At 70.7% G+C, this 911,025-nt stretch carries 819 protein-coding genes, 8 tRNA genes, 6 rRNA genes, 46 pseudogenes and 4 riboswitches (1 of these 883 only partly in view); of the genes and pseudogenes, 514 read left to right on the top strand and 365 right to left on the bottom strand.

The genetic code is table 11. The features are described 5' to 3' along the window. Positions 1–70 precede the first annotated feature (70 nt). Entirely contained in the window at positions 71–1,567 is a 1,497-nt protein-coding gene (locus F0344_RS28745) for an alkaline phosphatase PhoX (RefSeq protein WP_185301531.1), read from the top strand. A gap of 266 nt (positions 1,568–1,833) precedes the next feature. Next, on the top strand, positions 1,834–2,064 hold the full coding sequence (locus tag F0344_RS36190) for a hypothetical protein (protein WP_258050152.1): 231 nt from the start codon (positions 1,834–1,836) through the stop codon (positions 2,062–2,064). Between the two features lie 109 nt (positions 2,065–2,173). On the opposite strand, the gene F0344_RS28755 is transcribed toward F0344_RS36190, so the two are convergent. The 3 genes from F0344_RS28755 to F0344_RS28765 form a co-directional block, all read right to left on the bottom strand. Continuing rightward, positions 2,174–3,388, bottom strand: a complete 1,215-nt coding sequence (locus F0344_RS28755; protein ID WP_185301532.1) for a TerD family protein — start codon at positions 3,386–3,388, stop codon at positions 2,174–2,176. A 108-nt stretch (positions 3,389–3,496) separates the two neighbouring features. Then, positions 3,497–3,727: a hypothetical protein gene (locus tag F0344_RS28760; protein ID WP_185301533.1), complete on the bottom strand. Its 231-nt coding sequence runs from the start codon at positions 3,725–3,727 to the stop codon at positions 3,497–3,499. 168 nt (positions 3,728–3,895) lie between these two features. Continuing rightward, positions 3,896–4,705, bottom strand: a complete 810-nt coding sequence (locus F0344_RS28765) for an NAD-dependent epimerase/dehydratase family protein (protein ID WP_185301534.1) — start codon at positions 4,703–4,705, stop codon at positions 3,896–3,898. A 278-nt stretch (positions 4,706–4,983) separates the two neighbouring features. Between F0344_RS28765 and F0344_RS28770 the strand changes: the two genes are divergently transcribed. The 17 genes and pseudogenes from F0344_RS28770 to F0344_RS36920 all read left to right on the top strand — a co-directional run bounded on the left by F0344_RS28770 (position 4,984) and on the right by F0344_RS36920 (position 21,215). Beyond that, positions 4,984–5,988, top strand: coding sequence for a 5-dehydro-4-deoxyglucarate dehydratase (locus tag F0344_RS28770; RefSeq protein ID WP_185301535.1), 1,005 nt, complete (start codon positions 4,984–4,986; stop codon positions 5,986–5,988). Then, positions 5,985–7,169: pseudogene (locus F0344_RS28775) on the top strand (hypothetical protein). Before F0344_RS28770 ends, F0344_RS28775 begins: the two are co-directional and overlap by 4 nt. Before the next feature lie 111 nt (positions 7,170–7,280). Beyond that, positions 7,281–7,484 carry a hypothetical protein gene (locus tag F0344_RS28780; RefSeq protein ID WP_185301536.1) on the top strand — a complete coding sequence of 68 codons (204 nt, stop codon included), beginning with the start codon at positions 7,281–7,283 and terminating at the stop codon, positions 7,482–7,484. 259 nt (positions 7,485–7,743) lie between these two features. Further along, the gene (locus F0344_RS28785) at positions 7,744–8,400 is read left to right on the top strand and encodes a GntR family transcriptional regulator (protein WP_185301537.1); all 657 of its coding nucleotides are present in this window, start codon (positions 7,744–7,746) and stop codon (positions 8,398–8,400) included. A 32-nt stretch (positions 8,401–8,432) separates the two neighbouring features. Further along, on the top strand, positions 8,433–9,335 hold the full coding sequence (locus tag F0344_RS28790; RefSeq protein WP_185301538.1) for a dihydrodipicolinate synthase family protein: 903 nt from the start codon (positions 8,433–8,435) through the stop codon (positions 9,333–9,335). Next, entirely contained in the window at positions 9,332–11,059 is a 1,728-nt protein-coding gene (araD, locus tag F0344_RS28795) for an L-arabinonate dehydratase (RefSeq protein WP_185301539.1), read from the top strand. The genes F0344_RS28790 and araD overlap by 4 nt, the downstream gene beginning before the upstream one ends. A gap of 114 nt (positions 11,060–11,173) precedes the next feature. Beyond that, positions 11,174–12,103: a carbohydrate ABC transporter permease gene (locus F0344_RS28800; RefSeq protein WP_185301540.1), complete on the top strand. Its 930-nt coding sequence runs from the start codon at positions 11,174–11,176 to the stop codon at positions 12,101–12,103. Continuing rightward, complete coding sequence (locus F0344_RS28805) at positions 12,100–13,011, top strand: carbohydrate ABC transporter permease (protein ID WP_185301541.1); 912 nt, start codon at positions 12,100–12,102, stop codon at positions 13,009–13,011. Before F0344_RS28800 ends, F0344_RS28805 begins: the two co-directional genes overlap by 4 nt. 5 nt (positions 13,012–13,016) lie before the next feature. After that, positions 13,017–13,238, top strand: a complete 222-nt coding sequence (locus tag F0344_RS28810; protein ID WP_185301542.1) for a hypothetical protein — start codon at positions 13,017–13,019, stop codon at positions 13,236–13,238. Continuing rightward, positions 13,235–14,419, top strand: a complete 1,185-nt coding sequence (locus F0344_RS28815; protein WP_185301543.1) for a Gfo/Idh/MocA family protein — start codon at positions 13,235–13,237, stop codon at positions 14,417–14,419. Before F0344_RS28810 ends, F0344_RS28815 begins: the two co-directional genes overlap by 4 nt. Next, a complete protein-coding gene (locus F0344_RS28820; RefSeq protein WP_185301544.1) occupies positions 14,416–15,243 on the top strand; it encodes a DUF6807 domain-containing protein in 828 nt (275 codons plus the stop codon). Before F0344_RS28815 ends, F0344_RS28820 begins: the two co-directional genes overlap by 4 nt. Then, positions 15,240–16,796 carry a glycoside hydrolase family 43 protein gene (locus F0344_RS28825; RefSeq protein ID WP_185301545.1) on the top strand — a complete coding sequence of 519 codons (1,557 nt, stop codon included), beginning with the start codon at positions 15,240–15,242 and terminating at the stop codon, positions 16,794–16,796. Before F0344_RS28820 ends, F0344_RS28825 begins: the two co-directional genes overlap by 4 nt. A gap of 46 nt (positions 16,797–16,842) precedes the next feature. After that, positions 16,843–17,115 carry a hypothetical protein gene (locus F0344_RS28830; RefSeq protein WP_185301546.1) on the top strand — a complete coding sequence of 91 codons (273 nt, stop codon included), beginning with the start codon at positions 16,843–16,845 and terminating at the stop codon, positions 17,113–17,115. Between the two features lie 62 nt (positions 17,116–17,177). Beyond that, the gene (locus F0344_RS28835; RefSeq protein ID WP_185301547.1) at positions 17,178–18,512 is read left to right on the top strand and encodes an ABC transporter substrate-binding protein; all 1,335 of its coding nucleotides are present in this window, start codon (positions 17,178–17,180) and stop codon (positions 18,510–18,512) included. A 120-nt stretch (positions 18,513–18,632) separates the two neighbouring features. Next, on the top strand, positions 18,633–19,430 hold the full coding sequence (locus tag F0344_RS28840) for a rhamnogalacturonan acetylesterase (protein WP_185301548.1): 798 nt from the start codon (positions 18,633–18,635) through the stop codon (positions 19,428–19,430). 23 nt (positions 19,431–19,453) lie between these two features. Next, positions 19,454–20,758, top strand: a complete 1,305-nt coding sequence (locus F0344_RS28845) for a pectate lyase family protein (RefSeq protein WP_185301549.1) — start codon at positions 19,454–19,456, stop codon at positions 20,756–20,758. 85 nt (positions 20,759–20,843) lie between these two features. Beyond that, entirely contained in the window at positions 20,844–21,215 is a 372-nt protein-coding gene (locus F0344_RS36920) for a hypothetical protein (protein ID WP_374940124.1), read from the top strand. Here F0344_RS36920 and F0344_RS28855 read toward each other — a convergent pair. The 3 genes from F0344_RS28855 to F0344_RS28865 all read right to left on the bottom strand — a co-directional run bounded on the left by F0344_RS28855 (position 21,196) and on the right by F0344_RS28865 (position 23,243). Next, positions 21,196–21,906, bottom strand: coding sequence for a hypothetical protein (locus F0344_RS28855; protein ID WP_185301550.1), 711 nt, complete (start codon positions 21,904–21,906; stop codon positions 21,196–21,198). The two genes, F0344_RS36920 and F0344_RS28855, sit on opposite strands and share 20 nt — an antisense overlap. Continuing rightward, a complete protein-coding gene (locus F0344_RS28860) occupies positions 21,906–22,469 on the bottom strand; it encodes a SigE family RNA polymerase sigma factor (RefSeq protein ID WP_185301551.1) in 564 nt (187 codons plus the stop codon). The genes F0344_RS28855 and F0344_RS28860 overlap by 1 nt, the downstream gene beginning before the upstream one ends. 153 nt (positions 22,470–22,622) lie before the next feature. Beyond that, entirely contained in the window at positions 22,623–23,243 is a 621-nt protein-coding gene (locus F0344_RS28865; RefSeq protein ID WP_185301552.1) for a helix-turn-helix domain-containing protein, read from the bottom strand. A 416-nt stretch (positions 23,244–23,659) separates the two neighbouring features. On the opposite strand from F0344_RS28865, the gene F0344_RS28870 reads away from it, so the two are divergent. After that, positions 23,660–25,114, top strand: coding sequence for an NCS2 family permease (locus F0344_RS28870; protein ID WP_185301553.1), 1,455 nt, complete (start codon positions 23,660–23,662; stop codon positions 25,112–25,114). 104 nt (positions 25,115–25,218) lie between these two features. Here F0344_RS28870 and F0344_RS28875 read toward each other — a convergent pair whose 3' ends face one another. The 5 genes from F0344_RS28875 to F0344_RS28895 all read right to left on the bottom strand — a co-directional run bounded on the left by F0344_RS28875 (position 25,219) and on the right by F0344_RS28895 (position 29,601). Next, positions 25,219–25,878, bottom strand: coding sequence for a response regulator transcription factor (locus tag F0344_RS28875; protein WP_185301554.1), 660 nt, complete (start codon positions 25,876–25,878; stop codon positions 25,219–25,221). Then, positions 25,875–27,203, bottom strand: coding sequence for a sensor histidine kinase (locus F0344_RS28880; RefSeq protein WP_258050153.1), 1,329 nt, complete (start codon positions 27,201–27,203; stop codon positions 25,875–25,877). The genes F0344_RS28875 and F0344_RS28880 overlap by 4 nt, the downstream gene beginning before the upstream one ends. Further along, the gene (locus tag F0344_RS28885) at positions 27,200–28,258 is read right to left on the bottom strand and encodes a hypothetical protein (protein WP_258050154.1); all 1,059 of its coding nucleotides are present in this window, start codon (positions 28,256–28,258) and stop codon (positions 27,200–27,202) included. The genes F0344_RS28880 and F0344_RS28885 overlap by 4 nt, the downstream gene beginning before the upstream one ends. Before the next feature lie 98 nt (positions 28,259–28,356). Beyond that, entirely contained in the window at positions 28,357–28,830 is a 474-nt protein-coding gene (locus F0344_RS28890) for a GNAT family N-acetyltransferase (protein ID WP_185301555.1), read from the bottom strand. A 3-nt stretch (positions 28,831–28,833) separates the two neighbouring features. Then, positions 28,834–29,601, bottom strand: a complete 768-nt coding sequence (locus tag F0344_RS28895; RefSeq protein WP_185301556.1) for an IclR family transcriptional regulator — start codon at positions 29,599–29,601, stop codon at positions 28,834–28,836. 158 nt (positions 29,602–29,759) lie between these two features. Between F0344_RS28895 and F0344_RS28900 the strand changes: the two genes are divergently transcribed. The 5 genes from F0344_RS28900 to F0344_RS28920 all read left to right on the top strand — a co-directional run bounded on the left by F0344_RS28900 (position 29,760) and on the right by F0344_RS28920 (position 34,258). Continuing rightward, entirely contained in the window at positions 29,760–31,280 is a 1,521-nt protein-coding gene (locus tag F0344_RS28900) for an aldehyde dehydrogenase (NADP(+)) (RefSeq protein ID WP_185301557.1), read from the top strand. A 70-nt stretch (positions 31,281–31,350) separates the two neighbouring features. After that, positions 31,351–31,731, top strand: coding sequence for a hypothetical protein (locus F0344_RS28905; RefSeq protein WP_185301558.1), 381 nt, complete (start codon positions 31,351–31,353; stop codon positions 31,729–31,731). A gap of 79 nt (positions 31,732–31,810) precedes the next feature. Further along, positions 31,811–32,314: a GNAT family N-acetyltransferase gene (locus tag F0344_RS28910; protein ID WP_185301559.1), complete on the top strand. Its 504-nt coding sequence runs from the start codon at positions 31,811–31,813 to the stop codon at positions 32,312–32,314. A gap of 57 nt (positions 32,315–32,371) precedes the next feature. After that, entirely contained in the window at positions 32,372–33,100 is a 729-nt protein-coding gene (locus F0344_RS28915; protein WP_185301560.1) for a DsbA family oxidoreductase, read from the top strand. A 96-nt stretch (positions 33,101–33,196) separates the two neighbouring features. Continuing rightward, positions 33,197–34,258: an aminotransferase class V-fold PLP-dependent enzyme gene (locus F0344_RS28920; protein WP_185301561.1), complete on the top strand. Its 1,062-nt coding sequence runs from the start codon at positions 33,197–33,199 to the stop codon at positions 34,256–34,258. A gap of 39 nt (positions 34,259–34,297) precedes the next feature. Here F0344_RS28920 and F0344_RS28925 read toward each other — a convergent pair whose 3' ends face one another. The 6 genes from F0344_RS28925 to F0344_RS28950 all read right to left on the bottom strand — a co-directional run bounded on the left by F0344_RS28925 (position 34,298) and on the right by F0344_RS28950 (position 40,086). Further along, positions 34,298–35,308 carry a VOC family protein gene (locus F0344_RS28925; RefSeq protein ID WP_185301562.1) on the bottom strand — a complete coding sequence of 337 codons (1,011 nt, stop codon included), beginning with the start codon at positions 35,306–35,308 and terminating at the stop codon, positions 34,298–34,300. A 97-nt stretch (positions 35,309–35,405) separates the two neighbouring features. After that, on the bottom strand, positions 35,406–36,299 hold the full coding sequence (gene thpD / locus F0344_RS28930) for an ectoine hydroxylase (RefSeq protein WP_185301563.1): 894 nt from the start codon (positions 36,297–36,299) through the stop codon (positions 35,406–35,408). A 3-nt stretch (positions 36,300–36,302) separates the two neighbouring features. Then, complete coding sequence (locus F0344_RS28935; RefSeq protein ID WP_185301564.1) at positions 36,303–36,701, bottom strand: ectoine synthase; 399 nt, start codon at positions 36,699–36,701, stop codon at positions 36,303–36,305. A gap of 63 nt (positions 36,702–36,764) precedes the next feature. Then, entirely contained in the window at positions 36,765–38,033 is a 1,269-nt protein-coding gene (gene ectB, locus F0344_RS28940; RefSeq protein ID WP_185301565.1) for a diaminobutyrate--2-oxoglutarate transaminase, read from the bottom strand. 99 nt (positions 38,034–38,132) lie between these two features. Beyond that, positions 38,133–38,597: a diaminobutyrate acetyltransferase gene (gene ectA, locus F0344_RS28945; protein WP_185301566.1), complete on the bottom strand. Its 465-nt coding sequence runs from the start codon at positions 38,595–38,597 to the stop codon at positions 38,133–38,135. A gap of 382 nt (positions 38,598–38,979) precedes the next feature. Beyond that, on the bottom strand, positions 38,980–40,086 hold the full coding sequence (locus F0344_RS28950) for a pyridoxal-phosphate-dependent aminotransferase family protein (RefSeq protein WP_185301567.1): 1,107 nt from the start codon (positions 40,084–40,086) through the stop codon (positions 38,980–38,982). A gap of 104 nt (positions 40,087–40,190) precedes the next feature. Between F0344_RS28950 and F0344_RS28955 the strand changes: the two genes are divergently transcribed. Next, positions 40,191–41,291, top strand: a complete 1,101-nt coding sequence (locus tag F0344_RS28955; RefSeq protein ID WP_185301568.1) for an amidohydrolase family protein — start codon at positions 40,191–40,193, stop codon at positions 41,289–41,291. A 322-nt stretch (positions 41,292–41,613) separates the two neighbouring features. Next, positions 41,614–42,558 (top strand): SCO1860 family LAETG-anchored protein, encoded by a 945-nt coding sequence (locus F0344_RS28960; RefSeq protein ID WP_258050156.1) that lies wholly within the window; start codon positions 41,614–41,616, stop codon positions 42,556–42,558. Between the two features lie 94 nt (positions 42,559–42,652). On the opposite strand, the gene cobC is transcribed toward F0344_RS28960, so the two are convergent. Then, positions 42,653–44,188 (bottom strand): Rv2231c family pyridoxal phosphate-dependent protein CobC, encoded by a 1,536-nt coding sequence (gene cobC, locus F0344_RS28965; protein WP_185301570.1) that lies wholly within the window; start codon positions 44,186–44,188, stop codon positions 42,653–42,655. 110 nt (positions 44,189–44,298) lie between these two features. Here cobC and F0344_RS28970 point away from each other — a divergent pair, with 110 nt between their 5' ends. Next, positions 44,299–45,024, top strand: coding sequence for a ZIP family metal transporter (locus F0344_RS28970; RefSeq protein WP_185301571.1), 726 nt, complete (start codon positions 44,299–44,301; stop codon positions 45,022–45,024). Positions 45,025–45,117: 93 nt separating this feature from the next. Here the strand turns inward: F0344_RS28970 and F0344_RS28975 are convergent, their stop codons facing one another. The 7 genes from F0344_RS28975 to F0344_RS29005 all read right to left on the bottom strand — a co-directional run bounded on the left by F0344_RS28975 (position 45,118) and on the right by F0344_RS29005 (position 53,779). Then, positions 45,118–46,503, bottom strand: a complete 1,386-nt coding sequence (locus F0344_RS28975) for a cobyrinate a,c-diamide synthase (protein ID WP_185301572.1) — start codon at positions 46,501–46,503, stop codon at positions 45,118–45,120. Beyond that, on the bottom strand, positions 46,497–47,096 hold the full coding sequence (gene cobO / locus F0344_RS28980) for a cob(I)yrinic acid a,c-diamide adenosyltransferase (protein ID WP_185301573.1): 600 nt from the start codon (positions 47,094–47,096) through the stop codon (positions 46,497–46,499). The genes F0344_RS28975 and cobO overlap by 7 nt, the downstream gene beginning before the upstream one ends. Further along, entirely contained in the window at positions 47,096–49,123 is a 2,028-nt protein-coding gene (locus F0344_RS28985; RefSeq protein ID WP_185301574.1) for a putative cobaltochelatase, read from the bottom strand. Before F0344_RS28985 ends, cobO begins: the two co-directional genes overlap by 1 nt. Further along, a complete protein-coding gene (locus F0344_RS28990) occupies positions 49,120–50,946 on the bottom strand; it encodes a cobyric acid synthase (RefSeq protein ID WP_258050157.1) in 1,827 nt (608 codons plus the stop codon). The genes F0344_RS28985 and F0344_RS28990 overlap by 4 nt, the downstream gene beginning before the upstream one ends. Further along, complete coding sequence (locus F0344_RS28995; RefSeq protein WP_185301575.1) at positions 50,943–51,887, bottom strand: cobalamin biosynthesis protein; 945 nt, start codon at positions 51,885–51,887, stop codon at positions 50,943–50,945. Before F0344_RS28995 ends, F0344_RS28990 begins: the two co-directional genes overlap by 4 nt. A gap of 101 nt (positions 51,888–51,988) precedes the next feature. Continuing rightward, positions 51,989–52,180, bottom strand: a riboswitch (cobalamin riboswitch). Positions 52,181–52,273: 93 nt separating this feature from the next. Continuing rightward, complete coding sequence (locus F0344_RS29000; protein WP_185301576.1) at positions 52,274–52,504, bottom strand: hypothetical protein; 231 nt, start codon at positions 52,502–52,504, stop codon at positions 52,274–52,276. Between the two features lie 18 nt (positions 52,505–52,522). After that, a complete protein-coding gene (locus F0344_RS29005) occupies positions 52,523–53,779 on the bottom strand; it encodes an inorganic phosphate transporter (protein ID WP_185301577.1) in 1,257 nt (418 codons plus the stop codon). 266 nt (positions 53,780–54,045) lie between these two features. On the opposite strand from F0344_RS29005, the gene F0344_RS29010 reads away from it, so the two are divergent. From F0344_RS29010 to F0344_RS29020, 3 genes are all read left to right on the top strand, one after another. Next, on the top strand, positions 54,046–54,705 hold the full coding sequence (locus F0344_RS29010) for a class II aldolase/adducin family protein (RefSeq protein ID WP_185301578.1): 660 nt from the start codon (positions 54,046–54,048) through the stop codon (positions 54,703–54,705). A 79-nt stretch (positions 54,706–54,784) separates the two neighbouring features. Further along, positions 54,785–55,912, top strand: a complete 1,128-nt coding sequence (locus F0344_RS29015; RefSeq protein ID WP_185301579.1) for an alpha/beta hydrolase — start codon at positions 54,785–54,787, stop codon at positions 55,910–55,912. Between the two features lie 185 nt (positions 55,913–56,097). Continuing rightward, on the top strand, positions 56,098–57,405 hold the full coding sequence (locus F0344_RS29020; protein ID WP_185302947.1) for a hypothetical protein: 1,308 nt from the start codon (positions 56,098–56,100) through the stop codon (positions 57,403–57,405). 196 nt (positions 57,406–57,601) lie between these two features. Here the strand turns inward: F0344_RS29020 and F0344_RS29025 are convergent, their stop codons facing one another. Next, positions 57,602–58,693 carry an IS630 family transposase gene (locus F0344_RS29025; RefSeq protein ID WP_185297067.1) on the bottom strand — a complete coding sequence of 364 codons (1,092 nt, stop codon included), beginning with the start codon at positions 58,691–58,693 and terminating at the stop codon, positions 57,602–57,604. A 48-nt stretch (positions 58,694–58,741) separates the two neighbouring features. Here F0344_RS29025 and F0344_RS29030 point away from each other — a divergent pair, with 48 nt between their 5' ends. Beyond that, a complete protein-coding gene (locus tag F0344_RS29030) occupies positions 58,742–59,071 on the top strand; it encodes a hypothetical protein (protein ID WP_185297068.1) in 330 nt (109 codons plus the stop codon). A 69-nt stretch (positions 59,072–59,140) separates the two neighbouring features. Here F0344_RS29030 and F0344_RS29035 read toward each other — a convergent pair whose 3' ends face one another. Next, positions 59,141–59,554, bottom strand: coding sequence for a VOC family protein (locus tag F0344_RS29035; protein ID WP_185301580.1), 414 nt, complete (start codon positions 59,552–59,554; stop codon positions 59,141–59,143). Between the two features lie 275 nt (positions 59,555–59,829). On the opposite strand from F0344_RS29035, the gene F0344_RS29040 reads away from it, so the two are divergent. The 3 genes from F0344_RS29040 (at position 59,830) to F0344_RS29050 (ending at position 62,959) form a co-directional block, all read left to right on the top strand. Continuing rightward, positions 59,830–61,428, top strand: a complete 1,599-nt coding sequence (locus F0344_RS29040) for an ABC-F family ATP-binding cassette domain-containing protein (protein WP_185301581.1) — start codon at positions 59,830–59,832, stop codon at positions 61,426–61,428. A 361-nt stretch (positions 61,429–61,789) separates the two neighbouring features. Next, on the top strand, positions 61,790–62,011 hold the full coding sequence (locus F0344_RS29045; RefSeq protein ID WP_185301582.1) for a helix-turn-helix domain-containing protein: 222 nt from the start codon (positions 61,790–61,792) through the stop codon (positions 62,009–62,011). A 156-nt stretch (positions 62,012–62,167) separates the two neighbouring features. Beyond that, entirely contained in the window at positions 62,168–62,959 is a 792-nt protein-coding gene (locus F0344_RS29050; RefSeq protein ID WP_185301583.1) for an enoyl-CoA hydratase/isomerase family protein, read from the top strand. Between the two features lie 16 nt (positions 62,960–62,975). On the opposite strand, the gene F0344_RS29055 is transcribed toward F0344_RS29050, so the two are convergent. Further along, a complete protein-coding gene (locus tag F0344_RS29055; RefSeq protein WP_185301584.1) occupies positions 62,976–63,686 on the bottom strand; it encodes a hypothetical protein in 711 nt (236 codons plus the stop codon). Between the two features lie 94 nt (positions 63,687–63,780). Between F0344_RS29055 and F0344_RS29060 the strand changes: the two genes are divergently transcribed. The 5 genes from F0344_RS29060 to amaP are packed head-to-tail and all read left to right on the top strand — an operon-like array spanning position 63,781 to position 66,119. Then, positions 63,781–64,254: an Asp23/Gls24 family envelope stress response protein gene (locus tag F0344_RS29060; RefSeq protein WP_185301585.1), complete on the top strand. Its 474-nt coding sequence runs from the start codon at positions 63,781–63,783 to the stop codon at positions 64,252–64,254. Positions 64,255–64,286: 32 nt separating this feature from the next. Beyond that, a complete protein-coding gene (locus tag F0344_RS29065; protein ID WP_185301586.1) occupies positions 64,287–64,478 on the top strand; it encodes a hypothetical protein in 192 nt (63 codons plus the stop codon). Next, the gene (locus tag F0344_RS29070; RefSeq protein ID WP_185301587.1) at positions 64,475–64,828 is read left to right on the top strand and encodes an Asp23/Gls24 family envelope stress response protein; all 354 of its coding nucleotides are present in this window, start codon (positions 64,475–64,477) and stop codon (positions 64,826–64,828) included. The genes F0344_RS29065 and F0344_RS29070 overlap by 4 nt, the downstream gene beginning before the upstream one ends. Beyond that, entirely contained in the window at positions 64,825–65,535 is a 711-nt protein-coding gene (locus tag F0344_RS29075; RefSeq protein ID WP_185301588.1) for a DUF6286 domain-containing protein, read from the top strand. Before F0344_RS29070 ends, F0344_RS29075 begins: the two co-directional genes overlap by 4 nt. Before the next feature lie 5 nt (positions 65,536–65,540). Continuing rightward, complete coding sequence (gene amaP / locus F0344_RS29080; protein ID WP_374940125.1) at positions 65,541–66,119, top strand: alkaline shock response membrane anchor protein AmaP; 579 nt, start codon at positions 65,541–65,543, stop codon at positions 66,117–66,119. 49 nt (positions 66,120–66,168) lie between these two features. Here the strand turns inward: amaP and F0344_RS29085 are convergent, their stop codons facing one another. From F0344_RS29085 to F0344_RS29105, 5 genes are all read right to left on the bottom strand, one after another. Next, the gene (locus F0344_RS29085; RefSeq protein WP_185301590.1) at positions 66,169–66,924 is read right to left on the bottom strand and encodes an SDR family oxidoreductase; all 756 of its coding nucleotides are present in this window, start codon (positions 66,922–66,924) and stop codon (positions 66,169–66,171) included. A 4-nt stretch (positions 66,925–66,928) separates the two neighbouring features. Next, positions 66,929–68,722: a glycoside hydrolase family 15 protein gene (locus tag F0344_RS29090; protein ID WP_185301591.1), complete on the bottom strand. Its 1,794-nt coding sequence runs from the start codon at positions 68,720–68,722 to the stop codon at positions 66,929–66,931. A gap of 117 nt (positions 68,723–68,839) precedes the next feature. After that, positions 68,840–69,649: an SURF1 family cytochrome oxidase biogenesis protein gene (locus tag F0344_RS29095; protein ID WP_185301592.1), complete on the bottom strand. Its 810-nt coding sequence runs from the start codon at positions 69,647–69,649 to the stop codon at positions 68,840–68,842. 92 nt (positions 69,650–69,741) lie between these two features. Beyond that, positions 69,742–69,975, bottom strand: a complete 234-nt coding sequence (locus F0344_RS29100; RefSeq protein WP_185301593.1) for a hypothetical protein — start codon at positions 69,973–69,975, stop codon at positions 69,742–69,744. 63 nt (positions 69,976–70,038) lie between these two features. Then, positions 70,039–71,019 carry a DEDDh family exonuclease gene (locus tag F0344_RS29105; protein WP_185301594.1) on the bottom strand — a complete coding sequence of 327 codons (981 nt, stop codon included), beginning with the start codon at positions 71,017–71,019 and terminating at the stop codon, positions 70,039–70,041. 101 nt (positions 71,020–71,120) lie between these two features. Between F0344_RS29105 and F0344_RS29110 the strand changes: the two genes are divergently transcribed. From F0344_RS29110 to F0344_RS29125, 4 genes are all read left to right on the top strand, one after another. Further along, positions 71,121–71,831 (top strand): VIT1/CCC1 transporter family protein, encoded by a 711-nt coding sequence (locus F0344_RS29110; RefSeq protein ID WP_258050159.1) that lies wholly within the window; start codon positions 71,121–71,123, stop codon positions 71,829–71,831. Positions 71,832–71,970: 139 nt separating this feature from the next. Next, positions 71,971–72,870, top strand: coding sequence for a sterol desaturase family protein (locus tag F0344_RS29115; RefSeq protein ID WP_185301595.1), 900 nt, complete (start codon positions 71,971–71,973; stop codon positions 72,868–72,870). Next, positions 72,867–73,550: a lysoplasmalogenase gene (locus tag F0344_RS29120; protein WP_185301596.1), complete on the top strand. Its 684-nt coding sequence runs from the start codon at positions 72,867–72,869 to the stop codon at positions 73,548–73,550. The genes F0344_RS29115 and F0344_RS29120 overlap by 4 nt, the downstream gene beginning before the upstream one ends. A gap of 27 nt (positions 73,551–73,577) precedes the next feature. Continuing rightward, positions 73,578–74,621, top strand: coding sequence for a zinc-dependent alcohol dehydrogenase family protein (locus F0344_RS29125; RefSeq protein ID WP_185301597.1), 1,044 nt, complete (start codon positions 73,578–73,580; stop codon positions 74,619–74,621). Positions 74,622–74,700: 79 nt separating this feature from the next. On the opposite strand, the gene F0344_RS29130 is transcribed toward F0344_RS29125, so the two are convergent. Then, on the bottom strand, positions 74,701–76,239 hold the full coding sequence (locus F0344_RS29130; RefSeq protein ID WP_185301598.1) for a S8 family peptidase: 1,539 nt from the start codon (positions 76,237–76,239) through the stop codon (positions 74,701–74,703). Between the two features lie 302 nt (positions 76,240–76,541). Between F0344_RS29130 and F0344_RS29135 the strand changes: the two genes are divergently transcribed. The 3 genes from F0344_RS29135 to moaA all read left to right on the top strand — a co-directional run bounded on the left by F0344_RS29135 (position 76,542) and on the right by moaA (position 79,716). Further along, the gene (locus tag F0344_RS29135; RefSeq protein WP_185301599.1) at positions 76,542–76,901 is read left to right on the top strand and encodes a DUF485 domain-containing protein; all 360 of its coding nucleotides are present in this window, start codon (positions 76,542–76,544) and stop codon (positions 76,899–76,901) included. Beyond that, a complete protein-coding gene (locus F0344_RS29140; RefSeq protein ID WP_185301600.1) occupies positions 76,898–78,541 on the top strand; it encodes a solute symporter family protein in 1,644 nt (547 codons plus the stop codon). Before F0344_RS29135 ends, F0344_RS29140 begins: the two co-directional genes overlap by 4 nt. A gap of 185 nt (positions 78,542–78,726) precedes the next feature. After that, on the top strand, positions 78,727–79,716 hold the full coding sequence (moaA, locus tag F0344_RS29145; RefSeq protein ID WP_185301601.1) for a GTP 3',8-cyclase MoaA: 990 nt from the start codon (positions 78,727–78,729) through the stop codon (positions 79,714–79,716). A gap of 41 nt (positions 79,717–79,757) precedes the next feature. Here the strand turns inward: moaA and F0344_RS29150 are convergent, their stop codons facing one another. Together F0344_RS29150 and F0344_RS29155 are read right to left on the bottom strand one after the other, a co-directional pair. Next, positions 79,758–80,006: a hypothetical protein gene (locus F0344_RS29150; RefSeq protein WP_185301602.1), complete on the bottom strand. Its 249-nt coding sequence runs from the start codon at positions 80,004–80,006 to the stop codon at positions 79,758–79,760. Between the two features lie 223 nt (positions 80,007–80,229). Then, a complete protein-coding gene (locus F0344_RS29155; RefSeq protein WP_185301603.1) occupies positions 80,230–80,607 on the bottom strand; it encodes a DUF3099 domain-containing protein in 378 nt (125 codons plus the stop codon). Between the two features lie 205 nt (positions 80,608–80,812). Here F0344_RS29155 and F0344_RS29160 point away from each other — a divergent pair, with 205 nt between their 5' ends. Beyond that, complete coding sequence (locus F0344_RS29160; RefSeq protein WP_185301604.1) at positions 80,813–81,091, top strand: GlsB/YeaQ/YmgE family stress response membrane protein; 279 nt, start codon at positions 80,813–80,815, stop codon at positions 81,089–81,091. Between the two features lie 122 nt (positions 81,092–81,213). Here the strand turns inward: F0344_RS29160 and tyrS are convergent, their stop codons facing one another. From tyrS to F0344_RS29180, 4 genes are all read right to left on the bottom strand, one after another. Continuing rightward, the gene (tyrS, locus tag F0344_RS29165) at positions 81,214–82,482 is read right to left on the bottom strand and encodes a tyrosine--tRNA ligase (RefSeq protein WP_185301605.1); all 1,269 of its coding nucleotides are present in this window, start codon (positions 82,480–82,482) and stop codon (positions 81,214–81,216) included. A 72-nt stretch (positions 82,483–82,554) separates the two neighbouring features. After that, the gene (locus tag F0344_RS29170) at positions 82,555–83,949 is read right to left on the bottom strand and encodes a metallopeptidase TldD-related protein (RefSeq protein WP_185301606.1); all 1,395 of its coding nucleotides are present in this window, start codon (positions 83,947–83,949) and stop codon (positions 82,555–82,557) included. Beyond that, the gene (locus F0344_RS29175) at positions 83,946–85,469 is read right to left on the bottom strand and encodes a TldD/PmbA family protein (RefSeq protein ID WP_185301607.1); all 1,524 of its coding nucleotides are present in this window, start codon (positions 85,467–85,469) and stop codon (positions 83,946–83,948) included. The genes F0344_RS29170 and F0344_RS29175 overlap by 4 nt, the downstream gene beginning before the upstream one ends. A 147-nt stretch (positions 85,470–85,616) precedes the next feature. Further along, a complete protein-coding gene (locus F0344_RS29180; protein WP_258050160.1) occupies positions 85,617–86,042 on the bottom strand; it encodes a DUF5753 domain-containing protein in 426 nt (141 codons plus the stop codon). A 671-nt stretch (positions 86,043–86,713) separates the two neighbouring features. Between F0344_RS29180 and F0344_RS29185 the strand changes: the two genes are divergently transcribed. The 6 genes from F0344_RS29185 to F0344_RS29210 all read left to right on the top strand — a co-directional run bounded on the left by F0344_RS29185 (position 86,714) and on the right by F0344_RS29210 (position 90,992). Next, on the top strand, positions 86,714–87,607 hold the full coding sequence (locus F0344_RS29185; protein WP_185301608.1) for a helix-turn-helix transcriptional regulator: 894 nt from the start codon (positions 86,714–86,716) through the stop codon (positions 87,605–87,607). A 568-nt stretch (positions 87,608–88,175) separates the two neighbouring features. Beyond that, a complete protein-coding gene (locus tag F0344_RS29190) occupies positions 88,176–88,391 on the top strand; it encodes an AbrB/MazE/SpoVT family DNA-binding domain-containing protein (RefSeq protein ID WP_185301609.1) in 216 nt (71 codons plus the stop codon). Beyond that, positions 88,381–88,827, top strand: a complete 447-nt coding sequence (locus F0344_RS29195) for a type II toxin-antitoxin system VapC family toxin (RefSeq protein WP_185301610.1) — start codon at positions 88,381–88,383, stop codon at positions 88,825–88,827. The genes F0344_RS29190 and F0344_RS29195 overlap by 11 nt, the downstream gene beginning before the upstream one ends. A 138-nt stretch (positions 88,828–88,965) precedes the next feature. Beyond that, on the top strand, positions 88,966–89,685 hold the full coding sequence (fabG, locus tag F0344_RS29200; RefSeq protein WP_185301611.1) for a 3-oxoacyl-[acyl-carrier-protein] reductase: 720 nt from the start codon (positions 88,966–88,968) through the stop codon (positions 89,683–89,685). A gap of 5 nt (positions 89,686–89,690) precedes the next feature. Continuing rightward, positions 89,691–90,458: an enoyl-ACP reductase FabI gene (fabI, locus tag F0344_RS29205; protein WP_185301612.1), complete on the top strand. Its 768-nt coding sequence runs from the start codon at positions 89,691–89,693 to the stop codon at positions 90,456–90,458. Positions 90,459–90,623: 165 nt separating this feature from the next. Beyond that, positions 90,624–90,992 carry a hypothetical protein gene (locus tag F0344_RS29210; RefSeq protein WP_185301613.1) on the top strand — a complete coding sequence of 123 codons (369 nt, stop codon included), beginning with the start codon at positions 90,624–90,626 and terminating at the stop codon, positions 90,990–90,992. Between the two features lie 17 nt (positions 90,993–91,009). On the opposite strand, the gene F0344_RS29215 is transcribed toward F0344_RS29210, so the two are convergent. After that, positions 91,010–91,684, bottom strand: coding sequence for a FadR/GntR family transcriptional regulator (locus F0344_RS29215; RefSeq protein WP_185301614.1), 675 nt, complete (start codon positions 91,682–91,684; stop codon positions 91,010–91,012). 56 nt (positions 91,685–91,740) lie between these two features. Here F0344_RS29215 and F0344_RS29220 point away from each other — a divergent pair, with 56 nt between their 5' ends. From F0344_RS29220 to F0344_RS29230, 4 genes are all read left to right on the top strand, one after another. Further along, positions 91,741–93,009: a CynX/NimT family MFS transporter gene (locus F0344_RS29220; RefSeq protein WP_185301615.1), complete on the top strand. Its 1,269-nt coding sequence runs from the start codon at positions 91,741–91,743 to the stop codon at positions 93,007–93,009. 26 nt (positions 93,010–93,035) lie between these two features. Then, positions 93,036–93,146: an SGM_5486 family transporter-associated protein gene (locus F0344_RS36195; protein ID WP_258050310.1), complete on the top strand. Its 111-nt coding sequence runs from the start codon at positions 93,036–93,038 to the stop codon at positions 93,144–93,146. A gap of 141 nt (positions 93,147–93,287) precedes the next feature. Beyond that, positions 93,288–93,494: a hypothetical protein gene (locus F0344_RS29225; RefSeq protein WP_185301616.1), complete on the top strand. Its 207-nt coding sequence runs from the start codon at positions 93,288–93,290 to the stop codon at positions 93,492–93,494. 95 nt (positions 93,495–93,589) lie between these two features. Then, positions 93,590–94,108: a SixA phosphatase family protein gene (locus F0344_RS29230; protein WP_185301617.1), complete on the top strand. Its 519-nt coding sequence runs from the start codon at positions 93,590–93,592 to the stop codon at positions 94,106–94,108. 83 nt (positions 94,109–94,191) lie between these two features. Here F0344_RS29230 and serB read toward each other — a convergent pair whose 3' ends face one another. Together serB and F0344_RS29240 are read right to left on the bottom strand one after the other, a co-directional pair. Next, complete coding sequence (gene serB, locus F0344_RS29235; protein ID WP_185301618.1) at positions 94,192–95,448, bottom strand: phosphoserine phosphatase SerB; 1,257 nt, start codon at positions 95,446–95,448, stop codon at positions 94,192–94,194. Positions 95,449–95,632: 184 nt separating this feature from the next. Continuing rightward, positions 95,633–97,249 (bottom strand): streptophobe family protein, encoded by a 1,617-nt coding sequence (locus F0344_RS29240; protein WP_374940126.1) that lies wholly within the window; start codon positions 97,247–97,249, stop codon positions 95,633–95,635. A 244-nt stretch (positions 97,250–97,493) separates the two neighbouring features. Between F0344_RS29240 and F0344_RS29245 the strand changes: the two genes are divergently transcribed. Continuing rightward, the gene (locus F0344_RS29245) at positions 97,494–100,088 is read left to right on the top strand and encodes an ABC transporter ATP-binding protein/permease (RefSeq protein ID WP_185301619.1); all 2,595 of its coding nucleotides are present in this window, start codon (positions 97,494–97,496) and stop codon (positions 100,086–100,088) included. Between the two features lie 102 nt (positions 100,089–100,190). Here F0344_RS29245 and F0344_RS29250 read toward each other — a convergent pair whose 3' ends face one another. Together F0344_RS29250 and F0344_RS29255 are read right to left on the bottom strand one after the other, a co-directional pair. Then, positions 100,191–100,943, bottom strand: a complete 753-nt coding sequence (locus F0344_RS29250) for a transglycosylase SLT domain-containing protein (RefSeq protein ID WP_185301620.1) — start codon at positions 100,941–100,943, stop codon at positions 100,191–100,193. A 287-nt stretch (positions 100,944–101,230) separates the two neighbouring features. Continuing rightward, a pseudogene (locus F0344_RS29255) lies at positions 101,231–102,103 on the bottom strand (S-adenosylmethionine:tRNA ribosyltransferase-isomerase); the annotation flags it as partial. An 85-nt stretch (positions 102,104–102,188) separates the two neighbouring features. Between F0344_RS29255 and F0344_RS29260 the strand changes: the two are divergent. The 3 genes from F0344_RS29260 (at position 102,189) to F0344_RS29270 (ending at position 104,337) form a co-directional block, all read left to right on the top strand. After that, a complete protein-coding gene (locus F0344_RS29260; protein WP_185301621.1) occupies positions 102,189–103,334 on the top strand; it encodes a GAF domain-containing sensor histidine kinase in 1,146 nt (381 codons plus the stop codon). After that, complete coding sequence (locus F0344_RS29265) at positions 103,327–103,968, top strand: response regulator (RefSeq protein ID WP_185301622.1); 642 nt, start codon at positions 103,327–103,329, stop codon at positions 103,966–103,968. The genes F0344_RS29260 and F0344_RS29265 overlap by 8 nt, the downstream gene beginning before the upstream one ends. A gap of 120 nt (positions 103,969–104,088) precedes the next feature. Further along, a complete protein-coding gene (locus F0344_RS29270) occupies positions 104,089–104,337 on the top strand; it encodes a chaplin family protein (RefSeq protein WP_185301623.1) in 249 nt (82 codons plus the stop codon). Positions 104,338–104,521: 184 nt separating this feature from the next. Here the strand turns inward: F0344_RS29270 and F0344_RS29275 are convergent, their stop codons facing one another. Continuing rightward, the gene (locus tag F0344_RS29275) at positions 104,522–105,310 is read right to left on the bottom strand and encodes a hypothetical protein (protein ID WP_185301624.1); all 789 of its coding nucleotides are present in this window, start codon (positions 105,308–105,310) and stop codon (positions 104,522–104,524) included. A 145-nt stretch (positions 105,311–105,455) separates the two neighbouring features. Between F0344_RS29275 and F0344_RS29280 the strand changes: the two genes are divergently transcribed. From F0344_RS29280 to F0344_RS29295, 4 genes are all read left to right on the top strand, one after another. Further along, the gene (locus F0344_RS29280) at positions 105,456–106,253 is read left to right on the top strand and encodes an ABC transporter ATP-binding protein (protein WP_185301625.1); all 798 of its coding nucleotides are present in this window, start codon (positions 105,456–105,458) and stop codon (positions 106,251–106,253) included. Between the two features lie 67 nt (positions 106,254–106,320). Beyond that, positions 106,321–106,752: an NfeD family protein gene (locus F0344_RS29285; protein ID WP_185301626.1), complete on the top strand. Its 432-nt coding sequence runs from the start codon at positions 106,321–106,323 to the stop codon at positions 106,750–106,752. A gap of 128 nt (positions 106,753–106,880) precedes the next feature. Further along, the gene (locus F0344_RS29290) at positions 106,881–107,858 is read left to right on the top strand and encodes an SPFH domain-containing protein (RefSeq protein ID WP_185301627.1); all 978 of its coding nucleotides are present in this window, start codon (positions 106,881–106,883) and stop codon (positions 107,856–107,858) included. A gap of 78 nt (positions 107,859–107,936) precedes the next feature. Then, positions 107,937–108,710, top strand: a complete 774-nt coding sequence (locus tag F0344_RS29295) for a sulfite exporter TauE/SafE family protein (protein WP_185301628.1) — start codon at positions 107,937–107,939, stop codon at positions 108,708–108,710. Positions 108,711–108,772: 62 nt separating this feature from the next. On the opposite strand, the gene F0344_RS29300 is transcribed toward F0344_RS29295, so the two are convergent. The 3 genes from F0344_RS29300 to F0344_RS29310 form a co-directional block, all read right to left on the bottom strand. Then, positions 108,773–109,279 carry an HNH endonuclease gene (locus F0344_RS29300; RefSeq protein ID WP_185301629.1) on the bottom strand — a complete coding sequence of 169 codons (507 nt, stop codon included), beginning with the start codon at positions 109,277–109,279 and terminating at the stop codon, positions 108,773–108,775. A 143-nt stretch (positions 109,280–109,422) separates the two neighbouring features. Further along, on the bottom strand, positions 109,423–109,956 hold the full coding sequence (locus F0344_RS29305) for a YbhB/YbcL family Raf kinase inhibitor-like protein (RefSeq protein ID WP_185301630.1): 534 nt from the start codon (positions 109,954–109,956) through the stop codon (positions 109,423–109,425). A gap of 53 nt (positions 109,957–110,009) precedes the next feature. Beyond that, positions 110,010–110,792: a sporulation protein gene (locus tag F0344_RS29310; RefSeq protein ID WP_185301631.1), complete on the bottom strand. Its 783-nt coding sequence runs from the start codon at positions 110,790–110,792 to the stop codon at positions 110,010–110,012. 87 nt (positions 110,793–110,879) lie between these two features. Between F0344_RS29310 and F0344_RS29315 the strand changes: the two are divergent. From F0344_RS29315 to F0344_RS29340, 6 genes and pseudogenes are all read left to right on the top strand, one after another. After that, positions 110,880–111,131, top strand: a pseudogene (locus F0344_RS29315) (DNA-3-methyladenine glycosylase); the annotation flags it as partial. A 19-nt stretch (positions 111,132–111,150) separates the two neighbouring features. Continuing rightward, positions 111,151–111,762, top strand: coding sequence for a DNA-3-methyladenine glycosylase (locus tag F0344_RS29320; RefSeq protein WP_185301633.1), 612 nt, complete (start codon positions 111,151–111,153; stop codon positions 111,760–111,762). A 900-nt stretch (positions 111,763–112,662) separates the two neighbouring features. After that, a 16S ribosomal RNA gene (locus F0344_RS29325) occupies positions 112,663–114,188 on the top strand. A gap of 303 nt (positions 114,189–114,491) precedes the next feature. Continuing rightward, a 23S ribosomal RNA gene (locus F0344_RS29330) occupies positions 114,492–117,618 on the top strand. Positions 117,619–117,728: 110 nt separating this feature from the next. Further along, positions 117,729–117,845: ribosomal RNA gene (gene rrf, locus F0344_RS29335) — 5S ribosomal RNA — on the top strand. Together the 16S, 23S and 5S rRNA genes form the textbook arrangement of a ribosomal RNA operon. Positions 117,846–119,142: 1,297 nt before the next feature. Continuing rightward, positions 119,143–119,886, top strand: coding sequence for a tetratricopeptide repeat protein (locus F0344_RS29340; RefSeq protein ID WP_185302950.1), 744 nt, complete (start codon positions 119,143–119,145; stop codon positions 119,884–119,886). Positions 119,887–119,964: 78 nt separating this feature from the next. On the opposite strand, the gene F0344_RS29345 is transcribed toward F0344_RS29340, so the two are convergent. Then, on the bottom strand, positions 119,965–121,242 hold the full coding sequence (locus F0344_RS29345; protein WP_185301634.1) for a DUF1015 domain-containing protein: 1,278 nt from the start codon (positions 121,240–121,242) through the stop codon (positions 119,965–119,967). A 71-nt stretch (positions 121,243–121,313) separates the two neighbouring features. Here F0344_RS29345 and F0344_RS29350 point away from each other — a divergent pair, with 71 nt between their 5' ends. Continuing rightward, positions 121,314–122,342 carry an HAD hydrolase-like protein gene (locus tag F0344_RS29350; RefSeq protein WP_185301635.1) on the top strand — a complete coding sequence of 343 codons (1,029 nt, stop codon included), beginning with the start codon at positions 121,314–121,316 and terminating at the stop codon, positions 122,340–122,342. A 154-nt stretch (positions 122,343–122,496) separates the two neighbouring features. After that, a complete protein-coding gene (locus tag F0344_RS29355) occupies positions 122,497–123,300 on the top strand; it encodes an ABC transporter ATP-binding protein (protein WP_185301636.1) in 804 nt (267 codons plus the stop codon). Between the two features lie 9 nt (positions 123,301–123,309). Here the strand turns inward: F0344_RS29355 and F0344_RS29360 are convergent, their stop codons facing one another. Beyond that, positions 123,310–123,657, bottom strand: a complete 348-nt coding sequence (locus F0344_RS29360) for a sterol-binding protein (protein WP_185301637.1) — start codon at positions 123,655–123,657, stop codon at positions 123,310–123,312. 44 nt (positions 123,658–123,701) lie between these two features. Here F0344_RS29360 and F0344_RS29365 point away from each other — a divergent pair, with 44 nt between their 5' ends. The 5 genes from F0344_RS29365 to F0344_RS29385 all read left to right on the top strand — a co-directional run bounded on the left by F0344_RS29365 (position 123,702) and on the right by F0344_RS29385 (position 128,852). Continuing rightward, a complete protein-coding gene (locus tag F0344_RS29365) occupies positions 123,702–124,004 on the top strand; it encodes a hypothetical protein (protein WP_374940127.1) in 303 nt (100 codons plus the stop codon). A gap of 7 nt (positions 124,005–124,011) precedes the next feature. Then, entirely contained in the window at positions 124,012–124,827 is an 816-nt protein-coding gene (locus F0344_RS29370; protein ID WP_185301638.1) for a TlyA family RNA methyltransferase, read from the top strand. Next, on the top strand, positions 124,824–125,729 hold the full coding sequence (locus tag F0344_RS29375) for an NAD kinase (protein WP_185301639.1): 906 nt from the start codon (positions 124,824–124,826) through the stop codon (positions 125,727–125,729). Before F0344_RS29370 ends, F0344_RS29375 begins: the two co-directional genes overlap by 4 nt. Before the next feature lie 96 nt (positions 125,730–125,825). Next, complete coding sequence (gene recN, locus F0344_RS29380; RefSeq protein ID WP_185301640.1) at positions 125,826–127,571, top strand: DNA repair protein RecN; 1,746 nt, start codon at positions 125,826–125,828, stop codon at positions 127,569–127,571. 186 nt (positions 127,572–127,757) lie between these two features. Continuing rightward, positions 127,758–128,852 (top strand): glycosyltransferase family 4 protein, encoded by a 1,095-nt coding sequence (locus tag F0344_RS29385; protein WP_185301641.1) that lies wholly within the window; start codon positions 127,758–127,760, stop codon positions 128,850–128,852. Between the two features lie 16 nt (positions 128,853–128,868). On the opposite strand, the gene F0344_RS29390 is transcribed toward F0344_RS29385, so the two are convergent. Further along, positions 128,869–130,494, bottom strand: coding sequence for a PucR family transcriptional regulator (locus F0344_RS29390; protein WP_185302952.1), 1,626 nt, complete (start codon positions 130,492–130,494; stop codon positions 128,869–128,871). Positions 130,495–130,765: 271 nt separating this feature from the next. Further along, a complete protein-coding gene (locus tag F0344_RS29395) occupies positions 130,766–132,568 on the bottom strand; it encodes a glycoside hydrolase family 15 protein (RefSeq protein ID WP_185302953.1) in 1,803 nt (600 codons plus the stop codon). A gap of 427 nt (positions 132,569–132,995) precedes the next feature. Between F0344_RS29395 and F0344_RS29400 the strand changes: the two genes are divergently transcribed. The 13 genes from F0344_RS29400 to F0344_RS29460 all read left to right on the top strand — a co-directional run bounded on the left by F0344_RS29400 (position 132,996) and on the right by F0344_RS29460 (position 147,876). After that, entirely contained in the window at positions 132,996–134,645 is a 1,650-nt protein-coding gene (locus F0344_RS29400; RefSeq protein WP_185301642.1) for a CTP synthase, read from the top strand. 81 nt (positions 134,646–134,726) lie between these two features. Then, a complete protein-coding gene (locus tag F0344_RS29405; protein WP_185301643.1) occupies positions 134,727–135,353 on the top strand; it encodes an NUDIX domain-containing protein in 627 nt (208 codons plus the stop codon). Between the two features lie 183 nt (positions 135,354–135,536). Then, positions 135,537–137,660, top strand: a complete 2,124-nt coding sequence (locus tag F0344_RS29410; RefSeq protein ID WP_185301644.1) for a tetratricopeptide repeat protein — start codon at positions 135,537–135,539, stop codon at positions 137,658–137,660. Positions 137,661–137,803: 143 nt separating this feature from the next. Beyond that, entirely contained in the window at positions 137,804–138,919 is a 1,116-nt protein-coding gene (gene ald, locus F0344_RS29415; protein ID WP_185302954.1) for an alanine dehydrogenase, read from the top strand. 368 nt (positions 138,920–139,287) lie between these two features. Then, a complete protein-coding gene (locus F0344_RS29420; protein ID WP_185301645.1) occupies positions 139,288–140,406 on the top strand; it encodes a ParA family protein in 1,119 nt (372 codons plus the stop codon). Next, positions 140,403–140,990 carry a hypothetical protein gene (locus F0344_RS29425; protein ID WP_185302955.1) on the top strand — a complete coding sequence of 196 codons (588 nt, stop codon included), beginning with the start codon at positions 140,403–140,405 and terminating at the stop codon, positions 140,988–140,990. Before F0344_RS29420 ends, F0344_RS29425 begins: the two co-directional genes overlap by 4 nt. A gap of 108 nt (positions 140,991–141,098) precedes the next feature. Next, positions 141,099–142,109, top strand: a complete 1,011-nt coding sequence (locus tag F0344_RS29430; protein WP_185301646.1) for a segregation and condensation protein A — start codon at positions 141,099–141,101, stop codon at positions 142,107–142,109. Further along, positions 142,106–142,762: an SMC-Scp complex subunit ScpB gene (gene scpB / locus F0344_RS29435; protein WP_185301647.1), complete on the top strand. Its 657-nt coding sequence runs from the start codon at positions 142,106–142,108 to the stop codon at positions 142,760–142,762. Before F0344_RS29430 ends, scpB begins: the two co-directional genes overlap by 4 nt. Beyond that, on the top strand, positions 142,762–144,279 hold the full coding sequence (locus tag F0344_RS29440) for a pseudouridine synthase (protein WP_185301648.1): 1,518 nt from the start codon (positions 142,762–142,764) through the stop codon (positions 144,277–144,279). The genes scpB and F0344_RS29440 overlap by 1 nt, the downstream gene beginning before the upstream one ends. Before the next feature lie 120 nt (positions 144,280–144,399). Beyond that, on the top strand, positions 144,400–145,053 hold the full coding sequence (pnuC, locus tag F0344_RS29445; RefSeq protein WP_185301649.1) for a nicotinamide riboside transporter PnuC: 654 nt from the start codon (positions 144,400–144,402) through the stop codon (positions 145,051–145,053). Beyond that, a complete protein-coding gene (locus F0344_RS29450; RefSeq protein WP_185301650.1) occupies positions 145,050–146,129 on the top strand; it encodes an AAA family ATPase in 1,080 nt (359 codons plus the stop codon). The genes pnuC and F0344_RS29450 overlap by 4 nt, the downstream gene beginning before the upstream one ends. Continuing rightward, the gene (locus F0344_RS29455; protein WP_185301651.1) at positions 146,126–146,857 is read left to right on the top strand and encodes an NUDIX hydrolase; all 732 of its coding nucleotides are present in this window, start codon (positions 146,126–146,128) and stop codon (positions 146,855–146,857) included. Before F0344_RS29450 ends, F0344_RS29455 begins: the two co-directional genes overlap by 4 nt. Next, positions 146,854–147,876 carry an ADP-ribosylglycohydrolase family protein gene (locus F0344_RS29460; RefSeq protein WP_185301652.1) on the top strand — a complete coding sequence of 341 codons (1,023 nt, stop codon included), beginning with the start codon at positions 146,854–146,856 and terminating at the stop codon, positions 147,874–147,876. The genes F0344_RS29455 and F0344_RS29460 overlap by 4 nt, the downstream gene beginning before the upstream one ends. Before the next feature lie 99 nt (positions 147,877–147,975). On the opposite strand, the gene F0344_RS29465 is transcribed toward F0344_RS29460, so the two are convergent. Together F0344_RS29465 and F0344_RS29470 are read right to left on the bottom strand one after the other, a co-directional pair. Next, complete coding sequence (locus F0344_RS29465) at positions 147,976–148,668, bottom strand: nucleotidyltransferase domain-containing protein (protein WP_185301653.1); 693 nt, start codon at positions 148,666–148,668, stop codon at positions 147,976–147,978. A 42-nt stretch (positions 148,669–148,710) separates the two neighbouring features. Next, positions 148,711–149,160, bottom strand: a complete 450-nt coding sequence (locus F0344_RS29470; RefSeq protein WP_185301654.1) for a Rieske (2Fe-2S) protein — start codon at positions 149,158–149,160, stop codon at positions 148,711–148,713. Positions 149,161–149,370: 210 nt separating this feature from the next. On the opposite strand from F0344_RS29470, the gene aroH reads away from it, so the two are divergent. From aroH to der, 5 genes are all read left to right on the top strand, one after another. Then, on the top strand, positions 149,371–149,733 hold the full coding sequence (aroH, locus tag F0344_RS29475; RefSeq protein ID WP_185301655.1) for a chorismate mutase: 363 nt from the start codon (positions 149,371–149,373) through the stop codon (positions 149,731–149,733). After that, a complete protein-coding gene (locus tag F0344_RS29480; protein ID WP_185301656.1) occupies positions 149,730–150,815 on the top strand; it encodes a prephenate dehydrogenase in 1,086 nt (361 codons plus the stop codon). The genes aroH and F0344_RS29480 overlap by 4 nt, the downstream gene beginning before the upstream one ends. A 100-nt stretch (positions 150,816–150,915) precedes the next feature. Beyond that, entirely contained in the window at positions 150,916–151,632 is a 717-nt protein-coding gene (cmk, locus tag F0344_RS29485) for a (d)CMP kinase (RefSeq protein WP_185301657.1), read from the top strand. Beyond that, positions 151,629–152,300, top strand: coding sequence for a lysophospholipid acyltransferase family protein (locus F0344_RS29490; RefSeq protein WP_185301658.1), 672 nt, complete (start codon positions 151,629–151,631; stop codon positions 152,298–152,300). The genes cmk and F0344_RS29490 overlap by 4 nt, the downstream gene beginning before the upstream one ends. Positions 152,301–152,353: 53 nt before the next feature. After that, the gene (der, locus tag F0344_RS29495; protein ID WP_185301659.1) at positions 152,354–153,823 is read left to right on the top strand and encodes a ribosome biogenesis GTPase Der; all 1,470 of its coding nucleotides are present in this window, start codon (positions 152,354–152,356) and stop codon (positions 153,821–153,823) included. Positions 153,824–153,895: 72 nt separating this feature from the next. On the opposite strand, the gene F0344_RS29500 is transcribed toward der, so the two are convergent. Continuing rightward, the gene (locus F0344_RS29500; protein ID WP_185301660.1) at positions 153,896–154,192 is read right to left on the bottom strand and encodes a hypothetical protein; all 297 of its coding nucleotides are present in this window, start codon (positions 154,190–154,192) and stop codon (positions 153,896–153,898) included. Between the two features lie 137 nt (positions 154,193–154,329). Further along, complete coding sequence (locus tag F0344_RS29505) at positions 154,330–155,112, bottom strand: hypothetical protein (protein WP_185302956.1); 783 nt, start codon at positions 155,110–155,112, stop codon at positions 154,330–154,332. A 265-nt stretch (positions 155,113–155,377) separates the two neighbouring features. Here F0344_RS29505 and F0344_RS29510 point away from each other — a divergent pair, with 265 nt between their 5' ends. The 4 genes from F0344_RS29510 (at position 155,378) to F0344_RS29525 (ending at position 158,997) form a co-directional block, all read left to right on the top strand. Beyond that, on the top strand, positions 155,378–155,980 hold the full coding sequence (locus F0344_RS29510; RefSeq protein WP_185301661.1) for a LysM peptidoglycan-binding domain-containing protein: 603 nt from the start codon (positions 155,378–155,380) through the stop codon (positions 155,978–155,980). Positions 155,981–156,086: 106 nt separating this feature from the next. Continuing rightward, positions 156,087–157,370 (top strand): glycosyltransferase, encoded by a 1,284-nt coding sequence (locus F0344_RS29515; protein WP_185301662.1) that lies wholly within the window; start codon positions 156,087–156,089, stop codon positions 157,368–157,370. Between the two features lie 55 nt (positions 157,371–157,425). Continuing rightward, positions 157,426–158,385, top strand: coding sequence for a helix-turn-helix transcriptional regulator (locus F0344_RS29520; protein WP_185301663.1), 960 nt, complete (start codon positions 157,426–157,428; stop codon positions 158,383–158,385). Between the two features lie 396 nt (positions 158,386–158,781). Further along, positions 158,782–158,997 carry an I78 family peptidase inhibitor gene (locus F0344_RS29525; protein ID WP_185301664.1) on the top strand — a complete coding sequence of 72 codons (216 nt, stop codon included), beginning with the start codon at positions 158,782–158,784 and terminating at the stop codon, positions 158,995–158,997. Positions 158,998–159,125: 128 nt separating this feature from the next. Here F0344_RS29525 and F0344_RS29530 read toward each other — a convergent pair whose 3' ends face one another. After that, positions 159,126–160,136, bottom strand: a complete 1,011-nt coding sequence (locus tag F0344_RS29530) for a phosphatase PAP2 family protein (RefSeq protein WP_185301665.1) — start codon at positions 160,134–160,136, stop codon at positions 159,126–159,128. Between the two features lie 524 nt (positions 160,137–160,660). On the opposite strand from F0344_RS29530, the gene F0344_RS29535 reads away from it, so the two are divergent. Both F0344_RS29535 and F0344_RS29540 read left to right on the top strand, forming a co-directional pair. Beyond that, on the top strand, positions 160,661–162,343 hold the full coding sequence (locus F0344_RS29535; protein WP_185301666.1) for an MFS transporter: 1,683 nt from the start codon (positions 160,661–160,663) through the stop codon (positions 162,341–162,343). 74 nt (positions 162,344–162,417) lie between these two features. Then, on the top strand, positions 162,418–163,638 hold the full coding sequence (locus tag F0344_RS29540; protein WP_185301667.1) for an acyl-CoA dehydrogenase family protein: 1,221 nt from the start codon (positions 162,418–162,420) through the stop codon (positions 163,636–163,638). Positions 163,639–163,682: 44 nt separating this feature from the next. On the opposite strand, the gene F0344_RS29545 is transcribed toward F0344_RS29540, so the two are convergent. Beyond that, positions 163,683–164,123, bottom strand: coding sequence for a cell division protein SepF (locus tag F0344_RS29545; protein ID WP_185301668.1), 441 nt, complete (start codon positions 164,121–164,123; stop codon positions 163,683–163,685). A 309-nt stretch (positions 164,124–164,432) separates the two neighbouring features. Here F0344_RS29545 and F0344_RS29550 point away from each other — a divergent pair, with 309 nt between their 5' ends. Together F0344_RS29550 and F0344_RS29555 are read left to right on the top strand one after the other, a co-directional pair. After that, positions 164,433–165,713, top strand: coding sequence for a DUF5685 family protein (locus F0344_RS29550; protein ID WP_185301669.1), 1,281 nt, complete (start codon positions 164,433–164,435; stop codon positions 165,711–165,713). Positions 165,714–166,109: 396 nt separating this feature from the next. Next, complete coding sequence (locus F0344_RS29555) at positions 166,110–166,589, top strand: hypothetical protein (RefSeq protein WP_185301670.1); 480 nt, start codon at positions 166,110–166,112, stop codon at positions 166,587–166,589. Positions 166,590–166,596: 7 nt separating this feature from the next. On the opposite strand, the gene F0344_RS29560 is transcribed toward F0344_RS29555, so the two are convergent. After that, the gene (locus F0344_RS29560) at positions 166,597–167,520 is read right to left on the bottom strand and encodes a DUF4231 domain-containing protein (RefSeq protein WP_258050163.1); all 924 of its coding nucleotides are present in this window, start codon (positions 167,518–167,520) and stop codon (positions 166,597–166,599) included. A 392-nt stretch (positions 167,521–167,912) separates the two neighbouring features. On the opposite strand from F0344_RS29560, the gene F0344_RS29565 reads away from it, so the two are divergent. After that, a complete protein-coding gene (locus F0344_RS29565) occupies positions 167,913–168,998 on the top strand; it encodes a S1 family peptidase (protein WP_185301671.1) in 1,086 nt (361 codons plus the stop codon). 87 nt (positions 168,999–169,085) lie between these two features. Here F0344_RS29565 and F0344_RS29570 read toward each other — a convergent pair whose 3' ends face one another. Together F0344_RS29570 and F0344_RS29575 are read right to left on the bottom strand one after the other, a co-directional pair. After that, on the bottom strand, positions 169,086–169,292 hold the full coding sequence (locus F0344_RS29570) for a DUF397 domain-containing protein (RefSeq protein ID WP_185301672.1): 207 nt from the start codon (positions 169,290–169,292) through the stop codon (positions 169,086–169,088). Further along, entirely contained in the window at positions 169,289–170,140 is an 852-nt protein-coding gene (locus tag F0344_RS29575) for a helix-turn-helix domain-containing protein (protein WP_185301673.1), read from the bottom strand. The genes F0344_RS29570 and F0344_RS29575 overlap by 4 nt, the downstream gene beginning before the upstream one ends. Before the next feature lie 163 nt (positions 170,141–170,303). On the opposite strand from F0344_RS29575, the gene F0344_RS29580 reads away from it, so the two are divergent. The 3 genes from F0344_RS29580 (at position 170,304) to F0344_RS29590 (ending at position 172,621) form a co-directional block, all read left to right on the top strand. Further along, positions 170,304–170,696 carry a hypothetical protein gene (locus F0344_RS29580; protein ID WP_185301674.1) on the top strand — a complete coding sequence of 131 codons (393 nt, stop codon included), beginning with the start codon at positions 170,304–170,306 and terminating at the stop codon, positions 170,694–170,696. 228 nt (positions 170,697–170,924) lie between these two features. After that, positions 170,925–171,581: an ATP-binding protein gene (locus tag F0344_RS29585; protein ID WP_185301675.1), complete on the top strand. Its 657-nt coding sequence runs from the start codon at positions 170,925–170,927 to the stop codon at positions 171,579–171,581. Then, positions 171,578–172,621: a ParA family protein gene (locus F0344_RS29590; protein WP_185301676.1), complete on the top strand. Its 1,044-nt coding sequence runs from the start codon at positions 171,578–171,580 to the stop codon at positions 172,619–172,621. The genes F0344_RS29585 and F0344_RS29590 overlap by 4 nt, the downstream gene beginning before the upstream one ends. Positions 172,622–172,756: 135 nt before the next feature. Here the strand turns inward: F0344_RS29590 and F0344_RS29595 are convergent, their stop codons facing one another. The 5 genes from F0344_RS29595 to F0344_RS29615 all read right to left on the bottom strand — a co-directional run bounded on the left by F0344_RS29595 (position 172,757) and on the right by F0344_RS29615 (position 178,041). Then, positions 172,757–173,263 carry a phospholipase gene (locus tag F0344_RS29595; RefSeq protein ID WP_185301677.1) on the bottom strand — a complete coding sequence of 169 codons (507 nt, stop codon included), beginning with the start codon at positions 173,261–173,263 and terminating at the stop codon, positions 172,757–172,759. A gap of 186 nt (positions 173,264–173,449) precedes the next feature. Continuing rightward, positions 173,450–173,962, bottom strand: a complete 513-nt coding sequence (locus F0344_RS36205) for a hypothetical protein (RefSeq protein WP_185301678.1) — start codon at positions 173,960–173,962, stop codon at positions 173,450–173,452. A gap of 64 nt (positions 173,963–174,026) precedes the next feature. After that, positions 174,027–175,268, bottom strand: a complete 1,242-nt coding sequence (locus tag F0344_RS29605) for a vWA domain-containing protein (RefSeq protein ID WP_185301679.1) — start codon at positions 175,266–175,268, stop codon at positions 174,027–174,029. Then, positions 175,265–176,539 (bottom strand): AAA family ATPase, encoded by a 1,275-nt coding sequence (locus tag F0344_RS29610; protein ID WP_185301680.1) that lies wholly within the window; start codon positions 176,537–176,539, stop codon positions 175,265–175,267. The genes F0344_RS29605 and F0344_RS29610 overlap by 4 nt, the downstream gene beginning before the upstream one ends. A 95-nt stretch (positions 176,540–176,634) precedes the next feature. Further along, entirely contained in the window at positions 176,635–178,041 is a 1,407-nt protein-coding gene (locus tag F0344_RS29615) for a hypothetical protein (RefSeq protein ID WP_185301681.1), read from the bottom strand. Positions 178,042–178,171: 130 nt separating this feature from the next. Between F0344_RS29615 and F0344_RS29620 the strand changes: the two genes are divergently transcribed. Continuing rightward, positions 178,172–178,990 (top strand): potassium channel family protein, encoded by an 819-nt coding sequence (locus F0344_RS29620; RefSeq protein ID WP_185301682.1) that lies wholly within the window; start codon positions 178,172–178,174, stop codon positions 178,988–178,990. Between the two features lie 9 nt (positions 178,991–178,999). On the opposite strand, the gene F0344_RS29625 is transcribed toward F0344_RS29620, so the two are convergent. Both F0344_RS29625 and F0344_RS29630 read right to left on the bottom strand, forming a co-directional pair. Next, positions 179,000–179,188: a hypothetical protein gene (locus F0344_RS29625; RefSeq protein ID WP_185303044.1), complete on the bottom strand. Its 189-nt coding sequence runs from the start codon at positions 179,186–179,188 to the stop codon at positions 179,000–179,002. A 134-nt stretch (positions 179,189–179,322) separates the two neighbouring features. Further along, entirely contained in the window at positions 179,323–180,387 is a 1,065-nt protein-coding gene (locus F0344_RS29630) for a DUF3533 domain-containing protein (protein WP_185301683.1), read from the bottom strand. A gap of 168 nt (positions 180,388–180,555) precedes the next feature. Between F0344_RS29630 and F0344_RS29635 the strand changes: the two genes are divergently transcribed. The 3 genes from F0344_RS29635 to F0344_RS29645 all read left to right on the top strand — a co-directional run bounded on the left by F0344_RS29635 (position 180,556) and on the right by F0344_RS29645 (position 186,130). Then, positions 180,556–184,059, top strand: coding sequence for a DNA polymerase III subunit alpha (locus F0344_RS29635; protein WP_185301684.1), 3,504 nt, complete (start codon positions 180,556–180,558; stop codon positions 184,057–184,059). Between the two features lie 8 nt (positions 184,060–184,067). After that, positions 184,068–185,066: a DNA polymerase Y family protein gene (locus F0344_RS29640; RefSeq protein ID WP_185302958.1), complete on the top strand. Its 999-nt coding sequence runs from the start codon at positions 184,068–184,070 to the stop codon at positions 185,064–185,066. Between the two features lie 167 nt (positions 185,067–185,233). After that, complete coding sequence (locus F0344_RS29645; protein ID WP_185301685.1) at positions 185,234–186,130, top strand: esterase/lipase family protein; 897 nt, start codon at positions 185,234–185,236, stop codon at positions 186,128–186,130. A 22-nt stretch (positions 186,131–186,152) separates the two neighbouring features. On the opposite strand, the gene F0344_RS29650 is transcribed toward F0344_RS29645, so the two are convergent. Next, positions 186,153–186,326, bottom strand: coding sequence for an LAETG motif-containing sortase-dependent surface protein (locus tag F0344_RS29650; RefSeq protein ID WP_185301686.1), 174 nt, complete (start codon positions 186,324–186,326; stop codon positions 186,153–186,155). A gap of 265 nt (positions 186,327–186,591) precedes the next feature. On the opposite strand from F0344_RS29650, the pseudogene F0344_RS29655 reads away from it, so the two are divergent. After that, positions 186,592–187,680 (top strand): annotated as a pseudogene (locus F0344_RS29655) (methyltransferase domain-containing protein); the annotation flags it as partial. Positions 187,681–187,767: 87 nt separating this feature from the next. Here F0344_RS29655 and F0344_RS29660 read toward each other — a convergent pair. Both F0344_RS29660 and F0344_RS29665 read right to left on the bottom strand, forming a co-directional pair. Then, complete coding sequence (locus tag F0344_RS29660; protein WP_185301688.1) at positions 187,768–188,277, bottom strand: DUF402 domain-containing protein; 510 nt, start codon at positions 188,275–188,277, stop codon at positions 187,768–187,770. Next, a complete protein-coding gene (locus tag F0344_RS29665) occupies positions 188,258–189,178 on the bottom strand; it encodes a GNAT family N-acetyltransferase (protein ID WP_185301689.1) in 921 nt (306 codons plus the stop codon). The genes F0344_RS29660 and F0344_RS29665 overlap by 20 nt, the downstream gene beginning before the upstream one ends. Before the next feature lie 149 nt (positions 189,179–189,327). On the opposite strand from F0344_RS29665, the gene F0344_RS29670 reads away from it, so the two are divergent. Then, positions 189,328–189,702, top strand: a complete 375-nt coding sequence (locus tag F0344_RS29670; RefSeq protein ID WP_185301690.1) for a GntR family transcriptional regulator — start codon at positions 189,328–189,330, stop codon at positions 189,700–189,702. Between the two features lie 16 nt (positions 189,703–189,718). On the opposite strand, the gene F0344_RS29675 is transcribed toward F0344_RS29670, so the two are convergent. Beyond that, the gene (locus tag F0344_RS29675; RefSeq protein ID WP_185301691.1) at positions 189,719–190,813 is read right to left on the bottom strand and encodes a DUF5925 domain-containing protein; all 1,095 of its coding nucleotides are present in this window, start codon (positions 190,811–190,813) and stop codon (positions 189,719–189,721) included. 197 nt (positions 190,814–191,010) lie between these two features. Between F0344_RS29675 and F0344_RS29680 the strand changes: the two genes are divergently transcribed. Continuing rightward, on the top strand, positions 191,011–191,817 hold the full coding sequence (locus F0344_RS29680; RefSeq protein WP_185301692.1) for an SGNH/GDSL hydrolase family protein: 807 nt from the start codon (positions 191,011–191,013) through the stop codon (positions 191,815–191,817). 19 nt (positions 191,818–191,836) lie between these two features. On the opposite strand, the gene F0344_RS29685 is transcribed toward F0344_RS29680, so the two are convergent. Then, complete coding sequence (locus F0344_RS29685) at positions 191,837–193,555, bottom strand: serine/threonine-protein kinase (RefSeq protein ID WP_185301693.1); 1,719 nt, start codon at positions 193,553–193,555, stop codon at positions 191,837–191,839. A gap of 275 nt (positions 193,556–193,830) precedes the next feature. Between F0344_RS29685 and F0344_RS29690 the strand changes: the two genes are divergently transcribed. Further along, positions 193,831–194,094, top strand: coding sequence for a hypothetical protein (locus F0344_RS29690; protein ID WP_185301694.1), 264 nt, complete (start codon positions 193,831–193,833; stop codon positions 194,092–194,094). 46 nt (positions 194,095–194,140) lie between these two features. Here the strand turns inward: F0344_RS29690 and F0344_RS29695 are convergent, their stop codons facing one another. The 3 genes from F0344_RS29695 to F0344_RS29705 form a co-directional block, all read right to left on the bottom strand. Continuing rightward, a complete protein-coding gene (locus tag F0344_RS29695) occupies positions 194,141–195,337 on the bottom strand; it encodes a CaiB/BaiF CoA transferase family protein (RefSeq protein ID WP_185301695.1) in 1,197 nt (398 codons plus the stop codon). A gap of 71 nt (positions 195,338–195,408) precedes the next feature. Beyond that, positions 195,409–196,161: an ABC transporter permease gene (locus F0344_RS29700; protein WP_258050311.1), complete on the bottom strand. Its 753-nt coding sequence runs from the start codon at positions 196,159–196,161 to the stop codon at positions 195,409–195,411. A 71-nt stretch (positions 196,162–196,232) separates the two neighbouring features. Beyond that, positions 196,233–197,198: an ATP-binding cassette domain-containing protein gene (locus F0344_RS29705; protein WP_185301697.1), complete on the bottom strand. Its 966-nt coding sequence runs from the start codon at positions 197,196–197,198 to the stop codon at positions 196,233–196,235. Positions 197,199–197,261: 63 nt separating this feature from the next. On the opposite strand from F0344_RS29705, the gene F0344_RS29710 reads away from it, so the two are divergent. Then, positions 197,262–197,975 carry a TetR/AcrR family transcriptional regulator C-terminal domain-containing protein gene (locus F0344_RS29710; protein WP_185301698.1) on the top strand — a complete coding sequence of 238 codons (714 nt, stop codon included), beginning with the start codon at positions 197,262–197,264 and terminating at the stop codon, positions 197,973–197,975. 12 nt (positions 197,976–197,987) lie between these two features. Here the strand turns inward: F0344_RS29710 and F0344_RS29715 are convergent, their stop codons facing one another. From F0344_RS29715 to hmgA, 3 genes are all read right to left on the bottom strand, one after another. After that, positions 197,988–199,229, bottom strand: a complete 1,242-nt coding sequence (locus tag F0344_RS29715; RefSeq protein WP_258050165.1) for a type ISP restriction/modification enzyme — start codon at positions 199,227–199,229, stop codon at positions 197,988–197,990. Positions 199,230–199,295: 66 nt separating this feature from the next. Further along, complete coding sequence (locus F0344_RS29720) at positions 199,296–200,072, bottom strand: GntR family transcriptional regulator (RefSeq protein WP_258050166.1); 777 nt, start codon at positions 200,070–200,072, stop codon at positions 199,296–199,298. Between the two features lie 55 nt (positions 200,073–200,127). Further along, a complete protein-coding gene (hmgA, locus tag F0344_RS29725) occupies positions 200,128–201,465 on the bottom strand; it encodes a homogentisate 1,2-dioxygenase (protein ID WP_185301700.1) in 1,338 nt (445 codons plus the stop codon). A gap of 147 nt (positions 201,466–201,612) precedes the next feature. Here hmgA and F0344_RS29730 point away from each other — a divergent pair, with 147 nt between their 5' ends. From F0344_RS29730 to F0344_RS29770, 9 genes and pseudogenes are all read left to right on the top strand, one after another. Next, positions 201,613–203,703 (top strand): right-handed parallel beta-helix repeat-containing protein, encoded by a 2,091-nt coding sequence (locus F0344_RS29730; protein WP_185301701.1) that lies wholly within the window; start codon positions 201,613–201,615, stop codon positions 203,701–203,703. Then, on the top strand, positions 203,700–204,500 hold the full coding sequence (locus F0344_RS29735; RefSeq protein ID WP_374940128.1) for a hypothetical protein: 801 nt from the start codon (positions 203,700–203,702) through the stop codon (positions 204,498–204,500). Before F0344_RS29730 ends, F0344_RS29735 begins: the two co-directional genes overlap by 4 nt. Further along, positions 204,497–205,786, top strand: coding sequence for a hypothetical protein (locus F0344_RS29740; protein WP_185301702.1), 1,290 nt, complete (start codon positions 204,497–204,499; stop codon positions 205,784–205,786). The genes F0344_RS29735 and F0344_RS29740 overlap by 4 nt, the downstream gene beginning before the upstream one ends. A gap of 59 nt (positions 205,787–205,845) precedes the next feature. Beyond that, complete coding sequence (locus F0344_RS29745; protein ID WP_185301703.1) at positions 205,846–206,481, top strand: TetR/AcrR family transcriptional regulator; 636 nt, start codon at positions 205,846–205,848, stop codon at positions 206,479–206,481. A 110-nt stretch (positions 206,482–206,591) separates the two neighbouring features. Further along, a complete protein-coding gene (locus tag F0344_RS29750) occupies positions 206,592–208,772 on the top strand; it encodes a molybdopterin-dependent oxidoreductase (protein ID WP_185301704.1) in 2,181 nt (726 codons plus the stop codon). Positions 208,773–208,907: 135 nt separating this feature from the next. After that, positions 208,908–209,141: pseudogene (locus F0344_RS29755) on the top strand (citrate:proton symporter); the annotation flags it as partial. Between the two features lie 136 nt (positions 209,142–209,277). Continuing rightward, positions 209,278–210,636, top strand: a complete 1,359-nt coding sequence (locus F0344_RS29760) for an ABC transporter ATP-binding protein (RefSeq protein WP_185301705.1) — start codon at positions 209,278–209,280, stop codon at positions 210,634–210,636. A 257-nt stretch (positions 210,637–210,893) separates the two neighbouring features. Continuing rightward, a complete protein-coding gene (locus F0344_RS29765) occupies positions 210,894–212,288 on the top strand; it encodes an aldehyde dehydrogenase family protein (protein WP_185301706.1) in 1,395 nt (464 codons plus the stop codon). A 49-nt stretch (positions 212,289–212,337) separates the two neighbouring features. Continuing rightward, positions 212,338–213,417 (top strand): Zn-dependent alcohol dehydrogenase, encoded by a 1,080-nt coding sequence (locus F0344_RS29770; RefSeq protein WP_185301707.1) that lies wholly within the window; start codon positions 212,338–212,340, stop codon positions 213,415–213,417. Between the two features lie 16 nt (positions 213,418–213,433). On the opposite strand, the gene ppk2 is transcribed toward F0344_RS29770, so the two are convergent. The 4 genes from ppk2 to F0344_RS29790 are packed head-to-tail and all read right to left on the bottom strand — an operon-like array spanning position 213,434 to position 216,866. Next, on the bottom strand, positions 213,434–214,462 hold the full coding sequence (gene ppk2 / locus F0344_RS29775) for a polyphosphate kinase 2 (protein WP_185301708.1): 1,029 nt from the start codon (positions 214,460–214,462) through the stop codon (positions 213,434–213,436). Further along, positions 214,428–215,420, bottom strand: a complete 993-nt coding sequence (locus F0344_RS29780) for a DMT family transporter (protein ID WP_185301709.1) — start codon at positions 215,418–215,420, stop codon at positions 214,428–214,430. Before F0344_RS29780 ends, ppk2 begins: the two co-directional genes overlap by 35 nt. 33 nt (positions 215,421–215,453) lie before the next feature. Beyond that, positions 215,454–216,173 carry an ArsR/SmtB family transcription factor gene (locus tag F0344_RS29785; protein WP_185301710.1) on the bottom strand — a complete coding sequence of 240 codons (720 nt, stop codon included), beginning with the start codon at positions 216,171–216,173 and terminating at the stop codon, positions 215,454–215,456. Positions 216,174–216,188: 15 nt separating this feature from the next. Further along, the gene (locus tag F0344_RS29790) at positions 216,189–216,866 is read right to left on the bottom strand and encodes a TetR/AcrR family transcriptional regulator (RefSeq protein WP_185301711.1); all 678 of its coding nucleotides are present in this window, start codon (positions 216,864–216,866) and stop codon (positions 216,189–216,191) included. A gap of 62 nt (positions 216,867–216,928) precedes the next feature. Between F0344_RS29790 and F0344_RS29795 the strand changes: the two genes are divergently transcribed. The 3 genes from F0344_RS29795 to F0344_RS29805 all read left to right on the top strand — a co-directional run bounded on the left by F0344_RS29795 (position 216,929) and on the right by F0344_RS29805 (position 219,166). Continuing rightward, a complete protein-coding gene (locus tag F0344_RS29795; protein ID WP_185301712.1) occupies positions 216,929–218,080 on the top strand; it encodes an acyl-CoA dehydrogenase family protein in 1,152 nt (383 codons plus the stop codon). A 101-nt stretch (positions 218,081–218,181) separates the two neighbouring features. Next, the gene (locus tag F0344_RS29800) at positions 218,182–218,472 is read left to right on the top strand and encodes a YiaA/YiaB family inner membrane protein (protein ID WP_185301713.1); all 291 of its coding nucleotides are present in this window, start codon (positions 218,182–218,184) and stop codon (positions 218,470–218,472) included. A gap of 73 nt (positions 218,473–218,545) precedes the next feature. Further along, complete coding sequence (locus F0344_RS29805; RefSeq protein ID WP_185301714.1) at positions 218,546–219,166, top strand: TetR/AcrR family transcriptional regulator; 621 nt, start codon at positions 218,546–218,548, stop codon at positions 219,164–219,166. Here the strand turns inward: F0344_RS29805 and F0344_RS29810 are convergent. Further along, complete coding sequence (locus tag F0344_RS29810) at positions 219,157–219,618, bottom strand: MaoC family dehydratase (protein ID WP_185301715.1); 462 nt, start codon at positions 219,616–219,618, stop codon at positions 219,157–219,159. The genes F0344_RS29805 and F0344_RS29810 overlap by 10 nt on opposite strands. A 115-nt stretch (positions 219,619–219,733) precedes the next feature. Here F0344_RS29810 and soxR point away from each other — a divergent pair, with 115 nt between their 5' ends. Continuing rightward, positions 219,734–220,201 carry a redox-sensitive transcriptional activator SoxR gene (soxR, locus tag F0344_RS29815; protein ID WP_185301716.1) on the top strand — a complete coding sequence of 156 codons (468 nt, stop codon included), beginning with the start codon at positions 219,734–219,736 and terminating at the stop codon, positions 220,199–220,201. Between the two features lie 36 nt (positions 220,202–220,237). Here the strand turns inward: soxR and F0344_RS29820 are convergent, their stop codons facing one another. Together F0344_RS29820 and F0344_RS29825 are read right to left on the bottom strand one after the other, a co-directional pair. Next, a complete protein-coding gene (locus F0344_RS29820; protein ID WP_185301717.1) occupies positions 220,238–220,849 on the bottom strand; it encodes a hypothetical protein in 612 nt (203 codons plus the stop codon). A gap of 172 nt (positions 220,850–221,021) precedes the next feature. Next, complete coding sequence (locus F0344_RS29825) at positions 221,022–222,287, bottom strand: exo-beta-N-acetylmuramidase NamZ family protein (RefSeq protein ID WP_185301718.1); 1,266 nt, start codon at positions 222,285–222,287, stop codon at positions 221,022–221,024. Between the two features lie 174 nt (positions 222,288–222,461). Here F0344_RS29825 and F0344_RS29830 point away from each other — a divergent pair, with 174 nt between their 5' ends. The 4 genes from F0344_RS29830 to F0344_RS29845 all read left to right on the top strand — a co-directional run bounded on the left by F0344_RS29830 (position 222,462) and on the right by F0344_RS29845 (position 227,113). Further along, positions 222,462–223,226, top strand: a complete 765-nt coding sequence (locus tag F0344_RS29830) for an SDR family oxidoreductase (protein ID WP_185301719.1) — start codon at positions 222,462–222,464, stop codon at positions 223,224–223,226. Continuing rightward, the gene (locus F0344_RS29835) at positions 223,223–224,890 is read left to right on the top strand and encodes an AMP-binding protein (RefSeq protein WP_185301720.1); all 1,668 of its coding nucleotides are present in this window, start codon (positions 223,223–223,225) and stop codon (positions 224,888–224,890) included. The genes F0344_RS29830 and F0344_RS29835 overlap by 4 nt, the downstream gene beginning before the upstream one ends. 37 nt (positions 224,891–224,927) lie before the next feature. Further along, a complete protein-coding gene (locus tag F0344_RS29840) occupies positions 224,928–225,524 on the top strand; it encodes a TetR/AcrR family transcriptional regulator (protein WP_185301721.1) in 597 nt (198 codons plus the stop codon). Positions 225,525–225,775: 251 nt separating this feature from the next. Beyond that, entirely contained in the window at positions 225,776–227,113 is a 1,338-nt protein-coding gene (locus tag F0344_RS29845) for a M28 family metallopeptidase (RefSeq protein WP_185301722.1), read from the top strand. 49 nt (positions 227,114–227,162) lie between these two features. Here F0344_RS29845 and F0344_RS29850 read toward each other — a convergent pair whose 3' ends face one another. Together F0344_RS29850 and F0344_RS29855 are read right to left on the bottom strand one after the other, a co-directional pair. Further along, a complete protein-coding gene (locus F0344_RS29850; RefSeq protein ID WP_185301723.1) occupies positions 227,163–228,377 on the bottom strand; it encodes an acyl-CoA dehydrogenase family protein in 1,215 nt (404 codons plus the stop codon). An 8-nt stretch (positions 228,378–228,385) separates the two neighbouring features. Then, positions 228,386–229,408, bottom strand: a complete 1,023-nt coding sequence (locus F0344_RS29855; protein ID WP_185301724.1) for a phosphotransferase family protein — start codon at positions 229,406–229,408, stop codon at positions 228,386–228,388. Positions 229,409–229,572: 164 nt separating this feature from the next. Between F0344_RS29855 and F0344_RS29860 the strand changes: the two genes are divergently transcribed. Next, positions 229,573–230,862, top strand: coding sequence for a glucarate dehydratase family protein (locus F0344_RS29860; protein WP_185301725.1), 1,290 nt, complete (start codon positions 229,573–229,575; stop codon positions 230,860–230,862). A gap of 43 nt (positions 230,863–230,905) precedes the next feature. Next, positions 230,906–231,841, top strand: a complete 936-nt coding sequence (locus tag F0344_RS29865; RefSeq protein ID WP_185301726.1) for an NADP-dependent oxidoreductase — start codon at positions 230,906–230,908, stop codon at positions 231,839–231,841. A 104-nt stretch (positions 231,842–231,945) separates the two neighbouring features. On the opposite strand, the gene F0344_RS29870 is transcribed toward F0344_RS29865, so the two are convergent. The 3 genes from F0344_RS29870 to F0344_RS29880 are packed head-to-tail and all read right to left on the bottom strand — an operon-like array spanning position 231,946 to position 233,203. Further along, a complete protein-coding gene (locus tag F0344_RS29870) occupies positions 231,946–232,257 on the bottom strand; it encodes a DUF202 domain-containing protein (protein ID WP_185301727.1) in 312 nt (103 codons plus the stop codon). Continuing rightward, positions 232,257–232,649 carry a YidH family protein gene (locus F0344_RS29875; RefSeq protein WP_185301728.1) on the bottom strand — a complete coding sequence of 131 codons (393 nt, stop codon included), beginning with the start codon at positions 232,647–232,649 and terminating at the stop codon, positions 232,257–232,259. The genes F0344_RS29870 and F0344_RS29875 overlap by 1 nt, the downstream gene beginning before the upstream one ends. 44 nt (positions 232,650–232,693) lie before the next feature. Next, complete coding sequence (locus tag F0344_RS29880) at positions 232,694–233,203, bottom strand: NUDIX domain-containing protein (RefSeq protein WP_185302961.1); 510 nt, start codon at positions 233,201–233,203, stop codon at positions 232,694–232,696. A gap of 210 nt (positions 233,204–233,413) precedes the next feature. On the opposite strand from F0344_RS29880, the gene F0344_RS29885 reads away from it, so the two are divergent. Then, positions 233,414–235,108, top strand: a complete 1,695-nt coding sequence (locus F0344_RS29885; RefSeq protein ID WP_185301729.1) for an FAD-binding dehydrogenase — start codon at positions 233,414–233,416, stop codon at positions 235,106–235,108. Between the two features lie 114 nt (positions 235,109–235,222). Here F0344_RS29885 and F0344_RS29890 read toward each other — a convergent pair whose 3' ends face one another. Beyond that, complete coding sequence (locus F0344_RS29890; RefSeq protein WP_185301730.1) at positions 235,223–235,654, bottom strand: ASCH domain-containing protein; 432 nt, start codon at positions 235,652–235,654, stop codon at positions 235,223–235,225. 202 nt (positions 235,655–235,856) lie between these two features. On the opposite strand from F0344_RS29890, the gene F0344_RS29895 reads away from it, so the two are divergent. From F0344_RS29895 to F0344_RS36210, 3 genes and pseudogenes are all read left to right on the top strand, one after another. Then, positions 235,857–236,840 carry a hypothetical protein gene (locus tag F0344_RS29895; protein ID WP_185301731.1) on the top strand — a complete coding sequence of 328 codons (984 nt, stop codon included), beginning with the start codon at positions 235,857–235,859 and terminating at the stop codon, positions 236,838–236,840. Positions 236,841–236,875: 35 nt separating this feature from the next. Next, entirely contained in the window at positions 236,876–238,453 is a 1,578-nt protein-coding gene (locus tag F0344_RS29900) for an APC family permease (protein ID WP_185301732.1), read from the top strand. 8 nt (positions 238,454–238,461) lie between these two features. Then, a pseudogene (locus F0344_RS36210) lies at positions 238,462–238,749 on the top strand (cytochrome b/b6 domain-containing protein); the annotation flags it as partial. Here F0344_RS36210 and F0344_RS29905 read toward each other — a convergent pair. Then, positions 238,734–238,925 (bottom strand): annotated as a pseudogene (locus F0344_RS29905) (GntT/GntP/DsdX family permease); the annotation flags it as partial. The pseudogenes F0344_RS36210 and F0344_RS29905 sit on opposite strands and share 16 nt — an antisense overlap. A gap of 11 nt (positions 238,926–238,936) precedes the next feature. After that, positions 238,937–239,446, bottom strand: coding sequence for a gluconokinase (locus tag F0344_RS29910; protein WP_185301733.1), 510 nt, complete (start codon positions 239,444–239,446; stop codon positions 238,937–238,939). 131 nt (positions 239,447–239,577) lie between these two features. Between F0344_RS29910 and F0344_RS29915 the strand changes: the two genes are divergently transcribed. Then, on the top strand, positions 239,578–240,279 hold the full coding sequence (locus tag F0344_RS29915) for a FadR/GntR family transcriptional regulator (protein WP_185301734.1): 702 nt from the start codon (positions 239,578–239,580) through the stop codon (positions 240,277–240,279). A gap of 10 nt (positions 240,280–240,289) precedes the next feature. Here F0344_RS29915 and F0344_RS29920 read toward each other — a convergent pair whose 3' ends face one another. Beyond that, positions 240,290–241,024, bottom strand: coding sequence for a TetR/AcrR family transcriptional regulator (locus F0344_RS29920; RefSeq protein ID WP_185301735.1), 735 nt, complete (start codon positions 241,022–241,024; stop codon positions 240,290–240,292). A 100-nt stretch (positions 241,025–241,124) separates the two neighbouring features. On the opposite strand from F0344_RS29920, the gene F0344_RS29925 reads away from it, so the two are divergent. The 4 genes from F0344_RS29925 to F0344_RS29940 all read left to right on the top strand — a co-directional run bounded on the left by F0344_RS29925 (position 241,125) and on the right by F0344_RS29940 (position 246,170). After that, positions 241,125–242,648: an APC family permease gene (locus F0344_RS29925; protein ID WP_258050167.1), complete on the top strand. Its 1,524-nt coding sequence runs from the start codon at positions 241,125–241,127 to the stop codon at positions 242,646–242,648. Between the two features lie 46 nt (positions 242,649–242,694). Then, positions 242,695–244,338: an amidohydrolase gene (locus tag F0344_RS29930; RefSeq protein WP_185301737.1), complete on the top strand. Its 1,644-nt coding sequence runs from the start codon at positions 242,695–242,697 to the stop codon at positions 244,336–244,338. A gap of 117 nt (positions 244,339–244,455) precedes the next feature. Continuing rightward, positions 244,456–245,541: an S-(hydroxymethyl)mycothiol dehydrogenase gene (locus F0344_RS29935; protein ID WP_185301738.1), complete on the top strand. Its 1,086-nt coding sequence runs from the start codon at positions 244,456–244,458 to the stop codon at positions 245,539–245,541. Then, positions 245,541–246,170: an MBL fold metallo-hydrolase gene (locus tag F0344_RS29940; RefSeq protein WP_185301739.1), complete on the top strand. Its 630-nt coding sequence runs from the start codon at positions 245,541–245,543 to the stop codon at positions 246,168–246,170. The genes F0344_RS29935 and F0344_RS29940 overlap by 1 nt, the downstream gene beginning before the upstream one ends. 24 nt (positions 246,171–246,194) lie before the next feature. On the opposite strand, the gene F0344_RS29945 is transcribed toward F0344_RS29940, so the two are convergent. The 3 genes from F0344_RS29945 to F0344_RS29955 form a co-directional block, all read right to left on the bottom strand. Next, positions 246,195–247,157 carry an RluA family pseudouridine synthase gene (locus F0344_RS29945; protein ID WP_185301740.1) on the bottom strand — a complete coding sequence of 321 codons (963 nt, stop codon included), beginning with the start codon at positions 247,155–247,157 and terminating at the stop codon, positions 246,195–246,197. A gap of 128 nt (positions 247,158–247,285) precedes the next feature. Next, a complete protein-coding gene (locus F0344_RS36925) occupies positions 247,286–247,558 on the bottom strand; it encodes a hypothetical protein (RefSeq protein ID WP_374940129.1) in 273 nt (90 codons plus the stop codon). 186 nt (positions 247,559–247,744) lie between these two features. Continuing rightward, positions 247,745–248,722, bottom strand: coding sequence for a phosphotransferase family protein (locus tag F0344_RS29955; RefSeq protein WP_185301741.1), 978 nt, complete (start codon positions 248,720–248,722; stop codon positions 247,745–247,747). 139 nt (positions 248,723–248,861) lie between these two features. Here F0344_RS29955 and F0344_RS29960 point away from each other — a divergent pair, with 139 nt between their 5' ends. Then, positions 248,862–249,620 (top strand): hypothetical protein, encoded by a 759-nt coding sequence (locus tag F0344_RS29960; RefSeq protein ID WP_185301742.1) that lies wholly within the window; start codon positions 248,862–248,864, stop codon positions 249,618–249,620. Here the strand turns inward: F0344_RS29960 and F0344_RS29965 are convergent. Continuing rightward, positions 249,599–249,686, bottom strand: a tRNA-Leu gene (locus tag F0344_RS29965). The two genes, F0344_RS29960 and F0344_RS29965, sit on opposite strands and share 22 nt — an antisense overlap. 144 nt (positions 249,687–249,830) lie before the next feature. Between F0344_RS29965 and F0344_RS29970 the strand changes: the two genes are divergently transcribed. The 3 genes from F0344_RS29970 to F0344_RS36600 all read left to right on the top strand — a co-directional run bounded on the left by F0344_RS29970 (position 249,831) and on the right by F0344_RS36600 (position 252,543). Continuing rightward, positions 249,831–251,195: a M20/M25/M40 family metallo-hydrolase gene (locus tag F0344_RS29970; protein WP_374940130.1), complete on the top strand. Its 1,365-nt coding sequence runs from the start codon at positions 249,831–249,833 to the stop codon at positions 251,193–251,195. A gap of 186 nt (positions 251,196–251,381) precedes the next feature. Next, positions 251,382–251,615: a chaplin ChpH gene (chpH, locus tag F0344_RS29975; RefSeq protein ID WP_185301744.1), complete on the top strand. Its 234-nt coding sequence runs from the start codon at positions 251,382–251,384 to the stop codon at positions 251,613–251,615. A gap of 139 nt (positions 251,616–251,754) precedes the next feature. Next, entirely contained in the window at positions 251,755–252,543 is a 789-nt protein-coding gene (locus tag F0344_RS36600) for a chaplin (protein ID WP_185301745.1), read from the top strand. 69 nt (positions 252,544–252,612) lie between these two features. On the opposite strand, the gene F0344_RS29985 is transcribed toward F0344_RS36600, so the two are convergent. Further along, positions 252,613–252,801, bottom strand: coding sequence for a DUF5703 family protein (locus F0344_RS29985; protein ID WP_185301746.1), 189 nt, complete (start codon positions 252,799–252,801; stop codon positions 252,613–252,615). 47 nt (positions 252,802–252,848) lie between these two features. On the opposite strand from F0344_RS29985, the gene F0344_RS29990 reads away from it, so the two are divergent. Beyond that, entirely contained in the window at positions 252,849–253,508 is a 660-nt protein-coding gene (locus F0344_RS29990; RefSeq protein WP_185301747.1) for a hypothetical protein, read from the top strand. A 95-nt stretch (positions 253,509–253,603) separates the two neighbouring features. Here the strand turns inward: F0344_RS29990 and F0344_RS29995 are convergent, their stop codons facing one another. Then, positions 253,604–255,943, bottom strand: coding sequence for a helix-hairpin-helix domain-containing protein (locus tag F0344_RS29995; RefSeq protein WP_185301748.1), 2,340 nt, complete (start codon positions 255,941–255,943; stop codon positions 253,604–253,606). Further along, positions 255,940–256,923 (bottom strand): aldo/keto reductase, encoded by a 984-nt coding sequence (locus tag F0344_RS30000; protein WP_185301749.1) that lies wholly within the window; start codon positions 256,921–256,923, stop codon positions 255,940–255,942. Before F0344_RS30000 ends, F0344_RS29995 begins: the two co-directional genes overlap by 4 nt. Before the next feature lie 143 nt (positions 256,924–257,066). Between F0344_RS30000 and F0344_RS30005 the strand changes: the two genes are divergently transcribed. After that, positions 257,067–258,116 carry an LLM class F420-dependent oxidoreductase gene (locus F0344_RS30005; RefSeq protein WP_185301750.1) on the top strand — a complete coding sequence of 350 codons (1,050 nt, stop codon included), beginning with the start codon at positions 257,067–257,069 and terminating at the stop codon, positions 258,114–258,116. A 179-nt stretch (positions 258,117–258,295) separates the two neighbouring features. Continuing rightward, complete coding sequence (locus F0344_RS30010; RefSeq protein WP_185301751.1) at positions 258,296–259,081, top strand: ferritin-like domain-containing protein; 786 nt, start codon at positions 258,296–258,298, stop codon at positions 259,079–259,081. A 17-nt stretch (positions 259,082–259,098) separates the two neighbouring features. On the opposite strand, the gene corA is transcribed toward F0344_RS30010, so the two are convergent. Further along, positions 259,099–260,091 carry a magnesium/cobalt transporter CorA gene (gene corA, locus F0344_RS30015; RefSeq protein ID WP_185301752.1) on the bottom strand — a complete coding sequence of 331 codons (993 nt, stop codon included), beginning with the start codon at positions 260,089–260,091 and terminating at the stop codon, positions 259,099–259,101. A gap of 63 nt (positions 260,092–260,154) precedes the next feature. Here corA and F0344_RS30020 point away from each other — a divergent pair, with 63 nt between their 5' ends. The 4 genes from F0344_RS30020 (at position 260,155) to mshC (ending at position 263,857) form a co-directional block, all read left to right on the top strand. Next, the gene (locus F0344_RS30020; RefSeq protein ID WP_185301753.1) at positions 260,155–260,865 is read left to right on the top strand and encodes a histidine phosphatase family protein; all 711 of its coding nucleotides are present in this window, start codon (positions 260,155–260,157) and stop codon (positions 260,863–260,865) included. A 104-nt stretch (positions 260,866–260,969) separates the two neighbouring features. Beyond that, positions 260,970–261,560, top strand: coding sequence for a DUF3090 domain-containing protein (locus tag F0344_RS30025; RefSeq protein WP_185301754.1), 591 nt, complete (start codon positions 260,970–260,972; stop codon positions 261,558–261,560). Further along, on the top strand, positions 261,524–262,384 hold the full coding sequence (locus F0344_RS30030) for an SCO1664 family protein (RefSeq protein ID WP_185301755.1): 861 nt from the start codon (positions 261,524–261,526) through the stop codon (positions 262,382–262,384). Before F0344_RS30025 ends, F0344_RS30030 begins: the two co-directional genes overlap by 37 nt. A 243-nt stretch (positions 262,385–262,627) precedes the next feature. Continuing rightward, positions 262,628–263,857 carry a cysteine--1-D-myo-inosityl 2-amino-2-deoxy-alpha-D-glucopyranoside ligase gene (gene mshC, locus F0344_RS30035; RefSeq protein WP_185301756.1) on the top strand — a complete coding sequence of 410 codons (1,230 nt, stop codon included), beginning with the start codon at positions 262,628–262,630 and terminating at the stop codon, positions 263,855–263,857. A gap of 274 nt (positions 263,858–264,131) precedes the next feature. On the opposite strand, the gene F0344_RS30040 is transcribed toward mshC, so the two are convergent. Then, positions 264,132–265,220, bottom strand: a complete 1,089-nt coding sequence (locus F0344_RS30040) for a PAC2 family protein (protein ID WP_185301757.1) — start codon at positions 265,218–265,220, stop codon at positions 264,132–264,134. 256 nt (positions 265,221–265,476) lie between these two features. On the opposite strand from F0344_RS30040, the gene F0344_RS30045 reads away from it, so the two are divergent. Both F0344_RS30045 and F0344_RS30050 read left to right on the top strand, forming a co-directional pair. Then, positions 265,477–266,805, top strand: coding sequence for an enolase C-terminal domain-like protein (locus F0344_RS30045; RefSeq protein ID WP_185301758.1), 1,329 nt, complete (start codon positions 265,477–265,479; stop codon positions 266,803–266,805). Then, on the top strand, positions 266,802–267,581 hold the full coding sequence (locus tag F0344_RS30050) for an SDR family NAD(P)-dependent oxidoreductase (RefSeq protein ID WP_185301759.1): 780 nt from the start codon (positions 266,802–266,804) through the stop codon (positions 267,579–267,581). Before F0344_RS30045 ends, F0344_RS30050 begins: the two co-directional genes overlap by 4 nt. 218 nt (positions 267,582–267,799) lie before the next feature. Here the strand turns inward: F0344_RS30050 and F0344_RS30055 are convergent, their stop codons facing one another. The 5 genes from F0344_RS30055 to F0344_RS30075 form a co-directional block, all read right to left on the bottom strand. Next, positions 267,800–268,471, bottom strand: coding sequence for a FadR/GntR family transcriptional regulator (locus F0344_RS30055; RefSeq protein WP_185301760.1), 672 nt, complete (start codon positions 268,469–268,471; stop codon positions 267,800–267,802). 133 nt (positions 268,472–268,604) lie between these two features. Beyond that, positions 268,605–270,215: a glycerol-3-phosphate dehydrogenase/oxidase gene (locus F0344_RS30060; protein ID WP_185301761.1), complete on the bottom strand. Its 1,611-nt coding sequence runs from the start codon at positions 270,213–270,215 to the stop codon at positions 268,605–268,607. Between the two features lie 6 nt (positions 270,216–270,221). Further along, positions 270,222–271,772, bottom strand: coding sequence for a glycerol kinase GlpK (glpK, locus tag F0344_RS30065; protein WP_185301762.1), 1,551 nt, complete (start codon positions 271,770–271,772; stop codon positions 270,222–270,224). Positions 271,773–271,828: 56 nt separating this feature from the next. Continuing rightward, positions 271,829–272,620 (bottom strand): MIP/aquaporin family protein, encoded by a 792-nt coding sequence (locus F0344_RS30070; RefSeq protein WP_185301763.1) that lies wholly within the window; start codon positions 272,618–272,620, stop codon positions 271,829–271,831. Between the two features lie 334 nt (positions 272,621–272,954). Then, positions 272,955–273,719 carry an IclR family transcriptional regulator gene (locus tag F0344_RS30075; protein WP_185301764.1) on the bottom strand — a complete coding sequence of 255 codons (765 nt, stop codon included), beginning with the start codon at positions 273,717–273,719 and terminating at the stop codon, positions 272,955–272,957. A gap of 239 nt (positions 273,720–273,958) precedes the next feature. Here F0344_RS30075 and metH point away from each other — a divergent pair, with 239 nt between their 5' ends. From metH to F0344_RS30090, 3 genes are all read left to right on the top strand, one after another. Further along, on the top strand, positions 273,959–277,471 hold the full coding sequence (gene metH, locus F0344_RS30080) for a methionine synthase (RefSeq protein ID WP_185301765.1): 3,513 nt from the start codon (positions 273,959–273,961) through the stop codon (positions 277,469–277,471). 117 nt (positions 277,472–277,588) lie between these two features. Beyond that, positions 277,589–278,290 carry an HAD family hydrolase gene (locus F0344_RS30085; protein ID WP_185301766.1) on the top strand — a complete coding sequence of 234 codons (702 nt, stop codon included), beginning with the start codon at positions 277,589–277,591 and terminating at the stop codon, positions 278,288–278,290. 365 nt (positions 278,291–278,655) lie between these two features. Beyond that, entirely contained in the window at positions 278,656–280,257 is a 1,602-nt protein-coding gene (locus F0344_RS30090) for an ABC transporter substrate-binding protein (protein WP_185301767.1), read from the top strand. A gap of 129 nt (positions 280,258–280,386) precedes the next feature. Here F0344_RS30090 and F0344_RS30095 read toward each other — a convergent pair whose 3' ends face one another. Next, positions 280,387–281,058: a response regulator gene (locus F0344_RS30095; RefSeq protein ID WP_185301768.1), complete on the bottom strand. Its 672-nt coding sequence runs from the start codon at positions 281,056–281,058 to the stop codon at positions 280,387–280,389. A gap of 9 nt (positions 281,059–281,067) precedes the next feature. Beyond that, a complete protein-coding gene (locus F0344_RS30100; protein ID WP_308461012.1) occupies positions 281,068–281,913 on the bottom strand; it encodes a RecB family exonuclease in 846 nt (281 codons plus the stop codon). A 172-nt stretch (positions 281,914–282,085) separates the two neighbouring features. On the opposite strand from F0344_RS30100, the gene F0344_RS30105 reads away from it, so the two are divergent. The 3 genes from F0344_RS30105 (at position 282,086) to F0344_RS30115 (ending at position 285,086) form a co-directional block, all read left to right on the top strand. After that, a complete protein-coding gene (locus F0344_RS30105; protein WP_185301770.1) occupies positions 282,086–283,336 on the top strand; it encodes a site-2 protease family protein in 1,251 nt (416 codons plus the stop codon). 60 nt (positions 283,337–283,396) lie between these two features. Continuing rightward, positions 283,397–284,296, top strand: coding sequence for a tRNA (adenine-N1)-methyltransferase (locus F0344_RS30110; protein ID WP_185301771.1), 900 nt, complete (start codon positions 283,397–283,399; stop codon positions 284,294–284,296). A gap of 211 nt (positions 284,297–284,507) precedes the next feature. Next, positions 284,508–285,086: a hypothetical protein gene (locus F0344_RS30115; RefSeq protein WP_185301772.1), complete on the top strand. Its 579-nt coding sequence runs from the start codon at positions 284,508–284,510 to the stop codon at positions 285,084–285,086. Between the two features lie 15 nt (positions 285,087–285,101). Here the strand turns inward: F0344_RS30115 and F0344_RS30120 are convergent, their stop codons facing one another. After that, entirely contained in the window at positions 285,102–285,413 is a 312-nt protein-coding gene (locus F0344_RS30120) for a ferredoxin (protein WP_185301773.1), read from the bottom strand. 240 nt (positions 285,414–285,653) lie between these two features. On the opposite strand from F0344_RS30120, the gene arc reads away from it, so the two are divergent. The 6 genes and pseudogenes from arc (at position 285,654) to prcA (ending at position 291,407) form a co-directional block, all read left to right on the top strand. Then, entirely contained in the window at positions 285,654–287,420 is a 1,767-nt protein-coding gene (gene arc / locus F0344_RS30125; RefSeq protein ID WP_185301774.1) for a proteasome ATPase, read from the top strand. 237 nt (positions 287,421–287,657) lie between these two features. Beyond that, on the top strand, positions 287,658–289,169 hold the full coding sequence (gene dop / locus F0344_RS30130) for a depupylase/deamidase Dop (protein ID WP_185301775.1): 1,512 nt from the start codon (positions 287,658–287,660) through the stop codon (positions 289,167–289,169). 120 nt (positions 289,170–289,289) lie between these two features. Next, positions 289,290–289,508, top strand: a complete 219-nt coding sequence (locus F0344_RS30135) for a ubiquitin-like protein Pup (protein WP_185301776.1) — start codon at positions 289,290–289,292, stop codon at positions 289,506–289,508. A 46-nt stretch (positions 289,509–289,554) separates the two neighbouring features. Then, positions 289,555–289,732, top strand: a pseudogene (locus F0344_RS30140) (endonuclease domain-containing protein); the annotation flags it as partial. Continuing rightward, complete coding sequence (prcB, locus tag F0344_RS30145) at positions 289,684–290,529, top strand: proteasome subunit beta (RefSeq protein WP_185301777.1); 846 nt, start codon at positions 289,684–289,686, stop codon at positions 290,527–290,529. The pseudogene F0344_RS30140 and the gene prcB, both read left to right, overlap by 49 nt. 56 nt (positions 290,530–290,585) lie before the next feature. Then, a complete protein-coding gene (gene prcA, locus F0344_RS30150) occupies positions 290,586–291,407 on the top strand; it encodes a proteasome subunit alpha (protein WP_185301778.1) in 822 nt (273 codons plus the stop codon). A 77-nt stretch (positions 291,408–291,484) separates the two neighbouring features. On the opposite strand, the gene F0344_RS30155 is transcribed toward prcA, so the two are convergent. Then, positions 291,485–292,516: a LacI family DNA-binding transcriptional regulator gene (locus F0344_RS30155; protein ID WP_185301779.1), complete on the bottom strand. Its 1,032-nt coding sequence runs from the start codon at positions 292,514–292,516 to the stop codon at positions 291,485–291,487. A 143-nt stretch (positions 292,517–292,659) separates the two neighbouring features. Here F0344_RS30155 and F0344_RS30160 point away from each other — a divergent pair, with 143 nt between their 5' ends. From F0344_RS30160 to F0344_RS30215, 12 genes are all read left to right on the top strand, one after another. Then, positions 292,660–293,919, top strand: a complete 1,260-nt coding sequence (locus F0344_RS30160) for an MFS transporter (RefSeq protein ID WP_185301780.1) — start codon at positions 292,660–292,662, stop codon at positions 293,917–293,919. A 9-nt stretch (positions 293,920–293,928) separates the two neighbouring features. Next, complete coding sequence (gene pafA, locus F0344_RS30165) at positions 293,929–295,290, top strand: Pup--protein ligase (RefSeq protein ID WP_185301781.1); 1,362 nt, start codon at positions 293,929–293,931, stop codon at positions 295,288–295,290. A gap of 126 nt (positions 295,291–295,416) precedes the next feature. Then, entirely contained in the window at positions 295,417–296,352 is a 936-nt protein-coding gene (locus F0344_RS30170) for an FKBP-type peptidyl-prolyl cis-trans isomerase (protein WP_185301782.1), read from the top strand. 43 nt (positions 296,353–296,395) lie between these two features. Beyond that, complete coding sequence (locus tag F0344_RS30175; RefSeq protein ID WP_185301783.1) at positions 296,396–296,770, top strand: FKBP-type peptidyl-prolyl cis-trans isomerase; 375 nt, start codon at positions 296,396–296,398, stop codon at positions 296,768–296,770. Positions 296,771–296,885: 115 nt separating this feature from the next. Continuing rightward, positions 296,886–297,839: a helix-turn-helix transcriptional regulator gene (locus F0344_RS30180; protein ID WP_185301784.1), complete on the top strand. Its 954-nt coding sequence runs from the start codon at positions 296,886–296,888 to the stop codon at positions 297,837–297,839. A gap of 15 nt (positions 297,840–297,854) precedes the next feature. Further along, a complete protein-coding gene (locus F0344_RS30185; protein ID WP_185301785.1) occupies positions 297,855–298,811 on the top strand; it encodes a helix-turn-helix transcriptional regulator in 957 nt (318 codons plus the stop codon). 23 nt (positions 298,812–298,834) lie between these two features. Then, the gene (locus F0344_RS30190; protein ID WP_258050168.1) at positions 298,835–299,152 is read left to right on the top strand and encodes a hypothetical protein; all 318 of its coding nucleotides are present in this window, start codon (positions 298,835–298,837) and stop codon (positions 299,150–299,152) included. Between the two features lie 54 nt (positions 299,153–299,206). Continuing rightward, the gene (locus tag F0344_RS30195) at positions 299,207–299,404 is read left to right on the top strand and encodes a hypothetical protein (protein ID WP_185301786.1); all 198 of its coding nucleotides are present in this window, start codon (positions 299,207–299,209) and stop codon (positions 299,402–299,404) included. A gap of 216 nt (positions 299,405–299,620) precedes the next feature. Next, on the top strand, positions 299,621–299,914 hold the full coding sequence (gene tatA / locus F0344_RS30200) for a Sec-independent protein translocase subunit TatA (protein WP_185301787.1): 294 nt from the start codon (positions 299,621–299,623) through the stop codon (positions 299,912–299,914). Positions 299,915–299,963: 49 nt separating this feature from the next. After that, a complete protein-coding gene (gene tatC, locus F0344_RS30205) occupies positions 299,964–300,911 on the top strand; it encodes a twin-arginine translocase subunit TatC (RefSeq protein WP_185301788.1) in 948 nt (315 codons plus the stop codon). An 18-nt stretch (positions 300,912–300,929) separates the two neighbouring features. Then, positions 300,930–301,823: a diacylglycerol kinase gene (locus F0344_RS30210; protein WP_185301789.1), complete on the top strand. Its 894-nt coding sequence runs from the start codon at positions 300,930–300,932 to the stop codon at positions 301,821–301,823. A gap of 43 nt (positions 301,824–301,866) precedes the next feature. After that, positions 301,867–304,701, top strand: a complete 2,835-nt coding sequence (locus F0344_RS30215; protein ID WP_185301790.1) for a DEAD/DEAH box helicase — start codon at positions 301,867–301,869, stop codon at positions 304,699–304,701. A gap of 320 nt (positions 304,702–305,021) precedes the next feature. Here F0344_RS30215 and F0344_RS30220 read toward each other — a convergent pair whose 3' ends face one another. The 3 genes from F0344_RS30220 to F0344_RS30230 form a co-directional block, all read right to left on the bottom strand. Continuing rightward, positions 305,022–305,459, bottom strand: coding sequence for an SPW repeat protein (locus F0344_RS30220; RefSeq protein ID WP_185301791.1), 438 nt, complete (start codon positions 305,457–305,459; stop codon positions 305,022–305,024). A gap of 270 nt (positions 305,460–305,729) precedes the next feature. After that, positions 305,730–306,377, bottom strand: coding sequence for a fasciclin domain-containing protein (locus tag F0344_RS30225; RefSeq protein WP_185301792.1), 648 nt, complete (start codon positions 306,375–306,377; stop codon positions 305,730–305,732). Between the two features lie 69 nt (positions 306,378–306,446). Beyond that, positions 306,447–307,985 carry a molybdopterin-dependent oxidoreductase gene (locus tag F0344_RS30230; RefSeq protein WP_185302963.1) on the bottom strand — a complete coding sequence of 513 codons (1,539 nt, stop codon included), beginning with the start codon at positions 307,983–307,985 and terminating at the stop codon, positions 306,447–306,449. A 249-nt stretch (positions 307,986–308,234) separates the two neighbouring features. Here F0344_RS30230 and F0344_RS30235 point away from each other — a divergent pair. After that, a pseudogene (locus tag F0344_RS30235) lies at positions 308,235–308,957 on the top strand (DUF1295 domain-containing protein). Positions 308,958–309,068: 111 nt separating this feature from the next. Here F0344_RS30235 and F0344_RS30240 read toward each other — a convergent pair. Then, on the bottom strand, positions 309,069–309,824 hold the full coding sequence (locus F0344_RS30240; RefSeq protein WP_185301793.1) for an anti-sigma factor: 756 nt from the start codon (positions 309,822–309,824) through the stop codon (positions 309,069–309,071). Further along, positions 309,821–310,405, bottom strand: a complete 585-nt coding sequence (locus F0344_RS30245) for a sigma-70 family RNA polymerase sigma factor (RefSeq protein WP_185301794.1) — start codon at positions 310,403–310,405, stop codon at positions 309,821–309,823. Before F0344_RS30245 ends, F0344_RS30240 begins: the two co-directional genes overlap by 4 nt. A 147-nt stretch (positions 310,406–310,552) precedes the next feature. Between F0344_RS30245 and F0344_RS30250 the strand changes: the two are divergent. Next, a pseudogene (locus F0344_RS30250) lies at positions 310,553–310,705 on the top strand (MerR family transcriptional regulator); the annotation flags it as partial. 57 nt (positions 310,706–310,762) lie between these two features. Here the strand turns inward: F0344_RS30250 and F0344_RS30255 are convergent. Both F0344_RS30255 and F0344_RS30260 read right to left on the bottom strand, forming a co-directional pair. After that, positions 310,763–311,605, bottom strand: a complete 843-nt coding sequence (locus F0344_RS30255; RefSeq protein ID WP_185301795.1) for a siderophore-interacting protein — start codon at positions 311,603–311,605, stop codon at positions 310,763–310,765. 48 nt (positions 311,606–311,653) lie between these two features. Further along, entirely contained in the window at positions 311,654–312,562 is a 909-nt protein-coding gene (locus F0344_RS30260; protein WP_185302964.1) for a 5'-3' exonuclease, read from the bottom strand. A 374-nt stretch (positions 312,563–312,936) separates the two neighbouring features. Between F0344_RS30260 and F0344_RS30265 the strand changes: the two genes are divergently transcribed. The 3 genes from F0344_RS30265 to F0344_RS30275 all read left to right on the top strand — a co-directional run bounded on the left by F0344_RS30265 (position 312,937) and on the right by F0344_RS30275 (position 317,374). After that, complete coding sequence (locus F0344_RS30265; RefSeq protein WP_185301796.1) at positions 312,937–314,028, top strand: quaternary amine ABC transporter ATP-binding protein; 1,092 nt, start codon at positions 312,937–312,939, stop codon at positions 314,026–314,028. Further along, the gene (locus F0344_RS30270; RefSeq protein ID WP_185301797.1) at positions 314,021–316,651 is read left to right on the top strand and encodes an ABC transporter permease/substrate binding protein; all 2,631 of its coding nucleotides are present in this window, start codon (positions 314,021–314,023) and stop codon (positions 316,649–316,651) included. Before F0344_RS30265 ends, F0344_RS30270 begins: the two co-directional genes overlap by 8 nt. Before the next feature lie 177 nt (positions 316,652–316,828). Beyond that, positions 316,829–317,374: a helix-turn-helix domain-containing protein gene (locus F0344_RS30275; RefSeq protein WP_185301798.1), complete on the top strand. Its 546-nt coding sequence runs from the start codon at positions 316,829–316,831 to the stop codon at positions 317,372–317,374. 21 nt (positions 317,375–317,395) lie between these two features. Here F0344_RS30275 and F0344_RS30280 read toward each other — a convergent pair whose 3' ends face one another. Further along, positions 317,396–318,550 carry a TDT family transporter gene (locus F0344_RS30280; RefSeq protein WP_185301799.1) on the bottom strand — a complete coding sequence of 385 codons (1,155 nt, stop codon included), beginning with the start codon at positions 318,548–318,550 and terminating at the stop codon, positions 317,396–317,398. 70 nt (positions 318,551–318,620) lie between these two features. Between F0344_RS30280 and F0344_RS30285 the strand changes: the two genes are divergently transcribed. After that, a complete protein-coding gene (locus F0344_RS30285) occupies positions 318,621–319,568 on the top strand; it encodes a LysR family transcriptional regulator (protein WP_185301800.1) in 948 nt (315 codons plus the stop codon). Between the two features lie 6 nt (positions 319,569–319,574). Here the strand turns inward: F0344_RS30285 and F0344_RS30290 are convergent, their stop codons facing one another. Both F0344_RS30290 and F0344_RS30295 read right to left on the bottom strand, forming a co-directional pair. After that, complete coding sequence (locus F0344_RS30290; protein WP_185301801.1) at positions 319,575–320,366, bottom strand: gamma-glutamyl-gamma-aminobutyrate hydrolase family protein; 792 nt, start codon at positions 320,364–320,366, stop codon at positions 319,575–319,577. Positions 320,367–320,468: 102 nt separating this feature from the next. After that, complete coding sequence (locus F0344_RS30295) at positions 320,469–321,206, bottom strand: FadR/GntR family transcriptional regulator (protein WP_185301802.1); 738 nt, start codon at positions 321,204–321,206, stop codon at positions 320,469–320,471. A gap of 74 nt (positions 321,207–321,280) precedes the next feature. Between F0344_RS30295 and F0344_RS30300 the strand changes: the two genes are divergently transcribed. The 4 genes and pseudogenes from F0344_RS30300 to F0344_RS30315 all read left to right on the top strand — a co-directional run. Then, positions 321,281–322,642 carry a glutamine synthetase family protein gene (locus F0344_RS30300; protein WP_185301803.1) on the top strand — a complete coding sequence of 454 codons (1,362 nt, stop codon included), beginning with the start codon at positions 321,281–321,283 and terminating at the stop codon, positions 322,640–322,642. A 1-nt stretch (position 322,643) separates the two neighbouring features. Further along, entirely contained in the window at positions 322,644–323,999 is a 1,356-nt protein-coding gene (locus F0344_RS30305; RefSeq protein ID WP_185301804.1) for an aldehyde dehydrogenase family protein, read from the top strand. 5 nt (positions 324,000–324,004) lie between these two features. After that, on the top strand, positions 324,005–324,790 hold the full coding sequence (locus F0344_RS30310; protein WP_185301805.1) for a 3-oxoacyl-ACP reductase: 786 nt from the start codon (positions 324,005–324,007) through the stop codon (positions 324,788–324,790). A gap of 40 nt (positions 324,791–324,830) precedes the next feature. After that, positions 324,831–325,133 (top strand): annotated as a pseudogene (locus F0344_RS30315) (DUF2510 domain-containing protein); the annotation flags it as partial. 21 nt (positions 325,134–325,154) lie between these two features. Here F0344_RS30315 and F0344_RS30320 read toward each other — a convergent pair. Then, on the bottom strand, positions 325,155–326,357 hold the full coding sequence (locus F0344_RS30320) for an amino acid deaminase/aldolase (protein WP_185301806.1): 1,203 nt from the start codon (positions 326,355–326,357) through the stop codon (positions 325,155–325,157). 562 nt (positions 326,358–326,919) lie between these two features. On the opposite strand from F0344_RS30320, the gene F0344_RS30325 reads away from it, so the two are divergent. Then, positions 326,920–327,816: a hypothetical protein gene (locus tag F0344_RS30325; protein ID WP_185301807.1), complete on the top strand. Its 897-nt coding sequence runs from the start codon at positions 326,920–326,922 to the stop codon at positions 327,814–327,816. Continuing rightward, positions 327,813–329,015 (top strand): type VII secretion-associated serine protease mycosin, encoded by a 1,203-nt coding sequence (gene mycP, locus F0344_RS30330; protein WP_185301808.1) that lies wholly within the window; start codon positions 327,813–327,815, stop codon positions 329,013–329,015. The genes F0344_RS30325 and mycP overlap by 4 nt, the downstream gene beginning before the upstream one ends. Here the strand turns inward: mycP and F0344_RS30335 are convergent. Beyond that, positions 328,999–329,888 (bottom strand): annotated as a pseudogene (locus F0344_RS30335) (serine hydrolase). The gene mycP and the pseudogene F0344_RS30335 sit on opposite strands and share 17 nt — an antisense overlap. A gap of 44 nt (positions 329,889–329,932) precedes the next feature. Here F0344_RS30335 and F0344_RS30340 point away from each other — a divergent pair. After that, a complete protein-coding gene (locus F0344_RS30340) occupies positions 329,933–330,661 on the top strand; it encodes an SseB family protein (protein ID WP_185301809.1) in 729 nt (242 codons plus the stop codon). A gap of 259 nt (positions 330,662–330,920) precedes the next feature. Here the strand turns inward: F0344_RS30340 and F0344_RS30345 are convergent, their stop codons facing one another. Continuing rightward, positions 330,921–331,283, bottom strand: coding sequence for a DUF1844 domain-containing protein (locus tag F0344_RS30345; RefSeq protein ID WP_185301810.1), 363 nt, complete (start codon positions 331,281–331,283; stop codon positions 330,921–330,923). Positions 331,284–331,649: 366 nt separating this feature from the next. Between F0344_RS30345 and infC the strand changes: the two genes are divergently transcribed. The 9 genes from infC (at position 331,650) to F0344_RS30390 (ending at position 341,551) form a co-directional block, all read left to right on the top strand. Beyond that, a complete protein-coding gene (infC, locus tag F0344_RS30350; protein ID WP_185301811.1) occupies positions 331,650–332,357 on the top strand; it encodes a translation initiation factor IF-3 in 708 nt (235 codons plus the stop codon). A gap of 124 nt (positions 332,358–332,481) precedes the next feature. After that, complete coding sequence (gene rpmI, locus F0344_RS30355; RefSeq protein WP_185301812.1) at positions 332,482–332,676, top strand: 50S ribosomal protein L35; 195 nt, start codon at positions 332,482–332,484, stop codon at positions 332,674–332,676. A 106-nt stretch (positions 332,677–332,782) separates the two neighbouring features. Beyond that, positions 332,783–333,166, top strand: coding sequence for a 50S ribosomal protein L20 (gene rplT / locus F0344_RS30360; protein ID WP_185301813.1), 384 nt, complete (start codon positions 332,783–332,785; stop codon positions 333,164–333,166). A 116-nt stretch (positions 333,167–333,282) separates the two neighbouring features. Continuing rightward, positions 333,283–334,125 carry a TrmH family RNA methyltransferase gene (locus tag F0344_RS30365; protein WP_185301814.1) on the top strand — a complete coding sequence of 281 codons (843 nt, stop codon included), beginning with the start codon at positions 333,283–333,285 and terminating at the stop codon, positions 334,123–334,125. 122 nt (positions 334,126–334,247) lie between these two features. After that, positions 334,248–335,408 carry a sensor histidine kinase gene (locus F0344_RS30370; protein ID WP_185301815.1) on the top strand — a complete coding sequence of 387 codons (1,161 nt, stop codon included), beginning with the start codon at positions 334,248–334,250 and terminating at the stop codon, positions 335,406–335,408. A gap of 116 nt (positions 335,409–335,524) precedes the next feature. Next, positions 335,525–336,664 carry a phenylalanine--tRNA ligase subunit alpha gene (pheS, locus tag F0344_RS30375; RefSeq protein ID WP_185301816.1) on the top strand — a complete coding sequence of 380 codons (1,140 nt, stop codon included), beginning with the start codon at positions 335,525–335,527 and terminating at the stop codon, positions 336,662–336,664. Beyond that, positions 336,664–339,177 carry a phenylalanine--tRNA ligase subunit beta gene (gene pheT / locus F0344_RS30380; protein WP_185301817.1) on the top strand — a complete coding sequence of 838 codons (2,514 nt, stop codon included), beginning with the start codon at positions 336,664–336,666 and terminating at the stop codon, positions 339,175–339,177. The genes pheS and pheT overlap by 1 nt, the downstream gene beginning before the upstream one ends. A 415-nt stretch (positions 339,178–339,592) precedes the next feature. After that, positions 339,593–340,933 (top strand): transcriptional regulator, encoded by a 1,341-nt coding sequence (locus tag F0344_RS30385; protein ID WP_185301818.1) that lies wholly within the window; start codon positions 339,593–339,595, stop codon positions 340,931–340,933. Positions 340,934–341,020: 87 nt separating this feature from the next. Continuing rightward, a complete protein-coding gene (locus F0344_RS30390; protein ID WP_185301819.1) occupies positions 341,021–341,551 on the top strand; it encodes an NUDIX hydrolase in 531 nt (176 codons plus the stop codon). A gap of 78 nt (positions 341,552–341,629) precedes the next feature. Here F0344_RS30390 and F0344_RS36930 read toward each other — a convergent pair whose 3' ends face one another. From F0344_RS36930 to F0344_RS30425, 7 genes and pseudogenes are all read right to left on the bottom strand, one after another. Continuing rightward, on the bottom strand, positions 341,630–341,830 hold the full coding sequence (locus F0344_RS36930) for a 3-hydroxyacyl-CoA dehydrogenase family protein (RefSeq protein ID WP_374940173.1): 201 nt from the start codon (positions 341,828–341,830) through the stop codon (positions 341,630–341,632). Next, positions 341,803–341,998: pseudogene (locus F0344_RS30400) on the bottom strand (tyrosine-type recombinase/integrase); the annotation flags it as partial. The pseudogene F0344_RS30400 and the gene F0344_RS36930, both read right to left, overlap by 28 nt. 172 nt (positions 341,999–342,170) lie before the next feature. Next, a pseudogene (locus tag F0344_RS30405) lies at positions 342,171–342,931 on the bottom strand (metallophosphoesterase family protein). A gap of 122 nt (positions 342,932–343,053) precedes the next feature. Beyond that, positions 343,054–343,515 carry a hypothetical protein gene (locus F0344_RS30410; protein WP_185301820.1) on the bottom strand — a complete coding sequence of 154 codons (462 nt, stop codon included), beginning with the start codon at positions 343,513–343,515 and terminating at the stop codon, positions 343,054–343,056. Continuing rightward, positions 343,512–345,713, bottom strand: coding sequence for a site-specific integrase (locus F0344_RS30415; protein ID WP_185301821.1), 2,202 nt, complete (start codon positions 345,711–345,713; stop codon positions 343,512–343,514). The genes F0344_RS30410 and F0344_RS30415 overlap by 4 nt, the downstream gene beginning before the upstream one ends. Beyond that, positions 345,710–347,425, bottom strand: coding sequence for a hypothetical protein (locus tag F0344_RS30420; RefSeq protein ID WP_185301822.1), 1,716 nt, complete (start codon positions 347,423–347,425; stop codon positions 345,710–345,712). Before F0344_RS30420 ends, F0344_RS30415 begins: the two co-directional genes overlap by 4 nt. Further along, on the bottom strand, positions 347,425–348,897 hold the full coding sequence (locus F0344_RS30425; RefSeq protein ID WP_185301823.1) for a site-specific integrase: 1,473 nt from the start codon (positions 348,895–348,897) through the stop codon (positions 347,425–347,427). The genes F0344_RS30420 and F0344_RS30425 overlap by 1 nt, the downstream gene beginning before the upstream one ends. A gap of 552 nt (positions 348,898–349,449) precedes the next feature. Between F0344_RS30425 and F0344_RS30430 the strand changes: the two are divergent. From F0344_RS30430 to F0344_RS30445, 4 genes and pseudogenes are all read left to right on the top strand, one after another. Continuing rightward, positions 349,450–349,845: pseudogene (locus tag F0344_RS30430) on the top strand (SseB family protein). Then, positions 349,842–350,490, top strand: a pseudogene (locus F0344_RS30435) (hypothetical protein). Before F0344_RS30430 ends, F0344_RS30435 begins: the two co-directional pseudogenes overlap by 4 nt. Then, on the top strand, positions 350,490–355,217 hold the full coding sequence (locus tag F0344_RS30440) for a putative T7SS-secreted protein (protein WP_185301824.1): 4,728 nt from the start codon (positions 350,490–350,492) through the stop codon (positions 355,215–355,217). Before F0344_RS30435 ends, F0344_RS30440 begins: the two are co-directional and overlap by 1 nt. Positions 355,218–355,278: 61 nt before the next feature. Next, the gene (locus tag F0344_RS30445; RefSeq protein ID WP_185301825.1) at positions 355,279–355,812 is read left to right on the top strand and encodes an SMI1/KNR4 family protein; all 534 of its coding nucleotides are present in this window, start codon (positions 355,279–355,281) and stop codon (positions 355,810–355,812) included. Positions 355,813–356,053: 241 nt separating this feature from the next. Here the strand turns inward: F0344_RS30445 and F0344_RS30450 are convergent, their stop codons facing one another. The 4 genes and pseudogenes from F0344_RS30450 to F0344_RS30465 form a co-directional block, all read right to left on the bottom strand. Next, on the bottom strand, positions 356,054–356,365 hold the full coding sequence (locus F0344_RS30450) for a transposase family protein (protein WP_258050171.1): 312 nt from the start codon (positions 356,363–356,365) through the stop codon (positions 356,054–356,056). Positions 356,366–356,666: 301 nt separating this feature from the next. Then, complete coding sequence (locus F0344_RS30455) at positions 356,667–357,524, bottom strand: 3-hydroxybutyryl-CoA dehydrogenase (protein ID WP_185301826.1); 858 nt, start codon at positions 357,522–357,524, stop codon at positions 356,667–356,669. Between the two features lie 215 nt (positions 357,525–357,739). Then, positions 357,740–357,943, bottom strand: a complete 204-nt coding sequence (locus tag F0344_RS30460; RefSeq protein WP_185301827.1) for a DUF1918 domain-containing protein — start codon at positions 357,941–357,943, stop codon at positions 357,740–357,742. Between the two features lie 42 nt (positions 357,944–357,985). Continuing rightward, positions 357,986–359,006, bottom strand: a pseudogene (locus F0344_RS30465) (DMT family transporter). Here F0344_RS30465 and F0344_RS30470 point away from each other — a divergent pair. From F0344_RS30470 to F0344_RS30490, 5 genes are all read left to right on the top strand, one after another. Continuing rightward, positions 359,005–360,480: an aminotransferase-like domain-containing protein gene (locus F0344_RS30470; protein ID WP_185301828.1), complete on the top strand. Its 1,476-nt coding sequence runs from the start codon at positions 359,005–359,007 to the stop codon at positions 360,478–360,480. The pseudogene F0344_RS30465 and the gene F0344_RS30470 sit on opposite strands and share 2 nt — an antisense overlap. A 91-nt stretch (positions 360,481–360,571) precedes the next feature. Next, positions 360,572–361,147: a histidine phosphatase family protein gene (locus F0344_RS30475; RefSeq protein WP_185301829.1), complete on the top strand. Its 576-nt coding sequence runs from the start codon at positions 360,572–360,574 to the stop codon at positions 361,145–361,147. Positions 361,148–361,242: 95 nt separating this feature from the next. Next, entirely contained in the window at positions 361,243–362,391 is a 1,149-nt protein-coding gene (locus tag F0344_RS30480) for a serine hydrolase domain-containing protein (protein ID WP_185301830.1), read from the top strand. Positions 362,392–362,721: 330 nt separating this feature from the next. Then, positions 362,722–363,690 carry an alpha/beta hydrolase gene (locus F0344_RS30485; protein ID WP_185301831.1) on the top strand — a complete coding sequence of 323 codons (969 nt, stop codon included), beginning with the start codon at positions 362,722–362,724 and terminating at the stop codon, positions 363,688–363,690. Further along, positions 363,683–364,843 carry an acyltransferase family protein gene (locus F0344_RS30490; protein ID WP_185301832.1) on the top strand — a complete coding sequence of 387 codons (1,161 nt, stop codon included), beginning with the start codon at positions 363,683–363,685 and terminating at the stop codon, positions 364,841–364,843. The genes F0344_RS30485 and F0344_RS30490 overlap by 8 nt, the downstream gene beginning before the upstream one ends. Before the next feature lie 6 nt (positions 364,844–364,849). Here the strand turns inward: F0344_RS30490 and F0344_RS36605 are convergent, their stop codons facing one another. Beyond that, positions 364,850–365,167: a hypothetical protein gene (locus F0344_RS36605; RefSeq protein ID WP_308461018.1), complete on the bottom strand. Its 318-nt coding sequence runs from the start codon at positions 365,165–365,167 to the stop codon at positions 364,850–364,852. 557 nt (positions 365,168–365,724) lie between these two features. Between F0344_RS36605 and F0344_RS36610 the strand changes: the two genes are divergently transcribed. The 4 genes from F0344_RS36610 to F0344_RS30510 all read left to right on the top strand — a co-directional run bounded on the left by F0344_RS36610 (position 365,725) and on the right by F0344_RS30510 (position 368,687). Further along, positions 365,725–366,162 (top strand): sensor histidine kinase, encoded by a 438-nt coding sequence (locus F0344_RS36610; protein WP_308461019.1) that lies wholly within the window; start codon positions 365,725–365,727, stop codon positions 366,160–366,162. After that, positions 366,159–366,827 (top strand): response regulator, encoded by a 669-nt coding sequence (locus F0344_RS30500; RefSeq protein ID WP_185301833.1) that lies wholly within the window; start codon positions 366,159–366,161, stop codon positions 366,825–366,827. The genes F0344_RS36610 and F0344_RS30500 overlap by 4 nt, the downstream gene beginning before the upstream one ends. Before the next feature lie 181 nt (positions 366,828–367,008). Then, positions 367,009–367,689 (top strand): HEAT repeat domain-containing protein, encoded by a 681-nt coding sequence (locus F0344_RS30505; protein WP_185301834.1) that lies wholly within the window; start codon positions 367,009–367,011, stop codon positions 367,687–367,689. Continuing rightward, complete coding sequence (locus F0344_RS30510) at positions 367,683–368,687, top strand: MerR family transcriptional regulator (RefSeq protein ID WP_185301835.1); 1,005 nt, start codon at positions 367,683–367,685, stop codon at positions 368,685–368,687. The genes F0344_RS30505 and F0344_RS30510 overlap by 7 nt, the downstream gene beginning before the upstream one ends. Positions 368,688–368,833: 146 nt before the next feature. On the opposite strand, the gene gap is transcribed toward F0344_RS30510, so the two are convergent. After that, positions 368,834–369,832: a type I glyceraldehyde-3-phosphate dehydrogenase gene (gap, locus tag F0344_RS30515; protein WP_185301836.1), complete on the bottom strand. Its 999-nt coding sequence runs from the start codon at positions 369,830–369,832 to the stop codon at positions 368,834–368,836. 106 nt (positions 369,833–369,938) lie between these two features. Further along, a complete protein-coding gene (locus F0344_RS30520) occupies positions 369,939–370,895 on the bottom strand; it encodes a GlxA family transcriptional regulator (protein WP_185301837.1) in 957 nt (318 codons plus the stop codon). A 125-nt stretch (positions 370,896–371,020) separates the two neighbouring features. Between F0344_RS30520 and argC the strand changes: the two genes are divergently transcribed. Genes argC through F0344_RS30545 form a run of 5 tightly spaced genes read left to right on the top strand, consistent with a single transcriptional unit; the run spans position 371,021 to position 375,872 of the window. Next, the gene (gene argC, locus F0344_RS30525; RefSeq protein ID WP_185301838.1) at positions 371,021–372,049 is read left to right on the top strand and encodes an N-acetyl-gamma-glutamyl-phosphate reductase; all 1,029 of its coding nucleotides are present in this window, start codon (positions 371,021–371,023) and stop codon (positions 372,047–372,049) included. Further along, complete coding sequence (argJ, locus tag F0344_RS30530) at positions 372,046–373,200, top strand: bifunctional glutamate N-acetyltransferase/amino-acid acetyltransferase ArgJ (RefSeq protein ID WP_185301839.1); 1,155 nt, start codon at positions 372,046–372,048, stop codon at positions 373,198–373,200. Before argC ends, argJ begins: the two co-directional genes overlap by 4 nt. Then, positions 373,197–374,114 (top strand): acetylglutamate kinase, encoded by a 918-nt coding sequence (gene argB, locus F0344_RS30535; protein ID WP_185301840.1) that lies wholly within the window; start codon positions 373,197–373,199, stop codon positions 374,112–374,114. Before argJ ends, argB begins: the two co-directional genes overlap by 4 nt. Continuing rightward, a complete protein-coding gene (locus F0344_RS30540; protein WP_185301841.1) occupies positions 374,111–375,307 on the top strand; it encodes an acetylornithine transaminase in 1,197 nt (398 codons plus the stop codon). The genes argB and F0344_RS30540 overlap by 4 nt, the downstream gene beginning before the upstream one ends. 25 nt (positions 375,308–375,332) lie before the next feature. After that, the gene (locus tag F0344_RS30545; protein ID WP_185301842.1) at positions 375,333–375,872 is read left to right on the top strand and encodes an arginine repressor; all 540 of its coding nucleotides are present in this window, start codon (positions 375,333–375,335) and stop codon (positions 375,870–375,872) included. On the opposite strand, the gene F0344_RS30550 is transcribed toward F0344_RS30545, so the two are convergent. From F0344_RS30550 to F0344_RS30560, 3 genes are all read right to left on the bottom strand, one after another. Beyond that, positions 375,869–376,570, bottom strand: a complete 702-nt coding sequence (locus F0344_RS30550; RefSeq protein WP_185301843.1) for a L,D-transpeptidase family protein — start codon at positions 376,568–376,570, stop codon at positions 375,869–375,871. The two genes, F0344_RS30545 and F0344_RS30550, sit on opposite strands and share 4 nt — an antisense overlap. Positions 376,571–376,634: 64 nt before the next feature. Further along, positions 376,635–377,240, bottom strand: coding sequence for a pyridoxamine 5'-phosphate oxidase family protein (locus tag F0344_RS30555; protein WP_185301844.1), 606 nt, complete (start codon positions 377,238–377,240; stop codon positions 376,635–376,637). A 42-nt stretch (positions 377,241–377,282) separates the two neighbouring features. Beyond that, positions 377,283–378,536 (bottom strand): hypothetical protein, encoded by a 1,254-nt coding sequence (locus tag F0344_RS30560; RefSeq protein WP_185301845.1) that lies wholly within the window; start codon positions 378,534–378,536, stop codon positions 377,283–377,285. A gap of 167 nt (positions 378,537–378,703) precedes the next feature. On the opposite strand from F0344_RS30560, the gene F0344_RS30565 reads away from it, so the two are divergent. The 3 genes from F0344_RS30565 to F0344_RS30575 all read left to right on the top strand — a co-directional run bounded on the left by F0344_RS30565 (position 378,704) and on the right by F0344_RS30575 (position 382,507). After that, complete coding sequence (locus tag F0344_RS30565) at positions 378,704–379,900, top strand: argininosuccinate synthase (protein WP_185301846.1); 1,197 nt, start codon at positions 378,704–378,706, stop codon at positions 379,898–379,900. Between the two features lie 138 nt (positions 379,901–380,038). Then, positions 380,039–381,472 carry an argininosuccinate lyase gene (gene argH / locus F0344_RS30570; RefSeq protein ID WP_185301847.1) on the top strand — a complete coding sequence of 478 codons (1,434 nt, stop codon included), beginning with the start codon at positions 380,039–380,041 and terminating at the stop codon, positions 381,470–381,472. A gap of 63 nt (positions 381,473–381,535) precedes the next feature. Next, positions 381,536–382,507, top strand: coding sequence for an aldo/keto reductase (locus tag F0344_RS30575; RefSeq protein WP_185301848.1), 972 nt, complete (start codon positions 381,536–381,538; stop codon positions 382,505–382,507). A gap of 93 nt (positions 382,508–382,600) precedes the next feature. Here the strand turns inward: F0344_RS30575 and F0344_RS30580 are convergent, their stop codons facing one another. Then, the gene (locus F0344_RS30580; protein ID WP_185301849.1) at positions 382,601–383,107 is read right to left on the bottom strand and encodes a hypothetical protein; all 507 of its coding nucleotides are present in this window, start codon (positions 383,105–383,107) and stop codon (positions 382,601–382,603) included. An 86-nt stretch (positions 383,108–383,193) separates the two neighbouring features. Here F0344_RS30580 and F0344_RS30585 point away from each other — a divergent pair, with 86 nt between their 5' ends. Then, the gene (locus tag F0344_RS30585; RefSeq protein ID WP_185301850.1) at positions 383,194–383,745 is read left to right on the top strand and encodes a TetR/AcrR family transcriptional regulator; all 552 of its coding nucleotides are present in this window, start codon (positions 383,194–383,196) and stop codon (positions 383,743–383,745) included. Then, positions 383,742–385,286: an MFS transporter gene (locus tag F0344_RS30590; protein ID WP_185301851.1), complete on the top strand. Its 1,545-nt coding sequence runs from the start codon at positions 383,742–383,744 to the stop codon at positions 385,284–385,286. The genes F0344_RS30585 and F0344_RS30590 overlap by 4 nt, the downstream gene beginning before the upstream one ends. Positions 385,287–385,392: 106 nt before the next feature. Here the strand turns inward: F0344_RS30590 and F0344_RS30595 are convergent, their stop codons facing one another. Continuing rightward, the gene (locus tag F0344_RS30595) at positions 385,393–386,064 is read right to left on the bottom strand and encodes a lysophospholipid acyltransferase family protein (RefSeq protein ID WP_173311456.1); all 672 of its coding nucleotides are present in this window, start codon (positions 386,062–386,064) and stop codon (positions 385,393–385,395) included. A 233-nt stretch (positions 386,065–386,297) separates the two neighbouring features. Between F0344_RS30595 and F0344_RS30600 the strand changes: the two genes are divergently transcribed. The 3 genes from F0344_RS30600 (at position 386,298) to F0344_RS30610 (ending at position 388,661) form a co-directional block, all read left to right on the top strand. Then, the gene (locus F0344_RS30600) at positions 386,298–387,458 is read left to right on the top strand and encodes a glycerophosphodiester phosphodiesterase (protein ID WP_185301852.1); all 1,161 of its coding nucleotides are present in this window, start codon (positions 386,298–386,300) and stop codon (positions 387,456–387,458) included. A 116-nt stretch (positions 387,459–387,574) separates the two neighbouring features. Further along, positions 387,575–388,120, top strand: coding sequence for an RNA polymerase sigma factor (locus tag F0344_RS30605; RefSeq protein WP_185301853.1), 546 nt, complete (start codon positions 387,575–387,577; stop codon positions 388,118–388,120). Positions 388,121–388,157: 37 nt separating this feature from the next. Beyond that, a complete protein-coding gene (locus tag F0344_RS30610; protein WP_185301854.1) occupies positions 388,158–388,661 on the top strand; it encodes a GNAT family N-acetyltransferase in 504 nt (167 codons plus the stop codon). A 21-nt stretch (positions 388,662–388,682) separates the two neighbouring features. On the opposite strand, the gene F0344_RS30615 is transcribed toward F0344_RS30610, so the two are convergent. Further along, the gene (locus F0344_RS30615) at positions 388,683–389,114 is read right to left on the bottom strand and encodes a hypothetical protein (RefSeq protein WP_185301855.1); all 432 of its coding nucleotides are present in this window, start codon (positions 389,112–389,114) and stop codon (positions 388,683–388,685) included. 2 nt (positions 389,115–389,116) lie between these two features. Further along, the gene (locus tag F0344_RS30620) at positions 389,117–389,476 is read right to left on the bottom strand and encodes a hypothetical protein (RefSeq protein WP_185301856.1); all 360 of its coding nucleotides are present in this window, start codon (positions 389,474–389,476) and stop codon (positions 389,117–389,119) included. Between the two features lie 638 nt (positions 389,477–390,114). On the opposite strand from F0344_RS30620, the gene F0344_RS30625 reads away from it, so the two are divergent. From F0344_RS30625 to F0344_RS30660, 8 genes are all read left to right on the top strand, one after another. Then, complete coding sequence (locus tag F0344_RS30625; protein ID WP_185301857.1) at positions 390,115–391,197, top strand: methionine ABC transporter ATP-binding protein; 1,083 nt, start codon at positions 390,115–390,117, stop codon at positions 391,195–391,197. After that, positions 391,194–391,862 (top strand): methionine ABC transporter permease, encoded by a 669-nt coding sequence (locus tag F0344_RS30630; protein WP_185301858.1) that lies wholly within the window; start codon positions 391,194–391,196, stop codon positions 391,860–391,862. The genes F0344_RS30625 and F0344_RS30630 overlap by 4 nt, the downstream gene beginning before the upstream one ends. A 73-nt stretch (positions 391,863–391,935) precedes the next feature. Beyond that, positions 391,936–392,802, top strand: a complete 867-nt coding sequence (locus tag F0344_RS30635) for a MetQ/NlpA family ABC transporter substrate-binding protein (protein ID WP_185301859.1) — start codon at positions 391,936–391,938, stop codon at positions 392,800–392,802. Between the two features lie 101 nt (positions 392,803–392,903). Then, positions 392,904–393,590, top strand: a complete 687-nt coding sequence (locus F0344_RS30640) for a GNAT family N-acetyltransferase (RefSeq protein WP_185301860.1) — start codon at positions 392,904–392,906, stop codon at positions 393,588–393,590. 106 nt (positions 393,591–393,696) lie between these two features. Beyond that, positions 393,697–394,935 (top strand): precorrin-6y C5,15-methyltransferase (decarboxylating) subunit CbiE, encoded by a 1,239-nt coding sequence (gene cbiE / locus F0344_RS30645; RefSeq protein WP_185301861.1) that lies wholly within the window; start codon positions 393,697–393,699, stop codon positions 394,933–394,935. 332 nt (positions 394,936–395,267) lie between these two features. Further along, entirely contained in the window at positions 395,268–398,891 is a 3,624-nt protein-coding gene (gene cobT / locus F0344_RS30650; RefSeq protein WP_185301862.1) for a nicotinate-nucleotide--dimethylbenzimidazole phosphoribosyltransferase, read from the top strand. Positions 398,892–399,204: 313 nt separating this feature from the next. Beyond that, a complete protein-coding gene (gene cobA, locus F0344_RS30655; protein WP_185301863.1) occupies positions 399,205–400,458 on the top strand; it encodes a uroporphyrinogen-III C-methyltransferase in 1,254 nt (417 codons plus the stop codon). Between the two features lie 64 nt (positions 400,459–400,522). Continuing rightward, positions 400,523–401,341, top strand: a complete 819-nt coding sequence (locus tag F0344_RS30660; RefSeq protein ID WP_185301864.1) for a TrmH family RNA methyltransferase — start codon at positions 400,523–400,525, stop codon at positions 401,339–401,341. Between the two features lie 10 nt (positions 401,342–401,351). Here F0344_RS30660 and F0344_RS30665 read toward each other — a convergent pair whose 3' ends face one another. Then, entirely contained in the window at positions 401,352–402,653 is a 1,302-nt protein-coding gene (locus tag F0344_RS30665) for a serine/threonine-protein kinase (RefSeq protein ID WP_185301865.1), read from the bottom strand. 206 nt (positions 402,654–402,859) lie between these two features. Between F0344_RS30665 and F0344_RS30670 the strand changes: the two genes are divergently transcribed. The 4 genes from F0344_RS30670 to F0344_RS30685 all read left to right on the top strand — a co-directional run bounded on the left by F0344_RS30670 (position 402,860) and on the right by F0344_RS30685 (position 405,115). Beyond that, complete coding sequence (locus F0344_RS30670) at positions 402,860–403,117, top strand: hypothetical protein (RefSeq protein WP_185301866.1); 258 nt, start codon at positions 402,860–402,862, stop codon at positions 403,115–403,117. 187 nt (positions 403,118–403,304) lie between these two features. Further along, positions 403,305–403,511 (top strand): hypothetical protein, encoded by a 207-nt coding sequence (locus F0344_RS30675; RefSeq protein ID WP_185301867.1) that lies wholly within the window; start codon positions 403,305–403,307, stop codon positions 403,509–403,511. 201 nt (positions 403,512–403,712) lie between these two features. Then, positions 403,713–404,750 (top strand): phosphotransferase family protein, encoded by a 1,038-nt coding sequence (locus tag F0344_RS30680; RefSeq protein ID WP_185301868.1) that lies wholly within the window; start codon positions 403,713–403,715, stop codon positions 404,748–404,750. A 65-nt stretch (positions 404,751–404,815) separates the two neighbouring features. Next, positions 404,816–405,115 carry a TFIIB-type zinc ribbon-containing protein gene (locus F0344_RS30685; protein ID WP_185301869.1) on the top strand — a complete coding sequence of 100 codons (300 nt, stop codon included), beginning with the start codon at positions 404,816–404,818 and terminating at the stop codon, positions 405,113–405,115. A 103-nt stretch (positions 405,116–405,218) separates the two neighbouring features. Here the strand turns inward: F0344_RS30685 and F0344_RS30690 are convergent. From F0344_RS30690 to F0344_RS30710, 5 genes are all read right to left on the bottom strand, one after another. Continuing rightward, positions 405,219–405,293, bottom strand: a tRNA-Val gene (locus F0344_RS30690). Between the two features lie 23 nt (positions 405,294–405,316). Then, positions 405,317–405,388 (bottom strand) — tRNA-Val (locus F0344_RS30695). A gap of 18 nt (positions 405,389–405,406) precedes the next feature. Next, positions 405,407–405,478 (bottom strand) — tRNA-Val (locus F0344_RS30700). 1 nt (position 405,479) lies between these two features. Continuing rightward, a tRNA-Cys gene (locus F0344_RS30705) sits at positions 405,480–405,553 on the bottom strand. 37 nt (positions 405,554–405,590) lie between these two features. Beyond that, positions 405,591–405,663 (bottom strand) — tRNA-Gly (locus tag F0344_RS30710). A gap of 163 nt (positions 405,664–405,826) precedes the next feature. Here F0344_RS30710 and F0344_RS30715 point away from each other — a divergent pair. From F0344_RS30715 to F0344_RS30725, 3 genes are all read left to right on the top strand, one after another. Continuing rightward, positions 405,827–406,864 carry a chorismate-binding protein gene (locus tag F0344_RS30715; protein ID WP_185302968.1) on the top strand — a complete coding sequence of 346 codons (1,038 nt, stop codon included), beginning with the start codon at positions 405,827–405,829 and terminating at the stop codon, positions 406,862–406,864. Beyond that, positions 406,861–407,682: an aminotransferase class IV gene (locus tag F0344_RS30720; protein ID WP_185301870.1), complete on the top strand. Its 822-nt coding sequence runs from the start codon at positions 406,861–406,863 to the stop codon at positions 407,680–407,682. Before F0344_RS30715 ends, F0344_RS30720 begins: the two co-directional genes overlap by 4 nt. Before the next feature lie 69 nt (positions 407,683–407,751). Continuing rightward, entirely contained in the window at positions 407,752–408,588 is an 837-nt protein-coding gene (locus F0344_RS30725; RefSeq protein WP_185301871.1) for a GNAT family N-acetyltransferase, read from the top strand. A gap of 32 nt (positions 408,589–408,620) precedes the next feature. Here F0344_RS30725 and F0344_RS30730 read toward each other — a convergent pair whose 3' ends face one another. Continuing rightward, a complete protein-coding gene (locus tag F0344_RS30730) occupies positions 408,621–409,136 on the bottom strand; it encodes a DsbA family protein (protein ID WP_185301872.1) in 516 nt (171 codons plus the stop codon). A gap of 153 nt (positions 409,137–409,289) precedes the next feature. Here F0344_RS30730 and F0344_RS30735 point away from each other — a divergent pair, with 153 nt between their 5' ends. From F0344_RS30735 to F0344_RS30750, 5 genes and pseudogenes are all read left to right on the top strand, one after another. Next, a complete protein-coding gene (locus F0344_RS30735; RefSeq protein ID WP_185301873.1) occupies positions 409,290–409,739 on the top strand; it encodes a hypothetical protein in 450 nt (149 codons plus the stop codon). A 346-nt stretch (positions 409,740–410,085) separates the two neighbouring features. Further along, positions 410,086–410,436, top strand: a pseudogene (locus F0344_RS30740) (substrate-binding domain-containing protein); the annotation flags it as partial. Between the two features lie 23 nt (positions 410,437–410,459). Then, on the top strand, positions 410,460–410,573 hold the full coding sequence (locus F0344_RS36615) for an acetylxylan esterase (protein WP_308460995.1): 114 nt from the start codon (positions 410,460–410,462) through the stop codon (positions 410,571–410,573). A 50-nt stretch (positions 410,574–410,623) separates the two neighbouring features. After that, positions 410,624–410,932 (top strand): acetylxylan esterase, encoded by a 309-nt coding sequence (locus tag F0344_RS36620; protein WP_308460996.1) that lies wholly within the window; start codon positions 410,624–410,626, stop codon positions 410,930–410,932. Positions 410,933–411,089: 157 nt separating this feature from the next. Then, complete coding sequence (locus F0344_RS30750; RefSeq protein WP_185301874.1) at positions 411,090–411,245, top strand: hypothetical protein; 156 nt, start codon at positions 411,090–411,092, stop codon at positions 411,243–411,245. A gap of 99 nt (positions 411,246–411,344) precedes the next feature. On the opposite strand, the gene F0344_RS30755 is transcribed toward F0344_RS30750, so the two are convergent. Further along, entirely contained in the window at positions 411,345–411,917 is a 573-nt protein-coding gene (locus tag F0344_RS30755; RefSeq protein WP_185301875.1) for a CGNR zinc finger domain-containing protein, read from the bottom strand. A gap of 402 nt (positions 411,918–412,319) precedes the next feature. Beyond that, on the bottom strand, positions 412,320–412,733 hold the full coding sequence (locus F0344_RS30760; RefSeq protein WP_003959770.1) for an SsgA family sporulation/cell division regulator: 414 nt from the start codon (positions 412,731–412,733) through the stop codon (positions 412,320–412,322). Between the two features lie 190 nt (positions 412,734–412,923). On the opposite strand from F0344_RS30760, the gene F0344_RS30765 reads away from it, so the two are divergent. Together F0344_RS30765 and F0344_RS30770 are read left to right on the top strand one after the other, a co-directional pair. Next, positions 412,924–413,376 (top strand): TIGR02611 family protein, encoded by a 453-nt coding sequence (locus tag F0344_RS30765; RefSeq protein WP_185301876.1) that lies wholly within the window; start codon positions 412,924–412,926, stop codon positions 413,374–413,376. Positions 413,377–413,439: 63 nt separating this feature from the next. Next, positions 413,440–413,511 (top strand) — tRNA-Val (locus tag F0344_RS30770). Positions 413,512–413,926: 415 nt separating this feature from the next. On the opposite strand, the gene F0344_RS30775 is transcribed toward F0344_RS30770, so the two are convergent. Beyond that, the gene (locus F0344_RS30775) at positions 413,927–416,398 is read right to left on the bottom strand and encodes an SCO7613 C-terminal domain-containing membrane protein (RefSeq protein ID WP_185301877.1); all 2,472 of its coding nucleotides are present in this window, start codon (positions 416,396–416,398) and stop codon (positions 413,927–413,929) included. A gap of 115 nt (positions 416,399–416,513) precedes the next feature. Between F0344_RS30775 and F0344_RS30780 the strand changes: the two genes are divergently transcribed. Together F0344_RS30780 and F0344_RS30785 are read left to right on the top strand one after the other, a co-directional pair. Further along, complete coding sequence (locus F0344_RS30780) at positions 416,514–416,960, top strand: SRPBCC family protein (RefSeq protein ID WP_185301878.1); 447 nt, start codon at positions 416,514–416,516, stop codon at positions 416,958–416,960. Positions 416,961–416,999: 39 nt separating this feature from the next. Next, positions 417,000–417,071 (top strand) — tRNA-Val (locus tag F0344_RS30785). A gap of 77 nt (positions 417,072–417,148) precedes the next feature. Here the strand turns inward: F0344_RS30785 and F0344_RS30790 are convergent. Further along, positions 417,149–417,874, bottom strand: a complete 726-nt coding sequence (locus tag F0344_RS30790) for a 3'-5' exonuclease (protein ID WP_185301879.1) — start codon at positions 417,872–417,874, stop codon at positions 417,149–417,151. A gap of 195 nt (positions 417,875–418,069) precedes the next feature. On the opposite strand from F0344_RS30790, the gene F0344_RS30795 reads away from it, so the two are divergent. The 3 genes from F0344_RS30795 to thrS all read left to right on the top strand — a co-directional run bounded on the left by F0344_RS30795 (position 418,070) and on the right by thrS (position 422,004). Then, positions 418,070–418,666: a DUF4365 domain-containing protein gene (locus F0344_RS30795; RefSeq protein WP_185301880.1), complete on the top strand. Its 597-nt coding sequence runs from the start codon at positions 418,070–418,072 to the stop codon at positions 418,664–418,666. Further along, a complete protein-coding gene (locus tag F0344_RS30800; protein WP_185301881.1) occupies positions 418,666–419,934 on the top strand; it encodes a hypothetical protein in 1,269 nt (422 codons plus the stop codon). The genes F0344_RS30795 and F0344_RS30800 overlap by 1 nt, the downstream gene beginning before the upstream one ends. A 93-nt stretch (positions 419,935–420,027) precedes the next feature. Further along, the gene (gene thrS / locus F0344_RS30805) at positions 420,028–422,004 is read left to right on the top strand and encodes a threonine--tRNA ligase (RefSeq protein ID WP_185301882.1); all 1,977 of its coding nucleotides are present in this window, start codon (positions 420,028–420,030) and stop codon (positions 422,002–422,004) included. Positions 422,005–422,192: 188 nt separating this feature from the next. Here the strand turns inward: thrS and F0344_RS30810 are convergent, their stop codons facing one another. Next, complete coding sequence (locus F0344_RS30810) at positions 422,193–422,870, bottom strand: potassium channel family protein (protein ID WP_185301883.1); 678 nt, start codon at positions 422,868–422,870, stop codon at positions 422,193–422,195. Positions 422,871–422,936: 66 nt separating this feature from the next. Between F0344_RS30810 and F0344_RS30815 the strand changes: the two genes are divergently transcribed. Further along, the gene (locus tag F0344_RS30815; RefSeq protein WP_185301884.1) at positions 422,937–423,509 is read left to right on the top strand and encodes an HIT family protein; all 573 of its coding nucleotides are present in this window, start codon (positions 422,937–422,939) and stop codon (positions 423,507–423,509) included. 77 nt (positions 423,510–423,586) lie between these two features. Here F0344_RS30815 and F0344_RS30820 read toward each other — a convergent pair whose 3' ends face one another. Together F0344_RS30820 and F0344_RS30825 are read right to left on the bottom strand one after the other, a co-directional pair. Beyond that, entirely contained in the window at positions 423,587–425,257 is a 1,671-nt protein-coding gene (locus tag F0344_RS30820; RefSeq protein ID WP_185302969.1) for a hypothetical protein, read from the bottom strand. Between the two features lie 137 nt (positions 425,258–425,394). Further along, complete coding sequence (locus tag F0344_RS30825; RefSeq protein WP_185301885.1) at positions 425,395–427,614, bottom strand: elongation factor G-like protein EF-G2; 2,220 nt, start codon at positions 427,612–427,614, stop codon at positions 425,395–425,397. Between the two features lie 285 nt (positions 427,615–427,899). On the opposite strand from F0344_RS30825, the gene pgsA reads away from it, so the two are divergent. From pgsA to F0344_RS30900, 15 genes are all read left to right on the top strand, one after another. Further along, a complete protein-coding gene (gene pgsA / locus F0344_RS30830; RefSeq protein WP_185301886.1) occupies positions 427,900–428,571 on the top strand; it encodes a phosphatidylinositol phosphate synthase in 672 nt (223 codons plus the stop codon). Next, complete coding sequence (locus F0344_RS30835) at positions 428,568–429,491, top strand: phosphatidylinositol mannoside acyltransferase (protein ID WP_185301887.1); 924 nt, start codon at positions 428,568–428,570, stop codon at positions 429,489–429,491. The genes pgsA and F0344_RS30835 overlap by 4 nt, the downstream gene beginning before the upstream one ends. Then, entirely contained in the window at positions 429,488–430,648 is a 1,161-nt protein-coding gene (locus F0344_RS30840; protein ID WP_185301888.1) for a glycosyltransferase family 4 protein, read from the top strand. Before F0344_RS30835 ends, F0344_RS30840 begins: the two co-directional genes overlap by 4 nt. A 149-nt stretch (positions 430,649–430,797) precedes the next feature. Continuing rightward, positions 430,798–431,343: a hypothetical protein gene (locus tag F0344_RS30845; RefSeq protein WP_185301889.1), complete on the top strand. Its 546-nt coding sequence runs from the start codon at positions 430,798–430,800 to the stop codon at positions 431,341–431,343. Between the two features lie 155 nt (positions 431,344–431,498). Then, positions 431,499–432,419 carry a pyridoxal 5'-phosphate synthase lyase subunit PdxS gene (gene pdxS / locus F0344_RS30850; protein WP_185301890.1) on the top strand — a complete coding sequence of 307 codons (921 nt, stop codon included), beginning with the start codon at positions 431,499–431,501 and terminating at the stop codon, positions 432,417–432,419. 6 nt (positions 432,420–432,425) lie between these two features. Further along, a complete protein-coding gene (gene pdxT, locus F0344_RS30855) occupies positions 432,426–433,019 on the top strand; it encodes a pyridoxal 5'-phosphate synthase glutaminase subunit PdxT (RefSeq protein ID WP_185301891.1) in 594 nt (197 codons plus the stop codon). A gap of 61 nt (positions 433,020–433,080) precedes the next feature. Then, a complete protein-coding gene (locus tag F0344_RS30860; protein WP_185301892.1) occupies positions 433,081–433,833 on the top strand; it encodes a YebC/PmpR family DNA-binding transcriptional regulator in 753 nt (250 codons plus the stop codon). A 141-nt stretch (positions 433,834–433,974) separates the two neighbouring features. Beyond that, positions 433,975–434,508 (top strand): crossover junction endodeoxyribonuclease RuvC, encoded by a 534-nt coding sequence (gene ruvC / locus F0344_RS30865; protein ID WP_185301893.1) that lies wholly within the window; start codon positions 433,975–433,977, stop codon positions 434,506–434,508. Continuing rightward, entirely contained in the window at positions 434,505–435,131 is a 627-nt protein-coding gene (gene ruvA, locus F0344_RS30870; RefSeq protein ID WP_185301894.1) for a Holliday junction branch migration protein RuvA, read from the top strand. Before ruvC ends, ruvA begins: the two co-directional genes overlap by 4 nt. 69 nt (positions 435,132–435,200) lie before the next feature. Continuing rightward, entirely contained in the window at positions 435,201–436,295 is a 1,095-nt protein-coding gene (ruvB, locus tag F0344_RS30875; protein ID WP_185301895.1) for a Holliday junction branch migration DNA helicase RuvB, read from the top strand. A gap of 165 nt (positions 436,296–436,460) precedes the next feature. Next, positions 436,461–436,925: a preprotein translocase subunit YajC gene (gene yajC / locus F0344_RS30880; RefSeq protein WP_185301896.1), complete on the top strand. Its 465-nt coding sequence runs from the start codon at positions 436,461–436,463 to the stop codon at positions 436,923–436,925. A gap of 147 nt (positions 436,926–437,072) precedes the next feature. Next, a complete protein-coding gene (secD, locus tag F0344_RS30885; protein ID WP_185301897.1) occupies positions 437,073–438,830 on the top strand; it encodes a protein translocase subunit SecD in 1,758 nt (585 codons plus the stop codon). Between the two features lies 1 nt (position 438,831). Next, positions 438,832–439,932 (top strand): protein translocase subunit SecF, encoded by a 1,101-nt coding sequence (secF, locus tag F0344_RS30890; RefSeq protein ID WP_185301898.1) that lies wholly within the window; start codon positions 438,832–438,834, stop codon positions 439,930–439,932. Next, positions 439,929–440,480, top strand: a complete 552-nt coding sequence (locus tag F0344_RS30895; protein ID WP_185301899.1) for an adenine phosphoribosyltransferase — start codon at positions 439,929–439,931, stop codon at positions 440,478–440,480. The genes secF and F0344_RS30895 overlap by 4 nt, the downstream gene beginning before the upstream one ends. Before the next feature lie 169 nt (positions 440,481–440,649). Then, a complete protein-coding gene (locus F0344_RS30900; RefSeq protein WP_185301900.1) occupies positions 440,650–443,304 on the top strand; it encodes a RelA/SpoT family protein in 2,655 nt (884 codons plus the stop codon). Between the two features lie 119 nt (positions 443,305–443,423). Here the strand turns inward: F0344_RS30900 and F0344_RS30905 are convergent, their stop codons facing one another. Together F0344_RS30905 and F0344_RS30910 are read right to left on the bottom strand one after the other, a co-directional pair. Further along, positions 443,424–444,653, bottom strand: a complete 1,230-nt coding sequence (locus F0344_RS30905; RefSeq protein ID WP_185301901.1) for a DUF349 domain-containing protein — start codon at positions 444,651–444,653, stop codon at positions 443,424–443,426. 190 nt (positions 444,654–444,843) lie between these two features. Next, positions 444,844–445,635: a peptidylprolyl isomerase gene (locus F0344_RS30910; RefSeq protein WP_185301902.1), complete on the bottom strand. Its 792-nt coding sequence runs from the start codon at positions 445,633–445,635 to the stop codon at positions 444,844–444,846. Positions 445,636–445,783: 148 nt separating this feature from the next. Here F0344_RS30910 and F0344_RS30915 point away from each other — a divergent pair, with 148 nt between their 5' ends. Beyond that, complete coding sequence (locus F0344_RS30915; protein WP_185301903.1) at positions 445,784–446,470, top strand: MBL fold metallo-hydrolase; 687 nt, start codon at positions 445,784–445,786, stop codon at positions 446,468–446,470. Positions 446,471–446,485: 15 nt separating this feature from the next. Beyond that, on the top strand, positions 446,486–447,766 hold the full coding sequence (gene hisS / locus F0344_RS30920) for a histidine--tRNA ligase (protein ID WP_185301904.1): 1,281 nt from the start codon (positions 446,486–446,488) through the stop codon (positions 447,764–447,766). On the opposite strand, the gene F0344_RS30925 is transcribed toward hisS, so the two are convergent. Continuing rightward, entirely contained in the window at positions 447,675–448,397 is a 723-nt protein-coding gene (locus F0344_RS30925; RefSeq protein WP_308460997.1) for an ATP-binding cassette domain-containing protein, read from the bottom strand. The two genes, hisS and F0344_RS30925, sit on opposite strands and share 92 nt — an antisense overlap. On the opposite strand from F0344_RS30925, the gene F0344_RS30930 reads away from it, so the two are divergent. Together F0344_RS30930 and F0344_RS30935 are read left to right on the top strand one after the other, a co-directional pair. Then, positions 448,374–449,009: a vitamin K epoxide reductase family protein gene (locus F0344_RS30930; protein ID WP_185301905.1), complete on the top strand. Its 636-nt coding sequence runs from the start codon at positions 448,374–448,376 to the stop codon at positions 449,007–449,009. The genes F0344_RS30925 and F0344_RS30930 overlap by 24 nt on opposite strands. 44 nt (positions 449,010–449,053) lie before the next feature. Then, entirely contained in the window at positions 449,054–450,439 is a 1,386-nt protein-coding gene (locus F0344_RS30935) for a replication-associated recombination protein A (protein ID WP_185301906.1), read from the top strand. Between the two features lie 13 nt (positions 450,440–450,452). Here F0344_RS30935 and F0344_RS30940 read toward each other — a convergent pair whose 3' ends face one another. After that, positions 450,453–451,154, bottom strand: coding sequence for a DUF2470 domain-containing protein (locus tag F0344_RS30940; RefSeq protein WP_185301907.1), 702 nt, complete (start codon positions 451,152–451,154; stop codon positions 450,453–450,455). A gap of 193 nt (positions 451,155–451,347) precedes the next feature. Between F0344_RS30940 and rpsD the strand changes: the two genes are divergently transcribed. Beyond that, the gene (gene rpsD, locus F0344_RS30945) at positions 451,348–451,962 is read left to right on the top strand and encodes a 30S ribosomal protein S4 (RefSeq protein ID WP_185301908.1); all 615 of its coding nucleotides are present in this window, start codon (positions 451,348–451,350) and stop codon (positions 451,960–451,962) included. Positions 451,963–452,244: 282 nt separating this feature from the next. Here rpsD and F0344_RS30950 read toward each other — a convergent pair. Beyond that, positions 452,245–453,020, bottom strand: a pseudogene (locus F0344_RS30950) (ATP-binding protein); the annotation flags it as partial. A gap of 218 nt (positions 453,021–453,238) precedes the next feature. Between F0344_RS30950 and F0344_RS30955 the strand changes: the two are divergent. From F0344_RS30955 to nusB, 13 genes are all read left to right on the top strand, one after another. After that, positions 453,239–453,688, top strand: coding sequence for a DUF948 domain-containing protein (locus F0344_RS30955; RefSeq protein WP_185301909.1), 450 nt, complete (start codon positions 453,239–453,241; stop codon positions 453,686–453,688). A 7-nt stretch (positions 453,689–453,695) separates the two neighbouring features. Further along, entirely contained in the window at positions 453,696–454,034 is a 339-nt protein-coding gene (locus F0344_RS30960) for a DUF6167 family protein (RefSeq protein WP_185301910.1), read from the top strand. Next, the gene (gene alaS / locus F0344_RS30965) at positions 454,034–456,703 is read left to right on the top strand and encodes an alanine--tRNA ligase (RefSeq protein WP_185301911.1); all 2,670 of its coding nucleotides are present in this window, start codon (positions 454,034–454,036) and stop codon (positions 456,701–456,703) included. Before F0344_RS30960 ends, alaS begins: the two co-directional genes overlap by 1 nt. 8 nt (positions 456,704–456,711) lie before the next feature. Then, a complete protein-coding gene (gene ruvX, locus F0344_RS30970) occupies positions 456,712–457,185 on the top strand; it encodes a Holliday junction resolvase RuvX (protein ID WP_185302970.1) in 474 nt (157 codons plus the stop codon). Between the two features lie 96 nt (positions 457,186–457,281). Beyond that, the gene (gene mltG / locus F0344_RS30975) at positions 457,282–459,027 is read left to right on the top strand and encodes an endolytic transglycosylase MltG (RefSeq protein WP_185301912.1); all 1,746 of its coding nucleotides are present in this window, start codon (positions 457,282–457,284) and stop codon (positions 459,025–459,027) included. Beyond that, on the top strand, positions 459,024–459,851 hold the full coding sequence (locus F0344_RS30980) for a shikimate dehydrogenase (RefSeq protein WP_185301913.1): 828 nt from the start codon (positions 459,024–459,026) through the stop codon (positions 459,849–459,851). The genes mltG (F0344_RS30975) and F0344_RS30980 overlap by 4 nt, the downstream gene beginning before the upstream one ends. Before the next feature lie 147 nt (positions 459,852–459,998). Further along, positions 459,999–461,183: a chorismate synthase gene (gene aroC / locus F0344_RS30985; RefSeq protein ID WP_185301914.1), complete on the top strand. Its 1,185-nt coding sequence runs from the start codon at positions 459,999–460,001 to the stop codon at positions 461,181–461,183. Next, positions 461,180–462,829 (top strand): 3-dehydroquinate synthase, encoded by a 1,650-nt coding sequence (gene aroB, locus F0344_RS30990; protein WP_185301915.1) that lies wholly within the window; start codon positions 461,180–461,182, stop codon positions 462,827–462,829. The genes aroC and aroB overlap by 4 nt, the downstream gene beginning before the upstream one ends. After that, a complete protein-coding gene (gene aroQ, locus F0344_RS30995) occupies positions 462,826–463,266 on the top strand; it encodes a type II 3-dehydroquinate dehydratase (protein ID WP_185301916.1) in 441 nt (146 codons plus the stop codon). The genes aroB and aroQ overlap by 4 nt, the downstream gene beginning before the upstream one ends. Before the next feature lie 125 nt (positions 463,267–463,391). After that, positions 463,392–464,216, top strand: a complete 825-nt coding sequence (locus F0344_RS31000; RefSeq protein ID WP_185301917.1) for a Pro-rich N-terminal domain-containing protein — start codon at positions 463,392–463,394, stop codon at positions 464,214–464,216. A 70-nt stretch (positions 464,217–464,286) separates the two neighbouring features. Continuing rightward, positions 464,287–465,393: a M24 family metallopeptidase gene (locus tag F0344_RS31005; RefSeq protein ID WP_185301918.1), complete on the top strand. Its 1,107-nt coding sequence runs from the start codon at positions 464,287–464,289 to the stop codon at positions 465,391–465,393. 49 nt (positions 465,394–465,442) lie between these two features. Beyond that, positions 465,443–466,009 carry an elongation factor P gene (efp, locus tag F0344_RS31010; protein ID WP_185301919.1) on the top strand — a complete coding sequence of 189 codons (567 nt, stop codon included), beginning with the start codon at positions 465,443–465,445 and terminating at the stop codon, positions 466,007–466,009. A 2-nt stretch (positions 466,010–466,011) separates the two neighbouring features. Continuing rightward, on the top strand, positions 466,012–466,443 hold the full coding sequence (gene nusB, locus F0344_RS31015) for a transcription antitermination factor NusB (RefSeq protein ID WP_185301920.1): 432 nt from the start codon (positions 466,012–466,014) through the stop codon (positions 466,441–466,443). 266 nt (positions 466,444–466,709) lie between these two features. Here nusB and bldD read toward each other — a convergent pair whose 3' ends face one another. Further along, positions 466,710–467,210, bottom strand: a complete 501-nt coding sequence (gene bldD, locus F0344_RS31020) for a transcriptional regulator BldD (RefSeq protein ID WP_003970358.1) — start codon at positions 467,208–467,210, stop codon at positions 466,710–466,712. A gap of 221 nt (positions 467,211–467,431) precedes the next feature. On the opposite strand from bldD, the gene pyrR reads away from it, so the two are divergent. The 14 genes and pseudogenes from pyrR to F0344_RS31090 all read left to right on the top strand — a co-directional run bounded on the left by pyrR (position 467,432) and on the right by F0344_RS31090 (position 484,002). After that, entirely contained in the window at positions 467,432–468,016 is a 585-nt protein-coding gene (gene pyrR, locus F0344_RS31025; RefSeq protein WP_185301921.1) for a bifunctional pyr operon transcriptional regulator/uracil phosphoribosyltransferase PyrR, read from the top strand. A 95-nt stretch (positions 468,017–468,111) separates the two neighbouring features. Next, entirely contained in the window at positions 468,112–469,089 is a 978-nt protein-coding gene (locus F0344_RS31030; protein WP_185301922.1) for an aspartate carbamoyltransferase catalytic subunit, read from the top strand. Positions 469,090–469,091: 2 nt separating this feature from the next. Continuing rightward, positions 469,092–470,378, top strand: a complete 1,287-nt coding sequence (locus F0344_RS31035) for a dihydroorotase (RefSeq protein ID WP_185301923.1) — start codon at positions 469,092–469,094, stop codon at positions 470,376–470,378. Continuing rightward, a complete protein-coding gene (locus F0344_RS31040; RefSeq protein WP_185301924.1) occupies positions 470,375–470,953 on the top strand; it encodes a PH-like domain-containing protein in 579 nt (192 codons plus the stop codon). The genes F0344_RS31035 and F0344_RS31040 overlap by 4 nt, the downstream gene beginning before the upstream one ends. After that, positions 470,950–472,101, top strand: a complete 1,152-nt coding sequence (gene carA / locus F0344_RS31045; protein WP_185301925.1) for a glutamine-hydrolyzing carbamoyl-phosphate synthase small subunit — start codon at positions 470,950–470,952, stop codon at positions 472,099–472,101. The genes F0344_RS31040 and carA overlap by 4 nt, the downstream gene beginning before the upstream one ends. Further along, positions 472,094–475,402 (top strand): carbamoyl-phosphate synthase large subunit, encoded by a 3,309-nt coding sequence (gene carB / locus F0344_RS31050; RefSeq protein WP_185301926.1) that lies wholly within the window; start codon positions 472,094–472,096, stop codon positions 475,400–475,402. Before carA ends, carB begins: the two co-directional genes overlap by 8 nt. 57 nt (positions 475,403–475,459) lie before the next feature. Next, positions 475,460–476,569: a quinone-dependent dihydroorotate dehydrogenase gene (locus F0344_RS31055; RefSeq protein WP_185301927.1), complete on the top strand. Its 1,110-nt coding sequence runs from the start codon at positions 475,460–475,462 to the stop codon at positions 476,567–476,569. Beyond that, positions 476,566–477,405, top strand: coding sequence for an orotidine-5'-phosphate decarboxylase (pyrF, locus tag F0344_RS31060; protein WP_185301928.1), 840 nt, complete (start codon positions 476,566–476,568; stop codon positions 477,403–477,405). The genes F0344_RS31055 and pyrF overlap by 4 nt, the downstream gene beginning before the upstream one ends. 243 nt (positions 477,406–477,648) lie before the next feature. Then, on the top strand, positions 477,649–477,972 hold the full coding sequence (locus tag F0344_RS31065) for an integration host factor (RefSeq protein ID WP_185301929.1): 324 nt from the start codon (positions 477,649–477,651) through the stop codon (positions 477,970–477,972). A 38-nt stretch (positions 477,973–478,010) separates the two neighbouring features. After that, complete coding sequence (gene gmk, locus F0344_RS31070; RefSeq protein WP_185301930.1) at positions 478,011–478,628, top strand: guanylate kinase; 618 nt, start codon at positions 478,011–478,013, stop codon at positions 478,626–478,628. A 73-nt stretch (positions 478,629–478,701) separates the two neighbouring features. Continuing rightward, on the top strand, positions 478,702–478,974 hold the full coding sequence (rpoZ, locus tag F0344_RS31075; protein ID WP_023542989.1) for a DNA-directed RNA polymerase subunit omega: 273 nt from the start codon (positions 478,702–478,704) through the stop codon (positions 478,972–478,974). A 115-nt stretch (positions 478,975–479,089) separates the two neighbouring features. Beyond that, complete coding sequence (coaBC, locus tag F0344_RS31080) at positions 479,090–480,292, top strand: bifunctional phosphopantothenoylcysteine decarboxylase/phosphopantothenate--cysteine ligase CoaBC (RefSeq protein ID WP_185301931.1); 1,203 nt, start codon at positions 479,090–479,092, stop codon at positions 480,290–480,292. Between the two features lie 241 nt (positions 480,293–480,533). Continuing rightward, positions 480,534–481,745 carry a methionine adenosyltransferase gene (metK, locus tag F0344_RS31085; RefSeq protein ID WP_185301932.1) on the top strand — a complete coding sequence of 404 codons (1,212 nt, stop codon included), beginning with the start codon at positions 480,534–480,536 and terminating at the stop codon, positions 481,743–481,745. A 113-nt stretch (positions 481,746–481,858) separates the two neighbouring features. Further along, positions 481,859–484,002, top strand: a pseudogene (locus F0344_RS31090) (primosomal protein N'). Between the two features lie 142 nt (positions 484,003–484,144). Here the strand turns inward: F0344_RS31090 and F0344_RS31095 are convergent. Then, positions 484,145–484,717 carry a hypothetical protein gene (locus tag F0344_RS31095; RefSeq protein WP_185301933.1) on the bottom strand — a complete coding sequence of 191 codons (573 nt, stop codon included), beginning with the start codon at positions 484,715–484,717 and terminating at the stop codon, positions 484,145–484,147. Between the two features lie 249 nt (positions 484,718–484,966). On the opposite strand from F0344_RS31095, the gene fmt reads away from it, so the two are divergent. The 4 genes from fmt (at position 484,967) to F0344_RS31115 (ending at position 489,350) form a co-directional block, all read left to right on the top strand. Beyond that, positions 484,967–485,899: a methionyl-tRNA formyltransferase gene (gene fmt, locus F0344_RS31100; protein ID WP_185301934.1), complete on the top strand. Its 933-nt coding sequence runs from the start codon at positions 484,967–484,969 to the stop codon at positions 485,897–485,899. 55 nt (positions 485,900–485,954) lie between these two features. Then, positions 485,955–487,391 carry an RsmB/NOP family class I SAM-dependent RNA methyltransferase gene (locus tag F0344_RS31105; RefSeq protein WP_185301935.1) on the top strand — a complete coding sequence of 479 codons (1,437 nt, stop codon included), beginning with the start codon at positions 485,955–485,957 and terminating at the stop codon, positions 487,389–487,391. 146 nt (positions 487,392–487,537) lie between these two features. Continuing rightward, the gene (rpe, locus tag F0344_RS31110; protein WP_185301936.1) at positions 487,538–488,221 is read left to right on the top strand and encodes a ribulose-phosphate 3-epimerase; all 684 of its coding nucleotides are present in this window, start codon (positions 487,538–487,540) and stop codon (positions 488,219–488,221) included. Positions 488,222–488,354: 133 nt separating this feature from the next. Beyond that, the gene (locus tag F0344_RS31115; protein WP_258050313.1) at positions 488,355–489,350 is read left to right on the top strand and encodes a sugar-binding transcriptional regulator; all 996 of its coding nucleotides are present in this window, start codon (positions 488,355–488,357) and stop codon (positions 489,348–489,350) included. A gap of 61 nt (positions 489,351–489,411) precedes the next feature. Here the strand turns inward: F0344_RS31115 and F0344_RS31120 are convergent, their stop codons facing one another. Next, positions 489,412–490,470: a terpene synthase family protein gene (locus F0344_RS31120; protein ID WP_185301938.1), complete on the bottom strand. Its 1,059-nt coding sequence runs from the start codon at positions 490,468–490,470 to the stop codon at positions 489,412–489,414. 297 nt (positions 490,471–490,767) lie between these two features. Between F0344_RS31120 and F0344_RS31125 the strand changes: the two genes are divergently transcribed. From F0344_RS31125 to F0344_RS31145, 5 genes are all read left to right on the top strand, one after another. Next, positions 490,768–492,234 (top strand): GuaB1 family IMP dehydrogenase-related protein, encoded by a 1,467-nt coding sequence (locus F0344_RS31125; RefSeq protein ID WP_185301939.1) that lies wholly within the window; start codon positions 490,768–490,770, stop codon positions 492,232–492,234. Between the two features lie 180 nt (positions 492,235–492,414). Next, complete coding sequence (locus F0344_RS31130; protein WP_185301940.1) at positions 492,415–493,872, top strand: aldehyde dehydrogenase family protein; 1,458 nt, start codon at positions 492,415–492,417, stop codon at positions 493,870–493,872. 105 nt (positions 493,873–493,977) lie between these two features. After that, complete coding sequence (locus tag F0344_RS31135; RefSeq protein WP_185301941.1) at positions 493,978–494,436, top strand: Lrp/AsnC family transcriptional regulator; 459 nt, start codon at positions 493,978–493,980, stop codon at positions 494,434–494,436. A gap of 206 nt (positions 494,437–494,642) precedes the next feature. Beyond that, positions 494,643–495,440 (top strand): carbon-nitrogen hydrolase family protein, encoded by a 798-nt coding sequence (locus F0344_RS31140; protein WP_185301942.1) that lies wholly within the window; start codon positions 494,643–494,645, stop codon positions 495,438–495,440. A gap of 61 nt (positions 495,441–495,501) precedes the next feature. Beyond that, entirely contained in the window at positions 495,502–497,193 is a 1,692-nt protein-coding gene (locus F0344_RS31145; RefSeq protein ID WP_185301943.1) for a flavin monoamine oxidase family protein, read from the top strand. Positions 497,194–497,269: 76 nt separating this feature from the next. Here F0344_RS31145 and F0344_RS36230 read toward each other — a convergent pair whose 3' ends face one another. The 3 genes from F0344_RS36230 to F0344_RS31155 form a co-directional block, all read right to left on the bottom strand. Then, positions 497,270–497,404 (bottom strand): hypothetical protein, encoded by a 135-nt coding sequence (locus F0344_RS36230; RefSeq protein WP_258050174.1) that lies wholly within the window; start codon positions 497,402–497,404, stop codon positions 497,270–497,272. 113 nt (positions 497,405–497,517) lie between these two features. After that, entirely contained in the window at positions 497,518–498,912 is a 1,395-nt protein-coding gene (locus tag F0344_RS31150; protein ID WP_185301944.1) for a uracil-xanthine permease family protein, read from the bottom strand. A 150-nt stretch (positions 498,913–499,062) separates the two neighbouring features. Next, entirely contained in the window at positions 499,063–500,292 is a 1,230-nt protein-coding gene (locus F0344_RS31155; protein WP_185301945.1) for an MFS transporter, read from the bottom strand. A gap of 138 nt (positions 500,293–500,430) precedes the next feature. Here F0344_RS31155 and F0344_RS31160 point away from each other — a divergent pair, with 138 nt between their 5' ends. After that, on the top strand, positions 500,431–501,627 hold the full coding sequence (locus F0344_RS31160) for an ROK family transcriptional regulator (RefSeq protein WP_185301946.1): 1,197 nt from the start codon (positions 500,431–500,433) through the stop codon (positions 501,625–501,627). 82 nt (positions 501,628–501,709) lie between these two features. Here the strand turns inward: F0344_RS31160 and F0344_RS31165 are convergent. Continuing rightward, positions 501,710–502,519 (bottom strand): annotated as a pseudogene (locus F0344_RS31165) (chitinase C-terminal domain-containing protein); the annotation flags it as partial. 293 nt (positions 502,520–502,812) lie between these two features. After that, a riboswitch (FMN riboswitch) is annotated at positions 502,813–502,943 on the top strand. A 160-nt stretch (positions 502,944–503,103) separates the two neighbouring features. Between F0344_RS31165 and ribD the strand changes: the two are divergent. The 10 genes from ribD (at position 503,104) to F0344_RS31215 (ending at position 511,726) form a co-directional block, all read left to right on the top strand. Beyond that, positions 503,104–504,204, top strand: coding sequence for a bifunctional diaminohydroxyphosphoribosylaminopyrimidine deaminase/5-amino-6-(5-phosphoribosylamino)uracil reductase RibD (ribD, locus tag F0344_RS31170; RefSeq protein WP_185301947.1), 1,101 nt, complete (start codon positions 503,104–503,106; stop codon positions 504,202–504,204). Continuing rightward, the gene (locus F0344_RS31175; protein ID WP_185301948.1) at positions 504,205–504,825 is read left to right on the top strand and encodes a riboflavin synthase; all 621 of its coding nucleotides are present in this window, start codon (positions 504,205–504,207) and stop codon (positions 504,823–504,825) included. Then, entirely contained in the window at positions 504,822–505,466 is a 645-nt protein-coding gene (locus F0344_RS31180; RefSeq protein WP_185301949.1) for a nicotinamide mononucleotide transporter family protein, read from the top strand. Before F0344_RS31175 ends, F0344_RS31180 begins: the two co-directional genes overlap by 4 nt. Continuing rightward, on the top strand, positions 505,463–506,761 hold the full coding sequence (locus F0344_RS31185) for a bifunctional 3,4-dihydroxy-2-butanone-4-phosphate synthase/GTP cyclohydrolase II (RefSeq protein WP_185301950.1): 1,299 nt from the start codon (positions 505,463–505,465) through the stop codon (positions 506,759–506,761). The genes F0344_RS31180 and F0344_RS31185 overlap by 4 nt, the downstream gene beginning before the upstream one ends. Positions 506,762–506,790: 29 nt before the next feature. Then, positions 506,791–507,276, top strand: coding sequence for a 6,7-dimethyl-8-ribityllumazine synthase (ribH, locus tag F0344_RS31190; protein ID WP_185301951.1), 486 nt, complete (start codon positions 506,791–506,793; stop codon positions 507,274–507,276). Between the two features lie 35 nt (positions 507,277–507,311). Then, positions 507,312–507,593 (top strand): phosphoribosyl-ATP diphosphatase, encoded by a 282-nt coding sequence (locus F0344_RS31195; RefSeq protein WP_185301952.1) that lies wholly within the window; start codon positions 507,312–507,314, stop codon positions 507,591–507,593. A 91-nt stretch (positions 507,594–507,684) separates the two neighbouring features. Continuing rightward, on the top strand, positions 507,685–508,533 hold the full coding sequence (hisG, locus tag F0344_RS31200) for an ATP phosphoribosyltransferase (protein ID WP_185301953.1): 849 nt from the start codon (positions 507,685–507,687) through the stop codon (positions 508,531–508,533). Positions 508,534–508,573: 40 nt separating this feature from the next. Continuing rightward, positions 508,574–509,050, top strand: coding sequence for a PH domain-containing protein (locus F0344_RS31205; protein WP_185301954.1), 477 nt, complete (start codon positions 508,574–508,576; stop codon positions 509,048–509,050). A 199-nt stretch (positions 509,051–509,249) separates the two neighbouring features. Beyond that, complete coding sequence (locus tag F0344_RS31210) at positions 509,250–510,617, top strand: hemolysin family protein (RefSeq protein ID WP_185301955.1); 1,368 nt, start codon at positions 509,250–509,252, stop codon at positions 510,615–510,617. After that, a complete protein-coding gene (locus F0344_RS31215) occupies positions 510,614–511,726 on the top strand; it encodes a hemolysin family protein (protein ID WP_185301956.1) in 1,113 nt (370 codons plus the stop codon). Before F0344_RS31210 ends, F0344_RS31215 begins: the two co-directional genes overlap by 4 nt. Positions 511,727–511,899: 173 nt before the next feature. Here the strand turns inward: F0344_RS31215 and F0344_RS31220 are convergent, their stop codons facing one another. Together F0344_RS31220 and F0344_RS31225 are read right to left on the bottom strand one after the other, a co-directional pair. Next, complete coding sequence (locus F0344_RS31220; protein WP_258050175.1) at positions 511,900–513,807, bottom strand: AAA family ATPase; 1,908 nt, start codon at positions 513,805–513,807, stop codon at positions 511,900–511,902. Positions 513,808–514,164: 357 nt separating this feature from the next. Then, the gene (locus F0344_RS31225; RefSeq protein ID WP_185301957.1) at positions 514,165–514,806 is read right to left on the bottom strand and encodes a uridine kinase family protein; all 642 of its coding nucleotides are present in this window, start codon (positions 514,804–514,806) and stop codon (positions 514,165–514,167) included. 174 nt (positions 514,807–514,980) lie between these two features. Here F0344_RS31225 and F0344_RS31230 point away from each other — a divergent pair, with 174 nt between their 5' ends. Continuing rightward, positions 514,981–516,342 (top strand): peptidase C39 family protein, encoded by a 1,362-nt coding sequence (locus tag F0344_RS31230; protein ID WP_185301958.1) that lies wholly within the window; start codon positions 514,981–514,983, stop codon positions 516,340–516,342. 356 nt (positions 516,343–516,698) lie between these two features. Continuing rightward, on the top strand, positions 516,699–517,892 hold the full coding sequence (locus F0344_RS31235; protein ID WP_185301959.1) for an acyl-CoA dehydrogenase family protein: 1,194 nt from the start codon (positions 516,699–516,701) through the stop codon (positions 517,890–517,892). A 459-nt stretch (positions 517,893–518,351) separates the two neighbouring features. On the opposite strand, the gene F0344_RS31240 is transcribed toward F0344_RS31235, so the two are convergent. Next, on the bottom strand, positions 518,352–518,750 hold the full coding sequence (locus F0344_RS31240) for a hypothetical protein (RefSeq protein WP_185301960.1): 399 nt from the start codon (positions 518,748–518,750) through the stop codon (positions 518,352–518,354). A 200-nt stretch (positions 518,751–518,950) separates the two neighbouring features. Here F0344_RS31240 and F0344_RS31245 point away from each other — a divergent pair, with 200 nt between their 5' ends. The 4 genes from F0344_RS31245 (at position 518,951) to fxsA (ending at position 523,055) form a co-directional block, all read left to right on the top strand. Beyond that, positions 518,951–519,391 carry an Lrp/AsnC family transcriptional regulator gene (locus F0344_RS31245; RefSeq protein WP_185301961.1) on the top strand — a complete coding sequence of 147 codons (441 nt, stop codon included), beginning with the start codon at positions 518,951–518,953 and terminating at the stop codon, positions 519,389–519,391. 46 nt (positions 519,392–519,437) lie between these two features. After that, a complete protein-coding gene (locus tag F0344_RS31250; protein ID WP_185301962.1) occupies positions 519,438–521,078 on the top strand; it encodes an amidohydrolase in 1,641 nt (546 codons plus the stop codon). Positions 521,079–521,605: 527 nt separating this feature from the next. Then, complete coding sequence (locus tag F0344_RS31255) at positions 521,606–522,373, top strand: polyprenol monophosphomannose synthase (protein WP_185301963.1); 768 nt, start codon at positions 521,606–521,608, stop codon at positions 522,371–522,373. Positions 522,374–522,464: 91 nt separating this feature from the next. Then, entirely contained in the window at positions 522,465–523,055 is a 591-nt protein-coding gene (gene fxsA / locus F0344_RS31260) for an FxsA family membrane protein (RefSeq protein WP_185301964.1), read from the top strand. A 113-nt stretch (positions 523,056–523,168) separates the two neighbouring features. Here fxsA and F0344_RS31265 read toward each other — a convergent pair whose 3' ends face one another. The 4 genes from F0344_RS31265 to yczE form a co-directional block, all read right to left on the bottom strand. Beyond that, positions 523,169–523,543, bottom strand: a complete 375-nt coding sequence (locus F0344_RS31265) for an RNA polymerase-binding protein RbpA (protein ID WP_185301965.1) — start codon at positions 523,541–523,543, stop codon at positions 523,169–523,171. 274 nt (positions 523,544–523,817) lie between these two features. After that, a complete protein-coding gene (locus tag F0344_RS31270; protein ID WP_185301966.1) occupies positions 523,818–525,182 on the bottom strand; it encodes an MFS transporter in 1,365 nt (454 codons plus the stop codon). A 46-nt stretch (positions 525,183–525,228) separates the two neighbouring features. Then, a complete protein-coding gene (locus F0344_RS31275; protein ID WP_185301967.1) occupies positions 525,229–525,993 on the bottom strand; it encodes a glycerophosphodiester phosphodiesterase family protein in 765 nt (254 codons plus the stop codon). Next, the gene (gene yczE / locus F0344_RS31280) at positions 525,990–526,679 is read right to left on the bottom strand and encodes a membrane protein YczE (RefSeq protein WP_185301968.1); all 690 of its coding nucleotides are present in this window, start codon (positions 526,677–526,679) and stop codon (positions 525,990–525,992) included. Before yczE ends, F0344_RS31275 begins: the two co-directional genes overlap by 4 nt. Positions 526,680–526,781: 102 nt before the next feature. Here yczE and F0344_RS31285 point away from each other — a divergent pair, with 102 nt between their 5' ends. Beyond that, positions 526,782–528,281, top strand: coding sequence for an SCO1417 family MocR-like transcription factor (locus F0344_RS31285; RefSeq protein WP_185301969.1), 1,500 nt, complete (start codon positions 526,782–526,784; stop codon positions 528,279–528,281). A 75-nt stretch (positions 528,282–528,356) separates the two neighbouring features. On the opposite strand, the gene F0344_RS31290 is transcribed toward F0344_RS31285, so the two are convergent. Beyond that, the gene (locus F0344_RS31290) at positions 528,357–529,976 is read right to left on the bottom strand and encodes a hypothetical protein (protein ID WP_185301970.1); all 1,620 of its coding nucleotides are present in this window, start codon (positions 529,974–529,976) and stop codon (positions 528,357–528,359) included. Positions 529,977–530,013: 37 nt separating this feature from the next. Beyond that, the gene (locus F0344_RS31295) at positions 530,014–530,208 is read right to left on the bottom strand and encodes a hypothetical protein (RefSeq protein ID WP_185301971.1); all 195 of its coding nucleotides are present in this window, start codon (positions 530,206–530,208) and stop codon (positions 530,014–530,016) included. 314 nt (positions 530,209–530,522) lie between these two features. Here F0344_RS31295 and F0344_RS31300 point away from each other — a divergent pair, with 314 nt between their 5' ends. The 6 genes from F0344_RS31300 (at position 530,523) to F0344_RS31325 (ending at position 544,374) form a co-directional block, all read left to right on the top strand. Next, positions 530,523–530,915 (top strand): ankyrin repeat domain-containing protein, encoded by a 393-nt coding sequence (locus F0344_RS31300; RefSeq protein WP_185301972.1) that lies wholly within the window; start codon positions 530,523–530,525, stop codon positions 530,913–530,915. Between the two features lie 276 nt (positions 530,916–531,191). After that, positions 531,192–532,610 carry a HEAT repeat domain-containing protein gene (locus F0344_RS31305; RefSeq protein ID WP_185301973.1) on the top strand — a complete coding sequence of 473 codons (1,419 nt, stop codon included), beginning with the start codon at positions 531,192–531,194 and terminating at the stop codon, positions 532,608–532,610. A 591-nt stretch (positions 532,611–533,201) separates the two neighbouring features. Further along, positions 533,202–536,825, top strand: a complete 3,624-nt coding sequence (locus F0344_RS31310; RefSeq protein ID WP_185301974.1) for a hydantoinase B/oxoprolinase family protein — start codon at positions 533,202–533,204, stop codon at positions 536,823–536,825. Between the two features lie 84 nt (positions 536,826–536,909). Continuing rightward, positions 536,910–538,436, top strand: coding sequence for a hypothetical protein (locus tag F0344_RS31315; RefSeq protein WP_185301975.1), 1,527 nt, complete (start codon positions 536,910–536,912; stop codon positions 538,434–538,436). A 112-nt stretch (positions 538,437–538,548) separates the two neighbouring features. Continuing rightward, the gene (locus F0344_RS31320) at positions 538,549–539,454 is read left to right on the top strand and encodes a hypothetical protein (RefSeq protein WP_185301976.1); all 906 of its coding nucleotides are present in this window, start codon (positions 538,549–538,551) and stop codon (positions 539,452–539,454) included. A 78-nt stretch (positions 539,455–539,532) separates the two neighbouring features. Then, positions 539,533–544,374: a hypothetical protein gene (locus F0344_RS31325; RefSeq protein ID WP_258050176.1), complete on the top strand. Its 4,842-nt coding sequence runs from the start codon at positions 539,533–539,535 to the stop codon at positions 544,372–544,374. A 34-nt stretch (positions 544,375–544,408) separates the two neighbouring features. Here F0344_RS31325 and F0344_RS31330 read toward each other — a convergent pair whose 3' ends face one another. After that, positions 544,409–544,849 (bottom strand): hypothetical protein, encoded by a 441-nt coding sequence (locus tag F0344_RS31330; protein WP_185301977.1) that lies wholly within the window; start codon positions 544,847–544,849, stop codon positions 544,409–544,411. A gap of 473 nt (positions 544,850–545,322) precedes the next feature. Here F0344_RS31330 and F0344_RS31335 point away from each other — a divergent pair, with 473 nt between their 5' ends. The 4 genes from F0344_RS31335 to F0344_RS31350 are packed head-to-tail and all read left to right on the top strand — an operon-like array spanning position 545,323 to position 549,552. Continuing rightward, on the top strand, positions 545,323–548,079 hold the full coding sequence (locus F0344_RS31335) for a nitrate- and nitrite sensing domain-containing protein (protein ID WP_185301978.1): 2,757 nt from the start codon (positions 545,323–545,325) through the stop codon (positions 548,077–548,079). Beyond that, the gene (locus F0344_RS31340) at positions 548,076–548,519 is read left to right on the top strand and encodes a roadblock/LC7 domain-containing protein (RefSeq protein WP_185301979.1); all 444 of its coding nucleotides are present in this window, start codon (positions 548,076–548,078) and stop codon (positions 548,517–548,519) included. Before F0344_RS31335 ends, F0344_RS31340 begins: the two co-directional genes overlap by 4 nt. A 9-nt stretch (positions 548,520–548,528) precedes the next feature. Next, entirely contained in the window at positions 548,529–548,966 is a 438-nt protein-coding gene (locus F0344_RS31345) for a DUF742 domain-containing protein (protein ID WP_185301980.1), read from the top strand. Beyond that, the gene (locus tag F0344_RS31350) at positions 548,947–549,552 is read left to right on the top strand and encodes a GTP-binding protein (RefSeq protein WP_185301981.1); all 606 of its coding nucleotides are present in this window, start codon (positions 548,947–548,949) and stop codon (positions 549,550–549,552) included. The genes F0344_RS31345 and F0344_RS31350 overlap by 20 nt, the downstream gene beginning before the upstream one ends. 85 nt (positions 549,553–549,637) lie before the next feature. On the opposite strand, the gene F0344_RS31355 is transcribed toward F0344_RS31350, so the two are convergent. The 4 genes from F0344_RS31355 to F0344_RS31370 form a co-directional block, all read right to left on the bottom strand. Next, positions 549,638–550,828 (bottom strand): lipid-transfer protein, encoded by a 1,191-nt coding sequence (locus tag F0344_RS31355; RefSeq protein WP_185301982.1) that lies wholly within the window; start codon positions 550,826–550,828, stop codon positions 549,638–549,640. Next, on the bottom strand, positions 550,825–551,310 hold the full coding sequence (locus F0344_RS31360) for a Zn-ribbon domain-containing OB-fold protein (protein WP_185301983.1): 486 nt from the start codon (positions 551,308–551,310) through the stop codon (positions 550,825–550,827). Before F0344_RS31360 ends, F0344_RS31355 begins: the two co-directional genes overlap by 4 nt. A 48-nt stretch (positions 551,311–551,358) precedes the next feature. Beyond that, a complete protein-coding gene (locus F0344_RS31365) occupies positions 551,359–551,706 on the bottom strand; it encodes a DUF962 domain-containing protein (RefSeq protein ID WP_185301984.1) in 348 nt (115 codons plus the stop codon). 120 nt (positions 551,707–551,826) lie between these two features. After that, entirely contained in the window at positions 551,827–552,633 is an 807-nt protein-coding gene (locus F0344_RS31370) for a M15 family metallopeptidase (protein ID WP_185301985.1), read from the bottom strand. Between the two features lie 60 nt (positions 552,634–552,693). Between F0344_RS31370 and F0344_RS31375 the strand changes: the two genes are divergently transcribed. Beyond that, entirely contained in the window at positions 552,694–553,233 is a 540-nt protein-coding gene (locus tag F0344_RS31375) for an NUDIX domain-containing protein (RefSeq protein ID WP_258050177.1), read from the top strand. A gap of 13 nt (positions 553,234–553,246) precedes the next feature. On the opposite strand, the gene F0344_RS31380 is transcribed toward F0344_RS31375, so the two are convergent. After that, on the bottom strand, positions 553,247–555,580 hold the full coding sequence (locus F0344_RS31380) for a glycoside hydrolase family 31 protein (protein WP_185301987.1): 2,334 nt from the start codon (positions 555,578–555,580) through the stop codon (positions 553,247–553,249). A gap of 214 nt (positions 555,581–555,794) precedes the next feature. On the opposite strand from F0344_RS31380, the gene F0344_RS31385 reads away from it, so the two are divergent. Together F0344_RS31385 and F0344_RS31390 are read left to right on the top strand one after the other, a co-directional pair. Further along, positions 555,795–557,771, top strand: coding sequence for an acetoacetate--CoA ligase (locus F0344_RS31385; RefSeq protein ID WP_185301988.1), 1,977 nt, complete (start codon positions 555,795–555,797; stop codon positions 557,769–557,771). Positions 557,772–557,849: 78 nt separating this feature from the next. After that, a complete protein-coding gene (locus F0344_RS31390) occupies positions 557,850–558,749 on the top strand; it encodes a hypothetical protein (protein WP_185301989.1) in 900 nt (299 codons plus the stop codon). A 113-nt stretch (positions 558,750–558,862) separates the two neighbouring features. Here F0344_RS31390 and ptsP read toward each other — a convergent pair whose 3' ends face one another. Both ptsP and F0344_RS31400 read right to left on the bottom strand, forming a co-directional pair. Continuing rightward, entirely contained in the window at positions 558,863–560,533 is a 1,671-nt protein-coding gene (ptsP, locus tag F0344_RS31395) for a phosphoenolpyruvate--protein phosphotransferase (protein WP_185301990.1), read from the bottom strand. A 75-nt stretch (positions 560,534–560,608) separates the two neighbouring features. Continuing rightward, a complete protein-coding gene (locus F0344_RS31400; protein ID WP_185301991.1) occupies positions 560,609–561,058 on the bottom strand; it encodes a PTS sugar transporter subunit IIA in 450 nt (149 codons plus the stop codon). Positions 561,059–561,765: 707 nt separating this feature from the next. Between F0344_RS31400 and F0344_RS31405 the strand changes: the two genes are divergently transcribed. The 13 genes from F0344_RS31405 to F0344_RS31465 all read left to right on the top strand — a co-directional run bounded on the left by F0344_RS31405 (position 561,766) and on the right by F0344_RS31465 (position 577,054). Then, positions 561,766–563,291: ribosomal RNA gene (locus F0344_RS31405) — 16S ribosomal RNA — on the top strand. A 303-nt stretch (positions 563,292–563,594) separates the two neighbouring features. Then, positions 563,595–566,721 (top strand): 23S ribosomal RNA (locus F0344_RS31410). Between the two features lie 76 nt (positions 566,722–566,797). Continuing rightward, positions 566,798–566,914, top strand: a 5S ribosomal RNA gene (rrf, locus tag F0344_RS31415). A 151-nt stretch (positions 566,915–567,065) separates the two neighbouring features. Further along, entirely contained in the window at positions 567,066–567,665 is a 600-nt protein-coding gene (locus F0344_RS31420; RefSeq protein ID WP_185301992.1) for a CDP-alcohol phosphatidyltransferase family protein, read from the top strand. A gap of 133 nt (positions 567,666–567,798) precedes the next feature. After that, the gene (locus F0344_RS31425) at positions 567,799–570,294 is read left to right on the top strand and encodes a mannose-1-phosphate guanyltransferase (RefSeq protein ID WP_185301993.1); all 2,496 of its coding nucleotides are present in this window, start codon (positions 567,799–567,801) and stop codon (positions 570,292–570,294) included. Between the two features lie 97 nt (positions 570,295–570,391). Beyond that, positions 570,392–571,312, top strand: a complete 921-nt coding sequence (locus F0344_RS31430; RefSeq protein ID WP_185301994.1) for a DUF881 domain-containing protein — start codon at positions 570,392–570,394, stop codon at positions 571,310–571,312. Continuing rightward, the gene (locus F0344_RS31435; protein ID WP_003970459.1) at positions 571,309–571,641 is read left to right on the top strand and encodes a small basic family protein; all 333 of its coding nucleotides are present in this window, start codon (positions 571,309–571,311) and stop codon (positions 571,639–571,641) included. The genes F0344_RS31430 and F0344_RS31435 overlap by 4 nt, the downstream gene beginning before the upstream one ends. A gap of 5 nt (positions 571,642–571,646) precedes the next feature. After that, positions 571,647–572,441 (top strand): DUF881 domain-containing protein, encoded by a 795-nt coding sequence (locus F0344_RS31440; protein WP_185301995.1) that lies wholly within the window; start codon positions 571,647–571,649, stop codon positions 572,439–572,441. Positions 572,442–572,631: 190 nt separating this feature from the next. Then, complete coding sequence (locus F0344_RS31445; RefSeq protein ID WP_185301996.1) at positions 572,632–573,429, top strand: FHA domain-containing protein; 798 nt, start codon at positions 572,632–572,634, stop codon at positions 573,427–573,429. Positions 573,430–573,470: 41 nt separating this feature from the next. Further along, positions 573,471–574,214, top strand: coding sequence for a transcriptional regulator FtsR (ftsR, locus tag F0344_RS31450; RefSeq protein WP_185301997.1), 744 nt, complete (start codon positions 573,471–573,473; stop codon positions 574,212–574,214). 53 nt (positions 574,215–574,267) lie between these two features. Continuing rightward, complete coding sequence (locus F0344_RS31455; protein WP_185301998.1) at positions 574,268–574,741, top strand: bifunctional nuclease family protein; 474 nt, start codon at positions 574,268–574,270, stop codon at positions 574,739–574,741. A 168-nt stretch (positions 574,742–574,909) separates the two neighbouring features. Beyond that, a complete protein-coding gene (locus F0344_RS31460; protein WP_185301999.1) occupies positions 574,910–575,524 on the top strand; it encodes a MerR family transcriptional regulator in 615 nt (204 codons plus the stop codon). 75 nt (positions 575,525–575,599) lie between these two features. Beyond that, on the top strand, positions 575,600–577,054 hold the full coding sequence (locus F0344_RS31465; RefSeq protein WP_185302000.1) for a DNA polymerase IV: 1,455 nt from the start codon (positions 575,600–575,602) through the stop codon (positions 577,052–577,054). On the opposite strand, the gene F0344_RS31470 is transcribed toward F0344_RS31465, so the two are convergent. Beyond that, on the bottom strand, positions 576,979–577,347 hold the full coding sequence (locus tag F0344_RS31470) for a PRC-barrel domain-containing protein (protein WP_185302001.1): 369 nt from the start codon (positions 577,345–577,347) through the stop codon (positions 576,979–576,981). The genes F0344_RS31465 and F0344_RS31470 overlap by 76 nt on opposite strands. 133 nt (positions 577,348–577,480) lie before the next feature. Next, positions 577,481–577,578: riboswitch (glycine riboswitch) on the top strand. Positions 577,579–577,770: 192 nt separating this feature from the next. Here F0344_RS31470 and gcvP point away from each other — a divergent pair. Further along, positions 577,771–580,656 carry an aminomethyl-transferring glycine dehydrogenase gene (gene gcvP / locus F0344_RS31475; protein ID WP_185302002.1) on the top strand — a complete coding sequence of 962 codons (2,886 nt, stop codon included), beginning with the start codon at positions 577,771–577,773 and terminating at the stop codon, positions 580,654–580,656. A gap of 87 nt (positions 580,657–580,743) precedes the next feature. Here gcvP and F0344_RS31480 read toward each other — a convergent pair whose 3' ends face one another. Both F0344_RS31480 and F0344_RS31485 read right to left on the bottom strand, forming a co-directional pair. After that, positions 580,744–580,950: a DUF5999 family protein gene (locus tag F0344_RS31480; protein WP_185302003.1), complete on the bottom strand. Its 207-nt coding sequence runs from the start codon at positions 580,948–580,950 to the stop codon at positions 580,744–580,746. A 302-nt stretch (positions 580,951–581,252) separates the two neighbouring features. Then, entirely contained in the window at positions 581,253–581,840 is a 588-nt protein-coding gene (locus F0344_RS31485) for a hypothetical protein (protein ID WP_185302004.1), read from the bottom strand. Between the two features lie 486 nt (positions 581,841–582,326). On the opposite strand from F0344_RS31485, the gene F0344_RS31490 reads away from it, so the two are divergent. Beyond that, entirely contained in the window at positions 582,327–583,832 is a 1,506-nt protein-coding gene (locus tag F0344_RS31490) for a glutamate-cysteine ligase family protein (protein WP_185302005.1), read from the top strand. Between the two features lie 64 nt (positions 583,833–583,896). Here F0344_RS31490 and F0344_RS31495 read toward each other — a convergent pair whose 3' ends face one another. Beyond that, the gene (locus tag F0344_RS31495) at positions 583,897–585,684 is read right to left on the bottom strand and encodes a substrate-binding and VWA domain-containing protein (protein WP_185302006.1); all 1,788 of its coding nucleotides are present in this window, start codon (positions 585,682–585,684) and stop codon (positions 583,897–583,899) included. A gap of 184 nt (positions 585,685–585,868) precedes the next feature. On the opposite strand from F0344_RS31495, the gene F0344_RS31500 reads away from it, so the two are divergent. After that, complete coding sequence (locus tag F0344_RS31500; protein ID WP_185302007.1) at positions 585,869–586,648, top strand: CPBP family intramembrane glutamic endopeptidase; 780 nt, start codon at positions 585,869–585,871, stop codon at positions 586,646–586,648. 64 nt (positions 586,649–586,712) lie between these two features. Here F0344_RS31500 and F0344_RS31505 read toward each other — a convergent pair whose 3' ends face one another. Further along, positions 586,713–587,534: a PhzF family phenazine biosynthesis protein gene (locus F0344_RS31505; RefSeq protein WP_185302008.1), complete on the bottom strand. Its 822-nt coding sequence runs from the start codon at positions 587,532–587,534 to the stop codon at positions 586,713–586,715. Between the two features lie 93 nt (positions 587,535–587,627). Here F0344_RS31505 and F0344_RS37075 point away from each other — a divergent pair. Beyond that, positions 587,628–587,735 (top strand): annotated as a pseudogene (locus tag F0344_RS37075) (PadR family transcriptional regulator); the annotation flags it as partial. A gap of 82 nt (positions 587,736–587,817) precedes the next feature. Here the strand turns inward: F0344_RS37075 and F0344_RS31515 are convergent. Both F0344_RS31515 and F0344_RS31520 read right to left on the bottom strand, forming a co-directional pair. Beyond that, positions 587,818–588,249 carry a type II toxin-antitoxin system Rv0910 family toxin gene (locus F0344_RS31515; protein ID WP_185302009.1) on the bottom strand — a complete coding sequence of 144 codons (432 nt, stop codon included), beginning with the start codon at positions 588,247–588,249 and terminating at the stop codon, positions 587,818–587,820. A 79-nt stretch (positions 588,250–588,328) separates the two neighbouring features. Next, positions 588,329–588,523, bottom strand: a complete 195-nt coding sequence (locus tag F0344_RS31520; protein ID WP_185302010.1) for a hypothetical protein — start codon at positions 588,521–588,523, stop codon at positions 588,329–588,331. A gap of 245 nt (positions 588,524–588,768) precedes the next feature. On the opposite strand from F0344_RS31520, the gene F0344_RS31525 reads away from it, so the two are divergent. The 3 genes from F0344_RS31525 (at position 588,769) to F0344_RS31535 (ending at position 591,602) form a co-directional block, all read left to right on the top strand. Beyond that, a complete protein-coding gene (locus tag F0344_RS31525) occupies positions 588,769–589,311 on the top strand; it encodes a Clp protease N-terminal domain-containing protein (RefSeq protein WP_185302011.1) in 543 nt (180 codons plus the stop codon). Between the two features lie 49 nt (positions 589,312–589,360). Continuing rightward, positions 589,361–590,392, top strand: coding sequence for an EamA family transporter (locus F0344_RS31530; RefSeq protein WP_185302012.1), 1,032 nt, complete (start codon positions 589,361–589,363; stop codon positions 590,390–590,392). A gap of 172 nt (positions 590,393–590,564) precedes the next feature. Then, a complete protein-coding gene (locus F0344_RS31535) occupies positions 590,565–591,602 on the top strand; it encodes a DMT family transporter (protein WP_374940174.1) in 1,038 nt (345 codons plus the stop codon). Here F0344_RS31535 and F0344_RS31540 read toward each other — a convergent pair. Further along, complete coding sequence (locus tag F0344_RS31540) at positions 591,568–592,278, bottom strand: pyridoxamine 5'-phosphate oxidase family protein (protein ID WP_185302014.1); 711 nt, start codon at positions 592,276–592,278, stop codon at positions 591,568–591,570. The genes F0344_RS31535 and F0344_RS31540 overlap by 35 nt on opposite strands. 35 nt (positions 592,279–592,313) lie before the next feature. Between F0344_RS31540 and F0344_RS31545 the strand changes: the two genes are divergently transcribed. Next, a complete protein-coding gene (locus F0344_RS31545) occupies positions 592,314–593,645 on the top strand; it encodes an aminotransferase class I/II-fold pyridoxal phosphate-dependent enzyme (protein WP_219732158.1) in 1,332 nt (443 codons plus the stop codon). On the opposite strand, the gene F0344_RS31550 is transcribed toward F0344_RS31545, so the two are convergent. Next, on the bottom strand, positions 593,632–594,687 hold the full coding sequence (locus F0344_RS31550) for a DMT family transporter (protein WP_185302972.1): 1,056 nt from the start codon (positions 594,685–594,687) through the stop codon (positions 593,632–593,634). The two genes, F0344_RS31545 and F0344_RS31550, sit on opposite strands and share 14 nt — an antisense overlap. 74 nt (positions 594,688–594,761) lie before the next feature. Here F0344_RS31550 and F0344_RS31555 point away from each other — a divergent pair, with 74 nt between their 5' ends. Continuing rightward, positions 594,762–595,670 (top strand): LysR family transcriptional regulator, encoded by a 909-nt coding sequence (locus F0344_RS31555; protein WP_185302016.1) that lies wholly within the window; start codon positions 594,762–594,764, stop codon positions 595,668–595,670. Between the two features lie 33 nt (positions 595,671–595,703). On the opposite strand, the gene F0344_RS31560 is transcribed toward F0344_RS31555, so the two are convergent. Beyond that, positions 595,704–596,174, bottom strand: coding sequence for a pyridoxamine 5'-phosphate oxidase family protein (locus tag F0344_RS31560; protein WP_185302017.1), 471 nt, complete (start codon positions 596,172–596,174; stop codon positions 595,704–595,706). Between the two features lie 124 nt (positions 596,175–596,298). Between F0344_RS31560 and F0344_RS31565 the strand changes: the two genes are divergently transcribed. After that, on the top strand, positions 596,299–596,967 hold the full coding sequence (locus tag F0344_RS31565) for a cysteine hydrolase (RefSeq protein ID WP_185302018.1): 669 nt from the start codon (positions 596,299–596,301) through the stop codon (positions 596,965–596,967). Here F0344_RS31565 and F0344_RS31570 read toward each other — a convergent pair. Then, positions 596,954–597,388 (bottom strand): Rieske (2Fe-2S) protein, encoded by a 435-nt coding sequence (locus tag F0344_RS31570; RefSeq protein WP_185302019.1) that lies wholly within the window; start codon positions 597,386–597,388, stop codon positions 596,954–596,956. The two genes, F0344_RS31565 and F0344_RS31570, sit on opposite strands and share 14 nt — an antisense overlap. Positions 597,389–597,486: 98 nt before the next feature. Continuing rightward, the gene (locus F0344_RS31575) at positions 597,487–597,909 is read right to left on the bottom strand and encodes a MerR family transcriptional regulator (RefSeq protein WP_185302020.1); all 423 of its coding nucleotides are present in this window, start codon (positions 597,907–597,909) and stop codon (positions 597,487–597,489) included. A 375-nt stretch (positions 597,910–598,284) separates the two neighbouring features. On the opposite strand from F0344_RS31575, the gene F0344_RS31580 reads away from it, so the two are divergent. The 9 genes from F0344_RS31580 (at position 598,285) to F0344_RS31620 (ending at position 606,310) form a co-directional block, all read left to right on the top strand. After that, positions 598,285–599,772 carry a SulP family inorganic anion transporter gene (locus F0344_RS31580; RefSeq protein ID WP_185302973.1) on the top strand — a complete coding sequence of 496 codons (1,488 nt, stop codon included), beginning with the start codon at positions 598,285–598,287 and terminating at the stop codon, positions 599,770–599,772. Positions 599,773–599,855: 83 nt separating this feature from the next. Beyond that, complete coding sequence (locus F0344_RS31585; protein WP_185302021.1) at positions 599,856–600,116, top strand: hypothetical protein; 261 nt, start codon at positions 599,856–599,858, stop codon at positions 600,114–600,116. Between the two features lie 144 nt (positions 600,117–600,260). Beyond that, positions 600,261–601,118 carry a HipA family kinase gene (locus F0344_RS31590; RefSeq protein WP_185302022.1) on the top strand — a complete coding sequence of 286 codons (858 nt, stop codon included), beginning with the start codon at positions 600,261–600,263 and terminating at the stop codon, positions 601,116–601,118. Further along, positions 601,115–601,498: a DUF3037 domain-containing protein gene (locus tag F0344_RS31595; protein ID WP_185302023.1), complete on the top strand. Its 384-nt coding sequence runs from the start codon at positions 601,115–601,117 to the stop codon at positions 601,496–601,498. Before F0344_RS31590 ends, F0344_RS31595 begins: the two co-directional genes overlap by 4 nt. 216 nt (positions 601,499–601,714) lie before the next feature. After that, a complete protein-coding gene (gene fabG, locus F0344_RS31600; protein ID WP_185302024.1) occupies positions 601,715–602,476 on the top strand; it encodes a 3-oxoacyl-ACP reductase FabG in 762 nt (253 codons plus the stop codon). A 17-nt stretch (positions 602,477–602,493) separates the two neighbouring features. Then, positions 602,494–603,249, top strand: coding sequence for an SDR family oxidoreductase (locus tag F0344_RS31605; RefSeq protein WP_185302025.1), 756 nt, complete (start codon positions 602,494–602,496; stop codon positions 603,247–603,249). Between the two features lie 118 nt (positions 603,250–603,367). Then, positions 603,368–604,948 (top strand): ABC transporter substrate-binding protein, encoded by a 1,581-nt coding sequence (locus F0344_RS31610; protein ID WP_185302026.1) that lies wholly within the window; start codon positions 603,368–603,370, stop codon positions 604,946–604,948. A gap of 78 nt (positions 604,949–605,026) precedes the next feature. Next, positions 605,027–605,710: a uracil-DNA glycosylase gene (locus F0344_RS31615; protein WP_185302027.1), complete on the top strand. Its 684-nt coding sequence runs from the start codon at positions 605,027–605,029 to the stop codon at positions 605,708–605,710. 126 nt (positions 605,711–605,836) lie between these two features. Then, positions 605,837–606,310, top strand: a complete 474-nt coding sequence (locus F0344_RS31620; RefSeq protein ID WP_185302028.1) for a hypothetical protein — start codon at positions 605,837–605,839, stop codon at positions 606,308–606,310. Positions 606,311–606,373: 63 nt separating this feature from the next. On the opposite strand, the gene F0344_RS31625 is transcribed toward F0344_RS31620, so the two are convergent. Beyond that, positions 606,374–606,790: a hypothetical protein gene (locus F0344_RS31625; RefSeq protein ID WP_258050315.1), complete on the bottom strand. Its 417-nt coding sequence runs from the start codon at positions 606,788–606,790 to the stop codon at positions 606,374–606,376. A gap of 180 nt (positions 606,791–606,970) precedes the next feature. Further along, on the bottom strand, positions 606,971–607,486 hold the full coding sequence (locus F0344_RS31630; protein WP_185302030.1) for a DinB family protein: 516 nt from the start codon (positions 607,484–607,486) through the stop codon (positions 606,971–606,973). Positions 607,487–607,682: 196 nt separating this feature from the next. Here F0344_RS31630 and F0344_RS31635 point away from each other — a divergent pair, with 196 nt between their 5' ends. Then, entirely contained in the window at positions 607,683–607,841 is a 159-nt protein-coding gene (locus F0344_RS31635; RefSeq protein WP_258050181.1) for a hypothetical protein, read from the top strand. A gap of 36 nt (positions 607,842–607,877) precedes the next feature. After that, on the top strand, positions 607,878–608,783 hold the full coding sequence (locus F0344_RS31640) for a Gfo/Idh/MocA family protein (RefSeq protein WP_185302974.1): 906 nt from the start codon (positions 607,878–607,880) through the stop codon (positions 608,781–608,783). Here F0344_RS31640 and lnt (F0344_RS31645) read toward each other — a convergent pair. The 4 genes and pseudogenes from lnt (F0344_RS31645) to F0344_RS31660 all read right to left on the bottom strand — a co-directional run. Beyond that, the gene (gene lnt, locus F0344_RS31645) at positions 608,707–610,389 is read right to left on the bottom strand and encodes an apolipoprotein N-acyltransferase (protein ID WP_185302031.1); all 1,683 of its coding nucleotides are present in this window, start codon (positions 610,387–610,389) and stop codon (positions 608,707–608,709) included. The two genes, F0344_RS31640 and lnt (F0344_RS31645), sit on opposite strands and share 77 nt — an antisense overlap. 143 nt (positions 610,390–610,532) lie before the next feature. Beyond that, positions 610,533–611,009: a nuclear transport factor 2 family protein gene (locus tag F0344_RS31650; RefSeq protein ID WP_185302032.1), complete on the bottom strand. Its 477-nt coding sequence runs from the start codon at positions 611,007–611,009 to the stop codon at positions 610,533–610,535. A 119-nt stretch (positions 611,010–611,128) separates the two neighbouring features. Then, a complete protein-coding gene (locus F0344_RS31655; protein ID WP_185302033.1) occupies positions 611,129–611,995 on the bottom strand; it encodes a universal stress protein in 867 nt (288 codons plus the stop codon). Between the two features lie 114 nt (positions 611,996–612,109). Continuing rightward, a pseudogene (locus tag F0344_RS31660) lies at positions 612,110–612,669 on the bottom strand (ferric reductase-like transmembrane domain-containing protein); the annotation flags it as partial. A gap of 67 nt (positions 612,670–612,736) precedes the next feature. Here F0344_RS31660 and F0344_RS31665 point away from each other — a divergent pair. Continuing rightward, a complete protein-coding gene (locus F0344_RS31665) occupies positions 612,737–613,378 on the top strand; it encodes a hypothetical protein (protein ID WP_258050182.1) in 642 nt (213 codons plus the stop codon). Between the two features lie 166 nt (positions 613,379–613,544). Beyond that, the gene (locus tag F0344_RS31670) at positions 613,545–614,342 is read left to right on the top strand and encodes a sigma-70 family RNA polymerase sigma factor (RefSeq protein ID WP_258050183.1); all 798 of its coding nucleotides are present in this window, start codon (positions 613,545–613,547) and stop codon (positions 614,340–614,342) included. Here F0344_RS31670 and F0344_RS31675 read toward each other — a convergent pair. The 8 genes and pseudogenes from F0344_RS31675 to F0344_RS31710 all read right to left on the bottom strand — a co-directional run bounded on the left by F0344_RS31675 (position 614,248) and on the right by F0344_RS31710 (position 622,698). Next, positions 614,248–615,366 (bottom strand): pyridoxal-phosphate dependent enzyme, encoded by a 1,119-nt coding sequence (locus tag F0344_RS31675; protein ID WP_185302034.1) that lies wholly within the window; start codon positions 615,364–615,366, stop codon positions 614,248–614,250. The two genes, F0344_RS31670 and F0344_RS31675, sit on opposite strands and share 95 nt — an antisense overlap. Next, a pseudogene (locus F0344_RS31680) lies at positions 615,363–616,057 on the bottom strand (class I SAM-dependent methyltransferase). Before F0344_RS31680 ends, F0344_RS31675 begins: the two are co-directional and overlap by 4 nt. Before the next feature lie 145 nt (positions 616,058–616,202). Then, a complete protein-coding gene (locus F0344_RS31685; RefSeq protein WP_185302035.1) occupies positions 616,203–618,146 on the bottom strand; it encodes an ABC transporter permease in 1,944 nt (647 codons plus the stop codon). 72 nt (positions 618,147–618,218) lie between these two features. Next, positions 618,219–618,992 carry a molybdate ABC transporter substrate-binding protein gene (gene modA / locus F0344_RS31690; RefSeq protein WP_185302036.1) on the bottom strand — a complete coding sequence of 258 codons (774 nt, stop codon included), beginning with the start codon at positions 618,990–618,992 and terminating at the stop codon, positions 618,219–618,221. Between the two features lie 80 nt (positions 618,993–619,072). Next, entirely contained in the window at positions 619,073–619,468 is a 396-nt protein-coding gene (locus tag F0344_RS31695; protein WP_185302037.1) for a TOBE domain-containing protein, read from the bottom strand. Positions 619,469–619,595: 127 nt separating this feature from the next. After that, positions 619,596–620,864, bottom strand: coding sequence for an FAD-binding protein (locus F0344_RS31700; RefSeq protein WP_185302038.1), 1,269 nt, complete (start codon positions 620,862–620,864; stop codon positions 619,596–619,598). A gap of 47 nt (positions 620,865–620,911) precedes the next feature. After that, positions 620,912–621,787 (bottom strand): undecaprenyl-diphosphate phosphatase, encoded by an 876-nt coding sequence (locus F0344_RS31705; RefSeq protein ID WP_185302039.1) that lies wholly within the window; start codon positions 621,785–621,787, stop codon positions 620,912–620,914. 200 nt (positions 621,788–621,987) lie between these two features. After that, positions 621,988–622,698, bottom strand: coding sequence for a TVP38/TMEM64 family protein (locus tag F0344_RS31710; RefSeq protein ID WP_185302040.1), 711 nt, complete (start codon positions 622,696–622,698; stop codon positions 621,988–621,990). A gap of 80 nt (positions 622,699–622,778) precedes the next feature. Between F0344_RS31710 and F0344_RS31715 the strand changes: the two genes are divergently transcribed. Together F0344_RS31715 and F0344_RS31720 are read left to right on the top strand one after the other, a co-directional pair. Then, entirely contained in the window at positions 622,779–623,945 is a 1,167-nt protein-coding gene (locus tag F0344_RS31715; RefSeq protein WP_185302041.1) for a hypothetical protein, read from the top strand. A gap of 273 nt (positions 623,946–624,218) precedes the next feature. Continuing rightward, a complete protein-coding gene (locus tag F0344_RS31720; RefSeq protein WP_185302042.1) occupies positions 624,219–625,064 on the top strand; it encodes a spermidine synthase in 846 nt (281 codons plus the stop codon). Here the strand turns inward: F0344_RS31720 and F0344_RS31725 are convergent. Continuing rightward, entirely contained in the window at positions 625,026–626,357 is a 1,332-nt protein-coding gene (locus tag F0344_RS31725; RefSeq protein ID WP_258050185.1) for an MFS transporter, read from the bottom strand. The two genes, F0344_RS31720 and F0344_RS31725, sit on opposite strands and share 39 nt — an antisense overlap. A gap of 55 nt (positions 626,358–626,412) precedes the next feature. Further along, positions 626,413–627,459: a hypothetical protein gene (locus F0344_RS31730; RefSeq protein ID WP_185302044.1), complete on the bottom strand. Its 1,047-nt coding sequence runs from the start codon at positions 627,457–627,459 to the stop codon at positions 626,413–626,415. A 108-nt stretch (positions 627,460–627,567) separates the two neighbouring features. Here F0344_RS31730 and F0344_RS31735 point away from each other — a divergent pair, with 108 nt between their 5' ends. Beyond that, entirely contained in the window at positions 627,568–628,005 is a 438-nt protein-coding gene (locus tag F0344_RS31735) for a DUF4442 domain-containing protein (RefSeq protein ID WP_185302976.1), read from the top strand. A gap of 99 nt (positions 628,006–628,104) precedes the next feature. On the opposite strand, the gene F0344_RS31740 is transcribed toward F0344_RS31735, so the two are convergent. Next, positions 628,105–628,635, bottom strand: a complete 531-nt coding sequence (locus tag F0344_RS31740) for a gamma carbonic anhydrase family protein (protein WP_185302045.1) — start codon at positions 628,633–628,635, stop codon at positions 628,105–628,107. Between the two features lie 140 nt (positions 628,636–628,775). On the opposite strand from F0344_RS31740, the gene F0344_RS31745 reads away from it, so the two are divergent. The 5 genes from F0344_RS31745 to fxsT all read left to right on the top strand — a co-directional run bounded on the left by F0344_RS31745 (position 628,776) and on the right by fxsT (position 638,877). Beyond that, a complete protein-coding gene (locus tag F0344_RS31745) occupies positions 628,776–629,528 on the top strand; it encodes an acyltransferase (protein WP_185302046.1) in 753 nt (250 codons plus the stop codon). Between the two features lie 157 nt (positions 629,529–629,685). Beyond that, a complete protein-coding gene (locus F0344_RS31750; protein ID WP_185302047.1) occupies positions 629,686–630,258 on the top strand; it encodes a helix-turn-helix domain-containing protein in 573 nt (190 codons plus the stop codon). Positions 630,259–630,957: 699 nt separating this feature from the next. Beyond that, on the top strand, positions 630,958–633,420 hold the full coding sequence (locus tag F0344_RS31755) for an FxsB family cyclophane-forming radical SAM/SPASM peptide maturase (protein WP_185302048.1): 2,463 nt from the start codon (positions 630,958–630,960) through the stop codon (positions 633,418–633,420). A gap of 158 nt (positions 633,421–633,578) precedes the next feature. Then, positions 633,579–634,931, top strand: a complete 1,353-nt coding sequence (locus F0344_RS31760; protein WP_258050186.1) for a TIR-like protein FxsC — start codon at positions 633,579–633,581, stop codon at positions 634,929–634,931. Beyond that, positions 634,915–638,877, top strand: coding sequence for an FxSxx-COOH system tetratricopeptide repeat protein (gene fxsT, locus F0344_RS31765; protein ID WP_185302049.1), 3,963 nt, complete (start codon positions 634,915–634,917; stop codon positions 638,875–638,877). The genes F0344_RS31760 and fxsT overlap by 17 nt, the downstream gene beginning before the upstream one ends. Positions 638,878–638,922: 45 nt before the next feature. Here the strand turns inward: fxsT and F0344_RS31770 are convergent, their stop codons facing one another. The 3 genes from F0344_RS31770 to F0344_RS31780 all read right to left on the bottom strand — a co-directional run bounded on the left by F0344_RS31770 (position 638,923) and on the right by F0344_RS31780 (position 641,207). Further along, complete coding sequence (locus F0344_RS31770; protein ID WP_185302050.1) at positions 638,923–639,786, bottom strand: alpha/beta fold hydrolase; 864 nt, start codon at positions 639,784–639,786, stop codon at positions 638,923–638,925. Positions 639,787–639,913: 127 nt separating this feature from the next. Then, positions 639,914–640,756, bottom strand: coding sequence for an aminoglycoside N(3)-acetyltransferase (locus F0344_RS31775; protein WP_185302051.1), 843 nt, complete (start codon positions 640,754–640,756; stop codon positions 639,914–639,916). Between the two features lie 43 nt (positions 640,757–640,799). Continuing rightward, positions 640,800–641,207: a CoA-binding protein gene (locus F0344_RS31780; protein WP_185302052.1), complete on the bottom strand. Its 408-nt coding sequence runs from the start codon at positions 641,205–641,207 to the stop codon at positions 640,800–640,802. Between the two features lie 89 nt (positions 641,208–641,296). Here F0344_RS31780 and F0344_RS31785 point away from each other — a divergent pair, with 89 nt between their 5' ends. From F0344_RS31785 to F0344_RS31795, 3 genes are all read left to right on the top strand, one after another. Then, positions 641,297–641,923, top strand: coding sequence for a YigZ family protein (locus tag F0344_RS31785; RefSeq protein WP_185302053.1), 627 nt, complete (start codon positions 641,297–641,299; stop codon positions 641,921–641,923). 126 nt (positions 641,924–642,049) lie between these two features. After that, positions 642,050–643,216 (top strand): exonuclease SbcCD subunit D, encoded by a 1,167-nt coding sequence (locus F0344_RS31790; RefSeq protein WP_185302054.1) that lies wholly within the window; start codon positions 642,050–642,052, stop codon positions 643,214–643,216. Further along, positions 643,213–646,266, top strand: coding sequence for an AAA family ATPase (locus tag F0344_RS31795; RefSeq protein ID WP_185302055.1), 3,054 nt, complete (start codon positions 643,213–643,215; stop codon positions 646,264–646,266). Before F0344_RS31790 ends, F0344_RS31795 begins: the two co-directional genes overlap by 4 nt. Here the strand turns inward: F0344_RS31795 and F0344_RS31800 are convergent. The 3 genes and pseudogenes from F0344_RS31800 to F0344_RS31810 all read right to left on the bottom strand — a co-directional run. Further along, positions 646,256–646,555 (bottom strand): annotated as a pseudogene (locus tag F0344_RS31800) (Lrp/AsnC family transcriptional regulator); the annotation flags it as partial. The gene F0344_RS31795 and the pseudogene F0344_RS31800 sit on opposite strands and share 11 nt — an antisense overlap. Before the next feature lie 54 nt (positions 646,556–646,609). Beyond that, positions 646,610–648,295 carry a DUF885 domain-containing protein gene (locus F0344_RS31805; protein WP_185302056.1) on the bottom strand — a complete coding sequence of 562 codons (1,686 nt, stop codon included), beginning with the start codon at positions 648,293–648,295 and terminating at the stop codon, positions 646,610–646,612. Between the two features lie 48 nt (positions 648,296–648,343). After that, positions 648,344–648,865 (bottom strand): Lrp/AsnC family transcriptional regulator, encoded by a 522-nt coding sequence (locus tag F0344_RS31810; protein ID WP_185302057.1) that lies wholly within the window; start codon positions 648,863–648,865, stop codon positions 648,344–648,346. Between the two features lie 59 nt (positions 648,866–648,924). Here F0344_RS31810 and F0344_RS31815 point away from each other — a divergent pair, with 59 nt between their 5' ends. Further along, positions 648,925–650,145 carry a trans-sulfuration enzyme family protein gene (locus tag F0344_RS31815; RefSeq protein WP_185302058.1) on the top strand — a complete coding sequence of 407 codons (1,221 nt, stop codon included), beginning with the start codon at positions 648,925–648,927 and terminating at the stop codon, positions 650,143–650,145. On the opposite strand, the gene F0344_RS31820 is transcribed toward F0344_RS31815, so the two are convergent. From F0344_RS31820 to F0344_RS36235, 3 genes and pseudogenes are all read right to left on the bottom strand, one after another. After that, positions 650,072–651,463: a GNAT family N-acetyltransferase gene (locus F0344_RS31820; protein ID WP_185302978.1), complete on the bottom strand. Its 1,392-nt coding sequence runs from the start codon at positions 651,461–651,463 to the stop codon at positions 650,072–650,074. The genes F0344_RS31815 and F0344_RS31820 overlap by 74 nt on opposite strands. A 171-nt stretch (positions 651,464–651,634) precedes the next feature. Beyond that, positions 651,635–653,215, bottom strand: a complete 1,581-nt coding sequence (locus F0344_RS31825) for an alkaline phosphatase D family protein (RefSeq protein WP_185302059.1) — start codon at positions 653,213–653,215, stop codon at positions 651,635–651,637. Positions 653,216–653,367: 152 nt separating this feature from the next. Then, positions 653,368–653,472: pseudogene (locus tag F0344_RS36235) on the bottom strand (alpha/beta fold hydrolase); the annotation flags it as partial. Here F0344_RS36235 and F0344_RS31830 point away from each other — a divergent pair. Both F0344_RS31830 and F0344_RS31835 read left to right on the top strand, forming a co-directional pair. Then, positions 653,457–653,636, top strand: coding sequence for a hypothetical protein (locus F0344_RS31830; RefSeq protein ID WP_185302060.1), 180 nt, complete (start codon positions 653,457–653,459; stop codon positions 653,634–653,636). The pseudogene F0344_RS36235 and the gene F0344_RS31830 sit on opposite strands and share 16 nt — an antisense overlap. 330 nt (positions 653,637–653,966) lie before the next feature. After that, entirely contained in the window at positions 653,967–654,731 is a 765-nt protein-coding gene (locus F0344_RS31835; RefSeq protein WP_185302061.1) for a GntR family transcriptional regulator, read from the top strand. Positions 654,732–654,794: 63 nt separating this feature from the next. Here F0344_RS31835 and F0344_RS31840 read toward each other — a convergent pair whose 3' ends face one another. Together F0344_RS31840 and F0344_RS31845 are read right to left on the bottom strand one after the other, a co-directional pair. Continuing rightward, positions 654,795–655,952 carry an ROK family transcriptional regulator gene (locus tag F0344_RS31840; RefSeq protein ID WP_185302062.1) on the bottom strand — a complete coding sequence of 386 codons (1,158 nt, stop codon included), beginning with the start codon at positions 655,950–655,952 and terminating at the stop codon, positions 654,795–654,797. Positions 655,953–656,053: 101 nt separating this feature from the next. Further along, a pseudogene (locus tag F0344_RS31845) lies at positions 656,054–656,332 on the bottom strand (response regulator transcription factor); the annotation flags it as partial. On the opposite strand from F0344_RS31845, the pseudogene F0344_RS31850 reads away from it, so the two are divergent. Together F0344_RS31850 and F0344_RS31855 are read left to right on the top strand one after the other, a co-directional pair. Continuing rightward, positions 656,327–656,887: pseudogene (locus F0344_RS31850) on the top strand (ABC transporter permease); the annotation flags it as partial. The pseudogenes F0344_RS31845 and F0344_RS31850 sit on opposite strands and share 6 nt — an antisense overlap. Before the next feature lie 103 nt (positions 656,888–656,990). After that, positions 656,991–657,428 (top strand): hypothetical protein, encoded by a 438-nt coding sequence (locus F0344_RS31855; RefSeq protein ID WP_185302063.1) that lies wholly within the window; start codon positions 656,991–656,993, stop codon positions 657,426–657,428. Between the two features lie 376 nt (positions 657,429–657,804). Here F0344_RS31855 and F0344_RS31860 read toward each other — a convergent pair whose 3' ends face one another. Both F0344_RS31860 and purB read right to left on the bottom strand, forming a co-directional pair. Beyond that, a complete protein-coding gene (locus tag F0344_RS31860) occupies positions 657,805–658,620 on the bottom strand; it encodes a nucleotidyltransferase domain-containing protein (protein ID WP_185302064.1) in 816 nt (271 codons plus the stop codon). A gap of 270 nt (positions 658,621–658,890) precedes the next feature. Continuing rightward, positions 658,891–660,333, bottom strand: coding sequence for an adenylosuccinate lyase (gene purB, locus F0344_RS31865; protein ID WP_185302065.1), 1,443 nt, complete (start codon positions 660,331–660,333; stop codon positions 658,891–658,893). A 738-nt stretch (positions 660,334–661,071) separates the two neighbouring features. Between purB and F0344_RS31870 the strand changes: the two genes are divergently transcribed. Continuing rightward, complete coding sequence (locus F0344_RS31870) at positions 661,072–661,575, top strand: nucleoside deaminase (protein ID WP_185302980.1); 504 nt, start codon at positions 661,072–661,074, stop codon at positions 661,573–661,575. 288 nt (positions 661,576–661,863) lie between these two features. On the opposite strand, the gene xdhC is transcribed toward F0344_RS31870, so the two are convergent. The 6 genes from xdhC to F0344_RS31900 all read right to left on the bottom strand — a co-directional run bounded on the left by xdhC (position 661,864) and on the right by F0344_RS31900 (position 670,294). Then, positions 661,864–662,673: a xanthine dehydrogenase accessory protein XdhC gene (xdhC, locus tag F0344_RS31875; protein WP_185302981.1), complete on the bottom strand. Its 810-nt coding sequence runs from the start codon at positions 662,671–662,673 to the stop codon at positions 661,864–661,866. A 1-nt stretch (position 662,674) separates the two neighbouring features. Beyond that, a complete protein-coding gene (gene xdhB / locus F0344_RS31880) occupies positions 662,675–665,101 on the bottom strand; it encodes a xanthine dehydrogenase molybdopterin binding subunit (protein WP_185302066.1) in 2,427 nt (808 codons plus the stop codon). Further along, positions 665,098–666,561, bottom strand: coding sequence for a xanthine dehydrogenase small subunit (locus F0344_RS31885; protein ID WP_185302067.1), 1,464 nt, complete (start codon positions 666,559–666,561; stop codon positions 665,098–665,100). The genes xdhB and F0344_RS31885 overlap by 4 nt, the downstream gene beginning before the upstream one ends. 553 nt (positions 666,562–667,114) lie before the next feature. Beyond that, entirely contained in the window at positions 667,115–667,894 is a 780-nt protein-coding gene (locus F0344_RS31890) for an SGNH/GDSL hydrolase family protein (RefSeq protein WP_185302068.1), read from the bottom strand. Positions 667,895–667,940: 46 nt separating this feature from the next. Further along, positions 667,941–668,960, bottom strand: a complete 1,020-nt coding sequence (locus F0344_RS31895; protein ID WP_185302069.1) for a hemolysin family protein — start codon at positions 668,958–668,960, stop codon at positions 667,941–667,943. Beyond that, on the bottom strand, positions 668,957–670,294 hold the full coding sequence (locus tag F0344_RS31900) for a hemolysin family protein (RefSeq protein WP_185302070.1): 1,338 nt from the start codon (positions 670,292–670,294) through the stop codon (positions 668,957–668,959). Before F0344_RS31900 ends, F0344_RS31895 begins: the two co-directional genes overlap by 4 nt. A gap of 398 nt (positions 670,295–670,692) precedes the next feature. Between F0344_RS31900 and F0344_RS31905 the strand changes: the two genes are divergently transcribed. Then, positions 670,693–671,052, top strand: coding sequence for a hypothetical protein (locus F0344_RS31905; protein ID WP_185303045.1), 360 nt, complete (start codon positions 670,693–670,695; stop codon positions 671,050–671,052). Between the two features lie 401 nt (positions 671,053–671,453). On the opposite strand, the pseudogene F0344_RS31910 reads toward F0344_RS31905, so the two are convergent. After that, positions 671,454–671,647 (bottom strand): annotated as a pseudogene (locus F0344_RS31910) (GNAT family N-acetyltransferase); the annotation flags it as partial. A 103-nt stretch (positions 671,648–671,750) separates the two neighbouring features. On the opposite strand from F0344_RS31910, the gene F0344_RS31915 reads away from it, so the two are divergent. From F0344_RS31915 to F0344_RS31925, 3 genes are all read left to right on the top strand, one after another. Next, on the top strand, positions 671,751–671,978 hold the full coding sequence (locus F0344_RS31915) for an antitoxin (RefSeq protein WP_185302071.1): 228 nt from the start codon (positions 671,751–671,753) through the stop codon (positions 671,976–671,978). Continuing rightward, entirely contained in the window at positions 671,975–672,346 is a 372-nt protein-coding gene (locus F0344_RS31920; protein ID WP_185302072.1) for a fic family toxin-antitoxin system, toxin component, read from the top strand. The genes F0344_RS31915 and F0344_RS31920 overlap by 4 nt, the downstream gene beginning before the upstream one ends. Positions 672,347–672,540: 194 nt before the next feature. After that, positions 672,541–673,059 (top strand): hypothetical protein, encoded by a 519-nt coding sequence (locus tag F0344_RS31925; protein WP_185302073.1) that lies wholly within the window; start codon positions 672,541–672,543, stop codon positions 673,057–673,059. A gap of 5 nt (positions 673,060–673,064) precedes the next feature. Here F0344_RS31925 and F0344_RS31930 read toward each other — a convergent pair whose 3' ends face one another. From F0344_RS31930 to bioB, 4 genes are all read right to left on the bottom strand, one after another. Then, entirely contained in the window at positions 673,065–673,742 is a 678-nt protein-coding gene (locus tag F0344_RS31930; protein ID WP_185302982.1) for a class I SAM-dependent methyltransferase, read from the bottom strand. An 89-nt stretch (positions 673,743–673,831) separates the two neighbouring features. Next, a complete protein-coding gene (gene bioD, locus F0344_RS31935; RefSeq protein WP_185302074.1) occupies positions 673,832–674,518 on the bottom strand; it encodes a dethiobiotin synthase in 687 nt (228 codons plus the stop codon). Between the two features lies 1 nt (position 674,519). Then, complete coding sequence (locus F0344_RS31940) at positions 674,520–675,824, bottom strand: adenosylmethionine--8-amino-7-oxononanoate transaminase (RefSeq protein ID WP_185302075.1); 1,305 nt, start codon at positions 675,822–675,824, stop codon at positions 674,520–674,522. Next, positions 675,817–677,031 carry a biotin synthase BioB gene (bioB, locus tag F0344_RS31945; RefSeq protein WP_185302076.1) on the bottom strand — a complete coding sequence of 405 codons (1,215 nt, stop codon included), beginning with the start codon at positions 677,029–677,031 and terminating at the stop codon, positions 675,817–675,819. The genes F0344_RS31940 and bioB overlap by 8 nt, the downstream gene beginning before the upstream one ends. Positions 677,032–677,174: 143 nt before the next feature. Between bioB and F0344_RS31950 the strand changes: the two genes are divergently transcribed. The 3 genes from F0344_RS31950 to F0344_RS31960 all read left to right on the top strand — a co-directional run bounded on the left by F0344_RS31950 (position 677,175) and on the right by F0344_RS31960 (position 679,278). Continuing rightward, on the top strand, positions 677,175–678,335 hold the full coding sequence (locus F0344_RS31950; RefSeq protein ID WP_185302077.1) for an 8-amino-7-oxononanoate synthase: 1,161 nt from the start codon (positions 677,175–677,177) through the stop codon (positions 678,333–678,335). 205 nt (positions 678,336–678,540) lie between these two features. Next, positions 678,541–678,972, top strand: coding sequence for an ATP-binding protein (locus F0344_RS31955; protein WP_185302078.1), 432 nt, complete (start codon positions 678,541–678,543; stop codon positions 678,970–678,972). Between the two features lie 111 nt (positions 678,973–679,083). Then, positions 679,084–679,278, top strand: coding sequence for a hypothetical protein (locus tag F0344_RS31960; protein ID WP_374940131.1), 195 nt, complete (start codon positions 679,084–679,086; stop codon positions 679,276–679,278). Positions 679,279–679,295: 17 nt separating this feature from the next. Here the strand turns inward: F0344_RS31960 and F0344_RS31965 are convergent, their stop codons facing one another. The 3 genes from F0344_RS31965 to F0344_RS31975 form a co-directional block, all read right to left on the bottom strand. Further along, positions 679,296–679,766 carry a C40 family peptidase gene (locus tag F0344_RS31965; RefSeq protein ID WP_185302079.1) on the bottom strand — a complete coding sequence of 157 codons (471 nt, stop codon included), beginning with the start codon at positions 679,764–679,766 and terminating at the stop codon, positions 679,296–679,298. 3 nt (positions 679,767–679,769) lie between these two features. Then, positions 679,770–679,934: riboswitch (cyclic di-AMP (ydaO/yuaA leader) on the bottom strand. 344 nt (positions 679,935–680,278) lie between these two features. Next, positions 680,279–680,587, bottom strand: coding sequence for a hypothetical protein (locus F0344_RS31970; RefSeq protein ID WP_185302080.1), 309 nt, complete (start codon positions 680,585–680,587; stop codon positions 680,279–680,281). Between the two features lie 7 nt (positions 680,588–680,594). Next, complete coding sequence (locus F0344_RS31975) at positions 680,595–681,230, bottom strand: ATP-dependent Clp protease proteolytic subunit (RefSeq protein ID WP_185302081.1); 636 nt, start codon at positions 681,228–681,230, stop codon at positions 680,595–680,597. 57 nt (positions 681,231–681,287) lie between these two features. Between F0344_RS31975 and F0344_RS31980 the strand changes: the two genes are divergently transcribed. From F0344_RS31980 to F0344_RS32015, 9 genes and pseudogenes are all read left to right on the top strand, one after another. Further along, positions 681,288–681,572 (top strand): type II toxin-antitoxin system Phd/YefM family antitoxin, encoded by a 285-nt coding sequence (locus F0344_RS31980; protein WP_185302082.1) that lies wholly within the window; start codon positions 681,288–681,290, stop codon positions 681,570–681,572. Between the two features lie 52 nt (positions 681,573–681,624). Further along, the gene (locus F0344_RS31985) at positions 681,625–681,864 is read left to right on the top strand and encodes a hypothetical protein (RefSeq protein ID WP_185302083.1); all 240 of its coding nucleotides are present in this window, start codon (positions 681,625–681,627) and stop codon (positions 681,862–681,864) included. Next, a pseudogene (locus tag F0344_RS36240) lies at positions 681,837–681,980 on the top strand (TetR/AcrR family transcriptional regulator); the annotation flags it as partial. The gene F0344_RS31985 and the pseudogene F0344_RS36240, both read left to right, overlap by 28 nt. Before the next feature lie 137 nt (positions 681,981–682,117). After that, positions 682,118–682,420, top strand: coding sequence for an urease subunit gamma (locus F0344_RS31990; RefSeq protein WP_185302084.1), 303 nt, complete (start codon positions 682,118–682,120; stop codon positions 682,418–682,420). Positions 682,421–682,435: 15 nt separating this feature from the next. Beyond that, on the top strand, positions 682,436–682,747 hold the full coding sequence (locus F0344_RS31995) for an urease subunit beta (protein WP_185302085.1): 312 nt from the start codon (positions 682,436–682,438) through the stop codon (positions 682,745–682,747). Next, entirely contained in the window at positions 682,740–684,461 is a 1,722-nt protein-coding gene (locus F0344_RS32000) for an urease subunit alpha (RefSeq protein WP_185302086.1), read from the top strand. The genes F0344_RS31995 and F0344_RS32000 overlap by 8 nt, the downstream gene beginning before the upstream one ends. A 39-nt stretch (positions 684,462–684,500) precedes the next feature. After that, positions 684,501–685,163, top strand: a complete 663-nt coding sequence (locus tag F0344_RS32005) for an urease accessory protein UreF (protein WP_185302087.1) — start codon at positions 684,501–684,503, stop codon at positions 685,161–685,163. Positions 685,164–685,186: 23 nt separating this feature from the next. Further along, positions 685,187–685,864 carry an urease accessory protein UreG gene (ureG, locus tag F0344_RS32010; protein ID WP_185302088.1) on the top strand — a complete coding sequence of 226 codons (678 nt, stop codon included), beginning with the start codon at positions 685,187–685,189 and terminating at the stop codon, positions 685,862–685,864. Beyond that, positions 685,861–686,628, top strand: coding sequence for an urease accessory protein UreD (locus F0344_RS32015; RefSeq protein ID WP_185302089.1), 768 nt, complete (start codon positions 685,861–685,863; stop codon positions 686,626–686,628). Before ureG ends, F0344_RS32015 begins: the two co-directional genes overlap by 4 nt. A gap of 131 nt (positions 686,629–686,759) precedes the next feature. Here the strand turns inward: F0344_RS32015 and F0344_RS32020 are convergent, their stop codons facing one another. The 7 genes from F0344_RS32020 to F0344_RS32050 all read right to left on the bottom strand — a co-directional run bounded on the left by F0344_RS32020 (position 686,760) and on the right by F0344_RS32050 (position 693,279). Beyond that, positions 686,760–687,806, bottom strand: coding sequence for an NAD-dependent epimerase/dehydratase family protein (locus F0344_RS32020; RefSeq protein ID WP_185302090.1), 1,047 nt, complete (start codon positions 687,804–687,806; stop codon positions 686,760–686,762). Between the two features lie 137 nt (positions 687,807–687,943). Further along, positions 687,944–688,654: a lysophospholipid acyltransferase family protein gene (locus F0344_RS32025; protein WP_185302091.1), complete on the bottom strand. Its 711-nt coding sequence runs from the start codon at positions 688,652–688,654 to the stop codon at positions 687,944–687,946. Between the two features lie 169 nt (positions 688,655–688,823). Further along, positions 688,824–688,982 carry a hypothetical protein gene (locus F0344_RS32030; protein ID WP_185302092.1) on the bottom strand — a complete coding sequence of 53 codons (159 nt, stop codon included), beginning with the start codon at positions 688,980–688,982 and terminating at the stop codon, positions 688,824–688,826. Positions 688,983–689,048: 66 nt separating this feature from the next. Beyond that, entirely contained in the window at positions 689,049–689,999 is a 951-nt protein-coding gene (locus F0344_RS32035; protein ID WP_185302093.1) for a cytochrome c oxidase assembly protein, read from the bottom strand. A 111-nt stretch (positions 690,000–690,110) separates the two neighbouring features. Continuing rightward, entirely contained in the window at positions 690,111–691,136 is a 1,026-nt protein-coding gene (locus F0344_RS32040) for a 6-phosphofructokinase (RefSeq protein WP_185302094.1), read from the bottom strand. Between the two features lie 141 nt (positions 691,137–691,277). Further along, positions 691,278–692,006 (bottom strand): type 1 glutamine amidotransferase, encoded by a 729-nt coding sequence (locus F0344_RS32045; protein WP_185302095.1) that lies wholly within the window; start codon positions 692,004–692,006, stop codon positions 691,278–691,280. A 34-nt stretch (positions 692,007–692,040) separates the two neighbouring features. Further along, entirely contained in the window at positions 692,041–693,279 is a 1,239-nt protein-coding gene (locus F0344_RS32050; RefSeq protein ID WP_185302096.1) for a Mur ligase family protein, read from the bottom strand. A 114-nt stretch (positions 693,280–693,393) separates the two neighbouring features. Between F0344_RS32050 and def the strand changes: the two genes are divergently transcribed. Further along, on the top strand, positions 693,394–693,939 hold the full coding sequence (gene def, locus F0344_RS32055) for a peptide deformylase (RefSeq protein ID WP_185302097.1): 546 nt from the start codon (positions 693,394–693,396) through the stop codon (positions 693,937–693,939). A 15-nt stretch (positions 693,940–693,954) separates the two neighbouring features. On the opposite strand, the gene F0344_RS32060 is transcribed toward def, so the two are convergent. Next, on the bottom strand, positions 693,955–694,605 hold the full coding sequence (locus F0344_RS32060; RefSeq protein ID WP_185302098.1) for a TetR family transcriptional regulator: 651 nt from the start codon (positions 694,603–694,605) through the stop codon (positions 693,955–693,957). A 173-nt stretch (positions 694,606–694,778) separates the two neighbouring features. Here F0344_RS32060 and F0344_RS32065 point away from each other — a divergent pair, with 173 nt between their 5' ends. Beyond that, on the top strand, positions 694,779–696,008 hold the full coding sequence (locus F0344_RS32065; protein ID WP_185302099.1) for an acyl-CoA dehydrogenase family protein: 1,230 nt from the start codon (positions 694,779–694,781) through the stop codon (positions 696,006–696,008). Positions 696,009–696,107: 99 nt separating this feature from the next. Here the strand turns inward: F0344_RS32065 and F0344_RS32070 are convergent, their stop codons facing one another. The 3 genes from F0344_RS32070 to F0344_RS32080 are packed head-to-tail and all read right to left on the bottom strand — an operon-like array spanning position 696,108 to position 697,808. Continuing rightward, on the bottom strand, positions 696,108–696,596 hold the full coding sequence (locus F0344_RS32070) for a glutathione peroxidase (RefSeq protein ID WP_185302100.1): 489 nt from the start codon (positions 696,594–696,596) through the stop codon (positions 696,108–696,110). 33 nt (positions 696,597–696,629) lie between these two features. Then, positions 696,630–697,175, bottom strand: coding sequence for a GNAT family N-acetyltransferase (locus F0344_RS32075; RefSeq protein WP_185302101.1), 546 nt, complete (start codon positions 697,173–697,175; stop codon positions 696,630–696,632). Positions 697,176–697,226: 51 nt separating this feature from the next. Beyond that, complete coding sequence (locus F0344_RS32080; RefSeq protein WP_185302102.1) at positions 697,227–697,808, bottom strand: helix-turn-helix domain-containing protein; 582 nt, start codon at positions 697,806–697,808, stop codon at positions 697,227–697,229. A gap of 134 nt (positions 697,809–697,942) precedes the next feature. Between F0344_RS32080 and F0344_RS32085 the strand changes: the two genes are divergently transcribed. Next, the gene (locus F0344_RS32085) at positions 697,943–698,161 is read left to right on the top strand and encodes a DUF6011 domain-containing protein (RefSeq protein ID WP_185302983.1); all 219 of its coding nucleotides are present in this window, start codon (positions 697,943–697,945) and stop codon (positions 698,159–698,161) included. Positions 698,162–698,267: 106 nt separating this feature from the next. Here the strand turns inward: F0344_RS32085 and F0344_RS32090 are convergent, their stop codons facing one another. After that, positions 698,268–699,140, bottom strand: coding sequence for an acyl-CoA thioesterase (locus tag F0344_RS32090; RefSeq protein ID WP_185302103.1), 873 nt, complete (start codon positions 699,138–699,140; stop codon positions 698,268–698,270). Positions 699,141–699,295: 155 nt separating this feature from the next. Between F0344_RS32090 and F0344_RS32095 the strand changes: the two genes are divergently transcribed. Beyond that, positions 699,296–700,492 carry an RNA-guided endonuclease InsQ/TnpB family protein gene (locus tag F0344_RS32095; RefSeq protein ID WP_185302104.1) on the top strand — a complete coding sequence of 399 codons (1,197 nt, stop codon included), beginning with the start codon at positions 699,296–699,298 and terminating at the stop codon, positions 700,490–700,492. Positions 700,493–700,587: 95 nt separating this feature from the next. Here F0344_RS32095 and F0344_RS32100 read toward each other — a convergent pair whose 3' ends face one another. Further along, a complete protein-coding gene (locus F0344_RS32100; protein ID WP_185302105.1) occupies positions 700,588–703,101 on the bottom strand; it encodes a DEAD/DEAH box helicase in 2,514 nt (837 codons plus the stop codon). A gap of 137 nt (positions 703,102–703,238) precedes the next feature. Here F0344_RS32100 and F0344_RS32105 point away from each other — a divergent pair, with 137 nt between their 5' ends. Together F0344_RS32105 and F0344_RS32110 are read left to right on the top strand one after the other, a co-directional pair. Next, complete coding sequence (locus F0344_RS32105) at positions 703,239–704,030, top strand: metal-dependent hydrolase (RefSeq protein ID WP_185302106.1); 792 nt, start codon at positions 703,239–703,241, stop codon at positions 704,028–704,030. 78 nt (positions 704,031–704,108) lie between these two features. After that, positions 704,109–705,644, top strand: coding sequence for an ATP-dependent DNA ligase (locus F0344_RS32110; RefSeq protein WP_185302107.1), 1,536 nt, complete (start codon positions 704,109–704,111; stop codon positions 705,642–705,644). A gap of 30 nt (positions 705,645–705,674) precedes the next feature. Here F0344_RS32110 and F0344_RS32115 read toward each other — a convergent pair whose 3' ends face one another. The 6 genes from F0344_RS32115 to F0344_RS32140 all read right to left on the bottom strand — a co-directional run bounded on the left by F0344_RS32115 (position 705,675) and on the right by F0344_RS32140 (position 715,321). After that, complete coding sequence (locus tag F0344_RS32115; RefSeq protein ID WP_185302108.1) at positions 705,675–707,036, bottom strand: NAD(P)/FAD-dependent oxidoreductase; 1,362 nt, start codon at positions 707,034–707,036, stop codon at positions 705,675–705,677. Between the two features lie 226 nt (positions 707,037–707,262). After that, positions 707,263–709,089 carry an ABC transporter ATP-binding protein gene (locus F0344_RS32120; RefSeq protein WP_185302109.1) on the bottom strand — a complete coding sequence of 609 codons (1,827 nt, stop codon included), beginning with the start codon at positions 709,087–709,089 and terminating at the stop codon, positions 707,263–707,265. Next, positions 709,086–710,843, bottom strand: coding sequence for an ABC transporter transmembrane domain-containing protein (locus F0344_RS32125; RefSeq protein ID WP_185302110.1), 1,758 nt, complete (start codon positions 710,841–710,843; stop codon positions 709,086–709,088). The genes F0344_RS32120 and F0344_RS32125 overlap by 4 nt, the downstream gene beginning before the upstream one ends. A gap of 63 nt (positions 710,844–710,906) precedes the next feature. Continuing rightward, on the bottom strand, positions 710,907–712,688 hold the full coding sequence (locus tag F0344_RS32130; RefSeq protein WP_185302111.1) for an ABC transporter ATP-binding protein: 1,782 nt from the start codon (positions 712,686–712,688) through the stop codon (positions 710,907–710,909). After that, entirely contained in the window at positions 712,685–714,577 is a 1,893-nt protein-coding gene (locus tag F0344_RS32135) for an ABC transporter transmembrane domain-containing protein (RefSeq protein WP_185302112.1), read from the bottom strand. Before F0344_RS32135 ends, F0344_RS32130 begins: the two co-directional genes overlap by 4 nt. A 300-nt stretch (positions 714,578–714,877) precedes the next feature. Continuing rightward, entirely contained in the window at positions 714,878–715,321 is a 444-nt protein-coding gene (locus F0344_RS32140; RefSeq protein WP_185302113.1) for a MarR family winged helix-turn-helix transcriptional regulator, read from the bottom strand. 113 nt (positions 715,322–715,434) lie between these two features. On the opposite strand from F0344_RS32140, the gene F0344_RS32145 reads away from it, so the two are divergent. Together F0344_RS32145 and mltG (F0344_RS32150) are read left to right on the top strand one after the other, a co-directional pair. Then, positions 715,435–717,240 (top strand): ABC transporter ATP-binding protein, encoded by a 1,806-nt coding sequence (locus tag F0344_RS32145; RefSeq protein WP_185302114.1) that lies wholly within the window; start codon positions 715,435–715,437, stop codon positions 717,238–717,240. A gap of 488 nt (positions 717,241–717,728) precedes the next feature. Continuing rightward, complete coding sequence (mltG, locus tag F0344_RS32150) at positions 717,729–718,577, top strand: endolytic transglycosylase MltG (protein WP_185302115.1); 849 nt, start codon at positions 717,729–717,731, stop codon at positions 718,575–718,577. Here the strand turns inward: mltG (F0344_RS32150) and F0344_RS32155 are convergent. Then, positions 718,543–719,694, bottom strand: coding sequence for an NAD(P)-binding domain-containing protein (locus F0344_RS32155; protein WP_185302984.1), 1,152 nt, complete (start codon positions 719,692–719,694; stop codon positions 718,543–718,545). The genes mltG (F0344_RS32150) and F0344_RS32155 overlap by 35 nt on opposite strands. Before the next feature lie 480 nt (positions 719,695–720,174). On the opposite strand from F0344_RS32155, the gene F0344_RS32160 reads away from it, so the two are divergent. Beyond that, positions 720,175–720,597 (top strand): YjbQ family protein, encoded by a 423-nt coding sequence (locus F0344_RS32160; RefSeq protein ID WP_185302116.1) that lies wholly within the window; start codon positions 720,175–720,177, stop codon positions 720,595–720,597. Positions 720,598–721,014: 417 nt separating this feature from the next. On the opposite strand, the gene F0344_RS36250 is transcribed toward F0344_RS32160, so the two are convergent. Next, positions 721,015–724,359 carry a glycosyl hydrolase gene (locus F0344_RS36250; protein ID WP_374940132.1) on the bottom strand — a complete coding sequence of 1,115 codons (3,345 nt, stop codon included), beginning with the start codon at positions 724,357–724,359 and terminating at the stop codon, positions 721,015–721,017. Positions 724,360–724,744: 385 nt separating this feature from the next. Between F0344_RS36250 and F0344_RS32170 the strand changes: the two genes are divergently transcribed. Both F0344_RS32170 and F0344_RS32175 read left to right on the top strand, forming a co-directional pair. Beyond that, positions 724,745–725,758 carry a LacI family DNA-binding transcriptional regulator gene (locus F0344_RS32170; protein ID WP_185302986.1) on the top strand — a complete coding sequence of 338 codons (1,014 nt, stop codon included), beginning with the start codon at positions 724,745–724,747 and terminating at the stop codon, positions 725,756–725,758. Positions 725,759–726,187: 429 nt separating this feature from the next. Next, complete coding sequence (locus tag F0344_RS32175; RefSeq protein WP_185302987.1) at positions 726,188–726,574, top strand: L-rhamnose mutarotase; 387 nt, start codon at positions 726,188–726,190, stop codon at positions 726,572–726,574. Between the two features lie 129 nt (positions 726,575–726,703). Here F0344_RS32175 and F0344_RS32180 read toward each other — a convergent pair whose 3' ends face one another. Next, the gene (locus F0344_RS32180; protein ID WP_185302117.1) at positions 726,704–727,714 is read right to left on the bottom strand and encodes a hydroxyacid dehydrogenase; all 1,011 of its coding nucleotides are present in this window, start codon (positions 727,712–727,714) and stop codon (positions 726,704–726,706) included. A 495-nt stretch (positions 727,715–728,209) separates the two neighbouring features. Here F0344_RS32180 and F0344_RS32185 point away from each other — a divergent pair, with 495 nt between their 5' ends. The 10 genes from F0344_RS32185 (at position 728,210) to F0344_RS32230 (ending at position 737,845) form a co-directional block, all read left to right on the top strand. Then, positions 728,210–729,538 (top strand): sugar ABC transporter substrate-binding protein, encoded by a 1,329-nt coding sequence (locus tag F0344_RS32185; protein WP_185302118.1) that lies wholly within the window; start codon positions 728,210–728,212, stop codon positions 729,536–729,538. After that, complete coding sequence (locus F0344_RS32190) at positions 729,535–730,506, top strand: carbohydrate ABC transporter permease (protein ID WP_219732159.1); 972 nt, start codon at positions 729,535–729,537, stop codon at positions 730,504–730,506. The genes F0344_RS32185 and F0344_RS32190 overlap by 4 nt, the downstream gene beginning before the upstream one ends. Beyond that, complete coding sequence (locus tag F0344_RS32195) at positions 730,503–731,369, top strand: carbohydrate ABC transporter permease (RefSeq protein ID WP_185302119.1); 867 nt, start codon at positions 730,503–730,505, stop codon at positions 731,367–731,369. Before F0344_RS32190 ends, F0344_RS32195 begins: the two co-directional genes overlap by 4 nt. 57 nt (positions 731,370–731,426) lie before the next feature. Then, positions 731,427–732,809: an alpha-L-fucosidase gene (locus F0344_RS32200; RefSeq protein WP_258050188.1), complete on the top strand. Its 1,383-nt coding sequence runs from the start codon at positions 731,427–731,429 to the stop codon at positions 732,807–732,809. A gap of 48 nt (positions 732,810–732,857) precedes the next feature. Further along, entirely contained in the window at positions 732,858–734,300 is a 1,443-nt protein-coding gene (locus F0344_RS32205; protein ID WP_185302120.1) for a polysaccharide lyase 6 family protein, read from the top strand. Further along, positions 734,297–735,109: a sugar phosphate isomerase/epimerase family protein gene (locus tag F0344_RS32210; RefSeq protein WP_219732160.1), complete on the top strand. Its 813-nt coding sequence runs from the start codon at positions 734,297–734,299 to the stop codon at positions 735,107–735,109. Before F0344_RS32205 ends, F0344_RS32210 begins: the two co-directional genes overlap by 4 nt. A gap of 47 nt (positions 735,110–735,156) precedes the next feature. Beyond that, entirely contained in the window at positions 735,157–735,810 is a 654-nt protein-coding gene (locus F0344_RS32215; RefSeq protein WP_185302121.1) for an SGNH/GDSL hydrolase family protein, read from the top strand. Between the two features lie 91 nt (positions 735,811–735,901). After that, positions 735,902–736,603, top strand: coding sequence for a HemK2/MTQ2 family protein methyltransferase (locus F0344_RS32220; RefSeq protein ID WP_258050189.1), 702 nt, complete (start codon positions 735,902–735,904; stop codon positions 736,601–736,603). Next, positions 736,587–736,811: a CDGSH iron-sulfur domain-containing protein gene (locus F0344_RS32225; RefSeq protein ID WP_185302123.1), complete on the top strand. Its 225-nt coding sequence runs from the start codon at positions 736,587–736,589 to the stop codon at positions 736,809–736,811. Before F0344_RS32220 ends, F0344_RS32225 begins: the two co-directional genes overlap by 17 nt. Then, the gene (locus F0344_RS32230; protein WP_185302124.1) at positions 736,808–737,845 is read left to right on the top strand and encodes an iron-containing redox enzyme family protein; all 1,038 of its coding nucleotides are present in this window, start codon (positions 736,808–736,810) and stop codon (positions 737,843–737,845) included. Before F0344_RS32225 ends, F0344_RS32230 begins: the two co-directional genes overlap by 4 nt. 21 nt (positions 737,846–737,866) lie before the next feature. On the opposite strand, the gene F0344_RS32235 is transcribed toward F0344_RS32230, so the two are convergent. The 3 genes and pseudogenes from F0344_RS32235 to F0344_RS36255 all read right to left on the bottom strand — a co-directional run. Continuing rightward, positions 737,867–738,730, bottom strand: coding sequence for an SDR family oxidoreductase (locus tag F0344_RS32235; protein WP_185302125.1), 864 nt, complete (start codon positions 738,728–738,730; stop codon positions 737,867–737,869). A 142-nt stretch (positions 738,731–738,872) separates the two neighbouring features. After that, positions 738,873–739,072: pseudogene (locus tag F0344_RS32240) on the bottom strand (NADPH-dependent oxidoreductase); the annotation flags it as partial. 110 nt (positions 739,073–739,182) lie between these two features. After that, a pseudogene (locus F0344_RS36255) lies at positions 739,183–739,353 on the bottom strand (isochorismatase family protein); the annotation flags it as partial. 141 nt (positions 739,354–739,494) lie between these two features. Between F0344_RS36255 and F0344_RS32250 the strand changes: the two are divergent. Further along, on the top strand, positions 739,495–740,679 hold the full coding sequence (locus tag F0344_RS32250; RefSeq protein WP_185302126.1) for an alcohol dehydrogenase catalytic domain-containing protein: 1,185 nt from the start codon (positions 739,495–739,497) through the stop codon (positions 740,677–740,679). Between the two features lie 54 nt (positions 740,680–740,733). Here the strand turns inward: F0344_RS32250 and F0344_RS32255 are convergent, their stop codons facing one another. Beyond that, complete coding sequence (locus F0344_RS32255; RefSeq protein ID WP_185302127.1) at positions 740,734–742,302, bottom strand: FAD-dependent oxidoreductase; 1,569 nt, start codon at positions 742,300–742,302, stop codon at positions 740,734–740,736. A 209-nt stretch (positions 742,303–742,511) separates the two neighbouring features. Between F0344_RS32255 and F0344_RS36260 the strand changes: the two are divergent. After that, a pseudogene (locus F0344_RS36260) lies at positions 742,512–742,673 on the top strand (NAD-dependent epimerase); the annotation flags it as partial. On the opposite strand, the pseudogene F0344_RS36265 reads toward F0344_RS36260, so the two are convergent. From F0344_RS36265 to F0344_RS32285, 7 genes and pseudogenes are all read right to left on the bottom strand, one after another. Next, a pseudogene (locus F0344_RS36265) lies at positions 742,641–742,830 on the bottom strand (ornithine decarboxylase); the annotation flags it as partial. The pseudogenes F0344_RS36260 and F0344_RS36265 overlap by 33 nt on opposite strands. Positions 742,831–742,882: 52 nt before the next feature. Continuing rightward, positions 742,883–743,770 carry an SDR family oxidoreductase gene (locus tag F0344_RS32260; protein ID WP_185302128.1) on the bottom strand — a complete coding sequence of 296 codons (888 nt, stop codon included), beginning with the start codon at positions 743,768–743,770 and terminating at the stop codon, positions 742,883–742,885. Between the two features lie 363 nt (positions 743,771–744,133). Next, positions 744,134–745,765, bottom strand: a complete 1,632-nt coding sequence (locus F0344_RS32265) for a phytoene desaturase family protein (RefSeq protein ID WP_185302129.1) — start codon at positions 745,763–745,765, stop codon at positions 744,134–744,136. Between the two features lie 37 nt (positions 745,766–745,802). Continuing rightward, positions 745,803–746,276 carry an SRPBCC family protein gene (locus tag F0344_RS32270; RefSeq protein ID WP_185302130.1) on the bottom strand — a complete coding sequence of 158 codons (474 nt, stop codon included), beginning with the start codon at positions 746,274–746,276 and terminating at the stop codon, positions 745,803–745,805. A 45-nt stretch (positions 746,277–746,321) separates the two neighbouring features. Next, positions 746,322–747,116, bottom strand: coding sequence for a SigB/SigF/SigG family RNA polymerase sigma factor (locus F0344_RS32275; RefSeq protein WP_185302131.1), 795 nt, complete (start codon positions 747,114–747,116; stop codon positions 746,322–746,324). Positions 747,117–747,326: 210 nt separating this feature from the next. Further along, on the bottom strand, positions 747,327–747,689 hold the full coding sequence (locus tag F0344_RS32280; protein WP_185302132.1) for an ANTAR domain-containing protein: 363 nt from the start codon (positions 747,687–747,689) through the stop codon (positions 747,327–747,329). A 442-nt stretch (positions 747,690–748,131) separates the two neighbouring features. Then, positions 748,132–748,527 carry a DUF5997 family protein gene (locus tag F0344_RS32285; RefSeq protein ID WP_185302133.1) on the bottom strand — a complete coding sequence of 132 codons (396 nt, stop codon included), beginning with the start codon at positions 748,525–748,527 and terminating at the stop codon, positions 748,132–748,134. A 58-nt stretch (positions 748,528–748,585) separates the two neighbouring features. On the opposite strand from F0344_RS32285, the gene F0344_RS32290 reads away from it, so the two are divergent. The 3 genes from F0344_RS32290 (at position 748,586) to F0344_RS32300 (ending at position 750,996) form a co-directional block, all read left to right on the top strand. Beyond that, positions 748,586–749,374, top strand: a complete 789-nt coding sequence (locus F0344_RS32290) for a LysR substrate-binding domain-containing protein (RefSeq protein WP_185302134.1) — start codon at positions 748,586–748,588, stop codon at positions 749,372–749,374. 66 nt (positions 749,375–749,440) lie between these two features. Then, positions 749,441–750,520: an NAD(P)H-dependent amine dehydrogenase family protein gene (locus F0344_RS32295; protein ID WP_185302135.1), complete on the top strand. Its 1,080-nt coding sequence runs from the start codon at positions 749,441–749,443 to the stop codon at positions 750,518–750,520. Continuing rightward, positions 750,517–750,996, top strand: coding sequence for a carboxymuconolactone decarboxylase family protein (locus F0344_RS32300; protein WP_185302136.1), 480 nt, complete (start codon positions 750,517–750,519; stop codon positions 750,994–750,996). The genes F0344_RS32295 and F0344_RS32300 overlap by 4 nt, the downstream gene beginning before the upstream one ends. 51 nt (positions 750,997–751,047) lie before the next feature. Here the strand turns inward: F0344_RS32300 and F0344_RS32305 are convergent, their stop codons facing one another. From F0344_RS32305 to F0344_RS32325, 5 genes and pseudogenes are all read right to left on the bottom strand, one after another. Continuing rightward, complete coding sequence (locus F0344_RS32305; RefSeq protein ID WP_185302137.1) at positions 751,048–752,694, bottom strand: GMC oxidoreductase; 1,647 nt, start codon at positions 752,692–752,694, stop codon at positions 751,048–751,050. A gap of 151 nt (positions 752,695–752,845) precedes the next feature. Continuing rightward, positions 752,846–753,399 (bottom strand): annotated as a pseudogene (locus F0344_RS32310) (ABC transporter transmembrane domain-containing protein); the annotation flags it as partial. Positions 753,400–753,582: 183 nt separating this feature from the next. Then, positions 753,583–753,726 (bottom strand): hypothetical protein, encoded by a 144-nt coding sequence (locus tag F0344_RS32315; protein ID WP_185302138.1) that lies wholly within the window; start codon positions 753,724–753,726, stop codon positions 753,583–753,585. A gap of 267 nt (positions 753,727–753,993) precedes the next feature. Further along, a complete protein-coding gene (locus F0344_RS32320) occupies positions 753,994–754,956 on the bottom strand; it encodes an electron transfer flavoprotein subunit alpha/FixB family protein (protein WP_185302139.1) in 963 nt (320 codons plus the stop codon). Positions 754,957–755,014: 58 nt separating this feature from the next. Beyond that, positions 755,015–755,800, bottom strand: coding sequence for an electron transfer flavoprotein subunit beta/FixA family protein (locus F0344_RS32325; protein WP_185302140.1), 786 nt, complete (start codon positions 755,798–755,800; stop codon positions 755,015–755,017). Positions 755,801–755,980: 180 nt separating this feature from the next. Between F0344_RS32325 and F0344_RS32330 the strand changes: the two genes are divergently transcribed. Together F0344_RS32330 and F0344_RS32335 are read left to right on the top strand one after the other, a co-directional pair. Further along, on the top strand, positions 755,981–756,721 hold the full coding sequence (locus F0344_RS32330; protein ID WP_185302991.1) for a TetR family transcriptional regulator: 741 nt from the start codon (positions 755,981–755,983) through the stop codon (positions 756,719–756,721). Positions 756,722–756,827: 106 nt separating this feature from the next. After that, a complete protein-coding gene (locus tag F0344_RS32335) occupies positions 756,828–757,211 on the top strand; it encodes a zinc ribbon domain-containing protein (protein ID WP_185302141.1) in 384 nt (127 codons plus the stop codon). 78 nt (positions 757,212–757,289) lie between these two features. Here F0344_RS32335 and F0344_RS32340 read toward each other — a convergent pair whose 3' ends face one another. From F0344_RS32340 to F0344_RS32375, 8 genes are all read right to left on the bottom strand, one after another. Continuing rightward, positions 757,290–758,252, bottom strand: a complete 963-nt coding sequence (locus F0344_RS32340; RefSeq protein WP_185302142.1) for a DUF3048 domain-containing protein — start codon at positions 758,250–758,252, stop codon at positions 757,290–757,292. 258 nt (positions 758,253–758,510) lie between these two features. Continuing rightward, complete coding sequence (locus F0344_RS32345) at positions 758,511–758,699, bottom strand: DUF6381 family protein (RefSeq protein ID WP_185302143.1); 189 nt, start codon at positions 758,697–758,699, stop codon at positions 758,511–758,513. 96 nt (positions 758,700–758,795) lie between these two features. Then, positions 758,796–759,737 (bottom strand): VOC family protein, encoded by a 942-nt coding sequence (locus F0344_RS32350; RefSeq protein WP_258050190.1) that lies wholly within the window; start codon positions 759,735–759,737, stop codon positions 758,796–758,798. Positions 759,738–759,972: 235 nt separating this feature from the next. Beyond that, a complete protein-coding gene (locus F0344_RS32355) occupies positions 759,973–760,545 on the bottom strand; it encodes a DNA polymerase ligase N-terminal domain-containing protein (protein ID WP_185302145.1) in 573 nt (190 codons plus the stop codon). A 123-nt stretch (positions 760,546–760,668) separates the two neighbouring features. Further along, the gene (locus F0344_RS32360; protein WP_258050191.1) at positions 760,669–761,949 is read right to left on the bottom strand and encodes a serine/threonine-protein kinase; all 1,281 of its coding nucleotides are present in this window, start codon (positions 761,947–761,949) and stop codon (positions 760,669–760,671) included. A 191-nt stretch (positions 761,950–762,140) separates the two neighbouring features. Beyond that, positions 762,141–762,866 carry an HAD family hydrolase gene (locus F0344_RS32365; protein WP_185302147.1) on the bottom strand — a complete coding sequence of 242 codons (726 nt, stop codon included), beginning with the start codon at positions 762,864–762,866 and terminating at the stop codon, positions 762,141–762,143. A 25-nt stretch (positions 762,867–762,891) separates the two neighbouring features. Then, positions 762,892–763,374, bottom strand: a complete 483-nt coding sequence (locus F0344_RS32370; RefSeq protein WP_185302148.1) for an Lrp/AsnC family transcriptional regulator — start codon at positions 763,372–763,374, stop codon at positions 762,892–762,894. Between the two features lie 74 nt (positions 763,375–763,448). Then, complete coding sequence (locus F0344_RS32375; protein WP_185302149.1) at positions 763,449–764,816, bottom strand: HEAT repeat domain-containing protein; 1,368 nt, start codon at positions 764,814–764,816, stop codon at positions 763,449–763,451. Positions 764,817–764,825: 9 nt separating this feature from the next. Between F0344_RS32375 and F0344_RS32380 the strand changes: the two genes are divergently transcribed. The 3 genes from F0344_RS32380 (at position 764,826) to F0344_RS32390 (ending at position 767,894) form a co-directional block, all read left to right on the top strand. Then, positions 764,826–764,969, top strand: coding sequence for a hypothetical protein (locus tag F0344_RS32380; protein ID WP_185302150.1), 144 nt, complete (start codon positions 764,826–764,828; stop codon positions 764,967–764,969). Positions 764,970–765,208: 239 nt separating this feature from the next. Beyond that, a complete protein-coding gene (locus F0344_RS32385) occupies positions 765,209–766,696 on the top strand; it encodes an FUSC family protein (protein WP_185302151.1) in 1,488 nt (495 codons plus the stop codon). Positions 766,697–766,832: 136 nt separating this feature from the next. After that, positions 766,833–767,894 carry a lactonase family protein gene (locus F0344_RS32390; protein ID WP_185302152.1) on the top strand — a complete coding sequence of 354 codons (1,062 nt, stop codon included), beginning with the start codon at positions 766,833–766,835 and terminating at the stop codon, positions 767,892–767,894. Positions 767,895–768,017: 123 nt separating this feature from the next. Here F0344_RS32390 and F0344_RS32395 read toward each other — a convergent pair whose 3' ends face one another. From F0344_RS32395 to F0344_RS32410, 4 genes are all read right to left on the bottom strand, one after another. Next, on the bottom strand, positions 768,018–768,941 hold the full coding sequence (locus tag F0344_RS32395; RefSeq protein ID WP_185302153.1) for a sirohydrochlorin chelatase: 924 nt from the start codon (positions 768,939–768,941) through the stop codon (positions 768,018–768,020). A gap of 149 nt (positions 768,942–769,090) precedes the next feature. Further along, a complete protein-coding gene (locus tag F0344_RS32400; protein ID WP_185302154.1) occupies positions 769,091–770,185 on the bottom strand; it encodes an N-acetylglucosamine kinase in 1,095 nt (364 codons plus the stop codon). Further along, positions 770,182–770,859 (bottom strand): uracil-DNA glycosylase, encoded by a 678-nt coding sequence (locus F0344_RS32405; RefSeq protein ID WP_185302155.1) that lies wholly within the window; start codon positions 770,857–770,859, stop codon positions 770,182–770,184. Before F0344_RS32405 ends, F0344_RS32400 begins: the two co-directional genes overlap by 4 nt. A 111-nt stretch (positions 770,860–770,970) precedes the next feature. Continuing rightward, positions 770,971–772,056 carry a WD40/YVTN/BNR-like repeat-containing protein gene (locus F0344_RS32410; protein ID WP_185302156.1) on the bottom strand — a complete coding sequence of 362 codons (1,086 nt, stop codon included), beginning with the start codon at positions 772,054–772,056 and terminating at the stop codon, positions 770,971–770,973. A 194-nt stretch (positions 772,057–772,250) separates the two neighbouring features. Between F0344_RS32410 and F0344_RS32415 the strand changes: the two genes are divergently transcribed. The 4 genes from F0344_RS32415 to F0344_RS32430 all read left to right on the top strand — a co-directional run bounded on the left by F0344_RS32415 (position 772,251) and on the right by F0344_RS32430 (position 775,169). Further along, a complete protein-coding gene (locus F0344_RS32415; protein WP_185302157.1) occupies positions 772,251–772,643 on the top strand; it encodes a hypothetical protein in 393 nt (130 codons plus the stop codon). Positions 772,644–772,792: 149 nt separating this feature from the next. Continuing rightward, positions 772,793–773,902 carry an NADH:flavin oxidoreductase/NADH oxidase gene (locus F0344_RS32420; RefSeq protein WP_185302158.1) on the top strand — a complete coding sequence of 370 codons (1,110 nt, stop codon included), beginning with the start codon at positions 772,793–772,795 and terminating at the stop codon, positions 773,900–773,902. Positions 773,903–773,951: 49 nt separating this feature from the next. Further along, positions 773,952–774,689, top strand: coding sequence for a class I SAM-dependent methyltransferase (locus tag F0344_RS32425; protein WP_185302159.1), 738 nt, complete (start codon positions 773,952–773,954; stop codon positions 774,687–774,689). A 102-nt stretch (positions 774,690–774,791) separates the two neighbouring features. Continuing rightward, positions 774,792–775,169, top strand: a complete 378-nt coding sequence (locus F0344_RS32430; RefSeq protein ID WP_185302160.1) for an ArsR/SmtB family transcription factor — start codon at positions 774,792–774,794, stop codon at positions 775,167–775,169. A 27-nt stretch (positions 775,170–775,196) separates the two neighbouring features. On the opposite strand, the gene F0344_RS32435 is transcribed toward F0344_RS32430, so the two are convergent. Continuing rightward, complete coding sequence (locus tag F0344_RS32435) at positions 775,197–776,576, bottom strand: FAD-dependent oxidoreductase (RefSeq protein WP_185302161.1); 1,380 nt, start codon at positions 776,574–776,576, stop codon at positions 775,197–775,199. Between the two features lie 203 nt (positions 776,577–776,779). Next, positions 776,780–777,466 (bottom strand): DUF305 domain-containing protein, encoded by a 687-nt coding sequence (locus F0344_RS32440; RefSeq protein WP_258050318.1) that lies wholly within the window; start codon positions 777,464–777,466, stop codon positions 776,780–776,782. A 159-nt stretch (positions 777,467–777,625) separates the two neighbouring features. Here F0344_RS32440 and F0344_RS32445 point away from each other — a divergent pair, with 159 nt between their 5' ends. Next, positions 777,626–779,116 (top strand): LVIVD repeat-containing protein, encoded by a 1,491-nt coding sequence (locus tag F0344_RS32445; RefSeq protein ID WP_185302162.1) that lies wholly within the window; start codon positions 777,626–777,628, stop codon positions 779,114–779,116. A 156-nt stretch (positions 779,117–779,272) separates the two neighbouring features. Here the strand turns inward: F0344_RS32445 and F0344_RS32450 are convergent, their stop codons facing one another. The 6 genes from F0344_RS32450 to F0344_RS32475 all read right to left on the bottom strand — a co-directional run bounded on the left by F0344_RS32450 (position 779,273) and on the right by F0344_RS32475 (position 783,139). Then, entirely contained in the window at positions 779,273–779,770 is a 498-nt protein-coding gene (locus tag F0344_RS32450; protein WP_185302163.1) for a GNAT family N-acetyltransferase, read from the bottom strand. 49 nt (positions 779,771–779,819) lie between these two features. Next, positions 779,820–779,999, bottom strand: a complete 180-nt coding sequence (locus F0344_RS32455) for a hypothetical protein (RefSeq protein ID WP_185302164.1) — start codon at positions 779,997–779,999, stop codon at positions 779,820–779,822. 106 nt (positions 780,000–780,105) lie between these two features. Further along, positions 780,106–780,804, bottom strand: coding sequence for an HAD family hydrolase (locus F0344_RS32460; RefSeq protein ID WP_185302165.1), 699 nt, complete (start codon positions 780,802–780,804; stop codon positions 780,106–780,108). Continuing rightward, a complete protein-coding gene (locus tag F0344_RS32465) occupies positions 780,801–781,484 on the bottom strand; it encodes a phosphatase PAP2 family protein (protein WP_185302166.1) in 684 nt (227 codons plus the stop codon). The genes F0344_RS32460 and F0344_RS32465 overlap by 4 nt, the downstream gene beginning before the upstream one ends. A gap of 43 nt (positions 781,485–781,527) precedes the next feature. Then, a complete protein-coding gene (locus F0344_RS32470; RefSeq protein WP_185302167.1) occupies positions 781,528–782,463 on the bottom strand; it encodes a M56 family metallopeptidase in 936 nt (311 codons plus the stop codon). Between the two features lie 85 nt (positions 782,464–782,548). After that, positions 782,549–783,139 carry a DUF5134 domain-containing protein gene (locus tag F0344_RS32475; protein ID WP_185302168.1) on the bottom strand — a complete coding sequence of 197 codons (591 nt, stop codon included), beginning with the start codon at positions 783,137–783,139 and terminating at the stop codon, positions 782,549–782,551. Between the two features lie 190 nt (positions 783,140–783,329). On the opposite strand from F0344_RS32475, the gene F0344_RS32480 reads away from it, so the two are divergent. Continuing rightward, on the top strand, positions 783,330–783,887 hold the full coding sequence (locus tag F0344_RS32480) for a GNAT family N-acetyltransferase (RefSeq protein ID WP_185302169.1): 558 nt from the start codon (positions 783,330–783,332) through the stop codon (positions 783,885–783,887). Between the two features lie 31 nt (positions 783,888–783,918). Here the strand turns inward: F0344_RS32480 and F0344_RS32485 are convergent, their stop codons facing one another. Next, on the bottom strand, positions 783,919–784,569 hold the full coding sequence (locus F0344_RS32485; protein WP_185302170.1) for a glycerophosphodiester phosphodiesterase: 651 nt from the start codon (positions 784,567–784,569) through the stop codon (positions 783,919–783,921). Between the two features lie 348 nt (positions 784,570–784,917). On the opposite strand from F0344_RS32485, the gene F0344_RS32490 reads away from it, so the two are divergent. From F0344_RS32490 to F0344_RS32500, 3 genes are read left to right on the top strand one after another with little or no spacing between them, the layout of a single operon-like run. After that, positions 784,918–786,315: a DUF6421 family protein gene (locus F0344_RS32490; protein WP_185302171.1), complete on the top strand. Its 1,398-nt coding sequence runs from the start codon at positions 784,918–784,920 to the stop codon at positions 786,313–786,315. A gap of 26 nt (positions 786,316–786,341) precedes the next feature. Further along, positions 786,342–787,109: an SDR family NAD(P)-dependent oxidoreductase gene (locus F0344_RS32495; protein ID WP_185302172.1), complete on the top strand. Its 768-nt coding sequence runs from the start codon at positions 786,342–786,344 to the stop codon at positions 787,107–787,109. Further along, positions 787,088–788,167, top strand: coding sequence for a threonine aldolase family protein (locus F0344_RS32500; RefSeq protein WP_185302173.1), 1,080 nt, complete (start codon positions 787,088–787,090; stop codon positions 788,165–788,167). Before F0344_RS32495 ends, F0344_RS32500 begins: the two co-directional genes overlap by 22 nt. A gap of 142 nt (positions 788,168–788,309) precedes the next feature. On the opposite strand, the gene F0344_RS32505 is transcribed toward F0344_RS32500, so the two are convergent. Continuing rightward, on the bottom strand, positions 788,310–789,032 hold the full coding sequence (locus F0344_RS32505) for a lysophospholipid acyltransferase family protein (RefSeq protein WP_185302174.1): 723 nt from the start codon (positions 789,030–789,032) through the stop codon (positions 788,310–788,312). 217 nt (positions 789,033–789,249) lie between these two features. On the opposite strand from F0344_RS32505, the gene F0344_RS32510 reads away from it, so the two are divergent. From F0344_RS32510 to F0344_RS32530, 5 genes are all read left to right on the top strand, one after another. Further along, a complete protein-coding gene (locus F0344_RS32510; RefSeq protein WP_185302175.1) occupies positions 789,250–789,576 on the top strand; it encodes a TlpA family protein disulfide reductase in 327 nt (108 codons plus the stop codon). A gap of 193 nt (positions 789,577–789,769) precedes the next feature. Continuing rightward, positions 789,770–790,276 carry a flavin reductase family protein gene (locus F0344_RS32515; protein WP_185302176.1) on the top strand — a complete coding sequence of 169 codons (507 nt, stop codon included), beginning with the start codon at positions 789,770–789,772 and terminating at the stop codon, positions 790,274–790,276. Between the two features lie 201 nt (positions 790,277–790,477). Beyond that, entirely contained in the window at positions 790,478–791,263 is a 786-nt protein-coding gene (locus tag F0344_RS32520) for an electron transfer flavoprotein subunit beta/FixA family protein (RefSeq protein ID WP_185302140.1), read from the top strand. 58 nt (positions 791,264–791,321) lie between these two features. After that, positions 791,322–792,284, top strand: coding sequence for an electron transfer flavoprotein subunit alpha/FixB family protein (locus tag F0344_RS32525; RefSeq protein WP_185302139.1), 963 nt, complete (start codon positions 791,322–791,324; stop codon positions 792,282–792,284). A gap of 162 nt (positions 792,285–792,446) precedes the next feature. Beyond that, positions 792,447–793,745, top strand: a complete 1,299-nt coding sequence (locus tag F0344_RS32530) for a DUF6986 family protein (RefSeq protein ID WP_185302177.1) — start codon at positions 792,447–792,449, stop codon at positions 793,743–793,745. 68 nt (positions 793,746–793,813) lie between these two features. Here the strand turns inward: F0344_RS32530 and F0344_RS32535 are convergent, their stop codons facing one another. Continuing rightward, on the bottom strand, positions 793,814–794,842 hold the full coding sequence (locus tag F0344_RS32535) for a LacI family DNA-binding transcriptional regulator (RefSeq protein WP_185302178.1): 1,029 nt from the start codon (positions 794,840–794,842) through the stop codon (positions 793,814–793,816). 199 nt (positions 794,843–795,041) lie between these two features. On the opposite strand from F0344_RS32535, the gene F0344_RS32540 reads away from it, so the two are divergent. Continuing rightward, positions 795,042–796,034: an ROK family protein gene (locus F0344_RS32540; RefSeq protein ID WP_185302179.1), complete on the top strand. Its 993-nt coding sequence runs from the start codon at positions 795,042–795,044 to the stop codon at positions 796,032–796,034. Between the two features lie 81 nt (positions 796,035–796,115). Here F0344_RS32540 and F0344_RS32545 read toward each other — a convergent pair whose 3' ends face one another. Further along, positions 796,116–796,292 (bottom strand): hypothetical protein, encoded by a 177-nt coding sequence (locus F0344_RS32545; protein WP_185302180.1) that lies wholly within the window; start codon positions 796,290–796,292, stop codon positions 796,116–796,118. Positions 796,293–796,510: 218 nt separating this feature from the next. Between F0344_RS32545 and F0344_RS32550 the strand changes: the two genes are divergently transcribed. Further along, positions 796,511–797,548 (top strand): NUDIX domain-containing protein, encoded by a 1,038-nt coding sequence (locus tag F0344_RS32550; RefSeq protein ID WP_185302181.1) that lies wholly within the window; start codon positions 796,511–796,513, stop codon positions 797,546–797,548. Positions 797,549–797,613: 65 nt separating this feature from the next. Here the strand turns inward: F0344_RS32550 and F0344_RS32555 are convergent. Beyond that, positions 797,614–798,262, bottom strand: a pseudogene (locus tag F0344_RS32555) (MBL fold metallo-hydrolase); the annotation flags it as partial. 90 nt (positions 798,263–798,352) lie between these two features. Then, positions 798,353–799,717, bottom strand: coding sequence for a dipeptidase (locus F0344_RS32560; protein WP_185302182.1), 1,365 nt, complete (start codon positions 799,715–799,717; stop codon positions 798,353–798,355). Positions 799,718–799,911: 194 nt separating this feature from the next. Here F0344_RS32560 and F0344_RS32565 point away from each other — a divergent pair, with 194 nt between their 5' ends. Next, the gene (locus F0344_RS32565) at positions 799,912–801,138 is read left to right on the top strand and encodes a geranylgeranyl reductase family protein (protein ID WP_185302183.1); all 1,227 of its coding nucleotides are present in this window, start codon (positions 799,912–799,914) and stop codon (positions 801,136–801,138) included. A gap of 89 nt (positions 801,139–801,227) precedes the next feature. On the opposite strand, the gene F0344_RS32570 is transcribed toward F0344_RS32565, so the two are convergent. After that, positions 801,228–801,692, bottom strand: coding sequence for a nitroreductase family deazaflavin-dependent oxidoreductase (locus F0344_RS32570; protein WP_185302184.1), 465 nt, complete (start codon positions 801,690–801,692; stop codon positions 801,228–801,230). A 128-nt stretch (positions 801,693–801,820) separates the two neighbouring features. Here F0344_RS32570 and F0344_RS32575 point away from each other — a divergent pair, with 128 nt between their 5' ends. Next, positions 801,821–802,618 (top strand): TetR/AcrR family transcriptional regulator, encoded by a 798-nt coding sequence (locus tag F0344_RS32575; protein WP_185302185.1) that lies wholly within the window; start codon positions 801,821–801,823, stop codon positions 802,616–802,618. Positions 802,619–802,858: 240 nt separating this feature from the next. Here the strand turns inward: F0344_RS32575 and F0344_RS32580 are convergent, their stop codons facing one another. The 3 genes from F0344_RS32580 to F0344_RS32590 all read right to left on the bottom strand — a co-directional run bounded on the left by F0344_RS32580 (position 802,859) and on the right by F0344_RS32590 (position 805,292). Beyond that, positions 802,859–803,152 carry a DUF6332 family protein gene (locus tag F0344_RS32580; RefSeq protein ID WP_185302186.1) on the bottom strand — a complete coding sequence of 98 codons (294 nt, stop codon included), beginning with the start codon at positions 803,150–803,152 and terminating at the stop codon, positions 802,859–802,861. Positions 803,153–803,222: 70 nt separating this feature from the next. Then, a complete protein-coding gene (locus F0344_RS32585) occupies positions 803,223–803,978 on the bottom strand; it encodes a maleylpyruvate isomerase family mycothiol-dependent enzyme (protein ID WP_185302187.1) in 756 nt (251 codons plus the stop codon). 93 nt (positions 803,979–804,071) lie between these two features. Continuing rightward, the gene (locus tag F0344_RS32590) at positions 804,072–805,292 is read right to left on the bottom strand and encodes an MFS transporter (RefSeq protein WP_185302188.1); all 1,221 of its coding nucleotides are present in this window, start codon (positions 805,290–805,292) and stop codon (positions 804,072–804,074) included. A gap of 120 nt (positions 805,293–805,412) precedes the next feature. Between F0344_RS32590 and F0344_RS32595 the strand changes: the two genes are divergently transcribed. Both F0344_RS32595 and F0344_RS32600 read left to right on the top strand, forming a co-directional pair. Continuing rightward, positions 805,413–806,627, top strand: a complete 1,215-nt coding sequence (locus tag F0344_RS32595; RefSeq protein ID WP_185302189.1) for an ROK family protein — start codon at positions 805,413–805,415, stop codon at positions 806,625–806,627. Positions 806,628–806,781: 154 nt separating this feature from the next. Further along, positions 806,782–806,952: pseudogene (locus tag F0344_RS32600) on the top strand (ABC transporter ATP-binding protein); the annotation flags it as partial. A 131-nt stretch (positions 806,953–807,083) separates the two neighbouring features. Here F0344_RS32600 and F0344_RS32605 read toward each other — a convergent pair. Together F0344_RS32605 and F0344_RS32610 are read right to left on the bottom strand one after the other, a co-directional pair. After that, complete coding sequence (locus F0344_RS32605; protein WP_185302191.1) at positions 807,084–807,596, bottom strand: ATP-binding protein; 513 nt, start codon at positions 807,594–807,596, stop codon at positions 807,084–807,086. A 189-nt stretch (positions 807,597–807,785) separates the two neighbouring features. After that, positions 807,786–808,109 carry a hypothetical protein gene (locus tag F0344_RS32610; RefSeq protein ID WP_185302192.1) on the bottom strand — a complete coding sequence of 108 codons (324 nt, stop codon included), beginning with the start codon at positions 808,107–808,109 and terminating at the stop codon, positions 807,786–807,788. Between the two features lie 181 nt (positions 808,110–808,290). Between F0344_RS32610 and F0344_RS32615 the strand changes: the two genes are divergently transcribed. Continuing rightward, positions 808,291–809,424, top strand: coding sequence for a PLP-dependent cysteine synthase family protein (locus tag F0344_RS32615; RefSeq protein ID WP_185302193.1), 1,134 nt, complete (start codon positions 808,291–808,293; stop codon positions 809,422–809,424). A gap of 12 nt (positions 809,425–809,436) precedes the next feature. On the opposite strand, the gene F0344_RS32620 is transcribed toward F0344_RS32615, so the two are convergent. The 5 genes and pseudogenes from F0344_RS32620 to F0344_RS32635 form a co-directional block, all read right to left on the bottom strand. Continuing rightward, positions 809,437–809,916 (bottom strand): SRPBCC family protein, encoded by a 480-nt coding sequence (locus F0344_RS32620; RefSeq protein ID WP_185302194.1) that lies wholly within the window; start codon positions 809,914–809,916, stop codon positions 809,437–809,439. A gap of 163 nt (positions 809,917–810,079) precedes the next feature. Next, complete coding sequence (locus F0344_RS36270; RefSeq protein ID WP_258050333.1) at positions 810,080–810,217, bottom strand: hypothetical protein; 138 nt, start codon at positions 810,215–810,217, stop codon at positions 810,080–810,082. Between the two features lie 70 nt (positions 810,218–810,287). Beyond that, positions 810,288–810,816 (bottom strand): annotated as a pseudogene (locus tag F0344_RS36275) (hypothetical protein); the annotation flags it as partial. Between the two features lie 81 nt (positions 810,817–810,897). After that, positions 810,898–811,350, bottom strand: coding sequence for an SRPBCC family protein (locus tag F0344_RS32630; RefSeq protein ID WP_185302195.1), 453 nt, complete (start codon positions 811,348–811,350; stop codon positions 810,898–810,900). 63 nt (positions 811,351–811,413) lie between these two features. After that, positions 811,414–812,250, bottom strand: a complete 837-nt coding sequence (locus F0344_RS32635; RefSeq protein WP_185302196.1) for a DeoR/GlpR family DNA-binding transcription regulator — start codon at positions 812,248–812,250, stop codon at positions 811,414–811,416. Between the two features lie 311 nt (positions 812,251–812,561). Between F0344_RS32635 and F0344_RS32640 the strand changes: the two genes are divergently transcribed. Then, positions 812,562–814,913 (top strand): hypothetical protein, encoded by a 2,352-nt coding sequence (locus F0344_RS32640; RefSeq protein WP_258050319.1) that lies wholly within the window; start codon positions 812,562–812,564, stop codon positions 814,911–814,913. Here F0344_RS32640 and F0344_RS32645 read toward each other — a convergent pair. The 3 genes from F0344_RS32645 to F0344_RS32655 form a co-directional block, all read right to left on the bottom strand. After that, positions 814,883–817,321 carry a right-handed parallel beta-helix repeat-containing protein gene (locus F0344_RS32645; protein ID WP_185302198.1) on the bottom strand — a complete coding sequence of 813 codons (2,439 nt, stop codon included), beginning with the start codon at positions 817,319–817,321 and terminating at the stop codon, positions 814,883–814,885. The two genes, F0344_RS32640 and F0344_RS32645, sit on opposite strands and share 31 nt — an antisense overlap. A 179-nt stretch (positions 817,322–817,500) precedes the next feature. Then, on the bottom strand, positions 817,501–818,349 hold the full coding sequence (locus F0344_RS32650) for an MOSC domain-containing protein (RefSeq protein WP_185302199.1): 849 nt from the start codon (positions 818,347–818,349) through the stop codon (positions 817,501–817,503). 20 nt (positions 818,350–818,369) lie between these two features. After that, on the bottom strand, positions 818,370–818,822 hold the full coding sequence (locus F0344_RS32655) for a DUF6643 family protein (protein ID WP_185302200.1): 453 nt from the start codon (positions 818,820–818,822) through the stop codon (positions 818,370–818,372). A gap of 268 nt (positions 818,823–819,090) precedes the next feature. Here F0344_RS32655 and F0344_RS32660 point away from each other — a divergent pair, with 268 nt between their 5' ends. Further along, positions 819,091–820,359, top strand: coding sequence for a TerD family protein (locus F0344_RS32660; protein WP_185302201.1), 1,269 nt, complete (start codon positions 819,091–819,093; stop codon positions 820,357–820,359). 15 nt (positions 820,360–820,374) lie between these two features. Here F0344_RS32660 and F0344_RS32665 read toward each other — a convergent pair whose 3' ends face one another. Next, positions 820,375–821,556, bottom strand: coding sequence for a glycosyltransferase (locus tag F0344_RS32665; protein ID WP_185302202.1), 1,182 nt, complete (start codon positions 821,554–821,556; stop codon positions 820,375–820,377). Positions 821,557–821,614: 58 nt separating this feature from the next. Between F0344_RS32665 and F0344_RS32670 the strand changes: the two genes are divergently transcribed. The 4 genes from F0344_RS32670 to F0344_RS32685 all read left to right on the top strand — a co-directional run bounded on the left by F0344_RS32670 (position 821,615) and on the right by F0344_RS32685 (position 825,326). Continuing rightward, positions 821,615–822,400, top strand: a complete 786-nt coding sequence (locus F0344_RS32670; RefSeq protein WP_185302203.1) for a glutamate racemase — start codon at positions 821,615–821,617, stop codon at positions 822,398–822,400. Between the two features lie 70 nt (positions 822,401–822,470). Continuing rightward, a complete protein-coding gene (locus F0344_RS32675; protein WP_185302204.1) occupies positions 822,471–823,031 on the top strand; it encodes a hypothetical protein in 561 nt (186 codons plus the stop codon). 168 nt (positions 823,032–823,199) lie between these two features. After that, positions 823,200–824,828: an apolipoprotein N-acyltransferase gene (gene lnt, locus F0344_RS32680; RefSeq protein ID WP_185302205.1), complete on the top strand. Its 1,629-nt coding sequence runs from the start codon at positions 823,200–823,202 to the stop codon at positions 824,826–824,828. A gap of 9 nt (positions 824,829–824,837) precedes the next feature. After that, positions 824,838–825,326 carry an NUDIX hydrolase gene (locus F0344_RS32685; RefSeq protein ID WP_185302206.1) on the top strand — a complete coding sequence of 163 codons (489 nt, stop codon included), beginning with the start codon at positions 824,838–824,840 and terminating at the stop codon, positions 825,324–825,326. 81 nt (positions 825,327–825,407) lie between these two features. On the opposite strand, the gene F0344_RS32690 is transcribed toward F0344_RS32685, so the two are convergent. Beyond that, complete coding sequence (locus F0344_RS32690; RefSeq protein ID WP_185302207.1) at positions 825,408–826,796, bottom strand: MFS transporter; 1,389 nt, start codon at positions 826,794–826,796, stop codon at positions 825,408–825,410. Between the two features lie 694 nt (positions 826,797–827,490). Between F0344_RS32690 and F0344_RS32695 the strand changes: the two genes are divergently transcribed. Beyond that, on the top strand, positions 827,491–828,045 hold the full coding sequence (locus tag F0344_RS32695) for a M23 family metallopeptidase (RefSeq protein ID WP_308460998.1): 555 nt from the start codon (positions 827,491–827,493) through the stop codon (positions 828,043–828,045). 220 nt (positions 828,046–828,265) lie between these two features. On the opposite strand, the gene F0344_RS32700 is transcribed toward F0344_RS32695, so the two are convergent. Continuing rightward, entirely contained in the window at positions 828,266–829,126 is an 861-nt protein-coding gene (locus F0344_RS32700; protein WP_308460999.1) for a hypothetical protein, read from the bottom strand. 244 nt (positions 829,127–829,370) lie between these two features. Between F0344_RS32700 and F0344_RS32705 the strand changes: the two genes are divergently transcribed. The 4 genes from F0344_RS32705 to F0344_RS32720 all read left to right on the top strand — a co-directional run bounded on the left by F0344_RS32705 (position 829,371) and on the right by F0344_RS32720 (position 838,233). Continuing rightward, positions 829,371–832,532, top strand: coding sequence for a type 2 lanthipeptide synthetase LanM family protein (locus F0344_RS32705; protein ID WP_185302208.1), 3,162 nt, complete (start codon positions 829,371–829,373; stop codon positions 832,530–832,532). 127 nt (positions 832,533–832,659) lie between these two features. Continuing rightward, the gene (locus tag F0344_RS32710; protein ID WP_185302209.1) at positions 832,660–832,860 is read left to right on the top strand and encodes a hypothetical protein; all 201 of its coding nucleotides are present in this window, start codon (positions 832,660–832,662) and stop codon (positions 832,858–832,860) included. Positions 832,861–832,979: 119 nt separating this feature from the next. Beyond that, positions 832,980–836,039, top strand: a complete 3,060-nt coding sequence (locus F0344_RS32715) for a helix-turn-helix transcriptional regulator (protein ID WP_185302210.1) — start codon at positions 832,980–832,982, stop codon at positions 836,037–836,039. Between the two features lie 352 nt (positions 836,040–836,391). Continuing rightward, positions 836,392–838,233 carry an AfsR/SARP family transcriptional regulator gene (locus tag F0344_RS32720; protein WP_185302211.1) on the top strand — a complete coding sequence of 614 codons (1,842 nt, stop codon included), beginning with the start codon at positions 836,392–836,394 and terminating at the stop codon, positions 838,231–838,233. Positions 838,234–838,318: 85 nt separating this feature from the next. Here the strand turns inward: F0344_RS32720 and F0344_RS32725 are convergent, their stop codons facing one another. The 6 genes from F0344_RS32725 to F0344_RS32750 all read right to left on the bottom strand — a co-directional run bounded on the left by F0344_RS32725 (position 838,319) and on the right by F0344_RS32750 (position 846,351). Further along, positions 838,319–840,478, bottom strand: coding sequence for a prolyl oligopeptidase family serine peptidase (locus F0344_RS32725; RefSeq protein ID WP_185302212.1), 2,160 nt, complete (start codon positions 840,476–840,478; stop codon positions 838,319–838,321). 175 nt (positions 840,479–840,653) lie between these two features. Next, a complete protein-coding gene (locus F0344_RS32730; protein WP_185302213.1) occupies positions 840,654–842,057 on the bottom strand; it encodes an MFS transporter in 1,404 nt (467 codons plus the stop codon). Further along, positions 842,054–842,968, bottom strand: a complete 915-nt coding sequence (locus tag F0344_RS32735; protein ID WP_185302214.1) for a DUF6895 family protein — start codon at positions 842,966–842,968, stop codon at positions 842,054–842,056. Before F0344_RS32735 ends, F0344_RS32730 begins: the two co-directional genes overlap by 4 nt. A 2-nt stretch (positions 842,969–842,970) precedes the next feature. After that, positions 842,971–844,167 (bottom strand): radical SAM protein, encoded by a 1,197-nt coding sequence (locus F0344_RS32740; RefSeq protein ID WP_308461014.1) that lies wholly within the window; start codon positions 844,165–844,167, stop codon positions 842,971–842,973. Between the two features lie 50 nt (positions 844,168–844,217). After that, the gene (locus F0344_RS32745) at positions 844,218–845,180 is read right to left on the bottom strand and encodes a DUF6895 family protein (protein ID WP_185302216.1); all 963 of its coding nucleotides are present in this window, start codon (positions 845,178–845,180) and stop codon (positions 844,218–844,220) included. Next, entirely contained in the window at positions 845,152–846,351 is a 1,200-nt protein-coding gene (locus F0344_RS32750; protein WP_185302217.1) for a glycosyltransferase, read from the bottom strand. The genes F0344_RS32745 and F0344_RS32750 overlap by 29 nt, the downstream gene beginning before the upstream one ends. Positions 846,352–846,910: 559 nt before the next feature. Between F0344_RS32750 and F0344_RS32755 the strand changes: the two genes are divergently transcribed. The 6 genes from F0344_RS32755 (at position 846,911) to F0344_RS32775 (ending at position 853,892) form a co-directional block, all read left to right on the top strand. Continuing rightward, the gene (locus tag F0344_RS32755) at positions 846,911–848,014 is read left to right on the top strand and encodes a radical SAM protein (RefSeq protein WP_185302218.1); all 1,104 of its coding nucleotides are present in this window, start codon (positions 846,911–846,913) and stop codon (positions 848,012–848,014) included. Next, complete coding sequence (locus F0344_RS32760; RefSeq protein ID WP_185302219.1) at positions 848,011–848,673, top strand: iron-containing redox enzyme family protein; 663 nt, start codon at positions 848,011–848,013, stop codon at positions 848,671–848,673. The genes F0344_RS32755 and F0344_RS32760 overlap by 4 nt, the downstream gene beginning before the upstream one ends. Before the next feature lie 178 nt (positions 848,674–848,851). Next, positions 848,852–849,031 carry an aroma-sacti cluster domain-containing protein gene (locus F0344_RS36280; protein ID WP_258050320.1) on the top strand — a complete coding sequence of 60 codons (180 nt, stop codon included), beginning with the start codon at positions 848,852–848,854 and terminating at the stop codon, positions 849,029–849,031. A gap of 40 nt (positions 849,032–849,071) precedes the next feature. Continuing rightward, a complete protein-coding gene (locus tag F0344_RS32765) occupies positions 849,072–852,452 on the top strand; it encodes an adenylate/guanylate cyclase domain-containing protein (RefSeq protein ID WP_185302220.1) in 3,381 nt (1,126 codons plus the stop codon). Then, entirely contained in the window at positions 852,449–853,282 is an 834-nt protein-coding gene (locus F0344_RS32770; RefSeq protein ID WP_185302221.1) for a S8 family peptidase, read from the top strand. The genes F0344_RS32765 and F0344_RS32770 overlap by 4 nt, the downstream gene beginning before the upstream one ends. Positions 853,283–853,307: 25 nt before the next feature. Next, complete coding sequence (locus tag F0344_RS32775; RefSeq protein WP_185302222.1) at positions 853,308–853,892, top strand: GAF domain-containing protein; 585 nt, start codon at positions 853,308–853,310, stop codon at positions 853,890–853,892. 112 nt (positions 853,893–854,004) lie between these two features. On the opposite strand, the gene F0344_RS32780 is transcribed toward F0344_RS32775, so the two are convergent. From F0344_RS32780 to F0344_RS32790, 3 genes and pseudogenes are all read right to left on the bottom strand, one after another. Then, positions 854,005–855,372: a CoA transferase gene (locus tag F0344_RS32780; protein ID WP_185302223.1), complete on the bottom strand. Its 1,368-nt coding sequence runs from the start codon at positions 855,370–855,372 to the stop codon at positions 854,005–854,007. 114 nt (positions 855,373–855,486) lie between these two features. Further along, the gene (locus F0344_RS32785; RefSeq protein WP_185302224.1) at positions 855,487–856,419 is read right to left on the bottom strand and encodes a phosphatidylinositol-specific phospholipase C domain-containing protein; all 933 of its coding nucleotides are present in this window, start codon (positions 856,417–856,419) and stop codon (positions 855,487–855,489) included. A gap of 558 nt (positions 856,420–856,977) precedes the next feature. Next, positions 856,978–857,418 (bottom strand): annotated as a pseudogene (locus tag F0344_RS32790) (nucleoside monophosphate kinase); the annotation flags it as partial. Positions 857,419–857,422: 4 nt separating this feature from the next. On the opposite strand from F0344_RS32790, the pseudogene F0344_RS36285 reads away from it, so the two are divergent. Together F0344_RS36285 and F0344_RS32795 are read left to right on the top strand one after the other, a co-directional pair. Then, a pseudogene (locus tag F0344_RS36285) lies at positions 857,423–857,584 on the top strand (stage II sporulation protein E); the annotation flags it as partial. A gap of 213 nt (positions 857,585–857,797) precedes the next feature. Next, positions 857,798–858,454, top strand: coding sequence for a dihydrofolate reductase family protein (locus F0344_RS32795; protein ID WP_185302225.1), 657 nt, complete (start codon positions 857,798–857,800; stop codon positions 858,452–858,454). Between the two features lie 103 nt (positions 858,455–858,557). Here F0344_RS32795 and F0344_RS32800 read toward each other — a convergent pair whose 3' ends face one another. Then, a complete protein-coding gene (locus tag F0344_RS32800; protein ID WP_185302226.1) occupies positions 858,558–859,280 on the bottom strand; it encodes a MerR family transcriptional regulator in 723 nt (240 codons plus the stop codon). Positions 859,281–859,342: 62 nt separating this feature from the next. Between F0344_RS32800 and F0344_RS32805 the strand changes: the two genes are divergently transcribed. Further along, positions 859,343–859,816 carry a DUF6194 family protein gene (locus F0344_RS32805; RefSeq protein WP_185302227.1) on the top strand — a complete coding sequence of 158 codons (474 nt, stop codon included), beginning with the start codon at positions 859,343–859,345 and terminating at the stop codon, positions 859,814–859,816. Positions 859,817–859,973: 157 nt separating this feature from the next. Here the strand turns inward: F0344_RS32805 and F0344_RS32810 are convergent, their stop codons facing one another. Beyond that, a complete protein-coding gene (locus F0344_RS32810; RefSeq protein ID WP_185302228.1) occupies positions 859,974–860,510 on the bottom strand; it encodes a hypothetical protein in 537 nt (178 codons plus the stop codon). Positions 860,511–860,852: 342 nt separating this feature from the next. On the opposite strand from F0344_RS32810, the gene F0344_RS32815 reads away from it, so the two are divergent. The 3 genes from F0344_RS32815 to F0344_RS32825 all read left to right on the top strand — a co-directional run bounded on the left by F0344_RS32815 (position 860,853) and on the right by F0344_RS32825 (position 863,027). Then, positions 860,853–861,023, top strand: a complete 171-nt coding sequence (locus F0344_RS32815) for a hypothetical protein (protein ID WP_185302229.1) — start codon at positions 860,853–860,855, stop codon at positions 861,021–861,023. A 143-nt stretch (positions 861,024–861,166) separates the two neighbouring features. Beyond that, positions 861,167–861,484 carry a hypothetical protein gene (locus tag F0344_RS32820; RefSeq protein WP_185302230.1) on the top strand — a complete coding sequence of 106 codons (318 nt, stop codon included), beginning with the start codon at positions 861,167–861,169 and terminating at the stop codon, positions 861,482–861,484. Positions 861,485–861,656: 172 nt separating this feature from the next. Next, positions 861,657–863,027, top strand: coding sequence for a DEAD/DEAH box helicase (locus F0344_RS32825; protein ID WP_185302231.1), 1,371 nt, complete (start codon positions 861,657–861,659; stop codon positions 863,025–863,027). A gap of 111 nt (positions 863,028–863,138) precedes the next feature. Here the strand turns inward: F0344_RS32825 and F0344_RS32830 are convergent, their stop codons facing one another. The 7 genes from F0344_RS32830 to F0344_RS32860 form a co-directional block, all read right to left on the bottom strand. Next, positions 863,139–863,936, bottom strand: coding sequence for an enoyl-CoA hydratase/isomerase family protein (locus F0344_RS32830; RefSeq protein WP_185302232.1), 798 nt, complete (start codon positions 863,934–863,936; stop codon positions 863,139–863,141). Next, positions 863,933–865,180: a cytochrome P450 gene (locus F0344_RS32835; protein ID WP_185302233.1), complete on the bottom strand. Its 1,248-nt coding sequence runs from the start codon at positions 865,178–865,180 to the stop codon at positions 863,933–863,935. The genes F0344_RS32830 and F0344_RS32835 overlap by 4 nt, the downstream gene beginning before the upstream one ends. Positions 865,181–865,272: 92 nt before the next feature. Continuing rightward, complete coding sequence (locus F0344_RS32840; RefSeq protein ID WP_185302234.1) at positions 865,273–866,652, bottom strand: cytochrome P450; 1,380 nt, start codon at positions 866,650–866,652, stop codon at positions 865,273–865,275. Positions 866,653–866,664: 12 nt separating this feature from the next. Continuing rightward, positions 866,665–867,225 (bottom strand): GTP-binding protein, encoded by a 561-nt coding sequence (locus F0344_RS32845; protein ID WP_185302235.1) that lies wholly within the window; start codon positions 867,223–867,225, stop codon positions 866,665–866,667. Between the two features lie 3 nt (positions 867,226–867,228). Beyond that, the gene (locus tag F0344_RS32850; RefSeq protein ID WP_185302236.1) at positions 867,229–867,612 is read right to left on the bottom strand and encodes a DUF742 domain-containing protein; all 384 of its coding nucleotides are present in this window, start codon (positions 867,610–867,612) and stop codon (positions 867,229–867,231) included. Beyond that, positions 867,605–868,450, bottom strand: coding sequence for a roadblock/LC7 domain-containing protein (locus F0344_RS32855; RefSeq protein ID WP_258050194.1), 846 nt, complete (start codon positions 868,448–868,450; stop codon positions 867,605–867,607). The genes F0344_RS32850 and F0344_RS32855 overlap by 8 nt, the downstream gene beginning before the upstream one ends. Beyond that, positions 868,447–869,631, bottom strand: a complete 1,185-nt coding sequence (locus tag F0344_RS32860; protein ID WP_185302237.1) for an ATP-binding protein — start codon at positions 869,629–869,631, stop codon at positions 868,447–868,449. Before F0344_RS32860 ends, F0344_RS32855 begins: the two co-directional genes overlap by 4 nt. Before the next feature lie 694 nt (positions 869,632–870,325). Between F0344_RS32860 and F0344_RS32865 the strand changes: the two are divergent. The 4 genes and pseudogenes from F0344_RS32865 to F0344_RS32880 form a co-directional block, all read left to right on the top strand. Next, positions 870,326–870,523 (top strand): annotated as a pseudogene (locus tag F0344_RS32865) (helix-turn-helix domain-containing protein); the annotation flags it as partial. Positions 870,524–870,741: 218 nt separating this feature from the next. Then, positions 870,742–871,851, top strand: a complete 1,110-nt coding sequence (locus F0344_RS32870) for a FecCD family ABC transporter permease (protein WP_185302238.1) — start codon at positions 870,742–870,744, stop codon at positions 871,849–871,851. Then, positions 871,851–872,624: an ABC transporter ATP-binding protein gene (locus tag F0344_RS32875; protein ID WP_185302239.1), complete on the top strand. Its 774-nt coding sequence runs from the start codon at positions 871,851–871,853 to the stop codon at positions 872,622–872,624. Before F0344_RS32870 ends, F0344_RS32875 begins: the two co-directional genes overlap by 1 nt. Positions 872,625–872,651: 27 nt before the next feature. Beyond that, positions 872,652–873,674 carry an ABC transporter substrate-binding protein gene (locus F0344_RS32880; RefSeq protein WP_185302240.1) on the top strand — a complete coding sequence of 341 codons (1,023 nt, stop codon included), beginning with the start codon at positions 872,652–872,654 and terminating at the stop codon, positions 873,672–873,674. Positions 873,675–873,694: 20 nt separating this feature from the next. On the opposite strand, the gene F0344_RS32885 is transcribed toward F0344_RS32880, so the two are convergent. Together F0344_RS32885 and F0344_RS32890 are read right to left on the bottom strand one after the other, a co-directional pair. Continuing rightward, complete coding sequence (locus F0344_RS32885) at positions 873,695–874,288, bottom strand: DM13 domain-containing protein (protein ID WP_185302241.1); 594 nt, start codon at positions 874,286–874,288, stop codon at positions 873,695–873,697. 159 nt (positions 874,289–874,447) lie between these two features. Further along, a pseudogene (locus F0344_RS32890) lies at positions 874,448–874,879 on the bottom strand (fascin domain-containing protein); the annotation flags it as partial. A gap of 646 nt (positions 874,880–875,525) precedes the next feature. On the opposite strand from F0344_RS32890, the gene F0344_RS32895 reads away from it, so the two are divergent. Further along, the gene (locus F0344_RS32895) at positions 875,526–877,061 is read left to right on the top strand and encodes an alanine/glycine:cation symporter family protein (RefSeq protein ID WP_185302242.1); all 1,536 of its coding nucleotides are present in this window, start codon (positions 875,526–875,528) and stop codon (positions 877,059–877,061) included. A gap of 217 nt (positions 877,062–877,278) precedes the next feature. Further along, a complete protein-coding gene (gene nhaA, locus F0344_RS32900; RefSeq protein ID WP_185302243.1) occupies positions 877,279–878,598 on the top strand; it encodes a Na+/H+ antiporter NhaA in 1,320 nt (439 codons plus the stop codon). A 46-nt stretch (positions 878,599–878,644) separates the two neighbouring features. Here the strand turns inward: nhaA and F0344_RS36625 are convergent, their stop codons facing one another. Then, complete coding sequence (locus F0344_RS36625; RefSeq protein WP_185302244.1) at positions 878,645–878,950, bottom strand: hypothetical protein; 306 nt, start codon at positions 878,948–878,950, stop codon at positions 878,645–878,647. Between the two features lie 218 nt (positions 878,951–879,168). On the opposite strand from F0344_RS36625, the gene F0344_RS32910 reads away from it, so the two are divergent. The 3 genes from F0344_RS32910 (at position 879,169) to F0344_RS32920 (ending at position 881,177) form a co-directional block, all read left to right on the top strand. After that, complete coding sequence (locus F0344_RS32910; RefSeq protein ID WP_185302245.1) at positions 879,169–879,597, top strand: pyridoxamine 5'-phosphate oxidase family protein; 429 nt, start codon at positions 879,169–879,171, stop codon at positions 879,595–879,597. 4 nt (positions 879,598–879,601) lie between these two features. Then, positions 879,602–879,787 (top strand): hypothetical protein, encoded by a 186-nt coding sequence (locus F0344_RS32915; RefSeq protein ID WP_185302246.1) that lies wholly within the window; start codon positions 879,602–879,604, stop codon positions 879,785–879,787. Positions 879,788–879,905: 118 nt separating this feature from the next. After that, on the top strand, positions 879,906–881,177 hold the full coding sequence (locus tag F0344_RS32920; RefSeq protein WP_185302247.1) for a glycoside hydrolase family 16 protein: 1,272 nt from the start codon (positions 879,906–879,908) through the stop codon (positions 881,175–881,177). 12 nt (positions 881,178–881,189) lie between these two features. On the opposite strand, the gene F0344_RS32925 is transcribed toward F0344_RS32920, so the two are convergent. From F0344_RS32925 to F0344_RS32945, 5 genes are all read right to left on the bottom strand, one after another. After that, complete coding sequence (locus F0344_RS32925) at positions 881,190–882,647, bottom strand: glycosyltransferase family 39 protein (protein WP_185302248.1); 1,458 nt, start codon at positions 882,645–882,647, stop codon at positions 881,190–881,192. 144 nt (positions 882,648–882,791) lie between these two features. Next, positions 882,792–882,938 (bottom strand): hypothetical protein, encoded by a 147-nt coding sequence (locus F0344_RS32930; protein ID WP_185302249.1) that lies wholly within the window; start codon positions 882,936–882,938, stop codon positions 882,792–882,794. Positions 882,939–883,036: 98 nt separating this feature from the next. Further along, positions 883,037–884,353, bottom strand: a complete 1,317-nt coding sequence (locus tag F0344_RS32935; protein WP_185302250.1) for a phytase — start codon at positions 884,351–884,353, stop codon at positions 883,037–883,039. 137 nt (positions 884,354–884,490) lie between these two features. Continuing rightward, the gene (locus F0344_RS32940; RefSeq protein WP_185302251.1) at positions 884,491–885,009 is read right to left on the bottom strand and encodes a hypothetical protein; all 519 of its coding nucleotides are present in this window, start codon (positions 885,007–885,009) and stop codon (positions 884,491–884,493) included. A 751-nt stretch (positions 885,010–885,760) separates the two neighbouring features. Then, positions 885,761–887,170: a lipase family protein gene (locus tag F0344_RS32945; RefSeq protein WP_185302252.1), complete on the bottom strand. Its 1,410-nt coding sequence runs from the start codon at positions 887,168–887,170 to the stop codon at positions 885,761–885,763. A 203-nt stretch (positions 887,171–887,373) separates the two neighbouring features. Here F0344_RS32945 and F0344_RS32950 point away from each other — a divergent pair, with 203 nt between their 5' ends. Then, positions 887,374–887,922 (top strand): nitrobindin family protein, encoded by a 549-nt coding sequence (locus tag F0344_RS32950; protein WP_185302253.1) that lies wholly within the window; start codon positions 887,374–887,376, stop codon positions 887,920–887,922. Between the two features lie 113 nt (positions 887,923–888,035). Here F0344_RS32950 and F0344_RS32955 read toward each other — a convergent pair whose 3' ends face one another. Both F0344_RS32955 and F0344_RS32960 read right to left on the bottom strand, forming a co-directional pair. After that, the gene (locus F0344_RS32955; protein ID WP_185302254.1) at positions 888,036–889,256 is read right to left on the bottom strand and encodes an ROK family protein; all 1,221 of its coding nucleotides are present in this window, start codon (positions 889,254–889,256) and stop codon (positions 888,036–888,038) included. A gap of 69 nt (positions 889,257–889,325) precedes the next feature. Next, positions 889,326–889,558 (bottom strand): annotated as a pseudogene (locus tag F0344_RS32960) (carbohydrate ABC transporter permease); the annotation flags it as partial. A 154-nt stretch (positions 889,559–889,712) separates the two neighbouring features. On the opposite strand from F0344_RS32960, the gene F0344_RS32965 reads away from it, so the two are divergent. Then, complete coding sequence (locus F0344_RS32965; protein ID WP_185302255.1) at positions 889,713–890,909, top strand: RNA-guided endonuclease InsQ/TnpB family protein; 1,197 nt, start codon at positions 889,713–889,715, stop codon at positions 890,907–890,909. A 31-nt stretch (positions 890,910–890,940) separates the two neighbouring features. Here F0344_RS32965 and F0344_RS32970 read toward each other — a convergent pair. Continuing rightward, positions 890,941–891,048, bottom strand: a pseudogene (locus F0344_RS32970) (ABC transporter permease subunit); the annotation flags it as partial. 123 nt (positions 891,049–891,171) lie between these two features. Here F0344_RS32970 and F0344_RS32975 point away from each other — a divergent pair. After that, positions 891,172–892,188, top strand: a complete 1,017-nt coding sequence (locus F0344_RS32975; protein WP_258050195.1) for an ATP-binding cassette domain-containing protein — start codon at positions 891,172–891,174, stop codon at positions 892,186–892,188. A gap of 1,118 nt (positions 892,189–893,306) precedes the next feature. Continuing rightward, complete coding sequence (locus F0344_RS32980; RefSeq protein ID WP_185302996.1) at positions 893,307–894,683, top strand: MGH1-like glycoside hydrolase domain-containing protein; 1,377 nt, start codon at positions 893,307–893,309, stop codon at positions 894,681–894,683. Here F0344_RS32980 and F0344_RS32985 read toward each other — a convergent pair. The 3 genes from F0344_RS32985 to lpdA form a co-directional block, all read right to left on the bottom strand. Then, a complete protein-coding gene (locus F0344_RS32985; RefSeq protein ID WP_185302256.1) occupies positions 894,658–895,221 on the bottom strand; it encodes a hemerythrin domain-containing protein in 564 nt (187 codons plus the stop codon). The two genes, F0344_RS32980 and F0344_RS32985, sit on opposite strands and share 26 nt — an antisense overlap. A 306-nt stretch (positions 895,222–895,527) precedes the next feature. Beyond that, positions 895,528–896,568, bottom strand: coding sequence for a M36 family metallopeptidase (locus tag F0344_RS32990; protein WP_258050196.1), 1,041 nt, complete (start codon positions 896,566–896,568; stop codon positions 895,528–895,530). 118 nt (positions 896,569–896,686) lie between these two features. Next, complete coding sequence (gene lpdA / locus F0344_RS32995) at positions 896,687–898,090, bottom strand: dihydrolipoyl dehydrogenase (protein WP_185302258.1); 1,404 nt, start codon at positions 898,088–898,090, stop codon at positions 896,687–896,689. A 679-nt stretch (positions 898,091–898,769) separates the two neighbouring features. Between lpdA and F0344_RS33000 the strand changes: the two genes are divergently transcribed. Together F0344_RS33000 and F0344_RS33005 are read left to right on the top strand one after the other, a co-directional pair. Continuing rightward, a complete protein-coding gene (locus tag F0344_RS33000; RefSeq protein WP_185302259.1) occupies positions 898,770–899,465 on the top strand; it encodes a type 1 glutamine amidotransferase domain-containing protein in 696 nt (231 codons plus the stop codon). 193 nt (positions 899,466–899,658) lie between these two features. Further along, a pseudogene (locus tag F0344_RS33005) lies at positions 899,659–900,023 on the top strand (aldo/keto reductase); the annotation flags it as partial. A 68-nt stretch (positions 900,024–900,091) separates the two neighbouring features. Here the strand turns inward: F0344_RS33005 and F0344_RS33010 are convergent. Beyond that, positions 900,092–900,568: a MarR family winged helix-turn-helix transcriptional regulator gene (locus tag F0344_RS33010; RefSeq protein ID WP_185302260.1), complete on the bottom strand. Its 477-nt coding sequence runs from the start codon at positions 900,566–900,568 to the stop codon at positions 900,092–900,094. A gap of 113 nt (positions 900,569–900,681) precedes the next feature. On the opposite strand from F0344_RS33010, the gene F0344_RS33015 reads away from it, so the two are divergent. Further along, positions 900,682–901,092, top strand: coding sequence for an organic hydroperoxide resistance protein (locus tag F0344_RS33015; protein WP_185302261.1), 411 nt, complete (start codon positions 900,682–900,684; stop codon positions 901,090–901,092). Between the two features lie 3 nt (positions 901,093–901,095). Here F0344_RS33015 and F0344_RS33020 read toward each other — a convergent pair whose 3' ends face one another. After that, positions 901,096–902,112, bottom strand: coding sequence for a PHP domain-containing protein (locus F0344_RS33020; protein ID WP_185302262.1), 1,017 nt, complete (start codon positions 902,110–902,112; stop codon positions 901,096–901,098). Positions 902,113–902,212: 100 nt separating this feature from the next. After that, positions 902,213–904,129: an ABC transporter ATP-binding protein gene (locus F0344_RS33025; protein WP_185302263.1), complete on the bottom strand. Its 1,917-nt coding sequence runs from the start codon at positions 904,127–904,129 to the stop codon at positions 902,213–902,215. 256 nt (positions 904,130–904,385) lie between these two features. On the opposite strand from F0344_RS33025, the gene F0344_RS33030 reads away from it, so the two are divergent. From F0344_RS33030 to F0344_RS33040, 3 genes are all read left to right on the top strand, one after another. Then, positions 904,386–904,883 carry a peptidylprolyl isomerase gene (locus F0344_RS33030; protein WP_185302264.1) on the top strand — a complete coding sequence of 166 codons (498 nt, stop codon included), beginning with the start codon at positions 904,386–904,388 and terminating at the stop codon, positions 904,881–904,883. Between the two features lie 166 nt (positions 904,884–905,049). Continuing rightward, positions 905,050–905,697, top strand: a complete 648-nt coding sequence (locus tag F0344_RS33035) for a DUF6629 family protein (RefSeq protein WP_185302997.1) — start codon at positions 905,050–905,052, stop codon at positions 905,695–905,697. 42 nt (positions 905,698–905,739) lie between these two features. Further along, a complete protein-coding gene (locus tag F0344_RS33040; RefSeq protein WP_185302265.1) occupies positions 905,740–906,462 on the top strand; it encodes a ribonuclease H family protein in 723 nt (240 codons plus the stop codon). A 40-nt stretch (positions 906,463–906,502) separates the two neighbouring features. Here F0344_RS33040 and F0344_RS33045 read toward each other — a convergent pair whose 3' ends face one another. Further along, positions 906,503–906,940, bottom strand: coding sequence for an ATP-binding protein (locus F0344_RS33045; RefSeq protein WP_258050322.1), 438 nt, complete (start codon positions 906,938–906,940; stop codon positions 906,503–906,505). A gap of 110 nt (positions 906,941–907,050) precedes the next feature. Between F0344_RS33045 and F0344_RS33050 the strand changes: the two genes are divergently transcribed. From F0344_RS33050 to F0344_RS33065, 4 genes and pseudogenes are all read left to right on the top strand, one after another. Then, positions 907,051–907,887: a helix-turn-helix domain-containing protein gene (locus tag F0344_RS33050; protein WP_185302267.1), complete on the top strand. Its 837-nt coding sequence runs from the start codon at positions 907,051–907,053 to the stop codon at positions 907,885–907,887. A 61-nt stretch (positions 907,888–907,948) separates the two neighbouring features. Then, positions 907,949–908,239, top strand: a complete 291-nt coding sequence (locus F0344_RS36630) for a hypothetical protein (protein ID WP_308461000.1) — start codon at positions 907,949–907,951, stop codon at positions 908,237–908,239. A 34-nt stretch (positions 908,240–908,273) separates the two neighbouring features. Continuing rightward, positions 908,274–908,615, top strand: a complete 342-nt coding sequence (locus tag F0344_RS33060) for a YkvA family protein (RefSeq protein ID WP_185302268.1) — start codon at positions 908,274–908,276, stop codon at positions 908,613–908,615. 107 nt (positions 908,616–908,722) lie between these two features. Then, positions 908,723–908,977 (top strand): annotated as a pseudogene (locus F0344_RS33065) (rhamnogalacturonan lyase family protein); the annotation flags it as partial. Here the strand turns inward: F0344_RS33065 and F0344_RS33070 are convergent. Beyond that, the gene (locus tag F0344_RS33070) at positions 908,964–910,247 is read right to left on the bottom strand and encodes a DUF6777 domain-containing protein (RefSeq protein ID WP_185302269.1); all 1,284 of its coding nucleotides are present in this window, start codon (positions 910,245–910,247) and stop codon (positions 908,964–908,966) included. The pseudogene F0344_RS33065 and the gene F0344_RS33070 sit on opposite strands and share 14 nt — an antisense overlap. 145 nt (positions 910,248–910,392) lie before the next feature. Between F0344_RS33070 and F0344_RS33075 the strand changes: the two genes are divergently transcribed. Continuing rightward, positions 910,393–911,025, top strand: partial view of a streptophobe family protein gene (locus F0344_RS33075; protein ID WP_185302270.1) — the start only. The gene runs 645 nt beyond the window's last position; 633 of the gene's 1,278 nt are visible here — the first part of the coding sequence; its start codon is at positions 910,393–910,395; the stop codon falls past the right edge of the window.

Here is a 911,025-nt window from a genome sequence, read left to right on the forward strand (position 1 = left end):
CTCCGTTGGTGTGAGGGAGGGAGCCTGGGCGCGCCACCCACCCGGCCCGAAACCTCACATGGAGTCCGCGATGTCCTTCACTCGCAGGGAATTCACCCGGCAGTCCGCCCTCACCGGTGCGGGTATCGCCCTCACCGGTGCCGTGGGCGCGCTCGCCACCGCGCCCGGCGCCCTCGCAGCCCAGGACCCGGAGCACGGCCAGGGGCACGGCTCCGAAAACGGCCACGGTCACGGCCACGACCGGTCGCCGGGGTACGGAGAGCTGCTCCCCGACCCCGATGGCATCCTCGCGCTGCCCGCCGGATTCTCGTACCGGATCCTCACGCGCAGCGGTGTCACCAGGCTGGAGTCCGGCGAGTCCACTCCCTCCAACCATGACGGCACGGCGGCCTTCGAGGGCCCGCGCGGAGTGACGCTGCTGGTCAACAACCACGAGCTCAAGGGCCCCCGCTCCAAATGGGCCTACCCCGTCCCGCTCGTCGAGGGTCTGGTCTACGACCCGGCCGCGTCCGGCGGCTGCACGGTCGTCGAGACCCGTAAGGACGGCCGCACCGCCGAGTGGGTCGGCATCGCCGGCACCTCCACCAACTGCGCGGGCGGCTCCACGGCCTGGGGCACCTGGCTGACCTGCGAGGAGAACTCGGACAAGGCCGGTCAGAACGGAATGACCAAGGACCACGGCTACGTGTTCGAGGTCGACCCCTACGACCGGCGCGCCAACCGTGACCCGCGGCCCGTCAAGGCGTTCGGCCGGTACGACCACGAGGCCGTCGTCATCGATCCCCGGAGCGGCCACGCCTATCTGACCGAGGACGCCTCCGGCCCCAACGGGCTGTTCTACCGCTGGGTCCCGCCGCAGGGCTTCAAGCACGGCCGCGGCAAGCTCCGCACGCTCGCCGACGACGCCGGTGTCCTCCAGGCGGCCAAGTGCTTCGACCGCGGCGGCATGTTCGTCGACGACCTGTCCCGCGCCACGAAGATCGGCACGGTGTACGGCGTGGACTGGGCCGACGTCCCCGACCGTGACGCGAGGACGGTCCCCGTGCGTAAGCAGTTCGGCCAGCTGGACGTCACCCGGGGCCGCAAGCTCGAAGGCATGTGGTGGGGCGACGGCGGCGCGTACCTCGTCTCCTCGTACGCCCGTGACGAAAGCCCCGTGGCGCACGACGGCCAGGTCTGGTTCTACGACCCCAAGCGCCGCACCCTGACCCTCAAGGTGCTCCTCGGCGTGAACCCCGACCCGTCCGTGGACGGTGCCTTCGACAGCCCGGACAACATCACCGTCTCGCCCTACGGCGGCCTCGTCATCGCCGAGGACGGCGACGGCATCTCGCACCTCTTCGGTGCGACGGAGAACGGCCGTACGTACCCGATCGCGCGCAACGACCTCAACGTGGGCACGGCCGAGAAGCCCAAGTACAGCGAGTTCGCCGGAGTGACCTTCTCGCCCGACGGGAAGACGCTCTTCGCCAACATTCAGACGCCCGGAATCCTGCTCGCCATCACCGGCCCCTGGAAGCGCAAGCCGAACCGGCCCGGCCACGCGGGTACCGCCACGTCCGACTGACCCTCACCGAAGAGCGGGCCGCGCGCACAGAGCGTGGTGACACCGCGGGGGAGGCCGACGTGCGGGTCGGCCGCGCCCCGTCGGGAAGCGAGAACCGCCACACCTTCGGGGGGCGTTCCAGGGCGGGATTCCGGATGGCAGCCCTGGTGGCAGTGGGCAGAAGCCGTGCCGTGCACCGGAACGGCTGATTACGAATCCGGCACTACTGCGCCCCCAGGAGTGGTCGGGCATGGCGTCGGACGCTCTCAAGGCGCATACTCGACTTAATGAAACAGTCAGCCGGTTCCCGGCGATACCTGCCTTCCAGTCCCTTCAACCGCCCGGCCCAGGCGGCCCCACCGGTCGAATGTTTCGATGTGGGCGACAGGGTGTCGCACGACCAGTTCGGGCTCGGCAGAATCCTCGCTGTCGAGGGCGACAACGATGCGGTGCTCATCGACTTCTCTGGGCGACAGGGGAGGATTCTGAGCCCGTACTCCAAGCTGACGAAGCTCTGAGAAGGATCACGAGCTCACACAGCGTCCGCCTGGAGAATCTCCGGACCCGGGGCACCTGAGAGTCATCAGGTGCCCCGGAAGCCGTTCCCGGGCTCGGCCCGTCGCCGGGTTACAGGGACTTGGCGGCGGGCTTCACCATGCCCCGGACGGTCCGCGACTTCACGAACTCGCCCATGCCGGTCATCTCCCACTCGCCGGTGAACTGCTTGATCAGCTTGGCCATCAGCACACCGGTCTGCGGCTCCGCACCGGTCAGGTCGAAGCGGACCAGCTCCTCGCCGGTGGCCGCGTCGATCAGCCGGCAGTACGCCTTGGCGACCTCGGTGAACTTCTGACCGGTGAACGAGTTGACCGTGAAGACCAGGCCGGTCGCCTCCGCGGGGATGCGGCCCAGGTCCACGACGATCACCTCGTCGTCACCTGCGCCCTCACCCGTGAGGTTGTCGCCTGAGTGCTTGATCGCGCCGTTCAGGATGGAGAGCTTGCCGAAGTAGCAGCTGTCCAGGTGATTCCGGTTGGGGCCGTAGGCGATGACGGAGGCATCCAGGTCGATGTCCTTGCCGCGGAACGCCGGCTCCCAGCCGAGGCCCATCTTCACCTGGGAGAGCAGCGGCTTGCCGCCCTTGACCAGGGACACCGTCTGGTTCTTCTGGAGGCTGACACGGCCCTTGTCCAGGTTGATCTTGCCGGAGCCCGCGGGAGCCGGTGCGGCGGCCGGCGGGGCGGGCGGAGCCGCCGGGGCCGGAGGCGCGATGCGCGGGTCGACGGGGGCGGCCTGCGGAGCCGCCGGGGCCTGCGGAGCGGGAGCGGCGGCCGGGGCCGGCTCCTCCACCGAGACACCGAAGTCCGTGGCGATGCCCGCCAGCCCGTTCGCATAGCCCTGGCCGACGGCGCGGGCCTTCCAGGCGCCGTTGCGCAGATAGATCTCGATGACCACGAGCGCTGTCTCGGCGCCCAGCCGGGGCGGTGTGAACGTGGCGAGGGGAGTGCCGTCGTCCGCGTTGCGCACGGTGGCGGTGGGCTCGATGCCCTGGAAGGACTGGCCTGCGGCATCGGGGCTCGCGGTGACGACGACCTTCTCGATGCCGGGCGGGATCGCCGAGGTGTCCACCACGATCGCGTCGGGCGCCGAGCCGCCGCCGGACCGGTAGGTCACGCCGGAGCCCGAGGGCTGGTTGTAGAAGATGAAGTCGTCGTCGGAGCGCACCTTGCCATCGGCGGTGAGCAGCAGGCCCGAGACGTCGAGCCGCACAGGAGCGGCGACGTCCACCGCCACGCGGGCGGCGGAGAGAGGGATGTTCGAGCCGGGGGTCATTGCGGTCATGCACGGAGTAACGAACGACCCGGCTTTGCCGTTCCCTTACCTTTGCCCCGACTGCTCCGTACGTGTTACCGCGCCGGCGCGCGCGGTTACGGCCCCGGGGGTCGTCCGTCAGCGGCCGCCCCGCCGGTTGCGGGGGTGATCGCGGGCGACGTGCTCGTTGCCGTGCTTGTACGCCCCCGTCCAGCGGGCCATGACCAGTTGGGCGTCTCCCGAGGTCACATCGGCCACGAACTTCGCCGCCCGGCTCCCGCGCAGTGTGCCCGCGGGGCGGCCGTGATGGGTGAGGGTGACGCTCGCGTCGGCGTGCTGCTCGTACAGGAATCCGGAAGGTCTCGGCATGGCCCGCATGATGCCCGGGCGGGCGGAGGGCTGTCATCGGGATTTCCGCCCGCCGGGCGTCCGGCCGACGGGGCAGGCCGGGTGCGGCCAGGCCGGTGCGACCGGCCCGGTGCGGCCAGGCCGGTCTGGAGGATGGCCCGATGTGGAGGGAGGGCCCGCTGTGGCCGGTCAGTGGGGCCAGATCGGCGGGTCGGTGACGAAGTGGCCGCCGATGTGGGCGTGCTCAGGCTTGGCGGGGTCCAGTTCGCCCTGCTCGGCGATGAGCTTGTCCGCGTACGGCTCGGAATCGTCCTGCGGCTCGTACCCGAGGGACCGGGCCGAACTCAGGTCCCACCACAGGCGCGTGTTGTCCGATGAGCCGTAGACGACGGTGTGCCCGACGTTCTCCGCGCTGATCGCGGCGTGGAAGAGCCGGGCACCGTCGCCGGGGCTCATCCAGACCGACAGCATCCGTACCGACGTGGGCTCCTCGAAGCACGAGCCGATGCGCACGGACACGGTCTCCATGCCATGGCGGTCCCAGTAGAGCTGGGCGAGGTCCTCGCCGAAGGACTTGGAGAGGCCGTAGAAGGTGTCCGGGCGGCGGGTGACGTCGACCGGAACCAGGGTGTCGCCGGGGAGCGGGCGCGGGGTGTAGCCGATGGCGTGGTTGGACGAGGCGAACACCATCCGGCGCACGCCCTCCTCGCGCGCGGCCTCGTAGAGGTTGTAGGTCCCCTCGATGTTCGCGCGCAGAATCTTGTCGAAAGAGGCTTCCAGGGAGATGCCCGCGAGGTGGATGATCGCGTCGACGCCCCGAACGGCCTCGCGGAGCGCGTCCTTGTCGCCCAGATCGGCGACGATCGCGTCCGGTTCGCCGTCGATGGGGACGAGGTCGAGGAGCCGGAGCTCGTAGCCGTGCGCGGGCAGCAGCGCGCGCATCAGGGTGCCGAGGCCGCCGGCGGCGCCGGTGATCAGAACGGTACGGGGAGCGGGCATTCGGGGATCTCCTCGGTGCGGTCGCGGACGCGGCAGACGCGTGCAACACATCAAATCCATGGATGACATTCACATGGGTGGACAAGTTACGAACGCCTGGCTGATCGCGTCAAGTGCCGCGCCGGGTGAGCGGGTGCGGAGTGCGTGCGGAGTGAGTGCACCTCCCGGCCCGCGTTCCTGTCTTGACCTTCCCCCGGCACCTGCTTTAGCGTGGCGCTGTTCATGAATATGGACATCAATCATAGTTGTGCACGCTTGAATCCGCTCAGGGAGCGCCCGTGACCTCAGCCCCCCTTGCCGCCCGGCTCACTCGAGTCGCCGGGCCGCTCTTCTTCCCCGTGACCGCTTACGGGCCGGACGGCGCCATCGACCTGACGGCTTTCCGCGCCCATGTGCGGCACGGCGTCGACGCCGGTGCGGCCGCCGTCTTCGCGTGCTGCGGCACGGGCGAGTTCCATGCGCTGACTCCCGACGAGTTCGGGCTTCTCGTCGCTGCTGCCGTCGAGGAGACGGCCGGGCAGGTGCCCGTCGTCGCGGGCGCCGGATACGGCACCGCACTCGCGATCCAGTACGCGGAACGCGCCGAGGCGGCGGGCGCCGACGGGCTTCTCGCCCTGCCGCCGTACCTCGTCGTCGCGGGCCAGGAGGGGCTGCTGCGCCACTACACCGCCCTTGCCGCCGCCACCCGGCTGGAGACGGTCGTCTACCAGCGCGACAACGCCGTCTTCACTCCGGAGACGGTCGTCGCGCTCGCCCGGACGCCCGGGATCATCGGTCTCAAGGACGGCTACGGCGACCTGGACCTGATGCAGCGGATCGTCAGCGCCGTCCGCACCCAGGCGCCCGGCCAGGACTTCCTGTACTTCAACGGGCTGCCGACGGCCGAACTCACGGGACTCGCCTACCGGGGCATCGGCGTCGCGCTCTACTCCTCGGCCGTCTTCGCCTTCGCCCCCGATATCGCCCTCGCCTTCTACCGGGCGCTGGACTCGGGGGACGACGAGCTGGCCAACGCCCTGCTGGACCACTTCTACCGGCCGCTGGTCGAGCTGCGCGCCAAGGGGCACGGCTACGCGGTCTCGCTGGTGAAGGCGGCCGTCCGGCTCGGGGGACTGGACGTCGGCGAGGTGCGCACCCCGCTCATGGAGCCGCCCGCCGCCCACATCGAGGAGCTCGTCGCGATCATCGCGAGCGGACGCACCGTGCTGGAGGCGCGCGGACCCGGGATGCCGGAGGCAGCGGCGTCCGGGGCCGGGGCGCGGGAGGCGGTGGCACGCGGGTGAAGACCTCTGCCTTCCTCTACCCCTGGGACGTCGTGGGCGACCCGGATGCCGCGGCGCGCATCGCCGGCCTCGGGATCGAGCAGGTGACCCTCGCGTCCGCCTACCACTCGACCCGGGCGCTGACCCCGCGGCACCCGGACCGCCGGATCGTCACCGCCGAGTACGCCGCGGTGCTCTACCCGCCGGACGCGCGACGCTGGTCGGGGCGCGCGCTGCGGCCCCACGAGCAGTCCTAGGTGCCGGGCCCCGACCCGTACGCGGAGGCGGCTCGGGCGCTGACCGACGCCGGTCTCCAGGTGCACAGCTGGGTCGTGCTCGCGCACAACTCCCGGCTGGGCGCCGAACACCCGGACACCTCGGTGGTCAACGCCTACGGCGACCGCTATCCGTGGGCGCCCTGCATCGCCCAGCCGGCCGTCCACGCCTACCTGGTGGACCTGGCCGCCGAGGCGGCGGTCCGCGAGGGGTCGCTCGGTACCGAGCTGGAGTCCTGCGGCTGGTACGGCTTCGCCCATCTGCACGCCCACGACAAGACCGCGGGCGTCGGTCTGGGGGACGCGGCGCAGTATCTGATGTCGCTCTGCTTCTGCCCGGTCTGCCGGGCCGGATACGGCGAGCAGGGCCTGGACGCGGACGAGCTGAGCGTCTCGGTGCGGCGCGCCCTGGCGCCGGTCTGGGCCGGATCGGCCACCGCGGGGGCGGGCTGGTGCGCCGTCGGTGAGCTTCTCGGCGCCGAGCTCGCCGAGGCCACCCTCCGGTGGCGCGGCCAGGTCGCCCGTACGCTCCAGGAGGCAGCGGTCGCCGCCGTTCGGGAAGCCGCGGGGGCCGGGTTCCAGGTGCTCCTGCACGCCGACCCCGCCGCGTACCGCACGGGAGCCAACGCGGGCGTCGACGCGCGCCACATCCTCTCCGTCGCAGACGGTGTGGTGCTGCCCTGCGCCGGTGGCGACGCGGCGCGCGGAGCGGTCCTCGGGCCGTTCGCGGGCGGGTCCGGACAGGGCGTTCTCGCCGCCAACTTCGGCGTCGTCTCAGGGATGGGCGGCAGCCCCGGCACGCTCGACCGCGACGCCGCCCACGCCGCCTCGCTCGGCGCCACCGAACTGCGGCTGTACCACGCCGGGCTGGCCTCGGGCCCGGACCTCGAAGCCGTCGCCGACGCGCTCTCACGCGTCGGGCGATGACGGGAGCGGGCCGGTGGGGGAGTCCGTCAGCCTCCCCCGCCGGCCCGTGACCAGCAGGACCGCGGTTAACGGCCCCGCCGCCCCGGTCACGGGCAGCGGCACCCGTACGCCGTGAGCGGCCCCGCCCCGATCGCCGCGCCCGCGACCTGGGTCGCCGCGGCGTACGGGAGCGCTCTCGCCGCCACCGCCACCGCGAACGGGGCGATCCCGGCAGCCGCGAACGCCCGCTGCGGCATCCCGCCGCAGCAGCGGCCCCGCCAGTCGCCCGACCGCCACGGAACCGGCGTCCTGGGCCGCGTACGGCACCCCCGGTGAACGCGTGGGAGCGGGACGGCCGCTCGTCCGCCACCGCGTGGACCGCCGCCCCGTCGAGCCCGGTGAGCGGCACAGCTCTCATGGAGGGCTCGGCCGTTCAGCCCCATTGAGGACAAAACGGCAACAGCGAACGACGAGCCGTGAAACTTCTTCTGTCAGAACCGTTGACGAAACATTCGGCACAGCTCTAGCTTCATCGCGTCGTACTTCGTACGTCATATATGAGACGCGATACGCGAGATGTGAGAGCCCTTCACCCATGACTTTTGCGCCCACCCCGATTCCGTCCCGCACCCAGTACGTGCTGGAGGCGATCAAGCACGCGATCCTCACCGCGCAGCTGAGCCCAGGGCAGGCACTGGTGGAGACCGAACTCGCCGCGCAATTCGGGGTGTCCAAGACCCCGGTGCGGGAGGCGCTGAAGACACTGGCCGGTACCGGGCTCGTCGTCATGAGCCAGTACAAGGGCGCCACCGTACGGCTCGTCGACGCGACCATGGCCCGCGAGGTGTACGACGTACGGCTCCTCCTGGAGCCCGAGGCGCTGCGTCGCTCGATCACCCGCAAGGGCTCGCTCGACGAGGCCCAGGAGGCCCTGGAACGGGCCGACTCGGCGCAGGACAAGGCGGAACGCTCCCTGGCCAACCGGGACTTCCACCGGGCGCTCTACCTGCCCTGCGGAAACCCGCTGCTCGCCAGGATGCTCGACGAGGTCCGCGACCAGGCCGCTCTCGTGTCGACCGTGGCCTGGTCGGTCATCCCGACCTGGGAGCGGGAGGCGGCCGAGCACCGGGAGATCCTGCGGCTCGCGCTCGCCGCCGACGCGGCCGCTGCCGCCGGGGCTCTGCACGACCACATCGCGTCGTTCGTGCGCCGTGCCTTCCCCGACGACGTCGACGGGGGTGACGCGGCGTGAACCACCAGCACACAGACGAAAGGCGTGTCCGCATGGACCTCACTCCGCTGAAGGCGGCCCTCGCAGATGTCGTGGCCATCCCGGTGACCCCGTTCGCCGAGGACGGGACCATCGACACGGCGGCGCACCGCGCCCTGCTGCGACGGCTGCTCGACGGCGGCGTCCGCATCCTCACCCCGAACGGCAACACCGGGGAGTTCTATGCGCTCACGCCCGACGAGCGGCGGGCCGTGACCGAACTGACCGTCGAGGAGACCGGTGGCCGCGCCACCGTCCTGGTGGGCGTCGGACACGACGTACCGACCGCCGTCGCCGCCGCCCGGCACGCCAGGGACTCCGGCGCCGAGATGGTGATGGTGCACCAGCCGGTGCACCCCTACGTCTCCCAGGACGGCTGGATCGACTACCACCGCGCGATCGCCGAAGCCGTACCCGGACTCGGCGTCGTCCCTTACATCCGCAACCCGCTGCTCGGCGGCGAGGCGCTGGCCGAACTCGCCGACAGCTGCCCCAACGTCATCGGGGTGAAGTACGCCGTACCGGACGCGGCCCGCTTCGGCGCCTTCGCCCGGGACGCGGGCCTCGAACGCTTCGTCTGGGTCGCCGGCCTCGCCGAGCTGTACGCCCCCTCCTACTTCGCCACCGGCGCCACCGGCTTCACCTCCGGCCTCGTCAACGTCGCCCCCGGTGTCTCGCTGGCCATGCTGGAGGCCCTGCGGGCCGGGGACTACGCGGCGGCGATGAAGGTCTGGGAGCAGATCCGCCGCTTCGAGGAACTGCGCGCCGACCGGCAGTCCGCCGACAACGTCACCGTGGTCAAGGAGGCCCTGGCCTCGCTCGGCCTCTGCCGCCGCGATGTCCGCGCCCCCAGCAGAGTGCTGCCCGAGGAGCGCCGCGCCGAGGTCGCCGACCAGGTCGCCGGGTGGTCCGTATGAGCACCCGGCGCACCCCCGAGGAACTGCGCAGTCACCAGTGGTACGGCACGGACGGGCTCCGCTCGTTCAGTCACCGCGCCCGCACCCGTCAGCTCGGCTACCTCCCCGAAGAGCACCTGGGCAAGCCGGTCATCGCGATCCTCAACACCTGGTCGGACATCAATCCCTGCCACGTCCATCTGCGCGACCGCGCGCAGGCGGTCAAGCGGGGGGTCTGGCAGGCGGGTGGCTTCCCGCTCGAGTTCCCGGTCTCCACGCTCTCGGAGACCTTCCAGAAGCCGACGCCCATGTTCTACCGCAACATGCTGGCGATGGAGACCGAGGAGCTGCTGCGCTCCTATCCGGTGGACGGCGCCGTCCTGCTCGGGGGCTGCGACAAGTCCACGCCCGCGCTGCTGATGGGCGCCGCCTCCGTCGACCTGCCGACCGTGTTCGTACCCGCGGGCCCGATGCTGCCGGGCCACTGGCGCGACGAGATCCTCGGCTCCGGCACGGACATGTGGAAGTACTGGGACGACAAGCGGGCCGGGCTCATCGGTGACTGCGAGATGGCCGAGCTGGAGAACGGGCTCGCCCGTTCGCCCGGACACTGCATGACCATGGGGACGGCGTCGACCCTGACGGCCGCCGCCGAGGCGATGGGCGTCACGGTGCCGGGCGCCTCGTCCATCCCGGCCGTCGACTCGGGCCACGACCGGATGGCGGCGCAGTCGGGCATCCGGATCGTCGAACTGGTTTGGCAGCAGCTGACCTTGTCGAAGATCCTCACGGCGGAGGCGTACGAGGACGCGGTCGCCACCGTCCTCGCGCTCGGCGGGTCCACCAACGCGGTGATCCATCTGATCGCCATGGCGGGCCGCTCCGGAGTGGAGCTCAGCCTGGACGACTTCGACCGCATCGCCCGTACGGTGCCGGTGCTCGCCAACCTCCGCCCCGGCGGCCAGTACCTGATGGAGGACTTCCACTTCGCCGGCGGGCTGCCGGGCTTCCTGTCCCGCCTCACTGACGTACTGCACCTGGACCGTCCCACCGTCTCGCACACCTCGATGCGCGAGCAGCTCGACGGGGCGCTCGTGCACAACGCGGAGGTCATCCGGGAGCGGGACAACCCGCTCGCCGAGGAGGGCGGCGTGGCGGTCCTGCGCGGCAACCTCTGTCCGGACGGCGCGGTCATCAAGCACATCGCCGCCGAGCCGCACCTGCTGCGTCACACCGGTCCCGCGGTCGTCTTCGACGACTACAAGGAGATGCAGCGCACCATCAACGACCCGGCCCTGGCCATCACCGCCGACCACGTCCTCGTGCTCCGCAACGCGGGACCCAAGGGCGGTCCGGGAATGCCGGAGTACGGCATGCTGCCGATCCCCGACTACCTGCTGAAGCAGGGCGTCCGGGACATGGTGCGGATCTCCGACGCCCGGATGAGCGGCACCAGTTACGGGGCGTGCGTCCTGCACATCGCGCCCGAGTCGTACGTCGGCGGTCCGCTCGCCCTGGTCCGTACCGGCGACGCGATCACGCTGGACGTCGGGGCGCGTCTGCTCCACCTCGATGTGCCCGAGGAGGAGCTGACACACCGCCGCGCCGAGTGGACGCCGCCGCCCAACCGGTTCGGGCGCGGCTACGGGGCGCTCTACCAGGACCAGATCACCCAGGCCGACACCGGCTGCGACTTCGCCTTCCTGTCCCGGCAGGGAGACGTGCCCGACCCGTACGCCGGCTGAACAGGCCGAACAGAATTCTGCGCGCCGCCTCGTCCGGTATACCGAATGACATGCGGCAAGCGCTTGCGCACTCCATGCACCACACCCGCACACCGCGAAGAACGGAGACGTGTCATGGCCCAAGCCGCAGCCGTGGCCAAACCGCCCAAGGTGCCCAAGCGCCGATCGGCGAGCCCGCGCCGACTGCCCTACCTGCTGATCGCGCCCGCCGGGCTGCTGATGCTGGGCTTCATCGCCTATCCGGTGATCAGCGTCTTCTACTACAGCCTCCAGAACTACAACGTCACCAAGCCGTGGCGGAACGGCTTCGCCGGCTTCGACAACTTCACCCGCATCTTCACCGAGGACGACCACTTCTGGACGACACTCGGCTTCAGCGCCCAGTGGGTCGGCGTCCAGGTCTCGCTCCAGCTCGCGCTGGGCCTCGCCCTCGCACTGATCGTGAACCAGAGCTTCATCGGCCGCGGCATCTCCCGGGCGATGGTCTTCTCTCCCTGGGCCGTCTCCGGCGTCCTCACCAGCACCATCTGGATCCTGCTCTACAACTCCTCGACCGGCTTCAGCCGTTACCTCGCGGACGCCGGGATCGGTGACTACGGGACCTCGGTGCTCTCCGACACCGGCACCGTCTTCTGGGCCGCCACGGTCGCCGAACTCTGGCGCGGAGTCCCCTTCTTCGCCATCCTCATCCTCGCCGACCTGCAGTCCGTGTCGAAGGAGCTGTACGAGGCGGCCTCGGTCGACGGAGCCGGCCGCGTACGGCAGTTCGTCCACATCACCCTGCCGCACCTGCGCGACGCGATCATCCTCGCCACCCTGCTCCGCGGCGTCTGGGAGTTCAACAACGTCGACCTGCTGTACACCCTCACCGGCGGCGGACCGGCGGGCGAGACCACCACACTGCCGCTCTACGTCGCCAACACCGGTATCGAGGGCCACGACTTCGGCTACGCCTCCGCGCTCACCACCGTCGCCTTCGTGATCCTCCTCTTCTGCTCGATCGTCTATCTGCGCCTGAGCAAGTTCGGAGGCGACCACAAGTGACTGCCGCACTCGCCGAGAAGCACACGGGCACGGCCCCGGAACCCGTACGCACTCCCCCGAAGCCCCCCGCACACCGCCGCCGCGGCCGTGAGCGCGCCTTCGACGACGTACCGCGCTGGCAGATCTACGTGCCCCTGGGCATCTATCTGCTCTTCACCCTCATCCCGTTCTACTGGATGTTCCTCTTCGCGGTACGGCCCGCGGGCTCCACCTCGCTGGTGCCCTGGCCGATGACGGGCGAGCACTTCTCCAAGGTCTGGAACGAGCGCAGCTTCGCCGTCTTCTTCCAGAACAGCATGATCGTCGGTGTCGCCACCCTGTTCACCACGACCCTGGTGGCCCTGGCCGGCGGCTACGCGCTGGCGCGGTTCAACTTCAGGATCAAGAACGGGTTCATGCTGGCGCTGCTGTGCTCGCAGTTCATCCCGGGCGCGCTGATGCTCGTACCGCTCTTCGAGATCTTCAAGAACCTCCAGATGATCAACTCCCTCGGCAGCGTCATCATCGCCGAGACGGTCTTCCAGCTGCCGCTGTCGATCATCCTGATCAGCGGCTTCATCAAGAACGTGCCCATGACGCTGGAGGAAGCCGCCTGGGTGGACGGCTGCTCGCGCTTCCGTGCCTTCTGCGCGGTCGTCCTCCCGCTGCTCAGGCCCGGACTGATCGCCGTCGGTTCCTTCGCCTTCGTGCACAGCTGGAACCACTTCCTGTTCGCCCTGATGTTCCTCAGCGAACAGGACAAGCAGACGATCCCGGTCGGCCTGAACACCCTCATCGGCGCCGACAGCGTCGACCTGGGGGCGCTCGCCGCGGGCGGTGTCATCGCCGCCGTGCCCGTGGTGATCGTCTTCGCCTTCATCCAGAAGTGGCTGATCACCGGCTTCAGCGCCGGCGCAGTGAAGGGCTGACGCACATGACCGAACCAACCCCCGCGCCCCGGCCCCGCACCGGCCGCCGCGCCGCCGCCACGCTCGTCCTGCTCGCCGGGTGCCTGGCCCTCCAGCCCGGAGCACAGGCCGCCACCCCGGCCGCCGTACCCGCCGCCCCCGCGGCCGCCGTACCGGACCTGGGCCGGGAGGTCCTCGCGGCCGGCGACGGCTGGGCACGCGGCGCGGGCGCGGGGAGGGTCGGATGAGCACCACCGCCACCACGGCCACCCCCCTCCCGATCGTCCTCGCCGGGGCACGCGGCCACGGGCGCTGGCACCTCGCCAACATCCGCCGCCTCCAGGGCCAGGGGGTCGTCCGCCTCGCCGGGATCTGCGAACTGGCACCGCTGGATTCGGGCGAACTCGACGCCTTCGCCGGTGAACTCCCGCAGCAGTGCGCTGACTTCGGGGCGCTCCTGGACTCCACCGGAGCCCGCGCGGCCGTCATCTGCACCCCGATCCAGACCCACACCGAACTGGCTCTCACCGCTGCCGCGCGTGGTGTCCACCTCCTCCTGGAGAAGCCACCCGCCGCCACCTACGCCGACTACGTCCGGATGACCGAGGGGGTACGGGAAGCGGGCATCGCCTGCCAGATCGGCTTCCAGTCCTTCGGCTCGCACGCCGTCCCCGCCATCCGGGAACTCGTACGCAGCGGTGCGATCGGCACCGTCCAGGGCTTCGGCGCCGCCGGGGCCTGGGTCCGTGACGAGGCCTACTACCGCCGGGCGCCCTGGGCCGGACGCCGCAGGATCGGCGACACCGACGTGGTCGACGGGGTCCTCACCAACCCCCTGGCCCACGCCGTCGCCACCGCGCTCGAACTCGCGGACAGCGGGAGGGCCGACGACGTCCTGGCCATCGAGACCCAGCTGTTCCGGGCCAACGACATCGAGGCCGACGACACCTCCTGCCTCCGCATCACCACCCCGGGCGGACCGCCGGTCACCGTCGCCGTCACCCTCTGCGCCGAACAGGCCGCCGAACCGTATGTGATCGTCCACGGCGACCGGGGCCGGATCACCTTCTGGTACAAGCAGGACCGCGTCCTCGTCCAGCGCGCCGGCCGGGGGCCCGAGGAAGTCGTCCACGGGCGGACCGACCTCCTGGAGAACCTGGCCGGCCATCTGGCACACGGCACGGCCCTCCTCGTACCCCCGCACCGCACCGGCGCGTTCATGCGCGTCGTCGAGGCCGTGCGCACCGCCCCCGAACCCGCCGCGCTGCCCGGCGACGCCTGGTTCACCGCACCGGCCACGGCCACCACCGGCGTACGGCGCGTCGTGCGCGGTGTCGACGCCCTGGTCGCCGCGGGCGCCGACACCCTCAGCCTCTTCTCCGAACTCGGCGCCCCCTGGGCGCACCCCAGCGAGGTGAGTACACCGTGACCACCGCACTCCTCAGCTGCGCGGGCCGCACCGTCGGCCGCTACAGCTACCTCCCCTCCGCCCGGGACGGCCGCCCCTTCCTCCACCCCGTCACCACCCTGGCGGGCACCCCCGTCACCGAGGAGCGGCCGGGCGACCACATCCACCACCTCGGCGCCTCCATCGCCGTCCCCGACGTGGCCGGGTACAACTTCTGGGGCGGACGCACCTTCGTCCGCGACCAGGGCCCCACCGAACTCGACAACCACGGGGTGCAGCGTCACCTCGGGTGGAAGCTCCGCGACCAGGACGGTTTCGTGGAGGAGCTCAGCTGGGAGGCCGACGGCACCGAGCTGCTGCGCGAGCACCGCACGGTCGCCGTCACCGGGCTCTCCGACACCGCGTGGGCGCTCGACCTCTCCTTCTCCCTCACCAACCGGGGGACCACCGGGCTCTCCATCGGCAGCCCCGCCACCAACGGCCGCCCCGGCGCCGGATACGGCGGATTCTTCTGGCGCGCACCCAAGGGGCCCACGGCGCCCGTCGTGTTCGGCGCCGAGGCGGACGGTGAAGAGGCCGTGCACGGCAGGGCCGCCGACTGGGTGGCGCTCGCCGGGAACGGCTGGACCCTCGTCTTCGCCGGGGCCACCGAGGAGACCCGGAACGATCCCTGGTTCGTCCGGAGCACCGAGTACCCCGGGGTGGGCTCCTCCCTCGCCGCGGACCGCCGCCTCGTCGTCGCCGCCGGAGCCACCGTCGTGCGCCGCGTCGTCACCGTCGTCGCCGACGGCACACTCGACCGGGACACCGCGGACGCCCACGTCCGCAAGGTCGTGACGGCATGAGCGGCCCCACGACACTGCGCTCCGCCGACCTCGGAGACGGCACCTACCGCAACCCGGTGCTGGACGCAGACTGGTCCGACCCGGACGTCGTGCGCCACGGCGACGACTACTACATGACGGCGTCCAGCTTCGGCCGGGTCCCCGGGCTGCCGCTGCTGCACTCCCGCGACCTGGTCAACTGGACCCTCGTCGGGCACGCCCTGGAGCGCCTCGAACCCGCCGTCGACTTCGCCGTGCCGCGCCACGACTGCGGGGTGTGGGCGCCGTCCCTGCGCCACCACGACGGACGGTTCTGGATCTTCTGGGGCGACCCCGACCACGGCATCCAGCAGATCAACGCCGAGGACATCCGCGGCCCGTGGAGCGCTCCGCACCTGATCAAGGCCGGCAAGGGGCTGATCGACGCCTGCCCGCTGTGGGACGAGGAGACCGGCGAGGCGTACCTCGTGCACGCCTGGGCCAAGTCACGCTCCGGGATCAAGAACCGGCTCACCGGTCACCGGATGAGCCCTGACGGGCGCGAGCTGCTCGACACGGGCGAGACCCTGGTCGACGCCGACCGGATACCCGGCTGGTTCACCCTCGAAGGCCCCAAGCTCTACCGTCACGACGGCTACTTCTGGATCTTCGCCCCGGCGGGCGGGGTGGAGACCGGCTGGCAGGGTGCCTTCCGGTCCCGGGAGTTCTCCGGCCCGTACGAGGAACGTGTCGTCCTCGCCCAGGGCAGCACACGGGTCAACGGACCGCACCAGGGCGCCTGGGTGCGCACGGCGCGGGGCGAGGACTGGTTCCTGCACTTCCAGGCCAAGGGGGCGTACGGGCGAGTCGTCCACCTCCAGCCGATGCGCTGGACCACCGACGGTGAGGCGGGTCCCTGGCCCGTCATCGGGAACGCGGGGGAGCCCGTCTGCGCGCACACCAAGCCGCTCGTCCCCGAACAGCCCCGCGAAGTGCCCGCCTTCGACGACGACTTCCCCGGCGGGCGCTTCGGCCGGCAGTGGCAGTGGACAGCGGGGCCCCGGCCCGGCTGGACGGTCGAGCACGCCGGTGACGGTCTGCGTCTCAGCTGCGTACGGACCGCGTACGCGCACGATCTGCGGGCCCTGCCCAACGTGCTCGTCCAGCGGCTGCCCGCCGAGTCGTTCACCGTGGAGACGGAACTCGTCCTGAACAGCGACGAGCCGGGCGCCAAGGCCGGACTCGCCGTGCTGGGCGACGCGTTCAGCTGGATCGGCCTCGAAGCGGGGGACGACGGGGCGCCGCGCCTCGTGCACCGGTACGCGGAGACGGTCGCCGAACACGAACGCGACGCGGAGTACCCGCGCCCCGCGCCCCACGGCCGGGTCCGCCTCCGTGTCGAGGTCACCGCCGGCGCACGCTGCCGCTTCTACGCCGATACGGGCGACGGCGACGGCTTTTGCCCCTCGGGCCAGGTCTTCGCGGCGACGCCCTGGCGCTGGGTCGGCGCACTGCTCGGCCTGTTCGCCACCGCTCCGGCCGGGACGGGACCCGCCGGCACGGCCGACTTCACCGCCTTCCGCACCGCGTACTGACACCCCGCCCCCACTTTCGCAAACCGCCTGTATGGGAGCCGCGACGATGCACCTCCGTACCAAGCGAACAAACCTCGGAACGCTCACCACGGCCCTCGCCCTGGGCGCCGCCCTCCTCGTACCGAGCGCGCCGGGTCAGGCGGCCGTCGACGCGGTGCCCGCGGGCAGCGGCGGGCGGATCACGGTACGGCTCGCCCCCGGCACCTATGTCACCGCGGACCACCCCCGGACGCCGGCGCGGGACGCCGCACACCACGACGTGGCCGACCACCTGGCGGGCGAGGACGGCCGGACCCCCCACCGCAGCACGCAGCACTGAATCCCTTCCCGAATTCCCCCGCTCAACAGCACAGCGACCGAACCCAGAGAGAAGAGCCGACCATGAACATCTCGAAGACGTACCGGGGGCGTACCGCGGCAGCGGTCTCCCTCACGGCAGTGCTCGCGCTGACGGCCACGGCCTGTGGTGACGACGGCAGCAGCTCGGGCAAAGAGGGCAGCGGCAAGGGCGAGATCACCTTCTGGGACAACAACGGCGGACCGCGCACGGCCATCTGGACCGAGATCATCAAGGACTTCGAGAAGAAGAACCCGGACATCGAGGTCAAGTACGTGCCGATCCCGATCGCGGACGTCCAGTCCAAGTACGACACCGCGATAGCGGGCGGCGGACTGCCTGACGTCGGCGGCGTCGGCACCGCCTACCTCTCCAACATCGTCTCGCAGGAGGCGCTGGAGCCCGTCCAGGACCGGATCAAGGGATCGGCCCTGGACGGCAAGCTCGTCGAGTCCATGGTCGCGAGCGTCAAGGTCGCCGGCGGCCGTGGCGAGGACATGTACACCGTGCCGACCTCCGCGAACAACGGCACTCTCTGGTACCGCACCGACCTGTTCAAGGCCGCCGGCCTGGAGGCCCCCACCACCTGGGCGAAGTTCTACGAGGCAGCGGACAAGCTGACCGACTCCAAGAACAACAAGTTCGGCTACACCATCCGTGGTGGCGCGGGCTCCATCGCCCAGGCCATCGACGCCTCGTACGGCCAGTCCGGCATCACGGAGTTCTGGGACGGCGACAAGACGACGCTCAACGACCCGAAGAACGTCGCCGCGCTCGAGAAGTACGTCGGCCTCTTCAAGAGGACGACGCCGTCCGCCGACGTCAACAACGACTTCACCAAGATGGTCGCCCAGTGGGACACCGGCAGCATCGGGATGCTCAGCCACAACCTGGGCTCCTACCAGGACCACCTGAAGGCGCTGGGTCCCGACAAGTTCGCCGGAATCCCCAACCCGCTGAGCGACGGCGGCCGGCGGGTCCAGGTCTCCAACCCCGTCGACGGGCTCGGTATGTTCCGGGTGAGCAAGAACAAGACGGCGGCCTGGAAGTTCATCGAGTTCGCGGCCTCGCACGAGTCCAACAGCAAGTGGAACGAGGCGGCCGGTGCCATCCCCGCCAACACCGAGGCGGCGAAGGACCCGTGGATCGCCGCTTCCGAGCCGACCGCGCTCGGTGCGAAGTCCCTGACGGACGGCTCCACCACGATCGTGCAGCTGCCGTACTACCTGCCCGACTGGAACAACATCAGCAAGGCCGACAACGAGCCGGAGTTCCAGAAGCTGCTCCTCGGCAAGGTCACGGCCAAGCAGTTCCTCGACAAGATCGCCGATGAGCTGAACGCCGCGCAGAAGGAGTGGAAGGAGCTGGGCAACGGCTGATCCGGCCGGCTCCGCCTCCCCCGACCGGGACCGGCGGCGGTACGGGTCGCGCCCCGCCGCCGGTCCCGCTCCACGCAGGACCAGGACCATCACACCTCCCCCCGAGAGAGGCAGTCCCCCGTGTCCCTCACCCGCAGAAGGACGGCAGCCGCGCTCCTCGCGCTGCCCCTCGCCTTCGCCGCCACTCCCGCCTTCGCCGAGAACGGCGGCGGCCGGCCGAGGCCCCGGACCCTGCACATCGCGGGCGACTCCACGGCCGCCCAGAAGTACGCCGACGCCGCGCCCGAGACCGGCTGGGGCATGGCCCTGCCCTTCTTCCTCGGCCATGGCGTCGGCATCGCCAACCACGCGGTCAACGGCCGCAGTTCGAAGAGCTTCATCGACGAGGGACGGCTCGACGTGCTCCTGCGCGGCGTGCGCGAGGGTGACCTCGTCCTCATCCAGTTCGGGCACAACGACTCCAAGAGCGCCGACCCGACCCGCTACACGGAGCCCTGGTCGACGTACCAGGAGCACCTGCGGCAGTACATCGACGGTGCGCGGGCCCGCGGCGGGCTGCCCGTTTTCGCCACCTCCGTGGAGCGCCGGAAGTTCGACGCGAGTGGCACGGCCCTGCCCACGCACGGCGAGTACCCGGCGGCGATGCGGGCGCTGGCCGAGGAGGAGGACGTGGCGCTGGTAGACATCCAGGCCCTGTCGATCGCCCTGTGGCAGAAGCTCGGTGCCGAGGAGACCAAGACGTACTTCAACTGGACCGCGACCGAACAGGACAACACCCACTTCAACCCGCCGGGCGCGATCGCCGTGGCCCGCCTCGTCGCGACCGGGCTGCTGGAACGCCGCGCGCTCGCCCCGCGCGAGGTGCGCCGCCTCGCCGACGAGATCCCCGAGTCCTGGATCACCTGGCCCCGAGCCTGAACCGCACGAAGGAGAGCCGCACGATGAGAACCTCAACATGTCATGGGCGCGTCATTGCCATGCTGGCCGGCTGCACCGTCCTCGTCCTCGCCGCCACCGGAACCGCCCAGGCCGCCGCGCACCACCGGCCCGACCCCACCCGTCAGACCCTCGCCGCGCAGGACGGCTGGGCCTCCGAGGGCACCGGCACCACCGGCGGCTCGGCCGCCGACGCCGACCACGTCTTCACCGTGACCACCTGGGCAGAGTTCAAGGCCGCGCTCACCGCCGCCGCGGGTGCGCCTTCGATCATCAGGATCAAGGGCGTCATCGACGCCACATCCGAGGGCTGCGCCTCCTTCGAGGCACCCGGCTACGACTTCGACCGGTACCTCGCCGACTACGATCCGGCGGTCTGGGGCATGGACAAGGAGCCCGCCGGGGAGCAGGAGGACCTGCGGGCCGCGTCGGCGGCGAACCAGAAGCTGGGCATCATGGCGTTCGTCCCCGCTGACACGACCATCGTGGGCGTGGGCGAGAACGCCGGTATCAGGGGCGGCAGTCTCCAGATCAAGGGCGTGCGCAACGTCATCCTGCGCAACCTCACCATCGAGGCCCCGCTGGACTGCTTCCCCGCCTGGGACCCGACCGACGGTGCCACCGGTGCCTGGAACTCCGAGTACGACGCGGTCGTCGTGTACGGCTCCCAGCACGTCTGGGTCGACCACAACACCCTGACCGACGGCCGCTACCCGGACTCCACCCTCCCCTCGTACTTCGGCGAGATCTACCAGCAGCACGACGGTCTCCTGGACATCGTCCGCGGCGCCGACCTGGTCACCGCCTCGTGGAACGTCCTGCGCGACCACGACAAGACCCTCATGATCGGCAACAGCGACAGCGCGGGCGCCGACGACCGGGGCAAGCTGCGCGTCACCCTCCACCACAACCACTTCGACGGCGTCGTCGAGCGTGCCCCGCGCGTCCGCTTCGGCAAGGTCGACGCGTACAACAACCACTTCACCGTCACCCCGGGCCAGAAGTACGGCTACTCCTTCGGCATCGGCATCGAGTCCCAGCTCGTGGCGGAGAAGAACTCCTTCTCCCTGCCGCCGTCGGTGCGGACGGGCGCGGTCCTCAAGAAGTGGAAGGAGGCACCCCTGACGGCCACCGGCAACTACGTCAACGGCGCCCCCACCGACCTGATCGCCGTCCACAACGCGCAGTACCCGGCCGAGCAGCTGGCGTCCGGCGCGGGCTGGACCCCCGAGCTCCGCACCAAGGTCAACGACCCGCGCGCACTCCCCGGCCTCGTCACCAGGAAGGCCGGCGCGGGCAAGGTCTGCTGACCGCCCCCTCCGATCGCCGGGGCGGGTCCTGCCGCTCCGCCCGCCCCGCCCCTCCCTTACCCGCACCAACGGAGGTACCTCCCGCATGACCTCGTACGCCGCTCTCGGCCGCCGCTCCCTCCTCACGGGCGCCCTCGCCACCGCAGGCCTGGCCCTCGCCCCCCGGGCGTACGCCACGGGGCCCGCCCCCTTCGGCCGGTACGGATCACCGTCCAGGCGTCTCACCGCGCGGACGCTGTACGTCGACCCGCTCGGCCGCGGCGACCACACCACCGTCCAGGCCGCCGTCGACGCCTCCGGCACCTCGGTGACCGGGACGGTCTTGCCCGCATCCTGGTCCCCGGGAACCGCCCCCAGCTCACCGCGGCCGAGGCCGGGTCACACACGCGCGCCGCCTACCTGGGCGACTGGCAGCCGCACCACTGAACTCGCGGGGATCAGCGGGCGGCGGGGGTGAAGGCCCCGCCCACCGCCGCCCGCTGACCGGCGGAGCGGGCGCGGGCCGTGTAGGCGTCGCCCTCCGCGTCCCGGGCGCCCTCGGCGTGGTTGTACTGGCCCGCGAACGTGTGCGTACCGACAGGGACCGTCCGCCCCGGCTTCAGCGTCCAGCGGTAGACCAGGAAGCCGCTCGTCTCCCGGGCCGAGACGGTGAAGTCCTCCACCGGGAGGGAACGCCAGGACCCGGTGGAGTTCACCCCGCCCGTCTGCGCGATCCACAGCTCGACGGTGAGCTCCGACAGCACCTCTGCGGTCCTCACGGTGACTTCGCTCTGCGCCCAGTAACGGTTGCTGTTCGGATTCACCGCACCGTCCGACCGCAACGGCCCGTCCTGGGCGGGCAGCGAGGGCCGGGGGGCGGGAGCCGTCGACGACGGGGACGCCGGCCCCGAGACCCGCCCCGCGCCCCTGTTGTCGTCGACCGCCGAGGTGACCGCGAGCGTTCCCGCGGCCAGCACCCCGCACACCGCCGCCGTCGCGCCCGAGACCCGCAGCCACGGCATCGGAGCACCGAAGGGCCGCGAGGCCCGCCCGGTGCGCGCGGGGCGCCCTTCGGCGATCCCGCGCTCCACCCGGGCCAGCATCCGTTCCCTGTCCGGACGGTGGGCCAGCGCCGCGTCCCGAAGCCTCTGCCGCAGCTCGTCGTCCATCAGTGCCTTCCTTCGCCGCGCCGCGCCGCGGCGGCCACCTGTGCCTGTGCGGCATCCCCGAGCAGGCGTTGCAGCTCCGCGACACCGCGCGAAGTCTGGCTCTTCACCGTGCCGACCGATATCCCCAGCACCAGCGAGGTGTCCCGCTCGGACAGATCGAAGGCGTGGCGCAGCACCACACACGCCCGTTTACGGAACGGAAGCCGGCGCAGTGCTTCCTGTACGTCGACGACCGCCGACACGTCGGGGCCCTCGATCCCGTATCCGTCGCCGTCCCCGCGCGGTGCCCAGAACAGCGCGACCCTGCGACGCTCCCGCACCGCGCTGCGGATCCGGGTACGCGCCAGGTTCGCGACGACACCCCGCGCGTACGCCACCGGATGCTCGGCGGCCCGCACCCGGTCCCACCGGTGCCAGAGCGCCATCAGCGCGTCCGCCGCCAGATCGTCGGCGGCATCGGCCTCACCGGTCAGCATGTGGGCCAGCCGCGCCAGTCCGGCGTAGTGGGCCTCGAAGAACGCGTGGAACTCGGCGGCGGCGGCATCGTCGACGGCTCTGCCCACGGGTACCTCCCTCTGCGGTCCAAGTCCCTCCCGGCGCGAAGACCCGGCCGGCGTACCGCCAGGACACCCACGGGGAGCAGGCGGGGCGAGAGCGTACCAGCGCCCACCGCAAGCGCTTCGACGAGGGTGCCCGCAGGCGCCGCCGCTCACCGGCTACCCGGCGGGCGGGAACTTCGACCAGAAGTGGTCCAGGATCTCTTCCAGGTAACGCAGACCCGCTTCACCCGAGGCGGACGAACCGCCTCCTCTGCTCAGGGTCGCGGTCATCAGCGCCTGGTACTCCTGATGCATCTCGCGCAGCGGGCCCGACAGCTCCCGGCGGTCTGCGGACAGCAGCCGGGCGATGGGGCGGGCATGGGCCTGCCAGCGGGTGCCGACGGCATCGTGCAGCATGTGCGTCAGTTCCCCGTCCAGCCCGGTCACGGTGACGAAGTCCCGAGGGTTCAGTGCCAGGGCTTGCGCGAGTGCCGCGGACTGGCGGCTGGTGCCGGTCCACACCCCGGTCGACTCCATGTGCTGGTACGCGTGGACGTCCAGTCCCGCGACACGGGCCATGTCCTCGACGGCGAACCCACGCGCGAGGCGATGCTCCCGCAGGGTTCGAGGAGCCCCGATGAGCTCACTCGGGGCGCACCACAACGCCCCGCTCAGTGCCGCGAGTTCGGGGGCGGAGGGGAGGAGGGTGCCGCGCTCCCAGGCGCTGATGTGTTCCGCGGTGACATGGGTCATTCCGTAGGAAGCGCGTATGCCGTGGGCCACATGTCCGGGAGTCATTCCCAGGCGTTCCCGCAGTACGCGGGCGGCGCGGGAGTTGAAGGGAGGTGCTGGTTCCGCTGAGGGGGGATGAGGCACCGGCACAGGCTAGGCGGTGAACGTCCTGTGTGCGATCGCACGTGTCGTCAGTTTCCGGATTTCATGGGAATGTGCCCGCTCGATTCTGTAGGAACTGACAGGACGAGGGCCCCGAACGCCGCACCGCGCAGTGGCCCGATGTCCTGAACTGACAGCAGGCGTAGGGAAAGCACGAATCCACCGCGCGTATGATCCGCTCACGCCTGTCGCGAGTGTGTTCGTTTCCGACGCCCGCCCTGCGGCAATCGGCGTACTCCGCACGGGCTCCACCCCTCCCTGTCGTACGACAGCGCGGGAGTGCGCGCCCTCGCGATTCATCCGTTGACACAGGAGAAACCATGCAGAGCAGCGCGACCGGCAAGGCGGATTCGCCCAGACCGCCCGCCGTGGGAACCGGATCGGCGGTGGACCGCTACTTCCGCATAACGGAGCGCGGTTCGTCGTACGCGACGGAGATACGCGGCGGCTTCGCCACGTTCTTCACGATGGCGTACATCCTCGTCCTCAACCCGATCATCCTGGGCAGCGCCAAGGACAAGTTCGGCGACCAGCTCGACGCGGTCCAGCTCGTCACGGCCACGGCCCTGGTCGCCGCGGTGATGACCGTGATCATGGGTGTGGGCGGCAATCTGCCGCTGGCCCTGGCGGCCGGGCTCGGACTCAACGCCGTCGTCGCCTTCCAGATCGCGCCCCTCATGAGCTGGGACGACGCGATGGGCCTCATCGTGTTCGAGGGTCTGCTGATCTGCGTACTCGTCCTCACAGGACTACGGGAAGCGGTGATGCACGCCATCCCGCAACCGCTCAAGCAGGCGATCAGCGTCGGAATCGGCCTCTTCATCGCCTTCATCGGCTTCGTCGACGCCGGCTTCGTCACCCGCATCCCGGACGTCGCCCAGACCACCGTGCCGGTCCAGCTCGGCACCGGCACGCTGAGCGGCTGGCCCATGCTGGTCTTCTGCGCCGGGCTGCTCCTCACGATCGTGCTGCTCGCGCGCAAGGTCAAGGGCGCGATCCTGATCAGCATCGTCCTGATGACCGTGGTCGCCGTGGCGGTCAACGAGCTCGCGGATGTCGCGTCCTGGGGTCTGACCGTCCCCGAGCTGCCTGACGAGATCGTCGCCTCCCCGGACTTCGGGCTCCTCGGCAACTTCGATCTGTTCGGCGCCTTCGGGCAGGTCAGCGTGTTGACCGTGGTGCTCCTGGTCTTCACCCTGATCCTGTCGGACTTCTTCGACACGATGGGCACCGTCGTCGGCGTCACGGCCGAGGCCGGACTGCTCGACGAGCGTGGCCAGGTCCCGGGCCTGGGCCGGGTGCTGCTCATCGACGGCGCGGCCGCCGTCGCGGGCGGTGCGGCCTCCGCCTCCTCCGCCACGACCTACATCGAGTCGGCGGCGGGCGTGGGCGAGGGTGCGCGCACCGGATTCGCCAACCTGGTCACGGGCGGTCTGTTCGGGCTGGCCCTCTTCCTCACCCCGGTGCTGACCACGGTCCCCATGCAGGCCGCCGCGCCGGCTCTGGTCGCGGTCGGATTCCTGATGATGACCCAGGTCAAGCACATCGACTGGGACCGTTTCGACGTGGCCATCCCCGCCTTCCTGACGATCGCCGTGATGCCGTTCACGTACTCCATCACCAACGGCATCGGCGCCGGCTTCGTCGCGTACGTCGTCATCAAGGCGTGCCTCGGCAAGGCCCGCGAAGTGCACTGGCTGCTGTGGGGCACCTCGGTGCTGTTCGCCGCGTACTTCGCCATCGACCCGATCGAGCAGCTGCTCGGAGTGAAGTAGCCGAACCGGCACCGGCACCGGCACCGCCGCCGGGCGGTGCCGGTGCCGCACCTCTGCCCCTTCTCACCCATTTCTCACGCGCCCGCGCCAGGCGGAACGGAAGGTCAGCCGGGGGTGATGAAACCGGATTCGTAGGCCGCGATCACCGCCTGTGTACGGTCCCGGGCGCCCGTCTTGGCGAGCACCGCCGCCACATGGGACTTCGACGTGGCCGTTCCCACCCGCAGCCGCCCCGCGATCTCCGCGTTGGTCAGCCCTGCCGCCATCAGCCGCAGCACCTCCGCCTCCCGCTCGGTGAGCCGCGCCACCCAGGGAGCCGCCGCGGCGGCCCTCTGCCTGCCGTACCGGTCCGCCAGCCCACGGACCGCGGCCGGGAACAGCAGCGATTCACTGCGGGCCACCAGTCGCACCGCCTGGACCAGTTCCTCGGCCGCGGCCCGTTTCAGCAGGAAGCCCGCGGCTCCGGCGCGCAGCGCGTCGTACACGTAGGAGTCGTTCTCGAAGGTGGTGACGACGACGATCCGCGGGGGCGGGTCGAGCGTGCCGAGGATCTGTTCGGTGGCCCGGATGCCGTCGATCTCCGGCATCCGGACGTCCATGAGGACCACATCGGGGCGCAGCTGCCGCACCACCGACACCGCCTCCGCGCCGGTGGCCGCCTCGCCGACGACCTCGAGACCGGCCTCGGCGTCCAGGATGACCCGCAACGCCGTACGGACCATGCGCTCGTCGTCCGCGACCACGATCCGGATGGCGGCGCTCATCGCTCGCCCTTTCCGGAGGTCCGCTTTCCGGTGGTCGCCCGCCCCGGGGTCCCGGGGCTCGTCAGCGGCAGCCGCGCGCTCAGCCGCCACACGCCGTCCTCGTGGGGTCCCGCTCCGGTACGGCCGCCGAGCAGGACGGCCCGTTCGGCCATACCGCGCAGTCCGCGTCCGCCGCCCGGCCTCACCACCGAGGGCCGCTCGGGCAGTGCGTTCTCCATCAGGATCTCCAGCTCCTCGTCCTGCACCAAGAGGCGCAGCTCCACCGGCGTACCGGCGAGACCGTGCCGCAGGGCGTTGCTCAGCCCCTCCTGCACGATCCGGAACGCCTCCCTCGACACGGTCTCCCCGACCGCCCCCACATCACCCTGCGTTTCGTACGAGACCGGGACACCGCAGCGCGCCAGCAGTCCGCCCAGCGCGTCGAGGCAGGGACCCGCCGGACCCGACTGCCCCTCCGGGCCGTCCTGTTCCCCCGGGCGGTCCTCGTCCTGGCGCAACAGGCCGAGCACGGAGTCGAGTTCACCGACCGTACGCCGTGTTGTCTCCTCGATCGCGGCCAGCGCCTCGCGTACGAATGCGACATCGCTCGCCGCATCGCTGTCCAGGACTCTGCGCGCCGCACCCGCCTGGAGGGTGACCGCGCTGAGGGCGTGGCCGACGGAGTCGTGCAGTTCGCGCGCGAGCCGGTTGCGTACGGCCAGACGGGCGGCCCGGCGCTCGGCGGCGGCCAGCCGGTCCTCGGGGGTCGGCCCCAGCAGAGCCGGTGCCCGGCCGGCCAGGAGCGCCCCGGCCGCCGCGACACAGCCAGCCATCGCGACCAGCATCGCGACCCCCGCGACCGGGGCCAGGACCAGGAACCACGGCCCGTCCAGCGACTCGGGCAGCCGCAGCGCCCGGAATCTCCAGTCCGCCGCGAAGAGAGGGGAGAGCGCCACGGCCACCGCGTACGGCGTCAGCGCCAGGGTCAGCCCGCTGACGACGCCGCCGAGCGCCAGGTGCAGCGTGAACCAGCCCGCGGTCCGGACCTTGGCCTGCCGGGTCCTGGCCGGCCCGTCGGCGAGCAGGCCGGCGCGGACGTCGCACAGGGCGCGGGCGGCGGCCACCGACAGCGGCCGGACGAGTGGGAAGACCCCGGTGACCGCGGCCATCGGCAGGGCGATCAGATACGCGGTCAGCTGGGTGGCGGGGGAGGAGAAGACATGGGTTTCCCCGCTGAACGAGCCGACGATCACCGAGCCGACGAGGAAGTACGGCATGAGCAGCGCGCCACCGATGATCAGGTGCAGCCAGCGCAGCCGGGCCCGTCGCCCGAACAGAACGGTCACGGCCGCGGGCCGGACGGCTCTGCCGCTTCCCTCACCGCCGCCGCTCGCTCGGCGAAGAAGTACGCACCCTGCGTGACCACCACCGCTCCCACCAGCATCTGCACAGCGTAGAGCAGGACCATGCCGGTGGTGGGCTCGTCGGAGATCTCCTGCGCCCCGGTCAGCGAGGCGATGCTCATCCAGCCGCCCCAGCAGGCCATGGCCCCCGAGCCACCCCAGGCCAGCGCGAGCGGCACCCAGAGCGGGAGCTTTCCGGTGCGGCGGAAGGCGAGCAGCAGGAGGCCGGCGACGGTCGCGGCGGCGAACAGCACGTCGACCGCCTGGAGGGCGTAGAAGCCGCTGGTCCGTTCCTCGATCCGGGACGGGTTGAGGGCGGCGGTGCCGCCGGCCGCCCACAGCAGGTGCATCGTGGCGGGCACCAGGGCGATCACGGCTGCCACCACGGCGCCGATGCGCAGGGCCGGGGTGGTGGGGCTGTCCGGGAGGTCACGCAGGGCGCCCTGCCACAGAGACCCCCAGCGGTCCTTGGCATAGAGCACGAACAGGGCGCCGAGCGCGAGACCCTGGACGATGAAGCCGGTGTAGACGACGCCGAAGACCCAGTCGTCCAGGAAGGGCCGACGGCCGGCGTTCGCGGTCGCCGGCGTCCCGCCGCCGAGGAGCCCGACCAGGAGCTGGACCGGGAAGCCGGCCATGATCGGCAGGAGCAGTCCGGTCGCGGTCCACATCGGCAGGGCCATGAGCCAGGCGGGGACGCGCAGCCCCCGGGCCTGGGTGAGGAGCAGGGCGATGACGACGACCGATCCGTCCATGAGGATGGTCGCCGCGTTAGCGACGATCATGGTGGTGCGGTGGTCGAGGAGCGAGCTGCCGTCCGGGATGCCCAGCCGACTGCCCGCGATCCAGGCGGCCTTGAGCGCGAGGTAGGGCAGACAGGAAGCGATCGCGATGTTCCGGAGCACGGCACGGGCCCGGCCCTGGCCGGTGAGGGGCGGGGAGGGCGGTGAGGGCGGTGAGGAGGCCGGGAGGGGGTGTTCGAGTGGTGTCTTCGTCATGACACCCACGCTTCCGGGTCTGGCCCCGCCGCACGTCCTGCGCCGCGACGATCCGTCTCCGCCGCGCGGCGGAGACGGCCCTCGTCCCGGGAGGTGCCTCAGGCGTCCAGGGTCAGCAGCAGTTCGTCGGTCTCCTCGCCGCGTGCCTCGGCGAAGCCGCGGTCCCGGCCCGTCACGACGAATCCGCATTTCCGCAGCACCCGGACCGAGCCGAGGTTGTCGGCGGCGGCCCGTGCGTGCAGCGGACGCTCCGGAACGAGGCCGAGCAGCGCGCGCAGGGCGGCGGTCGCCAGCCCGCGCCCCCAGTGGGCCCGGTCGATCCAGTACGTGACCTGCCGGTCGTCCGGAGGCCCGTACACCCCGGTGTTGCCCACCACGGCCCCGTCGGCGAGCACGGTCCTCATGAGTATGTGGTCGGCCGCGCGGATACGGGCCCAGTGGGCGTCGAAAGCGGCCCGGTCGGTGGGGTCCTTGCTGGTGAAGGCCGCGACCCGGGCCGCTTCGGGGTCACTCATGTAAGCGAAGAAGAGCGGCAGGTCCCCGTCCCGCACCTCGCGCAGCGTCACGTCCACGGGTCAGAGCCTGCGGGTCGCGAGGGTGAGGCGGTCGCGGGCGTCGAAGAGGGCGTCCTTGACCATCTGTTCGTGTCCCGGCGTGAGGCGGGCGACCGGCACCGAGCAGCTGATCGCATCGCGCGCCGGGGTCCGGTACGGGATGGCGATGCCGAAGCAGCGCAGTCCGAGGGTGTTCTCCTCGCGGTCGACCGCGTAGCCCTGCTCGCGGATGACGCCGAGTTCCTCGATGAGTCTCTCGCGGTCGGTGATGGTGTGCTCGGTCAGCGCGGGCAGCGTCTCCGGGAGCAGCTTGCGGACCTGCTCGTCGCTGTGGGTGGCCAGCAGCGCCTTGCCGAGGGAGGTGGAGTGGGCGGGCAGCCTGCGGCCGACGCGGGTGAAGGGGCGCAGATAGTGCTGGGACTGGCGCGTGGCGAGGTAGACGACGTTGGTTCCGTCGAGCCGGGCGAGGTGGATGGTCTCGGTGGTGTCGTCGGAGAGCCGGTCCAAGGTGGGCCGGGCGGCGGCCACGACCTCGTCCCCGTCGATGTAGGAGGTGCCGACGAGCAGGGCCCGCACGCCGATCCCGTACCGCGTGCCCGTGGCGTCGGTCTCCACCCAGCCCAGCTCCACCAGTGTCCGCAGCAGCATGTAGAGGCTGGACTTCGGGTAGCCCACCGCCTCCTGCACGGAGGCCAGCGCATGCATACCGGGCCGTCCCGCGAAGTATTCGAGCAACTCGACCGTCCGCACCGCGGACTTGACCTGCGCCCCACCAGACTCAACCGACATGCCCTACGCCCCTTCCAACCTTCACGGCAGAACCCTGCGACTTCTTGCCAACACTGATCGCCCGGAAATAGAGTCCCCAATAAGTTCACGATCAGGAACGCTGTTCAGAATACCGAACAACTCCTGGTTGTGCGGTAGAGGAGCTGGAAGGAATCACGGTGGCAGCAGCACCAGTCTGGAGCGTCGACCCCCGAACCGGGAACCCGCGCGAGCAGGTTGCGGTGGAGGCTACAGCGGGGGAGGTCGACCGGGCCGTCCGGGCCGCCCACGCCGTACGCGGATCGCTCGCCGACCGCACGGTGCGCGCCGCGTTCCTGCGTACGGCGGCCGACCTGCTCGCGGAGGCGGGGGAGCACGTCATCGAGGCGGCCGACGCCGAGACCGCCCTCGGTCCGGTCCGGCTCACGGGCGAGCTCGCCCGCACGGCGGCGCAGCTGAGGGCGTTCGCGGAGGTCGTCGACGAGGGCGCGTACCTCGACATCCACATCGACCACGAGGACGGGAAGCAGACCCCGCCCTGGCCGGACCTGCGCCGCTACAAGATCCCGCTCGGCGTCGTCGCCGTCTACGCGGCCAGCAACTTCCCGCTCGCCTTCTCCGTCCCCGGCGGAGACACGGCCAGCGCGCTCGCCGCGGGCTGCCCCGTCGTCATCAAGGCGCACCCCGGCCACCCGGCCACCTCCGAACTCTGCGCCTCCGTCCTGCGCCGGGCCGCCGTGCGCAACGGCCTGCCCGAGGACGTGGTGAACCTGGTGCACGGCTTCCAGGCGGGCGTCGAGCTGGTCAGGCACCCGCTCGTCGCGGCGGCCGGCTTCACGGGCTCGATCCGCGGCGGCCGCGCCCTGTTCGACGCGGCGGCGGCCCGGCCCACCCCGATCCCGTTCCACGGCGAGCTCGGCTCCCTGAACCCCGTGGTCGTCACCGAAGCCGCCGCCGCCGAGCGCGGCGAGCAGATCGGCGCCGGGCTCGCGGGCTCGATGACCATGGGCGCGGGGCAGTTCTGCACGAAGCCCGGCTTCGTCCTCGTACCGGCGGGCGGGACGGGCGATGAGCTGCTGAAGTCCCTGACCGACGTGGTCAGCGACAGCCAGTCCGCGGTCATGCTCGACCAGCGGATGCGCGACGCGTTCGTCGCGGGCGTACGGGAACGGTCCGAACTCCCGGACGTGACGGCCCCCGTCACCCCCGGCGCGGGCAGCGAACACACCGTCGCGCCGGGCTTCCTGACCGTACCGGCGCAGCGGCTCACCGAGGACGGACCGCACGACGCCCTCCTGGAGGAGTGCTTCGGCCCGGTCACCGTCGTGGCCCGTTACGAGACCGAGGACGAGATCACCGCGGTCCTCTCCCGGCTCCCGGGCAACCTCACCGCCACGCTCCAGACGGCCACCGAGGAGACCGACGAAAGCGCCGCACGGCTCCTCGCCGCGCTCACCCCGCTGGCCGGCCGCGTCCTGGTCAACGGCTGGCCGACCGGCGTAGCCGTCGCCCCGGCCCAGCACCACGGCGGCCCGTACCCGGCGACCACGTCCACCTCCACCTCGGTCGGCGCCACGGCGATCGAGCGGTGGCTGCGCCCGGTCACGTACCAGACGACCCCGGACGCCCTGCTGCCGCCGGAACTCCAGGAGTCCAACCCGCAGGGCCTGCCCCGCAGGGTGGACGGGCACCGCGAATAGGGCCCGTACTCAACCGAGCTGAGTAGCAGTCCCCACCCTCCGGCCCCGGCCGGAGGGTGTAATGGGTTCCATGAGTCGAACGCCCACCGAACAGCGTCCAAGGGCCGTGTCGGGCCACACCCCGCGCCCCTGCCCCGCCGAACCGAAGGACCGCAAACTGCGCAGGGCGGCCCGCATCGGCCTGGCGCTGATCGTCCCCGTGGCGCTCCTCTGCGGCATCGCCGCCCTCGCCTCCTCGGACGGCTCCCGCTGCCTCACCTACGGCGAGCACTGCGCCGACGTCTCGGGCACCGCGATCCTCGCTGCGCTGCTGACGACGGCGGCGTCCGGCGTCGCGGCATCCGTCTGCCCCTGCGCACGGCTGCCCTTCGCCCAGGCACGTGCCTGGGCTCTCTTCCTCCAGTACGGAACACTGCTCACCGGCGCGGGCATGATGCTCAGCTACACCTGACGGGACACCGGTGGCGCACCCCCGTGGCGCCGCCACCTCACTCGGCAACCGCCGGCCGGGCCCGCGCGTCCCCTCCACCATGATCCGAATCGCCACACCGGACGACCTCGATGCCGTCGTCCGGCTGCACACCGAGGCCCGTGCCACCTACTACCGGGGCCATCTTCCGACCGAGGAGTACGCGGGAGCGGCCGGGGTCGCCCGCAGCCGTGACGGCTGGGCGAGCGCCATCGGCAGGTCCGGCGCCACCGTGCTCTGCGCCGAGCGCGCGGGGGTCCTGGCGGGCATCGCGGCCTACGCCGAGCGCGACGGTTCCACGTACCTGTCCCAGCTCCACGTCTCGCCCTCCCAGTGGCGTACGGGAGTGGGCACCGCCCTCCATGCCGCGTGCACCGATGCCTGGCGCCGGGCCGGGGTGCGGACCGCCCGGCTGGAGGTGTTCGTGCACAACACCCGTGCCCAGGCGTTCTACGCCCGCCACGGCTGGACCCCCGACCCGGACGGGCCCCGCGCGGGCAGCCACCTGGCGTTCTGCTTCGACGTGGGGAATCACCAGGAGCCGTTGAATGTTGAACGGGGATAGCGGAGGGTACCTCCGTGGTGCGTCCGTGGTGCCGAGATCCTGGAGAGAAGAAGAGTCATGCGCGTCGAGATCTGGAGCGACATCGCCTGCCCGTGGTGCTACGTCGGGAAGGCCCGCTTCGAAAAGGGCCTGGCCGAGTTCGCGCACCGGGACGGGGTCGAGGTGGTACACCGTTCCTTCGAGCTCGACCCGGGGCGCGCCAAGGGGGACACCGCGCAGGTGATCGACGTGCTGGCCCAGAAGTACGGGCGTACGCGTGAGGAGGCCCGGGCCATGGAGGCCAATGTCGCGGGCAACGCGCATGCCGAGGGGCTGGCCTACCGGACCGAGGGGCGTGACCACGGCAGCACCTTCGACATCCACCGGCTGCTCCACCTGGCCAAGGCGCGCGGCCGTCAGGACGAGCTGCTGGACCTCGCCTACCGGGCGAACTTCGCCGAGGAGCGCTCGGTCTTCGACGACGGCGTCCTCGTGGAGCTCGGCGTCGAGGCGGGGCTCGACCGGGACGAGGTCCTCGCGGTGCTCGCCGATCCCGGTGCGTACGCGGACGACGTCCGGGCCGATGAGCGCGAGGCGTCCGAGCTGGGTGCCAACGGGGTGCCGTTCTTCGTGCTCGACCGGCGGTACGGAATCTCCGGCGGCCAGCCGTCCGAGGTGTTCCTCAAGGCGCTCGAGCAGGCGTGGAAGGACCGTGCCGTCACCGCGCTCACCACGATCGGCGACGACGCGGCGGCCTGCGACGCGGACGGTTCCTGCGAGGTTCCGCAGCCCGAAGCCTCCGTCTGAGCGTCCCGCCGGCGGCGGTATGCATAAGCGTCCCTTGGGTGTACCCCTTAACTCCTGGCAATTGACTATGAGTTGAGGGGCGCCCAGGGTGGACCTATGCAGACGATCACGCTCAGCCAAGCGGCAGTCGCCGAGTTCGCTCCGGAGACCACCTACCTCAACACGTCCAGCTGCGGGCTGCTGCCCCGCCGCGCGGCGGAGGCCGTCAAGGCTCTCGTCGACGAGAACGCCGCGGGCACGCGCGGCGGGGCCGGCAGCTTCGACGCCGTGGACGCGGCCCGGGCCGCGTTCGCCCGGCTCGCCGGGGTCCGCCCCGACCGCGTCGCCACCGGCGGTTCGGTCGCCGTCCATGTCGGACTGGTCGCGGCCTCGCTGAAGCCGGGGACCGAGGTCCTCGCGCCCGAAGGCGAGTTCAGCTCCGTGGTGAGCCCGTTCGCGCTCCGCGGCGATCTCCGGATGCGCTACGTCCCGCTGGACGGACTGGCCGACGCCGTGGGGCCCGAGACCGGCCTCGTCGCCTTCTCCGCCGTCCAGTCCGCCGACGGCCGCGTCGCCGACCTCGGTGCCATCCGGTCGGCGGCCGCCGCGCACGGCGCCCGGACGCTGCTCGACGCCTCCCAGTCGGCGGGCTGGTTCCCGCTGGACGCCGGGGCCTACGACTACACCGTCACCGGCGGCTTCAAGTTCCTCCTCTGCCCCCGCGGCGCCTCGTTCCTCACCATGACCGAGGAGTCGCAGGCCGCCCTCCCGCCGCTCCACGCGGGCTGGGTCTCCGCCGAGGACCGGTGGAACAGCACGTACGGCCCGGTCGAGCGGCTCGCCTCCACCGCCCGCGCCTTCGACGAGCCGCCCGCGTTCCTCGCGTACCACGGGGCCGAGCACTCCCTGGGACTGCTGGCGGAGATCGGCGCCGACGCCCTGTACGCCCATGCCACCGGGCTCGCGGACCGCTTCCGCGGCGGCCTCGCGGAACTCGGCCACGCGCCCGTTCCTGGCACGTCGGCGATCGTCGCCGTGCCCGGACTCGGCGTGCGCACAGCGGAGTTGGCGAATGCCGGGATCATGGTCTCGGACCGGGCCGGGAATCTGCGGGCGTCCTTCCACCTCTACAACTCCGAGGCGGACGTGGACCGGGTGCTGGATGTCCTGGGCGGCTGAGGCCGCGAGGAGACCCCAGGAGCACGCGGCCGGAAGCACTCAGCCGAGCGGCGCACCGTGCCACTTCCACGAGGTGACACGGTCGCGGCCCGGCAGCTCGGCGCGGCCGGTGGACCAGAGCAGGACGGTCCACCGGTCCTCGTCGGCCGGGGCGTCGGGGAAGAGCCGGGCCAGCACCCGGTCGCAGAGGTCCCGGGGCGGGGTCCAGGTGAGCGACAGGCCCTCGGCGATGTCGTGGGTGTGCACCAGCGTCTCCACGATGCCCATCGCCGCGAAGCCCTCCGCGTCGGAGACGCCGTACCCGTGGTACGAGCGCACCTCCGGAGCCGTCGTACGCACCATCGCCGACAGCAGCGCGCCGCTCGCCTCCAGCGTCTGGAGCAGCCCGGCGGTTCCCGCCACCGGGTCCGCGAAGACCGCGTTCCAGGGCCCGCCCTCGCGCTCCGGTGCCCAGCGGAAGGGAACCTCGCCCTCCATCGGCGGCTTGCGCGGACCGAGCTGGACGGCGTACGCGAAGAGGTCGTCGCTCAGATGCTCCACGGTCTCCCAGCAGTCCCAGTCCAACGACCCTGCCGGGATACGCCAGTTGTCCGCCGGGGACTTCGCGAGGGTGTCGACAGCGAGCCGCACCGCCAGCGTGACGTCGTCCGCGGTGACCGGCAGCCTGGTACCGCTGAGCCGGGCCCGTTCGGCGGCGCCGCACTCCACACAGAACTCGTTGCCCTCCGGGTCGGCCAGTGTCGCCCAGCCGCGCCCGTTAGGCTTGCGGTGATCGCCGGCCATCGTGGCGCCGAGCGCCAGCAGCCGCTCCACCTCCTCGTCCCGCGTGCGGTCGTCGGGCTGGATGTCGAGGTGGAGACGGTTCTTGGTGCTCTTCGGCTCGGGCACGGAGATGAACAGCAGGGCGGCGCCCGGGGCTTCGACGAGCGCCTCGGGGTCACCGGGCTCGTCCTCGTCGGACACCTTGCTGCCCAGCACCCCGGCCCAGAACGTCGCCAGCTCGTAGGCGTCGGCGCAGTCGATGGTGATGTGGCGTACATGTGAAGTCATGGGCTCCACTGTCGCGTTACGGGGTGTGCCCGGTCCAGTCGATTCGGACGGCAGGCCGGGCGGAGGCGCAGGCCCCCGCCCGGACGATGACCACGTCTCACTTCACCGGAGTGAAGTCCCGCGCCCCGATGAACTCCGGGCGGCGGACCGGAGCCGCGAAGGGCTCCTGTGCCGTGTTCTCCACGCTGTTGAAGACGATGAACACGTTGCTGCGCGGGTACGGGGTGATGTTGTCCCCCGAGCCGTGCATGCAGTTGCAGTCGAACCAGGTCGCCGAACCGGCCGCACCCGTGAAGAGCTTGATGCCGTGCCGGTCGGCCATCTTGGTCAGCGCCTCTTCGGACGGGGTGCCGGCGTCCTGCATCTGGAGGGACTTCTTGTAGTTGTCCCGCGGTGTCGCGCCCGCGCAGCCGAGGAACGACTTGTGCGAACCGGGCATGATCATCAGCCCGCCGTTGGTGTCGTAGTTCTCGGTCAGCGCGATCGAGACGGACACGGTCCGCATGTTCGGCAGGCCGTCCTCGGCGTGCCAGGTCTCGAAGTCGGAGTGCCAGTAGAAGCCCGAAGCCCCGAAGCCCGGCTTGACGTTGATCCGTGACTGGTGGACGTACACGTCCGAGCCGAGGATCTGGCGGGCCCGGCCCACCACGCGCTCGTCGCTGACCAGCCGGGCGAAGACCTCGCTGATCCGGTGGACCTCGAAGACGGAACGCACCTGCTGCGACTTCGGCTCGACGATGGACCGCTCGTCGGCCCGCACCACCGGATCGCTGATCAGCCGGTTCAGCTCCGCGTGGTAGACGGCGACCTCGTCCGGCGTGATCAGCTGATCGACGGTGAGGAATCCGTCCCTTTCGAACCCCTGGAGGTCCTTCGCGGCGACCGGCCCGGCTGCGCCGGGCGCGGACCAGATGACCGGGTCCTGGCGGGGAGTGGTCATCTCGGCGGCGCCGCGCGATGGGTACAGGTCTGCGCGTACTTCAGTGGTCATGGTTCAGGCCTCCTCGGTCAGCAGCGGATAGACACCGTTCTCGTCGTGGTCCTCCCGTCCGGTGACGGGAGGGTTGAAGACACAGACGCAGCGGAAGTCGGTCTTGGGCCGCAGCGTGTGGTGCTCGTGTCCGTCCAGCAGGTACATCGTGCCGGGGGAGATCCAGTGCGTCTCGCCGGTCTCGTCGTTGGTGAGTTCGGCCTCGCCCTCGGTGCACAGCACGGCCTCGACGTGGTTCGCGTACCACATCGACGTTTCCGTGCCGGCGTACAGCACGGTCTCGTGGAGCGAGAAGCCCACCTTCTCCTTGGCGAGCACGATGCGCTTGCTCTCCCAGGTGCCGGAGGCGGCCTTCACATGCCGGTCGGTGTTCTCGATGTCACTGAACGATCGGACGATCACGGTGGGTTGATGCCTTTCTCTCTGCGGTGGTGCTTCTTCGGGCCAGGCCCGGGTCTCCCCGGGTCAGGCGGTCTCACGGACGCAGCGGGCCAGCGTGCGCAGGCCCTCGTCCAGCTCCTCGGTGGTGATGGTCAGCGGCGGCAGCAGCTTCACGACCTCGCTCTGCGGACCCGAGGTCTCCAGCAGCAGCCCCAGCTCGAAGGCGCGGGCGCAGACCGCCGTGGCGCGCGTGTTGTCGGAGAACTCCAGGCCCCAGACCAGCCCGCGGCCACGGAACTGTCCGCCGGCCGACGGGTTCTCGTCGCAGATCGCCAGCAGCGCCTGCTCGACCTGTTCGCCGCGCGCCAGGGTCTGCTTCTCCATCTGGCCGTCCGCCCAGTAGGCGTCGAGCGTGGCGGTGGCGGTGACGAAGGCCGGGTTGTTGCCGCGGAAGGTGCCGTTGTGCTCGCCCGGCTCCCAGATGTCCAGCTCCGGCTTGAACAGGCAGAGCGACATGGGCATCCCGTAGCCGCTGATCGACTTGGACAGCGTCACGATGTCCGGGGTGATCCCGGCCTCCTCGAACGAGAAGAAGCCGCCGGTCCGGCCGCAGCCCATCTGGATGTCGTCCACGATCAGCAGCATGTCCTGGCGGTGGCACAGTTCCTGGAGCGCGCGCAGCCACTCGGCACGGGCGACGTTGATGCCGCCCTCGCCCTGGACGGTCTCCACGATCACCGCGGCCGGCTTGTTGAGCCCGGAGCCCTGGTCCTCCAGCAGCCGCTCGAACCAGAGGAAGTCCGGCACGGTGCCGTCGAAGTAGTTGTCGAACGGCATCGGTGTGCCGTGCACCAGCGGGATGCCGGCGCCGGCCCGCTTGAAGGCGTTGCCGGTGACGGCCAGCGAGCCGAGCGACATGCCGTGGAAGGCGTTGGTGAACGAGACGACGGACTCGCGGCCCTTGACCTTACGGGCCAGTTTCAGTGCCGCCTCGACGGCGTTGGTGCCGGTCGGGCCGGGGAACATCACCTTGTACGGCAGGTCGCGCGGGCGCAGGATCACGTTCTGGAAGGTCTCCAGGAAGGCGCGCTTGGCGGTGGTGGCCATGTCCAGGCCGTGGGTGATTCCGTCGCGCTCGATGTAGTCGATCAGCGCGCGTTTCAGCACCGGGTTGTTGTGGCCGTAGTTGAGTGAACCGGCACCGGCGAAGAAGTCGAGGTACGAGTGGCCGTCCTCGTCCGTCAGCCGGGCGCCCTGCGCACGGTCGAAGACCGTCGGCCAGCCGCGGCAGTAGCTCCGTACTTCCGATTCCAGGGTCTCGAAGACGCTAAGGGCGGGCGGGGTGATGGTCACAGCGGATCTCCTGCGTGAGAGGGGGTGGTGTGACGGGCTGCGCTCGGCGGGGCACAGGTGGTGCGCTCGGCATGGAGCCCGGGGCGCTCGGGGTAGCGCTCAGGTGTGGAACGGTCCGATGCGGTGAAGCACTTCCGGCAGGTGTGTTCCCTCGGGGAACAGCCCGCCGTCGAAGAGCACCTCGCGCTCCAGGCCCACGTCGTGACGGTGCGCGTACGAGGTGAACAGGCGGCCGGACGCGGTGTTGTCCGGGGTGATGGTCGTCTCGACCGAGACGAGTCCCTGGTCGGTGGCGACCCGCGCGGTGAGCGCGTCCAGCAGGGAGGCGGCCAGCCCCTTCCCGCGGTGTGCCTGGTCGACGGCCACCTGCCAGATGACGAGCGTCTGTGGGCGGTCCGGGCGGATGTATCCCGTCACGAAGGCGATGGCGTCGCCGTTCTCGTCCCGGGCGACCACCGAGGTCGCCGCGAAGTCACGGCACCACAGCAGGTAGCTGTACGAGGAGTTGAGGTCCAGGACCTCGGAGTCGCGGGCGATGCGCCAGATCGCGGCTCCGTCCTCCACTCGGGGGGTGTCGATTCTGAGGAATTCGCTTCGGGCACTTGCAAAATCTGCTGGTGCGGTGGTCATGCGAATTGAATTTACCCAGCAAAAATCCAAATTGCATCGAGGTAAGGGGTTGGGTGAGAGGCGCGTATGTGTTATCGCGCGGGTGCGTGCCTTCGTGCGAAACGGTGTCGATTTCTCACAATTTCGCCTGGATTTATCCGACATAACGCCCACTATGTGGAGTCGGTCACAGGGTTGTAACTCTCGCGGGACGTGTCCGAATCGCGAAGATCTCCCTTGTCGAAGCTCTCGCGTTTAGGGTTAGGGAAAGCGGGCAGAAGAATGCGGGGAGCTGCTCTCGATAAGGCAGCTCCCCGCATGGGTGAATTCTTCTGGATTATTCGCTCGGCCAGGTTTCCGATACGGCCTTCCGGGCAGCCTCGATATCGACCTGCCTGCCGTGGTCGGCCAGTGCCGACCCCAGAGCGGCGAGCGAGGACAGCACCACGCCCCGCGTCGCGTCCACACCGTAGTGATTGACCCGGATCATCTCCTTTGACAGCGGCCCGCCCCCCGCGATCAGCGGCAGCGACGGGTCGGCCGCGAGCGCCCCCGCGACCAGCGAGGCGGCGTCGACGCCTGCCGGCGAGCGCAGGGTCGTGGCGACCGGCGCCGCGTCGCGTGCGTCCTCGACGTACGGCCGCAGACCCCCGCCGAGCGCCAGGGCGCCCGCGCGGGTCGCCGCCGCCGCCGAGGCGTGGCGGGCCATCACCGTGTCCAGGCCCTCGTTCTCGATCCGCTCCACGCAGGCTTCCAGCGCCAGCATCTCCAGCTGCGCGGGCGCGTGGAGCAGCGCGGTGCGGCCGCCGTCGATCCAGCGCTCCTTCCAGTCCAGGAGCGAGAGGTAGGACCGGCGCGGCGCCTGCGGGTTGGCTGCGATGCGCTCCCAGGCACGTTCGCTCACCGACACCGCGGACACCCCGGCGGGCCCGCCCATGGCCTTCTGCGCGCCGATCACGCACAGGTCGACGCCCCAGGCGTCCGGCAGCAGCGGCTCGGCGCCCACCGAGGCGACGGCGTCCAGCATGAACAGCGCCCCGTGCGCCCGGACCACCTCGCCGATCTCCGCGACCGGGTTGGTGTTGCCGGTGGCCGCCTCGGCGTGGACCAGCGAGACGAAGTCGATCCCGGGATGCCCGGCCAGCGCCCGCGCGACCTGGTCCGCCGTCACCGCCGTGTGGAAGGGCACCGCCAGATCGACGACCTCGGCCCCGCAGTCCCGCAGCCAGTTGCCGAAGGTCTGCCCGTAGGGGCCCGTGACGATGTTCAGCGCGGTCGAACCGGGCCGGGCGCCGCTCCGGATGCAGCCTTCGAGGGGCAGCAGCGCCTCGCCCTGCATGATCACGACGTCCGCCCGCGTGGCGAGGAGGCCGGCCACCCGCCGCTCGACGGCCGCGAAGTGCGCGGCGGTGAGCGGGGCGAGGTCGAGGAAGGGGTGGGTCACGGTGCTGCTCTCTTCGGATCGGTCAGGGGTTCGGCGCACGGTCGGCCGACCGCGTACGAACAGTGCTTGGCCGAGCCTACCGAGGGCCTCGTACAGTGCCGCCTATGAGCGATCACGAAGAGCCGCAGGTCCTGCGGGTGAAGGGGCGGGTGCTCGTCGGCCCGGACGAGGTCCGGGACGAACTGTGGGCCGTCGGCGGGCGGATCTCGTACGAGCGGCCGCCCGGCGCGGACGACGCGGTGACCGTCACCGGCTGGGTGCTGCCAGGCCTGGTGGACGCGCACTGCCACGTCGGACTCGACCGCCACGGCCCCGTCGACGAGGCGACCAGCGAGAAGCAGGCGCTCGCCGACCGGGAGGCCGGCACGCTGCTCATCAGGGACGCCGGGTCACCCTCCGACACGCGCTGGATCGACGGCCGCGAAGACCTGCCGAAGATCATCAGGGCCGGCCGCCACATCGCCAGGACCCGTAGGTACATCCGCAACTACGCCCATGAGATCGAGCCCGGCGACCTCGTCGCGTACGTCGCGCGGGAGGCCCGGCGCGGCGACGGCTGGGTGAAGCTGGTGGGCGACTGGATCGACCGGGACGCCGGGGACCTGACGGCGTGCTGGCCGCGCGGCGAGGTCGAGGCGGCCATCGCCGAGGCGCACCGGCTGGGGGCCCGGGTCACGGCCCACTGCTTCGCCGAGGCGGCGCTGCGCGACCTCGTGGAGGCCGGGATCGACTGCATCGAGCATGCGACGGGGCTGACCGAGGACACCATCCCGCTCTTCGCCGAACGCGGAGTGGCGATCGTCCCGACCCTGGTCAACATCGCCACGTTCCCGGACCTGGCGGCGGGCGGCGAGGCGAAGTTCCCCCGGTGGTCGGCCCATATGCGCCGGCTGTACGAGCGCCGCTACGACACGGTGCGCGCCGCCTACGACGCGGGCATCCCGGTCTTCGTCGGCACGGACGCGGGAGGGTCGCTGGCCCACGGCCTGGTCGCCGAGGAGGTCGCCGAACTGGTGAAGGCGGGCATCCCCGCCCTCGACGCGCTCTCGGCGACGGCCTGGGGCGCCCGGCAGTGGCTCGGCCGGCCTGTCCTGGAGGAGGGCGCCCCGGCCGACCTCGTGGTGTACGACGAGGATCCGCGTGCGGATGTACGGGTGCTGGCGGCGCCCCGCAGGATCGTGCTGAACGGGCGCGTGACCGGCTGAAACGATGATCGGGCCGGGTGTGGCGCCGTGTTGACAGTCTGTGACCTGGGCGGCCCCGGGGCGTTGGAACACTTCTGTGCGCACCCCGCCCGTCAACTGACCCACCTCCGGCGCTCCGTGAAACGGGTGACTCCAGGGAACGCGCGTGCCGAGGGAATCGAATACACACACGGAAACCCCCCTTTGGGGTGAACTCACGTCAGGTGTCCGCACGTTCACCCTCTGTGCGCAAGGATTCACGGAGTCGAGGCCATCGGCGCCCGCGATGTCCCCCATTGGGCGGCGCCGGTGGCTCCATGTCTCTTGTGGGGGTTCCACCATCTTGAACAGCAACACCTTCCGCCTCGCCGCCCTGGCGGTCGCCGCCGCCCCTGTCGTGCTGCTCGTCGCCGTTCCCGCGCAGGCCGCACCCGCGACCACGGTCACCGGCGACGGAAAGGCGAGTGCGGTCGTCCTCCGCACCGCGCTCGATGTCTCACTCGTCAACAAGACGGTCAACGTTCCGCTGAGGGCCACGCTCAACGAGGTGCGGGCTCCCGCGAGCGCCGAGGAGACCGCGCTCAGCGTCCGGCTCGACGGTGTGGACGGGGGAAACCCCTTCAGCCTCCTGAAGGCCGATGTGGCCACGGCGAAGGCGACTGTCGACGAACACAGGGCCGAGGGTCGCTCCAACCTCGCGAAGGCCACCGTCCATGTGCCCGGACTGCCGCTTCTCTCGCTCATCGAGGTCGAGAAGGTCACCTCCAGCGCCGTCTGCGAGGTCGGCCGCAAGCCGGTGGCGGAGTCCAACGTGCTCGGGCACGTCTCGGTGCTCGGCAAGAAGGTCACGCTCACGGCGGGCGGGACCACCGACGTGCAGGTTCCCGGGGTCGGTGAAGTGACCCTCGACCTGTCGAGGACGACGACCACCTCACGTACCGCGGCGGCCGTCGCGCTGCAGCTCAAGGTGTCGGTGAATCCGCTCGAGCTCAACGTCGCCGAGGTGTACGGAGAGGTGACGCTGGCCGAGGCGACCTGCGAGACGCCGAAGGCTCCCGAGAAGCCGAGTGACACCACCGGCGGCACCACCGGTGGTTCGACGGGCGGTTCGTCCGGCGGTGAAGTGAAGCCGCAGACCGGATCCGACCCCGCTCCCGCCGCGGAGAAGCCGAACCTCGCCGAGACCGGCGGCAGTTCCACGACCCCGTACATCGCGGGCGGTGCGGCGCTGCTGCTGGCCGTCGGCGCCGCGGCCACCGTCGTGGCACGCAGGCGCACCCAGGGCTGACAGCGGGCTGCCGGACGGGCCGGAAGAAGGAGGAACCGGCCCGTCCGGCGGTACCCGGCGACTCCGGGGCGGCCACGAGTGCTCCAGGCAGTGCCTACGGTCTCCGGGGCAGTGCCTGGAGCGCCTGGTCGAACGCCTGGAGGAAACGGTTGGTCGTCGCGCGGTCCCGCACGGCCAGCCTCAGCCACTCCGGCCCGAGCCCCGGAAAGGTGTCACCGCGCCGTGCCGCGAACCCCAGGCACCGCAGCCGCTCCCGGATCTCGACCGCCCGCTCCACCCGGAGCAGGATGAACGGCCCCCGGGCAGGCTCGACCACCCGTATCTCGGCGAACTCCGCCAGACCGGCCAGCAGATGGGCGCGGTCCACCGTGACGCGGTCGGCCGCCGCCGCCGCCTCGGCCAGCGCCCGCGGCTCCATGCACGCCTCGGCCGCCGCCAGCGCGGGGGAGGACACCGGCCACAGGGGCTGGGCCTCCTGAAGGAGGGCGATCGTCGCCGGTTCGGCCAGAACGTAGCCGATCCGGAGCCCGGCGAGCCCCCAGGTCTTGGTGAGACTGCGCAGGACGACGAGCCCGGGAACGTCCGTCCGCCCGCAGAGCGCCTCCCGCTCGCCCGGCACCGCGTCCATGAACGCCTCGTCGACCACCAGCGTCCGGCCGGGACGGGCCAGCTTCTCCAGGACGCCCGCCGGATGGAGCACCGACGTCGGATTGGTCGGATTGCCGATCACCACCAGATCGGCGTCGTCGGGCACCGCCGCAGGGTCCAGCACGAAGCCGTCCTCGGGGCGCAGCAGGACCCGCCCCACCTCGTGCCCGGCCGCCCGCAGGGCCGCCTCCGGCTCGGTGAACTGAGGGTGCACGACGACCGGCCGCCGGGCGGGCAGCGCACGGGCGATCAGGACGAACGCCTCGGCCGCGCCCGCCGTCAGCAACACCCGTTCCACCGGCAGCCCGTGCCGCGCGGCGACCGCCGCCCGTGCGGGCCGCCCGTCCGGATAGGCCGCCAGCGAGCCCAGGGACTGGGCGATCCGCTCCCGCAGCCAGCCGGGGGGTGTGCCGGTGCGTACGTTCACGGCGAGGTCGGTCAGATCGTGGCCGCGTACTTCCGCGTCACCGTGATGGCGCAGATCGGGCACGGTGGCATCGAGGTCCTGCGTGGGGGGCTTCATGGCAGCCATGGTGAACGGCCGGGAGCCGTACGTCACCGGGGCAGCGGACATCGATTCGGCGACGAAACGCCGGACCACCGCGCAGGTCACCGCGGAGGAACCCCCACCCACGGGCGCCGACTTCCGTTTCGCGACGAGCAGTTCGCCCCCGCCGGTCAGCGCGGCGGCCTCGGCGACCGACGCCGTGCCCGTCGCGTCCCGTACCGCACCGGAAGGATGCGGCACCCGCACCCGGGCCAGCTCCTGCGCCCGATGGGCGCGCACCGGTACCCCGAGACCGGCCGCCGCGCCCACGATGCCCGGTTCGTCCGCCTTCGAGTCGACGGTGGCCAGTTCCGCGAGCTCGGCCGGGTCGAGCCCGGCCGCGCGAAGGGTCCGGAGGACCAACTCCAGGACCTCGTCGGCCGGAGCCCCTTTGCGGGCGCCGACGCCCACGACGAGGGAGGCGGGGCGGTTCACGGTACGGAGACCTCTCGTACGAGGGAACCCTGAGCACGGGTCACGGGAACCGTGTCGGGTGAGGGCGCCCTGAGATGCGCGCGGGGGTGCGGATCGGCTAGCAAGGGGCCATGGCGGTGTTCGTCGCGCTCGGCGCGTTCCTGATGACTCTGGCCGGCGGCTGGGTCGCTCAACGCGTCACCGACCGCCGCCACCTGGTGCTCGGCCTCGCGGGCGGGCTGATGCTCGGCGTGGTCGGACTCGACCTCCTGCCCGAGGCGATCGGGGCCGCGGGCGGCGAGGTCTTCGGTGTACCGGCAGCCCTTCTGCTCTTCGTGGGCGGCTTCCTGGTGGCTCATCTGGTCGAGCGGCTGCTCGCCGGACGCCAGGCGGCACACGGCGCGGGCGGCGACGAACGGGTGCCGCAGGTCGGCCTGACCGCGGCGGCCGCGATGGTGGGCCACAGCCTCATGGACGGCATCGCGCTCGGCGCCGCGTTCCAGGTCGGCGGCGGCATGGGAGCGGCCGTCGCGCTCGCCGTCATCACCCATGACTTCGCCGACGGATTCAACACGTACACGCTCACCAGGCTCTACGGGAACGCCCGCCGCAAGGCGCTGCTCATGCTCTTCGCGGACGCGCTGGCTCCGATCGTGGGCGCGGCGACGACACTGCTGTTCACCCTTCCGGAGGAACTGCTCGGCTGCTATCTCGGCTTCTTCGGCGGCGCCCTGCTCTACCTCGCCGCCGCCGAGATCCTGCCCGAGGCGCACCACACCCACCCGGCCCGCTCGACCCTGCTGTGCACGGTCGCCGGGGTGGGCTTCATCTGGCTGGTCGTGGGCGTCGCCGAGTGAGTGCGGCGCCACCGGACGGACTGCGGCACCCGCACTCATCCGTTCATCTCCCGCACTTCTCCCCGCAACTGATCCCGCAACTGATCCCGCAACTCATCCCCGGCACTTCTCCACGAAGCGCCAGGCCACACCCGGCGACGCCGCCCAGTGGGTGTGCAGATAGCTCGCGTGCACGCCCCCCTGCACGAACCCCTCCAGCCGCCGCTCCGGCTGATGCATGCCCCAGGCCGGTGTGGGCCCGGCACCGGGCTCCAGCACCGTCCGGTGGAACTCGTGGCCGCGCATCCGGCTACCCGCCACCGCCAGCACACTGTCGGACACCGCCACCGCCTGCCGGTAGCCGAGTGTCAGCCGCTCCGACATCCGGGCCTCCGCGTCCAGCACCCCGCACATCGGGCGGCCGTCGAGCTCGCGCGCCAGATACAGGAGACCGGCGCACTCGGCGGCCACGGGGCCGCCGCTCCGGGCCAGTTCCGTCACCGCGAGCCGCAGCGGCTCGTTCGCCGACAGTTCCGGCGCGTACATCTCGGGGAAACCGCCGCCTATGACGAGCCCCGACGTGCCCGGGGGGAGCTTCTCGTCGCGCAGCGGGTCGAAGACGACGACGTCGGCGCCCGCCGCCGTGAGCAGCTCGGCGTGTTCGGCGTACGCGAACGTGAACGCCGCTCCGCCCGCCACGGCCACCACGGGCCGCGCACCAGCCACGGCCACCACGGGCCGCGCACCCGTCACCGGTTCCTGATCGTCGGCCGGCTGCGGCTCCCAGACCTCGTCCGGCAGCGGCGGCGCCGTCCTGGCCAGCGCCATCAGGGCGTCCAGATCGCAGCCGGCCCGGACCCGGTCGGCCATCGCCCGTACCGCGTCGAGCGCGTCCGTGGTCCGCTCGGCCACCGGGACGAGACCGAGGTGGCGCGACGGTGTCGCCATCTGCGCGGCCCGCCGCAGCACGCCGAGCACCGGGAGGCCCGACTCGTCGAGCGCCTCGCGCAGCAACGCCTCGTGCCGGTCGGACGCCACCTTGTTCAGGATCACCCCGCCGATACGCACCCGCGGGTCCCAGGACGCGAAACCGTGCACCAGCGCCGCCACCGAACGCGACTGCGAGGAGGCGTCGACCACGAGCACCACGGGCGCCCGGAGCAGCTTGGACACCTGGGCGGTCGATGCCAGCTCGCCCTGCCCCGAAGCGCCGTCGTACAGCCCCATGACGCCCTCGATCACCGCGAGGTCGCAGCCGCTCGCCCCATGGGCGAACAGCGGGGCGATCAGCTCGGGACCGCACATGTACGCGTCGAGATTGCGCCCCGGGCGTCCGGTCGCCAGCGCGTGGTACCCGGGGTCGATGTAGTCCGGTCCCACCTTGTGCGGGGACACGGCGAGCCCGCGGCCCGCGAAGGCCGCCATCAGCCCCGTGGCCACGGTGGTCTTGCCGCTGCCCGACGCCGGGGCGGCGATGACCAGGCGGGGAACGCTCACCACTCGATGCCCCTCTGGCCCTTCTGACCGGCGTCCATCGGGTGCTTGACCTTCGACATGTCGGTCACCAGATCGGCGGCCTCGATCAGTTCGTCCGGAGCGTTGCGCCCCGTGATCACCACATGCTGCGTCCCGGGACGGTCACGCATCACCTGGACGACCTCGTCGGTGTCGATCCAGCCCCAGCGCATCGGGTAGGCGAACTCGTCGAGGACGTACAGCTTGTACGTCTCGGCGGCCAGATCGCGCTTGACCTGCTCCCAGCCCTCGCGGGCCTTCTCCTCGTTGTCGAGCTGGTTGTCCCGCTGGACCCAGGACCAGCCCTCACCCATCTTGTGCCAGTCGACGGTGCCGCCCTCGCCGCTCGCACCGAGCACCTTGAGGGCGTTCTCCTCGCCGACCTTCCACTTCGCGGACTTCACGAACTGGAACACCCCGATCGGCCAGCCCTGGTTCCAGGCGCGCAGCGCGAGACCGAAGGCCGCCGTCGACTTCCCCTTGCCGACGCCCGTGTGGACGAACAGCAGCGGCCGGTTGCGCCGCTGACGGGTGGTGAGACCGTCGTCCGGCACCGATGTCGGCTGTCCCTGTGGCATTAAGCGGCCCTCCCGGCTGCGGATACGTCTTTCACGAGCCCGACGATGGTGTCGGCCCGCAGTTCGTCGAGCGTGACGGCGCTGCCGCCCAGATCCCTGGCGAGCTGTGCGGCGAGCCCGAGCCGCACGATCCCCGACTCGCAGTCCACGACGACGGACGCGGTCCCCTCGGCGGCGTGCAGCCGCCCCGCCCGCGCCGCGAGCGCCAGCGGGTCGGGGCCCCCCGTCGCCCGCCCGTCCGTCACCACGAGCAGCAACGGCCGCCGCGAGGGGTCACGCAGCCGCTCCACCCGCAGCACGTCATGGGCCTTCAGCAGCCCGGCGGCCAGCGGGGTTCGCCCGCCGGTCGGCAGCGACTCCAGCCGCGCGGCCGCCGCGTCCACGGACGATGTCGGCGGCAGCACCACCTCGGCGTCCTTGCCCCGGAAGGTGATCAGTCCGACCTTGTCGCGCCGCTGGTAGGCGTCCAGCAGCAGCGACATCACGGCGCCCTTCACGGCGCTCATCCGCTGCCGGGCCGCCATCGACCCGGATGCGTCCACGACGAACAGCACGAGGTTTCCCTCGCGTCCCTCCCGCGTCGCCTGCCGCAGATCGTCGCGCCGGACCACGAGCCCCCGCCCTGTCCGGCCCCTGGCCCGCTGATGCGGAGCTGCCGCCTGCACGGTCGCCGCCAGGTGCAGCTTCGTCAGCGCCCCTTGCGGCCGTCGCGACCCGGTCGTACGGCCGTGCTCGGTACGCGCCCGGGAGCGCCGTCCCGCCGCTCCCTCGCCGAGTCCCGGCACGCTCAGCATCTTCGTACGGAACGGCTCGGCAGCCCGTACCGGCTGCTGCTCCCCGCCACCGGACGGCCGCCCCTGCCCGGGCGCGTCGCCACCGCTCTCCGGCTGCTGATCCGGCGTGTCGGCTCCGGCGGGACCCTCGGGCCCATCGCTCTGCGGGGGCACCCCTCCGCCTCCGCCGCCGTCCGGGCCGTCCGGGCCGCTGTCGTCCCCATCCCCATCCCCATCCGGTGCGGCGTCCCGGAGGGTGTCGTCCAGCTTGTCCTCGTCGAGCCCCGGCGCGTCGAACGGATTGCGCCGGCGCCGGTGGGGCAGCGCGAGCAGCGCCGCCTGGCGCACGTCCTCGGCGAGCACCTCCCCGCGCCCGGCCCAGGCGGCCAGAGCGGTGGCGGTGCGCGCCATGACGATGTCGGCACGCATCCCGTCCACCTCGAAGGCGGCACAGGTCGCCGCGATCTGCCGCAACACACCGTCGCCGAGGACGACATGGGGCAGCAGGGCACGCGCGGCGGCGATCCGCCCGCGCAACTCCCCTTCCTCGTCCGCCCATCGGGCGGCGAAGCCGGCAGGGTCGTCGTCGTAGGCCAGCCTGCGCCGTACGACCTCGACCCGCAGATCGGTGTCGCGGGAGGCCGCGACCTCCACGGTGAGTCCGAACCGGTCCAGCAACTGCGGCCGCAGTTCGCCCTCTTCGGGGTTCATCGTCCCGACGAGCAGGAAACGCGCCGCGTGCCGTACGGACACGCCCTCGCGCTCGACGTACGAGGCGCCCATGGCGGCCGCGTCGAGCAGCAGGTCCACGAGGTGGTCGTGGAGCAGGTTGACCTCGTCGACGTACAGGATGCCGCGGTGCGCGTCGGCGAGGAGCCCCGGCTCGAACGCCTTCACGCCCTCGGAGAGCGCCCGCTCGATGTCAAGCGCCCCGACGAGCCGGTCCTCCGAGGCGCCGACGGGCAGTTCGACGGTCCGGGCCGCCCGCGACACACCCGCCGCGGTCCCGGTCTCATGGGGCCCATCGGGACACGCCGGGTCCGGTGCGACGGGGTCACACGAGAACCGGCACCCCAGCACGACGGCGACCTCGGGCATGAGCGCCGCGAGCGCGCGCACAGCGGTGGACTTGGCAGTCCCCTTCTCCCCGCGCACGAGGACGCCGCCGACGGCAGGACTGACGGCGTTGAGCAGGAGCCCGAGCCGCAGATCGTCCTGTCCGACGATGGCGGTGAAGGGATAGGGCGTACTCACAGGGCCTCCTCAGTCGCATGCACATCTGTTTCCATGACCGAGCGCCCGGCTTCATCAGCCCCGCGCCCGGCTTCATCAGCCCCGCGCCCGGTTTCATCAGCCCCGCGCTTGGCTTCAACAGGCCCGCGCCCGCCCCCATCAGGCCCGCGTCCGGCTCCATCCAGCCGCCCCCCGGCCCCACCGAGCCTGTCCGGCGATTGAGGACCGGGGTCCGGGGCAGAGCCCCGGTTACGGGAAGGGGCGGGTAGGGGAAGGCCCGCCGCAGGCGCACTCCCCGGCCCCGCACTCGCACGCCCCGCACCAACCTCCGCAACCCCCACCGGCGCCCCCGGCGGCACGAACGGCAGCCCCCTCGGCGCCCCGCCCTCGATCAACCGCCACAAGGCATCCGTATCCGCGTGCTCCTCCACGAGATCCCCCAGCCGGTCCAGCTGCTCCTCCCGCAGCGCCTCGAAGCTCGTGTCCGGCGCGGCCACGAACCGCCGCCCCGCTGCCCGGGCGACCTCAGCCAGGAACCGCCGCCGGAACCCGTCGCTCTCCAGCGAGCCGTGCCAGTGCGTCCCCCACACCGAGCCGACCCGGCAGCCGTCCAGGAACGGCTCACCGCCCCGCACATCGGCGACCCCGTGATGGATCTCGTACCCCTCGACCGGTTCACCGAGTGCCGTTCCGACCGGCCGCGCCAGCGTCTTCTCCCGGTCGAACCGGATCCGGACCGGCAGCAGCCCCAGCCCGTCGACCCGCCCGGCCCGCGACTCCACCTCGTCCTCGATGTGCTCACCGAGCACCTGGAACCCGCCGCAGATGCCGAGTACCGGCCGCCCCTCGGCGGCCCGCCGCACCAGCGCGTCCGCCAGTCCGCGCTCGCGGAGCCAGGCCAGGGCCTTCACCGTGCCGCGCGTGCCCGGCACGATCACCAGGTCCGCGTCGGCCAGTTCCTCGGCCCGGTCCACGAACCGCACCACGACCCCCGGCTCGGCGGCGAGCGCGTCCACATCGGTGAAGTTCGACATCAGCGGTACGGCGCACACCGCCACCCGCAGGACCTCCTCTCCGTGCGGGGCGCTGACCGCGGACTCCCGTACGGCGCCGCGCAACGACACGCGCAGGCCGTCCTCCTCGTCGATGCCCAGCCCGTGGGTGAACGGCAGCACTCCGTACGTCCGCCGGCCCGTGAGCTCGTACAGCATGTCGAGCCCCGGCTCCAGCAACGAGACGTCGCCCCGGAACTTGTTCACGAGATACCCGGCGACCAGCGCCTGGTCCTCGGCGCTCAGCAGGGCCGTCGTACCGAAGAACGAGGCGAAGACGCCCCCGCGGTCGATGTCCCCGACCACCAGCACGGGGAAGCGCGCGGCCCGTGCGATGCCCATGTTCACGATGTCCGTACGCCGCAGGTTGATCTCGGCCGGACTGCCCGCCCCCTCGCAGATCACGGCGTCATACGTGCCCCGAAGCTGCTCCAGACAGTCCACGACGGTCCCCAGCAGAGACTCCTGCCGCCCTCCGTGGTAGCCGCGCGCACTCATCTCGCCGACGGGCTTGCCCATCAGGACGACCTGGCTGGACCGGTCGCTGCCGGGCTTGAGCAGCACCGGGTTCATCAGCGCGGTCGGCTCCACCCGGGCGGCCTGCGCCTGCATGGCCTGGGCGCGGCCGATCTCCGCACCCTCGCGGGTGACGAACGAGTTGAGCGACATGTTCTGCGCCTTGAACGGCGCGACCTTCACCCCCTGCCGCACCAGCCACCGGCAGATTCCCGCCGTGACGACGCTCTTGCCCGCGTCCGACGTGGTTCCCGCGACCAGCAGTCCGCCGCTCATGTCCGTCTCCGTCCCGCGATCAGCCGGCCGGCCACACAGACGCCGAGGGCCAGCGCACTCACCCGGCGCGACAGCCGCACCGCACGTTCGATGTCCGCGGTCTCCACCGCGCGCCCGGCCGCCCCGTTGAGTACCGGCCGGTGCTCGACCCGGCCGCCGTACGCGAGGGTTCCGCCGAGCCGTACGCCGAGCGCGCCCGCGAACGACGCCTCGACCGGCCCAGCGTTGGGGCTCGGGTGCTTGCCCGCGTCGGCGCGCCAGGCCCGCACCGCGTCCCGCGGGCGGCCTCCGGCGGCGACCGCGAGTACGGCGGTGAGCCGGGCCCCGGGCCAGCCCGCGAGGTCGTCGAGGCGGGCCGAGGCCCAGCCGTACCGGCGGTAGCGGGGCGACGTGTGCCCGACCATGGCGTCGAGGGTGTTGACGGCCCGGAAGCCGACGAAGCCCGGTACTCCGCCCAGGGCGCCCCAGACGAGGGCGCCGACGACGGCGTCCGAGGTGTTCTCGGCGACGGATTCGACGACGGCCCGCGCGATCTGAGGCCCGTCGAGCGCCTGCGGATCGCGTCCGCACAGATGCGGCAGCCGTTCGCGGGCGGTGCCGAGGTCCCCGGCGGCGAGTGCGCCGCCGATGGCACGTGCCTCGCGGCCCAGAGAGGTGCCGCCGATGACGGACCAGGTGGCGGCGGCGGTCAGCGCGACGGCCACGGCGGGCCGGTCGCGGACGGTACGGGCGGCGAGCGCGGCGGCGCCCGCGGCGCCTCCGGCGCAGACCAGCGTGTGGAGCGCGCCCCACCCGCGGTGGTCGTGCCACAGTCGGCTCTCGACCTCTGCGGCGGCCGTCCCGAACGCGGCGACGGGGTGCCCCCGACGGGGATCACCCAGGAGCAGATCGCCGATCAGGCCGGCCGTGGCGCCGTACGCGAAGATGCGGTCGGCACGCATGGCTCAGCCCGCCGATGCACGGGACGTTCTGGAAGGTGACACAGGATCGGGCGCACGGCGGCCGGGCATGACGTATGTCCTCACTCAGGGTCCGCGCCCTGGTTCGACGTGACCGGCGACGAGAGTCTCCTGGCTTCCGGATCCGCAGTTCCCCCCGGCCTTCCAGTCCGCGGACGGACCGTGACTTCCGGTGTGGGGGGAGTGCTCCCCGGTGACAGTGGCGGGACCGCGCCGGATTCGCACCGGCTTCCTCTTCTGTCGCCGTAAACGGCACGGGCAGTCCACCACGCTGTGCGAACGCCCGTCAACTCGCCGTTGACCTGCGGAGCTGCACGCAGATCAACGGCGAGGGGACACCTGCGGCCGCGTGCGTCGCGGCCGTTCCGTCAGACGACGATCAGGTAGATCCCGTAGCTGACTGCCGCGGCGCAGAGGCCGAAGCAGAGGTACGCGCCGGTGCGGGCCAGGGCGAGCGAGCCGCCCGAGCTGCCGGCCGAGGCCGTCGCCGCCTGCTTGGACAGGCCGACGATGCCGAGGGTGAAGAGACCGACGAGCGCCACGGTGACCACGAGGCTGACGCCGAAGACGGAGGCAAGAGCTGCCCAGTCGATTTTCATGGTGGTAGTTCCTGCCCTTTAGACCGTGGCCGGGCGGGCCGGGTCGGCGGTGGTTCCGGCCGGGGCCGGGATGGTGGACTTGATCTCCATGGCCGCGGTGCCGGTAGGAGGAGTCGTCACGGCCGCCATGGCCGTCGTGACGACTCCCGCGGGCTCGGGCTCCGGGGTGTCCGTGACGTTGGTGTGGTCGACCGGCTGGCGGCGCGACACCAGCCAGATGGCACCGGAGCCCGCGACGAGCACGACGGCGACGACGGCGACGCCCCAGCCGCCCTGCTTCGTCAGGAGCTCGGCGCCCGCGCCGATCAGACCGGCGGCCGGCAGGGTCAGGCCCCAGGCGATGAACATCCGGGTGGCGGTGGACCAGCGGACCACGCCGCCCTTGCGTCCGAGACCCGCGCCCATGACGGCGCCGGAGCAGGACTGGGTGGTGGAGAGGGAGAAGCCGAGGTGCGAGGAGGCCAGGATGACCGTGGCCGCACTGGTCTGGGCGGCGAAGCCCTGCGGCGGCTTGAGCTCGGTGAGGCCGCTGCCCATGGTGCGGATGATGCGCCAGCCGCCGAGGTAGGTACCCAGGGCGATGGCGACACCCGCGGAGACGATGACCCAGACCGGCGGGTTGGAGCCGGGGGCCAGGACACCGCCGGTGACCAGGGCCAGCGTGATGATGCCCATGGTCTTCTGCGCGTCGTTCGTGCCGTGGGCGAGGGAGACGAGCCCGGCCGAGGCGATCTGGCCGGCCCGGTAGCCCTTGGCGGTCGACTTCAGCTGCGCCTCGTCGGTGACCTTCCGGTTGATCCGGTACGTCAGCCGCGTGGCCAGCAGAGCTGCGAGACCGGCGACGAGCGGGGCGGCGACGGCGGGGAGCAGGACCTTGGTGACGACGGTGCCGCCGTCGATCGAGGACCATCCGGCCGACATGACCGCGGCGCCGATGAGACCGCCGAAGAGGGCGTGCGAGGAGCTGGAGGGCAGACCCACCAGCCAGGTCAGCAGATTCCACAGGATGGCGCCGACGAGGGCCGCGAAGATGACCTCGGTTCTGAGGCCGTCCTCGTTGATGATCCCGCCGGAGATCGTTTTCGCGACCTCCACCGACAGGAACGCGCCGATCAGGTTGAGGACGGCGGACATGGCCACCGCTGTCTTGGGCTTCAGAGCGCCGGTCGAGATGGTGGTGGCCATCGCGTTGGCGGTGTCATGGAAACCGTTCGTGAAATCGAACACGAGAGCTGTCACGATCACAATCGCAAGCAGCAGTGTGATGTGTTCCATTTACCCAGGCAATCGCTCGACGTCAGTGGCTCGTGGACCCTAGGCAACCTGGATGAACGGAAGGTGAACTGAGAAGGGCGCTGTGGTGACCCCAACCGGAGTGCCGGTGCTCCGGTTCCGCGGGGGGAGGGCGGCGCAGCCCGTCCGGCGCCTGGAGGAAGTCGTTCCGTATCGGGCGTCAGGGGGGCATTTCGGCCACTCTTCAGCCCCGAGGAGATCCTGGTCACCCGAGCCGCGCTCCCGCCGCCCTCTCATAGGATTTCCGCATGAGCGATCAGCAGCGGGAAGCGGTCCGGCGGACCTGGGACGGCGTGGTCGCGACGGCCCGCAGGACGGCGGCCGACGGCCTCGTCGTCGGGACCTCCGGCAATGTGTCGGCCAGGGCCGGGGACATCGTCCTGGTCACCCCCAGCGGCGTGCCCTACGACCGGCTCCGCCCCGAGGACGCGGTCGGCGTGGACCTCGAAGGCCGTCAGGTGCTCGGGGACCTCGCCCCCACCAGCGAACTCCCGCTGCACCTCGCCGTCTACGCGGACACCGGCGCGGCCGCCGTCGTCCACACCCACGCCGTGCACGCCACCGCGGTCTCCACCCTCGTCCCCGAGGTCCCGCTCGTGCACTACGCCGCCGCGATGCTCGGCGGCCCCGTCCGCACCGCCGCCTACGCGCGCTACGGCACCCGCGAACTGGCCGAGAACATGCTCACCGCCCTGCGGGACCGCACGGGCTGCCTGCTCCAGAACCACGGGACCGTCACCTACGGGAACTCCCTCGACGAGGCGTACGACCGCACCGCCCAGCTCGAATGGCTGTGCAGGCTCTGGCTCACCGCCAGTTCCGTACCCGGCCTCCGGCCCTCCCTGCTCTCCGGGGCCCAGCTGCGCGAGGTCCAGGACGCCCTGGAGACCTACGGCCAGCCGGGCTGACCCCCAGGGGGCCGTACCGGTGGGAATCGGACGGCCCCGCCCACTGGCCCCCCGCGACGGGCGCCCCGACACTGGCAGCATGCGCCCGGCTACAGCGACGGCAGCGGCCGTCACCACGATTCTCGGCGTCGGCGCGGCAGCGGTCGCCGCCGGCCGGTATGCCAGTGACGCCGCCCTCAAGGTGCCGTCCGGACGTCCCTTCCCCGGCGACCGCAGGCTCACCGTGCACAGCACGGCGGCCGGACAGGTCACCCTGACCCGCTCCTTCGCCGCACTCCGCCCCGGTACGTACGGACTGGTGGGCCACGGCGTCCACGCCGTGGTCGGACCGGTGATCGAGCAGGCGGGGCACGGCGCCGACACCGTCGTACGCCGTCTGGAGCGCGTCGTCCACGGAACCCTGGAACCGGGCGCCAAGGTCCGCATGACCCCGGAGCTGTACAGCGGGGACCCGGGCAGCGCACTCGGGCTCGACTTCAAGGAGGTCGAGATCCCCGGCGAACTCGGCGTCCTGCCCGCCTGGTTCGTGCCGGCTCCCCGTGACGTCTGGGTGATCACGGTGCACGGGCTCGGAACCAGCCGGGCCCACCCCATGAACCTGATGGGGTTCCTGAACGCCCAGCAACTGCCCGTGCTGGACCTCGCCTACCGCGGCGACACCGGAGCGCCCCGCCCGACGGACGGACTCGGCCACCTCGGCGAGTCCGAATGGCGCGACCTGGACGCCGCGATCCGATACGCGATGCGGTACGGGGCCGAGAGCGTCATCGTCCACGGCTGGTCCACCGGCGCCTCGATGGCCCTGCACGCCGCCGTGAACTCCCCGCTCCGCGACCGCATCAGCGGCCTCGTCCTCGACTCACCGGTCCTCGACTGGCGCGCCACCCTGCGCGCCCTGGCCGCCGCCCGTGGTGTCCCCGCCGCGCTGGCGCCCCTCGCGGTCCGCGCCGCCCAGGGCCGGGCCGGCCTGCACGGTGCCCGGCTGCTGGACACGTCCCTCCCCGCCGCCCTGCACGCCCCGACGCTGATCTTCCACGGCCCCGACGACACCCTCGCCCCGTGGGCGGCATCGGAGGCACTCGCCCGACTCCGCCCCGGCCTGGTCGCCCTGCACTCCGTTCCGCAGGCTCCGCATGCGGCGATGTGGAATGCCGGCCCGGCACGGTACGAAGAGGCGCTCCGGCGCTTCCTCACCCCTCTGATGTGAGGTGTTGTGACCGATAGGCCCGCTTGGTGAGCGGTCTCCGGAGGTCCGCGTAAAGCGTGGGGCCGGCTTCCGTTTGGGCTTTCGGGCCGTCAGAGGCAAGACTGCTCCCCGTGACGTCCCGTACTCCGCGCGACTCCAGGCTGCGACTTGTCCGCCCGCGACCCCTTGCCACCGCCCGCAAGGCCGTGACCACCCGGCGCACCCGGCCGGCCCCCCGCCCTCCCGAGGGCACCCCGCCCCCGGCGGAACTGGCCCGTCAGGCCAGGACCGTGCTCGCCGACGCCGTACGGATCGCCCACTGGGCGTCCGACGACGCGAGCCCCGGTACGGCTCCGCTGACCGCCCACGCCCTCGAACGGGCCGCGACGGCACTGGATCTGTCCCCCGCCCAGGTGCGGGCCGGATGGGACCGCGCCAGGCTCGCCGGACTCGTCGAACTGCACGGCGACACCGTGCGCCCCGGCTGGCGGCTGCGTGCCTGGAAACGCGACGACTCCGCCGTGCTCCGGGGCTGGGTGGCGCTCTTCGACGCCTGGTCGCTCGTCCACGCCGCGCCCCGCGACATCCCGGCCACCACCGTCGCCGAAGCGGTCGAGGCGGTGCCGCAGGTGCTCTCCCTCCTCCAGCTCTCCGCCGGCCCGGTCACCGTGCCCGCCCTCCTCGACCTCCTCGGCCAGCGCGTCGCGGAACTCCACGAGGAACGGTGCGAGGTGGCCTACGGCCCACACCTCCCCGCCGCGCCCGCCGACGGTCTCCCCAACGAGGGGCCGGCCGACCTGAACGCACTGCTTCTCGACTGGGCGCTGGAAGGACTGGCCGCCGTCGGAGCCCTCACGCTCGGTTCCGGGCACGCCACCCTCACCCCGCTCGGCAACTGGGCCGTCTGGGTCAAGCTGGAACAGATCTGTGTCGCCGCCCAGAGCCCGGCCGGAAACATCGAACAGTCCGCGGCCGACATGCTGCTCGGCTGCGCCCGGCTCACCCCCGGTCCCGCCCGGACCGAATACCGCGCATGGCTCGCGGCACGCCCGGTCGGCAGCGCGGTCGCGGAACTGCTCGCCGTGGCCCGCGGCGAGGACGCGCTCCTGCGCGGCCTCGCCTTCGAAGCGCTCCGCGTCGTCGGCGCCCCCGCCGAACCCGTGGTGCGCTCCGTCGTCACCGACGCGTCACTGCGGCCCTACGCGCTGCTCTGGCTCGCCGAATACGAGGGCGCCGACCCCGACGACGCCCAGGAGGTCCTCAGCCGGGAGGAAGCCACCTGGCTCTGGGTCGACACGGCGGCGGCCGTCGCCGACCACGGCGAGACCGGACTGCTGGTCCGCCACCTCGACTCCGCGGTCCAGGGCACCGTCCCGGCCCTGCTCGACGAGGTCCGCGCCGTGGGCCACCCGCGCACGGTCCAGGTCCTGGTCGCCCTGGCCGCCGCGCACCCGGACCCCGCCCTGGCCAAGGCCGTACGCAAGGCAGCCTTCCAGGTCCACACCGGCGGCTAGGTCCTGTCTGGAGTTCCCCCGCGGCGTCGCGGCGTCCGGCACCGCCGCCTCCGGCGTTGTCGTCAGTCGCGAGGGCTCCGCCATCGCTCCCTCCTCCGCCTTGGATTCGACGGCACCGGACGCCGCTCCTTCTCCCGCGCTGGAACTCCAGACAGGACCCTAGTGCTGCTCCGCGTTAGTTCGTGGAGGGGTGTTGTCAGGCTGCTTCCTTGAGTGGGGTGCCGTCGTAGGTCCAGCGGAAGGGCTTCGCGGTTTTGTTTCGGTTGATGATGTAGCTGTCCAGTTTGTCGATGAGGTCATCGCGGCCGGCGAAGTCGCCGTGCCGCAGGACGCTGCGGGTCAGGGCGGAGAAGACCAGCTCGACCTGGTTGAGCCACGAGGCGTGGGGCGGGGTGAAGTGCGCTGTCCAGCGTGGATGGGCCTTGAACCATGCCTTGGTGTGCTTGGCGGTGTGCGAAGAACCGTTGTCCAGCACCACGTGGATGTCCGTGCTGTCGGGGATGAGCGCGTTGATCCGGTCGAGGAATTCGGTGAAGGTCGCCGCGTTGTTGCGGGCGATCACCTCGGTGAGGACCTCGCCGGTGCGCACGTCGAGTGCGGCAACCAGGGAGGCGGTGCCGTGGCGGACGTACTCGAACTCCTGGCGGGCTGCCTGGCCTGGGGTGGTGGGGCGGCCGGGATGTTTGCGGGAGCGGGCGGCGATCGCGGTCTTCTCGTCGATCGACAGCAGCACCGCGTCCTGGGGCGGGTTGCGGTAGAGGTCGCAGATGTGCTCGGCGCGTTGCCAGAAGTCGGGGGTGTCGCGGCGGGTGAGCCAGCTGCGGACCTTGTGCGGCTTGAGGTCCAGGTCCGCCAGTATCCGCCCGATGTGGGAGGGCGAGACGGCTGCGAAGACGGTGCTGGCGACCCGCTCGGCGATTGCCCGATGGGTCCAGGTGGCCGCCGGGTGCGGTGGTTCGCTGGTCGCGGCGGCCACGATCGCCACACGTACCCGGTCGTCGTACACCTTGGGCCGGCCCGGGCGCCCGGTGTCCTTCAGGCCGTCCGGCCCGCGCTCGGCGAAGCGGCCGCGCCACTTGCGCACCGTGTTGATGGCGACGTTTAGCTCGCGTGCTATCTCCGCGTTGGTCTGGCCGCCGGCGGCCGCGAGCACGATCCTGGCCCGCAGAACGTCGCGGACCTGGGCTTTCGCTGATGCCGTCAACTGCTCCAGGGCCTTGTGCGTGGTCTCGTCCAAGGTGACGGCCACCGCCGCGACCGCTCCGCCCGGATGCCTGCGTACGTTCATGATCGATGATCATGGCGGCTAGCCTGCGGACCGGGCAGGATGGGGTCCGTGCCGAAGAACCCACCCGACTCGATGCAGCACCACCTGCGCGTTCGTCTGAACGCCCGAGCCAAGGACCGCTGGCCGCAACTGGCCCGCGTCGAGGTCCGCTTCCGCACCGGATTCGCTTACGTGAGCGGCGAGTTGGAGGACGGCGAGCAGATCCCCCTGTGTCGCCTGCGCTTCACCGGAGTCCTGCACACCTGGGGCTTCGCCCTCTACCTGGCCAGCCGCAACACCTACCAGGACAACATCCTGCCCACCGGCCTGCCCTTCGGCAGCCCCGAGGACTGCCTGGACTGCGCCTGCTACCTCTACCTCGGCGACCAGCCAGCCTGATCAACACCCCTCCACGAACTAACGCGGAGTAACACTAGTGAGCGTGCACCGTGACGAACGCTCCCGGGGTCAGTCCGAGGACCCCGGGGCGTACGTACCGAAGCTCCACACATTGCCCTCCGCGTCCCGCGCCATGTAGTCCCGCGAGCCGTAGTCCTGGTCCGTGGGCGGCATCAGGATCTCCACCCCGTGCTCCACCGCCCGCGCGTGATGCTCGTCGACCTCGTCCACGACGACGTACACACCCGCCGGCCCCGCGCCCTCCATCGCCTTGGCGAAGACGCCCTCTCCCCCCTTGGAGCCGAGCATCACCCTGCCGTTGCCGCAGGACAGTTCGGCATGGAGCACCTGGCCGTTCTCCCCCTCGTACACCGCTTCCTCGGTGAAGCCGAGGGCCTGGGTCAGGGTCCTGATCGCGGCCTTGGCGTCCGCGTACAGAATCGTCGGATAGATCGTCGGTACGCCCGTCGCTGCCCCTGCCATGACGTTCACCCTTCTCCTGCGTGCCCCTGCTCGGATGTGATCCGTGTCTCAGTGTTCCACCGGGCGCTGACAATGCCCTGCGCACAGCCGTCCGACACGGCCGAGGGCACCCGGCCGGAGTGTCACGGCGGTTCGTCCCGCACAGCACGCGGTAACGGAGTTGCACACCGCCAGTAGAATGGGCTCCATGGCAATTCTCCTTGTGCATTAGACGGCGTCGAGTCGTGAACCCGTAGTCCTCCCTCCGCCGTCCATACCGCCCTGGAGTTTTTCCCGTGATCACCGCTTCCGGCATCGAGCTGCGCGCCGGCGCCCGCATCCTCATCGAGTCCGCCTCCTTCCGTATCGCCAAGGGCGACCGCATCGGCCTCGTCGGCCGCAACGGAGCGGGCAAGACCACCCTCACCAAGTGCCTCGCGGGTGAGGGCACCCCCGCCGGCGGCACCATCACCCGCTCCGGCGAAGTCGGCTACCTCCCGCAGGACCCGCGCACCGGCGACCTCGAGGTCCTCGCCCGCGACCGCATCCTCTCGGCCCGCGGCCTCGACGCCATCCTGCGCAAGATGCGGGAGAACGAGGAGCGCATGGCCAGCGGCCAGGGCGCCACCCGTGAGAAGGCGATGAAGAAGTACGAGCGCCTGGAGACGGAGTTCCTCACCAAGGGCGGGTACGCCGCCGAGGCCGAGGCCGCCACCATCGCCGCCGCGCTCAGCCTGCCCGACCGGGTGCTCGGCCAGCCCCTGCACACCCTCTCCGGTGGTCAGCGCCGCCGCGTCGAGCTGGCCCGCATCCTCTTCTCGGACGCCGACACCCTGCTCCTCGACGAGCCCACCAACCACCTCGACGCGGACTCGGTCGTCTGGCTGCGCGACTACCTCAAGACGTACCGCGGCGGCTTCGTCGTGATCTCCCACGACGTCGACCTCGTCGAGACCGTCGTCAACAAGGTCTTCTACCTCGACGCCAACCGCGCCCAGATCGACGTCTACAACATGGGCTGGAAGCTGTACCAGCAGCAGCGCGAGGCCGACGAGAAGCGCCGCAAGCGCGAGCGTCAGAACGCCGAGAAGAAGGCCGCGACCCTCAACGCGCAGGCCGACAAGATGCGCGCCAAGGCCACCAAGACCGTCGCCGCCCAGAACATGGCCAAGCGCGCCGACCGGCTGCTCTCGGGTCTGGAGGCCGTACGGGTCTCCGACAAGGTCGCCAAACTGCGCTTCCCCGACCCCTCGCCGTGCGGCAGGACCCCGCTGATGGCGGAGGGCCTGTCCAAGTCGTACGGCTCGCTCGAGATCTTCACGGATGTGGATCTCGCCATCGACAAGGGCTCCAGGGTCGTCATCCTGGGCCTCAACGGTGCGGGCAAGACCACCCTGCTCCGTCTCCTCGGCGGCGCGGAGAAGGCGGACACCGGCGAGATCATCGAGGGCCACGGCCTCAAGCTCGGCTACTACGCCCAGGAGCACGAGACCCTCGACCCGGACCGCACCGTCCTGGAGAACATGCGCTCCGCGGCGCCCGACCTCGACCTCGTCGCGGTCCGCAAGACCCTCGGTTCGTTCCTGTTCTCCGGTGACGACGTCGACAAGCCCGCCGGAGTGCTCTCGGGCGGTGAGAAGACCCGTCTCGCCCTGGCGACCCTGGTCGTCTCCTCCGCCAACGTCCTGCTCCTCGACGAGCCCACGAACAACCTCGACCCGGCCAGCCGCGAAGAGATCCTGGGCGCCCTGCGTACGTACAAGGGCGCCGTCGTCCTCGTCACGCACGACGAGGGTGCGGTCGAGGCGCTCCAGCCGGAGCGCATCATCCTGCTGCCCGACGGTGTCGAGGACCTGTGGGGCGCGGACTACCGCGACCTGGTGGCCCTGGCCTGACCTCTTCCGCGAGGGGCCGGCGCATGCTGATCCACGCACTGATCCACTCCGTATGGATCATTCGGCCTACGTGTGATCCATCATCTGAGTGAGCGGCTCTCGTACCTCGGCGTGGCGCCCGGCAGATACCTGTCGGGTGCACCCATATGCGGCCGCCCACCCCGCACAGCCCTGACCTGGTGGTTCTTCCAGCTCCTGTGCGCGCTCGTCCACGACAGGCCACGGAATATGAGATTCCGTTTGTGTCGACGTGCGCCCGGACCGCGAAACCGCTCGCACAGACCTTGCCGAATGGGTGGCCAGGAAGCGCGTGAGGGGTGATCATGAGAGTTCAGAGCGCACTTCCTATGAGGAGGCACGGGTGGCCGAGACTCTGAAGAAGGGCAGCCGGGTTACCGGCGCCGCGCGTGACAAGCTCGCGGCAGACCTGAAGAAGAAGTACGACTCCGGTGCGAGCATCAGGGCGCTGGCCGAGGACACCGGCCGCTCCTACGGGTTCGTTCACCGGATGCTCAGTGAGTCCGGAGTGACGCTGCGGGGACGCGGCGGAGCGACGCGAGGCAAGAAGGCTCCTGCGGCCTGACCGCCGACCAGGGTCGGGGCGGTTCGGTTCACGGACCTGCCCCGGGACCCACCGGAACTCGTGGTGACCACCCGGTCGGCCGCAGGGTCGTCCGGGTGGTTACTGTTCAGTCACTTACCAGTGAAGTGCTGACAGCACCCGATCCGGAGGCGTCCCATGACCTCGCTCGACTCTGTGCTCGACAAGGACGGCGTACGGCTCACCGTCGATGACGCGGTTGCCACAGTGACTCTCACCAATCCGGCCAAGCGCAACGCTCAGTCTCCCGCTCTGTGGCGGGCGTTGACGGAGGCCGGACGGGCATTGCCCGGCAGTGTGCGGGTCGTCGTGCTCCGCGGCGAGGGACAGTCCTTCTCCGCGGGACTCGACCGGCAGGCGTTCACCCCGGAAGGGTTCGACGGTGAGCCATCCTTCCTCGACATGGCGCGTGGCTCGGAGACCGAGCTCGACGCGACCATCGCCGAGTACCAGGAGGCGTTCACCTGGTGGCGCCGCAACGACATCGTGTCGATCGCGGCCGTCCAGGGCCACGCGATCGGTGCCGGCTTCCAGCTCGCCCTCGCCTGCGATCTGCGGATCGCCGCCGACGACGTGCAGTTCGCCATGCGCGAGACCAGTCTCGGTCTCGTCCCCGACCTCACGGGCACGCACCCCCTGGTGAACCTCGTGGGGTACGCCCGCGCGCTCGAAATCTGTGCCACCGGCCGCTTCGTGCACGCGGAGGAGGCCGAGCGCACCGGCCTCGCCAACCTCGTCGTCCCCGCCGACCAGCTGGACGCGGCCGCCCACGACCTGGCCGCCGCACTCCTCGCGGCTCCTCGTGACGCGGTCGTCGAGACCAAGGCCCTGCTGAGCGGCGCCGTATCCCGGACGTACGAGGAGCAGCGCACCGCCGAGCGGGCCGCCCAGGGCCGCAGGCTGCGCGACCTGGCGGGCGTCACCGACTGAGCGGGCGCCCCTCGCGTCAGCCCGGAGCGACCACGGCGGTGATGAGCACCCCGACCGGCGGACGGCCTTCCACTGCCGCCGTCACCGCCGTGCGTACCGCCTGAGCGACATCGAGCGCCCGGTGGTCCCAGGCGGTCGCCACCTCGACCCGGACGTGATCCTCATCGGTGTGCACGGCGCTGCCCAGGACCTGGGTCAGCGCCACCACACCGGGCACCGACGACGCCGCGGCCCCCGCGGCCTCATCGACCCCCGCGGCACGCACCTCGGCGGGCGCGGCGGCGACCGGCTCGGGCGCCGTGTCCAGCAGCTCCGTCACCCGGAGGTCGGCCTCGGTGACCACCATGCCGAGCCGCTGCCGTGCCGCGTCCAGCAGCACCGAGCGCAGGGCCTCCGCCATGGCCGGCAGCGGCTGGTCCATCGTGGCCGAGAACTCCGCCTCGATCCGCAGCGGCCCGGCCGGATACGCACTGGGGGGAGCGGGCACCACGCCGTCGTCCCCTGTCGGAGCAGGGTCCGCGCCGGGGTCCACCGGACCGATCCTGAGCTTTCCCAGGACCGCGCCCGATCCCGCGGCGGCCTCCCGCAGTACGGCGTCCGCCGCCCGCTCCGCGATCCACGTTCCGTCCCCCGGACCGCCCAGAGGGAGCAACCGGCCCAGGCCGAGTCGCTGCCGTACCGCAGCCGTCCATTTGTCGGCCCGCTGGGGGCTGTGCGCCGTTGTCATGGGGTCAGCCTGCCGCATCCACGGCGCGGAATGGGGCAAGCGCACTTAATGTGGGCAGCGAAGTCCAACCCTGTCCCCGAAGGGAAGAGCGGCGATGACCGAGAGCCAGCAGCGCACCCCTGACAAGGAATCCGGTGGAGACGGCAGGACGCTGACCAGGCGTGGCGGGGGAGCCCCCGCGACCCGGGGCCGCACCACCATCGCCGACGGCGTCGTCGAGAAGATCGCCGGAATGGCCGCACGCGATGTCGCCGGAGTCCACGCGATGGGCAGTGGCCTGTCCCGGACCTTCGGCGCGGTCCGCGACCGCGTCCCCGGCGGCGGCAAGTCCGTCACCCGCGGAGTCAAGGCCGAAGTCGGCGAATCGCAGACCGCACTCGACCTGGAGATCGTCGTCGACTACGGCGTGTCGATCGGCGACGTCGCCCGCGATGTACGGGAGAACGTCGTCGCGGCGGTCGAGCGCATGACCGGTCTCGAAGTCGTCGAGGTCAACATCGCGGTCAGCGACGTCAAGCTGCCCGATGAGGAGGACGACGAGTCCGAGCCCGAGCCACGTCTCCAGTAGCCCTGCGCCGAAAGGCAGTTGAGGAGCGCACGATGAGCATGGCTGTGGCCGGCCTGTTGGCCGGCATGGCACTGGGATTCGCCGGATACTTCGGCGGATTCGGAGCCTTTCTGCTGGTGGCCGCCCTGGGCGCGGTCGGCTTCGTCGCCGGCCGCTTCCTGGACGGCGACCTGGAACCCGGCGACTTCTTCCGGAGTCGCGAGCGCGGCGACCGGCGACGGTGACGGCGGTGACCGACCGGGTCGCCGCCGCCGAGCGCGGGGAGACCCGGATCGCCGACCGGGTCGTCGCCAAGATCGCCGCCCAGGCGGCCAAGGAGGCGATCAGCGAGCTGCCCGATGAGGGCGCCGCCCCGCGCGCCACGGTCACCGTCCACCGGGACGCGGCCCGCGTACGGGTCAGTCTGGAGCTCGGGTACCCGTCCGACATCGGCCGCCAGTGCGGTGCCGTGCGTCGGCGGGTCACCGAACGGGTAGGAACGCTGGCGGGAATGGAGGTGCCCGAGGTGGCCGTTCAGGTCGAGCGGCTCCACACCACAGGACCGGGCGCCGCGGCGCAGGGGAGGATCCGATGAGCGAACCCCGGCACGGCGACGACACCGGGAGAACCGGAAGCACCGAGAGCGGCACGCAGCGGCTGCCCACCGTCGCCCCCCTGGCCGAGGGAGACGTCAAGGAACTCGACCAGTCGAGTTCGGCCGCCGAACACGATCCCGTCCCCACCCTGGAACACGGCGGCCGGGCGGGCAGGTTCTGGTCCGCCCGTCGTGTCCCCGCGGCGCTCCTCGCGCTGGTGGTCGTCGGTGGTACGGGACTCCTGCTGTACGACATCGCGGCCGTACGCGCCGGCCACCCCGCGATGAGCTGGCGGCGCTCGCTGGCGGACGAACTGGCCCGAAGGCCCCTGGACGACGTCTGGGTGCTGACCGGAGCCGCCGTCGCGGCGGCGCTCGGCGTGTGGCTGATCCTCCTCGCCGTCACCCCCGGACTCCGCGACCTGCTGCCGATGCGGCGCGAGCACGCCGACGTGAGGGCGGCGCTCGACCGGACCGCCGCCGCCATGGTGCTGCGCGACCGTGCCGTGGCGGTGTCCGGTGTGCAGTCCGTTCGGGTGCGGATGGGCCGGAGCAAGGTGGCGGTGCGCGCCGTGTCGCACTTCCGCGAACTCGATGACGTACGGGCCGACCTGGACTCCGTACTCGGAACGGGCATCAAGGAGCTGGGCCTGGCCAAGCCGCCGGGCCTCTCCGTGCATGTCCGCCGGCCGGCGAAGAAGGGGTGAACGGCGTGCGCAGGAACGTCAACCGGGTACTGCTCGGCCTGGCCGGGCTGGTGCTCACCGTCATCGGCGGCGCCGTCCTCGCCGCCGGGCTGGGTGCGAACGTGCCCTCCTGGTGGCCCTGGGACGGCACGGACGACGTGCTGCTCAGCGAGGCCGACCGGGACCGCTGGCGCGACAGCGGCTGGTGGTGGCCGACAGTGATCGCGGTCCTCGCGGTCGTGCTGGTCCTCGCCCTGTGGTGGCTGCTGGCCCAGCTGCGCAGTGCCCGCCTCTCCGAGGTGCTGGTGGACAGCGGGGACGGCGAGGGGGCTCTGCTCAGGGGCCGGGCCCTGGAGGGCGTGCTCTCCGACGAGGCCGGCACCCTGGACGGCGTCTCGCGGGCCCAGGCCGTGCTGACGGGCCGGCGCAACGCACCGCGGGCCAGGGTCCGGCTGCTGATGGAGCCGCACGCTGCCCCGGACCAGGCGCTGCGCGGCCTCGCCGACCAGGCGCTGGCCCACGCCAGGGACTCGGCGGGGCTGGACGAGCTGCCTGCCGAAGTCCGTCTGAAGGCCGTCAAGCACCGTGCCGAACGCGTGAGCTGACGTCGCACGGCCAGGCCCGCCCCGGTGCGCGGCGGTTTCTCGCAGCGGTTCAGAAACCGTGCCGGGAGCCGCCGTCGACGGGCACCATGATGCCGGTCAGATAGGACGCGGCGGGGGAGAGCAGGAAGGCCGCGGTCTTCCCGAACTCCTCCGGCGTGCCGTAGCGGCGCAGCGGGATCCGGGCCTCGTTGGCCGTGCGGGACGCCTCCGCGTCGCCGGACAGCGCGTCGAGTTCCCGCACCCGGTCGGTGTCGATCCGGGCCGGCAGGACTCCCACGACGCGGATACCGCGCGGACCCAGCTCGTCGGCCAGCGACTTGGCGAAGCCCGCGAGGCCGGGGCGCAGCCCGTTGGAGATGGTCAGTCCGGCGATCGGCTCGTGGACCGAGCCGGAGAGCACGAAGCCGATGACCCCGCCCTCGCCGAGCACCGCCGCCGTCGTGCGCGCCAGACGTACGGCCCCGAGGAAGACGGATTCGAAGGCCGTCCGCCACTGCTCGTCGCTGTTGTCGGCGACGAAGCCCGGTGCGGGACCGCCGACGCTGATGAGAATGCCGTCCAGTCGGCCGAACCGTTCCTTCGCGGTGTCCACGAGGAGCTGTGCGGCTGCCGGGTCGGCGTTGTCGGCGGCGAGCCCCAGGGCGTCCGGCCCCAGGTCGGCGGCTGCCGCCATGACGCTCTTCTCGTCCCGGCCGGTGATGACCACCTTCGCGCCGTCCGCGGCCAGGGCACGCGCGGTGGCGTTGCCCAGCCCGCGGGTCGCGCCGGTGACGATGTACACACGGTCCTTCAGCCCAAGATCCATGGCCCTATCCTGCCGGGTCCTGTGCGGCGAGTGCGACCGCGGTGTTCACCAGTCCGATATGACTGAACGCCTGCGGGAAGTTGCCGAGCTGACGCCCGGCCACCGTGTCGTACTCCTCGGCGAGCAGCCCCACGTCGTTGCGCAGGGTGAGCAGCAGCTCGAAGAGCTGCCGGGCCTCGGCCGCCCGGCCGGTCTGCAGCAGTGCGTCCGCCAGCCAGAACGAGCAGACGACGAAGGCCCCCTCGCGGCCCGGCAGGCCGTCGACGGACCGGCCGTCGGTGCTGTAGCGGCGCACCAGACCGTCCCTGCCCAGCTCCTCCCGTACCGCGTCGACCGTGCCGACGACCCGGGGATCGTCCGGCGGGAGGAACCCGGTGCGCACGATCAGCAGCGTCGCGGCGTCCAGCTCCCTGGAGCCGTACGACTGCGTGAACGTGTTCCGTACGGGGTCGTACCCCTTCTCGCAGACCTCGGCGTGCACGGCGTCCCGCATCGCGCGCCACCGGTCGGCGTTCCCCGGAAGGCCGGGGCTCTCCTCCAGGGTGCGCACCGTACGGTCGGCGGCGACCCACGCCATCAGCTTGGAATGCACGAAGTGACGGCGCGCACCGCGGATCTCCCACAGCCCCTCGTCCGGTTCGCGCCAGGTGGATTCCAGGAAGCCGAGCAGGCTGAGCTGGAGCTTCCAGGCGTGTGTCTTGCTTTCGAGACCGGCGTCGCGGGCCAGTCCGAGCGAGTCGATGACCTCTCCGTACACATCGAGCTGCCGCTGCCGTACCGCCTCGTTGCCTGTGCGGACCGGCCGGGAACCCTCGTAGCCGCGCAGCCAGGGCAGCTCCGTCTCCGGGAGTCTGCGCTCACCGGCCAGCCCGTACATGATCTGGAGATCCGCCGGGTCTCCGGCGACGGCCCGCAGCAGCCAGTCCCGCCAGGCGGCCGCCTCGTCCAGATATCCGCCCGCGAGCAGGGCGCCGAGAGTGAGTGTGGAGTCCCGCAGCCAGCAGTAGCGGTAGTCCCAGTTCCGTACGCCTCCGATGTCCTCCGGCAGGGAGGTGGTGGGGGCCGCCACGATGCCGCCCGTGGGGCCGTAGGTGAGTGCCTTCAGGGTGATGAGGGAGCGCAGGACGGCCTGGCGGTACTCGCCCTGATAGGTGCACCGGCCTGCCCACTCCGCCCAGTCGGACAGGGTGTGACCGAGCGCCTCGTACGGATCGATGAGCTTGGGACGCGGCGCGTGCGATGCGTGCCAGGTGAGGACGAACGCCACCTGTTCGCCCTCGGCCACCGTGAACGAGGAGCAGGTGGAGAACTGCTGACCCCAGGTCTTGACCGGCGGATCACTGCGCAGCCATACGGAGTCGGGGCCGGCCACGGCCACCCGGTGGCCGTGCGAGCGGCGCATCCAGGGCACGACGGAACCGAAGTCGAAGCGCAGCCGCAGGACGGAACTCATGTCCACGCTGCCGCTGATGCCCTCGACGATCCTCATGAGGTCCGGGGCCTTGTCGCGCTGGGGCATGAAGTCGGTCACCTTGACGGTGCCGGTCCGGGTCTCCCAGAACGTCTCCAGTACGAGGGAGTCACCCGCGTATCCGCGCCGCGTGCAGGTGTCCGAGCTGTCCGTTCCCTTGGGGGCGATGCGCCAGTGGCCGTTGTCCTCGTCGCCGAGCAGCGCGGCGAAGCAGGCGCCGGAGTCGAAGCGGGGCAGACAGAGCCAGTCGACGGAACCGTTCCTGCCGACCAGGGCGGCGGTCTGGAGATCACCGATCAGGGCGTAGTCCTCGATGCGTGGGGTCACGCTCTGGCGTGTTCCCGGACCTGCGCCCTGTTAAGCGGACAGGGGCGGGCGGTTGTGCTTCCCAGGCCGTTCGCCCCGGCGGGACTCGGGAGCGACCAGTGCGTCCGGTGCGACGGGTCAGACCGTGGCGCCGGCGGTCGCGGGCCTGCCCGGCTCCTCGGCGCTCTCGCCCCGCGCCGCGGCCTCCTGGAGATCGCGCTTCTCCCGGCGTACGAGAACGACCCAGCCGACCGGCACACCGGCGGCGAACAGCCACCACTGCACGGCGTACGCCATGTGCGCGCCGATGGAGCTGTCATCGGGTGAGGCGATCTGTTCGGGGGAGCCCCCGTAGGGCTCGGGCCCGGTCTGTTCGAGGTAGCCGCCGAGAACCGGCCGGGACAGCAGCGCGGACTGCTGGTCGCTGTTGATCAGCATGACCTGGCGGTCCGGCAGGCCCGACAGGTCCTTGATGCCACTGCTGCCGGTGGTCTCGTCGGCCTTGAGCCGTCCGGTGACGGTCACCTCGCCCCTGGGCGGGGCCGGGACCTTCGGGAACGCCCGCTGGTCGCCGTCGGTCGGCACCCAGCCCCGGTTCACCAGGACGGTGCCCCCGTCCGTGAGGTCGAGCGGGGTCAGGACGTGGGCCCCGAGCCGGTCGTCATCGGAGGTCCGCCGCCGTACGACCACTTCGTGCGCGGTGTCGAACGTCCCCGTGGCGGTGACCGCGCGCCAGTAGTCGGCTCGCGGGACGGTGTGCCCGGGGGAGGTCAGTTCGGCGACCGGGACCGGCTTCGCTTTGAGGTTGTGGGAGATCAGCGCGTTCTGGGCGACCCGGTGCTGATGCCGGTGCAGCTGCCAGAAGCCCAGCTCGACCATCGTCGGAATCAGGACGAGCGCGAGCAGGGCGAGGATCACCCACTGCCGGGTCAACAGGAAGCGGTACACCCCATGACGGTACAACCGGGTCATGGGGTGCTGAACGCAGGGGGTCGGCGTAGCGGCCGGCGTCGGTGGCCGCCCGGGGCACAGCCCGCCCGTCACACTTTGTCGACGATGCCCGCCCTTCCCTCGGCCCGGGCGCAGTGGGCCCCGCAGTACCACTGGCCCTCGACCTCGACACCCTGCCCGATGACCTGGACCCGGCAGTGCTCACAGATGGGCGCCATGCGGTGGATGGCGCAGGAGAAGCAGTCGAAGACGTGCACCGCGCCCTGCGCGTGCACCTCGAAGGACATGCCGTAGTCGTTTCCGCAAACCTCGCAACGTGCCATGCGCCACAGGGTGTGACGCGGGGCGGCGGCGGGCGAGCGGATGGCGGGCGAGTCGCGCCCGGTTCACTCCGATGACGGCGCGGGCGCCACGTCCCTCAGCAGATGGGTGAAGGCGCTCTCCTCCAGGATCGGCGTCCCGAACGACTTCGCCTTCACCGTCTTCGACGTCGCGGCGTCCGGGTCGTTGGTGACGAGCAGGCTGGTCAGCCGCGAGACGCCGCTCGCCACGTGCAGCCCGGCCTCCACGGCGCGGTCCTCCAGCAGCTCACGGTCGATCGAGGTGTCCCCGGAGAAGGCCACCCGCATGCCCTGCATGAGGGGCTTCTCCTTCTCGTACCGCCCCGGATTCGGATACGGGCACGCCGGGAGCTTGCGCGAGGCACGCCAGCTGTTCTGACCGTGCGAAGCCTGATATCCGATCCGGGGGGTGACCGGGGAGTCGGACCACTCGGTCAGTGGCCGGCACTCCAGCAGAGGCAGCCGCACCCCGCCGAGCGCCGCGGCGTGCAGACTCGGCCGGAACGCCTCGGCCAGCACCCGGGCGTCGTCGAGCGCGTGGTGCGCGCGCTGCTGCACCACGCCGAAGTGCGCGGCCAGCGACTCCAGCTTGTGGTTGGGCAGCGGCAGCCGCAGCTCCTTGGAGAGGGCGATGGTGCACAGGCGCTGTTCCACAGGAGCGACGGCGGAGGCCCGTGCGTACTCACGGGCGATCATCGACCAGTCGAATGCCGCGTTGTGCGCGACGAGCACCCGGTCCGCGAGCCGCTCGGACAACTGCGCGGCCACCTCCGGGAAGAGCGGGGCGCCTTCCAGTACGTCGCTGGTCAGCCCGTGGATCCAGACGGGACCCGGGTCCCGCTCGGGGTTGACCAGTGTGTACCAGTGATCCTCCACATTGCCCTGGGCGTCGAGCCGGTAGACGGCAGCCGACACTATCCGGTCGTCGCGGGCGAGTCCGGTGGTCTCCACGTCGACGACCGCGTACCCCTGGGGGTAGGCGGTCGGCCACGGCGCTGCGGTCTGACGGTCGTCGAGCATGGTCACAGAGAATACGGGCCGCGACTGACAGTCCCCTATTCGGCCGTCTCCGTGAACGCGGCGGCGCCGGGCGACACGGGCTCCGACAGCGGTGAGACCATCTCCGGGTGACGGACGCACAGATTCATGAGGAAGCCCACGGGGGACTCGGCGCACGGCTGAACTGGCTCCGCGCCGCGGTCCTCGGCGCCAACGACGGTGTGGTGTCCACCGCCGGCCTGGTGGTCGGCGTCGCCGGAGCGACCAGCGACCGTGGCGCCCTGTTCACGGCGGGGCTGGCCGGGCTGCTCGCCGGGTCCATGTCGATGGCGGCCGGTGAGTACGTATCGGTCTCCACCCAGCGCGACTCGGAGAAGGCCGCCCTGGCGACCGAGCGCCGCGAGCTCTCGGAGACCCCCGAGGCCGAACTCGCCGAACTCACCGGCCTCCTGGAGGACAAGGGCCTGAGCACGGCGGTGGCCAAGGAGGCCGCGCTCCAGCTCACCGAACGCGACGCCCTGCGCGCTCACGCCCAGGTCGAGCTGGGCATCGACCCGGACGGTCTGACGAATCCGTGGCACGCCGCGGGCGCGAGCTTCCTGGCCTTCACGCTGGGGGCGCTCCTGCCCCTGCTCGCCATCCTGCTGCCGCCGGTCCCACTGAGGCTGCCGGTCACCGTGGTGTCGGTCATGGCCACCCTGGCGCTGACGGGGTGGTGGAGCGCCCGCCTCGGAGCGGCGGCACCCTGGCCCGCCGTCCTGCGCAACGTGGGCGGGGGAGCGGTGGCGATGGCGGTCACGTACGCGGCGGGGGCGGCGCTCGGGGCCGCGGGCGTGTGAGAGGCCGTCCGGTCCCGTCGCCGCCGCTCCCGCGCCACCGTTCTTGGCGGAAGTCACCAACGGCTGCTGACACGCGGTCTCGCATACTTGTGGGTAACAACGTCTAGCGGCAGTCGGCCGACGCCTCTACGGTGCTCGCATGGAGCCGAACCTGCCCGATGTCGTGCTGTGGTCAATACCAGCCTTCGTCCTGCTCACCGTGGTCGAAATGGTCAGTTACCGGTTCCGTCCGGACGAGGAAGCCGCCGGATACGACACCAAGGACGCCGCCACCAGCGTCACCATGGGACTCGGCAGCCTGGTGTTCGACCTGCTGTGGAAGATCCCCATCGTCGCGGCATACACCGCCGTCTACGAACTGACTCCGCTGCGCGTCCCCGTCCTGTGGTGGACGGTCCTGCTGATGCTGCTCGCCCAGGACTTCTTCTACTACTGGTCCCACCGCGGCCACCACGTCATCCGGATCCTCTGGGCCAGCCACGTGGTCCACCACTCCAGCCGTAAGTTCAACCTCACCACCGCGCTCCGTCAGCCCTGGACCTCGCTGACCGTCTGGCCGTTCTACGTCCCCCTCATCGCCCTCGGCGTCCACCCGGCCGCGCTCGCCTTCTGCTCCGCCGTCAACCTCGTCTACCAGTTCTGGGTGCACACCGAGCGCGTCGACAAGCTGCCCAGGCCCTTCGAGTACGTACTCAACACGCCCTCCCACCACCGCGTGCACCATGCCTCCCAAGGCGGCTACCTGGACCGCAACTTCGGCGGCATCCTGATCGTCTGGGACCGGCTCTTCCGGTCGTTCGTCGCCGAGACCGAACGGCCCGTTTTCGGCCTGACGAAGAACATCGCGACGAACAACCCGCTGCGCGTGGCCACCCACGAGTACGCGGCCATCGCCCGCGACGTCCGGGCGGCGCGCACCTGGCGCGAGCGCGCCGGACGGGTCTTCCGGGGACCGGGCTGGCAGCCCGCGACGACTGTCGCCGTTGCCGCCACCGTCACCGCCGCAGCCCCGGCCGCAGCCCCGGAAGGCACCCGATGAGCGCTCCCGTCCCGAGCCGGGACCGGCTCGCACGCCCCCTGTTCCTCGCGTTCCTCGTCGCGACGGCCATCGACCTCGCCGGGGTACTGGCCGACATCCCTCTCGCGCACCTCGTCGCCAAGCCGCTGCTGATGCCGCTGCTCGCCGCGTACGCGGTGGCCCGCCGAGGTCCCCGGCTGCTCGTCGCCGCGCTGCTCTTCGGGTGGGGCGGCGACACGCTGCTGCTGGCCGACCAGGACATCGCCTTCCTCCTCGGCATGGGCTCCTTCGCCCTCGGCCACGTCTGTTACCTGAGGCTGTTCGGCCGCGCCCGGGGCTCCGTGTCCGCAGCCGTCGGATACGCCGTCGTGCTCACCGGCTTCCTCGTGCTGATCTGGTCCGACCTCCCCGCCGACCTGCGGATTCCACTGACCGGCTACAGCCTGCTGCTCACCGCCATGGCCTGGCGGGCGGGCGTCCTCGGGCGGTACGCGGCAGTCGGCGGGGCGCTCTTCCTGCTCTCCGACGCACTGATCGCCACCGGCATCGCCGACTGGCCCCAACTGCCCGCCCCCGACTTCTGGGTCATGCTCACCTACATCGCGGCCCAGTACCTCCTGACCACCGGCGTACTCGCACACCGTGCGGGTTCCGCGGCGGACGGCACCGGGGCGTACCGTGAACGCCGTATCGCCATCTGAGACCGAGACCAGCGAGGACACCGACCCATGCGCGCCACCGTCATCCACGCTCCCCACGACATCCGCGTGCAGGAGGTGCCCGACCCCACGATCCAGCAGCCCACCGACGTGGTCCTGCGGGTCCTGCGGGCCTGCATCTGCGGCAGCGACCTGTGGGCCTACCGGGGCGAGTCCCCCCGGCAGCCGGGCCAGCGCATCGGACACGAGTTCCTCGGCATCGTCGAAGAGGCGGGCCACGAGGTCAGCGGCTTCGCGGCGGGTGACCTCGTGGTCGCCCCGTTCGTCTGGTCCGACGGCACCTGCACGTACTGCGCGGACGGCCTCACCACCTCCTGCGCGCAGGGCGGTTTCTGGGGCTCGGCCGGCTCCGACGGCGGCCAGGGCGAGGCGGTCAGGGTGCCGTTCGCCGACGGAACCCTCGTCAAGCTCCCCGCCGCCGCGGCGGCCGACGAGCGGCTGCTCACCTCGCTCCTGGCCCTCTCCGACGTGCTGGGCACCGGCCACCACGCCGCCCTCGGCGCGGGCGTGAAGCCGGGCAGCACGGTCGCCGTCGTCGGCGACGGAGCGGTCGGCCTGTGCGGGGTCATGGCGGCCAAGCGCCTCGGCGCCGAGCGGATCATCGCCCTCGGCCGCCACAGCGCCCGTACGGACATCGCCCGTGCCTTCGGTGCCACGGACGTCGTCGCCGAGCGCGGCGAAGCGGCCCTCGCCGCCGTACGGGAACTGACCCGGGGCGAAGGCGCCCACTGCGTGATCGAGGCCGTCGGCACCGAGCAGTCGATGCGTACGGCGACCGGCATCGTCCGCGACGGCGGCGCCATCGGTTACGTCGGTATCCCGCACGGCAGCGGCACCGGACTCGACCTCGACGTCATGTTCGACCGGAACATCACCCTGCGCGGCGGCGTCGCCCCGGTGCGCACGTACATCCCGGAACTGCTCCCCGACATACTGGACGGCACGATCGACCCGTCGCCCGTCTTCGACCTGACGGTCGGTCTCGACGGGGTGCCCGGCGGCTACAAGGCGATGGACGAGCGTACGGCCCTGAAGGTCCTCATCAAGCCGTAAGGACCGCCGAGCCGATCGGGGGCAGCAGGAAGGGCCGGGGACCGCCGTCCCCGGCCCTTCCTCATGGTGTCCGGCCGGGTCAGCGGCGGACAGCGTCCAGCGCGTCCACGAGACCGGCTCCGTAGAAGCCGTTGTAGTTCGTGGAACCCTCGCAGACGGCGTCGATCGTGCCGTCGTTGTTGATGTCGTACGGCGCGCCGCACGCGGTGGCGTCGGCCTGGTGCGTCAGCATCGACTTCACCTGGAACGCCGAGGCGTACGGGTGCTTCGACTTGATCAGGGCCACGACACCCGCGACGTGCGGGGAGGCCATGGACGTACCGGCTTTGTAGCCGAACCCGCCGCCCGGCAGGGTGGACAGGATGCGCCCGTTGACAGCCGGAGCCGTCGGCGGCTGGTACACCGTCGAGTCGCCACCGGGGGCGGCCACGTCGATGATGCCGAGACCATAGTTCGAGTACGAGGACTTCAGGCCCTTGGCACCCGTGGCGGCGACGGTCACGACACCCGGCAGCTGGGTCGGTATGTCGAGGCACTCAGCCGGGTTGATCGTGCGGGTCACCGGCGTGGTGTCGTTCGGGCTGGTCGTGTCGACTATCTCGTCGGCGGCCAGATCGTGCTTGGAGTTGCCGGCCGCAGCGACATTGACGGTGCCCTTGCGCTCCGCGTAACGGGAGGCACGGCCGACCGCCTCGACCAGGGCGCTCTGGTCCGGGTCGTTCTTGCAGTTGAACAGCCAGGGGTCGGTGTAGTAACTGTTGTTCGTCACCTCGATGCCCTGCTCGGCCGCCCACATGAAGCCGCACACGACGGCCTCGCTGTAGAAGAAGCCGCTCGGGGTCGACACCTTGATACCGGAAACCTTGACGCCGGGCGCGACACCGGTCACGCCGATGCCGTTCTTCGCCGCCGCGATGGTTCCGGCGACGTGCGTGCCGTGGTCGCTCTCGTCGGCCATCGGCCGCCAGGAACCCTCGGTGGTGTCCGGCGCACCGGTCACACAGTTCGCCGAGGCCGCACGGTCGAAGTTCGGCGCGAGGTCGGGGTGCGTGTCGTCGACACCCGTGTCGATGACGGCGACGGTGACCCTCTTGCTGCCCTGCGAGATCGCGTGGGCCTTGTCCGCCTTGATGGCGGGCAGGTCCCACTGCAGGGGCTCGAGCGGGTCCTGACCCGCCGTCGCGTCGGCCGCGGCGGCCGCCGCCTCGTCCGCGGTGAGCGGCTGCGCGGCAGCGCCCACGTCGTTCGTCGCCTGGGGCACGATCGGGTTGGTGCGCGTGGCACCGGCCGACGAGACGCCCCTGACCTGGCGGATCGTCTTCGCGAAGTCCGGGTTCTGCGAGTGGACGACGATGACGCCGATCTGGTCGTACGCGATGACGATCGTGCCGCCCGCGTCGGCTATGGCCTTCTTGACCTGCTTGACCGCGCCTGAGCCGCCCTTGGTGTTGACGACGTAGGACAGCTTCGGCCCGTCGGCCGTGACCGCGGCGGTGGACAGCCCGTCCGTCGGCGCGGCCGAGGCCACCGCCGTCGGAAGGAAGCCCAGCGAAGCGGTGAGAGCAAGTCCGACAGGAAGCGCGAGTGCGCGGGTCCGTCGGGATGCCAGATGAGCCATGGGTTCTCCACATCATCCTTGCCAGTCGACCGGACACTGGTGTGCTCGGTCGGGTACATGACGAGTGAAGTTATCCCTGATCAGCCCGGCGTATCAATGACTAAGCGCAAGTGAGTTCGAGGCGTGTCCCTACGGATATACGGCCGAAGGGGTGAGCCGGAGACGGCGAGAGCCGTGGTGAACCGCTTCGCGCCGCTCTCCGTGCCGTTGTCAGGGAGTCGTACCACCGCTCCCGATACAGAGGTCCCCCCTTGAAGAACACCCTTCCCACCACCATCGCACCCGCGTCGCGAGGAGATTCCGTGGCTACCGATGCACCCCCGCCCCCGGCCGGTACAGAGCCGGTCCAACCCACCACCGAAGCCTTCATCGAGGTGCAGGAGAGCGCGGAGTTCGGCGAGCTGCGCCGCTCCCACCGCGCCTTCGCCTTCCCCCTGACCGTCGCCTTCGTGCTCTGGTACCTGCTGTACGTGCTGATGTCCAGCTACGCCGGCGGCTTCATGGGCACCAAGGTCGTGGGCAACATCAACGTGGCCCTCGTCTTCGGGCTCCTCCAGTTCGTCACCACGTTCCTCATCGCCTGGCTCTACTCGCGCCACGCCTCCACCCAGCTCGACCCGAAGGCCGCAGCGATCAAGTCCCGTATGGAGGCCGACGCATGAGCGCCGCCGCTCTCGCCCACCCCAGCGTCCAGCTCGCCGCCGCCGAAGGCGCGAGCGAACACCGGACGCTGATCATCACCCTGTTCGGTGTGTTCGTCGTGGCGACGCTCTTCATCACCGTCTGGGCCGGCCGCCAGACCAAGAGCGCCTCCGACTTCTACGCGGGCGGACGCCAGTTCACCGCCTTCCAGAACGGCCTCGCGGTCTCCGGCGACTACATGTCCGCCGCCTCGTTCCTCGGCATCGCGGGCGCCATCGCCCTCTTCGGATACGACGGCTTCCTCTACTCCATCGGCTTCCTGGTCGCCTGGCTCGTCGCCCTGCTGCTGGTCGCCGAACCCCTGCGCAACTCCGGCCGCTACACGATGGGCGACGTCCTCGCCTACCGCATGCGCCAGCGCCCCGTCCGGACCGCGGCAGGCACCTCGACGATCGTCGTCTCGATCTTCTACCTGCTGGCCCAGATGGCCGGCGCGGGCGTCCTGGTCTCCCTGCTGCTCGGCATCACCAGCGACGGCGGCAAGATCGCGATCGTCGCCCTGGTCGGCCTGCTCATGATCGTGTACGTCACCATCGGCGGCATGAAGGGCACCACCTGGGTGCAGATGGTCAAGGCCGTCCTCCTCATCGCGGGCACCCTGCTCATCACCTTCCTGATCCTGCTGAAGTTCAACTTCAACGTCTCCGACCTGCTCGGTACGGCGGCGAGCAACAGCGGCAAGGGCACGGCCTTCCTGGAGCCCGGCCTGAAGTACGGCGCCACCGGCACCTCGAAGCTGGACTTCATCTCGCTCGGCATCGCCCTGGTGCTCGGCACCGCGGGTCTGCCGCACATCCTGATCCGCTTCTACACCGTGCCCACGGCCAAGGCCGCCCGTAAGTCCGTGAACTGGGCCATCGGCATCATCGGCGCCTTCTACCTGATGACGATCGTGCTCGGCTTCGGTGCCGCCGCCCTGCTCAAGCCGGACGACATCATCGCGTCGAACAAGGCGGGCAACACGGCGGCCCCGCTGGCCGCCCTGGAGATCGGCGGCGGCGCGGGCTCCACCGGCGGCGCCATCCTGCTCGCGGTGATCTCCGCGGTCGCCTTCGCCACGATCCTGGCCGTCGTCGCCGGACTGACCCTGGCGTCCTCGTCGTCCTTCGCGCACGACATCTACGCCAACGTCATCCGCAGGGGCAAGGCCACGGAGAAGGAGGAGGTCCGCGCGGCACGCTGGGCGACCGTCGCCATCGGTGTCGTCTCCATCGCGCTCGGCGCGCTCGCCCGCGACATGAACGTCGCCGGCCTGGTGGCCCTCGCCTTCGCGGTCGCGGCCTCGGCCAACCTGCCGACGATCCTCTACAGCCTGTTCTGGAAGCGCTTCACCACCCAGGGCGCCCTGTGGTCGATCTACGGCGGTCTCGCCTCGTCCGTCCTGCTGGTGCTGTTCTCCCCGGTGGTCTCCTCCAAGCCGTCGTCGATGTTCCCCGGCGTCGACTTCGCCTGGTTCCCGCTGGAGAACCCGGGCCTGATCTCCATCCCGCTGGGCTTCCTGCTCGGCTGGGTCGGCTCCCTCATCTCGAAGGAGGAGCCGGACAAGGGCAAGTACGCCGAGCTGGAGGTCAAGTCCCTCACCGGCACCGGAGCGCACTGAGAGCCAGAGTTCACGGAGCCGTTCCGCTCCTGTCCCACTCCGTTGGCCCGGCCGCGTCGTAGAGTCCTACGGCGCGGCCGCGTCGCGCCTCGTGACAAACGGGCCCCTGTCGGTGTCACAGGTGTCGCGTAGTCTCGGAACTGTCAGACCGCAAACGCGGACACCACCGGGGGAGGGGGCCCACAGTGCTCATCGACACCTATGGCCGGGTCGCTACCGACCTGCGCGTATCGCTGACGGACAAGTGCAATCTGCGATGCACCTACTGCATGCCCGAAGAGGGGCTGCAGTGGCTCTCCAAGACCGAGCTGCTGAGCGACGACGAGATCGTCAGGCTCATCCGGATCGCCGTCACCGAGCTGGGGATCACCGAGGTCCGCTTCACCGGCGGCGAGCCGCTGCTCCGCCCCGGTCTCGTCTCCATCGTCGAACAGTGCGCCGCGCTGGAGCCCCGCCCCAGAATGTCGCTCACGACCAACGGCATCGGGCTCAAGCGCACCGCCACCGCCCTCAAGGCGGCCGGCCTGGACCGGGTCAACGTCTCCCTGGACACCCTGCGCCCCGACGTCTTCAAGACCCTCACCCGCCGTGACCGCCACCAGGACGTGCTCGACGGACTCAAGGCGGCCCACGAGGCCGGTCTCACCCCCGTCAAGGTCAACACCGTCCTGATGCCCGGACTCAACGAGGACGAGGCACCGGATCTGCTGGCCTGGGCCGTGGCCCACGACTACGAGCTCCGCTTCATCGAGCAGATGCCCCTCGACGCCCAGCACGGCTGGAAGCGGGACGGGATGATCACGGCGGGCGACATCCTCGCCTCGCTGCGCACCCGTTTCACGCTCACCGACGAGGGCCAGGACGAGCGCGGCTCCGCACCCGCCGAGCGGTGGACCGTGGACGGCGGAACGCACCGCGTGGGCGTCATCGCCTCCGTCACCCGGCCGTTCTGCGGAGCCTGTGACCGTACCCGGCTCACCGCCGACGGCCAGATCCGCACCTGCCTCTTCGCCCGCGAGGAGACCGATCTGCGCGGCGCACTGCGCTCGGAGGCGCCCGACGAGGAGATCGCCAGGATCTGGAAGCTCGCGATGTGGGGCAAGAAGGCCGGATCCGGACTGGACGACCCGTCCTTCCTCCAGCCCGACCGCCCGATGTCGGCGATCGGCGGCTGATCTCGGCGACCGGCAGCCGACCGCAGCGGTCGCGGCCGATCTCAGCGGTCGGCGGCCGGGGACTCCCACTCCGCCAGAGTCACGACATCCTTCAGGAATCCGCGCACACCGAGGAACGAGGAAAGGTGTTCCCGGTGTGCGTCGCAGGCCAGCCAGGTCTTGCGGCGCTCGGGGGTGTGCAGCTTGGGATTGTTCCAGGCCAGGACCCACACGGCGGCGTCGCGACAGCCCTTGGCGGAACAGATCGGCGAAGGGGTGGCGCTCTCGGCGTGGGTCTCGAAAAGGTTCACGGACTCAACCCTAGGCCAGCCGTTCCGGGCGCCGGGCGACGCATCGTCCCCGCCGGAGAAAAGGCGACGCCGAGCAGCCACGGGGGGAGCTGCCCGGCGTCGGTCCTTCGCTCCGACGGGGGATGCGGAGCGCGTACGAAGTATGCCACGGGGACCAGGGTGCGGTGCACCCGAACCTCATGATTGACCCGAGCAGCTCCTGAGCCTGCGGGACGCCGCCGGCTCAGCCGTGCGCGTGTGGAAACGGGGCCTCCGCGGAGGGTCCCGGTTCCCTGTCCGTCACCGTCTCAGCCGCCTCCGGAGCTGCGTCCAGAGCGGTCCTCGTCGGCGAGGGCACGAACGTCGAGGGCAGTGAAGTCGCGTTCTCCCGGCCCCCGTTGGCGATGACGACCGCCACATAGGGGAGCAGGACACCCAGAGCCAGCGCCACGACGGCCACATGCCTCTCGACGTTCCACAGCACCGCCGACAGCACCACGGCGAGGGTTCGCACGGACATCGAGATCACGTAGCGCCGCTGCCTGCCCCGCACGTCCTCGGCGAGGCCCTGCCGCGCACCCGTGATACGGAAGACCTCCGCGTCGCTCCTCTTCCGCGTCATGCTCCACCACCAGATCGCTGTGCCGGACACTCCCGGACCGGGTCACTTCCACGGTACGCCGGGGACGCGCCGTGTCGAGAGCGGGGCCGGTCCGTCCGGGGTGGCGGCTGGGGCGCACCACGTACGGACCACTCCGGCATGCGCCGTACCCAGGGTGGCCGAAGACTGGCGGACGTGCGCACACCGCGCCGCACGAGGAGGCGAAATGAGCTGGTTGTGGGCAATTATCGTGGGTCTGGTGCTCGGTGTGATCGCCAGGGCGATCCTGCCGGGCAAGCAGAACATTCCTCTCTGGCTGACGGTCGTGTTCGGCATCATCGGCAGCATCCTGGGTAACGCCGTCGCGTCGTGGATCGGCGTCGAGGACACCGACGGCATCGATTGGATTCGTCACGTGCTGCAGTTGATCGGTGCGGTGGTGGTGGTCGGTGTGGGAGACATGCTGTGGGCCTCGATCCGGGGCAGGGGCAAGCGGAGAACCTGACGGCAGGGCCGAAGGTGCCGCTTCGCGAGCGCGGTTCCCGAGCGCAGCACCGCGGCCGGACACGAGGTATGTGTCCGGCCGCGGTGTCATGCGCGTCCGAGGTGCGGACGGTCCGTCCGGTGTCAGCCGGCCGTGACCTCGATCGCCGCCAGGTTCTTCTTGCCCCGGCGCAGGACCAGCCAGCGCTCGTGCAGCAGCTCCTCGCGGGCCGGAGCGCTCTCACCGTCCGTGACCTTCACGTTGTTCACGTAGGCGCCGCCCTCCTTCACCGTCCGGCGGGCACCCGACTTGCTCGGCGCCAGACCGGCCTCGACCAGCAGGTCGACCAGCGGGCCGAGCTCCGTGACCCGCGCGTGGGGCACCTCCGAGAGCGCCGCGCTCAGCGTCGCCTCGTCCAGCTCGGCCAGGTCACCCTGGCCGAAGAGGGCCTTCGACGCGGCGATGACGGCGGCGCACTGCGCGCCGCCGTGCACCAGCGTGGTCAGTTCCTCGGCCAGCGCGCGCTGCGCCGAACGCGCCTGCGGACGTTCCTCGGTCAGCTTCTCCAGCTCTTCGAGCTCCTCGGGGCTCTTGAAGCTGAGGATGCGCATGTACCGCGAGATGTCCCGGTCGTCCGCGTTCAGCCAGAACTGGTAGAACGCGTACGGAGTCGTCATCGTGGCGTCCAGCCAGACGGCGCCGCTCTCGGACTTGCCGAACTTCGTGCCGTCCGCCTTCACCATCAGCGGTGTCGCCAGCGCGTGCACCGCGGCACCCGGCTCCAGGCGGTGGATCAGGTCGAGGCCCGCCGTGAGGTTGCCCCACTGGTCGCTGCCACCCTGCTGCAAGGTGCAGCCGTACCGCCGGTACAGCTCCAGGAAGTCCATGCTCTGGAGCAGCTGGTAACTGAACTCGGTGTAGCTGATGCCCTCGTCGGACTCCAGCCGCCGGGCGATCGAGTCCTTGGTGAGCATCTTGTTGACCCGGAAGTGCTTGCCGATGTCCCGCAGGAACTCGATCGCGGACATGCCCGCGGTCCAGTCCAGGTTGTTCACCATGACGGCCGCGTTGTCGCCCTCGAAGGAGAGGAACGGCTCGATCTGGGCCCGCAGCCGTGACACCCAGGCCGCGACGGTCTCCGGGTCGTTCAGCGTGCGCTCGGCCGTCGGGCGGGGGTCACCGATCTGACCCGTGGCCCCGCCCACCAGGGCGAGCGGCCGGAGCCCGGCCTGCTGGAGCCGGCGCATGGTGAGGACCTGCACCAGATGTCCGACGTGCAGACTGGCCGCGGTGGGGTCGTAGCCGCAATAGAACGTGACCGGACCGTCCGCGAGAGCCTTGCGCAGGGCGTCCTCATCAGTGGACTGGGCGAACAGTCCGCGCCACTTCAGCTCGTCGACGATGTCCGTCACGGTTCCGTGTCTCCTCTACTCGTGTATCGAATACTCGTGCGTTGAAATGCAAGCGCGGCCAGTCTAGGTGGGTCATACGCCGAGGCTGACCGAGCTCATGTTGAAATCCGGAATCCGCAGCGCCGGCATGGCGGCCCGGGTGAACCAGTCGCCCCACTCCCGCGGCAGCGTCTTCTCCGTACGGCCCGCTTCCGTGGCCCGCGACAGCAGATCGACGGGCGACTCGTTGAACCGGAAGTTGTTCACCTCGCCGACGACCTCCCCGTCCTCGACGAGATACACCCCGTCGCGGGTCAGCCCGGTCAGCAGCAGCGTCGCCGGATCGACCTCCCGGATGTACCACATGCAGGTCAGCAGCAGGGCGGGCCCGGTCGTCGCGGCGACCATCTCCTCCAGGGACTTCTCCCCACCGCCGTCGAGCACCAGATTGTCGATGGCCGGGGCGACGGGCAGCCCCGTCAGGCCCGCCGAGTGCCGCGTCGTGGTCAGGCGCTCCAGCCTGCCGTCCTTCAACCAGTCCGTCGGCGCGAGCGGCAGACCGTTGTCGAAGACGGAACCGCTGTCCCCGGAGGCGTGGGCGATCACGAACGGCGCGGACTCCAGACCCGGGGCACGGGGGTCGCTGCGCAGCGTCAGCGGGAGCCCGGAAAGCGTCTCGCCGAGCCGCGTGCCCCCGCCCGGCTTGGAGAACACCGTCCGGCCCTCGGCCGCGTCCCGGCCGGCCGACGACCACAGCTGGTAGATCAGCAGGTCGGCGACGGCCGTGGGCGGCAGCAGCGTCTCGTACCGTCCGGCGGGCAGTTCGATACGGCGCTCCGCCCAGCGGAGCCGCTGCGCGAGCTCGGCGTCCAGCGCCGCCGGGTCGACGTCCTTGAAGTCCCGGGTGGAGCGGCCGGCCCACGCCGAACGCGCACGGTCGGGGGACTTGGCGTTCAGCTCCAGCGTGCCGTTCGGCTGGTCGTGACGCAGCCGCAGCCCCGTCGACGTACCGACGTACGTCGAGGTCATCTCGTGGTTGGCGAAGCCGTACAGCTCACGGCCCCCCGCCCGCGCGCGGGCGAAGGCGTCACCGAGCGACGGGGCGAAGTCGGCGAACACGTCGGCTCCCGTCTCGGCCGGCGCGTCCGTGAAGTCCGGGGAGGCGGGCACCCCGGAGACCAGCGGCTGCGCGTCCTCGGCAGGTCCGGCCCCGCGTGCGGCGGCCTCGGCGGCGCGGACGAGCGGTTCCAGGTCGTCGGCGGTGACGGCCGAGCGGGACACGACGCCGGACGCCGTGCCCTCGGAGCCGTCGACCGTGGCGATGACGGTGAGCGTCCGCCCCCGGGTCACCCCGTTCGTGGTGAGCGCGTTGCCCGCCCAGCGCAGATTCGCGGAGGAGTTCTCGTCGGCGATGACCACGCACCCGTCGGCCGTGGACAGCCCGAGAGCCCGCTCGACGATCTCGTACGGCTTGCTGACCCTGCTCATCGTCCGGCCTCCTGCGTGGTGTTGAGGATGTTCACGCCGCGGAAAAGGGCGGACGGGCAGCCGTGCGACACGGCGGCGACCTGGCCCGGCTGGGCCTTGCCGCAGTTGAACGCGCCGCCCAGGACGTACGTCTGCGGGCCGCCGACCTTCTCCATCGAGCCCCAGAAGTCGGTCGTCGTCGCCTGGTAGGCGACATCGCGGAGCTGACCGGCGAGCTTGCCGTTCTCGATCCGGAAGAAGCGCTGCCCGGTGAACTGGAAGTTGTAGCGCTGCATGTCGATCGACCACGAGCGGTCGCCGACCACATAGATCCCGCGCTCCACACCGCCGATCAGATCCTCGGTGGACAGCCCGCCGGGATCCGGCGCCAGCGACACGTTCGCCATGCGCTGCACGGGCACATGGCCGGGGGAGTCCGCGTACGCGCACCCGTTGGAGCGGCCGAGGCCCGTGAGCTTCGCGATCCGGCGGTCCAGCTGGTAGCCGACGAGCGTCCCGTCCTTCACGAGGTCCCACGACTGCGCCTCGACGCCCTCGTCGTCGTACCCGATGGTCGCGAGCCCGTGCTCGGCGGTGCGGTCACCCGTCACGTTCATGACGGGGGAGCCGTACGTGAGCTTCCCCAGCTGGTCGAAGGTGGCGAACGACGTTCCCGCGTACGCCGCCTCGTACCCCAGCGCCCGGTCGAGCTCGGTGGCGTGGCCGATCGACTCGTGGATGGTCAGCCAGAGATTGGACGGGTCGACGACCAGGTCGTACGACCCCGCCTCGACGCTCGGCGCCCGCATCTTCTCGGCGAGCAGCCCCGGAATCCGCTCCAGCTCGGCGTCCCAGTCCCAGCCGGTGCCCGTCAGGTACTCCCAGCCCCGCCCGACCGGCGGCGCGATGGTCCGCATCGAGTCGAACTCGCCGGTCGTCCCGTCCACGGCCACCGCCGTGAGCTGAGGATGCACCCGCACCCGCTGCTGGGTGGTGACGGTGCCCGCGGTGTCCGCGTAGAACTTGTTCTCGTGGACGGTCATCAGTGAGGCGTCCACATGCGCGACGCCCTCGGCGCCCAGGAGCCGGCCGCTCCACTCGGCGAGCAGCGCCGTCTTCTCCTCGTCCGGTACGGAGAACGGGTCGGTCTCGTACGCCGAGACCCAGGTCCGCTCCCCGTGCGAGGGCTCGTCGGCCAGCTCCACCCGCTCGTCCGAACCGGCCGACGCGATCACCTTCGCCGACAGCTTGGCCATGGCCACGGCCTGTGAGGCCACCTTCGCCGCGGCGTCCATCGTCAGATCCACCCCGGACGCGAACCCCCACGCCCCGCCGTGCACGACACGGACCGCGTACCCGAGGTCGGTGCTGTCCGACGAACCGGACGGCCGGGCGTCACGGAGCCGCCAGCCGGCGCTCCGCACCCGCTCGAACCGGAAATCCGCGTGCACCGCACCGAGCGCGCGGGCGCGTGCGAGCGCCGCGTCGGCGAGGGCACGCAGCGGCAGCGCCAGGAATGACTGATCTACCTCGTGGGCCACGAAGGGCCCCCCTTCTCTCTGAAGTACTTCGGAGAGAACCATGCAACGGACTGTCTCCGGTCGGCTACACGTTTCCCACCCCACAGGTGGTCCGGACGGAGGAGGCCACACCACAGCCAGTGGCGCCCCACCTCCAAGCCCGGTCCTTCAGGGCCGGGTCAAGTTGACTGCGTGTTGGGGGCGGATGAGTACCGCCTGCCGGGCCTGCCGTACCTCGGCAAGGGCCGCAACCTCTCCGGGTGTGCGGGTGGGTGCGTCGGCGGCGATGGTTTCCCGCGTATACGAGGCGGTCTGCAGGAGCCCGGGAACCAGTAGCGGTGCGAACTCATGGACGTTGGCGGCGTCGGACTCAAGAGAGATGTAGTCCGCATAGGCCGGGGCGACGACCCCGCTGTAGGTCTGCCACCAGCCCTGCTTGCGCGCGTCCTTGGCCAGTCCTTCGAGGGCGGATACGACTTCGCGGTCAACCAGCCGTACGACTGGAGCAGGGCAGCCACCTCGGCGGGACGGATGTGTCCGTTGGCCGTCTCGATGCGGGACAGCTTGGCCGCCGGGGTGTGGGTCAAGCCCCATCACCCGGATCAGCGCGACTTCCCGCACCGGGCGGGGGTCCAACTCGATGACCCCACTGCCGAATCCGGTCGTGGGCTGCCTCTCATGGACTTTCTCGCGCCGGGCTGGGACGTCACTCTGACGCCCGTCGGCAAACAGATCTGCTGCCTGCTCCCACATGGCCGTAACTGATCGAATCCAGGTTCAATCGTCGTATCGACGTGCGATTTGGCGGGTTGTCAGTCTCTCGATGTAGTCTCTCCGTCACGCCGAGTTGACGTTCAACTGTGTTGCCGGCGCCGAGCGTTGGGGAGACGGTGCATGGTCGGGCGAGAGTTGTCACCGGCGGATCACCAGGACAAAGAGATCCGCATAGTCCTCAAGCGGCTGATAGCTGAAGGCTGGACTCTGCATAAGGAGGGGCACTGGGGCCGCCTGTACTGCCCCTGCCCCGAAGGAGGCTGCCTCACCATCCCGGTCCCGGGCACGGCGAAGAACCCGGGAGGCATGGCGCGCAAGCTCGCATGGCGGGCGAAGCGCTGCCCGCTCCCCAAAGGTGACCCGCGCCGCACCCCTGGTGGGGATGTTGTCGTTTGACAACACATGGGTCCTGGGTAAGTCTGCCTCGCAGGGGTGGCGAACCCTGGCGCGCAGGCATGTGACAGCACAGCCAAAGGGGGGACGAGGGCGAGATGGAGTACGAGTTTCTGTTCGTCGTGGACGGCATCAGCGTGGACGACGACCTGGCGGTCGGCGTCATTTTCGACGAGTTCGACGGACTGCTCACTCAGCACAGGGACAAGCACCTGCTGGACCTGTCCGAGTCGGGGGACAGCGCCATCGACGCCGCGCACCGCCTGGTCGTACGACTGAGAAGCGCTCTGCCCCGGCTACGGCTGCTGCGGCTGGACCCGGATCTGGTGGGCGTGTCGGATATTGCCGAGCGGACGGGCCGCAGCCGTCAGAACGTACTCCAATGGGTGAACGGGGAGCGGCGAGCGGACGCGGGTGCCTTCCCGGACCCGGAGGGCACGGTCGGGCGCTCACTCGTCTGGCGCTGGGCCGAGATCAACGCCTGGCTGGCCGGCATCGGTGAGCGTGTCGGTGACGCGGGAGCGACCCGCGAGGACGCGCTGCACATCGACTTCATGCTGCCCCGCTGGCAACAGGTGCTTGACGACGGCTTGCCGATCGTGCGGTTCGTGCACGCGCGGGAGGACGAGCGGTCAGGCGACCGGGCAGGCGTGGAGCGCCTGCTGGACGGCACCTTCTCCGCCCCCGGGCTGCTGGAAATGATCTCTGCCTTTCCCCGGGCGGAAAGGCAGAGCCTGACCGTGGTCTGTGCGGTACTGCCCGACCGGCTCAGCGATGTGGTGTCGAAGGTCCGCAAGGACGAGACCTGCGTGCTGCTCGCCTTTCAGGGCCCGAAGAACGAGCTGTGGCTCACACCGATCGCCGCACGTGAGATTCCAGGATCACGGCCCGTATCGGAACTGGGGCTCGGCGACGACGCGACCGTCGGTGACCTGCTGCTGGTCACCGTGAACGGCGCCGTGGAGCCGACCACACCCGTCGCCCTCGACTGAACACTCCGCGGCTCCACGAAAGGAAGTTGAGCCCACCGCATTCGCGATCAGTGCCCGTGCCGTCCGTCTGGCAGCGACCGTCCTCGCCGAGCATCTCCCGGACGGCCTTCCCTTCCGCGAAGCGAAGCGGTTGATCCACCTGGCCGATCCTGCCCTGGCGGGCGACTGGGTTGCCGCTCGTGGCCCAGGGCGAAGAGCGATGTGGACACCAATCTCGGCTACACCGCGACCTCGCTGAGCAAGGCCGGGTGGCTGACCCGTGCCAACCGCATCTGGCGGCTGACCGGGCTTGGCCAAGGAAGCGCTCGGGCACTACCCGGACGAGATGACTTTCCTCTGGGAGGCGCACGCGCGCTACGACTACTGGCCGGCCGGCGGACCGGCTTCGATGCCGCCGCCAAGATCCTGTCCACGCTGCCCGACGAACGGTGGGTGAGTCTGGAGGACCTGGCCGGGATCATCGATGAGGTGTGTCCTGGTGGCGCGAGTGCGCACGTGTCGCACGGGCAAGTGATCGAGGCGTTGGTGGCCAACGGGCTGACCGCGCCCGCGCAATTGGTGCGGGTCGGTGACTGGGCCCGCACCTGTCGGGCGTATCGAAGCCCGCGATTGTGGCGACCGGGTCGATGTCATAGAGGTGGACGGAGCTCTCCAGATCGTGCGCGTGGGCGAGGCGGAGACGCCCGGAGAACGGCTGGTCCGGCGGATGCGGGACAGCAGGGTCAGTCAGGACGTGGAAGGCATGTCCACCGACGAGATCATGGAGATGCTGCGTGGCGAGTGAGCCTGCCCGGCGGCTCGTCCGCGACAGCGCACCCCCGGCCGTGCTCGTCGATTCGCGCGTCATCCTCGACGTCGTCACCGGTGATCCCCGATGGTGCGAGTGGTCCGCCGGCAAGATCGCTGAGGCCAGGGATGACGGAGCCCTGGTCATCAACCCGGTCATCTACTCGGAGATCTCCGTCGGCTACGACTCGGTCGAGTTGCTGGACGGCATGCTCGGCTCGGACTACGAACGCCATCCGTTGCCCTGGACTGCTGGCTTCCTGGCCGGCAAGGCGTTCAAGCGGTATCGCGCGAACGGCGGGCAGAAGCGTTCTCCGCTGCCCGATTTCTACATCGGGGCGCACGCGGCGGTCGCCGGATATCGTCTGCTCACCCGTGACGCGGCGCGGTACCGCACGTATTTTCCCCGCCTCGAAGTGATCGCGCCGGACTGACCGGGACGTTCAGCCGGGCGGCGACTGTAGGAACCCGACAGAGGCCGCCCGTCGGCGCTGTCAGAGGGCGATTCTCTGTAGGCGGCCCGGTACCGATAGGTTTTCGATGTACCAGACCGCCAAGGAAAGGGTGATCCGTTGAGCCGCTCGGTTCTCGTCACCGGAGGAAACCGGGGCATCGGCCTCGCCATCGCCCGCGCTTTCGCCGACAACGGCGACAAGGTCGCGATCACCTACCGCTCCGGCGAGCCGCCGAAGGAACTCACCGAGGCGGGCTGCCTGGCCGTCCGTTGCGACATCACGGATACCGAGCAGGTGGAGCAGGCCTACAAGGAGATCGAGGAGAAGCACGGTCCCGTCGAGGTACTGGTCGCCAACGCCGGTATCACCAAGGACCAGTTGCTCATGCGGATGTCCGAGGAGGACTTCACGTCCGTACTCGACACCAACCTCACCGGCACCTTCCGGGTCGTCAAGCGCGCCAACCGCGCCATGCTGCGCGCCAAGAAGGGCCGTGTCGTCCTGATCTCCTCCGTCGTGGGCCTCCTCGGCTCGGCGGGACAGGCGAACTACGCCGCTTCCAAGGCGGGCCTCGTCGGCTTCGCCCGGTCGCTGGCCCGTGAGCTCGGCTCGCGGAACATCACTTTCAACGTCGTCGCGCCCGGGTTTGTCGACACCGACATGACCCAGGCGCTCACCGAGGAGCAGCGCAAGGGCATCGTCGCCCAGGTGCCGCTCGGCCGCTACGCGCAGCCCGGGGAGATCGCCGCAGCGGTGCGCTTCCTCGCCTCCGACGACGCCTCGTACATCACTGGAGCCGTCATCCCCGTTGACGGCGGATTGGGCATGGGTCACTGATCACCATGAGCGGAATTCTCGACGGCAAGCGCATTCTCATCACGGGTGTGCTGATGGAGTCCTCCATCGCCTTCCACACCGCGAAGGTGGCCCAGGAGCAGGGCGCCGAGGTCATCCTCACCGCCTGGCCGCGGCCCACGCTGACCGAACGCATCGCCAGGAAGCTGCCGAAGCCGGCGAAGGTCATCGAGCTGGACGTGACCAACGACGAGCACCTGGACCGCCTGGCCGGTCTGGTCCGCGACGAGCTCGGCTCGCTCGACGGTGTCGTGCACTCCATCGGCTTCGCGCCGCAGGACGCGCTCGGCGGCAACTTCCTCAACACCCCCTTCGAGTCGGTCGCCACGGCCATGCACGTCTCGGCGTTCTCCCTGAAGTCGCTCGCCATGGCCTGCAAGCCGCTGATGAGCGACGGCGGCTCGATCGTCGGTCTCACCTTCGACGCGCAGTACGCCTGGCCGCAGTACGACTGGATGGGCCCGGCCAAGGCCGCGCTGGAGGCCACCTCCCGCTACCTCGCCCGTGACCTGGGCAAGGACGGCCTGCGCTGCAACCTGATTTCCGCCGGACCGCTCGGTTCCATGGCCGCCAAGTCGATCCCGGGCTTCTCGGAGCTCGCGGACGTCTGGAACCACCGCTCTCCGCTGGCGTGGGACATGAACGACCCGGAGCCGGCCGGCCGCGGTGTCGTCGCGCTCCTCTCGGACTTCTTCCCGAAGACCACGGGCGAGATCATCCACGTCGACGGCGGCGTGCACATGATGGGCGCCTGACCTCCCGTCTCTCATGAGGGCCGCGTACCGGTACCGGTACGCGGCCCTCATGCGTCCCGGTACGCGCGTTCGCCCGGCCCCGCGCTCCGAGTCGAAAAGATGGCCCGTCCACCGCAGACTGTGGAGGAACCGGACTTCTGGTCAGGCCGCGGGGAGGAGACTGCTGTGCGCCCCACACTTCGCCGAACCTCGGCCCTGCTGGCCGTCTCGGCCGCCCTCGCCGCTCTCGTCACCCCCGTCGGCGTGTACGCGGCGAACCGGGCCGCCTCCGGAGCAGCGGCCCCCCTCGCCCCCACCCCGGAGCCCTCGGGCTCGGAATGCCGTACGTCGGTCGAGGGCTCCCGCGTCATCGCGTACTGCCACAACCCGTACCCCTCCATCGACCTCGTGCGGCTCCACACCGAGTGCGACCGCTGGTGGGACGTCGACGCGGACGGCAAGGCGGTAGCGGTGGAGCCGGGCCGGACCGTACGGCTCGACGACCGCTGCTGGAAAGAGGTCGCCTCGGCCTGGGTCAGCCACCAGCCGGGCTAGAGGGTGCCGGGCACGGCTCAGACCCGGTCCACCAAGCAGCTCAGGGCGTGGCTCGCGGCCTCCGCCGCCGCGGTCTCGGCGTCACCCGCACGGATCGCCTCGACCAGCCGCGCGTGGTCCATGTGCTTCTCCGGCCGCAGCTCGGGGCCGACGTCGTCGCGGAGATAGTCGCGCAGCAGATCACCCAGGTCCGCGTAGAGCTCCGTCAGCACGTCGTTGTGCGAGGCGGCGACCACGGCCAGATGCAGGGTCGCGTCCGCCGCGACGAACGCCTCCGCGTCCCCCGTGGCCCATGCCTCCTCGCGCCGGGTCATCAGCGCGTCGAGCTGGCGCATGTCGCGCTCCGTACGCCGGACGGCGGCCAGCCGGGCCGCCGAGGACTCCAGCGTCGAGCGCAGCTCGGCGACATGGCGCGGATCGGCGGAGGCGAAGCGCCGGTGCATGACCCCGGCCAGCTCACTGGTCGCGACGACATACGTGCCGGAACCCTGCCGGATGTCCAGGAGACCGTTGTGCGCGAGTGCGCGCACCGCCTCGCGGACGGTGTTGCGGGCCACCCCGAGCTGTTCGACCAGCTCGGGTTCGGTGGGGATCCGTGACCCCACGGGCCACTCGCCCGAGGTGATCTGATTCCTCAGCTGGGCAATCACCTGGTCGGCGAGTGCCGAACGCCGCGGAGACGTCAGCGCCATGGTGCTCCTTGTTCGGGATTGGACAACCAATCATCCCATGATTCTATGATGGGCAGATGCCCGACGACGAGACACGGACCCTGCACTCGAAGCCGACCCCCCTCGGCCCGCTGTCCGACGCGGCGGCCCCAGGACCCTCCCCCTGGCTGCTGCGCCTGGTCATGGCCGGGCTCGTGCTTGCCGCGCTCAACCTCCGCCCCGCCATCACCAGCCTCGGCGCCCTCCTCGAAGAGGTGCGGGACGGGCTCGGCATGAGCGGCAGTGTCGCCGGTGTGCTCACCTCCGTACCGCCCCTCTGTTTCGCGCTCTTCGGCGTCATGGCGCCGCGGCTCGCGCGCCGCTTCGGCGCGGGCGCGGTCGTCTGCGCGGGCATGGTGGCCATCGCCGCGGGTCTGGCGATCCGCCCCTTCGTCGGCGGCACGGCCGGCTTCCTCGCGGCCAGCGCGCTCGCCCTCATGGGCATCGCCGTCAGCAACATCCTGATGCCGGTGATCGTCAAGCGCTGGTTCCCCGACCGCGTCGGCACCATGACCGGTCTCTACTCCATGGCCCTGGCCACGGGCACCGCGCTCGCGGCAGCCCTCACCGTGCCCATGACGAACGCGCTCGGCGGCAGCTGGAAGACCGGGCTGGCGCTCTGGGCCGTGCTCGCCGCCGTCGCGGTCGTGCCGTGGATCGCTCTCGTACGGGACCGGGGTACCGCACCGGGACAGCCCACCGCCCGTCAGCAGAAGGACGCCCCGGTCCTCCGGATCACCCGCAGCAGGACCGGCTGGGCCCTCGCCTCGTTCTTCGGCCTCCAGGCCACTGCCGCGTACATCACCATGGGATGGATGCCGCAGATCTTCCGCGACGCCGGGGTCCCGGCCTTCACCGCGGGCCTCCTGCTCGCGGTGACCATGGCGATGGGAGTGCCCCTCGCCTTCGTCATTCCCCGCGTCGCCTCCCGAATGCGCAACCAGGGCCCGATCGCCGTCTTCCTCAGCGCCTGCGGTCTCATCGGCTACGCGGGCCTCTACCTCGCGCCCGCCGCCGGAGCCTGGGCCTGGGCGCTGCTGCTCGGCGTCGCCAACTGCGCCTTCCCGCTCGCCCTCACCATGATCGGGATGCGCTCGCGCACCGGCGCGGGAGTCGTCAGGCTGTCGGCCTTCGCCCAGTCCACCGGGTACCTGATCTCGATCCCCGGCCCCCTGCTCGTCGGCGTGCTCTACCAGCACAGCGGCGGCTGGGGGCTGCCGATCGCTCTGATGGCCGCCCTCTTGGTGCCGCAGATGATCGCGGGCGTACTCGCCGGACGGGACCGGACCATCGAGGACGAATGCTGAGATGCGAGACTGGAGCCATGTCTCCTGTGCTCGAGCCGAACCCACAGAACGGCCAGAAGAAGCTGCTCCTCGTCTTCGGGGCGATGCTGCTCATCACGGTGGTCATCGGAGTGATCGCCTCCATCGCCTCCCCCTGACGTTCCGGGGATGGGGGTAGGGCCAGCCCCCCATCCCCTAGGGGGACAGGGTCAGGGTCAAGTGGGTGGATCACCGGATGGGATCGGCGGCGCCGGGTCCGTAGGTTCGGGAGTACCGAACCGAACACCCACGGAGGCGACATGCCGGTCCGTACACACACCCGGTCCACCACCCCGGCCTCGGACCGCGTCGAGGTCCGGCTGCCGTGGTGGGCCGTCGTGCTGCCCGCGCTCGCCTTCGCCGCCCTCCTGCTGCTGATCGTCGGCCCCGGTGAGGCCCGCGCCGCCACCGGCGATCCCGCGCTCGGCCGACTGCTCGCGCACATCATGGACCTGCTCTCCCCCTGACACCCGACCGGTGGGCCGTTCGAGTGATTCACCGGACCGGGGGAGCACGTCAACACCCTGCGCCAGGCGGCACATTTCGTGCGAAGCTGAGGTGTATGAGCGTCGATACACCTCGCAGGATCGTCCTTCTCAGGCATGCAAAAGCGGAGTGGTCGGAGGAATCCGACCACGAGCGGCCGCTGGCGGAACGCGGTCGCAAAGACGCGCCCGTCGCGGGCCGCAAGCTCGTCGATTCCGGCATCGACTTCGATCTGGCCCTGTGCTCGACCGCCGTCAGGACGCGCGAGACCTGGAAGCTCGCGGTCCACGAGTTCCCGCACCGGCCCAGGACCGTGTACGAGGAGAGGCTGTACGAGGCCTCACTCGGCGAACTGATCGCCGTGTTCAACGAGACTCCCGACGAGGTGCGCAACCTCCTGGTCATCGGCCACAACCCCGGCATGCATGCCGCTGTGGACGCCCTCTCGGGCTCGGCGACCGGGGACGCGCCGGCGAGGGTGGCCCGGGACGGGTTCCCGACCGCCGCCTTCGGCGTCATCGAGTTCACCGGCACCTGGAAGTCGCTGGAACACGGTGTGGGCAAGCTGGTCGAATACTGGACGCCGAACGGCTGAGCCCGGGACAGGACTACGAGGGAAGGGCCCCGGTGCGGTATCCGACGGTATCCGCACCGGGGTCCTTCCCTGTCGTCCCGCGCTCAGTCGATCAGGCCGTCGGCGGCCTCGACCTCTTCGCGTGTGATGCCGAGCAGATACAGCACCGTGTCCAGGAAGGGAACGTTCACCGCCGTGTGCGCGGCCTCGCGCACGACCGGCTTGGCGTTGAACGCCACACCGAGCCCTGCCGTGTTCAGCATGTCCAGGTCGTTGGCGCCGTCACCGATGGCCACGGTCTGGGCGAGCGGCACTCCCGCCTGCTCGGCGAAACTCCGCAGCAGCCGCGCCTTCCCCGCCCGGTCCACCACATCGCCGACCACACGGCCCGTGAGCTTCCCGTCGACGATCTCCAGCGTGTTGGCGGAGGCGAAATCGAGGCCGAGACGTTCCTTCAGGTCGTCCGTGACCTGGGTGAAGCCCCCGGAGACGACGCCGACCTGATAGCCGAGGCGCTTCAGCGTACGGATCAGGGTGCGGGCACCGGGTGTCAGCCGCACCTCGGACCGCACCTTGTCCACCACCGACACGTCGAGCCCCGCGAGCAGCGCGACCCGCGCGTGCAGCGACTGTTCGAAGTCGAGCTCGCCCCGCATCGCCTGTTCGGTCACGGCGGCGACCTCGTCCTCGCAGCCCGCGTGGGCCGCGAAGAGCTCGATCACCTCGTCCTGGATGAGCGTGGAGTCCACGTCCATGACGACCAGACGCTGCGCCCGCCGGCTCAGCCCCGCCGATACGACGGCGACGTCGACGCCGATCTGCGCGGCCTCCGTCGCCAGCGCGGTCCGCAGCTCTTCGGTGCCCGTGCCGGACACGGCGATCTCGACGGCGGTGACCGGGTACTTCGCCAGCCGGAAGATCCGGTCGATGTTGCCGCCCGTCGATGTGATCGTGGCCGCTATGGCGGCGGTCGACTCCGCGGTGAGCGGGTGCCCCAGCACGGTCACATGGGAACGGCCGGAGCCACGGGGACGGTTGTCCCCCATGCCGGAGATGATCTCGGCCTGCAACTTCAGCGAATCCGCCCAGCTGTGCACGGTCGCCCGCAGGTCGCCCTCGGTGGTACCGCCGGCCGTCGGGGCGGTGACCAGGGCGCACAGGACGATACGGCCCCGGGTGACGACCTGCTCGATGTCCACGACATCGACGGAGTACGCGGCGAGTGTGTCGAAGAGCCCGGCGGTGATACCGGGACGGTCCTTCCCGAAGATCTTCACGAGAAGGGTGGGTTCGTCGATGCCCTGACGGGACTCAGGGAACTCAGGAGACGGAGGGGACTGAGGTGGCTGAGATGCGCTCATGGTGTTCCCACCGTATCGGTCCCACTCCGAGCCCCGACCCCCTGTCCCGCCACCCGGACAGCTCTCCCGGGACGCCTCCAGGGCAGGCGCGACCAAACGGAGCCCGCGCGCGTGGGCGATTCCCGCTCAAGCGGGTACGGCAAGCGCAGCCACATCAAGCCGTCCCGCGATCGAGGACGCACGCTCACCCGTGTCCGGGTCGCTCATCAGGAGCAGGAGGCCGCGGCGGCGCCCCCGGCCCAGGCCCGGGCCCGGGCGGCGGCGGCACGGGCCGACCCACACGCCCCACCACCGTCGGCGCCCCATGCATCGCCTCCGGCATCCGCAGATACGGATTCGTACCGTCGTCGGACGCCCGGTACGGCAGTGAAGGACGGTAAGGACCGGCGACCTCCGCATCCGGATACCCGCCCCCCGTCACCGGCACCGCCCCCACCGCCCACGCGAGCCCCGCCCCCACCGCTCCCGCACCGGCCCCCCAGGCAGCTCCCAGCCCCGCCGCCGCGACCGTCCGCCCCCGCAGTTCGATCCCGGCCCCGAAGGCGTCGAAGCCCAGTACCGACAGCGAGGCGTCCGCGGACACCTCCGTCAGCCACACCAGCAGCGGCAGCGCGATCGCCGTCACGCCCCCGAGCCGCAGCGCACACCGTCCCGCGTACCCGACGGCGGACACTCCTGCCGCACGAGGCGTCCGGGCTGCCGCCAGCACCCCCGCGTACAGCAGCGTCATCCCCGAGGCCAGCACCAACAGCCATATTCTGCCGTCCAGTTCGGCTAGCCTCCCGACCGTCACCGGCTGCGCCGCGGAGCCTCGTAACAACTCGTCCAGCGGGGCCGGAAGCAACCCGGGCAGCTCACCCGTGGCCTCGCCGTCCCACGGTACGAACAGCCCGAGCGGCACTCCGAGCCATACCCCGTTCGGCGCGCCCAGCAGTGCGGCTCCCGCGATCCGCTGCGGGTGGGCATCGCCGGCCGCCGCGTACGCCGCGGCCGCGCACCCGGCCAGTACCGCCACGAGCAGCACCGCCACCAGCGCCGAAACGGCGGGCCGCGCCATCCGGTGGAGCCGCCCGGCAGTGCCCGGCAGCAGCACTCGGGAGGTGAGCAGGGCGATCACGAGCACCCCGAGCACCCAGCAGGCCCCGCCCGCCAGCGAGGCCCCGGTGTCGACGGCGAATCCCACCTGCGCCTCGGTCCGCGCCAGACCGGCGAGCCGGTCCGGCAGCGACCCACCCAGATCACCCAGTCCGCCCAGGAGACCGCCACCACCACCGTCGGCGGCACCTTCACCCACCCCCGGCAGTCGGCCGCCATCGATCGTCACGACATCGTGACCTGCCCAGGCAAGTCCCCCCACCATCGCCACGAACAGGGCCACCACCGCCCCCGTACGCGCACAGAGCTCACCCCAGGAAGGGCCCGTGCCCGCATGCCGCAGCGAGCGAAGGAAGAAGAAGGAGAGGACGAGCGCGCCGACCAGCCCGACCCCCAGCGGGGTGACGTCGACAGCCGTACGGGCCTCGGCCCCGTCGAGCCCGAAGGCCGACACGTCACCGGAGGGGGAAACCGCTCCTCCGACCCCCAGAACCACCACTGCCGCGGCCATCGGGCCCAGTTCACCGACGGAATCGGCGCCGAGGAGATGCAGCCCCAGGGCCGCCGTCCCCGCCATCGCGGCCAGCGCCCAACTCACGGAAGCGACCGAGGCCAACACGACATCCAGCCACGGGATACCCCGCCCCGCAGCTCCCCGCGCCGCGCCCGCCCCCGAGCCCGCGCCCGCCCTCATGTCCGCAGTCATGCGGGACCCCCCAATCCGCACCGAGATGACCCGAGTTGATCCATTCGCTCATGATCCGTACGTACTCGTGCGTGGATACCACTGTCCGAGCCCGTTTCGCCCGAGTCAACGGTGCGGCGGTACAGGTCTTGCCGCGGTCTTCACTCCGCCCGGCTTTCCGATCGGTGACTGCTCCTGGAATAGTTCCCCACGATGTTCAGCATCCCTGGACTCCCTGTGATGGGGGTCTCTCGGGGGACAACTAGTGGGGCGCGGAGTGCCGGAACTCGTACTGGAATTGAATGGCAGGACCTGGACGCTCGATCCGTCCAGGTCGTACACCCTCGGGCGTGATCCGCAGGGCGATCTCGTGGTCGACGACGCCAGGGTGTCGTGGCGGCATGCCACGATCAGCTGGGGGGGCAGCGGTTGGTTCATCGAGGACCACGGCAGCACCAACGGCACCTACGTGCAGGGCCAACGGATCCACCAGATGGAGATCGGGCCCGGCTCGGCGGTGCACCTGGGCAATGCCACCGACGGACCACGGCTGAGCCTCAGCGGGGCCGCCGCCGACCGATACAGCGGCCAGGCCGCGGGCGGCGGGCAGGCTCCGGTTCACCCGCAGGCCCCCGTCCACCCGCAGGCCCCGGTCCACCTGCAGCAGGGCGGACCTTCCGGGCCGGGACCGGCCCAGCCGCAGGCCTGGCAGCAGCCCCAGCAGGCCCAGCCCCAGCAGCAGCCTCAGCACGGGTACGCCCCACCGCAGGTTCCGCACCAGCAGGGCATCCAGAAGGCGCCCGGCGCGGGCGGCCCCGGCGGTGTCCCGGGAGCACAGCCGGTCTACGGAGACCGCAGCCCCACGACGTTCCACCAGCTGGACCTCGGCCGGGTGATGCGCATCGGCCGTGCGCTGGAGAACGAACTCGTCGTCTCCGACCTCCAGGTCTCCCGTCATCACGCCGAGTTCCACGCGACGCCCAACGGCCGCTTCGAGATCCGCGACCTCGGCTCGCACAACGGCACGTACGTCAACGGTCAGCCGCTCAGCAAGTCCGGCTCCGCGCTCATCGGCCCGAACGACATCGTCGGCGTCGGTCACTCGACCTTCCGGCTGGTCGGCGACCGACTCGAGGAGTTCGTCGACACCGGTGAGGTCTCCTTCGCCGCCCGTCACCTCACGGTCACCGTCGACGGCGGCAAGCAGATCCTCCAAGACGTGTCCTTCGGCGTCCCGGAGAAGTCGCTGATCGGTGTCATCGGCCCGTCCGGCTCCGGAAAGTCCACCCTGCTCAAGGCGCTCACCGGCTACCGGCCCGCCAACCAGGGCGACGTCCTCTACGACAACCGGAACCTGTACAAGCAGTTCGCCGAGCTGCGCCAGCGCATCGGTCTGGTCCCGCAGGACGACATCCTGCACAAGGAACTCACCGTCACCCGCGCCCTGAAGTACGCGGCCAAGCTCCGCTTCCCCGCGGACACCACCGAGGCCGAGCGCCAGGCCCGCATCCTCGAAGTCCTCGCCGAGCTCAAGCTCGACATCCACAAGGACAAGAAGGTCACCTCGCTCTCCGGCGGCCAGCGCAAGCGCGTCTCCGTGGCCCTGGAACTGCTCACCAAGCCCTCGCTGATCTTCCTGGACGAGCCGACCTCCGGCCTCGACCCGGGCATGGACCGCGATGTCATGCAGCTGCTGCGAGGCCTCGCCGACGACGGCCGTACCGTCCTCGTCGTCACACACTCCGTGGCCGAGCTGGCCATCTGCGACAAGCTCCTGGTGATGGCGCCGGGCGGTTCGGTCGCCTACTTCGGTCCCCCGGAGGAAGCGCTCAACTTCTTCGGCTACACCACCTGGGCCGACGTCTTCTCCGCGTTCGAGAACTACCGCGACTACGACTGGGCGGGACGCTGGCGCGGCTCGCAGCACTACCAGATGTACGCCGCCGACATCGACGCGGTCGCCGCACAGTCCGTACACATGCCGCCCCCGCAGCAGATGCGCCCGCCGAAGCCGCAGGGCTGGGGGACGCAGCTGTGGACCCTGATCCGCCGCTACACCTCGGTGATCGCCTCCGACAAGGGCTTCATGGGCCTGATGGTGATCCTTCCCGCGGTGCTCGGCATCGTGAGCGTGGTCATCCCCGCCGACTTCGGCCTGGCACCGCCCACGCCGCCGTCCCGGTTCAACGGCGACGCGGGAACGATCATGCTGATCCTCGCGGTCGGCATGTGCTTCTCCGGCGCGGCCAACTCCGTACGAGAACTGATCAAGGAACGGGTCATCTACGAGCGGGAACGGGCCACCGGCCTCTCCCGCTCCGCCTACCTGATGTCCAAGGTGATCGTCCTCGGCGTGATCACGGCCATCCAGGGCGTCATCATCTGCGGCATCGGCTTCGCCACCCGTGACCTGCCCGCCGAGGGCCTGATCATGCCGCCGGCCGTCGAACTCTGCGTCACGATCATCGCGCTCGGCTTCACCTCGATGATGTTCGGCCTGGTCATCTCCTCCCTGGTGAAGACCTCCGAGAAGACGATGCCGCTGCTCGTCATGTTCGCGATCGTCCAGGTCGTCTTCACCGGCATCCTCTTCCAGGTGTACGGCTCGCCCGGCCTGGAGCAGTTCGCCTGGCTCATGCCCTCACGCTGGGCCATCGCCGCGGCCGGCTCGACGCTCGACCTGGCCCACCTCATGCCGCCGTGGGACCAGAAGAACCCCACCAACCTGGACCCGCTCTGGGAGAGCACGGCCGGCCAGTGGGGCTTCAACATCTCGGTGCTGCTGTTCATCGGCATCGTCTGCGGCGTCGCGGTCGCGCGACTGCTGCGCCGCCACGAGCCGGAGGTCATGCGCAAGTAGCGCACAATGCGCCGGGCGCACGGCACACGCACGGGCGCCGGAGGGCGGCACCCCACACGGGGTGCCGCCCTCCGGCGCATGTCCGGGTCGATCAGGCGCGGGTCAGTACGCGCTGTTGACGTTGTCGATCGAGCCGTACTTGTCCGCGGCGTAGTTGGCCGCGGCCGTGATGTTGGCGACCGGGTCGTACTGGTCCTTGGGCGTGCCGGCGACGTGGTAGAAGTCGAACGTCGGCTTGATGACCTGCAGCAGGCCCTTGGACGGAACACCGTTGATCGCGTTGATGTCCCAGTTGTTGATGGCGCGCGGGTTACCGCTCGACTCACGAATGATGTTCTTGTGCAGCCCGTTGTACGTGCCGGGGATGCCCTTCTCCTTCATGATGGCGAGGGCTTCCTTGATCCAGCCGTCCAGGTTGTCGGCGTAGACGGGCTTTCGGGCGACGCTGCGGCTGGCGGCCTCGGCGGAGCGCTTCTTGGCGTCGGCCTTGGCCTTCGCGTCGGCCTCGGCCTTGGCGTCGGCGGCTTCGGCCTTCGCCTTCGCCTGCGCGGCGGTCTTCGCCTTGGCGGCGGCGGCCTTGGCCCGGGCGGCGTCGGCGGCCTTCACCAGGCTCTCGGCGGTGGAGTGCTGCTCGATAATGCTGGCCTGCACCGTCTTGGCCTGCGGGGCGCCTGCCGCGGAGGCAATGGCGACCGGGGCGGCCGACAGGGCCTGGGTGCTGGTTTCGGCGCCGGCCTCGGCGGGAACCAGGGAGAATGCGAGGGCAGCCGCACCAAGTGCGGAGACTCCGGCGACGGAGAGCTTCTGGGTCTTGTTCAGGCGACGGCTACGACCGGGGTTGCTGGACTCGAACATACAGACATACCTCTTCGAATAGCAGGTGTCCTCACGGAGGACGAGACGGAAGCGCCGCTCTGCGCATCTCCGTCGGGGACAGCCGCAATTCTTAGCGCTGGCAAAACGCCCTGGCAAAGGTGTGACGTACGAAGCCGGGTAGTGGATCAGGTGCCCGCTCTGCCCGTCTTGCCCGTACTCGTGCCTGCATGAATGCCCCTTTTGTATCCACTAGTGGACTTCGTAAGTGACCTGAGTCCTATGCGCGGGCTCACATGGGGCACGCTGCGAGTTCACGAAATGTTGCTTCAGCAATGCGGAGCGTGAGGCTCCGTTCCGGGGTTCTCCGACTCCTCCGGCAGCAGGAGACGGACATCCCCGAACTCGGGCCAGAGATACGACCGCCGCAGAGCCTCCGCGTGTCCCCGTCGCAGCGCCTCCCGGCCCGCGATCGCCTCCAGCATCAGCAGATGCGAGGCCTCCGGCTCGTGCAGCCCGGTCAGCAGGCCGTCCACCGCCGCACACCCCGCTGAGGCGTCACCACGAGCCCGGTCCAGCCCTCGGCCGCCCGCAGCACCCCGTCCGTTCCCGCCGACGACTCAAGGTCCCGCACCGCCGTCGTCCCGACCGCGACGACCCGCCCGCCACCGGCCCGCGCCGCGTTCACCGGCCGAGCCGATCGAAGCGGGTACCGAGAACCACTCCGGATACGGAGGCTCGTGCGCCTCCGCCGAAGCCACCCCCGTATGCGGCGACAGCGGAGCGAACTGCACTCCACTCCGGACCAGCGAGGCCACCACCGTCTCCGTGAAGGGCCGCGCGGCACTCGGCATCTCCGCCGAACCCCTCCCGTCCCCAGAGGGCACCGCGAAGACCGTCCGGTACGCGGACAGCGGCTGATCCCGCTCCGTGTACCCGTACCGGATCGGCCGCCCGTACCGCCCCAGCAGCTCCGGTACCTCGAACGGCACCCGCGCCCACCACGGCCGGGCCGCCCCGGCCGGCCCCAGCGGCTCCTCCAGTACGAACCCGTGCCCGCCCGGCAGCCGGACCCGCGTCCCCCGCGGCTTGCCGCGCCGGGGGGACCGTCGCCCCCCCGTACGGTCCGGCCGCCGCAGCTCCACGGACCACCGACCGTCCTCACCCCGGGTCGAGAAATGCACCACGACCCGCTCACCGCCCGCCGCAGGTCCTAGTCCCCGCGCCCCGGACCCCGGCCGACCACAGCCCGATACGGCTGTCGTACCCCGCCGGTACCGTGAGCCCATGAGCCATCGCCCACCGTCGGGCCTCGCCGCGGTGAGTGCCGCGCTGCTCGCCATGAGCCGGCATCTCGAAATGCGTGACGTCCTCAAGACGATCGTCGCCTCGGCCCGTGAACTGATCGACGCCGAATACGCCGCCCTGGGTGTCCCCGACGACCACGGAGGCTTCGCCCAGTTCGTCGTCGACGGGGTGAGCGACGAGCAGTGGAAGGCCATCGGCCCCCTGCCCAGGCAGCACGGCATCCTCGCCGCGATGCTCCACCAGGCGAAGCCCGAGCGGCTCGCGGACGTCCGCAAGGACCCCCGCTTCGAGGGCTGGCCCGACGCGCACCCCGACATGTCCGACTTCATCGGCCTGCCCATCCAGGACGGCGACGAGATCATCGGCGCCCTCTTCCTCGCCAACAAGCGCTGCCCCAAACCGGCCGGCAGCTGCGGCTTCACCGCCGAGGACGAGGAGCTCCTCGCGATCCTCGCCCAGCACGCGGCGATCGCCCTCACCAACGCCCGGCTCTACGAACGCAGCCGGGAGCTCACCATCGCGCAAGAGCGTGCACGGCTCGCCCACGAGCTCCACGACGCCGTCAGCCAGAAACTCTTCTCGCTCCGGCTCACCGCCCAGGCCGCCGCCGCCCTCGTCGACCGGGACCCCGCCCGCGCCAAGGACGAGCTCCAGCAGGTCGCCGTCCTCGCCGCGGAAGCCGTGGACGAACTGCGCGCGGCCGTCGTCGAACTGCGCCCCGCCGCGCTCGACGAAGACGGCCTGGTCGCCACGCTGCGGACACAGATCCAGGTCCTGGACCGCGCGCACGCCGCCCGGGTCACCTTCGACAACGCGGGGGTACGGGCCCTGCCCGCCACCCAGGAGGAAGCACTCCTCCGGGTGTCCCAGGAGGCCCTGCACAACGCCCTGCGCCACTCCGGCGCGGCCCACGTCACCGTCTCCCTGGTCCGCCACGACAGCGCCGCCGTCCTGAGGATCACCGATGACGGCAGCGGCTTCGACACCGCGGCCGTCCGCAAGGCGGGCCGTCACCTCGGTCTCGTGTCGATGCGCCACCGCGCCGGCAGCGTCGGCGGAATGCTCACCGTCGAATCGGCGCCCGGAAAGGGCACCACGATCAAGATGGAGGTGCCCTGTGGCTGACAGGACCATCAAGGTGCTGCTCGTGGACGATCACCAGGTGGTGCGCCGAGGACTGCGTACGTTCCTGGAGATCCAGGACGACATAGAGGTCGTAGGGGAGGCCGCGGACGGTGCCGAGGGGGTCGCCCGCACCGAGGAGCTGCGCCCCGACGTCGTCCTCATGGACATCAAGATGCCCGGCACGGACGGCATCGACGCCCTGCGCAAGCTGCGCGAGCTCGGCAATCCGGCCAAGGTCCTGATCGTCACCAGCTTCACCGAACAGCGCACGGTGGTCCCGGCACTGCGCGCCGGAGCCTCCGGTTACGTGTACAAGGACGTCGACCCGGACGCCCTGGCCGGCGCCATCCGTTCCGTCCACGCAGGCCATGTGCTGCTCCAGCCGGAGGTCGCCGGGGCGCTCCTGACCCAGGACGTGGGCAGCGGTACGGGCCGGGGGAGCACCCTCACCGAACGGGAACGCGAGGTGCTCGGGCTGATCGCGGACGGCCGCTCCAACCGGGAGATCGCCCGGGCACTGGTCCTCTCGGAGAAGACGGTAAAGACCCATGTATCGAACATCCTGATGAAGCTGGACCTCTCCGACCGGACCCAGGCGGCTCTCTGGGCAGTCAGGAACGGAGCGGCCGGCTAGAAGGCCAAGATTCATACTGTCGGGTGTATGTCACCCACATGGCGCATCTTGTGGGGCTCCCGGGCGTTCTCCATGGCGTGCTGCGGCGGTCGGCCGCAGCGTTCCCAGGAGGAGCCAGAAGTGAAGAACCTCAAGAAGGCCGCTGCCGTCACCATGATCGCCGGTGGGATCATCGCCGCCGGTGCGGGCGCCGCCTCCGCCACCGGCCACGGTGCGGGCGCCCACGGCACGGCCGTCAACTCCCCGGGTGTCGGCTCGGGCAACGTCGTCCAGGTCCCGGTGAACGTCCCGGTGAACGTCGTGGGCAACACGGTCAACGTGATCGGCCTGCTCAACCCGGCGTTCGGCAACGTCGGTGTGAACCACTGACCGACCCCGTCGGCATGACCGCCGGGCGGGCCCCGTCCCCTCGCCCGCCCGGCACCACCCCAAGCACCCACTCCCACTCAAGCCCGTCCGGACCACTCCAGCCCGCCCGCGGCGCCCAGGCCCCCACATCAAGCCCGTCCGGCGATTGAGGACAAGGGCGCCCCCGGGCACCTACCCCGCCCCGCTACCGTCGCCCCCTCTCCCTCTCCTCCACATACGCGTTGTACGCCGCCACCTGTGCCCGCCGGGCCACCCGCTCCACCGGCCTCAGCGCCTCGCCCCGCGCCGAGATCTCCGCGGCGGTCACCGCACCGCCCGGCCCGTTCTCGTACGCCACCGAGACCAGCAGCCCGACCCGCTGCGCCAGCTCCAGCACCCGCACCGCCCTCGGCGGATACCCCGGCGCCAGCACCTCGCGCCCCCGCTCCGCCCGCGCCCGGTACGCGTCCACCGCGGCCTCGGCCACCGGCCCGGACCCGGCCACATCCAGCCGCGCCAGCACCGCCGTAGCGTCCCGCAACGCCTCCGCCAGCTCCCGCTCCGCCTCGCCCAGCGACGGCACGTCCGCGGGCGGCGCCTCGCGTACCGGCAGACAGCGCCACACCACCTCGACGTGCAGATCCCCCGCGGGCCCCGCCTCACGGACCTCCGGCACGAGCCCGTACGGCACTCCCGAAGCCACCACGGCCTCCTCCGCCTCCAGCGCCCGCGCGTTGAACTCCGGCGGCCCGCTGAGCCCCAGCGGATGCCCCGCCACCGGCAGCGCGACCCGGAAACCGGTCGCCCCCAGCGCCCGCAGCCGCCCGAGCGCCAGCGTCAGCCCGACCTGCCCCGTCTCACCGGGCACCCCCTCCACGCGGTGCACCGCGTCCTCCCCGACAATCGCGAGCGCCGCGTCGTCCGGTGATACGAGTCCTGCCACAAGCGCGTTTCCCCAGGCGGCGAAGAGCCCTGAGCGTGGTTCCGAAAGCATGGCGACAGCCTAGGGAATGCGCGCCCGGCCCGTCATCACACCGGCCCAGCGGCTGAAGTACTCCCCGGGTGGCGTAGGTTTTCCCTGGGAGCTGTGCTTTCAGGCACGCGACGATCTCGAGACTGTATGGGGAGACAACGCGCTCATGAGCGATGTACTGGAGCTGGTGGACGTATCCGTGGTCCGCGACGGACGCGCTCTGGTGGACGACGTCTCCTGGTCGGTCAAGGAAGGTGAGCGCTGGGTCATCCTCGGACCGAACGGCGCCGGCAAGACCACTCTCCTCAACATCGCGTCCAGCTACCTCTTCCCCAGCACCGGCACCGCCAAGATTCTCGGCGAGCAGCTCGGCGGCGTGGGCACCGACGTGTTCGACCTCCGTCCCCGCATCGGCATCGCGGGCATGGCCATGGCCGACAAGCTGCCCAAGCGCCAGACCGTGCTGCAGACGGTGCTCACCGCCGCGTACGGCATGACCGCCACCTGGCACGAGAACTACGACGCCGTCGACGAGGACCGCGCCCGCGCCTTCCTCGACCGGCTCGGTATGACCGAGTTCCTCGAGCGCAAGTTCGGCACGCTGTCCGAGGGCGAGCGTAAGCGCACACTGATCGCCCGCGCGATGATGACCGACCCCGAGCTCCTCCTCCTCGACGAGCCCGCCGCCGGTCTCGACCTGGGAGGCCGCGAAGACCTGGTCCGCCGCCTCGGCCGGCTCGCCCGCGACCCGTTCGCACCCTCCATGATCATGGTCACCCACCACGTCGAGGAGATCGCTCCCGGGTTCACGCACGTCCTGATGATCCGGCAGGGCAAGGTCCTCGCAGCGGGACCCATGGAGACGGAACTCAGCTCCCGCAACCTCTCCCTCTGCTTCGGCCTGCCCCTCGTCGTCGAGCACACCGGCGACCGCTACACGGCCCACGGACTGCCGCTCTCCTGACCCTCCGCCGAACAGCGGCCCGCCCGCGCCCTGTTGGTGGGGGCACCTGCGGTCCTACGATGACCACGTGGAAATCGACGCGTGGGTGTGGTGGCTGATCGGAGCGGTGGGACTGGGCATCCCGCTCGTCCTCACCGCGATGCCCGAATTCGGAATGTTCGCCGTCGGAGGGGTCGCCGCGGCGATCGTCGCCGCCCTCGGCGGCGGCATCGTGGCCCAGGTGCTGGTCTTCGTCGCGGTCTCGGTGGCACTGATCGCCGTGGTGCGCCCGATCGCCGCCCGGCACCGAGGCGCCCGCTCTTCGCACGCGACGGGCATCGACGCCCTGAAAGGCCGTCAGGCCGTCGTACTGGAACGGGTCGACGGCAGCGGCAGCGGCCGTATCAAACTGGCCGGCGAGATCTGGTCCGCCCGCTCGCTCGACGGCGAGCAGAGCTTCGAACCCGGCCAACAGGTCGATGTCGTCGACATCGACGGCGCGACAGCCGTCGTCATGTAGGCGAACTGTGCGCAGAGCGGCCGGAGTTCTGACAAACTCGATGTCGATCATCATGAGAATTCGACAGGCATGAGATCTCGACCAAGATCACCGCGATCCGTCGGCAACCGAAGGGCACGAGGCACACGATGCAACCGATCATCATCGTCCTGATCATCCTGGTGGTGCTCGTCTTCATCGCCCTGATCAAGACGATCCAGGTCATCCCGCAGGCCAGTGCGGCCATCGTCGAGCGCTTCGGCCGCTACACGCGCACCCTCAACGCCGGGCTGAACATCGTCGTCCCGTTCATCGACTCCATCCGCAACCGGATCGACCTCCGTGAACAGGTTGTGCCCTTCCCGCCCCAGCCGGTGATCACCCAGGACAACCTGGTCGTCAACATCGACACCGTCATCTACTACCAGGTGACCGACGCCCGCGCCGCCACGTACGAGGTCGCGAGCTATATCCAGGCGATCGAACAGCTCACCGTCACCACCCTCCGCAACATCATCGGTGGCATGGACCTGGAGCGGACCCTCACCTCCCGCGAGGAGATCAACGCGGCCCTGCGAGGCGTCCTCGACGAGGCGACCGGCAAGTGGGGCATCCGCGTCAACCGCGTCGAACTCAAGGCCATCGAGCCGCCCACCTCCATCCAGGACTCGATGGAGAAGCAGATGCGCGCCGACCGCGACAAGCGTGCCGCGATCCTCAACGCCGAGGGCATCAGGCAGTCCGCGATCCTCACGGCCGAAGGCGAGAAGCAGTCCGCGATCCTGCGCGCCGAGGGTGAGGCCAAGGCATCCGCCCTGCGCGCCGAGGGCGAGTCCCAGGCCATCCGTACGGTGTTCGAGGCCATCCACGCCGGAGACGCGGACCAGAAGCTCCTCTCGTACCAGTACCTCCAGATGCTCCCGAAGATCGCCGAGGGCGACGCGAACAAGCTCTGGATCGTGCCCAGCGAGATCGGCGACGCGCTGAAGGGCCTCAGCGGAGCCTTCGGCAACCTCGGCGCCGGCGGCGCACCCGGCTTCAACACCGGCAACAGCGGCAACGCGGGCGACACCGGAAGCGCCGGGAACAGCGGCAAGGAGCGCCGCGAGGAACCCCCCGTCGGCTGACGGAGACCTACCTTCGGGCATGATCAGTGCGGCCCCTCGACCTTCATGGCGGGGAGGCACCACTGACCATCGAAGGAGATGGCCTTGTCCATCTGGGAAATCCTCGCGATCTTCGCGGCGGGTGTCGGCGCGGGCACGATCAACACGATCGTCGGCTCGGGCACGCTGATCACCTTCCCCGTCCTGCTCGCCACCGGGCTGCCACCCGTGACGGCCACCGTCTCCAACGCCCTCGGTCTGATCCCCGGCTCCATCAGCGGCGCGATCGGCTACCGAAAGGAACTGGCGGGACAGCGGCGCCGCGTACTGAAACTCGGCGTCGGCGCCGCCATCGGCGGCCTCACCGGCGCCACGCTCCTCCTGTCGCTGCCCTCGACGGCGTTCGAAACGATCGTTCCGGTCCTCGTCGCACTCGCCCTCGTACTGGTCATCCTGCAACCCCGCATCAGCAAAGCGGTCCAGCGGCGCCGGGAGCGCAACGGCACCCGCCCCCGCCCCGACGGAGGACCCGCCCTCTACGCCGGGCTGACCCTCGCCAGCGTCTACGGGGGCTACTTCACCGCCGCCCAGGGGATCATCTACCTCTCCCTGATGGGCATGCTGCTCGACGACACCATGCAGCGTCTGAACGCGGTCAAGAACGTGCTCGCAGCGATCGTCAACAGCATCGCCGCGCTCTTCTTCCTCTTCGTCGCCGACTTCGACTGGACAGCCGTCGTCCTCATCGCCGTAGGATCCGCCATCGGCGGCCAGATCGGCGCCAAGGTCGGCCGGCGCCTCAGCCCCGCCTTCCTGCGCGCCTTCGTCGTCGTAGTCGGCACAGCCGCCATCGTCCAACTGCTGCTCCGCTGACACACGGAAGCCCGCCTCCTCAGGGAGACGGGCTTCCAGTAGGTCAAAGGGCCCACCGGGGGCTACGCCGCGGACCGCTCCAGCCACTCCGGCAGGGCGGGCCGGCTACCGGCGCCCATCGCCAGCAGCATCGCCTCGGCGGGAGACGGAACGAAGGGCTGCCGCAGCAGCGGCATCCCCGCCTGCTCCGGCGTCCGGGCCGCCTTGCTGTGATTGTCCTCGGCACACGACGCCACCGTGTTCAGCCAGGTGTCCTGACCCCCCTGCGCACGCGGCACCACGTGGTCGACGGTGCTCGCCCTGCGCCCGCAGTACGCGCACCGGTGCTGGTCCCGTATGAGCACACCCCGTCTGGACCACGGCGCCTGTCTTCGGAACGGCACCCGGACGTACCGGCAGAGCCTGATCACCCGGGGCACCGGAATCTCGACGTCGGCACCGCGCATACGGAGGTCGGGATGCGACTGCTCCACCACAGCCTTGTCCGTCAGGATCAGCACCACCGCACGGTTGAGAGTCACCGTCGACAGCGGCTCGAAGCTCGCGTTCAGAACCAGCGTGTCCCGCATCCCGCCCACCTTCCGTGTGCCGCCCGCCCCCTGGCAGGCCCGGATCAACTCTGGCTGGGCGGGCCGTGATGGACAACGGAATTAAAAAATGCCCTGCCCTGATCTCTCCAAGACCAGGGCAGGGCAAACAGCAAAGGAACTTCTCAGTTCGCCGGAGCCTCGTACTCACCGGCGAGCTGGGCGCGGCCCAACGTGTGGAAGCGCAGATTGAAACCCACGACGGCCGGCGAAACGTCACTGTCGACACCGAGCTTCTCACTGTCCACCGCGTACACGGTGAACACATAGCGGTGCGTCTCCCCGGCCGGCGGCGCAGCCCCGCCGAAGTCCTTCGACCCGTAGTCGTTACGGACGTGCACGGCACCGGCGGGCAGCCCGTCGAACTTCCCGCTGCCCGCACCGGCAGGCAGTTCCGTGACCGATGCCGGGATGTCGAAGAGCACCCAGTGCCAGAATCCGCTGCCCGTGGGCGCATCCGGATCGAAACACGTGACGGCGAAACTCCGGGTCTCCGCGGGGAAGCCCTCCCACCGCAACCGCGGTGAGGTGTTCCCTGCCGCGAGCACCTGCGCGTCCCCGAGCACACCCCCCGGCTCCAGGTCCTCGCTCACCACGGTGAACGAGGGAACCTCGGGATGGAAATCGTGCGGCAGCGGAGCCCTCTTCGACCGGGTCACGTCAGCACCTCTCCTGAATCGGCTCTTCTGCGGTCAGCGGTATCCCACCGACCCTAGAGCCAGTTGCGCTGTCCACCGACCTGGGCGAGCCACTGGTTGAGGTACGCCACCCAGTCGGTGCCCTGGAAGTCGTTGTGACCGACCTTGAACGACCGGTAGGAGTCGCTGCCCTCGCTGAAGAGCCCCGGCTTCTTGTCCATCTCCAGCACGACGTCCATCTCACGGTCGTCCGCGACGAACGTCAGCTCGACCTGGTTCAGCCCGCGGTACTGCTGCGGCGGTACGAACTCGATCTCCTGGTAGAACGGCAGCCGCTGACGCGTGCCACGGATGTGACCACGCTCCATGTCGGCGCTGCGGAAGCCGAAACCGAGCTGTCCGAAGGCATCCAGGATCGCCTGCTGAGCAGGCAGGGGGTGCACATTGATCGGGTCCAGGTCACCGGAGTCCACCGCGCGGGCGATCTCCAGCTCGGTCGTCACACCGATGTTCATGCCGCGCAGGTGCTGCCCGCCGAACATCGTGATCGGCGTCTCCCACGGGATTTCGAGCCCGAACGGTACGACGTGGACGGCACCGGCCTTCACCTCGAAGGCTCCGCCCAGACGCAGCTTGGTGAACTCGATGTCCTGCTTGGTCTCCTGGTCCTGCCCTTCGACCTCGACCCGCGCCTGAAGGCCGACGGAAAGCGCCTCCACCTGCTGGTCCACAGACCCGCCCTGGATACGGACCTCGCCCTGCACGACCCCGCCGGGGACGACGTTCAGCTCGGTCAGCTCGGTCTCCACCGAAGCGCCACCGGCACCCATGCTCGCGAGAAGCCTCTTGAAGCCCATGTTTTCTCCTTGTTGGTCCTGACCCCTACATACGCGCCACGACCGTAGCCGGTTCCCGGACGCCCGGTTCAAGTACCCTCGGACGCCATGACCGACGGGATGGAACGCACGCCCCTGACACGCGGCTCTTTCGACCGGTCCGTACGGGAAGTGGCTCCCGGCCTCCTGGGCCGCACGCTCGTCCGTACGACGGAGGACGGGCCCGTCGAGGTCCGGCTCACCGAGGTGGAGGTGTACGCGGGAGACATCGGCCCCGGCTCTCACGCCTTCCGGGGCCTCACCCGGTGCAACCACGCCATGTCCGGCCCGCCCGGCCATGCGTACGGCTACTTCACGTACTCATGTCGAGGAAGTCAGCGTGAACGCTGACTTCCTCGCCCACCCTGCCGAAGAGGTCGCCCCCAAGCTGCTCGGGAGCGTCCTCACCTGCAAGGCCCCCGAGGGGGCCGTGAGCATCGCCATCACGGAGACCGAGGCGTACTCCGGTACGGCTGACCCAGCCTCCCACGCCTACCGGGGCCGTACCGCCCGCAACGCCACCATGTTCGGTCCCGCAGGACACCTCTACGTCTACCGCTCCCACGGTCTCCACTGGTGCGCCAACGTCGTCACCGGGACGGACGGCATCGCCTCGGGTGTCCTCATCCGAGCAGGCAGGGTCGTCGAGGGGGAAGACCTGGCACGCGAGCGGCGAGGGGAGCGGGTCGAGAGTCCTCGTCTCGCCCGAGGCCCGGGGAACCTCGGCCAGGCGCTCGGCATCACGGCAGAACACAACGGCGCAGACCTCCTGGCAGGTACCTCGGTCATGTTGTCCCAGGGTGAGCCGGTACCTGCCGCGCTCATCCGGGTTGGTCCTCGGGTGGGGGTGAGCAGGGCCCACGACTGGCAGCACCGGTTCTACCTCGCCGCTGACCCGACGGTCTCGGCGTACCGACTGAGCCCGAGAGCCCAACCGTCCGCCGGAGCCTGAACCGCTGTGCGCCTTGCTCACGCTCGCCGGTGAGTCGGCGCCTGTCTGTTTGGCTCCAGCGCCAAGAAACCGGCCCGTCCGGCCACGGCCCCGGGGATCGACCGCACGCTACGGCGAAGACATCGTCGTAGGCCCGTCGTCGCCTCTGTATGGACCGCGCGGCACCCGGCCATGGCGCTTCTGGATCGACGGCGAACCGACCGTGAGCCGGCACCGCGCCCACGCGCCTCGCCGCCGCGCGACTTGACTCGTCCGGGGCAGCCCCCTAATGTAGTCCGAGCCGCTTGAACGAAAGCTGTTGTCGGAACGGTTCATCGAACCGGGTCCGGGCTTCTCGAGGCGGTCAACCACTACCTACGAGTCACCCTGGCGGGTGCGAATTCGGCGTGCCCTAATTCGTCCTGTCGGCTCGATTATGAGCCACCAGGGAAATCGGCTAACGTAGTGGACACGCCGAAAGGCAAAGGCCCTCCAACAGGCCGCCGGAAGCAAATTCGAACCGGAAACGGGACGAAATGATTCTGGTAAGGTTGGAACCGCCGGAAAGGGAAACGCGAAAGCGAGGAACTGGAAAGCGAATCCCGCTTCGACCGGGAATCGGACGCGAAAGAGTCTGATAGAGTCGGAAACGCAAGAACGAAGGGAAGCGCCCGGAGGGCCCCGGTGAAACGGGACCGAAGGAAGCGTCCGTTCCTTGAGAACTCAACAGCGTGCCAAAAGTCAACGCCAGATATGTTGATACCCCGGCCTGCTTCGGCAGGTTGGTGGTTCCTTTGAAAAGTCCTATTACGGGCCCTCGTGGTCCGGGTAGGCAACACTAGCGAGGACGCTGTGAACGACCGGTCATATTCCGACTCGGTCGTTCCGCTCTCGTGGTGTCGTCCCGATTACGGGAAAACATTCACGGAGAGTTTGATCCTGGCTCAGGACGAACGCTGGCGGCGTGCTTAACACATGCAAGTCGAACGATGAAGCCCTTCGGGGTGGATTAGTGGCGAACGGGTGAGTAACACGTGGGCAATCTGCCCTTCACTCTGGGACAAGCCCTGGAAACGGGGTCTAATACCGGATAACACTCTGTCCTGCATGGGACGGGGTTAAAAGCTCCGGCGGTGAAGGATGAGCCCGCGGCCTATCAGCTTGTTGGTGGGGTAATGGCCTACCAAGGCGACGACGGGTAGCCGGCCTGAGAGGGCGACCGGCCACACTGGGACTGAGACACGGCCCAGACTCCTACGGGAGGCAGCAGTGGGGAATATTGCACAATGGGCGAAAGCCTGATGCAGCGACGCCGCGTGAGGGATGACGGCCTTCGGGTTGTAAACCTCTTTCAGCAGGGAAGAAGCGCAAGTGACGGTACCTGCAGAAGAAGCACCGGCTAACTACGTGCCAGCAGCCGCGGTAATACGTAGGGTGCGAGCGTTGTCCGGAATTATTGGGCGTAAAGAGCTCGTAGGCGGCTTGTCACGTCGGATGTGAAAGCTCGGGGCTTAACCCCGAGTCTGCATTCGATACGGGCTAGCTAGAGTGTGGTAGGGGAGATCGGAATTCCTGGTGTAGCGGTGAAATGCGCAGATATCAGGAGGAACACCGGTGGCGAAGGCGGATCTCTGGGCCATTACTGACGCTGAGGAGCGAAAGCGTGGGGAGCGAACAGGATTAGATACCCTGGTAGTCCACGCCGTAAACGTTGGGAACTAGGTGTTGGCGACATTCCACGTCGTCGGTGCCGCAGCTAACGCATTAAGTTCCCCGCCTGGGGAGTACGGCCGCAAGGCTAAAACTCAAAGGAATTGACGGGGGCCCGCACAAGCAGCGGAGCATGTGGCTTAATTCGACGCAACGCGAAGAACCTTACCAAGGCTTGACATATACCGGAAAGCATCAGAGATGGTGCCCCCCTTGTGGTCGGTATACAGGTGGTGCATGGCTGTCGTCAGCTCGTGTCGTGAGATGTTGGGTTAAGTCCCGCAACGAGCGCAACCCTTGTTCTGTGTTGCCAGCATGCCCTTCGGGGTGATGGGGACTCACAGGAGACTGCCGGGGTCAACTCGGAGGAAGGTGGGGACGACGTCAAGTCATCATGCCCCTTATGTCTTGGGCTGCACACGTGCTACAATGGCCGGTACAATGAGCTGCGATGCCGCGAGGCGGAGCGAATCTCAAAAAGCCGGTCTCAGTTCGGATTGGGGTCTGCAACTCGACCCCATGAAGTCGGAGTTGCTAGTAATCGCAGATCAGCATTGCTGCGGTGAATACGTTCCCGGGCCTTGTACACACCGCCCGTCACGTCACGAAAGTCGGTAACACCCGAAGCCGGTGGCCCAACCCCTTGTGGGAGGGAGCTGTCGAAGGTGGGACTGGCGATTGGGACGAAGTCGTAACAAGGTAGCCGTACCGGAAGGTGCGGCTGGATCACCTCCTTTCTAAGGAGCATCTAGGTTTCCTTCGGGGAATCCAGAGACCATTTCGTCGGCAAATGTTCGACGGTGGTTGCTCAAGGGTGGAACGTTGACTATTCGGCACGACAGGTTGGTTTTCTCAAGTACTGCTTCGGCGTGGAAAGAGGGAACGGGTCGGTCGGGTCGGGCACGCTGTTGGGTATCTGAAGGTACGGGCATTTTTTTGTCTGGATCTTCGGTGCCGGCCCCAGTGAACTCGCCTGTAAGGGTGGGGTGATGGGTGGCTGGTCGTTGTTTGAGAACTGCACAGTGGACGCGAGCATCTGTGGCCAAGTTTTTAAGGGCGCACGGTGGATGCCTTGGCACCAGGAACCGATGAAGGACGTGGGAGGCCACGATAGTCCCCGGGGAGCTGTCAACCAAGCTTTGATCCGGGGGTTTCCGAATGGGGAAACCCGGCAGCCGTCATGGGCTGTCACCCACTGCTGAACACATAGGCAGTGTGGAGGGAACGCGGGGAAGTGAAACATCTCAGTACCCGCAGGAAGAGAAAACAACCGTGATTCCGGGAGTAGTGGCGAGCGAAACTGGATGAGGCCAAACCGTATGCGTGTGATACCCGGCAGGGGTTGCGCATGCGGGGTTGTGGGATCTCTTTTTCATGGTCTGCCGACTGTGAGACGAGTCAGAAACCGTTGATGTAGGCGAAGGACATGCGAAAGGTCCGGCGTAGAGGGTAAGACCCCCGTAGCTGAAACATCAACGGCTCGTTTAAGAGACACCCAAGTAGCACGGGGCCCGAGAAATCCCGTGTGAATCTGGCGGGACCACCCGCTAAGCCTAAATATTCCCTGGTGACCGATAGCGGATAGTACCGTGAGGGAATGGTGAAAAGTACCGCGGGAGCGGAGTGAAATAGTACCTGAAACCGTGTGCCTACAAGCCGTGGGAGCGTCGCTGTATGTGCTTGCACATGCAGTCGTGACTGCGTGCCTTTTGAAGAATGAGCCTGCGAGTTAGCGGTGTGTAGCGAGGTTAACCCGTGTGGGGAAGCCGTAGCGAAAGCGAGTCCGAATAGGGCGATTGAGTTGCACGCTCTAGACCCGAAGCGGAGTGATCTAGCCATGGGCAGGTTGAAGCGGAGGTAAGACTTCGTGGAGGACCGAACCCACCAGGGTTGAAAACCTGGGGGATGACCTGTGGTTAGGGGTGAAAGGCCAATCAAACTCCGTGATAGCTGGTTCTCCCCGAAATGCATTTAGGTGCAGCGTCGTGTGTTTCTTGCCGGAGGTAGAGCACTGGATAGGCGATGGGCCCTACCGGGTTACTGACCTTAGCCAAACTCCGAATGCCGGTAAGTGAGAGCACGGCAGTGAGACTGTGGGGGATAAGCTCCATGGTCGAGAGGGAAACAGCCCAGAGCATCGACTAAGGCCCCTAAGCGTACGCTAAGTGGGAAAGGATGTGGAGTCGCAGAGACAACCAGGAGGTTGGCTTAGAAGCAGCCACCCTTGAAAGAGTGCGTAATAGCTCACTGGTCAAGTGATTCCGCGCCGACAATGTAGCGGGGCTCAAGCGTACCGCCGAAGTCGTGTCATTCACACATATAGGGCCAACGCCCGTGTGGATGGGTAGGGGAGCGTCGTGTGCCGGGTGAAGCAGCCGCGGAAGCGAGTTGTGGACGGTTCACGAGTGAGAATGCAGGCATGAGTAGCGATACACACGTGAGAAACGTGTGCGCCGATTGACTAAGGGTTCCTGGGTCAAGCTGATCTGCCCAGGGTAAGTCGGGACCTAAGGCGAGGCCGACAGGCGTAGTCGATGGACAACCGGTTGATATTCCGGTACCCGCTTTGAAACGCCCAGTACTGAATCAGGCGATGCTAAGTCCGTGAAGCCGGCCCGATCTCTTCGGAGTTGAGGGAAGTGGTGGAGCCGATGAACCAGACTTGTAGTAGGTAAGCGATGGGGTGACGCAGGAAGGTAGTCCAACCCGGGCGATGGTTGTTCCCGGGGTAAGGGTGTAGGCCGTGTGATAGGTAAATCCGTCACACATCAAGGCTGAGACCTGATGCCGAGCCGATTGTGGTGAAGTGGATGATCCTATGCTGCCGAGAAAAGCCTCTAGCGAGTTTCATGGCGGCCCGTACCCTAAACCGACTCAGGTGGTCAGGTAGAGAATACCGAGGCGTTCGGGTGAACTATGGTTAAGGAACTCGGCAAAATGCCCCCGTAACTTCGGGAGAAGGGGGGCCATCACTGGTGATCCGATTTACTCGGTGAGCTGGGGGTGGCCGCAGAGACCAGCGAGAAGCGACTGTTTACTAAAAACACAGGTCCGTGCGAAGCCGTAAGGCGATGTATACGGACTGACGCCTGCCCGGTGCTGGAACGTTAAGGGGACCGGTTAGTGCACTTTCGGGTGTGCGAAGCTGAGAACTTAAGCGCCAGTAAACGGCGGTGGTAACTATAACCATCCTAAGGTAGCGAAATTCCTTGTCGGGTAAGTTCCGACCTGCACGAATGGCGTAACGACTTCTCGACTGTCTCAACCATAGGCCCGGTGAAATTGCACTACGAGTAAAGATGCTCGTTTCGCGCAGCAGGACGGAAAGACCCCGGGACCTTTACTATAGTTTGATATTGGTGTTCGGTTCGGCTTGTGTAGGATAGGTGGGAGACTTTGAAGCGGCCACGCCAGTGGTTGTGGAGTCGTCGTTGAAATACCACTCTGGTCGTGCTGGATGTCTAACCTGGGTCCGTGATCCGGATCAGGGACAGTGTCTGATGGGTAGTTTAACTGGGGCGGTTGCCTCCTAAAGAGTAACGGAGGCGCCCAAAGGTTCCCTCAGCCTGGTTGGCAATCAGGTGTTGAGTGTAAGTGCACAAGGGAGCTTGACTGTGAGACCGACGGGTCGAGCAGGGACGAAAGTCGGGACTAGTGATCCGGCAGTGGCTTGTGGAAGCGCTGTCGCTCAACGGATAAAAGGTACCCCGGGGATAACAGGCTGATCTTCCCCAAGAGTCCATATCGACGGGATGGTTTGGCACCTCGATGTCGGCTCGTCGCATCCTGGGGCTGGAGTCGGTCCCAAGGGTTGGGCTGTTCGCCCATTAAAGCGGTACGCGAGCTGGGTTTAGAACGTCGTGAGACAGTTCGGTCCCTATCCGCTGTGCGCGTAGGAATATTGAGAAGGGCTGTCCCTAGTACGAGAGGACCGGGACGGACGAACCTCTGGTGTGCCAGTTGTCCTGCCAAGGGCATGGCTGGTTGGCTACGTTCGGAAAGGATAACCGCTGAAAGCATCTAAGCGGGAAGCCTGCTTCGAGATGAGTATTCCCACCCCCTTTGAGGGGTTAAGGCTCCCAGTAGACGACTGGGTTGATAGGCCAGATGTGGAAGCCCGGTAACGGGTGGAGCTGACTGGTACTAATAGGCCGAGGGCTTGTCCTCAGTTGCTCGCGTCCACTGTGTTGTTCCCGGGTTGCGAACAGTTATCGCACCGGTTGAACAGTTTCACTCTTTAATTGAAAAGTGTGCTTGTTCGCTAAGCCCGATAGGGTTTCGGTGGTCATTGCGTTAGGGAAACGCCCGGTTACATTCCGAACCCGGAAGCTAAGCCTTTCAGCGCCGATGGTACTGCAGGGGGGACCCTGTGGGAGAGTAGGACGCCGCCGAACAATCTTTCAAGGACCCTTGGTCCCAGCGTTCATGCTGGGGCCGAGGGTCCTTTTTTTGTTTTTCTCGAAGCGCGTCGGCCGGTTGGCTGAGCGAGAATGTCTGTGGTACCCGATGACAGGAGTCACACCCATGTCCACCAACTCTCCCGACGATCGTCCGGAGCGCGAGCCGCGTCGCCGGGACGACGGTGACAAGGGCGGCTTCCGTAGTGGTCGTGACGACCGGTCCAGCGCACCGCGCCGTGACAACGACCGTGGCGGACCCCGACGTGACGACAGCCGGCCCACAGGCGGCGGCACCGGTGGCAGCTCCGGTGGTGGTTTCCGTCGTGACGATCGTGCCCCGCGCCGTGACGACAGTCGGCCGACCGGTGGCAGCTCCGGTGGTGGCTTCCGCCGCGATGACAACCGTGGTGGCGGCAGCACGGGCGGTGGTTTCCGTCGTGATGACCGTGCCCCGCGCCGTGACGACAGTCGGCCGACCGGTGGCAGCTCCGGTGGTGGCTTCCGCCGCGATGACAACCGTGGTGGCGGCAGCACGGGCGGTGGTTTCCGTCGTGATGACCGTGCCCCGCGCCGTGACGACAGTCGGCCGACCGGTGGCAGCTCCGGTGGTGGCTTCCGCCGCGATGACAACCGTGGTGGCGGCAGCACGGGCGGTGGTTTCCGTCGTGATGACCGTGCCCCGCGCCGTGATGACGACCGTGGTGGGCGTCCGAGTGGTGGGTTCGAGCGTCGTGACGACCGTCCGCGTGGCCCCCGTCGCGATGACGACCGCCCCAGCAGCGGTGGTGGCTTCCGCCGCGACGACAGTCGGCCGACCGGTGGCAGCTCCGGTGGTGGCTTCCGCCGCGATGACAACCGTGGAGGTGGCAGCTCCGGTGGTGGTTTCCGCCGTGACGATCGTGCCCCCCGTCGTGATGACGACCGTGGCAGCCGTCCCAGCTTTGAGCGTCGTGACGATCGTGCCCCGCGCCGTGATGACGACCGTGGTGGGCGTCCGAGTGGTGGGTTCGAGCGTCGTGACGACCGTCCGCGTGGCCCCCGTCGCGATGACGACCGCCCCAGCAGCGGTGGTGGCTTCCGCCGCGACGACAACCGCGGTGGCGACCGTGACCGTGCCCCGCGCCGTGAGGACGACCGTGGTGGATACCGCGGTGGTCAGCGCGACGACCGCGGTGGGCGGTCCGGCGGCTTCGAGCGTCGTGACGACCGGGACCGTGAGCCGATCAAGCGGCTCCCCATTCCCGACGACGTCACCGGGCACGAGATCGACAAGGACGTTCGCCAGGAGCTGCTGAGCCTGCCGAAGACGCTCGCCGAGGACGTCGCCCGCAACCTCGTCATGGTGGCCAACCTGATCGACGAGGACCCCGAGCAGGCGTACGCGTACTCACGTATCGCGCTGCGGCTGGCCTCACGTGTGGCCGCTGTGCGTGAGGCCGCCGGTTTCGCCGCGTACGCCACGCAGAAGTACGCCGAGGCGCTGGCAGAGTTCCGCGCGTCGCGTCGGATGACCGGTTCCGTGGAGCTGTGGCCCGTCATGGCCGACTGCGAGCGCGGCCTCGGCCGGCCGGAGCGCGCGATGGCCATGGCCGGTGAGCCCGAGGTGCAGAAGCTCGACAAGGCCGGCCAGGTCGAGATGCGTCTCGTGGCCGCCGGAGCCCGTAGGGACATGGGGCAGATCGATGCCGCCATCGTCACGCTGCAGGGTCCCGAGCTCGCGTCGAGCGCCGTGCACTCCTGGACGCCGCGACTGCGTTACGCGTACGCGGACGCACTGCTCGAGGCCGGTCGTGAGGACGAGGCACGCGAGTGGTTCGGCAAGGCGCTGGAGGCCGACAAGGACGGTTCGACCGACGCGTCGGACCGGCTGGCCGAGCTGGACGGCGTCGAGTTCGTGGACGCGCTCGGTGAGGGCGACCACGAGACCGTCGAGGTTGTCGAGGCCGTGGACGCCGACGAGCCCGAGGCTGCGGACGACGAGGACGACGACCTCGATGAGGACGACGAGGACGACGACGAGGCCCCGAAGGTGTAACCGTTGGTGAAGTGAAGAGGGCGGCATCCCGGAAGGGGTGCCGCCCTCTTCTGTGTGTGGCGTCCGTCTGTGGCGCGGTCAGTCCAGGCCGAGGCTGCGCAGCACGATGCCCGTGGCGGGTTTGGGGCCGAACGAGGTCGACTTGCGGGGCATCGTGACGCCCTGCCTGGCCAGGTCACGTACCACCTCTTCCCGTACGGGATGGAGCAGTACGGCCGTGGCGCCATGGCGTTCGGCCTGCTCGACGGCGGCGGCGGTGTCATGGATGTACGCGATGTGTTCCGGGGTGTCGGGGATGTCCCAGACGTGGTCGAGCAGCGTGCAGTGCAGAACCGTCGCGTCCAGCGTCCGCCAGGCATCAGGGCGGTCGGCCGGCACCGTACGGGCCAGGAGCGCCTCGTCCGGGCGGTCGACCAGATGGAAGCGGCCGTCGCCCGCGAGCAGGAACGCGTTGCCTTCTGCCCTGGCCTCGGCGAGGGCGTCGAGCGCGCGGGGGAGCGGACCCCCGACGTCCCGCACGCGGAACAGGCCGTCCACGGCGGCGAGCGCCTCGGCCACCGGGAGCCTGTGCAGCAGACGGTGGATGGCGCGGACCTGGAGCGGATAGCGGGCCGTGTCGACGAGGAGGACCAGGCCGAAGTCCCAGGGCCCGGGCCGGGTCTGCTCCTGCTGGAGCCTGAGATACGTCGCCCAGCGGTGGTGACCGTCGGCGATCAGTGCCTGGTGGCGGGCGAGATCTGACTCGATCTCGTCCCTCTCCGCCGGGTCTGTGACGGCCCAGAGGCGGTGGCTGAACCCGTCCTCGGTCGTCGTGGCCAGGAGGGGCGGGCGCGCCACCACCCGCTCGATCACAGCCGTCGTGCCGGTACGCCGTCCGTCGCTCCGGTAGGTGAGCAGCAGCGGTTCCAGATGGGCCGCCGTCGTGCGCATCAGGTCGGCCCGGTCCTCGACGACATGGGCCATGACGTCCTCGTGCGGGAGCACGATGCCGTCGGCGGCGGGCGAGAGAGCCAGGGCGCCGATCAGGCCACGCTGGAGGATCTCGCTGTTGCGCTGCTCGTAGACGTACAGCGCGGGGGCCGGGTCCGGCGCGAGCACGCCCTCCGCGAGCCAGGCGTCGAGCGTCTCGGCCGCCTGCTGATGGCGGGCCGCGGCCGTGTCGGCCTGCGGCAGGATCAGCCGCACGATGTTGTGCGGGTCCGCGGACTCCAGGTGCTGGAGACCGTCGGGCCTGACGACGACGTCGTACGGCGGTGAGGTCACCGCGGCAAGGCTGCCGACCCGCTCGGGGACGTACCGAAGTCCACGGAACGGGATCAGTCGCAGCCCCTGTTCGGCGGGACCTGATGTGTTCATTTCTGCATCGTATGTGCGCTCCGCACTTGCGCGATGATCGGGGGACAGGCATGAATGAGGAGCGTAGGCATATGAGCCAGCAGTACAGGTCCCGGCCGCTCGGAAGCAGCGCGGCGCTGAGCGAGGCGTACGACACGGCCCTGCTCGATCTCGACGGGGTGGTGTACGCGGGCGGCCACGCCATCGTCCATGCCGTCGAGTCGCTGAGCACCGCGCGGGACGGCGGGATGCGTCTCGCCTATGTGACGAACAACGCGCTGCGGACGCCGGACGCGGTGGCGGAGCATCTGACCGAACTCGGTGTGCCCGCCGAGCCCGCCGATGTGATCACCTCCGCGCAGGCGGTGGCCAGGCTGATGGCGGATCAGCTGCCGTCCGGCGCGCGGGTGCTGGTGATCGGCGGGGAAGGGCTGCGGGTCGCGCTGCGCGAGCGGGGTCTGGTGCCGGTGGATTCGGCGGACGACGAGCCGGCGGCGGTGGCCCAGGGGTACGGGGGGCCGGACATGCCCTGGGGGCGGCTGGCCGAGGCGAGTTACGCGGTCGCCCGTGGGCTGCCCTGGTTCGCGTCCAACACCGACCTGACGATTCCGAGCGCCCGTGGCATCGCGCCCGGCAACGGCGCCGCGGTGGAGGTCGTACGGATCGCCACGGGCGCCGAGCCGCAGGTCGCCGGGAAGCCGTTGCCGCCGATGCACCGGGAGACCGTGCTGCGCACCGGGGCGGAGCGGCCGCTGGTCGTCGGGGACCGGCTGGACACGGACATCGAGGGAGCGTTCAACGGGGGCGTCGACTCGCTGCTCGTGCTCACCGGGGTGACGGACGCCGCCCAGCTGCTGGCCGCCGAGCCGCGCTACCGGCCGACGTATGTGGACCGGGACCTGCGGGGGATGCTCACCGGGCAGCCCGAGGTGGCGGTGGACGGCGACACAGTGCGCTGCGGTGGCTGGAGGGCCCGCGTGCGGGAGGACGAGCTGGTGCTGGAGGGCGAGGGCGACGAGCTCGACGGGCTGCGGGCGCTCTGCGGGGCGGCCTGGGCGTACGCCGGTGAAGGCTCGTGCGGTCTGGACGCGGGGAAGGTGCTTGCCAGGCTGGGGCTGTAGGACCCGTGAGGCCGGGGCCGGGGCCATGTGACCGGGGGAGATCGATCGACAGGAGGGTAGGCTAACCTAACTTTCTGTTGGCCGATGTGGCTCCCGACCGGCCGCGGGGCCGGCCGCCCCGCACATGACGCCCACCGACTCCGGGAGTACGACCATGCAGCGCCTCACCGCAGACTCGGTGACCCTCGGCTACGACCAGCGGGTCATCGCCGAGGACCTCTCGGTCGAGATACCCGACAACTCCTTCACGGTCATCGTCGGTCCCAACGCCTGTGGGAAGTCGACCCTGCTGCGTGCGCTGTCCCGGATGCTGAAGCCGAACCGTGGACAGGTCCTCCTGGACGGGCAGTCCATCCACGCGATGCCGGCCAAGAAGGTCGCGAAGCTGCTCGGGCTGCTGCCCCAGACCTCGATCGCACCGGACGGCATCACCGTCTCCGACCTCGTCGGGCGTGGCCGCTACCCGCACCAGGGTCTGCTGCGCCAGTGGTCCCCCGAGGACGAGCGGGTCGTCGTGGAGTCCATGGAGTCCACGGGCGTCGGCGAGCTGGCCGGTCGCTATGTCGACGAATTGTCCGGCGGGCAGCGCCAGCGTGTCTGGATCGCGATGGCGCTCGCTCAGCAGACCCCGCTGCTGCTGCTCGACGAGCCGACGACGTACCTCGACATCCAGCACCAGATCGACGTGCTCGACCTGTGCGCGGAGCTGCACGAGACCCGGGGGCGCACGCTCGTGGCCGTCCTGCACGACCTGAACCATGCCGCGCGGTACGCCACCCACCTCGTCGCGATGCGCGACGGCCGGATCGTCGCCGAGGGGCCGCCCACCGAGATCGTCACGGCGGAACTCGTCGAGGAGGTGTTCGGGATGCGCTGCCAGGTCATCGACGACCCCGAGACGGGCACGCCCCTCGTGGTCCCCGCCGCGCGGAAGGCCCGGGCGGGGCTCAAGGCCTGAGCCGGCGACCTAGAGCAGCGATCTGAGCTTCAGGAGGTCACGGAAACCGGCCTCCATACGGACCCGGCCCGAACCCCACGCCTTCGCGAAGTGCAGCTCGCCGTCCACCAGAGCCACCAGATCATCGCCGGACATGGCCAGGCGGATCTCGGCCTTCTCCCGGGGCGGCCCCTCGGCCGTGTCGTGCACCACGATCCGGCCGCCTCGCAGCCGCCCGGTGAAGGTGACATCGAGATCCCTGATGTGACAGCTCAGTGACCGGTCGAGGGCTGCGGCGGAGCGCACGTCCCCTTCGGCCCCGGTGAGGTTGTCGGAAAGTCTGCCGAGTGCGCTGCGGCACTCCTCCATGGTCGCCATATCGCCGTCGACGCTACCTCAGCCCTTCGGGGTAGCGTTTCGGCATGAGCGACGACTGGATGCCGGGGCCGGAGACGGCGCCCGGGAACACGCCCGAGGAACCGGAACCAGCTGCCCCGCCCTCCTTCGAGCCCGTGGCGCCCACGCCCCTCGGCGTCGTCCGCACCCCCACGGGCAGTGCTGAGGTGGACGCGCGGCTGGAGCGTCTGGCCGATGCGGACCACCTCGCGGCGGACGGGCACACCGAGGTGTACGAGGATGTACACCGTGGGCTGCGCGACGCGCTGACCGCACTGGACGCCCGGCCCGCACCCGCGCCGATGGCCCCGCACGACAACAGGAGCTGAACCGAACGTGGCAGGAGTGGCACGTCGCCGACTCGACGCCGAGCTGGTACGCCGTAATCTCGCCCGCTCTCGCGAGCACGCGACCCAGCTGATCGCGGCGGGGCGGGTGACCGTCGGCGGCAGCACGGCGACCAAGCCCGCCACGCAGGTCGAGACCAGCGCCGCGGTCGTCGTCACGAAGGACGACAGCGATCCGGAGTACGTCTCGCGCGGCGGGCACAAACTGGCCGGCGCGCTCGCCGCCTTCGTCCCTCTCGGGCTGACCGTGGAGGGGCGGCGGGCGCTGGACGCGGGGGCCTCGACCGGTGGCTTCACGGACGTACTGCTGCGGGCGGGAGCCGACCACGTCGTCGCCGTCGACGTCGGCTACGGGCAGCTCGCCTGGTCCTTGCAGTCCGATGAACGCGTCATCGTCAAGGACCGCACCAACGTACGCGAACTGACGTTGGAACAGATCGACGGGAAGCCGGTCGACCTGGTCGTCGGCGACCTGTCCTTCATCCCGCTGGGACTCGTGCTGCCCGCTCTCGCGCGCTGCGCCGCCCCCGACGCGGACCTGGTCCTCATGGTCAAGCCGCAGTTCGAGGTGGGCAAGGAACGGCTCGGCAGCGGCGGTGTGGTCCGCAGCCCCGAACTGCGGGCCGAAGCGGTACGGGAGGTGGCGCGGCGGGCCGGTCTGCTGGGCCTGGGGGTGCGCGGAGTGACGGCGAGTCCGCTGCCCGGCCCCTCGGGGAACGTCGAGTACTTTCTGTGGCTGCGGGCCGGAGCACCTGACCTGGATCCCGCGGATGTCGACCGTGCAGTGGCGGAGGGGCCTCGTTGACGACGAATACGGCACGAACAGTATTTCTTCTGGCGCACACCGGGAGGCCGGCCGCCATCCGCAGCGCCGAACTCGTCGTGCAGGGACTGCTGCGCAGCGGCCTCGGCGTGCGGGTGCTGGCCCATGAGGCGGCCGATCTTCCGCTGCCGCCCGCCGTGGAGATCGTCAGCGAGACCGGACCGGCGGCGGTCGACGGCTGTGAACTGCTCGTCGTCCTCGGCGGGGACGGCACACTGCTGCGCGGCGCCGAGATCTCCCGGGCCTCCGGGGTACCGATGCTCGGCGTCAACCTCGGCCGCGTCGGCTTCCTCGCCGAAGCCGAGCGCGACGACCTGGACCAGGTGGTGGAACGGGTCGTCACCCGCGCCTACCAGGTCGAGGAGCGGATGACGCTCGATGTCGTCGTGCACAGCAACGGTGACATCGTGCACACCGACTGGGCACTCAACGAGGCGGCCGTCCAGAAGGTGTCGGCGGACCGGATGCTGGAAGTCGTCCTGGAGATCGACGGCCGGCCCGTCACCGGGTTCGGCTGTGACGGGATCGTCTGTGCGACCCCGACCGGTTCGACGGCGTACGCGTTCTCGGCGGGCGGTCCCGTGGTCTGGCCCGAGGTCGAGGCCCTGCTCATGGTGCCGATCAGCGCCCACGCGCTGTTCGCCAAGCCCCTCGTGACCTCCCCGACCTCGGTGCTCGCCGTCGAGGTCCAGCCGCACACCCCGCACGGGGTGCTGTGGTGCGACGGGCGCAGGACCGTGGAGCTGCCCGCGGGCGCGCGGGTGGAGGTCCGGCGCGGTGCGGTGCCCGTACGGCTGGCCCGGCTGCACCAGGCGTCGTTCACCGACCGCCTCGTCGCCAAGTTCGCGCTGCCCGTTTCGGGGTGGCGGGGAGCGCCCCACTGATCGCCCGGATGCCCCGCGTCGGCACCGTCCGGGGCACCGGAGAGTGAACCGGGGACCGGGCCCCGTCGCACACCGGGCTCCGGACCTCGTAAGGTCGTGTCCGTGTTGGAGGAGATGCGGATACGGTCGCTCGGAGTCATCGACGACGCGGTGGTGGAGCTGTCACCCGGTTTCACCGCGGTGACGGGTGAGACCGGCGCGGGCAAGACCATGGTCGTCACCAGTCTGGGACTGCTGCTCGGCGGGCGCGCCGACCCCGCCCTGGTGCGGATCGGTGCCAAGGCCGCGGTCGTCGAGGGGCGGATCACTGTCGCTCCGGGTGACGCGGCCGCGCTGCGCGCCGAGGAGGCCGGGGCGGAGCTCGACGACGGCGCGCTGCTCATCAGCCGTACCGTTTCGGCCGAGGGGCGTTCCAGGGCCCATCTCGGCGGCAGATCCGTGCCCGTCGGAGTGCTGGCCGAGCTCGCCGACGAACTCGTCGCCGTACACGGCCAGACCGATCAGCAGGGGCTCCTCAAGCCCGCCCGCCAGCGACAGGCCCTCGACCGGTACGCGGGCGCCGGCGTCGACGGGCCCCACGCCACGTACATGGCCGCCTACCGGCGGCTGCGCACGGTCGCCACGGAACTCGACGAGCTGACCACGCGGGCCCGGGAACGGGCGCAGGAAGCCGATCTGCTGCGCTTCGGCCTCAACGAGGTCGCGGCGGTCGAACCGCTGCCGGGCGAGGACGTCGAACTCGCCGCCGAGGCGGAACGGCTCGGTCACGCCGACGCCCTCGCCTCCGCGGCGGCGCTCGCCCACGGAGCTCTCGCGGGCGACCCGGAGGACCAGGAAGGTGTCGACGCCACGACCGTGGTGGCGGCGGCCGGCCGGTCACTGGAGGCCGTCAGGGCCCACGATCCGGCGCTGGCCGGACTCGCGGACCGGATCGGGGAGATCTCCATCCTGCTGGCCGACGTGGCCGGTGAGCTGGCCGGGTACGCCGACCAGCTGGAGTCCGATCCGCTGCGGCTCGCCGCGGTCGAGGAGCGGCGCGCGGCACTCACCATGCTCACCCGCAAGTACGGCGAGGACGTCGCCGCGGTCCTGGCCTGGGCCGGGGACGGCGCCGCCCGGCTCACCGAGCTGGAGGGCGACGACGACCGGATCGGCGAGCTGACCGCGGAGCGCGACGCGCTGCGCGGCGAACTCTCCGTACTCGGGCAGGCGTTGACCGACGCCCGTACGGAGGCGGCGGAGCGTTTCGCCGAGGCCGTTACCGAGGAGCTGGCGTCGCTCGCGATGCCGCACGCCCGGGTCTCGTTCGCGATCAGGCAGACTCAGGCGCCGGACGAGGCGTCCGGTATCGACATCGGCGGGCGGAGCGTCCTCTACGGTCCCTCCGGCGCCGACGAGGTCGAACTCCTGCTGGCGCCGCACCCGGGCGCCCCGCCCCGGCCGATCGCCAAGGGCGCGTCGGGTGGTGAGCTGTCGCGCGTGATGCTGGCCGTCGAGGTGGTGTTCGCGGGGTCCGCGCCCGTCCCGACGTACCTCTTCGACGAGGTCGACGCGGGTGTGGGAGGCAAGGCGGCCGTCGAGGTCGGCCGGCGCCTGGCGAAGCTCGCCCGGTCGGCGCAGGTCGTGGTGGTGACCCACCTGCCCCAGGTGGCCGCCTTCGCGGACCGGCAGCTGCTGGTCGAGAAGACGGTCGACGGGTCGGTGACGAGGAGCGGTGTCACGGTCCTGGAGGGTGAGGACCGGGTGCGGGAGCTCTCGCGGATGCTCGCGGGCCAGGAGGACTCGGAAACCGCCCGCGCCCACGCCGAGGAGCTGCTCGCCTCGGCAAGGGCGGACAGGTAGGGCGGGCGCACCCTTGCCGCCCCGGCAAGGGTGCGCCATTCGTCTCACCCGTTCGGGTGAGGCCGTGTGCCCGGTTGTCACCGGGCACACGGCGACAAGGCACCGACGGTCCCGGAACGTGCGTACGGACTGGCATCCTTGGCGCTGTACGTACCGCCGACTCGGGAGCCCCGGGAGCCATCCAACGTGTCACAGCTGCATACGGTCCAAGTCCTCGGCGGGGGCAGTGCGGGCAGCAGTGCGCACGTCAGCTCGCTCTCCGCGGGACTCGTGGCCAGGGGCGTGCGGGTCACGGTCTGCGCACCGGCCGAGCTGGGCGGCGCCTACGACTTCCCCGCCACCGGAGCACGTCTCACGCCGGTGCCCCGGCGCAGTGACCCTTCCGCCGTCGCCGCCCTGCGCGCCGCCTGCGCGGACGCCGACGTCGTCCACGCCCATGGACTGCACGCGGCGGTACGGGCCGGGCTCGCGCTCAGCGGGCGGCGCACGCCGCTGGTCCTGACCTGGCACACCCGGTCCCATGCCGAGGGTGCCCGGCGCAGACTGCTGCGGCTCCTGGAGCGAAGGGCCGTCCGTGCGGCGGCCGTTGTCCTCGGCACCTCATCGGATCTGGTCGACCGTGCCCGCAGGCGCGGCGCGCGCGACGCCCGGCTCGCGCAGGTCGCGATGCCGCCCGCCCGGTTCGCGGCCGGTGTGCACGACGGCAAGGCGAGGGCCGAACTCGGCGCGGTGGAGCGGCCGTTGCTGATGTCCGTGGGCAGCCTCGTGCCCGCCCACGGATACGGCACACTGCTGGACGCCGCACGCAGGTGGCGGGAACTGGACCCCATGCCCCTGCTGGTCATCGCGGGGGAGGGGCCGGGCCGGGCGGGCCTGCAGCGCAGGATCAGGGACGAGCAGCTGCCCGTCAGCCTCATCGGCTGCCGGGAGGACATCGGTGAACTCCTCGCCGCCGCCGACGTGGCGATCGTCTCCAGCCGTTGGGAAGCCCGGTCGCTGCTGGCGCAGGAGGCGTTGCGGCTCGGTGTTCCGCTGGTCGCCACCGCGGTCGGGGGAACACCCGAACTCGTGGGTGACGCCGCCGAACTGGTCCCGTACGGCAACGCCGAAGCGCTCGCCCGGGCCGTGAGCGGGCTGCTCGGCGACCCGGAGCGACGGGAGCGACTCGCGGCCGCCGGGCCCGTGCAGGCCGCCGGCTGGCCCACCGAGGACGACACGATCGCGCAAGTGCTCGCCGTGTACGACGAGTTGGCTCAGCCGCGCCTGGTCGGCCCGCACTGAACGGCGGGACGGTTCCTTACGCGGCGTGACGGCGCGCGCGCAGGGCCAGGCTGAGGGCCAGCACCGTCTGCGGATCGTCCAGGTCGGTGCCGAGCAGTTCCCCGATGCGGGCCAGCCTGTTGTAGAGCGTCTGCCGGTTCAGATGCAGTTCGCGGGCGGTCTCCGCCTTGCGGCCCGCATGAGCGAGATACGCCTCCAGCGTCGGCAGGAGCGCGGGCCGCGAGGTGCGGTCGTGGTTCTGCAGCGGGCCGATCGCCCGGTCGACGAAGGCCGCCAGATCCGGATGGTCCCGCAGGCGCCACAGCAGCAGATCGATGTCCAGGCGCCGGGCGTCGTACCACGGACGGTCGCTGAGCCCCTGCGCCGCGGCCGCCGTCTCCGCCGCGTGCCGCAGCCCCGCTCCGGCCGCCGCCCAGCCGCCCGCCACACCCACCACCACGACCGGCGGGTGCGAGCCCGCGCGCTCCAGGCCGGCGCGTTCCACACCCGCCCGCAGGGCCGCGGCGACCCGGTCGGCCACCGCCGTGCGTTCGGTCTCCGAGCGCAGCCCCAACAGAAGCGGAACCCTGCCCTCCACCGGCCGGACGCCGAGCAGCACGGGCACGCCCACCGACGACAGCTCCTCCAGGACCGCACGGGCGAGCAGCGCCCAGTTGCCCGAGGGCGAGAGCTCGGGCGCCAGGCGCATCACCACGGGCAGCAGCGGCGCCTCGCCCGGCCTGAAGCCGAGGACCTTCGCCTGGGCGGGCGCGTCCTCCGCGGTGATCCGGCCCTCGGCGAGGTCGGTGAGGAAGTCTCCGCGGCCGCGTGCCGCCAGTTCCTCCTCCTGGCGCGCCTGCATCAGGACGACGGCGATGAGGCCGGCGGCCCGCTCGGCCGCCATCCGGTGCACCGGCACCAGCGGCCCGTCCACGGCCAGCAGCACCAGCCTGGCCCGCACCGAACCGGCCCCCGCTCCACCGCCCGGCACATCCACCAGCAGCGCGCCCGTGGGCGGCGTCTCACGGGCCGTGCGACCGCCGCGCATCCCGTCCCAGACCTGGAGCGGGTCCGCGCTTCCCGAGCGGGTCGCGGTGCCCGCCGCGTACAGCAGCTGGCCGTCGGCGGTCTCCAGGAAGACGGGGTTGGCGGTGAAGTCCGCCAGGATGCCGAGCACCTGAGGGACCCCGCCGCCGCCCAGCAGCGCGTGGGTGCAGCGCCTGTGGACCTCCTCGGCCTGCTGGAGCAGGGCGTAGTGCCCGTTGACGATCTCGGTGTGGACCTCCTCGGTCACCGCCACGAACGGCACCTCGCGGTGCAGCTGCACGAGCGGCAGCCCGGCCGCCCGCGCGGCGTCCACGATCGAGGCGGGCAGCCGGCTGAAGCGCGGCCCGAGCTCCACGACCAGAGCGGCTATCCCCCGGTCGGCGAGACGGCGGACGAAGGCCCGCTGCTCGGCGGGCCGCGTACCGAGCCCGAGACCGGTGGTGAGCAGCAGCTCGCCGCCCTTGAGGAGCGAGGCGATGTTCGGCACCTCACCGGCGTGCACCCAGCGCACCGTACGGTTCAGCCGGTCCGCGCCGGCCACCACCTCGGGGAGCCCGCCGCGCAGCCCGGGGAGTTCCAGAGCGCGCTGGACGGTAATTCCGCCTTGGGTCTCCACTGACTGCGGCCTCACGCTTCCACTCGGGTCCGACGGGCTGTCGTCCTGACCAGGAAGCTACCGGGCGAAGGGGGCCGTGAACATCGACGGGGAGCCGCCGCCGGAAGCGGGGCGCACACCGGCTGGACAACTCGTCGCGCGCGCGGCCGGTTTGCCCGTCGTTCTGTCAGTGTGCCGTGCGTCACACCTGGGCGGAGCGCCACGAGCCGAACGGCCCGCCGGAGAGATCCGGCGGGCCGTCGCGGTGGATCAGGCCTGGCGGCCCGCGCACTCAGCCGACGTACGCCCCGCTCGCCGTCAGCCGCAGGGCCGTGTCGATCAGCGGCACGTGACTGAACGCCTGCGGGAAGTTGCCCACCTGGCGCTGGAGACGCGAGTCCCACTCCTCGGCTAGCAGCCCCAGGTCGTTGCGGAGCGAGAGCAGCTTCTCGAAGAGCCTGCGTGCCTCGTCGACCCGCCCGATCATGGCCAGGTCGTCCGCCAGCCAGAACGAACACGCCAGGAACGCGCCCTCGTCGCCCTCCAGGCCGTCCACACCCGCGTTCGCGCCCGCCGTCGGGTAGCGCAGGACGAAACCGTCCTCCGTGGACAGTTCGCGCTGGATCGCCTCGATCGTGCCGATGACCCGCTTGTCGTCCGGAGGCAGGAAACCCATCTGCGGGATGAGCAGAAGGGACGCGTCCAGTTCCTTCGAGCCGTAGGACTGCGTGAAGGTGTTGCGCTCGGGGTCGTAGCCCCGCTCGCAGACGGCGCGGTGGATCTCGTCGCGCAGGTCACGCCAGCGCTCCAGCGGCCCGTCGGTGTCCCCGGACTCGATCAGCTTGATCGTGCGGTCGACCGCGACCCAGGCCATCACCTTGGAGTGCACGAAGTGGCGGCGCGGGCCGCGCACCTCCCAGATGCCCTCGTCGGGCTCGTCCCAGTGCTTCTCCAGGTACTCGATCAGCTTGAGCTGGAGCCCCACCGCGTAGTCGTTGCGGGTCAGGCCCGTCATGTGCGCCAGGTGCAGCGCCTCGGTGACCTCGCCGTACACGTCGAGCTGGAGCTGACCCGCCGCGCCGTTGCCGACGCGGACCGGGCCGGAGTTCTCGTAACCGGGCAGCCAGTCCAGCTCCGCCTCGCCCAGCTCCCGCTCGCCCGCGATCCCGTACATGATCTGCAGGTTCTCCGGGTCGCCCGCGACGGCCCGCAGCAGCCATTCGCGCCAGGCCCGGGCCTCCTCGCGGTAGCCGGTGCGCAGCAGCGAGGACAGGGTGATCGCCGCGTCACGCAGCCAGGTGTAGCGGTAGTCCCAGTTCCGTACGCCCCCGATCTCCTCCGGCAGGGAGGTCGTCGGGGCCGCCACGATGCCGCCGGTCGGCGCGTACGTCAGAGCCTTGAGCGTGATCAGGGAGCGGACCACGGCCTCCCGGTAGGGCCCGTGGTACGTGCACTGGTCGACCCATTCGCGCCAGAAGAGCTCCGTCGCCTCCAGCGACCCCTCCGGGTCGGGGAGAGCGGGGGGCTCGCGGTGCGAGGGCTGCCAGCTGATCGTGAGCGCGACCCGGTCACCCGGTCCCACGGTGAAGTCGGAGTACGTCGTCAGGTTCTTGCCGTAGGTCTCGGCCGGGGTGTCCAGCCAGACGGAGTCGGGACCGGCGACGGCGACCGTACGTCCGTCGACCTTGTGCACCCAGGGTGTGACCCGGCCGTAGCTGAACCGCATGCGCAGTTCCGAGCGCATCGGCACCCGGCCGCTCACCCCCTCCACGATCCGGATCAGCTGCGGCGCGCCGTCACGTGGTGGCATGAAATCGGTCACGCGGACGGTGCCGCGCGGCGTGTCCCACTCCGATTCCAGGATGAGGGAGTCCCCTCGGTAGCGGCGACGGTCCGCGTGGGGCGGTGTCGTCTCCGCGCCGGTCGTCGGAGCCAGACGCCAGAAGCCGTGCTCCTCCGTGCCCAGCAGTCCTGCGAAGACGGCGTGTGAATCGAAGCGGGGAAGGCACAGCCAGTCGGCTGTGCCGTCCCGGCAGACCAGGGCAGCGGTCTGCATGTCTCCGATGAGTGCGTAATCCTCGATGCGCCCGGCCACGTGCGTCTCCAGTCGAACGGCCATGTCGCCCCGGGGGGCGCTTACTGCGGGTGGGCCTTGTGTAGAAGAACCGATGAGATCTTCGCACCGGCTGAGCGGGCGCGTGGTGCCGCCGACCGGTCAACTCGGCAGCGAGTGTCCGAGCAGGATACGACGCGAAAGGATGATCCGCGCGACGGTCTTGACAACGCTCCTGAGCTGAATGGGTGGGACGTGAAGCGAGTGCGGTCATCCTGTGGTGCCGCTGTGACGGAGTGTGGCCGGAAGCAGCCTCTCGCTGTCGCTGTTACCCTGGTAGCCCGTGGACCGGTGGTCGTTCCCGACAGTGGACGAGGCCCCCGAACCGCAGCGACGGCACCTCCGGAACCCCCGGTACGGCACGCCGGTACGCACCTCACGATCGCGACCACGGGAGCCCCCTTTGGCTATGCAGCCCACATCCACGACGACCAAGCACATCTTCGTCACCGGGGGTGTCGCCTCCTCCCTCGGCAAGGGTCTGACTGCCTCCAGCCTGGGTGCACTGCTCAAGGCACGGGGCCTGCGGGTCACCATGCAGAAGCTCGACCCCTATCTCAATGTCGACCCGGGCACGATGAACCCCTTCCAGCACGGCGAGGTGTTCGTCACCAACGACGGCGCCGAGACCGACCTGGACATCGGCCACTACGAGCGCTTCCTCGACGTCGACCTCGACGGCTCGGCCAACGTCACGACCGGCCAGGTCTACTCGCAGGTCATCGCCAAGGAGCGGCGGGGTGAGTACCTCGGCGACACCGTCCAGGTCATCCCGCACATCACCAACGAGATCAAGCACCGCATCCGCCGCATGGCGACCGACGACGTCGACGTCGTCATCACCGAGGTCGGCGGCACGGTCGGTGACATCGAGTCGCTGCCGTTCCTGGAGACCGTCCGCCAGGTCCGCCACGAGGTCGGCCGGGACAACGTCTTCGTCGTCCACATCTCGCTGCTGCCCTACATCGGGCCGTCCGGCGAGCTGAAGACGAAGCCCACCCAGCACTCCGTCGCGGCCCTGCGCAACATCGGTATCCAGCCGGACGCCATCGTGCTGCGCGCCGACCGCGAGGTCCCGACCGCCATCAAGCGCAAGATCTCGCTGATGTGCGACGTCGACGAGACCGCCGTGGTGGCCTGCCCCGACGCCCGTTCCATCTACGACATCCCCAAGGTGCTCCACACCGAGGGCCTGGACGCCTATGTCGTGCGCAAGCTCGACCTGCCGTTCCGCGATGTCGACTGGACGACGTGGGACGACCTGCTGGACCGTGTCCACAACCCCGACCACGAGATCACCGTCGCACTGGTCGGCAAGTACATCGACCTGCCCGACGCGTACCTCTCCGTCACCGAGGCCATCCGGGCCGGCGGTTTCGCCAACAGGGCCCGCGTCCAGGTCAAGTGGGTCGCGTCCGACGACTGCAAGACCCCGGCCGGTGCCGCGAAGCAGCTCGCCGACGTCGACGCGATCTGCGTCCCCGGCGGCTTCGGTGACCGCGGTGTCAACGGCAAGATCGGCGCCATCCAGTACGCCCGTGAGAACAAGGTGCCGTTGCTCGGCCTCTGCCTCGGTCTCCAGTGCATCGTGATCGAGGCGGCGCGCAACCTCGCCGAGATCCCCGACGCCAACTCCACCGAGTTCGACGCCGCCACCTCCCACCCCGTCATCTCGACGATGGAGGAGCAGCTCGCTTACGTCGAGGGCGCGGGTGACCTGGGCGGCACCATGCGCCTGGGCCTGTACCCGGCGAAGCTCGCCGAGGGTTCCGTCGTCCGTGAGGCGTACGCCGACCAGCCCTACGTGGAGGAGCGTCACCGCCACCGCTACGAGGTCAACAACTCCTACCGCGCCGAGCTGGAGAAGAAGGCCGGTCTGGTCTTCTCCGGAACCTCCCCGGACAACAAGCTCGTCGAGTTCGTCGAGTACCCGCGCGAGGTCCACCCCTACCTGGTCGCCACTCAGGCGCACCCGGAGCTCACCTCCCGCCCGACCCGCCCGCACCCGCTCTTCGCGGGCCTGGTGAAGGCGGCCGTGGAGCGCAAGACGGCCAAGTAGTCAGCAGGGGATACGGTTGGCCGGGGTACGCGTCCGCACGGACGCGTACCCCGGTTTCTGTTTGTTCGTGGAAGGACGTAGATGGGTTTCCAGGACACGCCGGAGGAGTGGCAGGTCACCGCGACCGCAACGCCCTTCACCGGCAAGAAGACCAGCATGCGGACCGACGACGTCGTCATGCCCGACGGCACTGTCGCCCGGCGCGACTACCAGGTCCACCCCGGCTCCGTCGCGGTCCTCGCGCTCGACGAGGACGGCAGCGTCCTCGTCCTGCGGCAGTACCGGCACCCCGTGCGCCACAAGCTCTGGGAGATCCCGGCAGGGCTGCTCGACGTCCCCGGTGAGAACCCCTTGCACGCCGCCCAGCGCGAGCTGTACGAGGAGGCGCACGTCAAGGCCGAGGACTGGCGGGTGCTGACGGACGTCTACACCACCCCGGGCGGCTGCGACGAAGCCGTGCGCGTCTTCCTGGCCCGGGGCCTCTCCGAGGTGGTGGGCGAACGCTTCGAGGTCGCCGAGGAGGAGGCCGACATGGAGCTGGCACGGGTGCCGCTCCAGGACCTCGTACGGGGTGTACTCGCCGGGGACCTGCACAACAGCTGTCTGGTCGTGGGCGTCCTCTCGCTCACCGCGGTGCTCGGTGGCGAAGGTGCGGATTCCCTGCGTCCGGCCGAAGCTCCGTGGCCGGCCAGGCCGTTCGAGGCCTGACGGCCCGTCCGGCGCCTCCTGCCGTGAAGCCGCCCTCGGTCGGACAGTCGTAAGAAACGCTGATCCGATCGGGGGACTTGTCCGCCGCGCTCCACCGTGATCGTCCACAGCCCTGAACTACGCTCGGGAAGCCCCGACCGGAGTTCCGGCGGGCACCGCGTGCAGCGAAGTGGAGCGTGGCTCGTGACCGATCAGGCGGTGGACACCAGCGGCCCGGCAGGAGCAGCGGGGACCGAGGAGCCGTCCGGTACCGTCCCACCCCAAATCTTCGGGTTCTTCGGGCGGGAACGCGAGTTGAAGGAGCTCCGGGCCGATATCGAGCGGGCCGGGCTGGACACGCTGGCGGGGCGGGGGAGTGTCCGGGCGAGGGTGCTGCTGATCGCCGGCCGGCCTGGTGCGGGCCGCAGCGCGCTGGCCGCCGAACTCGCCCGACGGCTCGCCGGTTCCCCTTCCGCTTCGGGTTCCGGTACCGGTTCCGGTTCCGGTCCGGCCCCTTCGGGTGACTATCCCGATGGTGTGCTGCGGGTCGGGCTCACCGATCCGGACGGACACCGGGTCCCCACCGAACGTACCGCCCGGGACATCCTGGACCTGCTCGGTATGACCGGCCCGCCCGGCGCCGACGAGGACGAGCTCTCCGAGATGGTCCGTGAGGCCCTCGCCGTACGCCGGGTGCTGCTTCTGCTCGACGACGCCGTGGACGCGGAACAGGTCGACCCGCTCCTGCCCGACAACCCGGACTGCCTGGTCGTGGCCACCGCGACGGGGCCGCTCACCGGAATCCCGGGCGTGCGGCCCTGCACCATCGGCGGCCTGGACGCGGGCTCCGCCGTGCAGTTGCTCGGCCGGATGATCGGCCAGGTCCGCATCACCGTCGATCCGCGCACCGCCGAGACGCTCGCCGAGGAGTGCGGCGGGCAGCCGGCCGCGCTCGTCCTGGTCGGCGGCTGGCTCGCCGCCCATCCCTACGCGTCCGTGGCCGATGTCACCAAGCAGGTGCGCGAACTGCCGGACGACGTGGAGCGGTCCACCGGCGCCCGGCCGCTGGCCCGTGCGTTCCGGCTGGTCTACGAGTCCCTGCCGCAGGCAGCCGCCCGGATACTGCGCCTGCTCGCCCTCGCGCCCGCCGGGCTCGCCGACGCCCACACCGCTTCGGCACTCGCCGGCTGTTCCGTATCGGCGGCCCAGTCGACGCTGGACGACTTCGTCGGTCTCGGCCTGCTGCGTACGAACGGTGCCGCTCTGCCCCAGTACGAGGTGCCCGGCTGTCTGGCGCCGATGCTGCGCGCGCTCCTGGAGGAACGGGACAGGCCGGCCGAGATCCAGCTGGCCAGGGCCCGGATGCTGGAGCGGACCGTGCGGCAGCTCCAGTCCTGCCGGGCGGTCACCGATCCGGAGGACTCCCCGTCCCAGCGGAAGCTGGCCGGACTGCCGAGGTCCCTGCGGTTCTCCCACACGGAGTCGGCCGCCGCCTGGCTGCGGATGCGCCAGCCCGCCCTGCTCGCCTCGGCCAGGATCGCGGTCGAGGACGGTGAGCTGGACACCCTGGCCAGGAGGCTGGTGGCCGCGCTCGTACGGGCACTGGCCGTGCACCGCGGAACCGAGGAGGCGGCGCCGGAGCTGTACGGGCTGCACCGGCTGGTCCTCGATGTCGCCGAACGCCGCGATCTGCCGCGCGAGAAGGCCGCGGCTCTGCTCAACCTCGCCGACCTGGACGCCCGGACCGGCCGCACGCAGGACGCGATCACCCGCTACCGGGCCGCGCTGGACGCCGGACGCGAGGCGAAGGACCTGTACGCGACCGGCCGTGCGATGGAATCCGTAGGCGGGGCGTACGCCGAGCTCGGGGACTACCACCGGGCCTCCGACTGGTACGGCAGGGCGCTCGCGCAGCGGCTCAGCCAGGGTGAGCGGGCCGACGAGGCGCGGCTGTACGGACGCCTCGGCGCCGTCCACACGTATGCCGGGCGGTACGGCGAGGCCCTGCGGAACTGGCGGGCCGCAGCGGCCGGGCACCGCAGGCTCGGGGACGTGCCCGCCCAGGCGCGGGCGCTCAGTGAGGCCGCACGGGTGCAGGAGTACGCGGGCCGCCCGCAGGAGTCGCTCCACACCTGCCGGGAAGCGGTGGAGCTGGCGCGGCAGGCGCAGGACGTACGGCTCCAGGCGGCGCTCCAGCTCAGACTGGCCGACACGCTGGACCGGCTGGGAGACCCCGCGGCCGCGGGGCTGCACCGGGGTGCGGCCGACAGATTGCTGGGTGAGGAGGGTTCTGCCTACGAAATCCGTAGCGCTTCGGCAGAAAGTTAATGCTTTGTAAGGCTAGACAGCGCGAAGTCCTTCATTAGACTGGCTCCCGCCGCGTGTCACTGCGGTGTCTCCATTTATGCTGGGTGTATCCGGGTATCCACCGCTATGCCCGGACCCCCTCCGAGCCAAGGACCGTGATCGACGTGAAGGTCGGCATCCCCCGCGAAGTCAAGAACAACGAGTTCCGGGTGGCGATCACCCCCGCCGGAGTGCATGAGCTCGCCCGCCATGGCCACCAGGTCCTGGTCGAGCGGAACGCCGGCGCCGGTTCGTCCATCACGGACGAGGAGTACGTCGCCGCCGGAGCGCAGATCCTGGCCACGGCCGACGAGGTCTGGGCCGCCGCCGACCTGCTGCTCAAGGTGAAGGAGCCGGTCGCCGAGGAGTACCACCGCCTCCGCAAGGGCCAGACGCTCTTCACCTACCTGCACCTCGCCGCCTCCCGCGCGTGCACGGACGCGCTGCTCGCGTCGGGTACCACGGCCATCGCGTACGAGACGGTGGAGACAGCCAACCGCGCGCTGCCGCTGCTCGCCCCCATGTCCGAGGTCGCGGGCCGGCTGGCCCCGCAGGTCGGCGCGTACCACCTGATGCGCTCGGTCGGCGGCCGCGGTGTGCTGCCCGGCGGCGTCCCCGGCACCGCCGCGGGCGAGGCCGTCGTCATCGGCGGTGGCGTCTCCGGCTGGAACGCCACGCAGATCGCCGTCGGCCTGGGCTTCCACGTCACGCTGCTCGACCGCGACATCAACAAGCTCCGCGAGGCCGACAAGATCTTCGGCACCAGGGTGCAGACGGTCGTCTCCAACGCCTTCGAACTGGAGAAGGCGGTCGTCGAGGCGGACCTCGTCATCGGCGCCGTTCTGATCCCCGGAGCGAAGGCCCCGAAGCTGGTCACCAACGAGCTCGTCGCCAAGATGAAGCCCGGAAGTGTACTTGTCGACATTGCAATCGATCAGGGTGGCTGCTTCGAGGACTCGCACCCGACGACGCACGCCGAGCCGATCTTCAGGGTCCACAACTCGGTCTTCTATTGCGTGGCCAACATGCCGGGCGCGGTGCCGAACACCTCCACGTACGCGCTCACCAACGCCACGCTCCCGTACATCGTGGAGCTCGCGAACCGGGGCTGGGTCGAGGCCCTGCGCCGTGACGCCGCGCTCGCCAAGGGGCTCAACACCCATGATGGGCAGGTCGTTTACCGCGAGGTGGCGGAGGCGCACGGCCTCGACCACGTCGAGCTGAGCTCGCTTCTGGGCTGACGGGTCAACGCTCCCGTCAACCTCACGCGTCCGGCCGGACCTTGCCGAGCAAGGTCCGGCCGGACGCATGTCCGGGTGCTGCGAGGCGCCCGTACAACTCGCCTCGAACGTAACCCTTTACCCGTTTCGTGCCCTCGTGAAATGTGCGGCTTGTTCTCCGTGCGCCCTTGACAGAGGGGTGTTCGATTGCCGACACATCGGGCCGGGTCCGGCGGATTGTGTTGCTGCGGACCGGTGACACGCCATAGAGTCGCCAATCGTCGGCATGGTGTCACGCTGACCTATCGATAAGTTTCCTGGTCACATCCAAGGAGGTAAGACGACTTGTGAATGAGTCGACATTTACTCCTGGGGGTGGTCAACCAGGGATGCCCGCACGGGGTCTGAGCCCGATCGGGCTCGAAGCTGTCGGCTCCGTCGCTGTCCGCACCTTCGCCACTCACCAGCACATGACGACAGCCCCCCAGATGATGGACGGCCTACACGTGAACGCCACGGCCGGCAACGAGAGTGGTCGCAAGTCCGACCACTTCGCCGACTTCGCCGAGGTGCCCGAGGGGCACTTCTACGACCCCGATGCCGAGTACGAGCCCGATCCGGAGTACGCGGCCACGCTCGCACCCGACGCCGCACGCCAGCGCCGCGAGCGGATCGGCCCGACGGGCCGGCCGCTGCCGTACTTCCCGATCCCGGGTCCGCTGACCGATCACGGCCCCGCGAAGATCATCGCGATGTGCAACCAGAAGGGCGGCGTCGGCAAGACCACGTCGACCATCAACCTGGGTGCCGCGCTCGCGGAGTACGGACGACGCGTCCTGCTCGTCGACTTCGACCCGCAGGGTGCCCTGTCGGTCGGCCTCGGGGTCAACCCGATGGAGCTCGACCTCACCGTCTACAACCTGCTCATGGAGCGGGGCATGTCGGCCGACGAGGTCCTGCTGAAGACCGCAGTGCCCAACATGGACCTGCTCCCGAGCAACATCGACCTCTCGGCCGCCGAAGTGCAGCTGGTGAGCGAGGTGGCCCGCGAGTCCACCCTGCAGCGGGCTCTCAAGCCGCTGATGGCCGACTACGACTACATCGTGATCGACTGTCAGCCCTCCCTCGGCCTGCTCACCGTGAACGCCCTGACGGCGGCTCACAAGGTGATAGTGCCGCTCGAATGCGAGTTCTTCGCGCTGCGCGGCGTGGCCCTGCTCACCGAGACCATCGAGAAGGTCCAGGAGCGGCTCAACCCGGAACTGGAGCTCGACGGCATCCTCGCCACCATGTACGACTCCCGCACGGTGCACAGCCGCGAGGTCCTCGCGCGCGTCGTCGAGGCCTTCGACGAGCACGTGTACCACACCGTCATCGGGCGCACGGTGCGCTTCCCGGAGACCACGGTCGCCGGTGAGCCCATCACCACGTACGCCTCCAACTCGGTCGGTGCGGCCGCCTACCGTCAGCTCGCCAGGGAGGTGCTCGCCCGGTGTCACGCCGAGTGAGTCTTCCGGGGGCCGACGAACTGTTCCGTACGACCGGGGGGATGGGCCTTCAGGGCTCCTCACCCGCCGAGCGGCGGCGCAAGGCCAACGGTGAGGCACGCGTGCCGTCGCCGGCCGGGGAGAGCGGTTCCCGGCCGGACGCGGGACAGAGCGCGGGACCGGCGGGACCGGGCAGCGGTCAGACCGCTTCCTCCCGCGAGGAGCACACGGCGGCCGAGGCCGACGGGAGCGAGCCTCGCAGCCGCGGCGGCGAGGCCGACCGTGCCGCCCCTGCCGGGACGCCGGGGCCCAGGCCGTCCTCCCAGGAGCCGGTACCCGCCGTGCAGCAGCAGCGCAGGCGTGGCGGCGGACGTGGGGCGAACCGCAGGCCCAGCGGCCGGGAGCGCCACGACGAGAAGATCACGGTCTATGTGTCGGCCGAGGAACTGATGGACCTCGAGCACGCCCGGCTGGTCCTGCGCGGCGAGCACGGGCTCGCGGTCGACCGCGGACGTATCGTCCGTGAGGCCGTCGCGGTGGTCCTCGCGGACCTGGAGTCCCGGGGCGACGCGAGCATCCTCGTACGGCGCCTGCGCGGCCGCTGAGCGCGACGGCGCCGGTAGCCTGCCCGGGAGGCAGGGCCGCCGACCGGTGGCCCGGCCCTCGGGTACGGGCCACCGCCCGCCGCCTCCCCGCCGCACCCCTGGACCGCGATGCCGACGCCCGACGACGCCGCCCGCCCGCCCCGCCGGACCCTCGGCCGCGGGCCGGGCGCCGCGCCCACGCCGGCCCCGCCGCCTCCCGGGTCACCGGAGGCGGCCGAGGTCTCACCGGCCCCCGCACCGGACGTCCCCGACGTGCCGCCCGAAGAGGTCCCCGGGGAGACCGGTCCGTCCGGGGAGCCGGGCGCCAAGCGGTTCACGGTCCGGCTGGTGAACTTCGAGGGTCCTTTCGATCTTCTGCTCCAGCTGATCTCCAAGCACAAGCTGGATGTGACCGAGGTCGCCCTGTCCAGGGTCACCGACGAGTTCATGGCGTACATCCGGGCCATGGGCGCGGACTGGGACCTCGACCAGACCACCGAGTTCCTGGTCGTCGCCGCGACCCTGCTGGACCTCAAGGCCGCCCGGCTGCTTCCCACCGCCGAGGTGGAGGACGAGGCGGACCTGGCTCTTCTGGAAGCGCGGGACCTGCTCTTCGCCCGGCTGCTGCAGTACCGCGCGTACAAACAGATCGCGGAGATCTTCCGGACCAGGCTGGAGGCCGAGGCCCGCCGGTACCCCCGTACCGTCGGCCTGGAACCGCACCATGCCGAGCTGCTGCCCGAGGTGGTCATCAGCATCGGCCCCGAGGGGTTCGCCCGGCTGGCCGTGAAGGCCATGCAGCCCAGGGCCGAGCCGCAGGTGTACATCGACCACATCCACGCACCGCTGGTCAGCGTGCGGGAACAGGCCGAGATCGTGGTCGTACGCCTGCGTGAGGCGGGCGAGCTGAACTTCCGCGCCCTCACCGAGGACGCCCCCGACACCCTCACGGTCGTGGCGCGCTTCCTGGCCCTGCTGGAGCTCTACCGGGAGAAGGCCGTCACCCTCGACCAGGAGGAGGCGCTGGGTGAGCTCGTCGTGCGCTGGTCCGGCGGCGAGGACGCGAGTCCGGCCGTGACGGACGAGTTCGACCAGGAGATCCACCGGACGCACGAGGAAGCGGAGGACGTACGGGCATGAGTGAGCAGAGCCACGAGGAGGGGCAGGCGACCGGCGTCGCCCGCCTCGACCTCAAGCCCGCCCTGGAGGCGGTCCTCATGGTCGTCGACGAGCCCGCGACCGAGGAACACCTCGCCAAGGTGCTCCAGCGCCCCCGCAGGGCCGTCGCGGACGCCCTGCGGGAACTTGCCGACGAGTACACCGTGCAGCGCCGTGGATTCGATCTGCGGCTCGTCGCGGGCGGATGGCGCTTCTATACCCGCGCCGAGTACGCGGAGGCCGTCGAGGGCTTCGTCCTGGACGGCCAGCACGCACGCCTCACCCAGGCGGCTCTGGAAACGCTGGCGGTGGTCGCGTACCGCCAGCCGGTGAGCCGTTCCAGGGTCTCCGCGGTGCGCGGAGTGAACTGCGACGGCGTGATGCGGACCCTCCTCCAGAGGGGCTTGGTGGAGGAGGCGGGCGCGGAACCCGAAACAGGTGCGATCCTGTACAGGACGACGAACTACTTTCTGGAGCGTATGGGCCTGCGAGGCCTGGACGAGCTCCCGGAGCTCGCGCCCTTCCTCCCCGAGGCGGACGCGATCGAGGCTGAGACGCTAGAGGGTGTGCCGTCGTTCGATCCGGACGCACCGGACACCCCGGATACTCACGCAGACGACAAGACGGAATTTTGATGCGAAGCAGTGGCAGGAACAGCGGCAGCGGCAGCGGCAACGGCAAGAGCGGCGGCAACCGGGACAACCGGGGTGCCGGCGCCGGCCGCGGCTCCCAGCCGAGGACGGGTGGCGGTCGGGATGACCGTGGTCCCCAGTCCAGGACGGGTGGCGGGCGCGATGACCGCTCCCAGCCGAGGGCCGGTGGCGGTCGGGATGACCGTGGCTTCCAGGCGAGGACGGGTGGCGGTCGGGATGACCGCGGTCCCCAGTCCAGGACGGGTGGCGGGCGCGATGACCGCTCCCAGCCGAGGGCCGGTGGCGGCCGTGACGACCGTGGCTTCCAGCCCAGGACGGGTGGCGGTCGGGATGACCGCGGCTTCCAGGCGAGGACGGGTGGCGGTCGGGATGACCGCGGTCCCCAGTCCAGGACGGGTGGCGGGCGCGATGACCGCTCCCAGCCGAGGGCCGGTGGCGGCCGTGACGACCGTGGCTTCCAGCCCAGGACGGGTGGCGGGCGCGACGAGAAGCAGGAAGAGCAGCGTCTGCGCAATCCCCGTCCGGAGCAGCGCCGCTATGACGTGGGCTCCGACAAGCCGGGCGGCGACGGCGGCCTCCGCAAGGGGCGCGGCGAGGCCGCACGCGGCGGAGCCAAGGGTGGCCCGAAGGTCGCACAGCACGTGAGCAAGGGCGGACGCCGTGTGGGCGCCCCGTCCCGCCCGCGTGAGCTCGACGCCAAGATCGAGCAGCGCAACCGGGACAGGTACGCGGGCAAGCCCGAGATCAAGACCCCCAGGACGAACCCGGGCGCCGAGCAGGAGGGCGAGCGTCTGCAGAAGATCCTCGCCCGTGCCGGCATGGGTTCGCGCCGGGCGTGCGAGGAGCTCATCGAGCAGGCCCGGGTCGAGGTCAACGGCGAGGTCGTCCTCGAGCAGGGCAAGCGCGTCGACCCGACGAGGGACGAGATCAAGGTCGACGGTCTGACCGTCGCGACCCAGTCGCACCTCTTCTTCGCGCTGAACAAGCCGGCCGGTGTCGTCTCCACCATGGGTGACCCCGACGGCCGTCAGAACCTCGGTGACTACGTGAACAACCGCGAGACGCGGCTGTTCCACGTCGGCCGTCTCGACACCGAGACCGAGGGCATCATCCTGCTCACCAACCACGGTGAGCTGGCCCACCGTCTGACGCACCCCAAGTACGGCGTGAAGAAGACCTACCTGGCAGCCATCCAGGGACCCCTCCCGCGCGACCTGGGCAAGCAGCTCAAGGACGGCATCCAGCTGGAGGACGGCTACGCCCGCGCCGACCACTTCCGGGTCGTCGAGAACGTCGGCAAGAACTACCTGGTCGAGGTGACCCTCCACGAGGGCCGCAAGCACATCGTCCGCCGGATGCTGGACGAGGCCGGCTACCCGGTCGAGCGGCTCGTGCGCACGTCCTTCGGGCCGATCCCGCTCGGTGACCAGAAGTCCGGCTGGCTGCGCCGGCTCACCAACACCGAGGTGGGCATGCTGATGGCCGAGGTCGGTCTGTAACCGCACTCCTCAAGGGGCCCGCGTCCGGCTCCTGTTCGCTCTCGAACAGGAAGTCGGCCGCGGGCCTTTTGCTGTCGCCCTCCACCCTTTATAGTCAGACTGACTATTAAGGAGGCGGGCGTGAGTCTCGCGGACATTCTCGATCCCCTGCAGCAACCCCTGATGACGGTCCTCGGTACGCCGGTCAGCTGGACCGAGGTCCTGGGCTTCGGCAGTGGAGCGCTCTGCGTCTGGCTCGTGGCCCGCCAGCACCTCGCCAACTGGCCGATCGGCATCGCCAACAACCTCTTCTTCATCCTGCTGTTCACCCAGGCCGGCCTCTACGCCGACGCGGGCCTCCAGATCGTCTTCATCGCCCTCGCCGCGTACGGCTGGTGGACCTGGACCCACGGGGGTGGGCCAGGCACGTCCGTCCTGCCGGTGCGCGGCACCACCCGCACCGAATGGGCCTGGCTGCTCACGGCGGGGGCGGTGGGGACACTCGCCCTGACCCTTCTGCTCTCCCGCGCCACCGACTCGACGGTTCCGTTCTGGGACGCGCTGACCACATCGCTCTCGCTCATGGCGACGTACGGACAGTGCCGCAAGCGTGTCGAGTCCTGGTGGCTGTGGATCGCCGCCGACATCGTCTACATCCCGCTGTACGCGTACAAGGAGCTCTACCTCACCTCACTCCTGTACGCGGGCTTCCTGACGCTCTGCCTGATCGGCCTGCGCAACTGGAGCCGCGAACTGACGCCCGCGAAAGACCAGTTGACCGGAGTCCCGGCATGAAGCGATACGGACACGGCCTCGTACTCGGCAAGTTCTATCCGCCGCACGCGGGTCACCACCACCTCGTCCGCACCGCCATGGACCACTGCGAACGGCTGACGGTCCTGGTCTGCGCCGCCTCGGTGGAGTCCGTCCCCCTCGCCGACAGGGTCGCCTGGATGCGGGAGGTCCACCCGGAGGCGACCGTGGTGGGGGCCGTCGACGACATCCGCATGGACCTCCATGACCCGGCGGTCTGGGACGCCCACATGGCGGTCTTCACCGAAGCCGTCCCGGAGCGCGTCGACGCCGTCTTCACCTCCGAGTCGTACGGGGACGAACTGGCCCGCCGTTTCGGCGCCGCGTCCGTCTGCGTCGACCCGGACCGCACCGTCTTCCCCGTCTCCGGTACGGCGGTGCGCAAGGACCCGGCCGGCTGCTGGGACTTCCTCGAACCGCCCGTACGGGCCGCGCTCGCCCGCCGGATCGTCGTCCTCGGCGCCGAATCCACCGGCACCACGACCATGGCCAGGGCCCTCGCCGGCCACTTCCGCGAGCGCGGCGGTGTCTGGGGCAGGACCGGCTGTGTGGACGAGTACGGACGGGAGTTCAGCGAACAGAAACTGGCCGCTCTCCGCCGCGCCGAACCGGGTGCGCAATGGGAGGACGTGGTGTTCACCACCGACGACTTCCCGCGCATCGCCGCCGCCCAGAACGCACGCGAGGACGCGGCCGCCGCCATCGGTTCCCCGGTCCTCTTCTGCGACACGGACTCGTTCGCCACCACCGTCTGGCACGAGCGGTACGTCGGCGGGCGCAACCCGCGCGTCGAACGGACCGCCGACCGGGTCGTCCACCACCTCTGGCTGCTCACCGACCACGAAGGGGTTCCCTTCGAGGACGACGGGCTGCGCGACGGCGAGGAGCTGCGGCCCTGGATGACGGACCGGTTCCGGGCCGAACTCACACGCACGGGACGCGAGTTCATCGAGCTGACGGGCCCCCACCCCGAACGCCTCGGAACGGCCGTCGCCGCCGTGGACGCCCTGCTCGCCCGTGGCTGGGACTTCGCCGCACCACTCCCGGAGCGACGATGAGCACCGCCCCCGAGGGGTACGACCCCCACGCGTTCGTCCCGTTCGCCGTCACCGTCGACCTCGCCGTCTTCACGGTCCGCGAGGCACGGCTCCACGTCCTGCTCGTGGAACGGGGCGGGGAACCGTACAAGGGCCGATGGGCGCTGCCCGGCGGCTTCATCCTGCCCAGCGAGTCCGCGGAGGAGGCCGCCCGCCGCGAACTCGCCGAGGAGACCGGCCTCACCCAGGACGCCGTCGGCGGCTTCCACCTGGAACAGCTCCGCACCTACACCGAACCGGACCGCGACCCCAGGATGCGGGTCGTCTCCGTCGCGTACGCAGCGCTCCTGCCCGACCTGCCCGAGCCGCGCGGCGGCGGGGACGCGGTCCGCGCCCAGTGGTGGGACGCGCGTGACCTCGGCGGCCTCGCCTTCGACCACGAGCGCATCCTCGACGACGCGTACGACCGGATCGGCGCCAAGCTCGAGTACACCTGCCTGGCCACCGCCTTCTGTCCCGCCGAGTTCACCCTCGGAGAGCTCCAGCAGGTCTACGAAACCGTCTGGGGGGTCGAGCTCGACCGCCCCAACTTCCGGCGCAAGGTCCTGGCCACACCCGGCTTCGTCGAAGCCGTCGAAGGATCGCCGCGCCGCACCGGCGGACGGGGGAAACCGGCCGCTCTGTACCGGGCGGGTGCCGCTTCCGCCCTGCATCCTCCACTTCTGCGCCCGGAAGGAAGAACCGAATGACTGCGACGAGGACCATGACGAAACAGGCTGCCACGGGGGCCCTGACCGGGCTGGCGCTCGGGGACGCGCTGGGCTTTCCGACCGAGTTCAACGATGTGCCGTCCATCCTCGCCAAGTGCGGGCCGTGGCGGCAGATGCCCCTGGCGACACCGGCGTTGGTCAGCGACGACACCCAGATGACGCTGGCCCTCGGGCGGGGCATCCGCACCGCGATGGACAGCGGCCTGCTGACGCCGCTGCGGCTGGTCGGGCCGGTGCGCGAGGAGTTCGTCTCCTGGTACCACCACCCGGACAACAACCGGGCCCCCGGCAACACCTGCCTCCAGGCGTGCCGTCTGCTGGACAGCGACCGACCGTGGCAGGAGGCCAGCCAGACCCGCTCCAAGGGCTGCGGGGCGAACATGCGGGTCGCGCCGGCCGGCCTGGTGCCGGGGCTCAGCGAGGAACAGCGCGCCGGAGCGGCACAGCTCCAGGCCGCGCTCACGCACGGCCACCCCACCGCGCTGGCCGCCTCCGACCTGATGGCCCGCGCGGTGTTCCTGCTGGCCCAGGGGGCGGAACCGCTCGGCCTCGTCGGGCAGTTGCGCAGCTACGCCTACGAGAACAGCGGCCGATACCTCACGCGCTGGCTCGGTGACCTGTGGAGGTACGCGGGCGACGCGTCGCCGGAGGCGTACATCCGGCGCGGCTGGGACGAGTGCCTTGCCGCGCTGTCGACGGTCCAGGACGCCTTGCGTTCCCCGTCGCCGGAGACCGACCCGTGCGAGGTGACCGGGGACGGGTGGATCGCGGAGGAGGCCCTGGCCACGGCCCTGCACTGCTTCCTGCTCTTCCCCGAGGAACCGCTGAGCGCCCTGCGCCGGGCGGCCTGCACCCGGGGCGACTCCGACTCGCTGGCCTGCCTGACGGGGGCGCTGTCGGGGGCGCATCTGGGGGCGGGGGTGTGGCCGAAGGAGTGGTCGGAGCGGATCGAGTACCGTAGCGACCTGTTGTCGTTGGGGGCGCTCTGGGATGCGTGATCCTGTGGCGGAGGTCCGCCCTCGAGCACCGGACGCGCTGGGTTGCGGTGCCGCGGTCCGGTGGTTGCCCCGTTGGGGGCCCACCCGACCACTCACGGGTCAGCCGGACGCCGACGCCCGGCGGGTGCGGATCAGGAACGCCTCCACGCGGGCCCGGTCCGGGGCCCGCGGCAGGGGAGTCGTCGAGGCAGCCGCCTCGTTCTCCTCGGCCAGGCGGGACATCCGGCGTTCCACCTCGGTCCAGGGGACCTCGCCCCGTCTGACCGCGAGCAGTTCCTCGCGGGCGTCACCGACCTCGATCATCAGCCGCCCCGTACGCAGCAGATCCCGGCTGCTCGTCAGCAGGCGCAGCAGATGCATGGCGTGCTTCCAGCGCGGCGCCCCGTACTGCCGCACGTCCGCGTCCAGCTTGCGGCGCTGCCCCAGCGCGTAGCCCGCGAAGCTCTGGTGGGCGAGCCGCGACAGGAACGCCCCGCGCAGGCCGAGGAGCTCCCGGCCCGTGGCGTCGACCCGCTCGACGAGCGGTGAGTGCAGGCACTCCAGCACATTGGGGTTGGCCCGCAGCGCGAGCTCGCAGAAGCGCTCCAGCTCCCAGGAGAACTGTTCCTCCGAGGGGCCCTCGATATGGGTCGGCGGCTTGTCGAAGCGCCAGAACAGCGGGGTGGGTGCCACAAAGACACCCCGCCGGTCCGTATCGCTGCCGGCCGTGTCGAGCCCGAAGGCGCGGGAGCCCATCACACACGAATAGACCGTGTGATCGCGGACGAGAACCTCGGCTTCGGGAGTGATCATGCCGAGAGGTTACGTGTGACGGGGGTGCCCGGCGCCAGTGGTTTACGCGAGCCGGATGCTCCCCCCGGTGACGGTGATCCGCTCGGCGGGCAGCGGACGCGTCGCGGGTCCGGACTCGACGGCGCCGTCCGTGACGGCGAACCTGCTGCCGTGGCACGCGCAGTCGATCGTGGTGTCGCCGACCTTCGAGACCGTGCACCCGGCATGGGTGCAGATCGCGGAGAAGGCCTTGAACTCGCCGGCCTTCGGCTGCGTCACCACCACCTTCCGTTCCTTGAAGACCGTGCCGCCACCGACCGGGATGTCGGACGTCCTGGCGAGCTCCTCGCCGCCGGGGGCCCGTGTCCCGGACGCGGGGGCGCTGGGCGTCGGGGTGCCGGGCTGGGGCGTACTGTCCCCGCCGCCGCCGCCGTCCCCGGACCCGCAGCCCGTCGCCAGTGCGGCGGCCCCCGCCGCTCCCGCGGTCAGGACTGTCCTTCGCCGTGCGTTCATCGCTCTCCTCGTGTCGGGACTTCCCGTGGCGACGATCGTGGAGCCACGGACCGGAATGGCGAAGCAACCCGACGGGTGTGTTCTCCGCGCGATTCCGGGCACCTCGTCGTCTCACGGACAGAGCGGCGCGACCACGGGCCCCGCCGCCCCTCTAGGCTGAATCGCGGAGGCGCGCGCCGAGCGCGCCGGTGCAGAAGCGAGGGGTACGACGTGGCGGTACGAGCGGTCCGCGGAGCCGTCCAGCTGGAGCGGGACGAGGCCGGGCACATGGACGAGCGGGTCGGTGCCCTGCTCACCGCCATCCTGGAGCGCAACAGCCTCGTCGCCGACGACCTGATCAGCGTCTGGTTCACCGCCACCCCCGATCTGCACAGTGACTTCCCGGCCGCCGCCGCCCGCGGCCTCGGCATCGTCGACGTACCGTTGATCTGCGCGCAGGAACTCGACATCGAGGGGGCCATGCCCCGCGTGGTCCGCATCCTCGCCCATGTCGAGACCGGCCTGTCCAAAGCCGGAATCAGCCACGTCTACCTCGGCGCCACCGGCGCCCTTCGCAAGGACATCGCCCAGTGAGAACAGCCGTCGTCATCGGTACCGGTCTCGTCGGCACGTCTGCCGCGCTCGCCCTCGCCGGGCGCGGTGTCCACGTGCACCTCGTCGACCGGGACCCGGCATCGGCCCGCACCGCGGCCTCGCTCGGCGCGGGTACGGACGAGGCGCCCGAGGGCCGCGTGGACCTGGCGATCGTCGCCGTGCCGCCCGCCCACACGGCTTCCGTGCTGGCCACCGCCATGCGTGCGGGCGTGGCGCGCGGCTACCTCGACGTGGCGAGCGTCAAGGGCGGCCCGCGCCGGGAGCTGGAGGCGCTCGAGCTCGACCTCGCGCCGTACATGGGGACGCATCCCATGGCCGGCAAGGAGCGCTCGGGCCCGCTCGCGGCCACCGGGGACCTGTTCGAGGGCCGCCCCTGGGTCCTCACGCCCACCCGGGACACCCACACGGAGGTCCTCAACCTGGCTCTGGAACTGGTCGCGCTCTGCCGCGCCGTACCGGTCGTCATGGACGCGGACTCCCACGACCGCGCCGTCGCCCTGGTGTCCCACACCCCGCAGCTGATCTCGTCGATGGTCGCCGCCCGTCTGGAGGAGGCCGACGAGACGGCCGTACGCCTCTGCGGGCAGGGCATCAGGGACGTCACCCGGATCGCGGCCTCCGACCCCCGGATGTGGGTGGAGATCCTCTCCGCCAATCCGGGCCCGGTCGCCGACGTGCTGGCCGGGGTCGCCGAGGACCTGGACGAGACGGTCCGGGCGCTGCGCGGCCTCCAGTCCGGTGACGAGGACAAGCGCCGGGCGGGCACCGAAGGCATCGAGGACGTCCTGCGCCGCGGCAACGCGGGCCGGGTCCGGGTGCCGGGCAAGCACGGGGCGGCCCCGGCCGCGTACGAGGTCGTGACCGTGCTCATCACCGACCGGCCGGGCGAGCTCGCCCGGATCTTCGCCGACGCCGGGCTGGCCGGGGTCAACATCGAGGACGTCCGCATCGAGCACGCCACCGGCCAGCAGGCGGGCCTGGTGCAGCTCATGGTGGCGCCGAACGCGGCGCCGGCGCTCGCCGCGACACTGAAGGACAGGGGCTGGTCGATCCGGCAGTGAGCGGCCGGGACCCACGGGGTACATGGGCCCGCCCGGCACTCGGTAACCTTGGGGGAGGCCGTATCGAGGCCCGACTCCGCCCACCCCGTGTACCAGGAAGGTGTCCACCACCGTGGAAACCGCAGCAGCCGCAGCCCCGACCGCCCCGGCCGCGGTGATCGTCGCCATCGACGGGCCCTCCGGCACCGGCAAGTCGAGCACCTCCAAGGCCGTCGCCGCCCAGCTCGGGCTCAGCTACCTGGACACCGGCGCCCAGTACCGGGCGATCACCTGGTGGATGCTGAACAACGGCATCGACGTACAGGACGTGGCGGAGGTCGCGACGGCCGCCGCCAAGCCGGTCATCGTCTCGGGCACCGACCCGGCCGCTCCCACGATCACCGTCGACGGCGAGGACGCCGCGGGCCCGATCCGTACGCAGGAGGTCACCTCCAAGGTCAGCGCCGTCAGCGCGGTCCCCGAGGTGCGCAGCCGGATCACCGGGCTGCAGCGGACCATCGCGGCGGAGGCGGAGCGGGGCATCGTGGTCGAGGGCCGCGACATCGGCACCACCGTCCTGCCGGACGCCGACCTCAAGGTCTTCCTGACCGCCTCCCCGGAGGCACGTGCCGCCCGCCGCAGCGGCGAGGTGAAGGGCTCGGACCTCGCCGCCACCAAGGAGGCGCTGATCAAGCGCGACGCGGCCGACTCCGGCCGTAAGACCTCGCCGCTGGCCAAGGCGGACGACGCGTGCGAGGTGGACACCACCGAGCTGACCCTTCAGCAGGTCATCGAGTGCGTCGTCACCCTCGTCGAGGAGAAGCGGGCCGCGAAGTGACCGACGCCACGGGGGCGCCCACGCCGCGCGGAGCGGCCGTCGGGCGAGGGATCGGCATCGGGCTGATGTACGGGCTGTTCAAGCCCCGCGTACTCGGCGCGTGGCGGGTTCCCGCCGCCGGACCCGTCATACTCGCGGTGAACCATGCGCACAACATCGACGGACCGATGCTGATGGGCACCGCGCCCCGGCCCGTCCACTTCCTGATCAAGAAGGAGGCGTTCGTCGGCCCGCTCGACCCGTTCCTGCGCGGAATCGGTCAGCTGAGAGTGGACCGTACGGCCGTCGACCGCACCGCCATCACCCATGCGCTCGGCGTACTGGGGAACGGCGGGGTGCTGGGGATCTTCCCCGAGGGCTCCAGGGGCGAGGGCGACTTCGCTTCCCTGCGTGCCGGGCTCGCGTACTTCGCGGTACGCGGCGGGGCGCCGATCGTCCCGGTGGCCGTTCTGGGAAGCACGGAGAGCCGGGGACGGTTGATATCGGCGTTGCCTCCGCTGCGCAGCCGGGTCGATGTCGTCTTCGGCGACGCCTTCCAGGCCGGCGACGGAAGCGGGCGCCGGACGCGTGCGGCGCTGGACGAGGCGACCGTACGCATCCAGGGCCGGCTGACCGCCCACCTGGAAAACGCCAGGCGCCTCACCGGGCGCCGGGTGACACTTGAGTAGTGGGCCGCGCTGACAGTGGCCCATCGATGATGATGCAAAGAGGAACGGACTTCATGAACGACCAGATTCACTCCGACGGCTCGGACCACGAGCACGGAGCACTTGGCGATGCCGAGTACGCGGAGTTCATGGAGCTCGCCGCGCAGGAGGGGTTCGCTCCCGAGGACGTCGAGGGCGCTCTCGGTGAGGCCGGTCACGGACCGCTTCCCGTCCTCGCCGTCGTCGGCCGCCCGAACGTCGGCAAGTCGACCCTGGTGAACCGCATCCTCGGCCGTCGCGAGGCCGTCGTGCAGGACAAGCCGGGTGTCACCCGTGACCGCGTCAGCTACGAGGCCGAATGGGCCGGCCGCCGCTTCAAGCTCGTCGACACCGGTGGCTGGGAGCAGGACGTGCTGGGGCTCGACGCCTCGGTGGCCGCCCAGGCCGAGTACGCGATCTCGACGGCCGACGCCGTCGTCTTCGTCGTCGACGCGACCGTCGGCGCCACCGACACCGACGAGGCGGTCGTGAGGCTGCTGCGCAAGGCCAAGAAGCCCGTCGTCCTGTGCGCCAACAAGGTCGACGGACAGAGCGGCGAGGCCGACGCCACCGCGCTCTGGTCGCTCGGTCTCGGTCAGCCGCACCCGGTCTCCTCGCTGCACGGCCGCGGCACGGGCGACATGCTCGACGCCGTGCTGGAAGCGCTCCCCGAGGCCCCCGAGCAGACTTTCGGCACGGCCATCGGCGGCCCGCGCCGCATCGCGCTGATCGGCCGTCCGAACGTCGGGAAGTCCTCGCTCCTGAACAAGGTCGCCAACGAGGACCGAGTCGTCGTCAACGCCATGGCGGGCACCACGCGTGACCCGGTCGACGAGCTGATCGAGCTCGGCGGCATCACCTGGAAGTTCATCGACACGGCCGGCATCCGCCGCAAGGTCCACCTCCAGGAGGGCGCCGACTACTACGCCTCGCTGCGTACCGCGGCCGCCGTGGAGAAGGCCGAGGTCGCCGTCATCCTGATCGACGCGAGCGAGTCCATCAGCGTCCAGGACCAGCGCATCGTCACCATGGCAGTGGAGGCGGGCCGCGCGATCGTGCTGGCCTTCAACAAGTGGGACACCCTCGACGAGGAGCGCCGCTACTACCTGGAGCGGGACATCGAGACGGAGCTCGCGCAGGTCGCCTGGGCGCCCCGTGTCAATGTCTCGGCCGTCACCGGCCGGCACATGGACCGTCTGGTCCCGGCGATCGAGACCGCCATCGCCGGCTGGGAGACCCGCATTCCCACCGGCCGGCTGAACGCCTTCCTCGGTGAGATCGTCGCCTCGCACCCGCACCCGATCCGGGGCGGCAAGCAGCCCCGCATCCTGTTCGGCACGCAGGCGGGCATCAAGCCGCCGCGGTTCGTGCTCTTCGCCTCCGGCTTCCTGGAGCACGGCTACCGCCGCTTCGTCGAGCGCCGCCTGCGCGAGGAGTTCGGCTTCGAGGGCACCCCGATCCACATCTCGGTCCGGGTCCGCGAGAAGCGCGGCCGCAACAAGTAACACGTCGGCGTCGGCACGACGAAGCCCCGGACCACTCGCCCTGTGCGAGCGGTCCGGGGCTTCGCCGTGCCGTCAGTGCTCCCGTGACCCGGGCGGCAGTGCGGCGGGCTGGGCGCGTCCCGCGTGCCGGCCGACGCGCTGCCAGGAACCGGGATTCCCGGTGTGCGTGGTCTGCCCGCCGCCGGCCTGCTGGCCGCTCAGCGGGGGCCGGGTGCTGAACAGTCCGGCGCCGAAACCCGGGTACGAGAGATTCTCCTCGCCGCTCCGGTCGCCCGGCAGGGCGCGGAACGATCGCCGGTATTCGGAGTACAGCGCATCGTAGATGGGAGTCGGCGACTTCCCGCCCGATGGGTCCTGCGACGGACGCATGGCAGGAATCTGACTCTGGTGCTGGCGGGAGGGGTCGTATGAGTGCACGTAGGTGCCAACGACTTCGTCGCCGGTCGGATGCGGGCCCGGGTGAGAAATCCCTGTTCGGCGGGGGTGTGAGGGACGTACCGGCACGGTCAGGTACCGGCCAGCGGCATCGTGGCGGCCACCAGGAGGCCGTTGACGGCGGCCTTCTCCAGGGCGTCGCGGAGGAGGTCCTCGCGCGGCTGCTGGCCGATCGAACCGGCCGGGGCCGCGAAGACCAGGACGGACCGTGCCTTGTTGGCCGCGGTCCGCCAGCCCTCGGTGACCTGGAGCGGCTGGTGGGCCTGCCACCAGGCCACGGGGGTGCCGCCCCCGGAACCCGGTTGCAGCACGGCGTGCAGCTGCCCCATGGCCAGCAGCACCGACCAGCCGGGGAGGACGGCCGGCAGCCTGCTCACGTCGGGAGTGGGCTGGAAGCCCTGCTCCAGCAGCAGCTGGAGAAATTCGTCGCCCCCGCTGCCGTCGGTGCCGGGCCGGGCGATGGGGCCGGTCGGTTCGACCACCAGGGCCGGCCGGAGATCGTCCTCGATCAGGACGAGACCGCTGGTGATGCCGAGGACAGCCTGTTCGGGCATGAGACCCTCCGGGTTTTCCGGCTCGCTGCCGGTGATGGATCGCACCGCCCCCTGGAGCTGGTCCTCCGCTACCTGGACGACCTGCGAGGGGATGCAGGTCGCGTGGGCGAACGCGAGCACGGCGGTCTCCTCGCCGACGAACAGCACCGTGCTGGTGCGTTCCTGCTCGGAGTCGCCGGGGGTCCGGCAGGAAGTGCAGTCGTAATTGCCTGGGGCGCTTTCGCCGACGAGCAGCCGGTCGGCTTCGGCATCGCCGATCTCGGCGCGTACGTCCTCGCTGACGTCGAGCATGCGCGGCACGGGTGGCTCCTCGAACTCGGTGCGTGAGCCGGGCTGTTCCCGGCTCATGAAAGAACAACGGAAGACCTACGGCCGGGGTCACGCGCGAAGGTGTACCGAAGTGCGGGAGTCCGCTTGTGGCGGGATCGGCCTATCCGGAAATCGGGTAGTGACCCATGCCCTGACGGCCCGCGGTGCCGGGTGCACAGGGGCCGACCGGGTGCGGCTCACGGGTGTGCCGCGTGGGCCGGGTTCCGGAACGGACTCATCCGCTTAGCGTGACCCGATGCCGCACCCGTGCTTCAGGCCCGCAGCCCCGCCCCCGTCCGTCCCGGTGGCGGGGGTCCTCCTCTCTCTCGCGCTGCTGTTCGCGCCATCGGCCGCGCTGGCCGCACCGCCGCCCCCGGTGCCGACCCCCGGCGCACCCGCGAGTGGCCCGCCCGGTGCGTTCCGGCCCGGTGGTTACGCCTGTGACGCGAGCAAGGGGCCCTGGGACTGCGTGGCCGCCTGCGAGAGCGGTGGTGACTGGCAGGCCGATACGGGCAACGGTTACTACGGCGGGCTCCAGTTCCGGCAGTCGACCTGGGAGGAGCACGGCGGCCGGGACCACGCTCCGCGCGCCGACCTGGCGACCCGTGAGGAACGGATCCAGGTCGCCGAGAAGGTGCTGGGAACCCAGGGCTGGGGTGCCTGGCCGCACTGCGGAGCCCCGTACCGCAGCCTGGGTCAGGTGCATACCGTCAGGCGCGGCGAGACGCTCAGCTCCATCGCCGCCGACTACGGGGTGGAGGGGGGCTGGCGGGCGTTGTACCGCGCCAACTCCCGGAAGATCGGCCCCGATCCGGACCGGCTGATTCCGGGAACAGTGCTGGTCATCGGCGTGCAGTGACCGTTCCGTGGCCTGCAGTGAGAACTTCTGTGCGAGTGCTGTGTGCTGACCGGGTGACAAGTAAAGTCCCCAACAGACCAGCCGAACAGGGGGATACGGCGACGCAATGCACATCTCATTTCTGCTCCACAACGCGTACGGCATCGGGGGAACGATCCGTACGACGTTCAATCTGGCCGGCCAGCTGGCCGAGCACCACGACATCGAGATCGTCTCGGTCTTCCGGCACCGTGACGCGCCCACGCTGGGGGCTCCCCCGGGGGTCCGGCTGAGGCATCTCGTCGACCTGCGCAAGAAGAGTCCGTCCTACGACGGCGACGCACCCGAACACGCCGGACCCGCCACGGTGTTCCCGCGCGGTGACAGCAGGCACAAGCAGTACAGCAAGCTCACCGACGCCCGGATCGCGGACCATCTGCAGTCGCTGGACGCCGACGTCGTCGTCGGTACCCGGCCCGGCCTCAACGTCCACATCAGCCGGCAGGCGAGGCGCGGACCAGTGCGTGTCGCGCAGGAACACCTGACGCTCGGCAGCCACCCGTACCGGCTGCGCCGCGAGATCGGCCACCGCTACGGACTGCTCGACGCCGTCACCACCGTGACGAAGGCCGACGCCGAGGACTACCGGACCCGGCTGCGACTGCCCGGAGTCCGGATCGAGGCCATCGCCAACAGCGTCCCGGCGCCCGCCGGCCCGCCCGCGGACGGCGACGAGAAGTGGGTCGTCGCAGCAGGCCGGCTGCACCGGGTCAAACGGTACGACCTGCTGATCGCCGCCTTCGCGGACGTGGCGGCCGTACGGCCGGACTGGCGGCTCCGGATCTACGGAAACGGTGACGCGACGGGCAACGAGCAGCAGGCACTGCGCCGGCTCATCGGCGAACTGGGGCTCCAGGAGCAGGTGTTCCTGATGGGCGCGGTGCACCCGATGGAGGCCGAGTGGCCCAAGGGCTCCATCGCCGCGGTGTCTTCGGAACGCGAGTCCTTCGGAATGACCATCGTCGAGGCGATGCGCAGCGGACTGCCGGTCGTGGCCACCGACTGTCCCTACGGCCCGGCGGAGATCATCGACGACGGCACCGACGGCCGGCTGGTGCCGGTGGGGGACAAGGCCGCGCTCACCGCCGCCCTGCTCGCCCTGATGGAGGACGACGGGCTGCGCCACCGCATGGGCCGCGCCGCCCTGGCCTCCTCGGCCCGGTTCGACCCGGCCAGCATCGCGGAGCGCTACGTGGGGCTGTTCACGGAACTGGTCGCACTAGGCGCGCGTGGCCGCTCGCAGAGCGCGCTGCGCACCGCGCTGCACCGCTCCCGCGGCACCGTGCTCGACGGGGCGTACGCGCTGCGTTACATGGCGGCCGATGTGATCCGCAGGGGAAGGGCCGCCTGAGGTCCGCCGACGGTTGCGGACACTGCCTGTCCGCAACCGCTGGCAGACTCTCCCCATGTTGGAGACCTCGGCACGACTGCTGCGCCTGCTCTCACTGCTGCAGGCCCACCGGGACTGGTCAGGAGCCGATCTGGCGGACCGCCTCGGCGTGACACCCCGTACCGTCCGCCGCGACGTCGACAAGCTGCGCGTACTCGGCTATCCGGTCCACGCGCATCCGGGCACGGGAGGCGGTTACCAGCTCGGCGCGGGGGCCGAGCTGCCCCCGCTGCTCCTGGACGACGAGGAGGCGGTGGCGGTCGCCGTGGGGCTGCGTACGGCGGCCGGCCACGGTGTCGAGGGCATCGGCGAGACCTCCGTCCGGGCACTCGCCAAGCTCGAACAGGTGCTGCCGAGCCGGCTGCGGCGCCGGGTGAGCGCGCTCGGCGCCTTCACCGTGCCCATGCTGCGCGGCCCGGAGACGTCCACGGTCGACCCCGGCGTACTCACCGAGCTGGCCGGAGCCTGCCGGGACAGTGAGCGGCTGCGGTTCGACTACCGCGACCACGGCGGTTCGGCGACGCGCAGGACCGTCGAACCGCACCGGCTGGTGTGCACGGAGCGCCGCTGGTATCTGGTCGGCTGGGATGTGGACCGTGCCGACTGGCGCACGTTCCGCGCGGACCGCATCACGCTGACCCCGCCCCACGGCCCCCGGTTCGAGCCCCGCCCCGCTCCCGCGGAGGACCTGGCGGCGTACGTCTCCAGGGGAGTCTCCTCCTCGGTCTACGCGGTGCGGGCGGTCGTCCGGCTGAGGGTTCCGATCGAACGGGCGGCCGAGCGGGTCTCGCCCTCCTGGGGGGTACTGGAGGCGGTCGACGAGCACAGCTCCCTGTTACGTACGGGGGCGGCGAGCCTGGATGTGCTCGTGATTCACGTGATGCTCATCGGCCTCGACTTCGAGGTGGTCGAGCCCCCGGAACTCACGGAGGCGATCAGGACGGCCAGGGACCGTCTCACCCGGGCACTGGGCTGAACGGCCGCGTCCGGGACTGTCCGGAGCAGTGGATTCCGGTCGGCGGGAGAGCAACGGACGGCCGGATCGCCGAGAAATATAAATCCAACATAAGGAAGCATGAATTTCAGGTGGACCTGGCGTTTCCGTGGCGCCTCGCCTGCGGGGAAATAGCAGGTCACCCGGAGTTCGGGGGCACATGCAATTCTCTGCCGTACGGGCGGTGATGTTCATTCCCGGGTGTCCCCGCATAACCTGTCAGTGATTTCGAACTGGTCGTTCGAGTGAAGCTGTTCGATGTAAACGGGCGTGGGGATTCTGTGACACAAGCGTGACCGGTACGGCATGTGGGGATGCGGTGCGGAGCCCTCGTATCCCGCCTTCCGTCACGGTCCCCGGCCGCCTACTGTGGTGGGTATGGCACCTACACCGACTCCTCCCGCACAGCCGGAAGACAGCCCTCAGTCGTACGTCGGCCTCGATGCCGCCGCCGCCGAGCTGCAGGCCAGGGGCCGCGGCTGGAAGACCGTCAGGGCGCTGCCTCCGGGCTCGATCATCACCATGGAGTTCATGCGGGGGCGGATCAACTTCGAGGTCGACGGGGCAGCCGTCACCCGCTGCTGGGTCGGCTGAGCGGCCGGCCGCCCGAGGTCCACATCCGAGCGGGCGAAGGCCCCGACCGCTTGAACCCAAGCAAGCTGGTCGGGGCCTTCGCTGTGCTGGGGAGAGGCTGTGCGTACCGGCCCCGCGCCGGGGCTGGTTCAGCTCCCGCCCAGGGGCCTGGCCGGGGTGGTGTTGGCCGTGCCTGCCCGGGGGGCACGGTCCGCGTGCGGCGGGCGGCGTGAGCCGGCCGGGGTGACCGGGGTCCGCTCGGAGCGCACCGTGTGGGCCCGCGGCCGGGTGCTGACCGCCGCGTGACCGGCCGCGCCGAGGGGCGGTCCCGTCTCCTCGGTGTCCCCGGCGCCCTCGATGACGAGCGACTGCGCAAGCAGCACGGGCTGCGGCCCGCCGACGGCGACGGGTAGGACCGGGGCCGGGCGCCTGCGTGCGCGCCACTGCTCGCGCACCGCGAAGATCCACGCCTCGGCACGGGTGATCACCGGTTCGAACCACGGCAGGCCCAGCATGATCAGCAGGCCCGCCGCCCAGCCCAGCAGTACATCGCTGAGCCAGTGGGTGCCGATGTAGACGGTGGTGAGTCCGACGCCCAGCGAGACCGTCGCCGACAGGGCCGACAGGTAGCGCCTGGCCCGTGGAGTAGTGGCCAGGTAGGCGAGGATTCCCCAGGTCACGACGGCGTTGGCGGTGTGACCCGAAGGAAATATATCTCCGCCCGCGAACATCTCGGCGGAGCCGATCTGTGTCGCGTAGTGCGGCCCGAGCCGTCCGAGGCCGATCTTGACGGCGCCGACCGTCACGTTGAGCAGCAGCAGGGAGGTGCCGAGGGTGAGCAGCGGACGCAGGGTGTGCTGGCGCCAGGACCGCCAGCCCAGCCAGCAGGCCACCATGACGGCGGTCGGGCCCCGCTGCCCCAGTACGACGTAGTAGTCGAGGAAGGCGTGGAGTTCGGGCCACTGCTGGTAGGGCCGGAACAGCATGACCTTCCAGTCGAGGGCCACCAGCCAGGACGAGACCAGCACGGCGAAGACGATGGCGAGATAGAACGCCAAAGTCCCGCCGAAGAGAGCGATGCGGTGGCGACTCATCCGCGGGATCTCTATCTTCGGCGGTTCCGGCTCCCGGTCCAGACGGGCAAAGATGTCGGTACGCACCCAATCGACGTTACAGCGAGTGAGTGTGAGAGCAGGCCGTTCCGGCTGCTTTGTGATGACGATGTGATGTGGACTTTGTCTCAGCAGGGCCTCAATTCCGAACGCCACGGAGAATCGCGGTGACCTTTCGTCCAATTGGTTCTGCGACCGTGTCGTAAGCGTGTCCGGGTGCCGGTGAAATAGTGGCCCACTGATCTTGTATGAAATTCTTCGGCCCATTCGCGGCGTGTGTCCAGGAGGTGGCGGAAGGGTGTCCCCGAGGTGCTGTCCACGTGTCCGCAGCCCGCTGCCCGTCCCGGTCCCGGGTTCCTCCGCGGTCCCCGGGGAGGGACCCGGTGCGGCGGGTCGGCGTGGCGTACGCCACACTCCGTGACGCACCGGGGTATGAGGTGGACCACGTCTGACCACGCCGAACTCGCGTACGCTGACGGATCACCCGCCCATCGATGCCGGGCCTGAGGGATGCCGTACGCGGAGTCCCCGTCGGTCTGCCGAGCGTGAGGGACACTCTGGGAGGTACGTACATGTCTGGGACGACCACGGCCGGAATCCGGCTGCGTGAAACAGGCACCGGCGTCAATCGCTGGGTCGTGCTGGTCGTCCTCTGCCTCAGTCTCCTCGTCGTCGCCCTTGACGCGACGGTCCTCCATGTCGCGGTTCCCGCGGTCACCGAGGATCTGCGGCCCAGTGCCGTGGGTCTGCTCTGGATCGTGGACGCCTACCCGCTGGCGTGTGCCTCGCTGCTGATTCTCTTCGGCACGCTCGGTGACCGGATCGGCAGGCGCAAGGTCCTGCTGTTCGGTTACGCGCTGTTCGGTGTCGCCTCGGCGGTCGCCGCGATGGCGGACACCGCCGCCGTCCTCGTAGCGGCCCGCGCCCTGCTAGGCGTCGGCGGCGCGATGATCATGCCGGCGACGCTCTCGATCCTTCGCCAGGTCTTCCCGGACCGCCGGGAGCGGGCCCTCGCCATCGGCGTGTGGACGGCGGTCGCGGCGGTCGGTGCCGCAGCCGGGCCGGTGATCGGCGGTTTCCTGGTCGAGCACTTCTGGTGGGGCTCCGTCTTCCTGATCAACATCCCGCTGATGGCCGTCATGCTGCCGCTCGGCCGCCGGCTGCTGCCGGAATCCCGCGGCGCCGGCGACGGCCCGTGGGACGTGGTCGGCGCGCTGCTGGCCGCCGCCGGTGTGCTCGGTGTCGTCCTCGGGGTGAAGCGGCTGGGCGGCGGGGACCTCCTGGGCGTCGCGACGATCGCTCCGCTGGTGCTCGGTGCCGCGCTGCTCGTCCTCTTCGTGCGCAGGCAGAAGCGCCGTGCGCATCCCCTGATCGATACGACGATGTTCTCCCGCCCCGCGTTCAGTACGGCGGTGGGCTGCATCGTCCTCGCGATGCTCGCCCTGGTCGGCCTGGAGCTGATCGCCGTCCAGTACCTCCAGCTGGTCCTCGGTCTGAGCCCGCTGGAGACCGGCCTTCGGCTGCTTCCGCTGACCTTCGCCGCGATGGCGGCGGGCGCCACCGGCTCGTACACCCTGCGTCGCGTCGGCCCCCGCGGCATGGTCTGCGGCGGCTTCGTGCTGACGGCGGCCGCGGTGCTGCTGCTGACCATGATGGGGCAGCACGACCGGCCCTTCCTGATGACCGCCGGTTTCGTGATGCTCGGCTTCGGGCTGCAGTCCACGCTCTTCGGCGCGTACGAGTCGATGCTGAGCGAGGTGCCCGCCGAGCGGGCGGGCGGCGCGGCGGCGATCGGCGAGACGTCCTACCAGCTGGGTGCCGGAATGGGCATCGCGCTGCTGGGCAGCGTCATGAACGCCGCCTACGCACCGGGCCTCGCGGGGCTGCACGGCCGGGGCGTGCCCGCCGAAGCCGGTGCGGCGGCCTCGAACTCGCTCGGCGAGGCGTACCAGGTGGCGGGGCAGCTCGGCGGCCCGATGGGCGCCCTGCTTCGGACCACCGCCCGGTACGCCTTCATGACCGGTCTCCACCTCACGCTCCTGGTCAGTGCGGCTCTCCTGCTGCTCGGTGCGCTGGCCGCGCTGCGGCTGCCGAAGGTCATGGACTGCACGCCCCTGCAGTCCTGCCGGTCCCGTGAACAGCCCGTCGCCGCACCCCGCCCCATGCGCGCCGAGGAGCGTCCCGAGCCGAAGCTGTCGCTGCCTTCGCGGCGTGAACCCGCCGAGGCGACCGGCTCTGGACGAGCGGCACACTGAGCCGTAATGTCGGCACGGACGTCATAACTACCACTGCTAGTTTTCGTTCCGTGCGAGCCGCCGGAGGCACCCTCATGTCCACCACGCCGCCCTCGAAGCCGTCGAAGCTTCCGCCGTTCGACCCCACCGACCCGATCGGCGTCGACGATCTGCTGGGCCCCGAGGACCTCGCGATCCGCGACACCGTCCGGGCCTGGGCCGCCGACCGCGTACTGCCGCACATCGCGCAGTGGTACGAGAGCGGCGAGCTGCCCGGTATCCGCGAGCTCGCCAGGGAGCTGGGCTCGCTCGGCGCCCTCGGCATGTCCTTGGAGGGATACGGCTGCGCGGGCGCCACCGCCGTCCAGTACGGGCTGGCGTGTCTGGAACTGGAGGCGGCCGACTCCGGAATCCGCTCCCTCGTCTCCGTGCAGGGCTCGCTCGCCATGTACGCGATCCACCGCTTCGGCTCCGAGGAACAGAAGCGGCAGTGGCTGCCCGGCATGGCGGCGGGCGAGATCATCGGCTGCTTCGGGCTCACCGAGCCGGACCACGGCTCCGACCCGGCGGGGATGCGTACGTACGCCAGGCGCGACGGCGACGACTGGGTGCTCGACGGCCGCAAGATGTGGATCACCAACGGGTCGGTCGCCGGGGTCGCCGTCGTCTGGGCGCAGACCGACGAGGGCACGGCCGGCGCCGGAATCCGCGGCTTCGTCGTGCCGACCGCCACCCCGGGCTTCTCCGCACCCGAGATCAAGCACAAGTGGTCGCTGCGTGCCTCCGTCACCAGCGAGCTGGTCCTCGACGGCGTACGGCTGCCTGCGGACGCGGTCCTGCCCGGGGCCACCGGTCTGCGGGGCCCGCTGAGCTGTCTCAGTCATGCCCGGTACGGGATCGTCTGGGGTGCGATGGGCGCGGCGCGCGCCAGCTTCGAGGCCGCGGTCGACTACGCGAAGACCCGGGAGCAGTTCGGCAAGCCGATCGGCGGCTTCCAGCTCACCCAGGCCAAGCTCGCGGACATGGCCGTCGAACTGCACAAGGGCATCCTGCTCGCCCACCATCTGGGCCGGCGGATGGACGCGGGCACCCTCCGCCCCGAACAGGTCAGTTTCGGAAAGCTCAACAACGTGCGGGAGGCCATCGAGATCTGCCGCACCTCACGCACGATCCTCGGCGCCAACGGGATCTCGCTCGAATACCCGGTGATGCGCCACGCGACGAATCTCGAGTCGGTCCTCACCTACGAGGGGACCGTGGAGATGCACCAGCTGGTGCTGGGCAAGGCGCTCACCGGTCTGGATGCCTTCCGGTAGAGCGGTCGGGGCGCCGGCGAGGACCAGTCCGGCGAGCGCCCTGCTCAGCTCTGGTTGAAGAAGCCGTCGGCCGGGCGGCCGGCGGCTTCGCCGTTGAGTACCTTCGTGTCGGCAGGGGTCAGCAGGAAGACCCGGGTCGCCACGCGCTCGATCGAGCCGCGCAGTCCGAAGGTCAGACCCGCGGCGAAGTCCACGACGCGCTTGGCGTCGGCAGGGTCCATGGCCGTGAGATTGACGATCACCGGGACCCCGTCCCGGTAGAGCTCACCGATGCCCCGTGCGTCCCGGAAGCTGTCAGGGGTCACGGTCGCGATCCGGCGGCCCTTCTCCTCGGCCGTCTCGGAGGCCACCTGCACGCGCGGGTCGGTCACCCACGCCTGGCCCGTACCGGTCTCAGCACCTTCGGAGTACTCGTCGTCGTAGTACCGCTCGTCGTTGTCCTCTACGAGGCCCAGCCACGCACTCGCCTTGCGCACCGATCCCATGGACGCCTCCTCTCACCGCGGTTCCTTGGCGTTCCGCATCTCTCTCGTATCCCTATGGTCGTCCATGATGCGGATACCGCGCCAAGTGGATAGTCGGCGCGCAGGGGATTCGTGACGGTACTGGTGCAGAAGATCTGGCGATTCGTCAAGGTTTCTCCTGCGTAAGGCAGCTGGCAGAAGGAAAATATGATGCTCCGGTCCGTACGGGTGACCTGGGGGGCGTACGGGTGAACGGCTCACTCGATACGATGCACGCCGCGCAGGTGCACGAGCCCGGCGCGCTCTCTGAACGACCACCCGGGGGCCGTCGTGTTCGGAATCGTCAGGCCCTGCGCGCACCGTCTGTCGGAGCGGCTCAAGACGGAGTGGATGGCGCATCTCTGCGGACTGTGTCTCGCGCTGCGCGCGGACCACGGACAGTTCGCCCGGGTCGTCACGAACTACGACGGCCTGATCGTCTCTGTCCTGACGGAGGCTCAGACGGAGCCGGACGCCGGGCAGCGCCGCACCGCGGGCCCCTGCCCGCTCCGCTCCATGCGCACCGCACCGGTCGCCCGCGGCGAGGGCGCGCGGCTCGCCGCCGCCGTCTCTCTCGTCCTCGCCTCGGCGAAGGTGCGAGATCACGTGGCCGACCGGGACGGCCTGTTGGCGCGCCGGCCGGTCGCCGCCGCGGCGCGCAGGGTCGCCGCGGGCTGGGACCTGGCCGGGGCGCGTACGGGAGCCGAGCTCGGCTTCGACACGGCGGTACTGGTCGACGCGGTGGACCGGCAGACCGGGATCGAGTCTCTCGCCGGCCTCGGGACCCCGCTGCTGACGGTCACCGAGCCCACCGAGACGGCGACCGCCGCGGCCTTCGCTCACACCGCCGTACTCGCGGGCAAGCCCCGGAACGCGGCGCCGCTCGCCGAGGCCGGGCGGCTCTTCGGGCGGCTCGCGCATCTGCTGGACGCCGTGGAGGACAGGGAAGCTGACGCGGCGTCGGGAGCCTGGAACCCGCTCACGGCGACCGGTACCTCGCTCGCCGAGGCGCGGCGCCTGTGCGACGACGCGCTGCACGGCGTACGGCTGGCGATGGGCGACGCGGAGTTCACCGACAGCAGGCTGGCGCACGTGCTGCTCGTACACGAACTGCGCCGCTCCGTGGACCGGGCGTTCGGCTCGACGGCCTGCTCGCACCAGCGGGCAGGGTCCTCCGGGGACGCCTTCCCCGGAGCCGTGCTGCTGGACGGTGACCGGCGGACGGACCGTCAGCAGCCGGACGGCCGACCGGCCGGAGCGTTCGGGCCGCCTCCCGGTTCCCCGTACGCCCCGACGCCCGGCGGTCCGTACGGGCCGCCCTCCCCGCCGCCGCCCCGGCCGCCGCGTGACCGGCGCGGACTGATCGCGGGTTGCCTGGTGTGGACCGGCCTCGCCTGCACCGGCCAGATGTGCTGCGGGACGTACCAGGGGCCGTGGAGCCGCGAGGAGCGCGGAGGGCTCTGCAGCCAGTGCGACTGCGGCTCCTGCTGCGACGCGTGCAACTGCTGCAGCAGTTGTGGCGGCGACGGCGAGGGCGGCTGCTGCGACTGCAACTGCGATTGCAACTGCTGATCCGGCCGTGACCGCCGGCCCCGCGACCGGTGGCCACAAGTCGGCAAAGTGACCTGTGCCGCTCAGCGACGGTCAGTCACTCGATCCATCCATTGATCCACTCGTCGACAAAGACACCCGCCAGGGCCCCCGGGTCGCCCCCTGTCGTCGCACCCCGGTCCGGCCGGGCCGGGGCGGAAGGGCTGAACCCATGAGCACGGACGAACAGCAGGACCGGCAGGACTGGCAGGACTGGCAGCGCTGGCACGGGAGACGCGTCGTCACGGTCGCGGCACCGTTACGGCCCGCTCTCCCTGCCCGGCTCGGGGCAGGGGCTCTTGTGCGTCACGCGGCTTTTGGGAGGATGGCAGGGGTGTCGACCGCAGTCAGCCACCCACCCCAGGGGGTTCCAGGTCCGTGAAACGCATCGGAGTGACCGGCCACCGCGCCATTCCGCAGGAGGCGTACGAACAGGTGCGGGAGGGGCTGCGGGCGGTGCTCGGCGGAGCCGACGGTTCCGTGGAAGCCCTCTCCAGCCTGGCAGCCGGGGCGGACCAGCTCTTCGCGGACCTCGCGCTCGCCCGCGGCGCCGAACTCACCGCGGTGATCCCCAGCGGGGACTACGAGGCGTGCTTCGCCGACGACGCCGAACTCGCCGGGTACCGGACGCTCAGGAAACGCGCGACCCGCGAGGTGGTGCTGGACTTCCCGCACTCCACGGACGAGGCGTACTACGCGGCGGGTGTCTATATCGCCGAGCACTGCGACCGGCTGCTCGCGGTGTGGGACGGGCGGCCGGCACGGGGCCTCGGCGGTACGGGTGACATCGTGACGTACGCCCGGGGCCTCGGTCTGCCGGTCACCGTCATCTGGCGCGAGGGCGTCCTGCGCGGCTGACCGCCCCTCACATCTTGTGCCGCGCGAGCCAGTCCGTGTGCTGGGGGGAGACGATCCGCTCGGTCTCGAAGACGGCGACCGGCCACTGCCGCTCGGTGAGTGTGGTCTCCATCGCGATCTGCATCGACTCCAGATCCTTTTCCACGAGGGAGTGGGCGGAGATCAGCGGATGGTGCCTGCGCATCTCGTTCCAGGCCAGACAGGCCGCCGCCGCCGCGGAGAGTACCGCGGGCAGAGGGAAGGAGCGGGCGGGTCCGAAGGTCTGGAGCAGGGCGAAGAGCAGGGCGAGCGCGGTGAGTGCGGAGATGGTGACCGACCAGACCGTGGTGCCGCGCCGGGAGGTCTCCTGGCGCCGTCGGTACCAGCCGCGCTGTTCGATCAGACGGTCGCGTACGTACGTCTCCTTCCGGACGGTGAACGCCTTGACCCGTAACTCACGCATCGAATCCGTGATGAGACCACCGGAATCGGCGAGTTCGTCCCTGGGGTCGGTCCAGCCGACCTTCTTCAGTTCCTGCAGTCCTTCTTCGAGGCGGTTGGCGAACACCGCTTCCGGGTGCTGGGTGGCGGATTCGAAAGGCGAACCGTGTACGGCATAACGCCAGCACATCGATTTGATGAACTCGGCCGCCGAACGATTCAGCTGCCAGTGCGACTTCGCTTTGCGTCGCGCCGCGAAGAACGTCGTCACGAGAACGCCGAGATAGGCGACCACGGCTATGAGGCCGCTGAGTCGCAGGGCGCCGGTGTCCCAGTGCCAGGGCAGTGCGGCCGGTACGGAACCAACGACCAGCAGGAACAGCTGGCCGCGGGTGGTGTTCACGGCCTCCCGCTGGCGCGCGACGGCGATGCTGTCCGTGTGATGAAAGAGCGCTGGAAGATCCGCGTTCCTGAAGACCATGCTCTGCAGCGGTCCTGGAATCGCCGTCATGCTCACCCCCGCTATGCGGTGTCAGTGGTCACTCTGCGAATGGAATGGCTGATTCCGTGCTGTCCGGAGCAGTGGGCCGTACCGCGGGGCGTGAAACACGTGGACGCCCTCGACTGCTTGCCGGGGACAAGAGACTAAAGTCGCGCGCCGGGCACGGCAATGGCGCGAGTCCCGCCCGGACCGCTCCCCGACGGTATCCGGGCAAGGCCGGGGCCCCGTGACGTGTGCCTCCGACCCGGGAAGTGAACGTCGCGAGACCGAAACGTCGTCGTCGTGTGTGCGTCCTGAGTTCGACCTTGTGCACGTTTCACCGTATGGGAATAGTGAGCGCCCCATCCTCCGCGCTCGGGGCACCCCACTTGTCCCCGCGCGGCCCCACAGGAGGTCGAAAGTTGAAGCATCGACGCATATCCAGGAAGCGCGCGCTGACCGCCGGATCGGCCGTCGTCGCCCTGGCCGCGGCCGGAGTCACCCTCCAGACGGCGAACGCCAGTGAGGACACGGCCCAGCCGACCGTACGCACCCTGACGGCCGGCGCGGCGGGCGAGCTCGCCAGCACGCTGGACAAGACCCTGGCCGGCGGCACGGCGGGCGCGTACTACGACGCCGACACGAAGAGCCTGGTCGTGAACGTCCTGGACCGGGCCGCCGCGGAGCAGGTGCGCACGGCGGGTGGCAAGGCCAGAGTCGTACAGCACTCGACGGCGGAACTGCTCTCGGCCCGGCAGACCCTCACCGACCGGGCCACCATCCCCGGCACCTCCTGGGCGGTCGACCCGGTGAGCAACAAGGTGGTCGTCACCGCCGACCGTACGGTGAAGGGCGCGGCCCTGGACAAGCTCACGGCCGTGGTCGAAAAGCTCGGCGAAAAGACCGAACTCAAGCGCTCGGCGGGGGAGTTCAAGCCACTGATCGCGGGCGGCGACGCGATCTGGGGCGGCGGCGGGCGCTGCTCGCTCGGCTTCAACGTGGTCAAGGGCGGAGAGCCGTACTTCCTCACCGCGGGACACTGCACCGAGTCGATCACCAGCTGGTCGGACGCCCAGGGCGGCGCCGAGATCGGTGCGAACGAGGGCTCCAGCTTCCCGGAGAACGACTACGGTCTGGTCAAGTACACCTCCGACGTGGAGCACCCCAGCGAGGTGGACCTGTACAACGGCTCCACACAGCCGATCACCAAGGCGGGCGACGCGACGGTCGGCATGGCGGTGACCCGGAGCGGTTCCACCACCCAGGTGCACGACGGTGAGGTCACCGCGCTGGACGCCACGGTCAACTACGGCAACGGCGACATCGTCAACGGGCTCATCCAGACGACGGTCTGCGCCGAACCGGGTGACAGCGGTGGCTCGCTCTTCTCGGAAGACACCGCGATCGGTCTGACCTCGGGCGGCAGCGGCGACTGCTCCTCGGGCGGCGAGACGTTCTTCCAGCCGGTTCCTGAGGCGCTGGCGGCGTACGGCGCCGAGATCGGCTGACCGGGGGCGGGCGCCCTCTTCCGAGGTCCCGCATGACGACGGTCCCGCTCGCATCACTTCAGGTGATGCGAGCGGGACCGTTGGCTTTCATCCCCGGGCGAGTGACACGAACGCCGCCCACTCGCCACGGCCGACCCGCAACACCGGCCCGTCGTCCGCGACCTTCGAGTCCCTCACATAAACCGCGCCGTTGCCGGTGGCCACCTCCACACAGTCGCCGCCGTCCGAGCCGCTGTGGCTGCTCTTGAACCAGTGCAGCTCGTCCACGTTCTCGGATACCTGCGTCACGCTCATGTCTCTCCCACCAGCCGTTCAATGAGCCGCGCAGACTCCTGGGCGTTCAGGGCCCGCGATCGCAGCTTGCCATATCGCAACCCGAAGGAGCTGACCTCCGCCGGATCACTCACGGTGCACCCGACGCCCTGCGACTCGAAGTATCCGAAGTGTTGGTGCTCCTTCGTCTGCACGGTGACGAAGGGACCGTTCTTCCCCGGGTGGAAGCCCTGCGCCGCAGGCATCACCTGTACTTCCACATTCCGCAACCTGCCCACCTCCAACAGGCGTGCCCACTGGCCATGCATCACCTCGGGCCCGCCCACTGGGTCGCGCAACGCCTCCTCCCCGATGATGAACGACAGCTCCGCCAGCGGATCCCGCGTCAGCAACTTCTGGCGCGCCAGCCGCGCCTCCGTGTGCTGGTCGACGATCTCCTCGCTGAGCGGCGGGCAGTGGCCGGCGAACACCGCCCGGGTGTACGCCTCCGTCTGCAACAAGCCCGGCACCAGCAGCGGGTCGTACGAGAAGCGGCTCAGGACCTCCGCCTCGATGAGCGCGAAGTTGCGGAAGAACCGGGGGAGTTTCGCCCGGTCCACCTCGCTCTGGAGGACATTCAGCACGCCGCGCGCGTCCAGCACCCGTTCCGCGGCCACCGTGAACGCCTCCTTCGCGGCCCGCCGGCCCTGTTCGACGGAGGCCACCTGCTCCAGCGAGTAGCCGATCGCCTCCCCCAGTGCCTGCTGGCTCAGCCCGGCCCGCTTGCGCAGGTGCTGGAGGAGAGCGCCGTACGCCACCCACGCCCCCGGCAGTTCGTTGTCCTCCTTGGCCTTCACCTTCGCCGCGCGGCCGTTCCCCGTATCCCGCATTGCACGCCCTTCCGGTCACCTCACTGCGACTGGCCAAGGTTCCAACTGGGAGGTTCGTTCCCGGGATACGGCGCCGGACCCGTACAGCGCCAGTACAAGCCCCGTACAACCAAGATGCACCCGGCCTACAGCTAGGCTCCGCGGCAAGGTGCAGACGCGCGACTTGGGGAACGATCCTGCCGGCGCCGGCGCCGGCGCCGACGCCGGCTCCGGCTCCGGCTCCGGCTCCGGCTCCGGCTCCGGCTCCGGCTCCGGCTCCGGCTCCGGCTCCGGCTCCGGCTCCGGCTCCGGCTCCGGCTCCGGCTCCGGCTCCGGCTCCGGCTCCAGCTCCAGCTCCGGCTCCGGCTCCAGCTCGGTACGGTCGACGGGGGTAGGCGGAGGGCCGGTGCCCTTCTTCCGCGACAGCCTCAAGGCTGCGGGTCTTGCTGTTCCGCAGTCCGACGAAGCCTTGTTGCAGGTGTGGCTCCGGGAGCAGAAACGCGATTACGCCGCAACGAGGAATCCGCCGAAAGAACTACTGCCACACCTTGCCCCGAAGGCGGACGCCCTGCGCTGACGTCCAACCGGACGAAGGAATGGCACTGGTCGGCTCCTTTGTCAACGGGTCCTGCGCCGGTCGGCAGGGCCATCCGGCCGGTGAAACCGGCACAATGCCTGGTGTGAACGGACGCGAAGTGGATCTGGCCGAAACTCTCGGTACCTGTGAGACCCCGACCCTTGAGTTCAAACGAACCGCCAAGCGAGAGGGCAAGCGAGGGGACGCCATCGGGCTTATCTGCCATCCATGGTGGGGCCCGAGGTCATCGAGGAGAACGGACGTCCGGTAGAGCTGCAGCTTTCCTCGCTGCACCTGGCGACGCCCGACGGGCAGCCGACAGTTCTTGGACTGCTTACGGTCGGGCTCGATCCGACCGACCGGATTCCTGGGGCGTACGTGCAGTTCGTCCGATATCAGGGACTGGATCTCGACGCGCCGGTCGCCGACGATCAGGAGCTGCGCCAGAACCTTGTAGGCGTCGCCGCCAGACTCGAGCCGCTCCTGCGGAGCAATCTGCGCACCCGCCTGGTCGAGGAAGGCTTCCGCGAGACTCCGCAGCCCGACTATCCGTTGGAGGCACTTCGGGAGCTTTCGATGAACGCCTTGATGCACCGGAACTACGAGACCTCGTACGCTCCGGTACGGATCGCCTGGTTCGACGACCGGATCGAGTTGACCAATCCCGGGGGGCCCTATGGGCAGGTGCGGGATGACAACTTCGACCGCGTGACCGACTACCGCAACCCGTCCCTCGCGGCCGCGATGAAGGGGCTCGGTTATGTGAACCGGTTCGGGCGGGGAATCGGGCGGGTGCAGGCATCGCTCGCACGCAATGGGAATCCGCCCGCCGACTACCAGGTCGACGATTCGTCGTGGGCCGTCACCCTCTGGAGGGCTTCATGACACGGACGTCGATCGCGCTCTTCAACAACAAGGGAGGCGTGGGAAAGACGACCCTTACCTACCATCTGGCCCATATGTTCCGCAGAATGGGCCTCACTGTGCTGGCTGTCGATCTCGATCCTCAGGCGAACCTGACTTCCATGTGCCTGGACGAGACCGAGATCGAAGAGCTCTGGGACAACCAGTCCGAACTCATCGCTCAGGGTGCTGCGTGGTCCGCGCTGCCGGGTACGGGGCGGGTGCGTAGTGGGCAGACGATCGCGGACGCGGTACGGCCGATTCTGGAAGGGACGGGGGACATCGCGTCCATCGAGCCGGCCGAACTGCAGCCCGGACTGTGGCTGCTGGCGGGCAGCCTGGATCTCAGCCGCTTCGAGGACAAGCTGTCCAACGAGTGGTTCAAGACGTTCGCCGGAGACATTGCGGCCATCCGTACCACCACGGCCTTTCATCGTGTGGTGGAGCGGGCGGCCGCAGGCGTCGACGCGGACATTGTTCTGATCGACGTTGGGCCCAACCTCGGGGCGATCAACCGGTCCGCGCTCATTGCGGCGGACACGGTGCTCATGCCTCTCGCAGCCGATCTCTTCTCGCTCAAGGGTCTGAGCAACCTCGGCCCCACTCTGCGCGACTGGCGCAGGAACTGGCAGCAGCTCGTGCTGCCTCAGGTGCCGCCTGGATTCTCCGCCCCGCGCGCCGACATGCGGCCGCTCGGGTACGTGATCATGCAGCCGGAGATGCGGTTGGACCGGCCGGTGAAGGCGTACGTGAGGTGGTTGCAGCGCATTCCGTGGGTGTATGCGGCGGCTGTCCTGGACGAGAGCGATCCTGGGCGTGGCGGCGATCAGCACCGCATCGCCACCCTTCGCAACTACCGCAGCCTCATGCCGCTCGCGCATGATGCCCGGAAGCCGATGTTCGACCTCAAGGCCGCCGATGGGGCGCTCGGGAGCACACAGAAATATGTGCAGACCTGCTACCGGGAGTTCCGGGGGCTGGCCGAAGGTGTGCTGGCTCGTACGGAGGAACTGGCCCAGTAGCAGGGGTGGCAGGGTGGGGGCAGGCCGCATCGAGGTCACGGACTCCTGTCCCGAGCCCTTCGCGGCTCCCGAGGCCACAAAGGCACCGGGAGCCGGGCCCGCGCGGCGCGGGCGGGTGTGTCTCTTGTTGGGCAGCTACACCGATGAGGCGGCGGACGTCAGTCTCGCGGGGGTCGCCTTCGCCGGGGCCACGCCGAAGATGTCGACGGCGTGGTAGTACGTCCACGCCGTGCTGTTGCACGAGGTGAGCGTGGCCCCGGTGTAGGCGGCGCACACGCGCTTGAGGTCCGAGTAGAACGCGGAGTCGACGCGCGACTTGTTGACGGAGAAGGTGCCGGCCGCCTTGTAGTTGCGGTAGCCGAAGTCGTGGCGGGCGCATGCCTTCTGGAAGGGGAAGCCGAACGGGTTGTCGGGCGAGCTGCTGCAGTAGTCCGTCGACCAGTCGAAGCCGTACGCGGACCAGGCGCCCTGGTTGTTGCGGGCGCTGTTCCAGGCGCTGTAACTGGAGAGGCTCGTCTGGGTCCAGGAGCTGAGGACCTGGGGCTTGTCCGCGGGGGCCGCCGAGGCGGACGCGGCAGGGAACAGGGCGAGGGGGAGCGACAGGACGACTGCGGCGAGCGGGGTGGCGTAACGGCGACGCATGAGCAACCTCCGGCAGATGGCGGTGAGTTGGGATGGCCGTGTGCCTCGTGGGTCTCACGGGGCCACCTCAGAATGACGCCATGTACCTGTCATGCCTAGCCGTCGCGTCGACTGGACGCCAAGAATTGGGCCACAGGTCGGGCGACGGCCACGGGGGAGCCGCCGCCCGCCACGGCAGCGGGTGGATCAGGAGGCCGACGACTCCAGGTGGTACGTCGTGTCGACCCAGAACCCGTTCGTGGCCCTGGCCTTGATCTCCAGGACGTACGCCCCCGGTGTCAGCGGGGCGAAGCCGCCCCAGATGCCCCACGCGTAACGCTGGGTCAGCCCCGTCCTGAACGGCGCCGTGAACTCCCGCAGCGGCAGCGGGACGCTGTTGAGCGACGCGGTGGCCTCCGCGACCTCCATGGACTGCGGGACCCTCGCGTACGACCTGGTGTGCTGCATGTTGAGCACCGGGAAGAAGAACGGCCGGTCCGAGGGGACCGCGCAGCGCCGCACCACCCGCCCGCCATAGGTACCGGCGAGGAACCAGAGACGGTCCGGCTGCTTCCAGTCCGCGTGCTCGCCCGTCGTGTCGCTGACCGGACTGCGGTCGTCAGGAGCGGACAGGGCCCACTTCCACCACTCACCCGCGAGCTTCCCGCCCTCTTGGTCGCTCGGCCTCCACGTGCTGTGGACCGACTCCGCACCGCTCATGACGCCCTCCCGCGTGCCGCCCCGACGTGGGGCTCTTTTCGAACAAGCGGACAGTACCGGGTGATCACCCGATCGTGACCGTGCGCGCCCATTCGGGCGGTGAGTCCGGTACGTAGTCGGGGTCGTCCTCGTCCCACGAGGCGCGTCTGTGATGACGGGGGAACAGGCCCACCACCGTCCGGCACGGCGGTTGCTCACGCGGCCAGCGCGTCTGCCCGTCGGTCAGGACCACGATGACGTCCGGCCGGGGACTGGTCCGCAGCGCCCTGGCGAAGCCCGTGCGCAGATCCGTACCCCCGCCGCCCACCAGCGGGATGCCCTCGCCCAGGCACAGCGGGTGCACGATCCGGGCCGCCGCGTCGCACGGCAGGACGCTGATCAGGTCGCGGCGGCCGCCCACGGCACTGGAGATCGCGGCCACCTCCAGGAGCGCGCTGCCCAGCTCGGCGTCGCTGACCGAGCCGGAGGTGTCGATGACCACCGAGACGCGGGGCGGTCTGCGCCGCAGACTCGGGAGGACGACGCCGGGCAGCCCGGCCGAGCGCCGCGACGGGCGCCCGTAGCTGTAGTCCTCACCCGTACCGGAGCCGGAGGCGGCCGAGCGTACGGCCGCGCCCAGCAGCTCCCGCCACGGCTGCGGCGGATGAAACGCCTCCTCCGCCCACCGCTTCCAGCCCCGGGAGGAGTTTCCCGGGCGGCCGGTGATGCCCTGCGCCACCCGGAACCGGACCGCGTCCTGTTCCTGCGCGCTGAGGCCGTGCGCGCCGTCCGGTCCCAGATCCCATTCCCGCTCCAGTCCGTCGGCGCCACTGCCGCAGTCCAGCCAGGCGAACCGCTGCGTATACGGTCCGAGCCGGAACTGCCGGACGTAGTCCTCCATGAGCTCACCCTCGTCGAGCCCCAGCGCGCGTGGCTCGACCGCGCCTTCGGGCCGGACCAGCCCGTCACCGAACACGTCGTCGTTGATCTCGCAGTCGGCGGCGATGTTCATCCGCAGCCGGTCCCCGGGGCCGGTCAGCCCGAGGACCCGGGTGGCCCGGTCACCGCGCCCGTGGTGGTCACGCAGCAGGTGCGACACCTCGTGCACCCACACACCGGCCAGTTCCTCCACCGGTGTCGCGTCCACGAACGCGGGCGAGACGTAGCACCGCCAGTACTGGTCGACCCCCATCGTCGGAACCCGCCGCGACTCCACGGTGTGCAGGGCGAACAGCGCCGTCGCCAGGTAGGGGCGGGCCCGGGCGGCGTGCAGCCGGGCGGCGAAGAGCTTGTCGAGGTCCAGTGCCCCCGGTGCGCCGGTGGTCATCGGCCGGCCTGCGCGGCGACCGCGATCCGGGCCGTGGCACGGTCGGCGGACCGGTCCGCCCGCCGGGACAGGGACACCACCCCGGCGAGCTGTTCGATCGAAGCCGGCACGTCCCAGTCCTCCTGGCGCAGCGCGGCCAGTGTGGTCGCGGGAACGACCACGAGGTCCGGGGCTCCGGTCTCCAGCGCCCGCACCAGGAGTGCCCAGGCGGCGTCCCAGCGGGGCTTGTCCGGGCGGTTGCGTACGGCCGCCACCACCCCGTCGAGTGTGGCCTGCCGCAGATCTCCCCGTTCGGGCAGCTCTGCCGTCGCCGGGTCGGCGAGCAGGGTCTCGGGGTCCGGGAGATCCATCCGGTCCAGGCTCGCCAGCAGTTCGAGGCCGGGACCGTCGCCCACGGTGCCCCTGATCAGCAGGGAGAGTACGTCGCGGGAGGAACCGGCCGCGGTCGCGAAGGCGATCAGGTTCAGCGTCATGTCCCAGCTCCGGGGGGAGGGCCAGGCGCCGCCGCGCCGGGCTTCGTTGCCGGGCAGTTGGTGGACGAGCTTGGGGCGGACGGCGAGGAGCCCGCACACCGCTCGGCGGGCGAAGTCCACGGCCTGCGTCAGCTTCCCGGGATCGAGCCGCGGCATCGTCGCCCGCGGCCAGGTCCCGCCGAGGCCGCGTACCACGACCTCGTGGTCATGGGTCCACTGGAGATGGACGAACCGGTTGGCCAGCGGCGGGCTCAGCTCCCAGCCGCCGGCCGCCGAGGAGCGCGGATTGGCGGCGGCCACGATCCTTACCCCGGGAGGCAGTTGGAGGGCGCCGATCCGCCGCTCCAGTACGAGGCGGAGCAGCGCGGCCTGAACGGCCGGGGGAGCGGTGGACAGTTCGTCGAGGAACAGCAGCCCCCGCCCGGCCCGCACCAGCCGTACCGCCCAGTCCGGCGGGGCCATCGGGACACCCTGTTCCGCGGGGTCGTCACCGACGATGGGCAGCCCCGAGAAGTCGGACGGCTCGTGCACGCTGGCGATGACCGTGGTCAGCGGAAGGTCCAGGGACGCGGCGAGCTGGGTCAGCGCCGCGGTCTTGCCGATACCCGGCTCACCCCACAGGAGGACGGGCAGGTCGGCGGCCACCGCCAGGGTCAGCGCCTCCAGCTGGTCGTCGGGGCGGAGCTCGGTGGTGGTGTCGCGCAGCAGGGCCGTCAGCTCGCCCGCGATGTCGAGCTGGGAGGTCAGGGCGGGCTCGGCGGGGGTTTCGGGCATGGCGAACGGAGTGCATGTGGTCATGAGTGATCACCTTTGGGGTCGCAGGAAGGCCGGAAAGGCAGGAAAGGCAGGAAGGCAGGAAGGAAGAGGGGAAGTCGGGTCGCCGGGTCGCCGGGTCAGGCCGGGACGGCCCGGCGGCGCGATTCGGTCCGGCGCGGTCGTGGGAGACGGTCGGGGACATGCCTGCGGTCCGGGCCGTAGCGTCCGGGTCCGGAACCGATCAGGCCGGCCCTGAACAGCCCGTAGGTGATCCGCCGTTGCGCGGCGGCCTCCAGTTCGTCCCACAGAGCGCCGGTGCGCAGCACCGCTCCGGGGCCGAGCAGACCCTCGACGACGGCCAGGGCTCCGGCGATGTCACCGTGGTACAGCCGGTCCCGTACACCGGCGAGACAGTCCGGACGGCGGTGCGCCCCGTCGATGGCCCGGAGGCAGGGAAGTGGCTTACCGGTCAGCGCGACCAGCAGCTCTTCCCGGCGGATCTCGACCGGATCGTGGTCCAGCGGGGACAGGACCCCGTCGACCAGACCGATCCGGTGCTGATGTCCCCGGCAGTCCACGAGGTGCGGCTGCCCCGCCCGGTCCGGAGCCGGGGGCGGCCCCGACGGCTCATGGCCCGGTACGAGTGCGGAGGCGACCAGCGGGTGCAGCCGGCCGGCGTCGATCGCACCGCCGCGCAGTAGTTCCAGGTCGGGCAGGACCCAGGTCGCCGCATCGGGGAGGACCGGCAGCGTCGGGACGTCGCCGTCCGTGGCCGACGAGACCCGCACATGGGGCGCCCCGGAACCGTCCGGGTCCCTGACCAGGTCGAGGAAGAGCCGGCGGCGTCCGCCGAACCGCACGGCGACGGTACCGGTGGACCGGCCCTCGGCACGGAGCAGTAGATCGGCCTCGGCGGCCCACCGGCCGACGGCGCAGCCGCGCCCCGGCGGCGCCGGCCCCACGAGACCGAAGCGGTCTCCGGGCGGACGGTCGGCCCCGGACCGGAACCTCAGCTCATCGGTCCTTCGCGCGTCCCACAGATGACGGTGCAGATCGAGACGGAACCGTCGGTTCGGATGGGGGTGCGGATGGCGGCGGGTGACCGCCTCGGAGCGTGAACCGTCCCACAGCGCGAGGCTGATCCGCTGACCGGCATCCGCCCAGGCGGGCGGGGTCCGGACCACGAGGTGCACCGGACGCGCACCGTCGTCGGGCGCGTCGCTGTCGTACCGGGCCAGTGCGAGCGTCAGCCCCGGCCGCAGCATGCCGTGCGGGGCGACGCGTGGAAGATGCCAGCGCAGCAGGTCGGGAACCAACTGCCTCAGGTCTGCCCGGAGTCGAGCGGTGAGTTCCTGACCGTGGGTGCGTGCCACGGTCCGTAGGCTGAGATCGACGTCGACGCCTGCGGCGGCGCACGCTCCTGCCCAGTCCCCGGCGGAACGACGGGCGGTCGCAGTCTCGATCATGGAGGGCGGCACGGCGAACTCTCGCACGCGCGGCCAGAAGGAAGGGAGGGAATCCTCCGTCGCGTTCCCAGTGAGCATCAGCACTCACCTTGCGCGGACGGGGCCCCCAATCTGCTTGCAGAATGAGTGGTCATCGTGGGGGAGCATAGCGTCCGGCCCCTCGGTCTGCCAGGTCTTTCCGGCCGTTCCCGCTCCTTACGATGACTCCATGAGAAGCACGGAATCGACGGAGAAGGAATCCGGGGCCGCGACGGGAGCCGAGCAGCGCTGGGAGCGGCGCACCCAGTGGCCGCTCCTGGCACTGGCCCTCCTGTTCGCCGTCGCGTATGCCGTCCCCGTCATGGCACCCGACGCCGACAGGGCGACGCTGCGGCTGTGCCGGGGCGTGGAGTGGGTGGTGTGGGGCGCGTTCGCCGTCGACTACGCCGTGCGGCTCGTGCTCGCGCCCGTCCGGTGGACCTTCGTACGCCGTCATCCGCTGGCGCTGATCGCCGTACTGCTGCCCATGGTGCAGCCGTTGCGGCTGCTCCGGCTGGTGTCCACCCTGCTGCTGGCCGGACAGCGGGCCCGGATGGCGTCGCAGGTGCAGTTGACCACCTATGTCGCGGGATCGTGCGTGGGGCTGCTGATGTTCGGCTCGCTCGCGGTGCTGGAGGTCGAGAGGGACTCGCCGGAAGGCACCATCAAGTCCCTCGGCGACGCGGTGTGGTGGTCCTTCACCACGATGACGACCGTCGGTTACGGCGACTACGCCCCGACCACCGGTCTGGGCCGGATGCTCGCGGTCGGACTGATGCTGTCGGGTATCGCGCTGCTGGGTGTGGTCACGGCGAACATCGCCGCCTGGTTCATCTCGCACTTCGAGAGCGACAGCGCCGCGGACCGGCTGCAGATGGAGGCCATCGTCGCGCTCACGGCGGAGGTACGGGCGCTGCGCGCCGAGGTCACGGAGCTGTCCGCCGCACGGGACCGGGTGCCGCCGCCGGGCGGCCCGGCTGACCCGGCCCGCTCGGCCGCCTCCGCCTGACCCGCTTGCTCAGGGCCGCCACCGAGGAGCGCTGTCGTCCGGGGTGTGCGGGCTCGCGAAGTGGAACGGGACCGACAGGCGGGCGGCCAGGGCCTTGCCGGCGCGGTCCGTCGCGACCGCCGACGGGTGACGCGAACCGCGGTCCTCGTCACCGAGGTAGGGCGGTGCCCGGAACACCGAGGGACTGGACGCGGACATCCGGACGGGGCTGGGGCTTCCCGTTCCGCCGGGCGGGGCAGGGGAGAACGCGGGGGTCCGAACCGGCTGGAGTTCCCTCGGGGCTCCAGTCGGCTGTTCTGTGCCCGACCGAGGTGGTCCGGCGGTGCATTCCCTCAGGCGGCGGTCGAGCCGCCGGGCACTGTGCCGGTGGCCGTTCCCGTGGTGGCTGTTCCGTCGGTGGTACCGGCCGGCTCGTGCCGCATCGACAGGAGCAGGCTGAGGGCAGTGCCCGCGACCGCCCAGGCGGAGAGCACCAGCAGTGGGCCGGTGAGCGCGTTGCCCTTGAAGTAGGCGATCGAGCGGGCCGCCCAGGTGCCCGCTCCCGGTGGCAGCGCGGGGCCGATGGCCCGCCAGAAGTCGGGCAGCATCGGGAGCGGGAAGGCGCCGCCCGCGCTCGGGTTGCCCGCGATCACGATGATCAGGACGGCCAGGCCGATACCGATGACGCCGGTGAGGGCCTCCAGGGCCAGTGTGGTCATGCCGACCGCGAAGACGATCAGCGCTCCCAGGCCCCACAGCCCCCATACGCTGCCGGGCAGCGCGCCGAGGACCGGTCCGATGATGACCGCGCCGCCGATTCCGCCCGCGATCGAGTACAGCGCCATGGTGGCGGTCCTGATCAGCATGCGCTCCCGGTTGGCGGGCTTGGTGCCCGCGCTGATCGCCAGGATCGAGGCGCAGAGGTAGCCGCCGACGCACCAGCCCACCACGAGGTAGAAGGACGAGAGCCCGTCGAAGTCGTCCGGGGACGCCGGGGCCACGTCGAGGGTCCTGACCGTGCGGCGCTGGGTCGCTTCGACCTTCTCGATGATGCCGGTCAGGGAGCCGGCCAGGACGGTGCCGCCGCCGGAGGCGACGAGCACGGTGTCGGTGGTGCCGGTGGGGCTGACGATCAGGGCGCCGTCGATGTCGCGGTTCATGATCTGTTCGCGGGCCTCGGCCGCGTCACCGAGCGGGCGTGGGTCCAGTGGGCTGCCGGGGAGCGCGTCGAGCCGGGTGACGAGCTGCTCCGAGACCTGCGCGGGCGCGACCACGGCGAAGGGGACATCCGTCGGCCGGGGCTTGTGCAGCGCCCCGACATAGGACGCGATGAACAGCAGTTGCAGCGCGAGCACGCCCATGACGAGCAGTGCGGCTCGTGGAGTGACGGCGTTCTTCACCTCGTCGACGAAAGTCATGCCCCCACGGTCCGGGTGGCCTGGTGTTTACGCAGGCGGGCAGGGCCGAATGGCCGAGGTGGAGGTGGGGGTGGTGGCCCTCGTTCCGGTTATCGTACGCCTGTTCGAAAATGGTCTATGGTGGAGAGCGAGGGGGGTGACGAGTACGGATCGGTTCAGGAGGCGCGGATGCCAGGGTTCACGCATCTGCACACCGTGTCCGGGTTCTCCCTGCGGTACGGGGCCTCGCACCCGGAGCGGCTGGCCGAGTGCGCCGCCGAGCGGGGGATGGACGCCCTCGCGCTGACCGACCGCGACACCCTCGCGGGTGCGGTCCGCTTCGCCAAGGCGTGCGGGGGAGCCGGGGTGCGTCCGCTGTTCGGGGTCGACCTCGCGGTGGCGCGGCGTACGGCGCAGGACGGGCGTGCGGGTCGGCTGACCCCCGCGCGCGGCGGTGCCTTTGTCGATGAATCCGCCCCCCGTGTCACTTTTCTCGCCCGGGACGGCGGCCAGGGCTGGGCCGAGCTGTGCCGGCTCGTCACCGCCGCCCACGCCGCACCGGCCGGCCCGCCGGCTCCGCCCGTCGGCGCGGGGCGGCCGGGGCGGCCGGGACAGCCTCTGGTCGGCTGGTCCGAGCTGCCCGCCGAAGGGCTCACCGTGCTGCTCGGCCCCGCCTCCGAGGTGGGCGGGGCGCTCGCCGCGGGGCGCCCCGACCTGGCCGCCGCGCTGCTCGCGCCCTGGCGGGAGATCTACGGCGACAGCCTGCGCCTCGAAGCCGTCCACCACGGCCGGGAGGGCACCGGCCCCGGGTCTCTGCGGCTCGCCGCCCGTACCGTCGGCTTCGCCTCCGACCAAGGAGTCCGGGCCGTGCTGACCAACGCCGTCCGGTACGCCGACGCCGGGCAGAACCGGATCGCCGACGTGCTCGACGCCGCCCGCAGGCTCGTCCCGGTCGACCCGCGCCGCGCTCCCCTCGACAGCGGGGAGCGCTGGCTCAAGGACGCCCGCGCGATGGCGGAGACCGCCGGACGGATCGCCACCGCCGCCGGTCTCGGGCCGGCCGCGGGCGCCGGGCTGCTCGCCGAGACCCGGCGCACCGCCGACGCCTGCCGCGTGGACCCGGCCGGTGACCTCGGGATCGGTGCGGTCCACTTCCCCGAACCGCGTCTCGTCGGCGCCGGGCGGCGTACCGCTCAGCGGGTGCTGGCCTCCCGGGCCGCCGCGGGCATGGTGCTGCGCGGTCTCGACCGCAGGCGGGACCACTGGGAGCGGATGCACCAGGAGCTGGACATCATCGCCCACCACGGCTTCGCCTCGTACTTCCTGACGGTCGCCCAAGTCGTGGACGACATAAGGGAGATGGGGGTACGGGTGGCCGCGCGTGGCTCCGGTGCGGGTTCCCTGGTCAACCACCTCCTCGGCATCGCGCACGCCGACCCCGTCGAGCACGGGCTGCTCATGGAGCGCTTCCTGTCCACCCGGCGCTTCGTGCTGCCCGACATCGACATCGACGTGGAGTCGGCCCGCCGCCTCGACGTCTACCGGGCGATCATCGGGCGCTTCGGCACCGAGCGGGTCGCGACCGTCGCCATGCCCGAGACCTACCGGGTGCGCCACGCCATCCGGGACGTCGGGGCCGCGCTCTCCATGGACCCGGCCGAGACCGACCGGCTGGCCAAGGCGTTCCCGCACATCCGGGCCCGTGACGCCCGCGCCGCCATGGAGGAACTGCCCGAGCTGCGGCAGGTCGCGGCGGACAAGGAGAAGTACGGGCGGCTGTGGGAGCTGGTGGAGGGCCTCGACGCCCTGCCGCGCGGCATCGCCATGCACCCGTGCGGGGTGCTCCTCTCGGACGCCACGCTGCTGCGCCGCACCCCGGTCGTACCCACCAGCGGCGAGAGCTTCCCGATGGCGCAGTTCGACAAGGAGGACGTGGAGGATCTCGGGCTGCTCAAACTCGATGTGCTGGGTGTACGGATGCAGTCGGCGATGGCGCACGCGGTCACCGAACTGAAGCGGGCCTCGGGGCAGGAGCTCGACCTGGACACCGTACCGCCGGACGATCCTGAGACGTACCGGCTGATCAGGGCCGCCGAGACACTGGGCTGCTTCCAGATCGAGTCGCCCGGCCAGCGCGATCTGGTCGGCAGGCTCCAGCCCGCCACCTTCCACGATCTCGTGGTCGACATCTCGCTGTTCCGGCCGGGGCCGGTCGCCGCCGACATGGTGCGGCCGTTCATCGAGGCCAGGCACGGCCGCGCGCCCGTCCGCCATCCGCACCCCGACCTGGAAGGACCGTTGCGCGAGACATACGGAGTGGTCGTCTTCCACGAGCAGATCATCGAGATGGTCGACATCATGACCGGATGCGGCCGGGGCGAGGCCGACCGGGTGCGGCGCGGGCTCTCCGATCCCGAGTCGCAGGAGCGCATCAAGGTGTGGTTCGCCCAGCGGGCGGCGGAGAGGAAGTACGGCCTCGAGGTGATAGCCCGGACCTGGGAGATCATCGAGGCGTTCGGTTCGTACGGTTTCTGCAAGGCGCACGCGGTCGCCTTCGCCGTGCCCACCTACCAGTCGGCCTGGCTCAAGGCCCATCACCCGGCGGCCTTCTACGCCGGGCTGCTCACGCACGACCCGGGGATGTATCCGAAGAGGCTGCTGCTCGCGGACGCGCGGCGGCGCGGGGTGCCCGTGCTGCCGCTGGATGTGAACCGGTCGGCCGCCACTCATAGAATCGAACTGACGTCTGATAAGGAGAGTGGCGCCGAGGTCTGGGGGCTGCGGCTGGCGCTCTCGGACGTCCACGGCATCAGCGAGGCCGAGGTCGCCAGGATCGAGGCCGGGCAGCCCTACGAATCGCTGCTGGACTTCTGGCAGCGGGCCAGGCCCGGCAGGCCCGCCGCCGAACGGCTGGCCAAGGTCGGCGCGCTGGACGCCTTCGGCGCCAACCGCCGTGATCTGCTGCTGCACCTCTCCGAGCTCCACCGTGCCCAGCGGAGCTCGGGGCCGGGTGCCCGGGGTGCGCAGCTCCCGCTGGGGGACGGCCGGCGCACCGGCTCCATCGGCCTGCCCGATCTCAACGAGGCGGAACGCCTCAGTGCCGAACTCGGCGTGCTCAACATGGATGTGTCCCGTCATCTGATGGGGGACCACCACACGTTCCTGGAGGAGCTGGGCGCGGTCTCCGCGAAGCGGCTGAGGGAGGCGCGGCACGGGGAGACCGTGCTGGTCGCGGGCGCCAAGGCCGCCACCCAGACCCCGCCGGTCCGCTCCGGACGCCGGGTCATCTTCACCACCCTGGACGACGGTACGGGCCTGGTCGACCTGGCCTTCTTCGACGACAGCCATGCCGCCTGCGCGCACACCGTCTTCCACTCCTGGCTGCTGCTGGTGCGCGGGGTGGTGCAGCGGCGCGGACCGCGGAGCATGAGTGTGGTGGGCGCGGCGGCCTGGAACCTCGCGGAGCTGGCCGAGCTGCGGCGCACCGGCGGACTCGACGCGGTCGCGGCCCGGCTCGCGGAGGAGCCGACAGGGGACGCCGCTCCGCAGGAGGCCGCTCCCGCCGGCGGGAGCCGCCGCATCCAGATGTCCACCGGTTACGAGATGAACCCCTGGGCCGACCTCCAGCCGGCCGGTGAAGGGGCGCCCACAGGAAGGAAGTTGTGGCACCAGAGCTCAGGGAGCGCGGGATGAACGACACGATGGGCGAACAGCCGCCGGTCCTGTGCCTGCGTTTCCGCCGGATCGGCGGGGAGCTTCCGGACAGCGCGGAGTACGAGGGGCTGATCGCCCTCCTCGGTGCGTTCACCCCGGTCGTCGAGGCCGCACCGCCTGATGCGGCACTCGCCGATGTGAGCGGTGCGCTGCGCTACTTCGGGCAGGACGTGACAGGTCTGGCCTCGGTGATCCGGGTCCGCGCGCTCGCCCTGCACGGCGTGGACTGCGCGATCGGGGCGGCCGCCAATCCGATGCTGGCCAGGATGGCCGCGCGGCAGGCGGCGCCCGGTACGACCTTCGTGGTGCCCGTGGACGGGGCGGCCGCATTTCTCGGGGCCAGACCCGCCGCCGCACTGGACGGGGTCGGGGCGGCCACGGCGCGCACCCTGTGCGGATACGGGCTGGACTCCGTCGGCCGGATCGCCGCCGCGCCGCTCGCCACCCTGCAGCGGATCACCGGCGTGCGGACGGGGCGCGACCTGTGGGAGCGGGCGAACGGCATCGACCGTACGCGGGTCGTACCGAACGCCGCCGCCCGGTCGATCGCCGCCGAACGGTCCTTCCCCCGCGACGAGCTGGACCCGGAACAGCACCGCCGCGCGCTCCTCTCGCTCACCGAGGAGCTGGGCACCCGGCTGCGTACCGAGGGGCAGGTGTGCCGCGCCCTCGCGGTCACCGTGCGCTACGCGGCCCGCAGCGGATACGCGACGCTGACCCGCAGCCGTACGCTCCGCGAACCCACCGCCCACTCGGTGGAGCTCGCCGGACTCGCGTACCGCATCCAGGACTCGCTGGGGCTCCAGCGCGCCCGGGTGCGGGGGATCGCGCTGCGGGCGGAGGGGCTGTACGAGGCGGAGAGGGCGGCCCATCAGCTCACCTTCGACCCGGTGGACGAGCGGGCGCGGCGCATCGAGGAGGTGGCGGACCGGCTGCGCGCCAGGTTCGGCCCGGACGTGGTGAAGCCTGGGCGTCTCGCCGCCTGAATCCGGCCGGCACCGAAGCGCGTTGCCGTGGAGCCAGTTTTTACCGACGCGTAACTTCCCCCGCTACCCTACTCGTGCGTAAGTTGACATGAGCACATAATTCTTGTGGTCCGGACCACAGGGCGCTCAGACATCGCAACTCCATTGAGCCGCAAGGAGAACACACGATGCTGCCCTGGAAACGTCCCGGACGCACCCGCCGTGCGCGCCGGACGCTGACCGCGCTGCTCCTGGTCGTCGCAGCCTTCGCCGCCCCCACGGCGACCGCGACCGCCGCCACCCCCACAGCCGAGGCCACCACCAACTCCCGTGGCTGGAACGACTACGCCTGCAAGCCCTCCGCAGCCCATCCCCGCCCCGTCGTCCTGGTCCACGGCACGTTCGGGAACTCGGTCGACAACTGGCTCGTCCTCGCCCCCTACCTCGTCAACCGGGGATACTGCGTCTTCTCCCTCGACTACGGGCAGCTCCCCGGCGTCCCGTTCTTCCACGGGCTCGGCCCGATCGACAAGTCGGCCGGACAGCTCGACGTGTTCGTCGACAAGGTGCTCGCCGCCACCGGAGCGCCGAAGGCCGACCTGGTGGGCCACTCGCAGGGCGGCATGATGCCGAACTACTACCTGAAGTTCCTCGGCGGTGCCGCGAAGGTGAACGCCCTCGTGGGCCTCGCGCCCGACAACCACGGCACCACCCTCCTCGGGCTGACCAAACTGCTGCCGTACTTCCCGGGCGCCGAGGACCTGATCGCCGCCGCCACTCCCGGCCTCGCCGACCAGATCGCCGGGTCCGCGTTCATGACCAAGCTCAACGCGGGCGGCGACACCGTGCCCGGGGTCCGGTACACCGTCATCGCGACCCGCTACGACGAGGTGGTGACCCCGTACCGCACGCAGTACCTGGACGGACCGAACGTACGCAACGTCCTGCTCCAGGATCTGTGCGCGGTCGACCTGTCCGAGCACGTGGCGATCGGGACCATCGACCGGATCGCGTTCCACGAGGTGGAGAACGCCCTCGATCCGGCGCACGCCACCCCGACGAACTGCTTCTCGGTGATCGGCTGAGTCCGGCGCTCAGCCGTGCTGATCAGCGGCTGTGACGAGCCCCCGAAGCCGCTGACGCCGCCCGGCGGCGTACCGAGGTGAACAGCGCCGCCGCGCCGACCGCGAGTGCCGCCACGCCGCAGACCGCGAGGTACGCGCTGTTGCTCGTGCCTCCGGTCTCGGCCAGCTCCTCGCCGGCTCCGGAGCCTTTGGCCACCGGTTGCGTTGGCCGGCTCGGAGACCTCGGCCCCGGGCATCGCGGTACCGGGCGTCGCAGCTCAGAAGTGATTAGGAACAGCGCGGTAACGCCGCTCCCGACGCCCCGTTCCGCCGTACCGCGGCGTCACCGCACCGGGACGCGGACAGCCAGTCCTGCTCGTCATCGGTCTCGTCGGGCCCGGCATGCGGCGGTACGGACCGCAGTGGCCGCTGCCGTGCGGGGCCGACCGGCGTTGTCAGTGGCGGCTGGCACCATCGGACGTATGACGACGATCGACTGGGACGCCGCCGCCGACTCCTTCGACGAAGACCCGGACCACGGGCTGCTCGACCCCGTGGTCCGCGCCGCCTGGGCACGCAGAATGGAGAGCTGGCTGCCCGTCACGGACTCCGCCGTCCTGGACCTCGGATGCGGCACCGGGAGCCTCGCGCTGCTCGCCGCCGAGCGGGGCCACCGGGTCACGGCCGTGGACGCCTCCCCGGCCATGGCGGACCGGGCCCGGGCCAAGCTCGCCGGGACCGGCGCGGAGGTGCTGGTGGGGGATGCGAACCGGCCGCCGGTCGGTGAGCGGAGATTCGACGTCGTCCTCGCCCGGCACGTGGTGTGGCTGCTCCCCGATCCGGGAGCCGCCCTGCGCCACTGGTGCGGTCTGCTGAAGCCCGGCGGCCGGCTGGTGCTGGTCGAAGGCGTCTGGAGCGGGGCGGGCATCCCGGCCGAGCGCCTGACCCGGCTGCTCGCCCCGCTCGCGGAGCGCGTGCACCACGAGCGGCTCTCCCAGGACCAGGCCCTCTGGGGCGGACGGGTGGACGACGAGCGGTACGCGGTACTCGCCCACACCCGGCCGCCGCACCGGCACACCGAGGTCGTCGACGTGCACCTCGTCATGCGCCGGGGCCCCGACGTCCTGCTCGCCCGCCGCGCCGGTACGGGGTACGCGGACGGCCTCCTGCACGCGCCGTCCGGTCACGTGGAGGCCGGCGAGGACGTCCGCGAGGCGATGATCCGCGAGACCGCGGAGGAGACCGGTGTCGCCCTGGACCCCGAGGAGCTGCGGGTGGCCCTGGTCATGCAGCACCGCGGCCCCGGCGGCGCCCCACGCGTCGGCTGGTTCTTCGAGGCCGAGTACGACCCGGCCCGGCCCCCGCGCAACACCGAACCCGACAAGTGCTCGGAACTGACCTGGGCCCCGCTGGACGCCCTCCCGGACGACATGGTCGCGTACTGCCGCGCGGGGCTGGACGCCTACCGGGCGGGTGAGCGCTTCCTGATCCACTGGCACGAGGACGACGACCCGGTGGCGTACGCCCCGGACGGGCCCCGGCGGGCGGTGCCGCTGCGGCAGAGCGGGGAGCCGGCGGACGCCTCATAGGGTTTTTCGTTTGGATCAGGCCGGATCACGCCGGCCCCCGCGAGCCCGGCATGATCCAAACGAAAGACCCTAGGCCAGCAGGCCTGCCAGAGCCCCGGTGCGGGCGAGGTGTTCCAGTTCGTCCAGGGCCAGGGTCGCGGACCTGGCCGCCTCCGGGTCCCGTTCCGCGAGCCCGCTCGCCTCGAACTCGTCCTCGTCCAGACGCAGGACCGAGGAGCGGTCCGCAGAGACCCACAGGTCGAGATCCAGGTCGTCGACCAGCAGTTCCCCGTCGCGGAGAACGGCCGGGCGGGTCACGTCGCAGTACCAGCCCTTCAGCACCCCGTCACCGGTGCGGACCTCCTTCACCGCGAACCAGCGGTCGCGCCAGTAGTGCTCGGTGAAGACGTCGCCCGGCTCGAACCGTACGAAGCCGAAGTCGCGGACACCGGGCGCCGCCCAGGGCGCCCGGACCGTCACACGGTTGCCGTCGTCGCTGACCAGACCGGCCGGGTAGCGGATCTTGGTCCGGCCCGCTTTGGCGAGGACGACGGTCAGAGCGGGGGCCGTGGTGGCCGGCTCAGGCGAACGTGCGGACATGGCGTACCTCCGTGGCGCAGATCTCGTAGCCGAACCAGGAGTTGACGGCCAGCATCGGGCCGTTGTCCGCGTCGTTGCCGGTGTACGCGTCCGTGTAGCCCGCGGCCCTGGCCCGGTGCAGGGAGTCGTTCTTCACGAGCTTCGCCAGGCCCCGGCCGCGGTAGGCACGCCGGGTGCCCGTCATGCCCGTGGAGTAGCGGGTCAGGCCGTCCGTGGTGGCGGCGCTGAACGCGGCCACCACGCCGTCCACCATCGCGACCGAGGTGAGCTCCCGGTCCAGGCCCGGATGGCGCCAGGTGTGGTTCAGCCAGTCCTCGTAGTCCGTGAGCTCGGAGGGGGTGTCGCTCGGCTCGTCCGCCGTCGTTTCGGCGTCGGCCTCGAACAGCGGCCGGGGGTCGTCCCCGAAGTCGGCGGCCGTACGCAACTCGACACCCACCGGTACCTCCTGGCGTTCCGGCAGGGTGCCGTTCACCAGGTCGAGGTGGAGGAGGTGCGCGGGCCGGCTCGCCACGTAACCGCGCCTGCGGGCGAACTCGAGGTTGGCCGGCTCGTCGAGCACCCAGGTGTAGACGGCGACCGCGCCGGCCTCGGCGAGGTACCCCTCGGCGGTGCTCAGCAGCAACGAGCCCGCCCCGCGTCCGAGCCGGTCGGGCCGGACGTAGGGATTGCAGAAGCCCTGACCGGGCTCCGGTGTGTCGTAGGAGAAGCCGACCTGCGCCGTGCCGATGACCTCCCCGTCCTCCTCGGCGACCAGCTGGCGGTACTTCTTGTCGGGGTGTGCGTGAGCCAGGTCGAACGCGACCTGTTCCTCGTTGGTCACCATGTACGCAAGCGCGGCACGGCGCACCGACACCCACGCTTCCAGGTCGGCGGGCCGGATGTCCCGGACGATGACAGTCATGCGGCGGAGGCTACGCGGAGCGCCGCGCCGGTCGCCTCCGATTTTCCGGCCCGTGAGTGGCGGCCGGTGAGCGCCTGCGAGCCACGACCCGCGAGCGACGACCCGCGAGCGGCGGCCCCCGGGGAGGCGCCGTGGGGGACAATCGTGCGGTGACTCTGAAGATCGCTCTTGACCCGGATGCCGCCACCGCCCCGTACGAGCAACTGCGCACGCAGATCTCCGAACAGGCCCGCTCCGGCGCCCTGCCCGTCGGGTACAGACTGCCGACCGTACGCGGCTTCGCCGAAGAACTGGGCCTCGCCGCCAACACCGTCGCCAAGGCGTACCGCGCGCTGGAGGCCGACGGGGTGATCGAGACCCGTGGCCGCAACGGCACGTTCGTGGCCACCGCGGGGGACGCGGCGGACCGCAAGGCGGCGGCCGCCGCGCAGGAGTACGCGGAACAGGCGCAACGGCTGGGGCTGTCGCGGGCGGAGGCACTGTCACTCGCGGAGGACGCGGTGCGGGCGGCCTACGGGCGGTGACCGGGGGCCGGCCGGGTCAGAGGTAGAGTCCCGCGTCCGAGCCCACGTCCTGCTTCGGCACGGACGCCGGGCCGTTGCCGCGCCGCAGGGCGTACAGCTCGGCGAGTGTCGCGCCCTCCCGCCCCAGGCCCTCCTCCGTGCCCAGCCAGCCGGCCGACTCCTCCCGGGTCAGTGAACCCACCTCGATCCGGGCCAGGCAGCGGCCGGGCCTGACGACCGCCGGATGGAGCCGCTCCAGGTCCTCGTTGGTCGTCACCCCGACCAGGACGTTGCGGCCCTGGCCCAGCAGCCCGTCCGTCAGGTTCAGCAGCCGGGACAGAGCCTGGCCCGCCGTGTGCTTGGCCTCGCCGCGGATCAGTTCGTCGCAGTCCTCCAGCAGCAGCAGCCGCCACCGCTCCTTCGACGTCCCGTCGTCCTCACCGATCGCGATGTCCATCAGATAGCCGACGTCGTTGAAGAGCCGCTCCGGATCGAGGACGCAGTCGACCTGGCACCAGTCCCGCCAGGACCGGGCGAGCGTACGCAGCGCGGAGGTCTTGCCCGTGCCGGGCGGGCCGTGCAGCAGGAGGAGACGGCCCGCGATGTCGTCCGGTGTCAGCTTCATCAGCCGGTCCATCGCACCGGCCACCGGAGCCGTGTAGTTACGGCGGACCTCCTCCCACGTCCTGGCGGCGATCTGCCGCGTGGTGCGGACCGGACCCCGGCGCGGGGAGACGTACCAGAAGCCCATGGTCACGTTCTCGGGCTGTGGTTCGGGTTCGTCCTGGGCGCCGTCCGTCGACTGGCCCAGTACCTTTTCAGCCAGTTCGGGGCTGGTCGCCGTGACCGTGACATCGGCGCCCCGGTTCCACCGGGAGATCAGCAGGGTCCATCCCTCGCCCTCGGCGAGCGTGGCGCTGCGGTCGTTGTCGCGGGCCGCCCTCAACACCGTGGCGGCCGGGGGCAGCAGGGTCGCCGCCTTCCTGACGCGGTCGAGCGAGGAACTGTGGGCGTACGGCTGCTCTCCCGTCGCGAAGCGGCCGAGGAAGAGTGCGTCGACGACGTCGGCCGGTGAATCGCTGTCGTCGACATTCAGCCGGATCGGCAGTGCGGACTCGGGGTTGGCAGGCATGGCGTCCATGATCCGGCACCCGCCCCCGCGGTGCACCCAGGTTTCATCAGCCGGTGCCGCTTGTACCGCGTCGGTGTGACGCGCACTCAGGGGAGCGTGTCGGCACACTGGTCCAATGTTTTTGGCATGAACACTTCCAAAGATGGCGGAGGAGCTGCTACTACGGAGTAGGCAGAGACCCTGCTCTAGGAGGTTCCATGAAAATGTCCAGACTTGTGGCGTTCTCGTCCTCTCTTCTGTTAGGAGCCGCCCTCGCCCTGGCCGGTGTGGGTACCGCTCACGCCGCGGAATCCGCGGCCGTCGACTACGTCGCACTCGGCGACTCCTACTCGTCCGGAGTCGGCGCAGGCAGCTATATCGCCGCCAGTGGCGACTGCAAGCGCAGCACCCGCGCCTACCCCTCGCTCTGGGCCGCTGCCAACGCGCCCGCCTCATTCGCCTTCACCGCCTGCTCGGGTGCCCGCACGAACGATGTGACGGCCGGTCAGCTCGGGCCGGTGAACTCCTCGACCGACCTGGTCTCGATCTCCGTCGGCGGCAATGACGCGGGCTTCGCCGACGTCATGACCACCTGCGTCCTCCAGTCCGAGTCCACCTGCCTCGGCCGGATCGCCACCGCCCGCGCCTATGTCGACTCGACCCTGCCCGGCAGGCTCGACTCCGTGTACTCCGCGATCAGCGCCAAGGCCCCGTCGGCCCGTGTCGTCGTCCTCGGCTATCCCCGCTTCTACAAGCTCGGCGGCAGCTGCCTCGCCGGTCTCAGCGAGAACGAGCGCGCCGCCATCAACGGGGCCGCCGACTACCTCAACGCGGCCACCGCGAAGCGTGCCGCCGACCACGGCTTCACCTTCGGTGACGTCACCCCCACCTTCACCGGCCATGAGATCTGCTCCGGCAGCGCCTGGCTGCACAGTGTGAAGTGGCTGAACATCGGCGAGTCCTACCACCCCACCGCCGCCGGACAGTCGGGCGGCTACCTGCCCGTCCTCGACTCGGCCGCCTGACCGCACCCGCCCCGCTCGATCACTCCCCGGCCGGCACCTCGGCCGTCGGGTGGGAGGCCCCGTCCGTAGGGGTCTCCCGCTCGCAGGTCACCGAGATCTCCACACCGTTCGACGTCGCGGCGACGGGCGAGCGGACCTCCAGCACGATCGTCCCCCGGTACGTGCGGTCGGGCGAACCCTCCTGCGGATACGTCAGTTCCGTGTGCGACACCTGCTTCTGCTTCCGGTCGCCCGCGGCGAAGTCAACGGACCTCCAGACCGGATCGGAGGCCGTGCCCCCTTCGATCACCCAGCGGTACTCGACCCTCGCCGGGGTGCGCCCCACGGTGACGGTCGCGGTGACCGCCGGTGCGAGGGTCCGCGGCGGCGGGCAGCTTCCCTCGTAACCGCCGCGCACCACGGCCAGATGCACCCGCACCGACTGGGGCCGCTGCGTGGTGCCGCCGTGCCCGCTGCCCCCGGCCGGGCCCCCGCCGCCCTGGCGCGTCGTCGCTGCCGGCTTCCCCGGATTGCTCGCGGCCGTCGGCTGCGGAGTGCGCGTGGCCGCGGCCGGCGCGCTGCCCGTCGCACCCGGTGTCGCGCGCGTGCCGCTGATACCCGGACCCTTCTCCTCGTTGTCCGCCGTGAGCGCCCGGACGGCCCCGCCCACCGCCAGCAGCGCCGCCACCCCCAGCACCGCTGCCACCGCACCGGCCCGAAGCGGGCCGCCCCCGACGCGGGTGGGGGTGACACGGGTGTCCGTGGCCGGGCGGCCCGCGGCGGACCTGTCCGGCGGCAGCGGCCCGGGAGCAGGCGTCGTGCGCCTGCCCCGAGCCGGCTGCGGCGTCCTCGCCGTCACCGTCGGGCTCGACGGGCCGGCCGCCACGGTGCCGGTTTCGGTTCCGCCGGCCGCCACGGTGCCGGTCCCGGTTCCGCCGGCCGCCACGACCCGGAGCAGTCGCTCGGTCTCCCGGGCGGCCGGCCGCTCGGCCGGGTCCTTGCGCAGGAGCCCCTCGATGACCGGCCCGAGCGGGCCCGCCCTGCGCGGAGGCGGCGGTTCCTCGTCGACCACGGCCCGCAGCGTGCTCAGCGGAGTGTCCTGGCGGAACGGGGAGTTTCCCTCGGTCGCGGCGTACAGAAGCACTCCGAGCGACCAGAGGTCCGACGCGGGCCCCGGCGTGCGCCCCAGCGCGCGTTCCGGAGCGAGGAATTCGGGGGAGCCGATCAGCTCGCCCGTCATGGTGAGGGCGGACGAACCCTCCACCACGGCGATGCCGAAGTCGGTCAGGACCACCCGGCCGTCGTTGCCGAGGAGGACGTTGCCCGGCTTCACGTCGCGGTGCAGCACTCCCGCGTCGTGGGCGCTGCGCAGGGCCGCCAGGACCTCGGCGCCGATACGCGCCGCGCGACGGGGCGTCAGGGGGCCCTCGGCGTCCAGTACATCCGAGAGCGAGAGCCCCCGGATCAGCTCCATCACGATCCACGGCCGCGCGTCCTCGGTGGCCACGTCGTAGACGGTGACGACGTTGCGGTGCGAGATCCGGGCCGCCGCCCATGCCTCCCGTTCGAGGCGGGCGTAGAGCCGCTGTACGTCGGGCGCGGGGAGTCCGTCGGGCGCCCGGACCTCCTTCACGGCGACCTCGCGGCCCAGTACCTCGTCGCGCGCCCGCCATACGACACCCATCCCGCCCTGTCCCAGGGGCCCCAGCAGACGGTAGCGCCCCGCGATCGATCGGTCGTTGCCCGGCACTTCGCTCACGGTGATCCCCCATCAGCAGTGGCGGCGGCGGCACGGCGAAACCCTTCCAAGTTAGCTCAACCCGGCCTGCTGGACGCCCTCTTGTACAGGGATGGTCCCTGTCGGCCTTGACCACCCGTATGTCCAACTCACTCTGGAATCGGCGTTATTCGGCAACTGGTCGTCAACCTCCGTATACGTGTGCGCAATCCTTCGACCGGGATACACGAGTGCCGCCGAGGAGCGATAGGGTTAACCTGCCCGGGCCGGGTGCCCTCGTACGGGTGGGGAGTGACATGGAACAGATAACGGTGCGCAGCAGGGCGCGTGTGCCTGCCATCACGTGTGGGAGCAGTGCGACAAGTTCGCGCCTCGACCGCCATCTCGCAGTGCTCGGCGGTCCTGCCGTCCCGCAGCGAGAGGCGGCCGAAGCGACGCTGCTGATGCGTGAACTGACCTCGCGCGACGCCGCGCACACCCGCCGGAGCAGGAGCGCGCGTGTCTCGCTCTTCGCCCCGCTGCGGCGACTGCGGCGCTCGCTCTTCGGCAGCCGCCACTGACCCGACGGCACGTCAGCACCGATCCGGCCCCACCGTTCGGGGCGGTTCAGACGATCACACCGTCCCGGCGCAGCGCTGCTGTCTGCTCGCCCGTCATCCCCAAGGCACGCAGGTTTGCGTCGGTATGTTCTCCCAGCGCCGGTACGGCGCCCATCCGCGGCTCCGCCCCGCCCGGCAGCGTGATGGGCGGCAGCAGCGCCCGCAACGCCCCGACCGGTGACTCCACTTCCCGCCACCGGTTCCGGGCGGCCAGCTGCGGATGGGCCACGACATCGGCCACGGTATTCAGCCGGGCGCAGGCGATGCCCGCCGCGTCCAGTGCGGCGAGTGCTTCTTCCACGGTCAGGGCCCCCAGCGCGCGTGCCACCGCTGCGTCGGTCCGTTCCCGGTTCGCGGTCCTGGCCGCGTTCGTGGCGAAGGCCGGATCGTCCGCCAGACCGGGCTGCCCCAGCACCTGGTCCGCCAGTCGTCGCCACTCCCGGTCGTTCTGGACGGAGAGCAGCACCCGTTCCCCGTCCGACGTGGCGTAGGCGTCGTAGGGTGCGATGACGGAGTGCGCGAGGCCGGTGCGCTCCGGGGACTCGCCTCCGTGCATCCCGTGGTGGAGGGGGTGGCCCATCCACTCGGTCAGCGCGTCCAGCATGGAGACCTCCACGGGCCCGCCGCGTCCCGTGGTGGCGCGTCGCAGCAGGGCGGCCAGTACGCCCGAGAAGGCGTACATAGCCGCCGCGATGTCCGCCGCCGGAATCCCGGCCTTCACCGGCTGCCCCGGAGTGCCGGTGACCGACACCAGCCCCGCCTCGCACTGGACGAGCATGTCGTAGGCGCGCTTGTGGGCGTACGGCCCCTCGGCCCCGTATCCGGAGATGTCGACGGCCACCAGGCGGGGGTGTGCCGCGCAGAGCGTGGCGGCGTCCAGGCCCAGCCGGGCGGCGGCGCCCTGGGCGAGGTTCTGTACGAACACATCGGCGCCTGCGACGAGTTGGCGCACCACCGCGAGGCCGCGCGGGTCCTTGAGGTCGATGGCCACGGATTCCTTGCCGCGGTTGCACCAGACGAAGTGGGAGGCGAGCCCCCGGGCCGCCGTGTCGTAGCCGCGGGCGAAGTCACCGCCGTCCGGGCGCTCGATCTTGACGACCCTGGCGCCGAGGTCGGCCAGCTGCCGGGTGGCGAAGGGCGCCGCTACGGCCTGCTCGACGGCGACGACGGTCACACCGTCGAGGGGGAGGGGCTGAGTGCTCATCCGCCGTGCTTACCGTGTGACCCGCGGCTTTGTCATCCCCGGCCGGCGCGGGTCACGGTACGCACCGCGGTTCAGGTGCCGCCCCGTGTGTACCGGCGCACGGTGAGCGGTACGAACACGAGGAGCATGACCGCGCACCAGGCCAGGGTGCCCGCGACCGGGTGGGCCACCGGCCAGGCGGCGTCGGCGGCCGGGGCCGCGTTGCCGAAGAGGTCGCGGGTGGCCGTGGCCATGGCGCTGATCGGATTCCACTCCGTGACGGTGCGCAGCCAGCCCGGCTGGTCGTCCGTGGGGACGTACGCGCTGGAGAGCAGCGGCAGGACGAAGGTGGCGCTGCCCAGCTGGCCGGCGGCCTCCTCCTTGCGGACGAGCAGGCCCAGGAAGTAGCCCACCCAGGACGTGGCGAACCGGAACAGGAGCAGCAGACCGAACGCGCCGAGCGCCCCGGCCCAGCCGCCCTCGACACGCCAGCCCGCCGCGAGCCCGGCCAGCATCAGGGGAACGAATCCCACCGCCGTGGTCAGCAGGTCGGCGGTGTTGGCCCCGAGGGGCACGGCGGCCCTGCTCATGGGCAGCGTACGGAGGCGGTCCATCACCCCGCGGTCGCAGTCCTGCGCCGCCGCGAACATCCCGATCATGAGCCCGTTGGCGGCCGTCGCGGCGACGAGGCCCGGCACCAGGAAGGCGCGGTACTCCTGGCCCGGCACGGCCAGGGCGCTGCCGAAGACGTAGCCGAAGAACAGCAGCATGGTGATCGGCATGGTCTGGGTCAGGATCAGTATCCCGGGCGAGGCCCTGAGCCGTTGCAGATGGCGGCCGGTCATGGCCGGCGCGTCGGCGATCAGGGTGCCGGTGGCGGGTGCCGGGCTGTGCTCGGCGACCAGGGCGGTGGTGCTCATGCCGCCTGCTCCTTCAGTTCGTCGCCACCGCGTGCGGTGAGGCGGAGGAAGACCTCGTCGAGGGTCGGGGGCCGCAGACTCGCGTCGATCACCGGCACGCCCGCGGCGTCCAGTTCGCGGACGATGCGCGGCAGGGTGAGGGTGGGGTCGGTCGTCACGGCGCCGACCGTGCGGCGCTCGTGGTCGAGTACCGGTTCGGTGCCGGTCAGGTGGTCCAGCACACCGGCGGCGGGGGTGAGCGCCGAGGCGTGCGCCACGACGACTTCCGCGTAACTCCCGATGCGCGCCTTGAGTTCGGCGGGGGTCCCCCGGTGGGCGGCCCTGCCGTGATCGATGAGGACGATGTCGTCGGCCAGCCGGTCGGCCTCCTCCAGATACTGGGTGGTGAGCAGGACGGTGGTGCCCCGGTCCGCCAGTTCGCGCACCGCCGACCAGATCTGGTTGCGGCTCTGCGGGTCGAGTCCGGTGGTCGGTTCGTCGAGGAAGAGGACCTGAGGGCGGGTGAGGAGGCTGGCGGCCAGGTCGAGGCGCCGGCGCATACCGCCGGAGTAGGTGCTCGCCGGGCGGTCGGCGGCCCCGGTCAGCTCGAAGCGTTCGAGGAGTACGTCGGCGCGGGTGCGGCCTGCCTCGCCCCGGAAGCGGAGCAGCCGGGCGAACAGGCGCAGGTTCTGCCGGCCGGTGAGGTCGCCGTCGACGGAGGCGTACTGCCCGGTGACACCGATCACCCCGCGCACGGCGTGGGCCTCGCGCACCACGTCGTGGCCCGCGATCCTGGCGCTCCCGCCGTCCGGTGCGGTCAGGGTCGTGAGCAGGCGGACGGCGGTGGTCTTGCCCGCACCGTTGGGGCCCAGTACCCCGCAGACGGTGCCCTCGGCCACGGCGAGGTCGAGCCCGCGCAGCGCGTGGACGTCCCCGTAGCGCTTCTCCAGACCCTCACTAAGTACAGCGTACGTAGTAGTCATGCGCCCACGCTACCGCACTACGTACGCTGTACGTAACTAGCATGGGGGGTGAGGTGGTGATCGATGGTGGGGCGACCCGCTGTACCCGAAGTGATCTGGACCCGTCCCGAACGTGCCGGCCGTGGCCCCAGGCCGGCTTTCAGCCGGGCCGACATCGCGGCCGCCGCCGTGCGCATCGCCGACGCTGAAGGCATCGACGCGGTGTCGATGCGGAAGGTGGCCGCGGAGATCGGCTGCGGCACGATGTCGCTGTACAACTACGTGCCGCGCAAGGAGGACCTGCTGGAGCTGATGGTCGACGCGATCAGCGCGGAGTACGACCTGTCGGCCCCGCCGTCGGAGGACTGGCGGGCCGCCGTCGTCGCGCTCGCGCACCAGACACGTGCGCTGATGCACCGGCACCCCTGGGTGCCGGGCGTGATCTCGGGCGTCTACGGCTTCAGCCCGAACGTGCTGGCCTTCCTGGAGCACGAGTTGAGCCTGCTGGACGCGCTCGACGTGCCCTTCGGCGAGAAGATGGAGCTGATCGCCCTCGTCCAGGGCGTGGTCACCACGTTCGTGGCCAACGAGATCGCCACGGCGGAACACAGCAGGTCCCTGCCGTGGACCGAGGAGCAGGAGAAGGCCGCCCGCACCAGCTATCTGATCAGCCAGATCTCCACCGGGAGGTATCCGCGGATGGCGGCCGGATTCGCCGAGGCACCTGGACCGGCCGACCCGGACGTCTTCTTCGAACGGGCGCTGGGCAGGGTGCTGTCCTCCTTCGGCCGCCCCTAGTGGCAGGCCGGGTCACAGCAGCGCGAACTGCCCCTCCGGGCCCTCCTCCCGGTGGTCGAGCACGGAGGCCGGGCGGCGGGAGGCCGCGGGAACCGGCAGTATCCCGGCCGCCCGCAGCTCGCTCCGGGAGAGCTTCGGGGCGTCGGCGAGCCGGTCGCCCAGCGCCTCCTGCCGGGGGCGGAGGCCGTCGAGGAGCGCCAGCACGGTGATCAGTTCGAGCAGCTCCGAGGTCCACTCCTGCGGCCAGCCGCGCGGTCGCAGCGCCTCCAGGCCGTCGCCCTCGGCCGCCGCCGTACGCCGCTCGAACCAGAGCTCCAGCATCCGCACCCCGTCCACCCGGAACTCCCAGGCCCCGGCGGGCACGGGGGAGACGCGTCCGTCGCCCAGACTCAGCACCTCCGTCTCCGGGTCGTAACGCAGCACGGCCGGCCGCGGCGGAACGGCGGCGCGCACATAGGGGCGGCGGCCACCCGGCAGCCGGGGCCGCTCCCTGCCGTGCGCGCCGCGCAGATGGAGGCGCAGGAGCTCCCGGCCCAGCTCGACCCCGGCCGACCAGAGCGCGCCCTCGGCGGGCAGGGGCACCCGGCATCCGGCGGACGAGGGCCGGGCGGCGGCGAGCGACCAGGCGAGGACGGCTTCCGCGGTGACCTCGTGCCCGGCGGTCTCCGCGTACCGCGCGCGCAGCAGTCCGAGCAGGCCGGGCGCGAGATTGGGTTCGAGGCCGCCCGGCCGCCGGTGGAGCGGACGGATCCGGCCCGGGCGGCCCGCGGGGGAGTGCCCGTCGGGCAGCAGTGCCGTGACGGACAGGGCGGGCCCGGCGGCCCGCGGTACGTGGCCGTGCTCGACGGCGAAGAGCTGGTGCGCGTCCGCCACCCGCCACAGCTCGGGACGGGCCGTGTCGATCAGCCGGTGGTCAGGGATCAGCCACTGCTCGTCGAACGGGCCGTGCAGGACCCGGACCGGCTCCGGGTACGGACCCGGCTCCCGGGCGAACCTGCCCGTCGCGGTGGCCTGCCCCGGCAGCGCGGTGACCGCCGTACGCGGCGTACGCAGCCGGCTCGGCCGGAACAGCCGGTCCTGCTCGGCGCCCTCGGCCCGCACGAGCAGATCCCAACGGGCCCTGAGCGTCGCCGCGTCCGGGGCCGTCACCCAGGACCGGCCCGTCCGCAGCGGCCGTACCGACCACGGCATCAGCTCGTCGAGCAGCGGTACGTCCTCGTCCCCGCCGGCTCCGGTCGCCGCCCGCGCTGCCACCGTGTCGTCCTCCCCGTCACCAGGTCCGCCGCCCCCGGCATCGTAACGGCGTACCCGTGCGGGGAGTCAGTGCGCTTCGACCGTGACCGAGAACGAGAAGCGGTCGCCCCGGTAGCGGATGCGGGCCACATCGACCACCTGGCCGCTCTCGTCGTACGTCACCCCCGTGTAGTGGAGGATCGGGCTGAGCAGGGGCACCTGGAGCAGGTCGGCGGTGACCGGGTCGGCCAGGCGCGCTTCGACGGTGTCGGTGATCCGGGAGATCCGTACCCCCAAGGTGTCGCGGAGCACCTTGGTCATCGGCCAGCGTTCGAGATCGGCCACGTCGAGCCGCTCCGCGAGCTCCGGGCGAAGGGCGTTCTCCGCCCAGTTCGTCGGCTCGCCCGTCTCCCCGTCACAGCGCAGCCGCCGGTAGTTCACCACCTCGGCGCAGCCAGGGAAGAACTCGGCGAGGTCACCGGCCACGGCCGCCGGGCCGTGGCCGAGAACGGTTGTCCGCTCGCCCGACTGCTGGGCGACGATCGCGTCGATCGACCCCAGCAGCCGGACGGGTGAGACGCGCCGGGCCCGCGGTTCGATGAACGTGCCGCGCCGCCGGTGCCTGCTGATCAGGCCCTCCGTCTCCAGTTCCTTGAGCGCCTGACGCATGGTGAGGACACTGACGCCGTAGTGCCCGGCGAGCTGTTCCTCGGTGGGCAGCCGCAGGGAGGCGTCCCGCGGGCGGCCCAGTATCGACGCCCGCAGGGACTGCGAGACCTGGTACCACAGGGGAAGCTTCCGGTTCAGGACCAGCGAGTCCGGGGCAAAGGCGGGCGTGTGATTCACCTCGTTCGCCTGGTTCATCCGGTTCACCTGGAGTCTCTGTGTCGCGGTGTGTGGCCGGTCCGGTAGGGCTCGCCTACGGCCGGAAGTTGCGGCTCAGACCCTGCCACACGTCGTCGTAACCGTGCTGGAGATGGCCGGCGCCCGCCGCCTGGCCGGTCGCCGTGAGCGGCCAGCGGGTTTCGAACATGAAGGCGAGACCGTCGTCGATCTTCTGCGGCTTCAGCTCCGCCGCGCTCGCCCGGTCGAAGGTCTCCCGGTCGGGACCGTGCGCCGACATCATGTTGTGCAGTGAGCCGCCGCCCGCCACGAATCCGCCCTTCCCCGCAGACTTGGCGTCGTACGCGCCCTCGATCAGGCCCATGTACTCGCTCATCACGTTGCGGTGGAAGTACGGCGGGCGGAAGGTGTCCTCGCCGACCAGCCAGCGCGGTGCGAAGACGACGAAGTCCACGCCCGCGAGGCCGGGGGTGTCCGAGGGCGAGGTCAGCACCGTGAAGATCGACGGGTCCGGGTGGTCGTAGCTGATGGAGCCGATGACGTTGAACCGGTGCAGATCGTAGACGTACGGCACGTGGTTGCCGTGCCAGGCGACGACATCGAGTGGTGAGTGGTCGTACGTCGCCGACCAGAGGTTGCCGCAGAACTTGTTGACCACCTCGACCGGGCGCCCCGCGTCCCCGTCGTCCTCGTACGCCGCGACCGGGGCCCGGAAGTCCCTTGCGTTGGCGAGGCCGTTGGCGCCGATCGGGCCGAGGTCGGGCAGCACGAACGGCTGCCCGTAGTTCTCGCAGACGTAGCCCCGGGCGGTGGCGTCGAGCAGCTCGACGCGGAAGCGGACGCCGCGCGGGATCAGTGCCACCTCGCCGGGCTCGGCGCGCAGCAGACCGAACTCGGTGCGGATCAGGAGGCCGCCGCGCTCCGGAACGATCAGCAGTTCGCCGTCGGAGTCGCTGAACACGCGGTCCGTCATGGAGGTGTCGGCGTGGTAGAGGTGCACGGCCATGCCGGTGCGCTGGGTGGCGTCGCCGTTGCCTCCGAGGGTCCACAGGCCGGCCAGGAAGTCGGTGCCGGGCGCGGGGTCGGGGAGCGGGTCCCAGCGCAGCCGGTTGGGGTCGGGGACGGTCTCGGTGAAGGGAGCGGAGCGCACGGCCCCGTTGTCGGTGCGGACGAACGGCGGATGGGCGGCCGAGGGGCGGATGCGGTAGAGCCAGGAGCGGCGGTTGTGGGCGCGCGGTTCGGTGAAGGCCGATCCGCTCAGCTGCTCCGCGTACAGCCCGAGCGGCGCGCGCTGCGGGGAGTTGCGGCCGAGCGGCAGCGCTCCCGGGATCGCCTCGGAACTGTGCTCGTTGCCGAAACCGGTGGAGTACGCAAGTCCCTCCGCCGTCTTCCTCGCCTGCTCGATGCCGCTCATGGTGCGCTCCCGGTGCGATCGGAATCCCTCGGACCCCTTGGACGAGGAATCCTATGGTCAACCGTAGGAATCGGAACAGGGGGAGTCAACGGCATTCGTCGCGCATAAGGGGTTCCAAAAGCTGAACATTGCTCTACTCTCCGGCACATGTCGTGGACACGAAAACTTCTGGTGGTTCTGGCGGCCCTGGCCGCAACGCTTCTGTCGGCCCCCGCCTCCCAGGCGCACGAGGAACGTCCCGTCACCCTGCCCGACGGGACCGGCAGTGTTCCCGTCCACCGCACCGGCGAACCCGATCTGCTGGTCTGCAAGAGCGACCGGGCGGACTTCGGCCGGCGGATATCCGGTTTCCCCGAGCCGCTGAAGGCCCGGAACGCGGAACTGTTCGACCGCTGCCTGAAGTCCGGCTACCGGCATCTCCAGCAGGCCGTCGACGCGGCCGTCCGGCCCGGGATGAACATCGCGGTCCTGCCCGGGCTGTACGAGGAGGAGCCCTCCCTGGCCGATCCGCCCGGTGCGTGCACCCGGCTGAAGGCTCCCGCCTCCCAGCTCGGCTACCAGATCCTCAGCTACGCCCAGCAGAAGCAGTGCCCGCACAACCAGAACCTGGTAGCGATCCTCGGCAAGAAGAACCTCCAGATCGAGGGCACGGGCGCCGCGCGCACGGACGTCGTCATCGACGCCAAGTACCAGAAGCTCAACGCGGTCCGCGCGGACAGGTCCGACGGGATCTACTTCAAGAACTTCACAGCCCAGCGGACCACGTTCAACTCCCTGTACGTGCTGGCCCAGGACGGATTCGTCATCGACGACGTACTCACCCGCTGGAACGACGAGTACGGCTTCCTGACCTTCGCCAGCGACCACGGGCTGTACAAGAACTGCGAGTCGTACGGGAACGGCGACTCCGGTATCTATCCCGGCAGCGCCTCCGACATCAACACCGCGCGCGGCTACGACGTGCCGCGCTACGCCATCGAGATCACCGGCTGCCGCAGCCACCACAACATGGTCGGCTACTCGGGCACGGCAGGCGACTCCGTCTACGTCCATGACAACGAGTTCGACCACAACATGGGCGGCGCCTCGATGGACAGCGCCTTCCCCGGCCATCCCGGTCTGCCGCAGAACCACGCCCGCTTCGAACGCAATCTGATCCACGACAACAACGCCGACTACTACCCGTACGTGGCCGACGGTACGTGCGCCAAGCCGCCCGTCGAGCGCGGCTACGAGGAAGGTGTGGTCTGTCCGCAGATCTCCATGCCACCGGGCACCGGGATCATCACGGCGGGCGGCAACTGGAATCTCTACGAGGACAACTGGGTCTACGGCCACGACCGCGCCGCCTTCTTCCTGAGCGCCGCCCCCGCCTTCATCCGGGGCGAGGAGGCACTCTCCAAGCAGACCGACACCTCGCACCGCAACCGGTACGCCGGAAACCACCTGGGCGTCGACCGGAACGGCGAGGCCCGGCCCAACCGCACCGATGTGTGGTGGGACGGCCAGGGCGAGGGCAACTGCTGGCAGCCCGGGACCGGCGCCGCGACCCCGCGCACCCTGCCCGAGTGCGGGACGGAGCGCGGCGCGGTGTCCGGCGGCACGGACCGGCTGGTCGGCGAACCGGTGAAGCTCGCCCAGTTGCTGGTGTGTGCCGACTACGACGTGCGGGCGCGGCGGCTGCCGGCCGGCTGCGACTGGTACGGGGCCCGGGGTATCGAGCGCGTCGAGACGCAGGCCGCCCTGGGGGTCGCGGTGGTGCTCGCACTGGTCGGCGGGGCGCTGTGGTGGCGCCGGCTGCGGCACAGCCGTATGGGCACCGCGGCGACGGCGCTGGGTGCGGCCGGTCTCGCCCTGGACGTGGCCGGATCGACGACCGGCCTCACCTCCTCGTACCTGCCCGCCGCCGCGCTGCTGCTGATGGGCGTGTGGTGGACCGGGACGGGCCTGGCCCTGCGGTACCAGCGGCCGGGCCTGGGGTGGACCACGGTGGTGCTGGGCGCCCTGACCCTGCTCGACGCCTTCGACAAGGCCGTCCTGATGATTCCCTGGATCCCTCTGAGCCCCGCGTGGCTCCGTACCCTGCTCGGCGTGGTGTGGGTGCTCTGGGCCGTGGCGGCGGCGGCCCGCGGGGGCCGTGCGGAACGGGTGGAAGACACGGACGGTGACGGAGCCGGCGGAACGGGCGGGGACCGCGTACACCTGGGCGCGGGTGCCGCTGAAGGGGAGCGCTCGTGAGGCGCGTGCGCGGGCGTGGCGCCGCCCTCCTCCTCGCCGCCGGACTCGTGCTGGGGGCCGGCGGCTGCGGCGGGCGGCCCACCACCCATCACAAGCCCGGCACCAGCCACGAGCAGGCCGACGGGACGGTGGGCCGACTGCTCGCCGCGCACGACGGAACCGGGCACCGGCTGCGTCAGGTGGACGCGGCCGGTGCCCCCGGGGTGACGCTGTCCGCCCGGTCCGACTCCGAGGAGGGCTGGAACATCCACCTGACCGTCCGCGCCTTCCGGTTCACCCCGGACAGCGTGGGCGGCGCGGCCCTCCCCGGGCGCGGGCACGCCCGGCTGTTCCTCGACGGCCGCCCCCTGACCCGGATGTACGGGGCGTGGCACCACCTCCCCGCCACCCTCGTCCGCGCGGCGGGCGGCAGCGGCTCCCTCACCGCCCGGCTGTACGCCGACGACCACACCGCCTGGGCCGTCGGCGGGAAGCCGATCCAGACCACGGTGCCCCTGACTGCCGGCACCTCCGCCCCCGCACCTGCCGAGGCCGCCGACCGGACACTCGACATCGAGGTCCGCCGGGGCGCCGTCCGTCCCGCGCCAGGCCGCACCGAGGTGGAGAAGGGCGACCGCGTCGCGCTCCGGGTCCGCAGCGACCGGGCCGACACCCTCCACGTCCACGGCTACGACAAAGAGGTCCGGCTGCCCCCGGGCAGAACCACCACCCTCACCTTCACCGCCGACCGCACCGGCCTCTTCGAGGCCGAGACGCACGAGTCCGGTCTCCTCCTGACCCAACTCGTCGTCCGGTGACGGGCGGCGTCCTCGCCCACGGCGTCGGCTCCCGGCACGATCTGCCGCTGTCGCCCTTCTACGCCTTCGCCGGCGCCTTCACCGCACTCTTCGTCTCCTTCCTCGCGCTCGGCCTGCTCTGGTCCGTCTCCCGCTTCCGCGGCGAGGAGGCCGGACGCCCGCTGCCCGTCCTCCTCCAGCGCCTCGCCGACGCGCGTACGACCCGGAACGCCGCGCGTGGACTCGGCCTGGCCGCCGCCCTGTTCGTGCTGGGCCACCTCCTGCTCGGTCCGGACGGCCCGGAGCGCAATCCGGCCCCCGGCACGCTCTACGTACTCCTGTGGGTCGGGCTCGTGCCCGCGTCCCTCCTCCTCGGCCCTGTCTGGCGCCTGCTCAATCCCCTGCGCACCCTGCACCTCCTCCTCTGCCGGGCACGCGGCCGCGATCCCGGGGCGGGCCGCCCCCTGCCCGGGTATGTCGGCCTGTGGCCGGCCGCGGCCGGGCTGCTCGCCTTCACCTGGCTCGAACTCGTCGCCCCCGAGCCCGCGTCGAGCGGCGCCCTCCTCCTCTTCCTCGCCCTCTACGCCCTGGCCCAGCTGGCGGGCGCGCTCCGCCACGGCTCGCGTTGGTTCGACCACGCGGACGCCTTCGAGGTCTACTCCGGCCTGCTCGCCCGTCTCTCCCCGCTCGGCCGCCGCCCGGCGGACCGCCGCCTCGTCCTGCGCTCCCCGTTCAACGGTCTCGACGCCACACCCCAGGCTCCCGGCCTCCTCGCCACCGTCTGCGTCCTGCTCGGCTCCACCGCCTACGACGGCTTCTCCGACGCCCCCTCCTGGATCTCCGCCGCCCAGACCTCCCCCCTCGGCCGCACCACCACGGGGACCCTCGGACTGCTCGGAGCCGTATTCCTCGTCGCCGCCCTGTACGCCCTGTGTGCCGGAGCCACCCGGCTGATCTGCGGGCCGCTGCAGCATCCCCTGACCGCCTTCGCCCACTCGCTCGTCCCCATCGCCCTGGGCTATCTCGTCGCCCACTACTTCACGCTCTTCGTGACCGAAGGGCCACGTACGGTCATGGTGGCATTCGGTGCCGACAACCCGGCCGCGCCCGAACCGCCCCTGGGGCCCGGCGGGATCGCTGTACTCCAGGTCTCCGCCGTCGTCCTGGGGCACGTGCTCGGGGTCGTCGCCGCGCACGACCGGTCCGTCCGGCTGTTCCCCTCCGGCCGTGCCGTCGCGGGGCAGCTTCCCTTGCTCATCCTGATGATCGCTTACACCATCGGAGGGCTGACGCTGCTCATCACCTGACGAGCCGTGAGGCGGCCGCTCGCCCGCCGGCCGCCCAGGAGAGGAGGCGCCAGGGCATCATGGGGCCCGTGCACCCTGCGAACATCAACCTCCGCCGCGCCCCTGTGCAGCAGCGCAGCGCCGACCGCCTCGCCCGGATACTCGACGCCTGTGCCGGTCTCCTCGACGAGACGGGGTACGAGCAGCTCTCCACCCGGGACGTCGCCGTCCGCGCCGGGGTGCCCATCGGCTCCGTCTACCGGTTCTTCTCGAACAAGCGGGCCCTGGTCGACGCCCTGGCCCACCGCAACCTGGACCGCTACGCCGAGCGCATCACGGGCCGCCTCGCCACCATCCCGGCCGACGACTGGCGCGCCGCCATCGACGCCGTGCTCGACGAGTACCTGGCCATGAAGCGCTCGGCCCCCGGCTTCGCCCTCGTCGACTTCGGGGCCCCGGCGCCGGCCCAGGACCCGTCCGGCGACGCCAACGTCCGGGTCGCCGAGCGGCTCGCCGGCCTGCTCGCCGCACACCTGGGCCGCCTCCCGGACGGCGATCTGCTCCGCATGATCCTCGTCTGTGTCGAGGCCGCCGACGCCCTGTTCCAGCTGGCCTTCCGCATCGACCCGGCAGGCGACCCGGCCGTCGTCGAGGAGACGCGTCACCTGCTCCGTTCGTACCTGGCACGGGTCCTCGACCGGCGCCCGGCCGAGTAGAGGGAAGCGCACCCCCGCAGGATCGGTACCGCCGACACCTCCCCACCATCCGTACCGGTCGGTATGCTCACTCCTGTCCGCGTGCCGCCGTCGCCCACCGGGGAGGACCCATGTCCACCAACTCCCGTACCGCTCCGCGTATCTGCCCCCTCTGCGAGGCCACCTGCGGACTCATCCTCACCATCGAGGGCACGTCCGTCACCGGCGCCAGGGGTGACCGGGACGATGTCTTCAGTCAGGGGTTCATCTGCCCCAAGGGAGCCGCCTTCGGCGGGCTCGACGCCGACCCCGACCGGCTGCGCACCCCTTTGATCCGTACGGACGGGGTTCTGCGGGAGGCGAGCTGGGAAGAGGCGTTCGACGCGATCGCCGCCCGTGTTCCGGCGCTGATCGAGGAGCACGGACCGCAGAGCGTCGGCGTCGTCCTCGGCAACCCCAACGTGCACACGATGGCCGGCGCGCTCTACCCGCCCGTCCTGCTGAAGACACTCCGCACGCGCAACGTCTTCACCGCGAGCACGCTCGACCAGATGCCCAAGCACGTCGCCTCGGGGCTGCTCTTCGGAGATGCCCACGCCATCGCGGTGCCCGACCTCGACCGCACGGACCATCTCCTGCTCATCGGCGCCAACCCGCTCGAATCCAACGGCAGTCTCTGCACCGCTCCCGACTTCCCGGGCAAGCTCAAGGCGCTGCGGCGGCGCGGGGGCACCCTCACCGTCATAGACCCCCGCCGCACCAGGACCGCCCGGCTCGCCGACCGCCACGTGGCGATCCGGCCGGGTGCCGACGCCCTTCTCCTCGCCGCTCTCGCCCATGTCCTCATCGAGGAGAAGCTCGCCGACCCCGGCCCGCTCGCCGGCCATCTCGACGGACTGGACGAACTCACCCAGGCCCTTCAGGAGTTCACGCCGGAATCGGTCACCGCAGCCTGCGACATCGACGCCGCCACCATCCGTACGCTCGCCCGCGAACTGGCCGCCGCCCCCACCGCCGCCGTGTACGGGCGCATCGGCAGCTGCACGGTCGAGCACGGCACGCTCGCCAGCTGGCTCGTCGACGTCCTCAACATCCTCACCGGCAACCTCGACCGCCCCGGTGGTGCCCTCTTCCCCCTCTCCGCGACCGCACGCGCGCCCCGCCCCGCCGCACCCGGCAAGGGCTTCTCCCTCGGCCGCTGGGCGAGCCGGGTCTCCGGGCACCCGGAGGCCAAGGGCGAACTCCCCATGGCCGCGCTCTCCGAGGAGATCGAGACGCCGGGGGAGGGCCGCATCCGCGCCCTGCTCGTAATCGCCGCCAACCCCGTGCTCTCCGCCCCCGACGGCGACCGTCTTGACCGGGCGCTCGCCGGGGGCCTGGACTTCATGGTCAGCGTCGACCCGTATCTCAACGAGACCTCGCGCCATGCCGACGTCGTGCTGCCTCCGCCCCCGCCCTCGCAGAGCGCCCACTTCGACTTCGCGTTCAACTCCTTCGCCGTGCGCAACCAGGTGCGCTACTCACGCCCGGCCGTTCCCCTGGACGCGGACCGGATGGACGAGAGCGAGATCCTCGCCCGGCTCGTGCTCGCCGTCGGCGGGATGCACGGTGCTCCGCCGCACACGGTCGACGACCTGGTCATCGATACCGCCCTCACCGCGGCCGGGGCGCCGAAGGAGCTGGCGGGCGAGCTGTCCGGCACGAGCGGACCGGAGCGGCGGCTCGATCTGATGCTGCGTCTCGGCCCGTACGACCTCACTCTCGACCGGCTCCTCGCCCATCCGCACGGCATCGACCTGGGCCCGCTGGAGCCGCGCGTCCCGCAGCTCCTGAAGACCCGCAGCGGGCGTGTCGAACTGTTCCCCGCTCCGATCGCCGCCGACCTGCCCCGGCTCCGGCGGGCGCTGGACCAGGAGCGGGCCGGGCTCGTCCTCGTCGGCCGCCGTCATCTGCGTTCCAACAACAGCTGGCTGCACAACGTCGCCGCGCTGAGCGGTGGCTCCAACGTCTGCACGCTCCAGATCCACCCGAAGGACGCGGCCCGCATCGGGCTCGTGGACGGCGCCACCGCCCGTATCAAGGCCGCCGGAGGCGAGATCGAGGCGCCGGCGGAGGTCACCGACGCGGTCCGGGAGGGTGTCGTGAGCCTGCCGCACGGCTGGGGACACGGCCGGCCCGGCACCCGGATGTCCGTCGCCTCGGCCACCCCCGGCGTCAACGTGAACCAACTGCTCGACGGCACGCTCCTCGACCCGCTGTCCGGCACCGCCGTGCTCAACGCCGTACCGGTGTCGGTGACTGCCCTTGCCTAGCACCAAGTCGTTGACCTGGGGTTTTGCTCGTATTGCTCACACGCCGACATCTTGTTGACGCCGTAACGGGAGCCCTGACGTCATCCGCACCGCCGACTCCGGTGGGAGTTCAAAGGTGAACGTGAGGTACCCCTGATGCTGACAATCCTCGGCTTCGCCATGATCGCGACCTTCCTGGTCCTGATCATGACGAAGAAGATGTCGCCGATCGCGGCGCTGGTCCTGATCCCCGCACTGTTCTGCGTCGCCGTCGGGCAAGGAGCGCAGCTCGGCGACTACGTCATCGAAGGGGTCGGCGATCTCGCGCCGACCGCGGCGATGCTCATGTTCGCCATCGTCTACTTCGGCATGATGATCGACGTCGGCCTGCACTTCCGCCCCACCGGAACCCCATTTCCCCAACCTTCGCGCGAGTCATTCCCACCACCCCGCCCAGTGGGCTAACTTCAGGCCACGCAGCCGCTCTCTGGCGCGCGTTCCCTTCACCCTGCCGGGCGGAAAACCCATGACTCGCGCCATCGCACTGCACCAGGTCAGCAAGGCTTACGGACGGGCTCCGCGCGCCGTCGACAACCTCTCGCTCTCCATCGCGCCCGGGGAGTTCGTGGTGCTGCTGGGCCCCTCCGGCTGCGGGAAATCGACCGTGCTCCGCATGATCGCCGGGCTGGAGGAGGTCACGGAGGGGGAGCTGCTCCTCGACGGTGAACCGGCGAACCACATGCCTCCGAGCGAACGCGGCATGGCCATGGTCTTCCAGAACTTCGCGCTCTACCCGAGCATGACCAATCGAGCCAATATCGGCTTTCCGCTGAAGCTGGAGAATCCCCGCCAGGACCACAGCGAACGTGTGGAGTCCACGGCCCGGATGCTGGGCATCGAAAGTGTGCTGGACCGCTACCCGGCCCAGCTCTCCGGCGGTGAGCGCCAGCGCGTGGCGATGGGACGGGCCATCTCGCGAAGGCCGTCCGCCTTCCTGATGGACGAGCCGCTCTCCAATCTGGACGCGAAGCTGCGCAACCACCTGAGGGCGGAAATCGCGCAACTGACAGCCGAGTTGGGTGTGACGACGGTGTACGTGACGCACGACCAGGCGGAGGCGATGTCGCTCGGGCACCGGGTGGCCGTGATGCGCGGAGGAGTCCTCCAGCAGGTCAGCGCACCGCGCGAGGTCTACGCGCTGCCGGAGAACGTGTTCGTCGCCGCGTTCATCGGCACCCCGCGCATCAACCTGCTGCGGGCGGTGGTTCACGCGCCGCTGGACGGGCGCATGTCGATCGACCTGGGCCGGCAGCGGCTGCCGCTGCCCGAACCGCTCAGTGCGGAGCACCAGTTGCTCCGCATCCAGCAGGGCCGCGACCTCATCGTGGGGCTGCGCTCCGAGGCGGTGCGGATCGCGCCGCCCAGTCACGCCCGTCCCGGGGAGGTCGCCCTGAGCGGCGTCGTCGAGCACGTGGAGTACCAGGGGCACGAGGCGCTCGTCCACCTCAACACGGGCTCGCAGCCGGCCGTGGTGCCCGAGCTGGAATCGGCCCGGCCACAGCAGGCCGCGCGGAGACGGCGGCGGGCCGGCGGAGGCGGTACGGGCGTGGGGGTGCTGGAACGGCTCCGGGAGCGGGCCACGGGGCATGTCGGCGGCCCCGTCGTCTCCCTCGACGAACCGGTTTCCGGGCGGCAGGATCCGCACAGCCCCGACCGGCCGGGGCTCATGGCCGGTGACCTCGTGGTGCGTACCGGGCCCGACATGCGGTTGCGGCGGGGCGGGCAGGTGCCGCTGCTCGTCGACCTGGAGCACCTGTACGTCTTCGATCAGCAGGGCCGGCGGATCTGTCCGCTGCCGCGGGATGTGCCGGGGCTGGATGTGTGAGGGCCGGTGCGTGGGAGCCGGTGCGCAGGGTCCCGGCCGGGGCGCTGTCCTCGGCCGCGGACGGGTTCGACGCGGGCCGGGAGGGCGTGATCCGGGGAGCCCGCGGCCGGCGGACGGCCGCCGCGCGCGGACGCCGGGAGTGACGGGCGTCTCCGGCAGGTCCCTGGCGCCGAAAAACTAACGGCGCTAGTTTGGGGTCGGACGGCGGCCGTACGGACGACTTCGGCGGTGCGCGGCGCGAACCCGGGAGGAAACCCATGAAGGCCCATGACGGCATGTACATCGGCGGCCAGTGGCGTCCGGCCGAGGGCCGGGACACGATCACGGTCGTGAACCCGGCGGACGAGCAGGTCATCGGCCATGTCCCGGCGGGCACGGCGGCGGACGTCGACGCGGCGGTACGCGCCGCCCGTGCGGCGTTCCCCTCCTGGGCCGCCACCCCGCCCGCCGAGCGCGCCGCACGGATCGGAGCCCTGCGCGACGTGCTGGCCGCCCGGAAGGACGAGATCGCCGCGACCGTCACCGCGGAGCTCGGCGCACCGCTCGCCCTCTCCCAGGCCGTCCACGCGGGGGTGCCGGTCATGGTCGCCGGCTCGTACGCGGAGCTGGCCGCCTCGTACTCCTTCGAGGAGAGGCTGGGCAACTCCACCGTCCTGCTGGAGCCCGTCGGGGTCGTCGGTGCGATCACCCCCTGGAACTACCCGCTCCACCAGATCGTCGCCAAGGTGGCCCCCGCGCTCGCCGCGGGCTGCACGGTCGTGCTCAAGCCCGCGGAGGACACCCCGCTCACCGCCCAGCTCTTCGCCGAGGCCACCGAGGAGGCCGGGCTGCCCGCAGGGGTCTTCAACCTGGTCACCGGCCTCGGCCCGGTCGCCGGACAGGCGCTCGCCGAGCACGAGGGCGTCGACCTGCTCTCGTTCACCGGGTCCACGGCCGTCGGCCGGCGGATCGGTGCGGCGGCGGGCGCCGCGGTCAAGCGCGTCGCACTTGAGCTCGGTGGCAAGTCCGCCAACGTGATCCTGCCCGGCGCCGACCTCGCCAAGGCGGTCAACGTGGGCGTCGCCAACGTGATGTCCAATTCCGGCCAGACGTGCAGCGCCTGGACCCGGATGCTCGTCGACGGCGAGCGGTACGAGGAGGCCGTCGCCCTCGCGGCGGCGGCGGTCGCCAAGTACGTCCCCGGTGAGCGGGTCGGCCCCCTCGTCAACGCCAAGCAGCAGGCCCGGGTGCTGGGTTACATCGAGAAGGGCATCGAGGAGGGCGCCAGGCTCGTCGCCGGCGGCCCCGAGGCGCCGCGCGCGACGGGCTACTACGTCAGCCCCACCGTGTTCGCCGATGTCACCACCGGGATGACCATTGCCCAGGAGGAGATCTTCGGCCCGGTCCTCTCGATCCTCAGGTACGAGGACGTCGACGACGCCCTCCGTATCGCCAACGACACCGTGTACGGGCTGGCAGGAGCCGTCTGGGCCGCCGACGACGCCGAGGCCGTGGCCTTCGCCCGCCGGATGGACACCGGGCAGGTCGACATCAACGGCGGCCGGTTCAACCCGCTGGCCCCGTTCGGCGGCTACAAGCAGTCCGGCGTCGGCCGCGAACTGGGCCCGCACGGCCTCGCCGAGTACCTCCAGACCAAGTCCCTGCAGTTCTGAGCGACTCTTCCACCCCCTTTGCACCCTCCGATCACCGAGGAGCCCGTTCGTGGTCCGCGCCGCTGTACTGCCCGCCGTCGGAGCTCCGCTGGAGATCACCGACATCGAACTCCCGGAGCCCGGCCCCGGCCAGGTGCGGGTACGCCTCGCCGCCGCGGGGGTCTGCCACTCCGACCTGTCCCTCACCAACGGCACGATGCGGCTCCCGGTCCCCGCCGTCCTCGGCCATGAGGGCGCCGGAACGGTCGTCGCCGTCGGCGAGGACGTCACGCATGTCGCACCCGGCGACGGCGTCGTCCTCAACTGGGCTCCCTCCTGCGGAAACTGCCACCCCTGCGGGCTCGGCGAGGTCTGGCTCTGCGCGAACGCGCTGAAGGGCGCGGCGAACATCCACGCCCGCACCGCCGACGGCACCGAACTCCACCCGGGCCTCAACGTGGCGGCCTTCGCCCAGGAGACGGTCGTCGCGGCGAACTGTGTGCTGCCCTCCCCGGCCGGTATCCCGCTCACCGACGCCGCCCTGCTGGGCTGCGCGGTCCTCACCGGCTACGGGGCCGTCCACCACTCCGCCCGGGTCCGGGCGGGCGAGAGCGTCGTCGTGTACGGGATCGGCGGCGTCGGTCTCGCCGTGCTCCAGGCCGCCCGGATCGCCGGTGCGTCGAAGATCATCGCCGTCGACGTCTCGCCGGAGAAGGAGGACCTGGCCCGCCGGGCCGGAGCGACGGACTACGTCGTCGCGCACGAGCGGACGGCGAAGGACGTCCGCGGCCTGACCGGCGGGCAGGGCGCGGACGTGGCGGTGGAGTGCGTCGGCCGCCCGGCCACCATCCGTGCCGCCTGGGACTCCACGCGCCGCGGCGGCCGCACCACGGTCGTCGGCATCGGCGGCAAGGACCAGGAGGTGACCTTCAACGCCCTGGAGATCTTCCACTGGGGCCGGTCGCTGACCGGCTGCGTGTACGGGAACAGCGACCCGGAGCGTGATCTGCCCGTCCTGGCCGAGCACATCCGGGCGGGCCGTTTCGACCTCTCGATGATGGTCACCGAACGGATCGCCCTGGAAGGCATCCCGGCGGCCTTCGACAACATGATCGCGGGCAAGGGTGGCCGGGCCCTCGTCGTCTTCTAGCCGCGCCGCACGGGGCTCAGTTCCCTTCCCGTACCGCGGCCAGTCCGGGAGTGAGCAGCCGGGCGTCCATCTCGCCCTGCTCGAAGAGCCGGGACGCCGGACCCACGATCAGTGGGTCCGGCGTCCCGATCGCCGACTCGTCCTTGCCGGGGTAGTCGAAGCGGTCCAGCACGTGCCGCATCGCCTCGAGCCTGGCCCGCTTCTTGTCGTTGCTCTTCACCACGGTCCACGGGGAGTCCGCCGTGTCCGTGTGGAAGAGCATCAGCTCCTTCGCCTCCGTATAGGCGTCCCACTTGTCCAGCGACGAGAGGTCGACCGGACTCAGCTTCCACCGGCGTACCGGATCGATCTGCCGGATCATGAACCGGTTGCGCTGCTCGTTGCGGGAGACCGAGAACCAGAACTTCACCACGTGGATGCCGTCACGGGCGAGCATGCGCTCGAAGTCCGGCGCCTGGTGCATGAATTCCAGGTACTCGCGGGTGGTGCAGAACTCCATCACCCGCTCCACGCCCGCCCGGTTGTACCAGGAGCGGTCGAACAGCACGATCTCCCCGGCGCTCGGCAGATGCGCCACATAGCGCTGGAAGTACCACTGGGTCCGCTCGCGTTCCGTGGGCTTCTCCAGCGCCACCACCCGCGCACCACGGGGATTGAGGTGCTCGGTGAACCGTTTGATCGTGCCGCCCTTGCCCGCCGCGTCACGCCCCTCGAAGAGGATCACGAGCCGTTCGTCGCGTTCCTTCACCCAGTGCTGGAGCTTGAGCAGCTCGATCTGCAAGGTCCGCTTGGTCCTCTCGTACTCCCGCCGGGCCAGTTTCCGGCCGTACGGGTAGTCCTCGCGCCAGGCATCCCGGGCGTGCCCCTCGGGCGTCACCAGGACCGGATCGTCATCCCCGCTGTCGACGACGTCGAACTTGTCGAGGAACGGCCCGCCGTAGCGTGCGGCCCGGGCCTCGGCACTCCGGTCGGCGTCGTCCTCCGGGGGCCCGGCCTGTCGGTTCGTGCTGTTACGGCCGGTCGGCTTGCTCTCGTTCCGTGTCATGACGAGGTCCTTCCACCGGCAGGGCAGCCGGATGCGTCGGCTCCAGGCCAGTCTGCGTACGCCTCCGGGAGACCGCGACCCCGGCCAGGCAGAGCAGGCCGCCGCCTATGGTGAGCGGGGCGGGCACCTCGTCGAGAAGCAGCCACGCCATGAGCACCACCAGCGCGGGCACCGCGTACGTCGTCGCGCCCATCCGCCCCGCGGTGGTGCGGGCCAGCGCGTACGCCCAGGTGGTGAAGGCCAGCGCGGTCGGGAAGACGCCGAGATACACCATGTTCAGGGTGGCCGACAGGGGAGCGGCGGCGGCCTCGGAGACCAGCACTCCGGTGAACGGCAGACAGGCGACCGTACCGATCAGACAGCCGAAGGTGGTCACCTGCAGGGCGGATCCGTGCCGCAGCGCCGGCTTCTGGATCACGACTCCGCCCGCGTACGCCACGGCGGCCAGCAGACAGAGCAGCACTCCGAGCACCGATGAACCGCCGTCCCCGGACATGGAGAGCCCGACCACCGCGGCGCCCGTGAACGACACACCCATCCCCACGACCAGCCGGCGGGGCAGCCCCTCTCCGAGCAGCCCGGCGCCGAGCAGGGCGATCAGGATCGGCCCGATGTTGACCACCATCGCGGCGGTCCCGGCGTCGACCTCCTGCTCACCCCAGTTGAGCACCACCATGTACAGCCCGAACCAGAGCAGCCCCGACCCGATGATCCCGGGCCACGCGGCCCGGGACGGCAGCCCCTCACGGCGTACGAGCCAGATCGCGCCCAGGACCAGCGTGCCCGCGAGCAGCCGCCCGAGTGCCAGCGCGCCGGGCGAGTACGCCTCGCCGGCGCTGCGGATGGAGACGAAGGCGGACGCCCAGAGCAGCACCGTGGTGCAGGCCGCCGCGGGGGCGCGCCAGTCACGAGCGGGCAGGGCCTGACCGGTGGCCGGCGTGGTCGGTGTCGTAGTCATGGGCTCGACGGTAGGGCCCGGACGCTTCGGCGCCTACCGAATAGTCGCCGCCTCGATCCCGAGCAGTTCGGCCAGGGCCCGTTCCCCGTCAGGCGTCGCCTTCACCGCGCGTCCCGAGCCGATCCGTACGCACCAGCCGGTGTCGAGCGCGTGGCGGCACAGGGCGGCGCCCGCGACACCTGCCAGATGCGGCTTGCGCTCCGTCCAGTCCAGGCAGGCCCGCACGAGTGGCCTGCGTGTCCCCGGATCCAGGCCGATGCCCAGGGAGCCGAACCAGCCGAGCCCTTCGCCGGTGAGGGCGAACCCGGTGTCCTGCCGCAGCAGCCCCCGTGCCGTCATCGCCTCGGTGATCGTGATGCCCAGCCGCCCCGCGAGGTGGTCGTAGCAGGTGCGGCCCCGGGCCAGCGCACTGCCGGTACTCGCGGCTCGCAGGGTGCGCGGCCGGTCCAGGGCGTCGGGTACGACCCGGGCGGCGAGTTCCTCGACGAGGTGTGCTGCGCGTTCGTCGGTCAGCCGCACATAGCGGTGACGGCCCTGCCGCTCCTCGGCCAGCAGCCCGCCCGCGATCAGCTTCCCCAGGTGCTCGCTCGTGGTGGACGGTGCCACTCCGGCGTGCCGGGCCAGCTCACCGGCGGTCCAGGCGCGTCCGTCGAGCAGGGCGAGGCAGAAGGAGGCGCGGGTCTCGTCGGCGAGCAGCGCGGCGAGCGCCGCCAGCCGGGGCGCGGCCGGATCGGGAGGTGTCGTACGTGCCATACGGACCAGGATGCGTCAGCCGCGGTTCGGTGTGCGCCGAACCGTGCCGCTCCCGGTCACCATCCGCTCGTACTGGAGGGCGAGACCGTCCAGCAGTGCCCGCAGACCGGTCTCGAAGGCGCCCTCGTCGACCTGCTGGCGGTGCTCGGCGAGCAGATGGGCCTGGCCCAGGTGGGGATAGTCGGCCGGGTCGTACGCGGTCTCGTCGTCGACGAAGCCGCGGGCGAAGGAACCGAGCGCCGAGCCCGTCACGAAGTACCGCGTCAGAGCGCCGATGTAGGTGGCCTGCGCGGGCGGCCAGCCCGCGCGGACCATGCCGCCGAAGGCCGCGTCGGCGACCCGCAGACCGGCCGGGCGGCGGCCGGGGCCCTGGGCGAGCACCGGGACGATGTGCGGGTGCGCGGCCAGGGCCGCGCGGTAGGAGACCGCCCAGTCGTGCAGCGCGGCTGCCCAGTCACGGGGGTCCGACTCGTCGAACATCGACAGATCGACCTGCGCGGAGACGCTGTCGGCCACCGCGTCGAGGATCTCGTCCTTGTTTCGGAAGTGGTTGTAGAGCGAGGGCCCGCTGACCCCGAGCTCGGCGGCGAGGCGCCGGGTCGATACGGCTCCGAGCCCCTCGGAGTCCACGAGGGCGCTCGCGGCTTCGATGATGCGTTCTCTGCTGAGGAGGGGCTTGCGCGGTCGGGCCATGCGGCACATAGTAGGGCTGCCAGCAAAAACTAGCAGTGCTAATTAAAGTGGAGTGGCACAGGATGAACCTGGAGCTGAGCGAGGAGCAGGAAGCGGTCAGGCGGCTTGCCGTGGATTTCGTGGCGCGTGAGATCACCCCGCACGTAGTCGCGTGGGACCGGGCCGAGAATGTCGACAGGTCGATCGTCGGGAAGCTGGGCGCTCTCGGCTTCCTCGGGCTGACGGTCCCGGAGGAGTACGGCGGCTCGGGCGGCGACCACCTGACGTACTGCCTCGTCACCGAGGAGCTGGGGCGCGGTGACTCCTCGGTGCGCGGCATCGTCTCCGTCTCGCTGGGCCTGGTCGCCAAGACCATCGCCGCGTGGGGGGACGAGGAGCAGAAGCGGTCCTGGCTGCCGCGCCTCACCTCGGGCGAGGCCATCGGCTGCTTCGGGCTCACGGAGCCGGGCACGGGCTCCGACGCCGGGAACCTGACGACCAGGGCGGTGGCCGACGGCGACACCTACGTCATCAACGGCACCAAGATGTTCATCACCAACGGCACCTGGGCCGATGTGGTGCTCCTCTTCGCCCGCACCAACGGCACCCCCGGCCACAAGGGCGTCTCCGCCTTCCTCGTCCCCACCGGCACCCCCGGGCTGACCCGCCGCACCATTCACGGCAAGCTCGGCCTGCGCGGCCAGGCCACCGCCGAAATCGTCCTCGAGGACGTCCGGGTGCCCGCCTCGGCGCTCATGGGCCCCGAGGGCAAGGGCTTCTCGATCGCGATGAGCGCGCTGGCCAAGGGGCGGATGTCGGTCGCCGCGGGCTGTGTGGGCATCGCCCAGGCCGCCCTGGACGCGGCCGTGCGTTATGCGGGTGAGCGTGAGCAGTTCGGCAGGCCCATCGCGGGCTACCAGCTGGTCCAGGAGCTGATCAGCGACATCTCCGTGGACGTCGACGCGGCCCGGATGCTGACCTGGCGGGTCGCCGACCTCGTCGACCGGGGCCAGGACTTCGCCACCGCCGCGTCCACGGCGAAGCTGTTCGCCTCCGAGGCGGCCGTTCGGGCGGCCAACAACGCCCTCCAGGTCTTCGGCGGCTACGGCTACATCGACGAGTACCCGGTCGGCAAGCTGGTCAGGGACGCCCGGGTGATGACCCTCTACGAGGGCACCAGCCAGATCCAGAAGCTCATCATCGGCCGCGCTCTGACGGGGGTCTCCGCCTTCTGACCGTCCTGCTTCCCGGGGTGCGTCACTCGAACGGTCGTCTGAGTACCGGACTGAGTATCCGGACCGATGTGGTGCCCGTCACGGCCCCCGAAACTGGGGCCATGAGTGAGACAGCATCGGTCAAGCAGCAGGGCACCGCGGCCTTCTACGGTCAGGCCGTCGCCTCTTTCGGGGTGGCGATGGGCTCGGTGGCCCTCGGAATCTTCTTCCTCGACGCGGACGGCTGGGTGCGGGGCTTCCTCGCCATCGGCGTCCTCTACCTCGTCACCTCGTGCTTCACCCTGGCCAAGGTCATCAGGGACCGCCAGGAGGCGGGTCAGCTGGTCAGCCGGGTCGACCAGGCCAGACTGGAGAAGATCCTCGCCGAGCACGACCCGTTCCAGAAGCTCTGACCCGCCCGACCCTAAGCGCTTGCTCAGGATCGGGGTATGGTGTTCGTCCTGCCGATGGAAGGGGCGAGTGACGATGAGCACGGCGGAGGAGACCGGCGACGACACGCCGTGGGGCGAGGTCACGCCCGAGGCGGCACGGCGGCTTCTCGTCGCCGCCGTCGAAGCCTTTGCCGAGCGCGGGTACCACGCGACGACCACCCGCGACATCGCCGGCCGGGCGGGAATGAGCCCGGCCGCCCTCTACATCCACTACAAGACCAAGGAAGAGCTGCTCCACCGGATCAGCAGGATCGGTCACGACCGGGCCCTGGCCCTCCTGGAGGCCGAGGCCGGCAGTGACGGTTCCGCGGCGGAGCGGCTCGCCGGCGCCGTACGGTCCTTCGTCCGGTGGCACGCCGAGCGGCACACCACGGCGCGTGTCGTGCAGTACGAACTCGACGCGCTCGCCGACGAGCACCGCACCGAGATCATCGAGCTGCGCAGGCAGAGCGACGCCGTGGTGCGCCGGATCATCAGCGAAGGCGTCGCGGCGGGGGAGTTCGACGTCCCCGACGTGCCCGGCACCACACTCGCCGTGCTGTCCCTCTGCATCGACGTGGCGCGCTGGTTCAACGCCCAGGGCAGCCGGACGCCGGACGAGGTCGGCGCGCTCTACGCCGACCTCGTCCTGCGGATGGTCGCGGCTCAGAAGTAGTAGCGGGACACCGACTCCGCGACACAGGCGGGCTTGTCGCCGCCCTCCCGCTCGATGGTGACCACCGCGGTGACCTGCACGCCGCCGCCCGCCTCCTCGACGTTCCTGAGCACGGCGGTGGCGCGCAGCCGTGAACCCACCGGGACGGTCGAGGGGAAGCGCACCTTGTTGGTGCCGTAGTTGATGCCCATCTTCATGCCCTCGACGCGCATGATCTGCGGGACGAGCGCGGGCAGGAGCGAGAGCGTCAGATAGCCGTGCGCGATCGTCGTGCCGAAGGGGCCGGCTGCCGCGCGCTCGGGGTCCACGTGAATCCACTGGTGGTCGCCGGTGGCCTCGGCGAACTGGTCGATCCGCTTCTGGTCGATCTCCAGCCACTCGCTGTGGCCCAGCTCCTCACCCACTCCGTCGCGCAGCTCCTGTGCGGACGTGAAGATCTTCGGCTCTGCCATGTTCCTGGTCCCTGCCTTCCGGCTCACGTGCCCTGGACGGGCGATGTCTAAGCGCTTGCTCAGCATCCTTGGGTGAGTGCTGTCCTGTCAACGGAGGACCAGTAGGGTTCGAGAGGTGCCACAGATCCCGCAGACACTCCACGAACTCACGGTCGGCCAGCTCTCCGCGCGTAGCGGCGCCGCGGTCTCGGCCCTGCACTTCTATGAGGCCAAGGGTTTGATCAGCAGCCGGCGCACCAGCGGAAACCAGCGCCGCTACACCAGGGACGCGCTGCGCCGGGTCGCGTTCGTACGCGCGGCCCAGCGCGTCGGGATTCCCCTGGCCACCATCCGGGACGCGCTGGCCGAACTGCCCGAGGAGCGCACCCCCAACCGTGACGACTGGGCACGGCTCTCGGAGGCGTGGCGCACCGAACTGGACGAGCGCATCAAGCGGCTGGGCCAGTTGCGCGACCACCTCACCGACTGCATCGGCTGTGGCTGCCTCTCGCTTGAAGCCTGTGTGCTCTCCAACCCGAACGACATCTCCGGCGAGCGGATGACGGGCTCGCGCCTGATGCCCGAGCGCGGCAAGCCGGCCTAGCGGGCCGCGTCGGATCGCGGCCGGGCGCGGCGCCCCTCAGGCCACCGACGCCAGGTCGCGCAGGCGTACGCGCCGGGCCCTCGCCAGGGCCCCCGGTGTCAGTACGTGCTGCGGAACCACGATTCCGCAGCCGCCGCACACCGGACCCGACCACGGCTCCTGCTTCAGCTCCTGCCGCCAGGCGATGCCGTGCTCCGCGCAGACCGGGCAGGCGGTCCCCGGCTCCGAGCCCAGGGCCGAGATCAGCCGCCCCAGGACCTCGGCGAGCGGCGCCGAGGGATGCACGCCCGGGTCCTCGCAGCGTGCGATCCCGTTGCCGCCCCAGGTCCGCCGGTGCCAGTCGTCGAAGGAGGCCGGGCGGCGCAGCCCGTCGCGCTTCTCCCGCCGCCGCCGCTCGGCGAATCCCGACTCGTACGCGAGCCAGACGGCCCGCGCCTCCTCCAACTCGCTCAGCGCGCCCACCAGGCGTGCCGGGTCGGGGTCCCTGTCCTCGGGCCCGATGCCGTGCCGGGCGCACAGATGGTCCCAGGTCGCCCGGTGGCCGTAGGGGGCGAACCGTTCGAGGCACTTGCGGAGCGAATACCTCCGCAATGCCGGATCCCCCCGCGGATCGCGGACCTGTCTCGCAAGACTCCGGAAACCGGCCATTCACTGCCACCTCCGTCACTCGTACTTCGGCGTCACGTAATGGGACGTACAGCTGCCCCGATCGGCTCCATTCAAAAGTGAGCTGTCCAGAGCCTGAGACGTCCAAGGTGAAACGGTACGAACGCGGAGGCCGCGCGGGCCCGGGGGAGCGGGCCCGCGCGGCGGTCTCGGATCAGCGGTACTGGAGGTACCGCTTCCGGATCACCCGGAACTTCGCCAGGTCCGCTTCCCAGGCTCCGACGACCTCATCGGTGCCGGCGCCCGCGTCGATCATCGTGCGGACCCGGGTGTTGCCGGTCAGCTTGTCGATCCAGTTGTCCGCACGCCACGCGAAGCCGCTCCAGGACTGCTTCGCCGTCACCAGCAGGGCGATGCCGGTACGGACCGGGTCGAAGACCGTGCGGTCCTGGACGTGCACCTGCACACCACCGACCGTCTTCCCCTGGAACTTGGAGAACGTCGGCGCGAAGTACGCCTCGCGGAACGCCACGCCCGGCAGGTCCAGCGCGTTGGCGGCGGCCGCCCAGCGGCGGTCGACGCCCTCGGCGCCGAGCAGCTCGAACGGGCGGGTCGTGCCCCGCCCCTCGGAGAGGTTCGTGCCCTCGAAGAGACACGTCCCCGAGTAGACGAGAGCCGTTTCGGGTGTCGGCATGTTGGGGCTCGGGGGCACCCACGGCAGCCCGGTCTCGTCGAAGAAGTCCGAACGCCGCCACCCCGACATCGTGACGATCTCCAGCTCCACCGGCCGGTCGGCCAGGAACTCCGCGTTGAAGAGCAGCGCCAGCTCCGTGACGGTCATGCCGTGCGCCTGGGAGATCTCCCGGCGGCCCACGAACGTCGCGAACGCCGGTTCCATGACGGGGCCGAGCGCCGCCCTGCCGGTCATCGGGTTCGGCCGGTCGAGGACGACGAACCGCTTGCCCGCGAGCGCCGCCGCCCGCATGCAGTCGTACAGCGTCCAGATGTAGGTGTAGAACCGGGCGCCCGCGTCCTGGATGTCGAAGACGACGGTGTCCACGCCCGAGGCGGTGAAGATGTCCGCGAGCGCCTGGCCGCTCTTCAGGTACGTGTCGTAGACCGGCAGCCCGGTCGCCGGGTCGTCGTAGTAGCCCTCGGAGCCGCCCGCCTGAGCGGTGCCGCGGAACCCGTGCTCGGGACCGAAGACCGCCGTCAGGTTCACCCGGTCGTCGGGGTGCATCACATCGACGACATGGCGTGCGTCGGAGGTGATCCCGGTCGGATTGGTGACGAGTCCGACCTTCCGGCCCTTCAGCAGCCGGTAGCCGTCGGCGGCCAGCCGGTCGAAACCGGTGCGGACACCTCCGCGCCCGGAACCCTGTCCCGTGAGGGCGGCCGCGTTCCCCGTCCCGGCCGCCGTGACCGCGAGGGCTCCCACGGCACCGCCTGCCGTCAGCAAACCACGTCTGGACAGGTTCATTCGTCAACCTCCATGATCGCGCCGACTGTCGTGCTCACGCACGCTAGCGCGGGCGTCGGCCGCACGGAACGACCCGGACCCGCGTAGATTTCCCGCGCTGGTGCGCAGCTCTTCCCGGATCACATACCGACTGGTTAGTCTGCCGGTGAAGTCGGCTGAGAGAGGCGGGATCCGATGAGTACGGTGCAGGGCGCTGGTGTAGTGGTCACGGGAGCCGGAGGCGGCATCGGGGCCGCGCTGGCCCGCAGGTTCGCCGCGGAGGGTGCGCGGGTCGTCGTCAACGACCTCGACATCGGCCGGATCAAGGACCTCGCCGAGGAGATCGGCGGCACCGCGGTCGCCGGCGACGCCTCGCGGATCGTGGACGACGCCCGTGACGCGCTCGACGGCACGGTGGACGTCTACTGCGCCAACGCGGGGCTCGCCTCACCCGGTGACGTCTTCGCGGACGAGGAGGTCTGGGCCGCGGCCTGGGACGTCAACGTGATGGCCCACGTACGCGCGGCGAAGGTGCTGCTCCCGGGCTGGCTGGAGCGCGGCAACGGCCGCTTCGTGTCCACCGCGTCCGCCGCCGGGCTGCTCACGATGATCGGCGCGGCGCCGTACAGCGTCACCAAGCACGGCGCGGTCGCCTTCGCCGAGTGGCTCTCCCTGACCTACCGGCACCGCGGTGTCAAGGTCCACGCGATCTGTCCCCAGGGCGTCCGTACGGACATGCTGACCGCGGCGGGCTCGGCCGGCGAGCTCGTCCTCGCCCCCAGCGCGATCGAGCCGGAGGCGGTCGCCGACGCCCTCTTCGACGCCATCGAGCAGGACCGCTTCCTCGTCCTGCCGCATCCCGAGGTCGCGGCGTACTACCGGGCCCGCGCCAAGGACCCGGACCACTGGCTCGGCAATATGAACCACCTCCAGCGGAAGTGGGAGGGGAACAGCTCATGACCGGGTCGATCTATGCGGCCAGGCCGTGGCTCGCCCTGCTCACCGAGGCCCAGCGCGCCCCCGTGACCCCGGCCGAGACCCTCGTGCACGCCTTCCGCACGGCCGTGTCCCGCGCACCCGGGCGCCCGGCCCTCGCCTACTTCGACGGGCGACTGGACTACCGGGAGACGGACGCGCTCTCGGACTCCGTCGCCGGGCACCTCACGGCCAGGGGACTGGTACGCGGCGACCGCGTCGCGATCATGCTCCAGAACAGCCCGCAGTTCGTCATCGCGCTGCTCGGTGCCTGGAAGGCCGGCGCCACCGTCGTCCCCCTCAACCCGATGTACAAGTCCGGCGAGGTCTCCCACGTCCTGAAGGACGCGGAGGTGACCGCGCTGATCTGCTCGGACCGGGCCTGGGACGCCTATCTGCACGCCACCGCGGAGGCGGCCCCGAGCGTACGGATCGCCGTCACCGCCTGCGAGCTGGACCTCCAGACGAAGAACGACCCCCGCGTCCTGGGCTTCGAACGCCTGCCCGCGCCCGGCGAGGACGACTGGGCCGACGACCTGGTCGCCGTCGCCCGCCAGGGCCTCGCCGCGCCCGAAGACCGGGAGCTCACCGCCGACGACGTGGCGCTGATCAGTTACACCTCGGGAACCAGCGGCACGCCCAAGGGCGCCATGAACTCCCACGGCAACATCATGGTCAACGCCGAGCGGCAGCGCACCGGTCACCCCGTCGCGGAGGGCTCCGCCTACTTCGCGCTCGCCCCGCTCTTCCACATCACTGGCATGGTGTGCCAGCTCGCCGCCTGCGTCGTCAACGCGGGCACCCTGGTGCTCGCCTACCGCTTCGAGACGAGCGTCGTCCTCGAAGCGTTCACCGAGCACCGCCCCGCCTACACCGTCGGCCCGTCGACCGCCTTCATGGCGCTCGCCGCGCACCCCGGAGTCACCCCGGAGCACTTCGCCTCCTTCCAGGTGATCTCCTCGGGCGGCGCCCCGCTGCCGCCGGCGCTGGTGGAGAAGTTCCGGGCGGGCTTCGGCCCGTACATCCGCAACGGCTACGGCCTCACCGAGTGCACGGCGCCCTGCGCCGCCGTACCGCCGGAGCGGGAAGCCCCCGTCGACCCGGTGTCCGGCACGCTCTCCGTCGGTGTCCCGGGGCCGGACACGGTCGTCCGGATTCTCGACGAGAACGGTCAGGAGGTGCCGTTCGGGGAGCAGGGCGAGATCGCCGTACGAGGACCCCAGGTGGTCCGGGGGTACTGGAACCTGCCCGAGGCAACGGCCGCGGCCTTCCCCGACGGGGAACTGCGCACCGGCGACATCGGCTTCATGGACGCGGCGGGCTGGCTCTACGTCGTCGACCGCAAGAAGGACATGATCAACGCCTCGGGGTTCAAGGTGTGGCCCCGCGAGGTCGAGGACGTGCTCTACACCCATCCGGCGGTCCGTGAGGCGGCGGTCGTGGGCGTCCCCGACCCGTACCGCGGCGAGACGGTCCGGGCCTACGTCAGCCTGCGGCCGGGCGCCACGGCCGAGCCCGGCGAACTGGGCGCGTACTGCGAGGAACGGCTCGCCGCGTACAAGTATCCGCGCGAGGTGGAGATCCTGACGGAGCTGCCCAAGACGGCTAGTGGGAAGATCCTCAGGCGGGAACTGCGTTCCCCCCGCTAGACCGGTTCACGCATCGTACGAAAGGCAGGTGGCGGCAATGGCCAAGGCGACGACGGACGGGAACGGCACTCCCGTCCCTCAGAGGCTGCTGGCCGCCGCCACCCGGCTCTTCGCCGAGCGTGGCTACGACCGCACCTCGGTCCAGGAGATCGTCGAGGCGGCGGGCGTCACCAAGGGCGCGCTCTACCACTACTTCGGTTCCAAGGAAGACCTCCTGCACGAGGTGTACGCCCGGGTGCTGCGGCTCCAGCAGGAGCGGCTCGACGCCTACGCGAACGCCGACGCCCCGATCGAGCGGCGACTGCGCGACGCGGCGGCGGACGTGGTCGTGACGACCATCGAGAACCTCGACGACGCCTCGATCTTCTTCCGGTCGATGCACCACCTGAGCCCCGAGAAGAACAAGCAGGTGCGCGTGGAGCGGCGCCGCTACCACGAGCGTTTCCGGGCTCTGATCGAAGAGGGCCAGAAGGCCGGGGTGTTCTCCACGGCGACTCCGGCGGACCTCGTGGTCGACTACCACTTCGGCTCGGTCCACCACCTGTCCACCTGGTACCGCCCCGACGGCCCGCTGAGCCAGCAGGAGGTCGCCGGTCATCTGGCGGACCTGCTGCTGCGCGCCCTGCGCCCGTAGGCGGCCGTCCCGGGGCTTCGGGCTCCGGCACCTCCAGGACATCTCCAGTGCGCTTCCCGGTCCCGGGGAGCGCACTGTCCGTTTATAGAACGGCCATGTCCGGTTCCCGCTCTTGACGATGTACGGTCATTCAGTTGACCATCGGTCACGCACGACGCACGAGTAGCTCCAGAAACCCGGTCGGGCACGGTGCGGCCGGGGGTACCCCCCGCACGTTCCGTCAGTCCCCGAACGGAATCCGGAGCACCTAAATGATCCCCAACCGCTTTGCGCTGCGCAGATCCAGGGCAGCCACCGCCCTCGCCTTCGTCGCCCTGCTCGCCACGGCCGTCCCGGCGGCGCAGGCGGCGGACAACGCGAGCGGGGCCACCGCCCCGCAGGCCGCCGCCGCTCCCGACATCCCGCTCGCCAACGTCAAGGCGCATCTGACCCAGCTGCAGTCGATAGCCACGGCCAACGGCGGCAACAGGGCGCACGGCAGGGCCGGTTACAAGGCGTCCATCGACTATGTGAAGGCCAAGCTCGACGCGGCCGGATACACCACGTCCCTCCAGCAGTTCACCTCCGGCGGCGCCACCGGCTACAACCTGATCGCCGACTGGCCCGGCGGAGACCCCGGCAAGGTCCTGATGGCCGGCTCGCACCTCGACTCCGTGTCCTCGGGTGCAGGCATCAACGACAACGGCTCGGGCTCCGCCGCCGTACTCGAAACCGCCCTCGCCGTCTCGCGCGCCCAGCTGGCACCGGACAAGCACCTGCGGTTCGCCTGGTGGGGCGCCGAGGAGCTGGGGCTCATCGGGTCGAAGCACTACGTCAACAACCTGCCGACGACCGAGCGTGCCAAGCTCAGCGGCTATCTCAACTTCGACATGATCGGCTCGCCGAACGCCGGCTACTTCGTCTACGACGACGACCCGGTCATCGAGAAGACCTTCAAGGACTACTTCGCGGCCCTGTCCGTACCCACCGAGATAGAGACGGAGGGCGACGGCCGCTCCGACCATGCCCCGTTCAAGGCCGCGGGCATACCGGTCGGCGGTCTGTTCACCGGCGCGAGCAACACGAAGTCGAGTGCTCAGGCCCAGAAGTGGGGCGGCACGGCGGGCCAGGCGTTCGACCGCTGCTACCACTCCTCGTGCGACACCACGGCCAACATCAACGACACCGCCCTGGACCGCAACAGCGACGCCGCCGCGCACGCGGTCTGGACCCTCTCCGCGGGTACGGTCACCCCGCCCGCCGGTGACGTCTACTCGACGACCACCGATGTGAGCGTGCCCGACAACGGGGCCGCGGTGACGTCCTCGATCCCGGTGTCCGGCCGTACCGGCAACGCCCCGGCGACCCTCCAGGTCGGCGTGGACATCAAGCACACCTACCGGGGCGACCTGGTCGTCGACCTGCTCGCCCCCGACGGCACCGCCTACCGGCTGAAGAACTCCAGCGGCAGCGACTCGGCCGACAACGTGATCACGAGCTACACGGTCAACGCGTCGGCGGAGGCCGCGAACGGCACCTGGAGGCTCCGGGTGCAGGACGTGGCCGCGCAGGACACCGGCTACATCGACAGCTGGAAGCTCACCTTCTGAGCCGTCGTCCGGGGCGGCGCGCACCACGCGCCGCCCCGGACCGCCGTGTCTACAGGTACTTCTTGATCTCGCGGTGCGCCAGCGACCGCTGGTGGACCTCGTCCGGACCGTCGGCGAGCCGCAACGTCCTCGCGGAGGACCACAGTTCGGCGAGCGGGTAGTCCTGGCTGACCCCGCCCGCACCGTGCAGCTGCACCGCCTGGTCGAGGATGCCGACCACCGCGCGCGGGGTGGCGATCTTGATGGACTGGATCTCGGTGTGGGCCCCCCGGTTGCCCACGGTGTCCATCAGCCAGGCCGTCTTCAGGACGAGCAGCCGCAGCTGCTCCACCGTCACCCGGGCGTCCGCGATCCAGTTCTGTACGACGCCCTGCTGGGCCAGCGGCTTGCCGAAGGCCGTACGGGACACGGCCCGGCGGCACATCAGCTCGATGGCGCGCTCCGCCATCCCGATGAGCCGCATGCAGTGGTGGATTCGGCCGGGGCCCAGCCGCGCCTGGGCGATGGCGAAGCCACCGCCCTCCTCGCCGATCAGGTTCGACGCGGGGACCCGCACGTCGTTGAACACGATCTCGGCGTGACCGCCGTGGGAGTGGTCCTCGTAGCCGTACACCTGCATCGCGCGGCGCACTTCGAGTCCCGGGGTGTCGCGCGGGACGAGGATCTGCGACTGCTGGCGGCGGATGTCCGCGCCGTCGGGGTCCGTCTTGCCCATCACGATGAAGACCCTGCAGTCCGGGTTCATCGCCCCGGAGATGAACCACTTGCGCCCGTTGATGACGTAGTCGTCTCCGTCCCGGGTGATCCGGGTCTCGATGTTCGTCGCGTCCGACGAGGCCACCTCCGGCTCCGTCATCGCGAACGCGGACCGGATCTCCCCGGCGAGCAGCGGCTCGAGCCACTGCTTCTTCTGCTCGTCGGTGCCGAACTGGAAGAGCACCTCCATGTTCCCGGTGTCCGGCGCCGCGCAGTTCAGCGCGGTCGGCGCCAACTGCGGGCTGCGGCCCAGGATCTCGGCCAGCGGGGCGTACTGGAGGTTGGTCAGCCCGGCACCGTACCCGGCGTCCGGGAGGAAGAGGTTCCACAGGCCCTGCCTGCGCGCCTCGGCCTTCAGGTCCTCGACGATCCGCGGGGTGTCCCACGGGGACGCGAGTTCCGCGCGCTGCTCCTCGGCGGTCTTCTCGGCCGGGTACACGTGCTCGTCCATGAAGGTGAGCAGCGTGGTGCGCAGCTCCTCGGTACGGGCGTCGAATGCGAAGTCCATGGGGTAACTCAGCCTTCCTGGAGGGTGGTGAGGCCGTGCTGGATGAAGACGGGGACGAGTTCACCGATGCGGTCGAAGCCGGCGCCGACGGTCTGGCCCAGGGTGTAGCGGTAGTGGATGCCCTCCAGGATCACGGCGAGCTTGAACCAGGCGAAGGCCGTGTACCAGGAGATGGCGGAGGTGTCGCGTCCGGAGCGGGTGGCGTAGCGCTCGATCAGTTCCGCGGGCGTGGGATGACCGGCCGCGCCGCTCGTGGTGGACACGGGGGACCTGGGCAGGTCGAGGTCGGAGCTGTACATCACCAGCAGGCCGAGGTCGGTCAGCGGGTCGCCGAGGGTCGACATCTCCCAGTCGAGGACGGCCTTGATCCCGTCGTCTGCACCGATCAGGACGTTGTCCAGGCGGTAGTCGCCGTGCACGACGGTCGGCGCGGGGGAGTCGGGCAGCGCGCGGCCCAGCGCGGCGTGCAGCTCGTCGATCCCCGCCAGTTCGCGGTTGCGTGAGGCGTCCAGTTGCTTGCCCCAGCGGCGCAGCTGGCGGTCCAGGAAGCCGTCCGGGCGGCCGAAGTCGCCGAGCCCCACGGACTCGGGGTCCACGGCGTGCAGGTCCACCAGGGTGTCGACGAGGCCCAGGACCGCGGCCCGGGTGCGGGCGGCGCCGAGCGGAGCGAGCTGCTCGGCGGTACGGAAGGGGGTCCCCTCGACGTACTCCATGACGTAGAACGTCGATCCGATGACCGACACGTCCTCGCAGAGCAGCACCGGCTCGGGTACCGGCACGGCGGTGGGGTACAGGGCGCTGATCACCCGGTGTTCGCGCTTCATGTCGTGCGCGGTGGCCAGGACGTGGCCGAGCGGGGGCCTGCGGACGACCCACCGGCGGGTCCCGTCGCTGACGACGTACGTCAGGTTCGAGCGCCCGCCCTCGATCAGCCGGGCTTCGAGCGGTCCGCTCACCAGCCCCGGCCGCTCGCGGTCGAGATAGCCGCGCAGCAGCCCGGGGTCGAGACCTGGCGGGTGGACTGAGCTCATGGTGCGCACCTCCGGGGCGACAGTACGGTCGGTGCCCATGATGCCGACCAGTCGGTATGTCGTCCAGTGAACTCCCGTAATCGGTTGGCCCGAACTCGCCCCGGCCCGACGGAATCCGTGACTGAACCCTGGCGCTCGGCCGCATGCATGAATAGAGTTCATGTATGGATACAGTCCTGCTGATCGACGAAGTCCGCCTCACTCCGATCCTCATAGCCGATCCGCCGCTCCTCAACACGCAGGGCGTCCACCAGCCGTACACCCCGCGTCTCGTCGTGGAAGTCGTCACGCGCGGCGGGGTCACGGGCATCGGAGAGACGTACGGCGACGGCAAGTACCTCGAACTCGCCCGGCCGCTGGCCGAGGCCCTGCCCGGCCGCCCGGTCAGTGATGTGAACGGCCTCTTCGCCCTCGCCGACGAGGTGTGCGGGGGTTCACGCGCCGCCGACGAGCGGGTCGACGCCGGAGGGCTGCGCGGCGCCCAGACCGTGGACAAACTGCGGCTCTCCGTCGTCTCCGGCTTCGAGGTCGCCTGCCTCGACGCGCTCGGCAAGACGCTCGGGCTGCCCGTGCACGCCCTGCTCGGCGGCAAGCTCCGGGACTCCGTCGAGTACAGCGCCTACCTCTTCTACCGCTGGGCCGCGCACCCCGGGGCCGACGAGCGGGACGACTGGGGCGCGGCGCTCGATCCGGCCGGCGTCGTCGGCCAGGCACGGCGCTTCGCCCGGGACCACGGCTTCTCCTCCTTCAAACTCAAGGGCGGTGTCTTCGAACCCGACCGGGAGATCGCCGCGATCCGCGCGCTCGCGGAGGCGTTCCCCGGGCAGCCGCTGCGTCTGGACCCCAACGGAGCCTGGTCGGTCGAGACCTCGCTGTACGTGGCGGACCAGCTGAAGGGCGTACTCGAGTATCTGGAGGACCCGGCGAGCGGTACGGACGCCATGGCCGCCGTCTCCGCGGGCACGGACGTGCCGCTGGCCACGAACATGTGCGTCACGACGCTCGCCGAACTTCCCGACGCCTTCGCCCGCGACGCGGTACAGGTCGTCCTCTGCGACCACCACTACTGGGGCGGACTGCACCGCACCCGGGAGCTCGCCGCGATCTGCCGCACGTACGGTGTCGGCCTGTCCATGCACTCCAACACCCATCTGGGCATCAGCCTCGCCGCGATGACCCACGTCGCGGCCACCGTGCCCAACCTCGACCACGCCTGCGACAGCCACTACCCGTGGCAGACCGAGGACGTCATCACCGCCCGCCATGTCTTCGAGGGCGGCAGGCTGACGGTCTCCGACGCCCCGGGCCTCGGCGTCGAACTGGACCGCGAGCGGCTCGCCGCCCTGCACCGGCGCTGGCTCGACGACGACGGCAGGATGCGGGAGCGCGACGACGCGGCGGCGATGCGCGAGGCCGAACCGGAGTGGACGGCGCCGCCGGTCCCACGCTGGTGAGGTCCGAGTTGCGACAACCCTGACCTGCGTCGATGGTCATGAGATGAAGGCGATCAGCTACAGCAGGTACGGCTCGGCCGACGTCATGGAGTACGGCGACCGGCCCGACCCGAAGGTCGGCCCCGACTCGGTGCTGGTGAAGGTGCGGGCCGCGTCCGTCAACCCGGTCGACTGGAAGGCCCGCGAGGGCTACCTCCAGTCCGGCCTGGAAGCCGTGTTCCCGGTGATCCCCGGCTGGGACGTCTCCGGAGTGGTCGTCCAACCGGGTTTGGCCGTCGACGAGTTCGCGGTGGGCGACGAGGTCATCGGCTACGTACGGGAGGACTTCCTCTCCCGGGGGACGTTCGCCGAGTACGTCGCCGCCCCCGTGCGCACCCTGGCCCGCAAGCCGCTGAGCCTCAGCTTCGAGGAGGCCGCCGGTCTGCCGCTCACCGGCCTCACCGCGTACCAGGTGCTCCACCGCACGCTGAGGATCCGCGAGGGCGAGACGGTGCTCGTCCACGCGGCGGCGGGCGGCGTCGGCTCGATGGCCGTGCAGCTCGCCCGGCACGCGGGCTGCCGGGTCATCGGTACGGCCGGCCCGCACAACCACGACCACGTGCGCCAGCTGGGCGCGGAACCCGTCGAGTACGGCGAAGGGCTCACCGACCGGCTCCGGGCCCTGGCCCCCGAGGGCATCGACGCGGCCTTCGACACCGTCGGCGGCGACGCGCTGAAGGCCTCCGCGGACACGCTCACGCCCGACGGCCGCCTCGCCTCCGTCGCGGACTCCGAGGTGTTCTCCTACGGAGGAAAGTACGCCTTCGTCCGGCCCGACACCGCCGACCTCACCCACCTGGCGGAGCTGGCCGAACAGGGCATCGTGCGGGTCCATGTGGACCGGGTGTTCCCCCTCGAACTGGCCGCGGACGCCTACCGGCTCAACGAGGAGGGCCGCACCCGCGGAAAGATCATCGTCGCCGTGGAATGGGAGAGCTGAGCGCCCGGACGAAGGCGGGACCGGCCGCTGCGGAGAGGTGAGCCGGGACGGGCGCGCCGACGGAGAGGCGGGGACGGGCCGCTGCGCGGAGGGGACGGTTCGCCTCAGAACAGCATGGCGGCCGCGAACACGGCCAGTGCGACCGCGCACGCGGCCGACGTCAGCGCGCTGCGCGGTGACATCGGCCGCGGTCTGGCCGCCGCCATGGACAACACCCGAAGGTGCGCCACCCGCAGAAACCCCAGCCACGCCAGCACACTCAGCGCCACCGCGACGAGCGCAGCCGGACCCGTCCCCTCGCTCAGCGCCTGCCGGCCCGCCAGCGTGGCGACCACAGTGCAGGACAGGGTGGTGCGGCGCCAGGCCAGTCTGGTCCGTTCCGGCTGGAGGCCGGGGTCCCGCTCGTCCGCAGGCATCAGGAGTCCCAGCCGAAGAGAAGCACCACCACCATCGCCAGGGCGGCGGCGGCGATCGCCAGACTCAGCAGGGTCGGGAAGCGGGAAACCGGCAGATCCTCGCCCCGGCGCATGGCCCGCTCGCACCTGACCCAGTGGTTGACCGCCCGCAGCGCACAGAGGACACCGGAGACGAGCAGTGCGAGCGCCAGACACGTCCGTACGCCCCAGGGCAGATCGGGCAGGAACTGGGCGACGGCGAAACCGCCGCCGATCAGCGCCAGCGCCGTACGGAGCCAGGCGAGGAAGGTGCGCTCGTTCGCGAGGGAGAAGCGGTAGTCGGGAGTGTCGCCCTCTTCGCGGAGCCGCTGCGGCGCGAACCACAACCGCAGACCCCGCACGATTTCGTTCACACCCGGCACCCTATCCACCGCGCCGCCGCCGCTCCGGGCACGGCTCAGCGCGCCCGGAAGTCCCTCAGCCGACGGTACGTCTCCAGCCCGTCCGGGACCCACGTCCAGTCGCCGAGCCGCTGCTCCAGCTCCGCGTCGGTCAGGAAGGTGTGCCAGTCGACCTCCTCGGTCTGCGGACGCACCGGCAACTCGCACCGCACCTGGTAGACGTACGACCACCAGGTGTGGTGACCGCCCTCGTACAGGAACGTGAACAGCGGTTCGGGGCGGGGGAGCCCGGTGACTCCCAGCTCCTCCTCGGCCTCGCGCAGGGCCGCCTCGTCGTAGGACTCGCCCGCGCCCACGACCCCGCCGACGAACATGTCGTAGTGCGAGGGGAAGACCAGCTTGGTGGCGGTCCTGCGGTGCACGAACAGCCGGCCCTGGGCGTCCCGCGCCTCGATGAAGACACAGCGGTGACGCAGACCCCGCGCGGTCGCTTCGCCGCGCGGCGCCTGCCCGACGACCTCGTCGTTCTCGTCGACGATGTCCAGGATCTCCTCAGCCGGGTCCATGCCTGGGTTCGCGCCGGGGGCTACGCCTGGGTTCATGCCCCCATTCAACAGGAGGCCGCTCCTGCTGCCCCCGGCGTACATGAGGGTCGGACCGGTGTTCCAGCCGCCCTCGTACTCCACCGCAGGCCGCAGGCCCCGGACGGTTGACGTGGCAGCGGCCCGAACCCAAGATCTGACGCACGAGTAACTTGGTGACAAGGACGGAATGCCATGGCGTACGACGCTGATGTGATCGTGATCGGGGCAGGGCTCGCGGGGCTGGTGGCGACCGCCGAGCTCGTCGACGCGGGACGTTCGGTGATCCTGCTCGACCAGGAACCCGAGCAGTCCATCGGCGGTCAGGCCCACTGGTCCTTCGGTGGCCTGTTCCTCGTCGACTCGCCCGAGCAGCGCCGGATGCGGATCAAGGACAGCCACGAGCTGGCACTCCAGGACTGGTACGGCACCGCGGGCTTCGACCGCGCGGAGGACCACTGGCCACGGAAGTGGGCGGAGGCGTACGTGGACTTCGCGGCCGGGGAGAAGCGGTCCTGGCTGCATGCCCAGGGGATGCGGTTCTTCCCCGTCGTCGGCTGGGCGGAACGCGGCGGCTACGACGCCACGGGCCACGGCAACTCCGTGCCCCGCTTCCACATCACCTGGGGTACGGGCCCGGGGGTCGTCGCCCCCTTCGAGCGGCGGGTGCGCGAGGGCGTCGCCAAGGGCCTCGTCCGCTTCGCCTTCCGCCACCGGGTCACCGGCCTCGGCCGCTCGGCGGGGACGGTCGACACGGTCACCGGCGAGATCCTCGCACCGAGCGGCACCGGACGCGGCACCGCGAGCAGCCGCGAGGCGACCGGGATCTTCGAGCTGAAGGCCCAGGCGGTGATCGTCACTTCCGGCGGTATCGGCGGCAACCACGACCTCGTACGCTCCCAGTGGCCCGAACGGCTCGGCACCCCGCCGGAGAAGATGCTCTCCGGTGTCCCCGCCCACGTCGACGGGCTGATGCTCGGCATCGCGGAGGCAGCGGGCGCGCACCACATCAACCGCGACCGCATGTGGCACTACACCGAGGGCATCGAGAACTGGAACCCGATCTGGGCCAAGCACGGCATCCGTATCCTGCCCGGCCCCTCGTCCCTCTGGCTGGACGCCCGCGGCAAGCGGCTCCCGGTGCCGCTCTTCCCCGGCTTCGACACGCTCGGCACCCTCGACCACATCATGAAGTCCGGCCACGGATACACGTGGTTCGTCCTCGACCAGCGGATCATCGGCAAGGAGTTCGCGCTCTCCGGCTCCGAGCAGAATCCGGACCTCACCGGCAAGTCGATCCGCGACGTGATCGGCCGGGCCCGCGCCGACGTGCCGGCGCCCGTCAAGGCGTTCATGGACAAGGGTGTGGACTTCGTCGTCGAGAACGACCTCGGCGCCCTCGTGCGCGGAATGAACGCGCTGACCGGCGACGGCCTCATCGACGAGGAGGAACTGCGCCGCGAGATCACCGCACGCGACCGGGAGATCGCCAACCCCTTCACCAAGGACCTCCAGGTCACGGCGATCCACGGGGCCCGCGCCTATCTGGGCGACAAGCTGATCCGTACGGCGAAGCCGCACCGCATCCTCGACCCGAAGGCGGGCCCGCTGATCGCGGTGCGCCTCAACATCCTCACCCGCAAGTCGCTGGGGGGCCTGGAGACGGACCTGTCCTCACGCGTCCTCGCGGCGGACGGCAGCCCTTCCCCGGACTCTCGGCTTCGCCCGAGCGGGGGAGACCCCATCCCCGGGGTGTACGCGGCGGGCGAGGCGGCCGGCTTCGGCGGTGGCGGAGTGCACGGCTACCGCTCGCTGGAGGGCACGTTCCTGGGCGGCTGCATCTTCTCGGGCCGGGTGGCGGGGCGCGCGGCGGCGGAGGCGGTGGGCTGAGCCGGCGCGCGGTCTGCGGCCGCGTTCTGTCCTCGACCGCCGGACGGGCTGGGCTTCCCGGCCCGTCCGGCCCCGTCCTCGGCCTCCGGCGCGACCTTCCCGTTCCCGCTTCCCTCACCGCGGATCCAGCACCTCCACCACCCGGAACCGCTCGGCCACGATCATCGTGTCGTCGTCGACCGTGAACTCCGGATCGCCCAGGGCCTCCCGCATCTCCTCGCTGTGCCAGAACCGTTCGTGCGAGGCCCGCCACTCGGCGACCGTCGTGTACCCCTCGCCCTCGTCGGCGGCGTGCTGCGGGCCCACGTCACCGAGCCGCACCACCCGGACGTCCGTCACCTCGACGACGGCGACCTCCCGCCCGTCCGAGCCGATCAGCGCGGACCGCTCACCGACCGGGGGCAACTCCTCCTTCTCCACCTCGTACTCGGCCAGCAGACCGGAGGTGGACACCTTGGCACCGGCGAGTACGGCGGCCACCAACTGGTCGCGCAGCGGCCCCGGGAAGCCGAAGAGGAGGGGTTTGAGAGGTTCGCGATTCTCCATGGCGTCAGTGTGGCACGCGTCACTCGGAGCACCCACAGCACCCGCGGTGAGCTGCGCGAATCTCTCCCGAACGGGACGCATCCGGCCAACTGTGGGGGAAGTGAGCAGAGTTGGAGCAGGCCGCCCCTTGACTCGGAGCATTGCCTACCGCTTGGCTGTGCGCGATCATTTGCTCGCACATCGCGTCGAAAGAAGTCTGCGGATGTCCCCGCCTCCGCCGCCCCTGGGCCGCCGCCGCAAGGGCGGGCGCCCGGACCACCCGTTCGATCCGGCTCTCGACGACAGCGAACTCATCGGGGTGCGCGGCCGGTTCGAGCAGGGCAGGTGGGCCGGTGTGCGCACGCTCCTGGCCGCGACCGGCACCGACTGGGACCGCAGAGGCCACCGCGTCGTCGCCCTCGCCGCCGCACCCTCCGCCCACGGCTGGGCCGAGGACTGGCTCCTCGCCGAACCCGACAGCACCGACGCCGCCACCCTCCTCGCCTGCGCGGAGGTCGCCCGCGCCCTGCATCCCAAGGCGTCCGCCGGAGCTCCCGGCCGGGCCCGGGAGGCCTGCCTCGCCGCCGCCAGGCTCGACCCCGCCGACCCGACGCCCTGGCTGGCCCTCCTCATGCTCGACGGCGCACGCGGCTCGCAGGGGGAGTGCGGCGCGCGGGAGGAGGCCGCCCGGCACTTCGAGGAGATCCGGGCCCGCCATCCCGAGCACCACCAGGCACACCACCTGATGACCGCCCAGCTCGCCGAGAGCCACCCCGAAAGCGGCCAGGACCCCCTGCACGAGGTTTACGACTTCGCCGCCTGGGCCTCCGAACAGGCCCCCGCCGACTCGCCCCTCGCCGTGCTTCCCGTCGTCGCACACGCCGAGCGCTACCGCGTCCTCGTCGCCGCGGGAAGCGAGTCCGCCGACCCGGTCGCCTCCGGTCACTGGTCGGGGCGGCGGGCCAGACAGGTCATGAAGGCCGCCTTCGACTGGTGGCTGGAGTGGGAGCGCGAGGACCACCCCCGCCACCGTGCCGACCTCAACTTCCTGGCCCACGCCAAGGTGTGCGAAGGGCGGCAGGCCGAGGCCGCGGCCCTCTTCCACCGCATCGGCCCGCACCTCACCGCGGCCCCCTGGTCCTACTCGGGCCGCGATCCGTACCCCGAATTCCTCGCCGCGCGCCGCTTCGCGCTCGGTGCCCCCTGACCCGTACCGCAGCCAACGAAGGGACCAACCCCGCCATGTCGACGGGCAGTTCAGATACCAGACGGGCCGGTGCCGGGAAGGTTACCGGCGACACCGGCGGGATCAGCACCTACAAGGGCGAGGAGCGCGCACTGCGGGCCGACCGGCTCGGTACCCCCGGGCTGCTGCTCTCGGTCCTCGCCGCGAGCGCCCCGCTGATGGTCGTCGCCGGTGTGATGCCCACGGTCTTCGGCGTGATGGGCGTGGTGGGCCAGCCCCTGCTCTACGTCATCCTCGGCATCGTCCTCATGCTGTTCAGCGTCGGCTACGCGGAGATGAGCCGGCATGTGCACAACGCCGGTGCCTTCTACGCGTACATCGCGCGCGGGCTCGGCCCCACGGCCGGAGCCGGCGCCTCGCTCGTCGCCCTGGTCGCCTACAGCGCCATGCAGGTCGGCATCTACGGCATCCTCGGCTTCGAGGTCTCCGGGCTCTTCGCCACCTACCTCGACATCGAGATCGCCTGGTGGCTGCCCGCCGTCGTCGCCGTCGTGGTCGTCGGCGCCCTCGGCTGGCTCAAGATCGACCTCAACGCCAAGGTGCTCGGCGTGCTGCTGGTCATCGAATGCGCCCTCGTCGTGATCTTCGACATCGCCGCCGTCAGCAAGCCGGGCCCCGAGGGTCTGTCCATGGCCGCGTTCAACCCCGACACCCTCGCCGGGGCAGGGCTCGGCACCGCCCTCTGCTTCTGCATCGCGGCGTTCGTCGGCTTCGAACAGGCCCCGGTCTACGCCGAGGAGACCAGCCGCCCGCAGATCGTCGTGTCGCGCGTGATGTTCCTGGCCGTCGGCTACGCGGCCCTGTTCCTCGCCGTCAGCTCCTGGGCGGTGACCGTCGCCACCGGCCCCGCCTCCGTGGTGGACACCTCGCTCAAGCAGGGCCCGGGCATGCTGTTCGGCCTCACCGAGGAGCGGCTCGGCGGCACGTTCACCGACGTGCTCCACGTCCTCTTCGTCACCGGCATGTTCGCCGCGCTCCTCAGCTTCCACAACGTCGTCGCCCGCTACGCGTTCGCGATGGGCCGCGAGGGCCTGCTGCCCGCAGCCTTCGGCCGTACGAACAAGACGAGCGGCGCCCCCGCCACCGGCTCGCTCCTCCAGTCCGGGCTCTCCCTCGTCATCGTGCTGGCCTTCGCGTTCACGGACGACCACCCGGTCGGCGACCCCACCGTGCCGGTGCTGCGGCTGTTCACCTGGATGGGCAACGTCGGAGCGCTGGGCGTCATCCTGCTGATGGCCGCCGCCGCCTTCGCGGTCATCGCCTTCTTCGTACGGCGCGGTGCGGGCCGGGCACAGGCCCCCCGCCTCGTGGCCTCGGGACTCGCCGGCCTCGCTCTCCTGGCCATCGCCTTCCTCACCGTCCGGGACTTCGACGTCCTGGTCGGCTCCGGCCCCGGCTCGTCCCTCACCTGGCTGCTGCCCGGCATCATCGGCGCCGCCCTCGTCGGCGGCCTGGTGTACGGCGCCGTGCTGCGCTCCACCAAGCCGGAGGTGCACGCCAGGATCGGGCTCGGCAACGAGGCGTTCCAGTTGGAGAAGGCCGCGGAGGCGGAGGCAGACGCCGCCGCACGCTGAGCGACGTTCGCTTCGCACCGTACGACCGGGGAGTGGCTGGGTGCCGCCGTGCGCCGCGACCACCGGGAGGAGTCCCGGCCCGCCGGGAAGTCCAACGCGGGCCAGAAGCTCTACGCCTCCTGGATCGCCGGAGCCCTGCTCGTGATGCCCGGGTCCGGGCCGCTGATGTGGTTCACCGGTCGCGCGCCGCTGGTGTGGCGCGCGAGCGCGACGTTCGTGCACGACTGGCCGGCGCTCGTGATCGGCCTCGTGCCGGCCAGTCGTGCATGGCGATGACGCTCGCCGACCCGGAGGCGCCGAGCGCCAGCGAGCCGATGGTCAGGGCCAGGAAGGCGTGCACCTTGAACCTGGTGATGAGCAGGACGATGACGGCGATGCCCGCCAGGACCGCGATGCCCAACTGAGCGTTGCCTGCCGAAGTGATGGGTTCGACGGCGTCCGCTGCCGGCATCTCGACGCCGAGACCGGTCACGGTGATGATCCTTAGCTTTCGAGCCGGCGCAGCGCGGCGACGGCTCGTGCGGAGATTTCTTCGGGAGTGCCGGACACGTCGACCGCGACGCCCGCCTCGTCCTCCTGCAGCGGCTGCAGGGTGGCGAACTGGGAGTCGAGGAGTGCGGTCGGCATGAAGTGGCCCTTGCGCTCCGCCATCCGGCGCTCGATGAGCTTCCGGTCACCGGTCAGGTGGAGGAAGACGACACCGGGGGCCCCGGCCCGCAGGCGGTCGCGGTAGGAGCGCTTGAGCGCGGAGCTGCTGACCACGCCGCCGAGCCCGGAGCGGCCGTGCGCCCACTGCGCGATCGCGTCGAGCCAGGGCCGACGGTCCGAGTCCTCCAGCGGGGTACCGGCCGACATCTTGGCGATGTTCGCGGCGGGATGGAAGTCGTCGCCCTCGGCGTACGGGACGCTCAGTTCGTCGGCGAGCAGAGGTCCGATCGTGGTCTTTCCGGTCCCTGCTACGCCCATCACCACAACGACGTGGGGGGTGCTCATTGGTGCCTCGCTGTCTTCTTCGACATCGGTCCGTCGCGCCACTGAAACCTATTACGTACGACTTATTCAAGAGGGTGTGACATAAACGTCGTACTTTTCATGCCCGAAGTGTGCGCCGTAGTCTTGTGGCCATGACCACACAGGGCCAGGGGCTGCATACTCACGTGCTGGACGCCCTGGGCCTGGAGATCGCCGCAGGCGACTTCCCACCCGGCAGCGTGCTGCGTACGGACGAGCTGGCGCAGCGCTTCGAGGTCTCCCGCACGGTCGTACGCGAAGTGGTCCGCGTCCTGGAGTCCATGCACCTCGTCGAGTCACGGCGCAGGGTCGGCGTGACCGTACGGCCCACCGAGGCGTGGAACGTCTACGACCCCCAGGTCATCCGGTGGCGGCTGGCGGGCTCCGACCGTCCGCGACAGTTGCGCTCCCTCACGGTGCTGCGCTCGGCGATCGAACCGGTCGCCGCGGGTCTGGCCGCCACACACGCCACCCCTGAACAGTGCGCCGCGCTCACGGAGTGCGCCCTCGGCATGGTCGCCACCTCGCGGGGCCAGCAGCTGGAGGGCTACCTGCGGCACGACATCGCCTTCCACCGGATCGTGCTCAACGCCTCCGGCAACGAGATGTTCGCGCGGCTCGGCGACGTGGTGGCAGAGGTCCTGGCGGGCCGCACCCACCACCAGGTCATGTTCGAGGACCCGGACCCGGCCGCCGTCACCCTGCATGTGCGCCTGGCCGAGGCGGTCCGCGAGGGCGACGCGGAGGCCGCGGAACGCCTGACGAAGGAGATCGCGGTGGGCGCCCTCCACGAACTGGACGTCCTCGCGCCCTGACCTCCTGTCCTCAGCAGCCGGGCAGGCCCGACCTTTCACGTACGTGCGCCAACCGCCCCGCGGCTGCCGCCAGCACCATCTCCAGCGCCGCCGGATACCCGCTGCGACTCATCTCCGCGACCAGCACCCCCGCCGTAGCGGCGATATGCGGATACGTGCCGGCCGACGCCCCCGCGTACGTCTCGCGCCACGTCCGCTCCTCCAGCTCCTGGGCCCGCACCGGAAGCGCCAGCGTGGACGCGTCCAGCGCGGCGAACGACAGCGTCTGGTCGACGAACACGTGGTAGATCCGCACCGCCTCCGCACCCGGGAATCCGGCCCCCCGCAGCACCCCGAGAATCGCGTCCACCGACCGCATCTCGTGCGTCCGCCCGGTCACCCGGGCGCAGGCCAGCATCGCCGCCTGCGGATGCGCCACGTAGTCCGCGTGCATCCTCAGCCCCAGCGACCGCAGATCGCCACGCCAGTCCCCGGTAGGACGCCAGCTGTTCAGCGTCCGGCCGATCAACTCGTCGGCCACCGCCAGCAGTAGCTCGTCCGTGTCCCTGAAATAGCGGTAGAGGGCGCTCGGATCGCACCCCAGAGCGGTGCCGAGCCGACGTACGGTCAGTGCCGCCGCCCCGTGCTCGCCGATCAGCCGCAGCGTCGTCTCCACGATCAGCCGCTCGGACAGCACCGTGCCCTGCTTGGTGGGACGCCTGCGCCGCCGCGCACCCTCAGGCACCACCCGCTCGCTCGCGCTCATGGGCGCACCTTATGACAACGGCGTTGACGTGGAAACCCTCCGCAGAGTTCGATGTGCCGCCATCAGGGCCCGAACGGCGGCCCCCGGCGAAGGAGTGACCGTGACCGTCCCACGCACCCCGAACGGCAGCGATCCACCGGCTCCACCGGCCCCACCGGTCCCGCCCGCCCTGCGCAAGAGCCTCGGTGTCGTCGACGGCGTGGCCATCGCCGCGTCCTCCACGGCCGCCACCACCAGCATCGGCATCGGCCTCGGTGTCACCGCGGGCATCGTCGGCCTGCACCTGCCGATCATCATGCTGCTCGGGTTCCTGCCGATCCTCGGCATCGCGTGCGCCTACTCCCGGCTCAACCGGGTCGAGCCGAACATGGGAAGCGGCTACGTCTGGGTCGGCCGCTCCCTCAGCCCCTGGCTCGGCTTCCTCGTCGGCTGGATCGCCATCGCCGCCACGGTCGTCTTCCTCTCGTACACCACGACCGTCACCGGCTCCGCCACTCTCCAGCTCGTGGGTGAGGCGGGCCTGCACGAGCTCGCCGGCCTCCGCCTCGACCCCGACTCCACCGCTCAGGCGACCGCCCTCGGTATCCTCGTCCTGGTGGCGGTCACGTTCACCGCCGTCGTCGGTACGCGTTCGGCCGCCAACCTCCAGAAGTACCTGCTGGTCTTCGAGTACGTCGTACTCCTCGGCTTCTGCGGATACGGAATCCTCTTCGGCCCGCACCCCTTCAGCCTGGACTGGCTCAACCCGTTCACCATCCCCTCCGGGCACCAGCTCGCCCAGGGGCTCCTGCTCTCCGTCTTCTGCTACTGGGGCTTCGACTCCACGTTCAGCGTCAACGAGGAGGTCCGCGACCCCCAGGACGCCTCCCGAGCCGGATTCATCACCCTCTTCACCATGCTCGGCCTCTTCCTGCTCGGCTCCTTCGCCTTCCAGCGCGTCCTCTCGCTCGACGAGCTGACCGCCAACGGCGCCCAGGGCCTCACCTACTTCGGTGACCGGCTCGCCGACCAGCCGCTCGCCGCTCTCCCGCTGATCGCCCTCACCTTCTCGGCCGTCGCCTCCCTCCAGTCCGGGGTGATCCCCACCGTCCGCGGCATGTTCGCGATGGGCCGCGACCGTACGCTCGGCCCACTCTGGACCAAGGTCAGCCCCCGATACGGAACACCGGCGGCCGGCACCGTCGCGATCGGCTGCGTCGCCGCCTCGGTCGCCGTCCTCTCGCTGGTCATCCCGAAGGTCGGCGACGTCATCCTCGCCTCCGTCAACGCGATCGGCGTCGTCGTCTCCCTCTACTACGCGCTGACCGCCCTGGCCGCCGCCACCCGCTTCCGCGGTGCCCTGCGCGAGAGCTGGTCCGAGGCCCTGCGGGCCGTGGTCGTCCCCGTCCTCAGCGCACTCTTCCTGCTCGGTCTGGGCGGATACCTCTGCTGGAGTTTCTACACATCCGTGGACCACTTCGAGATCAGCCCGGACAACGGCTGGTTCATGCTCCTGTGCCCCGCGGTCATGGTGCTGACCGGCCTCGTCGCCGCGGCCTGGGCCAAGTGGGTGAGAAAGTCCCCGTACTTCGTCACAGGGCGCTCCATCGCACCGGCCGAACCAGGGATCACCGAAGCGGCCTGACGGTTCAGCTCACACCACCCCCGCACGGAACGGAACACACCCACCCATGCGCCACGCACCCGCCGACCTCGTCCTCACCGGCGGCCCCGTCCTCACCATGGACGCCGCCCGCACCCGCGCCACCACCCTCGCCGTCACCAGCGACCGCGTCACCGCCGTCGGCCATGACGAGGTCCGCGAGCTGATCGGACCGAAGACCGAGGTCGTCGACCTCGCCGGACGACTGCTCGTCCCCGGCTTCCAGGACGCCCACATCCACCCGGTCGGCGCCGGCCTCGAACTCGCCCAGTGCGACCTCACGGAAAGCCGTGAGGCCACGGACACCCTCGCCGCCGTGCGCGCCTACGCCGTCGCCCACCCCGACCACGAGTGGATCACCGGCGGCGGCTGGTCCATGGAGGCGTTCGACGGCGGCGCCCCCACCCGCGGCCTGCTCGACGCCGTCGTACCCGACCGGCCCGTCTATCTGGTCAACCGCGACCACCACGGCGCCTGGGTCAACACCCGGGCCCTGGAGCTCGCCGGCCTCACCCGGGACACCCCCGAACCCGCCGACGGCCGCATCGAGCGCGACGAGCGGGGCGAGCCCACCGGCCTCCTCCAGGAGGGCGCCATGGACCTGGTCGCCCGCCTCACCCCCAGGTCCACGCCTGCCGACCGCCTCGCAGCCCTGCTGCGCGCCCAGCGGATACTCCACTCCTACGGCGTCACCGCCTGGCAGGACGCCATTGTCGGATCCTTCGGCGCCATGGACGATCCCGCCGACGCCTACCTCACCGCCGCCCGCGACGGATCACTCACCGCCCGGGTCGTCGGCGCCCTCTGGTGGGACCGTGAGCGGGGTGCCGAGCAGATACCCGAACTGGTCGCGAGGCGGGCCGAGCTGAGCACCGGCCGCTTCCGCGCCGGGTCCGTGAAGATCATGCAGGACGGTGTCGCCGAGACCGGCACAGCCGCACTCCTCGCCCCGTACCTCGACGCCTGCGGCTGCGCCACCACCAACAGCGGCACCAGCTTCGTCGACCCCGTGGAGTTGTGCCGGTACGTCACCGAGCTGGACGCCCTCGGCTTCCAGGCCCACTTCCACGCCCTCGGTGACCGGGCCGTACGCGAGGCACTGGACGCGGTCCAGGCCGCCCGCACCGCCAACGGACGCACCGACACCCGGCCACACCTCGCCCACCTCCAGGTCGTCCATCCCGACGACATCCCCCGGTTCCGTGAGCTGGGAGCCACGGCCAACATCCAGCCACTGTGGGCCGCCCACGAACCGCAGATGGACGAGCTGACGATCCCCTTCCTCGGTGCCGAGCGGGCCGCCCTGCAGTATCCGTTCGGCGCCCTCCTGCGATCCGGCGCCACCGTCGCGGCGGGCAGCGACTGGCCGGTCAGCAGCCCCGACCCGCTGCACGGCATCCACACCGCCGTCAACCGGATCACTCCCGACTCCGACGGCCCGGCCTTCCTCCCCGGGCAGCGCATCTCGCTGACCGCCGCCATCGCCGCGTACACGGCGGGCTCGGCCCATGTGAACCACCTCGACGACACCGGCTCCCTGCGCGCCGGAGCCCTCGCCGACCTGGTGATCCTGGACCGCGACCCGTACGCGGGCCCGGCGGAGGAGATCGGTTCCACCCGCGTCCTGCGCACCTATGTCGGCGGCCGGAAGGTCCACGACTCCGAGGACTGAACGGATCTCGGGCCCCCTCAGAACGGCACACACCGCGGGGGCCCGAGATCCGTTCCCCTGGGCGTACGGTTGTCCGTGATCGATCTTCACACCAGTCGGAAACAGGGAGACCACGGTATGGCGCAGCAGGTGCAAGGGGTCATCGCACCGGGGAAGAACGAGCCGGTACGGGTCGAGACCATCGTGATCCCGGACCCCGGCCCCGGCGAGGCCGTGGTGAAGGTCCAGGCGTGCGGCGTCTGCCACACCGACCTGCACTACAAGCAGGGCGGCATCAACGACGACTTCCCGTTCCTGCTCGGCCACGAGGCAGCCGGCATCGTCGAGTCCGTCGGCGAGGGCGTCACGGACGTCGAGCCCGGCGACTTCGTCGTCCTCAACTGGCGTGCCGTGTGCGGTCAGTGCCGCGCCTGTCTGCGCGGGCGGCCCTGGTACTGCTTCGACACCCACAACGCCACGCAGAGGATGACGCTGCTCGACGGCACCGAACTGTCGCCCGCCCTGGGGATCGGCGCGTTCGCCGAGAAGACGCTCGTCGCCGCCGGTCAGTGCACCAAGGTCGACCCGGAGGTCTCCCCGGCCGTCGCGGGACTCCTCGGCTGCGGTGTCATGGCGGGCATCGGCGCGGCCATCAACACCGGCCAGGTCGGCCGCGGCGACTCCGTCGCCGTGATCGGCTGCGGCGGCGTGGGTGACGCGGCGATCGCCGGTGCGCGGCTCGCGGGCGCGGCGAAGATCATCGCGGTGGACATCGACGACCGGAAGCTGGAGACGGCGAAGAAGATGGGTGCCACGCACACCGTCAACTCCCGGTCCGCCGATCCGGTCGAGGCGATCCGCGCCCTGACCGCAGGCAACGGCGCCGACGTCGTCATCGAGGCCGTCGGCCGCCCGGAGACGTACAAGCAGGCGTTCTACGCCCGCGACCTCGCGGGCACGGTCGTCCTCGTCGGCGTCCCCACCCCCGAGATGCAGCTCGAACTCCCGCTGCTCGACGTGTTCGGCCGCGGCGGTTCGCTCAAGTCGTCCTGGTACGGGGACTGCCTGCCCTCGCGGGACTTCCCGATGCTCATCGACCTGCACCAGCAGGGCCGGCTCGACCTCGGCGCGTTCGTCACCGAGACCATCGGACTCGGCGACATCGAGCAGGCGTTCGCCCGGATGCACGAGGGCGACGTCCTGCGCTCGGTGGTGGTCTTCTGATGGCCGCGCGCATCGACCACCTGGTGACCTCCGGCACCTTCGCCCTCGACGGCGGGGAGTGGGACGTCGACAACAACGTCTGGATCGTCGGCGACGACACCGAGGCAGTCGTCATCGACGCGGCCCACGACGCGGCGGCCATCGAGGCGGCCCTCGGCGGCCGTACGCTGCGGGCGATCATCTGCACCCACGCCCACAACGACCACATCGACGCGGCCCCGGCCCTCGCCGCCACCACCGGCGCGCCGGTCCTGCTGCACCCCGACGACCTGCCGCTGTGGAAGCAGACCCACCCCGACCGGGCACCCGACGGCGAACTCGCCGACGGCCAGGAACTGGAGATCGCGGGCATCCGCCTCCAGGTCCTGCACACCCCCGGCCACGCGCCGGGCGCGGTCTGCCTGTACGCCCCCGAGCTGGACACCGTCTTCACCGGAGACACCCTGTTCCAGGGCGGCCCCGGAGCCACCGGCCGGTCCTTCTCCCACTTCCCGACGATCGTCGCCTCCATCCGGGACCGGCTGCTCGCCCTCCCGGCAGAGACCTCCGTCCGTACCGGACACGGCGACAGCACCACCATCGGCGCGGAGGCCCCGCACCTCCAGGAGTGGATCACCCGAGGCCACTGAGGCCCCGGCCCTGTCGGCCCGTACTCACCGGTCCGGCCACGCGGAGAGCCGCAGCCCGCTCTCGAAGCGGCGCGGCTCATGCGTGACCGGATCGGTGAACTCCAATGTGTGGGCCAGTAGTTGGAGAGGCCGCGTGTAGTCGTCGGACCCGCTCCCCTTCTCCTCCACCACCTCCGGATAGACCGGGTCATGGAGGAGCGGCAGCCCCAGGGCGTTCATATGGACCCGCAGCTGATGGGTCCGCCCGGTGGCCGGCAGCAGCCGGTAGCGCCCGAGGCCCCCGCGCTGCTCCAGCAGCTCGATACGGCTCTCGCTGTTCGGCTCGCCTGGCTCCTCGCGGGCGGCGATCACTCCCCGCTCCTTCACGATCCGGCTGCGCACGGTGCGTGGGAAGGTGAGTCGCGGATCGTACGGTGCCACCGCCTCGTACTCCTTGCGTACGAGGCGGTCCCGGAACAGCGTCTGGTACGCGCCCCGCTCCTCGGGCCGCACGACGAACAGGACGAGGCCCGCGGTCAGCCGGTCCAGCCGGTGGGCGGGCTGCAGGAGCTCCGCCCCCAGCTCCCGGCGCAGCCTGGCGACCGCCGTCTCGGTGATGTGCCGGCCGCGCGGAGTGGTGGCGAGGAAGTGCGGCTTGTCGGCGACGACGAGGTGCGCGTCCCGGTACACCACACCCAGCGGGAACGGCACCGGCTCCTCCGGAGCGAAGTCCCGGTGGAACCAGAGGTAACGGCCGGCGGTGTACGGCTCGTCCGGCCCCACGGCGACGCCGTCGGCGCCGACGAACCGCCCCCCGGCGAACATCGCGTCCACTCGGTCCGTGCCGATGGCGGCCCCGAACCGCGCCAGCAGATGATCCCGGACCGTCCACTGTCCGGTCCCGGCGCCGGCCCCCGCCCCGGGAACGTCCGGCAGCCGGATCCGTACCGGATCGATGCCGTCCCGCTGCGCCAGCGGGGCCGGCGGCGGCTTCGCGCGCCCCCTCACCGGCCGGCGCCCGGACGCTCGCGGTTCGGACTCCGGCCGGTGGTGGCGGTCACTGTGCTGTCCTTCTCGTGGGTGGGGGCCTCGATGGGTGCCCCCTACGGGCTCATCATCTCAATGAGCCACGGCCCTCAGCGCACATCCACCGAGTACGCGCTGGTGTCCAGGCGGCCCGCGCCCTTGAAGACCTCGGTGCCCGCCGCGATGCCCGACAGGTACTTGTCCGCGGACAGCAGGTTGCGACGGACCAGGACCTGGAGGGAGGACGGTTTCCTCGTCTGCCGGTGGACCCTCAGGGCGGGACGGACCGTGCCCGTCGGCGCGCACGTCTTCGCGGGGCAGTACGACCATGCCCAGGGGCAGCGGAACGCGACCGGCGACGTGTACACGGTCCGTGCGGGCACGTCCGGCCCGCCGGGGGAGCGGGACGACCGGCGGGGAGACTTCGCACCGGTCCCGGACTGAGCCCCCGGAGTACGCCGTCAGGATTATTTCCCCACGGGCCCGGACGCGCACACGTCCCACCTGGCAGCGCTCCGGCCCACCGCGTAGAACTCCTGCTCGCACGCGTTCATCCCACCTACGACGGTTCAGGCATAGCGGTCGAAAAGGGATTCAATGTATCCCTCCAGCCTTTGAGTCAGGACACCGGCGGTCAGATCGACGCGGCCCAGTTCGCGCCAGGGAACAGCGACCTTCTCCGCGTCCGGCGCGAAACCCAGCGCGTCCAGCAGTCGCCAGAAGAGATGGGCGGTGCCGTCTTCGGTCACGGTTCCTCCCGCAGCGACGTAGCGATCGGCGAAGCGCATGCCCGCGGGAACCCCGTGCAGCAGGGCGAGGGCCGTCGAGCAGTGAGCCACGTCCAGGTCGGCCGGTCCCCAAGAGGTCTCCACCCAGTCGACGACCCCACTGATCTGAAGATCATTATCGGTACCTGTGAAGAGGACGTTGCCGGGATGGAAGTCCCGGTGCAGAAAGCAGCCCTGATAGGCCGGGGGCTCGCGGCGGATGACGTCGACCGCGCGCTGCCAGAGCTCAGGCCGCTCTGTCGCTGCGGGCGGAGTCACTCGCTCGGGAGAGGCCCAGGCCTGATAGGCGCGAGGCCGTTGCTGCGCGGTCACCGGCAATCGATGGATGCGCACCAGCTGCCGCGCCAGCAGTTCGGCGCGGTCAGCGGCACCCTGATCGCCCAGGTGTACGGTCCCCGGCAGCAGGGACATCAGCAAGGAAGGGTGATCGCAGTACCGCGCCGTAGCATCCACCGCCGCGAGCGTGGCCGCGGGCACGTCCGTGTCACCGAGCAGGCGCAGGATGGTCGCCTCACGGGTCAGCAGGCCCTCCGCGTGCCGGACGAAAAAAGGCTTCACGAAGGACCGCAGGACGAGCGAGCGCCGACCACCCGGACCGCGGAGATCCAGGCGGCGCATCTCCGACGTCCAGCCGCCGCGCAGCGGCACAACCTCTTCGATGCGCTCCGCCTCGGGCAGCCCCTCCTCCACCCAGGAGCGCGTGGCACCCCAGCCCTGACTGTCAGGATCCACGCCGACGCCCTCGGTCCCCTCGCCCATGGGGGGCAGGTTATCCGTCTCCCGGCGAACGCATCCGGTGAACCGAATGCGCCAACAGTGTCGCGGCGTACGGCGGCGGCCGTGTCCGCAGGGAGCGGCCGGCCTCCTGTTCCAGCCGACGCCCGGCCAAAGAGTCCCCATGCGTCGAGCCGCAACCATTCTGCTGGCCGCCTGCACCACGGCCGCCGCCCTGACCGCTTTGACCGCGGCCCCCGCACGGGCCGGAGATGACCCGACGGGGCTCGGTCACTGCACGGGCAGCGCGCCGCTCGTCTGCCACTTGGACGTCGCCCCCGGCACCTACCGTGTCTCGGTCCTGCTCGGCGGCGACGCGGAGGCCGGTTCGACGGGCGTCACCGCCGAGACGCGCAGAACCGTGCTCGCCGAGACCCCGAGCGCCCCCGGCGGGACCGTACGCCGCAGCTTCACCGTGGACGTGCGCGACCCGGAGGGTGAGCCGACCGGAGCCACCGGCAGCCCCGGCCTCGATCTCACCTTCGGCGGCACGGCCCCGCAGCTCGACGCGCTCCGCGTCACCCCGGTCCGTACGCCCAGGATCCTCCTGGCGGGCGACTCCGCCGTCTGCGACCAGCCCGGCGCCTTCTACTCCGGCTGGGGGCAGCAGCTTCCCCGGCACCTGACCGGCCGGCTGACCGTCGCCAACCACGCCGATTCGGGCGAGGGTTCGCAGTCCTTCCTCGACAACCCGGACTCGAGAAGCGCGCCAACACCCACACCTCCACGCGCGGGGCCACCGAGTACGCCCCCCTGGTCCTGGCTGAACTCCGCACCCAGGGGCTCGTCGCAGGGTGAGCTGTCCGCTGATGAACGACAAATGGCCGGTGAGCTGGGAAGCTCACCGGCCATTCGTCCTGCTGGTGTCCGAGGGGGGACTTGAACCCCCACGCCCGATAAAGGGCACTAGCACCTCAAGCTAGCGCGTCTGCCATTCCGCCACCCGGACAAGGTGTCTGTCTCACGGGCCCGGCCCGTTCCGACGTGGAAAACCATAGCAAACATTCGGGGGTGCTCGATCACGCCAGGGGCGGTGCGACGGGCGGACGGCGCAGGGCGGGCGCCCTTGGGTGCACGGCGGCGGCGCGGGAGGATGAGGGGGAGCACCACAGCGACAGTGGAAGGAAGCAGCGTGAGCGAGACCAACACGGCGCGGACCGTCTCCGGCGAGGACGAGGTCGTGGACCTCTGCCGTGACCTGATCCGGATCGACACCAGCAACTACGGGGACCACTCGGGACCGGGGGAGCGGCTCGCCGCCGAGTACGTCGCGGAGAAGCTCGCCGAGGTCGGGCTCGAACCGCAGATCTTCGAATCCCACAAGGGCCGCGCCTCCACCGTGGCCCGGATCGAGGGTGAGGACCGGTCCAGGCCCGCGCTGCTCATCCACGGGCACACCGACGTGGTCCCGGCCAACGCCGCCGACTGGACGCACGACCCCTTCTCGGGAGAGATCGCGGACGGCTGCGTGTGGGGCCGCGGCGCGGTCGACATGAAGGACATGGACGCGATGACCCTCGCGGTCGTCCGCGACCGGATGCGCAGCGGCCGCAAGCCCCCGCGCGACATCGTGCTGGCCTTCCTCGCGGACGAGGAGGCGGGCGGCACGTACGGAGCCCGGTTCCTCGTCGACAAGCACCCCGGACTGTTCGAAGGCGTCACCGAGGCCATCAGCGAGGTCGGCGGGTTCTCCTTCACCGTCAACGAGAAGCTGCGGCTCTACCTCGTGGAGACGGCCCAGAAGGGCATGCACTGGATGAAGCTGACCGTGGACGGCACCGCCGGTCACGGTTCGATGATCCACAAGGACAACGCCATCACGGAGCTGAGCGAGGCCGTCGGGCGTCTCGGCCGCCACAAGTTCCCCGTGCGGGTGACCAAGACCCTGCGGCACTTCCTGGACGAGCTCTCGGACGCCCTGGGCACCGAGCTCGACCCCGAGAACATGGACGAGACGCTTGCCAAGCTGGGCGGCATCTCCAAGCTCATCGGAGCCTCGCTCCAGAACACCGCCAACCCGACCCAGCTCGGTGCGGGCTACAAGGTCAACGTCATTCCGGGGCAGGCGACCGCGCACGTCGACGGGCGGTACCTCCCGGGGTACGAGGAGGAGTTCCTCGCCGACCTCGACCGGATTCTCGGCCCCCGCGTGAAGCGCGAGGACGTGCACGCGGACAAGGCCCTGGAGACCACCTTCGACGGCGCGCTCGTCGACGCGATGCAGACTGCACTGGTGGCCGAGGACCCGATCGCGCGCGCCGTGCCGTACATGCTGTCGGCCGGCACCGACGCGAAGTCCTTCGACGATCTGGGCATCCGCGGCTTCGGGTTCGCTCCGCTGAAGCTGCCGCCCGAGCTGGACTTCGCGGGCATGTTCCACGGCGTGGACGAGCGCGTTCCGGTCGACGGGCTGAAGTTCGGCGTGCGTGTGCTCGACCGCTTCATCGGCCACTCGTGACGAGACGACTCCTGAAGCGACGACTCCGAAGAGGCAACTCCTGAAGACACGGACGGATATTCGTCCGGGTGTGCGTACATAGCCAGAAAGAGTGAAAGCGGGCCTGTGCTCGTAGCCCCGCCCCCCTCTCCTCGTTACAAGTGATGCGGTCCGCGGCTGGGACCGCATTGCCAACTAGGAGGAATAATGATCAAGAAGGTTGCCGCCATCGCGGCCGCTACCGGTGGTCTCGTGCTCGCTGGTGCGGGTATGGCCACTGCTGACTCGGGCGCCCAGGGTGCTGCCATCGGCAGCCCCGGCGTGCTCTCGGGCAACGTCGTCCAGGTCCCGATCCACGTCCCGGTGAACGTGTGTGGGAACACCGTCTCCGTGATCGGGCTGCTGAACCCCGCCTTCGGCAACACCTGCGTCAACGCCTGACGTTGATCGTCAACCCGTAAGGGTTTGAGTTCGGTCGGCCCCGGAGTGCGCGCCATGCACTCCGGGGCCGCTGGGCATTCGGCCCTCGCACGGTCGCGTCCGGGGGTATTTCGGAAGGCAGAAGGCAGGAATCGAACCTATGCGACAGGTCACACGTAAGGGCCTGATCACCATGGCAGCGGCGGGCGGAGTGCTCGTGCTGAGTGGCGGTTACGCGCACGCCGACGCGGGAGCGGCCGGCTCCGCGTCGAATTCCCCGGGGGTGCTGTCAGGGAATTCCGTCCAGATCCCGATCGACGTACCGGTCAATGTGTGCGGCAACTCCGTGAGCGTCGGCGGACTGCTCAACCCCGCGGCCGGGAACGACTGCGGAAACGGATCGGCGGACACCGGGCAGGACGCCGGACCGTACGAGAACGCGCCGGGGGGCGACAACTCAGGCGGCCGCCCCGCGGAAGACCCCGGCACGGGTGGGTACGACGAGGCGGAGCCGGGCACCCCGGGGACCGGTCGCCACCGTGCCCCCGCGGCCACGGCCGTGGGTCAGGCCACGGGCTCGCCGGGTGTCGGCTCCGGCAACCACGTCGCGGTCCCGGTCGACATTCCCGTGAACGTCTGCGGCAACAGCGTCACCATCGGGGGACTGCTCAACCCGGTCTTCGGCAACGACTGCGGCAACGACGCGGAGGTGATCCCGCCGACCGAGCACCCGGAGACGCCCACCACTCCGGGCAAGCCGGCCGACCCGGTGCACCCGCCCGTGAACGGGCCCTCCGAGCCGAACGCTCCGGAGCCCCAGCTCTTCCCCGAGGAGCAGCTCGCACAGACCGGGGCGGGCGGGCTCGACCTGCTGATCCCGGCGGGCGCGGGCCTGCTGCTCGCGGGCGCGGGCACCGTGCTCTACCGCCGCTCCCGCAGCGCCGCGTAACCGCGCGGCGGCGTCCGCGCGGGAGGGGTGAAGGGAGCGGGCCGTGCGATGCCGCACGGCCCGCTCCCTTCACCAGGTGGCCCGGAGCTGGCGGATGATCCGTCGCCGCAACCGCACCCTGCGGCTGCCGTCGAGGCGCAGCGTGAGTCGGTCCAACTCCCAGTGTCCGTACTCGGCATGGTCGGTGAGCAGGCGAGTCGCTTCCTTGCGGGACACCCCGCGAGGCACGTACACGTCGACAAATTCGTATTCCGGCATCGCATCTATTGTGCGGGCAGAGCCCGTGTACGGATAGCGTCTGCACTATGTCTGATGCTGCGCAGCCCACCGCTGCCGAGGTACGTGCCGCCGCCGAAGCGGTCAAAGCCGCGCTCGACCGTCACCTCGACGCGGTCGAACGCCGTAGCGGGGACGACGATCCCCTCGTCTACGAAGCCTTCAACGAACTGGCCGCCGCGGCCGAGGTCTACGACGAGCTGCTCTACGACCGTCACGACGAGGTCACTCCTTTCGAGATTCCCGGTGCTGACGACTCGCTGCCTCCGTACGCGGGTCCGGAGGAACCTCATGCGCTGAGCGTGCTGATCCGGCGGGACTACGCCGTGGTGGAGCCGCCGCGGCTGCTCGCGCAGGCGCAGCGGCTCGCGGACCTCGATCCCGACGAGCGCGGCAGGGAAGCCGCCGCGGTGGTCGGTACGAGTGTGCATGCCGCGCTCGGGGTGATCTTCGGGGAGTACGAGGCGGACGAGATCGCCTCGCGGCACAAGGAGTTCGGTCTGGAGGAGGGCGACTCCACGCTCTGGGTCGCCGCCGCCGACGAGCTGCCCGAGCCGGGGGAGTGGCTGGGCGCCCCCTTCGACCAGGCCGATCCGCAGCTGGTGGTCTGCCGGTTCGACGTCAGTTCGGTCTTCGACGAGGAAGAGCAGGACGAGGATCTTGAGCAGCTGACGGCCGACAGTTCCTGACCTCTCCCGGCACGGTGTGAGTGATGACTGTGGCCCCGGTGCGACGCACCGGGGCCACAGGGCTGTCCGGGCCCGGGCCCGGGCGCTGCGCGGGGCTAGGACGCGGCGTCCGGGGTCGGCAGTGCCTCCAGGAGGGGCCGCAGCCGGGTCGTGCGCTCCTGGGCGGGGACCTCGGCCACCGCACGGGGGAGAGCCTGGTCCACACCGTGGACGACGGACAGGTGGCGCTCGGCGCGGCTGAAGGCGGTGTACACCCACGGCCTGCTCAGCGCCTGTGCGGCGTCGCCGGGCAGTACGACGACCACGGCGGGCCAGCGCATCCCGGCCGCCTGATGCGCGCTGAGCGCCCAGCTGTGCCGCACGGACGCTTCGACCCGGTCCTGGGGTACGACGACCGCGGTGCCCGCACAGTCCAGGTGGAGGCCCTCGGCGTCGGCCGAGACGACCGAACCGGGCACGGCACGGCCGGGTGCGGGAACATGCACGACGCGGTCGCCCGGATCGAAACCGCCGAACCGCCCGGGGCCGGGGTTGAGCCGCTGCTTCAGCGCCGTGTTCAGCGCTCCGGTGCCCGCCGAGCCACCGTGGCCCACGGTGATCACCTGGGTGTCGGCCGAGGGCACGCCGATGGCCCGGGGCACGGAGTCGGCCACCAGCTGCACGGTCCGGTGGACCGCCTCGCCCGCGTCGCGCACGGGAACGATCACGACCTCCTTGCCGGGTGCCTCGACCTGGGTCAGTTCACCGATGCCGATACCGGAGACCAGCTCGCCGATCGGGCCGGGGTCGGGGGTGCGGGACACGACCTGCGGGCACGCCCGGGACGCCAGCACGTCCGCGAACACCCGCCCGGCTCCGGCGGAACCCAGCACCCCGGGATCGCCGCTCAGCACCAGCCGGGTGCCGTCGGCGAGGGACTCCACCAGGATCGCGGCGGTCTCCACGTCCAGCTGCGGGGCATCGAGCACCACCAGCAGATCGAGCGCCAGCGCACCCTCCGCGTCCCGGCCGGGGCCCTCCGTGCCGGAGAGCAGCCCGGAGAGGGTGACCGCGGTCTGCGGATCACCCACCGCCGTGGCGAGCCGCTGCCGGCCGCCGACGCTGTGGGTGGCCCCGACGGCGCGGATTCCCAGGCCGTTCGCCGCCGCGATCAGCGCCGCGGGTTCGGCCCGCGCGGCCTCGCCGCCCGAGTGGACGACCAGGCCGCCGGTGGCGACCGTACGGATGAGCTCGGCAGCCGAGGGGGAGGGGGCGGCGGACGCGGCCCGCGACCAGTCGGCCCCCTTCTCACAGGCGTTCAGCAAACGTGCCAGGCCGTCGGCGAGGCTCTCCTCGGCGAGGGCGTACCGGTCGAGTCCGAGGAGCACCTTCACCGGCTCCTCGGCGACGGCGTCCTCCGTGGCCGGTGCCCCCTCCTGGCCGTCCTGGCCGTCCTCTTCCTCCTGCCGGTCCGGGTCGGCGGACGCGGTGGGGTCCAGGCCGTCCTGGAAGACGAGGACGACGCCCTCGGCGACGGCGTGCTCCACGGCCGCGTCCGGGTCGGCCACCGCCCGTTCGACGAGCGCAGCGCGTACCGCCGAGGCGTCCAGCGCGGTATGGCCCTGGAGCGCCGCACGCTCCAGCAGCCAGCCGACGAGCGCGGCGGTACGCCGCTCGTCGTCGGGTCCGCACCCGGCTCCGAGCAGGGCACGGGCGAATCCGTCGGCCTGCTCGGGGCGGATCCCCGGCACGGCCAGCAGCCGCCAGGGGTCGGCGCGCAGGACGTCCGCGGCCTGTTCGCCGAGCGCCTCGGCCGCCGGGCGTGCCAGCGCCTCGGGCGCGCTCCCCTCGGTGAGCACCGCCAGCGCCGCGGCCGTGGCCTCGGGCGACGTTCCTTGAGTGGTGCGGGACGCTTCGGGCGTCCGCGGCCGTGCGGGCGCGGATGTGGCCGGGTGTACGGCGCGGCGGGGCTCGGGGGGAGAAGCGGGGGAGTCGTAGAACGCCGTGCCGGCCTTCTCACCGCTCTCGACGGCCCGTACGGCGGCCAGGAGGTCCGCCGCGGTGCCGCTCAGTTTCGTGCCGGCCGGGATGGGGCCTTCCTTCTCGGCCTTGCGCTGCTCGATGCGCTCGTGCAGCTCGCGCTGGGCGGCGAGCTCGGCCTCGGCCTCGGAGAGCGCGGGTGTCGCGGCCTCACCAGCTCCCTCCGCAGCGGTCTCACCGGCGTCACCGGCGTCACCGGTCTCACTGGTCTCACCGGTCTCTGCCGTGGGCGCGTCGTCCGCGCCGGACTGATCGCCCGGCTCCTCGCTCGGAATCTCGGTGGGGACATCGGTGGCGACATCGGTCGGGACATCGGTCGGGACATCAGCGGCCGAGTGGCCGACGGCGGCGATGCCGTCGTCCTCGGTGTCTTCGGCCGAGGGGCCTGGGGTTTCCCCCCGGGGAAGCGCAGTCACAGCGTGCTCCAGTCCTGGTCGGGATAGCGGTGCACGGGCGCCGACACGTCGTCGAGCGCCTGGCAGATCTCGTCAGGAAGACTAAGCGCCTCCACTGACAAAGCCTCCGTGAGCTGCTGCGCGTTGCGCGCGCCGATGATCGGGGCCACCACTCCAGGACGGTCCCGCACCCACGCGAGCGCCACATGAAGGGCGGTGGTGGAGAGGCCCTCGGCGGCCGTGGCCACCGCGTCCACGATGCGGCTCGCCGCGTCGTCGAGATACGGCTCGACGAACGGGGCCAGATGCTCCGAGGCGGCCCGGGAGCCCGAAGGCGTGCCCGTCCGGTACTTCCCCGTCAGCACGCCACGTCCCAGGGGGGAGGACGGGAGCAGCCCGATCCCCAGGTCGAGCGCGGCCGGCAGCACCTCCCGTTCGACGCCCCGCTGCAGCAGCGAGTACTCCATCTGCGTACTCGCCAGCCGGGTGCGCACACCGGGCGCCGAGAGCTGCCAGGTGGCAGCCTTGGCGAGCTGCCAGCCGCAGAAGTTCGACACCCCCGCGTACCGGACGCGGCCCGAGGACACCGCCAGGTCCACCGCCTGGAGCGTCTCTTCGAGCGGGGTCACCGGATCGAAGGCGTGGATCTGCCACAGGTCGACGTAGTCCGTACCGAGCCGTTCGAGCGAGGCGTCGAGCGCGGCGAGCAGATGACCGCGCGATCCGTCGAAACGGCGGTACGGATCGGGGACGCTTCCCGCCTTCGTGGCGATGACCAGATCCCGCCGGGGCACGAGGCTGTCGACGAAGCGTCCGAGCAGGTATTCGGCCTCCCCGCCGCCGTACACATCGGCCGTGTCGACCAGTGTTCCCCCCTCGTCCCAGAAGGCCTTGAGCTGGTCGGCGGCGTCGTGCTCGTCGGTGTCCCGGCCCCAGGTGAGGGTGCCGAGCCCGATCCGTGACACGCGAAGGCCGGTGCGGCCGAGATGCCTCTGCTCCATGGGCGCTGAGATTACTGGCCATCACCCCATGCAGTGGAGGCCTGTGTACAAACGCGACGACGGCCCGGGGCCCTGCCGCATCGGGTCCCCGCGCGCTAGAGTCCGGAGCACAGGGACGTTACTGATCAGTATGGGAGCGGTTCATGCGGCTCGGCATCAATCTCGGTTACTGGGGAGCGGGCATGGACGGTGACAACCTCGCCGTCGCGCAGGAGGCCGACCGGCTCGGTTACGACGTCTGCTGGGCGGCCGAGGCGTACGGCTCCGACGCCCCCACCGTGCTCGCCTGGGTCGCCGCCCGGACCGAGAACATCGACATCGGCTCCGCGATCATGCAGATCCCTGCCAGGCAGCCCGCGATGACCGCGATGACCGCGGCCACCCTCGACTCGCTCTCGGGAGGCCGGTTCCGGCTCGGCCTCGGAGTCTCGGGCCCGCAGGTCTCGGAGGGCTGGTACGGCGTCAAGTTCGACAAGCCGCTGGCCCGCACCCGTGAGTACGTCGAGATCGTCCGCAGGGCCATGTCCCGCGAGCGACTCTCGTACGAGGGGGAGCACTGGACGCTCCCGCTGCCCGACGGTCCGGGCAAGCCCATCAAGCTCACCGTTCACCCGGAGCGCGAGCACATCCCGCTCTACATCGCCGCCATCGGCCCGAAGAACCTGGAGCAGACCGGCGAGATCGCGGACGGCGCGCTGCTGATCTTCCCGTCCGCCGACCACCTCGAGGACACCGCCGTCAGGTACCTGCGGGCCGGTCGCGAGAAGGCAGGGAAGACCATGGAGGGCTTCGACGTCTGCCCGACGCTGCCGCTCGCCGTCGGTGACGACGTCAACGGCCTCGCCGACATGTTCCGGCCGTACACCGCGCTGTACGTCGGCGGCATGGGCAGCCGTAAGCAGAACTTCTACAACCAGCTCGCCCAGCGCATGGGGTACGAGAAGGAGGCCGCCGAGATCCAGGACAAGTACCTGGCCGGCGACAAGAGCGGCGCGGCCGCCGCCGTACCGCACCAGCTCATCGACCAGACCACACTGCTCGGTCCGGTGGAGCGGATCGCCGAGCGGATGCAGGCGTACGCGGCCGCGGGTGTCACCACGCTGACCCTCGCCCCGGCGGGCTTCACACTCGACGAGCGGATCGCGGCCCTGCGCGCCGGTACGGACGCCCTGGAGCGTTCCGGCCTCGCGTAGCTCCCCTGACGGCCCAGGGCAGCACTACGGCCGTGGTGGGGGCTCGGGGGTCTTCCCCGCCACGGCCGTACCGGGAACAACGCGCCGCGCGCCGTTCGGTCACGCGCCGCTCGTGTTGCCTACTCACCCGTACCGCATTTGACTTTGCCTCTGCGGACATCGATACGGAGGTGGCAGTGATGCTTTCGGCACAGAGCCTGTTCCAGGAGATCCTCGACGACGACGCGTCGTTCCGGCTCTTCTGCTCCATCGCTGCCAGCGGTGAGACCCAGGGCGGCTGGGAGAACGGCCGGATCGCGGCGCTCGTGCCCCCGAGCCGGCGCGGACTCGCCCCCAAGATCGTCCGGCACGGTGCCGACGAGGAGAAGCACGGCCGGATCTTCGGCGCGCTTCTGAAGAAGCGCGGACTGAGCCCCGTGGAGGTGCCGTCCGACACCGACTACACGATGCTGCTGGAGCGGCAGGGCATCGGGCTCGCGCACGAGCGGCTCAAGCGCGACGAGCCGCTCTCGGAGCGGGACATCATCACCTACCTGGCACACAGCCGGGTGACCGAGCAGCGCGCGTCCGAGCAGATGCGCCTGCTGCTCAGGTACTTCGCCGGCCACCCCGAGATCGGCCGCGCGGTGAAGATGATCTCGAACGACGAGGACAACCACCTCGCGTACTGCCACGAGGAACTGCTCCGGCTCGCCCGCGCCGGACACGGCCGCACGATCCAGCACACCCTCCGGGAGTGCGCCCACGCCGAGATCCGGGTCTACCGGGACGTGAGCCTCGCCGTGATGGCGCACATGGGCGTGCTCCTGCACTGGTCCCGGGCCAGGTCGGCGCTGCTGGCCGCGGGCATCCACGCCGTGTACGCGTACGAGCGGCTGATCGGCTGGCGCCGCATGGTGACCCTGGAACCGCCCGCCCGACGGGACGCGTTGGGCGGCGCCGCGACCCAGGCCGAGTTCGCCTGAGCCGTACGGGACGGTGGTCAGAGCCAGCCGCGGCGCTTGAACAGGCGGTGCAGGCCGAACACCGCACAGCCCATCAGCGCGATCACCGCAGGATAGGTCCACGCCCAGTGCAGCTCCGGCATGTGAGCGAAGTTCATGCCGTAGACGCCCGCCACCATGGTCGGAACAGCGGCCATGGCGGCCCACGCCGAAATCTTCCGCATGTCGTCGTTCTGCCTGACCCCCATCTGCGCCAGATGGGCGGCGAGTATGTCCGAAAGTAGCCGGTCCAGCCCCTCCACCAGCTCGTTTACGCGCGTCAGGTGATCGCTCACGTCCCGGAAGAACGGCTGCGCGTGCTCGTGGACGAACGGCACCCCGGCGCTCGCGAGACGCGTCATCGGAGAGGTCAACGGCCCGGTAGCCCGGCGGAATTCGAGTACCTGGCGCTTGAACGTGTAGATGCGGGCCGCGGAGTTGGTGGAGTCGCCCGTGCCGCTCGGCGCGAACACCTGGGCCTCCAGCTCCTCCAGGTCGACCTGCAACTCGGCGCCGACGTCGATGTAGTGGTCCACGATCGCGTCGCTGACCGCGTACAGCACGGCCGTGGGACCGTGCTTGAGTACGTCGGGTTCGGCCTCCAGCCGGTGACGTACGGCCGCCAGCGGCGCACTTTCGCCGTGTCTGACCGTGACGACGAACGAGTCACCGATGAAGACCATCAGCTCGTCCGCGCTTACCGTGTCGCTCTCCGGCTCGTACACGACCGGCTTGATGACGACGAACAGCGAGTCGTCGTAGACCTCCAGCTTGGGCCGCTGGTGGGCGCGCAGCGCGTCCTCCACCGCCAGCGGATGCAGACCGAACTGGGTACTGACGAGGTCGAACTCCTTCTCCGTCGGCTCGTGCAGCCCGACCCAGAGGAACGCGTCCCCTGCGTCGGCCGCCCGCGCCTCGTCCAGGGCGTCGGAGAGATCGGCGGGGCCTTCGGTACGGCGCCCGTCCCGGTAGATGGCACTGTCGACAATCACGCGCGCATTCTTCCCTGCCGCCGACGGCCCCGCACCTTTGCCCCGCCCTTTAGGCTGGCTCGTATGCCCACGCTGATCCTCGTACGTCACGGCCGGTCCACCGCCAACACCGCAGGAGTCCTCGCCGGCCGCACCCCCGGCGTCTCCCTGGACGAACGCGGCGCCGAGCAGGCGGCCGCGCTGCCCGGGCGGCTCGCCGCCCTCTCGCTCGTCGCCGCGGTCAGCAGCCCCCTGGAGCGCTGCCGCGAAACGCTCCAGCCGCTGCTCGACGCCCGCCCAGGCCTGCCGTTCCACACCGAGGACCGGATCAGCGAGTGCGACTACGGGGACTGGTCGGGGCGCAAACTGGCGGAACTGGCCGACGAGCCGCTGATGGCCGTCGTCCAGCAGCACCCCTCGGCCGCCGCGTTCCCCGGTGGCGAGTCCATGCGGGCGATGCAGGCAAGGGCGGTCGACGCAGTACGCGACTGGAACGCCCGCGTCGAAGCCGAGCACGGCGACGACGCGACCTATGTGATGTGCTCCCACGGGGACATCATCAAGTCTCTCGTCGCCGACGCGCTCGGCATGCACCTGGACCTCTTCCAGCGGGTCCACGCCGATCCGTGTTCGGTCACCGCGATCCGCTACACCCGGCTGCGGCCCTTCCTTCTCCGGCTGGGCGACACCGGGGACTTCGCCTCCCTCGCCCCGCGCGAGCAGGCCGTCGGCGCCGACGCCGCGGGCGGCAACGCGACGGATGCGGCGGTCGGGGGCGGCGCTGGGGCGCCGTGATCGCTCCGCGCAGTAGGGTGGACGCGCCGTAGGGGCCGTTCCGGGGGCACCCCTCCGGACTCCGGCCGCCCCCATTCGCCGTCAATTCTCAAGGGAGACAGGACGTGTCCCGTCAGGTGTTCCTCTATGACCCCCCGGACCGTTTCGTGGCCGGTACGGTCGGGCTGCCTGGCCGCCGTACGTTTTTCCTGCAGGCATCGTCCAGGGGCCGCGTCACCAGCGTCGCCCTGGAGAAGACTCAGGTCGCCGCGCTCGCCGAACGGATCGACGAACTGCTCGACGAGGTCGTGAGACGGACCGGCGGCAATTCGCCCGTGCCGGCCGTGGCCGCCATGGATGTCACCGACACCGCACCGCTCGACGCACCCGTCGAGGAGGAGTTCAGGGTCGGCACGATGGCTCTCGCCTGGGACGGCGAGGAACAGCGGATGATCGTCGAGGCGCAGGCGCTCGTCGAGCTGGACGCCGGCTCCGAGGACGACCTCGTGGAGGCCGAGGAGAGGCTCCTGCAGGACGAGGAGAACGGCCCGCCGATGCTCCGCGTGCGGTTGAGCGGCGCGCAGGCCCGTGCGTTCGCCAAGCGCGCCCTGGACGTGGTGAACGCCGGCCGCCCGCCGTGCCCGCTGTGCAGCCTGCCGCTCGATCCGGAAGGACACGTATGCCCGCGCCAGAACGGATACCGTCGCGGAGCATGATCGGGAGCCCGGCGGGAACGGACCTCCTGACCCTGCTCGCCGAGGGGGAGCTCACCGTCCTCGGCCAGGTCCGCGGCGCCTCCAACGCGGTGCTCTACTGCACGGTCGCGCACGAGGGCGAGGAACGTACCTGCGTGTACAAGCCCGTCGCCGGGGAGCAGCCGCTGTGGGACTTCCCCGACGGGACCCTCGCCCAGCGCGAAGTGGCGGCGTACGAGATCTCCGAGGCGACCGGATGGGGCCTCGTGCCGCCGACGGTGCTGCGGGACGGGCCGTACGGGGAAGGCATGTGCCAGCTCTGGATCGAAGCGGCTCCGGACGGTTCAACCGGCGTGGACGAGCCGTCACTGCTCGCTCTCGTCGAGGACGAGGAGCCGGGTGAGGGCTGGAAGGCCGTGGGCTTCGCGGAGGTCGGGGAGGGGAAGACCGCGCTGCTCGTCCACGCGGACGACCTCCGGCTGCGACGCCTCGCGGTGCTCGACGCGGTGATCAACAACGGCGACCGCAAGGGCGGCCATCTGCTGCCCGCTCCGGGCGGCCGGCTCTACGGCATCGATCACGGGGTCACCTTCAACGCCGAGGACAAACTGCGCACGCTGCTGTGGGGCTGGGCGGGCGAAGCGCTGACCGACGAGGCCGTCGAGGTGCTGGGGCGGCTGGCTGCCGGACTGGTCCCGGGAGCTGGGCTCGCCACCCGGTTGGGCGAGCTGATCACCGCCGCTGAGCTGGACGCGCTGCGGGGGCGTGTGGGGGCCTTGCTGGCGTCGGGGCGGCATCCGCAGCCGAGCGGGGAGTGGCCGGCCATTCCGTGGCCGCCCGTCTGACGGGCGGGGCGGACGGGGCGGGGCGGGCGGGGCGGTGCCTCCTCGTACGCGTGCCCGGTCACCGGGCACGACGTCCGGGGACCGGCCGCGCCGCCCTGACGCCATGGTCCTGTCGCAGGAGCCTGCGGAGCCCGTCCGAGCCCCGCCCCCGATGACCGGGCGGAGCCCGTCGTCAAGACCGCCTCTTCGGCCATGTTCCGATCCGGTTCGTATCCGGAAGCATCGTCCGGTTACGCTCATGACATGCATGCCTGGCCCGCTTCTGAGGTCCCCGCCCTGCCTGGCAAGGGCCGCGACCTTCGGATCCACGACACCGCGACCGGCGGACGGATCACCCTTGACCCCGGTCCCGTCGCCCGCATCTATGTCTGCGGCATCACGCCGTACGACGCGACCCACATGGGTCATGCGGCGACCTACAACGCGTTCGACCTCGTTCAGCGCGTGTGGCTCGACACCAAGCGGCAGGTTCACTACGTCCAGAACGTGACCGACGTGGATGATCCGCTGCTGGAGCGGGCCGTACGCGACGGGGAGGACTGGACCGAGCTCGCCGAGCGCGAGACGGCCCTCTTCCGCGAGGACATGACCGCCCTGCGAATGCTCCCGCCGCAGCACTACATCGGCGCGGTGGAGTCGATACCCGGCATCGTCCCGCTCGTCGAACGGCTCCGCGACGCGGGCGCCGCCTACGAGCTCGACGGTGACGTGTACTTCTCCGTCGAGGCCGACCCGCACTTCGGTGAGGTCTCGAACCTGGACGCCGAGGCGATGCGGCTGCTCTCCGCCGAGCGCGGCGGCGACCCCGAGCGCCCCGGCAAGAAGAACCCCCTCGACCCGATGCTGTGGATGGCCGCCCGTGAGGGCGAGCCCAACTGGGACGGAGGCACCCTCGGACGCGGCCGGCCCGGCTGGCACATCGAGTGCGTCGCCATCGCCCTGGACCACCTCGGCATGGGCTTCGACGTCCAGGGAGGCGGCTCCGACCTCGTCTTCCCGCACCACGAGATGGGCGCATCGCACGCCCAGGTGCTGACCGGCGAGCACCCGTTCGCCCGGGCGTACGTCCACGCCGGGATGGTCGCCCTGAACGGCGAGAAGATGTCGAAGTCCAAGGGCAACCTGGTCTTCGTGTCCGCGCTGCGCCGCGACGGCGTTGACCCGGTGGCGATCCGCCTCGCCCTCCTCTCGCACCACTACCGGTCCGACTGGGAGTGGACCGACCAGGTGCTGGCCGATGCGGTCGAGCGGCTCGCGCGGTGGCGCGCCGCCGTCTCCCGTCCCGACGGACGGTCCGCCGACGCCCTGGTCGAAGAGGTCCGCGAGGCCCTCGCCGACGACCTGGACACCCCGGCCGCACTCGCCGCCGTGGACCGCTGGGCCGCGCTGCAGAGCGCCGAAGGCGGCACGGACGAGGGAGCGCCCGGCCTCGTCTCGCGTACGGTCGACGCGCTGCTCGGAGTGGCCCTGTAGGAGCCGGGCGGTGTGACCGCCGCGCGGCCCCGACCCATGGAACCGGCCTCGGACTTCTCTGCGGAGTTCGGGACCGGTTCCTTTCGTGCCTCGGCGAATGCTCGAAGCAGCGCCAAAACCGCTCCATTCAGTCATCGACGGCCTTCAGGGTGCGGCAGCGGGCACGGTGCAACCGCGTCTGATCCCGGGCCCGGACGGAACGAGGGGCGCCGGGCGGGATGTGTACCCGCCCGGCGCCCCTCACGTCCGGCTGCTGCTGCCGGGACCCGGCCCGTCAGTTCTCCGGGGTGTTCCCGTCGTGCCCGTCATCAGCGTCGTTCCCGGTGTCCCCGTCTCCGGGCGAATCCGGGCCGGTGTCCGGGCGCTCCGGCGAACCCCCGGACGCCTTCCCTGGCCCGAGGGGACCGCTCCCGGCCTCCGGACGCGCCGGCTTGGGTGGTCTGGTGCGGCCGCTCGACGGGTCCCGCAGATAGGGGACGTCGCCACTCTCCGTCGCGTGACCGCCGGGTCCCTGGCCAGGACCGCCGTCCCTGCGCCGCAGATAGCGCTCGAACTCCCGGGCGATGGCCTCGCCGGTCGCCTCGGGCAGCTCCGCGGTGTCGCGGGCCTCCTCCAGCGTCTGGACGTACTCGGCGACCTCGCTGTCCTCGGCGGCCAGTTGGTCGACGCCGAGCTGCCAGGCACGGGCGTCCTCGGGCAGTTCGCCCAGCGGAATCCGCAGTCCGAGCAGATCCTCCAGACGGTTCAGCAGAGCCAGCGTGGCCTTCGGGTTGGGCGGCTGCGACACGTAGTGCGGTACCGCCGCCCACAGGCTCACCGCGGGCACACCCGCGTGGGTGCACGCCTCCTGGAGGATGCCGACGATGCCCGTCGGGCCCTCGTACCGGGTCTCCTCCAGATCCATCGTCCTGGCCAGATCCGGATCGGACGTCACGCCACTGACCGGCACCGGCCGGGTGTGCGGGGTGTCGCCGAGCAGTGCCCCGAGGATGACGACCATCTCGACACCCAGCTCATGGGCGAATCCCAGGATCTCGTTGCAGAACGAACGCCAGCGCATCGACGGTTCGATGCCACGGACGAGAACCAGGTCGCGGGGCTTGTCCCCGCCGACGCGGACCACGGAGAGCCGGGTGGTGGGCCAGGTGATCTTTCGCACCCCGCCGTCCAGCCACACCGTGGGGCGGTTGACCTGGAAGTCGTAGTAGTCCTCGGCGTCGAGCGCCGCGAACACCTCGCCCTTCCATTCCCGGTCCAGATGTCCGACAGCTGTGGAGGCGGCGTCACCGGCGTCGTTCCAGCCCTCGAACGCGGCCACCATGACCGGGTCGACCAGCTCGGGTACCCCCTCGAGCTCGATCACCCAGACCTCCTTCCGAAGTTCCCTTGTGTACGCACCAACCTTACGGCTTCCGGGCTGCCCCACCGCAGTCCTCCGGCACGAGCGGGTGAACTCCGCACGTGTACGCGCCCCGAGGGTCATAACGATGCATCAGCCTCGCGATTCCTCCGAGCTGTGATCGCCGAATTCCGTTCGAACCCTGGACTTTCGTTCGAGGTGGGCGCTATACATCGGATGACACGCAAGAGGTCCGATGTTATTCCCCTGGGGGGCGCACATGAGTCAGACCGTCACGGATCTCGAGGTCCACGACATCCGGTTTCCCACCTCGGAACAGCTGGACGGTTCGGACGCCATGAACCCCGATCCCGACTACTCCGCCGCCTACGTCGTCCTGCGGACCGGCCACGCCGGTTCCGGCGCCGAAGGCCACGGTTTCTGCTTCACCATCGGGCGTGGCAACGAGGTCATGGCCGCCGCCATCGAGGCGCTGCGCCCGTACGTGGTGGGGCGCCCGGCGCCGCGTACCGCCGCAGACCTCGGGGAGCTGTACCGGGAGCTCACCCACGACTCCCAACTGCGCTGGCTCGGACCCGAGAAGGGGGTTATGCACATGGCGGTCGGCGCGGTCGTCAACGCCGCCTGGGACCTGGCGGCGGCCGGTGCGGGCAAGCCCGTCTGGCAGTTCCTCGCCGGGATGACGCCCGAGGAGCTCGTCTCCCTGGTCGACTTCCGTTATCTGAGTGACGCCCTCACGCCCGAGGACGCACTCGCGATCCTGAGGGCCGCGGAACCGGGACGCGCCGAGCGCACGGAACTCCTTCTCGCCCAGGGCTACCCCGCGTACACGACCTCGCCCGGCTGGCTGGGGTACGAGGACGACAAGCTGGTGCGGCTGTCCAAGGAGGCCGTGGCCGACGGCTTCGGCCAGATCAAGCTGAAGGTCGGCGCGGACCTCGGCGACGACGTACGCCGCATGTCGCTCGCCCGCGAGGCGGTCGGCCCCGACATCCGGATCGCGGTCGACGCCAACCAGCGCTGGGACGTGGCCGACGCGGTGGAGTGGATGAACGCGCTCGCGCCGTTCGACCCGCACTGGATCGAGGAACCCACCAGCCCCGACGACGTACTCGGCCACGCCGCCGTGCGCGCCGGACAGCCCGTCAAGGTCGCCACCGGAGAACACGTCGCCAACCGGGTCGTGTTCAAGCAGCTGCTCCAGGCCGGCGCCGTCGACTTCGTACAGATCGACGCCGCCCGGGTCGCCGGCGTCAACGAGAATCTGGCGATCCTGCTGCTGGCCGCGAAGTACGGCGTCCCGGTCTGCCCGCACGCAGGAGGCGTCGGCCTCTGCGAACTCGTGCAGCACCTCTCGATGTTCGACTACGTGGCGGTCTCCGGGACCTGGGAGGACCGGGTCATCGAGTACGTCGACCACCTCCACGAGCACTTCGCCACCCCGACCGTGATCGAGAACGGCAGATACATGGCGCCGCTCGCGCCCGGGTTCTCCGCCCGGATGCTCCCCGAGTCGATGGCCGAGCACCGCTACCCCGAGGGCCCCGTCTGGCAGGCCCGCCGCACGACCGAGGAGAACGCCCGATGACCCGTGCACCCGAATTCGATGGGATGGCCGCCCTGGTGACGGGCGGAGCGTCAGGGATCGGGGCCGCCGTGGCCACCCTGCTCCTGGAACGTGGCGCGAAGGTCGCCGTACTCGACCGGGAGACCGCGGGAGCGCCCGAGGGCGCGCTCGCGCTCAAGGCCGATGTGACCGACGACGCGGCCGTACGGGAGGCGGTCGACCGGGCCGCCGCCGAACTGGGCGGCCTGCACACCCTCGTCTCCAACGCGGGCATCGGCTCCATCGGCACCGTGGAGGACAACACGGACGAGGAGTGGACGAGGGTCCTGGACATCAACGTCCTCGGGATGGTCCGCACCGCCCGGCACGCCCTCCCGCATCTGCGCCGGGCCGCCGCGGCCCGCCCCGGAGCCGTCTCGATCACCCACACGTGCTCGATCGCGGCCACGGCCGGCCTCCCGCAGCGCGCGCTCTACAGCGCGAGCAAGGGGGCCGTGCTCTCGCTGACCCTCGCCATGGCCGCCGACCACGTCCGTGAGGGCATCCGGGTCAACTGCGTCAACCCCGGTACGGCGGACACCCCGTGGATCGGCAGACTCCTCGACCGGGCCGACGACCCGGCCGCGGAACGCGCCGCGCTCGACGCCCGCCAGCCCCTGGGACGGCTGGTGTCCGCGGACGAGGTCGCGGCGGCGGTCGTCTACCTCGCGGGCCCCGGCGCGGCCTCCGTCACCGGTACCTCACTCGCCGTCGACGGCGGCATGCAGGGCCTGCGACCGCGCCCCCCGACCGCCTGAACCCTGGCCATCCCCCGCTGAGCCGCAGCACCCATCAAGCGGGCCGCCAGAGCGACGAGCCGGTATTCCACAAAGAAACGGGACTCATGAGGGTGCGTACGACGAGTGCGGCGGCCTGCGCCGTACTCGACTTCTGGAACTCCTACCAGCAGTACGTCGAGAAGGGCGTGCGGGCCGGGGGAGCGGTACCGCCCCCGGCCCGCCCGGATGCCGGATGTTCACAGGGTCGAGCGCAGCCACTGCTCCACGCTCGCCACATGCACGGTCGCCCAGGCCCGCGCGGCCTCCGCGTCCCTGTCCCGCAGTGCCGAGAGGATCGCCCGGTGCTCGTGAAGGGTGCGGCTGACGGCGTCCTCCTGGGTCAGACCGCGCCAGACCCGGGCCCTCGTCGTCGGCCCGGAAAGCCCGTCGAGCAGCGAGCAGAGCACCGAGTTGCCGGACGACTGCACGATCCCGCGGTGGAACTCCAGGTCGGCGGCGACCAGTTGCTCCACCGAGGGCTTCTCGCCCAGCGCGTCGAGCTGCGAACCGAGCAGCTCCAGCTGTGCGTCGCTGATCCGGCTCGCGGCCATCGCCGTGGCGGCCGGTTCGAGGATCCGGCGCACCGCGAGGAACTCCAGAACGGTGTCGTCGCGGTGGAAGTCCACGACGAAACTCATCGCTTCCAGGAGCAGCTGGGGATCCAGGCTCGTGACGTAGGTGCCGTCACCCTGCCGTACGTCGAGGATGCGGATCAGCGACAGGGCGCGCACCGCCTCTCGCAGGGAGTTGCGGGACAGCCCGAGTTCCGCGGCGAGTTCGCTCTCCTTGGGGAGCCGGTCACCGGGCCTCAGAGCACCCGAGACGATCATTTCCTTGATCTTCTCGATCGCCTCGTCGGTGACAGCCATGACGGTCCTCCTGGATTGCGGACTGGGATCAGACATCCGATGTCTTCGTCCATTATGAGGGTCCGCGCGGCCGATGGAGCAATGCGGACGGGGGCGGCTTCCTTCCGGAAGCCGCCCCCGCACACGCCTTGTCTCAGCCCCGGTCGGCGAGCAGCCCCTCGACCTGGGTCCTGATGCCGTCGGTGGCCAGTCCGCGGATCGTCAGCGTCGTACGGCGACGCAGCACGTCGTCCGCCGTCTCGGCCCACTCGTGGTCCCGGGCGTAGACGACCTGCGCCCAGATCTCCGGGGCGTCCGGGTGGATGCGCTGGGCCAGCGCCGGGTTCTCGTTGGCGAGCCGGGCGATGTCGAAGGACAACGAGCCGTAGTGGGTGGCGAGGTGCCTGGCCGTGTCCGCCGCCATCCGCGGACCGGGCGTACCGCCGTCGACCAGGAGCCGGTGCGCGACCGCCTGCGGGTTGGCGATGCCGGGCAGCGGGAGCTTCCTGGGCAGCCGGGCCATCGGCTCCATGTCGTCCGCGAGCGGGTGACCCGGGAGCGCGGCCAGCTTGTTCATCACCGTGCGGCCGATGTGCCGGAACGTCGTCCACTTGCCGCCCGCGACCGAGAGCATCCCGCCCCGGCCCTCCGTCACGACGGTCTCGCGCTTGGCCTTCGACGTGCTGCCGGGACCGCCCGGCAGCACCCGCAGCCCCGCGAAGGAGTACGTGATCAGATCACGCGACAGCTGCTGGTCGCGGACGGAGAACGCCGCCTCGTCCAGGATCTGCGCCGTGTCCTTCTCGGTCACCGCGACATCCGCCGGATCGCCCTCGTACTCCTCGTCCGTGGTGCCGAGCAGCAGCATGTCCTCCCACGGCAGAGCGAAGGTGATCCGGTACTTGTCGATCGGGGTGGCGAGCGCGGCCTTCCAGGGGCGGGTGCGCTTGAGCACCAGGTGCGCACCCTTGGACAGCCGGATCGAGGGGGCCGCGCCCGGGTCCTCCATCTTGCGGAGGTGGTCCACCCACGGTCCGGTCGCGTTCAGCACGAGGCGGGCGTTCACGCCGAACTCCGTACCGTCGGCGCTGTCGCGCAGGTCGGCGCCCGTCACCCGGCCCCGGGTGAACCGCAGTCCGGTCACGGCGGCGTGGTTGAGGACGGTCGCGCCCGCTTCGGTCGCCGCGCGCACGGTCATCAGCGCCATCCGGGCGTCGTTCATCTGGTCGTCGCCGTAGACCGCGACGGCCTTGAGGTTGTCCGTACGCAGCTCCGGCACATCGCGCTGTGCCCTCGCCGGGCTGATCACATGGCCGACGCCGTCACCGAACCCGGACAGCGCGGAGTAGGCGAAGACGCCCGCACCGAGCTTGGCGGCACCGTGCGGGCCGCCCTTGTAGACCGGCAGGTAGAAGGTGAGTGGATTGGCCAGGTGCGGCGCGACCTGACGGGAGACGGCGCGCCGCTCGAAGTGGTTCTCCGCCACCAGCTTCACCGCGCCGGTCTGCAGGTAGCGCAGACCGCCGTGGAGCAGCTTGGAGGAGGCGGAGGAGGTGGCGCCGGCGAAGTCGCCGGCGTCCACCAGCGCCACCCGCAGTCCGGACTGCGCGGCGTGCCAGGCGGTGGAGATGCCCAGGATGCCGCCGCCGATCACCAGGAGGTCGTACGTCGCCTTGGACAGCTGCTCCCGGGTCTCGGCGCGGCTCGGAAGGGAGCCGGAGGCCGGATGCGTCCCGAGGGCGGGGACGCTCTGCAGGGTGGTCATATCGCTTTACTCCTCGACAGTGTCTTCGTCGAGCCAGCCCATCGAACGTTCGACGGCCTTGAGCCAGCTCTTGTACTCGCGGTCACGGGTGGCCGCGTCCATACGGGGTGTCCACTCGGCTGCCCGGCGCCAGTTGGCGCGCAGGGAGTCGGTGTCCGGCCAGAAGCCGACGGCGAGACCGGCGGCGTAAGCGGCGCCGAGGCAGGTGGTCTCGGCGACCATGGGGCGCACGACAGGCGCGTCCAGGAAGTCGGAGAGGGTCTGCATCAGCAGGTTGTTGGAGGTCATACCGCCGTCGACCTTGAGCGCGGTCAGCTCGACGCCGGAGTCCTTGGTCATGGCGTCGCTGATCTCGCGGGTCTGCCAGGCGGTGGCCTCGAGCACGGCGCGGGCGATGTGCGCCTTGGTGACGTAGCGGGTGAGACCTGCGATGACGCCTCGGGCGTCGGGGCGCCAGTACGGGGCGAAGAGTCCGGAGAAGGCGGGCACGAAATAGGCGCCGCCGTTGTCCTCGACCGAGGAGGCCAGGGTCTCGATCTCGGCGGCGGACTTGATCAGGCCCATCTGGTCGCGCATCCACTGGACCAGCGATCCGGTGACGGCGATGGAACCTTCGAGTGCGTAGACGGGCTTCTGGTCGCCGATGCGGTACCCGACGGTCGTCAGCAGTCCGTTGTACGAGTTCACGGGCGTGTGGCCCGTGTTCATCAGCATGAAGGTGCCGGTGCCGTACGTGGACTTCGCCTCGCCCTGTGCGAAACAGGTCTGGCCGAAGAGCGCGGCCTGCTGGTCACCGAGCGCGGACGCCACCGGGATGCCGTCCAGGACGCCGCCCTTGGCATGTCCGTACACCTCGGCCGAGGAGCGGATCTCCGGCAGCACGGCGGCCGGGATTCCGATCGACTGGAGGATCTTCTCGTCCCACTGCATCGTGTGCAGGTTCATGAGGAGGGTGCGCGAGGCGTTGGTGACGTCCGTGACGTGGACGCCACCCTCGGTGCCGCCGGTCAGGTTCCAGATGACCCAGGAGTCCATGGTCCCGAAGAGGATCTCGCCCCGCTCGGCGCGCTCGCGCAGGCCCTCGACGTTGTCGAGGAGCCAGCGGACCTTGGGCCCGGCGAAGTACGAGGCGAGGGGCAGGCCGGTCTCCCGGCGGAAACGGTCCTGCCCGACGTTGCGGCCCAGCTCCTTGCAGAGCGCGTCGGTGCGGGTGTCCTGCCAGACGAGGGCGTTGTGGACGGGCTCACCGGTGTTCTTGTCCCAGAGCAGCGTCGTCTCGCGCTGGTTGGTGATGCCGATCGCCTTGACGTCGGCCGAGGTGATGCCCGCCTTCGAGATGGCGCCGGCGACGACCTCCTGGACGTTCGTCCAGATCTCGGAAGCGTCGTGCTCGACCCAGCCCGGCTTCGGGAAGATCTGCTCGTGCTCCTTCTGGTCGACGGAGACGATGCGGCCGTCCTTGTCGAAGACGATGCAGCGGCTGGAGGTGGTGCCCTGGTCGATGGCCGCGATGAACGGCCCGGTGCCGTGGCTCCCGGTGGTGTGTGCTTCGGTCACGGTGTGCTCCCCGGAGGTCTGTGAGTGCTGAGGGATACGGCTCTGAGCTCTGCGGCTCACGCGAAGGCGACGTTGTAGAGCCCGCCGGCGACGGCGCCGCCGATGAGCGGTCCGACAATCGGTACCCAGGCGTAGCCCCAGTCGGAACCACCCTTGTTCGGCAGCGGCAGCAGCGCGTGCACGATACGCGGACCGAGGTCGCGAACCGGGTTGATCGCGTAGCCGGTCGGGCCGCCGAGCGAGAGACCGATTCCGACAACGACAAGAGCGGTGATCAGGGCACCGAGAGTGCCGAGGCCGTTGCCCTCGTTGTTGAGGCCCTGGGTCAGGATCGCGAGCACCAGGACCACCGTGGCGATGACCTCGGTGACGACGTTCTGCACGGCGTTCCGGATCTCCGGGCCCGTGGAGAAGATGCCGAGTACGGGGCCGGCCTTCGGGGCGGCCTTCTGGTCGACCATGCCCTCTTCGCTGGGCTGGTCGCGCAGGATCTCGGGGTCGGTGAGGTGGGCGTGGAACTGCCCGTAGTACACCGCCCAGACCAGCACCGCGCCGATCATCGCGCCCAGCAGCTGGGAGGCGAGATACAGCGGGACGTCGGCCCACTCGGTGCCGCCTTGTATGGCGAGGCCGAGCGTGACCGCCGGGTTGAGGTGCGCGCCGGAGACACCGCCGGCCAGGTAAGCAGCGGTCAGAACGGCGAAACCCCACCCGAAGGTGATGGCAAGCCAGCCGGCGTTCCGTGCCTTGGAACTCTTCAGCGTGACGGCGGCGCAGACTCCGCCGCCGAGGAGGATGAGAACGGCGGTACCGATGGTCTCGCCGATGAAGATGTCGGAGCTGGACACCCGTGACTCCTTTGTCCTTCGTCCAGGGGAAAGGCGAACACCGGGTCCCTCCGGTGGTTCGCGCCCGAGGTTGGTATCCACGCTGTGCGGGTACTCACCTGTGTGGGCCGACCGGTCCTTGGCACTGGCATACCCTAACGCGTATTGCCGTTAGGTGTTCGACAATGCCGACCGGTGAACGGCAATGTTTCTCCCTGGTGAATGCGACGTCAAGGGTTGTGGCGCATGCGACCGGGTGCGGAGCCCGATCGTTATCGACGGGTCGCGCGGCCGGCGGGAGGCCCGGAGGTGCCCGGCCGGCGGTGGGCTCAGGAGCGCCCGGTCGGCGGTGGGCTCAGAAGCGCCCGGCGCCCAGGTCCCGCGAGACGGCGCGTGCGCAGTCCCGCACGGCCGCGATCAGCTCGGCGCGCAGCTCGCCGCCCGGGCTGACCCGCTCCACCGCGCCGGTGACGGCCACGGCGCCGACAGGCATCCGCCGCCGGTCGTGAATGGGCGCCGCGATGGCGGCCACCCCTTCCCAGGTCTCCTCCACGTCGGCGGCCCAGCCGCGCGCCCGGATCAGGTCGAGCAACGACTCGAAGTCGTCCGCGCCGGTCACCGTTCGGGGGGTGAACGCCTGCCGCTCGGCCTCGAGGGCCTCGCTGTGCGCCACCGGGTCGTAGGCGGAGAGCACCTTGCCCAGGGCCGTGGAGTGCAGCGGCTGCATGGCACCCACCTCCAGCACCTGGCGGCTGTCGTCGGGCCGGAAGACGTGGTGGACGATGAGGATGCCGTGCTGGTGCAGGACGCCCAGGTGGACGCTCTCGCCGCTCGAGCGCGCCAGGTCGTCGGTCCACACCAGGGCCCGGGCCCGCAGCTCGTGGACGTCCAGATAGCTGTTGCCCAGGCGCAGCAGCTCCGCGCCGAGCTGGTAGCGGCCGGACGCCGCGTCCTGCTCGACGAAGCCCTCGTGCTGGAGCGTGCGCAGGATGCCGTGAGCGGTTCCCTTGGCCAGCCCCAGGGAAGAAGAGATGTCGGACAGTCCGAGCCGGCGCTCGCCGCCCGCCAGCAGCCGCAGCATCGCTGCCGCCCGCTCCAGCGACTGGATGTTCTTGGCCATCGCGCCGTACTCCTCCATCGTGGTTCGACAATGCTGAACACTATCGGTCGATGTCGACCCATGTCCGGTAGCTCGTCAAGCCTGCGCCCCCACGCAGGCCGAGCTGCCCCCGCACAGCATGCCGTCCGCCCCGTGGGACGCCGTGACGGGCCGTGGTGCCTCCCGGCTACGCTGGCCGGGCGCGCCCTCCGCAGGAAGGCCGCAAAGCCGACAGCCGTCGCATCCCAGGGAGAACATCCATGGCCTCGTCGCCGACCCCTTCCGCTGACAGCCGGAACCGAGCCGAAGCCCTCCGCGAGGCGCTCGCCACACGTGTGGTGGTGGCAGACGGTGCCATGGGCACGATGCTCCAGGCACAAGACCCCACCCTTGCGGACTTCGAGAACCTCGAAGGCTGCAACGAGATCCTCAACGTCACCCGTCCGGACATCGTCCGCTCCGTGCACGAGGAGTATTTCGCGGTCGGCGTGGACTGCGTGGAGACGAACACCTTCGGTGCGAACCACTCCGCGGCGAACGAGTACGAGATCGCCGACCGGATCGTCGAGCTGTCCGAGTCGGGCGCCCGGATCGCACGCGAGGTCGCGGACGAGTTCACCGCCAAGGACGGCCGTCAGCGCTGGGTCCTCGGCTCCGTGGGCCCCGGCACCAAGCTGCCCACGCTCGGCCACATCGCGTACGACGTGCTCCGTGACGGCTACCAGCAGAACGCCGAGGGCCTGCTCGCCGGCGGGGCGGACGCCCTGATCGTGGAGACCACGCAGGACCTGCTGCAGACGAAGTCGAGCCTGATCGGCGCGCGGCGGGCGATGGAAGCCCTGGGCGTGGACGTCCCCCTGATCTGCTCGCTCGCCTTCGAGACGACCGGCGTCATGCTGCTCGGCTCCGAGATCGGCGCCGCGCTCACCGCCCTGGAACCGCTGGGCATCGACCTGATCGGCCTCAACTGCTCGACGGGCCCGGCCGAGATGAGCGAGCACCTGCGCTACCTGGCCCGCCACTCACGTACGCCGCTGATGTGTATGCCCAACGCGGGCCTGCCCGTGCTCACCAAGGACGGCGCGCACTTCCCGCTGACCCCGCCCGAGATGGCCGACGCCCAGGAGAACTTCGTACGGGACTACGGCCTCTCGCTGGTCGGCGGCTGCTGCGGCTCGACACCCGAGCACCTGCGCCAGGTCGTCGAACGCGTCCGCGACATGACCCCGGGCGTGCGCGACCCGCGCCCCGAGCCGGGTGCCTCCTCGCTCTACCAGACCGTGTCCTTCCGCCAGGACACCTCGTACATGGCGATCGGTGAGCGCACCAACGCCAACGGCTCGAAGAAGTTCCGCGAGGCCATGCTGGAAGCGCGCTGGGACGACTGCGTCGAGATGGCCCGCGACCAGATCCGCGAGGGCGCGCACATGCTCGACCTCTGCGTCGACTACGTGGGCCGGGACGGCGTCGCCGACATGGAGCGGCTGGCCGGTCTCTTCGCCACCGCCTCCACGCTCCCCATCGTGCTCGACTCCACCGAGGTGCCCGTCCTGCGCGCGGGTCTGGAGAAGCTCGGCGGCCGGGCCGTACTGAACTCCGTCAACTACGAGGACGGCGACGGCCCCGAGTCCCGCTTCGCCAAGGTCACCGCGCTGGCGAAGGAGCACGGCGCCGCGCTGATCGCGCTGACCATCGACGAGGAGGGCCAGGCCAGGACGGCCGAGCACAAGGTCGCCATCGCCGAGCGCCTCATCGACGACCTCACCGGCAACTGGGGCATCCTCGAGCCGGACATCCTCATCGACACCCTGACCTTCACCATCTGTACCGGTCAGGAGGAGTCCCGCAAGGACGGCATCGCCACGATCGAGGCCATCCGCGAACTCAAGCGCCGCCGACCCGGCGTACAGACCACCCTCGGCCTCTCCAACATCTCCTTCGGCCTCAACCCCGCCGCCCGCGTCGTCCTGAACTCCGTCTTCCTCGACGAGTGCGTCAAGGCCGGCCTCGACTCCGCGATCGTGCACGCCTCCAAGATCCTCCCCATCGCGCGCCTGGAGGAGGAGCAGGTCAAGGTCGCCCTGGACCTGATCTACGACCGCCGTGCCGAGGGTTACGACCCCCTGCAGAAGCTCATGGAGCTCTTCGAGGGCGTCAACATGAAGTCGATGAAGGAGGGCCGCGCCGAGGAACTCCTCGCGCTCCCGCTCGACGAGCGACTCCAGCGCCGCATCATCGACGGCGAGAAGAACGGCCTCCAGGCCGACCTCGACGAGGCCCTGCGCACCCGCCCCGCCCTGGACATCGTCAACGAAACGCTCCTGGAGGGCATGAAGGTCGTCGGTGAGCTCTTCGGCTCCGGCCAGATGCAGCTGCCCTTCGTGCTCCAGTCCGCCGAGGTCATGAAGAACGCGGTCGCCCACCTGGAGCCGCACATGGAGAAGTCCGACGCGGAGGGCAAGGGCACGATCGTGCTGGCCACCGTGCGCGGTGACGTCCACGACATCGGCAAGAACCTCGTCGACATCATCCTCACCAACAACGGCTACAACGTCGTGAACCTCGGCATCAAGCAGCCCGTCTCCGCGATCCTGGAGGCCGCCGAGGAGCACCGGGCCGACGTCATCGGCATGTCCGGCCTCCTGGTGAAGTCGACCGTGATCATGAAGGAGAACCTGGAGGAGCTCAACCAGCGCAAGATGGCCGCGGACTTCCCGGTCATCCTGGGCGGGGCCGCGCTCACCAGGGCCTACGTCGAGCAGGACCTCCACGAGATCTACGAGGGCGAGGTCCGCTACGCCCGCGACGCGTTCGAGGGGCTCCGGCTCATGGACGCCCTCATCGGCATCAAGCGCGGCGTCCCCGGCGCGGTGCTTCCGGAGCTGAAGCAGCGCCGCGTCGCCAGGAAGGACACCGCGGTCCTGGAGGTCGAGGAGCCCGAGACGGGTGTCCGCTCCGACGTGACCACCGACAATCCGGTCCCGGAGCCGCCCTTCTGGGGCACCCGGGTCGTCAAGGGAATCCCGCTCAAGGAGTACGCCTCCTGGCTTGACGAGGGCGCGCTCTTCAAGGGCCAGTGGGGTCTCAAGCAGTCCCGCGCCGGCGACGGACCCACGTACGAGGAGCTGGTCGAGACCGAGGGCCACCCGCACCTGCGCGGCTGGCTCGACAAGCTCCACACCGAGAACATGCTGGAGGCCGCCGTCGTCTACGGCTACTTCCCCTGCGTGTCCAAGGGCGACGACCTGATCCTGCTCCACGAGGACGGCTCGGAGCGCACCCGCTTCACCTTCCCGCGCCAGCGCCGCGGCCGCCGTCTGTGCCTCGCGGACTTCTTCCGGCCCGAGGAGTCCGGTGAGCGCGACGTGGTCGGCCTCCAGGTCGTCACCGTCGGCTCGAAGATCGGCGAGGTCACGGCCGAGCTCTTCGCGGCCAACTCCTACCGCGACTACCTGGAGCTGCACGGTCTGTCCGTGCAGCTGGCAGAGGCGCTCGCCGAGTACTGGCACGCCCGGGTCCGCAGCGAGCTGGGCTTCGGCGGGGAGGACCCGGCCGGGGTCGAGGACATGTTCGCGCTGAAGTACCGGGGAGCGCGTTTCTCGCTGGGCTACGGCGCCTGCCCCGACCTGGACGACCGGGCGAAGATCGCCGCACTGCTGGAGCCCGAGCGCATCGGGGTGAAGCTCTCCGAGGAGTTCCAGCTGCACCCGGAGCAGTCGACCGACGCGATCGTCATCCATCACCCGGAGGCGAAGTACTTCAACGCGCGGTAACCCGCCGTTCGACGCATCGCGGCCGGTCACGTCGTAGACTGGTCGGTCCAGTGAGGCCGGTCGCTGTTCCCTTCGGGGAATGGCGGTCGGCCTTCTCGTCCCTACGGAGGAGTACGGATGACCAGTACGGTCCCCGCGTCCCTGACTCGCACGGCCGAAGGTTCCACGCTGCAGGCCGTCCTTCTCGACATGGACGGCACTCTGGTCGACACCGAAGGTTTCTGGTGGGATACGGAGCTGGAGGTCTTCGCGAGCCTGGGTCACCGGCTCGACGAGGCCTGGCGCGATGTCGTCGTGGGCGGTCCGATGACCCGCAGCGCGGGGTATCTCATCGACGTGACCGGCGCGGACATCAGGCTCGACGAGCTCACGGTGCTGCTCAACGACTGCTTCGAGAAGCGCATCGACCGCGGTGTGCCGCTGATGCCCGGAGCGGCACGGCTGCTCGCCGAACTCGCGGCGCACGACATGCCGACCGCCCTGGTCTCCGCCTCGCACCGCCGCATCATCGACCGCGTCCTGGACTCGGTCGGACACCACCACTTCGGCCTCACGGTCGCGGGGGACGAGGTCACCCGTACCAAGCCCCATCCGGAGCCCTACCTCTCCGCGGCATCCGGATTCGGGGCGGATCCCCTGCGCTGCGCCGTCATCGAGGACACCGCGACGGGAGTGGCCGCGGCCGAGGCCGCGGGCTGCCGTGTGGTGGCCGTACCGTCCGTCGCCCCGATCGCACCGGCCGCCGGAAGAGTGGTCGTGGGATCGCTCGAAGATGTCGATCTCGCATTTCTCCGGGGCCTGGTCACCGGAATCCTCTGAGGCACGCACCGAGAGTGTTCTTGTGAATGTACGGAAAAGCTCTCGGTCTCAGAACGTGTGCTCGCTCTCCCCCCGACGCAGGGGTAAATCAGGTTCATGTCAATAGGTCGAAAACGGGTCGTGTGCGGACTTTGCCCGGCCATGGGTGATTCTCTCGCGGCTGAAATCTTACGATGTGACCCGATTCGACCCACTGACCGGCGCTCTGCGTCACGCCGTGTGCGAAAGACAACCAGGCGGACAATTCCTCGTGCCGCCCCTTCTGGAGGGCGGTGGACAGCGCGAGCAGTCCCGTCTGTCAGGCGTCGCCGACCATCCCTACTAATCTCGTTTTCTCACATACCGGAATGAGGGAGAACGCTCAGATGAACCGCAAGACGCTGGTGCTGCCGGCCGTGGTCGGCCTGCTCGCGCCCGTACTCGCCGCCTGCGGGGTGACGGGAGGCGGCGACGAGGGCGAGGACACCATCGTCGTCGGCACCACGGACCAGTTCATCGCCACGAAGGACAACCCGGCGCCGCTCGACCCGGCCATCGGCTACGAAGCGGGCGTGTGGAACGTTCTGCGACAGACGGTGCAGACCCTCATGCACGTCCCGCGCGGCGGCGGTGAGCCCGTGCCCGACGCCGCGAAGAGCTGCGTCTTCACGGACACGGAGAACGAGAGCTACCGCTGCACCCTGCGCAAGGGGCTCACCTTCGCCGACGGCACGGCGCTCACGCCCGAGGACGTGCGGTACTCCGTCCAGCGCGTCCTCGACATCAATTCCGACAGCGGCCCCGCCGGTCTGCTCGACAACATCGACAAGATCGAGACCAAGGGCGACGACGAGGTCATCTTCCACCTCCGCAGCTCGGACGCGACCTTCCCGTACAAGCTCGCCACGCCCGCCGCGGGCATCGTCGCGCAGGACAAGTACCCGTCGAAGAGCGCCCGCAAGGGCTTCCAGGTCGACGGCTCGGGCCCGTACACGATGAAGCCCGAGGTCAAGAACGGCCAGGTGACCAAGGTCCTCTTCACCAGGAACCCGAAGTACATGGGCGACCTGGAGGTGCTCAACGACAAGGTCGAGCTGGACCTGTTCCCGGACGCCGCCGCGATGGGCGAGGCGCTCGACGCCAAGAAGGTCGACCTGATGACCCGCACCATGTCGCCCGGGCAGGCCGGCCGGATGCTCGTGAAGCCGAAGGACGGGGTGAAGCTCACCGAGATGCCCGGCCTCGCCATCCGCTACCTCGGTTTCAACACGGACGCCCCCTCGGTGAAGAGCAAGGCCGTCCGCCAGGCCATGGCCCGCGTCATCGACCGCGGCGCCATCGCGAGCAAGGTGTACGGCACCACCGCCGAGCCGCTGTACTCGCTGATCCCGTCCACCATCACCGGCCACACCAACTCGTTCTTCAACAAGTACGGCGAGCCCGACACGGCCAAGGCGGCGGCCACGCTGCGCGCCGCCCGTATCGACACGCCGGTGAAGTTCACACTGCACTACACGACGGACCATTACGGACCCGCGACCGCCACCGAGTTCGAGATGCTGAAGCAGCAGCTGAACGACTCGCAGCTGTTCGACGTGACCGTCGAAGGCACCCCCTGGGCGGAGTACCGCCCGGCGCAGAAGCGCGGCGACTACGACGTCTACGGCATGGGCTGGTTCCCGGACTTCCCGGATCCGGACAACTACACGGCGCCGTTCCTGGACAAGAACGACTTCCTCAACTCGCCCTACCGCTCCGCCGTGGCGGAGAAGACCCTCATCCCGCAGTCCCGCCGCGAGACGGACCGCAGCGCCGCGTCCAAGACCTTCGAGCGGCTCCAGGACATCGTCGCCGACGACGTCCCCGTACTCCCGGTCTGGCAGGGCAAGCAGTACATCGCCTCCCGTGAAGGCCTCACCGGGGTGGAGTGGGCCGTCAACGCCTCCGCCGACCTCCACCTGTGGGAGCTCGGGCGCGGCACCGCGTAAACAGCGCACGACAACACCGCGTGGCGACACCGCGTGGCGACACCGCGTGGCGACACCCCGTCACAACAGAAAGGCCGGTCCGGGTGACACACCCCGGACCGGCCGGCAGGGTGGCACGCCACCCACTGCTCACTGGGCGCCGGGGCGCACCAGTCCGCTCTCGTACGCGTACACGGCGGCCTGCACGCGGTCGCGCAGACGGAGCTTCGTCAGTACGTGGCCCACATGGGTCTTGACGGTCGTCTCGCTGACGAACAGGTCTGCGGCGACCTCCGCGTTGGACAGTCCGCGCGCCACCAGTTTCAGCACCTCGACCTCACGGTCCGTCAGCGTGTGCAGGGCGTCCGGGACCGGGTCCTCGCCGGACGGCAGATGGTCCGCGTACTTGTCGAGCAGCCGGCGCGTGATGCTGGGCGCCAGCATCGCCTCCCCCGCCGCGACCACCCTGATCGCCTGCACCAGTTCGTTGGCCGGAGCGTCCTTGAGGAGGAAGCCACTGGCTCCGGCGCGCAGCGCCTCCACCACGTACTCGTCGAGATCGAAGGTGGTCAGCACCAGCACCTTCGCCGGGCCGTCGCGGCCCGGTCCGGTGATCTGCCGGGTCGCCTCGACCCCGTCCATCCGGGGCATCCGGATGTCCATCAGTACGACATCGGGCTGCAGCGCCCGCACCTGATCGATGGCCTGCAGACCGTCGCCGGCCTCGCCGACCACCGCGAGATCCCCCTCCGCCTCCAGGATCATCCGGAAGCCGGTGCGCAGCAGCGGTTGGTCATCGACCAGAAGGACGCGGATCGCCACGAAATCTCCTTAAGGGCCTTCGAGGGCCACCGGTTGGCCGGCCTCGGCCCGGACCTGTCCCATTCTGCCCTGGACGTCCTGCGCCGATTCCGCCGGGCGCACGGACAGGGGGTAGACCGGGGGAGTACCGCCGAATTCCGGACAGACGGCACGGTGGTCGCACCAGCCGCACAGCTTCGTCGGCCGCGGCCGCCATTCGCCGCTTTCAGTCGCCTCCCGGATCGCCTCCCAGAGCGCCAGCAGCTTGCGCTCCACCCGCTCCAGGTCCGCCTCGACCGGGTCGTACGTCAGCACGTCACCACTGCCGAGGTAGACCAGCTGGAGACGCCGGGGCACCACGCCCTTCAGCCGCCAGATCACCAGGGCGTAGAACTTCATCTGGAACAGCGCACCCTCCGCGTACTCCGGACGCGGTGCCTTGCCCGTCTTGTAGTCCACGATCCGGACCTCGCCCGTCGGCGCCACATCGATCCGGTCGATCACCCCACGCAGCCGCAGCCCGGACTCCAGCTCCGTCTCGACGAACAGCTCACGCTCTGCCGGCTCCAGCCGTGTCGGGTCCTCCAGCGAGAACCAGCGCTCCACCAGCTGCTCCGCCTCGCCGAGCCACCGCGAAAGCCGCTCACCCTCCGCGTCACCCGAGAACAGCTCCGTCAGCTCCGGCTTCGACTCCAGCAGCCGGTCCCACTGGCCGGGGATCAACGCCCGTGCCTTCGGAGCCGTACGCTCCACGGCCGGGTTGTCGAACAGACGCTCAAGCACGGCGTGGACCAGCGTGCCCCGGGTAGCAGCCTCACTGGGCTTCTCGGGAAGCCTGTCGATGACCCGGAAGCGGTACAGCAGGGGACACTGCATGAAGTCGCTCGCCCGCGACGGAGACAAAGACGTGGGCGGCTGAGGCGGCCGGGGTGCGGAGGTCATGTCGAAGACCCTACGGCCCGCCACTGACACCGGGCGGAATACCATCGACGGCAGACCCTCGCACACTGCATGATCGTGGCAAGACGCCACCGACCGAAGGGACCCCGTGGACGACAGCGGTGACAGCGGGCGGCCGCAGCAAGGCGCAGGGGGCACGGACCCGGGCGCCGCGCCCGACAAGGGCACGCCGAAGCGACCGGCCGAACCGGGCGGCGGCATCCTGATGGGCCGCCCCTTCGGTGTGCCGGTCTACGTCGCCCCCAGCTGGTTCATCGTCGCGGCGCTCATCACGTGGGTCTTCGGCGGCCAGCTGGAGCGGGTCCTGCCCGGACTCGGGAACATCCGCTACCTGGTCTCGCTCTTCTTCGCGATCGCCTTCTACGCCTCGGTGCTCGTCCACGAGCTCGCCCACACGGTCGCGGCGCTGCGCTACAAGCTCCCGGTCCGGCGCATCCAGCTCCAGTTCTTCGGCGGCGTCTCCGAGATCGAGAAGGAGTCCGAGACCCCGGGCCGCGAATTCGTCCTCGCCTTCGTCGGCCCCCTGCTCTCGCTCGTCCTCGCCGGTGTCTTCTACGCGGGGATGCAGTTCGTCGATCCCCCCACCGTCCCCGGCGTGCTCCTCGCCGGGCTGATGATCTCCAACCTCCTCGTCGCCGCCTTCAACCTCCTCCCGGGCCTCCCGCTCGACGGCGGACGGATGCTGCGCGCCGTCGTCTGGAAGATCACCGGAAAGCCGATGAGCGGGACCGTCGTCGCCGCCTGGGTCGGCCGTGGTCTCGCCGTCGCCGTCCTCATCGGGCTCCCGCTGCTCACCCACACCGGAGCGCTCGGCAACGCAACCGACGAGATCACCGGCGTGGAGACCGTCACCGACGCCCTGCTCGCCGCGATCCTCGCCGGGATCATCTGGACGGGCGCCGGAAACAGCCTGCGCATGGCCCGCCTCCGCGAGCACCTCCCGGACCTGCGTGCCCGCACCCTCACCAGGCGCGCCGTCCCCGTGGAGTCCGTCACCCCCCTCTCCGAGGCGCTGCGCCGGGCCAACGAGGCAGGGGCCCGGGCCCTGGTCGTCGTCGACGGACAGGGCAACCCCAAGGGTCTGGTCCGGGAGGCCGCCATCGTCGGTGTTCCCGAGCACCGCCGCCCCTGGGTCGCCGTGAGCGGTCTCGCCCAGGACCTCACCGACGGCATGAGGATCCCCGCCGAACTGGCCGGCGAAGCCCTCCTCGACCGTCTCAAGGCCACGCCGGCCACCGAATACCTCGTCGTCGAGGAGACGGGGGAGATCTACGGAGTCCTCTCCACCATCGACGTCGAACGCGCTTTCGTCGCCGCGATGGCCCGCCCGAGCGCCTGAGACGCCGTCGAGCCGCTGCCGGGCGGTCGGAGCCCCCGGAAACACCGGTACGCTGGCCACATGTCTGAACCGACCGGTGCCGCCCGACGTCGCGGGCCCTTCAAGGTCGGGGACCAGGTACAGCTCACCGATCCCAAGGGACGCCACTACACCTTCACGCTCGAAGCCGGAAAGAATTTCCACACCCACAAGGGTTCTTTCCCGCACGACGAGCTGATCGGTGCTCCCGAGGGCAGTGTTGTCCGCACCACGGGGAACGTCGCCTACCTTGCGCTGCGCCCCCTGCTCCCCGACTACGTCCTGTCCATGCCCCGCGGTGCCGCCGTGGTCTACCCGAAGGACGCGGGGCAGATCCTGGCCTTCGGCGACATCTTCCCCGGCGCCCGCGTCGTGGAGGCCGGCGTCGGATCCGGTGCACTGAGCACCTTCCTCCTGCGCGCCATCGGCGAGCAGGGAATGCTGCACTCCTACGAGCGCCGCGAAGACTTCGCCGAGATCGCCCAGCAGAACGTCGAGCGCTACTTCGGCTCCCCGCACCCCGCCTGGCAGCTCACCATCGGCGACCTCCAGGACAACCTCTCGGACACCGACGTGGACCGTGTCGTCCTGGACATGCTCGCGCCCTGGGAGTGCCTGGAAGCCGTCTCCAAGGCACTCGTGCCCGGCGGCATCCTCTGCGCGTACGTCGCCACCACCACCCAGCTCTCGCGGACCGTCGAGTCCATCCGCGAGATCGGCTGCTTCGCCGAACCGCAGCCCTGGGAATCGATGATCCGCAACTGGCACGTCGAGGGCCTGGCCGTCCGTCCCGACCACCGGATGATCGGCCACACCGGCTTCCTCGTCACCGCGCGCCGCCTGGCGGACGGCGTCGAGGCCCCGCTGCGCCGTCGCCGCCCTTCCAAGGGCGCCTACGGAGACGACTACGACGGCCCGGGCAGCACCTCTTCCCGAGCCTGACGCCGTAACAACGCTCGGGCGCCGCTGCCGAGTTCCCCGACCTGTCCGGGGAACTCGGCAGCGGCGCCTTTTCGTTGCCCCGGTGAGCGGGTGCCGACCCCACCGTTCCGCGGTCGTGCGAGGTGTGGCACGATGCTGGCCACCCCCCGCCCGCCGACGCGCAGCCGGCACCGCCTTTCCAGGCCCCCAGGAACCACAGGAGACATACCGCGTGCAGACCTCCGCGCTCCCGGACCTCGCGCACACCGCCACGAAGCCGGTGCACTGGCTCGCCACGGCCACGGCGATGGCAGCCGTCGTCGCCTGTGCGGGCCTGCTCCAGCCCGGCACGGCCACCGCCACGGCATCCGGTCACGGAGTGGCCTCCCGGTCCGGCGGTGTGCCCGCGGCCGCCCCCGACGCGGCAGCCGCGGTCTACCCCCTCGACTGCGGCGGCGCGAAGAACGTGGTGGCCGACGAAGCCCCCGGAGACCTCGACGGCGACGGCCGCCCCGAGACCGTCGCCGTGGTCCACTGCGACGCCGGCATGGGCACACCGCCCAGCGGTGTCTACGTCCTGACACAGGGAAGCGGGGCCGCTCCCAGGGTCGTCGCGACCCTGGTGGACCCCGCTTCACGGACGACGGTCACCGACTTCTCCGTGCACGACGGAATCGTCTCGGCGACACTGCTCGGCTACTCCACCATGGACGTGCCGCGCTGCTGCCCGGACGAGACCGAGAAGGCCAGCTGGCAGTGGAAGGGCAACGCCTTCGTCAGGTCCGACCAGGACCTGGCGCGCGACGCCTGAGCCGCCGGACAGCCCTCAGGCCGCGTCCGGACCGAAAACTTCGACGCTGTCCGAAACGCGTCGTACATGGATGCAGTCGCCCGGGCACTCCTTGGCCGAGTCCACCACGTCCTGGAGGAGCGGCAGCGGCACCGGCGTCGTGGCGCCCTTGTCCTGGAGGAGCTCGTCCTCCCCGCTCTTCACGTACGCCAGGCCATCGATGTCCAGCTCGAACACCTCGGGTGCGTACTGCACGCAGATACCGTCGCCCGTGCAGAGGTCCTGGTCGATCCAGACCTCCAGATCCTGTGTTCCGCTGTCGCCCGGAGCGTCCTGCCGCACGGTCATATGTCCTGCCGTTCCCTGCGTATCCGAACCAAATGAAGCCAGCCCTGACGGGTGTTGAACGCTTCGACGATACAACCGGCGGCTTTCCGGTGCTCAAAGTGGGTATTCCCTTGGCGTGAGGGAGAGCGCAAGGGTGAAGATCGGACACGCCCCGGAGTCTTTGTGATCTAGGGGTTTCAATCATCACCCACCCAGGTAGGGTCAGGAAGCGTCCAGCTCCCCTTGGAGGAGGTGAGGACCGTGGCAGCCCACGACGACGACATCAACCGCGGCATCCGGCCCGGGCGGGGGTCAGAAGACCCAGCCGGCCAGGTTGTCTATCTCGAGCAGGAAATCGCCGTCCTGCGACGTAAGCTCGCCGACTCTCCGCGTCATACGAGGATTCTCGAAGAGCGGATCGTCGAGTTGCAGACCAACCTGGCCGGCGTGTCCGCCCAGAACGAGCGGCTCGCCAATACGCTCCGCGAGGCCCGAGACCAGATCGTGGCCCTCAAAGAGGAGGTCGACCGGCTCGCACAGCCGCCGGCCGGCTTCGGTGTCTTCCTGCAGTCCATCGAGGACGGCACCTGCGATATTTTCACCGGGGGCCGCAAGCTCCGGGTGAACGTCAGCCCAAGCGTCGACCTCGAAGACCTCAGGCGAGGTCAGGAAGTCATGCTCAACGAAGCGCTCAACGTGGTCGAGGCCATGGCGTTCGAGCGGGCCGGGGACATCGTCACCCTCAAGGAGATCCTCGAGGACGGCGAGCGTGCTCTGGTGATCGGGCACACCGACGAGGAACGGGTGGTGCGGCTCGCGGAGCCGCTGATGGACATGACCATCCGTCCCGGCGACTCCCTGTTGCTGGAACCCAGATCCGGCTACGTCTACGAAGTGGTCCCGAAGAGCGAGGTCGAGGAACTGGTCCTCGAAGAGGTCCCGGACATCGACTACGACAAGATCGGCGGTCTGGGCGACCAGATCGAACTGATCCGCGACGCGGTCGAGCTTCCGTACCTCCACCCCGACCTCTTCAAGGAGCACGAGCTGCGGCCGCCGAAGGGCATCCTGCTCTACGGTCCACCCGGCTGCGGCAAGACTCTGATCGCCAAGGCCGTGGCCAACTCACTGGCCAAGAAGGTCGCCGAGGTCACCGGACAGCCCGCGGGGAAGAGCTACTTCCTCAATATCAAGGGCCCCGAGCTCCTCAACAAGTACGTCGGCGAGACCGAGCGGCACATTCGCCTGGTCTTTCAGCGTGCCCGGGAGAAGGCGAGCGAGGGCACCCCCGTCATCGTCTTCTTCGACGAGATGGAATCCCTCTTCCGCACCCGTGGTTCCGGTGTCAGCTCGGACGTGGAGAACACCATCGTTCCCCAGCTGCTCGCCGAGATCGACGGTGTGGAGGGACTGGAGAACGTCATCGTCATCGGCGCCTCCAACCGCGAGGACATGATCGACCCCGCCATCCTGCGGCCCGGCCGACTCGATGTGAAGATCAAGATCGAGCGTCCGGACGCGGAGGCCGCGAAGGACATCTTCGCGAAGTACCTGACGCCTTCGCTGCCGATCCACTCGGAGGATCTGGCCGAGCACGCCGGCTCCAGGCCCGGCGCCACTCACGCCATGATCCAGTCCGTCGTGGAGAGGATGTACACCGAGTCCGAGGAGAACCGCTTCCTGGAGGTCACCTACGCCAACGGTGACAAGGAAGTCCTGTACTTCAAGGACTTCAACTCGGGCGCGATGATTCAGAACATCGTCGACCGGGCAAAGAAGATGGCCATCAAGGCATTCCTCGAACACGGCCAAAAGGGCCTTCGCGTCTCCCATCTCCTCCAGGCATGTGTGGACGAGTTCAAGGAGAACGAGGACCTTCCCAACACGACGAACCCGGACGACTGGGCCAGGATTTCCGGAAAGAAGGGTGAGCGGATCGTCTTCATCCGCACACTCGTCACCGGAAAGCAGGGTGCGGACACCGGACGCTCCATCGACACAGTGGCAAATACCGGGCAGTACCTCTAGAACGCAGACCGGCTGCGGATGCCCGGCCGGGCATCCGCAGCCGGTTGTTTTCCCCGGCCGCTTCGGCCATATCCGAGCAATGACGTAATTGATCTCCCCACCGGCGCAATGGCGCTCTAGGCTCTGCCGTACCGCCGAGTCGCGCAGTGCGGGGACGGGCACCGCACGCCCACCGGACAAGCAGCGGTACTTGAGCGCCGCCCCCGGAGGGGACCGGCGCCGGGCAAGGAGGGCCGCATGACCGTACGGCGAGTAATGGGCATCGAGACCGAGTACGGGATCTCCGTTCCCGGTCACCCCAACGCCAATGCCATGCTCACCTCGTCCCAGATCGTCAACGCCTACGCGGCGGCGATGCACCGGGCGCGCCGCGCCCGCTGGGATTTCGAGGAGGAGAATCCGCTGCGCGACGCGCGAGGCTTCGACCTCGCCCGTGAGACCGCCGACTCGAGTCAGCTCACCGACGAGGACATCGGCCTGGCCAATGTCATCCTCACCAACGGTGCCAGGCTCTACGTCGACCACGCGCACCCCGAATACAGCTCACCCGAGATCACCAACCCGCTCGACGCGGTGCTCTGGGACAAGGCCGGCGAACGGGTCATGGCCGAGGCCGCCGAGCGGGCCGCCGCGATCCCGGGCGCCCAGCCGATCCACCTCTACAAGAACAACACCGACAACAAGGGCGCCTCGTACGGCACGCACGAGAACTACCTGATGAAGCGGGAGACCCCGTTCTCGGACATCGTGCGCCATCTCACGCCCTTCTTCGTCTCCCGGCAGGTCGTCACCGGCGCGGGCCGGGTCGGCATCGGTCAGGACGGCCATGAGCACGGCTTCCAGATCAGCCAGCGCGCCGACTACTTCGAGGTCGAGGTGGGCCTGGAGACCACGCTCAAGCGCCCCATCATCAACACCCGCGACGAACCCCACTCCGATGCCGAGAAGTACCGCAGGCTGCACGTGATCATCGGTGACGCCAATCTGTCCGAGATCTCGACGTACCTCAAGCTCGGCACCACGGCACTGATCCTTTCGATGATCGAGGACGGCTTCATCAACGTCGACCTCGCCGTCGACCAGCCGGTGCGCACCCTGCACCAGGTCTCGCATGACCCGACACTGAAGCAGCTGATCACGCTCCGCAGCGGCCGGACACTCACCGCTGTGCAGCTCCAGATGGAGTACTTCGAGCTGGGCCGCAAGTACGTCGAGGAGAGGTACGGCGCCGACGCCGACGCGCAGACGAAGGACGTCCTGACCCGCTGGGAGGACACGCTCAACCGGCTGGAGAACGATCCGATGAGCCTCTCGGGGGAGCTGGACTGGATCGCGAAGAAGGAACTCATGGAGGGCTACCGGCGACGCGACAGCCTCGACTGGGACGCCCCGCGCCTGCACCTGGTGGACCTCCAGTACGCCGACGTGAGACCCGACAAGGGCCTCTACAACCGCCTGGCGGCCCGCGGGAAGATGACGCGGCTCCTGGACGAGAGCGACGTCGAGCGGGCCCGGACGAAGCCGCCTGAGGACACCAGGGCATATTTCCGTGGCCGGTGCCTGGAGCAGTACGCGGACGACGTCGCCGCGGCCTCCTGGGATTCGGTCATCTTCGATCTGCCCGGCCAGGATTCCCTGCAGCGGGTGCCCACCATGGAACCGCTGCGCGGGACACGCGAACACGTCGAGGGGCTCCTGGACCGCTGCCGTACGGCGCAAGAGCTGGTCCGGGTGCTCTCGGGCGGCTGAAAGGGCTGCCGGCTGGGAATCATTCCGATGACCTCCGGACGTTGAGACAAGTACCGGGCCAATGTCGGACCTCATGGGTAGGGTCTGATCAATTGCTTCGAACCGAGCGGGGTGAGCTATATGGCGACCAAGGACACCGGCGGCGGACAGCAGAAGGCGACGCGTTCCAACGAGGAGGCCGAGGAGCAGGCGCGGGACGCGCAGGCTTCCGAGGACCTCGCGGAGCGACAGGAGAAGCTGAGCGACGACGTCGACTCGGTCCTGGACGAGATCGACGACGTCCTGGAAGAGAACGCCGAGGACTTCGTTCGCTCGTTCGTTCAGAAGGGTGGACAGTAGTTCACTCATGTGAACGGGGTGGAAAGTGCGTCCCGGACTGCAACTCCATGTGGATCACCACCACAGGACGGGTAGGGTCCGGGACGTACTGCTTCAACTGCAATTCGGCCATCGGCAAGTTGGGGGATGATCCTGACTCCTTGCGCAGGGCCATCGCATACCTGGAGGGAAACGCGTGGAAGCCAACACTCGTAGCACCGGGCGTCTACCAGCTGCCTTCCTGACGCCGGGTTCGTCCTCGTTCATGGACTTCCTGTCCGACCACTCACCCGACATGCTGCCCGGCAAGCGGAGTCTGCCGCCCCTCCAGGGGGCCATCCAGGCACCGCACGGGACGACCATCGTCGCGGCGTCCTTCCCCGGTGGCGTGGTTCTCGCCGGTGACCGACGGGCGACCATGGGGAACATGATCGCGCAGCGCGACATCGAGAAGGTCTTCCCGGCCGACGAGTACTCGGCGGTGGGTATCGCCGGTACGGCGGGTCTGGCCGTGGAGATGGTCAAGCTGTTCCAGCTGGAGCTGGAGCACTTCGAGAAGGTCGAGGGCGCCACGCTCTCCCTGGAGGGCAAGGCCAACCGGCTCTCCACGATGATCCGCAGCAATCTGGCGATGGCCATGCAGGGCCTCGCCGTCGTCCCGCTCTTCGCGGGCTACGACGTCGACCGTGAAAAGGGCCGAATCTTCTCGTACGACGTCACGGGCGGCCGTTCCGAGGAAGTCGGTTTCGCGGCCACCGGCTCCGGTTCCATCTTCGCCCGTGGATCGATGAAGAAGCTCTACCGCGACAACCTGACGGAGCAGCAGACGCTGACCCTGGTGGTGCAGGCGCTGTACGACGCGGCGGACGACGACTCGGCGACCGGCGGACCGGACGTGGCACGCCGGATCTATCCGATCGTCACCGTCATCACCGACGAGGGCTTCCGGAGGCTCACGGACGTGGAATCCGCCGAGATCGCCGCCGCCGTGCTGGAGCGCCGGATGGAAGAGCCCGACGGGCCGCGCGCCGCGCTGCTCTGACCGGCCTTCCGCCTTCTTCGATGCACTCGTCACTGACAGAAAGGGACGGATAGCCGGTGTCGACGCCGTTCTATGTCTCACCTCAGCAGGCCATGGCCGACCGGGCGGAATACGCCCGGAAGGGCATCGCCCGTGGTCGCAGCCTGGTTGTGCTGCAGTACGCCGACGGCATTGTGTTCGTCGGCGAGAACCCGTCCCGTGCGCTGCACAAGTTCAGCGAGATCTACGACCGGATCGGCTTCGCGGCCGCCGGCAAGTACAACGAGTACGAGAACCTCCGTATCGGCGGTGTGCGATACGCCGATCTCCGTGGATACACCTACGACCGTGATGATGTGACGGCTCGTGGTCTGGCCAACGTCTACGCGCAGACGCTCGGCACCATTTTCTCCAGTGCGGCCGAGAAGCCGTACGAGGTGGAACTGGTGGTCGCCGAGGTCGGCGCACTGCCCGAGGGCGATCAGATCTACCGGCTGCCGCACGACGGTTCGATCGTGGACGAGCACGGCTCGGTCGCGGTCGGCGGGAACGCCGAGCAGATCAGCAGCTTCCTGGACCAGCGTCACCGCGACGGCATGACGCTCGCCGAGGCGCTCAAGCTGGCCGTCCAAGCGCTGTCACGGGAGCCCAACGGCGGCGAGCGGGAGATTCCCGCCGAACGGCTGGAGGTCGCGGTCCTGGACCGCACGAGGCCGCAGCAGCGCAAGTTCAAGCGGATCGTCGGGCGCCAGCTGGCGCGCCTCCTCGACGCGGACGGCGGCGGGGCCCCGACGGACGCACCCTCCGACGACGAAACCGACGATTCCGGCGATTCGGCGACCGGGAGGAGCGAGGCCAAGGGCTCCGGTGGCACCACGGAGCCCCCTGCCGAGGACTGACACTCCGCTCGACGCTCCGTTGCCGTGCCCCGTACCGCCGCTGACGGCGGGCCGGGGCACGGTCATGCCGGAGCCGGTCAGGGGAGGGCCGGGGCGGTCGCGGTCGAGCCGCGTACCACCAGGTGTACGGGCAGCCTGCCGGGCTTCGCCGGGCGGCCGTCCAGAACGGCCAGCAGGGCCTCCATGCCTCGCTCGCCCACCTGCTCGGCGGGGAGCCGCACCGTGGTGAGCTCCGGCTCCACGGCCGTCGCCAGCGCGAGGTCGTCGAAGCCGGTCACCGAGATGTCCTCCGGTACCCGCAGTCCGCGTCTGCGGACCGCCTTGCAGGCTCCTGCGGCCAGGATGTCGTCGTCGCAGACGATGGCCGTCGGAAGAGGCCCCGGGGCCGCCAGCGCCCGTTCCACGGCTTCTCGCCCGGCCGTGACATCGAGCGCGGCGGGGACGGTGCGTACGACCGCACTCGGCACCCCGCGCACGGTGTCACGCAGCGCCCCGGCGCGGACCGCGAACGTCCAGGAATCCACGGCGGAGGCGAGGTGGACGAACCGGCGGTGGCCCAGGTCCAGCAGATGTTCCGTCACCTGCCGCATGCCGTCGGCGATATCGAGGTTCACCTGCGCCGCCGCGCCCGGATCGGCAGGGTCGCTGTCCAGCATCACGAGAGGCAGTCCGGCGCCGCGCAGCGCCCCCAGGGCCTCGGTTGCCATGGACGAGGCGATCACACCGTCCAGCGACGCACGGGCCGAGGCGAAGGGGTCCCTGGCCGGGCCCGTGCCGTCCGGCGACGGGTACAGCACGACCCCGAAGTCATGTGCTGCGGCGACGCCGGCCGCGCCCGTGTAGACCCGGGCGAAGAATTCGTTGGTGAGCGCGGGGACGACGAGGAGCGCCGTCCGGGTGCTGCCGAGACGGAGGCTGCGGGCGGCGAGATTCGGCCGATATCCGAGCGAGGCGGCGCTGTCCCGTACGCGTACCGCTGTGGTTTCCGACACCCTTCCCCGCCACTTGTCGCCGAGCACGAGGGACACGGTGGCCTGGGAGACTCCGGCCGCCCGTGCCACGTCCCGGCTGGTGGGCCGTGCCGGGGCGGGCTGCTGCGCGCTGGTCACTTCGGGCCTCCGTGCTCAGTGGTGCCTTGATGTCCGGACACCGTGAGGTGGACCCCGGACTGCGCACATGGTACGTATGAGTCTCGAAGTTATACGTAACACCTCGGCCGGGTCGCACGCCCGTCCGAGCGAGAGGGGCAGGCATGGCCGCGGGATATCTGGACGTCCTCCGGGCGCGGCACGCGACGCGGCTGCTGACGGGAACGCTCGTGGGACGTCTGCCGAGCGGCACCGCCCACATCGCGATCGTCCTGTTCACCCGCGCGGAGGGCGGCAGCTACACGCTGGCAGGCGCCCTGGCCGCCGCCTACGGGCTCGCCACGGCCGTGGGGCAGCCCCTGCTCGGCCGTGCGGTGGACCTCCACGGCCAGCCGCGCGTCCAGCTCCCCGCCGCCGTGCTCTCGGCACTGGGCATGGCGCTCTTCGCCCTCGTGGGCCTCGACCCGCTGCCGCTGGCCTGTCTGGCCGTCGTCATCGCCGGAGTCTGCACGCCCCCGCTGGAGGGCGGCCTGCGTGCTCTGTGGCCCACCGTCCTGGGGCCGCAGGACCGGGTGCACCGGGCGTACGCGATGGACGCCGTCGCCCAGGAGATCATGTTCACCCTGGGCCCGCTGCTCGTGACTGTCCTCGTCGCACTCTGGTCGCCCGCCGTGGCGCTCGTCGTCATCAACGCCATAGGGGTCCTCGGGGCCCTGTCCGTCGTCCTGTCCGAGCCCTCCCGCACCTGGCGCTCCGCACCCCGCGAGGCGCACTGGCTCGGAGCTCTGCGCTCACCCGGACTGCTCGCCCTGCTCGGATCGTTCTTCTTCGTCGGCACGGCCCTCGGCTCGATCACGGTGGCGGGTGTCGCCTACGCCGACGACCACGGCGACGCGTCCGTGTACGGCTGGCTGATGGCGGCCCTCGGGCTCGGCGCGCTGATCGGCGGAGTGGTCTACGGGGCCCGGCAGTGGGCCGGTGCGCCCGAGCGGCGGCTGCGCGTCATCGTCGCCCTGCTGGCGCTGGGCTATCTGCCGTTGACGCTCACCCCGGGTGTGGCCGCCATGACCGGGCTCGCCGCACTCGCCGGCGTGTTCCTCGCGCCCGCGATCGCCTGCTCCTTCATCGTCGTCGACCGGCACGCACCGCGCGGCACGGTCACGGAGGCGTTCTCCTGGCTCGTGACCACGTTCGGTGTAGGCGCCGCGGCCGGAACGGCCCTGGCGGGCCCGGCCGTCGAGCTCGGCGGGACGGCGTGGAGTTTCGGCGTCGCGGGGGCGGGTGGAGTGGCCGCGCTGGTGGTCCTCCTGGCCACCGGAGGGGTCCTCGCAGTTCCCGCGCGTACGCCCACTGTTGTGACGGGATCGGAAAATGATCGAAACGGGGCCGTCGAACCCGGTTTCAGCTCAGGCCATAAGGCGTAATGTTCAGTCATGGACCGCCGCATTTTCGGGCTGGAGAACGAGTACGGCGTCACGTGCACGTTCAGGGGACAGCGCCGACTGTCACCTGACGAAGTGGCGCGCTACCTCTTCCGCCGTGTTGTGTCATGGGGCCGCAGCAGCAATGTCTTCCTGCGGAACGGCGCCCGCCTCTACCTCGACGTGGGATCGCATCCGGAATATGCAACCCCCGAATGCGACAACGTGACCGAGCTGGTCACGCACGACAAGGCCGGCGAGCGCATTCTCGAAGGACTGCTCGTCGATGCCGAACGCCGCCTGCACGAGGAGGGAATCGCGGGCGACGTCTATCTCTTCAAGAACAACACCGACTCGGCGGGAAACTCCTACGGGTGCCACGAGAACTACCTCGTGGCCCGGCACGGAGAATTCTCCCGGCTCGCGGACATCCTCATTCCCTTCCTCGTCACCAGACAGCTGATCTGTGGTGCCGGCAAGGTGCTGCAGACTCCGCGCGGAGCGGTCTACTGCGTCAGCCAGCGTGCCGAGCACATCTGGGAGGGCGTCAGTTCCGCGACGACGCGCTCGCGACCGATCATCAACACCAGGGACGAACCGCACGCCGACGCGGAGCGGTACCGCCGCCTCCACGTCATCGTGGGCGACTCCAACATGTCCGAGACGACCATGCTGCTCAAGGTCGGCGCGACCGACCTGGTGCTCCGCATGATCGAGGCGGGCACCGTGATGCGCGACCTGACCCTGGAGAACCCGATCCGGGCCATCCGCGAGGTCAGCCACGACATCACCGGACAGCGCAAGGTGCGCCTGGCCAGCGGCCGTGAGGCCTCGGCCATCGAGGTGCAGCGCGAGTACTACGAGAAGGCCGTCGACTTCGTGGAGCGCCGCGGCATCCGCACCGGCACGGTCGACCAGGTGCTCGAACTGTGGGGCCGCACCCTGGACGCGATCGAGGCGGAGGACCTCGACCGGATCGGCACCGAGATCGACTGGGTCATGAAGTACAAGCTCATCGAGCGGTACCGGGCCAAGCACAACATGACCATGTCGAATCCGAGGGTCGCCCAGATAGACCTCGCCTACCACGACATCCACCGCCGCCGAGGGCTCTACTACCTGCTGGAGCGCAAGGGACAGGTCGCCCGCATCTGCAACGACCTGAAGATCTTCGAGGGCAAGTCGGTGCCCCCGCAGACCACCAGGGCGAGGCTGCGCGGGGACTTCATCCGCAGGGCCCAGGAGCAGCGACGGGACTTCACCGTCGACTGGGTCCACCTCAAGCTCAACGACCAGGCGCAGCGCACCGTGTTGTGCAAGGACCCCTTCCGGTCCGTGGACGACCGGGTGGAGAAACTGATCGCCGGTATGTGACCGGGCGCACGATGTCCCGGCACCTCAGGTGACGACAGGGCCCCGTACGTTCCTCGTACGGGGCCCTGTCCACGCCCTAGAGTGTCGTGGACCCAACCAACGTGCCGTCTGAGATCTGAGGAACCAGTGCGCCGACTTGCCGGCCTTCTCGTCGTCCCCCTCCTGCTGCTGTCGACAGCGGCCTGCGGCGACGAAAAGGGCTCCGACTCCGCCTCGTCCAAGAACGGAGTGCCCGCGATCACCGCAGGCGCGAAGTTCGGCGAGAAGCCCACTCTCGCGAAGGGCGAGGGCGATCCGCCCAAGGAGCTGCAGACCGAGGTCATCAGTGGGGGTGACGGCGCGAAGCTGAAGAACGGCGACGCGATCCAGGTCAACTACCTCGGGCAGTCGTGGGACTCCGCCAAGCCCTTCGACAACAGCTTCGACAAGGGTCAGCCCTTCGATCTGACGCTCGGTGCCGGCATGGTCATCCAGGGCTGGGACAAGGGCCTGGTGGGCCAGAAGGTCGGCAGTCGCGTCGAGCTCGTCATTCCGCCGGAGCTCGGTTACGGCGCTCAGGGCCAGGGCGACATCAAGCCCAACGCCACGCTCGTCTTCGTCGTCGACATCGTGAAGGCGACGCAGATCCCGGCCTCGGCCAAGGGCTCCGAAGTCGCGCAGGACAACATCGACCTGCCGAAGGTGGGCACCAAGACCGACGGCAAGGCGCCGACCGTCACGATCCCCAAGAGCGACCCGCCCAAGAAGCTGGTCTCCAGTTACGTCCTGGAGTCCGACGGTGAGGTCATCAAGGAGAGCGACAGCGTCGTCGTGAACTACGTGGGTCTGCTGTGGAAGGGCTCCAAGCCGTTCGACAGCACCTACCAGACGGGCAAGACCGCGACCTTCCCGCTGGCCCAGATCACCCTCAAGGGCCTCAAGGACGGTCTGGTCGACAAGAAGGTCGGCAGCCGGGTGCTGCTGGTCATCCCGCCGGACCAGGGGTTCGGCGACAAGGCGCAGCAGACCGTCCCCGCCAACTCCACGCTGGTGTTCGCAGTCGACATCCTGGCAAAGATGTAAGACTGTCCCGGTTGCCCAGTTCATCATTTAGAGGAGCAATTCAGTGAGCATCGAGAAGCCCGAGATCGAATTCCCGGGTGGCGAGCCGCCGGTCGACCTGCAGATCAAGGACATCTGGGAGGGCGAGGGCGAGGTCGCCAAGGCAGGCCAGACCGTCTCCGTCCACTACGTGGGCGTGGCCTACTCCACCGGCGAGGAGTTCGACGCTTCGTGGAACCGCGGGACTCCGCTCAAGTTCCAGCTCGGTGCCGGTCAGGTCATCGCGGGCTGGGACCAGGGTGTGCAGGGCATGAAGGTCGGCGGCCGTCGCGAGCTGATCATCCCCGCGAACCTCGCGTACGGTGACCGCGGCGCCGGCGGCGGTGCCATCGCCCCGGGCGAGACGCTGATCTTCGTCTGCGACCTGATGGGCGTCTGATCCACAGTCGCGCGTGAACGAGGGCCCGTGCCGTGAGGCACGGGCCCTCGCTTTTGTCCGGACACCCCTGGGCGGTACGGTCGAGGGTCAAAGAGCATGGAGAGAAAGGGCGTCGATGGCGATTGCCAAGGCGGAGCGATTGATGAACCTGGCGCTGTGCCTGCTGGGCACCCGGCGCCCGCTCAGCAAGCGCGAGCTGCGCGAGTCCATCGAGGCGTACCTCGAAGCGGGGACCGACGACTCCTTCAACAGGATGTTCGAGCGCGACAAGGACGACCTGCGCGAACTCGGACTGGTCATCGAGACCGTGGAGAACCTTGACGCCGAGACCGGCTATCTCGCCCGCCGTGACAGCAACCGGCTGCCTCCGATCACGCTTGACGCCGAGGAGGCCGCCGCCCTGGGACTGGCGGCCAAGGTCTGGCAGCAGGCCCGCCTCGCCGGAGCGGCCAGCGGTGCCCTGCAGAAGCTGCGGGCCGCGGGCATGCCCGAGGCGGAGGACGCCTACGAGGTGCACAGCGCCCTCGAACCCCGCATCCCGGTTCATGAGGCGGCGTTCGAGCCGCTGATGCTCGCCTGCCGGGACCGCCGCCCGGTCACCTTCGACTACCGCAAGGGCAACGCCGCCCGCCATGAGCAGCGCCAGGTCGAGCCCTGGACCCTGGAGTGCTGGCGCGGCCACTGGTATCTGGCCGGCTGGGACCGCGACCGCGGCGCCGAGCGGGTGTTCCGGCTCTCCCGGATCACCGGCCGGGTCCGCTCGCGCGCCGGGGCCTTCACCGCCCAGGTGCCGGATGTCGTGACCGTGCGCGAGACCGTGGAGAGCTGGGCCGGCGAGACCGCCACCAGGTCCGCGTGGATCAGGCTGCGCGCCGGGTCCGGATACCCGCTGCGGTCCCGGGCGATATCGGTCCGGGAACTCGGGAACGGCTGGGACGAGTTGGAGATTCCGTACGGACACGGGCTGGACGCCTGGCTCGTCGAATTCGGCCCGGACGTGGTCGTGACGGAACCCGCCGATCTGCGGGCCGATGTGATGGACCGGCTGCGCGCCGTGGCCAAGGACTGAGGGGACCCGTAGCTCATGGCCACGAACGCGATCGACCAGACCCGCCGGATGCTCTCCCTGGTGACCTATCTGCGTGAGCGCCCCGGCGCCCACGTCCAGGACGTCGCCCGGGCGTTCGGGATCACCGAGGACGAGCTGATCTCCGACCTGGACGTGCTCCCCATGTGCGGGACGAGCTTCCGGGGCGGGGACCTCCTCGACATCGACACCGACGGCGACCGGATCTGGTGGCACAACCCGGACGACGTCGCGGCGCCCCTGCGCCTCGCCTCGGACGAGGCGACCGCCCTGCTCGTCGCGGCGCGCGCGGTGGCCACGCTGCCCGGGCTGCGCGAGAGCGACCGGCTCGCACTGGTCCGCGCTACCGCCAAACTGGAGACCGCCGCCGGTGAGGTGGGGGCCGCCAGCTCGCGGCTCTCGGTCACCTTCGAGGCCGAGGGTGGCGTATTCGCCGATGTGGACCGGGCGATCTCCGAGCGGCGGCGGCTCTGGCTGCGCTACTACTCCCCGGCACGCGACGAGCTCACCGAGCGCGAGGTGGACCCGATCCGGCTGTTCGCCGTGGGCCACACCTATATGGAGGGGTGGTGCAGGCTCTCCGAGGCCCGGCGTACGTTCCGGCTGGACCGGGTCGCCGAGATCCGTCTTCTGGACGCCCCGTCCGCCCCGCCGGAGCTGGAGCTGCGGGACCTCTCCGAAGGACTGGTGCAGCCCGCGGCCGAGGACCCGGAGGTCGTGATCGAGGTGGGGCCCGGTGGCCGGTGGGTCGCCGAGTACTACCCGCACGACAGCGCCGACGAGCTTCCCGACGGCGGCCTGCGGATCACTCTGCGCACCCCCGACCCGGCTTCCCTGCGCAGGCTCGCGCTGCGGCTCGGCGGGGAAGGCCGGATCGTCTCCCCGCCGGAGCTCGCGCGGAGTGCGCGGGAGGCGGCCCGGGACGCGCTCGCCGCGTACGACGACGTCGCCTGAGCGGCGGGCGGAGGGCGCAGGAGATGGACCAGACATCCGTAATATCCGATGCGCAGGCAGGGGCGGCCGTATCGTCGGCCACCCTGCCCGTCGTCACACCTGTCCCGGTACCTGTCCCCGCCGCCGTCCGGTTCAAGGCAGCCTGTCCCGACTGCCGCGGACGCTTCGAACTCCCGGCGGGGGCGCTGCGCCTCGTGATCGGCGCCAGCAGCCGCACCACCTTCTACTCCTTCACCTGCCCCGAGTGCGGCGCCGCAGTCCGTAAGCCCGCCGGGGAGCGCATCATCGAACTCCTCACTGGTGGAGGGGTGCGGACGCTGCGCCTTCACACCGCTCCGTAAGCCCGCGCTTCAGTACCCGCCCTGTAGAACACGACGACATCGAGGCACCGCCGCATGTTCTGGCCCATGCTCGCCATCGCCCTGGGGTTCCTGGGGATCGCCGTACTCGGCGTACTCGCCGTCAAGGTCTTCGTCGAGGCCCAGCGGCTGGGCCGCCAGGTTTCCGCCACCACCCAGCGGATCAATCGGGCGGCAGAGGATCTGGAACGTGCCGCGACCGGTCTCGCCGCCACGGGTGAGGCCTTGCGTTAGAAGGGCAGCGCCCTCCTGTTTCGCAAGCTCGGGGGGTACGCTCTTGAGGTCGGCCCAGGCAGGGAGGTGCGGGCCGCAACCGGGCGTACGCACGGGCATTGCCTCACGTTTACTCCTGCGGGATACGATCGCTGCCAGCGCACAGATCGGACCTATGTCCGATCGAACGGGTAGAGAGCCCACCCTCCAGTCGCCTCAGTGAGAAGGAAGTCGCACATGATCGGCAATCTGAAGCCCCTCGAGATCGTTCTGATCATCGCTGTCATCCTGCTCCTCTTCGGTGCCAAGAAGCTCCCTGACATGGCGCGTTCGCTCGGCAAGTCGGCCCGCATCCTCAAGAGCGAGGCCAAGGCGATGAAGAAGGACGACGCGGAGCCCGCCGCGCCCACGACGGAGACCGTGACGGACCAGGCCCCGCAGGCGACCGCCGCCCGTACCATCCAGGCCGCGCCCGGAGATGTCACCAGCTCCCGCCCGGTCAGCGAGCCCAAGCCCACCACCCAGAGCTGACAGCTGACGGGCTTAACCGACAGCTGCCGTACGAGACGAGGGAAGTGGGTTGCTCAAGTCTGCCCGCAAGCAGGAGAAGGACGAAGAGGGGCGTATGCCCCTCCTCGATCACCTGCGTGAGCTGCGTAACCGGCTGCTGAAGGCCGTACTGGCGATTGTCGTGGTGACGGTCGTGGCTGCCTTCTTCCAGAGGGACATCTACGACTTCCTGTTGAGCCCGCTCATCAGCTCGGTGGGCTGTGAGGGCGCGGTCGTCGTCTCCAAGAACGGGAGCCCCTGCGCCCTGCTCAAGACCGACACCCTCATGGGACCCTTCACCAACGCGTTGAAGGTCGCCCTGATGTCAGGTGTGCTGCTGGCCGCCCCGGTCTGGCTCTACCAGCTGTGGGCGTTCGTGGCCCCGGGTCTGCACAAGGGCGAGAAGCGGTATGCCTACGGCTTTGCGGTCCTCGGAGCGCCGCTTTTCCTCGCCGGTGGATACCTGGCGTACTCGATCCTGCCGCAGACGGCGGAGATCATGCTGGGGTTCACTCCCAGCGACGTCCAGAACCAGATCGGGCTCGACAGCTACCTGGACCTCCTCACCCGCATGGTGATCGTCTTCGGTCTGGCCTTCGAACTGCCGCTGCTCCTCATCGCGCTGAACATGACGGGCATCGTCTCAGGCAAGCGGATGCTCGGCTGGTGGCGAGGCATGATCATCGGCCTCACCGGCTTCGCGGCGATCGCCACCCCGGGCGGTGAACCGCTGTCCATGCTGCTCCTCGCGGGACCGCTGGCCGTCCTCTACTTCATCGCGACAGGGTTCTCCCTCCTCAACGACAAGCGCAGGCGCCGGGCCAACCCCGACGCCGAACTCGACGACGACGAGGCATCGCGGCTGGACCTCACCCCGGAAGCCGTGTCCGCCTCGCGTACCCCGCTGCCGGAGCAGGCCACCGGCGAGTCGGACGGTGCACGATCGCACCGGGTCAACGGTTACGACGACATCACCTGACCTTGTAAGGTCCGGCGGGTGACCAGCCAGATCACCCTTTTCGTCAATCCCACCGCCGGACGCGGCCGGGGCGCGCACGCCGCGCAGCCGGCCGCTTCCGCGTTCCGGGACGCCGGGTTCTCTGTGCGTACGGTCCTCGGTGGTGACGCCGACGACGCTCTGCGCCGGGCCCGCGAGGCCGTGGGCGCCGGGACCGGTGCGCTGATAGCCGTGGGCGGGGACGGCATGGCCTCTCTCGCCCTTCAGGCCCTGGCCGGCACCACGACCCCGCTCGGTGTCGTCGCCGTCGGTACGGGCAACGACTTCGCCCGGGCGCTCGGGCTGCCGGTACGCGACCCGGCCGCCGCCGCGCGGCTGGCCGCCCGGGCCCTCAAGGAGGGGCATGTCCGGGACATCGACCTCGGACGGGTCGGTGAACGGTGGTTCGGCTCCGTGCTCGCCTCCGGCTTCGACTCACGGGTGAACGACCGGGGCAACCGGATGCGCTGGGGAGGCCGTTTCAAGTACGACCTGGCGATCCTCGCGGAGCTGGCCACGTTCGAGCCGGTTCCGTACCGCGTCCGGCTCGACGGGGGACCTGTGCGGGAGGTCGAGGCGACGCTGATCGCCGTCGGCAACGGCTCCACGTACGGCGGTGGCATGCGGATCTGCGCGGACGCGGTCATGGACGACGGCCTCTTCGACGTGACCGTGGTCGGGGACTGCAGCCGGACGACGCTGCTCAAGGTGTTTCCCAGGGTGTACAAGGGAACGCACCTCGGCCACCCCGCGGTCACCGTGCACCGCGTCTCCTCGATCGAGCTGGCGGCGGCGGGTGTCACCGCCTACGCGGACGGTGAACCGCTGGGCGCGCTGCCCCTCACGGCCACGCTCGTGCCGGGCGCGGTGAGGGTTCTGCTTCCGGAGAATTAAAGATCGCCTGGCTGTCAGAGGTGGCGGGTAGGCTCATATCAAGATGACAGAGGACCTCTCACCAGCTGAGCGATACCAGGCTTCTCGCGTTCGTGCGGCCGAGCAGGCCACGGCCCTCGGGCCCTTCCGCGAGATGTACGAATTCGGCCTCGACCCTTATCAGGTCGAGGCATGCGAAGCCCTGGAGGCGGGCAAGGGCGTGCTGGTGGCGGCGCCCACCGGTTCGGGCAAGACGATCGTCGGCGAGTTCGCCGTGCACCTCGCGCTCCAGCAGGGCCGCAAGTGTTTCTACACGACCCCGATCAAGGCGCTGTCCAACCAGAAGTTCGCCGATCTGTCCCGGCGCTACGGTGCGGACAAGGTCGGCCTGCTGACCGGTGACAACAGCGTGAACTCCGAGGCACCGGTGGTCGTCATGACCACCGAGGTCCTGCGGAACATGCTGTATTCGGGCTCGCAGTCCCTGACCGGCCTCGGCTATGTCGTGATGGACGAGGTGCACTACCTCTCCGACCGCTTCCGGGGTGCGGTGTGGGAGGAAGTGATCATTCATCTGCCGGAGTCCGTGACCCTGGTGTCCCTTTCGGCGACCGTGTCCAACGCCGAGGAGTTCGGCGACTGGCTGGGCACCGTCCGCGGAGACACCGAAGTGGTCGTCTCCGAGCACCGTCCCGTGCCGCTGTGGCAGCACGTGCTGGCAGGGCGCCGGATGTACGACCTCTTCGAGGAGGAGACCGACCACGGAGGCCGGGGAACGGGGCGCCGTGAGGTCAACCCGGACCTCGTCCGGCTCGCCCGCATGGAGAACCAGTCGGGGTACGACCCCCGGGACCGGCGCCGCGGCAAGATGGTGCGCGAGGCCGACCGGGAGCGGGAGCGCCGTCAGCGCAGCCGGATCTGGACCCCGTCGAGACCCGAGGTCATCGACCGGCTGGACCACGAGGGGCTGCTGCCCGCCATCACCTTCGTCTTCAGCAGGGCAGGCTGCCAGGCCGCCGTTCAGCAGTGCCTGCAGGCAGGGCTCAGGCTGATCGACGAGGACAAGCGCCGGCTGGTGCGGGAGATCGTCGAGGAGCGGACCGCCTCCATCCCGGGTGAGGACCTTCACGTCCTCGGCTACTACGAATGGCTCGAAGGGCTGGAACGGGGTATCGCCGCGCACCACGCGGGCATGCTGCCGACCTTCAAGGAGGTCGTCGAGGAGCTGTTCGTCCGCGGGCTCGTCAAGGCGGTCTTCGCGACGGAGACGCTTGCGCTGGGGATCAACATGCCGGCGCGCTCGGTCGTCCTGGAGAAGCTGGTCAAGTGGAACGGCGAGCAGCACGCCGACATCACCCCCGGCGAGTACACGCAGCTCACCGGCCGGGCCGGGCGGCGCGGGATCGACGTCGAGGGCCACGCGGTGGTGCTGTGGCAGCGCGGCATGGACCCGAGTGGACTGGCCGGGCTCGCGGGTACGCGGACGTATCCGCTCCGCTCCAGCTTCAGGCCCTCGTACAACATGGCCGTGAACCTCGTGCACCAGTTCGGGCGGCACCGCTCGCGTGAGCTGCTGGAGACCTCGTTCGCACAGTTCCAGGCGGACCGTTCGGTCGTCGGCATCTCGAAGCAGGTCCAGCGGAACGAGGAGGGCCTGGAGGGTTACCGCGAGGGCATGACGTGCCACCTCGGTGACTTCGAGGAGTACGCGCGGATGCGACGCGACCTCAAGGACCGCGAGACGGAGCTGGCCAAGCAGGGGGCGGCTCAGCGGAGGGTCGCGGCGGCGGCGTCCCTGGAGAAGCTGAAGCCGGGCGACATCATTCATGTGCCGACCGGCAAGTTCGCCGGACTGGCGCTCGTCCTCGACCCGGGGCTGCCTGCCGGGCGGGCCAACGGGCACCGGGGGGCGGAGTACGCCGAAGGGCCACGGCCGACGGTGCTGACCGCGGAGCGTCAGGTCAAGCGGCTGGCGTCGATCGACTTCCCGGTGCCGGTGGAGGCGCTGGACCGGATGCGGGTGCCGAAGTCGTTCAACGCGCGGTCGCCGCAGTCGCGGCGCGATCTGGCGTCGGCGCTGCGGTCGAAGGCCGGGCACCTGGTGCCCGACCGGCACCGCAGGGAGCGCGCGGCCGCGGCCGACGACCGAGAGATCGCCCGGCTGCGGACGGCCCTGCGGGCGCACCCCTGCCACGGCTGCGACGAGCGTGAGGACCATGCGCGGTGGGCGGAGCGGTATCACCGGCTGCAGCGTGACACGAAGCAGCTGGAGAGCCGGATCGCCGGGCGCACGAACACGATCTCCCGGACCTTCGACCGGATCGTGGCGCTTCTCACCGAGCTGGACTATCTGCGCGACAACGAGGTCACCCCGAACGGGCGGCGGCTGGCGCGCCTCTACGGCGAGCTCGATCTGCTCGCCAGTGAGTGCCTGCGGGAAGGTGTCTGGGAGGGGCTCAACCCGGCCGAACTCGCGGCATGCGTCTCCGCGTTGGTGTACGAGGCGCGGCAGGCCGACGACGCGGTGGCGCCGAAGCTGCCGAGCGGGCCCGCGAAGTCGGCGATGGCCGAGATGGTGCGGATCTGGGGCCGTCTGGACGCCCTGGAGGAAGAGTTCAAGATCAACCAGGCGGAGGGCGTCGGGCAGCGTGAACCCGACCTCGGGTTCGCCTGGGCGGTCTACATGTGGGCCTCCGGGCGGACACTCGACGAGGTGTTGCGTGAGGCCGAGATGCCTGCGGGGGACTTCGTGCGGTGGTGCAAGCAGGTGATCGATGTGCTGGGACAGATCGCGGCCGCGGCGCCTCGGGAGGGGGCGGGCGGCTCTGTGGCGAAGAGTGCGCACAAGGCGGTCGACGCGGTGTTGCGGGGTGTGGTGGCGTACAGCTCTGTGGGGTGAGGCGAGGCAGGGTGGGTGTGTCGGCCCGGGGTGCGGGTGGGCGCCCGTGGCGGGCTGTTCCTTCCCCTTCCCGCCCCTTACCGGAACCGGGGCTCCGCCCCGGACCCCGGTCCATGGACGCCGGGCGGGCTGAGGGAGGCGCAGCCTGTGCCCCCGAGTCGGCCGGTGGCCGCTCTCGCCGAGGCGACGGCCGAAGCGGTGCTGCCCGTCATTCGGGCCGACGGAGGACGTGGGGCGGCGCTGAGTCCGGGGGCTGACCGGACTGAGGCCCCGGCAGGGAGTGCTTGCCCAGCCGGGGCCTCGGTCGCCTGCCGGCGTGCTCAGGTCTTCTTGCTCTTCATCACCATTCCCGCGCAGGCCATGCCCAGCAGGACGGTCAGTCCGCCGACGATGACGTTGTTGAAGATGACCCCGGCGTCCGGGCTGGTGCCCACGATCCACGTCGACACGATGAGCCAGGCACCGATGGCGCAGATGGCCCAGCTCAGTCCGTACATCCGCTCCGGCATCACGGTGAATCCGAGTGCCAGCACCGCGATCGCGATACCGAGGACGAGGTTGTGCGCCACCAGGGCGGGCTGGCTCGCCGTGAAGTGGAGCACCCACGGCGAGACCGCGCAGTACAGCCCGACCAGAAGTACCGGTGCGTCCACGAGGGCTACGTCGCGTCCACCGATGATGCGGTCGTGCCGCGCTTGCATTTCAGGCACATCGGGGTGAGCGCCTATGTCACTCCTAGTGCGCGAGACGTTGCTCATGAGATTCGTCTCCTTCGAGCTACAGGCCCGACCGCCGGATGAGTGCACGCGGTGGGCACCTACCATGCCCATTCTGCACTTATCTGCCGCTTATGTGTAGATTTCCGATCGAATTGGCGATGGAAATCTGTGAGCGGAACGGCCTGTGCGGTGGCGGTCGTGTGACCCTGTCGCCGGTTTCCCGTCGGGCGGCAGATTGCGGGGCGAGCTGTCGCCGGGGCATCACACGACCGTCACCGCGCGGCGCCGAAGTGCTCGCGCCGCTCCCCGCTACTTCGGGGGCATCAGGACGGAGTCGACGATGTAGACCGTGGCGTTGGCCGTCGGCACATTGCCGCAGACCACCTTCGAGGAGTCGTTGACGGTGTACTCCACACCCGAACCCGTCGTCGTCAGCTTGCTCTTCTCCAGGGTGTCGAAGGAGCCGTTCTCCAACTGCTTCGGCGCCAGCTTCTCACCGACCACGTGATAGGTGAGGACCTTGGTGAGCGCGGCCTTGTCGGCCAGGAGCGCGTCCAGGTCGGCCTTCGGGACCTTGGCGAAGGCGTCGTTCGTCGGCGCGAACACCGTGATGTTCTGCGCGTTGTTGAGGGTGTCGACCAGACCCGCCTGCTTGACGGCCGTGACCAGCGTGGAGAGGTCAGGGTTGTTGGACGCGGCCGTCGCGACCGGGTCCTGCGCCATGCCGTCGAAGGAGCCCGCGCCGTCCGCCGGAACGGAAGCGCAGCCAGGACCGAACGGCTTGTCCGTGTCGGCCGTCGCCTCTTCGGCCGGCGCCGCGGGCTCGGAGGAGGCGGCCGAGGGGGTGGATCCGGCAGCGGAGTCCTTGGTGTCGCTGGAACACGCCGAGAGGGCGAGCGGCAGGACGGCTGCGGCGGACACGGCGATGGCGGCGCGACGGAAGCGAAGGGTGTTCATGGTGTTCTCCTGGTTCGAATGTTGTTCGTCTGTGACTGATATATGGCTTGTGAGTAGGGGTGATGTGATTCAGGGCACGTTGACCACCACCGAATGCCAGCCCGTCGCCCCGTTCGGGACGGTGCCGACGCGCTTGTCGGTCTGGGTGGCGCCCGTAAGGTCCGTCGCGCGGACTTCGAGGCTGTGACTGCCGGTGGTGGCGGGCCACTCCCACACCCACTGGCGCCAGGTGTCCCTGCTGTCCTCGGCTGCCAGCCGAGCGGTCTGCCACGGGCCTCCGTCCACCCGGACCTCGACCCGGGCGATTCCCCGCTGCTGTGCCCAGGCGACCCCGGCGACCTGCACCGTGCCCGCCTTGGGGGAGGCGAAGGGGCGGGGGGTGTCGATGCGCGACTGGGTCTTGATGGGCGCCTGCCGCGACCAGCTGCGCTTGACCCAGTAGGCGTCGTACGCGTCGAAGGTCGTCAGCTCGATGTCCTTGATCCATTTGCAGGCGGACACGTAGCCGTACAGGCCGGGGACGAGCATCCGGACGGGGAAACCGTGGTCGAAGGGGAGCGGCTCACCGTTCATCCCGAGCGCGAGCATCGCGTCGCGCCCGTCCATGACGTCCTCGACAGGAGTGCCGATCGTCATGCCGTCGACGGACCGGGCCACGAGCTGGTCGGCGCTCCCGCCCTTCGAGGGCGGCTTCACCCCGGCCTCGCGCAGCAGGTCGGCCAGCGGTACGCCGATCCAGCGGGCGTTGCCGACGTAGGGGCCGCCCACCTCGTTGGACACGCAGGTCAGCGTGATGTCCCGCTCGATCAGCTTCCGTTCGAGCAGATCCTGGAAGCCGAGCGTGACAGGCCGCCGCACGCCCGTCCCGTGGATACGCAGCCGCCAGCGGCCGGCGTCGACACGCGGCACCACCAGCGCGGTGTCCACGCGGTAGAAGTCCTTGTTCGGGGTGACGAAGGAGCTGAGCCCCCGGATGCCCAGATCGGCGCCGCTGGGCGGTGCGGGCGCCGCCGAATCCGGGACCGGCAGTGTGATCCCGCCGCGTGAAGCGGACGCCCCCGCCTGCTGGGACGCCGTCACCCGCCGCCCTGCGTAACCGGCGCCGGCCGAGGCGACCGCCGCGGCGGTCGCCGCGATCACGAATCCGCGCCGGTCGAAGGTGCCCTGGTCCGCCCGGACCTCCGTCTCCCCAGCCGCGGGAGAGGGAAGGGTCCTCGGGGCAAGCCGTCCGATCAGGAGATACAGCACTCCTGCGGCCACCAGGGCACCCACCACCGAAGGCAGCGCGTCGCCCGGCCGGCCCTCGGGCCGCCCGGTCGCCGCCACTGCCCCGACCACACCGAAGACCAGGACGGCCGCCGCACCGAGCCGCCGGTGCCGCAGCGCCAGCACCCCCACCGCCATGGCGAAGAACGCCAGGAGGACGAGGATGCCGAGCTGAAGCACCAGCTTGTCGGCGGTGCCGAAGTTCCGTACGGCGAAGTCCTTGACGGCCGGGGGAGTGCGGTCGATGACCGCTCCGCCCACCGCCGTGACCGGACCCGCCTCGGGTCGCACGGCAGCCGCGACCAGCTCGGCGACACACAGGGCGCAGAACCCGGCGATCAGACCGCTGAGCGCGGCGAACAGGGCGCGCGCCCAGCGGGATGCCCGGGACCCGGAGGCCCTGTGCGGCTGCGAATCGTTCTGATCTGCTTTCACACCGGTGATTCGGTCCCGGTCGGGCCGCGGATTGGTCCCTCACTCGATCGAATGAATCTTTGCCGTCGGCCAATCCTTCGCGGCACCTGCCACGAATGACCCCGAAGGGCACGTGACCCGTGCCCACGCACGCCTGCAGGACCGGAGGGAGCCGGAATCGCGCTCGCCCTGCGCAGGGGTGTGCACCGCATCGTCGATGTCGCCTGGGGGATCGGGTTCGCTGCTGTCGCGCTCGTCTCGTACGCCCTGTCCTCGGGGTAAGGGGACGACGGCCGCCGTCTCCTGGTGACCGGGCTGACCGTGGTCTGGGGCCTGCGGCTCGCCGTCCACATCGCCCGGCGCGGCCGTGGACACGGCGAGGACCCGCGCTACGCGGCGATGCTCGCCAAGGGGCGCGGAAAGCCGGCGCTGTACGCCCTCCGCAAGGTGTATCTCCTCCAGGGGGCGCTGGTCCTGCTGGTCTCGCTGCCCGTACAGGCGGCGCAGTACCTGACGGGGCCGTTGACGTGGTGGGCCTGGGCGGGGGCGGGGCTGTGGGCTGTCGGCCTGGCTTTCGATGCCGTCGGGGACCGGCAGCTGGCACGGTTCAGGGCCGACCCGGCCAACCGCGGGCGGATCATGGACCGGGGGTTGTGGTCATGGACCAGGCACCCGAACTACTTCGGTGACTTCCGTGTGTGGTGGGGGCTGTTCCTGTTCGTCTGCGAAGAGCCGGCGGTGTCGGCGGCGACGATCGTGGCGCCCCTGGTGATGAGCTGGCTGCTGATCAGGGGCAGCGGCAAGGCGCTTCTGGAGCGGCACATGGCCGGGCGGCCGGGCTTCGCCGCGTACCGGGCGCGAACCAGCGGGTTCTTCCCCCGGCCCCCGCGCCGGGACTGAGCGGTGACCGGCCGACACCCGCCCGGCCGGAACCCTCCCCCCTCAGCGCGTGAAAGGACCCGGTGGCGCCGTCCGCCACCGGGTCCTTCCCGTTCAGCCTCGCCAGGTGGCTCAGGTCGGCAGGCCCATCAGGGCCAGTGGTGCGGAGGTCGGCTGCTCGGAGCCGCCGGAGGGCTCGACGGTGACGCCCATCCCGGACGCATCGCCGACCGGTCCGTCCATCAGTACGGCGCCGTCCGACGCCGACGGGTCCATCAGTCCGGCGGACCGCATGGTGCCGCCCTCGTCGAACCACAGCTGGTACACCTTGCCGGCCGGTGGCCGCTCCATCCCCGAGGCCAGGAACACCGCGCGGTCGGCGCTCCGCGAGACGACGACGGTTGCCCGGGCACCCCCCTTGAGGGTCCCGGAGTTGGTCTTCGCGTCCGAGGCCGCGAGCACCTGGGCGAGCTGATCGCTCCGCTGCTCGGCACGGTTCGCCTCCTGCCGGGCGTCCTGGGCCAGCTCGTTCTGCCAGACCGCGACCCCGCCGAACGCCGCCGCGGCTGCGAGGCAGGCGGCCAGCAGATAACTGGTCGTCCGGCGCCGGGCCCGGTCCCCGGCCCTGGTGGCCCGGTTGAGCCGGCTGTGGGACGGCGGCTCCTGGCGTACGGTCGCCACCTCGCGCAGCACGCGGTCGCGCAGTCCTGCCGACGGTGTGCGGGACACCGCGAGCCCGAGCCGTGCGGCGGTCGCGGTGAACTCCCGTACCTCCTGGGAGCACGCCTCGCAGGCGCCCAGGTGCCGTTCGAACTCGGTGCGCTCGTCGTCGGGCAGCGCGTGCAGGGCGTAGGCCCCGGTCAGTGTGTGGAGTTCAGCGGTGCTCATGCGTTCACCCCCAGGCAGTCGCGCAGCCGGATCAGCCCGTCGCGCAGCCGTGTCTTGATGGTCCCGAGAGGCACGGACAACAGCTCCGATACCTCGCGGTAGGTGTGACCCTGGTAATACGCCAAGGTCACGGACTGGCGTTGCAGTTCGGAGAGCGACCGCAGACAGCGTCGGACCTGCTCACGTTCGAGTCGCGTCTCGACCTGCTCCGACACCTCGTCGAAGTCGGGCCTACGGTCCAGCAGCGCGGCCTTGTGCTCGCGGGCCGCCGCGGCCTCCGCCGAACGCACCCGGTCGACGGCCCTGCGGTGGGCCAGCGTCAGCACCCAGTTCATGGCGCTCCCGCGGTCCGGCTGGAAGCGGGGCGCCGTGCGCCACACCTCCACCAGCACCTCCTGCGCCACTTCCTCCGACTGGGCCGGGTCCCGCAGGACACTGCGCACCAGACCGAGCACGGGTCCGCAGACCGCGTCGTACACCGTGGCGAAGGCGTGCTGGTCCCCCCTGGCGGCCCTCACCAGGAGTTCCTGGAGATCGGGCCCCGCGGAGGGGGCTCCGCTGATGTGGACGGCTTCTTTCACGCGGGCTTTCCTCCAGGTCGGCGCATCGGTTCCCTGGTGTGATTCGGAGCCGTCACCCGTACGGATTGGTCAGTCGGCGGAAATTCTTCCACGCTGCCGGGAATCCGTGAGGCCGTGTGGTTCCGACGCCGTCCCGCCGGGAAGCGGAGCGTGGTGGTCGGCACGGTGCTGGGCGAGGCGATGTTCAGCGCGCTGCGACGGCTCGCGCACGTGGACGTGTCGGCGCGGGTGTACGGGGGAGACGGGAGCGGGGAGGCGGAGGCTGGCGCCGGTGACGGCCGGGCCGCCGGGAACGCCTGAACCCCGGTCACCGTCCTGGCCGGTCACCGGGGTTCCTGTGCGTGGGGCGCACTCGTGTTACGCGGCGCTCTCCTGCTCGCGCTCCACCTGCTCGTTCCACTCGCGCTTGACGGCGCGCCAGGCGTCGTCGCTCTGGCCCGCGCGCCAGTAACCGGAGATCGACAGCTGCGAGAGCGGGATCTGCCGTTCCAGGCGGAGATGGCGGCGGATCTCCTTCACGAACCCAGCCTCGCCGTGCACGAACGCCTGCACCTCTCCCGCGGGGAAGTCCAGGGCCTTCACCGCCGCGGTCAGTGCATCCCCGACCGGACGGCCGTCGCGGTGCAGCCAGGTGATGGCGACACCGTCGGGCGTGACGACCTTCTGCTCTTCCGAGGCGTCCGGTACCTCGACGAACGCGAGGACCACCGCGCCCGCCGGCATCTGCTCCAGCGTCGCCGCGATCGCGGGCAGGGCGCTCTCGTCGCCGACCAGAAGGTGCCAGTCCGCCGACGCGTCGGGCCCGTAGCCCCCGCCGGGGCCCAGGAACGTCACCTGGTCGCCCGGGGCCGCGTGCATCGCCCACGGACCCGCGAGGCCCTCATCGCCGTGCACCACGAAGTCGACCGTCATCTCCCGGGCGACCGGGTCCCAGGCGCGCACGGTGTATGTGCGCGTGGTCGGCCACAGCTCGCGCGGGAACTGCTCGCGGATGGCGGCCATGTCGAAGGGGTGGCTGTAGTCCGCGCCCTCAGGCGCGAAGCACAGCTTGATGTAGTGATCGGTGAAACCGGAGAGCGCGAAGCCGGCGAGACCGTCACCGCCGAGCACCACCCGCACCATGTGCGGGGTGAGCCGCTCGGTGCGCACTACCCGGGCTCCCTGAGCCTTGGGTGCCTGGCGTGCCGGTCGTTCTGCCACGAGCGTCTCCCTGCGTCCGAAATGCTTAGGGTTACCTAAGTTAGCATCTCAGCTCCGGAGTGTGGAGAGGAGCCGCACAAGGGCGCCGCCCAGCCCCCACTGTTCCGCCAGGGCTTCGAGAGCCGCCGGGTCGTGCGGCTCGCGGGGCAGCGCCGGATCGAAAGCGGGCAGGGGTACGTCGGCGGCGACCCGGACGACCTTCGGCGCGACCGCCACGTAGTCCCGCGCCTCGTCGAGGCGCTTGCGCTGCGCGGGGGTCAGACGGGCGGCGGGGTCGTCGACCGCGGCCATGATCCCGGCCAGGTCCCCGAAGGCGTCGAGGAGCTTCGCGGCCGTCTTCTCGCCGATGCCGGGGACGCCCGGAAGGCCGTCGCTCGGGTCCCCTCTCAGCAGGGCCAGATCGACGTAGCCGGAGCCGTCGACGCCGTACTTCTCGCGCAGCCACGCCTCGTCGGTGACCTGGAGCGAGCCGACGCCCTTCAGGGGGTAGAGCACCCGCACCTCGCGGGCGTCGTCGACGAGTTGATAGAGGTCCCGGTCGCCCGTGACGATGTCCACGGGGCCCGTCGCCAGACCGGTGAGTGTGCCGATCACGTCGTCCGCCTCGTACGGAGAGACGCCCACCCGGGCGATCCCGAGGGCGTCGAGGACGTCCTCGATGATCGGGACCTGGGGGGCGAGGGTGTCGGGGGTGTCCTCCTCGTCGGCCATGCCCGCGGGTGTCTCCACCGCCACCCGGTGCGCCTTGTAGGTGGGGATCAGCTCGACGCGCCAGTGGGGGCGCCAGTCGGCGTCCATGCAGGCGACGAGATCGTCCGGCCGGTGGTCCTGCACCAGTCGTCCGATGAAGTCGAGCAGTCCCCGCACGGCGTTGACCGGCGTGCCGTCCGGTGCGCGCACCGAATCCGGTACGCCGAAATAGGCGCGGTAGTAGAGGGAAGCGGTGTCGAGGAGCATCAGGCGTCGCGTCACACCCCGATGATGCCGCACACCACTGACAGGGATGCCGCACGCCACTGACGTGGAAGCCGCACGCCACTGCTGTGGAAGCCGCGCGCCGCTGACAGGGATGCCGCACCGGCGGCGTGCGCGGTGAACCCGTGCCGTGCGCGGTCTCCGGCCGGTGCTGTGAGGTTCCCGTGTGAACCGGGGTCAAAAGTGAACTGGGTCACTCTCGTGTTTGGGTTGCGTAAGTGGGGGCAGGCGCGCCACCGGAGCGGACCACGTCGCATTTTCAACCAGTGCGCGTGCAGTGCGGACCGAATCCGCACCGCTCCACGGTCTGCCGGCGGGGGTGGCAGACCGTTTTCGGTTCGACGCGTGAGGTGTATGTGTCAAGGCTGCAAGCTGAGCACCTGTACAAGGTATTCGGCAGACGACCCGATCAAGCCGTGCGGAAACTCGAAAGCGGCACCGACCGCGAGGAGCTGCGCGCCGACGGAACGACCGCAGCGGTGATCGACGCGTCGTTCACCGTGGAACCGGGCCAGATCTTTGTCGTGATGGGTCTGTCCGGGTCCGGCAAGTCCACGTTGCTGCGGATGCTCAACGGACTGCTCGACCCCACAGCCGGACGTGTGCTCTTCGACGGTCAGGACCTGACCGCCCTGAGCCCCCGAGAGCTGCGCAAGGTCCGCTCCTCCAAGATCAGCATGGTTTTCCAGCACTTCGCGCTCTTCCCGCACAGGAGCGTCCTGGACAACGCCGCGTACGGCCTCGCAGTGCAGGGTGTGCCGCGCGCCGAGCGTGAGAAGCGCGCCGCCGAGGCGCTGGAGATGACCGGCCTCGCCGGCTGGGAGAAGTCCTGGCCCGACGAGCTGTCCGGCGGAATGCAGCAGCGCGTCGGCCTGGCCCGCGCGCTCGCCACTGACGCGGACCTGCTCCTGATGGACGAGTCCTTCAGCGCGCTGGACCCGCTGATCCGCCGCGAGATGCAGAGCCAGCTCCTCGAACTGCAGAAGCGGCTCAAGAAGACCATCGTCTTCATCACCCACGACCTCAACGAGGCCATGCGCCTAGGTGACCGGATCGCCGTGATGCGTGACGGGAAGATCGTCCAGCAGGGCACCGCCGAGGACATCCTCGTCCGCCCGGCCAACGACTACGTCGCCTCCTTCATCCAGGACGTCGACCGCTCGCGCGTGCTCACCGCGGGTTCGATCATGGAGCAGCCCGAGAAGGGCCGCTCCGACGAGGAACTGCTGGCCGAGGCGCCCGCGACGGTGTCGGCGGAGACACCGATCGCCGAACTCTTCACCCCCTGCTCCACCAGTGGCGTCGCTGTCGCAGTCACCGACGCGCAGGGCGACGTCATCGGCGTCGTACCCCGCAACCGGCTCCTCGCCGCCCTCGGCGAGGAACCACGAATCGAGACGGTGCTCCCCGCCCCGCGCGACGTCAAGAAGGTGACCGCCGGTGCCTAGGTTCACCTTTGGCAAATGGGTCGAGAACGCGGTCGAGTGGCTGCAGTCGAACCTCACCTGGATCTTCGACGCCGTCAAGGCCGTGCTCGGTGGCATGTACGACGGCGTCAACGCCGTGCTCAGCGGCGGTGAACCGCTGCTCATGGCGGGGATCTTCGCCGTACTCGCCTTCTGGCTGCGCGGTGTGGTCCCGGCGGTAGCCACCTTCGTGGGCTTCGCCCTGATCGACTCCCTCGCACTCTGGGGCGAGGCGATGGCGACCCTGTCGCTGGTCTTCGTGGCAGCGGTCATCACCATCGTGATCGCCGTTCCCATGGGTATCTGGGCCGCGCGCGACAACAAGGTCAGCGCCACGCTGCGACCGGTGCTCGACGTCATGCAGACGATGCCGGCCTTCGTCTACCTGATCCCCGGCGTCATGTTCTTCGGCGTCGGCGTCACCCCCGGTGTCATCGCCACCATCGTGTTCGCGATGCCGCCCGGCGTACGCATGACCGAACTCGGCATCCGTCAGGTGGACAGCGAACTGGTCGAGGCCGCCGAGGCGTTCGGCACCTCCCCCAAGGACACCCTGACCCGGGTGCAGCTGCCGCTCGCGCTGCCGACGATCATGGCCGGCATCAACCAGGTCATCATGCTGTCGCTGTCGATGGTCGTCATCGGCGGTATGGCCGGAGCCGGCGGTCTCGGCGAGAAGGTGTACGCCGCGATCACCCAGCTCCAGGTCGGCCTGGCCGCCGAGAGCGGTATCGCCGTCGTCATCCTCGCGATGTACCTGGACCGGATGACCGGGGCGCTCAACGAGCGGGTCTCCCCGCTCGGCCGCCGGGCAGCAGCCAAGGCCGCGGCCGCCGCGCGCCGCCTCAAGTTCACGCACTACAAGCCGGGCACCGCGGTCGCGATGGTCGGCGTGGTCGTCCTGGCGCTGATCGCGGGCGGCCTGAACATCGCGGGCGGCGACAAGGACAAGAGCACGCAGGCCGACGGTACGGACGTCGGTCAGGGCCAGAAGATCAACCTGGGGTACATCCCCTGGGACGAGGGCATCGCCTCCACCTTCCTCTGGAAGGAACTCCTGGAGCAGCGCGGCTACACCACGGACATCAAGCAGCTCGACGCCGGTCCGCTCTACTCGGGTGTCGCCCGCGGTGACATCGACTTCCAGACGGACTCCTGGCTGCCGACCACGCACAAGGACTACTGGGACAAGTACAGCGACAAGCTGGACGATCTCGGTTCCTGGTACGGGCCGACCTCGCTGGAGCTGACGGTTCCCTCGTACGTGAAGGGCATCGACTCGCTCGATGACCTCAAGGGCCAGGGCAAGAAGTTCAACGGCAAGATCATCGGTATCGAGTCCAGCGCCGGGATGATGGGCACGCTGAACGAGAAGGTCCTCAAGGAGTACGGGCTGGAGGGGGAGTACGAGGTCGTCTCCTCCAGTACCTCCTCGATGCTGGCCGAGCTGAACGCCTCCATCAAGAAGAAGGAGCCCGTCGTGGTGACCCTGTGGTCGCCGCACTGGGCCTACGGCAAGCACGACCTGAAGAAGCTCAAGGACCCCAAGGGTGCCTGGGGCAAGGGCGAGGAAGTCCACACCGTCGCGCACAAGGGCTTCGCCGAGAAGGCTCCCGTCGTCGCCGACTGGCTGAAGGAGTTCAAGCTCACCGAGGAGCAGCTCACCAGCCTGGAGAACGAGATCCAGGCGGCCGGCCAGACCAAGGAGCAGGACGGCGTCCGGGCCTGGCTGAAGAAGAACCCGGGGCTCGTCGACAAGCTCGCCCCGCTGCCGGCCGGTGCCGGTGGCCCGGCGCAGGGCAAGGACGCGGGCAAGACCGTGAACATGGGCTACTTCCCCTGGGACGAGGCCATCGCCAGCACGTACCTCTGGCAGAACGTGCTGGAGGACCGGGGGTACAGGACGACCGTCAAGCAGCTCGACCCGGGTCCGCTGTACACCGGTCTTGCGCAGGGGCAGATGGACGTCCAGTTCGACTCCTGGCTGCCGACCACGCACAAGGACTACTGGGACCGCTACAAGGACGACCTCACCGATCTCGGTTCCTGGTACGGGCCGACCTCGCTGGAGCTGACGGTTCCCTCGTACGTGAAGGGCATCGACTCGCTCGATGACCTCAAGGGCCAGGGCAAGAAGTTCAACGGCAAGATCATCGGTATCGAGTCCAGCGCCGGGATGATGGGCACGCTGAACGAGAAGGTCCTCAAGGAGTACGGGCTGGAGGGGGAGTACGAGGTCGTCTCCTCCAGTACCTCCTCGATGCTGGCCGAGCTCGACCGGTCGATCAAGAAGAAGGAGCCCGTCGTGGTGACCCTGTGGTCGCCGCACTGGGCCTACGGCAAGCACGACCTGAAGAAGCTCAAGGACCCCAAGGGTGCCTGGGGCAAGGGCGAGCAGATCCACACCGTCGCCAAGAAGGACTTCCCCGAGGACTTCCCGGAGCTGACCGGCTGGCTGAAGGACTTCGAGCTCACCGAGGCGCAGCTGGCCTCGCTCGAGGTGGAGATCCAGAAGGGCGGTGCGGGCAAGGAGAAGGAGTCCGCCCGCCGCTGGATGGACGCCAACCCGGACGTGATCGACAAGATGGCGCCCGTCGGCAGCTGATTCACCCCGCAGTACACCGAAAGGGACGGCCCCGGTATCGCACCGGGGCCGTCCCTTTCGGTGTACTGCCGGTCACTCCCCGGTAGGTTTCCCATCATCGGCTTCGGAGCCATACCCCGAACGACATGCGTAGGGTGCTCGCAGCCGCGAGGATGGCAAGGCGGGAGGGAGCCGGACATGGACGACAAGGACACACCGCGGGTAGGTGCCGCGGTCCGACGACGGCGCAGGAGCCTCGGGCTCACGCTGTCCGTGGTCGCCGTGCGCAGTGGGCTGTCCGTGCCCTTTCTCAGTCAGATCGAGAACGAACGGGCCCGCCCGAGCGCCAAGTCCCTGGACCGCGTCGCGGAAGCGCTGGAGACCACGACCGTCCGGCTGCGGGCGGCCGCCGACTCGGCGCGCGCCGTCGACGTCGTACGGGCGGGGGAGGGCGAGGGGGTACGCAGAGTGGTGCGCGGGCGCCATCAGCTCAGCGCCCTGGAGTTCACCGGCGAGACGGACCTCGGGCGCGAGTTCCAGCACCGCAACGACGAGGTGATGTACGTCGTGGAAGGCGCCGCCGAGGTGGAGGCCGAGGGGCAGGCGTACCGGCTGGACCGCGGCGACACGCTGTTCCTCTCCGGCGGCGTACGGCACCGCTGGCGCGCGACCGTCCCCGGCACCCGGCTGCTGGTAGTCGCGGTGGCGGAACACATCGACGCCACCTTCGACTCGCGCCGCTGAAGGGGGCGGCCCGCCGCTTCCTCAGACGGCGGGGACCGTCACCGGCAGGGACGCCCGCGGGGCCACCAGCAGCGTTCCGCCCGCCAGCCCGCGCAGCGTCTTCGCCGCGGCCACCGCCCAGGCCGCCACGAGGAACACGTACAGAGCGACGGCCAGCCAGCCGAAGGCCGCCAGCCCGGTGTGCCCGGCCAGTCCGGCGGCGCCGGTGACACACGTGCCGACCGGGAAGGTGAAGCCCCACCAGGTCATCGTGAACGTCATCCCGCGCCGCGCCGCCCGTACGGCCATGGCGCCCGCCAGCGCCAGCCACAGCAGCGCGAACCCCGTCACGGGTACCCCGTACAGCACGGCGAACGCGGCGAAGGCGGAAGCGTACGGGGCGCCGACCGCCCCCGGCGCCGCGTCTGCCAGCTGATTCACGGCGGTCGTCGACTGCCCCAGCGGACCGAGCACCAGGAAGAGCGTGGGCGTCAGGGCCAGGGGCAGCGGCCCGTGGTGCACCAGCCGGCCGAAGACCAGCGGCAGCACCACCAGCGTCGACAGCAGCGACAGCCCGAACATCGCGTAGCAGGCCAGCAGCAGCGCCTCACGCCACTGCCCGGCAGGCAGCTCGGGCACCAGCAGCGGACCGAGCGCGGCGGAGACCATGGGCGCCACCAGCGGCAGCAGCCAGACCGGCGACGCCGTGCCGGGGGCCGGGCGGTGGCGTACGACCAGCAGATACGGGATCACGACCGCCGCCGCGAGACCGGTGACCGTGCCGAGGGCGAACAGCACCGCGTCCACGGCGACCGCGGCCCCGTGCCCGATCACATCCCTGCCCACCACCATCGTGGCCCCGCCGACCGCGAGCAGCGCCATGGAGAGGCAGCCGTAGAAGGGGGCGACCGCCGGGTCCATGAGGTGGGCGCGCGCCTGGTCGCGGTGCAGCAGCCAGTGGCCCGCGCGGGCCACGAGGACGACGGCCAGCAGGGCCGCCGAGAGCGCCCACACGACGGTGCAGGCCGCCCGCAGCCAGCCGGGATCCCCGGGCAGGGCCACGCCCGCGCTCGCCACGATCGCGGTGCCCATGACCGGCGCGTACCAGTTGGGCCCGACGTACCGCAGGGCCGGCACCCGCAGGGCGGCCGGGCGGTACGTACGGGTGGGCGACTGGGTCCGCAGATAGATGGCCATGACACGATTCTGTGGACGTACCAGGTCCCCCACCAGTGAGTTCGACCCTATGAGGTCATAAGCTGACTTTATGCCTGCCTCTCGGTCCAGTGATCAGCACGAGCCCCGGCCCGCACTCCTGTCCCACCGGGTTCCCGACCTGGGCGCACTGGAGCTCCTCATCGCCGTCGCCCGGCACGGCAGCCTCGGCCGGGCGGCACGCGATGTCGGGATCACCCAGCCCGCCGCTTCCAGCCGCGTCCGCTCGATGGAGCGCCAGCTCGGTGTCGCCCTGCTGGACCGCTCGCCCCGCGGGTCCCGGCTGACCGACGCCGGGGCGCTCGTCACGGACTGGGCCCGCCGCATCGTCGAAGCGGCGGAGGCCTTCGACGCGGGCGCGCAGGCGCTGCGCGACCGGCGTGACTCCCGGCTGCGGGTCGCGGCCAGCATGACCATCGCCGAGTACCTGCTGCCGGGCTGGCTGATCGCGCTGCGCGCCGAACGGCCCGGTACGGCCGTGTCGCTGCTCGCCGGGAACTCCGCAGCGGTCGCTCAGCGCCTGCTCGGCGGCGAGGCCGATCTGGGGTTCGTGGAGGGCCTCTCGATACCGGAAGGCCTCGACGGCACGGTCATCGCGCACGACCGGCTCGTCGTCGTGGTCGCCCCCAGCCACGCCTGGGCCCGCCGCCGCACACCCCTGGCTCCCGCGGAACTGGCCGCGACCCCGCTGATCCTGCGCGAGTACGGCTCCGGCACCCGCCAGGTCCTGGACGCCGCACTCGCCGTACACGGCGGCCTTGCCCGGCCGCTCCTGGAACTCTCCTCGACCACGGCGGTGAAGGGCGCGGCGGAAAGCGGTGCCGGCCCCTGCGTCCTGAGCGAACTCGCGCTCGGCGAGGAACTGTCGGCCCGCCGCCTCGTCAAGATCCCCATCGCGGGCGTACGGCTGCGACGCCAGCTCCGCGCGGTCTGGCCCACCGGCCACCGCCCGACGGGCCCGGCCCGCGACCTGCTCTCGCTGACGGGCCGGGAGCCGTAGGCCGTCTCAGCCGCGGAGGGCACCGCCCGCGTCGGCGGCGGTGTCCTCCGACGCGGGAGCCGACGCGGGAGCCGACGCGGGAGCCGGTGCCGGTGCCGGTGCCGTACGGGCCGAGGACGCGGCCACCAGCGCGTGCATGATCCGCCGGTCCGTGCCCATCTCCGGATGCCACTGCACCCCGAGGACCCACGCGTCGCCCGGAAGTTCGACCGCCTCGACCGTGCCATCGTCCGCGTACGCGGACACGACGAGACCCGGAGCCGGCCGGTCCACCGCCTGGTGGTGGTACGTGGGCACCGCCGACTCCTGCGGCACGACCGACGCGTAACGGGTCCCAGGCACGGGCCTCACCCTGTGCTCGCCGAGCACGCCCGCCGTCCCGGGCGGTCCGGTGTGTCCGTCGATGTGCTGGGTCAGTGTGCCGCCCAGCACCACGTTCAGCAGCTGCATCCCGCGGCAGATCCCGAGCACCGGGATACCTGACTCCAGCGCCGCCAGCAGCAGGGCGCTCTCCCAGGCGTCGCGTTCCGCGGCGCCCGGACCGGTCCGGGCGTCGCGCTCCGCGCCGTACAGCCCTGGTTCGACATCCGCGCCGCCCGCGATGACCAGGCCGTCCAGCCGGGCCACGGCGGCCGCGGCCCTCGCGGGCGCATCCGGCGGGAGCAGGGCGGCCAGGGCGCCGCAGCTCTGGACCAGCCGCGGATAGCCGACGGGGAGCAGCACGGCGGGCAGCTCCCAGACGCCCCAGCGGGCGACGGGCTCCAGATAGGTCGTGACGCCGATGAGAGGTTCGGACATGACGCGGTCCCTCCGGCCGGCCGACTGCCAGGCAGGCCCAGCTCAATGGTTTTCAACCATACCTTTACGTGGAGAGGCCTCGCGCGCAAGGAGCCGGCGCCGTCAGGCCAGAAATCCCCGGAGCAGTGCCGCGGTGCCCGCGCAGTGCTCACGCATCAGTGCCCGCGCAGCCTCCTCGTCCCGGTCGAGCACGGCTTCGACGAGCGCCGCGTGCTGATGCTGCGCGTGTTCCAGGTTGCGGACGAGCAGGGGTATGCAGTCCAGCAGGTCGTTCACGGTGGCCCGGACGGCGGCGTACTGCGCGGCGAGCGAGGGGGAGCCTGAGAGTCCGGCGAGCGTCAGGTGCAGGAGGGTGTCGTGTCGGCGGTAGTCGGGCAGAGGTGCTTCGTGTGTCGCCGCGAGAGCCCCGCGCAGCCGCTCCGATTCCTCGTCGTCGAGTCCGCGCGAGGCGCACAGTCCAGCCGCCCCGGACTCCAGCACCTCGCGGAAGCGCAGTACGTCCTCGATGTCGACCGCCCGCACCCGGCGGCGCAGCTCGTCCTCGCCCGCCGCGCCGGTGCGGGGCAGTACGAACGTACCTCCGTACCTCCCGCGCCGGCTCTCCAGCAGACCCTGGTCCTGAAGGACCTTCAGCACCTCGCGCAGGGTCACGCGGCTGATCCCCATCAGTTCGGCCAGCTCGCGCTCCGCGGGAAGCCGCTCGCCGCCCGGCACCAGACCGAGCCTGACCACCTGGAGGATCTGCTCCAGTGCCTCCTCGAAGCCGTTGCCCGCGCGGACCGGTCGCAGCGCGGATGTCAGCCGGTCGATGGATCCGATTCCGCCGGTCTGCTCGGCCACGGCCCGATCCCCTTCCCATTAATGGTTCATTCCCATACCTTAAACCTTCCGGCTGACCCAAGGAGGAGCATCCCGTGGCAGACCGAACACCCCCGCTGGGGACCGGGGAACTGCGCGCCCTCGTCACGAGCGGAGAGATCGACACCGTCGTCCTCGCCTTCCCCGACATGCAGGGCAGGCTGCAGGGCAAACGGTTCGCCGCCACGTTCTTCCTGGAAGAGGTCATCGAGCACGGCACCGAGGGCTGCAACTACCTGCTCGCCGTCGACACCGACATGAACACCGTCGACGGATACGCCATGTCCTCCTGGGACAACGGGTACGGCGACTTCGCCCTGCGCCCCGACCTCACCACACTGCGCAGAACCCCCTGGAACGAGGGCACGGCCATGGTCATGGCCGACCTCGCCTGGGAGGACGGCTCGCCCGTCGTGGCGGCACCCCGTCAGATCCTCCGCCGCCAGTTGGAACGCCTCGCCGCACACGGGCTCACCGCCCACGTCGGCACCGAACTCGAGTTCATCGTCTTCAAGGACACCTACGAGCAGGCGTGGGACCGCAACTACCGCGACCTGACGCCGGTCAACCAGTACAACGTCGACTACTCCGTCCTCGGAACCGGCCGCATCGAGCCCCTCCTGCGCCGTATCCGCAACGACATGACGGCCGCGGGCCTGGTCGTCGAGTCCGCCAAGGGTGAGTGCAACCCCGGGCAGCACGAGATCGTCTTCCGTTACGACGAGGCCCTGGTCACCTGCGACCAGCACGCCGTCTACAAGACCGGCTCCAAGGAGATCGCCGCCCAGGAGGGCGTCGCGCTCACTTTCATGGCCAAGTTCAACGAGCGCGAGGGCAACTCCTGCCACATCCACCTCTCCCTCCAGGACGCCGACGGCCGGAGCGTCATGGCGGGCGAGGACGGGGCCATGTCCCCGCGCATGCGCCGCTTCCTGGCCGGGCAGCTCGACGCCCTGCGCGCGTTCTCCCTCCTCTACGCGCCCAACATCAACTCCTACAAGCGCTTCCAGCCGGGTTCCTTCGCCCCGACCGCCGTCGCCTGGGGCCACGACAACCGCACCTGCTCCCTGCGCGTCGTCGGGCACGGCCGTTCGATGCGGTTCGAGAACAGGCTGCCCGGCGGCGACGTCAACCCCTACCTCGCCGTGGCCGCGATGGTCGCCGCCGGGCTGCACGGCATCGAGCGGAAACTCGAACTCCCCGACGCCTGCGACGGCAACGCCTACACGGGCGACTACGAGCACGTCCCCACCACACTCCGCGAAGCCGCCGGGCTCTGGGGGGACAGCGAAGCGGCCCGTACCGCCTTCGGCGACGAGGTCGTCGAGCACTACCGCAACATGGCCCGCGTCGAACTGGAGGCCTTCGACGCCGCCGTCACCGACTGGGAACTCCGCAGGTCGTTCGAAAGGCTCTAGCGTGCACCAGATCCTCAACCCGGCGACCGAAGAGGTCATCGCCACCGTCCCCGCGACCAGCCGGATCCAGGTCGACGAGGCGGTCGTACGGGCCACTCGGGCCCAGCGCGGATGGGCGGCCGCGGCCCCCGCCGACCGCGCACGGCTGCTGCGGCGGTTCGCCGCCGTCGTGGACGCGCACATCGAGGAACTGGCCGGTCTCGAGGTCCGCGAGGCCGGACACACCCTCGGCAACGCCCGCTGGGAGGCGGGTAACGTCCGCGACCTGCTCGACTACGCGGCCGGGGGAGTGGAGCGCCTCACCGGCCGCCAGATCCCGGTCGCGGGCGGCCTCGACATCACCTTCCTCGAACCCCTCGGCGTCATCGGGGTGATCGCCCCCTGGAACTTCCCGATGCCGATCGCCGCGTGGGGTACCGCCCCCGCTCTCGCCGCGGGCAACGCCGTCCTCCTCAAGCCCGCCGAGACCACCCCGCTCACCGCCCTGCGACTGGCCGGACTCGCCCTGGAGGCCGGCCTTCCCGAGCACCTGTTCCAGGTGCTCCCCGGCGCGGGAGACATCACGGGAGCCGCCCTGGTCGAGCACCCCGGCATCGCCAAGATCGTGTTCACCGGTTCCACCCGCGTCGGCAGACAGATCATGGCGAGCTGCGCCGGCCAGGTGAAGCGGGTCACCCTGGAACTGGGCGGCAAGAGCCCCAACATCGTCTTCGCCGACGCGGACGTCGAAGCGGCTGCCGCGACCGCCCCCATGTCCTTCCTCGACAACGCGGGCCAGGACTGCTGCGCCCGCACCCGCATCCTCGTCCAGCGCGAGGTGTACGACCGCTTCCTCGCCCTGCTCGCCCCCGCCGTCCAGTCGGTCGTGGTCGGCGACCCGGCGGACGGGAGGACCCAGATGGGCCCGCTGATCTCCAGGGCGCAGCTGGACCGCGTACGGTCCCACGTCCCAGACGACGCACCGGCCGTCCGGGGCAGCGCGCCCACGGGTCCCGGGTTCTGGTTCCCGCCGACCGTCCTCACGGACGCCGCCCCCGACTCGCCCGCCGCGACGGAGGAGATCTTCGGCCCGGTAGCCGTGGTCCTGCCCTTCGACGACGAGGACCACGCGGTCCGTCTCGCCAACGCCACCGAGTACGGACTGTCCGGTTCGATCTGGACCCGGGACGTCGGCCGCGCGCTGCGCGTCTCGCAGGCGGTACGGGCGGGCAACCTCTCCGTCAACTCGCACTCCAGCGTGCGCTACTCGACCCCCTTCGGCGGCTACGGGAAGTCCGGTCTGGGCCGCGAACTCGGCCCCGACGCCCTGGCGGCATTCACCGAGACCAAGAACGTCTTCATCAACACGGAGGCCTGAACGCCATGACCGACACCACCCCTCAGTGCCGCCGTCTGGTTGGCCGCACCGCCGTCATCACCGGTGCCGGTAGTGGCATCGGACGCGCCACGGCCCGCAGACTGGCCTCCGAGGGCGCGCACGTAGTCTGCGGCGACATCGACGAAGCGGCGGGCAGGGCAGCGGCCGAGGAGGCCGGCGGCCTGTTCGTACGCGTCGACGTCACCGACCCCGAACAGGTGGAGGCGCTCTTCGCGGCCGCGTACGACACCTACGGCTCGGTGGACGTCGCCTTCAACAACGCCGGCATCTCCCCGCCCGATGACGACTCCATTCTCACCACGGGCCTGGAGGCCTGGAAGCGCGTCCAGGACGTCAACCTCACCTCCGTCTACCTCTGCTGCAAGGCCGCCCTCCCCTACATGCGCAGCCAGGGCCGGGGCTCGATCATCAACACCGCTTCCTTCGTGGCCAGGATGGGTGCGGCGACCAGCCAGATCTCGTACACCGCCTCCAAGGGCGGCGTCCTGGCCATGTCGCGCGAGCTCGGCGTGCAGTTCGCCCGCGAAGGCATCCGGGTCAACGCGCTGTGCCCGGGTCCGGTGAACACCCCGCTGCTCCAGGAGCTGTTCGCCGCGGACCCGGACCGGGCAGCGCGCCGGCTCGTCCACATCCCCGTCGGCCGGTTCGCCGAGGCGACCGAGATCGCGGCGGCCGTCGCCTTCCTGGCGAGCGACGACTCCTCGTTCGTCAACGCCACCGACTTCCTCGTCGACGGCGGGATCTCCGGCGCCTACGTGACCCCGGTCTAGGCCCTGGCCCGGGGGGCCTGCCGGCCCCGGAGCCCAACCTCGCCGCGTCAACGGCGGCATCACCTCCCGCGAGGAGCTCGCCTCCACCACCCGTCACGGTGGCCGGGCGCACCGGCCTTCTGGTGCGCCGGCGGGTCACCACGGGCGGGGCCCCTGCGGCTACGTGCAGTCCCTCGTCTTCCCCTCGGCCGTGGGGAGCGAGACGCCGGTCATCGTGCGCTTCGCATTCGACGCGGGCCAGGACGATCTGCCGGTCTCCCTCATGGACACCATCACCAACGGCATCCGTCCGGTCGGCGACAGTGCGACGGGCGGGGGAGTGGGCAGCTCGATCGCTCCCTGAGCCCTTGGGGCGCGGGCCCGGTCAGAGGAAGGTCAGGCCCTCACCGCGGTACGTCGGCACGGTCGCGGTGATCCGGTCGCCCTCGATCAGCTGGAGCTCGTCGAAGCGCTCGCACAGCTCACCGGCCTTCGCGTGCCGGAACCACACCTTGTCACCGATCAGCAGATCGTCGGCGGGGGAACCGAGCAGCGGGGTCTGCACCTCGCCCGGACCCTCCTGCGGGTCGTAGCGCAGACCTTCCGGCAGATACGGAACGGGCAGCCGGTCGGGGCCCGCGGCCCCGGACGCCGGATAGCCTCCACCGAGCACCGTCACCACGCCCACACCGGGCCGCCGGACCACCGGCTGCGCGAACAGGGCCGCCGGACGGCCGGTGAACGACGTGTAGTTGTCGAACAGCCGCGGTACGTAGAGACCCGACCCGGCCGCGATCTCCGTCACCGCGGACTCGGCGGCCGTGTGCTGGACGCTGCCGGTGCCGCCGCCGTTCACGAACTCCAGGTCCGGCGTGACCGCGCGCACCGCCCGCACCACCTCGGCCCGCCGCGCCGCCAGCTCCTTGCGGGCCGCGGTCTGCATCAGCCGCACCGCCCGTGACCGCAGCGGACGCCCGGCGACCAGATCACCGACACCGGCGACATGGCCCTCGTACGCCATCAGCCCCACCAGCCGGAACCCCGGCCTGCGGGCCACCGAGCGGGCCAGCTCCGCCAGTTGGGCGGCCGAGCGCAGGGGCGAACGCAGCGCCCCGATCCTGACCCGGCCGCCGAGCAGCCGCAGTGAGGTGTCGAGCTCCAGACAGACCCGGATCTCCTCCCGCCCGCCTGCCCGAGCGGCGTCGATCAGCTCCAGCTGGGACGGGTCGTCGACCATGACGGTCACCGCCCCGGCGAGCTTGGGATCTCCTGCCAGCTCGGCGAACGCGGCCCGGTCGGCCGACGGATAGGCCAGCAGTACGTCCTCGAAACCGGCCCGCGCCAGCCACAGGGACTCCGCCAGGGTGAAGGACATGATCCCGGCGAACCCGGGACGCGCGAGCACCCGCTCCAGCAGGGCCCGGCAGCGCACCGACTTGCTCGCCACCCGGACCGGTTTGCCCGCGGCCCGGCTCACCAGGTCGTCCGCGTTGGCGTCGAACGCCTCCAGATCGACCACGGCGATGGGGGCGTCGAGATGGGCGGTGGCCCGGTTGTAGCGGGTCCGGTCAGCGGCGCGGGCAGTCATGGCCGCAGCTTGCCAGACACCCGTACCGCTGGGTAGGGGATGATCGGGGCAGATCCCCCGAGCCATGGCGTCCGTTTCCCAACAGGCCGCCGCCAACCCGTAGAGTGACCGTCACGCGCTGACCAACGGGCCCGCCCGTGCGGGTGGTCCGCGGGCGGTACGAGGACGCGAACCAGGGGGCCGGATGAGTACCGAGGCGCAACGCGCTCCCGTGCCACCCCGCCCCACCACTCCGCCCCCTCCGGCAGCGGCCCGCCACGAGGCGCCGGAGCCCCCCGGACCCCGGAACCCGCCCGCGCGGCAGGAACCGCCCACCCCGGCACCGCGGCAGCCCCCCGCGACCGCACCGCCGCCGCCCACCGTGCCGAACCGGCCTCCTGACCGGCCCTCCCCTGATCGGCCCACGCCTGCCGAGACGACCGCGCGGCTGCGGCCGGTGCCTACGGCCGGACCGGCTCCCGGACGGGCTCCCGGACCGGGAACAGGCCCCGGAGCCGGGCCGCGTCCCGGCACGTCCGCCGGCCCGCCGCCCCCCGTCACCCGGCGCAGGCCCGTAGGCGCCGTGGACCTCTCGGCAGCGCCGGGTACGGCCCCGGCGCCCGGCCCGTATCCGTACCCGTACGCGAACTCCTACGCACCGCCCCGGTACTCCTTCCCCGAGACACCCGTCGAGACGACCACGCGGCTGCGTCCCGTCCGCACGCGCCACCCCGCGCGGACCCTGGGCGCCGCCGTCTGTGTCGTGCTCGGACTCGGCCTGATCGGCGGCGCGGTCACCGGGACCTGGCTGACCGGGAACTCCTCCGCCGACCCCGGAGCCCGTACCGCGTACAGCGAGGGCCGCACCGCCTGGCACAGCGTGCCCGTCGGCACCCTCTTCCCCGCCACCCTCAAGGGCGACGGCGCGGGCCCCGGGGCCACGGACCGGGTCTGGACCCGTCTCGCAGTCGCCCCGGACAGCAACTGCGCCAAGGGCCTCGACCCGCTGCTCGTCAAGACCCTGCGCCCCGTCGGCTGCGCACGCATGGTGCGGGCCACCTACACCGACGCGACCCACAGCAGCGTCGTCACCGTCGGGATGGTCTTCACGGAGGCGGACTCCAAGGGGATGCGCGCCCTGCGCGCCCGGTTCACCGGTCGGCGCCTCGACGCGCGGGCCGACCTGCTGCCCCGTACCTACGCCCCCGTGGGCACCGTCGCCGCCGGGTTCGGCGACCGGCAGCGTGCCAGCTGGACCGTGAACGTGCTGAGCGAGGTACCCGTCGTCGTCTTCGCCGTCTCCGGCTTCGCCGACGGACGCCCCGTCACCGCACCTCAGCCCGCCGCCGAGGCCATGGCCGCGGGTGCGACGACGGCCGTCGCCCAGGCCGGGCTCGGCCACGAGGCGAAGGGTGTCGCGGACCGCGTGGAGCGCGGACTGCGCAAGACCGTCACCGCGCTCACGGAGCAGCCCGAATGAGCCGCCGACGCCCGCCCGGACGCCGCCGCCGGGCCCTCGCGGCGGTCTGCGCCGCGACCGCGTTCACCCTGGTTCCCGCCGCGCCCGCCCACGCCGACGGCATCCGCGACCAGCAGTGGGGGCTCGCGGCGCTCCATACCGACCGGGCCTGGCAGACGACCAGGGGCGAGGGCATCAAGGTCGCCGTCCTGGACACGGGGGTCGACGCCACCCACCCCGACCTCGCGGGCCAGGTACTGCCCGGCAAGGACCTGATCGGCTTCGGAGCCGAGCGCGGCGACCGGGCCTGGGCCCTGCACGGCACCGCGATGGCCGGGATCATCGCGGGCCGGGGGAACGGACCCGGCCGCAGCGACGGCGTCCTCGGCATCGCGCCCGGAGCCAAGATCCTGCCCGGCCGGGTGATCCTTGAGTCCAACGACAAGTCCCGTGCCAAGGCCCGCCGATCGCGCGGCACGGCCCTCGCGGAAGGCATCCGCTGGGCCACCGACCAGGGGGCGGACGTCATCAACCTCTCCCTCGGCGACGACAGCGAATCCGCTCACCCCGACCCCAGTGAGGACGCGGCCGTCCAGTACGCCCTGGCCAAGGGCGTCTCCGTCGTCGCGTCGGCCGGCAACAGCGGCGAGAAGGGCGACCGCATCTCGTACCCGGCCGCGTACCCCGGGGTGATCGCGGTCGCGGCCGTCGACAAGTACGGCACGCACGCGGCCTTCTCCACCCGCCGCTGGTACGCCACCGTCAGCGCCCCGGGCGTAGACGTCGTCGTCGCCAACCCCGACCGCCACTACTACATCGAGTGGGGCACCTCCGCGGCCTCCGCGTTCGTCTCCGGAGCCGTCGCCCTGGTCCGCGCCGCCCACCCGGACCTGAACCCCGCCCAGATCAAGAAGCTCCTCGCGGACACCGCCCGCAACTCCCCGCCGGAGGGCCGTGACGACGCCCGGGGCTACGGGCTCGTGGACCCGGCCGCCGCGATCGAGGCAGGCTCCCGTACCCGTACGGCCGGGAGCCCCGGTTCCGCCGCGACCGGATACGCCAAGCAGTTCTTCGGCCCGGGCCCCGCGCCCCGTGAGAAGGACGACGCCCCGGTGGACTGGGCGGCCCCGACCGCCGGTGGACTCGGCGCCGTGCTGCTGGCCCTGGCCGTCGTCCTGTGGCGGTCCAGGGAGGGCCGGGGCCCTACGACGCGTCGCTGACCCCGGCGGCGCCGACGACCGCCCCGACCGCCGCCCGGGCCACCGACTCGACGAGTGCGATGCCCCCCTCCTTCGTGGCGTGCCCGGCGGAGAGCACGGCGACCAGACAGCTGCGGCCGCCGGAGACGACCCGGCCGATGCTGTTGATGTCCCACAGCCCCGTGGTGGTCCGCGGCATCCAGCCGTTCTTCAGCGACCAGGCCGTGCCGGCCGCCGACACCCCCCACTGCTGGTCCGCGTCCACCCGACCCATCAGCTCCCGCACGTACTCCCGTGAATCCGCCGACATCACGGAGTCCGCGACCCGGCCGAAGACCGCCCGGAGAAGGCGCACCTGGTCCCGGGCCGTCGTCTGCGTCAGCCCCCACGCCCCGGCGGCGGTCGTCGAGGTCAGTCCGAGCCGGGCGTTGGCCGCGTCGAGCCCTTCCGCACCGCCGATCACCCGCCACAGCCGGGTCGCCGACGCGTTGTCGCTGCGCCGGATCATCGCCTCCGCGTATCCGTGCTCGGCGCCGCTCAGCGCACGCCCCTCGTCCTGCGCCTTGAGCAGCAGGGCGGCCAGGACATCGACCTTGACGATGCTGGCGGTGTCGTACCCGGCATCGCCCCCGTACGCCGCGACCGCACCGCTGTCACTGTCCAGCACGGCCACCGACACGGCCGCATCGCCGATCACCGGCGCCACCGCCCCGGCCAGCTCCGCGTCGAGATCCACCTCGGCCTCCTCGCTCGTCGCCGCCCCGGCCGGCGGGCTCGCAGCGGACGATACGGACGCGAGAGCGCCGGGCACACGATCCGCCGGCCGACCCACCAGGAAGGCGCCCCGGCGGCCGAACCGGCGAGCAGCACCAGGACCGGCGGCGCCCTGTGCATGACCTGTCGCCGGGACGGGAAGGCCGACCGACTACGCTCGTCCCGTGGCGCTCAAGAACATTCCGGACCCCGGTTTCTCCGACGACGACGGCACGGCCGCTCCCGAGCTGACCGCGGCTCTCGCCGCCTGGTCGCGGGACCGCAAGGCTGTCGGCCCGGTCCTCGAGGCGCTGCTCGGCGCCCGGCTGCTCGTCCCTGTCGTCGCCGTGCTCGGCGAGGTGGAGGAGGACGAGAACGGGCTGCGCCGGGAGAAGACGAGCGACATGGCGGTCCCCACGCTCCAGGCCGGTGACCGTCGCGCCCTGCCCGCCTTCACCTCGACTGCGTCGCTGGCCCTCTGGGACCCGCAAGCCCGCCCCGTCGCCGTCCCCCTGCACCAGGCGCTCCAGGCCGCCGCGCACGAGAACGCGGACACGGTGGTGCTCGACCTCGCGGGCCCGGTCGCCTTCGAGCTGACCGGCTCCGCGCTGCGTGCCCTCGCCGAGAACCGTGCCAGCGCCGATCCGCTCGACGACCCGGCCGTCGTGGCAGCGGTGCGGGCTGTCGTCGCCGCCGAACCCGCGGTGGTCCGCGCCCGCCTCGGCCCCGGTCCCGCCGACGGCATCGTCGCGGTGGTCCTCGCCCCGGACGCCGTTCCCGCGGAGGCCGCGCAGCGGCTGGCCCGTGCGCTGGCGGCCAGCGAGGCGCTGCGGGCCGGACTGGTGCGCGGGCTCGACCTGGCCCTGTTGCCGGCCGACGCGGACGCCCCCGGCGAACCCCTGTTCACCCGCTGATCGTCCCGGCAGCGCACGACGCGAGCCCGCGGCCTGTCACAGGCCGCGGGCTCGCGTCATAGGGAGGATCGGGCGGGAGGCGGGACGGCCACGCGGACTAGGGTCTTTCGTTTGGATCATGCCGGGCTCGCGGGGGCCGGTGCGCGCATCTGCGGCGTTGTCGTGCATCACCAACGCTCCGCGTCGCCTCGATCCTCCGCCTTGCAGCTGCACGCACCGGCCCCCGCTCCCTGATCCGGCCTGATCGAAACGAAAGACCCTAGCCGTAGACCGGTCCGGTGTACTTCTCGCCGGGGCCCTGGCCAGGCTCGTCCGGGACGAGGGACGCCTCGCGGAACGCCAGCTGGAGCGACTTCAGGCCGTCGCGCAGCGGGGACGCGTGGAAGGTGCTGATCTCGGTCGTGCTCGCGTCCAGCAGACCCGCCAGGGCGTGCACCAGCTTGCGGGCCTCGTCCAGGTCCTTGTGGTCGTCGCCGTCCTCGGTGAGGCCGAGCTTCACCGCGGCCGCGCTCATCAGGTTCACGGCGACTGTCACGATCACCTCGACCGCGGGGACCTCCGCGATATCGCGGGCCATGTCGTCGAAGCCGGGGGATTCACTGCGGGGGGTCGCGTCACTCATGTCCCACACGATAAGGCCATGCTCAGACGTCACCGACTGCGGGAGACGCTCCGCGCCCGGCCCCGGCCCGCGGCGTCCCATGGGTTCGCGGCACCCCGCCGGAGCTGCTAATCTTGGGTAACGACCGGCCGGACACGTATGTGCTCGGCCCACAAGTGGAGGCTCCGATCTCCCACCTGGCTGTCCTCAGGGACGGCGGGTCACCGGTCAGGCGGCGCCCATCGTTCCGTACGGACGATGGAGCTGCCCGATACGCCCCGCGGTTGACCGCGGCGGTGTTCCGGTATTTCCAGGAGCCCCGCCTGTGTCCCGTCCGGGGCGATTTTTACGTTCCCGACACGGTTGGTCTTTCGAAACACACGTTACGTGGCTGTCCGCCAGGCGGCCGCGTGGTGCTACTTAGGAGGATCCATCAGCGCCGAGCCCCGCATCAACGACCGGATTCGCGTTCCCGAGGTGCGACTTGTCGGTCCCAGCGGCGAGCAGGTTGGGATTGTTCCGCTTGCCAAGGCCCTGGAGCTCGCACAGGAGTATGACCTCGACCTGGTCGAGGTGGCGGCGACAGCCCGCCCTCCCGTGTGCAAGCTCATGGACTACGGGAAGTTCAAGTACGAGTCGGCCATGAAGGCCCGTGAGGCGCGCAAGAACCAGGCGCACACGGTCATCAAGGAAATGAAGCTCCGGCCGAAGATCGACCCGCACGACTATGACACCAAGAAGGGTCACGTCGTTCGGTTCCTCAAGCAGGGTGACAAGGTCAAGATCACGATCATGTTCCGTGGTCGTGAGCAGTCCCGCCCCGAGCTGGGCTTCCGACTGCTCCAGCGTCTCGCTTCGGACGTGGAGGACCTGGGCTTCATCGAGTCCAACCCGAAGCAGGACGGCCGGAACATGATCATGGTTCTGGGCCCGCACAAGAAGAAGACCGAAGCCATGGCCGAGGCCCGTGAGGCCCAGGCCGCCCGCAAGGCGGAGCGTCAGGGTTACGCCCATGACGCCGAGCCCGAGGGCGACGCAGCCGAGGCTCCGGCCGAAGCGGTCGAGGCCCAGGCCGAGACACCTTCCGAGGCGTGATCTCTGGGGGCCGCCATCCAGGCGCCCCCAGGTCCCCGCGGAACAACCCACCAAAGATCTGACGCCCTTGCAGTCCGGTGCCCAGCACCGTGAGGGGCGCCACTGACGAGGAGAGAACGGCGCGATGCCGAAGAACAAGACGCACAGCGGTGCCAGCAAGCGCTTCAAGATCACCGGCTCCGGCAAGGTGCTCCGCGAGAAGGCCGGCAAGCGCCACCTGCTCGAGCACAAGTCGTCCAAGAAGACCCGCTCGCTGTCCGGCACGGTCGTCGTGGCTCCGGCCGACGTCAAGAAGATCAAGAAGCTTCTCGGCAAGTGAGTCGCCGTCCCCGCTGATCCGGGGACGCGATCTCGATCCGACCGGGACCAATTCGTTTCCGGGCCGTGTGAGTTCTCACCGCGGCCCCGCTACAAGGAGTTAACACGTGGCACGCGTCAAGCGGGCAGTCAACGCCCACAAGAAGCGCCGGGCAATTCTCGAGGCGGCCAAGGGTTACCGCGGTCAGCGTTCGCGCCTGTATCGCAAGGCCAAGGAGCAGGTCACCCACTCCCTGGTCTACAACTTCAACGACCGCAAGAAGCGCAAGGGCGACTTCCGTCGGCTGTGGATCCAGCGCATCAACGCCGCTGCCCGCGAGAACGGCATGACGTACAACCGCCTCATCCAGGGTCTGAACGCCGCCAACATCGAGGTGGACCGCAAGATCCTGGCCGAGCTCGCGGTCAACGACCCCAACGCGTTCGCCGCGCTCGTCGAGGTGGCCCAGAAGGCCCTCCCGAGCGACGTCAACGCCCCGAAGGCCGCCTGACCCAGGCAGTCCTTCCAGGTTTCAGAGCCGGACCCGCAGGCGCCAGCCGTCTGCGGGTCCGGTGCGTTGCACCCCCGACCTCGTTCCTCCGTACGCAGAGAGGCTCGCCGCCGACCATGGGCATCCCCGAACTGATCTCCTCGCGGTCGCCGCGCGTCGCCGCCGCCCGACGGCTGGCCAGGCGCAACTTCCGCGGCAAGGAGCGCAGGTTCATCGCCGAGGGGCCGCAGGCCGTGCGCGAGGCCGCGGAGCACCGGGGCGGAGATGGTGAGCCGACACTGATCGAGCTCTTCGCCACCGTCGAGGCCGCCGAGCGGTACGCCGACATCATCGACGCCGCGCACGCCGCGGGCGCCCGGGTCCAGCTCGCCGACGGCGACGTACTCGCCGACGTGTCCCAGACCGTCACCCCGCAGGGCCTGATCGGCGTCTGCCGCTTCCTCGACTCGCCGTTCCAGGACATCCTCGCCGCGAAGCCGAAGCTCGTCGCCGTACTCGCCAACGTCCGGGACCCCGGGAACGCCGGTACGGTGCTGCGCTGCGCCGACGCGGCCGGAGCCGACGCCGTGGTCCTGACCGACGCGTCCGTGGACCTCTACAACCCGAAGTCGGTGCGCGCCTCGGTCGGTTCGCTGTTCCATCTGCCGGTCGCCGTGGGCGTACCCGTCGAGCAGGCGGTGCGCGGGCTGCGCGACGCGGGCGTGCGGATCCTCGCCGCGGACGGCGCGGGGGACGACGACCTCGACGACGAGCTGGACGCCGGCACCATGGGCGGGCCGACCGCCTGGGTCTTCGGGAACGAGGCCTGGGGGCTGCCCGAGGAGACCCGGGCCCTGGCCGACGCGGTGATCCGGGTACCGATCCACGGCAAGGCCGAGAGCCTCAACCTCGCGACGGCGGCGGCCGTATGCCTGTACGCCTCCGCCCGCGCCCAGCGCCCGCGCCGTACGGGCGGCTAGGACCTGTCGCCCGGGGATCGTCGCCCATTCGATCCCGCAGGGTGTCGCTCGCTCACCGACGCCTAGTAGGGTGACGAACTCGGGGGCCCACTGCACCGGTTCGAGAGGTGGGGTACGGGAATATGGCAGTCGGCATGAGCAGGCCGCGAGAGACACACACGGCCTTAGTGCGCGCCGCAGCCGCCGAACCCGTACCACCGGGCGGGACCGGCACCGTTGTCGGAGCCGGCGACCTGGACCCGGACGATCTGCCCGACGGTCTCGTCGTCGCCGACGAGACCGGCAGGGTCATCTGCTTCAACTCCGCCGCGGCCCGGATCACGGCCACCCCGCGCGCCGCCGCGCTCGGCCGCCCACTGGAGCACGCGCTGCCCCTCGAGGACCTCAAGGGCCGGCGCTGGTGGACCCTGACCGACCCGTACGGAGGGCTGGCCACCCGCGTCGGCCAGCCCGAACGCAATCTGCTCCTGCCCGGTGGGCGCGAGGTCCTGGTCTGCGCGCGGTACGTACGCGAGAGCCCGACCGGGCCGGTGCGCCGGCTGGTGGTCTCCCTGCGGGGCACCGAGGCCCGCCGCCGTACGGAACTCAGCCACGCCGAACTGATCGCCACCGTCGCCCACGAGCTGCGCTCGCCGCTGACGTCGGTCAAGGGCTTCACCGCGACCCTGCTCGCCAAATGGGAACGGTTCACCGACGACCAGAAGCGGCTGATGCTGGAGACCGTCGACGCCGACGCCAACCGCGTCACCCGGCTCATCGCCGAGCTGCTCGACATCTCCCGTATCGACTCCGGCCGTCTGGAACTGCGCCGCCAGCCCGTGGACATCTCCGCCGCTGTCGAGCGCCACGTCCAGGCCCACATCGCGACCGGTCAGGCACCCGACCGCTTCCTCGTCCGCACCCGCCAGCCGCTGCCCACCCTGTGGGCCGACCCGGACAAGGTCGACCAGGTCCTCGGCAACCTCCTGGAAAACGCGGTGCGCCACGGCGAGGGAACCGTCACCATTGAGATCGCCCCCGCACCCGCGCCGGCCGTGAGCGACGAGACAGGAACGGCAGTCACCGTGAGCGACGAAGGCCCTGGCATCCCCGAGGAGTCGATGGGCCGCGTCTTCACCCGTTTCTGGCGGGGGAGCAAGCGCGGCGGCACGGGCCTGGGCCTCTACATCGTCAAGGGCATCGTCGAGGCGCACGGCGGCACGATCACCGTCGACCGGGGGCCCGGCGGCGGGGCCGAATTCCGATTTATCCTGCCTGTGAGCACCCCGGCCTATCTGGCCTGAGCTGCCCACGGGCTTCTTCGCCTCCCTGCGGCCCTTAGACTCGACCTTTGGCACCTTTGCGTCCTCCAGTCGTCGAGCGGGGCCGCGCCACCAGCCAATCGGAAGCACGGGAAGAGATGTCGGCACCGAACAAGTCGTACGACCCAGTCGAGGTCGAGGCACTGAAACCGGAAGAGATCGAGCGCATGCGGGACGAGGCCTTCGCCGCCTTCGCCGCCGCGGGCGACCTCGACGCGCTCGCCCAGGCGAAGACCGCGCACACCGGTGGTACCTCGCCCCTGTCGCTCGCCAACCGGGAGATCGGCGCTCTGCCGCCGCAGGCCAAGGCCGAGGCGGGCAAGCGCGTGGGCCAGGCCCGCGGCGCCGTCTCCAAGGCCTTCGCCGCCCGCCAGGCAGAGCTGGAGGCGGAGCGTGACGCCCGGGTCCTGGTCGAGGAGGCAGTCGATGTCACGCTGCCCTACGACCGCACCACGGCGGGCGCCCGGCACCCGCTGACCACGATCATGGAGCGCGTCGCCGACGTCTTCGTGGCGATGGGCTACGAGATCGCCGAGGGCCCCGAGGTCGAGGCGGAGTGGTTCAACTTCGACGCCCTGAACTTCGTGCCCGACCACCCGGCCCGGCAGATGCAGGACACGTTCTTCGTCCAGGGCACCACGCCCGAAGGCAAGGCGACGACGGGCGACGAGTCCGGCATCGTGCTGCGTACGCACACCTCGCCGGTCCAGGCACGCTCGCTGCTCAGCAGGAAGCCTCCCGTCTACGTGGTCTGCCCCGGCCGGGTCTACCGCACCGACGAGCTCGACGCGACACACACCCCGGTCTTCCACCAGATCGAGCTGCTGGCCGTCGACGAGGGTCTCACCATGGCCGACCTCAAGGGCACCCTCGACCACATGGTCCAGGCGCTCTTCGGTCCGGACATGAAGACCCGGCTCCGGCCGAACTTCTTCCCGTTCACCGAGCCGTCCGCCGAGATGGACATGGTCTGCTACGTCTGCCGCGGCGAGTCCGTCGGCAACCCGGACCGCCCCTGCCGCACCTGCGGCAGCGAGGGCTGGATCGAGCTGGGCGGCTGCGGCATGGTCAACCCCAAGGTGCTCATCGCCTGCGGTGTCGACCCCGAGAAGTACAGCGGATTCGCCTTCGGGTTCGGCATCGAACGGATGCTGATGTTCCGCCACAACGTCGAAGACATGCGAGACATGGTCGAGGGTGACGTCCGGTTCACCCGGCCGTTCGGGATGGAGATCTGATGCGCGTCCCGCTTTCCTGGCTGCGGGAGTACGTCGACCTGCCGGCGACGGAGACCGGCCGTGAGGTGCAGGCCAAGCTCGTCGCCGTGGGACTGGAGGTCGAGACCGTCGAGCAGATCGGCGCCGGCCTCAAGGGCCCGCTGGTCGTCGGACAGGTCCTGACCATCGAGGAGCTGGAGGGCTTCAAGAAGCCCATCCGCTTCTGCACGGTCGACGTCGGCACGGCCAACGGCACCGGCGAACCGCAGGAGATCGTCTGCGGAGCCCGTAACTTCTCCGTCGGCGACAAGGTCGTCGTGGTCCTCCCCGGCGCCGTGCTGCCCGGTGACTTCGCCATCGCCGCACGTCAGACGTACGGCAAGACCTCCCACGGCATGATCTGCTCCACCGACGAGCTCGGCATGGGCGACGACGGCACCCACGGCATCATCGTGCTGCCGCCGGAGCACGAGGCCGGTACCGACGCGATCGAGCTCCTGGAGCTCGTCGACGAGGTCCTCGACATCGCCGTCACCCCGGACCGGGGCTACTGCCTCTCCATGCGCGGCGTCGCCCGTGAGGCGGCCATCGCGTACGGGCTGCCGCTGCGCGACCCGGCCCTCCTCGACGTACCCGCGCCGAACGCCTTCGGCTACCCGGTGAAGGTGTCCGACCCCTTCCGCTGCGACCGCTTCACCGCACGCACCGTGGTCGGCCTGGAGCCCGAGGCGCGTTCCCCGATCTGGCTGCAGCGCCGTCTGCAGAAGGCCGGGATGCGCCCGATCTCGCTCGCCGTCGACGTCACCAACTACGTGATGCTCGAACTCGGCCAGCCGCTGCACGCCTACGACCGGACCCTCGTCGACGGGCCGATCGGGGTGCGCCGCGCCCAGCAGGGCGAGAAGCTCACCACGCTCGACGGCTCCGTGCGCGTCCTGGACGCCGAGGACCTCGTCATCACCGACAACCGCGGGCCGATCGGCCTCGCGGGTGTCATGGGCGGCGCCGACACCGAGATCGCGGACACCGCCGCCGGTGAGCACACCACCACCTCGGTCGTCATCGAGGCGGCGCACTTCGACGCGATCTCGGTCGCCCGCACCGCGCGCCGTCACAAGCTGTCCTCCGAGGCGTCCAAGCGCTTCGAGCGCGGTGTCGACCCGGCCGCGGCCGCCGCCGCCGCACAGCGCACGGTGGACCTGCTGGTCCTCCTCGCGGGCGGCACCGCCGAGTCGGGCGTCACCGAGATCAGTGCCCCGTCCGCCCCCCGCACCATCGCCATGCCGGCCGACCACCCCGACCGGGTGGCCGGCGTCGCGTACGGCAGGGAGACCGTCGTACGCCGCCTCCAGCAGGTCGGCTGCGACGTCTACGGGCAGGACGAGCTGATCGTCACGGTGCCGTCCTGGCGCCCCGACCTCGCCGAGCCGAACGACCTGGCCGAAGAGGTCATCCGCCTGGAGGGCTACGAGAACCTTCCGTCGACCCTGCCCACGCCGCCGTCCGGCCGCGGGCTCACCGACAGGCAGCGGCTGCACCGCCGCATCGGCCGGGCGCTCGCCGGAGCGGGCTACGTCGAGGTGCTCAGCTACCCGTTCATCGGCAGCGCCGTCCTGGACCAGCTCGGCCTGGACAAGGACGACGCCCGCCGCCGTACGGTCACGCTCGTCAACCCGCTCTCCGACGAGGAACCGGCGCTGCGCACCACGCTGCTGCCCGGCCTCCTCGGCGCACTGCGGCGCAACGACGGCCGGGGCAGCCACGACCTCGCGCTCTTCGAGACCGGCCTCGTCTTCAGGCCGACCGGCAGCGAGACGCAGGCCGTCCGGCTTCCGGTCGACCGCCGCCCCACCGATGAGGAGATCGCCGGACTCGACGCCGCTCTGCCGCGTCAGCCGCGCCGGGCCGCCGTCGTCCTCGCGGGCTCCCGCGAGCAGGCCGGCTGGTGGGGCAAGGGCCGCCCGGCCGACTGGGCGGACGCCGTCGAGGCGGCCCGCACGATCGCCCGCGAGGCGGGTGTCGAGCTCATCGTCCGCGGTGACCAGCACGCCCCGTGGCACCCCGGCCGCTGCGCCGCGCTGTACGTCACGGTGAACGGTGAGGAAACGCTCTTCGGGCACGCCGGTGAGCTTCACCCCCGGGTCGTCAAGGAACTCCACCTGCCGGAGCGCACCTGCGCCATGGAGGTCGAGCTCGACGTCCTGGAGCAGGCCGTGGACGGTGTCCTGCGGGCGCCGCGGGTCTCGGCCTTCCCGGTCGCCACCCAGGACGTCGCGCTGATCGTGGACCAGGACGTGACCGCCGCGGACGTGGAGCGTGCGCTGCGCGAGGGCGCGGGCGAACTCCTCGAATCGCTGCGGCTGTTCGACGTCTTCACCGGCGAGCAGATCGGTGAGGGCAGGAAGTCCCTGGCGTACGCGCTCCGGTTCCGTGCCCCGGACCGCACGCTGACCGTCGAGGAGGCTTCGGCCGCCCGTGGCACGGCGGTCGCCCTGGCCGCCGAACGGACCGGTGCGGTGCTGCGCGGCGCGTAGCACCCGACGGGGTCGAGAAGTGCGGAGGGGCGTGTCCGGCCATCGGATACGCCCCTCCGCCATGCTCGCCGTAAGGCGGGGGACCGCACGCGGGCCCGGCCCGGTCCGGGGGGAACCCGGTTGGGGGGCCGACCCGCAGCCACCCTCCGATCCGTGGGCAGTGGGTCGTGCGATCCGGCGCCGTCCGCCCTGCCACGGAGTGTCGGGCAGGTCGGCAGAGCGGACGGCGCGGCTGCGGGTCGTCAACCGTACGAGGGGGAGCCGACGACCCTGCCGCCTCTTGCGAGGCGACCAAGTCAACCGATTCCTCCCAGGGGACGACAGAGCGCGTAGCCGGGCGGTTCGGGCATTGCGTTCACACCCCGTGTGAATCGTGCTGCACTAGGCTCGGTGCGACGCGCAACTGGGGGGGGCAATGGAGCCCAACATCCTGCTCGAATCCCTGATCGACGAGGCCGGAGTGTCCCGGGCCGGCCTCGCCTGTCATGTCAATCGGGCCGGCCGGGCCCGCGGTCTGGACCTGCGGTACGAACACACGGCGGTGGCCCGCTGGATCAAGGGACAGCGCCCGCGCGGGCAGGTGCCCGATCTGATCTGCGACGTACTCGGGGCGCGCCTGCGCCGGCCCCTCACCCTCGACGACATCGGGATGGGACCCCCCGGCGGGAACACGGTGGTGCACGGTTCTCCCCTCACCGGATTCGTCGAGCGGGCGTCCGCGCTGTGGCGTTTCGACGAACAGCGGCGCGCGCAGGTCGTCGGAGCGCCCGCGGTCACCGGGACGACCGCGGTGATGCCGGTGTGGGAGTGGGAGAACCCTCCCGAGGACGCCGACGTCTCGCGGCCCGGCCCGGCCCGCGTCGGTCCGGCGGACATCGTGATGCTCCGCGCGGCCCGCGACCACTACGAGCAGATGTACCGCAAGGCCGGTGGTATGGCGACCCGTTCGCGCGTCGTCGGCTTCCTCAACGCCGAGACGGCGCCACTGCTGCGCGGCGGCTACAGCGACCTGATGGGCCGTCAGCTGCACCGGGCGGCCGGCGGACTGGTCGCGGTCGCCGGGATCTGCGCGTACGACTCCGACGCCCACGGCCTCGCCCAGCGCTACTTCCACCAGGCGCTGCGCCTGGCGAAGGCCAGTGGTGACCGGGGGCTGGGCGGCTACGTGATCGCGCTGCTGGTCAACCAGTCCCTGTTCCTTGCCGAATACCGCCGGTCCGTCGCCTTCGCCGAAGCCGCGCTGCGGGCGGCGTGCACCCGCATCACCCCGGCGCTCGCGGCCGATCTGTACGCGATGCAGGCCAAGGCGTACGCCCACCTCGGGGACGGTGCCAACGCCCGTACGTGCATCCGTCGCGCGGAGTCGGAGGCCGGCCGCATCCACCCGTGCCGGGAGCCGGACGAGACGGGGTACGTCCAGCCGGGCCTGGTCGAGGTGCAGGTGGCCGAGGCGCTGCTGGCCCTCGGGGACCTGAGGGGCGCCCGTGAGCACGCGGCCACAGCGGCACGCGCCCCGGCCCATGATCGGGGTCAGGTGCACCGGCTGGCGATGCTCACCCGTACCGAGCTGGCTCAGGGGGAGGCGGACCGGGCGGCGCGCACCGCCTCGGACATGGCCGAACGGGCCAGGGGCATGGAGTCCCGGCGGCTGCGCGACCGGCTCCGTTCGGTCCGTGAACAGCTGGCGGCGAGCGGCTGCGCGGAGGCGGAGGAGGCGGTCGGGCTCATCGACGGAGCGCTGCGCGTGCCTCTGTGAGCCGCGGCCGGCGGCCCACCGTCCGTTCCCCTGGAGCCCGGTCCCTGCTCCGATATTGCCATCGACCTGTCGGAAGGTGGCAGAACTGTGCAGTGGACGAACTTAAATGAGCACACGGTGTACGAGAACCATTGGTTCCGGGTCAATCTGGCGGATGTCGTTCTCCCTGACGGGCGGCACCTCGATCACTTCGTCATCCGGCTGCGTCCGGTCGCGGCGGCGACCGTCGTCAACGAGGCCAACGAGGTGCTGCTGCTGTGGCGGCACCGTTTCATCACCGGCAGCTGGGGCTGGGAGCTCGCGGCGGGTGTGGTCGAGGACGGCGAGGACATCGCCTCCGCCGCCGCCCGGGAGATGGAGGAGGAGACCGGCTGGCGCCCGGGCGAGCTGGAGCCGCTGATGACCGTGGAGCCCGCCAGCGGGCTCATCGATGCCCGGCACCATCTCTACTGGTCCCGGGAGGCCACGTACACCGGCCATCCCCAGGACGACTTCGAGTCCTCGCGCCGCGCATGGGTGCCGCTCAAGCTCGTACCCGACCTGATCGCCCGCGGTGAGATCCCCGCGGCCGGCATGGCGGCCGGACTGCTGATGCTCCATCACCTGCGGCTCGGCTGACGGCGGCCGGGCGCGGCCGGGACGCGCGAAGGGCCGGCCCGGGGACTTCCGGCCGGCCCTTCGCGTACGTGCGGCGAGTCAGGAGTACGGGTAGAACCCCGAACCCGTCTTCCGGCCGAGCCTGCCCGCGTCCACCATCCGCTGGAGCAGCGGGGGAGCGGCGTACAGCGGCTTCTTCGGCGTACAACTGAGCTGCGCTGCGTGTAGTCGTGTGACCTGCAGTTTCGTTGGTTGTGCGGCGGTTTTGCCAGCGCCAGGGACTTCTCGGGGACTTTCGATCCTGCATCACACGAGCCATGTATCCATCGCGGCCAACCCGCGCTTGCCTGCACCCGGCATGAAGTGAGCGTAGTAGTCGAGCGTGACCTTCGGGGAGGAGTGCCCCAGCCAGGCGGCCACGCTCACGATGGACTCGCCGGCCTCCAGCTGCACGCTCGCGAAGGTGTGGCTTGTGTCCGCAGAGGCCGTGTGCAGATGACGTCGTGTGGCGATTGAGCAGGTCGGGTGTCGAGAACGCTTTCGCGACGCAGTTCGTCAGCCGTGTTGCATTCTACGTCCGTGATTGCGATGCAGATCACACTCTTTGGTGGGTGGTTCAAGAGGATGGTGGCGCGCGATGTCACGGCGCATCACTGCGCCCGTCCCGCGGCGCGAAGGCTTCGAGAGCGTCTGCGTCGGTTGCCCGAGCACGAAGGAAGTAGTCGGCCCACTCGGCGATCTCGGGGTAAGAGGAGTCCTGCGTGACCTGGGTGATGGCAGCCTCCACGTCGAAGCTGGTCGATCGTAGTTCGACGCGGGGCCCAGAAGCGCCCAGTGGGCTCCCGCCCGCCCATAGGGCATGCCGATGCTGCCGGGGTTGATCACGAGTCGGCCGTGGACGAGGCGGACGAACGGCATGTGTGTATGTCCACAGACCACTGTGCGGACATCGGAGTCGAGCTCGCTGAAGACCTCTCGCCAGCGGTCAAGGCGTGAGTCCACCAGGACGACCTCTTCATCGTCACGGGGGGTGGCATGGCAAAACAGCACCTTCCCCAAGCCGCGCACTGGCAGGGAGAGCGATCGGGGCAGCTGGCCGAGTAGGTCGATGTGGTCTTCGCGTAGCTGTTCGGCGGCCCAAGGAGCAATCGGATCGGGGATCGAGTCGCGTTGGCCGCAGCGGTATTCGAGGAGTTCACGGTCGGCGTTGCCGCTGATCCAGACGATGCGGTCGCCGAGACTGACCAGCAGGTCGAGGACCTGGCTGGGCTGCGGGCCAGCGGTGATGTCGCCGGTCAGCACGATGCGATCGGCGGCGCTTACTTCTGGTTCGGCGAGCACGGCCTCCAGGGCGGGCAGGACTCCGTGGATGTCGGACAGGACGGCTACTCGGTTCAGCATGGTCACCACTGTGGGATGAGGTTCGCTTGGAGGCGGGATTGTTCGCCGGGCGCGTAGTTCAAGGGGGTGACTGCTTCAGTACGTGCGGTCTCGGGGCGCGTACTTCTTCCGGCTCCTCCCCTTCAACTGCAGCTGCCGTTCACTGTGGTTCGTGATGCGGGGAGGCGGCTGACTCGGCTTGCTCCGGCGGCGACCTCGCGGAGCCAGTGGATCTCCTCGTGCTGGGCGGCGAGACGGGCCAGGGCCTGACCGCGGAAGTCGGTGAGTTCTTCGACCGTCTGCTCTGACTGGGCCAGCCGTTCCCGGAGCTTGGTGATCTCTGCCTTGAGCCGGGTGATCTGGGCCTCGCGAGGGTCGGGGATCTCGCCGACGTCTTGAAGCGTCTGGAGGCGTCGTTCGAACTCGGTGCGGAGGTGAGCGTATGGGCGGGTGCCGTAGAACGCGGTGCGGTCGACGGCCGCCTCGTTGGCGAGGGTCTTGATGTCGCACTTTCCGCCGGGCGGCATCTCGCCTCGGAGGAGCCGATCCATAGCGGCCCGGATACGGTTCTCGTTCTCAGTCTTCTGGGCTGCGGAGATTCTCATGCGGACTCCTCACTCATGCTGGTGCTGGCGGCGTCGATCTCGGCGACGACGCGGAGGGCTCGGTCGAAGTCGGCCTGGAGCCGGGTGCGTTCGGGCTTGCGGGTGGTGCCGAGCTGGCCGATGAAGATCTTCGTCTTGTCGGCATGCTCGGCCCAGGCGGGCCGGTGGCAGGGGTGGTGGGTGGCCTGCGGGCAGCGGGCGGAGTCACACATCCCGATCAGCGGACGGTCGGCTGTCGGGGTGCCGGCCAGTTTGAGGCAGAGGGCCCGGGACGGATCGGTGAACCAGCAGTAGTTCGCCGGGCCGAGGTGAAGCACCTTGGCGCGTTTGGTCAGCAGGTTGAGCACGTCGCGGTCACTGCGCTGTGTCTTGGGTGCCGTTGCTTCTGTCGGGTCGAGCTTTTCGTCGATGCTGGCGAAGAACTCGGTGAGGCTCCGGGCGCCGGGGCCGGCAGGGAGGATGCCCTGCTGGTAGTTGCGGAACTCTTCCATGACCAGGTTGAGATTCCGGTCGCTCTCGTGCTTGTTGACCTCGGCCAGGAGCTCGGCCTGAGCCCCACCAGGGCGGGAGGCATACCCTTCTGTAGTGGCCACTGCAATATGTTTTAGGTGCAGCTTGGAGGCCAGCACGCCGCCCGGACGGTAGGCCATTTCCAGGGCCAGCGTGCGACGCAGCCGCCTCAGATTGACCTGTCCATCGGGGATGGGAGCGAGTCCGAGGCGGTGCCCTGCCGGGGAGTTGATCCAGTTGCGGAACCACTTGTAGCGGACGGAGAAGGCGAACGGTCCGAAGAGCAGAGCGCCTTCTTGCCGGTCGTCATGCAGGTCTTCGACGAGTTCGACGGCGCGATAGACGGGCTCGATGACGACCCATTCGTCGTCGGTGCCGCCCAGCGGCTGCCCTTTGACGACCTTGCTGGCGAGCCGGTAGCGCGTGAGCCCGGGGACGGGCTCTTCGAGGGGAAGGCGGCAGCCGATACGAAGCTCCATCAACTCGCTCGCGCGCATGCCGGACGCCGCGGCCAGCACGATCATCGCGGCGGTGCGGACGATGCCGACCAGAGCGACGGCCTGGAGCCGGTGCAACGGCACCGTCCAGGGCAATACAGACGAGGCGTCCGCCATGGTGATCTCGGCGCCGTCCCGGGCGAAGACCTCCTTCACCCCGACCGACGCAATCGCGTCCTCCAACGGTCCGCGTAGGTAATGCATCCACCGGACCTCGAACTGGGTGATCCCGGCCTGCCGGGCCAGCACTCCCGTGGCCACCGCCAGGACGGGGTCATCGGCGGACCAACCGTTGGCGAGCCGGTCGGCGACGTGGTGGTCGGCGAGCATCGGCAAGGGTGTGCACGTATCCGTGTACTCGTTCAGCAGCTCGGTGAACTCGGGCACCGGGGCCACGTGGACCGCACGGAGCCCCGGTGCTTTGCGGGTGGATAGCTTGTCGGTTTCCCGGATCTGCCGGGCGAGTTCAACAGCGTGCGGCCCCAGGGACGACATAAGAAACAGAGCGGCGGCGAGCATTGGCTGCATGACGACGTCGTCGACGGGCTGGGTCTTGTTCTCGGTCCGGCCGCAGGGCATTTCGGCGATGGCGGAGGCGGTGGCCCCGCCCCAGGGCCGCAGATCGGCCGGGACGCGGTCAGCGGTGAACAACTCGCGGTAGTTGACCAGGTCGACAACGACCTGCGCGGCCCTGCGTCGGGTTCCCGGGCTGTGCTCGCCGACGACTTTGCCGTGCTCGTCGAGGACGTAGCGCCGGTGGGCCATGTAGGCGTCGCAGATGCGGGTGTCGATCTGTGCGAGGCTCGACAGCCCGTTCATGGAGAGCCATCGGCAGAAGCGGGTGAGCTCGTCCAGGCGGCCCGCGCAACTGCGCAGGTGCAGGGCCGTGCGATGAGCCCGGGGCAGCGGAGCGACCGCCGGGTGCCGCGGGGCGAGCATGGCCAGGACCAGTTCCTTCCCGACCAACCGCCACCGCTCATCGGCGATCTCGGTGAAGTCGAAACGGCGGGTGCAGAGAGCGAGCTGGACGGGCAGGCCGACGACGTCGGTGAAGTCCCAGACGTCGTCCTCGAACACCGGACGGCCAGTCCCCTGGGGGAGTGCGAGTCCAGCTTCGCGGCAGACGTCGACGCCGGCGAAGACTGCGGACCGGCCGTCGAAGGCGACAGCAGTGGCAGGAGCGGTGGTCACGCGGTGATCTCCTCAGGCCGCAGGGGCAGTTCGTCGTCCTGGTCCTCGACGTGATGGGCCGCCGCGGCAATGACGGCAGGGTCGAAGCGGTCCAGGACCTGCTGGATGCGGGTGGCATAGGGGCCGAAGACGGCCATGAAGTGGGCGGCGGGCATCTGCTGCCACTGCCGGGAGAAGAACGCCTTGAGCCGCAGCAGGTTGCCCGCGTGCCGGGGAGCGAACACGGCCAGCGGGCAGAGCAGACAGACCCACGGCCGGGCCGGACAGGGCTTCCCCTTCGGGCCGTGCAACCCGGACAACTGGTCCCCGCAGGCGGCGGTGAACACATCACGCTGACCGCCCACCAGCTCGGCGATCACGGCATCGTCCAGGTTCAAGTCCGCGACCAGTTGCGGGTAGCCGTCCGCCAGCGCGGCGGCCTCCTCGTCGGTGATCACGGTCGGCGGGTGGGCCCGGCGGAGCAGGTCGTGCTGAGCATCCTCGATGACCCTCTCGACAGCGTGCTGCTGAGCCGGGGTAGTGGCAGTGAGGTAGTGATCGCCCTCGACGGACGGAGTGTGATTCGGATCGATCGTGGCCCGCCCACTGCCCGACCAGGTGCTTTTGTCCCGCATGGCTTCGTGGGTGGTACGGATCCGCGAACGGTGGATCTTGAGGGGCAGTCCGTCATTGCCGACGACCGCATGGCGAACGGCCCACCGCTGGACGGCAACCCGGTCAATCCTGCAGACGCGCCGATCGCCACCAGCCCGGCTCACTCCCACCCAGAGTTTGCGGCGTTCCTCCGGGGTCACGAAGGTCCGCAGCAGTGCGGAGTGCGCGAGCCATTGTTCCAGCAGGCGGACCGCCCGGCGGGGCAGGGTCAGGCTCTCCGCCGCGGTGCGGCGTTTGATGTAGGAGAGCAGGACCGTCGAGTCGCCAGCCCAGTCGATGTCCTCGAGAACCAAGTCGGCAATGCCGTCGGGGACGATGCCGGAGTAGATGCCGAACAGCAGCCGATAGGCGATCAGCACATCCAGGTGTGGAAAGACCGCCCGGGTCGCGTCGTGGAAGCCGCCGCGGTTATGGACCACCGCCGCCGAGATACCCAGGCACTGGCCGAATTCACCGATACTGACGGGCCCGACCCGGGCCAGCAGCCAGCGCAGATTGCCCGGCTGCCAGCCGCCTTCAAGAGGATGCCGGCCGTCGGCGGCATCGGCGAGGGCCCCGCGGTGGGCGGCGTACGAATCGTCGGCCAAGGTCCGGCAGACCTCGGTCAGCCGCCGCCATTCCTCCTCCGGATAGGGCGGCAACACCTGGCGGAAGGGCTGGATGTTGAAGTGCCGCCCGGCAGCGAGCTCCAGCACTCCCTCCCCGAGGGTGCCGCCGCTTTGGGCATAGCCCTCCAGCACGCTGCGGGTCATGGCCTCCAGCCTGGGAGGGCCGGGCATCCAGAACTCGGCCAGCTGTCCCCGTCGCAGGTGAGCGGCGCCACCGGTGAACCCCTGAGCCGCGAGGGTGCAGACCATGCTCCGCAGGGACTGGACGTAGAAATTGACGGTGCCCTCCGAGTCCGCGGTGCCGTGCGGATGGATCAGGTCCACGAGACCGATAGCCAGGTCCCGGGCCAGGTGCGGGTTGGGCAGTTCGTCCAGGAGGTAGTCGGCGCGGCTGCCGTCGCTGAACACGCAGGTGAGACCGAGGGGTTCGTCGATGAGCATGGTCGGCATCAGAGATCACCATCCTCGGTCTCGTCATCGAACTCGGCCTCGGCTTCCCGCTCGGCGGCCGCGTCCTCGGTCAGCCCGGCTGCGGCTCCGGCCCCCTCGTATGCCTCCCGGTAGATGCGCGTCGTATCCAGGCGGCGAAGGTACTTTTCCGTAGTCAGAACAGTGGAATGACCCAGAAGATCACGAAGCACCAGCAGCGGGTCGCCCTTGCTCAGGTAGAAGACCAGGGCGGCGTCGGCCTCAGTGTCCCGCACGAGCTTCGCGGCCTGCCGGTAGTGCCCGGTCACCAGGTACTCCAAGGTCCTCATCGAAAAAGTGTGGCGGCATCGGTGGGGCCACACATGCGGGAACCGGGGCTCGAAACGGGCCCGTATCCGGTCGGACGTGCGCTCGAAGACCGTGCCCCAGGCCGTGAACGGACCGCCGCCGTTCTTCACCGCCAGCAGGCACGAACCGCCCTCCGGGGCGACCAGGCGACGCCGCTCAGCCGGAGTCAGCGACTCCCAAGGTCGCCGGACCCCGTTGATCAGCCCGCCCCGGGCGTCCGGCTCGGTCACCATCAGCGGTTCACCCCATCGCCGTGGCGGCCGCCAGAGCGAGCCGTCCGTCGTGGCGGCCCGGTCCAGGTCGAGATAGTCGTGAAGCCCGGCCAGCGCCTCGTAAGAGGTCCACGTGGTGCGGAACTTCTTGCCCTTGGTGATCCCGGCCGGCACCGGGAACGGGATGGGAACCGCGGTCGGCTCCGGAGGCAGGGCGGGGATCTCCCAGGGCAGCAGGAAGGTGAACTCCTGCAGCCGCATCCCGGTGGCCAGCGCGTGATCCCCGACTGCCGCGTTGCGGGTCAACTCCCGCCCGTGGAAACCAGTGTCCTGCGAGCCGTCCGGAGCGAGCCCGCGCAGGCCCTTGCGGAACAGTTCGGTGAAGTCCGGCTCCAGGTATTTGATCGTCACGTGCGGCTTCGGGGTGCGGCGGACCGCCAGATTCACCTTCACCTCGCGACCGGTCCCGGCGAACAGGGCCCGCGCGGCCCGGTAGGTGAACGGCTCGGCCGTCGCGTACTCCTCGTGCATCGCCCACCGGTAGAACAGCGACAGGATGCTCATGTGCTGGCCCCATGTCGTCGCCGCGAACCGAGCCTTCAACGGCCCCGCCGCCCGATGCTCGGCGTACCGGCTCAATGCGGCCTTCAGCCGTACCCGCGAGTCGAACAGTCCCACACCGTGCTCGGCCAGGAACTCCATCCACTCCTTGACCACCCGTGCGTAGTTCTCCCACGAGCTCGGCGCCGGCGCCCCGCTGGCCGGGAGCTCCCGCAGCCACCGGTTCACCACCGCTGTCGGGCGCGGCGCGGCTGGGCCGTCCTCGAAGCACAGGTCGTCGTCGAGGAGCACGGGCATCCCCTCGGGGATCAACGGCCGATGCTCGACGTCCCAGGACTGCCAGCCTCGAGACGAGAAGAAGTTCAGGATCATGAGCGCTGACAGTAGAAACACCACACGGCTGAGCGCAAAGCCCAAACACCCTGGTCAACAGCTCAGCTGGAGTCAATCGCTACACGGAAACTAAGCAGAGACAATGTGGCGCAGGACGTGAAACATGTCCGGCCGTGAGCGCTCGTAGATGGGGTAGAGGCGGACGCGCGAACCGTAACTCTCCGCCTTCTCGCCGACCTGGCGCAGTACCCCTGCGGCTACGAGTGCGGGCTTCCAACTGCGCTCGTTCCAGGTTCCGGGGTTGATCCGAAGGCCGTGAGAGGTGGCCGATCTTCTCGGAGCGGAAGGGCAATCGGGACACGAAGACCCCTGGCGCACTACAGGGGCGCCCATGTCCGACCGGCCCACCAACGAGGGGGTTTGCCCCGCAACTGAGCCCGTACGCGTGGAGCGGACGCTGGTCCGGACTGTGACCGGCTGGCCATTTCTGTTCGTTGCTCCCGGGAAGCGCACCGTGACAATATTCGACGAGTGTTCGACAACGGGGATGACGCCGATGACGTAGCCGGGCCGCCCGCCCGGCGTTCAAAGATCTCTGACTTGGCCGACTGGCCTGCGCCCGACGTCGGCGGCTCGGCATGAGTTTGCTGTGTTGCTGGGTGAGTTCCGGCGTACGGCGGTGCTGGTGCCGCTGGATGCGAATGGTGATCTGTGGTCGGCGGAGCAGAACGGCGTGCGCTGGATTGTTGCGTTCTCGGACGAGGAGGCGCTCGCCAGGTTTGCGTTCGCTCGTGGGGACGCCGGGCGTGAGTGGACGTACCGGACGGTGCTGGGTGCCAGGTTGCTGGATGTGATGGTGCCGTTGCTGCCGGGTTCTGCGGGGGTGGCGTTGGATGCGGGCAGTGAGGACGGCGGGATGTTGTTCCCGCCGGTGGCGGGGATCGTGCCGGACGCGGTCGGGCGGTGGATGTCGGGGGGACGCGGTGAGCGGGGAGAGTCCTGATCTTGATGTGCCGCCGGAGGCGCTGGCCGCGATCGCGAAGGGGATCAACCTCGCGCATGCCGAGTTGAAGGACCTCGGCATGATCGGCGAGGCGTCTACGGGCCGGGGGTTCTCGGATCTCGCTTTGTCGGGGCTGGAGTTGGGGCATGGCGGGCTGGCGGCGGAGTTTCGGACGTTCTGTGACCGCTGGGAGTGGGGTGTGCGGGCCCTGACGCAGAAGGGGAACGGTTTTCGCGCTCGGGGTCGGGTTGTCGGCGGGTTCTTTCGCGGAGCAGGAGCAGTACGTCAAGGACTCGTTCAAGGTCGGTGTGAACTCCGTGAACGGTAATCCGCACCTGTCCGAGGACGAGGTCAAGGCGATGAGCTGGGACACGGTCAGCCGTCAGTCCGCGTACGACAGTCCGGACTACAGCGCGGAGTCGATGATCGAGGCCCACGGCGAGGTGAAGCAGAACTGGCAGGACACCGCCTACGACGTGGAGGACTCCGCGCTCGATTCCATGGAGCGCAGTGGGCTGATCGACCCGGGGGTGCGGGCGGCGGCGGATGAACGTCTCAAGGAACAACTCGATCCGTCGCAGGAGACGATCGATCAGGCTGAGCAGCCGCGGTGGGGGGAGAGTCGCTGATGGTGGACTGGGGGAAGCTCGGCGGGGACCTGTACGACGGGGCCGGTGATCTGGTCGACAAGGGCAAGGAGCTCGTAGGTACGGGGATCGACAAGGGCACCGATTTCGTCGGCTCGGGTCTGGAGAGGGTCGGTGCCGACTCGTGGGCGGACTCGGTCGAGGACTGGGGTGATGAGACCGCGTCCTCGCTGGGTGCGGAGGTCGGGGAGCAGCAGCTCGGGCAGAGTGAGGATGCGAACGAGCTGATTCATGGCAGGCCGGAGAAGATCGCCGCGGCGGTGAAGGACCTGCGGGACTTCCAGAAGGCGTTCGATCTCGTGGGCGGTGGGATGAAACGCCTCGATTCCGGTCACTGGAAGGGTGTGGCCGCCGATACGTTCCGGGAGAAGTTCCAGACGCTGCCCACCGACTGGGTGCGGGCGGCGGCTGCGTTCGAGGACGCGGCCTCGGCGTTGGAGACGTACGCCGGGACGGTCACCAGCGCGCAGGGCAAGGCGCGTGAGGCGATCGCTCTCTACAAGGAGGGCAAGCAGGACTACGAGACGGCCGCTGCCGCGTTCCGGAAGAAGGCGGCGGCGTACGACGCGGTCCGCAACACCGATCACCCGCTGCCGCATCCGGGGGAGTTCTCCGATCCGGGCACGGTCAAGCGGCAGCACGCACAAGAGATCCTGGAGGGTGCCCGGCGGGCGCGCAACGAGGCTGCCGAAGCCGCCAGGGGTGCGGTTACCGCCGCCATGGCCCATGCTCCGAAGGAGCCCACCGGCCTGGACCGGGCCAAGCAGGAGCTCGTCGACTACGGGGTTGGCCAGGGCATCGAACTGGCCCACTTCGGTGGCGGTGTCATCAAGGGCACAGCGGGACTGGTGAACTTCGTCCGCTCGGTCAACCCGACGGACCCCTACAACCTGACGCACCCGGCCGAGTACTACAAGGGCGTCAACATGACGCTCTCCGGCCTCGTCTCCACCGCCGCCAACCCCGACCGGGCACTCAAGAACGCCTGGGACGCCGCCAAGGGCGACCCCTCCGAATTCCTCGGGCGACTGATCCCCGAACTGGTCGGCACCAAGGGCGGCGGCCTCCTCAGGGGCGGCCTGCGGGCCGGGATGAAGGACCTGGCCGACACCCCTACGGGCAAGAACCGGGACGGACACGAGAAGAACCCCGACTCCAACGCCAAGAAGTGCAGCGAGGTCAAATGCGCCGGGGACCCCGTCGACGTCGCCACCGGGCGCATGCTGCTCCCGCAGACGGACATCGTGCTGCCGGGATCACTGCCCCTGGTCTTCGAGCGCGTCTTTGATTCCTCCTACCGAGCCGGACGCTGGTTCGGATCCGGCTGGTCGAGCACGGTCGACCAACGGTTGGAGATCGACGCGGAGGGCGTGGTGTTCAGCTGCGAGGAAGGCAGCCTCCTCGCCTACCCGCATCCCGCACCCGGCGCACCCGTCATGCCCACGCACGGCCGGCGCTGGCCTCTGGACCGGGTGAGCGACGGCTACACCGTCACCGACCCGGAAACCGGCCAGGTCCGGCACTTCGTCGACCACCCCAACGGGGAGCTGGCGCTCCTGGCCCAGATCGACGACCGCAACGGCCGCTGGATCACCTTCGAGTACGACGAGACGGGCGCTCCCACGTCGATCGTGCACCACGGCGGCTACCACCTGAAACTCACCACGAACGAAGGCCGCGTGACGACCCTTCGCCTCGCGGGAGCAGCCGCGGACGGATCCGACCAGGAGATCCTGCGATACGGCTACACCGACGGCCACCTGACCGAGGTGACCAACTCCTGCGGCCGCCCCCTGCGCTTCGACTGCGACGAGCACGGCCGCATCACCTCCTGGACCGACACCAACGGCCGCCGCTACGACTACACCTACGACGACCAGGACCGCTGCACCTACCAGACCGGCACCAACGGCCACGTCGAATCCCGGTTCACCTGGGACAACACCGACCCGGCAACCGGCCTGCGCACGACGACCCTGACCGACGGCCTCGGACACACAAAGCGCTTCATGGTCAACGACCGATCCCAAGTGATCGCCGAGATCGACGCGCTGGGCGCCGTGTCCCGCTTCGAGTACGACCGCCACAACCGGCTGCTGTCCCGAACGAATCCGCTGGGCCACACCAGCCGCTTCACTCACGACGAGCACGGCCACATGACGGTGTGGGAGCGCCCGGACGGACGACAAGCACGGGCGGAGTACGACGACCTCGGTCTGCCGACCCGTCTTGTCCGAACCGACGGAAACGTCATCCGCCAGACGTTCGACGGCCGCGGTAACCGCCTGTCGGTGACCGACGCCTCCGGCGCCAAGACGCAGTTCGCGTACGACGTGGATGGCCGGCTCACCACGGTGACCGACCCGCTCGGTGCTAGCACCCGCCTCGTCCTGGACCGCCGTGGCCTGCCCATCGAGGTCACAGACCCACTGGGTGCCACGACTCGTTACGCGCACGATGCCTTCGGTCGGACGATCTGCATCACCGACCCCCTCGGCGCACAGACACATCTGCAATGGACGGTGGAGGGTCTGCCGTCGCGGCGCACCGCACCCGACGGCACGGTGGAGTCCTGGACCTACGACGGCGAGGGAAATCGTCTCAGCCACACCGACGCGATGGGCGCAACGACCCTCTTCGCCTACACCGATTTCGACCTGCTGATAGCCCGCACAGGTCCCGACGGAGTCCGCCACGAGTTCTCCCACGACACGAACCTGAACCTGACGCGTGTCACCAACGCGCAGGGCCTGACCTGGGACTACGCCTACGATCCGGCGGGCCGGCTGGTCACGGAGAGCGACTTCGACGGCCGGACGCTGACCTACGCTTACGACGCGGCGGGCCGTCTGGTCTCCCGCGTGAACGGCCTGGGCCAGCGCATAGGGTTCACCCACGATGCCCTCGGGCAGGTCATCCGCCAGGAAGTCGAAGGCACCGCGGCCACGACCTTCGAGTACGACGTCTTCGACGAGCTCGCAGTGGCCACAGGACCAGGCGCCCGGCTAGAACGCCTGCGAGACCGCTACGGCCGCCTGACCTCCGAGACCGTCAACGGCCGGACCCTGACATACACGCACGACGCGATCGGCCGCAGGGTCGGCAGGACGACCCCGGGCGGAGCGGTCAGCCAGTGGTCGTACGACGCGGCCGGCCGCAAGACTAAGCTCACCGCGTCCGGGCGCGACATCGACTTCACATTCGATGCCCTGGGGCGCGAGGTGGAACGCTCGGTGTCGGACTTCGTGACGCTGACCTCGTCGTTCGACGACATGAACCGCTTGACGGCCCAGGGCATCGCCTCCCGGAACAGGACTCTCCAGCACCGCGCCTACTCCTACGGCACCGGCGGCGGCCTCCTGGGCATCAGCGACGCACTATCCGGCACCCGCGGCTTCGACGTCGACTCGGCCGGCCGCGTCACGGCCGTCCACGCGGACGGCTGGAGCGAGCACTACGCCTACGACGACGCGGGAAACCAGACCCAGGCATCATGGCCGACCGCGCATCCGTCGCACTCCGCGACGGGCGCACGCACCTATGACGGGACCCGCATCACCAGCGCGGGCGCTGTCCGCTACGAACACGACGCCCAGGGCCGCATCGTCCTGCGCCAAAAAACCCGCCTGTCCCGGAAACCCGACACCTGGCGCTACGAGTGGGACGCCGAGGACCATCTCACCTCGGTGACCACACCCGACGGCACCTGCTGGCGATACGCGTACGACCCCCTGGGCCGGCGAATATCCAAACAGTCCCCCTCCGAGACGGTCCACTTCACCTGGGACGGCACAACCCTCTGCGAGCAGACGACCGCGAACATCGTCCTGACCTGGGACCACGCGGGCCCACGCCCCCTGTCCCAGACAGAACGCCGCACAGACACCGACGACCAACGCTTCTTCGCCATCGTCACCGACCTGATCGGCACCCCCACCGAACTCGTCGACGAATACGGGAACCTCGCCTGGCGCACCCGCACCACCCTCTGGGGCACCACCACGTGGAACCGCGACGCCATCGCGTACACCCCGTTGCGGTTCCCAGGCCAGTACTTCGACCCCGAATCAGGGCTCCACTACAACTACTTCCGCTACTACGACCCGGAATCGGCCCGCTACCTCAGCCAGGACCCCCTCGGCCTCGCACCGGCCCCCAACCCGACGGCGTACGTCCACAACCCCCTGCTGTGGGCCGACCCGCTCGGGCTCCTGGCCTGCAGGAAGAACGAACCGGACGACCCCACATGGGACGGCAGGGTCGTCTACGGCGAACTCGACTCACTCGGCCGGCCAACCGGAATGCACGCCACCCTCGGTGACGACATGATGGGGAAAAACCCCACAGACCCGCACGGAGATCCCCCCGGCTGGGAAAAAGACAAGGGATACAACCGGGCCCATCTCCTCGGCGCACAGCTCGGCGGATCGAACTACAATCCGGCAAACTTCGTCACCATGCACGCCTACGCCAACTCACCCGTCATGCGGCATATGGAAAACCAGATTCGGGCCGCAGTCGAATCCGGAGAAACAATCCAGTACAGCGTCACTCCCAAATATAATGGGGTCGATAAAATTCCCGTAGGGGTGGACATCGAAGCCTACGGATCGAACGGCTTCACATTCACTCAACACAGAAGCACCGGAAGCATCGACTCGGGCAATACTGCATTCATACCCAACCAGAAGAGGGGCGGAGGCCCGTGAGGGAAGAAGAACAGAACCGCCCGGCCGTCCCAACTCGTCGCCCCCAGAACAGGATCCCGTCGTGAACAGTGCCCTTACCCGCCTCCTCGAAATCGCCCCAGCACCGAGCGAGCCACGCCAGAAAGACTGGGAGGAGGCTGAGCGTCGCCTCGGAGCTGAGCTCCCCGCCGACTACAAGGAGCTCATCCGGATCTATGGGGGCGGCAACTGGGACGACTACATGTACATCCTCGAGCCCGGCTGCCCCAATGAAAACTATGACCTCATCGAATGGGCGAAGAATCAGGCCGAAGACCTCGAAGACCTGTGGGAATTCGAAAAGAAGCCTGCGGAGCTTGAGGTCGAGGGCTCCCGAGTCATCCCGTGGGCGACCACAGACAACGGAGAGTGCCTCTACTGGCTTGTCCGGCCGGGCCTCGAACCCGATCAGTGGACCGTCTTGGTAAACGAAGCGCGCGGCGGCCGATGGGAGCACTACGAGGTTTCGTGCACACAATTTCTCGCATCCTCGCTTGACGGCCAGCTGCAGTCGAGCATCCTCTCGTCACTGTTCCCCCGCACCACACACGAATTCCGGCAACTCGGCGGGGTGTGACGCTTCGCCAGCTGTAGACCCTGGAGACCGTGATGACAGCCACACGGCCTTCAGGCGGACCACTCGGCGGTGCGTCGAAGAGAAGGGCGCAATGTCATCGGTCAGCGAACACGCGGTACCGGTAGGCAGCGCCGCAGATGCTCGTGGGGCTGCCCGCCCAATGCTTCTTCGGCACCAAGGAACAGTCCCTGGCCGAAGCCCCGGCCCGCTGCACGCGTGCCACGGGCCGCAGCCAGCCGCCTCATCCCACCCTGCGCGGGCTTGGTCGTGCTGCAGAACAGAAGCCGCCCGTCCACGCCGTGAAGACCATGGCCTTCACGGCGTTCTGCTTGTTCTTGCCGGAGATGAACTTGTCCCGGTCCTTGCTGCCGACGGCCGGGCGGCGGACCCGGATCTCGGTGCCGTCGATGATGCCGGTCTTTCCGATCGCGCCGAGATGGTCCACGAAATCGGCCCGAGTCCGCAGCCGTACGTCGGGACTGATGGTGCACCCTCGCTCGGCGAGCAGGGGCCGCACCTCGCCGACAGCCCGGGTGACAGTCGAGCGGTCCACACCGAATTAGCAGGCCAGCAGGTCTCGGGCCGGAGTTGCCAGGGACTTTTCAGGGACTTTCAGCTCTGTCGGAGGGACATCCGAGGGACTTTCCGCGGTACAAGCACGGAAGGCTGCGACAGCGCTGAAAGCCTCAAGACCTCGGGCATGGCCACCCACGCGACTGCTCCGCAGCGCTCCGACACGGCACCGGGTCGGCAGCAGGAGACGAGGCGCTGCGGGCCGCACGTGGGTCTGACCTCGGGCAGCGCGCCCCCGACAGGCCCAGCGGCGTCGGTGCCGGGCCTGTCGGTAGGGGCAGTCAGTACGGGTAGAACCCCGAACCCGTCTTGCGGCCGAGACGGCCCGCGTCCACCATGCGCTGGAGCAGCGGGGGAGCGGCGTACAGCGGCTCCTTGTACTCGGCGTACATGGAGTCGGCGACCGAGGCCACCGTGTCCAGGCCGATCAGGTCCGCGAGCTTCAGCGGGCCCATGGGGTGGGCGCAGCCCATCTCCATGCCGTTGTCGATGTCCTCGCGGCTGGCGATGCCCGACTCGAACATCCGGATCGCGGAGAGCAGGTACGGGATCAGCAGGGCGTTCACGACGAAGCCGGAACGGTCCTGCGCGCGGATCGGGTGCTTGCCCAGGACGTCCTGGACCAGCGCCTCGGCGCGCTGCACGGTCTCGTCGGAGGTGGTCAGCGCGGGGATCAGCTCGACGAGCCTCTGCACCGGCGCCGGGTTGAAGAAGTGGATGCCGATGACCTGGTCCGGGCGCGAGGTCGCGACGGCCAGCCTCACCAGCGGGATGGACGAGGTGTTGGAGGCGAGGATCGCGTCCTGCCGGGTCACCACCTGGTCGAGCACCTGGAAGATCTCGGTCTTGACCTGCTCGTTCTCCACGACGGCCTCGATGACGAGATCGCGGTCGGCGAACTCCCCGAGGTCGGTGGTGAAGCTGAGGCGGCCGAGCGTCTCGTCCCGCTCCTCCTCGGTGATCTTGCCGCGTTCGGCGGCCTTCGAGAGGGAGTTGTGCAGCCGGGTGCGGCCGATCTCCAGCGCCTCGCCCGTGGTCTCGGCCACCATGACCTGAAGGCCGCTGCGGGCGCACACCTCCGCGATCCCTGCGCCCATCTGGCCACAGCCCACCACTCCGACGCGTGCAATGTCGGCCATAGAGCCCGTCACCTCGTGCCTTTCGCTGATCCCTGTGTCGCAGGTTCCCGTCCGGTTCCGGTGCCCGCCTCGACCCCACGACGTTACTCCGTGATCCGGGCCCGGTGACCTGGGGGTCGTACCCCCGGCGGTCGGACGTGATCCCCGTCACGCGGGGGTGCGCGGCACATGGGCCGGGGACCCCACTCGGAGGTCCCCGGCGTCCGGTCCCGGACCTACCGTTGATCGTCCTGCGGGGATGTGTGCCGCACGACACAGTCGGGGCCGGGTGACTTGATCGATTCGTGTCCGTCCTCGTAGCGCACACGGTACGGCGGTGCGCCCTCGGCGCCGAGCACTTCGATGATCTCTGCGACTCTGTCGTGCTGTCCCACGGTCCTGCCGTGCATCAGCAGCCGGTCGCCGGTCTGTGCCTCCATCGGGAGTGACCTCCTCACGGGTGGCGGTGCCTGTCGACAAGTCTATGACCGGCGAGCGGCTTTGACCCCTGCGCGCTGGGTGACCGCGATGCAGACGAGTACGGCCACCGAGGCCACCGGGGCCGCCGCCGGAATCGTCTCCCCGAGTAGCAGGGCCGACCAGGCCAGGGTCAGCAGCGGCTGCGCCAGCTGGAGCTGGCTGGCCCGCGCCACCCCGATCTCGGCCATGCCCCGGTACCAGACGTAGAGGCCCACGAAGGTCGAGCCGACGGCCACCCAGACCAGCCCGATGACGCCGTGTGCCGTCAGCCGCACCGGTTCGAAGGGCAGCGCGATCGCGGCGCCCGCCACCGCGAGCGGCAGGGCGAGGATCAGGGCCCAGCCGATCACCTGCCAGCCCGGCATGACGCGGGCCAGCCTGCCGCCCCTCGGTGTATCCGGCGGCGCACACGAGCAGGGCGCCGAACAGGTAGAGGTCGCCGGCGGAGAGCGCCCCGCCGCTCTGCCGCACGGTGAACGCGATCACCACGGCGGCGCCCGCCACCGCCGCGGCCCAGAACGCGCGGGGCGGGCGCGCACCCGTGCGGAGCGAGGAGAACGCGGCGGTGGTCAGGGGCAGCAGGCCCACCACCACGGCCGCGTGCGAGGTCGTCGTGGTCCGGAGTGCCAGCGTGGTCAGCAGGGGGAAGCCCACCACCACCCCGCCCGCGACGACGGCGAGGCCGGCCAGGTGCCGGCGCTCGGGCACCGGCACCCGGCCCGCCAGCAGCACGCCGCCCGCGAGGGCGGCGGCGAGCAGGCTGCGCAGGGCGACCAGCGACCAGGGGCCGAAACTCTCCAGACCCCAGGCGGTGGAGGGGAAGGTCAGGGAGAACGCGACCACGCCGAACACCGCGAGCAGGGTGCCGCTGCCGCCGGCGGGGGCCTGTGCGGCCGCTCCTGCCCCGGGTCCCGCTCCTGCCCCGGTTGCGGTCCCTGCCTCGGTCACGGGCCCGGCTGGACCGCCGGCCGGGGAGGTGACTGCTATCGCGGTGTGGTGAGTAGCGCTATTCTCTGCTGTCATGCATGAGCGTAGCAGCGTGGTCGAACTGGCAGAATCCCTGCGCGGTGAACTCGACCGCTACTCACCAGGTGGAAAGCTGCCGTCGAGCCGTGTCCTGGTGGAACGCTTCCGGGTGAGCCCCGTGACCGTCTCCCGGGCCATCGCGCAGCTCGCCGCCGAGGGCTTGATCGTCACCCGCCCCGGTGCCGGAGCCTTCAGGGCGCAGCCCCGTACCGCCGTACGCCCTCCCGGGGACACCTCCTGGCAGGAGGTGTCCCTCAGTGCCGGCGGCGGCCCCGAGGTGGTGCCGCGGACCGTCGACGCCTCCGGGGTGCTGGTCACGCTCGCGGCCCCCTCGCCCGGTGTCATCGAGTTCAACGGGGGCTACCTCCACACCTCCCTCCAGCCCGAGCGCGCCATGGCCGCCGCGCTGGCCCGCGCCGGGCGCCGGCCCGGCGCCTGGGGCCGCCCGCCCACGGACGGGCTTCCCGAGCTGCGGGCCTGGTTCGCCCGGGAGATCAGCCCGGCCGTGAGCGCCGCCGACGTACTGATCACCGCGGGCGGCCAGAGCGCCCTGTCCACCGCCCTGCGCGCACTCGCCCCGCCCGGCGCCCCCGTCCTCGTCGAGTCGCCCACCTACCCGGGGATGCTCGCGGCGGCCCGCGCCACCGGTCTGCGTCCCGTGCCCGTCCCGGGTGACGCCGACGGTGTACGGCCCGATCTGCTCGCCGCCGCGTTCCGGGCGACGGGCGCCCGGGTGTTCGTCTGCCAGCCGCTGTTCCAGAATCCGACCGGTGCCGTCCTGGCACCCGACCGCCGCGGGGAAGTCGTCAGGATCGCCCGCGAGGCGGGTGCCTTCGTCGTCGAGGACGACTTCGCCCGCCGTCTCGTCCACGCGGACGCCGGGCCGCTGCCCGTGCCGCTCATGGCTCAGGACGAGGACGGCGTCGTCGTCCACGTCTGTTCCCTCACCAAGGTCACCTCGCCGAGCCTCCGCGTCGGCGCGCTGGCGGCCCGCGGCCCGGTACTGGAGCGGCTGCGCGCCATTCAGGTCGTCGACAGTTTCTTCGTTCCCCGGCCGCTCCAGGAGGCCGCGCTCGAACTGGTCGGTTCGCCGGCCTGGAGCCGTCATCTGCGCACCGTCGCGACCGTGCTGAAGGGCCGCCGCAACGCGATGACGGCCGCGCTCCGCCAGGAGCTCCCCGCATTCGCCCTCCCGCACATCCCGTCGGGCGGCGGCAGCCTCTGGCTGGGCCTCCCCGCGGCCTGGACCGCCGCCGAGGAGTCCGCGGTGGTCTCCGCGGCGCTGCGCGCGGGCGTCGCCGTCGCGCCAGGCCGCCCCTACTTCTGCGCGGAGGCACCGGCCGGCCGCATCCGGCTGAGCTTCGCCGCCGTCTCGGGCGCCGCCGAGATCGCCGAGGGCGTACGACGGCTGCGCACCGCCTGCGACGAGCTCCGCGACGGCCCGGAGCGGGGTGCGCGCCCGCCCGCGTGACCCCCGTGCCGGCGGGCTTCCGTGCTACGGCACACGGACTGCCCGATCCGTCCCCTTGACCGGTGTGGCGTTCGGCTCCACGATCGCGGCCATGAGTGTTCGAGTCTCCCTGGTCGCTGCGGCGCGCAGCTCCGCCCTGCTCGCCGAGCGCTTCGAGGACGACCGGCCGCTCGACCACGCCGGCTGGCACGAGATCCAGCTCACCGCGCACACGCTCCTGCCGCTCGGTGCCGCCGAGCTGCGCTACTGCTCCCCGACCCCGCGCAGCCGCGCCACAGGCGAGGCGCTCGGCTTCGCGCCGATGGCCCAGCCCGCGCTGCGCGACTGCGACATGGGTCGCTGGCGGGGCTGGACCCTCGCCGAGGTCGCCGCCCGCGAACCGGCCGCCGTGGACGCCTGGCTCGCCGACCCGCGCTCCGCCCCGCACGGCGGCGAGCCCCTCCTGGCCTTCATCTCGCGGATAGGGGGCTGGCTCGACACCCGGCCCGCCTGCGACGGATTCATCGTCGCGGTCGCCGAGCCCGCGGTGGTGCGGGCCGCCCTCGTCTATGCCCTCAAGGCCCCGCCCGCCACGTACTGGAACGTCGATGTCCGCCCGCTGTCCAGAGTCACCCTCACCGGTGCCCCGGGCCGCTGGAGCCTGAGCCTGGAAGCGGCGTCGGGCTGAGCGGACACACGCACACCCCTTCCGGCCGGTCCGACCAGTCGGTATGTTGCGGCTCACCGAAGCCATCAGGCTGTGCGCGAACCGAGGAGCCCGACGTGCCGCAGATCCACGGCCACTGCCACGACAGATTCGCGGCGGTGCGTGCCGCCTTCGAGGCGAACTTCACGGAGCGGGAGGAACTGGGCGCGGCGGTCACCGTCCTGGTCGACGGCGTCGCGGTGGCCGACCTGTGGGCCGGCTGGGCCGACCGGGCCCGTACCCGCCCGTGGGAGCGGGACACCCTGGTCAACGTCTGGTCCACTACCAAGGGCCCGACCGCGCTCTGTGCCCATATCCTCGCCGACCGGGGACTGCTCGACCTGGATGCCCCCGTCGCCGCGTACTGGCCCGAATTCGCCGCGGCGGGCAAGGAATCCGTCCGGGTCCGGGACCTCCTCTCGCACCGCGCGGGCCTGGCGGGGATCCGGGAGCCGCACACCCTGGCCGAGCTCTACGACTGGGAACTGACCACCGCCCGGCTGGCCGCGACCGAGCCCTGGTGGGAGCCGGGAACCCGCTCCGGCTATCACGCACTCACCTACGGCTTCCTCGTCGGCGAGGTCGTCCGCCGGATCACCGGACTGCTGCCGGGCGCCTTCCTGCACCAGGAGGTCACCGGGCCGCTCGGCATCGACTTCACCGTCGGCCTCCCGGAGAAGGAGGAGGGGCGGGTCGCCGAGCTGGTCACCTCGAGGCCCACGGCCACCGCGGCCGCGTTCTTCGCGCAGATGGAGCCGGTCGCCCTCGCCTCACTGGCCAACCCGCCCACCGGCGCGGTCGCCGCGAACACGCCCGAGTGGCGGGCCGCCGAGATCCCCGCGGCCAACGGCCACGGAACGGCCCGCGCGGTGGCCGCGCTGTACGGGATACTCGCCGGGCGCGGCACCCTCGACGGCCGGCGAGTCCTGTCCGAGGAAGCCGCCGAGCGGGTCCGCGAAGGGCAGGGGAGCTGCCGGGACCTGGTGCTGGGCGCCGCCTTCGCGCACGACACCGAGTTCGCCCTCGGCCTCTGGCTCAGCGGCCCGAACCGCTCCTACGGCCCCAACCCCCGAGCCTTCGGCCACGACGGCGCGGGCGGCTCCTGCGGGCTGGCCGACCCGGAGGCCGGGGTCGCGCTGGGCTACGTCATGAACCGGATGGGCTCGGACATCGCCGACGACCCGCGCAAGATGGCGCTGGTCGAGGCGGTGTACGAGGCGCTGTGACGGCCGGGCCGCCGGGGCCCGGGTTGCCAGGGGTCCGGGTTGCCAGGGGTCCGGGTTGCCAGGGGTCCGGGCTGCCAGGGGTCCGGGCTGCCAGGGGTCCGGGCTGCCGGGGGCCCGGGCTGCCGGGGGCCCGGGCTGCCAGGGCCCGGGTTGCCAGGGCTCATGCCTCCGGACGCCGGGAGGCGGAGCAACCGGCGGCCGCCCCCTACCCGTAATACCTGCGAGCTACCCGGCAGGTGCACCCTCCAGCGGGACGCCGACCACAAGGGCTGATCCATACCTTCCGTACCGGAAGCACACACCGCATCCGGTACGGAAGGACCACCCTCCATGGCGACCCGCCCGCGCACCAGCCGGCTGCGCCGCGCCCTCCTCGCCGCCCTCGTCGCCGCTTCGGTGGCGGTGCCGGTGTCGGGCGCGGCGGGGCCCGCGGCCGTCCCCGCGCCCGCCCCGGCCGAGCTCGGGCCACTCGGGCCCGCCACCGATGCCGCCCTCGACGAGCGGTACGCCGCGGGCCGCGCGGACATCCTGGCGGCCGAGCGGACGGCCGCGGTCCACGGCGACCGGCGACGCGCGGCCGTTCTGCGCGCCATGGCGGACCCCGGCCGCCGGTTCCTCTCCTTCGACGGCCGCGACGGCGGCCGAACCGCCGAGGTCTTCGGCGACCTGGCACACGCGGAACACATCGCCGTACTCGTGCCGGGCTCGGACACCAGCCTCGACTCGTACGGACGCTTCGGTGCCGGCGCCGAAGCGCTGCGGCGCGAACTCGGAGACGGCGCGGCCGTCATCGCCTGGCTCGGCTACAAGACCCCGGGGACGGTCAGCCGTCACATCGTGACGGACCGCAGCGCGGCGGCAGCAGCTCCCGGACTCGCCCACTTCGTGAGGGAGCTGACGTCGTCCAGGCCCGGTTCCCGGATGACGCTGCTCTGCCACTCCTACGGGGCGGTCGTCTGCGGGCTTGCCGCCGCGGACCTCCCCGTCGCGGACATCGTGCTGTACGGAAGCCCGGGCACCGGCGCACGGGACGTGGAGAGCCTGCGCACGCGGGCCACCGTCTGGGCGGGCCGCGGCGCCGACGACTGGATCGCCGACGTCCCGCACCGACGGCTCGACCTCGGGTTCGTCACCGTCGGGTTCGGGACCGACCCGGTGTCACCCTCCTTCGGAGCCCGCGTGTTCGACGCGGGCCCGGGCGGCCACAGCGACTACCTCCGCCCCGGCTCCGTACCCCTGCGGAACCTGGCACGGATCGTGCGCGGACACGCCCTGAGCACGGAGCCCGGCCATGCGTGACCTCGTTCGGACCATCGAAGCCGCCACCCCGCCCGGCCGTGACCGCGCCGTCGACGCCCTGCGCGCCCTCGCCATCCTCGGCGTGGTCATGGGCCACTGGCTGGTGACCGCCCTGATCGCGGACAGCGGTACGGTGCGCGCCGCGAGCCCCCTCCAGTACATGCCCCGACTGGCGCCCGTCTCCTGGGCGTTCCAGACCCTCGCCGTGTTCTTCCTGGTCGGCGGACGGATGGGCGCGCAGGGTTACGCGTCCGCCCGCGCCCGGGGCGTTCCCTACCGGCAATGGCTCGGCGCGCGGCTGGCCCGGCTGTTCCGGCCGGTCGCCGCCCTGCTCGCCGTCTGGGCGGTGGCGGCGGGCGTGATGGCGGCCGCGGGCGTCGGCCACGCCACCCTCCACACGCTCGGCAAGCTGGTCCTCTCACCGCTCTGGTTCCTGCTGGTCTTCGCCGCCCTCACCGCCGCCACCCCTCTCGTGGCGAAGGTCCATCCGCTGTGGCCCCTCGTCGTCGTCCTCCATGTCGACCTGCTGAGATTCGGGGCGGAGGCGCCCGCCGCGGTCGGCTGGATCAATGTGGCGGCCGGGTGGCTGGTCCCGTACTGCCTGGGCGCCGCCTGGGCCCGGGGCGGCCTGCGGGGCCGGACGGCCGGCTGGGTCCTGCTCGGCGGGGGAGCCGCCACCACGCTGCTCCTCGTCCTGTTCGCCGGATACCCGGCGTCCATGGTCGGTGTCCCGGGAGCCGCCGTGTCCAACCTCGACCCGCCCACCCTCGCCGTGGTGACCTTCGGGCTCGCCCAGTGCGGTGCGGCCCTGCTGCTGCTCGGCCCGCTGCGACGGCTGCTGGTACGGCCCGCTCTGTGGGCGGCGGTGGCCCTGGCCAACCTCTCCGCGATGACCCTCTTCCTCTGGCACCAGACCGCCATGATGGCGGTCACCGCGACCGGCTTGTGGGCGGCCGGACCCCTCCCCGGACTGCACACGGTGCCGGACGGTGCGGCCTGGGTGCTTGCCCGGCCGGCCTGGCTGCCGGTGTTCGCGCTCGCCCTGCTGGTGTGCCGGTCGGCGTTCCGCACGTACGAACAGGGGCGGCCCGGCCGCTCACGGGTGGTCCGCGAGGCCCGCCCCGACCGGACCGTGGAGGCGCACAGTGCCTAGGGTGGATCATGTGAAGCTGACGGGGGCGGGGGCGGGGGCGGGGGCGGGGGCGGGAAGCGGGAAGCGGCTGACGGCCGCGGTGCGGAAGCTGCCGCGCACCGTGTACGGGGGCATGTGGACCGGGCCCACGGATCCGCTGCCGCGCATGGGCGAGCCGGGCTGGCCGGTCTGGCGGCCGGTGTCCTGGATGGTGCTGGTGGTGCTCGCCGCGACCATCGCCGTGACGAACGTGAACGGCGGCACCGGTCGAGCGGTCACCTGGTACGCCCTGCTGCTCGCCGGGCTCCAGTCCGCGGCGCTCGTCGCCGCGATGTCCCGGCCCATGCCGGCCTGGTGGGCCTCGATCGTGCTGATGGCCGTCGGTTCCGTCGTCTGGGAGCCCCTGGTCCACCGGGACAGGCTCTACCCGTGGAGCATCCCCGCCATCGTGCTGCACTGCGCCCTGCTGTTCCTCATGGCTTCGCGGGTGCGGCCCTGGACCGCGGTACGGGCACTGGTGATCACCGTCCTGGCCGGGGTGGCCTGCCTCCCCTTCACCACCCAGGCGCACAACTACAACGTCGACCGGGCCGTTCCGTTCTTCGTCGTGGCCACGGTGCTCGGCGCCTCGCTGCGCGGACTCCGGCTGGCCCGGGGGCAGTTGGTGGTCCAGGCCGAGCTGACGGCGGAGGAGCGCAACCGGCGCACCCTGCTGGAGGAACGCAACCGGATCGCCCGCGAACTGCACGACGTGGTCGCCCACCACATGACCGTGATCTCCATCCAGGCGCAGGTCGCCCCGCACCTGGTCGAGGACCCTTCCGACGCCCTGCGCGAGAACCTCGCCTCCATCCGGGAGAAACGCCGTCGACGCCCTCACCGAACTGCGCAGGGTGCTGGGCGTGCTGCGCACGGAGGACACCCTCGCCGAAGGGGCGCACGCGCCGCAGCCCACGCTCGACCGGCTGGACGAACTGGTCGGCACGGTACGGGGAGCGGGGATCACCGTCGTCAGCGAGTCGACGGGAAGGCGCCGGCCCCTCTCGCCGGGCGTCGAACTGTCGGCGTTCCGCATCGTCCAGGAGGCGCTGAGCAACGTGATGCGCCACGCGCCCGGAGCGCGCGTACGGGTGGAGACCGGCTACCACTCGGCGGCGGTCACGGTCCGCGTCACCAACACCGCGCCCGACCGCGTGCCCGCCCCCTCACGGGGAGCCGGCCACGGACTGCTCGGCATGCGGGAACGTACCGTCATGCTGGGCGGAGACTTCGCCAACGGCCCCACCGCGGAGGGCGGTTACGAAGTGGTGGCCACCCTTCCCCTGGAGGACCCCGTATGACCATCCGCGTACTGATCGCCGACGACCAGATGATGGTCCGCCAGGGCTTCACCGTGCTGCTCGACGCCGAACCGGGCATCGTGGTCGTCGGCCAGGCCGTGGACGGCCTCGACGCGGTCGTCAAGGTGGCGGAACTCGCCCCCGACGTCGTCCTGATGGACATCCGCATGCCCGGACTCGGCGGCATCGAGGCGACCCGCCGCGTCACCGCGTCGCCCGACACCACCGTCAAGGTGCTCGTCCTGACGACCTTAGACCTCGACGAGTACGTGTACGAGGCGCTCCGCGCGGGCGCGTCCGGCTTTCTGCTCAAGGACGCCTCGGCAGCCGAACTGGCCCACGCGGTAAGGGTGGTGGCGGCCGGGGAGGCGCTCCTCGCGCCGAACATCACCAAGCGGCTGATCGCCGAGTACGCCCGGCTGGCCGAGGCGCCCCGCGCGCCCCTCAAGGACCGGCTGGGGGACCTGACGCAGCGCGAGACGGAGGTGCTGTCCCTGATCGCGCACGGACTGTCGAACGCGGAGATAGCGGCCCGTCTGGTGGTCGCCGAACAGACGGTGAAGACCCACGTGAGCCGCATCCTCGTCAAACTGTCCCTGCGCGACCGCACTCAGGCCGCCGTCCACGCGTACGAGACGGGACTGGTGCGTCCGGCCGGTTACTGAGCCGGTCCCCACTCCCCGGCGGGTGCGCCTCCCGCGCGGAGCCCGCGCATGAGTACGGCGTACACGGACGCTGCCAAGGCGGGGCGTTGACCTGCGATGCCCCGACGTGCGGGGACGAACGGCCCCACTTGACCTTGACACGGTGACAAGGTCTTCACTGCTTCCCGAGGAGGTGGTCTCGATGACGGTCACGGGACAGGACACGGATGCGGTACGGGCGCTCCACGCGCTGGAGGACGCTCGTGCGTCCGTGCGGCTGCGGGCTGCTCTGGAGGTCGGCACGACGCCGGACCCGCGCTTCGTCGGCAAGCTGGTCGAGCGATGTGGGATCGAACCCGAGTTCTTCGTCCGCGACATGCTGACCTGGGCGCTCACCCGCCATCCGGTGTCCATGACGCTGCCCGAGCTGCTCCGCGAGGTCCGCTCGGAGCGGCCGCAGGCCCGGAGTCAGGCGCTGCACACGCTGTCCAAGATCGGGGACCGGCAGGCGTGGCCGGCGATCACACCGGCGCTGTTGTCGGACGCCGACGACGAGGTGGCGCGGAGTGCCTGGCGCACCGCGGTCGTGCTCGTACCGCGGGACGGGGAGTTGGCGCTGGCCGAGGTGCTCACGACGCAGCTCGGACGCGGTGGGCGGGAGACGCGGCTCAGCCTCAGCCGTGCACTGGTCGCACTGGGCGAAGCGATCGTGCCGGCTCTGCTCACCGCGGCGACGGCCGCTGACCCGCACGTGCGCACCCACGCGCTCGCCACGCAACGGCTGCTGCGCGACCCGGACGCCGGATTCGAGTCGGCGATCGAGGAGGCGAAGCGCGTCGTGGCCCTCGACGGGGCCGGCCGAGGCGACGATAAGGCGTGCTGATCGGTGAGGTGGCGAGGCGGTCCGGGGTCAGTGCCCGCATGCTCCGGCATTACGAGTCGCTCGGCCTGGTGCGTCCTTCGGGCCGTACGGGCTCCGGGTACCGGGAGTACTCCGGGGAGGACATCCGGCGGATCTTCCATATCGAGAGTCTGCGTTCGCTGGGACTGTCGCTGCGCGAGATCGGGCGCGCGCTCGACGATCCCGGCTTCACCCCGTCGGCGCTCGTCGGCGACCTCATCCACCGGACGCGCGAACGCCTCGCGGCCGAGACCGACCTGCTCACCCGGCTGCGCCGGATCGAAGCCGCGGACCCGGCCGGCTGGGAGGACGTCCTCCAGGCCGTCGCGCTTCTCCAGGCCCTGGGGTCGAAGAGCGCCGACGCGCGCCAGCGCGCCGCCCTTTCCTCGGCCGACGGGATTCCGGTGCCGGTGGAGGCACTGGTGGAGGCGGCACTCAGCGAGACGGAGCCGAACGTCGCCGGGGCCCTTCGCTGGGCGCTGGCGCGATCAGGCGAAGACGGCGCCGCGCTGCTGGCGAAGGGCCTGGGCTCACCGGTGGCAGCGGTGCGGGAACGTGCCGTCCGGTCCCTGGCCGAGATGCCCGGTGATGAGGCTGCCGCGCGTTTGCGGCAGGCGCTCGCGCACACCGATGCGGTGGTGCGCGCTCATGCGGCTCTGGCGCTCGGGACGCGCGGTGCGGCCGATGCGGTCCCCACGCTCATCGACATGATCGCGGAAGGAAGGAACGACACCGATGCGGCCGATGCGCTGAGCACGCTGGCGAGCGGCGCCGCGGATGCGGACCGGATCGCGACCGGGCTCGTCGACCGCCTCGCCCACGCCACCACGACGGCGCCTGCCCGCGGACGGCTGACCCAGGCACTGGCGGGCATCCCGGGGGCGAAGGCGTCAGGCGCCCTCATGGAACTCGCGCATGACGCGGACCGCGCCGTCGCGCTGACCGCCGCGTACCTTCTTCGACTACGCCCCGCACGGTGACGGACCCGCCTGGGGGTGCCGCCTCCCACTGAGCGCTGATCCGTCGCGCGTCCGGCTGAGCGCTGTGGTCGGCCTCGGCCGACCACAGGTCCGGCAGGAGGTACTGGGCGGGCGGCCTCCGCAGGAGGGCCGCCCCCGGTTTCCGGTCAGCCGGTGGCGAGGAGTTCGAGGGTGTCGATCACGCGGTTCGAGAAGCCCCACTCGTTGTCGTACCAGGCGACCACCTTGACGTGGCGGCCGTCGACGCGGGTCAGAGCCGAGTCGAAGATCGACGAGGCCGGATTGCCCGTGATGTCGGACGACACGAGGGGGTCGTCCGAGTACTCGAGTACGCCCGCGAGCGGCCCCTGCGCCGCGGCACGGTACGCCGCCAGCACGTCCTCGCGCGTCACGTCGCGAGCGACGGTCGTGTTGAGTTCGACGAGCGATCCCACCGGAACCGGTACGCGGATCGAGTCGCCCGACAGCTTGCCGTCGAGGTTCGGCAGCACGAGGCCGATCGCCTTGGCCGCCCCTGTCGTGGTCGGCACGATGTTGACAGCGGCCGCGCGGGCACGGCGGGCGTCACGGTGCGGACCGTCCTGGAGGTTCTGCTCCTGGGTGTAGGCGTGCACCGTCGTCATGAAGCCGTGCTCGATCCCGGCGAGATCGTCGAGCACCTTGGCCAGCGGGGCGAGCGCGTTGGTCGTGCACGAGGCGTTGGAGACGATCGTGTGCGCCGAGGGGTCGTAGGCGTCGGTGTTGACGCCGAACGCGAGGGTGACATCGGCGCCGTCCGCCGGCGCGCTGATGAGTACCCTCTTCGCGCCCGCCTCGATGTGGGCGCGGGCGGCCGTGGCCGACGTGAAGCGGCCGGTCGCCTCGAGCACGATGTCCACGCCGAGACCGGCCCACGGCAGCTGCGCCGGTTCGCGCTCGGCGAGCACGGTGATGCGACGGCCGTCGACGACGAGGGTGTCTCCCTCGACCGTCACCGGGCGGCCGAGCCGGCCCGCCGTCGTGTCATAGGCGAGCAGCCGCGCGAGGGTGGCGGGCTCCGTGAGGTCGTTGACGGCGACGACCTCCAGGTCACTGTCGCGTTCGAGCAGTGCGCGCAGCACATTGCGTCCGATGCGGCCGAATCCGTTGATGGCGATGCGAGTCATGAGTGGTGTCCCTTCGGGTTCGTCACCAGGTTCTCGCGCGGCATCCACCGGTGACAGCGGCGTGATCGCCACGGTCCGAAAGGATCACGCCAGGGGTGGTCGCGGGCTACTGCCCCTGGGCGAAGGTGCGCCGGTACTCGCTCGGTGTGGTGTCGAGGATGCGCTGGAAGTGCAGCCGCAGATTCGCACCGGTGCCGAGGCCGACGTCGGCGGCGATCTGCTCGACGCCCCGCTGTGATCGCTCGAGCAGCTCACGGGCCACGTCGATGCGGGCTCGCATGACCCACTGCATCGGCGTGTACCCCGTGTCTTCGACGAAGCGCCGCGAGAACGTGCGAGGCGACACCGCCGCGTGCCGGGCGAGCACTTCGAGGGTGAGGGGCTCACCGAGCCGGTGCAGCGCCCACTCCCGGGTGGCGGCGAACCGCTCGCCGAGCGGCTCGGGCACACTGCGCGGCACGTACTGCGCCTGACCCCCGCTGCGGTAGGGGGCCGCCACCAGGCGCCGCGCCGCGTGGTTCGACGCGGACACCCCCAGATCGCCGCGCAGGATGTGCAGGCACAGGTCGATGCCCGAGGCGGCGCCGGCCGACGTCAGCACGCTGCCCTCGTCGACGAACAGGACGTTCGCGTCGACCCGAACGAGTGGACGCTTCTCCGCGAGTGCCCGCGTGTAGTGCCAGTGCGTCGTGGCGCGCTTTCCGTCGAGCAGACCCGTGGCGGCGAGCGCGAAGGCGCCCGTGGAGATGGCGGCGAGCCGCGCGCCCCGGTGGTGGGCGGCGATCAGCGCGTCGACGACGGCCTGCGGCGGATCGTCACGGTCCGGGTGCCGGTAGCCGGGAACGAAGACGATGTCAGCCCACGCGAGTGCCTCGATGCCGTGGGCGACGTGGTACGTGAGGCCGTCGCCGCCGGCCACGGGACCGGGTGCCGCGCCGCACACCCGCACCTCGTACGGCATGCTCGCGCGGGTCGTGAACACCTGCGCGGGGATACCGACATCGAGAGGCTTCGCACCTTCGAGCACGAGGACGGCGACGTGATGCAGGGGTGAGGCTGGCACGGGAAGAGGGTACGCGGGGGCCTCTCGCCCCTGTTCCCGCAGGCCGCGTGCTCCGCCGGGCAACCAGCTCTTTGCATAAAAGTGCAGCCCTGCGTATAGTCATGCCATCGACGAGGAGGATTTCGATGGTGGTACGCGCAGCGGTGGCAGGAGCGAGCGGATACGCGGGCGGGGAGTTGCTCCGTCTCCTGCTGGCCCACCCGCAGGTCGAGATCGGGGCCCTCACCGCCCATTCCAACGCGGGACAGCAGCTCGGGTCCCTCCAGCCGCATCTGCGGCCGCTCGCCGGCCGGGTGCTCGAGCCGACCACCGCCGAGGTGCTCGCCGGGCACGACGTCGTCTTCCTCGCCCTCCCGCACGGCCAGTCCGCGGCCGTCGCCGAGCAACTGGGTGATGAGGTGCTCGTGGTCGACATGGGCGCCGACTTCCGGCTGAAGGACGGAGCCGACTGGGAGAAGTTCTACGGTTCGGCGCACGCCGGCACCTGGCCCTACGGGCTGCCCGAGCTGCCCGGCGGCCGGGCCGCGCTGGAAGGGGCCAAGCGCATCGCGGTGCCCGGCTGCTACCCGACCGCCGTCTCCCTCGCGCTCTTCCCCGCCTACGCCGCAGGCCTCGCCGAGCCCGAGGCCGTCGTCGTCGCCGCTTCCGGGAGCTCGGGGGCGGGCAAGGCGCTCAAGCCGCACCTCCTCGGTTCCGAGGTGATGGGCAACATGTCCCCGTACGGCGTCGGCGGAGTGCACCGGCACACGCCCGAGATGATCCAGAACCTCAGCGCCGCCGCAGGTGAGCCGGTGACCGTCTCCTTCACGCCGACCCTCGCCCCCATGCCCCGCGGCATCCTCGCCACGTGCAGCGCGAAGGCGAAGCCGGGCGTGACCGCCCAGACGCTGCGTACGGCGTACGAGAAGGTGTTCGCGGACGAGCCGTTCGTCGATCTGCTCCCCGAGGGCCGGTGGCCCTCCACGGCGGCCGTCCACGGTTCCAACGCCGTACAGATCCAGGTCGCCCACGACGAGGCCGCGGGCCGGATCATCGTGATCAGCGCCATCGACAACCTCACCAAGGGAACCGCCGGCGGCGCCCTGCAGAGCATGAACATCGCCCTCGGGATCCCCGAGGACACAGGTCTTTCCACGATCGGAGTCGCACCGTGAGCGTCACGGCAGCACAGGGATTCACGGCGGCGGGCATCGCCGCCGGAATCAAGGAGAGCGGTCAACCGGACCTGGCCCTCGTGGTCAACAACGGACCGCGTCGAGCCGCCGCGGGCGTCTTCACCTCCAACCGTGTGAAGGCCGCTCCCGTCCTCTGGTCGGAGCAGGTACTCAAGGGTGGCGAGGTCACCGCCGTCGTCCTCAACTCCGGTGGTGCCAACGCCTGTACGGGTCCCCAGGGTTTCCAGGACACCCACGCCACCGCCGAGAAGGCCGCCGAGGTCCTCGAAGGACACAGCGCGGGCGAGATCGCGGTCGCCTCGACCGGACTCATCGGCCTGCCGCTCCCCATGGACAAGCTGCTGCCCGGCATCGAGCAGGCCGCGGCGGCACTCGGCGAGCACGGCGGCGAGAAGGCCGCCATCGCCATCAAGACCACCGACACGGTGCACAAGACGAGCGTGGCCACCCACGGCGGCTGGACCGTCGGAGGCATGGCCAAGGGCGCGGGCATGCTCGCCCCCGGCCTGGCCACCATGCTGGTCGTCCTCACCACCGACGCCGACGTGGAGGCCCCCGCGCTCGACGCCGCACTGCGCGAAGCGACCCGGACCACCTTCGACCGGGTCGACTCCGACGGCTGCATGTCGACCAACGACACGGTGCTGCTGCTCGCCTCGGGGGCGAGCGGGATCACGCCCGCGCAGGACGAGTTCGCCGAGGCGGTACGTGCCGTGTGCGCGGACCTCGCCCGGCAGCTGATCGGTGACGCCGAGGGTGCCTCCAAGGACATCCGCATCGAGGTGATCAACGCCGCCACCGAGGACGACGCCGTCGAGGTCGGCCGGAGCATCGCCCGTAACAACCTCCTCAAGTGCGCCATCCACGGCGAGGACCCCAACTGGGGCCGTGTCCTCTCCGCGATCGGCACCACGAAGGCCGCCTTCGAACCGGACCGGCTGAACGTGGCCATCAACGACGTCTGGGTGTGCAGGAACGGCGGCGTGGGCGCGGACCGCGAACTCGTCGACATGCGGTACCGCGAGGTCCGCATCACCGCCGACCTCGCCGAAGGCGGCCAGTCGGCCGTCATCTGGGCCAACGACCTGACCGCGGAGTACGTCCACGAGAACAGCGCGTACAGCTCATGAGCACGCCCGCGCGGAAGCACACCGCGCTGCCGAAGGCACAGATCCTGATCGAGGCACTGCCCTGGCTGACCCGGCACAACGGCAAGACCGTCGTCATCAAGTTCGGCGGCAACGCCATGATCGACGAGGAGCTGAAGGCCGCCTTCGCCCAGGACGTCGTCTTCCTGCGCCACGCCGGTCTCAAGCCCGTCGTCGTGCACGGCGGCGGCCCGCAGATCAGCGCCCAGCTCGACAAGCAGGGCCTGGTCAGCGAGTTCAAGGCCGGACTCCGGGTCACCACACCCGAGGCGATGGACGTCGTACGGATGGTGCTCGCCGGACAGGTCCAGCGCGAGCTGGTCGGCCTCCTCAACCAGCACGGCCCGCTCGCCGTCGGCATGACCGGCGAGGACGCCCACACGATCACCGCCGTCCAGCACCGGCCCGTCATCGACGGCGAACTCGTCGACATCGGCCGGGTCGGCGAGATCACCGCGATCGACACCGGCGCCATACAGGCACTCCTGGACGACGGCCGCATTCCGGTCGTCTCCTCCATCGCGCGCTCCGCCGACGACAACCACGTCTACAACGTCAACGCGGACACCGCGGCGGCGGCACTCGCCGCCGCGCTGAACGCCGAGACGCTGATGGTCCTCACCGACGTGGAGGGCCTCTACGAGGACTGGCCGCACAGCGACGACGTGATCAGCCGGCTCACCGCCACCGAGCTGGAGAAGCTGCTGCCCAGCCTGTCGAGCGGCATGGTCCCCAAGATGCAGGGCTGCCTGCACGCCGTACGCAACGGCGTCGAGACCGCCCGCGTCATCGACGGCCGGGTCCAGCACTCGATCCTGCTGGAGATCTTCACCGACGAGGGCGTCGGCACGATGGTCGTGGCCGACGCACCGACCCGTACCAAGGGGGAGTCATGAGCAACGAGGAACTCTCGAAGCGCTGGCAGGGCGCGCTGATGGACAACTACGGCACCCCGCAGCTCCCCCTGGTCCGCGGCGCGGGCGCCCACGTCTGGGATGCCGAAGGCACCGAGTACCTCGACTTCGTCGGCGGTATCGCGGTGAACGCGCTGGGCCACGCCCACCCCGCCGTCGTCGAGGCCGTCTCCGCCCAGATCGCGTCACTCGGCCACGTCTCGAACCTCTTCATCGCCGAACCGCCCATCGCCCTCGCCGAGCGGCTGCTCCAGCTCTTCGGCCGGACGGGCAAGGTGTACTTCTCCAACTCCGGCGCCGAGGCCAACGAGGCCGCGTTCAAGATCGGCCGGCTCACCGGGCGCACGCACATGGTCGCCACCGACGGCGGCTTCCACGGCCGGACCATGGGCGCGCTCGCCCTCACCGGCCAGCCCGGGAAGCGGGAGCCGTTCGTCCCGCTGCCCGGGGACGTCACGCATGTGCCCTACGGCGACGTCGAAGCGCTGCGGACCGCGGTGACGACCGACACGGCCCTGCTGATCGTCGAGCCGGTCCAGGGCGAGAACGGCGTCGTCGTCCCGCCCAAGGGCTATCTGGAGGCGGCCCGGGAGATCACCCGGGCCACCGGCACCCTGCTCGTGCTCGACGAGGTGCAGACCGGCATCGGCCGCTGCGGTTACTGGTTCGAGCACCAGGCCCACCAGGGCGTCGAGCCCGACGTCGTCACCCTCGCCAAGGGCCTCGGCGGCGGACTGCCGATCGGCGCCACCGTCGCGTTCGGTGCGGCGGCCGGCCTGCTGGAGCCCGGCCACCACGGCACGACGTTCGGCGGCAACCCGGTCGCCTGCGCGGCCGGACTCGCCGTTCTGGACACGCTCGCGGCCGACGGCGCCCTGGACGACGTGAAGCGTCTCGGCGAGAAGATCAGGAACGGCGTGGAGGGCCTGGGCCACCCCCTGGTCTCCCACGTCCGCGGCTGCGGCCTGCTGCTGGGTATCGTGCTCACCGGACCCCTCGCACCGAAGGTGCAGCAGGCGGCCCAGAGAGCCGGACTCCTGGTCAACGCGCCCGCCCCCGATGTCGTACGGCTCATGCCGCCGCTGATCATCGGCGACGCGGAGGTGGACGCCTTCCTGCGGGTCCTGCCGGGTGCTCTCGACGCGGCATACGGGGACGGACGATCCGGAGCATGACGATCCGGAGAATGAGGCGACGACGATGACCGAGGCGCAGGAATCCGAGCACGGCGGGCCGTCCGTGCCGCAGACCCGCACGGCCCGCCACCGCCGGATCGTGGACATCCTGAACCGGCAGCCGGTCCGCTCGCAGAGCCAGCTGGCCAAGCTCCTCGCCGACGACGGGCTGAGCGTCACTCAGGCGACGCTCTCCCGCGACCTGGACGAGCTGGGCGCGGTGAAGATCCGTAACACCGGGGGCGAACTGATCTACGCGGTGCCGAGCGAGGGCGGATTCCGTACCCCGCAGGCGCCGCTTGGCGGCTCGGCCAAGGAGGAGCGGATGCGGCGGCTCTCCGCCGAACTGCTCATCTCCGCGGAGGCGTCGGCCAACCTGGTGGTGCTGCGCACGCCTCCGGGCGCGGCCCAGTTCCTCGCCTCGGCCATCGACCAGGCCGAACTGCACGACATCCTGGGCACCATCGCGGGCGACGACACACTCATGCTGATCAGCCGCGACCCGGCGGGCGGCCAGGCACTCGCCGACCACCTCCTTCGCCTCGCCCAGAACGACCGGCCCTAGTAGCGGGTGATGGCGGTCGGCCCGGAGCGGGTCCCGATCGCCAGGTGAGGACGGCGGTCCGGGTCCGCCCAGGCCAGGATCCGGCTCATCGCGTCCGCCGGTACGGACACACAACCGGCGGTAGCCCCGCGGCCGTTGACATGGAGAAAGATTCCGGCGCCCCGGCCCCGCACCGGCCGGTCGTAGTTGAAGCCGATGACGAGCGCGTGCGCGTACCGCGTGCCGTACGTGACCAGGTGTTCGGCCTCGGCGGCCCGGCAGTCCGGGGGCCGGGGCTCCACCCACCGGTTGTAGGAGCGGGCATCGTTGTCCTGGCACCACCAGGAACGTTCGTTGACCCGGCGGTAGGGGTAGCGGGCCCCGGCCGGAGCCCGCTCGATCCCGAAGGCGTACGGCAGGTCGTACAGACCGGTGGGCGTGGTGTTCGTGCCCTGGGTGCGCGTACTGCCCTCGGTCAGGCCCTTCGCGCCGAAACGGGCCGGCGCCGACCCGGCCTCGGTCCAGGTGCCCCGCCGCCGCTCCCACCAGGTCACCGTGCCGGTCGTGGAGTCCTCGGACGGGGCCTCGGCGGTGATCAGCTGGGAGCCGCCGCCGGTGTCGGCCAGCCGCTCAGGAAGGGGCGGCGCGCCGGGATCACCGGCCGCGAGGGAGCCCAGCAGGGCCAGCAGGACCGAACCGTCGACCAGAAGTCTGCGCATGATCCGGACCGTACGGGCCCGTCGGCGGGACCCCCACCGCGCCTGCTCCGTACGGCCCAGCGCGTCACCCGGCGGGCGGCGCCGGCTCAGGCAGGGGCGGCAGTGGCAGCGGCAGCCCCGGCAGCCCGTCGATGCTCGTGGCGATGTCCGGCTTCTTCTCGAAGTACGCGCTGAGGCTGGCGTCGTCGTCGCGCCGGAAACGGTCGGCGTGCAGCGAGCGGTCCTCGTCGTACGACATGTACGGCACCGCGAACCCGCACGAGTCCCGGATCAGCTCCGCCGTCACCACGATGATCGCCCGCAGCCCGTGCGCCGAGGGGTCCACGGCCGGGAAGTGGCTCAACAGCCCGCCGAAGCGGGGATCGTCCCGGAACACCGGCTCTCCGCGCCCGTGCACCCGCACGATGTTCGGCGGCCCCTGGAACGCGCACCACATCAGCGTGACGCGGCCGTTCTCGCGGAGGTGGGCGATGGTCTCCGAGGTGCTCCCGGCGAAGTCCAGGTACGCCACGGTCCGTTCGTCGAGGACGGCGAACGATCCGCTCACGCCCTTGGGCGAGAGGTTGACCGTGCCCTCGGCGCCGAGCGGAGCCGTCGCGGTGAAGAAGAGGTGCTGAGCCTCGATGAAGGACCTGAGCCGTCCGTCGATGCGTTCGTATGTTTTTCCCATGCGAGAAGTATCGCGGTCGACTTCCGCGCGGGCGGGCGCATTTCATCCTGCGGGACGTCCCCCGCGCCGGACACGTTCCCGCAGCAGCCGCTGCGCCGCCACCTGCGCCGCGCGCGGCAGTTCCGGAGCCAGGCGCGTGCGCAGCCAGTGCTCGTCGAACCGGTCGGCGTCCGGGAGCAGTGCGAGCGTCGCGGCCCGGATCACGGCGGGCACGGGGTCGTCGAGGAGCGGACGCATCCTCTCGTACGACACCGCGTCGAGTGCGCGCAGGCCGGCGACCGACTGGACGCGTACGGCCGGGAGCGGATGCCCGGTCAGCACCCACAGGGTGTCGGCGTCCTCCCGCGCACCGCATTCGCCGAGTCCGGCGGCAGCGCCCGGACGCGCGGACGGATCGGAACACAGGGCCCGGTAGAGGGGGAGCGGATCGACGCCGGCCTGACGCAGGACATAGCGGGCGCAGGCCCTTACGACGGCGGAGCGGTCGGCGAGGTAGGACTCCGCTTCCCGGTGCCGCCCGGCCGCGCGCAGTGCGGTGACGCCCGCCGACCGCACACGGGGCGCGCGGGCCGTCAGCAGCCGGTCGAGAACGCCGGGCTCGGCCCCGTCCCGCAGACCCGCGAGGGCCGCCTCCGCGCAGAGGTCCTGGAGGGTGACATCTCCCTCGGTGGTGGCGATGGCGGCCAGCCTCATGGGCGACAGCAGCCGCCGGCCGACCGCGATCCGGTGGGCCAGCCGGCGCGTCGCGCGGTCCGGGTGAGCCAGCAGCGCCTCGACGTCGCCCGCCGGGCCCTCGCGCAGACCGCTCTCCAGCAGCGCGTGCGCGAAGCCGCCCTGCGCACGTCGGCTCAGCCGGAGGATCAGCTCGGCCAGCCGCACGAGCTCCGGGCCTGGCACCTCGGCGAGCAGGGTCCGGGCGCGCTCGCGCACCGGGCCCGCCCAGTCGGCGCACCGCAGCACCAGAAGCGGGCGCAGCCCGGGAGCGTCACCCGCCACCTCCAGTGCCGCTTCGCGGGCCCGTCCGTCGGGGTGGCACAGGAGCAGCGCGAGCGGGGGAGGTGAAAGGGGGACGCTCCTGGGATACGGGTCCTGCCCGGAGAGGAACGGCTCGTCGCGGCGTACCGGCGGCCTCGCCCGCAATTGCGTCCGGGACGCCCAGGGCAGCGTCCGCGCAGCCACGTCGAGTGCCACCCAGGCCTCGGCCGACGCGGGGTCCAGTGCCTTGTGCAGCGGCACGCCCCACGCCAGCCGTGTCGCTGCCCCGCCGTCGTAGTCGTACTCGTACTCGTAGTACACCGCGCGCCCCCCTCGTCAGGCGTCGATCGTAGAGGCCTCCGCGCCCGGGAGTCCCCGTCATTTCCGCACGCCGCGCTCCTTCCCCTGACCTGAACTGCAGCTTTGACAAACCATACGGAGGATTGCATAGTTATACCCATCAGTGATTGCATCGTAAGGAGAAACCCGTGACCGAGCGCGTCGTACTCGCCTACTCGGGCGGCCTGGACACCTCCGTCGCCATCGGCTGGATCGCCGAGGAGACGGGCGCCGAGGTCATCGCCGTCGCCGTGGACGTCGGCCAGGGCGGCGAGGACCTGGACGTCATCCGCAAGCGCGCGCTCGCCTGCGGCGCCGTCGAAGCCGAGGTCGCGGACGCCAAGGACGAGTTCGCCGACGAGTACTGCCTCCCGGCGATCAAGGCCAACGCCCTCTACATGGACCGCTACCCGCTGGTCTCGGCGCTCTCCCGGCCTACGATCGTCAAGCACCTCGTCGCCGCCGCCCGGAAGCACGGCGCCGGCATCGTCGCCCACGGCTGCACCGGCAAGGGCAACGACCAGGTCCGCTTCGAGGCCGGCATCTCCGCGCTCGGTCCCGACCTGAAGTGCATCGCCCCGGTGCGTGACTACGCGATGACCCGCGACAAGGCGATCGCCTTCTGCGAGGAGAAGAACCTCCCGATCGCGACCACCAAGAAGTCCCCGTACTCCATCGACCAGAACGTCTTCGGGCGCGCCGTCGAGACGGGGTTCCTGGAGGACATCTGGAACGGGCCGATCGAGGACATCTACGAGTACACGCAGAACCCGGCCACCCCGCGCGAGGCCGACGAGGTCGTCATCTCCTTCAAGGAGGGCGTCCCGGTGGCCATCGACGGCAGGCCCGTCACCGTGCTCCAGGCGATCCAGCAGCTCAACGAGCGCGCCGGAGCCCAGGGCGTCGGCCGGATCGACATGGTCGAGGACCGGCTCGTGGGCATCAAGTCCCGCGAGGTGTACGAGGCCCCCGGCGCGATCGCGCTGATCACCGCGCACCAGGAGCTGGAGAACGTCACCGTCGAGCGCGAGCTGGCCCGTTACAAGCGGCAGGTCGAGCAGCGCTGGGGCGAGATGGTCTACGACGGCCTGTGGTTCTCCCCCCTCAAGCGCGCCCTGGACGGCTTCATCAACGAGGCCAACCAGCACGTCACCGGAGACATCCGGATGACCCTGCACGGCGGTCGCGCGGTCGTCAGCGGCCGGCGGTCCGAGGAGTCGCTCTACGACTTCAACCTCGCCACCTACGACTCGGGCGACACGTTCGACCAGTCCAAGGCGCAGGGCTTCATCGAGATCTTCGGACTCTCCTCGAAGATCGCAGCCCGGCGCGATCTCCAGGCGTAGCCTGACGCCCGTCCGGCCCGATTCCCAGCCCTCCGGCGTCTCAGGAGCGGGGGTCCGGAGGCGGAACCCCCAGTTACGGGAAGGGGCGGGGCGGGGAACGCATCCCCGCCCCGCCCCTCCGCACAGCAAGGAGCAACCGTGAGCAGCAACACCAGCGACGTACGCCTCTGGGGCGCCCGCTTCGCCGACGGCCCGGCAGAGGCGCTGGCCAAGCTGTCCGCCTCCGTCCACTTCGACTGGCGGCTCGCGCCGTACGACATCGCCGGCTCCCGTGCTCACGCACGCGTCCTGAACAAGGCGGGCCTGCTCAGCGCCGACGAGCTGACGCGGATGCAGAGCGGCCTCGACCAGCTCGAAGCCGACGTGGCCGACGGCTCGTTCACCGGCACGATCGCCGACGAGGACGTCCACACCGCGCTGGAGCGCGGACTCCTGGAGCGCCTGGGCCCGGACCTCGGCGGCAAGCTGCGCGCCGGCCGCTCCCGCAACGACCAGGTCGCCACGCTCTTCCGCATGTACCTGCGCGACCACGCCCGGATCATCGGCGGCCTCGTCGCCGGGCTCCAGGACGCCCTGGTCGGTCTCGCGGAGGCCCACCCGCACGTGGCCATGCCCGGCCGCACGCACCTCCAGCACGCCCAGCCCGTCCTCTTCGCCCATCACGTCCTCGCCCATGTGCAGTCCCTGTCCCGGGACGCCGAGCGGCTGCGGCAGTGGGACGAGCGGACCGCCGTCTCGCCTTACGGTTCCGGTGCGCTGGCCGGCTCGTCCCTGGGCCTCGACCCGGAGGCGGTCGCGGCCGACCTCGGTTTCGAACGCGGCTCCGTCGCCAACTCGATCGACGGCACGGCCTCCCGCGACTTCGTGGCCGAGTTCGCCTTCATCACCGCGATGATCGGGATCAACCTCTCCCGGATCGCGGAGGAGATCATCATCTGGAACACGAAGGAGTTCTCCTTCGTCACCCTCCACGACGCCTTCTCCACCGGCTCCTCGATCATGCCGCAGAAGAAGAACCCGGACATCGCCGAGCTGGCGCGCGGCAAGTCCGGACGTCTCATCGGCAACCTGACGGGCCTGATGGCCACGCTGAAGGCCCTCCCGCTCGCGTACAACCGCGACCTCCAGGAGGACAAGGAGCCGGTCTTCGACTCCTGCGACCAGCTCGAAGTCCTGCTCCCCGCCTTCACCGGCATGATGGCGACGCTCACCGTCAACCGTGAGCGCATGGAGGAGCTGGCTCCGGCCGGCTTCTCGCTCGCCACCGACATCGCCGAGTGGCTGGTCAAGCAGGGCGTGCCGTTCCGTGTCGCGCACGAGGTCGCGGGGGAGTGCGTCAAGGAGTGCGAGCGTCACGGCATCGAGCTGGACCAGCTCACGGACGAGCAGTTCGCGAAGATCTCCGAGCACCTCACCCCGGAGGTCCGGACCGTGCTCGACGTGAAGGGCGCCCTCGCATCCCGTGACGGCCGCGGTGGTACGGCCCCGTCCGCCGTCGCGGTCCAGCTCGCCGAGGTGAAGGCCGACCTCGCGGGACAGCACGCCTGGGCGACCGGCCGTCAGCAGGTGTAGGAACGGCGTCGCGGGCTACGTTGGACGGGACGACGTACCGACCCGACCCACGAGGAGTCCGCGATGCCCTTCGCCAGGCTGGCCACCGCCACGACCCCGACCGCCCACATCGGTTTGGGCCTGGCCGCCGTAGCCAGACCGGGCTACATCAACCTCCACCGTGACCGGGACCTCCCCGGGGAGCGCAGTGTCGAGGCACTGCGGGCCCGCACCCACGAACTCCTCGACGCCGCCTACGCCCAGGGCGTCCGCTATTTCGACGCCGCCCGCTCGTACGGCCGCTCCGAGGAGTTCCTCGCCGACTGGCTGACGGCCCGCCCCGGGATCACCGACGTCGTCATCGGCAGCAAGTGGGGCTACACCTACACCGCCGGCTGGCGCGTGGACGCCGAGGAGCACGAGACCAAGGACCACGGCCTCGCCACGTACGAGCGCCAGCGCGCCGAGACCCGAGCACTTCTGGGGGACCGGCTCGACCTCTATCAGATCCACTCGGTGACCGCCGACAGCCCGGCCCTCACCGACAAGGAACTGCACGCGCGCCTCGCCGAGCACGCCGCGGAGGGCGTCACCGTCGGACTCTCCACCAGCGGGCCCGGCCAGGCCGACGCCATCCGCGCCGCGCTCGCCGTCACCGTCGACGGCGCACCTCTCTTCCGCACCGTCCAGGCCACCTACAACGCGCTGGAGACCTCCGCGGGGGCCGCGCTCGCCGAGGCCCACGACGCAGGGCTCACGGTGATCGTCAAGGAGGGCATGGCCAACGGCCGGCTCGCGGGCACCGACGCCCCCGCCGTCGTCCGGGAGATCGCCGCGGAGGAGGGTCTCGACAGCGACGCCGTCGCCCTCGCGCTGATCCTGCACCAGCCGTGGGCCGGTGTGGTCCTCTCCGGCGCGGCGACGGTCGCCCAGCTCGCCGGGAACCTCCACGCAGCCGTCCTCGACCTCGACGAGGAGCGGCGGGCCCGGCTCGAGGCACTGGTCGAGGAGCCCGAGGCCTACTGGCGCCACCGCGCCTCGCTGCCCTGGAGCTGAGCGCGCGGTCGGCGAGCCCGTCAGTCCTGCCCGCCAGGTCCGTCGGACGAGCCCCACGGCGGAGGCCGTGACCCGCCGCGATGGGCCGCGGGCTCAGTCCCCGGCCCACGCGGCGAGCGCGTCGAAGTCGGCCTCTTCCAGACCGGTCCAGGGGTCGATCCGCCGCAGCATCCACCGGCTCGGGTGGTGGGCCGCCACCCACGTCCGGTCCCGCTCGGTGATCTCGTCGTCGATCCAGGCGAACGGCCGCCCGGCCGCGTAGTCCACGACATGACGCGTCTTCCAGTACACGCCGTCGGGTGCGCTGCCCAGGAGAGTGGGCCATTCGATGTACGGCAGCGGGGGCAGCCCGAGCGGCGGGGCGATCCACTCGTTGGCCTCGGCCATCCACGTCGAGGCCCAGGCCAGCTCGTACCGTTCGGCGAGGGCCAGCAGCGCGCCGCCGTGCCCGGGACTGAGCAGGACCGGCAGCGCGGGGCCCTCGGTCCACCCGGACGGCCGCATGAGGTGCATGTGATACCCGTCCGGCGTACCGGGCCGGGACAGCGCCAGATACGGGTTGAGCGGACCGTCGATGTCGATCAGCAACAGCGGCTTCATCGGCCCATGGTGCCCGCAGCCGTCGGCTGCGGCGATCGGCCGACCACGTTGAGACGTTGTTGTCTCATGTGGGGTATAGTTGTCTCATGACTCTGGACCGTGAGCAGGTGCTGCGCAGCGCTGCCGCACTGCTGACCCGCAAATCCACCGCCACCATGGACGAGGTCGCCAAGGCCGCCGGCATCGGCCGCGCCACGCTGCACCGGCACTTCGCCGGGCGGGACGCCCTGGTCAAAGCGCTGGAGAACCTGGGCATCCAGGAGTTCGAGGCGGCCCTGGACGCCGCCGCGCTGGACGAGGGCGCCTCCGAGGACGGCCTGCGCCGCTTCATGGCCGCCGTCGAACCCAGCGCCGGGCTGCTCTCCTTCCTCGTCACCGAGAACCAGCTCTTCGAGGGCGACGAGATGAACGAGGGCTGGAACCGGCTCGACGCCCGGGTCGCCGCCTTCTTCCGGCGCGGCCAGGAGCGCGGCGAGTTCCGCATCGACCTCACGCCCGCCTGGCTGACCGAGGCCCTCTACGGGCTCATCGGCACCGGCGCCTGGGCCGTACAGGTCGGCAGGGTCGCTCCCAAGGACTTCCAATACATGATCATCGAGTTGTTGATCGGCGGAGCACGCCGGAGCGTGGAGCAATGACCAGCATCGCCCAGACACCGCACGCCACGGACATCGTCCGTCGGCCGGGGCGCTGGATCGCCCTGGCGGTCCTCGTCCTCGCCGTGCTGCTGGTGGCCGTCGACGCCACCGTCCTCGGACTGGCGACCCCGTTCCTCAGCGAGGACCTCGCACCGACCGGCACCCAGCTGCTCTGGATCGGCGACGTCTACTCCTTCGTCATCGCCGGACTGCTCGTCTCCATGGGCAGCCTCGGCGACCGCATCGGCCGCAAGAAGCTCCTTCTGACGGGCGCCGTCGCCTTCGGCGCGGTCTCGGTGCTCAACGCGTACGCCACCAGCCCCGAGATGATGATCGTGGCCCGGGCGCTGCTCGGTGTCGCGGGCGCCACCCTGATGCCGTCCACGCTCGCCCTGATCCGCAACCTCTTCCACGACCCGCGCGAGCGCAGCCTCGCCATCGGCGTCTGGGGTGCGATGGCCTCCGCGGGCGCGGCCGTCGGCCCCGTCATGGGCGGCTTCCTGCTCGAACACTTCTGGTGGGGCTCGGTCTTCCTGATCAACCTGCCGGTGATGGCCGTGCTCGTCGTCGTCGGCATCAAGCTGATCCCCGAATCCAAGAACCCGGCACCGGGCCCCTGGGACCTCGTCAGCGTCGGGCTCTCGCTCATCGGCATGATCGGCATCGTGTACGCCATCAAGGAGCTGGCCGCCCACGGCGGGAGCTGGGAGGTGGCGGCCTCGGCCGTCATCGGGGCGGGGGCGCTCGCCTGGTTCGTCCGCAGGCAGCTGAAGCTCCCGGCACCGCTGCTGGACATGCGGCTCTTCCACCACCGGGGCTTCTCGGGCGCGGTACTGGCCGACCTGCTGACCATTCTCGGCCTGGCCGGGCTGGTCTTCTTCCTCTCCCAGTTCCTGCAACTCGTCCAGGGCCGGGGCCCGCTGGAGGCCGGGCTCGCCGAACTGCCCGCCGCCATCGGCGCGGTGGTCGCGGGGCTCATGGCCGGTGTGGTGGCCCGCCGCTATTCCGTACGGTCCGTGGTGACCGGCGGACTCGCCGCCGTCGGGCTGGCACTCGCATCGGTGACCCTGCTGAGCAAGGACACCGGCTACCCGATGCTCGGCGCGATGCTGCTGGTCGTGGGAGTCGGCGCCGGATTCGCCTTCACCGTCACCGCCGACGTCATCCTCTCCAGCGTTCCCAAGGAGCAGGCGGGCTCCGCGTCCGCGGTCTCCGAGACGGCGTACGAACTCGGCGCCGCCCTCGGTATCGCCCTGCTCGGCTCCATCGTCACAGGGGTCTACCAGGGCTTCGAAACCCCGGCGGGCGTCGAGCCGGGGACGGCCGCCGCCGCCCACGAATCGCTGGGCGGCGCCGTCGAAGCGGCCTCCGGCCTTCCCGCCGCACAGGCGGGGCCCCTGGTGGCGGCTGCGCAGGAGGCGTTCGTCGAGGGGCTGCGGCTCGCCGCGGGCATCGGCGCCGCCGTCCTGCTGGCGACGGCCGCGGCCGCCTGGTTCCTGCTGCGGGGCCAGAAGCTGGAGGACGGCATCGAGCACCCGTAGGGCGCCGGCGGCCAGGACGCGGCGCCGCGCGCACGTGGAAGGGCCCGTACCCCCGGAGGCTGGGGGTACGGGCCCTTCCCGTACGTACGAGGCGGAGCGGGTCAGTTCACGCGGCCTTGGCCTTCGTGGCGTACATGTCGACGTACTCCTGGCCGGACAGTCGCATCACCTCGGCCATCACCGAGTCCGTCACCGCACGCAGCACATAGCGGTCGCGGTCCATGCCCTCGTAGCGCGAGAACTCCATCGGCTCGCCGAAGCGCACGGTGACCTTGCCCGGCCGGGGCAGCCCGGCGCCGCCCGGCTGCAGCTTGTCGGTGCCGATCATCGCGAACGGGACGACGGGAGCACCCGTCATCAGCGTCAGTCGCGCGATGCCCGTACGGCCCCGGTAGAGACGGCCGTCGGGGGAGCGGGTGCCCTCCGGGTAGATCGCGAAGGCGTGGCCCTCGTCCAGCACCCGGCGGCCCGTCATCAGCGCCGCGACACCGCCGCGACCGCCGTCCCGGTCCACCGGGATCATGCCGCAGCCGGTGAAGAACCAGGCCATCAGCTTGCCCTTGAGGCCCTTGCCCGTGACGTACTCGTCCTTGCCGATGTAGAACACCGGCCGGCCGCAGCAGATCGGCATGATCATCGAGTCGATGAACGTGAGGTGGTTGCCCGCGAGGATCACCGGACCGGTCCCGGGGATGTTCTTGGCGCCTTCCACCTGTGGCCGGAACATCAGGCGCAGGATCGGTCCGAGCACTGCCTTGATGACCGTGAGACGGGACAACGGTTCCTCCGGTGTCGTGGCCGGGCGGCCGGGGCGGGGGCGAATGAAGGTCCGTGCAGGTGAGGACGATACTCGCGGGTACTCGCTGATCGCACATCGGGTTCATGAAACGGATACGCAGTGTTGACGTGTGTTTCCGCCACGTTCGTCCAGAGGCTGCCCCTCGGATGGCGTAGCTGCCTACGATCGGGGCTCGCTCGACCAGGTGCCGGACATCACAGCAAGGAGCATTCATGACAGAGCGTGCGCACACGAGCCCCGGCAGGCGGACTCTTCTGGGGGCCGCGGTGCTCGGCACGGCAGCCCTCGGCCTGACCGGGACGGCCGCCGCCACCGAGCGGGGCGGCAACGGGCAGGGCACGGGCCGCGGCGGCTACCGCGAGCTGCCCGTACCCACCGTCATCGGCCACCGCGGGGCCAGCGGCTACCGGCCCGAGCACACCCTCGGCGCCTACCAGCTGGCTCTGGACATGGGCGCGCACATCATCGAGCAGGACCTCGTGCCGACGAAGGACGGCCACCTCGTCTGCCGCCACGAGAACGACATCACGGGCACCACGGACGTCGCCGAGCACCCCGAGTTCGCGAGCCGCAAGGCGACCAAGAGGATCGACGGCACCTCCCTCACCGGCTGGTTCACCGAGGACTTCACCCTCGCCGAGCTGAAGACGCTGCGCGCCAAGGAGCGCATCCCCGGCACCCGCCAGGAGAACACCCTCTACGACGGCCGCTGGTCCGTCCCCACGTTCGAGGAGGTCCTGCGCTGGGCCGAGCAGGAAGGACGCAGGCGCGGCGCGCCGGTCTGGCTGTACGTCGAGACCAAGCACCCCACGTACTTCCGGTCCCTCGGTCTCGGCCTGGAGGAGCCCCTCGCCAGGCTGCTGCGGCGCCACGGCAGGCACCGCGCGAACTCCCCGCTCATCCTCCAGTCCTTCGAGCCGAGCTCGATGCAGCGGTTGGCGAAGCTCGTCGCCACCCCCCGCGTCGTCCTGCTCTCGGGCGCCACGACGCGCCCCTGGGACTTCGTGGAAGCGGGCGACCCCCGTACCGTCGCCGACCTCGTCCAGCCCACCGGCCTCAGGTGGATGGCCTCCTTCGCGCAGGGCATCGGCCCCACGCTGGACCTGATCATCCCCAAGGACGGAGCGGGACGGCTCACCACGCCGACCACCCTCGTACGGGACGCGCACCGGCAGGACCTGATCCTGCACCCGTACACGATGCGCAACGAGAACAGCTTCCTGCCCGCCGAGTTCCGCCGGGGCACCGACCCCAGCGCGTACGGAGACGCGTTCGGCGCGCTCCAGGCCTACTTCGAGGCGGGCATCGACGGCGTCTTCTCCGACAACCCGGACACCGCGCTGCTCGCCGCGGCCGACTTCGCCCGGGACTGATCCGCGCAGCGGACCCGGCGCCCGGGCCGGCGTCAGCACCCGGCCGGGCGGCCCCCGGTCGGGTGGCACCGCGCACCCCGGGCAACCGGCCGCCGCTCCGGCACGTCGGGTGGGGCATGACACGTGTCGATCATGCCCCGCCCCCGGCCGGTCCGGCCGTCGTACGCGCGCTGCTCCCGCTGATCCGGGCCGAGGCGAGGGCAGAGGCCCAGGCCGCGTCGGCCGACCCCGCCGACCTCGAACAGGCCGTCTGGCTCCGGCTCTTCGAACGAAACGACGCACAGGGCCCACCCGCCGACGCGGCCCGATGGGTACGCGACGCCGTACGCGCGGAGGCACGCCGGACCCGGCGAACGGCCCGTCACGAGCACCCGTACGGCAGCGCGGAGCCCGCCGGATCCTACGGCTGCCCGGAGCGCGCGGCCGTCGGCGCCGACACCCGGCGGGTGTTGCGCACGGCGGTGGAACGTCTTCCCCACCCGTGCGCGCGGCTGCTGGACGCGATGCTGTCCCCCGCCGATCCGACCTACCGGGAAATCGCAGGAAGGTTGGGTATGTCACAGGGGAGTTTGGGTCCGATGCGTTCCCGATGCCTTGGATGTCTGCGCAGAATGCTCGCGGCGGAGGTTGTAGCTCCTGAACTGCGGGGAAAGGAGCGGTAGACAACCGGCGGATCAGGTGAGCGGGAGGCATGCGCACATGGGCATGAGCGTGACCATCTCGGCGGCGGACACACAGGACGCCGAGCAGATATTCAAACTCCGATACCTCTGTTTCCAGAGCGAGGCGGAGCTCTACGGCAACTACCGGATCGACCCGCTCGTGCAGACTCTCGACTCGGTCCGCGCGGAACTCGGCGCGGACCTGGTGTTCGTGGCCAGGCTCGGCGACGAAGTGGTCGGTTCCGTACACGGTTTCACCGACCCGGACGGCACGGGACGGATCGGCAAGCTCTGCGTCCACCCCCGGCTCCAGGGACACGGCCTCGGCGCCCGTCTGCTGCGCGCCGCGGAATCCGGTCTCACGGACGGCCGCGCGGCCACCCGATTCCGGATCCACACGGGTCACCGGAGCGAGGGCAACCTGCGGCTGTACCGCAGGGAGGGGTACGCGCGCGTGGGCGACGCCACCGGACAGGACGGCGTCCGGATGATCCTGCTGGAGAAGGACGCCGCCGCACCGGCCTACGTGGTGAGCGCCTGACAGGGCGCCGTACGCGGGTGGTTACGCGCTCTTCGCGCGTCGCAGCCAGATCATCCCGGTGACCGGCAGGATCACCGGGATGAGCAGGTAGCCCGTACCGAAGTCCGACCAGACGGTGGCGTCAGGGAAGGCCGAGGGCTCCACCATCGTCCACGTACCGACGACGAGCACGCCCACGAGCTCGGCGGCGCAGCACACCAGCGCCGCCCTGCGTGCCTTTTCCCCGCCGCGTACCAGCGAGTACGTGATGAAGCCGTACACGACGGCGGCGGCGGCCGACAGCACGTAGGCCAGCGGTGCCCTGTCGAAGTCCAGGATCATCTGGACGACCGACCGGGAGGCGGCGGCCACGGTGAACACCCCGTAGAACCAGACCAGTACCCGCCCCGGCCCGGTACCGAGCTCGAACGGCTGCTTGCGGGGAGCCTCGGTGGTGCGCTCGGTGTCGGTCACGGTCAGCTTCCCCAGATGTCGTAGAGCCGTACTTCGAGGACGGCCAGCACGACCGCCCCCGCCGCCACCGTCACCGAGCCCCAGCGGGTCCGCTCGGTCAGCGACAGGAATCCGGCCGCGGGCACGGCGGCGAAGGCGCCGATCAGATAGGCGATGAAGACGGTCATCCCCTGCTCCGGCCGCTCACCCCGGGCCAGCTGAACGATCCCGACGACCAGCTGCGCCAGCGCCAGTGCGCAGACGACGGCCATCCCGATGAAGTGCCAGTCCTTCGTCGGCTGGTCCCGCAGAGCGGCGAATCCGCACCAGGCGGCGAGGGCGAGCGCGGACACGGCGACCGCGACCGTCAGGGCGTCAAGCATGAAGTGAGGGTATTACGTACGGAACGACCCGTGCGTGGAGGCCCCCCGTGCGGGCCCGGGGCGTGGACCTCCCGTGCGGGGGACCGGAGGGGCCGGAGTCCGCGGCTGCGACGGCGGCTGCGCCGAAGGTCGTGGCCTTGGCCACAGCGGCCGCCGCCACCGGACCGCGGCGGCCCCGGCCCTCCCCACCGACGCACCCGTATCGACGCAGGTCATAGCCGTGTCCGCCCGATCCCGCACCGCCAGAAGAGGCGCGCGGGCGTACCGTCCAGGCTTGTCCGCTATCCGGACAGTCGGCTCGGCGGAGGCATGACGTCTGTTTTACTTGGGCCCATGACCACGACGAGCTGCCGCATCCCTGCGACCGAGGCGATCACCACGCCCGGTGCTCGTTGTATGTGTCGAATGCGCGCCTTCTGAGGGCCCCCGCCTGAGTCTCACGCCCCGAAGCGAGACCGAGCCCCTGCCGTCCGCACCCAGCGGAACGTGCTGCCCGGGTCTGCGCAGCCTCCCGGCCGTCCCGCCGCGATCAGCCGCGCCGAGACCTGACCGGTCAACCAACTGCGAACAGTCGTATCGGACGAATGCCCCGTGCCCGGCGGACACCGCGCCGCGCACTCGACAGTGACGGAAACCCTGTGATCACCACTACGGGCCTCACGAAGGTCTACCAGTCGCGCGGCCGAGAGGTCACCGCCCTCGACGGCGTCGACCTGCACGTCCGCGAGGGTGAGGTGTACGGCGTCATCGGACAGAGCGGCGCCGGAAAGTCCTCCCTGATCCGCTGCGTCAACCTGCTGGAACGACCCACCTCCGGGACCGTGACCGTCGACGGCCAGGACCTCACCGCACTCGCGGGCCGGGGCCCCCGCGCCGGCAAGGAGCTCCGGGCGGCACGCAGCCGCATCGGTATGGTCTTCCAGCACTTCAACCTGCTGGCCTCCCGCACCGTCCAGGACAACGTGGAGCTCCCCCTGGAGATCCTCGGCGTCTCCGGCCGTGAGCGCGCCCGCAAGGCCCTGGAACTGCTCGACCTGGTCGGCCTCTCCGACAAGGCGAAGGCGTACCCGGGCCAGCTCTCCGGCGGCCAGAAGCAGCGCGTCGGCATCGCCCGCGCCCTCGCCGGCGACCCCAAGGTGCTGCTCTCCGACGAGGCGACCTCCGCACTCGACCCCGAGACCACCCGCTCGGTCCTCCAGCTGCTGCGCGACCTCAATCAGCAGCTCGGCCTCACCGTCCTGCTCATCACGCACGAGATGGACGTCGTCAAGACGGTCTGCGACTCGGCCGCGCTGATGCGCAAGGGCCAGGTCGTCGAGTCCGGCACCGTCCGCGAGCTCCTGGCCACCCCCGGCTCCGAACTGGCCCACGAGCTGTTCCCCGTCGGAGGCGCGGCAACCGGCCCCGACAGCACGGTCGTCGACGTCACGTTCCACGGCGAGGCCACCGGCCGGCCGGTGATCTCCCAGCTCTCCCGTACGTACAACGTCGACATCTCGATTCTCGGGGCCGCCATGGACACCGTCGGCGGCAACCAGATCGGCCGCATGCGCATCGAGCTCCCCGGCCGCTTCGAGGAGAACGTCGTCCCCATCGGCTTCCTGCGCGAGCAGGGCCTCCAGGCCGAGGTCGTGGACCCGGAAGCCCCCGGCGTACCCGCCCGGATCGTCCCCGCCCCGCTCGCCAAGCCCGCCCCGCTCGCCAAGGAGGCCGTCAAGTGACCTGGTCCGAAATGCAGCCGCTGCTGACCCAGGGCACCGTCGACACCCTCTACATGGTGCTGTGGTCCGCGCTCGTCACCGTCCTGGCCGGCCTGCCGCTCGGTGTTCTGCTCGTCCTCACCGACAAGGGCGGACTGCTCGCGAACACCCCGGTCAACAAGGTCATCGGCGTGATCGTGAACATCGGCCGCTCGCTGCCCTTCATCATCCTGCTGATCGCGCTGATCCCCTTCACCACCTGGGTCGTCGGCACGTTCATCGGTCCCACGGCCATGATCGTTCCGCTCGCCGTCGGCGCCATCCCCTTCTTCGCCCGGCTCGTCGAGACGGCGGTCCGGGAGGTCGACCACGGCCTCGTCGAAGCCGTCCAGTCCATGGGCGGGTCCATCCCGACGATCGTCCGCAAGGTCCTCCTCCCGCAGGCCCTGCCCTCGCTCGTCTCAGGCGTCACCACCACCGTCATCGTCCTCATCGGCTACTCCGCGATGGCCGGCGCCGTCGGCGGCGAAGGACTCGGCTCCAAGGCCGTCACCTACGGATTCCAGCGCTTCGACAACCAGTTCATGCTCGTCACCGTCGTGCTCCTGGTCGTCATCGTCACCGTGGTCCAGCTGATCGGCGACGGAGCCGTACGCCTCTTGGCCCGCCGGGGGCGCACCACCTGAGACCTTCCCTCCCCACCAAGCCCGAACTCCTTGTCCGGGCGCTCCACCATCACCACCGAAAGAGGCACTCTTCGTGCGTAAGAACATCAAGATCACCGCTGCTGCCGCCGCCACCGCCGCCCTTGCCCTCGGGCTCAGCGCCTGCGGTACGACCTCCGACCCGGCAGCCAAGAGCGAGACCGGCGCCCAGGCCGACACCTCCAAGGCACTCGTCGTCGCGGCGTCCCCGACGCCGCACGGCGACATCCTGAACTACGTCAAGAAGAACCTGGCCGACAGGGCGGGCCTCAAGCTGGAGGTCAAGGAGTTCACGGACTACGTCCTGCCGAACACCGCGACCGAGACCGGCCAGGTCGACGCCAACTTCTTCCAGCACAAGCCGTACCTGGACGACTTCAACAAGCAGAACGACACCCACATCGTCCCGGTCGTCAACGTGCACCTGGAACCCCTCGGCCTCTACTCCGAGAGCGTCAAGGACATCAAGGACATCAGGTCCGGCCAGACCATCGCCGTCCCCAATGACACCACGAACGAGGGCCGCGCCCTTCAGCTCCTCGCCGAGAACGGCCTGATCACCCTCGAGCCCGGTGTCGGTACCAGCGCCGAGCTCAGCGACATCACGGACAAGAAGGGCCTGGAGTTCAAGGAGCTGGAGGCCGCGACCGTGCCCCGCGCCCTGAGCGATGTGGACGCCGCCGTCATCAACGGCAACTACGCCATCGAGGCGGACCTCGAGCCCGGCAAGGACTCCTTGGCCCTGGAGAAGGCCGAGGACAACCCCTACGCCAACTTCCTCGCCGTCAAGGAGGGCAACGAGAAGGACGCCCGCGTCCAGAAGCTCGCGAAGCTCCTGAACTCCGACGAGGTCAAGAAGTTCATCGAGGACACCTACCAGGGCTCCATCGTCCCGGCCTTCGGAAACCCCGCCAAGTCCTGACACCCTGACGGCACTTGCCCACCGGGCCCCGCACACCCCCACCGGGTGTGCGGGGCTCCGCCGTACCGACCCGGCCATGCGTGACGCCCGGCGGATGCTGCATGCTGTGCCTTTACACGGTCTTCGGCATGGAGCTGCGCATGACTACCACCTTTCCGTCCATCTCCATCAGCACGGACAGATTGGTGCTGCGCCCCTTCGACATGGCCGACGTCCCCGCGTACATCGAGATGATGAACGACGAACTCGTCACCGCCTGGACCGAAAGCCCCCACCCCTACACCCAGGTGGACGCCGAACGGTGGGTCCGCAGGATCGCTCCTGCCGAGCGCACCCAGGGCAGCGGCATCGTCTTCGCCGTCACCGAGTTCCTCACCCAGCGCCTCGTCGGATCGGTCCGGCTCCTCAACACCGACTGGCGCACCCTGGCCACCGAGGTCCGCTACATCACCGCACCCTGGGCGCGCGGCGAGGGATACGCCACCGAATCCGTCCTGGCCCTCGCCGAATGGCTCTTCCGCGACCAGCACTTCGAACGCATCGAGCTGCGCACCCCCGCCGACAACACCGCCTCCCAGCAGGTCGCCCAGAAGCTGGGCTGCATCAGCGAAGGCGTCCTGCGCAACGCGCGGATAGCCCGTACGCGGACCGAGAACGGCACCGACGGCGGCTGGACCGACATCAGGACCGACCTGATCGTCTGGGGCCTCCTCCCCGAAGACCTCGAAGGGGTCGCCGAGCAGCTCGCCGACGCGGGCGGCTACGGCAGCTACAACGACTGGAACTGACAACGAGCGGCCGCCGGACCCGGCCAGGTACGGACCAGGTACTCTCACCGTGCCCGCCACCCGCGGGCAGTGCCCGCCTGCGACACCCTTCAGGAGACTGACGACGATGGCCGACCGGGTCACGGTGATCGGCTGGGACGGCTCACCCCTGAGCAGGGCCGCCAACGCCGCCCTCTCGGCCGCCACGCTCGTCGCCGGAGCCGCGCACCACCTCGCACTCCCCGAAGTCCCCGAACGAGCCGAACGCATCCGCCTCGGCAGCGTGGACCTCGCCGGCCGCCGGATCGCCGCACACCGCGGCAGCGCCGTGGTCCTCGCCGACGGCGACCCCGGTTTCTTCGGCGTCGTACGCACTCTGCGCGCACCCGAGCACGGCCTGGAAGTCGAAGTCGTCCCCGCCGTCTCCCCCGTCGCCGCCGCCTTCGCCCGTGCCGGAATGCCGTGGGACGACGCCCAGATCGTCGTCGCCCACCCCCGTACGCTGCGCCGCGCCGTCAACGTCTGCCGCGCCCACCACAAGGTCGCCGTCCTCACCTCGCCCGGTGCGGGACCCGCCGAACTCGCCCTCCTCCTCGACGGGGTGCACCGCACCTTCGTGATCTGCGAGGAGCTCGGCACCGACCGCGAACAGGTCACCGTCCTCACCTCGGACAGGGTGGCCGACCACTCCTGGCGCGACCCGAACGTCGTCATCGTCATAGGCGGCGGCCCCGAGACCACCGCCACCGGTGCCTGGATCGCCGGCCGCGATCCCGCCTACCCCCGGGGCGTACGCGGCTGGGCGCTGCCCGCCGACGCGTACCGCGACGGTGGGGCGGACACCGTGGGAGAGACCGGCGAGGGCGAGTTCCCGGGTCTGCGGGCCGCCCAGTTGGCCCGCCTCGGCCCCCGGACCGGCGACCTCGTCTGGGACATCGGCTCCGGCAGCGGCGCCCTGGCGGTCGAAGCGGCCCGCTTCGGTGCGGCCGTCCTCGCGGTGGACAGCGACCCGGAGGCGTGTGCGCGCACCACAGCCGCGGCCCGTACGTTCGGCGTCCCGGTCCAGGTCGTCCAGGGCCGGGCGCCGCACGTCCTGGAACGCCTGCCCGAGCCCGATGTCGTACGGATCGGCGGCGGCGGCGTCCCCGTCGTCACCGCCGTGGCGGACCGCCGCCCCGAACGTATCGTCACGCACGCCTCCACCCGGGACGAGGCGGAAGCACTCGGCGGCGCACTCGCGGCGAACGGATACCGGGTCGACTGCGCCCTCCTCCAGACCGTCGAACTCGACACGTCCGCATGGTCGGAGCGCGAACGCTCTGTCGTCTTCCTCCTCTCCGGCGTGCGTTCGGACCTCGCCCCCTGACCCGGTCGGAGACGGCGGGAGGTAGGCTGGCCGATTGTTGTACCGTGCCCGGCCGTTCGTCGCTTCGTTCGTCAATGTCCGGAAAAGGGAACCGTTTTGGTCCCCGCTGTGGTACGGCACAACCGGGGGACGCGCAACGTGGCGCAGTCCACAGCGAGCCGTGGCAGAAGTGGCTGCCGCGGCGGCGAACGGCCGCGAGAATGTGTATCTCCGCGGGCGATTCGTGCCGCGCGGCGAGCCCGCTCGTTCTTGTTGACGAGCACCGGCGTGCCGTGGTTCGGGCGCCCCGGGCGAAGGGCCGAAGGAGCACTGACGATGGGCGAGGGGTACGCATGACTGACACCGGCCAGATCCCGGGCGAGGGACTGCCGGAGAACGCAGGCATGGTGGAGCAGCCGGGCGTCCCCGCCCCGGACGCCTACACCTTCCTCGAACCCTCCGAGCACGTACCCGAGGACGACGACCTTCTCCTGATGCCCACTTCCCAGGGCGCCTGGAGCGACCCGCACGCGGCTCCGGCCGAGCAGACGGCGTACGCACCGGCACCCGAGCAGGCCGTGTACCAGCCGCAGTCCTACCCGCAGGCCCCGGCGCGGACGGCCACGCAGGCCCCGCCGCAGGAGTACGCGTACGGTCATCAGGTCCAGGCCGCCCGGCCGGCGGAGCAGGTCGCGGGGACGCACGAGTCCGGCGGCCGTGACTCCGGTTCCGTGGACCTCAACGGAGTGCGCTTCCCCGCTGCCGCACCGGCTCCGGCGCAGGTCCAGGCACCCGAGCCGGTCCCCGTGGGCGCCCAGGCCGCTGCCGCTCCGCCCCGCCGGCCGCTGCACCGGGGTCCCGCCTCCACCGAGGCGCCGTCCTTCGGCAGTACGCCGAGTGGCGGCACCCCGAGCGGTGGAGTGGTCCGCTCACTTGCCGACCGGGGCCCCACGGTGGCACCGCAGCCCCAGGCGCAGACCCCGGCACCGGCCCGGCACGCGGGACTGCCGACGACGGGCCCCGAGTACTTCGATCAGGCGGCGTTCGACCTGCCGACGGGCGACGCCCCGCAGACGGGCCCGCAGGTGAACGAGATCCCGCCGCAGGCCCAGGGCCCGTGGGCCGCCCAGCCCCCGCAGCCGGCCGTTCCTCAGGCAGCGCAGCCGGAGCAGGTGTCCCAGCAGGCCGCTCCGGTGGCTCCAGAGGCCCCGGTGGCTGCAGTGGTACCGGAGGCTGCAGTGGCACCGGCTGTCCCTGCCGCCCCTCCTGCGCCCGTGGCCCCTGTCGGCGCAGCAGTAACGGTCGTCCCGGAGCCGGTCGCAGAGCCCGCCCCCGAGCCCGCCGCGGTGCCGGCCGCCGAGACCCCGGCGGAGGTGCCTGCCGAGGCTGCGGTGGAGGCTGCGGTGGAGGCGCCCGCTGAAGCGGAGGCAGTGGCCGAGGCGGCCGAGGCAGTGGCCCCTCCCGCTACTCCCGCTCCCGCCCCTGCTCCCGCCCCCGTGGCCGAGGGCGACACCATGGGCCGGTTCGTGGCGGTGGAGGGCTCCGTGCCCACGACACCGCACCTGGCCCCGACGCCGGTACCCGAGCAGCCCGTGGCCGCTGAGGCGGCAGCCGTGGCCGAGCAGCCGACAACGCCGGAGGCCGTGGCCCCCGCCCCCGCCCAGGAGCCGGAACCCGTAGCAGCGGTCGAGCCCCAGCCGGAGCCTGTGCCCGCACCCGAGCCGGTCGCAGCACCCGTGGCCGAGACGGTGCCGACGCCCGAGCCGGCCGAGCCCGAGCCCGAAGCAGTGGTGGACATCGAGCCCGAGCCGCTTCCTGAGCCGGAACCGGTCGCGGCGGCCGAGCCGCCCCAGGTGCCCGACGCCGAACCGGAGGCCGCCACCGGTCCCGAGACCATCGAGACGCCGGAAACGCCGGAGACGCCGGAACCGGCGCACGCTGTCACGGCGCCGGCAGCGCTCCCGGTCGAAGCCTCCGCCGAGGAACCCGCACCGGTGGCCGAAGCGGCCGAAGCAGCCGACGTACCGGAGTCAGCAGCAGCGCCTGTGGCACCCGTGGCACCCGAGGCAGCAGAGGCCGCCGAAGCCCCTCACGCGCCAGAAGCCCCTCACACGTCAGAAGCCCCCGAAGCGACGGAAGCACCCGAAGCGCTCCCGGCACCCGAAGCCGCAGAGACCACAGAAGCGGCAGAAGCGGCAGAAGCCCTCCACCCGGCCGAGGAGCGCGCCGCACCCGTCGCCGTCTCCCCGCCCGCCCCCGCCTACGACGACGCCGAGCGTGAAGCGGTGCTCCGTGTGATGCGCGAGCGCCGCGACATCCGTAACGGATTCCGCAGCGATCCGATCCCGCACGAGGTGCTGCTCCGCGTCCTGGAGGCCGCTCACACCGCGCCCAGCGTGGGTCACTCGCAGCCATGGGACTTCGTCGTCATCCGCTCGGCGGAGACCCGGCGTTCCATGCACGAACTGGCGCAGCAGCAGCGCGACGCGTACGCGAAGTCGCTTCCCAAGGGCCGCGCCAAGCAGTTCAAGGAAATGAAGATCGAGGCCATCCTCGACACGCCCGTGAACATCGTCGTCACCGCCGATCCCACCCGTGGCGGTCGCCACACCCTCGGCCGGCACACCCAGCCGCAGATGGCCCCCTACTCCTCGGCGCTCGCCGTGGAGAACCTCTGGCTCGCCGCCAGGGCCGAAGGACTCGGCGTCGGCTGGGTCAGCTTCTTCGACGAGCGCGAGATGGTCCGCGCCCTCGGTCTGCCCGAGCACCTCGAAATCGTCGCGTACCTGTGTGTCGGTTACGTCGACGAGTTCCCCGAGGAGCCCGAGCTGATGCAGGCGGGCTGGTCCAAGCGCCGCCCGCTGTCGTGGGTCGTGCATGAGGAGACGTACGGCCGCCGCGCCCTGCCCGGCGAGGAGCCGCACGACCTGCTCCAGGAGACCATCTCCAACATCCGCCCGCTGGACGCCAAGGCGCTCGGCGAGGCATGGGAACGCCAGAAGCGGATGACCAAGCCGGCGGGCGCCCTCGGCATGCTGGAGATCATCTCCGCGCAGCTCTCCGGGCTTTCCCGCATGTGCCCCCCGCCGATCCCGGAGCCCGCGGCTGTCGCGATCTTCGCAGGGGACCACGGGGTGCACGCCCAGGGCGTCACGGCCTGGCCGCAGGAAGTGACCGCCCAGATGGTCGCGAACTTCCTCGGCGGCGGAGCCGTGTGCAACGCCTTCGCGGCCCAGGTCGGCGCCGAGGTCTGTGTGGTGGACGTCGGTGTCGCCTCGGAACTGCCCGCGACTCCCGGACTCCTTCCCCGCAAGGTCCGTGCGGGAACGGCCGACTTCACGACCGGTCCCGCGCTGAGCCGCGAGGAGGTGCTGGCCGCGATCGAGGTGGGTATCGAGACGGCTCGCGACCTCGTCGCGGCCGGCAACAAGGGCCTGCTGACCGGCGAGATGGGTATCGCCAACACGACGGCTTCCGCGGCGCTGATCTGCGTGTACACGGGAATCGACCCGGCCGAGGTGACCGGTCGTGGCACCGGGATCAACGACGAGATGCACGCCCGCAAGGTCGATGTGGTCCGCCGGGCCCTCGATCTGCACCAGCCCGACCCGTCCGACCCCATCGGCGTGCTCGCGGCGGTCGGCGGTCTGGAGCATGCGGCGATGGCCGGGTTCCTGCTCGGCGGTGCCTCGCTGCGCACCCCCGTCATCCTGGACGGCGTGAGCGCCGGAGCAGCGGCTCTGGTCGCCAGGGCCATCGCCCCCGAGGCCCTCGCGGCCTGCATCGCCGGTCACCGCAGCGCGGAGCCGGGCCACGTCGCCGCGCTGAACAAGCTGGGTCTGCGCCCCCTGGTGGACCTGGACCTCCGCCTCGGCGAAGGCACGGGAGCGCTCCTCGCACTCCCCATCGTGCAGAGCGCCGCCCGCGCGATGCACGAGGTGGCGACGTTCGACTCGGCAGGCGTCACGGAGAAGTAGTCCAGGGCCGGGGACCGGGGCTTCGCCACGGTCCCCGGCCCCCGCCGCCGACGTGCCCCGGCGAACACCCGCAGCATGTTGTCGGCCCACGCCCCCGGCCCTCGGAACCACGCCCCCGGGAAGGGTCCGGCAGGGGGACAGACCGCCGCAGTCGCCCTGTCCCCGCCCGCACACACGGGCTCCGCACACCGCACCCCGTATCGTGGTCCCACGCCCCACCCCGCCACAGTCCCCGCACGTCACAGCCGCTCCACCGCCGCAGCGGCCCGCAGCACACCGCATCTGCACCCCTGCACGAGGAGCCCGCACAGCCATGGCCGAGCACGCCGAGCATCCCGCCTACCCCGTCGGACTGCGCCTGCGCGGGCGCCGCGTAGTCGTCGTCGGCGGTGGCCAGGTCGCGCAGCGCCGCCTTCCCGCGCTCATCGCGGCCGGCGCCGACATCACCCTGGTGTCCCCCTCCGCGACCCCCTCCGTCGAGGCGATGGCCGACGCCGGCGAGATCCGCTGGGAGCGCCGCCGCTACCAGGACGGCGATCTCACCGACACCTGGTACGCCCTCATCGCCTCCACCGACGCCGCCGCGAACGACGCCGCGTCCGCCGAGGCCGAGCGCACCCGCACCTGGTGCGTCCGCAGCGACGACGCCGAAGCCGCCACCGCCTGGACCCCGGCGACCGGCCGCAGCGAGGGCGTCACCGTCGCTGTGCTCACCACCACCTCCCAGGGCCGCGACCCCCGCCACTCCGCCGCGATACGTGACGCCATCGTCGAGGGCCTGCGCGACGGCACACTCACCGCCCCGCACCACCGCACGCGCACCCCGGGCGTCTCGCTCGTCGGCGGCGGCCCCGGCGACCCCGACCTGATCACGGTCCGGGGCCGCCGCCTCCTCGCCGAGGCCGACGTCGTCATCGCCGACCGCCTCGGCCCGCGTGACCTGCTCGACGAACTCCCGCCGCACGTCGAGGTGATCGACGCCGCCAAGATCCCGTACGGCCGCTTCATGGCCCAGGAGGCGATCAACCAGGCACTGATCGAGCACGCCAAGGCGGGCAAGGCCGTCGTCCGCCTCAAGGGCGGCGACCCGTTCGTCTTCGGCCGCGGCATGGAAGAGGCCCAGGCGCTGGCCGCCGAGGGCATCCCCTGCACCGTCGTACCCGGCATCTCCAGCTCCATCTCGGTCCCGGGCGCCGCCGGTATCCCCGTCACCCACCGCGGCGTCGCCCACGAGTTCACCGTGGTCAGTGGCCACGTGGCCCCCGAAGACCCGCGTTCCCTGGTCGACTGGGCGGCACTCGCGCAACTGCGCGGCACCCTCGTCCTCCTGATGGCCGTCGACAAGATCGGAGCCATCGCCACCGCGCTCATCGCCCACGGCAAGTCCCCCGACACCCCGGTCGCGCTGGTCCAGGAAGGCACCACGGCCGCCCAGCGCCGGGTCGACGCCACCCTCGCCACCGTCGGCGAACGGGCTGTCGCCGAGGACGTACGGCCGCCGGCCGTGATCGTCATCGGCGACGTCGTGAACGTCGGCCCCGACCCCGTCGCGGCTCCCACCCCGTAACCGGCGGGAATGGATCTTCATCCGAGCCGTTGGCACCTCACCCCGGACAAGGCAGTATCACCCTGTGGCTGATCTCATCACGATCGACGACCCCGACGACCCACGCCTGCACGACTACATCGGTCTGACCGACGTCGAACTCCGGCGTCGGCGCGAGCCCGCCGAAGGCCTCTTCATCGCCGAGGGCGAGAAGGTCATCAGGCGGGCCAGGCACGCCGGGTACGAGATGCGGTCCATGCTCCTCTCCGCCAAGTGGGTCGACGTGATGCGCGACGTCATCGACGAGGTCCCCGCTCCGGTGTACGCGGTCACCCCCGAGCTCGCCGAGCGGGTGACCGGCTACCACGTGCACCGCGGCGCCCTCGCCTCCATGCAGCGCAAGCCGCTGCCCACCGCCGACGAACTCCTGCACACCGCGCGCCGCGTCGTCGTCATGGAATCCGTCAACGACCACACCAACATCGGTGCGATCTTCCGGAGCGCCGCCGCCCTCGGCATGGACGCGGTCCTGCTCTCCCCGGACTGCGCGGACCCGCTCTACCGGCGCTCCGTCAAGGTGTCGATGGGCGCCGTGTTCTCCGTACCGTACGCCCGCCTCGACAGCTGGCCCAAGGCCCTGGACGGCGTACGCGAGGCGGGCTTCGAACTCCTCGCGCTCACCCCGGACGAAAAGGCGTCGAGCATCGACGACGCCGCGCCCCACCGGCTGGAACGGGTGGCACTGATGCTCGGCGCGGAGGGCGACGGTCTGTCCACCCAGGCGCTGATGGCCGCCGACGCATGGGTACGGATTCCCATGGCGCACGGCGTCGACTCGCTCAACGTGGGCGCGGCGGCGGCCGTCGCCTTCTACGCCGTGGCGACCGGACGCCCCGCGAGCTGACGGAACACGCCTACGGCTGGGCCCGCTGCGCCTGTGACCGGGTCTGCTCCGGCGTCCGGCCGTCGTCGCCCAGTCCGCGCGCTGGTCCCTGACATCCCTGGGCAGCCGCGATCCCCAGCGCCACCAGCAGCGTCACCACGACGAAGACGACCAGCCGCTGGCGAAGCAGCCGTGGATTGGCGGGCCGCCGCCCCGTGGAGGTGGTCCGGGCGCCGGACCGGGTGCCCGGACGCCTCTGCGCACCGTTCGTCCCCTGCGGCCGCTTCCCCGAGCGGGTCGTGCTGCGCGCCGGCTGCGGACGTGAGCCTCCGGTGCGGGGCGCTGCCGGCCGGGAGGGAGCGGACCGCTGCCCCTGCGGCCGGGCAGCCGATTCGGCGCCGTCGCCCGCCCGCCGCGTCTGCTGCTCGGCGTACGGGCCGTCCATCCGGCCGGTGGGCCGGTCGGGGTCCGAAGCGGACCGCTGTGCGGGAGGCCGGCTGTCGTGCAGCCCCTGCGCCTCGCGCGCCGCGATCTCCTTGAGCCGCATGGACAGCTGCAGCGTGCTCGGCCGCTCCTCGGGATCCTTCGCCAGGCAGGCACGGACCAGCGGGGCGAGCGCGTCGTGCACGTCGTACAGCTGCGGCTCCTCGTGCACCACGCGGTACAGCATCACTTCGGAACTGCCGTGCCCGAACGGCGAGTCGGCCATCGCCGCGTAAGCCAGTGTGGCTCCCAGCGAGAAGACGTCGGTGGCGGGCGTCACGGCGGCGCCCCGCACCTGCTCGGGTGCCAGGAAGCCGGGGGAGCCCACCGCCGTACCGACGTGCGTGAGCGTGCTCGCCCCGGTCGCCCAGGCGATACCGAAGTCGATGATCCGGGGTCCCTTGGGGGAGAGGAGGATGTTCGACGGCTTCAGGTCACGGTGCACGACCCCGGCCTCGTGGACCGCCACCAGCCCCTCGGAGAGCGCCGCCCCGATCGAGGCCACCTCCGCGGCCGACAGCGGACCCTCCTCGGCGACCTTGTCGTGGAGCGAGGGGCCCGGCACGTACTGCGTCGCGAACCACGGCCGGTCCGCCTCCAGGTCGGCGGCCACCAGGCGCGCCGTACAGCCGCCGCGAATCCTCCGGGCGGCGGACACCTCGCGCGCGAAACGCGAACGGAACTCCTGGTCCTCGGCCAGATCCGGACGGATCACCTTGAGCGCCACCCGCTGGCCGCGCCGGTCCGAACCCAGATAGACGACACCCATGCCGCCCGCGCCGAGCCGCCGGTGCAGCCTGAACGAGCCGACGAGACGCGGGTCCTCGCGCCGGAGCCGCATCATCGCCATGTCTGCCCATCCCCGCTGCCTGGTCCGCCTGACGAGGCACAGCTTACGTACCCGCCGCCCGGCACGCTCAGAGGCCGCGCCCTCGCCGGAGAATCGATTGTCAGTGCCGGGTGGGAAACTTGAGGAGTGGTCAGGGAGCGGCGGATCCAGGCGCCCCGGCCCCATGCGAGATGTCAATGGACCGTCGCAGAAGGGGGATTGGATCAATGAAGGGCGATCGTGTCGAGATAGTCGTGGACGCCGGAGACACGACCAGGACGTACGAGGTGGTGGCCTCCAGGGCAGGCCGCCGGGTGGAGACGGCCGTCCGCCGGGGGGTGGTCGAAGTGAGTGAAGTCACCCGTAATGGATCAGTGGTCCGCACCGCCCGCTTCATGGCGACCCGAGTCCTGGCCCTGGTCGAACAACCGGTTCCCAGGGAGGAAGCGTCCGAGCGTCCCCTCCGGGATGTCCCCAAGGTGTAGCGCCGCATCTCCACCCAGGGGAGTACGCCGACCACCGGCGGCTCATCCTCCGGGAGGCCCGGCATTCGGTACGCGGGCATGACGACCCGTGCCCTTGGGCTCCCTAATGTTGAGATCAAGCGGCGGGCGAGCACTCGTCCCCCGAGGTCACACGCCCGCCGCTCCACATCAGGTCAGGAGAGGAACCATGTCGGACACGGCCATGCGGACCATGATCCGTACGCAGGGACGCAGGGCACACGCCTCGTTCGGCGCCCGTCCGTCCGGCACGCGTCACCCACTGGTGGCGACGGCCATGGTTCTTCCCCTGGCGGCCCTGCTCGTAGTCGTCTTCGGCGGCTGGGAAGCGGTGGTCACTCAAGCGTCGTCCGTGGGCGTGATGCTGGGGCGCTGAGCGGCGCCCCGGGTCCGGAAGAGCGGTCCGGACCGGGACATCCGGCCAACAACCCCGTGGGGACGGGGGTGCGGCGGACGGCAGCGTTTGTCCGGCCAGCTGGGGAGCTGGCCGGACATCGCGCTGTCCGGGCCCGTACGACACGTACGCTCGGGGCCGGAGCGGTGACAGGACCGGGCCCGCCACCCACCGAGGGAGTCCATGACCACCACCACGGTCGTACGCGCACTGGGCGACCTCGCGCACGACGGCGCCCATCCGAGGACCACGTCCTGCGACTGCGCACCCGCCCAGGTGCTGGCGGACCGCGCGGACGGCACGGTCGTCCGCCGCGGGAGGATCGTGGCCAAGGCCCACGCCCCGGACTCCGACGGCCCGGCTCTGACAGCCCGCCTGGCGCTCGCCGCGATGCCCGCCCTGGCCGGCATCCTCCTCCCGCCGCTTCCCGCGCCCGTCGCCGGCGGACCCCCGGCGACGCACACTCCCGTACCCGGTCACCGGCACGGGTCACGGGACCACCGGCCGGCAGCCCAGGGGAGCACCCTCCTCGAAGGCCGCCGCGTCACGCTCTGGCCGCACGGCTCGCCCGTCGACCCGTCGGACCCCGACGCCGCCCCCTGGGAGGAGGCGGCCGTCCTCCTCGCCCGGCTCCACGCCACGGAGCCGCCGCTGTCCCTCCCGCCGATGAGGGGCCCCGTCAAGGCCGCCCTGGCCGTCGCCCGGATGTGTGCGGCCCGGCCCGACGACCCGGCCACCCATCCCGTACTGGCCGCCTGGCACCGACTGCCGGCCTGGGCGCGTGACGAGGCGCCGGCGCCCGGCCACCGCGCGGGGTTCCTCTGCCACGGAGACCTGCACCTGGGCCAGTTGGTCCGCCACCCCGCGCCGCACGGCCCCTGGCTGCTGATCGACGTCGACGACGCGGGTCTCGGCGACGCGGCCTGGGACCTCGCGCGGCCCGCGGCCTGGTACGCGGCCGGGCTGCTCCCGCCGGACATCTGGCTGCGCTTCCTCGACGCGTACCGCCGCGCGGGCGGTCCGGCCGTGCGCGCCGAGGGAGACCCGTGGCCCGAGCTGGACGTACCAGCACGGGCGCTGACCGTGCAGACCGCGGCACTGGCCTTCGCCAAGTCCGCTGCGGAGGGGCGCGGTCCGGATGAGGTGGAGCAGTTGATGATCGACGCCTGTGCCCGAATTGCGTCCCTCCCGCCCGAGTTGGCCGCCGAGGGCTCGTCGTAGGGTGAACCGACCGCAGCCGGGCATGGATTCCGGCGACGGCCAACCGACGGCGAGGAGCCGACCAGATGATGCAGTGCCCCAAGTGCCACGCGCAGATGCACACGTACACCCGCAACGGTGTCCAGATCGAGCAGTGCAGCGGCTGTCGCGGGATATTCCTCGACTACGGCGAGCTGGAGTCCCTGACCCGCCTGGAGTCGCAGTGGTCGCAGCAGGCCCCGCCCGCTCCCGCGCCGCCGGCCGCCCCGCAGGCGTACCCCGCGGCCGGCGCTCCCGGCCCCGCGTGGGGTGCCCCGCAGCACCAGGGCGGCCACTACGGCCACCACCGTCAGAAGGGCTTCGGCCGGATGCTCTTCTCCTCCTGAGCCGGGCCCGGACGGCCCGGACGTTCCGCGTCCGGGCCTGCGGGCACGAACCGCGGGGGGAACGCTGAAAGCCCCGGTCGTCGAGACGACCGGGGCTTTCGGATGGTGCGCGATACTGGGATTGAACCAGTGACCTCTTCCGTGTCAGGGAAGCGCTCTCCCGCTGAGCTAATCGCGCAGGGTGACCCTGCGTGTACTGCGTGCGCGATACTGGGATTGAACCAGTGACCTCTTCCGTGTCAGGGAAGCGCTCTCCCGCTGAGCTAATCGCGCGGGATCCTTGCGGACCAGTGGACGATACTGGGATTGAACCAGTGACCCCTTCCGTGTCAGGGAAGTGCTCTCCCGCTGAGCTAATCGTCCTTGGAGGTGGAGACGGGATTTGAACCCGTGTAGACGGCTTTGCAGGCCGTTGCCTCGCCTCTCGGCCACTCCACCAGGAGTGAGGGTCCGGGAAGATCCCTCACTTTCTGCGAGCGGACGACCAGGTTCGAACTGGCGACCTCAACCTTGGCAAGGTTGCGCTCTACCAACTGAGCTACGTCCGCTTGTCATTCCCGGTTCGCTTGCGCGTCCCGGCGACGTGTTGAACTCTAGCGGATTCCCGGGCCAGTACAAAAACGCGTTTGCGCAGCTTGCCGAGGTGCACTCGGCCCGGCGCAGGTCACGGCGTGCCGACCTAGACTCACAGACGTGTACGACCTCGCTCCCATGGCCCGCTTCGGCGGCCTCGTCGCCTCCGGTCTGCGGGATGTGACCAGTGATCCCGCGGCCCTCGACTCCTCCGGCTTCTGGGCCGTCAGCGCCGACTTCGAAGGCGGTCTCCTCTGCGCCCGCTTCTCCGACGTACGGACCGAGCCGGTGCCCGCACCCCTGCCCGGGGCCTGGCGCGGACCCGCCGTGGGGGACTGGTCCTCGTCGCTGGACAAGGCCGCCTACATGGCCGGTGTCCGGCGCGTCCGTGAACACATCGCGGCAGGTGAGGTGTACCAGGCCAATCTGTGCCGGGTGATGTCCGCGCCCCTGCCGGACGCGGTGGGCAGCGACGTGGACGCGCTCACCGCGCTGCTCGCGCGCGGTAACCCCGCTCCGTACGCGGGAACGATTCGGCTGCCCGCCCAGGGTGTCGAGATCGCCACCGCGTCCCCGGAACTCTTCCTGGAGCGGGACGGCCGGACCGTCCAGTCAGGGCCGATCAAGGGCACCGGACGCACCGAGTCCGATCTCCTCGAGAAGGACTACGCGGAGAACGTGATGATCGTCGACCTGGTCCGCAACGACCTCGGACGGGTCTGCGCGACCGGAAGCGTCACCGTGCCCGATCTCTGCGTGGTGGAGAAGCACCCCGGCCTCGTCCACCTCGTCTCCACCGTGCGGGGACGGCTCGCGGACGGCGCGGGGTGGCCCGAACTGCTCGGGGCGACGTTTCCGCCCGGCTCCGTCACCGGGGCGCCGAAGTCCAGCGCGCTGCGGATCATCGAAGCGCTGGAGACCTCGCCACGCGGACCGTACTGCGGAGGGATCGGCTGGGTGGACGCCGACCGTTCCACCGCGGCCCTCGCCGTCGGGATACGGACGTTCTGGATCGACCGCACCGGCGCCGCACCGGTCCTTCGCTTCGGTGCCGGAGCGGGCATCACCTGGGGCTCCGATCCGGAGCGCGAATGGGACGAGACCGAACTGAAGGCGTCCAGACTGCTCGCTGTAGCGTCGGGCACCTACCAAGAGACCGGAAGGACCGCACCATGATGATCTGGGTCAACGGCGAGCTGCGCGACGCCGACGACGCACGGGTGTCCGTGCTCGACCACGGGCTCACCGTCGGGGACGGCGTCTTCGAGACCGTCAAGACCGTCGGAGGCCGGCCCTTCGCCCTGACCCGGCACCTGGACCGGCTGACCCGGTCGGCCAGAGGCCTCGGCCTCCCGGACCCGGATCACGAGGAGATCCGCCGGGCCGCCCGCGCGGTGATCGATGCCACGCCCCTGCCGCTCGGCCGGCTGCGCATCACGTTCACCGGCGGGATCTCGCCACTCGGTTCGGACCGTGGCGACAGCGCACCCGGTCTCGTCGTCGCGCTGGGCGAGGTGGGCCGCCGCCCCGACTCCACGGCCGTGATCACCGTGCCCTGGACGCGCAACGAACACAGCGCGGTCGCCGGGCTCAAGACCACCTCGTACGCCGAGAACGTCGTCGCGCTCGCCCGCGCCCGCGACCGCGGGGCCTCCGAGGCGCTCTTCACCAACACGGCGGGCCAGCTCTGCGAAGGCACCGGCTCCAACGTCTTCGTCGTCATCGACGGGCAGATCCACACCCCGCCGCTCGCCTCGGGCTGCCTCGCCGGGATCACCCGAGCCCTGGCGGTGGAATGGACCGGGGCGCAGGAGACCGAGCTGACGCCCGAGGTGCTCGGCCGCGCCGAGGAGATCTTCCTGACCTCCACCACCCGCGACATCCAGGCCGTCCACCGGGTCGACGACCGGGAGCTCCCCGGCGCCCCCGGTCCGGTGACCGCCAAGGCCATGCGCGTCTTCGACGAACGCGCGGGCGACGACCTCGACCCGTAGAGCGCTGCCCGACCCGCAAAGCCGCAAAATCGGGTGACGGACCGCCGTGCAGCGGATAGAACACCTGTGATGACCACCACCCTGCGGCCGACCGGGCCGAGCAAACAGAGCGCCGACGGCGCACGGGAACGCACCTACGACGTCTGCGACAACGGGCGTCCCGTCGGTGCCGTGGAGATCTCCACCGACCCGGCGTTCGGAGCGACGGCAGGCGTGCTCCGCTCGCTGCGGATCGACGCTACCCACCGGAGGCGGGGCCGCGGCGTCATCGCCGCGCTCGCCGCCGAGGAGGTCCTGCGGGGGTGGGGCTGTGCCCAGGTCCGCCTGGAGGTCCCCGCGGACAACGATGCCGCCCGGCGGCTGGCGGCATCGCTCGGCTACACCGAGCGCAGCCGGAACATGATCAAGTCACTTCCGCAGGATCCTCCCGCCCTCCCCGGCGGACTCGTCGCGCGTCCGATGTCCGAGGAGGAGTTCGGGCACTGGGAGACCACCGCGGTCACCGCCTACGCCCAGGACTGGATCGACCGCGGCGTCCCGGCGGACCAGGCCCTGCGGAAGTCGGAGGCCGACCAGGCCAGGCTGCTGCCGCACGGACTGTCATCGGAAGGCGTGCGGCTGCACGTCCTGGTCCACGACGGGGCGGTGGTCGGCCACATCTGGGTGGCACGGTTCGAGAAGGGGCCCGGCTCCTTGATCGGCTGGGTCTACGACGTGGAGGTGCGGGAGGAGTACCGGGGGCGCGGTTACGGCCGGGCGCTGATGCTGGAGGCCGAGGGCATGGCGCTGGCCGCCGGTGTGGACCGGCTCGGACTCCACGTCTTCGCGGCCAACACACCGGCGCTCCGGCTGTACGAGTCCCTCGGCTACGCGACGACCAACCACAACCTGGCCAAGCCGCTGTAGCGGGCCCGCCGGGCGCTGCCGCGGTCCGGCCGTCAGTCCCGCGCGGCCAGCAGCCGGTCCGCGACCTCCTCGATCCGCTCGCGGAGCCCCTCCTGGCTCTTGCCGCCGTCCAGTCGCTCGTCGCCGATCACATACGTCGGAGTCCCGGTCACACCGATGGCCTTGCCCTCGGCCTGGTCGGCGTCGACGATCAGGAGATGCCGGCCGTCGATGAGAGCGGTGTCGAACTCCTCCGCGTCCAGGCCGAGTTCGCGTGCCACGTCGAGCAGGACGGACTCACCCGCGCGGGACAGGCCGGAGGTACGGGAGAGCAGGGCTTCGACGTACGGCCAGTTGCTGCCCTGCGCGTACGCCTCCTCGGCGGCCTGGGCCGCGGCGTAGGCGTGCTTGTTCTTCTCCAGGGGGAAGTGCCGCAGCCGCACCTCGATGCGGTCGCCGTACCGGGCGCGCAGGGCGTGCACATCGGTGAGGGCGCGGAAGCAGTCGGGACACTGGAGGTCGCACCAGATGTCGAGGACGACCGGGGCCGTGGGTGTGGATTCGCTCATGAAATCAGTCTTTCAGGCCGTGAGGGAGCTTCCCAATCGGCACCTGGGGAGGAGCGCGGCCCTGAAATGTCCCTGATGTGGCCGCAGGCCGTGGCCCCGGCGCGAGCGGCGGTGCAGGATGGAAGGGACGTTCCCCCTTGCTTGGAGGCCCCGATGCTTGCCGAGACCATCTTTTCCGCGGCGTCGGCGGCGGGCCTGGGCATCGCCGCGGTCACCGCGTACCGCAAGCGGTTCCTCGCGGCCACCCGGATCGCCGCCTACTCGCTCGTGCCGGTCGGCCTGGTGATGACCGGGGTCGTCGAGTGGGTGTCCGGCATCGCCTTCAAGCCGAGCGTCTGGCTCGGCTTCGGAGTGCTCGGGCTGGCCTGGCTGCTCTTCATGACCACACGTGCCGTGGAACGCCGGCGCGGAACCAGCCGGGGCGAGCGCAAGGCGGCCCGTGCGGCACAGGGTGAGGCGATCGCCCCCGCCGCGTCGGCGCCCCCGTCGACGTCGGGCATTCCGGCGGGGCGGCCCCGTGCGAAGCCGAAGAAGGAGCAGGCCGCCGCATCCGGCGACGACTTCAGCGACATCGAGGCCATCCTGAAGAAACACGGGCTCTGAGACCGAGTGCCGGGCCGCTGCGGGAGCGCCGGGGTCGGTGCCGCAGGGACGAGCTGGGCATGAATCGATTCATGGCCTTGACGCCTCGAGGTCAGGAGGTGGCGGTCCCGGTCGGATCGAAACAATTCAGTCGGTGGCCGCGCGTCGGTCGGCAACCCGCCCGCGCGTCGAAGCGCGTCGAAGCGCGTCGACGCGCGACGTGCGTACCGGTGCGGTCGGGGTCACCGGATATCGGCGAGGATGACGGACTACCCGGTATCACCGTCCGTACGATGGGGGAGTCCCCGCGCCCGTGCGCGGCGGCAGTGCGCGGGGGCCGTGAAACGTTGCGTCAGCGGGGCAGGGCCTTGACGTCGCCGCGGGCCGCGACGCCGGAGCCAGGCTGCTCGGACTCGTCCCCCGGCCGACCGCTGTCTTCTGCGCGAACGACCTCCTCGCCCTTGGCGTCCTGCAGGCGCTGTACGCGGCCGGGGTGCGCGTCCCGCAGGACGTGGCGATCGTCGGCTACGACGACATCGAGTTCGCCGCCGCGGCGGCCGTACCGCTCACCTCGGTGCGTCAGCCCGCTGTCGTGATGGGACGGATGGCGGCGGAACTCCTCCTGGAGGAGGCCGACGACGCCGGCACCCACGAGCACCGCGGCGTGGTGCTCCAGCCGGAACTCGTCGTACGCGCTTCCAGCGCCTCCCCGCGCTGACCCCTTCGTACTGCTACCGGCGGGTGTTCACCGACGCCGTGCGAGCCGTCGAGGCCGCCCGTACGTATTTCGACCCGGCGCGCATCGTCGTGTACGGCGGCAGTCAGGGCGCGGGCCGCCGTGGCGCTGATTCCTGACGTGTCCGTGGCGTTCAGACGTTCCCTTCCTCAGCGACTTCAGGCGGGCCGTGGAGATCACCGACCAGGACCCCTACCGGGAGATCGTCCGCTTCCTCTCCACACAGCACGGCGCTGCCGAGCAGGTCTTCCGCACGCTCTCGTACTTCGCCGGTATGAACTTCGCCGCCCGTGCCCACACCCGTGCCCTCTACTCGGTGGCGCTGATGGACGCGGTCTGCCCGCCGTCCACGGTGTTCGCCGCGTACGACCACTGGGCACGGCCGAAGGAGATCCAGGTCAATCCCTGGAACAACCACGAGGGTGGCTCCGCGACCCAAGTGGGCGTCCAGCTCCGCGCGTTGCGCGAACTCAGCTGAGCCGCCGGGGGCGGGAGCAAGAGCCCGAAGCTCCGAAAGTGTGACGCCGGATCGGACGCCGGATCGATTCCTCCCGGCCACGGAAAGGGTGAACTCCCGTCCGGAAAACGAGTGTTGGCCGCCAGCGCGGGCTCAACTGCGTCATGATCAACCCGAGATGGTGGACACATCCCCGGGCGAAGCCCCCGCACTCCCTGCCGAAGAGCCCCGTGGCTGCCTCTTCGCGCTTTCCCAGCCACCCCTGATGATCTTCCTCACGGTGATCGGCGGTCTGCTGCTGATGGCCGCACTGCATGATCTCTTCCTGCTGTGAGGCGCGGAGCGGCAACCCGGCCCGCCCCGCCACCCGGACCGGTCCCGCCGGGGCGGGCACTCGGCGGACGGCACTCCGGCGATCCGGCCCAGGGGAACGTCAGCGAGACGCTTCCTTGCGCCGGGCCCGGTACGCCGCGACATGGAGCCGGTTACCGCAGGTGCGGCTGGAGCAGTAGCGACGGGAGCGGTTGCGGGACAGATCGACGAAGGCGCGCCGGCAGTCCGGTGCCTCGCAGCGCCGCAGTCGCTCCTGCTCGCCCGCCACGACGATGAAGGCCAGCGCCATGCCGCAGTCGGCCCCGAGGTGATCGGCGATCGAGGCGTCCGGGGCGAAGTAGTGGACATGCCAGTCGTAGCCGTCGTGATTGCTGAGCTGCGGGGTGGTCCCCGCGGCGGCCACGAGCCTGTTGACGAGACCGGCCGCGGTGCCCGAGTCGGGCGCCGCGAAGATCTCCGCGAACAGGCCGCGCACGTCCTGCACGGCCCGCAGGTCCTTCTCTGCGAGCTCGCCGACGCCGCTGATGCGGTGCCGCTCCGCGAAGTCGTACAGCGCCCCGACGTCGGCGAGTCCGTCGGTCTGCTCGCTCTCGGGCAGCTCGGACTCCGGCGCGGTGTTCACCAGATCGACCACCGTGTCGAGGGCGATCCGGGTGTCGTGTGGGATCAGCACGCTTCGCTCCCTGGAATCCGGCGGGCGGGCGCCCGCCGATGGCGGCTGACTCTACTGGCTCACGAAGGACCCATCGGGCCGGGAGTGGGCCCAGGGGCCTCGGGATCCTTGTTGGACCGGCCTGCTGGCCCTTGGGGGCCCTGTGGCACTGCGGCGGGGTGCATCCAGGGCGGCTCCAGGGGCGGGAGCGGGCGCGGGGCCCCGGGCGCGGACCGTGGCGGCGTACCCTGCCGCCGGTGTCTGTGTCGGCGCCCTCCGACGGACCGCAGCGGCCTGAAACGTGCACCGGCGCCGTTGCCGCGGTGGATTCCGCGGCGACGGCGCCGGCATATGCCCTATGGGGTTGTCCGCGTGACGCCGTCGCCCCGAGTTCGGACGGCGTCGCGCAGCCTTCGTCCTGGCTCAGCTCTCGGCCAGGATGTGTGAGAGCTCCGTATCGAGGTCGAAGTGACGATGCTCGGTGCCTGGTGGAACCGCGGCGTCGGTCCTTTTGAGGAACGACTCCAGGGCCCTTGCCGGGGCCTCGAGCAGGGCTTCGCCCTCTGGGGAGCTCAGCGCGATACAGACGACGCCCTGGCCGTGACTACGTGATGGCCAGACGCGGACGTCTCCGGTGCCGGTGGGCCTGTGCAGCCCTTCGGCAAGGAGGTCGCGGGCGAATACCCATTCGACCGTTTCCTCCGCTCCGGTGTGGAAGGTGGCGTGCACGGCATAGGGATCGGCCGTGTCATACCGCAGGCCCGCAGGTACAGGCAGTGAGGACTCGCTCGACACAACGAGGCGCAGGTGCAGCTCGCAGCTGACCGTGGTGTTCATAAGCGCCAGGGCCTTTCGCTCAGTGTGCGCTCGGGGATTCGCACGTCGGCGAAATCGAGATGCCACCTACGGTGGCGTTGTAAACCCCTCTGACCCATTTGTGGCTCTTCGGGTCCCTCGTACGGTGGTGTGTAACTTTGAGTTATGCGGCCATTCCGGTGACGAAGTCCGTTCAGGTAGGTTGGTGTCCATGAATGCGGAGAGTGACGAGCGGACCGGGGCGACGGCGCAGGCCCCCGAGTTCGCCGCGGGGGGTGCAGTGAAGCCCGAGCGGGAGCTGGGATCGCGGGCACCGGCCTTCATCCAGGCGCGGAAGCCGTTGCACATGAGCTGGCAGGTAGGTGTCTTCGTCGTCGGCCTCGCCGTGGTGGTGGCGGGCGTGGCCATGCTGGTGCTGCCCGGGCCGGGGTGGCTCGTGATCTTCGGTGGCATGGCGATCTGGGCGACCGAGTTCGTCTGGGCGCAGCTGGTGCTCCGGTGGACCCGGCGCAAGGTCACGGAGGCCGCGCAGAAGGCGCTCGATCCGAAGGTGCGGCGGCGCAACGTCATCCTCACCACGATCGGACTCGTGATCGTCGCGGTGCTCGTCGCGGTCTACGTCTGGCAGTTCGGAATCGCGATGCCGTGGAAGATCGCCGAGTGACCTGAGGTCCCCCGGGATGGTCCCGGAGCGCCGCTGACATGGGGTAATGTTTGCGGTGCGCCCGGGCGATTAGCTCAGTGGGAGAGCGCTTCGTTCACACCGAAGAGGTCACTGGTTCGAACCCAGTATCGCCCACCCGGACAGAGGGCCCGTGAGACCAAGTCTCACGGGCCCTCTGGCGTTCCCGGCTCCGGACACCCGTGCGGCGCCCCGCTGTCCGGTGGCCCCGTTCACGTCTTCCCGTGGTGCCCTCCGGCCGTGTGCCGGCCCGCCCACCTGCGTTGTCGCGTCACGCTGACCTCCGTGTTCCGTCGAAGCGCGCCAAGCGATTCCGTCCCAACCGTTGACGTTGTGCCATCGGGTCCTCTGCTGATCACTACGCACCCGGCGGGCGCCGACATCGCCGAGGCCGCCTTACTGCGCATCGCCACCGATGGCGCTGGTGATCCGGGCGGGCCGGCAGAGCGGCAGCATGATGTGCCAGTAGATCCGGGGGTGCTCGGCGACCGCATGCCGTCCTGAACCTCCGGGGCCCCTGGGACCGGACGCGTCACCGCATCCGGCCCAGGGCGTCCCTGAGCCGCCGTGCGTCCCGCAGCCGGTGCTCGTAGGTGGCGCCCACCACCAGGAGCAGCACCCCGGCCAGCGCCGGCGGCAGCCAGCGGGGCAGCGCCCCGGCCACCTGCACCACATAGGGCGCCAGCTCGTGCAGCGTCACCAGCGCCAGCACGCCGCCGCCCAGCAGAAGCAGCGCCTGGAGCCGGAACCGCGCGCCCAGCAACGTGATCACCAGCGCCGCCACCCCCAGCAGCAACGGCCGCAGCCACTCCGTGTCGACCCACGCCGCGAAGAGACTGGGCACCAGCGTCGCCGCGAGCCCAGGACCGAACGCCGTCCACGAGGAAGCCGCCGGATCACGGCGCAGCCGCAGCACGCCCACCACCAGCGCGGGCACCGTCACCGGCAGCGTGTACGCCTCCGGGACCGTCACCCCGGACGCCACCAGTCGCACCCACATGGCCGCCATGAACAGGACGGCCGACAGATACCCGGCGACCTGCCTGCGCTCGGGACGCACCGCGGTGGCCGCCGCCAGCACCCCGCACAACGCCAGCACCAGAGCCAGGAACGGCGGGCTCGGCACCGCCATCGCCAGCGCGAGCAGCGCGCCGAACGCACCCGAGAGCTCGACCGCCGGACTCACGGGGCCCCGCAGCCGGAAGCCCAGGAGCACGGTCACCGCGGTGACCACCAGCAGGACCGGCGCGCCCTCGTGCACGGCCAGACCCAGCGACGTGCCGACCGCGGACGCCACCATGATCGCGCACAGCACCGCGACACAGGCGAACACCGCCCGTACCGCAGTCACCCGCGCCCGCACCGCGGCACCCGCGAACAGGCCCAGCAGCACGCCGAACACCGTGTACGTGGCCGCCTCCGATGCCAGGGACAGCACCCCGACCGCCGCCGCGCCGGCCGGCGCACACACCAGCGCGGTCGCCGCCACTGCGGACAGCGAGGTGAGCGGCGCCCCGGACAGACCATGGACCGCCACCAGCAGCAGCCCGGCCACCAGCACCACCTGCGCGGCCACCGCCAGGACGTACCCGGCATCCAGCGCGGCCGGCAGCACCAGCAGCGCACCCCAGCCGAGACAGAGGGCACCGGCCGCTGCTCCACCACGCCACCCCGCACCGGCCGCGACCGGCGCCCCCGGCACACCCACGGGCCTGGACCGGTGCGCCGCGAACAGCACACCCGCCACCACCGCGAGCACCACCGGGGAAGCCGCCATGCCCGACCACGGCACCGACATGCCCATCGCCTCCCGGATTCGGTCCGGAGCACCCGACCAGACGTCCGTCAGCAGCGACAGCGGGCCCAGCAGCACCGCGGCCGCCGGAGGCAACGCGACGAGAACCGAACCCGCCACCACCACTGCGGCCCCTGCCAGCACGCCCTGCCCGGCGGGGCGGGAGACCTGGGTCCTCAGTACGGCCATGAGCACCACCGCACACACCAGATACGCCACGACCGCCCAGTGTTCCGGCACCGCCGTCCGCAGCACACCGCCTACCGCCGCCATCGCGGCCAGCCCCGCCAGGCAGCCCGCGACCAGTGCGAACTCCCGCCGGGCCCGCCATGCCCCGAACAACGCCACCGCGGCACCCACGAGCAACAGGACCCCGGGCCGGACCGCCGACAGTGCCCCATCGGCCGACACCGACATCACCAGGCCCACCAGCAGCGCGAGCACCCCGGTCACCACCGCGCACAGGCCCGCCGTGACCCGTACCCCGAGCCCCTTGCCCCACAACACGACCGCGGTGTCCGCCGCGGCGGTCACCAGCAGCGCCCACCCGAAGCCGAGCGCCGATGCCTCGGCCGCCCACGCCCCCAGGAGCAGCGGAAACTGCCCGGCCACCGCCGCCGCGGGCAACGGCAGCCGCAGCTTGCCGAGCGCCGTCCCGTACGCTGCCCACCCCGTGGCCAGAACCGCCGCGGCGACGGCCGCGAACGCGAGTCCGTCCGTGCCGGGCGCCGCCACCGCGTGCAGCGCGTACGCGTCGAGCACCGTCAGTACGAGAGCCGGCGCGGCCAGCGACTCGGCCGTCGAGGACAGCCCCCGCTTCAGCAGGACCGCGGGGGCGGCCAGCGCGCCGACCGTCACAGCGGCGAGGACCGCGGAGCGGCCGCCGATCCCCATGGCACCCCAGCTGACCAGGGTGAACGCGATCGCGGCGATGATCAGCAGCAGACCGCCGAGCGACAGCAGCACGTTCTGCGCACTGCGCGGCGCAGCCGCCCGGCCCGGACCCCCGGGGCGCAGCGGGGCCGGGTAGTGCCAGGCCGGCGGCGACGGGGGGTGCCGGGGGAAGGGCGGGAGCGGCGCGGCCTGCTGCTGCAGCACGGTCAGCAGCCAGGTACGCCGGTTCAGCAGCTGGACCCGTCGGGCGTCCAGCTGCACCAGTTCGCGGTCGAGGAGCGCCAATTCCTCGGCGGGTGGCGGCACATGTTCCATGTACGTGAGTGTGGCCCCCACCACGCGCTCGTACATGCGCTCGGATACTCAGATTCAGCGAAGTCCCCCCGGCGTTCCGCGACCGAGTACGCGCCGCAACGCGCAGACTGGACCCATGGACTGGAGCCACTACCGTTTCACCAGTGTCTGGGACATCCCAGCCCCGCCCGACAGCGTCTACACCGCACTCGAACGCGCCGAGGACTACCCGCAGTGGTGGCCTCAGGTCCGTGCGGTCGCCGTCATCGACGAGATGAGCGGAACCGCGCGTTTGCGCTCCTTCCTGCCGTACGAGCTGGTCGTCACCGCCCGCCGGAACCACCGCGACCCGCGCTCCCGGGTCATCGAAGTGACGATGACCGGCGATCTGGAGGGCTGGGCCCGCTGGACGGTCGCTGCGCGCGCCGATGGCAGCCGAGCCACCTACCAGCAGGAAGTCGTCGTCCGCCGCGCTCTGATGCGGCGCCTCGCCGTGCCCGGACGGCTCGTCTTCCGCGCGAACCACGCGCTGATGATGCGCTCCGGACGCCGCGGGCTCGCGGCCCGGTTGCGAGGAGTTTGAACCCGACCCGCAGAGCCCTGTATGGTTCAACCCGTTCCCGGGCGATTAGCTCAGCGGGAGAGCGCTTCGTTCACACCGAAGAGGTCACTGGTTCGAAACCAGTATCGCCCACCGGGAAGAGCCGGTCCGTCGGCATCATCGACGGACCGGCTTTCGCGTTCCCGTACGCCGGGACCGCAACCGCGGCCTCAGGCCGCGGCACGCAGCTCCGGGCGCAGCGGCCACGCCGGGTCCACCACTTCCGGTGTCCCGCTCTTCGCGAACCACGCCTGCAGACCACGCGCCTGGGCCGCGTGCCACACGGCCTGGAGCGTGTGCAGCTCGGCCGGCGTCAGCCGCTCCAGCCGCCCGGCGAAACGCCTGCCCACCGCCCGTACCAACTCGAGCGACGCGGCCGCGTCGGCCGCTGCGTCGTGCGCCCCGTCCAGTGCCACCCCGTACACCTCGCACAGATCCGTCAGCGTACGACGGCCCTTGCGGTACCGGTCCAGATGTTTGTCGAGCACACGCGGATCCAGCACGCACAGCGGAGAGTTCTGGAGATAGCGGCCCAGTGACGACGCCCGGTGGCGTTTCAGCTCCCGGTCCAGCAGCGTCAGATCGAAGGGGGCGTTCATCACGACCAGCGGGCGCCCCGTCGCGCCCTGCTCAGCCAGCGCCCGGGCTATCTCCTCCACCACAGGCGCGGGCCACCGGCCGTTGCGCTGGAGGTGATCGTCGGTCAGACCATGGATCTCGGTGGCGCCCGCCGGCACCGGAATCCCCGGATTGACCAGCCAGCGGGTCACCCGTGCGCGCCCGTCGGCGGTGTCCTGGACGACGAGAGCGGCCGAAACGATCCGGTCCTCCTCGACATCCACGCCTGTCGTCTCGGTGTCAAAAGCGGCCATCGGCCCTTCGAACCAGTGCATCATCCCCGAACTCCTCGCACCCGCACGGCAGCTGGAGTGATTCCTCTGCCCGGAACGGTGATACCCGGGGTGTTTGCCGGATACGCCGTTTGCGGCCCCTCTCCTGCGGTGACAACACAGTTGACGGGAACGGAAGTTGACCTGCCCGTCGGCAGCGGCCGGCAACCGGTCGGCACAGTCCGGAAGGCACACGGAGCCATGGCGCTCGCGCAGCCGAACCCAGCAGGGCCCTCCCGCGCCGAAGACCACGGAGGAGTCCTCCCCGCGCAGCGGATCACACCACTGCGCGGCACCCTCGCCACCACCGCCTGCATGGAGACCCTCCAGGTGGGTTACCTGCACGCGGTGGCGGCAGCGGCGGGATGCTCCCTGTCGCAGCCGTTTCCCGACAACGGCATCGACTGGCACGTCAGCCACGGTGCCCCGGACCACGCCGTCGACGACGAGGTGACCGTCAAGGTGCAGCTCAAGTGCACCTACCAGATCTCCTCGCACCCGCCAGGACCGGCATTCTCCTTCACGCTCGACAACGCCCATCTCGTGAAGCTCGCCCGGACCCCCGTGTCGGTGCACAAGATCCTGGTCGTGATGCTCGTGCCCCGCAGTCAGGAGGACTGGCTGCGCGCAGAACACGAACAGCTCGGCCTCCGGCACTGCTGCTACTGGACCAACCTGGCGGGCCACGCGGTGACGGGCCGGCACAGGACCACCGTGCGCATCCCGACCTCGCGGATCTTCGACGACCGAGCACTCTGCGAGATCATGGCCCGGGTCGGGGCGGGAGGGAGACCCTGATGCACCGGTCTACGGACGAACCGTTCCACCGATCGGGGGCCGCGGGCCCACGACCACATCCCGGACAGCGCCCGGAAGGACACCCGGACGCGCCGCGGGGCACCGGGGACATCCCCGACCCCGTCCTCGTCGACCCCGCCGTCCTCGGTGTGCTCCTGGACCGCCACGGCTGGCAGCGGCGCGGCGGAGCCGCGGGACGCTACAGCCGCTGGACCCCGCCCGGACCGTCCGGTGGTGCCATGAGCCTGCTGGTTCCCGAGACGGCTGCCTTCCCGGACAGTGAGGACCTCGTCGGCGAGGCACTCACCGCGCTCGCCCGGAGCACGGTGCCCTCCGCCAGGGACGTCCTCGTCTCCCTCGCGGTGCCCAGTGACGAGATCCGCTGGTGGCGTGACGTCCCCGAACCGCCCGCCGGGGCCGCGGGAGCGGCCGGCTGGACCGAGGACGAACACCTGCGCTCGGCGGCCCGGCAGATCCTGCTGGCCGGCGCCCTGGCCGTCCGCGCCCCGGCCGGCTACCACGGCAACCGCCACCGCCGAAGGGCCCAGGCCGCACTGGACGGCATCCTGGTCGGGCCCGCTCCGGGCGGGCGCAGGCTCACCGTCTTCTTGCCGGTCGCCTCGGGCCGGGCCGTCGCCGTGCAGCTCTACCAGGCCCTGCACGCCACTCGCGAGGCCGTCGACTACCAGCGGGCCACCGGCGGCATGGACGCCTTCGACGCCGCTGTAGCCGCCGGCGTCAGCCGGGAACTGACCGGGGCGGTCATCGCCCTGGTCAGGGGCTCCGAGGGGGCCAGGGTCGCCCTGGAGTGGGCGCCCGCCGCCGGAACGCCCGAGGGCTGCCCGGCCAGGCCCGAACCCGTCGAGTTCTCACCGGGCGACCTGCCCGCCCTGCGCCGGGCGGGTGCCCGCTACCTCCAGGACGAGCCCGCCGTTCCGGTGCGGATCACCGGCGCCGTCGTCCGGATGCGCAGGTCCGGGCCGGGCGGCGCCGGAATCGTGCGGCTGAGTGTGCTGGCGGGCGCGGAGGTCGCCCACGTGCGGATGCAGCTCGACGAGGAGGCCTACCGCATCGCGGGCCACGCCCATCTGGTCGGGCTGCCGATCCGGGTGGAGGGGCGGCTGGAGAGCCGGGGCGGCTTCCGGCGGCTGAGCGCTGCCTCGCAGGTGGCTCCCGTCCAGGTCGACGAGACGGAGCGTGACCGGCTGATGAAGTCGCTCCAGGAGAACCTGGACTTCTTCGAGGAGGCGTGTACGGGGGAGGAGTAGCGGTATCCCTTTCGCTAAGGGGGCCCCCGGCTCGGTACGATTCCTCCTGCGCGCGCGATACGAGGCGCGCACCCCCTCAGTCAGGAGAGACCGGTGTCAGACGTCCGTGTGATCATCCAACGCGATTCCGAGCGGGAAGAGCGCGTGGTGACGACGGGGACTACGGCGGCCGAGCTCTTCCCCGGTCAGCGCACCGTCGTTGCCGCGCGTGTCGAGGGCGAGCTGAAGGACCTCGCGTACGAGCTCAAGGACGGCGAGACCGTCGAGCCCGTCGAGATCTCCTCCGAGGACGGCCTCAACATCCTGCGGCACTCCACCGCGCACGTCATGGCACAGGCCGTGCAGGAGCTGCACCCCGACGCCAAGCTGGGCATCGGCCCGCCGGTCAAGGACGGCTTCTACTACGACTTCGACGTCGAGAAGCCGTTCACGCCCGAGGACCTCAAGGCCATCGAGAAGAAGATGCAGGAGATCCAGAAGCGGGGTCAGCGTTTCTCCCGCCGGGTCGTCAGCGACGAGGCCGCCCGCGAGGAGCTCGCCGGCGAGCCGTACAAGCTGGAGCTCATCGGTATCAAGGGCTCGGCGTCCTCCGACGACGGAGCGGACGTCGAGGTGGGCGGCGGCGAGCTGACCATCTACGACAACCTGGACCCGAAGACCGGCGAGCTGTGCTGGAAGGACCTCTGCCGGGGCCCGCACCTGCCCACCACCCGGTTCATCCCGGCGTTCAAGCTGATGCGCAACGCCGCGGCGTACTGGCGGGGCAGCGAGAAGAACCCGATGCTCCAGCGCATCTACGGCACCGCGTGGCCGACCAAGGACGAGCTCAGGGCCCACCTGGAGTTCCTGGAGGAGGCCGCCAAGCGCGACCACCGCAAGCTCGGCAGCGAGCTGGACCTGTTCTCCTTCCCCGACGAGATCGGCCCCGGTCTCGCGGTCTTCCACCCCAAGGGCGGCGTCATCCGCCGGGCCATGGAGGACTACTCGCGGCGCCGCCACGAGGAGGAGGGCTACGAGTTCGTCTACAGCCCGCACGCCACCAAGGGCAAGCTCTTCGAGAAGTCCGGCCACCTGGACTGGTACGCCGACGGCATGTACCCGCCCATGCAGCTCGACGACGGGGTGGACTACTACCTCAAGCCGATGAACTGCCCGATGCACAACCTGATCTTCGACGCGCGTGGCCGTTCGTACCGCGAACTGCCCCTGCGTCTCTTCGAGTTCGGCACGGTGTACCGGTACGAGAAGTCGGGTGTCGTTCACGGTCTGACCCGTTCGCGCGGCTTCACGCAGGACGACGCGCACATCTACTGCACCAAGGAGCAGATGGCCAAGGAGCTCGACAGGACGCTCACCTTCGTCCTGAACCTGCTCCGTGACTACGGTCTGACCGACTTCTACCTGGAGCTCTCCACCAAGGACCCGGAGAAGTTCGTCGGCTCGGACGAGGTCTGGGAAGAGGCCACCGAGACGCTGCGGCAGGTCGCCGAGAAGCAGAACCTGCCGCTCGTTCCCGACCCGGGCGGCGCCGCGTTCTACGGCCCGAAGATCTCCGTACAGTGCAAGGACGCGATCGGCCGCACCTGGCAGATGTCGACCGTGCAGCTCGACTTCAACCTGCCGGAGCGCTTCGACCTGGAGTACACCGGCCCCGACGGCACCAAGCAGCGGCCGGTCATGATCCACCGTGCGCTGTTCGGCTCCATCGAGCGCTTCTTCGCGGTGCTCCTGGAGCACTACGCGGGTGCGTTCCCCGTGTGGCTGGCTCCCGTCCAGGCGATCGGTATCCCGATCGGCGACGCGCACATCCCGTACCTCCAGGAGTTCGCGGCCAAGGCACGGAAGCAGGGGCTGCGCGTCGACGTCGACGCTTCCTCCGACCGGATGCAGAAGAAGATCCGCAACCACCAGAAGGCCAAGGTCCCCTTCATGATCATCGCGGGCGACGAGGACATGGCCAACGGTGCCGTCTCCTTCCGCTACCGCGACGGTTCGCAGGAGAACGGCATTCCGGTCGAGGACGCCCTCGCCAAGATCGCGAAGGCCGTCGAAGACCGCGTGCAGGTCTGACCGCACACCGGTAGAGGCCCCCGCAGCTAGGTCCTGTCTGGAGTTCCCCCGCGGCGTCGCGGCGTCCGGCACCGCCGCCTCCGGCGTTGTCGTCAGTCGCGAGGGCTCCGCCATCGCTCCCTCCTCCGCCTTGGATTCGACGGCACCGGACGCCGCTCCTTCTCCCGCGCTGGAACCCCAGACAGGACCTAACCGCGCTCCGGGGGCCTCTTGTCGTCCTCCCGGCTGAACACCTGCAGCAGCCAGGAGGAGAACGACCCCGTCACCGCCCCCAGCAGCGCGAGACCACAGACCATCAGCAGGACCGCGACCGCCCGTCCGCCCGGGGTGACCGGGGAGACGTCCCCGTACCCCACCGTCGTGAGCGTCGCGCACACCCACCAGGCCGCGTCGCCGAAGGTACGGATCGTGGCGCCCGCCGCACCGTGCTCCTGTTGGTAGACGGCCAGGGCGCCGGCGAATCCGATCAGCAGCGACGAGAGGCCGGCGTACGCCATCACCCGGGCGTACAGGTCCAGCCTCGGTTGGTCCCGCCGGTACCGGACCGCGTTGTAGATCCGGACCACCCGGAGGGGGCGCAGGAGCGGGAGCACGAGCACCACCGTGTCCAGCCAGTGGGCGTGGACGAACCGGAGGCCCAGGCCGCTCAGCCGGAGCCGTGCCGCGTAGTCGACGAGGAAGAGCAGCCAGGTGACGCAGACCAGCGCGAGGGCGACACCGCGCCAGGGCTCGGTGCCGGGGGACGCGAGCACGCGGACCGCGTATCCGGCGAGGAAGAGCAGCGCGGCCATGAAGAGAGGAAATTCGGTGCGTTTCTCCCAGGACGCCAGTCTGCCGGGTGGGGAGTCGGTGGCACGGTCGTTCATGGCCACAGCATCGCGGGCCGCTGTCGGGCGGGGCCCCGGCGACACGCTTCACGGGGCCGACGCAATATGCTGACCGGCATGACGAGTGAGCCGGAGCAGCAGATCGGAGTGGGAACGCCCGACGCGTTCCAGCGCCTGTGGACGCCCCACCGGATGGCCTACATCCAGGGCGAGAACAAGCCCAGTGGTCCGGGGGCCGACGACGGGTGTCCGTTCTGCGTGATCCCCGCCAAGTCGGACGAGGACGGGCTGGTCGTGGCGCGCGGTGAGCGTGTCTACGCCGTGCTGAACCTCTATCCCTACACCGGTGGCCACCTCATGGTCGTCCCGTACCGGCATGTCGCCGACTACACGGACCTCGATGCCGCGGAGACCGCTGAGCTGGCCGACTTCACCAAGCGGGCCATGGTCGCGCTGCGGGTGGCCTCGGGGGCGCACGGCTTCAACATCGGTATGAACCAGGGTTCGGTGGCCGGCGCGGGCATCGCCGCCCACCTCCATCAGCATCTGGTGCCGCGCTGGGGCGGGGACACCAACTTCATGCCGGTCGTCGGTCATACGAAGGTGCTGCCGCAGCTGCTCGGGGACACCCGGGCGATGCTCGCGGGCGCCTGGCCGGCCGCGCTGCCCGCTGTCTGATCCGGTCGGATCGCCGTACGGAAGGGGCGCTCCCGGCGTGTGCCGGGGGCGCCCCTTCCGCGGGTCCGGGGCCGTCCCTACGCGTCGTACACGTCGGCCTTCTTCGGGGCGGGGTCCTGCACCAGGCCGCTGAGGACCATGGAGCGGTTGTCGAAACGCTCGGTGTCGACGCCGTTCTCCTCCAGGACCCGGATCGCCGCGGAGTGCACGGCGCGCAGCACGGGCGCGGCCGCGCGCAGGGCGTCGTCCGCCATGAACCGGTGGTTCCACGGCTGCGCGGCCCAGGCGTGGCGGAGGCCGAAGGGCTCGGGGAGGACTATCTTGCCGCCCAGGTAGTCGAGGACCGGCGGGTACCAGGTCAGAGGGGCGCGCAGAGCGAGCCTGACGACTTCGCTCGCCTTGACGAGCGGCAGGGTGACCTTGCGGGTCTCCCAGAACCTGACGGCCTTCTTGACGGTCTTCGTCTCGGCCTCCGGCTTGGTGAGGAAGAGACCGTGCACCGGGCCGAGCGCATGGCCGGTGACTTCGATGCGCAGGGTCTCGTGCAGCACGGTCACGGTGATCATCATGGTGATGACCAGCTGGCCGTCCCAGAGGGTGAACTGGACGCCCAGGTAATGCCGGTCGCCGCTGCCGAACTGCTGGTGGTTGCAGATGCGCTGTATCTCGTGCGGCTTGACCTGGAAGGTGGCGACGTCCTCGCCGTCCGGACGGGAGACCGAGTCGGCGTTCTCCCCGACGGGGGAGACGATCCAGTGCTTCACGGACGGGGTGGGGAAGCCGCCGGTGTTGAGCGGGCCGCGCTCCAGCATCTTCAGCTGGTCGTGGATGACGCGTATCAGGTCCCAGCTGCGGAACTGGTGGATCTCCTTGGCCGGGTCCTTGGAGACGAGGTTCTCGGCGAGCTGCCAGCTGCCCCAGCGGGTGCCCATGCCGAGGACGCCCTTGGGGCCCGCGTAGAAGACGGAGTTGGACTGCTGTTCCGCGGAGAGCTTCTCCAGTCCCTGGCGGAGTGCTTCACGAGCGGTCTCGTTCGGGTTCTTGGGTACGGAGTCGGGGATCCTGGCGATGACTCCGGCGCCGGAGAGCAGTCCCTCCCACCGGCTCCGCATGTCCTTGGCGGAGGTCTCCGCGATCCGCTTGGCCAGGACCCAGCCGATGACGGGGGCGATGATCATCCCTCGCAGGTAGAGCGCCGGCAGTCCGGTGACCGGAAGCTTTATCAGGAGGACCAGGGCGCCGATACCGACTACGGCGAGGAGGATTCCGCCCAGGGCCCGGAAGGCGGTGTCCTTCGACTTGTTCAGCGCGTCGCGCAGCCGGAACGCGAGCATCCAGAGCAGCAGACCGGGAAGGAACAGGAAGCCGCAGAACACGGTGACCAGGGTCAGTCTGGTGTCGCGCGCCTTACGGAGGCCGGTCGCGGAAAGGCAGTGCTCGACGACGGTCTGCGGGTCGGTGCCGAAGGACTGGATGAGCGCCTTGCGGTCGCCGCCCAGCATGCGCTCCTGGACGGCGCGGGAGAACGCCTCGCCGAGATTCGGCTTGAAGTAGGCGGACTTGAAGAGCTTGGAGTCGCCTTCCTTCACTTGCGACTTGTGCCACTCGTTGTTGGCCTTGAGGATCTCCTCCACCGGGCTGTCGCGGTACGCGGCGGAGGCGAGGGCGTTGGTCGCCACCGCCTGCCCGGCCGAACCCTGGAGCGGGATCTGCGCTCCGGGAGAGAAATCGAATCCGTCGTTGGCCACTGCCGCCCCCACTCGCCGCACGGTCTGCCCTTGGCGCTTTTCCCAACTACCGTACGCGGCACACCTTCTGAGCTGGACCCACAGCCTATCGTTTCGACCCACCGGCATCCCGCGGCGTGCGGACCGCGCGGTGCCGGTCAGCCGGGTACCCCTTCACCTTCGGCCCGTACGCGTTCGGCGAGCTGGGGCGGCATCGCTTCGTGCCGGGCGTAGGCGCGGTCGAAGCGGCCGGTGCCGTGTGCGAGGGACCGCAGGTCGACGGCGTACCGGCCGATCTCCAGCTCGGGCACCTCGGCCCGTACGACGGTCCGCCCGCCGGGTGCCTGCTCCGTTCCCACGACTCTGCCGCGCCGTCCCGACAGGTCGCTCATGACGGCTCCCACGTAGTCGTCGGGGATCAGGACGCCGACCTCGTACACCGGTTCGAGCAGCTGGATACGGGTGTCCGCCGCCGCCTCGCGCAGGGCCTGCGCCGCCGCCGTCTGGAAGGCCGCGTCGGAGGAGTCCACCGAGTGCGCCTTTCCGTCGAGCAGGGTGATGCGCACGTCGACGAGGGGGTGGCCCGAGGCGACTCCCCGGGCGGCCTGGGCGCGTACGCCTTTCTCGACGGACGGGATGAACTGGCGTGGCACGGCTCCGCCGACGACCTTGTCGACGAACTCGATGCCCGCCCCGGGCGGCAGCGGCTCCACCTCGATCTCGCAGATGGCGTACTGGCCGTGACCACCGGACTGTTTGACGTGCCGGCCCCGTCCGGTGCACCGGGTGGCGAACGTCTCGCGCAGGGGCACGCGGTGGGGGACCACGTCGACCTGGACGCCGTAGTGGCTGCGCAGCCGTTCCAGGGCGACGTCCAGGTGCGCTTCGCCCATGCACCACAGGACGACCTGGTGGGTGTCCTGGTTCTGTTCGAGGCGCATGGTCGGATCCTCCGCCACCAGCCGCGACAGGCCCTGCGAGAGCTTGTCCTCGTCCGCCTTGCCGTGGGCGCGGACGGCGACCGGCAGCAGTGGGTCGGGCATCTTCCACGGTTCCATCAGCAGGGGAGCTTCCTTGGCGGACAGGGTGTCCCCGGTCTCGGCGGCGCCGAGCCTGGCGACGCAGACGATGTCTCCCGCGATGCACCGGGTGACGGGCCTCTGCTGCTTCCCGAAGGGCGAGGTGAGCGCACCCACCCGGACCTCGGCCTCGTGGGAGGGGCGCTCCTCGTGTCCCGGACCGGTGAGGCCGTGGCCGCGGACGTGGACGCTGTCGTCGGGGTGCAGGGTGCCGGAGAAGACGCGTACGAGGGACATCCGGCCGACGTACGGATCGGTTGCCGTCTTGACGACCTCCGCGAGGAGGGGGCCCTGCGGGTCGCAGACGGGGGCGGGGCGCGACGCGCCCCGCGGGGTGGTGACGGCGGGGAGTGTGCGCTCAGGCGGGGCGGGGAAGCCGCCGGTGACGAGGTTCAGGAGCTCGACGGTTCCGACGCCCTGGCGGGCGCCGTCGGCGGCGGGTGCCGCGGTGAGGACGGGGTGGAAGACACCGCGTGCGACGGCACGCTCCAGGTCGTCGACAAGCGTCTTGATGTCGATGTCACCGCCGCCCAGGTAGTGGTCCATCAAGGTCTCGTCCTCGCTCTCGGCGATGATTCCCTCGATGAGGCGGTTGCGGGCCTCACCGAGCGATTCCCGTTCGCCGTCGGCCGGTGGCAGCTCCTGCCGCACGCCGGAGGAGTAGTCGCAGATCCGCTGCGCGAGCAGTCCGGTGAGCCCGGTGAGGGGCGCGTGCCCGTCCGGGGCCTGGGGGCCGTGTACGGGCAGATACAGCGGGACCACGGCGTCGGGGTCGTCGCCGCCGAAGAGCCCCGCACAGACCCGCGTCATGCCGTCGAAGGAGGTACGGGCGGTGTCGAGGTGGGTGACGACGATGGCCCGGGGCATCCCGACGGCCGCGCACTCGTCCCACACGGCCCGGGTCGTGCCCTCGACGGCGTCCGCCTCCTGGGCGGCGGAGACGACGAAGAGGGCCGCGTCCGCCGCGCGCAGACCGGCCCTGAGTTCCCCGACGAAGTCCGCGTAGCCGGGGGTGTCCAGCAGATTTATCCTGTAGCCGTTCCAATCGACGGGGACCAAGGAGAGCTGTACGGAACGTTGCCTCCGGTGCTCGATCTCGTCGTAGTCGGAGATGGTCCCGCCGTCCTCGACCCGGCCGGCCCGGTTGACGGCTCCCGCCGTCTGCGCCAGTGCTTCGACCAGGGTGGTCTTGCCGGCTCCGCTGTGGCCGACCAGCACCACATTGCGCAGGGACGTGGGCCGGTCGGCCGTCGCCGCCCTGCCCGCGGCCCCGGGGTGGGTGTGTGTCCTGTCGCCCATGGTGTGTGCCTCCCGGTGGTGTACGCGGCGCGGGGAGCGCCGCGCGGTGAGGGGAGAGAGCTGTGCACGGGCACGGGGAAGCTGTCACGCCGGCCTCTTCGGCACCCGCGGTAATTCCGAGCTTTCCACTCACTTCGGACGGCGTCCATACGTCGGGCGCGAGCGTCCGCGGCGGCGACACACTCCCGGAGCGGGTGCCCGGCCGGTGGAGCACACGGGTGGTGACTACGATGGGCCAGCCGGTGGCCGCAGTGGCCGCACGGCCCGCCGAACCTCGGGAAGGCCATGCTGAACAAGTACGCGCGTGCATTTTTTACGCGTGTCCTCACACCGTTCGCCGCTCTGCTGCTCCGCCTAGGGGTCAGCCCCGACGCGGTCACGCTCGTCGGTACGGCCGGAGTGATGGCAGGAGCGCTGGTCTTCTTCCCGATGGGGGAGTTCTTCTGGGGCACGATCGTCATCACGATCTTCGTCTTCTCGGACCTCGTCGACGGCAACATGGCCCGGCAGGCGGGGATCTCCAGCCGGTGGGGCGCGTTCCTCGACTCGACGCTCGACCGCGTCGCTGACGGGGCGGTCTTCGGCGGGTTCGCGCTCTGGTACGCGGGCGGCGGCGACGACAACGTGCTGTGCGCCGTGGCGATCTTCTGCCTGGCGAGCGGCCAGGTGGTCTCGTACACGAAGGCACGTGGAGAGTCGATCGGCCTGCCGGTCGCCGTCAACGGTCTGGTGGAGCGCGCCGAGCGCCTGGTGATCTCGCTGGTCGCGGCCGGGCTCGCCGGTCTGCACGCCTTCGGCGTCCCCGGGATCGACATCCTGCTGCCGATCGCGCTGTGGATCGTCGCCGTGGGCAGCCTGGTGACGCTGATCCAGCGTGTGGTGACCGTGCGCCGGGAGTCCGCGGAGGCCGACGCGGCCGCCGCGGCGACGGAGCAGGGGAGCGGGGCCGGTCAGTGAGCGGTACCGACGACGGTCTGCGGGAACGGTTGGCGGACGGGCTGTACGGGCTCGGCTGGGGCGCGGTCAAGAAGCTACCCGAGCCCGCGGCGACGGCGCTCTTCCGTACCCTCGCCGACCAGGTGTGGAAGCGGCGCGGCAAGAGCGTGCTGCGGCTGGAGTCCAATCTCGCGCGGGTCGTGCCCGACGCGGACGCGGCCCGTCTCGCCGAGCTGTCCAAGGCAGGCATGCGCTCGTACATGCGCTACTGGATGGAGTCCTTCCGGCTGCCGACCTGGACCCCGCAGCGGATCAAGGACAGCATCGAGGTGCGGGACACCCACCATCTGACGGAGGCCCTCGACGCCGGGCGGGGCGTCGTCGTCGCCCTTCCGCATCTGGGGAACTGGGACCTGGCGGGCGCGTGGGTCACCACCGACCTCAAGGTCGGTTTCACCACCGTCGCCGAACGCCTCAAGCCCGAATCGCTCTACGACCGCTTCGTCGCCTACCGCGAGGGCCTCGGTATGGAGGTCCTGCCGCACAGCGGCGGCGCGGCCTTCGGCACCCTGGCGCGGCGGCTGCGGGCCGGCGGCCTCGTCTGTCTGGTCGCCGACCGCGATCTGTCGGAGTCCGGCGTGGAGGTGACGTTCTTCGGCGACACCGCGCGCATGCCCGCGGGGCCGGCGCTCCTGGCGCAGCAGACCGGGGCGGCCCTGCTCCCCGTCACGCTCTGGTACGACGGCACCCCGGTCATGAAGGCGCGCATCCACCCGGCGGTCGAGCAGCCCACGACGGGCGACCGCACCGAGAGGACGACGGTGATGACGCAGGCGCTGGCCGATGCCTTCGCCGTCGGAATCGCCGGGCATCCGGAGGACTGGCACATGCTCCAGCGCCTGTGGGTCTCCGATCTGGACCCCCGAGGGGAACAGCCGTGAAGATCGGCATTGTCTGCCCGTACTCCTGGGACGTACCGGGTGGCGTGCAGTTCCACATCCGTGACCTCGCGGAGCATCTGATCCGCCTCGGCCACCAGGTCTCCGTACTGGCGCCCGCGGACGACGAGACTCCGCTGCCGCCGTACGTGGTCTCGGCGGGCCGGGCCGTCCCCGTCCCGTACAACGGGTCCGTCGCCCGGCTGAACTTCGGGTTCCTGACAGCCGCGCGGGTACGCAGGTGGCTGAACGACGGCACGTTCGACGTGATCCACATCCACGAGCCCACCTCGCCCTCGGTGGGCCTGCTCGCGTGCTGGGCGGCGCAGGGGCCCATCGTCGCCACGTTCCACACCTCCAATCCGCGCTCCCGGGCGATGATCGCGGCTTATCCGATCCTTCAGCCCGCGCTGGAGAAGATCCGTGCGCGGATCGCCGTGAGCGAGTACGCGCGCCGGACCCTGGTCGAGCACCTGGGCGGCGACGCGGTCGTCATTCCCAACGGGGTCGACGTGGACTTCTTCGCCCGCGCGGAGCCCAAGGCCGAATGGCAGGGCGGAACGATCGGGTTCGTCGGGCGCATCGACGAGCCGAGGAAGGGCCTGCCGGTCCTGATGAGGGCCCTGCCCGCCATTCTCGCGGCGTGCCCGGGGACCAGGCTGCTGGTCGCGGGGCGCGGTGACGAGGAGGAGGCGGTCGCCGCCCTCCCCGAGGAGCTGCGTGACCGCGTGGAATTCCTCGGCATGGTGAGCGACGAGGACAAGGCCCGGCTGCTGCGCAGCGTTGACGTGTACATCGCGCCGAACACCGGGGGCGAGAGTTTCGGCATCATCCTCGTGGAGGCGCTGTCGGCGTCGGCGCCCGTGCTCGCGAGCGATCTGGACGCGTTCGCCCAGGTCCTCGACCAGGGCTCGGCCGGTGAACTCTTCGCCAACGAGGACGCGGACGCGCTGGCCACGGCCGCGATCCGGCTGCTGGGCGACCCGGAACGGCGCGCCGGTCTCCGGGAGCGGGGCAGCGCCCACGTCCGCCGCTTCGACTGGGCGACGGTCGGCGCCGACATTCTCGCGGTGTACGAGACGGTGGCGGACGGGGCGGCGTCGGTGGCCCCGGACGAGCGCACGGGGCTGCGGGCCCGGTTCGGGCTGGCCCGGGACTGACGCTTCCGGCGGATTCCCCGTCGCGGTCCCCAACACCCGTCGTCTCGAGGCGGGTTGACCGGACACGGCTGCCGGAAGTGACGTCGGCGGGCCCGCCGGGGAGCGGTCGGCGGCCCGGCCCGGCCCGTACGACGGTAGCCTTGCCGCCCGTGACCGAAACCCTCATCTGGATCGCCGTCGCGCTGGTCGCGATCGGCCTGTACCTCAGCTGGACCGCCGGAAGGCTGGACCGGCTGCACGCCCGGATCGACGCGGCCCGGGCCGCGCTCGACGCCCAACTGCTGCGCCGCGCCTCGGTCACCCAGGAACTGGCCACGTCCGGTGTCCTCGACCCGGCCGCCTCCATCGTCCTGTACGAGGCCGCGCACGCCGCCCGGCAGGCCGAGGAGGAGCAGCGGGAGGTCACCGAGAGCGAGCTGAGCACCGCGCTGCGCGCCGTCTTCGGTGAGACGGCCCAGGTCGACGCCGTGAAGGAGATCCCGGGCGGCGTCGAGGCGGCGGCCGAACTGGCCGCCGCCGTGCGGCGGGTGCCGATGGCGCGGCGCTTCCACAACGACGCGGTGCGCGCGGCCCGTGCGCTGCGCAGACACCGTACGGTGCGCCTGTTCCGGCTGGCCGGGCACGCGCCCTTCCCGCTCGCGTTCGAGATGGACGACGAGCCACCGGTGGCGCTCGCGGACCGCCCCGGGACCTGAGTGCGGGTGCTGTGGCGCCCCGGAGAGGCTGTTCCGGCATCCGAGACGGGGCCAAAACGATCCACGGGGTACTTATTGGCCCTTGCTGTGGACTGGTCGCGGGGCGTTTGCTCAACCTGCACCAGTCAGCGTCTTTCTCCCAGTGAGGTCGTTCCGTGTCCACGCTTCCCAGCACCCAGCAGCCCACCGACTCCCCTGCCATCGGCACCAGCCGCGTCAAGCGCGGTATGGCCGAGCAGCTCAAGGGCGGCGTGATCATGGACGTCGTCAACGCCGAGCAGGCGAAGATCGCCGAGGACGCGGGCGCCGTGGCCGTCATGGCCCTGGAGCGCGTGCCCGCCGACATCCGTAAGGACGGCGGCGTGGCCCGGATGTCCGACCCGAACATGATCGAAGAGATCATCGAGGCCGTCTCCATCCCCGTCATGGCCAAGTCGCGCATCGGCCACTTCGTCGAGGCCCAGGTCCTGCAGTCCCTCGGCGTCGACTACATCGACGAGTCCGAGGTCCTGACCCCGGCCGACGAGGTCAACCACAGCGACAAGTTCGCCTTCACGACCCCGTTCGTCTGTGGGGCCACGAACCTGGGTGAGGCCCTGCGCCGTATCGCCGAGGGTGCGGCGATGATCCGCTCGAAGGGCGAGGCCGGCACCGGAAACGTCGTCGAGGCCGTCCGTCACCTGCGGCAGATCAAGAACGAGATCGCCCGGCTGCGCGGCTACGACAACAACGAGCTGTACGCCGCCGCCAAGGAGCTCCGCGCTCCGTACGAGCTGGTCAAGGAGGTCGCCGAGCTCGGTAAGCTGCCCGTCGTCCTCTTCTCCGCAGGCGGCGTCGCCACCCCCGCCGATGCCGCGCTGATGCGCCAGCTCGGCGCCGAGGGCGTCTTCGTCGGCTCCGGCATCTTCAAGTCCGGCGACCCGGCCAAGCGCGCCGCCGCGATCGTGAAGGCCACCACCTTCTACGACGACCCGAAGATCATCGCGGACGCCTCCCGCAACCTGGGCGAGGCCATGGTCGGCATCAACTGCGACACGCTGCCCGAGGCCGAGCGCTACGCCAACCGCGGCTGGTAGTCACTGATGAGCGACACCCCTGTGATCGGAGTCCTGGCTCTCCAGGGCGACGTACGGGAACACCTGATCGCCCTGGCCTCGGCCGACGCCCTGGCCAGGCCGGTCCGGCGTCCCGAGGAGCTCGCCGAGGTCGACGGTCTCGTCATCCCCGGCGGCGAATCCACCACCATGTCCAAGCTCGCCGTCCTCTTCGGCATGCTGGACCCGCTGCGCGAGCGCGTACGCGCGGGGATGCCCGTCTACGGCACCTGCGCGGGCATGATCCTGCTCGCCGACAAGATCCTCGACCCGCGTTCGGGACAGGAGACCGTCGGCGGGATCGACATGATCGTGCGCCGTAACGCCTTCGGACGTCAGAACGAATCGTTCGAGGCTGCCGTGTGCGTCGACGGCATCGAGGACGGGCCGGTCGAGGGCGTGTTCATCCGGGCACCCTGGGTCGAATCCGTAGGTGCGCAGGTCCAGGTCATCGCCGAACACGGTGGTCACATCGTGGCGGTTAGGCAGGGAAACGCCCTTGCCACGTCATTCCACCCGGAACTGACCGGGGACCACCGGGTTCACGCACTCTTCGTCGACATGGTGCGCGCGGTCCGCTGACTCGACCCCGGTAGGATCTCTCGGGTTCGGATCGATTTGGGTGACGCGAAGGAGAAGGCAGATGTCCGGCCACTCTAAATGGGCTACGACGAAGCACAAGAAGGCCGTGATTGACGCCAAGCGCGGCAAGCTCTTCGCGAAGCTGATCAAGAACATCGAGGTCGCGGCCCGCTCCGGCGGTGTCGACCTCGAAGGCAACCCGACGCTCGTCGACGCCATCCAGAAGGCGAAGAAGAGCTCCGTCCCGAACAAGAACATCGACTCCGCGGTCAAGCGCGGTGGCGGTCTCGAGGACGGCGGCGCCGACTACGAGACGATCATGTACGAGGGCTACGGCCCGAACGGTGTCGCGGTGCTCATCGAGTGCCTCACCGACAACCGCAACCGTGCCGCGTCCGACGTACGGGTCGCGATGACCCGCAACGGCGGTTCGATGGCCGACCCGGGTTCGGTCTCGTACCTCTTCAACCGCAAGGGCGTCGTGATCGTCCCCAAGGGTGAACTCTCCGAGGACGACGTCCTCGGAGCCGTGCTCGACGCGGGTGCCGAGGAGGTCAACGACCTCGGTGAGACGTTCGAGGTCGTCAGCGAGGCCACCGACATGGTCGCGGTCCGCACCGCGCTCCAGGACGCCGGCATCGACTACGACTCCGCCGAGGCCAACTTCCTGCCCACCATGCAGGTCGACCTCGACGAAGAGGGCGCACGCAAGATCTTCAAGCTCATCGACGCGCTCGAGGACAGTGACGACGTGCAGAACGTCTTCGCCAACTTCGATGTCTCCGACGAGGTCATGGAGAAGGTCGACGCCTGACATCCGGGCAGTCGCCGCACAGGCGGGCCGACGGGCCGACGGGGGACACACCCCGTCGGCCCGTCGCATTGTCAGTGCGAGCCGATAGCCTGCGGGAACAGTTGACCGATCGGTGAAGTCGGCGGAGGGAGGGGGCGCTTCATGCGTGTACTCGGCGTGGACCCGGGGCTGACCCGGTGCGGGGTCGGAGTCGTCGAAGGCGTGGCGGGGCGACCCCTGACGATGATCGGCGTGGGTGTCGTCCGCACCCCGCCGGACGCGGAGCTCGGCCACCGCCTGGTCGTCATCGAGCGCGGCATCGAGGAGTGGCTCGACACCCACCGGCCCGAATTCGTCGCCGTGGAGCGGGTGTTCAGCCAGCACAACGTACGTACGGTGATGGGTACGGCCCAGGCCAGCGCGGTCGCCATGCTCTGCGCCTCGCGGCGCGGCATCCCCGTGGCCCTGCACACTCCCAGTGAGGTCAAGGCCGCCGTCACCGGCTCAGGACGCGCGGACAAGGACCAGGTCGGCGCCATGGTGACCAGGCTCCTGCGCCTCGACGCGCCACCGAAGCCGGCCGACGCCGCGGACGCCCTCGCGCTCGCCATCTGCCACATCTGGCGGGCCCCAGCGCAGAACAGACTCCAGCAGGCCGTCGCCGCCCATCGAACCCTGAAAGGCCGTACCGCATGATCGCCTTCGTATCGGGCCCGGTTGCCGCCCTCGCCCCGACCACGGCCGTGATCGAGGTCGGCGGCATCGGGATGGCCGTCCAGTGCGCCCCTCAGGTCCTGGCCGGCCTGCGGATCGGCAAGGAGGCCAAGCTGGCGACCTCCCTCGTCGTGAGGGAGGACTCGCTCACGCTCTACGGATTCGCCGACGACGACGAGCGCCAGGTCTTCGAACTGCTCCAGACCGCCAGCGGTGTCGGCCCCCGGCTCGCCCAGGCCATGCTCGCCACCCACAGCCCCGACGCCCTGCGCATCGCCGTCGCCACCGGTGACGAAAAGGCCCTCACCGCCGTCTCCGGCATCGGCAAGAAGGGCGCCCAGAAGCTGCTGCTGGAGCTGAAGGACAGACTCGGGGAGCCGGTCGGCGCCCACATCGGGCAGCAGGGCATCGGCACTCCGGTCACCTCGGGCTGGCGCGACCAGCTCCAGGCGGCACTGATCGGGCTCGGGTACGCGCCCCGCGAGGCCGACGAGGCGGTCACCGCCGTGGCCCCGCAGGCCGAGGCCGCGATCGCGGGGGGCTCCCAGCCCCCCGTACCCCAGCTGCTGCGCGCCGCCCTCCAGACGCTCAACCGCGCACGCTGATCCCACGCACCACACCGGTCCGGGCACCGCACGGCCCGGTACCGATACACCCGAGGCGGGACTGACCGAATGAACTGGGACGAGACCGGACCCGACACCGACGAGCGTGCGCACCTCGTCGACGAGCGGCTGGACGACCGGCTGGTCGATGCCGGGGCCGACGGCGAGGACACCGCGGTCGAAGCGGCGCTGCGCCCCAAGGACCTCGACGAGTTCGTCGGCCAGGAGAAGGTCCGCGAACAGCTCGACCTGGTCCTCAAGGCGGCCCTTGCCCGCGGGGCCACCGCCGACCACGTCCTGCTCTCCGGCGCCCCGGGTCTGGGCAAGACCACGCTGTCCATGATCATCGCGGCCGAGATGAACGCGCCGATCCGGATCACCTCCGGCCCCGCCATCCAGCACGCGGGCGACCTCGCGGCGATCCTGTCCTCACTCCAGGAGGGCGAAGTCCTCTTCCTCGACGAGATCCACCGCATGTCGCGGCCCGCCGAAGAGATGCTCTACATGGCCATGGAGGACTTCCGGGTCGACGTGATCGTCGGCAAGGGGCCCGGCGCCACCGCGATCCCCCTGGAACTGCCGCCCTTCACGCTGGTCGGCGCCACCACCCGGGCCGGCCTGCTGCCGCCCCCGCTGCGCGACCGTTTCGGCTTCACCGGGCACATGGAGTTCTACAGCCCCTCCGAACTGGAGCGCGTCATACACCGCTCCGCCCGCCTCCTCGACGTCGAGATCGACGTGGTCGGAGCCGCGGAGATCGCCGGACGGTCCCGGGGCACGCCCCGGATCGCCAACCGGCTGCTGCGGCGGGTCCGGGACTACGCCCAGGTCAAGGCCGACGGCCGGATCGACCAGGAGATCGCCCGCGCCGCCCTCAAGGTGTACGAGGTCGACGCCCGCGGCCTGGACCGCCTGGACCGCGCGGTGCTCGGTGCCCTGCTGAAACTCTTCGGGGGCGGCCCCGTGGGCCTGTCCACCCTCGCCGTCGCGGTGGGGGAGGAGCGCGAGACCGTCGAAGAGGTCGCCGAGCCCTTTCTCGTACGCGAGGGACTGCTGGCCAGGACACCGCGCGGCCGGGTCGCCACCCCCGCGGCCTGGGCACATCTGGGCCTCGTCGCGCCACAGCACGGCGGAAAGGGACAACAGGGCCTGTTCGGGGCGTGATGCGTCACGGGTTGGCCCCCGGAGGAACCACGGTGCCATGCTGGGCGTTGTTCCAATGATGCGGACTCGCTTAGACTCCGCCGATGCCGCCCTTACAGGGCGACGTACCCACCCCCGTAGACCAGGCCGCATTCCAACGCGGTCGTGCGAAGGAATTTCCGTCCCGTGAATATCGTGACTCTCCTCCCCTTCATCGTGCTCATCGGGGCCATGTTCCTGATGACCCGGTCCGCCAAGAAGAAGCAGGCGGCGGCTGCGCAGATGCGTAATGACATGCAGCCCGGCACCGGCGTCCGGACGATCGGGGGCATGTACGCCACCGTCAAGGAGCTTCACGACGACACGGTTCTCCTTGAGGTCGCGCCCGGCGTCCACGCCGTCTACGCCAAGAACTCGATCGGTGCCGTCCTCGACGACGCGGAGTACAACCGCATCGTCCACGGCGACGACGAGGACCTGAAGGTCGAGGGCTCGATCGTGCCCGACGACGCTTCCTCGCTCACCACGGACTCCGACGCCGACGCCTCGGACGACGCGAAGATCGACCTGGGCAAGAAGGCCGAGGCCGACGACGCCGAGGTCAAGGACGTCGACCCGAAGGACGCCAAGGGCGAGGGCGACACGAAGTAGTTCACGGTCCGGGGACGCCGCGCACCTACAGGTACGCGGCGTCCGACGGAGCGTGCGGTCTTCTGCGGGGGGCAGGTCCCCACATCACTTCGTGGCCGCTCGGGCGCGTACCCGGCGCGGGGCGGTTGGACAGGGAGAAACGAGAAGGTGGCAGCACCGAAGAAGGGCCGAGGGCCGGCGGGCGGTCAGAGCAGGCCGGGGCGTGCCCTGGTTCTGATCCTGATCGCCATGGTCGCGCTCACCGGCGGGATGTTCCTGTCCGGTCACACCACTCCCCGGCTGGGCATCGACCTGGCCGGCGGGACATCGATCACGCTCGAGGCCAAGAACCAGCCCGGCAAGCCGAACGCGATCAACAAGACCAACATGGACACCGCGGTCGGCATCATCGAGCGCCGTGTCAATGGTCTGGGTGTCTCCGAGGCAGAGGTCCAGACCCAGGGCGAGCGCAACATCATCGTCAACATCCCGAAGGGGACGAACTCCAAGCAGGCGCAGGAGCAGGTCGGTACGACCGCCCAGCTCTACTTCCGTCCCGTCCTCACGGTCACCGCCGGAACGCCGACGCCCACGGGTTCCGAGAGCCCTTCGGCGACCGGTTCGAGCACGCCCAAGGCCACGCCCAGCGCGAAGGCAGGCGACGAGACCGCTTCCGGCTCGAAGGCCACTCCTTCGTCGAGTGCCACCTCCCAGGGCCGTGCGGTCACCGACGGTCTGAAGAAGGACAAGACGCCCAGCCCCGGCGCGAGCACCACGGACGCCCCGGCGTCCACGGAGCCGCCCGCCGCCGAGACGCCCGACCCGGCCACCGCCGCGCTGCAGAAGAAGTTCACCGAACTCGACTGCACCGACGCCGAGGCCCGTGTCGCGGCTGGCGAGGCAGTCAAGCCCGAGGACCCCACGGTCGCGTGCAGCGCCGAGGGTGACGCCAAGTACATCCTCGGCCCGGCCGAGGTCTCCGGTACGGACGTCGACGACGCCAAGGCCCAGTTCGACCAGCAGCGCGGCATCTGGCTCGTCTCCATGGAGTTCACCGACAAGGGCTCCAAGAAGTTCCAGACGATCACCCAGAAGCTGTCGTCGCAGCAGTCGCCGCAGAACCAGTTCGCGATCTCCCTCGACGGTGAGGTCGTCTCGGCGCCCCAGGTGAACGAGACCCTCAGCGGCAGCGCCGAGATCTCCGGCAGCTTCACCCAGCAGTCCGCCGAGGACCTGGCCAACGTGCTGTCGTACGGTGCCCTTCCGCTCTCCTTCGAGCAGCAGAGCGTCACCACCGTGACCGCGGCCCTCGGCGACGAGCAGCTGAAGGCCGGTCTCATCGCCGGTGCCATCGGTCTCGCGCTGGTCGTCATCTATCTGGTCGCCTACTACCGCGGTCTGGCGCTCATCGCGCTCCTCAGCCTCGCGGTGTCCGGCATCCTGACCTACACGATCATGTCCCTGCTCGGCCCGGCGATCGGCTTCGCGCTGAACCTCCCCGCGGTCTGTGGAGCGATCGTGGCGATCGGCATCACGGCGGACTCGTTCATCGTGTACTTCGAACGTGTCCGTGACGAGATCCGTGAGGGCCGCACCCTGCGTCCGGCCATCGAGCGCGCCTGGCCCCGTGCCCGGCGCACGATCCTGGTCTCCGACTTCGTGTCGTTCCTGGCCGCCGCGGTGCTCTTCCTGGTGACGGTCGGCAAGGTTCAGGGCTTCGCGTTCACGCTCGGCCTGACCACCCTGCTCGACGTCGTGGTGGTGTTCCTCTTCACCAAGCCCGTCATGACGCTGATGGGCCGCACGAAGTTCTTCTCGAGCGGTAACTCGTGGTCCGGCCTGGACCCGAAGCGGCTCGGTGCCAAGCCGCCCATCCGCCGCTCGCGCCGGATCAACGTCCCCACCGACCACCCGAAGGAGGCGTGACATGTCGCGACTCGGCAATCTCGGCGCCCGGCTCTACCGTGGCGAGGTCGGTTACGACTTCATCGGCAATCGCAAGATCTGGTACGGCGTCTCGATACTGATCACCATCACGGCCATCGTCGGACTGGCGGTCAGCGGCCTCAACATGGGCATCGAGTTCAAGGGCGGCGCGGTCTTCACGACCGACGAGAAGCCCAAGGTCTCGGTCTCCCAGGCCCACGAGAGCGCCGTCGAGGCCTCCGGCCACGAGGCGATCGTGCAGGAGCTCGGCAACGGCAACATGCGGATCCAGATCACCGAGGTCGGGACCGAAAAGGCCAACCAGATCAAGACCCAGCTCTCCGAGGACCTCGGAGTGCCCGAGGCGAAGATCAACGCCGACCTGGTCGGCCCCAGCTGGGGCGAGCAGATCGCCAACAAGGCGTGGACCGGCCTCGGGGTCTTCATGATCCTGGTGGTGGTCTACCTCGCCATCGCCTTCGAGTGGCGCATGGCCATCGCGGCCCTGATCGCACTGATCCACGACATCACGATCACGGTCGGTGTCTACGCCCTGGTCGGCTTCGAGGTCACCCCGGGCACGGTGATCGGTCTGCTGACGATCCTCGGCTACTCCCTCTACGACACGGTCGTCGTCTTCGACAGCCTCAAGGAGGGCCAGAAGGGGATCACCAAACAGACCCGCTGGACCTACAGCGAGGTCGCGAACCGGTCGATCAACAGCACCCTGGTGCGCTCGATCAACACCACCGTCGTCGCGCTGCTGCCCGTCGCCGGCCTGCTGTTCATCGGTGGCGGTGTCCTGGGCGCCGGCATGCTGAACGACATCTCCCTGTCGCTCTTCGTCGGCCTCGCCGCCGGTGCGTATTCCTCGATCTTCATCGCCACTCCGCTGGTCGCCGACTTCAAGGAACGCGAGCCGCAGATGAAGGCGCTGAAGAAGCGGATCCTCGCGAAGCGCGCGGCAGCCGCCGCCAAGGGCGAGTCCGCCGATTACGACGGTGACGAACGGCCGGACGACTACGTCGACGAGGCCGAGACCGCTGGTGCCGTGGCGAGCCAGCGCAGGGGCCACGGCCGGACTCCGGAGAACCGTCGATGACCAGCACCACGCAATCCACCCGCGAGCTGCTGCTCGGCCGTATCCGCGATGTCGCCGACTATCCGAAGCCGGGCGTGACGTTCAAGGACATCACGCCGCTGCTCGCGGACCCGGTGGCCTTCACGCTGCTGACCGACACCCTCGCGGAGCTGTGTGTACGGCACGGCGCCACCAAGATCGTCGGTCTGGAGGCGCGCGGTTTCATCCTCGCGGCACCGGTCGCGGTCCGGGCGGGCCTCGGCTTCGTACCGGTCCGCAAGGCCGGGAAGCTGCCGGGAGCCACGCTCAGCCAGGCGTACGAGCTGGAGTACGGGACCGCGGAGATCGAGATCCACGCGGAGGACCTCTCGTCCGACGACCGGATCATGGTCATCGACGACGTCCTCGCCACCGGCGGCACCGCCGAAGCCTCGCTGGAACTCATCCGGCGGGCCGGCGCCCAGGTCTCGGGCGTCGCGGTCCTCATGGAGCTCGGTTTCCTCCAGGGCCGCGCACGACTGGAACCGGCGCTGCGAGGCGCCCCGCTGGAGTCTCTGATCACCGTCTGACCGACGGCAGGACGGGCCGGCTACGACAGCCGCACACAGGACGGGCACCCGGGAACATCCGGGTGCCCGTCCCGCGTTGTGAGGGGTCCCACGGTCCCCGGGCGTCGACCAGCCACCGGGTCGATACCATGGGTTTTCCGGGTACCCCGGTTCCGCACGAGGAGCGCTCTTGCCAGACGAGGCCCAGCCAGTCGCCGCCCCGCAGCCCGACAAGCCCGCGGCGGACCAAGCCACGCCCGCAAAGGCGCAGCCGGCGGGCACGCCGAAGCCTGCCGCGCGAGAGCCTGCGGACAGCGGAGAGGCCCCGGCCCCCGCGAACGGCGAACCGGGACCCGGACCTACCGGCTCCGCCCGGTCGCCGAAGCCCGCGGCCGACGCACCGGCCGGGCCCCGGAAGGCCGCCGAACCCCCGAAGGCCGTCGAACCCCCGAAGGCCGCCGAGCCGACGAAGGCCGCCGAGCCGACGAAGGCCGTCGAGCCGACGAAGGCCGCCAAGCCCGTCGTCCCGGCCGGTGCCGTGCCCCGCTCCGGTGGCTCCTCCAACCGCGTCCGGGCCCGCCTGGCCCGCCTCGGCGTCCAGCGCTCCAGCCCGTACAACCCGGTGCTGGAACCGCTCCTGCGGACCGTCCGCTCCAACGACCCCAAGATCGAGACGGCGACGCTGCGCCAGATCGAAAGCGCCTACCAGGTCGCCGAACGCTGGCACCGCGGTCAGAAGCGCAAGAGCGGCGACCCGTACATCACGCACCCGCTGGCCGTCACGACGATCCTCGCCGAGCTCGGCATGGACCCCGCCACGCTGATGGCCGGGCTGCTGCACGACACGGTCGAGGACACCGAGTACGGCCTCGACACCCTGCGCAAGGACTTCGGCGACCAGGTCGCGCTGCTGGTCGACGGCGTCACCAAGCTCGACAAGGTCAAGTTCGGCGAGGCCGCGCAGGCCGAGACCGTACGCAAGATGGTCGTCGCCATGGCGAAGGACCCCCGGGTCCTTGTCATCAAGCTCGCCGACCGTCTGCACAACATGCGCACCATGCGCTATCTCAAGCGGGAGAAGCAGGAGAAGAAGGCCCGCGAGACCCTTGAGATCTACGCGCCCCTGGCCCACCGCCTGGGCATGAACACCATCAAGTGGGAGCTGGAGGACCTCGCCTTCGCGATCCTCTACCCCAAGATGTACGACGAGATCGTCCGCCTCGTTGCCGAGCGGGCCCCCAAGCGCGACGAATACCTCGCCATAGTGACCGACGAGGTCCAGTCCGACCTGCGCGCCGCCCGCATCAAGGCCACCGTCACGGGACGGCCGAAGCACTACTACAGCGTCTACCAGAAGATGATCGTGCGAGGCCGGGACTTCGCCGAGATCTACGACCTGGTGGGCATTCGTGTACTCGTCGACACGGTCCGCGACTGTTACGCGGCCCTCGGCACCGTGCACGCGCGATGGAATCCGGTCCCCGGCCGGTTCAAGGACTACATCGCGATGCCGAAGTTCAACATGTACCAGTCACTGCACACCACGGTGATCGGCCCCAGCGGCAAGCCCGTCGAGCTCCAGATCCGTACGTTCGACATGCACCGCCGCGCCGAGTACGGCATCGCCGCGCACTGGAAGTACAAGCAGGAGCCCTCAGCGGGAGCCTCCAAGGTGCGCACGGACGTACCGAAGAACACCGGCCGCGGCCAGGACGTCAACGACATGGCGTGGCTGCGCCAGCTCCTGGACTGGCAGAAGGAGACCGAGGACCCCAGCGAGTTCCTGGAGTCCCTGCGCTTCGACCTCTCGCGCAACGAGGTCTTCGTCTTCACGCCCAAGGGCGACGTCATAGCGCTGCCCGCCGGCGCCACCCCCGTCGACTTCGCGTACGCGGTCCACACGGAGGTCGGCCACCGGACGATAGGAGCACGGGTCAACGGGCGCCTCGTACCGCTCGAATCGACGCTGGACAACGGCGATCTCGTCGAGGTCTTCACCTCCAAGGCGGCCGGCGCGGGACCCTCGCGGGACTGGCTCGGCTTCGTCAAGTCGCCCCGCGCCCGTAACAAGATCCGTGCCTGGTTCTCCAAGGAGCGCCGCGACGAGGCGATCGAGCAGGGCAAGGACTCCATCGCGCGCGCCATGCGCAAGCAGAACCTGCCGATCCAGCGGATCCTGACCGGCGACTCGCTGGTCACGCTCGCCCACGAGATGCGCTACCCGGACATCTCCTCGCTGTACGCGGCGATCGGCGAGGGCCATGTCGCCGCCGCGGGCGTCGTACAGAAGCTCGTCCAGGCACTCGGCGGCGAGGACGCGGCCAACGAGGACCTCGTCGAGACCGCCCCGCCTTCGCGCGGACGTACCAAGCGCCGCGCCAACGCCGATCCCGGTGTGGTCGTCAAGGGCGTCGAAGACGTCTGGGTCAAGCTGGCCCGCTGCTGCACACCCGTACCGGGCGACCCGATCATCGGCTTCGTCACACGCGGCAGCGGCGTCTCGGTGCACCGCGCCGACTGCGTCAACGTCGACTCGCTCTCCCAGCAGCCGGAGCGCATCCTCGAGGTCGAGTGGGCGCCCACCCAGTCCTCCGTCTTCCTGGTCGCCATCCAGGTCGAGGCCCTGGACCGCTCCCGCCTGCTCTCCGACGTCACCCGCGTCCTGTCCGACCAGCACGTCAACATCCTGTCGGCGGCCGTCCAGACGTCAAGGGACCGGGTGGCCACCTCGCGCTTCACCTTCGAGATGGGCGACCCCAAGCACCTCGGACACGTGCTGAAGGCCGTGCGGGGCGTGGAAGGCGTCTACGACGTGTACCGGGTGACCTCGGCCCGAAGGCCGTAACCCGGGAGCCACCCAACGGAACGAGAGAGGGGCAAGAGGGGCCCCTGCACACGAAGTGCAGGGGCCCCTCTCTCGTACACATGCGGAGGAGTGCGTACGCGTACACACGGTGGCCGGAATCAGCCGCTGAACTCCTCCAGGCCCTTCAGCGCCTGGTCCAGCAGCGCCTGACGGCCCTCGAGCTCCTTGGCGAGCTTGTCGGCCCTGGCGTTGTTGCCCGAGGCGCGCGCCGTGTCGATCTGCTTCCGCAGCTTGTCCACGGCCGCCTGGAGCTGACCGGTCAGACCCTCGGCACGGGCCCGCGCCTCCGGGTTCGAGCGGCGCCACTCGTTCTCCTCGGCCTCCTGCAGCGCACGCTCCACCGCCTGCATCCGCCCCTCGACCTTCGGGCGGGCGTCACGGGGTACGTGGCCGATGGCCTCCCAGCGCTCGTTGAGGGCACGGAAGGCGGCCCTGGCCGTCTTCAGGTCCTTGACCGGCACCAGCTTCTCGGCCTCGACGGCGAGCTCCTCCTTGACCTTGAGGTTCTCGCCCTGCTCCGCGTCACGCTCGGCGAACACTCCGCCGCGGGCCGCGAAGAAGACGTCCTGCGCACCGCGGAAGCGGTTCCACAGCTCGTCCTCGGACTCCCGCTGTGCGCGGCCCGCCGCCTTCCACTCGGTCATCAGGTCGCGGTACCGGGCGGCCGTCGTACCCCAGTCCGTGGACCCGGAGAGCGCCTCGGCCTCGGCGACCAGCTTCTCCTTGGCCTTACGGGCGTCCTCACGCTGGGCGTCCAGTGCCGCGAAGTGCGCCTTGCGACGCTTGGAGAACGCCGACCGGGCATGCGAGAAGCGGTGCCACAGTTCGTCGTCCGACTTGCGGTCGAGGCGCGGAAGCGCCTTCCACGTGTCGACCAGCGCACGCAGCTGTTCGCCGGCCGAACGCCACTGCTCGCTCTCCGCCAGCTCCTCGGCCTCGACGACGAGCGCCTCCTTGGCGTGGCGCGCCTCGTCGGTCTGCTTCGCCTTCTGGATCCTGCGCTCCTCGCGCCGCGAGTCGACCGTCGCGACGAGCGCGTCCAGCCGGGTGCGCAGGGCGGCGAGGTCGCCGACGGCGTGGTGCTCGTCAATCTGCGTGCGCAGATGACCGATCGCGGCCATCGCGTCCTTGGACGAGAGATCGGTGGTCTTCACCCGCCGTTCGAGGAGGCCGATTTCGACCACCAAGCCCTCGTACTTGCGCTCGAAGTAGGCCAGAGCCTCCTCGGGAGTCCCGGCCTGCCACGATCCGACGACCTGCTCGCCGTCGGCTGTACGCACGTACACGGTGCCTGTCTCGTCGACACGGCCCCACGGGTCGCTGCTCACAGCGCCTCCTCCACCTGATGCCTGCGAGGGGGTTCGCCCCCCGGGCATCGTCCACAGTTTCCTGGGGCGGGCATCGCCCGCCCTGCACAACGTCAATCTAGGCGACCGGCCACCCGGCTGTCCGCACTCAGCGCGGCCGAAATTCTCCGGTCCGCGCCGTGTGCCGTGGTGGGCCGGCCGCCCGGCCGGGTCACGCCTTGTCGACGGCGGCCTTCTCGATGGTGACGGTCTTCTTGGGTGCACCGTCGGCCACGCCACCGGTGACGCCCGCCTCGGCGACCTTCTTGACGGCCTTCAGGCCGGCCTCGTCCATCGTGCCGAACGGGGTGTACGTGGGCGGGAGTCTGGTGTCCTTGTACACCAGGAAGAACTGGCTGCCGCCGGTACCCGGCTGGCCGGTGTTGGCCATCGCCACCGTGCCCGCGGGGAAGGTGACGGTGCCGTCCTTGCCCGCCTTGCCCAGGGCGGTCAGGTTCTCGTCCGGGATGTTGTAGCCGGGACCACCGGTGCCGTCACCCTTGGGATCGCCGCACTGGAGAACGAAAATGCCCTCCGTGGTCAGCCGGTGACACTTCGTGGCGTCGAAGTATCCCTTGTCCGCGAGGGCCTTGAAGGAATTCGTCGTGTGCGGGGTCTTCGCCGCGTCCATGGTGAACGCTATGTCGCCCTGGCTGGTCTTGAGCGACATCGAGTACGTCGACTTCTTGTCGATCTTCATCGCGGGCTCAGGAGCGGCACTCTCGCTCTCGGATGGCGAAGCGGAGGGGCTCGCGCTCGCCGCCGAGTCGGTCTTGTCCTTGCCCTTGTCGTCGTCGCCGATGGAGACGTAGGCACCTGCGCCGATGACCGCCACCACGGCCAGCGCCGACGCGATGACCGCGGTCAGACGCCTGGTCCTCCGGCGGGCTTCCTCCCGGCGCTGCTGCTGCCGCTCGAACTTCTCGCGGGCGAGCTGCCGCCGCCGCTGATCGCTGCTGACCACCGGGTGATCTCCTTGTACGTCGTGTGATCCGGCCTGGGTTGCCCCGTACCGTATATGGGTTAGCTGTGGGATGAGGAGCGCCGGTAGGCTCTGATCTGCCGGATCTGTCTCCACACCCTCTCCCGTCGGACGAACATTAAGGACGATCGTGCTCATTGCCGGGTTCCCCGCCGGGGCCTGGGGGACCAACTGCTATCTGGTCGCCCCCGCCGCAGGCGAGGAGTGCGTGATCATCGATCCAGGGCACCAGGCCACCCAGGGCGTCGAGGAGACGTTGAGGAAGCACCGGCTCAAGCCCGTCGCCGTCGTGCTCACCCATGGCCACATCGACCATGTCGCCTCGGTCGTTCCCGTGTGCGGCGCCCATGACGTCCCTGCCTGGATCCACCCGGAGGACCGGTACATGATGAGCGACCCGGAGAAGGCACTCGGCCGCTCCTTCGGTATGCCTCTCATGGGCGAGCTCACCGTGGGCGAACCGGACGACGTCAAGGAACTGACCGACGGTGCCGTGCTGAACCTGGCCGGTCTGGAGTTCGGTGTCTCGCATGCGCCCGGCCATACCAAGGGGTCGGTGACGTTCAGGATGCCCGAGGCCGCGGATGTTCCGCAGGTTCTCTTCTCGGGCGACCTGCTCTTCGCCGGCTCCGTCGGACGCACCGACCTGCCCGGCGGCAGCCACGCCGAGCTGCTCGAGTCGCTGGCCCGTGTGTGCCTGCCGCTCGACGACTCGACCGTGGTGCTCTCGGGCCACGGCCCCCAGACGACCATCGGCCGCGAGCGCGCCTCCAACCCGTACCTGCACGGTATGGACGCGCCCCGCCGAGGAATGTGACGAGAGAGAAACCCTGTGAGCACCTTCCAGGCCCCCAAGGGCACGTACGATCTGACCCCGCCGCGCTCCGCGAAGTTCCTGGCGGTGCGCGAGGCCATCTCCGCGCCCCTGCGCAACTCCGGCTACGGCTACATCGAGACACCCGGTTTCGAGGACGTGAACCTCTTCGCCCGCGGCGTCGGTGAGTCCACCGACATCGTGTCCAAGGAGATGTACGCCTTCGAGACCAAGGGCGGCGACAAGCTCGCGCTGCGCCCCGAGGGCACCGCGTCCGTGCTGCGCGCCGCGCTGGAGGCCAACCTCCACAAGGCGGGCAACCTCCCCGTGAAGCTGTGGTACTCCGGCTCGTACTACCGCTACGAGCGGCCGCAGGCCGGCCGCTACCGCCACTTCTCCCAGGTCGGCGCCGAGGCCATCGGCACCGAGGACCCGGCGCTCGACGCCGAGCTGATCATCCTGGCCGACCAGGCGTACCGCTCGCTGGGCCTCACGCGGTTCCGCATCCTGCTGAACTCGCTGGGCGACAAGGAGTGCCGCCCCGTCTACCGCGAGGCGCTCCAGGGCTTCCTCCGCGACCTGGACCTGGACCTGGACGAGGAGACCCGTCGGCGCATCGAGATCAACCCGCTCCGGGTCCTCGACGACAAGCGGACCGACGTGCGGAAGCAGCTCGTCGGCGCCCCGATGCTGCGCGACTACCTCTGCGACGCCTGCAAGGCCTACCACGAGGAGGTCCGTGTGCTCCTCACGGCGGCCGGTGTGGTGTACGAGGACGACGAGAAGCTCGTCCGCGGCCTCGACTACTACACGCGCACGACGTTCGAGTTCGTCCACGACGGCCTGGGCTCCCAGTCCGCGGTGGGAGGCGGCGGCCGCTACGACGGGCTGTCCGAGATGATCGGCGGCCCCGCGCTGCCGTCCGTCGGCTGGGCACTGGGTGTGGACCGCACGGTTCTCGCCCTGGAGGCCGAGGGCGTCGAGCTCCCCATTCCCGCCGCCACCAGCGTGTACGCGGTCCCGCTCGGCGAGGAGGCCCGTCGGGTGCTCTTCGGCCTGGTCACGCAGTTGCGGCGCGAGGGCGTGGCGACGGACTTCGCCTTCGGCGGCCGTGGTCTGAAGGGCGCGATGAAGAGCGCGAACCGCTCGGGCGCACGCTTCACCCTCGTCGCGGGCGAACGCGACCTGGCCGAGGGCAACGTCCAGCTCAAGGACATGGAGTCGGGCGAGCAGGAAGCGGTCGCCCTGGCGGACGTGTCCGAGGTGATCCGCGGAAGGCTGAGCGCGCCGGGCGCATGACGCCCGGGGGAGGGGCCGGGCTCGCACCGGGCCCGCCCCCGGTGAACAGCCGACGCCCGGTGTCCAGTTGCCGGACAGCTCCTCGAACCGGGCGTCGGCCTTCTGTTCCGGACCGGCCGGGCCGATGACCTCCCCCGGCGTCGCGGGGCCGGGGGCAGTAGCGGGCGAAGTGGGTCATCGTCTCGCGGACCGTCAACTCGGCGGGCGCCGATTCATCCTGCCGGACGACACCGGTCCGGGAGCGGTTGCGGTGGCCGGCGACGGCCGGGTCGGTGCCGAGGGCCCGCACCGTGCCCTCGGCCCTGCTCCGGTGGCCCTTCGGAGTCCCGGTCGTGGCGCTCGTCCCCGACCCGCTGGGCCCGAGGACGCCGAACACCTCACCAGGCATGATCCGCAGGTCCACGCCGTCCACCGCGGTTACGGGCCCCTGGCATTCGCGGGTCCGCGGACTTCCGCTGCCGGCTCCGCCCCGCAGGGAGCGTCCCGCGCAGCCGTGCTTTCCGTGTCCGCCCGGGCGGACACACGTATGTTCGTCGAACGGTTGACAGCACACGCGGTGCGGCACAATGACGGTGCCCAGCTGGCTACTCAGTGACGGAACGGCGATATGACGACTACAGCGGTAGATCATCCCTCCTCGGGCCAGGCAGAGGACGGTGGGAGGAGGACCATCGGGGGCAGTCGCGCGCTGGCACTGCTTCTGGTGATCACGGGTGCGGCCGGACTCCTGGCCGCCTGGGTCATCACCATCGACAAGTTCAAGCTGCTCGAAGACCCCAGCTTCACCCCGGGATGCAGCCTCAATCCGGTTGTCGCGTGCGGCAACATCATGAAGAGCGAGCAGGCGTCCGCCTTCGGGTTCCCGAACCCGATGCTCGGGCTCGTCACCTACGCGATGGTGATCTGCATCGGCATGGGACTGCTCGCCGGCGCCCGGTTCCGCCCCTGGTTCTGGCTCGGCCTGAACGCGGGCACGCTGTTCGGCGTCGGCTTCTGCACCTGGCTCCAGTACCAGTCGCTCTACAACATCAACTCGCTCTGCCTCTGGTGCTGCCTCGCCTGGGTCGCCACGATCGTCATGTTCTGCTACGTCACCACGCACAACATCAAGCACGGCGTCCTGCCCGCTCCCCGCTGGCTGCGGAACAACCTGCTGGAGTTCCACTGGGTGCCGCCCGTGCTCTGGATCGGCGTCATCGGCATGCTGATCCTGACCCGCTGGTGGGACTTCTGGACCAGCTGACGGGTCCGGCGGCGCTGTCAGCGGGGTGACATAGGCTTCACGACGTGGAGCCCGATCTCTTTACCGCAGCCGCCGAAGACCGTCACGAGAAGGACCCGTCCGCCAGCCCGCTCGCTGTTCGAATGCGTCCCCGTACGGTCGACGAGGTCGTCGGTCAGCAGCACCTGCTCAAACCGGGCTCACCCCTGCGCCGTCTCGTGGGGGAAGGCGGCGGCGGACCCGCCGGACCGTCCTCGGTGATCCTCTGGGGGCCGCCGGGCACCGGCAAGACGACCTTGGCCTACGTGGTCAGCAAGGCGACGAACAAGCGCTTCGTGGAGCTCTCGGCGATCACCGCGGGAGTCAAGGAAGTCCGCGCCGTCATCGAGAGCGCACGCCGGGCCACCGGGGGCTACGGCAAGGAGACCGTCCTCTTCCTCGACGAGATCCACCGCTTCTCCAAGGCCCAGCAGGACTCGCTCCTACCGGCGGTGGAGAACCGCTGGGTGACGCTGATCGCGGCGACCACCGAGAACCCGTACTTCTCGATCATCTCCCCCCTGCTCTCGCGCTCCCTGCTGCTCACCCTGGAACCGCTGACCGACGACGATCTGCTGGCGCTGCTCACGCGCGCCCTGACCGACGAGCGCGGGCTCGGCGGTGCGGTGACGCTGGCCGAGGACGCGCAGACGCATCTGCTGCGCATCGCGGGAGGTGACGCCCGCCGGGCACTGACGGCGCTGGAGGCGGCGGCCGGGGCCGCACTGGCGACAGACGAGCAGGAGATCACCCTCCAGACCGTCGAGGACACCGTCGACCGGGCCGCCGTGAAGTACGACAGGGACGGCGACCAGCACTACGACGTGGCGAGCGCCCTCATCAAGTCCATCCGCGGCTCGGACGTGGACGCGGCGCTGCATTACCTGGCCCGGATGATCGAGGCGGGGGAGGACCCGCGCTTCATCGCCCGGCGGCTGATGATCTCGGCCAGCGAGGACATCGGGCTGGCCGACCCGACGGCACTGCCCACGGCGGTCGCGGCAGCCCAGGCCGTGGCCATGATCGGCTTCCCCGAGGCGGCGCTCACCCTCAGCCACGCCACCATCGCGCTGGCGCTGGCCCCCAAGTCCAATGCGGCGACGCTGGCGATCTCGGCCGCCCAGGAGGACGTAAGGAAAGGGCTCGCGGGCCCTGTTCCGGCCCATCTGCGCGACGGCCACTACAAGGGCGCGGCCAAGCTCGGTCACGCCCAGGGCTATGTCTACCCCCATGACGTCCCCGGTGGCATCGCCGCCCAGCAGTACGCGCCGGACGCCGTGCGCGACAGGCGTTACTACACACCGACGCGATACGGCGCGGAGGCGCGGTACGCGGATGTGGTGGACCGGGTGAGGGAGCGGCTGGGCCGGGCCGGCTCCGACGGCGCGGCCGGGAGTTCCGGTCCGGCCTGACCGGCGGGTCCGGTCAGCAGGACGCCGCTTCGAAGAGGGTGTGCATGGCCCGGCGCAGTCCGCCGACGTCCTGCACGGGCTCGGGAAATTCGAAGCGCGCGTCGAAGCACGAGTTGTGTGCCTCGACGAAGCGCACCCGCAGACCGAAGCGGTCGAGGGCCACCGGGACGGCGGACGGCCGAGGGGCCGCGCGGTCACAGGCGGTGCGCGCGCCGAGCAGAGCGCGGAGCATCCCCATCCGGTCGCTGTGCGCCGCGTGCAGGTGCTGGAGCAGTTCCGCCTCGTGCGCGACGAGCGGGTCAGCGGCGGCGTCGCGGAACGCTTCGGGTTCGACGTCCTGCGCTCCCCACAGATCGTCGACGTACGCCTCCGCCGTTTCGAGCCGCAGCAACATCCGGCCGGGCTGTGCCGGACCCGGCACGGCGGTGAGCCGGCCGGAGATCCAGGCGCGGCCGCGGATGCGGTGCGGGACGGAGACCGGCGCGACATCGGTGAGCTCCAGCACGGCACCGAGTCCGTCGCCCTGGGCGCGCGTCGCGGCCCGTACGGCAGGGGAGCCGACGGGGAATTCGAGGAACAGGTCCCCCTCGGGACCTACGCTGCGGGAGCTGGGCACCAGGTGGTCGGGGCAGGGCACATCGAGCCCCGGTACGACCAGTGCCGCAGAGCAGGTACTCTGTACGAGAGTTCGTGTGCGCTCGGCTGCTGACGGCATCCGAGTGTTTTCAAGCCCGCTGGGACGCGGCTGACCACGATCAGATCGGCCTTCCGTCGTAGCGGCGCCCTCGTGCGCGCCGCCGCTGTCTGTGTTGTCCGTGACGTCTGTGGTGTTCCCAGGGCGAGACATGCGATCTCCTTGGGTTAGGTAATCCTTACCTAACTTAACCTATAACGGAGGTCTGGAGAACGTGCCTAACCAGTCGCGTCCCAAGGTCAAGAAGTCGCGTGCCCTCGGCATCGCTCTGACGCCGAAGGCTGTCAAGTACTTCGAAGCTCGTCCGTACCCGCCGGGCGAGCACGGCCGTGGCCGCAAGCAGAACTCGGACTACAAGGTCCGTCTGCTCGAGAAGCAGCGCCTCCGCGCGCAGTACGACATCAGCGAGCGCCAGATGGCGCGCGCCTACGACCGCGCCAAGAAGGCCGGAGGCAAGACGGGCGAGGCGCTGGTCGTCGAGCTCGAGCGTCGCCTCGACGCCCTGGTCCTGCGTTCGGGCATCGCCCGCACCATCTACCAGGCCCGCCAGATGGTCGTTCACGGCCACATCGAGGTCAACGGTGGCAAGGTCGACAAGCCGTCGTTCCGCGTCCGTCCCGACGACGTCGTGATGGTCCGCGAGCGCAGCCGCTCCAAGGTCCCCTTCCAGGTGGCCCGCGAGGGTGGTTACGACACCGACGGTGAGACCCCGCGCTACCTCCAGGTGAACCTGAAGGCCCTGGCCTTCCGCCTGGACCGGGACCCGAACCGCAAGGAAATCCCGGTTATCTGCGACGAGCAGCTCGTCGTCGAGTACTACGCCCGCTGATCCAGGCGTAGCTCACTCAACCGAGCTCGGGCCCGCCCCTCCCTGTTGTCCGGGAGGCGGCGGGCCTTCGCGTTTCCCCCGGCCCCGGGAAGACGCCGGTCCCCGAAGGGCCGGCCGGGGGCCGCGGCCCGCCGGACAGCGCCCTCGATACGGCCGTGTCCAGGCTCAGCCGCTCACCCGCACGCCGCCGCGCTTCGTACCTCTCCTCGCCCAGCTCCCCACGGGCACGCTCCTCGCACTGGGCCTGCGGCAGCCCGTAGTAGGACGAACCGAACAGCGGCAGGCCGACCGAAGGCCAGATCCGCGCGGCGGCCCCTGCAGCACGGCGGCCTCGTCCGCATCCCCGTCGATGAGTATCTGTTCCACGGAGAGGGCTCGCAGTCGTCCTGCCGCCAGTTCGAGCGCCAGCGGAATCCCGTCGAGGCGGCGGCAGAGTTCACGTACGGCGCTCCTGTCGCGGTCGGTCAGCCGGAAGTCGGGCCGTACCGCGCGGGCCCGTTCGGCGAACAGTTCCACCGCGTCCCGCTCGGTCATCGGCGTGAGGAGAAAGGTCACCTCGCCGTCTCCACCCGCAGGGGCCGCCGCACGGCGGTCAGGACACGGAGTCCGGGTGCGCGGCGCAGCAGGTCCCTGACGAGTGCCGCCTCGGTCATCTGCTCGAAGCCGTCTATCACGAGCAGGAGTTGACGTGCGGCAAGGCGTTCAACGAGCGTGGCGCGTGGCGGTCTGCTCGTGTGGTCGGTCAGCCCGAGGGCGTCGGCCAGCGAGTGTTCGAGCAGCGCCGGATCATGGACGGCCGACAGCTCGGCGATCCAGACGCCATGGCAGTACCGTCTCTCCAGTAGCCCGGCGACCCGGGTGACACAGCGGGTCTTGCCGGCCCCGCCCACCCCTGCGACCGTCACCGGCCTGGACTCCTCCAGCAGCCGCCGCAGTTCGGCCGGCTCGTCGTCGCGGCCCACGAACCTGTTCAGTTCCGCGGGCAGATCGCCTCGGACGGCGGGGGAGCGGGGGCCCGGATCGCCGGGTGCGGAGTAGGGGCGCTGAGGGCGTCGCACAGAACACGCAGAGTACGGGCTCGAAAGCTCTCCGTGCAGTTTCTCTCCGGCAGCCCCGGCCCCGCCCACCGGTAATGCGGTACAGGGCCTGACGCCCGGCGCGATAGGCTCGTGGGACGACGATTCCCTGTGATGACAGGGGTCGGCGGCCGAGCAGAGACAAGCCCCGGACGGGGCGGGCGACGAGCAGAGAGCGGTGCACTGTGTCCGGTGGAGAGGTGGCCGGGATCCTGGTGGCCGTCTTCTGGGCGATCCTGGTTTCGTTCCTCGCCGTGGTGCTGGTGAGGCTGGCCCAGACGCTCAGGGCGACCACGAAACTCGTGGCGGACGTGACCGAGCAGGCCGTCCCGCTGCTCGCCGACGCGTCCGCGACGGTCCGTTCCGCGCAGACCCAGCTCGACAAGGTCGACGCGATCGCGGCGGACGTCCAGGAGGTCACCTCCAACGCGTCCGCGCTCTCCACGACCGTCGCATCGACCTTCGGCGGGCCGCTCGTCAAGGTCGCCGCTTTCGGCTACGGGGTACGGCAGGCGATCGGCCGCAGGTCCGCCCCGGAACCGGAGCCCGCCGGCCGGCCCTCCCGTCGGTCGGTGGTCGTCGGCCGTACAGTGCCATCCGCCCGAGGTAAGAAGCGGAACGGCCGAAGTTCCCGCGGACAGAAGGACTGACGCAGCGATGTTCCGCCGTACGTTCTGGTTCACCGCAGGCGCCGCAGCCGGCGTCTGGGCCACCACCAAGGTCAACCGAAAAATCAAGCAGCTGACCCCCGAGAGCCTCGCGGCGCAGGCCGCCGACAAGGCGATCGAGACGGGTCACAAGCTCAAGGACTTCGCCCTCGACGTGCGCGAAGGCATGATCCGGCGCGAGGCCGAACTGGGCGGGGCGCTGGGCCTGGAGGCACCGGTCGACCCCGAACTCCCCGTACGGCAGCACTACGCCGTCGAAGCGGCGGACTCCGCCACCCCACACCGCACGCTCCCCTACACGTCGTACAACCGGAATGAGGACCACTGATGGAGTCGGCCGAAATTCGCCGCCGCTGGCTGAGCTTCTTCGAGGAGCGCGGTCACACCGTCGTCCCTTCGGCGTCGCTCATCGCGGACGACCCGACTCTGCTCCTGGTCCCGGCGGGCATGGTCCCCTTCAAGCCGTACTTCCTCGGCGAGGTCAAGCCGCCCGCCCCGCGCGTCACCAGCGTGCAGAAGTGCGTCCGTACGCCGGACATCGAAGAGGTCGGCAAGACCACCCGGCACGGCACGTTCTTCCAGATGTGCGGCAACTTCTCCTTCGGTGACTACTTCAAGGAAGGGGCCATCCAGTACGCCTGGGAGGCCCTGACCAACTCCGTCGCAGACGGCGGCTTCGGACTCGACCCCGAGCGCCTGTGGATCACGGTCTACCTCGACGACGACGAGGCCGAGCAGATCTGGCGCGACAAGATCGGGGTCCCCGCCGAGCGCATCCAGCGCCTGGGCAAGAAGGACAACTTCTGGTCCATGGGCGTCCCAGGTCCCTGCGGCCCCTGTTCCGAGATCAACTACGACCGCGGCCCCGAGTTCGGTGTCGAGGGCGGTCCCGCCGTCAACGACGAGCGCTACGTGGAGATCTGGAACCTGGTCTTCATGCAGTACGAGCGGGGCGCCGGTGACGGCAAGGAGGACTTCCCGATCCTCGGCGACCTGCCGTCGAAGAACATCGACACGGGTCTCGGCCTCGAACGCCTCGCCATGATCCTGCAGGGCGTGCAGAACATGTACGAGACCGACACCCTGCGTGTCGTCATGGACAAGGCCACCGAGCTCACCGGCGTGCGGTACGGCGCCGAGCCGGGCACGGACGTCCAGCTCCGCGTCGTCGCCGACCACATCCGTACGTCCGTGATGCTCATCGGCGACGGTGTCACCCCCGGCAACGAGGGCCGCGGCTACGTGCTGCGCCGCATCATGCGCCGCGCCATCCGCAACATGCGGCTGATGGGCGCCACCGGCTCGGTCGCCGGTGAGCTGACCGACGTCGTGATCAACACGATGGGGCAGCAGTACCCGGAGCTCATCACCGACCGCAAGCGCATCGAGACGGTCGCCCTCGCCGAGGAGGCCGCCTTCCTCAAGGCCCTCAAGGGCGGCACCAACATCCTCGAAACGGCCGTCACGGAGACCAAGGCCGCCGGCGGACAGGTCCTGGCCGGTGACAAGGCGTTCCTGCTCCACGACACCTGGGGCTTCCCGATCGACCTCACCCTGGAGATGGCCGCCGAACAGGGCCTCTCCGTGGACGAGGACGGCTTCCGCCGCCTCATGCAGGAGCAGCGGGACAAGGCCAAGGCCGACGCCAAGGCCAAGAAGACCGGTCACGCCGACCTGTCGGCCTACCGCGAGGTCGCCGACTCCTCGGGCACCACCGAGTTCACCGGCTACACCAGCACCGAGGGCGAGTCGAGGATCGTCGGCCTGCTCGTCGACGGTGTGCCCTCGCCCGCAGCCTCCGAGGGCGACGAGGTCGAGATCGTCCTCGACCGCACCCCGTTCTACGCCGAGGGCGGCGGCCAGCTCGCCGACCAGGGCCGGATCCGGCTCGACACCGGCGCCGTCGTCCAGGTCCGCGACGTACAGCAGCCGGTCCCGGGCGTCTCCGTCCACAAGGGCTCGGTCCAGGTGGGAGAGGTCACGGTCGGCGCCGCCGCCTACGCCTCCATCGACAACACCCGCCGCCGCGCCATCGCCCGCGCCCACAGCGCCACGCACCTCACGCACCAGGCACTGCGCGACGCCCTCGGCCCGACCGCTGCCCAGGCCGGTTCGGAGAACTCGCCCGGCCGCTTCCGTTTCGACTTCGGCTCGCCCGCCGCCGTACCCGGCACGGTCCTCGTCGACGTCGAGCAGAAGATCAACGAGGTCCTGGCCCGCGAACTCGACGTCCAGGCCGAGGTCATGTCGATCGACGACGCCAAGAAGCAGGGCGCCATCGCCGAGTTCGGCGAGAAGTACGGCGAGCGGGTCCGCGTCGTCACCATCGGCGACTTCTCCAAGGAGCTGTGCGGCGGTACGCACGTCCACAACACGGCCCAGCTGGGTCTGGTGAAGCTGCTCGGCGAGTCGTCGATCGGTTCCGGTGTGCGCCGCATCGAGGCTCTCGTCGGTGTCGACGCGTACAACTTCCTCGCCAAGGAGCACACGGTCGTCGCCCAGCTCCAGGAGCTGGTGAAGGGCCGCTCCGAGGAGCTTCCGGAGAAGATCGCCTCCATGCTCGGCAAGCTGAAGGAAGCCGAGAAGGAGATCGAGAAGTTCCGCGGGGAGAAGGTCCTCCAGGCCGCCGCCGGACTCGTCGAGTCGGCCAAGGACGTCCGGGGCGTCGCCCTGGTCACCGGACAGGTGCCCGACGGCACGTCCGCCGACGACCTGCGCAGGCTCGTGCTGGACGTCCGCGGACGCATCCAGGGCGGCCGCCCGGCCGTCGTGGCCCTGTTCACCACGGCCAACGGCCGCCCGCTGACGGTCATCGCCACCAACGAGGCCGCCCGTGAGCGCGGTCTCAAGGCCGGCGACCTGGTCCGTACGGCCGCCAAGACCCTTGGTGGCGGTGGCGGTGGCAAGCCGGACGTCGCCCAGGGCGGTGGCACGAACCCGGGCGCCATCGGCGACGCCGTATCCGCTGTGGAACGCCTCGTCACCGAGACGGCGTGACGCCGGACATGTCGCAGATGCGCCGCGGTCGCCGACTGGCGATCGATGTCGGGGACGCCCGGATCGGGGTCGCCTCGTGCGACCCCGACGGGATCCTCGCCACGCCGGTGGAGACCGTGCCGGGACGCGATGTCCCGGCCGCCCACCGGCGGCTGGGGCAGATCGTCGAGGAGTACGAGCCGATCGAGGTCATCATCGGTCTGCCGCGATCCCTCAGCGGGGGCGAGGGCCCCGCAGCCGCCAAGGTGCGGCTGTTCGCCCAGGTGTTCGCCCGCACGGTCGCACCCATTCCGGTGCGACTGCTGGACGAGAGGATGACCACAGTGACGGCCACTCAGGGACTGCGCGCCTCGGGCGTGAAGTCCAAGAAGGGCCGGTCTGTGATTGATCAGGCTGCCGCTGTGGTGATCCTTCAGAACGCTCTGGAGTCCGAACGGGCGTCGGGCAGGGCTCCGGGCGAGGGCGTCGAAGTGGTTGTCTGATCGCGATACGGTAACGTTCCGCGCGATGCGGCGGTGTTCGAACAAACACTGCACAGCAAAGAGGCGGAACGTCGTCTCGCGGCACGTAGGGGATCGATGACTGAGTATGGCCGGGGTCCCGGCTCCGAAGCGTGGCATCCCGAGGACCCGTTGTACGGGGAGCAGGGATGGGACGGCCAGCACGCTGCCCACGGCCAGAACCAGTACGGCGGCCAGGACCAGTACGGCGTTCAGCAGCAGCCCTACCCGCAGGACCCGTACTCCCAGCAGCAGGACCCGTACGCCCAGCAGCAGTACGCGCAGGAGCAGCAGCAGTACGGCACTCCGCAGGACCCGTACGCGCACCAGCACCAGCAGCACCAGCCGCCGCCGCAGCAGCACCAGCCGCCGCAGCAGCCCCAGTACAACGGCGGCTGGGACACCGGTCACCAGGCCGCCATGCCGTACGGCGGTCAGCCCCATGACCCGTACGGGCAGCAGCCGGCCGGCTACGGCGAACAGCAGGACCACTACGGCACGCCCGAGGCGTACCCGCCGCCGCAGCCTCCCGGGCGCCGCGAGGCCGTGCCCGAGCAGCAGTCACCGGACTGGAATCCGGACGTACCCCAGGAAGAGACCCACCCCTTCTTCACGGGCGCGGACGAGCCGGCCGGTGGCCGCGACGCACGGGACGACGAGTACGACGACGAACACGAGGACGACTCGCGCGCGTCACGCCGTGGCGGGCGCGGCGGAAACGAACGCCGGGGCAAGGGCAAGAAGAAGAGCCGCAGCGGCTGCGCCTGCCTGGTTGTCTCGGTGGCCCTCGTCGGGGGTCTCGGGGGAGTGACCTATCTGGGTTACTCGTATTACAAGGGACAGTTCGGCGAGGCGCCCGACTACGCGGGTGACGGCTCCGGCGAGGTCGAGGTGGAGATCCCGAAAGGCGCGCTCGGCGGTGAGATCGCGAACATCCTCAAGAAGAACGGCGTGGTCAAATCCGTCGACGCTTTTGTTTCGGCACAGAATGCCAATCCCCGGGGCAAGTCCATTCAGGCCGGTGTCTATCTCCTCAAGGAGGAGATGTCGGCGGACAGCGCCGTGACGATGATGCTGGACCCGAAGAGTCAGAATCCCCTCGTGATTCCCGAGGGAACCAAGAACTTCGAGGTCTACGCCATGATCGACGAGCGGCTCGGGCTCAAGAAGGGCAGCACCGACAAGGTCGCCGATACGCATGCGGAGAGCTTGGGGCTGCCGGACTGGGCCGAGGACAATCCCGAGGTCAAGGACCCGCTGGAAGGGTTCCTCTACCCGGCCGCGTACCCGGTTTCCAAGGGGTCCAAGCCCGAGGACACGCTGAAACGCATGGTCTCCCGGGCCAACGAGGAGTACGAGAAGGCCGAGGTCGAGGAGAAGGCCACCAAGCTGGGTCTCAAGAATCCTTGGCAGCTCATCACGGTCGCGAGCCTCGTACAGGTCGAGGGCAAGTACAAGCACGACTTCGACAAGGTCGCGCGGGTCGTGTACAACCGCCTCAAGCCCGGCAATACCGAAACGGTCGGCAGGCTCGAATTCGACTCCACGGTCAACTACATCAAGGGTCAGAGCACGCTGGACCTCGGCCCGGTGGACGAACTCCGGAAGATCGACGACCCCTACAACACGTACAGGATCCAGGGGCTTCCGGCCGGCCCGATCAGTAACCCCGGCACGGACGCGCTGCACTCGGCGATGAACCCGGCGTCCGGTCCCTGGTACTACTTCGTCTCCGTCACCGAGGACAAGACCGTCTTCGCCGTGACGAACGAGGAGCACGAGCGCAACCGGCAGAAGTACGAGGACGAGAAGGCCAGACAGTGAGCTCCATCCGTCGGGCCGCCGTTCTCGGCTCTCCCATCGCCCACTCGCTGTCCCCGGTGCTGCACCGCGCCGCCTACGCGGAACTCGGCCTCGCCCACTGGTCGTACGACCGCTTCGAGGTGGACGAGGAAGCACTTCCCGGATTCATCGGGGGACTGGACCGCTCCTGGGCCGGACTCTCACTGACCATGCCGCTCAAGCGCGCGATCATCCCCCTGCTGGACGAGATCAGCGGGACCGCGGCCTCGGTCGAGGCGGTCAACACCGTGGTCTTCACCGAGGACGGCCGGCGCGTCGGCGACAACACCGACATCCCCGGGATGATCGCGGCACTGCGCGAACGCGGCGTGGAGAAGGTGGACTCGGCCGCTGTCCTCGGCGCGGGAGCCACCGCTTCCTCCGCTCTCGCCGCCCTCGCCGTAATCTGCGCAGGACCGGTCACGGCCTACGTGCGCAGCCCGGAACGGGCCGACGAGATGCGCGCCTGGGGCGAGCGCCTCGCCGTGGACGTACGGATCGCCGACTGGGCGGACAGCGCCCGGGCACTGAGCGCCCCGCTGGTCCTCGCCACCACGCCGGCCGGGGCCACGGACGCACTGGCCGCGGCCGTACCCGAGGCTCCGGGCACGCTGTTCGACGTGTTGTACGAGCCCTGGCCGACCGCGCTCGCGGCAGCCTGGTCCGCCCACAAGGGTGCAGTCGTCGGAGGTCTCGACCTCCTCGTGCATCAGGCGGTCCTCCAGGTGGAACAGATGACGGGCCGCGCTCCGGCCCCCCTCGCCGCCATGCGGCACGCGGGAGAACAGGCACTCGCGGCACGCTGAAGCCCCCCGGCCGACCGGCCGGGCCGTCCGTCTGCTGGACCGGCGGCCGGTTCGCGGCCCCGGCCGTGGGAGGATCGGAGGCGGCGGGCCAGGGCCGCGCACCCGGTCGCGCCGTTGGATTTTCAGGCGCGAGCATGAGGAGCACCGTTGAGCAGGTTGCGCTGGCTGACCGCGGGGGAGTCGCACGGCCCCGCACTCGTGGCGACGCTGGAGGGTCTTCCCGCCGGTGTCCCGATCACCACGGAGATGGTGGCGGACGCGCTCGCCCGGCGGCGGCTCGGCTACGGCCGCGGCGCGCGGATGAAGTTCGAGAAGGACGAGGTCACCTTCCTGGGCGGTGTCCGGCACGGCCTCACCATGGGGTCGCCCGTCGCCGTCATGGTCGGCAACACCGAGTGGCCCAAGTGGGAACAGGTCATGTCGGCCGACCCCGTTGACCCCGAAGAGCTGGCCAAGCTGGCCCGTAACGCCCCGCTGACCCGCCCCCGCCCCGGTCACGCCGACCTCGCGGGGATGCAGAAGTACGGCTTCGACGAGGCCCGGCCCATCCTGGAGCGCGCCAGCGCCCGCGAGACCGCGGCCCGTGTCGCGCTCGGTGCGGTCGCCCGGTCGTACCTCAAGGAGACCGCGGGCATCGAGATCGTCAGCCACGTCGTCGAGCTGGCCGCCGCGAAGGCGCCGTACGGCGTCTACCCCACGCCCGCCGATGTCGGGAAGCTCGACGCGGACCCCGTGCGCTGCCTGGACGCCGACGCGTCGAAGGCGATGGTCGCCGAGATCGACCAGGCCCACAAGGACGGCGACACGCTCGGCGGCGTCGTCGAGGTGCTCGCGTACGGAGTGCCGGTCGGCCTTGGTTCGCACGTGCACTGGGACCGTCGTCTCGACGCCCGCCTCGCCGCCGCGCTGATGGGTATTCAGGCGATCAAGGGCGTCGAGGTCGGCGACGGCTTCGACCTGGCCCGCGTGCCCGGCTCCAAGGCGCACGACGAAATCCTGGTCACCGAGGACGGCATCAAGCGCGCGTCCGGGCGGGCCGGCGGCACCGAGGGTGGTCTGACCACCGGCGAACTGCTTCGGGTCCGCGCCGCGATGAAGCCCATCGCCACCGTGCCCCGCGCCCTCGCCACCATCGACGTCGTCACGGGTGAGCCCGCCAAGGCGCACCACCAGCGCTCCGATGTCTGTGCCGTTCCGGCCGCCGGCATCGTCGCCGAGGCGATGGTCGCCCTGGTCCTGGCCGACGCGGTCGCGGAGAAGTTCGGCGGCGACAGCGTTCCCGAGACCCACCGCAACGTGCAGTCGTACCTCGACCACCTGCGGATCCGATGAGCCGCCCCCTGGTCGTCCTCGTCGGCCCCATGGGCGTCGGAAAGTCCACGGTCGGTGAACTGCTCGCCGAGCGGCTCGGTACCACCTACCGGGACACCGACGCGGACATCGTGGCCACCGCGGGCAAGCCGATTCCGGAGATCTTCTACGACGAGGGCGAGGACCACTTCCGTGCACTGGAGCGGCAGGCCGTACGCGCCGCCGTCGCCGAGCACACGGGTGTCCTCTCCCTCGGCGGCGGCGCCGTCCTCGACGCGACGACCCGCGAGCTGCTCGCGGACCACACCGTCGTCTACCTCTCGATGGACGTCGACGAGGCGGTCAAGCGGGTCGGGCTCAACACCGCCCGGCCCCTGCTCGCCGTCAACCCGCGCCGGCAGTGGCGCGAGCTGATGGAGGCCCGCCGTCACCTGTACGCAGAGGTGGCCCGAACGACCGTCGCCACCGACGACCGCACCCCCGACGAGGCCGCGCAGGCGGTCCTCGACGCACTGGAACTGCCGGAGCGCACGGGCGACGGCCCCGTACCGCACGGCCGGGAGAACACACGCATGACGGAGCAGGCACCCACTCGCATCCAGATCGCGGGCACCGCGGGCACCGAGCCGTACGAGGTACTGGTCGGCCGTCAGCTGCTCGGTGAACTGCCCACCCTCATCGGCAACCGAGCCAAGCGGGTCGCGGTGCTGCACCCCGAGGCACTCGCCGAGACCGGCGAGGCGGTCCGTGAGGACCTCGCCTCCCAGGGGTACGAGGCCATCGCCATCCAGCTGCCGAACGCCGAGGAGGCCAAGACCGTCGAGGTCGTGGCGTACTGCTGGAAGGCGCTCGGCCAGACCGGCTTCACCCGCACCGATGTCATCGTCGGCATCGGTGGCGGTGCCACCACCGACGTGGCGGGGTTCGTCGCCGCCAGCTGGCTGCGCGGCGTCCGCTGGATCGCCGTGCCCACCACCGTCCTCGGCATGGTCGACGCCGCCGTCGGCGGCAAGACCGGCATCAACACGGCCGAGGGCAAGAACCTCGTGGGCGCGTTCCACCCGCCCGCCGGGGTCCTGTGCGACCTCGCCGCCCTCGACTCGCTGCCGGTCAACGACTACGTGTCGGGCATGGCCGAGATCATCAAGGCCGGTTTCATCGCCGACCCGGCCATCCTCGACCTGGTCGAGGCCGACCCCGAAGGCGCCCGTACGCCCGCCGGACAGCACACCGCCGAGCTGATCGAGCGGTCGATCCGGGTCAAGGCGGAGGTCGTGTCCAGCGACCTCAAGGAGTCCGGCCTGCGGGAGATCCTCAACTACGGGCACACCCTCGCGCACGCCATCGAGAAGAACGAGCGCTACAAGTGGCGCCACGGCGCCGCCGTCTCGGTCGGCATGGTCTTCGCCGCCGAGCTGGGCCGGCTCGCGGGCCGGCTCGACGACGCCACCGCCGACCGGCACCGCGCCATCCTTGAGTCCGTGGGGCTGCCGCTCACCTACCGCGGCGACCAGTGGCCCAAGCTGCTGGAGAACATGAAGGTCGACAAGAAGTCCCGCGGCGACCTCCTGCGCTTCATTGTCCTCGACGGCCTGGGCAAGCCCACGGTCCTCGAAGGCCCCGACCCGGCCGTCCTGCTCGCCGCCTACGGGGAGGTCTCCGCGTGAACCGCAGGGTCCTCGTGCTCAACGGACCGAACCTCGGGCGCCTCGGCTCCCGCGAACCCGACGTGTACGGCGCGACCTCCTACGCCGGGCTCATCGAAACCTGCCAGACGCTCGGCAAGGAGCTCGGCTTCGACGTCGACGTACGCGAGACCAACGACGAGGGCCAGATGATCCGCTGGCTCCACGACGCGGCGGACGGTTCAATTCCGGTCGTTCTCAACCCGGGTGCGTTCACGCACTACTCGTACGGGATGCGCGACGCGGCCGCCCAGCGCACCGCCCCGCTGATCGAGGTGCACATCTCGAATCCGTACGCACGGGAGGAATTCCGGCACACGTCGGTGGTCGCGCCCGTGGCCACCGGTACCGTGGCCGGATTCGGCATCGGCTCGTACCGGCTCGCCCTGCGGGCCCTGGCCGACGAACTCGGCGTCTGATCCGTCGGCACATCGGCCGACGGGCACTCCAGGCCGTCCCCGTCCGTTCATCTCGCGGCGGCCGGGGACGGTACGGTTGCCGTTCCACCAGCGCCAGTTGCCTGTACGAGACGGAGTGGCACCGGATGCAGCACGCAGTGGGGGCCCCGCTGCCGCCGCCCCAAGGACCCGGAAACGGACCTGCCGGCCGGCCGCACCAGGCCCAGCACCCCGGCCCTCCGGGCCACCCCGGCCCGCCGCCGATACCACCCCCGCCCCCCGGGCCGGGCTGGACCGGCCCCGCGCCCCGGCACGCCCCCGTACCGCCCTCACGCGAGACCACCGGGCACGTGCAGCTGCCGCCGGGCGGCCCCGTACCGCTGCCCGCGCCCCCGGCCGAGCCCGGCACGGGTGCGGCGACCCTCGCCGTGCTCCTGATCGGCCCCGCGGGCGCCGGCAAGACCACTGTGGCCCGGCTCTGGGCCGCCCGCCGCCGCGTCCCCACCGCGCACGTCTCCCTGGACGACGTCCGCGAGTGGGTCTGCGCCGGCTTCGCCGACCCGCAGACCGGGTGGAACGACCACTCCGAGGCCCAGTACCGCCTGGCCCGGCGCACCTGCGGCTTCGCCGCCCGTAACTTCCTCGCCAACGGCATCTCCTGCATTCTCGATGACGCGGTGTTCCCCGACCGCCCCGTCGTCGGCCTCGGCGGATGGAAGCGCCACGTCGGCCCCGGGCTCCTGCCCGTCGTCCTCCTGCCCGGCCTGGAGGTCGTCCTGGAGCGCAACGCGGCCCGCAGCGGCAACCGCCGGCTGTCGGACGAGGAAGTGGCCCGCATCCATGGCCGGATGGCCGGCTGGTACGGCTCCGGGCTGCCCATCATCGACAATTCCAACTACGACGTGGAAACGACCGCCCGGGTCCTCGACGACGTCCTCGCACGTTCCATAGCCAGCCCTCCGGCCTGGTGACTCCCCGGCGGTCCCCCCGGTCGGATGCGCTGGCCGGGCGGCCCCGGGAACCCGCTCGTAGGCTCGGAACATGTCAGAGGTGTACGCCGTCCGCCGTGGCCTGCTCCGCGACCGGTGCGCCGCCGCGGGGTCCGCGGCCGCCCTGGTCTCCCGCCCCGCCAACGTCCGCTATCTCGCGGGCGGAGCCCCCCTCGGGGCCGTCCTGCTGCTCGGACCCGCCGAGGACGTCCTGCTCTGCCCCCGCGCCCCCACCGGTGATCCCGCCGAGGGGCGCCCCGACGAAGCCCTGCGCCTGACCGTTCTTCCGGCCCCCGACGGCGACCCCGCGGTCGCGGCCGCCGATCTGGCCACCTCCCTGGACGCGGCATCGCTCGCGGTCGAGGAACACGACCTGACCGTCGCCCGGCACCGCGCCATGGGCTCGGTCGCCCCCCGGCTGCGGCTGGCCGACCTCGGCTCCTCCGTGGAACAGCTGAGGATCGTCAAGGACGAGGAGGAGATCGCCTGTCTGCGGATCGCCGCGGAGATCACCGACCAGGCCCTCGGTGAGCTCCTCGAATCGATCCTCGTGGGCCGCACCGAGCGTCACCTCGCCCTGGAACTGGAACGCCGCCTCGTGGACCACGGCGCCGACGGCCCCGCCTTCCCGACCTCCGTCGCCACCGGCCCCCACTCGGGCCACAGCCGTCACAGGCCCACCGACCGACGGGTGGAGGAAGGCGATTTCCTCTCGGTCTGCCTCGGTGCGAACTATCGCGGCTACCGGTGCGAGATCGGCCGCACGTTCGTGATCGGGACGACTCCCGCGGACTGGCAGATCGAGCTCTACGACCTTGTTTTCGCCGCTCAGAGGGCTGGACGGGAGGCACTTCTCCCCGGCGCCGCCTACCGCGACGTGGACCACGCGGCCCGTCATCTGCTGGTCTCCGCGGGCTACGGAGAGGGCCTCGCACCGTGGACCGGGCACGGGGTCGGGCTCGAAATCGACGAGGACCCGCAGCTGGCACCGACAGCCATGGGTAAACTGGACGCTTGTGTGCCGGTCACCGTCGAACCGGGGGTCCACCTCCCGGGCCGGGGCGGTGTCCGGATCGATGACACGCTCGTCGTGCGCCCAGAGGCGGACGGCGGACCCGAGCTACTCACCATTACGACCAAGGAGCTGCTCGCGCTCTAGCGCGCATCCTCGGTCGTCCACCAGCTTCAGTCCAGGAGATTCCGCAACCGTGGCTTCCACGAACGACCTCAAGAACGGCCTGGTGCTCAAGCTCGACGGGGGCCAGCTCTGGTCCGTCGTCGAGTTTCAGCACGTCAAGCCCGGCAAGGGCCCGGCCTTCGTGCGCACCAAGCTCAAGAACGTGCTCTCCGGCAAGGTCGTCGACAAGACGTTCAACGCCGGCGTGAAGGTCGAGACGGCCACCATTGACCGCCGCGACATGCAGTTCTCGTACATGGACGGCGAGTACTTCGTCTTCATGGACATGAGCACGTACGACCAGCTGATGGTCGACCGCAAGGCTGTCGGCAACGCCGCCAACTTCCTGATCGAGGGCTTCACCGCCTCCGTCGCCCAGCACGAGGGCGAGGTGCTCTACGTCGAGCTGCCGGCCGCCGTCGAGCTGACCATCCAGCACACCGACCCGGGTGTGCAGGGTGACCGCTCCACCGGTGGCAGCAAGCCCGCCACCCTGGAGACCGGTTACGAGATCGGTGTTCCGCTCTTCATCACCACCGGCGAGAAGATCAAGGTCGACACCCGTACGGGTGACTACCTCGGCCGGGTGAACAGCTAACCGTGGCTGCCCGGAACAAGGCCCGCAAGCGCGCCTTCCAGATCCTCTTCGAGGCAGACCAGCGCGGTGAGTCCGTGCAGACGGTCCTCGCGGACTGGGTGCGGCTCTCGCGGACCGACGACCGACAGCCGCCGGTCGGCGAATTCACGATGGAGCTCGTCGAGGGGTACGCGCAGTACGCGGACCGCATCGACGACCTCATCGTCACCTATGCCGTGGACTGGGAGATCGACCGCATGCCGGTCGTCGACCGGAGCATTCTGCGGCTCGGTGCGTATGAGCTGATCTGGATGGACGGGACGCCGGACGCCGTCGCGATCGACGAGGCCGTCCAGCTCGCCAAGGAGTTCTCCACCGATGACTCCCCGTCGTTCGTGAACGGGCTGCTGGCCCGCTTCAAGGACCTCAAGCCGAACCTTCGCCGGGAGCAGTAGCTTCCGACGGCGTTCGCCACGAAGGGCCCACGGTCGCTGACCGTGGGCCCTTCGGCTTTCTCCTCAAGCGCCTGACGGGCTGGGCTGTGGCGGCCCGGTCCTCGTGGTTGCCCTGTGGCGGGTGGACCGGAGGGGCCCCACCCGGCCCACCACCGGTCAGGTGGCCCCGGGCGCGTATGCCGGCCGTGGACCCGGGTACACAAACGCCGGGTGGGCGGGAGCCGTGGCCCCCGCCCACCCGGCGGTACGTTTCTGCTGTCGAGCGGTCAGCCCTCGTCGTGGGACACCGCGCGGCGCGCGTCCGCGTCGAGGACGCCCCAGCTGATCAGCTGCTCCGTGAGCACGGACGGCGACTGGTCGTAGATCACGGCCAGCGTGCGCAGGTCGTCCTGGCGGATCGAGAGCACCTTGCCGTTGTAGTCACCGCGCTGGCTCTGGATCGTCGCGGCATAACGCTGCAGAGGTCCGGCCTTCTCCGGCGGGACGTGGGCGAGGCGCTCCAGGTCCAGGACGAGCTTCGGCGGCGGCTCGGCGGCCCCGCCCGGCGTCGTACCGGGCAGCAGCTCCTGCACCGGGACGCCGTAGAAGTCGGCCAGCTCGGCGAGACGCTGAACGGTCACGGCGCGGTCGCCACGCTCGTACGAACCGACCACGACGGCCTTCCAGCGGCCCTGGGACTTCTCCTCCACGCCATGGAGGGAGAGGCCCTGCTGGGTGCGGATGGCGCGGAGCTTGGCCCCGAGCTGTTTTGCGTATTCGCTGGACATAAGGCTCCCCGGACGCTGGAACAGTTTGCGGCTCAGCCGCGTGGCTGGTAACTCACTGTGAGGTTACGCAGCGTTACTTGGATGCGTCAAGCTGAGTGGTCCGGACCGGTGCCTCCCGGGGGTAGGGTCAAGGGCTCGCACACGCCCTGGTAACGTGGGTGACGCAATTTCGACGTCCTTTAACATCCGTCCAGTGAGGCGGAGAAGGAGGTCCGTTTCTTATGGACACACAGCACGACGACATCGGCAATGCGGCGCGCCCCGTTCTCGAGGCTCCCGACATCGCCCGGGTTCTGACCCGGATCGCCCACGAGATCGTCGAACGCGCCAAGGGCGCCGACGACGTGGTGCTCCTGGGCATCCCGACGCGAGGTGTCTTCCTCGCCCGTCGGCTCGCCGACAAGCTCGAAGAGATCACCGGCCGGAAGATGCCGGTCGGATCGCTCGACATCACGATGTACCGCGACGACCTGAGGATGCGCCCCGCGCGTGCTCTGGCCCGCACCGAGATCCCCGGCGAGGGCATCGAGGGCCGGCTGGTCGTCCTGGTCGACGACGTGCTCTTCTCCGGCCGCACGATCCGCGCCGCACTCGACGCGCTCGGCGACATCGGACGCCCCCGCGCGGTGCAGCTCGCGGTCCTCGTCGACCGCGGTCACCGGGAACTCCCCATCCGTGCCGATTACGTCGGCAAGAACCTCCCCACGTCGCTGCGGGAGACGGTCAAGGTCCAGCTCGCCGAGGAGGACGGCCGCGACGCCGTGCTGCTCGGTGTCCAGCAGACGGCCCCGGCGGTCGAGCAGTAGCTGCCAAGGCCCGTACGCCGCCGGTCAGGCCGTGCAGCGGCTTCCGCACGCCCGCGTGCCTGAACCCTCCCTTCAGCAACCCGGAGAACCCCCAGATGAAGCGTCACCTCATCTCGGCCGCCGACCTCACCCGCGACGACGCCGTCCAGATCCTCGACACCGCCGAGGAAATGGCCCGGGTCGCGGACCGGCCGATCAAGAAGCTCCCCACCCTGCGTGGACGCACGGTCGTCAACCTCTTCTTCGAGGACTCGACGCGTACCCGCATCTCCTTCGAGGCCGCCGCCAAGCGGCTCTCCGCCGATGTCATCAACTTCTCCGCGAAGGGTTCGTCCGTCTCCAAGGGCGAGTCGCTCAAGGACACGGCGCTGACCCTGGAGGCGATGGGCGCCGATGCCGTCGTGATCCGGCACGGTGCGTCGGGCGCCCCGTACCGGCTGGCCACGTCCGGCTGGATCGACGGCGCCGTCGTCAACGCGGGTGACGGCACCCACGAGCACCCCACCCAGGCCCTGCTCGACGCCTTCACGATGCGCCGCAGGCTCGTGGGAGCCGACGCCGGACTCGGCAAGGACCTCGAAGGCCGCCGCATCACGATCGTCGGCGACATCCTGCACAGCCGGGTGGCACGCTCCAACGTCCACCTGCTCACCACGCTCGGCGCGCACGTCACGCTGGTCGCCCCGCCGACCCTCGTGCCGGTCGGCGTCGAGGCGTGGCCGTGCGAGGTCAGCTACAGCCTCGACAAGGTGCTGCCGGAGTCCGACGCGGTGATGATGCTTCGTGTGCAGCGTGAACGGATGAACGCCGCCTACTTCCCGACCGAGCGCGAGTACTCCCGCCGCTACGGCCTGGACGGCTCGCGCATGGCCAAGATGCCCGGGCACGCCATCGTCATGCACCCCGGGCCGATGGTCCGCGGCATGGAGATCACCGCCGACGTGGCCGACTCCGACCGCTGCACGGTCGTCGAGCAGGTCGCCAACGGCGTCTCGATCCGGATGGCCGTGCTCTACCTGCTGCTCGGCGGCAACGAATCCGCCACCCCTGCCCGTACCGAGGAGAACAAGTAACCATGAGCAAGATCCTTATCCGCGGCGCGAAGATCCTCGGTGGCGAGCCGCAGGACGTCCTGATCGACGGCGAGACCATCGAGCGGGTCGGTACGGACATCGAGGCCGGCGACGCCACCGTCGTCGAGGCGGCGGGCCAGATCCTGCTGCCCGGCCTGGTCGACCTGCACACCCATCTGCGTGAGCCCGGCCGTGAGGACTCCGAGACCGTCCTGACCGGCACGAAGGCCGCAGCGCGGGGCGGCTTCACGGCCGTGCACGCCATGGCCAACACCTTCCCGGTCGCCGACACCGCGGGCGTCGTCGAGCAGGTCTGGCGGCTCGGCAAGGAGTCCGGCTACTGCGACGTGCAGCCCATCGGCGCCGTCACCGTCGGCCTGGAGGGCAAGCAGCTCGCCGAGCTCGGCGCCATGCACGACTCCGCCGCCGGAGTGAAGGTCTTCTCCGACGACGGCAAGTGTGTCGACGACGCGGTCATCATGCGGCGCGCGCTGGAGTACGTGAAGGCGTTCGACGGAGTCGTCGCCCAGCACGCCCAGGAGCCGCGTCTCACCGAGGGCGCCCAGATGAACGAGGGCGTCGTCTCCGCGGAGCTGGGTCTCGGCGGCTGGCCCGCCGTCGCCGAGGAGTCGATCATCGCGCGCGATGTCCTCCTCGCCGCCCACGTCGACTCCCGGGTGCACATCTGCCACCTGTCGACCGCCGGTTCCGTCGAGATCGTCCGCTGGGCCAAGTCCAAGGGCTGGAACGTCACGGCCGAGGTCACCCCGCACCACCTGCTCCTCACCGATGAGCTCGTACGGTCCTACAACCCCGTCTACAAGGTGAACCCGCCGCTGCGCACCGAGGCCGACGTGATGGCCCTGCGCGAGGCGCTGGCCGACGGCACCATCGACTGCGTCGCCACGGACCACGCCCCGCACCCGCACGAGGACAAGGACTGCGAGTGGGCCGCGGCCGCCATGGGCATGGTGGGCCTGGAGACCGCGCTCTCCGTCGTCCAGCAGACGATGGTCGACACCGGCCTCATCGACTGGGCGGGTGTCGCCGAGCGCATGTCCTTCCGCCCCGCGGCGATCGGCCGGCTCGACGGCCACGGCCGCCCCGTCTCGGCAGGCGAGCCCGCCAACCTGACCCTCGTCGATCCGGCATACCGTGGACTCGTGGACCCCGCGGGCTTCGCGTCCCGCAGCCGCAACACTCCGTACGAGGGTCGCGAGCTGCCGGGCCGAGTGACCCACACCTTCCTGCGGGGCCGTGCCACGGTCGTCGACGGGAAGCTCGCGTGACAACACTGACCCCCCTGTACCTGCTGGCCGCCGAACGGAAGTCGGCCGAGGTGACCGACTGGTCCGCCCGGATCAGCTGGGTTCTCGGATTCGCCGTCTTCATCGCCCTCGTCTACTGGCTCATGCGCCAGGGATGGAAGTGGCGAGGACAGCTCCAGTCCGATCTGCCCGAGCTGCCCACCACCCCGGAGGGCTTCGCGGACGGCGGGACGCTGCTCACGCTCTCCGGCCGGTACCACGCCTCGACGACCGCCGGGCAGTGGCTCGACCGGATCGTCGCCCACGGCCTCGGTACCCGCAGCCGCGTCGAGCTCACTCTCGGCGAGCAGGGGCTCGACGTCGTACGCCCCGGAGCGGCGGACTTCTTCGTACCGGCCGACGCACTGCGCGAGGCCAGGCTCGACAAGGCGCTCGCAGGCAAGGTCCTCCCCGAGGGCGGCCTGCTCGTCATCACCTGGGCACACGGCGACAAGCTGATCGACTCCGGCTTCCGCTCCGACCACGCGGCCGAGCACCGGGCCTGGGTCGACGCCATCAACCACCTGAACAGCACTACGGAAGGCACCGCACGATGACGATCTCCAATCCGGGGCATGCCTCGAAGGGGAAAACGGTGTCTCCCGCCGTACTCGTCCTGGAGGACGGCCGCGTGTTCCGCGGCCGCGCCTACGGGGCCGTGGGGGAGACCTTCGGTGAGGCCGTCTTCAACACCGGTATGAGTGGCTACCAGGAGACGCTGACCGACCCCTCCTACCACCGGCAGGTCGTCGTGATGACGTCCCCGCACGTCGGCAACACCGGTGTGAACGACGAGGACGCCGAGTCGAGGCAGATCTGGGTCGCCGGTTACGTCGTCCGCGACCCCGCCCGGGTGCCCTCCAACTGGCGCTCCCGGCGCTCGCTCGACGAGGAGCTCACGAGCCAGGGCGTCGTCGGCATCAGCGGCATCGACACCCGGGCGCTCACCCGCCACCTGCGCGAGCGCGGCGCGATGCGCGTCGGCATCTTCTCCGGCGACGCGGTCGCCGACGAGGGCATGCTGCTCACCAAGGTGCGCCAGGCCCCCGAGATGACGGGCGCGAGCCTGTCGGACGAGGTGACCACCACGGAGGCGTACGTCGTCCCCGCGATCGGCGAGAAGAAGTTCACCGTCGCCGCCCTGGACCTGGGCATCAAGGGCATGACGCCGCACCGGATGGCCGAGCGCGGGATCGAGGTGCACGTGCTGCCCTCGACGGCGACCGTCGAGGACGTCTACGCCATGAACCCCGACGGGTTCTTCCTGTCCAACGGGCCCGGCGACCCCTCCACCGTCGACCTCACCGTCGTCCGGGCCGTTCTGGCGCGGAAGACCCCGCTCTTCGGCATCTGCTTCGGCAACCAGATCCTGGGCCGCGCCCTCGGCTTCGGCACGTACAAGCTGAAGTACGGCCACCGCGGCATCAACCAGCCCGTGCAGGACCGCACGACCGGCAAGGTCGAGGTCACCGCGCACAACCACGGGTTCGCCGTCGACGCCCCGCTCGACAAGGTCTCCGAGACGCCGTTCGGCCGCGCCGAGGTCTCCCACGTCTGCCTGAACGACCAGGTCGTCGAGGGCCTTCAGCTCCTCGACCAGCCGGCGTTCAGCGTTCAGTACCACCCCGAAGCGGCCGCCGGCCCGCACGACGCCGCGTACCTCTTCGACCGTTTCGTCTCCCTGATGGAGGGCCAGCGTGCCTAAGCGCTCCGATATCCAGTCCGTCCTGGTCATCGGCTCCGGCCCGATCGTCATCGGGCAGGCCGCCGAGTTCGACTACTCCGGCACCCAGGCCTGCCGCGTCCTCAAGGCCGAGGGCCTGCGCGTCATCCTGGTGAACTCCAACCCGGCGACGATCATGACCGACCCGGAGATCGCCGACGCCACGTACGTCGAGCCGATCACCCCCGAGTTCGTCGAGAAGATCATCGCGAAGGAGCGTCCTGACGCGCTGCTCCCGACGCTGGGCGGCCAGACCGCGCTCAACACCGCGATCTCCATGCACGAGAACGGCGTCCTGGAGAAGTACGGCGTCGAGCTCATCGGCGCCAACGTCGAGGCCATCAACAAGGGCGAGGACCGCGAGCTCTTCAAGGGCGTCGTCGAGGCCGTCAAGGCGAAGATCGGTTACGGCGAGTCCGCCCGCTCGGTCATCTGCCACTCGATGGACGACATCATCAAGGGGGTCGGCACCCTCGGCGGCTACCCCGTCGTCGTCCGCCCCTCCTTCACCATGGGCGGCGCCGGTTCCGGTTTCGCGCACGACGAGGAGGAGCTGCGCCGGATCGCCGGACAGGGCCTCACGCTCTCCCCGACCACCGAGGTGCTCCTGGAGGAGTCCATCCTCGGCTGGAAGGAGTACGAGCTGGAGCTGATGCGCGACAAGAACGACAACGTCGTGGTCGTCTGCTCCATCGAGAACTTCGACCCGATGGGTGTCCACACCGGTGACTCGATCACCGTCGCCCCGTCGATGACCCTCACCGACCGCGAGTACCAGCGGCTCCGTGACATCGGCATCGCGATCATCCGCGAGGTCGGCGTCGACACCGGCGGCTGCAACATCCAGTTCGCCATCGACCCGGCCGACGGCCGCGTCATCGTGATCGAGATGAACCCCCGGGTCTCGCGCTCCTCGGCGCTCGCCTCGAAGGCCACCGGCTTCCCGATCGCCAAGATCGCCGCGAAGCTGGCCGTCGGCTACACGCTCGACGAGATCCCCAACGACATCACCGAGAAGACGCCGGCCTCGTTCGAGCCGACTCTCGACTACGTCGTCGTGAAGGCTCCGCGCTTCGCCTTCGAGAAGTTCCCCTCCGCCGACTCCACCCTCACCACCACCATGAAGTCGGTGGGCGAGGCCATGGCGATCGGCCGGAACTTCACCGAGGCGCTGCAGAAGGCACTGCGCTCCCTGGAGAAGAAGGGCTCGCAGTTCACCTTCGTCGGCGCGCCGGGCGACAAGGCCGAGCTGCTGGCCGAGGCCGTCCGCCCGACCGACGGCCGGATCAACACGGTCATGCAGGCGATCCGGGCCGGCGCCACCCAGGAAGAGGTCTTCGACGCCACGAGGATCGACCCCTGGTTCGTCGACCAGCTCTTCCTGATCAACGAGATCGCGGACGAACTGGCCGCCGCCGAGCGCCTCGACACCGACCTGCTCGCCGAGGCCAAGCGGCACGGTTTCTCCGATCAGCAGATCGGCGAGATCCGCGGGCTGCGCGAGGACGTCGTACGTGAGGTCCGGCACGCGCTCGGTATCCGCCCGGTCTACAAGACGGTCGACACCTGCGCCGCCGAGTTCGCCGCGAACACGCCGTACTTCTACTCCTCGTACGACGAGGAGAGCGAGGTCGCGTCCCGCACCAAGCCCGCGGTGATCATCCTGGGCTCGGGTCCCAACCGCATCGGCCAGGGCATCGAGTTCGACTACTCGTGCGTCCACGCCTCCTTCGCCCTGAGCGACGCGGGCTACGAGACCGTGATGGTCAACTGCAACCCGGAGACCGTCTCCACCGACTACGACACCTCCGACCGTCTGTACTTCGAGCCGCTGACGCTGGAGGACGTGCTGGAGATCGTGCACGCGGAGTCCCTGGCGGGCCCGATCGCCGGTGTCATCGTCCAGCTCGGCGGTCAGACCCCGCTGGGTCTGGCCCAGGCGCTCAAGGACAACGGCGTACCCATCGTCGGTACGCCCCCGGAGGCGATCCACGCCGCCGAGGACCGCGGCGCCTTCGGCCGCGTCCTGGCCGAGGCCGGTCTGCCCGCCCCGAAGCACGGCACCGCCACCACCTTCTCCGAGGCCAAGGCCATCGCCGACGAGATCGGCTACCCCGTCCTCGTGCGCCCGTCGTACGTGCTCGGCGGACGCGGCATGGAGATCGTCTACGACGAGACCCGCCTCTCCTCGTACATCGCCGAGTCCACCGAGATCAGCCCCACCCGGCCGGTCCTGGTCGACCGCTTCCTCGACGACGCCATCGAGATCGACGTCGACGCGCTCTACGACGGCACCGAGCTCTACCTCGGCGGCGTCATGGAGCACATCGAGGAGGCCGGTATCCACTCCGGCGACTCCGCCTGCGCACTGCCTCCCATCACGCTCGGCGGCTATGACATCAAGCGGCTGCGAGCCTCCACCGAGGGCATCGCCAGGGGCGTCGGCGTACGCGGACTGATCAACATCCAGTTCGCGCTCTCCGGCGACATCCTGTACGTCCTGGAAGCCAACCCCCGCGCCTCCCGCACCGTCCCCTTCACCTCGAAGGCGACCGCGGTCCCGCTCGCCAAGGCCGCGGCCCGCATCTCGCTCGGCGCGACCATCGCCGAACTCCGCGCCGAGGGCCTGCTCCCGAAGACCGGCGACGGTGGCACCCTGCCGCTCGACGCGCCGATCTCCGTCAAGGAGGCCGTCATGCCGTGGTCGCGCTTCCGCGACATCCACGGTCGCGGCGTGGACACGGTCCTCGGCCCGGAGATGCGCTCGACGGGCGAAGTCATGGGCATCGACTCGGTCTTCGGCACGGCGTACGCCAAGTCGCAGGCGGGCGCCTACGGTCCGCTGCCCACGAAGGGGCGCGCGTTCATCTCCGTCGCCAACCGTGACAAGCGCTCGATGATCTTCCCGGCCCGTGAACTGGTCGCCCACGGCTTCGAGTTGCTCGCCACGTCCGGAACGGCCGAGGTGCTCAAGCGCAACGGCATCAACGCCAGGGTCGTGCGCAAGCAGTCCGAGGGCGAGGGCCCGAACGGCGAGCGGACCATCGTCCAGCTCATCCACGACGGCGAGGTCGACCTCATCGTCAACACGCCGTACGGGACCGGCGGCCGGCTCGACGGCTACGAGATCCGTACCGCGGCGGTGGCCCGTTCCGTGCCCTGCCTGACGACGGTCCAGGCGCTCGCCGCCGCCGTCCAGGGCATCGACGCGCTCAACCACGGTGACGTCGGCGTACGTTCCCTCCAGGAACACGCGGAGCATCTGACCGCGGCCCGCGACTAGGAAGCCCAGCAGGGGGACACCGGAAACGGTGTCCCCCTCTTCGTGAGGACACCACTGATGTACAAACTCTTCTTCCAGCTGGTCTTCAAGCGCATGGACCCGGAGCAGGCGCACCACCTCGCCTTCCGCTGGATCCGCCTGGCCGCCCGCGTCCCCGCGCTGCGCACCTTCGTCGCCGCCGTACTCGCGCCCCGGTACGAGGAACTGCGCACCGAGGCACTCGGTCTGCGGATGCACGGCCCGTTCGGGCTCGCGGCGGGCTTCGACAAGAACGCCATCGCGATCGACGGCATGTCGATGCTCGGCTTCGACCACATCGAGATCGGTACGGTCACCGGCGAACCGCAGCCCGGCAACCCCGGGAAGCGCCTCTTCCGTCTCGTCCAGGACCGTGCGCTGATCAACCGCATGGGATTCAACAACGAGGGCTCAGCGGCCGTGGCCGAGCGCCTGGCCACCCGTAACCCCGTCTTCCGTACGACCGTCGGCGTCAACATCGGCAAGACCAAGGCCGTACCGGAGGACGAGGCCACCGGCGACTACGTGAAGTCGACCGAACGCCTGGCCGCCCACGCCGACTACCTCGTCGTGAACGTCTCCTCGCCCAATACGCCCGGCCTGCGCAACCTCCAGGCGACCGAGGCACTCCGCCCGCTGCTCTCCGCGGTGCGCGAGGCGGCCGACCGGACCGTCACGGGCCGCCGGGTCCCGCTCCTCGTCAAGATCGCCCCCGACCTCGCGGACGAGGACGTCGACGCGGTCGCCGATCTCGCGGTGGAGCTCGGGCTCGACGGCATCATCGCCACGAACACCACCATCGCCCGGGACAGCCTCGGCCTGAAGTCCGCGCCGTCCCTGGTCAAGGAGACCGGCGGGCTCTCCGGCGCGCCCCTCAAGGAGCGCTCCCTGGAGGTCCTGAGCCGCCTGTACGCCCGCGTGGGCGACCGGCTCACGCTGGTCGGCGTCGGGGGCGTGGAGAACGCCGAGGACGCCTGGCAGCGCATCCTCGCCGGCGCCACGCTCGTCCAGGGCTACAGCGCCTTCATCTACGAGGGCCCGTTCTACGCCCGCGCGATCCACAAGGGTTTGGCCGCACGCCTGGCCGCCTCCCCGTACGCCACCCTCGCCGAAGCCGTCGGCGCCGAGACCCGGAAGGCCGGGAAGTGACCCCTGAACCCTTCGGCGCACGTCTGCGCCGCGCCATGGACACCCGCGGGCCCCTCTGCGTGGGCATCGACCCGCACGCCTCGCTGCTCGCCTCCTGGGGCCTGAACGACGACATCGCGGGCCTGGAGCGCTTCACGCGTACGGTCGTCGAGGCGCTGGCCGACCGGGTCGCCGTACTCAAGCCGCAGTCAGCCTTCTTCGAGCGCTTCGGTTCGCGGGGCGTCGCCGTCCTGGAGAAGGCCGTCGCCGAGGCGCGCGCGGCCGGGGCCCTGGTGCTGATGGACGCCAAGCGCGGCGACATCGGCTCCACGATGGGCGCCTACGCGGCGACGTACCTGGACAAGGACTCGCCGCTGTTCTCCGACGCGGTCACCGTCTCGCCCTACCTGGGCTTCGGCTCGCTGCGCCCGGCGCTCGACGCGGCGGCGGTCTCCGGCGCCGGTGTCTTCGTGCTCGCGCTCACCTCGAACCCCGAGGGCGCGGAGGTTCAGCGCGCGACCGCCGCGGACGGCCGGTCTCTGGCCCAGGTGATGCTCGACCACATGGCCGCGGAGAACGAGGGCGCCACGCCGCTCGGCTCGGTCGGCGCGGTCGTCGGTGCCACGCTCGGCGACGCCGGGGTGAATCTGGCGATCAACGGGCCGCTGCTCGCGCCCGGCATCGGAGCCCAGGGTGCGACCCCCGCGGACCTGCCGGGAGTGTTCGGCGCCGCCGTGGGCAATGTGGTGCCCAGCGTCAGCCGGGGAGTGCTGCGCCACGGTCCTGATGTTTCCGGGCTGCGCGAAGCCGCCGGACGGTTCGCGGACGAGGTCCGTGCGGCCGTCCCGGAAAGCTGACCATGCCACGTAACAGCGTGTTGACGAATTCCTGACCAAAATCAGGGTCAATATGCCGGAAAAGTCCCGGTAGGCTGAGGCTGACCAGGACTTTTCCGTCGTTCTCGCTGACTCGGACGCCCTTGGCCGCTAGTCTCCGTCGTGAGTCAACGAGCACAGGTTGTCCGTTGCTCACGAGGTGTGGGGCGACTAGGTTCCTCACCGGTCCGTATCCGACAGATCGACATCCGAGGTGACGTAGGCGTGGCTCTTCCGCCCCTTACCCCTGAACAGCGCGCAGCCGCGCTCGAAAAGGCCGCCGCGGCTCGCCGGGAGCGGGCCGAGGTCAAGAATCGACTCAAGCACTCCGGCGCTTCGCTCCATGACGTCATCAAGACGGGCCAGGAGAACGACGTCATCGGCAAGATGAAGGTCTCCGCTCTCCTGGAGTCCCTGCCCGGCGTGGGCAAGGTCCGCGCCAAGCAGATCATGGAGCGGCTCGGCATCTCCGAGAGCCGCCGGGTGCGGGGTCTCGGCTCCAACCAGATCGCATCTCTGGAGCGTGAGTTCGGCGGCAGTGCCGCCTGAGGTTCTCAGGCACTCCTGAGAACCTGGATAATCGCTCCATGGCTGCAACATCCCGGGGGACGTCCCCCGTACCCCCGGACGTACGTCCGCGGCTGACCGTGCTCTCCGGCCCTTCGGGTGTCGGCAAGAGCACGGTCGTCGCGCATATGCGCAAGGTCCACCCCGAGGTCTGGCTGTCCGTATCGGCCACGACCCGCAAGCCCCGACCCGGCGAACGCAACGGTGTCCACTACTTCTTCGTGGAGAACGAGGAGTTCGACAAGCTCGTCGCCAACGGCGAGCTGCTCGAGTGGGCGGAGTTCGCCGGCAACCGCTACGGCACGCCGCGCCGCGCCGTCCTCGACCGCCTGGAAGCGGGTGAGCCGGTGCTGCTGGAGATCGATCTCCAGGGCGCCCGGCTGGTCCGCGAGTCCATGCCCGACGCACAGCTGGTCTTCCTGGCTCCGCCGAGCTGGGACGAACTGGTGCGCCGGCTCACCGGCCGCGGGACCGAGGCCCCCGACGTGATCGAGCGCAGGCTCGCCGCCGCCAGGATCGAGCTGGCCGCGGAGTCCGAGTTCGATACGACACTTGTCAACACCTCGGTCGAGGATGTAGCGCGTGAGCTGCTAACCTTGATGCTGCAGGCTTCCGGCCTCCGTGGCAGCAGCGACTGACACGGAGAACGAACACCACGGAACCGCGCGATCAAAGATCTCTTTGGTCTCCACCCCCTTCGGAAGGCAGAGAGTGTCCTCTTCCATTTCCACGCCCGAGGGCATCATCAACCCGCCGATTGATGAGCTCCTCGAGGCCACCGACTCGAAGTACAGCCTTGTGATCTACGCCGCCAAGCGGGCGCGTCAGATCAACGCGTACTACTCGCAGCTCGGTGAAGGTCTCCTCGAGTACGTCGGTCCGCTTGTCGACACCCACGTGCACGAGAAGCCGCTCTCGATCGCGCTCCGCGAGATCAACGCGGGACTGCTGACCTCCGAGGCCATCGACGGCCCCGCGCAGTAAGCAGGACAGAGCACCTTCACCACAGGCCCGGCGGTCCCACCGCCGGGCCTGTGGTGTCTTATGGGACGGTGCGTACGCAGCCGGGTGCGCCGGATCACAAGTGCGGGGAGAGGCAGTGGACAAGCCGAAGGTCGTCCTGGGGGTCAGCGGAGGCATCGCCGCCTACAAGGCGTGCGAGCTGCTGCGCCGGCTGACAGAGTCCGGTCACGACGTCCAGGTCGTGCCGACCGAGGCGTCGCTGCACTTCGTGGGGGCCGCCACCTGGTCGGCACTCTCCGGCCACTCCGTGTCGACCGAGGTCTGGAACGACGTCCACCAGGTGCCGCACGTCCGCACAGGGCAGGCCGCCGACCTCGTCGTCGTGGCGCCCGCGACCGCCGACATGCTCGCCAAGGCCGCCCACGGTCTCGCCGACGACCTCCTCACCAACACGCTGCTCACCGCCCGCTGTCCGGTGGTCTTCGCGCCCGCCATGCACACCGAGATGTGGGAGCACCCGGCCACCCAGGAGAACGTCGCCACGCTGCGCGGGCGCGGGGCCGTCGTCATCGAACCGGCTGTCGGCCGGCTCACCGGAGTCGACACCGGCAAGGGCCGGCTGCCCGACCCGGGCGAGATCTTCGAGGTGTGCCGCCGGATCCTCGCCAGGGGAACCGCCGCCACCGACCTCGCGGGCCGCCATGTGGTCATCAGCGCGGGCGGTACGCGCGAACCGCTCGACCCCGTCCGCTACCTCGGCAACCGCTCCTCCGGGAAGCAGGGCTACGCCCTGGCCCGCACAGCGGTCGCCCGGGGCGCGCGGGTCACCCTCGTCGAGGCGAACACGGGTCTGCCGGATCCGGCGGGAGCCGAGGTGCTGCGGGTGGGGACCGCCGTTCAACTGCGCGAGGCCATGCTGAAGGCCGCCGCCGACGCCGACGTGGTGGTGATGGCGGCGGCCGTCGCCGACTTCCGTCCCGCGGTCTACGCGACGGGCAAGATCAAGAAGAAGGACGGGCACGAGCCCGAGCCGGTGGCCCTGGTCCGTAACCCCGACGTCCTCGCCGAAATCTCCGCCGACCGGACCAGGCCGGGTCAGCTCGTCGTCGGCTTCGCGGCCGAGACGGACGACGTGCTGGCCAACGGTCGTGAGAAGCTCCGTCGCAAGGGCTGTGACCTGCTGGTCGTCAACGAGGTGGGGGAGCGCAAGACCTTCGGCTCCGAGGAGAACGAAGCCGTCGTGCTGGCCGCCGACGGCGGCGAGACCTCGGTGCCTCACGGCCCCAAGGAAGCCCTGGCCGACACGGTCTGGGACTTGGTGGCGGCCCGCTTCGGTTAGATTCCGGGTTCCCTCTTCCGGGTTGCCGAAAGTATCAGAAAGCGGATGTTTATCCCGCTCGGCGGGAGGGATTGTCACACTGGCGTCATCAGTGCCGCATGTCACAGAACTCCCAAGGGGCGAGACGCGCGGCCCAATCGCCGGAAGCGACCGATAAACTGGCCGACGGAATGTGCCGGGCGCAGCTCCCGGACGTTCCATCAATGATCAGCCAGCAGCCGCTGCAACCTCAGGGAGCGATGTGTCCCGCCGTCTCTTCACCTCGGAGTCCGTCACCGAGGGTCACCCCGACAAGATCGCTGACCAGATCAGCGACACCATCCTCGATGCGCTCCTGCGCGACGACCCTTCCTCGCGCGTCGCCGTCGAGACCTTGATCACGACGGGTCTGGTGCATGTCGCGGGTGAGGTCACGACCAAGGCCTACGCCGACATCCCGACGCTCGTGCGCAACAAGGTCCTGGAGATCGGATACGACTCCTCCAAGAAGGGCTTCGACGGCGCCTCCTGCGGCGTCTCGGTATCCATCGGCTCGCAGTCCCCGGACATCGCGCAGGGTGTCGACACGGCGTACGAGCAGCGGGTCGGGGGTGACGAGGGCGACGAGCTCGACAAGCAGGGCGCCGGCGACCAGGGCCTGATGTTCGGCTACGCGTGCGACGAGACGCCCGAGCTGATGCCCCTCCCGATCCACATCGCGCACCGGCTCTCGCGCCGGCTGTCCGAGGTCCGCAAGAACGGGACCATCCCGTACCTGCGCCCCGACGGCAAGACGCAGGTCACCATCGAGTACGACGGTGACAAGGCCGTCCGCCTCGACACGGTCGTCGTCTCCTCGCAGCACGCGTCGGACATCGACCTGGACTCGCTGCTCACGCCGGACATCCGTGAGTTCGTCGTCGAGCACGTCCTGGCGCAGCTCATCGATGACGGCATCAAGCTGGAGACCGAGGGCTACCGCCTCCTGGTGAACCCGACCGGCCGCTTCGAGATCGGTGGCCCGATGGGTGATGCCGGACTCACCGGCCGCAAGATCATCATCGACACCTACGGTGGCATGGCCCGCCACGGCGGTGGCGCCTTCTCGGGCAAGGACCCGTCGAAGGTCGACCGCTCCGCGGCGTACGCGATGCGCTGGGTCGCGAAGAACGTCGTCGCGGCCGGGCTCGCCGCCCGCTGCGAGGTCCAGGTCGCCTACGCGATCGGCAAGGCCGAGCCCGTCGGTCTGTTCGTCGAGACCTTCGGCACGGCCACGATCGACACGGAGAAGATCGAGCACGCGATCGGTGAGGTCTTCGACCTGCGCCCCGCCGCGATCATCCGCGACCTCGACCTGCTGCGCCCGATCTACGCCCAGACCGCGGCGTACGGCCACTTCGGCCGTGAGCTCCCCGACTTCACCTGGGAGCGCACCGACCGCGTGGAAGCACTGCGCAACGCCGCGGGCCTGTAACGAACGCCCGCAGCCGAACGGCTCGCGCCGGGGCCCGGACACCGATCGTGGTGTCCGGGCCCCGGCGTCGTGACGTCCGGCGCCTGTCAGTGCCGTCTGGTAGGAATTTGGCTGTGAGCAGCGACAACGAGCGGTCCGCCGAGCCGGACGCGGGGGCGCCGGAGCAGCTTGCGCTGATCCGGGAGACGGTGCGCAAGGCGCAGGTGCCGCGGGCCAAGCCGCGTACCTGGCGCGGGGCCGCGCTGGCCAAGGAACTGCCCGTCGCCCGGGTCCTGGTCAACAAGGGCGTGCTCCATCTCGACCAGTACTTCGACTACGCCGTTCCCGAGGAGCTCGACGCCGAGGCCCAGCCCGGTGTCCGGGTTCGGGTGCGGTTCGGCGCCGGCGGGCGCAACGTCCGCGGTGGCCGGCGCGAGGGAGGCGGCCTGATCGACGGATTCCTCGTCGAGCGGCGCGCCGAATCCGACTATCAGGGGGCGCTCGCCGCCCTCGCCTACATCGTCTCGCCCGAACCGGTGCTGGGTCCGGAGCTGCTCGCGCTCTCACGGGCGGTCGCCGACCGGTACGCGGGCAGCCTCGCCGACGTCCTCCAGCTCGCCGTGCCGCCCAGGAACGGCAGAGCCGAGTCCAAGCCGTCCCCGGACCCCATGCCGCCTCCCGCCCCGCCGGAGGCGGGGAGCTGGGAGCGGTACGGCCAGGGGCCCGCGTTTCTCCGGGCACTGGCCGATGGCGGAGCGCCGCGCGCCGTATGGACGGCTCTGCCGGGCCCGCACTGGCCCGAGGAGATCGCCAGGGCCGTGGCCGCCACGCTCGCCTCGGGACGGGGCGCGCTCGTCGTCGTACCGGATGGCCGGGCCGCGGCGCGGGTGGACACCGCGCTCACCGGGCTGCTGGGGGACGGTCGGCACACGCTCCTGACAGCGGACTCGGGTCCGGAGAAGCGCTACCGGCAGTGGCTCGCGGTGCGCCGGGGGTCCGTGCGGGCGGTCGTCGGGACGCGCGCCGCGATGTTCGCGCCCGTCGCCGACCTCGGCCTCGTCGTGATCTGGGACGACGGCGACTCCAGCCACAGCGATGACAACGCCCCGTTCCCGCACGTCCGGGAGGTGCTGGAGCTGAGGGCCGCGCATGGCAGATGTGGCTTTCTGCTCGGCGGCACCAGCTGCACCGTGGAGGCCGCCCAGCTCGTCGAGACGGGCTGGGCGCTGCCCCTGAGCGCGGACCGGGAGCAGCTGAGGAGGGCGGCGCCCCTCGTGCGTACCATCGGCGACGGCGAGCTGGCACGGGACGGCGCAGCCCGGAGCGCCCGGCTGCCCAGCCTCGCCTGGCAGACGGTCCGGGACGGGCTGCGCACGGGTCCGGTGCTGGTGCAGGTGCCCCGCCGGGGGTACGCGCCCCGGCTGGCCTGTGAGCGCTGCCGGACACCCGCGCGGTGCCGGCACTGCGCGGGGCCGCTGGAGGCCCCGGACCAGCAGGACCTGAACTGTGCCTGGTGCGGGCGCGCCGAGACGTCCTGGCACTGCGAGAGCTGCGGGTCCTTCCGGCTCCGTGCCCAGATCGTCGGTGCCCGCAGGACGGCGGAGGAGCTGGGCAGGGCCTTCCCCGCCGTGCCGGTCCGCACATCCGGGCGCGACCACATCCTGGATTCGGTACCGAACGCGCCCGCACTGGTCGTGAGCACCCCGGGCGCCGAACCCGTCGCCGAGGGCGGCTACGCCGCCGCGCTGCTCCTGGACGCCTGGGCCATGCTCGGCAGACCGGACCTCAGAGCCGGTGAGGAGGCGCTGCGCCGGTGGACCTCCGCCGCCTCTCTCGTACGGGGGCAGGGCGAGGGCGGCACCGTGGTGATCGTCGCCGAGCCGACGCTGCGGGCCGTGCAGGCACTGGTGCGCTGGGACCCCGCCGGGTACGCGCGGCGCGAACTGGCGGAGCGGGCCGAGCTCGGCTTCCCGCCGGTGTCCCGGATGGCGTCCGTCACCGGTCCCGCCGAGGCGCTCGCGGCGTTCCTCGCTGCCGCGGAACTGCCGCCCGAGGCACAGATCCTGGGCCCGGTCCCGGTGTCGGCCGCCGAGCCAGGACGGCCGCGCAGGCCATGGGACGCTCCGCCGGGCGAGCCCTGGGAGCGGGTTCTGGTCCGGGTCGAGCCGGGGCGGGGAGCGGCGCTCGCCGCGGCACTGAAGACGGCACAGGCGGCGAGGATGGCCAAGGGGGCGGCGACCCCGTCCGGATCAGGATCGATCCGCCGGACATCGGCTGAGATGCCGAGATGCCGAGATGCCGAGCGGCCGACATGGCAAGAGGCTGAGAGGTCGAGAGGCCACGGGCGCGCCGGGACAGGGGACTGCCCCGCCGTGCGCGCGGCACGGAGGGGCAGGGGGAGTGGAGGCGGTGGAGGGCCGTCAGCCGTTGCGCGGACCGGGGAACGCACCGGGGCGCAGTTCCTCCCGCAGCGAGGGAGCGGCCGCCGAGGGCTGGGGCGGCATCGATCGGGCCGTGGGCACGGAGGGAAGCGTGGGGCCGGAAGGCGCGACGGGAGTCCCCGGCGTGGTGGGGACGGTGGACACGGGCCGCTGCACGCCGTTCTCGGCGGCGACGGCCCCCTCGGCCGACGCGGTGCCGGCCGTGTTGCGCCGGGCGCCGTAACGGCGGTGCACCGCCTGCTTCGTGACCCCGAGGGCCGAGCCCACCGCGTCCCAGGAGAACCCGAGCGAGCGGTCGAAGTCGACCGCCGCCGTGACCAGGGTCTCGACGCTGTCCCGGAGTTCCTGGGCCAGGCGGACGGTGGGGGCCGGGGCCCTGCCGTAGACGACGAAGCCCGCTGACGGGCCGGAGCGGCGCGGACGGTAGACGTTGCCCAGCTGGGCGGTGAGGGTGCGCAGCGCGTCCACCTGCCGCCGGACCCGCTCGATGTCCCGCACCAGAAGATGCAGACTGGCCCGCGCTTGGGCGTCGTGGGTTGCGTGTTCGGCCATGAAGAAGCCTCTCGAACCGGCGATGAAAGGGATCGGGGCCGCGCCGAGGCGGCCCGCTTCGGTCAATCTCCTTTGACAACGCGCCACCGGGTGATGTGGTCACGCTGTCGGGGCGTATGCGCATATGTGAGGGGCGCGCGGCCACGCGTACGCCCCCCGGCACAGGCGCGGAGCCGGGGGGAACCAGAGGCCCTAGACTGGTGTGCTGCTCATCACCGTACGTTTCGGCCCGAGAGGCAGTCAGCCCCCATGAAGCTCGTCTTCGCAGGCACCCCAGAGGTAGCCGTACCCGCCCTGGACGCACTGCTCGCCTCCGGCCGTCACGAAGTGGCCGCCGTCATCACCCGGCCCGACGCACCGGCCGGGCGGGGGCGCCGGCTGGTCGCCAGCCCCGTCGCCGAGCGCGCCGAGGAGGCCGGGATCGAGGTCCTCAAGCCCCTCAAGCCGCGGGACGAGGACTTCCTCGCACGGCTGCGCGAGATCGCGCCCGACTGCTGTCCCGTCGTCGCCTACGGGGCGCTGCTGCCCAAGGCCGCGCTCGCCGTGCCCGCCCGGGGCTGGGTCAACCTCCACTTCTCGCTGCTGCCAGCCTGGCGCGGCGCCGCCCCCGTGCAGCACGCGGTCATGGCGGGCGACGAGGTGACCGGAGCCTCGACGTTCCTCATCGAGGAGGGGCTGGACTCGGGACCGGTGTACGGCGTCCTCACCGAGGAGGTGCGGCCCGCAGACACCGCGGGCGATCTCCTGACCCGGCTCGCCTTCGCCGGTGCGGGGCTGCTCGCCGCGACCATGGACGGCATCGAGGACGGTGTGCTGCACGCGGTGCCGCAGCCGGACGAGGGCATCACCCTCGCCCCCAAGATCACCGTCGAGGACGCGCAGGTGCAGTGGTCCGCCCCCGCGCTGCGGGTCGACCGGGTGATCCGGGGCTGCACCCCCGCTCCCGGCGCCTGGACGCTCTTCCGCGGGGAACGGCTCAAGCTGATCCAGGCCGCACCGGTCCTGGACCGGACCGACCTGGCCCCGGGCGAACTGTCCGTCGCCAAGAACAACGTCTACGTCGGCACCGGCTCGCACGCCGTGGAGCTGCTCTGGGTCCAGCCGCAGGGGAAGAAGCCGATGAAGGGCGCCGACTGGGCGCGCGGGGTGCGGATCGTCCCGGGCGAACTGGTGGGCGTGTAGCCGCGACGTACCCTGTGAGGGATCGTCCTCTCACCACCAGCGGAGCACCTTTCTCGTGACAGACCAGCAGCGTCGCCGTCCTGCCAAGCCGCATCGCCGTCCTCAGAAGGACCCCGTACGGTTCCTCGCCTTCGAGGCGCTGCGGGCCGTCGACGAACGCGACGCGTACGCCAACCTCGTTCTGCCTCCCCTGCTGAAGAAGGCACGGGCGAAGGGTGACTTCGACGGCAGGGACGCGGCGCTCGCGACCGAGCTGGTCTACGGGACGCTGCGCAGGCAGGGGACGTACGACGCGATCGTCGCCGCCTGCATCGACCGGCCGCTGCGCGAGGTCGACCCGCCCGTGCTGGACGTCCTGAACATGGGGGTGCACCAGCTGCTGGGCACCCGGATTCCGAACCACGCCGCCGTCTCGGCCAGTGTGGAGCTGGCCCGGGTGGTGCTGGGGGAGGGGCGTGCCAAGTTCGTCAACGCCGTCCTGCGCAAGGTGACGGCGCACGACCTGGACACCTGGGTGGAGCAGGTCGCCCCTTCGTACGAGAAGGACGCCGAGGACCATCTCTCCATCGTCCACTCGCATCCGCGCTGGATCGTCTCCGCCCTCTGGGACGCCCTCGGCGGCGGCCGTGCGGGCATCGAGGACCTCCTCGAAGCGGACAACGAGCGGCCCGAGGTGACCCTGGTCGCCCGGCCGGGACGCTCCACCACCGATGAACTCCTGGCCGCGCTCGGCGAGGACAACGGCCTTCCGGGCCGCTGGTCGCCCTATGCGGTACGGATGGCGGAGGGCGGCGAGCCCGGCGCTCTGACGGCCGTCCAGGACGGCAGCGCGGGAGTGCAGGACGAGGGCAGCCAGCTCGTCGCCGCCGCCCTGGCCAACGCCCCGGTCGAGGGCAGGGACACCCGCTGGCTCGACGGCTGCGCCGGACCCGGTGGCAAGGCGGCCCTGATGGCGGGTCTCGCCGCCGGCCGGGGCGCCGCGCTGCTCGCCGCGGAGAAGCAGCCGCACCGCGCGCGGCTGGTCGAGCGTTCGCTGGCCGGGAACCCGGGCCCGTACCAGGTGATCACCGCCGACGGCACCCGCCCGCCGTGGCAGCCGGGCTCCTTCGACCGGGTCCTGATGGACGTACCGTGCTCCGGACTGGGTGCGCTGCGCCGTCGGCCGGAAGCCCGCTGGCGACGCAAGGCCCAGGACCTCGAGAGCTTCGCCCCGCTGCAACGCGGCCTGCTGCGCGAGGCGTTGAAGGCCGTGCGGATCGGCGGGGTCGTCGGGTACGCGACGTGTTCACCGCACCTCGCGGAGACCAGGGTGGTCGTCGAGGACGTACTCAAGGGCCGGGGCGGGCAGCAGTCCTTCGAGGCCGAGTGGGTGGACGCGCGTCCCCTGATGCCGGGAGTGCCCGCACTGGGCGAGGGACCGGACGTTCAGCTCTGGCCCCACCTGCACGGCACGGACGCGATGTACCTCGCGCTGCTGCGGCGCACCGGCTGATCCAGAAGCCGGTCCGCCTGCACAGCGCGCGGACCGGCAGGCAAATGACCGGCGAAAAGCCGGGATTACGTGAACTGTGATGATCCCGTGAGGCTTTGGGGCGCACCGAGGCGTGGAAGTGGCGCGGAACGTGGCAGGCTGGGGGCATGGCCCAGATCAACCCCAGCATCCTGTCCGCCGACTTCGCACGTCTCGCCGAGGAGGCGAAGGCCGTCGAAGGCGCGGACTGGCTCCATGTCGATGTCATGGACAACCACTTTGTGCCCAATCTGACGCTCGGCGTACCGATCGTGGAGGCGCTGAGCAAGGCCACGGACACCCCGCTGGACTGCCATCTGATGATCGAGGACGCGGACCGCTGGGCGCCGCAGTACGTCGAAGCGGGTGCCGGTTCCGTCACCTTCCACGTGGAGGCGGCGGCGGCGCCGGTGCGGCTGGCCCGGGAGATCAGGGCGAAGGGGGCCCGTGCCTCGATGGCACTCAAGCCCGCGACGCCCATCGAGCCGTACGAGGATCTCCTCCCCGAACTCGACATGCTGCTGATCATGACGGTGGAGCCGGGCTTCGGCGGCCAGTCGTTCCTGGACATCATGCTGCCGAAGATCCGCCGCACCCGCGAGCTGATCTCCAAGCACGGTCTGGAACTGTGGCTCCAGGTGGACGGCGGAGTCTCCGCCACCACCATCGAGCGGTGTGCCGAAGCCGGTGCCGACGTGTTCGTCGCCGGCTCGGCGGTGTACGGGGCCGGGGATCCGGCCGCGGCGGTGCGGGGACTGAGGGCCCAGGCGGACGCGGCCACGGCCAGGGCATCCTGGGCATGCGACCACTGAACCAAAGGCAGATGAACGCGGCCCGACGTGGCTGATCAAGGATCGCCGGATCTGACAGGATGAACGGCGTATCGAGCGTGTGAACAGCAGTGAGGAGATCGCGGTGTCTGGCATCTCGGCGGGTCGGTCAGCCATGCGGATGGGACCCGCGGAGCTGGTGCAGGCGGCGGCCATGGCCCGCCGGTTCTACCTCGAGGGAAAGTCGAAGATCCAGATCGCCGAGGAGTTCGGCGTCAGCCGCTTCAAGGTGGCACGGGTCCTGGAGACAGCCCTCGAGCGTGATCTCGTACGCATCGAGATCCGGGTGCCGGCCGAACTGGACGCGGAGCGCTCCGACGCGCTCAGGGCCCGCTACGGGCTCCGCCACGCGGTCGTGGTCGAATCCCCGGCCGAGGAGCAGGAGGACGCCCCCGACCCGGAGAATCTGGGCGAGGTCGCGGCCGACCTTCTCGGCGAACTGGTGAACGAGGGCGATGTCCTCGGCCTGGCCTGGGGCCGGTCCACCATTCACATGGCGGCGGCCCTCGACCGGCTGCCTCCGTGCACGGTCGTGCAGCTCACCGGGGTGTACGACGCGGGGACGGCCGAGCGCGGCTCGGTCGAGGCCGTCCGCCGTGCGGCACAGGTGTCCGGCGGCGAAGCGCACCCGATCTACGCGCCGATGCTGCTGCCCGACCCGGCGACCGCGGCCGCGCTGCGGCACCAGACGGGTATCGCCCGCGCCTTCGAGTACTTCGACAAGGTGACGGTCGCGGCGGTCTCCATCGGTTCCTGGGAGCCGGGCATCTCCACCGTGCACGACATGCTCTCGGACGAGGAGCGGGCGCACTACGCCTCGCTCGGGGTCGCGGCCGAGATGTCCGCGCACCTCTTCGACTCCGCGGGGCGCAGGGTCGGGCGCGACCTCGGCGAGCGCTGCATCACGGTGGAGGCGGACCGGCTGCGCCGGATTCCCGAGGTGGTGGCGATCGCGGGAGGCCAGCGCAAGGCGGCGGCGATCGGCGCGGTCCTGCGCTCCGGCCTGGTGACCAGCCTGGTGACGGACACGGCTGCCGCGGACTTCCTGCTGACCGAGTCGGCGCCAGGTTCCCGGCCGGCGCTCGAACGCGCGGACCCGGACAGCGTCTGAACAGCTGCGCAGTGGACGGACGGAAGGCCGGGCGCACCTTGCGCCCGGCCTTCGCCGCCGCTCAGCCCTTCCGGGCGTCGCTCACACGCTCCGGGGCGCGGCCGACGGAGAAGCCGAGGACCGTCGCCTCCAGATACTCCTCCGGCTCCTCGTACTGACTGACGTCCGCCGGGTTGTAGCGGGGGGTGAGCCGGGACCAGTCCAGATTTCCGCGCATCCAGCTGCGCATGCCGTCCAGATACGGGACCAGGACGTCGGCCAGCTGCGGATACATCTCCAGCAGTTCGTCCTCGGCCGTGAGGAACCGCTCGGTCTCGGTGGCTATCAGGGCGCAGACATGGTCGATGGCCTGCTGCTCCCCGTAGCCCCGGTGGTGGCGGACCAGATGCACGAGGTTGTGGATCTCGCCGAGGACCTGCTCCTTCTCGAAGGAGTAGACGTCGTTGGCCCAGCACACCACGTTGCAGGAGGCTTCCAGCGCGGTGATGAAGCGCGGGTCGTTGTGGATCGACTCCGGTGCCTCGATGCCGGCCACGATCTCTATCAGGTCCATACAGACGTGGATCGCGCCGGTGTGACGCCGCTTGGCGATGTACGTCTCCTCCGAGGGCACCACACCGTCGGCGCGGTTCCCGGCCTCCCAGCTGGTGGCCGTCGTCAGGTACGTGCTGAGGTGCCAGGCGAAGCGTCTGCGCCAGTGCGCGGCCATGCCGGGAATCGTCCGCGCCCACAGATCCTCCAGGGCGACGACGGCGGCCGGGAGCTCGGCTTCCGGCACGGGGGCGGTGTCCAGGCCGTCGATGACGGCGAGCATCCGGGCGACCACACCGCGTACCCGTTCGGGATCGCGGCCGAGCTGGCCGTCGTCGAGCTGGTCGTCGACGAGGAACAGCCAGACGAACCAGTCGGCCACGAGATCGAGGTGCTCGCCGTCCGCCGTCGGGTAGACCATGCCGACGAAGGAGCCGAAATCGGCTTGTTCGAACCTGGTCCTCGCGGAGGGCCTGTGTACCAGGCCGGTCCGGCGTGTCCAGATGTCCAGGTGCTCTCGGGTCTGCCCGACGTGCGGACTGGTCCGCTGGGGGAACGGGCAGTAGATGTCCGGCAGTTCGCTCTCCACGGGCGGATCCGAATCCTCTCCGGTCAAACGCGTGACAGGTGTTCCGGCTGTTGGCCGTCGGCGCTGCGGTCACCTCTGAGACCTGCGGCTTTGAAGCTACCTGACCCCCTGTCACCGGGTCCAGGGATGCTGATCACGAATGGTTCGAATCCCGTTCGGGTAAGGTCCCTGGGTAAGGCAGGTTCCACTTGCCCGGCCCTCCCGACCTCCTCCTTGGAGGAACAGATGAAAGCGGGGGTCTTTTGCTGTGTCTTCGTGGAAACGACCTGCACCGTTTCGTATGAAAATATGAGTGTTATGCGCTTTCTTGAGCCGGGCACCGGTCGCTACACAGAGTCCCCCTCGGTCCCGTACGACCTCACCTACGACGATGTCTTCATGGTCCCCGGACGCTCCGCGGTCGGGTCCCGGCAGAGTGTGGATCTCTCCTCGCCCGACGGCACAGGCACCACCATCCCGCTCGTCGTCGCCAACATGACGGCGATCGCGGGGCGCCGCATGGCCGAAACCGTCGCCCGCCGCGGTGGTCTCGTCGTCATCCCCCAGGACATTCCGATGGAGGTCGTGACCGAGGTCATCAGCTGGGTCAAGACCCGTCACCACGTCCTGGACACCCCGATCGTGCTGGCCCCGGGACAGACCGTCGGGGACGCGCTGTCCCTGCTGCACAAGCGTGCCCATGGTGCGGGTGTCGTCATCGACGACGAGTACCGCCCCGTCGGGATCGTCACCGAGCACGACCTGACCGGCGTCGACCGCTTCACCCAGCTCACCGAGGTCATGTCGAAGGACCTGGTCCTGCTGGACGCGGACATCGACCCGCGCGAGGCCTTCAACAAGCTGGACGGCGCCAACCGCAAGCTCGCCCCCGCCGTGGGCGCGGACGGCAGGCTCGTCGGCATCCTCACCCGTAAGGCGGCACTGCGCGCGACGCTCTACACTCCCGCCACCGACGCGGCGGGCAAACTGCGCATCGCGGCGGCCGTCGGCATCAACGGCGACGTGGCGAGCAAGGCCAAGCAGCTGCTCGACGCCGGCGCCGACACACTCGTCGTGGACACCGCGCACGGCCACCAGGAATCCATGATCGCCGCGGTGCGGGCCGTCCGGGCACTGGACCCCCGGGTGCCGATCGTCGCGGGCAACATCGTGGCCGCCGAAGGTGTGCGCGACCTGATCGAGGCCGGCGCGGACATCATCAAGGTCGGTGTCGGACCCGGCGCCATGTGCACCACCCGGATGATGACCGGTGTGGGCAGGCCCCAGTTCTCCGCCGTCCTTGAGTGCGCCGCCGAGGCCAAGAAGCACGGCAAGCACGTCTGGGCCGACGGCGGGGTCCGCCACCCGCGCGATGTCGCGATGGCACTCGCCGCGGGTGCGTCCAACGTGATGATCGGCTCCTGGTTCGCCGGTACGTACGAGTCGCCGGGCGACCTCCAGCAGTCCGCCGACGGGCGCTACTACAAGGAGTCCTTCGGCATGGCCTCGGCGCGCGCGGTGAAGAACCGTACGTCGGAGGAGTCCGCCTACGACCGCGCACGCAAGGCGCTGTTCGAGGAGGGCATCTCCACCTCACGGATGTTCCTGGACCCGACCCGGCCCGGCGTGGAGGACCTGATCGACTCGATCATCGCCGGTGTCCGCTCCTCCTGCACCTACGCGGGTGCCGCCTCCCTGGAGGAGTTCGCGGAGAAGGCGGTCGTCGGTGTGCAGAGCGCCGCCGGGTACGCCGAGGGCAAGCCGCTGCACGCCAGCTGGAGTTGATCCCGCCACGTCCGCAACAGCTGAGCCCCTTCCGGTGACTGACGCCGGGAGGGGCTTTCGCGTAGGCGGACCGGTCGCCGGGACGCTTCGGCGCAGCCCGTGAGGCGCCCCAAGTCGGTTGAAAATTAAGTAATATGAATCGCAATCAGCTGCCCGCCTCTCTCTGCGGTAAGGGATCTCATGTCCTTCTTCACTGACCTGGCCCATCAGTACATCGACGGCGAGTGGAGGCCGGGGAAGGGGTCGTGGGACATCATCGACTTCAACCCGTACAACGGGGAGAAGCTCGCGTCGATCCCGGTCGCCACGGCGGACGAGGTGGACCAGGCCTACCGTGCGGCCGAGCGGGCCCAGCCGGCGTGGGCGGACACCAACCCGTACACCAGGCGCGGCGTGCTGGAGAAGGCGCTGAGGATCGTCGAGGAGCGCGAGCCCGAGATCAGTGAGGCGATCGTCGCCGAGCTGGGCGGTACACGGCTCAAGGCGGGCTTCGAGATCCACCTGGCCAAGGAGTTCCTGCGCGAGGCGATACAGCTCGCGCTCCGCCCCGCCGGGCAGATACTCCCCTCACCCACCGAGGGCAAGGAGAACCGGGTCTACCGGGTGCCCGTCGGCGTCGTGGGCGTCATCAGCCCCTTCAACTTCCCCTTCCTGCTGTCCCTCAAGTCGGTCGCACCCGCGCTGGCCCTCGGCAACGCCGTGGTCCTCAAGCCGCACCAGAACACCCCTGTCTGCGGTGGCACCCTGCTGGCCAAGGTGTTCGAGGACGCGGGGCTGCCCGCCGGTCTGCTGAACGTCGTGGTCACCGACATCGCCGAGATCGGTGACACGCTGCTGGAGCACCCGGTCCCGCAGGTCATCTCCTTCACCGGCTCGGACAAGGTAGGCCGCCACGTCGCGACCGTCTGCGCGGCGAACCTGAAGCGCGCCGTGCTCGAACTGGGCGGCAACAGCGCACTCATCGTGCTCGACGACGCCGATGTGGACTACGCCGTCGACGCGGCCGTCTTCAGCCGGTACATCCACGCGGGCCAGGTCTGCATGGCGGCCAACCGGATCCTGGTCGACCGGGCGGTGGAGAAGGAGTTCACCGAGAAGTTCGTCGCCAAGGTGGCCTCGCTGCGGGTCGGCGACCCGGCCGACCCGGCGACCCAGATCGGCCCGCTGATCAACTCCTCCCAGGCCGACGCGGTGTCCAAGCTGGTCGACCAGACCGTCGAGGCCGGTGCCACGGCGCTGCTGCACGGCCGGGCCGACGGCAACGTGGTGAGCCCGTCCGTGCTCACCGGGCTGGCCGCCGACTCGCCCGTCCTGCACCAGGAGATCTTCGGCCCCGTCGCGCTGCTCGTGCCGTTCGACGGCGAGGACGAGGCGGTACGGATCGCCAACGACACCCCGTACGGGCTGAGCGGCGCCGTGCACACCGGCAACATCGAGCGCGGTGTACGGGTCGGGCAGCGCATCCACACCGGCATGATCCACATCAACGACGGCACGGTCCACGACGAGCCCATCGTCCCGTTCGGCGGCGAGAAGGCGTCGGGCCTCGGCCGGCTGAACGGCGAGTCGATGATCGAGGCGTTCACCACGCAGAAGTGGATCTCGGTGCAGCACGGGCGCTCCCGGTTCCCGTTCTGACCGGTCGGCGCCGGTGAGCGCGCCACGGGCGCGCATGGTCTACTTCGGGGGCGGCGGCAGTGCCGTCGCCCCCGAACCGGACCGCAGAGAAGTGAACCGCCCGAAGTGCGCCTGAACGACCTCGACGAACGCATCGTCCACGCCCTCGCCGAAGACGCCCGGCGCTCCTACGCCGATATCGGCGCGCTGGTCGGGCTGTCCGCCCCCGCGGTGAAACGCCGGGTCGACCGGCTGCGGGCCGAGGGGGCGATCACCGGATTCACCGTGCGCGTGGACCCCGCGGCGCTGGGCTGGGAGACCGAGGGATTCATCGAGATCTACTGCAGCCGCAATACGTCGCCGGAGGCGATCAAGCGCGGACTCGCGGTGTATCCGGAGGTGGCGTCGGCCTCGACGGTCACGGGCGATGCCGACGCGATCGTGCAGGTCTTCGCCGCCGACATGCGGCACTTCGAGCAGGTGCTGGAGCGGATCGCCGGCGAGCCGTACGTGGAGCGGACGAAGTCCGTGCTCGTGCTGTCGCCGTTGCTGCGACGGTACTCGGCGGGGTCGCCGCCGGCCTGAGTCACGCGCGGTCGGCGGCGTGTGGCGTGAGACCCAGATCACCCTTCTGACCTGGGAAGTCGTCCCGCGCAATGAATCGCCGTCGCCGGGTCGGCGGGCGCAATGGATCGCCGGTGGGGCGCAAGGGTCGCGCCTTGTCCGGGGGGAGCGGCGGGCCGTACCGTCGATATGTCTCCCCACCCCGCTCGCACCTCCCGAGGTCAGCCATGCCGTCGTTGCGCACCGCCCTGCTCCAGAGTTCCGGCCGACCCGGTGCCGTGGACGAGAACCTGAAGGTTCTCGACGAGGCCGCCGGACGTGCCGCCGAGGCCGGGGCGCAGCTGCTCGTCTGTCCCGAGATGTTCCTGACCGGCTACGCCATCGGTGACGCCGTCCCTCGGCTGGCGGAAGCCTCCGACGGGCCCGGTGCGCAGGCCGTCGCCGACCTCGCGGTACGGCACGGGCTCGCGGTGCTCTACGGCTACCCGGAGCGCGAGGGCGAGCAGATCTTCAACGCGGCGCAGCTCATCGGGCCGGACGGGGCCGCACTCGCGAACTACCGCAAGACCCATCTCTTCGGCTGCTTCGAGCAGGAGTGGTTCACCCCCGGCGAGCAGTCCGTGGTGCAGGCCGAGCTCGGTGGCGTACGCATCGGTCTGCTGATCTGCTATGACGTCGAGTTCCCGGAGAACGTCCGGGCGCACGCCCTCGCGGGCACCGGTCTGCTGCTGGTGCCGACCGCGCAGATGCACCCCTTCCAGTTCGTCGCCGAGTCCGTCGTCCCCGTCCGGGCCTTCGAGAGCCAGATGTACGTGGCGTACGTCAACAGGACCGGCCGGGAAGGCGAGTTCGAGTTCATCGGCCTGAGCTGTCTGGCCGGGCCCGACGGTGTGGTGCGAGTCCGCGCCGGCCGTGGCGAGGAGCTCGTCATCGGCGAGGTGGACCCTGAGGTGCTGACAGCCTCGCGCGCCGCCAACCCGTATCTGGCCGACCGCCGCCCCGGCTTCTACGGCTCTCTCGCCTGAGCCGTCGCGCCACCCCCTGCCACACCCCGTTCCGCTGTTTCGCGCAAGGAGTCCCCACCCCATGACGTCCACGGTGCCCAACGCCGTCCAGCACACCGACGCGCAGCCGCCGATCACCATGTTCGGGCCGGACTTCCCCTACGCGTACGACGACTTCCTCGCACACCCGGCGGGCATCGGGCAGATCCCGGCCACCGAGCACGGTGCCGAGGTCGCCGTCATCGGCGGTGGGCTCTCCGGGATCATCGCCGCCTACGAGCTGATGAAGATGGGCCTCAAGCCCGTCGTCTACGAGGCGGACCAGATAGGCGGCCGGCTCCGTACGGTCGGCTTCGAGGGCTGCGACCCCGAACTGACCGCCGAGATGGGCGCGATGCGCTTCCCGCCGTCCTCCACGGCGCTCCAGCACTACATCGACCTGGTGGGCCTGGAGACGAAGCCGTTCCCCAACCCGCTGTCCCCGGCCACCCCGTCGACCGTCGTCGACCTCAAGGGCGAGTCGCACTACGCCGAGACCATCGCCGACCTGCCCCAGGTGTACCGCGATGTCATGGACGCCTGGAACGCCTGCCTGGAGAAGGGCGCGGACTTCTCCGACATGAACCGCGCGATGCGCGAGCGCGACATCCCGCGCATCCGCGAGATCTGGGCGAAGCTCGTCGAGAAGCTCGACAACCAGACCTTCTACGGGTTTCTCTGCGACTCCGAGGCGTTCAAGTCCTTCCGGCACCGCGAGATCTTCGGCCAGGTCGGCTTCGGCACCGGCGGCTGGGACACCGACTTCCCCAACTCCATCCTGGAGATCCTGCGCGTCGTCTACAGCGAGGCCGACGACCACCACCGCGGGATCGTGGGGGGCAGCCAGCAGTTGCCGCTGCGCCTCTGGGACCGCGAGCCGGAGAAGATCGTCCACTGGCCCCTCGGCACGTCACTCGCCTCCCTGCACAACGGCGAGCCGCGCCCGGCCGTGACCCGGCTGAACCGCACCGCGGGCAACAAGGTCACGGTCGCCGACGCGAGCGGGGACATCCGCACCTACCGTGCGGCGGTCTTCACGGCGCAGTCCTGGCTGCTGCTCTCCAAGATCGCCTGTGACGACGCGCTCTTCCCGATCGACCACTGGACGGCGATGGAGCGCACCCACTACATGGAGTCGTCCAAGCTGTTCGTGCCGGTGGACCGGCCGTTCTGGCTGGACAAGGACGAGCTGACCGGCCGCGACTCCATGTCGATGACGCTCACCGACCGGATGACCCGGGGCACGTACCTCCTGGACGAGGGCCCCGACAAGCCGGCCGTCATCTGTCTCTCGTACACCTGGTGCGACGACAGCCTGAAGTGGCTGCCGCTCTCCCCGAACGAGCGCATGGACGTCATGCTCAAGTCGCTCGGCGAGATCTATCCGAACGTCGACATCCGCAAGCACATCATCGGCAACCCGGTCACCGTGTCCTGGGAGAACGAGCCTTACTTCATGGGCGCGTTCAAGGCCAACCTGCCGGGCCACTACCGTTACCAGCGGCGGCTGTTCACCCACTTCATGCAGGACCGGCTGCCCGCCGACAAGCGGGGCGTCTTCCTCGCGGGCGACGACATCTCCTGGACGGCCGGATGGGCCGAGGGCGCCGTGCAGACCGCGCTCAACGCCGTGTGGGGTGTCATGACCCAGTTCGGCGGCGCCACGGACGCGACGAACCCCGGCCCCGGTGACGTCTTCGACGAGATCAGCCCGGTGGAGCTTCCGGAGGACTGAGGAGACAGCCGGCCCGCGCCACCCTCGCACGCCCCGTCGCGACGGGGCGCGGGCCGTCGCTGCCAGCGGCAGGGTGTCAACAGACAGCGCCCCACCAGTCGCGCGGCGGCCGGCCCGGTCGGAAGGCACGCATCGGCCCGGTCACCGCGGGGACGTCCACGATCGCGGTGCCGGGTCCCGCGAGGTCTGCGTACCGCCCGGACTGCGCCATGCGGGCAGCGTCCCAGCCGGGGGGCCGCCGCGGCGCCGACGGGCCGGGGGTTCATCGGAACGGGCGAAGATCCGCCCGTACGCCTCAGCCCCCGGCCCGTTTCCGCGCCCGCCTCAGCCCTTCGCGGCGGGCTTCTCCTCGTCGTAGGTGGAGGTGCCCGAGTCCAGCAGGGGTTCCTGGGTCTTCAGGTGGTCCGGCGCGAAGGCCCGCAGCACGTGATAGCCGGTGATCACGACGATGGTGCCGAGCGCGATGCCGCTCAGTTCGAAGCTGTCGGTGATCTTCAGACTGACGCCGCCGACGCCGATGATGATGCCGGCCGCGGCCGGCACGAGGTTGAGCGGGTTGCGGAGATCGACCTTGGCGTTCGTCCAGATCTGGGCGCCGAGGAGGCCGATCATGCCGTACAGGATGACGGTGATCCCGCCGAGGACACCGCCGGGGATGGCGGCGACGACCGCGCCGAACTTGGGGCAGAGACCGAAGAGCAGGGCGAAACAGGCGGCGGCCCAGTAGGCGGCGGTGGAGTAGACCCGTGTCGCGGCCATCACGCCGATGTTCTCGGAGTACGTGGTGTTCGGCGGCCCGCCCACAGCGGTGGAGAGCATGGAGGCGGCGCCGTCGGCCGCGATGGCCGTGCCCAGCTTGTCGTCGAGCGAGTCACCGGTCATCTCGCCGACGGCCTTCACATGGCCGGCGTTCTCCGCGACCAGGGCGATCACGACGGGCAGGGCCACCAGGATCGCGGACCATTCGAAGCTGGGGGCGTGGAAGGACGGCAGCCCGATCCAGTCGGCGTGCGAGACGGCGGAGAGGTCCAGCCGCCAGTGGTCGACGGCCTCGGCGCCGCCCGCCGGGGAGTGGATCTTCCCGAAGACGGCGTCGAGCGCCCAGGACAGCAGGTAACCGAAGACCAGGCCGAGGAAGATCGCGATCCGGGAGAAGAATCCACGCAGGCAGACCACGGCCAGACCGGTGAACAGCATCACCAGGAGCGCCGTCCACTGGTCCTGCGGCCAGTACGTCGACGCCGTCACGGGCGCCAGGTTGAAACCGATCAGCATGACGACCGCGCCGGTGACCACCGGCGGCATCGCGGCGTGGATGATCCGGGCGCCGAACCGCTGGACCGCGAGGCCCACCAGGAACAGCACCGCACCGACCACGAGGACCGCGCCCGTGATGGTCGCACTGCTGCCGCCGCTCGCCCGGATCGTCGCGGCGACACCGACGAAGGAGAGCGAGCAGCCGAGATAGCTGGGCACTCTGCCCTTCGTCGCCAGCAGGAAGATCACCGTCGCGACACCGGACATCATGATCGCGAGGTTCGGGTCCAGGCCCATCAGCACCGGCGCGACGAACGAGGCGCCGAACATGGCCACCACGTGCTGGGCGCCCAGGCCGAACGTACGGGGCCAGGAGAGCCGCTCGTCGGGGCGCACCACGGCCCCCGGCGCGGGGGTCTTCCCGTCGCCGTGCAAGGTCCAGCGCACGCCGAGGCCGCCCATGGTTGCTCCCTGTGTGTCCGTGCGGAGTTTTCACCGCGTACGTCCCGTGCGGAGTGTTCTCCCGCGGAAAAGATCAGCGCCATGCTATGCCGCAGGTGGCCGTACCCGCGCAGCGCCCTGTTCCGGCGCAGGCCCCCACCCTGCGTGCTCTCAGGTCCCCGTCCCGGCCTTCGCCGGTGAAGGGTCCGGGGCGCCGCCGCCCGTGGACACGCGGTCGGCCCCGCGGAGCACGCCCGCGCCCAGCACCAGGCCGAAGGCCAGTACCGTCACCAGGCCGAACGAGACGATCAGCGAGGTCGCCTCGGCCAGCGAGCCGATCATGGAGGGAGCGATGAGCCCGGAGGTGTACGTGATGGTGGCGACACCGGCGATCGCCTGGCTCGGGTTGGGCCCGCTGCGCCCCGCGGCGGCGAACGCCAGCGGGACGACGACGGCGACGCCGAGGCCGAGCAGTCCGAAGCCGCCCAGGGCCAGGGCGGCGTTCGGTGCCACCACCACGAGGAGCCCGCCCGCCGTCGCGAGTACGCCGCCGACCCGGACCGTCCTGACCGCTCCGAAGCGGTCCACGACCTTGTCACCGGCGATCCTGGCCACGGCCATCGTCAGCGCGAACGCCGTCGTGGACGCGGCGGCCAGCCCGGCGGAACTGCCCATGATCTCCTTGAGGTAGACCGCCGACCAGTCGAGGCTCGCCCCCTCCGCGAACACCGCGCAGAAGCCCACCGCGCCGATGATCAGCGCCGACTTCGGCGGCAGGGTGAAGCGCGGCGGCGGCTCCTCGTCCGCCTCGCTCCGGAGATCAAGGACCCCCTGACAGGCGATCAGCCCGAGTGCCGTGAGCGCGAGGGCGGCGATGGTGTGGTGCAGCCTGGCGTCGGTGCCGAGGTGGGCGGCGACCGTGCCCGCGGCCGAACCGATCAGGGCGCCGACGCTCCACATCCCATGCAGCCCCGACATGATCGACTTGTCCAGCCGGTTCTCCACCTCCACCCCGAGCGCGTTCATCGCCACGTCCGACATCCCTGCCGTCGCGCCGTACACGAAGAGCGCCGCGCAGAGCGTCACGAGGTTCGGGGCCAGGGCCGGCAGGACCAGCGCCAGCGTCCACAGCAGCAGCAGGCCGCGCAGCGCGGTCCTGGCCCCCAAGCGGTGACTGATCCGGCCCGCCAGGGGCATCGACAGCGAGGCGCCGATGGCCGGGAAGGCGAGGGCGAGGCCGAGCTGACCCGCGCTCACCGAGGCGTGGTCCTGGATCCACGGCACCCGGGTGGCGAAGCTCCCGGTCACCGCCCCGTGCACCGTGAAGACCGCGGCGACCGCGATCCTGGCCCGCTTCACCTGCTCCTTGCCGAAGACCGTGTTGCAGGAATCCATCGTCATACCGCCGTGCCCTCCCCAGGGAATTGTGGCCCGCCGGGGTCCCGGCAGCCGTCTCCACAACGCGGCCAGTAAACTATCAGGAACCCTGCCTGATAAATGGACGGCGACCCGTGCGGCAGGATCTGGAAGGATCGCTGCATGCCCGCCTCACCGAGCACCGCCCGGGCCATCAACGACCGGCTCGCCCTGGAACTGCTCCAGCGGGACGGTCCGTTGACGGCCACGCAGTTGAAGACGCTCACCGGACTCTCCCGCCCCACGGTCGCCGACCTCGTCGAGCGCCTCCAGGGTGCCGGGCTCATCCGGGTGGTCGGCGAGAGCGGTGCCGAGCGGCGCGGACCCAACGCCCGGTTGTACGGGATCGTCGCCGACCGCGCCCATCTCGCGGCCCTCGACGTGCGTACGGACAGCGTCGCGGTCGTCGTCGCCGACCTCCTCGGGGTGACGCTCGCGGAGGACACCCTGCCCATCGACGGCACAACCGGCACCGGACCGGCCATCGAGCAGGCCGTCGCCCTGCTGGAGCGCACGGCGCGGCGGGCGGGCCCCGCCCCGCTGCACAGCGTCGGGATCGGCGCCCCCGGCCTGATCGATCCGGCCACCGGGGAACTCCGCGACACGACCGGCCTGCCGGCCTGGCACCGCGGGCTCGTCGCCGCACTCCAGCAGCGGCTGCCCGCCACCGTGCTCGTGGAGAACGAGACCAACCTCGCGGCCGTCGCCGAGCAGCGCGGCGGCGCGGCCCGCGACCGCGACACCTTCGTCCTGCTCTGGCTCGGCCACGGCATCGGGGCCGCCGTCATGCTGGACGGCAGGCTGCGCCGGGGAGCCTCCGGCGGGGCGGGCGAGATCGGCTTCCTGCCCGTTCCGTGGACGACGGGCGTGCCCTCGGCCGTCAGCTGCGACGGGGGGTTCCATTCGCTGGCCGGGTCGGCCGCCGTCTGCGAGCTCGCCGCCCGGTACGGCGTGCCCGCCGGGGCCCCGGCGGGCACGCAGGGCGGCGAGCAGGATCCGGTGGCGGTCCACGCGGTCCACGCGGCCCTCGCGGGGGTCGCGAACGGCGACGTCTTCCTGGACGCGCTCGCCGACCGCGTCGCGCTCGGCGCCGCGGCCGTCGTGTCGGTGCTCGACCCGGGATGTGTGGTCCTGGCGGGCGAGGTGGGCCATGCGGGTGGCGACGCACTCGCCTCACGGGTCGAGGAACGGCTGGCCCGGCTGTCGCCACTGCCCACGGAGGTCAGGGCGGGGGCGCTCGGCGGCGCGGCGGTGCTGCGAGGGGCGCTGGTGGCGGCTCGGGACGCGGCGCAGGACGCGTTGTTCGCTCCGGGCGGCTGACGCGCCTCCCCGGGGTACCCGCACGTGGCCGTGCGGTGACCGGGTCGTCCCGGTCACCGCACGGTCGTCGGGCGGTCGGGGCTCAGCAGGCCCCGAGGTCCTGCCAGACACCCCATTCACCGGTGGTGCCGGGCGTCTCGCCCTTCGTCCACCGCTTGGCCTTCCACTGGCGGGAGGCGTGACCGAGGGTCGTGCCGGAGCCGTACTCAGCGGTCGCGTTCCACGCCGGCGCCGAGCAACTGCCGGCCGGGGGCGGTGTGGTGGGCGGCGTGGTCGCAGGCGTGGTGGACGGGTCGGGAGAAGGGCTGGTTCCCGTGCCCGGCTCCACCACGGTCGTGCCGCGTGCCAGGTCACCGGCGAGGGGGTACGACGTTCCCCCGAAGGTCACCGTCCAGTTCGACGGCGTCGACGTCGGCAGGTAGTAGACGAAGTCGAGCTGCACCGAGGCCCCGGGGGCCAGCGTCTGCCAGGCCGGGAGCTTCAGCGAGACGCGGTTGTAGTCACCCTTGAGTCCGCCGATGTCGTTCGGGGCGGTGTGGTCACTGCGGAAGATCGTCGTACCGAAGCCCGACTGGTCCTTGGCGTTGGCGGGCGCCGACGTGGCGTAGTCGAAGCGGAACTCCGTACCGCCTGGCAGCGTGGTCCTGGTGTTGTTGGTGTTCTTGAGCTTCGGGCCGATGGGGTAGTTCGAGTCCCCGAGCGGGAACTGCTCGAAGGCCACATCGATGTTCAGCGCCTGGGTGGGCAGGTCGATCGTGGACCTCTTCGCGCCGTACGGAGTGGCCGACCTGAACTTCTCGTACATCGCCGACGTGAGCGTCGAGCCCGGCTCGTACTGCCCCTTGGCGGCGTCGAAGCGGTAGTCGCCCGCGAGTTCCCAGATCATCGTGCCGGTGGCTCTCGCTCGAGTGGGGGACAGCATTTGTCGTTCCTCCTGGGGAGGTCGGCAGAACACAACTGGCAAGGGGGATGGGTCGTGCGGGGACCGGAGCGTGCGCACGCCCGGACCCGACCTCGGAGGTGACGCAGAGATTAAGAGGACTAGACCAATGAGTCGATAGGTCTGGACCATCTGACCCCGACCGTCCCGTCGCGTACCCCGCCGCGGGTTCCTGTGAGCCAGCCCACAGGTACGCGCCCGTATGGCCGACGGGCGGCCGTGGCAGACTGGTTGTGTACCAGCAGCAGCGCACTCCGGGGTCGGTGTAATTCCGAACCGGCGGTTACAGTCCGCGACCCGTCCGCATCCAGCGGCCGGTTGACCAGGTGAAATTCCTGGACCGACGGTGAAAGTCCGGATGGGAGGCAGTGCGCGGCGGGCCGTCACAGGTACGCCGCCGTCGGCGGATGCGTTCCGGGGATCTCCCGGGACACCTGCATCCGTGTCTTCGGCTCAGGCGTTCCCTGTTGCGTTCCGCTTCATCTGTCGTCATCGACAGGCCCCGGAGTCCGTGCCCGAAGAGGCAGGAGGACCCGGTGGACACCGCAGCCGATATCACCGCCATGCGGCGAGCGATCACGCTCGCAGCCCGCGGTCTCGGCTCCACCAGCCCCAACCCGGTCGTCGGATGCGTCATTCTCGACGCCGCCGGTGCGCCGGCAGGCGAAGGCTTCCACCGGCGGGCGGGCGGCCCCCACGCAGAGGTCCACGCCCTGCGCGAGGCCGGCGGACGTGCCCGTGGCGGCACCGCCTACGTGACCCTCGAACCCTGCAACCACACCGGCCGGACCGGCCCCTGCGCCCAGGCGCTCACCGAAGCCGGGGTCAGCCGAGTCGTCTACGCGGTCGGAGACCCGAACCCGCAGGCCACCGGGGGCGCCGACACCCTCCGCGCGGCCGGGATCGAGACCACGCAGGGGCTCCTCGCCGACGAGGCCGAGGCGGGCAACGCGGCCTGGCTCACCTCCGTACGCCTCGGCCGCCCGTATGTCCTGTGGAAGTACGCGGCCACCCTCGACGGCCGGATCGCCGCCGCCGACGCCACCAGCCGCTGGATCACCTCCCCCGAAGCCCGCGCGGACGTCCACCGGCTGCGTGCCGAGGCCGACGCCGTGATCGTCGGCTCCGGTACCGCACGTACCGACGACCCGCAGCTGGGCGTACGCGGGATCGAGGGCGCCCGCCAGCCGCTCAGGGTGGTCGTCGACACCGCCGCCACCGCCGTACGGCCCGGCGCCCGCGTCCTCGACGGCACGGCTCCCACCCTGATCGCGGTCGCCGAGGACGCCGGCACGGCCCACCTCCCCTCGGAGACCGTGCTCCGGCTGCCCCGCGCCGCCAACGGGCCCGGTCTCGACATCGGCGCCCTGCTCGACGCCCTGTACGCACGCGGCATCCGCTCCGTACTCCTCGAAGGCGGGCCGGTCCTGGCCGGTGCCTTCGTCGCCGCGGGATCGGTCGACAAGGTCGTCGGCTATCTCGCTCCGGTCCTCCTCGGCGCGGGCCCCGCGGCCCTCGCCGACGCCGGAATCTCCACCATCTCCCGGGCGTTGCGGCTCGAAGTGACCGAGACCGAACGCATCGGCCCCGATCTGCGCATCACCGCCGTCCCCGTCCCTGCTCGGAAGGGAAACTGAGTGTTCACCGGAATTGTCGAAGAACTGGGTGAGGTCACCGCAGTCGAGAAGCTCGACGACGCCTCCCGCTTCCGACTGCGTGGCCCCGTCGTCACCGAAGGCGCCAAACACGGCGACTCGATCGCCGTCAACGGCGTCTGCCTCACCGTCGTGGACCTCGGCGAGCACGAGTTCACGGCCGACGTGATGGCGGAGACCCTGAACCGCTCCAGCCTCGGCGCCCTGGCTGCCGGCTCCCGGGTGAACCTGGAGCGGCCCATGGCACTCGGCGGCAGGCTCGGCGGACACATCGTCCAGGGACACGTCGACGGCACCGGCCGCGTCATCGACCGCGAGGTCTCCGAGAACTGGGAGATCGTCAGGATCTCCCTGCCCGCGCACCTGACCCGGTACGTGGTCGAGAAGGGCTCGATCACGGTGGACGGCGTGAGCCTGACGGTCGTGGAGGCCGGACCCGACTACTTCACGATCAGCCTCATCCCCACCACCCTCGCCCTGACCACGCTCGGCCACAAGCAGGCCGGCGACCCGGTCAACCTCGAAGTGGACGTCATCGCCAAGTACGTCGAGCGCCTGCTCGGCGACCGCGCGGTCCAGGAGCCCGAGGAGCCGGTGAAGTGAGCGCCCTGACCTGGCTGAACTCGGAGGCCTTCACCGCCTTCGGCCAGCACATCATCTGGTCCGACCTGATCGGCAACACGATCGGTCTGATCGCCCTCACCCTGGGCTGGCTCCGCTCCGTCTGGACCTGGCCCGCCCAGCTCCTCTCCGGTCTCGTGCTCGTCGCCGCCAACGTCTCCGTGCAGCAGGCGGGCAGCGTCGGGAAGCAGGTGATCGTCGTCGCCGTCGCCGTCTGGGGCTGGCAGCAGTGGACCCGTGGCAGGCAGCAGGCGCAGGACGGCTCGATCGCCGTCCGCTTCGCCACCTGGCGCGAACGCGGCTACCTCGTCGGCGGGGCCGCGCTCGGCACCCTGGCCGTCGGCGGCCTCTTCACCGCATTCCCCTCGCTCTCCTGGAGCCCGTGGGCCGACGCGTACATATTCGCCGGCACCCTCGTCGCGATGCTCGCCCAGGCCCGCGGGATGGTCGAGTTCTGGTTCGCCTGGCTGCTCGTCGACCTGGTCGGCGTACCGCTGAACTTCCACAGCGGTCTCGCCTTCTCCGGTCTCATCTACGTCGTCTACGGGGCCCTCGTCCTGTGGGGCATGCGCGACTGGTGGCTGCGTACGCGGACACCCGCTCTGGAAGGAGCCACGGCATGACTGCCCAGCCCACCTGGCTGCACCCGGAACACGGCGGCCACATCGTCGACCTCTCGCTCGACCCCGTCGAGCAGGCCATCCGCGACATCGCCGCCGGACGCCCCGTCGTGGTCGTCGACGACGAGGACCGCGAGAACGAGGGCGACCTCGTCATCGCCGCCGAGAAGGCCACCCCCGAGATCATCGCCTTCATGATGAGCGAGTGCCGCGGTCTGATCTGCGCACCCATGGAGACCGACGAGCTGGAGCGGCTCGAACTCCCGCAGATGGTCGACCACAACACCGAGTCCATGAAGACGGCCTTCACCGTCTCGGTGGACGCCTCCGCCGCACACGGCGTGACCACCGGCATCTCCGCCGCGGACCGGGCCACCACGCTTCGGATGCTGGCGGCCGGCGAAGCGGGCCCCGCCGACTTCGTCCGCCCCGGCCACATCTTCCCGCTCCGCGCGCGCTCCGGCGGTGTGCTCGTCCGCGACGGCCACACCGAGGCCGCCGTCGACCTGGCGCGCCTCGCCGGGCTGCGGCCCGCGGGCGCCATCGTGGAGATCGCGGGCGAGGACGGCGTCATGCTGCGCCTGCCCGAGCTGGTCCCCTTCGCACGCAAGCACGGCCTCACGATCATCTCCATCGAGGACCTGATCGCCTACCGCCGCAGCTCCGAGCCGACCGTCCGCCGCGAGGCCGAGGTCCGGCTGCCGACCACGTTCGGCGAGTTCACCGCGTACGGCTACCGCTCGATCATCGACGGCGTCGAGCACGTGGCCCTCGTCCACGGCGACATCGGCGACGGCGACGACGTCCTGGTCCGGGTCCACTCCGAGTGCCTGACCGGCGACATCTTCCAGTCCCAGCGCTGCGACTGCGGCCCTCAGCTGCACGCCTCCATGGAGCGCATCACCCAGGAGGGCCGCGGCGTCGTCGTCTATCTGCGCGGCCACGAGGGCCGGGGCATCGGCCTGCTCTCCAAGCTGCGCGCGTACGAACTCCAGGAGAAGGGCGTCGACACCCTCGACGCCAACCTGGAACTCGGTCTGCCGGCCGACGCCCGGGACTACGCCGCGGGCGCCCGGATGCTCCTCGACCTCGGCGTCCGCAGCGTCCGGCTGATGACCAACAACCCCGAGAAGACAGCGGCGCTCCTGCGCCACGGTCTGGCGGTGACCGGCCGCGAGCCCATGCCCGTCCAGGCCGGCGAACACAATCTGCGGTACCTGCGCACCAAGCGCGACCGGATGGGGCACGACCTGCCCTGGCTCGACGCGGTCCCCGCGTCGACCTGCGGCAACCAGTAACGATCACGGAACGAGCAGGAGAGAAAGACATGAGCGGCAAGGGCGCACCCGAACTGTCCGTACGCAACTGCGGCGACCTGCGGGTCGCGGTGATCGCGGCCCAGTGGCACGAGAAGGTCATGGACGGCCTCGTCGACGGCGCGCTGCGCGCCCTGCACGACCTCGGCATCGACGAGCCGACGCTGCTCCGCGTCCCCGGCAGCTTCGAGCTCCCGGTCGTCGCGAAGGTCCTCGCCGGACGCGGTTACGACGCGATCGTCGCCCTCGGAGTGATCATCCGCGGCGGCACACCCCATTTCGAGTACGTGTCCCAGGGCGTCACCATGGGCCTCACCCAGGTCACCGTGGACACCGGCGTCCCCGTCGGTTTCGGCGTCCTCACCTGTGACACCGAGGAGCAGGCGCTGGACCGGGCCGGCCTCGAAGGGTCCAACGAGGACAAGGGCCACGAAGCGGTCACCGCGGCCGTCGCGACCGCCGCGACGCTGCGCACCGTCAGCGAACCCTGGCGCTGAGTGCCGGTCGGGGACCCCGTATTCTAAGGACCATCATGGTGAACAAACCCCCCAAGAGCTTCGAAGAGCTCTTCGCCGAGCTGCAGCTCAAGGCGGCCAACGGCGACCCCTCCACCTCCCGCACCGCCGAACTGGTGGAGAAGGGGGTGCATGCCATCGGCAAGAAGGTCGTCGAGGAGGCCGCCGAAGTCTGGATGGCCGCCGAGTACGAGGGCAAAGAGGCCGCGGCCGAGGAGATCTCGCAGCTGCTGTACCACGTCCAGGTGATGATGGTCGCCCGCGGAATCTCCCTGGACGACGTCTACGCCCACCTCTGAGCCGACGCGCCTGCCCGACCTGTACGACGGCATCCGTACGACCGCAGAACACGCTTCGCACCACCACTTCGCACAAAGGAAACCTGACCTCATGCTGCGCATCGCCATCCCCAACAAGGGTGCACTTTCCGGGCCTGCGATGGCGATGCTCCATGAGGCCGGCTACCAGCAGCGCAAGGAGTCGAAGGAACTCGTCCTTGTCGACCCGGAGAACGAGGTCGAGTTCTTCTACCTGCGACCGCGCGACATCGCGATCTACGTCAGCTCCGGCCGCCTCGACATCGGCATCACCGGCCGGGACCTGCTCCTGGACTCCGGCGCCGACGCCGAGGAGATCCTCCAACTCGGCTTCGCCCGCTCCACGTTCCGCTACGCCACGAAGCCCGGCACGGCCCAGGGCCCAGAGGACTTCGACGGCATGACGATCGCCACGTCCTACGAGGGCATCGTCGCCAAGCACCTCGCCGAGCTCGGTGTGAACGCGTCCGTCGTCCACCTCGACGGTGCGGTCGAGACCGCCGTCGAGCTGGGCGTCGCCCAGGTCATCGCGGACGTCGTGGAGACGGGCACCAGCCTGCGCAACGCCGGACTCGAAGTCATCGGCGAGCCGATCATGAAGTCGGAAGCCGTCGTCATCCGCCGCACCGGTGCCCCCGACGACGACCCCAAGGTGCAGCAGTTCCTCCGCCGTCTCCAGGGCGTCCTGGTCGCCCGCAGCTACGTGATGATGGACTACGACTGCCGCGTCGAGCACCTGGAGCGCGCCGTGGCCCTCACCCCGGGCCTGGAGTCGCCGACCATCTCCCCGCTGCACCACGAGGGCTGGGTCGCCGTCCGTTCCATGGTCGCGGCCAAGGAGGCCCAGCGGATCATGGACGACCTGTACGAGCTGGGTGCCCGCGCCATCCTCACCACGGCCATCCACGCCTGCCGCCTCTGACGGCCGGGGAACCACCGAACACCAAAAGACAGAGAACCTGATGACCGCCTCCGCGTCCGGGCCGCAAACGCCCACCCTTCCGGTCACCTTCCGGCCCACCCGCACCCGGGTGGTCCTGCTGAGTGTCGGCCTGGCGATGTTCGTCGTCATCACCGTCGTCGCCCTGGCGCTGGAGAAGCTGAGCCCGGCGGAGCGGACCAGCTTCGTCTTCGTGGCCCTGCTCTTCTTCGGCGTCCTCGCCCTGCTCAGCAGGCCCAAGGTCGTCGCCGACGAGACCGGGGTCACGGTCGTCAATCTCACCCGTACCCGCAGGCTGGCCTGGGCGGAGATCCTCCGCGTCAACCTGCGGGCCGGTGACCCCTGGGTCTTCCTCGACCTCAGCGACGGCACCAGCCTGCCCGCCCTCGGTATCCAGCCCGGAATCGCCAAGGAACAGGCCATCCGCGACGCCCGTACGCTCCGCGCACTCGCCGAGTCCCGTGGCACCGGAGCGGACGCCGGTACGGAGAACGGCTGAGCCCCCTGCCCCGCCCGGCCCCTTCTTGACTACTCTTGAGGGCGGCGGCGCCCTGTGCGCCCCGCCCCGCACGAGAGGTCCACGAGGCCGGCGGGGCATTCCTGCGACCCAAGGAGTGACTCCCTCCAGCAATGGACGGATCGTCCGGTAGTACCTGCGCCGCCCCAGCAGAGCCCACGCTCTCCCCGGAGGCGGCGGTATGACCACCCCCCTGCTGCTGCTCGCTGCGGCATTCCTCCTCATCCTCGCCAACGGATTCTTCGTGGCAGCCGAATTCGGGCTCGTCACTGTGGACCGGCCCGACGCCGAACGCGCCGCCGCCGAAGGCGACCGGCGGGCCCGTACCGTCGTCGCCGCCCTGCGCGAACTCTCCTTCCAGCTCTCCGGCACCCAGCTGGGTATCACCATCACCTCGCTGGTCGTCGGCATGCTCGCCGAACCCGCGCTCGCCCAGCTGCTCGCCGGACCGCTCACCGCCACCGGACTGCCCGCAGGGGCCGTCCCCGGGGTGGGTGTCGTGATCGGCATGCTGCTGGCAGCCGCCGTGCAGATGGTGATCGGCGAACTCGTCCCGAAGAACTGGGCCATCTCACGGCCGCTCCAGGTCGCCCGGTTCGTCGCCGGCCCCCAGCACCGCTTCGCCACGGTCTTCCGCCCGGTGATCACCGCGCTGAACACCGTCGCCAACCGGCTGGTCCGGCTGCTGGGCGTCGAACCCACCGACGAACTGGCCTCCGCCCGCACGCCGGGCGAACTGGTCTCGCTGGCCCAGCACTCCGCCGAAGCCGGCGCCCTGGAACAGGACACCGCCGACCTCTTCGTACGCATCCTCTCGCTCGCCGGACTCACGGCGCAGCACGTCATGACCCCACGCGTGAAGGTCAGCGCGCTCCAGTCCTCGGCGACCGCCGCGGACGTCCTCAACCTCACCCGCGCCACCGGCCTCTCCCGCTTCCCGGTCTACCGGGAACGGATCGACGAGGTCGTCGGCATGGTCCACCTCAAGGACGCCCTCGCGGTCCCCGCCGGGGACCGCCTGCGCACCCCCGCCGGCCGGATCGCCGTGCCGCCGCTCATGGTCCCCGAGACACTTCCCGTGGAGCAGCTGCTGCACCGGCTGCGCAACGAGCAGCCGATCGCCGTGGTGGTCGACGAGTACGGCGGGACCGCCGGTGTCGTCACCCTCGAAGACATCATCGAGGAACTCGTCGGCGAGGTCAGGGACGAGCACGACGCCATCGGCGCCGACCGGCCCGAGTTCGTACCCGCCGTGGCCGAGGACGGACGCCCCGCCTGGGACGTCGACGGCAGCTGCCGGGTCCTCATCCTGCGCCGGATCGGCCTGGACGTGCCCGACGGGCCGTACGAGACCGTGGCCGGCCTGATCGCCGGCCTGCTGGGGCGCATCCCTGCCCCCGGTGACCGGGCCGAGCTCCCCGGATGGCGGATCTCCGTCCGCCAGGTCGGCCACTACCGGGCCGAACAGGTCCGCTTCGTGCGTCTCACCGGGGCACCGGAACCGGCCCCCGAAGCGTTCGCCCCGAGCCGGCTGGAGGCCGTGCGATGAGTCTCGTCCTGTTGATGTTCGCCGGGCTGCTCGTGCTCGCGAACGGTTTCTTCGTCGGCGCCGAGTTCGCACTCGTCTCCGTACGCCGCAGCCAGGTCGCACCGCTCGCGGCGAGCGGATCGAGCCGGGCCAAGCAGGTCCTGTACGGACTGGAGAACCTGCCGCAGATGATGGCGGCCGCCCAGTTCGGCATCACCCTCTGCTCCCTCACCCTCGGAGCCGTCGCCGAACCCACCGTCGCCCATCTCCTGGAGCCGGTCTTCCACGCCACGCACGTCCCCGAAGGGCTCATCCACCCCCTCGGATACGCCCTGGCCCTGGCCCTCGTCGTCTTCCTCCATCTCGTCATCGGCGAGATGGTCCCGAAGAACCTGGCGATGGCGGCCCCCGAGAAGACGGCGCTGTGGCTCAGCCCCGGCCTCGTCGGGTTCGCGCGCCTGTGCCGTCCGGTCACGGCCGCCCTGGGCGTCTGCGCCCGGCTCGTCCTGCGGCTCTTCAAGGTCGAGCCCAAGGACGAGGTCGAGGCCGTCTTCACAAGCGAGCAGCTCAACCGGCTCGTCGAGGACTCCGGCCAGGCCGGCCTGCTGGAACCGGACGCGCAGGAGCGGCTGGAGGACGCGCTGGAGATGGGCAGCCGGCCCGTCACCGACGTACTGCTCGACAGGGCGTCGCTGGTGACGGTCGACCCCTCGGTGACCCCGCGCCGCCTGGAGGAACTGACCGTCCGCACCGGCTACTCGCGCTTCCCGGTCCGCGCGGAGGGCGGCGGCCCGTTCATGGGCTACCTCCATGTCAAGGACGTGCTGGACCTGGAGGACGACGAGCGGGCCGTCCCGCAGCAGATCTGGCGCCCGATGGCGACGGTGCGCGCGGAACTCCCGCTCGACGACGCCCTGACGGTGATGCGCCGGGCCGCGACCCACCTGGCCCAGGTCGCCGACGCGTCGGGCCGGGTACTGGGCCTGGTCGCCATGGAGGACGTCCTGGAGATGCTGGTCGGCGAGGTACGGGACCCGGCCCACCGCATCTCGGTGCCACGCCGCACGGTGGACGTCCCGAAGGGCCCGCGGGAGCAGAAGGAGCCCAAGGCCATGGCCGGCCGCCGCTGAGCCCGGCGGCACAGAACAGTCCCCAGCGCGGGACCCTCCTCGCCGGGCGGGCACGTCGAGCCCGTCCGGCGCTTCGAGGACGGTCTCAGCCGGTCCGGCGCTTGCGGACAACCCGTTCCGGCGGACGTCCCGGCCGGAAACCCGTCCCGCCCGACGCCCCGGCACGCGGCCGCTCACGCCGTTCCCGGCTCCTGCGGCCCCCGGTTCACAGGCCCCCGGCCGGACAGCACCTCGCCGTACGCCTGCATCAGATCCGGCAGCCGCAACGTGGCCAGATCGTCCCGGGTCGGCACCGCCGCGTACCCGGACAGCCGCAGGTCACGGTACGCGCAGGACTTCTCGTACAGCGTCCGCAGGAACCGCCCGTTGCCCAGCTCGTCGATCCATCCCTGGTCCACGACATGGGCGCTGATGCTCCGCAGCTCCTCCAGCGACTCCTCGTCCCACGCGTCCCCGTTCTCCGAGGCCAGCACCCCGCCGATCGCGGTGAGCTCCAGCGGACGGTAGCTGGGGAAGTCCACCCGGCTGGTGAAGCGCGAGGAGAGTCCTGGATTGGTGGAGAGCAGCCGGTCCATGCCCTCCGGGTAACCCGCGAGGATCACCACGAGATGGTCCCGGTTGTCCTCGGCCCGCTTGAGGAGGACCTGCAGGGCCTCGTCCCCGTACGCGTCACCCTTGCTGTATCCGGAGTTGGCGAGGCTGTACGCCTCGTCGACGAACAGCACTCCGCCGAGCGCCGAATCGATCAGCTCGTTGGCCTTGACCGCGGTCTGCCCGAGGAACTCGCCGACGAGGTCCGCCCGTTGAGCCTCCACCAGATGGTCGCCTCCGAGCAGACCCAGCGCGTAGAAGACCCGGCCCAGAATGCGCGCGACGGTCGTCTTGCCGGTGCCGGACGGGCCGGAGAAGACGAAGTGCCGCTTCGGCGGCTGGACGGGCAGCCCCTGCTCGGCGCGCAGACGCGCCATGTTCAGCTGGGCGGACAGGGCCTTGACCTGGCGTTTCACCGGTTCCAGGCCGACCATCCGTTCCAGCTCGGCCAGCGCCTCGGCGAGCAGCGCGGTGTCACTGGGACCCGCCGGGAAGACCGCGGGCCCCGACCGGGTTCCCACCGGCGACTTCGCCCGCACCCCGTCCACCGGCGGCGGCGCGACGATCGCGCCCAGGCTCTGAGGGTCGCCCCCGAGCCACGGTTCCCGGCCGTCCACCACATCCGTACTCAGTAACGCGTCGCCGTCGATCTGCGTCTCCGCGCCCAGGCCGTCCGAACCGAAGCCCGTCAGCGCCACCGACGCCAGATCGGCCGAGTCGTCGTACCCGTCGCCTTCGGAGATCGCCGCGAGCCGGGCGGACGTGTCCATGAACGCCGGATCGACCCGGTGCACCGCACGGTAGAGGGGCAGGGCCGCGGCACTGCGGCCCGTGCCCTCATGGGCCCGTGCCAGCCAGTAGCGCAGCTCCTTGCGCTGCGGCTGCTCGCTGCGGCAGCGCATCAGGGCGGCGGAGAGCAGCGGTTCGGCCTGCCCGTACATTTCCAGCCGCACCCGGGCCATACCTCCGAACAGTCCCGCCTCGATGCCGAGCAGAGGGTCCTCGACGAGCTGCTCGGTGTTGCGTACGAGCTGCTCCCAGTCCTTGACCAGATACGAGCGGCAGGCGTGCAGGAACCGCACCTGCGGGTCCGCGTCGACCGGCGGCAGCCCCGCGAGGGCCCGGTCCAGCTCGGGCACATGCCGGCCGTCCAGCCAGTGGGAGGCCTGCGCGAGCAGCAGATCACGCGGGCTCTCCAGCACGGGCTGCACCCACCAGCCCAGCCAGTACCAGGAGTTCAGGGCGCGCCGATGCCGCGCGCGCTGTTCACCGAAGCGATCGCGATGGCGGTACATGCGCAGCAGCGCCGTGGTCGTGTCGATCCGCAGGGCGTGGAGGCCGAGCCAGCCGTCCGCCATGCCGGGATCGAAACGTACCGCGGTTCTGAACTCCTCCTCGGCCTGCGGATACGCGCCCATGGTGTAGGCGTCGACGCCGCGCAGCCAGGCGAGGTCGGCGGGGGCGTGTGAGCCCTGCGTGCCGATGTCCATCAGGTCCCCCACAAACCGTGCCCCCAGGATGTCCCGCCCGCACAGCATGCCCACCTGGGCACGTCGAATCACTGTGCCGGGGACGGGAATTGACCGCACCGCTGTGCATCGTACCCGCGAAGACAGCAGGCGGCTAAGGGCGTCGCGACGGCCGACCGTGACCGTGTGTGAGCGAAGAGGTCTGTACCGGGCAACCGCGAGAAGGGCCGGGGGGCAGAACGAAGCCCCCGATCACGGGGGAACAACCGGGGGCTTCGCGTCTACGGGGCTCCGAAAAGCCGCACATTGAGAACGTAAGACCTGTACGGCCCCTCGGTCAAGCCGAGTTGAGGGACTTCCCGGCCGATTGCCCACTGCTCAGGGGGGCGGCGCCAAGCCTTCACTCTCGGTGACGAAAAGGTTCGCCCCTGTGGTGGGGCGTGGTCCCTTCAGCCACTCGTATCCCACGGGCAACTGCCGTATCAGGGCATCGGCGTAGGGCCGTGAGGGGTCCTCGGCGAAATGCCGTTCCTCGGCGGCTGTCCAGCCGTCCCAGAACTCGCCGAGCGCGGGGCCGTCGCGGCGCCGGCCGCGTTCCCAGGACGGGCCGCTCGCCAGCTCCATCCAGAGCAGCGCCGCAAGCACCGGGCGCACCTCCCGCCGCCCCGACCCGACACCCTCCATCAGCACCACGGGAGCGGGCTCCAGCGTCCGCGCGGGCCCGAAGCGCCGCCGCGTCCAGTCGTACGGCGTGCAGCGCGCAGGCTCGGCGCGCGAGAAGGGGACGAGCACCTGCTCGCGCAGCCGTTCCGTCCACGCGAAGAGCTCGTCGTGGGTCGCCAGGTCGTCGAGGTGCAGTACGGGCGCGTCTCCGAGCGCATCGGAGAGCCGGGCCGCGAACGTGCTCTTGCCCGAACCGGCGTGACCGTCGACCGCCACCAGCCGCACCGGGCCGCAGGACGGGGGCAGGGACCGCAGACGGCGGGCGAGCCCGGCGAGGCCGGGGGTGAGGTCGTTCATCAGCCCAGCCTACGAGCCCGGTCGGAGCAACCCCAGGTCACGCCAGTGGATCAGACCAATATTGGTGCGGCGGCGCGAGTCGAATCGCTGGCCGAACGGTGCCGCGACCCGCGATAGTTGCCCCACTGACCGGCACCCGCAGCCCCATTCCGCTCACGACCGGGGGTCTCGCCCATGACCAGACCGACTTCGCGCAGAACCGTGCTGACCGCCGCGCTCGCGGCAGCCGCGACCGGCGGCGCGGTGGCCGCCGCCGGGCCCGCGACGGCCGCGGCATCCCTCGCGGCCGCCCCCACCGGGACGGCTTCGCCGGTGGACAACCGCTTCTGGAACACGTACACCGACTGGCGCTGCGGCTCCGGAGCGGGCACCCGGGTCGTCGCGGGCCGCAGGCCCGGGCTGGAGATCTCCGCCCCCGCCGGGCGCGGCGACTACACCGACCCGCACACCGGCAGGACCAGTTCCTGGGAGTACGCCACGTGGACCTCGCCGGTCCACCGCTCCACCGTCCCCGCCACCGAAGTGATCGCCTCCTGGAACGCCCACACCCCGGCGGGCACATGGATCCAGGTCGAGCTGCGCGGCAGCTACTCCGACGGCACCGAAACCCCCTGGTACGTGATGGGCCGCTGGGCGGCCGGTGACGGGGACATCCGGCGCACCTCGGTCGACGACCAGGGCGACGGCAAGAGTTCGGTGTGGACCGACACCTTCTCCGTGGACGACGCGGCGAGCGGGCTCCGGCTCCTCTCGTACCGGCTGCGCCTCACCCTCCACCGCACCCCCGGGACCACTCGCACGCCCACGGTCCGGCGGGTCGGCGCGATGGCCTCCGACATCCCGGACCGTTTCACCGTCCCCGCCACCACGCCCGGCCTCGCCCGTGAGCTGCTGGTTCCGCGGTACTCGCAGAACGTCCACGTGGGGGAGTACCCCGAGTACGACAACGGGGGCGAGGCCTGGTGCAGTCCCACCTCCTCCCAGATGATCATCGAGTACTGGGGGCGCAGGCCCACCGCCGAGGACCTGGCCTGGGTGAGGCCGGGGATCGCCGACCCGCAGATTTGCCACGCGGCCCGGTACACGTTCGACTACCAGTACGAGGGCTGCGGCAACTGGCCCTTCAACGCCGCCTACGCCGCCACGTACAAGGACATGGGCGCCGTGGTCACCCGGCTCGGCTCCCTGACGGACCTGGAGAAGCTGATCGGTGCCGGCATCCCGGTGATCACGTCGCAGTCCTTCATCAAGGAGGAGCTGACCGGGGCGGGCTACGGCACCTCGGGCCACCTGATGACGGTGATCGGCTTCACCGCCGACGGAGACGTGATCGCGAACGACCCCGCCTCGCCCTCCAACGAGGCCGTACGCCGTGTCTACCGACGCCGCGAGTGGGAGAACATCTGGCTCCGTACGAAGCGCTACGACGCCACCGGCCGGGTCAGAGGAGGCACGGGAGGGGTCTGCTACGTCTACTTCCCCGCCACTGCGACGGCGGCGCAGAGCCGGGTCCTGAAGGGGCTCGGAATCCTCTGACGGCCCACAGGGGCGGGGCCGTCCGGACCCCCGCCCCACCGGAATCCAGGTCCCCGCCGCATCGGCCCGCCCAGCCGGTCCGCCGACCGTCCGGACCCCCGGACGGGCAGGAGCGGCCGGGCCGGAGGGCCGGGCCGTCTTCAGCGCCGCCCGCCCGCCACCCACCCCGTGACGGCTGCGCTCCTATCGGGCATACTCAAGCCGCCACAGCCGCTGGCCAGCGCCTCTTGTGATCCGAGAGGGCAGGATCGGTTGAGGAGCCATATGCCCGGGCCATGCCCGGGATCACCCGGCGGCGCCGCTCCTACCCCGTGCGTGCGACCGCCGCTACGCCTGACAGGGAGGAGAGCGCCGTCATGCCCGACCGTGCCCCGCAGCTGGTGGAACGAAGCCTGCCCACCGAGGAGTCCCGGCAGCTCGTCGCGCTCGTCCGCGACATCGTGTCCAGGGAGATCGCGCCCCGCGCGGCCGAGGAGGAGGAAGCGGGCCTGTTCCCGCGTGAGATCTTCACCCTGCTCTCCGAGTCCGGACTGCTCGGACTGCCCTACGACTCGGACCACGGCGGCGGCGACCAGCCGTACGAGGTCTATCTCCAGGTCCTGGAGGAGCTGGCGGCCGCCCGTCTCACCGTCGGTCTCGGCGTCAGCGTCCACTCGCTCGCCTGCCACGCACTCGCCGGATTCGGCACCAAGGAGCAGCAGGCCACGCACCTCCCGGCGATGCTCTCCGGCGGCCTGCTGGGCGCCTACTGCCTCTCCGAGCCGTCGTCGGGTTCCGACGCCGCCTCGCTGCGAACGAAGGCCGTACGCGACGGAGAGGGCGCCTCCGGCTCCGGCGGGGACTGGATCCTCACGGGCACGAAGGCGTGGATCACCCACGGCGGTGTCGCCGACTTCTACACGGTGCTGGCACGCACGGGCGTCGACGGTCCGCGCGGCATCACGGCCTTCCTCGTCCCGGGTGACGCCGAAGGGCTCAGCGCTGCCCTCCCCGAGAAGAAGATGGGGATGAAGGGCTCGCCCACCACCCAGCTGAACTTCGACGGAGTCAGGGTTTCCGACTCCCGTCGCATCGGCGAGGAGGGGCAGGGCTTCGCCATCGCCCTGTCCGCGCTCGACTCCGGGCGCCTCGGCATCGCCGCCTGCGCCATCGGTGTGGCCCAGGCCGCTCTCACGGAAGCGGTCGAATACGCCACCGGGCGACGCCAGTTCGGCCGTCCCATCGCCGACTTCCAGGGCCTGCGGTTCATGCTCGCGGACATGGCCACGCAGATCGAGGCCGGCCGGTCGCTCTACCTGGCGGCGGCCCGGCTGCGCGACGCCGGCCGGCCGTTCTCGCGGGAGGCGGCGATGGCGAAGCTGTTCTGCACGGACGCTGCCATGCGGGTGACCACGGACGCCGTCCAGGTGCTCGGCGGATACGGCTACACGCTCGACTTCCCCGTCGAACGCCTGATGCGCGAGGCCAAGGTGCTCCAGATCGTCGAGGGCACCAATCAGATCCAGCGCATGGTCATCGCCCGCCACCTCGCGGGTCCCGAGACGCGCTGACGCGACCGGAGCCGTCCGACCACACGGGTGTCGTCATGATGCGGTTCCACTCCGTGTCCTGACGGCCCGGCAAGGTCCGCCCCGTGCCTTCCCAATGGCGCAGCATGGCCCGGTAGATGGGTGGGTCGGCCGTGTGCGGCAGGCCCGACCGGCTACCGGTCGCCCGGGTCGTGGGCTGAGGCTCGAAGGGCCGTGGCGGCTGCTGTCCGGGCCACTGGGCCTGCGGGCCGCCGCTCGGAACCGATTCCTCGGAGGCCGGAGCGACGAGGCGGCGTCGGCCTGGGCCGGCCGTGGAGTGCAGCATGGTCATGCAGGGCCAACGGCTGAGGCCGGGGCGGGGTCACTGCCGGACCCGCTCGCGCGCCAGTTCGCCAGGTGGGCGCCGTCCCTGCCCGGCCGGTGGGCGCTGTCGGCACCACGCGGGCCCGCCCGTACGTGGTGCGCTGCGACAGAGGTACGTCAGGCGGCGTGACGCCGCATCCGGGCAATCCGCAGCGGGCGCGAACCCTCCCCGCCTGCGTGCGAGAACGGCTGCATCCGCCAGTCGAGGCCCTGAGGAAGCGTCAGCAGCAGGGCCGTCTCCTGCTCCTGGGCGTCGAGGGACTCGTCGGCGGGGCGGGCCTCGGCCGCGGCCCGGCCCGTACCCGCGCAGACCGTGAGACCGAACGGGTTCCACGGACTCGGGCACAGCGCGTGCTCCGGCAGGACGTCCTCGTCCGCCAGCAGCGCGATCGGCTGCGCGCAGTCCGGGCAGATCACCCGGTACATCTCGAATGTGTCGTACGCGTCGAGTGCGGCGTCCTCGTCCGGATCAACAGGTTCCGGTTCGGTAGGTCCGGTGAGCTTCAGGCTCTGCATGGAAATTCCCCCTCGGGTGGGCCGGCAAGGCGCCGTGGCCTCGGCCACAGCAAGCACTTCCCGTCGCGCGAGGCCCGTAACCGCGAGGCCGTGCGCTACCCATCCGTAAGCCTGTGGCATTCGTCACATGCCCCTCGCAGGTGCCCTTCCGGGCCCCTCACGACTGTGCCGGAAGGGACCTGGGGCATAGGTTGATCCGCATGGAGGAGCTGGACCGTCAGATTGTGGAGTTGCTCGTCAAGGACGGCCGGATGAGCTACACCGACCTGGGCAAGGCCACGGGCCTGTCCACCTCGGCCGTTCATCAGCGTGTCCGCCGGCTGGAGCAGCGCGGGGTGATCCGGGGCTATGCCGCGGTCGTCGACCCCGAGGCCGTCGGCCTGCCCCTCACCGCGTTCATCTCGGTGAAGCCGTTCGACCCCAGCGCCCCCGACGACATCTCGGAGCGGCTCGCCGAGGTGCGCGAGCTGGAGGCCTGCCACAGCGTGGCGGGCGACGAGAACTACATCCTCAAGGTGCGCGTGGGGACCCCCCTCGAACTGGAGCACCTGCTCACCCGCATCCGCACCCTCGCGGGTGTGTCGACGCGTACCACGGTCGTCCTCTCCACCCCGTACGAGGCGCGGCCGCCCCACATCTGAGGGGGCCGCGGGCCGGGGCGTTCCGGGGAGGCGGGAGACTGTTCCCATGACCGAGAGCACCGCCCCCCAGAGCGACCACCGCACCGTGCTGCTGCGCGGTGGAGACGTCCACAGTCCAGCCGACCCGTTCGCCACCGCGATGGTCGTAGAACGCGGGCACGTCGCCTGGGTGGGCTCGGAAGGGGCGGCCGACGCCTTCGCCGGCGGCGTCGACGAGGTGATCGACCTCGAGGGGGCCCTCGTCACCCCGGCCTTCACCGACGCCCACGTCCACACGACCTCCACCGGCCTCGCCCTCACCGGACTCGACCTCTCCGGCGCCCGCAGCCTCCCCGGCGCCCTCGGTCTCGTTCGCGCGTACGTGAGCGGCCGCCCGGGGGACCGGGTCCTGCTCGGCCACGGCTGGGATGCCACGCGCTGGCCCGAGCAGCGCCCGCCCACGCGTGCCGAGCTCGACGCCGCGGCCGGTGGCAGGCCCGTCTATCTGCCGCGTATCGACGTCCACTCCGCGGTCGTCACGACCGCCCTCCTGGACCTCGTCCCAGGTGTCACCGGGCTCGCCGGTTACCACCCTGACGCCCCCCTCACCGGCCCCGCCCACCACGCCGTGCGCTCCGCCGCCCACGGCGCCCTGTCGCCGCGTCAGCGGGCCGAGGCACAGCGCGCCGCCCTGCGGCACGCCGCCTCGCTCGGCATCGGAACGGTCCACGAGTGCGCGGGACCCGACATCTCCGACGAGGACGACTTCACGAGCCTGCTCGCACTCGCCGCCGAACAGCCGGGCCCCAGGGTGCACGGCTACTGGGCCGAGCGCATCAGCGACGAGAAGGGCGCGCGCCGCATCCGTGAGCTCGGGGCGATCGGGGCGGCCGGTGACCTCTTCGTCGACGGCTCCCTCGGCTCCCACACCGCATGCCTTCATGAGCCGTACGCGGACGCCCCGCACACCGGCACCGCCCATCTGGACACCGCGGAGATCGCCGCCCATGTCACCGCCTGCACCGAGGCAGGACTCCAGGCAGGCTTCCACGCCATCGGCGACGCGGCCGTCTCCGCCGTCGTGGCGGGCGTCCGGGCCGCGTCCGAGAGGCTCGGACTCGGCCGCGTCCGCGCCGCCAGGCACCGGGTCGAGCACGCCGAGATGCTCACCCCCGAGACCATCGCCGCCTTCGCCGAGCTGGGCCTCACCGCCTCCGTCCAGCCCGCCTTCGACGCGGCCTGGGGCGGCGACGAGGGCATGTACGCCCAGCGCCTCGGTGCCGAGCGGGCCAGGACCCTGAACCCGTACGCGGCTCTCCTGCGCACCGGTGTGCCGCTGGCCTTCGGCTCGGACAGCCCGGTGACCCCCCTCGACCCGTGGGGCACCGTGCGGGCCGCCGCGTTCCATCGGACGCCCGAGCACCGCATCTCCGTACGGGCGGGATTCACCGCCCACACCCGTGGCGGCTGGCGGGCCGTCGGCCGCGACGACGGCGGCGTTCTCGTGCCCGGCGCCCCGGCCGACTACGCGGTCTGGCGTACGGCCGAACTGGTCGTCCAGGCCCCCGACGACCGGGTCGCCCGCTGGTCGACCGACCCCCGGTCCGGTACCCCTGGCCTGCCGGATCTCACTCCGGGCACCGAACTCCCGGTCTGTCTGCGCACCGTGGTGTTCGGACAAAGTGTCTACGTACGGCCGAACGAGTGACGTGCGGACATTTCGTACCGCCGGCCGAGGGTGCGGCCACTCTGCCGCGACCTGCGGATCTTCGTCACTGACCAGGCAGTTTAGGTAAAAACCGCAGGTCAAAGGGCTATTGACAGAACGCGCCCACCGGCCGGTAGGTTCGGCCGAGTCCACCACAGGACGTCCGACCGGTTAAACGTCCACGCAGTCGTCGAACGCCGCTGGGTCATGAGGTGGTGTGCCGCACCGGCGCACCACCACTGACAGCCAGGTTCAGCGCCCGCGCCTCGGGGGCGAGGGAAGGTTTCAGCCGGACGGAGGGTGCGACCCGGGTGGGGCCCGGACGTTCAGTAGACAACGGCTTTCGGGCGACCCGCAGCCAGCAGGTCCCAGGCCGGCCCGAAGGACGCCGGGCCCCGATCCGCAGTTCTGTCCGTAGTTCCGTGCATCTGTCCGCCCGAAGGGGCGACGCCCCGCGACCGCGTCGGAGCCCGGCGCCGGGACGCTGGATATGGTGGACACCTGCGTACGGACTTTAAGGGGCAGTTGTGAACGACGGCGGTCAGCGGCAGTACGGCCCGCTCGGCAGAGTCCTGGTCATCATCCCGACCTACAACGAGGCCGAGAACATCGAGCCGATCGTTGGCCGGGTGCGTGCCGCCGTTCCCGATGCCGACATCCTGGTCGCCGACGACAACAGCCCCGACGGCACCGGCAAGGTCGCCGACGAGCTGGCGGCGGGCGACGGCAACGTCCACGTCCTGCACCGCAAGGGCAAGGAGGGGCTCGGTGCCGCGTACCTGGCGGGCTTCCGCTGGGGGACCGAGCACGGCTACGGCGTCCTGGTCGAGATGGACGCCGACGGCTCGCACCAGCCCGAGGAACTGCCCCGGCTGCTCACCGCGCTGAAGGGCGCCGACCTGGTTCTCGGTTCGCGCTGGGTGCCGGGCGGGCGGGTCGTGAACTGGCCCAAGCACCGCGAGGTCATCTCCCGCGGCGGCAGCCTCTACTCGCGGATGCTGCTGGGCCTGTCCGTGCGGGACGTCACCGGCGGCTACCGCGCCTTCCGCACGGAGACCCTGGCCGGCCTCGGTCTCGACGAGGTCGCCTCGCAGGGCTACTGCTTCCAGGTCGATCTGGCCCGGCGCTCCGTCGAGGCGGGCTATCACGTCGTCGAGGTCCCCATCACCTTCATGGAGCGCGAGATCGGCGACTCGAAGATGAGTCGCGACATCCTCGTCGAGGCGCTGTGGCGGGTCACCGGCTGGGGTCTCACGAGCCGGGCCAACAAGGTCCTGGGCCGCAAGGCCCCTTGACCGCCCCCGACCGCCGCCCGGGACATCACCCGTCGGGCGTCATGATCACCCCCTTACGGCGTTTACACGTCCGTACGGGCACACTGGGGGCATGACGACGGCCACACCGCCCCCCGAACGTCCCAAGCGCTCACGCGCCCGCAGGCTGCTGCCCCTGGCCCTCGCCGCCTGGGTGGTGCTGGAGATCTGGCTGCTGACGGTGGTCGCGGAAGCGGCGAGCGGCTTCGTCGTGCTGCTGCTCCTGGTGGCCGGGGCCGTGCTCGGGGCCGTGGTGATGAAGAGCGCGGGCCGACGGGCCTTCCGCAACCTCACCGAGACGCTCCAGCAGATGCCCGGACAGCCCGGCGCCCAGGCCGTGCCGCCCGGCCCGGCCCCGGGCCGCAAGGGCAACGGCTTCCTGATGCTGGGCGGTCTGCTCCTGATGATCCCGGGGCTGATCTCCGACGTGGCGGGCCTGCTCCTGCTGGTGCCGCCGGTCCGGTCCGCTCTCGGGCGGTACACGGAGCGGTCTCTCGAGCGCCGGATGCGGGCCGCTTCTCCCGGCAGTCTCTCGGACGCCTTCCAGCAGGCCCGGATGCACCGCCCCGACGGCAAGGTCGTGCAGGGCGAGGTCGTTCGCGAGGACGGCACCGAGGCCCCTCCTCGCGCCGGCGAGGGACCCAGGCCGCCCCTGACTCCCTGAGGTCCTCCGGCGCTCCTCGAGGTTCCTCCGACCGCGAACAGAAAAGCCGCGGGCCCGGACACACGTTCTGTGTCCGGGCCCGCGGCTTTTGTATCTGTGCGGCTGTACGCGGGTCAGGCAGACTTCCTGCTGTCCCGCGGGTGCACGGCAATGTTCATGGCTCCGGAGCGCAGAACCGCCAGCCTCTCGGCCAGCACCTCCTCAAGCTCCTCGCGGGTGCGCCGCTCCATGAGCATGTCCCAGTGCGTGCGCGCAGGCTTGCCCTTCTTCTCTTCGGGGCCATCCCCGTCAACCAGGAGTGCCATGACGCCGCACGCCTTGCACTCCCACTCCGGCGGAATGTCCGCCTCTACCGAGAACGGCATCTCAAATCGATGTCCGTTCTGGCATGCGTACTCCACCGCCTGGCGCGGGGCCAGATCGATGCCGCGGTCCGTCTCGTAGCTGGTAACCACGAGTCGCGTGCCGCGGAGAGCTCGCTCACTCATGAATCGTGCCTCCCGGGCTTGTCGCCCACAGGACAGATGTCGCTGTCGTCGTCATCCGGTCAACGTCCGGTCGGCGGTAAAGATTCCCGTTGCCGGTCTGCGTCGCCCGTCGTGCCGCTGCTTGTACTGGGTTTCCAGGGTTTTACGTACCCACCAATGCCCGGTTTGTCACATCCGGCAGAAGTTGTCACCCAACGGTTTGGCTTCTTCCGCTCGCAGTAACGGTCCTCCGGGCAGGCCAAAGGCGTACACTACCGGCCTTTCACTTCAACGTCTAAATCCGGGCCGGAACGGGGTTGCCCGCCGCCGCCACCGCGGCCCGCACCGGCACCCGCGCCAGCAGCACCGTACCGAGCGCGAAGAAGATCACCAACGAGAGCAGCGCCTCCCGGTAACTGCTGGTCAGCTGGTACGCGAGGCCGAACACGAGGGGCCCCAGCCAGCTCAGCCCGCGGTCGCTCATCTCGTACGCGGAGAAGTACTCGGCCTCTTTGCCGCGCGGCACCAGGTGGGAGAAGAGCGAGCGCGACAGGGCCTGGCTGCCGCCGAGAACCAGGCCGATGGCGGCCGCCAGGGAGTAGAAGAAGGCCGGTTCACCCGCCGGAAGCACATACGCGGCCAGAAGAATCAGCGTCCAGACGACCAGGGACGCCAGGATCGTGCGCTTCGCGCCGTACACCCGGGCCAGCCGCCCCATCCCCAGCGCGCCCGCCACCGCCAGCACCTGCACCAGCAGTACGACCGTGATCAGCGTCGTCTGGTCCAGGCCCAGCTCCTCGGAGCCGTACAGCGACGCCTGTGAGATCACCGTCTGGATCCCGTCGTTGTAGACGAGGTAGGCCAGCAGGAACGACAGCGTCAGCGGATGACGGCGCATATCGCGAAGGGTCGCCAGCAACTGCTTCCAGCCCGAGCCGACCGCGCCCGGCCCGCCGGGGCGCACCTTCCGGTCGCGCAGCCGCCGCAGGGGCACGAGGGTGAAGGCGCCCCACCAGACGCCCGCGGAGGCGAGGCAGACCCGTACCGCCTCGGACTCGGAGAGACCGAACGAGTCGTGCCCCGTGTAGAGGACGAGATTGAGCACCAGGACGAGCGCGCCCGAGGTGTATCCGAAGGCCCAGCCCCGGGAGGAGACCGCGTCCCGTTCGTCGGGCTCCGCGATCTGCGGGAGGTAGGCGTTGTACAGCACCATCGACACGGAGATCGAGGCGTTGGCCACTATCAGGAGGAACGCGCCGAGCAGATAGCGGTCGCCGTCCAGGAAGAACATGCCGGTCGTGGCCAGCGCACCCGTGTACGCGGCGACGGCCAGCAGGGGCTTCTTGCGCCCCGTGCGGTCCGCCGCGGCCCCCGCCACCGGCATGAGCAGGACGGCCACGACCACGGACATCGAAACGGTGTACGCGAACAGCGATCCGGCGCGCACGGGTATGCCCAGCGGGTGAACGAACCCCTCGGCGTCGGCGGCGGCCTTGGCGACCGACGTCAGATACGGGCCGAGGAACACCGTGAGGACGCTCGTCGAATAGACGGAGCAGGCGAAGTCGTAGAAGTACCAGCCGCGTTGCTCACGGCGGCGCTCATCGGCCCCGGTGGGCCGCTCCGCCGGATCGGCCGTTCCTGCGGTACCGGTGCTCACACCGCGCCCCCTCGCTGATCCCCGTGCGGACACGGACGGACCGGCGTCAGGCCCAGGCCCCCCGCTCGCTCAGCACCGTGCGCAGCGTCTCGATGTGATCGGTCATGATGCCATCCACTCCGAGGTCCAGGAGCGCCGCCATCCGTTCCGCGTCGTTGACCGTCCACACGTGCACCTGGAGCCCCCTTGCGTGCGCGGCCCGGAGGAAACCCCGGTCCACCACCCGGATGCCGTTCTGGCTCTCCGGGACCTGCGCGCACACGGCGCCGGCCCGGAGTGCCGCCGGAATCCCGTACGAACGCAGCCGCAGTCCCAGGACGCCGCGCACGCCGTACGAGGTCGCCAGGCGCGGGCCCGCCAGCCGGTGGGCCCGGGCCACCCGGGACTCCGAGAACGAGCCGACGCACACCCGGTCCCAGGCGCCGGTTCTGCGGATCAGTCCGACGAGCGGCGTGAGGGCCGGCTCCGCCTTGATGTCGACGTTCCACCGCGCGTCCGGGAACTCCTCCAGCAGTTCTTCGAAGAGCGGCAGGGGCTCGCGTCCCGCTACGCGCGCCCGGCTCACCTCGCTCCACGGCAGCGCGGAGATGCGTCCCACGGCATCCGTCACCCGGTCGAGCGTGGTGTCGTGGAAGGCCACCAGCCGGCCGTCGGACGTCGTGTGCACATCGGTCTCGAAGTAGCGGTATCCGGCGCCCGCGGCCCGCCGGAAGGCCGCCGCGGTGTTCTCCATGCCGTCCGCCGCTCCGCCGCGGTGGGCGAACGGAATCGTCGAGGGATGGTCCAGGTAGGGATGGCGTCCATGAGTCATCGCGGCAGTATCGCCTGCCCGGGTGACAGCCCGGCGGCCCCGGCGGGGACCGCGGCGGGCTCCGGGGTGACGACGGTGGGCCCCGGGACGGCGAACACACGCAGGAAGAACTGGGCGAGCGGGCCGATCGCCAGGGCGTACAGGACCGTGCCGGCGCCCAGCGAGCCGCCGAGCAGGAATCCGGTCACCACGACGGCCACCTCGATCGACGTACGGACCAGCCGGATGGAGCGCCCGGTGGCCCGGTTGAGGCCGGTCATCAGCCCGTCGCGCGGGCCGGGTCCGAACCGCGCCGAGATGTACAGCCCCGTCGCCGCACCGTTGAGCAGGATTCCGACGGCCGCCGCCGGGATCTGCGCGCCGAGCCCGTGGATCGCCGGTACGACGGCGAGTGTGCCGTCCATGGCGAGACCGACGACGAAGACGTTGGAGACGGTGCCGAGACCGGGGCGCTGCCTGAGCGGTATCCACAGCAGCAGCACGATCGCGCCGACGATGATCGAGACGACGCCGATCGAGATGCCGGTCAGCTCGGTGAGGCCCTGGTGCAGGACACCCCAGGGTTCCAGGCCCAGCTCGGCGCGGACCAGCAGGGCCGAACTGGCCCCGTACAGAGCCAGGCCCCCGTACAGCTGGATCAGCCGCCGGGTGAGATGAGTCCGGCTCCCGCCGGTGGAATCGGACAAGTGGTGCCCCCTGGTGTGGTGAGAGTGGACTGCCGCGTGTCACTCTGTGGCGGGGGATTGGCTGCCAACTATGGCCAATCCGTGGAAGGTGGACTGATTTCCATGGCGCAGTGGACTTCAACGGTCGGTGCGGCTCAGCTCGCACGGCAGCTGCATGCACAGCAGGACAGGCCGGCCGGTCCCGGCAGCCGTAAGCCGCCTGCCTACCGTGCGCTCGCCGACGGGGTACGGCTGCTCGTCCTCGAAGGCCGGGTCCCGGTCGCCGCGCGGCTGCCCGCCGAACGGGAACTGGCGCTCGCGCTCTCCGTCAGCCGTACGACCGTCGCCGCCGCCTACGAGGCGCTGCGGGCCGAAGGCTTCCTGGAGTCACGCCGGGGCGCGGGCAGCTGGACCGCCGTCCCCGCGGGCAACCCGCTGCCCGCGCGCGGCCTCGAACCCCTGCCCCCGGAGTCTCTCGGCTCGATGATCGACCTGGGCTGCGCCTCGCTGCCCGCCCCCGAACCCTGGCTGACCCGGGCGGTGCAGGGCGCGCTGGAAGAACTGCCGCCCTACGCGCACACGCACGGCGACTACCCGGCAGGGCTGCCCGCCCTGCGTCAGATGATCGCCGCCCGCTACACCGAACGCGGCATCGCGACGATGCCCGAACAGATCATGGTCACCACCGGTGCGATGGGTGCCATCGACGCGATCTGCCACCTCTTCGCCGGTCGGGGCGAGCGGATCGCGGTCGAGTCGCCCTCGTACGCCAACATCCTCCAGCTGATGCGGGAGGCGGGTGCCCGGCTGGTGCCGGTGGCGATGGAGGAAGGGCTCGGCGGCTGGGACATGAACCGCTGGCGCCAGGTTCTGCGCGACGCCGCGCCCCGCCTCGCCTACGTGGTCGCCGACTTCCACAATCCGACCGGGGCGCTCGCCGACGAGCAGCAGCGGCGCGATCTCGTGGACGCCGCCCGCTCCGCGGGTACGGTCCTCGTCGTCGACGAGACCATGAACGAGCTCTACCTCGACGCTGACGTCGAGATGCCCCGCCGGGTCTGCGCCTTCGACCCGGCGGGCAGTACCGTTCTGACCGTCGGCTCGGCGAGCAAGGCTTTCTGGGCCGGGATGCGGATCGGCTGGGTGCGCGCGGCCCCGGACGTGATTCGCAGTCTGGTGGCGGCCCGCGCCTACGCGGACATGGGTACGCCGGTGCTTGAGCAGCTCGCCATCAACTGGCTTATGCGGACGGGCGGCTGGGAGGAGGCCGTGGAGATCAGGCGCGGGCAGGCCCGGGAGAACAGGGACGACCTGGTACGGGCCCTGCGCAGGGAACTGCCGGACTGGGAGTTCGAGGTCCCGCGCGGCGGGCTCACCCTCTGGGTCCGCACGGGAGGACTCTCCGGCTCGCGGCTGGCCGTGGCGGGGGAGCGGGTGGGCGTGCGCGTGCCGTCCGGGCCGCGCTTCGGGGTCGACGGGGCCTTCGAGGGCTATGTCCGGCTGCCGTTCACCGTGGGCGGTCCGGTGGCGGACGAGGCGGCCCTGCGGCTCGCCGCGGCTGCGGAGCTCGTCGGCTCGGGCGCGAGCGCGGGGGCCGAGGCGCCCAGGACGTTCGTGGCCTGAGGAACGGTGAACGGCCGGTGGGCGGGTACGGACAGACAGTCCGTACCCGCCCACCGGCCGTTCGTCCTGACCGCGTCACCGTTCGGCGATCGCCGGAGCTCCGACCAGCGGGTCCCGGGACACCGGCTCCACGACGGGTGCCTCGACGGCCACGGGGACGGGCGCGGTCACGGGCGCCTCGCCGGCCGCCGGCGGCCGTTCGGGCAGCAGGTCGAGCACGGCCTGCCGATGGGCTTCGCTGGTGGCGTCGTCGTACGGGTCGGGCGTGGCGGGCACCTGGAGCCGCAGGACCGGTCCCGTACCCAGACGCGCATAGCCCCGGCCCGGCGGGACGTCCGGGGTCGGCGTCGTGTGCGGCTCCACGCCGAGTACGGCCTCGATCTGTTCACGTGACGCCGGACCGAGCACCGCCCTCGCCCGGGTGTGGGTCCGTACGGTCTCGGTCAGCGATTCGGCGCTGTCGAACTGGTCCGCCATGACGACGGTGACCCCGGCCGCTCTCCCGTGCCGGAGGGGGACCTGGAGAAGTTCCTGCGGGTCGGGCCTGCCGTCGGCCGCGGCCAGATGACCGAGGACGCTCGGCCGGTCCAGCAGGATCCACAACGGCCGCTTGGTGTCCTCGGGGACAGGGTGCCCGGCCTGGCGGGCCCGGTTCGCGGCGATCAGCCGTCGCTCCGTCTCGTGGGCCGCCCATTCCAGGGTCGCGAGGGCCCCGGCGAGCCCGCACTCCACGGCGAGCACTCCGGTGCGCCCGGTCAGGAAGCCGTACTCGCCGGTGCCGCTGCCTTCGACGACGATGATGTCGCCGTTCTGGAGCGCCTGGAGCGCGATGGAGCGCATCAGGGTGGTGGTGCCGCTGCCGGGCTGTCCGACGACGAGAAGATGGGGTTCGGTGGAACGGGCCCCGGTGCGCCAGACGACCGGGGGTGCGTCGCGGGTGGTGTCGCCGTCCAGCACGGGCACGGTGCGCTGTACGGAGTCGGCGTCGGTGAAGCCGAGCACGGTCTCGCCGGGCGCGGTCACGAAGCGCTGCGCGGCGATCGAGACGGGCAGGGCGTCGAGCACCGTCATGACGAGGTGGTTGCTCTCCTCGTCCCAGGTGAAGTGGTACTCGCGGCCGCGGCCGGACTTGGCCTGGAGCAGCTGTTCGATCCGGGAGCGGGAGGCCGGTTCGCTGTCGGTGAAGTACGCGGGGTAGTTCACCTGGAGGCTGGTGAGGCGCCCGTCGGCGTCGAAGGTGTGACCGTCGAAGCCCTTCTCCCAGTCGCCGCCGTGGGAGAACAGCGGACTGGGATCGTCGGCCGTCGAGAAGTAGGGCACGAGCGCCTCGTACAGGGCCTGGAGCCGTCCGGCCTCCGTCTCGTCGGGGCCGGTCCGCACGGGCGTGCGGTCCCGCCCCTTCCATGCGGCAGCGCTCATCACCGTGATCACGGCCAGCAGAGGCCCGTACGGGATGAGCGCCACCACGAGCACGCAGGCCGCAGCGAGGAAGAGCGTGGGACCACGCCGGTCCTTAGGCGTTGCGGCCCACTTCCGCCGTCCTGCTGCGGCCAGCAGCCGCAGACCACGAAGGATCGTGATCAGCGGATGGAGGACGTCGGTGGCACTGTCGGCGGCCGTGCGCGCGATCTCTCGGCTTCGAGTGATCGATGCGCTGCCGCTGCTCAGAATGCGGGGGAGTGGTCGCCGGGCCACGTCGGTCTCCTGAAGGGGTGGGAACGGTTGCCGAGCGTCAGAACTTGATCCCGCCGAGCAGGCCGGCGAGGCTCGCCCCGCCCGCCGTGATGCTCGGTGCGATGGCGGTGCCGGCCAGATAGAAGCCGAACAGGGCGCAGATCATGGCGTGCGATGCCTTGAGGCCGTCCTTCTTGAAGAACAGAAAGACGATGATGCCGAGCAGTACGACGCCCGAGATGGAAAGGATCATGAGTCGTTCTCCTGGTTGAGGGGACAGTCACCATGAGTCCTTCCAGGATTACGGGAAGTATCTATACGATAAAAGGTGCAATTGGGTGAAAAGCTGACATTTTCACTTGACTGGTGGACAAGGGATGGCTGCCCGCGCGGAACAAGTCGACGTTCCGCGACCGGAACGGGCCGTTCAGGGTGATCTCTTGCCTTGAGGGGGCCGGGTCATGTCGGCGCGGGAGCAGTACCCTGTCGATTCACTCGTACGGCCCCGCGCCGTACTCCCCAGCAGGTCAACGGCAGCGACAACGGTTATGGAAGGCGGTCCGTCCGATGAGCGAAACCCCCGGTCCCGAGGTGGTCGAGCTGGCGGCCGAGGTCTTCGGCCTGGCCCGCCGCGGTGAGGCCGACGCGCTCGCCGCGTACGTCGACGCGGGCGTCCCCGCCAACCTCACCAACGACCGCGGCGACTCCCTGCTGATGCTCGCGGCCTACCACGGGCACGCCGAGGCGGTCACGGCCCTCGCCGGCCGGGGTGCCGACCCCGACCGGGCCAACGACCGGGGGCAGACCCCGCTCGCCGGTGCCGTCTTCAAGGGCGAGAAAGCCGTGATCGAGGCACTGCTCGCCGCAGGGGCTGATCCGGCTTCGGGCACGCCGTCCGCGCTCGACACGGCGCGCATGTTCGGCAAGGCCGACCTGCTGGAACTCTTCGGGGCCCGCTGACATGAGTGCGCAGGTGCCTGCCGGGGCGCTCGCCGGTGCCCGCTCCGACCGTTGCGCCGTAAATGTGGTCGCGGTGGCGAAATGGCTGGGTCATCATGACGGCGCGGGTCCGCTCAGGACCACCGACGAGAGGCAGAGGAAGATGGTCTACACCAGGCAGAAGACGGCGGACGGCCGATCATGTTGCTGCGTGGCCTAGGGCCGGCCCCGGTGCCTGCCGGCACCTGGATCTGCACAGTCCCGGTTGCGTCGACAGCTTGATGTGAGGCTTTTTCCATGTTTGATCCGTTCATAGCGCCGAGTGGCACGCTGCTCGGCCTGCTGCAGAGGGGCCGCGGCGACGGCACGCTCCACGCACTCGCCGCTCCGCGCCCCGAGGCCCTGGCGGCTCTCAACCACTGTGTCCTGAGTGATCCCCGCCACGACTGGCAGGTCGAGAACCGCTCCCTCTACTACGCACGCCTGTACCTCGACCTCGACGGCGGTATCGAAGAGATCGAACGGCATCTCTGCGACCCCGAGGACCACCTCGACACCGACGACTCCCGCACCGGCCTCGCCCTCGCGGTCCTGGGGCACCTCGCCTCGTACGGACGCGAGGACGCACTCGCCCTGCTCCGGCGGTACGCGGCCACCGGCTCCAACTGGGCCTGGGCGCTCGACGAGCTCGCCCTGCGCGACGACGACACCGGACTGCGCTCCCTCGCCCTCCCCGTGCTCGGCCGCTTCCCCGCCACCCCCGAGGGAACCGCCGAACTCGCCGCGGCCGTCCGCGACGCCTTCGAACCGCGCCCCTGGCGGCTGTGGGCCGACGACCCCCGTGACGAGGTCGGGGCCCGGGTCAGGGCTGCCTCGGAACAGGGCTCGTTCGACCGCTGGCAGCGCCAGATGCGACCCGGCGGCCCGCGCCCCGGCTGGAGCGTGCAGGCGGTGTTCGACTGGGCCCAGCAGGGCCTGGAGCGGGGCAGTGTCCTCCACGTACCGGCAGCACGCTGCCTCTCCGCCGTCGCCGGTCCCGACGACCGGCCCCTGATCATCGAGGCCGCCCGCAGCGGCCCCGAAGCCGCCCGCTGCGCCTCGCTCCACCACCTCGTCGAGGCCGGGGACCCCGCCGTTCTCGACCTGATCGAGGCGGCCGCGGCCGACCCCTCGCACACCGTCTCCGAAGCCGCCGTCGGCGCCTTCGAGCGGATGTGCGGAGAAGCGGCCGTGGACCGAGCCCGCCGCTGGGCCCACCGGACCGACGCGCTCGGAGCTTCGGCCGCCGGCGTGCTCGCCTGTCGGGGCGGATCGCAGGACGCCCCACTCGTCCTCGGCGCCCTGCGGGAGGCTGTACGCGGCGAGGGACCCGACACCCCGCGCCTCTGGACGCTCGTCGACGGCGCCGGCCGGCTGGGTATCGCCTGCGCCGCGCCCGTGCTGCGCCACGTCTACCGCGAGACGTCCTCCTCCCATCTGCGCGGACGGGCCGCCCGCGCCCTCGCCGCCACCGACCCCTCCTTCCCCACCGGCTTCGCCGTCGAATGCCTGTGGGACTGCGAGGAGACGACCCGCGAGGTCGCCGCCCTGCACGCCGAGACCGGTGACATCAGAGTCGCCGAACGGCTGCGCCGCCTGGCCGCGGACCCGGCCGAGGAGGCCGAGGTGCAGACCGCCGTACGTAGCAGGATCGGACCCGACGCGCCCGCCGTCTGACGGACGCGCGCACGAGGACGGCGGGCGAGCCGGGCGGGGGGTGCGGCGCACACGCGCCGAGGGGATCCATCGGGGCCGCAGCGCCCGGCAGACCGCACGGCACATCGCCGCCCGCTCACCCTTCGCTCGTCATGGCCCAGGCCGCGCCGGGAGCGACGGCCTCCCCCGGCGGCGCGGCAGGGCCGGGCGCCCGCGTCGCCGTGCCCCGCCGTCCGCGGGCAGCCCTGCCGCTGCCGGGCTGCCCACAGGCTCGGGCGGCCCTCCCCTCCCCGGACGCGGCCCCCACCGTCCAGCGCGCCGGACTCGCCCACCCGGCAGGACCGTTCGTGCCCCGAGCGCGGGGCGTGGCCGTCCCCGGCCGGGCTCCCGGCTGTGGCGGAGCTCCCGGCCGTGGCGGACCCCGCCCGGGTCGAGGGCCGCAGGCTCTGGGTGTGGAACCGTGCCGTCCCGCTGAGCGGGGACCGCTTCGCGTCCCGGCGGCACTCGAGCCGCCCGCCGCCCGCTGCCGCCCACCGCCTCCCGGCCCCGCCCGCCCGGAAAACCTGCCGCTCCGCCCGCCCCCTCGGCCGTACCCCGGGCCAGAATGGGGGGATGACCGGACGCTGGGAGTTCTGGATCGACCGGGGCGGCACCTTCACCGATGTGGTGGGCCGGGACCCCGAAGGCCGCCTTGTCAGCCACAAGCTTCTCTCGCACGACCCCGGCCACTACCGGGACGCCGCCGTCGCCGGGATCAGACGGCTGCTCGGACTCGCGCCGGACGAACCCGTACCGGCCGACCGGGTCGCCGTCGTGAAGATGGGCACCACCGTCGCGACCAACGCACTCCTGGAACGGACCGGCGAGCCGACCGTACTCGTCATCACGGAAGGCTTCCGGGACGCGCTGAGGATCGCGTACCAGAACCGGCCCCGCCTCTTCGACCGGCACATCCTGCTCCCGGAGGCCGTGTACGAGCGGGTGATCGAGGTGCCGGAACGGATCGACGCACGCGGCACGACCGTGAAGCCGCTGGACCTGCCGGCGGTGACCGAGCGGCTGAGGGCAGCGAAGGACGACGGAATCACCAGCGCGGCCGTCGTGCTCATGCACGGCTACCGGTACCCCGGTCACGAAGCAGCCGTCGCCGCCGCGGCCCGCGGGCTGGGCTTCACCCAGATCAGCTGCTCCCACGAGGTCAGCCCACTGATCAAGCTCGTGCCACGGGGCGACACGACCGTCGTCGACGCCTACCTCTCCCCGATCCTGCGCCGGTACGTCGACGAGGTCGCCGGTGAACTCCGGGGCATCCGTCTGATGTTCATGCAGTCCAACGGCGGACTGCGGGAAGCCGCCCACTTCCGCGGCAAGGACGCCGTGCTCTCCGGCCCGGCAGGCGGTGTCGTCGGCATGGCCCGCACCTCCGAACAGGCCGGGCACGAGCGCGTCATCGGCTTCGACATGGGCGGCACGTCCACCGACGTGGCGCACTACGCGGGTGCGTTCGAGCGCGAACTCGGCACCCAGGTGGCCGGAGTACGGATGCGCGCGCCCATGATGAGCGTGCACACCGTGGCAGCGGGCGGCGGCTCCGTCCTGCACTTCGACGGGCGGCGCTACCGGGTGGGGCCTGACTCCGCGGGCGCCGACCCCGGGCCCGCCTGCTACCGCCGCGGCGGCCCCCTCACCGTCACGGACGCCAACGTGATGCTGGGCAGGGTCCAGCCCGCGCACTTCCCCGCGGTCTTCGGCCCCCGGGGCGACGAGCCCCTGGACACCGTGACCGTGCGCGAACGCTTCGATGCACTGGCCCGGGAGGTGTCCCGGGCCACCGGGAGCCGGCGGACGGCGGCTCAGGTCGCGGCAGGCTTCCTGGAGATCGCCGTGCTCAACATGGCCAACGCCGTCAAGAAGATCTCCGTGCAGCGGGGGCACGACATCACGCGTTACGCGCTGGCCGCGTTCGGAGGGGCGGGCGGCCAGCACGCGTGCGCGGTCGCCGACGTCCTGGGAGTCGACACCGTCCTCGTGCCCCCGTTCGCCGGGGTCCTCTCCGCGTACGGCATCGGTCTCGCCGACGTCACCGCGATGCGCGAGCAGTCCGTGGAAGCGGAACTCGACGAGCGGGTCCACGCCCGCCTGGAGACCCTCTGCGCGGAGCTGGCCGGCCGCACCGCTGCCGACCTCCACGCCGACGGCGTACCGGAGCCAGCCGTCACCACCGAGGCCCGTGTGCTCCTGCGCTACGCCGGGACGGACGCGAGTCTCCCCGTCGGCCTCGGCACGGTGTCCGCGATGACGGAAGAGTTCCTCGCCACGCACCGGGCACGCTACGGCTTCACGATGGACAGACCGCTGGTCGCCGAAGCGGTCTCGGTGGAGGCGACCGGGGCTTCCGGGACCCGGCCCGCCGCGCACCCGGCGGTACCTGGCCACGGGGCCGAACCGCACGACACCGTGCGGATGTTCAGCGAGGGCCGATGGCAGGACGCCCGCCTCCACCGGCGTACGGAACTGGGTGCGACGGACACCGTCACCGGACCCGCGATCATCGCGGAGAGCCACGCCACCACCGTCGTCGACCCCGGCTGGCAGGCGACGCCCGGCCCCACGGGGCACCTGGTGCTGACCCGGGTCCGTCCGCGCCCCGGCCGGACGGCCGTGGGGACCGGTGCGGACCCGGTCATGCTGGAGGTGTTCAACAGCCTCTTCATGTCGATCGCCGAGCAGATGGGCGTCCGCCTGGAGAACACCGCCCACTCCGTCAACATCAAGGAGCGGCTGGACTTCTCCTGTGCCCTGTTCGACGCCGACGGCAACCTCATCGCCAACGCCCCGCACATCCCGGTGCACCTCGGCTCGATGGGGGAGTCCATCAAGGAAGTGCTGCGGCGCAACCGCGGCACCATGCGCCCCGGTGATGTGTACGCGATCAACGATCCGTACCACGGAGGCACCCACCTGCCAGACGTGACGGTGGTGACCCCCGTGTTCGACGAACCTGCCGGGAAACACGGGAGCAGGCCGCGCTTCCTCGTGGCCTCACGCGGCCACCACGCAGAGATCGGCGGCATCACCCCCGGTTCCATGCCCCCCTTCAGCCGCACGGTCCACGAGGAAGGTGTCCTCTTCGACAACTGGCTGCTCGTGCGGGACGGGAGACTGCGTGAGGCCGAGACGAGGGAATTGCTGACGGCCGCCGCGTACCCCTCGCGCGACCCCGACACCAACCTGGCCGACCTCCGCGCCCAGATCGCCGCCAACGAAAAGGGGATCGCCGAACTCCGCCGTATGTCCGAACAGTTCGGACCGGCCGTCGTCGAGGCGTACATGCGGCACGTGCAGGACAACGCGGAGGAGTCCGTCCGCCGCATCGTCGCCGGTCTGCACGACGGCTCCTGCCGCTACGAGACCGACAACGGCGCGGTGATCGAAGTGAGGCTGACCGTGGACCGGGCCGCCCGCAGCGCCGTACTGGACTTCACCGGCACCTCACCGCAGCAGCCCGGGAACTTCAACGCACCGAAGTCGGTGGTCATGGCCGCCGTCCTCTACGTCTTCCGGACACTCGTCGCCGAGGACATCCCCCTCAACAGCGGCTGCCTCCAGCCCCTGGACGTCCGGGTGCCCGAAGGATCGATGCTCGCCCCCGCCTACCCGGCGGCTACCGTCGCGGGCAACGTGGAGACCTCCCAGGCGGTCACCGGCGCCCTCTACGCGGCGCTCGGCGTCCAGGCCGAGGGCTCCGGGACCATGAACAACGTCACCTTCGGCAACGAAGGCGTCCAGTACTACGAGACGGTCGCCAGTGGTTCCGGAGCGGGCGACGGCTTCCACGGCACCGACGCCGTACAGACCCATATGACCAACTCCCGGCTCACCGACCCCGAAGTGCTGGAGTGGCGCTACCCGGTGCTCCTGGAAAGCTTCGAGGTGCGGGCGGACAGTGCGGGGGCGGGCCGATGGCACGGGGGGCAGGGGGTGGAACGCCGCATCCGTTTCCTCGAACCGGTGACCGTGGCACTGCTGTCGGGCCACCGCCGCGTGCCCCCGTACGGGATGGCGGGCGGTGAGCCGGGCGCGCTGGGCAGCCAGCACGTCGAGCACGCCGACGGCAGGACGGTCACGTCCCTGGAGGGCTGCGACACCGCTGACCTGGGGGCCGGTGACGTACTGGTGCTGCGCACCCCGGGCGGCGGCGGATACGGGCCTCCCGAGGGGCCGGCGGACCGTTGACCGGGCCGCTCCGCGCAGGGCGGCCGGTCGGTCGCTTCTGCGCCGTTTCGACCGTTGTCGGTGCGAGGACCTAATCTGTGCAGCGTGACTTCGCCTGCCTGCACGGACAACGCTGCGCCCCAGCTCAGGGGGGGACCGCGGCCCGCCCAGGGCCCCGCCGCCGATGAGGGGCTCTCGCGACGGCTGCGCGCGCTCGCCTGCACGGCGCCCCTGCACGACCTCGACGTGCGCAAGACGAATCTCGCCGGTGAGTACACGGTCTACTCGATGGCCGAGGTCGCGCTCGCCGCCATCGACCTGGTCACGCTCAACATGGACTTCGACACGGGCGCCGACCACGACCAGATAGTGGCCAGACTCCTGCCCCGGGTCGGCGCCCAGGCACCCGGCCGCCCGGTCGCCGAGCACGAGCGGGTCGCCCGCTGGGTGCTGGAGAACCTGATCAACGTCGGCAGCGTCGACCGGGGCTTCCGCGCGGTCTACGGCACGTTCGGACCCGACGGGGTGTACGTCCGCAGGGACTACGACTTCAAGCTCATCGAAGAAGTCCCCGGATACGGCGGCAGCGTGTACCTCCGCGCCACCGACGAGGCGGTCAACGTCCTGGTCGGCGCCCTCGACACGGACGTCACCAGCGCCCAGATCGCCGCGGAGGTGAAGCTGGAGGTGCTGATCAGCCGAGGACGCCTCGCCGACGCGCAGCTCGCCGCCGAGCAGGCCCGCTACCGCACCGTGCAGTACGCCGAAACGCTCCGCAGGACCCTGGAGGCGACCCGGCGCAACGTCCGCGCCGTCGACTGGCTCAACACCGTCCCGGACATGATCGCCGAAGCGCTGGACCACGTCGCCGACCGCTACCGCCACGAGAACGCGATCCTCACCAACATCCGCAAGTCGCGCGACGAGGCCGAGGACCCCGAGCACAAGCGGCGTGCCGCCGAGCTCGTCGACATCGTCAAGGACTGCATCCGCCGCCACACCCAGCTCCAGTCCAGACTGCTGGAGGCCGGACCGCTGTTCCGCGCCGAGCAGGACCGGCAGGCCTTCGCCGCCCCCACGGCACGGACGGGCCTCGACCTGTACGGACAGCTGGTCACCCCGCTGCTGCCGCTCCCCCTCGAACAGGCGGTCCGCGCCACGGACGCCTTCTTCGCGCACGGCACAGGCCTGCGTACGCCCACATCCGTACGGGTCGGTGACCTGGTCGACATGCTGCTCACGCCGCCCGCGGAACGCGAACACCTCGGCGCCGAGATGCCCGAACCGGACCTGATCGCCACCCCCGACGACAGCCGGTTCAGCGAGGACCAGCTCGCGCACGCCATGACGCTGCTCGATCTCGAGCACGACGCGCCGCGCCGGCTCTCCGGACTGCTGGCCGAAGCACGGCTCCGTGATCCCGAGCTGCCCTATCTGGTCGCCCTGCTCGCGGTCCACGCGGCGAGCCCTCCGGTCGGCACCGCCTACCGCCAGGGCGAACGGCGTCTGCTGTTCGCCGTGGACGACGGTACGCAGCTGGACGACCCGGAGTTCGGCGGCGCCGACCTGATAGTGGGCACCGCGCTGCTGGACACGGCCGCGGCGACGGCGGACCGCAGGGAGGCGTCATGACACCTCGTGCCTCCGCTCATGGATCCATGGATTCCCGCGCCATGACCCGCACAGGCAGTCACCCCTCCGTACCCCGGACCGTCCGCAGTTTCCGCACCGAGGAGCACCAACCGTGAGCGAGTACCACGCCGCGCACACCGACGCCTGGAGCGGGACGGCGGACCCGGCCCCGGCGGCCGAGCCGAGCGCCCCGGCACCCGTCACCCCGGCCGACGCCGCCGACGCCGCGCGCCTCGTCTCCTTCGGGCTCCAGCCCAAGCTGCTGCCCGCCCGCGACGCCGAGTACGCCGAACTGCTCCGCCGCTACCGGGAGGAGCCGGCCTTCGCCCGGCTCGCCGACGCCGTGGCCACCGGACTGGGGCTGATCGTCATGGAGGTGTCCACCCGCGCCGGGATGGCCGTCACCGCGGGCGAGGACTCGGTCTTCGCGGTACGCATGGGCGACTACGCCCGCCGCGCCTCGTCCGACTCCGCGGACCGCTTCCTGCACGGCCTCGCTCACCTCGCCGTCGCCGCCATGGCCTTCCCGCGGCCCGAGGACCTCGCCGACAACGGATACATCGGCCGCATCACCGTCAACGGCGTCGACGCCTTCGTACGCCAGGCGTGCCACCGCCTCGAGGAGCGGGCCGAGGAGCACGGCGACATCACCGACCCGGCCACCGACGCCCCCGGCCTCGAAGCCGGGTGGCGGATCTACGCCCGGCGCAGTGCCACCGGTGCGACGAAGGACGCCCGGCGGCTGGCCGGCTCCACCACCGGCATCATCGGCAAGGCCGTGGCCTTCCTCACCGATTCCGGCTTCCTCCAGCGCACCGGCGACGACGCGGGCGGGGCCTACCGCACCACCGCCCGCTACCAGCTTCAGGTCCGCGATATGGCAGGCAGCGCCGCCATGGCCGAACTGCTGGAGCTGGGAGTGGTCCCGGTCTCGGACGGCACCGCCACCCTGCTGCCCCCGCCGGACGCCGACCGCCCCGAGCTTGCCGCCGACCAGGGCCTGCCCTTCCACGCCTGACCCGCCGCGGCGCCCGCCTCCACCGGCCCCGCGCCCGACGTATCCCTCCCGCTGCCTGAACGACGAGAGTCCGCCGCCATGTACGAGTTGTCCCGGGTCCGCCTCTACTCCATCGGGCCTGCCGGTGCGCGCTACGCAGACACCGTGCTTGACCTGCGCGGAGTCGGTGAGCCCGTCCCCAACCCCGCGCCGGCCCAGGCGGAGTTCTTCGAGGACGAGCCGGCCGGCCCGCCGCGCCGCCCCGCGCCCGCGGGTGTGCTCTTCCTGGAGAACGGCGGCGGCAAGTCCGTCCTGCTGAAGCTGATCTTCTCCGTGATGCTGCCCGGTCACCGCAACACCCTGGGCGGCGCCAGCTCCGGTGTTCTGCGCAAGTTCCTGCTCGCCGACGACTGCGGCCATGTGGCGCTGGAATGGCAGCACACCCTGACCGGCGAGTGCGTCGTCGTCGGGAAGGTCAGCGAGTGGCGCGGACGCCAGGTCTCCAGCGATCCCCGTAAGTTCGCCGAGGCGTGGTACTCCTTCCGGCCCGGGCCCGGCCTCAGCCTCGACTCGCTGCCCGTCGCCGAGTCCACCGTCGTCGGCCGCCCCGCCGAAGGCGTCTCCGGTGCGCGGGGCAGGCGCCGCACCATGAAGGGCTTCCGGGACGCTCTCACGGACGCGGGGAAGTTCTACCAGCACCTCGATGTGCACTGGGAAGAGATCCACGACCGGTGGAACGAGCACCTCGGCGACCTCGGACTCGACCCCGAACTCTTCCGCTACCAGCGCGAGATGAACGCCGACGAGGGAGAGGCCGCCGGTCTCTTCGCCGTCAAGAAGGACTCCGACTTCACCGACCTGCTCCTGCGGGCGGTCACCGACACCCGTGACACCGACGGTCTCGCCGACCTGGTGAGCGGCTTCGGCAACAAGCTGGGCCGCCGCGCCGAACTCACCGCCGAGCGCGACTTCACCGCGGGCTCCGTCGATCTGCTCGGCCGGATCGTCGAGGCGGCCGACACCCGCGCCCGCAGCAGGGACGTCCACGCGGGCGCCGAACGCCGCACGCGCACCCTCGCCCGCAGACTCTCCGCGCGCGCCACCGAGGAACGTGCCCGCACCAGCGAGTTCGCCCAGCAGGTCACGGCCGCCGCCCACACCGTCACCGAGGCCGAGCGGGCCCGCGGCAGCCGCGCCCTGATCGCCGCCGAACTCGCCTTCCGGCACGCCTCGCTGGCCCTGACCGCCGCCGAGAAGGCCGCCGCCGCCCTGCGCCGCGAACTGGCCGAGGCCCGGACGCTGCACTCCGCCTGGCAGGCCGCGGAAGCGGTGCTGCGCCACCGCGCCGCGGCCGACCGCGCCGCACGGGTCGCCGTCGCCATCCGCGAGGCCGAGCGCGACGCCGCTCCCGCTCTCGCCGCACGGGCCACGGCCGCCGCCGACCTCGTACGCGCCCTGCACACCGCCGCCCAGGCGGGGGAGCGCGAGGCCAACGAGCAGGAGGAGCGCTCCGACCTCCTCCAGGAGACGGGCGAGCGGGCGCACCGAGAAGCCACCACGGCCGCCACCGAGGCCCAGCGGGCCCGCAGCGAGGCCGGTCATCTGCGCCAGCGTCTGGCCGAGGTCGAGCAGGAGACCGCCGAAGCGGTGCGGGCCGGCTGGCTCGACAACACAGCGCCCGACGCCGACCCGGCCCGCGCGGCCCTCGCCGCGAGCGAGTCGGAGCAGGCGGCCGTCGCCGCGTGGGACACCGCCAGGGAAGCGGCCGGGGCGGCAGCGGACCGGGCGAGGGAAGCGGCCGGGACCGAGAGCCGGGCCGAACTCGCCGCGGCCCGGGCCTCGGACGGGGCGGACGCCGCTGAGCAGGCGTACGAGGCGGAGCTCAGGGCAGCCGAGTCGATCGCCGCCGACCAACGCATCGCCGACCTCCTCGGCCTCCCGTCGGCGCAGCCCACCGGCGTACCCAGGCCCCGCCAGGGGACGGGCGGCGACCCGGAAGGGCCGAACGCGCCGCAGGGCGGCGGCTTCCAGGACGGCCGGCCGGCCCCCGGTGACGACACCCGCCACGCCTCCTCCGGCTCCGGCGGCCAGGCCGCCGTCGCCACGTCCCTCGCCACGTCCTTCGCCGCCGAACAGGCCCTGAGCGCCGAGCAGTTCGAGGCCGGCGCCGACCAGCTGCGCGAACTGCTCGACCAGGGCGTCACCGCCGCCGAGCGCAGGCTCTTCGAGCTCCGCACGGCCGCCGCCGACGACGCGCGGATCCTCGGCGCGCTCGGCGACGGAGGACTGCTGCCGCCGGGGCCCGACGTCCTGGCCACCGTCGAATACCTCGGTGAGCACGGCATCCCCGCCCTCCCCGGCTGGCGCTATCTCGCCCAGGCCGTCGACCCCGCCGACCACGCGTCGGTCCTCGCGGCCCGTCCCGAGCTGGTCGACGGCGTCGTGATCACCGACCCCGAATCCCACGCCCGCGCCCGCGAGGTGCTGGGGAGTGCCGCCCTCCTGCCCCGTTCCGCGGTCGCCGTCGGCACGGCCGCCGCGCTCCTCGCCCCCGTACCCGCCCCGGGAGCGGACCACGGCACGGACGCGGTCTTCCTCGTCCCGCCGAACCCGGCGATGCACGACGAGCACGCGGCCGACGAGGAGCGGCAGGCGCTCCGGCTCAGGGCCGCCGCCCGTGACGAGGACATCCGGACCCTGGCGGCCCGGCTCACCGCCGACCGCTCCCTCGCCGCCCGCATCGGCTCCTGGCGCGCCGACTGCCCGCCCGGCAGGCTCACCGAACTGGCCGAGTCGGCGCGTACGGCCCGAGGGGCCGCCGAAACCGCGCAGGCCGCGCTCGCGGAGGCCCGCGCGTCCCGCGCCGAGGCCGACGAGGCAGCCGCCGAGACCGCCCGCGTCCGTGAGGAACGCCAGGAGGCCGCCCAGCGCGCCCGCCGGGCGGCCGACGCCCTCGCCGGCCTCGCGCACCGCCTGCGCGAGCGCGCCCGCTGGCAGTCCCGGCTGCGCGAACTCGTCGAGGAGACAGCCGAATCCGAGGCCCGGGCCACCACCTGCCTGGACCTCGCACGCGCCGCCGACGAGGACCGCCGCGCCGCCCAGCGCGCCGGTGACGACGCCCGCCGTACCGCCCGCGCCCTGCGGGCCGAGCGCGCCGAGATCGCCGGTGCGCCGGAGCAGCTTCCGGAACCGCGGGGCGAGGCAGCCCGGGCCTCACTGCCCGCCCTCCGCGAGGCGTACCGCGCGGCCTCCCAGCTGTACGAGAAGGTCGGCGTCGGCGCCGACCTGCGCGCCGAACAGGCCCGCGCCGAGAGTGACGAGAGCGCCGCGCTCGCCGAGCTCGACCGCCTCACCAACAAGGTCCGCACCCGCGCCGCCCAGCTCCTCGAAGGAACCGACGGCGCCGACGGACCGTCCAGGCAGGCCGCGGCAGCCCGCGCCGAGTCCCTGGTCCAGCTCCTGGAGACCCGCGCGTCCACGGCCAGCGAACAGCTCGGCCGGCTCCGCGGCGAGGCCGAACGGCTCGCCCCCGCCGACGAGGAACCCCACCACACCGAACTGCGGGACGAACTGGTCCCCGCCGACGCCGGACAGGCACAGAGCCTGCTCCGCACGGCCACCGCCGAACTCGCGTCCGCCACCGGCGCCCTGGACACCGCCAGGGCCGCCCACAGCGAACTGCTCCACGCGCACCGCACCGCGGAGGACTCGGCGCGCGGCTTCGAGGAGACCGGGGCCCTCCTGCGCGACCTGCTCCGGGACCACGGCACCGACGAGGAGACCGACGGCCCGGAGCCCTACCCGGGCACCCTGGAAGAGGCCCGGCAGTCCGCCGCCGAGGCCCGCCGCTCCCTGCGGGGCTGCGCAGCCGATCTGTCGGCCGCCGAGACCGCTGTACGGGAAGCGAGCGATGTGCTCGTACGCCACGCCAACTCCACCCGGTACGAGCAGGTCCGCACCCCCGCCCGCCAGCAGATCCGGGAGCTCCCGGCCTCGGCCCTGCCGGAGCACGCCGCGAAGTGGGCCGCCGCCTTCGCGCCCCGCCTCCGCGTCCTCACCGACGAGATGGCCCAGCTGGAGCGCAACCGGGACTCCATCGTCGACCGTCTCCGGGGGCTCGTGGAGTCCTCCCTCGCCACCCTCCGCTCGGCGCAGCGGCTCTCGCAGCTCCCCGAGGGACTGGGGGAGTGGTCCGGTCAGGAATTCCTTCGGATCCGCTTCGAGGAACCCGACCAGGCCACGCTCACCGAGCGGCTCGGCGTGGTCATCGACGAGGCCACGCACGCCGCCCTCAAGAAGAACTCCGACCTGCGCCGGGACGGCATGTCCCTGCTGCTGCGCGGCGTCCAGGCAGCCCTCGAACCCAAGGGCATCGCCGTGGAGATCCTCAAGCCGGACGCGGTGCTCCGCGCCGAACGGGTCCCGGTCGGCCAGATGGGAGACGTCTTCTCCGGAGGCCAGCTGCTCACCGCCGCGATCGCCCTGTACTGCACGATGGCGGCGCTGCGCAGCAACGACCGCGGCCGGGACCGCCACCGGCACGCCGGCACGCTGTTCCTCGACAATCCCATCGGCCGGGCCAACGCCACGTATCTTCTGGAACTCCAGCGGGCGGTCTCGGACGCGCTGGGAGTCCAGCTGCTGTATACGACCGGCCTGTTCGACACCACGGCACTCGCCGAGTTCCCCCTGGTCATCCGTCTGCGCAACGACGCGGACCTGCGGGCCGGGCTGAAGTACATCAGCGTGGAGGAGCACCTGCGGCCCGGACTGCCGCAGCAGGATCCGGACGCCGAGACGGTCCATGGCGAGATCACCGCGACCCGCATGTTCAAACGCACCCCGCAGGCCGCCGAGGAAGCCGCCCAGGCGCAGGCGGCCCGGAAGGAAGAGGCCCGCCAGGACGAGGCCCGGCACGAAGCCACGAAGGACAGGTCCTGAGGACGGTCCGTACGCCGAGGCACAGGCGTCCGGGTCACGCCCGGGACAGGCCGCCCGTGTCCCGGCGGCGTATCCGCGTGGCCTGCCGTGCCGCGCCCTTGGCCGTCCGCCGGGCCCGGCGCCGCTCACGGCGTATCCGCCTGGCCGTGCTGCTCGGCACGGACACCACACCGTTGCGCTGGTTCCACACCTGCCGTGTGACCCACACGTCCAGGACCGACCATGTCGCGACGACCGTGCTGCCCACACCGGTGAGCATCATCGGGAACGCCAGCCAGGAGCCCGCCAGTGCGCTCAGGAAAGCCACCATGGCCTGTATGAGCGTCAGCGCCGTGATCAGAACGGCCCGCACCGCCGCCGTCCGCACGGGATCCGGCATTCTCCGCCGCTCCGCGGGCTCCTCGACCCAGAGCTGCCGCTCAATCCGCGCCGACTGCTCCGCCGTCTGCTCGCTCCGACGCTCTTCCGTGTCCACGAACCCTCAACTCCCCACCACTGTCGGACTTCAGGGTGGCTGCCCGGATTACGGCTGTTCTACGCGGGCGGTGCCTTCCGCCCTGTCATACGCACCCATGGAGTCACCTGCCCCGTACAGAGGGACGAATGCCGGGCCGCGAAGATTCCCGCGCAGGCGGTTCATCAAGCCTCGAAGCCCGCAGAGCGAAGAAATCCAGCCAACTGCTTGTGTCGCGTCGGTGCCGGTCCGCCCTACGCCAGCTGTCGCTTTCGGGAAATTCGTCTCCGGGAATACCGGGACAACTCATGAGCAAGCCAGAGCGGTGCGGCTGAAACTCGTCCGGACAAGCCTTCGAGTTGTCCGGGTGTCAGTAGTAGGCTCGCGCCGTTTGTTGACGGATGCCGACGGAACGCCGACCGGTCAGCGACACGGACCCGGCGAACCACTGACGTGAACGACCCCCGCACCGCGGGGTCGAGCTGGGGGAGGCCATGCGCTTTCGCGGGAAGTCCATCCGCAGGAAGATCGTGGCGTTGCTCATGGTGCCGCTCGTCTCCCTCACAGGCCTCTGGGTCTTCGCCACCTACATCACGGGCCGTGAGGCGGGCGAACTCATGGGCGCCGGTTCCGTCATGGAGAAGGTCGGCCACCCCCTCGAGGACACCGTCCGTGCTGTCCAGAACGAACGACGCCAGACGCTGATCTTCCTCGCCGACCCCCGGGCCTCCGACGCTCTGCCCCTCCTGCACCGCGAACGGGCTGCCACCGACCGTGTCGTGGCGGACGTCCGGGAGAGCGCGCAGGAGAAGGGGATCCGCGACGCCCTGCGGCCGGACGCCGAGGAAGGGCTGGATTCGATCCTCAGCGCCGTCGACGGGCTGGACGCCCTGCGGCAGTCGGTCGAGCGGCGCACCATCGACCGCGACCGGGCTTTGGACTTCTACAACCGGCTCATCGACCCCTGCTACCGCTTCCTGAACGGTCTCCACACGATGGAGAACGTATCGATGGACAAGCAGGTCAGAGCGTTGACCGGGATCTCGCGGGCGCGCGAAATGCTCTCCCGCGAGGACGCGTTGATCGCCTCCGGGCTCATCGCGGGCCGGCTCGACGCCGGAGAACTGCGCGCGGCCTCCGACCTGGTCGCGAGCCGCGAGCTGCTGTACGAGGTGAACCTCGAACTCCTGCCCTCGTCCGAACGCCGTCGTGTGGAGCACTACTGGGGCAGCCCCGACACCGAACCCCTGCGCAGCGCGGAGAAGACGCTCATCGGCGCCGGCCCCGTCGCGCGGCCGGGCAGCGTCGACGCGGAGCGGTGGCAGGAAGTGGCCGAACCGGTCCTGGACCGGCTCGCCAACGACACCACCGAGATGACCAACCGCTTCCAGGACCGCGCCGAACCCGCCGGCTACCGCGTCCTGATCCAGGCGGGAGTCGCCGGTGTGCTGGGCTTCCTCGCCCTGCTCGTCTCGGTCTTCGTCTCCGTACGCATCGGCCGCGAGCTCATCCGTGACCTCTCCCGGCTCCGCAAGGACGCCCACGAGGTCTCCGGCGTACGCCTGCCGAGCGTGATGCGCCGACTCGCCGCGGGCGAACAGGTGGACGTCGAGACCGAGGCCCCGCACCTCCAGTACGAGCGGGACGAGATCGGCCAGGTCGGCCAGGCGCTCAACACCCTTCAGCGGGCCGCCGTCGAGGCCGCGGTCAAGCAGGCGGACATGCGCCGCGGGGTCTCCGAGGTCTTCGTGAACCTCGCCCGCCGCAACCAGGTCCTCCTGCACCGTCAGCTGACTCTCCTGGACGCCATGGAGCGCCGCACCGAGAACAGCGACGAACTCGCCGACCTGTTCCGCCTCGACCACCTCACCACCCGTATGCGGCGGCACGCCGAGGGCCTCGTGATCCTCTCCGGAGCAGCCCCCTCCCGCCAGTGGCGCAAGCCGATCCAGCTGATGGACGTCGTACGGGCCGCCGTCGCGGAGGTGGAGGACTACGAACGGATCGAGGTCCGGCGGCTGCCCCGCATCGGCGTGGGCGGCCCCGCGGTGGCCGACCTCACCCACCTGATCGCCGAACTCCTGGAGAACGCCACCGTGTTCTCGCCCCCGCACACCGCGGTCCACGTGCACGGCGAGCGCGTCGCCAACGGCTTCACGCTGGAGATCCACGACCGGGGCCTCGGCATGGCCCCCGAGATCCTGCTTGACGCCAACCTCCGGCTCGCCGAGACGCCCGACTTCGAGCTCTCCGACACCGACCGGCTCGGCCTCTTCGTGGTCAGCCGGCTCGCCCAGCGCCAGAACGTACGTGTCTCCCTCCAGCGGTCTCCGTACGGCGGGACCACCGCGGTCGTGTTCATCCCGGCCCCCATGCTCACCGACGCACCGGAGACCCACGGGACCGGATTCCGCCTCGACCGCAGAGCCGAGCGCGCGATCGCCGGCGGGCGGCCGCACAAGGACGGTGCGGCCCTGGACGGTGTGCCCGCAGGCGGTACGAAGGAGGGCGGCCGCACCTCCGTCCTCTCCCCCGTACCGACCGGGCTCTCCGGCCCCTCTGTTCTCGACGGCCCCGTGGAGCTCGAAGGCCCGCTCGACGCCCTGGGCTTCCCGCAGGAAGCCACCGGGGCCGTCGGCCCCGACGTCGATCCGGCACTGTTGCCGGTGCTCGACGGTGTCTGCGACCTGGAGGACACCGAGAGCGAACGCGGCGGCATCTTCCGCGCACGCGACCTGCGCCGCGACGCCGACCGCGAGCAGCACCAGCAGGCCGCCGACCAGGCCGGCGAGCACGAGGCCGATGTCCGCCCCATGCGCCCGGCGGGCCCCGTTCCGCTGCCGCGCCGCAAGACGCCGACTTTGGTCACCGGCCGGGGCCGCCGGGTGGACGACGAGGGCCGCACCCACCCCGACGCCTTCCCGTCCCGTCCCGCGACGACGGACCGGCGGGGCCCGGCCACCGCGACGGAACCGGCGGCCGAACCGGCACAGGAGACCGTGGGCGGTCTGCCGCGCCGGGTCCGCCAGGCCAGCCTCGCCCACCAGCTCCGGGAGGAATCCGCCCAGCGGACCCCCGGCCACGTCCCCGCGGACGCCGCAGACGATCTCGAACGCGACGCGGAAGAAGTACGCAATCGCATGGCCTCGCTCCAACGGGGCTGGCAGCGTGGCCGGCGCGAGAACGCCGAAGACGTGCCCGGCCGCGGCGAGACAGCACCAGGAACCACTCCGGGAGGGGACGGTCCATGACCGCACCGAACGCCTCAGCATCCAGCGGGAGCCGTCCAGGCTCCGGCGAACTCGACTGGCTCCTCGACGAACTCGTCGATCGCGTCGGCAGCATCCACAAGGCGCTGGTGCTCTCCAGCGACGGTCTCGCCACCGGCACGTCCAAGGACCTGACCCGTGAGGACAGCGAGCACCTGGCAGCGGTCGCGTCCGGCTTCCACAGCCTCGCCAAGGGGGTCGGCCGCCACTTCGACGCCGGCCGGGTACGCCAGACGGTCGTCGAGCTCGACGAGGCGTTCCTCTTCGTCACCGCGGCCGGTGACGGCAGCTGCCTCGCCGTTCTGGCCGACTCCGACTCCGACGTCGGCCAGGTGGCGTACGAGATGACGCTGATGGTCAAGCGTGTGGGGGCTCACCTGGCCAACGCCCCCCGGACGACCGGTCTGCACGCCGGAGGGTGAGTGGATGGCATGAGCGCTGACTCCTCCCGGGGCGCCGTCTCCGGAGCTCCGGCCGCGTCCACCGTCTCCCAGTCCTCGCGTTGGTACGACGCGGACGCGGGACCGGTGGTCCGCCCGTACGCGATGACCCGAGGGCGTACCAGCAGCGCCTCCCGCCACCGCCTCGACCTGATCGCGATCGTCGTCCCCGAACCGGCGGCCGACGATCCGGGCCGGGACCAGACGCTCTCCCCGGAACATGTGGAGATCGTCGAACTCTGCAGTGACATGCCCCAGTCGATCGCGGAACTCGCGGCCGGGCTGGACCTCCCCGTCGGGGTGGTCCGGGTCCTGGTCGGTGATCTCGTCGAGGACGAGCTGGTGCACGTAACCCGTCCCGTTCCGCCGGCCGAGCTGCCGGACGTGAACATTCTTCGCGAGGTGATCAATGGCCTTCGGGCGCTCTAGCCGCAAGAGGCGGCCCGTTGAGCCCGTTACCCTGAAAATCCTGGTGGCGGGCGGCTTCGGAGTGGGCAAGACGACCCTGGTGGGAGCGGTCAGCGAGATCAGACCGCTGCGTACGGAAGAGAGGCTGAGCGAGGCGGGCCGTCCGGTGGACGACCTGGCGGGCGTCGAGGCGAAGACCACCACCACGGTGGCGATGGACTTCGGCCGCATCACACTCCGCGAGGACCTGGTGCTGTATCTGTTCGGCACTCCAGGACAGGACCGCTTCTGGTTCCTGTGGGACGAGCTGTCCCAGGGCGCCCTGGGCGCCGTCGTCCTCGCGGACACCCGACGGCTGGAGGACTGCTTCGCGGCGGTCGACTACTTCGAGCGCCGGGCGATCCCGTTCGCCGTAGCCGTCAACTGTTTCGAGGGCGCCGACCGGTTCCCCGTCGAAACGGTGCAGGCGGCGCTGGACCTCGACCCCGAGGTCCCGGTGCTGCTGTGCGACGCGCGCGACCGCCCGTCCGTACGGGACGTGCTGGTCGCGGTGGTGGAGCACGCGATGGCCCGCGCCGACAGGATCCGGGAGCCCGCGACCACGTAGGGCATGACGCCGTACGCGGCCCGTACCCGCCGACCGGGGTACGGGCCGCGTGTCGCAGGGCCGTGTCCGCGAGGACCGCCGGGTCTCAGCGCACCGCGATGACGGCCGAGCCGTGACCGAACAGCCCCTGGTTCGCAGTGATCCCGGCGCGGGCGCCCGGCACCTGCCGTTCGCCCGCGGTCCCGCGCAACTGCCATGTCAGCTCGCAGACCTGGGCGATCGCCTGGGCCGGAACCGCCTCCCCGAAGGACGCCAGCCCACCGCTCGGGTTGACCGGGACGCGCCCGCCGAGCGCGGTCACCCCCTCGCGTACGAGCTTCGCGCCCTCACCGGGTGCGCACAGCCCGATGTCCTCGTACCACTCCAGTTCCAGCGCGGTGGAGAGGTCGTACACCTCGGCGAGCGAAAGGTCCTGCGGGCCGAGACCGGCCTCCTCGTACGCGGCCCGGGCGATCGAGGCGCGGAAAGTCTCCGGAGCGGGTTCCACCGCCACCGCGGAGTCCGTCGCGATGTCCGGCAGATCCAGCACCTCCCTCGGGAAGGCCGGGGTGACGGTGGAGACCGCACGGATACGGACCGGGTCGGCGGCCCCGTGGCGCCCGGCGAAGTCCATGCTGGACAGGACGAGCGCCGCCGCGCCGTCGGACGTGGCACAGATGTCGAGGAGCCGCAGCGGATCGGCGACCACGGCGGACGCGGCGACCTGCTCGGCCGTCACCGGCGCGCGGTACCGGGCGAGGGGATTCAGCGCGCCCGCCGCCGCGTTCTTGACCTTGACCAGCGCGAAGTCCTCGGCCGTGTCCCCGTACAGAGCCATGCGGCGCCGGGCGTAGAGCCCGAAGTACACGGGGTTCGTCGCCCCCAGGACACGGAACCGCAGCCAGTCGGGATCGTCGGGCCGTTCGCCGCCCGCCGGAGCGAAGAATCCCTTGGGAGCCGCGTCCGCGCCCACGACGAGCACCACGTCGGCAAGGCCCGCCAGGATCTGGGCACGGGCGGCGTTGACCGCCTGGGCCCCCGAGGCGCAGGCCGCGTACACACTGGTCACCCGCGCGCCCTGCCAGCCGAGCGCCTGCGCGAACGTCGACCCGGCCACGTACCCCGGATAGCCGCCGCGCACGGTCTCCGCGCCGACCACCGAGCCGATGTCGCGCCAGTCGAGGCCCGCGTCGGCGAGCGCGGCCTTCGCCGCGACCCTGCCGTACTCGACGAAGCTCCGCCCCCACTTGCCCCACTGATGCATCCCGGCCCCGAGGACCGCCACATCGCCGGTCATGCCGTGCCTCCCTCGGGTGCCGCTGGCCGGGGAGCCGGTACGGGCCGCCAGTTCCACGTGGTCCGCGGCCCCCCGCTTCCGGGCGCACCGAGCAGCACACCGGGCACCGCCTCGACCCTCGTCCCGACCTCCAGATCCGCCACCCCCACCCCCGGCGCCGCCTGCCCCAGCACGACCATGCGCTCGGCGGCCAGCTCGACGGCGATCAGGGTGCAGGGCTCCCAGGGCACGTCCGGATCCGAGACGTACGGGGGAGGGGGCCGGTACCGGCCGTCGGTGAACGACCAGACCGTGCCCCGCTTGGAGAGCGGCACCTCGGCCAACTCCCCCCCGGAGCAACCCGGGTTACGGCAGAAACGGTCCTCGCGGGGGAAGAAGACCGTGCGGCAGCCGGAACATCGGGTCCCCAGTAGCCGGAAGTCCTCATCGGTGCTGTCCTCGGTGAACCAACCGGCCACCACGGGTGTGCGCGTGCGCGACAAAGCCCCTCCCGGCACTGGAACTGACGGAACGTCAGAAGTGTGCCACGGTCAGCGGTTTCCGGCGAGCCACTTGGCGGCGGTCTCGGCCAGCTCCCCGTCCCGGCCCGCGAGCATCATCCGGATCATCTGCACGTCACCGCGCAGCGACCACGCGGGATGCCCGAACGAGGCCGGGTTGTTCTTCTCGACGAAGAAGTGCGCCGGCCAGGCGGCCCCGTACCCGAGGAGCGGCAAGGCCGCCAGGTACCGCCGTCGCCCGCGCGCCAGCCCGTAGGCGGCGACCGTGAGGCCGGTCAGGGTCCCGGTCAGATGCACCCAGCGGGTCGCGGCCCGGGAGTGCATCGCCACGTAGTAGGGCCAGAATTCCTCGTACGAATCGAACGTCTGCTGTGACATACGGGCACGTTAACGGCTGGAACGGCAACCGGATACGGCCCGCCCGCGTCCGAAGAGGAGAACGGGCGGCCGGAGCCCACGGGGGTGGTCCCGGCCGCCTGTTCACCGGGGCTCGAGGCCTCAGTGCCCCGCAACGGACCGCTTCGCCACCGGGAAGTCGAAGAACGTGCTGGGGAAGGGCTCCGGCTTGAAGGTGAAGTGCCACCACTCCTCGGCCAGGTTCACGAAGCCCCGGCCGGCGAGGGTCTGCTTGAGCAGCTGGCGGTTGGCGCGCTGGATGCCCTGGATCCGCGGGTCCTCCGTGTGCGACAGCGTGTCGAAACAGTCGTAACTCGTCCCCATGTCGACCGAGCTGTCGGGGAAGCGCTCGGACTGCGGCGCGTAGCAGGGCGTCAGTGCCTCACCCGGCACGTACGGCCTGGTGGGCGCCGCCGGCAGCTTCACCAGCGTCAGGTCCACCGTGCTGCCGCGGCTGTGACCGGACTTCTCGGCGATGTAACCGTCCTCGAACAGCCGCGTCTTGTCGACCCGGGGGTAGAACTCGCCCTTCATCGTCTGGTCGTCGAGATCCTTCGCCCAGCGCACGAAGTGGTCCACGGCCCGCTGCGGCCGGTAGCAGTCGTACACCTTGAGCGAGTAGCCCTGGCGCAACAGCCGTGTCTGCGCCTCGTGCAGCGCGCGGGCGGCGGGCCGCGTCAGGATGCAGACCGGCTGCCGGTAGCCGTCGACGGGCGCCCCCAGGAAGTTGTGGGCGGTGGTGTACCGCATCTCCTGGATGATCGTCGGATCGACGGAGCGCAGCGAGACGAACTCGCCGGGGGCCTTCGGTTCGGGTGAGGCCCCGGCCACCGGGGCGGCGACGGTCACGGCGAGCAGGGTGGCGGCCAATGCCGCCATGGTGCGGAAAGCGGTGCGGATTCCTGTCATGGGCACATCGTCTATCAGCTCCGGGCTCCCCGCGAAAGAGTGATCGGATACAGTCCGCCCGTGTCCGCACCCACGAACCCGCACACGACGCCCGCCCGGGACTCGCACTGCGACAGCTGCGGTACGCAGTACCCCGCGGCGAACTCCGCCTCCTGGCCCCGGACCTGCGCGAGCTGCGGGGCCACCGCCTACCGCAACCCGCTGCCGGTCGCCGTGGCCCTGCTCCCCGTCACCGACGCGCGCGGCGGCGGACTGGTCGTCATCACCCGCGCCGTCCCACCCCAGCAGGGCGGAACCGCGCTCCCCGGCGGCTTCATCGACCACGCGGAGGACTGGCGCCACGCGGTCGTACGCGAGCTCCGCGAGGAAACCGGCATCGAGGCCCAGGAGCAGGACGTCCGCCTGGCCGACGCGATGAGCAGCCGCGACGGCCACCTCCTGCTCTTCGGCCTGCTGCCCCCGCGCCCGGCCGCGGACCTGCCGGCCTCCGTACCCACCGCCGAGACCGCCGGCTACGAAGTGCTGCGCGCCGCCCGGGAACTGGCCTTCCCCCTGCACACCCGAGCCGCCCACGCCTGGTTCGCCGGCCGGTACGGCTGACCGTCCGGTGCCGCTAGAGCCCCCTCACCCGCAACGGAGGCAGAGCCGCCCCCGCTTCACCGCCGTCCCGCTCGACCAGCACCCGCCCGTCCGCCATCCGCGACGTGAACCGCTCGACCGCCGACCGCGCCCATCCGTCGCCGGCGTCCCGCACCAACAGACCCCCGCCCGTACGGCCCACCGGCGGAGCCCACACCTCCAGTTCGATACCGCCCTCCGCACCCCGCACCGGAATCACCGCCCCGGCCCGCGCCAGCACCGGAATCCGTGACAACGGGGCATCGACCAGCACCTTCCCGGGCCCCTCGTACGCCTCCCCGGTCGCCGTGTCGTACCAGCGCCCGCGCGGCAGCCGCACCGCCCGCCGCTCCGTCCCGCGCTCCAGCGCCGGCGCCACGAGCAGCGCGTCACCCAGCAGGAACGCGTCCTCGCAGTCCCTCAGCGCCCGGTCACCGGACGCCCCCCACCACAACGGCCGTACATACGGGGCACCCGTCAACCGGGCCACCTGAGCCAGCGTCACGAAATACGGCAGCAGCCTCTCCCGCCCGTCGAACGCGGCCTTCGCGTACGCGAGGACCTCCGGCCCGGACTCCCACGGCTCCCGCACGCCCGAGCCCCGGTCCGAGTCCCCGTCCGCGCCGACCCGGAACAGCGGCAGATGGGCAGCCAGCTGAAGCCGGCGTACGTACAGCTCGTCCGACTCCTCCGCGCCGGCCCCGCCGACCCCCGCGTACGGCACCCCGCACAGCCCGAGACCCAGCACCAGAGCGAGCGAGGCCCGCAGCCCCGGCCACCCGGCCGGCCCCGCACAGGCCCGCACACCCCCGTACCGCTGAACCCCCGCCCACCCCGAACGCGCGACCACGAACGGCCGCTCGTCCGGCCGCGACCGGCCCACCCCCTCGTGCCCGGCACGCGCCATGGCCAGCCCGTACACGTTGTGCGCCTCGCGGCGATCACCGCCGCGTCCCTCCAGGGCGTACCGCGCCGAAAGCGGAAGCGCCGGACCGTGCCCGCCCGCCCGTGAACCCGGCTCGTGCCACACACCGGAGAAGCCCTGCTCCAGCGGCTCCCCGTACAGCCCACCCCACCACTCACGCACCAGCGGATCGGTGAAGTCCGGACAGACCGACCCGGCCGGCCGGCCGGCACCCCGCACCACACGGCCCCCGGCATCCCGGACGTACGCACCGGCCGGCCCGACCCGCTGCCCACCGGTGAACACGGCGTCCCCCGGCTCCGCCGACACGGCGGGCCCGACGGACGCCACCAGCCGGACACCGTCCTCCCGCAGCTCCTTCGCCAGCCGGGGCAGACCGGGAAACCGCTCGCGACCCGAACCGAACGCCTGCTGAGCCCCGCCCCGGCCGGGATCCAGGTGAACAACGGACAGCGGCAGCCCCCGCTCCCGGTACCCGGCGACCAGCCGCCGCACCTCATCCTCCCCGCCCGCCCCCGGCCCGCCGTGCTGCGCGCCCAGCGCCCAGGACGGCGGCAGGGCAGGGGCACCGGTCAACGCCGTCCAGCCCAGCAGCACCCGCGCCGGGGTCCCCGCGACGACCCAGCAGCGGAGCGGACCCCCGTCCATCCGCACCTCACACGTTCCCGGCCTGTCATGCCCGGAGCCCGCGCCCTCCCCGCCCTCGCACAAGGACACCCGCCCCGACCACGCGTTGTCGTGGAAGAACAGATGCGTCCCCGCATCCGACACGACCAGATGCACGGGCATCGTGAGATTCCGCGGCGCGTCACCGGGCCCCGGGTTCCACAACCGGTACGTCCCCTCCCGCAGCCGCGCACCGGACGGCCACCCGCCCAGCCCGAAGAACCGCGCGTCGGCCGGCACCTCGGACCGCTGGACCCACCGCGCCGCACCTCCCGCCACCGGCTCCCACCAGCGCGGCGGCAGCTCCCGCCGGAGCACGAGCCCACCGGGCGTACGCAGCTCGACCGCCCCGTGCCGAGACACCGCCACCGTCAGCCGCTCCGAGACCACCTGCCAGCCGCCGTCCTTGTCCGGTTCCAGCGACGCCCGCGGGTCCGGCTCCGGCTCGTCACCCGGCAGGGCGTACGACGGCAATGCCTCCGCCCCGTCCCAGGCCCAGAACACCGCACCGCCCGCCGCGACACGTATCCGCAGCTCCGAACGGGTGAACCGCACGACACCCCCGCCGGGACCCGGTTCCGCCCCCGTCAGCAAGCCCGGTACTCGCGCCCGCTCCGCACCGCGCGGCGGCAGCGCCCGCGCATCCGCACGCCGGTGCCGCCAGGCCGTGCGCACCGTGCGCAGACCTTGTACCGAACCGACCATTCTCACCGAGCGCACCAGGTCACGACCGTCCATACGGCCCACCCTGCCAGCCGCCCTGGGTGAAACAGGCTCCGTTCAACTTCCGTTCACCGTGGCCGAACCACATAACGGGACGGGCAACCATGGCTGGGCGACCCTGGTGCGAAAGACGATCACATGGCATCGTCCGTAGAGCCGCTCGCGCACACCCCAGCACGTGCGCGCGACACGCCCACCCCGCGTACCCGTACAGCCAGGGAGCCGACCCATGACCGCACCTGCCGAAGAAGCCCCCCTGTGGCAGCCCGGCGCCGACCGCATCGCCGCCGCGGCCGTCACCCGCTTCCAGAACTGGGCGGCCGGACGGTACGGAGCACCTGCCGAGGGCGGCTACGCCGCACTGCACCGCTGGTCGGTCGATGAACTCGACACGTTCTGGAAGGCCGTCGCCGACTGGTTCGACGTACGGTTCTCCTCCCCGTACGACACCGTGATCGGTGAGCGCTCCATGCCCGGCGCCCAGTGGTTCCCCGGCGCCACGCTCAACTACGCCGAGCACGCCCTGCGCACCGCCGAGGACCCCCTCCGCGCCGACGCCTCCGCCCTGCTCCACGTGGACGAGACCCACACCCAGGTACCGATCAGCTGGTCGGACCTGCGCCGCCAGGTCGGGTCCCTCGCCGCAGAACTCCGCGCCCTCGGCGTCACCCCCGGCGACCGGGTCAGCGGGTATCTGCCCAACATCCCGCAAGCGGTCGTCGCGTTCCTCGCCAGCGCGGCCGTCGGCGCCGTATGGACCTCCTGCGCCCCCGACTTCGGTGCCCGCAGCGTCCTCGACCGCTTCCAGCAGGTCGAACCCGTCGTCCTGTTCACGGTCGACGGCTACCGCTACGGCGGCAAGGAACACGACCGCACCGACACCGTCGCGGAACTGCGCCGTGAACTCCCCACCCTGCGCGCCGTCGTCCACATTCCGCTGCTCGGCACGGACGCACCCGACGGCACCCTCGCATGGTCCGCCCTCACCTCCGCGGACACCGAGCCCGTATTCGAGCAGGTCCCCTTCGACCACCCGCTCTGGGTGCTGTACTCCTCCGGCACCACCGGACTCCCCAAGGCGATCGTCCAGTCCCAGGGCGGCATCCTCCTCGAGCACTTCAAGCAGATCGGCCTGCACTGCGACCTCGGCCCCGAAGACCGCCTCTTCTGGTACACCTCCACGGGCTGGATGATGTGGAACTTCCTCGTCTCCGGCCTGCTCACCGGAACCACGGTCGTGCTGTACGACGGCAGCCCCGGCTACCCGGACGTCAGCGCCCAGTGGCGCGTGGCCGAACAGACCGGAGCGACACTCTTCGGCACCTCGGCCGCGTACGTCATGGCCTGCGCCAAGGCCGGCATCCACCCAGGACGCGACTACGACCTCTCCCGCGTCCAGTGCGTGGCGACCACCGGCTCCCCACTGCCGCCCGACGGCTTCCGCTGGCTCCACGACGAGGTGGCCGAAGACCTCTGGATCGCCTCGGTCAGCGGCGGCACGGACGTCTGCAGCTGCTTCGCGGGCGCGGTCCCCACCCTCCCCGTACACATCGGCGAACTCCAGGCACCCTGCCTCGGCACCGACCTCCAGGCCTGGGACCCCGCGGGCAAGCCCCTCCTCGGCGAGGTCGGCGAACTCGTCGTCACCAACCCACTGCCCTCCATGCCCATCCGCTTCTGGAACGACCCCGACGGCAGCCGCTACCACGACAGCTACTTCGACATGTACCCCGGAGTCTGGCGCCACGGTGACTGGATCACGATGACCGACCGCGGATCAGTCGTCATCCACGGCCGCTCGGACTCCACGCTCAACCGGCAGGGCGTACGCATGGGCTCCGCCGACATCTACGAGGCCGTCGAACGTCTACCCGAGATCCGCGAATCCCTCGTGATCGGCCTGGAGGAGCCCGACGGCGGCTACTGGATGCCGCTCTTCATCCACCTCGCCGAAGGCGCCACCCTCGACGACGAGCTCCGCGACACCATCCGGCGAACCATCCGCGAGAACCTCTCCCCCCGCCACGTACCCGACGAGGTCATCGAGGTGCCCGCCATCCCGCACACCCTCACCGGCAAGCGCATCGAGGTTCCGGTCAAGCGCCTGCTCCAGGGCACACCCCTGGCCAAGGCCGTCAACCCGGGCTCGGTGGACGACATCGAGCTCCTCCACTTCTACGTGGACCTGGCCCGCACCCGCCGCTGACCGCCCGCACGCCGGAGCCGCTGTCAGTCCCCCTGGTTACGCTGAGTGAGCAATCATCGACAGCGCACAGGGGGACACATGGCGCACACCCGGCAGTTCAGGCAGATCACATCCATGCGGCGCACGCTGCGCCGCGAAGCACCCAGCACGATCGGCCTCCTTGTCGATACGCAGGACTTCGCGGCGATGCGGCAGTACCGCAGCTTCACCTTCGACAACCACACCGTCTATCTCCAGCAGGTCGAAGGTCTGCTGAAGACCCTCGCGGCCCAGGGCATGCACACCACCGTCGCCCTCTTCGATCCCGAGGACTACGCGGAGTTCTGCGCCGAATCGCACCTCGACCCCGACAGCGGCACCAGCCGCACCCGCTTCACCGCCGAGATCGCCGCGGGCGGCGCCACCGTCGCCTACGCGGGCCAGCCCATCGACACCCTCGTACCGCTCCTCATCAACCGGGCCGTCCGCCGGGCCACGTGGGAGTACGCCACGATGCTCCTCGCCGGCCTCGGTGAGTGCGTCGACTGCGGACAGGACATCGGACGAGCCGCCTTCGACCGGGCCTCCCACCTCCTGGCCCGCCTCCTGGAAACAGCGGGCCCCGGCACCCACCACATGGTGTGCAGCACCCCCACGGAGAACGAACAGCTCCTGGCCGTCCTCCACACCGAGCGCGGTCCCACGGGCCCGGCCCGGCTCGACTCCTCGGAAGGAGCCGAGTTCGCGACCGTTCTCGCGGTGGGCATCGCACTGGAAACCCGCGGGGGAGTGGTGCTCCGCACCAGCGGCCCTGACACGCCCGACCGGGTCCACGGCTGGCGGCTGATCCGCGGCGGCCTCGTCCCCCTCACCGAAGGAGAGGTCTTCAGCGCCTACTGCACCGATGCCGATACGGGCGAACCGGTCGCCCCGGAATCAGGCGTCGAATACCGCGCCGGATTCGACATCGGCGCCGACGAACCGGAATCCCACCACTGACTGCACCACTGAAAGGCACTTCTGGCCACACTCCAGGCCGCACGTTCACGCAAGGGGAAGGGGCTCCCCGTCACCAACGGCGGGAAGCCCCTTCCTTCAACCACTGGGCCGGACTACTCGCCCGACAGCACCGCCTGCGCGGCGTTCCGCGCCTCTTCGGCGGAGTCGGCCGCACGCGCGGCAGCGGCCGCACGCTCGCACTGGGCCAGCGTGTGCTTCGCCAGCGTGGCGCGCACGTACGGAATGGACGCGGCACCCATCGACAGGGAGGTGACACCCAGACCGGTCAGCACACAGGCGAGAAGCGGATCCGAGGCCGCCTCACCACAGACACCGCAGCTCTTGCCCTCGGCCTTGGCGGCATCGGCCGACAGCGCGACGAGGTCGAGCAGCGCGGGCTGCCACGGGTCCTGGAGCCGGGAGACGGCCCCCACCTGGCGGTCGGCGGCAAAGGTGTACTGCGCCAGGTCATTGGTGCCCAGCGACAGGAACTCCACCTCCTGGAGGATCGAGCGCGCACGCAACGCGGCGGACGGAATCTCCACCATCGCCCCGAACTTCGCCTGCAGTCCGGCCTCGCGGCAGGCATCCGCGAACGCCTTGGCGTCGGCGCGGTCGGCCACCATCGGCGCCATGACCTCGAGATAGACCGGCAGCCCCTCGACCGCCTTCGCCAGCGCCGTCAGCTGCGTCCGCAGCACATCAGGGTGCTCCAGCAGACTGCGCAGTCCCCGCACGCCGAGCGCCGGGTTCGGCTCGTCCACCGGCGTCAGGAAGTCGAGCGGCTTGTCGGCGCCCGCGTCCAGCACCCGCACGACCACACGGCCCTCGGGGAACGCCTCCAGCACCGTCCGGTAGGCAGCGACCTGCTTCTCCTCGGACGGCGCCTGCTTGCTGTCGTCGAGGAACAGGAACTCCGTACGGAACAACCCCACACCCTCGGCGCCCGCCTCCACGGCCGCCTGCACATCGGCGGGACCGCCGATGTTGGCGAGCAGCGGCATCTTGTGGCCGTCCGACGTCGCACCAGGACCGGTCGAAGCCGACAGCGAGGCCTTGCGGGCCGCGGCGGCGCTCTCCAGCTCCGCGCGCTTCTCGGGGCTCGGATCGACGAATATCTCGCCGGTCGAACCGTCCACCGCGACAACCGTTCCCTCGGCCAGCTCACCGGCGCCCGGCAGCGCGACGACCGCGGGTACACCGAGCGCCCGCGCGAGAATCGCGCTGTGGCTGGTGGGCCCGCCCTCCTCGGTCACGAAGCCGAGAACCAGCGTCGGATCGAGCAGAGCCGTGTCGGCCGGAGCCAGGTCCCGTGCGATGAGCACGTACGGCTCGTCGCTGTCGGGCACACCGGGCATCGGCACACCGAGCAGCCGGGCCACGATCCGGTTCCGTACGTCGTCGAGGTCCGCGACCCGCCCCGCCAGATACTCACCGGCGTTGGCCAGAAGGGCACGGTAGGCGGCGAACGCGTCGTAGATACCGCGCTCGGCGGTGCTGCCGACAGCGATACGCCGGTCCACATCGGCGATGAGCTCGGGGTCCTGCGCCATCATGGCCTGGGCCTCGAGCACGTGCTGAGCCTCGCCCCCGGCCAGATTGCCGCGCGCAATCAGATCGGCGGCCACAGCGTCCACAGCCTGGCGAGCACGCCCCTGTTCACGCTCGGCCTCCTCCGCGGGAATCTGCTTGGCCGGCGGTTCGAGGACCGCCGTACCCATGTGCCGGACCTCGCCGATCGCCACACCGTGGCTCACACCGACGCCTCGCAGCGTTGTCTCCATTTCACCCGTCTCCGGTTGTGCGGTGACCGTGTCACCGCGGCGGTTGTCCAACTGGCTGTTACGTCTGGGAAGGCTCTACTGCCAGCCGAACAGTGGGTCGCCGATCTTCACGTCGCCGTCCTCACGGACGTCGGAGAGGGAGTCGGCCGTGGCTTCGAGCGCGACGACCGGGCAGATCGCAGACTTGCCGGCCGCCTCCACGGCAGCCGGGTCCCACCGCACGATGCCCTGGCCGCGGACGACGGTGTCACCCTTGTTGACGAGGAGCTCGAAGCCCTCGCCGTTGAGCTGGACGGTGTCGATACCGAGGTGGACCAGCACTCCGTGTCCTTCGCTGTCGACGACGACGAAGGCGTGCGGGTGGAGGGAGACCACGATGCCGTCGACCGGGGATACGGCCTCGGACGGCTCGCGCACGGGATCGATGGCGGTTCCGGGGCCGACCATGGCGCCGGAGAAGACCGGGTCGGGCACCGCGGTGAGCCCGATGGCACGTCCGGGCAGAGGGGACGTCACGTTGGTCATGGGGAGCCTCCCAGGGGGTGGAGCTTCATGGGTCGCCGCCGTGGCTGATGGGGGACGGCGTACTGCTCAGCAGCGTAAGTCATATGAAGTCCCGGTTCCGCCCTAGACCTACCGGTTGGCGGACCTAGGGGTGCACCAGAAACGATTTGCCTCGACTCCCGGCGGCCTGTACTGTCGTACTCCTGCCTGACCCCAACGCGACATTGAGTCGGGGGTCGGCGGCGACTATCAAGCCCAGATCCTAACCCTCACCTCTGCTCCCGCATGCCTGCGGGACCGGTCAAAGGGAACAGGAAAAGGCTGATAGAGTCGGACTCGCCGGAAAGGGAAACCGCGAAAGCGAATTCTCTGAAAAGCGAAGTAGCAATTCTCCTGCTCAGCAGGAATCCCGCTTCGACCGGGAATCGGACGCGAAAGAGTCTGATAGAGTCGGAAACGCAAGAACGAAGGGAAGCGCCCGGAGGGCCCCGGTGAAACGGGACCGAAGGAAGCGTCCGTTCCTTGAGAACTCAACAGCGTGCCAAAAGTCAACGCCAAATATGTTGATACCCCGGCCTGCTTCGGCAGGTTGGTGGTTCCTTTGAAAAGTCCTATTACGGGCCCTCGTGGTCCGGGTAGGCAACACTAGCGAGGACGCTGTGAACGACCGGTCATATTCCGACTCGGTCGTTCCGCTCTCGTGGTGTCGTCCCGATTACGGGAATACATTCACGGAGAGTTTGATCCTGGCTCAGGACGAACGCTGGCGGCGTGCTTAACACATGCAAGTCGAACGATGAAGCCCTTCGGGGTGGATTAGTGGCGAACGGGTGAGTAACACGTGGGCAATCTGCCCTTCACTCTGGGACAAGCCCTGGAAACGGGGTCTAATACCGGATAACACTCTGTCCTGCATGGGACGGGGTTAAAAGCTCCGGCGGTGAAGGATGAGCCCGCGGCCTATCAGCTTGTTGGTGGGGTAATGGCCTACCAAGGCGACGACGGGTAGCCGGCCTGAGAGGGCGACCGGCCACACTGGGACTGAGACACGGCCCAGACTCCTACGGGAGGCAGCAGTGGGGAATATTGCACAATGGGCGAAAGCCTGATGCAGCGACGCCGCGTGAGGGATGACGGCCTTCGGGTTGTAAACCTCTTTCAGCAGGGAAGAAGCGCAAGTGACGGTACCTGCAGAAGAAGCACCGGCTAACTACGTGCCAGCAGCCGCGGTAATACGTAGGGTGCGAGCGTTGTCCGGAATTATTGGGCGTAAAGAGCTCGTAGGCGGCTTGTCACGTCGGATGTGAAAGCTCGGGGCTTAACCCCGAGTCTGCATTCGATACGGGCTAGCTAGAGTGTGGTAGGGGAGATCGGAATTCCTGGTGTAGCGGTGAAATGCGCAGATATCAGGAGGAACACCGGTGGCGAAGGCGGATCTCTGGGCCATTACTGACGCTGAGGAGCGAAAGCGTGGGGAGCGAACAGGATTAGATACCCTGGTAGTCCACGCCGTAAACGTTGGGAACTAGGTGTTGGCGACATTCCACGTCGTCGGTGCCGCAGCTAACGCATTAAGTTCCCCGCCTGGGGAGTACGGCCGCAAGGCTAAAACTCAAAGGAATTGACGGGGGCCCGCACAAGCAGCGGAGCATGTGGCTTAATTCGACGCAACGCGAAGAACCTTACCAAGGCTTGACATATACCGGAAAGCATCAGAGATGGTGCCCCCCTTGTGGTCGGTATACAGGTGGTGCATGGCTGTCGTCAGCTCGTGTCGTGAGATGTTGGGTTAAGTCCCGCAACGAGCGCAACCCTTGTTCTGTGTTGCCAGCATGCCCTTCGGGGTGATGGGGACTCACAGGAGACTGCCGGGGTCAACTCGGAGGAAGGTGGGGACGACGTCAAGTCATCATGCCCCTTATGTCTTGGGCTGCACACGTGCTACAATGGCCGGTACAATGAGCTGCGATGCCGCGAGGCGGAGCGAATCTCAAAAAGCCGGTCTCAGTTCGGATTGGGGTCTGCAACTCGACCCCATGAAGTCGGAGTTGCTAGTAATCGCAGATCAGCATTGCTGCGGTGAATACGTTCCCGGGCCTTGTACACACCGCCCGTCACGTCACGAAAGTCGGTAACACCCGAAGCCGGTGGCCCAACCCCTTGTGGGAGGGAGCTGTCGAAGGTGGGACTGGCGATTGGGACGAAGTCGTAACAAGGTAGCCGTACCGGAAGGTGCGGCTGGATCACCTCCTTTCTAAGGAGCATCTAGGTTTCCTTCGGGGAATCCAGAGACCATTTCGTCGGCAAATGTTCGACGGTGGTTGCTCAAGGGTGGAACGTTGACTATTCGGCACGACAGGTTGGTTTTCTCAAGTACTGCTTCGGCGTGGAAAGAGGGAATGGGTCGGTCGGGTCGGGCACGCTGTTGGGTATCTGAAGGTACGGGCATTTTTTTGTCTGGATCTTCGGTGCCGGCCCCAGTGAACTCGCCTGTAAGGGTGGGGTGATGGGTGGCTGGTCGTTGTTTGAGAACTGCACAGTGGACGCGAGCATCTGTGGCCAAGTTTTTAAGGGCGCACGGTGGATGCCTTGGCACCAGGAACCGATGAAGGACGTGGGAGGCCACGATAGTCCCCGGGGAGCTGTCAACCAAGCTTTGATCCGGGGGTTTCCGAATGGGGAAACCCGGCAGCCGTCATGGGCTGTCACCCACTGCTGAACACATAGGCAGTGTGGAGGGAACGCGGGGAAGTGAAACATCTCAGTACCCGCAGGAAGAGAAAACAACCGTGATTCCGGGAGTAGTGGCGAGCGAAACTGGATGAGGCCAAACCGTATGCGTGTGATACCCGGCAGGGGTTGCGCATACGGGGTTGTGGGATCTCTTTTTCATAGTCTGCCGACTGTGAGACGAGTCAGAAACCGTTGATGTAGGCGAAGGACATGCGAAAGGTCCGGCGTAGAGGGTAAGACCCCCGTAGCTGAAACATCAACGGCTCGTTTAAGAGACACCCAAGTAGCACGGGGCCCGAGAAATCCCGTGTGAATCTGGCGGGACCACCCGCTAAGCCTAAATATTCCCTGGTGACCGATAGCGGATAGTACCGTGAGGGAATGGTGAAAAGTACCGCGGGAGCGGAGTGAAATAGTACCTGAAACCGTGTGCCTACAAGCCGTGGGAGCGTCGCTGTATGTGCTTGCACATGCAGTCGTGACTGCGTGCCTTTTGAAGAATGAGCCTGCGAGTTAGCGGTGTGTAGCGAGGTTAACCCGTGTGGGGAAGCCGTAGCGAAAGCGAGTCCGAATAGGGCGATTGAGTTGCACGCTCTAGACCCGAAGCGGAGTGATCTAGCCATGGGCAGGTTGAAGCGGAGGTAAGACTTCGTGGAGGACCGAACCCACCAGGGTTGAAAACCTGGGGGATGACCTGTGGTTAGGGGTGAAAGGCCAATCAAACTCCGTGATAGCTGGTTCTCCCCGAAATGCATTTAGGTGCAGCGTCGTGTGTTTCTTGCCGGAGGTAGAGCACTGGATAGGCGATGGGCCCTACCGGGTTACTGACCTTAGCCAAACTCCGAATGCCGGTAAGTGAGAGCACGGCAGTGAGACTGTGGGGGATAAGCTCCATGGTCGAGAGGGAAACAGCCCAGAGCATCGACTAAGGCCCCTAAGCGTACGCTAAGTGGGAAAGGATGTGGAGTCGCAGAGACAACCAGGAGGTTGGCTTAGAAGCAGCCACCCTTGAAAGAGTGCGTAATAGCTCACTGGTCAAGTGATTCCGCGCCGACAATGTAGCGGGGCTCAAGCGTACCGCCGAAGTCGTGTCATTCACACATATAGGGCCAACGCCCGTGTGGATGGGTAGGGGAGCGTCGTGTGCCGGGTGAAGCAGCCGCGGAAGCGAGTTGTGGACGGTTCACGAGTGAGAATGCAGGCATGAGTAGCGATACACACGTGAGAAACGTGTGCGCCGATTGACTAAGGGTTCCTGGGTCAAGCTGATCTGCCCAGGGTAAGTCGGGACCTAAGGCGAGGCCGACAGGCGTAGTCGATGGACAACCGGTTGATATTCCGGTACCCGCTTTGAAACGCCCAGTACTGAATCAGGCGATGCTAAGTCCGTGAAGCCGGCCCGATCTCTTCGGAGTTGAGGGAAGTGGTGGAGCCGATGAACCAGACTTGTAGTAGGTAAGCGATGGGGTGACGCAGGAAGGTAGTCCAACCCGGGCGATGGTTGTTCCCGGGGTAAGGGTGTAGGCCGTGTGATAGGTAAATCCGTCACACATCAAGGCTGAGACCTGATGCCGAGCCGATTGTGGTGAAGTGGATGATCCTATGCTGCCGAGAAAAGCCTCTAGCGAGTTTCATGGCGGCCCGTACCCTAAACCGACTCAGGTGGTCAGGTAGAGAATACCGAGGCGTTCGGGTGAACTATGGTTAAGGAACTCGGCAAAATGCCCCCGTAACTTCGGGAGAAGGGGGGCCATCACTGGTGATCCGATTTACTCGGTGAGCTGGGGGTGGCCGCAGAGACCAGCGAGAAGCGACTGTTTACTAAAAACACAGGTCCGTGCGAAGCCGTAAGGCGATGTATACGGACTGACGCCTGCCCGGTGCTGGAACGTTAAGGGGACCGGTTAGTGCACTTTCGGGTGTGCGAAGCTGAGAACTTAAGCGCCAGTAAACGGCGGTGGTAACTATAACCATCCTAAGGTAGCGAAATTCCTTGTCGGGTAAGTTCCGACCTGCACGAATGGCGTAACGACTTCTCGACTGTCTCAACCATAGGCCCGGTGAAATTGCACTACGAGTAAAGATGCTCGTTTCGCGCAGCAGGACGGAAAGACCCCGGGACCTTTACTATAGTTTGATATTGGTGTTCGGTTCGGCTTGTGTAGGATAGGTGGGAGACTTTGAAGCGGCCACGCCAGTGGTTGTGGAGTCGTCGTTGAAATACCACTCTGGTCGTGCTGGATGTCTAACCTGGGTCCGTGATCCGGATCAGGGACAGTGTCTGATGGGTAGTTTAACTGGGGCGGTTGCCTCCTAAAGAGTAACGGAGGCGCCCAAAGGTTCCCTCAGCCTGGTTGGCAATCAGGTGTTGAGTGTAAGTGCACAAGGGAGCTTGACTGTGAGACCGACGGGTCGAGCAGGGACGAAAGTCGGGACTAGTGATCCGGCAGTGGCTTGTGGAAGCGCTGTCGCTCAACGGATAAAAGGTACCCCGGGGATAACAGGCTGATCTTCCCCAAGAGTCCATATCGACGGGATGGTTTGGCACCTCGATGTCGGCTCGTCGCATCCTGGGGCTGGAGTCGGTCCCAAGGGTTGGGCTGTTCGCCCATTAAAGCGGTACGCGAGCTGGGTTTAGAACGTCGTGAGACAGTTCGGTCCCTATCCGCTGTGCGCGTAGGAATATTGAGAAGGGCTGTCCCTAGTACGAGAGGACCGGGACGGACGAACCTCTGGTGTGCCAGTTGTCCTGCCAAGGGCATGGCTGGTTGGCTACGTTCGGAAAGGATAACCGCTGAAAGCATCTAAGCGGGAAGCCTGCTTCGAGATGAGTATTCCCACCCCCTTTGAGGGGTTAAGGCTCCCAGTAGACGACTGGGTTGATAGGCCAGATGTGGAAGCCCGGTAACGGGTGGAGCTGACTGGTACTAATAGGCCGAGGGCTTGTCCTCAGTTGCTCGCGTCCACTGTGTTAGTTCTGAAATAACGAACAGCTGTGTTCATGCCAGCGTTCAAATTTCATAGTGTTTCGGTGGTCATTGCGTCAGGGAAACGCCCGGTTACATTCCGAACCCGGAAGCTAAGCCTTTCAGCGCCGATGGTACTGCAGGGGGGACCCTGTGGGAGAGTAGGACGCCGCCGAACAATTATTCCGGGAAAGCCCCGTGCCCTTGTGGCACGGGGCTTTTCTGCGTTCAGGCCCTGCCTGCCGTACCCACCCCTGTGCATCGCGACGCGGTGGCCGAGGGTAAGGTCAGGGGGCATCATTGGCACATTCCTCACAGGAGGCCCCCGGGTGGAGGTCCAGGAGACTCGGGTTCAGACGGACCGGGTCCTCACCATCCCCAATATCCTCAGCATGGCTCGCCTTGCCGGGGTCCCGCTCTTCCTGTGGCTGATCCTGCGCCCCGAGTTCGGCGGGCCCGAGAGCGATGGCTGGGCCCTGCTGGTCCTGATGCTCAGCGGTATCAGTGACTACCTCGACGGAAAGCTCGCCCGCCGGTGGAACCAGATCAGCAGCCTCGGCCGGCTCCTGGACCCGGCAGCCGACCGTCTCTACATTCTTTCGACCATCGTCGGCCTGACCTGGCGGGAGATCCTTCCGCTCTGGCTCACCGCCGCGCTGCTCGCGCGCGAGCTCATGCTGCTCGTGATGGTCGCCATCCTCCGTCGGCACGGCTATCCGCCCCCGCAGGTCAACTTCCTCGGGAAAGCTGCAACGTTCAACCTCATGTACGCCTTCCCCTTGTTGCTGCTCAGTGACGGAAGTGGTTGGCTGGCTACGTTGGCCGCCATTTTCGGATGGGCGTTCGCCGGATGGGGTACAACGCTCTACTGGTGGGCAGGGATTCTCTACGTGGTCCAGGTCCGCCGGCTAGTCAAGGCGGACAAGTAGCCGACTGACCTCGTTGATGCGGTGCCGCGCAGCGTTGCCGGTCCGCACGTGCTGTCTGGATGATGCCTGTCTGGATGATGCCCGAGGGTAAAGTCGGCTAGACCGTCGTCTCTTCAAGGAGGACGTTTCCGACATGAAGGCCGTCGTGATGGCTGGTGGTGAAGGCACTCGCCTTCGCCCCATGACCTCAAGCATGCCCAAGCCGCTACTGCCCGTGGCCAATCGGCCCATCATGGAGCACGTACTGCGGCTACTCAAACGGCATGGGCTCAATGAGACCGTCGTAACCGTCCAGTTCCTCGCCTCTCTCGTCAAGAACTACTTCGGAGACGGCGAAGAGCTCGGGATGGAACTCACCTACGCCAATGAGGAGAAGCCGCTCGGCACAGCGGGGAGTGTGAAAAACGCCGAGGAAGCTCTCAAGGACGACACATTCCTCGTCATCTCTGGAGATGCGCTCACCGACTTCGACCTCACCGACCTCATCGCCTTCCACAAGGCCAAGGGCGGACTCGTCACCGTCTGTCTGACGCGGGTTCCGAATCCTCTGGAATTCGGAATCACCATCGTGGACGAAGAGGGACAGGTCGAACGATTCCTGGAGAAGCCGACCTGGGGCCAGGTCTTCTCGGACACCGTCAACACGGGCATCTACGTGATGGAGCCCGAGGTGTTCGACTACGTCCAGGCGGACACCTCCGTCGACTGGTCCGGGGACGTCTTTCCACAGCTCATGAAGGAAGGCAAGCCGATCTACGGCTATATCGCCGAGGGCTACTGGGAAGACGTGGGCACGCACGAGAGCTATGTGAAGGCCCAGGCCGACGTCCTGGAGCGCAAGGTCGACGTCGAGCTCGACGGTTTCGAGATCTCCCCGGGCGTATGGGTGGCCGAAGGCGCCGAAGTGCACCCCGACGCGGTGCTGCGCGGCCCCCTGTACATCGGTGACTACGCCAAGATCGAGGCGGACGTCGAAATCCGTGAGCACACCGTGGTGGGATCCAACGTCGTCGTCAAGTCCGGCGCGTTCCTGCACCGGGCAGTCGTGCACGACAACGTCTACATCGGCCAGCACAGCAACCTCCGCGGCTGCGTGATCGGAAAGAACACCGACATCATGCGGGCCGCCCGCATCGAGGACGGTGCGGTCATCGGTGACGAATGCCTGGTCGGTGAGGAATCGATCATTCAGGGGAATGTGCGGGTCTACCCGTTCAAGACGATCGAGGCCGGCGCCTTCGTCAACACCTCGGTCATCTGGGAGTCGCGCGGACAGGCGCACCTGTTCGGCGCCCGCGGCGTCTCCGGCATCCTGAACGTCGAGATCACCCCCGAGCTCGCGGTACGGCTGGCCGGCGCCTATGCCACGACCCTCAAGAAGGGGGCGACGGTCACCACCGCACGTGACCACTCCCGTGGCGCGCGAGCTCTGAAGAGAGCCGTCATCTCCGCCCTGCAGACGAGCGCGATCGACGTCAGGGACCTGGAGAACGTCCCCCTGCCGGTGGCCCGTCAGCAGACCGCGCGGGGCAGCGCGGGCGGCATCATGATCCGTACGTCCCCCGGGGTGCCCGACTCGGTCGACATCATGTTCTTCGACGAACGGGGAGCGGACCTCTCCCAGGCGCTGCAGCGCAAGCTGGACCGGGTCTACGCCCGCCAGGAGTACCGCAGGGCCTTCCCGGGCGAGATCGGCGATCTGCACTTCCCGTCGAGCGTCTTCGACTCGTACACGGGTTCCCTGCTCCGTAACGTCGACACGACCGGCATCGCCGACGCGAACCTCAAGGTCGTCGTCGACGCTTCCAACGGCAGCGCCGGGCTCGTACTGCCCAGTCTGCTGGGACGTCTCGGTGTCGACGCGCTGACCATCAACCCCGGGCTCGACGAGTCCAGGCCCACCGAGACCGCCGAGTCGAGGCGGGCGGGACTGGTGCGCCTCGGCGAGATCGTGTCCTCCGCGCGGGCCGCCTTCGGCGTGCGGTTCGACCCCGTGGGTGAACGCCTCTCCCTCGTGGATGAACTGGGCCGGATCATCGAGGACGACCGGGCGCTGCTGGTGATGCTCGACCTCGTGGCCGCGGAGCGGCGCAGTGGACGCGTGGCGCTGCCCGTGACGACCACACGCGTCGCCGAGCAGGTGGCCGCCTACCACGGCACGCAGGTCGAGTGGACGACCACGTCGCCGGACGACCTGACCCGGGTGGGGCGCGAAGAGAGCACCATCTTCGGTGGAGACGGGCGCGGCGGGTTCATCGTTCCCGAATTCAGCAGTGTCTTCGACGGCTCGGCGGCGTTCGTCCGGCTGCTCGCCCTGGTGGCGAGGACCCAGCTCACGCTCAGCCAGATCGATGCCCGCATTCCCCGCGCCCACGTGCTGCGCCGCGACCTGGCGACGCCCTGGGCGGTCAAGGGGCTCGTCATGCGCCGCGTCGTGGAAGCCGCCGGGGATCGCGAGGTGGACACCACGGACGGGGTGCGTGTCGTCGAGGCGGACGGCCGCTGGGTGATGGTGCTGCCCGACCCGGCCGAAGCGGTCACCCATCTGTGGGCGGAGGGCCCCGACGACGCGTCGTCGCAGGCGCTGCTCGACGAGTGGTCGGCCATTGTGGACAGCGCCGGAGACTGACCTGGACACGGTGCGCCGGGAGCTGCCACGGCATCGCTCCCGGCGCACCGGTGGGGCCATTCGGCGGTAGCCTCGGCGACGTGCGACGATGTGCGGCATGCCGCAGCAGCCCCCCGATCGGAGCACCGCCTCTCCGCCTGCCCGCCCCGACGCGTCGATGTCGCTGCTGACCAATGTGATGGACCACAGCCTCGATGAGGGATACGCCGAGGCGTCCGCACGCCGGAAGGCCGACGGGAGCGAGGGCCTGCCCCGCACGCTCACGTCGAAGCTCGGTCTCGCAGCAGGCCTGGTGGTGGCCGCTCTCGTGGTGACTCTCGGTGCCGCGGAGGCCCGGATCTCGGCCCCTGTGGTGGCCAAGGAACGCGAAGAGCTCATCGATCGCATCGACGCGGAGACCAGTGCGGCCGATGCCCTCGAATCCGACGTCGACGAGCTGCGTATCGAAGTGAGCGAGCGGCAGCGCAAGGCACTCGAACAGCACGGCGGCGCCCAGGGCGAACTCGTCGCGCTGCTCTCCGGAGCGACCCCGGTCGAAGGACCCGGCGTGAAGCTCGTCGTCGACGACGCGAGGGAGACCGACCAGGGCGGTGGCGGGCCGCGTGAGTCCACGGGTTTCGCCGACACCGGACGGGTACGGGACCGGGACATGCAACGGGTCGTCAACGGCCTCTGGCAGTCCGGCGCCGAGGCCGTCGCCATCAACGGGCAGCGGCTGACCGCTCTTTCGGCGATCCGCGCGGCGGGCGACGCCATACTGGTCGACAACAGACCGCTCGTACCGCCGTACACCGTGCTCGCGGTGGGGGACGGCAAGCGGCTGAGCACGGCGTTCCAGGACAGTGCTGACGGTCAGTATCTCCATGCGCTCCAGGAGAGTTTCGACATCCGTACCAGCATTTCGGATCAGGAGAAGGTGCGCCTGCCCGCTGCGCCGAGCCTGATCGTGCGCACAGCAGAACCGATGGCCGCAGACACCGGCAGTGGTGCGGCAGATACAGGGAAAGGCACATCGTGATCGCCGTACTGGGCCTCGTCGTGGGAGTCGTGGTCGGACTGTTGGTCCGGCCCGAGGTGCCGGCGGTGGTCGAGCCCTACCTGCCGATCGCCGTCGTCGCCGCGCTCGACGCCGTCTTCGGTGGCCTGCGGGCCATGCTGGACGGCATCTTCGTGGACAAGGTCTTCGTGGTCTCGTTCCTCTCGAACGTGGTGGTGGCCGCCCTGATCGTGTTCCTCGGCGACAAACTAGGTGTCGGGGCCCAGCTCTCCACCGGTGTGGTGGTCGTGCTCGGCATCCGCATCTTCTCCAACGCCGCCGCGATCCGTCGGCACGTCTTCCGGGCTTGAGGCCGATGAGTAACGAAGCAACTCCCAACGGCGAGGAGCGCACCGGCGAGCAGCCGGCCGGCGCATCCGCACCCACTGTGCTCTCCGGGCGCCAGCGGCTGATGGCGGGGCTCTGGCCGCCACGGGTGAGCCGCGCCCAGCTCATCGTCGCTCTGCTGCTGTTCGTCCTCGGGCTGGGGCTGGCCATCCAGGTCAGGTCCAACAGTGACAACAGCGCGCTGCGCGGAGCCCGTCAGGAGGACCTGGTCCGTATCCTCGACGAGGTCGACGACAGGACGCAGCGGCTCCAGGACGAGAAACAGCGGCTCGACGATCAGCGCACGGAGCTGGAGAACAGTTCCGACCAGGCCGAAGAGGCAAGGAAACAGACACGCGAGAAGGAACGGCAGCTCGGCATCCTCGCCGGCACCGTGGCGGCGCACGGACCCGGCATCACGCTGACGATCAGCGACCCGAGCGGTGCGGTCGAGGCGGACATGCTGCTGGACGCCATCCAGGAGCTGCGGGCGGCCGGTGCCGAGGCGATCGAGGTCGACGGTGTCCGTGTCGTCGCCAGTACGTACTTCTCCGGTTCCGCGGGAGCGATCGAGGTCGACGGCCGCAAGGTCGCGCCCCCGTACGAGTTCAAGGTCATCGGCAAGCCGCAGGATCTGGAGCCGGCGCTCAACATCCCCGGCGGGGTCGTGCAGACGCTGGAGAAGGAGCAGGCCACCGCGCAGGTGGCCCGCGCCGACGACATCGTCGTGGACGCCTTGCGACCAGCCGATCGGCCTGACTACGCTCGGTCGTCGTCCCAGTGAAGCCGTGGCGCATGGGCGCCGGGGGACACGGGCATGAGGTTCCGGGGGGTCGGCGCATCGTATTCGTGGCGCGTGGTGGAAACTGTCGAGTGGATACGGACGTTGTGAAGATGTCCGGGTCGGCAGGTGTGTTCATTCAGGGTTCGTCCTGCCCCACGGGCGGGTCTATGTCGGTCAAGGGGAAACGCCCGTGAAGTTGTTTGCGAAGTTGTTCGGAAAGAGCGCACGCGAGGACAGCAACAGCGCTGCCCGCCACCGCGCTCCGCGGTCCGGTCAGGGCGAGGAGCAGGGCGTTGACCGCCCGCTCTTCCGTGACGAAGTGCCCGGAACACCCGGTGACGTTCCGGGTGCGCACGGCGCCTCGCCCGCTGACCCTGCCGGTGCCGGGCGCATAGGTTTCGGTGAACCATCGGCCTCACGTACGGGTGGCGGGTTCGCGCACGCCCCGGAGGGGTCCTCCATGCCGGTGTGCGCGAGGTGCGGGCACCGCAACGCCGAGGCCAGCCGGTTCTGCTCCAACTGCGGCGCGCCGCTCAGGGGCGGAGTGCCGGAGCGTGCTTCGGAGACGACGTCGACCATCTCGATCTCCGGTCTCGAGGCGTACGAGGCGGAGGCGACCGGTCAGACCATGCTTCCCTCGCTGTCGCCGGAGGCCCAGGCCGCCGTCGACGCACTGCCGGCCGGTTCCGCACTGCTCGTGGTGCGCCGGGGTCCGAACTCGGGCAGTCGTTTCCTGCTGGACAGCGACCTGACCACGGCGGGACGCCACCCGCAGAGTGACATCTTCCTCGACGACGTGACCGTGTCGCGGCGTCATGTGGAGTTCAACAGGAACCCCGACGGTAGTTTCACGGTGGGGGATGTCGGCAGCCTCAACGGTACGTACGTCAATCGCGAACGCATCGATTCCGTTCCGCTGAACAACGGCGACGAGGTCCAGATCGGCAAGTACCGGCTGGTCTTCTACGCGAGCCAGCGGGGCGTGTGACCCTCCCCCGGACTCCGTCCGGGGGACCCCCAGGAAGGTTCATGGTGCGAACATCGACGGGCGGTGCCGGTCACGGCACCGCCACCGCGGACGAGCCCGCGATGAGCATCGGCACGGTGCTCCTTCGGCTGCGCGACGAGTTTCCGGAAGTCACCATCTCCAAGATCCGGTTTCTCGAGGCCGAAGGGCTGATCGAGCCGCAGCGGACTCCTTCCGGGTACCGGAAGTTCAGCCCCGCCGATGTGGAGCGGCTGGCTCAGGTCCTGCGGATGCAGCGGGACCACTACCTTCCGCTCAAGGTCATCCGAGGTCATCTGGATGCCCTGGCCCGGGGCGAGAGGGTCGCGCTGCCGGCTGCCGGGGGGCAGGGGGACTCCGGCGAGGTTTCCTGGGGCGCCGACCAGGGGCGGGTGACAGCGGCCAGGATCGGGCGTGCGGAGCTCCTCGCCGCCGCCGAGGTCGGTGAGGACCAGCTCGACGCGTGGGAGTCCTACGGGCTGGTCTCGTCCACTCCCGAGGGCGCCTACGACGCCGAGATGGTCACCGTGGCAAAACTTGTGGCGGATCTGGGGCGATTCGGTCTGGAGCCTCGGCACCTTCGGGCCATGCGCGCGGCCGCGGACCGGGAGGCAGGGCTCGTCGAGCAGGTGGTCGCACCCCTGCGCCGGCACAGGAACCCGCAGGCCAGGGCCCATGCCGAGGCCACCGCGAAGGAGCTGGCGGAGCTCTCCGTACGGCTCCATTCGGCGCTCGTGCAGGCGGCTCTCGGTATCCGGCTCCACTGACGTCGGCGGCGCCCGACTACCCAAACATGGCGAGCACGTCCTAGGGTTGCTGTGTGAACGAGCTCGACGTTGTGGGTGTCCGGGTAGAAATGCCCTCCAATCAACCGATCGTGCTCCTGCGTGAAGTGGGAGGCGACCGGTTCCTCCCCATTTGGATCGGTCCCGGCGAGGCGACAGCGATCGCCTTCGCCCAGCAGGGCATGGCTCCTGCCAGGCCACTGACCCATGATCTCTTCAAGGATGTGCTCGAGGCCCTCGGCCAGGAGCTCACCGAGGTCCGCATCACGGACCTCCGGGAAGGGGTCTTCTACGCGGAGCTGGTCTTCGCGAGTGGGGTCGAGGTGAGCGCGCGGCCGTCCGACGCCATAGCGCTCGCCCTGCGTACCGGCACGCCGATCTACGGCAGTGACGGGGTGCTGGACGACGCGGGGATCGCCATCCCCGACGAGCAGGAGGACGAGGTGGAGAAGTTCCGCGAGTTCCTCGACCAGATCTCGCCGGAGGATTTCGATACCAACAGTCAGTGACCGTCCCTCAGGGGTGCCGTCAGCGCATCCGACAAGCCGTTCCCCGTCTTGAGTCGCGGGAAACCACCCTCTGGGTGATTATCACTCGGCGTGCCGAGTGTGGCGATCGTTGACGCACCCCGAGTGACTGCCTACCTTCGAGATGGCAGGTCAAGGACGGAGGTCGGCGTGAGAAGCAGCGGCGACGGTACGGTGGCGGGCGGGCCGTATCCGCAGCATGGCAGTGCAGCCGACCACACCATTCGGCAGCCGGTTCAGCCGGTGGTGGAGGCGGACGGCGTAACAGCGGTGGGCGATATCGGCTACCGCGGCCCGACCGCGTGTGCGGCGGCGGGCATCACCTATCGACAGCTCGACTACTGGGCGCGCACGGGGCTGGTCGAGCCGAGCGTGCGTCCGGCGTACGGCTCGGGGACGCAGCGCCTCTACAGTTTCCGCGATGTGGTCCTCCTCAAGATCGTGAAGCGGTTCCTGGACACGGGGGTCGCTCTGCAGAACATCCGCAGCACGGTCCAGCACCTGAGGGCCCGCGGATTCCAGGACCTCGAACGCATGACGCTGATGAGCGACGGCGCGACGGTCTACGAGTGCGCATCGCCCGACGAGGTCGTGAAGCTCCTCCAGGGGGGCCAGGGCGTCTTCGGTATCGCCGTGGGCGTCGTCTGGCGGGACGTGGACGTGGCGCTGTCCCAGCTGCACGGAGAGCGGGTCGACACCGGCGAGACACTGATCGGCAACAACCCCGCGGACGAACTGGCCAGACGGCGCAACCGCGCCGGGTGAGCGAGGGGAACTGCCCGGGCCCTCGGGGGCGCCGGGCAGACCGATTGTCAGTGGCGTAGGGCAGCATCGACTGATGTGAGAGCCGCGCCCACCATCCTGCATCTGGACATGGATGCCTTCTACGCCTCCGCGGAGCAGGCGGCGAAGCCCAGCCTGCGCGGCAAGCCCGTGGTGGTCGGCGGGCTCGGGCCTCGCGGGGTCGTGGCCACCGCCTCGTACGAGGCGCGGCGCTTCGGGATCCACTCGGCGATGCCGATGGCCCAGGCGCGCAGGCTCGCACCCAACGCCGCCTACCTCGTGCCGCGCTTCACCCTGTACCGGACGGTGAGCGACCAGGTGATGGGGCTCCTGGGGCAGCTGTCGCCCCTCGTGGAGCCGCTCAGCCTGGACGAGGCGTTCGTCGACCTGGAGGCAGGCGGGGTCGCCGACGACGCGGCCTCGGCCCGCGAGATCGGCGAGCGGCTGCGTACGGCGATCAGAGCCGTCACCGGACTCACCGGTTCCGTCGGCCTCGCGGGGTCCAAGATGATCGCCAAGATCGCCTCGGAGGAGGCCAAGCCGGACGGCCTGGTCCTGATCGAGCCCGGGACGGAACGCGAGCTTCTGGCGCCCATGTCCGTGCGCATCCTGCCCGGTGTGGGGCCGGCGACCGGGGACCACCTGCGGCGGGCCGGGATGACCACCGTCCGCGACCTCGCCGATGCCGGTGAGGCCGAGCTCGTACGGCTGCTGGGCAAGGCGCACGGCTCCTCGCTGCACCTGATGGCTCTCGGGTACGACGACCGGCCCGTGGTGGCGGAGCGCGACGCCAAGTCCGTGTCGGTCGAGGACACCTTCGATGTGGACCTGCACGACCGCGTGCGCGTCAGGAGCGAGGTGGAACGGCTGGCGGACCGCTGTGTGCGGCGGCTGCGCGCCGCGGAACGGTCGGGGAGGACCGTCGTGCTGAAGGTCCGGCGCTACGATTTCTCGACGCTCACCCGCTCCGAGACGCTGCGCGGCCCCACGGACGATCCCACCGTCATCAGGGAGGCCGCCGCGCGGCTGCTGGAGGCCGTTGACACCACCGGGGGCGTGCGGCTGCTCGGTGTGGGCGTCACAGGGCTGGCGGACTACACCCAGGAAGACCTGTTCGCCCAGGCCGCCGACGCGCTCAGCGCCGCCATGGACGCCGAGGTGACCGAAGAGGCAGGTGCGGAGCAGGGGCCCGCGGAAGGGGCCGAGGAGGCCGCAGAGGAGACGCCTGAGCAGCTCGCCGAACGGCGCTGGCCCTCGGGACACGACGTACGGCACGAGACACACGGCCACGGATGGGTCCAGGGCAGCGGCGTGGGCCGGGTGACGGTGCGCTTCGAGGAGCCGGGCGACCCCCCGGGCCGGGTGCGCACCTTCCGCATCGACGACCCGGAGCTTCAGCCCGCCGAGCCGCTGCCGCTCGTGAAGGACCCCGCCGACTACTCCTCCTGGCCCGCCAACCGGCCGAAGTCGCGGTCCGGGGACGGCTCCTCGGGGGGCGAGTCCAGACCGTAGTGGCGGTAGAGCTGCAGCTCCTGCTCCGGTGAGAGATGCCGGCCGACGCCGAAGTCCGGCGCGTCCTTGATCAACGCGCGGTCGAAGGGGACGCGCAGGGAGTCCTCGACGAACTCGCTCGGCTCCAGCGGCACGAAGGCGTCCCGGCTGAAGAGCCCGGTACGGACGGCCGCCCACTCGGGAACCCCGGTCGCGTCGTCGAGATAGACCTCATCCACCGTTCCGATCTTGGCGCCCTTGCGGTCGAATGCCTTGCGGCCGATCAGGCTGCGCGGATCGATGTCGGTCTGCACGGTGCCTCCCGCTGGTCGCGACAACTGAGGGTGGTCCCCCCATTACTCCACAAGCACTACGAAAGTGCAGCTCGAGGGCATCGGCCACTCGAGACAGCCGACGTGTGCCCGCTGGTACGCTGGCAGTGGCTGCTGACCCCGTGCGGGAGAGTCCTCCGGTGAAGAATCCGGAGGCGCCGAAGGAGCAAATCCTCCCCGGAATCTCTCAGGCCCCCGTACCGCACGGCTGAGGTCACTCTGGAAAGCAGGACGGGACCCGTTCGGGCACATGCCGGCGCGGGACTCTTCCTCACCGACGGTGAAAGCCGGTCCGCCCCTGGCGGCCGGTGAAGCTCTCAGGTCGAGATGACAGAGGGGGAGGCCGTTCGGGCAGCCACGCCGTGGTGCCCCTCGCAGGTCGTAACAGACCAGGAGGCCTCCATCATGACCCCCCGTCGCACTCCGCTTTCCCAGCTGGAGCAGGGCATTCCCTTCGAGCAGCGCCACATCGGGCCGGATGGTGAGGCCCAGGCGAAGATGCTCGCCCAGGTCGGCTACGGCTCCCTCGACGAGCTCACCGCCGCCGCGGTGCCCGACGTGATCAGGAGTACCGAGGCGCTGCGGCTCCCCGCCGCCCGCACCGAGGCCGAGGTACTGGCCGAACTGCGCTCCCTCGCCGACCGCAACCAGGTGCTCGCCCCGATGATCGGGCTCGGCTACTACGGCACCTTCACCCCGCCGGTGATCCTCCGGAACGTCATGGAGAACCCGGCCTGGTACACGGCGTACACCCCGTACCAGCCGGAGATCTCCCAGGGCCGTCTCGAGGCGCTCCTCAACTTCCAGACCATGGTCGCCGAGCTGACCGGGCTGCCGACCTCGGGCGCGTCCCTGCTCGACGAGGGCACCGCCGCCGCCGAGGCCCTGGCGCTGGCGCGGCGCGTCGGCAAGGTCAAGAGCGGTGTCTTCCTCGTCGACGCGGACACCCTGCCGCAGACGATCGCGGTCATGGAGACCCGCGCGGAGCCGACCGGTGTCGAGGTCGTCGTGGCCGACCTCGCCGCGGGCATCCCGGCGGACGTGGCCGAGCGGGGCGTCTTCGGCGTGCTGCTCCAGTACCCGGGCGCCTCCGGGGCCGTCCGCGACCTCAAGCCCGTCATCGAGCAGGCGCACGAGCTCGGTGCGATCGTCACCGTCGCCGCCGACCTGCTGGCGCTGACCCTGCTCACCTCGCCCGGCGAGCTCGGGGCGGACATCGCGGTCGGCACCACGCAGCGCTTCGGTGTGCCGATGGGCTTCGGCGGACCGCACGCCGGTTTCATGGCCGTACGCGAGAAGTTCGCCCGCTCCCTGCCCGGCCGTCTGGTCGGGGTCTCCGTGGACGCGGACGGCAACAAGGCGTACCGCCTGGCCCTCCAGACCCGCGAGCAGCACATCCGCCGCGAGAAGGCCACCAGCAACATCTGTACCGCTCAGGTGCTCCTCGCGGTGATGGCCGGCATGTACGCCGTCTACCACGGCCCCGACGGGCTGCGGACGATCGCGCTGCGCACACACCGTTACGCCACGATCCTCGCCGAGGGCCTGCGCGCCGCCGGTGCCGATGTGGTGCACGGCTCCTACTTCGACACGATCACCGTGCGGGTCCCCGGCAAGGCCGCGGAGATCGTCGCGGACGCCCGTGAGCGCGGAGTGAACCTGCGGCTCGTCGACGGCGACCTCGTCTCGCTCGCCTGCGACGAGACCACGACCCGTACGCAGATCGCCGCTGTCTGGGCCGCCTTCGGCGCCGACGGCGACATCGAGGCGCTGGACGCGGCCGCCGCCGACACGCTGCCCGAGGGCCTGCTGCGGACCGACTCGATCCTGACGCACCCCGTGTTCCACCAGCACCGTTCCGAGACGGCGATGCTGCGCTACCTGCGCAAGCTGGCCGACCGCGACTACGCGCTGGACCGCGGCATGATCCCGCTCGGCTCCTGCACCATGAAGCTGAACGCGACCACGGAGATGGAGTCGATCACCTGGCCCGAGTTCGGCGCGCTGCACCCGTTCGCGCCGGCCGAGCAGGCCCAGGGCTTCCTGACCCTGATCCGCGAGCTGGAGGAGCGCCTCGCCGAGGTCACGGGCTACGACGCCGTCTCCATCCAGCCGAACGCCGGCTCGCAGGGCGAGTTCGCCGGTCTGCTGGCCGTCCGCGCCTACCACCGCGCCAACGGCGACGAGCAGCGCACGGTCTGCCTGATCCCCTCGTCGGCGCACGGCACCAATGCCGCGAGCGCCGTGATGGCGGGCATGAAGGTCGTCGTGGTGAAGACCGCCGACGACGGCGAGGTCGATGTCGAGGACCTGCGCGCGAAGATCGAGAAGCACCGCGACGAGCTCGCCGTGCTCATGATCACCTACCCCTCCACCCACGGCGTCTTCGAGGAGCACGTCGCGGACATCTGCGGCGAGGTCCACGACGCGGGCGGTCAGGTGTACGTCGACGGCGCCAACCTCAACGCGCTGGTCGGTCTGGCCAAGCCCGGCAAGTTCGGCGGCGACGTCTCGCACCTGAACCTGCACAAGACGTTCTGCATCCCGCACGGCGGCGGCGGTCCGGGCGTCGGCCCGGTCGGTGTGCGCGCCCACCTCGCGCCGTACCTGCCGAACCACCCGCTCCAGCCAGCCGCGGGTCCGGAGACCGGGGTCGGCCCGATCTCGGCCGCTCCCTGGGGCTCCGCGGGCATCCTCCCCATCTCCTGGGCGTATGTGCGCCTGATGGGCGGAGAAGGCCTCAAGCGGGCCACGCAGGTGGCTGTGCTCGCCGCCAACTACATCGCCAAGCGCCTGGAGCCGCACTACCCGATCCTGTACAACGGCCCGGCCGGTCTGGTCGCGCACGAGTGCATCGTCGATCTTCGGCCGATCTCCAAGGCGACCGGCGTCAGCATCGACGACGTGGCCAAGCGCCTGATCGACTACGGCTTCCACTCGCCGACCATGTCGTTCCCGGTGGCCGGCACGCTCATGATCGAGCCGACCGAGAGCGAGAACCTCGCGGAGCTCGACCGCTTCTGCGACACGATGATCGCCATTCGCGGCGAGATCGAGAAGGTCGCGTCCGGTGAGTGGAGCGCGGACGACAGCCCGCTGGGCAACGCCCCGCACACCGCTGCGGCGCTCGGTGGCGAGTGGGAGCACGCCTACAGCCGTGAGGAGGCCGTCTTCCCGGCCGGTGTCTCCGCAGCCGACAAGTACTGGCCGCCGGTGCGCCGGATCGACGGTGCCTTCGGCGACCGCAACCTCGTCTGCTCCTGCCCGCCGCTGGACGAGTACGACCACTGAGACATGTGAGCGGTAGGACGTGACGCGGACACGCGTCGGGGCCGGTGCGGAGACTTCTCCGGCCGGCCCCAGTTCGTACGGCCGCTGTCAGGCGGCTTTCATGATCCGGCCGGTCTCCAGCGGCCGGTGCGGTGCGATGATCTGCCCGTCCGGCAGCAGCTCGCCGGTGTCCTCGAAGAGGAGGACGCCGTTGCACAGGAGGCTCCAGCCCTGCTCCGGGTGGTGTGCCGTGAGGCGCGCGGCCTCCCGGTCGGCGGAGTCGGCGGACGGGCAGGGTGGCTGGTGCTGGCACATGGCTGGGTTCTTTCGCTGCGTTGAGTTGAGTGTCGTGCGGCTTGACGGTGTGTTCATGGCCGCCCCCGTATCAGTCGGTCCGGTCCCAGTGTTGCCCCACGGGCGTCAATCCGCAGGGATTTCGCGGCAGCTCTTGTACTCCTCTCATGACGCATCACCCGGCCGGGCGGTTCGCCGTAACTCCACTGTCTCTTCGGGTGGTTCGGGGTGGCCCGTACGGACTAGGCCGGACGGGCAGGAGTGCGCCCCCGCCGCGGCGCCCCGGGAGCCGGGGCGGTACGACGGGGGCGTGGTGGAGCGGGTCAGGCCGGGGAGCCGAGCAGGGGGCCGGGAGGAATGCGCAGTGTCATCACGGGCAACAGGTCGGCGACCGCGTGCGGGCGGTGGGCGGCGATGCCCGGGGGCGCGGGCGCCAGGGGGACGAGTACGTCGGTCGGGGCGAGTGTGCCGCCCGCGGGGTCGGCTTCGGTGTCGCCGTGCAGCCACAGCGTGAGCATGTAGAGACCGGGGATGGACAGAAGGCGCGGCTGGTAGGCCGCCGGCGCCGCTTCGGCCTGGCGTACGGCCAGCTCGGTCGAGGCGATGTAAGGGCCCTCGAAGAAGTGCGAGAAGGCCCAGCCGTCGGCGGTCAGCATGGTTTCCGCGGCGGCGACGGCCTGGTCCCCGCTGCGGATCATGAAACGCCAGCCGGTGAGGCGGGTGCGGGGTGCGGGCTCGTTCGGGGTAATCCGGTTCAGTACGTGGACGGGCAGCGGCAGTTCGGGGCTCAGCGGTCCCTGGACGGACCGGAGAGCGGGCGTGCGGGCCTCACGGACTGCGGTAGGAGAACCGAGTGCTGTGAGAACGCTGCGCAATGCGGGCGCGGGAGCCTGGGGTACATGCAGCGGCATGGTGGGTCGCCTCTCACTTCGGAGACACGGTGATGCGTGGGCGGGTTGCAGACAACGCTGTCGGCGTGCCGGGGCCAGAGGACGGCCGGAAAACGGGGCCTGTGCGTCAACTCTCTGCCTCGTTCGCGGAGTTTATACGACACGCGTTCACGCGGTGTTTCCGCTAGCTGTTTCCCATAGGGTCCGCAAGGCGGTATCAGGACTGCGGAATGCGGACTTTATGGCGATTCGGCCTGGCCCCGACTTCCTCCGCCTGGGGTTTACCCGATACGGCGGTAGGCTGAAACTCGTCGGCACTTTCACCGCGCGTCCGGCTGCGGAATGTGCACCTGTCGCATGCCTGCGGAATGTGCCCCCGGCTTCCGTCACCAGACTATCGGGTACCTGGGGGCGATGGGGGCGTTATCGATCACTTCCTCTGGGCATTATCGACCCTGATACGAACGGCCTGAGCCGCGGGCCGGTCAACCGAGGAGGGACGCTGCGATGGGCGAGAAGATCGTGGCGGGCGCGTTCGACCTGTCGGATCGGCGGGCGTACCGCGAAAAGCTCAACCAATGCCTGGAGGGGCTGGGGAGGCTGCTGGCCGACCGGAGGTTCGAGCGTCCCCGGAATCTCATGGGCCTGGAGATAGAGCTGAATCTCGCAGGCGCGGACGGTATGCCGCGGATGATGAATGGTGAGGTGCTCCAGCGCATCGCGAGCAAGGATTTCCAGACCGAACTGGGGATGTTCAATCTCGAAGTAAACATCGTCCCGCACCGGCTGAGCGGACGCGTATTCGACCAGCTCGCCGAGGAGCTGAGAACTGGTCTCGCCTATGCCCACCGCAAGGCCGTCGAGGTCGACGCCGGGATCATGATGATCGGAATCCTGCCGACCCTTGGACCGGACGACGTGGTCTCGGCGAACCTTTCGCAGGTGGACCGCTACACGCTGCTCAACGACCAAATGGCGGCTGCGCGCGGCGAGGATTTCGCCCTCGATATCGAGGGAGTCGAGCGACTCGAGTTCACCTCCCCGTCCATCGCTCCCGAGTCGGCCTGCACTTCGGTCCAGCTGCATCTCCAGGTGACACCGGAGCGTTTCGCAGACGTCTGGAACGCCGCGCAGGCCATCGCCTCCGTCCAGGTCGCGCTCGGGGCCAACGCACCCTTCCTCTTCGGCAAGGAACTGTGGCGGGAGTCCCGCCCACCCCTGTTCCAGCAGTCCACCGACGTCCGCCCGCCGGAGTTCCACAATCAGGGGGTGCGGCCGAGGACGTGGTTCGGAGAACGCTGGATCAGCTCCGCGTACGAGCTCTTCGAGGAGAACCTGCGCTACTTCCCGCCGCTGCTGCCCATCCGCGACGACGAGGAGCCGCTCCGCGTGCTCGACGAGGGCGGAGTGCCGCAGCTGGCGGAGCTCGTCCTGCACAACGGGACCGTCTACCGCTGGAACCGGCCGGTGTACGGCCTGGCGGGCGGTGTTCCCCATCTGCGCGTCGAGAACCGGGTCCTGCCGGCAGGACCCACCGTGACCGACGTCATCGCCAATGCCGCCTTCTACTACGGTCTCGTGCGCGCGCTCGCGGAGGAACCGCGCCCGGTATGGAACAGGCTGCCGTTCGCCGCGGCAGCCGAGAACTTCGACACCGCCTGCCGCCACGGCATCGACGCGGAACTGCTCTGGCCGCGGCCCGGCCGCTCGGGCGGGGTCACCAAGGTGCCCGCGGTCACGCTCGTACGCGACGAACTGCTGCCGCTGGCCGCTGCCGGGCTCGACGCCTGGAACATCGAACCCGCGGACCGCGACCTCTACCTCGGCGTCATCGAGGAGCGCTGCAAACGGCGGGCGAACGGCGCCTCCTGGCAGGTCGACACCTATCACCGGGCCCTGGACGCCGGACTCGGACGGGACGCGGCACTGGCCGCGACCACCCGCCGTTACGGCGAGCTGATGCAGGCGGGTGAGCCCGTGCACACCTGGCCGGTGGGCTTCCCGGCACCCTGAGCCACGGAAACGTCCGAGCCCGTGGCGGGCCGAGCCCGGGGAGCCGAGCATGGCCCGCCAAGGGCTACTCGGCCGCCGCTTGGCCGCCCTGTCCTGCCGTCATGATCGCCTGGAGGATCACGGCCTGGATCTCGGCCGGGTCGCTCACCTGATAGCCGCCGCCCCCGGTCACCTCGGCCATGGCGGCGACCTCCTCGCGATCGGCGTCGGGACCGACGGCGATCGCGATGATCGGAACGGGACGCTCCGGGTCCGCGAGCTCTTCGAGGCGGGCGATCAGCCCACTGCGGGAGATGCTGCGCGGGTCCTGGTTCGAGCCGTCCGTCAGGATCACCAGGGCGTTGAACTTGCCCTTCACATACGTCGCAAGCGACTCCTCGTACGCGGCCAGCGTCGTGTCGTACAGGCCCGTCGCGCCGTTCGGTACGGGCTGGAGCGCGGCGAAAGCCGCGGCGAGCTCCTCCCGGTGGGAGCCACCGTTCTTCGCCGGGTCACCCAGCCGTCGCGTCGGCATCAGTTCGCGGTAGTCCTTGGCGCCGTCGAGCGTGGTCGCGAACTCCCAGAGGCCGATCTCGTCATTGGGTGTGAACTGGGTGAGCGCCTGGATCAGGGACGCCTTCGTGACGTCCATCCGTGACTGCCCCCGGCCGGGCACGAGGGTGGCCATCGAACCGGACGCGTCGACGACCGTGGTGAGCCGCGCACTCTGGACCGTGATCGTCCACATGCCGAGCGTCTCCTGGAGCGCCGCCGGTGACGGAGGCGCGGCGGCCGAGGCGTCGTACGGCTGGGGCTTCCTGCCGCCGGCCGATGCGATGACCGACGTACCGGCGGTGCCGTCGGCGGTACGGAACCCCCGCTGCGCCAGGACGCGCCGGGAGTCCTCGTTCCTGAGCAGGGTCATGAACCTCAGGGCCGCCCGGCTCTCGGTGGTGGTCAGTTCCGGTTCGTTGATCAGGGCGTACGGATAGTTGAGCAGCGGAGTGCCGTCCTTCGGGTAGAAGAGGTCGAGCTTCCCGCTGCCGGCCGAGTCCGCGTTGTGCGCGAAGGCGGCCTGCTCCGAGAGCAGAACGGCGTGGTTGCGTCTGGGATTGCCCGCCTCGGCTCCCGAGCTGTCCAGTGCCAGCGTTTCCAGTACGTGGGCGTCACCGTCCGACATCCGCTGGGCCAGCACCTTGGCGGCCTCGGCGACGCGCGTGTCACTGTCGCCGCCCTGCCTGTCGGACGACGCTCCGATGCTCGCCAGCGCCAACAGGCCGGTTGCGCTGCGCGAAGGGTCCGCCGCGCCGAGGCGTACCTCGTCCGACCGCATGACAGTGGCGACCAACTCGGCCCAGGAATACGTCTTCCCGGGCCAGCCGAGCGTCCTGGACGCGGACGGCACCGTGGCGAGGGCGACGGGGGAGGAGGCCACGGAGTCTCCGGGGGCGACGGGTACGCCGTCACCGTTCCCCTTGGCACGGTCCAGCCAGAGGTCCGAGTCCGGCAGCCAGACCTCGTAGTCAGGGTCCTTGTCCCCTCTGGCCAGGGAGTCCGCGACCTTGTAGGAGTCGCGGGCCACCACCTCGACGTACAGGCAGTGGCCATCCGACTTCACCTCGTTCTCGCGTGCCTGGTCGGCGACGGCACGTGCGGCGGGGGCGATGTCGGGGGAAGCGGCCATCGTCAGCCGTACCGCCGAGTCGTCGCAGGGCTCGGAGAAGGTCAGCAGGCCGCTCTGTGCGGCGGCCGCCGTTCCCGCCGCCACGGCGAGCACGAGCATCGTGGCGATGGCGACGGTGCGGCGGCGCCGGGGAGGGGCGTCCCCGGAGTCCTGCGCCGCGTATGCGTCGGGCAAGCTGTGACGTCCCATGTCGGTGGTGCCCCTCCTTGAGGATGAACAAGGAAAAGGGGGACCACACCATCACCAATGGTGGTCGTCCCCCGTCAGGTCCAGCATGATCTTCGTACCTGCATTCGAGACCCTAGCGGGGCGGCGAGCGGGATGGGACGTGAATGCACAACTACAGGCAGATGTACAGGTGGAGGCGGGGCGTGTGGCTGATTTGTACCCCCAGGAGGGCGTGCCGCGACGGATCTTGCGGTCCGAGACGGTGCTTGTCCTGGCGCTCTCGCTCGGTGCCAGCGGAGTGTCCGCCCTCATCAGTTTTGTCGGATCGCTGACGAAACCGGGGGGACTGAAGGATCAGGCGGCCACGCTGAACGGTTCGTACGCACCGGGGCGGCCATGGCTGGATCTCGCCTGGCAACTGTTCGGCATCACCACAGCACTGGTGCCCGTCGCCCTCGTGGCGCACCTGCTGATCAGGGAGGGGGCGAATCTGCGGACGATCGGCTTCGACCGGACCAGGCCCGGGTTCGACCTCGGCCGCGGCACCCTGATCGCCGCGGGCATCGGCAGTGCCGGGCTCGCGTTCTATCTGGTGGCACGGGCCACCGGATTCAATCTGACGGTGGTGCCGGAGTCACTGCCGGACGTGTGGTGGAAGATTCCCGTGCTGATTCTCTCCGCGCTCCAGAACTCCGTACTGGAGGAGGTGATCGTCGTCGGCTATCTGCTGCGCAGGCTGGGGCAGTTGGGCTGGACGCCGATGGCGGCCCTGGTGGCGAGTTCCGTGCTGCGCGGCTCCTACCACCTGTATCAGGGCATCGGCGGCTTCATCGGGAACATGGTGATGGGTGTCGTCTTCGCACTGCTGTACCAGCGCTGGGGACGGGTGGGGCCGCTGGTCGTCGCCCACGCGCTGCTCGATATCGGCGCGTTCGTGGGGTACGCGCTGCTCGCCGGGAAAGTGGGCTGGCTGCCCACGCCGTGAGCGGCCGGCCGGCGAAGGGCGTGCGGGGTCCTCGTGCGGGGTCCTCGTACGCCCCTTCCGGATGTCAGGGCGCGGTGAGCAGTTCGCCGTCGATGACGGTGACGGCGGCGCCGGTCAGCAGGGTGCGGTCGCCGCGCAGGGAGGTGCGGACGAGGCCGCTCCGGGCCGAGCACTGCAGACCGGTGAGTTCGTCCCGGCCCAGCCTTGCCGACCAGAACGGGGCGAGGGCGGTGTGCGCGCTGCCGGTCACCGGGTCCTCGTCGATGCCGACCCGGGGGAAGAAGCCGCGCGAGACGAAGTCGTAGTCACCCGCGGGCTCTTCGGCGGCCGCGGTCACGATGACCCCGCGCCGTGAGCAGGCGGCGAGTCCGGGGAGGTCCGGCGCCAGCGCGCGTACGGCCGCCTCGTCCGCGAGCTCGACCAGCAGATCGCCGATGTGCGCCCCGGTGTCGAGGACGGTGACGGGCTCGGCGCCCAGAACCTCCGCCAACCGGGCGGGGGCGGTGGCGGGCGTCAGCGGGGCCGTCGGGAAGTCGAGGGTCAGGGTGCCGTCCCGGTGAGCCGTGGCCGTGAGGATTCCGCAGCGAGCCGCGAAGCGCACCTCTCCGCTCGCCATGCCGGTGGTGTGCAGGACGTGCGCCGTGGCGAGGGTGGCGTGCCCGCACATGTCCACCTCGGTGAGCGGGGTGAACCAGCGCAGCGCCCAGTCGGCCGTTCCGCCCGGCGGCAGCGGGTGGGCGAAAGCCGTCTCGGCGAGGTTGACCTCGGCGGCGACCTGCTGGAGCCAGGTGTCGTCCGGGAATCCGGCGGAGTCCAGGAGCAGGACCCCGGCGGGGTTCCCTGCGAAGGGACGGTCGGTGAACGCGTCGACGATACGAATCCTCATGCGGCGACCGTAGGCCCGGCGGAAAGCCCCCCGCCAAGGCCAATCCCCGTCAACTGGACCGGAGGGCGGTCATGCCGGGCGGTGCCGATGAGGTACGGCCAGGTCTGGAAGACCGGTTCCGCCGAGCAGCGGGCGAAGGCGCTCACCGTCGTCAACGATGCCCGGAAGGAGCTGTATCTGATTCTCGCCGACGAAGACTGACCCCGTCGTGTGCGAGCGGACGGTGAGGGGCCCCGGCCGCCGCCGGGCTCTTCCGGTGTGCGGGGCGATCGCGTGGCGGTTCTCACGCGGTGACGAGGCCGCCCAGCTTGCGCAGCGATTCGTGCAGGGCGGAGGTGGCCGAGTCCTTCAGCTTGCCCGCCATCAGGGAGACCGCGGCGCCGGTGAACTCCCCGTCGATCCGCACGGTGGTGGCGTCCCCGTCGGGGGTCAGCGCGTACCGCATGGTCAGGTTGACGCCCATCGGGCCCTTGCCGGTGGTGGTCAGCAGCCGTCCCGCCTCCAGCTCGGAGACCGTCCAGGTCACCTCGGCCGGAAAGCCCATCAGCTTCATGTTCTCCTCGTAGGTGGCTTCGAGCTCCAGGGACTCCGGCCCGCCCTTGGGGAAGCCGGTGTGGGTGGAGTTCCACTCGCCGTACGCCGAGAAGTCCGTCAGCTGCGCCCAGACCTTTTCGGCCGGTGCTCCGATGCGTGCCTCCGCGCTGACTTCGGCCATGCGACCACCCCTTGCTCGTCGGGTTACGGTGTCGCGGAACGTAGTGGCAGTGTCGGAAACATTCAATACTGATGACCCGTCAGATCTGTTGGGTCTGGCGGCTCGGCCAGATCACGGCGGAGTCGAACCAGTCCGAAGTGCGCGGATGCGGGCCCTCGTCATGGCAGTGGAAGGCCGCCCAGAAGAGATCGGCGGTCAGTGCGTCGTCCGGGGCGTAGGCGCGGTAGGCGTACTGCTGTCCGTCGACCGCCAGCAGGGCGACCATCCAGAACATGTCCTCCGCCCCCTCCGGCGTCGTCTTCGTGCTGTGGCCTGAGGGACGTACGCGGCGTGGCTGCCGGTTGCTCCCGGAGCGCGAAGCAAGGCGGCGCGCGCCGTTTCTCCCGATCGGCACCGTGCGGCCGTCGGATCTCATCCGGAAGGATGAGGAACTGTGCTGGTGTGCCCAACTTGGGTGGGATGACTGAATGGGCCGCTCCGGGGATGTGTTCAGGTCAGGGGACTGATGGGGTGAGAGGTGTGCAAAACCGGACGCCGCGGATCCCCGAACAGCCCGCACCGACCCGTGCCGAGCTCGACGCCACCCTCACTGTGGAACTGACCTCGGTCCTGACCGGTGCCCGCAGACGGGCCCTGCGTGACGGAGACCGTCAGATCGACACCGCCCACCTGCTGCACTCGCTCATCGAGTCGGACCCCGAGGTCCGGACGGCCTTCGCGGGCGGTCCGCAGCTCGCGAAGGTGCTCGGCTATCTCGTGCAGCGCAGCATCGGCTACGGGCTCCGCTGGCAGGGGGCGGTCGAGGATTCGGGCACGGTCCCGCTGGTGCGCGAGCCCGGGGCGGACGGCTGGTCGCCCTCGGCCGTGGCTGCCATGGAGGGGGCGAGGCAACGTGCCGAGCGGCGTGGAGAAATGCGTGCCGGCGGTCTGGATCTGCTTGCCGCACTCGCCGCGGACCCGGAATGCCGGGCGGTGGAAGTGCTCGATCGGGCCGGTGTGGAGGCCGCGTGGCTCGCGGGCCGTACGGCTGACCGCACAACGGAGACGTCCGGGCCGGCCTGACAGTCGTGACAGGGGTGACGGTGCTGATCGCACCTGTCATGATGTGCCGATGTACGCGTCTCAGGGGAGAAGCGCCGGCCTGGGACCAGCCCTGGCCTCGGCGTTCGCATTCGGTGGTTCGGGAGTGGCGGCCAAGCCGCTGATCGAGGCGGGGCTCGACCCCCTGCACGTGGTGTGGCTCCGGGTGGCGGGTGCCGCGCTCGTCATGCTGCCGGTGGCCTGGCGCCACCGGAATCTGGTCCGTGAGAGGCCCGCGCTGCTGGCCGGCTTCGGACTGTTCGCCGTCGCGGGGGTTCAGGCGTGCTACTTCGCCGCCATCTCCCGTATCCCGGTCGGGGTCGCTCTGCTCGTCGAGTATCTGGCACCGGCGCTCGTGCTCGGCTGGGTCCGGTTCGTGCAACGCCGACCGGTCACCCGGGCCGCGGCTGTCGGTGTGGTCCTCGCGGTCGGCGGACTCGCCTGCGTCGTCGAGATCTGGGCGGGACTGAGCTTCGACGCCATCGGGCTGCTGCTCGCCCTGGGCGCCGCCTGCTGCCAGGTCGGCTACTTCGTCCTCTCCGACCAGGGCGGCCAGGACAGTGTGGGCAGCCCCGGGAAGCACACCGAACCACCGCACCCGGTCGGCGTGATCGCGTACGGACTGCTCATCGGAGCCGCGGTCCTCACCGTGTTCGCCCGGCCCTGGGGCATGGACTGGTCGATCCTCGGCGGCAGCGCGGACATGAACGGGAACGGGGTCCCCGCCTGGCTGCTGCTCGGCTGGATCGTGCTGGTCGCGACCGTCCTCGCCTACGTCACCGGCGTCATCTCGGTGCGGCTGCTCTCCCCGCAGGTGGCGGGCGTGGTCGCCTGCCTGGAGGCGGTCATCGCGACCGTCCTCGCCTGGGTGCTGCTCGGCGAGTACCTGTCGGCGCCCCAGCTCATCGGCGGCGGCGTGGTGCTGATCGGCGCGTTCATCGCGCAGTCCTCCGCGCCGAAGCCGCCGTCCGGACCGGTGGCCTCCGGCACCGGTGGCGTCGGCGCCGAGCCGGCTGCCGGGGAGCCCGAGGGGGAGTTGTCCGCCCGCCCGGCCTCGCCGTAGTGTGACGGCCGTGCGTCTCACTGTGCTTCCGCCGCCCGCCGTCTAGCGCGGGCGGCACCTCCAGACGAAAACCGGGCTCGGGCAGTCCCCGAGCGGTCCGTCGCTGCCCGCGTGCGGAGCCGAGCGACCCCCATGCCCTTTTTCTGTTGTGGAGAAGCACGTGTCCCTACCCATGTCCGGCCTGCCCGTCGGCCGGAGCATCCTCTATCTGATCATCGCCGGAGTCGCCTGGGGGACCGCGGGGGCCGCGGCCTCCCTGATCTTCCGGGCCAGTGATCTCGGCCCGCTCGCCCTGTCGTTCTGGCGCTGCGTCGGCGGTCTCGTCCTGCTGGCCGGAGCGCTCGCGCTGAGGCCGGGGCGGCGGGCGTCGGCACCCGCCGAGTCCCGTCGCCGCCGGCTGCTGCGGATCCTGGGCACCGGCATCGGGCTCACGATGTTCCAGAGTGCGTACTTCGCGGCCGTGGAGATGACCGGTCTCGCCGTCGGGACCGTGGTCACGCTCGGCGCCGGGCCCGTCCTCATCGCCGTGGGCGCGTGGCTGACCATGGGGGAACGGCTCGGCCGCGGCGGAGTGGCGGCCGGGGCGGGTGCGCTCACCGGTCTCCTCGTCCTGGTGCTCGGCGGCGAACGGGCCGAGGTCGAGCCGCTGGGGATCGCCCTCGCCCTGCTCTCCGCCTCGGGCTACGCGGCCATCACGCTGCTCACCCGGTGGCTGGGGCGCGACGGCCGGGGCGGCGACGCACTCGCGACCAGCGCCTGGGCCTTCGGGATCGGCGCCGTGGGGCTGCTGCCCCTGGCGGCCGCGGAGGGGCTCGTGCCGCACACCGCCGACACCGCCCATGTGGTGTGGCTGCTGGTGTACGTGGCCGCCGTGCCGACGGCGCTCGCCTATGCGCTGTACTTCGCGGGAGCGGCGACCGTGCGGTCCGCGACCGTCTCCGTGATCATGCTTCTGGAACCGGTGAGCGCGGCTGTGATCGCTGTGACCCTGCTGCATGAACAGCTCACGGCCGCCACCGTCGTGGGCACGCTGCTGCTGCTCGTCGCGGTGGCGGGCCTGGCCGTCGCCGAAGCGCGTGGAGCGGCTGTCGCGCGCCGGGACGCCGTGCTCGTCCGACGTGTCTCCGGCCGGGGGGCCGGCTCCCGGGTGGCGGCACCGGCGGGGCGGCGCACGGTCAGAGAGAGGCCAGATACTCCGGCACGGCGATAGCCGGGTCGAGGTCGTCGGCGGGTACCGGGGCCGCGTGTCCGCGGGTGAGCGGGACGACGCCGGCCCAGTGCGGGAGCGAGACGTCCTCGGGGTCGTCGTTCGGACCGCCGGTGCGGACCTTGGCGGAGACCTCGTCGAGGTCCAGGCGGATCACCGCGGTGGCGGCGAGTTCCTTCGCGTCCGCGGGCCGTGAGTCCTGGGAGCGGCCGGGAACGACCTGGTCGACGATGGCGTCGAGCGCGACCCGGCGCTCTTCCGGGTCGGTGACGGTACGGGCGGTGCCGTGGACGACCACCGAGCGGTAGTTCATCGAGTGGTGGAAGGCGGAGCGGGCCAGTACCAGAGCGTCGACATGGGTGACCGTGAGACAGACCGCGAGGCCGGGGTCCGTCCGGTCCGCGGCGAGCAGGGGCCGTGAGCCCGTCGAGCCGTGCACATAGAGCCGTTCGCCCACCCGCCCGAACAGAGTCGGCAGGACGACCGGTGCTCCGTCCCGTACGAAGCCGAGGTGGCAGAGGTAGGCCGCGTCCAGCACCGAATGGACCAGCTCGCGATCGTAGGTGACGCGTTCACGGCCCCTGCTCGGGACCGTCCTGTCCGTCTGCGGGTACGGGACGGTGGTGCTCGGGCCCGTGCTGTCGGGCGTGAGGGTGTCCGGCGCGGCGGTGTCCGACATTGCGTACTCCATTGCACTAGTGCATAATGATGTTTGTGCTAGGAGACTATCCGATCAGTGGGCGGCGTGCGTCCGACATCGCCGCGAGTGTGGAGCGGGCGGTCGGGTCGGGCGACCTCGCGCCCGGCCAGGTGCTGCCTCCCATGCGGGAGTTGGCGGCCCGTCTGGAGGTCAATCCCAATACCGTCGCGGCCGCCTACCGAACGCTGCGCGAGCGCGGGGTGATCGAGACCGCGGGGCGCCGGGGGAGCCGCGTCCGGCCACGTCCGGCGAGTACCGCACGCGGCTCGCTCCGCGTCGAAGTGCCGCCAGGCGTGAGGGACTTGGGGGAGGGGAATCCCGATCCGGATCTGCTGCCCGATCTCGGCGATGCGCTCGCCTCGGCCGCGCGCGCGAACGCGGCCCGGCCGGGCATGTACGGGGACGCGCCCGTGCTCCCTGAGCTGGCGGCGATGGCCCGGGCGGCGATGGACGCCGACGGGGTGTCCCCGGGTGCCGTGATCGCGACGTCGGGATCGCTGGACGCGATCGAGCGGGTCCTGTCGGCGCATCTCAAGCCGGGGGACGCCGTCGCCGTCGAGGATCCCGGCTGGGGCAGCGTCCTCGATCTCGTGCCGGCGCTGGGCCTGCACGCCGTGCCCGTCGGAGTGGATGACGAAGGGCCGCGGACCGCCGATGTCGAACAGGCGTTGCGGGGCGGGGCGCGGGCGCTGGTCATCACCGACCGGGCGCAGAATCCCACGGGCGCCGCGGTGAGCGCGGCCCGGGCCCGCGAACTGCGCGCGGTGCTCGCCGAGCACCCCGGCGTCCTCCTGATCGAGGACGACCACGGGCACGCGATCGTCGACCTTCCGCTGCATCCGCTCACGGGGATCACCGACCGCTGGGCGTTCGTGCGGTCCGTCGCCAAGGCGTACGGGCCCGATCTGCGGCTCGCCGTACTGACCGGGGACGCGGTCACGGTCGACCGGGTGGCGGGGCGGCAGCAGCTGGGGCCCTGCTGGGTCAGCAGGCTGCTGCAACAGGCCGTGGTGCACCTGTGGGCGTCGGGCACGGTCGACTCGGCCGGGGTCGCCCGGTCCTACGGCGAGCGGCGGGACGCGCTCGTCCGGGCGCTGGCCGACCGCGGCGTCCCGGCGCACGGCCGGAGCGGGATGAACGTATGGGTACCCGTCAGTGACGAGACGGGCGCAGTGACCCGGCTGCTGCGTGCCGGCTGGGCGGTCGCGCCCGGTGCGCGCTTCCGCGTGTCCGCCCCCCAGGGAGTCCGGCTCACCGTGTCGGGGCTGACCGCCGCCGACATCGGTCCGCTGGCCGACGCGGTCGCGGCGGCGGCCGGGCCGGCCCGGCCGATCAGTTTCGGCTGAACCGCCGCCCCCCGGCGCCGCGCCGCTCCTCCCGCTTCCGTCGCGGCCTCCGGGGCCGCGACGCGGAGGGCGGGCGGGCGTGGCTCTGGGTGAGGGCGGCCCCGGCGAGGACGATCAGCGCGCCGACCGGGGTGTTCCAGTTCAGCTGCTCGCCGAGCAGGGCCACTCCGGCGGCGGTGGCGATGACCGGGATGAAGTACGTGACCATCTGTGCGGTCGTCGGCCCGATCTCCTGCACCAACTCGTACTGGAGCAGCATGGCAAAGCCCGTTCCGATCGCTCCCAGGGCCAGCACCGAGAGCGTCGGAAGCAGCGGGAATCCGTCGGGTGCCGAAGTGAAGAAGGGTGTCACCAGGGCGAGTTGGGTGGTCCCGACGAGGAGCTGGCTGCCGGTCAGGGACAGGGCGGACGCATCGCTGCCCGTCAGGGTCCGGCGTACGTAGATCCAGCCGATCGGGTAGCAGAGGGAGGCGAGCAGCGCCATGGCCGTACCGGCGAAGTCCAGTCCGGAGAAGCCCTGCCAGGCGCCGAGCACGGTCAGCACCCCGAGGAAGCCGAGTCCAAGTCCGGCGACGCGGCGGCGGGTCGGCCGGTCCTCGGAGAGCGCGACGAGGGAGAGCGCCATGCCCCACAGCGGCGAGGTGGCGTTGCAGATGCCCGCCAGCGTCGACGGGATGGTCAGCTCCGCGTATGCGAACAGCGAGAACGGAAGCGCGTTGAGGAGCAGGGCGGCGACGAACAGATGGCCCCAGGTCTTCGCCGAGCGCGGCAGCCGCTCACGTCGCAGCAGCATGGCGACGGCAAGCACCGCCGCCCCCGAGAACAGTCGGCCGAACGAGACCTGGAGCGGGGCGTACCCGTCGGTGCCCACCTTGATGAGCAGGAAGCTGAAGCCCCAGATGAGCGCGAGTGCCGCGAAGCGGATACGCCAGTCCACCGACCGGCGGCCGGGGGTCCCGGCCGTGGGGTGGGCCGACGGGGGCGGGGGGATGACGGGCGACGGGGTCGCGGGAACTGCTCGCGGGGCGGAGGGGGCGCTCATGAGCTCAAGGATGACCAGCAGGACCGCGTAGGACAAGTGAGACTTTCTGGGGGCGTTCGCGTAGCATTTCTTACATGTTGAATCTGGAGAGGCTGCGGACGCTGGACGCCCTCGCGCGGCACGGCTCGGTGAGCGGGGCCGCGGACGGGCTGCACGTCACGACCTCGGCGGTCTCGCAGCAGATGGCCAAGCTGGAACGGGAGGTGGGGCAGCAGCTGCTCGCCAAGAACGGCCGAGGGGTCCGCCTCACCGACGCGGGGCGCCTGCTCGCCGATCACGCGGCCCGGATTCTCTCCCAGGTTGCCCTGGCGCAGTCCGATATCGAGGCACAGCGCGGTCGCGTGGTGGGCGAGGTCCAGGTGTCGGCCTTCCCGACCGCTGCCCGCGGGCTCTTTCCCGCCGCACTCACCTCGCTGCGTGCGGATCACCCCGAACTGAAGGTCCGGACCACGGAGATGGAGGCCGAGGACGGCATCCGGGCGGTGCTCCGCGGCGACAGCGACCTCGCGGTGGTGCTCGACTGGAGCAACAAGCGTCTGCCGGTGCCCGGCGGGCTCGCCAAGGCCGGACTCCTCGACGACGCACCGGATATCGCGATGCCGGCCGGTCATCCGCTCGCGGACCGTACCGAGGTCGATCTGGAGGACTTCGCCCAGGACGAATGGGTGTCCTGGCCCGAGGGCGAATTCTGTTACGAGTGGCTGATGTTCACGCTGCGCTCCAAGGGGATCGAGCCTCGCATCGCACATCTGGCAGGTGAGCACCACACCCAACTCGCCCTGATCGCGGCCGGATTCGGGGTGTGCGTGGCCCCCAGGCTGGGGCGTGGTCCGGTACCGGACGGGGTGCGGCTGGTCCCCGTACGGCAGAGGATGCGCCGCCACATCCACGCGGTGTGGCGCACCGACGCCGACCGGCGGCCTTCGATCAGGGCGGCGGTCGAGGCGCTGCGCGCGGCGGGCCGGACGCTCGACGCGCCCTGACCGCACCCCTCCGGGAACACCTGCGGGCGGGCGCTACGAAGGGCCCGCCAGCTTGCGGAAGTCCCAGGAGGTGACGGCATCCGGTGTGAGGCGGAGCCAGGCGTGCCGCCCGTCGTGCGGCATGTCCTCCATGCCGAAGTACTTCGAAGCGAACAGCCGCTCCGGTAGTGCGAGTTCGGCGCACGGCTCGCCGGTGCGGGGGGCTTCGCCGACCGTGACGGCCGTGCCGGAGAGCTCCACGCCGCGCAGGTCGCCGTACTCCACGCCGTCGTCGACGACGACGGCGATCCTGGGGTCCTGGCGCAGCTGGGACCACCGCAGACTCCGGGTGATGGAGTACAGCCAGAGCGAGGTCCCGTCCCACACGAACCACAGGGCCCCGATGTGCGGGCGGCCGTCCACGGAGACGGTGGCCACCCGGCACGTGCGCTGTTCCACGAGGTAGGCGTCCCGCTCGCCGGTGGTCATCATGATCCGGCGTCCTCGCCGCTGAGTGGCGGTCATGGAGCGTTCCCTCCTGCTGGGCCAGCGAACTGACTGACTGCCAGGAAAGCATGGAGCCTCTTCCCTCGTCACGCAATGGCCGCTAGCGTCGCGCGCCCGGCCGACCCGTACGAAAGGGGACACCGTGCCCTCGAAGCCGCCGAAGGATCAACTCGCCGCGCAGCTCGATCCGGCGACCACCGTTCTACTGACCGTGGAATGCCAGCAAGGGGTCGTGGGTCACGACAGCGCGCTGCCGGAACTCGCCGAGGAGGCCCGGTCCTCCGGAGTGCTCACCCGTATCGCCCGCCTCGTCACAGGGGCGCATGAGTCCGGGGTCCAGGTCGTGCACGCCGTTGCCGAACGCCGCCCGGACGGGCGCGGCGCCAGTCACAACGCCCGCCTCTTCCGGGCCGCGGCCCGGCTGCCCGTCCAGCAGTACACCGGCAGCACGGCGGTACGCGTCGCCCCGCCCATCGAGGTGACGGACGAGGACCTCGTCGTACGGCGGTTGCACGGTCTCTCCCCGCTGGCCGGGACCGATGCGGACGCGCTGCTGCGCAACCTCGGCTGCCGGACCCTGGTCGTCACCGGCGTCTCGGCCAATGTGGCGATCCCGAACGCCGTCTTCGACGCGGTGAACCTCGGCTACACGGCGGTGGTGCCGGCCGATGCCGTCGCGGGGGTGCCCGCCGAGTACACCCCCGCGATGATCCGCAACACGCTCGCTCTCGTCGCGACGATCACCACCACCGACGAGGCACTGGCCTGCTGGCGGCGGGCGGGGCGGCAGGCAGGGGTCACGCCAGACTGATCGATCCGCCCTCGACCGTGATGGCCTTGGCGGGCAGCGGCTGGGTCGCGGGTCCGCCGGTCACCGCGCCGGTCTCCGCGTCGAACGTACTGCCGTGGCAGGGGCAGTTGATGACGCCGGCCGAGATGCCCTTCACCACGCAGCCCTGGTGCGTGCACTTCGACGAGAACGCCTTGAACTCACCGGCCTTCGGCTGCGTCACCACGATCCCCTGGTCGGCGAAGACCACTCCGCCGCCCTCGGGGACATCCGCGGTGCTGCCGAGGATCTGGCCGCCGGCGTTCGCCGCGTCCGCCTCCCCGCCTTCCCCGGCCCGCTGGGTTCCGCACGCGGTGAGTGCGGCGGCCGCCCCAGCGGCACCGACCGCGGTGATGACGGTGCGGCGCCCCAGGTGGACCTGACGCTCCTGCGATGCGCTCATGCCGGCTTTCCCTTCATCGGATACATGATTTCGATCATGCATACGGAAGCGGATGCCACGGTGTTCACGGTCCGGTGACTTTTCGTCCAGGTGGCGGATCAGGGTGTTCGGGCGACGGTGGCCGGAGCTCCCTGGTCCAGACGGGTCCGGAGCGTGGCGGCGAAGTCCTCGGCGCGGGCCAGCTGGACGCGGAGCTTGTCGACCTGCTCGGTGGCCGCCTGCTCGAACGCGCGAACCCGGTCCATCAGTGCCTCGTGCTCGTCCGCCTCGAGGGGCTCCTCGCCGTCGAGGCGGTCGGTGGCGGTCAGGAGGTCGCGCATCTGGTCGAGGGTGAATCCGAGCGGCTTCATGCGCCGGATGACCATCAGCCGGGCGACGTCCGACTCGGTGTAGAGGCGGAAACCGCCCTGGGAGCGGGCGGACGGGGCGACGAGGCCCGACTCCTCGTAGTGCCGGATGGTGCGCAGGGACAACTCGGTCCGCGCGGCGACTTCGCCGATCTGCATGTGCTTGTCGTCCACGCGTGTGGTCCCGGCCCTTCTCGTCCTGGCGGGCCGAGCCCTTACGGCCCCGCCGATCTCTACTCTAACGTTAGGGTAGAGTCATGCGCGGTGAGGGCGCCTGCGGCTGCCCCGCCCAGTGTCGTGCCGTGGCCGATGGCGCCCCCGGCGACCACTCGATTCTCGCACCGGATGACACCGGTCACTGTTCCGTACCGCCGTGACTTCCCTGACTCCCCTGCGTCCCTTGACTCCTTGACTCCTTGACTCCTTGACTTCAGGCTCGCTCCGCTGGCCTACCGCGGGGTGCCGGCCAGGCTCCTCCGTGTCCCTCCGTACGCCCCACCGGGGTGCGCCCGAACGCGACAGGTTTCCGTTTCCGTGTCTTCTTCCGTTGTGTCCCCCGCCGCACGGCTGCGCGGCCTGCGCCCCGACTGGCTCGCCGATCCGAAGGTGTGGCGTACCGAGGTGCTGGCCGGCCTCGTGGTCGCGCTCGCGCTCATCCCGGAGGCGATCTCCTTCTCGATCATCGCCGGGGTCGATCCCGCGATCGGTCTGTTCGCCTCGTTCACGATGGCCGTGGTCATCTCGATCGTCGGGGGACGAAGGGCGATGATTTCGGCGGCGACCGGCGCCGTGGCGCTGGTCATCGCGCCCCTGAACAACGAGCACGGGCTCGGCTACCTGATCGCCGCGGTGATCCTGGCCGGTGTCTTCCAGATCGTGCTCGGCGCGCTCGGGGTGGCGAAGCTGATGCGGTTCATCCCGCGTTCGGTGATGGTCGGCTTCGTCAACTCACTCGCCATCCTGATCTTCATGGCGCAGGTACCCGAGATGCACCACGTGCCGTGGCCGGTCTATCCGCTCCTGGCGGGCGGTCTGGCGCTGATGGTGTTCTTCCCGAAGGTCACCACCGTGATCCCCGCTCCGCTGGTCTCGATCGTCATCCTCACCGTCATCACCGTGGCGGCGGGGATCGCGGTCCCGACCGTGGGCGACAGGGGCGAGCTGCCCTCCTCGCTCCCGGTTCCCGGCCTGCCGGACGTGCCGTTCACCATGGACACGCTGACGACGATCGCGCCGTACGCCTTCGCGATGGCGCTGGTCGGCCTGATGGAGTCCTTGATGACGGCCAAGCTGGTCGACGACATCACCGACACGCACTCCAACAAGACCCGCGAGTCGATCGGCCAGGGCATCGCCAACATCGTCACCGGCTTCTTCGGTGGCATGGGCGGCTGCGCCATGATCGGCCAGACCATGATCAACGTGAAGGTCTCCGGCGCCCGCACGCGTCTGTCGACCTTCCTGGCCGGTGTGTTCCTGATGGTGCTCTGCATCGTGTTCGGGCCGGTCGTCTCCGACATCCCCATGGCCGCACTGGTCGCCGTGATGGTGATGGTCTCGTTCGCGACGTTCGACTGGCACTCCATCGCGCCCAGGACGCTCCGCCGCATGCCGCCCGGTGAGATCACCGTCATGGTCGTCACCGTGGGCTGTGTGGTGGCCACCCACAACCTGGCCATCGGCGTCGTCGTCGGCTCGGTCACCGCCATGGTGGTGTTCGCCAGGCGTGTCGCACGCCTCGCCGACGTCACCTCGGTGACGGACCCAGAGGGGGGCACGGTGGTCTACGCCGTGACGGGCGAACTGTTCTTCGCCTCGTCCAACGACCTCGTCGGCCGGTTCGACTACACCACCGACGCGGACCACGTCGTCATCGACCTGAGCGCCGCCCACATCTGGGACGCCTCGTCCGTCGCCGCGCTCGACGCGATCCAGACCAAGTACGCTCAGCGCGGCAAGACCGTCGAGATCACCGGCCTGAACGACCTCAGCGCCGATCTCCACGCCAGGCTCAGCGGCGAACTGGCCAGCCACTGATCCCGCCACTGATCCGGCCACTGATCCGGCTCTCTGCCGGAGCTCGGAAGGGGACGGGAGGCGGTTTTCTCCGACTGCTTCAGATGGAGCTTGAGCTGATGGTTGCGCTCCGTGTGCTCGACCACGACTCCGGTGACCGAATCACCGACCGCGGGCCAGATCACCGTAGAACCATCGGCGCCGCCGTGATGCATTCCCGCCACGTCCGCGAAGGCCTCGGTCAGCTGCACACCCTCCACCGCAATGAAGACTCCGAAGGGCGCGACTTCCTTGACGGTGCCGTTGACCGTGGCACCGTGCGGGAACTTCTGCTTGGCGGCAGCCCATTCGTCACCTGTCACTGATGCCACGTCCTCTGGTACTTGCTCAGCTGACGAACATTCCGGTAGGGATGGGCACTTCTGCTTCATCGCCGCCGTCCCCGTAACCGGGCGTACTTGTCCACGTCACGCGCGAGGACCTGGCGGCGGGCCCGATAGCCTGGGGAAATGCTCACAGAAGTCACCGCGACCCGCTACGTCACGCCCCTGCGCGAGGGCGGCTCGCTCCCCGGCATCGTCGAGGCCGACGATCTCGGTACGTATGTCATGAAGTTCACCGGCGCGGGGCAGGGCCGGAAAACCCTTGTGGCGGAGGTGATCTGCGGGGAGCTCGGCCGGCGGCTGGGGCTGCGTGTCCCGGAGCTCGTGACCATTCAGCTCGACCCCGTCATCGGACTCGCGGAGCCGGACCAGGAGGTACAGGAGCTGCTCAAGGCGAGCGGGGGTCTGAACCTCGGTATGGACTACCTTCCCGGCTCGCTCGGCTTCGATCCGCTCGCCTACGAGGTCGAACCGGCCGAGGCCGGCAAGGTCGTCTGGTTCGACGCGCTGATCAACAACGTCGACCGGTCGTGGCGGAACCCCAACATGCTCATCTGGCACGGGGATCTCTGGCTGATCGACCACGGTGCCACGATGATCTGGCACCACAACTGGCCCGGCGCACAGACCTCTGCCGCCAAGCCGTACAACGCGTCTGACCACGTCCTCGCCCCCTTCGGACCGGACATCGCGGCCGCGGCCGCCGAGCTGGCTCCGCGCGTCACCGAGGAACTGCTCTTCGAGGTCGTTGCCGACGTACCCGACGAGTGGCTGGTCGACGAGCCCGGATTCCGTACGACGGACGAGCTGCGCAGGGCGTACGTGGCACCGTTGCTGGCGCGTGCCGGCAGCGTTCACGAGCGGATCACGCTGGACGCACCGACCAGGACGAAGCCCTCGCAGGCCCCGGGATGGCTCGTCGAGCGCCTGGCCCCGCAGCAGGCGAGCGGCGACGAGCAGAGCAGTAAGGGTGGCGTCCGATGACCCGGCGCGATGTCTTCGAGTACGCGGTACTGCGGGTCGTCCCCAGGGTGGAGCGCGGTGAGTGCTTCAACGCGGGGGTGCTCGTGTACTGCAGGGCCAGGTCCTTCGTGGCGGCCCGTACACACCTCGACGAGCACAAGCTCGCGGCGCTGGACCCGCAGGCCGACGTCGTCGGCGTGCGGGCCGCCCTGCGGGCCGTGGAGGGGGTCTGTGACGGCGGCGACGCGGCGGGCCAGGCATCGGGCGACGATCCGGGCCGGCGCTTCCGCTGGCTCATCGCGCCGCGTTCCACCGTCGTGCAGCCCGGCGCCGTGCACAGCGGCCTCACCACCGATCCGGCAGCCGAGGCCGAACGGCTGCTCGACCTGCTCGTGCGCTGATCCGGTACCCGGCGGCGTCGCGCCGGAGGCTTCGGCCGCGGCGCCGGCGGGTGTGACATGCACCCCTGCCCCCGTGGGCCGTTGACACCGGGTGCCAGGGCTTCTAGCGTCTCGTCTGCTGAAGGTACTAAGCGGTTGCTCAGTCATCGGGAACTTCTCTGTCAGAGAATGTCCCACGTCCGCTGAGCCGCGATCCAAGGGCGAGGAGAACCAAGCATGTCCACCACCGAGCAGCGCGTCGCCATCGTGACGGGAGCCGCGCGGGGCATTGGCGCCGCCACCGCAGTGCGTCTGGCGGCCGAGGGCCGCGCCGTCGCCGTACTCGACCTCGACGAGGCGGCCTGCAAGGAAACGGTCGAGAAGATCACCGCCGGCGGGGGCACCGCCCTCGCGGTCGGCTGCGATGTGTCGGACAGCGCGCAGGTGGAGGCGGCCGTCACGCGGGTCGCCGCCGAGCTGGGCGCTCCGACGATCCTCGTCAACAACGCGGGTGTCCTCCGGGACAACCTGCTCTTCAAGATGAGCGAGTCCGACTGGGACCTCGTGATGAACGTGCACCTCAAGGGCGCGTTCCTGATGGCCAAGGCCGTCCAGAAGCACATGGTGGACGCCAAGTTCGGCCGGATCGTGTCGCTGTCCTCGTCCTCCGCGCTCGGTAACCGCGGTCAGGCCAACTACTCCGCCGTGAAGGCCGGTCTCCAGGGCTTCACCAAGACCCTCGCCAAGGAGCTCGGCAAGTTCGGCATCACCGCCAACGCCGTCGCCCCCGGCTTCATCGTCACCGAGATGACCGCCCAGACGGCGGCCCGGGTCGGTATGGGCTTCGAGGAGTTCCAGGCCGCCGCGGCCACCCAGATCCCCGTGCAGCGCGTGGGCCACCCCGAGGACATCGCCAACGCCATCGCCTTCTTCACGGGCGACGACGCCGGCTTCGTCTCCGGCCAGGTCATGTACGTCGCCGGCGGACCGCTCAACTAAACCGAAGGGCAAGGGACATGACTGTGCAGGACAGTGGCAGGGTCGCCCTCATCACGGGTGCGAGCCGCGGCATCGGTTACGGGATCGCCCAGGCGCTCGTCGCCCGCGGCGACCGGGTCTGCATCACGGGACGCGGAGAGGACGCGCTCAAGGAGGCAGTCGAGAAGCTCGGCGCCGACCGGGTGATCGGCATCCCCGGCAAGGCGCACGACGAGGCCCACCAGGCCGCGGCCGTCGCCCGCACCATGGAGGCCTTCGGCCGGGTCGACTTCCTGATCAACAACGCCGGTACGAACCCGGTGTTCGGACCGATGGCCGAACTGGATCTCAATGTCGCCCGCAAGGTCTACGAGACGAACGTGATCTCGGCGCTCGGCTTCGCCCAGCAGACCTGGAAGGCGTGGCAGAAGGACAACGGCGGCGCGATCGTGAACATCGCCTCGGTCGCCGGTGTCTCCGCCTCGCCCTTCATCGGCGCGTACGGCATGAGCAAGGCCGCCATGGTGAACCTGACCCTTCAGCTGGCGCACGAGTTCGCGCCGGTCGTCCGGGTCAACGCGATCGCCCCGGCCGTGGTGAAGACCAGGTTCGCCGAGGCGCTGTACGAGGGCCGTGAGGCGGAGGCGGCCGCCGCCTACCCGCTCGGCCGGCTCGGCGTACCGGAGGACATCGGCGGTGCGGCGGCGTTCCTCACCTCCGGGCAGTCCGACTGGATCACCGGGCAGACCCTCGTCGTGGACGGCGGGATCTTCCTCAACGCGGGCGTCGGCTGAGACGGCCTGAGTGGATTTGGCCCTGATTTGACCTAAGTGCCCCGTCGGGCCAGCGGATTGACCCGATGGGGCGCTGCGGTATGGTCTGCCGACCCATGGCTGATCGAGGAGCGTGCACGTGTTCTACCGGGCCAGTCTGCAGGCTGCTGCAGCCCTTGCTTCCCTGACAGTGCTGGCCGGATGCGGTCTGCTGTCCGACAGTAGTTCCGAGACGGATCAGCAGATAACGGTCGGTACGACGAGCTCACCCTCGACGCTCGACCCCGCCGCGGCCTGGGACGGCTCCTGGGAGCTGATGCGCAATGTCTTCCAGACCCTGGTGAGCTTCCCCACGGGCACGACGAGTCCCGAGCCCGACGCTGCCGATTCCTGCACGTTCACCGACGAGACGAGCATGGCCTACCGGTGCACGCTCCGTAAGAACCTGAAGTTCTCCAACGGAGAGAAGATCGATGCGGAGGCTGTGAAGCACTCCATCGACCGCATCAGGACCATCAAGGTCAAGGGTGGCCCCCTCGGCATGCTCGGCTCGCTGGACCGGGTGGAGACGAAGGGGGACGACGAGGTGATCTTCCACCTCAACAAGTCGGACGCCACGTTCCCGTTCATCCTGGCCACCCCGGCGATGTCGCTGGTGCCGCCCAGCGAGTACCCCGCCGACAAGCTCCGCAGCGACGGGAAGGTCACCGGCTCAGGCCCGTACCTCCTGGAGTCGTACAAGGCCAAGAAGCTGGCCGAGCTGAAGAAGAACCCCGGCTACAAGGGCTTCGCCGACCGCAAGAACGACGGCGTGTCGATCCGGTACTTCGACGACTCGGCCTCGATGGTGGCCGCGCTGAAGGCGAAGGAGATCGACGCCACCTACCGCGGTCTGACCGCCGAGGAAGTGGTCAGCCTCGAGGACAACAAGTCCGACAACAACGGTCTGCAGATCGTCGAGACGGTCGGCGCGGACATCCGGTTCCTGGTCTTCAACCCACGGGACCCCGCGGCGGGCAAGCCCGCGGTACGCCAGGCCATCGCCCAGCTGGTGAACCGTGACGCCCTGGTCGCGAAGGTCTACCAGGGCACGGCCGAGCCTCTGTACTCGATGGTGCCCAAGGGGATCGCAGGTCATGCCACCAGCTTCTTCGACACCTTCGGCGACCCCAGCGAGGTCAAGGCCAGGTCCATCCTCACCAAGGCCGGCATCACCGAGCCGGTCAAGATGACCTTCTGGTTCACGACCGACCGGTACGGCTCCTCGACCGCTCCCGAGTTCGCCGAGCTGAAGCGTCAGCTGGAGGAGTCCGGGCTGTTCGAGATCACGCTGAAGAGCGCGCCGTGGACGGTCTTCCAGGAAGGCTTCACCAAGGGGCAGTACCCCGTCTTCGGGCGTGGCTGGTTCCCGGACTTCCCGGACCCGGACAACTTCATCGCCCCCTTCGTGGGCAAGGAGAGCGTCACCGGTACCCCGTACCTGAACACCGAGATCACCGACGAGCTGCTGCCGTCCTCCCGCCAGGAGAGCGACCGGGGCGCGGTAAGCAAGCAGTTCGAGCAGGCCCAGCAGATCCTCGTCGAGGACGTCCGCCTGCTGCCCCTGTGGCAGGGAAAGCTGTACGTCGCGGCGGGCGAGGACATCGGCGGCGGTGAGCGGGCGCTGGACCCGCAGACGGTCATGCAGATGTGGGAGCTGTACCGGAAGACCAGCTGGTAGACGGCTCGCGGGCCCGTTGTCAGTGGCCCCCGGTAGGTTCTGTGGTCACGCACTGATTGCTTACCGGAGGTTGTGGACGTGACCGACACCGACCTGCTGCCCGAGTCCTGGCGCGGCGTCCTCGGCGAAGAGCTGCAGAAGCCGTATTTCAAGGAGCTCGCGGACTTCGTCGAGGAAGAGCGGGCCAAGGGGCCGGTGTATCCGCCGCGCGAACAGGTCTTCGCCGCGCTGGACGCCACTCCGTACGAGCGGGTGAAGGTCCTCGTCCTTGGCCAGGACCCCTATCACGGGGCCGGCCAGGGACACGGGCTGTGCTTCTCCGTGCAGCCAGGGGTCAAGACGCCCCCCTCGCTGCGCAACATCTACAAGGAGATGCAGGCGGAGCTCGGCCTGCCCATCCCGGACAACGGATATCTGATGCCGTGGGCCGAGCAGGGCGTCCTCCTGCTCAACGCCGTACTGACGGTCCGGGGCGGCGAGGCGAACTCGCACAAGGGCAAGGGCTGGGAGAAGGTCACCGACGCGGTGATCAAGGCGGTGGCCGCGCGTCCCGACCCCGCGGTCTTCGTGCTCTGGGGCAATTACGCGCAGAAGAAGCTCCCGCTGATCGACGAGGAGCGTCACACCGTGGTGAAGGGCGCCCACCCCTCCCCGCTCTCCGCGAAGCGCTGGTTCGGCTCGCGCCCGTTCACCGGAATCAACGAGGCGGTCGCCGCCCAGGGGCACGAGCCCATCGACTGGCGTATCCCCGACCTCGGCTGACCGGCCCGGCTCACCGCGCACGGACCCTGCCGACGGGGCCGGGTCCGTGCCTGAGCGGGATTCGTCACCGCGGCGGCTAGCGTCAGGACGACCGGAACGGACCGGACGGGCGCGAAGGAGACCTCGGTGACAGAGCAGCAGGAGGCGTCACGGGACGCTCTCATGACCAGGATCGGCCAGGCGGTCATGCTGCTTCACGGCGGGGACCGGGAAGAGGCCCGCAACCGCTTCGGTGCCATCTGGTCGGAGCTCGGCGAGGACGGCGACGCCCTGCACCGCTGCACCCTCGCGCACTACATGGCCGATACCCAGGACGATCCCGGGGACGAGCTGGCCTGGGACCTGCGAGCGCTGACCGCGGCGGACGGGCTGACCGACGAGCGCGTGGCACAGCACCGCGACGCGCTCGCCGTACGCGCCTTCTATCCCTCGCTGCACCTCAACCTCGCGGCGGACTATCTGAAACTCCACCGCCCCGAGGCGGCCCGTCTCCATCTGGACCGGGCGCGGAACGCCGCCGACGTTCTCACGCACGACGGGTACGGGGGCGGGGTGCGTGCCGCCATCGGGCGGCTGGAGCAGCGGATGCGCGACCGGTGAAACCCGGCCCGTGGCCCGCCGGAGCCGACGGGCCAGGGGAGCAGGTGCGTGGACCGCAGAGGGTCAGGGGTCGTAGGTCTCCTCGCAGATCCTCGCCTCGGTGCTGCCCGCCGACCAGCCTCCGTAGCCCCGCCCGAGGGCGCAGACATCCGTTCCGGTGAGGGCTGAGCCGGGAACCGCGGGCACGGCAGCGGAGGGCACACGAGGAGACCGGTGCGGTGCCCGCCGGGGAGGTGCCGGAGCCGGCCCCTGCTGCTGGGGTACGCGGTACTCGGGACGGCCTCCATCGGACGGCCGCTCGGACGGGGCGGCGGCGGACGGCGTGGGATCCGGCAGGGATTCCAGGGACTCCCGGACGGGCGGCTGCACGATCTGCGGGGCCACGTCCTGGACGGGCCCGCTGGTCCCGGGCCGGGGCGGGGCAGCCGCCTGAGGCTCCACCGCCACGCAGCCCGAGACGGCGGTGACAGCCACCCCCATCAGGAGACTCGCTGTGATTCTGGTTCGATGCACCCGCCAACTCTGCTGGTGCGCACGGCTCGTGGGGGAGCGGTGGGCCGGGATTGGCCCTCACGGGTGACCCGGTCAGCGCGACGACACCGCCAGGACGCCATGGAAACCGTAGGGTGCGGCGCCCGGCCACGTCCCGGCCGGGTGGTGTCAGACGCCGGTGGCGCCGTCGACGCGCTCCCGGACGAGGTCCGCGTGACCGTTGTGCCGCGCGTACTCCTCGATCATGTGTGTGTATATCCAGCGGAGGTTGAACTGCTTGCCGTGCCGCTTGCTCCGGCCGGCCGACAGGTCGTCGAGCCCGTGCTTCGCCGCGTTCGTCCTGGCCTGCTCGACCTCGGCGAGCCAGGTCGTGTACGCCTCCTCCCAGGTGTCCGTCTCGCTGAGATGGAACTCGCCGTCGGGGTCCTCGTCCGTTCCGTAGATCGGGGGCAGGTCCTCACCGGTCAGGACCTCGCGGAACCAGCCGCGCTCGACCTCCGCCATGTGCCGCACCAGGCCCATGAGCGTGAACTCCGACGGAGGCACGGACGCCTCCCGCAGCTGGGCGTCGGTGAGGCCCGCACACTTGGAGGTGAGTGTCTGCCGGTGGAACTCCAGCCAGCCTTCGAGCATGGGGCGTTCCGCGGCGTCGATGGCGGGTTCCATGCGGTCAGATGTTGTCATGCCGGTCATAATCGCCGATGGATCATGATTCTGGCCAGGCCTTATCGGCTCCGGGGGCCGGCATTCCGTACAGGAGTTCGCTGAAGCCCGTACGCAGCGCGGCCTCCGTCGGTACGGATCCGCTGTACGAGCCCACGGCGCAGGACTGCCCCGCACCAGTGCCGTGGTCCGCAAATCGGCGCAGGTCGCCCGGCTGATGGCATGGTCCAGCGCCCCCGCCGTCGCCCTCCGCGACGGCCTCATGGCCACCGTCACGCGCCTCGGCCCCGGACTCGTCCTGCGCACGCTCGACGGCATCGCCGACTGGCAGCCACCGCAGCGCACGTATGCTGCGGAACCGGAGACGCGCAGGTGACAGTGACGCGCAATGTCAGTAGTGAGGGAGATCCCTGTGAAGGTCGGCTGTATCGGGCTCGGCGACATCGCGCAGAAGGCGTACCTGCCGGTGCTGAGCACCCTGCCCGGGGTCGAACTGCATCTGCAGACCCGGACCCCGGCGACCTTGGCCACCGTCGCGGCGACCCACCGGATTCCGGCGGCGCAGTGCCACACGGACCTCGAATCGCTGCTGGCCCAGGGGCTGGACGCCGCCTTCGTGCACGCCCCGACAGCGGCACACCCGGAGATCACCCGACGCCTCGTCGAAGCGGGCGTGCCCACGTACGTCGACAAGCCGCTGGCCTACGAGTACGCCGACTCCGTGGCGCTGGTGACGCTCGCCGAGGAGCGCGGCGTATCGCTCGCCGTGGGATTCAACCGCAGGCTCGCCCCCGCGTACGCGCAGTGTGCCGATCACCCGCGTGAGCTGATCCTCATGCAGAAGAACCGGGTGGGACTCCCCGAGGACCCGCGCACGCTGGTGCTCGACGACTTCATCCACGTCGTCGACACCCTGCGTTTCCTGGTGCCCGGGCCGGTCGGGAGCACCGTCGTACGGGCGAGGATCGTCGACGGGCTGATGCACCACGTCGTGCTCCAGCTGTCCGGTGACGGCTTCACCGCGATCGGCATGATGAACCGTCTCAACGGATCGACCGAGGAGATCCTGGAAGTGTCGGGACAGGACTCCAAGCGCCAGGTGCTCAACCTCGCCGAGATCATCGACCACAAGGGCCAGCCGAGCGTGCGGCGGCGCGGCGACTGGGTGCCGGTCGCGCGGCAGCGCGGCATCGAGCAGAGCGTGCTGTCGTTCCTGGACGCGGTACGGGCCGGAAAGGTGCTCAGCGCACGGGACGCCCTCGCGACCCATGAGCTGTGCGAGCGAGTGGTGCGGGACGCCTTGGAGCAGGCCGGCTGAGAAGCCGCGTCCCCTCGACGGCGCCGAGGGCCGCCAGCAGCGCCAGGGCCGCGTACACCGCCCAGTCGCCGAGCCGTACGTAGAGCGTGGTGCCCGTCGCGAGTGGTACGTCGAAGACCACTGCCGCGCTCGTGTCCGTACCCAGTGGGGAGCCCACCCGCTCGCCCTGCGGGCCGTACACCGCGCTCGTGCCGGTGAGCGTGGCGTGCACCATGGGGCGCCCGCTCTCGGCGGCGCGCAGGGCGCCGAGCGAGGCGTGCTGACCGGGCGCCCAGGTGTCCTGGAACGTCGAGGTCGAGGACTGGGCGATCAGCACCTGGGCGCCGTCCCGGACCAACTGCCGGCTCATGTCGGGGAACGCGGACTCGAAGCACACCAGTGGTCCGAGCCGCGGTCGGTCGGCGCCGGGCAGGTCCATCACCACCGGCTGTGTCCCCCGCAGCCGGTCCTCGCCCGCCGCCCTGCCGACCGAGGTGGCCCACCCCAGCACCGAACGGAACGGGACGTACTCGCCGAACGGGACCAGCCGCATCTTGTCGTAGCGGTCCCCGGTCGGTCCCCCCGGGCCCACCAGGACCGCGGACTTGAAGATTCCGGCCCGCGCCGCACCATCCGTCCGCCGGGCGTCCGTGTTGACCAGCACCTCGGCCCCCACCTCGCGCGACAGCTCCGCGAGCAGGCCGGCGGTCGCCGGACTGCGCGTCAGGTCCACGCCCACGCTGCTCTCCCCCCACACCACCAGGCCGACACCCTGGCCCGCGAGCCCGCGTGTCAGCTCGGCACCGCGCGCCAGGCGCCGCTGCACACTGTCCGCGCCCTCCACCACACCCGGCTGCACGACGGCGATCCGGATCTGGCCGGTGCGCTCCGGCTGCGGTGCCCAGACCCAGGACGCGCCCGCAACCAGCGCGCAGACCACCAGTGAGGCGACGGCCGTCGCGCGGGCCCGCGCGGAGACGAGCAGCAGGACGACGGCGGTGTTGACCGCGAGGACGAGCAGGCTCACCAGCCACACGCCCCCCACCGACGCCACCCGCAGCGCGGGCGCGAAGTCCCACTGGCTGGCTCCCAGCAGCCCCCAGGGGCCGCCCAGACCTTCCCAGGACCGGACCAGCTCGATCATCAGCCAGCCGGACGGCACCGCGGCGACGGCCGCCGCGCAGCGCGCGGCCGACGGCGAGCCGCCGAGCAGCCGGGCCACGAGCAGACCCCAGGGTGCCCACAGCAGGCCGAGCAGCGCGGCCAGCACGACGATGAACACATGCAGGCTCGGCATCAGCCAGTGATGGACGGCGATCACGAACCCGGTTCCGCCGAGCCAGCCGTCGAGCGCGGCCCGGCGGGCGGTGGGCGCCGAGCGGATCAGCAGGAGCCAGGGCACCAGCGCGAGGTAGGCGAACCATCCCAGCGACGGTTCGGGAAACGCGAGGGCGGGCAGGGCGCCGGCGAGCAGGACCGCGGCGCCGCGCCACCAGGGCGAGCACAGCAGCGCGGCGCCCCGCTCGCGGCGGCCGGCGGGTGCCCGGTCCGCGGCATCCGCACCGGTGGCGGGCGGGTCGTCCGGAATCCGGCCTCCTGCCGGGGCCCGCCCGATCCGCATGCCCATCCCGCTCCCTCCTCGTCCTGCCCGGTGCGCGATGTCCGTCGCCGCAGGGTCAGGCTGTGGTCCCAGTGTGGAGGAGAGCGTGCGGGCGGGACAGCGGGCGTGCGCGGGCGGGCGCGTCGTCCGGGCGGGCCCGGGCCGCCGGATCAGCCCGGCATGCGCCGCCACTTCTCGTGGACGACGACACCGTGGATGAGCCAGCCCGGCTCCGTGCGGAGCAGTTCGAAGGTGTAACGGCCGCCCGATACGAAGTTCGGTGCCGTCTCCCCGTTCGCGGCGGTGTCCTGCCCGCCCGCGTCGAGACGCATCGGGTTGAGGTAGTCGGCACGCACCTGTGCCCGGTCGCCGGGGTAGCCGCCCAGATCCTGTAGGTCGAGCCGCCGGTTGACGATGAGGTGCTGACGGACGGGGAAGAGCCGCATGGTTTCCTCGAGCCAGTGCGAGACGTCGGTGGCGGTGCCCTCCATGCCACCCGCGCTCCGGTAGTCGGCGCGGCCGTCGGGCACGAACAGGGCGCGGTAGTCCTCCCACGCGCCGTCGTCCACCGCCACCGCGTAGCCGGTGATCACCGCATCGATCGAGAGCTGGTCCATCACCGTCGCCAGAGCCACGCGCTGTGTCATCGGCCAAGTCTCTGCCACCGGACCCGTCAGGCCAAGGGGCCTGCAACGATCCGTCAGGCCAGGGGGCCCTGCAACGTTCCGTCGGACCGGGCCGCATCCGCCGGTGGCCGACCGTCTGATCAGCAGGGGACGACGGCGACCGGGCCGAGTGCGTGCGTTGCCGTCGTCTGGGCGACGGGGGAGAGGCCCAGGCCGAGATCCTCGCCGCCCTTGCGCCGGCCCACCACGGTCAGCGCCGCGGTGCCCGATGCCGTGACCAGGGTGCGCGCGGCCGAACCGCTGACCGGTTCGCGTACGACCTCCACCTGCGGGTACTTCTCCTGCCACCCCGCGGTCACCTCCGCGAGACTCCGCTCCGCCGCATCCGCCGCCGCTTCCCGGTCGAAGACGGGACCGCCGGAGAGCATGGAGGTGAACATCGTCCACCCGTGCACGAGCCGCAGCCGGGCACCGGGCCGGGTCACCGCGGTCGCGAAGGCGAACTCCAGCACCGCCGCGCTGCTTTCGTCGGCGGCCACCCCCACGACGATGTCCGGGAACGCCTCCGCCACTTCCTCCTCGGCCTCCTCCTCGCGGCCCTCTCCGTGCACGATGACGACCGGGCACGCCGCCATCGAAGCGACCGCCAGACTGTTGGATCCGATCATGAGGGAGCGGAAGCCGCCCAGACCGCGCGAGCCCATCACGACCATCGACGCGTCCTGGCTGAGGGAGACCAGGGCCGCCGCCGGGAAGTCCAGCGGGGCGAGGGTCGACGGGTGCAGTTCCGGAGCGAGCCGAGCCGTCCGACGTACGGACCCGGTGAGCAGTTCCTCCGCCTCCCGCAGCTGGGACTCCTGGCTCATCCGCCGGGTCGGCGGCCTGACATGCACGATCATCAGGGGCAACCGCCTCCGGAGCGCCTCCTGGGCGGCCCAGTCGAGGGCCTGCCGACTGTGTGCGGAACCGTCGACTGCGGCGATCACGGGAAGGTCGGTGGCGGTCATGATTCCCTCCAGGGTCCGGTGGGGGCGGGGCACGGTCCGTACGCTACGGCCGTGCGTCAAAGGCCGCGAAGGCACACGCCCGCCCGGGCACACGCCCGTCCGGTACAGGGAACCCTAGTCGTGGTTGTGCGGGTGGAGGAGGTGTCCTCGGGGGGAGCGGCCCGGCCGCCGTCATGTCCGCTGAGCACCACGACGAGTACGGCCACCGAGATGCCCGCGACCGCCAGGCGGCCGGTCAGCCGCAGGGTCCAGCCGGCCGGTGAGCCGGTGCCGGGGCGGGGCAGGCGCTCCGATCGGCGGGCGGGCCTCAGCAGCCGCAGGAGCAGCAGGGCCGCGATCGGGAGCTGGAGGAGCCACACGCCGGTCCTGAACCAGCCGTCGTACCAGACGTTCGTTCCGTAGAGCAGGGTGTGCCAGACGCTCAGGACGTAGACGACGATCACGCACCGGTGGAGGATCCGCCGGGTCCGGTGGCCGATGCGGTGTCGGACGTAGAAGAGCAGCCCGAGCGGTATCGCCAGGTAGAGCGCGGCCTGGCCGACGGGAAGGGCGATCCGGCCGGTACCGGAGTCGTAGCCGCCCGGAACGAAAGCCTCCACGAAGGCGGTCGCGAGCGCCGAGTGCCGGCGAGCGGTGTCGTGCCGGAACAGCTCGGCGGCGAAGAGCAGGGCACTCCGCTTCGTACGCGCCGTGATGTTCGCGGTCGTGTGCGTCGCCGTGTCCGGGCTCGGGCACGCGCACATGTCCGGCGGGTCGCTTCCGCTTCCCGTCCTGGGGGCGGCCCTCCTGCTGACGGCAGGCGCAGGGTGGGGGCTGGCGGGCAGAGAGCGGACCGCTGCCGTCGTCGTGGCGGCGAGCGCCCTGGGCCAGGTGTCACTCCATGTCTGCTTCGTCTCGCTTCCGTCGGCTTCGAGCGGGCCGCGGTCGACGGCCGGTCACCTGACGGCCGGTCACCTGGCGACCGGTCACACGCCGGCCGGTCACCACCCGGGCGCGACGGGCCGTGCGGCCCACGCCTCCCCCGAGTCGGTGGCCGACGGTTCCTCCGGCGCGACGGCGTTCGTGGCGGCCTTCGACGGTTCCGCGCTCACCCTGGGAATGGTGTCGGCTCACCTGGTCGCCGGCCTGGTCTGCGGCCTGTGGATGTGGCGCGGCGAGGCGGCGTTCGTCCAACTGGGCCGCTCCCTGGCCCTGTTCGTCTGTGCACCCCTGCGTACGGCCTGGCGGCTGTGGGCCGCCGGACAGCCCCCGGGGCCGGTCACTCCCGGGCGGGCGCGGCGCAGGCCGGGACGGCGTCCACAGGATCTGTTGCTGCTGCACGGTCTGTCCCTGCGCGGCCCGCCTCTACGCCGGCTCTCCGTCCGGCCTTCACCCGCCCACTGACCTGCCGGGCGGCTTCCGGGACGTGCGCGCGGTTCGCGTGCGCGCGCCCGTGACCGTCATACCGGTTCCGGCCTTCCCCTGACGCACGGTCAGGTGCGGGCGAGCCGGTCACGAGGAGCCGTGTGGGCGCGCCGCGGCTCCGCGAAGACGCGAAGGACGTGTTGTGATGACCCCTGCCCCGACGCCTTTTCCCGCCTCGGTGCGTTCCCCCGTCCGGAGGGTTCCCGCCCAGCAGCGGGACGTACAGATCACCGGCTGGGCGCTGGCCGCCGGCTGCGGAGACCGTGAGGCGGCCGAGCACTTCGTCCGGGCGACGTACGACGACGTACGCCGTTTCGTCACCTACCTCGGTGCCGAAGGGACGGGCGCCGATGACCTGGCTCAGGAGACGTATCTGCGGGCCATGACCGGGCTGGCCGGTTTCGCGGGACGGTCCTGTGCCCGCACCTGGCTGCTGGCCATCGCCCGGCGCGTCGTCATCGACGGCTACCGCGCGGCCGCCGTCCGGCCGCGGATCGCGGACACCGCCGACTGGCAGACCGCGGCGGAGCGTGCCCAGTCCCGTCATACGCCGGGCTTCGACGAGGCCGTGGCGCTGTTCGACGCCCTGCGGGCCATGGACTCCGCACGGAGCCAGGCCTTCGTGCTCACCCAGTTGCTGGGGATGTCCTACGAGGAGACGGCGAACACGGCGGGCTGCCCGATCGGCACGGTGCGTTCCCGTGTGGCGCGCGCGAGGAGGGACCTCGCGGCGGTCTGGCCGTACACCGACCGGTCCCCGGTGAGGAGACACAGCCGGTGCCCGGTCTCCGCGGCCGCCGAGACCATGCGGCCGAGGCCGAACGAGAGCGATTCGAGTGCGGCGAGCGTCATGACGTCAGCTCCACGGCGGATGCGGACGCGGCGGCGCCCTCGTCGGAACAGCGGGCCCCCGGCGGGGCGGCCCGCTTCGCCCACTCCATGACCGACCACGGAGGACGCAGTTCGGCGAGCGACCCGATGGGCAGCGGCCGGAGCGCCGCCATGTCCCGCGCCTCGGCGTGCCGGGAGAAGACCCGCTCCGCGTAACGGTGGCCGGTGTCCGCGCCGAGCACCAGGTGGAGGTGTCCGGGGTGCCTCGCGGCCTCCCACGACGCGACCAGATGCGCCCCACCGGCGGACAGCCCGGCGAACACCGCGTGCTGCCGCAGCAGGCCGACGGCTCCCGCCATCGCGTGCCGGAAGTCCAGCCAGTGCACGGTGTCGTACAGCTCGTGGCGGACGTTCCGGAAGGGGATGGAGCTGCCGATGCCCGCGATGATCGCCTCCGGGTCGTTGAACTGCTCGCTGCCGAACGTGACGCTGCCGAACGGCTGGACGCCCACCAGGCGCACCGTGCGCCCGGCCGCCCGCAGCGCCTGGGCGAGACCGCCGGTGGACGCCCCCGTGCCCACGGCGCCCACGACCGTCACCGGTCCCTCGGGCAGTGCCCCGGACAGGAGCTCGGCGCACTCCCGGTACCCCTCGTAGTGCACGGCGTCGTGGTACTGCCGCATCCAGTGGAAGTCCGGACGGCCGGCAAGGAGCCTGCGTACATGACGCACCCGGCGCTCCTGGTCGAGCAGCAGACTCTGCGAAGGGGGCATCTGGTCGACCGTGGCGCCCAGGATCTCCAACTGGGCACGCATCACGGAGTCGACCGTCGTGGACGCCACGATGTGGCACCGCAGGCCGTAGCGGTGACAGGCCATGGCCAGCGCGAGCGCGTAGATGCCGCTCGAACCGTCGATCAGGGTCTGTCCCGGCACGATCCGTCCCCGCCCCAGCAGCGAGCGGACGGCGCCGAGCGCGGCGTACACCTTCATCGTCTCGAAACGGGCGAGTACGACGTTGCCGTCCAGCCGGATCAGGTCGGGCGCCTTGACGGCGTCGGTGATGTGCTCATGGACGGCCTGGGCGATGGAACGCGCGTCAGTGGTGGGAGGACTCGCCTCCGCCCGGGGGTTCACCCACGCCGCCCACGGACGATCAGCCGCTCGGACCGGTGGCCGTAGTCCGATCCGTCGAAACCGCCGAAGCAGGCGACCTCCCTGAATCCGGCGGTCTCGAACAGCGCGTGCAGTTCGGCGGCACTGTAGAGCCAGGATGTCAGCGACGCCTTACGCGCCGAACTGCCGCGCACCAGCGTCCAGTCGGTCCGCAGCCGTCGCCAGCTGTCCATGACGGTGTCCCGCTGGACGACGTACGAGCCGTCCGGCAGGTCCACGGCCTGCGGGCGCCCGATCCAGCCCGCCAGGACCTCCTTGCCCATGACGTCCACCAGAAGCTGCCCACCCGGGGCGAGGCTCTCCCGGGCGTTGCGCAGCACCCGGAGATTGTCGTCGGGATCGTCGAAGTACCCGAAGGACGTGTACATGTTGAGTACGGCGTCGAACGCGCCCGGAGCCGTGTACGTCAGCATGTCGGCCCGCTCCAGCCGCACGTCGGCGCCGGCCTGGGCGCAGGCGCTCCGCGCCCGGTCCAGCATCGACGGGGAGAGGTCGACGCCCGTGACGACGTGACCGCGGCGGGCCAGAGGCACCAGGAAGAGTCCCGGGCCGCAGCACAGATCGAGCACGCGGCTGCCGTCGCGGTGCGCGCGGCGGAGAACATCGTGGGTGCGAAGTCGGACCAAAGGGAGTCGTCCTCGTACCAGTTCATGCCTGTCGGCCTCCTCCTGGGCCACGTGGGCCCCTGATACCGCCCGTATCACTGTGCTTCGCACCAGTAGTCGGTGGACTCCGGCGTCTGGTTCCCGGGCACGGGGGCGGAGGAGGGGCGAGCGACCGGGGGAACGGAGCGGAGGTCAGTGCGCGACGAGACGGACCTCGGTGGCCTTGACGCCGGCGTACACGGCGCTGCCCTCGTGGAGCCCCAGGCCGGCGGCCGTCACCGGGGTGATCTCCGCGACGAGTCCGGGCACCCCCTCGCAGTCGACGAGAATCCGCAGGCGGCCGCCGAGCGCGGTGATCTCACGGACGGTGCCCGGATAGACGTTGCGCGGGCTGCCCTCCGGACGGGTCCGGTGCAGGGACACCGCTTCGGGGGCGATGACGGCGAGGGCGTCCGTGCCGGGCGCCAGGGGTTCGGCGGCCACGAGATGCGCGCCGCCGCTCAGGGTGAGGCCGTCGGGGGTGGCGGTGCCCGTCCAGGCGTTGCTGCCCAGCATCCGGGCGACCCACGGCGAGCGCGGATGCCGGGTGACCTCGGCCGGCGGGGCGTCCTGGACCGGCAGGCCGTCCTCCAGCACGAGGACCCGGTCGGCCAGCGCGACCGCCTCGACCGGGTCGTGGGTGACGATCAGGCAGACCCCGGCGAATCCGTCGAGGTGGGCGCGCAGGGTGTGGCGGACCTGGGCGCGGGTGGTCTGGTCGAGCGCGGCGAGCGGTTCGTCGAGGAGCAGCAGACGGGGGCTGGCGGCCAGGCCCCGGGCCAGGGCCACCCGACCCGCCTGGCCGCCGGAGAGGTGGCCGGGGCGGCGGTGGGCGAGGTGACCCACCCCGAGGCGGTCGAGCCACCGCTGCGCCTCGCGCCGCGCCTCGGCGCGGGGCACGCCGTGGGCGCGCAGCCCGTACGCCGTGTTGGTGAGGGCGCTGAGGTGCGGGAAGAGCGCACCGTCCTGAGGCACCCAGGCGACGCCCCTGCGGTGCGCGGGCAGTCCGGTGACGTCGGTCCCGCCGAGGCGGAGTTCCGCGTGGGCCCTCGGGGTGAGGCCGAGCAGGGCGCGCAGGAGGGTGGTCTTGCCTGCCCCGTTCGGACCGACGACGGCGATGGTCGTGCCGGGTGGGGCGTCCAGCGTCAGCCGGGTGAAGCCGGTGACCACCGCGTGGAGCGGCCACCGCTGTCCGGGGAGCGCCTTTTCGGCGGGTACGGGTGCCTGCGGTTCCGCCACAGGCGGTGCGGAGGTGCCATCGGCCGGATTCCGGGTCTCGCGGACGCGGCCCCCCGCACCGCCGGTCCAGCGGCCCCGCAGAGCGACGAGGACGGCCATGGCGATGGCCAGCAGGAGCAGGGACACGGAGGTCGCGGCCTCGGGGGAGTCCTGGAGCAGCAGATAGACCTGGAGGGGCAGCGTCTGCGTGGTGCCGGGCAGATTTCCCGCGAAGGTGATCGTCGCGCCGAACTCGCCCAGCGCCCGCGCCCATGTGAGTGCCGCGCCCGCGGCGAGCCCGGGGGCGACCATCGGCAGGGTGACGGTCCAGAAGACCCGCAGGGGGGAGGCCCCGAGGGAGCCGGCGGTCTCCTCGTACCGGGGTCGCAGCCCGGCGAGTGCGCCTTCGAGGCTGATGACGAGGAACGGCATCGCGACGAACGTGGCGGCGAACACCGCACCGGAGGTGTGGAACGGCAGCGTGACGCCGAAGGTGTCCTCCAGCCACGGACCGAGCAGCCCGCGCCGCCCGAAGGCCAGCAGCAGGGCCACGCCCCCGACCGTGGGCGGCAGCACCATCGGCAACAGCACGAGCGAGCGGACCAGTGCCTTGCCGGGGAACTCCACACGCGCCAGCAGCCACGCCAGCGGCACACCGAGGACCAGGGACAGACCAAGCGCCCAGAACGACACCACCAGCGACAGCCGGAGTGCCTCGGTGACGCCCGGGCTCGACAGGTGACTGCCCAGGTCGCCCCAGGACGTACGCGCCAGGATTCCGATCAGGGGCATGAGCAGGAACGCGATCGCGAGCAGAGCGGGCACGGCCAGCGTCAGGGGAGTGCGGGCGCCGGCGGTGCGACGGCGAAGGCGGCTCATCGGCGGCTCCTGAACGAGGACGGGTCCAAGGGGACGTCCAGGGGACGGCCACGGACTGTCGTACGGCTACGGCTACGGCTTCTGGAATCCCGCGTCCTGAAGGATCTTCTGCGCCTCGGCTCCGCCGAGCCACCTCACGAACGCCGCAGCGGCCTTCGCGTTCTGAGAGTGCCGCAGGGTCGCCGCGGGGTAGGAGGCGACGACGTTCTGCGCGTCCGGGATGTCGACCGCGTCGACCCGGTCCGCTTCCGAGGCCGCGTCGGTCCGGTAGACGAGGCCGGCGTCCGCCTCGCCGAGCGCGACCTTGCTGAGGACCGCGCGGACGTCCGTCTCCTGCGAGACCGGCCTCACGGCCGGCTTCCGGGCGTCGAGGATCTGTTTGCTGTAGCGGCCCACGGGGACCTCCGGTGCGGCGAGGACCACCTTGAGCCCGCCTGCGGTCAGGTCGTCCAGGCCCTTGATGTTCTCCGGGTTGCCTTCGCCCGTGGCGATGACCAGCCGGTTCTTCGCGATCACGGTGGGGGTGCCGGTCTCGGACACCAGCCCGTCCATGGTCTTCGTGTCCGCGGTGACCAGTGCGTCCGCCGGAGCACCCTGTTCGACCTGGGCGGCGAGTTCCTGCGAGCCGGCGAAGGAGAACGTCACCTCCGTGCCCGGGTGCTCCTTCTCGTACGCCATGCCCGCCGTCGCGAACACATCGGTGAGGGAGGCCGCGGCAAGGACGGTCAGTTGCGTCTCCGGCGCGCCGGAGACGTCGCCCCCGCTCCCGCAGGCGGCGAGCGGTACGAGCAGGGCGGCGGTCAGCGCGGTCGCGGCGATACGGCGTCCGCTGAGCGTGGATGGCATGGGTGGTGACTCCTCGGAGCCGCGCCGGCCGCTGCCGGACGGCTGTCGGCGCTGGGTCAGGTGGCCGGGTGCGCGGCCGGTCAGGTGCGGTCGATGTGCACGCTGGTCGACTTCACACGGGCGGTGGCCCGCATCCCGACCGTCAGCCCGAGCTCCTCGACCGCCTCGCGGGTCAGGAGCGAGACGATGCGGTGCGGTCCGGCCTGGATGTCCACCTGGGCCGCGACGTCGCCGAGCCTGACCGCGGTGACGATGCCTGGGAAGGCGTTACGCGCCGAGGTGAAGGACGGGTCATCCTCCTCGTCCCCGGGCCGGCCGACCTCGATGGCGAGGGCCGCGAGGTCACGGCCCTCGATGAGCCGGCGCCCGGTCTCGTCCCGGTGTGTGGCCACCCGTCCGGCGTCGGCCCAGCGCCGTGCGGTGTCGGGGCTGACGCCGAGCAGCCGCGCTGCCTGACCGATGGTGTAGGACTGCATGTGCGTCAAGATATTCGAATTTATCTTGCATATGCAATGCACGGTGCCCATTTCTGGAGCACTTGCCGAAGTTGCTGGAGGAAGATCCAAGTCCACGGGGCCGGCCGGTGTCCCGGGCGCGGGGCCGTCAGGCGCCGTACAGCACGTCCCGCAGGAAGGCGTTGGTGAACGTCGCCGACGGGTCGAGCTCGCGGGCCAGCGCCTCGAAGTCCGCCATCCGCGGATACCGCTCACGGAGCCGGTCCGGGCGCACGGTGAACACCTTCCCCCAGTGCGGGCGCGGGGCGAACGGGGCGAGGCGCTCCTCAAGAAGGGCCAGCACGGGCAGTACGTCCGCCGTCTCTGGCGCCCAGGTGAAATGCAGCCCGACCGTGTCACGGCCGTGGGCGGGGCTCAGCCACTGGTCGTCCCCGGCCATCGTGCGCACCTCGCAGACCTGGAGCACGGGCGCGATCGCCTCCCGCAGCCCGTTCAGCACGGTCAGGGCCGCGACCGCGTCCGTGCGGGCCACCAGATACTCGGACTGCAGCTCCGCACCACTGCTCGGAGTGAACTCCGCGCGGAAGTGCGGCAGTCGCTCATGGGCGGGGCCGGCCACACCCAGTTGCGGGGTGCAGTTGAGCGCGGGCATGCCCGGCACGGGATGGAGCTGCTCCACGGCGGGTGCCGCCCACGGGAAACCGGGCCGCGGCTCGTCCGCACGGCACTTGAGCCACACCTGTCCGAAGGACGGGTCACGCCACCGCGTGAACAGGCTCACGCTGTACCCGGCCGACGTGATCGCGTCGAAGTGCGCCAGGGCGTCGGAGAGGGCGAGGTCCGTGTGCACGTACTGACGCAGGTCGAAGCCGGGCACCAGGTCGAGCGTCAGCGAGGTCACCGCGCCCAGCCCGCCCAGAGCGACCACGGCGCCGCCGAAGCGCTCACCGTCCTTGTCGCGGCTCAGCGTCAGCGGCTCACCGTCGGCGGTGACCAGTTCCACCTCCCGGACCGCCGTCGCCAGCGCCCCGTTCGCATCGCCCGAACCATGCGTCCCGGTGGCAACGGAACCGGCGACGGAAATGTGCGGCAGCGAGGCCATGTTGTGCAGCGCCAGCCCCCGCTCGTGCACCTGCCGCGCCAGCTCGGCGTACCGCACGCCGCCCGCCACGCGCACGGTGCGGGCCGCCGTGTCGACGTCGACGGCCGGCGGCAGCGAGGCCAGCGAAACGAGCACGTCGTCGCTGTCGGCGATCGCGTTGAACGAGTGCCCGCTGCCCAGCACGCGCACCCGCCGCGCGTCGGCGACGACGCGCCGCAGCTCGTCGAGCGTGGCCGGGCGCAGTACCTCGCGGGCGGTGAAGCCGATGTTCCCCGCCCAGTTGGTCACGGTCGTCCGCAGGTCGTCCGTCGTCATCACGTCTCTCCCCAGCCCTGGTTCCGCACAACGGTTGACGGGGCCGGCTATCCGGCCGACTCACCCGCGTGCGGGCTGAGCACACCGGCGCCGATCAGCACGAACAGCAGGATGCCGAGCAGCACGCGGTAGATGACGAACGGCATGAAGCTCTTGGTGGAAATGAATTTCATGAACCATGAGATCACGGCGTAACCGACCCCGAACGCGATGAGCGTCGCGAAGATCGTGGGTCCCCAGGACACATGACCGCCGTTGCCGGCCTCCCTCAGCTCGAAGACGCCCGAGGCCAGTACCGCGGGAATCGCGAGGAGGAACGAATAGCGGGCCGCCGCCTCACGGGTGTAGCCCATCAGCAGACCGCCGCTGATCGTCGCCCCGGAACGTGACACACCGGGAATCAGCGCCATCGCCTGGCAGAAACCGAAGATCAGGCCGTCCCTGACGCCCAGCTCCTTGAGCGACTTGCGCTCCCTGACCGCGCGGTGCCTGCCCCCGGCCTCGTCACGGGCGGCGAGGCGGTCCGCGATCCCGAGGACGATGCCCATGCCGATCAGGGTGGTCGCGATCAGCCGGAGATCACGGAACGGGCCCTCGATCTGGTCCTTGAACGTCACACCCAGCACACCGATGGGGATCGAGCCCACGATGACCAGCCAGCCCATCTTGGCGTCGTGGTCACTGCGCATCGAGGCGTTCGTCAGCGAACGGAACCAGGCCGAGACGATCCGGACGATGTCCTTGCGGAAGTAGATGAGGACCGCCGTCTCCGTGCCGATCTGGGTGATGGCGGTGAACGCCGCACCCGGGTCGTGCCAGCCCGCGAAAGCGGCGGTGAGCCGCAGGTGGGCGCTGGAGGAGATCGGCAGGAACTCGGTCAGTCCCTGAACGAGGCCCAGGACGAATGATTCGAACCAGCTCATGGGGCTAAGGCCATCCCGGAGGTGATCATGCATCGGCCGACGGACACGAAGGCCGTCGGCAGCGTGCGGATTGCGGTCATGGAGGGACGGGACGCCTGCGCCCCGGAGATCCTTTGTCGGTCGCGGGCAGCGTATCGCCTGCCGGTGAACGCGCTTCCTCCTGCCCCCTGCCGCCCACCCGGCGGCCAGGGGTCAGCTGATCACCCGGTGCCGATCCGGTGGCGTTTGCGCCAGGCGACGACGGCCGCGCCCGCACCCGACAGCACGATGAACCCCATCGCCGCCAGAAAAGCCGGGGACGTGGGGGAGGACGCCTCACTGCCCGCGACGACGTACGCGGCCGTGTTCGGGATGGAGCCGAGCCCGGTCGCCAGGAGGAACGGCGGGTACCCCATGCGCGAGGTCGCCGCGCAGTAGTTGGCGGCGGCGAACGGCACCCCGGGGAAGAGCCGCAGCGCCAGCACGGACCGGAAGCCGTGCCGGCTGAGCAGTCCGTCCGCGGCCTTCATCCACCGGCCGCGCAGCAGCGTACGCAGGGCGTCCTGCCCCAGCACCCGGCCCAGCGCGAAGGAGATCCCCGCCCCGAGCACGGTGCCCGCCAGGGCGGCGGCGAGACCCGCCTGCGCCCCGAAGAGCGCGCCCGCGGCCAGATTGAGAAGGGGACGCGGTACGAACGCCACGGTGCACAGGCCGTACGCCAGGCCGAACGTCATGGCCGCGGTGCCGCCCGTCAGCGCGGGCGGCCAGCCGGAGGCGAGCATCCGCTGCGGCTCGAACAGCAGCATGGTGGTCGCGGCGGCCAGCAGCATCGCCACGAGCAGCGACAACCGGGACCACGGGGAGAAGAGCGCCCTCGTACAGCGCGCTGCGAGACCGCCGGCGGGCCGGGCGGCGGGGACGGGGTCGAGCATCTGGGGAGAGTAGCCGAAAGGCATGTGTGATCGTCGTGAGACGTTGGTGACCTCGGTACCCCTCAGGCGTTGAGTACAATATGCCGAACTCAATCAACTCTGCCCCGGCCGCCGCCGTTTCGGTCGCCACCAAGGCGCGGCCGACCCGTCTGTTGACGCACCAGCAGGGGGAAGCCGCCCGGAAACTGCTGGCCTACGTCGCCTCACTGCCGCTGGACGGGCCCGACGCGCAGCTGCTCGCCATGGTCGTAGTCATTCGCGCCGCCCGTAGCGGAGTCGGCAATCTCACCGGCACCGACCTGCGCTCCCTGCGCCTGACCGACGCGGACCGTGCCGTCGCCGCGCTGACCGCCCTGGGATGGAAGCCGGCGAGTGACCTGCTGCTTGCGGATCCTCAGACGCCCGTGGCCATCGTCGTGCCGGCCTTTTCGGGTGAGGCGGGCCCCACACCGCTGCCCTTCGGCAAGGTGATGCGGTCCCGGGTGTCCGGCTGGAGCATGCGGACCATGGCCGCCAAGCCGCTCAGGAAGACGGACGCCGCCACACGGCTGGCCGCCCTGTTCCTGGCCGCGAACGGTTCGGCCGACGACTTCACCGGCCTGCCCGCCGAACTGCCCGGACCCTGCGTGGCCGCCCTGCCCGAGCTGCTCCGCAAGGGGTTCCTGGCGGAGCTGGAGAGCGACCGGTACCGGCTGCACGAAGCCGTGAGCCACCTCTGCGGGAAGCGCCCCGAGGCGTGTGCGGCCGCTGACGGCGACCCGGGTACGGAGAGCAGGGCGGCGCGGGCGAAGAAGCCGGTCACCCCTGAGATGTGGGAAGCGTGGAAGGACCAACGGAGTCCGGCGCTGCGACGGCACGCCGAAGCCGTTGAACACTGTTCCCTCTGCGCGCCGGCTCTCGCGCGGGTCGCGGAGGCGTTCGTACGCGAGCCCCTCGCCGTCCCCGTCCAGCGGAAGGTGCTGCTCGCGTACGAGGAATGGGAGGCCACCCAGCCCGACCGGGGGCCCCGCGCGGCCGAGTTCGCCGCCGCGTTCCGCGCGGAACACGGACACGGCCCCTCGGCCAAGCAGCTGTGCCTGGGACTGGGCTGGAAGAAGCGGGGCCGCGGGATGTGGCACCTCATCGTGCAGCGGCTCGTCGCCGACGGATGGCTGACCAACACCGCGCCGGTTCCCTGGACCCTGCGTCCGGGCAAGGCCGCTTCGGTTCCGGGACCGGCCGGGTCACCACGACCCCACGACCGGTGAGCTGACTCCTGGGCCGTCTCCCGGCTCGCTCCTGCCCGAAAACGATTCGACGCGACTCGGCCGCACCGCCCTGACCAGGGCATGTTCCGGTACGCCTTGCTCGCAGCGCAGTCCGCAGTCGCGGGCGCGCCGAAGGCTGCCGTACCCGCCGCGACGGAGCTCGTCGCCACGGGAACGGTCACCGGGCTGCTCTGACATGGCGGACCCGCCGCCGTGCCCCCACAGGGGCGGCGGCGGGTGGGTCGTGCTCCGTCCGGCCCGCACAATGGGGGAGTGAACGAGCCGATACCCGTCATCCGCGACGTCGACCACGGCACCGCCCGGCTTCTGCCCGACGTGGACCGCGACCGGGCCTGGCTGCTCACGGTCGACGGCGCCCCCCAGTCGTACGTGGACCTGGACGATCCGACGTACCTGGAGTTCGAGTACGTACGACGCCTCGCCCACGTCCTGGACTGCGCGGCCGCGCCCGGCGCCGCCCTCGACCTGATCCACCTCGGCGGCGGGGCCCTCACCCTGCCCCGCTACGCCGCGATCACCCGGCCCGGTTCGCGGCAGGACGTGGTGGAGGCGGACCGGGGGCTGCTGGCACTGGTCGCCGAGCACCTCCCGCTGCCGGCCGGGGCGGGGATCGGCGTGCACGGCACGGACGCCCGCGCCTGGCTCGAACAGGCACCACCGCAGTCGGCCGACGTCCTGATCGCCGATGTCTTCGGCGGCTCCCGGGTGCCCGCCCACCTCACGTCCGTGGAGTACGCGCGAGCCGCGGGACGGGCCCTGCGCGAGCACGGGATCTACGCGGCCAATCTGGCCGACGGCGCGGCCTTCGGGTTTCTCCGTTCCCAGCTGGCCACCTTCGCCGCGGTCTTCGAGGAACTCGTCCTGATCGCCGAACCCGCTGTGCTGCGCGGCCGGCGTTTCGGCAACGTGGTGCTCGTCGCCTCTCACAGTCCCGTCGACACCGGACCGCTGACCCGTCTCTGCGCGGGCGACGCGTTCCCGGCCCGGGTCGAGTACGGGGCGGGGCTGGCCCGGCTCATCGGCGGCGCGAAGCCGGTGCGGGACAGCGAGGCGGTCGCCTCACCCGAGCCCCCCACCGGTGCCTTCGGCATCGGCTGAGGCAGCCGCGGGCGGCCTCGCGGCCGGGAGCTTCGCGGTGTCGCCCGCGAGGGACCTGCCGCTCGTACGCCGCGTCAGATTGCGTACGTCCGGTACGAGCAGGACGAGTCCCGTCACCAGCACGACCAGCGCCGCACACCCCCACAGTGCCTGGCTGCGGCCGACGAGTCCTTCCACCGGACCGGCCACCGCGGTGGACAGGGGCACCATGGCGACGGAGCCGAACCAGTCGTAGGCCGACACCCGCGACAGCTTCTCCTCCGGGATCTCCTGGTGCATCGCCGTCATCCAGGAGACGCCGAACACCTCGATGGCGACGCCGCTGACGAACATCACCGCGGCCAGTCCGGACACCGGCAGCGGCACCGCGAGCGCCGCCGATGGCAGGGCCAGCGGGAACACGCAGAGGGTTCCGGCCAGCAGCAGCCGCCGGGGTTTCCACCGCATCATCAGCAACGCCCCGGCCACGGTCCCCACGCCGAAGGCGGCGAGTGCGAGCCCCCAGGGTGCCGCGCCGCCGAGCACGTCCCGCGCGACCAGCGGCCCGTACACCGACTCGGCGGCGGCGACGACCGCCACGACCACCGAGAACTGCGCCACGATCGCCCACAGCCACGGACGGCCGCTGAACTCCTCCCAGCCCTCGCGCAGATCGGACAGCAGCCCGCCGCCCGCGGCGCGTGCGGGAATGTGACTCACATCGAGAAAGGCCCGCAGCCCCCCTGCGAGGGCGAAGGCGGCGGCATCGACGGCGAGCACCCAGCCCGGGTCCATCGCCGCGATCATCGCCCCGCCCAGCGCCGCGCCGCCGATGGCCGCACCGTGCATCGACATCCGGAAGAGCGCGAAGGCCCGGCCGGCGTGCTCGGCGTCGACACTGGACATCAGCATGCCCTCGGCCGCCGGGCTGAAGAACGCCTGCCCCGTACCGCAGAGCGCGGTCAGCAGCATCATCTGCCACAGCTGGGGATCGCCGGTCAGGACCAGCCAGGCGAAGAGCGCCTGCGACACACAGTTCAGGGTGTTCGCGGCCACCATCACCCGGTGGCGGGGCAGCCGGTCGGCCACCGCACCGCCGATGAGCAGGAAGAGGACCAGCGGCGCGGTCCGCGCGGCGGCGACCAGCCCGACGTCGCCGCCGTCACCTCCCGACTCCAGAACCGCGAACGCCGCCGCGATCAGCGCGCCGTGGGTACCCAGGCTCGTGATGATCGCGGCGGCCGTCAGCAGACCGTAGTTGCGGCCGGCACCGACAGGGCGGGCGGCAGGGGCGGGGGGTTCGGAGACGGTCACCAGGGGACTATCGCCACTGGGGCCCCTCTCCGACAAATCGGTTGACGGGAGACGGTCAGGAGGCGGAGTCCGCCAGCCGCACCGTGCTCAGGATCTGCTGGATGGTGGTGTCCGGGAGTTCGTCGTCCACGCCCGCGTTGGCGTACAGGACCCAGGTCGAGTACTCCTTCTTGGCGTTCATGAAGGAGAAGGCGATCGACTTGCCGTCGGTGTCGCACTTCTCCTTCTTCTTGACGTTCGCCGCGGTCGCCGTCACCACGCTGCCGGAGAGACCCGACTTGGTGGTGTACGGCTTAGGCTGGCCGACCTTGACCGTGCCCTTGGGCTCCTCCTGGGCGTAGGGGGCCCACACCCAGTTGCCCGCCTCGTTCCTGGCGGCCTCGCCGGTGCTCTTGGCGCCCTGGGCGCCCTTGGTTCCGACACCGGCGAGGCTGGTGTCCTCCTTGGTGCCGTCCTTGTCGGCGTCGTCGATGCACCACTTGCTCTTGTAGAAGGCGGGTGCGGAGAAGCCGACGGCGGGCGGCCCCTCCGGGTTCTTGACGTCCTCGAAACCGGAGATCATTCCCGGGCTCGCGACCTCCCAGTCACCGGGAACGTCGAACTGCGTACCCCACTTGGGGTTGGTGACGACCTTCCACCCCGGGATCAGCGGCTTGGCGTCCGCGCCGCCCCGCGGATTCTCGGCCGGAGCCGACGTTGCCTCCGACGGCTTGGCCGACGCGGACGGCTTCTTGCCGTCGGCGACGGTCGTGCCGCCCTTCTCGTCGTCCTTGCCGAGCACGATCACACCGGTGACGACCGCTGTCACGACGACCGCGGCGGCGGCGACGATCGCGATGACCGTCGTCTTCTTCTTGTCGTCACCCTGCGGACCGCCGGGCTGACCCGGAACGGCGTACTGCGGCACGGTCGGCTGCTGGTACGGATTGGGCTGCGGGTACCCCGGCTGACCCGGCTGCTGGTACCCGGGCTGCTGCCCGGGCTGCTGGTATCCCGGCTGCTGATAGGGATTCGGCTGCTGGTACCCCGGCTGCTGGTACGGGTTCTGATTCTGGTCCTGCGGGTTCTGCTCGCCCCCGGGCGGCTGCTCTCCTGGCCACATGGCCAGTAACCATAGAGGGGACGCGCCACCGCTGCTACGGCCGCCCCCGTGCGGGATGGCCAAATGCCCCTACTGGTGAGTAACCTTCGGCGGATGAGCGATGAACAGATGACAGTCGGCGACATGCTCGTCGCGACGGTTCCGATGGCCAGGACCCTCAACCTGGAGTTCCTGGAGACGACCCCGGACCGCGCGGTCGTCCGGCTGCCCGACCAGGCCGATTACCACAACCACCTCGGCGGACCGCACGCCGGAGCGATGTTCACGCTCGCCGAGTCCGCGAGCGGTGCCATCGTCATCGCCGCCTTCGGGGACCAGTTGTCGCGTGCCGTGCCACTCGCGGTGTCGGCGGAGATCGGCTACCGGAAACTGGCGATGGGCGAGGTCACCGCGACCGCGACCCTCGGTCGGCCCGTGGCTGATGTCGTCGCCGAACTCGACCAGGGCAGGCGGCCCGAATTCCCGGTCGCCATCGAGATCCGGCGTGCCGACGGCGCGGTGACGGGCGAGATGACCGTCGTCTGGACCCTGCGTCCCCACAGCTGATTTCCGGCGGCTGGTCTCCGGCCGGCCGGGCAGGGCCGCCGCGCATCCCGTACCCGGGCGCGGCGGCCCTTCGTGCTGGGGCGGGTGGGCCGATCGGCCTCAGCCCTCGTGTTCCTGGCGGTGGGCCTTGGCCAGCTCGACGTAACCGACCGCGTTGAACCTGATGCCCTCGCGCTCCTCCGCGGTCAGTTCCCGCTTGACCCTGGCGGGGACTCCCGCGACGAGCGAGTTCGGTGGTACCCGCATGCCCTGCGGGACGAGTGCTTGTGCGGCGACCAGCGACCCCGCACCGATGTGCGCGCCGTTGAGTACGGTGGCGCCCATGCCTACCAGGACGTCGTCCTCGATGGTGCAGCCGTGCAGGACCGCGTTGTGGCCGACCGAGACCCGGGCGCCGACGGTGAGCGGGAAGCCCAGGTCGGTGTGCACACTGCAGTTGTCCTGGATGTTGCTGTCCGGGCCCAGACTGACGGGGCCGCAGTCGGCCCGGAGCACCGCGTGGTACCAGACGCTGGAACCCGCGCTCATCGTGACCTCACCGATCACGACAGCGGTCGGTGCCACGAACGCGTCCGCGTCGATGACCGGCTCCTTGCCGCCCATACCCATGATCAACGCCTGCTCAGCCAAGGCCTGCTCCTCCGTGCTCCGGTGTGGTGCGCTCGCTCCGGAGGAACGGTAGGCGACGCCCGCCCGGCAGCGGGTGGTGGGGTGAACATCACAGGCCAGGGCGCCGACCGGCCCCCGCCCCGGCCATTACGGTGTGTCGCGTGCCGACGAACAGAAACACGTTCTCCTCGCTCGCCGCCCGGCGGCGCAGCATCCTGTCCCGGGCCGTCCACCGCGCCTGGGCCTGGGTGCGGGAGACGGGCGCGGTCACCGCGCAGCACCCCGGGCGGCTGCGGTTCCGCCGGATAGGTCCGGGGACCAGGCTGGCCTTTCCGCAGGGCACGGTGTTCGGGGAGCCGTGGATCGAGCTCGGCGACCACTGCGTCATCGGCGAGCAGGTCACGCTCACGGCAGGTCTGATGCCCGATCTCGAGCTCGGCCCGGACGCCGTCCTTACCCTGGGCAACGGGGTCGTGCTGGGCCGGGGCAGCCATGTCATCGCCGACACCACGGTGACGATCGGCGCGGACACCTACTGCGGTCCGTATGTCTACATCACCTCGACCAACCACAGCTACGACGATCCGCACGAGCCGATCGGCCGCCAGTGGCCGCGCATGGAGCCCGTCGTGATCGGCCCCGGCTGCTGGATCGGCACCGGCGCGGTGATCCTCCCCGGCGCCCGGCTCGGCCGCAACGTGGTGGTCGCCGCCGGAGCGGTCGTCCGCGGAGAGGTGCCGGACCACGCGGTGGTGGCCGGTGCGCCGGCCCGTGTCGTACGGAGCTGGGACCCCGAGAAGGGCTGGCAGCCACCGCTCCGTACGCCCGCACCGGTCCCGGTCCCGGACGACGTCACACCCGAGCAGCTCTCGTACCTCGCCGCGCTCCCGCCGGAGACCCCCGAGGTCTCCTGACCCGATGCCCCGAAGTCGGCCAGGCCCACAGCAGGCTGGTGGCCGGGGCGAACAGGGCTGTCGTGGTATGCCTCGCAGTACAGTGCGGTGAACGTTTCGGTGCACTACACCGTAGTGCAGTATTGTGAACTCTGTCATCCAGAATATTGGACGGAATGTGTCTGACCTCGATCAGCTCACGCAGTCGCTGGCCCGCAATCTCAGGCGGTGGCGGGGCGAGCGCGGTTTCACCCTCGACGCCCTGGCCGCGCGGGCCGGGGTCAGTCGCGGCATGATCATCCAGATCGAGCAGGCGCGGACCAACCCCAGCGTCGGCACCACCGTCAAGCTCGCCGACGCGCTCGGCGTCAGCATCACCACGCTGCTCGACTGCGAGCAGGGCCCGCAGGTTCGGATCGTCCCCGCCGGCCAGGCCGTACGCATGTGGACGACGGAGGCGGGCAGTTCGACCACCCTGCTGGTCGGCACGGAGGCCGCCGGCCCCCTGGAGCTCTGGTTCTGGTGCCTGATGCCCGGAGAGGGCAGCGCATCCGATCCGCACCCCGAGGGAACCGTCGAGCTCCTCCATGTCACGTCGGGCGAACTCACCCTGGTCGTCGACGGCGAGCCCCACGCGGTGCCGGCCGGCACCTCCGCGACGTTCGAGGCCCACCTGGCGCACGCCTATCGCAACGAGGGTGCGGAACCGGCCGAGTTCACCATGGCGGTCTCGGTCCCGCCCGCCCGTTGATACGGTGAACTGCCCACCGGGTGAAGGCTGTTGGCGTGTCGGGCAGCGGGGGCCCGCTCAAGGGCTGTCGAGCGCCACGGCGTGGAACCGCGCGACCGGTCCGCTCTCGTCGAGGGTCTCCGTGTCCGAATCATTGCTGTCCGGAATCAATCTTCGGTGAATTGCGGGTTTCGGCCCGGACGGCGTAGGAAGCTGTGCACCATGGCCCGCCCGCTGTTCTCGAACTCACGCGCGCGAACGCTACGCGCGTGCGACATCGTGATCCGTATCGCTCACTCGAAGGGGTGCTTTCGCTCCTCGATGAGTACGCGCGTGCCCGGACCGCTGTTTGGAGCGCAGGGGGTTCCTCACCCATTTGGCTTGTGCCTGATTTGCGTTCCTTTTTCCGTTGTGCAGAAATAAGGGCCCGTGATATGTGGACGGCGGAATTCCGCCATTGTTCACAGGAGCGGGCCCTCGTTGTGCGATCTGAGAGGCTCTCCATGGACATTCCGCTCGTCTCCGCAGCCGGCAGGCCGGGGCTCGTTCCCCGCCGACAGGCTGCTCCTCGGGTACCACTGGCGAAGAGTGCCGCGGTTCAGGGCGGCGGCGCGGTGCCCGCTCCCCTCAGCCGTCTCCTGTCGAACGGCACAGGGCCGAGCCCGCTGGTCGTCGCGGCCTTCCAGTCGTCCGTCTGAGCGGCCGGGCACCGACACCGCCATGGACCGGCCGCCGCTCTCGCTGAGTCAGTTCGTGCTGAAGATGCACAGCCGCTGTGACCTCGCTTGCGACCACTGCTACGTGTACGAGCACGCTGATACGAGTTGGCGTGGCCGGCCCAAGGTGGTGTCCCACAAGATCCTGGCCAGGGCCGCCGAGCGGATCGCGGAACACGCCCGGGCCCACCGGCTCCCCGAGGTCCATGTGGTCCTGCACGGCGGCGAACCGCTGCTCGCCGGCCCCGCGAGACTGCGGACGGCGGCGGAGCAGCTCTCCCGCGCACTCGACGGCGTGAGCGCCCTGGACCTGCGTATCCACACCAACGGCGTGCTGCTCAGCGAACGTTTCTGCGAGCTCTTCACCGAGCTGGGCATCAAGGTCGGGGTCTCGCTGGACGGCGACAAGTCCTCCAACGACCGGCACCGCCGGTACGCGGACGGGCGCAGCAGTCACGCCCAGGTCCTCAAGGCCGTGGAACTGCTCAGCAGGCCCCGCTACCGGCATCTGTTCGCCGGCCTGCTCTGCACGATCGACGTCGAGAACGACCCCGTCGCCGTGTACGAAGCGCTCGTCGCCCTCGGTCCGCCGCGCATGGACTTCCTGCTGCCGCACGCCACCTGGGACGTACCGCCGCCCCGGCCGGGAGGGTCGCCGACTCCGTACGCGGACTGGCTGGACGTCGTCCACCGGCGCTGGGACGCGGACGGCCGGCCCGTACCGGTACGCATGTTCGACTCCGTCGCGCGCACGCTGCGCGGCGAGAGCAGCCTCACCGAATCGCTCGGACTGGCGCCCGTGGACCTCGTGGTGATCGAGACCGACGGCACGTACGAACAGGCGGACAGTCTCAAGACCGCCTACGAGGACGCTCCCGCCACCGGCATGGACGTCTTCACGCACTCGCTCGACGAGGTGCTCGGCCACCCGGGGCTGCTCGCCCGGCAGCAGGGGATCGAGGAGCTCGCCGCGCAGTGCGGGGCCTGTCCGGTGGTCACGTCCTGCGGCGGCGGTCTGTACGCCCACCGGTACCGGACCGGCAGCGGCGGCAGCGGTTTCGACAACCCCTCGGTGTTCTGCCCCGACCTGATGGAGCTCGTCGTGAACATCCGCGACCGTGAAGCCGCCGTCCCCGTGGCACCCGCGGCCGTCTCGGGCGGCGACGACCTGGACGAGCTCGCGACCGGCTTCGGGGGCGCCGGGGCCGTGGGGCGGCTGGCGGAGATCCAGCTCGACCTCGACCGTCAGCTGCTCGCCGCCGTGCGTGAACGCGGCTCCCGGGGCGACCGGCTCGCGGCCGCTGCCTGGGAGCTGATCGTCGAACTCGACACCTCGCTCCCCGAAGCGGTGGACGCGGTGATCGCGCATCCGTATCTGCGCCCCTGGGCCCTGCGCGCCCTGGACGGCAGGGCCCCCGGCACGGCGGGGCGGGGACTCGCGGAGGTCGCCGCCGCGTGCGCGCTGCGTGCCCGGCGCGGCGACCGCGTCACGGTACCGGTGCGCGGAGGGCTGCTGCGGCTGCCGGGCCTGGGCACGGTGTCGCTCCCGGCCCGGACGGAACTGGCCGAGGTCGAGGCGGGCCCGGACGGGTTCTCGGTGAGGGCCGCGCAGCGGTGCGTGGAGATCGGCTGGGACAGCGGCGCCGACGGGCTCGTCCGGAACTGGCGGCCGGTCCGCCTGGTGGAACTGCCCGGCTGGACCGTGGCGCTGGAGGACACCGACCCGATGCGCGACAGCCATCAGTGGCCCGTGTCGGACCGCCTCTCCCACGGGGAGGCCAAGCTGTGGTCCGAGGACCTCGCCGAGGCGTGGTCGCTGATCAGGCGTGAACTGCCCGCTTGTGCGCCGGGAGTGGCGGAGGGGCTGCGGGTCGTCACCCCCCTGCACGCACCGGAGGGCAGCGACGTCAGTGCCGCCTCCCGGGAGGCGTTCGGGGCGATCGGTGCGGCGCGGCCCGTGACGCCCGACCTGCTGGCCCTGCTGATCGTGCACGAGTTCCAGCACGTCAAGCTGGGGGCGGTCCTGGACAGCCACGACCTGTACGACCCGGACGGCGGGGACCGGCTGTTCTACGCGCCCTGGCGGGACGATCCGCGGCCGCTGGACGGCCTGCTCCAGGGCACGTACGCGCACATCGCCGTCACGGACTTCTGGCGGGTGCGCAGGCTCACCACGCAGGGACCCGCCGCGCGGGCGGCGGAGGCGCGGTTCGCCCGGTGGCGCGAGCAGACGGCCGCGGCGGTGGACGAACTCGCCGGCTCCGGCGTGCTCACCCCGCTGGGAGAACGTTTCGTCGCGGGCATGGGCGAGACGATCGCGGGCTGGTCGGCGGAGAAGGTCTCCCGGACCGCTCTCGCCGAGGCCGCACGCACCGCGGCGGCCCACCGCGCGGCATGGGGTGCGGCCGCGGTGCGGGAGCGAGCGCGGGTGCGAGCGCGGGTGCGGCACACCGTCACCGGTAAATGATCGTATACAGCTCCAGATTTGGCAGCTTTGACATCAATTGATTGATCCAAAAAGGCATTTGATCAATTGGATCAATCAATAGATGTGTTCGCGTGGTTCCGTCGAGGAATCGAGGTTTCCTACACTGAGGGCCCAGCGAACAGGGACCGGGGGCTACGTTGGCCAGTGGAGCGGTGGGGGCCGGGGGAGACGAACCAAAGCCTTACTTCTTTCTCAGCTACGCGCATACGCCGAAGAACCATCCGAAGGACAAGGACCCGAACGTCTGGGTGGAGAGGTTCTACCGGGATCTGTGCGCGCACGTACTGCAACTGACCTCGCTTCCGGCGGGAGTGCCCGCCGGATTCATGGACCAGCAGATGCAGCCGGGGGAAGGCTGGCCGGAGCGGCTGTCCGAGGCGCTGGCGTACTGCAGGGTCTTCGTACCGCTCTACTCACCACGCTATTTCCTGAGCGAACAGTGCGGTCGTGAGTGGTACGCCTTCTCCAGCCGGGCCGTGCACCACCAGGCCGCCCAGTACAACAACAACAGCTCCCCGATCACCGGGATCGTTCCCGCGCTCTGGGTGCCCGTACCGCCCAAACAGCTTCCGCAGCCCGCGGAGCGGCTGCAGTTCAACCACGCGACCTTCGGGGACGACTACGCGGACGAGGGCTTCTACGGACTGATCAAGCTCCGTTACCTCAGGGACCAGTACGAGCGGGCGGTGTATCTCCTGGCCAAGCGCATCGTCAAGGTCGCCGAGCAGACGCAGATGGCCGAAGGCCACCCGCATCAGGACTACCTGGCCGTACCGAGCGCGTTCGGGCCGCCGGGTCCCGCCCGCGAGATGGACATAGCCGTGCTCGCCTGTTCGCGGGCCGACCGGCCGCAGGACCGGGGCCCCGACTGCTACGGGCCGGACGCCCGGGACTGGAATCCGTACCATCCCAAGTCCTCGCGGCCGCTCGCCGACCACGCGGTCGATCTCGTGCGCAACCTCGACTACCTGGTCCGGGTGGGCGACTTCGAGGCCGAGGCCGAACGGCTGCTGGCCGCCGGGGAGCCGAGCGCTCCGGGACTGCTGCTGCTCGACCAGTGGGCACTCGAAGCCCCGCACCGGAGGGATCTGCTGCGGCGGCTCTGCGCACAGGACCGGCCCTGGATCAGCATCATGGTCCCCTGGAACCGCGAGGACCCGGAGTCCGCGCTGCGGTCGGATTCCCTGCACTCGGCCGCCGGTATCCTCGCCGCCGAGACGGCCGGGGGCCACCGCTCGCCGGGCGCGGGAGTTCCCACGCTCGAAGCGTTCAGCGAAGAACTGCCGCGTGCCGTGCGAGCCGCCGACCGGCACTACACGGCGCAGGCGAAGACCTACCCCCCGGAAGGGCGGGGCGGGCGGATACCACGGGTGCTGCCCGGAGGCGTCGGATACGGCGCCGACGTGCACGTCACCCCTTCTGACGGACCGCACCAGGGCAAAGGCCACGCCGACGACGCGGAGGGACCCTCGGATGACCGAGAACCGTGATGGCACCATCGTCACCTTCTACTCGTACAAGGGCGGCACGGGGCGCACCATGGCTCTCGCCAACACCGCCTGGATCCTCGCCGCCAACGGATACCGGGTGCTCGCCGTCGACTGGGACCTGGAGGCGCCGGGGCTGCACCGCTTCTTCCACCCCTTCCTCGACTTCTCCGACCTGGAGGCCACTCCTGGCGTGATCAACCTGATCACCGAATACCAGGAGGAGGTACGACGGCCCGCCGAGCGGGAAGCCGAATGGCACCGTGACTACGCCCGCGTCCGCCCGCACGCGACCTCGCTGAACTGGTCCTTCCCCTTCGGCGGGAGCCTCGACTTCGTCTCCGCCGGGCGGCGAAACCGGGACTACTCGGCGACCGTGGGGCGGATGGACTGGGAGGACTTCTACGAGCGGTACGACGGCGGCCAGTTCTTCGATGCGATGCGTACCGACATGCAACGTCACTACGACTACACCCTCATCGACAGCCGGACCGGGATCAGCGACATCGGGGACATCTGCACCGTTCAGATGCCCCAAGTGCTCGTCGTCTGCTTCACGTTGAGCGATCAGAGCATCGACGGCGCGGCTGCCGTGGCCCGCGACATCGAAGAGCGCTTCCACGACAAGAACATCCGGATACTGCCGGTGCCGATGCGGATCGACGACGGCGAGAAGGAGAAGGCCGACGCGGGCCGGGCCCTGGCAAGGGAGAGCTTCAGCGGCTTCCCAAGCGGGCTGAGCAGTGAGGAACTGGCGGGCTACTGGGGCTCGGTGGAGATTCCCTACCGGCCCTTCTACGCGTACGAGGAGATCCTCGCGACCTTCGGTGACGCGCCCAACGTGTCCAGCTCCATGCTCACCGCCTGCGAGCGTCTCACCGCGGTCCTCACCGACGGAGCGGTCAGCGCCCTGCCCCCGATGGACGAGGCCGAACGGCTCGGCTACGTCGCGGCGTACACCCGGCGGCGTCCCGTGCCGCCGTCCAACGTGGTGCTCGCCTACGTGGCCGAGGACCAGATGTGGGCCGACTGGCTGCAGGCCGTGCTCGTCCGGGCCGGCTTCCACGTCGCCGCGGTCGACGTGCGGACGAACCAGGTGGCGGGTGCCGAAGCGGCGTTCAGTCCCGGAGTCACCTACCGCGTCGTCTCCGTCGTCTCGCAGGCGTACCAGAACTCCGCTCCCGCCAGGACCCTGTGGGACTCCGTGTCCGGACTCGATCCCGCAGGCAGCCGCCGCCAGGCCATACCCGTCCGGGTCGGCGACGTACGTCTGAACCTGCCCGCGAGCAGCCGGGCGGTCGTCGACCTCGTACGGCTGGACGAGAACGAGGCCGCGGCGGCCCTGCTCGGTGCCCTGGACCGGGACGAACCACTCGTCTCGCCGCCCGTCCCGGTGGGCGGGCCCCGCTTCCCCGGGACGACGCCGCAGGTGTGGAACGTACGACCCCGGCACGCCTGGTTCACCGGGCGCGCATCCGTGCTGGAGCGGGTACGCGACCAGCTGCGCGGCGACACCCCTTCGGGACAGCACCTGCCCCAGGTCCTGTACGGGCTCGGCGGGGTGGGGAAGACCCAGGTGGCCAGGGAGTACGCGCACCGCTTCCGCGCCGACTACGACCTGGTCTGGTGGGTCGAGTCCGAACAGCCCGACCGGGTGGTCTCCTCACTCGCCGAACTCGCCGCCGAGATGGGGCTGCGTACCGGCGACGGGGTCACCGACGCCGCCATGGCGGCCCTGGAGGCGTTGCGCAGCGGATCGCCGTACTCCCGCTGGCTGCTCGTCTTCGACAACGTCGAGGACCTCGACCACGCCCTGGACGTCTTCGCCGACGAGACCGCGCCCATCTCGGGCTCCCTGTACGGCCACATCCTCGCCACGTGCCGCAACAAGCCGGTGTCGGCGCAGATCCAGTCGACGGAGGTCGAGGTCTTCACCCGCGCCGAGAGCGTGGAGCACCTGTGCCGCCGCGTTCGCAAGCTGCCCGCACGGGACGCGGACCGGGTGGCGGAGGCCGTCGGTGACCTGCCGCTGGCGGTCGAGGTCGCGGCCGCCTGGCTCGCCGAGACGGCCACCCCGGTGGACGACTACGTGCAGCAGCTCAGGGACCAGAGCACCAAGGTCCTGTCCCTGGGCACCCCGGACGACTACGCCCAGCAGATCGGCGCCACCTGGAACATCTCCATCGCCAGGCTGCGCGAGGAGTCCAAGGCCGCTGTACGCCTCCTGGAACTGTGCTCGTTCTTCTCCGCCGAACCCATCTCGATGAGCCTCATCGGCAGCGACTCGATGCTCCGCTCGCTGCTCCCCTACGACCCCGATCTGCGCGAGCGGTACATGCTCGGCAAGGTCACCCAGGCGCTGAACCGCTTCGCACTGGCCAAGGTGGACCCCGCCGACAGCAGCATCCAGGTGCACCGCCTCGTCCAGGCGGCCGTCCGCTCCGGGATGACCAGGGAGGAGCGGGCCCAGGCGATGCACGAGGTGCACGTCACACTGGCGGCGGCCCGGCCGCAGGACACCGGGGAGCTGGACAGCCCCGTGAACGACCCCCGCACCTGGTCGAGTTTCGAGCTGATCTGGCCGCACCTCGGCGCGTCCGGCATCGCCGACTGCCACGAGGAGTCGGGCCGGCAGCTCATGCTCGACCGGATCCGCTACCTCCTCAAGCGCGGGGAGCTGGAGAACGCCCGCCTGCTGGGAACCCAGCTGAACCGCACCTGGACCCGGGATCTCGGCGAGGACGACAAGCAGACGCTCAACCTCCGCTTCGAGCTCGCCAACGCCCTCCGGGCCCAGGGCAGATACCACGCGGCTCTCGCCCTGGACGAGGACACCAGGGAACGGCAGATCCGGGTGTTCCACCCCGACCACCCGAACGTCCTGATCACCACCGGGAGCCTCGCCGCCGACCTGCGCGCCCTCGGCCGCTTCGACGAGGCGCTGGAACGTGACGTGCGGATCTACCGGGGCATGCGCGAGACCTTCGGCGAGGACCACCCGCGCACCCTGACCGCCGCCAACAACCTCGCGATCGACTACCGGCTGACCGGCGACAGCGAACGCGCCCGCCGACTGGACGAACAGACCGTCGAGCGCCGCAGCGCCCTGCTGACCACGGACCACCCCTACACGCTCACCACCAAGGGCCACCTCGCGCGCGACCTGCGGGAGACCGGGGAGTACGAGGCATCGGTCCAGGTCCTGCGTGAGGTGATCGCCGCCTTCGAGCGCAGCGTGCTCAACGCCGACGTGCCCGAGGCGCTGCGCACCGCCAAGAGCCTCGCCGTCTCGCTGCGCAAGGCCGGACATCCGCACGAGGCGAAGCGGCTCACGGAGGAGACGTACGGCCGCTACCGGGGACGGTACGGGGCGAAGGTGCCCGATGCCCTGGCCTGCGGGCTCAACCTGGCGGCCGACTTCTCGGCCGTCGGGGACAAGCAGGCCGCCCTGGACCTCGCCCTGCAGGCACTGGAGGGGTACCGGGAGAGCCTGGGTGAGGAGCATCCCTTCACGCTGGCCTGCCGCAACAACGTCGGGATCTATCTGCGGGGGCTCGGCGAGGCCAGGCGGGCGGCGGAGGTGGGTGAACTGGTCAGGGCGGCGCTGGAGGACCAGCTCGGGCCCTCCCACCCCTTCACGCTCTGCGCGGCGATCAACCTCGCCAACGCCTACGGGGATCTGCACCGGCCCGAGGCGGCGGAGCAGTGGGAGCGCATCGCGCTGGAGGGCCTGACGGCGAGGTACGGGCCCGACCACCCCGATGTGCTCGTCTGCCGTTCCAACCTCGCGATCACCCTGCGCGCGGCCGGGCGCGAGGTGGAGGCGCAGCGGATGCGGGCAGAGGTTCTCGAACCGGCCGCCGTACGGCTGGGAGCCGATCACCCGATCACCGAGGCGGCCCGCTCCTGGCGGCGGCTCAGCCGTGACCTGGAGCCGCAGCCCGTGTGAGCCGGGACGCGCGAGCGGTACGGGGCCCGGGGCCAGGTGGACAGGTCACCTCGACGTCCAGCCGAGTACCCGGGTCAGTACCCGCAGCGCGCCGAAGTGTGCGGCGCCCCGCTCCACGACCAGCTCGGCCCCGGGGATGCGCTCGGCGAGCCACCGGGTGTGCGACACCGGCGCGAAGACGTCGTCCTCGCCGTGCCACAGCAGGACGGGCGAGGAGATGTCCTCGGGGCTGAAACCCCAGTCGGTGCTGAACGACATCACGTCGTCGACCCAGCCGTCGGCCGAACTCCGCAACCCCTCGGCGAAGTTGCGGGTGAGCATCGCCCGGATGCCGGCGTCGGCGACAATGCCGCGGTCCGAAGCGGGCAGCGTGCTGCGCATGTCGGCCACCATGCCAGCCGGGTCCGCCCGGATCGTGGCCGACCGGAACTCCAGCGCGGCGGTCAACTGGCGTGGTCCGGCAGCCGCGTTGACGTACTCCCGGACATTCGACTCGGTCATGCCGTCGAACCAGTCCAGGCCCTGGGCATCGCGCGGCGCGAGCCCGACGAGCGCCGCCGTCCTGGCCGTGCGGTCGGGCAGCAGCGCCGCGCAGGCGAGCGCGTGGGGCGCCCCGCCCGACCGGCCGACGACGCCGAACCGCTCGATGCCCAGGGTGTCCGCGATCGTGGCGACGTCCTCGGCGACATGGGCCACGGGCCGCCCGGGTAACCGGTCCGAATCGCCGTATCCCGGACGGTCGTAGGCGATGAGATGCACGCCCAGCCGGTACAGCACGGAGCCCCGTGGTGCGGGCCCGAGCCGGCTTCCGGGGGTGCCGTGCAGAAGGAAGACGGGCCTTCCGTGCGGTTTGCCGTAGTGCTCGACGGCCAGCTGCCGGCCGTCCTGGGTGCGAATCAGCTGCTTCATCCGGCGCCTTCCCATCGGTACGACACGCCGCAAGTATGAGCGCAGCCAGGGCAGTTGGTACATAGGTGCTCCAGCCAACGGTCGTAGCCGACCCACGCGTGGGCGGCCCCGGCCGACGAGCCCGGCCCTACGTACGGACCGCCTTTGCCGGGTCCGCCGGGCGCTCGCCCCGGTGCTCCGCGAACCATCCGGCCGCGAAGTCGACGGCGGCGACCAGGCGCACGAGCCTGCTGTGCGCCGCGCCGACCAGGCCCGTGCGCACGGCCCCCGTACTGTCCGACTCCTCGAAGTCCCGGCCCAGCGCGGCGAAGTCGCTGTCGTCCAGGTCGACGTCCTCGTACTCCCACCAGCCGCGCCGTCCTCCCGTGGTCACCACGCAGCGGTACCGGCGGCGGGGCGGACGGGCCACCCGGTACTCGGCCAGGTGGAAGGCGGTGCACGTGTCGAACCCCGTCCCCAGCAGAAGGATGTGGGCGTCGCCCCCGTACAGAGCGGCCAGCGGGGAGTCCTCGCCGTAGTGGCAGTCGGCGCGATGGCGCGCCATCAGCGCGCAGGCGGCGGGCCCCAGCGCGGCGAACGAGGTCTGCGGGTGACCGCTGCGTTCGGCGCCGGGCGCCAGCCGCACCGCCTCGGCGAGGCGGCCCACGGACGGCGCGGGCGTGGCCGCCCGGTCGAACGGCGGCATCGCGGCACGTACGGCCTCGCGCGCCTCCTCGCCCAGGCCGTGCACACTGCGGCGGAAGGCGGGGGAGGTGTCGGAGTTCTCCGGAGTGAACGCCGGGACCACCAGGGTGCCGTCGGGCCCCAGCGCCCGGAGCAGGGCGGCCACCATGGTGCGGACGCCCCCGTCCACCGCCCCGACGGAACGCATCGAGGCGTGTACCAGGAGCGTCCCGCCGAGCGGCACGCCGAGTTCCCGCAACTGCGCCGCCGCACGCTCACCGCTGAGGACACCGCTCACGGCGGCCATTCTCCCCGTCGGTCGCCGTGCGCGACAGCGTGCCCCGGCGGCGTCAGCCGAGCCGCGGGATCTCGATGGCGGGGCAGTGGTCCATGACCATGTCGAGCCCGGCCGCGCGGGTACGCTCGTAAGCGGCCTCGTCGATGACACCGAGCTGGAACCAGACGGCCTTGGCACCGATGGCGACGGCCTCGTCGGCGACGCCGCCCGCCAGCTCGCTGTTCACGAACACGTCGACCACGTCGACGTCGAAGGGAACGGCCTCCAGGGACGGATACCCCTGCTCCCCGTGGACGGTCTCGGCCTTGGGATGTACGGGCACGATCCGTTTGCCGTAGCGCTGGAGCACGTCCGCGACCCCGTAGGCAGCCCGCCCCGTGTTCGACGACAGGCCCACGACGGCCCAGACGTCGCCGGACTCGGTGAGGATCTTGCGGATGGTGTCCTGATCGCCGTACATGGCATGCCCTCCTGCGGACGCGGATTACTGCCTGCCTGCGCAACCTACGGCAGGCACCGGGGATTCCCCGGCCGGTCTAAGGTGGCCGGATGCAGGAGCAGTACCGCACAGTCGCCCGTGCGGGCGAGCACGAGACCGAGATCAACCGTTCGCGCTTCATCTGCGCGCTCGCCCCCGCCGCCACCGAGCAGGAGGCGCAGGATTTCGTCGCACGCGTACGCAAGGAGCATCCGACCGCCAGCCACAACTGCTTCGCGTACGTGATCGGTGCCGACGCCTCCGTACAGAAGGCATCCGACGACGGGGAGCCCGGAGGCACCGCGGGCGTTCCCATGCTGCACATGCTCATGCGGCGTGAGGTGCGATACGTGGCCGCCGTCGTCACCCGCTACTACGGCGGTGTGAAGCTCGGGGCCGGCGGTCTGATCCGGGCCTACGGGGGGTCGGTGGGCGAGGCACTCGACACGCTCGGCACGATCACGCGTCAGCGTTTCCGGCTGGCGGCCATCACGGTGGACCACCAGCACGCGGGCAGACTGGAGAACGACCTGCGCGCCACCGGCCGCGCCGTGCGCGAGGTCACATACGCGGAGGCGGTGACCATCGCGATCGGGCTGCCGGACGCCGATGTCGAAGGATTCACGGCCTGGCTGGCCGATGCGACGGCCGGCACGGCCACGCTCGAACTGGGCGGGGAAGCGTACGGGGACGTCTGAATCCGCTGTTGATGCGGGTTGCGGGGGCAACCGGCGTTAGCGTGGTCGGTGCCGCTCGTGGGATCACGGGCCGGCCCCGGGGTGGAGGAAAAGAAACATGCAGGTCGTAGCCGTCGGAGTGCTGTCGTGAGGATTCTGCACACGTCCGACTGGCATCTGGGGCGCTCATTCCACCGGGTCCCGATGCTCGACGCGCAGCGGACCTTCCTCGATCACCTGGTCGCCACGGTCCGCGAGCGCGGGGCGGACGCCGTCCTGGTGTCCGGAGACATCTACGACCGGGCCGTGCCGCCCCTGTCCGCCGTCGAGCTGTTCGACGACGCGCTGCACCGGCTCGCCGCCGAGAACGTGCCGACCATCATGATCTCCGGGAACCATGACTCGGCCCGCAGGCTGGGCGTCGGCGCGGGTCTGATCGGTCGGGCCGGCATCCACCTGCGTACCGACCCGGAGGGCTGCGGCACCCCTGTCGTCCTGCGCGACGCACGCGGCGAAGTGGCTTTCTACGGGCTGCCCTATCTGGAACCCGCCCTGGTCAAGGACGCCCTCGGTGCTGCGAAGGCGGGCCACGAAGCCGTCCTCGGGGCCGCGATGGACCGCGTCCGCGCCGACCTCGCGACCCGGCCCGCCGGGACCCGGTCGGTGGTCCTCGCCCATGCCTTCGTCGCGGGCGGCGAGCCCAGCGACAGCGAACGGGACATCACTGTCGGCGGAGTCGCCGCCGTGCCCGCCGCAGTGTTCGACGGCGTCGACTACGTGGCCCTGGGACATCTGCACGGCAGCCAGCGCGTCACCGAGCGCGTGCGCTACTCCGGATCCCCGCTCGCCTACTCCTTCTCCGAGGCGGATCACCGCAAGACCATGTGGCTGGCCGACCTCGACGCCGAAGGCTCCGTCACCGCCGAACGGGTCGACTGTCCCGTGCCCCGCCCCCTCGCCCGGCTCCGCGGCCCCCTCACCACCCTGCTCGACGACCCCCGTCACGAACGGCACCGGGAGTCCTGGGTCGAGGCCACCCTGACCGACCCGGCGCGCCCGGACGACCCGATGGCCCGCCTCGTGGAGCGCTTCCCGCACACCCTCAGCCTGGTCTTCGACCCGGAACGGGCCCCCGAGGATCCCTCCGCCTCGTACGCACAGCGTCTCGAGGGACGCGACGACCACCAGATCGCGGAGGACTTCGTGGCCCATGTGCGCGGCGGCAGCGGACCGGACGAACAGGAGCGCACGGTGCTGCGCTCCGCCTTCGACGACGTACGAGTGGACGACGGCGTGCACGAGGTGTCCCGTTGAGGCTCCACCGGCTCACGATCACGGCCTTCGGCCCCTTCGGCGCCACCCAGGAGGTCGACTTCGACGCACTCTCCTCGGCCGGCATCTTCCTCCTGCACGGCCCCACGGGCGCGGGGAAGACCTCGGTGCTGGACGCCGTCTGCTACGGCCTGTACGGAGCGGTACCCGGGGCCCGGCAGAACCCCGGGACCTCGCTGCGCAGCGACCACGCCCCGGAAGGACTGACCACCGAGGTCTGCCTGGAGCTGACCGTCGGCGGACGCCGCCTGGAGGTGACCAGGCGCCCCGCTCAGCCGCGCCGCAAGAAGAAGGGCACCGGCTTCACGACGGAGAAGGCGCAGAGCTGGCTGCGCGAGTACGACTCCGAGCACGGCTGGCGCGCCCTCAGCCGTTCGCACCAGGAGATCGGGGAGGAGCTGTCCGCGCTCATCGGGATGAGCAGGGACCAGTTCTGCCAGGTGGTCCTGCTGCCCCAGGGCGACTTCGCGCGCTTCCTGCGCGCCGACGCGGAAGCCCGCGGCAGACTGCTCGGGCGGCTCTTCGACACCCGTCGCTTCGCGGCGGTCGAGGAGCGGCTCGCGGAGCTGCGCCGCGGCGCGGAGGCGCAGGTCAGGGCCGGGGACGAACAGATCATCGGTCTCGCCCAGCGGATCGCGCAGGCGGCCGGACCCGCCGGACGGGAGTGGCCGCTGCCGGAGGACCGGCCAGGTGAGCCGGGCCTCGCCGAAGGCGTCCTGGAGTGGGCCGCCGTGGCCCGCGCCGGGGCACGCGAACGGCTCACCGTCGCCGAGCGGTCCCTCTCGGCCGCCGAGAGCCGGCAGGCCGCTGCCCGCCAGGCACTCGACGCGGAACGCGAACTCGCCAGGCTCCAGCAGCGGTACGAGGAGACCCGGCGCCGTGCCGCCGCTCTCGAAGCGGGCCGCCCCGAACGGGACCGGTGCGCCGCGCGGCTGGAACGTGCGCGCAAAGCCGCACTCGTCGCTCCCGCGCTGGAGCTGCGCGGGGAAGCCGAGCGCGCGTACCGCGAGGCGAGCGAGGGCCGGGAGCGCTCACGCGGCCGGCTGCCCGCGGACCTGGCCGACGCGGGAGCGGAGCAACTCGCCGCCATGGAAAGCCGGTTCCGCCAGGAACTGGGCGGACTGGAAGCCGCACGCAGGGCGGAACGCCGCAGTGCGGAGATCGACGCCGAACGGGCCGCGCTCGAACGGCAGTCGCGCGCCGACGACGAACTGATCCAGGACACCGGGCACTGGCTCGCGGGATGGGACGCCGTCCGCCACGGGCTCCAGGAGCACATCGAGGAGGCACAGGAAGCGGCGACCCTCGCGGAGCAGCTGGCCGGCCGTCTGGCCCCGGCACGCAGGAGGCTGGAAGCGGCCCGCCGCCGTGACGCTCTCGCGCTGGAGGCGGCGGCCGCCGCCCGGCGGATGTCCGACGCCCGCGAAAGCGCGCTCGCGGCGCACGAACACTGGCTGGCCCTGCGGGAACGGCGCCTGCGCGACATCGCGGCGGAGCTCGCCGCGGGGCTCCTCGACGGCGCGGCCTGCACGGTCTGCGGCTCCGTGGAGCATCCGGACCCCGCACAGCCCGGAGACGGGCATGTCGACCGGGCCACCGAAGAGGCGGCGCAAACCGCGCACCGCCGTGCCGAAGCGGCACGTACGGCGGCGGAGCGCGAACACGGCACCGTGCGCGAGCGCTTCGCCGCGGCGAGCGCCGAGGCGGCCGAAGGGCCGGAAGACGACGAGGGACGCGGCGGCCCCGCCGGCACCGGACCCTCGGTCACCGAACTCGAGGTCTTCGTCGCCGAGCTGACCAGGGAGCACGCCTTTGCCCACCGGCGGGCCGCCGGTACGCACGCGGCGCGGGAAGCGCTCGCCGCCGCCGAGCGGGAGCACGCGGGCCGGCTCGACCAGTACGGGCGGGCCGAGCGCCGTGCCGCCGCCCGCACCTCCCAGCGCGAAGCGCTCGACCGGGAACAGTCGGTGCTGCTGGCCGAGTTGGCGACCGCGCGCGGGGAATCAGCCACCGTCGCCGCACATGTCCTCCGGCTGGAGCGCAGGGTGGAGCTGCTCGGCGAGGCGGCGGAAGCGGTACGGGCGGAGCAGAGCGCGGCCCAGCGGCGCAAGGAGGCCGACGCCCGGCTCGCGGACGCCGCGTTCAAGGCCGGGTTCGATACTCCCGACGCCGCGGCGGCGACGCTGCTCACCGATGCGGCGCACCGCGACATCCAGCACCGGATCGACGCCTGGCAGTCCGAGGCCGCCGCCGTCGCCGACCGCCTCGCGGAGCAGGACGCCCAGGCCGCCGCCGAACGCCGGCAGGCGGAACCCGGCGCCGCGCAGACCGCGTTCGGCTTCGCCGAGCGGCTGCTCCGGGACGCCGGATCGGCGCTCGCCGCCGCCCGTGAACGCTGCTCCGAACTGGACCGGCTGTCGCGCCGGGCCGCCGAGGAGGTACGCGCGATGGGGCCGCTGCGCCGGGAGCACGACCGTGTGGCCCGGCTCGCGGGGCTGACCGCGGGCACCTCCGCGGACAACGAACGCAAGATGCGTCTGGAGGCGTACGTGCTCGCGGCACGCCTCGAACAGGTCGCCGCGGCCGCCACCGCCCGGCTCCGCAAGATGTCGTCGGGCCGCTACACCCTGGTCCACTCGGACGCCCGCTCCGGCGGCCGCCGGGCCGGGCTCGGCCTGCATGTCGTCGACTCCTGGACCGGCCGGGAGCGGGATACGGCGACACTGTCCGGCGGCGAGACCTTCTTCGCCTCGCTCGCGCTGGCGCTCGGTCTCGCCGACGTCGTCACCGACGAGGCCGGCGGCGTACGGCTGGACACGCTCTTCATCGACGAGGGCTTCGGCAGCCTGGACGAGCAGACCCTCGACGAGGTGCTCGACGTCCTGGACTCCCTGCGGGAACGCGACCGCAGCGTCGGCATCGTCAGTCATGTGGCCGATCTGCGCCGCCGCATCCCCGCGCAGCTCGAAGTGGTGAAGGAACGGCACGGTTCGGAGGTACGCCACCGCATGGCGGACGGGCTCAGCGGCTGACCGGCCGCCGGGGGAGCGGGGAGGAGTACACGATGCTGGTGGTCACGGCGCCGAGGGCGCCGATCCGGCCGGTGACCTCTTCCAGATGCCTCATGGACCGGGCGGTGACCTTCAGGACGAAGCAGTCGTCGCCCGTCACGTGATGGGCCTCGATGATCTCCGGTGTCGTGTCCGTCAGGTCGTGGAACGGCTTGTAGTTGCCGTTCGGGTAGCGCAGCCGCACGAGGGCGAGGATGGGCATTCCGAGCCGCTCGGGATCGACCACCGCCGCGTATCCGCTGATCACCCCCAGCCGGCCCCGGAGCGAGAGGCCCGGCCGCGCGCGGACGGCCGGGCCGCGGGATCAGAGCCTGGACAGCTCGTCCACCAGATCGTCCAGTCCGAGAGACCCCTGAGAGAGGGCCGCCATGTGCCACGCCTTCGCGTCGAAGGCCTCGCCGTGTGCCGCGCGGGCGTTCTCCCGGCCCAGCAGCCAGGCACGCTCGCCCAGCTTGTAGCCGATGGCCTGCCCCGGCATCGACAGATAGCGGGTCAGCTCGCTCTCGACGAAGTCGGCCGGCCGGCCACTGTGGCTGCCGAAGAACTCCTGGGCCAGGTCCGGTGTCCACCGCTCGCCGGGGTGGAACGGCGAGTCCGCCGGAATCTCCAGCTCCAGGTGCATACCGATGTCGATGACGACCCGGCAGGCGCGCATCATCTGCGCGTCGAGGTAGCCGAGCCGGCGCTCCGCGTCGGGCAGGAAGCCCAGCTCGTCCATCAGCCGTTCCGCGTACAGCGCCCAGCCCTCGGAGTTGGCGCTGACCTGGCCCACCGAAGCCTGGTAGCGGGAGAGGTTCTCCGCCACGTGCTTCCACTGCGCGATCTGCAGGTGGTGGCCGGGAACACCCTCGTGGTACCAGGTCGAGACCAGGTCGTACACGGGGAAGCGGGTCTCGCCCATCGTGGGCAGCCAGGTACGCCCGGGCCGCGAGAAGTCCTCGGACGGGCCGGTGTAGTACGGGGCGGCGGCGCCGCCCGGCGGGGCGATGTGGGACTCCACCTTCCGCACCCGCTCGGCCAGGTCGAAGTGGGTGCCGTCGAGCGCCGCGATGGCCTCGTCCATCAGTTCCTGGAGCCAGGCCCGTACCTCGTCGACCCCCTCGATGTGCTTGCCGTGCACATCGAGATGTGCCAGCGCCTCCCAGGGGCCGGCGCCCGGGAGGATCCTCGCCGCCTCGGTCTTCATCTCGGCCAGCAGGCGGTGGTATTCGGACCAACCGTACGCGTACGCCTCGTCGAGATCGAGGTCGGTGCCGTTGTAGAAGCGCGCCCAGCGCGCGTACCGCTCGCGGCCCACGGTGTCCGGAGCGCCCTCGATCGCCGGGGCGTACACCTCGTTCATCCAGTCGCGCATCGCCGCCAGCGCGGCAGCGGCCGACGCGGCAGCGGCGTCCAGCTCCGCGCGCAGGGTGGCGGGCCCCGGGGCGACGAAGTCCTGGAAGAAGCCCGAGCCGTCGGCGCCGGCCCAATCCGTCAGCTGCTCGATGAACGTGGAGGTCGCGCGCGGCCCCCCGTACAGCTTGCGCTCCAGGCCGAGTTGGAGCGAGGCGCGGTATCCCTCCAACGCGGCCGGGACGGCCCGCAGCCGGTCCACGACCGCGGCCCAGTCCTCATCGGAGTCGGTCGGTGTGACCGTGAACACCCCGCGGAGGCTGTGCGCGGGCGAGCGGAGATTGGAGACCACCCGCAGTCCCTCGTCCGTGTCACGGATGCCGAGTTCGGCCGTGAGCCTCTCCCGCAGCAGCCGCCCGCACCGACGCTCGTTGTCACTGTCGGCGCCCGGCAGTTTCTCGGACTCGTCGAGCTTCGCCAGGGTCTCGCGGGCGAGGCCGGCGAGGGCCTCCTGACCGGCGGGCGAGAAGTCGGGCAGCCGGCGTGAGCTTTCGGCGACGCCGAGATACGTGCCGGTGATCGGGTCGAGTTCGATGAATGCGTCGACGTAGGCGTCGGCGACCTGGCGGGGCAGCGCGCTCTGAGAAGTGTCTGGCATGCGGACATCCTCGTACGGCGAGGGCCTCCGCGTCACCACCGCCCGAGGTCAGCCGACGGGCGGTCCGGGCGGCGATCCGGGCCGTGGCCCCGGAGGCGATCCCGGAGGCAACAGGGGTCCGCACTCCCATTGCTGGAAGATCAGCCGGGTCTCCACCCGGGCCACTTCGCGACGCGAGGTGAACTCGTCCAGCACGAGGCGCTGGAGGTCCGCCGTGTCGGCGACGGCCACCTGGACCAGATAGTCGTCGGGGCCGGTGAGATGAAACAGGGCCCGGGACTCCGGCAGAGCCCTGATCCGGTCCACGAACGGCCCGATCAGTTCGCGGCGGTGGGGCCGGACCTGCACCAGAAGCAGTGCCTGCAGCCCCCGGCCCAGCCGCGCGGGGTCGAGGCGCAGCTGATGTCCGAGGATGACGCCGGAGCGGCGCAACCGGGTCACCCGGTCCATGCAGGTGGACGGAGCCACCCCGACCTCGGCGGCCAGCTCCCGGTAAGTGGTCCGTGCATCGTTCTGCAGAAGCCGCAGGATATGCAGATCCACCGGATCAAGAACGACAGAATCAGCCATGCATCGAACGTAGCACGGGCTTTTCCCGCCAAAGCCCGTCCCCTGTTCAGAGTGGTGACATGGACACTGAAGCCTCGACAACGCCCCGGACCTCACCCCCGTCCCGGGCGCTGGCCACCGAAGCCGTGCACGCCGGACGCGACGATCTCGCCTCACTCGGACTGCATGCCCCGCCGCTCGACCTGTCCACCACCTACCCCTCGTACGACTCGCGGGGCGAGGCCGAGCGGATCGACGCCTTCGCCACCACCGGTGCGAGGCCGGACGGGCCGCCCGTCTACGCGCGCCTCGACAACCCGACCACCGGCCGCTTCGAAACGGCCCTGGCGCGTCTCGAAGGAACGGAGAGCGCCGTCGCGTTCGCCAGCGGGATGGCGGCCCTCACCGCGGTCCTGCTGGCCCGCGCGAGCATCGGCCTGCGGCATGTGGTGGCCGTCCGCCCGCTCTACGGCTGCAGCGACCACCTCCTGGGCGCCGGACTCCTGGGCACCGAGGTCACCTGGACGGACCCGGCCGGCATCTCCGACGCCATCCGCCCCGACACCGGTCTCGTGATGGTGGAGACCCCCGCCAACCCGACCCTCGCCGAGGTGGACATCCGGGCCGTCGCGCATGCCTGCGGGTCCGTACCGCTGCTCGTCGACAACACCTTCGCCACCCCGGTGCTCCAGCGGCCGGTCGAGCACGGTGCCCGGATCGTGCTGCACAGTGCCACCAAGTACCTGGGCGGCCACGGTGATGTGATGGGCGGAGTCGTGGCCTGCGACGAGGAGTTCGCGGCCACCCTGCGCCAGGTGCGGTTCGCCACCGGCGGCGTGCTGCACCCGCTCGCCGGCTACCTGTTGCTGCGGGGTCTGTCCACGCTGCCGGTGCGGGTGCGCGCCGCGTCGGCGAGCGCCGCCGAACTTGCCAGGCGGCTCACCGCGGACCCCCGCATCGCCCGCGTCCACTACCCGAAGGTGGGCGGCGCGATGGTCTCGTTCGAGGTGTACGGGGACCCGCACCGGGTGATCGCCTCGGTGCGGCTCATCACACCTGCCGTCAGCCTCGGCAGCGTGGACTCGCTGATCCAGCACCCGGCCTCCATCAGCCACCGCATCGTGGCCGAGGGAGACCGGCAGGCGGCCGGTGTCGGAGACCGGCTGCTGCGGATGTCGGTCGGTCTGGAGGACGTCGAGGACCTGTGGGCCGATCTGTGCCAGGCGCTCAGCGGCCCGTCTGCTCAGCCCGCTCGTACGGCGGCAGCGAACGGACGGGAGCCGCATCCAGTCGGGCTGTGACGACGAGCGTGCCTTCCTCGATCTGGTAGTCGAGAGGCAGCCCGAGCCCGCGCATCGCGGCGACCATGCCCGTGTTGCGGGCCTGGGCGACGGCGTAGACGCTCTCGCAGCCGGCCTCGACGGCCAGCGCCACCAGCCGGCCCAGTAGCTCGGAGCCGATACCGCGTCGCTGCCAGTCGTCCTCGACGAGCAGGGCGACCTCGGTCTCGTCGCCGTCCCAGAGCAGGTGGCCGAGCGCCACCAGCTTGCCGGAGGCCGTCTGCACGGCCAGCGTGCGGCCGAAGCGCGGGCTCAGCAGGTGGTCGAGGTAGCGGTCGGCGTCGCGGACCGGGCCGTGGTAGCGCAGTCCGAGGGTCTGCTCGGAGCAGCGGTCGTGCATGGCGCGGGCCGCAGCGAGGTCGCAGCGGTCCGCGCGGCGCACGGTGATCTCGTTGCCCTCAGGGAGCGTGAGGACGTCCTGGCTGCGCGGAACTCGGGGGCCGAGCCGCGCGTCGAGCTCCACGAGGGCGCGGGCCCGGGCGAACTCGGTCGGTGTGAACGGCAGGTGCGGGCGCTCCACGGTGATGACACCCCCGGAGGGGTCCCGCAGCCGCATCGCGGTCTCCTCCAGCACACCTTCGACGGGTGCGCTCTCGCCGGTGGGCCGGCCGGTGACGGAGAGGGCGGGCAGTGAGTGGATGGTGCACCGGCCGAGCAACTGGCGCAGCGCGAGCGGGAGTTCGGCGGCGTCCAGGGCGGTCCTGGTGGCCAGCCCGAGGACCCGGGTCGGGGTGTCGACCAGATCGTGGGCGTCCGCGCGCTCGATCCAGGTGGAGCTGCCGCCCGCCGCGGCGATCTCCCGGGTGAGTTCCTGGGCCTGGAGGGTGGCGGGTGCCCGCAGCAGGAACTCGTCGACGGTGCCGTCGGCCAGCGGGTGCGTCTGGAGGGTCAGGATGCCGACCCGGAAACGGGCGAGCGCGATGCACAGGGCGGCCAGGCTGCCCGGCGCGTCGCGCACGGTCGTTCGCATCCGCCACAGGGTGGTGTCCTCGACGGCCCCTTCGGCCCCACCCCCCGCCCCGGTCACGGCGACCGGGGCCGCCTCGTCCCCGCCGGGGCCCGGCGGGGCGTGGCTGTGGCGCCGGGCCCACCAGGTGTGGAACGCGGCCGTGGCGGCGAGTGCCACGGCCGAGGCGATGAGCAGATAGGGGCCGTCGGGCTGGTGCCCGATCAGGTTGGCGATCGCGTCGGCCACGGCCACCGCCGTGAACAGGGCGGCCAGCTCGATCATGTCCCGCCGCCAGTGGTGGGTGCGGCGGGCGCTCTTCGCAGATGTCACATCAGTCATGTCTCCACTGTGACCGAGTGGTGTTGCCTGATCACGAACGGCTTGTGACTGACGGGTTACGGGTTATCTAGTTGCTTTCTGCACCTTTTGGGGCAAGTTCTTCCGTCGTCGAAAGCGTCACCGCCCCGTTCCTCACCGCCCCGTTCCTCACTGCCCGGTTCCTTACTGCCCGGTGAGACCGGGCTGGAGCACCTTGGTGAACAGGACGCTCCCGCCCTGGGCGCGCAGCCGTACGGTGAGCTCGCCGCTGCCGCCGTCGATGTCCACCTCGCCGTAGTACTGCGGCGACTCCATGGGGGAGACGTTCGCCCGCTCCGGCGCCCGGACGAAGACCCGGTCGGGTCCGAACGTGGCGTCGAGCTTGTTCGCCGGGAAACCACCGGCCGCCAGGGGCCCCGAGACGAACTCCCAGAACGGCGCGAAGTCCTTGAAGGCCGCGCGTTCGGGGGAGTAGTGCTGTGCCGAGGTGTAGTGGACGTCGGCCGTCAGCCACACCGTGCCGGTGACGCGCTGCCGCTTGATGTGCCGCAGGAGTTCTGCCACCTGGAGTTCGCGGCCGAGCGGGGCACCGGGATCGCCCTGGGCCACCGCCTCGAAGTCCGTCGCACCGTCCGGGACGACCAGACCCAGCGGCATGTCAGCGGCGATCACCTTCCAGGTGGCGCGCGAGCGTGACAGTTCCCGCTTGAGCCAGGAGAGCTGCTCGGCGCCCAGGATGCCCGTGGTGTCGTCGGCCTGCCGGCCGGGGGAGTTGGCGTTGCGGAAGGAGCGCATGTCCAGGACGAAGACGTCCAGCAGCGGTCCGTGCCGTACGACGCGGTGTATCCGCCCCTCGCCGGAGGGACCGTGCGCCGCCGGGGCCGGGACGTACTCGCTGAACGCCCGCATCGAGCGGGCCGCGAGCACGTCCACGTTCTTCTCGGTGTAGCGCGGGTCGTCGAGGATCTGGCCGGGGTACCAGTTGTTACGGACCTCGTGGTCGTCCCACTGGACGATGGAGGGCACCTGCGCGTTGAACGCGCGCACGTTCTCGTCGAGCAGGTTGTAGCGGAAGTTGCCGCGGTACTCGTCGAGCGTCTCGGCGACCTTGGCCTTCTCCTCGGTGGTGATGTTGCGCCAGACCCGGCCGTCCGGCAGTGTCACGCTCGGCTCGATGACGCCGTCCGCGTAGACGCTGTCGCCGCTGCAGAGGAAGAAGTCGGGGTCGAGGCGGCGCATCTCGTCGTACACCCGGTAGCCGCCTATGTCCGGGTTGATGCCCCAGCCCTGGCCCGCGATGTCGCCAGACCACAGGAAGCGCACGCCGTCGCGGCGCCTCGCGGGAGCCGTACGGAACGATCCGTACACCGGCTTGCCGGTCCGGCGTGGATCGTGCGGGTCGGCGAGCGTCACCCGGTAGTGCACCTGCTCGCCCGGCGGCAGCCCGTACAGCGGCGTCGTGCCGGTGAAGTCCGTACGTGAGCCGATCAGCGGGCCGTGCCATCTGCGGGCCCGGCGGAAGGACTCCGTGGCCGACGTCTCCACGAGCATGAGAGCGGGACGGTTGGAGCGTACCCACACCAGCGCGGACGACGAGGTCACCGCACCCGTCTGGACACCCCATGCCGCGTTCGGCCGGCCGGAGAGTGCGAAGGCGGGGGCCGCGGCGGCGGTCGCCGGAAGGGTGACGGCGGCCGAGGCGAGGAGTGAGCCGCGCAGCACGGTGCGGCGGCCGGGGTGCGGGACGTGCGGGCGCGACGACATGGATGGGCCTCCGGGGCGAGGGTCGGTGGGGCGGTCGGGGTGGAGCTGACCGCTGCCGACCCATGCCTAGTGCCCGGCAGCGGCCGCCACACCAACCCCAGGTGAACAAGAGGGCCTCGGTCCCTCGCCGACCGCCATGGGACCGGAACCGCTCAGCGACTCGTGCCGAGGATGACGCGCGCCACCGCGGCGGGGTCGTCGTTCCTCGGGACGTGACCACAGCCGGGCAGCCGCACCAGCCGTGCTCCTGGGATGGTGGGTTCGCCAGGTCGGCCGCTTCCTCATCGCGGTCGGACAGGAGCAGACGGCGGACATGGAATCCCGGTTCGCCGAACTCAACGGCGGCGTGGCGTTGGTCATCCTCGCCGGAGGCAAGCCGGACACCTTCTTCCAGGTGGACATCAGGGACGGCGTAATCTAATGCGCCAATATCATTCGCAATCCAGACAAACTCTCCGGATTGCTCGTCGAATAACTCAGATCCGCCCGTGCCCACAGGTGCCACATGCCCCTCGCGGCCTACGCGTTGAGCCCCACGCACCCGCCCCCGGCGTGGGGCTTTGCGCGGCGCGCTGCTCGCCACGCCAAGAACGTCCTGTGAACGCTCTGTGGCCTGTCCCTGTTCCGCTCCGTCACTGCTCAAGGATTGGTCTTGACCAAGGTGGTGTGCCGTCCTATGGTCACAACGTTAAGACAGGAACCTTTAATAAATAACGTCGCGGAAAGCCGCGGGGCGAATGCGGAGGACAGGGTGGGGACCACGCAGCTGGAATCGGTACAGGAGCCGAAGTACTGGCACCTCAAGACCGTGCTCAGTGAGGCACTCGACTCGGACTTCGCGGTGGGGGAGATCCTGCCCAACGAGCGTGACCTCGCAGCCCGGTTCGGTGTCGCCCGCGCCACGCTCCGGCAGGCTCTGGAGCAGCTCGAACTCGAAGGCCGGCTCCAGCGCCGCCGCGGTGTGGGGACCACGGTCGCTCCGCCCCGCGTGGGTGTCGCCGTGTCCACCGCACAGCAGGACTGGACGGACGGCGCCGGTGAGACCTGGCAGCCCGTCGACTGCACCACCGGGTCCGCCCCGGCGGCCGTGAGCGCGATGTTCGACGTGGCCACCGGGGACGCCGTCCACAGGGTGCGCCGCGTCCGCGTGAGCCACGGCCAGCCGCTCGCCGCGGAAATTCTGTACGTCCCCGACTCCTCGGTGCCCGCTCTCTCAGCGATCGACGCCCCTTCGGGTCCCGCCCGCGCCCGGAGCGTCCTGCGCGAGCTGGACCGTCTGGGCCTCGACGGCCAGGACCGCTCGGTCGAGCTCGGGTCCGCCCGCGCCGACGACGCCAAGGAACTCGACAGGCTTCCGGGCGCGCCCGTACTGGTCGTCACCACGCGCTTCTTCGCGGCAGGCGGTACGGCGGCCGTCTCCGTAGCCACCTACCGGGCCGACACCTGCCGACTCACCTTCGGTGACTCGGGCGCCCTGGAGATCAGCCACGAAGAGCAGGCGCGCCAGGCTTCCTGACCACGGCAGTTCCACTCCTGAGCTGCCTGCCCGCTCAGGAGCCTGTCGTGCGGCCCGTCGCAGTCAGCGGCGGGCTGTTACCGTGCCCTCCACCGCGAACAGCTGTTCCTCGACGTGATCCAGCGCCAGCCGCAGGGCGCCGGTCGCCACGGCCGCCTCACCCAGCAGGGAGAGCGTGACCCGGGGCGGGCGCAGACAGTAGCGGGCCAGCTCGCCACGCAGCGGGTCGAGGACACCGTCCAGCCCGGCGGCCCAGCCGCCGATCACCACGAGTTCCGGGTCGAGCGCGAGCACGAGAGCCGCGACATCGTGGACCAGCCGCTGAATGAACCGCTCGACGGCGGCCCGCGCACCGGCGTCACCACGACGGGCCTCCGCGAAGACGGCGGCCACGGCATGCTCGTCCAGAGGGTCGAGAGGGGTGTCCGTCGTGGACAGCAGATGCTCCGGCGTCACGTCCCGGCCCAGCAGATGCAGCGCGCCGATCTCCCCGGCCGCCCCGCCGAACCCTCGGTGCAGGCGCCCCCCGATCAACGAACCGGCCCCGGGGCTCAGGCCCGCGAGGACGAACACGATGTCGTCCGACTCGGTCGCCGCGCCCTTCCAGTGCTCGGCCACCGCCGCCGCGTTGGCGTCGTTCTCCACGAGCACCGGGCAGCGGAAGGAGCGCCGGAGCCGCTCCCCGAGTGCGAGCCCGGTCCACTCCGGCAGTGCGGTCCCCAGCCGGACGGTCCCGTCGGCTTCCACGATCCCCGGGCTGCCCACACCGACCGCCCGCAGGCTGCTGCGGGCCACCCCGGACCGCCGCAGCAGATCCGCGATCACGGTCCTGACCTGGTCCAGCCGGTCGTCGGCCCCCGCGGACTCGGAGACGGCGCGCGAGCCGGCACCGATAATCCGCCCGTCCAGCCCCGACAGCAGCGCGGAGACCCGGTGCGACCCGATCTCGACCCCCAGCAGATGCCCGGCCTCGGCCCGGAAACGGAACCGTCTGGCCGGTCGTCCCTGTCGGCGGGCCTCGCCCTCGTCGGCCTGCGCCTCGACGACGAGCCCAGCCTCGAAGAGACCCTCGACCACACCCTCGACCGTGGGGCGGGAGAGCCCCGTGATCCGGGTCAGGTCCGTCAGAGTGGGGGAACCGGCGCCCCTCAGAGCGTGCAGCACCACCGCGGAATTGATCCGCCTCAGCAGTGACGGGTCCCCGCCGGTCAGCCGGCCCACGGTGTGTCCTCCCAGCTCGCGCGCATGTTCTGCCGGATCGTACTCGCTGGTCGGGGACGCAGCGACCACCGGACGGAGCCGGTACCGAGAGGTGACCTGGGTCAGCGCGGAGCCACGAAGCCGGACTCGTACGCGGCGATCACCGCCTGGGTGCGGTCCCTGGCACCCAACTTGGCCAGGACGGCGCTGACATGCGACTTCACCGTTTCGACACCGACGACGAGCTTCGCGGCGATCTCCGCGTTGGACAGCCCCCGAGCCATCAGCCGGAGCACCGCCTCCTCCCGCTCGGTGAGCGAAGCCAGCTCCATGGCCGCCCGCGCCTTGTTCGTGCCGTACTCGGCGGCGAGCTGCCGGACCGCGGCCGGGAACAGTACCGCCTGAACTTCGGGCAGATCGCGGCGATCAGCTTCGGTGCTACGGCTCTCTCCTGCGAGTATCTGAACGGCGCACTGCGCATATCGCTCGCGGCCGTGCCCCGCAGGGGCCTCTTCTACCTCGCCAAGGTGTCGGTGGTCGGCGGACTCGCGCTGGTCGTCGGGCTGGTCACCAGCTTCACCTCGTTCCTGGTGGGCCAGCTCTTCATGGGCGAGTACGCGATCGGCCTGGGGGAACCGGGCGCTCTGCGCGCGGCCTTCGGCGGTGGCGTCTATCTGGCGCTGATGGCCTTGTTCGCCGCCGGACTCACCACCCTGCTGCGCAGCGCGGTCGCGGTCCTGAGCCTGCTCATTCCCTTCATCCTCATCGTGTCCTTCGTCGTCGGTGACATCGCGGGGGGAGTGGCCCAGTTCTTGCCGGACCGGGCAGGGCAGTTGGTGTTGCACCAGCATCCGGAGGGCAGTCTGGGGCCGTGGGAGGGCCTGGCCGTGACGGCGGCCTGGGCCGGAGTGGCGCTGCTGGCGGGCTGGTGGGCGGTGGGGAAGAGGGATGCCTGACGGCAAGTGCGCACCGGCGGTGGGTAGCTGGGTATCCCTGAGGGGAATGCCCACCGTGTGCGGCAGGGCGTCACTTGTCAGTGGCGGGCGGTTTACTGACGGCATGACGACCGCACATCACCTCCGCCTCATCGACGGGATGCGTGCCCGGCCCTTTCCCTCGGAGCGCACCTCGGCGGGCTCGGGAGTCAGCGGGCCGGGCTACCACACGGCGTTCCTGCACGCCGACGACGAGCACTGGGGGAGCGACGAGTCGGGACGCCTGGAGCATCGGGCGCAGTGCCTCGCAGACCACGACGCCTTGCTCACGCTGCTCACCCTTCGCTGGGGCGAGCCGGAGACCGTCAGTCTGTGGAGCGCTCAGGCACGGATGATCTCCGGGGAGGAGATACCCGAGCCCTGGGCCGATCCGGTGGCGGGCTGCGAGTATCTCCAGCTCTGGCGGATCGAGGCACGCTGGATCGCGATAGGGCTCCACCTGGAGCGCGGCGGGCCAGGCTGCGAGCTGAGCGTTCTGGTGACGGTGATCGACCCGCCCTGACTCGCGGCCTGGCGTCTTACCTTCCTGCTCCAAGCCCGAAGAAACCCGGCGTCCAGCCGTTGACCCGGGCATCCCCGAACCCCGATACCCGTTGAGGAATCCTCGCCGTCACAGTGATCGCCGAGCCCCAGGATCGTGACCTCGTCCTGACCCGCACTGGCAGCGATGCCGAGTTCGCGGGGAACCCGGCAGATAGGGGTGCCTGAGGCTGGGGCCGTTTCCCCTTCCAGCAGGTGGAGCGACCCCAGGACAACGCTCCCATCACGCCAGACAGCTGCGTTCTCTTCTCCGACGCCGCCGAAGTGCTCCGCTTCGACATAAGCCCTCTGGACTCAACCGTCGCCTTCATCGCGAGCTTGCACCGGCGTGGTCCTGCTCACCGCGCGAGCTCATGGAATACCTCGGAGGCCAGCCTGTCAGCCTCATCGAGCGCGGCAGCGAGCGTGTCCGGAGTAGTGCCGAGCGCGGAAAACAGCTCGTGAACCCGTCCGGCGAAGTCCGCAGGGGCGACAGTAAGTTCTCCTGCGGCCCGAACCGCTCCCTTTTCGTTGAGCACCCAACACCTGGCATGGGAATGGAGGGCATGCACGAGAAGTCCGACTGCACGGAAGAGACAGCCAGCGACATAGAAGACATCACCGCGAACTGCCCCCTTGCGGGCGCCGGCCAGAATGAACGGCGTCTCCCATTGTGCGTTGTCGCTGAGCGCCTCGCGCAGTGGCTCCGGATAGACGCGGGTCTGCTCCTGCAGGGTTCGAAGCTCGCCGCTGGGGTCGGCAAGGACGCGTCCAAGGGCCACCTCACCGGCATAGGAGTGGGAGTACACCCCCAGAGGGTGGCCGGGCTGGGTACCGATCTCGAACTGCCCGGCGCGGCACTGCTGCCAGATGCGGTGCACCCGGTCCAGGTTGCGATAGATCCAGTCGACGCGATGGCCATCGATGGTCAGCCAGCCACCGCCGTCCACCCATGGCCCCCAGCCGCCCGGCTCGGTTACTGCCACCGGCCCCCCAGTCAGCTCGGCTGCCAGCAGACGCAGAGCAGCAGTATCCAGTGGTGGCCGGTAGTACAGGCCCAGGTCGTAGTCGGAATCGGGGCTGTGCATACCCCTCGCCCGGCTACCTCCCAGACACACAGCGGCGACCCCGCTGACATCGACCAGCCCATTCGCGATCTCCACCAAGCGATCCACGAGCCACAGTCTGCAGAGGCAGCTCACCGGCCGCGACCGATTTACCTGGCGCCCGCACCCGAAGCATTCATCCTTGCGAGTGAAGTGCAGAGAAGGAGCACCGGCCACAGCGGTCGCCGGGATGGGCGAAGTGGAAGCCGGTGACGGCGGTTGTGAGACTGGGTTGATCCCGCGGAACAGCACACGCAGACCGCCCACGGCCACATCGGGGACGATGCGGTCGCGGGCGGCCAGAAGTTCTTCGGGTGTCTCCGGTGCGGGTTCCGGCGGTCAGAGGATGGAGCCGGGGGTGTAACCCGCGGCTTCCGGGTGCTGCTTCGTGATGTCCTCGATTCGGGAGACCACGGCAGTGACCTGGTCGCCCGCAGCGCCAGTGAAGGACAGCTTGTCGGCCATCAGCGCGTCCAGCTGCGCCCGGTCCAGCGGGATGCGGTCGTCCGCGCCAAGCTTGTCCAGCAGTTCGTTGCGCTCCGCGCCCTGCTCCCGCATGGCGAGGGCCGAGGCGACCGCGTGCTCCTTGATCGCCTCGTGCGCGACCTCCCGGCCGACACCGGCGCGCACCGCACCCATGAGGACCTTGGTGGTGGCGAGGAACGGCAGGTACCGGTCCAGCTCACGCGCCACGACCGCGGGGAAGGCCCCGAACTCGTCCAGCACCGTCAGGAACGTCTCGAGGAGGCCGTCGAATGCGAAGAAGGCGTCGGGCAGGGCAACCCGGCGCACCACCGAGCAGGACACGTCGCCCTCGTTCCACTGGTCGCCCGCCAGCTCACCCGTCATCGAGGCGTAGCCGCGCAGGATCACCATCAGACCGTTGACACGCTCGCAGGAGCGGGTGTTCATCTTGTGCGGCATGGCGGACGAGCCGACCTGACCGGGCTTGAAGCCCTCGGTCACCAGCTCGTGGCCGGCCATGAGCCGGACGGTCTTCGCGACGGACGAAGGCGCCGCGGCCAGCTGGACCAGAGCGGTCACGACGTCGTAGTCGAGTGAGCGGGGGTAGACCTGGCCGACGGAAGTGAAGGCCTGGGCGAAGCCGAGGTGTCCGGCGACGCGCTGCTCCAGGTCGGCGAGCTTCGTGGCGTCGCCGCCGAGCAGGTCGAGCATGTCCTGCGCGGTGCCGACGGGGCCCTTGATGCCGCGCAGGGGATAGCGGCCGAGGAGGTCCTCCAGCCGTGCGTACGCCACCAGCATCTCGTCGGCGGCGGTCGCGAAACGCTTGCCGAGCGTCGTCGCCTGGGCAGCGACGTTGTGGGACCGGCCGGCCATGACCAGTTCGCGGTGCTCGAGCGCCAGCTTGCCGAGGCGGGTGAGGACCGCCACCGTGCGGTCACGCATCAGTTCCAGCGAGAGTCGGATCTGGAGCTGCTCGACGTTCTCCGTGAGGTCCCGGGACGTCATGCCCTTGTGGACCTGCTCGTGGCCGGCCAGGGCGTTGAACTCCTCGATCCGGGCCTTCACGTCGTGCCGGGTGATCTTTTCGCGCTCGGCGATCGAGGCCAGATCGACCTGGTCGAGCACACGTTCGTAATCGGCGAGGGCGGCGTCAGGCACCTCGATCCCGAGGTCCTTCTGAGCGCGCAGCACCGCCAGCCACAGCTGACGCTCCAGCTTCACCTTCTGCTCGGGGGACCAGAGGACAGCCAGCTCCTTGGAGGCGTAGCGGCCGGCCAGGACATTGGGGATACGAGGCTTCGCAGACACAGCAGTCACGCGACCAGAGCTTACCTGTCGTTTTCAGCGGTTCGTGAGCGCCCCAGGGCGTCCGTTACGTCTATGGCGTCCATAAGGTCCAGGTCAGAGACTCCTGGCCGCAACAAGCCCACACGGAGCGTGTGACTCGCCCGTGGGACGGAACGGCCCCGGTGGTGACTGCGTGGGTCGCATGTGCGGTGAGCCCCGCCCGCGAGGGCAGGGCACGGCGCCCTCGCGGGACGTTCCTGCGTGCCGTTCATACGAATCCACAAGAGGGGGCAGCCGACCGGCCGTCTCCTTCATGGGTTCGGTGACTGCCTTCGGCGGGGTCCGCCGGATGTACTTGCCCTATTGCCGCAATGACAGTGTGTGAAAGAGGCACGGAAAGGACAGGGGAGGCTTCCTGATGACCAGCCAGCTCTCTCCCGCCGATGCCCCGAAGGTTCTCCCCGAGCCGGTCGTCGCCGCGATCCCCCGCGCGCGGACCAGCTCGATCGATACGCGGGTGTTCGCCCGGGACGCACAGCACTTCCCGGCCTGTGCGACTGGGCCGACCTCTGAGCCCCACCCCGCTCTCACCGGAGCACATGGCCGCCGCCGGGCCGGGACGGACTCCCGCGGGTGTCGCCGGCCGCGCTGACCCGAGACCGCGGACCGCGAGCCCTACTTGTTGCCCCGCGGGTGGTCCGGTCGTACGAAGTCCCGCACTACCGGACCACCCGCGGAGCCCTCACTGATACCGAAAGAGGAGTGAGCATGACCGCTGAAACCCAAGAGAAGAGCATCCAGGAGCTCGAGCGCACTTGGATGGACGAGGCCATCGGTCTTGCCACCACCAGCGTGAGGAACGGTGGCGGTCCGTTCGGCGCACTGATCGCCAAGGATGGCGAGATCGTCGCGATCGGGAACAACAACGTCACCGCGAACCTGGACCCGACGGCGCACGGCGAGGTGAGCGCCATCCGCGCCGCCTGCCAGAAGCTGGGCTCGTTCTCGCTCGAGGGCTGCGTCCTGGTCACCTCGTGCGAGCCGTGCCCGATGTGTCTTTCCTCCGCCCTGTGGGCGCGCGTCGACCGGATCATCTTCGCCGCCGACCGGGACGACGCCGCGGTGGCCGGCTTCGACGACCGCACGTTCTACGACCTGTTCGACAAGAAGCCCGCAGAGCTGTGGCCGATGGCGGTCGAGCAGGTGGACATGCCGAACCGGACCGCGCCCTTCGACGCTTGGCTGGCCAAGTCCGACCGCATCGACTACTGAAGACCGCCCAGGGAACACGGCCTGCCACAACCACGCACCGCGAGCCACCGCCATCCCTGGTGTGCTGGTGACGCGTGGGTCCCGGGGTCGAACCCCGAACGCCGCTCTGCGGAAGCCTCAGGATTCACGTGACGTGACCTGGGGCTTTTGCCTGTCCCGGGCCGGCCGCTCGTATCCCGGCGGCCATGCGTCTCCCGAGCCGCCGCCGGGCCCGGACGCGCCGAAGGGGTGCCCCGCCCGTGTGCGTTCGCACAAGCGCGGGGCAGCCCGGTCGATCCGGGCAGTCAGTCAGCCGACCTCGGTTTCGAAGGTACGCAGCAGGTCCGCAGCGACGCTCACGGCAATCGTCGCGGGTTCCTTACCGGTGATGTCGGCCAGCCCGATCGGGGTCCTGATCCGGTCGATGGTGGTGTCGTCGTGGCCGCCCTCGGTCCGGAGGCGCTTGCGGAACCGTATCCACTTGGCCGCCGACCCGATCAGTCCGATGGAGCCGAGGTGGGTGGTGCGCAGGGCGGCGTCGCACAGAGCGGCGTCCTCTGCGTGATCATGGGTCATGATCAGGACGTGGGTGCCGGCCGGCAGCTCCTCCAGTACCTCCTCGGGCAGCAGCGGCGTGTGATGCAGATGCACCTGTGCCACCGCGTCCGCCAGCACGCTGAGCCGCTCCTCCGCGAGCATGTCGGAGCGGGTGTCGATCAGATGGAGGTCGAGGTCCTGACGTGCCAGGACGCGCGCCAGTTCCAGACCCACGTGTCCCACACCGAAGACCGCCACCGCCCGTACCACCGGCAGGGGTTCGAGCAGCACCGAGACGGTGCCGCCGCAGCACTGCACACCATGCCGGCTGGTCACCTTGTCGTTCAGGGCGAAATCGATCAGCTCCGGACCGGACCTGGAATCGGAGGTCATCTCGCGCGCCCGGTCGATCGCGACGGCTTCGACGTTGCCGCCGCCGATCGAGCCCCATGACTCGTTCCGCCCCACCACCAGCTTGGCACCGGCGTTGCGCGGGGCGTGGCCGCGCACGGTCGCGACGGTCACCAGCACACCGGGCTCCCGGCGTGCCCGCAGCCGTGCGACCGCGGCGACCCACGTCATGTCAGGCACCGCTCAAGGCTGTCGCGTCGGTTCGGACCTTGACTTCGCAGGCGTGGGCGCCCGCGGCGGAACCGTTTGAGTCGTGACCGTTCCGCGAGGTGGCGCCCTGACGGGCCGACTCGATCGCCCAGTACACCGCTTCCGGCGTCGCGGGCGAGGCCAGCTCGACGCTGACTCCGCTCGGCCCGAACGCGGCGGCTGCCTGCCGCAGCGCCTCTCGCACCGAGAACGCCAGCATCAGCGGAGGCTCGCCCACCGCCTTGGACCCGTAGACCGAGCCCTCTTCGGTGGCGTTCTCCAGAAGGGTGACGTTGAACTCCTCGGGCATCTCCGAGAAGCTCGGCAGCTTGTAAGTGCTCGCGGCCCGGGTCAGCAGCCTGCCGCGGTGCGGACCGTCCGTGGCGTCCCAGCGCATGTCCTCGAGGGTCAGCCAGCCCGCTCCCTGGACGAAGCCACCCTCGACCTGACCGATGTCGATCATCGGGGACAGGCTGTCGCCGACATCGTGCACGATGTCCACGCGCCGGATGCGGTACGCACCGGTGAAGCCGTCCACCTCCACCTCGGCAGCGGCGGCGCCGTGGGAGAAGTACTTGAACGGCGAGCCCCGGAACGACTTCGCGTCCCAGTGGAGTCCCTCGGTCCGGTAGAAACCGGCAGCCGACAGCTGGACCCGCTGGAAGTACGCGGTGCGCACCAGGTCGTCCCAGGCCAGCTCCTCGTCGCTGCCCAGGGTGCGCGCGACCCCCTCGACGATGCGTACGTCCGAGGCGTTCGCGCCCAACTGCGAGGCGGCCACCCGCAGCAGCCGCTCGCGCAACTGCTCACAGGCGTTCTTCACCGCCGCACCGTTGAGGTCCGCTCCGGAACTTGCCGCCGTGGCCGAGGTGTTGGGCACTTTGTCGGTCCGCGTCGGGGCGAGCCGCACCTTGTACAGCGGGATACCCAGGGAGGTCGCGGCAACCTGCAGCATCTTGGTGTGCAGGCCCTGGCCCATCTCGGTGCCGCCGTGGTTGATCAGGACGGAGCCGTCCTTGTAGATCAGTACGAGGGCGCCGCCCTGGTTGAACGCGGTGAGGTTGAACGAGATTCCGAATTTGACGCCGGTTACCGCGAGTGCCCGCTTGGTGTTCGGGTGCGAGGCGTTGAAGGCGGCGATCTCGCGCTTGCGGTCGGCGATGCCGCCGTTGTCCACGGCCTTCTGCCAGACGGCGGAGATCCGTTCGGGCTGGACGACCGGCTGTCCGTACGGTGTCGCCTGGCCCTGCTGGTAGAAGTTGCGCTCGCGCAGCTCCATCGGATCCAGGCCGAGCAGCGGCGCGCACCGGCCCATGATGTCCTCGATGACCAGCATTCCCTGCGGGCCTCCGAAGCCGCGGAAGGCCGTGTTGGAGACCTTGTTGGTCTTGGCGATGCGACCGGTGACGCGCGCGTTGGGAAGCCAGTAGGTGTTGTCGATGTGGCACAGCGCACGTGCCACCACCGGTTCGGAGAGGTCCAGGCTCCAGCCCCCGTCCGCGGTCAACGTGGCTTCCAGGGCTCGGACACGGCCGTCGGGATCGAAGCCGATCTTCCACTGGGCGTGGAAACCGTGCCGCTTGCCCGACATGGTCAGGTCCTGCGTCCGGTTGAGCCGCAGCCGGACCGGCCGGCCGGTCAGCTTGGCGCCGAGCGCGGCGACGGCCGCGAAGCCGTGCGGCTGCATCTCCTTGCCGCCGAAGCCGCCACCCATCCGCAGACACTGCACGGTGACCTCGTGGCTGTGCAGTCCGAGCACATGCGCGACGATTTCCTGGGTCTCCGACGGATGCTGGGTGCTGCTCTGGACGAACACCTGCTCGGCCTCGTCGATGTGGGCCAGCGCCGCGTGCGTCTCCAGGTAGAAGTGTTCCTGATCGGAGAACTGGAACTCCCCGGTGAACACGTGCGCGGCGTCGGCGAAGCCCGCGTCGACGTCGCCGGTCAGCATCACGGGTCGAGCGCCGTGAAAACTGCCGGCCGCGATCGCGTCCTGAAGCGTGACGACGGAGGGCAGTTCGTCGAGTTCCACCTCGACGGCCGCCGCACCGAGCCGGGCCGCCTCCAGGGTCTCGCCGAGCACCCAGGCGACCGCGTGGCCGTAGAACATGACCTCGTCGGGGAAGAGCGGCTCGTCGTGCTTCATTCCGGCGTCGTTGACACCGGGCACGTCGGCACCGGTCAGCACGCGGACCACGCCCGGCACGGCGAGTGCGGGCTCGGTGCGCAGCGCGGTGATCCTGCCGTGGGCCTTCATGACCTGGACCGGATGCGCGTGCAGCACGTCCTTGGTGCGGTGGACCAGGTCATCGGTGTACAGCGCGGTGCCGGTGACGTGCAGGGTGGCGCTCTCGTGCGGCATCGAGACGCCGACGACAGGCTTCTCAGGGCGTTCGGACAACTGACTCATGACGAGACCGCCTCAATGGTTTGCGCGTACAGCTTCCGCAGGCTCTGTCCCAGCATCGCGGAACGGTAGAGCGAGCTGGCGCGATGATCACTCATCGGTGTGCCCTCGCCCCGCAGCTCGCCGGCCGCGGCTTCGACGGTCTCCGTCGACCAGGGCCTGCCCTCCAGGGCCGCCTCGGTGGCGAGGGAGCGGATCGGGGTGGCGGCCACGCCGCCCAGACCGATGCGCGCCTTGCGGACGATCCCGTCCTCGATGTCGAGTGCGAAAGCGACCGCCACGCTGGAGATGTCGTCGAAGCGGCGCTTGGCGATCTTGTGGAAGGCCACGACCGGGGACAGCGGCAACGGGATGCGTACCGAGCGGATCAGCTCGCCGGGACGCCGTACGCTCTGCCGGTATCCGGTGAAGTAGTCCGCCAGTGGGACCTCGCGCTCACCGTCGGCGCCGGCGAGCACCACCGATGCGTCCAGTGCGAGCAGCACCGGCGGGCTGTCACCGATGGGGGAGCCGGTGCCCAGATTGCCGCCGAGGGTCGCACCGTTGCGGATGAGCCGGGACGCGAACCGCGGGAACAGCTCGGCCAGCAGCGGGACGCCACCGTCGAGACGCCGCTCGATCTCGGTGAGGGTCAGCGCCGCCCCGATCTCGATGGAGTCCGACTCGACGCGCAGTTGCCGCAGTTCGGGGAGGCGGTCGATGCCGACCACGCAATCGGCCCTGCGTGAGCCGATGTTCACCTCGACGCCCCAGTCGGTGGAGCCGGCGACCACCACCGCTCCGGGCCGTTCGCGCAGTAGCTGCAGAGTTTCGGCCAGGGTGTTCTTCCGCAGGAACGCGCGCTCGTCCTGGGTGTATTCGGTGGCGACCGGTGCGGGCGGAGACTGCTCGCGACGTCGCGCCAGCGGGTCCTCGTCGGCAGGCGTCCCGACGGCGAACGCGGCATCGCGAATGGGGCGATAGCCGGTGCACCGGCACAGGTTCCCGCTCAGCGCGTGCAGATCGAAACCGTTCGGACCGTGCTCGGCGTCGGCGGTGTCGTCCGGCTCCGCGTGGGCGCAGCGGTTGGGCCTGTAGTACTCGGCCGCCATGCTGCAGACGAAGCCCGGAGTGCAGTAGCCGCACTGGGAGCCGCCGCGGACCGCCATCTCCTCCTGCACCGGGTGCAGGGTGGCCGGAGTCCCGGGCGCGCCGGCGGTGGCGAGGCCCTCGGAGGTGATGATCTCCTGACCGTCGAGCGCCGCGGCGGGCACCAGGCAGGCGTTGACCGCCACCCAGTCGGTGGGCTTGTTCACTCCGGGACGGGCCACCAGGATCGAACAGGCGCCGCACTCACCCTCGGCGCAGCCCTCCTTGGTGCCGGTGAGGCCACGCTCGCGAAGGAAGTCCAGCGTGGTGGTGTGAGGGGCGGCCGGTGAAATCGGTGCTTCTTTCCCGTTGACCGTGATCCGCGCCGCTACCATGTCAGGCCCTCTTCTCGGTGCGGGATCAGTTGATTCATGTTCGCCAATTTCAGGCAGCTTTCTGTGTTCAGACGCACCACATCAGAGGAGTGGGCGCCGAAAGGCACGCGACACGACGTGCCGGAAGAGGGTGAAGGAAACCTGGAACGCGCCACGGAGGGGCGCATCAGGACGGCTTGATCAGAAGCCGTGCGTCATCAGCGACGGCGCGTGATCAGCAGAGTTGGGAGCAGCAAGGGTGGGAGCAGCAAGGGTGCGTGATCAGCAGCCGTGCGCGATCCGGCCCGAAACCCAGACAGTGCACCGCGCGAGGCGACCGAGATCAGAGCTGGTGTACATCTGCTGGTGGCCTCCTTCCGGTGATGATGGTTCGGCGATTACCGCAAACTAGTGGCTTGGGCCACAGAGGTCAAGAGGGTGAGCGCGGACGCGACGGGCGCGGGGATGAGTGACCTGCGCAGCAGAAACGAGTGCGTCATCGCCTGCACTGCACTGCCGCGGCCCGGTGCTCCGGGCTGTCCGAGCACCGGGACCGCGGTCGATTGCGCGGACGTCAGCCGAGCGGCGGCTCGTACGGAAGCAGTTCGGCGCGCTTCGCCGGGCGGCCGTCACCGGACGACCGGCCGGTCAGCCGTCGCCCGATCCACGGTGCCAGGTGCTGCCGGGCGAACCGGACGTCATCGACCCGCCGCACCGCCCAGCGCGGCGGTGTCGTCGGCGGCATCGGGGTACGCCAGTCGAGTTCCAGGGGCAGCCCGAGCGTCTGCCACACCGCCTCGGCCACTCTGCGATGGCCCTCCGCCGTGAGGTGCAGCCGGTCGACGTCCCACATCCGCGGGTCGGCCAGCGACGGTGCGCCGTACAGATCGGCCACCAGCGCCCCGTGCCGGCCGGCCAGGTCCTCGATCAGGGAGAACAGCTCCTCCATCCGTGGCCGGAAGCGCTCCATGACGGGACCGTTGCGTCCCGGGCTGCGCATCAGTACGAGCCGCCCGCACGACGGCGCGAGACGTTCCACGGCCTCCTCCAGCCGTGCGCGCACCATGCCCATGTCGCACTTCGGCCGCAGGGTGTCGTTGAGCCCGCCCACGAGCGTGACCACGTCCGCCCGCATGGCCGCCGCGGTGTCCACCTGCTCGTCGACGATCTGGCCGATCAGCTTGCCGCGTACGGCGAGATTCGCGTACCGGAATCCGGGCGTCCGGGCGGCGAGACGGGCCGCGAGCACATCGGCCCAGCCTCGGTAGGAGCCGTCGGGGAGCAGGTCCGACATGCCCTCGGTGAAGGAGTCGCCGACCGCGACGAAACTGGTGTAGGAGGCATTCATTTCCATGGTCGTGCGATCGTACCGGGCGAGGACGGAGGGCCGGCGGGCCCGTTCAGCGGGCCTGCGGCCGGCCCACGAGTTCGCGCAGCACGTCCTCCATGGTGACCAGCCCGGCCAGCCTGTCCTTCTCGTCGACGACCACCGCCAGGTGCGTACGGCTGCGCCTGAGCGCGGTCAGTACGTCGTCGAGCGGCGCCGACTCCCGCACCCGGGCGATCGGGCGCATCGCCGTCACCGGGAACGGGACATTCCGCGGCGTCGCGTCCAGCGCGTCCTTGACGTGCAGATAGCCCAGAATCCGCGCCTCGCTGTCCACGACGGGGAAGCGCGAGAACCCGGTCTCCGAGGAGAGTGTTTCCAGTTCCTCGGGCGTCGTCCCCACCCGGGTGGACACCACCCGGTCCACCGGCAGGACGACATCGCGGACGGGCCGGCGGCCCAGCTCCAGCGCATGCCGGAGCCGCTCCGCCGAACGGTCGTCGACCAGACCCGCGTCCCCGGCGTCCTTCACCAGCCGGGCCAGCTCGTCGTCGGAGAAGGTCGCGGAGACCTCGTCCCTGGTCTCCACCCGCAACAGCTTGAGCAGTACGTTCGCGAATGCGTTGACCGTGAAGATCACCGGCCGCAGTCCCCGGGCCAGTGCCACCAGCGGGGGGCCGAGCAGCAGCGCGCTGCGGGCCGGCTCGGCGAGCGCGACATTCTTGGGGACCATCTCGCCCAGGAGCATGTGCAGATACGTCGCCACCGACAGGGCGATCACGAACGAGAGCGGATGCACGAATCCGTGCGGCACGCCGATCGCGTCGAACACCGGCTCCAGCAGGTGCGCGATGGCGGGCTCGGCGACGATACCCAGCACCAGCGTGCACAGCGTGATGCCGAGCTGTGCCGCCGCGAGCAGCGCCGAGACGTGTTCGAGGCCCCAGATGACACTGTGCGCGCGCCGGTTGCCCGCGTCAGCATCGGGCTCGATCTGACTGCGGCGTACGGAAATCATCGCGAACTCCGCGCCGACGAAGAAGGCATTGACGACAAGGGTCAGCAGACCGATGAAGAGCTGGACGGCGGTCATCGTTCGTTCTCCGTCAGCTCGGGGGTGCCGGCAAGCGGCGCGTGCAGGAGTGCCCGCGCGGCGCGGTGCCCGGAGGCGTCCACCACGTCGATGCGCCACCCGGTCAGGTCCACGGTGTCACCCACCACCGGGATGCGTCCGACCTCGGCGGCGATCAGCCCGGCGAGGGTCTCGTACGGTCCCTCCGGCACGCGCAGCCCGATCCTTTTGAGCTGGTCGGTACGGGCCGCGCCGTCGGCGGACCAGAGCGTGCGTCCGCTCGCGTCCTCACCAGCCGGGGCGAGGTCCGGTGTCTCGTGGGGGTCGTGCTCGTCGCGCACCTCGCCGACGACCTCCTCGACGATGTCCTCCAGCGTGACGACACCGGCCGTACCGCCGTACTCGTCGATGACGACGGCCATGGCCAGCTTGCCGGACAGCCGGTCGAGCAGCCGGTCCACGGTGAGAGTCTCCGGTACGAGCAGTGGCTCGCGCAGCATGTCCGACACCCTCTTGCGGGGCCTTTCGCCGGCGGGAATCGCCAGCACGTCCTTGATGTGGGCGACACCGACGACCGAGTCCAGGTTGCCCCGGTAGACGGGGAAGCGGGAGAGGCCGGTCGCGCGCGTCGCGTTGGCGACGTCCTCGGCGGTGGCCTGCACCTCCAGTGCGGTGACCTGGACGCGCGGGGTCATCACGTTCTCGGCGGTCAGCTGCGCCAGATTGAGGGTGCGTACGAAGAGCTCGGCGGTGTCCGCCTCCAGCGCGCCCTCCTTCGCGGAGTGCCGGGCCAGCGCCACCAGTTCCTGCGGGCTGCGGGCGGAGGCCAGCTCTTCGGCCGGTTCGAGGCCGAAGCGTCGCACGATGCGGTTGGCCGTGTTGTTGAGGTGGCTGATGAAAGGGCGGAACACAGCGGTGAACATCCGCTGCGGAGTGGCCACCCGCCGCGCCACCGCCAGAGGTGAGGAGATCGCCCAGTTCTTCGGCACGAGTTCGCCGACCACCATCAGGACGACGGTGGACAGGGCGGTGCCGAGCACCAGAGCCACCGAGGACGCCACGCCGGGGGAGGCGCCCAGCGCCTCCAGGGGCCCGCGGATGAGCTTGGCGACGGAGGGTTCGGCGAGCATACCGACGACCAGATTGGTCACGGTGATGCCGAGCTGTGCGCCGGACAGCTGGAAGGTGAGGCTGCGTACGGCCTTGAGGGCGCTCGCAGCCCCCCGGTCCCCCCGTTCGACGGCTCGTTCGAGCTCGCCGCGCTCGACCGTGGTCAGGGAGAACTCCGCCGCCACGAAGGCACCGCACGCCAGCGAGAGCAGGACGGCCACGAGGAGCAGAAGCACTTCGGTCATCGGTTCACCTCCGTCCCATGATCAGGCAGGGGGAGAGGGAGCGCGCGATGGACGCGGTGTCGGCTACTGGGAGGCTCGCCCATGGGCGGACGCTCACACCTTTCGTGGTTCGGTCGGTGACAGGACATCGTAAGGGCCGTCCCGGCAGCCTTGCGGGGAGTCCTGGGTACATGGCACGCGCGGCACGCATGCCGGGCGCCCGCCCCAGGTTCTCAGCCGGTGAGGTGTTCACCCAGCGGCTCCACTGGGGCTCCGGCGTATACCCGGCGGCGCGCCAGGCATGCCGCGCCAGGCCGTTGTTGTGGTGCGCGCCATAGTTGGCTCCAGCGGTCGCTGTAGGCGGCTCGCAGGGGGAGCGGCCAGCCCGGTGACGGACCCGGGTCGACCTCCAGCACGCCATGACGTCGACTGATCCAGCTGAGGCGATCAGCGGTGCGTGGGAGGGAAATGCCGATGCGGTTCCCTGCCGGCGCACGCAGGATCTCGGTATGTCGACAGGCGGGATGATCGAATGCCGGCCGGGTGCTCGGCTGTGGGGCCGCGACGACGAGGACTCCATCTGGCAACCCGCCATCGATCTGTTCCTGCTCAACAGGGGCAACGCCTACGGCGGCCCGCACGACGTGCACGGAACCGCCTGGCCGAGTGCCACTGATGCGCAGCTGAGCGCGCTACTTGGCCAAGCGGGCCAACCATCGCGCGCAGTCAGAGCCAGCTATCGGCCAACGTCACAGGAGTCCTGTGTCATCGAACCATGAACCTATGTCCCCGAAGTCTGATCGGCAAGAGCCCCGGTCGCGAATGCGCAGGTTCCGTGCCACACCTACCTCGCGACGTCCCGCAGGCCAGGCACGTCGAGCTGCACGCCGGTCCGCAGCCCGGTTCGCTGGTCAGGCCAGCTCGTCGATCAGGGCTGCGCACACGGTCAGTATGACGCGCGGGTCGTTGTAGGCCGGTGTGGCTTCGAGAGAGTCAGGTCCTCCGGGGCAGCTACCGATCGACGTCTACAGGAACTCCACGCATCTGCAGCCGGGCCTTCAGAAACCCCATCTCCGACGACGTCCCTACCAGGCCGTCGTGGCTCAGTTCCCCGACCAGTTCACGAGCCCGCGACAACGAGGTCGCTGAGACCTCCCGAAAGACCTTCAAACAGAAGGTAGATGACGGTACCGGCGAGGACGCCGTCCAGCTCCGCGAGGATCAGGGCGCCGGGATCGCGGGCGACCAGCGTCGTATGCCGTCCTGGTCGTCACTGATGCTGGTGCCTTCGGCGGCCCCCTTCCAGAAGGCGAGGACCTCGTCCAGATCACCGGCGCCGGCGGCGCGTATCGCAAGATCATTCATACCGGCCATCCCATCACCGGCCGCGTGCGGCCGTCGACACGATTCCGGTCCAGGGGCGGGCGCGACAGCGCTGCCCTTGCTGGTGCTAGCAGGGGCGCGCTAGCGTGATGAGGTGCCCAAGACTCAGCTGAACGTACGAGTGGACGAGGCCACCGCCGAGGCCGCGCGGCAGCGCGCGCTGCAGAGGGGGATGAGCGTGAACCGCTACATCGAGGAACTCGTGAGGCAGGACGCGGGCGAAGTGGGACACACCTTCGTCGAAGCCGCGGCCGACTTCATGAAGCAGTACGAGTCGGTTTTCGCGGAGGAGTTCGGTGCGGAGGGCGAACGAGCCCGTTGAACGTGAAGATCGACCTTTCCTGGCTGCTGATGGTCGCCGAGCACAAGACGCCCGGAGATCCGCAGGTCGTCGACTGGGGCGCACTGGTCGCCGCGGTGAGCCGCCATGAGGCGGAGATCTTCGGCAGCCCCGTCTACAGCGACCCGCACTCCCGGGCCGCCGCCCTTCTGCAACTGCTGCTCCATGTGCCCGCACTCGAACACTCCAACGCGATGTTCGCCTCCGCCGTCGCCTACGGCTATCTCGTCGCTTCGGGGCTGAAGGTCATCACCTCGCCCGAGCAGGTGCGCGACCTGGCCCGGCTGGTCAAGGAGGGGAAGGCGGACGTCCGGGCCATCGCCGAGGAACTGCGCCAGTGGAGCGTTTGACTCTCCTTGACCCCGGACCCCTTGACTCCGGACCCCTTGACTCCGGACCCCTTGACTCCGGACCCCTTGACTCCGGACCTCCTGGCTCCGGGCCCCCTGACGGGAGTGGCCTGGCGGGGGGCGCCCGGCCCCCGCTGTGCGCAAGGTCGCCGGAAGGGCCTCTTCCGCGCCGCTCCGCCGCTAATGTCCCGAGCATGACACCCATAGCGCGATTGAAGAGCATAGGACGGACCAGACGGACAACGGTCACACTCGTCGGCACGGCAGCCGCCGTGATCCTCGGAGTGAGCGGGGCCCTCGCGGCCGGAGCCCCGGACGACGGGGGAACGGACACTTCCGGCGGTACGACGGTGGGTGTGACGAGCGGTTCGGACGGCGAACCGACCCCCGCGCCCACCGAGGGTCCCGGTGGAACACCGGCCCCCAGCCCCGGAGCGTCGGAAGGCGCCGCGGACGGCGGCGGTACCGTCGGCGGCTCCGGCGGTGGCGGGGAACCGACCGAAAACCCGGGCCCGTCGGATCACCCCAGTCCGAGCGGCTCGGGCGCACCTTCTCCGACACCCCCCGCCGATCTCGCCGATCTCGCCGAACTGACCGAGCGCATCGGCGAACTCGAGGCGAAGGTGGACCAGTTGCCCACCAAGACGGAACTGGCCGACGCCCTGCGTGCCTTCGCCGACCAGTTGGACAACGGCGGGCAGAGCGGGAACTGACGGCGTCAGTCGTCCGAGAACGGCCGACGGGCCACGCCCAGTACGCAAGGGGAGGAGGGGAGTTGCACACCCTTCTCCGGAATCCGCAGCCTGCGGTACGTACCCAGCTCGAAGCCGGCCGCCTCGACAGCGGCGAGTGTGTCCCGCGCCGTGTGGCAACCACCGAAGAGCAGCGGCCAGACCGTGCGGTCCACCACTCGCTGCGCCGCCGCCAGGCCACGGCCCGGGGCGAGCCCGTGCTCGAAGAAGCGCAGCTCGCCGCCGGGCCGCAGGACCCGCCTGATCTCGGCGAGGGCGCGCGGCAGATTCCGTACGGTGCACAGGACCAGGGACGCCACGGCCGCGTCGAACGCCTCACTCTTCACCGGCAGCGCCTCCGCCGTGCCGGGCACCACGTCCACCGGGACCTCCGCCCGCAGCGCGGCGCCGACCGCCAGCTGCCGCAGGCTCCGTTCCGGCTCGATCGCCACCACCTCGGACACGGCCGCCGGGTAGTGCGCGAAGTTCAGGCCGTTGCCCGCGCCGATCTCGATCACGCGGCCCGACAGCCCGGTCAGCAGCTCCGCGCGACGGGCCGCGATACCGCCCCGGTCGTCGGCGGCCACGCTCATCCGGGCGTAGAACCGGGCGAAGACGGGATGGTGCACCATGTCCCGCGGGATCTTCCTGCTGCGCAGCTGCATGACGGCCTCCTCGGGGAACACGTACGGCTCCTTCGATTCTCCCCCGTAACCGCCTGCTTCTCCCCTCCACGTGCCCGGCCGGCCGGGCGTCACCGCGGCCGGTGGCCGCCGAGCTCCGTGGTCAGCCAACTCCCCGCGCGTGCACGGAAGTCCCGGGGGTCCAGGGATCCCGCACCGGCCGGCACCGCACCCAACAAGGGGGCGCCCGCCGCGACCGGGAGGTCGTCGATGTTGCACCGGGCGGCCAGGTCCGGTTCCGCCGGCATGCTGCCCACCACCACGCCCAGGCACTCCAGACCCCGTGCACGCAGTGCCTCCGAGGTCAGCGCGGTGGCATTGAGAGTGCCGAGCCCGGCGGGCGCCACCACCAGAACGGGCGCGCCCAGCAGCCGCGCCGCGTCCGCCAGCGTGGAGCCCTCGTCGTCGAACCGTACGAGCAGTCCGCCCGCTCCCTCGATCAGCACCAGATCGTGCTCGGCCGCCAGCTTCCCCGCCGCTTCGGCCACTTCGTACGGACGCACCGGTGCCAGACCGGCCCGGCGGGCGGCTGTCGCCGGGGCCAACGGCTCCGGGAAACGTGCCAGTTCGACCGGGGTGACATGAGCGCCCGCGAGTCGCAGCACCTCGGCCGCGTCCCCGTGCTCGCCGGGAGCGAGACCCGTCTGGGCCGGCTTGAGCACGGCGACCCTGCGGCCCCGCGCCGCCGCCGCGACGGCCGCGGTCACCACGGTCTTCCCGATCTCGGTGCCCGTGCCCGTCACCACCAGGACCGTCATCTCAGCCCTCCTTCACGGCCGCGCACACGGCGCGGCAGATCCGCGCCACATCGACGTCACCGGTCACATAGGGCGGCATGGTGTAGATGAGGTCGCGGAACGGACGCAGCCAGACCCCTTCCCGTACCGCCGCCGCCGTCGCGGCCGCCATGTCCACCTCGTGGTCCAGCTGTACGACGCCGATGGCGCCCAGCACCCGGACGTCCACGACCGCGGGCAGCGCTGCCGCCTCCGCCAGACCGGCCCGCAGCCCCTCTCCGATCCGTCCGACCTCCTGCTCCCAGTCCTGGCCCAGCAGCAGATCGACCGACGCGCAGGCCACCGCGGTGGCGAGCGGGTTCCCCATGAACGTCGGGCCGTGGGCGAGTACGGGCACCTTGCCGCGGGAGATGCCCTCGGCCACCTCGGACGTGCACAGCGTCGCCGCCAGGGTGAGATAGCCGCCGGTCAGCGCCTTGCCGAGACACATGACATCCGGCGAGACACCGGCATGCCCGGCCGCGAACAGCTTGCCCGTACGCCCGAAACCCGTGGCGATCTCGTCGAACACCAGCAGTACGTCATGCGCGTCGCACGCCTCCCGCAGCACCCGCAGATACGCGGGCGAGTGGAACCGCATACCCCCCGCGCCCTGTACCACCGGCTCCACGATCACGGCGGCCAGCTCGTGCGCGTGGTCCGCGATCAGTCCGCGCAGATGCGCGATGTACGCCTCGTCCGGCTCCGCGTCGAAGCCGTCCGGCGGCGCGTCCGCGAAGACCTGCCGGGGCAGCGCACCCGACCACAGCTCATGCATCCCGCCCTCGGGATCGCACACCGACATCGGCTGCCAGGTGTCCCCGTGGTAGCCGCCGCGCCAGGTCAGCAGCCGCTGCTTGGCCGGCTGTCCGGCCGAGCGCCAGTACTGCAGGCACATCTTCACGGCCACCTCGACCGACACGGAACCGGAGTCGGCGAGGAACACGTGCCGCAACGGCTCCGGGGTGATCTCCACCAGCCGGGTCGCCAGCCGCACGGCGGGTTCATGGGTGAGCCCGCCGAACATCACATGGCTCATCCGGTCCAGCTGGGCGCGCGCCGCCTCGTTGAGGACCGGGTGGTTGTACCCGTGCACCGCGGACCACCAGGACGACATGCCGTCCACCAACTCGCGCTGCCCGTGGGCCTCTTCGGCCAGCCGGAGCCGTACTCCGGACGCGGACTCCACGACCAGCGGTTCCTGCCGGCCCGGCATCGGACCGTACGGGTGCCAGACATGAGCCCGGTCCAGGGCTCGCAACCCGGCGGGAGAGAGGGGCTCAGGCATTGGGCGCGAGGTCCGTACCGGCGCCGCGACGGCGGACCGTCACCAGATCCGTGCGAGCGCCCGGCACCTCGGGAACATCCGCGCCCGGCACCTCGGCAGAGCCCGGGGCCGGCGCCCCGGCGGCCTTCGCGGCCGGCTCGTCGGCGCTGTCGCCGCACGGCGCGCAGCCCCCCTCGTGCGAGCCGCAGCCACCGCCCGCCCGCGCACGGTGCCGGGGGAGCGTCGTCGTACCGGCGCCCTCCACCTCGAAACCGGCGTCCGCGATCATGTCCAGGTCGGTCTGGCCGGCCTGTCCCTCGCTGGTCAGGTAGTCACCCAGGAAGATCGAGTTGACCAGGTTCAGGGCGAGCGGCTGCATCGAGCGCAGATGGACCTCGCGCCCACCCGCGAGCCGCACCTCGACGTCCGGACAGACGAACCGGACCATCGCGAGGATGCGCAGGCAGCGCTGCGGGGTGAGGTTCCACTCCTTCGCGAGCGGCGTGCCCTCGAACGGGATGAGGAAGTTGACCGGCACCGAGTCGGGGTCCAGCTCACGCAGCGCGTAGACGACGTCGACGAGGTCCGCGTCGCTCTCACCCATGCCGGCGATCAGCCCGGAGCAGGCGGACAGCCCGGCGGCCTGCGCCTGCTGCACGGTCTCCACGCGGTCCGCGTAGGTGTGCGTGGTGGTGATCGCGCCGTACGTCTCCTCGGACGTATTGAGGTTGTGGTTGTACGCGTCGGCGCCAGCCGAACGCAGCCGCTCGGCCTGTCCGTCGGAGAGCAGACCGAGACAGGCGCACACCTCGACGCCCTCGTTCTGGTCCTTGATCGCCTCGATGGTCTGCGACACCCGGTCCACGTCGCGGTCCGTGGGACCGCGGCCGCTCGCCACCAGACAGACACGCTTCGCGCCGCCCGCCACCCCGGCGGCCGCCGCCCTGGACGCCTCGTCGGGCTTCAGCCAGGTGTACTTCAGGATCTCCGCCTTCGACCCGAGCCGCTGCGAGCAGTACGAGCAGTCCTCGGGGCAGAGCCCGGACTTGAGGTTGACCAGGTAGTTCAGTTTCACCCGCCGCCCGAACCACTGGCGCCGTACCCGGCCCGCGGCGGCCACCACGTCGAGCAGTTCGTCGTCGGAGGTCGCCAGTACGGCGAGCGCTTCTTCGCGGGTCGGCAGTTCGCGCCGCAGCCCCTTGTCCACCAGCGTGTTCAGCAGGTCCATGGCGATGATCCTGACGTACGGCATGGTCTTCGGCCAAGGAGGAACCAGACAGAAGAGACGGAGAAGGGTGTGGGTATTGCCACACCCTGACCCGCTGTTCTCGCGGCTAGGGTCTGTGAGCTGCCTACAAAAGGGACCACCCCATGTCCTTCGCCCCGTTCGACTGGATCGATGCAGAGGCCCGCCGCCGTGCCACCGCCGGACTCGTCCGCACGCTGCGGCCGCGACCCGCCGAAACGGAACTGCTGGACCTGGCGAGCAACGACTATCTCGGTCTCACCCGGCACCCGGAGGTCACCGCCGCGGCCGCCGACGCGGCACGCCGATGGGGTGCGGGTGCCACCGGTTCGCGGCTCGTCACCGGGTCCACCGCTCTGCACGCCACGCTCGAAAGCGAACTGGCCGCCTTCTGTGGTTTCGAGGCTGCCCTGGTGTTCTCCTCCGGCTACGCGGCCAACCTCGCCGCCCTCACGGCGCTCGCCGGTCACGGCTCCCTGATCGTCTCGGACGCGGGCAACCATGCCTCGATCGTCGACGGATGCCGGCTCTCCCGGGCGGTGACGGCCGTGGTGCCGCACGCGGAGCCGGACGCCGTGCGCAAGGCGCTGCACGCGCATGACGGGCGGGCCCTGGCGGTGACGGACTCGGTCTTCTCGGTGGACGGCGACGCCGCCCCGCTGACGGAGCTCGCCGCGGCGTGCCGGGCCGAGGGCGCGGCCCTGCTGGTCGACGACGCGCACGGTCTGGGCGTACTCGGAGAAGGCGGGCGCGGCGCGCTCGCCGCCGTCGGGCTCGCGGGCGGTGAAGGCATCGTCGCCACGCTCACCCTGTCCAAGTCGCTGGGCAGCCAGGGCGGGGCGGTCCTCGGACCGGCCCGGGTCATCGACCACCTGGTCAACACGGCCCGCACCTTCATCTTCGACACCGGGCTGGCCCCGGCGGCGGCCGGCGGGGCGCTGGGCGCCCTGGGCCTGCTGAAGCGCGAACCCGAGCGTGCGGACCGGGCCCGTGCGGTAGCCACGGCCCTGTACGAACGGCTGACCGCTGCCGGTCTCACGGCGGCCCGCCCCGACGCCGCGGTGGTCGCCGTCCGGGCGCCGTCGGCGGACACGGCGGTGCGCTGGGCGGCCGACTGCCGCGCGGCAGGAGTCGCGGTGGGCTGCTTCCGGCCGCCGTCGGTGCCGGACGGGATCTCGCGGCTGCGGCTGACGGCGCGCGCCGATCTGACGCCGCAGGAGGTGTCGGCCTCGGTCGCGGCGATCGTACGGACCGCTCCCGACGGGGCGTCGGTTCAGCGCGGCTGAACGGAAGACCACCGCCCGACCACCGGGTTGGATGCACTTCCCGCCCAAATGCAGTCTTACGTGGCAGAGTTCACCGCTTTGGGCGACAGATCTCCGCATATCTTGGTGCAGCGTCGTTACAGAGGGCAGCATCAGTGTCAATCTGGCGCGAAGCACAACCCCGGCCGACTTCCGATCGGCCGGGCAGGGAAGGGACGGCGCCGCCATGGCAGACCAGCAAGAAGCATCCCTCACTCTGCCGAGCGATCCGGTCTCGGTCTCCTCGGCTCGCAGGTATGTGGCCCGGGTGCTCACGGAGTGGGGCCTCGCGGACGACGCCGAGCTCGCGGACAGCGTCCGTCTGATCGTTTCCGAACTGGCCACCAACGCCGTCCAGCACACGTTCGGCCAGTCGCCCACCTTCACCGTGGACCTCCGGCTCGACCGGGACGAGGAGCTCTACCTCGGAGTGACGGACAGCCACCCCCGCTGGCCCCGGCGACTGCCCGCGGCCGTCCAGCAGGACAACGGGCGCGGCATGGTGATCATCCGCTGTCTGGCCAAGGAGTGCGGCGGACGGCTCACCGTCAGCCCCACGGCCGAAGGCGGCAAGACCGTCTCGATCGCCCTCCCGTGGACCGTCTCCGTGCAGAGCTGACCACGGGTGAAACGGTCCGTCACTACGCTGTGGCGGCGCGGCCGAAAGCGCTGCGCAGCAGCGCCGTCAGGGTCGCGGCCGCCCCGGTCGCCCGTCCACACCGCACTCGCCGTGGCGGGGCTCGCCGCGGTACTGGTGACGATGCCGGTGCTCTTCGGCACCGTCCAACTGCTCGGCGGCGCGTACGTGCTCCACCTCGGACTCAGCGAGCGCCGGCCGCCTACCACCAGGGCGATCGAGGGCGGCAGCGGCGTCGCGCTCACCGCGCTCGGGCTCGTGCCGGTGGGCGGGCCCCTGCTGCACTGAGACAGCGGGGGCGACGGTCAGCGCACCCGCCCGTACCAGACGCTCCTGGACCAGATCCGTTCGAGGCGCACGACGGACCCGGACTTCGGGGAGTGCCAGATCCGGCCGCCGCCCGCGTAGATGCCCACGTGGTAGACGCTGCGGCCGGAATGGAAGAAGACCAGATCGCCACGCTTCCGCTGCGAGGAGGTGATGTGGCGGGTCTTGTTGTACTGCTGCTGGGCCGTGCGGGGGAGCTTCTTGCCCACCCTCTTGAACGAGTACATCGTCAGCCCCGAACAGTCGAAACGGCGGGGGCCGGCTGCACCGTACTTGTAGGGTGAACCCTTCTTCGAGGCGGCGATGCTGAGCGCCTTCGTCGAATGGGTGGCGGCTTCGGCATCGTTCACGATGCCCGGGGCCAGCATGGTGGTTCCGAGGGCGAGAGTGAGTGCCGAGGCCGTGCCGGCCCGGGCGAGAAGTGACGGGACATGAACCTGCGCAGACATGCGCAACCCTTCGTCAGCCGCCTGTGAAGGATGACCTGTCGGGTTCGGGCTGGCGAAGTTGCCCGGCCGCACGTTGCGGCTTCACCCCGAGGAACGGCCGGTTGCCCGGTCGGCCCGTTGTGCTCGGGTCCTCCACTCCTGCCGATCCACTCCTGTCGACCAGTCATCCGGACGGCGGCAGGACTCGGCGTCCGCCCGGACCGCCCCGTCGCGGTGGCGGGGGCTTGTCGTCCCAGGGATCTTGACTCACCCGGCGCCTGTTTTCCGAGCTGAAACAGTGTTATGAGAGGATCATCACGACTGATCCATTCGGGTGGACAGAGGGGATTTGGGTCGGGCGAAGTGATGTTCGACCAGGCTCGTACCAGCGACAAAGCGCTGAACTCGGCTCACCATCCCTACCCGATGCGCAAGTTGAGCTGTCCCTCGTGAGGGGGACGGCCTACGCCGAACGAGCGAGGAAACTCGGTGCGGGTGCCGGGCGTGTCGCAAGAGTGCCGGGGAAGCGCTGATCAAGTCGTGCCGACGGGGGGCACGGTGACCCGTTCCGCCCGCCGCTCCCCGTCGAGCACCCGTAGGGCCCGGGCCAGGGTGCCCGCATGGATCTGCGTCTCGCCCCGCTCGTGCATGGAGACGAGGGCGTCACGCAAGGCCGCGGCTCGGGAGGCCAGCGCCTGCGCCGCCCGGAGCGCGCTGTAGGTGTCGCTGCCACGCGCCGGGTTGATCCGGCCCACTTGGTCGAGCACTTCGAGATAGCGGTCGATGAACTCCCCCTCGGCGCGGGTCAGCGCGGGGAGCGGTGGGAACTCCGGTGGCGGCATCGGCGGTTCACCTCGCGGTGTGCGGCGGCTGGGAGGGGCTGCGGTTCTCCATGACGTGGTCCACCATCCCGTACGCCTTGGCGGCCGCGGCGTCGAGGAAGGTGTCCCGGTCGAGGTCGGCGGATACCTGCTCCGCGGGCCGGCCGGTGTGCCGGATCAGCATCTCCGTGAGCACCTCGCGCTCACGCATCAACTCCCCTGCCTCGATCTCCAGATCGGAGGGCTGGCCCCGCACGGGCTCCGGCAGGGACGGCTGCTGAATGACTACCCGGGCGCCGGGCAGGGCATGTCGCCGGCCCGGCGCACCGGCGGCGAGCAGGACGGCCGCCGAGGAGCCGGCCTGGCCGAGACAGAACGTCTCCACCTCGCAGGTGAGGAACTGCATCGTGTCGTAGATGGCTGCCATGGCGGTGAACGAGCCGCCGGGGGAGTTGATGTACAGCGAGACCGGCCGGTCGGGATCCGCGTGCTCCAGGTACATGAACTGAGCGATGAGGTCGGTCGTCGCGACGTCGTCCACCGGTGTGCCGAGAAAGACGATCCGCTCGGACAGCAGCTTCGAGTACGGGTCGAGGGTCCGGGTTCCGGTGGCGGTGCGCTCCGTGAGTTCCGGCAGTACGTATCGAGCGGCGGGGCGGATCATGACCTGGTCCTCCTTGTAAGAAATGTACAGGACGTACACAAGGTTATGATGGGGACTATGGCCTACGAGATTCCGGTGACGCAAGCCCGGGCGGAGCTCGCCGAACTGATCAACCGCGTCGTCTACGGCGGCGAACGGGTGGTCGTGACGCGGCACGGAAAGCCGCTCATCGCCCTCGTTTCCGCCGCTGACCTGCGGCGACTCGAGGACGAGGAAGCAGTGGCGGAGGAGCAGGTGATCCGCTCGGTGTCCTCGATCCACTCGGTGACGTCCGCTCCGGGCGAACGGCGGAGCTTCGGTATCGCCGCCGAGCACCGTCGGCACGACCACCAGGGCGACTGAAAGTCTTCGCCCGGACGTGAAAAGGCCGTGCACCCCGTCCGCTGGGGCGGGGATGCGCGGCGGCTCGGTGGTCCAGCGCGTCAGTGCCGGTTCGCGGGCGCCCGGGGCCGCGTCCGCCCTGTCGTGGCGCCGCCCTGCCGCGATCACGACGGTCAGACGGGCCGCCGCCCACAGGGTGGGGGCCGGTGCCGGGCCGCCTGCCGCGCTGCCGTCGAAGAAGGCGACCGACCTCAGCAGCGATCCGCCCGCACCCGGCGGCAGCCACCGGCCGACCGCGTCGCCCGCACGCTGATCGCGACGGCCCGGGGCTTCATCGTCCAACTGGCACTGTTCGGGGACATGAAGCCGGAGGTCCTGGCGGACGGGCTGCGGGGCCTGATGCCCATGGAAGTGCAAAGGGTCAGTTAACGCGCCGGAAAAACTTCCGCCCTAACGTGCAATACCTCGCCGCGGGACTCTCGTTCAAGATCGACAGGCTCTTGGGGGCGGATAGGGTCCGGCTGCGTCCAGGGCAGGTACTGGGCGCAAGACGAAGAGGTGGAAGCGTGCAACTGACTCCGCACGAGCAGGAGCGCCTGCTCATCCATGTGGCCGCCGACGTGGCGGAGAGGCGACGGGCGCGCGGGCTGCGGCTCAACCACCCCGAGGCCGTCGCCCTGATCACCGCGCATCTGCTGGAGGGCGCGCGCGACGGCCGTACGGTCTCCGAGCTCATGGCGTCAGGACGGAGGCTGCTCACCCGTGACGACGTCATGGAGGGCATCCCCGAGATGATCCACGATGTCCAGGTCGAGGCCACCTTCCCCGACGGCACCAAGCTCGTCACCGTCCACGACCCGATCGTCTGACGGGGGCGCGCCGCGATGATTCCCGGAGAGATCCTGTACGCGGACGGCCCGGTGCCGCTCAACGAGGGCCGTGCCGTCACCCGCCTCACCGTCCTCAACGCCGCCGACCGCCCCGTCCAGGTCGGCTCGCACTACCACTTCGCCGAGGCCAACCCGGGCCTGGACTTCGACCGGACCGCCGCCCGCGGGCAGCGGCTCAACATCGCCGCCGGCACCGCTGTCCGCTTCGAGCCCGGCATTCCCGTCGACGTCCAACTCGTCCCCCTCGCAGGGCTGCGCATCGTCCACGGCCTGCGCGGCGAAACCGGAGGTGCCCTCGATGCCTGAACTCGACCGCGCGGTCTACGCCGACCTGTTCGGACCCACCACGGGCGACCGCATCCGGCTCGCCGACACCGACCTGTTCGCCGAGATCGAGGAGGACCGCTCCGGCGGGCCCGGACTCGCCGGTGACGAAGCGGTGTTCGGTGGCGGCAAGGTGATCCGCGAGTCGATGGGCCAGGCGCGCACCACCCGCGCCGAAGGCGCCCCCGACACCGTGATCACCGGCGCCGTCGTCATCGACCACTGGGGCGTCGTCAAGGCGGACATCGGCATCCGCGACGGCCGGATCACCGGCATCGGCAAGGCCGGGAACCCCGACGCGATGGACGGAGTGCACCCCGACCTGGTCATCGGACCCGAGACCGAGATCATCGCCGGCAACGGCAAGGTTCTGACCGCGGGCGCCGTCGACGCGCACGTCCACTTCATCTCGCCGACCATCGTCGACCAGGCGCTGTCCGCCGGTGTCACCACTCTCGTGGGCGGTGGCACGGGACCCGCCGAGGGCACCAAGGCCACCACGGTCACGCCCGGCGCCTGGCACCTCGCGCGGATGTTCGAGGCGTTGGAGGCCTACCCGGTCAACATCGGCCTGCTCGGCAAGGGCAACACGATGTCCCAGGACGCGATGCGTGCCCAACTCCGGGGCGGAGCGCTCGGATTCAAGATCCATGAGGACTGGGGGGCCACACCCGCCGTCATCGACGCCTGCCTGACGGTGTGCGAGGAGAGCGGCGCCCAGCTCGCCATCCACACGGACACCCTCAACGAGGCCGGATTCGTCGGCGACACCCTCGCCGCCATCGCGGGACGCTCGATCCACGCGTACCACACCGAAGGGGCCGGGGGAGGGCATGCCCCCGACATCATCACCGTCGTGTCGGAGCCGTACATCCTGCCGAGCTCCACCAACCCGACCCGCCCGCACACCGTCAACACCATCGAGGAGCACCTCGACATGCTGATGGTCTGCCACCACCTCAATCCGGCGGTGCCGGAGGACCTGGCCTTCGCCGAGTCACGGATCAGGCCCTCGACCATCGCGGCCGAAGACATCCTCCACGACCTCGGCGCGATCTCGATCATCTCCTCCGACGCCCAGGCGATGGGCCGTGTCGGCGAAGTGATCCTGCGGACCTGGCAGACCGCGCACGTGATGAAGAAGCGGCGCGGCGCCCTGCCGGGAGACGGACGGGCCGACAACCGCCGTATCCGTCGCTATGTCGCCAAATACACGATCAACCCGGCGGTGGCCCAGGGGCTGGACCGGGAGATCGGCTCCGTCGAGACCGGCAAGCTCGCCGACCTCGTCCTCTGGGACCCGGCGTTCTTCGGGGTCAAGCCGCAGACGGTCATCAAGGGCGGCCAGATCGCGTACGCGCAGATGGGCGACGCCAACGCCTCCATTCCCACTCCGCAGCCGGTGATGCCCCGGCCGATGTTCGGCGCACGCGGCCGCGCCCCCGCGGCGAACTCGTTCAACTTCGTGACCGGCGTGGCCATCGAGGACGGACTGCCGGAACGCCTCGGCCTCGGCAAACGGTTCGTGCCGATCACCAGTACCAGGGGCGTCACCAAGGCGGACATGCGGGAGAACGACGCGCTGCCCCGTGTCCAGGTCGACCCGGACAGCTTCGCCGTCACCATCGACGGTGAGCCGGTCGTTCCCGCGCCCGCCGCCGAACTCCCCATGGCGCAGCGCTACTTCCTCTTCTGACGACCTCCACCGCTCCGACGCTCCGATCGAAGGTCAGCCATGACGCGCGCAGCGCTGCTCGTCCTCGCAGACGGCCGGTTCCCCGCCGGTGGCCATGCCCACTCGGGTGGCGCCGAACCGGCCGTCAAGGCAGGGCGCATCCGTAACACCGACGACCTCGCGGACTTCTGCCGTGGCCGGCTCCACACCACGGGACTCACCTCCGCCGCACTGGCCGCGGCGGCCGCCCACGGCCTCGACCCGCTCGCGCTCGACGAGGCCGCCGACGCCCGCACACCCTCGCCCGCCCTGCGAGCCGTCGCGCGCAAGCTCGGCCGTCAGCTGATGCGGGCCGCCCGAGCCACCTGGCCCAGCGCCGAACTGGCCGCTCTCGCCGCCGCCCGGCCGCGAGGCGCCCACCAGCCCGTCGTCCTCGGCCTCACCGCCCGGTCCGCTGGGCTCGGGCCCGAGGACGCCGCGCACTGCGTCGTGTACGAGACGGTCAGCGGACCTGCCACCGCGGTCGTCCGGCTGCTCTCCCTCGACCCCTTCGAGGCCACCGCCGTCCTCGCCCGCCTCGCCCCCGAACTCGACCGGGTCGCCGAGCAGGCCGCCACCGCCGCCCGCCTGGGCCTCGACGCGCTGCCCGCCGCTTCGGCGCCGCTGCTCGACATCTCCGCCGAAGCGCACGCCGCCTGGCCGGTCCGTCTCTTCGCCTCGTGACCCGCACCCCCAGGAGCCGCCCCATGCACCTCGACCACAGCCACGACGGTCCGGCCGCCGTGAGCGCCGACGCCGCACGGCCCGACGGCACCCGGCGCGCCCTGCGCATCGGGCTCGGCGGTCCGGTCGGCTCAGGCAAGACCGCGACCGTCGCCGCCCTCTGCCGCACACTGCGCGACCAGCTGTCCATCGCCGTCGTCACCAACGACATCTACACCCGCGAGGACGCCGAGTTCCTGCTGCGCAACGCCGTCCTGCCGCCCGAGCGCATCCAGGCCGTGGAGACCGGTGCCTGCCCGCACACCGCGATCCGCGACGACATCTCCGCCAACCTCGAAGCGGTCGAGGATCTGGAGGACGCAGTCGGCCCCCTCGATCTCGTCCTGGTGGAGTCCGGCGGTGACAACCTCACCGCCACCTTCTCCAGAGGGCTGGTGGACGCCCAGGTCTTCGTGATCGACGTGGCGGGCGGCGACGACATCCCCCGCAAGGGCGGCCCCGGCGTCACCACCGCCGACCTCCTCGTCATCAACAAGACCGACCTCGCGCCGTACGTCGGCTCCGACCTCGGCCGGATGGCCCGCGACGCGGCCGAGCAGCGCGGCGAACTCCCGGTCGTGTTCACGTCCTTGACGTCCACCGACGGCGTCCGCCCCATCGCCGACTGGGTGCGCGCCCAGCTCGCCGCCTGGACCGCATGAGCGTCCAGGCCACGGCCCGTATCACCGCGGTCCCCGACGGCAGGGGCGGCACCGCGCTGCCCGTCCTGGAGAGCGGCGGGCCCCTCGCCCTGCGCCGCACCCGTTCCGGCCTGGCCCCGTACGCCCGCGTCACCGTCGTCGGCGCCATGACCGCGCCCCTGGGCGGTGACCGGCTCGCCGTCGAGGTGGACATCGGGGACGGTGCCCATCTGACCGTGGACTCGGCGGCCGCCACCGTCGCCCTCCCCGGAGCGGGACCGGACGCCGGGCCCGCGACGTACGACGTACGGCTGGCCGTGGGGGAGGGGGCGACGCTCCGCTGGCTTCCGGAGCAGCTCGTCTCCGCGTACGGCAGCGAGCTGCGCATGACCACCCGGGTCGAACTCGCCCCCTCCGCGCGTCTGGTGCTGCGGGAGGAACAGGTCCTCGGCCGGCACGGCGAAACGACCGGTACGCTCACCACCCGGCTCACCGTGCGCCGGTCAGGACGCCCGCTGCTCGACCAGCAACTCGCCTACGGGCCGGGCGCGCCCGCCGGCTGGGACGGCGGGGCCGTACTCGGCGGACACCGGGCGGTCGGCCAACTCCTGCTCGTCGAACCGGACTTCGAGGACTCCTGCCCGGAGACCCGACTGCTCTCCCCGACCGCCGTACGCACCCGGCTCGCCGGCCCCGCCGTGCTGGTGACCGCCGTCGCGGCCGACGCACGGCTGCTGCGCGGGGTGCTGGACGAGGCCCTGCGTGAGCTGAAAGGAACCGGCTGAGCGGGAGTCCGCTGAGCGGGACGACCGGCACGACGTGACGTGTGCCCCGCACGCCACACCGAAACCGTAGAGGAAACGGGCGGTCGAGGGGCGGCCGGACACCTGTCCGGCCGCCCCTCCGCTCCGGCGCCTCACACGCCCCGGTCGTACTCCTCCAGCCAGGCGTCCTCCGCCGCGTAGTCGAAGATGTCGCCGTAGTTCCGCGCCATTTTGGGGAACGCGTCCCTCCAGTCCCGGCCGTCCAGCCGCCCGGCGAGCCAGGCCACGGTCTCCGGCAGGGAGTCCGCGTAACCGGTCACCGGCCGGTAGCCGAGCTCCCGCTCCGCCGCCGTCATGTCGTACACGATGTCGTGCGCCGCGCTCCAGGGGGTCTCCCCGACCCGGCCCGGGGCAGGCGCGCCCGCCAGCAGCACGGTCTCCGTCCTCCTCCCGAGGACCTCGTCGACGGCCGCACCGATCTCGGCGACCGTCGGAGCCCCGGGATCCGCCGCGTTCAGCACCCGGCTGCCAGGCCGCAGTGCGGCGAGCCGGATCAGCTCCGCCACATTGGACACATGCACGGGATGGAAGCGGCTGGTGCCCCCGTAAGCCAGGACCCGGCGCGTCCGGCCGTCGACAGCGCGCTTGACGAAATACAGCTCGCGCGGGGTGCGAGAGTACGGCCCGTGCACGGCCCCCGCCCGCAGCAGCGTCACGGGCAGGGAACCGGCGGCGGCCAGCAGCTCCCGCTCCAGCCGGATCTTGCGCGTCGCGTAGGTCCCGTCGCCCGGTGCCACGGTGGCCAGGGACTCGGGGATCGGCACCGGATAGCGCGGGCCGCCGTCCGGGCGGTCCTGGGTGTCGAAGCTGCGGCCCTGCCCGTCCTCGTACACCGCGCCGCTGGAGATGACCACCGCCGAGCCGATCCGGTCGGCGAGACCGGTCAGCTGCCGGGCGTGGGCCCCGTCGAAGGCCACCATGTCGACCAGGACGTCACAGCCCTCGCCCAGCGCCGCCGCGACCGCCCCGTCCTCGTCCCGGTCGAGACGGACGCCACGCACCCCCTCGGGCCAGGTGCCGTCCCGCCCGCCACCGTACGAGGCCGCGGTGACCTCCCAGCCGTCCCCGGCGAGCGCGGCGACGGCCGCCCTCCCGATCTGACCCGTGGCGCCCAGCACATATGCGTGTCCTCTGCTCATGGGACAGACGCTAGGCGCTGGGCCACCGACGGGCAGGAAACCTTCGCTGAGCGCAGATTCCCGGATGCGCCGAGCGCGGCTTCGCGGGCCCTGCGGTCCTCAGCCGGGCCTGCGGGCTTCGCGGGACCGAGACGCGGTCAGCGCCGCAGCCGGAGGAACTTCTTCGGCTGGTCCGCCTGCGCGGCCTTCACCTTGACCGCGTACTCGTCCACGTACTCCTGGCCGGAGAGACCCAGGATCGCGTACATGATCTCGTCCGTGACGGCCCGGATCGCCGCCTTCTGGTTCTCAAGCCCCGCGTACCTGGAGAAGTCGAGCGGCTCACCGAAACGGATCGTGACCTGCTTGATCCGCGGGACGACCCTGCCGGGCGGCTGGATCTCGAAGGTGCCCACCATCGCGCACGGGACCACCGGAACCCCCGCCCGGATCGCCATGACCGCGACTCCGACCTTGCCCTTGTACAGGCGCCCGTCGTGCGAGCGCGTGCCCTCCGGGTAGATCCCCAGCAGCTCGCCCTTGTCCAGTACCCCGAGCCCCTCGCGGATCGCGGCCTGCCCCGCGTCCTTGCCGGAGCGGTCCACCGGGATCTGCCCCGCACTGTGGAAGAAGGCGGCGGTCAGCCGACCCTTGAGACCGGGGCCGGTGAAGTACTCCGCCTTCGCCAGAAAAGTGATGCGCCGCTTGATGATCGCGGGCATCAGGAAGTGGTCGGAGAACGACAGGTGATTGCCGGCGACGATCGCCGCCCCGTCGGCGGGAATGTGCTCCAGTCCCTCGATCCGCGGCCGGAACAACAGGCGCAGCACCGGCCCCAGCACGACGTATTTCAGGACGTAATAGAACACGGAGGGTGCACCTCGCTCTGCCGGTCGGCTCAGGGCTGTGTCGTGCCAGGTCATCGTGGTGCGGGGAAACCGTCAGTCTAGGACGCCCGCCGCGAGCACGGGGCCCTACTCACCGGTACCACGCGGGTCCCGGACTCCGACCGGTGGTGCGCCGCTCCGTTGGAGCGGATCAGTTCTCCTGCGTGGCCGCCGTTCCCAGCGTCGTCAGGCCGAGTACCACCCAGCCGAACCAGAGCCAGCCGTTGCTCCCCAGTGCCACCGTGTACGCCGTCACGGCGACCAGGGTCACGATGGTGAGCACTCCCATGGTTTTCACGGAACCGGACATGCGCGCACGCTCCTCATCGGCCGCGCGGCCGTTGAGCCCATGGTCGCCCCGTGGGGGTGTTCCGCGCTACTGCCCGCGCGCCTGCAAGGAGGCGAGATACGCGTTGTAGGCGGCCAGCTCCTTGTCGCCGTCCCGGTCGGCGGCCCGGTCCGAGCGCTTCGCGGTCCGCTGCTCGGAGCGGTACCACTGGAAGACCAGCGCGATCAGCACCAGCACCGAGGGGATCTCGCTGAACGCCCAGGCGATACCGCCCGCCCAGTTCTGGTCGCTGAGCGCGTCGATGCCCAGAGAGGCCGGAGGATCCTTGTACGTCTCCACCATCGGGCCGCTCGCCATCATCAGCGCGATGCCGAAGAACGCGTGGAACGGCATCCCGGCGAAGAGCTCCAGCATCCGCATGAGATAACCCGGCCGGTGCGGACCCGGGTCGATTCCCATGATCGGCCAGAAGAACACCAGGCCGACGGCGAGGAAGTGCAGCATCATCGCCAGGTGGCCGGGCTTCGAGCCCATCAGGAAGTCGAAGATCGGCGTGAAGTAGAGCCCGTACAGACTGGCGATGAAGAGCGGGATCGTGAACACCGGATGCGTGATGATCTTCATGTACCGGCTGTGCAGCAGCATGAGCAGCAGTTCGCGCGGTCCGGTCCGGTCCCGCCCGGCGACCGGAAGCGCCCGCAGCATCAGGGTCACCGGCGCGCCCAGCAGCAGCAGGATCGGCGACAGCATGCTGATCACCATGTGCTGCACCATGTGCACACTGAACATGACCATGCCGTAGTCGTTGAGCTTGGTGCACATCACCAGGGCGATGGACAGCACACCGAGGACGAAGAAGACGATCCGGTTGACCGGCCAGCCGTCCCCGCGCCTGCGCAGCCGCAGTACGGCGTACGCGTACAGCACGAGCGCCAGCACGCAGCCGACGAGGAAGAACGGGTCCGCGGAGAATTCCAGCCCACGTCCGAGCGTGAACGGCGGCAGATCCATGTTCATGCCGTGCCCGCTGTGGTCCATCTGTTCACTCCCGCTGGGGACATCCCCGATTCGTGCCGCTTGTCCGGGTCCAGAATAGAACCGCCCCCGGCCGCAGCTGCGGCCGGGGGCGGTTCAGGGAGCCCGCACGGGTCAGAGCACGCACTCGGCCTCGGCGTAACGCTCCGCCGGAACCGTCTTCAGGGTCTCCACGGCCGCCGCCAGCGGCACCATCTCGATGTCCGTGCCGTGCAGCGCCGTCATCATGCCGAACTCGCCGCGGTGAGCCGCCTCCACCGCGTGCCAGCCGAAGCGGGTCGCGAGGACCCGGTCGTACGCGGTCGGGGTACCGCCGCGCTGCACATGGCCGAGGATCACCGGACGGGCCTCCTTGCCGAGCCGGTGCTCCAGCTCGATGGAGAGCTGCGTCGCCACTCCGGCGAACCGCTCGTGCCCGTAGATGTCCTTGGTGCCCTGGGCGAACTCCATGGAGCCCTCCCGCGGCTTCGCGCCCTCGGCGACCACGACGATCGCGAACTTCTTGCCGGCGGAGAAGCGCCGTCCGACGAGGGTGGTCAGCTCGTCGATGTCGAAGGGGCGCTCGGGGACGACGATGGCGTGGGCACCGGCCGCCATGCCCGAGTGCAGCGCGATCCAGCCGGTGTGCCGTCCCATGACCTCCACGATCAGCACCCGCTGGTGCGACTCGGCCGTGGTCTTCAGCCGGTCCAGGGCGTCGGTCGCGACACCGACGGCGGTGTCGAAACCGAAGGTCACGTCCGTGGAGGCGATGTCGTTGTCGATCGTCTTCGGAACGCCGACGATCGGCAGACCCGCCTCGGAGAGCAGATTGGCCGCCTTCAGGGTGCCCTCGCCGCCGATCGGGATGATGGCGTCGAGACCGAGGTCGCAGACATGTCCCCTGGCCCGCTCTACACCGTCACGCAGATGGGCCGGCTGGACCCGGGAGGAGCCGAGGATCGTGCCGCCACGGGCGAGGATGCCGCCGACCGCATCGAGGTCGAGCTTGCGGTAGTCGCACTCGAGGAGGCCCCTCCAGCCGTCGTGGAAGCCGATGACCTCGTCACCGTGGTCCACGACCGCGCGGTGCACGACGGAACGGATGACGGCATTGAGGCCGGGGCAGTCGCCGCCGGAGGTGAGCACACCAATTCGCATTGCCCGGGAAACCTTTGCAACGTGGGGCCGACGACCGGACCACGTCGTCCGGTTTGATCCCCGCCACCCTACCGGCGCAAGGTGGCGGGACCGAACCCGGCGTCCGCCTGCTGGACGTCGCTCAGTTGAGCCGAAACGGCCTCAGGCGGGCTGCGTCGCCGCGGCGATGCGCTCGGAGCGCAGCGCCTCGTACCAACGGTCGTCCGTCGGTGGCAGCGCGTTCACGTCGAGAGCCAGTTTCAGCAGCAGGTCCGCGATCATCGGATTGCGTGCCATCACGGGACCGTGCATGTACGTACCGAACACCGTGTCGTTGTACGCGCCTTCGGTACCGTCTCCGGTGCCGTTGCCCCGGCCGAACTGAACCCGGGCGAACGGCCGTGCCGTCGGGCCGAGATGGGTGACGCCCTGGTGGTTCTCGAAGCCGGTCAGGGGCGGCATCCCGAGGTTCGGGTCGATGTCCGCGAGGACGTCGCCGACGCATCGGGCGCCCTCGCCGCGCGTGGAGACCACGTCGAGCAGACCGAGCCCCTGCTCGCGCTCCCCGAGGTCGTTGACGAACTCGTGGCCGAGGATCTGGTAGCCCGCGCACACCGAGAAGATGATCGCGCCGTTGGACGCGGCCCGGCTCAGACCGCCGTCGCGGCGCAGCCGCTCGGCGGCGAGCCGCTGCGGCCGGTCCTCACCGCCGCCGATCAGATAGATGTCGCCGGAGGTGGGAACGGGCTGGTCACTGCGGACGTCGACGCGCTGCACGTCGAGGCCGCGCTGCCGGGCCCGGCGCTCCACCACGAGGGCGTTGCCCTGATCGCCGTAGGTGCTGAGGAGGTCGGGGTAGACCCACACCAGCCGCAGGCTGTTGTTGCTCATGCTTCGTCCTCTCCGGAGGGGGCCGGGGCCGGGGTCAGTTGCCGACACGACGGCGCAGATCCTGGAAGGCGGTGTAGTTGGCAATGACCTCGATACGGCCGGGCGGCGCCAGCTGGACGGCCTCGTCCAGGGTCTCGCAGACCCGGAACTCGAGACCGGCCACCTCAAGGCGTACCGCGAGGTCCAGCTTGCGGTCACCGAGCACGAAGATCGGGTGGCCGTACAGCTGGGTGTAGTCGACGTCCCACAGCCAGGACGTGTCCGTGCCGTCCGCACCGCGGGCGTTGACGGAGAGGATCACCGGCGTGGGAGGCGGGTCGATCAGGGAAAACGTCTCGAGCCAGCCCGCCGGGTTCTTCGCCAGCAGGAGCCGCAGCTCACGGCCGAGGAAGGTGACGACGTCGTAGCGCCCCGCCACGGCCTGCACCTGGTACATGCGCTCCAGGGCGACCTGCGGCGGCACACCGAAGACCGCGGCGACAGCGGCCGAGCTGGTCGCGTTCGCCTTGTTCGCCCGTCCGGGCAGCTGAAGATGGATCGGCCAGGCCGAACCATGCGGGTCCAGGACGTAGTCGCCGTTCAGCGCCCAGCTCGGGGCGGGGCGGCGGAAACCGCACTCGCCGCAGAACCAGTCGTCGCCGGGGCGCTGCATCACACCACCGCACGAGGGGCAGGACCAGGCGTCGTCCTTCCACGCCTGACCGGCCGCGACCCACACGACATTGGGGGAGGAGGACGCCGCCCAGACGATCAGCGGGTCGTCGGCGTTGGCCACGACCACGGCCTTCGAGCCGGACAGGCCCTCACGCCACTTCTCGGCCAGCATCCGGGTCTCCGCGGCGCGGTCCAGCTGGTCGCGCGAGAGGTTGAGCAGCGCGATCACCTTGGGCGTCGTGTCGCGTGCGACCCCGGCGAGGTACTTCTCGTCGACCTCGATCACGCCGTACTTCGCGTCCGAGCCGCCCGCCAGCGCGGAGGTGATACCCGCCGGCATGTTGGCGCCGAGCGCGTTCGACACGACGGGCCCCGCGGCCCCCAGTGCCTCCGCGATCAGCCTGGTGGTGGTCGTCTTGCCGTTCGTCGCCGACACGAGGATCACGTCCAGGTGCTGCGCCAGCCGCCCCAGCAGGTCGGGGTCGAGCTTGAGCGCCACCCGGCCGCCGATCACCGATCCGCTGCCGCGCCCCGCAGCGCGCGACACCGCCGCCGCGGCCTTGCCCGCCGTCACGGCGAGCTTGGCCCGCGGCGACAACGGCTCCGTGTTGCCTGCCATCGTCCTAGATCCTCCTTGCATCGGTCCGCGCCCAGCCTATCGATGTCCGGTGCCACGGCCGCACCGCGGCACCACGGGAAGGTGCGGCCCGTGGCGGAACGTACGCTTGCCGCCATGCGAAACCGCCCGATCCCCGGCAGTTCCGGACTCGTTCGTGCCCTGAGTCTGTTCGGCGACCCTGCCCTCCACAGCCCCTGCGAGGACGTCACCGACTTCGGGCCGGCCCTCGCCCGACTGGTCGAGGACATGTTCGCCACGATGTACGCGGCACAGGGTGTCGGGCTCGCCGCCAATCAGATCGGCGTCCCGTTGAAGGTGTTCGTGTACGACTGTCCGGATGACGATGATCTTCGTCACCTCGGGCACGTCGTGAACCCGAAACTGATCGAGGTGGACGGCATTACCGTACGCGGACCGGAAGGGTGTCTTTCACTTCCGGGCCTGGAGGCGGGTACCGAGCGCTTCGACCATGCCGTCGTGGACGGGGTGGACATCGACGGGAATCCGGTGCGGATCAACGGCACGGGCTGGTTCGCGCGGTGCCTCCAGCACGAGTGCGATCATCTCGCGGGCACCGTCTACACGGACCGGCTGACCGGGCTGCGGCGCGCCAGGGCGCTGCGCGCGGTCCGGCGGGCGCCGTGGGGGCCGACCGGCTGAGACCCTCCCGGCCGCTCAGAAGCCGGTGCCGCCGGGACGGTCGCCCGCCTCGGCGAGCCTGCCCCAGAGCAGATCGGCGAGGCTGCGCACCAACTGGGCGCGTGAGCAAGGGCGGTCGCCCAGCCACCAGTCGCCCGCCGCGTGCATCATGCCGACGATCCCATGGCCCCAGATACGGGCCATCTGCTCGTTGTCCGGCCCCAGATCCACCCGTTCGGCGATCACCTTTCCCAGTTCCTCCCCGAGGCGGCGCAGCAGCGGGGCCGAGTGCCGGCCCACGTCGAAGCCCTGCTCGGGCGAAGGTGCTGCGTCGTCGGAGGGGTGCATCAGGAAGCGGTAGACCTGCGGGCGGGCCTCGATCGCCGCGAGGTAGGTGTCGAGCGTCGCCTCGACCCGCTCCCTCCGCTCCGCGGGCGCGTCGAGCGCCGCGCGCAGAGCGCTGAGCAGCGCATCGGTGTGACGTTTGGCGAGCGCGCGGTAGAGCCCGCCCTTGTCGCCGAAGTGACGGTAGAGGATGGGTTTGGTGATCCCGGCCTCGGCGGCGATCGCGTTCATCGACGCCTTGGGGCCGTCCCTGAGCACCACTCGGTCCGCGGCCTCGAGCAGTTCGCGGCGGCGGCGCTCGGCCGCGCTCCGCTGGCGCTCGGCCTGTCGTGTGGTCTCCATGTGTGTCTCCCCACCCCTGGCCATGCATTCTTCTTCACGCCTGGGCAACGTAACACCCTGCTCTGCGAAGACGCGGATCGGAGTCCGGGTGGTTGACAGTGCCTACTTGTCGGTAACAGACTGCAGTTACCGCAAGTAACGTACGTTTGTCACGGTAGTGCATGGAGGCGAACATGGCCGAGTTCACGCTCGATCTCAACGACGATCAAAAGCAGGTCCGGGACTGGCTCCACGGCTTCGCGGCGGATGTCATCCGGCCGGCCGCTTCGGAGTGGGACGAGCGTGAGGAGACGCCCTGGCCCGTCATCCAGGAGGCCGCCAAGGTAGGCATCTACTCCCTCGATTTCTACGCGCAGCAGTTCTTCGACCCCACGGGCCTCGGTATCCCCATGGCCATGGAGGAGCTCTTCTGGGGCGACGCGGGCATCGCCCTCTCCATCGTCGGTACGGGCCTGGCGGCCGTGGGCGTCCTCGCCAACGGTACCGAGGAGCAGATCGGCACCTGGATCCCGCAGATGTACGGCGACGCGAACGACGTGAAGGTCGCCGCCTTCTGCTCCTCCGAGCCGGACGCGGGCTCCGACGTGGGGGCGATGCGCACCCGCGCGGTCTACGACGAGGCCAAGGACGAATGGGTCCTCAACGGGACGAAGACCTGGGCCACCAACGGCGGGATCGCCAACGTCCACGTCGTCGTCGCGGTCGTCGACGCGGAGCTCGGCTCGAAGGGGCACGCCTCCTTCATCGTCCCGCCGGACACCGCGGGGCTCTCCCAGGGCCAGAAGTTCAAGAAGCACGGCATCCGCGCCTCGCATACCGCAGAGGTCGTCCTGGAGGACGTGCGGGTGCCGGGCAGCTGTCTGCTGGGCGGCAAGGATAAGCTCGACGAGCGCATGGCCCGGGCCCGCGAGCGGGCCAGGTCCGGTGGCGGCGAGCGTGTCAAGAACGCCGCGATGGCCACCTTCGAGGCCTCGCGTCCCGCCGTCGGCGCCATGGCCGTGGGAACGGCCCGCGCCGCGTACGAGGTCGCGCTGGACTACGCGAAGACCCGGACGCAGTTCGGCCGCCCGATCATCGACAACCAGGGCATCGCCTTCCAGCTCGCCGACATGCGGACGCAGATCGACGCGGCCCGGCTGCTGGTCTGGCGCGCCTCCTGGATGGCGACCACCGGCAAGCCGTTCACCTCGGCGGAGGGTTCCATGTCGAAGCTCTACGCGAGCGAGACGGCCAAGAAGGTCACCGCGCAGGCCATCCAGATCCTCGGCGGCAACGGCTTCACCCGTGAGTACCCGGTGGAGCGGATGCACCGGGACGCCGCGATCTACACGATCTTCGAGGGAACCAGCGAGATCCAGCGCCTCGTGATCGCCCGCACGCTGTCTGGCATGCCGATCCGCTGACGCGGTGACCGGAAGGTCCACGGTCCGTCGGCCGCCGCCGCGTGCCCGGGCGCCGGGCGGGCTTGGAAACAGGCCCGCCCGGCGCTGGAGCCCCGTGCGTCAGGCCGGCAACTGGGCCTCGATGGCCGCGACGACCTCGGAGTCCTCGGGCCCGGTGCGGGGGCGGATGCGGGCGACCGGCTCGCCCGCCGGGGAGATCAGGAACTTCTCGAAGTTCCACTGGACGTCACCTGCGGCACCGTCCGCGTCCGCGAGCTTCGTCAGCTCCGTGTACAGCGGGTGGCGGCCGTCTCCGTTGACGTCGAGCTTCTCCAGGAGCGGGAAGCTGACCCCGTACGTGGCCGAGCAGAAGCTCTGGATCTCCTCGGCGCTGCCCGGCTCCTGGCCCGCGAACTGGTTGCAGGGGACGCCGAGGACGGTGAAGCCGCGGTCGCCGTACTGCTTCTGGAGCCGCTCCAGGCCTTCGTACTGCGGGGTGAGTCCGCACTTCGAGGCCACGTTCACGACCAGGAGGGCCTGGCCCCGGTAGGCGCCGAGCGTGGTCGGCTCGCCGGTGAGCGTGTGGAGCGGGATGTCGTACAGCGTCATGGTGCTACTCCTCGGTCGCATGGGTGTGGGTCCTCATTGTGCTGCCCCGGACGTACGGGCGGCGCCCACTGTCTTGTAGTACAAGGTGGTCGGCTTGAGTACGCCGGCCGGGTCGCTCGCGTAATCCGGAATCGACCCGCACTCCGTCCAGCCCGCCGCGCGGTAGAGACGTTCAGCGGAGCTGCCCGACTCGGTGTCCAGCGTCAGCAGCGTCACCCCCGCCCCGGCCGCCTCCTCCTCGACCGCCGAGAGCAGGTGCCGGCCGAGTCCCCGCCCCCTGGCCGAGGGCCTGACCATCAGCTTCGCCACCTCGGCGCGATGACGGGCATTGGGGAGGGGCGGCCTGCTCAGGCCGATCGTGCCAGCCACGCGTTCCCCGTCGCGGGCGAGCCACACCAGATGATGCCCGGCGTCGACGGACGCGGCGCGCTCGCGCCACCAGGCTGCGGCCTCGCCGCGGGCGAGGGGAGCGAGGAAGCCCACCGAGGCCCCGCCGTCGACGGTCTCCACCAGGAGGGCCGCCAGTTCGTCGGCGTACGTGACCAGTTCGGGGCCGCTCACGAGGACGATCTCGGTCATGTCGCAGATGCCTTTCTCGGCGCACGGGTGGGACAGGGGGCGCGGTCGTGGTCAGGGAAGGACGATCAGAAGGGCGTAGCGGACCGGGCCCGGCCCCGGGCAGTGGAAGCGGGAGGGCCCGTGCAGCCGGAAACGCAGGCAGTCACCGGTGCCCACCGGGTGGACGCTCCCGTGGACCGTGATCTCCAATGCGCCCTCAAGGACCCAGAGATGCTGTTCGAGGCCGGCCACGGGCGGGTCCTCGTACGCGACGGTGGCGCCCGCTTCGAGCCTGCCCTCGATCACCTCGCCGCGCAGCCCGGCGTGCGGCGGCGAGACCGAGCGGCGGACGAAACCGGAAGCCGCGTCCCGCCACACGGGCTGCCGCCCGGCGGGCACCAGCAGCGGAGGTTCCGTCTCCACCTCCATCAGCAGGCGCGACATGGTCCGCCCGTACACCGTGCACAGTCGTCCCAGGAGAGCGGCGGTCGGACTGATCTCGCCGCGCTCCAGCCGCGACAGCGTCGAGCGGCTCACCCCGCTCCGCCGGGACAGCTCGTCCAGCGACCAGCCGCGCCCGGTACGAAGCTCGCCCAGCCGGGCGGCCAGCCGGGCATCGACGGAGCTGGACTCCGGACTCTCCACCTCTCTCATATCGGAGAGGATATCCCGGATCAGGGACATGGTCCGATCTGTGTCACCGCTGGGTGCGGCCGGGACACGACCGCTCCTGACAAGATCGGTGTGTGCCGCCCACCGAACCGGAGCCCCTGCCCGCGTCCTTCCCCGTGCCGCCCACGGATCCCGGGGCCGACCCGCTGCCCGGAACCGACGCGGCCACCGGCCCGCGCCTTGTGCGCTGTCGCATGTGCGGGCGCCCCCTCACCGGTACCCACTCACGCCGAACCGGCCTGGGGCCCGCCTGTGACGCCAAACTCCACCCGGCGGGCCCCGACATCCGCACCCGGCGCCACGAGGCCGACCAGGACACGCTGCCGGGCCTCTGAGCCGTACGCGCCCCCGCCGCCTGGCCCCCTGCGGCGGGTCGGCGGTCCATGGCCAGGCGGCGAGGCGGCGAGGCGGCGTCCCGAGGTTCCTGACCGCCGGACAGCCTCAGGCGTCGAGCCGCCGGAACAGCCCCTCCTGCACCACCGACACCAGCAACTGCCCCTCGCGGTCGTAGATGCGGCCGCGGGCCAGCCCTCGCCCGCCCGTCGCGATCGGTGACTCCTGGTCGTACAGGAACCACTCGTCCGCCCGGAACGGCCGGTGGAACCACATCGCGTGGTCCAGTGACGCCATGTCGAAGCCGCGCGGGCCCCACAGGGGTTCCACCGGGATCCTGACCGCGTCGAGCAGCGTCATGTCACTCGCGTACGTGAGTGCGCAGGTGTGGACGAGCGGATCGTCGCCCAGCGGGCCGACCGCCCGCATCCACACGGCGCTGCGCGGGTCCGCGTCCTTGATCTCCTCCTGAGTCCAGCGCAGCCGGTCCACGTAACGGATGTCGAACGGCTGGCGCCTGGCCATCCGCTCCAGCGCCTCCGGCAGGGCGCCCAGGTGCTCACGTACCTCCTCGGCGACGGTCGGCAGCTCGTCGGGGTCCGGGACCACGCGGGCCGGCGGCAGCTGGTGCTCGATGCCGCCCTCCTCCGGGCGGTGGAACGAGGCAGTCAGGTTGAAGATCGTCCGGCCCTCCTGCACGGCCGTGACCCGGCGGGTGGTGAAGGACCGGCCGTCCCGTACCCGCTCGACCTGATAGACGATCGGCACGCCGGGGCGTCCTGGACGCAGGAAGTAGGCGTGCAGCGAGTGGACCGGGCGGCCGCCGTCGGTGGTGCGTCCCGCAGCCACCAGCGCCTGCCCGGCGACCTGCCCGCCGAAGACCCGCTGGAGGGACTCCTGCGGGCTGCGGCCACGGAAGATGTCGACCTCGATCCGCTCCAGGTCGAGCAGGTCGACCAGACGCTCGGCGGGGTTCGTCATCTCTTCCTCCTGTGTGGATACCCCGTGCTTTGGCTCGGGGAGGAAACTCAGCCCCTGCGGAGCAGGGCGGTGGGCTGGGATTCGGTGCCAGGGCGGATTCCGGTGCCGCGACCCGCAGGTTTGATCTTAAGTCGCGGCACCGCTAGTTTGTGAGCATGACCACGAAGCAGGTGAAGCGGGCGTTCAAGTACCGCTTCTGTCCGACCGATGCGCAGGCGGTCGAGCTGTCGCGCACGTTCGGCTGCGTTCGCAAGGTCTACAACCTGGCGCTCGCCGCACGGTCCGAGGCGTGGACGCTCCGTCAGGAGCGGGTCAACTACAACGCCACCTCCGTGATGCTCACCTCGTGGAAGAAGACCGACGAGCTGGCCTACCTGTCCGGGGTTTCGTCTGTGCCGTTGCAGCAGACGTTGCGGCATCTGCAAGGAGCGTTCGGGAACTTCTGGCAGAAGCGGGCCAAGTACCCGGCCTTCAAGTCCCGGAAGAAGTCGCGGAAGTCCGCTGAGTACACCACCAGCGGTTTCCGCTACCGGGACGGCAAGCTGACCCTCGCCAAGATGAGCGAACCGCTCGACATCGTGTGGTCCCGCCCCCTTCCCGAAGGTGCGACGCCGTCCACGGTGACGGTTTCGCAGGATCCGGCTGGGCGCTGGTTCGTGTCGATGCTGTGCGACGACATCCCCGCAACCATGCCCCAGACCACGAACACGGTCGGGATCGACGCCGGGATCACCAGCCTGGTGACGCTCTCCACCGGAGAGAAGGTCACCAACCCCAGGTTCGAGCGCAAGGACCGCGCCCGTCTCGCCAAGGCTCAGCGGGTGCTGGCGAAGAAGGCCAGGGGTGACGGAGCGAACCGGGCCAAGGCCCGGCGCAAGGTCGCCAAGGTCCATGCCCGCATTACCGACCGCAGGCGTGACCACCTGCACAAGCTGACCACTCGACTCGTTCGTGAAAACCAAACGATCGTGATCGAAGATCTCACCGTACGCAACATGGTCAAGAACCATTTTCTGGCCCGCGCCATCTCGGATGCTGCCTGGAGCACGATGCGCGGCATGCTGGAGTACAAGTGCGCCTGGCACGGAAGGGACCTGGTCGCCATCGACCGCTGGTTCCCCTCCTCCAGGCTGTGCTCCGCCTGCGGCACCTTGCAGGGCAAGATGCCGCTGAACATCCGTATGTGGACGTGTAGGTGCGGTGTCACTCACGACCGTGACGTGAACGCCGCGAAGAACGTACTGGCCGAGGGGCTCTCGGTGACAGTCTGTGGAGCCGGTGTAAGACCTCAACGGAGTTCTCCGGGCGGGCAGTCGGCGACGAAGCAGAAAACCCCACGGCGCGAGCCGTAGGAATCCCCCTCCTTCAGGAGGGGGAGGATGTCAAACGGTTCTTCTCCACTCTCGAGGGTCTCGGCGTGCTCGACGCTTTCGAAGCCGGTTCGTTGCTACAGCTGCCCCACGGAAGTGACCCGGACGACCGCCCGGCCCTCCTCGTCGGACGCGGCCAGATCGACCTCGGCACTGATGCCCCAGTCGTGGTCCCCGGCCGGGTCCGCGAAAGCCTGCCAGACCCGCCACAGGCCGTGCTCCCGGTCCTCGTCGATCTTCAGCAGCTTCGGGCCGCGGGCGTCGGGGCCGGTTCCCAGGTCCTCGTGCGCGTCCCAGTACCCGTCCATCGCCTCGCCCCAGGCGTCCTCGTCCCAGCCCGAATCGCCGTCCAGCTCGCCGAGTTCGCGCACGCGGTCCAGCGCGGCCAGCTCCACCCTGCGGAACATCGCGTTGCGTACCAGGACCCGGAAGGCGCGCGCGTTCGCCGTGACCGGCTTGACCTCGTCGGCCCGCTCCTGCGCCTGCTCGGCGGTCTCCACCTCCGGGTTGGCGAGCTGCTCCCACTCGTCCAGGAGGCTGGAGTCCACCTGACGGACCATCTCGCCGAGCCAGGCGGTCAGATCCTCCAGGTCCTCCGACTTCAGGTCGTCCGGGATCGTGTGCTCAAGAGCCTTGTACGCGCCCGCCAGATAGCGCAGGACGATGCCCTCGGTGCGCGCAAGCTCGTAGTGCGAGGTGAACTCCGCGAAGGTCATGGCGCGTTCGTACATGTCCCGGATCACCGACTTCGGCGACACGGGGTGGTCGCCGACCCACGGATGGCTCGTGCGGTAGACCTCGTACGCGTGCCACAGCAGCTCGCTCAGCGGCTTCGGGTAGGTGACGTCCTGGAGCAGCTCCATGCGCTCCTCGTACTCGATCCCGTCCGCCTTCATCTGCCCGACCGCCTCGCCCCGGGCCTTGTTCTGCTGGGCGGCGAGGATCTGCCGGGGGTCGTCCAGGGTGGACTCGACGACGGAGACCATGTCCAGGGCGTACGAGGGGGATTCGACGTCCAGCAGGTCGAACGAGGCCAGCGCGAAGGTGGACAGCGGCTGGTTGAGCGCGAAGTCCTGCTGGAGGTCGACGGTGAGGCGTACGATCCGGCCGTCGGCATCCGGCTTGTCCAGCTGCTCCACCACACCGCCGTCGAGCAGCGAACGGTAGATGGCGATGGCCCGCCTGATGTGACGCAGCTGCGCCTTGCGCGGCTCGTGGTTGTCCTCCAGCAGATGACGCATCGCCTCGAAGGCGTTGCCGGGCCGGGCGATCACGGACAGCAGCATCGTGTGCGTGACCCGGAAGCGCGAGGTCAGCGGCTCCGGGTCGGACTGGATCAGCTTGTCGAAGGTGGTCTCCGACCAGGCGACGAAGCCCTCGGGGGCCTTCTTGCGGACCACCTTGCGCTTCTTCTTCACGTCGTCGCCCGCCTTCTTGACGGCCTTCTCGTTCTCGATGACGTGCTCGGGTGCCTGGGCGACGACGAAGCCCGCCGTGTCGAACCCGGCCCGCCCTGCGCGGCCGGCGATCTGGTGGAACTCCCTGGCGCGCAGCGTGCGGACCCGGGTGCCGTCGTATTTGGTGAGTGCGGTGAACAGCACCGTGCGGATGGGCACGTTGACGCCGACACCGAGCGTGTCCGTACCGCAGATCACCTTCAGCAGACCCGCCTGGGCGAGCTTCTCCACCAGGCGGCGGTACTTGGGCAGCATCCCCGCGTGGTGCACACCGATGCCGTGGCGCACGTAGCGCGAGAGGTTCTGGCCGAACTTGGTGGTGAAGCGGAAGCTGCCGATCAGGTCGGCGATCTTCTCCTTCTCCTCCTTGGTGCACATGTTGATGCTCATGAGCGACTGCGCCCGCTCGACGGCGGCGGCCTGGGTGAAGTGCACGATGTAGACAGGGGACTGGCGGGTGTCCAGCAGCTCGGTGAGCGTCTCGGTGATCGGTGTCAGCCGGTACTCGTAACTGAGCGGGACCGGCCGGCTCGCCGAGCGCACCACCGAGGTGGGGCGGCCGGTGCGGCGCGTGAGGTCCTTCTCGAACATCGCGACATCGCCGAGGGTCGCGGACATCAGGACGAACTGGGCCTGCGGGAGTTCCAGGATCGGGATCTGCCAGGCCCAGCCGCGGTCCTGCTCGGCGTAGAAGTGGAACTCGTCCATCACGACCTGGCCGACATCGGCGTACTTGCCGTCGCGCAGCGCGATCGAGGCCAGCACCTCGGCCGTGCAGCAGATGACGGGGGCGTCGGCGTTGACCGAGGCGTCGCCGGTCAGCATGCCGACGTTCTCCGTGCCGAAGAGCTTGCACAGATCGAAGAACTTCTCCGAGACAAGCGCCTTGATCGGCGCGGTGTAGAAGGTGACCTTGTCCTGGGCCAGCGCGGTGAAGTGCGCTCCGGCGGCGACCAGGCTCTTTCCGGAGCCCGTGGGCGTGGAAAGGATCACGTTCGCCCCCGAAACCACCTCGATCAGCGCCTCTTCCTGGGCGGGATACAGCGTGATCCCCTGGGTCTCGGTCCATGACGAGAAGGCCTCGAAGAGGGCGTCCGGGTCGGCGGTCGGGGGCAGCTGATCGATGAGGGTCACACCCCCATCTTGCCTGCCTTCCGCCCGGATGAGGGAACCGGAGGGCCAGCCGAAGATCACGGGCGATACGCTGCCCACTCAACTCGGCCGCCCCGCAGGGGCCATGGCCGTGCAGGATCTACGGGGCGGGGACGACCATGATGGGACCGGCACACTCTCTGTCAGGGGCAGCGGCCTGGCTGGGGGTGGGTGCGGCGGCCGCCGCCGCCGGCCATCCGATGCCCTGGCCCGTCCTGGCCGTGGGCGCTCTGATCTGCGCGGGCGCCGCGCTGGCCCCCGACCTCGACCACAAGTCGGCGACCATCTCGCGGGCCTTCGGCCCGGTCTCCAAGGGCCTCTGCGAGGTCGTCGACAAGCTCTCGTACGCCGTCTACAAGGCGACCAGAGGACCCGGTGACCCGCGCAGGACCGGCGGCCACCGGACCCTGACCCACACCTGGCTGTGGGCCGTGCTGATCGGTGGGGGCGCCTCGGCCGCGGCGGTCACCGGCGGCAGGTGGGCGGTCCTGGCGATCCTCTTCGTCCATCTGGTGCTCGCCGTCGAAGGACTGCTGTGGCGGGCCGCCCGGATGTCCAGCGACATCCTGGTCTGGCTCCTGGGAGCGACCAGCGCCTGGATTCTGGCCGGTGTCCTGGACAAGGCGGGCAACGGCTCCGACTGGCTGTTCACCGCACCCGGCCAGGAGTACCTGTGGCTCGGACTGCCCATCGTGCTGGGTGCGCTCGTCCACGACATCGGCGACGCGCTGACCGTCTCCGGCTGCCCGATCCTGTGGCCGATCCCGCTGGGACGCAAGCGCTGGTACCCGATCGGACCGCCGAAGGCGATGCGCTTCCGGGCCGGCAGCTGGGTGGAGCTGAAGGTGCTGATGCCCGTCTTCATGGTGCTCGGGGGAGTGGGCGGCGCCGCCGCACTCAACGTCATCTGACGCTCCGTGCCGCCCGGGGGGGGGGGGGGGGGGGGGGGGGGGGGGGGGGGGCGCGGCGAGCCGTAGCACCATGACCTCATGCTGTTCGACCGGCTCGCCCGTGTGTCCCTGGATGTCGCCGCGACGTCGGCACGGTCCCGGAAGGTCGCCCTGCTGGCCGGCCTGTTCCGGGACACCGCGCCGGACGACGTCCCGATCGTCATCCCGTACCTCTCGGGCCGCCTCCCGCAGGGGCGGATCGGCATCGGCTGGAGCACCCTGGGCGCCCCGGTGCCGCCCGCGGCCGAGCCCAGCCTCACCGTCGCGGAGGTGGACGCCGAACTGACGGCCGTCGGCGCTCTGTCGGGCGCCGGTTCCCAGGCCGGCCGCCGGGAGGCCCTCCAACGGCTCCTCGGCGCCGCCACGGCCGGTGAACAGCACTTCCTGCGGGCCCTGCTCACCGGTGAGGTGCGCCAGGGCGCCCTGGACGCGGTCGCCGCCGACGCGCTCGCCCAGGCCGCCGGGGCACCGCCCGAGGACGTACGCCGGGCGGTGATGCTCGCCGGGTCGCTGCAAGCGGTAGCCAGGGATCTGCTGGCGCGGGGCCCGGAGGCCCTCGGCGCGTTCCGGCTGACCGTGGGCCGCCCCGTCCTGCCGATGCTCGCGCACACCGCCCGCTCGGTCACCGAAGCGATCGACAAGCTCGGGTCCTGCGTCGTCGAGGAGAAGCTCGACGGCATCCGCGTCCAGGTGCACAGGCAAGGCGCCGAGGTCCGCCTCTACACCCGCACGCTCGACGACATCACCGAGCGCCTGCCGGAAATCGCCGCGGCGGTACGCGACTTCCCCGGTGAACGGTTCGTTCTCGACGGCGAGGTGATCGCGCTCGGCACCGACGGCCGCCCCCGCCCCTTCCAGGAGACCGCCGCCCGGGTGGGCTCCCGGCGCGATGTGGCCGGGGCCGCGGCCACCGTCCCCGTCGTGCCCGTCCTGTTCGACGCGCTGTCCCTCGACGGCCGGGACCTGCTCGACCTTCCCTTCACCGAACGGCACTCCGCGCTGGCGGGACTCGTCCCGGAGCGGATGCGCGTCCGGCGCCTCGTCGTCGCCGGACCGGGCGGGACACGGGCGCGCGAAGCCGCCGAAGCCTTCCTCGCCGGCACGCTGGCGCGCGGCCACGAGGGTGTGGTCGTCAAGAGCCTCGACGCGCCCTACAGCGCCGGCCGGCGCGGAGCCTCCTGGCTGAAGGTGAAGCCGGTGCACACCCTGGACCTGGTGGTGCTCGCCGCCGAATGGGGACACGGGCGGCGGACGGGGAAGCTGTCCAACCTGCACCTCGGGGCGCGGGGGGCCGACGGCTCGTACGTCATGCTCGGCAAGACCTTCAAGGGGCTCACCGACTCCATGCTCGCCTGGCAGACCGAAAGGCTGAGGGAGCTGTCCACGGGCGACGACGGCCATGTGGTGACCGTCCGCCCCGAACTCGTCGTCGAGATCGCCTACGACGGACTCCAGCGCTCCACCCGCTATCCGGCGGGTGTCACTCTGCGGTTCGCCCGGGTGCTGAGCCACCGCGAGGACAAGCGGCCGGAAGAGGCGGACACCGTCGAAACGGTCCTCTCCCGGCAGAACTGATCCGGACGGCACCCGCCGGGAGAGACCGCGTCAGTGGCGGATCACGGTCGCGGCCGTGTGCGCGCGGACCTGCTCAGGGCTGAGATAGGCGTCCGTGTACTCGAAGTCCTTCAGTGTCGCCGGACTGCGCAGCTGGAACCCGGTCCGTACGAAGTCGTCACCGGCGATCGCGTTCAGCATCCAGTTCGTCAGGACCCGGGTCTTGGCGACGTTCGTCCGCAGCGCCGACCAGTGGTAGCCGCGGGCCACCACCTGGGCGGGCAGGCCCTTCAGCTCGATGCCGAACGGTTTGGAGACGGCGTCCCGGCCGCCGAGGTCGACGACCAGGCCGAGGTCCTTGTGCTCGTACGGCACCAGCGGCATACCGCGCAGGGTCGCGATGAGGTTGTCGGCCATCGTGCGGCCCTGACGCATGGCGTGCTGGGCGGTGGGCGGGCAGACGGCCCCGTCGCCCTTCGCGAGATCGGGCACCGCGGCGGCGTCGCCGAGCGCGAAGACGCCGTCGGAGCCGCGCAGGGAGAGCTCGGGAGTCACCGCGAGGCGTCCGCGTACGGTCTCCGCGCCGAGGGCGGCGATCAGCGGGCTGGCCGCGACGCCCGCGGTCCAGATCAGGGTGCGGCAGGGCAGGACCCGGCCGTCGGTGAACGTCACCCGTTCCGCGGTCGCCTCGGCGATCGAGACGCCGAGCGAGACCTCGATGCCGCGCCTGCGCAGGATCTCCAGGGCGTCCAGGCCGAGCTTGTCCCCGAGTTCGGGCATGAGCTTGGGGGCGATGTCGATCAGATGCCACTTGATGAGCTTCGGATCGAGCCGCGGATACTGCTTGAGAGCGTTGGTGGTGAGCCGTTGCAGACAGGCCGCCGTCTCGGTCCCCGCGTACCCTGCGCCGACCACGACGAACTGGAGCCGGGAGGCCCGCTCCTCCTCGTCCTGGCTGGCATCGGCGAGATCGAGCTGCGCGATCACGTGGTCGCGGACGTACGCGGCCTCGGCGAGCGTCTTCATCCCCCGGGCGTGCTCGACGAGTCCGGGGATGTCGAAGGTCCGGGTGACGCTGCCGGCGGCGAGGACGATGTAGTCGTACGGCTCGTTCACGATCTCGTCAGTGATCTTGCGGACGACGCAGACCTTGGCGTCGGTGTCCACTCCGATGGCCCCGCCCGGGACGATCCGGGTGCGGTGGCGGCGGCTGCGGCGCAACGAAACGGCGACGGACTGGGGAGTCAGTACGCCGGCGGCGACCTGCGGCAGGAGTGGCAGATACAGCTGGTACGAGAACGGGGTGACGAGCGTGATCTCGGCTTCGCCGGGAACGAGCCTGCGCTCCAGCCGGCGTACGCACCCGACCCCGGCAAAGCCGGCGCCGACAACGAGAATCCTGGGTCGTGCCACGGTGTGCGTCCCTTCTCGGGCTTCATAGGGTCCGGCAAACGGGGGGAGGCGTCGCGGGGCCGGGCAAACGCACGTCTGCGGCGTCGTCGTCGGTCACCATGGCTCCGCCATGCTCGATCCTCCGCCTCGCAGTCGCACGCACCCGGCCCCGCTCCTTCTCCCACCCCCGCATGTCGCGGACCCTCTTACGCGGTTCTGTCCCCGCCTGCCCCTGATTCCGGGTGGGTCACGTCTCATCCTTACCGGCCGCATCCGAGTTCGCCTCCTGACGGCGCGGGGACCGCTCCGAGCCGTGCCCCTCGCCGTGCCATGTGTGCCAGAGCGCGGCATAGGCGCCGTCGGCCGCGACCAGAGCGGCGTGGGTGCCGAGTTCCGTGAGACGGCCGTCCTCCATGACGGCCACCCGGTCGGCGTCATGGGCGGTCTGCAGCCGGTGGGCGATGGCGACGACGGTCCGCCCCTCGAGGACGGCGGCGAGCGCACGCTCCGTGTGCCGCGCGGTGCTCGGATCCAGGAGCGCGGTGGCCTCGTCGAGTATCAGCGTGTGCGGGTCGGCCAGCACGACGCGCGCCAGGGCGAGCTGCTGGGCCTGCGCGCCGTCCGGCCGATGGCTCCCGTGGCCCAGATCGGTGTCCAGACCGTCCGGCAGCTCGTCGGCCCACTCGGCGCCGACAGCGACGAGAGCCGCGCGCAGCTCGGCGTCGGTGGCGCGGGCGGAGGCGATGCGCAGGTTGTCGCGGACCGTCCCCAGGAACACGTGGTGCTCCTGGGTGACGAGAACGACGTGCCGTCGCAGCTGTTCGGCGTCCAGGCCTGCCACCGGGACCCGGCCCACCGTCACCGTGCCGGTGCGGGGTGTGTCCATGCCGGCCAGCAGCCTGCCCAGGGTCGTCTTGCCCGCGCCGGAGGGCCCGACGATCACCAGGCGCTCGCCGGGCCTGACCGTCAGGTCGACACCGTGCAGGACGTCGCTCCCCCCGGGGTACGCGTAGCGCACACCGGCCACCTCGATCCGGTCGTCGGCGGGTGCGGGGGACGCGGCCGACGGTGCCGGCGCGGCCGGGCCGATGCCCTCGACCCTGGCGAACGAGGCACTGCTGCTCTGCACCTGCTCCAGCTGCTGGAGGATGGTGTCCAGGGGCTGGGAGAGCTGGCGCAGGTACAGCGCCGACGCGACCACCGCACCGAGGCTCACCGTGCCGTGCTCGTGCAGCACCCCGCCGATCAGCAGGACACCGGCCACGGGAACGACGTACGAGATGTCCACGGCCGGGAAGAGCACGCTGCGGAGGAACAGTGTGCGGGTCCGGGTGGCGCGGCACTTCTCGATGTCCTCCCGGCAGGCCGCGATGCGGCGCTCCTGGAGTCCGAGGGCCTCGACGGTACGGGCTCCCGCGGCGGTGGCCGCGAGCTGCTCCGCGAGAGCCGAGTTGGCGGCGCCCTCGTCGAGGTACGCGCTGAGAGCGCGGCGCAGATACCAGCGGGCGGCGAACCAGATGCCGAGCAGGCCCAGCACTCCGCACGCGCCGAGCAGCGGGTCGAGCACGAACACCGCACCCAGGATGAACACCGCCTGGACGCCTGCGATGAGAACCTCGGGCCCGGCGTCCCGGAGTGTCGCGCCGACCGCGGCGACATCGGTGGTGCCCCGGGTCATCAGGTCGCCGGTCCCGGCCCGCTCGACCGCCGCGGCGGGCAGCGCGAGCGCCCGTTCGGTGAACTCCTCGCGGATGCGGGCGAGCGTCCGCTCGCCGAAGCGGTGGCCGACGTGACCGGCGTAACGCGCCAGGACGAGCTGTACCAGCGCGAATCCGAGCATGGTGAGGGCGAGGCGGTCCACCGCCGCCACTCCACCCCCTGACCTGACCTCGTCGATGATGCGGCCGAGCAGCCAGGGTCCGACGAGACCCGCGCCGGCGGCCAGCGCGTTGAGGCCGATCATGACGGCGAAGGCACGACCGTCGAGCCGGATCAGCCGGAGCGCCGCCCCGCGTACCGCGGACGGTCCGGCTATGGGCAGGGTGAGGGGAGCGGACGGTGAGTCGGCGGTCATCGCACGGCCTTCCGGAGCGGCGGGACGGTTCCTTCGCCGGCGGGACCGTCGTCCTCGTGGTCCATGCCCCGCGACACCAGGAGCCGGTAGCCGGGCTGCCGCTCCAGGAGTTCGCGATGGCTTCCGGTGTCCACGACGGAACCGTCGGCCAGGTAGTGCACGGTGTCCGCCTGGTCCAGGAGGAGTGGTGACGTGCTGGTCACGACCGTGGTGCGTCCGGACCGTGCGGAGCGGAGCCGGCTCGCGACGGCCGCCTCGGTGTGCGCGTCGAGGGCCGAGGTGGGCTCGACCGCCAGGAGCACTTCGGGATCGGCCAGCAGGGCCCGGACCAGCCGGACGCGCTGACGCCGGCCGCCGGAGAGGTTGCGGCCCTGCGCGTCCACACGCGAATCGAGCCCGTCGGGCAGGCCGCTCACGATGTCCTGTGCCATGGCCGCGTGGACGGCGCGGCCGATGGCCTCCTCGTCCCGGTCCCGGGTCCCGCAGATGACCTCGCGCAGCGGGCCGGCGAACAGGTCGGCCTCGTTGTCGGCGACGAGGATCCGGCGGCGCACCTGCGTCAGGTCGATCTCGTCGAGGCGGATCGCGCCCCAGGTCGCGGCCGAGTCGGTGAACCGGCCCAGGCGGTCTACCACCGCCGCGGAATCGGACGGCCGGGCGCTGACCAGTGCGGTCAGCCTGCCCGGTGCCACCTCGACGCCGGATCGCGGATCACACAGCGTGGACGGTGCGCCGGGTCCGTCCACCGCGTTCCCGCCCACGGAATCGGGTTCCAGGGTCAGGAAACGTACGACCCTGCGGGCGGCGACCAGTCCACGGCTGAGGTCGTAACCGCCCTCGATGAAGAACGAGACCGGCACCACGAGCACCGTGGCGTACCCGTAGACCGCGACCAACTCACCCACGGTGATGTCCCCTTGAGCGGCCATGCGGGCCGCCAGCCAGGTCACCGTCCCGAGGAACAAGGTCGGAAGTCCCACGCCGAGCGCCTGGATCCAGCTGGTCACCGTGCCGACGCGGTACCCCTCCTCCCGCACGGCGCGCGAGCCGTCCCGGTAGCGCTCGGCGTACACCTCCTTGCCGCCGATGCCGTTGAGGACGCGCAGCCCTTTGACGATGTCCTCGAACCGGGCGGCGAGTTCACCCTGCCGCTGCCGGTACGTCGTCTCGACGCCCTGGAGCCGCCCCAGCAGCGGACCGACCAGCACCGCGAGCAGGGGCACACCGAGCAGCACCACGGCGGCGAGCAGAGGCGAGACGGCCAGCAGCAGCACGGCCACGACGACATAGGCGAGGACCGCGCCGACCCCGGGGCCGGTGATGGTCAGCGTGCCGGCGATCACGCCGACGTCGCCGAACCCGATCGTGACGACTTCCCCGGCCGTGGCCCGGCGCGGCAGAGCCCCGCCCAGCCTGGTCGCCTGCCTGACCACGACCTGCACCGAACGGAAGGCGGCGTCCATCCGCACCCTGGTCATCGTGCGGTGCCTCATGATGCCGATCCACGCGTTCAGCACCCCCACGCCGAACAACGCGGCCACCCAGCCGGCCAGCACGGACCACCGACCCGGCTCCAGGCCGTCGTCGATGGCACGTGACAGCAGGTAGGGGGGCAGCGTCAGGCAGACCATCCAGGTGCTGCCGAGCAGCGCACCGGCGGCGGCCCGGCGGCGCTGACTGGTGACCAGCCACCACAGATACCGCCCGGCGCTGCGACAGTCCGGCGTCCCCAACGTCGTGTTCGAATCCTTCACCCGCCACACAGTAGTGAGAACGAGGATCGGCACGGCCGTCGGCTTCGGGGCCGGTGACCCGGCTCAGCCGTGCCAGGACCGCCACAGCGCCGCGTACGCGCCGTCGGCGGCCACCAGCTCGTCGTGGCTGCCCAGTTCACTGATGCGGCCGCTCTCCACGACCGCGATCACATCGGCGTCGTGCGCGGTGTGCAGCCGGTGCGCGATCGCCACCACCGTGCGGCCTTCCAGCACCTTGGCCAGCGAGCGCTCCAGATGCCTCGCCGCGCGCGGATCCAGCAGTGAGGTGGCCTCGTCCAGCACCAGCGTGTGCGGATCGGCGAGCACCAGCCGGGCCAGCGCGATCTGCTGCGCCTGCGCCGGGGTCAGCGCCAGCGCGCCCGAACCGACCTCGGTGTCGAGCCCCTTGTCGAGGGCCTTCGCCCAGCCGTCGGCGTCGACCGCGGCGAGTGACGACCACAGCTCGGCGTCATCGGCTCCGGTGCGGGCCAGCAGCAGGTTGTCCCGCAGCGAACCCACGAAGACGTGATGCTCCTGATTGACCAGGGCGACATGTTCGCGTACCCGCTCCGCCGTCATCCGCGACAACTCCGCGCCGCCCAGCGTCACTTCGCCCGTACGGGGTGCGTAGATCCCGGCCAGCAGCCGGCCCAGCGTCGACTTGCCGGCGCCCGACGGGCCGACGAGCGCCAGCCGCGTACCCGGAGCCACGTCCAGCGTCACCTTGTGCAGGACGTCGACCCCGGCCCGGTAGCCGAAGTGCACCTCGTCGGCCCGGACCGCGCGGCCGTCCGGGCCGATCTCGTCGTCGCCCGCGTCCGGCTCGATCTCGCGTACGCCGACGAGCCGGGCCAGCGAGACCTGGGCGACCTGCAACTCGTCGTACCAGCGCAGGATCAGACCGATCGGGTCGACCATCATCTGTGCCAGCAACGCGCCCGTCGTCAGCTGACCGACGGTGAGCCACCCCTCCAGCACGAACCAGCCACCGAGCATCAGCACGGCGCCGAGGATCGTCACGTACGTGGCGTTGATGACGGGGAAGAGCACCGAGCGCAGGAACAGCGTGTACCGCTCCCAGGCCGTCCACTCCTTGATCCGCCGGTCCGACAGCGCGACCCGGCGGGCCCCCAGACGGTGCGCCTCCACCGTCCGGCCCGCGTCGACGGTCTCGGCGAGCATCGCCGCGACGGACGCGTATCCGGCGGCCTCCGAGCGGTACGCCGAAGGCGCCCGCCGGAAGTACCAGCGGCAGCCGACGATCAGGACCGGCAGCGCGACCAGCACGGCCAGGGCCAGCGGCGGGGCCGTCACGGTGAGTGCGCCGAGCAGCAGCCCCGCCCACACCACGCCGATCGCCAGCTGCGGCACGGCCTCACGCATCGCGTTCGCGAGCCGGTCGATGTCCGTGGTGATCCTGGACAGCAGATCGCCCGTCCCGGCCCGTTCCAGGACACCCGGCGGCAGCCCGACCGACCGTACGAGGAAGTCCTCGCGCAGGTCGGCGAGCATTTTCTCGCCGAGCATCGCACCGCGCAGCCGCATGGTCCGTGTGAACACGGTCTGGACGACGAGCGCCACCGCGAACACCGTCGCGGTGCGCTCCAGGTGGAGGTCGGTGACCCCGTTCGACAGGTCCTCGACCAGCCCGCCCAGCAGATACGGACCGGTGATCGAGGCGATCACCGCGACGGCGTTCACCGCGATGAGCGCGGCGAACGCCTTGCGGTGACGCCGCATCAGGTCGCGTACGTAGCCGCGCACGGTCGTCGGTGTGCCGACCGGCAGGGTCGTCGCCGACTCCGGGGCGGCCGGGTCGTACGCCGGTGGTGCGACGCCGATCATGCCCTCTCCTCGATTTCTTCGATGGCTTCGATCGCGTCGGCCTGTCCGGTCTCCGCGGGCGGGTCCTGCGCGGCCAGGGCCGCGACTTCGTTCTCGGTCTCGCGGGTCACGACAGCCCGGTACCGGGGTTCGCCGCGCAGCAGCTGGCGGTGCGAACCGACGGCCACGACGGAGCCTTCGTGGACGAGCACCACGCGGTCGGCGAGGTCGAGCAGCAACGGCGACGAGGCGAACGCCACGGTCGTACGGCCCTGGCGCAGCCGCTTGATACCGGCGGCCACCCTGGCCTCCGTGTGCGAGTCGACGGCGGACGTCGGCTCGTCGAGCACCAGTGCTTCCGGGTCCGTGACCAGGGAACGGGCCAGTGCGAGCCGTTGCCGCTGGCCGCCGGAGAGAGAACGGCCGCGCTCCGTGATGCGGGTCCCCATCGGGTCGCCGTCCGCGTCGGGCGAAGCCTGCGCCAGCGCGTCCAGCACGTCACCGCACTGGGCCGCGGCCAGGGCGTCCTCGGCGGTCACGAGACCGGAGGACGGTACGTCGAGCAGCTCACGCAGCGTGCCCGAGAGCAGCACCGGGTCCTTGTCCTGCACGAGCACCGCCGACCGTGCGAAGTCCAGCGGCAGTTCGTCCAGCGCCACACCGCCGAGCAGTACGGACGGTGCCTGCGGCCGCGGCTGCGGCTTCGGCTTCGGCTTCGCCGTCGTCTCGTCGTCCGCATCGTCCACGTCGTCCGCGGTCTGGACATGACCGCCGAGCCGGTCGGCCAGCCGGCCCGCCTCGTCGGGATCGCCGCAGACCACGGCGGTGAACAGCCCCTGGGGAGCCATCAGGCCGGTGACGGGGTCGTACAGGTCGCCGGTCGGAGCCATGCCCTCGATGGTCGACGGCTGAGCGCTGCGGTGCAGCGACAGCACCCGGACCGCGCGTTGCGCGGACGGCCGCGAGAAGGAGTACGCCATGGCGATCTCCTCGACGTGCCGCAGCGGGAACAGCATCAGTGTCGCGGCGCTGTACACGGTGACCAGCTGGCCCACCTCGATGCGGCCGTCCCGGGCCAGCGTGGCCCCGTACACGACCAGGGAGATCAGGAGAATGCCCGGCAGCAGCACCTGGATCGCCGAGATCAGCGCCCACATCCGCGCACTGCGGACGGCGGCCTTGCGTACCTCCTGGGAGGCGCGGCGGTAGCGGCCGAGGAAGAGCTCCTCGCCGCCGATGCCGCGCAGCACCCGCAGACCGGCCACGGTGTCGGAGGCCAGCTCCGTCGCCTTGCCCGCCTTCTCGCGCTGGGTGTCGGCGCGCCGGGTCGCCCGGGGGAGCAGGGGCAGGACGGCCAGGGCCAGGACGGGCATGGCGACGGCCACGAGGACGCCCAGCGTGGGGAGATAGAGGACGAGGCCGACGCAGATCAGTACGAGGGCGGTCGCGGCGGCGGCGAAGCGGGAAAGTGCTTCGACGAACCAGCCGATCTTCTCGACATCGCCGGTGGAGACGGCGACGACCTCGCCGGCGGCGACCCGCCGGGTGAGCGCGGAGCCGAGCTCGGCGGTCTTGCGGGCCAGCAGCTGCTGTACGCGTGCCGCGGCGGTGATCCAGTTCGTGATGGCGGTGCGGTGGAGCATCGTGTCGCCCACCGCGATGAGCACGCCGAGGGCCACGATCAGCCCGCCGGCCACCAGGAGGCCATGGCCCGAGCGGTCGATGGCGGCCTGGACGGCCAGCCCGACGGCGAGCGGCAGTCCGGCGATGGCGCACTGGTGGAGCAGGCCCCAGGAAAGGGACTTGAGCTGTCCGGAGAGCTGACTGCGCCCGAGCCAGAACAGGAACCGTGGACCTGACCGGACATCCGGATCGCCAGGATCTGAATACGGAAGATCGCGAATCTGCATGACGTCCCAGGGCTCGGAAGGGCAGAGGTCCTGTGGACCTCGCGGAATCGTTGGACGGGCGGGGGACCAAACCGTGCAAGGTTCGCGTCCTGCCCCGGTCCGAGGCAAACGGTTTTCCGCGTCCGGACCGCTGGGGGGAACATATCCGGCCGCCGCGCAGAGCGCCGGAGCACCCGGAGGCTGGCGGTCCGAGGGGTGTTCCGGCGTCCTGAGCCGCGGCCTCCGCGGTGGCCCGGGCGGCCGGCTCCTGGTGCGGCATGCCGCGGTCGCCCGCGAAGGCGTTCGGCGCCCGACGCCGTGTCAGCAGTGGCGCTCCGGCATCCCGTCGACCAGAGCGGACAGCAGGCCGCCGAGCACGTCGCGCTGTTCGGCGGTCAGCGGGGCGAGGATCTCCTCCGCGGCGGCGCGGCGCGCGCTGCGCAGGGACCGCAGTGTGGCGCGGCCCTCGTCGGTGATCTCGACGCGCACGACCCGTCGGCTGGCAGGGTCGGGGGCGCGGCGCACCCGGCCGCTCGCCTCCAGACCGTCGACCAGGCTGGTCACGGCGCGCGGGACGACGTCCAGGCGCTGGGCCAGATCGGCCATCCGGGGCGGACTGTCGTACTGGGCGACCGTGCGCAGGAGCCGGAACTGGGCGGGAGTGATGCCGACCGGCTCCAGCTGGCGGCTCTGGATGCGGTGGAGCCTGCGGGTGAGCCGCAGCAGTTGCTCGGCCAGCAGGCCGTCGGAATCGGGGGAGTCCATGAGGGAACGATATCAGGACCATGTTCATTGTGAGTACAGGTAACAATGCACTATGCTCTTCCAGGGGGCGTTTCCGCACGCCGCCTGTTCCCGCACGCCTGTCGAAGGGGCCCATGAAACCCGACGAACCCACGTGGAACGCCCAGCCCAGGGAGGACGGACAGTCGCCCGCCGAGCTGCGCCGCATCTTCCGTCTCTTCCGCCCCTACCGCGGCCGGCTCGCGCTGGTCGGTCTGCTGGTCGGGGCCTCGTCCCTGGTATCGGTGGCCTCCCCGTTCCTGCTGCGCGAGATCCTGGACACCGCGATCCCCCAGGGCCGCACCGGTCTGCTCTCGCTGCTCGCCCTCGGCATGATCCTCACCGCCGTGATGACCAGCGTCTTCGGTGTGGTGCAGACCCTGATCTCCACGACGGTCGGCCAGCGCGTCATGCACGATCTGCGCACCGCCGTCTACACCCAGCTCCAGCGGATGCCGCTGGCGTTCTTCACCAGGACCCGCACGGGCGAGGTGCAGTCCCGCATCGCGAGCGACATCGGCGGTATGCAGGCGACCGTCACCTCGACCGCCACCTCGCTGGTCTCCAACCTCACCGCGGTCATCGCCACCGTCGTCGCGATGCTCGCGCTCGACTGGCGACTGACCGTCGTCTCCCTGCTCCTGCTGCCGGTCTTCGTCTGGATCAGCCGCCGGGTGGGCCGGGAGCGCAAGAGGATCACGACGCAGCGCCAGAAGCAGATGGCGGCCATGGCCGCCACCGTCACGGAGTCGCTCTCCGTCAGCGGCATCCTTCTCGGCCGCACCATGGGCCGCTCGGAGTCGCTCACCAGGAGCTTCTCCGAGGAATCCGAGCGCCTTGTCGGTCTCGAAGTGCGCTCCAGCATGGCCGGGCGCTGGCGGATGTCGACGATCGGCATCGTCATGGCCGCCATGCCCGCCGTCATCTACTGGGCGGCCGGTATGACGCTCCAGACGGGCGCCACCGCCGTCTCCCTCGGCACCCTCGTAGCTTTCGTCTCGCTCCAGCAGGGCCTGTTCCGGCCCGTCGTGAGCCTGCTCTCCACCGGAGTGCAGATGCAGACGTCCCTCGCCCTGTTCCAGCGGATCTTCGAGTACCTGGACCTGACCGTGGACATCACCGAGCCCGAGAAGCCGGTGCGGCTGGAGAAGATCCGCGGGGAGGTCGCCTTCGAGGACGTCGATTTCGGTTACGACGGGAAGAGCGCGGCCACGCTCAGCGGCATCGACGTCACCGTGCCCGCAGGCAGCGGCCTCGCGGTCGTCGGTCCCACCGGTTCCGGGAAGTCGACCCTCAGCTACCTCGTCCCCCGGCTGTACGACGTCACCGGCGGCCGCGTCACCATCGACGGCGTCGACGTGCGGGACCTGGACTTCGACACCCTTGCCAGGGCCGTGGGTGTGGTCTCCCAGGAGACCTACCTCTTCCACGCCTCCGTCGCCGACAACCTCCGCTTCGCCAAGCCGGAGGCCACCGACGAGGAGATCGAGGCGGCGGCCCGCGCCGCGCAGATCCACGACCACATCGCCACCCTGCCCGACGGCTACGACACGCTCGTCGGTGAGCGGGGCTACCGCTTCTCCGGCGGCGAGAAGCAGCGGCTGGCGATCGCCCGCACGATTCTCCGCGACCCTCCCGTGCTGATCCTCGACGAGGCGACGAGCGCGCTCGACACACGTACCGAACACGCCGTGCAGTCGGCGATCGACTCTCTTTCCGCAGGTCGCACCACGATCACGATCGCTCACCGGCTCTCCACGATCCGGGACGCCGACCAGATCATCGTCCTGGACGGCGGTCGCACGGTGGAGCGCGGCACCCATGAGGAACTGCTTGCTCAGGACGGCCGGTACGCGGCCCTGATCCGCCGCGACACCCACCTGGCACCGGTCGCCCCCTGAGGCAGGGGCCTGTGCGGGGCGGGGCCCGCGATGTACTCGCCGAAGCGGTCGCCGTGGACACCGGATGCGCCGCTCCGCTCCCTTCGCGAGACCGTGAACCCGGCCTGGCCCGGGGGCTGACGGCCGCCGCACACGGCAGCGCCGCCGCTCCCGTGGGACGGGGAGCGGCGGCGCCGGTGGAGTGATGGTCAGACGAGCCAACCCACGAAGTGGACGATGCCGGCGAGCAGGTTGGTGAGGAAGTTCATCTGGTGTTTCTCCTTGTACGTGGTGCGTCTGTGGGACTGCGCAGTCGCGGTCTGCAGCCCGTCGCGTGCGCTCTGTAATCATCAGGCTCCGCAGGGGAGTCGAGCAACGAAAACCGGTACGACCACGCGTTCGAGCGAACACCCGATTGCCTGTTCGTGCGTTCTGGTGCGATGCGCGGTGGTCGTGTCGTCTGCGGTGAGGTACCGGTTCGGGGCATACGTCCGGGTTACCGTGCCCGCATGGTGAACGAGTCCCCGGACGCCCCACCCCGCCCCAGGCTCCGTCCGACCCGGCGCGGGCGACTGGTGCTGCTCCTCGGCGCCGCGCTTGTCGTGGCGGCGGCCGTACTGCTGCCGCTGCTGTTCCTCGGGTCGCAGGAGAAGCGGCAACAGCCCCGCTTCCTGGTCATCCCCGAAGGATGGCGGGCCTCCCAGGTGTACGCCGCGGCCGACAAGGCGCTCCGGCTGGCCCCGGGCAGCACCGAGAAGGCCGTGCCCGGGGCCGAACTCTCCCTTCCGGCCGCTGCCGGTGGAAATCCGGAGGGCTATCTCTTCCCCGCGACGTATCCCGTCGACGACGAGACGACTCCCCAGGGCCTGCTCCGCTACATGGTGCAGACGGCGTCCGAGCGGTTCGGCGTGGACCGCGTCACGGCCGGGGCGCAGCGCAACGGCGACTCCGTCCATCGGTCGGTGACGATCGCGTCGATCGTGCAGGCGGAGGCCGATACCGTCTCCGACATGGGCAAGGTGGCCAGGGTGATCTACAACCGGCTGGCCCAGGACATGGCGTTGCAGATGGACTCGACGATCAACTACGCACTGAAGCGGTCGACGCTGGACACCACCACGGGCGACACGAAGATCGACAGTCCCTACAACAGTTACGAGCGCAAGGGGCTGCCGCCGACTCCCATCGGCAATCCGGGGGAGGAGGCGATGCGGGCGGCCGTCAGTCCGCCGCCGGGCCCATGGCTGTACTTCGTCACGGTTCGGCAGGGAGACACCCGCTTCACCGACAACTACGACGAACAGCTCACCAACGTAGAGGAGTTCAACCGCAACCGCCGGTCCGCCGCCACCGGCTGACTCCCGCTGACAGTGTGCCGGTCGTCCTGTGTCCGGCAGGGGCTGGTGCGTGCTCCGGCCGTCCGGCCGCGTCCAGCAGGCGTCTGACCGAGTGGACCGCGGCCCGCCCCGCACGGTTGGCACCGATCGTGCTGGCCGATGGGCCGTATCCGACGAGATGGACGCGCTCGTCGCGCGCCACCAGGGTGCCGTCGAGCCTGATGCCTCCGCCGGGCTCACGGAGCTTCAACGGCGTCAGATGGTCGACCGCCGCCCGGAAACCGGTCGCCCACAGGATCACGTCGGCCTCGACGGTCCGACCGTCATCCCAGGCCAAGCCGCCCGGAGTGATCCGGTCGAACATCTCGAGCCGGTCGAGGACGCCCCGCGCACGGGCGTCCCTGGCGGCCTCGGTGAGCGGGAGTCCGGTCACGCTCACCACGCTCCGCGGCGGCAGCCCCTGACGTACACGCTCCTCCACCAGGGCCACTGCGGCGCGCCCCTCCGCCTCGCCGAACGGCCCCTCACGGAACACCGGCGGCCGGCGCGTCACCCAGAAGGTATCGGCCGCCACGTCCGCGATCTCCATCAGATGCTGCGTGCCGGAGGCGCCACCTCCGACGACGATCACCCGTTGCTCTGCGAACTCGCCGGGGCCCGGGTAACAGGCCGTGTGCAGTTGGCGTCCCCGGAAGGTCTCCTGGCCCGGGTACCGCGGCCAGAACGGCCGGTCCCAGGTGCCGGTGGCGCTGATCAGCGCGCGTGTGGCATACGTACCCTCGGACGTCTCCACGAGCAGCCGCCCACCGTCCCCCTCGCGCACGGCACTTACCTCCACCGGCCGGTGAACCCGCAGGTCGAAGCGGTGTTCGTACGCGTCGAAGTATTCGCCGATCACCGCGGACGAGGGCCGGCCGGGATCGGCGCCGGTCAGTTCCATGCCGGGCAGGGCGTGCATACCGTGCACCTTCCCGTACGTCAGCGAGGGCCAGCGGTACTGCCAGGCGCCGCCCGCACGGGGAGCGTGATCCAGGACGACGAAGTCGCGGCCGGGCTCCATCCCGGCCTGTCGCAGGTGATAGGCGCTGGACAGTCCGGCCTGTCCGGCGCCCACCACGACGACATCCAGCTCACGCATCCCGGAGTTGTTCACGCTTCTACCAACCACCGGCCGGTCCTGGATCTTCCCGCACGGGAAGATCCAGGACCGGCCGGACGAGGCTCGCTCAGCTGCGGAATCGAACGGTGCCGCCCCGTCACTCCGCCGGCCGACTGATCCAGTCGATCTTCTCCCTGGCCGCAGCGGGAGGCTCGCCTCAGGTCAGATGGACATCGGCGTGCGCGGCCGCCACCGGCCCGGCCGCGGCCGGGCCCCCGAGTGGTGAGGCGGTGCACGGACACGCACGCCGGGTCACCGTGGGGAGAAAGGCTGAGAGGACGTCAGCAGGCGCTGCGTCACAACGGCGAAGGCCACTCGTAGCAGGTCTGTGCGACCGCGCGAAGTGATCGGTTCTGAACGGAACATGGCGCCGAAGGCGGCGACGCCGAACGCGACCGGTCAGTGCCGTCCCGTTCCGTGGATGCGCGATCCCACCCCGCAAGCGGGAGAATGGGAGCCATGTCGGAATCCTTCACCACGCGTGTCCTGCACATCGCCACAGGAGCTACCGAGACCGTCACGGACCTGACGGCACAGTGCGAGCAGTTCCTCACCACTGCCGCCCACGGCCGGGAAGGCCTCCTCAACATCTTCGTGCCGCACGCGACAGCCGGAATCGCCGTCCTGGAAACGGGAGCGGGCAGCGACGACGACCTGCTGGCCGCGCTCCACACCCTGCTCCCCGCGGACGACCGCTGGCAGCACCGCCACGGCAGCCCGGGTCACGGCCGCGACCACGTACTGCCGGCCCTTGTCCCACCGCACGCCACACTGCCGGTGATCGGGGGACGGCTGGAGCTCGGTACGTGGCAGTCGGTGTGCCTGGTCGACACCAACGTCGATAACGCGGACCGCCGGGTGCGGCTGAGCTTCCTCGGTTAGTGGGTCGCTTCGGCGGCACTGTGGAGGGGAGTTCGGCGTGCCAACTGAGCGGTGCGCACGGCTACCTGCCGGTTCGCTGGTCCTTGAGCTTCGCTCCACTTCGGGCGTAGAGCAAACGGGATCGCCCAGCGAGTTCCGGCCGCCAGGCTTCCCGTGATGTGGTTCCGTCGGCTGACGGAATGGTGTCCGCGCTCGTGTCCGTCGTCGAGGTGCCGAGCTGCCCGCCCCGGCGCAGGCGGAACGTGTCGCTCGTGGGAGGCAGCGTGGAGGTGACGGTGGGCGTGGGGCTCGACGGCGGTGAGGTCGGCTCCTCGGTCACGGTCGCGCTCGGCGTCGGGGTGGGTTCCGAACCGCGGGTTCCTCGCCGGACGAGCCCGGCCCGCAGGTGCGTGACCCACGGGCCGGGCCCGATCGCTGTCAGGCGAACGGGATGGTCAGGACGGATCCCTTGCCCACCTGGAGGGTGGACGGACCGTTGCCCAGGGCGCTCCATACCTCGACGCGGATGGTGCCGCCGTTCAGGTCACCCAGGGTGCCCGAGGCGGAGAGAGCTCCCTGCCGGGCGGAGGAGTAGTCCTCCCAGCCGGTGATCGGGTCGGAGGCGAAGTAGCGGAACGTCTCGACACGGTCGAAGGTGCCGTCGCCGGTCAGGTCGTAGGAGACCCTTGCCTGCTGGGCGTAGCCGACGTTGGCGCCGGCGTCGACCTTGAAGGTGAAGGCCGTGCCGGAGCCCGCCTTCAGGGCGCCCCTGACGTTCTTCACCTCGTAGACGCGCGGGTTGTGCGGGGTTCCGTCACGGTTGGTGCCGCCCGCGGACGGGATGGTGTCGGAGGAGCCTGCATCCGCCGCCTGGGTGGTCAACTGGCCGCCGGACCGCAGGTAGAAGGTGTCGCCCGTGACCGGCGGGGGGCCGGAGGTGGTGACGGCCACGGTGCCGCTGGCCGGGCCGACCTGGTCGGCCGTGTCGCGGGCCTTGACGCTGTAGGTGTAGGAGGTGCCGGCGGTCAGGCCGGTGTTGGTGTACGAGGTGCCGGTGACCGTGGCGACCTTGCTGGTGCCGCGGTAGACGTCGTAGTTCTTGACGCCCCTGTCGTCAGCCGCCGCCTCCCAGCTCAGTGCCACCGAGCTGCTGGTCACCTCGCCGGCGACGGGGGTGCCCGGCGCGCCGGGTGCCTCGTCGCGCGGGGGCGGGTTGCCGGTGGTGGTGACGGTCACGGTGCCGCTGGCCGGGCCGACCTGGTTGGAGGTGTCGCGGGCCTTGACGCTGTAGGTGTAGGGGGTGCCGGGGGTCAGGCCGGTGTTGGTGTACGAGGTGCCGGTGACCGTGGCGACCTTGCTGGTGCCGCGGTAGACGTCGTAGTCCTTGATCCCCTTGTCGTCGGTCGCCGCGCTCCAGGTCAGCTTGACGGAGTCGTCGGAGATGTCACTTGCCATGGGGGTGCCGGGCGCGCTGGGCCTGTCGTCGCCGGGGGCGCCGCACAGGGTGCCGACCTCGGTGTCGCCGCCCGTGCCGGACGCGGTGGACCTCGCGGGGACGTTCAGGACTCCGCCGTCGGAGAAGAGCACCGAGCACGCCTCGGCCGTGTAGTTGTGGGCGGTGTAGGTCTTGGTGCCGTTCTTGTCGAAGACGACGGCGGTGGGCGAGTTGGCCGTGACGGTCATGTCCGGCGAACCGATGGAGTTCATCGTGGCGACCCAGTGATAGGTGTGGGCCTTGGTCTCGCCGGCCTCGGGGACGTAGCCTCCGTTCCACTGGTTCCAGTAACTCATGGCCTTGGCCGGGTCGTAGAGGGCCTGGACCTGCCAGAAGATGTCCTTCCACTCGACGGCCGGGCCGCCGTTCTCCTTCTCCATCTCGACCACGCTGCGGTTGAGCATGGCCTTCTCACGGGCCAGGTGGAGGGAACCGCCGGTCATCGGGAGGAAGTTGATTCCGTGGATCTCCTCGGGGTTGGCGGTCCACCACGTCGCGTAGGCGCCGCCGCTGCTCCAGACCATGCCGACGGCGTCGTGGGTGAAGTCCTGCGGGTAGACCTGCTGGTCCGTGTCGAACCAGTACTGCGCGATCGACTCCGACTCGGTCATCATCATGTAGACGCCCTGGTCACGCAGCGCCTTGTCGCCCATGGCCGAGCCCCACATGATCAGGCCGGCGCTGAGGTTGATCGACTCCGAGGACGACTCCTGGTTGTTTCCCGCAGCGAACGACTCGTGGCCGGCGGCCCAGCTGTGGCCGGCGTAGACGTCGAAGCCACGCAGGAACGGGTACCTGCTGTCGTTCCTCGCCGGGTTGGCGGCGTCCTTGATGAGCTCCTTGACCATGCCGCCCCATTCGGAGTCAGCGGCCCACTGCGGGTCGTACTGCGCCACGATGGCCGCGGCCATCACGTAGTACGAGTAGTGGAAGTGGTGGTCGTTGAGCTCCTGGTCGCTGCCGTAGGAGGCCGGGTACCCGATGAGGGTGCGCCATTCCTTGTCGTAGGAGAACTCGGAGGGGCCGCCGGCCGTGAACCATTCCTCCATGCGGCCCTTGATCAGGGCCAGCACCTTGTCGCGGTTGGCGGTGTCACCGACCTGGTCCGCCAGGGGAACGAGCAGGGCGAGCTTGCCCAGGGCCTTGCCGGTCCAGTAGGTGTCGATCGCGCCGCTGAAGGGGTCGCCCTGGGTCAGTACGTCGTTGATGTAGCCCTTGAGCTTCGCCTTGTCGACGCCGGCGGCACTCGGCAGGCCGGGCAGCACACCGTTCACCTTCTGGGTGGTCGTGAAGGACGTGCCCTCGCGGACCTTCATCTCACCGCGCGAGGAGACGTAGCGGTAGGCGGTCAGCGGATCGCTGGTATGAAGCCACTGGTGGCGGTAGAGCGCCTGGAAGGTGCCGGTCTCGGTTCCTTCCTTCGCCTCGGTGGTCAGCGAGTAGGTGGCTTTGACCTCGCCGTCCCCCTCCCTGTACTCCCAGTCCACCTTCGATCCGGTCACGAAGCTGAAGGCATACTTCTTGAAGTCGGCCAGCGCCTCCTTGCTCGGAAGGACCGCCAGGGAGAAGTAGTTCTCGCCACCGAGATCCGCACGGATCTCGGTGCCGGAGACGGTCCAGTCGCTGCTTGTCGGCGCGAAGAGTGCGTAGTCGTGACCTGAGATGGTGACACCGAGGACGTTGCCCTGATCGGCGAAGACGGTCGGCGGGGCGGCGGCGCTGATCTGCGCCGCACCTCCGGTACCCTCCGCGTACACGTACGGCAGGCCATGGCCGATGGTCGTCCTCAGACTGCGGGCGCCGTCGTTCCAGTACGGGCTGACGGTCCAGTCACTCCACCCGTCGGCCTTCGCGTCGGGGGAGTTGAGCCCCGCGAGCCCCAGGGTCAGGTCGGCCTTGTGGGGGAATTCGTACTGACGGCCGCCGCCCACGATCTGGTGCGTCGTCGGGTAGCCGACCTCCAAACCTCCGGAGACCGCCTTGTAGGTGAGGGGGTGGCCGTACATGTTCTCCGACCACGGGTTGCTGGAGAAGCGCTGGAAAGCCAGCGAAGTCCACCAGTCGTTCGTCGGGACGGGGGTATCGGCCATGGCGGCAGTGACCTTCGGCTTGACCGCCTGGCCGCCGTTGTTCGACGGCCCCTGGCGGCCGGCCGGGCGAACGTCGCTGTAGCTGCCCTTGCCGACCTCGATGGTCGCGGCCGAGGCAACACCGCTGCTCACCGTGCCCAATGCGGTAGCTGCAAGAGCCACCGTGGTCAGGAGTGACAGGTTTCTGTGAGATCTCATGCACAGCCCTTCTGAGAGCGCTCTCAAGTCGCCGACAACGTAGAGCGGCACTCGGAAGCGGTCAATACTCTGAGTCGAAACTCCTGTGTGCTGCTGCGGTTTTCCAGGGAGTGAAGGGGGTGTAGGTGGCAGCGGAGGGCGCCGTGGCGTGCGTCTTCGTGTCCGCCGATGCGTGAAGGGGGCGCCGAAGGTGCTTCCATGCCGGGACTGGACACGTCTTTTTCGTATGGGATCGGGCTGCCATGCCGTGCAGAGTGCGCTTATGGGACACATCTGACCCGCGCGACTGGGAGCGCTCTCAGGTGAGGGTGTCGCAGGAACTATGCTGCAACGGCAGACCGCCCGGATTTCCGCGCGTGAACAGGAGAGATTCTTGCCCGAGCAGATGATGACACCTCGCCCTACCCTCGAAGGGGTCGCGGCTCGCGCGGGTGTCTCACGGGCGACGGTATCCCGTGTCGTCAACGGCGGGTCCGGGGTGCGCCAACCGCTGATCGAGAGAGTGCGCAAGGCGGTCGAGGAACTCGGCTATGTCCCCAACCAGGCCGCACGCTCCCTGGTGACCCAACGTACCGGTGCCGTGGCCGTGATCATCGCGGAGCCCGAGTTCCGGGTGTTCTCCGACCCTTTCTTCGAACGGCATGTGAGAGGGATCAGCAGGGAGCTGTCGGCGAATGACCTCCAACTGGTGCTGCTGTGGGTGGAGGGAGAGTCCGATCATGATCGGATCGCTCGCTATCTGTCCGGCGGCCATGTGGACGGGGCCCTCGCCTTCTCCCTGCACAGCGACGACCGGCTCGCCCAGCTGATAGCCCACAGCAGGGTGCCCTACGTGTTCGGTGGCCGCCCCGCGGCGTTCTCCTCCCTGGGCACCCCCTACGTGGACTGTGACAACAGGGGAGGGGCGCGAGCGGCCGTTTCGCACCTCGTTTCCGCAGGTCGAAGCAGAATCGCCCACATCGCGGGTCCGTCCGACCAGACCTCCGCGGTCGACCGTGCGGCCGGCTACCACGACGTCCTCGTCGAGGCCGACCCGGAGCTCCTCCAAAAGGGCGACTTCACCGAGGAAAGCGGTGCCCGATCCATGGCGGCACTGCTCGACCGCTGCCCCGGACTCGACGCGGTTTTCGCCGCGAACGACCTGATGGCCCGGGGGGCGTTGCGTACGCTCCTGGAGCGCGGCCTCAGGATTCCCGACGATGTCGCCGTCGTCGGATTCGACGACATGGGGGACGTCGCCAGTGGCGCGGTACCTGCCCTCACCACCGTACGGCAGGACATCGAGGGCATGGGCCGCCTGATGGTCAGACTTCTGATGCGCCGGCTCGACCACCCCGAGCAGGCGGGGGCCGATTCGGTGATCACGCCGACCGTCCTGGTGCAGCGCCAGTCCTCCTGAGGCCGGGGCGTCTCTCACGCGCCGACACCGCCCTCGCCGTCCGCAGTGAGAGCGCCGACGCTCCGGAACGGCCGGCCTTCCTGTGCGTGGGGAGTGCGCGGAGAAGCCCCGGGCATGGGGTGGTGTCTGTGTGGCGACCTGCCGGAGGTCGCACGAGCGTGCTCCCGGTGCCGGCGTGAGCCTTTCGGGTGGTGACCTCCACCCAACTGCCGCCGCCGATACGTCCTCGTGCCGGCAAGTGAACGGCCCGGTCGGGTTGTTCGTACGGAAAGATCCGGCACGTCCTGCTTCTCGGTGAGTCCAAGCCATCGTTGCTGCAGGCCTTGACGGTGCGCCACGCTCCCGTGCAGTCGCCACCTGCCCATCTGAGAGCGCTCTCAAGCGCCTCGTGCTCAACGGAAGCCCAGCCCAGGAGAGGTCCTTCGACTTCTGAGCCGTACGGGGCAGGGGGCCGCCTCGCGAGGGCGGCCCCCTGCCCGTGCAGGAGGTGACCCCAGGCAGCGCGTCTGTCTTCTTCTGAAGGTCCGCGCCGAGAAGACCGAGGAGTACCGAGAGCGCCACGAGCACGTCTGGGCCGACATGCGGGCCGCGCTCTCCGGAACGGGCTGGCACAACTACTCCCTGTTCCTGCGGGAGGACGGCCTGCTCGTCGGCTATCTGGAGACCCCTGACTTCGACCGGGCCCGGGCCGCTATGGAGGCCACCGAGGTGAACGCGCGCCGGCAGAAGGAAATGGCGCACAACTTCGAGGAGTTGGACGGGCAGGCACCGGATGCCGCGATGCGCCCGCTCACCGAGGTCTTCCGCCTCGCCTGACGCCCGGGCCTCGCCAACGGGCGGCGACTGGCCGTCTTCACCACGAGGCCGAGGCTGCCGCGGCGGCAGGGGCTGGACGGCTGATTGGGCGGCGTGCCGCTCGCCTCCCCCGGCCGCTGGCCACGCCTGTCAGGCCAGGGTTGCCGCACGGGCGGGGTCGACCGCGTGCAGAAGGGGCTCACCCCGCACCAGGCGCCCGAGTTCGCCGGCCACGAGATGACCGAGCCGGTGGCGTTCGGCGCCCATGGCGCCGCCGAGGTGGGGTGTCAGGACGATGTTGGGGAGAGTGAACAGCGGCGAGCCCGGGACCGGAGGCTCCGGGTGTGTGACGTCGAGTACGGCCGTGAGGTCGGGTCTGGCAGCCAGGACCTCCGTCATCGCCTCCTCGTCGATGAGCGCACCCCTGGCGGTGTTGATCAGCGTGGCGCCCGGCAGTAGGGATGCCAGCAGGCTCGCTCCGATCGATCCGTGGGTCTCGGGCAGGAGCGGGGCATGGAGACTGACGACGTGGCAGGTGGCGAAGAGCTCCTCGATACCGACGAGCCGTATGCCCTGCTCCTGGGCGCTTGCCGCGTCGGCGAAGGGGTCGGTGGCGAGGACTTCGACGTCGAAGCGGCTGAGGTGTGCCGCGACGAGTCGGCCGATGTGGCCGAGCCCCAGCAGACCCACACGTGACCGGTAGGCGCCGGGGATTCGGGGGTTGTGCGGGTACCGGTGGCTGTCGGCCACTTCCCGGCTGATGCGGTGGACCTGCTTCAGCCCGAGGAGGATCTGCGCGAGGGCGAACTCCGCCACCGGGGTGGCGTTGGCCGCGGCCGCGGAGACGATCGGGATGCCGCGCGCCCAGAAGTCGGGCGTCGTCAGATGCCGCACGGAGCCCGCGGCGACGAAGACCGCCCGCAGCCCGGGTGCCCGGGACATGAAGCCGGCGTCGAGGACGGGGGCGCCCCAGCCGGTTAGCAGGATGTCCGTACGGCGCAGGACGTCGGGACGTCCGTCGAGCTGCCGGCGGGTGAGGGGTGGGCCCTGCCGGTCCACGAGCCGGTCGACAGCGGCCAGCACTTCGGGCGGGTAGACGTCCGGCTGCCGTTCCGCCTCCATGACCAGAAGTGCTGTCGGCCTGGGCGCGTTCTCGTCCATCTCGTTGACGCTCCTCGCCTGCTGCGCTGACGTGAGGTCAGCGATTTCCCACGCGGCCGGTCGGCCGGTCGGGTGTGTGTGGACGTGTCTGTCTGAGTGTCGAAGGTTGGCGCGGCTTGTTCGAAATTTCGGATAACCCGCTCGAAAAGTGACGATACATCGGATGACTGGGGCGGTTTCAATAGTTCTGGGTTCATGGGTTTCTGGCCGTCCGGTGAGCGTCGGCATCGTATGTGACCACAGGGTGTTCGACAGCCAACAGTGCCCTGTGCAGCCATAATTTGCCCGCTCCTGGCTGAAACCTCGTGGTCGTCGCCCCCGGCGGGGCGGTGTCGGCCAAGGAGCGGGGTCGGGAGGGGTGCGGTTTCGGCCTGGCTGCCGACGCTGCGAAAATTTTGTATTCATCGGAGTATTGACGCGGGAATCTGTGCGCCGTTAGCGTCCCCGGCAAGCGCTTACCAGAGGCGGCTGTGGTGCAGTGAAACAGGAGTTGTGATGCAGAGATCGCGGTGGGTCGGAGCGGGTTTTCTCGCGTCGGCGCTGATCCTCACCAGCTGTACGTCAGGTCCCGCCGGAGGGGACGTCGAGCAGGACTCCAAGGCGCCCCTCGAACTGTGGACCAGGACGACACCGGGCGGGCCGGGGGAGAAGGGCACACTCGCACTCGCCGCGGCCTTCGAGAAGTCCACCGGCTACAAGGTCCGGGTCACCGCGATATTCGACGACTTCGAGACCAAGGTGCAGCAGCGGGCCGCACAGAAGAACCTCCCGGACATCATCATGAACGACGTGACGCAGCTCGGCGCGATGCACAGCCAGGGCCTGCTCCGGGAGATCGACCTCGACAAGATCAAGGACAGCGGGCAGCTCATCGAGCAGGGCCTGAAGTCCGGAAAGAGCCTGGACGGGAAGCAGTTCGGCCTGCCGTACTCGGCGCAGGCCACCGCGCTCCTCATCCGCAAGGACTGGCGGGAGAAGCTGAAGCTCCAAGCGCCCCGGAACTGGGACGACTTCACCGCGATGGCCGAGGCGTTCACCACGAGGGACCCGGACGGCGACGGCAAGAAGAACACCTTCGGCCTGGCCGCGCCGCTGTCCACCAAGCGCGGATACGCATCCTGGTACTTCTCCAACTTCCTCTGGGCCGCTGGCGGTGACTTCATCGCCGATGCCGGGAACGGCACGTACAAGCCCTCGATGACGACGAAGGAGTCGGTCGAGGCCATGCAGTGGTTCCGCGACCTCGGCTGCACATCCAAGGCCATTCAGCCCGGCGCGGTCACCATGGACACCCCGCCCACGAACGAGACGTTCGAGTCGGGGCGGACCGGCATGTTCGTCGTCGGCCCGTATCTGATGCCCCGCTTCGACGAAGTCCTGGGCAAGGACAAGTACGAGGTCGTTCCGATGCCCAAGGGACCCGAGGACGCCACCGTGCTCGCCGAGGGGGCCTCCGTCTACCTGATGGCCGGCTCCGAGAACCGGGCGGGCCAGGACGCCTTCGCGGGCTTCGCCGTCTCCGCCGAGGGCCAACGGACCGGAATGCAGGGCGAGTCGGGCTACACCGTGCAGCTGCCCGTGAACAAGACCGTGGACATCTCCAAGATCCGCCCGGACCCCCGCTGGCGGACCTACGCCGAGGCATACGGCTCCGCCGGGCGGTACGCCCCCTCCATCCCGAACTGGACCGCGGTGCGGCAGGCGACCGCGGAGACCGTCAACGCGCTGCTGGCCGACTGCGAACTGGACACCGGCAGCGAGCTGCGCGACCTCGACAAGCAGCTCGCCGGCATTCTCGAGGAACAGGGAATCGCCGCGTCATGAGCCTCGACCAGATGAAGCGTGCCCCGCTCCCCGGACGGCGGTTCCCCGGAGCGGGGGGCCGCCCGTCCGGCGGGGCCGCCGCGGCCCGCCCGAAGCACAGCCGTCGGGCGGGCCGGTGGTGGACACCCTGGCTGTTCCTCGCTCCGGCCATGCTCCTCTTCCTGTACTTCAAGTTCATCCCCATGGCCAGCGCCCTGACGATGTCCTTCCAGGAGGTTCAGCCCTACCTCGGAAACCGGTGGGTCGGCACCGAGAACTACACCACCGTGCTCGGCTCCGAGGGTTTCCGCGACGCCGTCTGGCACACCGTCGTCCTCGCCGCCGGGCAGACCGCGGGCTCCATGCTCCTCGGCCTGGTGCTCGCCCTGCTGATGGAGGGGCAGGGGCGCCGGCTCGGCTTCGTACGCTCCGCGGCGTTCCTGCCGGTGGTGGTGCCGATCGCCGTCGTCGCCGAACTCTGGCGGATCATGTACCACCCGACCGAGGACGGGATGCTCAACTCCCTCCTGGGTCTGGTGGGTTCCGGCCCTTCCGGGTTCATCAACCATCCCGACACCTCGCTCGGTTCCATCATGATCACCGGAATCTGGCGGGGCGCCCCGTACGACATGATGATCTTCCTCGCAGGGCTCGCCGGTGTCGACCGCGGTCTGTACGAGGCCGCGAAGGTCGACGGAGCCTCCAGGCTGCAGCGCGTGTGGCACGTGACGGTGCCTGGACTGCGGTCGGTGTTCACCATCCTGTTCATCCTCGCGGCGATCCGCGGCCTGCGCGTGTTCACCGAGGTCTTCCTGCTGACCAACGGGGGCCCCGACGGCTCGACCGAAGTCGTCATGACCCTGATCTACAAACTCGGCCTCGAACAGAACCGGCTCGGCGTCGGCGCGGCGGGAGCCGTCCTGCTGTTCATCGCGACGCTGATCCTGACGGTCTTCGTCCACCTGGTACGAAGGAGGGAGAGCAAGTGAACGCCCCCAACGAGACGGCGCTCGGCCTGACCGAGGCCAGGAGCCCGGCCGGACGCATCCTGAAGGCCGTCACGTACGCCCTGGTCCTGATCGTCTTCGCCGGTCCGCTGCTGGCCCTGCTGGTCAGCGCCTTCGGCCGGGTCAAGGATCCGACCCAGCTGAGCGTCATCCCCTCCGGGGTCACCCTCGACAACTTCCGGATCGCGTTCGACCAGGGCGTCCTCGCGTACCTGCTGAACTCGTTCTTCGTGGTGGGCGGCGGGCTGCTCCTCCAGGTGGCCGTGTCCGTCATGGCCGGCTACGCCCTGGCCAGAAAGGTCTTCCCCGGGATGGCGCTGGCCCTCGTGGCGATCCTCGCGACGCTGATGCTGCCCGAGGAGATCCTGGCCCTCCCGCTGTCCCTGATCCTCGCCGACCTGCCGGTCCTCCACTTCAACCTGATCGGCACGCTCGCCGGGATGATCGTCCCGCTGGGCGCCTGGGGATTCTCCATCCTCGTGATGACCGAGTTCATGAAGGACGTACCCCGGGAACTCGAAGAGGCCGCCCGCATCGACGGGGCCGGCGACCTGCGCATCTTCGCCCAGATCATCCTGCCGATGTGCAAGCCGGCGCTGGGCGTCATCGGAGTCTTCGGCTTCACGATGATCTGGGACCAGTATCTGCTTCCCCTCCTCGTGGCCACCGACTCCTCCTCGTACACACTCCCGCTGGCGCTGCGGACGCTGCGGATCGACCCCGACGTCACGCCCGGAGTGGTGATGGCGGCCTCGCTGCTGGCGCTGCTCCCGTCCGTGATCGTCTTCCTGTTCTTCCAGCGTTCTTTCGTGCACGGCCTGTCCTCCGGCGCGCTGAAGGGCTGACCCGCAAGCTGCCTGCCGCCCCGCCACCACACCACGAGCACTAAGGAGCGACCCCCAGTGACTCCGACCGCTGACCCCCGACCGGCGCCGCTGCCCGCCCCCGTATCCGCCGCCACCCCGGGCCAGAACGCCACCCCGGGCCACGGCACCGCCCCGGCCACCGGTCCGGACCCGACGTGGTTCACCACCGACCGGTTCGGCATGTTCGTCCACTGGGGTCTGTATTCCCTCGCCGCCCGGCACGAGTGGGTCAAGTACCGGGAGGAACTGACCGACGAGCAGTACCAGGTCTACTTCGACCACTTCGATCCCGACCGCTACGACCCGGTCCAGTGGGCGAGAACGGCCAAGGCGGCCGGGATGCGGTACGTCGTACTGACCACCAAGCACCATGACGGCTTCTGCCTGTGGGACAGCGCGCTCACCGACTACAAGGTCACCAACACCCCGCACGGCCGCGACCTCGTCGGACCGTTCGTGCGGGCGTGCCGTGCCGAAGGGCTCAAGGTCGGCTTCTACTACTCGCTGATCGACTGGCACCACCCCTCCTTCCCCGTGGACGGCAACCACCCGCAGCGAGACGACGAGGAGTTCAAGGCCGCCACCGCCGACCGTGACATCCGGGACTACCAGCGGTATCTGCACGGCCAGGTACGCGAGTTGCTCACGGATTTCGGACCCGTCGACTACCTGTTCTTCGACTTCTCCTACGCAGGACGCCACTGGTGGGGCGGCAAGGGCCCCGACGACTGGGACTCGCCGAAGCTCCTGGAGATGATCCGCGACCTCCAGCCGCACGTCCTCGTCAACGACCGGACCGGAATCCCCGGCGACTTCGTCACCCCCGAGCAGTACCAGCCGTCCGGCCCGATGACCAGGAACGGGCAGCCCGTCATCTGGGAGGCGTGCCAGACGCTCAACGGCAGCTGGGGCTACGACCGCGACAACCTCGACCACAAGAGCGCCGACCTCCTGGTCCGGATGCTCGTCGACGGGGTGTCCAAGGGCGGCAACCTGCTGCTCAACGTCGGCCCCACCGGCCGCGGCGACCTCGACCCGCGCGCCGTCGCCGCCCTCGGCGAACTGGGCCGGTGGACGGACCTGCACGAGCGATCGGTCCGGGGCTGCGGCCCGTCCACGTACACCGCCCCCGTCGACTGCCGCTACACGCAGCGCGGAGACCGGCTCTACGTCCACCTGTTCTCCTGGCCGCTGCGCCATCTGCACCTGCCGGGCCTCGCGGGACGGGTGCGGTACGCCCAACTCCTCAACGACGCCTCCGAGATCACCCGGACCGAGATCGCCCCGGGCGAGCCCGTGCTCAACACCCAGATGGGCGGGCAGCCCGCCGGCACGCTCACACTCCAGCTCCCCGTGCAACGCCCGGACACTCCCGTGCCCGTCATCGAACTGTTCCTGGACACCCCGTCCGGCAGCTGAAAGCACGTCCGCGCCACCCACTCCCACCAGTACCTTCCCGGAGGCATCATGCAACGCCGCACGTTCCTCACCGGCACCGTCCTGGGTACGGCGCTCGCCGCCGTGCCGCTCGGCACCCTGCGCACCGCCGGCGCAGCCGAGACCCACCGGGCCGCCACGGCGACGGTCAGCTCCCTGAACGACCTCCAGAACGCGATCGACAGCGCGGTGCCCGGCGCCAGGATCGTCCTCGCCGACGGCACCTACACCGTCCCGTCCGGCTCCTCCATCAGGGTCACGGGCAGGAACGGTACGCAGTCCGCACCCATCACCATCACGTCCGCGTCACGCGGCGGGGCGGTACTCCGCGGCGAGCGCGGCTTCGTCTTCAGCGGCTCCAGCAACATCACCGTCAGCGGCTTCGCCTTCCGGCAGAGCACCACTGTGGAAGTGCCGGCCGACTGCTCGGGCATCCGGCTGACCCGCAACGACTTCCAGCTCGCCGACATCGAGGGACTGCACTGGGTCATGGTGCGCGCGGACGACAGCAAGATCGACCGCAACCACTTCCACGGCAAGACCACGCTCGGTGTCTACCTGGGAGTGGAGGGCGCGGGCAGCACCGCCATGGCCCAGCGCGTGCACATCTTCAGGAACCACTTCTCCGACCACAGCTTCGCCGGCGCCAACGGAGGGGAGCCGATCCGTCTCGGCGTCAGCCCGCGGGCCCTGTCCGGCGCCCGCGCGGTCGTGGAGTACAACCTCTTCGAGCGCTGCGACGGAGATCCCGAAGCCATCTCGGTGAAGTCCTCGGACAACATCGTCCGCCACAACACGATCCGCGACAGCCTTGGTGGCATCGTCCTGCGCCACGGCAACCGCACGAGGGTGGAGAGCAACTACGTACTCGGCGGCAAGGAGGGGCTGCGCCTGTACGGCAACGACCATCTGGTCGTCAACAACTATCTGGCCGGTCTGTCCGGGCGTGCGATGGTGATCGGAAGCGGCAGCACGCGCGACCACCACTCAGGCGAGACGGCCGAGCAGCGGCGCGGCAACGATGCGTGCGACCGGGCGGTGATCGTGCACAACACCCTGTTCCGCAACGCCCAGTCGCTGTCGGGCGAGACACGCGTGCACGAGCCCACGGGGGTGGTCGTCGCCGACAACCTCCTGGTCGGCGAGGCAGGCAGTCTGGTAGCGATGGGGGCGACCACCGGCTTCACCTGGCGGAGCAACATCCTGTGGGGCTCGGCCGCCGACGGCAACATCCCCGCCGGGAGCTACACGCGCGTCGACCCGGGCCTTCGGGAGCAGTCCGACGGAGTGTTCCGACTGTCGGCGGGCAGCCCCGCCATCGGCAGGGCCACGTGGGGGAGCCCGGGTGTGACCGACGACATCGACGGTCACCCGCGCGGCAGCGCACGCGACATCGGCGCCGACGAGTACGCGACGTCCGCGCCCCTGCGCCGCCCCCTCACGCCGACGGACGTGGGTCCGAACGCGTCGTGAGCGCTCCCCTGACCGCGCCCCGGCCGGGGCTGTGCTCCGTCACCTTCCGGCGGCTGCCCGCCTCCGAGGTCGCACGACGGGCCTCGGAGGCGGGCCTCGAAGTGATCGAGTGGGGAGCGGACGTCCACGCGCCCGCACGCGAACCGGACACGGTCCGCGCGGTCCGTGAGGCTTCGGAACGGTACGGCCTCACCTGCTGCTCGTACGGTTCCTACTTCCGCGCCGGTCCGGGCGAACTGGCCGGGTTCCCCGCGCTCGCCCGCGCCGCGGTGCTCCTCGGAGCACCGCGGATGCGGGTCTGGGCAGGCGGCGCCGGATCACGGTCCACCTCGCGCGACGAGCGCCGCGGAGTCGTGACACGCCTGCGGGAGGCGGCCGTGATCGCGGCGGACCACGGCGTCGGGCTCGCCCTGGAGTTCCACGCGAAGACGCTGACGGACACCGCCGCCTCGACCGTCCGGCTGCTGGACGAGGTGGACGCGGACAACCTCCGTACCTACTGGCAGCCACCGCTCGACGCTCCCGACGAGGCCGCGCTGGCGGGGCTCGCCGAACTCGGCGACCGGGTCGACGGGGTCCACGTCTTCTCCTGGTGGCCCGGAAATCACCGGCTGCCGCTGGCAGCCCGCGAGGATCTGTGGACGAGGGTCTTCGCAGCGCTCGGCGCACGGCAGCTGCGACCGGACGCGCTCCTGGAGTTCGTGCCGGGCGACGACCCCGCCCTGCTGGCACGCGAGGCAGCCACACTGCGGCGTGCTACGTCTCATCGGGCACACACTGCGGAACGGCCGTCCGGGCTCGCGCGTTGATCACACGACGCCCGTTCACCCGCACCCCCGACGCCAGGACGGCAGACATGCTCCTCACAGCAGACGACAAGATCCTGTTCATCGGTGACTCCATCACCGATGCGGGCCGCGACCACACGGACCCGGCCTCGCTCGGCAACGGATACGTCCGCGAGATCGCCCGGGCGCTGGACACCGGAGTGGGCCCCGGCACCACGGTCATCAATCAGGGCATCAGCGGCCACCGTGTGTACGACCTCGAATCCCGCTGGACCACGGATGTCATCGACCAGCGGCCCACCGTGGTCACGGTCAAGATCGGCATCAACGACACGTGGCGGCGCTACGACAGCGGACTCCTCAGCCCGGTCGACGAGTTCGAGGCCTGCCTCGACCGCCTTCTCTCCCGCACCACCCGGGACCTGGCGGCCCGACTGCTCGTCATCACGCCCTTCCTGCTCCCGGTCCTCCCGGGCCAGGAAGCCTGGCACGAGGACCTGTCGCCCCGCACCGAGGCCGTCCTGCGCGTGGCGCGGGCGCACGGCGCGCACCTGGTCCGCGCGGACCTGCTCCTGCCCCGGGCCGCCGAGGAACGCGGCCCTGCGGCACTCGCCCCGGACGGAGTCCACCCGAGCCCGCAGGGCCATCAACTGCTCGCCGACGCCTGGCTCACCACGGTCGGTTCCGCGATTCCCTCTCATGAGCTCCGCATTCAGGGGTAGCAGGGACACTGGGCTGTTCGAGTGGCAGGAGTGGCAGGTGGGTGCCATGTGTCCGAGCCTGAAAAAGCAGTCGTCCAGTGCGGGAGGTGCGGTGACCGTTCCAGATGCCGATACGGGGATCGTCGAGGATCTTCCGTGGCCCGGCAGCGTCGTGCGGCTGCCCGGGGTGTACGGGCCCCAGGCCGACAGCCTTCTCCTGGCCGCCGCGATGCGGCGTGAGGGCCTCCGGCCCGGGTTGGAGGTGCTCGACCTCTGCACGGGCAGCGGGCTCCTGGCGCTCCATGCCGCCCGGCTGGGCGCCCGGGTCACCGCTGTCGACATCAGCCGCCGTGCCGTGGCATCGGCCCGGCTGAACGCGGCCCTGACCCGGCTGCCCGTCTCCGTGCACCGCGGCGACCTGCTGTCCGGACTGCGGGGCCGTCTGTTCGACGCGGTCGTCAGTAACCCCCCGTACGTGCCCGCACCGAGCGTGTCACCGCCCCGGCGGGGTGCACGCCGCGCCTGGGACGCCGGGCTCGACGGGCGAATCATCGTGAACCGCATCTGCGACGAGGCTCCTGCCGTACTGCGGTCCGGAGGGCTGATGCTGATCGTGCAATCGGCCCTCAGCGCTCCCGACGAGACCGTGCGGCGGCTTGCGCGGGCCGGGATGCGGGCTTCCGTCAGCGACCGGCTGGCCATCCCCTTCGGGCCGGTGACCCAGGAGCGGCTCGGGTGGCTGCGCGCCCGGGGTTTGCTGTCGAGCCATGCGGACAGGGAGGAACTGGTGGTGATCCGTGCAAGGAAGCACTGAACCGCCGCGTCGCGTAGCGGTGGAACAAGACGGCCCGGTCCTCGTGGACGGCCCGGTCGAAATGACGACGGCCGAGGGGGAGACCGTCGTCTCCGAGCGCTTCGTGGTGGCGATCTGTACCTGCCGTCGCAGTCGCATCCACCCGTGGTGCGACACCAGCCACCGCCGCCGTAAACCAGCCGTGGAAGATGAGGACACCGCACCGTGACGGATTTCCCCGAAGCGCACGTCCTGCGGCTCGCCCCGGAGCCGGCCCTTCCGCAGCCACGGGGTGAGCTCTCCGGGCGCGTTCTCGTCACCCTGGCGGGGCGGCCCGGTGCGTCGCTGCCGTCCGACGAGGAGGTCCGGGCCGCCGACCCGTACGGCGACGATCTGCACCTCCTGCTGTACGTCCTCTACGAACTCCATTACCGCGGTTTCGCGGGGACGGACGAGGCCCTGGAGTGGGATCCCGCGCTGCTGACGGTACGCGCCGCCGCCGAAAGCACCTTTCTGGACGCCCTGCGCGAAGGCACCGCGGGCGGAAAGGACGTGGCGGAGGCCGTGGACGGGCTGCTCCTGGAACCGGTCGGGGACGACGGCCACAGCGTCAGCCACTACCTCCAGCGGGACGGAACGCTCCAACAACTGCGCGAGTACGCGGCCTTGCGCTCGCTCTACCACCTCAAGGAGGCGGACCCGCACCTGTGGGTGGTGCCGAGGCTCCGAGGCCGGGCCAAAGCGGCCATGATCGCCGTCGAGTTCGACGAGTTCGGAGCCGGCCGCGCCGAGAACATCCACGCCCAGCTGTTCGCCGACCTGATGGCGGACCTCGGGCTGGACACGGCGTACGGCGGCTATCTCGACATCGCGCCCGCCGAAGCCCTGGCCACCGTGAACCTGATGTCCCTGTTCGGACTGCACCGGCGTCTGCGCGGGGCGCTGGTCGGGCATTTCGCCGCAGTGGAGATCACCTCGTCACCGGGCTCCAGGCGGCTGGCGAAGGCCCTGCGCCGAACCGGAGCCGGCGCCGCCGCTCAACGGTTCTACGACGAGCACGTCGAGGCCGACGCGGTGCATGAACAGGTGGTCCGCCACGACGTGATCGGGGGACTGCTGGAGGACGAGCCGGGGCTCGCCCCGGACGTCGTCCTGGGCATCGAGGCCACCGGGCTGCTGGAGGACCGGCTGGCCGGGCATCTGCTGGCGAACTGGCGCGGCGGCCGCACAGCACTGCGTACGGAACTTCCCGCCGCCCGCTGAACCTCCCGCCCGCCTCCGGTTTCAGTGCTGCTCCTGCGCCGCGCGTCCGCCCGCTCCGAGCAGTCCCGTCGGAGCGAACTCCGAGCGTGTCAGCTCCTGTCGCGCGTAACGGACGACCAGCGCGGGCAGGGCCGCCCGCACCACCTGCACGCCACGTAGCCACCGCGGTACGTAGACGGTGGGCGCGCGCCGCTCCACCGCTGTGACCAGGGTGGCGGCCACCTGCCGGGCGGGGTAGATCTTCCGGGCGGGCGGAGGCATGTGGGCGCGCAGTTCACGCAGCACCGCGTGCTGGTCGGCGTCCCGGATCAGGTCGGTGTCGGTCCAGTTGATGTAGGCCGCCCCCACCCCGACGCCACGCGTGTCGAGTTCGGCGCGCAGCGACTGGGCGAAGGACTCCACTCCGGCCTTCGAGGCGCAGTAGGCGCTCATCATCGGCGCGGCACCGATCGAGGCGAGGGACGCGATCTGGAGGTAGTAGCCCCGCGTGCCGAGGAGCTGGGGCAGGAAGGTGCGCGCCGTGACCGCGCTTCCCACCAGGTTGACCTCGATCACCCGACGCCAGGTGGCTGGGTCGGAGTCCAGGAAGGGGCCACCCTCGGCGACCCCCGCGTTGGCCACCACCACGGAGGCGTCGCCCAGGCGGCGGCGCACCTCTTCGGCGGCCTCGGCCATCGCCGTGTCGTCCGTGACGTCGACGTGCCGGTACAGCGTCTCGGTCGGCAGGGTGGCAGCCACGCCGGCGAGGGCTTCCTCCTCCAGCCCGAGCAGGGCCACCCGGGCACCCCGGTTCGCGAGTTCTCGGGCCAGGGCCGCTCCCACACCGCGCGCGGCGCCGGTCACCACGGCGGTGCGGCCTCTCAGCACGTGCTGCCCAGCGGCCATCGGATCTCCTCGCGGTCGAGCGGTCGAGCGGTCGAGCGCGGTGACCGCGGTGGCTTCGGGCTCCGCCGCAGCCCGCCCCGGTCCATGCTTCCAGCGCTCCCGGCCGTACGCACTCCGGGCGTCAGGCATCGGGCGTCAGGCGTCAGGACGCGGGACAGGGCCCGCCCACGAGGAGACGCGCCAGATGCGTCGCGTTCACGGCCCGCGTGCGGGTCGTGGAGGCGACCGACTCCGGCGTCTCGTCCAGGTCCTCGTCATCGGTGCCGTGCGTCGCCTCGCCCACCCAGTAGGTGACAGCGCCGGGGCCAGCGAGAATCCGACGTCGTTCAGCCCCTGGACGTCTCCATCGGCCAGATGAGTGATGCCGACCGGATGATCGATGCCGGTCCGTGAGAGATGCCCGTCCCGGAGTGAGTCCGGCAACCGCGATGTCTCTCCCCGGAGGCATCCTGGAATTCGACCGTCTCCGCAGTCCGGACGGCGGCGCCCATGTTGCGCTCCATCATGCGCAGAGCGGCCTCGGCGAGATCCTTGTGGATAGGGGCCACCGCGTCCTCCGGAACGCTTACCCGCATATGGCGGATGTGCGCGTCGAGAGCGGAATACAGCACGCACTGCTCGGTTGGCTCCATGCTCGCACCGCGCGGCACGTCTTTCCGGCCGGACGGTTCGCCCCTGACGTTTCGCGAAGTGCCTCGGGGGAACCCGGCACGCGTTCAGGGCGGAGGAGAAATGCCGGCCCAGCATGGAAGGCGAGGTGCACCATGCGCGCACTGACCTATCAGGGAAAGCGCGACGTCCGGGTGGAGACCGTCCCCGATCCCCGGATCCAGGACCCGACCGACGTCATTGTCAAGATCACCTCCACCGGGATCTGCGGCTCGGATCTCCACCTCTACGAGGTGCTCGGGCCCTACCTCGATCCTGGTGACATCCTCGGGCACGAACCGATGGGCGTGGTGGAGGAAGTCGGCCCCGAGGTGACCGCCGTCGTCCCGGGGGACAGGGTGGTCATCCCGTTCAACGTCTCGTGCGGACACTGCTTCATGTGCGCCCAGGGGCTGCACTCTCAGTGCGAGACCACCCAGGTCCGCAAGTACGGCATGGGTGCCGCCCTCTTCGGCTACACCAAGCTCTACGGTCAAATGCCCGGCGGCCAGGCGGAGTTCCTGCGGGTGCCCTTCGGCAACAGCCTGCCCATCAAGGTCCCCCACGGCCCGCCGGACGACCGTTTCGTCTATCTCTCGGACGTCCTGCCCACCGCTTGGCAGGCCGTGGAGTACGCCGCCGTCCCGCCTGGAGGTTCCCTCACCGTGCTCGGTCTCGGCCCGATCGGTGCCATGGCCGCACGGATCGCACTGCACCGGGGCGCGGACCTGGTCGTGGGCGTCGACCCCGTACCCGACCGGCTGAACCGGGCGAGCGAGTACGGAGTCAAGTGCCTCGACCTGCGCAGGCACGGCAGGCACCTCGGCGACGCCGTCCGGGACCTCACCGACGGCCGGGGCACGAACGCCGTGATCGACGCGGTTGGGATGGAGGCACACGGCGCGCCCATTGCCAAGGCGGCGCAATCGGCCGTCGGAATGCTGCCCGACGCCATCGGCGCGCGCCTGATGGAGACGATGGGCGTGGACCGGCTCGCAGCGCTCCACATGGCGATCGACGTGGTGCGCAGGGGTGGCACGGTATCGGTGTCGGGTGTGTACGGCGGAGCCGCCGACCCGATGCCCATGCTGACCATGTTCGACAAGCAGATCCAGCTCCGCATGGGGCAGGCGAACGTCCGGCACTGGGTGGATGACATCCTGCCGTTGCTCATCGACGGCGACCCGCTGGGTGTGGACACCTTCGCCACACACCACCTGCCGCTCGCATCGGGACCGCAGGCGTACGAGACGTTCCAGAAGAAGGCCGACGGCATGATCAAGACCCTGCTCGTGCCCTGAACGCCCCCGAACCGCGCCCCCGAACCTCGAACGCGTCCGGTCCTCGGACACGTCTCAGTCCTCGAACACGTCGAACACGTCACCGTTCACGTCCAGCGGTTCCAGGGGACGGATCGCCGGACCCTGGAGTACGGCGCCGTCGACGCCGAAGCGTGAGCCATGACAGGGGCATTCCCAGGCGGTCTCGGCCTCGTTGAAGGCCACGAGGCACCCCAGATGCGTACAACGGGCCGACACGGCCTGCGGCGTGCCGTCCTGGTCGCGGTAGACGGCGCAGCGGCGGCCGTTGAGGCGGACCACCGCACCCGTCCCCGGGGCGATGGCGTCGACCGAGTCGACGTGGGTGATCTTCAGGCGGTCACCGGCGAAGTGCTTCGCTACCTCGGCCTGCATGCCGAGCAGCGCGGGGGCCTCGCGCAGCGTGCTTCCCAGCCGTCGCGGGTCGTACAGGCCGGCCCACGGCAACGTGTCTCCCGTCCCCGTGACCAGTGCGCTCAGGAGGCGGCCGGAGAGGACGCCGCCGGTCATCCCCCAGCCGCCGAACCCGGTGGCCACGTACGTGTGGCGGGCGCCGATGTGGAACGGTCCGACGAGCGGCACCGTATCGCTCGGGTCGTTGTCCTGCGCCGCCCAGCGGTAGGCGGTGGGCCCCACCGGGAAGCGCTCGTGCATCCAGGTGTCCAGCCGGAGGAAGGCCTCGCCCGCGTCGCCGGTACCGGGGGTGAAGCTCTCCCCGGTGACGATCAGGAGCCGTTGTCCGTCACCCAGCGGTGTCGAGCGGACCGAGCGCTTTCCCTCGTCCTCGGTGATGTACATGCCCTTGGGCGCCAGGTCCGCGTCGATGGGCGCGGCGACGACCACTTCCCGGCGCGGGGAGAGGCGGGCGAACAGCATCGCCCGGTCGAAGACGGGGTAATGCGTGGCGACCACCACGTCGTGTGCGGTCACCGACCGTCCCGATTCGGTCGTGACCCGGCACGGTGTGCCCTCGGACAGCCCCGTGACCCGGCTGCGCTCGAAGACGAGACCGCCCCGCTCCACCAGATCCTCGGCCAGCGCCAGCAGATACTTCCGCGGGTGGAACTGGATCTGCCCGTCCAGCCGGACCGCCCCCTCGACGGGGAAGGGCAGGTCGGTCGCGGTGACGTACGACGCGGCGAGGCCGGCCTCGGCGGCGGCCTCGGCCTCCGCCTCGACCGCGCCGCGCGACGAGGAATCGCTGGCGTACGAGTAGGCACTCACCCGTTCGAGGTCGCAGTCGATCCCCAGCTCCCGGGCGATGTCCGCCACCCGCTCCACCGCGTCCTGCTGCGACTGCGCGTAGAGGCGCGCGGCGTCGGCGCCCCGGGTCCTGCGCAGCCGGTCGTACACCAGTGAATGCAGCGCGGACACCTTCGCGGTGGTGTATCCGGTGACGCCCGACGCGATGCGGTCGGCCTCCACCACCGCCACCCGCCGTCCCGCCCGGGTCAGCTCCCACGCGGTGCTCAGACCCGCGATCCCGCCGCCCACCACGGCCACGTCCACCTCGATGTCCTCGGCGAGCGGTGCGTGCACGGGATGTCCCGTGCTCTCCATCCAGAACGATTCGTCCTGTCCGGGCAGCGGGCTCGGATGCGTCATGGTGTTTCTCCCAGGTCGGTGTCGGCTCGGCCAGTGAATCGTGCGGGTGCCCGGCTCGGTCGTCGGCACACTCCGTGGTTTCCACCCGATTTCAGGTTATTTCCCCGGATGGCTGGTTACCCGACGGGAAACGCCCGGGCCGACGTGGGAGCCGCAGCCACCGGGGCTGCGGGGACGCCGGACCGGCTCTGGCAGTGAGCGAGCGATCCATGGCCACGAACCCGTCCCCCGGCCGGCGCGTAGTGGTCACCGGGGCCACCGGAAATGTGGGAACCAGCGTGGTCACCGCGCTGGCCCAGGACCCCCAGGTCGGCTCCGTCCTCGGCCTTGCACTTCCCGCGCCGGTCGTCGAGACCGCCGGTGGCGAGTACGTCACCGAAGCAGACCGCGTCACCGAGCACGGCCCGCACGGAAGGTGCGGCGCCCCGCGCCTGTTCGTGCCCGGGAGGGGAGAAACCCAGCTCTCCGCATTCCTTGTAGTCTGCCAGTGCATCGAGAAACCGGGGCCTCATGAGGGTCTGCCGGCATACGTGACGCCTTCCCGCCGTCCCGCTGGTCAATCGGATCAGGGCTGTTCCGGTCAGGGCAGTGGTGTCCCACCGGTCGCGTTCATGATCTCGCCGGTGATGAACGACGCGTTCGCCGAGGCGAGGAAGACGTACGCGGGCGCCATCTCGGTCGGCTGCGCGGGGCGGCCCAGAGGGCTCTGCTTCCCGAACTTCGTGGTGTCGGGCATCGTCGCCGGGATCAGTGGCGTCCAGACCGGGCCCGGGGCCACGGCGTTGACGCGGATGCCGGAGGAGGCCAGCATCTGGGCGAGCCCCTGCGTGAAGGTGACGATGGCGCCCTTCGTCATGGCGTAGTCGAGCAGATGCGGGCTGGGCTTGTACGCCTGCACGGACGTGGTGTTGATGATCGAACCACCGGCTGGGATGTGGGGCAGGGCCGTCTTGCACAGCCAGAACATGCCGTACAGGTTGGTGCGCACCACGCGGTCGAACTGGTCCGTCGAGATGGCCGCGATGCCTTCGGGCTGCGACATCTGGTAGGCCGCGTTGTTCACCAGGACGTCGATGTGCCCGAACTCCGACACGGCCCGCTCGATGAGGGACCGGCACTGCTTCTCGTCCCGGATGTCGCAGGCCACGGACACGGCTTTGCGTCCCGCCCGTTCCACCAGCCGGGCGGTCTCCTGGGCCTCTTCCTCCTCGGCGGACAGATAGGTGAACATCACATCGGCCCCCTCCCGCGCGAAGGCGAGGGCGACCGCGCGACCGATCCCGGAGTCACCTCCGGTGACCACCGTCTTGCGGTCGAGCAGGAGCTCATGGCCCCGGTAGGAGTCCTCGCCGTGGTCCGGCGGTGGGTCCATGGGCCCGGTCCAGCCCGGATGTTCCTGGTTCTGCTGCGGGAATTCCGGCTGGGGGTAGCGCTGTGTCGGGTCCTGGGGCTGTTCGCTGTCGCTCATGACGATGTCCTTCTCCCTCTGACCGGCGGTGCACGGTGGCGTGCCGCCCGAGTTCCCAGGAGACGCCCGAACAATCGCTTCGCCCAGGTGAACGCACGAGTGCCACCCCCAAGGAGAGCGGGTCCAAAAAGGCGGCGGAGCCGCGTACCCCCAAGGGAAAGGGCGGCAGGGCACAGGGGGCGGACCGTGGTGACAAGGGCGGAGCCGCCCCGCCCGGACAGCAGCCGGATCACCCCCGACCGGCTCGGCCGACCCTCGGCGCCCGTCTGTCGACGCGGGCGGGCGCCGGGCGGGCTCCATGAGCAGGTGGGTGAACATCGCTTTGCGTACGCGGTGCCGCTCGCCGTCCAGGGTGGGAGGGGATCACACGGAGGACGTCTCGCCCGACCGGCCGCGCCGGGCGAGCAGTCGTTGGGCGGCTGTCAGTGCCGCGCCGGTGCCCCGCGTGGCACGGATCGCGGCCCGTGCCGCGTTGGCACCGGGAGCGCCGTGGACCCCGCCGCCCGGGTGCGCGGAGGCCGAGGCCAGGTAGAGGCCCTTCACCGGGGTCTCGGGCCGGCCGGTCCCCGGCAGCGGCCGGAAGACCAACTGCTGGTGCAGCGCGGCGGTGCCACCGTTGATGGCCCCGTCACGCAGATTGGCGTCGGCCTCCTGCAACTGCGGCGGCGTCAGCACGCGCCGCGCGCGGATACGGTCGCGGAACCCCGGGGCGTACCGCTCGACCTGCTGTTCCACCCGGTCCGCCATGGCCTCCCGTTCCCGGGTGTCCCATGTCCCGGACAGGCGGTCCGGTCCGGCGTCGGCCTTCACCCGGTGGGGCACGTGCGTGTACGCCCAGGCCGATTCCGTCCCCAGCGGTGACCGGGTGGCGTCCGTCGTGGTCATCTGGCCCACCAGGAGGAACGGGCGGTCGGGGATCAGGCCCCGGGCGATCTGCGCGGCGAACCGGGTCAGCTCGTCGACGCCGTCGGCCAGATGTACGGTGCCCGCCGTCGCGGCATCCGGGCAGCTCCACGGGATGGGCCCGTCCAGCGCCCAGTCGGTCTTGAAGGTGGCGAAGTCCCACTGGAACCGCCGCAGGTCGTCAAGGACCCGCGACGGCAGATGCTCCGGCGCTACCAGCTCCCCGTACAGCGCGGGAGCCGACACATCGGCGAGTACGGCCCTGCGTACGGGAATGGCTTCCCGGGTCGCCGTACGGACGCCCACGGCGCGGCCCCCCTGTACGACGACCTCGGTCACCCGCTGCCCGCACCGGACGGATCCGCCGCGCCCCCGCAGGCGCCTCACGAGGGCAGCGGTGAGCGCACCCGCGCCGCCGACCGGAACGGGAAAGCCGTAGAACTGGCCCAGCATGGACATCAGCCAGCCGTAGCCTCCGCTTCCGGCGGCCTCCGGAGCCAGGTCCGCGTGCAGCGCGTTGCCCGCCAGCAGGAGCCGGCCACCGTCACCCGCGAACTCCTCCTCGCCGAGCCGGCGCACCGGAAGGATCAAGCTGCGGGCCAACCTCAGCCCGCCCGCGCCCCGGAGACGGGCCGCGAGCACGGCGGCGGAACGGATGGGCGGAAAGGGGGAGAACAGGGCGGCGAGCACCTCGCTGCCCAGCCGGTCCCAGATGTGGCAGAGGTCCAGCCAGCTCTGCCCGTCGCCGGGCGCGAAGCCGTCGAGCCCGGCGGCGGTCACCGCCCGGTCGCGGTCCAGAACCGCGCACCTGCCGTCCAGCAAGGGGTGGGCGAGCACCCGCGGGGCATGGGTCCAGCGCAGCCCTTCCCGGCCCAGATCCAGCCGGGCCAGCACCGGGGACGCGGCGGCGAGGGGATAGAAGGAGCTGAACAGATCGTTGACGTAGCCGGGGTGGACCTCCTCGTCACTGCGTACCGCGCCGCCCGGCGCGCTCTCGGCCTCCAGCACCTCCACACCCCAGCCGGCATCGGCCAGGACGTTGGCCGCGACCAGACCGTTGGGCCCGCTTCCGATCACCACCGCGTCGACCATCGGGACTCCCTTCGGTGGAAGGCCGGGGGCCGGGACATCACTCGGCCGGCCCGGCACCGACGCGAGCACCGGACTCCGACGTCCAGGCTTCGACCACCTTGGCCAGCCGGTCCAGCATCCGGCGGTGCCGGAGCTGGATCGCCGTGTCGAGCAGTGTGTTGTGGAGCGCGCCGCCGGGACCTCTCAGCGGATGCTCGTCGAGGATCACCAGGGTCTTGTCGCCCCAGGGGCGGATGTCGAACGCGATGCGCGCGCTGCCCAGCGGCCCGCTCTCAGCCTCCAGTTCGAGGGTGTGCGGCCGGTCGACGCGCCGGACGACCGTGCGGCCCGTGAACTCCTTGGGGCCCAGCCGTACGGTGTACGTGATCGACGACCCGGTCTCCGGCCAGGTGCCGGACTCCCCGCGGGAGGACGACGTTCCCACCACCCACTTTCCGTACAGGGTCTCCTCTGCCAGTACCGCCCACAGGGCGGAGGGCGGTCGGTCGATGAGGTGATGACGGACGGCCATCGGTTCTCCTGGCTGGTCGGATCGGTTCGTCGGGCCGCGCCCCGCTCACCCGGCTCCCTGCAGGGCGTCGAGTCGCACTTGTTCGCAGGACTGGCTGAGCAGCCGCGAGACGTGCATCTGGGAGATGCCCAGCGTCTCCGCGATGCTGACCTGTGTCATGTCGTGGAAGTACCGCAGATAGAGGATGGTGCGCTCGCGCTCGGGCAGGCGGCGCAGACCGGGCTTCGCCGCTTCGCGGTCCACGGCGAGGTCCATCGCCCTGTCCCAGCAGCCGAGCGTGTCCCCCAGGGAGTAGCCGTCGTCCGCGCCCGGCAGGTCGGCGTCCAGGGACAGGGTGCTGTAGCTGTCCAGGGCCTCCATACCCAGCAGCACGTCCTCCTCGCTCAGGCCGGTCTCGGCCGCGATCTCCACGCACGTCGGAACGCGTCCCTCGCAGGTCTGGGTGAGGTCGCGGCGCGCGACCCGGACCCGGTTGCGCAGGTCCTGGACCCGTCGCGGTACATGGACGTCCCAGGTGTGGTCCCGGAAGTGACGCTTGAGTTCGCCCACAACCGTGGGCACGGCGTAGGTCTCGAACGCCTTGCCCCTGAAGGGGTCGTAGCGGTCGACGGCTTTCACGAGGCCCATCGCCGCCACCTGGCGGAGATCGTCCATCGACTCGCCGCGGTTGCGGAACCTGGTCGCCAGGCGGTGGGCCATGGGGAGCCAGGCGCAGATCGTCTCCTGGCGCAGCTGGTCCCGTTCGGTTCCGGGCGGCAGAGTGCGCAGCCGGCGGAAGGCGGAGTCGGTCGACGGGCTCTCGGCGTACGTACACTCCGTCACGGAGGATGCGTCAGCCATGGGGTTCACTCCTCGGCGGTGAATGCTTTCGGTCACCACGGGAGCGCACGAGCCCGGACAGGGGCGCCCGGAGTGGAAACTCCCACGGGCGTACCTCTTGTCCGAAGCACGAAAACACCTATACCCATCGGATTATAGACCAAACGTGCGGTCATGATCACTGAAATCCGAGCGGAGTGACCGGGCGACGACTGCCCGGTCCGAGGGCCCTCAGCTCGTTCGGCCGGCCCTTATCGCCGTGCGCAGAACGTGACGGGTGGCCGGCGGCAAGGGGACCCCGTGATAGCTCGCGACGAGCTGATGGGCGAGATCGCGGAGCTTGACGTTGCTGTGCTGGGAGGCGTGGACGAGCGTCTGCCACGCCTGCTCACCGGTGCAGGAGCCCAGCGCCATGAGGATGCCGCGCGCGGTGTCGATGACGGGCCGGGAAGCGAGCGCGACGCGCAGTCCGTCGATCTCGCACCGCAAGGACTCGGCGTTCTGCTCGTCCGGCGGGAAGGGCCGGATGCGTTCGGGAACGCCGGGCGAGATCTGCGCCCGTACATCGTCTGCGAAGGAGTGGTGCTCCTGCATGGGTCCGCTCCTCTCCCCTTGGCGGGGCGTGGCGACAAGCGAGGAAGAGGGCCTCTGGCCAGGGCGGCGCGGAGGCCCTATGGCGGGGCGCGGCCCGTGGGGCGGGCCGCGTCGGGCAGCCGTGGCGTGAGCCGGGCCTGGCCTTTCACGGCAAGGAGCTTAGGGGCCGGCGAACCCTCGGACCGGGCATCGACACGCTCGTTCCCGCAGTTACGCCCGGCCGGCGGCAGCGCGCGCAAGGCAGCGCATCGGTGGGGCGGCGAAGGGCGGGCGGCGAAGGGGCGGGCGGCGAAGGGGCGGGCGGCGTCCGGGCGTGCGGCGTCCGGGCGTGCGGCGCGCGGGCGGGGAAACGCCTCGGGCCTCCCGTCCGGACCGGGCGTGAGCCCGGCATGATCGAACGAGAGGCCCGGAGGGTACGGACGTGGGGAGCCGGTCAGGCGCGCTACTCGCCGGCCTTGGCCTCGCGCTCCGCGTTCTTCTCCTTGATGCGGACGGTTTCCTTGCGGACCTCCGCCTGGGTCGCGCGCTCCTTCTGCAGCCACTCGGGGCTGTCGTTCTTGAGCGCGTCGATCTGCTCCGTGGTGAGCGCCTCGGTGATACCGCCGCGCGCGAGGCCCGAGATGGAGATGCCCAGCTTGGCCGCGACGACCGGCCTGGGGTGCGGGCCGTTGCGTCGCAGTTCGAGCAGCCACTCGGGCGGATCGGCCTGGAGTGCACTCAGCTCGGTGCGCGAGACGACACCCTCCTGGAACTCGGCGGGGGTGGCTTCGAGATACACACCCAGCTTCTTTGCCGCGGTCGCGGGCTTCATCGTCTGGGTGCTCTGGTGCGACGTCATGGTGCCAAGAGTATCGAGCATGTGCGCTACCGCCGACCACGACCGGTAACCTGGCGGTGTGACAAGCCCGGAAGTACGCCCTTCGTTCCGGCTCGCGTACGTTCCGGGAGTGACCCCCACCAAGTGGGTGCGTATCTGGAACGAGCGACTGCCGGACGTGCCGCTGACCCTCGTACAGGTGGCCCCCGCCGACGCCCCCGACGCCCTGCGCGGCGGTGAGGCCGACGCCGGATTCGTGCGGCTGCCGATCGACCGGACGGATCTCAGCGCCATCCCCCTCTACACCGAGACGACCGTGGTCGTGATCCCGAAGGACCACCTCGTGGCAGCGGTGGAAGAGGTGACCGCCGTGGATCTGGCCGACGAGATCGTGCTGCACCCCCTCGACGACACCCTCGGCTGGGACGACTGTCTGCCCGGCAAGCCCGCGATCGAGCGTCCCGCCACGACGGAGGACGCGATCGAGCTGGTGGCTGCGGGGGTGGGCGTACTCGTGGTGCCCCAGTCGCTCGCCCGTCTGCACCACCGCAAGGACCTCACCTACCGGCCGCTCCTGGACGCCCCGGAGTCACGCGTCGCACTGTCGTGGCCGGAGGAGAAGACCACCGACCTGGTGGAGGAGTTCATCGGGATCGTCCGCGGGCGGACCGCGAACAGCACCCGTGGCCGTCCCCCGACGCCGCCGCAGCCCAAGAGCAAGCGCGCCGAGACGGCGGCCGCCAAGCGGAAGCCCGCCGGTGGCAGGGCCGCGGCCGGCAAGAACCCCCGCGGCGGTTCGGCGAGCCCCAAGAACACCAAGGGCGCCAAGAGCACCAAAGGCACCAAACGAGGCAAGCCCCGCCGCTAGCGGCCGCTCGAACGGGGGCGGTGACGGGTCTAGGAACCTGTCACGCCCGGCGCTACCCTCCGCCGCATGATTTCCACGGTTGTCTGGGGTACCGGCAATGTCGGCCGCGCGGCCATCCGTGCCGTCGACGCCCATCCGGCGCTGGCGCTGGCCGACGTACTCGTCCACGACCCCGGCAAGACCGGCCGCGACGCGGGCGCTCTCGCCGGACTCGGCCGTGACCTCGGCGTCGCCGCGAGCGACGACATCGGCGCGGTGCTGGCCGCCCGTCCCCGTGCCGTGGTGTACGCGGCGTCCGGCGACACCCGCCCCGACGAGGCGCTCGCCGACATCTGCCGGGCGATCAGGGCGGGCGCCGTCGTCGTCACCCCCGCGGTCTACGGGCTCTACGACCAGCTGAGCGCCCCGCCCGAACTGCGGGAACCGGTGCTGGCGGCGATCGCCGACGGCGGCGGCTCGCTCTTCGTCTCCGGCGTGGACCCGGGCTGGGGCAACGATGTGCTGCCCCTGCTGATCAGCGGCCTCGGCTCCGTCGTGGACGTCGTCCGCTGCCAGGAGATCTTCGACTACTCCACGTACGACCAGGAGGAATCGGTCAGGGACCTCATCGGCATGGGGCACCCCATGGACTACGAGCCCCTGATGCTCGCGCCGTCCGTCCCGGCCATGGTGTGGGGCGGACAGATACGGCTGATGGCCAGGGCCCTGGGCGTCGAGCTCGACGACATCCGCGAAACCACGCACCGGCGTCCACTGGACACCACCGTGAGCACCCGGACGATGGGCGACTTCGAAGCCGGAACGCAGGGCGCCGTGCGCTTCGAGGTCCAGGGCATCGTCGGGGGCGAGCCCCGCATCGTCATCGAGCACGTCACCCGCATCCATCCGTCCTGCGCCCCGGACTGGCCCACGCCGCCCGACGGCGACGGTGCGCACCGCGTGATCATCGAAGGCCGCCCCCGCATCGAGGTCACGGTCGCCGCCCACGACGAGGGCGAGAACCGCTCCGCGGGCGGGAACGCCACCGCTGTCGGCCGCCTGGTCGGTGCCATCGACTGGCTCGCGGACTCCGGACCCGGACTCTACGACGCGCTCGACGTCCCGCTGCGCCCCGCGGTGGGCAGGCTCGGAAGGAGACAACGATGAACATCGACATTCCCGAGGGCAAGAACGCCATCGAGTACGTATGGGGCGAGCTGGTGCCCGGGATCGGGATCGCGGCCTCGGAATTCTCGCTGGCGGTGTACGCCCACACGACCCTCGGCCTCCGCGAGTTCGAGGCCGCGCGCCTGCGTGTCGCGCAGATCAACGGGTGCGCGTTCTGCCTGGACTGGCGGACCGAGCGCGACGGGCAGAAGGTCGAGGAGGAGTTCGCCGACGCGGTGACCCGGTGGCGTACCACCGCGGCCTTCGACGACCGGACCCGGCTGGCCGCCGAGTACGCCGAGCGGTACGTGCTGGACCACCACGGCATCGACGACGCGTTCTGGGACCGGATGACCGGGCACTACAGCCGGCCGGAGATCGTGGAGCTCAGCATGAGCATCGGCTCCTGGCTGGCGTTCGGCCGGCTCAACCGTGTCCTGGGCCTCGACACCGTATGCGTGCTGCCGGGGCACTGAGGCGGCACGGGAGCGCCGGCCGAACACCACAGGCCTTGACGAACGGTGGCATCACAGGTCGGTGGCGATGATCCTCTCGATGTTCCGTTCGGCGAGCGCCGTGATCGTGACGAACGGATTGACGCTCGTGTTGCCCGGGATCAGCGCCCCGTCGATGACGTACAGACCCGAATAGCCGCGGAGGCGGCCGTAGTTGTCGGTGGCCTTGTCCAGCACCGCGCCGCCGAGCGGGTGGTACGTGAGGTGGTCGCCCCAGATCTTGTGGAGGCCGAAGAGATCCGTCCGGTAGATCGTCCCCTCCTTCGAGTTGATCCTGTCGAAGATCGACTTGGCCATGTCGATGGACGGCTGCTTCCACGCGGTCTGCCAGTCCAGGTCCACGCGCCCCGCCGCGGCGTTCCAGGTGAACCGTGCCCGGTTCGGGTTCTTGGTGATCGACAGGTAGAACGAGGCGTAGGTCTCGATCCCCGTCGGCAGCGGCGCGACTTCGGCGAACGCGCCACCGGCCGCCCAGTTGTCGATGCCGGAGCACGGGATGCTCGACTGGAGGGCGCCGGTGGGGTCCCACATGTGATTGGCGCGCCCGCACATCACGTTGCCGTTGTCGCCCCAGCCCCTGCCGATCTCGTCGTTCAGGCCGGGCAGCGCCCCAGTGGCCCTGAGCCGGGTCAGCAGCTTGCTGGTGCCGACGCTTCCGGCCGCGAAGAACACCTTGTCCGCGGTGACCGTCTTAGTGGCCGCCGTAGCGCCGCCGGTGGTGAGTTGGTCGATGACGACGGTGTAGCCGCCGCCGGGGGACGGGGCGACGGACGTGACCTTGTGCAGCGGGGAGATGGTCACGTTGCCCGTCGCCCGGAGCTGGGCGAGATAGGTCTGCTGCAGCGACTTCTTGCCGTAGTTGTTGCCGTAGAGGATCTCGCCTGCCAGCGCGGACCTGGGGGCCGTTCCCGCAGCCTCCCGCTTCATGTAGTCCCAGTCGTACACATCGGGCACGAATACGAACGGGAAACCCGAACGCTGGGCGTGCTTGCGGCCGACGCGGGCGTAGCGGTAGCAGTCGGCGGACTCGAACCAGGCCGGGTCGACGCTGCTGACCCCGAGTCCGGCGTTGGCGCGCGGGTAGTAGGTGCTGTACATCTCCTCGGCGTTCACGGTCGGCAGGACGGCGCCGAAGTTCTCCCGCCTGGGGGTGACGGCCATGCCTCCGTTGACCAGTGAGCCACCACCGACGCCGCGGCCCTGATAGACCGTGATGCCGCCGAAGTCCTCGGCGTCCAGGATTCCCGTGTACCGGGGGACGTCCTTGTCGAGCGGGAAGCCGAGGAAGCTGCAGAGGGGCTGCTTGGTCTTGGTGCGGAGCCAGAACGACCGGTAGTCCGGGGTGGTGGTGTTGGCGAAGATCTTGCCGTCGGAGCCCGGGGCGTCCCAGGACATGCCCATCTCGATCATGTGGACATGGACGCCCGCCCGCGCGAGCCGCAGCGCGGCGACGGAGCCGCCGTACCCGGTGCCGATCACGAGGGCTGGTACGTGCGCTCCGCCGCTGATGACGGGGGAGGCGGCGGTGGCGGCCCTGGCCCGGGCCGTGGGGAAGGTGCCGGAGAGGGCCGCGGCCCCCAGGACGGAACCCGTTCCGGCCAACAGGCTGCGGCGCGAGACACCCGTGGCGGCTCTGCCGCCGGGGCTGGAATCGCTCATATCGCGTTCCTCACTCTCGATGGAATGGGAACGAGTTCTACTGTCAGTCGCGCAATAAGTCACGACATACCGGTCGGTAATGTGGTGTGGTCGGCGGGTGGGTGAGCCCGCGTCGCGGTGTGACGCCGACGCCCCCAGCCGCTGTGCCTCTTACCGGGCCGACGCCCGACAGCACTCGCCGGATCGCGCTGACCCCCATCGCCGCGCTCGCCGGCTCCCCGGTGGAACGCTCTGTGAAGAAGGACGTCGGCAGCCTCAGCAGCCGGTCCCACACGGCCGGCTGAAGGGTGCTCTCGATGCGCCCCTCCATCCGCAGGACCGTGAGGTTCTGCGGCAGCATGAAGGCGGCCGAGACCACCCCGCTGATGATCACGAGGAGGGAGACCTGCACGATGAGGCCGGTCTCGGCATTGGGTACGTGACCCCCAGGATCCGCCCCGTCGCGAGCGGGACCAGCGCGCCGAGCGCGACCGTCACCAGCCCGGCCAGCGCCAGGCCGCGCAAGTCCGGCCTCGTACCGCGCAGACCGAAGCGCGCCAGCTGCCACTTGCTCATCGGCCGCTCCGGCAGCGGGCGGTAGAACATGACGGCGCGCTGCTCGAAGCCGGCCGCACCGTTCCGGTCGACGCGCGTCCTGCGGCCGGTCACCGGATTCACCGCCCCGTACGCGCCCCGCCGCCACAGCAGGGCGACCGGAGTGCCCGTCGCGGACCGGAAACCGGGAACAGATCCAGCGCACCGCCCACGACGAGCCACAGCGCCCCTGCGGACCTCAAGGGAGAGACTGCGCAGCCCGGTGCAGTCGACCTGCGCGCCGAGTCCTCCGAGCGTGTCGTGCCCCACGGCGCCGGAATCCCCGACGGGGGCCGGTGAATGGGCGGATGCCATTCAGTGCTTCTTGACCAGCTGGGCGTAAGGCCCCGCCGCGGCGACCAGGTCCTCGTGCCGTCCGCGCTCCGCGATGCGACCGTGCTCCAGGACCACGATCTCGTCGCTGTCGCGGACCGTGCTGAGCCGATGCGCGATCACCACACAGGCACAGCCGCGCCGCGTCGATGACGAGCTTCACCGGATGAATTCCATGTGGTCGGAAGTCCCTTTGCCGCTACCCGGACACATCCGCACCAATGGCCCCTGACCTGGGCCGTACCCCCGCCGCCTGCCGGGCAGGCGGCGCCGGTCTGCGCGTGCGGTGCGCAGGTTCCGCATCGCCTTCCGGCCGTGTTGTTGCGGGGAGGCGGAAAAACGCGAAGACCCGGGCGGTCTGCCCGGGCCTTGGAACGTGAAGTGTGCCGCGTGTCAGCCCTTGCGGGTGTGTACTTCTTCGGTGAGTTGGGGGACGACGGTGAAGAGGTCTCCGACGACGCCGTAGTCGACGAGGTCGAAGATGGGGGCTTCGGCGTCCTTGTTGATCGCGACGATGGTCTTGGAGGTCTGCATCCCGGCCCGGTGCTGGATCGCGCCGGAGATTCCGGAGGCGATGTAGAGCTGGGGCGAGACGGACTTGCCGGTCTGGCCGACCTGGTTGGTGTGGGGGTACCAGCCGGCGTCGACCGCGGCCCGGGAAGCACCGACCGCGGCACCCAGGGAGTCGGCGAGCGCTTCGATGACCGCGAAGTTCTCCGCACCGTTCACACCGCGCCCGCCGGACACGACGATCGCGGCCTCGGTGAGCTCGGGGCGGCCGGTGGACTCCCGCGGGGTCCGCGACACGATCTTCGTGCCCGTGGACAGGGCGGTGAACGTCACCGGCAGCACCTCGTGGACACCGGCCGCCGCAGCGGCCTCCACCGGGGCCGAGTTCGGCTTGACCGTGATGACCGGGACCCCCTTGGAGACCCGGGACTTCGTGGTGAACGACGCGGCGAACGCGGCCTGCGTCGCGACGGGCCCCTGGTCACCCGCTTCGAGATCGACCGCGTCGGTGATCAGACCCGACCCCGTACGGACCGCGAGACGAGCCGCGATCTCCTTGCCCTCCGCCGAGGACGGCACCAGCACCGCAACCGGCGACACCGCCTGGAACGCGGCGTGCAGGGCATCGACCTTCGGAACCACCAGATACTGCGAGAACTCCGGCGCCTGAACGCTCAGAACCCTCACCGCACCATGCTCGGCCAGCACCGCGGCAGTCGCCTCGGCACCCTCACCCAACACGAGCGCGACCGGGTCACCGATACGACGGGCCAGCGTCAAAAGCTCCAGCGTGGGCTTACGGACAGCACCATCGACATGATCGACATAGACGAGGACTTCAGCCATGAGACTTCACTTCTCCTGCGTGAAAGATGAGAGAGGGAGGCGATACGACAGGGCGGACCTAGATGAACTTCTGACCCACGAGGAACTCGGCGAGCTGCTTACCGCCCTCACCCTCGTCCTTCACGATCGTGCCCGCCGTACGCGCCGGACGCTGCGCCACCGAGTCCACGGCCGTCCACGCACCCGCCAGACCCACCTCGTCCGCCTCGACACCCAGATCATCCAGATCCCAGGACTCCACCGGCTTCTTCTTCGCCGCCATGATCCCCTTGAACGACGGATAACGCGCCTCACCCGACTGGTCGGTCACCGACACCACCGCCGGAAGCGAAGCCTCCACCCGCTCCGAAGCCGTGTCACCGTCACGACGGCCCGACACCACACCGCCCTGGACACCCACCTCGGACAGCAACGTCACCTGCGGCACACCCAGACGCTCCGCGAGAACCGCCGGAAGCACACCCATCGTGCCGTCCGTCGACGCCATCCCCGCGATCACCAGATCGAACCCGGCCTTCTCGACCGCCTTCGCCAGCACCAGCGACGTCCCCATCACATCACTGCCATGCAGAGAGTCATCCTCCACATGCACCGCCCGGTCCGCACCCATCGACAACGCCTTACGCAACGCGTCCTTCGCATCCTCAGGACCCACCGTCACCACCGTGACCTCGGCACCATCCGCCTCGCCCGCGATCTGCAGCGCCTGCTCCACCGCATACTCATCCAGCTCAGACAACAGACCGTCCACATCCTCACGATCCACCGTCAAGTCATCAGCGAAATGCCGATCACCAGTCGCGTCGGGCACATACTTCACACAGACAACGATCCTCAAGCTCACGCCGGCTCTCCTAGCTGATGCGGTTCGTTGTCCCGACGATATGGCACTCAGTACCCTCTTGCAAGGTACGTAGTGCCAATCGGCGCATTCCGGTGTTACGTTCCCGGCATGACTGAAGCGCGCAGAGGACGCAGGGCGGCGCCCGCCCCGGCATCCGGCAGGTCCCCCGCGAAGGTGCCGATGCGGGAGGCGCTCGCCGAAGCGGCCTTCCAGCTCTTCCTGGAGCGCGGCTACGAGCAGACCACGGTGGACGACATCGTGGCGCGGGCGGGTGTGGGGCGCCGTTCCTTCTTCCGGTACTTCCCGTCGAAGGAGGACGCAGTCTTCCCCGACCACGAGAGCTGTCTGGCCGACATGACGGCGTTGCTGGACGGCCGTGACGGCCCCGACCCGGTCGGTGCCGTGTGTGACGCGGCCAGGCTCGTGATGCGGATGTACGCGGCGAATCCCGAGTTCTCCGTGCAGCGCTATGGCCTGACGCAAGAGGTGCCGGGTCTGCGCACCTACGAACTGTCGGTGGTGCGCCGGTACGAGGGAACGCTCGCCGGCTATCTGCGCCGGCGCTGGGCGGAGTCTCCCGACGGCGGTCTGCGGGCCGACGTGGTGGCGGCGGCGGTGGTGGCGGCGCACAACAACGCCCTGCGGTCGTGGCTGCGTTCGGGCGGAGTGGGTGACGCCGAGGCCGCCGTGGACCACGCGCTCGGTCTGGTCCGCGACGTATGGGGGAGCGCGGCCGGAGTGCCCGCCGCGGACGGGGTCCGCGTCACGGTGCCGAAGAGGGCCGCACAGGGCGCTCCCGGTGGTCGAGGGGACGGACCGGCCGCGGAGTCGGACGACGACGTGATCGTCATGGTGGCCTCCAGAAGGGCCCCGATGTGGCGCGTGGTGCAGAGCATCGAGGCGGCCATGGCGGCGGGCTGAGCAGATAGAGGCACTGAGTACCTTTACGTCTCGGCACTCAGTGCCATATGGTGCTGGAGCGTCGCGCGATGGTGCGGCGCCACAGTCGAACGCAGGGGGTCGAGACGTGTCCCAGTCAGGAAGCGGCACCGCTACGGCGGCACGTGAAGCAACCGGACTCACCTACCAGCGATGCCGCTGGTGCGGCACGGCGTCCTTCCGCCGACTCCTGTGCCCCGTCTGCCAGTCGAGCGACATGCGGACCGAGTCGAGCGAGGGCCACGGTGTCGTGGTCCGGACGACGGTGGTGCACCGCTATACCGAGTACGCACGCAACGAGTCCCTGGTGCGGTTCCCCGAGGGCTTCATGTTCCGCTGCCGCATCATCGGAACCCCGCCCCAACTGGTGTGGCCCGGCGCCCGCGTCCGTCCGGCGTCCGGGGCCGATCTCAGCACCGGCGAAGTCGTCCTGGAGACGGTGGACAAGGTCGAACACGACCCGTGGCGCTGAACTGCCTTTCACGTGCGTGACGTTCGTGCGCCGGCCGTGTCCGTCGGGGGTATCAGCCAGCCGTGTCAGCCGACCGTGTCAGCCGGCCGTGCCAGTCGGAACCAGCACGATCCAGACCTGGCCGCGCGCGAACGTCATCGGCCGGCCGTCCTCGGTGGTGAACTCCGTCGCCGACGCGGCGCTGTCGCGCTCCCACGTGACGTCGTAGGCCTTGCCGTCGCGCAGCGCGAGTGCCGATCCGGATCCCACGGTCTCGGTGAAGGGCGAGGTGTTCCCCCACTTGTCCCGGAAACGGGACGGGCCCAGGGTGACGTCCTGCAGCAGCACGGTGGCCGCTGACAGCCGGTCCCCGGAGGCCGTACGGGATGCCTGGCCGTCCATGGTGACCAGCCACTTCTTCTGCTCCGGCGACCAGGTGAACGTGAACCGCGCCGACGGGTAGCTCACCGTACGTTCGCTGACGGGTGTGCCGCCCCCGGGCGCGGGCGCGAAGCGCAGGCCGAGGTCCTCCGCCGCGTTGACCTGCGTCGACTCGTGCGGGATGTTCTCCGGGCGAAGGTACAGGTTGTGCGGTGCCGGCCGGTCCTTGCTCCTGAAGTAGGCGTTCGGCGCCTTGGAAGGGGGCAGGGCATCGAGCGGAGCCGCCTCGATCGACGGCCGCAGCGCCGACTGGGCGCCGGAGTAGGCGAGCGTGGGCCGGTCGAACTGCCGGAGCAGTTCCAGATCCGTTTCCCGGGCGCTCCGTACGGGGCCGATCACGGGCGGGACGTCGGAGGAGTAGACGGCGAGTATCCGGCTCAGTCCTGCCTCCACCCGCTCGACATAGACGAGGTCGGCCTTCTCCAGCCCGGTCGGCGGCCGTGCGGGGGCGACGTTGTCGATCTTCACTGCGAGGATGTCGGCCTGCCCGGCCGACGTGCCCGCCCTGTCCGGAGGGGGTGCTGTTTCCCCTCCGGCCTGACAGCCGGACAGGGTGGCGATGAGGAGCACGAGAGCGGCGATCGAGGTGACGGCCGGCTTCGTCGTAGCGGAGGTGTGCATGGCGCCCGCCCCTTTCGAGCGGGCTCCCACCGGGGCACCGGCTCATGTCCTTTGCGGCGATGACTCTCCTGTCCATCATCACGCAGAAGACCGGAAACCGGTTCCGGAGAGCAGCCCGGGAGCCCCCGCACCGTGACACAGCCGCACCGATCGAGACGCAGCCGTACCGACACAGCCGTACCGGACACAGCCGTACCGACCGCCCCGGGCCCGGGCGGGAAGCGTGCACCCGTCCGGGCCCGGCAGCCGCCGACGCCGTTATCGCCCGTCGGCCGTGCCGTCCGTGTCCTTGCCGTCCCGTTCACTCTGCGCCAGGAGCCGCTCGGCCTTCTGCCGAAGGCGCAGGCGGTGCTCGGGATCGCTCGTGCGCTCGGCTGCCTGACTCAACTCGCTCGCCTTCTGACGCATGTGCTGGTCACGACCCGATGGTCCGGATATGGCACTCATGATCACTCCTGGGTTCGTGCTGAGCGGACAGTGCCAGCGAACCAGCCTCCTGCCAGGACTGCACCCGCTGATGTCACGTTCGGTAATCGCGTCCGCTCACGTCGGCTGTCCGTAGCCGCCCTGCGCGGGCGGGGGACCGGTGGCCGACGCGACACAGAACACGGCGCCGTACGGATCGCGGAGCGTGGCTCCGTCCTCCTGAGCCGAAATCCGGCGTTCGAGGACGCGGCCGCCGAGCCGGACGGCGGTCTTCAGCGCCGCCCCCACATCGCGTACGGGGAAGTGCACGTTCCAGCGCGGTCCGCACCCGGGGAGGATCTCGCTGCCTTCGGCGCCCGCGGTGATGAGCGCGGCGACCCGGCCGTCGTCGCGCAGCACGACGTCGTCGTGCTCGTAACCGACTTCGCAGGATCCGGGGAGCTCCGAGGCCCAGTCGAGGATCTCGCCGTAGAAGAGCGCGGCCTCGAACGGATTGGGGGTCGTCAGGTCCAGCCACCAGGGGCGGTGCGCCCGCCAGGCCTGCCAGTCGGCCACCAGGCGTCCCTGCCAGACTCCGAAGCGCGCCCCGGCGCGGTCGGCGGCGACCGCTGCCCGGCCGATCGGGAAGTCGATGGGTCCGACCGCGAGTGTGCCCATGCGCTCCCTGATCCGCGCGGCGGCCGCATCGGCGTCCGGGACGGCGAAGTACGGAGTCCAGTCGTTCGCGATGTGCACGACGTTCGTCAGCTCCGCCAGACCGGCCGTCGGTACGCCGTCGTAGAGCGCCACACTGAACTCGTCGCCCAAGTCCGTAGCGCGGAAGGTCCACCCCAGTACCGCCCCGTAGAACTCCTGGGACGAGGTGAGACTGCGGGTGGCGAGACTGGCCCAGCACGGTGCCCCCAGACCTGAGGCGTCCGTCGTGGACTTCTCCAGCGGAGATCTCCGCCGCGGAGTCTCCTGCGACTGCGAGCCGATCACGGTGCGTACACCTCCAGTGCGGACCGGTGCCACTTCTTCCCGGCCCTCGCGGGCGTCCGGGGTGCGGCCGAGTGCCACGCGCGGACGCCGGTCGGCGAGTGGCTGCCTGTCGCGCGGTGCGACGCCGCCGCCGTCGGAGCTCCTCCACGAGCGTGTGTGCGGGGCCCGGCCTGTGCCCGCACGGCATGAGGGAAACACGGCCGGTCCTCGCGGCCCATGCTGCCCGAAGGCACGGTCGCGGGCCACTCGTACGCCGTGCCGGCACCGCCGCATTCAGGGTGGTTCGGTGAGCCCGCACCGCAGGCCCGGCACGTCAGTCCTGGTGGGTGCGTTCCGCGGCCTCGACCTGGTGCAGCGTCCGCCCGGTACGGGCCGACCGGGCGTTATACGGGTCGGGCGTGCCGGGTCCGTCGTGGACGGCCTCGTTGTCGTTCGCCTTGATCAGCAGCCATGCCACCGGGCTCGGCTCCGGCTCGTCGTCGCCCGCCCGCAACCGGGTGAGGGCGAATTCGCCGTGCAGTCTGGCACCCTCGAGCCAGAAGGTGGCATGCCCGCGCTCCAGGGCCTCCCCGAACGATACGGGTGTGCCCTGTTCGTCGTGACTGAGCGGCCGGTAGGTCCCCTGGTCCCAGACGATGACGGTGCCGCCTCCTTGCTCGCCCTGCGGAATGACGCCTTCGAACTCGCGGTATTCCAGGGGGTGGTCCTGCGTCGGTACGGCCAGTCGCTTGTCCCGCGGATTGTCCGAGGGGCCACGAGGCACCGCCCAGGACTTCAGTACGCCGTCGACTTCCAGCCGGAAGTCGAAATGCATACGGCGCGCGTCGTGGATCTGTACGACGAACCGGGGTGCGTCACCGGTCGGGCGTACATCGTCGGTGTTCACACCAGATCCTCCGCCCGCAGCTCCTTCGTCCCCTGTTCTTCCACTGTGCGGCCGGGGGCGGCGGACCGCATCAACAGGCGGACCGCATCAACTGGCGTACCGCATCAACAGGGGGAGCGCGCCTCAGTCGTCCCCGTGTTCGTCGTTCTCCTTGTCCCCGTCCTTCTCCTTGTCCCCCTTGCCGTCACCCAGTTCCTGGGCTCCGTCCTGGGACGACGCGTCGGACGGGGGAGCGTCCGGTGCCTGCCCGTGCTCGGCCGTTGCCGGCGGTGTCACCGGTGCGGTGGTCCCGGTGGAGTCCGTGGGCTGCGGCGTGTCGGCGGAGCTGGGCTCCGGTGCGAACAGGATCATGCCCAGATACACGGCGGCGATGAAGGCCGCCGTTCCCGCGATGGCGCTGGCCACGCGCGGCCGGCGCCTGATCGCCTCACGGGCGCTGCGCCTGGCCGGCGCGGGAGCCCGTCTTCGGCCGGTGGTCTGCGGCAGCCGGTACGTCGTGGGGCCCGCAGCCCCGCCCGCCGTGTCCGGCCCTGACCGGTGCGCACCCGCGGACACCGGCGAGGCGAGAGGGCCACGGGACGGCGGAGGCGCCGGTGCGTGGGCCCGACCGGCGGGGGCGACATGCGGCGGCAGGGGCTCGGTGCGCCCACGCCAGGCGTCGGTACGGAACCAGTCGGACACCTGCTGGGCACCGGGCCGGTCCTCGGGCTTCTTGGCGAGCAGGCTCAGCAGATACGCGTCGAACGCCGGGGAGATGTCGACGCCCCGCTGCCGCAGCGGTACGGGAGGCGTGTCCACATGCTGATAGAGCGTCGCGGTCGCCGTGTCGGAACGGAACGGCGGCTGCCCGAAGAGGAGTTGGTAGATCACGCAGCCCAGGGAGTACATGTCCGACGCCGAGTCGGCCGTGCGGCCGAGCGCGCGCTCCGGCGCCAGATAGAGACTGGTGCCGACGATCTGCCCGGCGGTGGTCAGTGCGGTGGCCGGATCGTCCACGAACTGGGCGATCCCGAAGTCGCCTATCTTGACCGACCCTTCGGCGTCCAGCATCAGGTTTCCGGGCTTGATGTCGCGGTGCACGACGCCCTGCCGGTGGGCGGCGGCCAGACCCGCGGCGGCCTCGCCCGCTATCCGGGCCACCTGCTCCGGATGGACCGTGTCCTGCGCCGCGAGAAGATCGCTGAGACTTCTGCCCTCCACCAGTTCCATCACGAGATAGAACCGGTCCTCCCAGGCCCCGAAGTCGAACACGGCCACCAGATGAGGGTGGCTCAGCCGTGCGGCCGTCTGCGCCTCCAGCCGGAAGCGGGCGGCCGATGACGCGTCGTCACGGTCACCCAGCAACAGCTTCACGGCGACGGCCCGGCCGAGGACTTCGTCCGTCGCGCGCCACACCTCGCCCATGCCGCCGCGGCCGATAGGGGATATCAACCGGTACCGACCAGCTACCAGCACCTGTACACCAATCTCGAACTGTGGCCCGCTTCGACAGCCGCGGAGAGGGTGTGCGGCCGCGTCAGGATATCGGCCTGCGGGGCCGAAGTCGGCACCGGTGACCCGCTGCCCGTCGGCCGACGGGCTGGTGGGGGCGGCAATCAGCCAATCGTCCCGGTGGTCCCCGGGCCACCGGCCAGACGGAGCCACTCGTACACGGCCTCGGCCGTGAACTCGCTTTGCCCGCCCGGGAAGAGGAGATCCGCCGCCAGGAACGCCGGATCGTCCGCCGTCTCCGCCACATACGGGATCGCGACACAGCGCATACCCGCCGCGCGCGCCGCAGCCGCGCCGGGCGGAGCGTCCTCCAGCACCACGCAGTCGGCCGGTTCCGCGCCCAGTCGCCGCGCGGCCTCCAGGAACACATCGGGCTCCGGCTTGCCGCGCGGCACCTCCTCCGCCGACACGTACAGGGGGATGTGCGCGTCGAGGCCGGTGACGGCGAGCACCGCCCCGATCGCCGCCCGGGACGAGCCCGAGGCCACCGCCATCGGGACGCAAGCGCTGTGCAGGCGTTCCACGAGCTTCCGCATCTCCGGGAAGACCTCGGTGGAGGAGCCGGCCAGTTCGAGATAGAGGGCGTTCTCTCCGGCCAGCAGTGCGTCGACCGGTGTCTCGATCCCGTACTCGGTGCGCAGCACGGTCAGCGTTTCGCGGGTACCGATCCCGATGAAACGGGTGTGCTGTTCCCAGCTGAAGTCCGTCACGCCGTACCGGGCGAGAAGGCGGCGGCCCGCCTCGTAGTAGTTCGGCTCACTGTCCACGAGCGTGCCGTCGAGATCGAAGACGACGCGGGGGAACGGGGCATCGGTACGCGGTGAGTTCATGCATCCCAGCATGGCGGGCGGGTGACTACTCCGCGCCGCCGGCCGCCCGTCCCACCGATTCGACCAGCGGCAGCAGCCGGTGCGGCACCCGCTCGCGGAGCGCCACCTCCGTCCGGGTCCTGACCACACCCGGGAGCTGGATCAGCCGCTGGATCACATCCTCCAGATGCCCGTTGTCACGGGCGACGACCCGGGTCAGGAGATCCCCGCCGCCGGTCGTCGAGAACGCCTCGATGATCTCAGGGACGGCGCAGAGCGCCTCGCCCACCTCGTCCAGGTGCCCCTGGGTGACCTCCAGGTGGACGAAGGCGAGCACCGGGTGGCCGAGTGCGGCGGGGGAGAGCACGGGACCCGAACCGGTGATCACGCCCTCGCGCTCCAGCCGGTCCAGCCGGGCCTGGAGGGTGCCGCGGGCGATTCCCAGAAGGCGGGCGTACTCCCGCGCACTGGTGCGCGGCTGCTCGATCAGGAGGCGCAGGATGCGGGTGTCGAGAGAATCCACGGCCATGGTGCGTCGGCCCCTTCCCGGCGCGGTGAAACGTAGGGCGACTGTACCAATGGCACAGTGCGGCGCGCGGAAGGTCAGGTGTCGGAACCGGCGGGCGGCAGCGGTTCGTAGCGGGCGCGCTGTGCCTCGTAGGCGACCTCGGGGTCCTCGTCCAGCTCCAGTGCGGCCAGGACCCGCTTGCGCAGAGCGAGGCTGTGGGCGCAGAGCAGCCGGAGACCGGCCCGCCGCACGTGGCGGGGGCGTCCCGGGGCCATCAGGGAGACCAGCCAGGCCTCGGGGACGAGCAGGACGTAGGGCACGAGGGCCTTGCGGGCGGTACGGACGACAGGAGGGTGCGGGTCCTTCATGGCGGCCATCAGCTCGTCGGGGGACGGCGGGTCCGTCATGAGCAGGGCGGCGAGGGCTGCGGCGCGCACCCGGCCCTCCGGATGCCCGGCCAGCGGGCGCAGGAGCGCTGTCGCGTCCGGCGCCCCGGACTCGGCCAGCCCGAACAGGGCCCCGGGCGGCAGACCGGGAGCGCCGGGGCCGGCGCACAGGCTGCGGTAGTGCGACGGAGGGTCGTCGCCCTCCAGCCTCAGGACCAGACGGGCGGCGGCGCGCACCCGGGCCGACGGGTCGGCCAGATGGGCCGCGGCTTCCCGGCCCCGGCCGGCCCGGTGCAGTGCCGTCACCGCGGAGGACCGGGTCACCGCGGACGAGGCGCGGAGCAGAGGATCCAGGAGTCGGCGGTCCGGGACGGCGGCGGTGACCCGGGCCAGCAGTGCGGCGGTGCACAGGTGCCGGACAGCCCGGTCCGAGGCGGTGAGGGTGAGCTCTGTCAGCTCGGCGGCCGTGAGCAGTTCGTGCTCCAGTGAGAGCTGTGCCCCGAGCATGCGCACGCGCGGCAGCGGACTGACGTGGAAGGGAGCCGACAGTCCCCTGGGCAAGGGCCCCGCGGCGGCCACGACGCGGTCCAGCGCCCAGTCGCCGTGCGGGCGCAGGCTCAGACGCAGGGCCAGGGCTACCAGCTGCGACGCCGGCGCCCCGGCTGCCTCCAGGGCCCTCTCCGTCAGGCGGCGCGCCCGCCCCCGCACCTGCGGATGACCGTCGGCGCAGCGCAGGAGGAGCAGGGGCAGAAGTCCCGGCCGCCCGACGGTGAAGGCCAGAGCGGCTTCACGCGCCTGCCACCGGTGGTGGCAGAGGACGATCGCGTTCTCCGGCTCGGAGGGCGGGAACCGTGACCAGGTGACGTCGTGGGCCTCGTCGTCCCAACGCGGGGCGGCCGCCCAGTGCGCGGACCGGGCCTCGCCGCGCCGTGCGGTCGCCGACCTTATGCGCCGGTCGAGATCGACCCACGCCTCCGGATCGACGGTGTCCAGGGCTGCGGACAACGGCTGGCCCCGGAGGAGACGGTCGTGCGGAGGGAGACGCGGCGTGGGCGACAGGGGGATCGGTTTCCGCATGGTCACAGGATGCCCGGCCACGGACACCACCGGAACCAGGGCCGAAGGCGACCGCTCCTGGACCGATCCGCCGTTCCCCTGGACGAGCGGGTCGAGGCGCTGCTCGCCCGGCGCACGCCGGCGGAGAAGCCGATGGCCTACCACTTGTCGTGATCAAGGCCGATATCGTGGACCACTGGCACAGTGGTTCTCTTGGCTGTTGAGCCAGTTGGTCAAAGGTGGTTACCTTTGACCTATCCATGTACTCAAGGCGCCGCGCAGCGCCGGCCGGCAACGAAGCCGGAATCCGGTCCGCGGTGCCTTCGTCGTGTCTGTCCGCCGTCCCCCACCCCGGGCGGCCGCAGGCGCGGCGGCACCACTGCCAAGGGGGGCGGCACACCACCGTGAAGAGGATGTTCGTGGCTCCGGACCCGGGGCGCCTGAGGCTGAAGAACTCGCTCCGTGCCGTCATCGGTATCGCCCTGGCTGTCGCCGCCGCCGAGCTGTGCGGGTTCTCGCTCGCCGCGTCGATCACCGCCGGGCTCACGGCCCTGCTCGCCCTTTTCACCGTCGCCGATGCGACCGTCCGCGCCCAGCGGATCACCACCGCCCTGCTCCCCGTCGCGGGATTCCCGGTCCTGGCACTTGCCACCACCTTGCACGGCGTGACCCTGGTCCGCGACGCCGCGTTCCTCGCAGTCGTCTTCTGCGGGGTCTACGCACGCCGCTGGGGGCCCCGCGGCCACGCCCTCGGGATCTTCGCGTTCATGAGCTTCTTCGTGACGCAGTTCCTGCACGCCGTCCCTGCCCAGCTGCCCGAGCTGTACGCCTCTGTGGGCCTCGCTCTCCTCGCGGCCGGTGCCGTGCGCTTCCTGATCTGGCCCATCGAGAGGCGTACGCCGCCGGTCGCACCCCCGCCCGGCCTGCCCGGAACGGGTCTGGCCCGGCCCACCACCCGGCAGGCGTTCCAGGCCACTGCCGCCTGCCTGGTCGCGTTGTCGATCGGGCAGGTGCTCTCCGAGGACCGCTGGTACTGGGCCGTCGGCACCGTCTGGTGGATCTTCGTCAACACGTCCTCCCGCGGTGAGACCCTCGTCCGCGGATTCCGCCGTGTACTCGGCACGGTGGTCGGCATCGCCGTCGTTCTGGTGGCCGGTATCCCGCTGCACGGTGCGCCGCTGCCGACGGCTGCCCTCGTGGCCGTCGCCGTCTTCGGCATCTTCTACACCGCCGCGGTCTCCTATTCCTGGATGATGCTGGCGGTGACGGTCATGGCGGGCCTGCTCTACGGCCTGCTGGGCGTGCTCGACACGGGCCTGCTCGTGCTGCGTCTCGCCGAGACCGGCGTGGGCGCGGTGTGTGCCGCCCTGGCCGTGCTTCTCGTGCTGCCGGTCACGACACACGCCACGAACGACGCGTGGATCCAGCGGGTCCTGCGGTGCGTGCACGCGGCCACCGCCGAGGCGGCTGCCCGCCTGGCCGGCGATCCCGAGGCCGATCCGGCTCCGCAGGCCGCCGACCTCGATGCGCTGCTCGGCCGGGTCAGGATGTCGCTCGCTCCTCTCGTGCACCCGTTGAGCCCTTTCCGTGCGCGCAAGGCCCGTGCCCGTCACGTCATCGGGCTGCTGGACGACTGCGCCCGCGAAGTGCGGGGCCTGATCACCATCGCCGCGGACCCGGCCGCTTCGCACGACGCCCGGCTGGCGGCGGCCTGCTGGCGCGTCGAAGCCGCCGTGGAAGCCCTGACCACGCCGAACGGCACCCGGGAGCCCGCGGTCTGCGCGCCCCACTCCGCCGGAGCGGAGCGCGCACTGGCCCACCTCCATGATCTGGAGCGGGCGCTCGCGGAACTCGCCGCCCCGCTGGCCGGCTCCCCGCGTGCTCCCCTGGTGCGCTCGTAACGGCAGGATGTTCCGCCGTCACACGGGTGATGCCTGACCAGGCGGCGACACCCCCGACGATTGGTCTGGACCAGAAAGCGCTGCCTGCTACCGTCGGCCCGAAGATCGGGACAGACGGTGAACAGGGGTAGTGGAGATGAGCGGTAACAGCACGGGCCGGGCATTCATCGGGTCGTTCACCTCGGCGGGCGGGCGGGGTGTCACCGCCGTCGCCGTGGACCGGGAGACCGGGGCGCTGACCGTGCTCGGTTCCACCGACACCGTCCCGGACCCGTCGTACCTGGTGAGCGGGCTCGGACCGGGTGGCACGGTGCTCTACGCGGTCAGTGAGACCTCTGAGGGCGCGGCTGCCGCCTTCGACGTCTCGCAGGACGTACCGCTTCTCCTGGGTACCCCGCAGTCCGTACGCGGAGACGGCCCCACGCACCTGACGCTCGCGGCGGGGCGCGTCGTCACGGCGAACTACGGCTCCGGCAGCGTCACCGTGCTCCCCGTGCGGGCCGACGGCTCCCTCGGGGCCGCCGAATCGGTTCTCCGGCACGAAGGCAGCGGGCCCGACGCCTCCCGCCAGGCCGCCCCCCACGCCCATGAGGTGCTCGCGGACCCCTCGGGGCAGTGGCTGCTGAGTGTGGACCTCGGCACCGACTCCGTACGCGTCTGCGCCGTCGCCCCGGCCACCGGGGAACTGCGCCTCCACGGCGAGACGAAACTGAGCCCGGGTACCGGGCCGCGTCACATGGCCTTCCATCCGGCCGGCCGCTTCGCCTACGTTCTTGGTGAACTCGAACCGACCCTGACCGTGTGCTCCTGGGACGCGGCCACCGGCGTCCTCGAACCGGTCGCGGTCACCTCAGTCCTGCCCGACAGCGCGATCGTCGACGACGAGGTGCGTACGTACCCGGCCGAGGTGGTCGTCTCGCACGACGGGCGGTTCCTGTGGGTCGCGAACCGGGGGCACGACAGCATCTCGGTCCTCACCCTGGACGTGACCGGCGAGAAGGCCGCTCTGGCCGCCACGGTGGGCTGCGGGGGCGACTGGCCGCGTGACCTGTCCCTCGACCCCTCCGGGCAGTGGCTGTACGCCGCCAACGAGCGCTCGGGGAACGTCGTCTGGTTCGCAGTGGACGCCGAGACGGGCATGCCCCGCCCCGCGGGCTCGCTGGACCTTCCCGCGCCCTCCTGCGTGGCCTTCGCCTGACGCGCGGGAGCGGACCGGTGGCGTGCGGCACCGCCGCGCGCCGAAACGGCCGATGCGGTACGACCCCGGAATCCCGGGTCGTCCGCACCGGCCGACGTGCGTGTGCCGGTGGCGCGTGGCAGCTCAGTGAGCCTGTGCGCCCTGCGGCGTCGCGGGGGTGATGCCGAGCGCCGTCGCGTACAGCGAGAGCACCAGCTTGCCGATGGCCGGGTACGCGCCGAGCGGCTCGGCCGTCGCGCAGCCGGCCTCCTTCGCGGCGGCATCCAGCAGGGTCGGGTCGATCTCCGGGCCGACCAGATACGGCGCGAGCGCCAGCTGCGACGAACCGGAGCTCTGCAGCTGATCCGCGATCGAGGCGACCGAACCCTCCACGTCGAGGGCGGCGGCCATGACCGGCACGGCGAGCCGCGCGGCCAGCAGCATGCCGGTGATCCCGGCGGCCTGCACGGCCTCGTCGCCGCCCACCGTGGCCAGCACGATGCCGTCCGCGGCGGTCGCCACGGTGAACAGCCTGGCGCGGTCGGCGCGCGCCAGCCCGGCCTCCGAGAGACGCACGTGCAGCGCCTCGGCGAGCAGCGGGTGCGGGCCGAGTACGTCGGTCAGCTCGACCTGGGTACCGCTGTCCATCACGGCCTGCCGTATCCGCCGCATGAGGGCGTTGTCCGGCCCCGCCAGAAGCGGAACCACGATGGCGGACGGGCCTTCGGGAGCGGCGGCCGCACGGCCGGCGGCCATGGCCTGCTCGTAGCGCGCGACGCGCTCGGCGGCGGCGTGCGCGAGTACGGCGGCCAGAGTCGGGTATTCGTCGTCGTCGCCGTCGAGATATCCGATCCGGGCATTCAGGCCGGGAAGCTCGGAACGAGCGATGCTGATCACCTCTTCGGCCAGGCTGCGCGTGGCCGAAGAGGGAGTACCGGGAAGGGCGAGAACGAGCGCGGCGGCGCCCTCGGGTGCGACCACGGGCTCCGGGCGGCGGTGCCGTCCGGACTGGCGAGGTCGCGGCATTCGTACAGGCAGGCCGGAAGCGGGCCCAGTGGGGGTGCTCATGGCGCCGCATGCTACTGGTTTTGGGTGCTCCTCTGTTCGGGGAGGGCCCAGTCAGGCGTCATCTGCCCGCTAATGTCCGTTGAGTCGCATAACAACCAACCGCCCCGTTCTGTCGGCCGGAACGGCTTCCCGAATGGCTGCTCGTATCCCTAATCGTCACCCGGTCCACGCCCCCGTCCGGACCCGGACGGGACCTCCGGCGCCGCCAGCGGCGTGGTGGCCGGATTCCGGCCCGGTACGTACAGCAGGGCCGGATGGGCCGGCAGCCGGAGACCGGAGACCGCGAGCGCCCGGGCGATGCGGACGGAGCCGGTGAGCGGGTCGCCCGCGGCGGGCACCACCACTGCCTGCGGCACCTGCCGCTCCAGCTCTTCGCGCAGCGGTACGAGCAGGGGGTCGCCCATCCGGAACAGCCCGCCGGTCAGGGCCACTTCGCGCTGCCCGGCACCCTCGGACCCCGCCTCGGGACACACCGCCGCGGCAGTCTCCGCGATGTGCTCCGCGGCCTCCCGCAGGATTGCCGCGGCGACCGGATCGTCATCGGCGCAGGCCGCGACCTCGGGGGCGAAGGACGCGAGCAGGGCGGGCCGGTCCGTCCGCGGGTAGAGCAGGCCAGGCAGGTCCGCCGCCGGACCGAAGACCGCCGTCAGCCGGGTGAGCAGAGCGGTGGAGCCGCCCCGCCGTCCGTCATGGGCACGCATGGCCGCTTCGAGTCCGGCCCGTCCGATCCAGGCCCCGCCACCGCAGTCACCCAGAAGATGACCCCAGCCGTCCGCCCTGCGCCAGTCGGAAAGGTCGGTGCCGAGCGCGATCATGCCGGTGCCGCCCGCGATTACGGCGCCCGGTCGCTGGCCGAGTGCGCCCGCGTACGCGGTCACCGCGTCGGCGGCCAGCGCGAGTCGTCGCACGCCCAGTCCGGCCGCGAGCGCGCCGGGCAGTTCCGCACGCAGCCGGTCACCGAGCGTCGCCATTCCGGCAGCCCCGATCGCGAGAGCGGCGATGCCGCCGGAGTGGTCCGTGCCGTCCCCATGTCCCTCCGCGGCCCGGTCGAGCAGCTCGCGGACGGCGGGCACGAGCTGCGCCAGCAGATGGTCCGCGTCGATGCCGCCGGGACCCGTCCGTACCGGTTCGCAACAGGCTCGCGTCGACACGGGCCGCTCCTCGTCGACCGTCCCGAGGGCGACCCGCAACCCCGATCCACCGGAGTCCACGCCGATGACGTACCGGTCCGGGGGACCGGTCATGGCAGCCGCCAGTCGACCGGCTGCGCCCCCTGGCGCTCCAGCAGCTCATTGGTCCGGCTGAACGGCCGCGAGCCGAAGAAGCCGCGGTCCGCCGACATGGGGGAGGGGTGCGAGGACTCGATCGCCGGATAGTCGCCCAGCAGGGGGCGCAGGTTACCGGCGTCGCGCCCCCACAGGATGGACACCAGGGGCGTGCCCCGGGCCACCAGCGCCCGGATGGCCTGTTCGGTGACCTCTTCCCAGCCCTTGCCGCGGTGGGCCGCGGGCCGCCGCGGCGCGGTGGTCAGCGCCCTGTTGAGCAGCAGCACCCCCTGCCGTGTCCACGGCGTCAGGTCACCGTTGGACGGCCGGGACAGCCCCAGGTCCGCGTGCAGCTCACGGAAGATGTTCTGCAGGCTGCCCGGCAGCGGACTCACGTCGGGCGCCACGGCGAAACTGAGACCGATCGCGTGCCCGGGAGTCGGATACGGGTCCTGGCCGACGATCAGGACCCGTACCTCATCGAAGGGTTGCTGGAATGCCCGCAGGACGTTCGGCCCCGCGGGCAGGTAGGTGCGCCCCGCGGCGATCTCGGTACGAAGGAAGTCGCCCATCGCGGCGACGCGTTCGGCCACGGGCTCAAGGGCTTGCGCCCACCCCGGCTCGACGATTTCTTTCAACGGTCGTGCTGCCACGGGCCGCACTCTACTGCTGATACGACCACGCCGATCAACTGACCTGTGCGAGCGCCGCGATCCGCCCCCGGACACCGCCACGGCCGCGCCGCCCCCGCAGGCACCGGCCCGTCAGCCGATCACCGCCGCCCGCACGCACAGCACGTCCGGAAGATGAGAGAAGAGCTGCTCCCAGGTGTCACCGTCGTCAGCGCTCGCGAACACCTCGCCGTTGCGATTGCCGAAGTAGACACCCGCGGGATCGGCGTCGTCCGTACAGAGCGCGTCACGCAGGACCGTGCCGTAGTGCGCGCCCTCGGGAAGTCCCGCTGACAGCGGCTCCCAGGTACGGCCCGCGTCGCTGGTACGGAACACCCGGCAGCGGCGCTCGGCCGGGACACGGTCGGCGTCTGCGTTGATCGGGAAGATGTAGGCCGTCTCGCCGCGGTGCGGGTGAGCGGCGGCGGCGAATCCGAAGTCGGAGGGCAGCCCCGCCCCGATGTCCGTCCACGAGTCGCCGGAGTCGTCGCTCCGGAAGACCCCCCAGTGGTTCTGGAGGTAGAGCCGGTCCGGATCGGCCGCGTCGCGCGTCACCTTGTGGACGCACTGCCCGAACTCCGGATCGGGGTCCGGCAGGAAGACCGCCGACACGCCCTTGTTCGAAGGTGCCCAGCTCGCGCCGCCGTCGTTCGTCCGGAAAACACCTGCCGTGGACACCGCCACCGTGACCGCCCGGGCGTCCCGGGGGTCGGTCAGGATGGTGTGCAGGCCCTCGCCGCCTCCGCCGGGCACCCACTTCGAGCGGGTGGGGTGCTCCCAGAGCGGACGGACGAGCTCGAAGGACTCGCCGCCGTCCTCCGACCGGAACAGTGCCGCCGGCTCGGTGCCCGCGTACACCACGTCCGGCGCCTCGGGGCCGGCCGGATGCAGCTGCCACACTCTTTCCAGTGACGCCTCGGTGAACTGCGGGAACTTGACCGCGGGTTGCTTCGGCTCGACCCACGTCGCGCCCAGGTCGTCGGAGTGGAACACCGAGGGACCCCAGTGCGCGCTGTCGCCGCCGACGAGCAGCCGGGGCGTCTCCCGGCGGGTGTCGATGCCGATCGAGTAGATCGCCTGGGCGTTGAAGTGCGGGCCGTCGAACTCCCACGTACCGCCGCGCCTGCGGCCGATGAAGAGTCCTTTGCGGGTACCTACGGTGAGCAGTACCTCGGTCATGACAGAGACCTCCCGAAACTCCGTTGAGTCGGATAGGGGCCAGTGTGCACCCGGCCACTGACAGTGGCGCGCAGAGCGCCGTTCACGCAGGTCGGAGCGGCGATGGCACAGGCAAGGGGGCCGGGGCTGTCCGCCCTGTCAGGGGTCCCGCGGGGCACGGCTAAGGTCGTGAACGGGACAAGGAGGCGACATCCATGGCTATCGGGATCGACGACGCGCAGGGGCGCCGCACGCACGTCGAGGTGACACCGGGCGTGCTGCAGGTGGGCATCCGGTTCTCTGCACGGCCGGAGGGGCCCTCCTGGTCCTGCACACCGGCCGCGGCCAGGGAGCTGGCCGCCGCGCTCGTGCGGTCCGCCGGGGAGGCTGAGAAGCTGTCGCCGGCGGACCCCGTCACCGTCAGGGCGGACGGACTGCGCCGGGGAGACGTGCGGGACGGGAACCGGATCATGACGGTCGAGAGCGTCCGGAACGACGGCTCCACCGCCCACGTCACCTGGAAGTCGGGCGCCGGGCGGAGCTGGACGCAGGCGTACGCGGCCGACGCCGGGATCACGCTCCGGTACCGCCTGCGGACGGAGGCCTGAGCGACGGCCTCGGGAGCGCGAGCGCCCAGCGGTTGTACGAGAGGTTTCGTAATTCGACGATCGTCGTAGTACGGTATCTCTCGTACAAGGCGCGGTCCTGTTCCGCCGCGTCAGCCGTGCCCGTCACATCAGGTGAAACGGAGTCTGTCGTGAGCGCCCTCTTCGAGCCCTACGTCCTGCGATCGCTGACCATTCCCAACCGCATCTGGATGGCGCCCATGTGCCAGTACAGCGCGGAAGTCTTCGGGCCGAACGCGGGCGTCGCCAACGACTGGCACTTCTCCCACTACGCGGCCCGCGCCGCCGGAGGCACCGGCCTCATCCTGGTCGAGGCCACCGCGGTCAGCCCGCAGGGGCGCATCAGCCCCGCGGACCTGGGCCTCTGGAACGACACCCAGGCCGACGCCCTCCGCCGTATCACGGCCTTCCTGACCGGCCAGGGGACCGTGCCCGGTATCCAGCTCGCCCACGCCGGCCGTAAGGCCTCCACCGAGCGCCCCTGGCGCGGCGGCGGCCCGGTCGAGGCCGGCGCACCGGACAGCGAGGGCTGGCAGCCTGTCGCGCCCAGTCCCACCCCGTACGACGACGGCCACCCGGCTCCCCGCGAGCTGACCGTGGACGAGATCGGCGAGATCGTCGGGCAGTTCGCGGATGCCGCCCGGCGGGCACTGGAGGCGGGCTTCCAGGTCGCCGAGATCCACGGTGCGCACGGCTACCTGATCGGCGAGTTCCTCTCCCCGCACAGCAACCACCGCACCGACGCCTACGGCGGCTCCTTCGAGAACCGCACCCGGTTCGCCCTGGAGGTCGTCGACGCGGTACGCGCGGTGTGGCCCGAGGAGCTCCCGCTGTTCTTCCGCATCTCCGCCACCGACTGGCTCACGGAGAACACCGAAGACGAGCGGGAGGGATGGACGGCCGACGAAACGGTCCGCCTCGCGCACGAGCTGCGGGCGCACGGAGTCGACCTGCTCGACGTCTCGACCGGCGGGCTCGCACCCGGGGCCCGTATCCCCGTCGGCCCCGACTACCAGGTGCCGTTCGCCGAGCGGGTCCGCGCCGAGGCAGGACTCCCCGTGGCGGCGGTCGGCCTGATCACCGACCCGGTCCAGGCCGAGAAGATCGTCGCCGACCGGCGGGCGGACGCCGTGCTGCTCGGCAGGGAGCTGCTGCGCGACCCCTACTTCGCCCGCCACGCCGCGCGCGAACTGGGCAGCGCGACGGTGCCGGTTCCCGAGCAGTACGGCTGGGCGGTCTGACCTGGCGCCCGCGCCGCTCCGGGGTCCTCTGTGGGTACGCTGATCCGCGATGTTCACTTCAGAGGGCCCCACGCTCCGCGAACTGGCCGTTCAGGCGCTCTCGTCCGTCGAGCGCGGATACGACCTGCTCGCCCCGAAGTTCGACCTGACGCCCTACCGGACCCCGGACCGGGTGCTCGACGCCGTCACGCGGGCGCTCCGGCCCCTGGGGCCGTTCGCCGCGGGACTCGACGTGTGCTGCGGCACCGGGGCGGGTGCCGGCGTCCTGCGGCAGGTGTGCGACGAGCGGGTCACCGGTGTCGACTTCAGCGCGGGCATGCTGGCCGCCGGCCGGTCCGCCCTGGCCGGTGACGACCGGTCCGCGGCCGGCCCCGCCGTGCACTGGGTGCGCGCCGACGCGCTGGCCCTCCCCTTCGCGCCGGCCTTCGACGTGGCCCTCAGCCTCGGTGCGTTCGGCCATTTCCTGCCGAGGGAGCGGCCCGTCCTCTTCGCGCAGGTGTACGCCTCGCTGCGGCCCGGCGGCCGGTTCGTCTTCCCGGTGGGAGCGCCGCCCGCGGTGGGCTCCAGGGTCTACTGGTCGCTGCTGGGCTTCGACATGGCCATGCGGGTCCGCAACGCGCTGTGGCGGCCGGCCTTCGTCATGTACTACCGGACGTTCCCGCTCCCCGATGTCCTCGACGATCTGGCCGGGGCCGGATTCACCGTGCGTCTGCTGCCCCTGACCGAGCTGGGCAGCCGCCCGGACGGCAGCCCCCGCGCCCGCATGGTGGTCGCGACGCGGGAGTGAGCCACGCCGCGCGTCTCCCGCCGCCCGGTACGGCGCCGTTCTCCGGCCCCAGAACTACGACGGCACTCGTACAATGGAGCACCCGGACGAAGTGGAGCCACCGTGACCCCCGCAAGCGCCCCCACCACCGAACCCGCAACGGCCCCCGGCTCCCGCGCGCTTGCCCACCCCGCCCGCGAGGAGATCAGGGTCGAAGGTGTCCTGCACGCCCTCGCCGATCCGGTGCGACTGCGCATCGTGCGGCAACTGGCCGGTACGGCGGACCTGCTGGCCTGCTCCACCTTCGATCTTCCGGTGACCAAGTCCACCACCACGCACCACTTCCGGGTCCTGCGCGAGAGCGGGGTCATCCACCAGACGTACCGGGGCACCGCGAAGGTGAGCGGTCTGCGCAAGGACGACCTGGACGCGCTCTTCCCGGGGCTGCTCGACACGGTGCTCGCGGCCGCGGACCGGCAGGCGGAGCGCCTCGCGGGCTGACGCCGTCAGGCAGGAGGCGCCGGGCCCTCAGCGCCCGTCGTCCCCGGCCGCGTCCAGCAGACCGTTCCAGTCCGGGATCTTCACCTGCCCGCGGCCGAGCGACCGCCCGAGTGCGGCCTCGGCGCGCTCGATGGCCAGCCAGCCGTCCCAGGCGACCGGCCGCAGCCCCCAACTCCGCAGGGTGCCCAGCGGATCGGCCGCCACGGACCGGCGCAGCAGCAGGGGAGCGTCCTCGGTCAGCGAGGCGACGGTCTCCTTGGCGCACGAGCGGTTCGAGCCGATCACCCCGGTCGGGCCCCGCTTGATCCACCCCGCGACGTACTCCCCGGGCGACGGCTCTCCGTCCCTGAGTACCCGCCCCGCCAGATGGGGCACGGTTCCACGTGCCGTGTCGAACGGCAGCCCGGGCAGCGGCAGCCCCCGGTACCCGACCGCCCGCAGCACGAGCTGGGCGTCGATGTCCTCGTACGTACCGGTGTCGCGTACGCCCCCGGCGCCGTCCGGTGCGGTGTGCGCGAACCGCACTCCGGCGACCCGCCCCGCGCGTTCGAGCAGCTCCACCGGCCGCAGGAAGAAGCGGAGGCGGATGCGGCGCAGCCGGTCCGCGCGGGGGGAGGCGGGGGCCGCCGCCCAGCCGCGGAGCACCTCCAGATTGCGCCGTACCAAGGCAGGGAGCGGTGGCGTGTCCTGCCCGCCCGCAGGGGTCGCGTACGCGGGGTCGCGGGCCAGCTCCGCGGCGTCCACGATCATCCGGGCCCGCGGCAGCGCGCCCAGCTCGCGCAGTTCCTTGGTGGTGAACCGGGCCTGCGAGGGACCACGCCGGCCCGCGATGTGCACGTCGCGCACCAGGCTGCCGGCGAGTGCGCTCAGCGCGGCGGGCGGCACGTCCGTCGAGTGGAACTCCTCCGCGCCGCGCGCGAGGATCCGGGCCACGTCGACCGCCACGTTCCCCACCCCGATCACCACGGCGGAACGGGCCCGGAGCGGGAAGGCGTCAGCGGCCGCGTCCGGATGCGCGCTGTACCAGGACACGAACTCGGTGGCCGAGAAGCTGCCCGGCAGCTCCTCGCCCGGCACCGAGAGGCCCCGGTCCGCCGCCGCCCCCACGCAGTAGACGACCGCGTGGTACAGCTGCTTGAGCCGGTCGGGTGAGAGCCCGCTGTCGCCGCCCACCTCGACATGACCGACGAAGGTGATCCGCTCGTCCTCCAGGACGGTCCGGAGACTGCTCTGGAGGGACTTGATCTTCTCGTGGTCGGGCGCGACGCCGTACCGCACCAGCCCGTACGGCGTCGGCAGCCGGTCCAGGACATGCACCCGCACGTCCGGCACCAGGGACTGCTGCACCAGGGCCTGGGCGGTGTAGACCCCACTGGGACCGGAACCGACGACGGCGACACGGAGCACGGCGCACCTCTTCCCGCAGGCTGCTTCCAGCATCGCACCGCCGCGCGGATCGGGGGAGGGGTGCGGGCCCGGCATCTGCGGCCACCGGGCCGTCGCGCGAGCCCCGCCACCGCACCCCGCCACGGCACCCCGCCACCGCACCCCGCTGTCACCCGAGCCCCGCCACCTGATCCCGTCACCTCAGGGGAGACACCTCGGGCCCGTCACCGCATGAGTGAGCGCATCCGGTCGATCTCCACCGTCTGCTGGGCGACGACGTCCGTAGCCATCTCCTCGACGGGCACGTCGTTGCCCTCGGACAGCGCCTCGACCGCCATGGTGACCGCTCCCTGGTGGTGGGTGATCATCAGCTTCAGGAAGAGCTCGTCGAAGGCTTCGCCACGTACGGCGCGCAGTTCCTTCAGCTGTGCATCCGTCGCCATGCCGGGCATCGTGCCGTGGTCGTGGGTCGGCTTGCGCTTGTCCCCACCGTTGTTTTTCAGCCAACCTTCCATCGCGGCGATTTCGGGCTTCTGGCCCGATGCGATGCGATCCGCGAACCGTTTGACGGAGGAGGAGCCCGCACGGTCGGCGGCGAGATCCGTCATCACCAGAGCCTGCGCGTGGTGCTCGATCATCATCCGCGCATAGCGGAAGTCCGCGGAGTTGGGAGCCGGCGCCCCCGCCTCCTCGCGGGCCTCCTCGGCGGACAGACGCCGGGCAGGCTCGCCCGGCTTTCCGGGCGCCACCACCGAAGGGCCCTTGTGCGCCTTGGCGTCGGCGTCCTGGTTCCCGCTGCCCGAGTCGCAGGCTACGAGGGCGAATGCGGCAGCGGCGACCGCTGTCATGAGAGCGGCTCCGCGCATGCGTCTGGTCTGACGGCGGATCAACACGGCGACCTCCTGGGCCACATGGGTTTGTTGCACACCGTCCTAACACGCTTCCACAGGGCCGCGATCAGAAACTCTCATTACGTCTCTGTTGCCATCTGTTGATGTGGACACGGAAGGGACGATACTGCCGGGGTCCGTGAACCCGTTCAGCTGTGAACGGATACCAGGGAGGACATAGTGACCTCGTTGCACACCACCCGCGTGCGGCGCAGACGTCTGGGAGTGGCAGCAGCCGCAGCCGGGCTTTTCGCCACTCTGCTGACCGCCGGCACCGCCGTCGCGACGCCCGATCCCGGTGACGCCCCCATCACCCCCAAGGGCATATCCGCCGGCCAGGAGGCCGAAGCCACGGCCGCGATCCGGAGCGGCGAGATACCCGGCGTGGACGAGATCGTCCACAGCCCGAACATCAAGCACCTCACCAACGTCCCGAAGGACGCCCTCAAGGGCACCAACTCGGACCTGGCGTTCCAGGGGAAGTACGCGTTCTCCGGCAACTACGACGGCTTCGTGATCTACGACATCAGCAAGCCGTCGTCCCCGAAGACCGTCTCGCAGGTCCTCTGCCCCGGGGGGCAGAACGACATCACGGTCTCCGGCGACCTGCTCTTCCTGTCCACCGACTCCTCACGCAGCGACGACTCGTGTGCGAGCACCTCTCAACCCGCCACGGAGAAGTCCTCCTGGGAGGGCATGAAGATCTTCGACATCAGCGACAAGCGCAACCCGGAGTACGTCGCCGCTGTCGAGACCGCGTGTGGTTCACACACCCACACGCTGATCCCCAAGCGTTCGAGCGTGTACGTGTACGTCTCCTCGTACTCGCCGAACGAGGCGTTCCCCGACTGCCAGCCGCCGCATGACGGAATCTCCGTCATCAAGGTCCCGCGCAGCGCCCCCGAAGAGGCCCGGATCGTGAACTTCCCGGTGCTCTTCCCGGACGGCGGGAACCCCGGCGCGCCGGCCAACCCGGGCGTCTCCAAGACGACCGGCTGCCACGACATCACCGTGCTGCCCTCGAAGGACCTGGCCGCCGGAGCCTGCATGGGTGACGGTCTGCTGTTCTCGATCGAGGACCCGGTGAACCCGAAGATCATCGACCGGGTCCAGGACAACGTGAACTTCGCGTTCTGGCACTCGGCGACGTTCAACCAGGGTGCCGACAAGGTCGTCTTCACCGACGAGCTCGGCGGCGGCGGCGCGGCGACCTGCAACGAGGCCATCGGCCCGAAGCGCGGCGCCGACGGCATCTACGACATCGTGGGCCGCGGCGACCACCGCAAGCTGGTCTTCCGCAGTTACTTCAAGATCGACCGCCATCAGGCCGACGCCGAGGTCTGTGTCGCCCACAACGGCTCGATCATCCCCGTCAAGGGCCGCGACCTGATGGTCCAGGCCTGGTACCAGGGAGGCATCTCGGTCTGGGACTTCACCAACTCCTCGGCGCCCAAGGAGATCGCCTTCTTCGAGCGTGGTCCGGTCACCCTGGACAGGGTGACCACGGCCGGTTCATGGTCCGCGTACTACTACAACGGTCACATCTACAGCAATGACATCGCCAAGGGCTTCGATGTGCTGAGGCTCGACGACCGCCGGACCGACCCGGCGAAGAAGGTGCGGATGTCCGAGCTCAACCCGCAGACGCAGCCGGACTACTTCGCCCGCTAGGCCGTCCGCTCCGGCATACGGCACCCGAGGTGTCCCGCCGCGCCGCGCGTGGCCCGGCGGAACGCCTCACCGACCGACAAGCGGCATGGGGACGCGCTGTTCCCCCCCGGACCGGCCGGACCTCCACGGGTCCGGCCGGTCCGCTGTGCCGCGGACTCAGGCGCGCTCCATGCAGACGAGACCCTCCCTGGCGTCCCAGGAGTCGACCACGGTGAAGCCGAGCCGCTCGTAGAGCGCGATGGCTCCCGTACGCCAGCTCCACACGGAGAGTGCCACCGGACTCGCACCGATCTCCGCCGCGTGGTCCAGCGCACATCCGACCAGCGCGGAGGCGACGCCCGCTCCACGCATCGCGGGGTCCACCCACAGGCGTTTGATCTCGGAGCGCCCCCCGACCGGAGCGGTCACCACCAGGCAGCCCACCGAGGCGCCCTCGCTCCTGGCGACCACCACGACGTCGTCGGCGAAGGCGTGGTGCGGCGACAGGATCTCCGTGCGGTACCGCGTGGGCAGCGCCTCCGCACGCTCCACGGCCCGGCCCTTCTCGGCCTCCGTACACAGGTGGTACGCGGTCAGCAGCGCGGTGAGCCCGTCGGCGGGGGACAGGTCCCGGCCTGGCAGACGGTGTATGAGCACAGTGGGCCGGTCGATCATCCCAGCAGCATCGCACAGGCCGTCTGGGGAAGCGGAGCGTTTCCGTCCGTCAGGCGGCGGACCGCACGCTCGTCCCCGTCGCCGCGGCCCACTCCACCAGCAGTCGCTGGTACTCAGCCTCGTCCTCCGGAGACAGGTATCCGCCCGAGCGCTGCCACAGGTCGCGAATCGCGTCATTGACGACGGAGGTGGAACGCACGGAACCTGACGAGGAGGGAGAGGTGGACATGCGTACAAGGCTACGACCCCGATCGGACAATCCGACACAGTGTGCGACGGGGACATCCCTCACATCTCCACATCGGCCAGGATTATGGCTGATTCCGACCGGCGCGTCACGCTGTCCGGGTCAGCCCCAGCGCGTGCAGGCCGTCCGGCCGTTCCTCCACCGGGAGGTGCTCGACGAAGCGCACCGCGCATCCCAGCGCCGCCGCGCCGCCGTCGGCACGCCGGTCGTCACCCACCATCACCACCCGGGCCGGTTCCCGGTCCAGCAGTGCGCAGGCGGTACGGAACAGGCGCGCGTCCGGCTTCTGGACTCCGTGCTCGAAGGACAGCACGTACGCGTCGACCAGGGAATCCAGCCCATGGGCGTGGAAGACCGGTCGCAGATCCCAGCCGATGTTGCTGACCACACCGATCGCCACCCCGTCACGGCGCAGACCGCGCAACACCCGTTCCGCATCGGGGTAAGGGCGCCACGCCGCGGGAGACATATGGCGGGCGTACAGGGCGTCGTAGAGGCCGGGATCCGGCAGCGCGACCTGACGAGCGAGCCCCGTATAGGCTTCCCGGTGCAGTTCGGCGCTCCGGTCACGGTCCGCCCAGGCCGCCGCGAGGTGGTGGGGAACACATTCGGGGGCCGGTCCGCCGGGCAGCGCCCCGGCGGACGTCAGCTCACGCACGTACCGCTCGAACACCCGCGGTCCGACGCGCAGACCGCACTCGTCCAGGACCGTGCGCAGCCAGGAGCGCACCGGCTCGATGCGGAAGAGCGTTCCGGAGAAGTCGAAGAGGGCGCCTGTGAACGTCATGGATCGATCCTCCCCGCCCGGAACGCGGTGTATCCGAGGATCGAGAACGCGGCCGTCGCGGCGCCCAGCAGTGTGCCGCCCACCACATCGGTCATCCAGTGGACGCCGAGATAGACCCGGGTGAAAGCGACTCCGACGACGGAGACGGCCGCCACCACCAGAGCGCTACGCCACCACAGGGGCGCCGCCCCCTTCAGTCGCAGCAGCCACAGCAGGAGGGCGCAGGTCACCACCGACGTCATCACATGACCCGAAGGGAAGGCCGCGTACTGCGCGGAATCCACCGGGTCCGGCCACTGGGGCCTGTCCCGGCCGACGGCGGACTTGAGCCCTTGCTGGACGAGTGCGGAGAGCGCACTCGTGGCCGCCACCCAGACAGCGAGCCAGCGGGCGCCGCGCCACCACAGGGCGATCGCGGTGACGGCGATCACGGCGCGCATCGTCCAGGGGTCCCACACCCAGTCCGTCAGCACGCGGTTGACGTGGACCAGCACCGGTTCGGTCACGGCCCTGCGGTGCAGGGTGTCGGCGACCGTGCGGTCCACGGACATGAGCGGGGCCCAGCTCACCGCGACGAGAGCCACCAGCACCGCCGAGAGGGCCGCGCATACGGTGGCCGCCCGCGCGAGGTGGGGGCCGTCCCGGCGACGGGCGGGCGGGGAAAAGTGTGGGGGGTCCATGCGGCGCATGGGGTGAATCCTCGCCGACGTTCGCCGCGACCGGCTATCCCAGCGCGCTGAGTCCCGGGACGAAAGCCACCAGCAGCGGGACGGCGGGCAGCAGGGTGGCCGCCGCGGTCAGCCGCAGTTTGCGGCCGGCGGTGAGCCGCTCCGTGGGCGCCAGCAACCGGTTCACCCTCAGCGGGACTTGGGCATCCGTGGACGGGCAGGGGCCGAACACGCCCCGGTCCTCGTTGAGCCCGACCAGGGCCAGCGCGGTCGTGAGCCGTCCGAAACGGCGCGATGCCACATCGTCGGCAGCGAGTTCGACGAGCCGGTGCATCTCCCCGCGGAACGCGGCGAAGACGGGAATCTGCGGAAAGCCCGCGGCCAGCGCACCCGAACAGTGCAGCAGCCAGTCGTGCCGCGCCCGTGCGTGCCCCTGCTCGTGCGCCAGCACCGAATCCAGCTGACGGCCCTTCAGGCGGCCGAGCGCGGCAGTCGTGATGACCAGTTGAGGTGCGGTGCCGGGCAGCCACCAGGCGTCGGGGCGCTCGCCCTCCAGCACCACGAGCCGGCCGCCACCGGGCTCCTCGCCGGGCATCAGCGGCGAACGGATCAGCAGTTCGGTACGGCGCCGCGCGCGGCGCGACCGCGCCCGGAGGATCTCCCGTACCAGCATGGCGAGCGTCCACGCCCCGCCGAGAGCCAGCAGCACGGCGATCACGGCCGACCAGGGGCCGTACGCCGCCAGCGCGTACGCCTCGACCACCGCGTGCGGCGCGGGCGCGAACACATGCCCGCGCACCGCCTGCCAGGCGGCGGACGCGCTGAACATCATGGAGAGCCCGAACGACAGCAGCACTCCTGCCACGACGCACTGCCAGACCCACAGGGCCACCACCGGCTCGCGCTCCGGCCACTGCGCCCGTGCCATCAGGCTGGGGGTCACGAGGGCGGCCAGTGCACCGAGCAGCAGCAGCACGAGGGAGACCAACATGGGGTCACCCTATGAGCGCCGCGTGGTCCCGGGTACGGCTGCGCCCACCAAGTGACGTACGCCACGGCCCGACGGGCGCTCCGTCTCACAGGGTGAGAAGCATCGCGAACATGGCTATGCCCATCGTCAGCCGGCAGGCCGGCGTGAGCTCCGGCCGGGCGCCCCCGCTCCCGGCCACCCCCGCGGCCCCGGAGGCGGCCGTCACCGGGATCAGCCGGCCCGCCGAGACGAGTACGTAGAACGCGTAGTACACGAGGAGCACCCCGGTCAGCAGGGGGACACCCCCCGCGGACGCGGCGGCGCCGTGGCCGGCGTGCCCGCCACCGTCCGCACCGGGCGCCATCACCACCGCCATGTAGACCATCGCCAGGGAACCGACGAGATGGTGCAGGTGGTGCAGATGCTGCTGCGGATGACGCCCGCCGCTCCTCAGGAACCAGAGGGCGCGCAGCGCCGCAGTGCCGAACAGCGCCGCGTACCCGGCCCCGGCCCAGGCCGGCGGGGTGAACAGGACAGCGGGCACCGCCATCGCGGCCATTCCGAAGCCCATCACCGCCTCCGCGCGCGCCGCTCTGCGTTCCTCCCCCGTTTCCCGGCGCGCACGCGACAGGCAGTAGCCCCCCGCCACTCCGCACAACACCATGAGCAGCCAGCCGGACAGCGCCGGTCCGTGCACGGCGCACCTCCCCCTCAGGCGTACGACACCCATGTCGTCCCATCGATGCCCGCCTTCCGCCCTTCCGTACCCGGCGCATTGAGGTGCGGGGGAGCGCGGGCGGGCCTACTGGGGGCGGTCCGGCCGGGTTAGTCTCGTGCCGCACCGTCGGCAGGGCAGAAGCCGGCAGCACAGAAACGGGAGCATCACCATGGACACGGCCTCGATACCGGACACCGGACAGCTCACCTTCCGCGACGCGACCGAGGGCGACGTGCCCGTGCTGGTGCGGCTCATCGAATCCGCCTATCGCGGTGACTCCAGCCGGGCCGGGTGGACCACCGAGGCCGACATCCTCCAGGGGCAGCGGACCGACGCGGAGGGCGTGCGTGAGGTCGTCACGGCGGAATCGGGCCGCCTGCTCGTGGTCGAACGCGACGGCACCCCGGTCGCCTGCTGCCAGCTCGAACACCGGGGCGACGCGGCGTACTTCGGGATGTTCGCCGTACAGCCGGAACTTCAGGGAGCGGGCCTCGGCAAGGTGATCATCGCCGAGGCCGAGCGCACGGTCGTGGCGGGCTGGGGCGTGCGGGAGATGCACATGACGGTGATCTCCGTCCGCGCGGAGCTGATCGCCTGGTACGAGCGCCGCGGCTACCGCCGTACGGGAAAGCTGACCCCCTTCCCGTACGGCGACGAGCGCTTCGGCGTCCCGCAGCGCGACGATCTCGCGTTCGAGCTGCTGATCAAGGAGCTCCCCACCCCCTGATCCGGGCGGCCCCTGATCAGGACGGCAGGTCCTACGCCGTGAAGCGGCCCGTGCGGCGGATGTCCGGGAAGTCGGTCGTCGCGCCGTCGAGGCCGAGGGCGCGTACCAAGCGCAGCTGATCCTGGGTGTTCACCACCCAGCCGATCACCTTCAGGCTCTCGCCGTGCGCCTGCTCGACGGTTTCCAGCGTGAGGCGGCGGATATTCAGCGCGAGCGTCGCCGCGCCCACCGCCTTCGCCCGCTCCACCACGTCGCCGCCCCAGCGGCTCGCGATGAGCACCGTCCGGACGCCCGGGACGAGCTGTGCGATCTCGGCGACCGCCGCGTCGTGGAACGACGAGACCTCGACCCGTCCGACGAGGTCGCGCCGGAGCATCACCTCCGCGAGCGCCCGCGCCGCGGCGACGTCCTTGATCTCGGCCTGGAGCGGCGCCTCGACGGCGTCGAGCACCTCCTCGAAGACCGGCACGCGCTCACCCAGCCCGGCATCGAGCTCACGCAGCTCGGTCAGTGTCTTCTCGGCGATCAGCCCCCTGCCGTCGGTCGTGCGGTCCACGGCGGCGTCGTGCATGACGGCGAGCGCACCGTCCTTGCTCAGATGGAGGTCGAGCTCGATGGCGTCCATGCCGGCCTGCTCCGCGCGGGCGAAGGACCGCAGGGTGTTCTCCGGTTCGACACCCATGACCCCACGATGACCGAGGGTGAGAAAAGTCAAGGCACTCTCGCTTCCGTCGAAGACTCCCCGCGTGCGGCTCCTACCCACGCGGCACTGCGGCACTACGGCAGTGCGGAGCCTAATGGCCCGTGGCCGCCGGGCGGACCGGCCGTGCGCACGGGAGTTGCGCGGTGACGCTCGCTGCCCCCGGGGCTCCAGAAAAGCCGACGGAACCTGCGCCTCCATGGCGTGTCACAGGAAAAATAACGGTCACCCCAGGGGTCCGGCAGGATAATCTTCTGGGCTCCACTTGTCCGAAGTGACCGCACACGGATACGGTGGCGTTACGCGAGGTTCTCCCGTGAAGGAAGTGTTATGACGGAAATTCTTGTGCACGACGTCGCCGACGGCGCCATAGCGACTGCCCCGCGGGTGGTCGAGCACTCTGCCTGGCCCGCGCTCAAGAACGCCGTGGAGGAGATCCGTCCCTGGCAGTCGAAGGACGGTTCGATCGACTTCGGCGCCGAGCACGCGCCGTCGCCCACGACCGCCGCGGCGGCGATCGACCGTGTGGTCACCGCGATCGACGAGCTCTCCCCGCTGCTTCCGCACGACGCCGCGTACCACCGCGCCCTCGGCGCGGACCTGCGCCGGTGGGCCGCGGAGGGCTTCGGGGTTCCGGACTTCCTCGACTCGCTGCTGGCCTTCCAGCCGGCCAGGAACCGCGCCGACGGCCTCCAGCACCTGGTCGTCTTCGCGATGTACACACAGAACGGCAACCCGGACCGCAACCTCGAAGCGGTCGTGCTGCGGATGGTCTGGCCCGATTGGCTGGCCGACCTCGAAGCCACGCGCTACGACAACCCGCTCTTCTGCGGCATCACCTTCGAGGACTTCACCTCGGGTTACGACACCCACTCTGCGGTCCTCTTCCCCGAGACCATCGCCGTGCGCGAGGCCCCCGAGCGCTTCAGCTGGGGCGGCATCTTCTGCGACCGCGAGGCCGCCCGCTTCCGCCGGGTGAGCGAGGCGTCCGTCGACATCCTGGGCGTCGAACTGCCCCAGGACGTCCGCGAGATGATCGGTGACCAGGCACGCTGCGAGCAGGCGTTCGTCCTCTGGGACATGGTCCACGACCGCACCCACAGCCACGGCGACCTGCCGTTCGACCCCTTCATGATCAAGCAGCGCCAGCCGTTCTGGATGTACGGCCTGGAAGAGCTGCGCTGCGACCTCACCGCCTTCAAGGAGGCCGTGAAACTCGAAGCCGAGGGCAACGCCCACGGCCGCGACGTGCAGTTCGCGGTGCTGTTCGACCGGATGTTCCGCTTCCCGGTCAGCGGCGACCGCAACCGCAACTACGACGGCCTCGGCGGCCAGCTCCTCTTCGCGTACCTGCACAAGCACGACGTGCTGCGCTGGACGGACAACACGCTGAAGATCGACTGGGAGCGGGCACCGCAGGTCACCAACCAGCTCTGCGCCGAGATCGAGACGCTCTACCGGGACGGCATCGACCGCCCCAAGCTGGTCCACTGGTTCGCCGCGTACGACCTGGTCGCGACCTACCTCGCCCCGCACCCCGGCTCCCGCTGGGCCAAGGGACCGGACGCGCTGGACCTGACCCAGCCGCCGCGCAAGCTCGTCGACGACGTGCTTGCGGACGAGTTTCCCCTGAGCATGTTCTATGAAGCACTCTCCAAGAAGCTGAAGAACGTGATCGCCTCCACCAAGGGGATCACCGCAGCCGATGCCGAGCAGGCAGCCGCGTGAGCGCTCGTCCCGAGGAGGCGGAGTCCATGACCGGAACGACGGGTAACGGCGGCGGGGGTGCGCTCGAGGGCGCGGTCATCGCCGTGGCAGGAGCCGCGGGCCCGGCCGGCCGGGCCACCCTGATGAGGCTCGCCGAGGCCGGGGCGACCATCGTCGCCTCCGACGCCAACCCCGAGCGCCTCGCCGAGGCCGTCGACGCCGCCCGCTACGCGCACGGCGGCGCGACCGTCACCGGAGACACCGTCGATCTGCTCGACCTGGCAGCCGCCCGGGACTGGGCGGAGAGGACGGAGAAGGAATTCGGCCGCGTCGACGGCCTGGTGCACCTCGTCGGCGGCTGGCGCGGCAGCCGTACCTTCGCCGAGACGGACCTCGCCGACTGGGATCTGCTGGAGAAGCTGCTGATCCGTACGGTCCAGTCCACCTCGCTCGCCTTCCAGCAGGCTCTCCAGCGCAGCGACCGGGGACGCTATCTGCTCATCAGCGCCGCGGGAGCGAGCGCGCCCACCGCGGGCAACGCCGCCTACTCCGCCTCCAAGGCGGCGGCCGAGGCCTGGACACTCGCCCTGGCCGACGCCTTCCGCAAGGCGGGGGGCGACGAGGGACCGAAGACCGCGGCTGCGATCCTGGTCGTCAAGGCACTGGTGCACGACGCGATGCGCGCCGAGCGCCCGAACGCGAAGTTCGCGGGCTTCACCGACGTCAAGGAGCTGGCCGAGGCCATCGCCGGCGTCTGGGACATGCCCGCCGGAGAAGTGAACGGAAAACGCCTGTGGCTGACCCCGCAACCGTAAAGACCGACGCGCGCCGTCATCACGATCCGCAGGTACGCGGCTTCGCCAGTGACAACTACGCGGGCGCGCATCCGGAGATCCTCGCGGCCCTCGCCCTCGCCAACGGCGGCCACCAGGTCGCCTACGGCGAGGACGACTACACCGAGCACCTCCAGCGTGTCGTGCACAGTCACTTCGGGTCCGGTTCTGAGGCCTTCCCGGTCTTCAACGGCACCGGCGCCAACGTTCTCGCCCTCCAGGCACTGACCGACCGCTGGGGCGCCGTGATCTGCGCCGAGTCCGCGCACATCAACGTGGACGAGGGCGGCGCGCCGGAACGGATGGGCGGCCTGAAGCTGCTCACCGTGCCGACGCCCGACGGAAAGCTCACGCCCGAGCTCATCGACCGCCAGGCGTACGGCTGGGACGACGAGCACCGTGCGATGCCGCAGGTCGTGTCGATCACCCAGAACACCGAGCTGGGTACCGTCTACACCCCCGACGAGATCAGCGCCATCTGCGACCACGCCCACGGGCACGGGATGAAGGTGCACCTCGACGGGGCCCGGATAGCCAACGCCGCCGCGTCACTGGACGTACCGATGCGTACGTTCACCAACACGGTCGGCGTCGACGTCCTGTCCTTCGGCGGGACGAAGAACGGCGCGCTTTTCGGCGAGGCGGTCATCGTCCTGAACCCGGACGCGGTCCGTGCCATGAAGCACCTGCGCAAGCTGTCCATGCAGCTCGCCTCGAAGATGCGGTTCGTGTCGGTCCAGCTGGAGGCGCTGCTGTCGCGCGACCTGTGGCTGCGCAACGCCCGCCACGCCAACGCCATGGCCCAGCGGCTCGCCGAAGGGGTCCGCGGCGTGGACGGTGTGGAGATCCTGCACCCCGTCCAGGCCAACGCCGTGTTCGCGCGGCTGCCGCACGCGGTGAGCGAACGGCTGCAGAAGCGCTTCCGTTTCTACTTCTGGGACGAGTCGGCGGGGGACGTGCGCTGGATGTGCGCCTTCGACACGCAGGAAGAGGACGTCGATGCCTTCGTGCAGGCGCTGAAGGAAGAAATGGCGAAGTAGCCTTCGCGTACGTACGGCTGACGCGGCCGACCGGGAAGTCATGCGCTTCCGGTCGGCCGTTTCCGTATGCCCCCCCCTGACGATCGGCGAGTCCGGTGCCGCGGGCACCGGACTCGCCGAATCGTTTGCCGGGGCAGTCAGGTCAGCCCTTCTCGCGGACCTCTGCGGGCGTCGGGGCCGTGCCGCCGAGATGGGCCGGGACCCACCAGGTGTCAGCGGCGTCCTTGGGGCGCACGGGATAGGAGCGCTGGGCGGCTTCCAGGAGCTCCTGCACCCGGTCACGCAGCCGCCGGGTGATCGCACCGGCGTACTGGTCGGCCGGGGCCTCCATCGGCTCGCCCACCCGGATGGTGACCGGGATGTGGCTGCGCCCGAAGTTGCGCGGCCGTCCCTTCGTCCAGATCCGCTGGGTGCCCCACAGCGCCATCGGGATCAGCGGTACGCCGGCCTCCTGGGCCAGGCGGGCCGCACCCGACTTGAAGCTCTTCAGCGTGAACGACTGCGAGATCGTCGCCTCGGGGAACACCCCGACGATCTCGCCGGACCTGAGCGACGCGAGCGCGTGCGCGTAGGCGTCCTCACCCTGATCGCGGTCGACGGGGATGTGCTTCATCCCCCGCATCAACGGTCCGGAGATCTTGTGCCGGAAGACCGATTCCTTTGCCATGAAGCGGACCAGCCGCTTCTGCGGCAGTGCGCCGAGGCCGGTGAAGATGAAGTCCAGGTAGCTGATGTGGTTGCTGACCAGAACCGCACCGCCGGTTTTCGGGATGTTCTCCGAACCCTGAGTGTCGATCTTCAGGTCGAGCGCCTTGAACAGGGTGCGAGCGGCGCCGATGACCGGCCGATAGACGAGTTCTGCCATCTGGAGAAGACCCTTCTTCAGTGCCTGGGGAGGTTCTCCCGGCGGAAGTTACGCAGCCGTAGGTTTTCGGCATTGGGCCGATCGTGCCCCATGCGCGACGCCGTGGCCAGCCCCGGCGGGGACGGGGCGCGAGATTCTCATCACGTGGTACCTCCGGGAATGTCTCGTGGCCGTTGGGTGCTGACCCTTTGCGATGAGCTCTGACAGGAGGCCGACCGTGGACGGGCAGACACCTGCCGACAGGCTCGACGCATCCCGACTCGGCGTGGAATTGGGGGAGCGGGCCACACTCGTACAGTTCTCCAGCGCCTTCTGCCAGCCCTGCCGGGCCACCCGCAGAACCCTCGTGGAGGTGGCCGGGATGGTCGAGGGCGTCGCGCACGTCGAAATCGACGCGGAGGCACATCTCACTCTGGTGCGCCACCTGAACATCACGAAGACTCCGACGGTCCTGGTGCTGGACGCGGACGGCAGGATCGTACGCCGTGCCGCTGGGCAGCCGCGCACGGTCGATGTCGTCGCGGCACTGGGACAGGCCATGTGACGGACCGTGATGCATCTCCCACATCGCGGAACGAGCTTGACTGCACCCGTCACGCATCGTCACTCTGACGTTATGCCGCCGGAAATCCTTCTCCACGGCCGGGTCCATGTCGACCTGGCCCGCAACGCCAGTGCGCGCTGTCCGGGTGTCTGAGCACCCACTGCCCCGGCACTCACAGCGGAAGGACAGTTCCATGACGGCTTCGCCCGAGCTCGACAGCCCCCGGACGGCCTCTCCCGATCTTCTCCGTTCCGTCTTCCGGCAGCATGCCGCAGGCGTGGCGGTGATCACCGCGGCCGGTGAGGCCCCGGTCGGATTCACCGCGACCTCCCTCAACTCGGTCGCCGCGGAGCCGCCGCTGATCTCCTTCGGTGTGGGGACCTCCTCCTCCAGCTGGCCGGTCATCGCCCGGGCGGAGCACATCGGCGTCCACGTACTCGGGGAGGACCAGCGGGAACTGGCCGCCACGTTCGCACGCAGCGGCGCCGACCGGTTCGGTCCGGCCACCGACTGGCGTAGCGGACCGGAAGGTGTCCCGGTGCTGGGCGGAGTCCTCGCCTGGCTGGTGTGCCGTGTCGTGGCACGGGTCCCGGCGGGGGACCATCGCATCGTCATCGCTCAGGCCGTGGCCGGCGATCCGGCCGGTGGTGGCCGGCCGCTCGTCTACCACCAGGGCCGTTTCACGGCGCTGCGCGACTGATCCCGCCCGGATGCGGCATGGCTCCGGTGCGTTGGCCAGATCACAGTCCAAGCGCTTGCTTATGAGTGGGGCACTCGGTGTACTGATGAGTAATATTCAGGTCGGAGCATCGGTCGCTACGACCGGAAACCGCCCCATCAGGCGCCTATGCTGCGAACAACAAGGCAGCCCGGAAATGACGCATCAGCTAGGAGAGCCGGCGTGAGCTTGAGGATCGTTGTCTGTGTGAAGTATGTGCCCGACGCGACTGGTGATCGGCATTTCGCTGATGACTTGACGGTGGATCGTGAGGATGTGGACGGTCTGTTGTCTGAGCTGGATGAGTATGCGGTGGAGCAGGCGCTGCAGATCGCGGGCGAGGCGGATGGTGCCGAGGTCACGGTGGTGACGGTGGGTCCTGAGGATGCGAAGGACGCGTTGCGTAAGGCGTTGTCGATGGGTGCGGACCGGGCGGTGCATGTGGAGGATGACTCTCTGCATGGCAGTGATGTGATGGGGACGTCGCTGGTGCTGGCGAAGGCGGTCGAGAAGGCCGGGTTCGATCTGGTGATCGCGGGGATGGCGTCGACGGACGGCACGATGGGTGTGCTTCCGGCGGTTCTCGCGGAGCGTCTGGGTGTGCCGCAGGTGACGTTGCTGTCCGAGGTGGGTGTCCAGGGCGGTGTGGTGTCGGGCCGTCGTGACGGTGACACGGCTTCGGAGCGGGTGGAGGCTTCGCTTCCGGCGGTGGTGTCGGTGACCGACCAGTCGGGTGAGGCGCGTTATCCGTCGTTCAAGGGGATCATGGCGGCGAAGAAGAAGCCGGTGGAGTCCTGGGATCTGGATGATCTGGGTGTCGAGGCGGACGAGGTGGGTCTGGCGGGTGCGTGGACGGCCGTGGACTCGGTGGCGCAGCGTCCGGCGCGTACGGCGGGCACGATCGTGAAGGACGAGGGTGAGGGCGGTAAGCAGCTCGCCGAGTTCCTCGTGGGTCAGAAGTTCATCTAGGTCCGCCCTGTCGTATCGCCTCCCTCTCTCATCTTTCACGCAGGAGAAGTGAAGTCTCATGGCTGAAGTCCTCGTCTATGTCGATCATGTCGATGGTGCTGTCCGTAAGCCCACGCTGGAGCTTTTGACGCTGGCCCGTCGTATCGGTGACCCGGTCGCGCTCGTGTTGGGTGAGGGTGCCGAGGCGACTGCCGCGGTGCTGGCCGAGCATGGTGCGGTGAGGGTTCTGAGCGTTCAGGCGCCGGAGTTCTCGCAGTATCTGGTGGTTCCGAAGGTCGATGCCCTGCACGCCGCGTTCCAGGCGGTGTCGCCGGTTGCGGTGCTGGTGCCGTCCTCGGCGGAGGGCAAGGAGATCGCGGCTCGTCTCGCGGTCCGTACGGGGTCGGGTCTGATCACCGACGCGGTCGATCTCGAAGCGGGTGACCAGGGGCCCGTCGCGACGCAGGCCGCGTTCGCCGCGTCGTTCACCACGAAGTCCCGGGTCTCCAAGGGGGTCCCGGTCATCACGGTCAAGCCGAACTCGGCCCCGGTGGAGGCCGCTGCGGCGGCCGGTGTCCACGAGGTGCTGCCGGTGACGTTCACCGCCCTGTCCACGGGCACGAAGATCGTGTCGCGGACCCCGCGGGAGTCCACCGGCCGCCCCGAGCTCACCGAGGCCGCGATCGTCGTGTCCGGCGGGCGCGGTGTGAACGGTGCGGAGAACTTCGCGGTCATCGAAGCGCTCGCCGACTCCCTGGGTGCCGCGGTCGGTGCTTCCCGGGCCGCGGTCGACGCCGGCTGGTACCCCCACACCAACCAGGTCGGCCAGACCGGCAAGTCCGTCTCGCCCCAGCTCTACATCGCCTCCGGAATCTCCGGCGCGATCCAGCACCGGGCCGGGATGCAGACCTCCAAGACCATCGTCGCGATCAACAAGGACGCCGAAGCCCCCATCTTCGACCTCGTCGACTACGGCGTCGTCGGAGACCTCTTCACCGTCGTCCCCCAACTCACCGAAGAAGTACACACCCGCAAGGGCTGAGCAGGAGAAGTTCCCAAGGTCCGGGGCCGCGCGGTGATCTCACCGCGCGGCCCCGGCCGCTTTCGGGCAACCATTGACGCAGGTCGCGACCGCCTACTAACTTCGCTATGTGGATTGCTGATTCCGGGAAGCGGAAACAGTGGGCGTCTGGAGGGTGTGCGAATGGGCCAGCAGGAGAAGGTGGCGACGAGCCTCGCCGGCGAGGTCAGCGCGAGCATCAGTGCCTCTCTGGCGCCGGTGGACGCGGAACTCGCCCGCCGCTACCCGGGAGACCCCGGGACTCGCCAGCCCGTCCACACCGTGTACGTCCCCGGGGACGCCTTCACCCCCGACACCATCCGCTCCTGGGGCGACCAGGCGCTCAAGGCCCTCGACGAGCACGCACCCGACGGGGAAGCCCTGGCCCGGGTGCTCGGCATCCCGGCCGACCTCGCGGGCCCTGTTCACGACCGCGTACGCGCCAAGCTGGAGCGCGAACCGATCGAGGACCTGCGCATCGACTTCGAGGACGGCTACGGCCCCCGCTCCGACGCCGAGGAGGACGAGGCCGCCGCCCGCGCCGCGCGGCTGATCTCCGAGGCGTACGGGAACGGCAGCGCGGCCCCGTACATGGGCATCCGGATGAAGTGCATGGAAGCCGCCGTGCGCGACCGGGGCATCCGCACGACCGACGTCTTCCTCACCGGTCTGATGCAGGCCGGGGGCCTCCCGGACGGGCTCGTACTCACACTGCCGAAGGTGACGTACCCGGAGCAGGTCACGGCCTTCGTCCAGCTCCTCGAAGCCTTCGAGACCGCGCACGGACTCCCGTCGGGACGGCTCGGCTTCGAGATCCAGATCGAGACCAGCCAGTCGATCCTCGCCGCCGACGGCACCGCCGCGGTCGCCCGCATGATCGACGCCGCGCGCGGCCGGGCGACGGGCCTGCACTACGGGACCTTCGACTACAGCGCCTGCGTCGGCGTCAGCGCCGCGTACCAGGCCAGCGACCATCCGGCCGCCGACCACGCCAAGGCCGTCATGCAGGTGGCCGCCGCGGGTACCGGCGTACGGGTCTGCGACGGCTCGACGAACGTGCTGCCCGTCGGCCCCACCCACCAGGTCCACGAAGCCTGGCGCCTCCACTACGGCCTCACCCGCCGCGCCCTGGCCCGCGCGTACTACCAGGGCTGGGACATGCACCCGGGCCACCTCCCGACCCGTTACGCGGCCGTCTACGCCTTCTACCGCGAAGGACTGGAGCCGGCGGCCGCCCGCCTCGCCGCCTACGTGGCCAAGGCCGGCGGAGACGTCATGGACGAACCCGCCACGGCGAAGGCCCTCAGCGGCTATCTGCTGCGCGGCATCGACTGCGGAGCGCTCGACACTGCGGAGGTCGCCCGCCTCACCGGGCTCACCCGCGCCGACCTCGACGCCTTCTCCTCGCCCCGCCGGGGCAGCCTGACGGTCACGGCCCCGTAGCGCGTCGCCGCCGTCCTCGCGCGTCGGCGTCCTCGCACGCCGGCACCGGGTGAGCGGGGGCGGGGCCGTCAGGCGGGCGGCAGTTCGCCGGAGCCGCGCGGGACGAGCGTCGTCGGGAGTTCGACGCGGGCCGGTGCGTGGTCGGCGCCGTCGAGGCGTCGGAAGAGGTGCTCGGCCGCCGTCCGGCCGACGGCGGCGGCGTCCTGGGAGATGACAGTGATGCCGAGCAGGTCGGCCAGCTCGATGTCGTCGAACCCGACCAGGGCGACGGGGCGTTCACGTTCCGCGAGAACACGTACCGCCGTCACCGTCACACGGTTGTTGCCCGCGAACAGGGCGGTGACCGGTTCGGGTCCCGAGAGCATGGCCTCGGCCGCCGCCCGGACCCGGTCCGGGTCGGTCGAGCCGAGGGAGACCCAGGCGTCCTCCACCGTGATCCCGGCGTCGGTCATGGCCGCGTGGTAGCCGCGCAACCGCTCGGTCGCCGTGTGGATGCGCGGCTGGTCACCGATGAAGCCGATCCTGCGGTGGCCGTGCGCGATCAGATGGGCCACGCCCTCGCGCGCACCGCCGAAACTGTCCGAGAGGACGATGTCGGCGTCTATCAGCCCGGCCGGACGGTCCACGAAGACGGTGGCGATGCCCGCTTTTATCTCCGGCTCCAGATAGCGGTGGTCGTCACCCGCCGGGATCACGATCAGGCCGTCCACCCGACGGGCGCACAGGGCGAGGACCAGCTCCTGCTCGCGGTCGGGGTCCTCGGCGCTCGAACCGTTGATCAGGAGCGCGCCGTGGGCACGGGCGACCTCTTCGACTGCGCGGCTCAACGGCCCGTAGAACGGGTCTGCCAGGTCCTCCAGGACGAGTCCGATGGAGGCGGTACGGCCCTTGCGCAGGACGCGCGCGCTGTCGTTACGGCGAAACCCGAGCGCGTCGATCGCCTCCTGGACACGGCGTTCGGTGTCGGGTGTGACGCCGGCCTCGCTGTTCACCACCCGGGAGACCGTCTTGAGGCCCACTCCGGCGCGGGCTGCCACATCTTTCATGGTCGGCCGGTTGCCGTAGCGGTTCTCGGGATGACGGGCGGTCTCGGCCACGGTGCGCTGTCCTGTCGTCGCGTACGGGAGGGGTCCGGGAGGTGTCCGGCGGGCCGCGCGGGCAATACGGGAGCGGGGGCCCGGAGGCTGTGGCGTCGAGCATAGGCCCTGGACAACGTTGTCAGCTGAATAGAGACTGTGCAGACTACTGGCTGACCCCGCAGGTCCACCCCCTTCACCATCCGGAGAGCCCACACCGATGCATACCGACCTCGTCGCCGCGCTCGACATCGGCGGCACCAAGATCGCCGGCGCGTTGGTGGACGGTGACGGCGCCCTCCTCGTACGGGCGCAGCGTCCCACGCCCGCCCGCGACGGAGCTGAGGCGGTGATGGGAGCGGTCGGTGACGTCCTGGCGGAGCTGCGGGCGTCCTCGCTGTGGGCGCGGGCCGGCGCCATGGGGATCGGCAGCGCGGGCCCCGTGGACGCCTCGGCCGGCACGGTCAGCCCGGTCAACGTCCCGGGCTGGCGCGGTTTCCCCCTGGTGGACCGGGTGACCGAGGCGACCGGCGGGCTGCCCGTCGTGCTGATCGGTGACGGAGTCGCGATGACGGCGGCCGAGCACTGGCTCGGCGCCGCCCGGGGGTACGACAACGCGCTCTGCCTGGTCGTCTCCACCGGCGTCGGTGGCGGCCTGGTGCTCGGCGGGAAGCTGCACCCTGGCCCCACAGGCAACGCCGGTCACATCGGCCATATCTGTGTGGACCTCGACGGTGACCTCTGCCCGTGCGGGGCACGGGGCTGTGTCGAGCGCATCGCGAGCGGTCCGAACATCGCGCGCCGCGCCCTCGACGGCGGCTGGCTGCCCGGTCCGGACGGTGACTCCACCGCCGCGTCCGTGGCCGCCTCGGCCCGCGCCGGGGACCTGGTGGCCATCGCCTCGTACGAGCGGGCCGCGCAGGCGCTGGCCGCCGGAATCGCGGCCACCGCGACGCTGGCCGAGATCGACATCGCGGTGATCGGCGGGGGAGTGGCAGGCGCGGGCGAGGTTCTCTTCGCGCCGCTGCGACGGTTCCTGCGCGACTACGCCACGCTCTCCTTCGTCCAGCAGCTCAGGGTGGCGCCCGCGGTGATGGGCACCGACGCCGGGCTGGTGGGCGCGGCCGCCGCGGCGTGGACGTCCGGGGTGTGGGGAACCGGGGCGGGTGCCGGGGCCGGGGCGAAGGGTGTTCCGGCCGGAGCGCTTCGGTAGCGGCCGTCCGCGCGTCTTCCAGGGGTGCCCGGTTCGTCAGGCCGGGCGCCCCTGGGGCTCTGCCGGTTGCCGGGGGCCCGCTCAGCGGCCCCGGTCCGTCGCCTGCTGCGGCACGATCACCAGGAAGGCGTCCCGCTGCAGGTCCATCACCACTTCGGCCGCCACGCCCTCCCCCCGCCGGGCCTCGGCGAACTCCTCCGCGGGCAAGCTGCCCCGCGGACCGCCTGCGGGAAACTGCTCAAGCACTGTCCGACGCATGACGCGACCCCCTCGTGGTCCCTGTCGATGAAGGCTCCAACGACCTCCGGCCGGTCTCGTTACGGCCGTGGGCACCGGCGCGGGGCGCGCGAACTCGTACAGTGGGGCGCCCTCCGAGGGGTCCGCCGGTCCGGTCGCCGCAACGGTGTCGCCTCAGCGGGGTTTCCGCGGCAGGGTGTTGCGGGCAAGCCACAGGGGGCTACGGAAGAGGGGGAACCGTGATCGTCTGGATCAACGGTGCGTTCGGCGTGGGCAAGACGAGCGCCGCGTGCGGACTGATCGATCTGATCCCGAACAGCACGCTGTACGACCCCGAGCTGACCGGTGAGGGGCTGACGCACCTGCTGCCGCAGAAGAAGCTCGCCGAGGTGACCGATTTCCAGGACCTGCCGATCTGGCGGCGTCTCGTGGTGGACACGGCGGCCGCGCTCCTCGCGGAACTCCCCGGGGTGCTGGTCGTGCCGATGACGCTGCTGAGGCAGGAGTACCGCGACGAGATCTTCGGAGGACTCGCCGCCCGGCGGATTCCTGTGCGCCATGTACTGCTCTCACCTGAGGAAACGATCCTGCGTGCCCGTATCGCCGGGCAGGAGGGATGCGCGGACGACCCCGAGCGCGGAGAGCGGTTCCAGGGGCGGTCCCTGGACCACATCGAGCCCTACCGGGCGGCCCTCGGCTGGATCACGGCGGACGCCCACACGATCGACACCAGCGCCCTCACCCCGCAGGAGACGGCCGAGCGCATAGCCGACGCCGTGCGCACCGGGGCGGCCCGCGAGTGCGAGATCGTGCAGACCCCGGAACCCGCCGGGGAGACGGTTGCCGCAGGAGTTCTGCTCTTCGACGAGGAGGACCGGGTCCTGCTCGTCGACCCGACCTACAAGCCGGGCTGGGAATTCCCCGGCGGTGTCGTCGAAGCGGGTGAGGCGCCGGCGCAGGCCGGAATCCGGGAGGTCGCCGAGGAGATAGGGCTGCGCCTCGACGCCGTACCGAAGCTTCTGCTCGTCGACTGGGAGGCACCCCGGCCGCCCGGCTACGGCGGACTGCGCTTCCTCTTCGACGGCGGACTGCTGCGCGCGGAGACCGCCGGCCGACTGGTGCTGCCCGGTGACGAACTGCGCGACTGGCGCTTCGTCACCGAGGAGGAAGCGGCTTCCCTGCTGCCGCCCCTGCGCTACGAACGGCTGCGGTGGGCGCTGCGGGCCCGCGAGCGGAACACGGTGCTCAATCTGGAGGCCGGAGTACCGGTGGGCTGACTGGCGGCCCTCTGCCGTCAGCCGGCGGCCGAGTCCCGGTCGGCGGCTGCCCGCAGGACGGCCGCCGGCGGTGAGCGGGTCGCCGTGGCCGAAGCAGACGGTGGACGGGGCGAGCGAGGCCAGCCGCCGGAACGAGGCCAGGGCCTGCGCGCGGTCGGTGTTGAGGACACCCGGCATCACCTGGTCCACGGCGGCCACGCAGTCACCGGTGAACAGCACACCGTGGCGGGGGAGATGGATACCGATGGAGCCCTGCGTGTGGCCGGGGGAGTGGACGACCCGGGCACCGCCGCCGAACGGTAGCCCGTCGCCGTCCGCCAGCTCGCGGTCGACCCGGGTGGGCGGAGCGACCGGGACGGTCAGCCCGTGCTCGTACAACGGGCGTTCCCGGTCCAGGAGTACGGGATGGGGCACCGGTTGCTCGCCCCGGATCACGGGGGCGTCGAGACCGTGGGCCAGGATGTCGGCGCCGTGCCGGTCCGCGAGCTCCTGGGCGGCGCCGTAGTGGTCGCGGTGGCCGTGGGTGACGACGATCCGGTTGATGTCCGACGGGTCGAGGCCGAGGCCGCGTACCGCGTTCTCGATGGCGGGCGCCGCGTCGATGTCTCCCGCGTCGATCAGCGTGAGGTCGTCCGTGCCGTCGCGCCAGAGGTACGCCTGGCCGATGCGGAAGCGGAACATGTGCAGTTGAGGGAGCACTTCGACGAGATCCATGCGGCGAACGTACGCAGCGGCGCAGGTCCGCCGCATGGAATTCTGCTCCTGGCGACGTCGCTGGTGCGGCGCCGGCGCCGGGGGCGGCGGTCAGACCTTCTTCGACTCCGCGTAGTTCCGCAGGAACAGCGCCTCGGTGACCGAAAGCCGCTCCAGTTCCTCGGGCGACACACTCTCGTTCACGGCGTGGATCTGGGCCTCGGGCTCACTCAGGCCGATCAGCAGGATCTCCGCCGCCGGGTACAGGCCGGCCAGCGTGTTGCACAGCGGGATCGAGCCGCCCATACCGGAGGACTGCATCTCCTCGCCCGGGTACGCCACCCGCATGGCGTCCGCCATCGACGTGTACGCGGGGCTGGTGATGTCGGCGCGGAACGGCTGGCCCTGGCCGATCTGCTCCACGGTGATCCGCGCACCCCAGGGAGTGTGCGACTCCAGATGCGCGGTCAGCAGCTCGGTCGCCTCGACGGCGTCCCTGCCCGGCGGGATCCGCAGGCTGATCTGGGCCCGCGCGCTCGCCTGGAGCGACGGCGTGGCCCCCACGACGGGCGGGCAGTCGATCCCGATGACGGTGACGGCGGGCCGCGCCCAGATGCGGTCCGCGACCGTACCCGTACCGATCAGCTCCACACCGTCCAGTACCTTCGCGTCCTTGCGGAACTCGGCCTCGGGGTACTGCAGCCCGTCCCACTCCGCGTCCGTGGTGAGGCCGTCCACCGTGGTCGTACCGTCCGCCGCGCGCAGCGACGACAGCAGTTCGATCATCGCGGCCAGCGCATCGGGGGCCGCGCCGCCGAACTGCCCCGAGTGCAGGTTCCCTTCGAGGGTGTCGAGCGTCACCCGCAGCATCGTCATTCCGCGCAGGGTCGCGGTGACCGTGGGCAGGCCGACCCGGAAGTTCCCGGTGTCACCGATGACGATCGTGTCGGCCGTCAGCAGGCCGGGGTGTGCCTCGGCGTACCGTTCGAGACCGCCGGTGCCCTGCTCCTCGGAGCCTTCCACGATCACCTTGACGGAGACCGGGACCCCACCGTTCGCCTTGAGGGCGCGCAGCGCGAGCAGATGCATGATGAAGCCGCCCTTGCAGTCGGCGGCGCCGCGCCCGAACCACCTGCCGTCGCGGTTCGTCAGCTCGAACGGCGGGGACAGCCAGGCGGACTCGTCGAGCGGCGGCTGTACGTCGTAGTGCGCGTAGAGCAGTACGGTCGGTGCACCGGCGGGGCCGGGCAGGAAGCCGTAGACGGACTGGGTGCCGTCAGGTGTGTCGAGCAGGGCGACGTCCTGGAAGTCCTCGGCGCGCAGCGCGTCGGCCACCCAGCGGGCGGCCCCCTCGCACTCGCTCTTCGGGAACTGCGCGGGGTCCGCCACCGACCGGAACGCCACCAGCTCGGCCAGCTCCTGCTCGGCACGGGGCATCAGCGCGGCGACGGTCTCGAAAATCGGACGGGCGGTCATGGGCACGCTCCTCGTGGGTGCGACGTTATGTGTACGGCGCGGTGGTGTACGCATTGTGGGTGACGCCCTGGATGCGGCGTCGAATGTACGACAAAAGCATGGCCGATCCTCCCACAGGGGGGTGCGGCCGGGATGCGCCGTAGGATGCCGTGAGCAGCTGGGGCCAGAGGTCGGATCGGGAGCAGAAGCACATCGTGAGCAGCGAGAACGCAGACGCCGGACGTGAGCACGAAGAGCCGTCGGTACCGGAGTCGGTATGGGACGTGGTCGTAGTCGGCGCGGGTCCGGGCGGAGCCTCCGCGGCGTATGCGGCGGCCGTCGCAGGCCGACGGGTGCTCCTGCTGGAGAAGGCGGAACTGCCGCGGTACAAGACGTGTGGCGGCGGCATCATCGGATATTCGCGCGACTCCCTGCCGCCGGGCTTCGAACTGCCCCTGCGGGACAGGATCCACGCGGTGACCTTCTCGCTCAACGGGAAGTTCGCCCGTACGCGCCGGTCAAGGCGCATGCTCTTCGGACTGATCAACCGGCCCGAGTTCGACGCCGGACTGGTGGAGCACGCGCAGAAGGCGGGCGCCGAACTGCGCACGGGTGTCGCGGTGGTGCGCGTCGAGCAGCACGGTTCGGCCGTGCCGGACCGGCGTACGGTCGCCGTCGTGCTGGCCGGCGGTGAGACCGTTCTCGCCAGGGCGGTCGTCGGAGCCGATGGCAGTGCGGGCCGGATAGGGGCACATGTCGGGGTGAAGCTCGACCAGGTGGACCTCGGCCTGGAGGCGGAGATCCCGGTTCCGGAGACGGTCGCGGAGGACTGGGCGGGGCGGGTGCTCATCGACTGGGGCCCGATGCCCGGGAGTTACGGATGGGTGTTCCCCAAGGGCGACACGCTGACCGTCGGTGTGATCTCGGCGCGGGGGGACGGTGCGGGGACCAAGCGGTATCTGGAGGACTTCATCGCCCGGCTGGGGCTCGCCGGCTTCGAGCCGAAGATCTCCTCCGGCCATCTGACGCGCTGCCGCAGCGACGACTCGCCGCTCTCCCGCGGACGGGTACTGGTGTGCGGTGACGCGGCGGGACTGCTGGAGCCGTGGACCAGGGAGGGAATCTCCTTCGCCCTGCGTTCCGGGCGCCTCGCGGGGGAGTGGGCGGTCCGGGTCGCGGAGTCGCACGACGCGGTGGACGCGCGGCGTCAGGCCCTCAACTACGCCTTCGCCATCAAGGCGGGGCTGGGCGTCGAGATGAGCGTCGGCCGCCGCATGCTGAAGCTGTTCGAGCGCCGCCCCGGGGTGCTGCACGCGGTGCTGACGGGCTTCCGGCCCGCCTGGACTGCCTTCGCCGGAGTGACCCGGGGGACGACCTCGCTCGCCGAGCTGGTGCGGACCCACCCGCTGGCGCAGCGGGCCCTGGCCGCGATGGACCGTTAGCCGGGTGCCGGGTGCCGGGTGCCGGGTGCCGGGTGCCGGGGGTGCCGGGCGGAGCGCCGGGCGGCGGCGCGGCATTCGACGACCCCGGCTCAGTCCTGGACGGTGATCCGGAAGACGGGGTGGTCGGGGCAGGCGGCGAGGAGTTCCGCGTCGGTCGACTTCGCGGTGATGCCCTTGAAGTACTGGTTGACCTCCCAGCCCCAGCGCTCCAGGTAGGCGCGGACGATCAGCATCTTCTGCTCGTCGTCCGCGATCTCCACGGCGGTGAAGGTCCGGTTCCTGCGGCCCACGCGAAGCTCGCCGCCGCCCGCGGCCCGCATGTTGCGGACCCACTGGGAGTGGCCGCGGGCCGAGACGAGGTACTGAGCGCCCTCGTGGGTGTGAGGGTTCACGGGGATGCGCTGCATCTGCTCGCTCTTGCGGCCGCGCACGGACAACTCCGCCGTGCCGAGCAGGCTGACACCGTGCCGGGCGAGCCAGCCGATGACGCTGTTCATGCGGACGGCGAAGGCGTTTCCCCGAAGGTAGTACGGCTGTGGCTGCGGCTGGGACATGGCTGACCTCCGGCACTTGGAGAGCGGTGCTCTCGCTTGAGAGCAGTGTGTACGAGACTGCTGCGCAAAAGCAAGAGCACTGCTCTCAATGGTGGCCACTGCTCTGATCCCGTGGCAGAGTAGAAGCCATGAGCAAGATCAAAGGAGCCCGGGAGCGCGCCCGTATCGAAGTGACCGCCGCGATCAAGGACGAGGCGAGGAGACAGCTCGCGGCGGACGGCGCCGCGAAACTGTCCCTGCGCGCGGTCGCCCGGGAACTGGGCATGGTCTCGTCCGCGCTCTACCGCTACTTCCCCAGCCGCGACGAGCTCCTCACGGCACTCATCGTCGACGCCTACGACTCCGTGGGCGAGACGGCGGAAGCGGCACGGGACGCCGCCCGCGCCGCTCCCCGTAGAGCGGCCGGCCGGCCTGCGGGGGCGCGCTCGGGTGCGGGGGCACCGGGTCCGGACTCTCCCGGACGGCACCGGGAGCAGTGGACGGCGGTCGCCTGCGCCGTACGGGAATGGGCCCTCGCCCATCCCCATGAGTACGCCCTGATCTACGGGTCGCCGGTCCCTGGTTACAGCGCCCCGCAGGACACGATCGGCCCTGCCTCCCGGGTGGGGCTGGTCCTCATCGATCTCCTCCAGGACGCCTACCGAACCCATGGCCTGGCGGTTTTGCCCCTTGCGGAAGAACTGCGTGCCGATGCCGCCCGCATGTCGGCGGACCTCGCCCCCGACCTCCCGCCCGCAGCGGTGGCCGGGCTCGTCGCCGCATGGGCGCAGCTCTTCGGCCTGATCTCCTTCGAGGTCTTCGGCCAGTTCAACCGGGTCGTCGAGGCCAGGGAGCCGCTGTTCCGGCAGGCGGCGGGAGAGCTGGCCCGCACGGTGGGCCTGACAGACGTACGGTCCGCGTCCAGCGCCCGGCCGCACCGCGACTGAAGGGCCCGAGGCCACGGCTCGGTCGGGCCACGGCTCGGCTCAGGCCACGACTGGTGGGCCTCGCTCTTCTCGACTCCGACCCCGAGCCGGCCCGCATCGCCCTCACCACCATCGAGTCCACCGGCAAGGAGGCCCTGGGCGAGCACGGGGCTGTCCGTCACCGCCGAGACCGAAGAACGGCGGGACGCCGTCCCGCCCGGCACCGGTCTCGCCACCTTCGGCGCAACTCGTCGTTCCCGCCTACGAGTCGGGGCTCGTACGGCCGGTCCTGCTCGGCTGGGACGGCGGTGGGGGACCGTCCGGGCGGCGCGGGAATCGCCACAGGACGTGGACGAGACGGGCGACGAAGGCGAAGGCCGCGACCGTGCCGCCGACGGCGGTCAGGACGCGGCCCGCGGTGTCGGACAGATCCAGGACCAGGGCCGGGGCGGTGATGCCCGCGAATCCGGCCGCTGCCACGAAGGAGGCGCTCACCAGGGCGTAACCGATCTCGACGGTGATCGCGTCGCGGTCCTGCTGGCTGCGTCGTCCCATGCCCGAAGTGTCACAGGGGCGGGAGCCGGAGGCAATGAGGCCTCCGGTCCCTTGAGGGCCCCGTCGTACGTCACGACCAACTGACCCCTGAGTTCTCGGCCCACATCCGGGCCGGCCCCTCGTCACCTGTGAGCGTGACCGCTGACGAGGGGAGCCGGTTCCGGAGCGCGAAGTACAGCTTCCCGGCCTCGCCGCTCAACTCGCAGTCCACCCAAGCGAGTTCCGAGGTGCCCTCGTGGCGTACGGCCTGTGGCGGTTCGGCCGACAGGCGTACGGTCCACACCGCGTCGGCGTCCGTGGCGCGTATCCGCAGCGTGCACGGTACGTCGGTGCGCACCCGGCTCTTCGGACGGGCGTGGAAGCACGTGAGCAGTTCGTCGATTCCGTCCAGCGCGAGGGCTTCCCCGACGGGTGACAGTGGTCCGCCGAGCGCCGATTCGGCGTCCGCCCGGTGCACCGCGGTCTCATGGGCCTGGCGTCGCGCCCAGAACGCCAGCGGGGAGGGCGCGGGCATGAACGACCAGCAGTCGAGGCCGGTGGGCGCGGCCGTCAGCGCGTCGACGAGCAGTTCGTGACCCTCAGGGAACCAGGCGAGCAACTCGGCCCCGTCCAGATCGGGTTCGCCGCCGTCCGGGTGGTACGCCGTGTGGCCCTCGGCCACGAACTCCGTAGCCCAGCGGTGCACCATTCCGGTGTGGCGGAGCAGATCACGCACGCGCCAGCCGGGACAGGTCGCCACCGGAGCGCCCTGTCCCGCCTTCTCGGTCGCCGCAGCAAGCGAACGGCCCTCTGCGGCTAGTGACTTGATGTGCTCGGCGATCTTCATGTCGCGATTCTGCCAGGGGCAGGGGCAGGGGCAGGGGCAGTGGGGCCCGGCTGTTTTCGCGCCTGGGCGGCGAGAGCGCGCGGGCCGGTCCGTTCACGCATGCGTGGCGTTGCGCGCGCCGAACCCCAGCACCGCCGCGGCCGCGGCGAGGAGCGCCACCGTCGTGAGGGCCACCGGCAGGGAGAACCAGTCGGCCAGGAATCCGATGGCGGGCGGACCCAGCAGCATTCCGCCGTAACCGAGTGTCGAAGCGGCGGCCACTCCGCTGGGCCCCGCGAGCTCGCCGGCCCGGCCGACCGCGACGGGGAAGATGTTGGCCAGTCCCAGGCCGGTGACGGCGAAGCCGACAAGGGCGAGCCAGGTGGTCGGTGCGAGCGCTCCGAGCAGCATTCCGGCCGCGGCGGTCGCGCCGCCGAGGGCGAGCGTACGGGTCTGGCCGAGGCGCTCCAGCATGGCTGTGCCGCTGAGCCGGCCGATGGTCATGGTCAGGGCGAACAGGGAGTACCCGGCGGCGGCGAGGCCGGGAGCGGCGTTCAGGTCCTGCGCCAGGTGCAGGGCGCCCCAGTCGGCCAGTGCGCCTTCGCCGTACGCGGTGCAGAGGGCTATGACGCCGAAGAGGAGCACGATCCGGCGGGCCCTTCCGCTCAGCCGCCGCGGGGGAGCGGTGGCGGGCCGTCCGGGGGCGGTTGCTGCGGAGGCGTTCTTGTGGCGCATCAGCGCCGGTCCGGCAACCGCGGTCAGCAGCAGCCCGATGCAGGTGAGTGCGGTCAGGTGCGTGGCGGCGGACAGGCGTCCGGCGACCAGCCCGCCGAGCCCGGCGCCGATCATGCCGCCGAGGCTGAACGCGGCGTGGAAACTCGGCATCACCGGGCGGCGGAGGGTGGCCACGAGGTCGACTGCGGCACTGTTCATCGCCACGTTCGCGCCGCCGTACGCGGCGCCGAACACCAGCAGGACCAGCCCGAGGCCGAGCGGCGAGTGGGTGCGGGCGGGCAGCGCGATGCTCAGGGAGAGAAGCACGGCGCAGACGACGGTGACGGCGTGACTTCCGTAACGCCGGCAGAGCCTGCCCGTGAGCATCATGGTGATCACGGCGCCGGCGGAGACGCCCAGCAGGGCGAGTCCGAGGGTGGAGGCGGTGGCGCCGGTCTGCTGCTTGATGGCCGGAATGCGGACCACCCAGCCGGCGAAGAGGAAGCCGTCGAGGGCGAAGAACAGGGTCAGGGCGGTACGGAGTCGGGCCGACGAGGGTGGGGCGGTGTCTCCGCCAGTTCCCCCCGGTACGGCCGTCCGCAGTTTGTTTAGTTGCGGCACAAACTCAGCATAGAGGTGCCCGGACGGCAGACGCAAGACGGCGGCCCGCCGCCCCCATGGCAGACGCCGCAGGGCGCCTGGGCGTCTCGCGGGGGCTCGGATCATGGGAGACTCGCCCCCATGAACGGCAAGGCGACCACTACCCGGACCAAGTTGGAGCGGGGCCGCAGCGCGCTCGGACCCGCGCTGGAACTGGTCCACACCGGACGCGCGCCCACGCGCGCCGTCCTGACCTCCGAACTCGGCGTCACCCGCGCCACCGCGGGCGCGGTCGCCGCGGAGCTGGAGGCGCTCGGGCTCATTCGCGTCGACTCGAGCCCCGGCTCGGCCGCCGGATCGCAGGGCCGCCCCTCCCACCGGCTCGCCGTCAGCGAGGCCGGCCCGGTGGCGCTCGCCGCCCAGGTGCACGCCGACGGCTTCCGTGCCGCGCTCGTCGGACTCGGTGGCCGGATCGTCGCCACCGCGCCCGGCTGTGTCGCCGTGATGGCCGACCCTGCCCAGGTCCTCGGCGAAGTCGTCGCCGCCGGTGCCCAGTTGCTGCGCGACACCGGTCTGCGCTGTGTCGGCGCCGGGCTGGCCGTTCCCTCAGCCGTCGCCGAGCCGGAGGGTACGGCCCTCAACCCGCTGCACATCGCCTGGCCCGCGGGCTCGCCCGTCCGGGAGATCTTCGCCGACTGCGTCCGGGAGACAGGCGTCACCGGGCCCGCGTTCACCGGTAACGATGTCAACCTGGCCGCCCTCGCCGAACACCGGCACGGCGCCGGGCGCGGTGCGCAGCATCTCCTGTGTGTCGCCACCGGGCACCGCGGCGTGGGCGGCGCCCTGGTCCTCGACGGGCGCCTGCACAGCGGCAGTTCCGGGCTGGCGCTGGAGGTCGGGCACCTCACGGTGAACGCCGAGGGGCGGCCCTGCCACTGTGGCGGCCGTGGCTGCCTGGATGTCGAGACGGACCCGCTCGCCTTCCTCACGGCCGCCCGCAGGGAACCGGGGCCGGAGGAGTCGCTGCTCAAACAGGCCGGTGATCTGCTGCGTACGGAGTACGAGGACGTGGCGGTACGCCACGCCGCCGAGGAACTGATCGACCGGCTGGGCCTGGGTCTCGCCGGACTCGTCAACATCCTCAACCCCGACCGCATCATCCTCGGTGGTCTCCATCGCGACCTCCTCGACGCCGATCCGGAGCGGCTCCGCGCGGTGGTGGCCGACCGCAGCCTCTGGGGGCGCAGCGGCAGCGTTCCGATCCTGCCGTGCACCCTGGCGCACAACAGCCTGGTGGGCGCGGCCGAACTCGCCTGGCAGCCGGTGCTCGACGACCCGCTCGCCGCCCTGGCCTGACGTGTGCCGAAGTGCTGGCGCGCGCCGAAGTGCTGACGGGTATCCAGACACCTGACGGGCGCTCAAGCACCTGACGGCCGCATAGGCACCTGACGGACTCTCAGGCGTCTGGCGGTGGCGCCGAGGCGTCGACCGGATCTGTCACGAAGCGCCGCAGCGACGAGTCATCGCCGCAGGGGTGTTCGCGGGCGGCCGCGATGGTGTCTTCGCCGGCGAACCGACCGGCACCCTCGACTCCCCCGCGGGCGACGAGACGGTCGCCCGCGACCCGGTCGCGGCCGCCCACGCGGACGAGGTCGTCGTCCTCGCGGACAGGCTGCTGATCGTGGGCCCGGTGGGACTCGGCGACGGCGCACCGGTCGGCTGACGGCCTGGCCGGTAGGCCGTCAGCCGGTCGGCATGGACGTACTGCGTGCCATCGCCCCGCAGTGGCGCGGGGCCCGTTCGCCGCGCCCGTCAGCCGACGACAGCCGACCGGGCGGGCGGTTGTGCGGTTGTCTCCAGGGCGGCGAAGGCGAACGGGCCGTCGGTGGTCGACCCGTACACCGCGAGCGGCGGCAGCGTGGACGTGCCGCACGGCGCGGGGAGGGTGAACCAGACGCTCTTGCCCGCCCCGTCGGCCGGCCGCACGCCCCAGCTCTCGCTGACCGCGGCGATCAGTGCCAGTCCGCGACCCGAGGTGGCGTCGGAGTCGGCGTCGTTCAGGGTCGGCAGACGTGGGTCGTGGTCGTGGACGGAGACCGTCAGACGGTCGAGCAGCAGCTCGATCTCGACGGTGCATGATTTGTCCGGCTGTGCATGCCGGTGGACGTTGGTCAGCAGTTCGGTGACGCCGAGCGCTGCCTGGTCGATCAGAGGATCGAGATGCCAGTAGCGCAGTTGCGCCGAGATTATTCTGCGGACCTGACCGATCCGCGACGGCAGGGCTTGGAGCTCCACCGCGCAGTGCCTGCTTGGCTCGCTGATCACGGCTGCGACTCCCCGAAATAGGTCCGGAAGAAGACGAAGGAACGGATAGCAGGTGCTGGCTGCTGTCTCTGGTCCGTTTGTCGCGCTCCGGCGGAGACTGGATCACAGTGTCACCGCCGGTGCACCATCAGTGACGTGGGTCCAGCGTGACGCAGGCGGTCGCGCTCCGCAACTCGCGGTGGCCCGCCGTCAACGCCCGCTGCCCTCGACCCCGGCGCCGCGCAGGACGTCGAGCAGCCGGCGGGCCGGAGCGGCCCCGTCGGGTTCACGGCTCCGCTGCCCCATCGTCAGCCGGTAGCGCACCCCGTTGAGCCGCGCGACCGTCGAGCCGGCCGCCGGGAACCATCCCTTCCCCACGCTGACCGCTCCCACCGGAGCACTGTCGATCTCCCGGCCGTTGCTCGTCAGCAGGGCCACCCGGCCGTCCTTGACGACGACGGATCCGGCTCTGGTGAGTGAGCGGGCCCACCGGTCGATCCTGACCCCACTCGCGCTGAACTCCGCTTCCCGCACGGTGAATCGCCCCCTTTCGGTTGTCTCTCCCCGTGCAGTGTGCCTGGGACCGGAGCCTCGGCGCCAGGGGGCGGCCGGTCGTCACCCAAGGCAGTCCTATGGGCCATCAAAGTGAACGTTTGTGCAGGTGGGGGGAATAACGTGGGAGCGGCGAGTACGGGTGACACGAGGAGGAACGCTGATGGACACCAGTGGGCACAGACGTGACGGCGGTGCTGCGGTGACCGTGGACATCGACCGTTCCGACCTCGAGTACCGGGCCTGGCTGAAGGAAGCCGTACGCAAGGTCCATGCCGACGCCAACCGCTCGGCCGACACGCACCTCCTGCGGTTCCCGCTGCCCGAGCAGTGGGGGATCGACCTCTACCTCAAGGACGAGTCGACGCATCCCACCGGCAGCCTCAAGCACCGGCTCGCCCGTTCGCTCTTCCTGTACGGGCTCTGCAACGGCTGGATCCGCAAGGGTAAGCCGGTTATCGAGGCGTCCAGCGGTTCGACGGCCGTGTCGGAGGCGTACTTCGCAAGGCTGATCGGGGTGCCGTTCGTCGCCGTGATGCCGCGTACCACCAGCCCGGAGAAGTGCCGGCTCATCGAATTCCACGGCGGGCAGTGCCACTTCGTCGACGACTCCAGGATGCTGTACGAGGAGTCCGCGCGCCTCGCCGCCGAGACCGGCGGCCATTACATGGACCAGTTCACCTACGCGGAACGGGCGACGGACTGGCGCGGCAACAACAACATCGCGGAGTCCATCTACCAGCAGCTTCGGCTGGAGAGGTATCCGGAGCCGGCGTGGATCGTCGCGACGGCGGGAACGGGCGGCACCTCCGCGACGATCGCCCGCTACGTGCACTACATGCAGTACGACACCCGGATCTGTGTGCCCGACCCCGAGAACTCCTGTTTCTTCGACGGCTGGACCAACGACAACCCACTGGCCACCAGCGACTGCGGCTCCCGCATCGAGGGCATCGGCAGGCCCCGGATGGAACCCAGCTTCCTGCCGGGCGCCATCGACCGGATGATGAAGGTGCCGGACGCGGCCAGTGTCGCCGCGGTACGCGCGCTGGAACGTGCCATCGGCCGCAAGGCGGGCGGCTCCACGGGTACGGGATTGTGGAGTGCGCTGAAGCTGGTCGCCGAGATGGTGGAACAGGGCAGCACCGGCAGCATCGTCACGCTGATCTGCGACCCGGGCGACCGCTACCTCGACAAGTACTACTCCGACAGCTGGCTCACCGCACAGGGCCTGGACATCGCCCCGTACACCGGGACGATCGACTCCTTCCTGGCCACCGGGAGCTGGCGGGCGTAGGCCGCGCGGGCGTCAGGCGGCGGCCTGGTCCAGCCGCCGCCCGAGGTTGCGCACGGCGCCCCGGAAGGCCCGCCCGAGCCCCGCACGCCCCAGCCGCAATCCGAACCGGAACAAGGTCCCGCCATCCGTGGCGAACGTCCACTGCACCCGTGTCCCCGTGACCGCGGGAGTGAGCCGCCACTCCTCCAACAAAGCAGTCATCCCGGGGGCGTTGGTCTCATCGACCCGGTAGGCGTACCGCTCGCCGGGCTCCCGCGCGACGATCGTCTCCCGGAACACGGTGCCGCCCTTGAGCCGGACCACCCGGCCCGCGCCGCCGTCGGCGGGCCGCGCGTCCGTCACCGAGGTGAACCAGCCCGGCCAGGACTCCACATCCTCGGCGAGTGCCCGGTACACCACCTCCGGTGGCGCGGACAGCTCGGAGGCGAAGACCAGGCGCAGCGGGGCGGAAGCGACGAAGTCGAGCCCCACGGGGCGGAGTCGGCGTGCCATGGACGCACCTCCGGTGCGGGTCGCTGCGGACAGAACCGCGCACACCATAGCGGCCGCACGGCCAATTGTCCGCCGTCGTGCGCGTCACTGTTGCGTACATCCCCGTCGCACATCTCCCCGTCGCACATCTCCATCTCGCCGCTCATCGCTCATCGCTCGCCGCTCATCGCACGGCGCTCAGCGTCCCGCCGGTGTTCAGCCGGGCCACCAGGTCGACCGACGCGCTCCGCGGAGCGCGTACCGCGAGCGTCGTACCGTCCGCGGTGCCGCGCGCCGCGCCCTTCGCCTCGATGCGGCTCACGGCCCGGCTCCCCGCCGCGAGCACGTACCAACGGCCCGACGGCGCCTTCCAGTGCGTACCCGCCAGGATGTGCTGCCCGAACCGTGCCCGGCACCCGGGAGAGCGCCCTGTCCAGCGTCAGCTCCTCGACGCCGCCCGCCCTGGGGAACCGCCGCAGACCCCAGACGACCGGGATCGTCGGGCGCAGGGCGGCCGGTGCCGGCAGCCGGCCGGGCCACCAGCGGGGCCGCCGCTCGTACGCCAGCGCGGTGCGGAGCACCCGTAGCCGCATCCAGGCGTACGCGGGAGCCTCCGTACGCGCCTCCGCCCCCATGGGCATGGCACCCCGGCTCTGCGCGGGGACGCGGGGGAGAGCGGGAACACGAGGCAGCTCGTGGCTCGCTCGTGGACCGGGCAGGGCCCGCTGCACCGTGCCGTGCGCGGTGAGCACCCGCCGGTGCCGGCCGAGCGACGGCGGGAGGACGAGGCAGGGCGAGCCTGACGAGCCGCGGATAGTGCTCGACGAGTGCGGCCTCGGCCTGCTGCACTCCGGAAGGCGCACGGTCGCCGTCGGACAGTTGCTGCGGTTGCTGCGGTTGCTGCGGGTGGTGGGTCGGCATGAAATGGGTGCCTTCCGAGCCGTAGGCGGATACCGTCACCGGACAAACGACTCGATCATGTGACGGTCACACCGCACAGGGTTACGGCCGGCCGTCCGCGCCCCCCGCGAGCAGCCGGTCGAGCGCCCGTGTGAAGACCCGGCGGCCCGCGGAGGCGACCAGCGGATCAGCCAACCGCGGCAGCAACCGGACACGCAGCTCCTCCACCCACACCACGTGGGAGCCGGAATCCGTCGGATAGACATCGATCGCCGCCCGGCCCATCACCACGGAGCCGCGCTTCTCCAACTGGCAGAGGCCCGCACGCCCGGCCGCGGGAGGTGTCCACCTGACCACTTCCATCGGATCGTCGAAGGCCAGCGGACCCAGGCCTGTCCGGGCCACGAAGACGGTGCCGATCCGGGTGGGCAGACCGGTGGGCACGGTCACCGAGGTCAACGGGACGACCGCGCCGTGCCGCTCCCAGTCGGTCACCCGGCGCCATGCCTCGGCAGCGGGGAGATGGGTGAAACGCTCGATCCGGAAGACGGCCACAACACGATCCTAGGACGTCCGGGGCCTGCCGCGAGCTGAGCGGAACGTGGCGGGTACGAGACCTCAGAGAACCACGTCCGCGGGACCGCCCGCCACCACCAGGTCCGGCAGATGTTCCTCGATCTGCGTCCGTGCGCCCGCAGGCAGTCCGGCATCGGTGACGAACGTGTCCACCTCGTCGAGCGTGGCGAACGAACTCAGGCCCACCGTCCCCCACTTGGTGTGGTCGGCCACCACGACGACCCGCCGCGCGGCCCGCACGAAGCGGCGGTTCGTCTCGGCCTCCGCGAGATTCGGCGTCGAAAGGCCGGCCTCGACGGAGATGCCGTGCACCCCGAGGAACAGCACATCGAAGTGGAGCGAGGCGATCGCCCGGTCGGCGACAGGACCGACCAGGGAATCCGAAGGCGTACGCACGCCACCGGTCAGCACGACCGTGGCCGCCCCTGCCCGTCCACCACCGCCGGCCGCTGTGCGCTGCGCGCCGTGGAACACGTCGGCGACCCGCACCGAGTTCGTCACGACCGTCAGATCCGGCACGTCCAGGAGCTGCTGGGCCAGGGCGTACGTGGTCGTCCCGCCGGACAGCGCGATCGCGCTGCCGGGCACGGCCATGACGGCCGCGGCCCGCGCGATGTCTTCCTTGGCGGTCAGCTCCAGCGCCGACTTGGCCTCGAAACCGGGCTCGTGCGTACTCGTCCCGACCAGGGGAACCGCGCCGCCGTGCACCTTCTCGATGACTCCCTGGCGGGCCAGTGCGTCCAGGTCTCGACGGATCGTCATGTCGGAGACATTCAGCCTGCGCGTCAGCTCGTTGACCCGGACCCCGCCACGCTTGCGCACCTCGTCGAGGATCAGGGCACGTCGCTGCTCGGCGAGCAGGTTCTGATTCTCGCTCAACGTCGGGTCCGTTCCTTCCCTCTGGCCGTACGGTCCCGCAGCGGCCTGCCGGACGTGCTCATCCTGCCACGCAGTGCCCTGGCCGGTATCACTGGGGAGATTCGGTGAGACCGGTGCCACGAGCCGCTCCTGTCCGCGATTCTGGTGACCGCGCACCGCCCGCGCGGCACCGCCCCTTCTCCGCCGGCCAACTGGCCGCCCGGCCCAGAGAGCGAGTCACCGAATTGCCCCCTGACACCCAGCCCACGCACAGCCCGGGCGCCGCGCTGGAACTCCTGGTCCACGGTGTCGGCGGAACCACCCCCCAGGAGATGCTGCGCGACCCGCGGACGACCCGGGTCACCGGTGACGCCACCGCGGCCATCTACCGCCGTACGGAGGACATCGCCGCCGAGGGCGATCCGCGACGGCAGCGCGACGAGCCGGTCGCTGAGGCGTACTGCTGGTCCAACCTCACCTCGGGCAACGGCTCCCGCGCCCTGTGGCTGCTCCTGCTCCCCTTCATGGTCGTCAACCTCGCCCACTGGATGAGGCCGACCGCGCCGGGCCGGCCCCGCGCGGTCCGGTTGTACGGGCTGCTGGTGCGCCTCGTCGCCCTCAGCCTCACCGTGCTCCTCACGGCAGCGGCCTGCGAGGTCGCCCTCGACCTGGCGGCCTGGCAGTGCGCGGGGGAACCGGAGTGCTCCGGACAGCGCTCCTGGCTGGGCTTCCTCTCGACGGCCCAGGACGGCTGGTGGTCGCAGCCAGGCCGCCGGCTCGTCGTGGCCGCGCTCGTGCCGACCGCGCTGGTCGGGCTGCTCTGGTACCTGTCCAACCGGACCTGGAGCGCGTACGAGTCCGCCCGCCCGCTCTCGTTCGACGCACCGGAACGGACGGTGGCCGAAGCGGAGGCCGCCGCCACCGATACGGAGGGCGCGTCCTCCGACCTCGACCCTGACCTCGACCTCGACCCCGGCCCCGGCCCCGCCGTCGACGGCCCGCCCACCGTCCGCCCCGCGCTCGGCAGGCCCGGTTTCTGGTTCGGACGCCGGCTCGTAGCCCGGCTGCGCGCCGCGCACACCGCCGCCGGATTCCTCACCGTCGCCGCCGCGGTGGGCGGGCCCGCCGCCCGGCATGACCGGGCCGCCGACGGTCCCGTACCCGGCGTCCTGGGCGGTGCACTGGAAGGGGCGCTCGTCGTGGGCGGCCTCGTCGTCGTCCTCGTGGTCTGCCGCCGCGGCCGTAGCGAACGTCGCCTGGACAACAGGATCGACCGTGCCGTCGTCACCTTCCTGCCGGGCGCCGCACTGGCCCTGCTCCTCCTCTGCGCGGTGTACGCCTCCTGGTCGCGCCCCGGCTGGGTGTCCGACGGCACGCTGCCGGGAGAGGTCACCTTCCGGGTGCTCGCCATCGGCCAGGGCGTCCTGGTCACCGCGCTCGCCGCCGTCGCCCTGAGCCTCTACACCCGTAACCCCGAATCCCGCACCACGCTCTACGGTCTGGGCGGACCCGCCGTCGCGACGCTGGCCTGTGCACTCGGCGGTGTCATGACCGGCGGCGTCGCCCAGCGCGTCGCCGACTGGCTGGACGGGTCCGGCACCCCCGGAATGGGCCGCGGGTCCGTGATCGAGGGCCCTCCCGTCCTGCTGAGCTGGCAGGCGTCCGTCATCCCCGTCCTCCTCCTGCTCCTGCTCGTCCCGGTCCTCACGCTGATCGTGCGCACCGCGCGCAGCGCCCGCCGCATGGGCCCGGCCGTCGAGAAGGAGTACGGCGAGCGGCGGCCGGACCCCGAACGGACCCGGCGCATCGCCAGGACCCGGGCCACCGCCGCGCTCACCGACACCGCACCCCGGCTCATCGGCGCCCTCTCCGGCGCCACCCTGTTCCTCGGCGCGGGAGCGGTCGCCGGCTCCTGGGCCACCGGCCAGGTGCCGGGACTGGCCATGGACGGAGCGGCGCCCGTCGTCGAATCGCTCGCGGAAGCCGCACAGTCGACCGGCTCCTGGATGGTCGGCGTCGGCTTCATACTCTTCGTCACCTGGGGCCGGCGGGCCTATCGTGACGTCTCCGCGAGGCGCACCATCGGCATCCTCTGGGACGTCGGTACGTACTGGCCACGCGCCGCCCATCCCTTCGCCCCGCCCTGCTACGCCGAGCGGGCCGTTCCCGACCTGTCGTCCCGGATGTCGGCCTGGACCGGACGCACCCGGGGCCGGCTCGTCATCTCGGGGCACTCCCAGGGCAGCGTCCTGGCGGCATCGGCGGTCTGGCAGCTTCCCGACGCCACCCGGCGCCGGGTCGCGCTGCTCACCTACGGCTCGCCGATCGAGCGGCTGTACGGCCGTTGGTTCCCGGCCTACTTCGGCCCCGTGGCCCTGGAGGGACTGCACAGGTCCGTGCACTGCTGGCGCAATCTGTGGCGGGCCACCGACCCGATCGGCGGGCCGGTGGGCATCGAGGAGGGCGGTCGGCCCGAGGTCGACCGGGGGCCGCTGAAGGACCCCCTGGTCTACGGCCGAACCCCCGAACTCCCGCTGCCCGAACCGATCCTGGGGCACTCCGACTACCAGGCCGACCCGGTCTTCGCGCTGGAGCGGGCCGCCCTGCTCGAACGGCTCGGGCCGGCCCTGCCCCGGCAGGCCGACGGAGAGGTTCAGGGCAGCTCGGGGAGGTCCTCCGGGTAGAGCAGCGTGAGGTCGTCCGTGCTCGTCTCGACGAGCTGGGCGACCCTTCCCGCATGCCGCTCCACCATTGACTCGAAGGTCTGGCGCGCGGTCCGGCCGTTACCGAAGGCGGGGCCCTTGGGCAGCTCGGTGAAGTACTTGAGCAGGGCCTCGCCCGTACCGTCCGCCAGGCTGTACTCGTGCTCGTCGGCCTGCTGCTCGACGATGCGAAGCAGCTCCCCGGGCACATAGTCGCTGAAGGTGATGGTCCGTGAGAAACGGGACGCCACACCGGGGTTGACGGTGAGGAACCGCTCCATCTCGTGGGTGTACCCGGCGACGATCACCACCACCGCGTCCCGGTGGTCCTCCATGAGCTTCACCAGGGTGTCGATCGCCTCGCGGCCGAAGTCCCGGCCGGAGTCCTCGGGCGACAGTGCGTACGCCTCGTCGACGAACAGGACTCCGCCGCGCGCCCGCTCGAAGGCCTCCTGCGTCCTGATGGCGGTGGAGCCGATGTGCTCGCCGACGAGATCCACCCGGGACACCTCGACGAGGTGGCCGCGCTCCAGTACCCCGAGCGAGGCCAGGATCTCCCCGTACAGCCGGGCCACCGTCGTCTTGCCCGTACCGGGGGAGCCGGTGAAGACGAGGTGGCGGCGCACCGAGGCCGCCTTGAGACCGGCCTCCTTGCGGAGCCTGCCCACCTCGATCATGTCGGTCAGGGCCCGGACCTCGCGCTTGACGCTGTCGAGGCCCACCAGCGCGTCCAGTTCACCGAGGACGGCCCCGGAGTCGCGTACCTGTTCGGCCGGAGGCGCCGGGGAGGGCTCGGTGGTGTGCACGCGCTGGTCCGGCATCGCGCTGAGCAGTCCCGGTGTCGACTGCGTCGCCGTCAGCACCGCGGGCGGCGGGGTCCCCGCGCCGAGCAGCCCGCTCTCGTCGCTCGTGCAGTCGTCCACCACCGGCCCCGTCCCGTGACCGTCGGCCTGGGACGCGCCGCCCTCCGCGAATTCGTAACCCCCGCGGGCGCAGCGTTCCGTACGGCAGCGGCTGAGGGTGGTGCGGCAGCCGTCCATGACGTGGAAGCCGTAGCCGTCGCTCCCGGTGACCCGGCAGCTGGTGAACGTGCCGCGCCCTTCGGCGGAGACGTAGAAGCCGGCCTCGGCCGGCGAGGTGACCGTGCACCGTTCGATGGTGGGGTCGGCGCCCTTGGTGACGATGACCCCGGTCTGCGCGGCGTCGATGGTGCAGTTGTTCAGCGTGCCGCCGCTGCCGTGGTCACGGAACCAGGCACCCGTGGACGCCTCCCGGATGCGGCAGTCGTCGAGCTGCGCGGTGGCCCCGTCGCTCACGGACACGGCGGTGTTGCGGATCTGTGAGAGGTCGCTGTCCACCACGTCGGCGCGGGAGCCCCGGTCGAGGACGAAGAGGGCGTCCGGCACGTCGTGGACGCGGCACGAATCCAGTATCACGGTCGCGCCGTCGCTGACCCAGACCGCCGGGTAGTCGCCCGTACTGTCGTGGATCTCGCACTGGTTGGCATCCACCCGGGTGCCCGGATCCCATACCGACAGACCGTTGCGGCCGAACCTGCGCACCGTGGAACGGGTCAGTGTGAGGACCGAACGGGACCGTAGATCGACCGCGTTCTCCGGGATGTCGTGGATGTCGCAGTCGGCGAGCGTGAGGACCGCGTCGGTGTCCAGTGTGATGCCGTCGGCCGCGGTGCGGTGCACGGTGCAGTCGGTGAGATGAGCGGTGCCCCGGGCGGTGATCTGCACCCCGCTGCCCTTGACCTCGTACACCTCGCAGCCCACGGCCTCCAGGGAACTGCCCTCGCCGGTCACGCTCAGTCCGGCGCCCGAGGTGTGGTGCACCCGGCAGCGTTCCAGCCGCGGGTGGGCGCCGTCGCGGACGGCGACGCCGGACTGCCCGGCGGCGACGATCTCGCACTCCTCGAACACACCGCCCGCCCCGTCGAGCACGGCGATGCCGACGCCTGCCGGATTGTCGACGGTGCAGCGCCGCACGGACGGCCTGGCGGCCCCCCGCACCTCGATCCCGGCGGCCGACCTGGTCACGATCCGCAGATCCGAGAGCTCCGGCGTGCCTTCCTCGACGAGGACGGCGGGAGCCGCCGAGTCCTGGCCTTCGACATGGAGGTCCTGGATGACGGCCGATGCCCGGACGGTCAGGGGCACGCCGTCGACCGGCGCGATCCGCACGGAACCGACGGACCCCTCGGGGCCGCGCAGCGTCACCGCGCGGTGGACCACCAGATTCTCCCGGTACGTTCCGGGGGCGATGGTGAGGACATCGCCGTCGGCCGCGGCCTCCAGGGCGGCGGTGAGGGAGGCGTATTCACCCGTGCGGCGCCGCCATCGCGATGTGCCGGTGTGCGTCACCTGGACCGTGCCCTGTGCCATGGCGCTGCTGTGCCCCCACCTCGTGCTGTGTGCGCTGCCTCGTGCCTGTCCGCGTCCTGTGCGATGTGCCGGTGCGGCCGCCGTTCCGGCAGCGCTGAGTCCGGGTCCGCCTGCCGAGGAGTCGGGCGGGCCGGTCCACCGTAGCGCGCGTGAGGGGCGGCAGTTGACGAGTCGGCTGCTCAGCCGAGAACGCGGACCGGGTCCCCGACCCGGATCACGCCGGTGGTGTCAGGAATGAGATACCGGCCGAAGAGCAACTGTGTCCCGGCCCGTCGGTGACGGGCGAGCGTCCGCAGCGGCTCCTTGCCGCGCTCCGCCGTCTCCTGGTCGGTCGTGGTGATGGCGCAGCGCCCGCACGACTTCACCACCCGGAAGGAGACCTCCCCGATGGAGATCCGCCGCCAGTCGTCCTCCGCCCAGGCGGGGGTGCCCTCGACGACCGCGTTGGGCCGGAATCTGTTCATCGGCAGCGGGCCCTCGTCCGGGTACTCACCCTGGGCGACGAGTGAGTTGAGGGCGTCCAGCGAGGAAAGGCTCGTGAGCAGCAGCGGAAACTCGTCGGCGAGACTGACCGTCTCTCCCGGACGCGCGTGCGCGGGATCGAGCAGCCCGCTGTGCTCGGGCGGAATGAGCCTGCGGTGTGCGGGCGCGTCGAGATGGACGAGCCTGACGTCCGTTCCCAGGTGCGCTCCGAGCCATGCGTGGGCGTCCCCCGACGCCTCCACGACCTCGAGCTTCTGCTTGAACAGATCCACGGCGACCGTACGGCCCGGCGCGGGGACCCGCACTGTCAGTGGCGCGTCCCCCGGCGCTGACAGTTCGATCCCGCCACCCGTCAGTGGTCTGGCGGATATCCGTGCCATCCGGGCGCGCTGACGCTGGGTGACGGCCTTGCCCGCCGCGTCGACCAGCATCCAGCGCCGGTCGCCGTCGAGTCCCCATGGCTCGACGGCGGCCTCGCTTCGCGCGTACGCGGCCAGTGACTTGACCGGATGGATATGGACGGCCTGAAGCACGGGAAGATCCATGCGGCCATCCTGCCAGCCGGTCAGTACCCCCGGCCCTGGTACGGGCGGTTGTACGGGTCCTCGTACGGCGACGGTACCGGTGCGGGCCACGGCGAGGCCGGACGCATCGACTCGTACCCCGTGCCGGGCGCGGGGCGCTGGGGCTGGGGCTGGGGCTGGTAACCGCGCGGCGCCCCCGGCTGCTGCGGGATGTACGGCGCAGGGGCGTGCTGCAGCTGTGCGGGCTGCATCGGTGCCTGTTGGTACTGGGGCGGCGCGGGCTGCTGGTAGCCGTAGGACGGCTGGGCGGGAGCCGCGGGAAGGGCCGGCAGGGCCGGCAGATAGCTGTTGCCGGTGTCATAGGCGGCAGGCACTCGGATCGGTGCGATCTGAGGGGTGCCCCGCTCCGCGACCAGGGAGTCGTAGATCGGAGTGTCGGGGAACGACGGTGCGGCGTAGTAGCCGCCGCCGTAGGTGGAGCGGGGGGAGGTCATGGCACCTAAGTTAAGCCCACGATGTGCTGATTGGGGAGCCCGATAAGAGGGTTGATTTGGGTGTTGTGAGTGAACAGGGATCCCCAATGCGAGCGAACTTGGGAAAAAAGGGCACCCCGGCGCTCGATGATCGTGTAAAGGGCGAGTTCACGAGGGGTTACCGACGGATCGCGCGGCCGGACCCGCACGGCTGTGGGCTCCCCGGCGCGCCGGGGATTAGGTTGTCCCGGAAAGGCTTTCGGCGGCCGGACTCACAGTGGGGGCGATCATGGTCATGCTAAAGGGAACCAATGTTCCGGTGCCGGCTCAGGCCGTGCGGGTCGAATTGGGGTGGCGCACCACCCCGGGGGCGCCGGACGTGGATGGCTCCGCGCTCCTTCTCGCCTCGGGAAAGGTACGCAACGACGCCGACTTCGTATTTTACAACCAGCCGGCCCACGCGTCGGGCGCGGTACGCCACGAGGGCAAGGCGGCCGACGGAGACCGGGTCACGGACACCCTCGTGGTGGACTTCTCGCGCATCGAGCCCGCCATCGACCGTATCGTCGTCGCCGCCTCATCGGACGGCGGGAGCTTCGGCCGGGTGACAGGGCTCTACGTAAGGGTCGTGGACGCGGCGAGCGGCGCCGAAACGGCCAGGTTCGAGAGCACCGACGCCACCGTGGAGACCGCGTTCATTCTCGGCGAGCTCTATCTGCGCCAGGGAGCCTGGAAATTCCGGGCCGTCGGCCAGGGGTACGGCTCCGGACTTGAGGGCCTCGCCACGGACTTCGGGATTTCCGTCGACGAACCACAGCAAGCCAAGCAGCGTCCCCAACTCCAGGCGCCCCCGGCGGCCCCCATGGCAGCTCCACCAGCACCCGCACCCCGGCCCGCAGCCCCGCCGGTGACACAGCCCGTGAGGCTGACGAAGGTCACCCTCACGAAGGAAGCGCCTTCCGTCTCCCTGGCCAAACAGGGCGGCACCTCGGGAGCCCTTCGCGTGAATCTCAACTGGGAAGTGCGCAAACAGTTCAAGAGCTGGGGCGCCAAACTCGGCCGGGCCGTCGCGATGCACGCCGACCTCGATCTCGATCTCTGCGCACTCTACGAACTCACCGACGGCAGCAAGGGAGTTGTCCAGGCTCTCGGAAACTCCTTCGGCTCTCTCGGCGGGCCGCCCTATATCCATCTCGACGGCGACGACCGGACCGGTGCCCGTTCCACAGGTGAGAACCTCACGGTCAACCTCGACCACAAGGACCGGCTGCGCCGTCTTCTGATCTTCGTCACCATCTATGAAGGTGCCAGGAGTTTCGCCGATCTGCACGCCACGGTCACCCTGCGCCCGCAGCACGGCGCCGCCATCGACTTCTCCCTCGACGAGTGCACGGTGCCCTCCACCGTGTGCGCGCTCGCACTGATCACCAACAACGCGGGAGACCTCACCGTGCAGCGTGAGGCCCGCTATCTCGTACCGCAGCGCGGAGTGAGCCCGCAGCGCACCATCGACGCCGCCTACGGCTGGGGAATGAACTGGACCCCGGGCCGCAAATGACCCGCGCCCCCCGCGTCACCGGTCCGGTGCGGCCTCGGGGCGGGCGTACGTACGCCCCTTCCAGGCCGCACCTCGTCCCCGGCGGTGCTGCACGGCCGAATCGACCGTCATCAGCAGATACAGCAGCGCGGTGACCGGCAGCAGGGGCGCGAGCCACAGCGGCTGCCGGTAGTACGCCAGCATCGGCATGTACGTTCCCGCCATCACCGCCCAGGCGGCCCCGCCCGCCCACACGGCCAACGCGTCACCCGTCAGCAGACCGGCGACGAGTGTGACGGGCGGGGCGAGATAGACGAGAGCGAGCCCCGGCACCGTCCCGGCGAGCAGCAGCGGGCTGTGCCGCAACTGGGTGTACGCGCTCCGCGAGATCATCCGCCACAGATCCCCGAGCCGCGGATACGGGCGCACGCTGTCCACCCGCTCCGCCAGCCCCAGCCAGATCCGGCCACCGCTGTCCTGCACCGCACGCGCCAGGGACACGTCGTCGATCACCGACTGCCGGATGGACTCCGGAATCCGCGCCCGCTCGGCGGCCTCGGTACGCAGTAGCACGCACCCGCCCGCGGCAGCGGCCGTCCCCGAGCCTGCCCGGTTCACCCGGCGGAACGGGTAGAGCTGCCCGAAGAAGTAGACGAAGGCCGGGACGATCAGCCGCTCCCAGGCACTGACCACCCGCAACCGGGCCATCTGCGAGACCAGGTCGAAACCGTCCGGGGTGCCCGTGGTCGCCGCGGCGACCAGCTCCCGCAGACTGTCCGGCTCATGCGCGATGTCGGCGTCCGTCAGCAGCAGGAACTCCGGCTTGCGCTCCCGGGCCAGCGTGACCCCGTGCCGGACCGCCCAGAGCTTGCCGGTCCAGCCCGGCTCCGGCTCCCCGGGCGAGGAGACCGTGAGCGGCAGGCCTCCGTACCGTACGGACAGCGTGCGGGCGAGATCGCCGGTGCCGTCCTTGCTGCAGTCGTCGACCAGGAAGATCTCGGCCTCGCCCGGATAGTCCTGTGCCAGCAGCGAGGGCAGGCTCACGGGCAGCATGCCGGCCTCGTCACGGGCCGGGACCACGACGGCCACCGACGGCCAGCGCGCCGGAGCCGTGCGCCGGGGCAGCCGCTGGTCCGTGCGCCAGAACAACCCCTGCCCCAGCAGCAGCCACACCCACACGATCAGCGAACTCACGGCGATCCAGGCAACGGCGCTCATCCGCCGCAGTCTGCCCCACTTCCACAGGGCCGCAAGGGGTGTCGACTATGGTGACCGGGTGAAGATTGCGCTGATGGACTCCGGAATCGGCCTGCTCCCCATGGCGGCGGCGGTGCGCCGGCTGCGCCCGGGCGCCGACCTCGTACTCTCCTGCGATCCGGAGGGGATGCCCTGGGGACTGCGTACGCCACAGGACGTGACCGAACGCGCGCTCGCCGTGGCCCGCGCCGCGGCCCTGCACCGGCCGGACGCCCTGATCGTCGCCTGCAACACCGCGTCCGTACACACCCTGCCCGCGCTCCGCGCCGCGCTGGAGCCCGCGCTGCCGGTCATCGGCACCGTGCCCGCCATCAAGCCGGCGGCCACGGGCGGCGGCTCCGTCGCCATCTGGGCCACCCCGGCCACCACCGGCAGCCCGTACCAGCGTGCGCTGATCCGTGACTTCGCCGGCGCCGCCGCCGTCACCGAGGTCCCCTGCCCCGGCCTCGCCGATGCCCTGCAGCACGCCGACGAGCCCGCCATCGACCGTGCCATCGCGGCCGCCGCCGCCCTCACCCCGCCGGACGTACGGGCCGTCGTTCTCGGCTGCACCCACTACGAACTGGTCGGCGAGCGCATCCGCGCCGCCGTTCAGCAGCCCGGCCGTGAGCCGGTCGCCCTGCACGGCTCCGCCGACGCCGTCGCCGCCCAGGCGCTGCGCCGCATCGGCGCCGGAACCCCTCCGTCGGCCGAACCCGCCGGAACCCTCGCGGTCATCCTCGGCGGACACGCCGCCGAACTGCCGGAAGCCGCTCTGGCCTACGAGGAAGGGCGTCTGCTGAAGGCGCTCAACCTCGTCCGCTGACCGCCCGGACCGTCCCCGACGGGGCCGACAGCCCCTCCTCGGCACGCGAAGTCTGCGTACGCTTCCTGGCATGAGGGACCACACCGGCAAGGACAGCCACGGTTCGAGCGAGGCCCCGTCCGCTGTCTGGCACGGCCGTGCGACCAACCGTGCCCAGTGGCTGCTCGCGATAGCGGGCGCGGGGTGCGTGGCTCTCGGTATCCAGCTGGCCGTCGGCTCGGCCTGGACCTCCGGAGTCGCCCCGCTGCTGATGTCCGTCATCGGCTGCATCGCCGCCGGACTGCTCATCCTGTTCGGCACCCTCGCCTTCGTCCACGTGGTGGTCAGGGTCGACGGCGACGCCCTGGAGGTGCGCTGCGGCCACATGGGTCTGCCGCGCCGCCGCATTCTTCTCACGCACGTGGTGGGCGCGGACTTCGTCCCCAGGGTCACTCCGCGCGAATGGGGCGGCTGGGGCTACCGCTGGCGCCCCGAGCAGGGCACGGCCGTGGTGGTGCGCAGGGGCGAGGGCCTGGTGCTGCGACTCGGCGACGGCAGAACCTTCACGGTCACGGTGGACGACGCGGAAGTGGCGGTGCGGTTCATCCGCGACCGTCTGCACCTGTCTGCGACGGGTCCTCGGGCGACGTGAGCCTGAAGCGGACGGCGTGACGCGCCTCCTTCCTGCTCCGCCCGTCGGCTGTCGCTCTGCCGTCGCGCGCGCCGTTCACCCCGTCAGCCCCGATGCCCTTCCGCCCCGGTCCCGGCCGGACCGTCCCGGCCCGTCGTGCCCACAGGCTGCCGCCGTAGACTCCGCCAGGTGAGCGCCACCATCACCTCCACAGACGAATCGCCGTCCGCCCCCGCCGCCCGCGGCAGGAGGCTGGGGGCGCGGTTCGTCCGCCCGCCCGCGGCCGTGTTCTCCGGACTGCTGCTGTACGCGAGCTTCCCGCCGCGTCCCCTGTGGTGGCTGGTTCTGCCGGGCTTCGCCCTGCTCGGCTGGGTCCTCTTCGGGCGCGGGCTGCGCGCCGCGTTCGGTCTGGGGCTCCTCGCGGGTCTCGGCTTCATGCTGCCGCTGCTCCACTGGACCGGTGAGGAGGTCGGCCCCGTACCGTGGCTGGCGCTCGCCGTAGCGGAGGCGCTCTTCATCGCGGTGGGCTGCGTCGGGATCAGCGCCGTCACCCGTCTCGCGTACTGGCCGGTCTGGGCCGCGGCCGTCTGGACGCTCGACGAAGCGCTCCGGGCCCGTGTGCCGTTCGGCGGATTCCCCTGGGGAAAGATCGCCTTCGGCCAGGCGGAGAGCACGTTCCTCCCGCTCGCGGCACTGGGCGGCACCCCGCTGCTCTCCTTCGCGGTGGTGCTGTGCGGCTTCGGGCTCTTCGAAGCGGTACGCCAGTTCCGTAGGTACCGTGTCACCGGCGCCGTCCCCCGGGCCGCGATCGCCGTGGCGGCCGCGACGGTCGCCGTACCCGTGGCGGCCGCGTTCGCGGCGCTGCCCCTCGTCGACTCCTCGGCCGAGGACGGCACCGCGACCGTCGCCGCGATCCAGGGCAATGTGCCCCGTCTGGGCCTCGACTTCAACGCCCAGCGCCGCGCGGTCCTGGACAACCACGCCGACCGCACGGAACAGCTCGCCCGTGAGGTGAAGGCGGGCACGGTGCCCCAGCCGGACTTCGTCCTGTGGCCGGAGAACTCCTCCGACCTCGATCCGTACCGCAACCCCGACGCGCGCGACGTGATCGACGACGCCGTCAGGGCGATAGGCGTACCCACCGTCATCGGCGCCGTGGTCTCCCCGGAAACGGGCCCTCTGCGCAACACCCTCATCAAGTGGGACCCGGCGGCCGGTCCCGTCGCCACGTACGACAAGCGCCACATCCAGCCGTTCGGTGAGTACATGCCGATGCGTTCCTTCGTCCGGATCTTCAGCAAGGACGTCGACCGGGTGCAGCGGGACTTCGGACCCGGCAGGAAGGTCGGCGTATTCGACCTGGCGGGTACGAAGGTGGGGCTCGTCACCTGTTACGAGGCGGCGTTCGACGACGCGGTACGCGACACGGTCAAGAACGGTGGGCAGCTCATCGCGGTACCGAGCAACAACGCCACCTTCGGGCGCAGCGAGATGACGTACCAGCAACTGGCGATGAGCCAGGTGCGGGCGGTCGAACACGGCCGGTCCGTCGTCGTACCCGTCACCAGCGGCGTCAGCGCCGTGATCCGGCCGGACGGCACGATCGTACGGAAGACGGAGATGTTCACCCCGGCCGCCTTGGTCGACGAGGTGCCCCTGCGGTCCTCACTGACCCCCGCGACCCGCATGGGCCCGCTGCCCGAGGGGATTCTCGCGCTCCTCGCCCTGGCCGGCCTCGGCTGGGTGACGGTCCGCGGCGTACGCGCCCGCAGGCTGCGCGGGGCGACCGCCCCCGAGACCGGTGGCTCTGCCACGTAGGCTCGGCGCATGGCTACTCCCGACTTCATCCGAGAGATCCGCGCGACCGCGGGCCACCAACTCCTTCTCCTGCCCGGGGTCACCGCGATCGTCTTCGACGACGAGGGCAGGGTGCTGCTGGGCCGGCGCTCCGACACCGGTAAGTGGTCCGTCATCGGCGGGATCAGCGAACCGGGGGAGGAGCCCGCGGCCACGGCCGAACGCGAGGTGTACGAGGAGACCGCCGTGCACTGCGTGGCGGAGCGGGTGGTGCTCACCCAGGCACTGCAGCCCGTGCAGTACGCCAACGGCGACCGGTGCCAGTACCTCGACGTCACCTTCCGTTGCCGGGCAACAGGTGGTGAGGCGAAGGTCAACGACGACGAGTCGCTGGAGGTGGGCTGGTTCTCCATCGACGCGCTGCCGCCGCTGAACGAGTTCGCCCTGTTCCGGATCAAGCAGGCACTCACCGACGGACCGACCTGGTTCGCGCGCACTCCCCGGGCCGAGCAGCCGTAGACAGGGCGGAAGGGGCCGCCCATCACCTCACGGTGGCGGGCGGCCCCTTCCGCACGGAGCCGGGCAAGGGCGGAGCGGCCCTCAGACGCTGCGGGCGTCGGCGGGCACCGCGGCCTGCGCGTCCGATGCCTTTCCGTGCTCCGCCCCGATGTCCGACAGGTCCCGGTTGCGGGTCTCCTTCGCACACAGGATCGCCACCATCGTGAGCAGCGCCGCGGCGATGACGTACAGGGCGATCGGCGTCGAGTTGCCGTAGTGGTCGAGCAGCGCGGTGGCGATCAGAGGCGCCGGCGCTCCGGCCGCGACCGACGAGAACTGCGCACCGATGGACGCCCCCGAGTACCGCATCCGCGTCGCGAACATCTCCGAGAAGAAGGCGGCCTGCGGTGCGTACATCGCGCCGTGGAATACGAGGCCGACCGTGATGGCGAGCAGCAGGTTCCCGAAGCTCCGGGTGTCGATCAGGGCGAAGAACGGGAACATCCACAACCCCACGCCGACCGCACCGATGAGATAGACCGGCCGGCGCCCGATCCGGTCGGACAACGCGCCCCACAGCGGAATCACGACGAAGTGCACGGCGGAGGCGACCAGTACGGCGTTGAGGGCCGTCTGCCTGCTCAGGTCCGCCTCTATCGTCGCGTACACCAGGATGAACGCCGTGATGACGTAGTAGCTGATGTTCTCCGCCATCCGAGCGCCCATGGCGATGAGAACGTCCCGCCAGTGATGCCGCATCACGGCGACCAGGGGCATCCTCTCGGCCTTCTCGCTGGTTGCCTTGCGTGCCGAAGCCTGGGCCAGAGCGGCCTTGAAGACGGGTGATTCATCGACAGAGAGACGAATCCACAAGCCGACCATCACGAGCACGCCGGAGAGCAGGAAGGGGATGCGCCATCCCCAGGCCAGGAACGCCGCGTCGGACATCAGCGCCGTGAGCGCCGCGAGCACGCCGGTAGCCAGCAACTGACCTGCCGGGGCGCCGGTCTGCGGCCAGGACGCCCAGAAGCCGCGCCGCTCGGCGTCACCGTGCTCCGACACCAGCAGCACGGCCCCGCCCCATTCGCCACCGAGTGCGAATCCCTGCACGAGACGCAGGACCGTGAGCAGAACCGGGGCGGCGGACCCGATGGCGGCGTGCGTCGGCAGCAGCCCTATGCAGAACGTCGCGCCGCCCATCAGCAGCAGACTCAGCACCAGCAGCTTCTTGCGCCCGAGCCGGTCTCCGTAGTGGCCGAACACCAGGGCACCGATGGGCCGGGCGGCGAAGCCGACCGCGTACGTGAGGAAGGAGAGGAGAGTGCCGACGAGCGGATCGGACCCGGGGAAGAACAGCTTGTTGAAGACCAGCGCGGCGGCCGACCCGTAGAGGAAGAAGTCGTACCACTCGATGGTCGTTCCGACGAGGCTGGCGGCGACGATCCGGCGAAGGTTCGAAGGTGCTGGTGGAGAGGTTGCTGGGGCGGCCATGGATACCACTTCCGGGCGGTTGGCGGGGACGTATGCGTGTCGCCACACCGTAGGAAGGGGCAGGTCAGGGGCGTATGTGGCGGGACACCATATTTCTGGTGGCTGGTGTGCGTGCTGCCGCTACGGGGAGGTGGTGCGGATCTGTTTCGTCCGTATCGGGGTGGACGGGCCGGGCGGGAGCGTGCTGTCCGATTTGCACTGTTCGCTCCCGTCTGCCGACCTGGACCCCGCGGTCGCGAACCGGACGATCCGACCGCCCCGGCGACGAGGCCGGACGCCTCGCGACTCCGGCGGGCCTGGAACAAGACGTGGTACGCCAGGAGAAGACCGGAAGGAATCGAGAGTAATAGCCACCGCCCCCTCCCCTCGCTCAACTTTCATTTTCCTCGTAAGGGAATTTTGACTCAGGGGCGCATCTTTCGACCCTCGCACGGATGGCGCGCGCACGGCGCCCCGTCCGAGAGTGCTTCCCGCCTGGCGCTTTGGTGCCACTTCCGCGTCGGAACCGGTTTGGCCTGCACCAACGCCAAGGGCCGGTATGTCCGGGCAGCCAGTGGTCGAGACCAATAGCAGGGCGCGACGGCCCTCCTTGGGCCCTTGCGTGACCGGCCGTCAGGCTCGATCCTGCAATTTCTCCGCACCGGCCGAAACCGCGGAGTCAGGTTCTTTCAGAACTACTTGGGCGGAGATTGACGTGAGTCGAGCGAAGACGGTTCTGCGCAGAACGGCTGTCATGGCCGGTGCGCTGATGACGGCGGCGGCAGTCACGATGACGGGAGCCTCCACGGCCGCGGCCGTGGACTACTACTACGAGCTGCCGTACCCGGCGGGCGAGGCCTACACGGTCACCCAGGGACCGGAGGGCACGTACTCGCACACCGGTCCGTACAACGAGTACGCCTGGGACTTCGGGCTTCCGGCGAACTACGAGGTCTCCGCCGCGCAGGCGGGCACGATCGTCCACTCCAACTGGTCGCCGTACTGGCAGAACGGCATCGAGGTGATCATTCGGCACTCGAACGGCCAGTGCACCCACTACGCGCACCTGAACAGGTCGTTCTACGAGCCGGGCGACTGGGTCCCGCAAGGCCGGATCGTCGGCTGGTCCGGCAGCACGGGCGCCTCCACGGCCCCGCACCTGCACTTCCAGGTGATCAACTGCAACACCCGCGTGGGTCTGCCCGCCACGCTGCAGGGCTGGACGCCTTACACCGGGACCCGCCCGGTCAGCGTGAACTCGTACGCCTGATCCCACCGGCCCCGCTCCGTACCGTCCGAAGGCGCCCGCACCCCTGGGTCCGGGCACCTTGCGACACCTCGGAGGGACGGCTCGCCCGCCCGCTCGGCCCAGGATGGCGTAACCGCCCCGCGGACCACCGAAGACGGCGACGCGGTCCGGGGCCGCGAATCCTGCTCGACGGCCCGGTCGACGGCGTCGATGAGGTCGTCGTGCGCCGCCCGGACCGGCGTCAGCCCGGCGCGGCCCGCGTGCCCCATGCGGTCGTGAGTCCGTCAAGCCACGCCGGGGGGAGTTCCGCCCGCTCCCACTCCGTTCGGAGCGCCGAAGGCGCGGTGCTGAGGCGTTCGAGCACGGCGATGCTCGTGGGGGAGTGGAGGAGGGAGTAGCGGCCGTGGACGGCGATGCGGCTGCGGGGCCCGTACTGGGCGTACAACTGGGCCAGCCGCTCCCGGTGGGTCTCGGTGAACTCCTTCAGCCTCCCGGCGTACCCGACCCGCCCCACGACGCTCATCGTGCCGAGCACCGCCGTGAGGACCTCGTCCGACACCTCGGGGTCGAGGCTCGAGGCATCGCTGAACGAGAGATAGAGCGGCGTCACGGCGACCTTCGCGAGTTCTACGTCCATCCTGCCGACGAGGTGATGGCCCGGTGCGGCGTCGTCCCCCACCGCGTCGGACATCGCCGGACCGATGGCGCGCTCCAGGGCGCGCTCGGCGATGCGGACGAGCGCGTCGCCGACCGCCCGGGCGCCGTCGTGCCAGCCGGTGGCGTACGGCTCCCCGTTCTCGCCGGGAGGTGCGGCCGCCTTCCCTGCCTCACTGTGCGCTTCCGCGATCGCCCCTGCCTCCACGAGCGCGATCAGCTCCTCGGCCTCGTCCCTGAACACCCCCGAGCGGCTCAGGAGTTCGAAGAGGGTCTTCTTCGCGTTGAGGACGCTGGCGGAGTCCAACGGGTGCCTGCCTATCTCAGCGGTGTTGATCGTGTCCTCCTCGTCGGCCCGGATCCGGTGCTCGGGGCGGGACGCGGCGCGCTCGTCCCGCCCGCCGTGCCTCGGCTGTGTGGCGTCCGGCGGGCGCTGCCCAGGTCTCAAGTCTCCACGAAACGAACGGTCATCGCCGCACCTGGGCTCCTCGGAGCGTCCCGCGTGTCCGTACGGCGACCGGAAGCAGGGCCCTTCGCCGTCGGACGGGCCGCGCCCCCTCCCGTACTCCTCGCCTTCGGCGTCGCGGCGGTACGGAAAACATGGGGGGCTGTTCCCCATGCGCAGGCTCTGCCCTCCGTACCAGGATCGGCCACGGCGCCGAGCGGTCGGCCCGGGTCACGGAGGAGGGACGATGGCGGCGGAGGCAGGACGGATGCGGGACGGGGCTTCGCTGTCGGCGGCCGGACGCTGGTGGGAGGCCGGGCTGGTCTGCGGTGAAGAGGGTGGAGAGCGGCCGGACTGGGCGGCGCTGGCGGAAGAGGTGTCGGACACCGCACCCGAGAAGGCCGTGGCCCCGGCGGGGGAGTATCCCGGGCTGAGCGGGTTCGAGTGGGTGCTGCGGCCGTTCACCGTCTGCGCGGCGGAACGGCTGGAGCGGGGCGTGTCGGAGCAGGCGCGGAGGCTCGTGGACATGACCGCCGTACGAGGCGACCTGGAGCGGCAGCTCAGCGGCAGGCTTGCACGGGCGGCGGCCCGGACACTGGTGCTCGAGCTGCACGAGGCGCGGACCGCCGGACGGCTCGACGGGGAGGACACGCACGCCCGCTTCCGGGACTTCCTGGGACGCACCGCGTCCCGGAGCGGCCTGGCGGCACTGCTGGCCGACCGGCCGGTGCTGGCGCGGATCGTGGGGCGGGCGGCGCTCGACGCGGCGGACGCGCTGGCCGAGGCGCTGGAGCGTCTGGCGGACGACCATGCGCTTTTGACCACCGGCCTCCTGAAGGATTCCGGTGCGGGCCCGGGGCTGCTCACGGGTATCGAACCCGGCGCCGGCGACGGGCACCAGGGCGGGCGGAGCGTGATGCTGCTGCGCTTCGCCGACGGGACGCGACTGGTGTACAAGCCCCGGCCGCTCGCCGCCCACCGCCACTTCAACGCCCTCGTCACCTGGTTCAGCCGGCAGCCCGGCTCCGTGGATCTCCGGACCCTGCGGCTGCTCGACCGGGGTACCTACGGGTGGGTGGAGTTCGTTGCCGCGCACTCGTGCGTCCGTGCCGCGGACGTCGAGATGTTCTACCGGCGCCAAGGCGCACTGCTGGCACTGCTGCACCTCCTCGACGGGACCGACCTGCACCACGAGAACCTGATCGCCGTCGGCCCCCACCCGGTGCTGGTCGACGTGGAGACCCTGTTCCATCCCCCGCTGCCGGGCGCGGCCACGGAGGACCCGGCCGCCCGCGCACTCCATGACTCCGTGTACCGGGTGGGGTTGCTGCCGCAGCTTCTGGTGGGCGACGACAGTGCCATGGACGTGTCCGCGGTCGGTGGAGGGCGCGAGGCTGTGTCGCCCGTGGCCCGGGCGGACTGGGACGACGCCGGCACCGACCGGATGCGCCTGGTGCGCAGGGCCGGGACATTCGGTGAGTCCGCCAATCGTCCACACCTGGAAGGCGGCGAGCCCGTCGAGCCGGGAGCCCACATCGAAGCGCTGTGTGCCGGCTTCCGCGCCGGGTACACGGCGATCAGCTCGGCCAGGGACGAACTGCTCCACGAGTCGGGCCCGTTGCGGGCGTTCGCCGAGGACACGGTGCGCGTGGTGATGCGTCCCACCTGGGTCTACGGCACGCTGCTCGACGAGTCGACCCACCCCGGTCTGCTGAAGGACGCGGACGCACGGCAGCGGGTCCTGGAGACCCTGCGGACCGAGGTGTTCGGCCCTCTCCTCGTGCCAGGCCTGGTCGATGAGGAGATCGCCCAGCTCTGGGCGGGGGACGTGCCCCTGTTCACCGCCCGCCCCGGTGGGGACCGGCTGTGGGGCGCGCCCCAGCGGCCGACGGCCGGGCGCGCCGACCGGCCCGGACTCGCTCGCGTCGAGGCCAAACTCACCGCGCTGAACACGGTGGACCGACAGGATCAGGAGTGGATCGTGCGGGCCGCGATGTCGACGACCTCCCGTACGCCCGCGCACCGGCCGGCCGCGGGCCGACGCGCTCGTACGGCGGACCGTGCCCCGGAGCCGGAGCGGCTGCTGTCCGCGGCCCGGTCCGTAGGGGACCAACTGGTCTCCCTCGCCTACCGCGAAGGCGCACGCAGCAACTGGATCGGTCTGGAGCTCCTGGACGACCGCTACTGGCGCATCGGCCCGATGCCGGCCGACCTGGCCGGCGGCTACACCGGACCCGCGCTGTTCCTCGCCCAGTTGGCCGCCCTCACCGGGGCCGCACACTACGCGGAGGCAGCCCGTACCGCCCTGGCGCCGGTGCCCGGGCTGCTCGACGCGCTGCGCGCCCGGCCCACGGACCTCGGCGCGGTGGGCTCGGGAGCCTTCTCCGGCCTGGGGGGCATCGCGTACGCGCTCGCCGGGGCAGCACGGCTGCTGGACGATCCCGAGGTCGGATCATGGGCGTCCGCCATGCTGCCGCTGGTCGGAGCGGCGGCCAGCGCCGAGGGTGAGCTCGGGGTGGGCTCGGGTGTCGCCGGTGGGCTCGCCGTCCTGCTGGCCACCCACCGGGACGGCGTCGGAACGGGCGAGGCAGGGCAGGAGGCGTGGCGAGCCGCGCGCGTCTGCGCCGACCGGTTGGCTGCCGTCGATCCCACGTCGCTCCGGCGGGATTTCACCACAGGGGCCGCCGGGGTCGGATGGGCCCTCCTGCGATACGCCGAGGCGGAGGCCGAGGGCGGCGCAGGGACCGGGGGCGAGGCCGCCGAGCGGTACAGGGTCGCAGGGCTCTCCGCGCTCCGGGTGGCAGTCGGCGGCTGGACCGACGGCGAGCCGGGACCCGACGGCGGCCGGGGACCCGACGGCGGCCCGGAGGCCGGTCGGGGAGCGCCGGGCAGGGGCCACGGGGGAGCCCCTGCCCATGCGCCGGCCGGTGAGGAGGAGGACGGCGCACGGGCCTCGGCCTGGTGCCGGGGACGGGCCGGCGTCGCGCTTGCGGTGCTGGACGCGCCGGGCGCGCTGGAAGACCCGCAGCTCGCGGCCTGGTCCCGCGGGACCGCCGAGGAGCTGGGCCGGGACCGGGCCGTCCCCGACGACAGCCTGTGCCACGGCGAGGCCGGACTGTGCGAACTCCTGGGCCACGGAGCGCTGCCGGAGGCACGCCCGCACTGGATCCGCCGGGCCGGAGCGCTTCTGGCGTCCGTCGAGGAGACGGGTGCCCGGAGCGGGGCCCCGGACGGCGTCGCACACCCCGGCCTGCTGACCGGGCTGGCAGGAATCGGGCACGGCCTTCTCCGGGCAGGGTTCCCGGACAGCGTTCCCTCCGTGCTTCTCCTGGGGCCGTCCGGACCTGGGCCCGACCCGAAGGACGCGCCGCCCTGGGCCTTGTCCGCCACCGGACTGCCCGCCCGCTGACCGTGGCAGCAGGAAGCCACGCAGCTCCTGGACCGCACCACCAGGCACACCGCACAACCAGGCACACCGCACCACCGCACAGCTCGGCACGACCACCACTCCCGCGGACGAAGGACGAGTGAGGACCATGCAGATCAGTGACTCGGTGAGATACGCAGACGGCGGCGCAGGCTCGGAGACCGCGGCCCAGGACCACCCGGTGGGCGAGGTGACACTCGGGGCGAGCGGGGCGCTGGGGCTGCGCAGCCGCATGCTCGGAACGGGGAACGCGGGTACTGCGCCCTTCATGGACACGCCCTTCACCACCGCGACCGTGCCGTTGTGCTGACGGGAGGACGCTCACGTCACCCGGTGCCGGGTGAGGGATGACGCCCTGACGGAGCGAGCGAGGGCCGGGGTCTCCCCGGCCCTCTGCCATGAGCCAAAAGGAGCAAGTAACCTGCGCTCATGCGGGCGACGTCGTCGGTCATCGTGGGTCGGGAAGCCGAGATCGGGCTGCTGGACGAGGCCCTGGCAGGTGTCAGGAGAGGAGCGGGACGAGCGGTGTTCCTCGTCGGCGAGGCGGGGATCGGCAAGTCCCGCCTGGCAGGCGAGTGCGCCCTTCGCGCGTACGGCCTGGATGTGCCGGTGCTGCGCGGCCGGGCGACGTCCACCGGGCTCGTCGTGCCCTTCCGGCCGTTGATCGAGGCGCTGTCCTCGCGGTTCCGGGCCGCGGGTGCCCCGGACGATCCGGAACTCGTCCCCTACCGCCCGGCCCTGGCCGGTCTGGTTCCGGAGTGGCGGGCCGGCGCGGTGGCGCCCGGATATGCGATCTCGCTGGTGGAACTGGCCGAGGCCCTGCTCAGACTGCTGGCGGTGCTCGGCCGCGAGCAGGGCTGCGTCATTCTGCTGGAGGACCTGCACGACTCCGACACCGAGACGATCGCGGTCGTCGAGTACGTCGTCGACAACCTGGCGGACCTGCCGGTGCTGCTGGTCGGCACGCTGCGACCGGACCCCGGTCCGGCGCTGGACCTCGCACTCGCCGCGGAACTCCGCAACACCGCCTCGCTGCGGGAGTTACGGCCGCTGGACGAGGCAGCGGTCCGGGACATGGTCGACGCGTTCCTGGACGCCGGACCTGGTGAGGTGCCTCCGGCCGCCCACCGGTACCTCTCCCAGCGGGCGGGAGGCAGTCCCTACCTGGTGGAGGTCCTGCTGGCCGACATGCTGGACACGAGACGGCTGAGCAGGGCGGACGGCCGGTGGGAACTCGACGATTCGGGGGAGGTGGCGGTGCCGACGGGCGCGGTCCGTAGCTGGGCGCGCCGACTGGACCGGCTCGACGAGCCCGTCCGCGAACTCGTCCTCATCGCGGCCACCCTCGGCGGCAGGTTCTCCGTCGGAGCCCTGAGGTCGGTGACCGGGCTGGACGACCGGGCGCTGTTCGCGCATCTACGGGCGGCCTCGGAAGCGGGGATCATCGCTCCGGACGGTGCCGCGCACGACCACTACACGTTTCGCCACGTCCTGACGGCTGACGCGCTGAAGGCCTCACTACCGCCCGCCGAGCAGGCCGCGCTGGCCCGGCGCTCGGCCTCGGCCATCGAGGAGTCCGTCGGCGCACTCTCCGGCGAGGAACGCCAACTGGTGGCCACCCTGCGGTTGGCGGCGGGTGAGAACGCCGTGGCGTCCCGGCAGTTCGCCCAGGTCGGACGGCAGATGCTGGATGCGGGGGCGTCGGGCTCGGCCGCCGTACTGCTGGAGCGCGCCCGGGGACTGGCGGCCGAGGAGGAACGGGACGAGATCACGGTGCAGTTGGCGATCGCCCAGGCCGAATCCGGGCGGCTCGACGCGGCGTCCGTGCTGCTCGACGACCTGCCGCCGACGCCCGCCGGGTCGCAGGCCGCGGAGGACAGGGCCCAGGCCCACACGCAGGTCGCATGGGTCGCGACCATGGCGGAGCAGCAGAAGGAGGCGCGCCGCCACATACGGGCGGCCCGCGCCCTGTTCGGGGCCGAACCGCGCCCGGAGCAGGAAGCGGCGCTCGTGGTGGTCGAGGGTCATCTCGCGCTGCTGCCGGAGCAGCGCGGTGCGGGTGAGGGGCGTGGCCCGGAGGGTCGGTCCCGTCCGGACGGTCGTGAGCTGCTGAAGGCGGCGGAACGTTCCGCCCGGGGCGCCGCGCTCACCGCGGAACAACGCGGCCGGCCCGTGGTGGCCTGCCAGGCGTGGCAACTCCTCGCCCTGCTGTCCAGGGAGCGGGGCTTCGACGAGGCCGACGCCTGCCTGGTCCGGATGCTGGCGGTCGCCGAGAAGCACCGGCTCGCGGCGTCCCGGGCCGAGGCGCTGGTGCGGCTCGGCACCAACGCGTTCATGCGGACGGGCGAGGCGACCCAGTTGGAGACCGCGCGCGCGGCGGCTCACGAACTCGGCTCGCTGGTCCTGCTCCAGACGGTCGACGGGCTGCTCGGCATGCAGAGCGTGCTGGGTGGGCGGTGGGACCGCGCCCGCAGGATCGTCGAAGGGTCCGTCGAAGCCAGCGCCCGCCTCCAGAACCTGTCGGCGCACCGCTATCTGCTCCTGGTGGACGCCGTGCTCGCAGCGCACCAGGGGCGGACCCGCGAGCAGGAACGGGCCCTGGCCCGGTTCCGCCGGGCGGGCGGTGAGGAGTCGATGCTCGTCCCTCTGCAGCGCGGACTGTGCCAGGCCGTGGGCGCACTGATGGCGGAGGACCGGGAACGCGCGACTGCGGAGCTGGACGCGGCATTGGCCTGGGAGCGGGAGAACCCGAGTTTCTTCTATCTCAGCGGCCGGTACGGGCTGCGCCCCCTGCTGCGGATCCTTGACGCCGGAGCCGACTCCCACTCCAGCTCCAGCGCCGACTCCGAGGCTGAGGGTGTCTACGGCGACGGCGGCCGGGAGGCGTATCAGGAGGCGCTTGCCTCGCCTGGCGGCCAACTGGCCTGGAACCGGATGTTCCTGGGCATGGCCGATGCGGTGCTGCGCGGAAGGGACGGCGACGTGGACGGCGCGCGGCGCGCGGTGGAGGAGACCGGCCGCACGGCGGCGGTGGTGTTTCCGCAGGTGTGGCACCTCACCTTGCGACTGACGGCCGAGGCGGCGCTCCGAGATTCCTGGGGTGAGCCGGTCACGTGGCTGCGGACCGCGGAGGAGTACTTCCACGAGGCGGGCGTACAGCCGGTGGCCGGGGCCTGCCGTGCCGCCCTGCGACAGGCGGGGGTCAGCGTCCCGCAGCGCAGGGGCGGTCGGGAACTGATCCCCGCCGAGCTGCGCAGCGTGGGCGTCACGCCGCGCGAGTACGAGGTGTTCGTACTGCTCGCGGAGCGGCCCGGTAACCAGCAGATCGCGCAGCGTCTGTTCATCTCCCCCCGGACGGTGGAGAAGCACATGGCGAGCCTGATGGCCAAGACCGGTTGCGTGGCCCGCTCGGCGCTGTGTGCGCTGTCGGCGGAGCGGGCCGAGGAGCAGAAGGGTTCGGGGACCACCGCACGGGTGCCACCGGCGTGATCCGGACGGGCGATCGACCTCTCTGTACCCCTTGGCCTGTAGCCGTAGCCCACGATCAGAAGCTTGCTGCCCTCACCCTTCACCCCACACCCTCAGCCGTCAGCCGAGCGCGGGTTCGGCACGCCCGGTCCGGGGCCTGGCTCCGGCGTGCGGCACCGGCGGCCGGTGGGCAGGGCGGTGGGGGCGGGCGAGGGCCGGGATGGGGGAGGCCTCGCATTCCATGGGGTACGGACCCCCATGACCTGGTGGCTCGTGGCGCGACTCTGCGGGCCGGACACCGATGTGCGGTGGGTCCCGGCCGCAGATCATCGAGCAGACCGATCATTTCCCGTCCCCATCGGAGGTTCGCCCGATGCCGCGTCTGTCCGCGCAGCCCGCAGCGTCACCCCGCACGCTCCGGTTCTCCGTCCTCGGGCCGCTCGCGGTCCACCGGGACGACCGGGCGCTGCCCCTCGGCCCGTTGAAGCAGCGTGTCGTGCTGGCGACGCTGCTCGGATCGGCCAACTGCCTCGTTCCGGTGGACGCCCTGACCGACGCGGTCTGGCCGGAGGAGCCCCCTCGTACCGCGCGGAAGAACCTCCAGGTGTACGTCAGCGCCCTGCGACTCCTGCTCGCGGACGACGACCGGGAACGGCCGCGGCTCACGCACTCGCATGGCGGATACGTGTTGCGCGTAGCGGAGGACGAGTTCGACCTCCTGCTGTTCCGCTCCCTGGTGCGGGCCGCCGAGGGGCAGTCGCCCCGCGCGGCCGCCCGACTGCTGCGCCAGGCCCTCGACCTGTGGAAGGGGTCTGCGCTGGGTGAAGACCTGCGGCAGTCGCCCCGGTTGGCGGAGGAGAGCGAGCGGCTGGAGCTGCGCCGTCTGACGGCGTACGAGAGCTGGGCGGAGGCGGAACTGGAACTGGGCGGTGCTTCGGCGGTGGTCGAGGGGCTGCGCGATCTGGTGGAGCAGCACCCGCTGCGGGAGCGGCTGCGGTCCGCGTGGATGCGCGCCCTGGGCGGGGCCGGCCGACAGGCCGAGGCGCTCGCGGTGTACGACGACTACCGGCAGCTCCTCGCCCGGGAACTCGGCCTCGGGCCCAGTGCCGCGATGGTGGCCCGCTACCGGGCGGTCCTCGCGGGTGACGACCCGGCCGCGGCGGACCGGAAGGCCGGGCCCCAGGACGTGCCCGCCGCCTCCGGCCCCAGCCGTGCGGCGGCAGTGGCTCTGCCCTCGGACCTCGTCGACTTCACCGGACATGGCGAGGAACTGCGCCACCTCCTCGACCTGCTGGAGGACGGAGGTGCCGGGGGCATCGTCCTGCTGTCCGGCCCCGCCGGGGCCGGGAAGACGACCCTGGCGGTGCGGGCCGCGCACCTGCTGGGTGACCGGTTCGCCGACGGACGGATCCGCGTCTCCCTCCGGGGCGCCGACGGCTCCGCCCGCCCGCTGCCTGCCGTGCTCGCGGAGATCGGCGAACGCACCGGCCAGGCCGGGCTGTCGGGGCCCGAGGCCTGGCGCGCGTGGCTGGCGGCACACCGCGTGCTGGTGGTACTGGACGACGTGCCCGAGGAGCGTGCCGTACGGCACCTGCTCCCGACCGGCGGCCAGGGCAGGGTGGTACTCACCGCACGCGGTCAGTTGGGGGGCCTTGCGCCCGTGCGCCGGATCTCCGTCCCGCCGCTCGGCACCGCCGAGGCCCTGCAACTGCTCGCCGGGATCGTCGGCCGGAACCGGGTGCGGGCCGACCGGGAGGCCGCGCTGCGCATCGTGCGCGCCTGTGGCGGGTCACCCCTGGCCGTCCGGGTGAGCGGGATGCGGCTCGCGGTGCTCCGCCACGTACCGCTGCGCGAGTTCGCGGACCGGCTCACCGATCCCGCCGGGACGCTGGACGAACTCACCTCCGGGGACGTGTCCGTACGGTATCGCCTGGCCCGCGGCTGGGACGCACTGCCGCAGGAGTGCGGCAGGGACGCGGTACGGCTGGCCGAGGGAACGGGGGACGGCCCGTTCGGTCTCAGCGAGGCGGCCGAGGCCCTCGGGTGCGACGAACGGCATGCCGTACGGGTGGTGGAGAAGCTCATCGACGCCGGGATCGTGACCTCACCCGGCAGCGAGGTCACCGCCCACGCGGCACTGTATGAACTGCCTTGCCTGGTAAGGCTGTACGCGCTCGCCACCGGGCAGGAGAGCCCGGTGCCGGTCTCGGGGTGAGGGGCGGTGAGGGCTGGTGAGGGGCCCGCCCCGCCATGTCTCGCCCCGCCCCGTTCTGTCCCGTCTCATTCCGCCCCGTCCCGACTCACCCGGACGGGCACGGTCGGCCTCGCCTCACCGCCGGGGCCGGAAGCCCCACGTGCTGCGCCAGGAAGGCGAGGCACTCGGCCTGCAGCGCCGCCGCACGGGACGCGGCCCGGTCGCCGTGACCGACGCCGCGCTCCAGCCGCAGCAGGACCGGTCCCGGGCCCGACGAGGCGTGCTGGAGCGCGGCACACATCTTCCGGGCGTGCAACGGATCGGTCCTGGTGTCGCCGTCCGCGGCGGTCAGCAGCACCGCCGGGTACGCGGCACCGGGCATGACGCGGTGATAGGGGGAGTAACTGAGCAGCGTCAGCAGGTGGGCGGGGTCCTGCGCGGTGCCGTACTCGGGTGTCCAGCTGGGGCCGAGCCCGGACAGCTCGTAACGGACCATGTCAAGCAGTGGCGCCATGCACACCACGGCGGCGTACTTCTCCGGCTGCTGGGTGAGGGCCGCACCGACGAGCAGCCCGCCGTTGGACCCGCCCATGACCGCGATCCGGCCCGGCTCGGTCCAGCCCGCCGTGACCAGCAGGTCGGCGGCCGCGTCGAAGTCGTCGAAGGTGTTCTGTTTGTGCTCGCCGCTGCCGGCCCGGTGCCAGCTCTCGCCCTCCTCCCCGCCGCCCCGCAGACCCGCCCAGGCGAACACGCCTCCGGCCCTGACCCAGGCGAGGACCTGGGCGCGGTAGCGGGGTGACATCGTCCGTCCGAAGCCGCCGTACCCGGTGAGCAGCGCCGGACGCGGTACGTCCGGACGTCCGGTGGGAGAGATGACGAACATCCGAACCGTGGTCCCGTCCCGTGACGGGAAGGCGACCTGGCGGGTGACCGCGCCCTCGACCGCCAGGTCGCCCGCGGCGTCACGCTCCCAGCGCGTCACGCGGCCGTCGCCCGCCTGGAAGCGGAGCACCCGCGGCGGCGTGACGAAGTCGGTGTACGCGAACCAGGCCTCCCCGCTTCCGGGCAGCCCGGCCGAGAAGTCGCCGACCGCACCGGTGCCGGGGAGAGGGACCGTGGCGACCTGCCGGCCCTCGGCCAGGTCGTGCACGGTCACCTCGGCCACCGTGTCGCGGGTCCAGGCGGCCAGGCCGAGGGGGCGCTCCGGCCGCGGACCCGACAGGACGACGAGATGCGTCAGCACCGCGTCGGGCCGCTCGGGGATCACCTCACGCCAGGCGTCGGGTCCCAGGTGGAGTTCCGACGGCCGGCACGCGACGACGCGACCGCGAGCGGCGCCGCGGTCGGTGCGCAGCCATACCCGGTCCCCCGGCCCGGTGCCGGGCACCGCGTGCAGACGGGTGGCGGCCTCCATACCCTCCTGGACGGGCCTCAGCGGCGGGCGGTCGAGCGGGCCGGCGGACAGGTCGGCCAGGTAGAGATCGGTGCCACGGCCGGTGCCGAGCGTTGCCGTGACAGTCAGCCAGCGGCCGTCGGTGGTCACGGAGACGCTGTAGAACTGGGTCTTGTCCCGTCCCTCCCCGAAGACCACGGCGTCCGCTCCGGGCGCCGTCCCGACCCGGTGGAGGTGGACCCGGCGGTGGTAGCGCTCCTCGCCGGGATTCAGCCGGGGGTCCAGATGCCTGACGTAGTAGAACGCCTCGCCCCCGGGCAGCCAGCCGATCGACGACTTCCGCACCCGGTCCACCGGCCCGTCGACGACCTTCCCGGTGGCCACGTCGATCACATGGAGCAGCGAGTCCTCCGTGCCGTCGCTGGACACCTGACAGGCCAGCAGGTCACCCTCCACGGAGGGTTCCCAGGCGTCGAGCACGGTGCGTCCGGACGGGTCGAGGACGCCGGGGTCCAGGAGCACCCTCTCCGCCCCGTCCGTCCCGGCCTCCGCCACCACGAGCACCGGATGTTCCTGGCCGGCGTCCTGCCGCAGCCAGAAGACCCTGCCGCCGCGCACCTTGGGGGACCGGGCACGGTCGACGGCGTTGAGCGCCGACACCTCCGCCTCCCACCGCTCCAGGCCGGGCCAGGCCGCCCGCTCCACGGCGTACAGGGCGTCCTGCTCCGCGCTCCATCGGAGCGTGGCGGCGGACTCGGAGTCCTCCAGCCAGCGGTACGGGTCGGGGACGCGCACCCCATGGAGCTCCTGGACGACGTCCTGCCGCTCCGCCTGGGGGTACTCGCGCCGTGTCGGTCGCGCTTGCGGGGTCACTCGATGCTCCTTCGTCGGTGGTGGGCGGACGTCGGCCGCGGCCCCCGGCCGCCGGCGCGCGGACCCGTTCGCGGCCACGCCCACCAGCGTGTGCGGGGCCGGGAGCCGGGCCGCTCGGTGCCGGGCTCCTGACGACGCGTGGCGCGGCTCCCGGGTGGCGCGGCTCAACCGCGGCTCAACCAGGGTGCGGACCGGGCCGCGGACCGGGCCGAGGGGCCGTCGGGACACCGGCTTGCTCGGCGGGCTCCTCCTCGACCGCCTCCCCGGCCGTCTCCTCGGCGGGCAGGGCGAACCAGGCGTAGACACCGGACAGCACGACGATGAGCCCGGAGACCGCGAAGATCGTGTCGATCGGGCCGAACCGCAGACCGCCGACCGAACCCCCGACGTCCCGCAGGACCGAGCCGGCGAGCCAGCCGGACAGCACCGCGGAAAGCATCGACGCCAGCTTCGTCACCGGATAGAACACGGCCATCACCCGGCCCAGGTACTGGGCGGGCGCCGCCGCGAGCAGGAGCGGCGCCATCGCCGTGTTCAGCACGGTGAGCGGAACCGTGAAGACGAAGAGCAGGGCGATGCCACCGACGAAGCCGGTCTGCCGGGAGTAGGCCACCAGCAGAACTCCGCTCACCAGAAGGCTGATCCAGGTGCTCCGCCGTGCTCCCAGCCACTGCACGACCCGGCCGCCGCACAGCGCGCCGGTGATGCCGCCCACTCCCATGGCCATGCCGATGTATCCGTAGAGATGGGCGGACGCGTGGAGGTTGTCGGTGGTGAAGAAGACGTTGAGGGTGCTCAGGGCGCCGATCCCGAACTGGCCGATGACGGCGAGCAGGAGCAGCGCGACGAGGAACCTGCTGCGCGCGAAGAAGCGCAGGCCGTCACCGAACTCACGCCACACGCTCGCCGGTTGCTTGCCCGAAGCCTTCCGGGCGGGCCCCGCACCGGCAGGGTCCGCAGTCGGGGGACGTAGCCGGATGGAGCGGATCGCGATGTACGACACCGCGTACGACACCGCGTTGAAGAGCATGGCCCACTGCAGACCTGCGGTGAACAGCAGCGGCGCAGCGAGGGGCGGCCCTATGATCCAGGCCGTCTCACCCGTCGCCTGGCCGATGCCCGCCGCCCGCGCACGGTCGGCGTCCCCGGTCACGAGGTCCGCGAGGATCGCGAAGCGGGCGGGCGAGAAGAACTGGCCGGCCGCGTGCAGCATCAGCACCGTCGCGTAGACGAGGGCGAGCCAGGCCGCTGCCGGGAGGGCGCCGACGGGGAGGAAGGAGACGACGGTCAGCACCGCCACGAGCCCGCCACGGACCACCTCGGTGCGGAGCATCGTGACGCGCTTGTCCCAGCGGTCGACGAACACGCCCGCGAGCGGACCGATGACCAGCACGGCGGCGCTCGACGCCAGCAGGACGCCGCTGACCGCCATAGGCGCCCACGTCTCGTCCTTGGCCAGAACGGTGGCCACCCAGAGCACCAGCGTGGTGCTGAAGACGGCGTCACCCACGGACGAGACGGCCTGACCGAACCACAGCCGGGTGTAGTCACGGTTGATCAGCGTCAGGCGCGGGTTCACGACGGCCTCGGCGACGAGACGATCAGTGCCATGAGAGCGGTCACCAACGTGGTGTGGTACGCCTTCCCGAAGAGTTCCCCGGCCGGGGCCGACGGGGACGCCAGCAGCGCGGCCGACCGCGCCGGAATCGCGCCGTCGGGCCGTTGGGCCCGCACCAGGCACTCCACGGCAGCCGCTCCCGAGGGCGTGCTCAGGGGGTCACTCCCCAGGATGAACTGGGTGAGGACGAGTTCGGCGGCCAGGTCCCACCGGTCGTGCGCGACGCAATGGCGCAGCATCCGGGAGACCAGCGCGTGCGCGTGCGCCAGGGCGCGCCCGGTCACCCCGGAGTCGGTCCGGCCGAAGTCGCCGAGATAGAAGCCGGTGTGCGTCAGGGCGTACGCGTCCGAGGTGCTGAGCGGCGCCTGGGCTTCGGCTCCGACGCCGTGCAAGGTCGCGAGCGGGCTTCGCGGGAGGAGTTCGGCGTACGTCTCCATGCCGTGGTGTACCCCGGCCTTGTCCGCGTAGTAGCGGATCTCGATGCGCCGGTAGGGCGACTTCCCCTCGGGCGAGAAGAGGTCGGGGGCCAGCCGTGCGAGCGCTGCCCGGCGCTGGGCGTCGTCGACTCCGTCGGGGGCCAGCGCGGCGTAGACCAGCCCGTACGTGGAGGCGTACGCGGGTGTGTCGTCGAAGAGCCGGGGGAAGTCCGGATCCTGCCAGAGCTTCCGGACGAGTGCCGTCGCCCCGCTCAGCGCCTGACGCCCGTCGTCCGCGCGGGCCGCGCAGTGGCAGAGCAGCGCCAGTTCCAGCGCGGCCTTCGCCGTGCTGTACGTCGCGGAACGGGCGCTCGCCGAGAACGGGTCGAAATGATCCAGGTTCTTCCCCAGCCAGTCGAGCGCGCCGGAGGAGAGCTGCTCCAGGGGCGAGGGCATGGCTACAGCCGCCCCGTCTCGTCCAGGTAGTCGAGCAGGGCCGTGTCGACCGTGTCCCGGAACCTCGCGAGCGTCCGCGCGTTCTCGTCGAAGCGGTAGAGGTCCTGGCAGGCGACCCAGCGGTCACCGGTCACCGTGCTGGGCCGGTAGCCGTCGGCGACCGTACCGACCTCCCAGTCGGGTTTGCCCGCGGTCTCCCAGCAGCTGGCCAGGGTTCCGTCCGCGCTCACCACCGCGCCGTAGCGGCCGTCGGCGTGGCCGCAGGTGACGCATGTCTTGCGGGCGCCCGGGCGGCTCACGGTGAAGCCGAGGTCGAGCGCCCGGCGCTGCCACCGGGTGAAGGCGGCCGGGAGTTCGCCCGTGTGAAGGAGACTGTTGGTGTATCCGACGCCGACGTCACCGATGCGGGCGAAGTACAGGGTGCACCGTGCGGGGTCGAGCGAGGTGGCGAGCCGGTCGATCAGCGCGTCCACCCCGTGGAAGGTCTCCTGAGAGACGTTCACCCGCAGGGTCCACTGGATCGGCGAGACCTCCGAGGCGTTGACGATATTGCGGATGATCTTGTCGAAGGTTCCGCTGCCGTCCGCCCTGCCGATCCGGATCCGGTCGTGATCGGCGCGGTCTCCGTCGAAGGTGACCTGGACGGACGTCAGGCCGAGGCCGGTGAGCCGTCGCGCCAGCGACGGGGTGAGCAGCGTGGCGTTGGAGATCATCCAGGCCGAGGTCGGCGCGATGTCCGTGGCGCGCTCCAGCAGTTCCAGGCAGCCGCGCGGATTGAGCAGGGGTTCCCCGCCGAAGAGGAGGATCCGGAGCTTCTCCAGGCCCACGGCGGCCATCTGCCGCTCGGTGAAGCCGAGCAGCGAGGTGATCGTCTGTGAGTTGAGGCGGGTGCGGGCGATCCGGGGCGGCCGGGTGCCTCCCGCCTGGTCCTGCGCGGTGTTCTGGAAGCAGTACCCGCAGCCCAGGTTGCAGTGGGTGCTGGTGAGGACGGTCAGCGCGTAGGCGCGCACCGTGGAGGGAGTGAACATGCCGCTCTCGCGCAGCCGCTGTTCCGCCTCCGGACGCAGGGTCCCCCCGGCCGTGACGTGCCGGCCGCCGAGACGGGCCACCCCGCCCGGCCCGAGGAACCACCAGTTCCGCTCACCCTGGAGGAGGCGCGCGCCGTCGGAGGAGCCGAGTGCCGTCCGGTCGGACGGCAGGGCCTGTCCGGGGTTCACCGGTAGCGTGGTACTCACTGCCTGGTCGATGGTCACGGTGCCTCCCGCAGTGTCGATGCTCCCGCGGCGCAGAGCGCCTCGGCCCGGCCGCTCGTGACGATCAGCGTCGCCAGCGCCGTGACGACGGTCGTCTGGTAGGACTTCCGGAAGAAGTCCACCGGTGTCGCGTCCGCCGCCGCACGTTTGATGACGGACCGTCCGGGGATCGCCCCGTCGGCGGACTGCACCCTGGCGAGCATCCGGAGACCGGCCGCCCCCGAGGCGGTGACCAGCGGATCCGCTCCCAGGCAGAACTGGGCGAGCACGAGTTTCCCGACGAGATCCCATTCGCCGAGTCCCACGCAGTGGTCCGTGAGCCGCTCCACGACACGGAGCGCCCGCCCCCGCTCCTCGTCGGTCAGGGCGGGAGCGCGGAAGCCGAAGTCGCTGAGATAGAAGACGGTGTGGGTGACCACGCAGACATCCAGATCGGCCACGGGCAGTGTGGTGGCCCGGGCGAGGAGGCTGGCGGCGTACAGGTCCTCGTACGAAGCGAACCGGTGGTCAGCGCCCGCGAGATCGGCGTAGTACCTGGCCTCCAGATGGAGGTACGGCGGCTTCCGGCGCGGCGCGAGGTAGCCGTCGGCCGTCAGCCGGGCCAGCACGGTGCGGGGCTCATCGGTGACGGCCCCCGCCGGTGTCAGCGCCGCGTACATCAGCTCGAACTGCCGAGCGTAGCGGCGGTCGAGGGTGAGCAGGTGCGCGAAGTCCACTCGCTGCCATGCCTGTTCGACCACAGAAGCCACTTCGGTCAGGGCGGCGTCCGCCGGTGCGGCCTCGCCCCAGCAGCGGCGGAGCAGGGCGAGCTGCAGAAGGGCCTTCACCCGCGGGGTCACCGGCAGTTCGGTGTGGGCGGCCGGGGAATCGAGGTACCGCGCGTGCCGGCCTATCCAGTGCCGCGCGCCCTCGGACAGACGTGCCACGGTCTCATCGAGGCCGGCTGATCGCGTACTCATGGTCCTCCTTCGGGGGCGCGGATGCGTGAGCCACCCGCTCGACGATGTCGGCGGCGCGCGCCGCGCTGCCCGGCGTGGCCAGCCTCCCGCCGAGCGCACGGGCACGGGTCCGCAGGCCGTCGTCGTCCCACGCCGACTCCAGCAGCGTGGACAGTGCCACGGACGGGGTGTTCGGGACGCGCACGGCCACGCCGGCCCGTACGCAGGCGCCGGTGAGCAGCGGTTGCTCGGAGCCGTTGGGTGAGAGTGCCAGGGGCCTGCCGCGCAGCAGAGAGGCCAGTACAGGAGCGGAGGTGCCGTTGGCCAGCACCATCCCCGCCAGGTCGACCAGCGGACCCATCCACGGTTTGCGGACCAGCAGGATGTCGGCGCCCGGAGCGGGCCGCGGGTCGGTGGACCGGCCCTGCTCGACCACGGCCTGGAACCGGCCGCCGGTGAACGTCTCGTTGATCCGGGGCCACAGGCTGCTGCCGCCGAAGAAACGGCCCAGGTGGACGTACACGACGGGTTTGCCGGACCGTGCCAGGTGATCCCTGACGGCCTCGGCCTCCGCCCGGGCGGGCGTCGGTTCCCAGGCCAGTGGGCCCACGTGCCGCACCCGCTCGGGGAGTTCCGCGCCCGGGTACTCCAGTGCGGGATCCCCGCGCAGCAGCAGCGCGTCACCCAGCAGCGGGCTGTCCGCCCACCGGCAGGCACGCCCCGCCAGGCCCGCTTCCTCCCGCGCGGCGGCGTGGATCCGCCGGCAGTCGAGGGTCCGGCTCTCCCTGGTCCTGCCCAGAGGGGGTTCGTCGGCGCCTCCCGTCCGGTAGTCCCACAGGTGGGCCGAGAGCCCGATCACCACCACCGGAATGTCCAGTGCCTCGGCGGCGAGCAGGGCGCCGTTGCACAGCACGGAGGTGACCAGCAGGTCGGCCCCCGACTGCCGGGCGGCGCGCAGGGTGGCCCGGTACTGCGCCGGGCCGGTCTTCCCCCACCACGTGGCGGAGAACGCCCGCTGCCCGCCGAAGTCCTCCGCCCTCGCGAACGGCAGTCCGGCCCCCGCCACGACGGGCGCGGCGGTGGAACGGCCCAGGACGCTGACGTGGTGGCCCCGGCGCCGCAGCTCCCGACCGGCCGCGATCGCCGGGTAGAGGTAGCCGCCGTCGCTGAGCGGGCAGAGCAGGATCTTCACGGCATGCACGCTCCCTCGCGGTGTGGCGGGCGGTGGCGGAACTGATGGGCCGGGGTGGCCGCGGGCCCCCCGGCTCCTGGCAGGATCTGCCGAGAACCGGGTGGCCCGCGCGGTGCTCAGACCTCATGACCTCGTGTCAGGAGAGGTCGCTGGAGTTGTTGACGATGCAGCCCGCTTCGGCTTCCTCGTCCTCGCTGTGGGCGACGACCTCGATGTCCTCGTCCTGGGTCGGCTGCTGGTTCGTGTTCTCGGGCATGTGTGTCCTCCTTGGTCGGCGGCGTCGCTGCGCCGGCTGAGAAGAAACGTACGGATGCCCGGTATGCGAACGCCTGGGCGTCGGTTCGGTGGCGGTATACGTCGACCGTGCGGGCTCGCGACGGCCCCGCGACCCGGCCGCACGCCCCTGCCGAACCCCCACTGCCGGGCCTCCCGGGTGCGTATACACCCGCTCAGAGCTGGGACTTAACCGTTCACCAGGCGTCCGTGAACCGGAAATCGGGCGCTCGGGGACACGATCCGGAGCATGCTGCGCGCGCGGCACGAGCACGGAGGAGGAGACATGGAGCTGGCAGAGCTCATCGGTCTGCGACCGGTGCCGTGCGGCGGCCTCCTGGTGGCTCTCACCCGTCGCTGCCCCATGAGCTGCGCACACTGTTCAACCGGATCCTCCCTGTCGGTCTCCGAACAGCCCGAACCGGAGCGACTGCTGCGTTTCATCGGTTCGTTCGGCACCGAGAACCGCCCGGAGGTGGTCATGCTCACCGGGGGCGAACCGCTGCTGCTGCCGGAACCGGTCGCAGGCCTGGCCGCTCTCGCACGAGCGGCGGGCTCCCGGGTGGCGTTGATCAGCGGGATGTTCTTCGCCCGGGGCGGTCGGGTCCCCGACCGGATCATGCGCGCGATCACGGCCCTCGACCACTTCTCGGCGAGCATGGACGTGCACCACGAACGTGAGGTCCCGCGCGAGGACGTGCTGCGCGCTCTTCGGGCCGTGCTCGACGAGGGAATTCCCGTCAGCGTCCACCTCACCGTCAGCGGCCCCGACGACCCGTATCTGATGGACGCCGTCGCGGACGTCCGCCGTGTCTTCGGCGGCCGGGTGCCCATGCTGGTCAACGAGGTCCGCCCGCTCGGCCGCGCCGCACACCACGTCCGGGCGACACCGCCGGGACCGGACGGCTCCCTCGCGTCCCCCTGTGCCCTGGCGGCCTGGCCCGTGGTCGCCTTCGACGGGACCGTGGCCGCCTGCTGCAACCAGTGGACGGTCGACCGGCGCCCCGTTCCCCCGCACCTGCGACTCGGCCACATCGCCGACGACGACTGGCCCACCGTCCGCGAGCGCTCCCTCGGCTCCCCGGTACTGCGGATGCTGCGCGCCGTCGGCCCGCGGCGCCTGCACGGGCGGTACGCGTCCTCGCCGGCTCCGGCCGGCTACTGCGGCAGCTGTCACGCGCTCGCAGACCGCCCGGAAGTCCTGGCGGGGGCGGCACGCGAAGCGGGCGGCCGGGTCGGTGAACTCCTCGACCGGATCAGCGCCGATGAGCAGCGCGCCGCCGGGCCCGCCGCCCTGGTACGCCGCCTGGGCTGCGCCCCCTACGCGCACCTCGTCGAGTCCGACGCCGTCCACGAGCCGGTTCCCGCCGAGGAGGGAAGTCACCGATGAGCACCCCCGCGTCCTTCGCGCTCAGGACCAAACTCACACCCACCACCCCCGTCCTGAGGGCCGCGACCGCGGCCCTGTGGCGACCGGAGGGACTGCGTGGGCGGTACGTGCGCTACCTGGCCGCCATGCATCCGCTCGTACGGGCATCGGTGCCGCTGCTGCGACGGGCCGCCGAGCGGTGCGCCGAGCTGGACGACCCGCCCTCGCGGCGGCTCGCGGCGTACTACACCCGCCACGCCGAGGAGGAGCGCGACCACGACGCCTGGTTGCTCGACGATCTGGCCACCGCCGGTGCCCGTCCGGCCCCCATGCCGCCGCCCGTGGTCGTCGAACTCGTCGGAGCGCAGTACTACAGGATCGAGCACGAGCACCCCGTCACCCTGCTCGGATACATCGCGGTCCTGGAGGGCCATGCACCCGGGCCCCGGCTCGCGGACCGCCTCATTGAGGCGACAGGGCTCCCCGCCGGCGCGTTCCGCACCCTCCGGGAGCACGCGGAGCTCGACGGCGGGCACCTCGACGACCTGCACCGGGTGCTTGACGCACTCGAACCGGCCCCGGCCCGGCAGACCGCCGTCTCCGTCAGCGCGCTGCACACGGCCAACCTGCTGACCCGGCTGTTCCTTTCCCTCGCCGACGACCCCGGAGGGCACCCATGACCGAGGACACGACACCGCGACCCGCCGCGCCGCATTCCACCGCGCCGCGCCCCGCCGCTCCGCACCCCCGGTTCCGCACCCCCCGGTTCCGCACTCCTCCGCAGACGACAGTGCCTCGTCCAGGGAGTCCCGTGAGTCCCGTGAGTCCGGTGAGTCCCCCTCCGGTTCCCGGCCCACGCTGGAGGCGCTCGCCGACGCGGGGTTCGAGGTCGACGCCCTCAGTGAGGAGCAGCACGAGGTCCTGGGGGCTCTCACCCGGGAGGAACTGGCCCTGCTCGTCGACATCCGGGGCCGGCTCGACGCGGCGGCCCCCGAGGTGCAGGCCCACGCCGACGTGGCGGGCGGCGCCCTCTTCTGACCTCGGCCACCCCTCGGTCACGCGCCCATCGGAGGAACCCATGCCCTGCGCCTCGTGCCGGAGCGCACTGCCGCCCGACGCCCGTTTCTGCCCCTCCTGCGGCAGCCCGTGCACCCCCGGGCCGGTCACGGTCAAGCCGACCGGCCGCAAGGTGGTGACTGTCCTCTTCTGCGACCTGGTGGGCTCCACAGCCCTCTCCGGCGCTCTGGACGCGGAGACCCTGCGCTCGGTGACGCTCCGCTGGTTCGATCTGATGCGACTGAGGATCGAGGAGCAGGGCGGCACGGTGGAGAAGTTCATCGGGGACGCCGTGATGGCGGTGTTCGGTGTGCCGGCCGTGCGGGAGGACGACGCCCGCCGGGCGGTCGCCGCCGCCCTCGCCATGCGGACAGCGCTCGCCGGGCTCAACGCCCGGCTGGAGGAAGCCGTCGGCGTACGGCTGGAGATGCGCATCGGCATCAACACCGGTCAGGCTGTCACGGGTTCGGCCACCCTGCGGCAGGCCATGGTCTCGGGCGAAGTCGTCAACGTCGCCGCGCGCCTGGAACAGAACGCCGCCGCCGGGAGCATACTCGTCGGACCCGGCACCGTGGCAGCCGCCGGGCCGGGCGTCCGGACGACGGAGACCGGCCCCCTGCTGCTCAAGGGCAAGAGCGACCGGGTCGCCGCCCACATCGTGCTCGGTCTGGACGAGGAGGACGGGCCCGAGGCCCTGCGCCGCTTCGATCTCGGATTCGTCGGACGCGGTGCCGAACTCGCACTCATCGACGAGGCCCTGAACCGTGTCGTTCGCACCCGACGGGCCGGTCGCCTGGTCGTCGGCGGAGAGGCGGGCCAGGGCAAGACCAGACTCGTGCGCGAGTGGCTCCACCGGGCCACGGGCACCGCCACCGGCCCGCGCCCCGGCGTCGGGCGCTGCCGGGCTCGGGGCGAACAGCCCAGCCTCGGACCACTCGCCGACGCCGTGGCCCACCTGCTGAGGACCGGCGTCACGCCCGTACCGTCGTCCGAACTGGAGCTGCTCCACAGGGGCCTGCTCCTGGACGGGACACCCAACCCGTCGCCGGCGGACACCTATGCCGCGCTCGCCAAGGTCCTCGCCGAGCTGTCCGGGACGCGCCCAGTCGTGCTGGTGATCGACGACTGCCACTGGGCGGCGCAGCCGCTCTTCGACGCCCTCGACCGGTTGCTGGGCGCCCTCACCGGCGCGGCCGTTCTGATCGTCCTGCTCACCCGCCCGCAGCTGTTCGACGCACGACCCGAACTGGCCCTGGGCGCCGTACCGCTCGAAGGGCTCTCGGACGCCGACGCGCAGCTGCTCGCGGCCGAACTGACGGGCGGCACCGCGCACGGCGAGCCGCTCGCCCCCCGGGTCCTGGCCCGGGTGGGTGGAAACCCGCTGCATCTGGAGCAGCTGCTGGTCGCGGGGGCCCCCGTCGGCGCGGACAGCGTCCCCCTCCCGCTCCAGGCTCTGATCGGCGCCCGGATCGACGCCCTCGAAGCGCCCGAACACAGGGCCCTGGGCCTGGCGTCCGTCCTGGGCGGTGACTTCACCGCCGAGGGGATCGCGGCGCTCGCCGGACCTCCCGCGGGGGTGTGGGACGGGACCGGGCTGAGGGCCACGCTGCACCGGCTGGTGCGGCACCGCCTGATCAGACCGGACGGCGGGGCGTTCCGATTCGCCGGAGGGCTGATCCAGGAGGTCGTCTACGCCTGCCAGTCCAAGCAGGACAGGGCCGACCGGCACGAACGGGCGGCGCGCCTGGAATCGGTCCGTGAGCGGGGGAGTGCGGCGGTCGGGGCCCACCTGGAACAGGCGTACCGCTACCGGGTCGAGCTGGGCGCGCAGGACGCGCACACCGACACCCTGCGCCGACGCGCCGCGGACGCGCTCTCCGAGGCGGGGCGGCTGGCGCTGGCGCACGCCGACCCCGTATGGGCCGCCGACCTGTTGTCCAGGGCCACGGCCCGGTATGCGGCGGGCGAGCCGGGTCGTACGGCGGCACGTCGGCGGCTCGGCCAGACACTTATGGACCTGGGGCGCGGCGCGGAGGGCAGGGCGCTGCTCGAAGAGGTACTGGCCGAGGCTCCGGCCGACGGCGGGGCCATGGTGGAGGCCGCGCACGCACGCCTCGCCCTGGCCTCCGTCGGTCGGTCTTCCGGCAAGGGGGCTGCGGGCAAGGGGGCTTCGGGCGTACGGCCTTCGGGAACGGGATCGGCGGGACCGGGTCCTCTCGGAACAGAATCCGCGGGCACCGGGGCTGCCGCGCCGAGTTCTCCCGCCCCGAGCCCTGCCGCCCCGAGCCCTGCCGCCCCGAGCCCTGCCGGAACGGGTTGTACGGCGACAGCCCCCACAGCCCCCACAGGCACCGGCCGGTCGCCCCGAGCGGGGTTCGGGACAAGGGACGAGTCACCTGCCGAAGCCGCAGGCGCCACGCTGCCGGTCTTCGCGGCGGCCGGCGACGACCTCGGCCAGGCCAGGGCCTGCCTCCGGCTCGCCCAGCGCGCACAGGAACAGGGCAGGCACCGTACGGCAAAGGGGCTGCTCACCCGCGCACTGGACCACGCGACACGCGCCGACGCCGAACCCGAACGGGCCGCCGCGCTCGGGGCGACGGGCGTCTCGCTCTGGCGAGGCCCGCAACCCGTCGGGGATGCCGTGGCCCGCTGCCACGAGCTCCTCGCCGATCAGGGGGCCGGCCGCCGGGCCGTCCGGCTGACGCTCAACTGCCCGCTCGCAGTGCTGCTGGCCCTCCAGGACGACCCTGACGGGGCTCTGGCCTGCCTCGCGGAGGCGGAGACACTGGCGAAGAGGCTCGGCTACGCCGAAGCCGGCGCCTTCCTGCCGATCTTCACCGCGACCGTGGCCGACCTGGCCGGCCGCCGGGAGGAGGCCCTGCTGAACCTGGACCGGGCAGCGGCCGCCGCACGGGAACTGGGCGCCACGGCGCTGCTGCGCAGCGCCCTGCTCGACACCGCCCGGATCCGGCTGGACTTCGGTGACCTGCGTACCGCGTGCGACGTCCTGACCGAACTGGACGGAGACCGGGGCGAACCGGCCCGCCCGCGCGCCGAGTCGGCCGACCTCGACGGGCTGCGCGCCCGGGTGGCCGCTGCGCGGGGGCGGGCGGACACGGCCACCCGGCTGGCAGCCCGCGCGCTCGCCACCGCCGCCCGTACCGACTCGCCCATCGTCCAGGGCCTCGCCGCCCTCGACCTCGCCCGCACCGCCCTCGCCCTGGGGCGGCCGGATGACGCGGCGGAGGCGGCGGCACGCGCACGTCGGCACTTCGCGGCCAAGGGGCATCTCCCCGCCGTACGCAAGGCAGAGGCCGTGACCTCTCGCTGCGTCGGCCGGCCGCCGGGGCACGGCGCTGTCGCCGGACGAGTCACCGGAACCGGCGAGGAGGCACCCGAATGACCACCAGCGGGCGACAGACGCCCGGCCTCACCTGGGGCCTGCGGGGAAAGGGCCCCGCGGACGTGCCGGTGGAGGCGGACGATCCGCCGGACGGGACCGAGGGCGGGCTCCTCGGCGGCACCGGCCGTGGCATACGCGTCTGCGTGGTCGACTCGGGTGTCGAACGGGACCACCCCATGGTCGGCCCCGTCGCCCAGTCGTGGCGCGTCTTCAAGGACGATGACGAGGTCCGTGTCGAGGAGACGGCCGAAGGAGATTCCTGCGGTCACGGCACCGCCTGCGCCGGAATCATCCGCCGCATCGCTCCGGACTGCGAGCTGTCCAGTGTCCGGGTGCTCGGAGAACGGTTCTCCGGCAGCGGGGACGTCCTGCTCGAGGGGATCCGGTGGGCCGTGCGCCAGCGGTTCGACGTGGTCAACCTCAGCCTGTCCACCAGCCGCGACCGCTTCGTGGAGGAACTGCGCCGACTGGCCGACGAGGCGTACTTCCAGCAGACCGTGATCGTCGCGTCGGCGCACAACACGCACGTGGAGAGTTTCCCCTGGCGCTTCTCCTCGGTCATCTCGGTCGGCAGCCACCAGGAGGACGACCCGGACCTCCACCTCTACAACCCGGAGCCCCCCGTGGAGTTCTTCGCCCCCGGCCAGGGTGTTCAGGTGGCGTGGCTCGGTGGCACGTCGATCCGCAGCTCCGGCAACAGTTACGCCACCCCGCTCATCGCGGGCCTCTGCGCGCGGATCCTGTCGAGCCGCCCCCGGCTGACACCGTTTCAGCTGAAGAACGCCCTGTATCTGTCCGCAGCCAACGTCCGTGTCCACGGCCGCCGGTAACGCCCGGCGCCGGAAGGGAACCCCCATGGCTCAGACGACCACCCCCGCCGTGCCCCCAGCACCCTGGCCGGATCCGGCCAGGGCAGAGCTCCTGCAGTCGGTGGTGGACACCGCGCGCGCCATCTTCGGAGCCCAGGCGAGCTCCATCCTGCTCCTGGAGGCAGCAGCCGACGAACTCGTCTTCGAAGCCGTCTCCGGACAGGGCCAGGACTTCCTGGTGGGCCGCCGGTTTCCGGCAGGCCGGGGAATCGCGGGGTGGGTCGCCGCCTCGGGGGAGCCGATGGTGGTCGACGACCTCCATGACAGTAGGTCCTTCGACAGGGACATCGCGCGGTCCACGGGCTTCGTCCCGAACGCGCTGATGGCCGCCCCCCTCGTCCATGGGGACCGGGTCCTCGGGGTCCTGGAGGTGCTCGACCCGTCCCCGCAGGCACGGTCCAGCCTGTCGGAGCTCGACCTGCTGAGCCTCTTCGCACGTCAGGCCGCCGTCGCGCTGAACGTCCTCGCCGTCCACGCGCGACGCCGGCCGGCCCCGGATGCCGTCGGCGGCTCCTCGCGCACCGAGCTCCTGCGCCTCCTCTCGGAAGCCCGCCGCCTCATCGACGAGTGAGCGAGGAGGGTTCCGGCAGCCATGTCGTGAGGGTTCGTCACGCCCGGGATCGAAGCGTCGGGATGCCCCAGCCGCGTTCGATGGGTCGACGGCGTGCCCCTTTCGCCTTTGTTCAGGACCAGTTCGGAAGGTCCGTGCCCCACTGGGTCGGTGCACGGTTCCAGTTCGCGGGCGCGCCCTCGTAGTGGACCGGGGGCAGGGCATGGCGCAGCAGCCCGTACGGCGATTCGGTCTCGGTGAGCCAGGACCCCGGGTCGTAGGTGCCGGCCCCGCCGTGGGTGGGGGTGGGGCGGATATCGTGCAGCAGCCAGGAGGCCGTGCCGGCCAGGGAGAGGCGAAGGTGGCGCCCGCCGCCGGTGGCCTGGCGGTCGCTCAGCGCACGTAGGACGGCGGCGGCGAGAAGATAGCCGGTTCCGTGGTCCAGCGCTTGTGCGGGCAGTACACCGGGGCGGCCGTCGGCGGTGGCCTCGATCGCGGAGATCCCGGTACCGGCCTGGACCAGGCTGTCGAAGCCACGGCGCTCGGCCCAGGGGCCGGACCGGCCCCAAGCGCTCAGTTGGGCGACGACCAGGCCGGGGTACCCGGCCAGGAGCGCGTCGGGGTTCAGACCGTGCCTGTCCAGCGCACCGGGACGGTAGCCGGTCACCACGACGTCCGCCTGGCTGAGGAGGCCTTCGAAGGCCTGCCGGTCGCCAGGGCCGGTGAGATCCAGCAGCGTGGAGCGTTTGCCCATGCCGGTGTCGGCGTGAGCATCGGCGTCCTCGGGCAGCTGCGGGGCGTCCACGCGCAGCACGTCGGCGCCCAGGAGCGCCAGTGTGCGTGTGCCGACGGGGCCGGCGATGACGCGGGTCAGGTCCAGGACCCGCACTCCTTGGGCCGGCGCGGATGCGGGCGCCAGCAGCCGGGGGCTGTTCCGCCCCACGTCCCGCGTCTCCACCAGGGCCGGCCCGGCCGCAGCGGGTGCGGAAGCCACGGCCACGGCGAGGCCGCCTGCCGCGTAGACGGCCTCCTGTACCTCCCGGGCCGGACGCGATGCCAGCTCCCTGGCGAGCACGCCGACCAGTGCCTGGTCCTGTCCGGTGTCCGTGATGCCCAGGGCGCCGAGCAGCCGGGCTCGGTGGTGCGGGTAGTTGGCATGGGTGCGCACCCATCCGTCGGCCGCCTGCCAGAACCCGGACAGGGCGGCGAAGGACGTCGAGGCCCGGCCGTCCATCCGCAGGTGCCGTTCACTGACGAACGCGGTTGCCACCGCCGCCTCACTCACCCGCACCGCGGGCACCGGTCCCCCGTTGCGCAGCGCCAGCAGTTCCGCCGCCGCCAGCGAGGCTCCTCCCACGCAGGCCCGCGCCAGCTCCCTCACCGGCAAGCGTGACGGCAGAACAGCGCCCGCTCCCTCGAAGGACACGTTCCGGACCAGGTCGCTCCGGCCCCCCAGAGCGGCCCAGACATGTGCGGTGGCTGCATCCTCGGTGTACGTCATCCGCTCATTGTGCGATATACCCAGGGTGCCGATACCGACGGCCGTCGAGCTGCAACGACTGACACAGCCCTGCTACTGCGCGTCAGCGGGCCGGTGGCGGGGGCCGCCTCCGGGTCACCGGCCGACGAAGTTCTTGGCGATCAGGAGTTGCAGGACGTTGTCGTGGAAGTCGATGAAGTCCATCGGGACGATCCCGAAGTGGATGGCCTCGTACCTGCGGGCGTCCAGGTACTCGAAGACGCGCGGCATGATGGCCGCCGCGTTCAGCTTGGGCCACGTCCCGCCCGCGTAGCTAGTGAAGTTCGTGTACATCTGCGCGGCGTTCTGGTTGTAGTAGGCCTGGTCGAACCACTCGATGACCTTGCCCGCCTTGGCGGTTGTGCCGATGCCCTCGTAGATGTCCTGCGTCCGGAAGAAGTCGTTGGACCCGCTCGACCACTGGATCACGTTCCAGGAGTTGCCGAAGTCGGCGGCGAGTACGACTCGGCCTCGGGCCTCTCCGATCGTGGGCCACGACGGGTTGGTCCAGAAGAGGCTCCGGTACCCCATCGTGTCCATGTAGTGATTGAAGCGGCGCATGAACTCCACGGCTTCGAGCTTCTGGCCGCCCTTGTACTCGTTCTTGACCCGCATGACGATCACTTCACTCGGGTTCGCGCGGAGGAAGGAGCGGCAGCGGTCCAGCACGTCCTGGAAGCGGATGTACTGGTAGTTGTCGCCGTGGTAGATCCCGAACTCGTCCGGGGCTCCCTGGAGACCGTTGCAGCGGATGTCGAGGAAGCGCACACCTCTCTCCATCTGCCCGGTGATGTCGTAGTTCTGGGTGTGGGACCACTCCGTGCCGTGGGCAGGGTTGATGCAGCAGGAGTCGTGGGTGCCGGGGATCGTCAGGCGTGTCAGCGGCGTGCCGTAGGGCAGGCTGCCCATCCAGTTCCTGGCACTCCAGGATGCGGCGACAGCGGAACCGCCCAGCGCGGTGGCGGCGACCAGGCCACCGCTTCCGACTGCCGCTCCCCACTTCAGGACATCTCGACGTGTGGCGCTCATGCGTACGCTCCAGGTGCTCGCAGGGGGACGTGCAGGGTGGCTCGCAGCGGCGCTCATGCGCGCTGATACGCCATCAATTCCCTTACGGGGAGCGCCTACTCACGTTCCAGCCTTCGACACCGGTCGCTCCACTCTCGCGCGCTCACGTTCCAGTCAACGCCTTCGGTTCAAGGCCGTTCTGGTCCACTGCCCTGAACTGGACGCCCTCACCAGCCACGTCCGCTTCCTCGGTCAGATGCGCACCGAGCGCCAGAGCGAACGGCCGCCGCAGTGGCTGATACCGTCCGGCGCGACGATCTCCCCGGCCTCCACACGCTCGCCGCAGGCATCGACCGCGACCGCCAAGCAGTCATCGCCGGCCTCATCCGGCCCTGGAGCTCAGGCGTCGTGGTCAGGGGGCCGGAGAACGAGGGGCCCCCGCTCCGGGGAAAGGGGCCGTGGGCACGAGGGTGCGAGGCGGTCAGGCCGCAGTCAGCCTGTCCCTCGGCGGAAGGGATTGCAGCTCTCGTCGGCGGCCGTGGGGGACGCAGCTCCGTGCCTTCCTCGGCAGGGGAGGCGTCAGTTCGACGCGCCGGAGGCATCGGCCTGGGTTTGACCGATCGCGACCAGGGCGCGGTCCAGGACCTCCTGGACTTGGCCGAGGGCTGAGATCGTGGTCACCAGGCCCTGGTCCTGATAGTGGTCGACGACCGGCGCCGTCTCGCTGTGATAGACCTTCAGTCGCTTACGAACAGTCGCCTCGCGATCGTCATCGCGTCGGTACAGCTCTCCGCCGCAGACGTCGCAGGCTCCTGCCACTTCAGGCGGGCTGTGGTCGACGTGGAAGATGTGTTCGCGGTCCCTGACGCATAGCCGTCGTCCGGCGATCCGGTTGACCACCGCGATTTCCGGAATCTCCAGGTCGAGCACGGCATCCAGCCTCGACCCCGAGTCGGCCAGGATGCCGTCCAGCGCCTCCGCCTGGGCAAGGTTGCGGGGGAAACCGTCCAGGAGGAATCCGCGCCTGCCGGTGCCGGAAACCCTGCGCAGACTGCGTCGGCGCATCCTCGATCACCAACACGGGAAGCTGAACGACGACGCCACTGTCCTGATCCTCGAATGGCACGGGCCCACTCCCTTCCCCCTGAGAGAAGTCGAAGCGCTCGTCGGTCTTCCGGAGCCTTAGCGCCCCGACCGTGGCGCCGGCGGCAACGTCCACGGGCGGAGGCGTCCCCACCACAGGAGCCTGCGCGGACCTCGCGGACCTCGCGGACCTCCCTCGCGGACCTCGCGGACCGGGATACCGGCCGGCTTCGTTTCCGGCCGGTCACGGACCCAGCGATGAGTTTTCCCGGCTCGGCAAGTCTCACCACCGTTGTCGACAAGTCTGGAGAAGCGCGTGGCTCAGCTACTGAGAGTTCAGAATTTCACCGTCTCGAGTGACGGGATCGGCGCCGGGGAGGATCAGACCCTCGAGAGGCCGTTCGGTCATGTCGAACCGGAAAGGCTGTTCGCATGGGCCGGCGCCACGGCCAGCTGGCCCATGCGCACAGACCCCGGGGGGAGCCGGGGCCTCGACGACTACCTCACGCGGGACTACGCACGGAACATCGGCGCCGAGATCATGGGCCGCAACAAGTTCGGGCCCCAGCGCGGGCCCTGGCAAGACCATGAGTGGCAGGGCTGGTGGGGTGACGAGCCCCCTTTCCGCACCCCGGTGTTCGTCATGACCCACCACACGCGTCCGTCGATCGCGCTTTCCGACACCACGTTCCACTTCGTCGACGTTGACCCGGCCACGGTCCTCAGGCAGGCCCGGGAGGCGGCGCAGGGCAAGGACGTCCGACTCGGCGGCGGGGTTACCACCATCCGGCAGTTTCTCGACGCCGGCCTCGTCGACACCATGCATGTGGCGGTCTCGCCCGTGAAGCTCGGGTCCGGACTACGGCTCTGGGAGTCCCCCGACGAGTTGCTCGACCAGTTCCACCTGGAGGTCGTTCCCAGCCCGAGCGGGGTGACGCACCACCTGTTCTGGCGAAAGCAGCCGTCGGGGTAGCCCGGCCGGCTGCCGCCCTCGATTCCGTCGTGCAGGATCAACAGCCCCGAACGGGCACCCCCGATCCGGCCGCTGACGGGCGGCGGACCTGGTCCTCAGAGCATCACGTCCGAGCCTCGGCGGCGAGTGCGGCGCTCAGTGCGGCGGTTGCGTCGAAGAGGGCGTGGGAGCGGGCAGTGATGTCGGCGTCCCTGACCGCCAGTGCGGCGCGGACGTCTCCCGATCCGTGCCCGTGTCGCAGGGCCGGCATCAGGGACCGGATCGGGCCGACACGGTACCCAGCGCTGCGTAGCTGGTGGACGATCCGGGCATCCCGCGCCTGGGCCGGCGAGTACCGCCGCGTTTCCCGCGGGGGGACCCGGTCGGGGACGGCCAGTCCTTCGGCGTCCCAGTGCCGCAACGCCGATGCGCGCACTCCGAGGGCGACGGCGAGTTCGCAGACGCTCATCGAGTCCGATGGACGTACGTCTTCGACCGACTCGGCAGAGATCACCTCGACGGCCTCTTGAGCGAGCTTGAGGTCCGTACGCTCCCGGTCGAGCCGGGCATGCGCCGCGTCGAGAAGGGCAAGTACCTCCGGGACCGGGCGCTGATGCAGGGCACGGACGATCCGCCTGGCCTCGACAGGTCCTGCTCCGACCGCGAGGGCTCGGTAGGCCAGAGCGGAATGCAGATGCCTCTCCCCGTAGATCCGGTAGCCCGCAGCTGTGCGCGCTACCGGCGGGAGCACACCGTCGCGCTCAAGGTTGCGCACCTGCTGGACGGAGTACCCGGCACGTAGGGCGACATCGACCGTGCGCAGGGCCGACGACTTGAGGGTTGGCACCGGCGGCTCCTCTGTTTCCGGATCAAAGTCTCCACAAGCACCTTAATGAAACGCTTGAGTACATGACCATCGAAGAGATCATCAACCATGTGGCGGACCTCGATGGAGTCCTGGCCGTCAGGCCGGGTCCCGGAGACGGCTCACCAGAGGTCAGCTGGGGGGACACGTTCTTCTACTACGCTCCCGACGGCGTCGTACCGACAACGGCCCAGCCGTTCGCGACGATCGTGGTGAAGAACTACCCGGGCGATGAGCGATCGCGCCTGGAGCGCCCGGACACGTTCCGCGTCAACATCGCCGCGGGGACGCAAGCCTTCGTCGACTGGATCGGCCACCCGCCGCGCGAACCGGCCGTCGACGGCGACCCGAGCGTCACCGATGCTGTGATGGCGCACCCTGTCTACGGCTCCCTGGGCTGGCTCGCGGTGGTGAACCCGGGCCGGCGGACGGGGGCGGCGACCCGCGAACTGCTCCGCGACGCCTACCGCCTCGCGCGTGCGCGCCATGAGCGACGTACCGGGTCAACGACGGGCTGACCGGGATTGCCGGGGAGGCCGTGGATGCGTCCACCCGACTCGGACCGGCATGTGCCGCCGCCACCGCGACGCCGGCGACTCCTCAGCGGCGACGCTCGACCGGCAACGCGCTCACGCCGGTCTCCGCGTACACGGTCCGGCCCCCATGGGCAGCGCGTCAGTCCTCGTCCGCGCTGGACAGAGCGTCGGTGATCAGGCGGGTGGCGAAGTCGGGGTCGTCGGTGATGCGGTTGATGTGCTCAGCGAGCAGGAAGGCGGTGGCCTCCAAGGGGTTCATCTCCTCGTCGGTCCAGTCTCCGTACTGCTTGCGCCACAGGTTGGGACTCAGGCCGGTACCCGCGGCGACGACCAGGCCGGCCATGGTGGGGATGGCCTCGGGGCGGATGCTCCGTGGCATCTTGCGCATCGTCGCCACGAGGTTGGGCACCACGTACTCGATGACGTCCTTGTCGTGTGCGTCGTGGGCCTTCCGCAGCCAGGTCATGAACATGAAGATGAGCGTGCACGTGCCGTCCAGTACGTCATCGACTCCCTCGGGGCCCAGGGACGCGGCGAACTGGTCGGACAGGGCCTGCTCTTCGGGGTCGGTCCCGGTCCTGCCGTCGTGGATGCTCCTGAGCCGGGAGTCGATCATCAGGAGGGCGGCGTCCACATCACCGACGGAAGCGTGCTGGGGGTCGCAGGGCGATGACACAGGAATCCTCCTCAGACGGCTGCGAGGAGCAGCACGGCACGTCCGTACAGTAGACGGCCGCTGAGACGGACTTGGATGGCTTTTCACCTTGATGGTTACGGCGCGGTGACTGGGTGCCCGCAGCGGTCCCACACGGTCGACGCGGTCCGAGGCCGGTGGCCACCGGCGACCCCCTCGCAGACTGCAGCCGGGGAACTGCCCCCCTGTGATCCGCGACGAGCCGGCCCGTATCGTCCAGCAGCGCGCCCACGCGCGCGCCCACACCGGCTGAATCCTGGCATCCGGGCCCCAAGAGGCCGCGGCCGGGCTGCGCCGGGGAGGTCGGCATGGTCGCATCGGGGGATGGAGCGATCACACGTCAGTGAGATGACAGCGGAGCTGCGGCGCGCGGCCCGACTGGCCGTCGTCAGACATGCCACCGATCCGGCCGACCTCGCGGAGCTCCTGGAGATACTCGACCTGCGCTGCGAGGCCGACGGAACCTGTGCCGACGAGGACCGGCACCCCGCCTGAGCGGTGTGCGGCCGCCGGGCGCCACCTGGCGGTCGTACGGCGGCGCCACGCCGACCGGAGACGCCGAGCCCGTGCCGGGGACGACGGTGACCGGGCGGGGCGGAATGCGGCCCTGCGTGGTCCGTCGCTTCTAGGCTCAGGGCGTGACGGAGAACGAGATCAAGCTCAAGGCCATCGCAGCACTGACGGCTCTGCGGGGCGGGGTCGATGAAGGCCTCGTGACCGACCTGCTCGGCGAAGTGACGCCCGGGCAGTTCGCCGTGCCGGTGGGGGCAAGCGCGGAAGAAGTCGGGCTGGCGGTGCTCACCCAGCTGTCCGAGCCGCTGAGCGCGCTGGTCAACGGTTTCATCATCGCCTTCGAGACGCTTGCCGAGGCCTACGACCAGGCGGTCGCCGAGCCGGGAACCGAGCTGATCCTCCAGGAGCTGGCGCTTCGCCTGGCCCGGGACAGCTTCGAGTGAGAGCGTCCCGAGCCGGGATGCGCGCTGTCGCACCGTCGCGGGGAACTCCGACGGCCGGAATGTGCCCGGGCAGGCGCTGGTAAACTGGGGTCACGCTTCGAAACCGTTGGGGCCCGTACCGAGGGGTACGGGCCTCGGCGCGTTCCGGGCCCCAGACCGAGGAAGGTTCCCCATGAACGCGAAGCCGCCGGCCCCGGAGGGCGAACTCACGACGCCGAAGACGGTGGCCACGGGCCTGCCGCCGGTGGATTCCTTCGACGCACTCGGGCTGCCCCCGGAGCTCACGAGGACGATGACCGGCCTCGGAGTGACGGAGCCCTTCCCGATCCAGGCCGCGACCCTGCCCAACGCGCTGGCCGGCCGTGACGTCCTCGGCCGTGCGCGGACCGGCTCCGGCAAGACACTCGCGTTCGGGCTCGCGCTGCTCGCCCGGACGGCGGGCATGCGAGCCGAGTCCAAGCGGCCGCTAGCCCTGGTCCTGGTGCCGACCCGGGAACTCGCGCAGCAGGTGAGCGACGCGCTCGCGCCGTACGCGCAGGTCCTGAACGTGCGACTGGCGACGGTGGTCGGCGGACTGGCGATCAACCGGCAGGCGGCGCTGCTGCGTACCGGGGCCGAAGTCGTCGTCGCGACGCCGGGGCGGCTGGCCGACCTCGTATCGCGCCGGGCCTGCGATCTGCAGCAGGTGCGGATCACGGTGCTGGACGAGGCGGATCAGATGTGCGACCTGGGGTTCCTGCCGCAGGTCTCGGAAATCCTGGACCAGGTCCGCTCCGACGGTCAGCGGCTGTTGTTCTCGGCCACGCTCGACCGCAACGTCGACCAGCTGGTGCAGAAGTACCTGCACGAGCCGGTGCTCGCCTCGCTCGACCGCGTGGCGGGCTCCGTCGCCACGATGGAACACCATGTTCTGAACGTTCACGCCGCCGACAAGTACGCGACCGCGACCGAAATCGCCGCGCGCGACGGCCGGGTCCTGATGTTCCTGGACACCAAGGCCGGCGTGGACCAGTTCACCCGCCACCTGCGGGCCAGTGGTGTACGGGCTGCCGCCCTGCACAGTGGGAAGTCACAGCCGCAGCGCACGCATACGCTCGCCCAGTTCAAGGACGGCGAGATCACCGTGCTGGTGGCCACCAACGTCGCGGCGCGCGGTATTCACATCGACGCGCTCGACCTCGTCGTCAACGTCGACCCGCCGGCCGACGCGAAGGACTACCTGCACCGTGGCGGGCGTACGGCTCGCGCGGGGGAGTCCGGGAACGTGGTCACGCTGGTCACCCCGAACCAGCGGCGGGACGTGAACCGGATCATGACCGACGCCCGGATCCGGCCGACGGTCACGCAGGTGCGCTCCGGCGAGGAGAAGCTGACCGCCATCACCGGGGCGAAGCGCCCGCCGATCCAGGGCAAGGGCAGCGGCAACGTCGCCTTCCGAGGCATGGGTACTCGTCCGGGCCGCCCCAAGGAGACCCGTAAGACGGCGGACGCCCGCAAGGCGGCGGAAGCACGCGCGGCGGCCCGGGTGCGCAAGGGCCGCTGACCCGTACGCACGGTCCGGAGCGGGGCGGGGGCGGCCCGTTCCCGGCAGGTACGCCGCCACGCCCCCGTGAGACCTTGGCGGACGCGGATCTCACGGGGCGTGGCGGCTGTCTCACCCGGTGCCGGCTCCGACCGGTCTGCGGGGCTGACTGATCTGGGCCGCCAGCAGGTGGGAGTCGAGCAGGGAGACGTCGGCCGTACGGTCCGCCCGCGCGTAGCCGGCCAGCATGCGTTTGGTCAGGACGAGGGCCTCGGGCGAGCGCCGGACGAGGGGCCGCGTCCAGGCGTGGACGACCTCGTCCAGCCGGTCGAGCGGGGCGGTTCTGTGGAGCAGGCCGAGCCGGTGGGCGGCGGCCGCGTCGAACACCTCGCAGGTGAGCATGAGTTCGCGGATACGGGCCGCGCCGGCCTCGGAGACCAGTCGGCCCATCGCTCCTCCCCAGGCGGGTGGAAGCCCGATGCCGAGTTCCGGCATACGGAAGCGGCAGGTGTCGGCACCCGCGCGCAGATCGCAGAACGAGGCCAGTGCGAGCCCCGCGCCGATCACCCGGCCGTGGAGGCGGGCGATGGTGACCGCGTGGGTGTTCTCCAGTGCCTGGCACAGGCGGTGGGCCTTGTCCGCGATGCGCCGCAGCCCGGCCCCGGTCGGGTCCGCGACGAGCGAGGCCTCGTACTCGGTGCGGTCGGCCCCCAGGCAGAAGTCCGTGCCCAGGGACGACAGGGTCAGGATGCGGATGTCCGGGCGTTCATGGAGATCATCGAGCAGGAGCAGGAGATCGTCGAGGACGGCGATGCCCAGTGTGTCGTCCTGGCCCCACGGGTTGAGGCGGACATGGAGTACAGGGCCGTCCTGCTCGACGCCTATCGTCTTGCCGGAGGGGCTGTCGAGGGGAGCGGTGGATTCGGTCATGCGACAGCGACATCCAGGTTCAGCAGGCGCCGGAACGCCACGCGGGGCGCCATCGTCGGGCGGCGTACGAGAGTGAGGCGGGGGAGGCGCCGGATGAGTCCGCGAAGGAGGATCTGGGCCTCCAGGCGGGCCAGTGGTGCGCCGAGGCAGTAGTGGATGCCTCCGCTGAAGGCCAGGTGGGCGGGCTTGCGCAGCGGGTCGAACCGGTGGGGGTCGACGTGCTTGGCCGGGTCCCGGTGGGCCGCGCCCACCATGAGGTGGACCATCTCGTCCTTGCGTATCTCCAGTCCGCCCAGGACGCAGTCCTCGCCGGCGATCCTGCTGATGACATGCGTGGGCGGGTCGTAGCGCAACGTTTCTTCTATGAATGCCGGCACCAGATCCGGGTGGTCGGCGACCATGTCCCAGCGTTCGGGGCTCTCGACCAGCAGGAGAGTCATGGTGGTGAGCAGTGTCGACGTGGTCTCCAGAGCGGCCAGGAGGACGAACAGGACCAGGAAGTAGACCGCCTCGTCGGCTGCGTCCCGGTCGGGCTCCAAGGCGTCCCACGTCTCGATCCAGCGGGACACGGGGTCCTCACCGGGGTGCGCGCGCCGGTCACTCACCAGGGCCATGAAGTAGGCCCGCAGTTCGGCGGTGGCCGCGTCCGATCCGGCCAGCTGGCTCGCCGACGGCAGCAGTTCCTGCGTGAAGACCTGATCATGGGTCAGCTGCCGCAGACGGGGCCAGTCGGCCGAGGGTATCCCGAGCCAGTCGCCGATGGTGGCGACCGGCAGTTCGTCACCCACCAGGGACACGAAGTCCGCCTCCCCCTCGCGCAACCGCTCCGCCAGGGAATCCAGGAGCTGATCGGTCGCCCGGGTCACGGTCTGGCCGATCCGCTCCACGGCGGCTCGGTCGAACGTGCCGGCCGCCCGGCGCACCCGTGTGTGGTCCGGCGGATTGAGCGCGGCCAGCGTGTTGCTCATCTCCCGGGAGGAGGAGGCGTTCCAGCGTGTGCCCGACCCCTGGCGTTCACGCCACCGCTTGTCCGGTTCGAGCCAGTCACGGCTGCGCAGCACCTGATCGCAGAGGGCGAAGCTGGTCACGAGAGTGCCGCCCCAGGGGGCGAGGCTGACATCGCCCCTCGATAGCAGCTCCTCGTAGATCGGAAAGGGATCGGCCTGCCCCCTCGCCGTCCGAAGACGAGAGAAGAGGGAGGCGGACGCCCTGCGGTCAAACGACGGAGTCGTGATAACTCCCATGTGGCGGCTCCTTTCTGAGAACCAGCCGCCATGCATACCCACAAGATCGTTGAAACATCCGCTAACACAGAGGTCTCAGGAGGTAACTTGAATCACTCCCCTCTCGTCCAGGCCAGGAAGCGGCTGAACATGCCTCCCTTGTGCTGCGGTGCAGCCGAGCCCGTGGCTCCGGGCGGCCGGGCGGCTGAACGCTGATCGCCGGGCATCGGCTGCTGGGATGCCGGTGCCTGCGGACGGGCGGGCTCCGTGGCGGCCGACGACCCCGGCCTCGGGGTGAAGCGGACCGGAAGGGTCACCAGCGAGCGGCTCCACGGCGTCGGTGCCCAGGCGAGCGTTTTGAACGGAACACGCATCTCGATGTCGGGCAGCCGGTTGAGGAGTGTCTCGACGGCGGTGACCGCGATCATGAACGCCGGGTCCTTGGCGGGGCAGGCGTGTGGGCCCGCACCGAAGGCCAGGTGCGCCTTTGCACTGAGCTGTTGGCGGTGCTCCGTCAGCTTCGGATCGGTGTTGGCCGCGGCGAAGGAGACCAGCACCGGGTCGTTGGCACGGAGCAGCCTGCCTGCCAGCTCGACATCGTGAGTCGGATAGTGAGCCGCGTAGTTGGCGATCGGTGCGTAGTTCCACAGCGTCTGGGCGATCGCGTCCTCGACCGGCAGTCCGGACTGCCATTCCTCGCCGAGGTACAGCGCACTGCTGGTCCCGATCGCGGCGGTCAGAGGAGCGGTGCCGCCGGAGAGAAGTGTCACCAGCTGGTGCAGCACCTCCTCGTCACTCAGCTGTGCCGCGTGCTCCATGAGACGTGTCGTCAGGTCCGCCGCCGGGCGCCGCCGCTTGAGAGCGATCAGCTCGGTGAGCGCACCGCCCAGTACCTCGTCGGAGCCGGGAGTCCCCTCGAAGATGCCGCTGATCCCGGCGATCACGCGGTCACCGATCTCAGGCGGGCAGCCGAACAGATCGCTGAACACCAGAAGCGGCAGCGGCTGGGCGTACTCCGCCATCAGCTCCGCCTGACCGCGGGGCTCGGAACTGAAGCGGCTGATCAGGTAGTCGGCGGACTGCTGGGTCTGCCTGATGAGCTGGAGCTCGTTGACCGTGGAGAGGCTGTCCGTGACCGCCTGGCGTAGGCGCGCATGGGCCGCACCGTCACTGAACAGCGCGTTGGGGCGGTAGCTCATCATCGGCAGGGCCGGGCTGTCCGCAGGGACGCGCCCGTCGTTCAGCGCGTTCCAGCGACGGGAGTCGCGCACGAAGGACGCGGGGTTCTGCAGGACGTACAGGGCGGCGTCGTAACTGGTGATCAGCTCCACCTGGACATCCGGGGCGATGTCCACCGCCGAGCTCGGCCCCGACGCACGCAGATGCGCGTAGTGCCCGTCGGGGTCGGCGCCGAACGAGGGGCCGTACAGCTGGACATTCCCGTGCGCGGGGCATCCGGGGGGTATCTCCTGCGCGTCGAACGGCTGTTGCATACCGGCGCTCTCCTAGCCGAGTTGGGACATGAGATGAGTGACGAGGGTGATGAGCGCCTGCGCCGAGGTGTTCTCGTCGCGTACGTCGCACCTCACGACGGGGGTGTCGTCCGTCAGGTTCAGCGCCTCACGGACTTCGTCGAGGGGGTAGTCCGTGGTGCCCTCGAAGTGGTTGACACCGATGGCGTACGTCAGGCCGAAGGTCTCGACCAGGTCCAGGACGGGGAAGGACTCGTGCAGCCGCTCGGGGTCGACGAGGACCAGCGCGCCGAGGGCGCCCTTGGACAGTTCCTCCCACATCTCCTTGAAGCGCTCCTGGCCGGGCGTTCCGAAGAGGTAGAGGACGAGCGTGTCACTGAGGGTGAGCCGGCCGAAGTCCATGGCCACGGTGGTGGTCTTCTTGTGAGGCGTGCCCGACAGATCGTCGAAGCCCTCGCTGGCCTCCGTGATCTCCTCTTCGGTCCGCAGAGGCTCGATCTCGGAGAGACTGCCGATGCAGGTGGTCTTGCCGACCCCGAAGTGCCCCACTATGAGGATCTTCACCGCATGGGAGACGTCTGGATCCAGGTACACGCGTTACGCTCCGAATCGATTCTTCAGGCCTTCGAGTACGGCGCTGACCAGTTCTCTGTCGACATGCTCGGCGCGCGGTATCGGCCTTCTCACGAGGATGAGGCTGTCGTCCTCCAACTGCGCCAGCAGGATGCGCACGATGCCCAGCGGCAGGTGCGTGTGGCCGGCCACCTCGGCCACGGACAGGAAGCCGTCGGCGACCAGGTCCATGACCTGACCCGCTTCCGGGGACAGCGTGCGCGCCGCGGCCGAGGCGTCCTGTGCCGCCATGACGAGCGTGGTGTGCTCGTACTCGTGATCCGGGGGCAGAGCACGTCCGTTCGTGATGACGAAGAGGGGAACTAACGGGGTCGTGAGTTCCAGTTCCTGCTCGGGTTCGTCAGGCATGGCCTGCCCCCTCTCCTGGTCCTGCCGGTGTGGTCAGCTTCGGGATCACTTCGTGCAGACGCGTGGTGAACTCCTCGATGTCGCAGTCGTGCTCGGCGGCGGCGGCCAGGAAGGCCCCGGTACCGGCCGCGATCAGGAAGATCCAGCCGTGCTGGAACTCGATGACCGTCTGCCGCCACTCGGCGCCCTCCAGTACACCCGCGAACTGCGAGGTGACCCTGCTGTAGGCGTGGATGCCCGTCATGGCAGCGGAGATCGTGTCCGCCAGGTCCCGGTTCAGTCCACTGGTCGCCCCGCGGGGCAGGCCGTCGGCCCCCAGCAGTACGGCGTGACGGGCGCCCCGCACATCGGCGATCACCTGGTCGAGGTCGGCGAGTACGAACCCGGAGGAGCCGGCGTTCTCACGCCGGGGAGGGCCGGAGGCGCGCGTACCGGCGTCCTCCTCGGTGTTCACGCGCGGCGGTGAGGTGAGGTTGTTGCCCAGCCGGGCGACGAGGCGGTGCATACGGAAGGAGATCTGCTGCATGTCCACATCGGGCGCAGCGGCGGCGGCCAGATAGGCACCCTGCCCCGCGCCGATCAGAAAGCTCCACCCGTGGGAGAACTCGATGATCGTCTGGTTCCACTGCCGGTCCTCCTCGGGGCCGGCGAAGTGCGCCGTGGCCCGGCTGAGCGACTGCATCCCGGCCATGGCGGCGGAGATGGTACGCACCTCCTTCTCGGCGAGGCCCTCCGTGGCCCCACGAGGAAGGCCGTCCGCGGACAGCAGGACGGCGTGCCGTGCCCGGGGCACGTTGTGCACGATGTCCTCGAGCATCCACGACAGGTCGGTGGTCATGCGTCTTCGGACCCTTCGAACGACGTGGCATCAAGATTGCGGCCGGAGAGCGTGCCGCGCTGAAAAGCACCCAGGCTGCGTCCGGAGGCGCGGCCCGTGCCCTCGGGAGCCCGGAGTACCGACGGGGCGGCGTCGGGATCGGGCACGCTCGCGATGGGCGCCTGACGTGCTCCGCGCTTCGGCAGCCCGTGCGTCGTGCGCGTCGGCGCGGTCTGCGGCCGCCCTTCGGCCCGCCGGATACTGCTGACGGGGGCCTCCTGGGCCGGTGGCGTCTCCTCCATGGTCCACAGCTCCTCGGGCAGCAGGACGACGGCCCGGACGCCGCCGTACCGGGAGACTCCGGTGACGTCCACCTTGAAGCCGTACTGACGCGCGATCAGACCGATCACCGGGAAGCCGAACTTCGGCTGGTTGCCGAGCCGCGACAGCCGGGACACCACGTCGCCGGACAGCAGCTCGGTCGCCCGCTGCCGGTCCTCGTCGTTCATGCTGACACCGGCGTCGTCGATGACGATGCACAGATTGTTCTGGACCCGCTGGAACGTCACCTCGATCGGTGCGTCCTGCTGGGAGAAGCTGGCAGCGTTGTCAAGCAGCTCTGCCACGGCGAGGGCCACGGGCGCGACCGCGGACGCCTTCAGGGCAAGACCGGTCTGCTGCATGATGGCGACCCGGTTGAAGTTGCGGATCTGCCCCTGGGCGCTGCGCACCACGTCGTACACGCTGGCGGGCCTGTTGCGGCGGCCGAGCGGCGCGCCGCACATGACCGCGATGCCCTGCGCCTTGCGCGCCATCTGGGCGTTGGCGTGGTTGACCTCCAGCAGGTCGCTCAGCACCGCGTGGCCGCCGTACTTCCGCTGGATGCCGTCCAGCAGCATCGTCTGCTCGGCCGCGAGGCTCTGCAGGAAGCTGGCGGCACCCTTGAGGACCGCCTTGGTGTTCTCCTCGGCCGCTTCCTTGGCCTCCAGGAGCGTCCTGTCCTGCTCGCTCCGGAACCTCTGCAACTCGGCTCGGGAGACATGCAGTTGGCTGTCCGATATGTGGAGTTGGCCCCTCAGCTCCGCCTCGTTCTGTTGCTTCTTCGCCCCTAGAGCTCTGTTGCGGGCGGCGAGTGCCACGGCGGCGACGACGGCTGTCGCCGCCACCGCGACCAAGCACCACACAAGTGCATCTCGAATCATGGAAACCTTTCCCGGGCGCATGGCAGGCGGACGGCGGCGGATGCACCTCGTGAGGACCCCCGCGATACAGCCGCTCGGCACTGCCCAGCCGCCGTTGCGCGGAGTGCAGGCCGCAGATCGCAGAACAGCATCTGCATCCAGTGGATCAAGATCACAGATGCCCGGATGCTATCACCGGAATCTCTCGTTCAATCAAGGTGGCTCCGGCCTCGAACCGGATCAACACACCCTGTTTGCAGGCGTGTTGAGCAGCGCGTTCGGCACCACGACGCCCCGGCCCCGGGTCTCCCGCGACCCGGCCCCCGGAGTCGTGCGGAGGTCTTCACAAGAGGACTGACAATCTCTCACATGTGCGTGTGCCGTCGGCAACCGGTGTCTTCGGGGGTTGTCGCGGAGGCGTGGCGCCGCCCCGCCGGTGGCGGCCTCCCGGGACTCACAGGGCCCGCACCGGAGGGTAGTTGATGGCGGACGCGGGGGTGTGCACGGCTGGTGAAGAGGAGATTGACACATGAAGCCGCGTCGGCTTAGGTAAGCCTTATCCAGGCCGCCCCTTCCTTTGGCGCCATTCGCCGGCACCACCTACACCCTGTCGTTCACCGCGCCGGACAGCCTGTCGGCGTCCGGCGGGACTTTCGCGGTCAGCGGCTCCGGACGCAACACCTCGCAGAGCGTCCACGCCGGTCTGCGCACCGTCTTTGGCACCGACCTCGGCATGACGTTCCCGCAGCGGCGTACCCAGCCGCGGCTCCACCACGCGCTGGTCCTGCTCGCCGGGCGGACACCGGTCACTTTCTTCGTCGCCCATCGGTGCGGCTGGTCGTCCGCCGGCGCCTTCATCGACGTGTTCCGCCGCACGTTCGGCCACACACCGGGTACGAACGTTCCGCGCTAAGCTGCAACCGCCCCGCGGGGGAAGTCCGGTCGAAGTCCGGCGCTGACCCGCAACGGTAGGCGGAGCCCACACAGGTCTCCGTAAGCCCGATTTCCCGCGGTGCTGATGGCTCCTGTCAATTCGCCGTGGACTGCGAGGGGTGCTGCGCAGGGGCCCCGAGTCCCGGGCTGCTCCTTTGAATACGTAGGCGCACGGCCCGAGGCGAAAGAGACCCGCCCGTGGCCACATCCCTCGAACGCATAACCGCTGTGCCGTCGCGCGGCGCACCCACCGCCTCCGGGCCCGCGCCCCCCAAGCGGGTGTCACTGCCGCTGATCCTCACCTGCCTGTGCGCCGCCCTCCCGGTGTCCCTCGCCTTCGGTGCCGGAACCGGGGCCTCCGGGCTCTCCTGGGGAGAGGTGGCGCACTACCTCTGGGCGGGGCTGACGGGCGGTCCCGTAGCCGCCGACGAGGTCCCGGCCTACACCATCGTCTGGGAGCTGCGCTTCCCACGAGCCGTCCTGGCCGCGGTCGTCGGGGCAGGCCTTTCGGCCATCGGCGTCGCCGTGCAGGCCATGGTCCGCAACGCCCTGGCCGACCCGTTCGTCCTCGGCATCTCCTCGGGTGCTGCCGTCGGTGCCAACGCCGTACTCATCTTCGGGGCGTTCGGCGCGTTCGGGATCTGGGCCCTGTCCTCGGCCGCCTTCCTCTCCGCCCTCCTCTCCATGGTGCTGGTGTACGCGATCGCCCGCACCGACCGGGGGCTCACCCCGCTGCGGCTCGTCCTGACGGGCACCGCGATGTACTACGGCTTCTCCGCCGTCACCACCTTCATGGTGTTCGCGGCCGAGCGCGGTGAGGCGGCCCGCTCCGCGATGATGTGGCTGCTAGGAAGCCTCGGCGGAGCCACCTGGGCGTCCGTGCCGATCGCGGCGGCGGCCGTGTCCGCAGGTCTCGCCCACCTCGTGTGGTCGGCACGGCGTCTGAACGCCCTCGCCATGGGCGACGAAACCGCGGCCGCGCTGGGCGTGGACGCCGGAAGGCTCCGCAAGGAGCTGTTCCTCGTCTCCGCGGCCGTCACCGGGGCGGTCGTCGCGGTGAGTGGTGCGATCGGTTTCGTCGGCCTGATGGTTCCGCACGCCGCACGGATGCTGGTCGGCGCCGACCACCGCCGCCTCCTGGCCGTCGCGCCGCTCGCGGGCGCCGTCCTGCTGATCTGGGTGGACATCCTCTCCCGCGTGGTCCTCGCCCCCGCCGAGCTGCCCGTGGGCGTACTGACCGCCGTCATCGGCGTACCGTGCTTCGTCCTCCTCATGCGCCGCCGCTCCTACACCTTCGGGGGCGTGTGATGCGCATCGACATCGATGAACTGACGGTCGAGATCTCCGGGGCGCGACTCGTGGACGACGTCACGCTGCGAGCGGACGAGGGCCAGGTCGTCGGCCTCGTGGGGCCCAACGGCAGCGGGAAGTCCACCCTGTTGCGGTGTGTCTACCGGGCCCTGCGCCCCTCGGCCGGCACCGTCCGGCTCGGGGACGAGGACCTGTACACGATGAGTGCGCGCGAGAGCGCCCGCCGGCTCGCCGCCCTTCCCCAGGAGGCGGTCACCGAATTCGATTTCACGGTCGCCGAGGTCGTGGCGATGGGGCGGCTGCCGCACCAGCGGTCCATGGCCCGGACCACCGAGGAGGACCGGCGCACGTGCGAGGCCGCGCTCGCGGGAGTCGGCGCGGGCCATCTCACCGACCGCGGTTTCCTCACCCTCTCCGGCGGTGAGAAGCAACGCGTCCTGATCGCCCGCGCGCTGGCCCAGCAGCCCCGCGTCCTGGTGCTCGACGAGCCCACCAACCACCTGGACATCGCCCAGCAGCTGGAGGTGCTGGCGCTGGTACGCGAGAGCGGGCTGACCGTCCTCACCGCGCTGCACGACCTCAACCTCGCGGCACTCCACTGCGACGTCCTCCATGTCATCGACGGCGGCCGGATCGTCGCGTCCGGCGCTCCTCACGATGTCCTCACACCCGCGTTGCTGGCCGAGGTCTTCGGCGTACGAGCGCATCGCGTACCGCACCCGGAGACCGGCGCCGTACAGCTGCTCTTCGACCGCCTCCTCGCCGCGTGACCCCTGTCCCAAGGAGCTCCTGCACCCATGCCGAATCCCGTACGCCCCGCCGCCTTCGTGCTCGCCGCCGCCCTGACCCTCATCGGCTGCGGAGCGCAGGTCGAATCACCGGGAGACCGCGAGAGCGGCTCCGCGGCAGCCGGCGGCCACTACCCGGTGACCGTCGAGAACTGCGGTGAGAAGAAGACCTACGACAAGGCCCCGCAACGCGTGGTCACCAATGACGTCGGCATCACCGAGATCATGTTCGCGCTCGGGCTGGAGGACCACATGGCGGGTTACGTCATGCCCGACGACAAGGGCGATCTCACCTCCGTGCCCTGGAAGGACGGCTACGAGAGGACCACCTGGCTCTCGAAGGGGACCATCAACAAGGAACTCGTCCTCGACGCCCGGGCCGACCTCGTCTTCGCGGGCTGGAACTACGGCTTCAACGAAGGGGAGGGCTTCACTCCGGCCGAGCTGCGACGCGTGGGCATCGACTCCTACCTGCTCAGCGAGTCGTGCCGCAACGGGCAGGGCAAGGCGCGCGGGGTGATGGCGCCGCTCGACGCGCTCTACACGGACCTGCGCAACCTGGGGCGGATATTCGACGTCGAGGACCGGGCCGGCACGCTCATCGCCTCGTTCCGCGAGGAGGTCGCCGCAGCGCAGGCGAAGGCGGCGAAGGGGAGTGACCGCCCGCGCGTCTTCCTCTACGACGACGGCCGCGACAAGCCGTTCACCTCCGGTGCGTACGCCGGGCCCCACGACATCATCACCAAGGCGGGCGGCGACCACATCATGAAGGACCTGGAGGACAGCTGGACGACGGTGGGCTGGGAGACGGTCATCGACCGTGACCCCGAAGTCATCGTGATCAACAACTACGGGGACACCAGCTCCGGCCAGAAGCTGAGGTTCCTGAAGTCCTACAAGCCGCTCGCCGGCGTCTCGGCGATCAAGAACGACCGGATCGTCGTCCTCGACTACGTGGACCTGGTGGAGAGCCCGCGCAATCCCGCGGCCATCAGCTCACTGGCCGCGGAACTGAGGGACCTCACCTCCTGACCCGGGGGAGGGTCAGGGACTCAGACGCGGGAGAGCTCGGCAGCTCCGAAGGAGACGTTGAAGCGGTCGCACCAGATGGTGACGCTGCTGAAGCGCTCCAGGTCGATGCCGGAGGGCAGGACGTAGTTCTGGTCGCCCTTGTTGCCCTTGAGCTTGCCGAGGCTCCGGTGCTCCCCGTCGTCGAAGACACCCCAGCCGGCCCTGCCTTCCTTCACCGGGGCATCGGTGATCCAGACGTGCAGATCCGGCCCGTTACTGGTGTCCAGCCCCTCCAGGCGCATCGTCTGCGAGCCGTCGGGCAGCCGCAGGACCTTCACCGTGCCGGACGTTCCGTGCTCATGGCTGATGAACTCACCCGTGGCCAGCGTCTGCGGCTTCGCCGGTGCCGCCGGAGCGGTCGGGGTGGCCGGGGCCGCGGCGGCCGGCTCGGACGGATCCGTCGGCGCCTGCGCCACCCGTGTGCTCGCGGCTGTGGGGAACTCCTCGCGGACGGTCTCGTCCTGCCATGCCTTCCAGGGCTGGAACAGGTAGAGCCCCACGCCCGCGGCCAGTACGGCCAGGGCCAGGGCCCCCTGGAACACCGGTCTGTCGAACAGGTGCCTCGCACGTGCCATTGCGTCTCCCGATCGTCGTGTGGTTCCTCGCATTCAACGGCACGGGAGACGGGTGCGGGAGCGGGCGCTGCTTACCGATTCATTACGGCTGTCCGTTCATCACGCCTGTCCGCCGCACCCTGCCCACCGGCGCGTGGACGCCGGTGGGCAGGACGGGCATCAGGCGCTGATGTCGTGGAGGACGAACTCCTCCCAGGCGCCGCCGATGTCGGTGGAGCGGGCGCGCAGCACGTACTGCAGGGACCCGGTGAAGCTGTTCTCCATGGTGACGAAGAGCCCGTTCAGCGTGGACTGGAGCGCCCAGTGGCCCAGCTCCTCGTTGTAGTACACGACGAACCGCTCCCAGCCGCCCGCGGTGGTGGAGCGGGCCCGCAGCACGTTCTGGGCGCTGCCCGTGTAGTTCTTCTCGACCGCCACGTAGAGGTTGTTCGCCAGGGACTTCAGCGCGTACGTCTCGGTGACCGCGTCCCACTCGAAGGCGAAGCCCTCCCAGGCGCCGCCGTACGCGGCGGAACGAGCACGCAGAACACCGGTGTTCGGGGCGGCGTGGTTCAGCTCGGTCGCGGTGAACTTTCCGTTGCGGACCGACTGCCACCCGCGAAGCTCATTGTTCGCTTCGCGGGCCGCCTTCGGGGAGTCGGCGTTTCTCCCGTGAGAACGGCGAAGGTGGTGACCTCGATGCCGCCGGCGGTGTCGGCGGTGTCGGCGGCAGGATCACTGCGGCCACCCTCGCCGAGGTTCAGGGCCGAGCCGAACTCCGCGGTGCGGGCACCGGCTCGGCCCCGTACGCCCCGCGCCCGGCCTCGACCCGGGCGCCTCCCCGGACTGCCCCGAGCCGGTGGTCCCGAGACCGGGACCGTCCCTGCATCGAGACATCTGCGTACCGTCGGACACTCCTGACCAGCGGAAATAGATGCCCGCTGAAAGTAGAGAGGTGTCCGGATAACGGTCACATCACGCGTCCTGGGGTTTTCGAAGATCACTGCGCGTAAGGTGATCCCCGTCACCCCGCGAAGGGGTAGATGCGTGATAGGAATGCGCAACTCCGCAGGTGGCGGCATCCGCCGCCACTCCTGCGCAGCGTCGGCAAGCGTCGGCAGCACGTCCGAGGTCATTACCCTCCGAATCCGGGGCGTCGTCATCCCGGTCGTCGATCGGACAACGGCGTCCGCTCACAGCACGCACATCCACCGGCCGTCCCCACGCGCCGGTCCTGCGCCATCGAGGTCCCCCCACCGTGTCACTCGATTCCTTCACCCAGTCCGTGGACGAGGCCGTCAGCGGCTTCTTCGAGCCGATCGCCAGCTGGCTCGTCGAGATCGTCTTCTACTCCGTCCCTGTCGGCGGAACCGACCTCCAGCTCATCGTGGTCTGGCTCGTCGTGGCGGGCCTCGTCTTCACCGGCTGGTTCGGCTTCGTCCAACTGAGAAAATTCCGTCTGGCCATCGACGTGGTGCGCGGAAAGTACGACGAGAAGGGGTCGGCCGGAGAGGTCAACCACTTCCAGGCCCTGACCGCCGCCGTCTCGGGGACGGTCGGCCTCGGAAACATCGCCGGCGTGGCCCTCGCCGTCTCCATCGGCGGCCCCGGCGCCACCTTCTGGATGATCCTCTGCGGTCTCCTCGGCATGGCCACCAAGTTCGTCGAGGTCACCCTCGGAGTGAAGTACCGGGAGGTGCACGCCGACGGCACCGTCTCCGGCGGGCCGATGCACTACCTGCCCAAGGGTCTGGCCGAACGCTTCGGCAGCAACGGCAAGAAGCTCGGCAAGGTCCTGGCCGTGCTCGCCTCCTTCATGATCCTGTTCTTCGGCCTGTTCGGCGGGAACCTCTTCCAGGTCAACCAGTCCTACGCCCAGCTCGTCTCCGTCACCGGTGGCGAGAGCGGCCTCATGGGCTCCTCGACCGGCGCCCTGTCCTTCGGTGTCCTCATCGCCGCGATCGTCGGCATCGTGCTCCTCGGCGGCATCCGCTCCATCGCCTCCGTGACCAGCAGGCTCGTGCCCGCCATGGCCGGCATCTACATCGCCGCGTGCCTGGTCGTCATCCTGGTCCACGTCACCGCCGTCCCGGCCGCGATCGCCACGATCATCGAGGGCGCGTTCAACCCCGAGGGCGTCGCGGGCGGTGTCCTCGGCGCGCTCATCATCGGTTTCAAGCGGGCCGCCTTCTCCAACGAGGCGGGTCTCGGCTCCGCGCCGATCGCGCACGCCGCGGTCAAGACGAAGCACCCCGCGAGCGAGGGCCTCGTGGCCCTGCTGGAGCCGTTCATCGACACGGTCGTCATCTGCACGATGACCGCGCTGACGATCGTCGTCGCCAACCCGGCCAGCTGGGGCGAGGCCCGCGCGAACGGGTCCGTCGCGGGCGTCACGATCACCTCCGACGCGTTCGCCACGCTGATGCCCTGGTTCCCGTACATCCTCACGGTCGCGGTGCTCCTGTTCGCGATCTCCACCGTGCTCACCTGGGGCTACTACGGCCTCAAGGCCTGGACGTACCTCTTCGGCCGCAGCAGGACGAGCGAGCTCGTCTACAAGGTGCTGTACACCGTCCTGGCGGTGGCCGGTTCCCTGCTCACACTCCAGACCCTGATCGACATGGCCGATGCCGTGCTCTTCATGCTCGCCGTCATCAACATCATCGGCCTCTACCTCCTCGCCCCGGTGGTCAAGCGGGAGCTGAACAGCTTCCTGGCCTACGTGCGCAAGCGCGACGGAGGCCTGCTGACGGACGACGACACGGAACGCGAAGGCGTGAACAGCTCCGTCTGACCGGATATCCGGTGCCGGGGCCCGTACACACCGCCTGAGTGGTGTCTACGGGCCCCGGCCGTCTGCGTTTACGCTCAGGGTCATGGCCCTGCCTGGTGGGACCGGGCGGCCGGCGTTACGGTGTGAACAACGCGTCAGTGACGCTGGTGTGCCGGGAAGTCTGGTCGGCGTCGAAGGGCCGTGTGCCCGTCCGCAGAGACCCCGGAGGCGCACCCACATGACGCGTACCCGCCCACGCTGTCTGCTCTTCGGCGTCCTGCCCTGGCCGGAACGGCAGGCGGTCTCCGAAGCGCTCCGGACCGAAACGGTGGGCGGTCTCGTTCTCCTGGGCGCTGCCCTCGTAGCGCTGGCCTGGGCGAACAGCCCTTGGAGCGCGGCGTACGAGCAGGTCCGCGACGCCCGTTTCGGCATCCCCGCCCTGGGCCTGAACCTGTCGGTCGGGCACTGGACCGCCGACGGCCTTCTCGCGGTCTTCTTCCTCGTCGCCGGCATCGAGCTGAAACGTGAACTGGTCGTGGGGGAGCTGCGGACGCCGGCCACGGCCGCGCTGCCCGTCGCCGCCGCCCTGTGCGGAATGGCCGTACCGGCCGCCCTCTACGTGCTCACCGCCACAGCGGGCGGCGGAAGCCTGGAGGGCTGGGCCGTCCCCATGGCCACCGACATCGCCTTCGCCCTCGCCGTCCTGGCCGTGATCAGCACCCATCTGCCGGCCTCGCTGCGAGCGTTCCTGCTGACGCTCGCCGTCGTCGACGATCTCGGTGCCATCCTCGTCATCGCGGTGTTCTTCACCTCCGCCCTGAACTTCTGGGCCCTGGGCGCGGCCGTTTCGGGACTTGTCGTCTTCTACCTGCTCCAGCGTTTCCGCGTGCACGGCTGGTGGTGGTACGCGCCCCTCGGCATCACGGCCTGGGCGCTGATGTACACCTCCGGCGTCCACGCCACCGTCGCGGGCGTCGCCATGGGCCTGATCCTGCGCACCACGCGGGACGAGGGCGAGGAATCCTCGCCCGCCGCCCGCACCGCCCACCTTCTGCGCCCGGTGTCAGCCGGTGTCGCCGTCCCGTTGTTCGCCCTGTTCGCCGCGGGTGTCGGTGTCTCCCTCGGCGCACTCACCCACGTCTTCACCGACCCCGAACCCCTTGGTGTCGTGATCGGTCTCGTCGTGGGCAAAATCCTCGGTATCTTCCTCGGTACATATCTGGCCGCACGGTTCACGAGGGCACAGCTCAACCCCGAGCTCGCCTGGGGTGACGTCTTCGGGCTCGCCGCCCTGGCCGGGATCGGCTTCACGGTCGCCCTCCTGATCGGCGAGCTCGCCTTCCCGGGCGGGGCGGAGGCCGAGTACGTCAAGGCCGCCGTCCTCACCGGCTCCGTACTCGCCGCGGTGCCGGCGGCCGTCATCCTGCGTCGGCGCAACCGCGTCTACCGCCGCCTGTGCGAAGTGGAGGACCTGGACGAGGACGCCGACGGCATCCCGGACATCTACCAGGCCGGCCGGGGCGCAGGCGGTGCCGGGGCCGGGAGGGAAGCCCGCTGAGCAGGATTCCGGCCCGGCACGCCGACGGAGGGGCGACGCCCGTCATTCATGCCGGTGCCTCGTCATCCCGTCCGGGACAGCGCAACAGCAGCATCGCCACGTCGTCGTGCGGGGGCCCTTGCACGTGGTCCATGAGATCGGACCGCAGCGCTCGCAGCGCCCCGTCAGGATCGGGGTCGCCGAGCAGGCCGACGCGTCGCCGGCCCGATGTCCGGTCCGCCGCGACGTCCAGAGCGGCGATCACCGCCATGACGACGAAGAGAAGGACGCTCAGCGTCGGCCCGGCGGTTGATCCGCTCGTTGTGCCGCCCGCTGTGCTGACGCGCCGGAGCGTCGGTTCGTCTGTCCTCACCTCTTGACCCTACGCAGGGGGCCGCGCCGCTCATGGCTGGTGGGGGGCCGACGCTACGGAACTGATCCCTGCTGATCCCGTCCCGCGGAAGCGGGCACCGGGCGGGCGCACGACACGCCCTCCGGCCGGGCGAAACGGCCGCCTGCCCGGGGGCGGCGGCACACTGGGCCGGCAGGCGGGAGCCCCGGGCCCCCGATCCCCGTACGAAGGAGTTTGCTGTGGCACTCACCCGTGAAGAGCGCGAAGAATTCCTCGCCGAACCCCATGTGGCGGCCCTGGCCGTGGCCACGCAGGACAGCGACAGGGCTCCGCTCAGCGTGCCGATCTGGTACCAGTACGCGCCGGGTGGCGACATCTGGGTCATGACAGGGCGTACCTCGCGCAAGGCCGAACTCATCGGTGCGGCAGGCCGGTTCTCGCTGCTCGTCGACCGGGTGGAGCCGACGATCCGTTACGTGTCCGTCGAGGGGCCCGTCACCGAGACCCGCGCCGCGACGCGCGGCGATCTGGAAGAGGTGTCGGCACGCTACCTGCCCGCCGAAAAGGTCGCCGGCTACGTCGACTTCGCCTGGGAGAACCATGGCGAGCAGGTGGTCATCCGCATGCGGCCCCAGCGCTGGGTCAGTTCGGACCTCGGCCAGGTCTGACCGCGTGTCCGGTGTCCCGGGCCTGTCCGGGGCACCGGAGTGGCCCGGGACGCTCCGCCGGGGGTCAGGCGGACATCATCCTCGGTACGTCTCGCCGTTCGCGGACCTGTCCGAACGCGAACTGACCGCTCTGCGGGGCCTGCTCGGCAAGCCGGGGACCTCGCCGGAGGACTTCAGCTGCGGGGCGTGAGGTGCGGAGGTCGTGCGGGGTGGCGCCGACCCGTACCAAACCCTTGACAGGGTCATGACTCACTTCTTAAATCACGTAGTGAACTAAGCCCCCCACCATGCTTCATGAAGGGACAGCCATGGATTCCCCGCACCTATCCCGGCGTCTGCTGGTGTCGCTCGTCTCGGTCCTCGCCCTCGCATCACTGTCCACCGGGCTGGCACAGGGTGCGCCGCCGCCCGTCAAGGAGCCCGCCGCGCCTACCGCCGCGGCGGCCGCCGTCACCTTCTCCGACGAGTTCGACGGTCCCGCGGGCGCCGCCGCCGATGGTGGGAAGTGGCAGACCGAGACCGGCGACAACGTTGCCAACCATGAGCGGCAGTTCTACACCGCGGGCAACCGCAACGCCGCACTGGACGGACAGGGTCATCTGGTCATCACCGCACGCCGGGAGAACCCAAGCAACTACCAGTGCTGGTACGGCCGTTGTGAGTACACCTCCGCCCGGCTGAACACGGCCGGCAGGTTCACCACGACATACGGCCGTGTCGAGGCCCGGATGAAGATCCCGCGCGGGCAGGGCATCTGGCCGGCGTTCTGGATGCTGGGCAACGACATCGGGCAGGTGGGCTGGCCGAACTCGGGCGAGATCGACATCATGGAGAACGTGGGCTTCGAGCCTTCCACCGTCCACGGCACGCTTCACGGTCCCGGCTACTCCGGATCGGGCGGCATCGGCGCCGGCTACACCCTGCCCGGCGGCCAGGCCTTCGCCGACGCCTTCCACACCTTCAGCGTCGACTGGAGCCCGAACGCGATCACCTGGTCCGTGGACGGCACCGTCTACCAGCGGCGTACCCCCGCCGACCTGGGCGGGCGCCAATGGGTCTTCGACAAGCCGTTCTTCCTGATCCTCAACCTCGCAGTGGGCGGCTACTGGCCCGGTGACCCCGACGGCAGCACGGTCCTTCCCCAGCAGCTCCTGGTCGACTACGTCAGGGTGAGCACCGATACCGCCCAGCCGGGCGGCGGCGGTCCCATCACCGGCATCGGCGGCAAGTGCGTGGACGTGGCCGGCGCCGACAGCGCCAACGGCACAGCCGTGCAGCTCTACGACTGCAACGGCACCGCCGCACAGAAGTGGAGTGTCGGCGGCGACGGCACGATCCGGGCGCTCGGCAAGTGCCTGGACGTGGCGTCGGGCGGCACGGCCGACGGGACACGCACCCAGTTGTGGGAATGCAACGGGAGCGCCGCCCAGCAGTGGGCCGTGCCCGCGGCCCGAGACATCGTCAACCCTCAGGCCGACAAGTGCCTCGACGCCACCGGCGGCAGCTCCGCCAACGGCACCCGGCTCCAGATCTGGACCTGCACCGGTGCCGCGGCACAGAAGTGGACGGTGACCCGATGACCGCGAGGCTTCTCACGTCGGCCGCTCCAGGAGCAGCACACGCACATTGAGGAGGCGGAGCGTCCGTACGACGTCGAACTCCCCGCGCAGCAGCGACCCCTTCTCGCCCGGCAGGGCGGCGAAGGGGTCGCCGTTCCCTGCGGAAACGAGCCAGACGCGCCGGTGGGACGCCGCGCAGGGACGAGGGTCCGGGCACTCCCCGGCCGCGTAACCCGCCTCCTCCCGCGGGGACGTGTGCAGGAACACGTCCTTTGGGCGGGGGCCCGAGCGGAGTTCGTAGTCGAGGCCTCGGCGCGCGTGGCGCCGAGGCGTGTACGCGATGCCGTCACCGGGCCGCTGCGCCTCCAGTACCGCCTGGGCGGCGGCACGGTAGTCCGGCTCGCGTGGCGTGTTCCGTGTGGTGTGCTCCCTCGCGGACGATGCCAGCAGGACGAGGAGGGCAGCCGGTACGGCGACGCACCACCGGGCCGCGCGTGGCCGTGCCGCACCGAGCCGGGCGGCCGCACCGCGGATGCCGACGACGGCCAGGAGGATCCAGGCGGGGAGGGTGAACAGCAGATAGCGGTCGAGGAAGAGGTGCAGCCAGGGAGCCGTCAGCAGGGTCAACAGGAACGGGGCGACGGCCCAGACGGCAAGGAGTGTCACGTGCGTGCCCCGCCGCGTCGTGGCGAGCGCGAAGGCCGCGCCGCCGAACACGACGGCCGTCAGGGCGGGGAATCGGACGAGCATGTGGGGCATGGCCGCGATGTCGTTCCAGGCCGTGGTGTTCCAGCCGATCTGGCCCGCCTGGGTCCGTGCCAGGAGGACGAGGGGGAGCGTGGCCGCGAGACCGCACGTCACCGCGGCGATCCAGCCCCGGGTCACGGGCCGCCCCTGACGCCGCGAGGACAGGACGGCGGCCCCGTGGGCCGCTGCCACGGCGAGGGCGACGAGGTGGGACCAGCCGATGAGGGGAAGCGTCACCGCGTACAGCGCCCAGCGGCGGGGCCGCGGCGATTCCAGGGCCCGCAGCAGTGCCAGTACCGAGAGCAGCACGGCGAGCACGGCGAAGGCGTAGGGCCTGGCCTCCTGGCCGTACCGGACGACGGTGGGGGTGAGCGCGAAGAGGAGCCCTGCGGTGAGCCCGCCGCCGAGGGTGCCGACGGTTCGGCGGCCGATGACCCCCACCAGCCCCGCCGCCGCCGCCATGGCCAGGGCGGAGGGCATCCGGAGAGCCGGGGGCGAGACCCCGAAGACCGAGCTCCAGACATGCATGAACGCGTAGTAGGGCGCCAGTGCCAGATCCACGTTCCGGACGAGCCGTAACAGGTCGGCCGGGGGCAGTGAAGCCGCCCACCAGGTGGCGTGCTCGTCCCGCCACATACTGCGCCCGCCGATGCCCCACAGGCAGGCGAGCAGGGTCGTGGCCGCGGGGACGAGGAAGACGGCACCCCCGCGCCCTCGTGAATCCCCGCATGGTGCGGTCGTCATCCGTCCCCCGGTTCGAAGCTGCCGCTCCATGAGAACCGGTGAACGCGTCCGGGGCGGACGGACAGCGGAACTCCGCTGCAAGACCTGGTGAACACTCGGCCGGGCCGGGCCGGGCCGGTGGTGGCCCGGCCCGGCCGAGTGAGGTCAGAGGACCGGTGCCAGGGAGGTCAGCGCCGCCACGGGGTCGTCGCCGACCGGGGCGAGGACCGAGTGGGTCACGCCCGCTTTCCGAAGCGCCGCCGGCCGTCTCCGTACCTGCTCCAGGGTCCAGGCCAGGGCGAGTTCGGCCACCCACCACCAGCCGTCCCGCGATGTCCGTACAGCGAGTGCCGGGGGCGATCCCCCCGCGGCCGACCCCGGCCGCCCGGAGGCGGTGTTCGTGTGCCCGGTCAGTCGGTGTCGCGAGGGTCGAACGACGTGGTGTCGGTCGTCAGCGGCTCAGGGAACGCACCGGCGACGGCATCCCACGCGGTGAACTTGAAGTTGGTGCCCTCCCGGTCTCCGTCCGCCGGAGCGGCCTCGCCGTCATGGGTGATCAGCATGCCCTTCGGGAAGGAGCGGCCCAGCGGAACGTTGACGACGGTGGAGCCGTCGGAGTGCTGCACACCGTCGGTCGCGGGACCGTCGGCGACGGTGAAGGAGCCGACGTAGTCGTTGGTGCCCTCCCGCTCGTACACGGCGAAGGCGTTGTCGCCCTGGCTGGAGGCGAGCACATAGCCGGCGCCGTCGGCCGCGTGGTAGACGGTGACGCCCTCGGCGTCCGCGCTCAGGTTCTTCCCGCCGAATCCGGGGTCGGCGGCGGTGTCGAGGACGCACTCCTCCTCGGTGGCGTCGTACGTCCAGGGCGTGCCGTACTCACGGACGCGGTCCATCACCTCGGGAGTCTCGAACTCCTCGTCGTCGAGCTCGATGCGCCACAGCCCCACGGCCTCCTGGGCGGCGTAGAGGACGTGCTCCTCCTGGTCGACGGCCATGCCCTCGACCTGCGGGCGCTCGCCCGGGTCCGCGCACGGCGTCCAGTCGGTGCCGTCCGGCAGGGTGAAGGCGCCGGGGAGGTCCAGGGTGTCCTCGGTCGTGTAACCCACCCGGCCGCCGATGTCCTGCAGTTCGAGCAGCCTGAGCCGGCTCTCCTCACGCTGCGAGACCACGACATAGGCGTCGTCGTCGTCACTGAACGCGGCGAGGCCGTAGGACGTGCGCTGGTCGTCCACCTCGGACTCGCTCGCGGCGAAGACCGGCTTCACACCAGGAGCAGTCACGTCCTTCAGGGGCGCCCTTCCCGCCGCGACGGCCGCGGGGTCGATCACGAAGGCGCGTATCCGGTCGCGGCCCCGGTCGCTCACGAGCGCCAGGTCCCGCTTCGTGCCGCCCAGCCGGAAGCCGTACACGATGTCGACGTTGTTGAACCGGCCGGCGGCGGCGTCCTCGCCCGGGGCCGCCGGAGCGGCGATGTGCTGGAGCCTCTTGCCGTCGAGGCCGTACACGTCGAGGCCGGCCTCCTTGAGAGTCCCGATCACGATGCTGCGCCCCGGGTTGTCGGGATCGACCCAGACCGCGGGGTCGTCGGCATCGGCGTTGCCGCCGGCCTCGTCGTCGTACACGGCGGGCGTCTCCACGCGCGCGTGGACGGAAACCGAGCCGACCGCGGAAGCCCCGGTGACCATCATGAGGGAGGCGGCCAGTGCTGTCAGAGCGGAAGCGCTCATGATGCTCCTCAGTAGCGTTGCGGACCTGCGAGACGCTATGGGCACCCGGTGTGGACAGCGGACCGGCACGGTGAATCCCGGATGACTCCATCGGCGCCGGATGTTCAGGCAGCAGACACCGAGGCACCCGCGCGCGTCTACGGGGAGGGCAGGCGCAGGGTGAGGGGCCGGAGCGGCACGTCCGTCCTGCCCGGCGCCCCGGCGGGCAGATGGATCCGCGCCTCCCGGCCCGTTTCGATGTCGCTGATCAGCTGCTCCAGGGCGGCGGCGTGCGGAACCGGCCACTGGTGGTGGAGTGAGGCCAGCGTGCGCCGGGCGCGGCGCAACGCTCTTCTCCTGCGCCCCTGCTGACAGTCCACCAGGGCCAGTGCGTACCGTGCGATGAGACAGGCCCAGGTGTCGCCGCGCCGGCCGGGCCCGCTGAGAGCGCGCCGGGCGGTACGCCGCGCCGCGGTGGCACCCAGACCGGCCTGCGCCGCGAGACTCACCGCCGTGGACGGGCCGGACGGTGCGTCCACGGGGGTGGTGCCGGCCGCCTCGTGGAAGTGTTCGGCCGCGGCCGACAGGTCGCCGCGGTACAGGGCCGAGGATTCCGGCCGAGGCGAGGCGGGTGAGGCAGACCCCGACCTGGTGCGGGGCGACACTATCGCCCACACAGAGGGACTCGGCCGCCGCGGTGTCGAAGGACGCCGCGAACACACTGGTCCGTGCCCATACGATCCGGTCCGTCCGGTCGCAGAGCGCGTACGCCGACCCGATGGCACGGCGCAGCGACCGATGGCGGGGCAGCGGCATCGCGGGGCCGGCCAGCCGCCCCTGGCGGTGGTGCACCAGCTCGGCCAGCGCGGGTACGTCGTAGTGGCTCAGCTGGCGCGCGGCCGGCTCGATGGCGAGAGGCAGACCGCCCAGATCGCGGCAGATGTCCCGCGCGGCCTCCAGGTCCCCGCCCGTGGCGCCGAAGTCCTCCGTTGTCGTCCCCGAGGAGTCCCGCCGCCTCGTCGAGCAGCGGAACATCGGCGGGTGTCCACGTTCCCTCACTCGCGGACCAGGAGCGCACCGGCTTCGAGGACCCGAGCGGCGACGCCGTCCTGCTGGCCAGGTCGAGGATCTCGTCATGGAGCTCGGTGACGACGCGGCCCTCGGTGGTGAGGCCGAGGGAGGCCGGATGCAGCACCCGCGCGTAGGCGTCGAGCCCGGGCGCGGCGACGCCTGCCACCGTGCCGAACGCGCCCCGGCCCGGGGTGCGTTCGGTGAGCCACCGGGCCGGGCCGAGATCCGCGCTCCGTACGTGCAGGCGTCCGTAGCGTTGGGGGCTGGGAACCGGTCCACCGGGGGATGGCCGTTCATGCGGCACAGTCTGCACGCGAGTGCGGTGCCGCGCGTGACGCCCGCGCCGGTCAGCGCCGGTCAGCGCTGGAAGGGCATCGTCCAGCAGTTGGACGCGACGGCCTTGCCCGCGAGACGGTCCGTCAGCCAGGAGATCGCCTCGCCCTGGTCGGTGATGAGCGGCACCAGATGGTTGGTGAGGAGCTTGTCGCCGAGGTTGGGGAGCTCGATGGCGTCGTAGGTGACACCGGCGCCCTTGCGGCACCAGTCCACGGCGAGTTGGCGTGCCTGGTCGTGCGGAACGATGTCGTCCTGGACGCCGGTCGCCACCCGGACCGGCCCCGTGGGCTTCGTGCCGCCGATGCGCTGTCGGTCGAGCGCAGCCTGCGCCCGCGGCTCCGCGGCGATGATGCCGCCGAGTGACATGCCGCTGGTGGTCCACCTGGTGCTCTTCGTGAAGCCGTAACCGAAGATCGCGTCGCCCACGCACATGGTGGAGGCGTCCTTGAGCGCGGCCCGCCCCGTGGCGTTGATGCTGGCTTCGACGACCTTCCGCAGATCGGGATCGGCCTGCGCGAAACCGTTGACGGACCAGGCCAGGGCTCCGGCCAGAGCGCTGCCGTCGATCCCCTTCATCACCGCCGTCAGGTCCGCGGGCGGCGCGCCCGCGTAGGTACCCGCGAGCTTGACGTCGGGTGCGTACGAGGACTGCAGTTCGGCGGCCGAGGCGCTGGCCCCGCCGCCCTGGCTGTAGCCGTACAGGCCGACGCGCGAGTCGGCGGTGACCGACGCCCCCGGCACCGTGCGCGCGGCGCGCGCCGCGTCCAGCAGGGCGTGTCCCTGGTCGAGCCGGTTGACGTAGGTGTGGAGCCGGTCCGTGGCGCCGAGGCCGACGTAGTCGGTGACCACCACCGCGGCTCCGGTGGACAGCAGCCGGTATATGGCCAGTGCCTCGTAGCCGACCGCGAGGGTCTCGCCGGTCAGCCGCAGCGGGTACTGGAGCGACAGCGAGGGCGCGCACTGGTCGCCCTGGCCCACGGTGCCCGAGGCCACCGCAACCAGCGGGCGCGGCCCGGTGCCCTTCCAGGCGGCGGACGGTTCGATGTAGGCGCCGGTCACCGCGACCGGCTGCCCGCCCGAATCCGTGGACCTGTACATCAGCCGGGTCGCCGTGCCCGGCATCGGGCGCCCGTCGAGGCCGGGGATGGACAGTCCGAGCGGCAGCGCCTCGCTCCGTATCAAGGCACCGTTGACCGCGGGCAGTTCGGCGGGCGGGTTGTAGAAGGCGGGAATGGTCACCCCTCTGGACACCACGGGATCCGATCCCGCGGCGTCGGCGGACGCCGGTACGGCGTAAGTCCCCACGCAGGCCGCGGCCGCCACAGCGACGGCCAGCACGCGCAGGGCGCCCGGGCCTTGCCGGGGGCGGTGGGGGGTCGCCGGACGGGGGATGCCGAAAGTGGAACGTGAACGGGTGCTCTTGCGGCTCACAGGTCACTCCTCGCACTGCTCCGATGGGGTGAGCGCAAGCTAGCAACGATGCGTACCGAAGGTAACTCACCGGTAAGTTACGCTCCGGTAACTATCTGCCCCTGGCCGCCGCAGCAGGGCAGGTGCTCCTTCGGCGGACCGGGGCCGCCGGACAGGCCCTAGGCTTCCGGTCGGCACCCGGCCCCGACCCAGGAGCGCACACCATGTCCGATCCCGTGCAGCAGTACCCGTTCCCCGACGCCTTCCAGGCGGACGAACCGCCTGCGCCTCACCCGCTGCTCGCACCGGTGCTGGGGCTTCTGGGTACCTGGACCGGACAGGGCCGAGGGGGGTACCCGACGCTCGACGCGGAGTTCTCGTACGCGCAGGAGGTCGTCTTCAGCCACGACGGGCGGCCTTTCCTCCATTACGAGGCGCGGGCCTGGCTGCTCGACGCGGACGACGTGCCGCTGCGGCCCTCGGCCCGGGAGAGCGGCTGGTGGCGTCTGCAGCCCGACGGGCACGTCGAAGCCCTCATCACGCAGCCCACCGGCATCGCGGAGATCTCGTCCGGCCGCGCGGGCGCCGGCTCGGTCGACCTCGTCACCCGGCAGGTGGCCCGCACGCCCACGGCCAAGGAGGTCGAGGCCACGCGGCGCCGCTACACCCTCACGGACACGGACACGCTCGACTTCGTCCACGACCTCGCGGCGGTCGGCCGGCCCCTGCAGCACCATCTCTCGGCGCGGCTCCGGCGCACCGGCGGCAGATGACCGCTCTCCGGCAGCCGGCGACCTGGCCGGGGCACGGGGCACGGGGCACGGGGCACGGGGCACGGCACGAGGCACGGCGCACGAGGCACGCGGCGCCTTGCCGGTGCGCCGGTTCAGCCGGCGCCCGCACCGCCGTCGCGGGAGAGCGCGGCCAGCCGGGCGTCCGCGCGGTCGGGGGCGTAGAGCCGGTCGACGACCATGATGGCGGCGCCGGTCAGGGCCGCGTGCTCGCCGAGGGCGGATACGGTCACCGAGAGATGGGCGGTGGTCCGGGGGAGTGCCCGCTGATAGAGGAGTTCCCTGACCCCCGTGAGGAACGGGGTTCCGGCGAGGTCTCCCGCGAGTACCAGGACACCGGGGTTGAGCAGGGTCACCACCGTGACCAGGACCTCGCCGACGCGCTGTCCGGCCTCGCGGGCGAACCGCACGGCGTCGGGCTGGCCCGCCGCCAGATGGTCCCGTACACCGGACCCCGATGCGGTGGGAACACCGGCCGCCGTGAGCCGCTGCGCGATGGAGCGGCCGCTGGCCACCGCGGCCAGACAGCCGTAGGAGCCGCACATGCAGAGTGCGTCGGGGCGGTCGTGGAGCCGGATGTGCCCGATGTCGCCCGCCCCGCCGTCGATGCCGCGGTAGACCTCGCCTCCGACGACGACTCCCGCGCCGATGCCGGTCGACGCCTTGACCAGGACGAACGCCCCGCAGTCCGGGTGGTTGCGGCGCTGCTCGGCCAGCGCCATCAGATTGGCGTCGTTGTCGAGGAGGACGGGAAGCGGATTGCCGGCGGGCAGCGGAGCGATGTGCTCGGCGAAGGCCTCGCGCATCCGCTCCGGTACGGGGAACCGGTCCCAGCCGGGCATGATCGGTGGCTGCACGATCCGTGCGGACTCCTGGTCGACCGGCCCCGGCACCGAGAGGCCGATCCCGCAGACCCGTCCGGGCGCCGTGCCCGCCCGGTCGAGGAGCAGGCCGAACCAGCGGGCCAGCCTGTCCAGGACCAGGTCGGGACCGTCCGATATCACCAGCTCGCCCGTACGTTCGGCGAGGACCGTGCCGGCGAGGTCGAGAACGGCGGCGCGGCCGTGGCGCGTCTCCAGATCGGCCACGAGTACGACGGCGTGCGTCGGGTCGAACTCCAGCCGGGCGGAGGGTCGCCCTCCGGTGGACGTGCCGGCCGATCCCCGGAGCCAGCCGGCGCCGAAGAGCTGGTCCAGGCGCTGCCCGACGGTCGACCGGGACAGCCCCGTCGCCTGCTGCAACTCGCCGCGGGTGGTGGCCTCGCCGCTGCGGACGAGCCGCAGCAGGTGTCCCGCACTCGCCCGGTTTCCTGCCATCCGTGCTGTCCTCGTTCTCTCTCTTCGTTCTCTTCGTTCTCTTCGTTCTCCGAGCTCCGCCGTGCGGCCTCAGCCCTTGTCCGCATTGTCCGCGCCGCTGGTCAGACCCTCGGTGAGCAGGCGTTCGGCTGCGAAGAACAGGAGTACCACGGGGATGGTGAGAACGACGGAACCGGCCATCAGAACGGTCTTGGACACCTCCAGGCCGTTGCCCGGCTGCTGGAGCCCAGCGAGACCGTCCACCGGTCCGGTGAAGCCGCCAGGAACAGGAGCGCGAAGGGGAACTCGTTCAAGGCGATCATCTCTTCCTCCTGTGTGGATACCCCGTGCTTTGGCTCGGGGGGAATCTCAGTCCCTGCGGAGCAGGGCGGTGGGCTGGGATTCGGTGCCAGGGCGGATTCCGGTGCCGCGACCCGCAGGTTTGATCTTAAGTCGCGGCACCGCTAGTTTGTGAGCATGACCACGAAGCAGGTGAAGCGGGCGTTCAAGTACCGCTTCTGTCCGACCGATGCGCAGGCAGCCGAGCTGTCGCGCACGTTCGGCTGCGTTCGCAAGGTCTACAACCTGGCGCTCGCCGCACGGTCCGAGGCGTGGACGCTCCGTCAGGAGCGGGTCAACTACAACGCCACCTCCGCGATGCTCACCTCGTGGAAGAAGACCGACGAGCTGGCCTACCTGTCCGAGGTTTCGTCTGTGCCGTTGCAGCAGACGTTGCGGCATCTGCAAGGAGCGTTCGGGAACTTCTGGCAGAAGCGGGCCAAGTACCCGGCCTTCAAGTCCCGGAAGAAGTCGCGGAAGTCCGCTGAGTACACCACCAGCGGTTTCCGCTACCGGGACGGCAAGCTGACCCTCGCCAAGATGAGCGAACCGCTCGACATCGTGTGGTCCCGCCCCCTTCCCGAAGGTGCGACGCCGTCCACGGTGACGGTTTCGCAGGATCCGGCTGGGCGCTGGTTCGTGTCGATGCTGTGCGACGACATCCCCGCAACCATGCCCCAGACCACGAACACGGTCGGGATCGACGCCGGGATCACCAGCCTGGTGACGCTCTCCACCGGAGAGAAGGTCACCAACCCCAGGTTCGAGCGCAAGGACCGCGCCCGTCTCGCCAAGGCTCAGCGGGTGCTGGCGAAGAAGGCCAGGGGTGACGGAGCGAACCGGGCCAAGGCCCGGCGCAAGGTCGCCAAGGTCCATGCCCGCATTACCGACCGCAGGCGTGACCACCTGCACAAGCTGACCACTCGACTCGTTCGTGAAAACCAAACGATCGTGATCGAAGACCTCACCGTACGCAACATGGTCAAGAACCATTCCCTGGCCCGCGCCATCTCGGATGCTGCCTGGAGCACGATGCGCGGCATGCTGGAGTACAAGTGCGCCTGGCACGGAAGGGACCTGGTCGCCATCGACCGCTGGTTCCCCTCCTCCAGGCTGTGCTCCGCCTGCGGCACCTTGCAGGGCAAGATGCCGCTGAACATCCGTATGTGGACGTGTAGGTGCGGTGTCACTCACGACCGTGACGTGAACGCCGCGAAGAACGTACTGGCCGAGGGGCTCTCGGTGACAGTCTGTGGAGCCGGTGTAAGACCTCAACGGAGTTCTCCGGGCGGGCAGTCGGCGACGAAGCAGAAAACCCCACGGCGCGAGCCGTAGGAATCCCCCTCCTTCAGGAGGGGGAGGATGTCAAGAAGGCGTAGAGCCCGGTTGCCATCAGGGTGGGCAGCGCGAGGGGCAGGACGATTCTCGTGACCGTCTGCAGCCGGGAGGCGCCGTCGATCGCCGCGGCGGGTTCGCCGACTCCGGCACCCCCGCGGACGTCGCCGAGCACCCCCGCTCGCTCACCGGCCACTACCTCGCCGGGAAGGGACCACGGCTGCGCCGTACCCGCCGGCCGGTCGAGGAGAGCACCGGCTGGGTGGAGTTGCACGAGCTGTCCGCGCACAACGTGACAACGGACCTGGTCCGCTTCCCTGTGGGCCGGCTGACCTGTCTGACCGGGGTCAGCGGCAGCGGCAAAAGCAGTCTGCTCGGCGCGATCGGTGCCGGGGCGGAGGCGGCATTGACCGGAACGGCGGCCGACGCAGTCCGCCGGGTCACCGGGAGCGAGCGCTTCCGGTGGGTCGCCGTGGCCGACCAGGAGCCGATCGGCCGGACACCCCGGTCCAACCCCGCCACGTACAGCAAGGCGTTCGACATCGTCCGCAAACTGTTCGCGGAGACCGACGAGGCACGCAAGCGTGGTATCAAGTCCTCCTGGTTCTCATTCAACACGGCCAACGGCGGACGCTGTGAGACCTGCACCGGGTACGGCCGCAAGCTGGTCAACATGCACTTCCTGCCGGACGTGTGGGTGGTCTGCGACGCCTGTGAGGGCCGCCGCTACACACCGGAGGCCCTGGAGATCACCTACCAGGGGCTGACCATCGACGGAGTGCTGGAGCTGACCATCGCTGAGGCCGTCGAACGCCTCACGGAACACCGGCAGTTGGCAGAGGCGCTGGAGGCCATGGAACGGGTCGGCCTCGGCTATCTGCGACTCGGCCAGAACGCCACGGAACTCTCCGGCGGCGAGGCGCAGCGACTGAAACTGGCGTCGGTGATCCAGCGCGGATCCGCGGGCCGCAAGGCCGGACTGGTCCTGCTCGACGAACCCGTCTCCGGTCTGCATCCCTCCGACATCCAGCGCATGGTGGACGCCTTCGACCTGCTGTTGGACTCGGGCAACACCGTGGTCGTCGCCGAGCACGACATTCCTGTCGCGGCGTCCGCGGACTGGGTGATCGACCTGGGGCCGGGCGCCGGCCCGGACGGCGGCGCGGTCGTGGCGGCGGGCACCCCGGACGAGGTCGCCGAAGCCGACACCCCGACCGCGGGCTTCTTCCGCCGGTACACGGCGGGCCTGCCGCTGCTGGGCGGGCCCGGCGACCACTGAGGCACCGGGGCGCCCCGCGCCCGGCCGCGGCGTACGCGGCCAGGCATGGGGCGACACCCGTTCCAGGACGGTGATGTCCGGGTCCGGCGCCCAGCCGGACGGGCGGCCCCCAGTGTGCCCCCGAGCCGGCTCAGATCCGCTCCTCGGCGCGGGCGGGCGGGCGACCGCAGTCAGCGCCCGGGCCCGGGAAGGCGTTCCGTCACCGGTATCCGGACGCGTCGGAGGGTTTGCCCGCCTCCTCCACCTCGACCGGATAGCGCCAGCAGCCGGGGCTTCCGCGACGACATGCCCACCGGAGGTCCGCTCTCCGAGGAAGTCCGCCCGGCTCCGGCCGGGGGCGAAGGTGAGATTGCAGGCGGAGGCGTAGCGGGCGACATGCATGAGGATCGTCGTACCGGCATTTCTCCATAGGGGTGTCGCAACCGGTGGCGGAGCCACGAGACAGAGTGCCCACCGATCGCGGAAGGCTTCCCAGGACCGTCGTGTTCGACCGGGCGTGGTGGGAGGATCTGAGGGGTTGTGCGGCTCTGTTCCTGCCGGGCGATCGCCCGCGCTCCGGACGGACATGCCCTGCGCGAGCGGCGAGACGGCCCAGGCTCGACCGACTCTTCTGCTCAGTTCGAGGTTCCCGTTCAGCCCGCGCGCAGTCCTGCGGCCAGTCGTCTCTTCGCGTCTGGCTGTTAGGCATTTCACTCTCACTTTTGCTTGATGGTGAGACATAACTATGGGATAACTTCAGCGTAAGTCTGTAAGCAGGGCCCTTTACCGGCGTATCGGCTGAGTCCGAGCCAACTCCCTGCAGGGGAACAATCCCGCGAGTGACGCGCGCATGGGACGCCGGAGCCCGGCTGTTCCGCGACGCCCCGCCACGAGCCACCCGACAGCGCCGTGCCCCGGCGCGAAAGGCACCCATGGAGAAGACCGCTCGCTCGGAACGACCGCGCCCCGGCGCCTCGCTCCAGGAGCCATGGGTGTGCGCCCAGGACTCCGGCCACCACGCGACCGCGACGCACTCCACGGGTGACATCCGTCTGCCGATACCGGCGGCCCGAGTGGAAGCCGACATGCGCCGGCCCCGCGTGGAGGTCCCGGGGACGGTCCCGCTCCTCGACTCTCCGATGCCCGCCGCGGACGACCCCGTACTCCGGCGTGGGGCCGCACGGGTCCTGTACGCCAACTGGACGGGCACCTCCACCGTCCCCTCCCGCGGGCTGTACCCCCACCAGTGGAGCTGGGACTCCGCGTTCATCGCGATCGGCCTGCGCCACCTGTCCGCGCGCCGGGCCCAGCGCGAACTGGAGACGCTGCTCGGTGCCCAGTGGGCGGACGGGCGCGTCCCGCACATCGTCTTCAATCCGGCGGTCCCGCTCGACGCCTACTTCCCGAGTCCCGACTTCTGGCGTTCCTCGCGGGACGGTGCGGCGGCCGGAGCCCCCGCCGACCGGGAGACGTCCGGGATCGTGCAGCCCCCCGTCCACGCCCTCGCCGCCTGGCTGGTCCACCTGGCCGACCCCGAAGCCTCGCGACGCCGGAACTTCCTGCCCCGGGTGTACGGGAGGCTGAAGGCCTGGCACGACTACCTCACGGGCCCCCGCGACCTGGGCGGCGGCGGTCTCGCCGCGATCCTGCACCCGTGGGAGCCCGGCATGGACAACAGCCCGTGCTGGGACGCTCCCCTGCGACGCATCGAACCGGCCGCGGCCGGCTCCTACCGGCGCGCCGACCTGGATCACGGAGCGGCGGCGGAGCGGCCCACGGATCTGGACTACGGCCGGTACGTGCGCCTGGCCACCGACTACCGCGACGGCGGGTACGCGGACGCGGGCACCCGGCACCCGTTCGCCGTCGAGGACCCCGGCGTCAACGCCCTGCTGATCGTCTCCGAGCACGCACTCGCGCGCATCGCCGCCGAGACCGGGGCCGACCCCGCGCCGCACGAGGAGCGGGCCGGGCGGCTCACCGCCGCACTGGTCGAGCGGCTCTGGTCGCCGGACGACGGCATGTTCCTCTGCCGTGACCTGGTGGGCGGCGAGCTGATCGCCGAACGCAGCGTCGCCGGTCTCCTGCCGCTCATCGTGCCCGGCCTTCCGCGGGACCTCGTCGACGCACTGGTCCGGACGGCCGCGGGCCCGGGCTTCCGGCTCGGCGAGATCCCGATGGTCCCCTCGTACGACCTCACGGCGCCGGTCTTCGACGCGTCCCGCTACTGGCGCGGACCGGCCTGGTTCAACACCGGCTGGCTGCTGGAGCGCGGTCTGCGCGGGCATGGACGGACCGGGGCGGCGGACCGTCTGCGCGGCTCGATGCTCACCGCCGCGGGGGCCTGCGGCTTCGCGGAGTACGTGGACCCGTTCACCGCACAGGCCCGCGGCACCCGCGACTTCGGCTGGACGGCCGCCCTCAGCCTGGACCTGCTGGCCCGCGACCCCGCCGAGGAGGACGCGAGCCACGGCGCCGTCGGAAGCGGCCTCAGGACGAGGAGTCCCGTCCACTGAGCAGATCCCGTAGGCGGTCCACCAGCCCCGCACCCGGTGCGAGCACCTTGTTGGCGGGCGGAGTGTCCGGCATCGAGTGGTGCGGCCGGGTGGGCACCGTCTCCTTGGCACGGCGGACCAGCTGACCGAGCGTGTTCAGCTCCTCGGGCGAGCACGAGGCCGTGAGCTCAGGGAACAGCTCGGACTCCTCCGCGCGTACATGGGCGGCCACCGCGAACTTGAGCTTGGCCACGAGGTCGTTGAACTCGGGGTCCCCTGCGTCCCGCTCCTCCAGGTCCTTGAGCATGCGCTCGATCCTGCCGTGGTCCGCGATCTCCTTGTCCGCGAGCTCGTCGCCGTCCGGTACGTGTCTGCGTACGGACGGGTACAGGTGCATCTCCTCGGCCACCGAATGCCGTACGAGTTCCGAGATCAGCTGGTCGACCAGCTGCCGCCGGTCCGAATGGCCCACCGGCTGTCCTTCGATCTGCGCGAACAGCTCCTCCACCTCACGATGGTCGGCAGTGAGCTCCGCGATCACGTTTCCGCCGTGTCCCATGGCCGTTCCTTCCTCGGGTTCCGTCGCCCCGTACCGCCGGGTGCGGAGACCAGGCCAGCAGGTCGGTGCGGGAATCCCCGGCTCCGGTGCCGCGACAGACCCGGCTCTCACCTCTCCGGCCCAGAGCGCGGGGCGTGGCGCGAGCAGGCCGGTGGGGGCGGAACGGGGAGCAGCGACGACATCGCGCTGCTCGCGGTCCGGCTGCCCGGACACCACGGCCCCGCGCGCGGCGCTCCCTGGACTCCGTACCCACGGCCCGGTACGCGGGGACCGCCCACGGGCAGCGGCGGTCCCCGTGTGCTCCGGCTACCGGATGCCCGGTATCTCGCGTCCCGCGAAGGCGGCCCGGACCGCGTCTGCCGCCCGCGCGCCGTACATGCGCTCCGCCGTCGCGATCGTCGTCAGCGCCGCGTCCTGGAAGCTGGTGTCGGGCGCGAAGCCGAACTGGGCGTTGATGATGACCCGGTCGGCCACCCGGGCGCCGAGCGCCCGCCGGATGTCCAGCAGCGCACGGGACCAGATCTCGCCGTCCGCGTGCACCGATCCGACCCGGTCGCCGTACACCTTGTCCTGGTCGATACGGCGCAGACAGTGCGGAGCGCTGCTGTAGCTCACCGCGTCCCAGTCCGCCACACAGGCAGGGTCGGCCTTGAGCGGCCAGCCGTACCGGGAGGCCGCGTGGGTGCCGACCTCGACCGCCAGGTAGTCGCCGAACGCCTCACCGATGGCCCCGGCCTCGACGGAGGTCCCGAAGCCGGGCACCTGGGCGTGGTGCACCGCGTGCCCGTACTCGTGCACGATCACCTCGGCGTCCTCGGCGTCGTCCACACCCCCCTTGCCGAAACGGATCTCGGCCTTCCTGTCGGTGAAGTACGAGTTGTCCGCGCCCCACTGGTTGATACGGACCGGCTGCGCCCGGTCGTTGGCACCGGGCAGTTCGCTGCCGAAGCCGAGGCCCTGGAGGTACTCCTGTGCCTCGTTGGTCCAGAAGTAGGCCATGACCTGTTCGAACTGGTCGTCGTGCCGGGTGTACGCGCCGGCTTCGGCGGTCTTCGCCGAGGCGCCGGTGTCCGACCTGACGTAGGTCCATCGTCCTGAAAGTCCGCCACTGCCGTCGAGATTGCGCAGCGCGGCCGAGGCGTAGGCCGACGCGGGTACGGCGCCGGCCGAGTCCTTGGCGTCGACGAGCGACTGATCGCCCGAGGACTGGACGGGGTTGACCATGAAGACCGTGGCCTGCGGGACGGCCGGGGCGGCCGGGACGGCCGAGACCGCTCCGGCCGTGGTGAGCAGTGCTGTTACGGCGGTGGCCGAGGCGATCAGCGCGCGGGGTGTGCGGCGAGCCATGTACATCCTCCCGTTGTGGTGCGGGTGACGCCGGAAGCGGGGGGTGGCGCGGGCGTGATCATCGCGTACACGCCCGCCTTTGACCAGACCCCGGACACGGCGGCGCCCGGCCGCCCGCTCAGAAGTTGATCATGTGCCCCGCGAGACCGTGGACGGCCTCCTTCACGGCCTCGCCCAGGGTCGGGTGGGCATGCACGTTCCGTGCCACCTCGTGGACGGTGAGGTCCCACTGCTGAGCCAGCGTCAGCTCGGGCAGCAGCTCGGTGACATCGGGCCCGATCAGGTGCGCGCCGATGATCTCGCCGTACCTGGCGTCGCTGAGGATCTTCACGAAACCGGTCGCGTCGCCGAGACCGTGCGCCTTGCCGTTCGCCGTGAACGGGAACTTGGCGACCTTCACGTCGAAGCCCTGCTCCCGTGCCTGCGCCTCGGTCCAGCCGAAACTCGCGATCTGCGGCTGGCAGTACGTGGCACGCGGGATCATCCGGTAGTCGAGCTCCATCGTCTCGGCGTCCGCGATGGTTTCCGAGGCGATGACCCCCATGGCTTCGGCGGCGTGCGCGAGCATCAGCTTCGCGGTCACGTCGCCGATGGCGTAGATGTGCGGGACGCTGGTGCGGCAGCGGCCGTCCACGTCGATCGCCCCGCGCTCCGTGAGCGCGACGCCGGTCGCCTCCAGACCGTAACCGGTGACGTTCGGCGCGAACCCGATGGCCTGGAGGACCTTGTCGGTCTCCAGTACCCTCTGCGCGCCGTCCTTGCCGGTGACGGTGACACGGACCTGCGGTCCCGACTCGTCGATCGTCTCGACGCGGGTGGAGGTCAGGATCTCGATGCCGAGCTTCCGGTACTGCTTGGCCAGTTCCCTGGAGACGTCCTCGTCCTCCAGCGGCGCGACCCGGTCCAGGAACTCGACGATCGTGACCTTCACGCCGTAGTTGTGCAGGACGTACGCGAACTCGATGCCGATGGCGCCCGCGCCCGCGATGACGATCGACCGCGGCACGCCGTCCGCGAGGATCTGCTCCTCGTACGTCACCACGCGTTCGCTGCGGGCGGTGCCGGGCAGCAGGCGCGGGGTGGCGCCCGTGGCGATGACACAGTTGTCGAAGGTGATGGTCCGCGTGGTGCCGTCGGCCCCGGCCACCTGGAGGGTGTTCGCGTCGAGGAACGTGCCCCGCCCGTCCAGTTCGGTGATGCCGTTCTTCTTCATCAGGTAGTGGACGCCCTTGACGCGGCCGTCCGCGACCGTGCGACTGCGGCGGAACGCCGCCCCGTAGTCGAAGGAGACCGTTCCCTCGACCTCGATCCCGAAGGTCTTGGCCTCGTTGTTGACGAGGTGGGCGAGTTCGGAGTTGCGCAGCAGCGCCTTGGTGGGAATGCAGCCGACGTTGAGGCACACACCGCCCCAGTACTTCTCTTCGACGACCGCTACCCGCTTGCCCAGTTGGGCGGCGCGGATGGCGGCGACGTAGCCGCCGGGGCCGGCTCCGAGTACGACGACGTCGAAGCGCTCGTGCATGACTTGTCCTTAGGGTCGAGGTGATCCGTGACCGGGGCACGCGTTGGCCCTCTCACCCTAGGCCGTGCCGCCCTGGAGCCGGGCGCGCTGGAGCCGGCAGGCGAGGGTGCGGCGCACGGAGGCCGCTGCGGGCGGGGTGATCCCGGCGGGGACGTCCAGGCCGCGGCTGTTCCGCCCTCGTCGTGCAGCGGCGAGGAGGGTACTACCCCCGGCTCGACGACCCCGGCCGCTTCGTAGCGGTCGCGGCGGCATTCCTGAGCCGGTGACCGCGCTCGGCGAAGGGGCCGAGGGCCTCCCGGCGGTGGGTGATGCCGTCGCGCCGGTACCGCGTGGCGGTGGCCTGCGGTGTGCCCCCGACGCAGCGGCCCGTGGCGCCGGCGGCGAGCCGGTGGTCGATGTCATGGGTGCACGCGGCGGCCGGGCGAGTGTGGGGGTGGCCGGAAAGCGCCCGTTCCTTCCTGGCGTCCTGATTGAAAGCGCCGGGGGCACCAGGGGTTGTACGGCACGCGTGTGGCACGAATGCGGAGGTTTCGGGCTTCTGGCGGCGAACAGTCGATGTCTGGTTTGTTGCCTCCTGGGTATCGGCCTACCGTTGACGTGCCGCCGCATCGACGGCCGTGATCGTGGACCTGAACCATCCTCCGGGCCCGACCGGGCCCACCCCTCGGAGAAGAGTGAGATGTCGAAGATTCTGTTCGTAGTGACGGGCGCGGATCACTGGACCCTGGCCGACGGCACGAAGCACCCGACGGGCTTCTGGGCCGAGGAGGCCGCGGCTCCGTACCAGGCGTTCAAGGCCGCGGGCCATGAGATCGTCGTCGCCACCCCCGGCGGCGCCGTGCCGACCGTGGACCGGGGCAGTCTGGCCCCCGAGTTCAACGGCGGCCAGGAGGGCGCCGACCGGGTCGCGGAGGTCCTGGACTCCTTCACCGAACTCCAGCACCCGGTCTCGCTGCACGACGTGAATCTGGACGACTACGCCGCGGTCTTCTACCCCGGCGGTCACGGTCCCATGGAGGATCTCGCCGTCGACCCGGTGTCGGGCGCCCTGCTGACGCGGGCCCTGGAGTCCGGCAAGCCCCTCGGCGTCGTCTGTCATGCCCCGGCCGCGCTGCTCGCGGCGGTGAGGGAGGACGGCACAAACCCGTTCACCGGCTACCGGCTGACCGGCTTCACCAACGCCGAAGAGACGCAGGCCGGCCTCGCGGACAAGGCGAAGTGGCTGCTCCAGGACCGCCTGGTCGAACTCGGAGCGGACTTCCAGGAGGGCGAGCCGTGGGCCCCGTACGTGATCGTCGACCGAAATCTGGTCACCGGTCAGAACCCGGCATCCTCGGCCCCGCTCGCCGCCGAACTGCTCAAGAAGCTGGGCTGAACCTGCGGAGTCACGAACTGCTCAAGGCGTGACTGGCCGGGCGTCCGAATCCCAGGGCGCCCGGCCCCGTACGTACAGGCGGCGGACACCGGTCGGCCGACGGGCCCCGGACGCCGCACCGTTGCACTGATTCAGCCGTCGTTTCCGTCGCTCCCACCGCCCCGCCGTCTACCGTCGAGCGGGGCCGGCAGGGAAAGTCACCGTGCGACAGCTGGAGGAGGCGCGGGAGATCGTCGAGATCGTCTCCGTGCGGAATCCGTACAACCTCGCCAGCCGCCGTGCCGAGGACGTCCTGGAGTACGCCGAGGGCGAGAGCATCGCGTTCATCCCGTGGTTCCCGATCGCGACCGGCGAACTCGCCCGCCCTGGCGGCCCGCTCGGCGCCGCCGCGAAAGACACGGCGCGAGTCCGTCCCGGCTGGCCCTGGCCTGGCTGCTGCGCCGCTCGCCGGTCATGCTGCCGATCCCCGGAACCTCGCGCGTCGCGCACGTCGAGGAGAACACCGCAGCCGCCGTCACCCTCACCGGCGAGGAGTTCGCGGCCCTCGCCGAGGCCGTCCGAGCGCGGTCCGGGCCTGCTCGCAGCCCGAGTGCCACCGCCGTCGGTGGTGGCACTCGGGCGCTGCCTCAGTCCTGCCGCAGCCCGTCCAGGGATGAGGTCAGCCGGCCGAGCACCTCTTGCAGGGCGAGGATCTCCGGTACCGAGAGGCCGGTGGCTTCGAGGACGGTGCGAGGAACGGGCAGCGCGCGTTCGCGCAGCCGCGCACCGGCCTCCGTGAGGCGGACGGTCACGGAGCGTTCGTCCTGGGGGCTCCGCCCGCGGACGACCAGCCCGGCTGCTTCCAGCCTCTTGAGGAGCGGGGACAGGGTCCCGGAGTCGAGGTGGAGGCGCTCGCCGATCGTCTTCACCCGCTGGGGCCCGTGCTCCCAGAGCACCAGCATGGCCAGGTACTGGGGATAGGTGAGGCCCAGATCCCTCAGCGCCTCCCGGTACAGCCCGCCGAAGGCGCGGGACGCGGAGTGCAGGGAGAAGCAGACCTGGTGGTCCAGGCGCAGCAGATCCGCGTCCGGCAGATCGGGGGCGTGGATCGGGGGCGTGGTCATGGAACCAGGATATCCCATCGCGCCCCATTAGGTTGTGCACAATTGAATTGTGTGCAACTCTTTGGGCGAAGCGTGACCGGGCCGGTCACCGCGACAGGAAAGAAGGTCATTCCATGGACGCGCTCTACACCGCTGCCGCCACCGCAAACGGCCGGGAGGGCCGGGCCGTGAGCTCGGACGGACAGCTCGACCTCCCGCTGGCGCTGCCGCCGGCGCTCGGCGGCAACGGTCAGGGCACCAACCCGGAGCAGTTGTTCGCCGCCGGGTACGCCGCCTGTTTCGCCAGCGCCATGGCGTCGGTCGGCCGGGAGATGAAGGTGGACACCAAGGACGTCGCCGTGACGGCCGAGGTCTCGATCGGCAAGGACGACACGGGCTTCGGTCTCGCGGTCGTCATGCGGGTCGAACTGCCGGACGCCCTCGAAGGCGAGACGGGCCGCAAACTGGTCGAGGCCACGCACGCCTACTGCCCCTACTCCAAGGCCACGCGCGGCAACATCGAGGTCGAGCTCGTCATCGAGTAGCACTCACCGGCGGTGGCCGCCCGTCCAGGCCAGTAGCCGCTCGGCACTCCAGGTGGTGACGACCCGTTCCGCGGGTACCCCGCACTCCTCGGCACGCGCGCAGCCGTAGATCTGCCATTCGAGCTGGCCGGGGGCGTGCGCGTCCGTGTCGACCGAGAACAGCACGCCCGCCTCGACGGCCTGCTTCAACAGGCGCCGGGGCGGGTCGAGCCGTTCCGGGCGGCTGTTGATCTCTACCGCAGTCCCCGCCTCCGCGCACGCGGCGAATACCTCGTCCGCGTCGAACCCGGACTCCGGGCGCTTCCGGCCGGAGAGCAGGCGACCGGTGCAGTGTCCGAGGATGTCGGTATGCGGGTTGCGGACCGCCGCCACCATGCGCCGGGTCATCGTCGCTGAGTCCATCCGCAGTTTGGAGTGGACGGAAGCGACCACCACGTCCACCCGCTCCAGCAGCTCCGGCTCCTGGTCGAGTGAGCCGTCCGCCAGGATGTCGCACTCGATCCCGGTCAGCAGCCTGAACGGGGCCCACCGCTCGTTGAGTCCGGCCACCTCGGCCAGTTGCAGGCGCAGCCGCTCCGGCGACAGTCCGTTGGCCACCGTCAGCCGTGGGGAGTGGTCGGTCAGAACCGCCCACTCGTGACCCAGCTCCCGCGCCGTGCGGCCCATGTCCTCGATCGGGCTTCCGCCGTCCGACCAGTCCGAATGTATGTGGCAGTCGCCCCGCAACAGGGCCCGGAGCTCTTCGCCGCCCTCCGTGAGCGGGCCGGCGGACTCCGCCTCCAGCCGGTCGAGATACTGCGGGACCGCTCCGCCCTGCGCCTCCCGGATCACCTGGGCCGTCTTCGGCCCGATTCCGTTCACCGACTCCAGCGACCCGTGCGTCACCAGCTCCGCGAGGTCGTCCGCGGGGATCGCCGCGATCGCGTCGGCCGCCCTGCGGAACGCCTTCACCCGGTAGGTCTCGGCCTGTGACCGCTCCAGAAGGAACGCGATCCGGCGCAGTGCGCTCACCGGCTCCATCAGCACCTCCGAGGACGGTCCCAGGGTCTGCACCCAGCTTCGCCGAGTCCCGCCCCGTCCGCACAGCGAGGGTGCGGACGGGGCGTGGGGCCAGCGGGGCTCAGCCGACGTGCTGGGCCTGCTCCTCCGCCTCCGGACGAGCCTGCTCCTCCGCCTCCGGACGCTCGAACTGGGTGCGGTACAGCTGCTCGTACCTGCCGCCCGCGGCCAGCAGCTCCGTATGGGTTCCGCGTTCGGCGATCCGGCCCTCCTCCACGACCAGGATCAGATCGGCGGCCCGTACCGTCGAGAGACGGTGGGCGATCACCACGGCGGTCCGCCCCTCCAGCGCCTCGGCGAGGGCTTCCTGCACAGCGGCTTCGGAGGTCGAGTCGAGGTGGGCCGTCGCCTCGTCGAGGATCACTACGCGCTGCCGGGCCAGCAGCAGCCGGGCGATGGTCAGCCGCTGCCGTTCCCCGCCCGAGAGCCGGTAACCGCGCTCGCCGACGACCGTGTCGAGCCCCTCGGGCAGTGAGGCGACCAGTCCGTCGAGCCGGGAACGGCGCAGGGCGTCCCAGATGTCGTCCTCGGTGGCGTCCGGCCGGGCGAGGAGCAGGTTGGCGCGGACCGATTCGTGGAAGAGGTGACCGTCCTGGGTGACCATGCCGAGCGTTTCGCGGATCGAGTCGGCGGTGAGGTCGCGTACGTCGACTCCGTTCAGCCGAACGGCCCCGGCGTCGGTGTCGTAGAGCCGGGGCAGCAGCTGCGCGATCGTGGACTTGCCCGCTCCGGAGGAACCGACCAGGGCGACCATCCGGCCGGGCTCGGCACGGAAGGAGACGTCGTGCAGGACCTCCGTGCCTTCGCGGGAGTCCAGCGTCGCCACGTCCTCCAGCGAGGCGAGGGAGACCTTGTCGGCGGAGGGGTAGCCGAAGGAGACCCCGTCGAACTCCACGGACACCGGTCCGTCCGGCACCCTGCGGGCGTCGGGCTTCTCGTCGATCAGCGGCTTCAGATCCAGGATCTCGAAGACCCGCTCGAAGCTGACCAGGGCGCTCATCACCTCGACGCGGGCCCCGGCCAGAGCGGTCAGGGGCGCGTAGAGCCGGGTCAGCAGCAGCGCGAGGGCGACGATCGCACCCGGGTCGAGGGAGCCGCGCAGCGCGTAGTACCCGCCGAGCCCGTAGACCAGGGCGAGGGCCAGGGCGGACACGAGGGTCAGCGCGGTGATGAAGGTGGACTGCGCCATGGCCGTGCGGACGCCGATGTCACGCACCCGGCCGGCGCGCTCGGCGAACGCCGCCGACTCGTCGGCGGGGCGTCCGAAGAGTTTCACGAGGGTGGCGCCCGGCGCGGAGAAGCGCTCGGTCATCTGTGTGCCCATGGCGGCGTTGTGGTGCGCGGCCTCGCGCTGGAGCCCGGCCATCCTGGAGCCCATCCGGCGGGCCGGGACGACGAACACCGGCAGCAGGACGAGCGCGAGCAGGGTGATCTGCCAGGAGATGCTCAGCATGACCGCGAGGGTCAGCAGCAGCGTGACCAGGTTGGAGACGACGCCGGACAGCGTGTTGCTGAAAGCCCGCTGCGCGCCGATGACGTCGTTGTTGAGCCGGCTGACGAGCGCACCGGTCCGGGTCCGGGTGAAGAAGGCGATCGGCATCCGCTGCACATGGTCGAAGACCGCCGTACGCAGATCGAGGATCAGCCCCTCGCCGAGTCCGGCCGACAGCCACCGGGTGAGCAGCCCGAGGGCCGCCTCCGCCACGGCGATGACCGCGATGAGCGCCGCGAGCCGGGTGACCACGCCGGTGTCCTTGCCCTGGATGATCGCGTCGACGACGCTTCCCGCCAGGACGGGCGTGGCGACCGCCAGGAGGGCGGTGAGCACGCTGAGTGCCAGGAAGCGGTAGATCCGCCGCCGGTGCGGGCGGGCGAAGGCGGCGATGCGGCGCAGGGTCGCCCGGGAGAAGGGCCGCCGGTCCTGCTGTGCGGTCATCGCGCTGTGCAGCGATGACCACGCGGTCATTTCCATGCTCATGAGGTCTCTCCGGATGATGTGGTGCGGCGCGGGGGTGCCCGTCGGCCGGTGCGGCCCGGGGCGGTGCGTACAGAACGCTAAGACCTAAAGCAAGCTTGAGGTCAACCGTTCCGCCGGGTTGGCCCATGAGGCGGTACGCGGCGCGCCGTCCGAAGTGCCCGCGCCGGGCCCCTGACCACCTCTGATACGGACAGGACGGGCAGGCGCAGGGGGGTGCCGTGCATCCGGAGGCATCGGGGAGTGTCAGGATGGCTTCATGACAATCAAGACCTACTTCGACATCACCATCGACGGCAAGCCCGCCGGGCGGATCGTCTTCAACCTCTTCGACGACATCGCGCCCAAGACGGTTGAGAACTTCCGTGCCCTGTGCACGGGCGAGCAGGGCTTCGGCTACGCCGGATCGCCGTTCCACCGTGTCATCCCGGACTTCATGCTCCAGGGCGGCGACTTCACCCGCCAGAACGGCACCGGCGGCAAGAGCATCTACGGCGAGAAGTTCGCCGACGAGAACTTCACGCTCAAGCACACTAAGCCGGGCCTGCTGTCGATGGCCAACGCGGGCCCGAACAGCAACGGTTCGCAGTTCTTCATCACCACCGTGGTGACGCCGTGGCTCGACGGCAAGCACGTCGTCTTCGGCGAGGTCGCCGACGACGCCAGCATGGAGCTCGTCCGCAAGATCGAGTCGTACGGCTCGCGCAGCGGTGACACCAAGGCCGCGATCGCCGTCTCCGAGTCCGGTCAGCTCTGATCCGTTCTCCGTGACACCTGTTCGTCCCCGAGCGCCCCGGCCGTGAATCCACCGCCGGGGCGCTCCGGTGCGTACGGCCCCGGGCGCGCCCGGGATGCGTACGGCCCATGGAGCCGTAGCGTTGCCGAGCGAGACCCTTCGCTCGATTCCTGGCCGGGGTGACGAGATGTGCTGGAGCGCGACGGCCGATCTGGTGGCGGGTGCGGGCATCGTGACGATCGGCGTCACCACCGTGGCACTCTCCCGCCGCGTCCGCGATCTGCCCCTCGCCGCGCTCCCGCTGCTGCTCGGCGCCCATCAGATCGTCGAGTCCGAGGTGTGGCGCTCCGGCGGCGGAGCGGGTGCTGCCACCGTCGTCTGGGCGGTAGTCGCACTCCCCCTGCTGGCCCTGTGGGTGCCGGCCGGAGTGCTGTGCGCGGCCCCGGCCGGGGCCCGAGCGCGACTGGCGGTGCCGCTCACGGCCGGGGTGCTGACCGCCGCGCTCCTCTCGTACAGCCTGGCCACCCGCCCCGTGACGGCCGAGGTCCGCGGCCACACTCTCGGCTACGCCCTCGACCTGCCGCACTCGACGCTGCTGCTCACCGGCTACCTACTGGCCACGGTCGGCTCACTGCTCCTGTCGGCCGACCGGTGGCTCCAGGTGCTGGGGCTGCTCGTCGCCGTCGGCGCGGCGGTCTGCGCGGCGCTGTGGCGACTGGAGTTCATCTCGACCTGGTGCGCGTTCGCGGCGGTCTGCTCGGTCGTCCTGCTCGGCTGGTCCCGACGGGGTCCCCCGGAGACGAGCGCGCCCGCCGGCTCCGCCCCGGCGGGCTGACCACCGGAACCGGACCGTCGCGCGACTGGCATGATCAAGGGCATGGACGAGAGCATCATCGCCGCGTGTGACGGGGCGTCGAAGGGTAATCCCGGGCCTGCGGCCTGGGCATGGGTCGTGGCCGACGCGCAGGGGCGGCCGGAGCGCTGGGAAGCCGGGCCGCTCGGGACCGCCACCAACAACGTCGCCGAGCTGACCGCCCTGGCGGAGCTGCTGGAGTCCACCGATCCGGCCGTGCCGGCCGAGGTGCGAATGGACTCGCAGTACGCGATGAACGCGGTGACGAAATGGCTGCCGGGGTGGAAGCGCAACGGCTGGAAGACCTCGGGCGGCAAGCCCGTCGCCAACCAGGAACTGGTGACGCGCATCGACGCACTGCTCAGCGGGCGCAGCGTGACCTTCCGGTACGTCCCCGCGCACCAGGTGGACGGCGACCCGCTCAACGCGGTCGCCGACCAGGCCGCCAGCGTGGCCGCCGTGACTCAGCAGGCCGCCGGAACCGCCCACGGCACAGCCGGACTGCCGGTGCCCGCTCCCGCCCGGTCGACGAAGGTCCGTACCGACGGGGGGAAGGCGGCGGGCAGCAGGGCGGCAGGTGAGAAGGGCGCCGCGCGCACCGGAACGATCCGGGCGAAGTTCGCCGGACGGTGCCACTGCGGGAAGCCGTACGCGGCGAAGGACATCATCGCGAAGAACCCGAACGGCTGGGGTCACCCGGAGTGCCGGACCGCGCCCGCACAGAACGGCGCGGCCGTCGCGCGGTGAGTGACGGGGAGCCCGGGGGCCCGCGTGAAGCCCGGCTCCGTCAGATGTCGGCCCAGACCAGACGGCCCGCCACGCCCGCGTTCGTGCCCCAGCGGGCGGCCAGCGCGTCCACGAGCAGGAGGCCCCTGCCGTCCTCCGGCAGCTCCTCCGGACCGGGGCACCCGCACGGGGCCGTGACCAGGTCCCCCGGTGGGGTGGGGGAGGGAATGCGGCCCCTGCCGCGGTTCCACACACAAATGCGGACCCCGCTGTGCGAGCGCAGGAGCCGGCACCGGATGCGGCGGCTGTTGGTGTGCTGGACGACGTTGGCGACCAGTTCGGTCATCACCAGGGCTGCGGCGTCGATGCGGTCACCGGGTTCGCCCCACTCCCGCATCGCCTCCTGAACCCGGCGCCGGCACTCCGGCACACCTTGGGGGACGCGGGGTACCCACCAGCTCTGTGCACGCCTGCTGCCCGCGTCCAGGGGCGTCTGCATCGTGCACGTGTCTATTTCCGACATGTAGGTACTCTCGACGCAAAGGGCATACTTTGCAAGCGACAGAATGTGCCACGCTCCGCGTCGGGGCCATGGAGGAAGGTACGAGCATGCGACCTCGGTCCGGTCCCACAGTGGAACATCGCATCCTCGCCGTCCGGCTCCGGCTGCTGCGGGAACGAGCGGGCGTGAGCCTGGCCGCCGCGGCGCAGGCGTTGCAAGCCCACCCGGCGACCGTACGCCGCATCGAACGGGCCGAGACGGGTCTGGACGCACGCCAGGTGCGCGTTCTCCTCGACCGCTACGGGGTCCCGGCTGCCGATGCCGAGCCGATCATCGCGGGCCTGGGCGCCGCCAGCCTGCCGGGCTGGTGGCATCAGTGGCGCGACGCGATGGAGCCCTGGCAGCAGGAAGTCATCGGCATGGAGTCCTCCGCCGGGCTTGTACGGACCTGGCACCCCGGGCTCGTACCCGAGCTGCTGCGCACCCCTGCCTACGCGGCGGCCCTGGACCGCGTGCTGCACCCCGACGGCGATCCGGCCCGGCGCGAGCGCCGCGTCGAGCTGCTGCGGGAGCGGCAGCGCCGCCTGTCCAGCCGGGGTGCCCGCCTTTGGGCCCTGATCCCGGCCGCCGCACTCCACACCAGGGTCGGTGACCAGCGGGTGATGGACGAGCAGCGGGAGGCGCTGGCCGAGGCCGTGCACAGCCCGCACGTCACCGTGCAGGTGGTACCGCTCGATCACCCTCCGCACCCGCTGACCGGCGTTCCGCCCCTGCACCTGCTCCGGGTGTCCGCCCCGGAGATCGGGGACCGGGCGATCCTGGAGACTCCCGGAGTCCGCGTCGACATCGTCGACGATCCGGACGCGGTGATGAACCACAGCATGCGGATCGACGCGGCCTGCGCCGCCGCACCCCGCCCGGGCACGCCGTTCCCCGTGCTCTGACCGGTCCGAAGGCTCCGCCGGGGATGCGGCGCGCGCCGGTTACGGCCGGCGTGGGGGAGTGGTGCAGCAGAGCAAGGCCCAGTGGATTCCCACGGGTGTGATCGCGCTGGCCGTCGTGGCCGACCTGGTGACCCCGACCGAAGGGACGTCCGCCCCGCTCATCATGGCGGCCCCCGTCGCAGCGGCGCCGCTATCCCGCTCCCGCTCCCGCCTGCTCCGTAACCGTGCCGGTCCGGCGAGGAGTCCACGCCGGCGGGTCCTCGACATGCTGATCCGCGACGTGCGGCGCCACACCGGGGGCCGGCCCCAGGACGACCAGGCGCTCCTCGCGCTGCGTCACTCCCCCCACTGACACACATCCGGCGCGGGTGGGTACAGGATGGGGCATGGACACCAAAGGCTGGCTCATCCTCGCGGCAGTACTCGTGCTGCTCACCGCGGGCGTCGCCGCCGTTCTCCTGGTACGGGTGCTCCGGGCCAGGAAACTGCTGCTCGACGCCGGAATTCCGCTCCGTGACAAGACACTGGTCTGGGCGGCCGTGATCTACACCGTGTCACCGGTCGACCTGCTCCCTGACCCCGTCTACCTCGACGACATCGGATTCCTGATGCTGGCCCTGCACTCCCTGCACCGTGCGGCGCGAACGGCAGGAACAGCGGTGACGGAAGCACGCGCCGCGAAGAAGGAGGTCCGGGGCGGCAACCTTTCGGTGCCCGGCGGCCACTGACGGGAGGACCCCGTTCCCGCCCGGAAGGCCCCACCGTGGAACCCATGCCTCACCGACCACTCCACCGGCGTCGCGGCACCCGTACCCGCCCCCTGCTCGGCGCACTCACACCGGCACTCTCCGGCGACCTCTTCGGTGACTGGCGCGAGGAAGTCGTCTGGGCGACCACGGCGAACACCGCGCTGCGGATCTACTCCACGCCGTACGAGACCGGCACCAGGATCACCACGCTGCTCCACGACACCATGTACCGGACGGCGCCGGCCTGGCAGAACACCGCGTACAACCAGCCTCCGCACCCGAGTTTCGCCATCGGCAGCGGGATGGCGACCGCGCCGCGGCCGGTCATCACCACGCCGTAGCGGCGTGTCCGTCTCCGGCAGCCGGTGAGGCCGGGGAGCCGTCCGGCGCCGGTGCGGACGAGGCCGGGGGCTCCTCGGACGCGGGCGGGGGATCGGACGGGGGCGCGTCCGTCGGCGGCGGTTCCGTGGAGGGGGCAGGCGGCGGTTCGTCGGAGGGCGGCGCCTCCGGGGAGGGCGCGTCAGTGGGCGGTGTGTCCGACGGAGCGTCGGACGGGGAACCGGGGTCGGACGGGGACGGGGAGGTCGTCGTGCCGGGCGGCGGGTCGGTCTTCTTGTCGGCCTTCCCCGTGTCGCCCGGCTTGCGGGCGAACCAGTCCCCGGACTCCGGGTCGAAGACCACGAACACCTTCACCACGGTGGCGGACGGCGTCACCACGACGACGTCCGACGAGCGGTAGCCGGGCCAGGCGGCCCCCTTCAACTGCGGGGTGCTCTGCTGGGCGACCGGCGGGAGCAGCGGATTGCCGCAGGCGCACCGGACCCGGGGCACCCCGCGGTCGTCGACCAGGACGGCGGTTCCGGCTTGCAGCACCGCCTGGTAGGTGGTCGCGGAACCGTCCTGGTACCCGTGGTTGGTGACCCGGGTGTCGGCCCGCAGCCGGACCGGGGTCAGCGCGCGCAGGTACCCCGGGACGCCGGAGGGCTTGATGTCCAGGACCGACGCGAACACCCGGTTCTTGTCCGGCGCGCCGGAGAGCGCGCTGATCTGCTTCTCCACGTCGCAACTGGCGGCCTTCCGGGTTCCGCCGTACAGCCCGGGGGTCGACCCCTTCACCACACGCGTGGCGTTGGCCGTGGCGGTGGAGCTCGGTACGGCGGTCGGTGTCGGGGATGCCTTCGGCTCCTGCTCGGCGGTGGACTCGGTGAACGGGTCCTGTCCCGTGGACCCCGCGGCCTGGAGGAACACCTCGCCGCCGGCCTTCGTGCTCTGGTCCGGGCGGGTCAGGACCACCGTGATCACGACAGCCGCGACCAGGGCCAGGGCGATGACGGCCACCCGGGGAGCGGAACGCCACCAGGCCCGGCCAGGACCTTCGCCGGCAGGCTGTCGCTCACCGCTGGACCCGCCGCCCGGGCCGCCGCCGGAATCGCCCGCGCCGCCACGGCCTCCCGTCGAGCCGGGCCCTCCCAGTTCACCGCCGCTCGGCGGACCCGGCGGGGGACCGGTCGGGGTGTCCGGCGGTGGCTGCGGACCTGACTGCGACGGGTCCGACAGCGGGCCGGAAGGGGGTCCTGTCGGGCGGCCGGACGACGGCGGTTGCTCACTCACAGGCTCTTCTTCCCAAGGCCGGAAGCCAGTCCGAATCATGTGCGTACAGACCTTATTGTGTGCCTTGTACCCCTGCTGCCCGCAAGCGGACGCGGGCGGCCCACGCCAGAGGGCGGACACCTCGATCGCTGCATAGCGTGGCAGCGTGAGCAGCCCGCGAAGCACCGGCAGAGACAACGTGTCCCGTCCCCCGCACGGCTGGGCCGACGCCCTCGTGGCGGTTCTCGCCGGGATGCTCGCCATGATCGCCGTCGCGGCCCTCGGCCTCTGGGCCGCGGGAGCCGGCCAGCTCCCCGGCGGCGCCTTCCCCCGCGTCGTCGCGGCCGTCGTCGTCATGGCGGCGGGCGGCTCGGTCGCGGTGTCCGGCAACGCCGGCGCACTCGCCGAGACGAACGCCGACCTCTCGGTGCTGCCGCTGTCCGTGACGCTCGTCGGCGCCCTCGCCGTCGGTGCGGGCTTTCTCCGGCCCCTGCGTCACCGGGCGGTCGCCGGTGGCCGCGAGCTGGCGGGCTGGGCCGCCCGGGTCGCGGCCCTCTGGCTCCTGGCACTCCTCGGGCTCTCGATCCTGGCCCGGCAGACCTTCGCCGTTCCCGTCGACGACCCGACGGGCGGCCTTCTCGACGACGTACTCGATGCCGCGCCCACCGTCGGATTCAGGACCGAGATCCCCCTCACCCTGGTCCTCGGTCTCCTGTGGGCGGCCGGTGTCCTCGTGCTCGCCCTGCTGGTGTCGCGCGGCGCCCCGCTGCCCGCCCGGTTGGTGCGCTTCCAGGAACCG

It is taken from the genome of Streptomyces finlayi (genome assembly GCF_014216315.1).
GTDB classification, from domain to species: domain Bacteria; phylum Actinomycetota; class Actinomycetes; order Streptomycetales; family Streptomycetaceae; genus Streptomyces; species Streptomyces finlayi_A.

Bases quoted from the DNA above. Each gene is read 5' to 3' on its own strand.
- F0344_RS28745 (WP_185301531.1), top strand. From the start codon at position 71: ATGTCCTTCACTCGCAGGGAATTCACCCGGCAGTCCGCCCTCACCGGT.
- F0344_RS36190 (WP_258050152.1), top strand. From the start codon at position 1,834: ATGAAACAGTCAGCCGGTTCCCGGCGATACCTGCCTTCCAGTCCCTTC.
- F0344_RS28755 (WP_185301532.1), bottom strand. From the start codon at position 3,388: ATGACCGCAATGACCCCCGGCTCGAACATCCCTCTCTCCGCCGCCCGC.
- F0344_RS28760 (WP_185301533.1), bottom strand. From the start codon at position 3,727: ATGCCGAGACCTTCCGGATTCCTGTACGAGCAGCACGCCGACGCGAGC.
- F0344_RS28765 (WP_185301534.1), bottom strand. From the start codon at position 4,705: ATGCCCGCTCCCCGTACCGTTCTGATCACCGGCGCCGCCGGCGGCCTC.
- F0344_RS28785 (WP_185301537.1), top strand. From the start codon at position 7,744: ATGACTTTTGCGCCCACCCCGATTCCGTCCCGCACCCAGTACGTGCTG.
- F0344_RS28790 (WP_185301538.1), top strand. From the start codon at position 8,433: ATGGACCTCACTCCGCTGAAGGCGGCCCTCGCAGATGTCGTGGCCATC.
- araD (WP_185301539.1), top strand. From the start codon at position 9,332: ATGAGCACCCGGCGCACCCCCGAGGAACTGCGCAGTCACCAGTGGTAC.
- F0344_RS28800 (WP_185301540.1), top strand. From the start codon at position 11,174: ATGGCCCAAGCCGCAGCCGTGGCCAAACCGCCCAAGGTGCCCAAGCGC.
- F0344_RS28810 (WP_185301542.1), top strand. From the start codon at position 13,017: ATGACCGAACCAACCCCCGCGCCCCGGCCCCGCACCGGCCGCCGCGCC.
- F0344_RS28815 (WP_185301543.1), top strand. From the start codon at position 13,235: ATGAGCACCACCGCCACCACGGCCACCCCCCTCCCGATCGTCCTCGCC.
- F0344_RS28825 (WP_185301545.1), top strand. From the start codon at position 15,240: ATGAGCGGCCCCACGACACTGCGCTCCGCCGACCTCGGAGACGGCACC.
- F0344_RS28830 (WP_185301546.1), top strand. From the start codon at position 16,843: ATGCACCTCCGTACCAAGCGAACAAACCTCGGAACGCTCACCACGGCC.
- F0344_RS28835 (WP_185301547.1), top strand. From the start codon at position 17,178: ATGAACATCTCGAAGACGTACCGGGGGCGTACCGCGGCAGCGGTCTCC.
- F0344_RS28845 (WP_185301549.1), top strand. From the start codon at position 19,454: ATGAGAACCTCAACATGTCATGGGCGCGTCATTGCCATGCTGGCCGGC.
- F0344_RS36920 (WP_374940124.1), top strand. From the start codon at position 20,844: ATGACCTCGTACGCCGCTCTCGGCCGCCGCTCCCTCCTCACGGGCGCC.
- F0344_RS28855 (WP_185301550.1), bottom strand. From the start codon at position 21,906: ATGGACGACGAGCTGCGGCAGAGGCTTCGGGACGCGGCGCTGGCCCAC.
- F0344_RS28865 (WP_185301552.1), bottom strand. From the start codon at position 23,243: ATGACTCCCGGACATGTGGCCCACGGCATACGCGCTTCCTACGGAATG.
- F0344_RS28870 (WP_185301553.1), top strand. From the start codon at position 23,660: ATGCAGAGCAGCGCGACCGGCAAGGCGGATTCGCCCAGACCGCCCGCC.
- F0344_RS28875 (WP_185301554.1), bottom strand. From the start codon at position 25,878: ATGAGCGCCGCCATCCGGATCGTGGTCGCGGACGACGAGCGCATGGTC.
- F0344_RS28885 (WP_258050154.1), bottom strand. From the start codon at position 28,258: ATGACGAAGACACCACTCGAACACCCCCTCCCGGCCTCCTCACCGCCC.
- F0344_RS28895 (WP_185301556.1), bottom strand. From the start codon at position 29,601: ATGTCGGTTGAGTCTGGTGGGGCGCAGGTCAAGTCCGCGGTGCGGACG.
- F0344_RS28905 (WP_185301558.1), top strand. From the start codon at position 31,351: ATGAGTCGAACGCCCACCGAACAGCGTCCAAGGGCCGTGTCGGGCCAC.
- F0344_RS28910 (WP_185301559.1), top strand. From the start codon at position 31,811: ATGATCCGAATCGCCACACCGGACGACCTCGATGCCGTCGTCCGGCTG.
- F0344_RS28915 (WP_185301560.1), top strand. From the start codon at position 32,372: ATGCGCGTCGAGATCTGGAGCGACATCGCCTGCCCGTGGTGCTACGTC.
- F0344_RS28920 (WP_185301561.1), top strand. From the start codon at position 33,197: ATGCAGACGATCACGCTCAGCCAAGCGGCAGTCGCCGAGTTCGCTCCG.
- F0344_RS28925 (WP_185301562.1), bottom strand. From the start codon at position 35,308: ATGACTTCACATGTACGCCACATCACCATCGACTGCGCCGACGCCTAC.
- thpD (WP_185301563.1), bottom strand. From the start codon at position 36,299: ATGACCACTGAAGTACGCGCAGACCTGTACCCATCGCGCGGCGCCGCC.
- F0344_RS28955 (WP_185301568.1), top strand. From the start codon at position 40,191: ATGAGCGATCACGAAGAGCCGCAGGTCCTGCGGGTGAAGGGGCGGGTG.
- F0344_RS28970 (WP_185301571.1), top strand. From the start codon at position 44,299: ATGGCGGTGTTCGTCGCGCTCGGCGCGTTCCTGATGACTCTGGCCGGC.
- cobO (WP_185301573.1), bottom strand. From the start codon at position 47,096: ATGCCACAGGGACAGCCGACATCGGTGCCGGACGACGGTCTCACCACC.
- F0344_RS28990 (WP_258050157.1), bottom strand. From the start codon at position 50,946: ATGAGCGGCGGACTGCTGGTCGCGGGAACCACGTCGGACGCGGGCAAG.
- F0344_RS28995 (WP_185301575.1), bottom strand. From the start codon at position 51,887: ATGCGTGCCGACCGCATCTTCGCGTACGGCGCCACGGCCGGCCTGATC.
- F0344_RS29000 (WP_185301576.1), bottom strand. From the start codon at position 52,504: ATGAAAATCGACTGGGCAGCTCTTGCCTCCGTCTTCGGCGTCAGCCTC.
- F0344_RS29005 (WP_185301577.1), bottom strand. From the start codon at position 53,779: ATGGAACACATCACACTGCTGCTTGCGATTGTGATCGTGACAGCTCTC.
- F0344_RS29010 (WP_185301578.1), top strand. From the start codon at position 54,046: ATGAGCGATCAGCAGCGGGAAGCGGTCCGGCGGACCTGGGACGGCGTG.
- F0344_RS29015 (WP_185301579.1), top strand. From the start codon at position 54,785: ATGCGCCCGGCTACAGCGACGGCAGCGGCCGTCACCACGATTCTCGGC.
- F0344_RS29025 (WP_185297067.1), bottom strand. From the start codon at position 58,693: ATGAACGTACGCAGGCATCCGGGCGGAGCGGTCGCGGCGGTGGCCGTC.
- F0344_RS29035 (WP_185301580.1), bottom strand. From the start codon at position 59,554: ATGGCAGGGGCAGCGACGGGCGTACCGACGATCTATCCGACGATTCTG.
- F0344_RS29050 (WP_185301583.1), top strand. From the start codon at position 62,168: ATGACCTCGCTCGACTCTGTGCTCGACAAGGACGGCGTACGGCTCACC.
- F0344_RS29055 (WP_185301584.1), bottom strand. From the start codon at position 63,686: ATGACAACGGCGCACAGCCCCCAGCGGGCCGACAAATGGACGGCTGCG.
- F0344_RS29060 (WP_185301585.1), top strand. From the start codon at position 63,781: ATGACCGAGAGCCAGCAGCGCACCCCTGACAAGGAATCCGGTGGAGAC.
- F0344_RS29065 (WP_185301586.1), top strand. From the start codon at position 64,287: ATGAGCATGGCTGTGGCCGGCCTGTTGGCCGGCATGGCACTGGGATTC.
- F0344_RS29075 (WP_185301588.1), top strand. From the start codon at position 64,825: ATGAGCGAACCCCGGCACGGCGACGACACCGGGAGAACCGGAAGCACC.
- F0344_RS29085 (WP_185301590.1), bottom strand. From the start codon at position 66,924: ATGGATCTTGGGCTGAAGGACCGTGTGTACATCGTCACCGGCGCGACC.
- F0344_RS29100 (WP_185301593.1), bottom strand. From the start codon at position 69,975: ATGGCACGTTGCGAGGTTTGCGGAAACGACTACGGCATGTCCTTCGAG.
- F0344_RS29115 (WP_185301595.1), top strand. From the start codon at position 71,971: ATGGAGCCGAACCTGCCCGATGTCGTGCTGTGGTCAATACCAGCCTTC.
- F0344_RS29120 (WP_185301596.1), top strand. From the start codon at position 72,867: ATGAGCGCTCCCGTCCCGAGCCGGGACCGGCTCGCACGCCCCCTGTTC.
- F0344_RS29125 (WP_185301597.1), top strand. From the start codon at position 73,578: ATGCGCGCCACCGTCATCCACGCTCCCCACGACATCCGCGTGCAGGAG.
- F0344_RS29130 (WP_185301598.1), bottom strand. From the start codon at position 76,239: ATGGCTCATCTGGCATCCCGACGGACCCGCGCACTCGCGCTTCCTGTC.
- F0344_RS29140 (WP_185301600.1), top strand. From the start codon at position 76,898: ATGAGCGCCGCCGCTCTCGCCCACCCCAGCGTCCAGCTCGCCGCCGCC.
- F0344_RS29155 (WP_185301603.1), bottom strand. From the start codon at position 80,607: ATGACGCGGAAGAGGAGCGACGCGGAGGTCTTCCGTATCACGGGTGCG.
- F0344_RS29160 (WP_185301604.1), top strand. From the start codon at position 80,813: ATGAGCTGGTTGTGGGCAATTATCGTGGGTCTGGTGCTCGGTGTGATC.
- F0344_RS29170 (WP_185301606.1), bottom strand. From the start codon at position 83,949: ATGAGCAGGGTCAGCAAGCCGTACGAGATCGTCGAGCGGGCTCTCGGG.
- F0344_RS29180 (WP_258050160.1), bottom strand. From the start codon at position 86,042: ATGGGGCTTGACCCACACCCCGGCGGCCAAGCTGTCCCGCATCGAGAC.
- F0344_RS29185 (WP_185301608.1), top strand. From the start codon at position 86,714: ATGGAGTACGAGTTTCTGTTCGTCGTGGACGGCATCAGCGTGGACGAC.
- fabI (WP_185301612.1), top strand. From the start codon at position 89,691: ATGAGCGGAATTCTCGACGGCAAGCGCATTCTCATCACGGGTGTGCTG.
- F0344_RS29215 (WP_185301614.1), bottom strand. From the start codon at position 91,684: ATGGCGCTGACGTCTCCGCGGCGTTCGGCACTCGCCGACCAGGTGATT.
- F0344_RS29220 (WP_185301615.1), top strand. From the start codon at position 91,741: ATGCCCGACGACGAGACACGGACCCTGCACTCGAAGCCGACCCCCCTC.
- F0344_RS29225 (WP_185301616.1), top strand. From the start codon at position 93,288: ATGCCGGTCCGTACACACACCCGGTCCACCACCCCGGCCTCGGACCGC.
- F0344_RS29230 (WP_185301617.1), top strand. From the start codon at position 93,590: ATGAGCGTCGATACACCTCGCAGGATCGTCCTTCTCAGGCATGCAAAA.
- serB (WP_185301618.1), bottom strand. From the start codon at position 95,448: ATGAGCGCATCTCAGCCACCTCAGTCCCCTCCGTCTCCTGAGTTCCCT.
- F0344_RS29240 (WP_374940126.1), bottom strand. From the start codon at position 97,249: ATGACTGCGGACATGAGGGCGGGCGCGGGCTCGGGGGCGGGCGCGGCG.
- F0344_RS29250 (WP_185301620.1), bottom strand. From the start codon at position 100,943: ATGTTCGAGTCCAGCAACCCCGGTCGTAGCCGTCGCCTGAACAAGACC.
- F0344_RS29260 (WP_185301621.1), top strand. From the start codon at position 102,189: ATGAGCCATCGCCCACCGTCGGGCCTCGCCGCGGTGAGTGCCGCGCTG.
- F0344_RS29275 (WP_185301624.1), bottom strand. From the start codon at position 105,310: ATGCTTTCGGAACCACGCTCAGGGCTCTTCGCCGCCTGGGGAAACGCG.
- F0344_RS29280 (WP_185301625.1), top strand. From the start codon at position 105,456: ATGAGCGATGTACTGGAGCTGGTGGACGTATCCGTGGTCCGCGACGGA.
- F0344_RS29290 (WP_185301627.1), top strand. From the start codon at position 106,881: ATGCAACCGATCATCATCGTCCTGATCATCCTGGTGGTGCTCGTCTTC.
- F0344_RS29295 (WP_185301628.1), top strand. From the start codon at position 107,937: ATGGCCTTGTCCATCTGGGAAATCCTCGCGATCTTCGCGGCGGGTGTC.
- F0344_RS29300 (WP_185301629.1), bottom strand. From the start codon at position 109,279: ATGCGGGACACGCTGGTTCTGAACGCGAGCTTCGAGCCGCTGTCGACG.
- F0344_RS29310 (WP_185301631.1), bottom strand. From the start codon at position 110,792: ATGGGCTTCAAGAGGCTTCTCGCGAGCATGGGTGCCGGTGGCGCTTCG.
- F0344_RS29345 (WP_185301634.1), bottom strand. From the start codon at position 121,242: ATGAACACATCAGGTCCCGCCGAACAGGGGCTGCGACTGATCCCGTTC.
- F0344_RS29350 (WP_185301635.1), top strand. From the start codon at position 121,314: ATGAGCCAGCAGTACAGGTCCCGGCCGCTCGGAAGCAGCGCGGCGCTG.
- F0344_RS29355 (WP_185301636.1), top strand. From the start codon at position 122,497: ATGCAGCGCCTCACCGCAGACTCGGTGACCCTCGGCTACGACCAGCGG.
- F0344_RS29360 (WP_185301637.1), bottom strand. From the start codon at position 123,657: ATGGCGACCATGGAGGAGTGCCGCAGCGCACTCGGCAGACTTTCCGAC.
- F0344_RS29365 (WP_374940127.1), top strand. From the start codon at position 123,702: ATGAGCGACGACTGGATGCCGGGGCCGGAGACGGCGCCCGGGAACACG.
- F0344_RS29400 (WP_185301642.1), top strand. From the start codon at position 132,996: ATGCAGCCCACATCCACGACGACCAAGCACATCTTCGTCACCGGGGGT.
- F0344_RS29405 (WP_185301643.1), top strand. From the start codon at position 134,727: ATGGGTTTCCAGGACACGCCGGAGGAGTGGCAGGTCACCGCGACCGCA.
- F0344_RS29420 (WP_185301645.1), top strand. From the start codon at position 139,288: ATGCCCGCACGGGGTCTGAGCCCGATCGGGCTCGAAGCTGTCGGCTCC.
- F0344_RS29430 (WP_185301646.1), top strand. From the start codon at position 141,099: ATGCCGACGCCCGACGACGCCGCCCGCCCGCCCCGCCGGACCCTCGGC.
- scpB (WP_185301647.1), top strand. From the start codon at position 142,106: ATGAGTGAGCAGAGCCACGAGGAGGGGCAGGCGACCGGCGTCGCCCGC.
- F0344_RS29440 (WP_185301648.1), top strand. From the start codon at position 142,762: ATGCGAAGCAGTGGCAGGAACAGCGGCAGCGGCAGCGGCAACGGCAAG.
- F0344_RS29450 (WP_185301650.1), top strand. From the start codon at position 145,050: ATGAAGCGATACGGACACGGCCTCGTACTCGGCAAGTTCTATCCGCCG.
- F0344_RS29455 (WP_185301651.1), top strand. From the start codon at position 146,126: ATGAGCACCGCCCCCGAGGGGTACGACCCCCACGCGTTCGTCCCGTTC.
- F0344_RS29460 (WP_185301652.1), top strand. From the start codon at position 146,854: ATGACTGCGACGAGGACCATGACGAAACAGGCTGCCACGGGGGCCCTG.
- F0344_RS29465 (WP_185301653.1), bottom strand. From the start codon at position 148,668: ATGATCACTCCCGAAGCCGAGGTTCTCGTCCGCGATCACACGGTCTAT.
- F0344_RS29470 (WP_185301654.1), bottom strand. From the start codon at position 149,160: ATGAACGCACGGCGAAGGACAGTCCTGACCGCGGGAGCGGCGGGGGCC.
- der (WP_185301659.1), top strand. From the start codon at position 152,354: ATGAACGACCAGATTCACTCCGACGGCTCGGACCACGAGCACGGAGCA.
- F0344_RS29500 (WP_185301660.1), bottom strand. From the start codon at position 154,192: ATGCGTCCGTCGCAGGACCCATCGGGCGGGAAGTCGCCGACTCCCATC.
- F0344_RS29510 (WP_185301661.1), top strand. From the start codon at position 155,378: ATGCCGCACCCGTGCTTCAGGCCCGCAGCCCCGCCCCCGTCCGTCCCG.
- F0344_RS29515 (WP_185301662.1), top strand. From the start codon at position 156,087: ATGCACATCTCATTTCTGCTCCACAACGCGTACGGCATCGGGGGAACG.
- F0344_RS29520 (WP_185301663.1), top strand. From the start codon at position 157,426: ATGTTGGAGACCTCGGCACGACTGCTGCGCCTGCTCTCACTGCTGCAG.
- F0344_RS29525 (WP_185301664.1), top strand. From the start codon at position 158,782: ATGGCACCTACACCGACTCCTCCCGCACAGCCGGAAGACAGCCCTCAG.
- F0344_RS29535 (WP_185301666.1), top strand. From the start codon at position 160,661: ATGTCTGGGACGACCACGGCCGGAATCCGGCTGCGTGAAACAGGCACC.
- F0344_RS29540 (WP_185301667.1), top strand. From the start codon at position 162,418: ATGTCCACCACGCCGCCCTCGAAGCCGTCGAAGCTTCCGCCGTTCGAC.
- F0344_RS29545 (WP_185301668.1), bottom strand. From the start codon at position 164,123: ATGGGATCGGTGCGCAAGGCGAGTGCGTGGCTGGGCCTCGTAGAGGAC.
- F0344_RS29560 (WP_258050163.1), bottom strand. From the start codon at position 167,520: ATGACGGCGATTCCAGGACCGCTGCAGAGCATGGTCTTCAGGAACGCG.
- F0344_RS29570 (WP_185301672.1), bottom strand. From the start codon at position 169,292: ATGAGCGTGACGCAGGTATCCGAGAACGTGGACGAGCTGCACTGGTTC.
- F0344_RS29575 (WP_185301673.1), bottom strand. From the start codon at position 170,140: ATGCGGGATACGGGGAACGGCCGCGCGGCGAAGGTGAAGGCCAAGGAG.
- F0344_RS29585 (WP_185301675.1), top strand. From the start codon at position 170,925: ATGGTGGGGCCCGAGGTCATCGAGGAGAACGGACGTCCGGTAGAGCTG.
- F0344_RS29590 (WP_185301676.1), top strand. From the start codon at position 171,578: ATGACACGGACGTCGATCGCGCTCTTCAACAACAAGGGAGGCGTGGGA.
- F0344_RS29595 (WP_185301677.1), bottom strand. From the start codon at position 173,263: ATGCGTCGCCGTTACGCCACCCCGCTCGCCGCAGTCGTCCTGTCGCTC.
- F0344_RS36205 (WP_185301678.1), bottom strand. From the start codon at position 173,962: ATGAGCGGTGCGGAGTCGGTCCACAGCACGTGGAGGCCGAGCGACCAA.
- F0344_RS29605 (WP_185301679.1), bottom strand. From the start codon at position 175,268: ATGACCACCGGCGCACCGGGGGCACTGGACCTCGACAAGCTCTTCGCC.
- F0344_RS29610 (WP_185301680.1), bottom strand. From the start codon at position 176,539: ATGACCACATGCACTCCGTTCGCCATGCCCGAAACCCCCGCCGAGCCC.
- F0344_RS29615 (WP_185301681.1), bottom strand. From the start codon at position 178,041: ATGCTCACTGGGAACGCGACGGAGGATTCCCTCCCTTCCTTCTGGCCG.
- F0344_RS29620 (WP_185301682.1), top strand. From the start codon at position 178,172: ATGAGAAGCACGGAATCGACGGAGAAGGAATCCGGGGCCGCGACGGGA.
- F0344_RS29625 (WP_185303044.1), bottom strand. From the start codon at position 179,188: ATGTCCGCGTCCAGTCCCTCGGTGTTCCGGGCACCGCCCTACCTCGGT.
- F0344_RS29630 (WP_185301683.1), bottom strand. From the start codon at position 180,387: ATGACTTTCGTCGACGAGGTGAAGAACGCCGTCACTCCACGAGCCGCA.
- F0344_RS29635 (WP_185301684.1), top strand. From the start codon at position 180,556: ATGCCAGGGTTCACGCATCTGCACACCGTGTCCGGGTTCTCCCTGCGG.
- F0344_RS29640 (WP_185302958.1), top strand. From the start codon at position 184,068: ATGGGCGAACAGCCGCCGGTCCTGTGCCTGCGTTTCCGCCGGATCGGC.
- F0344_RS29645 (WP_185301685.1), top strand. From the start codon at position 185,234: ATGCTGCCCTGGAAACGTCCCGGACGCACCCGCCGTGCGCGCCGGACG.
- F0344_RS29660 (WP_185301688.1), bottom strand. From the start codon at position 188,277: ATGTCCGCACGTTCGCCTGAGCCGGCCACCACGGCCCCCGCTCTGACC.
- F0344_RS29665 (WP_185301689.1), bottom strand. From the start codon at position 189,178: ATGACTGTCATCGTCCGGGACATCCGGCCCGCCGACCTGGAAGCGTGG.
- F0344_RS29675 (WP_185301691.1), bottom strand. From the start codon at position 190,813: ATGCCTGCCAACCCCGAGTCCGCACTGCCGATCCGGCTGAATGTCGAC.
- F0344_RS29680 (WP_185301692.1), top strand. From the start codon at position 191,011: ATGAAAATGTCCAGACTTGTGGCGTTCTCGTCCTCTCTTCTGTTAGGA.
- F0344_RS29690 (WP_185301694.1), top strand. From the start codon at position 193,831: ATGGAACAGATAACGGTGCGCAGCAGGGCGCGTGTGCCTGCCATCACG.
- F0344_RS29695 (WP_185301695.1), bottom strand. From the start codon at position 195,337: ATGAGCACTCAGCCCCTCCCCCTCGACGGTGTGACCGTCGTCGCCGTC.
- F0344_RS29700 (WP_258050311.1), bottom strand. From the start codon at position 196,161: ATGACCGGCCGCCATCTGCAACGGCTCAGGGCCTCGCCCGGGATACTG.
- F0344_RS29705 (WP_185301697.1), bottom strand. From the start codon at position 197,198: ATGACTACTACGTACGCTGTACTTAGTGAGGGTCTGGAGAAGCGCTAC.
- F0344_RS29710 (WP_185301698.1), top strand. From the start codon at position 197,262: ATGGTGGGGCGACCCGCTGTACCCGAAGTGATCTGGACCCGTCCCGAA.
- F0344_RS29720 (WP_258050166.1), bottom strand. From the start codon at position 200,072: ATGAACCAGGCGAACGAGGTGAATCACACGCCCGCCTTTGCCCCGGAC.
- hmgA (WP_185301700.1), bottom strand. From the start codon at position 201,465: ATGAGCGGCATCGAGCAGGCGAGGAAGACGGCGGAGGGACTTGCGTAC.
- F0344_RS29730 (WP_185301701.1), top strand. From the start codon at position 201,613: ATGTCGTGGACACGAAAACTTCTGGTGGTTCTGGCGGCCCTGGCCGCA.
- F0344_RS29745 (WP_185301703.1), top strand. From the start codon at position 205,846: ATGGGGCCCGTGCACCCTGCGAACATCAACCTCCGCCGCGCCCCTGTG.
- F0344_RS29750 (WP_185301704.1), top strand. From the start codon at position 206,592: ATGTCCACCAACTCCCGTACCGCTCCGCGTATCTGCCCCCTCTGCGAG.
- F0344_RS29760 (WP_185301705.1), top strand. From the start codon at position 209,278: ATGACTCGCGCCATCGCACTGCACCAGGTCAGCAAGGCTTACGGACGG.
- F0344_RS29765 (WP_185301706.1), top strand. From the start codon at position 210,894: ATGAAGGCCCATGACGGCATGTACATCGGCGGCCAGTGGCGTCCGGCC.
- ppk2 (WP_185301708.1), bottom strand. From the start codon at position 214,462: ATGACACGGAACGAGAGCAAGCCGACCGGCCGTAACAGCACGAACCGA.
- F0344_RS29780 (WP_185301709.1), bottom strand. From the start codon at position 215,420: ATGACTACGACACCGACCACGCCGGCCACCGGTCAGGCCCTGCCCGCT.
- F0344_RS29785 (WP_185301710.1), bottom strand. From the start codon at position 216,173: ATGGCACGTACGACACCTCCCGATCCGGCCGCGCCCCGGCTGGCGGCG.
- F0344_RS29790 (WP_185301711.1), bottom strand. From the start codon at position 216,866: ATGGCCCGACCGCGCAAGCCCCTCCTCAGCAGAGAACGCATCATCGAA.
- F0344_RS29795 (WP_185301712.1), top strand. From the start codon at position 216,929: ATGAACCTGGAGCTGAGCGAGGAGCAGGAAGCGGTCAGGCGGCTTGCC.
- F0344_RS29800 (WP_185301713.1), top strand. From the start codon at position 218,182: ATGAGTGAGACAGCATCGGTCAAGCAGCAGGGCACCGCGGCCTTCTAC.
- F0344_RS29805 (WP_185301714.1), top strand. From the start codon at position 218,546: ATGAGCACGGCGGAGGAGACCGGCGACGACACGCCGTGGGGCGAGGTC.
- F0344_RS29810 (WP_185301715.1), bottom strand. From the start codon at position 219,618: ATGGCAGAGCCGAAGATCTTCACGTCCGCACAGGAGCTGCGCGACGGA.
- F0344_RS29820 (WP_185301717.1), bottom strand. From the start codon at position 220,849: ATGGCCGGTTTCCGGAGTCTTGCGAGACAGGTCCGCGATCCGCGGGGG.
- F0344_RS29825 (WP_185301718.1), bottom strand. From the start codon at position 222,287: ATGAACCTGTCCAGACGTGGTTTGCTGACGGCAGGCGGTGCCGTGGGA.
- F0344_RS29830 (WP_185301719.1), top strand. From the start codon at position 222,462: ATGAGTACGGTGCAGGGCGCTGGTGTAGTGGTCACGGGAGCCGGAGGC.
- F0344_RS29835 (WP_185301720.1), top strand. From the start codon at position 223,223: ATGACCGGGTCGATCTATGCGGCCAGGCCGTGGCTCGCCCTGCTCACC.
- F0344_RS29840 (WP_185301721.1), top strand. From the start codon at position 224,928: ATGGCCAAGGCGACGACGGACGGGAACGGCACTCCCGTCCCTCAGAGG.
- F0344_RS29845 (WP_185301722.1), top strand. From the start codon at position 225,776: ATGATCCCCAACCGCTTTGCGCTGCGCAGATCCAGGGCAGCCACCGCC.
- F0344_RS29850 (WP_185301723.1), bottom strand. From the start codon at position 228,377: ATGGACTTCGCATTCGACGCCCGTACCGAGGAGCTGCGCACCACGCTG.
- F0344_RS29855 (WP_185301724.1), bottom strand. From the start codon at position 229,408: ATGAGCTCAGTCCACCCGCCAGGTCTCGACCCCGGGCTGCTGCGCGGC.
- F0344_RS29860 (WP_185301725.1), top strand. From the start codon at position 229,573: ATGGATACAGTCCTGCTGATCGACGAAGTCCGCCTCACTCCGATCCTC.
- F0344_RS29865 (WP_185301726.1), top strand. From the start codon at position 230,906: ATGAAGGCGATCAGCTACAGCAGGTACGGCTCGGCCGACGTCATGGAG.
- F0344_RS29870 (WP_185301727.1), bottom strand. From the start codon at position 232,257: ATGCCTGCGGACGAGCGGGACCCCGGCCTCCAGCCGGAACGGACCAGA.
- F0344_RS29880 (WP_185302961.1), bottom strand. From the start codon at position 233,203: ATGGACCCGGCTGAGGAGATCCTGGACATCGTCGACGAGAACGACGAG.
- F0344_RS29885 (WP_185301729.1), top strand. From the start codon at position 233,414: ATGGCGTACGACGCTGATGTGATCGTGATCGGGGCAGGGCTCGCGGGG.
- F0344_RS29890 (WP_185301730.1), bottom strand. From the start codon at position 235,654: ATGGAGAATCGCGAACCTCTCAAACCCCTCCTCTTCGGCTTCCCGGGG.
- F0344_RS29895 (WP_185301731.1), top strand. From the start codon at position 235,857: ATGTCCCCGCCTCCGCCGCCCCTGGGCCGCCGCCGCAAGGGCGGGCGC.
- F0344_RS29900 (WP_185301732.1), top strand. From the start codon at position 236,876: ATGTCGACGGGCAGTTCAGATACCAGACGGGCCGGTGCCGGGAAGGTT.
- F0344_RS29910 (WP_185301733.1), bottom strand. From the start codon at position 239,446: ATGAGCACCCCCCACGTCGTTGTGGTGATGGGCGTAGCAGGGACCGGA.
- F0344_RS29915 (WP_185301734.1), top strand. From the start codon at position 239,578: ATGACCACACAGGGCCAGGGGCTGCATACTCACGTGCTGGACGCCCTG.
- F0344_RS29920 (WP_185301735.1), bottom strand. From the start codon at position 241,024: ATGAGCGCGAGCGAGCGGGTGGTGCCTGAGGGTGCGCGGCGGCGCAGG.
- F0344_RS29930 (WP_185301737.1), top strand. From the start codon at position 242,695: ATGCGCCACGCACCCGCCGACCTCGTCCTCACCGGCGGCCCCGTCCTC.
- F0344_RS29935 (WP_185301738.1), top strand. From the start codon at position 244,456: ATGGCGCAGCAGGTGCAAGGGGTCATCGCACCGGGGAAGAACGAGCCG.
- F0344_RS29940 (WP_185301739.1), top strand. From the start codon at position 245,541: ATGGCCGCGCGCATCGACCACCTGGTGACCTCCGGCACCTTCGCCCTC.
- F0344_RS29955 (WP_185301741.1), bottom strand. From the start codon at position 248,722: ATGGGCGAGGGGACCGAGGGCGTCGGCGTGGATCCTGACAGTCAGGGC.
- F0344_RS29960 (WP_185301742.1), top strand. From the start codon at position 248,862: ATGCGTCGAGCCGCAACCATTCTGCTGGCCGCCTGCACCACGGCCGCC.
- F0344_RS29970 (WP_374940130.1), top strand. From the start codon at position 249,831: ATGAGGGGGAGCACCACAGCGACAGTGGAAGGAAGCAGCGTGAGCGAG.
- chpH (WP_185301744.1), top strand. From the start codon at position 251,382: ATGATCAAGAAGGTTGCCGCCATCGCGGCCGCTACCGGTGGTCTCGTG.
- F0344_RS36600 (WP_185301745.1), top strand. From the start codon at position 251,755: ATGCGACAGGTCACACGTAAGGGCCTGATCACCATGGCAGCGGCGGGC.
- F0344_RS29985 (WP_185301746.1), bottom strand. From the start codon at position 252,801: ATGCCGGAATACGAATTTGTCGACGTGTACGTGCCTCGCGGGGTGTCC.
- F0344_RS29990 (WP_185301747.1), top strand. From the start codon at position 252,849: ATGTCTGATGCTGCGCAGCCCACCGCTGCCGAGGTACGTGCCGCCGCC.
- F0344_RS30000 (WP_185301749.1), bottom strand. From the start codon at position 256,923: ATGGAGCAGAGGCATCTCGGCCGCACCGGCCTTCGCGTGTCACGGATC.
- F0344_RS30005 (WP_185301750.1), top strand. From the start codon at position 257,067: ATGCGGCTCGGCATCAATCTCGGTTACTGGGGAGCGGGCATGGACGGT.
- F0344_RS30010 (WP_185301751.1), top strand. From the start codon at position 258,296: ATGCTTTCGGCACAGAGCCTGTTCCAGGAGATCCTCGACGACGACGCG.
- F0344_RS30020 (WP_185301753.1), top strand. From the start codon at position 260,155: ATGCCCACGCTGATCCTCGTACGTCACGGCCGGTCCACCGCCAACACC.
- F0344_RS30030 (WP_185301755.1), top strand. From the start codon at position 261,524: ATGCCCGCGCCAGAACGGATACCGTCGCGGAGCATGATCGGGAGCCCG.
- mshC (WP_185301756.1), top strand. From the start codon at position 262,628: ATGCATGCCTGGCCCGCTTCTGAGGTCCCCGCCCTGCCTGGCAAGGGC.
- F0344_RS30045 (WP_185301758.1), top strand. From the start codon at position 265,477: ATGAGTCAGACCGTCACGGATCTCGAGGTCCACGACATCCGGTTTCCC.
- F0344_RS30050 (WP_185301759.1), top strand. From the start codon at position 266,802: ATGACCCGTGCACCCGAATTCGATGGGATGGCCGCCCTGGTGACGGGC.
- F0344_RS30055 (WP_185301760.1), bottom strand. From the start codon at position 268,471: ATGGCTGTCACCGACGAGGCGATCGAGAAGATCAAGGAAATGATCGTC.
- F0344_RS30060 (WP_185301761.1), bottom strand. From the start codon at position 270,215: ATGACCACCCTGCAGAGCGTCCCCGCCCTCGGGACGCATCCGGCCTCC.
- F0344_RS30075 (WP_185301764.1), bottom strand. From the start codon at position 273,719: ATGGCCAAGAACATCCAGTCGCTGGAGCGGGCGGCAGCGATGCTGCGG.
- metH (WP_185301765.1), top strand. From the start codon at position 273,959: ATGGCCTCGTCGCCGACCCCTTCCGCTGACAGCCGGAACCGAGCCGAA.
- F0344_RS30085 (WP_185301766.1), top strand. From the start codon at position 277,589: ATGACCAGTACGGTCCCCGCGTCCCTGACTCGCACGGCCGAAGGTTCC.
- F0344_RS30090 (WP_185301767.1), top strand. From the start codon at position 278,656: ATGAACCGCAAGACGCTGGTGCTGCCGGCCGTGGTCGGCCTGCTCGCG.
- F0344_RS30100 (WP_308461012.1), bottom strand. From the start codon at position 281,913: ATGCAGTGTCCCCTGCTGTACCGCTTCCGGGTCATCGACAGGCTTCCC.
- F0344_RS30110 (WP_185301771.1), top strand. From the start codon at position 283,397: ATGTCTGAACCGACCGGTGCCGCCCGACGTCGCGGGCCCTTCAAGGTC.
- F0344_RS30120 (WP_185301773.1), bottom strand. From the start codon at position 285,413: ATGACCGTGCGGCAGGACGCTCCGGGCGACAGCGGAACACAGGATCTG.
- dop (WP_185301775.1), top strand. From the start codon at position 287,658: ATGACCGTACGGCGAGTAATGGGCATCGAGACCGAGTACGGGATCTCC.
- F0344_RS30135 (WP_185301776.1), top strand. From the start codon at position 289,290: ATGGCGACCAAGGACACCGGCGGCGGACAGCAGAAGGCGACGCGTTCC.
- F0344_RS30160 (WP_185301780.1), top strand. From the start codon at position 292,660: ATGGCCGCGGGATATCTGGACGTCCTCCGGGCGCGGCACGCGACGCGG.
- pafA (WP_185301781.1), top strand. From the start codon at position 293,929: ATGGACCGCCGCATTTTCGGGCTGGAGAACGAGTACGGCGTCACGTGC.
- F0344_RS30180 (WP_185301784.1), top strand. From the start codon at position 296,886: ATGGCGATTGCCAAGGCGGAGCGATTGATGAACCTGGCGCTGTGCCTG.
- F0344_RS30185 (WP_185301785.1), top strand. From the start codon at position 297,855: ATGGCCACGAACGCGATCGACCAGACCCGCCGGATGCTCTCCCTGGTG.
- F0344_RS30190 (WP_258050168.1), top strand. From the start codon at position 298,835: ATGGACCAGACATCCGTAATATCCGATGCGCAGGCAGGGGCGGCCGTA.
- F0344_RS30195 (WP_185301786.1), top strand. From the start codon at position 299,207: ATGTTCTGGCCCATGCTCGCCATCGCCCTGGGGTTCCTGGGGATCGCC.
- tatA (WP_185301787.1), top strand. From the start codon at position 299,621: ATGATCGGCAATCTGAAGCCCCTCGAGATCGTTCTGATCATCGCTGTC.
- F0344_RS30215 (WP_185301790.1), top strand. From the start codon at position 301,867: ATGACAGAGGACCTCTCACCAGCTGAGCGATACCAGGCTTCTCGCGTT.
- F0344_RS30220 (WP_185301791.1), bottom strand. From the start codon at position 305,459: ATGAGCAACGTCTCGCGCACTAGGAGTGACATAGGCGCTCACCCCGAT.
- F0344_RS30225 (WP_185301792.1), bottom strand. From the start codon at position 306,377: ATGAACACCCTTCGCTTCCGTCGCGCCGCCATCGCCGTGTCCGCCGCA.
- F0344_RS30240 (WP_185301793.1), bottom strand. From the start codon at position 309,824: ATGAGCACCGCTGAACTCCACACACTGACCGGGGCCTACGCCCTGCAC.
- F0344_RS30260 (WP_185302964.1), bottom strand. From the start codon at position 312,562: ATGCTCCTCGACACCGCTTCCCTCTACTACCGCGCCTATTTCGGCGTA.
- F0344_RS30275 (WP_185301798.1), top strand. From the start codon at position 316,829: ATGGACGACAAGGACACACCGCGGGTAGGTGCCGCGGTCCGACGACGG.
- F0344_RS30280 (WP_185301799.1), bottom strand. From the start codon at position 318,550: ATGGCCATCTATCTGCGGACCCAGTCGCCCACCCGTACGTACCGCCCG.
- F0344_RS30285 (WP_185301800.1), top strand. From the start codon at position 318,621: ATGCCTGCCTCTCGGTCCAGTGATCAGCACGAGCCCCGGCCCGCACTC.
- F0344_RS30290 (WP_185301801.1), bottom strand. From the start codon at position 320,366: ATGTCCGAACCTCTCATCGGCGTCACGACCTATCTGGAGCCCGTCGCC.
- F0344_RS30310 (WP_185301805.1), top strand. From the start codon at position 324,005: ATGACCGACACCACCCCTCAGTGCCGCCGTCTGGTTGGCCGCACCGCC.
- F0344_RS30320 (WP_185301806.1), bottom strand. From the start codon at position 326,357: ATGACTGCCCGCGCCGCTGACCGGACCCGCTACAACCGGGCCACCGCC.
- mycP (WP_185301808.1), top strand. From the start codon at position 327,813: ATGAGCCGCCGACGCCCGCCCGGACGCCGCCGCCGGGCCCTCGCGGCG.
- F0344_RS30345 (WP_185301810.1), bottom strand. From the start codon at position 331,283: ATGAGTGACGCGACCCCCCGCAGTGAATCCCCCGGCTTCGACGACATG.
- rpmI (WP_185301812.1), top strand. From the start codon at position 332,482: ATGCCGAAGAACAAGACGCACAGCGGTGCCAGCAAGCGCTTCAAGATC.
- F0344_RS30365 (WP_185301814.1), top strand. From the start codon at position 333,283: ATGGGCATCCCCGAACTGATCTCCTCGCGGTCGCCGCGCGTCGCCGCC.
- F0344_RS30370 (WP_185301815.1), top strand. From the start codon at position 334,248: ATGGCAGTCGGCATGAGCAGGCCGCGAGAGACACACACGGCCTTAGTG.
- pheS (WP_185301816.1), top strand. From the start codon at position 335,525: ATGTCGGCACCGAACAAGTCGTACGACCCAGTCGAGGTCGAGGCACTG.
- pheT (WP_185301817.1), top strand. From the start codon at position 336,664: ATGCGCGTCCCGCTTTCCTGGCTGCGGGAGTACGTCGACCTGCCGGCG.
- F0344_RS30385 (WP_185301818.1), top strand. From the start codon at position 339,593: ATGGAGCCCAACATCCTGCTCGAATCCCTGATCGACGAGGCCGGAGTG.
- F0344_RS30410 (WP_185301820.1), bottom strand. From the start codon at position 343,515: ATGAGAATCTCCGCAGCCCAGAAGACTGAGAACGAGAACCGTATCCGG.
- F0344_RS30420 (WP_185301822.1), bottom strand. From the start codon at position 347,425: ATGCCGACCATGCTCATCGACGAACCCCTCGGTCTCACCTGCGTGTTC.
- F0344_RS30425 (WP_185301823.1), bottom strand. From the start codon at position 348,897: ATGATCCTGAACTTCTTCTCGTCTCGAGGCTGGCAGTCCTGGGACGTC.
- F0344_RS30440 (WP_185301824.1), top strand. From the start codon at position 350,490: ATGGTGGACTGGGGGAAGCTCGGCGGGGACCTGTACGACGGGGCCGGT.
- F0344_RS30455 (WP_185301826.1), bottom strand. From the start codon at position 357,524: ATGGCCGACATTGCACGCGTCGGAGTGGTGGGCTGTGGCCAGATGGGC.
- F0344_RS30460 (WP_185301827.1), bottom strand. From the start codon at position 357,943: ATGGAGGCACAGACCGGCGACCGGCTGCTGATGCACGGCAGGACCGTG.
- F0344_RS30470 (WP_185301828.1), top strand. From the start codon at position 359,005: ATGCATGAGCGTAGCAGCGTGGTCGAACTGGCAGAATCCCTGCGCGGT.
- F0344_RS30475 (WP_185301829.1), top strand. From the start codon at position 360,572: ATGAGTGTTCGAGTCTCCCTGGTCGCTGCGGCGCGCAGCTCCGCCCTG.
- F0344_RS30485 (WP_185301831.1), top strand. From the start codon at position 362,722: ATGGCGACCCGCCCGCGCACCAGCCGGCTGCGCCGCGCCCTCCTCGCC.
- F0344_RS30490 (WP_185301832.1), top strand. From the start codon at position 363,683: ATGCGTGACCTCGTTCGGACCATCGAAGCCGCCACCCCGCCCGGCCGT.
- F0344_RS36605 (WP_308461018.1), bottom strand. From the start codon at position 365,167: ATGGGCCGGGACATCGCGGCGACGAGCGCCGCGGACTGGAGCCCGGCG.
- F0344_RS30500 (WP_185301833.1), top strand. From the start codon at position 366,159: ATGACCATCCGCGTACTGATCGCCGACGACCAGATGATGGTCCGCCAG.
- F0344_RS30505 (WP_185301834.1), top strand. From the start codon at position 367,009: ATGACGGTCACGGGACAGGACACGGATGCGGTACGGGCGCTCCACGCG.
- gap (WP_185301836.1), bottom strand. From the start codon at position 369,832: ATGACTCGCATCGCCATCAACGGATTCGGCCGCATCGGACGCAATGTG.
- argC (WP_185301838.1), top strand. From the start codon at position 371,021: ATGGTGGTACGCGCAGCGGTGGCAGGAGCGAGCGGATACGCGGGCGGG.
- argB (WP_185301840.1), top strand. From the start codon at position 373,197: ATGAGCACGCCCGCGCGGAAGCACACCGCGCTGCCGAAGGCACAGATC.
- F0344_RS30540 (WP_185301841.1), top strand. From the start codon at position 374,111: ATGAGCAACGAGGAACTCTCGAAGCGCTGGCAGGGCGCGCTGATGGAC.
- F0344_RS30545 (WP_185301842.1), top strand. From the start codon at position 375,333: ATGACCGAGGCGCAGGAATCCGAGCACGGCGGGCCGTCCGTGCCGCAG.
- F0344_RS30550 (WP_185301843.1), bottom strand. From the start codon at position 376,570: ATGCGCAGACTTCTGGTCGACGGTTCGGTCCTGCTGGCCCTGCTGGGC.
- F0344_RS30555 (WP_185301844.1), bottom strand. From the start codon at position 377,240: ATGGGAAAAACATACGAACGCATCGACGGACGGCTCAGGTCCTTCATC.
- F0344_RS30575 (WP_185301848.1), top strand. From the start codon at position 381,536: ATGCCCTTCGCCAGGCTGGCCACCGCCACGACCCCGACCGCCCACATC.
- F0344_RS30580 (WP_185301849.1), bottom strand. From the start codon at position 383,107: ATGAAGCCGCTGTTGCTGATCGACATCGACGGTCCGCTCAACCCGTAT.
- F0344_RS30585 (WP_185301850.1), top strand. From the start codon at position 383,194: ATGACTCTGGACCGTGAGCAGGTGCTGCGCAGCGCTGCCGCACTGCTG.
- F0344_RS30590 (WP_185301851.1), top strand. From the start codon at position 383,742: ATGACCAGCATCGCCCAGACACCGCACGCCACGGACATCGTCCGTCGG.
- F0344_RS30600 (WP_185301852.1), top strand. From the start codon at position 386,298: ATGACAGAGCGTGCGCACACGAGCCCCGGCAGGCGGACTCTTCTGGGG.
- F0344_RS30605 (WP_185301853.1), top strand. From the start codon at position 387,575: ATGACACGTGTCGATCATGCCCCGCCCCCGGCCGGTCCGGCCGTCGTA.
- F0344_RS30610 (WP_185301854.1), top strand. From the start codon at position 388,158: ATGGGCATGAGCGTGACCATCTCGGCGGCGGACACACAGGACGCCGAG.
- F0344_RS30620 (WP_185301856.1), bottom strand. From the start codon at position 389,476: ATGCTTGACGCCCTGACGGTCGCGGTCGCCGTGTCCGCGCTCGCCCTC.
- F0344_RS30640 (WP_185301860.1), top strand. From the start codon at position 392,904: ATGCTGTGCCTTTACACGGTCTTCGGCATGGAGCTGCGCATGACTACC.
- cbiE (WP_185301861.1), top strand. From the start codon at position 393,697: ATGGCCGACCGGGTCACGGTGATCGGCTGGGACGGCTCACCCCTGAGC.
- cobT (WP_185301862.1), top strand. From the start codon at position 395,268: ATGACTGACACCGGCCAGATCCCGGGCGAGGGACTGCCGGAGAACGCA.
- cobA (WP_185301863.1), top strand. From the start codon at position 399,205: ATGGCCGAGCACGCCGAGCATCCCGCCTACCCCGTCGGACTGCGCCTG.
- F0344_RS30665 (WP_185301865.1), bottom strand. From the start codon at position 402,653: ATGGCGATGATGCGGCTCCGGCGCGAGGACCCGCGTCTCGTCGGCTCG.
- F0344_RS30670 (WP_185301866.1), top strand. From the start codon at position 402,860: ATGAAGGGCGATCGTGTCGAGATAGTCGTGGACGCCGGAGACACGACC.
- F0344_RS30675 (WP_185301867.1), top strand. From the start codon at position 403,305: ATGTCGGACACGGCCATGCGGACCATGATCCGTACGCAGGGACGCAGG.
- F0344_RS30680 (WP_185301868.1), top strand. From the start codon at position 403,713: ATGACCACCACCACGGTCGTACGCGCACTGGGCGACCTCGCGCACGAC.
- F0344_RS30685 (WP_185301869.1), top strand. From the start codon at position 404,816: ATGATGCAGTGCCCCAAGTGCCACGCGCAGATGCACACGTACACCCGC.
- F0344_RS30715 (WP_185302968.1), top strand. From the start codon at position 405,827: ATGGCCCGCTTCGGCGGCCTCGTCGCCTCCGGTCTGCGGGATGTGACC.
- F0344_RS30720 (WP_185301870.1), top strand. From the start codon at position 406,861: ATGATGATCTGGGTCAACGGCGAGCTGCGCGACGCCGACGACGCACGG.
- F0344_RS30725 (WP_185301871.1), top strand. From the start codon at position 407,752: ATGACCACCACCCTGCGGCCGACCGGGCCGAGCAAACAGAGCGCCGAC.
- F0344_RS30730 (WP_185301872.1), bottom strand. From the start codon at position 409,136: ATGAGCGAATCCACACCCACGGCCCCGGTCGTCCTCGACATCTGGTGC.
- F0344_RS30735 (WP_185301873.1), top strand. From the start codon at position 409,290: ATGCTTGCCGAGACCATCTTTTCCGCGGCGTCGGCGGCGGGCCTGGGC.
- F0344_RS30750 (WP_185301874.1), top strand. From the start codon at position 411,090: ATGGTGGACACATCCCCGGGCGAAGCCCCCGCACTCCCTGCCGAAGAG.
- F0344_RS30760 (WP_003959770.1), bottom strand. From the start codon at position 412,733: ATGAACACCACGGTCAGCTGCGAGCTGCACCTGCGCCTCGTTGTGTCG.
- F0344_RS30765 (WP_185301876.1), top strand. From the start codon at position 412,924: ATGAATGCGGAGAGTGACGAGCGGACCGGGGCGACGGCGCAGGCCCCC.
- F0344_RS30775 (WP_185301877.1), bottom strand. From the start codon at position 416,398: ATGGAACATGTGCCGCCACCCGCCGAGGAATTGGCGCTCCTCGACCGC.
- F0344_RS30780 (WP_185301878.1), top strand. From the start codon at position 416,514: ATGGACTGGAGCCACTACCGTTTCACCAGTGTCTGGGACATCCCAGCC.
- F0344_RS30790 (WP_185301879.1), bottom strand. From the start codon at position 417,874: ATGATGCACTGGTTCGAAGGGCCGATGGCCGCTTTTGACACCGAGACG.
- F0344_RS30795 (WP_185301880.1), top strand. From the start codon at position 418,070: ATGGCGCTCGCGCAGCCGAACCCAGCAGGGCCCTCCCGCGCCGAAGAC.
- F0344_RS30800 (WP_185301881.1), top strand. From the start codon at position 418,666: ATGCACCGGTCTACGGACGAACCGTTCCACCGATCGGGGGCCGCGGGC.
- F0344_RS30810 (WP_185301883.1), bottom strand. From the start codon at position 422,870: ATGAACGACCGTGCCACCGACTCCCCACCCGGCAGACTGGCGTCCTGG.
- F0344_RS30815 (WP_185301884.1), top strand. From the start codon at position 422,937: ATGCTGACCGGCATGACGAGTGAGCCGGAGCAGCAGATCGGAGTGGGA.
- F0344_RS30825 (WP_185301885.1), bottom strand. From the start codon at position 427,614: ATGGGCGACAGGACACACACCCACCCCGGGGCCGCGGGCAGGGCGGCG.
- pgsA (WP_185301886.1), top strand. From the start codon at position 427,900: ATGCTGAACAAGTACGCGCGTGCATTTTTTACGCGTGTCCTCACACCG.
- pdxT (WP_185301891.1), top strand. From the start codon at position 432,426: ATGAGCGACACCCCTGTGATCGGAGTCCTGGCTCTCCAGGGCGACGTA.
- F0344_RS30860 (WP_185301892.1), top strand. From the start codon at position 433,081: ATGTCCGGCCACTCTAAATGGGCTACGACGAAGCACAAGAAGGCCGTG.
- ruvC (WP_185301893.1), top strand. From the start codon at position 433,975: ATGCGTGTACTCGGCGTGGACCCGGGGCTGACCCGGTGCGGGGTCGGA.
- ruvA (WP_185301894.1), top strand. From the start codon at position 434,505: ATGATCGCCTTCGTATCGGGCCCGGTTGCCGCCCTCGCCCCGACCACG.
- ruvB (WP_185301895.1), top strand. From the start codon at position 435,201: ATGAACTGGGACGAGACCGGACCCGACACCGACGAGCGTGCGCACCTC.
- secF (WP_185301898.1), top strand. From the start codon at position 438,832: ATGTCGCGACTCGGCAATCTCGGCGCCCGGCTCTACCGTGGCGAGGTC.
- F0344_RS30895 (WP_185301899.1), top strand. From the start codon at position 439,929: ATGACCAGCACCACGCAATCCACCCGCGAGCTGCTGCTCGGCCGTATC.
- F0344_RS30930 (WP_185301905.1), top strand. From the start codon at position 448,374: ATGACGACTACAGCGGTAGATCATCCCTCCTCGGGCCAGGCAGAGGAC.
- F0344_RS30925 (WP_308460997.1), bottom strand. From the start codon at position 448,397: ATGATCTACCGCTGTAGTCGTCATATCGCCGTTCCGTCACTGAGTAGC.
- F0344_RS30940 (WP_185301907.1), bottom strand. From the start codon at position 451,154: ATGCCGTCAGCAGCCGAGCGCACACGAACTCTCGTACAGAGTACCTGC.
- F0344_RS30960 (WP_185301910.1), top strand. From the start codon at position 453,696: ATGTTCCGCCGTACGTTCTGGTTCACCGCAGGCGCCGCAGCCGGCGTC.
- alaS (WP_185301911.1), top strand. From the start codon at position 454,034: ATGGAGTCGGCCGAAATTCGCCGCCGCTGGCTGAGCTTCTTCGAGGAG.
- ruvX (WP_185302970.1), top strand. From the start codon at position 456,712: ATGTCGCAGATGCGCCGCGGTCGCCGACTGGCGATCGATGTCGGGGAC.
- mltG (WP_185301912.1), top strand. From the start codon at position 457,282: ATGACTGAGTATGGCCGGGGTCCCGGCTCCGAAGCGTGGCATCCCGAG.
- aroB (WP_185301915.1), top strand. From the start codon at position 461,180: ATGAGCCGCCCCCTGGTCGTCCTCGTCGGCCCCATGGGCGTCGGAAAG.
- F0344_RS31000 (WP_185301917.1), top strand. From the start codon at position 463,392: ATGCAGCACGCAGTGGGGGCCCCGCTGCCGCCGCCCCAAGGACCCGGA.
- F0344_RS31005 (WP_185301918.1), top strand. From the start codon at position 464,287: ATGTCAGAGGTGTACGCCGTCCGCCGTGGCCTGCTCCGCGACCGGTGC.
- bldD (WP_003970358.1), bottom strand. From the start codon at position 467,210: ATGTCCAGCGAATACGCAAAACAGCTCGGGGCCAAGCTCCGCGCCATC.
- pyrR (WP_185301921.1), top strand. From the start codon at position 467,432: ATGGACACACAGCACGACGACATCGGCAATGCGGCGCGCCCCGTTCTC.
- F0344_RS31030 (WP_185301922.1), top strand. From the start codon at position 468,112: ATGAAGCGTCACCTCATCTCGGCCGCCGACCTCACCCGCGACGACGCC.
- F0344_RS31035 (WP_185301923.1), top strand. From the start codon at position 469,092: ATGAGCAAGATCCTTATCCGCGGCGCGAAGATCCTCGGTGGCGAGCCG.
- carA (WP_185301925.1), top strand. From the start codon at position 470,950: ATGACGATCTCCAATCCGGGGCATGCCTCGAAGGGGAAAACGGTGTCT.
- F0344_RS31055 (WP_185301927.1), top strand. From the start codon at position 475,460: ATGTACAAACTCTTCTTCCAGCTGGTCTTCAAGCGCATGGACCCGGAG.
- gmk (WP_185301930.1), top strand. From the start codon at position 478,011: ATGGCTGCAACATCCCGGGGGACGTCCCCCGTACCCCCGGACGTACGT.
- F0344_RS31095 (WP_185301933.1), bottom strand. From the start codon at position 484,717: ATGGCCGAACACGCAACCCACGACGCCCAAGCGCGGGCCAGTCTGCAT.
- fmt (WP_185301934.1), top strand. From the start codon at position 484,967: ATGAAGCTCGTCTTCGCAGGCACCCCAGAGGTAGCCGTACCCGCCCTG.
- rpe (WP_185301936.1), top strand. From the start codon at position 487,538: ATGGCCCAGATCAACCCCAGCATCCTGTCCGCCGACTTCGCACGTCTC.
- F0344_RS31115 (WP_258050313.1), top strand. From the start codon at position 488,355: ATGCGGATGGGACCCGCGGAGCTGGTGCAGGCGGCGGCCATGGCCCGC.
- F0344_RS31125 (WP_185301939.1), top strand. From the start codon at position 490,768: ATGCGCTTTCTTGAGCCGGGCACCGGTCGCTACACAGAGTCCCCCTCG.
- F0344_RS31130 (WP_185301940.1), top strand. From the start codon at position 492,415: ATGTCCTTCTTCACTGACCTGGCCCATCAGTACATCGACGGCGAGTGG.
- F0344_RS31140 (WP_185301942.1), top strand. From the start codon at position 494,643: ATGCCGTCGTTGCGCACCGCCCTGCTCCAGAGTTCCGGCCGACCCGGT.
- F0344_RS31145 (WP_185301943.1), top strand. From the start codon at position 495,502: ATGACGTCCACGGTGCCCAACGCCGTCCAGCACACCGACGCGCAGCCG.
- F0344_RS36230 (WP_258050174.1), bottom strand. From the start codon at position 497,404: ATGGCGCAGTCCGGGCGGTACGCAGACCTCGCGGGACCCGGCACCGCG.
- F0344_RS31150 (WP_185301944.1), bottom strand. From the start codon at position 498,912: ATGGGCGGCCTCGGCGTGCGCTGGACCTTGCACGGCGACGGGAAGACC.
- F0344_RS31155 (WP_185301945.1), bottom strand. From the start codon at position 500,292: ATGACGATGGATTCCTGCAACACGGTCTTCGGCAAGGAGCAGGTGAAG.
- F0344_RS31160 (WP_185301946.1), top strand. From the start codon at position 500,431: ATGCCCGCCTCACCGAGCACCGCCCGGGCCATCAACGACCGGCTCGCC.
- F0344_RS31185 (WP_185301950.1), top strand. From the start codon at position 505,463: ATGACTGCCCAGCCCACCTGGCTGCACCCGGAACACGGCGGCCACATC.
- ribH (WP_185301951.1), top strand. From the start codon at position 506,791: ATGAGCGGCAAGGGCGCACCCGAACTGTCCGTACGCAACTGCGGCGAC.
- F0344_RS31195 (WP_185301952.1), top strand. From the start codon at position 507,312: ATGGTGAACAAACCCCCCAAGAGCTTCGAAGAGCTCTTCGCCGAGCTG.
- hisG (WP_185301953.1), top strand. From the start codon at position 507,685: ATGCTGCGCATCGCCATCCCCAACAAGGGTGCACTTTCCGGGCCTGCG.
- F0344_RS31205 (WP_185301954.1), top strand. From the start codon at position 508,574: ATGACCGCCTCCGCGTCCGGGCCGCAAACGCCCACCCTTCCGGTCACC.
- F0344_RS31210 (WP_185301955.1), top strand. From the start codon at position 509,250: ATGACCACCCCCCTGCTGCTGCTCGCTGCGGCATTCCTCCTCATCCTC.
- F0344_RS31215 (WP_185301956.1), top strand. From the start codon at position 510,614: ATGAGTCTCGTCCTGTTGATGTTCGCCGGGCTGCTCGTGCTCGCGAAC.
- F0344_RS31220 (WP_258050175.1), bottom strand. From the start codon at position 513,807: ATGGACATCGGCACGCAGGGCTCACACGCCCCCGCCGACCTCGCCTGG.
- F0344_RS31225 (WP_185301957.1), bottom strand. From the start codon at position 514,806: ATGAACGACCTCACCCCCGGCCTCGCCGGGCTCGCCCGCCGTCTGCGG.
- F0344_RS31230 (WP_185301958.1), top strand. From the start codon at position 514,981: ATGACCAGACCGACTTCGCGCAGAACCGTGCTGACCGCCGCGCTCGCG.
- F0344_RS31235 (WP_185301959.1), top strand. From the start codon at position 516,699: ATGCCCGACCGTGCCCCGCAGCTGGTGGAACGAAGCCTGCCCACCGAG.
- F0344_RS31240 (WP_185301960.1), bottom strand. From the start codon at position 518,750: ATGCAGAGCCTGAAGCTCACCGGACCTACCGAACCGGAACCTGTTGAT.
- F0344_RS31245 (WP_185301961.1), top strand. From the start codon at position 518,951: ATGGAGGAGCTGGACCGTCAGATTGTGGAGTTGCTCGTCAAGGACGGC.
- F0344_RS31250 (WP_185301962.1), top strand. From the start codon at position 519,438: ATGACCGAGAGCACCGCCCCCCAGAGCGACCACCGCACCGTGCTGCTG.
- fxsA (WP_185301964.1), top strand. From the start codon at position 522,465: ATGACGACGGCCACACCGCCCCCCGAACGTCCCAAGCGCTCACGCGCC.
- F0344_RS31265 (WP_185301965.1), bottom strand. From the start codon at position 523,543: ATGAGTGAGCGAGCTCTCCGCGGCACGCGACTCGTGGTTACCAGCTAC.
- F0344_RS31275 (WP_185301967.1), bottom strand. From the start codon at position 525,993: ATGACTCATGGACGCCATCCCTACCTGGACCATCCCTCGACGATTCCG.
- F0344_RS31285 (WP_185301969.1), top strand. From the start codon at position 526,782: ATGGCGCAGTGGACTTCAACGGTCGGTGCGGCTCAGCTCGCACGGCAG.
- F0344_RS31295 (WP_185301971.1), bottom strand. From the start codon at position 530,208: ATGATCCTTTCCATCTCGGGCGTCGTACTGCTCGGCATCATCGTCTTT.
- F0344_RS31300 (WP_185301972.1), top strand. From the start codon at position 530,523: ATGAGCGAAACCCCCGGTCCCGAGGTGGTCGAGCTGGCGGCCGAGGTC.
- F0344_RS31305 (WP_185301973.1), top strand. From the start codon at position 531,192: ATGTTTGATCCGTTCATAGCGCCGAGTGGCACGCTGCTCGGCCTGCTG.
- F0344_RS31310 (WP_185301974.1), top strand. From the start codon at position 533,202: ATGACCGGACGCTGGGAGTTCTGGATCGACCGGGGCGGCACCTTCACC.
- F0344_RS31325 (WP_258050176.1), top strand. From the start codon at position 539,533: ATGTACGAGTTGTCCCGGGTCCGCCTCTACTCCATCGGGCCTGCCGGT.
- F0344_RS31335 (WP_185301978.1), top strand. From the start codon at position 545,323: ATGCGCTTTCGCGGGAAGTCCATCCGCAGGAAGATCGTGGCGTTGCTC.
- F0344_RS31340 (WP_185301979.1), top strand. From the start codon at position 548,076: ATGACCGCACCGAACGCCTCAGCATCCAGCGGGAGCCGTCCAGGCTCC.
- F0344_RS31345 (WP_185301980.1), top strand. From the start codon at position 548,529: ATGAGCGCTGACTCCTCCCGGGGCGCCGTCTCCGGAGCTCCGGCCGCG.
- F0344_RS31350 (WP_185301981.1), top strand. From the start codon at position 548,947: ATGGCCTTCGGGCGCTCTAGCCGCAAGAGGCGGCCCGTTGAGCCCGTT.
- F0344_RS31355 (WP_185301982.1), bottom strand. From the start codon at position 550,828: ATGACCGGCGATGTGGCGGTCCTCGGGGCCGGGATGCATCAGTGGGGC.
- F0344_RS31365 (WP_185301984.1), bottom strand. From the start codon at position 551,706: ATGTCACAGCAGACGTTCGATTCGTACGAGGAATTCTGGCCCTACTAC.
- F0344_RS31370 (WP_185301985.1), bottom strand. From the start codon at position 552,633: ATGACAGGAATCCGCACCGCTTTCCGCACCATGGCGGCATTGGCCGCC.
- F0344_RS31380 (WP_185301987.1), bottom strand. From the start codon at position 555,580: ATGGACGGTCGTGACCTGGTGCGCTCGGTGAGAATGGTCGGTTCGGTA.
- F0344_RS31385 (WP_185301988.1), top strand. From the start codon at position 555,795: ATGACCGCACCTGCCGAAGAAGCCCCCCTGTGGCAGCCCGGCGCCGAC.
- F0344_RS31390 (WP_185301989.1), top strand. From the start codon at position 557,850: ATGGCGCACACCCGGCAGTTCAGGCAGATCACATCCATGCGGCGCACG.
- ptsP (WP_185301990.1), bottom strand. From the start codon at position 560,533: ATGGAGACAACGCTGCGAGGCGTCGGTGTGAGCCACGGTGTGGCGATC.
- F0344_RS31400 (WP_185301991.1), bottom strand. From the start codon at position 561,058: ATGACCAACGTGACGTCCCCTCTGCCCGGACGTGCCATCGGGCTCACC.
- F0344_RS31425 (WP_185301993.1), top strand. From the start codon at position 567,799: ATGAAGGCCGTCGTGATGGCTGGTGGTGAAGGCACTCGCCTTCGCCCC.
- F0344_RS31430 (WP_185301994.1), top strand. From the start codon at position 570,392: ATGCCGCAGCAGCCCCCCGATCGGAGCACCGCCTCTCCGCCTGCCCGC.
- F0344_RS31440 (WP_185301995.1), top strand. From the start codon at position 571,647: ATGAGTAACGAAGCAACTCCCAACGGCGAGGAGCGCACCGGCGAGCAG.
- ftsR (WP_185301997.1), top strand. From the start codon at position 573,471: ATGGTGCGAACATCGACGGGCGGTGCCGGTCACGGCACCGCCACCGCG.
- gcvP (WP_185302002.1), top strand. From the start codon at position 577,771: ATGACCCCCCGTCGCACTCCGCTTTCCCAGCTGGAGCAGGGCATTCCC.
- F0344_RS31480 (WP_185302003.1), bottom strand. From the start codon at position 580,950: ATGTGCCAGCACCAGCCACCCTGCCCGTCCGCCGACTCCGCCGACCGG.
- F0344_RS31485 (WP_185302004.1), bottom strand. From the start codon at position 581,840: ATGCCGCTGCATGTACCCCAGGCTCCCGCGCCCGCATTGCGCAGCGTT.
- F0344_RS31490 (WP_185302005.1), top strand. From the start codon at position 582,327: ATGGGCGAGAAGATCGTGGCGGGCGCGTTCGACCTGTCGGATCGGCGG.
- F0344_RS31495 (WP_185302006.1), bottom strand. From the start codon at position 585,684: ATGGGACGTCACAGCTTGCCCGACGCATACGCGGCGCAGGACTCCGGG.
- F0344_RS31505 (WP_185302008.1), bottom strand. From the start codon at position 587,534: ATGAGGATTCGTATCGTCGACGCGTTCACCGACCGTCCCTTCGCAGGG.
- F0344_RS31515 (WP_185302009.1), bottom strand. From the start codon at position 588,249: ATGGCCGAAGTCAGCGCGGAGGCACGCATCGGAGCACCGGCCGAAAAG.
- F0344_RS31520 (WP_185302010.1), bottom strand. From the start codon at position 588,523: ATGTTCTGGATGGTCGCCCTGCTGGCGGTCGACGGACAGCAGTACGCC.
- F0344_RS31530 (WP_185302012.1), top strand. From the start codon at position 589,361: ATGTACGCGTCTCAGGGGAGAAGCGCCGGCCTGGGACCAGCCCTGGCC.
- F0344_RS31535 (WP_374940174.1), top strand. From the start codon at position 590,565: ATGTCCGGCCTGCCCGTCGGCCGGAGCATCCTCTATCTGATCATCGCC.
- F0344_RS31540 (WP_185302014.1), bottom strand. From the start codon at position 592,278: ATGTCGGACACCGCCGCGCCGGACACCCTCACGCCCGACAGCACGGGC.
- F0344_RS31550 (WP_185302972.1), bottom strand. From the start codon at position 594,687: ATGAGCGCCCCCTCCGCCCCGCGAGCAGTTCCCGCGACCCCGTCGCCC.
- F0344_RS31555 (WP_185302016.1), top strand. From the start codon at position 594,762: ATGTTGAATCTGGAGAGGCTGCGGACGCTGGACGCCCTCGCGCGGCAC.
- F0344_RS31560 (WP_185302017.1), bottom strand. From the start codon at position 596,174: ATGACCGCCACTCAGCGGCGAGGACGCCGGATCATGATGACCACCGGC.
- F0344_RS31570 (WP_185302019.1), bottom strand. From the start codon at position 597,388: ATGAGCGCATCGCAGGAGCGTCAGGTCCACCTGGGGCGCCGCACCGTC.
- F0344_RS31585 (WP_185302021.1), top strand. From the start codon at position 599,856: ATGGAGCTTGAGCTGATGGTTGCGCTCCGTGTGCTCGACCACGACTCC.
- F0344_RS31590 (WP_185302022.1), top strand. From the start codon at position 600,261: ATGCTCACAGAAGTCACCGCGACCCGCTACGTCACGCCCCTGCGCGAG.
- F0344_RS31595 (WP_185302023.1), top strand. From the start codon at position 601,115: ATGACCCGGCGCGATGTCTTCGAGTACGCGGTACTGCGGGTCGTCCCC.
- fabG (WP_185302024.1), top strand. From the start codon at position 601,715: ATGTCCACCACCGAGCAGCGCGTCGCCATCGTGACGGGAGCCGCGCGG.
- F0344_RS31605 (WP_185302025.1), top strand. From the start codon at position 602,494: ATGACTGTGCAGGACAGTGGCAGGGTCGCCCTCATCACGGGTGCGAGC.
- F0344_RS31625 (WP_258050315.1), bottom strand. From the start codon at position 606,790: ATGGGGGTGGCTGTCACCGCCGTCTCGGGCTGCGTGGCGGTGGAGCCT.
- F0344_RS31630 (WP_185302030.1), bottom strand. From the start codon at position 607,486: ATGACAACATCTGACCGCATGGAACCCGCCATCGACGCCGCGGAACGC.
- F0344_RS31635 (WP_258050181.1), top strand. From the start codon at position 607,683: ATGGCATGGTCCAGCGCCCCCGCCGTCGCCCTCCGCGACGGCCTCATG.
- lnt (WP_185302031.1), bottom strand. From the start codon at position 610,389: ATGGGCATGCGGATCGGGCGGGCCCCGGCAGGAGGCCGGATTCCGGAC.
- F0344_RS31650 (WP_185302032.1), bottom strand. From the start codon at position 611,009: ATGACACAGCGCGTGGCTCTGGCGACGGTGATGGACCAGCTCTCGATC.
- F0344_RS31655 (WP_185302033.1), bottom strand. From the start codon at position 611,995: ATGACCGCCACCGACCTTCCCGTGATCGCCGCAGTCGACGGTTCCGCA.
- F0344_RS31665 (WP_258050182.1), top strand. From the start codon at position 612,737: ATGTCCGGCGGGTCGCTTCCGCTTCCCGTCCTGGGGGCGGCCCTCCTG.
- F0344_RS31670 (WP_258050183.1), top strand. From the start codon at position 613,545: ATGACCCCTGCCCCGACGCCTTTTCCCGCCTCGGTGCGTTCCCCCGTC.
- F0344_RS31685 (WP_185302035.1), bottom strand. From the start codon at position 618,146: ATGAGCCGCCTTCGCCGTCGCACCGCCGGCGCCCGCACTCCCCTGACG.
- modA (WP_185302036.1), bottom strand. From the start codon at position 618,992: ATGCCATCCACGCTCAGCGGACGCCGTATCGCCGCGACCGCGCTGACC.
- F0344_RS31695 (WP_185302037.1), bottom strand. From the start codon at position 619,468: ATGCAGTCCTACACCATCGGTCAGGCAGCGCGGCTGCTCGGCGTCAGC.
- F0344_RS31700 (WP_185302038.1), bottom strand. From the start codon at position 620,864: ATGACGACGGACGACCTGCGGACGACCGTGACCAACTGGGCGGGGAAC.
- F0344_RS31705 (WP_185302039.1), bottom strand. From the start codon at position 621,787: ATGAGCTGGTTCGAATCATTCGTCCTGGGCCTCGTTCAGGGACTGACC.
- F0344_RS31710 (WP_185302040.1), bottom strand. From the start codon at position 622,698: ATGCTCGACCCCGTCCCCGCCGCCCGGCCCGCCGGCGGTCTCGCAGCG.
- F0344_RS31715 (WP_185302041.1), top strand. From the start codon at position 622,779: ATGCCGAACTCAATCAACTCTGCCCCGGCCGCCGCCGTTTCGGTCGCC.
- F0344_RS31730 (WP_185302044.1), bottom strand. From the start codon at position 627,459: ATGTGGCCAGGAGAGCAGCCGCCCGGGGGCGAGCAGAACCCGCAGGAC.
- F0344_RS31735 (WP_185302976.1), top strand. From the start codon at position 627,568: ATGACAGTCGGCGACATGCTCGTCGCGACGGTTCCGATGGCCAGGACC.
- F0344_RS31755 (WP_185302048.1), top strand. From the start codon at position 630,958: ATGGACCGGCCGCCGCTCTCGCTGAGTCAGTTCGTGCTGAAGATGCAC.
- fxsT (WP_185302049.1), top strand. From the start codon at position 634,915: ATGACCGAGAACCGTGATGGCACCATCGTCACCTTCTACTCGTACAAG.
- F0344_RS31770 (WP_185302050.1), bottom strand. From the start codon at position 639,786: ATGAAGCAGCTGATTCGCACCCAGGACGGCCGGCAGCTGGCCGTCGAG.
- F0344_RS31775 (WP_185302051.1), bottom strand. From the start codon at position 640,756: ATGGCCGCCGTGAGCGGTGTCCTCAGCGGTGAGCGTGCGGCGGCGCAG.
- F0344_RS31780 (WP_185302052.1), bottom strand. From the start codon at position 641,207: ATGTACGGCGATCAGGACACCATCCGCAAGATCCTCACCGAGTCCGGC.
- F0344_RS31785 (WP_185302053.1), top strand. From the start codon at position 641,297: ATGCAGGAGCAGTACCGCACAGTCGCCCGTGCGGGCGAGCACGAGACC.
- F0344_RS31805 (WP_185302056.1), bottom strand. From the start codon at position 648,295: ATGCCAGACACTTCTCAGAGCGCGCTGCCCCGCCAGGTCGCCGACGCC.
- F0344_RS31810 (WP_185302057.1), bottom strand. From the start codon at position 648,865: ATGGCTGATTCTGTCGTTCTTGATCCGGTGGATCTGCATATCCTGCGG.
- F0344_RS31815 (WP_185302058.1), top strand. From the start codon at position 648,925: ATGGACACTGAAGCCTCGACAACGCCCCGGACCTCACCCCCGTCCCGG.
- F0344_RS31825 (WP_185302059.1), bottom strand. From the start codon at position 653,215: ATGTCGTCGCGCCCGCACGTCCCGCACCCCGGCCGCCGCACCGTGCTG.
- F0344_RS31855 (WP_185302063.1), top strand. From the start codon at position 656,991: ATGACGACCGCACATCACCTCCGCCTCATCGACGGGATGCGTGCCCGG.
- F0344_RS31870 (WP_185302980.1), top strand. From the start codon at position 661,072: ATGACCGCTGAAACCCAAGAGAAGAGCATCCAGGAGCTCGAGCGCACT.
- xdhC (WP_185302981.1), bottom strand. From the start codon at position 662,673: ATGACGTGGGTCGCCGCGGTCGCACGGCTGCGGGCACGCCGGGAGCCC.
- xdhB (WP_185302066.1), bottom strand. From the start codon at position 665,101: ATGAGTCAGTTGTCCGAACGCCCTGAGAAGCCTGTCGTCGGCGTCTCG.
- F0344_RS31885 (WP_185302067.1), bottom strand. From the start codon at position 666,561: ATGGTAGCGGCGCGGATCACGGTCAACGGGAAAGAAGCACCGATTTCA.
- F0344_RS31890 (WP_185302068.1), bottom strand. From the start codon at position 667,894: ATGGAAATGAATGCCTCCTACACCAGTTTCGTCGCGGTCGGCGACTCC.
- F0344_RS31895 (WP_185302069.1), bottom strand. From the start codon at position 668,960: ATGACCGCCGTCCAGCTCTTCATCGGTCTGCTGACCCTTGTCGTCAAT.
- F0344_RS31900 (WP_185302070.1), bottom strand. From the start codon at position 670,294: ATGACCGAAGTGCTTCTGCTCCTCGTGGCCGTCCTGCTCTCGCTGGCG.
- F0344_RS31905 (WP_185303045.1), top strand. From the start codon at position 670,693: ATGACGTCGACTGATCCAGCTGAGGCGATCAGCGGTGCGTGGGAGGGA.
- F0344_RS31925 (WP_185302073.1), top strand. From the start codon at position 672,541: ATGACACCCATAGCGCGATTGAAGAGCATAGGACGGACCAGACGGACA.
- F0344_RS31930 (WP_185302982.1), bottom strand. From the start codon at position 673,742: ATGCAGCTGCGCAGCAGGAAGATCCCGCGGGACATGGTGCACCATCCC.
- bioD (WP_185302074.1), bottom strand. From the start codon at position 674,518: ATGACGGTCCTGGTGGTGACGGGCACGGGCACCGAGATCGGGAAGACC.
- F0344_RS31940 (WP_185302075.1), bottom strand. From the start codon at position 675,824: ATGCCTGAGCCCCTCTCTCCCGCCGGGTTGCGAGCCCTGGACCGGGCT.
- bioB (WP_185302076.1), bottom strand. From the start codon at position 677,031: ATGGACCTGCTGAACACGCTGGTGGACAAGGGGCTGCGGCGCGAACTG.
- F0344_RS31950 (WP_185302077.1), top strand. From the start codon at position 677,175: ATGTCCTTCGCCCCGTTCGACTGGATCGATGCAGAGGCCCGCCGCCGT.
- F0344_RS31955 (WP_185302078.1), top strand. From the start codon at position 678,541: ATGGCAGACCAGCAAGAAGCATCCCTCACTCTGCCGAGCGATCCGGTC.
- F0344_RS31965 (WP_185302079.1), bottom strand. From the start codon at position 679,766: ATGTCTGCGCAGGTTCATGTCCCGTCACTTCTCGCCCGGGCCGGCACG.
- F0344_RS31970 (WP_185302080.1), bottom strand. From the start codon at position 680,587: ATGCCGCCACCGGAGTTCCCACCGCTCCCCGCGCTGACCCGCGCCGAG.
- F0344_RS31975 (WP_185302081.1), bottom strand. From the start codon at position 681,230: ATGATCCGCCCCGCCGCTCGATACGTACTGCCGGAACTCACGGAGCGC.
- F0344_RS31980 (WP_185302082.1), top strand. From the start codon at position 681,288: ATGGCCTACGAGATTCCGGTGACGCAAGCCCGGGCGGAGCTCGCCGAA.
- F0344_RS31985 (WP_185302083.1), top strand. From the start codon at position 681,625: ATGCGCGGCGGCTCGGTGGTCCAGCGCGTCAGTGCCGGTTCGCGGGCG.
- F0344_RS31995 (WP_185302085.1), top strand. From the start codon at position 682,436: ATGATTCCCGGAGAGATCCTGTACGCGGACGGCCCGGTGCCGCTCAAC.
- F0344_RS32000 (WP_185302086.1), top strand. From the start codon at position 682,740: ATGCCTGAACTCGACCGCGCGGTCTACGCCGACCTGTTCGGACCCACC.
- F0344_RS32005 (WP_185302087.1), top strand. From the start codon at position 684,501: ATGACGCGCGCAGCGCTGCTCGTCCTCGCAGACGGCCGGTTCCCCGCC.
- ureG (WP_185302088.1), top strand. From the start codon at position 685,187: ATGCACCTCGACCACAGCCACGACGGTCCGGCCGCCGTGAGCGCCGAC.
- F0344_RS32015 (WP_185302089.1), top strand. From the start codon at position 685,861: ATGAGCGTCCAGGCCACGGCCCGTATCACCGCGGTCCCCGACGGCAGG.
- F0344_RS32020 (WP_185302090.1), bottom strand. From the start codon at position 687,806: ATGAGCAGAGGACACGCATATGTGCTGGGCGCCACGGGTCAGATCGGG.
- F0344_RS32030 (WP_185302092.1), bottom strand. From the start codon at position 688,982: ATGTCCGGTTCCGTGAAAACCATGGGAGTGCTCACCATCGTGACCCTG.
- F0344_RS32035 (WP_185302093.1), bottom strand. From the start codon at position 689,999: ATGGACCACAGCGGGCACGGCATGAACATGGATCTGCCGCCGTTCACG.
- F0344_RS32040 (WP_185302094.1), bottom strand. From the start codon at position 691,136: ATGCGAATTGGTGTGCTCACCTCCGGCGGCGACTGCCCCGGCCTCAAT.
- F0344_RS32045 (WP_185302095.1), bottom strand. From the start codon at position 692,006: ATGAGCAACAACAGCCTGCGGCTGGTGTGGGTCTACCCCGACCTCCTC.
- F0344_RS32050 (WP_185302096.1), bottom strand. From the start codon at position 693,279: ATGGCAGGCAACACGGAGCCGTTGTCGCCGCGGGCCAAGCTCGCCGTG.
- def (WP_185302097.1), top strand. From the start codon at position 693,394: ATGCGAAACCGCCCGATCCCCGGCAGTTCCGGACTCGTTCGTGCCCTG.
- F0344_RS32060 (WP_185302098.1), bottom strand. From the start codon at position 694,605: ATGGAGACCACACGACAGGCCGAGCGCCAGCGGAGCGCGGCCGAGCGC.
- F0344_RS32065 (WP_185302099.1), top strand. From the start codon at position 694,779: ATGGCCGAGTTCACGCTCGATCTCAACGACGATCAAAAGCAGGTCCGG.
- F0344_RS32070 (WP_185302100.1), bottom strand. From the start codon at position 696,596: ATGACGCTGTACGACATCCCGCTCCACACGCTCACCGGCGAGCCGACC.
- F0344_RS32075 (WP_185302101.1), bottom strand. From the start codon at position 697,175: ATGACCGAGATCGTCCTCGTGAGCGGCCCCGAACTGGTCACGTACGCC.
- F0344_RS32080 (WP_185302102.1), bottom strand. From the start codon at position 697,808: ATGAGAGAGGTGGAGAGTCCGGAGTCCAGCTCCGTCGATGCCCGGCTG.
- F0344_RS32090 (WP_185302103.1), bottom strand. From the start codon at position 699,140: ATGACGAACCCCGCCGAGCGTCTGGTCGACCTGCTCGACCTGGAGCGG.
- F0344_RS32095 (WP_185302104.1), top strand. From the start codon at position 699,296: ATGACCACGAAGCAGGTGAAGCGGGCGTTCAAGTACCGCTTCTGTCCG.
- F0344_RS32105 (WP_185302106.1), top strand. From the start codon at position 703,239: ATGATGGGACCGGCACACTCTCTGTCAGGGGCAGCGGCCTGGCTGGGG.
- F0344_RS32110 (WP_185302107.1), top strand. From the start codon at position 704,109: ATGCTGTTCGACCGGCTCGCCCGTGTGTCCCTGGATGTCGCCGCGACG.
- F0344_RS32120 (WP_185302109.1), bottom strand. From the start codon at position 709,089: ATGACCGCCGACTCACCGTCCGCTCCCCTCACCCTGCCCATAGCCGGA.
- F0344_RS32130 (WP_185302111.1), bottom strand. From the start codon at position 712,688: ATGATCGGCGTCGCACCACCGGCGTACGACCCGGCCGCCCCGGAGTCG.
- F0344_RS32135 (WP_185302112.1), bottom strand. From the start codon at position 714,577: ATGCAGATTCGCGATCTTCCGTATTCAGATCCTGGCGATCCGGATGTC.
- F0344_RS32140 (WP_185302113.1), bottom strand. From the start codon at position 715,321: ATGGACTCCCCCGATTCCGACGGCCTGCTGGCCGAGCAACTGCTGCGG.
- F0344_RS32145 (WP_185302114.1), top strand. From the start codon at position 715,435: ATGAAACCCGACGAACCCACGTGGAACGCCCAGCCCAGGGAGGACGGA.
- mltG (WP_185302115.1), top strand. From the start codon at position 717,729: ATGGTGAACGAGTCCCCGGACGCCCCACCCCGCCCCAGGCTCCGTCCG.
- F0344_RS32155 (WP_185302984.1), bottom strand. From the start codon at position 719,694: ATGCGTGAGCTGGATGTCGTCGTGGTGGGCGCCGGACAGGCCGGACTG.
- F0344_RS32160 (WP_185302116.1), top strand. From the start codon at position 720,175: ATGTCGGAATCCTTCACCACGCGTGTCCTGCACATCGCCACAGGAGCT.
- F0344_RS36250 (WP_374940132.1), bottom strand. From the start codon at position 724,359: ATGAGATCTCACAGAAACCTGTCACTCCTGACCACGGTGGCTCTTGCA.
- F0344_RS32170 (WP_185302986.1), top strand. From the start codon at position 724,745: ATGATGACACCTCGCCCTACCCTCGAAGGGGTCGCGGCTCGCGCGGGT.
- F0344_RS32180 (WP_185302117.1), bottom strand. From the start codon at position 727,714: ATGGACGAGAACGCGCCCAGGCCGACAGCACTTCTGGTCATGGAGGCG.
- F0344_RS32185 (WP_185302118.1), top strand. From the start codon at position 728,210: ATGCAGAGATCGCGGTGGGTCGGAGCGGGTTTTCTCGCGTCGGCGCTG.
- F0344_RS32190 (WP_219732159.1), top strand. From the start codon at position 729,535: ATGAGCCTCGACCAGATGAAGCGTGCCCCGCTCCCCGGACGGCGGTTC.
- F0344_RS32205 (WP_185302120.1), top strand. From the start codon at position 732,858: ATGCAACGCCGCACGTTCCTCACCGGCACCGTCCTGGGTACGGCGCTC.
- F0344_RS32215 (WP_185302121.1), top strand. From the start codon at position 735,157: ATGCTCCTCACAGCAGACGACAAGATCCTGTTCATCGGTGACTCCATC.
- F0344_RS32235 (WP_185302125.1), bottom strand. From the start codon at position 738,730: ATGGCCGCTGGGCAGCACGTGCTGAGAGGCCGCACCGCCGTGGTGACC.
- F0344_RS32250 (WP_185302126.1), top strand. From the start codon at position 739,495: ATGCGCGCACTGACCTATCAGGGAAAGCGCGACGTCCGGGTGGAGACC.
- F0344_RS32255 (WP_185302127.1), bottom strand. From the start codon at position 742,302: ATGACGCATCCGAGCCCGCTGCCCGGACAGGACGAATCGTTCTGGATG.
- F0344_RS32260 (WP_185302128.1), bottom strand. From the start codon at position 743,770: ATGAGCGACAGCGAACAGCCCCAGGACCCGACACAGCGCTACCCCCAG.
- F0344_RS32265 (WP_185302129.1), bottom strand. From the start codon at position 745,765: ATGGTCGACGCGGTGGTGATCGGAAGCGGGCCCAACGGTCTGGTCGCG.
- F0344_RS32270 (WP_185302130.1), bottom strand. From the start codon at position 746,276: ATGGCCGTCCGTCATCACCTCATCGACCGACCGCCCTCCGCCCTGTGG.
- F0344_RS32275 (WP_185302131.1), bottom strand. From the start codon at position 747,116: ATGGCTGACGCATCCTCCGTGACGGAGTGTACGTACGCCGAGAGCCCG.
- F0344_RS32280 (WP_185302132.1), bottom strand. From the start codon at position 747,689: ATGCAGGAGCACCACTCCTTCGCAGACGATGTACGGGCGCAGATCTCG.
- F0344_RS32285 (WP_185302133.1), bottom strand. From the start codon at position 748,527: ATGACGTCGCACCAGAGCACCCAGACGATGAAGCCCGCGACCGCGGCA.
- F0344_RS32295 (WP_185302135.1), top strand. From the start codon at position 749,441: ATGATTTCCACGGTTGTCTGGGGTACCGGCAATGTCGGCCGCGCGGCC.
- F0344_RS32300 (WP_185302136.1), top strand. From the start codon at position 750,517: ATGAACATCGACATTCCCGAGGGCAAGAACGCCATCGAGTACGTATGG.
- F0344_RS32305 (WP_185302137.1), bottom strand. From the start codon at position 752,694: ATGAGCGATTCCAGCCCCGGCGGCAGAGCCGCCACGGGTGTCTCGCGC.
- F0344_RS32320 (WP_185302139.1), bottom strand. From the start codon at position 754,956: ATGGCTGAAGTCCTCGTCTATGTCGATCATGTCGATGGTGCTGTCCGT.
- F0344_RS32330 (WP_185302991.1), top strand. From the start codon at position 755,981: ATGCGGGAGGCGCTCGCCGAAGCGGCCTTCCAGCTCTTCCTGGAGCGC.
- F0344_RS32340 (WP_185302142.1), bottom strand. From the start codon at position 758,252: ATGCACACCTCCGCTACGACGAAGCCGGCCGTCACCTCGATCGCCGCT.
- F0344_RS32345 (WP_185302143.1), bottom strand. From the start codon at position 758,699: ATGAGTGCCATATCCGGACCATCGGGTCGTGACCAGCACATGCGTCAG.
- F0344_RS32360 (WP_258050191.1), bottom strand. From the start codon at position 761,949: ATGGGCGAGGTGTGGCGCGCGACGGACGAAGTCCTCGGCCGGGCCGTC.
- F0344_RS32365 (WP_185302147.1), bottom strand. From the start codon at position 762,866: ATGAACTCACCGCGTACCGATGCCCCGTTCCCCCGCGTCGTCTTCGAT.
- F0344_RS32370 (WP_185302148.1), bottom strand. From the start codon at position 763,374: ATGGCCGTGGATTCTCTCGACACCCGCATCCTGCGCCTCCTGATCGAG.
- F0344_RS32375 (WP_185302149.1), bottom strand. From the start codon at position 764,816: ATGCGGAAACCGATCCCCCTGTCGCCCACGCCGCGTCTCCCTCCGCAC.
- F0344_RS32380 (WP_185302150.1), top strand. From the start codon at position 764,826: ATGCCCGGCCACGGACACCACCGGAACCAGGGCCGAAGGCGACCGCTC.
- F0344_RS32385 (WP_185302151.1), top strand. From the start codon at position 765,209: ATGTTCGTGGCTCCGGACCCGGGGCGCCTGAGGCTGAAGAACTCGCTC.
- F0344_RS32390 (WP_185302152.1), top strand. From the start codon at position 766,833: ATGAGCGGTAACAGCACGGGCCGGGCATTCATCGGGTCGTTCACCTCG.
- F0344_RS32395 (WP_185302153.1), bottom strand. From the start codon at position 768,941: ATGAGCACCCCCACTGGGCCCGCTTCCGGCCTGCCTGTACGAATGCCG.
- F0344_RS32400 (WP_185302154.1), bottom strand. From the start codon at position 770,185: ATGACCGGTCCCCCGGACCGGTACGTCATCGGCGTGGACTCCGGTGGA.
- F0344_RS32410 (WP_185302156.1), bottom strand. From the start codon at position 772,056: ATGACCGAGGTACTGCTCACCGTAGGTACCCGCAAAGGACTCTTCATC.
- F0344_RS32415 (WP_185302157.1), top strand. From the start codon at position 772,251: ATGGCTATCGGGATCGACGACGCGCAGGGGCGCCGCACGCACGTCGAG.
- F0344_RS32425 (WP_185302159.1), top strand. From the start codon at position 773,952: ATGTTCACTTCAGAGGGCCCCACGCTCCGCGAACTGGCCGTTCAGGCG.
- F0344_RS32450 (WP_185302163.1), bottom strand. From the start codon at position 779,770: ATGATCGACCGGCCCACTGTGCTCATACACCGTCTGCCAGGCCGGGAC.
- F0344_RS32455 (WP_185302164.1), bottom strand. From the start codon at position 779,999: ATGTCCACCTCTCCCTCCTCGTCAGGTTCCGTGCGTTCCACCTCCGTC.
- F0344_RS32460 (WP_185302165.1), bottom strand. From the start codon at position 780,804: ATGACGTTCACAGGCGCCCTCTTCGACTTCTCCGGAACGCTCTTCCGC.
- F0344_RS32465 (WP_185302166.1), bottom strand. From the start codon at position 781,484: ATGGACCCCCCACACTTTTCCCCGCCCGCCCGTCGCCGGGACGGCCCC.
- F0344_RS32470 (WP_185302167.1), bottom strand. From the start codon at position 782,463: ATGTTGGTCTCCCTCGTGCTGCTGCTGCTCGGTGCACTGGCCGCCCTC.
- F0344_RS32480 (WP_185302169.1), top strand. From the start codon at position 783,330: ATGGACACGGCCTCGATACCGGACACCGGACAGCTCACCTTCCGCGAC.
- F0344_RS32485 (WP_185302170.1), bottom strand. From the start codon at position 784,569: ATGGGTGTCGAACCGGAGAACACCCTGCGGTCCTTCGCCCGCGCGGAG.
- F0344_RS32490 (WP_185302171.1), top strand. From the start codon at position 784,918: ATGACGGAAATTCTTGTGCACGACGTCGCCGACGGCGCCATAGCGACT.
- F0344_RS32495 (WP_185302172.1), top strand. From the start codon at position 786,342: ATGACCGGAACGACGGGTAACGGCGGCGGGGGTGCGCTCGAGGGCGCG.
- F0344_RS32505 (WP_185302174.1), bottom strand. From the start codon at position 789,032: ATGGCAGAACTCGTCTATCGGCCGGTCATCGGCGCCGCTCGCACCCTG.
- F0344_RS32515 (WP_185302176.1), top strand. From the start codon at position 789,770: ATGACGGCTTCGCCCGAGCTCGACAGCCCCCGGACGGCCTCTCCCGAT.
- F0344_RS32525 (WP_185302139.1), top strand. From the start codon at position 791,322: ATGGCTGAAGTCCTCGTCTATGTCGATCATGTCGATGGTGCTGTCCGT.
- F0344_RS32530 (WP_185302177.1), top strand. From the start codon at position 792,447: ATGGGCCAGCAGGAGAAGGTGGCGACGAGCCTCGCCGGCGAGGTCAGC.
- F0344_RS32540 (WP_185302179.1), top strand. From the start codon at position 795,042: ATGCATACCGACCTCGTCGCCGCGCTCGACATCGGCGGCACCAAGATC.
- F0344_RS32545 (WP_185302180.1), bottom strand. From the start codon at position 796,292: ATGCGTCGGACAGTGCTTGAGCAGTTTCCCGCAGGCGGTCCGCGGGGC.
- F0344_RS32560 (WP_185302182.1), bottom strand. From the start codon at position 799,717: ATGACCGCCCGTCCGATTTTCGAGACCGTCGCCGCGCTGATGCCCCGT.
- F0344_RS32570 (WP_185302184.1), bottom strand. From the start codon at position 801,692: ATGTCCCAGCCGCAGCCACAGCCGTACTACCTTCGGGGAAACGCCTTC.
- F0344_RS32575 (WP_185302185.1), top strand. From the start codon at position 801,821: ATGAGCAAGATCAAAGGAGCCCGGGAGCGCGCCCGTATCGAAGTGACC.
- F0344_RS32580 (WP_185302186.1), bottom strand. From the start codon at position 803,152: ATGGGACGACGCAGCCAGCAGGACCGCGACGCGATCACCGTCGAGATC.
- F0344_RS32585 (WP_185302187.1), bottom strand. From the start codon at position 803,978: ATGAAGATCGCCGAGCACATCAAGTCACTAGCCGCAGAGGGCCGTTCG.
- F0344_RS32595 (WP_185302189.1), top strand. From the start codon at position 805,413: ATGAACGGCAAGGCGACCACTACCCGGACCAAGTTGGAGCGGGGCCGC.
- F0344_RS32615 (WP_185302193.1), top strand. From the start codon at position 808,291: ATGGACACCAGTGGGCACAGACGTGACGGCGGTGCTGCGGTGACCGTG.
- F0344_RS32620 (WP_185302194.1), bottom strand. From the start codon at position 809,916: ATGGCACGCCGACTCCGCCCCGTGGGGCTCGACTTCGTCGCTTCCGCC.
- F0344_RS32640 (WP_258050319.1), top strand. From the start codon at position 812,562: ATGCTGCGCGACCCGCGGACGACCCGGGTCACCGGTGACGCCACCGCG.
- F0344_RS32645 (WP_185302198.1), bottom strand. From the start codon at position 817,321: ATGGCACAGGGCACGGTCCAGGTGACGCACACCGGCACATCGCGATGG.
- F0344_RS32650 (WP_185302199.1), bottom strand. From the start codon at position 818,349: ATGGATCTTCCCGTGCTTCAGGCCGTCCATATCCATCCGGTCAAGTCA.
- F0344_RS32655 (WP_185302200.1), bottom strand. From the start codon at position 818,822: ATGACCTCCCCCCGCTCCACCTACGGCGGCGGCTACTACGCCGCACCG.
- F0344_RS32660 (WP_185302201.1), top strand. From the start codon at position 819,091: ATGGTCATGCTAAAGGGAACCAATGTTCCGGTGCCGGCTCAGGCCGTG.
- F0344_RS32665 (WP_185302202.1), bottom strand. From the start codon at position 821,556: ATGAGCGCCGTTGCCTGGATCGCCGTGAGTTCGCTGATCGTGTGGGTG.
- F0344_RS32675 (WP_185302204.1), top strand. From the start codon at position 822,471: ATGAGGGACCACACCGGCAAGGACAGCCACGGTTCGAGCGAGGCCCCG.
- F0344_RS32685 (WP_185302206.1), top strand. From the start codon at position 824,838: ATGGCTACTCCCGACTTCATCCGAGAGATCCGCGCGACCGCGGGCCAC.
- F0344_RS32690 (WP_185302207.1), bottom strand. From the start codon at position 826,796: ATGGCCGCCCCAGCAACCTCTCCACCAGCACCTTCGAACCTTCGCCGG.
- F0344_RS32705 (WP_185302208.1), top strand. From the start codon at position 829,371: ATGGCGGCGGAGGCAGGACGGATGCGGGACGGGGCTTCGCTGTCGGCG.
- F0344_RS32710 (WP_185302209.1), top strand. From the start codon at position 832,660: ATGCAGATCAGTGACTCGGTGAGATACGCAGACGGCGGCGCAGGCTCG.
- F0344_RS32715 (WP_185302210.1), top strand. From the start codon at position 832,980: ATGCGGGCGACGTCGTCGGTCATCGTGGGTCGGGAAGCCGAGATCGGG.
- F0344_RS32720 (WP_185302211.1), top strand. From the start codon at position 836,392: ATGCCGCGTCTGTCCGCGCAGCCCGCAGCGTCACCCCGCACGCTCCGG.
- F0344_RS32735 (WP_185302214.1), bottom strand. From the start codon at position 842,968: ATGCCCTCGCCCCTGGAGCAGCTCTCCTCCGGCGCGCTCGACTGGCTG.
- F0344_RS32745 (WP_185302216.1), bottom strand. From the start codon at position 845,180: ATGAGTACGCGATCAGCCGGCCTCGATGAGACCGTGGCACGTCTGTCC.
- F0344_RS32755 (WP_185302218.1), top strand. From the start codon at position 846,911: ATGGAGCTGGCAGAGCTCATCGGTCTGCGACCGGTGCCGTGCGGCGGC.
- F0344_RS32760 (WP_185302219.1), top strand. From the start codon at position 848,011: ATGAGCACCCCCGCGTCCTTCGCGCTCAGGACCAAACTCACACCCACC.
- F0344_RS32765 (WP_185302220.1), top strand. From the start codon at position 849,072: ATGCCCTGCGCCTCGTGCCGGAGCGCACTGCCGCCCGACGCCCGTTTC.
- F0344_RS32770 (WP_185302221.1), top strand. From the start codon at position 852,449: ATGACCACCAGCGGGCGACAGACGCCCGGCCTCACCTGGGGCCTGCGG.
- F0344_RS32775 (WP_185302222.1), top strand. From the start codon at position 853,308: ATGGCTCAGACGACCACCCCCGCCGTGCCCCCAGCACCCTGGCCGGAT.
- F0344_RS32780 (WP_185302223.1), bottom strand. From the start codon at position 855,372: ATGACGTACACCGAGGATGCAGCCACCGCACATGTCTGGGCCGCTCTG.
- F0344_RS32785 (WP_185302224.1), bottom strand. From the start codon at position 856,419: ATGAGCGCCACACGTCGAGATGTCCTGAAGTGGGGAGCGGCAGTCGGA.
- F0344_RS32805 (WP_185302227.1), top strand. From the start codon at position 859,343: ATGACCATCGAAGAGATCATCAACCATGTGGCGGACCTCGATGGAGTC.
- F0344_RS32815 (WP_185302229.1), top strand. From the start codon at position 860,853: ATGGAGCGATCACACGTCAGTGAGATGACAGCGGAGCTGCGGCGCGCG.
- F0344_RS32825 (WP_185302231.1), top strand. From the start codon at position 861,657: ATGAACGCGAAGCCGCCGGCCCCGGAGGGCGAACTCACGACGCCGAAG.
- F0344_RS32830 (WP_185302232.1), bottom strand. From the start codon at position 863,936: ATGACCGAATCCACCGCTCCCCTCGACAGCCCCTCCGGCAAGACGATA.
- F0344_RS32835 (WP_185302233.1), bottom strand. From the start codon at position 865,180: ATGGGAGTTATCACGACTCCGTCGTTTGACCGCAGGGCGTCCGCCTCC.
- F0344_RS32840 (WP_185302234.1), bottom strand. From the start codon at position 866,652: ATGCAACAGCCGTTCGACGCGCAGGAGATACCCCCCGGATGCCCCGCG.
- F0344_RS32850 (WP_185302236.1), bottom strand. From the start codon at position 867,612: ATGCCTGACGAACCCGAGCAGGAACTGGAACTCACGACCCCGTTAGTT.
- F0344_RS32855 (WP_258050194.1), bottom strand. From the start codon at position 868,450: ATGACCACCGACCTGTCGTGGATGCTCGAGGACATCGTGCACAACGTG.
- F0344_RS32860 (WP_185302237.1), bottom strand. From the start codon at position 869,631: ATGATTCGAGATGCACTTGTGTGGTGCTTGGTCGCGGTGGCGGCGACA.
- F0344_RS32875 (WP_185302239.1), top strand. From the start codon at position 871,851: ATGCGCATCGACATCGATGAACTGACGGTCGAGATCTCCGGGGCGCGA.
- F0344_RS32880 (WP_185302240.1), top strand. From the start codon at position 872,652: ATGCCGAATCCCGTACGCCCCGCCGCCTTCGTGCTCGCCGCCGCCCTG.
- F0344_RS32885 (WP_185302241.1), bottom strand. From the start codon at position 874,288: ATGGCACGTGCGAGGCACCTGTTCGACAGACCGGTGTTCCAGGGGGCC.
- nhaA (WP_185302243.1), top strand. From the start codon at position 877,279: ATGACGCGTACCCGCCCACGCTGTCTGCTCTTCGGCGTCCTGCCCTGG.
- F0344_RS32920 (WP_185302247.1), top strand. From the start codon at position 879,906: ATGGATTCCCCGCACCTATCCCGGCGTCTGCTGGTGTCGCTCGTCTCG.
- F0344_RS32925 (WP_185302248.1), bottom strand. From the start codon at position 882,647: ATGACGACCGCACCATGCGGGGATTCACGAGGGCGCGGGGGTGCCGTC.
- F0344_RS32935 (WP_185302250.1), bottom strand. From the start codon at position 884,353: ATGAGCGCTTCCGCTCTGACAGCACTGGCCGCCTCCCTCATGATGGTC.
- F0344_RS32950 (WP_185302253.1), top strand. From the start codon at position 887,374: ATGTCCGATCCCGTGCAGCAGTACCCGTTCCCCGACGCCTTCCAGGCG.
- F0344_RS32955 (WP_185302254.1), bottom strand. From the start codon at position 889,256: ATGGCAGGAAACCGGGCGAGTGCGGGACACCTGCTGCGGCTCGTCCGC.
- F0344_RS32965 (WP_185302255.1), top strand. From the start codon at position 889,713: ATGACCACGAAGCAGGTGAAGCGGGCGTTCAAGTACCGCTTCTGTCCG.
- F0344_RS32980 (WP_185302996.1), top strand. From the start codon at position 893,307: ATGCCCGCCGCGGACGACCCCGTACTCCGGCGTGGGGCCGCACGGGTC.
- F0344_RS32985 (WP_185302256.1), bottom strand. From the start codon at position 895,221: ATGGGACACGGCGGAAACGTGATCGCGGAGCTCACTGCCGACCATCGT.
- F0344_RS32990 (WP_258050196.1), bottom strand. From the start codon at position 896,568: ATGGCTCGCCGCACACCCCGCGCGCTGATCGCCTCGGCCACCGCCGTA.
- lpdA (WP_185302258.1), bottom strand. From the start codon at position 898,090: ATGCACGAGCGCTTCGACGTCGTCGTACTCGGAGCCGGCCCCGGCGGC.
- F0344_RS33000 (WP_185302259.1), top strand. From the start codon at position 898,770: ATGTCGAAGATTCTGTTCGTAGTGACGGGCGCGGATCACTGGACCCTG.
- F0344_RS33010 (WP_185302260.1), bottom strand. From the start codon at position 900,568: ATGACCACGCCCCCGATCCACGCCCCCGATCTGCCGGACGCGGATCTG.
- F0344_RS33015 (WP_185302261.1), top strand. From the start codon at position 900,682: ATGGACGCGCTCTACACCGCTGCCGCCACCGCAAACGGCCGGGAGGGC.
- F0344_RS33020 (WP_185302262.1), bottom strand. From the start codon at position 902,112: ATGGAGCCGGTGAGCGCACTGCGCCGGATCGCGTTCCTTCTGGAGCGG.
- F0344_RS33025 (WP_185302263.1), bottom strand. From the start codon at position 904,129: ATGAGCATGGAAATGACCGCGTGGTCATCGCTGCACAGCGCGATGACC.
- F0344_RS33030 (WP_185302264.1), top strand. From the start codon at position 904,386: ATGACAATCAAGACCTACTTCGACATCACCATCGACGGCAAGCCCGCC.
- F0344_RS33035 (WP_185302997.1), top strand. From the start codon at position 905,050: ATGTGCTGGAGCGCGACGGCCGATCTGGTGGCGGGTGCGGGCATCGTG.
- F0344_RS33040 (WP_185302265.1), top strand. From the start codon at position 905,740: ATGGACGAGAGCATCATCGCCGCGTGTGACGGGGCGTCGAAGGGTAAT.
- F0344_RS33045 (WP_258050322.1), bottom strand. From the start codon at position 906,940: ATGCAGACGCCCCTGGACGCGGGCAGCAGGCGTGCACAGAGCTGGTGG.
- F0344_RS33050 (WP_185302267.1), top strand. From the start codon at position 907,051: ATGCGACCTCGGTCCGGTCCCACAGTGGAACATCGCATCCTCGCCGTC.
- F0344_RS33060 (WP_185302268.1), top strand. From the start codon at position 908,274: ATGGACACCAAAGGCTGGCTCATCCTCGCGGCAGTACTCGTGCTGCTC.